The 914,974-nt window shown below is 63.8% G+C and carries 789 protein-coding genes, 8 tRNA genes, 13 pseudogenes and 3 riboswitches (2 of these 813 running past the window's edge); of the genes and pseudogenes, 400 read left to right on the top strand and 410 right to left on the bottom strand.

Annotated elements, in window-relative coordinates; genetic code table 11:
• Together PST29_RS20110 and PST29_RS20105 are read right to left on the bottom strand one after the other, a co-directional pair.
• Nucleotides 1-320: pseudogene (locus tag PST29_RS20110) on the bottom strand (RNA polymerase sigma factor); its annotated part reaches 271 nt to the left of the window's first position; the annotation flags it as partial.
• 39 nt (nt 321-359) lie between these two features.
• Nucleotides 360-677 (bottom strand): YXWGXW repeat-containing protein, encoded by a 318-nt coding sequence (locus tag PST29_RS20105; protein ID WP_060844164.1) that lies wholly within the window; start codon nt 675-677, stop codon nt 360-362.
• A 547-nt stretch (nt 678-1,224) separates the two neighbouring features.
• On the opposite strand from PST29_RS20105, the gene PST29_RS20100 reads away from it, so the two are divergent.
• Together PST29_RS20100 and PST29_RS20095 are read left to right on the top strand one after the other, a co-directional pair.
• On the top strand, nt 1,225-2,031 hold the full coding sequence (locus PST29_RS20100) for an AraC family transcriptional regulator (protein ID WP_060844163.1): 807 nt from the start codon (nt 1,225-1,227) through the stop codon (nt 2,029-2,031).
• Between the two features lie 233 nt (nt 2,032-2,264).
• Nucleotides 2,265-2,681 (top strand): hypothetical protein, encoded by a 417-nt coding sequence (locus tag PST29_RS20095; protein WP_060840239.1) that lies wholly within the window; start codon nt 2,265-2,267, stop codon nt 2,679-2,681.
• 17 nt (nt 2,682-2,698) lie between these two features.
• Here the strand turns inward: PST29_RS20095 and PST29_RS20090 are convergent, their stop codons facing one another.
• Nucleotides 2,699-3,145 (bottom strand): GNAT family acetyltransferase, encoded by a 447-nt coding sequence (locus PST29_RS20090; RefSeq protein WP_060844162.1) that lies wholly within the window; start codon nt 3,143-3,145, stop codon nt 2,699-2,701.
• Nucleotides 3,146-3,202: 57 nt separating this feature from the next.
• Nucleotides 3,203-3,646 (bottom strand): hypothetical protein, encoded by a 444-nt coding sequence (locus tag PST29_RS20085; RefSeq protein ID WP_060840237.1) that lies wholly within the window; start codon nt 3,644-3,646, stop codon nt 3,203-3,205.
• 553 nt (nt 3,647-4,199) lie between these two features.
• Between PST29_RS20085 and PST29_RS20080 the strand changes: the two genes are divergently transcribed.
• Complete coding sequence (locus tag PST29_RS20080) at nt 4,200-4,589, top strand: hypothetical protein (protein WP_060844161.1); 390 nt, start codon at nt 4,200-4,202, stop codon at nt 4,587-4,589.
• A 332-nt stretch (nt 4,590-4,921) separates the two neighbouring features.
• On the opposite strand, the gene PST29_RS20075 is transcribed toward PST29_RS20080, so the two are convergent.
• Nucleotides 4,922-6,073 (bottom strand): MFS transporter, encoded by a 1,152-nt coding sequence (locus PST29_RS20075; protein ID WP_060844160.1) that lies wholly within the window; start codon nt 6,071-6,073, stop codon nt 4,922-4,924.
• 232 nt (nt 6,074-6,305) lie between these two features.
• On the opposite strand from PST29_RS20075, the gene PST29_RS20070 reads away from it, so the two are divergent.
• Nucleotides 6,306-6,776, top strand: a complete 471-nt coding sequence (locus tag PST29_RS20070) for an Lrp/AsnC family transcriptional regulator (RefSeq protein WP_060840234.1) — start codon at nt 6,306-6,308, stop codon at nt 6,774-6,776.
• 3 nt (nt 6,777-6,779) lie between these two features.
• Here the strand turns inward: PST29_RS20070 and PST29_RS20065 are convergent, their stop codons facing one another.
• The gene (locus PST29_RS20065; RefSeq protein ID WP_060844159.1) at nt 6,780-7,670 is read right to left on the bottom strand and encodes a LysR family transcriptional regulator; all 891 of its coding nucleotides are present in this window, start codon (nt 7,668-7,670) and stop codon (nt 6,780-6,782) included.
• 98 nt (nt 7,671-7,768) lie between these two features.
• Here PST29_RS20065 and PST29_RS20060 point away from each other — a divergent pair, with 98 nt between their 5' ends.
• The 4 genes from PST29_RS20060 to PST29_RS20045 all read left to right on the top strand — a co-directional run bounded on the left by PST29_RS20060 (nt 7,769) and on the right by PST29_RS20045 (nt 11,068).
• Entirely contained in the window at nt 7,769-8,767 is a 999-nt protein-coding gene (locus tag PST29_RS20060; RefSeq protein WP_060840232.1) for a cyclase family protein, read from the top strand.
• Between the two features lie 32 nt (nt 8,768-8,799).
• Nucleotides 8,800-9,228, top strand: coding sequence for a RidA family protein (locus PST29_RS20055; RefSeq protein ID WP_129405811.1), 429 nt, complete (start codon nt 8,800-8,802; stop codon nt 9,226-9,228).
• Nucleotides 9,229-9,303: 75 nt separating this feature from the next.
• A complete protein-coding gene (locus tag PST29_RS20050) occupies nt 9,304-10,299 on the top strand; it encodes a diaminopimelate epimerase (protein WP_060844158.1) in 996 nt (331 codons plus the stop codon).
• 109 nt (nt 10,300-10,408) lie between these two features.
• Nucleotides 10,409-11,068: a hypothetical protein gene (locus tag PST29_RS20045; RefSeq protein WP_060844157.1), complete on the top strand. Its 660-nt coding sequence runs from the start codon at nt 10,409-10,411 to the stop codon at nt 11,066-11,068.
• 12 nt (nt 11,069-11,080) lie between these two features.
• On the opposite strand, the gene codA is transcribed toward PST29_RS20045, so the two are convergent.
• The 15 genes from codA to PST29_RS19970 form a co-directional block, all read right to left on the bottom strand.
• Nucleotides 11,081-12,337, bottom strand: coding sequence for a cytosine deaminase (gene codA, locus PST29_RS20040; RefSeq protein ID WP_060844156.1), 1,257 nt, complete (start codon nt 12,335-12,337; stop codon nt 11,081-11,083).
• A 181-nt stretch (nt 12,338-12,518) separates the two neighbouring features.
• Nucleotides 12,519-13,790, bottom strand: coding sequence for a cytosine permease (codB, locus tag PST29_RS20035; RefSeq protein WP_060844155.1), 1,272 nt, complete (start codon nt 13,788-13,790; stop codon nt 12,519-12,521).
• A gap of 166 nt (nt 13,791-13,956) precedes the next feature.
• Nucleotides 13,957-14,154 carry a helix-turn-helix transcriptional regulator gene (locus tag PST29_RS20030; protein WP_060840226.1) on the bottom strand — a complete coding sequence of 66 codons (198 nt, stop codon included), beginning with the start codon at nt 14,152-14,154 and terminating at the stop codon, nt 13,957-13,959.
• Nucleotides 14,151-14,525, bottom strand: coding sequence for a hypothetical protein (locus PST29_RS20025; protein ID WP_060844154.1), 375 nt, complete (start codon nt 14,523-14,525; stop codon nt 14,151-14,153). The genes PST29_RS20030 and PST29_RS20025 overlap by 4 nt, the downstream gene beginning before the upstream one ends.
• An 85-nt stretch (nt 14,526-14,610) precedes the next feature.
• Nucleotides 14,611-15,234: an NUDIX hydrolase gene (locus PST29_RS20020; RefSeq protein ID WP_060844153.1), complete on the bottom strand. Its 624-nt coding sequence runs from the start codon at nt 15,232-15,234 to the stop codon at nt 14,611-14,613.
• Between the two features lie 101 nt (nt 15,235-15,335).
• A complete protein-coding gene (locus tag PST29_RS20015; RefSeq protein ID WP_060844152.1) occupies nt 15,336-16,307 on the bottom strand; it encodes an oligopeptide/dipeptide ABC transporter ATP-binding protein in 972 nt (323 codons plus the stop codon).
• On the bottom strand, nt 16,304-17,299 hold the full coding sequence (locus PST29_RS20010) for an ABC transporter ATP-binding protein (RefSeq protein WP_060840222.1): 996 nt from the start codon (nt 17,297-17,299) through the stop codon (nt 16,304-16,306). The genes PST29_RS20015 and PST29_RS20010 overlap by 4 nt, the downstream gene beginning before the upstream one ends.
• Complete coding sequence (ddpC, locus tag PST29_RS20005) at nt 17,296-18,195, bottom strand: D,D-dipeptide ABC transporter permease (protein WP_060844151.1); 900 nt, start codon at nt 18,193-18,195, stop codon at nt 17,296-17,298. Before ddpC ends, PST29_RS20010 begins: the two co-directional genes overlap by 4 nt.
• A 1-nt stretch (nt 18,196) precedes the next feature.
• Nucleotides 18,197-19,213, bottom strand: a complete 1,017-nt coding sequence (locus tag PST29_RS20000; RefSeq protein ID WP_060844150.1) for an ABC transporter permease — start codon at nt 19,211-19,213, stop codon at nt 18,197-18,199.
• Between the two features lie 118 nt (nt 19,214-19,331).
• The gene (locus PST29_RS19995; protein ID WP_060844149.1) at nt 19,332-20,909 is read right to left on the bottom strand and encodes an ABC transporter substrate-binding protein; all 1,578 of its coding nucleotides are present in this window, start codon (nt 20,907-20,909) and stop codon (nt 19,332-19,334) included.
• Nucleotides 20,910-21,058: 149 nt separating this feature from the next.
• Nucleotides 21,059-21,616, bottom strand: coding sequence for a D-alanyl-D-alanine dipeptidase (gene ddpX, locus PST29_RS19990; RefSeq protein WP_060840218.1), 558 nt, complete (start codon nt 21,614-21,616; stop codon nt 21,059-21,061).
• Between the two features lie 32 nt (nt 21,617-21,648).
• Complete coding sequence (locus tag PST29_RS19985) at nt 21,649-22,509, bottom strand: MurR/RpiR family transcriptional regulator (protein WP_060844148.1); 861 nt, start codon at nt 22,507-22,509, stop codon at nt 21,649-21,651.
• 141 nt (nt 22,510-22,650) lie between these two features.
• Complete coding sequence (locus tag PST29_RS19980; protein WP_060844147.1) at nt 22,651-23,157, bottom strand: nucleoside 2-deoxyribosyltransferase; 507 nt, start codon at nt 23,155-23,157, stop codon at nt 22,651-22,653.
• A 138-nt stretch (nt 23,158-23,295) separates the two neighbouring features.
• Nucleotides 23,296-23,652: a 6-carboxytetrahydropterin synthase QueD gene (queD, locus tag PST29_RS19975; RefSeq protein WP_011062303.1), complete on the bottom strand. Its 357-nt coding sequence runs from the start codon at nt 23,650-23,652 to the stop codon at nt 23,296-23,298.
• A 129-nt stretch (nt 23,653-23,781) separates the two neighbouring features.
• Complete coding sequence (locus PST29_RS19970; protein ID WP_060844146.1) at nt 23,782-24,861, bottom strand: patatin-like phospholipase family protein; 1,080 nt, start codon at nt 24,859-24,861, stop codon at nt 23,782-23,784.
• A 162-nt stretch (nt 24,862-25,023) separates the two neighbouring features.
• Between PST29_RS19970 and PST29_RS19965 the strand changes: the two genes are divergently transcribed.
• Genes PST29_RS19965 through PST29_RS19950 form a run of 4 tightly spaced genes read left to right on the top strand, consistent with a single transcriptional unit; the run spans nt 25,024 to nt 27,624 of the window.
• Nucleotides 25,024-25,332: a PepSY domain-containing protein gene (locus PST29_RS19965; protein WP_060840214.1), complete on the top strand. Its 309-nt coding sequence runs from the start codon at nt 25,024-25,026 to the stop codon at nt 25,330-25,332.
• Nucleotides 25,332-25,646 (top strand): PepSY domain-containing protein, encoded by a 315-nt coding sequence (locus PST29_RS19960; RefSeq protein ID WP_060844145.1) that lies wholly within the window; start codon nt 25,332-25,334, stop codon nt 25,644-25,646. Before PST29_RS19965 ends, PST29_RS19960 begins: the two co-directional genes overlap by 1 nt.
• The gene (locus PST29_RS19955) at nt 25,646-26,314 is read left to right on the top strand and encodes a response regulator transcription factor (RefSeq protein ID WP_060840212.1); all 669 of its coding nucleotides are present in this window, start codon (nt 25,646-25,648) and stop codon (nt 26,312-26,314) included. The genes PST29_RS19960 and PST29_RS19955 overlap by 1 nt, the downstream gene beginning before the upstream one ends.
• On the top strand, nt 26,311-27,624 hold the full coding sequence (locus tag PST29_RS19950; protein WP_060840211.1) for a sensor histidine kinase: 1,314 nt from the start codon (nt 26,311-26,313) through the stop codon (nt 27,622-27,624). The genes PST29_RS19955 and PST29_RS19950 overlap by 4 nt, the downstream gene beginning before the upstream one ends.
• Nucleotides 27,625-27,909: 285 nt before the next feature.
• Here the strand turns inward: PST29_RS19950 and PST29_RS32835 are convergent, their stop codons facing one another.
• Both PST29_RS32835 and PST29_RS32830 read right to left on the bottom strand, forming a co-directional pair.
• Complete coding sequence (locus PST29_RS32835; RefSeq protein WP_371826206.1) at nt 27,910-28,665, bottom strand: methyl-accepting chemotaxis protein; 756 nt, start codon at nt 28,663-28,665, stop codon at nt 27,910-27,912.
• A gap of 102 nt (nt 28,666-28,767) precedes the next feature.
• Nucleotides 28,768-28,914 (bottom strand): annotated as a pseudogene (locus PST29_RS32830) (HAMP domain-containing protein); the annotation flags it as partial.
• A gap of 1,743 nt (nt 28,915-30,657) precedes the next feature.
• Between PST29_RS32830 and PST29_RS19940 the strand changes: the two are divergent.
• The 3 genes and pseudogenes from PST29_RS19940 (at nt 30,658) to PST29_RS32820 (ending at nt 33,823) form a co-directional block, all read left to right on the top strand.
• Nucleotides 30,658-31,974: a Na+/H+ antiporter family protein gene (locus tag PST29_RS19940; protein ID WP_162492857.1), complete on the top strand. Its 1,317-nt coding sequence runs from the start codon at nt 30,658-30,660 to the stop codon at nt 31,972-31,974.
• A 169-nt stretch (nt 31,975-32,143) separates the two neighbouring features.
• Nucleotides 32,144-32,965, top strand: a pseudogene (locus PST29_RS32825) (cache domain-containing protein); the annotation flags it as partial.
• Nucleotides 32,966-33,001: 36 nt separating this feature from the next.
• The gene (locus PST29_RS32820; protein ID WP_371920316.1) at nt 33,002-33,823 is read left to right on the top strand and encodes a methyl-accepting chemotaxis protein; all 822 of its coding nucleotides are present in this window, start codon (nt 33,002-33,004) and stop codon (nt 33,821-33,823) included.
• A gap of 135 nt (nt 33,824-33,958) precedes the next feature.
• On the opposite strand, the gene trhP is transcribed toward PST29_RS32820, so the two are convergent.
• Nucleotides 33,959-35,284, bottom strand: a complete 1,326-nt coding sequence (gene trhP, locus PST29_RS19930; RefSeq protein ID WP_060844143.1) for a prephenate-dependent tRNA uridine(34) hydroxylase TrhP — start codon at nt 35,282-35,284, stop codon at nt 33,959-33,961.
• Nucleotides 35,285-35,444: 160 nt separating this feature from the next.
• On the opposite strand from trhP, the gene PST29_RS19925 reads away from it, so the two are divergent.
• Entirely contained in the window at nt 35,445-36,506 is a 1,062-nt protein-coding gene (locus PST29_RS19925) for an AI-2E family transporter (protein ID WP_060844142.1), read from the top strand.
• A gap of 78 nt (nt 36,507-36,584) precedes the next feature.
• Here the strand turns inward: PST29_RS19925 and PST29_RS19920 are convergent, their stop codons facing one another.
• The gene (locus PST29_RS19920) at nt 36,585-36,779 is read right to left on the bottom strand and encodes a hypothetical protein (protein ID WP_016965586.1); all 195 of its coding nucleotides are present in this window, start codon (nt 36,777-36,779) and stop codon (nt 36,585-36,587) included.
• A 276-nt stretch (nt 36,780-37,055) separates the two neighbouring features.
• Nucleotides 37,056-37,415, bottom strand: coding sequence for a hypothetical protein (locus PST29_RS19915; RefSeq protein ID WP_060840205.1), 360 nt, complete (start codon nt 37,413-37,415; stop codon nt 37,056-37,058).
• Between the two features lie 254 nt (nt 37,416-37,669).
• Between PST29_RS19915 and PST29_RS19910 the strand changes: the two genes are divergently transcribed.
• Nucleotides 37,670-38,488 (top strand): shikimate 5-dehydrogenase, encoded by an 819-nt coding sequence (locus PST29_RS19910; RefSeq protein WP_060844141.1) that lies wholly within the window; start codon nt 37,670-37,672, stop codon nt 38,486-38,488.
• A gap of 117 nt (nt 38,489-38,605) precedes the next feature.
• Here PST29_RS19910 and PST29_RS19905 read toward each other — a convergent pair whose 3' ends face one another.
• Together PST29_RS19905 and PST29_RS19900 are read right to left on the bottom strand one after the other, a co-directional pair.
• A complete protein-coding gene (locus PST29_RS19905; RefSeq protein ID WP_060840203.1) occupies nt 38,606-39,256 on the bottom strand; it encodes a YceH family protein in 651 nt (216 codons plus the stop codon).
• A 219-nt stretch (nt 39,257-39,475) separates the two neighbouring features.
• Nucleotides 39,476-41,989 (bottom strand): flavin-containing monooxygenase, encoded by a 2,514-nt coding sequence (locus PST29_RS19900; protein ID WP_060844140.1) that lies wholly within the window; start codon nt 41,987-41,989, stop codon nt 39,476-39,478.
• Between the two features lie 175 nt (nt 41,990-42,164).
• On the opposite strand from PST29_RS19900, the gene PST29_RS19895 reads away from it, so the two are divergent.
• Both PST29_RS19895 and PST29_RS19890 read left to right on the top strand, forming a co-directional pair.
• On the top strand, nt 42,165-43,193 hold the full coding sequence (locus tag PST29_RS19895) for an AraC family transcriptional regulator (RefSeq protein ID WP_060844139.1): 1,029 nt from the start codon (nt 42,165-42,167) through the stop codon (nt 43,191-43,193).
• Nucleotides 43,194-43,264: 71 nt separating this feature from the next.
• Entirely contained in the window at nt 43,265-43,774 is a 510-nt protein-coding gene (locus tag PST29_RS19890; protein ID WP_060840200.1) for a DUF1993 domain-containing protein, read from the top strand.
• A 64-nt stretch (nt 43,775-43,838) separates the two neighbouring features.
• Here PST29_RS19890 and sstT read toward each other — a convergent pair whose 3' ends face one another.
• Nucleotides 43,839-45,071, bottom strand: a complete 1,233-nt coding sequence (sstT, locus tag PST29_RS19885) for a serine/threonine transporter SstT (RefSeq protein ID WP_060844138.1) — start codon at nt 45,069-45,071, stop codon at nt 43,839-43,841.
• Between the two features lie 326 nt (nt 45,072-45,397).
• Between sstT and PST29_RS19880 the strand changes: the two genes are divergently transcribed.
• Nucleotides 45,398-46,573, top strand: a complete 1,176-nt coding sequence (locus tag PST29_RS19880) for an MFS transporter (protein ID WP_060840198.1) — start codon at nt 45,398-45,400, stop codon at nt 46,571-46,573.
• On the opposite strand, the gene nhaR is transcribed toward PST29_RS19880, so the two are convergent.
• Nucleotides 46,554-47,459, bottom strand: coding sequence for a transcriptional activator NhaR (gene nhaR / locus PST29_RS19875; RefSeq protein WP_060840197.1), 906 nt, complete (start codon nt 47,457-47,459; stop codon nt 46,554-46,556). The genes PST29_RS19880 and nhaR overlap by 20 nt on opposite strands.
• Before the next feature lie 134 nt (nt 47,460-47,593).
• Between nhaR and PST29_RS19870 the strand changes: the two genes are divergently transcribed.
• Both PST29_RS19870 and PST29_RS19865 read left to right on the top strand, forming a co-directional pair.
• On the top strand, nt 47,594-47,842 hold the full coding sequence (locus PST29_RS19870) for a hypothetical protein (protein ID WP_060840196.1): 249 nt from the start codon (nt 47,594-47,596) through the stop codon (nt 47,840-47,842).
• Between the two features lie 30 nt (nt 47,843-47,872).
• Nucleotides 47,873-48,628 (top strand): TerC family protein, encoded by a 756-nt coding sequence (locus PST29_RS19865; protein ID WP_060840195.1) that lies wholly within the window; start codon nt 47,873-47,875, stop codon nt 48,626-48,628.
• Between the two features lie 79 nt (nt 48,629-48,707).
• On the opposite strand, the gene PST29_RS32280 is transcribed toward PST29_RS19865, so the two are convergent.
• On the bottom strand, nt 48,708-48,872 hold the full coding sequence (locus tag PST29_RS32280) for a hypothetical protein (protein ID WP_164990722.1): 165 nt from the start codon (nt 48,870-48,872) through the stop codon (nt 48,708-48,710).
• A 226-nt stretch (nt 48,873-49,098) separates the two neighbouring features.
• On the opposite strand from PST29_RS32280, the gene PST29_RS19860 reads away from it, so the two are divergent.
• Nucleotides 49,099-49,773 carry a peptidase C39 family protein gene (locus PST29_RS19860; RefSeq protein WP_060841985.1) on the top strand — a complete coding sequence of 225 codons (675 nt, stop codon included), beginning with the start codon at nt 49,099-49,101 and terminating at the stop codon, nt 49,771-49,773.
• Nucleotides 49,774-49,825: 52 nt separating this feature from the next.
• Here the strand turns inward: PST29_RS19860 and pbpG are convergent, their stop codons facing one another.
• Nucleotides 49,826-50,764, bottom strand: a complete 939-nt coding sequence (gene pbpG, locus PST29_RS19855; protein ID WP_016965269.1) for a D-alanyl-D-alanine endopeptidase — start codon at nt 50,762-50,764, stop codon at nt 49,826-49,828.
• A 294-nt stretch (nt 50,765-51,058) separates the two neighbouring features.
• Entirely contained in the window at nt 51,059-51,913 is an 855-nt protein-coding gene (folD, locus tag PST29_RS19850; protein ID WP_016965270.1) for a bifunctional methylenetetrahydrofolate dehydrogenase/methenyltetrahydrofolate cyclohydrolase FolD, read from the bottom strand.
• A gap of 280 nt (nt 51,914-52,193) precedes the next feature.
• On the opposite strand from folD, the gene PST29_RS19845 reads away from it, so the two are divergent.
• The 9 genes from PST29_RS19845 to PST29_RS19810 all read left to right on the top strand — a co-directional run bounded on the left by PST29_RS19845 (nt 52,194) and on the right by PST29_RS19810 (nt 61,441).
• A tRNA-Arg gene (locus tag PST29_RS19845) sits at nt 52,194-52,270 on the top strand.
• Between the two features lie 32 nt (nt 52,271-52,302).
• A tRNA-His gene (locus tag PST29_RS19840) sits at nt 52,303-52,378 on the top strand.
• Between the two features lie 57 nt (nt 52,379-52,435).
• Nucleotides 52,436-52,520, top strand: a tRNA-Leu gene (locus tag PST29_RS19835).
• Between the two features lie 409 nt (nt 52,521-52,929).
• Nucleotides 52,930-54,240 (top strand): trigger factor, encoded by a 1,311-nt coding sequence (gene tig, locus PST29_RS19830; protein WP_060844137.1) that lies wholly within the window; start codon nt 52,930-52,932, stop codon nt 54,238-54,240.
• Between the two features lie 92 nt (nt 54,241-54,332).
• Nucleotides 54,333-54,974 (top strand): ATP-dependent Clp endopeptidase proteolytic subunit ClpP, encoded by a 642-nt coding sequence (clpP, locus tag PST29_RS19825; RefSeq protein WP_016965272.1) that lies wholly within the window; start codon nt 54,333-54,335, stop codon nt 54,972-54,974.
• A gap of 106 nt (nt 54,975-55,080) precedes the next feature.
• Nucleotides 55,081-56,364: an ATP-dependent Clp protease ATP-binding subunit ClpX gene (gene clpX, locus PST29_RS19820; RefSeq protein ID WP_016965273.1), complete on the top strand. Its 1,284-nt coding sequence runs from the start codon at nt 55,081-55,083 to the stop codon at nt 56,362-56,364.
• Nucleotides 56,365-56,525: 161 nt separating this feature from the next.
• A complete protein-coding gene (lon, locus tag PST29_RS19815) occupies nt 56,526-58,922 on the top strand; it encodes an endopeptidase La (RefSeq protein WP_060840192.1) in 2,397 nt (798 codons plus the stop codon).
• 148 nt (nt 58,923-59,070) lie between these two features.
• Nucleotides 59,071-59,343 (top strand): HU family DNA-binding protein, encoded by a 273-nt coding sequence (locus tag PST29_RS31155; protein WP_011062271.1) that lies wholly within the window; start codon nt 59,071-59,073, stop codon nt 59,341-59,343.
• Between the two features lie 226 nt (nt 59,344-59,569).
• A complete protein-coding gene (locus PST29_RS19810; RefSeq protein WP_060840191.1) occupies nt 59,570-61,441 on the top strand; it encodes a SurA N-terminal domain-containing protein in 1,872 nt (623 codons plus the stop codon).
• A 164-nt stretch (nt 61,442-61,605) separates the two neighbouring features.
• Here PST29_RS19810 and PST29_RS19805 read toward each other — a convergent pair whose 3' ends face one another.
• Nucleotides 61,606-62,811: an MFS transporter gene (locus PST29_RS19805; RefSeq protein WP_060844136.1), complete on the bottom strand. Its 1,206-nt coding sequence runs from the start codon at nt 62,809-62,811 to the stop codon at nt 61,606-61,608.
• Between the two features lie 123 nt (nt 62,812-62,934).
• Here PST29_RS19805 and PST29_RS19800 point away from each other — a divergent pair, with 123 nt between their 5' ends.
• Nucleotides 62,935-63,834, top strand: coding sequence for a LysR family transcriptional regulator (locus PST29_RS19800; protein ID WP_060844135.1), 900 nt, complete (start codon nt 62,935-62,937; stop codon nt 63,832-63,834).
• A gap of 92 nt (nt 63,835-63,926) precedes the next feature.
• Nucleotides 63,927-64,799, top strand: a complete 873-nt coding sequence (locus tag PST29_RS19795) for a DUF2242 domain-containing protein (RefSeq protein ID WP_060840188.1) — start codon at nt 63,927-63,929, stop codon at nt 64,797-64,799.
• 443 nt (nt 64,800-65,242) lie between these two features.
• Here the strand turns inward: PST29_RS19795 and PST29_RS19790 are convergent, their stop codons facing one another.
• Together PST29_RS19790 and PST29_RS19785 are read right to left on the bottom strand one after the other, a co-directional pair.
• On the bottom strand, nt 65,243-66,283 hold the full coding sequence (locus PST29_RS19790; RefSeq protein ID WP_060844134.1) for an AraC family transcriptional regulator: 1,041 nt from the start codon (nt 66,281-66,283) through the stop codon (nt 65,243-65,245).
• Between the two features lie 3 nt (nt 66,284-66,286).
• On the bottom strand, nt 66,287-67,417 hold the full coding sequence (locus PST29_RS19785; protein ID WP_060844133.1) for a carbon-nitrogen hydrolase family protein: 1,131 nt from the start codon (nt 67,415-67,417) through the stop codon (nt 66,287-66,289).
• 210 nt (nt 67,418-67,627) lie between these two features.
• Between PST29_RS19785 and PST29_RS19780 the strand changes: the two genes are divergently transcribed.
• Together PST29_RS19780 and PST29_RS19775 are read left to right on the top strand one after the other, a co-directional pair.
• Complete coding sequence (locus tag PST29_RS19780) at nt 67,628-69,667, top strand: NADPH-dependent 2,4-dienoyl-CoA reductase (RefSeq protein WP_060844132.1); 2,040 nt, start codon at nt 67,628-67,630, stop codon at nt 69,665-69,667.
• 73 nt (nt 69,668-69,740) lie between these two features.
• On the top strand, nt 69,741-70,670 hold the full coding sequence (locus PST29_RS19775) for a 1-aminocyclopropane-1-carboxylate deaminase/D-cysteine desulfhydrase (protein ID WP_060840184.1): 930 nt from the start codon (nt 69,741-69,743) through the stop codon (nt 70,668-70,670).
• Here PST29_RS19775 and PST29_RS19770 read toward each other — a convergent pair.
• The 3 genes from PST29_RS19770 to PST29_RS19760 form a co-directional block, all read right to left on the bottom strand.
• Nucleotides 70,661-71,215: a cytochrome b gene (locus tag PST29_RS19770; RefSeq protein WP_060844131.1), complete on the bottom strand. Its 555-nt coding sequence runs from the start codon at nt 71,213-71,215 to the stop codon at nt 70,661-70,663. The two genes, PST29_RS19775 and PST29_RS19770, sit on opposite strands and share 10 nt — an antisense overlap.
• A 195-nt stretch (nt 71,216-71,410) precedes the next feature.
• Entirely contained in the window at nt 71,411-72,238 is an 828-nt protein-coding gene (phnX, locus tag PST29_RS19765; RefSeq protein WP_060844130.1) for a phosphonoacetaldehyde hydrolase, read from the bottom strand.
• 104 nt (nt 72,239-72,342) lie between these two features.
• Nucleotides 72,343-73,452 carry a 2-aminoethylphosphonate--pyruvate transaminase gene (locus PST29_RS19760; protein WP_060844129.1) on the bottom strand — a complete coding sequence of 370 codons (1,110 nt, stop codon included), beginning with the start codon at nt 73,450-73,452 and terminating at the stop codon, nt 72,343-72,345.
• Between the two features lie 110 nt (nt 73,453-73,562).
• Here PST29_RS19760 and PST29_RS19755 point away from each other — a divergent pair, with 110 nt between their 5' ends.
• Together PST29_RS19755 and PST29_RS19750 are read left to right on the top strand one after the other, a co-directional pair.
• The gene (locus tag PST29_RS19755; RefSeq protein WP_060840180.1) at nt 73,563-74,423 is read left to right on the top strand and encodes a LysR substrate-binding domain-containing protein; all 861 of its coding nucleotides are present in this window, start codon (nt 73,563-73,565) and stop codon (nt 74,421-74,423) included.
• A gap of 201 nt (nt 74,424-74,624) precedes the next feature.
• The gene (locus tag PST29_RS19750; RefSeq protein WP_060840179.1) at nt 74,625-75,329 is read left to right on the top strand and encodes a YebC/PmpR family DNA-binding transcriptional regulator; all 705 of its coding nucleotides are present in this window, start codon (nt 74,625-74,627) and stop codon (nt 75,327-75,329) included.
• Nucleotides 75,330-75,397: 68 nt separating this feature from the next.
• On the opposite strand, the gene PST29_RS19745 is transcribed toward PST29_RS19750, so the two are convergent.
• The 4 genes from PST29_RS19745 to zapE form a co-directional block, all read right to left on the bottom strand.
• Nucleotides 75,398-76,711, bottom strand: coding sequence for a leucine-rich repeat-containing protein kinase family protein (locus PST29_RS19745; RefSeq protein ID WP_060844128.1), 1,314 nt, complete (start codon nt 76,709-76,711; stop codon nt 75,398-75,400).
• Nucleotides 76,712-76,808: 97 nt separating this feature from the next.
• Nucleotides 76,809-77,180 (bottom strand): hypothetical protein, encoded by a 372-nt coding sequence (locus PST29_RS19740; RefSeq protein WP_060844127.1) that lies wholly within the window; start codon nt 77,178-77,180, stop codon nt 76,809-76,811.
• Nucleotides 77,170-77,817 carry a hypothetical protein gene (locus tag PST29_RS19735; RefSeq protein WP_173664418.1) on the bottom strand — a complete coding sequence of 216 codons (648 nt, stop codon included), beginning with the start codon at nt 77,815-77,817 and terminating at the stop codon, nt 77,170-77,172. The genes PST29_RS19740 and PST29_RS19735 overlap by 11 nt, the downstream gene beginning before the upstream one ends.
• Nucleotides 77,804-78,922 (bottom strand): cell division protein ZapE, encoded by a 1,119-nt coding sequence (gene zapE / locus PST29_RS19730; protein ID WP_060844125.1) that lies wholly within the window; start codon nt 78,920-78,922, stop codon nt 77,804-77,806. Before zapE ends, PST29_RS19735 begins: the two co-directional genes overlap by 14 nt.
• A 231-nt stretch (nt 78,923-79,153) precedes the next feature.
• Between zapE and PST29_RS19725 the strand changes: the two genes are divergently transcribed.
• The 7 genes from PST29_RS19725 to PST29_RS19695 all read left to right on the top strand — a co-directional run bounded on the left by PST29_RS19725 (nt 79,154) and on the right by PST29_RS19695 (nt 85,706).
• The gene (locus PST29_RS19725; RefSeq protein ID WP_442966368.1) at nt 79,154-79,663 is read left to right on the top strand and encodes a Csu type fimbrial protein; all 510 of its coding nucleotides are present in this window, start codon (nt 79,154-79,156) and stop codon (nt 79,661-79,663) included.
• Between the two features lie 105 nt (nt 79,664-79,768).
• Nucleotides 79,769-80,308 (top strand): Csu type fimbrial protein, encoded by a 540-nt coding sequence (locus PST29_RS19720; RefSeq protein ID WP_060840173.1) that lies wholly within the window; start codon nt 79,769-79,771, stop codon nt 80,306-80,308.
• A 19-nt stretch (nt 80,309-80,327) separates the two neighbouring features.
• Complete coding sequence (locus PST29_RS19715; protein WP_060840172.1) at nt 80,328-80,864, top strand: Csu type fimbrial protein; 537 nt, start codon at nt 80,328-80,330, stop codon at nt 80,862-80,864.
• A 4-nt stretch (nt 80,865-80,868) separates the two neighbouring features.
• Complete coding sequence (locus tag PST29_RS19710; protein WP_060844123.1) at nt 80,869-81,369, top strand: Csu type fimbrial protein; 501 nt, start codon at nt 80,869-80,871, stop codon at nt 81,367-81,369.
• Between the two features lie 46 nt (nt 81,370-81,415).
• Complete coding sequence (locus PST29_RS19705; protein WP_060840170.1) at nt 81,416-82,207, top strand: fimbrial biogenesis chaperone; 792 nt, start codon at nt 81,416-81,418, stop codon at nt 82,205-82,207.
• Nucleotides 82,208-82,326: 119 nt separating this feature from the next.
• Nucleotides 82,327-84,684: a fimbria/pilus outer membrane usher protein gene (locus PST29_RS19700; protein ID WP_060844122.1), complete on the top strand. Its 2,358-nt coding sequence runs from the start codon at nt 82,327-82,329 to the stop codon at nt 84,682-84,684.
• A 62-nt stretch (nt 84,685-84,746) separates the two neighbouring features.
• On the top strand, nt 84,747-85,706 hold the full coding sequence (locus tag PST29_RS19695) for a Csu type fimbrial protein (protein WP_060840168.1): 960 nt from the start codon (nt 84,747-84,749) through the stop codon (nt 85,704-85,706).
• Nucleotides 85,707-85,842: 136 nt separating this feature from the next.
• Here the strand turns inward: PST29_RS19695 and PST29_RS19690 are convergent, their stop codons facing one another.
• Nucleotides 85,843-87,069, bottom strand: coding sequence for an MFS transporter (locus PST29_RS19690; RefSeq protein WP_060844121.1), 1,227 nt, complete (start codon nt 87,067-87,069; stop codon nt 85,843-85,845).
• A gap of 103 nt (nt 87,070-87,172) precedes the next feature.
• On the opposite strand from PST29_RS19690, the gene PST29_RS19685 reads away from it, so the two are divergent.
• Nucleotides 87,173-87,619 (top strand): winged helix-turn-helix transcriptional regulator, encoded by a 447-nt coding sequence (locus PST29_RS19685; RefSeq protein WP_060840166.1) that lies wholly within the window; start codon nt 87,173-87,175, stop codon nt 87,617-87,619.
• A 45-nt stretch (nt 87,620-87,664) separates the two neighbouring features.
• On the opposite strand, the gene PST29_RS19680 is transcribed toward PST29_RS19685, so the two are convergent.
• Together PST29_RS19680 and PST29_RS19675 are read right to left on the bottom strand one after the other, a co-directional pair.
• A complete protein-coding gene (locus tag PST29_RS19680; protein WP_060844120.1) occupies nt 87,665-88,819 on the bottom strand; it encodes a M14 family metallopeptidase in 1,155 nt (384 codons plus the stop codon).
• 489 nt (nt 88,820-89,308) lie between these two features.
• Nucleotides 89,309-89,656 carry a DUF6124 family protein gene (locus PST29_RS19675; RefSeq protein WP_060844119.1) on the bottom strand — a complete coding sequence of 116 codons (348 nt, stop codon included), beginning with the start codon at nt 89,654-89,656 and terminating at the stop codon, nt 89,309-89,311.
• Between the two features lie 133 nt (nt 89,657-89,789).
• Between PST29_RS19675 and PST29_RS19670 the strand changes: the two genes are divergently transcribed.
• Entirely contained in the window at nt 89,790-90,455 is a 666-nt protein-coding gene (locus PST29_RS19670; protein ID WP_060840163.1) for a LexA family protein, read from the top strand.
• Between the two features lie 55 nt (nt 90,456-90,510).
• Here PST29_RS19670 and PST29_RS19665 read toward each other — a convergent pair whose 3' ends face one another.
• The 4 genes from PST29_RS19665 to PST29_RS19650 all read right to left on the bottom strand — a co-directional run bounded on the left by PST29_RS19665 (nt 90,511) and on the right by PST29_RS19650 (nt 96,164).
• Nucleotides 90,511-92,457 carry an acetyl/propionyl/methylcrotonyl-CoA carboxylase subunit alpha gene (locus PST29_RS19665; protein ID WP_060844118.1) on the bottom strand — a complete coding sequence of 649 codons (1,947 nt, stop codon included), beginning with the start codon at nt 92,455-92,457 and terminating at the stop codon, nt 90,511-90,513.
• Nucleotides 92,454-93,272, bottom strand: a complete 819-nt coding sequence (locus tag PST29_RS19660; protein WP_060844117.1) for a gamma-carboxygeranoyl-CoA hydratase — start codon at nt 93,270-93,272, stop codon at nt 92,454-92,456. The genes PST29_RS19665 and PST29_RS19660 overlap by 4 nt, the downstream gene beginning before the upstream one ends.
• A gap of 17 nt (nt 93,273-93,289) precedes the next feature.
• Nucleotides 93,290-94,894: a carboxyl transferase domain-containing protein gene (locus PST29_RS19655; RefSeq protein ID WP_060840160.1), complete on the bottom strand. Its 1,605-nt coding sequence runs from the start codon at nt 94,892-94,894 to the stop codon at nt 93,290-93,292.
• A gap of 106 nt (nt 94,895-95,000) precedes the next feature.
• Nucleotides 95,001-96,164: an isovaleryl-CoA dehydrogenase gene (locus tag PST29_RS19650; protein ID WP_060840159.1), complete on the bottom strand. Its 1,164-nt coding sequence runs from the start codon at nt 96,162-96,164 to the stop codon at nt 95,001-95,003.
• Nucleotides 96,165-96,391: 227 nt separating this feature from the next.
• Between PST29_RS19650 and PST29_RS19645 the strand changes: the two genes are divergently transcribed.
• Nucleotides 96,392-98,095, top strand: coding sequence for an AMP-binding protein (locus PST29_RS19645; RefSeq protein WP_060844116.1), 1,704 nt, complete (start codon nt 96,392-96,394; stop codon nt 98,093-98,095).
• A gap of 621 nt (nt 98,096-98,716) precedes the next feature.
• On the opposite strand, the gene PST29_RS19640 is transcribed toward PST29_RS19645, so the two are convergent.
• The 3 genes from PST29_RS19640 to PST29_RS19630 all read right to left on the bottom strand — a co-directional run bounded on the left by PST29_RS19640 (nt 98,717) and on the right by PST29_RS19630 (nt 101,143).
• Nucleotides 98,717-99,616: a hydroxymethylglutaryl-CoA lyase gene (locus PST29_RS19640; protein ID WP_060840157.1), complete on the bottom strand. Its 900-nt coding sequence runs from the start codon at nt 99,614-99,616 to the stop codon at nt 98,717-98,719.
• 62 nt (nt 99,617-99,678) lie between these two features.
• A complete protein-coding gene (locus tag PST29_RS19635) occupies nt 99,679-100,083 on the bottom strand; it encodes a MerR family transcriptional regulator (protein WP_060840156.1) in 405 nt (134 codons plus the stop codon).
• A gap of 124 nt (nt 100,084-100,207) precedes the next feature.
• A complete protein-coding gene (locus PST29_RS19630; protein ID WP_060840155.1) occupies nt 100,208-101,143 on the bottom strand; it encodes a LysR family transcriptional regulator in 936 nt (311 codons plus the stop codon).
• Nucleotides 101,144-101,323: 180 nt separating this feature from the next.
• Between PST29_RS19630 and PST29_RS19625 the strand changes: the two genes are divergently transcribed.
• The gene (locus PST29_RS19625; RefSeq protein ID WP_060844115.1) at nt 101,324-102,553 is read left to right on the top strand and encodes an acyl-CoA dehydrogenase; all 1,230 of its coding nucleotides are present in this window, start codon (nt 101,324-101,326) and stop codon (nt 102,551-102,553) included.
• Nucleotides 102,554-102,607: 54 nt separating this feature from the next.
• Here PST29_RS19625 and PST29_RS19620 read toward each other — a convergent pair whose 3' ends face one another.
• The gene (locus PST29_RS19620) at nt 102,608-103,990 is read right to left on the bottom strand and encodes a substrate-binding domain-containing protein (protein WP_060844114.1); all 1,383 of its coding nucleotides are present in this window, start codon (nt 103,988-103,990) and stop codon (nt 102,608-102,610) included.
• A gap of 291 nt (nt 103,991-104,281) precedes the next feature.
• Between PST29_RS19620 and PST29_RS19615 the strand changes: the two genes are divergently transcribed.
• Nucleotides 104,282-104,614 carry a DUF1508 domain-containing protein gene (locus PST29_RS19615; protein WP_016965736.1) on the top strand — a complete coding sequence of 111 codons (333 nt, stop codon included), beginning with the start codon at nt 104,282-104,284 and terminating at the stop codon, nt 104,612-104,614.
• A gap of 50 nt (nt 104,615-104,664) precedes the next feature.
• On the opposite strand, the gene xthA is transcribed toward PST29_RS19615, so the two are convergent.
• Nucleotides 104,665-105,477, bottom strand: coding sequence for an exodeoxyribonuclease III (gene xthA / locus PST29_RS19610; RefSeq protein WP_060840152.1), 813 nt, complete (start codon nt 105,475-105,477; stop codon nt 104,665-104,667).
• 176 nt (nt 105,478-105,653) lie between these two features.
• Between xthA and PST29_RS19605 the strand changes: the two genes are divergently transcribed.
• The 7 genes from PST29_RS19605 (at nt 105,654) to PST29_RS19575 (ending at nt 116,721) form a co-directional block, all read left to right on the top strand.
• Nucleotides 105,654-106,304: a GNAT family N-acetyltransferase gene (locus tag PST29_RS19605; protein ID WP_060840151.1), complete on the top strand. Its 651-nt coding sequence runs from the start codon at nt 105,654-105,656 to the stop codon at nt 106,302-106,304.
• Nucleotides 106,305-106,369: 65 nt separating this feature from the next.
• Nucleotides 106,370-108,097 (top strand): autotransporter assembly complex protein TamA, encoded by a 1,728-nt coding sequence (locus tag PST29_RS19600; protein WP_060844113.1) that lies wholly within the window; start codon nt 106,370-106,372, stop codon nt 108,095-108,097.
• On the top strand, nt 108,094-111,771 hold the full coding sequence (locus PST29_RS19595) for a translocation/assembly module TamB domain-containing protein (protein WP_060844112.1): 3,678 nt from the start codon (nt 108,094-108,096) through the stop codon (nt 111,769-111,771). The genes PST29_RS19600 and PST29_RS19595 overlap by 4 nt, the downstream gene beginning before the upstream one ends.
• A gap of 198 nt (nt 111,772-111,969) precedes the next feature.
• Nucleotides 111,970-112,443, top strand: coding sequence for a MarR family winged helix-turn-helix transcriptional regulator (locus PST29_RS19590; RefSeq protein ID WP_016965731.1), 474 nt, complete (start codon nt 111,970-111,972; stop codon nt 112,441-112,443).
• Entirely contained in the window at nt 112,440-113,909 is a 1,470-nt protein-coding gene (locus tag PST29_RS19585) for an efflux transporter outer membrane subunit (protein WP_060840148.1), read from the top strand. Before PST29_RS19590 ends, PST29_RS19585 begins: the two co-directional genes overlap by 4 nt.
• 15 nt (nt 113,910-113,924) lie before the next feature.
• Nucleotides 113,925-115,124: an HlyD family efflux transporter periplasmic adaptor subunit gene (locus PST29_RS19580; protein ID WP_060844111.1), complete on the top strand. Its 1,200-nt coding sequence runs from the start codon at nt 113,925-113,927 to the stop codon at nt 115,122-115,124.
• Nucleotides 115,125-115,191: 67 nt separating this feature from the next.
• On the top strand, nt 115,192-116,721 hold the full coding sequence (locus tag PST29_RS19575; RefSeq protein WP_060840146.1) for a DHA2 family efflux MFS transporter permease subunit: 1,530 nt from the start codon (nt 115,192-115,194) through the stop codon (nt 116,719-116,721).
• A 142-nt stretch (nt 116,722-116,863) separates the two neighbouring features.
• On the opposite strand, the gene PST29_RS19570 is transcribed toward PST29_RS19575, so the two are convergent.
• Complete coding sequence (locus tag PST29_RS19570) at nt 116,864-117,616, bottom strand: UDP-2,3-diacylglucosamine diphosphatase (RefSeq protein WP_060840145.1); 753 nt, start codon at nt 117,614-117,616, stop codon at nt 116,864-116,866.
• Nucleotides 117,613-118,116 (bottom strand): peptidylprolyl isomerase, encoded by a 504-nt coding sequence (locus tag PST29_RS19565; RefSeq protein ID WP_060840144.1) that lies wholly within the window; start codon nt 118,114-118,116, stop codon nt 117,613-117,615. The genes PST29_RS19570 and PST29_RS19565 overlap by 4 nt, the downstream gene beginning before the upstream one ends.
• A 270-nt stretch (nt 118,117-118,386) precedes the next feature.
• Between PST29_RS19565 and PST29_RS19560 the strand changes: the two genes are divergently transcribed.
• On the top strand, nt 118,387-120,087 hold the full coding sequence (locus PST29_RS19560) for a glutamine--tRNA ligase/YqeY domain fusion protein (protein ID WP_060844110.1): 1,701 nt from the start codon (nt 118,387-118,389) through the stop codon (nt 120,085-120,087).
• Between the two features lie 18 nt (nt 120,088-120,105).
• Entirely contained in the window at nt 120,106-121,488 is a 1,383-nt protein-coding gene (gene cysS, locus PST29_RS19555; protein WP_060844109.1) for a cysteine--tRNA ligase, read from the top strand.
• A 72-nt stretch (nt 121,489-121,560) separates the two neighbouring features.
• Here the strand turns inward: cysS and PST29_RS19550 are convergent, their stop codons facing one another.
• From PST29_RS19550 to PST29_RS19435, 24 genes are all read right to left on the bottom strand, one after another.
• Complete coding sequence (locus PST29_RS19550; RefSeq protein WP_060840141.1) at nt 121,561-121,878, bottom strand: helix-turn-helix domain-containing protein; 318 nt, start codon at nt 121,876-121,878, stop codon at nt 121,561-121,563.
• Nucleotides 121,865-122,215: a hypothetical protein gene (locus tag PST29_RS19545; RefSeq protein ID WP_060840140.1), complete on the bottom strand. Its 351-nt coding sequence runs from the start codon at nt 122,213-122,215 to the stop codon at nt 121,865-121,867. The genes PST29_RS19550 and PST29_RS19545 overlap by 14 nt, the downstream gene beginning before the upstream one ends.
• Before the next feature lie 237 nt (nt 122,216-122,452).
• Nucleotides 122,453-123,916, bottom strand: a complete 1,464-nt coding sequence (gene nuoN / locus PST29_RS19540; RefSeq protein ID WP_015636299.1) for an NADH-quinone oxidoreductase subunit NuoN — start codon at nt 123,914-123,916, stop codon at nt 122,453-122,455.
• Between the two features lie 7 nt (nt 123,917-123,923).
• A complete protein-coding gene (gene nuoM, locus PST29_RS19535; RefSeq protein ID WP_016965722.1) occupies nt 123,924-125,456 on the bottom strand; it encodes an NADH-quinone oxidoreductase subunit M in 1,533 nt (510 codons plus the stop codon).
• A 39-nt stretch (nt 125,457-125,495) separates the two neighbouring features.
• Nucleotides 125,496-127,349 (bottom strand): NADH-quinone oxidoreductase subunit L, encoded by a 1,854-nt coding sequence (gene nuoL, locus PST29_RS19530; protein WP_060844108.1) that lies wholly within the window; start codon nt 127,347-127,349, stop codon nt 125,496-125,498.
• Nucleotides 127,346-127,669, bottom strand: coding sequence for an NADH-quinone oxidoreductase subunit NuoK (gene nuoK / locus PST29_RS19525; protein WP_016964784.1), 324 nt, complete (start codon nt 127,667-127,669; stop codon nt 127,346-127,348). Before nuoK ends, nuoL begins: the two co-directional genes overlap by 4 nt.
• A gap of 4 nt (nt 127,670-127,673) precedes the next feature.
• Nucleotides 127,674-128,174, bottom strand: coding sequence for an NADH-quinone oxidoreductase subunit J (nuoJ, locus tag PST29_RS19520; protein ID WP_011062192.1), 501 nt, complete (start codon nt 128,172-128,174; stop codon nt 127,674-127,676).
• A gap of 9 nt (nt 128,175-128,183) precedes the next feature.
• Nucleotides 128,184-128,732, bottom strand: coding sequence for an NADH-quinone oxidoreductase subunit NuoI (nuoI, locus tag PST29_RS19515; RefSeq protein WP_060840138.1), 549 nt, complete (start codon nt 128,730-128,732; stop codon nt 128,184-128,186).
• 11 nt (nt 128,733-128,743) lie between these two features.
• Nucleotides 128,744-129,751 carry an NADH-quinone oxidoreductase subunit NuoH gene (nuoH, locus tag PST29_RS19510; RefSeq protein ID WP_060840137.1) on the bottom strand — a complete coding sequence of 336 codons (1,008 nt, stop codon included), beginning with the start codon at nt 129,749-129,751 and terminating at the stop codon, nt 128,744-128,746.
• The gene (gene nuoG / locus PST29_RS19505; RefSeq protein ID WP_060840136.1) at nt 129,748-132,462 is read right to left on the bottom strand and encodes an NADH-quinone oxidoreductase subunit NuoG; all 2,715 of its coding nucleotides are present in this window, start codon (nt 132,460-132,462) and stop codon (nt 129,748-129,750) included. The genes nuoH and nuoG overlap by 4 nt, the downstream gene beginning before the upstream one ends.
• Before the next feature lie 137 nt (nt 132,463-132,599).
• The gene (nuoF, locus tag PST29_RS19500; RefSeq protein ID WP_016964779.1) at nt 132,600-133,955 is read right to left on the bottom strand and encodes an NADH-quinone oxidoreductase subunit NuoF; all 1,356 of its coding nucleotides are present in this window, start codon (nt 133,953-133,955) and stop codon (nt 132,600-132,602) included.
• Nucleotides 133,952-134,449 carry an NADH-quinone oxidoreductase subunit NuoE gene (nuoE, locus tag PST29_RS19495; RefSeq protein ID WP_011062188.1) on the bottom strand — a complete coding sequence of 166 codons (498 nt, stop codon included), beginning with the start codon at nt 134,447-134,449 and terminating at the stop codon, nt 133,952-133,954. Before nuoE ends, nuoF begins: the two co-directional genes overlap by 4 nt.
• Nucleotides 134,450-134,451: 2 nt before the next feature.
• Complete coding sequence (gene nuoC / locus PST29_RS19490; RefSeq protein ID WP_016964778.1) at nt 134,452-136,233, bottom strand: NADH-quinone oxidoreductase subunit C/D; 1,782 nt, start codon at nt 136,231-136,233, stop codon at nt 134,452-134,454.
• 70 nt (nt 136,234-136,303) lie between these two features.
• Complete coding sequence (locus PST29_RS19485) at nt 136,304-136,978, bottom strand: NuoB/complex I 20 kDa subunit family protein (protein WP_011062186.1); 675 nt, start codon at nt 136,976-136,978, stop codon at nt 136,304-136,306.
• A gap of 10 nt (nt 136,979-136,988) precedes the next feature.
• Nucleotides 136,989-137,402: an NADH-quinone oxidoreductase subunit A gene (locus tag PST29_RS19480; RefSeq protein ID WP_011062185.1), complete on the bottom strand. Its 414-nt coding sequence runs from the start codon at nt 137,400-137,402 to the stop codon at nt 136,989-136,991.
• 619 nt (nt 137,403-138,021) lie between these two features.
• Entirely contained in the window at nt 138,022-139,347 is a 1,326-nt protein-coding gene (aceA, locus tag PST29_RS19475) for an isocitrate lyase (RefSeq protein WP_016964777.1), read from the bottom strand.
• 514 nt (nt 139,348-139,861) lie between these two features.
• Nucleotides 139,862-140,617, bottom strand: coding sequence for a secretin N-terminal domain-containing protein (locus PST29_RS19470; protein ID WP_060840133.1), 756 nt, complete (start codon nt 140,615-140,617; stop codon nt 139,862-139,864).
• Nucleotides 140,618-140,792: 175 nt separating this feature from the next.
• Nucleotides 140,793-141,215, bottom strand: coding sequence for a GNAT family N-acetyltransferase (locus tag PST29_RS19465; protein WP_060840132.1), 423 nt, complete (start codon nt 141,213-141,215; stop codon nt 140,793-140,795).
• Complete coding sequence (locus PST29_RS19460; RefSeq protein WP_060844107.1) at nt 141,208-142,374, bottom strand: ribosomal protein uL16 3-hydroxylase; 1,167 nt, start codon at nt 142,372-142,374, stop codon at nt 141,208-141,210. Before PST29_RS19460 ends, PST29_RS19465 begins: the two co-directional genes overlap by 8 nt.
• An 83-nt stretch (nt 142,375-142,457) precedes the next feature.
• Nucleotides 142,458-143,828: an adenylosuccinate lyase gene (purB, locus tag PST29_RS19455; protein WP_060844106.1), complete on the bottom strand. Its 1,371-nt coding sequence runs from the start codon at nt 143,826-143,828 to the stop codon at nt 142,458-142,460.
• Nucleotides 143,829-143,947: 119 nt separating this feature from the next.
• Nucleotides 143,948-144,571: a high frequency lysogenization protein HflD gene (gene hflD, locus PST29_RS19450; protein WP_060840129.1), complete on the bottom strand. Its 624-nt coding sequence runs from the start codon at nt 144,569-144,571 to the stop codon at nt 143,948-143,950.
• Nucleotides 144,568-145,701 (bottom strand): tRNA 2-thiouridine(34) synthase MnmA, encoded by a 1,134-nt coding sequence (gene mnmA, locus PST29_RS19445; protein ID WP_060844105.1) that lies wholly within the window; start codon nt 145,699-145,701, stop codon nt 144,568-144,570. The genes hflD and mnmA overlap by 4 nt, the downstream gene beginning before the upstream one ends.
• Nucleotides 145,702-145,772: 71 nt before the next feature.
• The gene (locus PST29_RS19440; protein WP_060840127.1) at nt 145,773-146,219 is read right to left on the bottom strand and encodes an NUDIX hydrolase; all 447 of its coding nucleotides are present in this window, start codon (nt 146,217-146,219) and stop codon (nt 145,773-145,775) included.
• A 161-nt stretch (nt 146,220-146,380) separates the two neighbouring features.
• Nucleotides 146,381-148,606 carry an NADP-dependent isocitrate dehydrogenase gene (locus PST29_RS19435; protein WP_060840126.1) on the bottom strand — a complete coding sequence of 742 codons (2,226 nt, stop codon included), beginning with the start codon at nt 148,604-148,606 and terminating at the stop codon, nt 146,381-146,383.
• Between the two features lie 505 nt (nt 148,607-149,111).
• Here PST29_RS19435 and icd point away from each other — a divergent pair.
• Entirely contained in the window at nt 149,112-150,368 is a 1,257-nt protein-coding gene (gene icd / locus PST29_RS19430; protein ID WP_016964815.1) for an NADP-dependent isocitrate dehydrogenase, read from the top strand.
• 79 nt (nt 150,369-150,447) lie between these two features.
• Here the strand turns inward: icd and cspD are convergent, their stop codons facing one another.
• The gene (cspD, locus tag PST29_RS19425; protein ID WP_016964814.1) at nt 150,448-150,705 is read right to left on the bottom strand and encodes a cold shock domain-containing protein CspD; all 258 of its coding nucleotides are present in this window, start codon (nt 150,703-150,705) and stop codon (nt 150,448-150,450) included.
• A 224-nt stretch (nt 150,706-150,929) separates the two neighbouring features.
• Between cspD and clpS the strand changes: the two genes are divergently transcribed.
• Both clpS and clpA read left to right on the top strand, forming a co-directional pair.
• The gene (clpS, locus tag PST29_RS19420) at nt 150,930-151,292 is read left to right on the top strand and encodes an ATP-dependent Clp protease adapter ClpS (protein ID WP_011062173.1); all 363 of its coding nucleotides are present in this window, start codon (nt 150,930-150,932) and stop codon (nt 151,290-151,292) included.
• A 29-nt stretch (nt 151,293-151,321) separates the two neighbouring features.
• Nucleotides 151,322-153,592 carry an ATP-dependent Clp protease ATP-binding subunit ClpA gene (clpA, locus tag PST29_RS19415; RefSeq protein WP_060840125.1) on the top strand — a complete coding sequence of 757 codons (2,271 nt, stop codon included), beginning with the start codon at nt 151,322-151,324 and terminating at the stop codon, nt 153,590-153,592.
• Between the two features lie 125 nt (nt 153,593-153,717).
• Here the strand turns inward: clpA and infA are convergent, their stop codons facing one another.
• The 4 genes from infA to trxB form a co-directional block, all read right to left on the bottom strand.
• A complete protein-coding gene (infA, locus tag PST29_RS19410) occupies nt 153,718-153,936 on the bottom strand; it encodes a translation initiation factor IF-1 (protein WP_002553999.1) in 219 nt (72 codons plus the stop codon).
• Nucleotides 153,937-154,036: 100 nt separating this feature from the next.
• Nucleotides 154,037-154,744 carry an arginyltransferase gene (locus PST29_RS19405; protein ID WP_060844104.1) on the bottom strand — a complete coding sequence of 236 codons (708 nt, stop codon included), beginning with the start codon at nt 154,742-154,744 and terminating at the stop codon, nt 154,037-154,039.
• A gap of 58 nt (nt 154,745-154,802) precedes the next feature.
• The gene (aat, locus tag PST29_RS19400) at nt 154,803-155,483 is read right to left on the bottom strand and encodes a leucyl/phenylalanyl-tRNA--protein transferase (RefSeq protein ID WP_060844103.1); all 681 of its coding nucleotides are present in this window, start codon (nt 155,481-155,483) and stop codon (nt 154,803-154,805) included.
• A 72-nt stretch (nt 155,484-155,555) separates the two neighbouring features.
• Nucleotides 155,556-156,506 carry a thioredoxin-disulfide reductase gene (trxB, locus tag PST29_RS19395; RefSeq protein ID WP_060844102.1) on the bottom strand — a complete coding sequence of 317 codons (951 nt, stop codon included), beginning with the start codon at nt 156,504-156,506 and terminating at the stop codon, nt 155,556-155,558.
• Between the two features lie 296 nt (nt 156,507-156,802).
• On the opposite strand from trxB, the gene PST29_RS19390 reads away from it, so the two are divergent.
• The 6 genes from PST29_RS19390 to cysG all read left to right on the top strand — a co-directional run bounded on the left by PST29_RS19390 (nt 156,803) and on the right by cysG (nt 164,323).
• The gene (locus PST29_RS19390; protein ID WP_060840121.1) at nt 156,803-159,211 is read left to right on the top strand and encodes a DNA translocase FtsK; all 2,409 of its coding nucleotides are present in this window, start codon (nt 156,803-156,805) and stop codon (nt 159,209-159,211) included.
• Nucleotides 159,212-159,277: 66 nt separating this feature from the next.
• Nucleotides 159,278-159,901, top strand: coding sequence for an outer membrane lipoprotein chaperone LolA (gene lolA / locus PST29_RS19385; protein ID WP_011062167.1), 624 nt, complete (start codon nt 159,278-159,280; stop codon nt 159,899-159,901).
• A 33-nt stretch (nt 159,902-159,934) separates the two neighbouring features.
• Nucleotides 159,935-161,260, top strand: coding sequence for a replication-associated recombination protein A (locus PST29_RS19380; RefSeq protein ID WP_060840120.1), 1,326 nt, complete (start codon nt 159,935-159,937; stop codon nt 161,258-161,260).
• The gene (gene crcB, locus PST29_RS19375; protein WP_041119048.1) at nt 161,257-161,631 is read left to right on the top strand and encodes a fluoride efflux transporter CrcB; all 375 of its coding nucleotides are present in this window, start codon (nt 161,257-161,259) and stop codon (nt 161,629-161,631) included. The genes PST29_RS19380 and crcB (PST29_RS19375) overlap by 4 nt, the downstream gene beginning before the upstream one ends.
• Nucleotides 161,632-161,647: 16 nt before the next feature.
• Complete coding sequence (gene serS, locus PST29_RS19370) at nt 161,648-162,928, top strand: serine--tRNA ligase (protein ID WP_060840119.1); 1,281 nt, start codon at nt 161,648-161,650, stop codon at nt 162,926-162,928.
• Nucleotides 162,929-164,323 (top strand): siroheme synthase CysG, encoded by a 1,395-nt coding sequence (gene cysG / locus PST29_RS19365; protein WP_060840118.1) that lies wholly within the window; start codon nt 162,929-162,931, stop codon nt 164,321-164,323. It begins immediately after the preceding gene.
• 71 nt (nt 164,324-164,394) lie between these two features.
• Here cysG and PST29_RS19360 read toward each other — a convergent pair whose 3' ends face one another.
• The 6 genes from PST29_RS19360 to tusD form a co-directional block, all read right to left on the bottom strand.
• Nucleotides 164,395-165,396 carry a glutathione S-transferase family protein gene (locus PST29_RS19360; RefSeq protein WP_060844101.1) on the bottom strand — a complete coding sequence of 334 codons (1,002 nt, stop codon included), beginning with the start codon at nt 165,394-165,396 and terminating at the stop codon, nt 164,395-164,397.
• 88 nt (nt 165,397-165,484) lie between these two features.
• A complete protein-coding gene (locus PST29_RS19355) occupies nt 165,485-166,486 on the bottom strand; it encodes a glycosyl transferase family protein (protein WP_060844100.1) in 1,002 nt (333 codons plus the stop codon).
• On the bottom strand, nt 166,483-166,818 hold the full coding sequence (locus PST29_RS19350) for a TusE/DsrC/DsvC family sulfur relay protein (protein WP_016966956.1): 336 nt from the start codon (nt 166,816-166,818) through the stop codon (nt 166,483-166,485). The genes PST29_RS19355 and PST29_RS19350 overlap by 4 nt, the downstream gene beginning before the upstream one ends.
• Nucleotides 166,815-167,111 (bottom strand): sulfurtransferase complex subunit TusB, encoded by a 297-nt coding sequence (gene tusB / locus PST29_RS19345; protein WP_060844099.1) that lies wholly within the window; start codon nt 167,109-167,111, stop codon nt 166,815-166,817. The genes PST29_RS19350 and tusB overlap by 4 nt, the downstream gene beginning before the upstream one ends.
• Nucleotides 167,111-167,473 carry a sulfurtransferase complex subunit TusC gene (tusC, locus tag PST29_RS19340; RefSeq protein WP_060840114.1) on the bottom strand — a complete coding sequence of 121 codons (363 nt, stop codon included), beginning with the start codon at nt 167,471-167,473 and terminating at the stop codon, nt 167,111-167,113. Before tusC ends, tusB begins: the two co-directional genes overlap by 1 nt.
• Nucleotide 167,474: 1 nt before the next feature.
• Entirely contained in the window at nt 167,475-167,867 is a 393-nt protein-coding gene (gene tusD, locus PST29_RS19335) for a sulfurtransferase complex subunit TusD (protein WP_060840113.1), read from the bottom strand.
• 186 nt (nt 167,868-168,053) lie between these two features.
• Between tusD and PST29_RS19330 the strand changes: the two genes are divergently transcribed.
• Entirely contained in the window at nt 168,054-168,803 is a 750-nt protein-coding gene (locus PST29_RS19330; RefSeq protein WP_060844098.1) for an SDR family oxidoreductase, read from the top strand.
• A 12-nt stretch (nt 168,804-168,815) separates the two neighbouring features.
• On the opposite strand, the gene PST29_RS19325 is transcribed toward PST29_RS19330, so the two are convergent.
• From PST29_RS19325 to PST29_RS19310, 4 genes are all read right to left on the bottom strand, one after another.
• Nucleotides 168,816-169,520, bottom strand: a complete 705-nt coding sequence (locus PST29_RS19325) for a YoaK family protein (RefSeq protein WP_060840111.1) — start codon at nt 169,518-169,520, stop codon at nt 168,816-168,818.
• A gap of 48 nt (nt 169,521-169,568) precedes the next feature.
• Nucleotides 169,569-169,898, bottom strand: coding sequence for a DUF6388 family protein (locus PST29_RS19320; protein WP_060844097.1), 330 nt, complete (start codon nt 169,896-169,898; stop codon nt 169,569-169,571).
• A gap of 36 nt (nt 169,899-169,934) precedes the next feature.
• On the bottom strand, nt 169,935-170,435 hold the full coding sequence (locus PST29_RS19315; RefSeq protein WP_060844096.1) for an RDD family protein: 501 nt from the start codon (nt 170,433-170,435) through the stop codon (nt 169,935-169,937).
• Nucleotides 170,436-170,537: 102 nt separating this feature from the next.
• Entirely contained in the window at nt 170,538-171,446 is a 909-nt protein-coding gene (locus tag PST29_RS19310; protein ID WP_060840108.1) for a LysR family transcriptional regulator, read from the bottom strand.
• Nucleotides 171,447-171,571: 125 nt separating this feature from the next.
• Between PST29_RS19310 and PST29_RS19305 the strand changes: the two genes are divergently transcribed.
• The 8 genes from PST29_RS19305 to PST29_RS19270 all read left to right on the top strand — a co-directional run bounded on the left by PST29_RS19305 (nt 171,572) and on the right by PST29_RS19270 (nt 179,700).
• A complete protein-coding gene (locus PST29_RS19305) occupies nt 171,572-172,720 on the top strand; it encodes a muconate cycloisomerase family protein (protein ID WP_162492851.1) in 1,149 nt (382 codons plus the stop codon).
• 10 nt (nt 172,721-172,730) lie between these two features.
• Complete coding sequence (gene catC / locus PST29_RS19300; protein WP_016966965.1) at nt 172,731-173,021, top strand: muconolactone Delta-isomerase; 291 nt, start codon at nt 172,731-172,733, stop codon at nt 173,019-173,021.
• Between the two features lie 51 nt (nt 173,022-173,072).
• A complete protein-coding gene (gene catA / locus PST29_RS19295; protein ID WP_060844095.1) occupies nt 173,073-174,002 on the top strand; it encodes a catechol 1,2-dioxygenase in 930 nt (309 codons plus the stop codon).
• Between the two features lie 136 nt (nt 174,003-174,138).
• Nucleotides 174,139-175,095 (top strand): AraC family transcriptional regulator, encoded by a 957-nt coding sequence (locus tag PST29_RS19290; RefSeq protein ID WP_060844094.1) that lies wholly within the window; start codon nt 174,139-174,141, stop codon nt 175,093-175,095.
• 486 nt (nt 175,096-175,581) lie between these two features.
• The gene (benA, locus tag PST29_RS19285; RefSeq protein WP_060845159.1) at nt 175,582-176,946 is read left to right on the top strand and encodes a benzoate 1,2-dioxygenase large subunit; all 1,365 of its coding nucleotides are present in this window, start codon (nt 175,582-175,584) and stop codon (nt 176,944-176,946) included.
• Nucleotides 176,943-177,431, top strand: coding sequence for a benzoate 1,2-dioxygenase small subunit (gene benB, locus PST29_RS19280; RefSeq protein ID WP_060840103.1), 489 nt, complete (start codon nt 176,943-176,945; stop codon nt 177,429-177,431). Before benA ends, benB begins: the two co-directional genes overlap by 4 nt.
• A 10-nt stretch (nt 177,432-177,441) precedes the next feature.
• Entirely contained in the window at nt 177,442-178,455 is a 1,014-nt protein-coding gene (gene benC, locus PST29_RS19275) for a benzoate 1,2-dioxygenase electron transfer component BenC (protein ID WP_060844093.1), read from the top strand.
• A 471-nt stretch (nt 178,456-178,926) separates the two neighbouring features.
• Nucleotides 178,927-179,700 carry a 1,6-dihydroxycyclohexa-2,4-diene-1-carboxylate dehydrogenase gene (locus tag PST29_RS19270; protein WP_060844092.1) on the top strand — a complete coding sequence of 258 codons (774 nt, stop codon included), beginning with the start codon at nt 178,927-178,929 and terminating at the stop codon, nt 179,698-179,700.
• A gap of 24 nt (nt 179,701-179,724) precedes the next feature.
• On the opposite strand, the gene PST29_RS19265 is transcribed toward PST29_RS19270, so the two are convergent.
• The gene (locus PST29_RS19265; RefSeq protein ID WP_060844091.1) at nt 179,725-181,107 is read right to left on the bottom strand and encodes an aminotransferase-like domain-containing protein; all 1,383 of its coding nucleotides are present in this window, start codon (nt 181,105-181,107) and stop codon (nt 179,725-179,727) included.
• A gap of 513 nt (nt 181,108-181,620) precedes the next feature.
• Here PST29_RS19265 and PST29_RS19260 point away from each other — a divergent pair.
• From PST29_RS19260 to PST29_RS19250, 3 genes are read left to right on the top strand one after another with little or no spacing between them, the layout of a single operon-like run.
• Complete coding sequence (locus tag PST29_RS19260; RefSeq protein ID WP_231978974.1) at nt 181,621-182,553, top strand: TauD/TfdA family dioxygenase; 933 nt, start codon at nt 181,621-181,623, stop codon at nt 182,551-182,553.
• A gap of 27 nt (nt 182,554-182,580) precedes the next feature.
• Entirely contained in the window at nt 182,581-183,366 is a 786-nt protein-coding gene (locus PST29_RS19255; protein ID WP_047305291.1) for a sulfite exporter TauE/SafE family protein, read from the top strand.
• Nucleotides 183,367-183,388: 22 nt separating this feature from the next.
• Nucleotides 183,389-184,141 carry an SDR family NAD(P)-dependent oxidoreductase gene (locus PST29_RS19250; protein ID WP_060840098.1) on the top strand — a complete coding sequence of 251 codons (753 nt, stop codon included), beginning with the start codon at nt 183,389-183,391 and terminating at the stop codon, nt 184,139-184,141.
• 180 nt (nt 184,142-184,321) lie between these two features.
• Here PST29_RS19250 and PST29_RS19245 read toward each other — a convergent pair whose 3' ends face one another.
• The 3 genes from PST29_RS19245 to PST29_RS19235 all read right to left on the bottom strand — a co-directional run bounded on the left by PST29_RS19245 (nt 184,322) and on the right by PST29_RS19235 (nt 187,089).
• Nucleotides 184,322-184,864 (bottom strand): hypothetical protein, encoded by a 543-nt coding sequence (locus PST29_RS19245; protein WP_060840097.1) that lies wholly within the window; start codon nt 184,862-184,864, stop codon nt 184,322-184,324.
• Between the two features lie 183 nt (nt 184,865-185,047).
• Entirely contained in the window at nt 185,048-186,430 is a 1,383-nt protein-coding gene (locus PST29_RS19240; protein ID WP_060844090.1) for an ATP-binding protein, read from the bottom strand.
• Nucleotides 186,427-187,089, bottom strand: a complete 663-nt coding sequence (locus PST29_RS19235) for a response regulator (protein ID WP_060840095.1) — start codon at nt 187,087-187,089, stop codon at nt 186,427-186,429. The genes PST29_RS19240 and PST29_RS19235 overlap by 4 nt, the downstream gene beginning before the upstream one ends.
• 170 nt (nt 187,090-187,259) lie before the next feature.
• Here PST29_RS19235 and PST29_RS19230 point away from each other — a divergent pair, with 170 nt between their 5' ends.
• The 5 genes from PST29_RS19230 to PST29_RS19210 are packed head-to-tail and all read left to right on the top strand — an operon-like array spanning nt 187,260 to nt 192,104.
• Nucleotides 187,260-187,526 carry a PepSY domain-containing protein gene (locus PST29_RS19230; protein WP_060840094.1) on the top strand — a complete coding sequence of 89 codons (267 nt, stop codon included), beginning with the start codon at nt 187,260-187,262 and terminating at the stop codon, nt 187,524-187,526.
• Nucleotides 187,526-188,071 (top strand): cytochrome b/b6 domain-containing protein, encoded by a 546-nt coding sequence (locus PST29_RS19225; protein ID WP_060844089.1) that lies wholly within the window; start codon nt 187,526-187,528, stop codon nt 188,069-188,071. The genes PST29_RS19230 and PST29_RS19225 overlap by 1 nt, the downstream gene beginning before the upstream one ends.
• A 43-nt stretch (nt 188,072-188,114) precedes the next feature.
• A complete protein-coding gene (locus PST29_RS19220; RefSeq protein WP_060844088.1) occupies nt 188,115-189,410 on the top strand; it encodes a sialidase family protein in 1,296 nt (431 codons plus the stop codon).
• Complete coding sequence (locus PST29_RS19215; protein WP_060844087.1) at nt 189,410-190,021, top strand: hypothetical protein; 612 nt, start codon at nt 189,410-189,412, stop codon at nt 190,019-190,021. The genes PST29_RS19220 and PST29_RS19215 overlap by 1 nt, the downstream gene beginning before the upstream one ends.
• A gap of 49 nt (nt 190,022-190,070) precedes the next feature.
• Entirely contained in the window at nt 190,071-192,104 is a 2,034-nt protein-coding gene (locus tag PST29_RS19210; RefSeq protein ID WP_060844086.1) for an LTA synthase family protein, read from the top strand.
• 131 nt (nt 192,105-192,235) lie between these two features.
• Here the strand turns inward: PST29_RS19210 and PST29_RS32275 are convergent, their stop codons facing one another.
• The 4 genes from PST29_RS32275 to PST29_RS19190 form a co-directional block, all read right to left on the bottom strand.
• On the bottom strand, nt 192,236-193,003 hold the full coding sequence (locus PST29_RS32275) for an HNH endonuclease (RefSeq protein ID WP_173664417.1): 768 nt from the start codon (nt 193,001-193,003) through the stop codon (nt 192,236-192,238).
• A gap of 308 nt (nt 193,004-193,311) precedes the next feature.
• Nucleotides 193,312-193,695: a DUF6124 family protein gene (locus tag PST29_RS19200; protein ID WP_060844085.1), complete on the bottom strand. Its 384-nt coding sequence runs from the start codon at nt 193,693-193,695 to the stop codon at nt 193,312-193,314.
• A gap of 443 nt (nt 193,696-194,138) precedes the next feature.
• Nucleotides 194,139-196,013 (bottom strand): DUF2075 domain-containing protein, encoded by a 1,875-nt coding sequence (locus PST29_RS19195; RefSeq protein ID WP_060844084.1) that lies wholly within the window; start codon nt 196,011-196,013, stop codon nt 194,139-194,141.
• A gap of 24 nt (nt 196,014-196,037) precedes the next feature.
• Nucleotides 196,038-196,421 carry a nucleotide pyrophosphohydrolase gene (locus tag PST29_RS19190; RefSeq protein WP_060844083.1) on the bottom strand — a complete coding sequence of 128 codons (384 nt, stop codon included), beginning with the start codon at nt 196,419-196,421 and terminating at the stop codon, nt 196,038-196,040.
• Nucleotides 196,422-196,771: 350 nt separating this feature from the next.
• On the opposite strand from PST29_RS19190, the gene PST29_RS19185 reads away from it, so the two are divergent.
• Nucleotides 196,772-197,740, top strand: coding sequence for a hypothetical protein (locus tag PST29_RS19185; protein WP_060844082.1), 969 nt, complete (start codon nt 196,772-196,774; stop codon nt 197,738-197,740).
• Nucleotides 197,740-198,444: a hypothetical protein gene (locus PST29_RS19180; protein ID WP_060844081.1), complete on the top strand. Its 705-nt coding sequence runs from the start codon at nt 197,740-197,742 to the stop codon at nt 198,442-198,444. Before PST29_RS19185 ends, PST29_RS19180 begins: the two co-directional genes overlap by 1 nt.
• A gap of 238 nt (nt 198,445-198,682) precedes the next feature.
• Here the strand turns inward: PST29_RS19180 and PST29_RS31145 are convergent, their stop codons facing one another.
• The 9 genes from PST29_RS31145 to PST29_RS19140 form a co-directional block, all read right to left on the bottom strand.
• Nucleotides 198,683-198,952: a PAAR domain-containing protein gene (locus PST29_RS31145; RefSeq protein ID WP_082729278.1), complete on the bottom strand. Its 270-nt coding sequence runs from the start codon at nt 198,950-198,952 to the stop codon at nt 198,683-198,685.
• A 32-nt stretch (nt 198,953-198,984) separates the two neighbouring features.
• A complete protein-coding gene (locus PST29_RS32455; protein WP_232513176.1) occupies nt 198,985-199,884 on the bottom strand; it encodes a hypothetical protein in 900 nt (299 codons plus the stop codon).
• Nucleotides 199,885-199,905: 21 nt separating this feature from the next.
• On the bottom strand, nt 199,906-201,825 hold the full coding sequence (locus tag PST29_RS19170) for a hypothetical protein (RefSeq protein ID WP_082729277.1): 1,920 nt from the start codon (nt 201,823-201,825) through the stop codon (nt 199,906-199,908).
• Complete coding sequence (locus PST29_RS19165) at nt 201,818-202,660, bottom strand: hypothetical protein (RefSeq protein ID WP_060844080.1); 843 nt, start codon at nt 202,658-202,660, stop codon at nt 201,818-201,820. Before PST29_RS19165 ends, PST29_RS19170 begins: the two co-directional genes overlap by 8 nt.
• Entirely contained in the window at nt 202,660-203,238 is a 579-nt protein-coding gene (locus tag PST29_RS19160; protein ID WP_060844079.1) for a DUF4123 domain-containing protein, read from the bottom strand. The genes PST29_RS19165 and PST29_RS19160 overlap by 1 nt, the downstream gene beginning before the upstream one ends.
• Entirely contained in the window at nt 203,235-205,319 is a 2,085-nt protein-coding gene (locus tag PST29_RS19155; protein ID WP_060844078.1) for a type VI secretion system Vgr family protein, read from the bottom strand. Before PST29_RS19155 ends, PST29_RS19160 begins: the two co-directional genes overlap by 4 nt.
• A gap of 316 nt (nt 205,320-205,635) precedes the next feature.
• On the bottom strand, nt 205,636-207,798 hold the full coding sequence (locus PST29_RS19150; protein WP_232513269.1) for a TonB-dependent siderophore receptor: 2,163 nt from the start codon (nt 207,796-207,798) through the stop codon (nt 205,636-205,638).
• Nucleotides 207,799-208,059: 261 nt separating this feature from the next.
• Nucleotides 208,060-208,308, bottom strand: coding sequence for an Arc family DNA-binding protein (locus PST29_RS32540; protein ID WP_060844076.1), 249 nt, complete (start codon nt 208,306-208,308; stop codon nt 208,060-208,062).
• A gap of 266 nt (nt 208,309-208,574) precedes the next feature.
• The gene (locus tag PST29_RS19140) at nt 208,575-209,966 is read right to left on the bottom strand and encodes an aldehyde dehydrogenase family protein (protein ID WP_060844075.1); all 1,392 of its coding nucleotides are present in this window, start codon (nt 209,964-209,966) and stop codon (nt 208,575-208,577) included.
• Nucleotides 209,967-210,066: 100 nt separating this feature from the next.
• Here PST29_RS19140 and ptrR point away from each other — a divergent pair, with 100 nt between their 5' ends.
• Nucleotides 210,067-210,945 carry a putrescine utilization regulator PtrR gene (gene ptrR, locus PST29_RS19135; protein WP_060844074.1) on the top strand — a complete coding sequence of 293 codons (879 nt, stop codon included), beginning with the start codon at nt 210,067-210,069 and terminating at the stop codon, nt 210,943-210,945.
• Between the two features lie 12 nt (nt 210,946-210,957).
• On the opposite strand, the gene PST29_RS19130 is transcribed toward ptrR, so the two are convergent.
• The 5 genes from PST29_RS19130 to PST29_RS19110 form a co-directional block, all read right to left on the bottom strand.
• Complete coding sequence (locus PST29_RS19130) at nt 210,958-211,578, bottom strand: LysE family translocator (protein ID WP_060844073.1); 621 nt, start codon at nt 211,576-211,578, stop codon at nt 210,958-210,960.
• A gap of 189 nt (nt 211,579-211,767) precedes the next feature.
• Nucleotides 211,768-212,796 carry a hypothetical protein gene (locus PST29_RS19125; protein ID WP_060845156.1) on the bottom strand — a complete coding sequence of 343 codons (1,029 nt, stop codon included), beginning with the start codon at nt 212,794-212,796 and terminating at the stop codon, nt 211,768-211,770.
• 132 nt (nt 212,797-212,928) lie between these two features.
• The gene (locus PST29_RS19120) at nt 212,929-213,612 is read right to left on the bottom strand and encodes a hypothetical protein (RefSeq protein WP_060844072.1); all 684 of its coding nucleotides are present in this window, start codon (nt 213,610-213,612) and stop codon (nt 212,929-212,931) included.
• Between the two features lie 152 nt (nt 213,613-213,764).
• The gene (locus tag PST29_RS19115) at nt 213,765-214,793 is read right to left on the bottom strand and encodes a hypothetical protein (RefSeq protein WP_060844071.1); all 1,029 of its coding nucleotides are present in this window, start codon (nt 214,791-214,793) and stop codon (nt 213,765-213,767) included.
• Nucleotides 214,794-214,889: 96 nt separating this feature from the next.
• A complete protein-coding gene (locus tag PST29_RS19110) occupies nt 214,890-215,888 on the bottom strand; it encodes a bile acid:sodium symporter family protein (RefSeq protein WP_060840078.1) in 999 nt (332 codons plus the stop codon).
• Nucleotides 215,889-215,973: 85 nt separating this feature from the next.
• Between PST29_RS19110 and PST29_RS19105 the strand changes: the two genes are divergently transcribed.
• Nucleotides 215,974-216,771, top strand: a complete 798-nt coding sequence (locus PST29_RS19105; protein ID WP_060844070.1) for an AraC family transcriptional regulator — start codon at nt 215,974-215,976, stop codon at nt 216,769-216,771.
• Nucleotides 216,772-217,081: 310 nt separating this feature from the next.
• Here PST29_RS19105 and PST29_RS19100 read toward each other — a convergent pair whose 3' ends face one another.
• Genes PST29_RS19100 through PST29_RS19085 form a run of 4 tightly spaced genes read right to left on the bottom strand, consistent with a single transcriptional unit; the run spans nt 217,082 to nt 221,683 of the window.
• The gene (locus tag PST29_RS19100) at nt 217,082-217,534 is read right to left on the bottom strand and encodes a response regulator (protein ID WP_060840076.1); all 453 of its coding nucleotides are present in this window, start codon (nt 217,532-217,534) and stop codon (nt 217,082-217,084) included.
• On the bottom strand, nt 217,531-219,858 hold the full coding sequence (locus PST29_RS19095) for an ATP-binding protein (protein ID WP_060840075.1): 2,328 nt from the start codon (nt 219,856-219,858) through the stop codon (nt 217,531-217,533). The genes PST29_RS19100 and PST29_RS19095 overlap by 4 nt, the downstream gene beginning before the upstream one ends.
• Nucleotides 219,855-220,523, bottom strand: a complete 669-nt coding sequence (locus PST29_RS19090; protein WP_060844069.1) for a response regulator — start codon at nt 220,521-220,523, stop codon at nt 219,855-219,857. The genes PST29_RS19095 and PST29_RS19090 overlap by 4 nt, the downstream gene beginning before the upstream one ends.
• Entirely contained in the window at nt 220,520-221,683 is a 1,164-nt protein-coding gene (locus PST29_RS19085; protein WP_060840073.1) for a sensor histidine kinase, read from the bottom strand. The genes PST29_RS19090 and PST29_RS19085 overlap by 4 nt, the downstream gene beginning before the upstream one ends.
• A gap of 172 nt (nt 221,684-221,855) precedes the next feature.
• Here PST29_RS19085 and PST29_RS19080 point away from each other — a divergent pair, with 172 nt between their 5' ends.
• Nucleotides 221,856-222,374, top strand: coding sequence for an SgcJ/EcaC family oxidoreductase (locus PST29_RS19080; RefSeq protein WP_016967798.1), 519 nt, complete (start codon nt 221,856-221,858; stop codon nt 222,372-222,374).
• A gap of 57 nt (nt 222,375-222,431) precedes the next feature.
• Here the strand turns inward: PST29_RS19080 and PST29_RS19075 are convergent, their stop codons facing one another.
• Nucleotides 222,432-223,433 (bottom strand): AraC family transcriptional regulator, encoded by a 1,002-nt coding sequence (locus PST29_RS19075; RefSeq protein WP_060840071.1) that lies wholly within the window; start codon nt 223,431-223,433, stop codon nt 222,432-222,434.
• 248 nt (nt 223,434-223,681) lie between these two features.
• On the opposite strand from PST29_RS19075, the gene PST29_RS19070 reads away from it, so the two are divergent.
• Nucleotides 223,682-224,455: an EAL domain-containing protein gene (locus tag PST29_RS19070; protein WP_060844068.1), complete on the top strand. Its 774-nt coding sequence runs from the start codon at nt 223,682-223,684 to the stop codon at nt 224,453-224,455.
• Between the two features lie 42 nt (nt 224,456-224,497).
• Here PST29_RS19070 and PST29_RS19065 read toward each other — a convergent pair whose 3' ends face one another.
• Nucleotides 224,498-224,887, bottom strand: coding sequence for a YceK/YidQ family lipoprotein (locus PST29_RS19065; RefSeq protein WP_060844067.1), 390 nt, complete (start codon nt 224,885-224,887; stop codon nt 224,498-224,500).
• Between the two features lie 63 nt (nt 224,888-224,950).
• Nucleotides 224,951-225,250: a YceK/YidQ family lipoprotein gene (locus PST29_RS19060; protein WP_060840068.1), complete on the bottom strand. Its 300-nt coding sequence runs from the start codon at nt 225,248-225,250 to the stop codon at nt 224,951-224,953.
• A 92-nt stretch (nt 225,251-225,342) separates the two neighbouring features.
• On the opposite strand from PST29_RS19060, the gene PST29_RS19055 reads away from it, so the two are divergent.
• The gene (locus PST29_RS19055) at nt 225,343-225,654 is read left to right on the top strand and encodes a hypothetical protein (RefSeq protein ID WP_060844066.1); all 312 of its coding nucleotides are present in this window, start codon (nt 225,343-225,345) and stop codon (nt 225,652-225,654) included.
• Here PST29_RS19055 and PST29_RS19050 read toward each other — a convergent pair whose 3' ends face one another.
• Nucleotides 225,655-226,191 carry a DinB family protein gene (locus PST29_RS19050; protein WP_060844065.1) on the bottom strand — a complete coding sequence of 179 codons (537 nt, stop codon included), beginning with the start codon at nt 226,189-226,191 and terminating at the stop codon, nt 225,655-225,657.
• A 239-nt stretch (nt 226,192-226,430) separates the two neighbouring features.
• On the opposite strand from PST29_RS19050, the gene PST29_RS19045 reads away from it, so the two are divergent.
• From PST29_RS19045 to PST29_RS32150, 8 genes are all read left to right on the top strand, one after another.
• A complete protein-coding gene (locus PST29_RS19045; RefSeq protein ID WP_060840066.1) occupies nt 226,431-227,705 on the top strand; it encodes a cystathionine gamma-synthase family protein in 1,275 nt (424 codons plus the stop codon).
• Nucleotides 227,706-227,857: 152 nt separating this feature from the next.
• A complete protein-coding gene (locus tag PST29_RS19040; protein WP_060840065.1) occupies nt 227,858-229,294 on the top strand; it encodes an amino acid permease in 1,437 nt (478 codons plus the stop codon).
• Between the two features lie 41 nt (nt 229,295-229,335).
• Complete coding sequence (locus PST29_RS19035) at nt 229,336-230,226, top strand: LysR substrate-binding domain-containing protein (RefSeq protein ID WP_060840064.1); 891 nt, start codon at nt 229,336-229,338, stop codon at nt 230,224-230,226.
• A 16-nt stretch (nt 230,227-230,242) separates the two neighbouring features.
• The gene (thrC, locus tag PST29_RS19030; RefSeq protein ID WP_060840063.1) at nt 230,243-231,619 is read left to right on the top strand and encodes a threonine synthase; all 1,377 of its coding nucleotides are present in this window, start codon (nt 230,243-230,245) and stop codon (nt 231,617-231,619) included.
• A gap of 22 nt (nt 231,620-231,641) precedes the next feature.
• Nucleotides 231,642-232,079, top strand: coding sequence for an Lrp/AsnC family transcriptional regulator (locus tag PST29_RS19025; protein ID WP_060844064.1), 438 nt, complete (start codon nt 231,642-231,644; stop codon nt 232,077-232,079).
• 385 nt (nt 232,080-232,464) lie between these two features.
• Entirely contained in the window at nt 232,465-232,683 is a 219-nt protein-coding gene (locus PST29_RS19020) for a hypothetical protein (protein ID WP_060844063.1), read from the top strand.
• Nucleotides 232,684-232,793: 110 nt separating this feature from the next.
• Nucleotides 232,794-241,097 carry a two-partner secretion domain-containing protein gene (locus tag PST29_RS19015; RefSeq protein ID WP_232513174.1) on the top strand — a complete coding sequence of 2,768 codons (8,304 nt, stop codon included), beginning with the start codon at nt 232,794-232,796 and terminating at the stop codon, nt 241,095-241,097.
• Complete coding sequence (locus PST29_RS32150; protein WP_159426283.1) at nt 241,097-241,531, top strand: hypothetical protein; 435 nt, start codon at nt 241,097-241,099, stop codon at nt 241,529-241,531. Before PST29_RS19015 ends, PST29_RS32150 begins: the two co-directional genes overlap by 1 nt.
• A 167-nt stretch (nt 241,532-241,698) precedes the next feature.
• Here the strand turns inward: PST29_RS32150 and PST29_RS19010 are convergent, their stop codons facing one another.
• Nucleotides 241,699-241,980, bottom strand: a complete 282-nt coding sequence (locus tag PST29_RS19010) for a hypothetical protein (protein WP_060844062.1) — start codon at nt 241,978-241,980, stop codon at nt 241,699-241,701.
• A 273-nt stretch (nt 241,981-242,253) separates the two neighbouring features.
• Between PST29_RS19010 and PST29_RS19005 the strand changes: the two genes are divergently transcribed.
• The 3 genes from PST29_RS19005 (at nt 242,254) to PST29_RS18995 (ending at nt 246,113) form a co-directional block, all read left to right on the top strand.
• On the top strand, nt 242,254-243,297 hold the full coding sequence (locus PST29_RS19005; protein ID WP_060844061.1) for a homoserine dehydrogenase: 1,044 nt from the start codon (nt 242,254-242,256) through the stop codon (nt 243,295-243,297).
• A 10-nt stretch (nt 243,298-243,307) separates the two neighbouring features.
• Nucleotides 243,308-244,714: an aldehyde dehydrogenase family protein gene (locus PST29_RS19000; RefSeq protein ID WP_060844060.1), complete on the top strand. Its 1,407-nt coding sequence runs from the start codon at nt 243,308-243,310 to the stop codon at nt 244,712-244,714.
• Between the two features lie 154 nt (nt 244,715-244,868).
• Entirely contained in the window at nt 244,869-246,113 is a 1,245-nt protein-coding gene (locus tag PST29_RS18995; RefSeq protein ID WP_060844059.1) for a TPM domain-containing protein, read from the top strand.
• A 70-nt stretch (nt 246,114-246,183) separates the two neighbouring features.
• Here the strand turns inward: PST29_RS18995 and PST29_RS18990 are convergent, their stop codons facing one another.
• Nucleotides 246,184-246,399 carry a hypothetical protein gene (locus PST29_RS18990; RefSeq protein WP_060844058.1) on the bottom strand — a complete coding sequence of 72 codons (216 nt, stop codon included), beginning with the start codon at nt 246,397-246,399 and terminating at the stop codon, nt 246,184-246,186.
• A gap of 76 nt (nt 246,400-246,475) precedes the next feature.
• Here PST29_RS18990 and PST29_RS31915 point away from each other — a divergent pair.
• A pseudogene (locus PST29_RS31915) lies at nt 246,476-246,568 on the top strand (type B 50S ribosomal protein L36); the annotation flags it as partial.
• A gap of 69 nt (nt 246,569-246,637) precedes the next feature.
• On the opposite strand, the gene pseH reads toward PST29_RS31915, so the two are convergent.
• Nucleotides 246,638-247,186: a UDP-4-amino-4,6-dideoxy-N-acetyl-beta-L-altrosamine N-acetyltransferase gene (gene pseH, locus PST29_RS18985; RefSeq protein ID WP_060840055.1), complete on the bottom strand. Its 549-nt coding sequence runs from the start codon at nt 247,184-247,186 to the stop codon at nt 246,638-246,640.
• Between the two features lie 129 nt (nt 247,187-247,315).
• On the opposite strand from pseH, the gene PST29_RS18980 reads away from it, so the two are divergent.
• Together PST29_RS18980 and PST29_RS18975 are read left to right on the top strand one after the other, a co-directional pair.
• Nucleotides 247,316-248,200 (top strand): LysR family transcriptional regulator, encoded by an 885-nt coding sequence (locus PST29_RS18980; protein ID WP_060840054.1) that lies wholly within the window; start codon nt 247,316-247,318, stop codon nt 248,198-248,200.
• Between the two features lie 187 nt (nt 248,201-248,387).
• Complete coding sequence (locus tag PST29_RS18975) at nt 248,388-249,224, top strand: bifunctional allantoicase/(S)-ureidoglycine aminohydrolase (protein ID WP_047305085.1); 837 nt, start codon at nt 248,388-248,390, stop codon at nt 249,222-249,224.
• 278 nt (nt 249,225-249,502) lie between these two features.
• On the opposite strand, the gene PST29_RS18970 is transcribed toward PST29_RS18975, so the two are convergent.
• Nucleotides 249,503-249,763 carry a hypothetical protein gene (locus tag PST29_RS18970; protein ID WP_060844057.1) on the bottom strand — a complete coding sequence of 87 codons (261 nt, stop codon included), beginning with the start codon at nt 249,761-249,763 and terminating at the stop codon, nt 249,503-249,505.
• Between the two features lie 179 nt (nt 249,764-249,942).
• On the opposite strand from PST29_RS18970, the gene PST29_RS18965 reads away from it, so the two are divergent.
• Nucleotides 249,943-250,575 (top strand): hypothetical protein, encoded by a 633-nt coding sequence (locus PST29_RS18965; RefSeq protein WP_060844056.1) that lies wholly within the window; start codon nt 249,943-249,945, stop codon nt 250,573-250,575.
• A gap of 336 nt (nt 250,576-250,911) precedes the next feature.
• Here the strand turns inward: PST29_RS18965 and PST29_RS18960 are convergent, their stop codons facing one another.
• Nucleotides 250,912-251,490 carry a hypothetical protein gene (locus tag PST29_RS18960; RefSeq protein ID WP_060844055.1) on the bottom strand — a complete coding sequence of 193 codons (579 nt, stop codon included), beginning with the start codon at nt 251,488-251,490 and terminating at the stop codon, nt 250,912-250,914.
• A 393-nt stretch (nt 251,491-251,883) separates the two neighbouring features.
• Nucleotides 251,884-252,645, bottom strand: a complete 762-nt coding sequence (locus PST29_RS18955) for an SDR family NAD(P)-dependent oxidoreductase (protein WP_082729276.1) — start codon at nt 252,643-252,645, stop codon at nt 251,884-251,886.
• A gap of 283 nt (nt 252,646-252,928) precedes the next feature.
• Here PST29_RS18955 and PST29_RS18950 point away from each other — a divergent pair, with 283 nt between their 5' ends.
• Nucleotides 252,929-253,168 (top strand): hypothetical protein, encoded by a 240-nt coding sequence (locus PST29_RS18950; protein ID WP_060844053.1) that lies wholly within the window; start codon nt 252,929-252,931, stop codon nt 253,166-253,168.
• 120 nt (nt 253,169-253,288) lie between these two features.
• Here the strand turns inward: PST29_RS18950 and PST29_RS18945 are convergent, their stop codons facing one another.
• The 3 genes from PST29_RS18945 to PST29_RS18935 all read right to left on the bottom strand — a co-directional run bounded on the left by PST29_RS18945 (nt 253,289) and on the right by PST29_RS18935 (nt 254,860).
• A complete protein-coding gene (locus PST29_RS18945) occupies nt 253,289-253,612 on the bottom strand; it encodes a DUF2388 domain-containing protein (protein ID WP_047305084.1) in 324 nt (107 codons plus the stop codon).
• Nucleotides 253,613-253,729: 117 nt separating this feature from the next.
• The gene (locus tag PST29_RS18940) at nt 253,730-254,443 is read right to left on the bottom strand and encodes an SOS response-associated peptidase family protein (protein WP_060844052.1); all 714 of its coding nucleotides are present in this window, start codon (nt 254,441-254,443) and stop codon (nt 253,730-253,732) included.
• Between the two features lie 329 nt (nt 254,444-254,772).
• Nucleotides 254,773-254,860, bottom strand: a tRNA-Ser gene (locus PST29_RS18935).
• Between the two features lie 123 nt (nt 254,861-254,983).
• On the opposite strand from PST29_RS18935, the gene PST29_RS18930 reads away from it, so the two are divergent.
• Entirely contained in the window at nt 254,984-255,655 is a 672-nt protein-coding gene (locus tag PST29_RS18930) for a Bax inhibitor-1/YccA family protein (RefSeq protein WP_011062013.1), read from the top strand.
• Between the two features lie 75 nt (nt 255,656-255,730).
• Here PST29_RS18930 and gspM (PST29_RS18925) read toward each other — a convergent pair whose 3' ends face one another.
• From gspM (PST29_RS18925) to PST29_RS18845, 16 genes are all read right to left on the bottom strand, one after another.
• Nucleotides 255,731-256,231, bottom strand: coding sequence for a type II secretion system protein GspM (gene gspM, locus PST29_RS18925; RefSeq protein WP_060844051.1), 501 nt, complete (start codon nt 256,229-256,231; stop codon nt 255,731-255,733).
• Between the two features lie 3 nt (nt 256,232-256,234).
• Entirely contained in the window at nt 256,235-257,374 is a 1,140-nt protein-coding gene (gspL, locus tag PST29_RS18920) for a type II secretion system protein GspL (RefSeq protein ID WP_060844050.1), read from the bottom strand.
• Nucleotides 257,375-257,380: 6 nt separating this feature from the next.
• Nucleotides 257,381-258,268, bottom strand: coding sequence for a type II secretion system minor pseudopilin GspK (gene gspK, locus PST29_RS18915; RefSeq protein ID WP_060844049.1), 888 nt, complete (start codon nt 258,266-258,268; stop codon nt 257,381-257,383).
• Nucleotides 258,261-258,860, bottom strand: coding sequence for a type II secretion system minor pseudopilin GspJ (gspJ, locus tag PST29_RS18910; protein ID WP_060844048.1), 600 nt, complete (start codon nt 258,858-258,860; stop codon nt 258,261-258,263). Before gspJ (PST29_RS18910) ends, gspK (PST29_RS18915) begins: the two co-directional genes overlap by 8 nt.
• Nucleotides 258,857-259,243 (bottom strand): type II secretion system minor pseudopilin GspI, encoded by a 387-nt coding sequence (gspI, locus tag PST29_RS18905; protein WP_232513173.1) that lies wholly within the window; start codon nt 259,241-259,243, stop codon nt 258,857-258,859. Before gspI (PST29_RS18905) ends, gspJ (PST29_RS18910) begins: the two co-directional genes overlap by 4 nt.
• Complete coding sequence (gene gspH / locus PST29_RS18900) at nt 259,227-259,721, bottom strand: type II secretion system minor pseudopilin GspH (RefSeq protein ID WP_060844047.1); 495 nt, start codon at nt 259,719-259,721, stop codon at nt 259,227-259,229. Before gspH (PST29_RS18900) ends, gspI (PST29_RS18905) begins: the two co-directional genes overlap by 17 nt.
• Nucleotides 259,722-259,724: 3 nt before the next feature.
• Nucleotides 259,725-260,159: a type II secretion system major pseudopilin GspG gene (gene gspG / locus PST29_RS18895; protein ID WP_060844046.1), complete on the bottom strand. Its 435-nt coding sequence runs from the start codon at nt 260,157-260,159 to the stop codon at nt 259,725-259,727.
• Nucleotides 260,160-260,175: 16 nt separating this feature from the next.
• On the bottom strand, nt 260,176-261,390 hold the full coding sequence (gene gspF / locus PST29_RS18890; RefSeq protein ID WP_060844045.1) for a type II secretion system inner membrane protein GspF: 1,215 nt from the start codon (nt 261,388-261,390) through the stop codon (nt 260,176-260,178).
• Nucleotides 261,391-261,392: 2 nt separating this feature from the next.
• Nucleotides 261,393-262,886, bottom strand: coding sequence for a type II secretion system ATPase GspE (gene gspE, locus PST29_RS18885; protein WP_060840041.1), 1,494 nt, complete (start codon nt 262,884-262,886; stop codon nt 261,393-261,395).
• Nucleotides 262,883-264,802 (bottom strand): type II secretion system secretin GspD, encoded by a 1,920-nt coding sequence (gene gspD / locus PST29_RS18880; RefSeq protein ID WP_060844044.1) that lies wholly within the window; start codon nt 264,800-264,802, stop codon nt 262,883-262,885. Before gspD (PST29_RS18880) ends, gspE (PST29_RS18885) begins: the two co-directional genes overlap by 4 nt.
• On the bottom strand, nt 264,799-265,347 hold the full coding sequence (locus tag PST29_RS18875; protein ID WP_060844043.1) for a type II secretion system protein N: 549 nt from the start codon (nt 265,345-265,347) through the stop codon (nt 264,799-264,801). The genes gspD (PST29_RS18880) and PST29_RS18875 overlap by 4 nt, the downstream gene beginning before the upstream one ends.
• Nucleotides 265,348-265,482: 135 nt before the next feature.
• Nucleotides 265,483-267,036: an N-acetylglucosamine-binding protein GbpA gene (gbpA, locus tag PST29_RS18870; RefSeq protein WP_060844042.1), complete on the bottom strand. Its 1,554-nt coding sequence runs from the start codon at nt 267,034-267,036 to the stop codon at nt 265,483-265,485.
• A gap of 317 nt (nt 267,037-267,353) precedes the next feature.
• Nucleotides 267,354-268,910: an N-acetylglucosamine-binding protein GbpA gene (gene gbpA / locus PST29_RS18865; RefSeq protein WP_060844041.1), complete on the bottom strand. Its 1,557-nt coding sequence runs from the start codon at nt 268,908-268,910 to the stop codon at nt 267,354-267,356.
• A 214-nt stretch (nt 268,911-269,124) separates the two neighbouring features.
• Nucleotides 269,125-272,769 carry an ATP-binding protein gene (locus PST29_RS18860; RefSeq protein ID WP_060844040.1) on the bottom strand — a complete coding sequence of 1,215 codons (3,645 nt, stop codon included), beginning with the start codon at nt 272,767-272,769 and terminating at the stop codon, nt 269,125-269,127.
• A 31-nt stretch (nt 272,770-272,800) separates the two neighbouring features.
• Complete coding sequence (locus tag PST29_RS18855) at nt 272,801-273,442, bottom strand: response regulator transcription factor (RefSeq protein WP_060840035.1); 642 nt, start codon at nt 273,440-273,442, stop codon at nt 272,801-272,803.
• Between the two features lie 302 nt (nt 273,443-273,744).
• Nucleotides 273,745-274,182 carry an Lrp/AsnC family transcriptional regulator gene (locus PST29_RS18845; RefSeq protein ID WP_060840034.1) on the bottom strand — a complete coding sequence of 146 codons (438 nt, stop codon included), beginning with the start codon at nt 274,180-274,182 and terminating at the stop codon, nt 273,745-273,747.
• A 132-nt stretch (nt 274,183-274,314) separates the two neighbouring features.
• On the opposite strand from PST29_RS18845, the gene PST29_RS18840 reads away from it, so the two are divergent.
• From PST29_RS18840 to PST29_RS18830, 3 genes are all read left to right on the top strand, one after another.
• A complete protein-coding gene (locus tag PST29_RS18840) occupies nt 274,315-275,208 on the top strand; it encodes a DMT family transporter (protein ID WP_060844038.1) in 894 nt (297 codons plus the stop codon).
• Between the two features lie 248 nt (nt 275,209-275,456).
• On the top strand, nt 275,457-277,742 hold the full coding sequence (locus PST29_RS18835; protein WP_060840032.1) for an FdhF/YdeP family oxidoreductase: 2,286 nt from the start codon (nt 275,457-275,459) through the stop codon (nt 277,740-277,742).
• A 466-nt stretch (nt 277,743-278,208) separates the two neighbouring features.
• Entirely contained in the window at nt 278,209-279,183 is a 975-nt protein-coding gene (locus PST29_RS18830; protein ID WP_060840031.1) for a Dyp-type peroxidase, read from the top strand.
• Between the two features lie 56 nt (nt 279,184-279,239).
• Here PST29_RS18830 and PST29_RS31135 read toward each other — a convergent pair whose 3' ends face one another.
• From PST29_RS31135 to PST29_RS18815, 5 genes are all read right to left on the bottom strand, one after another.
• A complete protein-coding gene (locus PST29_RS31135; protein WP_082729275.1) occupies nt 279,240-279,395 on the bottom strand; it encodes a DUF2474 domain-containing protein in 156 nt (51 codons plus the stop codon).
• Complete coding sequence (locus PST29_RS32535) at nt 279,388-279,519, bottom strand: hypothetical protein (protein WP_258230369.1); 132 nt, start codon at nt 279,517-279,519, stop codon at nt 279,388-279,390. The genes PST29_RS31135 and PST29_RS32535 overlap by 8 nt, the downstream gene beginning before the upstream one ends.
• Nucleotides 279,506-280,522, bottom strand: a complete 1,017-nt coding sequence (cydB, locus tag PST29_RS18825; RefSeq protein ID WP_060844037.1) for a cytochrome d ubiquinol oxidase subunit II — start codon at nt 280,520-280,522, stop codon at nt 279,506-279,508. Before cydB ends, PST29_RS32535 begins: the two co-directional genes overlap by 14 nt.
• A gap of 16 nt (nt 280,523-280,538) precedes the next feature.
• The gene (locus PST29_RS18820; RefSeq protein ID WP_060844036.1) at nt 280,539-281,960 is read right to left on the bottom strand and encodes a cytochrome ubiquinol oxidase subunit I; all 1,422 of its coding nucleotides are present in this window, start codon (nt 281,958-281,960) and stop codon (nt 280,539-280,541) included.
• Between the two features lie 127 nt (nt 281,961-282,087).
• Nucleotides 282,088-284,412: an FdhF/YdeP family oxidoreductase gene (locus PST29_RS18815; RefSeq protein ID WP_060840028.1), complete on the bottom strand. Its 2,325-nt coding sequence runs from the start codon at nt 284,410-284,412 to the stop codon at nt 282,088-282,090.
• 457 nt (nt 284,413-284,869) lie between these two features.
• Here PST29_RS18815 and moaA point away from each other — a divergent pair, with 457 nt between their 5' ends.
• The 5 genes from moaA to moaE are packed head-to-tail and all read left to right on the top strand — an operon-like array spanning nt 284,870 to nt 288,020.
• Complete coding sequence (gene moaA / locus PST29_RS18810; protein ID WP_060844035.1) at nt 284,870-285,868, top strand: GTP 3',8-cyclase MoaA; 999 nt, start codon at nt 284,870-284,872, stop codon at nt 285,866-285,868.
• A 45-nt stretch (nt 285,869-285,913) separates the two neighbouring features.
• The gene (locus PST29_RS18805; RefSeq protein ID WP_060840026.1) at nt 285,914-286,813 is read left to right on the top strand and encodes a bestrophin family protein; all 900 of its coding nucleotides are present in this window, start codon (nt 285,914-285,916) and stop codon (nt 286,811-286,813) included.
• 26 nt (nt 286,814-286,839) lie between these two features.
• Nucleotides 286,840-287,322: a cyclic pyranopterin monophosphate synthase MoaC gene (moaC, locus tag PST29_RS18800; protein ID WP_060840025.1), complete on the top strand. Its 483-nt coding sequence runs from the start codon at nt 286,840-286,842 to the stop codon at nt 287,320-287,322.
• Nucleotides 287,319-287,570: a MoaD/ThiS family protein gene (locus tag PST29_RS18795; RefSeq protein ID WP_060840024.1), complete on the top strand. Its 252-nt coding sequence runs from the start codon at nt 287,319-287,321 to the stop codon at nt 287,568-287,570. The genes moaC and PST29_RS18795 overlap by 4 nt, the downstream gene beginning before the upstream one ends.
• A 3-nt stretch (nt 287,571-287,573) precedes the next feature.
• Nucleotides 287,574-288,020: a molybdopterin synthase catalytic subunit MoaE gene (gene moaE / locus PST29_RS18790; RefSeq protein WP_060844034.1), complete on the top strand. Its 447-nt coding sequence runs from the start codon at nt 287,574-287,576 to the stop codon at nt 288,018-288,020.
• Between the two features lie 330 nt (nt 288,021-288,350).
• Here the strand turns inward: moaE and fdhD are convergent, their stop codons facing one another.
• From fdhD to mobA, 3 genes are all read right to left on the bottom strand, one after another.
• Nucleotides 288,351-289,178 (bottom strand): formate dehydrogenase accessory sulfurtransferase FdhD, encoded by an 828-nt coding sequence (fdhD, locus tag PST29_RS18785; protein WP_060844033.1) that lies wholly within the window; start codon nt 289,176-289,178, stop codon nt 288,351-288,353.
• A 58-nt stretch (nt 289,179-289,236) separates the two neighbouring features.
• A complete protein-coding gene (locus tag PST29_RS18780) occupies nt 289,237-290,127 on the bottom strand; it encodes a LysR family transcriptional regulator (RefSeq protein ID WP_060844032.1) in 891 nt (296 codons plus the stop codon).
• A gap of 109 nt (nt 290,128-290,236) precedes the next feature.
• Complete coding sequence (gene mobA, locus PST29_RS18775) at nt 290,237-290,854, bottom strand: molybdenum cofactor guanylyltransferase MobA (protein ID WP_060845154.1); 618 nt, start codon at nt 290,852-290,854, stop codon at nt 290,237-290,239.
• Between the two features lie 224 nt (nt 290,855-291,078).
• On the opposite strand from mobA, the gene moaB reads away from it, so the two are divergent.
• Both moaB and PST29_RS18765 read left to right on the top strand, forming a co-directional pair.
• Nucleotides 291,079-291,618, top strand: a complete 540-nt coding sequence (gene moaB, locus PST29_RS18770) for a molybdenum cofactor biosynthesis protein B (protein WP_060840020.1) — start codon at nt 291,079-291,081, stop codon at nt 291,616-291,618.
• Nucleotides 291,615-292,820 carry a molybdopterin molybdotransferase MoeA gene (locus PST29_RS18765; RefSeq protein WP_060844031.1) on the top strand — a complete coding sequence of 402 codons (1,206 nt, stop codon included), beginning with the start codon at nt 291,615-291,617 and terminating at the stop codon, nt 292,818-292,820. The genes moaB and PST29_RS18765 overlap by 4 nt, the downstream gene beginning before the upstream one ends.
• Before the next feature lie 176 nt (nt 292,821-292,996).
• Here the strand turns inward: PST29_RS18765 and PST29_RS18760 are convergent, their stop codons facing one another.
• The 4 genes from PST29_RS18760 to PST29_RS18745 all read right to left on the bottom strand — a co-directional run bounded on the left by PST29_RS18760 (nt 292,997) and on the right by PST29_RS18745 (nt 297,887).
• Entirely contained in the window at nt 292,997-294,037 is a 1,041-nt protein-coding gene (locus tag PST29_RS18760) for an FUSC family protein (RefSeq protein WP_060841978.1), read from the bottom strand.
• Between the two features lie 122 nt (nt 294,038-294,159).
• A complete protein-coding gene (locus PST29_RS18755) occupies nt 294,160-295,785 on the bottom strand; it encodes an NADP-dependent glyceraldehyde-3-phosphate dehydrogenase (protein ID WP_060844030.1) in 1,626 nt (541 codons plus the stop codon).
• A 140-nt stretch (nt 295,786-295,925) separates the two neighbouring features.
• Nucleotides 295,926-296,963, bottom strand: a complete 1,038-nt coding sequence (locus PST29_RS18750) for an AraC family transcriptional regulator (RefSeq protein WP_060840017.1) — start codon at nt 296,961-296,963, stop codon at nt 295,926-295,928.
• Between the two features lie 9 nt (nt 296,964-296,972).
• Nucleotides 296,973-297,887: a GGDEF domain-containing protein gene (locus PST29_RS18745; RefSeq protein WP_060840016.1), complete on the bottom strand. Its 915-nt coding sequence runs from the start codon at nt 297,885-297,887 to the stop codon at nt 296,973-296,975.
• A 444-nt stretch (nt 297,888-298,331) separates the two neighbouring features.
• On the opposite strand from PST29_RS18745, the gene PST29_RS18740 reads away from it, so the two are divergent.
• The 7 genes from PST29_RS18740 to PST29_RS18710 all read left to right on the top strand — a co-directional run bounded on the left by PST29_RS18740 (nt 298,332) and on the right by PST29_RS18710 (nt 306,929).
• Nucleotides 298,332-300,854 (top strand): TonB-dependent receptor, encoded by a 2,523-nt coding sequence (locus tag PST29_RS18740; protein ID WP_060844029.1) that lies wholly within the window; start codon nt 298,332-298,334, stop codon nt 300,852-300,854.
• 39 nt (nt 300,855-300,893) lie between these two features.
• Nucleotides 300,894-302,816: a phytase gene (locus PST29_RS18735; protein ID WP_060840014.1), complete on the top strand. Its 1,923-nt coding sequence runs from the start codon at nt 300,894-300,896 to the stop codon at nt 302,814-302,816.
• A 91-nt stretch (nt 302,817-302,907) separates the two neighbouring features.
• A complete protein-coding gene (tolQ, locus tag PST29_RS18730; RefSeq protein ID WP_060840013.1) occupies nt 302,908-303,618 on the top strand; it encodes a protein TolQ in 711 nt (236 codons plus the stop codon).
• A 16-nt stretch (nt 303,619-303,634) separates the two neighbouring features.
• A complete protein-coding gene (gene tolR, locus PST29_RS18725; protein ID WP_060840012.1) occupies nt 303,635-304,081 on the top strand; it encodes a protein TolR in 447 nt (148 codons plus the stop codon).
• The gene (locus tag PST29_RS18720) at nt 304,078-304,893 is read left to right on the top strand and encodes an energy transducer TonB (RefSeq protein WP_060840011.1); all 816 of its coding nucleotides are present in this window, start codon (nt 304,078-304,080) and stop codon (nt 304,891-304,893) included. Before tolR ends, PST29_RS18720 begins: the two co-directional genes overlap by 4 nt.
• A 162-nt stretch (nt 304,894-305,055) precedes the next feature.
• Nucleotides 305,056-305,943: a Dyp-type peroxidase gene (locus PST29_RS18715; RefSeq protein WP_060844028.1), complete on the top strand. Its 888-nt coding sequence runs from the start codon at nt 305,056-305,058 to the stop codon at nt 305,941-305,943.
• Between the two features lie 17 nt (nt 305,944-305,960).
• The gene (locus tag PST29_RS18710; protein ID WP_060845153.1) at nt 305,961-306,929 is read left to right on the top strand and encodes a Gfo/Idh/MocA family protein; all 969 of its coding nucleotides are present in this window, start codon (nt 305,961-305,963) and stop codon (nt 306,927-306,929) included.
• A 330-nt stretch (nt 306,930-307,259) separates the two neighbouring features.
• Here PST29_RS18710 and PST29_RS18705 read toward each other — a convergent pair whose 3' ends face one another.
• Together PST29_RS18705 and PST29_RS18700 are read right to left on the bottom strand one after the other, a co-directional pair.
• Nucleotides 307,260-307,997 carry a TorF family putative porin gene (locus PST29_RS18705; RefSeq protein ID WP_060840008.1) on the bottom strand — a complete coding sequence of 246 codons (738 nt, stop codon included), beginning with the start codon at nt 307,995-307,997 and terminating at the stop codon, nt 307,260-307,262.
• A 102-nt stretch (nt 307,998-308,099) separates the two neighbouring features.
• The gene (locus PST29_RS18700; protein WP_060844027.1) at nt 308,100-309,842 is read right to left on the bottom strand and encodes an amidohydrolase; all 1,743 of its coding nucleotides are present in this window, start codon (nt 309,840-309,842) and stop codon (nt 308,100-308,102) included.
• Between the two features lie 103 nt (nt 309,843-309,945).
• Here PST29_RS18700 and PST29_RS18695 point away from each other — a divergent pair, with 103 nt between their 5' ends.
• The 11 genes from PST29_RS18695 (at nt 309,946) to PST29_RS18645 (ending at nt 323,937) form a co-directional block, all read left to right on the top strand.
• Complete coding sequence (locus PST29_RS18695) at nt 309,946-310,863, top strand: LysR family transcriptional regulator (protein ID WP_060840006.1); 918 nt, start codon at nt 309,946-309,948, stop codon at nt 310,861-310,863.
• Between the two features lie 38 nt (nt 310,864-310,901).
• Nucleotides 310,902-311,519: a transcriptional repressor LexA gene (lexA, locus tag PST29_RS18690; RefSeq protein WP_060844026.1), complete on the top strand. Its 618-nt coding sequence runs from the start codon at nt 310,902-310,904 to the stop codon at nt 311,517-311,519.
• Nucleotides 311,519-312,136 carry a translesion DNA synthesis-associated protein ImuA gene (imuA, locus tag PST29_RS18685; protein WP_060844025.1) on the top strand — a complete coding sequence of 206 codons (618 nt, stop codon included), beginning with the start codon at nt 311,519-311,521 and terminating at the stop codon, nt 312,134-312,136. Before lexA ends, imuA begins: the two co-directional genes overlap by 1 nt.
• A 7-nt stretch (nt 312,137-312,143) precedes the next feature.
• Nucleotides 312,144-313,559, top strand: coding sequence for a Y-family DNA polymerase (locus PST29_RS18680; RefSeq protein WP_060844024.1), 1,416 nt, complete (start codon nt 312,144-312,146; stop codon nt 313,557-313,559).
• On the top strand, nt 313,556-316,636 hold the full coding sequence (locus tag PST29_RS18675) for an error-prone DNA polymerase (RefSeq protein ID WP_060844023.1): 3,081 nt from the start codon (nt 313,556-313,558) through the stop codon (nt 316,634-316,636). The genes PST29_RS18680 and PST29_RS18675 overlap by 4 nt, the downstream gene beginning before the upstream one ends.
• Nucleotides 316,637-317,141: 505 nt before the next feature.
• Nucleotides 317,142-317,801, top strand: a complete 660-nt coding sequence (locus PST29_RS18670) for a CsgG/HfaB family protein (protein WP_162492856.1) — start codon at nt 317,142-317,144, stop codon at nt 317,799-317,801.
• A 28-nt stretch (nt 317,802-317,829) separates the two neighbouring features.
• Nucleotides 317,830-318,201 carry a DUF4810 domain-containing protein gene (locus PST29_RS18665; RefSeq protein ID WP_060840000.1) on the top strand — a complete coding sequence of 124 codons (372 nt, stop codon included), beginning with the start codon at nt 317,830-317,832 and terminating at the stop codon, nt 318,199-318,201.
• Nucleotides 318,198-318,857: a DUF799 domain-containing protein gene (locus tag PST29_RS18660; protein WP_060839999.1), complete on the top strand. Its 660-nt coding sequence runs from the start codon at nt 318,198-318,200 to the stop codon at nt 318,855-318,857. Before PST29_RS18665 ends, PST29_RS18660 begins: the two co-directional genes overlap by 4 nt.
• Nucleotides 318,858-319,087: 230 nt before the next feature.
• Nucleotides 319,088-320,806 (top strand): ATP-binding protein, encoded by a 1,719-nt coding sequence (locus tag PST29_RS18655; protein ID WP_060844022.1) that lies wholly within the window; start codon nt 319,088-319,090, stop codon nt 320,804-320,806.
• 96 nt (nt 320,807-320,902) lie between these two features.
• Complete coding sequence (locus tag PST29_RS18650) at nt 320,903-323,569, top strand: ATP-binding cassette domain-containing protein (protein WP_060844021.1); 2,667 nt, start codon at nt 320,903-320,905, stop codon at nt 323,567-323,569.
• Between the two features lie 134 nt (nt 323,570-323,703).
• The gene (locus PST29_RS18645) at nt 323,704-323,937 is read left to right on the top strand and encodes a DUF465 domain-containing protein (RefSeq protein WP_060839997.1); all 234 of its coding nucleotides are present in this window, start codon (nt 323,704-323,706) and stop codon (nt 323,935-323,937) included.
• Nucleotides 323,938-324,038: 101 nt separating this feature from the next.
• Here the strand turns inward: PST29_RS18645 and PST29_RS18640 are convergent, their stop codons facing one another.
• Nucleotides 324,039-325,142: an SMP-30/gluconolactonase/LRE family protein gene (locus tag PST29_RS18640; protein WP_060844020.1), complete on the bottom strand. Its 1,104-nt coding sequence runs from the start codon at nt 325,140-325,142 to the stop codon at nt 324,039-324,041.
• A gap of 25 nt (nt 325,143-325,167) precedes the next feature.
• Nucleotides 325,168-326,343 carry a sterol desaturase family protein gene (locus tag PST29_RS18635; RefSeq protein WP_060844019.1) on the bottom strand — a complete coding sequence of 392 codons (1,176 nt, stop codon included), beginning with the start codon at nt 326,341-326,343 and terminating at the stop codon, nt 325,168-325,170.
• 154 nt (nt 326,344-326,497) lie between these two features.
• On the opposite strand from PST29_RS18635, the gene PST29_RS18630 reads away from it, so the two are divergent.
• The 4 genes from PST29_RS18630 (at nt 326,498) to PST29_RS18615 (ending at nt 331,188) form a co-directional block, all read left to right on the top strand.
• Nucleotides 326,498-326,971 (top strand): hypothetical protein, encoded by a 474-nt coding sequence (locus PST29_RS18630; RefSeq protein ID WP_082729272.1) that lies wholly within the window; start codon nt 326,498-326,500, stop codon nt 326,969-326,971.
• A gap of 331 nt (nt 326,972-327,302) precedes the next feature.
• Nucleotides 327,303-327,851 carry a fimbrial protein gene (locus PST29_RS18625; protein ID WP_060839994.1) on the top strand — a complete coding sequence of 183 codons (549 nt, stop codon included), beginning with the start codon at nt 327,303-327,305 and terminating at the stop codon, nt 327,849-327,851.
• Between the two features lie 78 nt (nt 327,852-327,929).
• Nucleotides 327,930-328,661, top strand: coding sequence for a fimbrial biogenesis chaperone (locus PST29_RS18620; RefSeq protein ID WP_060845151.1), 732 nt, complete (start codon nt 327,930-327,932; stop codon nt 328,659-328,661).
• Nucleotides 328,662-328,770: 109 nt separating this feature from the next.
• Nucleotides 328,771-331,188, top strand: a complete 2,418-nt coding sequence (locus PST29_RS18615; protein ID WP_232513172.1) for a fimbria/pilus outer membrane usher protein — start codon at nt 328,771-328,773, stop codon at nt 331,186-331,188.
• Between the two features lie 86 nt (nt 331,189-331,274).
• Here PST29_RS18615 and PST29_RS18610 read toward each other — a convergent pair whose 3' ends face one another.
• Complete coding sequence (locus PST29_RS18610) at nt 331,275-334,865, bottom strand: ATP-binding protein (protein WP_060844018.1); 3,591 nt, start codon at nt 334,863-334,865, stop codon at nt 331,275-331,277.
• A 10-nt stretch (nt 334,866-334,875) separates the two neighbouring features.
• Complete coding sequence (locus PST29_RS18605; RefSeq protein ID WP_060839990.1) at nt 334,876-335,499, bottom strand: response regulator transcription factor; 624 nt, start codon at nt 335,497-335,499, stop codon at nt 334,876-334,878.
• A gap of 335 nt (nt 335,500-335,834) precedes the next feature.
• Here PST29_RS18605 and PST29_RS18600 point away from each other — a divergent pair, with 335 nt between their 5' ends.
• Together PST29_RS18600 and PST29_RS18595 are read left to right on the top strand one after the other, a co-directional pair.
• Nucleotides 335,835-336,791, top strand: a complete 957-nt coding sequence (locus PST29_RS18600; protein WP_060839989.1) for a fimbrial protein — start codon at nt 335,835-335,837, stop codon at nt 336,789-336,791.
• A gap of 144 nt (nt 336,792-336,935) precedes the next feature.
• The gene (locus PST29_RS18595) at nt 336,936-338,177 is read left to right on the top strand and encodes an EAL domain-containing protein (RefSeq protein WP_082729270.1); all 1,242 of its coding nucleotides are present in this window, start codon (nt 336,936-336,938) and stop codon (nt 338,175-338,177) included.
• 22 nt (nt 338,178-338,199) lie between these two features.
• Here the strand turns inward: PST29_RS18595 and PST29_RS18590 are convergent, their stop codons facing one another.
• Entirely contained in the window at nt 338,200-338,826 is a 627-nt protein-coding gene (locus tag PST29_RS18590) for a response regulator transcription factor (protein WP_060839987.1), read from the bottom strand.
• 393 nt (nt 338,827-339,219) lie between these two features.
• Nucleotides 339,220-339,693 carry a hypothetical protein gene (locus PST29_RS18585; protein WP_060839986.1) on the bottom strand — a complete coding sequence of 158 codons (474 nt, stop codon included), beginning with the start codon at nt 339,691-339,693 and terminating at the stop codon, nt 339,220-339,222.
• Nucleotides 339,694-339,893: 200 nt separating this feature from the next.
• Between PST29_RS18585 and PST29_RS18580 the strand changes: the two genes are divergently transcribed.
• Nucleotides 339,894-340,799: a LysR family transcriptional regulator gene (locus tag PST29_RS18580; protein WP_060844016.1), complete on the top strand. Its 906-nt coding sequence runs from the start codon at nt 339,894-339,896 to the stop codon at nt 340,797-340,799.
• A 746-nt stretch (nt 340,800-341,545) separates the two neighbouring features.
• Here the strand turns inward: PST29_RS18580 and PST29_RS18575 are convergent.
• The 5 genes from PST29_RS18575 to PST29_RS18555 form a co-directional block, all read right to left on the bottom strand.
• A complete protein-coding gene (locus PST29_RS18575) occupies nt 341,546-342,904 on the bottom strand; it encodes an OprD family outer membrane porin (RefSeq protein WP_060844015.1) in 1,359 nt (452 codons plus the stop codon).
• Between the two features lie 116 nt (nt 342,905-343,020).
• Complete coding sequence (locus PST29_RS18570) at nt 343,021-344,370, bottom strand: citrate-proton symporter (RefSeq protein ID WP_060844014.1); 1,350 nt, start codon at nt 344,368-344,370, stop codon at nt 343,021-343,023.
• An 87-nt stretch (nt 344,371-344,457) separates the two neighbouring features.
• Nucleotides 344,458-345,852, bottom strand: a complete 1,395-nt coding sequence (locus PST29_RS18565) for an amidase (protein WP_060844013.1) — start codon at nt 345,850-345,852, stop codon at nt 344,458-344,460.
• A 221-nt stretch (nt 345,853-346,073) separates the two neighbouring features.
• Entirely contained in the window at nt 346,074-346,622 is a 549-nt protein-coding gene (locus PST29_RS18560; RefSeq protein WP_148659660.1) for a hypothetical protein, read from the bottom strand.
• Nucleotides 346,623-346,699: 77 nt separating this feature from the next.
• Nucleotides 346,700-347,461: a hypothetical protein gene (locus PST29_RS18555; RefSeq protein ID WP_060844011.1), complete on the bottom strand. Its 762-nt coding sequence runs from the start codon at nt 347,459-347,461 to the stop codon at nt 346,700-346,702.
• Nucleotides 347,462-347,996: 535 nt separating this feature from the next.
• Here PST29_RS18555 and PST29_RS18545 point away from each other — a divergent pair.
• Complete coding sequence (locus tag PST29_RS18545; protein ID WP_060844009.1) at nt 347,997-348,365, top strand: hypothetical protein; 369 nt, start codon at nt 347,997-347,999, stop codon at nt 348,363-348,365.
• 675 nt (nt 348,366-349,040) lie between these two features.
• Here the strand turns inward: PST29_RS18545 and PST29_RS31895 are convergent.
• The 4 genes from PST29_RS31895 to PST29_RS18525 form a co-directional block, all read right to left on the bottom strand.
• The gene (locus PST29_RS31895) at nt 349,041-349,667 is read right to left on the bottom strand and encodes a hypothetical protein (protein WP_148659659.1); all 627 of its coding nucleotides are present in this window, start codon (nt 349,665-349,667) and stop codon (nt 349,041-349,043) included.
• A complete protein-coding gene (locus tag PST29_RS31890; protein WP_148659658.1) occupies nt 349,667-350,428 on the bottom strand; it encodes a hypothetical protein in 762 nt (253 codons plus the stop codon). Before PST29_RS31890 ends, PST29_RS31895 begins: the two co-directional genes overlap by 1 nt.
• A gap of 382 nt (nt 350,429-350,810) precedes the next feature.
• Nucleotides 350,811-351,083 (bottom strand): hypothetical protein, encoded by a 273-nt coding sequence (locus PST29_RS18530; protein WP_060839977.1) that lies wholly within the window; start codon nt 351,081-351,083, stop codon nt 350,811-350,813.
• A 350-nt stretch (nt 351,084-351,433) separates the two neighbouring features.
• Nucleotides 351,434-351,706: a hypothetical protein gene (locus PST29_RS18525; protein ID WP_232513171.1), complete on the bottom strand. Its 273-nt coding sequence runs from the start codon at nt 351,704-351,706 to the stop codon at nt 351,434-351,436.
• A 199-nt stretch (nt 351,707-351,905) separates the two neighbouring features.
• Here PST29_RS18525 and PST29_RS18520 point away from each other — a divergent pair, with 199 nt between their 5' ends.
• The gene (locus tag PST29_RS18520) at nt 351,906-354,539 is read left to right on the top strand and encodes an MGH1-like glycoside hydrolase domain-containing protein (protein ID WP_060844004.1); all 2,634 of its coding nucleotides are present in this window, start codon (nt 351,906-351,908) and stop codon (nt 354,537-354,539) included.
• A 50-nt stretch (nt 354,540-354,589) separates the two neighbouring features.
• Here PST29_RS18520 and PST29_RS18515 read toward each other — a convergent pair whose 3' ends face one another.
• The 3 genes from PST29_RS18515 to PST29_RS18505 all read right to left on the bottom strand — a co-directional run bounded on the left by PST29_RS18515 (nt 354,590) and on the right by PST29_RS18505 (nt 357,644).
• Nucleotides 354,590-356,308, bottom strand: coding sequence for a hydrogenase maturation protein (locus PST29_RS18515; protein WP_060839974.1), 1,719 nt, complete (start codon nt 356,306-356,308; stop codon nt 354,590-354,592).
• A 260-nt stretch (nt 356,309-356,568) separates the two neighbouring features.
• A complete protein-coding gene (locus PST29_RS18510; protein ID WP_011061945.1) occupies nt 356,569-356,883 on the bottom strand; it encodes an SCP2 sterol-binding domain-containing protein in 315 nt (104 codons plus the stop codon).
• A 50-nt stretch (nt 356,884-356,933) separates the two neighbouring features.
• Nucleotides 356,934-357,644 carry a histidine phosphatase family protein gene (locus PST29_RS18505; RefSeq protein WP_060844003.1) on the bottom strand — a complete coding sequence of 237 codons (711 nt, stop codon included), beginning with the start codon at nt 357,642-357,644 and terminating at the stop codon, nt 356,934-356,936.
• A 203-nt stretch (nt 357,645-357,847) separates the two neighbouring features.
• On the opposite strand from PST29_RS18505, the gene sohB reads away from it, so the two are divergent.
• Nucleotides 357,848-358,882: a protease SohB gene (gene sohB, locus PST29_RS18500; RefSeq protein WP_060839972.1), complete on the top strand. Its 1,035-nt coding sequence runs from the start codon at nt 357,848-357,850 to the stop codon at nt 358,880-358,882.
• 117 nt (nt 358,883-358,999) lie between these two features.
• On the opposite strand, the gene PST29_RS18495 is transcribed toward sohB, so the two are convergent.
• Nucleotides 359,000-359,494 (bottom strand): DUF934 domain-containing protein, encoded by a 495-nt coding sequence (locus tag PST29_RS18495; RefSeq protein ID WP_016966421.1) that lies wholly within the window; start codon nt 359,492-359,494, stop codon nt 359,000-359,002.
• Nucleotides 359,478-361,136 carry a nitrite/sulfite reductase gene (locus tag PST29_RS18490; RefSeq protein WP_047305033.1) on the bottom strand — a complete coding sequence of 553 codons (1,659 nt, stop codon included), beginning with the start codon at nt 361,134-361,136 and terminating at the stop codon, nt 359,478-359,480. Before PST29_RS18490 ends, PST29_RS18495 begins: the two co-directional genes overlap by 17 nt.
• Before the next feature lie 503 nt (nt 361,137-361,639).
• Between PST29_RS18490 and PST29_RS18485 the strand changes: the two genes are divergently transcribed.
• Nucleotides 361,640-362,725 carry an ABC transporter substrate-binding protein gene (locus PST29_RS18485; protein WP_060839971.1) on the top strand — a complete coding sequence of 362 codons (1,086 nt, stop codon included), beginning with the start codon at nt 361,640-361,642 and terminating at the stop codon, nt 362,723-362,725.
• Between the two features lie 7 nt (nt 362,726-362,732).
• On the opposite strand, the gene PST29_RS18480 is transcribed toward PST29_RS18485, so the two are convergent.
• Both PST29_RS18480 and metH read right to left on the bottom strand, forming a co-directional pair.
• Nucleotides 362,733-362,954, bottom strand: a complete 222-nt coding sequence (locus tag PST29_RS18480; protein WP_060844002.1) for a DUF2970 domain-containing protein — start codon at nt 362,952-362,954, stop codon at nt 362,733-362,735.
• A gap of 100 nt (nt 362,955-363,054) precedes the next feature.
• Nucleotides 363,055-366,765 (bottom strand): methionine synthase, encoded by a 3,711-nt coding sequence (gene metH / locus PST29_RS18475; RefSeq protein ID WP_060844001.1) that lies wholly within the window; start codon nt 366,763-366,765, stop codon nt 363,055-363,057.
• A gap of 156 nt (nt 366,766-366,921) precedes the next feature.
• On the opposite strand from metH, the gene PST29_RS18470 reads away from it, so the two are divergent.
• Both PST29_RS18470 and nfuA read left to right on the top strand, forming a co-directional pair.
• Nucleotides 366,922-369,213 (top strand): fatty acid cis/trans isomerase, encoded by a 2,292-nt coding sequence (locus PST29_RS18470; RefSeq protein WP_060844000.1) that lies wholly within the window; start codon nt 366,922-366,924, stop codon nt 369,211-369,213.
• A gap of 143 nt (nt 369,214-369,356) precedes the next feature.
• Entirely contained in the window at nt 369,357-369,941 is a 585-nt protein-coding gene (nfuA, locus tag PST29_RS18465) for a Fe-S biogenesis protein NfuA (protein ID WP_047305029.1), read from the top strand.
• A 174-nt stretch (nt 369,942-370,115) separates the two neighbouring features.
• Here the strand turns inward: nfuA and cobM are convergent, their stop codons facing one another.
• The 4 genes from cobM to PST29_RS18445 all read right to left on the bottom strand — a co-directional run bounded on the left by cobM (nt 370,116) and on the right by PST29_RS18445 (nt 372,256).
• A complete protein-coding gene (gene cobM / locus PST29_RS18460) occupies nt 370,116-370,862 on the bottom strand; it encodes a precorrin-4 C(11)-methyltransferase (RefSeq protein ID WP_060843999.1) in 747 nt (248 codons plus the stop codon).
• Nucleotides 370,863-370,944: 82 nt separating this feature from the next.
• On the bottom strand, nt 370,945-371,358 hold the full coding sequence (locus tag PST29_RS18455) for a cobalamin biosynthesis protein (RefSeq protein WP_060843998.1): 414 nt from the start codon (nt 371,356-371,358) through the stop codon (nt 370,945-370,947).
• On the bottom strand, nt 371,355-372,056 hold the full coding sequence (locus PST29_RS18450; protein ID WP_060843997.1) for a CbtA family protein: 702 nt from the start codon (nt 372,054-372,056) through the stop codon (nt 371,355-371,357). The genes PST29_RS18455 and PST29_RS18450 overlap by 4 nt, the downstream gene beginning before the upstream one ends.
• A gap of 11 nt (nt 372,057-372,067) precedes the next feature.
• Nucleotides 372,068-372,256, bottom strand: coding sequence for a CbtB domain-containing protein (locus PST29_RS18445; protein ID WP_060839964.1), 189 nt, complete (start codon nt 372,254-372,256; stop codon nt 372,068-372,070).
• A 97-nt stretch (nt 372,257-372,353) separates the two neighbouring features.
• A riboswitch (cobalamin riboswitch) is annotated at nt 372,354-372,585 on the bottom strand.
• A 73-nt stretch (nt 372,586-372,658) separates the two neighbouring features.
• A riboswitch (cobalamin riboswitch) is annotated at nt 372,659-372,870 on the top strand.
• Between the two features lie 98 nt (nt 372,871-372,968).
• On the opposite strand from PST29_RS18445, the gene cobW reads away from it, so the two are divergent.
• From cobW to PST29_RS18385, 12 genes are all read left to right on the top strand, one after another.
• Nucleotides 372,969-374,039 carry a cobalamin biosynthesis protein CobW gene (gene cobW, locus PST29_RS18440; RefSeq protein ID WP_060843996.1) on the top strand — a complete coding sequence of 357 codons (1,071 nt, stop codon included), beginning with the start codon at nt 372,969-372,971 and terminating at the stop codon, nt 374,037-374,039.
• A gap of 3 nt (nt 374,040-374,042) precedes the next feature.
• A complete protein-coding gene (gene cobN / locus PST29_RS18435; protein ID WP_060843995.1) occupies nt 374,043-377,816 on the top strand; it encodes a cobaltochelatase subunit CobN in 3,774 nt (1,257 codons plus the stop codon).
• A 132-nt stretch (nt 377,817-377,948) separates the two neighbouring features.
• Nucleotides 377,949-378,956: an ATP-binding protein gene (locus PST29_RS18430; protein WP_060843994.1), complete on the top strand. Its 1,008-nt coding sequence runs from the start codon at nt 377,949-377,951 to the stop codon at nt 378,954-378,956.
• A complete protein-coding gene (locus tag PST29_RS18425; RefSeq protein ID WP_173664416.1) occupies nt 378,881-379,609 on the top strand; it encodes a vWA domain-containing protein in 729 nt (242 codons plus the stop codon). The genes PST29_RS18430 and PST29_RS18425 overlap by 76 nt, the downstream gene beginning before the upstream one ends.
• A gap of 455 nt (nt 379,610-380,064) precedes the next feature.
• Nucleotides 380,065-381,711, top strand: a complete 1,647-nt coding sequence (locus PST29_RS18420; RefSeq protein ID WP_060843992.1) for a phospholipase D-like domain-containing protein — start codon at nt 380,065-380,067, stop codon at nt 381,709-381,711.
• A 69-nt stretch (nt 381,712-381,780) separates the two neighbouring features.
• The gene (locus PST29_RS18415; protein ID WP_060839958.1) at nt 381,781-382,683 is read left to right on the top strand and encodes a LysR family transcriptional regulator; all 903 of its coding nucleotides are present in this window, start codon (nt 381,781-381,783) and stop codon (nt 382,681-382,683) included.
• Between the two features lie 161 nt (nt 382,684-382,844).
• Entirely contained in the window at nt 382,845-383,957 is a 1,113-nt protein-coding gene (locus PST29_RS18410) for a tartrate dehydrogenase (RefSeq protein ID WP_060843991.1), read from the top strand.
• 5 nt (nt 383,958-383,962) lie between these two features.
• The gene (locus tag PST29_RS18405; protein ID WP_060843990.1) at nt 383,963-385,411 is read left to right on the top strand and encodes an aldehyde dehydrogenase family protein; all 1,449 of its coding nucleotides are present in this window, start codon (nt 383,963-383,965) and stop codon (nt 385,409-385,411) included.
• Nucleotides 385,412-385,456: 45 nt separating this feature from the next.
• Nucleotides 385,457-386,215 carry an SDR family oxidoreductase gene (locus tag PST29_RS18400; protein ID WP_060839955.1) on the top strand — a complete coding sequence of 253 codons (759 nt, stop codon included), beginning with the start codon at nt 385,457-385,459 and terminating at the stop codon, nt 386,213-386,215.
• 649 nt (nt 386,216-386,864) lie between these two features.
• A complete protein-coding gene (locus tag PST29_RS18395; RefSeq protein ID WP_060839954.1) occupies nt 386,865-387,839 on the top strand; it encodes a cyclase family protein in 975 nt (324 codons plus the stop codon).
• An 81-nt stretch (nt 387,840-387,920) separates the two neighbouring features.
• Entirely contained in the window at nt 387,921-388,433 is a 513-nt protein-coding gene (locus tag PST29_RS18390; RefSeq protein WP_060843989.1) for a hypothetical protein, read from the top strand.
• An 81-nt stretch (nt 388,434-388,514) separates the two neighbouring features.
• The gene (locus PST29_RS18385) at nt 388,515-389,045 is read left to right on the top strand and encodes a hypothetical protein (RefSeq protein ID WP_060839952.1); all 531 of its coding nucleotides are present in this window, start codon (nt 388,515-388,517) and stop codon (nt 389,043-389,045) included.
• On the opposite strand, the gene PST29_RS18380 is transcribed toward PST29_RS18385, so the two are convergent.
• Nucleotides 389,038-389,610, bottom strand: coding sequence for a LuxR C-terminal-related transcriptional regulator (locus tag PST29_RS18380; protein ID WP_016967597.1), 573 nt, complete (start codon nt 389,608-389,610; stop codon nt 389,038-389,040). The two genes, PST29_RS18385 and PST29_RS18380, sit on opposite strands and share 8 nt — an antisense overlap.
• A gap of 146 nt (nt 389,611-389,756) precedes the next feature.
• On the opposite strand from PST29_RS18380, the gene PST29_RS18375 reads away from it, so the two are divergent.
• Genes PST29_RS18375 through PST29_RS18365 form a run of 3 tightly spaced genes read left to right on the top strand, consistent with a single transcriptional unit; the run spans nt 389,757 to nt 393,863 of the window.
• Nucleotides 389,757-390,935, top strand: a complete 1,179-nt coding sequence (locus PST29_RS18375) for an acetyl-CoA acetyltransferase (RefSeq protein ID WP_060839951.1) — start codon at nt 389,757-389,759, stop codon at nt 390,933-390,935.
• A gap of 2 nt (nt 390,936-390,937) precedes the next feature.
• Entirely contained in the window at nt 390,938-392,479 is a 1,542-nt protein-coding gene (locus PST29_RS18370; protein WP_060843988.1) for a class I adenylate-forming enzyme family protein, read from the top strand.
• Between the two features lie 43 nt (nt 392,480-392,522).
• Nucleotides 392,523-393,863 carry an MFS transporter gene (locus PST29_RS18365; protein WP_060843987.1) on the top strand — a complete coding sequence of 447 codons (1,341 nt, stop codon included), beginning with the start codon at nt 392,523-392,525 and terminating at the stop codon, nt 393,861-393,863.
• 47 nt (nt 393,864-393,910) lie between these two features.
• Here PST29_RS18365 and PST29_RS18360 read toward each other — a convergent pair whose 3' ends face one another.
• From PST29_RS18360 to PST29_RS18305, 12 genes are all read right to left on the bottom strand, one after another.
• Nucleotides 393,911-395,260, bottom strand: a complete 1,350-nt coding sequence (locus tag PST29_RS18360; RefSeq protein ID WP_060839948.1) for a cation:proton antiporter — start codon at nt 395,258-395,260, stop codon at nt 393,911-393,913.
• Nucleotides 395,261-395,269: 9 nt separating this feature from the next.
• Entirely contained in the window at nt 395,270-396,781 is a 1,512-nt protein-coding gene (locus PST29_RS18355; protein WP_060843986.1) for an amidase, read from the bottom strand.
• Nucleotides 396,781-398,448 carry an NAD(P)/FAD-dependent oxidoreductase gene (locus PST29_RS18350; protein ID WP_060843985.1) on the bottom strand — a complete coding sequence of 556 codons (1,668 nt, stop codon included), beginning with the start codon at nt 398,446-398,448 and terminating at the stop codon, nt 396,781-396,783. Before PST29_RS18350 ends, PST29_RS18355 begins: the two co-directional genes overlap by 1 nt.
• A 66-nt stretch (nt 398,449-398,514) precedes the next feature.
• Nucleotides 398,515-399,156 carry a peroxiredoxin-like family protein gene (locus PST29_RS18345; protein WP_060843984.1) on the bottom strand — a complete coding sequence of 214 codons (642 nt, stop codon included), beginning with the start codon at nt 399,154-399,156 and terminating at the stop codon, nt 398,515-398,517.
• A gap of 16 nt (nt 399,157-399,172) precedes the next feature.
• The gene (locus PST29_RS18340; protein ID WP_060843983.1) at nt 399,173-399,937 is read right to left on the bottom strand and encodes a DNA alkylation repair protein; all 765 of its coding nucleotides are present in this window, start codon (nt 399,935-399,937) and stop codon (nt 399,173-399,175) included.
• Complete coding sequence (locus PST29_RS18335) at nt 399,930-401,573, bottom strand: FAD-binding oxidoreductase (protein WP_060843982.1); 1,644 nt, start codon at nt 401,571-401,573, stop codon at nt 399,930-399,932. Before PST29_RS18335 ends, PST29_RS18340 begins: the two co-directional genes overlap by 8 nt.
• Nucleotides 401,563-402,429: a class I SAM-dependent methyltransferase gene (locus tag PST29_RS18330; RefSeq protein WP_060843981.1), complete on the bottom strand. Its 867-nt coding sequence runs from the start codon at nt 402,427-402,429 to the stop codon at nt 401,563-401,565. Before PST29_RS18330 ends, PST29_RS18335 begins: the two co-directional genes overlap by 11 nt.
• A 51-nt stretch (nt 402,430-402,480) precedes the next feature.
• Nucleotides 402,481-403,410: a GNAT family N-acetyltransferase gene (locus PST29_RS18325; protein WP_060843980.1), complete on the bottom strand. Its 930-nt coding sequence runs from the start codon at nt 403,408-403,410 to the stop codon at nt 402,481-402,483.
• A gap of 41 nt (nt 403,411-403,451) precedes the next feature.
• The gene (locus PST29_RS18320; protein ID WP_060839940.1) at nt 403,452-403,964 is read right to left on the bottom strand and encodes a MarR family winged helix-turn-helix transcriptional regulator; all 513 of its coding nucleotides are present in this window, start codon (nt 403,962-403,964) and stop codon (nt 403,452-403,454) included.
• A 258-nt stretch (nt 403,965-404,222) separates the two neighbouring features.
• Nucleotides 404,223-405,626 carry an amino acid permease gene (locus PST29_RS18315; RefSeq protein WP_060843979.1) on the bottom strand — a complete coding sequence of 468 codons (1,404 nt, stop codon included), beginning with the start codon at nt 405,624-405,626 and terminating at the stop codon, nt 404,223-404,225.
• A gap of 156 nt (nt 405,627-405,782) precedes the next feature.
• Nucleotides 405,783-406,844, bottom strand: a complete 1,062-nt coding sequence (locus PST29_RS18310) for an ornithine cyclodeaminase (protein WP_060839938.1) — start codon at nt 406,842-406,844, stop codon at nt 405,783-405,785.
• Nucleotides 406,845-406,899: 55 nt separating this feature from the next.
• Nucleotides 406,900-407,928: a histone deacetylase family protein gene (locus tag PST29_RS18305; protein ID WP_173664415.1), complete on the bottom strand. Its 1,029-nt coding sequence runs from the start codon at nt 407,926-407,928 to the stop codon at nt 406,900-406,902.
• A gap of 124 nt (nt 407,929-408,052) precedes the next feature.
• Here PST29_RS18305 and PST29_RS18300 point away from each other — a divergent pair, with 124 nt between their 5' ends.
• Nucleotides 408,053-408,550 carry an Lrp/AsnC family transcriptional regulator gene (locus PST29_RS18300; RefSeq protein WP_060843977.1) on the top strand — a complete coding sequence of 166 codons (498 nt, stop codon included), beginning with the start codon at nt 408,053-408,055 and terminating at the stop codon, nt 408,548-408,550.
• Between the two features lie 45 nt (nt 408,551-408,595).
• Here PST29_RS18300 and PST29_RS18295 read toward each other — a convergent pair whose 3' ends face one another.
• Nucleotides 408,596-409,549, bottom strand: a complete 954-nt coding sequence (locus PST29_RS18295; protein WP_060843976.1) for an SDR family oxidoreductase — start codon at nt 409,547-409,549, stop codon at nt 408,596-408,598.
• A gap of 92 nt (nt 409,550-409,641) precedes the next feature.
• Here PST29_RS18295 and PST29_RS18290 point away from each other — a divergent pair, with 92 nt between their 5' ends.
• From PST29_RS18290 to PST29_RS18280, 3 genes are all read left to right on the top strand, one after another.
• Nucleotides 409,642-410,547 carry a LysR family transcriptional regulator gene (locus PST29_RS18290; protein ID WP_060843975.1) on the top strand — a complete coding sequence of 302 codons (906 nt, stop codon included), beginning with the start codon at nt 409,642-409,644 and terminating at the stop codon, nt 410,545-410,547.
• An 87-nt stretch (nt 410,548-410,634) separates the two neighbouring features.
• Nucleotides 410,635-411,183 carry a dihydrofolate reductase family protein gene (locus tag PST29_RS18285; RefSeq protein ID WP_060843974.1) on the top strand — a complete coding sequence of 183 codons (549 nt, stop codon included), beginning with the start codon at nt 410,635-410,637 and terminating at the stop codon, nt 411,181-411,183.
• Nucleotides 411,176-411,718 carry a TetR/AcrR family transcriptional regulator gene (locus PST29_RS18280; RefSeq protein WP_060839930.1) on the top strand — a complete coding sequence of 181 codons (543 nt, stop codon included), beginning with the start codon at nt 411,176-411,178 and terminating at the stop codon, nt 411,716-411,718. The genes PST29_RS18285 and PST29_RS18280 overlap by 8 nt, the downstream gene beginning before the upstream one ends.
• 7 nt (nt 411,719-411,725) lie before the next feature.
• Here PST29_RS18280 and PST29_RS18275 read toward each other — a convergent pair whose 3' ends face one another.
• The gene (locus PST29_RS18275) at nt 411,726-412,508 is read right to left on the bottom strand and encodes an ATP-grasp domain-containing protein (RefSeq protein ID WP_060843973.1); all 783 of its coding nucleotides are present in this window, start codon (nt 412,506-412,508) and stop codon (nt 411,726-411,728) included.
• A gap of 240 nt (nt 412,509-412,748) precedes the next feature.
• Here PST29_RS18275 and PST29_RS18270 point away from each other — a divergent pair, with 240 nt between their 5' ends.
• Complete coding sequence (locus PST29_RS18270; RefSeq protein ID WP_060843972.1) at nt 412,749-414,368, top strand: serine hydrolase domain-containing protein; 1,620 nt, start codon at nt 412,749-412,751, stop codon at nt 414,366-414,368.
• A 168-nt stretch (nt 414,369-414,536) separates the two neighbouring features.
• On the opposite strand, the gene PST29_RS18265 is transcribed toward PST29_RS18270, so the two are convergent.
• From PST29_RS18265 to PST29_RS18240, 6 genes are all read right to left on the bottom strand, one after another.
• Nucleotides 414,537-417,614, bottom strand: a complete 3,078-nt coding sequence (locus PST29_RS18265) for an efflux RND transporter permease subunit (RefSeq protein WP_060839928.1) — start codon at nt 417,612-417,614, stop codon at nt 414,537-414,539.
• Between the two features lie 9 nt (nt 417,615-417,623).
• Nucleotides 417,624-418,820, bottom strand: coding sequence for an efflux RND transporter periplasmic adaptor subunit (locus tag PST29_RS18260; protein ID WP_060843971.1), 1,197 nt, complete (start codon nt 418,818-418,820; stop codon nt 417,624-417,626).
• A 12-nt stretch (nt 418,821-418,832) separates the two neighbouring features.
• Nucleotides 418,833-420,560 (bottom strand): efflux transporter outer membrane subunit, encoded by a 1,728-nt coding sequence (locus PST29_RS18255; RefSeq protein WP_060843970.1) that lies wholly within the window; start codon nt 420,558-420,560, stop codon nt 418,833-418,835.
• Nucleotides 420,561-420,790: 230 nt separating this feature from the next.
• The gene (locus tag PST29_RS18250) at nt 420,791-421,240 is read right to left on the bottom strand and encodes a PTS sugar transporter subunit IIA (RefSeq protein WP_060839925.1); all 450 of its coding nucleotides are present in this window, start codon (nt 421,238-421,240) and stop codon (nt 420,791-420,793) included.
• Nucleotides 421,241-421,421: 181 nt separating this feature from the next.
• Nucleotides 421,422-422,483 (bottom strand): NAD(P)/FAD-dependent oxidoreductase, encoded by a 1,062-nt coding sequence (locus PST29_RS18245; protein ID WP_060843969.1) that lies wholly within the window; start codon nt 422,481-422,483, stop codon nt 421,422-421,424.
• Nucleotides 422,484-422,629: 146 nt separating this feature from the next.
• The gene (locus PST29_RS18240; RefSeq protein ID WP_060843968.1) at nt 422,630-424,171 is read right to left on the bottom strand and encodes an MFS transporter; all 1,542 of its coding nucleotides are present in this window, start codon (nt 424,169-424,171) and stop codon (nt 422,630-422,632) included.
• Between the two features lie 262 nt (nt 424,172-424,433).
• Here PST29_RS18240 and PST29_RS18235 point away from each other — a divergent pair, with 262 nt between their 5' ends.
• From PST29_RS18235 to PST29_RS18225, 3 genes are all read left to right on the top strand, one after another.
• The gene (locus PST29_RS18235; RefSeq protein ID WP_129405704.1) at nt 424,434-425,315 is read left to right on the top strand and encodes a LysR family transcriptional regulator; all 882 of its coding nucleotides are present in this window, start codon (nt 424,434-424,436) and stop codon (nt 425,313-425,315) included.
• Between the two features lie 75 nt (nt 425,316-425,390).
• Nucleotides 425,391-425,768 (top strand): VOC family protein, encoded by a 378-nt coding sequence (locus PST29_RS18230; protein ID WP_060843966.1) that lies wholly within the window; start codon nt 425,391-425,393, stop codon nt 425,766-425,768.
• A gap of 342 nt (nt 425,769-426,110) precedes the next feature.
• Nucleotides 426,111-427,673, top strand: a complete 1,563-nt coding sequence (locus PST29_RS18225) for a TerC family protein (protein ID WP_060843965.1) — start codon at nt 426,111-426,113, stop codon at nt 427,671-427,673.
• An 89-nt stretch (nt 427,674-427,762) separates the two neighbouring features.
• Here the strand turns inward: PST29_RS18225 and wecB are convergent, their stop codons facing one another.
• A complete protein-coding gene (gene wecB, locus PST29_RS18220) occupies nt 427,763-428,968 on the bottom strand; it encodes a non-hydrolyzing UDP-N-acetylglucosamine 2-epimerase (RefSeq protein ID WP_060843964.1) in 1,206 nt (401 codons plus the stop codon).
• 406 nt (nt 428,969-429,374) lie between these two features.
• On the opposite strand from wecB, the gene PST29_RS18215 reads away from it, so the two are divergent.
• The 3 genes from PST29_RS18215 (at nt 429,375) to PST29_RS18205 (ending at nt 431,145) form a co-directional block, all read left to right on the top strand.
• Nucleotides 429,375-430,172 carry a hypothetical protein gene (locus PST29_RS18215; protein WP_148659656.1) on the top strand — a complete coding sequence of 266 codons (798 nt, stop codon included), beginning with the start codon at nt 429,375-429,377 and terminating at the stop codon, nt 430,170-430,172.
• Between the two features lie 51 nt (nt 430,173-430,223).
• Nucleotides 430,224-430,691, top strand: coding sequence for a DUF6368 family protein (locus PST29_RS18210; protein ID WP_060839917.1), 468 nt, complete (start codon nt 430,224-430,226; stop codon nt 430,689-430,691).
• A gap of 64 nt (nt 430,692-430,755) precedes the next feature.
• The gene (locus PST29_RS18205; protein WP_060843962.1) at nt 430,756-431,145 is read left to right on the top strand and encodes a hypothetical protein; all 390 of its coding nucleotides are present in this window, start codon (nt 430,756-430,758) and stop codon (nt 431,143-431,145) included.
• 18 nt (nt 431,146-431,163) lie between these two features.
• Here the strand turns inward: PST29_RS18205 and PST29_RS18200 are convergent, their stop codons facing one another.
• Nucleotides 431,164-431,736, bottom strand: a complete 573-nt coding sequence (locus PST29_RS18200; protein WP_060843961.1) for a type 1 glutamine amidotransferase family protein — start codon at nt 431,734-431,736, stop codon at nt 431,164-431,166.
• Nucleotides 431,737-431,963: 227 nt separating this feature from the next.
• Between PST29_RS18200 and PST29_RS18195 the strand changes: the two genes are divergently transcribed.
• From PST29_RS18195 to PST29_RS18180, 4 genes are all read left to right on the top strand, one after another.
• Nucleotides 431,964-432,788 carry a hypothetical protein gene (locus PST29_RS18195; protein ID WP_060843960.1) on the top strand — a complete coding sequence of 275 codons (825 nt, stop codon included), beginning with the start codon at nt 431,964-431,966 and terminating at the stop codon, nt 432,786-432,788.
• A 136-nt stretch (nt 432,789-432,924) separates the two neighbouring features.
• Nucleotides 432,925-433,707: a hypothetical protein gene (locus tag PST29_RS18190; RefSeq protein WP_148654982.1), complete on the top strand. Its 783-nt coding sequence runs from the start codon at nt 432,925-432,927 to the stop codon at nt 433,705-433,707.
• A 177-nt stretch (nt 433,708-433,884) separates the two neighbouring features.
• A complete protein-coding gene (locus tag PST29_RS18185; protein ID WP_060843959.1) occupies nt 433,885-435,318 on the top strand; it encodes an RtcB family protein in 1,434 nt (477 codons plus the stop codon).
• Nucleotides 435,319-435,508: 190 nt separating this feature from the next.
• Entirely contained in the window at nt 435,509-436,054 is a 546-nt protein-coding gene (locus PST29_RS18180; protein WP_060843958.1) for a hypothetical protein, read from the top strand.
• Nucleotides 436,055-436,125: 71 nt separating this feature from the next.
• On the opposite strand, the gene PST29_RS18175 is transcribed toward PST29_RS18180, so the two are convergent.
• The 3 genes from PST29_RS18175 to PST29_RS18165 form a co-directional block, all read right to left on the bottom strand.
• Complete coding sequence (locus tag PST29_RS18175) at nt 436,126-436,551, bottom strand: type II toxin-antitoxin system HicB family antitoxin (RefSeq protein ID WP_060843957.1); 426 nt, start codon at nt 436,549-436,551, stop codon at nt 436,126-436,128.
• A 50-nt stretch (nt 436,552-436,601) separates the two neighbouring features.
• Nucleotides 436,602-436,781: a type II toxin-antitoxin system HicA family toxin gene (locus tag PST29_RS18170; RefSeq protein WP_060839909.1), complete on the bottom strand. Its 180-nt coding sequence runs from the start codon at nt 436,779-436,781 to the stop codon at nt 436,602-436,604.
• An 89-nt stretch (nt 436,782-436,870) separates the two neighbouring features.
• Nucleotides 436,871-437,137: a hypothetical protein gene (locus PST29_RS18165; RefSeq protein WP_060843956.1), complete on the bottom strand. Its 267-nt coding sequence runs from the start codon at nt 437,135-437,137 to the stop codon at nt 436,871-436,873.
• A gap of 432 nt (nt 437,138-437,569) precedes the next feature.
• Between PST29_RS18165 and PST29_RS18160 the strand changes: the two genes are divergently transcribed.
• The 4 genes from PST29_RS18160 to PST29_RS18145 all read left to right on the top strand — a co-directional run bounded on the left by PST29_RS18160 (nt 437,570) and on the right by PST29_RS18145 (nt 441,172).
• On the top strand, nt 437,570-437,959 hold the full coding sequence (locus tag PST29_RS18160) for a RidA family protein (protein ID WP_060843955.1): 390 nt from the start codon (nt 437,570-437,572) through the stop codon (nt 437,957-437,959).
• Nucleotides 437,960-438,078: 119 nt separating this feature from the next.
• On the top strand, nt 438,079-438,843 hold the full coding sequence (locus tag PST29_RS18155; protein WP_060839906.1) for an IclR family transcriptional regulator: 765 nt from the start codon (nt 438,079-438,081) through the stop codon (nt 438,841-438,843).
• A gap of 47 nt (nt 438,844-438,890) precedes the next feature.
• Nucleotides 438,891-440,108 carry an amino acid deaminase gene (locus tag PST29_RS18150; protein ID WP_060843954.1) on the top strand — a complete coding sequence of 406 codons (1,218 nt, stop codon included), beginning with the start codon at nt 438,891-438,893 and terminating at the stop codon, nt 440,106-440,108.
• A gap of 146 nt (nt 440,109-440,254) precedes the next feature.
• Complete coding sequence (locus PST29_RS18145; protein ID WP_060843953.1) at nt 440,255-441,172, top strand: sugar kinase; 918 nt, start codon at nt 440,255-440,257, stop codon at nt 441,170-441,172.
• 108 nt (nt 441,173-441,280) lie between these two features.
• Here PST29_RS18145 and PST29_RS18140 read toward each other — a convergent pair whose 3' ends face one another.
• The 12 genes from PST29_RS18140 to PST29_RS18085 form a co-directional block, all read right to left on the bottom strand.
• Nucleotides 441,281-441,556: a peptidylprolyl isomerase gene (locus PST29_RS18140; RefSeq protein WP_011061856.1), complete on the bottom strand. Its 276-nt coding sequence runs from the start codon at nt 441,554-441,556 to the stop codon at nt 441,281-441,283.
• 51 nt (nt 441,557-441,607) lie between these two features.
• Nucleotides 441,608-444,148 (bottom strand): PAS domain-containing hybrid sensor histidine kinase/response regulator, encoded by a 2,541-nt coding sequence (locus PST29_RS18135; RefSeq protein ID WP_060843952.1) that lies wholly within the window; start codon nt 444,146-444,148, stop codon nt 441,608-441,610.
• A gap of 338 nt (nt 444,149-444,486) precedes the next feature.
• Nucleotides 444,487-446,442, bottom strand: a complete 1,956-nt coding sequence (locus tag PST29_RS18130) for an acetoacetate--CoA ligase (protein ID WP_060843951.1) — start codon at nt 446,440-446,442, stop codon at nt 444,487-444,489.
• Between the two features lie 204 nt (nt 446,443-446,646).
• Complete coding sequence (hbdH, locus tag PST29_RS18125) at nt 446,647-447,420, bottom strand: 3-hydroxybutyrate dehydrogenase (protein WP_060839901.1); 774 nt, start codon at nt 447,418-447,420, stop codon at nt 446,647-446,649.
• 7 nt (nt 447,421-447,427) lie between these two features.
• Nucleotides 447,428-448,819 carry a GntP family permease gene (locus PST29_RS18120; RefSeq protein ID WP_016967002.1) on the bottom strand — a complete coding sequence of 464 codons (1,392 nt, stop codon included), beginning with the start codon at nt 448,817-448,819 and terminating at the stop codon, nt 447,428-447,430.
• A gap of 285 nt (nt 448,820-449,104) precedes the next feature.
• Nucleotides 449,105-450,523: a sigma-54 interaction domain-containing protein gene (locus PST29_RS18115; RefSeq protein ID WP_060843950.1), complete on the bottom strand. Its 1,419-nt coding sequence runs from the start codon at nt 450,521-450,523 to the stop codon at nt 449,105-449,107.
• 490 nt (nt 450,524-451,013) lie between these two features.
• Nucleotides 451,014-452,588, bottom strand: a complete 1,575-nt coding sequence (locus PST29_RS18110; RefSeq protein ID WP_060839899.1) for an ABC transporter ATP-binding protein — start codon at nt 452,586-452,588, stop codon at nt 451,014-451,016.
• 14 nt (nt 452,589-452,602) lie between these two features.
• Nucleotides 452,603-453,625, bottom strand: coding sequence for an ABC transporter permease (locus PST29_RS18105; protein WP_060839898.1), 1,023 nt, complete (start codon nt 453,623-453,625; stop codon nt 452,603-452,605).
• Nucleotides 453,625-454,686: a microcin C ABC transporter permease YejB gene (locus tag PST29_RS18100; RefSeq protein WP_060839897.1), complete on the bottom strand. Its 1,062-nt coding sequence runs from the start codon at nt 454,684-454,686 to the stop codon at nt 453,625-453,627. Before PST29_RS18100 ends, PST29_RS18105 begins: the two co-directional genes overlap by 1 nt.
• Complete coding sequence (locus tag PST29_RS18095) at nt 454,686-456,548, bottom strand: extracellular solute-binding protein (protein WP_060843949.1); 1,863 nt, start codon at nt 456,546-456,548, stop codon at nt 454,686-454,688. The genes PST29_RS18100 and PST29_RS18095 overlap by 1 nt, the downstream gene beginning before the upstream one ends.
• A 131-nt stretch (nt 456,549-456,679) precedes the next feature.
• Nucleotides 456,680-456,961, bottom strand: coding sequence for a peptidylprolyl isomerase (locus PST29_RS18090; RefSeq protein ID WP_007924449.1), 282 nt, complete (start codon nt 456,959-456,961; stop codon nt 456,680-456,682).
• 127 nt (nt 456,962-457,088) lie between these two features.
• Nucleotides 457,089-458,180 (bottom strand): 3-deoxy-7-phosphoheptulonate synthase, encoded by a 1,092-nt coding sequence (locus PST29_RS18085; RefSeq protein WP_060843948.1) that lies wholly within the window; start codon nt 458,178-458,180, stop codon nt 457,089-457,091.
• Nucleotides 458,181-458,820: 640 nt separating this feature from the next.
• Here PST29_RS18085 and PST29_RS18080 point away from each other — a divergent pair.
• The 6 genes from PST29_RS18080 to PST29_RS18055 all read left to right on the top strand — a co-directional run bounded on the left by PST29_RS18080 (nt 458,821) and on the right by PST29_RS18055 (nt 463,400).
• Nucleotides 458,821-459,576, top strand: a complete 756-nt coding sequence (locus tag PST29_RS18080; protein ID WP_060843947.1) for a carbon-nitrogen hydrolase family protein — start codon at nt 458,821-458,823, stop codon at nt 459,574-459,576.
• Nucleotides 459,576-460,028, top strand: a complete 453-nt coding sequence (locus PST29_RS18075; protein ID WP_060843946.1) for a GNAT family N-acetyltransferase — start codon at nt 459,576-459,578, stop codon at nt 460,026-460,028. Before PST29_RS18080 ends, PST29_RS18075 begins: the two co-directional genes overlap by 1 nt.
• Nucleotides 460,029-460,199: 171 nt before the next feature.
• Nucleotides 460,200-460,841 (top strand): response regulator transcription factor GacA, encoded by a 642-nt coding sequence (gene gacA / locus PST29_RS18070; protein ID WP_011061841.1) that lies wholly within the window; start codon nt 460,200-460,202, stop codon nt 460,839-460,841.
• A 1-nt stretch (nt 460,842) separates the two neighbouring features.
• Nucleotides 460,843-462,666, top strand: a complete 1,824-nt coding sequence (gene uvrC, locus PST29_RS18065; RefSeq protein WP_060839892.1) for an excinuclease ABC subunit UvrC — start codon at nt 460,843-460,845, stop codon at nt 462,664-462,666.
• Between the two features lie 32 nt (nt 462,667-462,698).
• A complete protein-coding gene (gene pgsA, locus PST29_RS18060) occupies nt 462,699-463,259 on the top strand; it encodes a CDP-diacylglycerol--glycerol-3-phosphate 3-phosphatidyltransferase (protein WP_011061839.1) in 561 nt (186 codons plus the stop codon).
• Between the two features lie 65 nt (nt 463,260-463,324).
• Nucleotides 463,325-463,400 (top strand) — tRNA-Gly (locus PST29_RS18055).
• A gap of 261 nt (nt 463,401-463,661) precedes the next feature.
• Here PST29_RS18055 and PST29_RS18050 read toward each other — a convergent pair.
• On the bottom strand, nt 463,662-464,666 hold the full coding sequence (locus tag PST29_RS18050) for a GlxA family transcriptional regulator (protein WP_060843945.1): 1,005 nt from the start codon (nt 464,664-464,666) through the stop codon (nt 463,662-463,664).
• A gap of 95 nt (nt 464,667-464,761) precedes the next feature.
• Between PST29_RS18050 and PST29_RS18045 the strand changes: the two genes are divergently transcribed.
• The 5 genes from PST29_RS18045 to PST29_RS18025 all read left to right on the top strand — a co-directional run bounded on the left by PST29_RS18045 (nt 464,762) and on the right by PST29_RS18025 (nt 470,057).
• Nucleotides 464,762-465,199: a tautomerase family protein gene (locus tag PST29_RS18045; protein WP_060843944.1), complete on the top strand. Its 438-nt coding sequence runs from the start codon at nt 464,762-464,764 to the stop codon at nt 465,197-465,199.
• Nucleotides 465,200-465,577: 378 nt separating this feature from the next.
• A complete protein-coding gene (fae, locus tag PST29_RS18040) occupies nt 465,578-466,090 on the top strand; it encodes a formaldehyde-activating enzyme (protein WP_060843943.1) in 513 nt (170 codons plus the stop codon).
• A gap of 10 nt (nt 466,091-466,100) precedes the next feature.
• Nucleotides 466,101-467,135 (top strand): aldo/keto reductase, encoded by a 1,035-nt coding sequence (locus PST29_RS18035; protein WP_060839887.1) that lies wholly within the window; start codon nt 466,101-466,103, stop codon nt 467,133-467,135.
• The gene (locus PST29_RS18030; RefSeq protein ID WP_060843942.1) at nt 467,132-468,565 is read left to right on the top strand and encodes an NAD-dependent succinate-semialdehyde dehydrogenase; all 1,434 of its coding nucleotides are present in this window, start codon (nt 467,132-467,134) and stop codon (nt 468,563-468,565) included. The genes PST29_RS18035 and PST29_RS18030 overlap by 4 nt, the downstream gene beginning before the upstream one ends.
• A gap of 130 nt (nt 468,566-468,695) precedes the next feature.
• Nucleotides 468,696-470,057 carry an MFS transporter gene (locus PST29_RS18025; protein WP_060843941.1) on the top strand — a complete coding sequence of 454 codons (1,362 nt, stop codon included), beginning with the start codon at nt 468,696-468,698 and terminating at the stop codon, nt 470,055-470,057.
• A 111-nt stretch (nt 470,058-470,168) separates the two neighbouring features.
• Here the strand turns inward: PST29_RS18025 and PST29_RS18020 are convergent, their stop codons facing one another.
• Both PST29_RS18020 and PST29_RS18015 read right to left on the bottom strand, forming a co-directional pair.
• The gene (locus PST29_RS18020) at nt 470,169-471,044 is read right to left on the bottom strand and encodes a LysR substrate-binding domain-containing protein (RefSeq protein WP_060843940.1); all 876 of its coding nucleotides are present in this window, start codon (nt 471,042-471,044) and stop codon (nt 470,169-470,171) included.
• Between the two features lie 268 nt (nt 471,045-471,312).
• Nucleotides 471,313-472,485: a hypothetical protein gene (locus tag PST29_RS18015; RefSeq protein ID WP_060843939.1), complete on the bottom strand. Its 1,173-nt coding sequence runs from the start codon at nt 472,483-472,485 to the stop codon at nt 471,313-471,315.
• A 321-nt stretch (nt 472,486-472,806) separates the two neighbouring features.
• On the opposite strand from PST29_RS18015, the gene PST29_RS18010 reads away from it, so the two are divergent.
• The 5 genes from PST29_RS18010 to PST29_RS17990 all read left to right on the top strand — a co-directional run bounded on the left by PST29_RS18010 (nt 472,807) and on the right by PST29_RS17990 (nt 480,043).
• Nucleotides 472,807-473,748: a LysR substrate-binding domain-containing protein gene (locus tag PST29_RS18010; protein ID WP_060839882.1), complete on the top strand. Its 942-nt coding sequence runs from the start codon at nt 472,807-472,809 to the stop codon at nt 473,746-473,748.
• A 419-nt stretch (nt 473,749-474,167) separates the two neighbouring features.
• Nucleotides 474,168-475,592 carry an aldehyde dehydrogenase gene (aldA, locus tag PST29_RS18005; RefSeq protein WP_060843938.1) on the top strand — a complete coding sequence of 475 codons (1,425 nt, stop codon included), beginning with the start codon at nt 474,168-474,170 and terminating at the stop codon, nt 475,590-475,592.
• Nucleotides 475,593-475,791: 199 nt separating this feature from the next.
• Nucleotides 475,792-477,114 carry an MFS transporter gene (locus PST29_RS18000; RefSeq protein ID WP_060843937.1) on the top strand — a complete coding sequence of 441 codons (1,323 nt, stop codon included), beginning with the start codon at nt 475,792-475,794 and terminating at the stop codon, nt 477,112-477,114.
• A 1-nt stretch (nt 477,115) separates the two neighbouring features.
• On the top strand, nt 477,116-478,333 hold the full coding sequence (locus tag PST29_RS17995) for a mandelate racemase/muconate lactonizing enzyme family protein (protein WP_060843936.1): 1,218 nt from the start codon (nt 477,116-477,118) through the stop codon (nt 478,331-478,333).
• 78 nt (nt 478,334-478,411) lie between these two features.
• A complete protein-coding gene (locus tag PST29_RS17990) occupies nt 478,412-480,043 on the top strand; it encodes a GMC family oxidoreductase (protein ID WP_060843935.1) in 1,632 nt (543 codons plus the stop codon).
• A 34-nt stretch (nt 480,044-480,077) separates the two neighbouring features.
• Here the strand turns inward: PST29_RS17990 and PST29_RS17985 are convergent, their stop codons facing one another.
• Nucleotides 480,078-481,004, bottom strand: a complete 927-nt coding sequence (locus tag PST29_RS17985; protein ID WP_060843934.1) for a universal stress protein — start codon at nt 481,002-481,004, stop codon at nt 480,078-480,080.
• A 301-nt stretch (nt 481,005-481,305) separates the two neighbouring features.
• On the opposite strand from PST29_RS17985, the gene PST29_RS17980 reads away from it, so the two are divergent.
• From PST29_RS17980 to PST29_RS17945, 8 genes are all read left to right on the top strand, one after another.
• Nucleotides 481,306-481,698, top strand: a complete 393-nt coding sequence (locus PST29_RS17980) for a VOC family protein (RefSeq protein ID WP_060843933.1) — start codon at nt 481,306-481,308, stop codon at nt 481,696-481,698.
• Nucleotides 481,699-481,740: 42 nt separating this feature from the next.
• On the top strand, nt 481,741-482,094 hold the full coding sequence (locus PST29_RS17975; RefSeq protein ID WP_060839859.1) for a DUF1801 domain-containing protein: 354 nt from the start codon (nt 481,741-481,743) through the stop codon (nt 482,092-482,094).
• A gap of 255 nt (nt 482,095-482,349) precedes the next feature.
• On the top strand, nt 482,350-483,411 hold the full coding sequence (locus PST29_RS17970; RefSeq protein ID WP_060843932.1) for a glycosyltransferase family 2 protein: 1,062 nt from the start codon (nt 482,350-482,352) through the stop codon (nt 483,409-483,411).
• 53 nt (nt 483,412-483,464) lie between these two features.
• On the top strand, nt 483,465-484,478 hold the full coding sequence (locus tag PST29_RS17965) for a hypothetical protein (RefSeq protein WP_060843931.1): 1,014 nt from the start codon (nt 483,465-483,467) through the stop codon (nt 484,476-484,478).
• A complete protein-coding gene (locus tag PST29_RS17960) occupies nt 484,475-485,206 on the top strand; it encodes a hypothetical protein (protein WP_060843930.1) in 732 nt (243 codons plus the stop codon). The genes PST29_RS17965 and PST29_RS17960 overlap by 4 nt, the downstream gene beginning before the upstream one ends.
• Nucleotides 485,203-486,294, top strand: coding sequence for a hypothetical protein (locus PST29_RS17955; protein ID WP_060843929.1), 1,092 nt, complete (start codon nt 485,203-485,205; stop codon nt 486,292-486,294). Before PST29_RS17960 ends, PST29_RS17955 begins: the two co-directional genes overlap by 4 nt.
• Nucleotides 486,295-486,357: 63 nt before the next feature.
• The gene (locus tag PST29_RS17950; RefSeq protein WP_060843928.1) at nt 486,358-486,981 is read left to right on the top strand and encodes a phosphatase PAP2 family protein; all 624 of its coding nucleotides are present in this window, start codon (nt 486,358-486,360) and stop codon (nt 486,979-486,981) included.
• The gene (locus PST29_RS17945; RefSeq protein ID WP_060843927.1) at nt 486,968-487,933 is read left to right on the top strand and encodes a fatty acid desaturase family protein; all 966 of its coding nucleotides are present in this window, start codon (nt 486,968-486,970) and stop codon (nt 487,931-487,933) included. Before PST29_RS17950 ends, PST29_RS17945 begins: the two co-directional genes overlap by 14 nt.
• An 83-nt stretch (nt 487,934-488,016) precedes the next feature.
• Here the strand turns inward: PST29_RS17945 and PST29_RS17940 are convergent, their stop codons facing one another.
• From PST29_RS17940 to PST29_RS17930, 3 genes are all read right to left on the bottom strand, one after another.
• Complete coding sequence (locus PST29_RS17940) at nt 488,017-489,756, bottom strand: dipeptidase (protein WP_060839835.1); 1,740 nt, start codon at nt 489,754-489,756, stop codon at nt 488,017-488,019.
• Nucleotides 489,757-489,966: 210 nt separating this feature from the next.
• Nucleotides 489,967-491,211 (bottom strand): saccharopine dehydrogenase family protein, encoded by a 1,245-nt coding sequence (locus tag PST29_RS17935; RefSeq protein WP_060843926.1) that lies wholly within the window; start codon nt 491,209-491,211, stop codon nt 489,967-489,969.
• Between the two features lie 29 nt (nt 491,212-491,240).
• Nucleotides 491,241-492,338 (bottom strand): carboxynorspermidine decarboxylase, encoded by a 1,098-nt coding sequence (locus tag PST29_RS17930; RefSeq protein ID WP_060843925.1) that lies wholly within the window; start codon nt 492,336-492,338, stop codon nt 491,241-491,243.
• Nucleotides 492,339-492,690: 352 nt separating this feature from the next.
• Between PST29_RS17930 and PST29_RS17925 the strand changes: the two genes are divergently transcribed.
• The 7 genes from PST29_RS17925 (at nt 492,691) to PST29_RS17895 (ending at nt 501,148) form a co-directional block, all read left to right on the top strand.
• A complete protein-coding gene (locus tag PST29_RS17925) occupies nt 492,691-493,995 on the top strand; it encodes a flavin-containing monooxygenase (RefSeq protein WP_060843924.1) in 1,305 nt (434 codons plus the stop codon).
• Entirely contained in the window at nt 493,995-494,405 is a 411-nt protein-coding gene (locus PST29_RS17920) for a RidA family protein (RefSeq protein ID WP_011061806.1), read from the top strand. Before PST29_RS17925 ends, PST29_RS17920 begins: the two co-directional genes overlap by 1 nt.
• Nucleotides 494,406-494,472: 67 nt before the next feature.
• A complete protein-coding gene (locus PST29_RS17915) occupies nt 494,473-495,150 on the top strand; it encodes a DUF1028 domain-containing protein (protein ID WP_060839831.1) in 678 nt (225 codons plus the stop codon).
• On the top strand, nt 495,143-496,312 hold the full coding sequence (argE, locus tag PST29_RS17910; protein WP_060843923.1) for an acetylornithine deacetylase: 1,170 nt from the start codon (nt 495,143-495,145) through the stop codon (nt 496,310-496,312). Before PST29_RS17915 ends, argE begins: the two co-directional genes overlap by 8 nt.
• A gap of 404 nt (nt 496,313-496,716) precedes the next feature.
• Entirely contained in the window at nt 496,717-498,207 is a 1,491-nt protein-coding gene (locus PST29_RS17905) for an aldehyde dehydrogenase (protein ID WP_060843922.1), read from the top strand.
• Between the two features lie 89 nt (nt 498,208-498,296).
• Nucleotides 498,297-499,745, top strand: a complete 1,449-nt coding sequence (locus tag PST29_RS17900) for an APC family permease (protein WP_060839828.1) — start codon at nt 498,297-498,299, stop codon at nt 499,743-499,745.
• 2 nt (nt 499,746-499,747) lie between these two features.
• On the top strand, nt 499,748-501,148 hold the full coding sequence (locus PST29_RS17895; protein ID WP_060843921.1) for an aspartate aminotransferase family protein: 1,401 nt from the start codon (nt 499,748-499,750) through the stop codon (nt 501,146-501,148).
• A 182-nt stretch (nt 501,149-501,330) separates the two neighbouring features.
• Here PST29_RS17895 and PST29_RS17890 read toward each other — a convergent pair whose 3' ends face one another.
• From PST29_RS17890 to PST29_RS17860, 7 genes are all read right to left on the bottom strand, one after another.
• A complete protein-coding gene (locus tag PST29_RS17890; protein ID WP_060843920.1) occupies nt 501,331-505,509 on the bottom strand; it encodes a putative Ig domain-containing protein in 4,179 nt (1,392 codons plus the stop codon).
• A 116-nt stretch (nt 505,510-505,625) separates the two neighbouring features.
• Nucleotides 505,626-506,162, bottom strand: a complete 537-nt coding sequence (locus PST29_RS17885) for a GNAT family N-acetyltransferase (RefSeq protein ID WP_060843919.1) — start codon at nt 506,160-506,162, stop codon at nt 505,626-505,628.
• A complete protein-coding gene (locus PST29_RS17880; RefSeq protein ID WP_060839824.1) occupies nt 506,159-506,710 on the bottom strand; it encodes a phage tail protein in 552 nt (183 codons plus the stop codon). Before PST29_RS17880 ends, PST29_RS17885 begins: the two co-directional genes overlap by 4 nt.
• A 30-nt stretch (nt 506,711-506,740) precedes the next feature.
• Complete coding sequence (locus PST29_RS17875; protein ID WP_060843918.1) at nt 506,741-507,316, bottom strand: phage tail protein; 576 nt, start codon at nt 507,314-507,316, stop codon at nt 506,741-506,743.
• A 35-nt stretch (nt 507,317-507,351) separates the two neighbouring features.
• On the bottom strand, nt 507,352-507,897 hold the full coding sequence (locus tag PST29_RS17870; protein WP_060839822.1) for a phage tail protein: 546 nt from the start codon (nt 507,895-507,897) through the stop codon (nt 507,352-507,354).
• Nucleotides 507,898-508,502: 605 nt separating this feature from the next.
• Nucleotides 508,503-509,636: a branched-chain amino acid ABC transporter substrate-binding protein gene (locus PST29_RS17865; protein ID WP_060839821.1), complete on the bottom strand. Its 1,134-nt coding sequence runs from the start codon at nt 509,634-509,636 to the stop codon at nt 508,503-508,505.
• 137 nt (nt 509,637-509,773) lie between these two features.
• On the bottom strand, nt 509,774-511,033 hold the full coding sequence (locus tag PST29_RS17860; RefSeq protein WP_060843917.1) for a methionine gamma-lyase: 1,260 nt from the start codon (nt 511,031-511,033) through the stop codon (nt 509,774-509,776).
• Between the two features lie 124 nt (nt 511,034-511,157).
• Here PST29_RS17860 and PST29_RS17855 point away from each other — a divergent pair, with 124 nt between their 5' ends.
• The 5 genes from PST29_RS17855 (at nt 511,158) to PST29_RS17835 (ending at nt 515,898) form a co-directional block, all read left to right on the top strand.
• A complete protein-coding gene (locus PST29_RS17855) occupies nt 511,158-511,637 on the top strand; it encodes an Lrp/AsnC family transcriptional regulator (protein WP_060839819.1) in 480 nt (159 codons plus the stop codon).
• A 242-nt stretch (nt 511,638-511,879) separates the two neighbouring features.
• Complete coding sequence (locus tag PST29_RS17850) at nt 511,880-512,935, top strand: sugar phosphate isomerase/epimerase family protein (RefSeq protein ID WP_060843916.1); 1,056 nt, start codon at nt 511,880-511,882, stop codon at nt 512,933-512,935.
• Between the two features lie 21 nt (nt 512,936-512,956).
• Nucleotides 512,957-513,844, top strand: a complete 888-nt coding sequence (locus tag PST29_RS17845; protein WP_060839817.1) for an alpha/beta fold hydrolase — start codon at nt 512,957-512,959, stop codon at nt 513,842-513,844.
• Nucleotides 513,845-513,988: 144 nt separating this feature from the next.
• A complete protein-coding gene (locus PST29_RS17840; RefSeq protein ID WP_060843915.1) occupies nt 513,989-514,588 on the top strand; it encodes a TetR/AcrR family transcriptional regulator in 600 nt (199 codons plus the stop codon).
• Between the two features lie 131 nt (nt 514,589-514,719).
• On the top strand, nt 514,720-515,898 hold the full coding sequence (locus tag PST29_RS17835; RefSeq protein ID WP_060843914.1) for a sugar transporter: 1,179 nt from the start codon (nt 514,720-514,722) through the stop codon (nt 515,896-515,898).
• 175 nt (nt 515,899-516,073) lie between these two features.
• Here the strand turns inward: PST29_RS17835 and PST29_RS17830 are convergent, their stop codons facing one another.
• The 7 genes from PST29_RS17830 to PST29_RS17800 all read right to left on the bottom strand — a co-directional run bounded on the left by PST29_RS17830 (nt 516,074) and on the right by PST29_RS17800 (nt 524,530).
• The gene (locus tag PST29_RS17830; RefSeq protein WP_060843913.1) at nt 516,074-517,288 is read right to left on the bottom strand and encodes an MFS transporter; all 1,215 of its coding nucleotides are present in this window, start codon (nt 517,286-517,288) and stop codon (nt 516,074-516,076) included.
• A gap of 3 nt (nt 517,289-517,291) precedes the next feature.
• The gene (locus PST29_RS17825) at nt 517,292-518,071 is read right to left on the bottom strand and encodes an ABC transporter ATP-binding protein (RefSeq protein WP_060841970.1); all 780 of its coding nucleotides are present in this window, start codon (nt 518,069-518,071) and stop codon (nt 517,292-517,294) included.
• Nucleotides 518,072-518,118: 47 nt separating this feature from the next.
• Nucleotides 518,119-519,186 carry a FecCD family ABC transporter permease gene (locus PST29_RS17820; protein WP_060843912.1) on the bottom strand — a complete coding sequence of 356 codons (1,068 nt, stop codon included), beginning with the start codon at nt 519,184-519,186 and terminating at the stop codon, nt 518,119-518,121.
• A complete protein-coding gene (locus PST29_RS17815; RefSeq protein WP_060843911.1) occupies nt 519,183-520,316 on the bottom strand; it encodes an ABC transporter substrate-binding protein in 1,134 nt (377 codons plus the stop codon). Before PST29_RS17815 ends, PST29_RS17820 begins: the two co-directional genes overlap by 4 nt.
• A 1-nt stretch (nt 520,317) precedes the next feature.
• Entirely contained in the window at nt 520,318-521,184 is an 867-nt protein-coding gene (locus PST29_RS17810; protein ID WP_060843910.1) for a PepSY domain-containing protein, read from the bottom strand.
• A gap of 6 nt (nt 521,185-521,190) precedes the next feature.
• Nucleotides 521,191-523,422 carry a TonB-dependent siderophore receptor gene (locus PST29_RS17805; protein WP_060843909.1) on the bottom strand — a complete coding sequence of 744 codons (2,232 nt, stop codon included), beginning with the start codon at nt 523,420-523,422 and terminating at the stop codon, nt 521,191-521,193.
• Nucleotides 523,423-523,627: 205 nt separating this feature from the next.
• Nucleotides 523,628-524,530: a helix-turn-helix domain-containing protein gene (locus tag PST29_RS17800; protein ID WP_060841969.1), complete on the bottom strand. Its 903-nt coding sequence runs from the start codon at nt 524,528-524,530 to the stop codon at nt 523,628-523,630.
• A gap of 364 nt (nt 524,531-524,894) precedes the next feature.
• Here PST29_RS17800 and PST29_RS17795 point away from each other — a divergent pair, with 364 nt between their 5' ends.
• Genes PST29_RS17795 through PST29_RS17755 form a run of 9 tightly spaced genes read left to right on the top strand, consistent with a single transcriptional unit; the run spans nt 524,895 to nt 542,604 of the window.
• Nucleotides 524,895-526,562, top strand: coding sequence for a (2,3-dihydroxybenzoyl)adenylate synthase (locus tag PST29_RS17795; protein WP_060843908.1), 1,668 nt, complete (start codon nt 524,895-524,897; stop codon nt 526,560-526,562).
• Entirely contained in the window at nt 526,549-528,300 is a 1,752-nt protein-coding gene (locus tag PST29_RS17790) for an ABC transporter ATP-binding protein (RefSeq protein ID WP_060843907.1), read from the top strand. Before PST29_RS17795 ends, PST29_RS17790 begins: the two co-directional genes overlap by 14 nt.
• On the top strand, nt 528,297-530,060 hold the full coding sequence (locus tag PST29_RS17785) for an ABC transporter ATP-binding protein (RefSeq protein ID WP_060843906.1): 1,764 nt from the start codon (nt 528,297-528,299) through the stop codon (nt 530,058-530,060). Before PST29_RS17790 ends, PST29_RS17785 begins: the two co-directional genes overlap by 4 nt.
• The gene (locus tag PST29_RS17780; RefSeq protein WP_060843905.1) at nt 530,053-533,523 is read left to right on the top strand and encodes a non-ribosomal peptide synthetase; all 3,471 of its coding nucleotides are present in this window, start codon (nt 530,053-530,055) and stop codon (nt 533,521-533,523) included. Before PST29_RS17785 ends, PST29_RS17780 begins: the two co-directional genes overlap by 8 nt.
• A complete protein-coding gene (locus PST29_RS17775) occupies nt 533,520-538,943 on the top strand; it encodes a non-ribosomal peptide synthetase (RefSeq protein ID WP_060843904.1) in 5,424 nt (1,807 codons plus the stop codon). Before PST29_RS17780 ends, PST29_RS17775 begins: the two co-directional genes overlap by 4 nt.
• Nucleotides 538,940-540,055 carry a saccharopine dehydrogenase NADP-binding domain-containing protein gene (locus PST29_RS17770; RefSeq protein ID WP_232513169.1) on the top strand — a complete coding sequence of 372 codons (1,116 nt, stop codon included), beginning with the start codon at nt 538,940-538,942 and terminating at the stop codon, nt 540,053-540,055. The genes PST29_RS17775 and PST29_RS17770 overlap by 4 nt, the downstream gene beginning before the upstream one ends.
• Nucleotides 540,052-540,831 (top strand): thioesterase II family protein, encoded by a 780-nt coding sequence (locus PST29_RS17765; RefSeq protein ID WP_060843903.1) that lies wholly within the window; start codon nt 540,052-540,054, stop codon nt 540,829-540,831. The genes PST29_RS17770 and PST29_RS17765 overlap by 4 nt, the downstream gene beginning before the upstream one ends.
• Nucleotides 540,832-540,854: 23 nt before the next feature.
• A complete protein-coding gene (locus PST29_RS17760; protein WP_060843902.1) occupies nt 540,855-541,178 on the top strand; it encodes an isochorismate lyase in 324 nt (107 codons plus the stop codon).
• Nucleotides 541,171-542,604, top strand: coding sequence for an isochorismate synthase (locus PST29_RS17755; RefSeq protein ID WP_060839802.1), 1,434 nt, complete (start codon nt 541,171-541,173; stop codon nt 542,602-542,604). The genes PST29_RS17760 and PST29_RS17755 overlap by 8 nt, the downstream gene beginning before the upstream one ends.
• Nucleotides 542,605-542,796: 192 nt before the next feature.
• Here PST29_RS17755 and PST29_RS17750 read toward each other — a convergent pair whose 3' ends face one another.
• From PST29_RS17750 to PST29_RS17735, 4 genes are all read right to left on the bottom strand, one after another.
• Nucleotides 542,797-543,738, bottom strand: coding sequence for an alpha/beta hydrolase (locus PST29_RS17750; RefSeq protein ID WP_060843901.1), 942 nt, complete (start codon nt 543,736-543,738; stop codon nt 542,797-542,799).
• Between the two features lie 168 nt (nt 543,739-543,906).
• Nucleotides 543,907-546,312, bottom strand: coding sequence for a TonB-dependent siderophore receptor (locus tag PST29_RS17745; RefSeq protein ID WP_060843900.1), 2,406 nt, complete (start codon nt 546,310-546,312; stop codon nt 543,907-543,909).
• A 116-nt stretch (nt 546,313-546,428) separates the two neighbouring features.
• Nucleotides 546,429-547,412 carry a DUF4880 domain-containing protein gene (locus PST29_RS17740; protein ID WP_060843899.1) on the bottom strand — a complete coding sequence of 328 codons (984 nt, stop codon included), beginning with the start codon at nt 547,410-547,412 and terminating at the stop codon, nt 546,429-546,431.
• Entirely contained in the window at nt 547,409-547,918 is a 510-nt protein-coding gene (locus PST29_RS17735; RefSeq protein ID WP_060843898.1) for a sigma-70 family RNA polymerase sigma factor, read from the bottom strand. Before PST29_RS17735 ends, PST29_RS17740 begins: the two co-directional genes overlap by 4 nt.
• A 168-nt stretch (nt 547,919-548,086) precedes the next feature.
• Here PST29_RS17735 and PST29_RS17730 point away from each other — a divergent pair, with 168 nt between their 5' ends.
• The 10 genes from PST29_RS17730 to PST29_RS17685 all read left to right on the top strand — a co-directional run bounded on the left by PST29_RS17730 (nt 548,087) and on the right by PST29_RS17685 (nt 559,408).
• Nucleotides 548,087-549,046, top strand: coding sequence for a MarR family winged helix-turn-helix transcriptional regulator (locus PST29_RS17730; RefSeq protein ID WP_060843897.1), 960 nt, complete (start codon nt 548,087-548,089; stop codon nt 549,044-549,046).
• Between the two features lie 213 nt (nt 549,047-549,259).
• Complete coding sequence (locus tag PST29_RS17725; RefSeq protein WP_060839796.1) at nt 549,260-550,267, top strand: zinc-dependent alcohol dehydrogenase family protein; 1,008 nt, start codon at nt 549,260-549,262, stop codon at nt 550,265-550,267.
• A 270-nt stretch (nt 550,268-550,537) separates the two neighbouring features.
• Nucleotides 550,538-551,206: a GntR family transcriptional regulator gene (locus PST29_RS17720; RefSeq protein ID WP_060843896.1), complete on the top strand. Its 669-nt coding sequence runs from the start codon at nt 550,538-550,540 to the stop codon at nt 551,204-551,206.
• 75 nt (nt 551,207-551,281) lie between these two features.
• Nucleotides 551,282-552,088: an ABC transporter substrate-binding protein gene (locus tag PST29_RS17715; protein ID WP_060841967.1), complete on the top strand. Its 807-nt coding sequence runs from the start codon at nt 551,282-551,284 to the stop codon at nt 552,086-552,088.
• Nucleotides 552,089-552,100: 12 nt separating this feature from the next.
• Nucleotides 552,101-552,874, top strand: a complete 774-nt coding sequence (locus tag PST29_RS17710; protein ID WP_060839794.1) for an amino acid ABC transporter permease — start codon at nt 552,101-552,103, stop codon at nt 552,872-552,874.
• A gap of 2 nt (nt 552,875-552,876) precedes the next feature.
• Nucleotides 552,877-553,656, top strand: a complete 780-nt coding sequence (locus PST29_RS17705) for an amino acid ABC transporter ATP-binding protein (RefSeq protein ID WP_060839793.1) — start codon at nt 552,877-552,879, stop codon at nt 553,654-553,656.
• 36 nt (nt 553,657-553,692) lie between these two features.
• Entirely contained in the window at nt 553,693-555,303 is a 1,611-nt protein-coding gene (locus PST29_RS17700; RefSeq protein ID WP_060843895.1) for a gamma-glutamyltransferase family protein, read from the top strand.
• 185 nt (nt 555,304-555,488) lie between these two features.
• A complete protein-coding gene (locus PST29_RS17695; RefSeq protein ID WP_060843894.1) occupies nt 555,489-555,998 on the top strand; it encodes a sigma-70 family RNA polymerase sigma factor in 510 nt (169 codons plus the stop codon).
• Entirely contained in the window at nt 555,995-556,942 is a 948-nt protein-coding gene (locus tag PST29_RS17690) for a FecR domain-containing protein (protein WP_060843893.1), read from the top strand. The genes PST29_RS17695 and PST29_RS17690 overlap by 4 nt, the downstream gene beginning before the upstream one ends.
• Before the next feature lie 66 nt (nt 556,943-557,008).
• A complete protein-coding gene (locus PST29_RS17685) occupies nt 557,009-559,408 on the top strand; it encodes a TonB-dependent receptor (protein WP_060843892.1) in 2,400 nt (799 codons plus the stop codon).
• Between the two features lie 82 nt (nt 559,409-559,490).
• Here PST29_RS17685 and mhpT read toward each other — a convergent pair whose 3' ends face one another.
• Nucleotides 559,491-560,702, bottom strand: a complete 1,212-nt coding sequence (gene mhpT / locus PST29_RS17680; RefSeq protein ID WP_060843891.1) for a 3-(3-hydroxy-phenyl)propionate transporter MhpT — start codon at nt 560,700-560,702, stop codon at nt 559,491-559,493.
• 332 nt (nt 560,703-561,034) lie between these two features.
• Here mhpT and PST29_RS17675 point away from each other — a divergent pair, with 332 nt between their 5' ends.
• Complete coding sequence (locus PST29_RS17675) at nt 561,035-562,354, top strand: OprD family porin (RefSeq protein WP_060843890.1); 1,320 nt, start codon at nt 561,035-561,037, stop codon at nt 562,352-562,354.
• 21 nt (nt 562,355-562,375) lie between these two features.
• Here the strand turns inward: PST29_RS17675 and PST29_RS17670 are convergent, their stop codons facing one another.
• Nucleotides 562,376-562,897 (bottom strand): MarR family winged helix-turn-helix transcriptional regulator, encoded by a 522-nt coding sequence (locus PST29_RS17670; protein WP_060839786.1) that lies wholly within the window; start codon nt 562,895-562,897, stop codon nt 562,376-562,378.
• 207 nt (nt 562,898-563,104) lie between these two features.
• Between PST29_RS17670 and PST29_RS17665 the strand changes: the two genes are divergently transcribed.
• From PST29_RS17665 to PST29_RS17640, 6 genes and pseudogenes are all read left to right on the top strand, one after another.
• A complete protein-coding gene (locus PST29_RS17665) occupies nt 563,105-563,935 on the top strand; it encodes a p-hydroxycinnamoyl CoA hydratase/lyase (RefSeq protein WP_010567568.1) in 831 nt (276 codons plus the stop codon).
• Nucleotides 563,936-564,040: 105 nt separating this feature from the next.
• Nucleotides 564,041-565,489, top strand: a complete 1,449-nt coding sequence (locus tag PST29_RS17660; RefSeq protein ID WP_060843889.1) for an aldehyde dehydrogenase — start codon at nt 564,041-564,043, stop codon at nt 565,487-565,489.
• Nucleotides 565,490-565,715: 226 nt separating this feature from the next.
• On the top strand, nt 565,716-567,599 hold the full coding sequence (locus tag PST29_RS17655; protein WP_060845148.1) for a feruloyl-CoA synthase: 1,884 nt from the start codon (nt 565,716-565,718) through the stop codon (nt 567,597-567,599).
• Complete coding sequence (locus PST29_RS17650) at nt 567,596-568,837, top strand: thiolase family protein (RefSeq protein ID WP_060843888.1); 1,242 nt, start codon at nt 567,596-567,598, stop codon at nt 568,835-568,837. The genes PST29_RS17655 and PST29_RS17650 overlap by 4 nt, the downstream gene beginning before the upstream one ends.
• A gap of 58 nt (nt 568,838-568,895) precedes the next feature.
• Complete coding sequence (locus PST29_RS17645) at nt 568,896-570,650, top strand: acyl-CoA dehydrogenase (RefSeq protein ID WP_060843887.1); 1,755 nt, start codon at nt 568,896-568,898, stop codon at nt 570,648-570,650.
• A gap of 515 nt (nt 570,651-571,165) precedes the next feature.
• Nucleotides 571,166-572,471 (top strand): annotated as a pseudogene (locus PST29_RS17640) (MFS transporter); the annotation flags it as partial.
• 53 nt (nt 572,472-572,524) lie between these two features.
• Here the strand turns inward: PST29_RS17640 and PST29_RS17635 are convergent.
• Nucleotides 572,525-573,421 (bottom strand): LysR family transcriptional regulator, encoded by an 897-nt coding sequence (locus tag PST29_RS17635; RefSeq protein WP_060839780.1) that lies wholly within the window; start codon nt 573,419-573,421, stop codon nt 572,525-572,527.
• Nucleotides 573,422-573,537: 116 nt separating this feature from the next.
• Between PST29_RS17635 and mdlC the strand changes: the two genes are divergently transcribed.
• The 6 genes from mdlC (at nt 573,538) to PST29_RS17605 (ending at nt 581,510) form a co-directional block, all read left to right on the top strand.
• Nucleotides 573,538-575,124: a benzoylformate decarboxylase gene (mdlC, locus tag PST29_RS17630; protein WP_060843885.1), complete on the top strand. Its 1,587-nt coding sequence runs from the start codon at nt 573,538-573,540 to the stop codon at nt 575,122-575,124.
• An 82-nt stretch (nt 575,125-575,206) separates the two neighbouring features.
• Nucleotides 575,207-576,598 carry an MFS transporter gene (locus PST29_RS17625; protein WP_060843884.1) on the top strand — a complete coding sequence of 464 codons (1,392 nt, stop codon included), beginning with the start codon at nt 575,207-575,209 and terminating at the stop codon, nt 576,596-576,598.
• A gap of 38 nt (nt 576,599-576,636) precedes the next feature.
• A complete protein-coding gene (locus PST29_RS17620) occupies nt 576,637-577,560 on the top strand; it encodes a ketopantoate reductase family protein (protein WP_060843883.1) in 924 nt (307 codons plus the stop codon).
• A gap of 153 nt (nt 577,561-577,713) precedes the next feature.
• Nucleotides 577,714-579,189, top strand: coding sequence for an aldehyde dehydrogenase family protein (locus PST29_RS17615; protein WP_060843882.1), 1,476 nt, complete (start codon nt 577,714-577,716; stop codon nt 579,187-579,189).
• A gap of 119 nt (nt 579,190-579,308) precedes the next feature.
• The gene (locus PST29_RS17610; RefSeq protein WP_060839775.1) at nt 579,309-580,565 is read left to right on the top strand and encodes an OprD family porin; all 1,257 of its coding nucleotides are present in this window, start codon (nt 579,309-579,311) and stop codon (nt 580,563-580,565) included.
• 231 nt (nt 580,566-580,796) lie between these two features.
• Entirely contained in the window at nt 580,797-581,510 is a 714-nt protein-coding gene (locus PST29_RS17605; protein WP_060843881.1) for a GntR family transcriptional regulator, read from the top strand.
• Nucleotides 581,511-581,686: 176 nt separating this feature from the next.
• On the opposite strand, the gene PST29_RS17600 is transcribed toward PST29_RS17605, so the two are convergent.
• From PST29_RS17600 to PST29_RS17590, 3 genes are all read right to left on the bottom strand, one after another.
• Nucleotides 581,687-582,637: a PDR/VanB family oxidoreductase gene (locus PST29_RS17600; RefSeq protein ID WP_060843880.1), complete on the bottom strand. Its 951-nt coding sequence runs from the start codon at nt 582,635-582,637 to the stop codon at nt 581,687-581,689.
• Between the two features lie 59 nt (nt 582,638-582,696).
• The gene (locus PST29_RS17595; RefSeq protein ID WP_060843879.1) at nt 582,697-583,755 is read right to left on the bottom strand and encodes an aromatic ring-hydroxylating oxygenase subunit alpha; all 1,059 of its coding nucleotides are present in this window, start codon (nt 583,753-583,755) and stop codon (nt 582,697-582,699) included.
• A gap of 283 nt (nt 583,756-584,038) precedes the next feature.
• Nucleotides 584,039-585,187 carry a MalY/PatB family protein gene (locus PST29_RS17590; RefSeq protein ID WP_060843878.1) on the bottom strand — a complete coding sequence of 383 codons (1,149 nt, stop codon included), beginning with the start codon at nt 585,185-585,187 and terminating at the stop codon, nt 584,039-584,041.
• Between the two features lie 363 nt (nt 585,188-585,550).
• Between PST29_RS17590 and PST29_RS17585 the strand changes: the two genes are divergently transcribed.
• The 3 genes from PST29_RS17585 (at nt 585,551) to PST29_RS17575 (ending at nt 589,345) form a co-directional block, all read left to right on the top strand.
• Nucleotides 585,551-586,798, top strand: coding sequence for a pyruvate carboxyltransferase (locus PST29_RS17585; RefSeq protein ID WP_060843877.1), 1,248 nt, complete (start codon nt 585,551-585,553; stop codon nt 586,796-586,798).
• Nucleotides 586,791-587,738 carry an AEC family transporter gene (locus PST29_RS17580; RefSeq protein ID WP_082729269.1) on the top strand — a complete coding sequence of 316 codons (948 nt, stop codon included), beginning with the start codon at nt 586,791-586,793 and terminating at the stop codon, nt 587,736-587,738. The genes PST29_RS17585 and PST29_RS17580 overlap by 8 nt, the downstream gene beginning before the upstream one ends.
• A gap of 566 nt (nt 587,739-588,304) precedes the next feature.
• On the top strand, nt 588,305-589,345 hold the full coding sequence (locus tag PST29_RS17575) for an ABC transporter substrate-binding protein (RefSeq protein ID WP_060843876.1): 1,041 nt from the start codon (nt 588,305-588,307) through the stop codon (nt 589,343-589,345).
• 97 nt (nt 589,346-589,442) lie between these two features.
• On the opposite strand, the gene PST29_RS17570 is transcribed toward PST29_RS17575, so the two are convergent.
• The 3 genes from PST29_RS17570 to PST29_RS17560 form a co-directional block, all read right to left on the bottom strand.
• Nucleotides 589,443-590,315: a helix-turn-helix transcriptional regulator gene (locus tag PST29_RS17570; protein ID WP_060843875.1), complete on the bottom strand. Its 873-nt coding sequence runs from the start codon at nt 590,313-590,315 to the stop codon at nt 589,443-589,445.
• A gap of 77 nt (nt 590,316-590,392) precedes the next feature.
• Complete coding sequence (locus PST29_RS17565; protein ID WP_060843874.1) at nt 590,393-591,808, bottom strand: aminotransferase; 1,416 nt, start codon at nt 591,806-591,808, stop codon at nt 590,393-590,395.
• Between the two features lie 58 nt (nt 591,809-591,866).
• Entirely contained in the window at nt 591,867-592,967 is a 1,101-nt protein-coding gene (locus PST29_RS17560; protein WP_060843873.1) for an extracellular solute-binding protein, read from the bottom strand.
• A 396-nt stretch (nt 592,968-593,363) separates the two neighbouring features.
• On the opposite strand from PST29_RS17560, the gene PST29_RS17555 reads away from it, so the two are divergent.
• Both PST29_RS17555 and PST29_RS17550 read left to right on the top strand, forming a co-directional pair.
• Nucleotides 593,364-593,437 (top strand) — tRNA-Cys (locus tag PST29_RS17555).
• A gap of 323 nt (nt 593,438-593,760) precedes the next feature.
• Nucleotides 593,761-594,186 carry a GNAT family N-acetyltransferase gene (locus PST29_RS17550; protein ID WP_060843872.1) on the top strand — a complete coding sequence of 142 codons (426 nt, stop codon included), beginning with the start codon at nt 593,761-593,763 and terminating at the stop codon, nt 594,184-594,186.
• A gap of 120 nt (nt 594,187-594,306) precedes the next feature.
• Here PST29_RS17550 and PST29_RS17545 read toward each other — a convergent pair whose 3' ends face one another.
• On the bottom strand, nt 594,307-595,371 hold the full coding sequence (locus tag PST29_RS17545; protein ID WP_060843871.1) for a phage integrase: 1,065 nt from the start codon (nt 595,369-595,371) through the stop codon (nt 594,307-594,309).
• 179 nt (nt 595,372-595,550) lie between these two features.
• On the opposite strand from PST29_RS17545, the gene PST29_RS17540 reads away from it, so the two are divergent.
• The 3 genes from PST29_RS17540 to PST29_RS17530 all read left to right on the top strand — a co-directional run bounded on the left by PST29_RS17540 (nt 595,551) and on the right by PST29_RS17530 (nt 597,392).
• Nucleotides 595,551-595,910 (top strand): hypothetical protein, encoded by a 360-nt coding sequence (locus PST29_RS17540; RefSeq protein ID WP_060843870.1) that lies wholly within the window; start codon nt 595,551-595,553, stop codon nt 595,908-595,910.
• Between the two features lie 516 nt (nt 595,911-596,426).
• Nucleotides 596,427-596,990 (top strand): hypothetical protein, encoded by a 564-nt coding sequence (locus PST29_RS17535; protein WP_060843869.1) that lies wholly within the window; start codon nt 596,427-596,429, stop codon nt 596,988-596,990.
• A 24-nt stretch (nt 596,991-597,014) separates the two neighbouring features.
• Complete coding sequence (locus tag PST29_RS17530; RefSeq protein ID WP_060839488.1) at nt 597,015-597,392, top strand: hypothetical protein; 378 nt, start codon at nt 597,015-597,017, stop codon at nt 597,390-597,392.
• Nucleotides 597,393-597,901: 509 nt separating this feature from the next.
• Here the strand turns inward: PST29_RS17530 and PST29_RS31125 are convergent.
• The 4 genes and pseudogenes from PST29_RS31125 to PST29_RS32810 form a co-directional block, all read right to left on the bottom strand.
• Nucleotides 597,902-598,285 carry a TipAS antibiotic-recognition domain-containing protein gene (locus tag PST29_RS31125; RefSeq protein ID WP_082729267.1) on the bottom strand — a complete coding sequence of 128 codons (384 nt, stop codon included), beginning with the start codon at nt 598,283-598,285 and terminating at the stop codon, nt 597,902-597,904.
• A gap of 984 nt (nt 598,286-599,269) precedes the next feature.
• Entirely contained in the window at nt 599,270-600,232 is a 963-nt protein-coding gene (locus PST29_RS17525) for a bifunctional GNAT family N-acetyltransferase/nucleoside diphosphate kinase regulator (RefSeq protein WP_173655905.1), read from the bottom strand.
• Nucleotides 600,233-600,636: 404 nt separating this feature from the next.
• Nucleotides 600,637-601,392, bottom strand: a complete 756-nt coding sequence (locus PST29_RS32815) for a methyl-accepting chemotaxis protein (protein ID WP_375136269.1) — start codon at nt 601,390-601,392, stop codon at nt 600,637-600,639.
• Between the two features lie 99 nt (nt 601,393-601,491).
• A pseudogene (locus PST29_RS32810) lies at nt 601,492-602,277 on the bottom strand (MCP four helix bundle domain-containing protein); the annotation flags it as partial.
• A 213-nt stretch (nt 602,278-602,490) separates the two neighbouring features.
• Between PST29_RS32810 and PST29_RS17515 the strand changes: the two are divergent.
• Together PST29_RS17515 and PST29_RS17510 are read left to right on the top strand one after the other, a co-directional pair.
• Complete coding sequence (locus tag PST29_RS17515; protein ID WP_148659654.1) at nt 602,491-602,874, top strand: hypothetical protein; 384 nt, start codon at nt 602,491-602,493, stop codon at nt 602,872-602,874.
• A gap of 211 nt (nt 602,875-603,085) precedes the next feature.
• The gene (locus tag PST29_RS17510) at nt 603,086-604,594 is read left to right on the top strand and encodes a diguanylate cyclase (RefSeq protein WP_060843866.1); all 1,509 of its coding nucleotides are present in this window, start codon (nt 603,086-603,088) and stop codon (nt 604,592-604,594) included.
• A gap of 16 nt (nt 604,595-604,610) precedes the next feature.
• On the opposite strand, the gene PST29_RS31120 is transcribed toward PST29_RS17510, so the two are convergent.
• Nucleotides 604,611-604,772: a DUF2986 domain-containing protein gene (locus PST29_RS31120; RefSeq protein WP_082729266.1), complete on the bottom strand. Its 162-nt coding sequence runs from the start codon at nt 604,770-604,772 to the stop codon at nt 604,611-604,613.
• Nucleotides 604,773-605,168: 396 nt separating this feature from the next.
• On the opposite strand from PST29_RS31120, the gene PST29_RS31885 reads away from it, so the two are divergent.
• On the top strand, nt 605,169-605,309 hold the full coding sequence (locus tag PST29_RS31885) for a PA0050 family protein (RefSeq protein WP_003083582.1): 141 nt from the start codon (nt 605,169-605,171) through the stop codon (nt 605,307-605,309).
• Nucleotides 605,310-605,370: 61 nt separating this feature from the next.
• Nucleotides 605,371-605,508, top strand: a complete 138-nt coding sequence (locus PST29_RS32270) for a PA0050 family protein (protein WP_016966878.1) — start codon at nt 605,371-605,373, stop codon at nt 605,506-605,508.
• Between the two features lie 88 nt (nt 605,509-605,596).
• On the opposite strand, the gene PST29_RS17505 is transcribed toward PST29_RS32270, so the two are convergent.
• Nucleotides 605,597-606,070: a hypothetical protein gene (locus PST29_RS17505; RefSeq protein ID WP_060839717.1), complete on the bottom strand. Its 474-nt coding sequence runs from the start codon at nt 606,068-606,070 to the stop codon at nt 605,597-605,599.
• A gap of 239 nt (nt 606,071-606,309) precedes the next feature.
• On the opposite strand from PST29_RS17505, the gene PST29_RS17500 reads away from it, so the two are divergent.
• Entirely contained in the window at nt 606,310-607,278 is a 969-nt protein-coding gene (locus PST29_RS17500; RefSeq protein WP_060843865.1) for a threonine ammonia-lyase, read from the top strand.
• A gap of 116 nt (nt 607,279-607,394) precedes the next feature.
• Complete coding sequence (locus PST29_RS17495) at nt 607,395-607,688, top strand: hypothetical protein (protein WP_060843864.1); 294 nt, start codon at nt 607,395-607,397, stop codon at nt 607,686-607,688.
• A gap of 97 nt (nt 607,689-607,785) precedes the next feature.
• Here PST29_RS17495 and PST29_RS17490 read toward each other — a convergent pair whose 3' ends face one another.
• On the bottom strand, nt 607,786-608,031 hold the full coding sequence (locus PST29_RS17490; protein WP_060839714.1) for a hypothetical protein: 246 nt from the start codon (nt 608,029-608,031) through the stop codon (nt 607,786-607,788).
• Nucleotides 608,032-608,214: 183 nt separating this feature from the next.
• Here PST29_RS17490 and PST29_RS17485 point away from each other — a divergent pair, with 183 nt between their 5' ends.
• The 3 genes from PST29_RS17485 (at nt 608,215) to PST29_RS17475 (ending at nt 609,630) form a co-directional block, all read left to right on the top strand.
• Nucleotides 608,215-608,718, top strand: a complete 504-nt coding sequence (locus PST29_RS17485; protein ID WP_060843863.1) for a hypothetical protein — start codon at nt 608,215-608,217, stop codon at nt 608,716-608,718.
• Nucleotides 608,719-608,787: 69 nt separating this feature from the next.
• Complete coding sequence (locus PST29_RS17480; RefSeq protein ID WP_060839712.1) at nt 608,788-609,021, top strand: YceK/YidQ family lipoprotein; 234 nt, start codon at nt 608,788-608,790, stop codon at nt 609,019-609,021.
• Between the two features lie 141 nt (nt 609,022-609,162).
• A complete protein-coding gene (locus PST29_RS17475) occupies nt 609,163-609,630 on the top strand; it encodes an anti-virulence regulator CigR family protein (RefSeq protein ID WP_060843862.1) in 468 nt (155 codons plus the stop codon).
• Nucleotides 609,631-609,696: 66 nt separating this feature from the next.
• Here the strand turns inward: PST29_RS17475 and fabF are convergent, their stop codons facing one another.
• A complete protein-coding gene (fabF, locus tag PST29_RS17470; protein ID WP_060843861.1) occupies nt 609,697-610,965 on the bottom strand; it encodes a beta-ketoacyl-ACP synthase II in 1,269 nt (422 codons plus the stop codon).
• A 112-nt stretch (nt 610,966-611,077) separates the two neighbouring features.
• Between fabF and PST29_RS17465 the strand changes: the two genes are divergently transcribed.
• Nucleotides 611,078-611,563, top strand: a complete 486-nt coding sequence (locus PST29_RS17465) for a winged helix-turn-helix transcriptional regulator (RefSeq protein ID WP_060839709.1) — start codon at nt 611,078-611,080, stop codon at nt 611,561-611,563.
• Here PST29_RS17465 and PST29_RS17460 read toward each other — a convergent pair.
• The 4 genes from PST29_RS17460 to PST29_RS17445 form a co-directional block, all read right to left on the bottom strand.
• Nucleotides 611,550-612,467 (bottom strand): hypothetical protein, encoded by a 918-nt coding sequence (locus PST29_RS17460; RefSeq protein ID WP_060843860.1) that lies wholly within the window; start codon nt 612,465-612,467, stop codon nt 611,550-611,552. The genes PST29_RS17465 and PST29_RS17460 overlap by 14 nt on opposite strands.
• 158 nt (nt 612,468-612,625) lie before the next feature.
• Nucleotides 612,626-613,348 (bottom strand): HAD family hydrolase, encoded by a 723-nt coding sequence (locus tag PST29_RS17455; protein WP_442966366.1) that lies wholly within the window; start codon nt 613,346-613,348, stop codon nt 612,626-612,628.
• Nucleotides 613,349-613,452: 104 nt separating this feature from the next.
• Entirely contained in the window at nt 613,453-613,989 is a 537-nt protein-coding gene (locus PST29_RS17450) for a hypothetical protein (RefSeq protein WP_060843859.1), read from the bottom strand.
• Between the two features lie 58 nt (nt 613,990-614,047).
• Nucleotides 614,048-614,680, bottom strand: coding sequence for a TetR/AcrR family transcriptional regulator (locus PST29_RS17445; RefSeq protein WP_060843858.1), 633 nt, complete (start codon nt 614,678-614,680; stop codon nt 614,048-614,050).
• A 94-nt stretch (nt 614,681-614,774) separates the two neighbouring features.
• On the opposite strand from PST29_RS17445, the gene PST29_RS17440 reads away from it, so the two are divergent.
• Entirely contained in the window at nt 614,775-615,383 is a 609-nt protein-coding gene (locus tag PST29_RS17440) for an NAD(P)H-dependent oxidoreductase (protein WP_060843857.1), read from the top strand.
• A gap of 562 nt (nt 615,384-615,945) precedes the next feature.
• Here the strand turns inward: PST29_RS17440 and PST29_RS17435 are convergent.
• Nucleotides 615,946-616,443 carry an AAA family ATPase gene (locus PST29_RS17435; protein WP_060839703.1) on the bottom strand — a complete coding sequence of 166 codons (498 nt, stop codon included), beginning with the start codon at nt 616,441-616,443 and terminating at the stop codon, nt 615,946-615,948.
• Nucleotides 616,444-616,800: 357 nt separating this feature from the next.
• Between PST29_RS17435 and PST29_RS17430 the strand changes: the two genes are divergently transcribed.
• Nucleotides 616,801-617,064, top strand: coding sequence for a DUF1652 domain-containing protein (locus tag PST29_RS17430; protein ID WP_060843856.1), 264 nt, complete (start codon nt 616,801-616,803; stop codon nt 617,062-617,064).
• A gap of 277 nt (nt 617,065-617,341) precedes the next feature.
• Nucleotides 617,342-617,560: a hypothetical protein gene (locus tag PST29_RS17425; protein ID WP_060843855.1), complete on the top strand. Its 219-nt coding sequence runs from the start codon at nt 617,342-617,344 to the stop codon at nt 617,558-617,560.
• Between the two features lie 30 nt (nt 617,561-617,590).
• Here the strand turns inward: PST29_RS17425 and PST29_RS31880 are convergent, their stop codons facing one another.
• Entirely contained in the window at nt 617,591-617,779 is a 189-nt protein-coding gene (locus PST29_RS31880; RefSeq protein WP_148659653.1) for a hypothetical protein, read from the bottom strand.
• 145 nt (nt 617,780-617,924) lie between these two features.
• On the opposite strand from PST29_RS31880, the gene PST29_RS17420 reads away from it, so the two are divergent.
• Nucleotides 617,925-618,011, top strand: a tRNA-Leu gene (locus PST29_RS17420).
• A 93-nt stretch (nt 618,012-618,104) separates the two neighbouring features.
• Here PST29_RS17420 and PST29_RS17415 read toward each other — a convergent pair.
• The 7 genes from PST29_RS17415 to PST29_RS32320 all read right to left on the bottom strand — a co-directional run bounded on the left by PST29_RS17415 (nt 618,105) and on the right by PST29_RS32320 (nt 622,246).
• Nucleotides 618,105-619,136, bottom strand: coding sequence for a site-specific integrase (locus PST29_RS17415; protein WP_056785472.1), 1,032 nt, complete (start codon nt 619,134-619,136; stop codon nt 618,105-618,107).
• Complete coding sequence (locus PST29_RS17410) at nt 619,137-619,343, bottom strand: DUF4224 domain-containing protein (RefSeq protein ID WP_060843854.1); 207 nt, start codon at nt 619,341-619,343, stop codon at nt 619,137-619,139. It abuts the gene before it with no gap.
• Nucleotides 619,340-619,813 carry a hypothetical protein gene (locus PST29_RS17405; RefSeq protein WP_082729264.1) on the bottom strand — a complete coding sequence of 158 codons (474 nt, stop codon included), beginning with the start codon at nt 619,811-619,813 and terminating at the stop codon, nt 619,340-619,342. Before PST29_RS17405 ends, PST29_RS17410 begins: the two co-directional genes overlap by 4 nt.
• The gene (locus PST29_RS17400; protein ID WP_060843853.1) at nt 619,810-620,190 is read right to left on the bottom strand and encodes a pyocin activator PrtN family protein; all 381 of its coding nucleotides are present in this window, start codon (nt 620,188-620,190) and stop codon (nt 619,810-619,812) included. Before PST29_RS17400 ends, PST29_RS17405 begins: the two co-directional genes overlap by 4 nt.
• Nucleotides 620,191-620,348: 158 nt before the next feature.
• Nucleotides 620,349-620,630, bottom strand: a complete 282-nt coding sequence (locus PST29_RS17395) for a phage antirepressor KilAC domain-containing protein (protein ID WP_060843852.1) — start codon at nt 620,628-620,630, stop codon at nt 620,349-620,351.
• A gap of 10 nt (nt 620,631-620,640) precedes the next feature.
• The gene (locus tag PST29_RS17390; protein WP_060843851.1) at nt 620,641-621,231 is read right to left on the bottom strand and encodes a hypothetical protein; all 591 of its coding nucleotides are present in this window, start codon (nt 621,229-621,231) and stop codon (nt 620,641-620,643) included.
• Nucleotides 621,232-621,484: 253 nt separating this feature from the next.
• Nucleotides 621,485-622,246 (bottom strand): S24 family peptidase, encoded by a 762-nt coding sequence (locus tag PST29_RS32320; RefSeq protein WP_082729334.1) that lies wholly within the window; start codon nt 622,244-622,246, stop codon nt 621,485-621,487.
• Between the two features lie 101 nt (nt 622,247-622,347).
• On the opposite strand from PST29_RS32320, the gene PST29_RS31110 reads away from it, so the two are divergent.
• From PST29_RS31110 to PST29_RS17355, 7 genes are all read left to right on the top strand, one after another.
• Nucleotides 622,348-622,599, top strand: coding sequence for a transcriptional regulator (locus PST29_RS31110; RefSeq protein ID WP_082729262.1), 252 nt, complete (start codon nt 622,348-622,350; stop codon nt 622,597-622,599).
• A gap of 320 nt (nt 622,600-622,919) precedes the next feature.
• A complete protein-coding gene (locus tag PST29_RS17380; RefSeq protein ID WP_060843849.1) occupies nt 622,920-623,438 on the top strand; it encodes a phage regulatory CII family protein in 519 nt (172 codons plus the stop codon).
• Nucleotides 623,431-623,655, top strand: coding sequence for a TraR/DksA family transcriptional regulator (locus PST29_RS17375; protein ID WP_008080171.1), 225 nt, complete (start codon nt 623,431-623,433; stop codon nt 623,653-623,655). Before PST29_RS17380 ends, PST29_RS17375 begins: the two co-directional genes overlap by 8 nt.
• A complete protein-coding gene (locus tag PST29_RS17370) occupies nt 623,645-625,864 on the top strand; it encodes a VapE domain-containing protein (protein ID WP_060843848.1) in 2,220 nt (739 codons plus the stop codon). The genes PST29_RS17375 and PST29_RS17370 overlap by 11 nt, the downstream gene beginning before the upstream one ends.
• Entirely contained in the window at nt 625,857-626,216 is a 360-nt protein-coding gene (locus PST29_RS17365) for a PA0613 family protein (protein ID WP_060843847.1), read from the top strand. The genes PST29_RS17370 and PST29_RS17365 overlap by 8 nt, the downstream gene beginning before the upstream one ends.
• Nucleotides 626,217-626,755: 539 nt before the next feature.
• Complete coding sequence (locus PST29_RS17360; RefSeq protein WP_060843846.1) at nt 626,756-627,088, top strand: phage holin family protein; 333 nt, start codon at nt 626,756-626,758, stop codon at nt 627,086-627,088.
• A gap of 747 nt (nt 627,089-627,835) precedes the next feature.
• The gene (locus PST29_RS17355) at nt 627,836-628,435 is read left to right on the top strand and encodes a hypothetical protein (protein ID WP_060843845.1); all 600 of its coding nucleotides are present in this window, start codon (nt 627,836-627,838) and stop codon (nt 628,433-628,435) included.
• Nucleotides 628,436-629,007: 572 nt separating this feature from the next.
• Here the strand turns inward: PST29_RS17355 and PST29_RS17350 are convergent.
• The 3 genes from PST29_RS17350 to PST29_RS31100 form a co-directional block, all read right to left on the bottom strand.
• On the bottom strand, nt 629,008-630,786 hold the full coding sequence (locus PST29_RS17350) for a sensor domain-containing phosphodiesterase (protein ID WP_060843844.1): 1,779 nt from the start codon (nt 630,784-630,786) through the stop codon (nt 629,008-629,010).
• 425 nt (nt 630,787-631,211) lie between these two features.
• Nucleotides 631,212-633,206 carry a TonB-dependent receptor gene (locus PST29_RS17345; protein ID WP_232513267.1) on the bottom strand — a complete coding sequence of 665 codons (1,995 nt, stop codon included), beginning with the start codon at nt 633,204-633,206 and terminating at the stop codon, nt 631,212-631,214.
• A gap of 192 nt (nt 633,207-633,398) precedes the next feature.
• Entirely contained in the window at nt 633,399-633,779 is a 381-nt protein-coding gene (locus PST29_RS31100) for a DUF2946 family protein (protein ID WP_269768366.1), read from the bottom strand.
• A gap of 285 nt (nt 633,780-634,064) precedes the next feature.
• On the opposite strand from PST29_RS31100, the gene PST29_RS17340 reads away from it, so the two are divergent.
• Nucleotides 634,065-635,192, top strand: a complete 1,128-nt coding sequence (locus tag PST29_RS17340; RefSeq protein ID WP_060843843.1) for a GGDEF domain-containing protein — start codon at nt 634,065-634,067, stop codon at nt 635,190-635,192.
• A 253-nt stretch (nt 635,193-635,445) separates the two neighbouring features.
• Here the strand turns inward: PST29_RS17340 and PST29_RS17335 are convergent, their stop codons facing one another.
• Nucleotides 635,446-635,745 carry a hypothetical protein gene (locus PST29_RS17335; RefSeq protein WP_060843842.1) on the bottom strand — a complete coding sequence of 100 codons (300 nt, stop codon included), beginning with the start codon at nt 635,743-635,745 and terminating at the stop codon, nt 635,446-635,448.
• Between the two features lie 384 nt (nt 635,746-636,129).
• Here PST29_RS17335 and PST29_RS17330 point away from each other — a divergent pair, with 384 nt between their 5' ends.
• Nucleotides 636,130-637,116 (top strand): TerC family protein, encoded by a 987-nt coding sequence (locus PST29_RS17330; protein WP_060843841.1) that lies wholly within the window; start codon nt 636,130-636,132, stop codon nt 637,114-637,116.
• Nucleotides 637,117-637,350: 234 nt separating this feature from the next.
• Here the strand turns inward: PST29_RS17330 and PST29_RS31090 are convergent.
• The 5 genes and pseudogenes from PST29_RS31090 to PST29_RS17310 all read right to left on the bottom strand — a co-directional run.
• Nucleotides 637,351-637,755, bottom strand: a pseudogene (locus PST29_RS31090) (transposase); the annotation flags it as partial.
• Between the two features lie 201 nt (nt 637,756-637,956).
• Nucleotides 637,957-640,812, bottom strand: coding sequence for a hybrid sensor histidine kinase/response regulator (locus PST29_RS17325; RefSeq protein ID WP_060843840.1), 2,856 nt, complete (start codon nt 640,810-640,812; stop codon nt 637,957-637,959).
• A 61-nt stretch (nt 640,813-640,873) separates the two neighbouring features.
• The gene (locus PST29_RS17320) at nt 640,874-641,515 is read right to left on the bottom strand and encodes a response regulator (RefSeq protein ID WP_060843839.1); all 642 of its coding nucleotides are present in this window, start codon (nt 641,513-641,515) and stop codon (nt 640,874-640,876) included.
• Nucleotides 641,516-641,836: 321 nt separating this feature from the next.
• Nucleotides 641,837-643,027: an EAL domain-containing response regulator gene (locus tag PST29_RS17315; protein WP_060843838.1), complete on the bottom strand. Its 1,191-nt coding sequence runs from the start codon at nt 643,025-643,027 to the stop codon at nt 641,837-641,839.
• Entirely contained in the window at nt 643,024-645,825 is a 2,802-nt protein-coding gene (locus tag PST29_RS17310) for an ATP-binding protein (protein ID WP_060843837.1), read from the bottom strand. The genes PST29_RS17315 and PST29_RS17310 overlap by 4 nt, the downstream gene beginning before the upstream one ends.
• Nucleotides 645,826-646,106: 281 nt before the next feature.
• Here PST29_RS17310 and PST29_RS31085 point away from each other — a divergent pair.
• The 15 genes and pseudogenes from PST29_RS31085 (at nt 646,107) to PST29_RS17235 (ending at nt 659,115) form a co-directional block, all read left to right on the top strand.
• A pseudogene (locus PST29_RS31085) lies at nt 646,107-647,293 on the top strand (IS3 family transposase).
• A gap of 176 nt (nt 647,294-647,469) precedes the next feature.
• Nucleotides 647,470-648,045 carry a fimbrial protein gene (locus PST29_RS17300; protein WP_060843836.1) on the top strand — a complete coding sequence of 192 codons (576 nt, stop codon included), beginning with the start codon at nt 647,470-647,472 and terminating at the stop codon, nt 648,043-648,045.
• A 65-nt stretch (nt 648,046-648,110) separates the two neighbouring features.
• A complete protein-coding gene (locus tag PST29_RS17295) occupies nt 648,111-648,809 on the top strand; it encodes a fimbrial biogenesis chaperone (RefSeq protein WP_060843835.1) in 699 nt (232 codons plus the stop codon).
• Between the two features lie 42 nt (nt 648,810-648,851).
• On the top strand, nt 648,852-651,428 hold the full coding sequence (locus tag PST29_RS17290; protein WP_060843834.1) for a fimbria/pilus outer membrane usher protein: 2,577 nt from the start codon (nt 648,852-648,854) through the stop codon (nt 651,426-651,428).
• 3 nt (nt 651,429-651,431) lie between these two features.
• Nucleotides 651,432-652,337, top strand: coding sequence for a fimbrial protein (locus PST29_RS17285; RefSeq protein WP_060843833.1), 906 nt, complete (start codon nt 651,432-651,434; stop codon nt 652,335-652,337).
• 7 nt (nt 652,338-652,344) lie between these two features.
• On the top strand, nt 652,345-652,812 hold the full coding sequence (locus PST29_RS17280; protein ID WP_060843832.1) for a fimbrial protein: 468 nt from the start codon (nt 652,345-652,347) through the stop codon (nt 652,810-652,812).
• The gene (locus PST29_RS17275) at nt 652,809-653,294 is read left to right on the top strand and encodes a fimbrial protein (protein WP_060843831.1); all 486 of its coding nucleotides are present in this window, start codon (nt 652,809-652,811) and stop codon (nt 653,292-653,294) included. Before PST29_RS17280 ends, PST29_RS17275 begins: the two co-directional genes overlap by 4 nt.
• Nucleotides 653,295-653,726: 432 nt before the next feature.
• A pseudogene (locus PST29_RS31080) lies at nt 653,727-655,083 on the top strand (IS30 family transposase).
• A 346-nt stretch (nt 655,084-655,429) separates the two neighbouring features.
• Nucleotides 655,430-655,648, top strand: a complete 219-nt coding sequence (locus PST29_RS17270) for a hypothetical protein (protein WP_060843830.1) — start codon at nt 655,430-655,432, stop codon at nt 655,646-655,648.
• A gap of 148 nt (nt 655,649-655,796) precedes the next feature.
• A riboswitch (Fluoride riboswitch) is annotated at nt 655,797-655,859 on the top strand.
• Between the two features lie 142 nt (nt 655,860-656,001).
• Nucleotides 656,002-656,385 (top strand): fluoride efflux transporter CrcB, encoded by a 384-nt coding sequence (gene crcB / locus PST29_RS17265; protein ID WP_060843829.1) that lies wholly within the window; start codon nt 656,002-656,004, stop codon nt 656,383-656,385.
• Between the two features lie 10 nt (nt 656,386-656,395).
• Nucleotides 656,396-656,734: a DUF190 domain-containing protein gene (locus PST29_RS17260; protein ID WP_060843828.1), complete on the top strand. Its 339-nt coding sequence runs from the start codon at nt 656,396-656,398 to the stop codon at nt 656,732-656,734.
• A 17-nt stretch (nt 656,735-656,751) separates the two neighbouring features.
• Complete coding sequence (ppa, locus tag PST29_RS17255) at nt 656,752-657,297, top strand: inorganic diphosphatase (protein ID WP_060843827.1); 546 nt, start codon at nt 656,752-656,754, stop codon at nt 657,295-657,297.
• Nucleotides 657,298-657,434: 137 nt separating this feature from the next.
• Nucleotides 657,435-657,674 carry a hypothetical protein gene (locus PST29_RS17250; protein WP_082729259.1) on the top strand — a complete coding sequence of 80 codons (240 nt, stop codon included), beginning with the start codon at nt 657,435-657,437 and terminating at the stop codon, nt 657,672-657,674.
• Nucleotides 657,671-657,919 carry a hypothetical protein gene (locus tag PST29_RS17245; RefSeq protein ID WP_060843825.1) on the top strand — a complete coding sequence of 83 codons (249 nt, stop codon included), beginning with the start codon at nt 657,671-657,673 and terminating at the stop codon, nt 657,917-657,919. The genes PST29_RS17250 and PST29_RS17245 overlap by 4 nt, the downstream gene beginning before the upstream one ends.
• A gap of 878 nt (nt 657,920-658,797) precedes the next feature.
• Nucleotides 658,798-659,115 carry a hypothetical protein gene (locus PST29_RS17235; protein WP_060839628.1) on the top strand — a complete coding sequence of 106 codons (318 nt, stop codon included), beginning with the start codon at nt 658,798-658,800 and terminating at the stop codon, nt 659,113-659,115.
• 572 nt (nt 659,116-659,687) lie between these two features.
• Here PST29_RS17235 and PST29_RS17230 read toward each other — a convergent pair.
• From PST29_RS17230 to PST29_RS17200, 7 genes are all read right to left on the bottom strand, one after another.
• Entirely contained in the window at nt 659,688-660,014 is a 327-nt protein-coding gene (locus PST29_RS17230) for a DUF2388 domain-containing protein (RefSeq protein ID WP_060843823.1), read from the bottom strand.
• A gap of 238 nt (nt 660,015-660,252) precedes the next feature.
• Nucleotides 660,253-661,296: a hypothetical protein gene (locus PST29_RS17225; protein ID WP_060843822.1), complete on the bottom strand. Its 1,044-nt coding sequence runs from the start codon at nt 661,294-661,296 to the stop codon at nt 660,253-660,255.
• 194 nt (nt 661,297-661,490) lie between these two features.
• A complete protein-coding gene (locus tag PST29_RS17220; protein WP_060843821.1) occupies nt 661,491-662,513 on the bottom strand; it encodes an XdhC family protein in 1,023 nt (340 codons plus the stop codon).
• Between the two features lie 11 nt (nt 662,514-662,524).
• Nucleotides 662,525-663,877: a c-type cytochrome gene (locus PST29_RS17215; RefSeq protein ID WP_060843820.1), complete on the bottom strand. Its 1,353-nt coding sequence runs from the start codon at nt 663,875-663,877 to the stop codon at nt 662,525-662,527.
• A 17-nt stretch (nt 663,878-663,894) separates the two neighbouring features.
• On the bottom strand, nt 663,895-666,138 hold the full coding sequence (locus PST29_RS17210; protein WP_060843819.1) for a xanthine dehydrogenase family protein molybdopterin-binding subunit: 2,244 nt from the start codon (nt 666,136-666,138) through the stop codon (nt 663,895-663,897).
• A complete protein-coding gene (locus PST29_RS17205) occupies nt 666,135-666,593 on the bottom strand; it encodes a (2Fe-2S)-binding protein (protein ID WP_060843818.1) in 459 nt (152 codons plus the stop codon). Before PST29_RS17205 ends, PST29_RS17210 begins: the two co-directional genes overlap by 4 nt.
• A gap of 88 nt (nt 666,594-666,681) precedes the next feature.
• On the bottom strand, nt 666,682-667,614 hold the full coding sequence (locus tag PST29_RS17200) for an AraC family transcriptional regulator (protein WP_060843817.1): 933 nt from the start codon (nt 667,612-667,614) through the stop codon (nt 666,682-666,684).
• Between the two features lie 161 nt (nt 667,615-667,775).
• Between PST29_RS17200 and PST29_RS17195 the strand changes: the two genes are divergently transcribed.
• The 3 genes from PST29_RS17195 (at nt 667,776) to PST29_RS17185 (ending at nt 670,802) form a co-directional block, all read left to right on the top strand.
• Nucleotides 667,776-668,825: an NAD(P)-dependent alcohol dehydrogenase gene (locus tag PST29_RS17195; protein WP_060843816.1), complete on the top strand. Its 1,050-nt coding sequence runs from the start codon at nt 667,776-667,778 to the stop codon at nt 668,823-668,825.
• 119 nt (nt 668,826-668,944) lie between these two features.
• Complete coding sequence (locus PST29_RS17190) at nt 668,945-670,141, top strand: MFS transporter (protein WP_060843815.1); 1,197 nt, start codon at nt 668,945-668,947, stop codon at nt 670,139-670,141.
• Between the two features lie 277 nt (nt 670,142-670,418).
• Entirely contained in the window at nt 670,419-670,802 is a 384-nt protein-coding gene (locus tag PST29_RS17185) for a cytochrome c (protein WP_060845143.1), read from the top strand.
• A gap of 85 nt (nt 670,803-670,887) precedes the next feature.
• On the opposite strand, the gene PST29_RS17180 is transcribed toward PST29_RS17185, so the two are convergent.
• Together PST29_RS17180 and PST29_RS17175 are read right to left on the bottom strand one after the other, a co-directional pair.
• Nucleotides 670,888-671,097 carry a hypothetical protein gene (locus PST29_RS17180; RefSeq protein WP_016967305.1) on the bottom strand — a complete coding sequence of 70 codons (210 nt, stop codon included), beginning with the start codon at nt 671,095-671,097 and terminating at the stop codon, nt 670,888-670,890.
• Between the two features lie 197 nt (nt 671,098-671,294).
• Nucleotides 671,295-672,230 carry a hypothetical protein gene (locus PST29_RS17175; protein WP_060843814.1) on the bottom strand — a complete coding sequence of 312 codons (936 nt, stop codon included), beginning with the start codon at nt 672,228-672,230 and terminating at the stop codon, nt 671,295-671,297.
• 197 nt (nt 672,231-672,427) lie between these two features.
• Between PST29_RS17175 and PST29_RS17170 the strand changes: the two genes are divergently transcribed.
• The 4 genes from PST29_RS17170 (at nt 672,428) to PST29_RS17160 (ending at nt 674,463) form a co-directional block, all read left to right on the top strand.
• Nucleotides 672,428-673,027, top strand: a complete 600-nt coding sequence (locus PST29_RS17170; protein WP_060843813.1) for a GNAT family N-acetyltransferase — start codon at nt 672,428-672,430, stop codon at nt 673,025-673,027.
• A 195-nt stretch (nt 673,028-673,222) separates the two neighbouring features.
• Nucleotides 673,223-673,615: an MliC family protein gene (locus PST29_RS17165; RefSeq protein WP_082729258.1), complete on the top strand. Its 393-nt coding sequence runs from the start codon at nt 673,223-673,225 to the stop codon at nt 673,613-673,615.
• A gap of 224 nt (nt 673,616-673,839) precedes the next feature.
• Nucleotides 673,840-673,998 (top strand): hypothetical protein, encoded by a 159-nt coding sequence (locus PST29_RS32260; RefSeq protein WP_173664413.1) that lies wholly within the window; start codon nt 673,840-673,842, stop codon nt 673,996-673,998.
• 144 nt (nt 673,999-674,142) lie between these two features.
• Nucleotides 674,143-674,463 carry a YbjQ family protein gene (locus tag PST29_RS17160; RefSeq protein ID WP_016967309.1) on the top strand — a complete coding sequence of 107 codons (321 nt, stop codon included), beginning with the start codon at nt 674,143-674,145 and terminating at the stop codon, nt 674,461-674,463.
• A 104-nt stretch (nt 674,464-674,567) separates the two neighbouring features.
• On the opposite strand, the gene PST29_RS32805 is transcribed toward PST29_RS17160, so the two are convergent.
• From PST29_RS32805 to PST29_RS17135, 6 genes and pseudogenes are all read right to left on the bottom strand, one after another.
• The gene (locus PST29_RS32805; protein ID WP_442966412.1) at nt 674,568-675,194 is read right to left on the bottom strand and encodes an ATP-binding cassette domain-containing protein; all 627 of its coding nucleotides are present in this window, start codon (nt 675,192-675,194) and stop codon (nt 674,568-674,570) included.
• Between the two features lie 498 nt (nt 675,195-675,692).
• Nucleotides 675,693-676,103: pseudogene (locus tag PST29_RS32800) on the bottom strand (ATP-binding cassette domain-containing protein); the annotation flags it as partial.
• 272 nt (nt 676,104-676,375) lie between these two features.
• Complete coding sequence (gene modC, locus PST29_RS17150; protein ID WP_060839616.1) at nt 676,376-677,458, bottom strand: molybdenum ABC transporter ATP-binding protein; 1,083 nt, start codon at nt 677,456-677,458, stop codon at nt 676,376-676,378.
• A gap of 3 nt (nt 677,459-677,461) precedes the next feature.
• Nucleotides 677,462-678,142 (bottom strand): molybdate ABC transporter permease subunit, encoded by a 681-nt coding sequence (gene modB, locus PST29_RS17145; RefSeq protein WP_060839615.1) that lies wholly within the window; start codon nt 678,140-678,142, stop codon nt 677,462-677,464.
• Nucleotides 678,143-678,910 carry a molybdate ABC transporter substrate-binding protein gene (gene modA / locus PST29_RS17140; protein WP_060843810.1) on the bottom strand — a complete coding sequence of 256 codons (768 nt, stop codon included), beginning with the start codon at nt 678,908-678,910 and terminating at the stop codon, nt 678,143-678,145.
• Between the two features lie 173 nt (nt 678,911-679,083).
• Entirely contained in the window at nt 679,084-680,148 is a 1,065-nt protein-coding gene (locus tag PST29_RS17135; protein WP_060839613.1) for an NAD(P)H-dependent flavin oxidoreductase, read from the bottom strand.
• 213 nt (nt 680,149-680,361) lie between these two features.
• Here PST29_RS17135 and PST29_RS17130 point away from each other — a divergent pair, with 213 nt between their 5' ends.
• Complete coding sequence (locus PST29_RS17130; RefSeq protein ID WP_060839612.1) at nt 680,362-680,850, top strand: GyrI-like domain-containing protein; 489 nt, start codon at nt 680,362-680,364, stop codon at nt 680,848-680,850.
• Here the strand turns inward: PST29_RS17130 and ada are convergent.
• From ada to PST29_RS17110, 5 genes are all read right to left on the bottom strand, one after another.
• Nucleotides 680,814-681,887, bottom strand: a complete 1,074-nt coding sequence (gene ada, locus PST29_RS17125; RefSeq protein WP_060839611.1) for a bifunctional DNA-binding transcriptional regulator/O6-methylguanine-DNA methyltransferase Ada — start codon at nt 681,885-681,887, stop codon at nt 680,814-680,816. The genes PST29_RS17130 and ada overlap by 37 nt on opposite strands.
• An 85-nt stretch (nt 681,888-681,972) precedes the next feature.
• Nucleotides 681,973-682,653, bottom strand: a complete 681-nt coding sequence (gene alkB, locus PST29_RS17120) for a DNA oxidative demethylase AlkB (protein ID WP_060843809.1) — start codon at nt 682,651-682,653, stop codon at nt 681,973-681,975.
• Entirely contained in the window at nt 682,643-683,359 is a 717-nt protein-coding gene (locus PST29_RS17115; RefSeq protein WP_060843808.1) for a 2OG-Fe(II) oxygenase, read from the bottom strand. Before PST29_RS17115 ends, alkB begins: the two co-directional genes overlap by 11 nt.
• A 97-nt stretch (nt 683,360-683,456) precedes the next feature.
• A complete protein-coding gene (locus PST29_RS32255; protein WP_164990718.1) occupies nt 683,457-683,627 on the bottom strand; it encodes a hypothetical protein in 171 nt (56 codons plus the stop codon).
• Nucleotides 683,628-683,659: 32 nt separating this feature from the next.
• Nucleotides 683,660-683,962 carry a DUF1883 domain-containing protein gene (locus tag PST29_RS17110; protein WP_016964155.1) on the bottom strand — a complete coding sequence of 101 codons (303 nt, stop codon included), beginning with the start codon at nt 683,960-683,962 and terminating at the stop codon, nt 683,660-683,662.
• Between the two features lie 211 nt (nt 683,963-684,173).
• Here PST29_RS17110 and PST29_RS17105 point away from each other — a divergent pair, with 211 nt between their 5' ends.
• From PST29_RS17105 to PST29_RS17090, 4 genes are all read left to right on the top strand, one after another.
• Nucleotides 684,174-684,524: a hypothetical protein gene (locus PST29_RS17105; RefSeq protein WP_060839608.1), complete on the top strand. Its 351-nt coding sequence runs from the start codon at nt 684,174-684,176 to the stop codon at nt 684,522-684,524.
• A 219-nt stretch (nt 684,525-684,743) separates the two neighbouring features.
• Nucleotides 684,744-685,394 (top strand): c-type cytochrome, encoded by a 651-nt coding sequence (locus PST29_RS17100; protein ID WP_060843807.1) that lies wholly within the window; start codon nt 684,744-684,746, stop codon nt 685,392-685,394.
• Between the two features lie 65 nt (nt 685,395-685,459).
• The gene (locus PST29_RS17095; protein ID WP_375136268.1) at nt 685,460-686,311 is read left to right on the top strand and encodes a c-type cytochrome; all 852 of its coding nucleotides are present in this window, start codon (nt 685,460-685,462) and stop codon (nt 686,309-686,311) included.
• Between the two features lie 69 nt (nt 686,312-686,380).
• Nucleotides 686,381-686,611, top strand: coding sequence for a hypothetical protein (locus tag PST29_RS17090; protein WP_016964159.1), 231 nt, complete (start codon nt 686,381-686,383; stop codon nt 686,609-686,611).
• A gap of 14 nt (nt 686,612-686,625) precedes the next feature.
• Here PST29_RS17090 and PST29_RS17085 read toward each other — a convergent pair whose 3' ends face one another.
• Entirely contained in the window at nt 686,626-686,907 is a 282-nt protein-coding gene (locus tag PST29_RS17085) for a hypothetical protein (protein ID WP_060841957.1), read from the bottom strand.
• A 462-nt stretch (nt 686,908-687,369) separates the two neighbouring features.
• Between PST29_RS17085 and galU the strand changes: the two genes are divergently transcribed.
• The gene (galU, locus tag PST29_RS17080; protein WP_011061681.1) at nt 687,370-688,209 is read left to right on the top strand and encodes a UTP--glucose-1-phosphate uridylyltransferase GalU; all 840 of its coding nucleotides are present in this window, start codon (nt 687,370-687,372) and stop codon (nt 688,207-688,209) included.
• A 132-nt stretch (nt 688,210-688,341) separates the two neighbouring features.
• A complete protein-coding gene (gorA, locus tag PST29_RS17075; protein WP_060843806.1) occupies nt 688,342-689,700 on the top strand; it encodes a glutathione-disulfide reductase in 1,359 nt (452 codons plus the stop codon).
• Here the strand turns inward: gorA and PST29_RS17070 are convergent, their stop codons facing one another.
• The gene (locus PST29_RS17070; protein WP_060843805.1) at nt 689,701-690,708 is read right to left on the bottom strand and encodes a DNA-binding protein; all 1,008 of its coding nucleotides are present in this window, start codon (nt 690,706-690,708) and stop codon (nt 689,701-689,703) included. It abuts the gene before it with no gap.
• Between the two features lie 180 nt (nt 690,709-690,888).
• Here PST29_RS17070 and PST29_RS17065 point away from each other — a divergent pair, with 180 nt between their 5' ends.
• From PST29_RS17065 to ahpF, 3 genes are all read left to right on the top strand, one after another.
• Nucleotides 690,889-691,827, top strand: a complete 939-nt coding sequence (locus PST29_RS17065) for a site-specific integrase (protein WP_060839603.1) — start codon at nt 690,889-690,891, stop codon at nt 691,825-691,827.
• Between the two features lie 151 nt (nt 691,828-691,978).
• Complete coding sequence (ahpC, locus tag PST29_RS17060; RefSeq protein WP_011061677.1) at nt 691,979-692,542, top strand: alkyl hydroperoxide reductase subunit C; 564 nt, start codon at nt 691,979-691,981, stop codon at nt 692,540-692,542.
• 122 nt (nt 692,543-692,664) lie between these two features.
• Complete coding sequence (gene ahpF / locus PST29_RS17055) at nt 692,665-694,230, top strand: alkyl hydroperoxide reductase subunit F (protein WP_060843804.1); 1,566 nt, start codon at nt 692,665-692,667, stop codon at nt 694,228-694,230.
• Between the two features lie 160 nt (nt 694,231-694,390).
• Here ahpF and gloA read toward each other — a convergent pair whose 3' ends face one another.
• Nucleotides 694,391-694,912, bottom strand: coding sequence for a lactoylglutathione lyase (gene gloA / locus PST29_RS17050; protein ID WP_060839601.1), 522 nt, complete (start codon nt 694,910-694,912; stop codon nt 694,391-694,393).
• 199 nt (nt 694,913-695,111) lie between these two features.
• Between gloA and PST29_RS17045 the strand changes: the two genes are divergently transcribed.
• Nucleotides 695,112-695,639, top strand: a complete 528-nt coding sequence (locus tag PST29_RS17045) for a DUF4946 domain-containing protein (protein ID WP_060843803.1) — start codon at nt 695,112-695,114, stop codon at nt 695,637-695,639.
• A 249-nt stretch (nt 695,640-695,888) separates the two neighbouring features.
• On the opposite strand, the gene PST29_RS17040 is transcribed toward PST29_RS17045, so the two are convergent.
• The 3 genes from PST29_RS17040 to PST29_RS17030 form a co-directional block, all read right to left on the bottom strand.
• Nucleotides 695,889-696,254, bottom strand: coding sequence for a histone-like nucleoid-structuring protein, MvaT/MvaU family (locus PST29_RS17040; RefSeq protein WP_060839599.1), 366 nt, complete (start codon nt 696,252-696,254; stop codon nt 695,889-695,891).
• Nucleotides 696,255-696,498: 244 nt separating this feature from the next.
• On the bottom strand, nt 696,499-698,037 hold the full coding sequence (locus PST29_RS17035) for an EAL domain-containing protein (protein WP_060843802.1): 1,539 nt from the start codon (nt 698,035-698,037) through the stop codon (nt 696,499-696,501).
• Between the two features lie 81 nt (nt 698,038-698,118).
• Nucleotides 698,119-699,012 (bottom strand): LysR family transcriptional regulator, encoded by an 894-nt coding sequence (locus PST29_RS17030; protein ID WP_060843801.1) that lies wholly within the window; start codon nt 699,010-699,012, stop codon nt 698,119-698,121.
• A gap of 85 nt (nt 699,013-699,097) precedes the next feature.
• On the opposite strand from PST29_RS17030, the gene PST29_RS17025 reads away from it, so the two are divergent.
• From PST29_RS17025 to hpaR, 3 genes are all read left to right on the top strand, one after another.
• Complete coding sequence (locus tag PST29_RS17025; protein ID WP_060843800.1) at nt 699,098-700,054, top strand: DMT family transporter; 957 nt, start codon at nt 699,098-699,100, stop codon at nt 700,052-700,054.
• A gap of 251 nt (nt 700,055-700,305) precedes the next feature.
• Complete coding sequence (gene hppD, locus PST29_RS17020; protein ID WP_016968663.1) at nt 700,306-701,382, top strand: 4-hydroxyphenylpyruvate dioxygenase; 1,077 nt, start codon at nt 700,306-700,308, stop codon at nt 701,380-701,382.
• Between the two features lie 129 nt (nt 701,383-701,511).
• Complete coding sequence (gene hpaR / locus PST29_RS17015; RefSeq protein ID WP_011061668.1) at nt 701,512-701,934, top strand: homoprotocatechuate degradation operon regulator HpaR; 423 nt, start codon at nt 701,512-701,514, stop codon at nt 701,932-701,934.
• A gap of 48 nt (nt 701,935-701,982) precedes the next feature.
• On the opposite strand, the gene rarD is transcribed toward hpaR, so the two are convergent.
• The 3 genes from rarD to PST29_RS17000 form a co-directional block, all read right to left on the bottom strand.
• Nucleotides 701,983-702,864: an EamA family transporter RarD gene (gene rarD, locus PST29_RS17010; RefSeq protein ID WP_060843799.1), complete on the bottom strand. Its 882-nt coding sequence runs from the start codon at nt 702,862-702,864 to the stop codon at nt 701,983-701,985.
• 202 nt (nt 702,865-703,066) lie between these two features.
• Nucleotides 703,067-704,080, bottom strand: coding sequence for an aldo/keto reductase (locus tag PST29_RS17005; RefSeq protein ID WP_060843798.1), 1,014 nt, complete (start codon nt 704,078-704,080; stop codon nt 703,067-703,069).
• 219 nt (nt 704,081-704,299) lie between these two features.
• Nucleotides 704,300-705,202 (bottom strand): LysR family transcriptional regulator, encoded by a 903-nt coding sequence (locus PST29_RS17000; protein WP_060843797.1) that lies wholly within the window; start codon nt 705,200-705,202, stop codon nt 704,300-704,302.
• A gap of 100 nt (nt 705,203-705,302) precedes the next feature.
• On the opposite strand from PST29_RS17000, the gene PST29_RS16995 reads away from it, so the two are divergent.
• Nucleotides 705,303-706,034 (top strand): SDR family oxidoreductase, encoded by a 732-nt coding sequence (locus PST29_RS16995; RefSeq protein WP_060843796.1) that lies wholly within the window; start codon nt 705,303-705,305, stop codon nt 706,032-706,034.
• Nucleotides 706,031-706,441 (top strand): hypothetical protein, encoded by a 411-nt coding sequence (locus PST29_RS16990; protein WP_060843795.1) that lies wholly within the window; start codon nt 706,031-706,033, stop codon nt 706,439-706,441. The genes PST29_RS16995 and PST29_RS16990 overlap by 4 nt, the downstream gene beginning before the upstream one ends.
• Before the next feature lie 63 nt (nt 706,442-706,504).
• Here PST29_RS16990 and PST29_RS16985 read toward each other — a convergent pair whose 3' ends face one another.
• Nucleotides 706,505-707,815, bottom strand: coding sequence for an MFS transporter (locus PST29_RS16985; protein WP_060843794.1), 1,311 nt, complete (start codon nt 707,813-707,815; stop codon nt 706,505-706,507).
• A 155-nt stretch (nt 707,816-707,970) separates the two neighbouring features.
• On the opposite strand from PST29_RS16985, the gene PST29_RS16980 reads away from it, so the two are divergent.
• Together PST29_RS16980 and PST29_RS16975 are read left to right on the top strand one after the other, a co-directional pair.
• Entirely contained in the window at nt 707,971-709,101 is a 1,131-nt protein-coding gene (locus PST29_RS16980) for a sugar diacid recognition domain-containing protein (protein WP_060839589.1), read from the top strand.
• 545 nt (nt 709,102-709,646) lie between these two features.
• Nucleotides 709,647-710,789, top strand: coding sequence for a glycerate kinase (locus PST29_RS16975; RefSeq protein WP_060843793.1), 1,143 nt, complete (start codon nt 709,647-709,649; stop codon nt 710,787-710,789).
• 312 nt (nt 710,790-711,101) lie between these two features.
• On the opposite strand, the gene hpaI is transcribed toward PST29_RS16975, so the two are convergent.
• From hpaI to PST29_RS16935, 8 genes are all read right to left on the bottom strand, one after another.
• Complete coding sequence (hpaI, locus tag PST29_RS16970) at nt 711,102-711,902, bottom strand: 4-hydroxy-2-oxoheptanedioate aldolase (protein ID WP_060843792.1); 801 nt, start codon at nt 711,900-711,902, stop codon at nt 711,102-711,104.
• A 10-nt stretch (nt 711,903-711,912) separates the two neighbouring features.
• Nucleotides 711,913-712,716 carry a 2-oxo-hept-4-ene-1,7-dioate hydratase gene (gene hpaH / locus PST29_RS16965; protein ID WP_060843791.1) on the bottom strand — a complete coding sequence of 268 codons (804 nt, stop codon included), beginning with the start codon at nt 712,714-712,716 and terminating at the stop codon, nt 711,913-711,915.
• Between the two features lie 2 nt (nt 712,717-712,718).
• Nucleotides 712,719-714,026 (bottom strand): MFS transporter, encoded by a 1,308-nt coding sequence (locus PST29_RS16960; RefSeq protein WP_060843790.1) that lies wholly within the window; start codon nt 714,024-714,026, stop codon nt 712,719-712,721.
• 162 nt (nt 714,027-714,188) lie between these two features.
• Complete coding sequence (locus PST29_RS16955) at nt 714,189-714,578, bottom strand: 5-carboxymethyl-2-hydroxymuconate Delta-isomerase (protein WP_060839584.1); 390 nt, start codon at nt 714,576-714,578, stop codon at nt 714,189-714,191.
• Between the two features lie 135 nt (nt 714,579-714,713).
• A complete protein-coding gene (gene hpaD, locus PST29_RS16950) occupies nt 714,714-715,565 on the bottom strand; it encodes a 3,4-dihydroxyphenylacetate 2,3-dioxygenase (RefSeq protein ID WP_060843789.1) in 852 nt (283 codons plus the stop codon).
• Between the two features lie 54 nt (nt 715,566-715,619).
• Nucleotides 715,620-717,080, bottom strand: coding sequence for a 5-carboxymethyl-2-hydroxymuconate semialdehyde dehydrogenase (gene hpaE, locus PST29_RS16945; protein WP_060843788.1), 1,461 nt, complete (start codon nt 717,078-717,080; stop codon nt 715,620-715,622).
• Nucleotides 717,081-717,881, bottom strand: coding sequence for a fumarylacetoacetate hydrolase family protein (locus PST29_RS16940; protein ID WP_060843787.1), 801 nt, complete (start codon nt 717,879-717,881; stop codon nt 717,081-717,083).
• A gap of 9 nt (nt 717,882-717,890) precedes the next feature.
• The gene (locus tag PST29_RS16935; protein ID WP_060843786.1) at nt 717,891-718,550 is read right to left on the bottom strand and encodes a fumarylacetoacetate hydrolase family protein; all 660 of its coding nucleotides are present in this window, start codon (nt 718,548-718,550) and stop codon (nt 717,891-717,893) included.
• Nucleotides 718,551-718,756: 206 nt separating this feature from the next.
• Here PST29_RS16935 and hpaA point away from each other — a divergent pair, with 206 nt between their 5' ends.
• Both hpaA and PST29_RS16925 read left to right on the top strand, forming a co-directional pair.
• On the top strand, nt 718,757-719,686 hold the full coding sequence (hpaA, locus tag PST29_RS16930) for a 4-hydroxyphenylacetate catabolism regulatory protein HpaA (protein WP_060843785.1): 930 nt from the start codon (nt 718,757-718,759) through the stop codon (nt 719,684-719,686).
• A 122-nt stretch (nt 719,687-719,808) separates the two neighbouring features.
• Nucleotides 719,809-720,900 carry a DUF1176 domain-containing protein gene (locus tag PST29_RS16925; RefSeq protein ID WP_060843784.1) on the top strand — a complete coding sequence of 364 codons (1,092 nt, stop codon included), beginning with the start codon at nt 719,809-719,811 and terminating at the stop codon, nt 720,898-720,900.
• A 16-nt stretch (nt 720,901-720,916) separates the two neighbouring features.
• On the opposite strand, the gene PST29_RS16920 is transcribed toward PST29_RS16925, so the two are convergent.
• Genes PST29_RS16920 through PST29_RS16900 form a run of 5 tightly spaced genes read right to left on the bottom strand, consistent with a single transcriptional unit; the run spans nt 720,917 to nt 726,861 of the window.
• Nucleotides 720,917-722,578 carry a GMC family oxidoreductase gene (locus tag PST29_RS16920; RefSeq protein ID WP_060843783.1) on the bottom strand — a complete coding sequence of 554 codons (1,662 nt, stop codon included), beginning with the start codon at nt 722,576-722,578 and terminating at the stop codon, nt 720,917-720,919.
• 35 nt (nt 722,579-722,613) lie between these two features.
• Nucleotides 722,614-723,915 (bottom strand): carbohydrate porin, encoded by a 1,302-nt coding sequence (locus PST29_RS16915; protein ID WP_060843782.1) that lies wholly within the window; start codon nt 723,913-723,915, stop codon nt 722,614-722,616.
• A gap of 51 nt (nt 723,916-723,966) precedes the next feature.
• On the bottom strand, nt 723,967-725,031 hold the full coding sequence (locus tag PST29_RS16910) for a 2,3-butanediol dehydrogenase (RefSeq protein WP_060843781.1): 1,065 nt from the start codon (nt 725,029-725,031) through the stop codon (nt 723,967-723,969).
• Nucleotides 725,028-726,293, bottom strand: coding sequence for an MFS transporter (locus PST29_RS16905; protein ID WP_060843780.1), 1,266 nt, complete (start codon nt 726,291-726,293; stop codon nt 725,028-725,030). The genes PST29_RS16910 and PST29_RS16905 overlap by 4 nt, the downstream gene beginning before the upstream one ends.
• Before the next feature lie 34 nt (nt 726,294-726,327).
• A complete protein-coding gene (locus PST29_RS16900; protein WP_060839573.1) occupies nt 726,328-726,861 on the bottom strand; it encodes a 2,4'-dihydroxyacetophenone dioxygenase family protein in 534 nt (177 codons plus the stop codon).
• Between the two features lie 327 nt (nt 726,862-727,188).
• On the opposite strand from PST29_RS16900, the gene PST29_RS16895 reads away from it, so the two are divergent.
• Nucleotides 727,189-728,157, top strand: a complete 969-nt coding sequence (locus tag PST29_RS16895) for a helix-turn-helix domain-containing protein (RefSeq protein ID WP_060839572.1) — start codon at nt 727,189-727,191, stop codon at nt 728,155-728,157.
• 22 nt (nt 728,158-728,179) lie between these two features.
• Here PST29_RS16895 and PST29_RS16890 read toward each other — a convergent pair whose 3' ends face one another.
• The 5 genes from PST29_RS16890 to PST29_RS16870 form a co-directional block, all read right to left on the bottom strand.
• Nucleotides 728,180-728,446 carry a hypothetical protein gene (locus tag PST29_RS16890; RefSeq protein ID WP_129405601.1) on the bottom strand — a complete coding sequence of 89 codons (267 nt, stop codon included), beginning with the start codon at nt 728,444-728,446 and terminating at the stop codon, nt 728,180-728,182.
• A gap of 425 nt (nt 728,447-728,871) precedes the next feature.
• A complete protein-coding gene (locus PST29_RS16885) occupies nt 728,872-729,993 on the bottom strand; it encodes a class II histone deacetylase (RefSeq protein WP_173664412.1) in 1,122 nt (373 codons plus the stop codon).
• Nucleotides 729,994-730,062: 69 nt separating this feature from the next.
• The gene (locus PST29_RS16880; protein ID WP_060843777.1) at nt 730,063-731,226 is read right to left on the bottom strand and encodes an MFS transporter; all 1,164 of its coding nucleotides are present in this window, start codon (nt 731,224-731,226) and stop codon (nt 730,063-730,065) included.
• 24 nt (nt 731,227-731,250) lie between these two features.
• Complete coding sequence (locus PST29_RS16875; RefSeq protein WP_060843776.1) at nt 731,251-732,123, bottom strand: transporter; 873 nt, start codon at nt 732,121-732,123, stop codon at nt 731,251-731,253.
• A gap of 136 nt (nt 732,124-732,259) precedes the next feature.
• Entirely contained in the window at nt 732,260-733,237 is a 978-nt protein-coding gene (locus PST29_RS16870) for a helix-turn-helix transcriptional regulator (protein ID WP_060839567.1), read from the bottom strand.
• A gap of 214 nt (nt 733,238-733,451) precedes the next feature.
• Here PST29_RS16870 and PST29_RS16865 point away from each other — a divergent pair, with 214 nt between their 5' ends.
• Nucleotides 733,452-734,303: a helix-turn-helix transcriptional regulator gene (locus tag PST29_RS16865; protein WP_082729257.1), complete on the top strand. Its 852-nt coding sequence runs from the start codon at nt 733,452-733,454 to the stop codon at nt 734,301-734,303.
• Between the two features lie 82 nt (nt 734,304-734,385).
• Complete coding sequence (locus tag PST29_RS16860; RefSeq protein WP_060839565.1) at nt 734,386-734,736, top strand: VOC family protein; 351 nt, start codon at nt 734,386-734,388, stop codon at nt 734,734-734,736.
• 17 nt (nt 734,737-734,753) lie between these two features.
• Here PST29_RS16860 and hpaC read toward each other — a convergent pair whose 3' ends face one another.
• Together hpaC and hpaB are read right to left on the bottom strand one after the other, a co-directional pair.
• Complete coding sequence (hpaC, locus tag PST29_RS16855; RefSeq protein ID WP_060839564.1) at nt 734,754-735,266, bottom strand: 4-hydroxyphenylacetate 3-monooxygenase, reductase component; 513 nt, start codon at nt 735,264-735,266, stop codon at nt 734,754-734,756.
• Nucleotides 735,267-735,654: 388 nt separating this feature from the next.
• Complete coding sequence (hpaB, locus tag PST29_RS16850) at nt 735,655-737,217, bottom strand: 4-hydroxyphenylacetate 3-monooxygenase, oxygenase component (protein ID WP_060843774.1); 1,563 nt, start codon at nt 737,215-737,217, stop codon at nt 735,655-735,657.
• 323 nt (nt 737,218-737,540) lie between these two features.
• Here hpaB and PST29_RS32795 point away from each other — a divergent pair.
• From PST29_RS32795 to PST29_RS16840, 3 genes and pseudogenes are all read left to right on the top strand, one after another.
• Nucleotides 737,541-738,305: pseudogene (locus PST29_RS32795) on the top strand (MCP four helix bundle domain-containing protein); the annotation flags it as partial.
• A gap of 42 nt (nt 738,306-738,347) precedes the next feature.
• A complete protein-coding gene (locus tag PST29_RS32790) occupies nt 738,348-739,211 on the top strand; it encodes a methyl-accepting chemotaxis protein (RefSeq protein WP_375136267.1) in 864 nt (287 codons plus the stop codon).
• Nucleotides 739,212-739,296: 85 nt separating this feature from the next.
• Complete coding sequence (locus tag PST29_RS16840) at nt 739,297-740,496, top strand: pyridoxal phosphate-dependent aminotransferase (RefSeq protein ID WP_060843773.1); 1,200 nt, start codon at nt 739,297-739,299, stop codon at nt 740,494-740,496.
• 468 nt (nt 740,497-740,964) lie between these two features.
• On the opposite strand, the gene PST29_RS16835 is transcribed toward PST29_RS16840, so the two are convergent.
• The 19 genes from PST29_RS16835 to PST29_RS16745 form a co-directional block, all read right to left on the bottom strand.
• Nucleotides 740,965-741,960 (bottom strand): 2-hydroxyacid dehydrogenase, encoded by a 996-nt coding sequence (locus PST29_RS16835; RefSeq protein ID WP_060843772.1) that lies wholly within the window; start codon nt 741,958-741,960, stop codon nt 740,965-740,967.
• 19 nt (nt 741,961-741,979) lie between these two features.
• Nucleotides 741,980-743,275, bottom strand: a complete 1,296-nt coding sequence (locus PST29_RS16830; protein WP_060843771.1) for an MFS transporter — start codon at nt 743,273-743,275, stop codon at nt 741,980-741,982.
• A 154-nt stretch (nt 743,276-743,429) separates the two neighbouring features.
• Nucleotides 743,430-744,392, bottom strand: a complete 963-nt coding sequence (locus tag PST29_RS16825) for a sugar kinase (protein WP_060843770.1) — start codon at nt 744,390-744,392, stop codon at nt 743,430-743,432.
• On the bottom strand, nt 744,385-745,167 hold the full coding sequence (locus tag PST29_RS16820; protein WP_060843769.1) for a sugar phosphate isomerase/epimerase family protein: 783 nt from the start codon (nt 745,165-745,167) through the stop codon (nt 744,385-744,387). The genes PST29_RS16825 and PST29_RS16820 overlap by 8 nt, the downstream gene beginning before the upstream one ends.
• Before the next feature lie 66 nt (nt 745,168-745,233).
• The gene (locus PST29_RS16815; protein WP_060843768.1) at nt 745,234-746,250 is read right to left on the bottom strand and encodes a LacI family DNA-binding transcriptional regulator; all 1,017 of its coding nucleotides are present in this window, start codon (nt 746,248-746,250) and stop codon (nt 745,234-745,236) included.
• Between the two features lie 155 nt (nt 746,251-746,405).
• Nucleotides 746,406-747,338 (bottom strand): alpha/beta hydrolase, encoded by a 933-nt coding sequence (locus tag PST29_RS16810; protein ID WP_060843767.1) that lies wholly within the window; start codon nt 747,336-747,338, stop codon nt 746,406-746,408.
• 90 nt (nt 747,339-747,428) lie between these two features.
• The gene (locus PST29_RS16805; RefSeq protein WP_060843766.1) at nt 747,429-748,370 is read right to left on the bottom strand and encodes a choline ABC transporter substrate-binding protein; all 942 of its coding nucleotides are present in this window, start codon (nt 748,368-748,370) and stop codon (nt 747,429-747,431) included.
• 273 nt (nt 748,371-748,643) lie between these two features.
• Nucleotides 748,644-750,488, bottom strand: coding sequence for an autotransporter outer membrane beta-barrel domain-containing protein (locus PST29_RS16800; protein WP_082729256.1), 1,845 nt, complete (start codon nt 750,486-750,488; stop codon nt 748,644-748,646).
• Nucleotides 750,489-751,110: 622 nt separating this feature from the next.
• Complete coding sequence (locus PST29_RS16795) at nt 751,111-751,752, bottom strand: DUF1345 domain-containing protein (RefSeq protein ID WP_060839553.1); 642 nt, start codon at nt 751,750-751,752, stop codon at nt 751,111-751,113.
• Nucleotides 751,753-752,824: 1,072 nt separating this feature from the next.
• Entirely contained in the window at nt 752,825-753,451 is a 627-nt protein-coding gene (locus tag PST29_RS16790) for a glutathione S-transferase (protein ID WP_060843765.1), read from the bottom strand.
• Complete coding sequence (locus tag PST29_RS16785; protein ID WP_060843764.1) at nt 753,448-757,092, bottom strand: AAA family ATPase; 3,645 nt, start codon at nt 757,090-757,092, stop codon at nt 753,448-753,450. Before PST29_RS16785 ends, PST29_RS16790 begins: the two co-directional genes overlap by 4 nt.
• Nucleotides 757,089-758,333, bottom strand: coding sequence for an exonuclease SbcCD subunit D C-terminal domain-containing protein (locus PST29_RS16780; RefSeq protein ID WP_060845141.1), 1,245 nt, complete (start codon nt 758,331-758,333; stop codon nt 757,089-757,091). The genes PST29_RS16785 and PST29_RS16780 overlap by 4 nt, the downstream gene beginning before the upstream one ends.
• Nucleotides 758,334-758,419: 86 nt before the next feature.
• On the bottom strand, nt 758,420-760,057 hold the full coding sequence (locus PST29_RS16775; protein WP_060843763.1) for a BatD family protein: 1,638 nt from the start codon (nt 760,055-760,057) through the stop codon (nt 758,420-758,422).
• Nucleotides 760,054-761,796 (bottom strand): vWA domain-containing protein, encoded by a 1,743-nt coding sequence (locus tag PST29_RS16770; RefSeq protein ID WP_060843762.1) that lies wholly within the window; start codon nt 761,794-761,796, stop codon nt 760,054-760,056. The genes PST29_RS16775 and PST29_RS16770 overlap by 4 nt, the downstream gene beginning before the upstream one ends.
• Nucleotides 761,793-762,869 (bottom strand): vWA domain-containing protein, encoded by a 1,077-nt coding sequence (locus PST29_RS16765; protein WP_060843761.1) that lies wholly within the window; start codon nt 762,867-762,869, stop codon nt 761,793-761,795. Before PST29_RS16765 ends, PST29_RS16770 begins: the two co-directional genes overlap by 4 nt.
• Nucleotides 762,862-763,356: a DUF4381 domain-containing protein gene (locus PST29_RS16760; protein ID WP_060839547.1), complete on the bottom strand. Its 495-nt coding sequence runs from the start codon at nt 763,354-763,356 to the stop codon at nt 762,862-762,864. The genes PST29_RS16765 and PST29_RS16760 overlap by 8 nt, the downstream gene beginning before the upstream one ends.
• On the bottom strand, nt 763,353-764,294 hold the full coding sequence (locus PST29_RS16755) for a DUF58 domain-containing protein (RefSeq protein WP_060839546.1): 942 nt from the start codon (nt 764,292-764,294) through the stop codon (nt 763,353-763,355). Before PST29_RS16755 ends, PST29_RS16760 begins: the two co-directional genes overlap by 4 nt.
• A gap of 5 nt (nt 764,295-764,299) precedes the next feature.
• Nucleotides 764,300-765,259: an AAA family ATPase gene (locus PST29_RS16750; protein ID WP_060839545.1), complete on the bottom strand. Its 960-nt coding sequence runs from the start codon at nt 765,257-765,259 to the stop codon at nt 764,300-764,302.
• 887 nt (nt 765,260-766,146) lie between these two features.
• Complete coding sequence (locus PST29_RS16745) at nt 766,147-766,503, bottom strand: hypothetical protein (protein ID WP_060839544.1); 357 nt, start codon at nt 766,501-766,503, stop codon at nt 766,147-766,149.
• A 554-nt stretch (nt 766,504-767,057) separates the two neighbouring features.
• Here PST29_RS16745 and PST29_RS16740 point away from each other — a divergent pair.
• Complete coding sequence (locus PST29_RS16740) at nt 767,058-771,917, top strand: NAD-glutamate dehydrogenase (protein ID WP_060843760.1); 4,860 nt, start codon at nt 767,058-767,060, stop codon at nt 771,915-771,917.
• 100 nt (nt 771,918-772,017) lie between these two features.
• Here the strand turns inward: PST29_RS16740 and PST29_RS16735 are convergent, their stop codons facing one another.
• The 3 genes from PST29_RS16735 to PST29_RS16725 form a co-directional block, all read right to left on the bottom strand.
• Nucleotides 772,018-772,833, bottom strand: a complete 816-nt coding sequence (locus PST29_RS16735) for an META and DUF4377 domain-containing protein (protein ID WP_060843759.1) — start codon at nt 772,831-772,833, stop codon at nt 772,018-772,020.
• 315 nt (nt 772,834-773,148) lie between these two features.
• Nucleotides 773,149-774,513: an ArnT family glycosyltransferase gene (locus tag PST29_RS16730; RefSeq protein ID WP_082729255.1), complete on the bottom strand. Its 1,365-nt coding sequence runs from the start codon at nt 774,511-774,513 to the stop codon at nt 773,149-773,151.
• 280 nt (nt 774,514-774,793) lie between these two features.
• Entirely contained in the window at nt 774,794-775,108 is a 315-nt protein-coding gene (locus PST29_RS16725) for a hypothetical protein (protein ID WP_060839541.1), read from the bottom strand.
• A gap of 148 nt (nt 775,109-775,256) precedes the next feature.
• Here PST29_RS16725 and PST29_RS16720 point away from each other — a divergent pair, with 148 nt between their 5' ends.
• Genes PST29_RS16720 through PST29_RS16710 form a run of 3 tightly spaced genes read left to right on the top strand, consistent with a single transcriptional unit; the run spans nt 775,257 to nt 777,527 of the window.
• Nucleotides 775,257-775,997 carry an STN domain-containing protein gene (locus PST29_RS16720; protein ID WP_442966365.1) on the top strand — a complete coding sequence of 247 codons (741 nt, stop codon included), beginning with the start codon at nt 775,257-775,259 and terminating at the stop codon, nt 775,995-775,997.
• Complete coding sequence (locus PST29_RS16715; protein ID WP_060839540.1) at nt 775,994-776,539, top strand: RNA polymerase sigma factor; 546 nt, start codon at nt 775,994-775,996, stop codon at nt 776,537-776,539. The genes PST29_RS16720 and PST29_RS16715 overlap by 4 nt, the downstream gene beginning before the upstream one ends.
• 37 nt (nt 776,540-776,576) lie before the next feature.
• Entirely contained in the window at nt 776,577-777,527 is a 951-nt protein-coding gene (locus PST29_RS16710; RefSeq protein ID WP_060839539.1) for a FecR family protein, read from the top strand.
• A 195-nt stretch (nt 777,528-777,722) separates the two neighbouring features.
• Here PST29_RS16710 and gspJ (PST29_RS16705) read toward each other — a convergent pair whose 3' ends face one another.
• Together gspJ (PST29_RS16705) and gspH (PST29_RS16700) are read right to left on the bottom strand one after the other, a co-directional pair.
• Nucleotides 777,723-778,334, bottom strand: a complete 612-nt coding sequence (gene gspJ / locus PST29_RS16705) for a type II secretion system minor pseudopilin GspJ (RefSeq protein WP_060839538.1) — start codon at nt 778,332-778,334, stop codon at nt 777,723-777,725.
• Nucleotides 778,331-778,792 carry a type II secretion system minor pseudopilin GspH gene (gene gspH / locus PST29_RS16700; RefSeq protein WP_060843758.1) on the bottom strand — a complete coding sequence of 154 codons (462 nt, stop codon included), beginning with the start codon at nt 778,790-778,792 and terminating at the stop codon, nt 778,331-778,333. The genes gspJ (PST29_RS16705) and gspH (PST29_RS16700) overlap by 4 nt, the downstream gene beginning before the upstream one ends.
• A gap of 130 nt (nt 778,793-778,922) precedes the next feature.
• Between gspH (PST29_RS16700) and PST29_RS16695 the strand changes: the two genes are divergently transcribed.
• On the top strand, nt 778,923-779,351 hold the full coding sequence (locus PST29_RS16695; RefSeq protein ID WP_060845138.1) for a hypothetical protein: 429 nt from the start codon (nt 778,923-778,925) through the stop codon (nt 779,349-779,351).
• 3 nt (nt 779,352-779,354) lie between these two features.
• Here PST29_RS16695 and gspI (PST29_RS16690) read toward each other — a convergent pair whose 3' ends face one another.
• Nucleotides 779,355-779,741, bottom strand: a complete 387-nt coding sequence (gene gspI / locus PST29_RS16690) for a type II secretion system minor pseudopilin GspI (RefSeq protein WP_060839536.1) — start codon at nt 779,739-779,741, stop codon at nt 779,355-779,357.
• A 148-nt stretch (nt 779,742-779,889) separates the two neighbouring features.
• Between gspI (PST29_RS16690) and gspG (PST29_RS16685) the strand changes: the two genes are divergently transcribed.
• From gspG (PST29_RS16685) to PST29_RS16645, 9 genes are all read left to right on the top strand, one after another.
• Nucleotides 779,890-780,336, top strand: coding sequence for a type II secretion system major pseudopilin GspG (gene gspG, locus PST29_RS16685; protein WP_047304124.1), 447 nt, complete (start codon nt 779,890-779,892; stop codon nt 780,334-780,336).
• An 8-nt stretch (nt 780,337-780,344) separates the two neighbouring features.
• Nucleotides 780,345-781,328, top strand: a complete 984-nt coding sequence (gene gspK / locus PST29_RS16680; protein WP_060843757.1) for a type II secretion system minor pseudopilin GspK — start codon at nt 780,345-780,347, stop codon at nt 781,326-781,328.
• Nucleotides 781,325-782,512: a type II secretion system protein GspL gene (gene gspL, locus PST29_RS16675; RefSeq protein ID WP_060843756.1), complete on the top strand. Its 1,188-nt coding sequence runs from the start codon at nt 781,325-781,327 to the stop codon at nt 782,510-782,512. The genes gspK (PST29_RS16680) and gspL (PST29_RS16675) overlap by 4 nt, the downstream gene beginning before the upstream one ends.
• Entirely contained in the window at nt 782,505-783,065 is a 561-nt protein-coding gene (gspM, locus tag PST29_RS16670; RefSeq protein WP_060843755.1) for a type II secretion system protein GspM, read from the top strand. Before gspL (PST29_RS16675) ends, gspM (PST29_RS16670) begins: the two co-directional genes overlap by 8 nt.
• Nucleotides 783,062-785,449: a type II secretion system secretin GspD gene (gene gspD, locus PST29_RS16665; protein WP_060843754.1), complete on the top strand. Its 2,388-nt coding sequence runs from the start codon at nt 783,062-783,064 to the stop codon at nt 785,447-785,449. The genes gspM (PST29_RS16670) and gspD (PST29_RS16665) overlap by 4 nt, the downstream gene beginning before the upstream one ends.
• A gap of 1,083 nt (nt 785,450-786,532) precedes the next feature.
• The gene (gene gspE, locus PST29_RS16660) at nt 786,533-787,963 is read left to right on the top strand and encodes a type II secretion system ATPase GspE (protein WP_060843753.1); all 1,431 of its coding nucleotides are present in this window, start codon (nt 786,533-786,535) and stop codon (nt 787,961-787,963) included.
• Complete coding sequence (gspF, locus tag PST29_RS16655) at nt 787,963-789,174, top strand: type II secretion system inner membrane protein GspF (RefSeq protein WP_060839529.1); 1,212 nt, start codon at nt 787,963-787,965, stop codon at nt 789,172-789,174. Before gspE (PST29_RS16660) ends, gspF (PST29_RS16655) begins: the two co-directional genes overlap by 1 nt.
• A 553-nt stretch (nt 789,175-789,727) precedes the next feature.
• Complete coding sequence (locus tag PST29_RS16650; RefSeq protein WP_060839528.1) at nt 789,728-790,891, top strand: substrate-binding domain-containing protein; 1,164 nt, start codon at nt 789,728-789,730, stop codon at nt 790,889-790,891.
• 215 nt (nt 790,892-791,106) lie between these two features.
• Nucleotides 791,107-803,481 (top strand): filamentous haemagglutinin family protein, encoded by a 12,375-nt coding sequence (locus PST29_RS16645; RefSeq protein ID WP_060843752.1) that lies wholly within the window; start codon nt 791,107-791,109, stop codon nt 803,479-803,481.
• Nucleotides 803,482-803,609: 128 nt separating this feature from the next.
• On the opposite strand, the gene PST29_RS31060 is transcribed toward PST29_RS16645, so the two are convergent.
• The 8 genes from PST29_RS31060 to PST29_RS16620 all read right to left on the bottom strand — a co-directional run bounded on the left by PST29_RS31060 (nt 803,610) and on the right by PST29_RS16620 (nt 812,008).
• The gene (locus PST29_RS31060) at nt 803,610-804,521 is read right to left on the bottom strand and encodes a tetratricopeptide repeat protein (protein ID WP_148659648.1); all 912 of its coding nucleotides are present in this window, start codon (nt 804,519-804,521) and stop codon (nt 803,610-803,612) included.
• The gene (locus tag PST29_RS16640; protein WP_060843751.1) at nt 804,502-804,909 is read right to left on the bottom strand and encodes a phospholipase D-like domain-containing protein; all 408 of its coding nucleotides are present in this window, start codon (nt 804,907-804,909) and stop codon (nt 804,502-804,504) included. The genes PST29_RS31060 and PST29_RS16640 overlap by 20 nt, the downstream gene beginning before the upstream one ends.
• Nucleotides 804,910-805,107: 198 nt before the next feature.
• On the bottom strand, nt 805,108-805,668 hold the full coding sequence (locus tag PST29_RS31870) for a hypothetical protein (protein WP_148659647.1): 561 nt from the start codon (nt 805,666-805,668) through the stop codon (nt 805,108-805,110).
• Nucleotides 805,655-806,602, bottom strand: coding sequence for a hypothetical protein (locus PST29_RS31865; RefSeq protein WP_148659646.1), 948 nt, complete (start codon nt 806,600-806,602; stop codon nt 805,655-805,657). Before PST29_RS31865 ends, PST29_RS31870 begins: the two co-directional genes overlap by 14 nt.
• A 56-nt stretch (nt 806,603-806,658) precedes the next feature.
• On the bottom strand, nt 806,659-807,831 hold the full coding sequence (locus PST29_RS31860; protein WP_148659645.1) for a M23 family metallopeptidase: 1,173 nt from the start codon (nt 807,829-807,831) through the stop codon (nt 806,659-806,661).
• Between the two features lie 46 nt (nt 807,832-807,877).
• Nucleotides 807,878-809,908: a type VI secretion system Vgr family protein gene (gene tssI, locus PST29_RS16630; protein ID WP_060843749.1), complete on the bottom strand. Its 2,031-nt coding sequence runs from the start codon at nt 809,906-809,908 to the stop codon at nt 807,878-807,880.
• A 330-nt stretch (nt 809,909-810,238) separates the two neighbouring features.
• Nucleotides 810,239-810,691, bottom strand: coding sequence for a hypothetical protein (locus tag PST29_RS16625; RefSeq protein ID WP_060839524.1), 453 nt, complete (start codon nt 810,689-810,691; stop codon nt 810,239-810,241).
• A 96-nt stretch (nt 810,692-810,787) separates the two neighbouring features.
• Nucleotides 810,788-812,008 (bottom strand): MFS transporter, encoded by a 1,221-nt coding sequence (locus PST29_RS16620; RefSeq protein ID WP_060843748.1) that lies wholly within the window; start codon nt 812,006-812,008, stop codon nt 810,788-810,790.
• A gap of 121 nt (nt 812,009-812,129) precedes the next feature.
• Between PST29_RS16620 and PST29_RS16615 the strand changes: the two genes are divergently transcribed.
• A complete protein-coding gene (locus PST29_RS16615) occupies nt 812,130-813,038 on the top strand; it encodes a LysR family transcriptional regulator (protein ID WP_060843747.1) in 909 nt (302 codons plus the stop codon).
• A 12-nt stretch (nt 813,039-813,050) separates the two neighbouring features.
• Here the strand turns inward: PST29_RS16615 and PST29_RS16610 are convergent.
• Nucleotides 813,051-813,125: transfer RNA gene (locus tag PST29_RS16610), tRNA-Gln, on the bottom strand.
• 170 nt (nt 813,126-813,295) lie between these two features.
• Nucleotides 813,296-814,000, bottom strand: a complete 705-nt coding sequence (locus tag PST29_RS16605; RefSeq protein ID WP_060843746.1) for a hypothetical protein — start codon at nt 813,998-814,000, stop codon at nt 813,296-813,298.
• A 177-nt stretch (nt 814,001-814,177) separates the two neighbouring features.
• Here PST29_RS16605 and PST29_RS16600 point away from each other — a divergent pair, with 177 nt between their 5' ends.
• The 7 genes from PST29_RS16600 to PST29_RS16570 all read left to right on the top strand — a co-directional run bounded on the left by PST29_RS16600 (nt 814,178) and on the right by PST29_RS16570 (nt 822,920).
• On the top strand, nt 814,178-815,773 hold the full coding sequence (locus PST29_RS16600) for an FAD-binding oxidoreductase (RefSeq protein WP_060843745.1): 1,596 nt from the start codon (nt 814,178-814,180) through the stop codon (nt 815,771-815,773).
• 4 nt (nt 815,774-815,777) lie between these two features.
• On the top strand, nt 815,778-817,367 hold the full coding sequence (locus PST29_RS16595) for a glycerol-3-phosphate dehydrogenase/oxidase (protein ID WP_060843744.1): 1,590 nt from the start codon (nt 815,778-815,780) through the stop codon (nt 817,365-817,367).
• A gap of 23 nt (nt 817,368-817,390) precedes the next feature.
• Nucleotides 817,391-818,965, top strand: coding sequence for an FGGY-family carbohydrate kinase (locus PST29_RS16590; protein WP_060843743.1), 1,575 nt, complete (start codon nt 817,391-817,393; stop codon nt 818,963-818,965).
• Nucleotides 818,966-819,092: 127 nt separating this feature from the next.
• The gene (locus PST29_RS16585; RefSeq protein ID WP_060839517.1) at nt 819,093-819,596 is read left to right on the top strand and encodes a hypothetical protein; all 504 of its coding nucleotides are present in this window, start codon (nt 819,093-819,095) and stop codon (nt 819,594-819,596) included.
• A 200-nt stretch (nt 819,597-819,796) separates the two neighbouring features.
• Nucleotides 819,797-820,273 carry a hypothetical protein gene (locus PST29_RS16580; RefSeq protein WP_060843742.1) on the top strand — a complete coding sequence of 159 codons (477 nt, stop codon included), beginning with the start codon at nt 819,797-819,799 and terminating at the stop codon, nt 820,271-820,273.
• A 62-nt stretch (nt 820,274-820,335) separates the two neighbouring features.
• Entirely contained in the window at nt 820,336-820,581 is a 246-nt protein-coding gene (locus PST29_RS16575; protein ID WP_060843741.1) for a hypothetical protein, read from the top strand.
• A gap of 212 nt (nt 820,582-820,793) precedes the next feature.
• On the top strand, nt 820,794-822,920 hold the full coding sequence (locus tag PST29_RS16570) for a TonB-dependent receptor family protein (protein WP_060843740.1): 2,127 nt from the start codon (nt 820,794-820,796) through the stop codon (nt 822,918-822,920).
• Between the two features lie 91 nt (nt 822,921-823,011).
• Here PST29_RS16570 and PST29_RS16565 read toward each other — a convergent pair whose 3' ends face one another.
• Nucleotides 823,012-823,509, bottom strand: a complete 498-nt coding sequence (locus tag PST29_RS16565; RefSeq protein ID WP_060839514.1) for a hypothetical protein — start codon at nt 823,507-823,509, stop codon at nt 823,012-823,014.
• 214 nt (nt 823,510-823,723) lie between these two features.
• Between PST29_RS16565 and PST29_RS32785 the strand changes: the two are divergent.
• Nucleotides 823,724-824,500, top strand: a pseudogene (locus PST29_RS32785) (PAS domain-containing protein); the annotation flags it as partial.
• Nucleotides 824,495-825,037, top strand: coding sequence for a methyl-accepting chemotaxis protein (locus tag PST29_RS32780; protein ID WP_371826212.1), 543 nt, complete (start codon nt 824,495-824,497; stop codon nt 825,035-825,037). The pseudogene PST29_RS32785 and the gene PST29_RS32780, both read left to right, overlap by 6 nt.
• 104 nt (nt 825,038-825,141) lie before the next feature.
• On the opposite strand, the gene PST29_RS16555 is transcribed toward PST29_RS32780, so the two are convergent.
• The 3 genes from PST29_RS16555 to PST29_RS16545 form a co-directional block, all read right to left on the bottom strand.
• Complete coding sequence (locus PST29_RS16555; RefSeq protein WP_060843738.1) at nt 825,142-826,854, bottom strand: amidase; 1,713 nt, start codon at nt 826,852-826,854, stop codon at nt 825,142-825,144.
• A gap of 146 nt (nt 826,855-827,000) precedes the next feature.
• Nucleotides 827,001-827,465 (bottom strand): hypothetical protein, encoded by a 465-nt coding sequence (locus tag PST29_RS16550; RefSeq protein ID WP_232513168.1) that lies wholly within the window; start codon nt 827,463-827,465, stop codon nt 827,001-827,003.
• 2 nt (nt 827,466-827,467) lie between these two features.
• Nucleotides 827,468-828,310, bottom strand: a complete 843-nt coding sequence (locus PST29_RS16545) for a suppressor of fused domain protein (protein ID WP_060843737.1) — start codon at nt 828,308-828,310, stop codon at nt 827,468-827,470.
• 333 nt (nt 828,311-828,643) lie between these two features.
• On the opposite strand from PST29_RS16545, the gene PST29_RS16540 reads away from it, so the two are divergent.
• Complete coding sequence (locus PST29_RS16540; protein WP_060839510.1) at nt 828,644-830,218, top strand: sensor domain-containing diguanylate cyclase; 1,575 nt, start codon at nt 828,644-828,646, stop codon at nt 830,216-830,218.
• 76 nt (nt 830,219-830,294) lie between these two features.
• The gene (locus PST29_RS16535) at nt 830,295-830,660 is read left to right on the top strand and encodes a DUF7677 family protein (protein ID WP_060839509.1); all 366 of its coding nucleotides are present in this window, start codon (nt 830,295-830,297) and stop codon (nt 830,658-830,660) included.
• Nucleotides 830,661-830,789: 129 nt separating this feature from the next.
• Here the strand turns inward: PST29_RS16535 and PST29_RS16530 are convergent, their stop codons facing one another.
• Nucleotides 830,790-833,009, bottom strand: a complete 2,220-nt coding sequence (locus tag PST29_RS16530; protein ID WP_060839508.1) for an OsmC domain/YcaO domain-containing protein — start codon at nt 833,007-833,009, stop codon at nt 830,790-830,792.
• Nucleotides 833,010-833,186: 177 nt separating this feature from the next.
• Here PST29_RS16530 and PST29_RS16525 point away from each other — a divergent pair, with 177 nt between their 5' ends.
• Entirely contained in the window at nt 833,187-833,588 is a 402-nt protein-coding gene (locus PST29_RS16525) for a hypothetical protein (RefSeq protein WP_060843736.1), read from the top strand.
• Nucleotides 833,589-833,818: 230 nt separating this feature from the next.
• Here the strand turns inward: PST29_RS16525 and PST29_RS16520 are convergent, their stop codons facing one another.
• The 4 genes from PST29_RS16520 to PST29_RS16505 all read right to left on the bottom strand — a co-directional run bounded on the left by PST29_RS16520 (nt 833,819) and on the right by PST29_RS16505 (nt 837,772).
• On the bottom strand, nt 833,819-834,817 hold the full coding sequence (locus tag PST29_RS16520; protein WP_060843735.1) for an NADP-dependent oxidoreductase: 999 nt from the start codon (nt 834,815-834,817) through the stop codon (nt 833,819-833,821).
• A gap of 66 nt (nt 834,818-834,883) precedes the next feature.
• The gene (locus PST29_RS16515) at nt 834,884-835,753 is read right to left on the bottom strand and encodes an alpha/beta fold hydrolase (protein WP_060843734.1); all 870 of its coding nucleotides are present in this window, start codon (nt 835,751-835,753) and stop codon (nt 834,884-834,886) included.
• A gap of 78 nt (nt 835,754-835,831) precedes the next feature.
• Nucleotides 835,832-836,617, bottom strand: coding sequence for an SDR family NAD(P)-dependent oxidoreductase (locus PST29_RS16510; RefSeq protein WP_060843733.1), 786 nt, complete (start codon nt 836,615-836,617; stop codon nt 835,832-835,834).
• A gap of 54 nt (nt 836,618-836,671) precedes the next feature.
• The gene (locus tag PST29_RS16505) at nt 836,672-837,772 is read right to left on the bottom strand and encodes an alkene reductase (protein ID WP_060843732.1); all 1,101 of its coding nucleotides are present in this window, start codon (nt 837,770-837,772) and stop codon (nt 836,672-836,674) included.
• Nucleotides 837,773-837,921: 149 nt separating this feature from the next.
• Between PST29_RS16505 and PST29_RS16500 the strand changes: the two genes are divergently transcribed.
• The 3 genes from PST29_RS16500 to PST29_RS16490 all read left to right on the top strand — a co-directional run bounded on the left by PST29_RS16500 (nt 837,922) and on the right by PST29_RS16490 (nt 839,680).
• Nucleotides 837,922-838,509, top strand: a complete 588-nt coding sequence (locus PST29_RS16500; protein ID WP_173664411.1) for a TetR/AcrR family transcriptional regulator — start codon at nt 837,922-837,924, stop codon at nt 838,507-838,509.
• 170 nt (nt 838,510-838,679) lie between these two features.
• Nucleotides 838,680-839,222, top strand: a complete 543-nt coding sequence (locus tag PST29_RS16495; RefSeq protein ID WP_060839501.1) for a hypothetical protein — start codon at nt 838,680-838,682, stop codon at nt 839,220-839,222.
• 62 nt (nt 839,223-839,284) lie between these two features.
• Nucleotides 839,285-839,680, top strand: a complete 396-nt coding sequence (locus PST29_RS16490) for a hypothetical protein (protein ID WP_060843730.1) — start codon at nt 839,285-839,287, stop codon at nt 839,678-839,680.
• An 81-nt stretch (nt 839,681-839,761) separates the two neighbouring features.
• Here the strand turns inward: PST29_RS16490 and PST29_RS16485 are convergent, their stop codons facing one another.
• The 3 genes from PST29_RS16485 to PST29_RS16475 all read right to left on the bottom strand — a co-directional run bounded on the left by PST29_RS16485 (nt 839,762) and on the right by PST29_RS16475 (nt 841,902).
• Nucleotides 839,762-840,544, bottom strand: a complete 783-nt coding sequence (locus tag PST29_RS16485) for a hypothetical protein (protein WP_060843729.1) — start codon at nt 840,542-840,544, stop codon at nt 839,762-839,764.
• A 28-nt stretch (nt 840,545-840,572) separates the two neighbouring features.
• Nucleotides 840,573-840,983: a hypothetical protein gene (locus tag PST29_RS16480; RefSeq protein WP_060843728.1), complete on the bottom strand. Its 411-nt coding sequence runs from the start codon at nt 840,981-840,983 to the stop codon at nt 840,573-840,575.
• Nucleotides 840,984-841,116: 133 nt separating this feature from the next.
• Nucleotides 841,117-841,902, bottom strand: a complete 786-nt coding sequence (locus tag PST29_RS16475; protein ID WP_060843727.1) for a helix-turn-helix transcriptional regulator — start codon at nt 841,900-841,902, stop codon at nt 841,117-841,119.
• Between the two features lie 138 nt (nt 841,903-842,040).
• On the opposite strand from PST29_RS16475, the gene PST29_RS16470 reads away from it, so the two are divergent.
• Both PST29_RS16470 and PST29_RS16465 read left to right on the top strand, forming a co-directional pair.
• Complete coding sequence (locus tag PST29_RS16470) at nt 842,041-843,144, top strand: polyamine ABC transporter substrate-binding protein (protein ID WP_060839496.1); 1,104 nt, start codon at nt 842,041-842,043, stop codon at nt 843,142-843,144.
• A 165-nt stretch (nt 843,145-843,309) separates the two neighbouring features.
• On the top strand, nt 843,310-844,482 hold the full coding sequence (locus PST29_RS16465; protein WP_060843726.1) for a contractile injection system protein, VgrG/Pvc8 family: 1,173 nt from the start codon (nt 843,310-843,312) through the stop codon (nt 844,480-844,482).
• 7 nt (nt 844,483-844,489) lie between these two features.
• Here PST29_RS16465 and PST29_RS16460 read toward each other — a convergent pair whose 3' ends face one another.
• Both PST29_RS16460 and PST29_RS16455 read right to left on the bottom strand, forming a co-directional pair.
• Nucleotides 844,490-844,927, bottom strand: coding sequence for a hypothetical protein (locus PST29_RS16460; protein WP_060843725.1), 438 nt, complete (start codon nt 844,925-844,927; stop codon nt 844,490-844,492).
• Nucleotides 844,924-845,529, bottom strand: coding sequence for a DUF6896 domain-containing protein (locus PST29_RS16455; protein WP_232513167.1), 606 nt, complete (start codon nt 845,527-845,529; stop codon nt 844,924-844,926). The genes PST29_RS16460 and PST29_RS16455 overlap by 4 nt, the downstream gene beginning before the upstream one ends.
• Here PST29_RS16455 and PST29_RS32435 point away from each other — a divergent pair.
• The 3 genes from PST29_RS32435 to PST29_RS16435 all read left to right on the top strand — a co-directional run bounded on the left by PST29_RS32435 (nt 845,528) and on the right by PST29_RS16435 (nt 847,595).
• Nucleotides 845,528-845,965 (top strand): hypothetical protein, encoded by a 438-nt coding sequence (locus PST29_RS32435; RefSeq protein WP_060845136.1) that lies wholly within the window; start codon nt 845,528-845,530, stop codon nt 845,963-845,965. The genes PST29_RS16455 and PST29_RS32435 overlap by 2 nt on opposite strands.
• Before the next feature lie 63 nt (nt 845,966-846,028).
• Nucleotides 846,029-846,625 (top strand): hypothetical protein, encoded by a 597-nt coding sequence (locus PST29_RS16440; protein ID WP_060843723.1) that lies wholly within the window; start codon nt 846,029-846,031, stop codon nt 846,623-846,625.
• 532 nt (nt 846,626-847,157) lie between these two features.
• Nucleotides 847,158-847,595 (top strand): tetratricopeptide repeat protein, encoded by a 438-nt coding sequence (locus PST29_RS16435; RefSeq protein ID WP_232513166.1) that lies wholly within the window; start codon nt 847,158-847,160, stop codon nt 847,593-847,595.
• Nucleotides 847,596-848,022: 427 nt separating this feature from the next.
• Here PST29_RS16435 and PST29_RS16430 read toward each other — a convergent pair whose 3' ends face one another.
• Entirely contained in the window at nt 848,023-848,436 is a 414-nt protein-coding gene (locus tag PST29_RS16430) for a hypothetical protein (protein ID WP_060843722.1), read from the bottom strand.
• Nucleotides 848,437-848,635: 199 nt separating this feature from the next.
• Here PST29_RS16430 and PST29_RS31850 point away from each other — a divergent pair, with 199 nt between their 5' ends.
• From PST29_RS31850 to PST29_RS16405, 6 genes and pseudogenes are all read left to right on the top strand, one after another.
• Complete coding sequence (locus PST29_RS31850; RefSeq protein ID WP_148659644.1) at nt 848,636-848,905, top strand: hypothetical protein; 270 nt, start codon at nt 848,636-848,638, stop codon at nt 848,903-848,905.
• 415 nt (nt 848,906-849,320) lie between these two features.
• Nucleotides 849,321-849,884 carry a hypothetical protein gene (locus PST29_RS16420; RefSeq protein WP_060843720.1) on the top strand — a complete coding sequence of 188 codons (564 nt, stop codon included), beginning with the start codon at nt 849,321-849,323 and terminating at the stop codon, nt 849,882-849,884.
• A gap of 24 nt (nt 849,885-849,908) precedes the next feature.
• On the top strand, nt 849,909-850,286 hold the full coding sequence (locus tag PST29_RS16415; RefSeq protein WP_060843719.1) for a hypothetical protein: 378 nt from the start codon (nt 849,909-849,911) through the stop codon (nt 850,284-850,286).
• 584 nt (nt 850,287-850,870) lie between these two features.
• Nucleotides 850,871-854,803, top strand: coding sequence for a reverse transcriptase domain-containing protein (locus PST29_RS16410; RefSeq protein WP_060843718.1), 3,933 nt, complete (start codon nt 850,871-850,873; stop codon nt 854,801-854,803).
• A gap of 507 nt (nt 854,804-855,310) precedes the next feature.
• Entirely contained in the window at nt 855,311-856,495 is a 1,185-nt protein-coding gene (locus tag PST29_RS31840; RefSeq protein ID WP_148659642.1) for a hypothetical protein, read from the top strand.
• Between the two features lie 404 nt (nt 856,496-856,899).
• Nucleotides 856,900-858,329: pseudogene (locus PST29_RS16405) on the top strand (IS1182 family transposase).
• Nucleotides 858,330-858,585: 256 nt separating this feature from the next.
• Here the strand turns inward: PST29_RS16405 and PST29_RS16400 are convergent.
• The 3 genes from PST29_RS16400 to PST29_RS16390 all read right to left on the bottom strand — a co-directional run bounded on the left by PST29_RS16400 (nt 858,586) and on the right by PST29_RS16390 (nt 862,647).
• On the bottom strand, nt 858,586-858,849 hold the full coding sequence (locus PST29_RS16400) for a hypothetical protein (protein ID WP_060843717.1): 264 nt from the start codon (nt 858,847-858,849) through the stop codon (nt 858,586-858,588).
• 655 nt (nt 858,850-859,504) lie between these two features.
• A complete protein-coding gene (locus PST29_RS16395; RefSeq protein WP_060843716.1) occupies nt 859,505-862,105 on the bottom strand; it encodes a T6SS phospholipase effector Tle1-like catalytic domain-containing protein in 2,601 nt (866 codons plus the stop codon).
• On the bottom strand, nt 862,090-862,647 hold the full coding sequence (locus PST29_RS16390) for a DUF3304 domain-containing protein (RefSeq protein WP_060843715.1): 558 nt from the start codon (nt 862,645-862,647) through the stop codon (nt 862,090-862,092). Before PST29_RS16390 ends, PST29_RS16395 begins: the two co-directional genes overlap by 16 nt.
• Nucleotides 862,648-863,020: 373 nt before the next feature.
• Here PST29_RS16390 and PST29_RS16385 point away from each other — a divergent pair, with 373 nt between their 5' ends.
• The 10 genes from PST29_RS16385 (at nt 863,021) to PST29_RS16340 (ending at nt 873,695) form a co-directional block, all read left to right on the top strand.
• Entirely contained in the window at nt 863,021-863,623 is a 603-nt protein-coding gene (locus PST29_RS16385) for a transposase (protein ID WP_060839484.1), read from the top strand.
• A gap of 74 nt (nt 863,624-863,697) precedes the next feature.
• A complete protein-coding gene (locus PST29_RS16380; RefSeq protein ID WP_442966364.1) occupies nt 863,698-865,329 on the top strand; it encodes a ShlB/FhaC/HecB family hemolysin secretion/activation protein in 1,632 nt (543 codons plus the stop codon).
• A gap of 19 nt (nt 865,330-865,348) precedes the next feature.
• Nucleotides 865,349-867,166, top strand: coding sequence for a DUF2341 domain-containing protein (locus PST29_RS16375; protein WP_060843714.1), 1,818 nt, complete (start codon nt 865,349-865,351; stop codon nt 867,164-867,166).
• A gap of 11 nt (nt 867,167-867,177) precedes the next feature.
• Nucleotides 867,178-867,600: an ExbD/TolR family protein gene (locus tag PST29_RS16370; protein ID WP_060843713.1), complete on the top strand. Its 423-nt coding sequence runs from the start codon at nt 867,178-867,180 to the stop codon at nt 867,598-867,600.
• Between the two features lie 3 nt (nt 867,601-867,603).
• Nucleotides 867,604-868,320 (top strand): energy transducer TonB family protein, encoded by a 717-nt coding sequence (locus tag PST29_RS16365; RefSeq protein ID WP_060843712.1) that lies wholly within the window; start codon nt 867,604-867,606, stop codon nt 868,318-868,320.
• Between the two features lie 40 nt (nt 868,321-868,360).
• On the top strand, nt 868,361-870,064 hold the full coding sequence (locus PST29_RS16360) for a putative porin (protein WP_060843711.1): 1,704 nt from the start codon (nt 868,361-868,363) through the stop codon (nt 870,062-870,064).
• Nucleotides 870,065-870,078: 14 nt separating this feature from the next.
• The gene (locus PST29_RS16355; RefSeq protein ID WP_060843710.1) at nt 870,079-870,726 is read left to right on the top strand and encodes a hypothetical protein; all 648 of its coding nucleotides are present in this window, start codon (nt 870,079-870,081) and stop codon (nt 870,724-870,726) included.
• 20 nt (nt 870,727-870,746) lie between these two features.
• Nucleotides 870,747-871,232, top strand: a complete 486-nt coding sequence (locus PST29_RS16350; RefSeq protein ID WP_060843709.1) for a YbjN domain-containing protein — start codon at nt 870,747-870,749, stop codon at nt 871,230-871,232.
• Nucleotides 871,229-872,185 (top strand): peptidylprolyl isomerase, encoded by a 957-nt coding sequence (locus tag PST29_RS16345; protein ID WP_060843708.1) that lies wholly within the window; start codon nt 871,229-871,231, stop codon nt 872,183-872,185. The genes PST29_RS16350 and PST29_RS16345 overlap by 4 nt, the downstream gene beginning before the upstream one ends.
• Before the next feature lie 532 nt (nt 872,186-872,717).
• Nucleotides 872,718-873,695, top strand: coding sequence for a LysR family transcriptional regulator (locus tag PST29_RS16340; protein WP_060843707.1), 978 nt, complete (start codon nt 872,718-872,720; stop codon nt 873,693-873,695).
• 66 nt (nt 873,696-873,761) lie between these two features.
• Here PST29_RS16340 and PST29_RS16335 read toward each other — a convergent pair whose 3' ends face one another.
• On the bottom strand, nt 873,762-874,157 hold the full coding sequence (locus PST29_RS16335) for a hypothetical protein (protein WP_060843706.1): 396 nt from the start codon (nt 874,155-874,157) through the stop codon (nt 873,762-873,764).
• Nucleotides 874,158-874,588: 431 nt separating this feature from the next.
• Between PST29_RS16335 and PST29_RS16330 the strand changes: the two genes are divergently transcribed.
• Both PST29_RS16330 and PST29_RS16325 read left to right on the top strand, forming a co-directional pair.
• Nucleotides 874,589-876,292, top strand: a complete 1,704-nt coding sequence (locus tag PST29_RS16330; RefSeq protein ID WP_148659641.1) for a hypothetical protein — start codon at nt 874,589-874,591, stop codon at nt 876,290-876,292.
• 106 nt (nt 876,293-876,398) lie between these two features.
• Entirely contained in the window at nt 876,399-876,911 is a 513-nt protein-coding gene (locus tag PST29_RS16325; protein ID WP_060843704.1) for a GNAT family N-acetyltransferase, read from the top strand.
• A gap of 211 nt (nt 876,912-877,122) precedes the next feature.
• Here PST29_RS16325 and PST29_RS16320 read toward each other — a convergent pair whose 3' ends face one another.
• Nucleotides 877,123-877,815 carry an aspartate/glutamate racemase family protein gene (locus PST29_RS16320; RefSeq protein WP_060843703.1) on the bottom strand — a complete coding sequence of 231 codons (693 nt, stop codon included), beginning with the start codon at nt 877,813-877,815 and terminating at the stop codon, nt 877,123-877,125.
• Between the two features lie 78 nt (nt 877,816-877,893).
• Between PST29_RS16320 and PST29_RS16315 the strand changes: the two genes are divergently transcribed.
• A complete protein-coding gene (locus PST29_RS16315) occupies nt 877,894-878,700 on the top strand; it encodes a helix-turn-helix domain-containing protein (RefSeq protein WP_060843702.1) in 807 nt (268 codons plus the stop codon).
• Between the two features lie 171 nt (nt 878,701-878,871).
• A complete protein-coding gene (locus PST29_RS16310) occupies nt 878,872-879,363 on the top strand; it encodes a hypothetical protein (protein WP_060843701.1) in 492 nt (163 codons plus the stop codon).
• A gap of 166 nt (nt 879,364-879,529) precedes the next feature.
• Here the strand turns inward: PST29_RS16310 and PST29_RS16305 are convergent, their stop codons facing one another.
• A complete protein-coding gene (locus PST29_RS16305; protein ID WP_060843700.1) occupies nt 879,530-879,748 on the bottom strand; it encodes a hypothetical protein in 219 nt (72 codons plus the stop codon).
• A 59-nt stretch (nt 879,749-879,807) separates the two neighbouring features.
• Complete coding sequence (ccoN, locus tag PST29_RS16300; protein WP_060839467.1) at nt 879,808-881,235, bottom strand: cytochrome-c oxidase, cbb3-type subunit I; 1,428 nt, start codon at nt 881,233-881,235, stop codon at nt 879,808-879,810.
• Between the two features lie 266 nt (nt 881,236-881,501).
• Here ccoN and PST29_RS16295 point away from each other — a divergent pair, with 266 nt between their 5' ends.
• The 3 genes from PST29_RS16295 to PST29_RS16285 all read left to right on the top strand — a co-directional run bounded on the left by PST29_RS16295 (nt 881,502) and on the right by PST29_RS16285 (nt 884,535).
• Nucleotides 881,502-883,175: a nitrite/sulfite reductase gene (locus tag PST29_RS16295; RefSeq protein ID WP_060839466.1), complete on the top strand. Its 1,674-nt coding sequence runs from the start codon at nt 881,502-881,504 to the stop codon at nt 883,173-883,175.
• Entirely contained in the window at nt 883,172-883,666 is a 495-nt protein-coding gene (locus PST29_RS16290) for a DUF934 domain-containing protein (protein WP_060843699.1), read from the top strand. Before PST29_RS16295 ends, PST29_RS16290 begins: the two co-directional genes overlap by 4 nt.
• A gap of 197 nt (nt 883,667-883,863) precedes the next feature.
• Nucleotides 883,864-884,535 carry a DUF3313 domain-containing protein gene (locus PST29_RS16285; protein ID WP_060839464.1) on the top strand — a complete coding sequence of 224 codons (672 nt, stop codon included), beginning with the start codon at nt 883,864-883,866 and terminating at the stop codon, nt 884,533-884,535.
• Nucleotides 884,536-884,578: 43 nt separating this feature from the next.
• On the opposite strand, the gene PST29_RS16280 is transcribed toward PST29_RS16285, so the two are convergent.
• Entirely contained in the window at nt 884,579-885,559 is a 981-nt protein-coding gene (locus tag PST29_RS16280; RefSeq protein ID WP_060843698.1) for a DUF3829 domain-containing protein, read from the bottom strand.
• Complete coding sequence (locus tag PST29_RS16275; RefSeq protein WP_060843697.1) at nt 885,556-887,181, bottom strand: J domain-containing protein; 1,626 nt, start codon at nt 887,179-887,181, stop codon at nt 885,556-885,558. The genes PST29_RS16280 and PST29_RS16275 overlap by 4 nt, the downstream gene beginning before the upstream one ends.
• 390 nt (nt 887,182-887,571) lie before the next feature.
• Between PST29_RS16275 and PST29_RS16270 the strand changes: the two genes are divergently transcribed.
• The 9 genes from PST29_RS16270 to PST29_RS16230 all read left to right on the top strand — a co-directional run bounded on the left by PST29_RS16270 (nt 887,572) and on the right by PST29_RS16230 (nt 902,501).
• On the top strand, nt 887,572-888,015 hold the full coding sequence (locus tag PST29_RS16270; RefSeq protein WP_060839461.1) for an SRPBCC family protein: 444 nt from the start codon (nt 887,572-887,574) through the stop codon (nt 888,013-888,015).
• A gap of 61 nt (nt 888,016-888,076) precedes the next feature.
• Complete coding sequence (locus PST29_RS16265; protein ID WP_060843696.1) at nt 888,077-888,754, top strand: type 1 glutamine amidotransferase domain-containing protein; 678 nt, start codon at nt 888,077-888,079, stop codon at nt 888,752-888,754.
• A 740-nt stretch (nt 888,755-889,494) separates the two neighbouring features.
• The gene (gene tpx / locus PST29_RS16260; protein ID WP_060839459.1) at nt 889,495-889,995 is read left to right on the top strand and encodes a thiol peroxidase; all 501 of its coding nucleotides are present in this window, start codon (nt 889,495-889,497) and stop codon (nt 889,993-889,995) included.
• A gap of 178 nt (nt 889,996-890,173) precedes the next feature.
• The gene (locus tag PST29_RS16255; RefSeq protein WP_060843695.1) at nt 890,174-891,496 is read left to right on the top strand and encodes an MdtA/MuxA family multidrug efflux RND transporter periplasmic adaptor subunit; all 1,323 of its coding nucleotides are present in this window, start codon (nt 890,174-890,176) and stop codon (nt 891,494-891,496) included.
• Nucleotides 891,493-894,585 carry an MdtB/MuxB family multidrug efflux RND transporter permease subunit gene (locus tag PST29_RS16250; protein WP_060843694.1) on the top strand — a complete coding sequence of 1,031 codons (3,093 nt, stop codon included), beginning with the start codon at nt 891,493-891,495 and terminating at the stop codon, nt 894,583-894,585. The genes PST29_RS16255 and PST29_RS16250 overlap by 4 nt, the downstream gene beginning before the upstream one ends.
• Before the next feature lie 121 nt (nt 894,586-894,706).
• Nucleotides 894,707-897,814, top strand: a complete 3,108-nt coding sequence (locus PST29_RS16245) for an efflux RND transporter permease subunit (protein WP_060843693.1) — start codon at nt 894,707-894,709, stop codon at nt 897,812-897,814.
• Nucleotides 897,811-899,304: an efflux transporter outer membrane subunit gene (locus tag PST29_RS16240; protein WP_060843692.1), complete on the top strand. Its 1,494-nt coding sequence runs from the start codon at nt 897,811-897,813 to the stop codon at nt 899,302-899,304. Before PST29_RS16245 ends, PST29_RS16240 begins: the two co-directional genes overlap by 4 nt.
• Nucleotides 899,305-899,525: 221 nt before the next feature.
• Nucleotides 899,526-901,613 (top strand): putative bifunctional diguanylate cyclase/phosphodiesterase, encoded by a 2,088-nt coding sequence (locus tag PST29_RS16235; protein WP_060843691.1) that lies wholly within the window; start codon nt 899,526-899,528, stop codon nt 901,611-901,613.
• Nucleotides 901,614-901,754: 141 nt separating this feature from the next.
• The gene (locus tag PST29_RS16230) at nt 901,755-902,501 is read left to right on the top strand and encodes an SDR family oxidoreductase (RefSeq protein WP_060839453.1); all 747 of its coding nucleotides are present in this window, start codon (nt 901,755-901,757) and stop codon (nt 902,499-902,501) included.
• Nucleotides 902,502-902,945: 444 nt separating this feature from the next.
• Here PST29_RS16230 and PST29_RS16225 read toward each other — a convergent pair whose 3' ends face one another.
• The 7 genes from PST29_RS16225 to PST29_RS32250 all read right to left on the bottom strand — a co-directional run bounded on the left by PST29_RS16225 (nt 902,946) and on the right by PST29_RS32250 (nt 909,513).
• On the bottom strand, nt 902,946-903,500 hold the full coding sequence (locus PST29_RS16225; protein WP_060839452.1) for a hypothetical protein: 555 nt from the start codon (nt 903,498-903,500) through the stop codon (nt 902,946-902,948).
• A gap of 46 nt (nt 903,501-903,546) precedes the next feature.
• Nucleotides 903,547-904,341, bottom strand: coding sequence for a PoNe immunity protein domain-containing protein (locus PST29_RS16220; RefSeq protein WP_060839451.1), 795 nt, complete (start codon nt 904,339-904,341; stop codon nt 903,547-903,549).
• Between the two features lie 14 nt (nt 904,342-904,355).
• Nucleotides 904,356-905,411, bottom strand: a complete 1,056-nt coding sequence (locus tag PST29_RS16215) for a hypothetical protein (RefSeq protein WP_060843690.1) — start codon at nt 905,409-905,411, stop codon at nt 904,356-904,358.
• Between the two features lie 393 nt (nt 905,412-905,804).
• Nucleotides 905,805-907,214 carry a GntR family transcriptional regulator MpaR gene (gene mapR / locus PST29_RS16210; protein WP_047304573.1) on the bottom strand — a complete coding sequence of 470 codons (1,410 nt, stop codon included), beginning with the start codon at nt 907,212-907,214 and terminating at the stop codon, nt 905,805-905,807.
• A 158-nt stretch (nt 907,215-907,372) separates the two neighbouring features.
• A complete protein-coding gene (gene ccoG / locus PST29_RS16205; RefSeq protein WP_060843689.1) occupies nt 907,373-908,788 on the bottom strand; it encodes a cytochrome c oxidase accessory protein CcoG in 1,416 nt (471 codons plus the stop codon).
• A gap of 207 nt (nt 908,789-908,995) precedes the next feature.
• A complete protein-coding gene (locus PST29_RS16200; RefSeq protein WP_060843688.1) occupies nt 908,996-909,229 on the bottom strand; it encodes a DUF3203 family protein in 234 nt (77 codons plus the stop codon).
• 119 nt (nt 909,230-909,348) lie between these two features.
• Nucleotides 909,349-909,513 (bottom strand): hypothetical protein, encoded by a 165-nt coding sequence (locus PST29_RS32250; RefSeq protein WP_164990736.1) that lies wholly within the window; start codon nt 909,511-909,513, stop codon nt 909,349-909,351.
• A 204-nt stretch (nt 909,514-909,717) separates the two neighbouring features.
• Between PST29_RS32250 and PST29_RS16195 the strand changes: the two genes are divergently transcribed.
• Together PST29_RS16195 and treS are read left to right on the top strand one after the other, a co-directional pair.
• The gene (locus PST29_RS16195; RefSeq protein ID WP_060843687.1) at nt 909,718-911,715 is read left to right on the top strand and encodes an alpha-1,4-glucan--maltose-1-phosphate maltosyltransferase; all 1,998 of its coding nucleotides are present in this window, start codon (nt 909,718-909,720) and stop codon (nt 911,713-911,715) included.
• 138 nt (nt 911,716-911,853) lie between these two features.
• Nucleotides 911,854-914,974 carry the 5' portion of a maltose alpha-D-glucosyltransferase gene (gene treS / locus PST29_RS16190; RefSeq protein ID WP_060843686.1) on the top strand. 230 nt of this gene lie beyond the right edge of the window, so only the first 3,121 of its 3,351 coding nucleotides appear in the window; it begins with the start codon at nt 911,854-911,856; its stop codon lies off the right edge, out of view.

Raw genomic sequence — 914,974 nt, 5'->3', positions numbered from 1 at the left:
TCGATGGCCTCGTCGCTGTCGCTCTGCAGGTGATCCTTGCGCCGGCGCAGGCGGTCGTAGCACAGGTTCAGGGCGACCCGGTGCAACCAGGTATCGAAGCGTGCCTGTTCGCTGCGCCAGTGCGCCGCCTGTTTCCAGATCCGCAGGAAACTCTCCTGGGCGATGTCCCGGGCTTCGTCGGCGTCACCCAGCAAGCGGCTGGCCAGGGCCAGCAGGCGCGGCAGCTTGCGGGTGACCATTTCTTTCACGGCCTGGGCTTCGTTGTTGCCGATGCGGGCCAGCAACTCCAGATCCGGGTCGGTGTCGTTCAAATCGGCGGTTCTCGGTGCGGTGGTGGGGCGATCCGGAAGAGCGCGTGCTCAGCGCAGCCAATGGCCTTCGATCCAGTACCAGTTCGGCCCGCGGGCCTGCCAGTGCCCAGGCACCCACTGGCCGCGGCGCATCACTGGCTGCCAGTGTCCCGGCACCCAGACATAGCCGCCTGCGTGCCAGCGCCAGTGGCCGTGATCCCAGGCATAACCGGGGCGGGCCATGGGCGGCGCTTCGTAGCGCATGGGCGGCGGGGCCTGCTGAACGATCACGGTCTGGGCGAAGACCGGGCTGCCGGCCAGGGCGGTGAAGGCCAGGGGGATCAGCAGCAGGGTACGAAGACGTGGCAGACAACGGGCAAGCTTCATGATGGCTCCTTCAGGCCTGCGTTCGCTGTTGAACGCAGCTGATGGGTTCAACGATAGATGGCCGAGGAATCCGTCGCAGGGAAGTGAAGGTTTATCCGGGCCCGGTTCAACCGCGGTTCAGCGAGCGGGCCTGGGGGCTGGCACGGGGCGGGCTGCGGCGCATGCAAATTTTTCGGCGGTGGCGGCGACGGAAGTTGCCAGGGCGCGCCGTTCAATCGGTAACCCTGTGCGGCGCCGGCAAGGTTCGCCGGCGCCGCAGAGCGGTTGCACCACTGAACCCTTGAGGAATGCACCATGTCCCGTCGTATTGCGCTGCTGATTGTCATGGCCACGATGCTGTCTTTGGGAGGCTGCGTGGTTTACCCCGGGCACTACCACGGCTGCTGCTACCGCTATGGCTACTACCGCTAGGGCCCCGGGCCGCACGCCGGCGTGATCCGGGGTGCTTGGCTAAGCCCCATGGGCCCGGCACAATCCTCGACCTTGCAGGGCAGGCACCGGCGTCGCGCCGATGGTGGAAATGCCCCGGGAGCGCGGAGGAAGGTGGATGCCCGTCTTGAAACACCAGGACCAGGACCCGGATGCGATTGCGCGTCCGGTGTGCGCCCTGCGCATCTCGATGCAAGAAGAGCGCTGGGAGCGGCCGTGGCACAGCCATCGCAAGGCCCAGTTGCTGTTTCCCGCGGGCGGCGTGCTCAGCTGCGAGAGCGCCGAGGGCCTGTGGCTGGCGCCGCCGCAGTGCGCGGTATGGATTCCCAGCGCGATCGAGCATCGGGTCCAGGGGCTGCAGAACGCCCAGGGCTACTGCCTGCTGGTCGAGCCCGAGCACGCCCGTGCGCTGCCTCAGGCCTGCTGCACCCTGGTGATGTCGCCGTTGTTGCAGGAGCTGCTCAGGCGCTGTGCGCAGCTGCCGTTCCTGTATGACCAGGACGGCGCCGCCGGGCGCTTGGTCGCCGTGACTCTGGATGAACTGGCGGTCGCGCCCCGGGAGCAGATCCACCTGCCCATGCCCCGGCACGCACAACTGCGGCGCCTGGCCCAGCAGATCCTTGAACAGCCGCAGCGGCGCCTGAGCCTTGGGCAATGGGGCGAGCAGATCGGCCTCAGCGAACGCAGCCTGAGCCGCTTGATCGTGGCCGAGACCGGCCTGAGTTTCGGTCGCTGGCAGCGTCAGTTGCACATCCTCCTGGGGCTCAGGCAATTGGGCCGGGGCGACTCGGTGGAGTGTGTGGCGCTGACCCTGGGCTATGACAGCGCCAGCGCCTTTATCCGCATGTTCAAGAAAGCCGTGGGCCAGCCACCGGGGCGTTTCTTTGCCGAGCGCCGCCAGGCGCTGGAAAACGACGCCCTGTAGCCGCTGCCGAGCCCGCGAGGCTGCGAAAAGACCCGCAGGGCCTTGCCTGGCGCTGTCCGGTCAAACTCTCGATCGCTGTGGCCGGTCGGCGTGCCGCCCAACCCGTGCGCCGCCTGTGGCAGTGGCGATATCTGGCCGGATTGATCAATAACTTGTCGATCTCGGCTGATGCGGACAGTGGTTCCCAGGAAGATGATAAGCATTCTTGTTTGTCAACTTCTTGAGGTGTTCCCATGTACTTCGATCATCAGCATTTTCCCCTGGTCTGGATGCGTCGCGCCGAGGACGCAGGGCAGCCCGGAGTCGACCCTTTCCAGCAGTTGGAGGCATTGATGCAGCGTGCTCAGGCCTTTGTCCTGATGAGCGATGTGCTGCCTGAGCCCGAGCAGCGCAACAGCCAGCAGAACAAGGCATTGCTCAAGCAGGGTTCGCTGTGGATGAAGCGCAACAAGGCGGCGATCCGCCGCTGGATCAAGGCGATGATCGTCATCGCCCCGCAGCCGGAAGCCCAGGCCGGCGTCGAGGCTTTTGCCAGGAACTATGAAAAGTTCTGGGGCTACCCACTGCTGCACAGCGCCTCGCCGCTGGCGGCCATCAGCCTGGCCCAGCAACTGCTGGCGCCACCGCGCAGCAACCTGAACAACTGGTGAGAGCGGCGCGGCTGCCGTCAGCCGCGCAGGTGCTCGGGGACGTTGGCGGTGATCACCTTGCCCATGCTGACCCGGGGTTCAACCTGATACCCCAGGGCCTGGTAGAAGCCCTGCACCGCGGCGTTGCTGCTGAGGATCTGCAGGTTGATCTTCAGGCAGCCGCGGGCGCCCAGGGCCTGCTCGCCATGGCGCACCAGGGCCCGGCCGGTGCCGAGCCGGCGCTGTTGCGGGTCCACCGCCAGGGAGTACAACCAGCCACGGTGGCCGTCGTAGCCGGCCATCAGGGTGCCGATGACCTGCCCTGAGGCCAGGGCGACGAAGAACAGCCCGTCATCCACGGCGAGCTTGCGGTCGATGGCCAGCTCCGGGGCGTTGTGGGCGGTGTCGTAACCGAAGACACGGTTCCACAGATCGATCACCGGCTGGCGGTGCTGGGTGTTGCGGTACTCGACGAGTTGGATCATGGCGTGGGCTCGATAAAGGGTTGAGCACCGGAGCGCGGGTATGGCCGGTGGCAGGTTTCAGTCCTGGTGGCCGGGCCAGGTTTCGGTGGGGAAATAGGCCTCCAGCCCAGGTTCCTTGTGGTCCACGCCATCCCGGGTCCAGTAGCAGCTCAAGCGCGAGTAGTTGTCCAGGTCGCCGCGCACCAGGCAGGTGGCGCTGTGCCCGGGCTCGCTGAAGCGCAACACATCGGCCTCGGCCATGGTGGCCCGCTCCACCTTGCCGATGGCGGTGGTGGTCTTGCCGTTGATGGTCTTGACCAGGGTCAGGGCCTGGTTTTCATAGCGGATCACCGCGGTGCCGGAGTAGGTCGGGCCGCCGTCCGGCTCCTTGCCGATCAGCATGAACTGGCCGGGCACCATGCTGTAGTAGACGTGCGGCTCCTGGTCCTGCTTCGGCGCGGCCTGGGCCGCAAGGCTGGCCAGCAGCAGGCCGAGAAGGGGGGCGCGGGAGAAATGCGGCATCGGTGCTCACTCCTGTTGAGGCGGGGGGCCATGATTCCAGACTTGGCGTTGCAGATAAATGCCCGGGCGGCTAGCGGTGTTCGATCACCCGATGTTCCACGGTGTCTGGCAACTCAGCTTTGGAGGGCTTAGCCGCAAGCTGCAAGCTTGGAGCTTGGAGCTTGGAGCTTGGAGCTTGGAGCTTGGAGCTTGGAGCTTGGAGTGGAGGCGGGCTTGAAGGTCGTTGGAACGGGGTTTGGTCGCTTTCTTTTGTAAGGCAAATCCGAGAAACTGCGGGCCGCTTGAATGCGCCTGGTGGGCGGGCTAGGGTGCCTGGGCCATCGCCAAATCGATGGCTCGGATGTGCAAGTCCGAATTTTGCTAAGGCGTAGAAACGCTCAGCCATGCTTGGGCGTTTTTCATGTCCGCTGTGTCATGGCGGCCGTGCGCGGGAGATCTTCGGATCTGCCGGGTGTCCTAGCAAACTCGGTCTTGCACACCTGCGTACGGCTGCCACCCTTATTCGTGTGCAAGCGAACGGTGTCGGCTCCTATTCTTAGCTAGGAGTTTGACCATGAAAAAGATCGTTCCCGATCCACCGACTTCTTCCTATCGCGATCCCCAGCTCAAGGCCGCCAATGCTTCCGTGCGTGAAGCGCTGGCCCGGCATCCATTGGACCTGGCGATGTTCCAGTTCAAGACCACGGCCCAGGCCGTTACTCCCGACTCGCTGTTCAGCGTGCGCCCGGGCGTGGGCGTCGAGGAGGCGCTGGTGCATGTGGCGTTGCTGCTCAAATGCGCCGAGGAGGTCAGTGATGAAATCACCCGGCAGGGCAGTGGCCTGGAGACTGGGTTGATCTGGTCCATGGTGCATTCGGTGGAGATGGCGCGAGCGGTGGTGGAAGCGTTGCTCGATGGCGCTCCGAGGGATGCTGTTGGCCTTGGAGTAGAGGGCGGTTGTTGATGGGGTACATATCCGTTGCTGCGGCTGTGGCCACTGGCGGTTTCGCTTTTACAGCGACTCACTTTTGACGGACGCAAAAGTAAGCAAAACGTCTCTGCCCCTGCATCCGGCGCCTCGCTAAGGCTCGGCGTTCCCTCGCTCCGGCATTGCTCCGGGGGCACGCCGCCCCAGGCCATCCATGGCCTGGGGCGGCTAGCTCGGCATCCCTGCCGAGCTGCCCCCTGCGCAATGCCTGCACTCGGCCTCCTGAAGGGGCAGCAAGATCAAAAGCCAAAGACTTAGCTGCAAGCCGCAAGCTTGGAGCTTGGAGCTTGGAGCTTGGCGCTTGGCGCTTACAGCTTGAGTATTCTGCCGCTGGCGGCCACTGCCAACAGCAGCACGGCGATCAGGCCGAACGCCATGCTCAGGCTGCTGCCATGGGCAACGAAACCGATCACCGCGGGGCCGGCAAGGATGCCGGCATAGCCCAGGGTGGTGATGGCCGGTACGGCGATGCTCTCCGGCATGACCTGCTGTTTGCCCACGGCGCTGTAGAGCACCGGCACGATGTTCGAGCAACCCGCGCCCACCAGGGCATAGCCCAGCAGCGCCGCTTCCCAGGCCGGGGCCAGGGTCGCCAGCAGCAGGCCGGCGGCGGCGGTGCTGCCACCGATGATGATCACCCGGCGCGCGCCCAGGCGATGGACGATGGCATCGCCGGTCAGGCGGCCTAGGGTCATGGTCAGGGCAAAGGCGGCGTAGCCCAGGCCGGCGTAGGCTGCATCCAGGTCGCGCTCGGCGGTGAGAAACACGGCGCTCCAGTCCAGCACCGCGCCCTCGGCGAGGAACACCACGAAGCACAGGCAGCCGATGAACAGCACCACGCCATGGGGCACGGCAAAGGCCGGGCCCGAGCTCTGGCTGCCGTAGGGCAGCATGTGCGGCGCGGCCTTGAGCAGCGCCAGCAGCGTCAGGACGATTACCACCAGGGTCGCGCCCAGCGGCGACAGGCCGAGGCCGAGCAAGGCGCTGACCCCCGCGGCACCGACGATCCCGCCCAGGCTGAACAGCCCGTGAAAGCCCGACATCATGGTCTTGCCGCTGGCCCGTTCGACGATCACCGCTTGCAGGTTGACCGTGGAGTCCACGCCGCCCAGGCCGGCGCCGAACATGAACAGCGCCGCCATCAGCAGCGGGATCGAGCTCAGGGTCGCCAGCAGCGGCAGGGCCAGGCAGATCAGCAAGGTGCCACCGGCCATCACCCGGCGGCAGCCGAAGCGCCCGGCCAGGGCCCCGGCAATCGGCATCGCCAGGATCGAACCCACCCCCAGGCACAACAGCAGCAGGCCCAGGGTGGCTTCGTCGAGCCCGGCCCGGGCCTTGGCGTAGGGCACCAGCGGAGCCCAGGCGGCGATGCCGAAACCGGCGATGAAAAAGGCGATGCGGGTGGACATCTGTTCGAGGCGGCCGGGGGTGGCCTGCATGTGGGTGTTGCTGGCAGTCATAAAAATCCTTGGCGATGAAACTCGCTGCCGGCCACCTGATGCCCCCATGGCGTGATGGCGGCCGGGTCGGGGATTGTGACAAATCCAGCCAGTGAAGGTTGCAGTAATCGCCACGGCGCTGCGCCAGGGCCGGAAATAATAGTGCGCAAGCCGGCGCGTTGTTTCGCATAATCGGCCGCTTTGCACAAAAACATTGCAGCGCGTGCCGTCCGCCCCCGGAGTTTTCCTGCCCATGAATGCCAGTCTCGACGCCTATGACCTGAAGTTGCTCGCCGAGCTGCAGCGTGACGCCAGCACCGCGCAAAGCGAGCTCGGGCTGCGGGTCAACCTGTCCACCGCCGCGGTCAACCGGCGGCTCAAGCGCCTCAGCGACGAGGGCGTGATCGAGCGCTACAGCGCCATCGTCGCCCCCGATGCCCTGGGCCACGAGCTGAGCATCATCGTCGAGGTGGAAGTGGAGAGTGAGCGCATCGACCAGATCGACGCGCTCAAGCGCAGTTTCCAGGCCTGCCCCCAGGTCCAGCAGTGCTACTACGTGGCCGGCGAGTGCGACTTCGTGCTGATTTTCTGCGTGCGCAACATGGCCCAGTACACCCAGCTGACCCGCGAACTGTTCTTCGACAACGCCAACGTCAAGCGCTTCAAGACCCTGGTGGCGATGAACCGGGTCAAGGTCGGCCTGGACGTGCCCACGTCCGGCTGAGGTTCAGGGCGCCTGCAGCGCTTGCACGAGAAAATCCACGAACACCCGGACCTTCTGCGACAGGTGGCGCTGGCTGGGGTACAGCGCATAGATATGACGCTCGGCCAGGTGCTGCTCCGGCAGCACCCGCAGCAGCTGGCCGCTGTCCAGCAACGGTTGGGCGACGAACCCGGGCAGCGCGCCGATGCCCAGGCCGGCCACCAGCATGTCGGCCAGCAGCAGGCTGTTGTCTGCGGAGAAATGCACCGGCAGCTCCAGCCGGGTCTGGCCTTCGGGGCCTTGCAGTTGCCAGCGCCCCGGGTGTTCCGCCAGCCGGTAGGCCAGGCAGCGATGCTGATGCAGGTCGGCAATGCTCGTCGGCGTGCCGGCTTCTTGCAGATAGCCCGGCGCGGCGCAGATGAGCTGTTCCACTTGCCCCAGGTGGCGGGCGATCAGTGACGAATCCTCCAGTTGCCGGCGAATCCGCAACGAGACGTCGAAGCCTTCGCCCACCACGTCCAGCACCTGGTCGTTGAGGGTCAGGTCCACCTGCAATTGCGGGTAGCGCTGCATGAAGGCCACCAGGATCGGCGACAGCACCTTGAGCCCGAAGGACAGCGGCGCATTGACCCGCAGGCGCCCGCCGGGTTCGTGCAGGCCGGCCTGGGTGGCCCGCTCCAGGGCGTCCAGCTCGTCCAGCAGGTGGCAGCATTCGCTGAAGTAGCGCTGCCCGGCCTCCGACAGGCTCATGCGCCGGGTGGTGCGCAGGATCAACAGGCTGCCCAGGCGTTCTTCCAGCTGGCGCACCTGTTTGCTCACCGCCGCCGTGGACTGCCCGAGATCGGCGGCGGCCTGGCTGAAGCTGGAACGTTCCGCCACCCGGCGAAAGGTGCGCATGGCCATCAGCACGTCCATATTGTTTCTCCTGGGTTGAATATGTATCCACGAAACCGCTGATTATCTCTGATCGAGCACTCAATACCATGGCCACTTCATTTCACAGGAGTGTTGTCATGGCTTATCGCGCAATGTCGAAGATGGTTTCCGGGGTGTTGGCCCTGTCCCTGCTCAGTGGCCTGTGCAACGCCGCCACGGCGCCCCGGCCCGAGGTGGGCATCAGCCCCTGGGGGCCCAGGGACGAGATCGGTCGCCTGAACCTGATCACCCCCGAGTCCCGGGCGGCGATCATGGCCCGGGTCAGTGGCGAGCAGGCCTATGACCTGGCGGTGGACTACTTCGTCGGCATGCCCAGCTGGCAGGCCGCCGGCGACCCGCCGTACCAGATGTGGATGACCCACACCCCCCACGGCAACGTGATCGCCGACCCGATGCAGGTTGGTGAACCGATGAACCAGCACGTCAGCTACAGCGGTTCGGCGGTGTCGATGTACGCCCACATGGGCACCCATATCGATGCCCTCAACCACTTCGGCCTCAACGGCAAGATCTGGAACGGCTACCGCGCCGACCAGCACCTGGGGGACCGCGGCTGGAACGTCACCGGCGCGGAAAAACTGCCGCCGATCATTGCCCGCGGGGTGCTGATCGACGTCGCCGCGGCCAAGGGCCTGGAGCAATTGGCGGACAGCTACCGGGTCACCCGCGCCGATCTGCAGCAGGCCCTGGCCCGGCAGAACGTGGCCCTGGAAAAAGGCGATGTGGTGCTGATCCGCACCGGGCGCATGCGCGATTTCGACAATGCCCAACGCTACATGGCCAACCCGCCGGGGCTGAGCCTGGATGCGGCGAAGTTCCTGGTGGAAGAGGGCGGGGCCATGGTGGTGGGGGCCGACAACCTGAGTTTTGAAACCTTCCCCTCCGAGGTCGAGGGCAACTACCTGCCGCTGCACACCTACCTGCTGGCCATGCAGGGCGCGCCGATCATGGAGCTGGTCAACCTGGAAGGCCTGTCCCGGGACAAGGTGTACCAGTTCGCCTTTATCGGTGCTTCACTCAAGCTGCGCGGCGCCGATGCCGCGCCGATCCGGCCCATGGCCTTGCCCATTCGTTGAAGGGGCGAATGGCTTTTGCTCAGGAGATGACCATGTCTACCGCGCTTTTTTCAAACCCGGTGCTGCGCCTGTCCAACCCGCCCGGGCTCTATGACCCCAGCGCCAACGGCTATTCCCATGTGGCACAAGTGGCCGCCGGTGCGCGCCTGGTGTTCATCGCCGGGCAGGGCGGCGAAACGCCTGACGGTCAGTTGGCCGCGGACTTCGCCGCCCAGGTGCGCCAGGCCCTGGCCAACCTGCAGACCGCCCTGGCCAGCGTGGGTGCCGAGGTCAGCCAGGTGGCCAAGCTCACGGTGCTGATCGTCGATCACAGCCACGAGCGGTTGGCGATCTTTGGCCGCCAGTTGCGGGCGTTGTGGGGACCGGCGGCGACCCCGGCCTGCACCCTGATCCCGGTGCCGCGCCTGGCCCTGGACGGCATGCTGTTCGAGATCGAGGCGATTGCCGTGTTGCCGTCCTGAGCCTGAGTTCCCCTCTGGTGGAGCCGCTGCATTCTCCGTAATGTCAGCGGCTCGGTTTTTTCTGGAGGCGGTGTCATGGCGGCGTTCTACGATGCACGGGGCAATATCTATGGGGTGGTGACGCCCGCAGCGCTGCGCGGCCTGGGCATTGCCTTGCCCGGCAGCGCGGCCCAGGCGGCCCGGGACCGGCGCCTATGGGCCGAACAGGCGATCGCCGCGCTCTGCGACTGGGCCCCGGGCACCCGGCCAGCCGGGGCCAAGGCCCACCGCAGCGATGGTTTGCTGGTGGGGCCGTTCCAGGCTCAGGCGCCCTTCGATCTGTTGATCGTCAACACCGACGGCACCCTGGCCGAGCGCAGCGGCAATGGCCTGACGATCTTTTCCCAGGCCCTTGTCGAACAGGGGCTGCTGGCAACCCAGGGGCCGACGCTGTTGCAGGTGCATCACGATCAAGCCACGGGCGCCTCGCCGGTGGCCACGCAGGTGGAGCCGGCGCAAGTGGCGGGGCAGCAGGGCTTCTGGCTGGATCTGGGCCAGCCGTCCTTCGGGCCCGAGGCCGTCGCGGCGATCGGTGTCGAGGCCGTGACTTTCAACGGTCGCGAGCTGAGCCGGGTGGCGCCGTTGCAGGCGCTGAACCCGCTGTGGGAGCACAGCCAGTTCGTGCGCATCGGCAACCCCCATTGCGTGACCCTGGTGGAAGAAGCCGACGCCTTGCCGAGCAACCCGCAGATGCTCGCGGCGCCGCTGGCCGAAGGGCTGACCGCGACGGCTTTTGCCTTGCCCCTGGGCAGCGGCGAGCCGTGCCCGGCGGGGGTCAACCTGCAATGGGCGATGCGCGAGTCGGCGCAGCGCATCGTCGCCCGGGTGTTCGAGCGTGGCGAAGGGCCGACCGCCTCGTCGGGCACCAGCGCCAGTGCCGTGGCTTGCGCGGCGTGGCGGGTGGGCTGGGTCAAGGCTGGCGAGGTGCAGGTGGTGATGCCCGGCGGCACCGCGCCCTTGCTGTTGCAAGAGACCGAGGGGGTGTTGACCCGGGTGAGCCTGTTCGGCACGGCGCTGGCACTGACTGAGTGAGGACGCCGGAGTCGCGGTGGCGGAGTGCAAAACGGTTGGAGTTTCTATAGCGTGGCGGCAGTCGCGGCTCATCTCCCGCTACAGCCCACCTCTCTGGAAAGGATTCGACATGCAAAAAGGAATGCCCCGCCGAGCCTTGCTCAAAGGCTCGGTTATGGCTCTGGGGGCTTTAGTCGCTGGCAGCCTTGGCGGTTGCCTGACCAGCCAGCTTTACGAAAGCCAAGCCAGCAATGAGGTCTATACGGAAACCGTCAGCCAGTTCTATGTCACGGCGGACGCGAAGAGCTTTGTCATCCTTGGCAAGAAGTACCACTACTTCGTGATGGTCGATCCGAAGTTGCTGCAGGCTATCCAGTCGGACCTGCATGGGAAAATGCAGGCCGAGTTTTCGCAGATCCACGTCAGTGCGTGGCAGAACCTGGAGGGTGAGCTGGTCCTGAGGATTCCCGGGCTGGATCAGCTCGACGCCCAGCAGATCGAGGCAGCCGAGGCCTTGGGTTTCGTGGTGGAGAGGTCGCAGAACGCCCTGTTGCACCGCTATGCCATTCGCGGCAGCCGCTTCAAGTCCAAACGGGATATCAGCGCCTATCAGGCCAACCCGTTGAACAGCACCTACACCTTGCAGTTCTCGGCGTACCGCGAGAAGAGCAAGGTCGGCCAGGTGCTGTTGACGCCGGTGACCCTAACCGCGGACGGCGTGTTGGTGATCCTCGCCCTGCCGCTGTTGCCGGTGGCGTTCATGGCGGCCCAGCCGTTTCGGGTCAAGTAAGCATCGCTACCGTCAGTCGCCGGCCAGTTGCACCTGGGCCATCTGCCGTTGCATCAGGACCTTGCCGTGGCGGATCGAATAAAGCGGCAGGCCTTGGCTGCGGATCATTTCGTAATCGCTGTCGGCCGAGAGGATCAGCAGGTTCGCCGGCCGACCTTCCTCAAGGCCGTAGCCTTCGCCCAGGGCCAGGGCCTTGGCGCTGTTGTCGGTGACCAGGTCCAGGGCGCTCTGCAGGTTGCGGTAGCCGAGCATGTGGCAGATGTGCAGGCCGGCTTCCAGCACCCGCAGGATGTTGCCGTTACCCAGGGGGTACCAGGGGTCGACAATCGAGTCCTGGCCGAAGCACACGTTCATTCCGGCTTCCAGCAGTTCGTTGACCCGGGTCACGCCGCGGCGTTTCGGGAAGCTGTCGAAGCGCCCCTGCAGGTGGATGCTTTCGGTGGGGCAGGAGACAAAGCTGATGCCCGAGTGCCCCAGCAGGCGGAACAGCTTGGCGCAGTAGGCGTTGTCGTAGGAGCCCATGGCGGTGGTGTGGCTGGCGCTGACCCGCGAGCCCATGCCGCGGCTGCGGGCCTCTTCGGCCAGCACTTCGAGAAAGCGCGAGTGCGGGTCGTCGGTTTCGTCGCAGTGCACGTCCACCAGGCAGCCCGTGCGTTCGGCCAGGTCCATGAGGAACTTCACCGAGCTCACGCCCTGGTCGCGGGTGTATTCGAAGTGGGGAATGCCGCCCACCACGTCGGCGCCCAGGCGGATGGCTTCTTCCATCAGTTCGCGGCCGTTGCGAAACGATTCGATGCCCTCCTGGGGGAAGGCGACGATCTGCAAGTCGATCAGGTGCGCGCTTTGCTCGCGCACTTCGAGCATGGCCTTGAGGGCGGTGAGGTCCGGGTCGGTGACGTCGACGTGGGTGCGCACGTGCTGGATGCCGTGGGCGGCCAGGGCGCGGATGGTCTTGTGGGCGCGGGTGCGGGTGTCTTCGGCGGTGATGCTGGCCTTGCGTTCGCCCCAGCATTCGATGCCTTCGAACAGGGTGCCGCTCATGTTCCAGCGCGGCTCGCCGGCGGTGAGGGTGGCGTCCAGGTGAATGTGCGGTTCGACGAAGGGCGGCACCACCAGGTTGCCGCCGGCATCCAGGTGCTCGGGGCCGAAGGGCGCGCTGGCGGTGGGGGCGTCGGGGCCTTGCAGGACAATGCGGGCGATGCGGCCGTTTTCCAGGTGCAGTTGGTGCAGACCTTCACGGTGGCGCAGGCGGGCGTTGGTGATCAGCATCGGGGCAATTCCTCGAGTCGGGCAATCAGTGGTTGCGCCGTGAGATCCGGGCGCTGGCCCTTGTCCCACGGTCATTGGACTGTCCTTGCTCCGGCCGCGACAGGGCCGGTGGGTGGGGACAGGGTGTTGCATGACCGGGCCATGATAGACCCGGATCGCCTGGAGTGAGCAAGGTGCGGGTTCAGCTGCGAGCCTCGGCGCCGGCACTGGAGCGGGCGCCGAGCCAGGCGCTGAACAGCACATGGCTCAGGCTGGCGACGGCGATGCCCACCAGCGGGGCGACCCAGGGCGAGCAGAATGCCGCCAGGGTGCCCAGGCCGTAGGCGGCCAGCCCCGGCCAGTTCCAGTCCGGCAACTGGCTGTCGGCCAGACGCGGGTAGCGGCCGCGCCAGCGATAGAAGAAGTCGGCCATGATCACCCCGCCAATCGGCGGAATCACCGTGCCCAGCAGCACCAGATAAGGCACCAGCAAGTCGTACATGCCGAGCATCGCCAGCAGGGTGCCGATCAGCGCGCCCACCAGGGTCACGGTCTTGCGCCGCTGGGTGCGCAGCAGGTTGCAGCCGGCCACGGCGAAGTTGTAGATGGTGTTGTCCTGGGTGCTCCAGATGTTCAACAGCAGCATGGCCATGGCGGCCGTGGCAAAGCCCTGCAGCAGCAAGACTTCGACCACGTCCGGCTGCTGGTAGACGATGGCGCCGTAGGCACCGATCAGCACCATCAGGCCATTGCCGAGGCAGAAACCGATCAGGCTGGCGCTCACCGCCACCCGCGCCGAGCGGGAGAAACGGGTCCAGTTGGTGGCCTGGGTGGCGCCGCTGACAAAGGTGCCGAACACCAGGGTCAGGGCGGTGGACAGGTCCAGGCTGGCGCTGGGGGTGAGGGCCAGCAGGCCGTCGAGGCCGCCGACCTGGGTGGTCGCCACCGTCATCGACAGCACCAGCAGCAGACCCATGGCCGGCACCGCGATCCACGACAGGATCTCCAGGCCGCGGTAGCCGATGTAGGCGGTGGCGCAGAAGGCCATGCCGAACAGCAGCATCAACCCCAGCACCGCGCCCGAATCCAGCTGGAAGTACTTGCCCAGCACCACCGCGGCGGTGGCGGTGCCCCAGGCGTACCAGCCGACCTGGGTCAGGCCGAGGATCAGGTCGCTGAGCTTGCTGCCCCGTTCACCGAAGCACAAGCGCCCCATCAGCACCGTGTTCAGCCCGCTCTTGAAGGCGATGTAGCCCAGGCTCGCGGCGTAGATCCCCAGCAGCAGGTTGCCGAGGACAATCACCATCAGCAGGGTGGTGAAGTCGAACGCCACCCCCAGCTTGCCGCCGGCGAACATGGTCGCGGTGAAGAAGGTGAAACCCAGCAGCACCATGGCCATGGAGGCCAGGCCCTTGCGGGCGTGCTGCGGAACTTCGCTCAAGGGGTAGTCGTTGCCGGGTTCGTGCTGGGTCATGGGCCTGTCCCTGGTCGCAGTGGTGCCTCGCTGTAGCAGGCGCCGTGCCAAACGGGTCGCCGGAGCGGGTGCCCCAGCAGTTATAGCCGATGCCTGCGGGCCTGCCCCGGCTGCAGGCCGCGCCGGGGCGAAAATGGTGCACGGGCGCACTGCCTCGTGGCCGGGGTCAGTCCTGGTCGGGGTTGAAGATGCTTTCGATAGGCATCTGGAAGGCCCGGGCGATCTTGAACGCCAGGGGCAGGCTGGGGTCGTAGCGCCCGGTCTCGATGGCATTCACCGTCTGCCGGGACACCTCAAGCCGGGTGGCCAGCTCGGCCTGGGACCAGCCTTTGAGGGTGCGCAATTCGCGCAGTTGGTTGTTCATCGGTAGCGCCGCCAGCCGACCACCGTGGCCAGGGCCCAGACCAGGCCCATCACTGGCCACACGTAGAACATCGAGAGCCGGGGCAGGCCGGCGGTTTCCAGGAAGCCGTAGCTGAAGGTGATCAGCGCGGTGCAGACAAAGGACAGCCCCAGGGCTTCGAGCTGGATGCGCCGGGCCAGTTCGTCCATGCGCCGCAACTGGCGCACCACCGCCAGGGCCATGGCCACCATGGGGATCACCGGCACCAGGGCCAGGGCAATCTTGCCCGGACCCGGGCTCATGTCAGCCAGCCAGTGGCTGCTCAAAACCACACAGGCGATATAGGCCAGCAAGGCCAGGCTGAATTCCCCGAAATAGCGTTTGGTGCCCATGGGCGATCTCCTTGAGTAAAGTGTCCTTTACATTAGGTGGGGCGATTTTTCATGTCAAGGGTGCTTTACATTGACCGCGTCATGCTCAGTCGAACAGGGCCACGCTGCGCCGGCCTTCGTGGAAGTCGAAAGCCTCCTGGATATCCCGTTCCACGGTGCGACCCTGGGACAGCGGCGGCAACTGGTCCGGGGCGAAGAACGCCGCGTCGCTGGTTTCGCTACCGGCCACCGGGGCCTCGGCGTCTTGCCGTTCACAGAGAAAGTACAGCTTGTAGAAGTCCCGGTGATCCGGCTTGTAGGGGCCCTTGGCCTTGTGCCGCAGGCCGTACAGCTGGCGCACCGAGACCTGGAGCCCGGCTTCCTCGTGGATTTCCTTGATGATGTTCTGCGCCGCCGACAGGCCCACATCGGCATAGCCCCCGGGCAGGGCCCAGAGGCCATCGTGCTGCTCGCGCACCAGGAGGATCTTGCCGTCCTCGATCAGCGCGCCGCGCACTTCGACCATCGGCGTCGAATAGCGTTGGGCAAAGTCCGAGACCAGATCGGTGATGCGCTCCACGGGCACGTTGCCCAGTTGCGCGAGCATGTCGTGGGCGATGTCGGCGACTTCCTGGTAGCGCTCGCGGTCGTGCACGTCCTTGCAGAAGTGCAGGCCGGTGGAGGCGATGGCTTGCAAGCGTTTGGCGTGGGTCAGCCAGTGGCTTTCCATGGGTGGGGTTCCTGCGGCGTCAGAGAGAAGGCGCCTGTTTTAAGCCCTTGGCACGCAGGGAGCAAGCACCACGCCGTGGCCGGCGGCGTGGTGCCGGTGGATCACCCCGGGAGGTCTTGCCGATGGCAACGCACTTGCTGGGTCGCGCTGCCCTGCAACGGTTGCGGCTTTTCGCAGCCTGGGCCGCGCCGGCTGCAGCGGTCGAGAAAGAAGCAGCCGCTGGGCAGCTTGCGGTTGCCCGGCAGTTCGGTGGGCGCCGAGACCTGGCTGTCCGCCAGGGGCGCGCCGAGGCGTGGCACCGCATCCAGCAGCAGTTGGGTGTAGGGATGGCGCGGTCGCTCCAGCACTTGTTCGGCGCTGCCCAGTTCGACGATCTGTCCCAGGTACATCACCGCCACCCGGTCGGCCATGTGCCGCACCACCGAGACGTTGTGGGAGATCAGCACGAAGGTCAGGCCGCGACTGCGCTGCAGGTCCGCCAGCAGGTTGAGGATCTGCGCCTGCACCGAGATGTCCAGGGCCGAGGTCGGTTCGTCGAGGACGATGATGTCCGGGTTCGACGCCAGGGCCCGGGCAATGGCGATGCGCTGGCGCTGGCCGCCGGAGAACTGGTGCGGGTAGCGCTCCAGGTATTCGCTGCGGATGCCCACCTGCTGCGCCACCGTGGCGGCGATCTCGCGCATCTGTGCGGCCGGGGTGTTGCCCAGGGCGAACAGCGGCTCGGTGATGATCTTCCAGATCGGCAGGCGCGGGTCGAGGGACGATTGCGGGTCCTGGAACACGATCTGCACATGGCTGTGGCGTTCGCGGTCGCTGGCGTAGGCCCAGCGCAGGTCGCCGCTGCTGGGCTTGACCAGGCCCATCAGCAGTTGCGCCAGGGTGCTCTTGCCGCAGCCGGATTCGCCAACGATGCCCAGGGTTTCCCCGGGGCGCAGTTCCAGGTCGATGCCGTTCAGCGCGTGGGCGAAGGCCCGGGGCCGGCCCAGCCAGTCATTGCTCAGGGGGAAGCGTACCTGCACGTCGTTGAGGCGCAGCAGCGGCGGGTTGCCGGTTTGCGAGGCGGTGGCGGTCATTGGGCGGACTCCGGGGCGGCCAGCCAGCAGGCGCTCTTGCGCTGCTCGCCGGCGTTGATCGAATGCAGCGGTGGCCGTTGGGCACATATCGCCATGGCCTGCGGGCAGCGCTCGCGGAAGGTGCAGCCAGCGGGCAGGTGGGCGAGGTTCGGCACCTGCCCGGGAATGGTCAGCAGTGGCGCGCCGGGGGCCACTTGCTCCGGCAGGCCGCTGAGCAGGCCGCGGGTGTAGGGGTGCTGCGGATCGAGCATGACCTGGGCGGTGCTGCCTTGCTCCACCACGGCGCCGGTGTACATCACATAGACCCGATCGCAGAACTGCGAGACCACCGCCATGTCGTGGGTGATCAACAGGATCGCGGTGCCCCGTTGCCGGGCCTTCTCGCGCAGCAACAGCAGCACCTGGCGCTGCACGGTGACGTCCAGGGCGGTGGTGGGTTCGTCGGCGATCAGCAGTTGCGGGTCACAGGAGAACGCCAGGGCGATCATCACCCGCTGGCGCATGCCGCCGGACAGCTCGAACGGATAGGCCTGCAGCACCTGCTCGGGGTCGGCGATGTGCATGTCGCGCAGCAGGGCGATGGCCTTGGCCCGGGCCTGGTCCTGGCTCAGGCGCTGGTGATGGATGATCACGTCGAGCATCTGCCGGCCGATGCGCCGGGTCGGGTTGAGGGCGGTCATCGGCTCCTGGAAGATCATCGCCGCGTCGCGGCCACGGATCTGCAGCAGCTGTTTTTCCGGGGTGGCGAGCATGTCGCGGCCCAGCAGCGACAGGCTGCCGGAGGTGATGCGGTAGCTGCGCTCGGGCAGCAGGCGCAGGCTGAGCATGGCGGTCACCGATTTGCCCGAGCCGGACTCGCCGACCACGCCGACGATCTCCCCCGGGTTGACGTGCAGCGACACGCCGTTGAGGGCCTGCACATTGCTGCGGTAGGCGGGGAATTCCAGGCTCAGGTTATCGATGTTGAGAACGGCGGATGAGCTCATGGTCATTTCCCCTGTTGCCGTGGGTCGAGCAGGTCACGGATGCCGTCACCCAGCAGGTTGAAACCGGTGGCGGTGAACAGGATCGCCAGCCCGGGAAAGGTCGAGTACCACCAGTTGTCGAGGATGAAGTTGCGCCCGGTGGCCACCATCGCCCCCCATTCGGCGGTGGGCTGCTGCGCCCCCAGGCCAATGAAGCCCAGGGCCGAGGCCATGAGGATGGCGCTGCCGATGTCCAGGCTCAGTTGCACCAGCAATGGCGGCATGGCGTTGCGCCCCACGTGCCAGCTGACGATGTGCCAGCGCCCGGCGCCGTAGGTCTGGGCCGCCTTGACGTAGCCCATCTGGCGGATGCTCAGGGCCTGGCCCCGGGCCAGGCGCACGTAGAACGGAATGCGCACCAGGGTGATCGCCAGCATGGCGTTGAACAGGCTCGGGCCCAGGGCGGCGGCCAGGGCCATGATCAGCACCAGCGACGGCACCGAGAGCATGATGTCCATCAGGCGCATGATCAGGCTGTCGAAGCGCCCGCCGATGATCCCCGACAGGCAGCCCAACAGGCCCCCGGCCAGGCAAGAGGCGAAGGCCACGAACAGGCCCACGCCCACCGACTGGCGGCTGCCGTGGAGCACCCGGCTGAACAGGTCGCGGCCGACTTCGTCGGTGCCGAACCAGTGGCTGGCGCTGGGGGCAGCCAGGCGCTCGGCGAGGTTCAGGGCGTTGGGGTCATGGCTCGACAGCCAGGGAGCGAAGGCCATGCACAGCAGCACCAGCAGGGTCATGCACAGCCCGGCGATGGTCAGCGGGCTTTGCCGCACGCGGTAGCCCAGGTAGGCCAGGCGCGCGCGCCAGCCGTTGGCCTGGGCCACGGGCAGCGGCAGGGGAATGTTCAAGGGAGCGGACATCTCAATTTACCTCGCCAATGCGCGGGTCGATCACCCGGTACAACAGGTCGATCGCCATGTTCAGCAGCACATAAATGAACGACACCAGGATGGCAAAGCCCATCACCGCCGGGAAATCCAGGGCCTGGATCGACTTCACCACGTAGGCGCCCATGCCCGGCCAGGCGAACACCGTCTCGGTCAGCACGGCGCCGTACAGCAGGTCGCCCAGGGTCAGGCCGAGCACCGTCACCGAGGGGATCAGCGCATTGGGCAGGGCGTGGCGCAAAATCACCGCCCAGCGCGACAGGCCGTAGGCCCGGGCGGTGCGGATGTAGTCCTCGCCGAGCTGGTCGAGCATCGCCGAGCGGATCTGCCGCGCCACCACCCCGAGGTTGACGAAGCCCAGGGTCACCGCCGGCAGGATCAGGTGCTGCAGGGCATTGAAAAACAGCGGGAGGTCCCCGGCCAGCAGCGAGTCGATCAGGTAGAAACCGCTGATCGTCGGTGGCGGCTCCAGGCCTTCGTCCAGGCGCCCGCTGCCGGGCAGCCAGCCCAGGTTGCCGTAGAACAGCAGGATCAGCCCCAAGCCCAGCCAGAACGCCGGGGTGGAAATCCCGGTGACCGCCAGGGTGCGGGCGATCTGGTCGATAAAGCGGTTGTGATAGACCGCCGACAACACCCCCAGCGGCACGCCCACCAGCACCGACAGCAGCAGGGCGGCCAGGGCCAGCTCCAGGGTCGCCGGGAAGAAGTTCTGCAGGTCTTCCAGCACCGGGCGGCTGGTGCGGATCGAGGTGCCCAGGTCGCCGTGCAGCAGGTCGAGCATGTAGCGCCCGTACTGCTGGTACAGCGGCAGGTCCAGGCCCAACTGGTGGCGGATGTTCTGCACGATGGCATCGCTGGCCCGGTCGCCGGCGATCAGCCGCGCCGGGTCACCGGGAATCAGGTGCGAGATGGTGAAGGTAATCAGCGAAACCCCGACCACGACCAGCAACAGGCCGAGCAGGCGTTTGCGCAACATATTCAGGAAGGCCATGAGGCAACCTCGTTAACGCTTGACGAACGGCGGGGGCAGCAGCGGCGCCCCGCCGGGGACACGGCAACCCGGCGCCGACCCGGTTCAGGGGCCGGCGACGGGGACTGCAGGCGCGGTCCTACTTGCTGATTTCAGCGATGTTGAACACCTGTTCCAGCATCGGATGGAACACGTAGCCCTTCACCGAATCACGCATCGGCAGGCTGTAGTTCTTCTGATACAGGTAGGCGTAGACGTTGTCCTTGAGAACGATCTTCTGCGCCTTCTGGTACAGCTCGATGCGCTTGGCGGTGTCGTTGGTGGCCGCCGCTTCGCGGATCAGGCCGTCGACTTCCGGGTTGCTGTAGAACGAGCGGTTGCCCGGCAGGCCCTGCAGGCTGGAGTCGAACCAGAAGTTCATGAACATGTAGGGGTCGGCGAAGTCCGGGCTCCAGGAGCCGATGGCCACGTCGTAGTCACCCTTGCCGACCCGTTCACGCATGGTGGCGTTGGCCAGCTTCTCCATCTTCAGGTTGATGCCCAGGGGCGCCAGGCCCGCTTGCAGGGTCAGGCCGATGGACTCCCAGTTGGCGTCCTTGTCCGAGTACAGGTAGGTCAGGTTGCTGATCTTCTGCGGGACCTTGGCCAGGCTGGCCTTGGCGCCGTCGAGGTTCTGCTGCATCAGCGGCAGGCTCGGGTCGTGGGCCCACATGCCGTCGGGGATCGGCCCGTTCATCAGCTTGGCCTGGCCCTTGAGGATGCCGTCGACGATGCCCTTGTAGTCGATGGCCTGGACCAGTGCCTGGCGCGCCTCGACGTTGTTCAGGGGCGCGCGCTGGTTGTTCAGGTACAGGTAGTTGACCCGCAGCGAGGGGAAGGTCTGGATCACCACCCCGGACTTGCCGGCCAGGGTGCCGAGCTGGTCTTCGGGCATGTCCTCGATGATGTCCAGGTCGCCGCGTTCCAGTTGCAGGCGGCGCACCGAGGCCTCGCTGATGATCTTGATCACCACCTTGTTCAGGCTTGGCTTGGGCCCGGCGTAGTAGCTGTTGGGCTCCAGCGTCAGCGACTGGCCCTTCTGCCAGTTGCTCAGGCGGAAGGCCCCGGAGCCGGCGGTGTGGGTCGACAGGTAGGCGTTGACGTCCTCGCCCTTGTTGGCCACGTCCGGGTTGATGATGCCGCCGCCGTTGTGGGCCAGGGTGTAGAGGAAGGGCGCGTAGGGCTTCTTCAGGGTGAAGCGCACGGTCAGCGGGTCGACCACGGCCACGCTCATGTCATCCGGGAAGGCCCCGGACGGGCCTTGCTTGAGCTGCATCAGGCGCTCGAAGGAGAACTTCACCGCGGCCGCGTCCACCGGCTTGCCGTCGTCGAACTTGTTGCCGGGCTTGAGCTTGAAGTCCCAGGTCAGGTTGTCGGCGGAGGTGCTCCAGCTCTCGGCCAGGTCGCCCTGAACTTCGGTGCTGCCCTTGCCGTTCTCGACCTTGTAGGTCACCAGCTTCTGGTAGGCCGGGTAGGTCACGGCCCAGTCGTTGTTGTCGATGGTCACGGCCGGGTCGAGGGTCTGCGGGTCGGCGGCCTTGCCGATCATCAGGGTGTCCTTGGGCGCGGCGGCGCTGGCCGCCTGCCAGGCGCCCAGGCTCAGGGCGGCGCACAGCAGCGACAGGGCGACACGGGTGGACAGACGCACATCAGGGTTATTGCGCAGATTGGGGGTCATGCCGGTTTCCTTGATCATTCGATGTTGGGAAGTTCGTCAGGTTTTTTATAAAAGCTATAACCGGGCAGTTGGAGCTGAAGCGGTGTTGCAGGGCGACCGGCGTGGGGCAGTTAGCTGCCTGTTGTTGTGGCCGGTTGGGGAACGGGACATCAGTGTTCGAAGGGCTGGTCGTGCTCCTGGATCAGGGGGAAGTCCTCGGCGTTGGGCAGCTCGTAGTGCCACCACTCGGTGGGGATCGCCTCGAAGCCGGCGCTGAGCATGATCCCCAGCAGCAGCAGGCGATTGCGCTGCACCTGGGGCGGCAGGTCGCTGTAGAACTGGTGCGACTTGGGCTCCATGGCATCGAAGGCGGTGCCCATGTCCAGCGCCTGGCCGCTTTCATCCACCAGGGTCAGGTCCACGGCTACGCCCCGGGTGTGGTGCGAGCCCAGGCGCGGGTCGCGCACGTAGTCCGGGTCGGGCAGGGCCTGCCACAGCAGCTGCTGGGCGTAGGCCGGGCGGTAGGCGTCGTAGATGCGCAGGCCCAGGCCGGCCATGCGCGCCAGCTGGCTGGCCTTGTACAGGCAGGCCGCGGCGTCCTTGTGCAGCAGGCAGCGGGCGTTGCGGTAGATCACCTGGCCGGCCAGGTTGTCGGCGCTGGCGTAGACCAGGTCGATTTCCAGTTGGTGGCGCTGGGCGTCGATTTCGACAAGGGGGCTGTTGTTCACTCACTCACTCCATCTTGGGACAGGCTTGAAGGTCAGGACTCGAACTGGCCGAAGGCTTCCTGCAACGCTCGGTTCTTCGCCAGGCGCTCATCCAGGCGCTCGCCATAGCCCTCGGCCACCGCGGACACCATCAGGTTGAACAGGCAGGTCAGCGGCGCCAGGGAATCCCAGAACTGGCCGACATCGGTTTTCAGTTGCAGCAGGTCCAGCGGGTAGTCCCGGGCCCAGGGGCATTGCAGGTCGGTGACCAGGGCCAGGGGCAGGGCGTTGGCGTTGGCCACTTCGCAGAAGGTCTGGGTGATGGCGGAGTAGGCGCGAAAGTCGGAAATGATCGCGTAGGGCTTGGCGAAGCCCGAGTTCAGGGTTTCCGCGTAGATGCCCGACAGGCCGTCGACGTAATAGACCTTGGGCCGGATGTATTCCAGGTGGCTGTGGAAGGCGTTGAGGATGCCCCGGGTCGACTGGATGCCGATGATGAACACCGCGTCGGCCTCGACGATCTGCCGCACGATCGCGCCGAACGCTGGGCTGCGGGCCAGGCCGTAGACATGCTGGATGGCCTCGATCTCGCGATGCATCGAGCGCTCCAGGGCGTCGTCCTGATGGGCTTCGCTGCGAAACGCGCCAAGCCGGTCGGTGATCAGCCAGGAGGCCGGGGTATCGCCGCGCAGGCCTTGCTTGACGTCATCCAGGTTGCGGTAGCCCAGCGAGCGCAGGAAGCGCCCCACGGATATGCCCGTGGTGCCGGCTTGCTGGGCGATGCTGTCGGCGGTCTCGAAGGGCAACTGCTGGAGGTTGGCCAACAGGTAGGTAGCGATGCGCTTGCCGGTGGGCGTCAGGCTTGCAAACTGCTGTTCCAGGGTGACTTGGAAACTGTTCTTGTCCATGACCATCTCGCCAGGCGTTCGTGGAAAATGTTATTTAAGTTTCATTTTTGTAATTCGTGTTAGAAACATAACATCGGCCTTCGCGGCAAAACAAGGCTTTTGTCCGACGAGGTCGTTTTCGGCAGAAAGTGACGCTGCTGGTTATCTTCAGTGGGCCGCAGGGGCTGCGTTCAACCAGTGCCCGAGGTCACGGATGGCTGTTTCCACACAGGTGCTACGACCGCTCCAGGTGCAGGCCAGCATCAGGTTGCGCGGCAGATTGAAGTCTTCCACCGCAAAACCCTGGGCATCGCGGCCCTGGGCGTCGTGGGGCACCTGCTGGCGCAGGGTCGCGGGGCCGCTGAAGTAGGCCCACACCGGTTTGCCCAGGGCGATGGCCGCGCCCACTTCGAAGGCGGTGCCGGAATCCGGCTCCAGGCCGCGAAAGTCGTTGAGGTTGGCCAGCAGGGCGTCGCAGGCGCGGAGCATGGCCAGGTTCTGCTGGCAGATCCACTGCGCCGTGGCTTCTGGCGAGAGGTTCTGCGGGGCCTGGTTATCCAGGGGGAACAGACCGTGCAGGCCCTGGGCGCTGCACAGTTGCTTGAGGTATTGGCCATGGGCCACGGCGTCGCTGCGAAACACATCGAAACCGGCGAGGTAGATACGTGGGCTCACGGGCAGCTCGATCTCTTCTGTGGCGAGGGAGCTTGCTCCCGCTGGGTGGCAGCGCCACCCCAAATGCGCTAAACGCGGCGCTCCCGGCCGATCACTGATTCGGCGTCACCAGCGCTGGCCAGCCCTGCAGGGCGCGGATTATTCGCCGCGGTAGATGCAGCCGCTGGTGCAGGTTTCGTGGATGCGGATCGCCGAGAGCTCCGGCAGCAGCGGCTTGAGCTCGTTCCAGATCCACTTGGCCAGGACTTCGCTGGTGGGGTTTTCCAGGCCGGGGATGTCGTTCAGGTAGTTGTGGTCCAGGCGCTCGTACAGCGGCTTGAAGATCGCCTTGATTTCCGAGAAGTCGCGGATCCAGCCGGTGTGCGCGTCGACCTCGCCGCTGAGGTGGATCGCCACCTTGAACGAGTGGCCATGCAGGCGGCCGCACTTGTGGCCTTCGGGCACGAAGGGCAGGCGATGGGCGGATTCGAAGGTAAATTCTTTGAAGATTTCCACAGTGTCGGTCAGCTCTGTCAGGTGGCGTCGCCCGCGGGCGAGTTGAGGCAGGCGGCGAGTTTATCAGCTTGGCTCCCGGGCTGCGGAAAAACCCTGACTAAAGGGTCAGTCCGCCACGCCGGCGGGTTTCTAGAGGCTTTGCAGGCGTTCGCCCAGGCGGTTCTGCGCCGCCAGTTCGAGGAATTCGTCGCCCAGGCGCCGGCTTTCGTCCATGGCGCTGCGCCAGTATTTTTGCCGGCCGGCGTCGTCGCCCATGAAGCGCTTGAAGTCGTTGCGGTCCGGCAGCTTGCCGTAGGGCAGGCGCGCCAGGTACTCCTTCGACGGCGCCAGCAGCAGGACGTCGCGCAGGCGTTCGGGGCTGGCCCGGCGCCAGGGCAGGGTCTTGTCGAACCAGCCGGGGATCACCCGATCGGTGAAGTGCGGGTAGAGCACGATGTCGCTGCCGCTGTAGGGCAGGTCCAGGTGGTAGTCCAGCAGGCCGCCGTCGCGGAAGGTGCCGGTGCCGGCCCCGGGCAGTTCGCGCACGCCCTGCATGACCATGGGGATTGAGCCGGAGGCCAGCAGTGCCTGGCGCAGGTTGCCGCGATCCAGGGGCACGAAGCGCGAGGGAAAGTCCTCCAGTGCCTGCAGCGGCGGGGCCAGGCGCGGGTCGTGCAGCACCAGGCGTTCGAAGTGCCGCGACAACCGCGCGCGGCCCCGCAGGTTGTCGGCGATCACCGAGGACAGCCCCAGGCCCAGGCGCCCGCGATGGTCGTCGGCGAGCAGGCCGTGGCTTTTGACCACCATGATGTTGAGCCGGTAGTGGGGGTTGTCGAGGATCGAGGCGTCGCGGCCATCGAGCAGGTCGTCGAGCATGCGCTGCGAGCTCTGGCTGATCTGCGCCATGGTCACGCCCTTGGCGAAGCTCTGGGCGTTGTACAGCTGGCCCAGGCGGCGGATGCCTTCGGCGGCATCCGGCAGGCAGGCGCTGGCGAAGCGCCAGGAACCCACCGAGGCACCGATCAGCGAGCGTTCGCGGGGCGCGGCGGGCAGCCATTCGCCGAACAGCGCCAGGTCCAGGCCCTGAATGCCCAGGGCCTTGGGGCCACCAGCGGCGCCCGGCAAGGTGCCGACTTCACCGGCGTGCAGGCCTTGGCGGCGAATGCGGGCCAGGGCGCGGGGGCCGGCCTTGAGGGTCAGGGCGGGAAACTTGATATGGATGGCGGTCATACCGGGCTCACTCTTGAATCAGCCGCCGAGTATAGAGAACCCGGGCGCCGGGGGCCGAGTGAAAGTTCTGTCAGGCCCATGATGGCGATTCAGTTTCAATTAAGTTGCCTTGGGTATCGTTTGCGGCATCGGCCTTGTGGCCTGCGACCTTGGAGAACTGCCATGAAAACCCTGACCGCGCTGTTCAGCGCCAGCCTGATCGCCCTGACCGCCAGCCTGGCCCACGCCCGCGACCTGGGCCCCGACGAAGCCCTGCGGCTGCGCGACGCTGGTACCATTGTGTCCTTTGAAAAACTCAATGCCACGGCCCTGTCCCGGCATCCTGGGGCGAGCATCAGCGAAACCGAGCTTGAGGAAGAGTACGGCAAGTACATCTACCAGGTTGAGCTGCGCGACCCGCAGGGACTGGAATGGGACCTGGAACTGGACGCGGTAAGCGGCCAGGTACTCAAGGATCATCAGGACACTTAATGAACCGGACTCTGCGCATCGCCGGCAGCTGTGCCGCCCTGGCGCTGCTGTTCTGCTCCCTGGCCATGGCCCGCGACCTGGACCAGGACGAAGCCCTGCGCCTGCGCCAGCAGGGGGTGATCCTGCCCCTGGAGCAGTTGCTCAAGCAGGCCCTGGACCGCTACCCCGGGGCCAAGCTGCTGGAAGCTGAACTTGAAGAAAAACACGATGTGTACATTTATGAAGTCGAGCTCTTGACCGTGGACGGCGTGGTCCGCGAGCTGGACCTGGACGCCGCCACCGGGCGCCTGTTGAAAGATGAGGAAGACGACTGATGCGCCTGCTTGTGGTGGAAGATCATGTATCCCTGGCCGATGAACTGCTCGAAGGCCTGAAGCTGCAGGGCTACGCCGTGGACTGGCTGGCCGATGGCCGCGACGCGCTGTACCAGGGTGCCAGCGAACCCTACGACCTGATCATTCTCGACCTCGGCCTGCCCGGGGTGCCGGGCCTGGAGGTATTGCGCCAGTGGCGCGCGGACGGGCTGGCGACCCCGGTGCTGGTGCTCACCGCCCGTGGCTCCTGGGCCGAGCGCATCGAGGGGCTCAAGGCCGGTGCCGACGATTACCTGAGCAAACCCTTTCATCCCGAGGAGCTGCACCTGCGGGTCCAGGCCCTGCTGCGCCGTTCCCACGGCCAGGCCAATCAGCAGACCCTGCAGGCCGCCGGGCTGCAACTGGATGAAGGCCGCCAGTGCGTGGTCCGCGATGGCCAAGACGTGCTGCTGACCGCCGCCGAGTTCCGCCTGCTGCGCTATTTCATGCTGCACCCGCAGCAGATCCTGTCCAAAAGCCACCTGGCCGAACACCTGTATGACGGTGAAACCGAGCGCGACTCCAATGTGCTTGAAGTCCACGTCAACCACCTGCGGCGCAAGCTCGGCCGCGAGGTGATCGAAACCCGTCGCGGCCAGGGCTACCTGTTCGGCGGGACGGCTTCGTGAGGTCGATCCAGAGGCGCCTGAGCCTGGGGCTGATCACGGTGATGCTGGTGGTCGGCCTGGTACTGGCCCAGACCAGCCTCTGGCTGTTTGAAGTGGGCTTGCAGCGTTACCTGGAGGCCGGGCTGCGGGAAGACAGCGAGAGCCTGCTGCTGGCCCTGGTGCGCGGTCCGCAAGGCTTGCAGCTGGACGAGCGGCGCCTGTCGCCGGCTTATCAGCGGCCCTTTTCCGGGCATTACTTTCGTATCGATTTTGCCGACGTGCACTGGCGTTCCCGCTCCCTGTGGGACCAGGAACTGCCGCAGCTTGCGCGCGCCGGCCTGCAAAGCGACCTGCAACTGGGGCCCGAGGGCCAGCAACTGCTGGTGTTGCGCAGCGACTACAAACGTCTGGGCCAGTCCATTTCCATCAGCGTGGCCCAGGACTACACCCCGGTGCGCGAGAGCTTCCAGCGCATGCGTCAGGTCGGTCTTGGCCTGGGGCTGGCGGGGTTGCTGCTGATCCTGCTGCTGCAGCGCATGACCGTGCGCCGGGCCCTGCGTCCCCTGGAAACCGCCCGCGAGCAGATCGCCCAGTTGCAGCAGGGCCAGCGTTCGCAGCTCGATGCCCGGGTGCCGCTGGAACTGGAGCCTTTGGTGGCGCAGATCAACCATTTGCTGGCCCACACCGAAGACAGCCTGAACCGCTCGCGCAATGCCCTGGGCAACCTTGGCCACGCCCTGAAAACACCGCTGGCAGTGCTCCTGAGCCTGGCGTCGGGGCCCAAGCTCGATGGCCACCCCGAGCTGCGCAAGGTGCTGCTGGAGCAATTGCAGCAAGTGCAGCAGCGCCTCAATCGTGAACTCAACCGCGCGCGGTTGGCGGGGGATGCCTTGCCCGGGGTGCTGTTCGAATGCGATGCCGAACTGCCGGGCTTGCTGGCGACCTTGAACATGATCCATGGCGAGCACCTGGACTTGAGTTACCAGGCGCCACCGGGGCTGCGCCTACCCTGGGACCGGGAAGACCTGCTGGAGCTGTTGGGCAATCTGCTGGACAACGCCTGCAAATGGGCCGATGCCCAGGTGCGCCTGAGCGTCGAGGAGCGGTCGCAGGACTTTTGCCTGCGGGTGGAGGACGACGGCCCGGGCATTCCCGAAGCACGGCGGGCGGAGGTGTTCAGTCGTGGTGCCCGGCTGGATGAACAGACCGATGGCCATGGGCTGGGCCTGGGCATTGTGCGCGACATCGTCGACGCCTGCGGCGGCCGCCTGAACCTGGGGGACAGCGAGTGGGGCGGCTTGCGGGTGGAGGTCGAGCTGCCCAAGCGCTGAACTTGCCTGGCGCTCGACCTTCGAACCCTAGCGGCCTCTGGATCTTGGCGGCCCTGCGTGCCGTTCGCAGCCTGCGGCAGCGGCTACAGCATTCGGTTTGGTGCCGGTGTAGCCGCTGCCGAGCCCTGGCGCTCGATTGTCGAACCCTGGCGGCCTCTGGATCTTTGCGGCCCTGCGTGCCGTTCGCAGCCTGCGGCAGCGGCTAAGCATTCGGTTTGGTGCCGGTGTAGCCGCTGCCGAGCCCTGGCGAGGCTGCGACAAGGCCCGAAGGGCCTTTGGACAGGGTCAGACGCGGAACTGGTCCATCAGGCTCTGTTGCTGGTTGGCCAGGCTGTTGAGCGACTGGCTGACCCGCGCCGACTCATTGGCCTGTTCCGACAGCGACTCGGTGACATCGCGAATGGTCGCCACGTTGCTGTTGATCTCTTCGGCCACTGCGCTCTGCTGTTCGGCGGCGCTGGCGATCTGCAGGTTCATGTCGCTGATCACCGTCACCGCATCGCCGATCTGGCGCAGGGCGGTGACCGCCTGACCGACTTGCTCGACGCTGCCCTGGGCCTGGCGATGGCTGTTGTTCATCGACCCCACCACGTCCCGGGTGCCGGTTTGCAGTTGCTCGATCACTTGGCGGGTTTCCTCCACCGACTCCTGGGTGCGCTGGGCCAGGTTGCGCACTTCGTCGGCCACCACCGCGAAGCCGCGCCCGGCTTCCCCGGCTCGAGCCGCTTCGATGGCGGCGTTGAGGGCCAGCAGGTTGGTCTGCTCGGCAATCGAGCGGATCACTTCCAGTACCGTGCCGATCTGTTCGCTGTTGGCGGCCAGGCCTTCGACCTGGGTCATGGCGGCGCTCATGTCGGCGGCCAGTTGGTCGATGCTGCGGGTGGTGCGGTCGATCACGGTCAGGCCCTGTTGCGTGGCCTGGTCGGCATCCCGCGCCGCCTGGGCCGCCTGGGCCGCGCTGCGGGCGACGTCCTGGGCGGTGGCGCTCATTTCGTGGGACGCGGTGGCCACCTGGTCCACCTGGCGATACTGCTGCTCCATGCCGGCGCTGGTCTGGGTGGCGATGGCCGATGACTGGTCGGCGGTGCCGCGGGCGTCCTGCACCGAGCGTTTCACTTCGGCAATGATCGGCTGCAGCTTGTCGAGGAAACGGTTGAACCAGCCGGCCAGCTGGCCCAGCTCGTCCTGCTTGTCGTAGGCCAGGCGTCGGGTCAGGTCGCCTTCACCGCTGGCGATGTCTTCGAGCATGTGGGCCACGCCGAGGATCGGCCGGGTCACGCTGCGGGCCATCAGCCACACCAGCAGCAGGCCGACCACGGCGGCCAGGAGGCCCAGGCCCAGCTCCATCAGGGTGCCGCTGCGGTTGTCGGCATCGAGCTGGCTTTTCAGGGTTTCGGCCGGGCCCACCAGGACCTTTTCCGGTACGTCCAGCAGCACGCCCCAGGGCTTGCCGCCGGGGATCGGGGTGAAGGGGGCGAGCACCTTGAGTTCATGGTTGCTGTGCAGGCTGTGGGTCTGGGTGCTGCCGGCCAGCTGGCGGATCAGCTCGGCGCCGTTGAGGCTGTCGACGATGTCCAGGCGCTGGCTGAGTTTGCTGGCGTCCGGGCTGTAGCCGGCCAGCAGGCCCACCGGGCTGAGGATGCTGACGCTGGTCTGGCCGGCGTAGAGCTTCTGGCTGGCGTTGCGGCTGATGGCCTGCAGGCTGTTGAGGTTGATGTCCACCGACAGCGAGGCGATGACTTTGCCGTTGACCAGCAGCGGGAAGACGATGCTGGTCATCAGCACCTTCTGGCCGTCGATGTCATAGAAGTAGGGTTCGATCACGCAGGGCTTGAGGGTGCTGCGCGGGCAGGTGAACCAGGCATTGGCCGGCTGGCCGCTGGGGCCGGTGCGGGTGTCGCTCATGTCGCTTTCCGGCAGCGACATGGCGGTCAGCTTGCCCGGGGTGGGCTGGGACCAGTACAGGGCGAAGCGGCCCTTTTCGTTGCTGCCCAGTTCGCTCTGGCCGCTGAACAATTCGTCCTTGCCATCCAGGGCGTTGGCTTCGAACACCAGGGACAGGCCCAGCAGGTCGGGGTTGGCCTGCAGCGCCGACTTGACCTGGCGGGTCAGGTCCTCGCGCAGGTCGAAGGCGTCGAGAAAGCGCTTCTCGGCCTGTTCGCGCAGGAACAGCACCTGGCGCGAGAAGCCGTGGCCGTACTGGTAGGCGTCCATGAATTGCTGGCGAATGCCCAGCGCCTGGACTTCACCCTGGGCCTCGATCCGCGCCTGGGCGGCTTCGTTGAGCATCTCCATGCTCGAGGTCTTTACCAGCTCGGAGCTGTGCTCCATGCGATACAGCGAAAGCCCCACCAACAGCGAGACGATGCCCAACAGGCAGAGTCCGGCCAGCAGGGTGATCTTCCATTGGATGGAAAGTTGTCTGAGCGACATGGAGACGTCCTTTATTCGATAAATATCTGAGACATCGCACTGTAACGGCCGACGAACGGCGTTCTTTAAACGCTTGTTCGAAATTAGCCGCGAAGCTTTGGGGCTGCTGCGCCGCCCAGCGCGAGCAAGCTCCCTCGCCACGGGGAGGGGGTCGGGCTTGGGGGCTTCGCTGGCATGGGGCTCGACAGGAGCCGGGTTTTGACAAGCCGGGCCTGCTGCTGCAAAGTGCGCGCCCCTTAGGGTCTGTTGCCATTGGGTGACAGGCCGCGACGGCAGCCCACTTGGCACAGGGCAAGGCGCGAGGAGCGCGGTTTGGTTGTTCCAAATAAGCTCCGAGCAACACAGCCCTGTGCCAAGTGGGCCCCGTCCCTTCGGGTTGCGTGCCAAACGGCGCGAGGCTGCGTTGCGGGATTTGCCAAGGGAGCACCATTAGCGGCATCCCGCGCCTTGCCTCGCTCCGTTTGGCCCAGCAACGCGGCTCGTCACCAAATGGCAACAGACCCTTGAACCTCTTTCATTTCGATGTCGGCAGCCCGCTGCCTTCCGGTCGGTCACAGGCTTTTGCGCCATTTTTGCTGGTGCAGTAATGAGGTAACGATGATTAACGCAGTAATTGCCGCGGTTGGCGTGATGTTGGTGCTCAGCCTGTCCCGCGTGCACGTAGTGATCGCCCTGATCGTTGGCGCGCTGGTGGGCGGCCTGACCGGCGGCCTGGGTATCGAGGCCACGCTCAAGGCGTTCAACAGCGGACTGGGCGGCGGTGCCACCGTGGCCTTGTCCTACGCCTTGCTCGGCGCGTTCGCCGTGGCCATTGCCAAGTCCGGCCTGGCCCACGCCCTGGCGGACAAGATACTGGTGCTGGTGGATCGCCAGGATGCCCAGGGCGGCGGCCAGGTCAAATGGCTGCTGATCGGCCTGCTGTGGGTGGTGGCGATTGCCTCGCAGAACATCCTGCCGATCCACATTGCCTTCATTCCGCTGTTGGTGCCGCCGCTGCTGTATGTGCTGACCAAGCTGCAACTGGACCGGCGGCTGATCGCCTGCGTCATCACCTTCGGCCTGATCACCCCCTACATGTTCCTGCCGGTGGGCTTCGGCAACATCTTCCTCAACGAGATCCTCCTGGCCAACGTGGCCCGCAGCGGGGTGGACATCAGTCAGGTGAATGTCACTCACGCCATGGGCATTCCGGCCCTGGGCATGCTCTGTGGCTTGCTGCTGGCCTTTGTCAGCTACCGCAAGAAGCGCGTGTATGACCTGGACCGGATCGAGAAGGTCGAGCAGGTGGCGGTGCAGTACAACCCGCGGACCCTGCTGGTGGCGGGCCTGGCGATTGTCGCTGCCTTCGTGATCCAGTTGCTGCTGGACTCGATGATTATCGGTGCTTTGTGCGGGTTTCTGATTTTCTCGGCGTCGGGCATCGTGCGCTGGCGCGAGACTGACGAGCTGTTCACCGAAGGCATGAAGATGATGGCCATGATCGGCTTCATCATGATCGCCGCCTCGGGCTTTGCCGAAGTGATGAAGGCCACCGGCGAGGTCAATTCCCTGGTCCAGGCCTCGGCGGCGTGGATCGGCCACAGCAAGGGCGTGGGTGCCTTGCTGATGCTGCTGGTGGGGCTGCTGGTGACCATGGGCATCGGCTCGTCGTTTTCCACGGTGCCGATCCTCGCGGCGATCTTCGTGCCGCTGTGCGTGCAGCTGGGCTTCAGCCCGCTGGCGATCGTCTGCATCGTGGGCACTGCCGGGGCGCTGGGGGATGCGGGCTCGCCGGCCTCGGACTCGACCCTGGGGCCGACCTCGGGCCTGAACATCGATGGCCAGCACCACCATATCTGGGACACCGTGGTCCCGACCTTCCTGCACTACAACCTGCCGTTGCTGGCCTTCGGCTGGGTGGCCGCCATGGTTCTCTGACCACCTGCCTCTCCCGGGAACGGGGCGGTGTGGGCGTCGGCAAGGTCGGTGCAGGGCTCAAGGGCCTCTTCGCCGACAGGCCGGCGCCTGCGGGTTCAGGCTCAACTTTTGGACGGGCGTGCCGCTAACGCGGTTATCACGCCAATAAAAAACCAGAGTGAGCCCCCCTATGCGCTTGAGCCTGAAGGCCAAAGTCCTGTCCCTGGCAGTCCTCCCGGTACTGTTGTTTGCGCTGGTGATCAGCCTGAGCACGGTATTCATGCTGCGTCAGCAGGCCCAGAAAGAAGTTGAGGAAACCCGTCAGCGCCTGCTGGGCGAGGCCAAGGCCACGCTGCAGAGCTATGTCGAAGTGGCCCTGAACACGGTCAAGCCGCTGTACGACGCGGCAGCCCCCGGGGATCAGGCGGCTCGGGCCGAGGTGGTCAAGCTGCTGTCGAACATCAGTTACGGCAAGGACGGCTACTTCTTCGGCTACGACTCCGAGACCGTGCGCCTGTTCAAGGGCAATAGCGCGGACGGTGTGGGCAAGAGCTTCAAGGACAACCGCGACCCCAATGGGGTCTACGTCAACCGCGAATTGGTACGCGTGGGCAAGGACGGCAGTCACTACGTGCAATACAGCTCGACCCAGCCGGGCAGCGATGTGCTGGTGCCCAAGCTGGGCTACACCGAGTACCTGCCCAAGTGGGACATGGTGCTGGGCACCTCGGTCAACCTCGACGGCATCGACGCCCAGGTGGCAGCGGTGGAGAGCAGCGTCAACCAGCGCATGGAAGGCATGGTCCTGAGCATTCTCGGGATTGCCGCGGTGGTGCTGCTGGTGATTGCGGCCCTGGGGCTGCTGGTGGCCAACACCATGCTGCGGCCGCTGAACCTGATGAAGGCCAACCTGGATGACATCGCCGCCGGCGAAGGCGACCTGACCCGCCGCCTGGCGATCACCAGCCAGGACGAGTTGGGCGAGCTGGCCGGTTCGTTCAACCGCTTTGTCGACAAGATCCACGGCCTGGTGCGGCAGATCACCGAAATGACCGGACAGCTCACCGAGCTGGTGACCCAGGTGTCGGACCAGGCGCACCGCTCCGAGCAGGCCATGGAGCGCCAGCGCCACGAGACCGATCAGGTGGCCACGGCGATCAATGAAATGTCTTCTGCGGCCCAGGAAGTGGCGCGCAGCGCCCAGGGCGCGGCGGTGGCGGCGCAGCAGACCGATGAAGAAGGCCAGGCGGCCAAGCGCGTGGTGGACGGCAGCATCCAGCAGATCCATTCCCTGGTCAGCGATATCCGCAACAGCGGCACCTCCCTGGACAGCCTGCAGCAGGACGTGTCGTCGATTGTCAGCGTGCTGGACGTGATCCGCTCGATTGCCGAACAGACCAACCTGCTGGCGCTCAACGCCGCCATCGAAGCGGCCCGGGCCGGGGAGGCCGGGCGCGGTTTTGCCGTGGTCGCCGACGAAGTCCGGGCCCTGGCCAGCCGTACCCAGCAGAGCACCCAGGAAATCCAGGGCATGATCGACCGTCTGCAGCAGGGCACCCGGGTGGCGGTGGACGCCATGCGCCGCTCCAGCGACGCCGGTGACGGCACCTCGGTCAAGGCCAACGAGGCCGGGGCTTCGCTGGACACCATGGCCCAGCTGATTGGCACCATCAATTCGATGAACGCGCAGATTGCCAGCGCCGCCGAGGAGCAGACCGCGGTGGCCGAGGAGATCAACCGCAGCGTGCACCAGATCGCCGTGGCGGTGGACAGCGTAGCCGATGAAACCCAGCGCGGGGCCCAGACCTCCCGCAGCCTGGCGGACCTGGGCCAGCGCCTGGGTCGGTTGGTGGGGCAGTTCCGGATCTGAGGGGCCCTGCCGTAGCCGCTAGCGAGCCCGCAAGGCCCGGAAAAGGCCCCAAGGGCCTGGCCTGGCGGGCCAAGCGGCGCGACCGCTGCGCACTCAGGCGCAGCCGTGGCTACGACAGGTGGTCATTGCGCCGTGTCAGGCGCTGATGTCGCGCATCAGCAGGGCGAACTGCAGGTCCACTTGATCCGGGATCGGCAGGTACACCGTGTGGCCATCGCCCGGGGCGACTTCGATGGCTTCGCCCTTGGCGTTGTGCAGTTCGTGCAGGTCGAAGTGGAAGTTGCCCTTGGGGGTCATCAGTTCCATGTGATCGCCCACCGTGAATCGGTTCTTGACCTTGACTTCGGCCAGGCGGTCGCGGCGCTCGCCGGTGAGTTCGCCGACGAACTGCTGGCGCTCCGACACCGAGCTGCCGTTCTGGTAGTTCTGGTACTCGTCATGCACATGGCGGCGCAGGAAGCCTTCGGTGTAGCCGCGCTGGGCCAGGGATTCCAGGTCGTTCATCAGGCTGCGGTCGAACTCGCGACCGGCCACGGCGTCGTCGATGGCCCGGCGGTACACCTGGGTGGTGCGCGCGCAGTAGAAGTGCGACTTGGTCCGGCCTTCGATCTTCAGGGAGTGCACGCCCATGCGGGTCAGGCGCTCGACGTGCTGCACCGCCCGCAGGTCCTTGGCGTTCATGATGTAGGTGCCGTGCTCGTCCTCGAAGGCCGGCATCAGCTCGTCCGGGCGGTTGGCTTCCTGCAGCAGGAACACCTGCTCGGTGGGTGCGCCCAGGCCCAGGGTCGGCTCCGGCTGGAAGGTCTGGACGATTTCCCCCAGGTCGTTCTCGGTGGCTTGCTCGGCCTTGTATTTCCAGCGGCAGGCGTTGGTGCAGGTGCCCTGGTTGGCGTCGCGCTTGTTCATGTAGCCCGACAGCAGGCAGCGCCCGGAGTAGGCCATGCACAGGGCGCCGTGGACGAAGACTTCCAGCTCCATGGCCGGCACTTGCTGGCGGATCTCCTCGATCTCTTCCAGGGACAGCTCCCGGGACAGGATGATCCGGGTCAGCCCCTGTTGTTGCCAGAACTCGACGCTGGCCCAGTTCACCGTGTTGGCCTGCACCGAGAGGTGGATCGGCATGTGCGGGAAGTGCCGGCGCACCAGCATGATCAGGCCCGGGTCGGACATGATCAGCGCATCCGGCGCCATGTCGATGACCGGTTGCAGGTCCTTGAGGAAGGTCTTGAGCTTGGCATTGTGCGGGGCGATGTTGACCACCACGTAGAAACGCTTGCCTTGGGCCTGGGCCTCGCGAATGCCGAGGGCCAGGTTGGCGTGGTCGAATTCGTTGTTGCGCACCCGCAGGCTGTAGCGCGGCTGGCCGGCGTACACCGCATCGGCGCCGTAGGCGAAGGCGTAGCGCATGTTCTTCAGGGTGCCGGCGGGGGCCAGGAGTTCGGGTTTGGCGAGGAGCGTCATGGGGCTTGTCGGTCGCAAAAGGTCGCGAGGGTAAGCCAGCGCGCCGGGGCATTTATTGATCTGGGTCTATGTCTGGCGCAGAAAAAAACGCACTCGGCAACGCGCTTGCGGACTAACCCTCAGGACGCCGCAATCGAGCGTTGACCGACCGGGACCGGACATGAATCAAAACAACCTGCAAAACAAAAGCCTGCTGCTGTTGCTGGCCCTGGTGACGGTGGCGTTCATCTGGATTCTGCTGCCGTTCTACGGGGCGCTGTTCTGGGCGGTGATTCTCGGCATCGTCTTCGCTCCCCTGCAGCGCCGCCTGCAGCTGAAGTTCGGCTGGCCGCGCAATCTCACGGCCCTGTGCACGCTGTTGATCTGCCTGCTGATCGCCATCCTGCCGGTGATCGTCACTGGCGTGCTGCTGGTTCAGGAAGGCGCCGAGCTGTACCAGAAGATCGAAAGCGGCCAGCTGGATATCGCCGGCTACCTGGCCCAGTTCAAGCACGGCCTGCCGCCATACCTGCAGCACGTGCTGGACCGCCTGGGCCTGGGCGAGCTCAAGGGCTTGCAGGACAAGGCGGTCAAGGGCGCGATGCAGGGCAGTCAGTACCTGGCGACCCAGGCCTTCAGCTTCGGCCAGGGCACCTTCGAGTTCGTGGTGAGTTTTTTCATCATGCTCTACCTGCTGTTTTTCTTTCTGCGCGATGGCGCCGAGCTGGTGCGTAAGATCCGCAGCGCCGTGCCCCTGGCCGAGCACCAGAAGCGCCGACTGCAATTGAAGTTCAATCGGGTGGTGCGGGCCACGGTCAAGGGCAATGTGCTGGTGGCGGTGACTCAGGGCGCCCTGGGCGGGCTGATCTTCTGGTTCCTCGATATTCCCAGCGCCTTGCTCTGGGCGGTGCTGATGGCCTTTCTGTCGCTGTTGCCGGCGGTGGGGGCGGGGATTGTCTGGGGGCCGGTGGCGGCGTATTTCCTGATCAGCGGCGCGATCTGGCAAGGGGTGGTGCTGGTGCTGTTCGGGGTGCTGGTGATCGGTCTGGTGGACAACCTGCTGCGCCCGATCCTGGTGGGCAAGGATACGCGGATGCCGGATTACCTGATCCTGATCTCGACCCTGGGCGGGCTGGCGATCTTCGGCCTCAACGGTTTTGTCATCGGGCCGTTGATCGCCGCATTGTTCATGTCCAGCTGGGCGCTGTTCGTCGAAACCCGGCCGCGGGTGCAGTTGCCCTAGCGCTGGACGGCCCGGTGCTACGAAACATCACCTATTGCGCTGCTGGGCATTGCTACCGGTGCTACCGGCGTGGGCGGTTCAGTCCACCACTTGATCGAGCATGTGCAGCACCTCCTGCTCGTTGAGCAGGCCCTTGCGCACCAGGTTCTGGGTCAGCAGCGAAAGGAACTTGGCGCTGCGATGGCCTTCCAGATGCTTGAGTTCGGTCAGGGCGTCGTACACCCGGCTGGAGGTGCAGAGGCCTTCGACGCGGTGCGGGTTTTGCGTGGGCATGGGTTTCGTCCTTGTTGTTATGGGCCTGTTGTGACAGGGCTGCTATGACAGGCGTGGGGCGAGCGGACCCGGTCGATCTTGCAGTCCCTGAATGACACACGCGTGACAGTCCCATGTCGCTCGAGGCGTCGTCGGGATTGGCACACTATTGCCGGATTTTCAGGCAAATACTGTTCCAGTCGCGACATGATGCTGAACTATTCAGACATTTGGGTGATGGCAAAATGCAACAGGCCCCGCTGGATGGGCGGGGCCTGTGGCTGTTTCAGTGGCGCGTTACCAGCGGCCGGGACCCGGGCCGTAGTAGTAATGAGGGTGGCCGTAGTAGCCGCGGGGCGGACCGTAGTACACCGGCGCCGGGCGGTAGTAGACCGGCTGCTGCACATAGACCGGTGCCGGCTGGTAGTAGACCGGCGGTGGTGGCGCGGCGTACACCGGCTGCGGTTGGACATACACCGGCGCCTGCTGCACATAGACCGGACGATCCTGGTTGGCGATCACCGAACCCACTACGGCTGCGCCGACAACAGCACCCAATGCGGCGGGTCCGGCCCAGCCACCGCCGTGGGCGGACGCCTGGCCTGCGACAGCGAGTGCGCCAATGAGCAAGGCTATCTTGGGGATTTTGGAAATCATGGTTGTTCCTCGGTTCAACCTCCGCGTTCATGGTCTGCACCAGACTCAAGAACTGACGCGGGGATACTTCTAAGACAGCGGTTTTTGCAAAATCTGCACAGCCGCTGAGTAAATATTGTGTAAGGTCTGTACCGGCCTCTTTACCGTCATCCCTGGGCGCTGAAGAGGCCTGTGAACCCGCGGCGATATGATCGGGCACAAGGGCTTGGCTGACCAATCCCGTCTATCCGAAAGTGCCCAGCAAGGAGATGAACATGCAAATGAACCCCAACAAAGACACCCAGTTGTGCATGTCGCTGTCCGGGCGTCCTGGGAATTTCGGCCTGCGCTTTCACAATCACCTGTATGAGCAGTTGGGGCTCAACTTCTATTACAAGGCCTTCAGCAGCCAGGACCTGCCCGGCGCGGTCCGGGGGATTCGCGCGCTGGGGATTCGCGGCTGCGGTGTGTCCATGCCGTTCAAGGAAGATTGCATCGCCCTGGTGGATGAACTGGATGCCTCGGCCCGGGCCATCGCCTCGATCAACACCATCGTCAATACCAATGGCCATCTGAAGGCTTACAACACCGATTACATCGCCGTGGCCCGCCTGCTGGCCGAACACGCCGTGCCCCGGGAGTCGACCTTCGCCCTGCGCGGCAGCGGCGGCATGGCCAAGGCCGTGGCCAGTGCCTTGCGCGATGGCGGTTATGCCCGTGGGGTGATTGTTGCCCGCAACGAAGTGGCCGGGCGCGCGCTGGCCCGTTCCCTGGGCTATGAGTGGCAGGCCGAGTTGGGCAGCCTGCGGCCGCAGATGCTGATCAACGTGACCCCGATCGGCATGAGCGGCGGGCCAGAGGCGCAGCAACTGGCGTTCGACGCCGAGGCGATAGCGGCGGCGGACACGGTGTTCGACGTGGTGGCGGTGCCGCCGGAGACGCCGCTGATCCTGCGGGCCCGGGCCGAGTGCAAGCAGGTGATCACCGGGCTGGAGGTGATTGCCATCCAGGCCCTGGAGCAGTTCGTGCTGTATACCGGGGTGCGCCCGAGCGAGGAGCAGTTCCAGAAGGCTGTGGCCTTCGCCCGGGCCTGAAACCGCAACGCTGTAGCCGCTGCCGCAGGCTGCGACAAGGCCCGCAGGGCCTTGGGCGTGCTTAGGTGCGGCGCCTCCTTCGGGGGCGATCAGCGCCTGCGGCAGCGGCTACCAGGATCAGCCCTCGAGCTGGGCCAGGCGCTCTTCCAGGGCGGCAATCCGCGCTTCCAGTTCTTCGATGCGTTCCACTGAAACGCCGCCGCTCGTGCTGCGTTCCACCGGGTTGCCACGGGCGGCGAGAATCGCCTCGATGTCCGCCGGGTCGCCCAGGGCGTGGGTGTAGCGGTCTTCGCGCTGACCGGCCTGACGCGGAATGTGCAGGGCCAGGCCCCGGGCGATCAGGCGTTCGAGCTGGTGCAGGACTTGCTCGCTGTCTTCGAAATCATGCATGCGTCCGCTGCGGGTCAGGAGCTCGTTGACGGTTTGCGGACCGCGCAGAAACATCAGGCCGCAGAGGATCAACTGCGCCGGCACCAGTTCCAGGGCCTTGTCCAGGCGCTGTTCCCAGCGATCGGCGCGGCTGCCCATGACCAGTCGGGTGAAACCCCGGGCTTCGAGGGCGCGCAGGCTTTGGCCAACCTGGCCTGGCGTCAGATTCATCACCGGTTCGCGGCTGGTTTTCTGATTGCAGGCCAGTACCAGGGCGTTGAGGGTCAGGGGGTAGGTTTCCGGGCTGGTGGCCTGCTTTTCGATCAACGAACCCAGGATGCGGATGTCGCTGCTGCTCAAGCGCAGTTCTTCGCCGGGGGTGTCGTGCTCGCTGCTCATAAGTGCTGGTCCCTTGGTCACTGATGGGTGGGTCGTGAAAAACCGCAACAGGGCGCCGGATCGGCGCCGCGGTTTTTCCGTGGCCGGGTGGGCCACCTTGGAGGGGCTCTGTTTTACCTTCAGAGCCCGGATCTTGCCATCAGAACTTGGTCGGACCCGGACAAACACCCTGCTTGCCGCAGCGCCCCCGCCCTGGTGATCCGGGCGAGGGCGGCCCGCTCAGCTCGGTTGCGGATCTGTGGCCGGCTGTGTCGCCGGCGTCGAGTCCGCGGCGGCTGCGGGCTCGCCCGATGCTTCCAGGCACTGGCGGCTGAAGCGGGCGACGGCGAGCAGGGCGTTTCTCGCGGAACGCAGGTAGAACGCCTGCAACTGGAAGACGTGCCAGCGATCCTCATGGATTTCCAGGCGGCAGCTCACCCCGGCCTGCCGGGCGCGCTCGGCCAGGCGAACCGAGTCCGACAGCAGCAGCTCCTGGTCGCCCACCTGGATCAGCATCGGCGGCAGGCCACGCAGGTCCGCCTCCAGGGGGCGATGGCTGGGCGCCGGCGCCGCGTAGGCCTTGAGGGCTTGCTCCAGCCAGTCGCGGCGAATCATCGGGTCGGCCTCCTGGCGCGATTGCAGGCTGGCGCCACGCAGATCCGGATCGGTGACCGGCGACAGCAGGATCAGCCCGGCAGCAATCGTCTCGCCGCGTTGCTTCAAGGCCAGTGCCAGGGCCAGGGCCAGGGCGCCCCCGGCGGAGTCGCCGGCAATCAGCAGTCGTTCGGCCGGGCAGCCCTGGGCGCGGATGGCGTCGTAACAGGCCAGGCAGTCCTCCAGCGCGGCGGGGTAGGGGTGCTCCGGTGCCAGCCGGTAGTCGGGCACCCAGACGCTGCAGCCGCTGTCCCGGGCCAGGCGGCTGGTGACACTGAAGTGGCTGCGCGGGCTGCCCAGGCAGAAGGCGCCGCCGTGCAGGTAGAGGATCACGCCCTGGTCGGGCGTGGCACCGGCGTCGACTTTCTGCACCGGCAGGCTGCCCAGCCAATGCTGCCGGCGCCGGACCCCGGCGCAACCGGGCATCAGCCAGGCCAGGGCGTTGACGATCTGGCGTTGGCGCACCAGCTCCCGGGGCGGGCCGATCAGGGCGCGGAAGCTGGCCCGCAGCAACAGCCGCAGCAAGGCCGCGTGACCCCGTTCCAGCCAATCCCGCGGTGACGCCACGCGCTGGCCGTCGGCCGCTGCCGAGTACGGCTCAAGGGGGCTGGCGAAACGATAGGCGGCAAGCCCGGCATAGCGGGTCAACCACCTGTAGGTCCAGGTGAATCCGGGCCAGTTGGTGCTGTTGTGGCCGCGGGCGTCGACGTACCAGCTGGTGCATCCGCTCCAGACCGAATCGGCCAGGCGCCGCTGGATCCGCTGTTGCAGGCGCCGGTGCGGGGCCTCCTGCACTTCCAGGGTCTGCGCGCCGCTGGCCTGTAGGGCCTGGCGGGCCTTGAGCACGTGGCTGATCTGGCTTTCCAGCATGTGGATGATGGAGTTGTGACCCAGGTTGGTGTTGGGTCCGTAGAGCATGAAGAAGTTGGGGAACCCGGGGACGCTGAGCCCCAGGTAGGCGCTGGCGCCTGCTTGCCAGGCCTGGTTCAGTTCCAGGCCGTTGCGGCCGCTGATGCGCATGGGCGCAAGGAACTCGGTGGCGGCGAAGCCGGTGCCGTAGATGATCGCGTCCACCGGGTGCTGCTGGCCGTCGAGGGTCTCGATGCCGTGTTCGGTGATGCGTGCGATGCCCTGGGTCAGCAGCTCCACATGGGGGCGGGCAAAGGTCTTGAGGTAGTCATTGGACAGCAGGATGCGCTTGCAGCCGATGGGGTAGTCCGGGGTCATCTGGCGGCGCAGCTCGGGGTCGGGCACCGAAGCCTCCAGCAGTTGGCGAAAGGGGAGGCCGACCACCCATTTGGTCAGGCCCTTGAGGCGAGTGAAGCCCAGGGCCCGGGATTCGAAATGCAGGTAATGGGCCGCGCGCAGCAGTTTCATCTGCCAGGGCTGGCGGGCCAGGCGCTGTTTTTCTTGCTCGCTGTAGGCCCGGTCGGCCTTGGGCAGGATGTAGGCCGGCGAGCGCTGGAAGACCTTGAGTGCTGCCACCTGATCGGCAATCTGCGGCACGAACTGGATGGCCGAGGCGCCGGTGCCGATCACCGCCACCCGTTTGTTGGCCAGGGGGTAGTCGTGGTCCCAGTGGGCGGAGTGGAAGACCTTGCCGCGAAAGTTGTCCATGCCCGGCAGTTTGGGCAGGGCGGGGCGGCTGAGCTGGCCGACGGCGCTGATCAGCAGGCGGGTGAAATGCTCCTGGCCATCGTTGCAGACGACCTGCCAGTACTGGCCGGTCTCATCGAATCGGGCGTGGCGCACTTCGCTGCCCAAGTGAATGTGTCGCAGCAGGTCGTAGGTGCGGGCGCAATGCTGCAGGTAGTCGTGGATCTCGGCCTGGGGCGCGAACACCCGGGACCAGTGCGGGTTGGGCTCGAAGGAAAATGAATACAGGTGCGAAGGCACGTCGCAGGCAGCGCCGGGGTAGGTGTTGTCGCGCCAGACGCCACCGACGTCCTGGCCTTTCTCAAGCAGGATGAACTGGCTGACCCCGGCCTTGCGCAGGGCGATGGCCATGCCCAGGCCGCCGAAGCCGCTGCCGATGATCAGGGCTTCCAGGGGCGCGCAGGGGCTGGAGCGAAGGTTTTCAGGGGCGGTGGATTCGGGCATGACGACCTCGTTGTTATTGTTGTGGACGCAGGATGGATCGACCCGGGGCCGGGCTCTGCCGACGGTGGCGCGGCCCCGTTGAGTGAAGCATGGGGGCAAACATCCGGGGACCCCATGCTGCAACGGGACAAGTGCTTTAGTATTTGGGCCAAATCCGCCGCCCATGAGTCAGGCCATGAACGTTCAAGCATTCACCCGGGGACCGTCCAGCGCCTTGCTGCTGGTGAATTTTGCGCTTGAAAGGGGCCTGTCGCCGACGCGCCTGCTGGCCGGTTGCGCGGTGTCCCTGGAGGTGTTGCAGGACCCCAATACGGTGCTGCTGGCGGCCCAGGAGCTGCGATTGGCGAGCAATCTGCTGCAGCTCCTGGGCCATCCTCCCGGGCTGGGCTATGAGGTGGGGGCGCGTTATCACTTCTCCACCTACGGCCTGTTCGGCTATGGCCTGATCAGCAGCGCGACGCCGGCGGATGCGCTGGACCTGGCCCTGCGCTTTCTGCCGCTGACCTATGCCTTTGCTTCCATCGGTTACCGACTGGAGCGGGATCTGGGCGTGCTGACGTTCGGTGCGCCGCCGGTGGCCGATCCGCAGGTGGCGGCGTTTCTGCTGGAACGGGACATGGCCGCTGCCGCGGTCTTGATGCAGGAGATCGTCGGTGAGGATTTTTGTCTGGCCCGCCTGACCCGTCGCGCAGCGCCTCCTGCGGATCGCGCTGCCAGTGATGCGCCGCAGGTGCTGGGCCGGGTGCCCGAGTACCGGGCGGCGCTCGACAGCCTGGCGTTCGACCGGCGCTTCCTGGATCGCGCCTTGCCCCAGGCCAACCCGCTGACGGTGGCGATGTGCGAGCAGATGTGCCGGCAGTTGCTTGAGCGCCGACAGGCTCATCAGGGCATGGCGGCCCTGGTCCGCCAGCACCTCGAGGCCCTGCCTGCCGGCAGGGTCGCGGATCTGCCGGGCATGGCTCGTCTGAGTCGGACCAGTGTGCGCACCCTGAAACGACGCCTGCAGGAAGAGGGCACCAGCTATCGCCAGTTGCTGGCCGAGCAGCGCGGCGCCCGGGCCCTGGAGTTGTTGGGCAATCGCGCCTTGAGCCTGACCCGGATCGCGGAAGAGCTGGGTTTCAGCGATCTGTCGAGTTTTTCCCAGAGCTTCAAGCGCTGGTTCGGCGTCGCCCCCAGCGCCTATCGCCGGGGGCCTCCGGGATAAAGGCCCCGCACCGGGCCGCAGTGGCTATAATCGCTGCTCGTTGTATTCCCGCCATCTGTGTCGAGACTGTCATGACTATTTCCCTGTATGCCGCTTCCGTTCCCGTCTTCAAGCAAATGCTCAATGCCCTGAGCGATGTCCTGCACAAGGCCGAAGCTCACGCCACGGCGAAGAACATCGAGCCCAATGCCCTGCTTCAGGCCCGCCTGTACCCGGACATGTTCCCTCTGGTGCGTCAGGTGCAGATCGCCGTGGACTTCGCCAAGGGCGTGTCGGCCCGCCTGGCCGAGGTCGAGCTGCCCAAGTACGACGACAGCGAAACCACCTTCGCCGACCTGCAGGCGCTGATCGCCAAGGTGCTGGCCTTCATCGACGGCATCCAGCCGGCGCAGATCGATGGCAAGGAAGGCATCGAGATCGTCACCCGTCCGGGCACCCCGAAAGAGAAGCGCTTCACTGGCCAGTCCTACCTGCTGACCTACGGCCTGCCGCAGTTCTTCTTCCACGTCACCACCACCTACGCGATCCTGCGTCACAACGGTGTGGAAGTGGGCAAGCGCGACTACATGGGCGCGTTCTAAAACCCCAGGTGATAAAAAAGCCCGGCCAGGTTGACCCTGGCCGGGCTTTTTAGTGGGCGTTGGATCAGGCGGCGGCTTGCGCCTTGTCTTCCTGGGCCATGCACGCGGCGGCCGTGAAGAGCACGTCGGTGGAGGAGTTCAGCGCGGTTTCCGCCGAGTCCTGCAGCACGCCGATGATGAAGCCCACGGCAACCACCTGCATGGCGATTTCGCTGGGGATGCCGAACAGGCTGCAGGCCAGGGGAATCAGCAGCAGCGAGCCGCCGGCAACGCCGGAAGCGCCGCAGGCGCAGATCGCCGCCACCACGCTGAGCAGCACGGCGGTCGGCAGGTCCACGGCAATGCCCAGGGTGTGCACGGCGGCCAGGGTCAGCACGGTGATGGTGATCGCCGCGCCGGCCATGTTGATGGTGGCGCCCAGGGGGATGGACACCGAGTAGGTGTCTTCATGCAGGCCCAGGCGCTTGCTCAGCTCCAGGTTGACCGGAATGTTGGCCGCCGAGCTGCGGGTGAAGAAGGCGGTGATGCCGCTCTCGCGCAGGCAGGTCAGCACCAGCGGGAAGGGGTTGCGGCGGATTTTCCAGAACACGATCAGCGGGTTCATCACCAGCGCCACGAACAGCATGCAGCCGATCAGTACCGCCAGCAGGTGCAGGTAGCCGAGCAGGGCATCGAAGCCGGAGGTGGCCAGGGTCGAGGCCACCAGGCCGAAGATCCCCAGGGGCGCGAAGCGGATCACCACGCGCACGATGACGGTGACCCCGTTGGACAGGTCATCGAGCACGGCGCGGGTGGTCTCGCCGGCATGACGGATGGCCACGCCCATGCCGATGGCCCAGGCCAGGATGCCGATGAAGTTGGCGTTCATCAGGGCGCTGACCGGGTTGTCCACCACGCTCAGCAGCAGGCTTTGCAGCACTTCGCTGATACCGCCGGGGGCACTCACGGCGACGTCGTGGGTGGCCAGGACCAGGGACGAGGGGAACAGGCTGCTGGCGATCACCGCGACCACCGCCGCGGCGAAGGTGCCCAGCAGGTAGAGCACCAGGATCGGCCGGATATGGGTTTCCTGGCCGTGCTTGTGGTTGGCGATCGAGGCCATGACCAGCACGAACACCAGGATCGGCGCCACGGCCTTGAGCGCCGAGACGAAGACCTTGCCGATGAAGGTGGTGGACTTCGCCACTTCGGGGGCCAGCAGGGCCAGGGCGATCCCGGTAATCAGGCCGATGACGATCTGGGTCACCAGGCTCAGGCGTTTGAGGGTGTGCAGGAAGGAAGGAGGTGCAGCGCTCATAGCGGTATCTCTGTTTTTTTTAATGTGCAGTGCATGCCGGGGCTGAGCCGGCATCCAGGGATGCGGTGGCAAAGGGCAACGGGCGATCGGGTGGCCTGACGGGCAAGCCAGTACGACAACCACTGTTTTTGGCAGGGGGCGGACTTTATCACAGGCGCTCGGGCTTCCTGCGTCGATGTGACGATCTGCCACCGCTGATCTCCGGTGCCGGGGACGGGGCGGTTGCCCAGACCCGTGCCCTCTCTGTTAAGATCCGTCACCCCCTTTTCTATCCAGTCAGCGGGCCCTTCGGGCTGTCGCTGCTGTCGTTGTTTCTGGAGTTTGCGATGTTGTTGCCCATCCTGCTGTTGTCCGCCGCGGGTTTTACCGTGTTGACCACGGAGTTCGTCATCGTCGGCCTGTTGCCGTCGATAGCCCGGGACTTGCAGGTCAGCGTGTCGCAGGCCGGCTTGCTGGTGACCCTGTTCGCCTTTACCGTCGCCGCGTTCGGGCCCTTCCTCACGGCCTATTTCGCGCGTTTTCCGCGCAAGCAGCTGTTTATCGGCGTGTTGTTGATGTTTGGCCTGGCCAACACCCTGGCGGCCCTGGCGCCGAACATCTGGGTGATGGCCCTGGCACGCCTGGTGCCGGCCCTGGGGTTGCCGGTGTTCTGGGCCCTGGCCAGTGAAACGGCGGTGGATATCGTCGGCCCGGATCATGCCGGGCGGGCCATTGCCAAGATCGGCTTCGGCATCGTCTGTGCCACGGTGTTCGGGATTCCCGTGGGCACCCTGATCGCCGATGCGTTCGGCTGGCGCAGCGCCTTCGGCATCCTGGCCCTGGTGGCCTTCGCCAAGGCCCTGCTGCTGTGGGTCTATCTGCCGAAAACCAGGCCGCACAACCCGCAGGCGAGCCTGCGGGCGCAGTTTCGCATCCTGCGCAGCCCGCTGATGCAGGGGCATGTGCTGCTGTCGATCCTGGTGTTCAGCGGCATGTTCACCGCCTACACCTACCTGGCGGACATCCTCGAACGCCTGGCCGGTTTCGACGGCACCCTGGTGGGCTGGTGCCTGATGGGCTTCGGCGCCGTGGGGCTGATCGGCAACTCCCTGGGTGGACGGGCCGTGGACCGCCATCCGCTGATCGCCTCCATGGTGTTCTGCGCCTTGATGATGGGCGGCATGCTGGCCCTGGTGCCGAGTATCGATTCGACCCTGGGGCTGGCGGCGGCGATGGGCCTCTGGGGCGTGACCCAGGCCGCGCTGTTCCTGGTCAGCCATGTGCGCCTGATCAAGGCTGCGCCGCAAGCGCCGGCATTCGCCGCGTCGCTGAACATCGCCGGGGCCAACCTGGGGATCGGCCTGGGGGCGATGGTGGGCGGACGGGTGATCGACACCCTGGGCCTGGGCAGCCTGGGGATGGCGGCGTCGGCGTTCATCCTGCTGTCGATTGCCCTGGCCCTGCTGCTGATGAACCTCAAGACGCCGCAGGCCTGCGCCTCTGTCAATGCGCCAGGGGCGTGAACAGTTCGCGGCGCGCGCCCTCGGTGATGGCCAGGATGCCCGGGTGCTTGACCTTGCGCTCCACCGAGATGGCATAGAACGATTCGGTCACGGCGTCGGTCTGGCCAATCAGCTGGACGCCGTACTGGTGCCGGACTTCCTCGGCAATCACGCTGGGGGCGATGAAGATCCCGCTGCCGGATTGGCCAAAGGCCTGCATCAGGGCGCTGTCGTCGAATTCGCCGATGATCCGCGGTTGCAGTTGCTGTTCGGCGAACCAGCGCAGCAGGCGGCTGCGCACCACGGTTTCCTGCCCGGGAATCAGTAGCGGCGCGCCGTGCAGGCCGCGAGGGAAGTCGGCGCCGTGCTGCTGGGCCAGTTCGGCGGTGGCGAAGAAGCTGATGCCGCACTCCCCGAGCTTCTGGCTGTAGCCCTTGATGTCCAGGTGCGAGGGCATCGGGCTGTCGGAGATCACCAGGTCCAGGCGCTGGATGGCCAGATCCGCCAGCAGCCGTTCGAGTTTGTCTTCGCGGCAGGTCAGGCGAATCGGTTCGCTGAGCTCCATGGTCGGGGCGATCAGGCGATAGACGATGGACTTGGGCACCACATCCGCCACGCCGACCCGGAACTGGATCTGCTGCTCGTCGGGGCGGGCGCGGAGCATGGCTTCCAGTTCGCCGCCGAGCTGGAACATCTGTTCGGCGTAGGGCAGCGCCTGGCGTCCGGCTTCGCTCAGTTCCAGCTGGCGCCCGACCCGGCGAAACAGTTCGATGCCGTAGGTCTGTTCCAGCAGGCTGATCTGCCCGCTGATGGTTTGTGGGGTCAGGTTGAGCTGCTCGCAGGCGCGCACGATGCTGCCGGTCTTGGCCACAACCCAGAAGTAATGCAGTTGGCGGTAGTTGAGCATGGCGCTTACCAGTTCGTAAAAACCGAAGTATAACTGCCAAAAATACGAATTTTCCTGAAGTATTCGTCTCCTTAGAATGCCCCGCTATCGACGGGGCCCGCATTGGCCCTGTCCGTTCTATCGAGGAATACGGCATGTCATTCAAAACCCTGGGCGCGGCCTCGTTGCTGGCCCTGTCTATGCTGACCCTGGCGGGGTGTGATCAGGCGGAAAAAAGCGCTCAACAGGTGCTGGACAAGGCCGCCGAGACGGCCAAGCAGGCCATCGATGACACCCACAAGGCTGCCGAGCAGGCCCTGAGCGAGGCCACGCAAAGCGTGACCGGCAAGGAAAAACCAGAGGACGACGCGGCCAAGAAGCCCGATTCTTCCCAGGAAATCTGACTTTTCATATCACCGATTCAGGATTGACCCATGGATTACCTTTTACAGCTCGCCGCCAGCCCCACCGCCTGGGTGGCTCTGGCCACTCTGGTGGTGATGGAGATCGTGCTTGGCATCGATAACCTGATCTTTATTTCCATCCTCACCAACAAGCTGCCGGAAAAGCACCGGGCCAAGGCGCGACGCATCGGGATCAGCATGGCGTTGTTCCTGCGTCTGGCGCTGCTCAGCACCATCGCTTTCATTGTCCAGCTCACTGAGCCGGTGATCGACGTGCTGGGGCAGAGTTTCTCCTGGAAGGACATGATCCTGATTGCCGGTGGCCTGTTCCTGGTCTGGAAAGCCACCACCGAGATCCACCAGAGCATGGACCCTGAGCCCGAGAAGCCGGCTACCGCGACTTCCAAGGTGAGCATCGGGTTTGCGGCGGCGATCGGGCAGATCCTGATGCTGGACCTGGTGTTTTCCATCGACAGCATCATTACGGCGGTGGGCATGACCGAGCACCTGCCGATCATGATCATTGCCGTGGTGATCTCGGTGCTGGTGATGTTGCTGGCCGCCGAACCGCTGGCCAAGTTCATCCATGACAACCCGACTGTGGTCATGCTGGCCCTGGGCTTCCTGATCATGATCGGCATGACCCTGATCGCCGAAGGTTTCGGCGCCCATGTGCCCAAGGGCTATGTGTATGCGGCCATGGCGTTCTCGGCGGCCATTGAAAGCTTGAACATGTTGGCCCGTCGGGCTCGGCAGAAGCGCCAGGCGCAGCACACCGAGGTCTGATTCGCCACCAAGGCAAACGGCCGTCTGTACTCGCTGGAGTCAGGCGGCCGTGTCGTTTTACGGGAAGGGAAAGCGGGGATCAGTGCACAGTGGCGGGGCGCCGGGCGGTCTTTTCGCTTTCGATGCCTGGCTTGCGGGGCTGAGCGTGGTGGCGGCGAGTGATACGCAGCACGCCCCAGAGCATGGCGCCGGCGACGGCCAGCCAGCCCAGGATCAGCATCAGGATTGTCGTTGTCAGGCTCATCAGTGCCTCCTTATATGCCCTGTACAGGGCACACACACTTGCCAATGGACAGTCTAGTAGCCCCTGTGTTTCAGGCTATTGACCAATAGTCGCGAGTCTTCGAACACTTCGCTCTATGGTTTGCAATTAACTGTTGCCTAACGCTATACCCTCGCCCGTGAGGGCCCTATGATCAAGGCCCCAGCCGGAGCAGGGTCGTCCGGCGTCTGTCTATTAGAGAGCAATGATGGTGCGGGTATTTCCTCGATTTCGAGCGGCGCTGCTGGCCAGCGCCTGTGTTCTGGGCCTGGCCGGATGTGCCGGCAGCGTGGCACCGGAGATTCAGCGTCTGCCGGAGCGGGTGGAGCTCAACAGCGTGCCGTTCTTCCGTGGCGAGATGTACCAGAGCGCTCCCGGAGCCTTGGCCAGCATGTTGTCGCAACAGGGCATCGTGATTACCCCCGGGTTGCTGGACAAGCCTTTGCACCTGCCGGGAGCCGAGGCGCAGTTGCAGCAGAACCTGCAGGGTCTGGCCCGGCAATACGGCATGGTGGTCTATCCCCTGGATGATCATCTGTCGGCCTTGCTGACGCAGGTGGCTGCAGGTTATCCGGTGCTGGTGCGCTTTACCGAGGGTTCAAGCTTGTGGGCGCAGCCGCGTTATGCGGTCCTGGCCGGATATAACCGGGACAAGCAGACGGTGCTGTTGCGGGGGGCGAAAAGCCGTCGGCAACTGATGAGCTTCAGTGCGTTCGAGTCGTCCTGGAAAGACGCCGGCAGTTTCGCGGTATTGATTCAGGCGCCCAACCAGCTACCGGCCAAGGTCGATCGTCAGCGTTGGCTGAAAGCGGCCAACGAGCTGGCCCAGGCCGGCCAGGAGCAGGCGGCGGCTCGGGCCGGCAAGGCACTCGACGGTCATTGAACGCTCTATAGACAACAACGGCGCCTCAGGGCGCCGTTGTTGTTGCTGGGGATCAATGTGAGGCTTGCGGGGCTGCGCTCTGGTGGTTCTTGAGGTTCTTGTCGGCCTTGTAGCGCAGGGCCACGTCCGGTACCGAACCGCTTTTGCCGGTCTCGACCCAGTTGCGGATACGGCTGGCGTCGGCAAAGTGGGTGTACTTGCCGAAAGCGTCGAGAATCACCAGGGCTACCGGGCGGTTGCCCATGCTGGTGACCAGCACCAGGCAGTGGCCGGCCTGGTTGGTGAAGCCGGTCTTGGTGATCTTGATGTCCCATTTTTCCTTGTTGACCAGGTGGTCGGTGTTGCGAAAGCCCAGGGTGTAGTTGGGTTTACGGAACGCCACGGTCTTTTCCTTGGTGGTGCTCAGTTCGCTCAGCAGCGGGTATTTGCGAGCGGCCACCAACAGCTTGCTCAGGTCGCGGGCAGTGGAGACGTTGTGGATCGACAGGCCGGTGGGCTCGACATAGTGGGTATGGGTCATGCCCAGGGACTTGGCCTTGGCGTTCATGGCGGCAATGAACGCCGAGTAGCCGCCTGGATAGTGATGGGCGAGGCTGGCAGCGGCGCGGTTTTCCGAGGACATCAGGGCGATCAGCAAGGTATCGCGACGGCTCAGCTCGCTGTTGAGCTTGACCCGTGAAAACACACCCTTCATCTCCGGGGTGTCGCTGATGTTCATGGAGATGTGCTCATCCAGTGGCAGCTTGGCGTCCAGCACGACCATGGCGGTCATCAGCTTGGTGACCGAGGCGATGGGCACCACGACGTCCGGGTTGCTGGAGTAGATGACTTTGTTGGTCTGCAGATCCAGCAGCAGGGCGCTGCCGGAGGCGATATGCAACTGTGAAGTGTCTCTTGGCGCCGCGGTGGTTTCGCTGGCGTCGACGCTGTGTGCGATCAAGGTGCCGGACACAGCAAACAATAAGCTGAGGATGGAGAGACGAATTTTCACGCGGGCGGACTCGATAAAGATGGATATGCCGTCTGGCAACGGGTTTTTTCGGGAAAACGTTACATTTTATGAATATAGCTGAGGAACTGTCGATTGTTCTTCAGCGGTCAGTCGAAAACCCTTAAAAACCAAGAAAAAACACCGGTTTTCCCTGAGTGGCAGGTGTTCGTCAAGATAGGCCCGGCTTGACCTGGAGCGCTAAGATTCAGGAGCTATATGTCGGGCGCAGGGAGTGTGTTGCGGCGGCATAAAAAAGCCCGCCAATGGCGGGCTGATTGAAGCAGGCTGGCAAACTCAGCTGTGCAGCGTTTCCGCGGCGTACAGGGTGTTTTCCAGCAGGCAGGCGCGGGTCATGGGACCGACGCCGCCAGGTACCGGCGTGATCCAGCCGGCGCGGGGCAGGGCGGTCTCATACACGACGTCGCCCACCAGTTTGCCGTCTTCCTGACGATTGATGCCCACGTCGATGACGATGGCGCCTTCCTTGATCCATTCGCCTTTGACCAGGCCCGGCTTGCCAGCGGCAACCACGACCAGATCGGCGCGGCCGACGTGGCCGGCCAGGTCCTTGGTAAAGCGGTGAGTCACGGTCACGGTGCAGCCCGCCAGCAGCAACTCCATGGCCATCGGGCGACCGACGATATTGGAGGCGCCCACTACGACTGCGTCCATGCCATACAGATCGGCGCCGGTGCTTTGCAGCAGGGTCATGATGCCCTTGGGGGTGCAGGGGCGCAGCAGGGGAATGCGCTGGGCCAGGCGACCGACGTTATAGGGATGGAAGCCATCCACGTCTTTGTCCGGGCGAATGCGCTCAAGTAACAAGGAGGCGTCCAGGTGCTCGGGCAGAGGCAATTGCAAGAGGACGCCGTCGATATTCGGGTCATCGTTGAGCTTGTCGATCAGGCCGGCCAGATCTTCTTGAGTCGTGTTGGCGGGCAAGTCATAGGCTTGTGAAAGGAAGCCGACCTCTTCGCAGTCTTTACGCTTGTGCGAGACATAAACCTGAGAGGCCGGGTCGCTGCCGACCAGAATCACCGCGAGACCCGGAGTACGCAGGCCTTGCTGGCGACGCTCGGCGACACGTTTGGCGATCTGCTGGCGCAGGCTAGCGGCGATCGCTTTGCCGTCGATTAGTTGTGCAGTCATGACGCGTGATTAACCATCGAGAGGGAGAGAAAAAGAGAACGTATTCTCGCATGTCGGGACGTGAGGGCAAAGGCGCTTGGTCTGCAAATTCCCCTAACTCCTTTAATTAAATGAATTTTTTTTAAAAAAGAGTTGACGACCTAACGGCTCGTCTATAACATTCGTCGCACTTGTCGGGCACAGCCTAGCACTGGTTAAGAAGGTCGGGCAGAGTTGATGTTTAACTCGTAACGACTGAAAGCAATTAGTTTGTAGTCATTAAAGAATACAGATTAATAAGGCGCCCGTAGCTCAGCTGGATAGAGCATCCGCCTTCTAAGCGGATGGTCGCAGGTTCGAGTCCTGCCGGGTGCGCCATTAGGCAGCTTTGGCACAAGTAACGCAATATGGTGGGCGTAGCTCAGTTGGTAGAGCACAGGATTGTGACTCCTGTTGTCGTGGGTTCGATCCCCATCGTCCACCCCATATTCGAAGAAGGCGCCAGATTAATAGTCTGGCGCCTTTGCTTTAAAAGCTTGTTAAGCGGACGTGGTGGAATTGGTAGACACACTGGATTTAGGTTCCAGCGCCGCAAGGTGTAAGAGTTCGAGTCTCTTCGTCCGCACCATTAAAGTAGCTAGTTAATAGCAGATCACGGCGCAGCACCTGAAAGGGGCTGCGCCGTTTTCGTTTCTGGACTCGATGCTGTGGTCTGGCTGCATGTAGTGGGTTGGCCGGTGGCGCCAGATTCGCTCTTGGTCGTCGGGTGTTTGAGTTTCAGCTGTTGGCTGGTGTTTGTCAGGGGTGGGTTGGTCGATCCCTTCTATATATAGAAGGATTGGTTTAGAGCCCCTGGCTGGATTTGTAGTAATTGCTCTCATGGCGAGGCTCAACCCTTTGTCCCCGCCTTCACATTGTCGGTCGTATTTCACCCTTTTTCAGTAGGGTGACTTCTTGAGTTTGACCCACTAGAATGCATGCCCTTGATTCTGGGGTCGGAAAACGGCCGGCTAACGTCTGTGCAACGAGGAATATCCATGCAAGTTTCTGTTGAAAATACTTCTGCTCTTGAGCGCCGCATGAGCATCACCGTGCCGGCTGAGCGCATCGAGAGCCAGGTCAACAAGCGTCTGCAGCAGACTGCCCAAAAGGCCAAAATCCCAGGCTTCCGTCCTGGCAAGGTTCCAATGAGCGTGATTCGTCAGCGTTATGAGGCTGACGCGCGTCAAGAAGCAGTGGGTGACGTGATCCAGGCTTCTTTCTATGAAGCTGTTGTTGAGCAGAAGCTGAACCCGGCTGGCGCTCCTTCGGTCGAGCCTAAAGTGCTGGAGAAGGGCAAGGATCTGGAATACGTTGCCACTTTCGAAGTTTTCCCTGAGTTCACTGTCGCCGGTTTCGAAAGCATCGCTGTTGAGCGTCTGAGCGCTGAAGTGGCTGATGCTGACCTGGACAACATGCTGGAAATCCTGCGCAAGCAGAATGTTCGCTTCGAAGTGGTTGATCGCGCTGCGCAGAACGATGATCAACTGAACATCGATTTCGTTGGCAAGGTCGACGGCGAAGCTTTCGCGGGTGGCTCGGCCAAGGGCACTCAGCTGGTGTTGGGTTCCGGTCGCATGATTCCTGGTTTCGAAGACGGTCTGGTTGGCGCTAAAGCTGGCGAAGAGCGTGTTCTGAACCTGACCTTCCCTGAGAACTATCAGAACCTGGACCTGGCCAACAAAGCCGCCGAGTTCACTGTTACTGTCAACAGCGTTTCCGAGCCTAAGCTGCCAGAGCTGACCGAAGAGTTCTTCGCTCAATTCGGGATCAAGGAAGCGGGTCTGGATGGCTTCCGTGCCGAAGTTCGCAAGAACATGGAGCGCGAACTGCGTCAGGCTATCAAGTCCAAAGTGAAGAATCAGGTTATGGACGGTCTGCTGGCCTCCAACCCGATCGAAGTGCCAAAAGCGCTGCTGGACAACGAAGTCAATCGTCTGCGCGTTCAGGCTGTTCAGCAGTTCGGTGGCAACATCAAGCCGGATCAACTGCCGGCTGAGCTGTTCGAAGAGCAGGCTAAGCGCCGCGTAGTGCTGGGTCTGATCGTCGCTGAAGTGGTTAAGCAATTCGACCTCAAGCCTGATGAAGCCCGCGTTCGCGAGCTGATCCAGGAAATGGCTTCGGCTTACCAAGAGCCAGAGCAAGTCGTGTCCTGGTACTACAAGAACGAGCAGCAGTTGAACGAAGTCCGTTCGGTTGTGCTGGAAGAGCAAGTTGTGGATACTGTTCTGCAGAAAGCTAGCGTGACCGACAAATCGGTCTCTTACGAAGAAGCGGTCAAGCCGGTAGAAGCACCTCAAGCCGACTGATCCTCTTTTCGTTCGAAGCACACACCATAAGCCAGCCTTCGTGCTGGCTTATGCGTATTCAAGACATGACTATTTGGGAGTGACTGCAGGACATGTCCCGCAATTCTTATTATCAGCAGAGCTCTGACATCCAGGCCGCAGGCGGCCTGGTCCCGATGGTTATCGAGCAGTCCGCCCGCGGCGAACGCGCCTATGACATCTATTCGCGCCTCTTGAAGGAGCGAGTGATCTTCCTGATTGGCCCGGTAGAGGACTACATGGCCAACTTGGTTGCGGCGCAACTGCTATTCCTTGAAGCGGAAAACCCGGACAAGGACATCCATCTCTACATCAACTCGCCAGGTGGCTCGGTGACTGCTGGCATGTCGATCTACGACACCATGCAATTCATCAAGCCTGACGTTTCGACTATCTGCATTGGTCAGGCATGCAGCATGGGGGCCTTCCTGCTCGCTGGCGGTGCCGCGGGCAAGCGTCATTGCCTGCCTAACTCGCGGATGATGATTCACCAACCGCTCGGCGGTTTCCAAGGCCAGGCGTCGGATATCGACATCCATGCCAAGGAAATCCTGCACATTCGTTCGCGCCTGAACTCGCTGCTGGCTCACCACACTGGTCAGAGCCTTGAAACCATTGAGCGTGACACCGAGCGTGACAACTTCATGAGCGCCGAGCGCGCCGCGGAGTACGGTCTGATCGACTCCGTGATCAACAAGCGTCAAATGCCTGCCTAAGCAACTCAAATGTAGGCGGCTTATTTAACTGGCCGCCTGCGGACTTGAAAAAGCCCGCAATTGCCTTCATCTTGTGTTGCAAGCCTATCGGATTTGGATCGATCGAATGACTGACACCCGCAACGGCGAGGACAACGGCAAACTGCTTTATTGCTCCTTCTGTGGCAAAAGCCAGCATGAAGTACGCAAATTGATTGCCGGCCCCTCGGTCTTTATCTGCGACGAGTGCGTCGACTTGTGCAATGACATCATCCGTGAGGAGGTGCAGGAGGCACAGGCCGAAAGCAGCGCGCATAAATTGCCTTCGCCTAAAGAAATCAGCGGCATCCTTGATCAGTATGTGATTGGTCAGGAGCGTGCGAAAAAGGTTCTGGCGGTAGCGGTATACAACCACTACAAGCGTCTGAATCAGCGTGACAAAAAGAACGACGATGTTGAGCTCGGCAAGAGCAATATCTTGCTGATCGGACCTACAGGTTCGGGTAAGACGCTTTTGGCGGAAACCTTGGCTCGTCTGTTGAATGTACCGTTCACCATTGCCGACGCAACCACCCTGACCGAAGCCGGTTATGTGGGTGAGGACGTTGAGAACATCATTCAGAAACTGCTGCAGAAGTGCGACTACGACGTAGAAAAAGCTCAGATGGGCATTGTCTACATCGATGAAATCGACAAGATTTCCCGCAAGTCTGATAACCCTTCGATTACTCGGGATGTTTCCGGCGAGGGCGTTCAGCAGGCCCTGTTGAAGTTGATCGAGGGTACGGTCGCTTCCGTTCCTCCTCAAGGTGGTCGCAAGCACCCGCAGCAGGAGTTTCTGCAAGTCGACACTCGCAACATCCTGTTTATCTGCGGCGGCGCTTTCTCGGGTCTGGAAAAGGTTATTCAAAACCGCTCCACCCGTGGCGGCATCGGTTTCAACGCCGAAGTTCGCAGCAAGGAAGAGGGCAAGAAGGTCGGTGAGTCCCTGCGTGAAGTTGAACCTGACGATCTGGTCAAGTTCGGTCTGATCCCGGAGTTCGTCGGTCGTCTGCCGGTTCTTGCGACGCTGGATGAGCTGGACGAGGCTGCCTTGATTCAGATTCTCACTGAGCCGAAGAATGCCCTGACCAAGCAGTATGCCAAGCTGTTCGAGATGGAAGGTGTGGACTTGGAGTTCCGTACTGACGCATTGAAGTCGGTCGCCAAGCGAGCACTTGAACGCAAGACTGGTGCTCGTGGTCTGCGCTCGATTCTCGAAGGTGTTCTGCTCGACACTATGTATGAGATCCCCTCGCAATCCGAGGTGAGTAAAGTAGTGATCGATGAAAGCGTTATTGAAGGCAAGTCCCAGCCACTGTACATCTATGAGAACAGTGAGCCGACGGCCAAGGCTGCGCCAGACGCGTAAGTGTTGTGGTGTTGCTTAAAAGAAGGGGCCTTCGGGCCCCTTTCCTTTTAGCGTCTTAAAGTGCTGTCTTTAAGCTTGTTTTTTTTGCAGGCAGCCCCCATCTTGGTTTCAAGCTTACTTCCATCTGTTTACGGCCGTACGGCCGCCGTAGAGGCGAAATCATGAAGACAACCATCGAATTGCCTCTCCTGCCATTGCGTGATGTCGTGGTTTATCCGCACATGGTTATCCCGCTGTTCGTGGGGCGCGAGAAGTCGATCGAAGCCCTCGAGGCAGCGATGACGGGCGACAAGCAGATTCTTCTGCTGGCACAGAGAAATCCTGCTGATGATGATCCCGGTGAAGATGCACTCTATCGCGTAGGCACCATTGCGACTGTCTTGCAGTTGCTCAAATTGCCTGATGGCACCGTCAAGGTGCTGGTTGAAGGCGAACAGCGCGGCGCTGTAGAACGCTTCAGTGAAGTTGATGGTCACTGCCGTGCTGAAGTCTCTCTGATTGACGAGGTCGATGCTCCTGATCGTGAGTCAGAAGTGTTCGTCCGCAGTTTGCTGTCCCAGTTCGAGCAGTATGTGCAACTGGGCAAGAAAGTCCCTGCCGAGGTGTTGTCTTCTCTCAACAGCATCGACGAGCCAAGCCGCCTGGTAGATACCATGGCTGCGCACATGGCGCTGAAGATCGAGCAGAAGCAGGAAATCCTCGAGATCATTGATCTGTCAGCTCGAGTCGAGCACGTCCTGGCATTGCTGGACGCCGAGATTGATCTGCTGCAAGTGGAAAAGCGCATTCGTGGCCGCGTCAAGAAACAAATGGAGCGTAGCCAGCGTGAGTACTACCTGAATGAGCAGATGAAGGCCATTCAGAAAGAGTTGGGTGACGGTGACGAAGGCCACAACGAAATCGAAGAGCTGAAGAAGCGCATCGATGCCGCCGGCCTGCCCAAAGACGCCATGACCAAGGCTCAGGCCGAACTGAACAAGCTCAAGCAGATGTCGCCGATGTCTGCCGAGGCCACCGTGGTTCGCTCCTACATCGACTGGTTGGTGCAGGTGCCGTGGAAGGCTCAGAGCAAGGTGCGTCTGGACCTGGCACGTGCCGAAGACATCCTTGATGCCGACCACTACGGTCTGGAAGAAGTCAAAGAGCGGATTCTCGAATACCTCGCCGTACAAAAGCGGGTTAAGAAAATCCGTGGTCCGGTGTTGTGCCTCGTCGGGCCTCCAGGGGTAGGGAAAACCTCCCTGGCCGAATCGATCGCCAACGCAACCAATCGCAAGTTTGTGCGTATGGCGCTGGGTGGTGTTCGGGACGAAGCGGAAATCCGTGGCCATCGTCGGACTTACATCGGTTCGATGCCAGGAAGATTGATTCAAAAGATGACAAAGGTGGGTGTGCGCAACCCGCTGTTCCTGCTCGATGAAATCGACAAGATGGGCAGCGATATGCGCGGCGATCCGGCGTCTGCCTTGCTAGAGGTTCTGGATCCCGAGCAGAACCATAATTTCAACGATCACTATCTGGAAGTCGATTACGACCTGTCCGATGTGATGTTCCTGTGCACCTCCAACTCGATGAATATCCCTCCGGCATTGCTGGATCGGATGGAGGTAATTCGTCTGCCCGGCTATACCGAGGACGAGAAGATCAACATCGCGATCAAGTACCTGTCGCCCAAGCAGATCCAGGCCAACGGCCTGAAGAAGGGCGAGCTGGAATTCGATCCGGATGCGATCCGCGACATCATTCGTTACTACACCCGCGAAGCCGGTGTGCGGGGCCTGGAGCGCCAGATTGCCAAGGTCTGCCGCAAGGCAGTGAAAGAGCACGCGATGGAAAAACGCTTCTCGGTGAAAGTGACTTCCGAGTTGCTGGAACACTTCCTTGGTGTGCGCAAGTTCCGCTACGGCCTGGCAGAGCAGCAAGATCAGATCGGCCAGGTAACGGGTCTGGCCTGGACTCAGGTCGGCGGCGAATTGCTGACCATCGAAGCTGCGGTGGTGCCAGGCAAGGGCCAGTTGATCAAGACCGGCTCCCTGGGCGATGTCATGGTCGAGTCGATCACTGCGGCGCTGACCGTGGTACGCAGTCGGGCGAAGAGTTTGGGCATTCCCCTGGACTTCCACGAGAAGCGCGATACCCATATCCATATGCCTGAAGGGGCAACCCCCAAAGACGGCCCTAGCGCAGGCATAGGCATGTGCACGGCGTTGGTTTCCGCGCTGACCGGGATCCCGGTACGGGCTGACGTGGCGATGACTGGCGAGATCACTCTGCGTGGTCAGGTGTTGGCCATCGGTGGACTGAAAGAGAAATTACTCGCAGCTCATCGTGGTGGAATCAAGACGGTGATCATTCCTGAAGAGAATGTTCGCGATTTGAAAGAAATTCCTGACAATATCAAGCAGGATCTGCAGATTAAACCGGTTAAATGGATTGACGAAGTCCTGCAAATTGCGCTGCAATACGCGCCGGAGCCCTTGCCGGATGTGGCTCCCGAGATAGTTGCAAAGGACGAAAAACGCGAGTCTGACTCTAAGGAAAGAATTAGCACGCATTAGTACGCATTAGCCTGGGGGGCTTCCTTGACAGCTTTTTAGAGCCCTTGTTATAAAGCGGCTCTTAAGTGTCTGTAGGCCATTCAGCACTCGTTTTTGCTTTCACCAAAAAACTTAGAATCATACTCATAGATATATAAGGGGACTTAGAGTGAACAAGTCGGAACTGATTGATGCTATCGCTGCATCTGCTGATCTCCCGAAAGCTGCTGCTGGCCGTGCGCTGGACGCAGTTATCGAATCCGTTACTGGCGCTCTGAAGGCCGGTGACTCTGTTGTTCTGGTTGGTTTCGGTACCTTCTCCGTAACTGATCGCCCAGCTCGTATCGGCCGCAACCCACAGACCGGTAAGACTCTGGAAATCGCCGCTGCTAAAAAGCCAGGTTTCAAAGCCGGTAAAGCACTGAAAGAAGCCGTTAACTAAGTTTCTTCAGGGTCTTTGCCCATCCGGGTCGGGGTCATGCCTGATCTGGCAGCGGGGCGCCAGTCGACCGATAGACCATCGGTTTACGCAGAGGGTTGCAGATTCAACTCTCGTCCGCTCCGCCAGTTACGAGAAGGCGCATCCTCGGATGCGCCTTTCTTCTATCCGGATTCTACCCACGCTCCACGGCTGCTCAAATTGAATTACAGCCGTTTTTGGGGGACGTATGCTGCAGAATATCAGGGACAATTCACAAGGCTGGATTGCCAAAACCATCATCGGGGTCATCGTCGCGCTGCTGGCGTTGACCGGTTTCGATGCCATTTTCAAGGCCACCACCCACAACCAGGACGCGGCCAAGGTCAACGGCGAGGAAATCACTCAGAACGAGCTGAGCCAGGCCGTCGACATGCAACGCCGTCAGTTGATGCAACAGTTGGGCAAAGACTTCGATGCCTCCCTGCTGGATGAGAAGATGCTGCGTGAAGCCGCTCTGAAAGGGCTGATCGATCGCAAGCTGTTGCTGCAAGGGGCGAAGGATTCCAAGTTCGCGTTTTCTGAAGGCGCACTGGATCAAGTGATCCTGCAGACACCTGAATTCCAGGTGGACGGCAAATTCAGCCCCGAGCGTTTCGACCAAGTCATCCGTCAACTGGGTTACACCCGTCTGCAATTCCGCCAGATGCTGGCTCAGGAAATGCTGATCGGCCAGGTACGCGCCGGTCTTGCCGGCAGCGGTTTTGTAACTGACGCCCAGGTGCTGGCCTTCGCTCGTCTGGAAAAGCAGACCCGGGATTTTGCCTCCCTGACCATCAAGGCCGATCCGGCGGCAGTCAAGCTGACCGACGAAGAGGTCAAGGCCTACTACGATCAGCACGCCAAGGAGTTCATGACTCCTGACCAGGTGGTCATCGATTACATCGAGTTGAAGAAGGCCGCATTCTTCGACCAGGTCAGCGTCAAGGACGAAGACCTGCAAGCGCTGTATCAGAAAGAAGTCGCCAACCTGTCCGAGCAGCGTCGTGCCGCGCACATCCTGATCGAAGTCAACGACAAGGTGAACGAGGCTCAGGCCAAGGCCAAGATCGAAGAAATCCAGGCTCGCCTGGCCAAGGGTGAAAGCTTCGAGGCACTGGCCAAGGAGTTCTCCCAGGATCCAGGTTCGGCCAATAACGGCGGTGACCTGGGCTACGCCGGCCCAGGTGTCTATGACCCGATCTTCGAAAAAGCGTTGTATGCGCTGGACAAGGATCAGGTCTCGGCGCCCGTACGTACCGGTTTCGGTTTCCACTTGATCAAGCTGCTGGGCATTGAGGCACCGCAAGTGCCTAGCTTCGCCAGCCTCAAGGACAAGCTGACCCGCGATCTGAAAACCCAGCAGGTTGAGCAGCGTTTCGTCGAGGCTACCAAGCAGCTTGAGGATTCGTCGTTCGAGGCATCCGATCTGGCACAGCCGGCTCAGGATCTGAAACTGACTGTACACACCTCCGCGCCGTTCGGCCGTGAGGGCGGTGACGGCATCGCCGCCAACCGTAACGTGGTGCAGGCTGCTTTCAGCACCGAGGTTCTCGATGAGGGTGCCAACAGCACCGCAATCGAACTGGACCCGGAAACCGTGGTGGTGCTGCGTGTCAAAGAGCACCACAAGCCTGAGCAACTGCCGCTGGAAGGGGTTGCTACAGCCATTCGCGCGCAATTGGCCAAGGAGCACGCCAGTGCTGCGGCCAAGACCAAGGCCGAAGAACTGATCGCCAGCTTGCGTGATGGCAAGACCGCGCTGAACAAGCCGGTGGACGGTCAGAACTGGAAAGTCATGCAAGCCGTGACCCGTGCCCAGGAAGGTGTCGATCCGACCGTGCTGCAGGCGTTGTTCCGCATGAGCAAGCCTGAGTCCAAGGACAAGCCGACCTTCGCCAGCGTGACTCTGCCCAACGGCAACTTGATGGTGCTGCAACTCAACAACGTCAACGAAGCCGCGGCGCCGACCGAGGAAGAGAAGGTTCAATACCGTCGTTTCCTCGCCTCGCGTATCGGCCAGCAGGACTTCTCTGCCTATCGCAAGCAGTTGGAAAACCAGGCGGACATCAAGCGCTACTGATGCCTGACCTGCTGTGTTGAAAAGACCCCGTCCGCAAGGCCGGGGTCTTTTTTTTGAGGCGGATCTGGCTCAGGTGACGACGGTTCCAGCGCTTGCCGGTATGCCAGTCACCGCCAGGGTCCATGCCGGGGAGAGTTGGCGGTCGCGAACGCCTTGGACCCGTTTCAAGCGCTGGCTGGAAAGCCCTGGCGCCGGGCGTTCACCACCACCAGCAGGGTCAGCAGCAACAGGGAGGCGATTACCCAGGGGAAGGTTGCCACCCCAGGTCCCTGCAGCAGCAAGGCGCCACCCAGGCCGCCGCCGGCCATCGCCAGGTTCCACAGGGTCACCAGCATCGACTGCGCGGTGTCGGCGTGCTCGCCTGCGGTCTTGGCCAGTGCGGTTTGCAACAGGGTGGCCATGCCACCGAAGGACAACCCCCAGATTGCGGTGGCCCCGTAGATCGCCAGCGGCTGATCGCCCTGCAGCCCCAGCACCAGGGTGGCGCCGATAAACAGCAGGCAACCGAGCAGCACCAGCTCACGCAGCCAGCGGTCGATCAAAAGACCGACCAGCCAGATGCTCAGCAACGCCGCCAGACCGAACACCAGCAGCACCCGTTCAATCGCGTTGCCAAGCCCGGCCGACTCGAGAAAGGGCGCGATGTAGGTGTAGAGAATGTTGTGCCCCAGCACATAGGCGAAAGTCACGAACAGCACCGATCGGATCCCTGGCAAGGTCAGGACCCGAGTCAGCGGCAGGCGCTTGTGCATCCGCAGTCCGGGGAAATCCGGCACCTGAACCAGCACCCAGCCGATCAGCCCGAGGGTCAGCAGAGTCATGCAGGCGAAGCTCATGCGCCAGCCCAGCAGGCCGCCCAGCCAGGTTCCGGCGGGCATGCCCACGGACAACGCCAGCGGCGCGCCGAGCATGGCCAGGGTAATCGCCCGTCCCTGCAGGTGGGGCGCCGCCATTCGGCTGGCGTAACCGGCCAGCAGGGCCCAAAGCAGGCCGGCGAAGACGCCGGCACACCCGCGCGCCACGAGGATCAGGCTGTAGTTGGTGGAAAGGGCGGTCACGCTGTTGACCACGGCGAAGCCGCCGATGGCGATCAACAGCAGCGGTCGTCGTCGCCAGCCCTGGGTCAGGATGATCAGGGGGATGGCGGCCAGCAGCGATCCCAGGGCGTAGAAGGTCACCAGCTGGCCGATCAGGGCGGGAGAAACGCCCAGGTCGACGCTCATCAGCGGCAGCAGGCCGGCGGGCAGTGTCTCGGTCATCAGGGTGATGAACCCGGCAGTCGCCAGGGCCAGCAGGCCGCCGACAGGCAGTCGCTCGCGGGTTTGGCCAGGCGCTTGCAGCAGCTCGCAGGCATTGACGGAATTGTTCATGGGCAGGTCCCGTTGGATTGGCTCAAAAATGAGAGGCCTAGGGTAGGGCGCTGTGCATGGCGGAAAAACAGGCTAAGGTTCCGAACTTATCGGACACAGATGTCCTTAGTTCGGGAGTGCGTAATGGACTGGCTGGGCAGTATCCCGGTGTTTGTGCAGGTGGCGGAAACCCGCAGCTTCACCGAGGCAGGGCGGTTATTGGGGGTGTCGTCCTCGGCGGTGGGCAAAAGCATCGCCCGCCTGGAGGAGCGCTTGAAGACTCGGCTGTTCCATCGAACGACCCGCAGTATCAGTCTCACCGCCGAAGGCGCGGGCTTTCTTGAGCGCTGTCGGCGGATCGCGGCCGAGGTTGAGGCCGCCGAGTTCCAGCTGTGCGATTCCTCCAGTGCGCCGGTGGGCAAATTGCGCATCAGTGCGCCGCAGGTCCATGGCCTGTTGATGCCCGTGCTGGCCGAGTTCATGCAGCGCTATCCGCAGATCGAACTGGATGTGGACCTTTCCGATCGCCTGGTGGATGTGGTGGAGGAGGGCTTCGATCTGGTGGTGCGCACCGGTAATCCCAAGGATTCCCGGCTCCTGGCCCGGCAACTGGGGCGCTTTCGCATGCTCTTGGTGGGCAGCCCCGGGTATTTCGAGCAGCGCGGCTTGCCCCGCAGCCCCCAGGACCTGCGGGAGCATGCCTGTCTGCGACACACCTTTCACCACACCGGCAAACTCGAGCCCTGGCCATTCAAGCCCCAGGCCCAGCAGCCGGAGCCGTTGTTGCCCACGCGCCTCACCAGCAGCTCCATCGAAGCGGTGGAGCACGCGGCCCGCAGCGGACTGGGCATTGCCTGCCTGCCGGATTTCATGGTTCAGGCCGCGGTACGCCGGGGAGAGTTGCAGGTCGTGCTCGACGAGTATCTGCAGCACAACGGGGCATTCTGGGTGCTGTGGCCATCGAGCCGGCACACCGCAGCCAAGCTGCGGGTGCTGATCGAGCATTTGAGCGAGCGACTTTTTCCGGCAAACAGCGGTCATTAAACTTGTGTGAAATTTAAGACACCAATTACCTGCGCTGCGGGGCATTGATCTGTTGCACAATACGCCCCGGAGCGTTTTCCTCAGGATTTTCGATGTTTAGATCATTTCATCTGCGCGCGGCGGCCGGCTGGTTGCTGTTGTCCGCAATCGCCGGTTGTTCCTCGCACAAGACCGCTATCTACGAGCATGAAAGCTTCGATGATTCCGGCACCTTCTCGCGCAATTATCCGGTGAGCGACGCCGCTTCCTGCGAGGCCGCGCGACGGGCCCTGCTCAGCCAGGGCTACATCATCACCAGCAATGATCCGAAGCTGGTCAGCGGTCACAAGAGCTTCCAGCAGACCGGCGAAACCCACCTGGAAATCAGCTTCAACGTGGTCTGCGCCCGGGATGGCAGCGGCGACCAGCGCTCGACAGTGTTCGCCAACGCCCTGCAGGACCGCTATGCGCTGAAGAAGGTCAACAATTCGGCCAGCCTCGGCGTTGGGGTGCTCGGCTCGGTCTCGATGCCGATCGGTTCAACCGATGATTCGATGGTCAAGGTGGCCAGCGAGACGGTGTCCTCGGCCAAGTTCTATGAGCGCTACTTCGCCCTGGTGGAGCTGTTCCTGCCGCCGGAGGCGAAGAAGGCGGCCCATATCGAAGAGAAGCCCAAGGCCGACCTCGGGGTGCCCGAGAGCAAGCCCGAGCCCCAGGCCAAGCCGGAACCCAAACCGGAACCCAAGCCCGAGCCCAAGGCTTCGCAGCCAGTGGTCGAGCCTGCTGCGGTGGCTGCGCCGGCTGCCGTCGCTGAACCGGAGCCTACGGTCTCGCAACCGCTGGCGCCGCCAGCCGAGGCCGCGCCGATCGTGCCGGCCACCAGCACTGAACCAGCCCCCGCCAGCGAAACCATCACCCCACCACCGGCCAGCCACCTGCCGCCGCCGAGCGAGCCGATTCCGGCCCTGCCGAGCAGCGGGCACTAAGGCACCTACACCGAGCTCGGGTCGACGCGTTCAATGTCGATCCGAGCTCGGTGTAGGCATCGCTGATCGGGCTGTAAGAAATCTCCCGGTCATTGACCAGAGCTTTCAACGCTGCCAAGCCAATGAGGTGTCGGTGGCTATTTCGAAAAATGCTCGCAGGTTTTCTCCGGTTAGTGGGTGGGTAACAACCGGAGGCTAAATTCCTCATAGCCTGTTACGTTTTCATTGTAGAAATCCTGACCGAGGGGGTAGTATTTTTTCTGTCATCCCGGCACTTTATGCTGGTGCCGACGGTCAATGGACACAGCACTATTCAATCAACCGAGAAAGGAGTCCGCGATGGACGAATACCAAGAGGAACTGCTGGAGTATCAAGCTTTCGAGCTCGATCCTCTGGAACCAGCAGAAGACGCCACCGAGCTGTAACGCCGGTGGCGTTTTTTTTAGCCGAACTGTCGGTGGCAGCGGCGGAACTCTCCTGGCGTCTGGCCGTTCCAGCGCTTGAAGGCCCGCTGAAACGCCTCGGCTGAAGCAAAGCCCAGCAGATAGGCAATCTCGCCGAACGCCAGTTCGGTATCGCGAATATAGGTCATGGCCAGGTCGCGCCGGGTGTCATTGAGAATGGCCCGGAACTGCGTCCCTTCTTCCGCCAGCTTGCGCCGCAACGTCCAGGTCGGCAGCTTCAGGCGCATCGCCACTTCTTCCAGGTCGGGCTCACGACCACCATTGAGCAAAGGTCCCAGCAATTGAATGATGCGCTCGCGCAGGCTGCGAGTGCGGGTCAGGTGCTCCAGCTCCCTTTCGCATAACTGCAGCAGATGCCGCCAGGTGCTCGGACAGTGTTCCGGATTGCGCAGGGCCAGGCTGGCCTGGCTCAGGCGCAACTGGTTCTGTTCGGCGGCGAACTGGAGGGGTGTGGGGCCGAGGATGGCGTAGGCGTCGTGATAGTCCGGGCGCTCGAACTCGATGTCGATCTGCTCGGCCAGCAGGGTCTGACCGCAGAGGCTGGACAGCTGTTGCAACCAGCCGGAGATGATCGAGTCCACCACGAAGCGGTTGTAGGCGTTGTACGGGCTGATGGAATAGAAGCGCAGCCAGGCGCCGCCGGCATCTTCATGAAAGCTCGACTGACCGCGATAGTTGGAGCCGTACAGCGCTTCGAAGCGCGTCAGGCAACGGGCCGCTTCACGAACGCTGGGGGCTTGGGCGGCTGTGACGCCGGCCAGACCGAGCTGGCTCAGCCGACTCAGACGGCCCATGCGCAGACCCAGGGCCGGGTCGCCGGTGAGCTGGATCGCGCCGTGGCCCAGGCGCATGTAGCGGGGGATCGACAGGCGTGCTCCGGCTTCGCCCAGTCGGGCGGGATCTAGGGCGTATTGCTCGAGCAAGGGGGTTGGGTCCTGGCCGTGGCTGCGGACCGCGTCCGCCAGGCTGTGGACAAAGCCCACCGACAGGTCCCCCAGGCGCATTGGCGTGGTCTTCATGCTTTACAGCCACAGGTTCAGCAGGCGGGCGCCCGTTGTGCCCTGATCGGCAAACGTCTGGCCGTGGCTATTGATGAAGCTCTGGCCGCTGCTGCGCTGGTCCCAGAACTGGCCGCGCAGGAATACGCTGACGCCGGCGCTGGCCTGGCTGCTGGGCGGGCGGGCGGTGAGGGTCAGGCGATGCCAGGCGTCGCCCTCGCTGGTTTCTTCCGGCTTGAGGCTGACTTCGCTGGGGGTGGTGATGCTCTTGAAGCCGCGCCAGGGTCGCTCCCAGCCATCGCGGCCCATGACAAAGGCCGGGACCGCGACCAGTTGGGCGCCCTGGTCATTGAGCTGGCGATAGTTGTCCGGGTACCAGCTGTCGCTGCCGATCAGCACCCCGAGGCGCCCGGCGGGAGTGTCGACGACCTGCACCCCCTGTCCGGCATCGCCGCGCACATAGCCGCTCTCGGCATGGGTGGGATAGAGCTGGCGCTGGGGCTGGCCGATAGGCAGGCCGTCGCTGCCGAACACCAGGCTGCTGTTGTACAGGGCGCCGCTACCAATCTGCAGGCTGCCCTGGCTGACGCTGGGCTCGGGCAGAATGATCGAGCCGGCCACCAGGGTCACCTGGAACTCCCGGGCCAGGCCACCGAACAGCACCTGGTACTCCTTGGCCATTTTCTTCGCCTTCATGCGCAGGTGCGCATCGGCCAGGCGGCTTGATCCCTTGGCGCTGATCAGGGCCTTGAGGAATGGCAGTGGATTGCTCACCGCCAGCCAGTTCATTGCTTCTTTCAAGGACACGGCCTGGTACAGCTCGTTCTTTTCGCCGCTGACCATCAGCCAAGTGCCGATGTGTTCCGGCAGCACCACGATGGTCTTGGCATTCACCAGGCCCTTGTCCCGGGCCTGTTGCAGGTAGGCGGCAAGCTTGCGGTGCAGGCGCTCGGGGCTCTGGTAGTCGGTGGGGAACAACTCCGGCTGGATCGCCAGCAGGTTGCCGTGATCGGCAGGTACGCCTTGGTCCACTGCCAGCTCGATGCGCAGGTCCGACAGGTAATGCGCCCCCGGACGGTCGTGGGTCCAGAGCGCATAACGGGTGATGACGGCAAGCAGGGCCAGGGACAAGGTGAGGTAAAGAAGTTTGCGCATGGGAAAACAGTCGGCGGCCGTGTGCAGGATTCGCCGACTAGGGTAGGGCCCGTGCCGGCACTTGCCAAGGGGCGCTGCGCGTTTGGATCAATAAGTTGTCAGTTACGGTCATTGAGTGCCGGGTACGGTGCTCTTAGTCTGTGCAGCACTACTGATGGAGGCCGCAGAGCTTCCGCATTTTCCCGTGATTGCCCGATCTGGAGTGACACCATGGCTGGAGCACCTTACCCGCATTTGCTGGCCCCCCTCGACCTGGGTTTCACCACCCTGCGCAACCGCACCCTGATGGGGTCCATGCACACCGGTCTGGAAGAGAAACCCGGCGGCTTCGAGCGCATGGCGGCGTATTTTGCCGAGCGCGCCCGGGGCGGCGTGGGCCTGATGGTCACCGGCGGCATCGGCCCCAACGATGAGGGCGGGGTGTATTCCGGCGCCGCCAAGCTGACCACCGAAGAAGAGGCGCTCAAGCACCAGATCGTGACCCGCGCAGTGCACGAGGCCGGCGGCAAGATCTGCATGCAGATCCTCCACGCCGGGCGCTATGCCTACAGCCCCAAGCAGGTGGCACCCAGCGCGATTCAGGCGCCGATCAACCCGTTCAAGCCCAAGGAGCTGGATGAGGAAGGCATCGAGAAGCAGATCCGCGACTTCGTCACCTGTTCGACCCTGGCCCAGAAGGCCGAGTACGACGGCGTCGAGATCATGGGTTCGGAAGGGTATTTCATTAACCAGTTCCTGGCCGCCCATACCAACCATCGAACCGACCGCTGGGGCGGCAGCTATGAAAACCGCATGCGCCTGCCGGTGGAAATCGTCCGCCGGGTGCGTGAGGCGGTAGGCCCGAACTTCATCATCATTTTCCGCCTGTCGATGCTCGACCTGGTGGAGGGCGGCAGCACCTGGGAAGAGATCGTGCAACTGGCCCAGGCCATCGAGCGGGCCGGCGCGACCCTCATCAACACCGGGATCGGCTGGCACGAAGCGCGGATCCCGACCATCGCCACCAAGGTGCCGCGGGCCGCGTTCAGCAAGGTCACGGCCAAGCTGCGGGGTTCGGTGAGCATTCCGCTGATCACCACCAACCGCATCAATACCCCGGACATCGCCGAGCAGATCCTCGCCGAGGGCGATGCCGACATGGTGTCCATGGCCCGGCCGTTCCTGGCCGACCCGGATTTCGTCAACAAGGCCGCTGAAGGCCGCGCCGACGAGATCAACACCTGCATCGGCTGCAACCAGGCCTGCCTGGACCACACCTTCGGCGGCAAGCTCACCAGTTGCCTGGTCAACCCTCGGGCCTGCCACGAGACCGAGCTCAACTACCTGCCGGTCAAGCAGATCAAGAAAATTGCCGTGGTCGGTGCCGGCCCGGCGGGCCTGTCCGCCGCCACCGTGGCCGCCGAACGCGGGCATCAGGTGACCCTGTTCGACTCCGCCAGCGAGATCGGTGGCCAGTTCAACATCGCCAAGCGGGTGCCGGGCAAGGAAGAGTTCTACGAAACCCTGCGTTACTTCAAGCGCAAGCTGCAGACCACCCATGTCGAGCTGTGCCTCGACACCCGGGTGGATGTGGCACAGCTGGTGGCCGGCGGTTTCGATGAAATCATCCTGGCCACCGGCATTGCTCCGCGCACACCGGCGATCCCGGGCGTGGAGCACCCCAAGGTCCTCAGCTACCTGGACGTGCTGCTGGAGCGCAAGCCGGTGGGCAAGAGCGTGGCGGTGATCGGGGCAGGGGGTATCGGCTTCGACGTTTCCGAGTTCCTGGTGCATCAGGGCGTGGCCACCAGCCAGGACCGCGAGGCGTTCTGGAAGGAGTGGGGCATCGATACCCAGCTCCAGGCCCGTGGCGGCGTGGCCGGAATCAAGGCCGAGCCCCACGCACCGGCGCGTCAGGTGTTCCTGTTGCAGCGCAAGAAATCCAAGGTCGGCGACGGCCTGGGCAAGACCACCGGCTGGATTCACCGCACCGGGCTGAAGAACAAGCAGGTGCAGATGCTCAATAGCGTCGAGTACCTGAAGATCGACGATGCCGGCCTGCACATTCGGATCGGCGAAGCGGGTGAGCCCCAGGTGCTGGCGGTGGACAACATCGTCATCTGTGCCGGTCAGGACCCGCTGCGCGAGCTGCAGGACGGCTTGCTGGCGGCAGGGCAGAACGTGCACCTGATTGGCGGTGCCGATGTGGCCGCCGAGCTGGACGCCAAGCGCGCCATCAACCAGGGTTCGCGTCTGGCGGCCGAGCTGTAACGCCTAGGGGGGGCAGTCTGCCAGCGTTTCGGGCTGGTAGACTGCGCTCCCTTCTTTGCCGAACCCGCTACCGATGTCCTTCCCCGAATCCTTCGACTGGTTACCCCAGGCTCCGCTGCAACGGCTGGAGCTGGACTGGCTGTCCCGGGCCGGGGTCGAGGTGGCGGTATTGCGCCTGGACCTGATCGATCCGCTGATCAGCGGCAACAAATGGTTCAAGCTCACCGAACACCTGGCGACGGCCCGCAGCCTGGGCGCTCAGGGCGTCATCAGCCTCGGCGGCGCCCATTCCAATCACTTGCATGCGCTGGCCGCCGCCGGCCGGCGTTTTGCCTTTCCCACCGTGGGCCTGTTGCGTGGCCATCCACAGGACACGCCAACGGTGCTCGACCTGCAGGCGTTCGGCATGCGCCTGCACTGGCTGGGCTACGCCGGTTACCGCGAACGCCATGCGCCCGGTTTCTGGGCGCCCTGGCAGGCCCGCTACCCGGCGTTGTACCCGGTGCCTGAAGGCGGCGGTGGGCTGGCCGGTGCCACGGGCTGCATGACCTTGCGCGATCAGGTGCAGCGGCAGTTGCCGAGCCTGGGCTGGAACGACTATCACGCTTGGTGGCTGGCCGCCGGGACCGGCACCACCCTGGCCGGGCTGGTGCTGGCGGAGGCCGGGGCACACCCGGTGTATGGCGCGCTGGCGGTGCCCGAGGATCACGGTGTGGCGCAGCAGGTCGAGGGCATTTTGCAGGAGGCCGGACAGGGGCGCGGCGGTTATCAGTTGCTGGACAGCAGCCGTGGCGGTTTTGCCAGGGTCGACGACGCGTTGCGCGGGTTTATCCGGCTCACCGAGCAGCAGTGCGCGCTGCCATTGGAGCCGTTGTACACCGGCAAGGCCCTGCTGGCCTTGCAGGAGCAGGTAATGGCCGGGCGCTTTGCGCCGGGTTGCCGATTGGTCTTCGTGCACAGCGGCGGCTTGCAGGGCCGCCGCGCGCTGCAGGCTCAGGCCTGACCGCGCTGGCGCCACATGCGTTGCAGGGTGTTGTCGCGCATCACGTAGTGGTGATAGAGCCCGGCCAGGGCATGCAGGCCGATCAGCCAGTAACCGAGGCTGCCCAGCAGTTCGTGCCAGCCCTGGAACTGCTTGGCCTGGGTCTTGTTCTCTTGCACCAGCAGCGGCAGGTCGAAACCGTAGAACATCACTTGATGGCCCTTGGCGCTGGTGGTCAGCCAGCCGAGGATCGGCATGGCGATCATGAACAGGTACAGCGCCCAGTGCATCAGGGTCGACAATAGCCGTTGCCACTGCGGCGGGGTGGGCAGGATCTTCGGCGCCACGCCCTGGGCACGGGCGAACAGACGCAGCCAGACCAGCGCAAACACGGTCAGGCCGAGCATGAAGTGGGCTTCGACAATCAGCGTGCGACCACCACTGCCCTTGGGAAAGATGCCGCGAAATTCGATACAGGCGTAAACCACCGCCAGCAACACCAGCATCAGCCAGTGCAAGGTGATCGTCATGGTGCTGTAGCGCGACTCAGTGTTTTTCCAGGGCATACGGGACATCCTCGGTCATCAGGTCTGAAGCCTCCGTTCTTAATGACGGAGTGCTGTAACTGTAATCCGCTTTCCCCGGGTTTGCCTGAGCCGCTTGTGGCTTTTGTGGCCCGTGCCAGAGCGTTGGCGCCCATAGGACCGAAAAAGAACGGCGATGCTCCTGGCACCGCCGTCCTGGCCCGCCCCAGCGCCTGATCAATGGTTCTGGGGCATTTCCCCTCGGGCCAGGCGCCGGTTGATATCGGCGATGACCTCGGGCAGGTCGGCGATGGTGTCGATCATGTAGTGCGGGCGCGAGGCCTCGAACAGCGCGTGGATGCGCTGGCGCTCGCAGGCCAGGGCGTCGCTGGACAGGGCCCGGTAGGCTTCATAGGTCAGGCCCAGGGCGTTGCCCGAGCAGATCAGGGCCACGGTCCACATGCCGGCGCGGCGGCCTTCGAGAATGCCTGGCACGGTGTCGTCGATCTTCACGCAGGCGCCGACATCGTCGATGCCCAGGGCGATCACGTTGGCCAGGGCCTGGGCCGGCCAGGGGCGGCCGTTGGGCACCTCGTCGGTGGCCACCACATGGTCGGCGACGTAGCCGTTGGTCGCGGCCAGGGCCACCACCTTGTCCATCACCTGCTTGGGGTAACCGGAGCAGGAACCGATCTTGAGGCCCTGCTCGCGCAGCGTGGCGATCACCTCCAGGGCCCCGGGGATCAGCGCCGAGTGTTCGGCGATCTTGTCGATCTGCAGCGGCATGAAACGCTCATAGATGGCGGTGACGTCGGCGTCGCTCGGGGTGCGGCCGAAGACTTGGCGATAGCGTTCGGCCACCTGCGGCAGGTCGCACAAGGTGCGGATGTGGTCCCACTTGCCCATGCCCATGGGGCCGCGGGCTTCTTCAATGGACACCTGCACATCGAACTCGGCGAAGGCTTCGACAAAGATCTGGGTCGGGGCGAAGGAGCCGAAGTCGACCACGGTGCCGGCCCAGTCGAGGATGGCGGCTTGCAGCTGGGTGGGGGTGCTGTAGTTCATGGTTGCAGTGCCTGTTGTAGGAGCGAGCGTGCTCGCGAAAAAAGGTTCGGGGATCGCGGCGCCTGATTCGCGAGCACGCTCGCTCCTCCAGGGACGCGGTGGCGTCAGAGGTCGAGGACTTGCATCTCCCGCAGGACTTCGCCGATGGCGCTCACCGCGGCCTGCATGCCGTGGCGGTCGACATGGCCGATGCAGCCCACGCGGAAGGTTTCGACCTGGGTCAGCTTGCCCGGGTAGAGGATGAATCCGTTGCGCTTGACCCGTTCGTAGAAGTCCTTGAACTGATAGCGCGGGTCTTTCGGGGCGTGGAAGGTGACGATGATCGGCGCCTGGATCGCCTCCGGCAGAAAGCTCTGCAAGCCCAGTGCGCCCATGCCCTGCAGCAGCGCCCGGCAGTTGTCGGCGTAGCGTGCATGACGCGCCGGCAGGCCGCCTTGCTCGTTGTATTGCAGCAGGGCTTCGTGCAGCGCGGCCACCACGTGGGTCGGCGGGGTGAAGCGCCACTGGCCGGTCCTGGCCATGTAGTCGTGCTGGTCGTGCAAGTCCATGGCCAGGGAGTGGGCGTTGCCGGCGGCCTGGGCCAGGGAGTGTTTGTCGGCCAGGACAAAGCCCAGGCCGGGCACCCCTTCCAGGCATTTGCCGGAGGCGGCGATCAGCGCGTCGAAGGGGAGGTGCCGGGCATCGATGGGCAGCGCTCCAAAGGAGCTCATGGCGTCGATGATCAGGCGCTTGCCGTGGTCGGCCACCACCCGGGCGATCTCCGGCAGCGGGTTGAGGATGCCGGTGCTGGTTTCGCAGTGGATCAGTGCCACGTGGCTGATGGCGCGGTCGGCCTGGAGCAGGCGCTCGACGTCGGCGGCGGTGGTGGGCTGGTCTTCGGCGGTTTCGAAGGTGCTGAAATCCCGGCCGAGCACTTCGCAGATCTTCGCCAGGCGCTTGCCGTAGGCGCCGTTGATCAGCACCAGGACCTTGCCGTCGCGGGGCACCAGGGTGCCGATGGCCGCTTCCACGGCGAACGTGCCGCTGCCCTGCAGGGGCACGCAGTGGTGGCTCTCGGCGCCGTTGACGATGGCCAGCAGTTGCCGGCACAGGCTGGCGGTCAGTTGGTTGAAGCGCTCATCCCATGAGCCCCAGTCCACCAGCATTGCCTGGCGGGTGCGGGCGGAGGTGGTCAGGGGACCGGGGGTCAGCAGGATGGGCTCGGCGACGCTCATGGGGTGTCCTCGAAAAGATGGGGGTGACGCTACGGGGACTAAATTGCAGTTTGCCTTGTCATCAATCAAATTGTTTGTTGTTATGCCAGACATCAGTGAGGCCGATAGCTATGAACCTGTTTCAACTGCGCGCATTCGACGCCGTGGCCCGTGAAGGCAGCTTCACCCGGGCGGCCGGGCGGTTGTTCATCAGCCAGCCGGCGGTGACCGGGCATATCAAGGCCCTGGAAGAGCATTACCAGATCACCCTGCTGCGGCGCACCGCGCGCAGGGTGGAACTGACTGAGGAAGGCATCAAGCTGGCGGCCATCACCCGTGCCATGTTCGGCCTGGCGGAGGAGGCCCAGGCGCTGCTTGAGGCCAACCGGCAATTGCTGACCGGGCGCCTGGAGGTGGCGGCCGACGGCCCGCACCTGGTGATGCCGATGCTGGCCAGCCTGCGGGCGCGATATCCGGGGGTGACGGTCAACCTGCGCCTGGGCAATGCCCAGGAAACCCTGGCCGCCTTGCTGTCCGAGCACGCCGACGTGGCGGTGCTGACCGAGGTTGAACCGCGCAAGGGCCTGTACCTGCAAAGCCTGGGGGAGTCGCGAGTCTGTGCCCTGGTGCCCGCAGGCCACCCCTGGCTGGCGCTGGCCGACGGCATCGCCCTCGAACAACTGGACCAGGTGATCATGGTGCTGCGCGAACCCGGTTCGATCACCCGCCGGACCTTCGATGAAGCCTGCGCGCTGGCCAAGGTCCAGCCGCGGGTGCTGCTGGAGCTGGACAGTCGCGAAGCGGTGACCGAGGCGGTGGCGGCGCAATTGGGGGTGGGCGTCGTCAGCTCGGCGGAAGTCGGCCACGACCCGCGGGTGCGAACGGTGCCGATTCGCGGCGCGGGCCTGGTCAACCGGCACATGCTCGGCTGCATCGAGCGACGACGTGACCTGCGCCTGATCCAGGCCTTTTTCGCCCTGGCTCCCGCCTGATCTGTCCCCCGCGGGTTGGCACCCGCTTGCCATGGCACAGACCCGAGTGATCGCCTGCACCGCTCAGGCCGACCGGGGCTGAGGCCGGCAGAGCGGCGGCCGGATACTGACTTTTTGGTCGATCAGGGCCTTGAGGACGTATAAACTTGCCCATCGCGTCGGCCAAATCCAACTCGACGCCATAGATCAAGAGAGTGAGTAATGGGCGCACAGTGGAAGGTTAAACACAAAGAAGCGGCAGCCAACGCCAAGGGCAAGATTTTCGGCAAGCTGGTGAAAGAGATCACCATCGCCGCACGTAACGGCGCTGACGTCGCCACCAACGCCCACCTGCGGCTGGTGGTGGAACAGGCGAAAAAGGCTTCGATGCCGCGTGAGACCCTTGAGCGTGCCATCAAGAAAGGCTCGGGCCAGCTCGGCGAGACCGTGCAGTACCACCGCGTGACCTACGAAGGTTTTGCCCCGCACCAGGTGCCGCTGATCGTTGAATGCGTGACCGACAACATCAACCGCACCGTGGCGGAAATCCGCGTGGCCTTCCGCAAGGGCCAGCTGGGCGCTTCGGGTTCGGTGTCCTGGGACTTCAACCATGTGGGCATGATCGAAGCCTCGCCGGACAGCCCGGACGCCGATCCGGAACTGGCCGCCATCGAGGCCGGTGCCCAGGATTTCGAGCCGGGGGAGGAGGGCGCGACCCTGTTCCTCACCGAGCCTGCGGATCTGGACGCGGTGCAAAAGGCCTTGCCCGAGCAGGGTTTCACCGTGTTGTCGGCCAAGCTCGGCTACCAGCCGAAGAACCCGGTCAGCGGCCTGAGCGATGAGCAGATGGCCGAAGTCGAAGCCTTCCTCGAAGGCCTGGACAACCATGACGACGTGCAGGACATGTTCGTCGGCCTGGCGGGTTAAGACCGCGATTCGCCGGCCAGCCGGCTCCTGCACACCTCTGTAGGAGCCGGCTGGCCGGCGAAGCTGTTTTAAAGCCCCGCCAATTCCTCGCTGACCCGGGCAAAATCCGGTCGCGCCAGTACCTCTGGCTGACAGCAGCGCTGCACCAGCGCCGTCAGTTTCTGCTGTTGTCCCTGGCTCAGCGAACCATCCCCACGTTCCAGCAGTTCTTCCAGCAAGATGCCGAAGGCCCGCACTTCCAGGCGTTGCAGCGCGCGGCTTTGCACGGTGTCGTCCTGGGCATGGAAGGATGCCGCGCCAAAATCCCCCAGCAGGCAGTCGCCCTGGGCATTCCACAGGGTGTTGTGGCCATACAGATCGCCATGGGTAATGCCCTGGGCGTGCAGGTGCGCACCCACCGAGGCGATGCCCCGGGCGATGCCCAGGGTCACCTCGGCGTTGAAGCAGGCGTTGTCCGGGTAGATGTCCCGGGAGCAGGAGTCCAGGCTCGGCAGCGCCGCCAGGTTGGCAAAGCGTGTGTCGATCAACTGCATCACCAGGCCGTTCTGGCCTTGGGGATGATCCTGGACCCGGCCTTCGACGCGGATCAGGTTCGGGTGCAGTCCGGCGCTGATGCAGGCGTTCATTTCGTGCAGCGGCGAGCCGTCGCTGGTCATCTCGCCCTTGTACAGCTTGACCGCCACCGCGCGTGGCGGTTGCCCGGCGGGTTGCCATTGGGCTTGGTGGATCACCCCCGAGGCGCCTTCGCCCAGGCGCTGTTGCAGGCTCAGTTCGCTCCAGGGAATGCTCGGCGTGGAGGCCAGCGCCGTGGCGTCGGCTTCCGATTCCAGCGGGTTGCCGGCGTAGGCCAGCCAGGTCAGGCGCGGCAGGGCCAGGAGGAACGGCGGCAGTTCGCTCAGTTGGTTGGCGGCGATCCGCAGCAGCTCCAGGCGATGGCACTGGCTCAGGCTTTCGGGCAGCCCGGTCAGGCGGTTACCGGAGAGCATGAGCTTTTGCAGCAGCGGGCGGTTACCCAGCTCGTGCGGCAATTCACTGATGCAGTTGTCGGTGAGGATCAGCCAGCGCAACTGCGGCGGCAGCGCGGCGGCCGGCACTCGCTCGATACGGTTGGCCTTGAAGCCGATCATGCTCAGTTGCGCGCATTGGCCGACACAGACCGGCACTTCGCGAAACTGGTTGTCCGAGCAGAACAGAATGCGCAGGCGCCTCAGGCGATGCAGGTCATCGGGCAGGCTGTCCAGGGCGTTGCCGCTGAGGTTGAGGATTTCCAGGGAGTCGGCGAGATCGAAGATCTCCCGGGGGAACTCGGTCAGTCCACAGGACAGGTCCAGGCGCTTGATTCCGGCCAGCTGGCCGGCCCGCAGTTGAGCAAGGGTATCCATGAACAGCGTCAACACTCGAATGAAGGACAAGGGCGGGGAGGATAAAGCAGATCGGCCGGTTTTGCTGCCTGGGCGGTGGGTTGTCCTGGGGCGAGGGTTACTGGGTTTCCAGCAGCCTGAAGGTCAGGGCGGCCTGCCGCTGTTGTTCCCGGTAGTCGGCAATCAGCGTGAGCTCGGTCTTCTGGCCTTTGGACCACAGCTGGCAGGCCATTCTCAGGGTGTGCGGATCGGCCTGCAGCGGGTAAATGTCCAGGGCAACCCTGCCGGTGCGGTCCGCTTGGCCGGCGATCTCACAAGGAGGCATCGACAGGTGCGCAAGCTGTTCCCCCGAGTGTTCCAGCTCTTCGGTGATCTCCTCATACATGGCCCGGCTGACACCAAACGCCGACAACCCTGCCGGGTCTCCATCCTGCAGGGCCCGCAAAAGACCAGCAGCCAGTCGATAGAGCTCATCGCGATCAAATGCCATTGTGAATCGCTCCGAGCAGCCTGCGAAATGCACCCGGTTGCCTGGCGTTGCGGGCCTCTTTGCGCATCGACTCCAGGCTGTGGTGCTCAAAGGTGTGCTTGACCGAACGCGTGGCGGCCCGGCCCAGCGGGTTGCCGGAGTCGAAGTCGCTCTCCAGGGTTGCCACCTGATAGGCGCCCTTGTGGCTCCATTGGTTGAAACGCATGACATGCCGGTCATTGAGGATCACGGCGCCTTCTTGCTTGTCGTCCGAGAAATACCAGGCCAGGTTCGGGCGGATGCCCTTGCCTTTTTGCTCCAGACGTTTGCAGTGCCTGAGCAAGGAGCCAAGGCGCACGCCGCGAACAATGCTGAAGCCGCTGCCTAGCCGTTGCTGGTTGAAGAAGTAGCACTTGAGGATCACTTCCTGCGCCCGTCGGTGGTAAACCGTCGTATGGCTTTTTTCGTAGAAGTGAAAGTCCGCCGGATCGCCGATCAGTTCATAGCCCTTTGCCGCGAGCTCGTCGGCAGAGAACGCCTCCAGGCCGAACAACGGCGGATGTTCGAGTGTTGAGTCGTTCAGGTGCCGCTCTAAGAGCGCGAAAAAGGTGATGGGCAACATTTTCCTACCTATCGGTGGCGGTTCAGCCCAGTGCATGTTCGGGACCGATTTCCCGCAGTTGCCCGAGACGGCTGCGGGTGCGGGCCAGGTCGATGGCATGGCCGCCCAGACTGTCGCGCAGGGGGCGCTGGCCGATCAGCAGCAGGCGTTTGTCCTGGTCGTAGAGCACGTCGATCAGGTTGATGAAGCGCTGCTGGGCGGCGATCGAGCATTCTCCCAGTTCGGGCAGTTCGTCGATGATCCAGGTATCGAAGCGGCGGCTCAGTTCCAGGTAGTCCATGACGGCCGTGGGCTGTTCGCACAGATCGTTGAATTCAAAACGGATGCTGCGCTGCTGGATCTGGCGCACGGTCAATTGTCGCGCGCCCACGCTCAGTGGCTGCGCCGGGGCGTGGCGTTCCGGCAGTTCCAGGGCCTGGCGCTGGGCCGGGGTGCCGGGCCACACATAGCATCCCTGGGTGAAGACCTGCTGCTCGTGGGTCCTGGCCTGGCTGCGGTAGTCGTGGGGGCCGCCGACTTCCATGACGTGCATGCGCTGCTGGATCAGCTCGATCACCGGCTTGAAACGGGCGTGGTACAGCGGATTGGGCAGCAGGCCTTCGGGCGCGTAGTTGGACGTGACCAGCAGGGTGATGCCGCGTTTGAACAAGGCCTTGAACAGCCGGGTGATGAGCATGGCATCGCCGATGTCGTGGACATGGAACTCATCGAAACACAGCACCCGGCACTCTTTGAGCAGCTCGTCCAGGGTGGTCTCCAGGGCATCGGCCTGTTGCTGGTGGCGGAACATGCCCTGGTGCAGTTGAGCGAAGAAGTCATGGAAGTGCAGGCGCTGTTTTTCCGCGATGGGCAGGGCGCGGAAGAAGCCGTCCAGCAGCCAGCTCTTGCCTCGGCCGACGGCGCCGTACAGGTACAGGCTCTGGGCCTTGCCGGGGAAGTGCGCCAGGCCTTCGGCCTGCTGGGCCATGCAGTCGATCACCCGCAGCTGGCTGTGGCTCAGGGTGTAGCCCAGGTCCTGGGCCCTGTGGCGAAAGTAGTCGCGGATGACCGCACCGGCAGCGCTCTGACGGTGCGCGGGCCTGGCGAACAGGCGACGCCAGGGAGAGCGGGTCGATGCAGGTTTTGGCGGTAGAGCGGCCAAGAGCGGTTACCTCGATGATTCCGGGCCGCTCACCTTAAAAGCGGCGCGACAATTTAACCAATAGGAAACCTGTCGACCAGCGATCTCTAAAGAGCATCGCTTGGATGCGAGGGGCGGATGGACCGGAGTCCGGCCAATTAATACGCAAACTGGCGGTTTCCCTGCTGCTTGCTAACCTGATTGCAGCAAATGCTTCTCACAAGGATTGAGGCCTTGAATGGATACCAGGGGATGGCAGTCATGAGCGCGTTGCTCTGCGCGACGGCAGGGGCCGCGGATCTGCAGGTGCAGGTCCGGGTCGATGTGCTGCGTGGCTGCCAGTTGCTGGGGCAACAGCGCGAGGCCGGTATCGAACAGCTCGGCACCCTGGATTTCGGCAGCAGCGCGCGTTTGGATGACGCCGAGGGGCCCTTGACCGCTGCGCTGCCCAGTGGCCGCCGGCCGCGGCTGGAGTGCAATCCCGATACGCCCTATCAACTGCGCGTCGATGGCGGCCTGCATGGCGGCATCGGCGACGTGCGTTATCTGGCCAGCAACCGCTGGCCGGGCAAACCCATTCCTTATCGTCTGTACCAGGACCCGGCCCGGCGCATACCCTTGCCGGTGAATGTCCCGGTCAGCGGCCGCGTGCCGGATTCCGGCAGCGTGGATCTGCCCCTCTACGGGCGCATCGAGCCCCTGGCCGAGATACCCCGGGCCGGAGGCTATTCCGATCTATTGAAGGTGACCCTGAGCTGGTGAAGGCAGGGCCATGACGACTGCTGCGGGGGATCCCGGGCAGAACAGGGAAAGCCGTCGACGATGGACGGCTCGGGTGGGAGTCCTGATGGAACCGGGATGGCAGCAATGAAGGGCAGGAACTGGACGATCATCGCCTTGGGTTCGCTGTGCCTGCTGGCCGATGACGCCCAGGCGGCGATCAGCGGACAGATTCAGGCGCGCCTGGTGATCCTGGCCAGTTGCCAGGTGAGCAGTGCCGGCAGCGATCCCGTTGCCGCGCCTGTCAGCGACCTGGGCCTGCTCGATTTCGGCCGGCAAGGTCCGACCTGGGTCAACCCGATCAAGGCCAGCCTGACCGACAGCGCCGAAGGTCGCTTGCAGGTGGCCTGCAATCCCTCGGTCACCGGGTTCACCGTGACCATCAATGGCGGCCTCAATGGCGACGGCACGACCCGGCGCCTGAGCAACGGGCGCCAGACCATTCCCTATCGATTGTTCGTCGATGCATCCGGTAGCGACAGCTACAGCATCGGTCAGCAGCGCAATTTCGCAGTGAGCAGCGGCAGGCGGATTCCCATTCCGGTGTTCGGCTCGGTGGTCGCGAATACCCGCGCGGTTCCGGCAGGGGTCTACACCGACACCCTGACCATCACGCTGGATTGGTAACCATGAGAGGACGTACATCATGCACGCGCTTGTATCGAGAATCGGCTGGCCCTTGCTGGGGCTGGTCATGGCCTCAACGGTCAACGCCGCCACCACGGTCACCGGGCAGATCAGTTCGACCCTGATCCTCACCAGCAGCTGCCAGGTCAACGGCGTCGGCGGCAGCACCGGCCTGAACTTCGGCGCCTTGAACTTCGGCACCACCAACAGCCTGTTCACCACGGCCACCGGCCAGGTGCTGGGCGGGGGTGGCGGGGCGCTGTCGATTCTCTGCTCCAGCGGCACCACCCCAAGCCTGACCATCCAGGGCGGCAGCAATGACGGCAAGTCCAGCGGCGGCACCCGGGCGCTGTTCGACGGCGTGGCCAACTACGTGCCTTACGACCTGTACACCGACTCCGGGCACTCGCAGATCGTGGCGATCAATGGGGTGATCAACCTGGCACCGAGCACCGGGGTGGCGCAGACCGTCAACCTCTACGGCCAGGCAGTGGGCAAGGCCGGGCTGCCGGCCGGCACCTACACCGATACGGTGTCCGTGCAACTGACCTTCTGATGCCATGGCCCGCCCCGGATGTGCGCTGCTGGCCCTGATCTGTGCCGGTGCCTGGCCGGCGTGGACCAGTGCCGCCACCAGCCAGAGCTTCCAGGTCAGCGCCACCATCACCGCCGGCTGCCTGGTGGTGGGCGGTGTCAGCAACTACGGCAGTCTGGCGTTCGGCAGCCAGTCGGCGTTGTCCACCAGCACGGTCAGGGTGGCGCTGAGCGCTGGCGTGCAGTTGCAGTGCACCCCGGGGGTGACCCTGAACATGACGGTGGACGGCGGCCAGTACAACAGCAGCGGGCGGCACATGCGGATCAGCAGCGGCAGTTCCCTGGTCGCCTATGAGCTGTTCCGCGATGCGGGGTACAGCCAGAGCCTGGGGATCGGCCAGAGCGTGGCCGTGGCGTATAGCGATGCCAATAACATCAGCCTGCCGATCTACGGGCAGGTGCAGTTGCCGGGCAATCAGCCTGGGGGAACGTACAGCGACGTGCTGCAGGTGCAGCTGTCGTGGTGAAGGGGCGAATCGACCATCAGCCGGCAGGCGGACAAGGAGTAGCAGTATGCATTTACTTTTGCGGGGCCTGCAGGCCACCCGTTACTTGACACTGGCCGGGCTGCTGTCCGGTGTGCCCGCGGTACAGGCCGCCAGCTCGGTGCTGATCTGGCCGATCGATCCGGTGCTGGAGGCGGATCAGCAGGCCAGCGCCCTATGGCTGGAAAACCGCGGCACCGAGACTGCCAACCTGCAGATCCGGGTCTTTGCCTGGAGTCAGAGCGGCTTTGCCGATCAGTACCAGAATCAGCGCGAGGTCATCGGCAGCCCGCCGCTGGCGAAGATCGAGCCCGGGCAGAAGCAACTGGTGCGCCTGACCCGCACCCGCGACGTACCGCCGGGGCAGGAGCTGGCGTATCGGATCATCATCGACGAGATTCCCTCGGCCCAACCCATCACCCCCCAGGACGGTGCCAAGAGCGCTGCGGCGATTCGTTTCCAGATGCGCTACTCGGTGCCGCTGTTCGCCTATGGCGCAGGACTCTGGAGCAAGGAAGACACCACCCGCCAGCGCGATCCCAAGGGCGCCGGCGTACCCGACCTGAGCTGGCGCAAGGTGGCGGTGGACGGCAAGACGTTCCTCGAATTGCGCAATCAGGGCGCGGTGCATGCGCGCCTGACCGATGTCGGGTTCAGGCAGGGGACACAGACCCGGCCGCTGGCGCCGGGCCTGCTGGGCTATGTCTTGCCCGGCGCGGTGATGCGCTGGCCGCTGACGGAGCCCCTGGCGGCCGACGCGACCCTGCAGTTGCGGATCAACGGTGCGTCGCAGGTACAGGCTCTGGCGCCTGCTCGCTGATCCACAGCCGCGGCGTGGCGCTCGGCAAGAGGGCGATCGGGCAGAGCTACGCACGGCTGTGAGCGCGATGGCGCATTCGCCTTGGGATGGAGATGTCCATAGATGGACTTGAATCCGCCATGAGCCGGGATCCGGCTCGTCGTTTCTGGCGCTTGCAAGGGCTGCTGGCCGGTCTGTGGGGCGTGATGCTGAGTGGTCCGCTCCAGGCCGGCGAGTTACCGCCGCCGCCCAGCAGCCTGGAGTCGATGGCCGATGCGCAGTTGTTTCTGGAGTTGGTGATCAATCGGATGAACACGGGCAAGGTGGTGGCGGTGGAGCAGCGCGCCGGACGACTGTTCATGCCGCTGCAGACGCTGCAGGAGGCCGGGATCAAGCTGCCGCAGGGGCTGGGCAGCGAGGTGGATCTGGAGAGCCTGCCGCAGCTGCACAGCGATTACGACAGCCAGGGCCAGCGCTTGCTGCTGGATGTGCCGCCGGACTGGCTGCCGGAGCAGTTCATCGGCAGTCGCCAGGCCTATCCGCGCACCCCGGCGCTGAGCAGTTTCGGCGCGCTGCTCAACTATGACCTGTACCTCAATGACACCGACGACGGCGGCACGTACCTGGCGGCCTGGAACGAAGTGCGGCTGTTCGACACCTGGGGCACCTTGTCCAATACCGGGCAGTACCGGCGGACCCTGTCCGGGGTTGAGAGCGCTTCGCTGAACAATGGCTATCGGCGCTACGACACCACTTGGCGTTTTTCCGATGAGGAGCGCCTGCTGACCTACGAGGCGGGTGATGTGGTGAGCAGTGCCTTGCCCTGGAGCAGTTCGGTGCGCCTGGGCGGGGTCCAGCTGTCGCGGGACTTTGCCGTGCGTCCGGACCTGGTGACCTATCCCTTGCCGCAGTTTGCCGGGGAAGCGGCGGTGCCGTCCTCGCTGGACCTGTTCATCAACGGCTACAAGGCCAGCAGCAGCGAGTTGCAACCCGGTCCCTATACCCTGACCAACATTCCCTTCATCAACGGCGCGGGAGAGGCGGTGGTGGTGACCACCGATGCCCTGGGACGGCAGGTGTCGACCACGGTGCCGTTCTACGTCACCAGCACCTTGCTGCACCAGGGCCTGACGGATTTCTCGCTGGCCGCAGGCAACCTGCGTCGCGACTACAGCTTGCGTGATTTCGGCTATGGCCCGGGCGTCGCTTCCGGCAGCCTGCGCCATGGCCTGAGCGACAGCCTGACCCTTGAGGCCCATGCCGAAGCCGCGGACTCCCTGACGCTGGGCGGATTGGGCGGCAACCTGCGCCTGGGGCAGTTCGGCGTGCTCAATACCGCGCTCAGCCAGAGCCGCTTCGACGGCAGTAGCGGCCAGCAGTTCAGCTTCGGCTACCAGTACAACAACCAGCGTTTCAGCCTGGCCTACCAGCGCATGCAGCGTCGCGACCAGTACGCCGACCTGAGTCTGCTCGACAGCCCCTACACCCGCCTCAGCCAGCGCAGCGAGCAACTGACCCTGAGCCTCAATCTGGAGCGTTACGGCAGCCTGGGGGCCGGTTATTTCGATGTGCTGGCCGCCGATTCGAGCCGCACCCGCTTGCTCAATCTGACCTGGAGCAAACCGCTGTGGCACAACAGCAGTTTCTACCTGTCGGCCAACCGGGAAATCGGCGACAGCCAGTGGGCCATGCAGGCACAACTGGTGATTCCCTTCGATCTGCACGGCAGCCTGAGCCTGAGCAACGAGCGCAGCAAGACCGGGGAAAACCGCCAGCGGGTCAATTTCAGTCGCTCGGTGCCGCTTGACGGCGGTGTTGGTTACAACCTGGGGTATGCCACCGGCGACGGCGCCGACTATCGGCAGGCGGATGCCACCTGGCGCCTGCAGTCGGTGCGCCTGCAAGCCGGGGTCTATGGCACCCGCGAAGCCGAGACTCGCTGGGCCGATGCCAGTGGTTCGCTGGTGTGGATGGACCGTCAGGTGTTCGCCGCCAACCAGATCGACGACGCCTTCGTGGTGGTCAGTACCGGCGGCTACCCGGACATACCGGTGCGCTATGAAAACCAGTTGGTGGGCCGGACCGACGCCAGCGGCCACCTGCTGGTGCCCTGGAGCAGCGCCTACTACCGGGGCAAGTACGAGATCGATCCGCTGAACCTGCCGGCCAACGTGCAGAGTCCGAATGTCGAGCAGCGGGTGGCGGTACGCCGGGGCAGCGGCTATCTGCTGGAATTTCCCCTGGCCCGGGTGATCGCCGCCAGCGTGGTACTGGTGGATGCCCAGCAACGGGAGTTGCCTCTGGGGAGCAGCGTGACGCACCAGCCGAGCGGGGCCCGGGCGGTGGTCGGCTGGGATGGGCTGGTGTATCTGGAGAACCTTGCGCAACACAACAGCCTGGAAGTCGGCCTGGCCGATGGCCAGCGCTGTCATGCGCAGTTCGACATGGATCTGCAACAGCAGCAGGTGCCGCTGATCGGCCCGCTGGTCTGTCAGTAACGGCAGGATCAAGGCGCAAGGGAGGGCGAGGCGTGGGCAGATTCAAGGGCTGGCGACAGGCAATGGCGGGACTCTTGGCCAGCATGCTGGCGCTGTCGGCCCAGGCGCTGTGCACCACGGTCAGTACCGCGCCGGCGGGGTTCGGCACGCTCAGCTCGATCCTGGTGCGCACCACTTCGCAGCCGGCCTCCACCACCAATGCCGGCCTGAGCTGCACCGGCTCGCTGCTGAGCCTGCTGGCCAGCAGCGACCACTTCTACGCCACCATCACGTCCACCACCAGCGGCCTGGTCGGCCCCACCGGCGATGTCATCGGCTACACCCTGTACGCCAACAACAGCACCAGCTACCCGATCACTCGGGGGGTGCAGTTCGACTTTGCCCGCAACTCGATCATCGATCTGCTGGGGCTGCTGGGCAGCCCGACCGTGGCCAAGACCGTGCCGATCTACATGGGGACCATCACCGGCAGCAACGTGGCGGCCGGGATCTACACCGAGAACCTGAGCATCTTCTGGAGCTGGAACTACTGCGCCGGGATCGGCGCCCTGGGGGCCTGCCTGGGCCGCGACATCGGCAGCGGCACCCAGGCCCTGACGGTCAACATGACGGTGTCCAACGATTGCGTGATCACCGCGCCCAACATCAGCTTCGGCAGTGCGCCGGTGGTCAGCGCCTTTGCCACGGTGACCGGGCAGACCATCAACCTGGCCTGCACCAAGGGCAGTGCCTATACCGTGGGTTTGAGCGATGGCCAGCAGCCGGTGAGCGCGGGTGGTCGGCGGCGGATGATTTCCAGTGGCAACTACCTGGCCTATGACATCTTCAAGAGTGCCGGCAACACTCGCTGGGGCAGTGTCGGCGGTGCCCGGCGCTCCAGTACCGATGCCGAGGTCAACCCGGGCAACGGCCTGGGCACCGGCAGCCAGATCTTCAACTACAACGCCCGGATCTATACCGACCAGAGCACCCCGCCGGCCGGCACCTATGTCGACAACGTGGTGCTGGATGTGGGGTTCTAGAAACCGTCGCGCCACTGATTTCGCCGTCCGTCCGAGGCACTGTTGCTCGGTCTTGCCCGGGCCGGCCGCGCCATGCTGACGAGCTGGTGCAAAGCAGCCGCGGGGCTGAAGGGGAAAGCACGTTCGGACGAACCCGCTATGGGCGCGCCGAGCGGGCATCGGGCGCCGTGGCCGGGTGTTGTCCGGGGTTCAGGCTCCACAGCCAGTAGAGCAGTGCCACGCCGTTGATGGCCGCGCCCAGCAGGCACACTCCGGTCCAGCCGGCCCAGGCATAGGTGGCGGTGGCGGCGATGGAGCCGCCGGCGCTGCCGGCCGAGTAGAACAGCATGTAACCGGCCGCCAGGCGGCTCTGGGCATGGGGCCGCACGCTGTAGATCAGGCTCTGGCTGGTGACGTGTACCGCCTGTAGGCCCAGGTCGAAGGTGATCACCCCCAGGAGCAGGGCCCACAGGGAGGATTGGGTCAAGGCCAGGGGCAACCAGGACAGCAGCATCAGCGCCAGTGCCAGGCCGCTGGTCCATTGCGCCAACCCGCGATCCGCCAGGTGCCCGGCCCGTGCCGCGCCCAGGGCGCCTGCGGCGCCGGCCAGGCCAAACAGGCCGATCTGGGTGTGTGACAGCGACAGCGGTGGGGCGCTCAGGGGCAGCACCAGTGGGGTCCATAGCACCGTGCCGGCAGCGAAGATCAGCATGGCCAGGACCGCCCGGTCGCGCAGGACCTTTTCCTCCTTGAACAACAGCAACAGGGAGCCGAGCAGTTGCCCGTAGCGTTGCACCGTGGGTGGCTGTTCCGCGGTCGGCAGCACTTTCCACAAGGCCAGGGCCACCAGCAGGGTCAGTCCGGCCGAGAGCAGGTACACCGAGCGCCAGCCCGCCAGATCGGCCATGGTCCCGGCCACGGTGCGGGCCAGGAGAATGCCCACCACGATGCCGCTGGTGACCATGCCCACCACCCGTCCGCGCTGAGCGACCGGCGTCAGGTGGGCGGCATAGGCCACCAGCACCTGGGTCACGACCGCCAGCAGGCCGGTGCAGGTCATGCCCAGCAACAGCCAGGCACTGTTGGGGGCCAAGGCCACCGTCGACAGGGCCAGGACCGATAGCAGGGTCTGGCTGACGATCAAGCGCCGGCGATTGAGCAGGTCGCCCAGGGGCACCAGCAACAGCAGGCCCAGGCCGTAACCCACCTGAGTCAGGGTGATGACGATGCCCACCGTGGCCGGCGCCAGGTCGAAGGCCTGGGCCATGGCGTCCAGCAGCGGTTGGGCGTAGTACACGTTGCCCACCGCCAGCCCGCAGGCCACGGCGAACAACAGCACCACCTTGGCTGAAAGTGGCGAAGGGGTTGAGGATTCAGATGACATGGCGGACTCCGTATATGGTTTTGTTATGAAACCAGTTGTACGGTAGTGATCGTGGTTTTATATTGCAACCACTTTTCCGCTGCCCGTTTGGAGAACTCCCAGCATGGTCAAACGTACTAGCCTGCAAGATGCCGAGTGCCCGGTGGCTCGTTCATTGGACGCCATTGGTGACTGGTGGTCGTTACTGATCGTGCGTGATGCCTTTGACGGCATCCGCCGTTTTGGCGAGTTCCAGCGCAATCTGGGCATGGCCAAGAACATTCTCGCCACGCGCCTGCGGACCTTGGTGGAACATGGGGTGCTGGCGGTTGTGCCGGCCTCCGATGGCAGTGCCTATCAGGAGTACGTGCTGACGGAGAAGGGCAGGGGGCTGTTTCCTCTGATCATCGGTTTGCGCCAATGGGGCGAGGCGTTTTTCTACAAGGAAGGCGAGGCGCATTCGCGAATGGTCGACCGGGAAACCGGGCAACCGCTGCCGGCTCTGGAACTGCGTACGGCGGATGGGCGCTTGCTGGGGCCCGACGATTGCCTGCGGGTGCCGGCGTCGTGAGCGCATGACGACTGCGGGAGCGCTTCCCGCAGTCGTCGGGATGGCCTAGCGCAGGCTGTCTACCAGATCGGCGAGGGTACTCAATACATCCTTGCCCAGTTGCATGGAGCGCTTGCCCGACCAGCCGGTTACCGGGTTGGGGGCATCGTCGTGATCCTTGAAGGGCATCTCCAGGGTCAATGACAGGCAGTCGTATTTTTCCCCGACGGCGTTGCAGGCCAGGGTCATGTTGGCCGCTCCGGGATTGTCCCGGGCGTAACCGTGGGTGGTCTGGAAATCCCGGGTCTGGTGCTTCAGGTGGCTGCGGAACTGCTCTTCGAGTGCCGCCAGGCGTGGTGTGTAGCCCGGGTTGCCTTCGCAGCCGGCGGTGAACACGTAGGGAATCTCTTCATCGCCGTGCACATCGAGGAACAGGTCGACGCCGTACTTTTCCATCTGCTGCTGGACGAACAGCACTTCGGGGCTGAGCTCCTGACTGGCGTTCTGCCAGGCGCGATTCAGGTCCTGGCCCTTGGCGTTGGTCCGCAGGTGGCCATGGAACGCGCCATCCGGGTTCATGTTCGGCACCAGGTACAGGTCGGCCTTGGCCAGCAGTGCATTAAGTTGCGGGTCGTCCCGATGCTGCAGGCGCTCGATCGCCCCCTCCATGAACCACTCGGCCATATGCTCGCCGGGGTGCTGCTGGGCGATGATCCACAGCTTGCGCCGGCCTTGCTCGCCGCTGCCCTTGCGCAGCAGCTGGATATCCCGGCCCTCGACGCTTTTGCCCACCGCCAGCAATTGGGCCCCTGCCTTGCTCAAGGCCTGGTCGATCAGCCAGTCGTGGCGCCCGCGGCTGTAGGGTTCGAAATAGGCGAACCAGGCGTGGGTCTGGGTGGCTTCCAGATTGAAGCGCAGCGCGTCGCCTTCGAAGATCGTCGGTACGCGAAACCAGTTCACATGGTCATAGGAGGCGACAGCCTGGTAGCCGGTCCAGGCCTTGTTGTAGGAGGACTGGCTGGCATTGGTCAGGCGGAACCAGTGTTCCTGGCCGACATGCAGGCCGCTGACCTTGAAGTGAAACCACTGGAAATGCGGGCTCTGGGTATCCGGGCGGATGGCCAGCAGGGCCTGCAGTGGATTGCTGATGTCCAGCACCTTGATGTTGCCACTGTCGAAATCGGCAGTGATTTGAAACGAAGCGTGATTGCCCACGGTCATGTTCGGCTCCTGTACAGGATTGTTATGACCGTCACTCTACACACTGGAGAGGGTAATAGAAGGGGGGCGTCGTCCTTGACGCCGAAGCAGCTTAGTGGCTATGCGATTGATTCTCAAGCGCTACTTTTTTCTTTACCCGGAGCATGGCGCCAGGTGCTGACTTGCAAAAGGACATTCTTTTGCTATCATCGCGGCCATTATTTTTAGCAGCACCCACGTCTTCATTAGCCTGAAGCCAAGCCAGAAAAACTGGCAAAAAAAAGACCCGGCAAAAAGCCGGGTCAAAAACCGTGATTAGCCTGATGAGGAGATAATCCAAAGGTCCGACCTAAGGTCCTTTGGATTATCGACCGATCTCGCGATCAGTTGCCTGCAATAATAATCATTATCATTTGCAAGTCAAATGATTTTCTTCGTGTCCCGGTAAATAATCCTCCCCTTTTGCCTTGCCCTCTTGTCCACCCTCCTGTGGGGAAGGGCGCATGCCTCCTAGCTTGACCCACAACGCTGGCACTCCAGGCACTTGTCCACCAGGGCCTTGGCCAGGTCGATCATGTGCACCACCGAAAACGCCAGGTCACGGTTGGCGCCTTGCAGATGGTTGGCTGCGTCATACGCGGTGGCCGCTGCGCAGCGCAATAGATCGGATGCATGGATCATGGCTTCCTCACTGCTCAGGCTGCGCCTGATCTCGAAAAACTTTTCCTCCTTGCTTGGTCCGGTAATGGCGGGTTTCAAGTAGTAGTCCATCGCTCGTCGTGCCGCATCGCTATCCTTGAGCGCGTTCAATGTGGCCTCTGTATCGAATTCCTGCACATCCTTGCTGCTTGTGTTCATGAAGTGTTCTGCCCTGATTGAGATTAGGAGAGAGGGGTAGGAACGATGTTAATACGTATTGTAATTGTGACGAGATTTCAAATACTACAACTTGTGTGTTGAGGCGGGAAATACACAACGTATTGTTCGGCCCATGGACAAATGGATCGAGTTGGTTAAAGCCAACATGAAAGGCCGCAAGGTCACACAGGAAAAACTCGCCGAGCGTCTGGGCATGTCTCAAGGTGGTATCGGTCATTGGCTGAGCAAGCGTCGCCAGCCGAAAATCGAAGACATGAATCGGGTGCTTGAAGAGATCGGCATGGGCTTTCTTGAAGTTGCCCTGGTGGTCCGCGAGAAACCCATGCTCGGCGATGATGGCGAACCCTTGGTGGACGAGCCGTCCTTGCAGCACAAGTACAACCCGTATTTCCGTTATCCGGTCAGTGACTGGCGGGTGGTCGGAGAAGTCCGGGAAAGTGGCCAGTCGGCCTATGTCCCCGAGCGTTATGAGCTTTCCGATTATCAGGCGCAGGGGGCAGCCTTCTGGCTGGTGGTGGTCGGTGACGCGATGATCGCGCCAAGCGGTCTGAGCATCAGCCAGGGCATGCTGATCCTGGTGGATCCGGCCGTTGCTGCCGAGCCTGGGAAGTTGCTGGTCGTGCAGTGTCCGGGGAATGACGAGGCGATCTTCCGCAAGTTGGTACAAGAGGGCGGTCAGCGTTATCTGGTACCACTCAATCCCACTTATCCGAAGATGCTCTACAGCGATGAGTGCCGGGTTATTGGTGTAGTCGTACAAGCAACTGCGAAGTTTTAACTTCGTTAAAGAGCCCCTTCCTACAAGTAGGAAGGGGCTTTCTTATTGATTTGAGTTACTCCAACTCCACCAAGGCACTGCCTTCGCTGACCATTTCACCTTCCTGACAGTACAGGGCCTTGATGATCCCGGCCTGGGGCGCGCGGATGCTGTGCTCCATCTTCATGGCTTCCAGTACCACCAGTTGCGCACCGGCCTCGACGCTTTGTCCGACAGCGACCAGCACCCGCACGATGCTACCGTTCATCGGTGCTGTGAGCCCGCCATGCTGACTGTGACTGGCATCGGCCGCGGCGATCGGATCGTAGGCGCTGATGGCGTGCATGTCGCCGTGCCAGTGTAGGTACAGGGTGTCGCCACGGCGAATGGCGCGATGTTCACGACGCAGTCCCTGTTGCTCGACCCACAGGCGCTCGTTTTGCAACTGATAGGCGGGGGAATGAGCCCCAAGGCTGATGGCCCGGTCCTGGCCGGCGCAGCTCAGGTGCAGGCTGGTCTGGGCCGGCAGGCCACTGCGCCAGCCGTCGAGCGTCGACCAGGGCGATTGGGGATCGTCAGCGCGCGTGCGCTGCGGCTGACTTTGCGCAAAGGCCTGGGCCGCCGCCTGCCAGAAGTCCGTGGTCAATTCGCCTGGCGCTGGCAGGAGTTGCTCCTGATAGCGTGGGATAAATCCGGTATCCAGTTGTGCTTGGGCAAATGCCGGATGGGCAATGATGCGCCGCAGGAACGCCAGGTTGGTTTTCAGGCCGCCGATGGCGAACTCGTCGAGCATGCTCAACAGACGCAGGCGGGCCTGCTCGCGGTTCTCGCCCCAGGCGATCAGTTTGCCCAGCATCGGATCGTAGAAGGGCGACACGCTGTCACCTTCCTCGACTCCACTGTCCACCCGGCGTCCCGGTCCCGCGGCGGACTCCCGATACAGGTCGAGGCGGCCGGTGGCCGGCAGAAAATCGTTGCCCGGATCTTCGGCGTAAAGGCGTACTTCAATGGCGTGCCCCAGCAGCGGCACCTGTTCCTGGCTGAGGGGCAGGGCTTCGCCCCGGGCCACGCGGATTTGCCAGGCCACCAGGTCCAGCCCGGTAATGGCCTCGGTGACCGGGTGCTCCACCTGCAGGCGGGTATTCATTTCCATGAAGAAGAATTCGCCGCGGGCGTCCAGGAGAAACTCCACGGTGCCGGCGCCGACATAGCCGATTGCCTGAGCGGCACGCACGGCCGCTTCGCCCATGGCCTTGCGCAGCTCAGGGCCAAGGCCCGGAGCGGGGGCTTCCTCGACCACTTTCTGGTGGCGACGCTGGATCGAACAGTCGCGTTCGTTGAGGTACAGGCAGTTGCCGTGTTGGTCGGCAAATACCTGGATCTCCACGTGTCGTGGCTTGAGCAGGTACTTTTCCACCAGCATCCGCGAGTCGCCGAAGGACGACTGGGCTTCGCGCTGCGCCGAGGCCAGGGCTTCAGCCAGCTGGCTGACGTCCTCGACCACCTTCATGCCCTTGCCGCCGCCGCCTGCGGTGGCCTTGAGCAGCACCGGGTAGCCGATGCGCTCGGCGGCGCTGCGGAAGGTTTCCAGGTCCTGGGCTTCGCCGTGATAACCCGGCACCAACGGCACCCCGGCGGTTTCCATCAGTGCCTTGGCCGCCGATTTGCTGCCCATGGCGTCGATGGCCGAGGCGGGCGGCCCGAGAAAGATCAGGCCCGCCGCTTCAATGGCTCGGGCAAAACCGGCGTTCTCCGAGAGAAAGCCGTAGCCGGGGTGAATGGCCTGGGCGCCGCTGGCTTTGGCGGCGGCGATGAGCTTATCGATCTGCAGGTAGCTGTCGGCGGCCTTGCTGCCGCCCAGATCGACACGGATATCCGCCTCGCGGCTGTGCCGGGCGTCACGGTCGGTGGCGCTGTGCACGGCCACGGTGGTCAGGCCCAGGGCCTTGGCGGTGCGCATCACGCGGCAGGCGATCTCGCCGCGGTTGGCCACCAGCAGGGTGTCTAGAACAGGGGCGCTCATGAGCGGGGCTCCTTGGTGGTGGTCGCGGGCTGCCAGCTGGGCGGGCGTTTTTCCAGGAACGCCCGCAGGCCTTCCTGGCCTTCGGCGCTGACCCGGATGCGCGCAATGGCGTTCTCACAGTAGCGACGCAGGGCCGTGGTCAGGGCGCCGTTGCCGACTTCCCGCAACAGGTCCTTGCTGGCGCGCATGGCCTGGGGACTGTTGAGCAGCAGATTGTCGATCCAATACTCGACCTGCTGCTCCAGCTCGGCAGCCGGGTAGCTTTCCGCCAGCAAGCCGATGTCCCGCGCGCGCTGGCCGCCGAAACGCTCGGCGGTGAGGGCATAGCGCCGGGCGGCGCGTTCCCCGATGGCCTGGACCACGAATGGGCTGATGACCGCCGGTGCCAGGCCGATGCGCACTTCCGACAGGCAGAACTGGGCATCGTCGGTGCCGATCGCCATGTCGCAGCAACTGATCAGGCCCAGGGCTCCGCCGAAGGCTGCGCCTTGCACCACCGCCAGGGTGGGGATTTTCAGCTTGGCCAGGTTGTACATCAGCTCCGCCAGTTCCCGGGCGTCGTCGAGGTTGGTCTGGTAGTCGAGTTCGGCCGACTGCTGCATCCAGGCCAGGTCGGCGCCGGCGCTGAAGTGCCGGCCGCGTCCGCGCAGCAACAGGAAACGCAGGCTCGGGTCGGCCTGGACCTGATCCAGGGCGAGGATCAGCTCGCGGATCATCTCGGCGTTGAAGGCGTTGTTCTTGGTTTCGCGGCTGAGCCACAGGGTGGCGAAGCCACGGGGGTCGCGCAGCAGTTCCAGGGTATTGAAGTCGCTCATGTTCTTCTCGCGCAGGATTACATGCGGAACACGCCGAAGCGGCTCTGTTCGATGGGGGCGTTGAGGGCCGCGGACAGGGCCAGGGCCAGTACGTCACGGGTTTGCGCCGGGTCTATGACGCCGTCGTCCCACAGTCGTGCACTGGAGTAGTAGGGGTGCCCCTGGTGCTCGTACTGATCGAGGATCGGCTGCTTGATCTCGGCTTCCTGGGCGGCGTCGAACGGCTGTCCACTGCGTTCGGCCTGCTCGCGCTTGACCTGAACCAGCACCCCGGCCGCCTGTTCGGCGCCCATCACGCCAATTCGCGCATTGGGCCACATCCACAAAAAGCGCGGGTCATAGGCGCGGCCGCACATGCCGTAGTTACCGGCGCCGAAGCTGCCGCCGATGATCACGGTGAGTTTCGGCACCTTGGCGCAGGCCACCGCGGTCACCAGCTTGGCGCCGTGCTTGGCGATACCGCCAGCTTCGTATTTCTGCCCCACCATGAAGCCGGTGATGTTCTGCAGGAACAGCAGGGGAATGCCGCGCTGGCAGGCCAGTTCGATGAAGTGCGCGCCTTTTTGCGCGGCTTCGGCGAACAGGATGCCGTTGTTGGCGAGAATGGCCACCGGATAACCATGCAGATGGGCAAAACCGCAGACCAGGGTGGTGCCGAACAGGGCCTTGAATTCATCGAACAGCGAGCCGTCCACCAGCCGGGCAATGACTTCGCGGACATCGAATGGCTGCTTGGCATCGGCCGGCACCACACCATAGAGCTCATCGCCCGCATACAGCGGAGCGATCGGGGTGCGTTGCTGCAATTGCCCCTGCTTGTGCCAGTTGAGGTTGGCCACGCTGCGCCGTGCCAGGGCCAGGGCGTGTTCGTCGCTGTCGGCGTAGTGGTCGGCGACTCCGGAAACCTTGCAGTGCACGTCGGCACCGCCCAGGTCTTCGGCACTCACCACTTCACCGGTGGCGGCTTTCACCAGGGGCGGGCCGGCAAGGAAGATGGTCGCCTGTTCACGAACCATGATGGCTTCGTCTGCCATGGCCGGTACGTAGGCGCCACCGGCGGTGCAGGACCCCATGACCACGGCGATCTGCGGGATGCCCTGGGCGCTCATGTTGGCCTGGTTGAAAAAGATGCGGCCGAAGTGCTCGCGATCCGGGAATACTTCGTCCTGGCGTGGCAGGTTGGCGCCGCCGGAGTCCACCAGGTAGATGCAGGGCAGGCGGTTTTGCTGGGCGATGGTCTGGGCCCGCAGGTGCTTTTTCACCGTCAGTGGGTAGTAGGAACCGCCTTTCACCGTGGCGTCGTTGGCCACGATCATGCACTCGATGCCTTCCACCCGGCCGATGCCGGCAATCAGCCCGGCGGCCGGCACGTCTTCGCCATAGACCTCGTAGGCGGCCAGGGGGCTGAGTTCAAGGAAGGGCGAGCCAGGATCGAGCAGGCGGTTGATACGTTCGCGCGGCAGCAGTTTGCCCCGGGAAGTGTGGCGCTCCTGGGCCTTGGCGCCACCGCCTTGCTGGACCTGGGCGAGCAGGGTGTGCAGGGCGTCGACCTGGGCCAGCATGCTGGCCGCGTTCTGCGCGAACTCGGGGGATTTCGGGTTGAGCTGAGACTTCAGAATCATCGGAGGGCCTACGGCAGCTTCAAGCGACACGCTTCAAGCTGCAAAAGTAAGTCGGTATTACGGCAGCTTTGGCTTGCCGCTTGTCGCTCGCAACGTGCGGCTGCTCTTACTTGGTTTCGTTGAACAGTTCGCGACCGATCAGCATGCGCCGGATCTCGCTGGTGCCGGCACCGATCTCGTAGAGCTTGGCGTCGCGCAGCAGGCGGCCGGCGGGGAATTCATTGATGTAGCCGTTGCCGCCGAGGATCTGGATCGCATCCAGGGCCATCTGCGTTGCGCGTTCGGCGCTGTAGAGAATCACCCCGGCGGCGTCCTTGCGGGTGGTTTCGCCGCGTTCGCAGGCCTGGGCCACCGCGTACAGGTAGGCGCGGCTGGCGTTGAGCTGGGTGTACATGTCGGCGATCTTGCCCTGGATCAGCTGGAATTCGCCGATGCTCTGGCCGAACTGCTTGCGGTCGTGAATGTAGGGCACCACCAGGTCCATGCAGGCCTGCATGATCCCGGTCGGGCCGCCGGAGAGCACCACGCGCTCGTAGTCCAGGCCGCTCATCAGCACTTTGACGCCACCGTTGAGCACGCCGAGGATATTTTCCTCCGGTACTTCCACGTCATCGAAGAACAGCTCGCAGGTGTTGGAGCCGCGCATGCCCAGCTTGTCGAACTTGTTGCTGCGGCTGAAGCCTTTCCAGTCGCGCTCGACGATGAAGGCGGTGATGCCGTGGGGACCTTTCTCCAGGTCGGTCTTGGCGTAGATCACATAGGTGTTGGCGTCGGGGCCGTTGGTGATCCAGGTCTTGCTGCCGTTGAGGACGAAACGGTCGCCGCGCTTGTCGGCCCGCAGCTTCATCGACACCACGTCGGAGCCGGCGTTGGGTTCGCTCATGGCCAGGGCGCCGATGTGTTCGCCGCTGATCAGCTTGGGCAGGTACTTGCTCTTCTGCTCGTGGTTGCCGTTGCGGTTGATCTGGTTCACGCAGAGGTTGGAGTGGGCACCGTAGGACAGCGCCACCGAGGCCGAGCCGCGGCTGATTTCTTCCATGGCCACCACATGCGCCAGGTAGCCCAGGCCGGCGCCGCCGTACTCTTCCGCCACGGTGATGCCCAAGAGGCCCATGTCACCGAACTTGCGCCACATGTCGGCGGGAAACAGGTTGTCGACATCGATCTGGGCGGCCCGCGGTGCCAGTTCGGCCTTGACGAAGGCCTGGACCTGCTGGCGCAGCATGTCGATGGTTTCACCGAGGGCGAAGTTCAGGGTCGGATAACTCATGGCGTGGGCACCTTCACACTTGTTTTTATTGAGAGGAGGACGTGGAGAGCGGCGCTGTCGGGCTCTCACCTTTACGTTAACGTAAACCTGCGACCGAAGGCTGTCAATCGCCCTTTACGTAAACGTCAACTTGCGCCAGAGTAGCAGGGCTTTCGATTGGAGCCAGGCTTTTTTGCACCTTTCGCCTGGCTCCTGAACACCCACTAATAAAGACAATAGGGGTCGTCATGGAACACTCGGGTTTCCAGCCGGATCGCAGCTACACCCGTGGTACGCAAGACAAGCCGTTGCTCGCGCTGACCATCGGCCAGGCTTTCGACAACACTGTCGCCGCCTATCCTCAGGGCGAGGCTCTGGTGGTGCGTCATCAGCAGTTGCGTTACACCTGGCAGCAGTTGCGCGAGGCCGTGGACCTGCATGCCCGGGCGCTGCTGGCCTTGGGGCTGGACACGGGGGATCGCCTGGGAATCTGGGCACCCAACTGCGCTCAATGGTGCATCGCGCAACTGGCCAGCGCCAAGATCGGCGCGATCCTGGTGAACATCAACCCGGCCTATCGCAGTTCTGAGTTGGAATATGTGCTCAAGCAGTCCGGCTGCCAGTGGCTGATCTGTGCCGGGGCGTTCAAGACTTCCGATTACCACGGCATGCTCCAGGGCCTGATCCCCGAACTGGCGGAGCAATCCATCGGCCAATTGCACTGTGAGCGCCTGCCCGAGTTGCGTGGGGTGATCAGCCTGCACGCGCAGCCGCCCTCCGGCTTTCTGCCCTGGTCGCAGTTGACCGACCTGGCCGCCGGGACCACTGCCGAGCAACTGCAGGCGCGCCAGGACAGCCTGGATTTCGACCAGCCGGTGAATATCCAGTACACCTCGGGCACCACGGGCTTTCCCAAGGGCGCGACCCTGAGTCACTACAACATCCTCAACAACGGTTACATGGTGGGGGAGAGCCTGGGCCTGACAGCGGCGGATCGCCTGGTCATCCCGGTGCCGCTGTACCACTGCTTTGGCATGGTCATGGGCAACCTGGGCTGTATCACCCACGGCACCACCATGATCTACCCCAACGACGCCTTCGACCCATTGCTGACCCTGAACGCGGTGGCCGAGGAGCGGGCGACCGGTTTGTACGGGGTGCCTACCATGTTCATCGCCCTGCTCGATCAGCCCCGGCGTGGCGAGTTCGACCTGTCGAGCCTGCGCACCGGGATCATGGCCGGCGCCACTTGCCCGATCGAGGTAATGCGCCGGGTCATCAGCGAGATGCACATGAGCGAAGTGCAGATTGCCTATGGCATGACCGAAACCAGTCCCGTGTCGTTGCAGACCGGTCCTGCCGATGATCTGGAGTTGCGGGTCACCACGGTGGGGCGTACCCAGCCCCATCTGGAGAGCAAGATCATCGACGAGGCCGGCAATGTGGTGCCGCGGGGCACTATCGGCGAGCTCTGTACCCGTGGTTACAGCGTGATGCTCGGCTACTGGAACAATCCTCAGGGCACCAGTGAGTCCATCGATCAGGCCGGCTGGATGCACACCGGCGACCTGGCGACCATGAACGAGCAGGGCTATGTGTGCATCGCCGGGCGCAACAAGGACATGATCATTCGCGGTGGCGAGAACATTTACCCGCGGGAGCTGGAAGAGTTCTTCTTCACTCATCCTGCCGTGGCCGATGTGCAGGTGATCGGTATTCCCTGCGCCAGGTACGGTGAGGAGATCGTCGCCTGGATCAAATTCCACCCCGGGCATTGCGCCAATGAAGTGGAGCTGCAGGCCTGGTGCAAGGAGCGCATCGCCCATTTCAAGACGCCGCGCTACTTCAAGTTCGTCGAGGAGTTTCCGATGACGGTGACCGGCAAGATCCAGAAATTCCGCATGCGGGAAATCAGCATCGAGGAACTGCGCGAGCAGGTGGCCAAGGTCTGAGCCTTGCTGGGGCGTGCATCTGTACGGGTGCACGCTTCAGGGGCGAGGAAGGACAGGTCAAGTCGAATCGCGCAAAGCACAAAGGGGAGCCGAAGCTCCCCTTTAATTTGTCGTTGCGTGCTCTTTTTTTATTATTGAGGGGCGGTCTGTTGTTGTTTTTGGCAACCGTGGCCCTTTGCTGCTGTTTTGTGCGATCCCCATCCGGGATCAAGAGCAAACGTATTTTTTTGAGCGCTGATCTAATGTGTCGCCAGGGCGATCCAACCAGTTCGGGAGCTACCTCAGGGTAGTTTTATTGTTCTCTGACCGGTTGCGGGTGGCTCTTGCAAGCCCTCCTGCACACTACATCCTCTCCAAAAAAATCTGTTAGCTGCGTCTCTGTCGTGTTGTTTTTGTTATGTCAGAGTCGTTACGTCTTATTTTTATTAGGTTTGCTGCTTTTTATTCTTGTTATGCCATAGAGATAGCAGAAGCCGTGCCAACTTTTTAAAGTCCTTTTAAATCAATGGCTTGATGATTTTGTAGGACAACCTGTACCACAAGAAAATCGACAAACTGTTTCCGTGTTACTCGTTCCAGCCACGGCTCAGAGCGACCGGTAACACCCTGCCGCACACTGACTCAGCCGGCGTTACGCGCCTTGGCCACCCGGGAGCCGCTCGGACGCTCCAGTACCGCGCAGATCTGCCGACCGGCATCGATCAGGCGGTCCATGTCGATACCGGTGTGAATGCCCAGGCCATTGAGCAGGTAGAGGACGTCTTCGGTGGCGACGTTACCGCTGGCGCCCTTGGCATAGGGGCAGCCGCCGAGACCGGCGATCGAGCTGTCGAACACCGCGATGCCCTCCAGCAGGCTGGCGTAGACGTTGGCCAGGGCCTGGCCATAGGTGTCATGAAAGTGACCGGCGAGCTTGTCCCGTGGCACCTGGGCGCCTACCACGTCGAACATGCGGCGGGTGGCGCCGGCGGTGCCGGTGCCGATGGTGTCGCCCAGGGACACCTCGTAGCAGCCCATGGCGTACAGTTCGCGGGCAACCAGCGCGACTTGTTCCGCAGCCACTTCGCCTTCATAGGGACAGCCCAGTACGCAGGACACGTAGCCGCGCACGCTGATCCCGTGCTGTTTGGCGGCGTCCATGATCGGCACGAAGCGCTCCAGGCTTTCGCTGATGGAGCAATTGATGTTGCGCTGGGAGAACGACTCCGACGCGGCGGCGAACACCGCGACTTCCTTGACCCCGGCCGCCAGAGCGTCCTCGAAGCCCCGCAGGTTCGGCGCCAGCGCGCCGTAGACCACCCCCGGCTTGCGCTGGATGCGGGCAAAAACCTCGGCCGAGCCGGCCATCTGCGGCACCCACTTGGGCGAGACGAAACTGCCGACTTCTATATAGCCCAGGCCCGCTGCGGTCAGGGCATCGACCAATTGCACCTTGTCGTCGACGCTGATGGGCCGGGCTTCGTTCTGCAGGCCATCGCGGGGACCGACTTCGATCAGGCGTACATGGCTGGGGAGTGACATACAGGTTCACCTTCTATGGAGGAGGGCGGGTGCCGGCACGAGCCGCGCAGGTGTCCCGGGGATTATTGGACGGGGTTGTTCTGGTTCTGGAGGGTCTGTTGCAGTGCCTGGGTGCAGCGCTCTTCGGCGGTGTCCAGTTCCAGCTTCATCTGTTCGATGTCGAGCAACTGCTGTTCAAGCTGCTCACGGCGCTCGCTGATCTTGGCCAGCATGCTGTGCAACTGTTTGAGGTTGCCGCTGCTGGGGTCATAGAGTTCGATCAGTTCACGGCACTCGGCCAGGGAAAAGCCGATGCGCTTGCCCCGCAGGATCAGCTTCAGGCTGACCTTGTCCCGGGGCGAGTAGATGCGTTCCTGGCCGCGGCGCTCGGGGGCCAACAGGCCCTGCTCTTCATAGAAGCGGATGGCCCGGGTGGTGATGTCGAGCTCGCGGGCGAGGTCGGAGATGCTGTAGGTCTGGCTGCTCATGGAGGCGCTCAAGGTGGGACTTGGCGCTAAGCTAAAGGCAGGTTTACGTATACGTCAAGCAATCCGCGTCTATCCCGTGCGCCGGCAAGCCGGCTGCTGCCGTGAGGGCTTGCCGGCGAAGGGGTCAGGCGGTCTGCTGGTCGAGCTTCTTCTCGTAGGCGGTCACCTGCTGGCACAACTCGATCATCTGCTCGCGCATCCAGCGGTTGGCCGGGTCCTGGTCGGTGCTTTCGTGCCAATACAAGTGGGTTTCCACGGGCGGTACGTCATGGACCGGCAGATTGAATGCCTGCAGGTCATGGCGCCGGGCAAAGCGCTCCGGCACGGTCATCACCATATCGGTCTGTTGCAGCACTTGGGAGGCCATCAGGTAGTGCTGGGAGCGCAGGGCGATCTTGCGCTGGATGCCCATCTTGCCCAGGGCCAGGTCGACATGGCCCAGGCCGCTGCGACGGCTGGAGATATGGATGTGGGTCAGGGACAGGTAATCGTCCAGGGTGAATTTTTCCTTGCCGGCCAGGGGGTGGCCCTTGCGCATGGCGCACACATAACGGTCTTCCATGAGCTTGACATGGCGCACTTGCGGGTCGGTGTTGAGCGGGGCGTCCACGGCAAAGTCCAGGCGCCCGGCCGCCAGTTCCTTGGTGGTTTCCCGGCGCTTGGACAGAAAGCTTTCGATGATCACCGCCGGTGCCAGGCGGCGCAGGCGCTGGAACAGCGGCGGCAGGATCACCGCCTCGGTCAGGTCGGTCATGCTGATGCGATAGGTCTTGACCGCTTGCAGAGGGTTGAAGATCCGACTTTCCTGGACTGAAACCCGCAGCAGCGACAAGGCATTGCGCACCGGACCGATGATGTTCTGTGCCATGGGGGTGGGCACCATGCCCTGGGCGGTCCTGACGAACAGCGGATCGTTGAAGGTCTCGCGCAGACGCGCCAGGGCGTTGGACACCGCCGGCTGGGTGATGCCGACGATCTGCCCGGCGCGGGTCAGGTTGGCTTCGGTGTAGATCGCGTCGAAAACGATGAAGAGGTTGAGGTCGACCTTGCTCAGATTCATGGCGCTGCACTCTTATTGTTAGGGCCTGTGAGGGAGGCTCGGAAGCCTTTCGGATCAGCCGATCATATATCGGTGATGAATGTTAATACACGCCGAGAATAGGCTAGGTAAATTTTCGTAGCTGATCTAGCATCGATTTCAGTCCCCCAACACCCGTTCTTCAAAAAGGTAGAACTGCCCATGGAATTCGCCTATTCCCCCAAGGTTCAGGAGCTGCGTGAGCGCGTCACCGCGTTCATGGATGCCTATGTTTATCCGGCTGAAGCGGTCTTCGAGCGTCAGGTTGCCGAAGGCGATCGCTGGCAGCCGACCGCCATCATGGAAGAGCTCAAACTCAAGGCCAAGGCTGAAGGTCTGTGGAATTTGTTTCTGCCTGAGTCGGAACTGGGTGCCGGTCTGACCAACCTTGAGTACGCGCCACTGGCGGAGATCATGGGCCGTTCGCTGCTGGGCCCCGAGCCGTTCAACTGCTCGGCGCCGGATACCGGCAACATGGAAGTGCTGGTGCGCTATGCCAATGAAGAGCAGAAGCAGCGCTGGCTGGAGCCGCTGCTGCGCGGCGAGATCCGCTCCGCGTTCGCCATGACCGAGCCGGACGTGGCTTCGTCCGACGCCACCAACATGGCCGCCCGCGCGGTGCGCGACGGCGACCAGTGGCTGATCAACGGCAAGAAGTGGTGGACCTCCGGCGCCTGTGATCCGCGTTGCAAGATCCTGATCTTCATGGGCCTGAGCAACCCCGATGCGCCACGCCACCAGCAGCACTCGATGATCCTGGTGCCGGTGGATACCCCCGGGGTGAAGATCGTCCGTCCGCTGCCGGTGTTCGGCTACGACGATGCGCCTCACGGCCACGCCGAGGTGCTGTTCGACAACGTTCGGGTGCCCTACGAGAACGTGCTGCTGGGCGAGGGTCGCGGTTTCGAGATTGCCCAGGGGCGTCTTGGCCCGGGGCGCATTCATCACTGCATGCGCTCGATCGGCATGGCCGAGCGTGCGCTGGAGCTGATGTGCAAGCGTGCGGTGAATCGCACCGCGTTCGGCAAGCCCCTGGCTCGCCTGGGGGGCAACATCGACAAGATCGCCGACTCGCGAATGGAGATCGACATGGCTCGGCTGTTGACCCTGAAGGCTGCGTACATGATGGACACCGTGGGTAACAAGGTGGCCAAGAGCGAGATTGCCCAGATCAAGGTCGTGGCGCCGAACGTGGCCCTGCGAGTCATTGACCGGGCGATCCAGATTCACGGCGGGGCGGGCGTGTCCAATGACTTCCCCCTGGCCTACATGTACGCCATGCAACGCACCTTGCGCCTGGCGGACGGCCCGGATGAAGTGCACCGTGCGGCCATCGGCAAGTACGAAATCGGCAAGTACGTGCCCAGGGAGCTGCTGCGCAGCGGGCATTGATGGGATCGCTGCCGGCCGGTCGGGCAAGCGTCCGGCCGGTCGGCGGCTGTGGGCTCAGTAGACCCAGACTTCCACTCGCCGGTTCTTGATCCGGCCCTCGTCGGCGTTGTTGGCCGCCACCGGCAGCTCGGCGCCAAAACCGCGGATCTCGCGGAACACCACGCCGCTTTTCACCAGTTCTCGACGTACCGCCATGGCTCGCAACCTGGACAGCAGGGCGGCACGTGCCGGGTCGCTCTTGGCATCGCCGAATCCGGCCAGGGTCACTTGGCGGTCCAGCTTGCCGTGCTGGCGCAGGTAGTCCAGGACCCGATTCAGGTCCTGGCGCGCCTTGTTGTCCAGATTGGCGCTGCCCTCCTCGAAGCGAAAGTTCACGTTCAGGCGTTGCGCGTCCCGGCTCAGTTGCTGGTAGGCCTCGGGCATCTGTGGGCTGGGCGTCACCCGTATGGCTTGTACGGTCTGGGCAACAAAACCGTTGGCGGCGACGATGGCTTGGCCCTTGGCGCTCTGGGCAAAATTCACCAAGGCTGTGGCCCAGGGATTCTGGCCGTTGGGGGGCAGGTACAGATACAGACGCCGCGACAGCGGGTAGTCCTCGGTGGCGATCAGGCTGTTGAGGGGCTGCATGGGCTGGGATTCGCCATCGACAATCGCCATCGCCTTGGCCTGGCGCACATAGGGCAGGCCGATGAAACCGATGCCTTGCGGGTCGTGACTGACGGCGTCGGACAACTGCTCGCTGGACTCGAAACGCTTGGCTGCCGGGTTCAACGTCTTGCCACGACGGCTGAGGACCAGCTCTTTGAAGGTGTCGTAGGTGCCGGACTGATCATCCCGGGCATACAGATGGACCGCGCCGCCGGTGCTCCCCAGCTCTTCCCAGGTATTGATCTCGCCGCTGAACAGACGGGCCAGTTGCTCGGTGCTCAGCTGGTTCAGCGGGTTGTGCGGATGCAGGATGATGGCCAAGCCATCAATGGCGATGACCTGTTCCGCGCCGGGGCTCTTCAGGTCGCCCAGGCTTTCCAGGTCCACCAGTTCGCTGTCCTTGATGGGGCGGGAAGCCGCAGCCACATCGGCCTGGGCGTTTTTCAGAGCACTGAAGCCGGTGCTCGAGCCGTGGGCGGCCACCTCCACTCTGACCGTCCGGCCCTGGGGGCTTTGTCCCAGAACCCGTTGCTCATTGTCCTTGCCGCTGGGCTCGATACGGATGTCGCGCAGGCCCTGTTGCTCCAGCAAGCCCTTGACCAGCGCCGGACCGAGTCTGGCACCGATGGTGTTGGAGCCCTGGATGCGCAGCACGGTGGCATTGTCGGTCGCCAGGGGCAGGGCGGCGAACACCGACCAGGGCAGGGCGTAGCAGACGAAGCCGATCAGAAACAGGCTGATGGTCCGGCACCAGATATCTCGTTCACTGGCGGTGGAAGCGCGGGGCATGGCGGCACTGGCCTTCTATATAGGAAGAGGGGAAGTGCGGGCGAGATTAAGTCAGGGAGGTGACAAACATGTGACCGATGGCACTTTTCGGCAACAAATGGCGAAAGTCCTACATCGTAAATAGCTGTTTTCTCTAGATTTTTTGAGACTTGTCCTAAAGACCGGCCTCTGATCGATGCGTAGAGTGGGCAACTTTGTCTGGCGGGGATTGGGGCGACTGCCAACGCTTCATCCCCGCGGATGCCTCGGCAGTGTTGTGCTGCTATTTCGTGGTAAGCAAAGGAGTTACAAATGAGTGCCTGGTTCGAGCTGAAGCAGTATGGCAGTGGTGCATGCAGATTCTTGCTGAAGACAAAGGAGGCGCAGACCATGCTTCAAAGCGAACGATTCCCCTGCCGGGACAGTGCCGAGGCGGCTCTCGGCCTGTTCCGCGCACACTGCGCTTCTCCCGAGCGTTACGTCAAGAAAATTTCATCGGGCGGCAAGCCTTATTTCAAGCTCAAGGCCGGCAAGGAAGTGATCCTGGTCAGCCATTTGTACGACTCGGAGCCCACTCTCGAGAGCGCCATCAACGCCATCGCAGCAGCCGGCACCACTGAACGGGTTGAAGTGGTCCACATGTAAGCGGTAGCAAGAAAAGCCCATCTGACGATGGGCTTTTTCATGCCTGTCGATCAGCTCAGTTCGAGCCAGATCGGTGCATGATCCGACGGTTTTTCCATGCCGCGCAGTTCATAGTCGACGCCGGCATCCTTGATGCGCGGCAACAGGCCCTGGGAGGCCATGATCAAGTCGATGCGCAGGCCACGCTTGGGTTCGTCCTCGAAGCCGCGGCTGCGGTAGTCAAACCAGCTGAAGCGGTCGTTCACCTCGGGGTTGAGGTGACGGAAGCTGTCCACCAGGCCCCAGTTCTTCAGGCGGGCCATCCACTCGCGCTCTTCCGGCAGGAAGCTGCATTTGCCGGTCTTGAGCCAGCGCTTGGCGTTGTCGGCGCCGATGCCGATGTCGCAGTCTTCCGGAGAAATGTTCACGTCGCCCATGACCACCAGGGGCTGCTCATTGCTGAAGCGGCTTTCCAGCAGGTGTTGCAGATCGCTGTAGAAGCGCTCCTTGGCCGGGAACTTGGTCGGATGGTCACGGCTTTCGCCCTGGGGAAAGTAGCCGTTCATGATGGTCACCGGCGTGCCGTGGGCGTCGGCGAAGGTGCCCCAGATAAAGCGTCGCTGGGCGTCTTGGTCATCGCCTTCGAAACCTTTGTGCAGGGCCAGCGGCGCCTGGCGCGAGAGCAGGGCGACGCCGTAATGGCCTTTCTGGCCGTGGTAGTGCACGTGGTAGCCCAGGGCCTGGACGTCGGCGAGGGGAAACTGCTCGTCGGCGACCTTGGTTTCCTGCAGGCCGATCACGTCCGGCTGGTGTTTGTCGATCAGCGCCGCCAGCTGATGAGGGCGGGCGCGCAGCCCGTTGATATTGAACGAGACGATCTTCATGGTCGGCGGTCCTGGCAAAACAGCGATGCTAGCTGACAACGCCCGGGTCGACCAGCGTGGCAGCGCCGTGGATGCGCTGCTAATGTCCTTGGGCGCGGGGAACGATCAGCGCCGTGCAGGGCTCGTAATAACAAGAGCGCGGCCACTTGAGCCGGGGCCAGGGGAGAGTGACCGTCATGCCTGATACCTCCAACACCATTGCCGATATCCACATGCTCGACAGCGGTTATTCCCGCGAAGCGCGGTCGTTGCTGTACCAGGCCTACCGGCATGAACCGACTTTCGCGTTCATTTTCGAGTCCGAGCGCGCCGGTTACGAACAACGGGTACGGGCCACGGTGCGCGAGCTGGTCAAGCAGCATTTTCTTCAGGATCTGCCGGCCATTGGCCTGCTGGTCAACGACCGGCTGATCGGCATTGCCTTGATCGCTCCGCCGCAACGGCGCCTGGGGATCACCGAAAGCTGGGCCTGGCGCCTGCGCATGGTGCTCAGCACCGGTTTTCGCTGCACCCGGCGTTACCTGGAGTACCACCAGGCGGTGCAGGCCTGTCTGCCCAGTGACGCGGTCCATGTATTGCCGTTGCTCGGGGTGCATCCGCAGTTCCAGGGGCAGCATTTTGGCGAGCAACTGCTCGCGGCGGTGCACAACTGGTGCGCGGTGGACGAGCATTCCCAAGGGGTGGTGCTGGACACCGGCAATCCCCGTTATCTGGAGTTCTACAAGCGTCAGGGGTACGCCGAAGTCGGCGAGGTGGCCGTGGGACCGGTGCGCGAGCATGTGTTCTTCCACCCCAATCCCCAGCTCTTACAAAGTGCAACAGGCTGATATAGAACTTTCCGTGCGTTTGAGCGCTCTATCGCCCTCCCAAGCTCGTGATAGCATCCGCGCCTATGAAGTTTCCAGGAAGATTTACCAGCGGCTTTTTGCTGTTGTTCACAAGCTGTGCGGCGCTGGCGCAGAGCGAATTGGATGTCAGGGTAAAGCCCGCCAATGATGAGCTGAAGGCCAATGTGGAGGGTTACATTGGCGATGTCGGTGATCGCGATGAGCAAGCCCTGCTGCGGTTCAGCCGGGGAGCCGAGGAGCAGGCGAAGAAAGCCGCCCAGGCCCTGGGCTACTACCAGCCCCATATCCAGAGCGAAGTGCGCGGTGGCGACAAGCCCCGTCTGCTGCTGCGCATCGATCCCGGCGAGCCGGTGCACCTGCGCAATGTCACGATCCGCGTCGAAGGCCCGGCAGCTTCCCTCAAGTCTTTTCGCACCCCCGACAGCGAGCAGCTCAAACCGGGCGCGGTGCTCAATCATGGCCATTATGAAGACGCCAAGCGCCTGATCCAGAACCAGGCCTCGCGCTACGGTTTCTTTAGCGGGCGCTTTACTCGCCAGCAACTCTCGGTGGACCCGCTGGCCGGCGTCGCCGACATCGAACTGGTGTACGACAGCGGCCCGCGCTACGCCCTGGGCAAGGTCAGCTTCACCGGGGATTCGCTGTTCGATGAAGACCTGCTGCGGCGCATGGTGCCCTTCAAGAGCGGTGCACCCTATGACTCGGAGCTGATCGCCGAACTCAACCAGGCGCTACAGTCCAGCGGCTATTTCGAAGGCGTGCGGGTGGACGCCGCCCCCTCGGCCGCCGAACACCAAGTGATTCCGGTGGCGGTTCAGCTGGAGACGCGCAAGCCGCGGACCATGGGGCTGGGTTTGGGGTACTCCACCGACGTCGGTCCCCGGGTCAAGGCCAACTGGACTCGACACTGGGTCAATCCCCAGGGCCACAGTTACGGCTGGGAGGCGGAAGTCTCGGCGCCCCGGCAGAACGTCGGCCTGTGGTACGACATTCCCCTGGATCCGCCGCTGACCGACAAGTTGCGCTTCGCCGGGGGTTACCAGAACGAAGAGCTCGCCGGCACCGACACCCTGAGCAAGTTGCTCACGGTGGGCCCCGAGTGGCACAGCAAGTTGCCCAGCGGCTGGCAGCGGGTGGTGTCGCTGAAGTATCAACGCGAGGAATACCGCCTCGGAGACGACTCGGGTCTGAGTAATCTGCTGATGCCCGGTCTGACCTATTCCTACCTGCGCAGCGACAACCGCATCGATCCGCACAACGGCTATCGCATCCAGTTCGACACCAAGCTGGCCAAGGAAGGCGTGGGTTCCGACACCAATCTGTTGTACGGCACGGTGCTGCTCAAGGGCCTGACCACGGCCTGGGACAATCACCGGTTTCTTGGCCGGGTGCAGTTCGGGGGCAGCGCCACCAACGGCTACAAGTCGATTCCGCCGTCCCTGCGCTTCTTTGCCGGTGGCGACCAGAGCGTGCGCGGTTACGACTACCAGACCCTGTCGCCGGAAAACGCCGAAGGCGATCGCATTGGTGGCCGCTACATGGTGGCCGGCAGCGTCGAGTACCAATACTCCATTGCCGAGAAATGGCGGATCGCAACCTTCGTCGACCAGGGTAACTCCTTCAATAAACTGGAACTGCCGAACCTCAAGACCGGGGTGGGCGTGGGCTTGCGCTGGGTCTCGCCGGTCGGGCCGATCCGGGTCGACCTGGCCCACGCGATGAATGATGACGGCGGTATTCGTTTGCACTTTTCCATGGGGCCAGAGCTTTGAAGCGTGGTTTGAAGATAACGCTACTGGCGGTCCTTGCGCTGGTGATCCTGATCATCCTGGCGGTAACCACCGTGCTGGGGACCCAGGCCGGCAGTCGCTGGGCCCTGGCTCGGGTGCCGGGGCTGACCCTGGTGCATTTCGATGGCCGCCTCGGCGGCCAATGGAGCGCCGATCACCTGCTCTGGCAACAGGGCGACAATCGAGTCGAGCTCAGCCTGGTGAAGTTCGCCTGGTCTCCGGCCTGCCTGCTGCGCCGCACCCTGTGCATCGAACAATTGCAGGCCGAGCAGGTCAGCCTGCAATTGCCGCCCGGTGCCGAAGAAGAAACAGATTCCGCTCCCATCAGCCTGCCGCAGCTGAAACTGCCACTGGCCATCGAACTGGGCCAGGTGCAGATCGGCAGCCTGCTGCTCAACGGCAGTGAACAGCTCAAGGGCTTGCAACTGTCGGCGCACTGGACCGCGCAAGGCCTGCAGATCGACTCGCTGCAGTTGCAGCGCGATGACTTGAGCCTGGCCCTTTCCGGGCTGTTGCAACCGGCTGGCGACTGGCCCTTGACCGCCCAGGGCACCCTCGCTTTGCCGGCTCCCGGTGGCGGCCCCTGGTCCCTGGCGCTGAAGGTGGAAGGCGACCTGCTCAAGACCCTGAAGCTGCATGCCGACAGCAGCGGCTACCTGCAAGGGCAATTGAGCGGTCAATTGCAGCCATTGGCGGAGAATCTGCCGGCAGAGGTGCGGATCACTGCCGATGGTTTCAAGGCCAGCGCCGATCTGCCGGACACCCTGCAGCTGGATCAGCTGGAACTGACCGGCAACGGCGACCTGAAAAGCGGCTACCAGCTTGCTGGCAAGGCCAGCCTGCCAGCGGAGCAGGGGCCGGTGGCCCTGGTGCTTTCGGGCAAGGTCGACGCCAAGGGGGCGCAGATTGCCGCTCTGGACCTGAATGCCAGCGACAAGCAGCACCTCAAGCTCAGCGGGCAACTGGACTGGAGCGAAGGTTTTTCCGCCGAGGCCAAGCTCGCCTGGCTGGATTTCCCCTGGCACCGCCTGTATCCGCTGATCGATGAGCCGGCCGTGCGGGTCCGCAGCTTCGACGCCGAGGTGGCTTATCGCGACGGTCATTACCTGGGCAACTTCAAGGGCGACCTGGACGGTCCGGCCGGCGCCTTCAGCCTGAGCAGCCCGTTCAGTGGCGACCTGAGCAAAATCTACCTGCCGCAGTTCAAGCTGGTGGCGGGGCAAGGCAAGGCCGAAGGTCACCTGAACCTGCAATTTGCCGATGGCGTGGCCTGGGACACGGCCCTGGACCTGTCGGCGATCAATCCGGCCTATTGGCTGGCGGAGTTGCCCGGGACCCTGGCCGGCCCGTTGCGCAGTCAGGGTGAAATGAAGAATGAACAGCTCAAGCTCACTGCCGACCTTGACCTCAAGGGCCGCCTGCGAGGGCAGCCGGCGCTGTTGCAGGCCAAGGCCGACGGCGCGGGAGAGCAGTGGCAGCTGAGTGCGCTGGACATCCGCCTCGGTGACAACAGCATCAAGGGGACGGGCAGCCTGCAGCAGAAGCTGGCCGGACAACTGGACATCAAGCTGCCACGGCTGGGCCAGCTCTGGCCGCAGTTGCGCGGGCAGCTCACTGGTCGGGTGGAGCTGGCAGGGACGCTCAAGGCGCCCCAGGGCAAGGTGGATCTTGCGGGGCAGCAATTGGCCTTTGCCGAGAACCGCCTGCAAAACCTCAAGCTGAATGCCACGCTCGATGGTGCACAAAAGGCTCGGGTGGAGCTCAAGGGCAGTGGGATTCAGGCGGGGGACACTCAGCTTGGCACCCTGACCCTGGCCGGCCAGGGCGATATCAAGCAACAGGCCCTGCAACTGGATCTGCAAGGCCCCTTGCTGAAGCTGGCCCTGGGACTGGACGGCACCCTGGACCAGGGCAACTGGCGTGGGCGCCTGGCCAATGGCGAGGTGCAGAGCGGCGGCCAGGACTGGAAGCTGCAAGGCCCGGCCAAACTCGAGCGGCTGGCCAGCGGCACTCTCAACTTCGGTGCCCACTGCTGGGTCAGTGGCGATGCCAGCCTGTGCGGTGAAGACCAACGCTTGATGCCTGATCCGAAGCTGCGTTATCACCTCAAGCGCTTCCCCATCGACAGCCTGGCCCAATGGCTGCCCAAGGATTTCGCCTGGAAAGGCCTGCTCAATGCCGAGGTGCAGCTGGATCTGCCGGCCAGCGGGCCCAAGGGGCAGGTCGTCCTGGACGCCAGTGGTGGCACCTTGCGGGTCAAGGACAAGGATCAGTGGCTGGACTTCCCCTATCAGGCGCTGAAGCTCGATACCCGCCTCAACCCGCGGCGCATCGATACCCAGTTGCAGTTCGAGGGCGGCAAGCTGGGGCAGTTGATGGTGCAGGCGCAGATCAATCCGCTGGCGAGGAACAAACCCCTGTCCGGGGAGTTTCGCCTCACGGGCCTGGACCTGTCGGTGGCGCGGCCCTTCGTGCCCATGGTGGAGAAGCTTGGCGGCAACCTGAATGGCAGTGGTCGCCTGTCGGGCGGGCTGTTGGCGCCTCAGGTCAATGGCAACCTGCAGCTCAGTGACGGACTGGTGTCCGGCTCGGAGCTGCCCACCAGCCTCGAAGACCTGCAATTGACCGCACAGATCATGGGCGAGAGCGTGCGCCTGGATGGCGGCTGGAAAAGCGGCAAGTCCGGGCAGGGCAGCCTCACTGGCAACCTGGCCTGGGGCCGGGCGCTGATGGTGGACCTGAGTCTCAAGGGCACGCAGCTGCCGGTGACGGTCGAGCCCTATGCGGCGCTGGAAGTGGCGCCGGATCTGAAGATCTCGCTGCGCGACGACAAGCTGGCGATCGATGGCAAGGTGTTGATTCCCAGGGGCCAGATCACCGTGCGTGAACTGCCGCCGTCCACGGTCAAGGTGTCCGACGACACGGTCATCGTCGGTCAGCAGACCGAAGAGGGGCAAAAGCCCATGGCCATGGCGATGAACATCGATGTTGAGGTGGGGCAGGACAAACTCAGTTTTGCCGGCTTCGGTCTGACCGCCAACCTGCAGGGCCACGTGCATATCGGCGACAACATGGACACCCGCGGCGAGCTGTGGCTCAACGATGGCCGCTACCGCGCCTACGGCCAGCGCCTGACGGTACGGCGGGCGCGGTTGCTGTTCGCCGGTCCCATCGACCAGCCGTACCTGGACATCGAAGCGGTGCGCCAGACCGACAACGTGATCGCCGGCATCCGCCTCAGCGGCAGTGCCGAGCAACCGGCGACGCAGATCTTCTCCGAACCGGCCATGAGCCAGGAGCAGGCGTTGTCCTATCTGGTGCTGGGACGGCCGCTGAGCTCCACCGGCGAGGACAACAACATGCTGGCCCAGGCCGCCTTGGGGCTGGGGCTGATGGGCAGCTCCGAACTCACCGGCAGCATTGCCAAGAACCTGGGGATTCAGGACTTCCAGCTCGATACCCAGGGCAGCGGCAACAGCACCAGCGTGGTGGCCAGCGGCAATATTTCCGAGAAGCTCAGCCTGCGCTATGGCGTCGGGGTATTCGAGCCGGCCAGCACCATCGCCCTGCGCTACAAACTGAGTAAGAAGGTCTACCTGGAAGCGGCCAGCGGCTTTGCCAGCTCCCTGGACATCTTCTACAAGCGCGACTTCTAAGTCCTGCCGCCGGGAGGCGCAACGCCTCCCGTTCACCTGGCTTCCTCCCTCGCTCCGGACCTGCGCTGCGTTCAAGGCGGCGTGCTGCGCCGTTTATCAAGCAAATAAAGAGCAAGCTAACTACTGCGTTGACATTCTCTGCCTAGGCAGTAATATCTCGACACACACTCTCTGCCTAGGCAGCTAATTGGTGGTCAGATGAAGCATTTCGAACCCGACGACTTTCATAATTGCCATCTCGGCCTGTTGCTGGGGCGTGCCGCCTTGCTCAAGGACCGGATCATCGACACGCACATGGAGCCCCACGGCATCACGGCGGCGCAGTTCAAGGTGCTGATCATCATGGCCCAGTTCGGGGTCGATACCCCGGCCGAGTTGTGTCGTCACCTGTCCCTGGACAGCGGTTCGATGACCCGCATGCTCGATCGTCTGCAACAGAAGGATTTCCTTGCCCGCAAACGCTCGGAAGGCGACCGGCGCCAAGTGCGCCTGGTGCTGACCGAGGAGGGGCAGAAGCTCGCCGATCGGCTGCCCTACATCGGCGCCAATGCAATGAACCAGCTGGCCGGTGCCATCACGCCCGACGAGTTGCGCACCCTGGAACAGATCCTCAAGAAAATTTTGCTGGCAGCCGGTGACCCGATCACTGTCCTGCGCTTAGGTGAAAAATGAGCAGTAAAACCTTGCGTACACGTGTCAGCCTGGTGCTGTTGGCCATGAGCCTGGCCGGTTGTGCCAATTACAGTGGCCTGGCGACTTCCGGCGTCAACCTTGAGGCACACAGCCTGGCAACCGGTCAGTCGCTCAATGGCGTGAAGCTCTCGCCGGCGGCCTGGCCGCAACGCGACTGGTGGAAAAGCCTGGGCGATAGCCAGCTCGATGGCCTGATCCTGGAAGCCCTGCGGGACAGCCCGGACATGCAGATCGCCAGCGCCCGGGCCCATCAGGCCAGCGCCGCGGCCTATGCCGCCGATGCCGAGCGGATGCCGACCCTGGATGCCAGCGCCGGCGTCAGCCGTTCGCGTCTGGCCCGTGACCAGGACCCGCTGGGTCAGGGCGGTGCCTATTCCACGGTGCGCAACATCAGCGCCACCTTCAATTACAACTTCGATCTCTGGGGCGGCCAGCGTGCGGCCTGGGAGGCCGCGCTGGGTCAGGCCCGCGCCGCCGAGATCGACCGCCAGGCCGCCAGCCTGACCCTGGCCGCCGATGTGGCCAGGGCCTACAGCGACCTGGGGCGGGCACATATCGTCCATGACCTGGCCGACGAAGACCTCAAGCGGACCCGGCAGATGCTCGATCTGAGTCGGCGCCGCCTGGATTCCGGGATCGACAGCCAGTACCAGTACCAGCAGACCGAAAGCCTGGAGGCCAGTGCCCAGGCCAGTCTGATCGACGCCGAGAAGCAGCTGCAGAGCGCCAGGATCACCCTCGCGGTGCTCCTGGGCAAAGGCCCGGGCCGGGCCGACGACATCGTCCGGCCCAAGGTTCTGCAGGCCAGTGCCGTGGCCCTGCCTTCGACCTTGCCCGCCGAACTGTTGGGGCGCCGGCCCGATCTGGTAGCGGCGCGCTGGCGGGTGGAAGCGGCGAGCAAGAACATCGACGCCAGCAAAACCCGCTTCTATCCCAACCTCAACCTGAGCGCCAGCGCCGGCGCCGAGTCGTTGCTGGGGGATGCGATGTTCGGCTCCGCCAGCCGCTTCTTCAGCATTGCGCCGACCGTTTCGCTGCCGATTTTCGACGGTGGGCGCCTGCGCGCGGACCTAGATGCCCGGGACGCCGACTACGACCTGGCGGTGGCGCAGTACAACAAGACCCTGGTGACCGCCCTGGGGGATGTCAGCGACAGCATCTCGCAGCTGCGGGATATCGGGCGGCAGATCGTCGCCCAGCAACATGCCACGGACATTGCCCGGGACTCCTACAACACCGTGGTCCAGCGCTTCGGTTCCGGTATCGGCAACTACCTGGATGTGCTGAGCATCGAGCAGCAGTTGCTCCAGGCCCAGCGTCAGCTGGCCACGCTGAACGCCCAGCAGATTGATCTGTCGATCCAACTGATGCAGGCGTTGGGGGGCGGCTTCGGCGCCCAGAACCTGGCTTCGGCCAACCCGACCCCAGCCCCGCAGACTAAATAATTCGAGGTATTCGTCATGGCCACTGCCGACACTCAAACAACCGAAAACACCCCGGACGGCGCTCAATCGCGCAAGCGCAAAGTCATGTTGCTGGGGCTCACGGCCCTGGTCATCCTGGGTGGCCTGGGCGTGTTCGCCTGGCATGAACTCTACGGGCGCTGGAATGAAAGCACCGACGATGCCTACGTGAACGGCAACGTGGTGGAGATCACCCCGCTGGTCACCGGCACCGTGGTCAGCATCGGTGCCGACGACGGCGACCTGGTGCATGAGGGCCAGGTGCTGATCAACTTCGACCCCAACGACGCCCAGGTCGGCCTGCAGAGTGCCGAGGCCAATCTGGCGCGCACGGTGCGCCAGGTGCGCGGCCTGTACAGCAACGTCGATGGCATGCGGGCCCAGGTGGCGGCGCAGAAAGCCGAAGTGCAGAAGGCTCAGGAGAACTTCAGTCGGCGCAAGAACCTGGCGGCCAGCGGAGCGATTTCCCAGGAAGAACTGTCCCACGCTCGCGATGACCTGACCTCGGCGCAAAACGCCCTGGCCAATGCCCAGCAGCAACTCAACACCACCAACGCGCTGGTGGATGACACCGTGGTTTCCAATCATCCGGATGTGCAGGCCGCGGCTGCGCAACTGCGTCAGGCCTACCTGAACAATGCCCGCAGTACCCTGATTGCGCCGGTGACCGGCTATGTGGCCAAGCGCACCGTGCAACTGGGGCAGCGGGTCCAGCCGGGCACCGCGCTGATGGCGGTGATTCCCCTCGACCAGCTGTGGATCGACGCCAACTTCAAGGAAACCCAGCTGCGGGACATGCGCATCGGTCAGGCGGTCGAGATCGAAGCGGACATCTACGGCAGCGATGTGAAGTACAGCGGCACCATCGATAGCCTCGGTGCCGGTACGGGCAGCGCCTTCGCCTTGCTGCCGGCACAGAATGCCACCGGCAACTGGATCAAGATCGTGCAGCGGGTGCCGGTGCGTATCCACGTGAATGCCGAAGAGCTGGCCAAGCATCCGCTGCGGGTTGGCCTGTCGACTCTGGTGAACGTCAACCTGCGGGACCAGAGCGGCCCGGTATTGGCCCAGCAGCCTCCGCAAAAGGCGTCTTTCAGCACCAATGTCTACGACCGTCAGTTGGGTGAGGCCGATACGCTGATTGCCCGCCTGATTCACGACAACAGCGCGGCCATCGGCAAGACCGCCCAGCGCTGATTCGCCAATCCGTCGACCCCGGCCTGCCTGACGGCCGGGGTGCCTGCCCTGTTCCAAAGGATTCGCGATGAGCAATAACGCATCTTTCAAGCCGCCCAGCCTGCTGCTGAGCACCATCGGCCTGTCCCTGGCGACCTTCATGCAGGTGCTCGATACCACCATCGCCAACGTGGCGTTGCCAACCATCTCCGGCAACCTCGGGGTGAGTTCGGAACAGGGCACCTGGGTGATTACCTCGTTCGCCGTGAGCAACGCCATCGCCTTGCCGCTGACCGGCTGGCTGAGCCGGCGTTTTGGCGAGGTGAAGCTGTTTATTTGGGCCACGCTGCTGTTCGTGCTGGCCTCGTTCCTGTGCGGCATTTCCACCTCGATGCCCGAGCTCGTCGGTTTTCGCGTGCTGCAAGGGGTGGTGGCGGGCCCGCTGTACCCGATGACCCAGACCTTGCTGATTGCCGTCTACCCACCGGCGAAGAGGGGCATGGCCCTGGCGCTGCTGGCGATGGTCACGGTGGTGGCGCCGATTGCCGGGCCGATACTCGGTGGCTGGATCACCGATAGCTACAGCTGGCCATGGATCTTCTTCATCAACGTGCCGATTGGTCTGTTCGCCGCCTGGGTGGTGCAGCAGCAATTGAAGGCGCGGCCGGTGGTCACCAGCCGACAGCCGATGGACTACATCGGTTTGCTGAGCCTGATCGTCGGGGTGGGGGCCTTGCAGATCGTCCTCGACAAGGGCAATGACCTGGACTGGTTCGAGTCCAACTTCATCATCGTCGGCACGCTGATCTCGGTGATTGCCCTGGCGGTGTTCGTGATCTGGGAAATGACCGATCGTCATCCGGTGGTCAACCTGCGGCTGTTCGCCCATCGCAACTTCCGCATCGGCACCATTGTGCTGGTGGGCGGTTACGCCGGGTTCTTCGGGATCAACCTGATCCTGCCGCAATGGTTGCAGACCCAGATGGGCTATACCGCCACCTGGGCCGGGCTGGCAGTGGCGCCGATCGGCATCCTGCCGGTGCTGATGTCGCCCTTTGTCGGCAAGTACGCCCACAGGTTCGACCTGCGCCTGCTGGCGGGGCTGGCGTTCCTGGCCATTGGCCTGAGCTGCTTCATGCGTGCCGGTTTCACCAATGAGGTGGACTTCCAGCACATCGCCTTGGTGCAGCTGTTCATGGGGATTGGCGTGGCGCTGTTCTTCATGCCGACCCTGAGCATCCTGATGTCCGATCTGCCGCCGCACCAGATCGCCGACGGCGCTGGCCTGGCGACCTTCCTGCGGACGCTGGGGGGTAGCTTTGCGGCGTCGCTGACGACCTGGATCTGGATTCGCCGGGCCGATCAGCACCATGCCTACATGAGTGAGAGCATGAGCATCTTCGATCCGGTGACCCGGGATGCGCTGAACAATCTGGGTGGAGCGAGCAGCAAGGCTTACGCGCAACTGGATCAAGTCCTGACCAGCCAGGCGTACATGCTCTCGACCGTGGACTATTTCACCTTGCTGGGCTGGGGCTTCATGGGCCTGATTCTGCTGGTGTGGCTGGCCAAGCCACCCTTCGCCGCCAAGGCCGGCCCGGCTTCGGCGGGGCATTGACGCCCATTGCCGTAGGCGCGGGCTTGCCAGCGAAGGCGTCCGCAAGGGTCATGCAAGGCCGGCTGGCCGCTTCGCCGGCAAGCCGGCTCCTACACTAATGACCTTGTTGCAGGAGCCGGCGTGCCAGCGAAAGAAGCGCCGCTCAAGGCGAGTCCGGCAACGCCAACTGGGTGGGCACGAAATCGAACGCAGCCAGTTGGAAGCCTTGCTCGTCCACCTGCAACGCCCATCCCTGACGGTCCCAATCCCCCAGCACAATGCGCTTGGCGGCCTGCTCGCCAATCTGCAGCTTGTGAATCGCCGGGCGGTGGGTATGGCCGTGAACCAGGGTGCCGACTCCATGTTCGCGCATGATCCGCGGTACTTCGTCCGGGGTCACGTCGACAATGTCGTTGGCCTTCATGCGGGTCTGGGCCTGGCTTTCGTTGCGCAGCTTGCGCGCCAGCTTGCGCCGGGTGCGCAACGGCAGGTGCCGCAGAATCCACAGGCTCAGCGGGTTGCGCAGGTAGCGGCGCATGCGCATGTAGGCTTCGTCGCGGGTACACAGGCTATCGCCATGCATCAGCAATACCGGTTCACCGTAAAAGTCGACGACGCTGGGGTCCTTGAGCAGGGTGGCGCCGGCCGCCTTGCAAAAGGCTTGGCCAAGCATGAAATCGCGATTGCCGTGCATGAGGAAAACCTGCGTACCGCTGTCGCTCAGCTCCCGCAGTGCCTGGCAAATGGAAAGTTGGAAGGGGGTCATGGCATCGTCGCCGATCCATACCTCGAAAAAGTCCCCGAGGATGTACAGCGCCTCGGCGGCGCGAGCGCGCCCACCGAGTAAATCCAGAAACGCCCGGGTAATGTCCGGGCGTGTATCAATCAGATGCAAATCTGAAATCAGCAGTATCACTCAATGATCTCGGCTTTCTCGATGATCACGTCTTCTGCGGGTACGTCCTGGTGGCCGGCTTTCATGGTGGTGGCCACGCCTTTGATCTTGTCGACCACTTCGGTGCCGGCGATCACTTTACCGAATACTGCGTAGCCCCAGCCTTGAACGGTCTTGCCGCTGTGGTTGAGGAAGCTGTTGTCGGCAACGTTGATGAAGAATTGCGCGGAAGCCGAATGCGGCTCCATGGTGCGGGCCATGGCGACGGTGTACTTGTCGTTGGAAAGGCCGTTGTCCGCTTCGTTCTGGATGCTTGGACGCTTGTCTTTCTTTTCTTTCATGCCAGGTTCGAAGCCGCCGCCCTGGATCATGAAGTTACCGATGACGCGGTGAAATACGGTGTTTTCATAGTGACCGGCTTTCACGTATTCGACGAAGTTGGCCACGGTCAACGGGGCTTTCTCGGCGTTCAGTTCCAGCACGATCTCGCCGTGGTTGGTGGTCAGTTTGACTTGGGTCATGGTCGGTACTCTTTATAAGGAAAAGCGATTTCAAGAAAATCCTGGGGGGCGGGGCACGCATGCGGTCCGCACCGATTTGGCCATCCTGCAGCCAAGGAGCGCAGTTTAGCGTGACAACCGCGAAATTCGAGGCTGTTTTTTCACTGCCGGGCCATTAATCGCCGCAGTTTTAAAGCTGCGCTCTGTCAGGCGCTTGACAGCATCGGCTATGATACCCGTTTTGATTTATCAGGCCGCGTCCGGCCGCGCACTTGTACGTTCAAGGATCCTATGAGCAAGCCCACTGTCGACCCTACCTCGAATTCCAAGACTGGACCGGCCGTGCCGGTCAACTTCCTGCGCCCGATCATCCAGGCGGATCTGGACTCGGGTAAGCACACACAGATCGTGACCCGCTTCCCTCCGGAGCCCAATGGATACCTGCACATCGGTCACGCCAAGTCGATCTGCGTGAACTTCGGTCTGGCCCAGGAGTTCGGCGGCGTCACGCACCTGCGTTTCGACGACACCAACCCGGCCAAGGAAGACCAGGAGTACATCGACGCCATTGAAAGCGACGTCAAGTGGCTGGGTTTTGAGTGGTCCGGCGAAGTGCGTTATGCCTCGCAGTACTTCGACCAGCTGCACGACTGGGCCGTGGAACTGATCAAGGCGGGCAAGGCCTATGTCTGCGACCTGACCCCTGAACAGGCCAAGGAATACCGCGGCAGCCTCACCGAGCCTGGCAAGAACAGCCCGTTCCGCGAGCGTTCGGTGCAAGAGAACCTGGACTGGTTCGCCCGCATGCGCGCCGGCGAGTTCCCGGACGGCGCCCGCGTGCTGCGGGCCAAGATCGACATGGCCTCGCCGAACATGAACCTGCGCGACCCGATCATGTACCGGATCCGTCACGCTCATCACCACCAGACCGGTGACAAGTGGTGCATCTACCCCAACTACGACTTCACCCACGGTCAGTCGGACGCCATCGAGGGCATCACCCACTCGATCTGCACCCTGGAGTTCGAAAGCCATCGTCCGCTGTATGAGTGGTTCCTCGAGCACCTGCCGGTACCGGCGCACCCGCGTCAGTACGAATTCAGCCGCCTGAACCTGAACTACACCATCACCAGCAAGCGCAAGCTCAAGCAACTGGTGGACGAGCAGCACGTCAATGGCTGGGACGATCCGCGCATGTCGACCCTGTCGGGCTTCCGTCGTCGTGGCTACACGCCGGCGTCGATCCGCAACTTCTGCGAGATGGTTGGCACCAACCGCTCCGACGGCGTGGTCGACTACGGCATGCTGGAATTCAGCATCCGCCAGGACCTCGACGCGAATGCCCCGCGCGCCATGTGCGTGCTGCGTCCGTTGAAAGTCGTGATCACCAACTACCCGGAAGACCAGGTCGAGAACCTCGAACTGCCGCGTCATCCGCAGAAAGAAGAACTGGGCGTGCGCCAGCTGCCGTTCGCTCGTGAAATCTACATCGACCGTGACGACTTCATGGAAGAGCCGCCCAAAGGCTACAAGCGCCTGGAGCCGAACGGTGAAGTGCGTCTGCGCGGCAGCTACGTGATCCGCGCCGACGAAGCGATCAAGGATGCCGAGGGCAATATCGTCGAGCTGCGTTGCTCCTACGATCCGGACACCCTGGGCAAGAACCCTGAAGGCCGCAAGGTCAAGGGCGTGATCCACTGGGTGCCGGCCGCTGCCAGCATCGAGTGCGAAGTGCGCCTGTACGATCGTCTGTTCCGTTCTCCGAACCCGGAGAAGGCCGAGGACAGCGCGAGTTTCCTGGACAACATCAACCCTGACTCCCTGCAAGTGCTCACTGGTTGTCGTGCCGAACCCTCGTTGGGCAACGCACAGCCGGAAGACCGTTTCCAGTTCGAGCGCGAAGGCTACTTCTGCGCGGATATCAAGGACTCGAAGCCCGGTGCTCCGGTATTCAACCGTACCGTGACCCTGCGCGACTCCTGGGGTCAGTGATTCAGTCAAGGAACTAACGTGCTAACGATCTACAACACGCTCACCAAGAGCAAAGAAGTCTTCAAGCCGCTGGATGGCAACAAGGTGCGCATGTACGTGTGCGGCATGACCGTGTACGACTACTGCCACCTGGGGCACGGCCGCAGCATGGTGGCCTTCGACCTGATTACCCGCTGGCTGCGTTTCAGCGGTTATGACCTGACGTACGTGCGCAACATCACCGACATCGACGACAAGATCATCAATCGCGCCAATGAGAACGGTGAGTCCTTCGAGGCCTTGACCGAGCGCATGATCGCGGCGATGCATGAGGACGAGGCGCGGCTGAATATCCGCAAGCCGGACATGGAGCCGCGTGCCACCGATCACATCCCTGGCATGCACGCGATGATCCAGACCCTGATCGACAAGGGCTACGCCTATGCGCCGGGCAATGGCGACGTGTACTACCGCGTCGGCAAGTTCATGGGCTACGGCAAGCTGTCGCGCAAGAAGATCGAAGACCTGCGCATCGGCGCGCGGATCGAAGTGGGCGAGTCAAAGCAGGATCCATTGGACTTCGTCCTGTGGAAAGCTGCCAAGCCGGGTGAGCCAAGCTGGCCGTCGCCTTGGGGGGACGGTCGTCCGGGTTGGCATATCGAGTGCTCGGTGATGTCCACCTGCTGCCTGGGCGAGACTTTCGACATTCATGGTGGCGGCAGCGACCTGGAGTTCCCGCATCACGAGAACGAGATTGCCCAGAGCGAGGCGGCGACCGGCAAGACCTACGCCAATGCCTGGATGCACTGCGGCATGATCCGCATCAATGGCGAGAAGATGTCCAAGTCCTTGAACAACTTCTTCACCATTCGCGACGTGCTCGACAAGTACCATCCAGAAGTGGTGCGTTATCTGCTGGTGGCCAGCCACTACCGCAGCGCCATCAACTACTCGGAAGACAACCTCAAGGACGCCAAGGGCGCGTTGGAGCGCTTCTACCATGCGCTCAAGGGGCTGCCGAAAGTGGCGCCGGCCGGTGGCGAAGCCTTTGTCGAACGTTTCACCCAGGTGATGAATGACGACTTCGGTACTCCGGAAGCCTGTGCTGTACTGTTCGAGATGGTGCGTGAGATCAACCGCCTGCGCGAAAGCGATATCGACGCGGCGGCGGGTTTGGCGGCACGTCTGAAAGAACTGGCCAGCGTGCTGGGTGTTCTGCAATTGGAAGCCGACGACTTCCTGCAGGCCGGCGCCGAAGGCCGGGTTGATGCGGCAGAAGTCGAGGCGCTGATCCAGGCCCGTCTGGCGGCCCGTGCCAACAAGGATTGGGCTGAGTCCGACCGTATTCGCGATCAGATCACCGCCATGGGCGTGATTCTGGAAGACGGCAAGGGCGGTACGACCTGGCGCCTGGCTGACTAAGTTGGCGTTTGCTGCAACAAGAAACCCGCCTGGTGCGGGTTTTTTGTTGCCCGTAGATCAGTGCCTGCGTGCTCAGGCCAGCGAGGCTAGGCGCTCCACGGTATCGGGGTAGCGTTGCACCAGGCGGATCAGGGTGGTGGCCTGGGCATTGGGTGTGGCACGGCCCTGTTCCCAGTTCTCCAGGGTGCGGGTGTTGGTGCGCAGGTACATGGCGAATACCGAGCGCGAGAGATTGAGTTGCTGGCGGATGTTCATCACCTCGGTGGCAGTGATGGGGGGCAGCTTGTCCAGCTTCACTTTATGGCTGCGCAGGGTGATCTTGCCCTGGCGCTCCTGGGTGAGGGCGTCGATGCCTTCTACCAGTTCGGAAAAGATGTCACGTTTGGTCATGTCTTCTGGCCTCGATTTCACGTTCCAGCAGTTGTTTGAGCTGTTGTCGCTGCTGCGGTAGCAGGTCGTCCATCTGCTCCTTATCGAACAGGGTGAAGAGCCAGAACTGCGCCCCTCCGGACCACCAGTAATAGATCACCCTCAGCCCGCCACGCCTGCCCTTGTTGCGTCGCTCATCGATGAAACGCATCTTGCGCAAGCCGCCAGTGCCCTGAATCAGCACTCCCGCGTGCGGGTGGCGCAGCAACTCGATCTGCAGTTCGCAGAACAACTCGTCGTCAAGGAAGTCCCTTCGGTATCGTGCAAATGCCGGCAGTTCAATAAACAGAGCATTCATTTCATACGCTTCCTGCGTATAGACTGGGTGACGCTACAGCTTTGGTCAAGGCCCGCGGAGCGCCGCGTTTGATCTGGCAACAGTTTATGCCCGCGGCGTCGGGCTGAATGTCGGACCGGGTCGACGTGACAGGAAGGGCGATTCCGAGTTTCGCTGGGAAGAGGGGAGGGCAGGGCCCTGAAATGCAAAACGGCACCCGAAGGTGCCGTTCTGTTTGTTGCGTTGAAACCTAAGCGATCAACCCGCCAGGCCGGAGTGCTGGACCAGGGTCAGCAGCGGCTGTGGGTATACGCCGAGGAAGAACGCCAGGACCGCGATGGCCAGCAGCATGACGCCACCGGCTTTCTGTTCCCAGTGCAGTTGGGCGTCGACGCGGCGCAGGTTCGGCTCGATCAGGTACAGGGTGACCATCACGCGCAGGTAGTAGAAGACGCCGATGGCGCTGCCCATGACCAGGGAACCGACCAGCCACCATTGGTGCGCTTCGACACCGGTAGCGATGATGTAGAACTTGCCGATGAAGCCCGCGGTCAGCGGGATGCCGGCCAGGGACAGCATCATCACGGTGAGCACGGCGGTCAGGTACGGACGGCGCCAGAACAGGCCGCGGTACTCGTACAGCGCGTCGGCGTCACGGCCTTTGTACGGCGAGGACATGAGGGTAATCACGCCGAAGGCGCCAAGGCTGGTGATCACGTAGGTGACCAGGTACACGCCGATGGCTTCCATGGCCAGGCCCTTGCTCGCCACCAGGGCGATCAGCAGGTAACCGAAGTGAGCGATGGACGAGTAACCCAGCAGACGCTTGAGGTTGCTCTGGGTCAGCGCCAACAGGTTGCCTACCAGGATCGAGGCAATGGCGATCACCGTCAGCACGTTGCTCAGGACGCCGCTGCTGGCCACTGGCGAGAGCTGGAACAGACGCACCAGCACCGCGAACACCGCCACCTTGCTGGCGGTGGCCAGGAACGCTGCAACCGGAGCCGGAGCGCCTTCATAGACGTCCGGGGTCCACAGGTGGAACGGAACCAGCGACAGCTTGAAGGCCAGGCCGATCAGCATCATGCCCAGGCCCAGTTGTGCCAGCGGGCTTGGCAGCCCGGTGGCGGCCAGGGCCTGGCCGATGCCGCTGAAGCTCAGGCTGCCGGCTTCGGCGTAGAGCAGGGCCATGCCGAACAACAGGAAGCCCGAACCGGCGGCCGACAGCACCATGTACTTGATGCCGGCTTCCAGGGAGCGCTTGTTGAAGAAGGCGTAGGCCACCAGCCCGTAGACCGGTACCGAGAGCAGCTCCAGGCCGATGAACAGGCCGGCCAGGTTCTGCGCGCTGACCAGTACCAGGCCACCAGCGGCGGCCAGCAGGATCAGCAGGTACAGCTCTTCACGGTTGCCCGGGTAGCCGCTGCTGCCGTCGCCCAGGTAGGCGTGTGCCAGGGTGACGCAGGCCAGGGTGGCCACCAGGATCAGGGCCATGTACAGGCAGGCGAACTGGTCGATCTGCAACAGCGGGGTCACTGCCAGCGGTGCCACTTTCAGCACCGGGAAAATCGACAGCAATGCCAGGTTCAGACCGGCCACCGACAGCAGGAAGGTCTGGGCGTGGTTGCGCCGCCAGGCGATCGCCAGCATCACCACCACAAGGGTGGCGCTGGTGATCAGCAGCGGCGCCAGGGCTATAAAGTGTTGAATCGTAAAGTCCATAGCGCTCTTACCGGGCCGAAGCGAGTTGAGTGAAGGCGGTGCTGAGCCATTGCTGCACGCCATGCATGGTGGCGGCAGAGGTATCGAGGAACGGTTGCGGGTACACGCCGATGTAGATCAGCAGGACCGCCAGTCCCAGCACCATGATCAGTTCGCGAGCATCCATGCCATGGAGCACCGCATCCGACTTGGACGGGCCGAAGTAGGCACGGTGGATCATGATCAGCGAGTACACCGAACCGAACACCAGGCCGGACGTTGCGATCGCGGTGATCCAAGGAGCGCTGACGAAGGTACCGATCAGGATCAGGAACTCGCCGACGAAGTTGCCGGTGCCCGGCAGGCCCAGGGAGGCGGCCGCGAAGAACAGGCTGATGGCCGGTAGGTAGGCGATACGCGACCACAGACCGCCCATTTCACGCATGTCGCGGGTATGGGTGCGCTCGTACAGCTGGCCGCTGAGGATAAACAGCGCGGCTGCCGAAACACCGTGGGCCAGCATCTGGATCACCGCGCCCTGCAGGGCTTGCTGGCTGCCGGAGTAGATACCGATCAGCACGAAGCCCATGTGGGAAACGCTGGAGAAGGCGATCAGGCGCTTGATGTCGGTCTGGGCGAAGGCCAGGAAGGCACCGTAGAAGATCCCGATCAGACCCAGGGTCATGGCGATCGGTGCGAACTCTGCCGAGGCGTTGGGGAACAGCGGCAGGGCGAAACGCAGCAAGCCGTAGGCCGCGGTCTTCAACAGGATGCCCGCCAGGTCCACGGAACCGGCAGTCGGTGCCTGGGCGTGAGCGTCAGGCAGCCAAGAGTGGAACGGCACCACCGGCAGCTTCACCGCGAAGGCGATGAAGAAGCCGAGCATCAGGATGTACTCGGTGGCGGTGGACATCTTGGTCTTCAGCAACTGGGCGTAATCGAAGGTGATGACCCCGGTGTTGTTGAAGTTGACCAGTACCAGGCCCAGGATCGCCACCAGCATGATCAGGCCGGAAGCCTGAGTGAAGATGAAGAACTTGGTCGCTGCGTAGATCCGGGTTTTCTTGCCGTCTGCCGAGCTGTGACCCCAGAGCGCGATGAGGAAGTACATCGGCACCAGCATCATTTCCCAGAAGAAGAAGAACATGAACAGGTCCAGCGCGAGGAACACGCCGACCACACCGCCCAGGATCCACATCAGGTTCAGGTGGAAGAAGCCCACATGGCGCTGGATCTCTTTCCAGGAGCAGAGTACCGAGAGGATACCCAGCAGACCGGTCAGCAGCACCATCAACAGCGACAGGCCGTCGAGGGCCAGGTGCACGTTGATGCCAAAGCGCTCGATCCACTGGTGCTTGAACTCGATGGCCCAAGTCGGATCGACGCCAGGCGCCGGAGCATATGAATAGTTACCGTGGGCCCACAGCCAGAGGCCGAGGGCGAGTTCCAGGGTCATGGTCAACAGCGCAATCCAGCGGGGGAGGGTGGCGCCGAAGCGCTCACCCAGCCAGCACAGCAGGCCGCCGATGAAGGGGATCAGGATTAGCCAAGGCAGAATCATGACGGGCTCAATTCCTTTCGCAAGTTCGCAAGGTTCATATCAGACCGCTACCAGCACAATGGCGCCGATGACCAGCACGGCACCGGCTGCCATCGAGGCGGCGTACCAACGCAGTTGACCGGTCTCGGTACGGCTCAGGGAGTTGTGACCCCCTTTGGCCATACGCGGGATCAAACCGATGGTCTGATCGAGCGGGTCCTTGCGCAGTACATGGCTGATGGCCAGGTATGGCTTGACGAACAGTTTGTCGTAGATCCAGTCGAAGCCCCAGGCGGCGAACCACCAGGCCGAGAGCAGACGCCCGATGCCACTGCTGGCGATGGCGGTCACAACGCGACGCTTGCCAAGGAACAACAGGGCGGCCAGCAGGATACCGGCCAGGGCGATGGCACCCGAGGCGATTTCCAGGCTGTGCTTGGCTTCGCCACCGGCATGACCGGCGCTCAGCGGCAGCACACCATGCAGGGGCGGAGTGATCATCGCGCCGATCCCGGTGGACAGCACGATCAGCACCACCAGCGGCAGCCAGTGGGAAATCCCGTGGCCGGCGTGGGCTTCGGTCTTGGCTTCACCGTGGAAGGTGATGAAGATCAGGCGGAAGGTGTACAGCGAGGTCATGAACGCACCCACCAGACCGGCGTACAGCAGGCCGTGGTTGCCGCTGGCGAAGGCTTCCCAGAGGATCTCGTCCTTGGAGTAGAAGCCTGCGGTCACCAGAGGCAGGGCCGCCAGTGCGGCGCCGCCGACGATGAAACTGGCGTAGGCCAGAGGCAGTTTCTTCCACAGGCCGCCCATCTTGAAGATGTTCTGCTCGTGGTGGCAGGCAACGATCACCGCACCGGAGGCCAGGAACAGCAGGGCCTTGAAGAAGGCGTGGGTCATCAGGTGGAAGATCGCGCCGTCCCAGGCGCCAACGCCCAGGGCCAGGAACATGTAGCCGATCTGGCTCATGGTGGAGTAGGCGAGGATCCGCTTGATGTCGGTCTGCACCAGCGCGGCGAAGCCGGCCAGTACCAGGGTCACGCCACCTACCAGGCCCACCAGGTGCAGGATTTCCGGCGCCAGGGTGAACAGGCCGTGGGTACGGGCGATCAGGTAGACACCGGCGGTCACCATGGTTGCGGCGTGGATCAGTGCCGAAACCGGGGTCGGACCAGCCATCGCGTCCGCCAGCCAGGTCTGCAGTGGCAGTTGCGCGGATTTGCCCACGGCGCCGCCCAGCAGCATCAGGGTCGCCAGGGTGATCCAGAAATCGCCGGCCTGGAATTTCTGCGGAGCCAGCACCAGCAGTTCCTGGACGTTCAGCGTGCCCACCTGTTGGAACAGGATGAACAGGCCGATGGCCATGAACACGTCGCCGATCCGGGTGACGATAAAGGCCTTGAGTGCGGCGTTACCGTTGTTGCGGTTGCTGTAGTAGAAACCGATCAACAGGTAGGAGCACAGGCCCACGCCTTCCCAGCCGAAGTACAGGAACAGCAGGTTATCGCCCAGGACCAGGAACAGCATGCTGGCGATAAACAGGTTGGTGTAGGCGAAGAAGCGCGAGTAGCCGGCCTCACCACGCATGTACCAGGACGCGAACAGGTGGATCAGGAAGCCCACGCCCACTACCACGCCCAGCATGGTCACGGACAGGCCGTCCAGGTACAGGGCGAAGTTCGGCGCGAAACCGTCCACCGACATCCACTGCCACAACACCTGGGTGTAGTGGCCATCCGCTGGTGGCGCGACGTTGAATTGCCAGATCACGTAGGCGGCCACGATGGCCGACAGGCCAATGGAGCCGACGCCGATCAGGGCCGAGAGGTTTTCCGAGAGGCGTCCCCGAGAGAACGACAGCAGCAGGAAACCGATCAGGGGGAATACGAAAGTCAGAAAGAGAAGGTTCATCCGCGCATCTCGCTGGCTGCATCGATATCGAGAGTGTGGAAGCGGCGGTACAGCTGCAGCAGGATCGCCAGGCCGATACTGGCCTCGGCGGCTGCCAGGCTGATCACCAGGATGAACATCACTTGTCCATCCGGCTGCGCCCAGCGGGCGCCCGCAACGATGAAGGCCAATGCCGAGGCGTTCATCATCACTTCCAGGCTCATCAACACGAAGAGGATGTTACGGCGGACCATCAGGCCGACCAGACCGAGGCAGAACAGGATGCCGGCAACTGCCAGGCCATGTTCCATCGGGATAGTACCGAGAGGGATAGTAGGCATCGTATTACTCCTTCGCCTCGTTGCGGCCCAAGTGGAACGCCGTGACGGCTGCGGCGAGCAGCAGCATCGAGGCGAGTTCGACCACCAGCAGGTAAGGGCCGAACAGGCTGATGCCCACGGCCTTGGCGCTGACGGTGGTTTGACCGATACCGGCACCGCTCTGGTGGCTGAACAGTACGTACAGCAGTTCAGCCAGCAGCAGCGCGGCGAGGATCACCGGGCCGATCCAGATGCCCGGCGTGAGCCAGATGCGCTCTTGCTGAGCCGCGGCCGGGCCGAGGTTCAGCATCATTACCACGAACACGAACAGCACCATGATGGCGCCGGCGTAGGCGATCACTTCCAGGGCGCCGGCGAACGGCGCGCCGAGGCTGAAGAAGGTCATGGCCACGGCGATCAGCGAAATGATCAGGTAGAGCAGGGCGTGCACAGGGTTGGTGTTGGTAACCACGCGCAGCGTGGAAACAACGGCAACACCTGATGCGAAATAGAAAGCGAATTCCATCGTTCTTCCTTAAGGCAGCAAGCTCTTCACGTTGATCGGTTCGGCTTCGTTCTGCGCGGCGCCTTTTGGCTTGCCGGCAATGGCCATACCTGCAACACGATAGAAGTTGTAGTCAGGGTTCTTTCCGGGACCGGAGATCAAGAGATCCTCTTTCTCGTAAACCAGGTCCTGACGTTTGAACTCGGCCATCTCGAAATCCGGTGTCAGCTGGATTGCGGTGGTCGGACAGGCTTCCTCGCAGAGACCGCAGAAAATGCAGCGCGAGAAGTTGATGCGGAAGAACTCCGGGTACCAGCGACCGTCTTCCGTTTCAGCTTTCTGCAGCGAGATGCAACCCACCGGGCAGGCCACGGCGCACAGGTTGCAGGCAACGCAACGCTCTTCGCCATCGGGGTCGCGAGTCAGGACGATACGGCCACGGTAGCGTGGCGGCAGGTACACCGGCTCTTCGGGGTATTGCAGGGTGTCGCGTTTGCGAAAGCCGTGACCGAACACCATCACCAGGCTGCGCAACTGGGTACCGGTACCCTTAACGATGTCGCCAATATATTTGAACATGGGTCAAATCCTCACTGAACCGCGCCCGCAGGCGTGTTCAACAACACAACCGCAGCGGTCACCAGCAAATTGATCAGGGTCAGCGGCAGGCAGAATTTCCAGCTGAAGTCCATCACCTGGTCATAGCGCGGGCGCGGGATAGAGGCGCGCAGCAGGATGAACAGCATGATGAAGAACGCGGTCTTCAGGGCGAACCAGACGAAGGACAGTTGCGGCAGGATGCCGAACGGACCGTGCCAGCCACCGAAGAACAGGGTGACCAGCAGCGCCGAGATCAGGATGATGCCGATGTATTCACCGACGAAGAACATGCCCCATTTCATGCCGGCGTATTCAATGTGGTAACCGTCGGCCAGTTCCTGTTCCGCTTCTGGCTGGTCGAAGGGGTGACGGTGAGTCACGGCCACGCCAGCGATGAAGAAGGTACAGAAGCCGAAGAACTGCGGAATGATGAACCACAGGTTCTGCGCCTGGTACTCGACGATGTCGCGCATGTTGAAGGAACCGACCTGAGCCACGATGCCCATCAGCGCCAGGCCCATGAACACTTCGTAGGACACGGTCTGGGCCGAGGCCCGCAAGCTGCCCAGCAGGGCGAACTTGTTGTTACTCGACCAGCCGGCGAACAGCACCGCGTAGACCGACAGACCGGCCATGGCGAAGAAGAACAGCAGGCCGATGTTCAGGTCCGCGACGCCCCAGGTCGGGGTGATCGGGATGATCGCGAAGGCGATCAGCAGGGCGGACATGGCGACCACCGGTGCCAGGGTGAAGATCACCTTGTCGGCAAACGGCGGGGTCCAGTCTTCCTTGAAGAACATCTTCAGCATGTCGGCCGCGATCTGGAACATGCCGAACGGGCCAACGCGGTTCGGACCGTAACGGTCCTGCCACCAGCCCAGCAGGCGACGTTCGACGAAGCTCAGCAGCGCACCGGCGATCACCACCGCCAGCAGGATCACGATGGCCTTGACGACCGTCAGGATCACGTCGATCACTTCAGGGGTAAACCAACTCATTGCGCCGCCTCCTGCAGACCGTCAACGGATTTGCCAAAGAATGCCGGAGGAATGCCCGCCAGACCGGCAGGCAGGCCCACCAGGCCGGCACCCAGCTCTTCGTTGATGCGCAGCGGCAGACGCAGGGTCTGGCCAGCCAGACTCACTGCGAGCAGGGCACCGTCGTTGACGCCCAGGCGATCGGCTTCGGACTTGGCCAGGGCCACGTAGGCCGCCGGAATGCGCTCCTGCACCGGAGCGGCCTTCGAAGAGTTCTCCTCGCTGCCGAACAGGTGATAGAACGGCACCGCTTGCCAAGTGCCCTGGGCCGGAGAGAAGGCCCGCGGGACGCTGGCGAACCAGTTCAGACGGTCGCCCTGGCTTTCGATCAGGCGAGTACCCGGGTCACCGGCACGCAGGTGGCCGCCGACTTCGTCCTGGAACTTGTTCCAGGCTTGCGGCGAGTTCCAGCCCGGCGACCAGGCGAATGGCACTTGCGAGCGCGGCTCGGCGGAGCCCGAGTAACCTTCCATGGAGTAGGCGAAGGCGGTATCCGGGTCTTGCGAGGTACGCGGTTCGTGCACGCTCTGGTTGGCGCGCATGGCGGTACGGCCGCTGTAGCGCAGCGGTTCGCGGGCCAGTTTCAGGCCTTTGATACGGAATGCTGCGGAAGGTGCGGCATCGACGATGCTGGCCAGTTGCGGGGTGCTCGCGGCGCAGGCAGCGGTCACGTGGTCCAGCTGGGTCCAGTCCACCGGCTTGTTCAGCAGGGTGCTGCGCAGGGCATGCAGCCAGCGCCAGCCTTCGTGGACCATGATGCTGGCGTCCAGGTAGGTCGGATCGAAGACCTGGAAGAAGCGCTGGGCGCGACCTTCCTGGCTGACCAGGGTGCCGTCGCCTTCGGCGAAGCTGGCTGCCGACAGCACCAGGTGCGCGCGCTCGACGGTCGCGGTCTGTTGGTGATCGGCAACGATCACCACCTTGGCCGCGCTGAGGGCCGCATCCACCTTGGCCGCGTCGGTGCGGGTGTACAGGTCGTTTTCCAGCACCACGATGGCGTCGGCTTTACCGTCGACTACCGCCTGCAGGGCGGCGTCCACGGATTCGCCGCCGAGCATGGCCAGGCCGAGGCTGTTGGCCTCTGGCACGATCAGGCTGATGGAGCCGGCTTTGTCGCGCAGCTTCAGGGCTTTGGCGATGTTCGCTGCGGCTTCGATCAGCGCCTTGGAACCCAGGGAAGTACCGGAAATGATCAGTGGGCGCTTGGCCGCCAACAGGGCGTCGGCAATGCGCTTGGCCAGTTCCAGGGCTTCGCTGTCCAGGCCTTCCACGGCAGGGGCGCTGGCGTCGATGGCATGGGCCACGGCGAAACCGATGCGCGCCAGGTCGTCGGGAGCGGCGTGTACACACTCCTCGGCGACGTCGTCGAGCTTGGTTTCAGCGAGGCTGGCAATGAACAGCGGGTTCAGCGCGTGCTGGCCGATGTTCTTCACCGCAGCGTCGAGCCAAGGCTGGACGCGCATGGCGTCGGCCATTTCCTCGGCCTTGCCCTTGACCGACTGGCGCAGGGCCAGGGCCATGCGGGCAGCGGTCTGGGTCAGGTCTTCGCCAAGGACGAAGATCGCGTCGTGGTCTTCGATCTCCCGCAGGTTCGGAACCGGCAGCGGGCTGTCGTTCAGCACCTGCAGAACCAGGCGGATGCGCTCCAGTTCAGACGCTTCGATGCCGCTGTAGAAGTGCTCGGCGCCGACCAGTTCACGCAGCGCGTAGTTGCTTTCCAGGCTGGCGCGAGGCGAGCCGATACCGACGATGTTGCGACCGCGCAGCAGGTCGGCGGCCTGGTCCAGGGCCTGGTCCAGGGTCAGCTGGGTGCCGTCGGCCAGGCGTGGCTGGCGTGGACGATCCTTGCGGTTGACGTAGCCATAACCGAAGCGGCCACGGTCGCAGAGGAAATACTGGTTCACCGAACCGTTGTAGCGGTTTTCGATGCGGCGCAGTTCGCCATAGCGCTCGCCCGGGGAGATGTTGCAACCGCTGGAGCAGCCATGGCAGATGCTTGGCGAGAACTGCATGTCCCATTTGCGGTTGTAGCGCTCGGAGTGAGTCTTGTCGGTGAACACACCGGTCGGGCAGACCTCGGTGAGGTTGCCGGAGAACTCGCTTTCCAAGGTGCCGTCTTCAACGCGACCGAAGTACACGTTGTCATGGGCGCCGTAGACGCCCAGGTCGGTGCCGCCGGCGTAGTCCTTGTAGAAGCGTACGCAGCGGTAGCAGGCGATGCAGCGGTTCATCTCGTGAGCGATGAACGGGCCGAGGTCCTGATTCTGGTGGGTGCGCTTGGTGAAGCGATAACGGCGCTCGTTGTGGCCGGTCATCACCGTCATGTCTTGCAGGTGGCAGTGACCGCCTTCCTCACAGACCGGGCAGTCGTGAGGGTGGTTGGTCATCAGCCATTCGACAACACTGGCACGGAAGGCCTTGGATTCTTCATCGTCGATGGAGATCCAGGTGTTGTCGGTGGCCGGGGTCATGCAGGACATGACGATACGACCACGGGTGTCGTTCTCGTCGGTGTACTGCTTGACCGCGCACTGGCGACAGGCACCGACGCTACCGAGAGCGGGGTGCCAGCAGAAATAAGGGATGTCGAGGCCTAGTGACAGACACGCCTGTAACAGGTTGTCCGCCCCATCGACTTCGAGCGCTTTGCCGTCTACGTGGATAGTGGCCATGGTTCAAAGTTCTTCGTTGGCCCGGTGTCAGCGGGCGTGGCTAATGGAATCTTGTTATGCGTGCGAATCAACACAGCCGTTCACGGCGTCATCGCACGTCGAGCACAGGGCACGGACCCTGCGCCCTCATCTAAGCGTTACGCGCCGACTACGATCGGTCGGGCCAGAGGCGGGACGGCGGCGCTGGTAGGCGCGATGCCGGCTTCGAACTCTGGACGGAAATACTTGATGGCACTGCCCAAAGGCTCCACGGCACCCGGTGCGTGAGCACAGAAGGTCTTGCCCGGGCCGAGGAAGCCCACCAGACCCAGCAGGGTCTCGATGTCGCCCTGCTGGCCCTGGCCTTTTTCCAGGGCCATCAGCAGCTTGACGCTCCATGGCAGGCCATCACGGCAAGGGGTGCAGAAGCCGCAGGATTCACGGGCGAAGAATTGCTCCATGTTGCGCAGCAGCGACACCATGTTGATGCTGTCGTCCACCGCCATGGCCAGGCCGGTACCCATGCGGGTGCCCACTTTGGCGATGCCGCCGGCGTACATTTGCGCATCCAGGTGTTCCGGCAGCAGGAAGCCGGTACCGGCGCCGCCGGGCTGCCAGCACTTGAGCTTGTAGCCATCGCGCATGCCGCCGGCGTAGTCCTCGAACAGCTCGCGCGCGGTCACGCCGAAGGGCAGCTCCCACAGGCCAGGGTTCTTCACTTTGCCGGAGAAGCCCATCAGCTTGGTGCCGTGGTCTTCACTGCCTTCGCGGGCCAGGGATTTGTACCACTCCACGCCGTCGCCGATGATCGCCGGCACGTTGCACAGCGTCTCGACGTTGTTCACGCAAGTCGGCTTGCCCCACACGCCTACGGCGGCGGGGAAGGGCGGCTTGGAGCGTGGGTTGGCGCGACGGCCTTCCAGGGAGTTGATCAGTGCGGTTTCTTCACCGCAGATGTAGCGCCCGGCGCCGGTGTGCACGAACAGTTCGAAATCGAAACCGCTGCCCAGAATGTTCTTGCCCAACAGGCCAGCAGCCTTGGCTTCTTCCACGGCACGGCGCAGGTGCTTGGCGGCGGTGGTGTACTCGCCGCGCAGGAAGATGTAGCCGCGGTAGGTCTTCAGTGCACGGGCACTGATCAGCATGCCTTCGATCAGCAGATGGGGCAGTTGCTCCATCAGCATGCGGTCTTTCCAGGTGTTGGGTTCCATTTCGTCCGCGTTGCACAGCAGGTAGCGGATGTTCATGGATTCGTCTTTGGGCATCAGGCCCCACTTTACGCCGGTGGGGAAGCCCGCACCGCCGCGGCCCTTGAGGCCGGCGTCCTTCACGGTCTGGACGATATCGTCCTGGGACAGGTCGGCGAAGGCCTTGCGCGCTGCAGCGTAGCCGTTCTTGGCCTGGTACTCGTCGAACCATACCGGCTCGCCGTCGTCACGCAGACGCCAGGTCAGGGGGTGGGTTTCTGCGGTGCGCGCAATGCGGTTCGCAGGGCCGAAAGAGGTCAGGGTCATACGTAGCCCTCCAACAGTTTGGCCACGCCAGCGGGCTGTACGTCGCCGAAAGTGTCGTCGTCGATCATCAGCGCCGGGGCCTTGTCGCAGTTGCCCAGGCAGCACACCGGCAGCAGGGTGAAGCGGCCGTCGGCGGTGGTCTGGCCGAGGCCGATGCCCAGCTCGCTCTGGATCTGGCTGACCACGGACTCATGGCCGCCGATGTAGCAGACCATGCTGTCGCAGACGCGAATGATGTGGCGGCCCACTGGCTGGCGGAAGATCTGGCTGTAGAACGTCGCCACGCCTTCTACGTCGCTGGCGGGGATGCCGAGGATCTCGCCGATGGCGTAGACCGCGCCGTCAGGCACCCAGCCACGTTCCTTCTGGACGATCTTCAGGGCTTCGATCGACGCCGCGCGCGGGTCTTCGTAGTGATGCATCTCGTGCTCGATGGCCGAGCGCTCGGTTTCGCTCAGGGCGAAACGGTCTGTCTGGATAAGCGTGCTGTTCATGCTTAGCGGTCCACGTCGGCCATAACGAAGTCGATACTACCCAGGTACGCGATCAAGTCCGCGACCATGCTGCCGCGGATCACCGAAGGGATCTGCTGCAGGTGGGCGAAGCTCGGGGTACGGATCCGGGTGCGGTAGCTCATGGTGCCGCCATCGCTCGTCAGGTAATAACTGTTGATGCCCTTGGTCGCTTCGATCATCTGGAAGGATTCGTTGGCCGGCATGACCGGGCCCCACGAAACCTGCAGGAAGTGCGTGATCAAGGTCTCGATGTGCTGCAGGGTGCGCTCTTTCGGCGGCGGCGTGGTCAGCGGGTGGTCCGCCTTGTACGGGCCTTCCGGCATGTTGCGCAGGCACTGATCGATGATCTTGATGCTCTGGCGCATTTCTTCCACGCGAACCATGCAACGGTCGTAGGCGTCACCGTTGGCACCCAGCGGGACTTCGAACTCGAAGTTCTCGTAGCCGGAGTACGGACGGGCCTTGCGCAGGTCGAAATCGCAACCGGTGGAGCGCAGGCCGGCACCGGTGACGCCCCATTCCAGGGCTTCCTTGGTGTTGTAGGCGGCGACACCGATGGTCCGGCCCTTGAGGATGCTGTTCTGCAGGGCAGCCTTGGTGTATTCGTCGAGGCGCTTGGGCAGCCATTCGACGAAGTCCTTGACCAGCTTTTCCCAGCCGCGGGGCAGATCGTGGGCAACGCCGCCGATGCGGTACCAGGCCGGGTGCAGACGGAAACCGGTGATGGCTTCGATCACGGTGTAGGCGCGCTGACGGTCGGTGAAGGTGAAGAACACCGGGGTCATGGCGCCGACGTCCTGGATGTAGGTGCCCAGGAACAGCAGGTGGCTGGTGATGCGGAAGAACTCGGCCATCATGATGCGGATGACGTCGACCTTCTCCGGCACCTTGATGCCGGCCAGCTTCTCCACCGACAGCACGTACGGCAGGTTGTTCATCACCCCGCCCAGGTAGTCGATGCGGTCGGTGTAGGGGATGAAGCTGTGCCAGGACTGGCGCTCGGCCATCTTCTCGGCGCCACGGTGGTGGTAGCCGATGTCCGGTACGCAGTCGACGATCTCTTCGCCATCCAGTTGCAGGATGATACGGAAGGCACCGTGAGCCGAAGGGTGGTTCGGACCCAGGTTGAGGAACATGTAGTCCTCGTTGGCACCGGAACGCTTCATGCCCCAGTCTTCCGGACGGAAGCGCGCGGCTTCCTCTTCCAGCTGCTGCTTGGCCAGGTTCAGGCTGAACGGATCGAACTCGGTGGCGCGGGCCGGGAAGTCCTTGCGCAGCGGGTGACCTTCCCAGGTCGGCGGCATCATGATTCGCGACAGGTGCGGGTGGCCGGCAAAGTCGATACCGAACATGTCCCAGACTTCACGCTCGTACCAGTTGGCGTTGGGCCAGATACCGGTGACGGTGGGCAGGCTGAGGTCGCCTTCGGAGAGGGCCACCTTGATCATCACGTCGCTGTTACGTTCGATCGACAGCAAGTGGTAGAACACGCTGAAGTCGGCACCCGGCAGGCCCTGGCGCTTGGTACGCAGGCGCTCGTCCACGCCGTGCAGGTCATAGAGCATGACGTACGGCTTGGGCAGGTTGCGCAGGAAGGTCAGGACTTCGACGAGTTTGGAGCGGGTAACCCACAGCACCGGCATGCCGGTGCGGGTGGCCTGGGCGGTGAACGCCTCAGGGCCAAAACGGTTATTGAGTTCGACGACCACATCCTGGTCGTCAGCCTTATAAGGCGGGATGTACAGAGCACTGCCTGTAGTCATGGTTTTTTATCGCTTTCGGTCAACGTAAAGAGTGAAGCCAGTGTCGTTTCTTTGTCAGAACAGATCTGGATCAGACTTCGTCAGGGCTGCGCAGGTTGGTGACCTGAATACGCTGTTCGCGGCGCTGCTCCTTTTGCGACGGCATCTCGGCGCGATACACGCCTTGATCACCGACGACCCAGGACAGTGGGCGACGCTCCTGGCCAATGGATTCTTGCAAGAGCATCAAGCCTTGCAGGAACGCTTCGGGGCGGGGCGGGCAGCCAGGTACGTAGACGTCCACGGGCAGGAACTTGTCCACCCCCTGAACTACGGAGTAGATGTCGTACATGCCGCCGGAGTTGGCGCACGAACCCATGGAGATGACCCACTTGGGCTCAAGCATTTGCTCGTAGAGACGCTGGATGATCGGCGCCATCTTGATGAAGCAGGTACCGGCGATAACCATGAAGTCCGCCTGACGCGGCGATGCCCGGATAACCTCGGCGCCAAAGCGCGCGATGTCATGGGGCGCCGTGAAGGCGGTGGTCATTTCCACGTAGCAGCAGGACAGACCGAAGTTGTACGGCCACAGGGAGTTCTTACGCCCCCAGTTGACCGCGCCGCTCAGCACGTCTTCCAGCTTGCCCATGAAGATGTTTTTGTGGACCTGATCCTCTAACGGATCGGAAACGGTTTCACGTTCGCCGATCGGGTACTGATCGTTAGGAGCATCGGGGTCGATCCTGGTGAGATTGTATTGCATCGCCAAAGCCTCATTGTTTTAGCTTCGCCTGCCGCTTACGACGACCTTCCGGAGCCCAGTCAAGAGCCCCCACTCGCCAAAGGTAGACAAGACCTGCCAACAGAATTGCTATGAAAACGAGAGCTTCGACGAATCCGGTCCAGCCGCTTTCGCGGACGGACACAGACCAGGCAAAGAGAAAGAGGGCTTCGATATCGAAGATCACGAAGAGCATCGCGACCAGATAGAATTTGGCTGAGAGCCGCAAGCGGGCGCCACCGGTAGGTAGCATGCCGGACTCGAACGGTTCGTTTTTGCTGCGGCCCCAGGCTTTTGACCCGAGGAGGCTGGAGACGCCGAGCATGAAGGCGCAGAGGCCGACAACACCCAGAAGGAAAATGGCAAAGCCCCAGTTGTGGGCCATGAGTCCTGTCGCTTCGGGCATGCTGGTAATCCTTAACAGAGAGCAAGAGTCTCTGAGCTTGATAAAGAAATAAAGCAGTGACGATATGTCGCAGCGCAATCAATCGCGCTGATTTTATGGCTAAACACCGGGCAAGTAAAATTTCTAAAGCGAAATTGTTTATCGTAATAAGGACATAGCTCACCCCTGTAGCCCCGTAAGCCGCAGCCTGCGGGCATTAGGGGAGGTTTTGTTAATTATGTTTTGTCCCTGCTGTAATGAAAGTTTTAGCCTCTAAATGATAATCAATATTATTTAGCGGCTGTTTTATTCTGCTCCCCTTGGAGGCGTGGGAAAGTTGTCGGATATATCCCTGTTACTGCAAGTAGCAGGGGCGCACCTTTTAACCTGTTTCGCTCTGGGTAACACCGCTCTGGATCAATATTTCGTCGGCTTTTTGGGCGGCGCCGACTTGTCGGCGAATTTTGCTGGAGGCAGGCGGATTGGGAAATGCGCAGGCCTGTTTCGCCGGCAAATTGGCTCCTGCTGGGAGTGCGGGCAAAAAAAACGCCCCGAACCAGTCGGGGCGTCAGCTTTACAGCAATGCAGTTGTTTTTACCGGATCTGCATTGGCCGCTCGATCAAGGCGCGAGGCCTGGAATCAATGGAACTGCTCTTCTTCGGTGGAGCCGGTCAGGGCGGTTACCGAGGACGAGCCGCCCTGGATCACGGTGGTCATGTCGTCGAAGTAGCCGGTGCCCACTTCCTGCTGGTGAGCCACGAAGGTGTAGCCTTTGGCCGCGTCGGCGAACTCTTGCTCTTGCAGTTTCACGTAGGCAGTCATGTCGTTGCGGGCGTAGTCATGCGCCAGGTTGAACATGCTGTGCCACATGTTGTGGATACCGGCCAGGGTGATGAACTGGTGCTTGTAGCCCATGGCGGACAGCTCGCGCTGGAACTTGGCGATGGTGGCGTCGTCCAGGTTCTTCTTCCAGTTGAAGGAAGGCGAGCAGTTGTACGACAGGATCTGGTCCGGGTATTCCTTCTTGATCGCTTCGGCGAAACGACGGGCTTCGTCCAGGTCCGGCTTGGCGGTTTCGCACCAGATCAGATCAGCGTAAGGCGCGTAGGCCAGACCGCGGGCAATTGCCTGGTCCAGGCCGGCCTTCACTTTGTAGAAGCCTTCCTGGGTGCGAGTGCCTGTCACGAACGGCTGGTCGTACGGGTCGCAGTCCGAAGTCAGCAGGTCAGCAGCGTTGGCGTCGGTACGGGCCAGGATGATGGTCGGTACACCGGCAACGTCGGCCGCCAGACGGGCAGCAGTCAGCTTCTGTACGGCTTCCTGGGTCGGCACCAGTACCTTGCCGCCCATGTGGCCGCACTTCTTCACGGAAGCCAGCTGGTCTTCGAAGTGAACGCCGGCGGCGCCTGCTTCGATCATGCTCTTCATCAGCTCGTAGGCGTTCAGCACGCCGCCGAAACCGGCTTCAGCGTCGGCCACGATTGGCGCGAAGTAGTCGATGTAGCCTTCGTCGCCCGGGTTCTTGCCGGCTTTCCACTGGATCTGGTCCGCACGACGGAACGAGTTGTTGATGCGCTTGACCACGGTTGGAACCGAGTCCACCGGGTACAGTGACTGGTCGGGGTACATGGATTCTGCGGAGTTGTTGTCCGCAGCCACTTGCCAGCCCGACAGGTAGATGGCCTGGATACCGGCTTTGACCTGTTGAACAGCCTGGCCGCCGGTCAGGGCGCCCATGCAGTTGACGAAATCTTTATCAGGACGGAAGGACGGCTTGGCACCTTGGGTGACCAGGTTCCAGAGCTTCTCGGCGCCCATGCGTGCCAGGGTGTGCTCGGGTTGAACCGAACCACGCAGACGGACCACGTCGGCAGCGGAGTAGGTGCGAGTCACGCCTTTCCAGCGCGGGTTTTCAGCCCAGTCTTTTTCAAGGGCTGCAATTTGCTGTTCGCGTGTCAGTGCCATGGAGATAAACCTCGTCGCGTCTTGTGTAAAAAGTCGTTCTTGGTTGGAAAATTCCGGCTCCGCCGATCACGCGTCATAACGTTGCGTGGAAGGCTGCTCGCTGACCAGGAAGCTTAGGCGGTCGAGGGTGTATGGCGGGGATGGCGACGGGTGAACGATGAGCTCGAGGGGAAAAGTGAGCAGGTGAAGGCGAGCTGCGGTGCGCATTCGGGCGTCGTGGGCCTGGGTGCGTTCCAACAGTGTGTTGCCGATCGACCTAATTACGCTTCCGTCCCTCGGGACAACTTCGTTCCAGTCGCAATCTCGTCAAACACACCTTGTGGGCAGTACAGACACGAATCGGCTCGGTTGGGTAGGTTGGAGCGGCGATCCGAAGGCCCTTGCCAGGGCCCCTGATTAGCGGGAGCGAGGCCATCATGCCCGCGGTTTTTTGGCCCGTCAAATGTTTTGTAGTGCTTTTTTTGCGCCACTACATCTTTGGTCTAATACGACTAATCAGTCAGTTTTTGGTGCTTTAGTCCAATGCGTCGACCTTGACCCGCAAGGTCATGTCATCCCGGCCTTGGGTCGAATAGCTGCGGCCCAGAGCCTGCTTGTCGGCCTGGGTCTGGCGATTGACGCCCGCCAGGGTGATCCACTCGCCAAGGCGACCGTTGACGGTTGTGTCGGTACTTTGCACGTTCACTACATCGGGACGTTCCTGGCTCATGCGGTCACGATTGGTGCTGATGCTCAGGTGCACGGTCTCGCCGGTCACGCTGGCCGTGACATAGAAGCCCTGAGTGACGTTGCGGTACTGGGTCTGGTTTTGCGGGCGACCGTAGGGATCGGTCTGGGTCGTGGTCAGGGGCACGCTCTGACCGACCTGAATCAGGGCCGGCACGCCTTCGCTGGCCTGGATCTGCTGGATGCCGCCATCGCGACTCTCGGTGCTGCGATTGATGATCCGGGTTTGCGGCGCGCCGTTGACCGAATAACCCTGGTTGTCCTGGAAGTTGTTTTCATTGGTGTCGACGGTGATCAGCAGGCGCTTGGCCGCCGTATCCAATTGCGCAATGAAAGCCCGCAGTTCGGCGATCTTGCCCGGCTCGGCATTGACGATCAGTTGGTTGCCATAGGCGCTGACCTTGCCGTCCTTGCCGAGAAAATTCTGCGCCACCGGCAGCAGGTCGGCGCTGGTGCGGTTGTTGAGGGGCACGATCTCGGTGGCGGCCATGACCGAGCAGCTGAAGGTCAGCAGCAGCGTCGTGAGCAAGGTGCGTAGGGACATATCCGTTATCTCCGCGAGTAGCTGGCGTAAAGCCTTGAGTTTGACACTTTGTCGGCTTTGGGTGGGGCAAGTTGAATCCTAGACGGCAAAACGCCCCGGCATCCTGGTCTTGCGCCGGTCGGGGCAAGGGGATGGCGGGGCGTTGGCTTGGGTTATTGCCGCCAGGGCATGTCGGTCAGGCGCCGCGGACCATGTCGACGTGAGGAATCCCTGCTTCGAGAAACTCCTGGCTGACAATCGAGAAGCCCAGGCGCTCGTAGAACGGCGTGGCCTGGACCTGGGCGCTGAGCATCTGCTGCTTGAGGCCGCGTTTCTCGGCTTCGTCGATCACCGCATGCATCAGCGCATCGCCGACCTTCAGGCCGCGCCAGTCCTTGAGTACCGAAACCCGGCCGACATGTCCGTCGGGCAGCAGGCGCGCGGTACCAATCGGAAAATCGCCCTCGAAGGCCAGGAAGTGCACGGCACTGTCATCGTCGGCGTCCCATTCCAGTTCCGGTGGAACCGCTTGCTCGGCAATGAACACCGCTTCACGAATACGCCGGATCTCGGCGTTATCCTTTTGCCAGTCTGCGACACGTACGCGAATCTTATTCATCGGCGAACCCCAGGCTCCCTTGCTTGACCAGTTCACACAACAGGCCGCGCCCATCGTCATCCGCCAGCCAGGGGCCGAGGTTGTCGATATGCAGGGCATCGGCGGCGCAAATCATTTTCAGCAGCTCGCGCAGTTTACCGGGAAGCAGGCGGCTCTGGCCGCTGGCGAACAGCAACAGGTCTTCATCCACTTCCGACCAGGCCAGGCGCGCGCTCGGGTTGCGGATCAGGATCGCGCCCTGTTCCAGGCTACCCAGCAGGTCGTCTTCTTCCAGTTCCGGGCCGACCACCAGTTCCGGATAACGCGGCTCGGTCATGAACTGGCCGAACCAGGTCAGCAACAGGCGCTCGTCGCTCATGTGCTCGGCCAGCAGGCTCTTGAGGCGGTCGAGGGCGTCCTGCTGGATCTGGTGCGGGTCGCTGGCCGGCTGTACGTCGGCGTCGGTGTAGCGATCTTCGTCCGGCAGGAACTGACCGAGGAAGTCGGTGAAGTGAGTCAGGACTTCAGCGGCGCTCGGGGCGCGGAAGCCCACCGAATAGGTCATGCAGTCATTCAGCGCAACGCCGTAGTGGGCCAGGCGCGGCGGCAGGTAGAGCATGTCGCCGGGTTCCAGGACCCAGCTTTCAGTCTCTTCGAACTCGGCGAGGATGCGCAGGTCCGCGTGCTGCAGCAGCGGGCTTTCGGAGTCGCACATCTGGCCGATCTTCCAGTTGCGCTTGCCGTGGCCTTGCAGCAGGAACACGTCGTAGTTGTCAAAGTGCGGGCCGACATTACCGCCCGGTGCGGCGAAGCTGATCATCACGTCATCAATGCGCCAGCTCGGCAGGAAGCGGAAATGCTCCAGCAGTTCGGCGACTTCCGGGACGAACTGGTCCACGGCCTGCACCAGCAGCGTCCAGTCACGCTCCGGCAGCTTGCTGAACTCGTCTTCGGCGAACGGGCCGCGACGCAGTTCCCAGGGGCGCTCGCCGTTCTCGATCACCAGGCGCGATTCGACTTCTTCTTCCAGGGCCAGGCCGGCCAGTTCGTCGGGTTCGATCGGGCTTTCGAAGTCAGGCAGGGCCTGACGGATCAGCAGGGGCTTTTTCTGCCAGTAGTCACGCAGAAATTCCCGTGCAGTGATGCCGTCCAGAAGTTGAAGTGGAATGTCAGGATTCATGTGTAACCTATTGAAAAAGTTTACTTTTCTAGCAGGAATAAAAACGCCCGGCGCGGCCGGGCGTCAAAAGGTCGGGCGGTGGCTCAGATGCGCTTGGCCTGGGCCGCGGCATTGCCGATGTAGCTGGCTGGGGTGAGCTGCTTGAGCTCGGCCTTGGCCGCGGCAGGCATGTCCAGCCCGTCGATGAAAGTCTGCAGCGCTTCAGGGCTGATGCCCTTGCCGCGGGTCAGTTCCTTGAGCTTTTCGTACGGATTTTCGATGTTGTAGCGACGCATCACGGTCTGGATCGGCTCGGCCAGCACTTCCCAGCAGGCATCCAGGTCTTCGGCGATCCTCGAAGCGTTGAGCTCCAGTTTGCTGATGCCTTTGAGGCTGGCTTCGTAGGCGATCACGCTGTGAGCGAAGCCCACGCCCAGGTTGCGCAGGACGGTGGAGTCGGTCAGGTCGCGCTGCCAGCGGGAGATCGGCAGCTTGCTCGCCAGGTGCTGGAACAGGGCGTTGGCGATCCCCAGGTTGCCTTCGGAGTTTTCGAAGTCGATCGGGTTGACCTTGTGCGGCATGGTCGAGGAACCGATTTCGCCGGCAATGGTGCGTTGCTTGAAGTAGCCCAGGGAGATGTAGCCCCAGATATCGCGATCGAAGTCGATCAGGATGGTGTTGAAGCGGGCGATGGCATCGAACAGCTCGGCAATGTAGTCGTGCGGCTCGATCTGCGTGGTGTAGGGGTTGAAGGCCAGGCCCAACTCGTCTTCGATGAAGGCGCGGGCATTGGCTTCCCAGTCGATGTCCGGATAGGCCGACAGGTGGGCGTTGTAGTTGCCCACGGCGCCGTTGATCTTGCCCAGCAGCGGTACGGCGGCGACCTGAGCGATCTGGCGCTCCAGACGGTACACGACGTTGGCCAGTTCCTTGCCCAGGGTGGTCGGCGAGGCCGGCTGACCGTGGGTGCGCGACAGCATCGGCACTTCGGCGAAGCGGATCGCCAGTTCGCGGATGGCGTTGGCGGTCTGGCGCATCAGCGGCAGCATCACGTCATCACGGCCTTCGCGCAGCATCAGGGCGTGGGACAGGTTGTTGATGTCCTCGCTGGTGCAGGCGAAGTGGATGAACTCACTGACGTTGGCCAGCTCAGGCAGCTTGGCGGCTTGTTCCTTGAGCAGGTACTCGATGGCCTTGACGTCGTGGTTGGTGGTGCGCTCGATCTCTTTGACGCGCTCGGCGTGCTCCAGGGAGAAGTTCTCTGCCAGGGCATTGAGGACGGCGTTGGCTTCGGCGGAGAACGCCGGCACTTCGCTGATGGCGCTGTGGGCGGCCAGGCGCTGGAGCCAGCGCACTTCAACGAGGACGCGAGCACGGATCAGGCCGTATTCGCTGAAAATGGGGCGCAGGACCTGGGTTTTGCCGGCGTAGCGGCCGTCAACAGGGGAAACCGCAGTGAGCGAAGAGAGCTGCATGGGGTGTTCTCGGACAGTCGGGCAACGAAATGGGGCGCGTATCATACATGAAAATATCCGCAGGTCCGTTGCCAACTGACCAGCGTCTTACGCGCAGCTCTTGAAAAATCAGGCGCAGCTCAGCTGCTGCGCATCAATGGATACAGCTCTTTGAGCAATTTGCGCCGGCTGATCACCAGTTGCCAGCGATGGCCGCCCAACTGGCGCCACAGGCGCGCCGAGCGAATGCCGGCCAGCAGCAGGGCGCGGATCTTCGAGGCGTTGCTCGGCTGCTGCAGGTTGCGCATGTCGCCGTGCACCTGGATGCGTTGGCGCAGGGTGCTCAGGGTGTCCTGGTAGAGCCCGCCGCACGCGGCAATGACGTTTTCGTGGGCCGGGCCGAAGTGTTCGACCTGGGACTGGATCTGCGGCAGGCGCTTGCCGATGGTTTCCAGCAGGTCATCGCGCTTGGCCAACTGGCGTTCCAGGCCGAGCATCGACAAGGCGTAGCGCAGGGGCTCGCGTTGCAGGGTGCTGGGGTCGCGCTCCAGGGCACCGATCAGGGCGCGGTAGCCCTCGCGCAGGTTGAGGTCGTCGCCACCGTAGACCTCCAGGGTGTCCTTGGGGTCACGGATCAGCAGGCTGCCGAGCATGCAGCTCAAGGCCGCTTCGCTGACCTGGCCGGTCTTGGCGATGCGGTCCACCAGCACCGCTGCGAGGAATACACCGCCCAGCGCCGTCAGTTGCTCCTGAATCGGGCTCATGGGCGGGCGTCCTTGCTGCTCCAGGGTTCGGCCACTTCGATCACGCCGCCGCCGAGGCAGATTTCACCGTCGTAGAACACCACGGACTGGCCGGGAGTCACCGCGCGCTGCGGATCGTCGAAGGTGGCGCGGTAGCCGTTGGCGGTCCGCTCCAGGGTGCAGGGCTGGTCGCTCTGGCGGTAGCGCACCTTGGCGGTCAGGCGCCGTGGCTGGCTCAGGTCGATGGGGTTGACCCAATAGATGTCGGAAGCCAGCAGGGCGCGGGAGAACAGCCACGGATGGTCGTTGCCCTGGCCGACGATCAGCTCGTTGTGCTCCAGGTCCTTGATCAGCACGTACCACGGCTCTTCGCCGGCGTCTTTCAGGCCGCCGATGCCCAGGCCCTGGCGCTGGCCGATGGTGTGGTACATCAGGCCGTGGTGGCGGCCGATGACTTCACCTTCGGTAGTCTTGATCTCGCCGGGCTGGGCCGGCAGGTATTGCTTGAGGAAGTCGCTGAAGCGCCGCTCACCGATAAAGCAGATGCCGGTGGAGTCTTTCTTCTTGGCGGTGGCCAGGTCATGTTTCTCGGCGATGGCGCGCACTTCGGGTTTTTCCAGCTCGCCTACCGGGAACAGGGTCTTGGCGATCTGCTCGCCGCCCACGGCATGCAGGAAGTAGCTCTGGTCCTTGTTCGGGTCCAGGCCCTTGAGCAGTTCGGTGCGGTCGTCGATGTCGCGGCGGCGTACATAGTGGCCGGTAGCTATCAGGTCGGCACCGAGCATCATGGCGTAGTCGAGGAACGCCTTGAACTTGATTTCGCGGTTGCACAGGATGTCCGGGTTCGGCGTGCGGCCGGCCTTGTATTCGGCCAGGAAGTGCTCGAACACGTTGTCCCAGTACTCGGCGGCGAAGTTGGCGGTGTGCAGCTTGATGCCAAGTTTGTCGCACACGGCCTGGGCGTCGGCCAGGTCATCCATGGCGGTGCAGTATTCGGTGCCGTCGTCTTCCTCCCAGTTCTTCATGAACAGGCCTTCTACCTGGTATCCCTGTTCCATCAGCAGGAGGGCGGAAACGGAAGAATCCACGCCACCGGACATGCCGACAATGACGCGTTTCTTTTGGGTGTCAGAAGAGGCTGGATCACGCATAGGAATTCAACGGGTGTCTTGAAAAAGGACGCGATTCTAACAGGCTGAGGCCTGCAAGGCTAAAACTGCGGTTAAAGCATTGGTCGGATCAGCGCCAGGCTGTGCAGTTGGCCGTCCAGGTAATCGTCCAGGCATTGCAGGATCAGCTCGCTGCGCCAGTGGGCGCGCTGTTCCAGCAGTTGCTCGCGGCTCAGCCAGCGTGGGCCGATGATGCCGTCATCCAGCTGATAGTCCGGACGGTGGCGCAGCGCTTTGGCGGCAAAGCACACGCGCTGGTAGGTCACGCCGTTGCTGGGGGCGGTGTACAGGTAGATGCCGACCACGCCGGTCAACTCCACGTCCCAGCCGGTTTCCTCCAGGGTTTCGCGAATGGCCGCCTGGAGCAGGCTTTCATTGGCATCCAGGTGCCCGGCGGGCTGGTTGAGCACGGCGTGTTCGCCCGAGTACTCCTCGACGAACAGGAAGCGGCCCTGGTCTTCGACGATGGTGGCGACAGTGATATGGGGTTGCCATTCCATAAAGGCACTCCTTTATAAGGGGGAAGCATTGTAGGAGCCGGCTTGCCGGCGAAGCGAGCGCCGCATGTCCGGCGTAGAGACGTTCACCGGCAAGCAGGCTCCTAGTGGGCCCAGAAGCACAAACCCCGGCGCGGGGCCGGGGTTTGTGTGTTCGCTCGTACTTACACCAGCGCAGCGATGGCCGCGTTGAGGGTGGCGCTCGGGCGCATGGCCTTGCTCACCAGCTCAGGGTTGGCGCTGTAGTAGCCGCCGATGTCCACGGGCTTGCCCTGTACGGCGTTGAGCTCGGCGACGATGGTCGCTTCGTTCTCGGTCAGGGTCTTGGCCAGAGGGCTGAACTGCGCTTGCAGGGCAGCGTCCTCGGTCTGGGCGGCCAGGGCTTGTGCCCAGTACAGCGCCAGGTAGAAGTGGCTGCCGCGGTTGTCGATGTTGCCGACTTTGCGCGATGGCGACTTGTTGTTGTCGAGGAACTGGCCGGTGGCCTGGTCCAGGGTCTTGGCCAGTACCAGGGCTTTCGGGTTGTTGTAGGTGTTGCCCAGGTGCTCCAGGGAGGCGGCCAGGGCCAGGAACTCACCCAGGGAATCCCAGCGCAGGAAGTTCTCTTCCAGCAGCTGTTGCACATGCTTCGGAGCCGAACCGCCGGCGCCGGTTTCGAACAGGCCGCCACCGTTCATCAGCGGCACGATCGACAGCATCTTGGCGCTGGTGCCCAGCTCCATGATCGGGAACAGGTCGGTCAGGTAGTCGCGCAGTACGTTGCCGGTCACCGAGATGGTGTCCTTACCGTCGCGGGTGCGGGCCAGGGTGAACTTCATGGCTTCGACCGGGGACATGATGCGGATGTCCAGATCGCTGGTGTCGTGATCCTTCAGGTAGGCCTGAACTTTCTCGATCATCACGCCGTCGTGGGCGCGCATCGGGTCCAGCCAGAAAATCGCCGGGGTGCTGCTGGCACGGGCACGGTTGACGGCGAGCTTGACCCAGTCCTGGATCGGCGCGTCCTTGGTCTGGCACATGCGGAAGATGTCGCCGGCTTCGACTTTCTGCTCCAGCAGCAGCTTGCCTTGGCTGTCGGTCACGCGAACCACGCCGTCAGCCTTGATTTCGAAGGTCTTGTCGTGGGAGCCGTATTCTTCGGCTTTTTTCGCCATCAGGCCGACGTTTGGCACGCTGCCCATGGTGGTCGGATCGAACGCGCCATTGGCTTTGCAGTCTTCGATCACGGCCTGGTAGATGGTGGCGTAGCAACGGTCCGGGATCACGGCCTTGGTGTCGTGCAGTTGGCCGTCGGTGCCCCACATCTTGCCGGAGTCACGGATCATGGCCGGCATCGAGGCGTCGACGATCACGTCGCTCGGTACGTGCAGGTTGGTGATGCCTTTGTCGGAGTTGACCATGGCCAGGGCAGGGCGTGCAGCGTAGACCGCCTGGATGTCGGCTTCGATCGCGGCTTGCTGCTCGGCTGGCAGGGCCTTGATGCGGGCGTACAGGTCGCCAATGCCGTTGTTCAGGTTGAAGCCGATTTCCTGCAGCACGGCGGCGTGCTTGCTCAGGGCGTCCTGATAGAACTCGGCAACGATCTGGCCGAACATGATCGGGTCGGAGACCTTCATCATGGTGGCCTTGAGGTGCACAGACAGCAGTACGCCTTGTTTCTTGGCGTCTTCGATTTCTGCGGCGATGAAGGCGCGCAGGGCCTTTTTGCTCATCACGGCGCAGTCGAGGATCTCACCAGCTTGCACGGTGGTCTTTTGTTTCAGGACGGTGGCGGTGCCGTCTTGGGCGATCAGCTCGATCTTGACGCTGTCTGCGGCTTCGATCAGGGCGGCTTTTTCGCTGCCGTAGAAGTCGCCGTTGCTCATGTGGGCAACGTGAGACTTGGAGTCCTTGGCCCAGGCGCCCATCTTGTGCGGGTGCTTGCGCGCGTAGTTCTTCACCGACAGCGGAGCGCGGCGGTCGGAGTTGCCTTCACGCAGGACCGGGTTCACGGCGCTGCCCTTGACCTTGTCGTAGCGCGCCTTGGCGTCTTTGTCGGTGTCGCTGGTCACGGTTTCCGGGTAGTCCGGCAGGGCGTAGCCCTGGGCCTGCAGTTCCTTGATCGCGGCTTGCAGCTGCGGTACCGAGGCGCTGATGTTCGGCAGCTTGATGATGTTGGCTTCTGGGGTGACGGCCAGTTCGCCCAGTTCGGCGAGGTGGTCCGGCACCGCTTTGGCACCCAACTGCTCAGGGAAGCTGGCGAGGATGCGGCCGGCCAGGGAGATGTCGCGGGTTTCCACGGCGATATCAGCCGAAGCGGTGAAGGCTTCTACGATAGGCAGCAGGGAATAGGTGGCGAGGGCCGGAGCTTCGTCGGTGAAGGTATAGATGATCTTCGAGCGGGTGGGCATATTCGGATTAACTCTCTTCTTTGCTAAAGCGTGCGCAGAAACTCGAGGTGCGCCGGGTAAGCGCTTTCGTTCAAAGGTCATCCATGAGCCGAATGTCGAGGTTTCTTCGCGGTGATGTTGGGTGCATCAGTCGAGCGTCAAGCGGGTGGGCTGCGGTAACAACCCGGCTTTGGGCGGCCGGTCTCGGCTTGTTTTCTTCGGTAGCAGAGCGTTCGGCCGTCGTGACTCTATGGTCAGCGGCGGCATTATACATAGGTAGCTAGCAAAGCGCCGTTGCTTCATAGGTACCGGTGCTCGTCCATTGGTCTAAAGGTCGCAGGCGGGGTGCAGGCGTAGAGTCGTTGGCTGTGCTCGAATTTGGCACTTTTCCCTTTGCATTCAGGCTTGTAGGCCGCGAACCGTAAAGCTTTCACGGCATATGGGTGGAACATGAGGTTCCCGTCCAGATTCAACTGGGTTACGCTCGAACGCAGCCAGATGTTCAATCCACACAACGGAGTTCAGCATGGGATACAAGAAGATTCAGGTTCCAGCAGTCGGCGACAAAATCACCGTCAACGCAGACCATTCTCTCAATGTTCCTAACAACCCGATTATTCCTTTCATCGAAGGCGACGGTATTGGTGTTGATATCAGCCCGGTCATGATCAAGGTTGTCGATGCTGCGGTTAAGAAGGCTTACGGCGGCGAACGCAAGATTTCCTGGATGGAAGTGTATGCCGGGGAAAAAGCGACTCAAGTGTACGACCAGGACACCTGGCTTCCTCAGGAAACCCTGGACGCGGTGAAGGATTACGTGGTTTCCATCAAGGGTCCGCTGACCACTCCGGTCGGTGGCGGTATCCGTTCCCTGAACGTGGCCCTGCGTCAGCAACTCGATCTTTACGTGTGCCTGCGCCCGGTGCGCTGGTTCGAAGGCGTGCCCAGCCCGGTGAAAAAGCCGGGTGACGTGGACATGACCATCTTCCGTGAAAACTCCGAAGACATTTACGCCGGTATCGAGTGGAAGGCCGGTTCGGCAGAAGCCACCAAGGTCATCAAGTTCCTTAAGGAAGAAATGGGTGTCACCAAGATCCGTTTCGACGAAAACTGCGGCATCGGTGTCAAGCCGGTTTCGCTGCAGGGCACCAAGCGTCTGGCGCGCAAGGCGCTGCAATATGTAGTGGATAACGATCGTGATTCGCTGACCATCGTCCACAAGGGCAACATCATGAAGTTCACCGAAGGTGCCTTCAAGGAATGGGCCTATGAAGTGGCGGCCGAAGAGTTCGGCGCAACCCTGCTGGACGGCGGTCCGTGGATGCAGTTCAAGAACCCGAAAACCGGCAAGAACGTCATCGTCAAGGATGCCATCGCCGATGCCATGCTCCAGCAGATCCTGCTGCGTCCGGCGGAATACGATGTGATCGCCACTCTGAACCTCAACGGTGACTATCTGTCCGACGCCCTGGCGGCGGAAGTGGGCGGCATCGGTATCGCTCCAGGTGCCAACCTGTCCGATACCGTGGCCATGTTCGAGGCAACCCACGGTACTGCGCCCAAGTATGCCGGCAAGGATCAGGTCAACCCGGGCTCGCTGATTCTCTCTGCGGAAATGATGTTGCGTCACATGGGCTGGACCGAGGCGGCGGACCTCATTATCAAGGGCACCAACGGCGCGATTTCGGCCAAGACGGTGACCTATGACTTCGAGCGTCTGATGGAGGGTGCGACCCTGCTGTCTTCCTCGGCCTTCGGCGATGCGCTGATCTCGCATATGTAAGCGCAACCGCGCGCAAAGCAAACCGGCCGACTCAATCCCTTGAGTCGGCCGGTTTTTTTATCACTGGATGTTGGGTGTATCAGCTTAAGGCGCTTTCAGGTTGCGCCTCGGCGGGGATGATTTCACCGGGCACCTTCAAGGCGCTGATTTTGACCGCATGCAGGCCCTTGGGGCCCTGGATGATCTCGAAGCTCACAGCCTGTCCGGCTTTCAAGGTCTTGTAGCCATCCATCTCGATGGCCGAGTAATGGGCAAACAGATCATCCGTCTTGCCCTCCTCATTAATAAAGCCATAACCCTTGGCATTGTTGAACCACTTGACCTTACCGCTAGCCATACTCATATCCCTCTGCAACAGACTCCATCACTGGAGTATCATCCAGTTCATCCGCCGCCAAGCTTGGTAAAAAGGTTGACGCCGCGGACGTTTATTACCCAATGTGGGCCCTATTGGTTGTAACACCGTTTTGCCGATAGTCAAGGTGACCCGGCGGTCGGAGTTGAATTCCATCCAGAGCGCCCCCACCACTGTATTTGCACAACTGACGAACCTTTCTTTCCATGCATGCAATCAGCCAGATTCGACTAACATTCAATCAGGATCGCCCGGACTTGCACGACGACGATTCCGCTGGCTTGGCTGTACAGGAAGCTAAGCCTGCATTACAGGCGCCGCCGATGTACAAGGTGGTTTTGTTCAACGATGACTACACCCCGATGGATTTCGTCGTCGAAGTGCTCGAGATGTTTTTTAACCTGAATCGCGAGCTGGCGACCAAGGTCATGCTGGCCGTCCATACAGAAGGGCGGGCAGTGTGTGGATTGTTTACCCGCGACATCGCCGAGACAAAGGCCATGCAGGTCAACCAGTACGCCCGGGAAAGCCAGCATCCGCTACTCTGTGAAATCGAGAAGGACGGTTAACGCCGACCACTTGGGTATGAGGTGAAGCTATGTTAAACCGCGAGCTCGAAGTCACCCTCAATCTCGCCTTCAAGGAGGCCCGTTCGAAGCGTCATGAGTTCATGACCGTCGAGCACCTTCTGTTGGCTCTTTTGGATAATGAGGCCGCCGCCACCGTTTTACGTGCCTGCGGAGCAAACCTCGACAAACTCAAGCACGACCTGCAGGAGTTCATCGACTCCACCACGCCGCTGATCCCGGTCCATGACGAGGATCGCGAGACTCAGCCGACCCTGGGTTTCCAGCGTGTGCTGCAGCGTGCTGTCTTTCACGTCCAGAGCTCGGGCAAGCGTGAAGTCACTGGCGCCAATGTGCTGGTGGCCATCTTCAGTGAGCAAGAGAGCCAGGCGGTGTTCCTGCTCAAGCAGCAGAGCGTCGCCCGTATCGATGTGGTCAATTACATCGCCCACGGCATCTCCAAGGTGCCTGGGCATGGCGATCATTCTGAAGGTGAACAGGATATGCAGGATGAAGAGGGTGGTGAGTCGTCTTCTTCGAGTAATCCCCTGGATGCCTATGCCAGCAATCTCAACGAGCTGGCCCGTCAGGGGCGCATTGATCCGCTGGTAGGGCGTGAGCAGGAAGTGGAGCGTGTAGCCCAGATCCTGGCTCGTCGGCGCAAGAACAACCCGTTGCTGGTGGGTGAAGCGGGCGTGGGCAAGACCGCGATTGCCGAAGGCCTGGCCAAGCGTATCGTCGACAATCAGGTTCCGGACCTGCTGACCAACAGCGTGGTCTACTCCCTGGACCTCGGGGCATTGCTGGCGGGTACCAAATACCGTGGCGACTTCGAGAAGCGCTTCAAGGCGTTGCTGAGCGAGTTGAAAAAACGCCCTCAGGCGATCCTGTTCATCGATGAAATCCATACCATCATCGGTGCCGGTGCGGCGTCCGGTGGGGTGATGGATGCCTCGAACCTGCTCAAGCCATTGCTGTCTTCGGGTGACATCCGCTGCATCGGTTCGACCACGTTCCAGGAGTTCCGTGGCATTTTCGAGAAGGATCGCGCCCTGGCGCGGCGCTTCCAGAAAGTCGACGTGTCCGAGCCCTCGGTTGAAGACACCATCGGCATCCTGCGCGGTCTCAAGGGGCGTTTCGAACAGCATCACAGTATCGAATACAGTGATGAGGCGCTGCGTGCCGCTGCGGAGCTGGCCTCGCGCTACATCAATGACCGGCACATGCCTGACAAGGCCATTGATGTGATTGACGAGGCGGGTGCCTATCAGCGCCTGCAGCCGGTTGATAAGCGCGTGAAGCGCATTGAAGTGGCCCAGGTTGAAGACATCGTGGCGAAAATTGCCCGGATTCCACCAAAACACGTCACCAGCTCCGATAAAGAGTTGCTGCGCAACCTTGAACGCGATCTCAAGTTGACGGTGTTCGGTCAGGATGCGGCGATTGATTCGCTGTCCACGGCGATCAAGCTGTCCCGTGCCGGTCTGAAATCCCCGGACAAGCCAGTCGGTTCCTTCCTGTTCGCCGGTCCTACCGGTGTCGGCAAGACCGAGGCCGCCCGGCAATTGGCCAAGGCCATGGGGATCGAGTTGGTGCGCTTCGACATGTCCGAGTACATGGAGCGGCACACTGTCTCGCGTCTGATTGGTGCGCCTCCCGGCTATGTCGGTTTTGATCAGGGCGGTTTGCTGACCGAAGCGATCACCAAGCAGCCACATTGCGTGTTGCTGCTCGATGAAATCGAGAAGGCTCATCCGGAAGTCTTCAACCTGCTGCTGCAGGTGATGGATCACGGCACCCTGACCGACAACAACGGGCGCAAGGCGGATTTCCGCAATGTCATCCTCATCATGACCACCAACGCCGGTGCTGAAACCGCGGCGCGAGCCTCCATAGGTTTCACTCATCAGGATCATTCTTCCGATGCCATGGAAGTGATCAAGAAGAGCTTCACGCCGGAGTTCCGCAACCGTCTGGACACCATTATCCAGTTCGGTCGCCTGAGCCATGAAGTGATCAAGAGCGTGGTGGACAAGTTCCTTACCGAGCTTCAAGCGCAACTGGAAGACAAGCGCGTGCAGCTGGAAGTGACCGATGCCGCTCGCAGCTGGCTGGCTGCCGGTGGTTACGACGTGACGATGGGGGCGCGTCCGATGGCGCGTTTGATCCAGGACAAGATCAAGCGTCCCCTGGCCGAGGAGATCCTGTTTGGCGAATTGTCCGACCATGGCGGTGTGGTGCACATCGACATCAAGGATGGCGAGTTGACCTTCGATTTCGAAACCACGGCGGAAATGGCTTGATGGCCGCATAACGCAGCAGTACCGCCAAAGGCACCGGAGGGTGCCTTTGTGCTATCTGGGGTTTGCCGGTTTATTCGAGACGAACAAAAACGCCCGGCATAACCGGGCGTCTTGTATTGACTTGCTTAGCGAGCGCGGTAAGTGATCCGACCTTTGCTCAAGTCATAGGGCGTCAGCTCGACGCGCACTTTGTCACCGGTAAGAATACGAATGTAGTTCTTGCGCATCTTGCCGGAAATATGCGCGGTTACGACGTGCCCATTTTCCAACTCCACGCGAAACATGGTGTTGGGCAGGGTGTCGACGACAGTGCCTTCCATTTCGAAGCTGTCTTCTTTCGACATGCAGTAAAGCCCTCGGTATCCAATGAATGGCCCGGTGCAACTGCGCCAGGCAAAAGCGGCGTGCATTGTGCCCGAAAAGTGGGGTTTAAGCCAAGACCTTCTAGTTGAGGATCACCCATCTCTGGTTAACCAGTAGCTCTATGGGGCGATATTGGGTCTTGTAGCTCATCTTTTTGCAGTTTTTGATCCAGTAGCCGAGGTACACCGCGTCCAGGCCCTGGCGCAGGGTTTCGCCGATTTGCCAGAGAATCGCATAACGCCCCAGGCTGCGGCGCTCTTCGTCGGGCTCATAGAAGGTGTAGACCGCGGAAAGGCCATTAGGCAGCAGATCGGTGACCGCTACTGCCAGCAGGCGACCGTCCAAGCGGAATTCATAGAAGCGCGAGAAGGGCAGGTCGCGAACCAGGAAGGTCGAGAACTGGTCGCGGCTGGGAGGGAACATGTCGCCATCGGCGTGACGTTGCTCGATATAGCGTTGATACAGCTCGAAATATTCTTCACTGAATGCCGGTTTGGCCGCTTGTACCCGCAGATCGCTGTTGCGTTTGAGGATGCGCTTTTGTTGACGGTTGGGCAGGAATTGCGCCACGGGGATGCGCGCCGGCACACAAGCGTTGCAATTCTGGCAGTGCGGCCGGTACAGGTGATCTCCACTGCGGCGAAAGCCCATTTCCGACAGGTCCGCATAAACGTGCACGTCCATGGGCTGACTGGGATCGAGGAACAGGGTAGTGGCCTGTTCGTCGGGCAGGTAGCTGCAAGAGTGGGGTTGAGTGGCATAAAACTTCAGGCGCGCCAACTCGGTCATGAGTCAACCCTCGGAATAAGCTTTGAAATTAAGTGTAAGCCACCGCCGTCAAACCCGCCTAGGAAACCCATGTGGCGCGGCTCGGCTGATCCAGATGCCGCTTGAGGTAGTCGGCGAATTCCGCTCGGGTAATGGATCTCGCCCCCAGACTGTGCAAGTGCTCGGTGGGCATCTGGCAGTCGATCAGCACAAAACCCCACGCCTTCAGGTGTTGTACCAGGGTCGCGAAGCCGAATTTCGAAGCATTATCGGCGCGGCTGAACATCGACTCGCCAAAGAACAACTGCCCCATGGCCAGGCCATAAAGGCCGCCTACCAGCTCGCCCTGATCCCAGACTTCCACCGAGTGAGCGTGGCCGCGTTGGTGCAGTTGCTGATAGGCCTGCTGCATGGCTTCGCTGATCCAGGTGCCGTCGGCATAGGCGCGGGGGGCTGCACAGGCGCTGATCACGGCAGCGAAATCCTGGTCGAAGGTCACTTCATAGCGCTGTTTGCGCAGCAGCTTGCCCAGGCTGCGGGACACGTGCAGCTCATCAGGGAAGAGTACGGTGCGCGGATCAGGAGACCACCAGAGGATGGGTTGGCCTTCAGAAAACCAGGGAAAACAGCCATGACGATAGGCCTGGACCAGGCGGTCGGCCGATAGATCACCGCCCGCAGCCAGCAGTCCGTTGGGCTCGCGCATGGCTTTTTCCAGAGGGGGGAAGGCAAGGTTGTTGCGTTGTAACCAGGTCAGCATGGCATCCAGACTTGTGGCAGGGGAGGGCGGTGGCGGGTCAATATTGGCCCGCCACAAGCGTAGGGCGAGGGGTTAGTGGTCGTCGAGGAATTTTTCCGCATCCAGGGCTGCCATGCAGCCAGCGCCCGCAGAAGTAATGGCTTGGCGATAGACGTGATCGGCCACGTCGCCGGCAGCGAATACTCCCGGGATGCCGGTAGCGGTGGCGTCGCCTTCGCTGCCGCCCTTGACCAGCAGATAGCCGTCACGCATCTCCAGTTGCCCCTGGAACAGGTCGGTATTGGGTTTGTGACCGATGGCGATAAATACCCCAGCCAACGCCAGGTCCTTGGTGGCTTCGCTGTGGCTGTCCTTGAGGCGGGCACCGGTCACGCCGCTGGCATCTCCCAGCACCTCCTGCAGGTGCTGGTTCCAGTGCAGGCGAATATTGCCGTTGGCGGCCTTGTCGAACAGCTTGTCCTGAAGGATCTTCTCCGCGCGAAGCTTGTCGCGGCGGTGCACCAGGTGCACTTCCTTGGCGATATTGGACAGGTACAGGGCTTCTTCCACGGCGGTATTGCCACCACCGACCACTGCCACCACCTGATTGCGATAGAAGAAGCCGTCGCAAGTGGCGCAGGCGGAAACCCCTTTGCCGGCAAACGCTTCCTCCGAGGGCAGGCCCAGGTACTGCGCCGACGCACCGGTGGCGATGATCAGCGCGTCGCAACTGTAGGTGCCACTGTCGCCGATGAGGATAAAGGGGCGCTGCTGCAACTGAGCGGTGTGAATGTGGTCATAGACGATCTGGGTGTCGAAGCGCTCGGCGTGCCTCTGCATGCGCTCCATCAGTACGGGTCCGGTCAGGCCTTCGACATCGCCGGGCCAGTTGTCCACTTCGGTGGTGGTGGTCAGTTGTCCGCCGGCTTGCAGGCCGGTAATAACCGTGGGTTTGAGGTTGGCGCGGGCGGCGTAGACGGCGGCGCTGTAACCGGCAGGGCCGGAGCCCAGAATGATCAGGCGGGAATGCTGTGCTTGGTTCATAAAAACACCTCATAAGCCTTTGTCACAAAAGAGAATGCATGCTCCAATTGAACAGTGCGTATCACGCAATTGACTATGCTTAACAGACTGTTCTGACGTGGCATGGTGTGAACAAACCCGTACAATACGACGATGTACCAGGCTTATTCAGAATTGCACCGTTTCAGAAGCAAGGGGCAGAGTGTTAAAAGTAGCCCCAGTTAGGCCGGTCAACTTTATTTACCTGCTCGGATTGAGCAGTATCTTGTTAGTCAATCACCCGTTGGACGCGCTTATGGCGCAGGAAAAGACGCGTTTTGAAGAAATCCACCGCAGCACCTAAACCTGTTGTTCCGCTCTGGCGTCAGCAATTGCACTACCGGCTCAAGGAAGGTGCATTGATCGCCATTGGAGCCCTGTGCCTGTTCTTGATGATGGCACTTCTGACCTACGGTAAAGATGATCCGGGTTGGAGTCATAACAGCAAGATCGAAGATGTGCAGAACTTCGGTGGGCCCGCCGGTTCTTACAGCGCCGATATCCTGTTTATGGTGTTGGGTTATTTCGCTTATATCTTCCCGCTGCTGTTGGCGATCAAGACCTATCAGATCTTCCGTCAGCGTCATGAGCCCTGGCAGTGGAGCGGCTGGCTGTTTTCCTGGCGACTGATCGGCCTGGTGTTCCTGGTGCTGTCCGGCGCTGCGCTGGCCCATATCCATTTTCATGCCCCCACCGGCCTGCCTGCCGGTGCCGGTGGTGCCCTGGGCGAAAGCCTGGGTGACCTGGCCAAGAATGCCCTGAACGTGCAGGGCAGTACCCTGATGTTCATTGCCCTGTTCCTGTTCGGCCTGACGGTATTTACCGACCTGTCCTGGTTCAAGGTGATGGACGTCACCGGCAAGATCACTCTCGACCTGTTCGAGCTGTTCCAGGGCGCGGCCAATCGCTGGTGGGATGCCCGTGTGGAGCGCAAGCAACTGGTGGCGCAGCTGCGCGAGGTGGATGCTCGGGTCGATGAAGTCGTGACCCCGAACATCGCCGACAAGCGCGAGCAGGCCAAGGTCAAGGAGCGTCTGATCGAGCGCGAGCAGGCCTTGAGCAAGCACATGTCCGAGCGCGAGAAACAGGTGCCGCCGGTGATCACGCCGGTAGCGGTCAAACCGCCCGAGCCCAGCAAGCGCGTGCAGAAAGAGAAGCAGGCGCCGCTGTTCGTCGACAGCGCGGTGGAAGGCACCTTGCCGCCGATCTCGATTCTTGATCCGGCGGAAAAAAAGCAGCTCAATTATTCGCCCGAATCCCTGGCCGCCGTCGGTCACCTGCTGGAAATCAAGCTCAAGGAATTCGGCGTCGAGGTCGCGGTGGACTCGATCCATCCGGGCCCGGTGATTACCCGTTACGAAATCCAGCCGGCAGCCGGGGTGAAAGTCAGCCGTATCGCCAACCTGGCCAAGGACCTGGCCCGTTCCCTGGCCGTGACCAGCGTGCGGGTGGTGGAAGTGATTCCCGGCAAGACCACCGTCGGCATCGAGATTCCCAACGAAGACCGGCAGATCGTGCGTTTCTCCGAAGTGCTCTCGACCCCGGAATACGACAACTTCAAATCCCCGGTCACCCTGGCCCTGGGCCATGACATCGGCGGCAAGCCGATCATCACCGACCTGGCGAAAATGCCTCACCTGCTGGTGGCCGGTACCACCGGTTCCGGTAAGTCGGTGGGGGTCAACGCGATGATCCTGTCGATCCTGTTCAAGTCCGGCCCGGAAGACGCCAAGCTGATCATGATCGACCCGAAGATGCTCGAACTGTCGATCTACGAAGGCATTCCGCACCTGCTGTGCCCGGTGGTCACCGACATGAAGGACGCAGCCAACGCTCTGCGCTGGAGCGTGGCGGAGATGGAGCGGCGCTACAAGCTGATGGCCAAGATGGGGGTGCGCAACCTTTCGGGCTTCAACGCCAAGGTCAAGGAAGCCATCGACGCCGGCACACCACTGGCCGATCCGCTGTACAACCGCGAAAGCATCCACGACGAAGCGCCGCTGCTGACCAAGTTGCCGACCATCGTCGTGGTGGTGGACGAATTCGCCGACATGATGATGATCGTCGGCAAGAAGGTCGAAGAGCTGATCGCCCGTATCGCCCAGAAGGCCCGGGCCGCCGGTATCCACCTGATCCTCGCGACCCAGCGGCCGTCGGTGGACGTGATCACCGGCCTGATCAAGGCCAACATCCCGACCCGCATGGCGTTCCAGGTGTCGAGCAAGATCGACTCGCGGACCATCATCGACCAGGGTGGCGCCGAACAGCTGCTGGGTCACGGTGACATGCTCTACATGCCGCCTGGCACCAGCCTGCCGATCCGCGTCCACGGCGCCTTCGTCTCCGACGATGAAGTGCACCGCGTGGTGGAAGCCTGGAAACTGCGCGGCGCGCCGGAATACAACGACGACATCCTCAACGGTGTCGAAGAGGCGGGCAGTGGCTTCGAAGGCAGCAGCGGCGGTGGCGACGGTGATGATCCGGAAGCCGACGCGCTGTACGACGAAGCCGTGCAGTTCGTCCTGGAAAGCCGCCGGGCTTCGATCTCGGCGGTACAGCGCAAGCTGAAGATTGGCTACAACCGTGCCGCCCGGATGATCGAGGCCATGGAAATGGCCGGGGTGGTAACGGCGATGAACACCAACGGCTCCCGCGAAGTGCTGGCGCCGGGCCCGATGCGCGACTGATCCCGTTTCGTTTTCAGCGGCGTGAGGTCACGCCGCTCGCCTACCCATTCAATTATGAGGAATTCCATGCGCCTGATTCGCATGTTGCTGCTGCCGGTACTGGCTGTGACCACCTTGTCGGCCCACGCCGACCCCAAAGACGTGGCGCGCCTGACCCAGTTGCTGGAAAAGTCCCAGACCCTGACTGCGCGTTTCTCACAGCTGACCCTGGACGGCAGCGGCACCCAATTGCAGGAAACCGCTGGCGAGATGTCCCTGCAGCGTCCTGGCCTGTTCTACTGGCACACCGATGCGCCGCAAGAGCAGCTGATGGTTTCCGATGGTCAGAAAGTCTCGCTGTGGGACCCGGACCTGGAGCAGGTGACCATCAAGAAACTCGACCAGCGCCTGACCCAGACTCCGGCCCTGCTGTTGTCCGGTGACGTGTCGAAGATCAGCGAAAGCTTCGACATCACCTCCAAGGAAGCCGGTGGCGTGATGGACTTCACCCTCAAGCCGAAGACCCGCGACACCCTGTTCGACAGCCTGCGCCTGTCGTTCCGCAACGGCATGATCAACGACATGCAGTTGATCGACAGCGTCGGCCAGCGCACCAATATCCTGTTCACCGGGGTCAAGGCCAACGAAGCGATCCCGGCGTCCAAGTTCAAGTTCGACATCCCCAAGGGTGCCGATGTGATCCAAGAGTAAGCAGCCGCAGCCGCAAGGTTTCGAAGGTAGTCCATGGACCTGTTTCGTAGTGCCCCGATCGCCCAGCCACTGGCCGCACGCTTGCGTGCCACCAACCTGGACGAGTACGTCGGTCAGCAGCACCTGCTGGCCCGGGGCAAGCCGCTGCGCGAGGCCCTGGAGCAGGGCGCCCTGCATTCGATGATCTTCTGGGGCCCGCCCGGGGTCGGCAAGACCACCCTGGCGCGGCTGCTGGCGGAAGTCTCGGATGCTCACTTCGAAACCGTCTCGGCGGTGCTGGCCGGGGTCAAGGAGATCCGCCAGGCGGTGGAAATCGCCAAGCAGCAAGCCGGGCAATACGGACGGCGGACCATTCTGTTTGTCGATGAAGTGCATCGTTTCAACAAGTCGCAACAGGATGCCTTCCTGCCCTACGTGGAAGACGGCACGCTGATCTTTATCGGCGCCACCACGGAAAATCCATCCTTCGAACTCAACAATGCCTTGCTCTCCCGAGCGCGGGTGTATGTGCTCAAGAGCCTGGATGAAACCGCCCTGGGCAGCCTGGTACAGCGCGCCCTGACTGAAGAGCGGGGGCTGGGCAAGCGCCAGTTGAGGCTCAGCGATGAAGGCTTCCAGATGCTGCTGTCGGCGGCCGATGGCGATGGCCGGCGCATGCTCAACCTGCTGGAAAACGCCTCGGACCTGGCCGAAGACGGCGGCGAGATCGGCGTTGATCTGTTGCAAAGCCTGCTGGGGGATACCCGTCGGCGTTTCGACAAGGGCGGCGAAGCCTTCTACGACCAGATTTCCGCGTTGCACAAATCGGTGCGCGGCTCCAACCCCGACGGCGCCCTGTACTGGTTTGCGCGCATGCTCGACGGCGGATGCGACCCGCTGTACCTGGCCCGGCGCGTGGTGCGCATGGCCAGCGAGGACATCGGCAACGCCGACCCGCGAGCGCTGAGCCTGTGCCTGGCGGCCTGGGATGTGCAGGAGCGCCTGGGCAGCCCCGAAGGCGAGCTGGCGGTGGCCCAGGCCATCACCTACCTGGCCTGCGCGCCTAAGAGCAACGCCGTGTACATGGGCTTCAAGGCCGCCATGCGCGCCGCTGCCGAACACGGTTCGCTGGAGGTGCCGATTCACCTGCGCAACGCCCCGACCAAGCTGATGAAGCAGTTGGGTTACGGCGACGAATACCGCTACGCCCATGACGAGCCGGATGCCTACGCCGCCGGTGAAGACTATTTTCCTGAAGAGCTGGAGCCATTGCCGCTCTACCAGCCGGTGCCCCGCGGCCTGGAACTGAAGATCGGCGAGAAGCTCAAGCACCTGGCCGCCCTGGACCGGGCCAGCCCCTTGCAGCGGAGAAAACCGTGATCCCCCTGATCCTCGCAGTCTCCGCCGGTGGCGTGGCCGGTACCCTGTTGCGTTTCACCACGGGCAACTGGATCAACGCCAATTGGCCGCGGCACTTCTATACCGCGACGCTGGCCGTTAATATCGTGGGCTGCCTGCTGATCGGCGTGTTGTACGGACTGTTCCTGGTCCGTCCGGAAGTGCCGATCGAAGTGCGTGCCGGATTGATAGTGGGCTTCCTCGGTGGCCTGACGACTTTTTCATCCTTTTCACTGGATACCGTGCGTCTGCTGGAAAGCGGACAAGTGGCGCTGGCCCTGGGCTACGCGGCACTGAGCGTATTCGGCGGGCTGCTTGCTACCTGGGCCGGCCTGTCCTTGACCAAACTTTGATAAACGAGAGAACGACATGCTCGATTCCAAACTGTTACGTAGCAACCTCCAGGACGTAGCGGATCGTCTGGCATCCCGCGGCTTTGCCCTGGATGTGGCACGCATCGAAGCGCTGGAAGAACAGCGCAAGACCGTGCAGACCCGCACCGAGCAACTGCAGGCTGAACGTAACGCGCGCTCCAAGTCCATCGGTCAGGCCAAGCAACGCGGCGAAGACATCGCCCCGCTGATGGCTGACGTCGAGCGCATGGGGAACGAGCTGAGCACCGGCAAGGCCGAGCTGGAAAACATCCAGAGCGAACTGGACTCGATCCTGTTCGGCATTCCCAACCTGCCTCACGAATCGGTGCCGGTCGGTGAAGACGAGGACGGCAACGTTGAAGTGCGCCGCTGGGGCACTCCGACCACCTTCGACTTCCCGATCAAGGATCACGTGGCCCTGGGCGAAACCCACGGCTGGCTGGACTTTGAAACCGCCGCCAAGCTGTCCGGCGCGCGCTTCGCCCTGTTGCGCGGCCCGATCGCTCGTCTGCACCGCGCCCTGGCGCAGTTCATGATCAACCTGCACACCGGCGAGCACGGCTACGAAGAGGCCTACACCCCGTATCTGGTACAGGCCCCGGCCCTGGTGGGTACCAGCCAGCTGCCGAAGTTCGAGGAAGACCTGTTCAAGATCACTCGCGAAGGCGAAGCCGATCTGTACCTGATCCCGACCGCCGAAGTGTCCCTGACCAACATCGTCGCCGGCGAGATCCTCGACGCCAAGCAACTGCCGCTGAAGTTCGTCGCCCACACGCCGTGCTTCCGCAGTGAAGCCGGTGCTTCGGGTCGCGACACCCGCGGCATGATCCGCCAGCACCAGTTCGACAAGGTCGAGATGGTCCAGGTGGTCGAGCCGTCGACTTCCATGGAAGCCCTGGAAGGCCTGACCGCCAACGCCGAAAAGGTCCTGCAACTGCTGCAACTGCCGTACCGCGTACTGGCCCTGTGCACCGGCGACATGGGCTTCAGCGCGCTCAAGACCTACGACCTGGAAGTCTGGGTGCCGAGCCAGGACAAATACCGCGAGATCTCCTCGTGCTCCAACTGCGGCGACTTCCAGGCCCGGCGCATGCAGGCGCGCTTCCGTAACCCGGAAACCGGCAAGCCTGAGCTGGTGCACACCCTCAACGGCTCCGGCCTGGCCGTGGGCCGTACCCTGGTGGCGGTGCTGGAGAACTACCAGCAGGCCGACGGTTCGATCCGCGTGCCGGACGTACTGAAGCCATACATGGGTGGTCTTGAGGTCATCGGCTAAATGGAATATCTGCCGCTGTTTCACAACCTTCGCGGCAGTCGTGTGTTGGTGGTCGGTGGAGGGGAGATTGCCTTGCGCAAATCCCGTCTGCTGGCCGATGCCGGTGCGCAGCTGCGAGTGGTCGCGCCTGAAATAGAAGCGCAATTGCAGGAACTGATCGTCGCCAGCGGCGGTGAGTCCCTGCTGCGCGGTTATGTCGAGGCCGACCTCGACGGCTGCACCCTGATCATCGCCGCCACCGACGACGAATCCCTCAATGCCCAGGTCTCCGCCGATGCCCGTCGGCGTTGCGTCCCGGTCAACGTGGTGGACGCGCCGGCCCTGTGCAGTGTGATCTTTCCCGCCATCGTCGACCGTTCGCCGCTGGTCATCGCGGTGTCCAGCGGCGGCGATGCGCCGGTGCTGGCGCGGTTGATCCGGGCCAAGCTGGAAACCTGGATTCCTTCCACCTACGGCCAGTTGGCCGGGTTGGCGGCGCGTTTTCGGGCCCAGGTCAAAGGCCTGTTTCCGGATGTGCAGCAGCGCCGGGCGTTCTGGGAGGATGTATTCCAGGGCCCCATCGCTGATCGCCAGCTGGCGGGGCAGGGCGCTGAAGCCGAGCGTCTGTTGCAGGCCAAGATTGCCGGCAAGGCGCCCCATGCGCCGGGCGAGGTGTATCTGGTCGGCGCGGGCCCGGGTGATCCGGACCTGCTGACCTTCCGCGCCCTGCGCCTGATGCAGCAGGCCGACGTGGTGCTCTACGACCGTTTGGTGGCGCCGGCGATTCTCGACCTGTGCCGCCGCGACGCCGAACGCATCTACGTCGGCAAGCGTCGCGCCAATCACGCCGTGCCTCAGGAGCAGATCAACCAGCAACTGGTGAACCTGGCCCGGCAAGGCAAGCGTGTGGTGCGGCTCAAGGGTGGCGATCCGTTCATCTTTGGCCGGGGCGGCGAAGAGATCGAAGAGCTGGCGGCCCACGGCATCCCGTTCCAGGTGGTGCCGGGGATTACCGCAGCCAGCGGTTGCTCGGCCTACGCCGGGATTCCCCTGACTCACCGCGACTACGCGCAGTCGGTGCGTTTCGTCACCGGGCATCTCAAGGACGGCACCAGCAACCTGCCTTGGAGCGACCTGGTGGCACCGGCCCAGACCCTGGTGTTCTACATGGGCCTGGTAGGTCTGCCGACCATCTGCGAGCAACTGATCAAGCACGGTCGCGGCGCCGACACGCCGGCAGCGCTGGTTCAGCAGGGCACCACCAGCAACCAGCGAGTGTTCACCGGTACCCTGGCCAACCTGCCGGCGCTGGTGGCGGAGCACGAAGTGCACGCGCCGACCCTGGTGATCGTTGGCGAAGTGGTCCAGCTGCGCGAGAAGCTGGCCTGGTTCGAAGGCGCCCAGTCCGAGGTCTGAAAAGCTTCGCCGGCAAGCCGGCTCCTACAGATCCCACTGTTGTAGGAGCCGGCTTGCCGGCGAAAGCGTCCTCACCCCCTGCACCAAACCCCTTGTCCGCTCAACCGTTGCCGATCATGTGGGTGACCGAAGTCCTGCTGCGGCCCCTTTGGCACGATCCCGGTCGGATTGATGGTGCGATGGCTGGCGTAGTAGTGCCCCTTGATATGGGCGAAATCCACCGTTTCGGCAATTCCCGGCCACTGATACAGCTCCCGCAGCCAGTTCGACAGGTTGGGGTAATCGGCCATACGCCGCAGGTTGCACTTGAAGTGGCCGTGGTACACCGCATCGAAACGGATCAGCGTGGTGAACAGCCGCACATCGGCTTCGGTCAGGTACTCGCCAGCCAAGTAGCGTTGTTTTCCCAGTAACGCTTCCAAAGCGTCCAGCTCGGCAAAGACATCATCGAACGCCGTCTCATAGGCCTGTTGTGACGTGGCAAACCCGGCGCGGTACACGCCATTGTTCAGCGCGGGGTAGATGCGTGCGTTGAGTTCATCGATGCGTGCGCGCAATGGCTGCGGGTAGAAGTCCAGGGCGTTGCCGGTCAGGCCGTCGAAGGCGCTGTTGAACATGCGGATGATCTCCGCCGACTCGTTGCTGACGATGCGCTGTTGCTGCTTGTCCCACAGCACCGGCACGGTGACGCGGCCGGTGTAGTCGGCGCTGTCGGCGGTGTAGCGCTGGTGCATGTAGTCGAAGTGATCCAGTGCGTCGCCGCTGGAGCCGTAGGCGCTGTCGAAGGTCCAGCCGTGCTCGCGCATCAGCCAGCTGACCACCGAGACGTCGATCAACTGTTCCAACCCTTTGAGCTTGCGCAGGATCAGGGTGCGGTGGGCCCAGGGGCAGGCCAGGGAGACATACAGGTGGTAGCGCCCGGCCTCGGCGGCAAAGCCGCCTTCGCCGCTGGGGCCCGGGCGGCCATCGGCGGTGACCCAGTGCCGGCGTTGCGCCTGTTCCCGTTGGAAGGCGCCGTCCTTGCCGCTTTCGTACCACTGGTCATGCCAGCGCCCATCCATCAGCAGTCCCATGGAATGCTCCTCAGCTATTGTGCGTTGGAGTGCAGTCTATGCCCCTGGGTTCGAACAAAAAGCGCAAAGCGTGGGCGGTTTTGATCGATTAAATCGATCTGTCCCGGGCTTCCCAATACTGCTGGGCCAGCGCGAAGGCCTGCTCCCGCGGCGTGCCCAGGCCGCGCAGGGCCAGAGCCATGGTGGCCAGCAGCGCCAGTTGCGGGTAGCTGTCCTCAACATCACCGCGCCACAGCGCCTTGAGGTGCTCGGGATCCAGGCTGGCCGGTTTGACATGGCGCTGGGCCGACAGCGCCGGCCATTCCTCGTCCCAACTGACGCCGCCGGTGCTGCCGTACAGATGGCTGGTGGTGTCCGGGTTGATCTCGATCTCGCCGCCATCGCCCTTGATCACGATCACGTTGTCCCCCAGCAGGCCGCTGGCATCGCGGTGCACTGCCTGGTAACCGGGGTGGAAGATGCTCTGCAGGCCGCAACGGGCGCCCAGGGGGTTGAGCAGGCGCGCCAGGGAATGGATTGGTGAGCGCAGGCCGAGGATGTTACGCAAATCGATCATGCGTTGCAGCTGGGGCGCCCAGTCGCCCAGAGGCATGAAGGCCAGGTTGCCCTGGTCCAGCGCTCGGCCGACCGCCTGCCAATCACGGCACAGGGGAATCCCCAGGGGCTCCAGCAGTTGCTCGGTGTACAGGCGCCCGGCGGTATGGGCGCCGCCGCCGTGGAGCAGGATGCGCACGCCGTTCTGCGCCAGGCACTTGGCCGCCAGCAGGTACCAGGGCAGGTGGCGCTTCTTGCCGGCGTAGGTCGGCCAGTCGAGGTCCAGGGCGATCGCCGGGGCGTTGAGGCGTTCGCGCAAGGCTTCGGTAAAGCCCGCCAGCTCTTCCGGGCTTTCTTCCTTGTGCCGCAGGAGCATGAGAAAGGCGCCCAGCTGAGTGTCCTCCACCTTGTCGTCCAGCAGCATGCCCATGGCTTCCCGGGCTTCCTCGCGGGTCAGGTTGCGCGCGCCGTGCTTGCCTTTGCCCAGGATGCGCACGAACTGGGCAAAAGGGTGTTCTTCCGGGGTCTGGGTGAGCAGGGGGGCGAAATCGTTCATAGGCAATTGGTCGGCTTTGGCAGGCCCGCCAGCTTGGCGGCAAGTTTGGCGGGAGTGCCTTTGAACAGTCGGTTCAGGTGCAGGCTGTTGCCCTTGTCCGGGCCCAGCTTGAGGGCGGTGTACTTGATCAGCGGGCGGGTGGCTGGGGACAGCTGGAACTCTTTATAGAAGCCCTGCAGCAGTTCGAGGATTTCCCAATGCTCCGCGCTCAGCTCCAGCTCTTCGTTGGCGGCCAGGGCTTGGGCTACGTCGGCGGACCAGTCGTCGAGATTGACCAGGTAACCGTCCTTGTCCAGTTCGATGGCGCGAGCGCCCACAGTCAGGGTACTCATAGCCAGGTATTGACCTTGTCATGCTCAATCGACAGGTCGACGAAGCCTGGGTAATCCACCGTCTTGGCCCAGGCCGGCAGGGCCAGGCCCCGGGCTTGCAAGTCCTCTTCCAGCACATACAGCATCAGGCCGCTGCGGGCGCCCAGTTCGCCGTAAAGAGTGGTGCCCGGCTGCAGGGCATAGGCGGCGTCGCCGCACAGCAGCAGGCCGTCGGTGCTGCCCAGCAGGCGCAGGCAACTGCTCAGGCGGGTGTCGGTGAAGGGTGAGTGGGACAACACATGCAAGGTCGACATCAGAGGGTAATCACCTGGTCAAAACGGTCGATGATCCCGGCCAGTTCCGGGGCGTCCAGCAACTGCACCGCGTCAAGGCTCAAGGTTGCCGGGTCCAGACCACGAGCAGCGAGGCTGGCGCTGCAGGCAAACAGTTCGTCGACGCCGAACAGCGACAGCGCCTGCAGGTTGGCGCTCAGGTCCTTTTGCCGCAGCAGCGAAGCCTGTTGCCCCGGCGCCAGTTGCAGCACGCCATCGTCGAGAAACAGCAGGCCGATCGGCAGGTCGAAGGCACCGCCGGCCAGGACGATGTCCAGGGCCTCCCGGGCACCGGGGCCGGACCAGGGCGCCTGACGGCTGATCAGCAACAGGGATTTGGCCATTTCACGCCCCTCCAAAACAGATCAGGCGGTCGGCGGCCTGTACCGCGTCATGCAATTGCCCAAGCCCCGACAGTTCCCAGGGCGCCTCGACGTTCACCGCCGTGCGCTGATAGCGCTGGGCTTCGTCGGCGTTCAACACACCCCGGCGTAGGGCGGCGGCGATGCACACCACGCCATCGAGCTGATGCTGCTCGACAAATTCGCGCCATTCCCGGGGCAGGTCCTGTTCGTCCTGGGGTGTGACGACACTGTTGGCAGCGTTGTGCACGCCGTCCTGATAGAAAAACAGCCGGACAATCTCATGCCCGCCCGCCAGCGCCGCCTGGGCGAACAGCAGGGCGCGGCGCGAGGAAGGCGCATGAGCGGCAGAGAACAGGGCGATGGCGAACTTCATGACGGACTCGATGGATAAAACTGCGGCCATGATAAAGCTTTCTCCGTGGATCGGCTAAACCCCTTTCGCCCCGAAGGCTCAGGCGTGGCAAGCCCGGGACATATCGGGTAAAGCTTTGCCTGGCCCCAAACCCCGGGGCCAGGGATAGACTCGCGCCTTCAATCAACCTGGGACAAGGAGCAAGGGATGATGGAGTTGAATTCGGCGGTGGTGGTGGTCACCGGTGCCGGTCGTGGTCTGGGCGCGGCGCTGGCCATCAGCCTGGCGGACTTGGGCTGCAAATTGATTCTCTGTGGGCGCAACGCCGAGGCCCTGGCGCAAGTGAGCGCGGCGATCGAGACGCGCACCGGCCAGGCCGCCGATTGCGTGGTGGTGGATCTGGCCAGCAGCGAGAGCGTCAAGGCGGCGCTGGCGGAGATTCATGTGCGTCAGCCCCGGGTGGACATCCTGATCAACAACGGCGCCATGTGGCTGGAGGCCAGCGAGCAGCCCCACAGCGCGGCCGAGGTCACCGGAGTGATCGATGCGGCCTTGACGGGCACCTTCCTCCTGACCCAGGGCCTGATGCCGGCGCTCAAGGCCTCGCAGCGCCCGGACATCGTCACCATCGGCTCCATCAGCGGCCTGCCCAATGCACCGCTGCACAGCGTGTCGCTGCCGTTCTACGCGGCCAAGCACGGGCAACTGGCCCTGGCCGACGGTCTGCGCCAGGTGCTCAAGGGCACGCCGGTGCGCTCGCTTTGCGTGCATCCGCCGTATCTGGAAGACATCTCGCCGCTGGACCCGGCCTGGCAGCAGGTTCCGGCACGACAGAAGGGCGAGCAGGGCACCAACCGCGACGTGGTGGAAGCGGTGGTCTTCGCCCTGACCCGACCACGGCACATCAGCCTGTCGTCGATCGTTATCGATACCGACAGCGGCGGTCTGTTCGACTGACGGCGGCGCAGTTCAGCGGGTCTTGTAGCCCAGTTGCCAGCGGCGCGGAATCTTCAGTGACGCGATGCCCAGCAGGGCGGCAAGCAACCCGCTGACATACAGCGCCTGGAGCCCCAGGTGCTGTTCCAGCAAGGCCCCCAGCACCGCTCCGGCGAACATCCCGCTCCACGGCACCAGCTGTACCCGCCAGCCGTTGCGCCGTTCGCCGAGCACCCAGCGCCCCAGCCCGCGGCCAAAGCGCGACAGGGCACCGGTGACGTAGGTCAGGCCGATGGGCAGGCCGTTCACTTCCTCCACCGCCGCATTGAGCATGCCCATGGCGATGATGGCCGCCAGCAGGGCCGGCAATTGCTGCTCGAAAGGCCAGGCGGCGGAGGCGCAGAGCAATGCGCCAATGCTCAGCAGCAAGGGCAGGGCGCGGTGTCCGGCCAGGCGGCTGACCACCACGCCCAGGGCGTTGCCGACGACAAAGGTCGCCACCAGCAGCATCAGGCGCAGCACCAGGGCCGGTTCGCCATCGCTGATGGCCACCGCCATGCGCGTGGTGTTGCCGCTCATGAAAGACACGAAATCGCCAGTGGCCATGAAGCCGATGGCGTCCGTCATCCCGGCCAGCACGGACAGGCAGGCCACCAGCCCGAGGCCGACCCGCCCGCGCCATTTCTGCGTGTGCTGCAGGGCGGCGCTGGCCGCTTGTGTGGAAGTCGAAGGCAACATCGTCGGTTCTCCTGAACAGGGACTGCGGGGGACGCGTGCGGGTCAAGGCTATGGGGCGAGATGATGCAGGGCGCAGTATTCATCCCACGGCATGCCGGCCATTTCCGCCACCTCCTTGTGCACTTCAAGGCGCTGGGCGTGGAATTCCTCCGGGCTGGCGGCGGTCAGTTGCAGGCTCAACTCCCAGGCGAACAGCCCCAGGCGCTCGGCTTCGGCTTCAAAGGCTTCATGCAGGCGTTCGTTGCGGTACTGCTCGGGCGTCTCGCCCTTGACCTGGGCCTCCAGCGGATTGAGCTTGTCCAGGGCTTCGCGCAGTTCGGGGCGGGCGGCGAGAAATCTTTCCAAGGCTATTTCGTGGTGCAGGGCATCGGCGGGCATCGGGGCTCCTTGAGGGGAACGGGCAGTCTTCAGGCATCAAGCCCGGGACAGGGGGTGTGCTGGCATTTCACTGCGTATCTGCTGCAGATCCTTGTGCGGGATCACGTAGGTGCGGGCGAGCATATCGCCTATTCGCTGGCAGCGGCTTGATTCCACGCAGGCCATCAGCGGGACAAAGGCGAACGCGGCCTCCAGATAGCGGGTGGCGCTTCTGATCAGTACCTGGATCAGCGTCGGCGGCGTCCCGGCGGCGTTGATCACCACCAGGCCCAGGGCGCACTTGCCGGGCGTGCGGCCCTTGAAGAAATACTCCCAGGCCACGAAGTACAAGGGCCAGACCAGCATGAACAGCATTGAGTGCAGGTAGGGCTCCAGCCCCGTCTGTTGCGCGAGGTCGAGCAAGCGTCTGACCGGCTGCAACGCCAGCACCCCGTGCAGGCTCAGCGACAGGAGCACATACACCGCCAGCGCCAGCACCTGGTCGAGCATGAAGGCGGCGGCGCGGCGCAGGATCAGTCGGGTTCTTGAGACTTCCATGGTCGATTCCAGAGTTTTTTCCATCATGTCGGGCGCAGTGTAATCCCCGCAGGGCGGGGAGTAGCAGTGGTTTTGGCGGGGGCCTACTGCACCCGCCCCGAGTCAGCTGACCACGGGCTGTTCGCGACCGATCTCGCTGCGCAACTGGGCAATCAGGTGCAGGCAATGGGTGAGCCCCGGCGACGGCTCGCCGACCCGGCGGCTGAGGATGATCGGCGAGGTGGCAGCGGTTTCCAGCAGCGGGCAAAAACCGATGTCGTCGCGGTGCAGCACCTGTACCGAGGCCGGCACCAGGGTGACGCCAATGCCGGCGCCCACCAGGCCGATGGCGGTCTGCAATTCGTTGGTCCACTGGGCGATCTTCAGGTTCAGGCCACGGGCATTGAACAGTGCGATCACATGGTCGGCGTAGCTCGGCCGCGGGTTGGCCGGGTACAGCACGAAGGGTTCTTTGGCCAGTTGCTCAAGCGTCAGTGCCTGCCCCAGCAGCGGATGGCCGGCGGGCAGGGCGACCACCAGCCGATCCTCGGTCAGCACCCTCTGCACGATGGCCGGGTCGTCGATGTGAATCCGCCCGAAGCCGATATCGATGCGTCCCGCCTTCAAGGCTTCCACCTGTTGCAGGGTGGTCATTTCCGACAGGCCCAGTTCCAGCTCCAGGGTTTCGTTGCTGCGCAGGCGGCGGATCAGTTGCGGCAGCACGCCGTACAAGGTCGAAGGGGCAAAGCCGATGCCCAGCCAGGTCTTGTGCCCCAGGCCGATGCGCCGGGTGTTGTCGCAGACCTTGCCCAACTGCTCCAGCACCCGGTTGGAATGCTCATAGAAAAACCGCCCGGCGGCGGTCAGGCGCAGCGGCCGGCCACGCTCCAGCAACAACACCCCCAACTCGTCTTCCAGTTGCTGGATCTGCCGGCTCAAGGGCGGTTGGGCAATGTGCAGGCGCTCGGCGGCGCGGGTGAAGTTGAGGGTTTCCCCCAGCACCTGGAAGTAGCGCAGATGACGCAGTTCCATGACAGCTCTCCAGTGGTGATATGCATACCTTAAAGGTATCAAGCCAGACCAATTCTATATTGGAACCCCGGAAAAAGCCGGGACAGAATCGAGCGCAGAACTTCAAGAACCTCACGGGTATGGACATGCACGCTTCTGCCATTGAATCGATCGAAACGATCATCGTCGATCTGCCGACCATTCGCCCCCACAAGCTGGCCATGCACACCATGCAGAACCAGACCCTGGTGCTGATCCGCCTGCGCTGCGCCGACGGCATCGAAGGCCTGGGGGAATCCACCACCATCGGCGGCCTGGCCTATGGCAACGAAAGCCCGGACAGCATCAAGACCAACATCGACCGCTTCTTCACCCCGCTGCTGCTCGGCCAGGACGCCAGCAACATCAACGCCGCCATGCTGCGCCTGGAACAGAGCATCCGCGGCAACACCTTCGCCAAGTCCGGGATCGAAAGCGCCTTGCTCGACGCCCAGGGCAAGCGCCTCGGGCTGCCGGTCAGCGAACTGTTGGGCGGCCGGGTGCGCGATGCGCTGCCCGTGGCCTGGACCCTGGCCAGCGGCGACACCGCCAAGGACATCGCCGAAGCCGAAAAGATGCTCGACCTGCGCCGCCACCGCATCTTCAAGCTGAAGATCGGTGCCGGTGAAGTGGACCGCGACCTGGCCCATGTGATCGCCATCAAGAAGGCCCTGGGCGACCGCGCCAGCGTGCGGGTCGACGTCAACCAGGCCTGGGACGAAGCCGTGGCCCTGCGCGCCTGCCGCATCCTCGGCAGCAACGGCATCGACCTGATCGAGCAACCTATCTCACGCAACAATCGCGCCGGCATGGTGCGCCTGAATGCCAGCAGCCCGGCGCCGATCATGGCCGACGAATCCATCGAATGCGTGGAAGACGCCTTCAACCTGGCCCGGGAAGGTGCGGCCTCGGTGTTCGCCCTGAAGATCGCCAAGAACGGCGGGCCCCGCGCCACCCTGCGCACCGCGGCGATTGCCGAGGCAGCGGGCATCGGCCTGTACGGCGGCACCATGCTCGAAGGCGGTATCGGCACCCTGGCCTCGGCCCACGCCTTCCTGACCCTGAACAAACTGAGCTGGGACACCGAGCTGTTCGGCCCGCTGCTGCTGACCGAGGACATCCTCGCCGAGGCGCCGGTGTACCGGGATTTCCACCTGCATGTCTCACGGGCGCCGGGCCTCGGCCTGAGCCTGGACGAAGAGCGCCTGGCGTTCTTCCGTCGCGACAAAACCACCCCCGTGCTGCATCACACCTGAGGAGGGCTGCATGCTATTCCACGTGAAAATGACCGTGAACCTGCCGGTCGACATGAACCCCGAGCGCGCCGCGCAACTGAAGGCCGAGGAAAAGGCCCTGGCCCAGCGCCTGCAGGCCGAAGGCAAGTGGCGCCACCTGTGGCGCATTGCCGGGCTGTACGCCAACTACAGCGTGTTCGACGTCGACAGCGTGCAGGAACTGCACGACACCCTGATGCAATTGCCGCTGTACCCGTACATGGCCATCGAAGTTAACGCCCTGTGCAGGCATCCTTCGTCCATTCATGAGGATGACCGCTGAGTTCGCATCAGCCCGTTCACCACTCTAATAAATACAAGATGAGGATTAATCATGAACGTCAGAATTTCCCAGACTGCCAGCGCCCAGCGTTTTCTTGAAGAAGCCAGCGGCCAGTTCACCGAAGGCGGCAACCCCCGGGCCAAGGCCATCGTCTACCGCATCCTGCGGGACACCGTGAACATCATCGAAGACCTGAACGTTACCCCGGAAGAGTTCTGGAAAGCCGTCAACTACCTCAACGTGCTCGGTGCCCGCCAGGAAGCCGGCCTGCTGGCCGCGGGCCTGGGCCTGGAGCACTACCTGGACCTGCTGATGGACGCCGCCGACGAACAGGCCGGCAAGACCGGCGGCACCCCGCGCACCATCGAAGGCCCGCTGTACGTCGCCGGCGCGCCCCTGAGCCAGGGCGAGGCGCGCCTGGACGACGGCCTCGACCCGGGCGTGGTGCTGTTCATGCAAGGGCAGGTGACCAACACCGCCGGCCAGCCCCTGGCCGGGGCTGTCGTCGATGTCTGGCACGCCAACACCGGCGGCACCTATTCCTACTTCGACGGCAGCCAATCGGAGTTCAACCTGCGCCGGCGCATCGTCACCGACGCCGAGGGCCGCTACCGTTTTCGCAGCATCGTGCCGTCCGGCTACGGCTGCCCGCCGGAAGGCCCGACCCAGCAATTGCTGGATCAACTGGGGCGTCACGGCCAGCGCCCGGCGCACATCCACTTCTTCATCTCCGCCGATGACCATCGCCACCTGACCACCCAGATCAACCTGGACGGCGACCCCTACCTGCACGACGACTTCGCCTACGCCACCCGCGACGAGCTGATCGCCAAGATCACCTTCAGCGACGACCAGGCCCGGGCCAAGGAGTTGGGCGTGAGCGGCCGCTTCGCGGAAATTCACTTCGACTTCACCCTGCAGTCCTCGGCCCAGCCGCAAGAACAGCAGCGCCACGAACGGGTGCGTGCCCTGGAGGACTGAAGCGCCGACCCTGCTTGACCCGGCCACGGCGCACCGACCCAGGTGCCCGTGGCTTTTGCCGTTATGCCTGGCCTGACGAGACTGCGTTGCGTGCCTGAAACGCAGACCTGATAAGCACCATCAGAGTGACCCGATCATGCAAATGCATCTGTTGAGTGAACGCAGCCGCGTGTTTGTTCAAGCCGATCCCCATGCCGTGTCCGGTTACGTCAATCAGCACGTGGGCAGCCACTGCATCCGCCTGCCCCGGGCGGGCCATCCCCAGGCCAGCCTCAATCATCGGGCCCTGGCCAGCCTGGATTTGTGCAGCCTCAGCTATGGCGGCAGCGTGCGCGTCACCTCGCCGGCGCTGGAAAGCATCTACCACCTGCAGGTGCTGCTGCGTGGCCACTGCCTGTGGCGCAGCCGCGACCAGGAACACTGCTTCGCCCCGGGGGAACTGCTGCTGATCAACCCGGACGACCCGGTGGACCTGACCTATTCCGACGACTGCGAAAAATTCATCATCAAGATTCCCACGCACCTGCTGGAAGCCGCCTGCCAGGAACAGCGCTGGCAGTACCCGGGGCAGGGCGTGCGCTTTCTGCGCCAGCGTTACCAACTGCAGGAACTGGAAGGCTTCGTGCCCCTGCTGAGCCTGTTGTGCCAGGAGTCCGAAGCCCTGGAGGCCATGCCCAAGGTGCAGGAGCACTACGCGCACATCCTGGTGAGCAAACTGCTGGGCCTGATGCAGACCAATGTCCAGCGCGGCACCCTGAGTGCCTCGGCGGCGACCTTCGAACGCATTGCCGACTACATCGAGCGCAACCTCAAGCGCGACATCGGTTGTGAAGAGCTGGCGCAACAGGCGTGCATGAGCCTGCGTTCGCTGTACGCGCTGTTTGAACGCAACGTCCGCACCACGCCGAAGCACTACATCCGCCAGCAGAAACTGCAACGGGTGCACGCCTGCCTCAGCGACCCGCACAGCCCGGTGCGCAACGTCACCGAACTGGCCCTGGACTTCGGCTTTTCCCACCTGGGCCGCTTCGCCCAGAGCTACCGCCAGGAATACGGCGAACGGCCGTCCGACACCCTCAAGCGTCGCCACTGACCGGCCCTTCCGACCTGTGCCTGGCGATCGCCAGCCGAACCTTTAGCGGCCTTGAGATCCTTGCGTCCCTTCGGGCCGTTCGCAGCCTGCGGCAGCGGCTACACCCCTGTAGCCGCTGCCGAGCGTGCGAGGCTGCGAAAAGGTCCGCAGGACCTTGCCTGGCGATCGCCAGTCGAACCTTTAGCGGCCTTGAGACCCTTGCGTCCCTTCGGGCCGTTCGCAGCCTGCGGCAGCGGCTACACCCCTGTAGCCGCTGCCGAGCGTGCGAGGCTGCGAAAAGGTCCGCAGGACCTTGCCTGGCGATCGCCAGCCGAGCCTTTAGCGGCCTTGAGATCCTTGCGTCCCTTCGGGCCGTTCGCAGCCTGCGGCAGCGGCTACAAGGCAATCTGCAGAAAACGGATACAGGTCTGCACGCATCGGCTATTACCCCGCCAACCCCCGTCCTAGCATGGCCCTGCCTGAATAAAAACAATGGAGGCGGCGGCCATGTCCCTGCGACCCGAATACCTGCATTCCCTGCTTGAAGAAGACCCCGACCAGGGCGTCTACCGCTGCAAGCGGGAGATGTTCACCGACCCCCGGTTGTTCGACCTGGAGATGCAGCACATCTTCGAAGGCAACTGGCTGTACCTGGCCCACGACAGCCAGATCCCCAACCCCAACGACTACTACAGCACCACCATGGGCCGGCAGCCGGTGTTCATCGCGCGCAACAAGAACGGCGAACTCAATGCCTTCATCAACGCCTGCAGCCATCGCGGCGCCATGCTCTGCCGGCACAAGACCGGCAACAAGGCGTCCTTCACCTGCCCGTTCCACGGCTGGACCTTCAACAACACCGGCAAGCTGCTCAAGGTCAAGGACCCGGCCGCCGCCGGCTACCCGGCCAGCTTCAACTGCGACGGCTCCCACGACCTGACCCGCGTCGCGCGCTTCGAGTCCTATCGCGGCTTTCTGTTCGGTAGCCTCAACCCCGACGTGCTGCCCCTGGTGGAGCACCTGGGGGAGTCGGCGAAGATCATCGACATGATCGTCGACCAGTCCGCCGACGGCCTGGAAGTGCTGCGCGGCTCCTCCAGCTACATCTACGAAGGCAACTGGAAGCTCACCGCCGAGAACGGCGCCGACGGCTACCACGTCAGCTCGGTGCACTGGAACTACGCCGCCACCCAGAACCAGCGCAAGCAGCGCGAAGCCGGGGAAGACATCCGCACCATGAGCGCCGGCACCTGGGCCAAGCAGGGCGGCGGTTTCTACTCCTTCGACAAGGGCCACATGCTGCTCTGGACCCGCTGGTCCAACCCCGAGGACCGCCCGCTGTACGAACGTCGGGACGAGCTGGCCCGGGACTTCGGCCAGGCCCGGGCCGACTGGATGATCGAGAACTCGCGCAACCTGTGCCTGTACCCCAACGTCTACCTGATGGACCAGTTCAGCTCGCAGATCCGCATCGCCCGGCCGATCTCGGTGGACCGCACCGAAATCACCATCTACTGCATCGCGCCCAAGGGCGAGAGCGACGAAGCCCGGGCCCGGCGCATCCGCCAGTACGAAGACTTCTTCAACGTCAGCGGCATGGCCACCCCGGACGACCTGGAGGAGTTCCGTTCCTGCCAGCTCGGCTACCAGGGCAGCAGCACGGCCTGGAACGACATGTCCCGCGGTGCCGAGCACTGGGTCCAGGGAGCGGACGAGGCCGCCAAAGAAATCGACCTGCAGCCGATCCTCAGCGGCGTGCGCACCGAGGACGAAGGCCTGTTCGTGATGCAGCACAAGTTCTGGCAGCAAACCCTGCTGGCGGCCCTGGAGCGTGAAGCCTCACGGCAGATCGCAGTGGAGGCCGTGCAATGACTGTTTCCTACGACACCGTGCGCGATTTCCTGTACCGCGAAGCCCGCTACCTGGACGACAAGGACTGGGACAACTGGCTGGAACTCTACGCCCCGGACGCGACCTTCTGGATGCCGTCCTGGGACGACAGCGACCAGCTGACCGAAGACCCGCAGCGGGAAATCTCGCTGATCTGGTATGGCAACCGCAGCGGCCTGGAAGACCGGGTGTTCCGCATCAAGACCGAGCGCTCCAGCGCCAGCATTCCCGACACCCGCACCTCCCATAACCTGAGCAATATCGAGCTGCTGGAGCAGGGCGACGGCCTGTGCAAGCTGCGCTTCAACTGGCACACCCTGAGCTTTCGCTACAAGACCGTGGACAGTTACTTCGGCTGCAGCTTCTACACCCTCGACCTGCGCGGCGAAAACCCGTTGATCCTGGCCAAGAAAGTCATCCTGAAGAACGACTACGTTCGCCAGGTCGTCGATATCTACCACCTCTGAGGCGACTGCCATGAGCCATCAAATCGCACTCAACTTCGAAGACGGCGTCACCCGCTTCGTCAACGCCAATCCGGGCGAAACCGTGGCCGACGCCGCCTACCGCCAAGGCATCAACATCCCCCTGGACTGCCGCGACGGTGCGTGCGGCACCTGCAAGTGCCTGGCCGAGGCCGGGCGCTACGAGCTGGGCGAGGACTACATCGAAGACGCCCTGAGCGCCGATGAGGCCGAGCAGGGTTTTGTCCTCACCTGCCAGATGCGCGCCTTGAGCGATTGCGTGGTGCGGGTGCCGGCTTCGTCCCAGGTCTGCCGCGCCGGGCAGGGCAGTTTCCAGGCCAGCATCAGTGCCGTGCGCCAGCTGTCCGCCAGCACCATTGCCCTGTCGATCAAGGGCGAGGCCCTGAGCCAGCTGGCGTTCCTGCCGGGGCAATACGTCAACCTCGGGGTGCCCGGCAGCGAACAGACCCGGGCCTATTCCTTCAGCTCCTTGCAGCGCGACGGCGAGGTCAGCTTCCTGATCCGCAATGTGCCCGGCGGCCTGATGAGCAGCTTCCTCACCGGTCTTGCCAAAGCCGGCGACAGCATGACCCTGGCCGGGCCCCTGGGCAGCTTCTACCTGCGGGATATCCGCCGGCCCCTGCTGTTGCTGGCGGGCGGCACCGGGCTGGCGCCGTTCACCGCCATGCTGGAGAAAATCGCCGAGCAGGGCAGCGAGCACCCGCTGCATTTGATCTACGGCGTGAGCAACGATTTCGACCTGGTGGAGCTGGAGCGCCTGGAAGACTTTGCCGCGCGCATCCCGCAGTTCAGCTTCAGCGCCTGCGTGGCCAACCCCGAGAGCCAGTACCCGCGCAAGGGCTACGTGACCCAGCACATCGAGCCGGTGCACCTCAACCAGGGCGATGTGGACGTGTACCTGTGCGGGCCGCCGCCGATGGTCGAGGCGGTGAGCCAGTTCATCCGCGAGCAGGGCATCGCCCCGGCAAATTTCTACTACGAGAAGTTCGCCGCCAGCGCCGCCTGAAGGGCATTGCATTCTTGTGTAGGCGCTGGCTTGCCAGCGAAGGCGTCCATCAGGGCGCTGCAAGGCTCAAAGGCCCTTTCGCCGGCAAGCCGTCTCCTACGAAGTCCCACACGGCAAGCCCGGCCTTGTAGGAGCTGGCTTGCCAGCGAAGGCGTCCATCAGGGCGCTGCAAGGCTCAAAGGCCCTTTCGCCGGCAAGCCGGCTCCTACGAAGTCCCACACGGCAAGCCTGGCCTTGTAGGAGCTGGCTTGCCAGCGAAGGCGTCCAGCAGGGCGCTGCTAGGCTCAAGAGCCCTTTCGCCGGCAAGCCGGCTCCTACGAAGTCCCACGCGGCAAGCCTGGCCTTGTAGGAGCTGGCTTGCCAGCGAAGACGTCCTTCAGGGCGCTGCTAGGCTCAAGGGCCTTTTCGCCGGCAAGCCGGCGCCGACGTCGGGTGGTGTTCTCCCTATCTTTTTGCATTCACGAGGTTTCCATGAACCGTTTCCACAACCAAGTCGCCCTGGTCACCGGCGCCGCCCAAGGCATCGGCCGTCGCGTTGCCGAACGCCTGGCCGAAGAGGGCGCCCGCGTGGTGCTGGTGGACCGCTCCGAGCTGGTCTTCGAACTGGCCGCTGAGCTGAGCCCCCGCTACCCGGTCCTGGCCCTGACCGCCGACCTGGAGCAGTACAGCGAATGCAGTCGGATCATGGCGGCGGGCATCGCCCACTTCGGCCGCCTGGACATCCTCATCAACAACGTCGGCGGCACCATCTGGGCCAAGCCCTTCGAACACTACGAGCCCGCGCAGATCGAAGCCGAAGTGCGTCGCTCGCTGTTCCCGACCTTGTGGTGCTGCCACGCCGCCTTGCCGCAGATGCTGGAGCAGGGCAGCGGGGCCATCGTCAACGTCTCGTCCATCGCCACCCGCAGCCTCAACCGCGTGCCCTACGGTGCGGCCAAGGGCGGGATCAACGCGCTGACCGCCTGCCTGGCCTTCGAAACCGCCGGCCGCGGCGTGCGGGTCAATGCCACCGCCCCGGGTGGCACCGAAGCCCCGCCGCGGCGCATCCCGCGCAACAGCGCCGAGCCGAGCGCCGAGGAGCAGGCCTGGTATCAGCAGATCGTCGAGCAGACCCTGGACAGCAGCCTGATGAAACGCTACGGCAACATGGACGAGCAGGCCGCGGCGATTCTGTTTCTCGCCTCCGACGAAGCTTCCTACATCACCGGCACGGTGCTGCCGGTGGGCGGCGGCGACCAGGGCTGAAGCCCGGCGGCCGCACTGAACCCGTCAGTAGAACAGCCGCGGCTCGGGTGAGGCGAGCAGGCTGGCCAGCTTGGTCAGGGCAAAGCTCAGTTCGGCGCGGCTCGGCGACATCAAGGCAATACGCACGCCGCGGCTGGCCGTGGTGCGCTGAGCCAGGAACTGGCTGCCGCTGACCACGGTGACCCCCTGGGCGCGGGCCAGGTTGGCAAACTCATCGCAGTTCCAGGGCTCGGGCAATACCAGCCAGATGTGAAAGCTGTTGGGCTGGCTGCTGATCTGATAGTTGCCGAGGATCTCCCGCGCCATTTGCTGGCGCACCGCCGCCTCTTGCTGCTGGACCTTGATCAACTGCTCGCCGGTGCCGCTGTTGATCAGGTTGCTGGCCAGTTGCGCCATCATCGGCGAGGGCATCCATACACTGCTGCGGACCATGGACGACAGGCGCGAGAGGGTTTCGGGCGGGGCGTACAGGTAACCGATGCGCAGGGCCGGCAGGATGCTTTTCGACAGGCTGGTCAGGTAGATCGAACGCTCGGGGGCGTAGGCCGAGATCGGCTTGTGCACCGTGTGGGTTTCCAGAAAGCCATAGATGTCATCGTCGATGATGAACACATCGTATTCGCGGGCGATCTGGGCGATGGCTTCGCGGCGCTCCGGCGGCATGATCGAGTTGGTCGGGTTCTGGTGAGTGGTCACGCACACCAGCAGGGCCGGACGGTGTTCCTGGCATGCGGCGCGGAAGGCCTCGGGCACCAGCCCGTATTCATCGATCTGCACGCCCATCAGGCGCCTGTCCAGGCTGTGGGCCAGGGAGATGATCCCGGGGTAGCAATGCTCTTCGCAGAGAATCAGGTCGTTGGTGTTGGACAGGCTGTTGATGGCCACCAGCAGGCCGTGCTGTGCGCCGCTGGTGAGCACGATCTGCTGCCAGCGCGCCTCGGGCAGGCTGCGCTGCACCCAGCGGGCGCCGGCCTGCTTGTGCACGGCATGCCCGCCATCGGTGGCGTAGTCCAGAACCCGGTTCAGGTCGGTCGACTGTGCCAGCTCGCCAATGGAATCGCGCAGCCACATCCCGACGTTGGCGTCATTGGGCTTGATGATCGACAGATCGATCTGCGCGCTGTGGCTATCGGCGGCGGTTTGTGCTGCGACAGGTGCCGTCCTGGTCTTGGCCGGCAGGACAAAGGTCCCGCGTCCGACTTCCCCCACCACCAGCCCGCGCTTGGCCGCTTCGTCATAGGCACGACCCACGGTGCCGGGCGTGACTTTCAAGGCCTCGGCCAGCTCCTTGAGGGTGGGCAGCCGATCTTCAGGGCTCAGGCGCCCGGAGCGAATGTCTTGCTCCAGGGCGTCGGCAATCATTAGGTAAACCGGCTGCGCGTGGCCGCTGTATTGAGGAACCCACATAGGTAAAGCACCAGAGTCTGCACAAGCACGCAAGCCTAACATGAACCTGTGAAGGGGCGTAATCCTGTGGTAATCGAGGATATTGCACCTAATTGATGCGATTTAATTCTTTCGAATAACCCAGTTTCCCCGTCGGTTTTGTCGTGCTGAAATTTTCTTTCACGAGAAATTTCAATAAATTCAATGACTTTAAAGCCGTGTTCGCGGGCTGCAGCACCGATCGGCAGAAATAAATTGAATCGAGTCTATTTGTGTAATTACAATGATTACGTCGATGTTGTTTCGAGATGTTATCGAGGCATTGGCGGGTTTGTCCCGGCATTACACGGGTGTCGTGTGAGCTGAATCACAAAAATACAACAGGTTGTGCCGCCTCCCGGGTCAGGCGCAACGCGCATCGAACTATGGAATTCAACTGAAATGGAAAGCGCACAGCACAAGCAGGCAGTCGAGGCCGTGGCAACGTTGGAAATCCGCTTGCCGTGGGTTATTTCCAGCGCATGGCAAACCGTCTTGAGTCAGACGCCTCTGGAATTCGAGGCCACCAAAGACATTTACTTTCAGCTCAAGGAACAGGCCCAGGATGTACTGGGGGCCGCCCTGACCCGACAGATCCGGGCATTTGTCGAAGACCCCGACATCACCTCGATGGTGATTCGCAACTGCCCGCGAGACCGGGACATTCCGCCGACGCCTTACTCCGGCGTGTTGAGCCCCAAGAGCACCCCCATCGCCTGCCTGGTCAGCCTTTCGCTGCAAAGCCTGCTGGGTATCCATCCGGTGGTCTATGAAGGGGAGAATGACGGGCGCCTGTTTCGCCATGTGATTCCTTCACGCACTTCCTCCAGTCAGAAAAGCTCGCACGGTTCGCGCCTGCGCTTCTCCTACCACGTCGACAACCCGGACTTGCCGCTGTCCTCCGAAGCGCTCGGCGAGCTCTCCTGCTGCCCGGAATACCTGTCGTTCTTCGGCATGCGTTGCGATCCACGGATCAACACCACGCTGGTCAATTTGGACGACGTGATCGAGCAACTGCCGGCGGCCACCGTGCGCGAACTGAGCCTGCCGCAGTTCGAAGTGCGCCGCCCGGACTCGTTCGCCAGCCAACGCCGTTCAACGCCCAACCTGGCGGTGTTGGTGCGCGGCGCGGCCAACGAGTGGCTGTGCCGTTTCGACAGTGAAAACACCTACGGCATGAACGCCACCGCCGAGCTGGCGCTCAATGCCCTGCGCACGCTGCTGGAAACCCGTCGCTTCGATGAACCGCACCTGCTGCTGCCCGGGGATTTCATGATCTTCAAGAACCAGCGAGTGCTTCACGCTCGGGACGGTTTCGAGCCGCAAAACGACGGCGCCGACCGCTGGCTGTTGCGCGTGTTTGCGGTCAATGACCTGAACCGCGTGCGCTTTGCGCGAGCCGACCATCTGTATGAAGTCCTTTGCTGATTCTTTTTTTCTTCGTGGGGTAACGCTATGGAACTGTTAGGAGCCTATTGGGCTGAACACTGGGTATTGGCGATTCTGCTGCTGGGCGCCATTGCTTTCGTCGCCGGCTTTGTCGACAGCATTGCCGGCGGGGGCGGGCTGTTCCTGGTACCGGGATTCCTGCTGGTGGGCCTGCCGCCGCAGGTGGCGCTGGGCCAGGAAAAGCTGGTCAGCACCCTGGGCACCCTGGCGGCGATCAGAAACTTTCTGGTCAACAGCAAGATGGTCTGGAAAGTGGCGCTGGTCGGCGTGCCGTTTTCCCTGCTCGGTGCCTACCTGGGGGCGCACCTGATTGTGTCGATCTCGCAGGAAACCGTAGGCAAGATCATCCTGGCGTTGATCCCCTTCGGCATCCTGATTTTCCTCACCCCCAAGGACCGGCCCGTGCAGGAGCACGTTCTGTCCGATGCCATGCTGTTTACAGTGGTGCCCCTGACCTGCCTGGTCATCGGCTTCTATGACGGCTTCTTCGGCCCGGGCACCGGCAGCATGTTCATCATTGCCTTTCACTACCTGCTGAAAATGGACCTGGTCTCCAGCTCGGCCAACTCCAAGACCTTCAACTTCGCGTCCAACATCGGCGCCCTGGTGGCGTTCATCATGGCCGGCAAGGTGATCTACCTGCTGGCCCTGCCATTGGTGGCCTGCAACATTTTGGGCAACCACCTGGGCAGTGCCCTGGCCATTCGCAAGGGCAACGACGTGGTGCGCAAGGTGCTGGTGCTTTCGATGATGTGTCTGTTCGCCAGCCTCGGCGTGAAATACCTGGCCTGATCGCCAGACAAAGGAGAAACCCATGAAAACCGCATTTGTGACCGGCGCCTCGGCCGGCTTTGGCCAAGCGATCTGTCGCCGACTGATCGCCGAAGGCTATCGCGTGATCGGTGGCGCGCGGCGCATGGACAAGCTCCAGCGCCTGGAGCAGGAGCTGGGTGAGAACTTCATCGCCCTGGAGCTGGATGTCACCGACAAGACCTCCCTGGAACGGGCGGTGGAACAGATCCATGAGGCGTCCCTGGCCATCGATCTGCTGGTCAACAACGCCGGGCTGGCGCTGGGCATCGAACGTGCCCAGCAAAGCAGCGCGCAGAACTGGGAGCGCATGATCGCCACCAACATCACCGGCCTGGCGCTGATTACCCAGCGCGTCCTGCCCCGCATGGTCGAGGCCAACAGCGGGCTGATCATCAACATCGGCTCGATTGCCGGCACCTATCCCTATCCGGGCGGCAACGTCTATGGCGCCAGCAAGGCCTTCGTCAAGCAGTTCAGCCTGAACCTGCGCGCGGACCTGGCCGGCACCCGGGTGCGGGTGACCAACATCGAACCGGGCCTGTGTTCTGGCACCGACTTCTCGGTGGTGCGGCTTAACGGCGACATGGAAGCGGTGCACGCCTTGTACAAGGATGTTGAAGCCATCCGCCCCGAGGACATCGCCAACACCGTGTGCTGGATCGCCCAGCAGCCGGAGCATCTGAACATCAACTCCATCGAAATCATGCCCGTGGCGCAGAGCAGCGCGGCGTTGAATGTCGTGCGCAACCTTTGAGGGCAGGGGGACGCTGCTGAGTGCGGCGCTCACGCAACCCTGTAGCCGCTGCCGCAGGCTGCGCACGGGCGCAAAGCGCTCGCTAAACCAGACGCTGCGATACCCCGGTGAGACTTCACCGGGCCGGTTTCTGATGGCTGGGCAATCCTCAGCCCTTAGCGGCGACCGTCTCCGTCGCCGCTAAGGGTTTACAGGCATGGGGTAGGGCAAGTCGATTGGCGGGGCGTCCGGCAACTGCCGCGAGGATTTGCCCATCAGATAGCCGATGATCTGCGGCGCAGTCATGTCCACCTGCAACATGTCCGGCTCGCCAAACCACTCGTTGGGCCAGAAGATCAGGTCCGAGGCATTGGCCTCGGGGAAGTTGGTTTCCAGCAGGCTCAAGGCGTAGTCCATATCAGACTCCGTGCCCTCGCATTGACAGATGAAACCCGCCAGGGCACACGCTTCGTCGAAGCTCAGGTCGTCAACGTAGCGCTCTTGATGAAAGGCAGTGCGCAGAAAGTTCTCCGCGCTGGTATGGCTGTGCATCACGAGAAACTCGTGAAACTCGAAAGGCCGGCCGGCGTGGCTGTTCCACTGCTGGATCAGCGCACTGATCTCGGGGCTTTCCCGGCCCTGGTTGTCCCAGATCCGGTCGAGGATCTGCTCCAGCAGGTCCTTCATCAACGCATTTGTTTTCGGCGTCGGTGGTGTTGGTTTCAGCCGTTCCGGCATGGCCATGGGTATCTCCCTGATTGTCATTGCATGTGGCTGGAGAGGGGGGCGCGAGATCGCCTTCGCTGGCAAGCCCGCTCTTACGAGGGATGGTGCCTGCCTGTGTAGGAGCTGGCTTGCCAGCGAAGACGCCCGCCAGACCACCCCCATTCCCGAGCGGCGCACAGAATAGTCCCTCTGCGCCGCCGACTAAAGCACCGGCCCCAGCCGCAACAACGCACACAACCCGCCCTCAGGCCGATTGCGCAATTCCAGACGGCCACCGATCTTGCTGACGATCATCTGCACAATCGCCAGCCCCAGCCCGGCGCCATGGGCGTTGCCCTGGCTGTAGAAGCGCTCCAGCAAACGCCCGCGATCCTTTTCGTCGATACCCGGTCCTGCGTCTTCCACACACAGATGCATCGCGCCATCGGCCTGGGGCCGCAGACCGACCCGCACCTCGCTGCCCGCGGGGGCGAAGTTCAGGGCGTTGGTCACCAGGTTCTGCAGGGCAATGGCCAGGGCCACCGGGTCGGTGTCGATCTGCCAACCCTCTTCGCCTTCCAGCACCAGTTCGACCTCTTTCTCCAGGGCCAGGGGCGTCAGTTCCGCCAGCTCTTCGCGCACCAGGGCGCTGAGATCGACCAGGCTCAGGCGCGGGCTGTTCAGCTGTGGCTCGATGCGCGCCATGGTCAGCAACTGGCTGGCGATGCGGGTGGCGCGGTCGACGCCGTTGACCAGAAAGTCCAGGGCCTCCCGGCGCTGTTCCGGGCTGCCGGCGCTCTGGGCGTTCTGCGCATGAATCCGCAGGATCGCCAGGGGCGTGCGCAGTTCATGGGCGGCGTCGGCGATAAAGCGCCGCTCGCGCTCCAGCAGGCTGTCGATCTGGGCCAGTAACTGGTTGAGGGCGGTCTGCATCGGTTCCAGGTCCTGGGGCAACGGCTTGAGCCCGAGCGGCTGCAAGGTGTCGCTGCTGCGCCCGCGAATGGCCCGGGCCATGGCCCGCAGCGGCGCCAGGCCCCAGCCGATGGTCAGCCAGATCAGCAGCGCCAGCAGCGGCACGCCGATCAGGGTCGGCCACAGGGTATGGCGCACGATGCGCTGGATCAGGTCCTGGCGAATGTCATCCCGTTCGCCCACCCAGATCAGCAGGCCCTGCTGCGGGTCGGCCAGGAGAAAGGCGCACCAGTCCTTGCCGTTTTCCAGGATGTCGTGGGCCCCCAGGGTGGTGGGCGGCGCGTCCAGCAGCGGGGCCTCGGCGGAGCGCATCAGCAACTGGCCGTCGTCGCGCCAGACCTGGAAGGTCAGGCGGGTTTCATAGGGGTGGGCGGCGCCGTCCACGCCGACCCGGCTCATGGCCTGGTCGAAGGCCTGGTGCAGGCGTTCCCAGTCCGCCGCGTCCGTCTGTTGAGCCGGGTCGCGCTGGCGCAGCACCCCTTGCAGCAGCCGCGCGCTCTGGGCCAGCTGGGCGTCGTAGACCTCTTCGATTTCATGGTGGCTGTCGCGCAGCACCAGCCAGCTGATCAGCAAATCCCCCAGCAGCACCAGGACCAGGACCGGCAGCAGAATCCGCGTGCGCACCGAGTTCATGGCTTGAGCTCCAGCACATAACCGACGCCGCGCACGGTGCGGATCAGCTCGCTGCAGAGCTTCTTGCGCAGGTTGTGGATCAGCACTTCCAGGGTGTTGCTCTCGACCCGGTCCTGCCAGCCGTACAGCGCCCGGGACAGGCGTTCGCGGGTCACCACCTTGCCCGGGCGCACCATCAGTTGGTGCAGCAACTGGTATTCCATGGGGGTGAGCACCACCTCGGCGTCCTGGTAGTGCACCTGCTGGTTGGCCGGGTCGAGGCAGATACCGGCGTGTTCCAGCAGCGGCTGGGCACGGCCCTGGCTGCGGCGCAGCAGGGCGCGGACCCGGGCCTTGAATTCCTCGACATCGAAGGGCTTGACCAGGTAGTCGTCGGCCCCGGCATCCAGCCCGGCGATGCGCTCGGCGGTGCCGTCGCGGGCGGTGAGAATCAGCACCGGCAGGTCCTGGCGGGCGGCGCGCAATTGCTGGAGCAATTCCAGGCCGTCGAGCCGCGGCAGGCCCAGGTCCAGCAGCAACAGGTCGAAGCTTTCCGTGCGCAGGGCATGCAGGGCGCTGGCGCCGTCCTGCAGCCAGTCCAGGGTATAGCCTTCGGCGCTCAGGGCCACGCGGATGCCCTGGCCGAGGGCACGATCATCTTCGACAAGCAGCAGGCGCATGGGGTGTTCTCGGTTGGGCGGGGGGCAGGGAAGGGGCGCATGATGACGCCGGCCAGGGGCTGCCGGCAGGGGTTTTAGGCGGGGAAAATGTTACCGCGCGTTGCCAACTAAGCTTTCACTAAGCTTGGTTTTGCACAGTGCAATCTCCCCCATTACCGGAGCGTTTCTCTATGCGCAAAGTCCTGCTGCTGTCCCTGGTTCTCGCCAGCCCCCTGGCCATCGCCGGCCCGCAATGCACCACCGCCGAACGCTCGCAATGGCAAGACCCGCAAGCCTTCCAGGACCAGCTCAAGGCCCAGGGCTACCAGATCAGCAAGTTCAAGGTCACCGACGGCAATTGCTACGAGATCTACGGCTTCGACAAGGACCAGCGCAAGGTCGAGATCTACCACGACCCGGTGACCGGCAAGGCGGTGAAGACCGAGATCAAAGGCTGATGCCGCACGCGTCCCTGCGGCTGTGGGACCCGCTGGTGCGACTGTTTCACCTGTCCATCGCCGGGGTCTTTATCGGCAACTACTTCTTCAATGAAGCCGGTGACGACTGGCACGTCTGGCTGGGCTACTACGCCATGGCCTGGCTGCTGTTGCGCACAGTCTGGGGATTTGTCGGGCCGCGCAGTGCGCGCTGGTCCGACTTCTGGCCGACCCGGGCCCGGCTGGCGCGGCATCTGCGCTCGCTGTGGGCCGGGCGCCCCGAGCACCGCCTGGGGCATTCACCCCTCGGGGCTTTGGTGATGCTGCTGATGCTGCTGGCCCTGGTGCTGATCGGCGTCAGCGGTTTCTTGATGGAGGAGGTCGATGCCCTGTGGGGCGCCGACTGGCCGCTGCAAGTGCACGAAACCAGCGCCGATGTGCTGCTGGGCCTGGTGCTGCTGCATGTGTGCGCGGCGATTTTTGAAAGCCTGCAGGTGCGCGACAACCTGCCGTTGTCGATGCTCACCGGCCGCCGCCGACCCTTGCCGGGTCCTGAGCGGCACTGACGTTTTCCCCTGTTCCCAACCGGCACTTGCCACGGGCCCCTTTATGCGTGCGCTGTCCTTTCGCCTGAGCTTCATCTGCAGCAGCCTGCTCTTGGCCGCCGTCTTTATCGCCGCCTGGCGCAGCCATCCGCCTCATCAACTGGCGCCGTTCGCCCAGGCGGCCGTGAACAGCGACGCGGCCACGGCCAGCAGCACGCCGCAATACACCAGCCGCTTCGTTTCCTCGGACCTGGATGACTTCGTGCATTCGTCCTCGGTGACCGCCTTGCCCGGCGGCGACCTGATGGCCGTGTGGTTCGCCGGCTCCCGGGAAGGCGCCGCCGATGTGCAAGTGCGCAGCGCACGCTTTGACGCCAAGGCTGGCGAGTGGGGTGCCGAGCAGGTGCTGGCCACCCGCGAATCGACCCGTGACGGCACCGGGCGCTACATCCGCAAGCTCGGCAACCCGGTGATCGCCCTGGGCCCGGATCAGCGCCTGTGGATGTTCTACGTTTCGGTGTCGGTGGGCGGTTGGGCCACCAGCGCCATCAACCTGATGGTTTCCGACGACCTGGGGCGCAGCTGGTCGGCGCCGCGGCAGCTGGTGACCTCGCCGTTCTTCAACATCAGCACCCTGGTGCGCGCCGCGCCGGTGTTCCATGCCGACGGCGCCATCGGCCTGCCGGTGTACCACGAGTTCATGGGCAAGTTCGCCGAGTACCTGTACCTGAGCGCCGACGGCGCGGTGATCGACAAATTCCGCATCAGCCGTGGCAAGCACTCCCTGCAACCGACCATCGTGCCCCTGGACGAACGCCGCGCCGTGGCCATGCTGCGCTACGCCGGCGACACCCACCACAAGGTCCTGGCCAGCCGCACCGAAGACGCCGGGCAGACCTGGAGCGAGCCCTATCCGCTGCAACCGTCCAACCCCAACTCGTCCCTGGCGGCAGTGGGCACCGACGACCAGGGCCTGTTGGTGGCCCTCAACGACCTGCAGGACGGACGCTTCAGACTCAGCCTGTACGGTACCGATGCCGGCCTCAGCCAATGGCGCCCGCTGGTGGAGCTGGACCAGTCCCCCGACCCTTTGGGCCAGCCGTTTTCCCACGAGGCCTACAAGGACATCATCGGTGAAGGCTTCCGCGCCTCCAGCGGCGCCCGGCGCCTGCCCCTGGAACAGCGCTTCTTGAGCAACCTCGACTATCGGGTGTGCAAGCCCCAGGGCTGCGACTTCGAGTACGAATACCCCTACTTCAGTCGCGGGTCGGACGGCCTGTACCACCTGGTCTATTCCTGGAACAACACCTTTATCAAGCACGTCAGCTTCAACGCGGCGTGGCTGGCGGAGCGCCTGTGATGCTGTCCCTGTGGCAAGCCCACCTGAGTTTTATCCTCCTGGGTTTCGTGCTGCTTGGCAGCTTGCGCCTGACCGCGCCCTGGCGGTCCTGGCTGCTGCCCGTGCTGGCCCTGGTCAGCTTCATCCCACTGAACCAACTGCCGCTGGCGGCCTATGTGCGCAGCTTCACCGATGATCTGGCCATCAGCACCCTGGTGCTGCTGGGCTGGGTCAGCCTGCGGCACTTGGGGGTGATTGCGCCCTTGCAGGCCAAACACCGGGCGCAGGTCCTGCTGCTGTTTATCGGCCTGACCCTGAGCCTGTACCCCGCAACCCTGGGCCTGACCTACCTCGATCCCTACCGCTGGGGCTACAACCCACGGCCGATGATCGTGCTGATGGGCCTGGCGGCGCTGGTGCTGCTGTGGCAGCGCAACCTGTTGGGGGTACTGATGCTGGCGGCCGGGACCCTGGCCTTCGCCCTGCGTCTCAAGCCTTCGGAAAACTACTGGGACTACCTGCTGGACCCGCTGCTGGCGGGCTACTGCCTGATCGCCGGCAGCGGCGGGCTGCTGCTGTGGCTGTGGCGCCGCGTCAACCCGCGCAGACGCGGGCAGCCCCTTGCCGGGTAAACCAACCGGCCGCGCCGCGGCCTTCGACAACACCACACAGAGGTCAATGATGGGCGGGTTGCAATCACGCCGCCTGCGCTACGGCGTGGGCGCAATCGGGCTGGTATTCGGCTTGCTGGCACTGCTGCGGCTGCTGTTCGCCGTGGGGTTTTCCGGGGTGGACCTGAGCGCCGCCGACCAGCGCGAGGCCATCCTCCAGACCCTCGGTATCGGCCTGCGCTTCGACCTGCGCCTGACCCTGCTGCTACTGCTGCCCCTGGCCCTGTTGGCCTGGCTGCCGCGCTGGAACCTGCTGCGCCTGCCGGCCCTGCGCTGGCTGGCCCGGGCCTACCTGCTGCTGGTGCTGGGCGGGGTAGGGCTGCTGTACATCATCGACTTCGGCCACTACGCCTACCTCGGCGTACGCATCAACGCCACCGTGCTGCGCTACCTGGACGACGCACAGATCTCCCGGCAAATGCTCTGGGAAAGCTACCCGGTGCTGTGGATCGTCCTCGCCTGGGGCAGCGCCCTGACCCTGTGCTGCTACGCCTTGCTGCGCCTGGAACGCCTGACCCTCGACCGCCCGGCGCAACCCCTGGGCCGCTGGTCCCTGGCCAGCGTCAGCGCCCTGGGCATCGCCGCCGTGTTCCTCGCCCTGCTGGGCCGGGTGGAAAACCTCAACCTGGAAAACCCCGTGCCCCTGCGCTGGAGCGATGCCTACTTCTCCGGCAACAGCCAGATCGCCGCCCTGGGCCTGAACCCCGTGCTGTTCTTCTACGACACCCTCAAGGCCGGCCAGGCCCAGTACGACGAAGCCCAAGTGCGCCAACACTACCCGGCCCTGGCCCGCTACCTCGGCGTCGACCACCCGGACCCACAGCGCCTGAACTTCACCCGCCAACAAGGCGTGCAGCCGTACCGCATCGACCGCCCCCGGCCGCCCAACGTCATCTTCGTCATGCTCGAATCCCTCGGCACCAGCGCCGTGGGCGCCTACGGCAACCCGCTCAACCCCACCCCCAACCTCGACCGCCTGGCCCGCCAGAGCTGGTTCTTCAAACACTTCTACGTCCCGGTCACCGGCACCGCCAAGACCGTGTGGGCCAGCATCACCGGCGTGCCCGACGTCACCCGCCAAGAGACCGCCACCCGCCAGCCCCTGATCACTCGCCAACACAGCCTGATCAACGCCTTCAGCGACTACCACAAGCTCTACCTGATCGGCGGCAACGCCGGCTGGGCCAACATCAACGGCCTGATCCGCCAGAGCATCGACAACGTGCGCCTGTACGACGAAAGCCACTGGCAATCGCCTCAGGTGGACGTCTGGGGCATCTCCGACCTCGACCTGTTCAAGGAAAGCGACCGCCTGCTGCGTGCCATCCCCCAGGACCAACCCTTCTTCGCCTACCTGCAAACCTCCGGCAACCACCGCCCGTTTACCATTCCCAAGGACAACGACGGCTTCCAGGCTCAGGACCTGCCCCTGGAACGAGTCCAGGCCGCCGGTTCCCGGAGCCTTGCGCAATACAACGCCGTGCGCCTATTGGACTTCAACATCGGCCGGCTAATGGAGATCGCCAAGGCGGGGGGCTACTACGACAACACGATTTTCGTGTTCTTCGGCGACCACAACACCCGTATCAGCCAGATCCCCCACATGGCCCCCGCGTTTGAACAGCTAGGGCTGGAAAGCAACAACGTACCGCTGCTGATTCATGCCCCGGGGATGCTGCAGCCCAGAGTGATCGAAGAAGCCGTCGGCCTCGCCGACCTGCTGCCCACCGTGGCCGGCATGGCCGGGATGCCCTTCACCAATGGCGCCATGGGGCGGGATATTCAGCAGCCAGCGCCGGAGGGGGAGCGGGTGGTGCCGCTGGTATTGAGGGAAGGGACCTTTCCGGTGATTGGCGGCGTGACCAAGGACTTTTTGTTGCAGATGCAGCACGACGGCAGTGGCGCGACCTTGCATGACCTAGCGTCAAACACACCGCGAGAGGATGTGGCACAGGAGCATCCGCAGGAGTTTGAGAGGTTGCTGGAGTTGACCCGGGGGATGCATGAGGGTGCGCGGTTGATGTTGTATCGCAACGTTCGCTGACACCGCTTTGTCATCGGTTGACGCCGGCCCGTGTAGGAGCTAGCTTGCCAGCGAAGGCGGCCGAAAGATCGCCGCCAAACCTTTTAACCAGCCACTCTGACTCCCTAAACCAGGGAGTCACAACATCACATTTACGTCTGCTTCAGATTGGCCTGATACCGCTCCTTCACTTCAGCCACGCTCAGCCACTTGCGTTGCGAATGCACCACCCGATGGCAATTGGCACACAACAACGCCAAATCAGCGAGCTTAGTTTTGTCACCCGGCTGGAGCGTGTGCAGAGGTTTAGTGTGGTGGACGTCAATCACTCCCTCCACATCTGCACCATAGGTTTGGCTGAAGTTAAAACCACACGCCTCACACTGAAGCGCCCCATGTTGCTTCAGCGCCTCTTCCTTTTTGCGCTTAACGATTTTCTTGTCTCTTTCCCGTACCCGATGCACCCGAGTGAGCACTTTGCCTTCCTCTGCTTCGAAGAAGCCCGGGTCATCCGCTGCACTTAAATCGATAGGGCTAGCTGGAATCGTCTGAACATTGGCATTGATCGCCGCCACAACCTCAGCAAGACGCTCCGGGTCATTGGCAAATTCCAGCCACACCAACTGCTCATCCTTATTGCCTTTCGCAAGCCCCGTACGGCCGTTATTGGTGTAGCTCGGGTCCCAACGACGGAAGTTATTGAGCTTCATGCACACACCGTTGGCATTGCGAAAACTCTGGTTCTTGCTCACTCCGGTGGCATTACCAATGAGATTGAGAGCCTGTGATAACGCCAAAACATCCGGATGATTCACACCGGGTAAACCGTTGCGGTGAAGGAGATACAGGTTTAGGGCAAGAACGAGCTCGTCGCGGCTCCAAGCAGGGTTGGATTGATTGCTGATAGGTGCAGAGGTCATGCGGGGGGCTATCCGTAGGTTTCCCGATTCGCTGTACGAAACAGCGTAAGAGGCCGTAAGGATATTCTTTTCCCAACTGGTTTGGGAGTTCAGTAGTGAGTAGGAAAGGGGGCGTAGTAGGGGAGGGATGCGTTGCCTCTCACCACGTGGCTATGACCGTGGCGGGGCAGTGAGAGTGTTTGAGCAATATCGAAGGGCTACTGCATCTCTAGGAGTTGGGCTTTCCAGCGAAAGCGGCCTAACAGAAACGGGGCAAATCATTCTTCACCCCGCTTCCATATTTTTCGGACTTCTGAGTATCTAGTCGATTACCGAGGGGGCACCGGTCTATTGGCATCCAGCAACGAATCCACCACCGCTCTCGCCATCTCCACCGAATGGATCATTGACCAAATCAAACCACGTTCCACACCGCTGGCGCGCTCGGTGATTTCATCGCTGACCTGTACCGCACAGTCCAGCAGCAACGACACATGCACCAAGGCTTCTTCGGCATTGATGCCGGGGCGGACACTGAACATGGATTGATGACCTACGGACATAGGTACGGTGTCTTTCAGGTTATTGAGGATCGAGGTTTCAGCGCTATGCGCCGCCAAGGCCAAGCGAATGCGCTGGGTGTCGATATCGTGTTCGGGGGTTCTGAATTGCCCAGGCAAGGACAGGGGCGGATCGGGAACGAGCTTTTTCATGGTGCATCTCCAATGTGAATGGAGCTGCCAGCGATCGCTGCTAAACGAAGGAGTGGCAGCTGTACGCAGGTTAGCAGACCGGTCACATTGGAAACCGGCGCACCCGAAGGTGCCCTGCGCACAGCCACCATAAAAAGCAGAAGAAAAACTCTGCCTACAGGTGACGTCGATGCGCCCAATGTGATGAATCGAGCTGCTAAACCCGATCACTGATATGCAGTGATGAACCGAGCCTAGCCAGCCGAAGTATCAGGCGCAAGCGGGTTGGATTCTCTAGGAAAAGTCGCTCAATAGAAAGGGACTAGCCTTACAAGGAGTTGTGAACTGAGTAGGGAATATGGCACCTGAAGGGTAGAGATGAAGGTGGTTAGTCTTCGTTAGCCGTCCAGTGATGGCAGGATTGAGTACGCCATCACTGGTAGAGGAAACGTAACTAATGGCACCTACAAAGCTGACTCGCCTTCTGCCAGTCGGTTGGCAAAATATTGCGCCGTCTCTGGGTCGGTACAGTACAAGTAGCAGCCCTTCATTCCTCTGGTCATCAAGGTCCGGTAGGTGTTCTTGATGATGAGATCAGTCTCTTGCTGTGCGAAGTCGGGTTGTTCCTTCATCAGCCTTTTCCAGCCACGAATTGTCTTGTCGTATTTGTCTCGCGCTTTGGGGGATGTCACTACCTTTCCATCGCGCACGATCAAATCTGGCCCGATGATCACGCCGATATAATCCACCTCTAACCCTTGGCAGGTGTGAATACAGCCGACCTGATCCACGGATTTATCCGCGATGATCCACAGACTGCCGTCTTGATCCAGGTTCCATTGGCGGGCGTAGTGTTCACCGATTTCAATGTCTTTGGCTTTAGGGTCTTTCTTGCTGCTCCATGGCCAGCAGTAACCTGCGACGACACGCGCCTTGTTTCCGTGGTTCTTTTGTTCGATTGCCTCATGCATTGCTTGTGGCGAGTCGAACACTTTGAACTCGTACTCACTGGCATCGAGTATTGGGTTCGCGGTTTTGCGAATGCCCAGCACGTCATCTAGCCATGCCAAGTAACCATCGGAGCCACTGCAACGGAACTGGGAAGACAAGGTGTATTCCTCCACCGTTGCCCCTCGGGCCTCAGCAAACTCTCGGATTGCTTGTTTGCTGCCAATATCCTTAAGGGTTACGCGTTGATCCTCGTCGATAAAAAACACTGAGCATTTAGCGGATCCAATTAGTTCTTTGATCTGGTTTTCACCCTCGTTGCCATAAAAGCCGCTTTTCTCATTCAGCCTGTGGGCTTCATCAATGATCAGCGCGTCGTAAAAGTCAGGCTTGATCTCGGTATAGGCCCCCGAGCCGGAGAAAAGACTGGAGAACTTGGTGGGCTTGACAGTGCCAACCAGTTTCTTCTCATACACGGCACGTGGGGCGGCATTTTTTGAGACATACCTACTCATCAGCCGTAAGGCCGTGAGCCTAACCAACAGATTGATGGCCACTACTGTCTTTCCAGTACCTGGGCCACCTTCAATGATCAGCACCTTTGGAGCATCGGCAGAGGCCTCTGCGACTGCTTCAAGTACCGACTCGAAGACGGTCTTTTGATCATCAATCAAAACGAACTCAGGCTTGCCCTCCATCAGCCCGCTCAGTGCTTCAGCCAACGCTTTGGAGGGGCGGCTCTTACCGCTAGAAAGCTCGTAAAGAACGTCTTGGTTGTCGCCGTAATAGATGTGCTGTTTGAGGAAACTTCTCAGTTTCGTCAACTCGTCAGGACCTTTTAGGAACAAAGGCGCCTTGCTGGTATAGGCGTCGTAGTGAGCCGAGTTGATAACACCATCGCTGACATAGTTATGCAGGTAAGCGCATGGGTGGACTTTGATGCCTTGGTCATAGACGGCTTCATTGAAGCCTTCCAGCAAAGTGGCGTAAGACCACACCTGATAGGAAGGATGAATGGTTTCAACATGACTGCCACCCAGCGCGGTTTTTACGACCGCATCTTTACTGGTGGCGCTGGCTTTGCTCCATTGCTTCAGTTCCACCAACACGGCATTTTTACCCTGGTTCTGGTCGTGGCCTGTCAGCAAGAAATCGATACGTTTCATGGATTGCGGAATATGTAGCTCAATGGCCACTCCGGCATCCTCCGGCAGATCCTTATCCCGTAGAACCTTGGCCATGTAAGTGAGCGATCCCTGCCAAGATCGGATCTCTGAAGCCGCCACTTTCTTGCCAGTGGCCTCTTTAAAGTGCTTGAGGATCACCTCTTCAATATCGTCGTTGTCGCAAACATCGAGGAATTGTTGTTTGGTCGCCGAGTAAACGATCACAAGTGGTCCTTAGAGCCCAAGGGGTCAGAGTTGGTCGTACTTCTTGCTGGTGCTTTTAGCTTTGTCGACGGGGTACTTTTGGCCGTTCAACGCGAGTTTGTTTGTCACCGCCTCGTTCAGATCGACGCCCAGTACCGTGCTTAGTCGCACGAGGTACATGAGTACGTCGGCCAATTCATCTTTCACGGCTTGAGCGGTTTCTGGACGTTTGGCTGCGTCCTTGGCGTCGGCTTCGCTCATCCACTGGAAAATTTCGCAGAGTTCACCGGTTTCCCCGGTGAGGGCTAGGAGCAGGTTTTTGGGGGAGTGGAACTGCTGCCAGTCGCGATCGTCTGCGAAGCGCTGTAGAGCAGTTGCTAGGCGATGGGTGTCGATTAGTGTTTCAGTGGTGGCAACTACAGTGCTCACAATCTTGCCTCGTAGTTTGACTACAGCTGGCGCGACTGAGAGCTGTGTCAGAAATGGGAAGGCAGATTGTAAGAGATTTCGACTTTTGAGTAAGGTTTTTTGCCGGTACTCGTTGAATTACGGCTCGGAGCTTATTTCGCGTCCAAAACGCATCCGTTTTCTTTTAAAACAATCAAAACCAAATTGAACAGTATTGTTAGATGATGTTGGCTAAAAATGATTGTGCTGTCTGAATACAGCGCTATCTAACCTGTAAAGGTTTTAGCAGCGTGAAAACCAACCCACTCCGGTGCTAACGTCCTAACCTTTGCTATCCTGCGCCCCTTTTCCCCACCGCAAGGAACGCAGGCATGACCCAGCCCATTGGCAGCAGTCCACAAACAAGGGCTGGCCAACAGCGTCACCTGCCACACCTCCTGTTTCGTCTGACCTCAGCACTCCTGCTCGGCCTCGGGCTCATCACCCCAACCGCCCAAGCCAACCCCACCACCACTTACCGCGGCACCCTCGGCGACACCCCGGTTGAACTGGCGCTCACCTACGACTCCCAATACGGCGGCGGTATGTCCGGCTATTGGTTCTCCGAATCCGAGCGCCTGCCCATGGCGTTGGAGTCCACGCCTTTCCATCCCGGCTCTGGGCTCTTGATCAACATCATGGACAACCCGACCCTGCCGGCGACGGCGGTGTCGTTGCAGCCGTTCGCCGAGGGGGCGGAGGCGCTGCAGGGCAGTCTGGTGGATTTGCGCACGGGCACGCAGCAGCCGTTGCAGTTGCAGCGGGTGATGCGTTTTGGCGGCAGTCAGCGGGAGGCGTTTGAGGGGGAGTTGCTGCAGCCGGTGTTCGATCGGGATTTCTATTTCAGTGTGCATGCCGCGCGCAAGGCTGGGGAGGAGGTGGCGCAGGTAGACAGTATCCGGGTGATCAGCCGGGCCACCGGTAAGCGGGTGCAGGAGATTGGCGGGCAGTGGTGTCTGTCGTCCGTGGGCACCAGGACGCTGACCTTCGGGCATTTTCATGACGAGGCGCGGATGGACTTTCAGGTCCAGGGCTATCGTGTGGGGGAGACGGATGGCCGGGTGTGGTGCTCGCCCACGCAGTATTACCTGTACAACCGGGATCTGCGGACCTATCGGCGCCATCCGCAGTTGGAGCAGTTCGCGGCGGACGGTGATCTGCGCTTTTCCCCCAGTGGGCAGATGGAGTTCAGCAAGCAGGACTTCATCAATTACGACCAGCGCACTCGGCGTTGGGATTATTACCGGGTGATCACCCCTGAGCGTTTGGAATATCTGTCGTCGGGCGAGGAGCGTTTCTGATGCGTGGGTTTGATTTTGCTCGGGGGCTGGTGGTGCTGGTGTTGGCGCTGTGGCTGTTGCCGGCGCAGGCGTCCCACGGGGTGTATGAGGGGACCTTGGGCAAGCAGGCGATTGTCTTGACCCTGGGTAGCCAGAATGCGGTCTACCAGGGCACCTATGCCTATCAGCGCTATCGCACGCCGATCCGCCTCAAGCCGACCTTCAGCTACAGCAACAAGACGCTGGCCATGGATGAGCTGGACGAGCAGGGCTTGCCGGTGGCGCGTCTGCAGTTCAATGACTTGCTGAACTCCCGCCAACAGGAGCAGGTGCGCGGCACCTGGACCAGTTATCGCACGGGCAAGTCCTTGCCCATTGCGCTGAAGCTGGTGGGGCTGGTGGATTCGGATCGCTCGTGGCCGCAGCCGGTCACCACGCTGTTGCAGAGTGCTTCCACTAAACGCTGGTATTTCCAGGTGCCGATGCCGGGCAATGATCAGCGGATCACGACGGTGGAGGTGATGGACAAGGCCACCGGCAAGTTGCTGCAGAGCCTCGCTGTTGCAGCGCCGGGGTGTCGCAACCTGGGGGTGGATACCTTGCAGGTGCAGGCTGAGGGGGAGCAGCTGCGGATTGGCTTTCAGGACTGCAAGTTGCCGGGGTTTGCGTGGAATGCGGGCAGTGGGCGTTTTGAGCCGTGGACGGGCGCTGAAGCGACCAAGTAACCGATCAAGTAAGCGACCATGTTGGGGGGCTGGCTCAGGCGTTCAGTGGCGAGATTGCCAGCGACCTAAAGGGGCTTGCGCGATATCGGTACTTCGGCGTGCTAGCCGGTCGGGCCACTCACGAACATGGAACAACGTGTTGCCCAGGTTCTTCGGTGGGCATTGTCACCCTGGCACGCAACACCAACCCGTGTGTTCAACGGCGTAAACGGGGTGGCGCCTAGCTCGTCCCCTAGGGTCAGGCCTTGGCGTACTGGCCTGTGCAAGACGAGCTGACGCTGCAACCACAAGCCAGTGTCGCGGGTTCAAATACCATCGGTCTTCCGTTGTGAATTGCGCTGCCGTCACCACCGGAAACCAGGGCATAGCTACCTAAATGGGTCGGGCAGCTCGCTTTATCGCCGAGCAGGCATTGGGCAATACCATTGACCGGAATGCCACTGGCTTCAATCATGCTCCCGCCGCCTGAGTGATTGTCGCCTAAGCGGATTGCACCTCTTGCGGACATGCTTATCTCCTTTCTATCGATTGACTCATGGCTCACAGCCCATGCGGCAAAACCTGCGGATCACGCTGACGTACAACGGCCAGAAACTGCTCCAGCAACTCGTCGCGCTCAGTGACGGCCCCTGGCAGGCAAGTGATTGCGGCGTAGGGTGTCTTCATCAAGGGATGATCGATTTCCTTGGGGTTAGGCAGGCCAAGTAGGTCACGCAGACGCAAGACAGCCAGGATTTCGGTGGGGTGTACAGCTTCGAACTCAGAGCCAAACTCAAAATTCCCGCTATCCAACTCGCGCTCGGTCAATGCAATACGCTCCACGTGAGTATCGCAAGCCAGCAGCAGTGCAGGTAGCAGCACATCGGGGTCGGGGGTGCGCCAGTTAGCGACCAGTTGGCCCCAGGCCAAGTCGCGGGGTAGGGCGTGTTTTTCCAGATCGAGGGGTTGGTCCAGCCAGTCGCCGATGATGCTCAGGCCGAAGGCGGAGTAGCGTAAGGTGGTGCCTAGGGGCAGTTTATGGCCGTCATGAATGCCATATCCCTCCTCAATACCGCCAAACACTGCTTCATGGAATGGCATCACAAGCTCGGGGCGCCCTGTTGCAATAGCCCCTAGCATCAAGCGTGTGGCGCTATCCAAGTTTCCACTGGTCTCTAGCTTAGAGACTTTCACGCTGTTTATATCAATCACTTCCGCATAGATCATGCGTGCAAAACCGTAGGCCATATGTCGGTTTGCTAGTGCCCATTGCCCCGTACCAGCAACCAATAGGCTTTTTTGGACCTCTTGCATACCTAACGCGAAGACCCCGAAAATGCCATCAACAGCAGCCCTAATATCACCCTGGCCTTCCAGGTAATCCTCAAAATCAGTAGTCGGAAAAGAACTTCCTGATGCCCATTCATTTATTCCACGCAGACTTTTTTCTAGTCTGTTCATAGTGTTCTTTGCCATTGTTTTTCACCACGTATTGAGTTGTATTCCGCAGCCGTCACCAACCAGTTTGTTCAAACCGCCCTGTGAGTCGAAAAATATTTGTGCGTGAAGATATTCAATCTTTCCGTCGCGTTGTGCCTGCCTGATGGATTTCATTTTTTTATTCACATTTGGATCAACTTCAGCCATTTTTTCGGATTTCCACCCTCCTTGCTTGAGTCTTATTTTCTTTATCAGATCTGTGAGTTTCTCCGCCCCACCTGCCTTCTGCGTCTTATTAAACCCCGGCGTCCTCACCCCTCCCAAAGTTGCCTTTGTCTCAATTACTAGCAGCGTGTCCTCGGCGAAGGTCAAGGTCTTGGTCGGTGCCGTGCCTTTGACCCCATCAATAAAATGCCGCTCGGCATTCGTAGGTACGCGTACGGTGATCGAGGGCGGTGGTGGGACCCACACCAGCATGTCGAGCCCGTGGCCACTCTTGTTGGACAGACCGAAGCGGTTGGGGACTTGGGCGTTGTCGCTATAGCCAAGAATGCGTTTGGGCTGCACACCCCATTTTTCGATCAGGGCCGCGGCAAAGGCTTCCTCGCCGGCATCACCCACTATCTTGCCGATTCTGCCAACCACCTTGAGGCTGCTGCAGTGCTGCACGATCAACATGGTGAGTCGGTTGCGCAAGGTGTTGGACATGACCGCGTAGTTGGCTTTGCCCATGGGGGAGCTGTAGCCAACCTGGCTGCTGTTGGTGTCCAGTGAGGGGCGGTCGAACCAGTCGCCGCCGCCCGTCTGTTGATCGCTGTTCCTGGCGCTGTAGCCGCCTTCACGCTTGCTGCCGCGCAGTTCGATGGCCAGGGGCTCTGCCGAGGTGTGGCCGCCCAGGCGCTTGCGTTGCTCCTCGCTCAGAACCTGGACATCGAGTGCGGCTGAGGCCGGAGCGTCGCGGCGTATCTTGCGCAAGATCCAACGCGCCCCGCCAAAGGCCGCGGGGGTCAACATGACCAGGTTGATGAACATGAACACCTGACGCCCGCGCTCTGCACCATCCTTGGGGTCGGCAAGCTGTCCCAGGCTGGCGAAGAGCTTTTCCCCAACGTCGATGTTTTCACCGGTGATCAGCTTGGTGCTGCCGCTGCCGATGGCATTCAAGGCCAGCGCCGTGTCAATGGCGGCGATGGTGTAGCGAATGGCCTTGTAGCCCCCGAACAGACCGCGGGTCGCGACGCCCACCACCGGGATCAAGGCCAGGACGCCAAAGACGATCTCGGTAACGGCGAAGACCTTCATCCAGGTTTTGTCGATGTCCTTGGCTCGCTGCAGGTGCAGGGCCAGATCCTCGGCCGCTTTAGCCGGGGCGTATTGGCCGCTGACGATCCAATTGAAACTGGGCAGCGCAGAGCGTTCGCCATAGGTGCCAATGGCTCGGTCGTCGGCGTAGCGGGCGCTGGTAAAGGTCCAGAAATAGATCCGCCGATCATGGAAGACGAAATTGCCATTGCCGCAGGCAATCTGTGGCGGTGTTGGTTTGATGCCGGCAACTTGCGCCCAGAAGTGCGGGGTGACGTAGTTCTCGGTATCCATTTCATCATCCAGGCACACGAACTCGTAACCCTTGGCTGCGATAAAGGCATAGAGCTCGGCCAGATAGGTCTCGCCACGAGTCGCGCCCAGGCTGTCGATGACCTGCAACAAGTAGGCATCCCGGAAGTTCTGGACCTTGTCCCTGATCCAGCGGTTGCGGGTAAACCAATCGGTGGTGGCGGCCTTTTCGTGAGAGGGAATGCCCAACAGCAGGTCCGCATCTCGGGGCCCCGATGGGCCGTTGAGGGCGAATGGAACCCCCAGTTCGGTGCAGGCTGCGCACACGACCCTGGGGCGCGGTGCCTGGTTATCCATCGCGTCCTGGGCGAGTTTTTCGTAGCTGGCGTTGACGGGGTTCTCAGCCATGGTCGGCCTCCATCAGAACGTTCTGGTGCTGGCGCAGGAAGGTCGCCAAGGCATGACTTCGGGCAGGCAGGTTGGTGACTTCGTCGAGTGCGCGATGCAGGGTTTGCAGCAGCGGATTGAGGTGGTAGAAGCGACCGAAGCTCGCCGCTAATAACAGGTGGTGGGTCAACAGCACCAGGCTGGTACGCGCCACGCCATGCAGGTCCTCGGTAGGCAGCGGCACGGGCAGCCCCATCTCCTGGTAGATCCGGTACTCATAGGTGGTAAGCACCTTGAGCTTGATGGGAGCCAATCCGAGGAACTCGCAGGCATCGGCTTCGTACAGCATGAACAGTTGCAGAACCTCCGCTGCCTTTAGCACGCCGCGCAAGGCCGCTAGTCGCTGAAACGCCGACCAGATAGCGTCGTGACCGAGTTTTTCGCTGGGAATGGACAGGATGTCGAGGGTCACCTCATGCATCGAGCACTGCACGGACTCAAGCTGCCGACGCAGCTTGATCGCGGTATTGACCGCCATGTCCAGGCGCACGTCCTGTTCCATGCCTGGGTCTTCGAGGATGAGAGCAACCTGTGCGTAGGTCGGATCACGTTCCCAGTGCAGCCCCAGCAAGACACTCAAGGTGATGTGGCTGCTGTACGGCTTACCCTGATCGTAGCCGGCGGCTGTGGCATCAACGCCAGCCTGGTTGACCAAACCTTGCATGCTGTCCGGCTTGCTGGGGATGCGGGGTATTACGGCTGCCAGGGTCTCGCACAAATAGCACGTCAGCCTGCGGTTCGCCTGTTCGCGCTCGATGCGCTCCATCGCGCTCAGGTCCAGGGTGTTCAGGGCCATCAGCTATCCACCTTCGTCGTCACCTCATGCCAGACGAGACAACCATCGAATGTGGCAGCACTGTCGCCTTGTTGTTCGAACAGGGGTTGCACCCGCCGCGACAAGCCGCTGTGTGGCCCATGAAAATACAGTGCTTCAATGCCGCCCTCGGCAAACAGTCGTGCCAGGGGTTCTGGGGCGTGAGAGAGCGAGGCCACGTAGGTGTGCAGCGCGTCCGGATGGCCCAGGCGCAGGAAAAAGAAACGGCCCTGATCTTCGAACTTGCTGAAGCGTCGCAGGTGTTGCCAGAGCTCCGGGAAAGGCCGTCGGCTGAACATCCAGGTCAAGGCCAGCCTGTCGTAGTGTTCGCCCAGCCAGTCATCAAAATCGCTGCCCCGCTCGACCTGGCACAGGTACGGCGCATGTTGCTCCAGGCCACTGAGCGATTCCAGACGCCACAGTGAACGGTGGGCGACGCCATGGAACTCCAGGCGGGCGAGCAGATTGCGCTCGGCCGATGCTTCGACCAGAACGAAAGCGGATGGGCTGTTTGCAGGCCTGAGCAGGCCAAGGTCATCGAGGTGTTGATAGGCACTCATGCTTTGTCCCCCCTGGCGAAGGGGCACTCTTCGATCAACGCAGAACCTTGGTTGATCGCGGCCTCAATGGCTTGGACCTGATCACCGGTGGGGGCGACGATGCTCACGTTACCCTTGAGCCGGATGTTGGGCGCCTCCAGGGTGATACCGCTGGCATCGAGCACGATCTTTCCTGCCGGCCCACGAATCAGAATGCGCTCGGTGCCTTGCAGTTGATATTCCTGGGTCAAGGTGCGCAGGGCCGTCCTGGCTTCGATGGACTGCACGCCCTCGATCACGATTTTTTCGTTTTCACCGACAGTCACCCAATGGCTGGCGGTGATGTCTTCCTTGAGGGTGTTTCCGATCTTGCGGACTTCGTTGCGATCAATGGTGACGAACACATCCTGACGGATGTGCTCCTTGCGATTGCGGCTGACCGTATTGGTTTCGTCTTGACCGATGGAGGTGATGCGATCACGCACCACACCAATAGTCTGGTCATTGCCAATAGAGACTGTCTCGTCGTTATTGACATGGATGGTCTGGTCTTTCTGTGCGTGAACGTAGATCTCTTCCTGGCCTTTGCGGTCTTCGATGAGCAACTCGTTGTAGCCGCCTCCGCCTGGACTACTGTTGCTTTTGAACACGCTGCGCGTTTTGTTCGCTGGCAGCGGATAAGGCACGGGGGTGTGCTGGTTCGGTACGCAGCCGGTCACCAGGGGCTGCTCGGGATCGCCGCCGATAAAGCTCACCAGCACTTCCATGCCGATCCGCGGGATCACCACGTGGCCAAAGCCTTCACCGGCCCAACTGGTGGCCACCCGCACCCAGCAACTGGAGAAGTCGTTGCGCTCGCCTTCGCGGTCCCAATGAAACTGAATTTTTATCCTTGAGTGTTCGTCACACCATATTTCCTCCCCGGCAGGACCGGTCACCAACGCGGTCTGGCTGCTCAGGCGGGGCTTGGCGGCCGGTTCTTGGGGCCGGAAGAATGTCTCGCTGGGAATGGCGCTGAAGCGGTTGCGGTAGCCCTGGGTGAAGTCGCCGTGGCGGTCGTCGCTGGTGACCGATTCTTCCAGCACCTGCGGTTGGCGACCTTCATGTTCAACGCTCACCAGCAGCCACATCTGGTTGTATTCGCCGCGCGGGTGCTCGCTGAGGGTGACCAGATGGCCGCAGCGCAAGTTCGACAGATCACTCTGCCCCTTGGCCAACTGGTAGTCGGCGCGGTGGCCTTCGAGGGCGATTTGGCTCAACTGTTTGCCCACCGCGCCGGTGCTGTAGCGGCCGGGGTAGCGATAGTCTTCCAGCACCGGGGTGGCTTCGCTGCGCACAGCACTGTGCAAGGTGCTGGGCACCGGGTCGAGCGGGGCGCCGCTGGAGGCGCTGCGCGGATCGGGCTTTTTCAGGTTGTAGTCGCGGCGCACCACCTGGCTGGTACGGGTGCTGAAACGCACCGCGAAATGGCTGACCACCGGGTCTTCGGCGGCCAGGCCGCTGCCTTGCTGATAGCGCGCCGGGGCCAGGATCGGGTAGTCGGTCTGGTTGTCGGAAAACACCAGCAGGTGCTGGTCGAGGCTGTGTTCGTGGTGCCAGTGAATGCCGTCTTCAAAGCACAGGCGCTGTAGAAACTGGAAATCCGTCTCTGCGTACTGCACGCAATACACGCGGGGCACCGAGGGCTTGGGGGCGATGTTGAAGCGGTACTGGTCGGCAAGAATGCCGTGCTCCTTGAGCACCTTGGCGATGATCTGCGGCACCGTCAGGTTCTGGTAGACCCGCTGGTTGTGGCGGTGCTGCAACTGATAAAGGTGAGGCCGCAGGATCAGGTGATAGCGGGTCATGCGCTTGCCGCTGTCGCCGACTTCGATGTCGTCGATCAGGCCATGGAGGCCTTCACCCTTGAGGCCGAACTGCAAGAACGCCGGCCGGTTGAGCAGGCTTTCCAGATCGACATTGGGGTTGTCCGAAACCAGTTCGATGTGGATGGCATACAGCTCGCTGATGGCTTCGCGACCCTGGAAGGCCAGCACCTTGAAGTCGTGGCGAACGGAAGGGATGGACAGCACGAAATGCGCAGTGTCGGCCGGCGCGAACATAGGCTCATCCTTAAGCGTAAGAGTGTCCAGGCCCGCGTCGTACCCGAGTTGGGCGGATAGAGGTGGCGCTCAAACTAGCAAAGGATGTGAAAAAAATAATATGGGATGGATCTGTAGAGCGGGCGGAATGTTCCTAGTGTTGCAGGGCGTTCTTTGATGGAGTGAAGCCGGTATAGCAGGACATAGGGTTCGGGAGGTTTGGCGGTGTGCAGGCAAATCTTCGCGGGTTTTTCCGCGGTTTCGCGGGCTCGGCAGCGGCCACAGGATGACTAGGAACTCAGGATGCGGAGGCGGCCCCGTAGGGGCCGCGTCTGGATCAGAAATTTACCGAAGCACTCAACCGCGCCGTCAACGGCGCGCCCTGGAACAGGTAGTCGTCGCCCATGTATTCCCCTGCATCGCGCCAGTAGCGTTTGTCGAACAGGTTGTCCACGGTCAGGCGGAACACCGTCTCGTAACCGTCAATGCGGGTGCTGTAGCGGCTGCCGATGTTGAAGATGGCGTAGGCGCCGGTGGCGACGTTGCCCTGGCGGTCGGCGTATTTGCTGCCGCTGTATTGCATGCCGCCCATCAGGGCCAGGCCGTCGAGCCAGGGCAGGGCGTAGTCGCCTTGGAGGCTGGCTCGCAGGCGTGGGACGTTGAGGGTTTGGTGGCCTTCGTAGGCCGAGGTGCCGGTGTCCTCGACCCGGGAGCGAATCGCCGCGACGCTGGCGGCAATCTGCAGGCGCTGGGTGGCCCAGCCGTTGGCGGAGAGCTCCAGGCCGGTGTTCTTTTGCTGGCCTTGCTGGACGTAGGTGAAACCGCCGGAGGCATCGGGGCGCGAGTACTGGTAGGCCTGGCGCATCTGGAACAGCGCGGCGCTAAAACTCATGCGCTGCCAGTCGTACTTGACCCCGGCTTCGATCTGCCGCGAGACAGTGGGGGCGAGGGTGTCGCCACTGTTACTGGCGAACCAGGGCGCTTGACCGCCCAGGCTCAAGCCCTTGCTGTATTGGGTGTACAGCGACAGTTCGCTGATCGGTTTGTAGATCAGCGCGGCCTGGGGCAGGAATACATAGCGTTGGGTGTGGCGATCACGCACGCCGTCCTTGTCGAAGCTCTCTTCGTCGAGGCGTACTTCGCGTCCGCCGAGGACGGTCTGCCACTGTTCGTTGAAGCTGATGCGATCGCTTAGGAACAGGCCGTATTGGCGGCTGTCGAGGCGTTTGTGGGAGTCGTTGAGGGCGCCGTTGTAGCGTTCGAAGTTTTCCGGCTCGCTCTGGATATTGCCCGTGCCAATCCATTGATTGATGGACTCGCGCCGGTCCACCACGCGGCGAAACGCACTGGTCCCCACGCTCAACTCATGGCCCAGGCCTTCGGTGTCGAAACGACCATTGAGCACTGCCTGCACTTCATCGTTGCGCCGGGTGTCGTCGGGGCTACGGAAGTCGTAGATGTCGTAGTTGCCTTCGGGGCTGAAGTAGTTGCCGTTGGCATTGATGCAGCCGGTGGTGCAGCCGCCCCAGGCAAACGAACTGTAGTCATCGATCACCACCTTGCTGCGGGACGCGCTGAGGCTGCCGGTCCAGTCATCGTTGAAGCGGTACTCGAAGTTGCCGTCGATATTCAGCGATTCATTGGTCACCGGCTTTGACCCGCTCTGGTGTCCCAGGAGTTTTTTCGGCGAGGCGTGGTGGGGCAGGCTGGAGCCGCCCAGCAGTTGATAACCCGGTGCCGAGCGCTGCTGCTTGTTCTGGTATTCGATATCCAGTTGCAGCAGGGCATCGGGGCTGATGTTCCAGTCGAAGGCCAGGGAAGCGAAGTCGCGCTGGCCATTGGTGTGTTCGACATAGGAGTGCAGGTCTTCATGGGCCAGGTTGGCGCGCAGGCCGAACTGCTGTTCGCTGCCGAACCAGCCGCCCACGTCGGTGGCCAGGTAACCGCTGCCGCGGTCGTCGGTGGAGACGGTCACCGAACGAATGTCCGTGGGCCGCTTGGTCACGTAGTTGACCAGGCCGCCGGGCTCGCTGACCCCGCTTTGCAGGCCGGAAAGGCCCTTGAGCAGTTCCACCCGCTGTTTGTTTTCCAGGGCGACGTTCTGCTCGCCGGTGATGGTGCGGTTGTTGATCTTGTAGCTGCTGGCCGCGTTCAGGGAGAAGCCGCGCACCTCGAAGTTTTCGTAGTAGCCCACCGGCGCGTAGCTCTGGCCCACTGAGGCGTCGTTCTTCAGCACGTCGCTGAGCAGGCGGGCCTGCTGGTCGAGGATCATGTCTTCGTTGATCACGCTGATGGCGGCCGGGGTGTCCAGCAGCGGCGTTTCGCTGAAGCCGCCGACCGAGGCGCTGTCGGCTTGGTAGCCGGAAGGCGCTTGCGCGCTGACGGTCTGGCTTGGCAGTTCGGTGGCGGCGTTGGCCACGGCGTGGCTGCCGGCCAGCAGCAGGCCCAGGGTCAGGCGATGGCGCGGCAAGCCGGCGCTGGGGGCGGGTGAGCGGGACATCGAGTGAGCGGGGTTCATGAACATTCCTTGAGGGCAACGCGCTCTGTAGCGCAGGCCCGGGCAGGCCCTTGAAGCAGCGGATGACGGACGTGAGGAGTATCGGGGCCGTGCGGCGAGCATCCGGCTGTCCGGGGCGGTTGCAGGTATGCGCGGTCGGGCGGGCGCCATCATACAAGCTGCGGCGCGGGGGTAAAGGCACACAGGCACAGGGCCGGGGGGCGTGTGGCGGATGCCGGCCCTGCTGGAGGGAAAAGGCAGGGGTTACGGGTTGGACTCGGGAGGGTTCATTTGCAGGGACTCGATCTGCTGTTCCAGGGTTGCAATCTTGCCCAGCAGGATGTTGATGAGTTTCTTGTCGTGACTACGGGCTTCGGTGGCGACCAGCGACTTTTCCAGTCGGTCGACGATTTCATTGTTCATGCTGCGGTTTTCCTGCTTGGCGATGCGCTTGACTTGCGTGTGGAGCTCACCAGGCAAGCGAACGATGAACTTTTGAGCGGGGGCGCACATGCCGGACCTCGGGTGATATCAAAAAGAAACATCATAGAAAGGTCGGGGCAGGCAGGGCTTCAAGAAAATTCTGAAAAATCAGCAAGATCGGGCTTAGTTTCGCTGGGCAGGCTTGGCGATCCGCCGGGCCGCATCCGAGGCATTGCGCCCCATCGAGCCAGGCCCCTCAATCAAGAGTCGGGGGCGAGGCCGCCAGGCCCTCGCCAGCGCTGAACGGCCGTTGGCAACCGGGCCTCTGGCCGCTGGCTGAAGCCCGGTGATCGACCTTAACGCCGATCCAGCCACACCGTCTGCGCGTTGCAGAACTCGCGCACGCCGAAGTGCGACAGCTCGCGGCCGAAGCCGCTTTTCTTCACCCCGCCGAAGGTCACCCGGGGGTCGCTGGCGCTGTAGCCGTTGATGAACACGCCGCCGGTTTCCAGTTCGTCGGTCATCTGCCGGGCCCGTTCCAGGTCCTGGGTGAAGATCGTCGCGGTGAGGCCGAACTCGCTGTCGTTGGCCAGCGCCAGGGCGTGTTGCGCGTCCCGGGCGCTGATGATGGCGGCCACCGGGCCGAACAGTTCCTGCCTGAAGGCGGTCATCTGTTCGGTGACGTCGGCCAGCACCGTGGGCTGGTAATAGTTGCCGGCGCCTTCGACCTTGTCGCCGCCCAACAGCAGGGTGGCGCCTTCGGCCAGGGTGGCCTGGACTTGCTGGTGCAGCTCGTCACGCAGGTCGAAGCGGGCCATGGGGCCGAGGTAGGTGTCGCTGGCCAGCGGGTCGCCCATCACCAGGGCGCGGGTGGCCTCGACGAATTTTCGGGTGAACTCCGCGACCACCCCTTGCTCGATGATCAGGCGCTTGGCGGCGGCGCAGACTTGGCCGGTGTTCTGGTAGCGGCCGATCACCGCGGCCTTGACCGCTTCGTCGAGGTCGGCGTCGTTGAGCACGATAAAGGGGTCGGAACCGCCCAGTTCCAGTACGCATTTTTTCAGCGCGGCGCCGGCCTGGGCGCCGATGGCGATGCCGGCGCGCACGCTGCCGGTCAGGGTCACGGCAGCGATGCGGCGGTCGGCGATGGCGCGGGACACGCCGTCCGGGGTGACGTTGAGCAGCTCGAACACGCCTTCAGGGAAACCGGCGCGCTGCATGACGTCCAGCAGCAGGTAGGCGCTGCCCATGACGTTCGGCGCGTGCTTGAGCACGTAGGTGTTGCCGGCCAGCAGCGCCGGCACCGCGCCGCGCAGCACCTGCCAGACCGGGAAGTTCCACGGCATCACCGCCAGCAGCGGGCCCAGGGGGCGGTACTCGATGTGCGCCTTGTTGTTTTCCACCAGGGTCGCTTCCGGGGCCAGCATGGCCGGGCCGTGCTCGGCGTACCACAGGCACAGCTGGGCGCATTTTTCGATTTCGCCGCGGGCCTGGGGCAGGGGCTTGCCCATTTCCTGGCTGATCATCCGCGCCATGGCCTCACTGTTGTCCCGCAGGGCCTGGGCCAGGGCGGTCAGGTGCGCGGCGCGGGTGGCGACGCTCTGGCGCTTCCACAGGGCAAAACCGCGGGCGGCGCGCTCCAGGGTGGCGTCGCTTTCAGCCTCGGACTGGTAGGGGTAGGCGCCGATCTGCTCACCGCTGGCGGGGTTGATCGACAAGGCGTGGGTATTGCTGGAAACAAGGTTCATGGCACCGTCCTGCAAGGTGGGAATGACGGCAGGTTACGGTGCTGGATCTTTGCTGAAAACTGAATAATATTGAGTGAGTCGTTCACGTTTGGAGAATGCTGTGGATCTGGTCCAGCTGGAAATTTTCAAGGCCGTTGCCGAGCAGGGCAGCATCAGCGCCGCCGCGCAGTTGATCCACCGGGTGCCGTCGAACCTCACCACGCGGATCAAGCAACTGGAGCAGGACCTGGGGGTGGAGCTGTTCATCCGCGAAAAAAGCCGCCTGCGCCTGTCACCCGCCGGGTGGAACTTCCTCGACTACGCCCGGCGCATTCTCGACCTGGTGGCCGAAGCGCGCCTGACCGTGGCCGGCGAAGAACCCCAGGGTCCGTTTGCCCTGGGCTCGCTGGAGAGCACGGCGGCGGTGCGCATCCCGGCGCTGCTCGCGGCCTACAACCAGCAATACGCCAAGGTCGAGCTGGACCTGTCCACCGGCCCTTCGGGGACCATGATCGACGGCGTGCTCTCCGGGCGTCTGGTGGCGGCCTTCGTCGACGGCCCGGTGCGCCACCCGGCCCTGGAAGGGCTGCCGGTGTTCGAGGAGGAAATGGTCCTGATCGCGCCCCTGGGGCACGCGCCCATCACCCGCGCGCGGGAGGTCAACGGCGAAAGCATCTACGCCTTTCGCGCCAACTGTTCCTACCGCCATCACTTCGAAAGCTGGTTCACCCAGGACGCCGCGGTGCCGGGCAAGATCCACGAAATGGAGTCCTACCACGGCATGCTGGCCTGCGTCAGCGCCGGTGCCGGGCTGGCGCTGATGCCCCGCAGCATGCTGGAAAGCATGCCCGGCTGCGCCACGGTGAGCGTCTGGCCGCTGTCGCCGCGCTTTCGCTTCCTGCGCACCTGGCTGGTCTGGCGGCGCGGCACCGTGTCCCAGAGTTTGAGCAGTTTTGTGAAGTTGCTGGAGGAGCGTGGGGTGGTGCTGGCCGAGGTTTGAGGGGCGCGATGTTCAACGCCTGCTCAAGGCCAGGCGCGCGGCGAACAGCACGAAGATCATCCCTGTGGTGTGGTCCATCCACTGGATCACCTTTTCCCGCTGCAGCACCCCGCTAAGGGAGCGGGTGGCGCCAATCAGCAGCAGGGACCAGATCAGCCCCAGCACCACGTGGATGCTCACCAGACCAAAGGTCCAGAGCACCAGCGGCTGTCCCTGGGGAATGAACTGCGGCAGGAAGGACACGTAGAAGATCCCCACCTTGGGGTTGAGCACGTTGCCCAGCAGGCCCTTGAGAAACCAGTGGGTGCCGGGATTGCCGTCCGGGTTGGCCGGAGCAAACGAGCGGCGCGGGCGCAACAGCATGTTCAGCCCCAGCCAGGCCAGGTAGGCGGCGCCGCAGTACTTCAACAGGTTGAAGGCCAGTTCCGACACTGCAATCACGGCCCCCAGGCCGAAAGCCACGGCCGCGCCCCAGAGCAGGCAACCGGCGTTGATGCCCAAGGCCGCGCGCAGGGCCTGTTGCTTGCCTTCCACGGTGGCGGTGCGCAGTACCAGGGCAGTGTCCAGGCCCGGGGTCAGGGTCAGCAGGGTGGCGGCCAGGGTGAAGGCCAAGAGATTTTCAGTGATCGACATGGGCAGGGTTTCAGGCCGGGGCGTTGGCGAACGTTAGCACAGCCGCGGAGTGCTGATGCGCGCCACGAGCGTGGTCATGTTTGTGGGAGCGAGCTTGCTCGCGATGCTTGCCAAAGCGCCGCCTATTCCCAACGAGTGCGCATTATCGTTGGCGTCCTTCGCGAGCAAGCGCGCTCCCACAAGGGTGGGTCAATACGGGCAGCGTGGTTCTGGGATGCCCAGTTGCTGTTGCCGGGCTGCGATCTGTTTGTCCAGGCTGTGTTTGCCACTGAGTAGCTTGAGGTGCTGCACACTGGGCGGCAGTTGGCTATCGATCAGTGTTAGTACATCCACCTGAGGAACCTTGATGAGGCGCAGGTCAGCGATGTTCGAGGTTTTCAGGCCGCTGATTTCCCCCAGGGTCTTGAGGTTGCTCAGGCTCAGCTTGCGCAACTGCGGCGCCCCGCCAAGGTCCAGCCGGCTCAATTGCGCCTGATCCTCGATCTTCAGCGCTTCAAGCTGTGGAAAGCCGTCCAGGTCCAGGCGGTTGAGGCCGTGAACCCGCATGATCTCCAGCTCCCTGACGTAGGGATTATGTAGCTCAGGCATCTGCTCACGGCTGCCGAACGCCACCGACAGACTGCGCAGGCCGCTCATGCCGGCGACCATCCCCAGGGTTGTCTCGGCCGGCAGGCGATGCAGGCTCAGGGTGCTGATGCTCGGACACTGGCTCAGAATCTCCAGGTCATGGCTCTGCGGGCTGATGTGCAGGCTCTGCAACTCGGGCATGCGGGCAATCGGCGCCAGATCGATGGCCGGGCCCTGGTCCAGGGAGAGCCGCAGGCTGTGCAGGCGTTCGAGGTTGGGCAGGGCCAGAAGCCCGGGCAGCTCGGCGCGGAAGACTTCCAGAGCAAGCTCCCTGAGCAGGTGCAGGCTGCCAATGGCCTGGAAATGTTCCAGGGTTTCGAGGCCGTCCAGGCTCAGCGAGTGGACGTTGGGCAGGGCGAGCAAGGTCCGGCCATCAAAACCTCTGCTCGAATAGTGGTTGTAGAAACGCACGGTAAGGCGCTCGCCATAACGTGCGCAGAGGGCATCGAGCTGTTCCAGCAGTTGGCAATCGTATTGCTCGACGCTGTGCCACTGGACGATGACCCGGGCCCGCGGATCGGCCTCCAGCCGGGCACCGACCTGCAGGCGCAGGTCGGCCTGGGTCGGTGCTTTGATTCGATGGGGAAACATCAGCGGTCCTTGAAGATTGTCGCGCGGCATCATGTCATACAGCATGCCCGGCTACGCCACGCTGAGCGTCTGGCCACTGTCGCCGTGCTTTCGATTTCTGCGCAGGGGCGATGGGTGCACTGCAGGCCAGCCTCAGGCCTTGCACCGGACCAGCGCCAGATACACCCCCGAGCCTTTCCCGGGTTCGATGTAATGCGCGTCGTCCAGGTCGGCTATCCGGGTTGGTTTCATCACCAGTTCCAGCTCCGGTGCGCCGGCGTACCATTCGTTGTTGTCGTTCAGGCCATTCTCGAAAGCGGCGAGAAACGCCGGGCAACTGTCGAACTTGCCGTAGCTGTAGTTGCCTTGCTGGTCGCTGTAGAAGCGTGAGTAGCTCAGCAGCACGATGCCCCAGCGCTCGATGCGCTCATCGGGACTGGTGCGGGGGATCTGCTTGACCAGGTCCTTGCGGATTTCCCAGATCTTGTAATAGGCATTCTTGTTGTTGTGCACCACCTTGAACTCGATGGCGGTTGCCGCCTCTTCGCCGTAGCTGTCCTCGACCCAGATATCCACCTTGCGCCGCTCGGCGGCGATCAGCCAGCGCGGGACGTTGCTGCGCGCAACGTTGATGTTGCTGGGGCGGTAGTCATCGCGTTGATCCAGCTGGCCGCCGAGGCCGAAGTGCTCGCGATTGATGTCCAGCAACGCCGCCGATTCCAGGCTCAGCCAGAGTTCGGGAGCGGCGCTGACCATGATGGATTTGAGGATGCGCTGGCGCTCGTCTTTTTTCAGGTGATTGAGCAGCAGTTCGGTAAAGCCGGGAACAAAGGACATGAGATCTCCTTATCAGGTCCGAAAGGGTGGAGCGGTGAGTTTGATGCTGTTCTGTAGGAGCGAGCTTGCTCGCGATGATCTCCAAAGCGCCGCAGGTTTCCTGTGAGTGCGGTTTATCGTTGACGTCCTTCGCGAGCAAGGGCAGCCGGTGTTCAGTATGGGCCACGGGGTTCCGGGATGCCCAGTTGCTGTTGCCGGGCTTCGATCTGTTGGTCCACGGCGCGTTTGCCACTGTGCAACTTCAGGTGCTGCAGGCTGGGCGGCAGCTGTTGCTCGATCAGGGCCAGCAGGTCCACCTGTGGGATCTTGATCAGGCGCAGGTCGGCGATTGTCGAGGTGTGCAGGTGGTTGATCAGCCCCAGGTTCTTGAGGTTGATCAGGCTCAGCTTGCGCAACTGCGGCGCACCGCTCAGGTCCAGTTGGCCGAGTTGCGCCTGGTCCTCGATCTTCAGCGCTTCAAGCTGTGGAAAGCCGTCCAGGTCCAGGCGGTTGAGGCCGCGCACCCGCATGATCTCCAGCTCCTTGACCTGCGGGTTGCGCAGCTCCGGCATCTGCTCGCGGCTGCCGAAGGTCACCGAGAGGCTGCGCAGGCCGCTCATGCCGGCGACCATCCCCAGGGGCGCCTTGGCCGGCATGCGGTGCAGGTCCAGGTGGCTGATGCCCGGGCACTGGCTGAGCACGTCCAGGTGATGGGTTTGTACGCTGAGGGACAGGGTGTGCAGCTCGGGCATGGCGGCCAGTGGCGCCAGGTCGATGGCCGGGCCTTTGTCCAGGGACAGGCGCAGTGTTTGCAACCGCCTCAAGTTGGGCAGGGCCAACAGGCCCGGCAGTTCGGCGCTGATGACCTGCAGGGCAAAGTCCTTGACCCGGTGCAGGCTGCCAATGGCCTCGAAGTGCTCCAGGCTGTCGAGGCAATCCAGGCTCAGCGACTGCACATGGGGCAGGGCCAGCAACACCCGGGCATCGAACGCGCTGCCCGGGTAATGGCTATAGAAACGCACCTTGAGGCGTTCACCGAAACGGGCGCAGAGCGTGTCGAGCTGACTCAGCAGTTCGCCGTTGTACTGTTCGGCCTTGGCGAACTGGACGATGACCTGGGCCTGGTCATCGGCCTCCAGGCGGGCGCTCACCTGCTGTTCCAGGTCGGCTTGGCTGGGGGCTTGAATTCGATGGGGAAACATCGGCGGTCCTTGATGATTTTCGCCGCGGCATCATGCCATTGCGCAATCCTCACGGCCATCGACCCGGCCAATTGCCGGGCCGCCTGGCGGCCAACGTTACGGGTCGACCTGGCCCATCAGCTCGGCCACCGATTCCGGGCGCTTGGCGTAGCGCTGGGCCAGCACCGCGCAGACCATAAGCTGGATCTGGTGGAACAGCATCAGGGGCAGAATCAGCACGCCCATGGTGCTGCCGGCGAACAGCACCTGGGCCATGGGCACGCCGGTGGCCAGGCTCTTTTTCGAGCCGCAGAAGAGGATGGTGATGCGGTCTTCCTGGTCGAAGCCGAACAGCTTGCCGAGAAAGCTCGAGGCCAGCAGCACCAGGGCCAGGAGGATGCAGCAGGCCACCACCAGCCCGCCCAGTTCCCACAGCGGGATCTGGTGCCAGATGCCTTCGTTCACCGCCTCGCTGAAGGCGCCGTAGACCACCAGCAGGATCGAGCCCTGGTCGACGAAGCGCAGCCAGTGCTTGTTGCGCCCGACCCAGGCGCCGATCCAGCGCCGGGCGATCTGCCCGGCGATAAAGGGCAGCAGCAACTGCACGCTGATCTTGATGATCGCATCCAGGGTCGAGCCGCCATCGCCGTGCACGTTCAGCAGCAGGGTGACCAGGAGCGGGGTGAGGAAGATGCCGAACAGGCTCGACGCCGCGGCGCTGCAGATGGCCGCCGGGATATTGCCCCGGGCCAGGGAGGTGAAGGCGATCGCCGATTGCACCGTGGCCGGCAGCGCGCACAGATACAGCATGCCCAGGTACAGGTCGTTGCCCACCAGCGGCGACAGCAGCGGCTTGAGCGCCAGCCCCAGGACCGGAAACAGGATGAAGGTCAGGCTGAACACCAACAGGTGCAGGCGCCAGTGGCCGGCCCCGGCGATGATCGCCTCCCGCGACAGCTTGGCGCCGTGGAGGAAGAACAGCAGGCCGATGGCGAGGTTGGTCAGCCAGCCGAAACCGACCGCTACCTGGCCGCTGGCCGGCAGGAAGCTGGCCAGCAGGACCACGCCGATCAGGGTCAGGGTGAAGTTGTCGGGCAAAAGACGTGAGCGAGTCATAGCGGTTTCATCCGGGGGTTGCCAAGTGCAGTGGGGCGACTCTAACGTGGCTGCGGTTTACCGACTAACGCCAAGGAGCCCATTAATGCCGCCTAAAGGACATGAAAAGATCGTCCGCCGCAGTATTCCCGGGCTGCCGAGTCTGCCGCGACCGGTGTACGGGCGCACCGAATCCTTGCCCAACCGGGCCCTGACCCGGCGCCACAGTCACCCCTGGGTGCAATTGTCCTATGCGATCCAGGGCGTGCTGGAGATCCAGACCCTTGGCGGACGCTTTGTTGCCCCGCCGCAGCGCGCGGTGTGGATTCCCGCCGGGGTGCCGCACCGGGTGTTCAGCTCGCCACGCACCGAAATGCGCAGCCTGTACCTGGATTGCAGCGTCACCGCCTGGGCGGCCACCGACAGTTGCCAGGTGCTGGCGGTCAGCAGCCTGTTGCGGGAACTGATCCGCGCCTTCAGCGAATTGCCAGTGGAGTATGTCGAGGACAGCGCCGACGGGCGCCTGGCCCAGGTGCTGCTGGACCAGCTGGCTGCCGCGCCGCAACTGGACCTGATGCTGCCGCTGCCCCTGGACGCGCGCTTGCGCACGATCTACCGCAGCCTGCAGGCGCACCCGGAGCAGCCGACCACCCTGGGTCAATGGAGCCAGAAGCTCGGGGTTACGGAGAAGACCCTCAGCCGCCTGTTTCTCAAGGACACCGGGCTGACCTTTCGCGCCTGGCGCCAACGCTTGCGCCTGCTCGGCGCCCTGACCCCGCTGGAGCAGGGCGAGCGGGTCACCGATGTGGCCCTGGCCTGCGGCTATGACTCGACCTCGGCGTTTATCGCCGCGTTTCGCCAGCAGTTCGACGCCACCCCCGGCGAGTTCTTCCGCGACCTCTGAACCCCGCGATTCCTGTAGCCGCTGCTGAGCCCGCGAAGCTGCGCAAAGGTCCGCAGGACCTTGCTTGACGACCTCCCGTCGAACCTCTATCGATCTTAAGAACCCTACGTCCCTTCGGGCCGTTCGCAGCCTGCGGCAGCGGCTACAGGGTGCGACGATGCGGCAGGTGCGACGGTGCGAGGGTGCGACGGTGCGACGGTGCGACGGTACGACGATACGACGATACGACGATACGACGATGCGGCAGGTGCGACGATGCGACAGGTGCGACAGGTGCGACAGGCGCGACAGACGCGACAGACGCTGCAGGTCAGGCCTTTGATGGGCGCAGCAGTGCGATCTGCTCCGGCGGCACCAGGGTGCGCAGGGTCTTGTACAGGGCCCGGGTTTCCAGCAGGTTCCAGATCCGCAGCAGGGTTTCCAGGGCGTCCAGCGGCTTGCTGATGAAGTCCCGCGCGCCCAGGGCCAGGGCCCGCAGGCGGGTGTCGCGGGTGGCGTCGGCGGTGAGCACCAGGATCGGCAGGTAGTCGTGGGCCGGAATCCGCCGATTGAGCTGTTCGAGCACGGCAAAACCGTCGAACTCGGGCATGTGCAGATCGAGGATCACCAGGTCCGGCTCGAAGCTGTTGAACAGCTCCAGGGTGCGCAGCGGCTGGGTGCTGCTCAGGACGTTGTGCAGGCCTTCGCGGGCCAGCAGCTGTTCCATCAGGTCGAGGTTGGGGCGCTGATCATCGACGATGAGGATGCGCATATCGGCAGTCATAGGGGCTCCGCTAAACAGGCGTCCAGGTGGGCGAAGAACGCCGGGATGTGAATGGGCTTGGTGAGAATCGCCGTGGCGCCTGCTTCCAGCAGGCTGCGCTGGGTCAGCTCGCTGGCGTCGGCGGTGATCATCAGGATCGGCGTGCTGGCGGTGCTGCCGGAGGCCCGCAGCCGTTGCAGCACTTCCAGGCCTTGCAGGTCCGGCAGGTTGACGTCCAGCAGGATCATCTGCGGTGAGTGCTGGCGGGCCAGGTCCAGGCCCAGCTGGCCCTGCATGCTCGACAGCAACTGAATACCCGGACGGCGCTGCAGCAGGGTTTCGATCAGCGCCAGGCTTTGCAGGTTGTCTTCGATGCAGAGGATCTTGCCCCGATAGGGGCTGGGCGTGGGCAGCGTCGGCGGCTTCAGCGCCGGGGTGGCCAGGGGCGTAGCGAGCGGGGCATCGGGCAGGCGCACACAGGGCAGTTCGAGGATGAAGCGGCTGCCGCTGCCCATTGTGCTGTGCACCTCCAGGCTGCCGTCCATCATCTCCAGCAGGCTCTTGCTCAGGGCCAGGCCCAGGCCGGTGCCTTCGACCTTGGGATCGGCGTCCAGGCGTTCGAAAGGCTTGAACAGGCGTTGCAGCTGGTCGGCGGCAATCCCGGCCCCGGTGTCGATCACGGCAATGCGCAGGCGCGCTTCTTCCAGGGTCACCTCGATGCTGACCCGGCCCTGGGCGCGGTTGTACTTGATGGCGTTGGACAGCAGGTTGAGCAGGACCTGGATCAGGCGTTGGCGATCGGCAATCACCCCGCTGTCGGCGGGCAGTTCCGGCAAGGCGCTGAGCTGGATGCCGGCGTCGGTGGCCATTGGCGACACCAGGGTCAGGGCCTCATGCAGCACCGCCGCCAGGGGCATGGGTTCGACGTTCAGCGGCAGGCGCCCGGCTTCGATGCGGGCGATGTCCAGCACCTCGTTGATCAGCCCCAGCAGGTGCTGGCCGGCCCGCAGGATATGCCCGACCTGGGGCCGCTGGCCGGCGCTGGAGTCCATGTCGAGCAATTGCGCGAAACCGAGGATGGCATTGAGCGGGGTGCGCAGTTCGTGGCTCATGCGCGAGAGGAACTCGCTCTTGGCGCGGCTGGCGCTTTCGGCTTCTTCGCGGGCGGTGCCCAGGGCGATTTCCGCGGCGCGGCGGTCGGTGATGTCCCGGGTGATCTTGGAGAACCCCCGCAGGGCGCCGCTGGCGTCGTACTGCGCGGTGATCACCACGCTGGCCCAGAAGCGGCTGCCGTCCTTGCGACAGCGCCAGCCTTCTTCCATGTAGTGGCCGTGGGCGGTGGCTTCGCGCAGGGCCATGTCCGGGTGCTGCGGGCATTCTTCCGGCAGGTAGAACAGGGAGAAATGGCGGCCGATGATTTCCTGGTCGCGGTAGCCCTTGATCCGCTCGGCGCCGAAGTTCCAGGTGGTGACCATGCCGGCGGTGTCCAGGGCGAAGATCCCGTAGTCCTTGACCCCGTCGATGATCAGCCGCAGGCGTTCTTCGTTGTCGCGCAGGGCGCGCTCGCGTTCGGCCAGCAGTTGCCCGGCTTCCACCAGGCGCGTGCCCAACTGGCCGATCTCATCCAGCTCCGGGGCTTGCGGCAGCAGCGGCTGACCCAGGGCCAGGCGCTGGGCGTTGCCCTGGACCTGCTGCACCCGGGTGACGATGCCCCGGGACAGCAGCAGCACCGCGACGATGGCGCCAAACAGCCCGCAACCGGCGGCCAGCAGGGTGGCGAACAGCAGGCGCATGCGGGTCGCCGCCGCGGCCGCGGTGCGCTCGGCCAGCAGCGCGTCCTCGTGGATGCGCATGGCGCTGATCTGCTCACGCAGCACGTCCAGCACCTGCTTGTTGTCGATGAGGATCGCGGTCACCGTGGCGCTGTCATCGCGACTGCCGTTGCGCAGGGCCACCAGGCCTTCGAGCTTGGTCTGGATCAGCGGGGTGATGGTGTGCAGGTACTCGCGCATGCGCGTGTCGCGCACGTTGCGGTCCAGGCGTTGCAGGGCCGCTTCGATCTGCGGGCGGGCCTGGAGGTAGGCGGGCAGGAAGTCCTCGCTGCGGGTCAGCAGGTAGCCGCGCACGCTGGCCGCGGCCTCGGCCAACAGGGTGTGCACGGTCTGGATATCGCCCTGCACCAGCAGCACCCGGCGCACGTCTTCTTCGGCGCGGGCGGTCTGGCGTTCGGCGCTGTAGATCAGCACCAGGGACAGCAGCAGGATCACCAGGGGCAGGGAGATCACCACCAGCGCCTTGCCCCGCAGCGGCAGGTCGGCCCAGCGCCGGGCGCTGCGCAGGTTCATGGCCACTGCCCGCTGGGCTGGGCCACCAGCCCCAGGGCGATGCCACGCACCGCTGCCTGGGTGCGGTCGGAGGCGCCGAGCTTGCCGATCACCCGCTCGACGTGGGCCTTGGCGGTGCCGGTGGTGATGCCGAGCTTTTCGCCGATCTCGCGGTTGCTGAAGCCGCCGGCCACCAGCCCCAGCACCTGGCGCTCGCGGGCGGTGAGGGCCTGGGCCTGGGGTATCTGGCCGCTGCCGCGTTCGGTCATGCGCCGCAGCAGGCGCGCGCTGACCGCGCTGTTGAGGGCTTCCTCGCCCTGGGCCACCCGCTGCAGGGCGCCGATCACTTCGTCGCGGCTGGCGTCCTTGAGCAGGTAGCCCACGGCGCCGGCGGTCATTGCCGCTTCCAGGTGATCGGGGCTGTCGTCCATGGTGAAGATCACCACCTTGACCTCGGGCTGGCGCTGCTGCAGAAGGCGCGCGGCCCCCAGGCCATTGAGCCGCGGCATGCGGATGTCGAGGATGGCGATGTCCGGGCGCAGTTGCTCGCACAGGGCCAGGGCTTCTTCACCGTCCCTGGCCTGGCCCACCACCTCGAACTCCGGGTTGCCCGCCAGCAGGGCGACGAAGCCGGTGCGGGTCACTTCATGGTCGTCCGCCAGGACCAGACGTATCAGGCTACTCATGGCGCTTGCTCCAAGGGTTGCACGGGCACGCTGGCCAGCAGCCGGGTGCCGCTGCCGGGCCGGCTGTCGCAGCTGAAATGGCCGCCCAGCAGATGGGCGCGCTCATGCATGGCGACCTGACCCAGCTGCTCGGCCACCGGGGCCGGCGAGCTGACGAATCCGCAACCGTCATCGTTGACCCCGAGCAGCGCCAGGCCGTCTTCCAGGGCCAGACTCAGGTGCACCTGCGAGGCCCGGGCGTGCTTGAGGATGTTGTTGATGGCTTCCTGGGCGATGCGGAACAGGGCGATCTCCACCGCATCGGGCAGGCGCTGCGGCGCGCGTTGCCCCCAGTACACCAGCAGACCGGCGTCGCGCAGGCGGTCGGCCTCGCGGTCGATGGCCCGCAGCAGGCCGAAGTCGTCGAGCACGTGGGGGCGCAAGCCGCCGATCAGTTGCCGGCCTTCGCCGACGCAGCCCTGGGCCAGTTGCAGGATGGTCTGCAGGTCCTGGTGCAGCTCGGCGGGCAACGGCGGACAGCGCCCGGCGAAGCCCTGCAGGCGCTGGTGCAGCCCGGCCAGGGTTTGCGCCAGGCCGTCGTGCAGGTCATAGGCGACCCGTTTACGTTCGTCTTCCTGGGCGCTGAACAGGCGTTGCACCAGCTCCGACATGCTGCGTTCCCGGGCTTGCAGGTCGCGCAGCAGGCGATGGTTTTCCAGGTGCGCCGCCAGCAGGGTGGCCAGCAGTTGCAGGGATTCCAGGTCTTCGCTGTCCGGCGGGCTGATGGGTACGCTGTTGGCCAGCAGCAGCGCGCCGAAGGCGCGGCCGTCGGCGCGGTGCAACAGTACGCGCAGCACGGCGCTGTCCGGGGTCGGCGGCGGCTCCGGCCATTGCGGGTGATCGGCCAGGGCGCGCAGGCCTTGCAGGCGTTCTTCATGACCCAGGGCGGCGCGGGTGTGGATCACGCCATCCTCGGCCCATTCCAGCAGCAGCCCGTGGTCCATGGCGGCGAAGGCGCAGGCCCGTTGCACCACCCGCTGGCGCATCTGCTCGGGGGGCAGTTGCAACAGTTCCTGGCCGGTGTCCACCAGCAGTCGCAGGCGCGCGGCGCGGCTCTGGGACTGTCGATACTGGCTGCGCAGGGCCAGGGCGCTGGCGGGGTCGAAGGATGGGGTGGACATGGCGTTGCTCCAGTGCGGCGGCGCTGCGGTTGAACAAAAGCGGGCATTAGACCCGCTGCTGCACGTCACGCCTATCTGCCGAATGGCATAGGCCGAAAGCTCCAGTTGGCCGATGGCGCGGACGACGGCGATGGGCAAAGTGTGGCTCATTGAAACCCACTGGAGAAATCGTATGAAACTGAAAACCACTGCCCTGGCCCTGTTTTTCGCCTTCACCGCTCCACTGGCTGTGGCCGCCGAGGTCAAGCCCTATGTCTACAGCGCCGTTGCCGAGCAGCCGCAAGCGGCCCAGGACCGCGAGATCGCCGGCCTGTTCGATCGCTGGAACAGCGCCTTGCAGACCGGCAACCCGCAGTCGGTGGTGAGCCTGTATGCGCCGAACGCAGTGTTGCAGCCGACCGTGTCCAACCAGGTGCGCAGCACTCACGCCCAGATCCAGGACTACTTCGAGCACTTCCTGGCGTCCAAGCCGGTGGGGCAGATCAACTACCGTGAAATCCGTCACCTGGGCCCGGATGCCGCCCTGGACAGCGGCGTCTACACCTTCACCCTGACCGACGCGTCCGGCAAGAGCGAGAAGGTCCAGGCGCGCTACACCTTCCTGTACGAGCGCATCGACGGTCAGTGGAAGATCCTCAACCATCACTCCTCGGCCATGCCGGAAGTCCAGCCGCAGCTGGCCGCTCACTGATCCACCTTGCGTTCCCTTCACGCCGAGCCTGTGCTCGGCGTTGTCGTTTCCCGCGGCTCACTGCTCTCGGTAGCGCCCCGGGGTCATGCCGAACCAGCGCAGGCAGGCCTTGTGAAAGCTGCTCTGGTCGCGAAAGCCCAATAGCGCACCGATGTACTTGACGCTGCGCATGGAGTTGCGCAGGAAGCTGTGGGCCAGCATCAAGCGGGCTTCGTCCAGCAAGGCCGAGAAATGCACGTCTTCGTGTCCCAGGCGGCGTTGCAGGCTGCGGGTGCTGACCCCGACGATCTGGGCGATGTTCGGCAGGTCGCTCGGTGCACCCTGGGCCAGGCGTTCGGACAACGCTCGACGGACCCGGGCGGTCATCGAACCGTTGTGCAGCAGGTTGAGGCGGTTGCGCGCGTACTCCAGGTGCAGCACATCCAGGGCCGGGTCGGCGGTGGGCAGGGCAATGGCGCAATCCTGGCTGCTGAAGGACAAGCTGTTGTAGGGCGCGCAAAACTGCAGGTTGTCTCCCAGCAACTGGCGCAGGGACCCGGTGTCCAGCGGCTCCGGGTAGGTGAAGGTGGCTGTCAGGGGCCGCACTTTGTGCTGCGGCAACAGCCAGTGCAGCAGGCCCAGGGTCTGGGCCGCGCCGGCGTCGATAAAGGCCCGGGGCATCATCGAGGGTTCGCTGGCCACGTCGAAGCCGATCAGGGTCAGCATCTGCGGCTTGCGCTCCAGGCACATGCAGAAGCCGTTGCTGATCAGCGCGTGGTAATCCACCAGGCGTTGCAGCGCGATGCCCAGGGTGGCGCAGGACATCACCGCATACCCCAATGCCTCCAGGTTGGCCGGATGGGCCTTGCTGTAGGCCAGCAGGCCCAGGTCCGGCTTGCCGGTGCGGCGCACCGCTTCCTGTATCACCTGATAGACCAGTTCCAGCCTCACGCCCTTGGGGTTTTCATACACATCCCGCAGGCTGCTGCCCAATTGCTTGAGCAAGGTTTCGACGTGGGCGCCGCCCTCATTCATGACATCGGCAAGCACCCTAAAGCTGGCGCTGGTCATTCTATGCATAGGTCTTCCTGGACTGATGGCTTAGTGATATCGGAGAGGCCGTTGGCATGATTGCAATAAACACGGGGCCACAGACGATTCAGCGGTGCCGCGCGTTTCCGAGGACAAGCGAAAGGTATCCAGGAACACTTCCTCAAGGCCTGTGCCGGGGTCGATCATGTTCGGCCAGGGCCCTTGGAAAGGGTGACGGCCAGCGCGTCGCATCCGGTTCGCCGCGAGGGTGCCGTTGTCTTGCCCGGGGAGTTGTCATGCAAAGCGTCAGAGACTTTTATCGTGAACTGGCCCAGGGCCGCCTGATGCTGGCGTTCCAGCCGGTGGTGTGGCTGCCCGACAGCAGCCGCGTGCTGTACCACGAAAGCTTGCTGCGCCACATCGATGCTCAGGGCGGCGAAGTCTATCCTCTGGCGCTGCTGGAAAAACACCAACTGATGCGCGAGCTCGATCAAAGCGTGGTGCGCTGCGTGATCGATGCGCTGCACCGTGATGAACGCCTGCGCCTGGGGTGCAATATTTCCGCCCAGAGCGCGATCATCGACGGCTTCTGGTTGCCGATTCTGCAGGTGCTGCGCGACTCACCCTCAGTGGCCGCGCGCCTGGTGATCGAGATCACCGAAAGCGCCACGCCGCCGAGCATCGAGGCGGCCAGCGAGTTCGTCCTGTGCCTGCGGGAGCTGGGCTGCCGGGTGGCCATCGACGATTTCGGCGCGGGCCTGGGCACCCTGGAATTCATCCGCCAGACCCGGCCGGACATCGTCAAGATCGACAAGGGCTACATCCAGCGCGCCCGCGGTGAACTCAACAGCGCCCAGACCCTCAGCCACCTGGTGCAGCTGTGCAAGACCCTGGCGCCCTGCGTGATCATCGAAGGCATCGAGACCAGCACCGACCAGAACCTGGCCACGGCCTGTGGCGGCGAGTGGGGGCAGGGCTATCTGTTCGGGCGCCCGCAAGTCGATCGCCTCGGCCGGCGCTGCTGCCTGGAGCAGCAGATGGCGCCGCGGTGTGCGCTGGATCAGGCCTAGCCCGGTGGCGCCAAGGCACGGCGCGAGCCCGCCTGACGGGGTTCAATCAGCCTGCGGGGTGATGGGCGGGGTGTGGGCCGTCGGGTCTTGCACCTCGGCACTGATGGGCAATGCCGGCAGCTCTTCCTCGGGAATCTCCTTCATGTCCACGTGCCTGTTGCGCTTGGGCCGTTCCGGCTGGAACGCGTCGTAGGGCAGTAGCACGGTGTCGAGCGCCGCATCCAGGGGCAGGCTGGCGATCATCAGGATCGGGCACACCACCGTCACCCAGCAGCCGCCGGTGATCATGCGCGCGTAGCCCATGTCGTAGCCGGTGAGCACTTGGGCGTTGGTCTTGACGCTGCGGTAGTAGCGATCGTCGCGAAAGTCCAGGGCATTGCCGCGAGTCATGTAGGTGCCACAGCCGGACAGCAGCAGGGTGTTGAGCAGCAACAGGTAATTGATGATTCGGATGATCAGGCTTCCACGCAGGGTCGAGGCAGGGGCCGGCGAGAATCAGTGATTCATCGCGTCATAGGGCAGCAGGGCGGTGTCTGCCACGGCGTCCACTGGCAGGCTGACGATGGCCACCACCGGGCAGACGATGCTCATCCAGCAGAAGAGCGTGGCATAGCCGTCGTAGCCGCTGGCGCCGCGCATGGTCAGCAGTTCGATATTGGCCTGGGTGCCTTTGTAGTAGTCGTAGCCGCTATGGGCATTGGGCGTGCGGGCGATCAGGGTGCCGCAGCCCGCCAGGGACAGCATGGACACAACGAACAGGGCATTGAGGGCTTTGATGGCGCCATTCCTTAGCAAGCGGATTTTTCCGCGCGCATGGTCGCAGAAGCGCGGTGCAGACGCTAGATTGGGCGCCGAATAAATACTGGGCGCAGTGCCGGGAGGGTTCGATGAGGGGAGAGCGCAGCGTCGCACGGCTGTTTGCCGAGGAACCGCTGTCTTGGGGGTTGCGGGGTGACCCCTATCTGTGGCGAGCCATGGCCGCGCATCTGGCCCACACGCCCTGGCCGGCCACGGCGCAGCAGTTGGAAGCCCTGATCGTCGAGGCCTTCGAGCAATTGACCGGCAGTGCCTGGAGCTCGGCAGGGCATTTCTTCGTCGAGGCCTTTGCCCATGGCGGCATGTCCAGCGGCGGGATTTCCATGGTCTTCTGGCACGAGCACGGCCTGCCCCTGTTGCGCGCCCGTTGGGCGCAAGCCTGATCAGATTTCGCTGGGGATCAGCATAAGCAGGTCGGTATCGCCGACATCCACCCCGGCCTGGGTCAGCAGGGTGCTGGCCTGGCCCCGGTGATGGGTCTGGTGATTGAAGAAATGCACCAGCAGGCTATAGAAATCGCGCTCGGCGACCACGCCCTGGGTGTTGGTGTAATGCAGGCTGCTGTCCAGGTCGGTGTCGTTCAGGGATTGGCTGAAATCGAGGATCAACTGGTCCAGCCACTGGCGTTGCTGCCAGAGCCCGCCCAGGTTTGGGAACAGCAGGGTCTTGAGGTCCTGGGGCAGGGCCACCTCTTGCAGCGGCGCCAGGGCCGCAAACCGCGCCGGGTGCTGGGCAAAACGCTTGAGCCAGATGGTGTCGCCGGCCAGCAAATGATTGAGGGTGCCGAGGATCGAGCCGAAAAAAGCCTGGCGATCGAGGACGATCTGCGCCTCGGGCAGGGTCATGGCGGCGTGGTACAGCTTGGCGTTCATCCATTGGTTGTAGCGGGCCATCAGGCACAGGTGCTCGGTGCGCTGCATTGTGGTTCCTCTGGGTTTTTGCGGGCGGGGGGGCAGCAGCTTCGCAAGTCTCGCTGCACGCCGGCAAGGGGCGTGACGAAAGCCTTGCGCGCCGGCTGTTTGCAGGGCCTTGCAGCCATTAAAAAAACCGCCCCTTTGGCCCCGATAACATCGTTTCTCGGGGCTTGGGCTTTTCTCTATATTGGCCACCAGATCCAGCGCGGCAACACGCCGCGCACCCTTTATGGTGAGCCGTTGCAATGAATAAAAAACCTGAACGCACAGGGCTGGAAAATCCCGGGACCGCCACTCGCGTGGTCTGGGGCGGAGAGCAAGTCCGTCACCCCTACAACGCCACGCAAACCCCGATTGTCGCCAGCGCCGCCTACGGCTACGACGACATCGACCAGTGGTACGACGTGGCCCTGGGCAAGGCCCCGGGCTTCATCTACAGCCGCATGAGCAACCCCACGGTGGAAACCCTGGAAGCCAAATTGTGCGACCTGGAAAACGCCGAATCGGCGGTGGCCTTCAGCAGCGGCATGGCGGCCATCAGCGGGGTGCTCTACAGCTTCCTGCGCCACGGCCAGCGGGTGGTGTCGACCAAGGACAGCTACGGCGGCACCAACAAGATTTTCGAAGAGTTCCTGCCGCGCATGGGCGTGGCCGTGACCCTTTGCGAAACCTTCGACCAGCAGCAGATCGAAGCCGAGATCGCCAAGGGTTGCGACCTGCTGTACCTGGAAACCCCGACCAACCCGACCCTGAAGATCGTCGACATCCAGCGTCTGGTCACCGCGGCGAAACAGGTCGGCGCCCTGGTGGTGGCGGACAACACCTTCGCCACGCCGCTGAACCAGAACCCCCTGGCCCTGGGCGTGGACGTGGTGATCCACAGCGCCACCAAGTTCCTCAGTGGCCACGGCGATGTGCTGGGTGGCGTGGCCTGCGGCAGCGAGGCGCTGATGAGCCAGGTGCGTCACTACCGGGAAATCAACGGTGCCAGCCTCGATCCGTTCTCGGCCTACCTGATCATCCGCGGGATCAAGACCCTGGCCCTGCGCATGCGCCAGCAACAGCACAGCGCGGCGCAGCTGGCGCAGTTCCTGCTCAACGAACCGCTGGTGGAGTCGGTGAACTACCCAGGCCTGCCGAGCCACCCGAACCACGCCGTGGCCTGTGCGCAGATGCGCGGTTTCGGCGCCATCGTCAGCTTTGTCCTGGTGGGCGGCATGGACAGCGTCAAGCTGCTCCTGCCGCGCCTGCGCTATGCCCACTGCGCCGGCAACCTGGGCGCGGTGGAAACCATCTACGGTCCGGCGCGCACCACCAGCCATGTCGAAAACACCCTGGAAGAGCGTCAGGCCCTGGGCATTTCCGAAGGCCTGGTGCGGATCTCGGTGGGCATCGAAGACACCGATGACCTGCTGGCGGACCTGCAGCAGGCCTTCGCCTGGCTGCGCCAATCCCTCAAGCACAACCCGGCGCCCGGCGCCGTCCCTTCCCTGAATGCCCGGGTCGAGGTGGCCCACTGAAAGAGCGCGCAATACCCCCACAGCAAGGCAGCCAGTGGGGGCTTCATGAAGAGGAATAACAATAAAAACCTGGTGGCATCCGATTTGTTTTCTGCCCATTTCCACAGTCGCAGAAATTGAGACTTGCCCTGACAACTTTCATGAGAACCATCATGTCCCTACAAGAACAACAGGCCGACTTGCGCGGCGGCTTCAAGCAAGAAATGCAGACCCGGCACATTGTCATGCTCGCCCTTGGCGGGGTGATCGGCACCGGGCTGTTCCTCACTTCCGGCTACACGGTGAACCAGGCCGGCCCGCTGGGCGCGGTGATCGCCTACATCATCGGCGCGCTGATGGTGTACCTGGTGATGATGTGCCTGGGCGAACTGGCGGTGCAGATGCCCGAGACCGGCTCCTTCAGCACCTACGCCACACGCTTTCTCGGCCCCGGCACCGGTTACACCGTGGCCTGGCTGTACTGGCTGACCTGGACCGTGGCCATCGGCTCGGAGTTCACCGCCGCCGGGATCCTCATGGCCCGCTGGTTCCCCGACACCCCGGTGTGGATCTGGAGCGCGCTGTTCGCCATGGTGGTGTTCCTGTCCAACGTGGTGTCGGTGCGGCTGTTCGCCGAAACCGAGTTCTGGCTGTCGCTGGTCAAGGTGGTCACCGTGCTGGCCTTCCTGGCGGTGGGGGGCGGGGCGATCCTCGGTCTTTTGCACATCGACCAGGCCCACAGCATTGGCCTGAGCAACTTCACCCGCGAGGGGCTGTTCCCCACCGGCTTCATGCCGATCGCCATGACTTTGCTGGCGGTGGCCTTTGCCTTCTCCGGCACCGAGCTGATCGGTATCGCCGCCGGCGAAACCCGTGACCCGCAACGCAACGTGCCACGGGCGATCCGCACCACGGTGCTGCGCCTGGCGATCTTCTTCGTCGGCACCATCTTCGTCCTCGCCACCCTGTTGCCCCGAGAGCAGGCCGGCCTGGTGGAAAGTCCGTTCGTCACAGTGTTCACCTACATCGGCATTCCGTACTCGGCCGACATCATGAACTTCGTGATCATCAGTGCGCTGCTGTCCGCCGCCAACTCCGGGCTGTACGCCGCCTCGCGGATGCTCTGGACCCTGAGCGACCAGGGCCATCTGCCCAAGCAGTTCTCGGCCCTGACCCGCATGGGCACGCCGCTCAACGCGATCATCGTGAGCATGGCCGGCGGCGCCGCCTCGCTGCTCAGCAGCGTGTTCGCCCCGGACACCATCTACCTGGCCCTGGTGTCGATTTCCGGGCTGGCGGTGGTGGTGGTGTGGATGAGCATCGCCGCCAGCCAGATCGCTTTCCGCCGGCACTTCGTGGCCAACGGCGGCGATGTGCGCGACCTGAAATTCCGTGTCCGTGGCTACCCCTGGGTGCCGCTGGGGGCGCTGTTGTGCTGCGCCCTGGCCTGTGTCGGCATCGGCTTCGATCCCGAGCAGCGGGTGGCCCTGTACTTCGGTGTGCCGTTCATCGCCTGGTGCTACTTCGTGTATTACATTACCCGCAGTAGCCGCCAGCGGCGCCTGGCCCTGGCACCTCTGGCACGCTCGTCCGATGCCCTGCCGGGCTGACGGACGGCAACGGCATCCAGGGTGTCCATGAGAGCCAGACCATGAAGCAGAAAAGCTTGCCCCCGCTGAACTGGCTGCGCGCCTTCGAAGTGTCCGCCCGCTGCCTGAACTTCACCCACGCCGCCGAGGAGCTGTTCCTCACCCAGGGGGCGGTGAGCCAGCAGATCCGCCAGCTGGAAAGCCACCTCGGGGTGGCGCTGTTCAAGCGCCTGCCCCGGGGCCTGGACCTGACCGAGGAGGGCCGCTCCTACCTGCCGGTGGTGCAGGACGCCATCACCCGGCTGGCGGTGGGCACCAACGAGATTTTCGGCCAGCACCAGCACCGGCCGATCAAGGTGCGCGGCAGCCTGGCGTTCTTCGTCCACTGGCTGGCGCCCAAGCTGCTGACCTTTCAGCAGGCCCAGCCCCAGGTGGACATTCGGTACATCAGCAATATCTGGGTCAAGGAACTGGATGGCGAAGACGACCTGGAAATCCGCTGGGGGCGCGGTCACTGGCCGGGGCTGGTGGCCCAGCGCCTGACCTGGGACAGCCTGGTCCCGGTCTGCGCACCGGCGCTGCTGGCGCGCCTGCCGCTGCAGGTGCCGGACGATCTGGCCCGCCATCAACTGCTGCACGTGCTGGGCTATGAAGAGGGCTGGGGCTACTGGCTTGAACGGGCCGGCGCCAGAGGCGTGGACTCGTCCCGGGGCATGCAGTTCGACACCCTGATCTCGACCCTGCGCATGGCCGAACTGGGGCAGGGCGTGGCCCTGGCCCGTTCCTCGATGGTCGCCGACATGCTGGCCGACGGGCGTCTGGTGGAGCCCTTCGAGCAGCGTATCGAGGCCAGCGAATCCTTTTACCTGGTGCGCGGCGCCGATGCCGAGCAACACCCCGATGCGCTGAAGTTCTCCACCTGGCTGGTGGAGCAGGCCCATCGCTACAAATGACTGGCCGGAGCCAAGCATGCGCTATGTGAGTACCCGCAGTGCCGCCGAACAGGTGGATTTTGCAACCGTGGTTTTGTCCGGCGTGGCCGCCGATGGCGGGCTGTATGTGCCGCAGCGGCTGCCGTGTTTCAGCCCCCAGGAAATCGCCAACTGGTCGACCCTGGATTACCCCGAACTGGCCTTTCGCGTGCTCAGCCCCTTTGTCGGCGACAGCCTGCCCGAGGCCGACTTCAAGGCGTTGCTGCACCGTGCCTACAGCGGTTTTGGCCACCGTGCGGTGGCGCCTTTGCGGCAGATCGATCGCAACGAATGGCTGCTGGAGCTGTTTCACGGTCCCAGCGGTTCGGCCAAGGATTTTGCCGCGCGCCTGCAGGCCCAGCTGGTGAGCTACTTTCTCCAGCGCCGGCAGCGTCGCGGGGTGCTGGTGGGCGCCAGCAACGGCGACACCGGGCTGGCGGCGATCGACGCCTTCAAGGACTGCCCGCAGACCCAGGTGCTGGTGTTCTACCCGCAGCACGGCGTGCCCGAGCAGCAGGGGCGGCAGTTGCAGGCGGCGCATCACCCGGGGTTGTGGCGCTTTGCGGTGCAGGGCAGTTTCGACGACTGCCAGACCCTGGTCAGCCGCCTGCTGCGCCAGTGGCCTTTGCCCGAGCACGAGGCGATCGGCTTCAACTCCAGCAACTGGGTGGGGGTCATGGCCCAGCTGGTGCTGTATTTCCATGCCGTGCTGCAACTGGGCGGCGGCCAGCGGCCCATCGGCTTCAGCGTGCCGGCGGCGAGTTTCGCCGAAGTCTATGCCGGCTACATCGTGCAGAAGATGGGCCTGCCGATCACCCAGATGATTGTCGCCACCAATAGCAATGACGCGCTGCATCAGCTGTTCCTGAAGAACCGCTACTCCCGCGGGCAGGCTCGCCAGAGCCTGTCGCCGGCCATGGACCTGTCGCTGTTCGCCAACCTCGAACGCCTGGTCTGGGAGCTGTATGGCCAGGACCCGCAGGCGGTGGCGGCGCTGATGCAGGGCTTCGAGGACAGCGGCGAGATGAGCCTGAACAACGAGGCCTGGCTGCAGGCGCGGATGATCATCGACTCCTATTCGGTCAGCGATGAAGAGACCGGCAAGGAGATCGTCAGCCTGTATCGGGACACCGGCTACGTCATCGATCCCCACGCCGCCACCGGGGTGCTGGCGGCGCGCCTGTACCGCCGCAGTCTGGTGGCACCGATGGTCACCCTGGGGGAAATCGCACCGGCCAAGTCGGCGCGGCTGCTGGGCTCGCTGGGCATCCCCGGGGTGGTCCCGCCACCGGTGGCAGCGCCCTCGACGCAGCAGTGGCAGACCCTGGCGGCGGATGATTTTGCCGCATTGCTGCATTGCCTGAAGGCACTGTGATGGACCGGTTCAAGGGGGCTGTATGAAGCGGATTCTGGATCCTCTGGACGAGCGCATCCTGGCCGAGCTGAGCGTCAATGCCCGGGCGGCCCATGCCGAGCTGGCGGCCAAGGTCAACCTGTCGCGCAATGCCGTGCGCCAGCGCATCGAACGCCTGGAGCGCGACGGCGCGATCCAGGGCTACACCATTCGCGTGGGCGAAGGGCGCGGGGCGGATACCCGGATCAATGCGCTGATCTTCGTCTACCGCTACGACCGCATGCGTGGCGCCGAGGTGTTGCAGGCCCTGCGCTCGATGCCGGAGATCGTCCAGTGCGAAGTGCTCAGTGGCGAGTTCGACGTGCTGGTGCGGGTCAGTGCCGCCACCGCGGAGCGGGTGCACCGGGTGTGGAATGACATCGCCGCCTTGCCCGGGGTGGAAAACACCGTGACGTCCTTTGTCTTGTCGTCGGTGAGCTAGGGGCCGTCTGCCTGCTTGAAAAACCAGCCATGGCTGGTTTTTTTGCCTTTTCGGAGCCGCAGGTTGTGCCTGTTCATGCCTTATGAACAGGGGGTGGTACACGTTGAAATGGCTCAAGGGGAAACAGGCGATGAAAGCCGATGGCCCGAAGAGGCGGCGCTGGCGTATCAACAGTCCGCAACCAGGAAATCCTTCCTGAAGATTCAGAAGCGTCTGATGTGTCGGTTACCGGCGCAATTTTAGTATCGGCACCCGCTGCAGGGCCTGGCTTTTGGTGGAGATGTGCAGTTTGTCGGGGTGTTGAGTGCTTGTTTGACGCCAAGATAGTGGCACATTAACATCGCCCGCTTTGTCATGACCTTACTGCCCTTTCGAAGGATCGAGTATGTCCATCTCCACCCTCAGGATGAGGTTGTGCTGTGTACTGTCCTGCCTGCTGCTGGTCGGTCCATTGCACATGGCGATTGCCGCCCCCTTGCTGACCTTCAATCCCGACGACCAGGACCTGATCCACGACCTGCAGAATCGCCTGCAGGAGGAACAGCAGCGGCGTCTCGAAGAGCTCAAGGACCTGCCCGCGGCAAGCACCTCGCCGCCAGCCTGACCTTCGCCCACTCCCTCGAGCGGCCAGATGCCCTGAGTGAGCGCGAAGCACCGATCTACTTGCGTTTGGACCTGTTCCTCTAATTCCGCTTTTTGCCCGAGATTCTCGACATGGACGTTCGCCAACTCGCCTTCCTGGCCCGCCAGCCTTCGGCTGCCCTGCAACCACGCGACACCTTCTGGGGACTGTCGAAACGCGGGTTGGCGTTCATCCTCGCCAACATGATGTTCTGGCAGCCGGTGGTGGCGATGGCCGACGGCATCGTGGTCAACGGCAGCGGCGCCAGTCTCGGCCAGGCCGGCAATGGCGTGCCCATCGTCAACATCGCCGCGCCCAATGGCAGTGGGCTGTCCCACAACCAGTTCAGCGATTACAACGTCGGCCAGCAGGGCGTGATCCTCAATAACGCCACCAACCGCACTCAGGAAACCCAGCTTGGCGGCATCATCCTCGGCAACCCCAATCTGGGTGGCCGTGCGGCCAATGTGATCCTCAACGAGGTCAATGGCGGCAGCCCCAGCCAGCTCAAGGGTTACACCGAAGTGGCCGGGCAATCGGCCCATGTCATCGTCGCCAACCCCTACGGCGTCAGCTGCAACGGCTGCGGCTTCATCAACACCCCCAAAGCCACCCTGACCACCGGCAAACCGGTGATCGAGAACGGCCAGATCCAGCGTTACCAGGTGGACCAGGGCAGCGTCGCCATCGAAGGCGCGGGGCTCAACGCCAGCAATATCGACCGGTTCGAAATCATCACCCGCAGCGCCAAGATCAACGCCGAGATCCAGGCCAAGCACCTGGCGGTGATCGCCGGGGCCAACGATGTCGACGCCAAGACCTTGAACGCCACGGCACGCACCGCCAACCCGGCGGACGCGCCGCAACTGGCGATCGACTCCTCGGCCCTGGGCGGTATGTATGCCGGGGTAATCAAGTTGGTCAGCAGTGAAGCCGGTGTCGGCGTAAAGCTTGACGGCAACATGGCTGCCAGCGCCGCCGATATCCAGATCGACGTCAACGGAAAACTGAACGTTGCCCAAATCGCCGCCAACGGTGCAGTGAACGTCAAGGCCGCCAGCGCCGACCTGCAAGGCACGGTCTACGGCAGCAACGTCAACGTGCAGACCCGCGATACGCTGAACATTCAGCAAAACATCGCGGCTCGTGACCAGATCCAAGTGGGCACCCTGGGGCAGTTGAGTAATAACGCCATCGTCGAAGCAGGTGTCAACGACGACAACACCCGTAATACCACGGGCGATATCAAGATCCGCGCCCAAAACATGCGTAACAACGGCAGTGTGGTTGCTAGCCGCGATGTGCGTGTTTTGGTAGATCAAACCCTGGATAACAGTGGCGGTACGCTCAGTGCACAACGTGCCGCGAAAATGACTGCGGGAACGCTGGATAACCGCAATGGCGGCAAGGTCCTCAGCGCCGATACGGCCCGCATCAACGCAGATAATCTTCTCAATACACAAGGCAAAGTTTATAGCCAAGGCAACCTGCGCATTGTCGGCTCAGACCTGGATAACCGTGGCGGTGAAATCGCTAGCAAGGCCGGTATCCGGCTGACTGGCGGCACCCTCAACAACAGCGATAACGGCAGCTTGATCGGCGAACAAACGCTCACCATTAAAGCTGATCAGGTACTGAACCAACTGGGCCTGATCTCTGGATTGCAGGGCCTTGAAGTCAAAGGTGGCAAGCTCGACAACAGCAGCCACGGCAAGCTCTCCAGCCTCAACGGCGAAGTCAGCGTCCAGCTCAGTGGCGACCTGAACAACAGCAAGGGTGGGGCGCTGGTCAGTAAGACGGCGCTGACGGTCAGCGCTGCCAACATCGATAACCGCCAGGGCAGCCTGTCTAGCGGAGCAGGGCAGACGCTCACCGTCAACGGCGTGCTGGATAACAGCGACAAGGGCCAGATCGACAGCGCAGAGTCGCTGATGATCACCGCCACGACTCTGCGCAACGTCAGCAGCACCATCAGCTCCCAACTTGGCCTGACCGTCACCGGTACCGACCTGGACAGCACCGACGGCAGCATCGCCACCAACGGCGCAGCTACCCTCGATTTGCTGGGTACTCTGACCAACACCAACGGCACATTCGCCAGCGTTGGGGACCTGCTGCTCAAACGCGCCGATCAGGTCAATAACCAGGGCGGCCAATTGGCCAGCCAGAGCATGGTGACCCTGCTCACCGGCGGCCTGGATAACCGCAATGGCGGCACCGTTGCCGCCAATGGTCAATTGCGGCTGACCGCCAGCGGTGTGGTGCAAAACGACAATGACGGCCTGATCTACAGCAAGAACGCCAGCCTCAACCTGCACGGTTCGCGCGTAGAAAACAGCAAAGGCACTCTACAAAGCCAAACCGCACTCGAGCTAAAAACCAGCGGCGATGTCGACAACCACGACGGCAAGATCGTCGCTCAAGACGGCGAGCTGAGCGTCGCGGCCGATCACGTCGACAACCGTGGCGGCACATTGTCCAGCCTGCGAAACGCGTTCACCGCACGTATCACTGGCGTGCTCAAAAACGGTTATGGCCTCGACAACAAAGGCGGCACGATCCAGGCTCGGTCTCTGGATATACGTGCGTTGGCGGGCATCAGCAACTACGGCGGCCGCATCGCTGCACAAGATGGCGACGCGCTGATCGACACCCGAACCGCTGACTTCGACAACCGCAACGGCGGGCTCTACGCCAAGCAAGGAGTGATCGTCACCGGCCACAACTTCGATAACAGCGGCGATAACGATGGCCAGATCACCGGCCAGAACATCGACCTGACCCTCGACGGTGAGTTGAACAACCGACTCGGCATTATCGAAAGCAACAGTACCCTCACCATCACTGCCGCCAGCATTGACAACCAGACCGGCAAATTGCGCGCACTCGGCAACAGCGGCATCACTCGCTTCCAGATTGGTGGACGGCTGAATAACCAGAGCGGCATGCTGGAAACGGCAAACAACGATATCAGCCTCTCGACCGGCAGTTTGCTGAACACTGGCGGCAACATCGTGCATGCTGGCAAAGGCAATTTTGGTGTGGCCAGCACTGATGTAATGAACGCTGGCGGCAGCTTCACCACGGGCGGTGACCTAACCCTGGATGCCGACAGCTGGACCAACAGCGGGGTGATTCAGGCCGGCACGCTCAACGTCAATATTACGAATTTCACACAAACCGCCACGGGGCAATTGTTGGCGTCGACGGCGTTTATCGGCACAGGCGACACCTGGGTCAATGATGGTGTGATCGGCAGCGACGGGACGCTGGGCTTGAAGTTGACGGGCGCCTACTCTGGCAGCGGTCGGATAAGCAGCCTAGCCGAGCTTAAAATGGCCGCCGCTCAGCTGGACCTTGGCGCCACCGCCAGCATCAAGGGCGGCGGTAAAACCGATATCAACGTCATCGGCCAGTTGAACAACTACGGCCGCCTGACCTCTGGCAGCGATATGGCTGTCACCACCAGGAGCCTCGCCAACTACGGGGCCCTGGCCGCCGCGCAAGACCTCGTCATCAACGCTGAGACAATCCTCAACGATCAAGTGGAAGACGGCAGTCGAGGCTTCATATTCAGCGGTCGGAATATGAGCCTTCAAGCGGGCAGCATCACAAACCGCTACGCCGACATCTACAGCATCGGCAATCTCCTCGTCACTGGCAGGGCGCCGGGCAGCTCAGCCCAGCGCCTGGAGAACCGCTCCGGCAGCATCGAAGCCGGCGGTGATATCAACGTCGATGCCGCAAACTTCGCTAACCAGCGCGACAAATTCAGCATGGAGCAACGGGTCACCGGTGGCTACATGACCATGTCCTGCGTGCAGCATTGCGATGGCCCTAGAAGTCCGCGTGTGCGTGGCCCGGTGTTCATCTACAAAACCGTTGAAAGCACTGTGAGCGAAGACTCACCGATGGCCACCTTCATGGCCGGGCACAACCTCACGGTTAACAGTGAAAGCGTCCTCAACCAATACAGCCTGCTGTCGGCGGCAAACGATCTGGCTATCAGCAGCACTAACATCACTAACCAGGCAGCTCTTTCCGCCTCGGGCACATCCGGTCGTGAGGTGGGGGCCGGTAACTGGATCTCGGGGCAGAGCTTCTACCAATTGATGAGTGATGTGCACCGGTATAACCAGCAGCATCCCAGCTCTGGTCCGTTCGACCCGGTAGCTTTTGGAGAGTTGGTTGCAAAGTTCAACCCGACCCTGTTCTACGGCATCAACGACCCTGTAGTCGTTCAGGCTGACGGTAAGGCGGCAGCCCCGGCCATCATCCAGGCAGGGGGTACGCAAAAGCTTAGCGCCTCCAATGACATCAGCTCGATTGTGGTTCAGAAAACCACCACCGCCGTCAGCGAGCGTTCCGCCAATACCAGCGTGTTCAGCGTCATCGAACCCTCAACCCTGTTGCTCAACCGCCAGCTGCCGCCCGACCTGGCCCAACTGCAAGTAGATCCAACCGCGTTGCCGGGCTTCAGCCTGCCGGTTGGCCAAAATGGCTTGTTCCGACTCAACGCCCAGGACACCTCGGGTGCGGCCGTCAGCCACATCGCGAGCGTGCAAGGCATCCCCAACAGCGTGACGGCGGTCAAGCCGCCCAAGTACCTGATCGAAACCAACCCCGCACTCACCGACCTCAAGCAATTCATGAGTTCGGACTACTTGCTCACACGCCTTGGCTACGACCCTGATACCAGCGCCAAGCGCCTCGGTGATGGGCTCTACGAACAGCGCCTGGTACAGCAAGCCGTGGTCGCTCGCACCGGTCGAGCCTTCATCGAAGGACAGACCTCCAATGAGGATCAGTTCAAGTACCTGATGAACAACGCCATCGCCAGCAAGAATGAACTCAACCTCGCCGTGGGTGTGACCCTGACGTCGCAACAGGTCGCGGCATTGACTCATGACATCGTGTGGCTTGAAGAGCATGAAGTGAATGGCGAAAAGGTGCTGGTGCCGGTGTTGTATATGGCGCATGCCAATAATCGACTGGCACCTAATGGTGCGCTGATTCAAGGCACTGATGTGACGATGATTGCCGGCAAGAATCTGACGAACGCTGGTACGTTGAAGGCCACCAGCAATCTGTCCGCCATCGCGGGCCAGGACATGGTCAGTAGTGGGTTGGTGCAGGCGGGGGGGCGACTTGATCTGTTGGCCAGCAAGAACCTCACCAACAAGTCGGGCGGCGTAATTGCTGGTAAGGACGTGGCGTTAACGGCGCAAACAGGCGATGTAACGAACGAGCGCACGGTCACTTCATCACAGATTGCCTATGGGAAAGACCTGGTCCGCAACGACTACGTTGACAGCTCGGCTCGCATCGAGGCGGCCAACGACCTGAGCATTTCGGCCGAGCGTGACATCAACAACATCGGCGGCGCGCTGCAAAGTGGGCGTGACGTGATACTGAACGCCAGTCGGGACGTGAATATCGTTTCCGCGCAGGCCACCAATAGTCTGGATCGCGGCGTCAACCGCAACAGCAGCAACACTACTCAGTACAGCGCAAGCGTCAGTGCCGGTAGGGACGTTTCGGTTCAGGCTGGCCGCGATGTCACGGTGGTTGCGAGTGACATCAATGCTGAGCGGGATATCAGCATGAAGGCCGCCGAGAACCTGACCTTGAGTTCTGCGGCTGACGAAAGCCATGCCTACTCCAAGTCCAAGAAACTCACGGTGCAAGAGGATCACGTCAAGCAGATCGCCAGTAACGTGACGGCGGCTGGTGATGTCGTGTTCAGTGCCGGTAAGGACATGACGCTGATATCCAGCCGGATTAATGCTGGAGATGAGGCTTATCTGGTGGCGGGTGGGCAACTGGATCTGCTCGCGGCACAGGACAGCGACTATTCGCTCTACGACAAGAAAAAGAAGGGCAGTTTCGGCAAGTTGCAGACCCGCCGCGATGAAGTGACCCATGTGACAAATGTGGGGAGCGAGATCAAGACCGGGGGAGACCTGACGCTCAAGAGTGACGGTGACCAGAAGTATCAGGTTGCCAAATTGGAGAGCGGCAAGGACATCACCCTGGACAGCGGCGGCGCCATCACCTTCGAAGGGGTGAAGGACCTGCACCAGGAGAGCCACGAGAAGACCAATAACAACTCCTTCTGGGTGTCCTCCAAAGGCAAGGGCAATACCGACGAAACCTTGCTCCAGACCCAGATGGTGGCGGCCGGCAACATCGTGATCAAAGCCGTTGATGGCCTGAAGATCGATGTGAGGCAGGTCAACCAGCAAACCGTCAGCCAGAGCATCGACGCGATGGTCAAGGCCGACCCGCAATTGGCTTGGCTCAAGGAGGCCGAGAAGCGTGGCGATGTTGATTGGCGGCTGGTGAAGGAGATCCACGACTCCTACAAGTACAGCAACTCCGGGCTGGGGCCGGCTTCGCAGATCATTATTGCGATTGTGATGGCGGCGGTGGTTGGGCCTATGGCTGCCGGGCTGGCGGGTGGAGGTACTACGGGCGCTGTTGTGGGGGCCATTGCGTCGGGGACATATACCAACGCAACCGTCAGTTTTATCAATAACGGTGGCAACCTTGGTGCGGTATTCAAGGATGTGACCTCTTCGGATGCAATGAAGGGGTATGTGATTTCAGGTGTGACGGCTGGCTTGACTACTGGTTACTTCGACAAGTGGGTTGGAGGTAAAACCAATGTATTGACCGGCAAAGTTGATCTGCAATTAAACACTTGGGCAGGTGTTGGCAAGTTCGCGGCCAACCAGACCTTGCAAGGTGGCACCTCGATGTTGCTGAGCAAGGCGTTGGGGCAGGGTGGCAGTGCAAGCGATGCTCTGAAAAGTGCCTTGTTCAACACTTTGGCAGCGGCGAGTTTTAACGCCGTCGGGGACTACACCAAAAAATGGGGAATCGATGATGGCACCCTGCCGAAAATCGCTATTCACGCGATGGTGGGAGGGCTGCTCTCGCAAGCTACTGGCGGCGATTTCAAGACCGGCGCCTTGGCCGCTGGAGCCAACGAGGCGTTGGTGGTGGAACTGGATCGGTTGGTCAAACAGGATGAAAACTTGTTGACCATGAGTTCACAGATAGTGGGTGTGCTGACGGCTGCTGCGCAGAAGGATGCGGATGCTACGTCGATGGATAAGGGCGGTTGGATTGCGAAGAATGCGACCCAGTACAACTGGTTGCTACATAGAGAAATAGAGGCAGCAGATCAAGCACGTGAAGGCTGTAAGGCTCGGGGGGGAGATGTTGCGGCTTGTCAAAATAGAATTACCAAGGCCATGGATAGCCTGGATCAGGCTCGAAATTTTGAGCGGACTGAACAGGCCCGTCTGGTACAGCTGGCTGCTTATCAAGAGGGCATGACTCCAGCGGAACACCAACAGGCTTTAGACCGTTACTGGAGCGGGATTGATAAAAGTCAGGTTGTTTGGTCCGGATATGGTCCTGCGAAAGAGTGGGGGTACATTGCCAGTGGGATGGGGGCAGGTTTTGTTGATGCGGCTATCAACTGGCCTGGCAAGGTTTACGAAAGTACTGTCAATACCCTGACTCATTTGACGGATATTCCGGGCTACATTGTTCAGACAGGCAAAGACGGTATTGACTGGCTTAATAGTCCGATACCAGCACAAAGCCTTGAGCGTGCTGGGGATCAGTTGCTATTTTCGACGCCGGATCGATTAGGCGGCATAGTCTTTGACGCAGCTACCGGAGCAATTACCGCAGTTATCGGTGGCAAGGCAGTCGAGTGGATTGGTGGGAAGTGGGTTGCTGCGGCAAAAGGAACTGGTGGTGCGGGGCAAGCCGCCAAGAATCCTAATTCGACCAGTGCGATGACGGATGCCGAGGCGGGAATGCCCTATAGTCATCCGGTGAAGCCAGCTGCAAAAGAGACCGCGAAAAATCTAGTCTCAGGGGAAACTAAGGTTGTAGGTGTTGATAAGCCAGCAGCTAACGATGCTAATTTTACGTTGGCATTACCGTCAGGAAAGAAAGGAACTGTAATCAGGGGGGCTTTAGAGGAACACGAGTTCAAGCAGGCATCTGATATCGTTTCTTTTAAAGGCGGTGAGTTTAAGGGGGCCGATAGACGTAGTTTTGCTGGTATTGATGGCTGGCTTGATGGTGTTCCTGTTCAGCTTAAAACAGTCCAAGGGTCTAGTATAAATTCGGTTAGACGGAATGTCCTCAAGGGGGCTGAGAATATGGCTAATGCTGGATATAAGGGGGACCTGTATGTTGATGCGTCTAGTACAGGAGTATCCATGGAGAAAATTCTAAGTCACTTCAAGTCGGGGTCCCCGGTTTCAAATGTTGTTGGTGAAGGTACTGTAAGTAATATTTATATAAAAACTCAGGATGGTTGGGTGAATATATCATCTGGTCGAGTTGCTCAATATAAAGGGTGGGAGTGATGTCATCTGGTTTATTTGTTCCGATCAAAGAAGTCCCAAGCTTTCAAAGCCTCCTAAGAGAGCTGCTTACCTTCCTTTCTGGTTTTTTTTTAGAGGCAGGTCAATTAAGGGTCGGTGTGAATCTCGGCGGTGGGGGGGAATTAATTGATAGTTTTGTCTTTGTGCATGATCAAGAACAGGAGCCTCTTTGTTGGATTGGTTTTATGAGGCTTCCTGAAGATTCGAGAGAGGTTTTAGAGGTGGATTTACCTATTGTTGCTGAAGTTACAAGGAGCTCCAAAGAAAATATGTTGTTTTCGGTGGCAGTTGCTTGTGCGATAGGGAAGGCTTTCGGAGGGCGGGTGATATATGATGATGCTCATGTGTATTTTGATTGCAAGAAAGACGTTTATACTCTCTTGGAGAGTGAGGAGTATCTTTCTGCCAGATTGTGAAAGTGTCTGCTGAGTTTGGTGGAATGTGTTTCTTGAACTGGGCGGATACTGTGCTTTTAGTTAGATGTCAAGGTTGAAGTGGAGCTGCTTTGTACCGCCCCTTTCTGTTTATGCGAATTTTCAACAGGCTGAGTTTTCACACAGCCTGATCAAGTTACCCTTTTGGCTTACTGAAGCACCTGCTCCTGCATCCGCCTTGTCGTTACATCCATCAAATCACACCCATCTCGCAGCAAAATGCTGCACACCCGCGACAGTTCCTGCAGCACTACTGCGCCTTTGGGCGCGTCATCAGAAATCGCGAAGTTCTCCAGCAGTTGAGTCACAGCGCGAATGCGGTAAGCCGCTGCATCGTGCAGGACGTCAATGGGGGCTTGGGTATCGATCAGCAGTGAGGGAATGTTGCAGTCGTGACCGGTAATCGGCATGCATCGATTCAGAGTCATCATGGATCTTACTCCTGTATCAATCTGAGCCATCACCTTCTGCCGCCAAACAGAGTAAGGGTGACGGATTACACAAGGTTGGCGGACCAGGGATATAGGACCTGGCACTCCCGAAGGCGTCCCTGCGCTACCCACCATGTTCCATGCCCGCTCACCCGGCTCCAGGGTTGAGCAAATTGCTCAGCAAATACAGCAAAACGGCATATTTCACTGCCCGGCCCCGGCCCCTAACCTTGTCTCCATCAGCTTCTTCAACCCGGATGGAACACAACAAAAATGACTGAATACAACATTGCCCTGGTGGGCTTCGGCGGGGTCAATCGGGCTCTGGCGCAACTGATTGCCGAGCGCAATCAGGCATGGAAAAAACAGCTGGGTTTCAGTTTGAAAATCGTCGGCATCAGCGATCTGTTCCTCGGTTCCATCGTGGCTCCCCAGGGGCTGGATGCCGGTCTGCTGAGCAAGCTGCCGGCAACCAAAGGTGCGTTGGCGCAACTGCCGGGCGGTCAGGTGGAGGCGCTCAACGAACAGGTGATCAAGGACTCCGGCGCCGACATCATCGCCGAGGCCACCTTCACCAATCCGGTGGACGGCGAGCCGGCCAGCACCTTCTGTCGCTGGGCCCTGGAGCAGGGCAAGCACGTGGTGACCACCAACAAGGGACCGATCGCCCTGCACGGCGCCGAGCTCAAGGCCCTGGCCCAGCGCAATCAGGCGGCGTTCGAGTACGAAGGCGCGGTGATGAGCGGCACCCCGGTGATCCGCATGGCCAAGCAGTCCCTGGCGGGCAGTGAGCTGCAGGGGTTCGAGGGCATTCTCAATGGCACCTCCAACTTTGTGTTGACCCGTATGGACGCCGGCCTGGGCTTTGCCGAGGCGGTGGCCGAGGCCCAGGCCCTGGGGTACGCCGAGGCCGATCCGACGGCGGATGTCGAAGGTTTTGACGTGCGCTTGAAGGTGGTGATCCTGGCCAACGAACTGCTCGGTGCAGAGCTGACCGTCAGCGACGTCAGCTGCCGCGGCATCTCCGGCCTGACGGCGGCGGACCTGGAGCAGGCCCGGGCCGAGGGCGCGCGCTGGAAGCTGATCGGTTCGGCCCGGCGCCTGGCCGATGGCTCGCTGCAGGCCAGTGTCGAGCCGCGGCTGTTGCCCCTGGCTCATCCGCTGGCGGGTATTGGCGGGGCGATCAACGCGGTGTCGTTCAACACCGAACTGCTGGGCGCGGTGACGGTGTCCGGGCCGGGCGCCGGGCGCATCGAGACGGCCTTTGCCTTGCTCTCGGACATCATCCACATCCACCAGTCGCGCACCAGCCGCTAGGAGCCTGTCCATGAATCTGTCACGTCTGGCGCCGGTCGCCGATTCGATTGACGTCTACAGCCCCTTCGATGGTCGCCTGGTCGGGACCGTGCCACGCCTTGACGCCTGTGCCGTGCCCTACCTGTTGCAGCAGGCGCGCCAGGGTGTGAACGACTGCGCCGCGATGCCGCGCCATCAGCGGGCACGGATTCTGGAGCGGGCGGCCTTGAATATCGAGCGCGACGCCGAGCATTTTGCCCGGCTGATCGTCGATGAAGCGGGCAAGACCCTGAAACAGGCGCAGAAGGAGGTCAAGCGCTGCGTCAACACCCTCAAGCTCTCGGCCGAAGAGGCCAAGCGCAATGCCGGCGAGGTGCTGCCCTTCGATGCTTACGAAGGTTCGGAGAACCGCCAGGGCTGGTTCTCTCGCGAGCCTCTGGGGTTGATCCTGGCGATCACCCCCTACAACGATCCGCTGAACCTGGTGGCGCACAAGCTGGGCCCGGCCATTGCCGGGGGCAACGGGGTGATCCTCAAGCCGTCGGAGCTGGCGCCGCTGTCGGCCATCAAGCTGGTGGACTACTTGCGCGATGCCGGGCTGCCGACTTCGGTGGTGACCCTGGCCACCGGCGGCGCGGAATTGGGCAAGGCCCTGGTGGCGGCCCGCGAGGTGCGGATGATTTCCTTCACCGGCGGCTTTGTCACCGGCGAGCAGATCGCCCGCAGCGCCGGCCTGAAGAAGCTGGCCATGGACCTGGGGGGCAACGCGCCGGTGATCGTCATGGCCGACTGCGACCTGGCGGCGACGGTGGAAAGCTGCGTGTCCGGGGCGTTCTGGGCGGCGGGGCAGAACTGCATCGGCACCCAGCGCCTGTTGGTCCAGGCCTCGATCTATGAGGCGTTTCGCGAGGCCTTTGTGCGCCTGGCCCGGGAGCAGGTCAGTGGCGATCCATCGGCCGACAGCACGGATATCGGGCCGATGATCAGCCTGCAGGCCGCGCAGAACGCGCAGAAGGTCGTGGATGAAGCACTGCAGCAGGGCGCGCGGTTGCTCTGCGGGCATCAGCGCCGGGGTTCGTGCTACGCCGCCACGGTGCTGGAGAATGTCGACCATGGCAGTCGGCTGTGGCAGGACGAGGTCTTTGCGCCTGTGGTGGTCTTGCAGTCGTTCGACGACCTGGATCAGGCCATCGCCCTGGCCAACCAGCCCGAATACAGCCTGCATGCGGGGATCTTCACCAACGATCTGCGCACCGCCATGGACGCCGCGCGGCGGATCGAGGCGGGTGGGGTGATGATCAACGATTCGTCTGATTACCGGTTCGATGCCATGCCGTTTGGCGGCTTCAAGTACGGCAGCCTGGGCCGCGAAGGGGTGCGTTTCGCCTATGAGGAAATGACCCAGCCCAAGGTGGTGTGCCTCAACAGCCTGAGCTGAGGCCGATTGCAGTAACACGACAGGTCGTCGGGCACCGGGCAGGTTTGGTCACCTGCCCGGTGTTTTTTTGTCTGCGCGGCAGCGGATCGAATCGACCCGGGGAGCGGGGGTGGTAGAGTCCGCCCACCCAGGATGAAGGATGCGGGAAGCGCGAATGATCAAGCTGTTGTGGCAACAAGGGCGCGGGCTGTGGCTGGCGTTGTTTCTCGGGCTGCTGCTGCCGGCGCCGGGCTACGCCGAGCCGGTGCCACCGGGGTTGGCGAGGATTGAGCTGGACCGGCGGATCATCGATCTGAGCGGCACGCTGGACGCGGCGCAGCAGCAGCGCATGAGCGAGAAACTTGCGGCCCTGGAGCAGCGCCGCGGTGCGCAGATCGCGGTGATGCTGGTGCCCAGCCTCGGCCAGCAAAGCATCGAAGCCCTGAGCAACCAGCTGTTTCGCGCCTGGAAGCTGGGGCGCAAGGGGATCGATGACGGCCTCCTGCTGCTGGTGGCGAAGAACGATCGCCAGGTGCGCATCGAGGTGGGTTATGGCCTGGAGCCGGTGGTCACCGACCTGCTGGCCGGACAGATCATCGCCCGGGACCTGACCCCGGCCTTTCGCCGGGGGGATTTCGCCGCAGGCATCGAACAGGCCCTGGACCACCTGATTGTGCTGGTGGACGGTGGCGAACTGGCGGAACCGGCGCCCTTGCAGGTGCCCTTGCAGATCCCCCTCGAAGTCTATGCCTTGCTGCTGGCCTTCATCATCGGGGCGGTGGCGGGAGTGATGCTGGCCGCGGGCTGGAAGTGGCGCCGGGTCCTGGCCGCTCTGGTGCTGCTGGTGGCGTTGCTGGTGGGCGCGGTGGGCGGTCGCGAGTGGCTGGTGCAATTGTTCCTGGTGCCGCTGTGCATGCTGGTGGGTGGGGCGACGTTCGCCGGGCTGTGGCAGGCGCGCCGGGTGTTCTACGGGGTGCTGGGGCTGCTGCTGTACGTCGCTGTGCTGACCCTGGTCAGTCAGTTCCTGGGCCGTTCGACCTTCCTCTACGGGCTGGCCTGGCCGGCCGGCGTGCTGCTGGTGCTGGGAGGGCATTGGCTGCTCTATCGCATGATGCGCAACCGCTGGCGCAAGAGCCCCAAGGGCTTTGCGTGGCGACTGGGGGCGCTGCTGGTGCTGATCCTGCTGATGGCCTGGGGTGTCGACGCCTGGAGTACGGCCCGGCAGTGGCTGACGCTGTTGCCGTTCGCCTACTTCCTCGGTTTCATGCTGTTTGCCAGTACCGGCGGTTTTCACTGGACCAGCGGCGGCGCCAGTGGTGGTGCCAGTGGTGGCGGTAGTGCCGGCAGTTCGAGCTCGGGAGGCGGGTTCTCCGGAGGCGGCGGTTCCAGTGGCGGCGGTGGAGCGTCGGGCAGTTGGTGATTCGCCTGTTGGCCTTTCCCATGGCGGACGGACCGGCCCAGGCGCTGCCGTGTCCGTCCGAGTTTGTGGATCAGACGACTTCGTCGATCAACGAGGTTTTTGGCGCCGTGACCGTGACCGGTGGCTGAGGCTGTTCCTTGGCCTTGTCTCTGAGTTTTTCCAGCGCCTCTTTCTGTTCCGCCGTCAGGGGCGGTGGGGTCAGCACCTTGCCCGAGTCAGGCAGCTTGATGCCGGGCTGGGAGCCGCCGGCGGTCAGGGGGGGAAGGGGACGGTTGTTTATTTCCATGTCACTGCATCCTTCAGTGGGGGGTGAATAAGAGATAACGGCCGTCTTGCGCCGATCTTTAGAGCCGATGCTCTAGATCGCCAGTCGCGGGCGGATCTATGTGATCGGCAAATCCAATCCACCCTTCAAGGCGCGCCGGGGCGGGGCAAGCAATCGCCACAAGGGGTGATCCAGTACCTGCTCCCGTTGGGTTCAGGGCGCCCGATACCCCGCAAGTACTGCCGGGCCCCTTGCTGGCTTAGCGGCCCAGGCGGGCGATCAGGGGCTCGAGCGTCGGACGTTTGCTCTGCCACTCCGCCTTGGTGATGCCCAGCAGGACCACGTCGATGCGCTGGCCATCCTTGAGGATGTTCTGGCGCCGCAGCCCCTCCTGTTGGAAGCCGAATTTCAGGTGCATGTTGATGACGGCCGGGTTACTGGCCAGCACCTCGCAGTTGAGCTTTTCCAGGCCGGCTTCGTTGAAGGCGTAGTCCAGCATCCAGAATTCGATCTGGCTGCCCAGGCCTTTGCCTTGCTGTTCGGCGTCCAGGTAGAACGCCCAGTCGGCGGTTTTCTGGCGGGCATTGATGGCATTGAGTGACACGATGCCCAGGGCTCGGCCGTGCCCCATGACCACAAACACCGCCTGGGCCGGATTGCCCCGCAGTGACTCCAGCCAGCGCTGGTGTTCCTGCTCGCTGATTTCGTGGGCGGTGTACATGTACTGGCGCACCTCTTTCTGGTTGCGCAGCGTGCGTACGTGGGCCTGGGTGGCGGGGTCGGCATCGACCAGGGGGATGAACTGCATCCTGATGTCCTTCTCGGATGGGTAAGCGGTGGTGGCGCATGATGGCATATCCACGGCCGCTGCATGGATTTGTCTCGCGGGACAAGAACCGGTAGAAAGAGCCCTCGCATTCAGAAAACAGATACCTGCATGAGCAACATCGAGAAACCCAATAGCCGCCTGTTCGACCTCGACTTGCTGCGGGCCATTGTCACGGTGGCCGATTGCGGCAGTTTCACCACGGCGGCCAGTCGTTTGCATTCGACTCAGTCCACCGTCAGCCAGAAGATCCGTCGCCTGGAGGAGATGGCCGGGCACCGCCTGCTGGAGCGTGGCAATCGCGATGTCCTGCCCACCGATGCCGGCGCCACACTGCTGGGGTATGCCCGGCGCTTGCTGGCGCTGAACGACGAGATGCTTGAGGCGCTGTCCGGCGCCACGGTGGCGCTGACGGTGCGGATCGGCGTGCCGGATGACTTTGCCGCGGGGCGCACCACCGAGCAGTTGGCCGCCTTCAATCGCCGCTATCCCCAGGTCAAGCTGGAAGTCACCAGCGGCATGAGTCGCGACCTGAGCGCCAGTTATGACCGCGGCGAACTGGACCTGGTGGTGCTCAAGCAACTGCGCAACAGCCGCGAGGCCCTGGGCTGCTGGCCGGAGAAGACCCGCTGGGTGGACAGCGCGAAAAACCCCTGCATCGACCTCGACCCGCTGCCCATCGTCACCTTCCCGCCGCGTGGGGTGTACCGCGATGAAATGATCAATGCCCTGGAGTCCATCGGCCGGCGCTGGCACATCAGTTTCACCAGTTCCAGCCTCAGTGGCCTGCAGTCGGCGATTGCCGATGGCATGGGCATCGGCCTGCTGCCGATGCGCGCGGTGACGGCGGGGCATCAGGTCCTGGCCCGCAGCAGCGGGTTGCCGTCGGTGGATGTGTTCGAGGTGGCGTTGCTGCACCGTCCGGCGGCGGATCCCATGGTCAAGGAGCTGGCCCGGGTATTGTCTCGGGTGCTGGCCCAGGACACCCGGGGCTGAGTCTGTTTGGTATTTGATAAATGAATATGCCGGATTCCGGTATTTAATTTGTGCATGAAAGCGGCGCTGGATATCGTGGTGCACAGCAGAGGTCCGCGCCGCCCTTCGTGGCGCGTCGACCCGCAGCTTTGTTGACCCTGGCGGCGCTGCTGCACGGGGCAGCAAAACAACAATGAGGAGAGTCTCGATGTCCAAAACCACTTATTACGCACCCCACGGCGGGCACCCGGCGCAGACCGAAATGCTCACCGACCGTGCCATGTTCACCGAAGCCTATGCCGTGATCCCCAAGGGCGTGATGCGTGACATCGTCACCAGCCACCTGCCGCACTGGGACAACATGCGCATGTGGGTGATTGCCCGTCCGCTGTCGGGTTTTGCCGAAACCTTTTCCCAGTACATCGTCGAAGTGGGCGCCAATGGCGGCAGCGACAAGCCCGAGCAGGACCCCAACGCCGAAGCGGTGCTGTTCGTCGTCGAAGGCGAAGTCAACCTGACCCTGCAGGGCCAGGAGCACGTCCTCAAGCCCGGCGGTTATGCCTTCATCCCGCCGGCGGCCGACTGGAAGCTGCGCAACACCAGCGGCACCGAGGCGCGTTTCCACTGGATCCGCAAGCACTACCAGAAAGTCGACGGCGTGCCGTACCCGGACGCGTTCGTCACCAACGAGCAGGACATCGAGCCGCGGGTGATGCCGGACACCGAAGGTCGCTGGAGCACCACGCGGTTTGTCGACATGAGCGACATGCGCCATGACATGCACGTCAACATCGTCAACTTCGAGCCGGGCGGCGTGATTCCGTTCGCCGAGACTCATGTCATGGAGCACGGCCTGTATGTCCTGGAAGGCAAGGCGGTGTATCGCCTGAACCAAGACTGGGTGGAAGTCGAGGCCGGCGACTTCATGTGGCTGCGCGCCTTCTGCCCGCAGGCCTGCTACTCCGGCGGCCCGGGTCGTTTCCGCTACCTGCTGTACAAGGATGTGAACCGCCAGATGCGCCTGACCCTGAACGCGCCGCATTGATACTAAGGTGGGGCAGGGGCGCTCAAGGCCTCTGCAGCGGCGAGGGATGAAAACCGGCGAACATTCGCCGGTTTTTTTTGCTTCGCAGCAAGGCAGGCACCGGATGGTCGCGCCAGGTTGTTTCGCGTCGAGGTTCACTTAGCGATTGATGATTAGCACGACCTGTCGAACTGAGGGCCGAAAGTGGGCTCGGACAAGTAAAGGGCTATTCAGGGGAGTTGCAACTTATCAACGTTGAGCCAAGGCCGCCGACGGCAGCCTTGGCTGCTGTTAGTGCCTTAGGCGACCGGGTGAATAGTCTCACCGTGGTCTTTCACGGTGCTGCTATCAACTTCGATCTTGCTCGTGGCCTGGACATAGTAAGGCGCCTGGGTGCCGTTCCTTTTCAGGGACAGCACAAAGCCACGGTCGTCCGATCTGTCCCAGCTTTCCTGCTTGCCGCTGTCGATTCCAAAGAAGGTGGTGTCGCCGTCACTGCCCCATTTGTTGATCGAGACTTCAATCTTTTTCGATGATTTGTTGGTAACGGTAATACCCATCTCTATATTCCTTTTAGATTGAGGTTTAGTTGATCTGGCTATTGACTGCTATCCAATGCTTACAGTCGTTATGTTGTTCCATACAACCTAACTAGAACTGCCAGTCAATGCAGGTGAAGCGCCTTGAAGTCTAGATACTATTTTGCTATCAGCAAGGCCGCACTCCTGGAGCTTCCTCAATGAATCGCCAATGCCCATCTCGCCTTGTCACAGCGCCTCCAGCTGCGCCGGGCAACGACGATTTTGCTTCTCACCCACCTATTTGGCAGCAAGATCCGGACTTGCCGATCATGGGCAGCGCTGCAGCGGCCATCATGGGGTTCTGCTTCTTGGTGCTTTGGTCTTTGCCGGTCTTGGTGCTGACGATATTGCTCCTTCTGGGGGCCGAAGCGATGCTAGGTGAACCGCGCAGCGATGGGTCGAGTTTCACAACGGCGCTTCTCATCCAGTTCCTGCTGGGCTTTACCGTGCTCATGGGACTGGTCTTCGCGTGGATTTTCTCTGTGCCCAGAGTGCTGGCCTTCATGTTCGACGAAAACCAGCAACTGCTGACCCTTACCGTCAGCCGGCGCGGCCGTAAGCCCACCGAAGTACGGGTGCCATATAGCGACATCATTGGCATCTACCCTTACGTGTTCGCCAGTTATGACCGCGATGGCCATTTCAGCGTTTTGTGTCAGGGGCCAAGGGGCAAGCAGTCGCTATACCGATTGGCCGAGGGTACTTCTCTGGAAGAAATGGAGTTTCATTCGGCGTGGTTGCGAGGAGCGTTAGGCGAACGGATGCATAACCTGGCGGATCTGGACAAATGAACCAAGCGCGCCCATCCCGCCACTTTTCCGGGCGTTTATCCGTTCGAGGCATTGGGGGAGGAGGTACATGATCCTTGAATTCATGGCCGCGTGGTTGATTGGGGTGAGGGTGTTATGGGGGACCTGATAGGGGAGGCGTTGTTTCATGCGACCTGACTGGAACGGCCGGCCAATGAGGGTGAAGCGCATTGGCGTCCAGACATTTTCTTGCTGTCGGCAAGGCAGTGGACGGCAACCTGGCTGAGGTGTCGTCAGTTCAATTAAGTGCAACTTGAGCCTTGAAGGAAAAGAGGACGCCACTTGTCGAACAGCCTGTGCGCGGCGTCTCTTGGTTGTTCAATGCACGCTGCGGGCGGCCTTCCAGAGGTCTTGCGCACCCAGGCCGGCCTGCCAGGCTTCGAAGCGGGATCGCCATTGTTCAAAAGCCGGGCCCAGGGGATGACGGGGGTCGCCGCTGAGTGAATAGGCCATACCCTCGATCAGCCATTTGGGCTGGGTGGCGACGGCCAGGTTGCCGAGCGCTTCCGCCTGCCGGTAATGGATCAGTTCGTGGGCCAGATAAAACGCTTTCCAGCCGCGAGGGGCGACGATCAAGCCAGCATCGCCAACGGCGGCTGCCGCGCGCAGGCCAAGTCCAAAGGATTCAGCGCAAGAGTCGGTTGCGCAAAACACCACCCGAGGCACACGGCGAAACGGTCCGACGGTAGTGGCGGCCGTTGCGTATCCCGCGGCATAGAGTTGTTGGGCCTCGGCCAGACGGCTGACGCTGTCTATGCAGATATTCGCAAGTGGGCACGTCACTGGCGCCACCAGCCCGGGCGCGACAACGCGCAGCGGTTTCACAACGGCCAGCACAGCGGCTGGTAGCGACAAGGCAGCGATGGCGGCAATCAGGAGCGGGCGCTTGAGTTTCATGAGGGAGCACGCGTCGGCAGGAGTGGAGAGGGGCCGCGGGGCTTTTCAGGGGCGCCGCGTCTTGCCACTAGCCAGCAGACGAGTCAGCAACGGCCTGAGCGACCTCTGTGCCCCGTCGCTGATGCGCATTGCAGCCGATGATGGCCGTGGAGGATTGGAAAAACACGACCGGCGTCCACCGGAATGAACCCGACGAAGGGCTTTATTCGGGCGGCTCGATCAGTTTCCGCCCTGATGCCTGGCGTTGCCCGCCGGTGGTTGACCTTGAGCCAATGGTGATCTGGGCGAGGTGGTTGACCTTGCCAAGACCATCCGTGAAGTGTCGATGCGGTCGAGCATGGTCGCCGGCAAGGTGAGGTGCTGTTCATTGGCGACGCCGGCAAGGCTTGGGAACTAGGTCAGATTCAACCCGCCGTCCGAGAGGAGTATCTCGCCGGTCAAGTAATCCGACTCGACCAGCATGATCACGGCGTGGGCGATGTCATCTGGGCTGGCGGCCCTGCGCATCGGGGCGCGAGTTCGCCACAACTCTTGGGCATCGGTCCACTCTGCGGTCATGGGCGTGTCGACCAAGCCTGGCGCCACAGCGTTTACGCGAATGTCTGGCCCCAGCGATAACGCGAGCAAGCGGGTCATGTGATTCAGCGCGGCTTTGCTGACCGCATAGGGAATCGATGCGCCTTTAGGACGGATACCGGCATGTGAACTGATGTTCACGACACAACCCGCTCGCCGCTGACGGGCGGCATCGCGCAATGCCGACTCGGCCAATGTGACGAGGTGGAACGGTGCCACGACATTCACCTCGTTCAGTTCGTGCCACACCATCGAGTTGGCCGAGGCAAGGTCGCCGTGGGGAATGACTCTGCTAATACCAGCGTTATTGACCAATACATCGAGCTGCCCCCACGCGGCGATCGCCTCGTTAACAAGCCTGACCCTGTCAGCTTCGACAGCAAGATCGGCTTGTACATAAACAGCCTGTTTCATTTCAGTGGCCATAGCGCGTCCCGTATCCGCAGAACTTCGCGAATGGAGCACCACCGCATAGCCTGCCTGGCTGAGTGCACGTGCAATGGCTGCACCGATGCCGGAAGTGGATCCTGTCACCAACGCGACGCGTAATCCGTTATCGATTGTCGGATTGGGGGTCATATGGACTTCTCTGATGGGTTGCTGGAAAGCCGTTATCGGAACACCAAGCGGGCAAGGTTGGAACGGGTCGGCGTAACCAGGCACGGGCCTTGTTCATCAGCGTCTATTTCCCTGAGGGCCGGGTAGAGCGCCGCATGATAAGGGCTGCCGATTCCAAGTCCAGCATCCTGTCCGTTGGGCAGGTCGACAGGAGCCCTGTATGCGCAAAGATGGGAGCAGGGTTGCCGTTGAATCCGACGCCTGTTAGAAAGCCGGCCCAAAGTGTCGCCAAGGACTGCAATCAATGTTTCTGCTAATGATGGTTCTCTCGCTCTGGGCGGAGGATCCTGCCTATGTCGTCAACGAAGAAAACTGCAAATTCGGGCATTTTGTTGAGCTACCGAAGGACAACAGACAGGGGCGGCTGATCAAGGCGTGCATCTATCGAATGGAAGGTAAAACCCCGCCTCTTTTTGAACGCGTGCAGGCCAATCCTGTTCGGCCACTGACAGAACTCATGAAGGCGCCTGCTGAATTACGCTAACGCGGCTTCGCTAACCGTTCGCTGGAACTTGAGGAAAGTGCTGTGGGGAGGCTGATTTTATTTCAGGCATGACTTTGATGAAGTCCTTTGCCGCTGCACGTGATGCCAGGAGAACAGACTTCAGAGCGTAGTAGCGATTGCCAGGGCCAGTTGTTCGTCGGTCATGTACGGCTGGCCATAGGCCGAGTGGTAGTAGCGAACGGCTTGCTCGAATTGAGCGCCGCGAATCTCGCCATTTGAGCCTACGAATGCCAGTGCATCAGCCTTGGCAGGCTGGAATTGCTTCACCGCCAGCTCAGATAGTCCGGTTGTTCCTGAAAGAAGCAAGGTTGGAGCCAGTGTTATCATCATCATCGAGTTTTGATAGGAGCCCTTGTTTTCCGCCGCGGCTTGAGCACCGGTCAATGCCAGGATGACGAACACTAGAGTTTTCCATTTATGCATTCCTCACCGCTTCCTTGCTGCCTGCCGAATAGCGGCGCAACGATACCAAGGTGGGTCGCTGTATAGATAGAAGAATCCCGGTGCCGGGCCGGGCTCGATAGGGAGGCCTGTCAATCATCAGCCGTTGTTCACCACATCGCCCCCGGCGGGTTTGGTCGTAGGCTCTATCAGTTCCGCCCCGTGGTTCCTGACGTTGCCGATGGCGGTGCTGACTCTGAACCATTCGAAGGCGTCGGCGGGCTCACCCTGGTGCAAGGCCATCTGTTCGGCGCGCTCCTTCGGCGTGGCTGGATCGAGCCATTCCCGGGCCAGGTCCGGCGCCAGGACCACCGGCCGGCGGTCGTGAATATCGACCATACCACCTTGGGCGTCGGCAGTGATGATCACAAAGCCGTCGTGCTCTGCGCGGCCTCGCTCTGGATCCGGAAGTTGTCCGATCGAGGCACAGAGGATGGGGGAGCCGTCGCGGTGCCGGATCAGGTAGGGCCGCTTCTTCGCGCCGCCTTCATCCACCCACTCGAACCAGTTGTCGATCGGGCATAGGGCTCGGTGCGGCCAGATCTGGCGGAAGAACGGACCGTGGGCCACTTTTTCGACCCGGGCATTGACCGGGGCTGCGCGATCATCCGCCCAGTGCGGCCGCCAGCCCCAGCGCACGGCGTCGGCATGCAACGCTTCGCCGGCAACATGGAAGAGGGCAAGCTGCATTGTCGGCGCTGCGTTGTAGCGCCCCAGGGGCTGGTCGCCAACGCTGTTGACCAGTGCCCCTGGCATGCTCAGGGCAGCGACGAAGTCGTGGATACCGCGATACTGAGAAAGTCTTCCGCACATTGCTGTGCCCTCACGCTAGGAGCGTAAGCATAGCGCCGCCTGTGGGCTTCTGTTCATCAGCGCGCTCAGTGGTGAAGAGATTTGGCATGGCGCAGTTTGGCTTGAACATCAATGGCGTTGAGGAGGTTGACGGGACCCTCTATGCGCCAGCGTGGTGGTACCGCGTCGAGTAGCGATGTGGTGTGTTTTTTTGTTCGGCAGGACGCCGGAGGAGGGCTGGTTAGGGAACACGTCCACAATAGTGATGGAACGCTTTGAGTGGAATGGCACCAAACCTGGACGCCAGACACAAAAAAGCCCTGAAAAATCAGGGCTTTCTCGTTGAGATTTGGCGGAGGCGTAGAGATTCGAACTCTAGGACCTGTTACAGTCGGCGGTTTTCAAGACCGCTGCCTTAAACCACTCGGCCACACCTCCAGATCGCATTGCGGGCGCCATAATACCCGAATGAAACACACTGTCAAACTCTCTGCGTCGCGAGTTACAGAGCCTCTGTTATCATCCTTGCCACTAAATGTTTCCCCCAACAGGAGTGTCGCCATGCGCGAACAGGATTACGCAGTTAACAACGGCGTGCAGGCCGAGCAGCTAGAGGTTAGCCGCGTCCTGCGCAACACTTACGGCTTGCTGGCCCTGACCCTCGCGTTCAGCGGTGTCATGGCTTATGTGGCGCAGCAGATGCGGGTCGGTTACCCGAACATCTTCGTGGTGCTGATCGGCTTCTACGGTCTGTTCTTCCTCACCAACAAACTCCGTGACTCGGCCTGGGGCCTGGTGTCGGCTTTCGCCCTGACCGGTTTCATGGGCTTTTTGCTCGGCCCGATCCTCAATCGTTACCTGGGCATGCAGGGCGGTGCTGAAGTGGTCAGCTCGGCCTTCGCCATGACTGCCCTGGTGTTTGGCGGTCTGTCGGCCTATGTGCTGATCACCCGCAAGGACATGAGCTTCCTCGGTGGTTTCATCACCGCCGGTTTCTTTGTCCTGATGGGTGCCGTGCTGGCCAGCCTGTTCTTCCAGATCAGTGGCCTGCAGTTGGCGATCAGCGCCGGTTTCGTGCTGTTCTCCTCGGTGTGCATCCTGTTCCAGACCAGCGCCATCATCCACGGCGGCGAACGCAACTACATCATGGCCACCATCAGCCTGTATGTATCGATCTACAACCTGTTCGTCAGCCTGCTGCAGCTGTTCGGCATCATGGGTCGCGATGACTGATCCTGCTGGTTGAGCCGCTAAAAAAGCCCGCTTCGGCGGGCTTTTTGTTGTCCGGGTTTCAGGAGTGACGAGGTTTCAAGGGCTGTGCAGCTGCAAGCGCGCGCTGGCCATGGCGTCCTTGTCGACTTCGATGGAGAACGACAGGACCGAGACGTGCTGCTGTTCCAGCTGGTCGATCCAGCTGATCAGGCCGTTGAGCGGGCCTTCCAGGCTGAGGTTGACCCGGCCCTGATCCTCCTGGTCCATGCGTTCGAGGTTGAGTCCGGCCTGGCTGCTGGAGCGGGCCAGCATGCCGGGCAGGGCATCGCCGGAAATGGCTGGGCCTCGAAGGGAGGAGGGGCTGGCGGGTAGCTGTTGTAGATCGTGAAGCAATTGCGTTTCCTCGGTATAGCGTTGCTCGGCCTGGGCCAGAGCCTGTTGTTGCGGTTGCCAGAGCAGGTAGAGGCTGGTCAGGCCGGCGAAGACGGTCAGGGCCTGCAACGCCCGTTGTTCGCGTTTTGCCAGACGCTGCCAGCGTTGCCGGAGTGGGTTCGTCAGGGCGTTTCGAGCCGGGATCGAGGCGATGGGGAGCTTCATCGCTTACTCCTTGATTTGAAAACGCGCGGAGACGCCTTGCGCGTCACGCACGGATGAGTCGGTGCTGACGTTCAGGCCCTGGTTGATCAGGCCCTCGCGCAGCAGTTGCAGATCGGCAAAGGCCGGGGCGCTGACTTGCAGGCTCCAGCCTTCCTCGGCCTGGTAATCCAGGCGCTGGATCTGAGACAGGGCACCGCCGCTGGCGCTCCAGTGTTGTGCCAGTTGCGACAGGCGCAGGGCCACGCCGGGGGCTTCCTGCACGTGCTGACGTTGCTTGAGCCGCACCTGATGCGCCAGATCGGCGCTGGCCGGTTCATCGGCGAAACGTTCTTGCCAGAGGCTGCGGCTGGCCGCGTGCAACTGGTCGCTGCGCTGCTCCAGGTACAGTCGGTGTCCGACGTTCTGCAGCAGTTGCGCGCCGCCGGCCATCGCCAGCACCAGCAGGACCACGCGCCAGGGGGCGCTCTGCCGGGTACGGCGCTGGAACTGGCCCTGGCACAGGTCGATCGCCTGCAGGCTGCCCTGGCCGAGCACTTGCCAGGGCTGCGCTTCGGCTTGCCAGTGCGGCGGTTCGACACCGTCGAGGGTGGGGGCCTCGGCGCCCTGCCACAGCAGCCCGTCCGGCAGCAGCCGGCCCAGTTCGCCGAGCTCCTGCGGGTTGAGCGTCAGGCGCAGCGCAGCGCTGCCGCCCAGCAGCCAGCGGCCGTCCCAGGCCAGGGCGCGTGGCCGGTCCTGGGGCAGGCAGTCGGCGTCGATGTGCATGCGTGACGGTTGCAGCCCATGCTCGGCCAGGCGCTTGAGGCAACGCTGCAGGCGCTCGCGGTCGATGACCAGCACCGAGCAGTGACGTCCCTCGCGCAACGGGCCATGGGCCAGGTGCAGATGCTCGACGTCGTCGATCAGGTGTTCTTCCAGGGCGCTGTGCAGGGCCTGGCGCAACCAGCGACCGCTGCGGGCCGGGACGCTGACCTGATGAAAGCTGGCCATCTCCATCGGCAGCAGCAGGGCGAAGGCCTGCCCGCGCAGGTGTTTGGCGGCCTGCTGCAGATCGCCTTCCCGGGGGGCGCTGTCGGCAGACCACCAGTGGCAATGCCAGGGGCGGTCGCCCGGGGTATGGGGTGAAAGGTAAAGCCAGTGGCTCATCAATGGTTACTCGGTAAGCGAATGGTCGTTGAGCGGCAAGGGCAGCAAGGTGCGCTGCTGCACGCGGACCTGGTCGGCACTCATGACCCGCAGGTCGCTGACCAGACGCAGGCGTCGGCCATGCAGCTCAACGTCGATGGTGGCGCGGAACTGGCGGCTGTTGACGCTCAGCCCGCGCGCGGTGATGTCCCGGCCCTGCAGCATGGGATTGGCGAGAAACGCGGCGACCGTCGGGTAGCCCTTGGCCGGGCGTGTCTGGGCCAGGGTCCGGGCGGTCGGCAGATCGATGCCTTCGATGCTGGCCAGCACCAGGGCGTCGGCGGTGTTGAGGTTGATGTGCCCCTGATCGTAGGCCGCCACCAGCGGCGCCAGGCGTTGCAGGGTGTCGGCGCCCACCTCTGGCAGTGGCCGCAGTTCGCTGATATCGCTCAGGGGCAAAGGGCGGCCCAGGCGATCCCGGGGGCGCAGCAGCGCCGCCGGGTCGTGGGGCTTGATCTCGGCCAGGGCCAGCAGCCGCTGGTAGCGGGCCCGGGGGATCACATCATCCGGCACCAGCGTGCTGTTGAGGTTGAGCCGGGCGCCCAGATCGCTGATCCGGATCTGCAGCCGGCCGCCTTCGATCGGGAACGCCGGGGCCGGCCGGGCCCAGTGCTGGCCCAGATGGGTCACCAGCAGGCCGCCTTCGCTGCGGGCATCTTCCAGCAACTGGCTGCGGGCCCAGCTCTCGCCGCTCAGGGCCAGTTGCCAGAGCTGCTGGTGCTGCACCAGGTGGCTGCTGCTGGCCAGGCTGAGCCGCTGGCGGGCAAGCATGTTGCTGACCACCAGGGTCACCAGTGCGGTGATCAGCAATACGCTGAGCAGGGCGACGCCGCGTTGGGCGCGAGGCCTATTCACGGGGCGGTTCCTCGTCCACTTCAGCGCCGCCGGGCAGCAGCATGACCCGGCGGATCTGGGGAAAGCCCGGCGCGCTGAGCTCAATGTCCACGGCGGCCGGCAGGCTCAGGGCCTCGCTGCCGATGGGCCAGCTGTCATGGGGCTGGCCCAGGGCGTCGATGAAGCGCAAATGGATCAGCTCGACCCCACTGAGCAAGGGTTGCACCTGACTGAGGCTGCCTTGTTCCAGGCCCTGGGCTTCGCGCAGCCACTGGCCGTCGCTGAAACGGTGGCTGACCTGCAACAGGTGGCTGCGGGGATAGTCCAGGGGGTTGCGCCAGCCGCCGCACAGCAGGCGTAGCCCCTGGGGCTGGCTGATCAGCGCCTGGCTATGGCTGTGGTCGTCCTTGAGGGCGTGACGTTGCACCTGCACCAGGTCGCGTTCCAGCAGGCTCAGGGCCCGTTGCAGTTGGCGCAATTGCAGTTCCTGGGTCTGGATGCGCTGGTCGCTGCGCATCACCCGGTCCAGCAACTGATAGGTCGCCAGGCCCAGCAGGCTGAAGATGGCGATGGCCACCACCACTTCCAGCAAGGTGAAGCCGCGCTGGTTCATGGGTTGGCCTCGATGTAACCCAGCAGCTGCGCGCGGCTGTACTGCCGGGCCCGTTGCGGGTCCTGCTCGGCCGACACCCGCAGGCTGACCTTGAGCAGCCGCGAGTCCGGCGCCGCTTCGATCTCGCTGAACAGCCACCAGCGGCGCCCGCCAAACTCGACCTGCCGTTGCTGGCGGCCGCTGCTGCGCGGCTGCATGCCGCTGCGCAGTTCATTGAGGTAGTTGTCGGCAATCCAGGTGGCCTGGGTGCGTTCGGCCAGATTGCCGCTGTTGATGGCCACATGCTGGATCGCACTGAACAGCGCAATCGACACCGTGGCGAAAATCGCCAGCGCCACCATCACTTCCAGCAGGGTAAAACCCCGCTCAGTTCGCGGTTTCAAGTCGGGGCTCCTGTATGCCGTCGCTGGACAGGGTCAGCAGCGCGCTGTTGCGGTGCTCGATCCACAGGGTGAAGGCGCTGGTTTCATCGCTGGACAGCACCAGCAGCTGGGGCAGGGCGCTGAGACTAACCGCCTGGCCCAGGGCCGGGCCGGCTTCGGCAATCTCAAGGCGCAGGCGCAGGCTGCCGGGCAGGCTCTGGGCACGCCAGTCGCGGTCGGCCAGCCATTGCCCCTGGTCATCCAGGCGCATCACGCTGTAGGCGTCGGGTTCGATGCGCAGGCCGTAGTCGCTGTTGCTCAATACCGCCTGCTGGCGCAGCAGTTGCAGCAGCGCCAGCAGGCGATCGCCTTCACGGCGCGCCTGACGGCTGGCGGAGTCGGGGTTGATCAGGCCGATCATGCCCGCGGACAGGGCGATGATCAGCACCACCACCAACACTTCGATCAGGGTGAAGCCCTTGCTGTGGGAGCGTTGCACCGCTCAGCGGTCCCAGTTGCCGATCTCGGCGTTCAGGCCGTCGCCGCCGAGCTTGCCGTCGGCGCCGAAGGAGAACAGGTCATAGCCCGTGCCGCGGGCGCCCGGCACGCGGTACTGATAGGCGTTGCCCCAGGGATCGATGGGCAGGCGCTTGAGATAGCCGTCGGGGTTCCAGTTGCGTGCCGGCGGGTTGCCGCTGGGCTTGCTGACCAGGGCGTCGAGCCCTTGCTGGCTGCTGGGGTACTGGTGGTTGTCGAGCTTGTAGATGTCCAGGGCCATGGCGATGGCCTTGATGTCGCTCTGGGCGGCGGCGCCCTTGGCCTGATCGGGACGGCTCATGATCTGCGGCACCACCAGGGCCGCGAGGACCCCGAGAATGACCACCACCACCATGATTTCAATCAGGGTAAAGCCGCGTTGCTGGTTCTGAGTCTGCACGTAGGGGGTTCCGGATTCAGGTAATCAATTGGTTCAGGCTGAGGATCGGCATCAGGATCGCCAGCACGATGATCAGTACCGAGGCCCCCATGAACACCAGCATGGCCGGCTCGAACAGGCCCACCAGCAAGGCGATGCGGTTGGCCAGTTGTTCTTCCTGCTGCTTGGCGGCGCGTTCGAGCATGCTGTCCAGCTCGCCGGAGCGTTCACCGCTGGCGATCATGTAGAGCATCATCGGCGGGAAACTGCCATTGAGTTCCAGGGCCCGGGTCAGGCTGATACCTTCGCGCACCCCCCGGACGATGTCTTTCAGACCGGTACGAATTTTCTGATTGGCCACCACCTCGCTGGCGATGGCCAGGGCGTCCAGCAGCGGCACGCCGCTGCGCCCGAGAATCGCCAGGGTGCTGACAAAGCGCGTGCAGTTGCTGGCCCGGATCAGCCGGCCCAGCAGCGGCAGGCGCAGCACCAGGGCATGCCAGCGCTCGCGGGTGGCCGGGTTGCGGACGGCGGCGCGAGCGGCCAGCACTAGGGCCGCCACCAACAGCAGCAGGAGCAGGCCATAGTCCTGGAGGAAGGCGCTGCTGGCGATCAGGCCCCGGGTCAGCAGTGGCAGTTCCTGGCCACTGTCGATGAACACCTTGACCACGTCGGGCACCACGAAGCCCAGGAGGAAGCCGACGATGCTCACCGCCGCCAGCATCAGGATGCTCGGGTAGAGCATGGCCAGCTGGATCTGCTGACGGGCCGCTTGCTGGGCCTCGGTGTAGTCGGCCAGGTTCAGCAGCACCTGGTCCAGGTGTCCGGAGCGTTCGCCGGCAGCCACCGTGGCCCGGTACAGATCGGGAAAGGCCCGCGGGTAGGCGGCCAGGGCCACCGCCAGGCTGTAGCCTTCCAGCACCCGCGAGCGGATGGCCAGCAGCATGCTTTTGATCCGTTGCTTCTCGCACTGCGCGGCGACCGCGGCCAGCACTTCCTCCAGGGGCAGGGCGGCCTGGACCAGGGTCGACAGCTGGCGGGTGAGCAAGGCCAGTTCGGCGCTGCTCAAGCCGCCGCCCCGCGGCAGCAGGCCCTTGCCGCGCACGCGCTTGTGCTGCGCGGCGCTGAGCTTGAGGATCACCAACTGGCGCTCGCGCAGCAGTTGCCGGGCATGGCGCGGGCTGTCGGCCTCCACCACCCCGGTGGATTTCTTGCCGGCGGCGCACATGGCCAGGTATTCGTAGGCGGCCATGGTCAGTCCCTCTGGGTCACGCGCAGCAGTTCTTCCAGGCTGGTCTGCCCTTGCAGCACCATGGCCTGGCCGTCGTCGAACAGGCTGGCGCTGTGCTTGCGCGCATGCTCCAGCAATTGGTGCTCGCCGGCGCCGGTGTGGATCAGCTGGCGCAAGGTGTCGTCGAACAGCACCAGCTCATAGATGCCGCGACGTCCGCGATACCCCGAGTGCTGGCAGGCGCTGCAGCCTTTGGGCCGGTACAGCTGCGGCGCGGCGTCGGCGCTCAGGCCCAGGCGTTCGCAGGCGGCGGCATCGGCGCTGTGGGGCTCCTTGCACTCCGGGCACAGCAGGCGCACCAGGCGCTGGGACAACACCCCCAGCAGCGAGGTGCAGAGCAGGAAGGGCTCGATGCCCATGTCCACCAGGCGGGTCACCGCGCCGATGGCGCTGTTGGTGTGCAGGGTCGAGAGCACCAGGTGCCCGGTGAGGGAGGCCTGCACGGCAATTTCCGCGGTTTCGCGGTCGCGGATCTCGCCCACCATCACCACGTCCGGGTCCTGGCGCAGGATGGCCCGCAAGCCCCGGGCGAAGGTCATGTCGACCTTGGCGTTGACCTGGGTCTGGCCGATCCCGGTCAGGTGGTATTCCACCGGGTCCTCGATGGTCAGGATGTTGCGTTCCAGGCTGTTGAGGCTGGCCAGCCCGGCGTACAGCGTGGTGGTCTTGCCGGAACCGGTGGGGCCGGTGACCAGGAGAATGCCGTGGGGCTTGTGCAGGGCGAGCTCCAGACGCTGGCGCACGCTGTCGTTCATTCCCAGGTGGCTGAGATTCAGACGCCCGGCCTGCTTGTCCAGGAGGCGCATCACCACCCGTTCACCGTGACTGGAGGGCAGGGTCGAAACCCGTACATCCACCTCATGACCGGCGATGCGCAAGGCAATCCGCCCGTCCTGGGGAATGCGCTTCTCGGCGATGTCCAGCTTGGCCATGACCTTGATCCGCGACACCAGCAGGGTCGCCAGCTCGCGCCGTGGGCGCAGCACTTCACGCAGCAGGCCGTCGACCCGCAGGCGCACCGACAGGTGTTCTTCGAAGGCTTCCAGGTGCACGTCGGAGGCCTTGCTCTTGACCGCCTCGCTGAGGATCGCGTTGATCAGGCGGATGATCGGCGCGTCATCCTCCTGTTCCAGCAGGTCGGTGGTCTTGGGCAGTTGCTCGGCCAGGCTGTTGAGATCGAACTCTTCGTCGAACTGCTCGCCCAGGCCGTCGGCCACCTGTTTGGCGCCGTTCTGCCCGTCGCGGTAGTGGGCGGCCAGGCGCTGGGCGAAGGCCTCGTCGTCCAGCACCTGGCTGCGCAGCAACGCGCCGTTGAAGCGGCGCACTTCGGCCACCACCGACAACGGCGTACTGGCGCGGCAATACAGCACCGCGCCGTCTGCCTGATGGTCCAGCACCACGCCGTGGCGGCGCGCGTAGGCAAAGGCCAGACGCGCGTCTTCGTGGGTGGCGATCATGGCTGGCGCTGGGCGCCGGGGGCGCGCATGTCGATCAGGCCTGCATCGCCATCGCGCTGGGCGTCGAACAGGCGGTGGGCGTCGGCAGGCAACTGGCCGCCGGTCTTGCCATCCGGGCTGCGCAGCGAGCGCATGTTGTTGTACTTGTGCTGGCTCATCTGCTCGGTGCTGGCGGCGTTGCGCAGCAGGGTCGGACGCAGGAACACCATCAGGTTGGTCTTCTCGTTGACTTCCTTGCTGCTGCTGAACAGACGGCCGACCCAGGGAATGTCCCCCAGCAGCGGCACCTTGCTGACCTGGACCTTGACGTTGTCCTTGATCAGCCCGCCGAGGACGATGATCTGCCCGTCGTTGGCCAGGATGGTGCTCTTGACCGAGCGCTTGTTGGTGATCACGTCGCTGGTGTTGATGCCCGGCGGCGCGGCGGCCAGCTCGGAGCTTTCCTGTTCGACATTCAGGCGCAGGAAGTTGCCCTCATTGATATGCGGCGTGACCTTGAGGGTGATCCCCACATCCTTGCGCTCCACCGTGGTGAAGGGGTTGCTGGCGCCGGCGGTGTCGGTGGTGTAGGAGCCGGTCTGGAACGGCACGTTCTGGCCGACGAGGATTTCCGCCGCCTCGTTGTCCAGGGTCAGCAGGCTCGGGGTGGACAGCAGGTTGTTGTTGGAGTCGCTGGACAGGGCGGTGATCAGCGCGCCGAAGTTGCTGCCGCCGATGCCGATGATCGCGCCATCGGGCAGGTTCGGGCGCTTTTCGTCCTGCAGGCTGTTGAGCAGGGTGCCGATGGACAGGCCGGCGCTATTGAAGTTGGCGGCGGCGGACAGCTTGCCGCGGTTGCCGGCCCATTGCACGCCGAGGGCCTGGTTGATGTCGCCGCTGACTTCGACGATCGCCGCTTCCACCAGCACCTGGGCCCGGGGCCGGTCCAGCTCGTTGATGATGCTTTCGAAGGTCGCCAGCTGGGCCGGCGAGGCCATCAGCACCAGGGCGTTCTGGCTGGTGTCGGCGCTGACCAGCACCGGGCTGTCGGGTTTCTGGCTGTCGCCGCCACGGTTGCCGGACTCCATGCGCTTGCCAATGCCGCTGAGCAGTTCTTCGAGCTTCTTCGCATCGCTGTGGTTGAGCCGGCGCACCCGCGCGGTGTCGCCGACATTGGTCGGCACATCCAGGCTCTGCGCCAGACGCTGCATTTGCTGGCGGACCGGCGCCGGCCCCACCAGGATCAGGCGGTTGCTGCGCGAGTCGCCAATGGCCTTGGCGCTGGTCATGGCACTGTTGCTGTCGGCCAGGCTGTCGGTCAGGGTCTTGGCCACTTCGGTGGCCCAGGCGTGCTTGAGCTGCACGATGCTGAACTGCCGGCCACCGGCGTTATCCAGCTCGTTGATCACCAGGCGCACCCGCTCGACGTTGTTGGCGCTGTCGGAAATCACCAGGGCGTTGGAGGTGGTGGAGGGCGCCATGTAGGCGTCCGCGGCCACCAGCGGGCGCACCGCGCTGGCCACCTCACTGGCGTTGGCGTTGTTCAATTCGATGACCTGGGTCACGAACTCTTCACTGGCGCCGCTGGGCTCGGCGTGGGCCTTGGTCTTGGCTTCGGCCACCGGCAGGATCAGCACCCGATCGCCCTGGTCCATGGCGACAAAACCCTGGCTGCGCAGGGCGGTGAGAAACAGCGAGTAGATGCCCTGCTGATCCATGGCGGTGCTCGATTGCACCGTGACCTTGCCGTTCAGGCGCGGGTCCAGAATCATCGTCTTGCCGGTGATCTGGCCCACTTCGTTGACCAGGTCGCGCAGCTCGGCGTCCTTCATGTTCAGGGTCCATTGCTGGGCCGCGGCGGTTTTTTCCGTGGCGTACACGGGATTGATCAGGGTGCCCAGGGTCAGCAGGGACCCGGCGATAAAGGCTCGATTCATGATGCTCCAGGGGATTGCACAGACGGTTGCAGCAGGCTCCCGCTGCCTGGCTGTGGATGGGGTTGGGCCGCGGCGGCGTCCTCTGCCTGCGGGGTCAGCAACGGCGTCGCGTGCTGGGGCAGGCTCAGGATCAGTTCCTCGCCAAAGCGTTGCACCCGCACTTGGCCGGTGCCGATCTGGCGCAGGCTGCCCCCGCCCGGCAGGGGCTCGCCGATGCCATAGAAGCGGCTGCCTTCCGGCGATTCGATCAGGGCCCGGGACTGCTCCGGGTGAGCGGCCACCAGGCTGGCCAGCAGACTCAGCGGCACCCGGGGCAGGTCGCTTGGGTGCTCTTGCAACTGGACGCCGAACAGCCGGGCGATGGCTTGCGGGTCGGGCTGGGACCGGGGGGCCGCCGGCACCACGGCGGGCGCCTGCTGGCTCGCCGGGTTCAGGCTTTGCCGGAACTGCCAGCTGCCGTACGCCAGCCACGCCAGCCAGGCCACCAGAAACGACAAGGCGCCGACCAGCAGGCCAGCGCGAAGCGAGGGGCGAAGGGCGCTCATAAGCACAGGCGCCTCGGCAGGTTTTCACCCTGCCAGAGCAGGGTTCTTGAATAGGGGGTTGAGCTCATGGGGGGCTTGACCGCTAACAAGGAGCGTGGCGCCGTGGCGCCACGCTCGGGTGGTTGACGCTATGACTTACTTGGCGTTCCAGGCCGACTGCCAGGCGAAACCTATGCCCGGCTCGTAGGCGTTGGAGCCGCTGGTCCACTGGGTGCACCAGCCGGCGACGGCGCCAGGCTTGCACTCATAGGTCTTGCCGTCCTTGGGTTGCAGGACCACGGTGCCGGCCTTGTAGGATTTCAGGCCATTGGGGAACACGTAGTCGTACTTGGCGCCGCCTTCACCGCCGTTGCCGCCTTCGTTGCCACCTTCACCACCGCCGGCTTCGGCCTTGAGGGTGAAGCGGGCGGACTTTTGCAGCACTTCGCCTTTCTTCGAGGTGGCCACGACCACCAGGTCGTAGACCCCGGGGCTGACATTGTTCAGCGGCATGGAGAAGTGCGGGGTGTTGCCGGCCGGCGCTTGCTGGAAGGTCACGCTTTCGCCTTTGGCGTTGAACACGGTGGCCTTCACGGTGTAGTCGCCGTTCTTGGCGATGGCGTTGAAGTGCAGTTCGGTCTTGCCGTCTTTCAGGGTGTATTCGGACTGCATGCCGGTGATGGACAGCTCGCCCGGTTTGGCGGCCTGTTCCTTGTCGATCATCACGTTGACGATGTCGCTGCCTTTCTTGACCAGGATTTCGTTCCTGCCGAAGTTCGGCACCACTTCGTCCTTGTCGTTGAGCAGGCCCATCTGGTAGCCCTGCTTGGCGGCATTGACCTTCTTCGCCAGCTCGCGCGGCCAGACGTCGGCCTTGGCCAGTTCAGCGCTATCGATGTTTAGCACCACTTGCTTGGCGTGGAGCTCGCCCTGTGCGTTGAAGACGCGAGTCTTGACCTTGTCGCCGATGCTCAGGGCTTCAGGTTGTACCGCGCCCACGGTGTTCCAGTTCGACGGGATGACCGCGCCATTGTCGATGTTCAGGTCGACCACGCTGTAGAAGGTGGCGTCGGTGTCGTTGACTTTCCAGGTGGCCAGCAGCACGTGGTAACCGGAGCGATCAGACGGGATGTCCACGGTGTGATGGGTTTTGCCTTCGGACGGGGCCGGGACGGTGCCGGACGGCCATGGCTGATCCAGCAGCGGGGTCATCTCGAACGAGTCGCGGGTCAGTGGCTGGTTCGGGTTCCAGTCTTTTTTGGTGATGTAGAACTGCCAGTAGCGAGTGGCGTGACCGGCTTTGTAGTGCCAGGTGAAGTTCTGCGGGCCCGGCTTGATGGTGGTCTTGGCCCAGCGGGTAGCACTCTGCTCGTTGATCGGGGAGAAACGCACCAGGCCGCCGGCGGCGATGGTGCCGTTAGCCGGGCCGCATACCTTGAAGTCGCCGGTGCAGGCCTGGGCGTTGCTTGGAAAGTGCTCGAGATCGTTACGGCCGGGCACGCCGATGTACTCGGTGCTTTGTGGCTCGTACATCACTGGACCGCAGTTGACGTTCAGTCTGCCGCCATCGGAACTGCACATGAAGGCGCGGGACTTGGGGCTTTCGATGTAACCGTGGGCCGAGGCTTGCTGGGCGGCCAGTCCCGCCGTCGCCATGGCGATGACGATCGGCAGTTTGAGGAAGGAGCGAGTCCGGTTGGAGTTGATCATGCTGTATGCCTTGAGCAATTGAAAAATGAGTGTTGAAGCGCTGCGAGGAGCCGGTGATGGGGGAATGGGACACCTTGGAGGTCCGCTGTTCCGGCAGCCTTGCCAGCGAGCACAGGCTACGTGCTGCTCCCGGGTGTTCCCATGGGACGAGTACGAGAGTCAAAGGGCTCTAGAACAAGCTTTTGCTGGATTCTTGGCGGACCGGCGCGACCCGTTTGAAGGGCCTTTGCAGGCGTGCAAAAGCGCGCCGGCCGGATAAAAAAATGAGCGTGACGCTTGCGCGTCACGCCCCAAGGAGCAACTGGGGAGTTGCCGGATTACTTGAGGATCCAGGCCATCTGCCAGTGAGAGCCGGTGCCGGGTTCGTACTGGGTCACGCCGGCCTTCCACTGCACGCAGTAGCCGCTGTACGGGAACGGCTTGCACTGGTAGGTCTTGCCATCCTTGGGCTGCAGCACCAGGGTGCCGGCCTTGTAGGACTTCAGGCCTTCAGGGAACACGTGGTCGTACTTGGCCGGCGTCTCGGGAGTGGTGCCGCCTTCGTTGCCACCGCCGCCCGGGGTTTCCTCAACCTCTGGCTCGGCCTTGAGCTTGAAGCTGATGGTCTCTTGCAGCAGCTCGCCTTTCTTCGACTTGGCCACCACCACCAGATCGTACTGGCCCGCTGTCACGCCTTTGAGCGCGAGGCTGAAGTGCGGCGTATTGTTGCCACTGTCGGCTTGCTGGTGAGCAACGGTTTCGCCCTTGGCATTGACCACGCTGGCGGTGATGGTGAAGTCGCCGTTCAGAGCGATGGCATTGAAGTGCAGGTCGACCTTGCCGTCCTTCAGGCTGTACTCGGACTGCATGCCGGAGACCTTGAGTTCAGCCGGCTTGGCGGCTTGTTCCTTGGCGATCAGCACGCTGTTGATGTCGCTGTTCTTGTCGACAAAGATGCTGTTCTTGCCGAACTGCGGCACCACCTGGTCCTTGTCGTTGAGCTCACCGATCTGATAGCCGAGCTTGGCCCGGTTGACCTTTTCCGCCAGCGCCTTGGGCCAGTTGCTTTCCTTGGCCAGTTCCGCGCTGTCGATGTTCAGGGTGACCTGCTTGGCCGAGAGTTCGCCCTGGTCGTTGAACACCCGGGTCATGACTTTGTCGCCGATGCTCAGGGCCTCGGGCTGAACGGCACCGATATTCTTCCAGCTCGACGGCGCGACTTCGCTGTTCTCGATGTTCACGTCCACCACCTGATAGAAGGTGTTGGTGTTGTCGCTCACCATCCAGGTGGCCAGGACGATGTGGTAGCCGCTGCGGTCGGCCGGAATGTTGACCTTGTGGCTGGTGAGGCCGCCGGTCTTGGTCGGCAGGGTGTTGTTCCAGTTGTCGGTCAGCAGCGGCGTCGCTTCGAACGAATCACGGGTCAGTGGCTGGTTGGGGTTCCAGTCTTTCTTGGTGATGTAGAACTGCCAGTTGCGGGTGGCGTGTACCGCGGTGTAGCGCCAGTCGAAGGTGTTCAGCCCGGGCTTGATGCTCATCTTGGTCCAGCGGCTGGCGGTCTGTTCGTTGAGTTTGGCGAAATGGCGCAGGCCACCGGCGGCAATGGTGCCGTTGGCCGGGCCGCAGCGGGTGAACTCACCGTGGCAGGCCTGGGCGGTGCTGGGGAAACCGTCGCGGCTGGCGTTGGCCAGGTATTCGACGCTCTGTGGCTCGTAGATCACCGGGCCGCAGTTGGTGTTCAGGTTGCCGCCCTTGGCGCTACACATGTAGGCGCGGGACTTGGGGTTTTCGATATAGCCGTGCGCGGCCGCCTGTTGCGCACTGAGCGCCGCCATGCCGATAGCCATCGCCAGCGGAAGTTTGAGGAATGATTGGAAGGTATGCCGCGTGATCATCGATTGTTCCCTGATTGGACGTGATTGGATTCAACAAGCAATCGAGAGCTGGCGTAGCGACTCGTCGGGAGTCTGGCGCCATTGACTGTCTGTGCTCGAAAGCCAGCGCAAGGTTAGGCAGCAGGGTGCGGCGGTTGAATGAGACAAGTACGAGAGTGGCGCCAGGGCCTGTTGGCCGGGCCCGGCCCAGGCACTCGGCGCACCGAGGTGCGGTTCAGGGTGGCGAGCCTTGGGTCTGTGCGCTCTGGGCCAGGGGCGGGCTGTCGCTGCCAAGGGGGTCGCGCAAGCTGGCCAGCTGGTTCCGGGCCTCTGCGTAAACCTGCTCCATGGCGCTGAGCAGCGCTTGCTGGCAGTTGCGCACGGACGGCGGATGGCTCACGTCGACCTTTCTCAGGGCGTCGCAGGTCCTGGCCATGTCCTGGGCGTTGATCAGGCAGGCCACGCCGCTCAGGCGATGGGTCAGGTCGTTGATCAGGTGCGGGGTATTGGCCAGGACGCAGGTGCGCAGTTCGGCGATTTCCTGCTGCAGGTTCTTGGTCAGTTCGTTGAGGATGCGCCGGTGCAGGGTCGGACTGTTTTCCCCCAGGTCCTTGAGGTGGTCGATGTCGAAGGCGCGCACCCGCTCTTCGCCAGCGCCAGTGTGGCTGCCCAGGACTTCCTGCAGCCGGGCCAGGGTCACCGGCTTGATCATCAGATCGTTCATCCCGGCGTTGGAGCATTGGGTCGCTTCGTTGCTCAGGGCGCTGGCGGTGTAGCCGACGATCAGCCGCGGCTTGGCCCCGCTCTGTTGTTCGGCCTCACGCACCGCCCGGGCCAGGCTGTAGCCGTCCATGCCCGGCATGTTGCAGTCGCTGATCAACACGTCGTAGTGGCGGTGGCGCAGCAGCTGCAGGGCTTCTTCGCCACTGCTGACGTGTTCGGCCACGTGACCGATGCGCTCCAGCTGCAGGGTCAGCACCAGGCCGTTGGTGGAGACGTCGTCCACCACCAGCACCCGCAAGGCTTTGCCGGTGATCGGCGGCACTTCCGGTTTTTCCGTCACTTCCGCGTTTGCCGTCTGCCAGCTCACCGGCAGTTCGACGTGGATGCAGCAGCCTTGTCCGGGTTCGCTTTCCAGCCAGATGCGGCCGCCCATCAGTTGCACCAGCTGGTGGCAGATGCTCAGGCCCAGGCCCGAGCCACCGTACAGGTGGGCGGTGCGCGCGGTGGCCTGGCGATAGGGCTCGAAAATCCCCGCCTGGTTGGCCAGGGGAATGCCGATGCCGGTATCGCGCACGCTCAGGGTCAGCAGGCTGTTGCTGTCCTGCACATGGGTTTCGCGCAGGGTGACCTGGATGTGGCCGCGGTCGGTGAACTTCAAGGCATTGCTCAAGAGGTTGTGCAGGATCTGCTGCAGGCGTAGCGAGTCGACCCAATACAGTCGGTTGGGGCTGGCCTGATAGTCGAAATTGAGCTGCAGGCGTTTCTCCCGGGCTTGCACGGCAAACAGTCCCAGGCCGTTGGCGAGCAGGGGTTCCAGGGCGGTGGGGTGGGGTGCCAGTTGCATCAGGCCACTCTCTATTTTGTCCAGATCCAGGATGTTGCCGATCAGGTCGATCATCGAGGTCGCCGATTGCTGGGCCACCCGCAGGTTGTGCGAGGGCGCCTGGCTGGCGCTGGTTTCCAGCTCCAGCAGGCCCACCAGGGCGTTGAGCGGGGTGCGCAACTCGTGGCTCATGGAGGCGAGGAACTCGCTCTTGGCGGCGCTGGCCTTTTGCGCGATCTGTTTGGCCTCGCGCAGCTTGAGTTCCAGGTTCTTGCGCTCGGAGATGTCCAGCCAGCCCCCCAGCAGCCCCTGCAGGACCCCGCGGGCGTTGTAGAACGGCACCAGCCACTGATAGAGGCAGTACTGCTGCTCCTTGATCCACAGGCTGGTGTCGAGAAAGCGCGGCCGGTGATTGGCCAGCAGCAGTTGATGCTCCTCTTGCAGCACCTCGGCGAAGTCGCGCGGCATGTTCGGCTGCTCGGTGGGCAGGCAGCCCTCGACCTGCTCCTGGGAGGTGGCGAAGAACTCCTCATAGGCGCGGTTGCAGGTGCTCAACCGGCCGTCCAGGTCGCAGACATACAGCGGCGTCGGCAGGCCGTTGAGCAGGGAGAACTGGAAGGCCAGCTTGTCCTGCAGGCGGGTCTGCACGCAGATGGTTTCCCGCACCTGGATCTTCAGGCGCCAGTTCCAGATCAGCGACAGCACGAAGATGATCAGGATCACCACGCCCACATGCCAGGCCTGCTCGGCGACCCAGCTCCAGAGCGCGGCGCTGGACTGTTGTTTGGCGATCAGCTGGATGTCGCTTTGCGGGTTCCTGGCCATGGAGTCCAGCAGCTTGTCGAGCACGCTCAGCAACTCCCTGGCACCAGGGGCTGCGGCAAAGCGGTGGGGCGTGGGCAGGGCGTCGAAGGCCAGGCCGAACTGCAGCCCGGAACCGGACAGCGCCTCGGTGCCCACCGGGGTGTCCAGGGTGGCGTCGACCTGACGTTGCAGCACCAGGTTCAGGGCCTGGCGATGATCCTCGGTGAGCACCAGATGGATGTCCGGGTAGCGCTGTTTCAGGTGTTCGAGCAGCGGGTGGTTGCGCGGCAGCGCCAGGTGCCGTCCCAGCATGGCGTCCAGGGAACTGGGAGAACTGTCGCCATGACGCACCACAAAGGCCCAGTTGCGGGTGCCGTAGCTCTGGCTCAGGCCGATGCCCCGGGCGTTGTCGGGCAGGCCCAGGTCGCGGGTGGTCAGGTCGGCGTTGCCGGCGGCCAGTTGTTCCAGGTCGCCGGCCCTGGACAGACTGGGCTGAATGTTGAGTTGCAGGCGGAACGAGCTGGCCAGGGTGCGCAGGATATCGATGCTCAGTCCGGCCCACTGGCCCTCGGCATTGCGGTAGATGTAGGGCGGCGCTTCCTCCGCCAGCAGATTGATCTGCCGGTGCGCGGTGAGCCAGTTCAGTTCGCCGGGGGTCAGGGAAAACGACTCGGTCGGGGCGAAGGGAAAGGGCTCCTGGCTCGACTGGTTCTGGATCCGCCGCTTGTGCTCCTCGGGAATGGCGTTGAGCACGTAGTCGATCAGCGCCCGCAGGGTGGCATCCTCGCGCCGCACGGCGAAGGCGAAGCCGGCGTCGGGCAACTGTGGATAGAACTTGCTGTGCAGCCGCAGGTCGGGGCGGGCCTGCATGTACAGGGTGGTGCGGAAGCGGTCGCTGATAAAGGCGTCGGCCTGTTTGCCGGCCAGTTGCTCAAGGGCCAGGGCGGTGGTGTGCACGCCGCTGATGTCGGCCCGCGGATAGGTCTTGCTGACGGTCTTGAGGTCCAGGTAGTTGTCCAGCACCAGCACCCGCTTGTCTTCCAGGTCCGGTGGCAGGCTCTGGTCGTTGATGCGCCCGACGATGATCGGCTGGTTGTTCAGGTACGGACGGCTGAGGGACAGGCCGGGGGTCTGCGCTTCCAGCGCGGTGGCCCGGGGCAGCAGGTCGATACGGTGTTCGAGCAGGGCGCGGATAGCGTCCTGGGGCGAGGCCAGCTCGACGTATTCGAAGCGCAGGCCCAGCTGCTTGCCGATCAGCTTGAGGTATTCGTCGGAGATCACTTTGAGCACCTGGTTGCCGGCGCTTTCCAGGGGCCGCTCGGGGGGCACGATGGTCGCTACCCGCAGCACCTTGTGGGGCAGGGTGCTGCGCATGTCCAGCAGCCGGGCCAATGACGGATTGCCCGGCTCTTGCGACTCGGCGCAGTGGGCGGGCAGGCTGAAAAACAGGCTGACCAGGACCATGAAGCTGAACAGCAGGCAGACACGGATCAGCCTCCAGAACTGGGGGGGACGGGAAATCAGGGGCATAGGGGGGAAGCTCCGGAGTTTTGAGGACCGCTCAGCTCAGGCCGTGTTCCTGGATGTACAGGAACAGGCTGGCCGAGGTGTCCAGGCCAAGCTTGCGCATGGCGCTGCTCTTTTGCGTGCTGATGGTCTGTTTGCTGCGGCACAGGTGCTGGGCGATGGCGCCGATGCTCATGCCGGTGCCATACAGGCGCAGCACCTCGATCTCTCTGGCCGACAACTGTTCGGGCTGCAGCAGCGGTTTGCCATGCAGGGCGGTGCTGGTGTCCAGCAGATGCTGGATCGACGGCGACACGAAGGGTGCACGGGGGTTGGCGGCAATGGCCTTGGGCAGGTCGTTGAGCAGGCCGCGCTTGCTCACCAGGCCCTGGATTCCGAGCTTGAGCAGGCTGCTGATCAGCGCCGGATTGTCGAGCATGGTGATCACCACGATGGCCAGCTCCGGGTAGCGTGAACGCAGGCGTCTGATCAGACGAATCCCATCCACCTGATCGCCACCGGGCATCATCAGGTCGGTCAGCAGCAGGTCGCAGGGCTGGCGCTGCAGGTTCTCCAACAGGGTTTCCACGCTGTGGGCCTGGGCAACGATTTCCAGTTCGGCGCGGTTTTCCAGCAGGGTGTGTATCCCAATCAGGGTCAAGGGATGGTCATCGGCTATCTGCACGCGGATCGGCATGGGTTCTTGTACTCGGCTTTTCGACAGGCATGAGCCCACGACAATGCGCAGCTTCCGCAAAGGAGCAGGCATTTTGCTAGTGGGGTCGTCAGAGGATTCGCAGGGTATCACTGAAATTGACGCCAAAAAGACGTCTGGGAGATTTTAAGAATCGTCTTATGCCTAAGGGGAAACTTTCTGAAAAGTGCTCGAGAAGTCAGCTGGTTTTTCGTAAGAAACGCCTCTGGAACGGCCTTTTCACCCCACAGTTGCAGGCCGTTTTCAGGGGCTTTTTCCGCGGTGAAAAAGCCCATTTCACGGGGTCAGTTCATGGGCGGCAACCGCCGCTTGATCGGCGATTTCTTGATGATCGCGGTGTTGGTTTCGGCGTCATGGTTGAGGCGATCCAGCAAGCGGTCCAGCTGTTCCATGGAGCGCACCTGCAACCGAGCGATAAAGCAGTCTTCACCGGTGACCTTGTCGCATTCGGTGAACTCGGCAATCGCCAGGATCTGCCGCTCCACCTCCTGCAAGCGGCCCGGCAACGGACGAATCCGGACAATGGCCTGCAATTGGTAGCCCAGGGACTTGGGGTCGATTTCCAGGGTATAGGCGGTGATCACCCCGCGTTCTTCGAGTTTTTTCAGGCGTTCGGCCACGCTGGGGGCGGACAGCCCGCTGATCTGCGCCAGGGCCTTGAGGGAGCGGCGGGAGTCCTGCATCAGGGCACTGATCAGGGCCTGGTCGATGGCATCGAGCATGGCAACCTCGTTAGGTGATTGGGCGTTTATGCCTTGATAAAAAAGGCCTGAGTGCATACTAGCCCAGGTTTTGAACTGGCGATGGCCGTGTGCCGCTGGGCATAATCTGGCCCTTGTCAGAGGAGATTGATGATGGATGCACTGACCCGTCGCGGATCACTGGAAATGACCGCCGCGATGCTGATTTCCGGAACCATTGGCTGGTTCGTTCTGGTGTCCGGACAACCGGTGCTGGACGTGGTGTTCTGGCGTTGCCTGTTCGGTGCCGGCGCGTTGCTGCTGATTTGCGGCGCTTTCGGTTTTTTGCGAAGGAATATTCTGACTCGGCGCAGCCTGTTTCTGGCGGTGCTCAGCGGCGTGGCGATTGTCGGCAACTGGGTGTTGCTGTTCGGTTCCTATTCCCGGGCCTCGATCGCCATCGGCACCGCGGTGTACAACGTCCAGCCGTTCATTCTGGTGGCCCTGGGGGCGTTGTTCCTGGGAGAGAAGATCACCCCGCAGAAGCTGTTCTGGCTGTGCCTGTCCTTTGCCGGGATGCTGGCCATCGTCAGCGCCCATGGCACCGAGGGCGACGCCGGCAGCGACTATCTGCTGGGCATCGCCCTGGCCCTGGGCGCGGCATTGCTCTATGCCTTCGCCGCGTTGCTGATCAAGCGCCTGAGCGGCACGCCGCCGCACCTGATCGCGCTGATCCAGGTCTGCACCGGGGTCCTGCTGCTGGCGCCCTGGGCCAACCTCGCCGAGCCACCCCAGCAGGCCACGGCCTGGGCCAGCCTGCTGACCCTGGGCATCGTGCATACCGGGGTGATGTATGTGCTGTTGTACGGGGCGATCCAGAAGCTGCCGACCGCGCTGACCGGCGCCTTGTCCTTCATCTATCCGATCGCGGCGATCTTCGTCGACTGGCTGGCCTTCGGGCATCGCCTGGGGCTGTTGCAGTGGCTGGGGGTCGCCGCGATTCTGCTGGCCGCCGCCGGGATGCAGCAGGGTTGGACGTTCAAGCGCCGGCGCAGCGTTCTGCAATGAGCGCGGGCTGAGGCCGGACGGGGACCGGCAATAGGTTCCACGCTGGCGGGCCCGGGCGCCAGCGTCGCGTCTGTGCCGGTCGGCGCCTGAGCTTGACAGGCCGGGGCGCAGCGCTAGCTTTTATCCAGTGTCGGCACTGTTGCCACGCACTACCCCCTGTGATCCAGGCCCCTGGCAACCCGCCCGGGTACGCCTCGACCATCCGCAACCACCGACTCGCGTCGTGCCGGGTCGGCCCTGGAGCGATCATGAGCACTCGACGCAAGGTTCCCGGAATCCGCAACTACGATGGTCCCGCCGGTGGCTGGGGCGCGCTCAAGGCTACCGCCACGGCGGTGCGCGAACAGATGGACGCGCTCAAGGCGCCCCTGACCCTGATGCGCACCAACCAGCCCGATGGCTTTGACTGCCCGGGCTGCGCCTGGCCCGACAAGGAGCACAAGTCGACCTTCCAGTTCTGTGAAAACGGCGCCAAGGCGGTGACCTGGGAAGCCACCAACAAGCGGGTGACCCCGGCTTTCTTCGCCGAGCATCCGCTGACCTCGCTGCTGCAGCGTTCCGACTATCAGCTCGAAGACCTGGGCCGCCTCACCGAGCCCCTGGTCTATGACCGCGCCAGCGATACCTTCAAGCCGCTGGCGTGGCAGGCGGCGTTCGAGCGTATTGGCCAGATCCTGCGGGGCCTGCAGCCCGAGCAGGTGGAGTTCTACACCTCCGGCCGCGCCTCCAACGAAGCGGCCTACCTGTACCAGCTGTTCGCTCGGGAATACGGCAGCAACAACTTCCCCGACTGCTCGAACATGTGCCACGAACCCACCAGCGTCGGTTTGCCGCGCTCGATCGGCATCGGCAAGGGCACGGTGTCCCTGGAGGATTTCGACCTCTGCGAGCTGATCATTTCCATCGGCCACAACCCGGGCACCAACCACCCGCGGATGATGGGCACCCTGCATGAAGCCTCGCGGCGCAAGGTGCCGATCATGGTCTTCAACCCGCTGCGCGAGCGCGCCCTGGAGCGCTTTGCCGACCCACAGAACATGGTGGAGATGGCCACCTACGGCTCGACCCGCATCGCTTCGTCCTACTTCCAGGTCAAGGCCGGCGGCGACGCGGCGGCGATCAAGGGCATCATGAAGGCCCTGCTGGCCCTGGAGGACAGCCTCGGGCAGGTGCTGGACCATGAGTTCATCGCCGAGCACACCCAGGGCTTCGAGGCCCTGGCGGCGGACCTGCACGCCACCGCCTGGGCGGACATCGAGCAGGCCAGCGGCCTGCACCAGGCGGACCTGGAGATGGTCGCCGCAGCCTACGCCAAGTCCAATGCCACCATCGTCACCTACGGCATGGGCATCACCCAGCACAACGAAGGCACGGCCAATGTGCGGCTGATTTGCGACCTGCTGATGCTGCGCGGCAACTTGGGCAAGCCGGGGGCCGGCATCTGTCCGTTGCGCGGCCATTCCAACGTCCAGGGCAACCGCACCGTGGGCATCACCGAGAAGCCGACGCAGGCCTTTCTCGACAAGCTCCAGCAGACCTTCGGCTTCACGCCGCCTTCGGCCCATGGCCACGATGCGGTGCAGGCCATGCAGGCGATGATCGACGGCAGGGCCAAGGCGCTGCTGTGCCTGGGGGGCAACTTCGCCGTGGCCCTGCCGGACCCGGGCCAGTGCTTCCCGGCCATGAGCCGGCTCGACCTGAGCGTGCACGTGGCCACCAAGCTCAACCGCAGCCATTTGCTGGTGGCCAAGGAGACCTTCATCCTGCCCTGCCTGGGCCGCACCGAGCTGGACCTGCAGGACGGCCTGCGCCAGGCCATCACCGTGGAGGATTCGATGTCCATGGTCCACGCCTCGGCGGGCAAGCTGACCCCGGCGTCGCCGCTTCTGCTCTCGGAACCGGCGATTGTCGCCGGCATGGCCAAGGCCACGCTGCCCGACAGCCGCGTGCCCTGGCTGGAACTGGTGGCCGACTACGACAAGATCCGCGACCTGATCGAACAGACGGTGCCCGGCTTCGACGACTACAACGCCCGGATCCGCGTGCCCGGTGGCTTCCGCATGCCCCTGGCGGCGGCCCAGCGGCAATGGCTGACCCCCTCGGGCAAGGCCGAGTTCTTCGTCTTCCCCGGGCTGCACGAGGACAAGGAAGTGGACGGCGCCGATGTCCTGCGGCTGATCACCCTGCGCAGCCACGACCAGTACAACACCACCATCTACGCCCTGGACGACCGCTATCGCGGGGTCTTCGGCCGTCGCGACGTGCTGTTCATCAGCCCCGGCGATCTGGCCGCCCGTGGCCTGGCCCACGGTGACCTGGTGGACATCGAGACGGTCATCGGCGGGCGGCGGCTGCGCTACGAAAACATCACCGCCATCGAGTACAAGATCGCCCCGGGCACTGTGGGCGCCTATTACCCCGAGGCCAACCGCCTGGTGCCCCTGGACTACCTGGATGTGGACAGCGGCACGCCGTCCTACAAATCGGTGCCGGTGCGGGTCTTGCGCTCGACCTTGGGCAGCGCCGCCTCCTGAGCCGGCAATGGGCGAGGGAGCTCGCTCCCGCTCGGACGCGCAGCGGCCGTAAAACCTGAATCTGCGGTCTGCCTGATAGGAAGGGGACTCAGGCATTGGGAAGGCTGCGCCTTCCAGCGGGAGCAAGCTCCCTCGCCACAGTAAGCGCTCTTGTCACAAGGTTTGTTCAACCTCACAGCTGGTGGCTGACAGCTTGCCGCTTACAGCTGCTTGTTTGTTCAGCCTCACAACTGGCGGCAACCCAGCGGCCGCAAGAACTGCTGCAAACAGCTTGTGGCTGGAAGCTTGCCGCTTGCAGCTGCTTGTTTGTTCAGCCTCGCAGCTGGCGGCAACCCGGAGGCCGCAAGAACTGATGCAAACAGCTTGCGGCTGGCAGCTCACCGCTTGCAGCTGCTTCCCTCACCACCGCCACAATCTGCTAATTTCCTGTCGGTGACTTTTCCGACCGCAGCCCGTGGACCCCACAATGACCCAGTCTTCCTCCCTGGCCGAGCGCAAGCCCGAGCCGCAAGCCATCTGCAACCCCATCACCCGCAGTGCAATTTTCATCGTCGCCACCCTGGCCCCCGGCGCTGCTGCCGCGCACACCCTGCGCGAGTGGTGCGCCGACGTCGCCGCGCTGACCCGCTCGGTGGGCAAGCGCGTGCCGGGGGGCAATCTGTCCTGTGTCTGCGGCTTTGGCTCCGCCGCCTGGGACCGGCTGTTCGCTGGCCCGCGTCCGGCGTCGCTGCACCCCTTCATTGAGGTGGGCGTGGAGGGCCGGCGCGCGCCGTCGACCCCCGGCGACCTGTTGCTGCACATCCGCGCCGAGCAGATGGACCTGTGCTTCGAGCTGGCCACGCAACTGCTCAAGCCCCTGGGCGACGCAGTCACGGTGGTGGACGAGGTCCAGGGCTTCCGCTATTTCGACATGCGCAGCATGGTCGGCTTCGTCGACGGCACCGAGAACCCGGAAGGCCGCGAGGCGGTGGATTTCACCCTGATTGGCGACGAAGACCCGTCGTTCTGCAACGGCAGCTACGTGCTGGTGCAGAAATACCTGCACAACATGACGGCCTGGAACGCGCTGACGGTGGAAGCCCAGGAACGCATCATCGGCCGCACCAAGCTGTCGGACATCGAACTCGACGAATCGGTGAAACCCAGCTGCTCCCACAGTTCCCTGACCACCCTGGAAGAGAACGGCGAGGAGGTGAAGATCCTGCGTGACAACATGCCCTTCGGCCGTCCGGGCGCCGGGGAATTCGGCACCTACTTCATCGGCTACGCGCGTTCGCCACGGCCGGTGGAGCAGATGCTGGAAAACATGTTCGTCGGGCGCCCGGCGGGCAACTACGACCGCCTGCTGGACTTCAGCACGGCCGTCACCGGCGGGCTGTTCTTCGTGCCTTCCGCCGATCTGCTGGAACAGCTGGCCGAGCGCGCGCCGACCGGCCAATAACCGCAAAACCCCGGCCCGCTGCTGCGGGCCGGGGTTTCAGGGGGGACCGGCAATTATCAGTGGCTGTGCATGCCGGCGGCCTGCATCAGCAGGCGCAGCAGGCCGGCCACCAGCCCCAGGCCGATGACGCTGGCCAGCCAGATGCCGAGCATCCACAGCAGGCGCTGCCAGCCGGGTGCCGGTTGCGCGGGGGGTGTGGTGAGTTTATCCATGGGCCAGCTCCAGCATCAGCGCGCCGCTGCAGGCGAGCATCAGCAGGGCGCCGATGAACAGCAGGCTCAGTTGCGCCACCGTCCTGTGCCAAGGCAGGGGCTTTGCCCGATCAATGGTAGCCATCGCCAATCCTCACTTTGCCGCGGAACACGTAGTAGCTCCAGCAGGTGTACATCAGGATGATCGGCAGGATGAACAGGGTGCCGATCAGGATGAACAGCTGGCTGGTCAGGGGCGATGCCGCGTCCCACAGGCTGATGGACGGCGGCACGATGTTCGGCCAGATGCTGAACGCCAGGCCGATGTAGCCGAGGAACACCAGCACCAGGGTGAACACGAACGGCCAGTGGGAATGATGCTGGCGCAAGGTTCCCAGCAGCCCGCACAACGCCAGTAGGCCCAGCACCGCCAACGCACCGAAGATCACGATATGGGCATGGCTGAACCAGCGGGTGGCGATGTCCGGGTGCAGCACCGGGGTCCAGACGCAGAGCACCGCCACCACCGCCATCAGCGCGAACGCCAGGGGCCGGGTGTAGTGGCGCATGCGCGCTTCGAGCATGCCCTCGGTCTTGACCAGCAACCAGGTGCTGCCCAGCAGCGCGTAGGCCACGATCAGCCCCAGGCCGCAAAACAGCGGGAAGGGCGCCAGCCAGTCCAGGGCGCCGCCGGCGAACTGCCGGTTGAGCACCGGGATGCCGGAAATGTAAGTGCCGATCACGATGCCCTGGCACAGGGTCGCCAGCAGCGAGCCGCCGATAAAGGCCCAGTCCCAGACGTGCCGCCGCTCGGGGCTGGCCTTGAATCGGAACTCGAAGGCCACGCCACGGAAGATCAGCCCCGCCAGCATGAAGATCAGCGGCAGGTACAGGGCTTCGAGGATCACCGAATAGGCCAGGGGAAAGGCCCCGTACAGCGCCGCGCCACCGAGGATCAGCCAGGTTTCGTTACCGTCCCAGACCGGGGCCACGGTGTTCATCATCACGTCCCGTTCCCGGGCGTCGGGGATCAGCGGAAAGAGAATCCCCAGCCCCAGGTCGAAGCCGTCCATGATCACGTACATCATCACCCCGAAGGCAATGATCACGCCCCAGATCAACGACAGGTCTATGCCTTGAATCGTCATGTCGATATCCCTTGTTTCAGTGGTGGTGGTCGCTGGACGCAAAGGTCTCGGCGATCGCGGACAGCGGACGGCGCGGGGTCGGCTCCTGGCCGGCAGGGCCGCTCGGCGGATGCTCGTGATGGGGCTGCGGGCCCTTGCGCACCAGCTTCATCATGTAGCCGATGCCCACCGCGAACACCGAGAAGTAGATCGCCACGAACAGCGCCAGGGAGATGCTCAACTGCGCCACGCTGTGGTTGGACGCGGCGTCGCTGGTGCGCAGCAGGCCGTACACCACCCAGGGCTGGCGCCCGACTTCGGTGGTGATCCAGCCCGCCAGCAGGGCGATCAGGCCACTGGGGCCCATCCACAGCACCAGGCGCAGGAACAGGCGGTTGCGGTACAGCGCGCCGTTGCGCCGCAGCAGCAGGCCCAGCGCCCCGGTAAGGATCATCAACATGCCCAGCCCGGCCATGATGCGGAAGCTGAAGAACACGATGGCCGAGTTGGGCCGGTCTTCCCTGGGGAAGCTCTTGAGCGCGGGGATCTGCTTGTCCAGGCTGTGGGTCAGGATCAGGCTGCCCAGGTAGGGCACCTCCACGGCGTAGTCGGTTTTCTCCGTGTCCATGTTGGGAATGCCGAACAGCACCAGGGGCGACGGCTCGTTGCCGTGGTTTTCCCAGTGGCCTTCGATGGCGGCGATCTTCGCCGGTTGATGTTCCAGGGTATTGAGGCCATGGGCGTCACCGACCACCGCCTGGATCGGCGCCACGATCAGCGCCATCCACAGCGCCATCGACAGCATCTTGCGCACCGGCGGCGTGTTATTGCCCCGCAGCAGGTGCCAGGCGGCGCTGGAGCCGACGAAGAACGCCGTGGCAACAAAGGCGGCGATCGCCATGTGCATCAGGCGGAAGGGGAACGACGGGTTGAACACGATCGCCAGCCAGTCCATGGGCATGATCCGCCCGTCGACGATGGAGAAGCCCTGGGGCGTCTGCATCCAGCTGTTGGAGGCGAGGATCCAGAAGGTCGAGATCAGGGTGCCGATGGCCACCATCACCGTGGCGAAGAAGTGCAGCCCGCGGCCGACCCGGTTCCAGCCGAACAGCATGACCCCGAGAAAGCCCGCCTCCAGGAAGAACGCGGTCAGCACCTCGTAGGTCAGCAAGGGCCCGGTGATGCTTCCGGCAAAGTCCGAGAAGCGGCTCCAGTTGGTGCCGAATTCATAGGCCATGACCAGGCCGGAGACCACGCCCATGCCGAAGTTGACGGCGAAGATCTTCGACCAGAAGTGATACAGGTCCTTGTAGGTGTTGTTGTGGGTCTTGAGCCACAACCCTTCGAGCACTGCCAGGAAACTGGCCAGGCCGATGGTGATGGCGGGAAAGATGATGTGGAACGAGACCGTGAACGCAAACTGGATGCGTGCCAGGTCGAGCGCCTGTAGATGAAACATGACGAAACCCTCGTGATGGCTGGGGGCCCGGGCAGGCGCCGGCCGCCGCCGTGAACCAGGGTTCGCGGCGTACGGCAGAAGGCTGCGCGGGGCAGGCTGGAGCGGCGCCTTGGCCGCCCCGGCCGGGTCAAGCGCTGACGGACTGGATCAGGTTGCTGGCCGCCGCCGGCTCCAGGCGGATGGCGATGAACTTGGACGTCGGCGTATAGGTGCGGTCGCCATAGCTCTCCAGGGGCACCAGGGGGTTGGTCTCCGGGTAGTAGGCGGCAGACTGGCCGGCGGGAATGTCGTAGGCGATCAGGGTGAAACCGCTGACCCGACGCTCGCGACCGTCATCCCACAGCGAGACGATGTCGACCTTCTGCCCCGGTTCGAAGCCCAGCTGGCGAATGTCCTGCTCGTTGGCGAACAGCACCTCGCGCATGCCGTAGACCCCGCGATAGCGGTCGTCCAGGCCATACAGGGTGGTGTTGTACTGGTCGTGGGAACGCATGGTCTGCAGGATCAGGTCCGGCTTGACCTTGAGCTTGCGCACCCCGGCGCTGACCAGGTGCTCCGGCAGCACGCTGGGAATGAAGCGCGCCTTGCCGGTGGCGGTGTTCCAGCGCCGCTGGCTGGCGTCGTTGCCCAGGTGGAAGCCGCCGGGGTTCAGCAGTTTGAGATTGAAGTCCTCGAACCCGGGGATGGTGTCGGCGATCAGGTCGCGGATGCGCCCGTAGTCTTCGATCACCCACAGCCAGTCGATGGGGTGACGGCCCAGGGTGGCGTTGGCAATGCCGGCGATGATCGCCGGTTCCGAGCGCAGGTGCGGCGACTTGGGTTTCAGCTGGCCGTGGGAGATGTGCACCATGCTGAAGGTGTCTTCCACGGTGATGCCTTGCGGGCCGTTGGCCTGGATATCGATATCGGTACGACCCAGGCACGGCAGGATCAGCGCCTCGCGCCCGGTCACCAGGTGGCTGCGGTTGAGCTTGGTGGCGATGTGCACGGTGAGCTCGCAGTTGCGCAGGGCGGCGTGGGTCCGCGGGGTGTCCGGGGTGGCCTGGGCGAAGTTGCCGCCCAGGCCGATGAACACCTTGGCTCGGCCCTGTTCCATGGCCGAAATCGCCATCACCGTGTTGTGCCCGTGCTCCCGTGGTGGCTTGAAGCCAAAGCGCGCCTCCAGGGCATCGAGCAGCTCGCTGGGCGCCAGTTCGTTGATGCCCATGGTGCGGTCGCCCTGCACGTTGCTGTGGCCGCGCACCGGCGACAGGCCGGCGCCGGGGCGGCCGATGTTGCCCCGCAGCAACAGCACGTTGATCACTTCCTGGATGGTCGGCACCGAGTGGGTGTGCTGGGTCAAGCCCATGGCCCAGCACATGATGGTGCGCTTGGCCTTGCGGTACATGCGCGCCGCCAGTTCGATGTCGGCCATGCTCAGGCCGGACTGTTCGAGGATATGGTTCCAGGACGTGGCATCGACCTCGGCCAGGTAACTGTCCAGCCCCGAGGTGTGTTCGGCGATGAAGGCCCGATCGAACACTGGCTCGCCGTTGTTGGCCAGGGCTTCGCGCTCCCAGCGCAGGAGGAACTTGGCGATGCCGCGAAAGGCCGCCATGTCGCCGCCCAGGGCCGGACGGAAGTAGGCCGAGGAGGTGGGTTCGGAGCCGTTGGTGAGCATCTCCAGCGGGTGTTGCGGATGCTGGAAGCGTTCCAGCCCGCGTTCTTTGAGCGGGTTGAAGCAGATCACCTGGGCCCCGCGCTTCACCGCTTCGCGCAGGGGTTCGAGCATCCGTGGGTGGTTGGTGCCGGGGTTCTGGCCGATGACGAAGATCGCGTCGGCTTCTTCCAGGTCATGGAACACCACGGTGCCCTTGCCCACGCCGACGCTTTCGAACATGCCCACGGCGCTGGCCTCGTGGCACATGTTTGAGCAGTCGGGAAAGTTGTTGGTGCCATAGGCGCGCACGAACAGCTGGTACAGGTAGGCCGCTTCGTTGCTGGCCCGGCCCGAGGTGTAGAACTCCGCCTGGTTCGGCGAGTCCAGGCCCTTGAGGTGGCTGGCGATCAGCTCGAAGGCTTGGTCCCAGGTGGTTTCCACGTAGCGGTCCTGGGTGGCGTCGTAGCGCATCGGGTGGGTCAGGCGGCCCTGGTATTCAAGCCAGTAGTCGCTCTGCGCGGCCAGGGCCGAGACCGTGTATTTGTTGAAGAAGGCCGGGTTCACCAGGCGCCCGGTGGCTTCCCAGTTGACCGCCTTGGCGCCGTTCTCGCAGAACTTGACCATGCCGTTTTCCGGCGACTCGCCCCAGGCGCAGCCCGGGCAGTCGAAGCCGCCGTTCTGGTTGGTCTTGAGCATGGCGCGGATGTTCTTGAAGGCGTTCTCGCTGCCCAGCCAGTTCCTGGTCACCGCGATCAGTGCCCCCCAACCGGCGGCCGCCCCCTTGTAGGGTTTATATCGATCAACTTCGCTCATGATATTTCTCCAATACAGCGCACGCAGGCAACCGCCCGACAAATAATCGATGTCAGTGATTGTTTAACTGCACAGGCTAAATGCGGTTTTGTGGTGAAGCCGTTTAAGTTCGGACTGCTTGGGGCAACGGAATCACTTATAGGGCCCGTTTCATGGGCCGCGAATAAAGCCTATTCGGCGCCTGTATCGGCTGTCTAATCGCAATTAATGACCGGTTGATCGAAAGCCTCTATCAAGTCTTTAATTCATTAAAAATCAACGATTTATATTGTTGTTTGAATGCCGGTAAAGGGTGCTTTTGCCGCTGATAGATTGCATTGATCAATCGGTTGTTAATAGCGATTGGACGCCACTTTTAATCACTCTTAGTCTTGCCGCCAACAACTTGTCCAATGGCCGTTAATGGACAAAAACTGCAACTAAGACCCCAGGGTCGTAACCGTCGACAGAGGCTGTGATGTCAGATCAAGTATTGGTGGATGGCTTTGCCCGACGGATCGACTACTTGCGCATGTCGGTGACCGACCGCTGCGACTTCCGCTGTGTGTATTGCATGGCCGAGGACATGCAGTTCCTGCCGCGCCAACGCATCCTGACCCTGGAGGAGCTGTACCAGCTGGCCGCGGGTTTTGTCGCCCTGGGTACACGCAAGATCCGCCTCACCGGTGGCGAGCCATTGATCCGTCCCGGGGTGGTGCAATTGTGTCAGCGCATCGGGCAATTGCCCGGGTTGCGGGAGCTGTGCCTGACCACCAACGGCTCGCAGCTGGGCAAGCTCGCCGCGCCGCTGTTCGAGGCCGGGGTCAAGCGCCTCAACATCAGCCTCGACAGCCTCGACCCGGGGCTGTTTCGCCAGCTGACCCGCACCGGCGAACTGAGCCAGGTGATCGCCGGCATCGACGCGGCGATCGCTGCGGGCTTTGCGCGCACCAAGCTCAATTGCGTGGTGATGAAAGGCCGCAACGACCGTGAGATCAACGAGCTGGTGGCCTTTGCCATCGACCGCGGCCTGGACATCTCGTTTATCGAGGAGATGCCCCTGGGCAGCATCAGCGAGCACAGTCGTCGCGACGCGTTCTTTTCCAGTGCCCAGGTCCGCGAGCGGATCGCCGAGCGCTACACCCTGATGGAGTCCGCCGAGTCGACCCAGGGCCCGTCGCGCTACTGGCGCCTGGCCGAGGCGCCGCAGATCCGCCTGGGCTTCATCTCGCCCCACAGCCACAACTTCTGCGGCACCTGCAACCGTGTCCGGCTGACGGTGGAAGGGCGCTTGCTGTTGTGCCTGGGCAACGAGCACTCGGTGGACCTCAAGGCCGTGCTGCGGGCCCATCCCGGTGACTCCGAGCGTTTGCAGCGGGCCATGGTCGAGGCGATGAAACTCAAACCCTACCGCCACCACTTCGAACTCAACGACGAGCTGCAAGTGGTGCGCTTCATGAACATGACCGGCGGTTGAAGCCCCGGTCTTTACCGCTTTCCTTCGTGCACAGGTTTCGCCGCGATGATCGTCCGATCCAAACCCAACCTGATCAGCGTGCTGATCTCCCTCAAGGGCTCGATTGCCAAGCGCATCGCCTTGCGCAGCCTGCTGGTGACCCTGCTGGCCTCGGCCATCGTGCTGATCGAGACCCTGCACCCGGCGTACTTTTCCAAGGTCAACGCCACGCCTTTCACCTTGCTCGGCCTGTCGCTGTCGATCTTCATGAGCTTTCGCAACAACGCTTGCTACGACCGTTGGTACGAGGCGCGCAAGGCCCTGGGCACGCTGGTCACCGAGGTGCGCTCGCTGATCCGCGAAACCCAGGTGCTGGAGGAGGCCGGGGCGCGCCGCGCGATCCTCGGCGACCTGTGCGGCTTTGCCCAGGCCCTCAAGGCCCGGCTGCGCCAGGAAGATGAACTGGGCGCTGCCGAAACCTGGCTCAGCCAGCTGCCGCCGGCCACCACCAGCAACCTGCCGGACAGCCTCCTGCGCCAGGTGGCGCGCCAGTGTTCGGAGCAGGCCCTGGCGGGCCGGATCAGCGAGTGGCGCTACCAGCTGCTGGCCAACCACCTGGCGGCGCTGACCGGCGCGCAAACCACCTGCGAGCGGATCAAGAGCACGCCGCTGCCGTTTCCCTACACCTTGCTGTTGCACCGCACCAGCTACATGTTCTGCATCCTCCTGCCCTTTGCCATGGCCGAGCCCCTGGGCTGGCTGACGCCGATTTTCACCGCCATCGTCAGCTACACCTTCTTCGGCCTGGACGCCATTGGCGACGAGCTGGAAGACCCCTTTGGCCACGACGAGAACGACCTGCCGCTGAACGCCATCGTGCGCAACATCGAGCGCGAGATCCTCGAGGCCCAGGGGGCCACCGAACTGCCGCCGGTGCTGTTGCCGGTGGACTATGTCCTGAGCTGAACCACTGTCCTTATCCGAGGTTGCACATGAACCCACTCACTCACCTGGATGCCCAGGGCCGAGCCAGCATGGTGGATGTCACCGCCAAACCGGCCACCGAACGCGAGGCCCAGGCCCGGGCCTGGGTGCGCATGCTCCCGGCCACCCTGCAGTTGATCCAGGACCAGGGGCACCCCAAGGGCGACGTGTTCGCCGTGGCGCGCATCGCCGCAATCATGGCGGCGAAGAAGACCCACGAACTGATCCCCCTGTGCCACCCGTTGCTGCTCAGCGGTATCCACGTCGAGCTGCAGGCGCTGCCGCCGGACCGAGTGCAGATCACCACCTGCTGCCGGCTCAATGGCGCCACCGGGGTCGAACTGGAAGCCATGACCGCCGCCAGCGTCGCGGCGCTGACGATCTACGACATGTGCAAGGCGGTGGACCGCGGCATGGTCATCGAGGGCCTGCACCTGCTGAGCAAGCAGGGCGGCAAATCAGGGGTTTTCATCGCAGGAGCAGCACAATGATTCTGGTCAACTACTTTGCCCGCTATCGCGAACAACTGGGCAGCGGCGGCGAGAAGCTGCCCCTGGACGCCGGCTTGCGCACTGTCGATGACCTGCGCCGGCGACTGATGGCCCGGGGTGAAACCTGGGCCGCGGTGCTGGGGGAGAACAGCCTGATGTGCGCGCTGAACCAGGATTTGTGCAAGCTCGACGCGGTGATCGAGGACTTCGATGAAATCGCCTTCTTTCCCCAAGTGACCGGGGGCTGAGGCATGGGCATTCAGGTGCAGACCCAGGCCTTCAACCTGGATCAACTCACTGCCGGCCTGCAGGCCGGCGACTCCAGTGTCGGCGGCGTGGTGACCTTCGTTGGCTATGTGCGCGATCTCAACCTCGGTGACTCGGTGCAGAGCCTGTTCCTGGAGCACTACCCGGGCATGACCGAGCGCTCGCTGCAGGGCATCGTGCAACAGGCCCAGGCGCGCTGGCCGCTGAACCGGGTGCGCCTGGTGCATCGGGTAGGGTTGCTGCAGGTGGGCGAGCCCATCGTCTTCGTCGGCGTGGCCAGCGCCCACCGCCAAGCGGCGTTCGAGGCCTGCGCCTTCATCATGGATTACCTCAAGACCCGCGCACCGTTCTGGAAGCGCGAAGTCACCCCCTGCGGCGAACGCTGGATCGACGGGCGCGAGAGCGACCGGCAGGCGGCCGAACGTTGGTAATCGTTTGCATCGTTTCTTGTGGCGAGGGACTCACACCGAGTGCGATGTCGAAAGGCTTTTTTATGGTGAGGGCGCTCACTCCCGTTGGAAGGCGCAGCCTTCCCAAGCCCTGAGTCCGCGGCCTGTCAGCTGGATCGCGGATTCAGGTTCTGCGGCCGCTGCGCGCCCGATCGGGAGCAAGCTCCCTCGCCACGCTGGGGGAGCTTACACCGAGTGCAATGTTGTGGTGAGGGAGCTCGCTCCCGTTGGAAGGCGCAGCCTTCCCAAGGCCTGAATCCGCGGTCTATCAGCTAGATCACAGATTCAGGTTTTGAGCCACAGAGGGGAGATTCAGATCGGGCTGTAGATCCGCGGGGCATTGCGGTGGGGCACGTGGATCAGGTTCAGGTGGTGCTTGTTGGCCCATTGCACGGTCAGTGCGGTGGGCGCAGAGAGGCTGACCAGGGTGCCGAGGCGGGCGCGCACCGCCTTGTGGATCAGCTCCAGGCTGCAGCGGCTGGTGACCACGGTGAAGCCCTGGCGGCCATCGATCCCGGCGTTCAGCAGGGCGCCGATCAGCTTGTCCAGGGCGTTGTGGCGGCCGATGTCTTCCTGGCACAGACGCACCTCGCCCTGTTCGTCGAAGTACAACGCCGCATGCAAGGCGCCGCTGCTGCGGGCCATGTGCTGGGCCTGTTCGATGCGCTCGCGCAGGCCCTGCAGGTGTTCGGCGGGGGGCAGGGGCGAAGGTTCGAGTATCTGCAGTTGCGGCAGCGCCTGTTCCAGGGCCTCCACGCCGCATAACCCGCAGCCGCTGGTCCCGGCCATCTGCCGGCGATGGTCCTTGAGGGCCCAGAAGGCCCGACTGGAAATCTGCACATCGGCCTGGCAGGCCTGGGGAAAGTGGCTGAGGCGGATGTCGTAGATTTCGCTGAGGTCGCTGACGATGTCGTTGGTGATGCTGAAGCCGCGAATGAAGTCTTCCAGGTTGCCGGGGGACACCATCATCACCGCCTGGCTCAGGCCGTTGTAGGTGATCGCCAGGGCGATCTCGGCGGCCAGCGGCGCCTCGGCCAGCACCCCGTCGGGGCTGTACTCGCGATAGGCCACGCGTTGCGGCGCCGGCGCCGGCGCATTGGCTTCGGGTTGTTGCTGCGTTTGTTCGATCCGGCAAACCATGACCACACCTCGATACAGTCGATTCGCCCCGGGCCATGGGCGGCCCGGGGGCATGCATTCAGTCTTTGGGCGCAAACAGCTTCCTGGCTTCGGCGAAGCACTTTTCGGCAATCGCCGAGCGCGGTTCGGTCTTGCGCATCACCAGGCCCAGGGGCGCCAGCACGCTGGCATCCGGCAGCTGGATAAAGGCCAGGTTGTCGATGGGCGAATCCAGGCCGCTGTCCAGGGGCATGATCGAGCAGCAGAAGCCCTCGTGGATCGCCTGGAACAGCTGGTAGGTGGAATCGCTTTCCAGGATCGGCGTCGGGTTCAGGCCGCGGCTGCGAAAGCTCAGGTCGATGGACTTGCGATAGTGCATGCCGGTGCTGAGCATGCCCAGGGGCAGCTCGGCGGCGTCTTCCCAGCTCATTTCGCTGCCTTCGAAATGAAAGTGCCGGGTGTCGTAGAGCAGGCCGACCCGGGTCTCGCCGATCTCGAAGAAGTCCAGGTAGTTGGGGTTGACGTGGTCCAGGTAGCAGACCCCGAGGTCCAGCTGGTTGTTGCCGATGTCCTCGATGATCCGGTCGGAGCTGGCGGACGACAGGCTGAACTTGAGCTCGGGAAAGCTCGCCGAGAGCTTCTGCACATAGCTGATGGGGTTGAAGCCGCTCAGCGGCACCAGGCCCAGGCGCAGGTTACCCACCAGTTGCCCGCGGCAGGCGGCGGCCTCGGCGAACAGCCCGTCATGGGCCGCCAGCAGGGTCTTGGCCCAGGCCAGGACCCGCTCGCCGGCCTCGGTGAAGCCTTCGAAGCGCTGGCCGCGGGTTACCAGGATCAGGTCCAGCTCGTCCTCCAGGTTGCGCAGGCGCATGGACAGGGTCGGCTGGGTAATGTGGCAGCGCGCGGCAGCCTGGCCGAAGTGCCGGGTCTGCTCCAGGGCGATCAGAAACTTGAGTTGCTTGATGTCCACAATGGCACCTGTGGTGAAGGGAATCGGAGTCAGTATTAACGCAGGTGTCCGGTTCCTGGAAAGACGTTCAGTCTTCCCGGGCCGAACCCTCGGGGCACACCGTCGGCGTTCAGGCCACGGGCCCGGGGTCTGTTTCAGACAGTAGTTCAGGGGTGTTGAAGTTGCTCAGCCGCGGATCGTCGGCGGCGCAGGGCAAAGGTTTCAGGCCATGGGCGGCGAGGGCCCGCAGCAGGCTGCGCTCGCCGCGCTCCCAGGCGGCGCGCAAGCGGGCTGCCAGGGCCGTGGGTATCAGGCTGAACATGGGTTGCCACTGTCCGTCCTGCTGCACCATCAACGGGCTGAGGGTGTCCGCCGGGCGGGCATCCAGCAGCGCCTGGATCAGCGCGCCGTCGATCCGCGGCGCGTCGCAGGCCAGCACCAGCAGCCAGGGGTGCCGGGCCACTGCCAGACCCGCCAGCACGCCGGCCATGGGGCCGGGAAAGTCTGCCTGCTCATCCGCCACCAGGCGATCGGCATAGGGCCGGTACTGCTCGGCGTTGCGGTTGCAGGAAATGATCAGGTCGTCGCTGAAGGGCCGCACCGTGGCCTGCACATGGGCAATCAAGGGCCGGCCCTGCCAGGTCACCAGGCCCTTGTCGCGACCGCCCATGCGCGAGCCGCGCCCTCCCGCCAGCAGCAGGATCGAGCAGGGCGGGGAGAGGGGCGGGGCAGGGCGGGTCGGGGTCATGGTCGGGTGCATATCCGGTGGGTGGCGCAACCATCGCATTGTCTTTCGAACGCGTCCAATCGCAAATGTTGAATGGCCGATCGATCCGGCTTATCGGCCGGGCCGCCGGGGCCCGGTGACGATAGAGCGGATCGATAATCCGGTCAGCCAGAACGATTAGACAGCCGCGCTTTGGCGCCCTTAGCCTGAGCCCATGATTTTTATCTTGCCGGTCGGAGAATGACATGAGCGTGAAGTCGGATGCGTTGTTTGTACCCTTGAACATAGCCGTGCTGACAGTCAGCGATACCCGGGAGTACGCCACGGACACCTCCGGGCAACTGCTGGTCAGCCGCTTGCTGGAAGCCGGTCACACCCTGAGCGAGCGCAACCTGCTCAAGGACGACCTGTACAAGATCCGCGCCCAGGTGGCGGCCTGGATCGCCGACGAGCGCATCCAGGTGGTGCTGATCACCGGCGGCACCGGCTTCACCGGCCGCGACAGCACCCCGGAAGCCGTGAGCTGCCTGCTGGACAAGCACATCGACGGTTTCGGCGAGCTGTTCCGCGCCATCTCGATTCTCGATATCGGCACCTCCACGGTGCAGAGCCGTGCTTTGGCCGGGCTGGCCAACGGCACCCTGGTGTGCTGCCTGCCGGGCTCCACCGGGGCCTGCCGCACCGCCTGGGAAGGCATCCTCGCCGAGCAACTGGATGCCCGCCACCGGCCGTGCAATTTCGTGCCGCACCTCAAGCCGGTGCAGGCGTGCGAGTCGCGCGGATGAGCCAGGGTTCCCTGATGCCGCTGGAAGATGCATTGGCCAGCCTGCTGGCCATGGCCGATGCCCAGCGCCTGGCGGAGAGTGAAACCCTGGCCGTGGACAAAGCCCGGCAACGGGTGCTGGCCACTGACCTGGTGGCGACCCTGGACCTGCCGCCCTGGCCTAACAGCGCCATGGACGGCTACGCCCTCAACCTGCAGCACTGGGACGGCCAGCCACTGCCGGTGTCGCAGACGATCTTTGCCGGCCAGCCCGGCGATCCCTTGCAGCCGGGCAGCTGTGCGCGGATCTTCACCGGCGCGCCGCTGCCGGCCGGCGCCGATTGCGTGGAGATGCAGGAGAACGTCGAGCGGCAGGAGGATGGCCGGGTGCGCTTCACCCAGGCCCTGAAGCCGGGGCAGAACATTCGCCCCCAGGGCCAGGAAAACCGTGTCGGCCAGGTGCTGTTGCCGGCCGGCAAGCGCCTGGGGCCTTTCGAGCTGGCGCTGGCCGCGGCCCAGGGTTGCACCGAGCTGCAAGTGGTGCGCCGTCCGCGGGTGGCGTTGCTGTCCACCGGCGATGAGTTGCTGGAACCGGGCATGCCGATGCGCCCCGGTTGCATCTACAACAGCAACCGCACCTTGCTCCGCCACTGGCTCGACAGCCTGGGATGCGAGGTCATCGACGCCGGGATTCTGCCCGACCAGCCGCAGCAGACCCGGCTCAGGCTGGAACAGTTGCAGCATGGCGCGGACCTGATCCTGACCACTGGCGGGGTCTCGGCGGGGGATGCCGATTGCCTGGGCCAGGTGCTGAGGAACAACGGCCGACCGCTGTTCTGGAAGCTCGCGATCAAACCCGGAAAACCGCTGACGGTGGGCCACTTCGGCCAGGTGCCGGTGATCGGCCTGCCGGGCAACCCGGCCTCGGCCCTGGTGACCTTCGGCCTGCTGGCCCGGGCCTACCTGTTGCGGATTCAAGGGGTGCAGGAGGTGGCGCCGCTGAGTGTCGCAGTGCCGGTGGCCTTCGCCTGGTCCAAGGCCGGCAGCCGCCGGGAATACCTGCGGGCGCGCCTGGAGCACGGCCGCGCCGTGCTCTATCCGAACCAGAGTTCCGGGGTGCTGTTGGGGGCCAGCTGGGCCGATGGCCTGGTGGAGGTGCTTGAGGGCCACACCCTGCAGGTGGGCGACTCGGCGCGTTTCATTCCCTTCAGCGAGCTGTTCTAGGCTCTGTGTGAAAAGTTTTGAGACGAAGGTCAGGCAAGGCGAAAACGCTCGAGGAACGGCCGGGGTCGCGTTCGACTTTACGGGTTGTCAATGAGCATTCCGATCGGACTCGCGCACGAGACCGTTTTCAACGCAGCATCACCGAGTATCAAGGCTTTTCGTACAAAGCCTAGGGCCTAGATCTTCCAATGCCGGGCGCTCTTGCCCAGGCGCTGGCGCATCTCGCCCAGGGTCGCCGCCAGCTGCCGGGTGAGCAGTCGGTAGCCGTCCAGGGCCGAATACACCGGCGCTTCCAGGGCGTTCTCGGGGCTGCCTTCCACGGCTTTTTCCAGGCGCTGGGTAACCCCCGATTGCAGGGCCCGGGCCATGCCGATCAGCTGCACGCGAATCTGCCGGTGTTCGGCCTTGAGCAGCTGTTGCATCTGCGCCATGGCCTGCCGGTCGCCGGCATCGGGGCGGGTGTTGCCGAGGATCTCCAGGGTGCTGATGCACATCCGCAGATTGCGCTGGATGGCGTCCAGCTCGGTCATGGAAATCCGCACTTCCTTGGACACCGACGGCATCAGCGAACGCAGTTGCAGCATGGCGGCGTTGACCCGGCCCAGGAGCTTGAGGTGTTCGTCGTCGGTCACCGACTGGCCCTGGACGATCCGCCCGTACAGCTGGGCGCAGTCGCGCAGGGCGCTGGCCAGGTTGTAGCGCCAGGAGTACACCGCGTACAGCGGAATGGCGAAGGAAAACGCCAGGGCCAGGGCAATGCCGATGAGGATGTCCACCGCACGCCACAGGCCGTCGCTGACCTGGTTGTCGCCGTGGCCGGCGACGATGAACACGGTGATCGCCGCCAGCAGCGCGGTGTAGCCGCCCTTGCCGATGGCGTGATAGGAAAAGTAGCCGCACACCGCCGACATCCCCAGGTAGGTCAGCCAGGGCTGGCCGAAGTACGCCTGCTGCACCACCAGCACCAGGCCGACCCCGGCGCCCACCAGGGTGCCGATGGCTCGCTCGGCGGCTTTCTTGCCGATGTTGCCGTGGTGCTGCAGGCCGCCGATCACCACCAGCATGGTCACCGAGGCCCATTCGCCGTGGGGCAGGTTGAGGCCGGTGGTCAAGAGGATGGTGGCGATCAGGCCGAGGGCGACCCGCACCGCGTGGATCAGCCGGGCGTGACGGTAGCGCCGGTACGGGTCCAGCACGGGACGCAGCAGGCGGCGCAACAAGGGGGGCAGGGTGAGGCTTGGCAGGAACTTGAACGGGCCCAGGCTGGTTTCTCCCAGTGGCATGAGTGGCAGGATCGGTGGCCGGGGCTCGCCGCGTGGCGAGCCCCGGCCAGGCGCTTTTAGAAAATGTAGTCGGTGGTCAGGAAGCTGGAGTCGCGGTTGCGGATGATGTCACTGATCAGCTGTTTGTTGCGCTCCTGGAACTTGGTCGCCACCAGGGTGCGGATCGAGAAGGTGCGCAACGCATCATGCACCGACAGCGTGCCCTCGGCGGAGTTCTTGCGGCCGTTGAAGGGGAAGGTGTCCGGGCCGCGCTGGCACTGGGCGTTGATGTTGATCCGCCCGACCTGGTTGGCGAAGGTGTCCACCAGCCGGCCGATCACCGCCGGATCGCTGCCGAACAGGCTCAGTTGCTGGCCGAAGTCCGACTCCAGGACGTAGTCGATCACCGTGTCCAGGTCGCGGTAGGGCACGATGGGCACCACCGGGCCGAACTGTTCCTCGTGGTAGACGCGCATCTGCGGGGTCACCGGGTACAGCACCGCCGGGTAGAAGAACGACGCCCGCGACTCGCCGCCATGGGGGTTCACCACCTGGGCGCCGTGGGCCTGGGCATCGGCCACCAGGGTGTGCAGGTAGTCGACCTTGGTGTTTTCCGGCAGCGGCGTCAGGGCCACCCCCGGCTCCCAGGGCATGCCCGGCTTGAGGCCTTTGAGCTTGGCGTTGAACTGTTCGATGAAGCGCTCGACCACGGCTTCGTGGACAAACAGGATCTTCAGCGCGGTGCAGCGCTGGCCGTTGAACGACAGCGCGCCGGTAACGGCCTCGCTGACCGCGTTGTCCAGGTCGGCATCGGGCAGCACGATCCCCGGGTTCTTCGCATCCAGGCCGAGGGCCGCGCGTAGGCGGTGCGGCTTGGGGTGGAGTTTCTTCAGGTCACTGGCGGCCTTGTTGGTGCCGATGAAGGCGAAGATGTCGATCTTGCCGCTGGCCATCAGCGCGCTGACGGTCTCGCGGCCGCTGCCGTAGATGACGTTGATCACCCCGGCCGGGAAGCTGTCGCGGAAGGCTTCGAGCAGCGGGCGGATCAGCAGCACGCCGAGCTTGGCCGGCTTGAACACCACGGTGTTGCCCATGATCAGCGCCGGAATCAGGGTGGTGAAGGTTTCGTTCAGCGGGTAGTTGTAGGGGCCCATGCACAGGGCCACGCCCAGGGGCACCCGGCGGATCTGGCCGAGGGTGTCCTGCTCCAGTTCGAAGCGGCTGGAGCGCCGGTCCAGTTCCTTGAGCGCGCCGATGGTGTCGACGATGTAGTCGCAGGTGCGGTCGAACTCTTTCTCAGAGTCCTTGAGGTTCTTGCCGATTTCCCACATCAGCAGCCTGACCACCGCCGTGCGCTGCTCGCGCATGCGCGCCAGGAAGGCTTCCACGTGCTGGATGCGCTCGGCCACGCGCATCGTCGGCCAGGCGCCCTGGCCACGGTCGTAGGCGCGCACGGCGGCGTCCAGGGCGGTGAGGGCGGTGTCGGCGTCCAGCAGCGGGGTGCTGCCGAGGATCACTTGCCGGTCGCCGTCGGCGCCGCTCAGGTAGATCGGGCTGCGGACCTGGGCCAGGGGGCCGCTCCAGGTGCGCAGTTCACCGTCCACCAGGTAGTCGCGCTGCTCCACCGGGTCGGGCAGGCGATAGGCTTCGGGGATGTCGGCGGCAGCGGGAAACAGGTTGGTGAGGACATTGGCTGTGGTCATGACTCTACCCCGTGTTGGAAATGGCGGCGGCGCGGATGACAGTGACGCCATCGCTCCCAGGTTTATACGCCTGAATGGGCTGCGCCTTCAGCAGTTTCTGCGGGCGGCGCGCAGGCGGTCACGGTTCGAGATTAAACGTTTCAGCTGCTGCCCAGCAACTGCCGGATCAGGCTCGGGGTGCTGCCGGTCCAGCGCTTGAAGGAGCGGCGGAAATTGGCCGGGTCATTGAAGTTCAGGTACTCGGCCACCGCCTCGTTGCTCCAGCCCCTGATCTGGTACAGGTACAGCGCCACCTGCTTGCGCACCCGGTCCACCTGCTGCTGGTAGCCGCTGTGGTGCTTGCTCAACTTGCGCTTGAGGGTCGCCGGGCTCATGGCGAAGGCCTGGGCGGTCTGTTCCAGGCTCGGCGCATGCCGCACGTTGGCTTGCAGGTAGCGGTCCAGGGCATCGAGAAAACTCCCGGAAAAACCCAGTTGGCGCAGGTGTTCGTCGGCTTCCAGGCGCGCCACCTGGCCGGCGGTGGCCGAGGCCCCGGGCCAGGGCCGGGTCAGGTATTGCCGGGGGATGCGCATCAGGTCCAGGGGCCGCCGGAACTGGGTCTGTTCCCCCAGGTGCACCCAGTACTGCTCGACATAGCGCGGCTCGCCGTGGCTGAAGCTGCATTCCCAGGGCAGGCGCTGGCCGCTGAGCCACTGACTCATGGCCACCAGGGCGGTCATGCTGGCCTCCAGCAGGAAGCGCCCGTGCTCGCCGGCGCCGCAGCTGTCCAGCCAGTAGCAGTAGGCATGCTGTTCATCCAGCACCAGGCGCGGGCTGAGCAGGGGGCTGAGCAGGGCCTGCTGCTGCACCAGGGCGTCCAGGGCCTGCTGCAGGTTCTGTGCATGGCGCAGGGCGTGGCTGGCGGCGCCGTAATGCCCGGGCAGCAGGCGCTGGCCGAACAGGAAACTGCTGTCGTCGGCGTCCAGCAGGCGCCGGCTGTTGCCGATCAGCGCCAGGAACTGCTGCGGGCTGAGGCGGGTCTGTCCGGCCAGGATGTCCTCGTGGAATAGCCCGGTGCCGCGCAGCAGGCGGTGGCTGTCGATGTCCCGGGACAGCGCCAGGTCGATCAGTGTCGCCGGTTGATAGTGCCCGGGGATGAACCGGGTATCGCTTTCGTACCAGCAGGTCTTCACGGTCATGACGGCGCCTCAGGCGGTTTTTGCCAGGGGCTGCTTGGCCCGGGCCAGGGCTAGGTTGAGGCGTTTGAGCAGGACCTCCGGGGTTTCCTCCAGGGCCATCACCACCGCGGTGCTGGCCGCCAGGTACAGGCGCTCGCCGTGTTGCCGGGTCTTGTGCGCCAGGCCCTGCACCGCCTGTTGCAGCTCCAGGGCCAGCAGCCGGGCCTGGCTCTCGCCGGTGTTGGGCAAGAGCACCACGAAGCGGTCGCCGGCCAGCCGGCACAGCAGGTCCTGGCGCCGCAGGTTGAGCAGCAGCACATGGCTCAGGGCCTGCAGCACCGCGTCACCTTCGGCGTGGCCGTAGTGCTGGTTGATCGCGGCGAAATGGTCCAGGTCCAGGGCCAGCAACGACAACGGCTGCTGCTGGCGGCGACTGTCCTCCAGGCTGGCGGCCAGCTCGCGCTTGAGGTAGTCGGCGCCGGCCAGGGGCGTGAGCTTGTCGAACTGCCGGTGCTCGCGAAACAGCCGTTCCTTCTTTTCCATCTGCGCGCTGATGGCCAGCTGTTCGCGGTGCCAGTGGTAGATGCCGATGGTCAGCAGGATCATGCCGATGGGCATCGGCCCGGACTCCAGCCAGTGGTCCCAAGTGATGCTGGCGGGCAGGCGGATGAACTCGTCGAGGCTGTCGATCCACCAGGAAAAGAAAATGCAGCTCAGGCCCAGGGCCAGGTAGTTGGTGACCCGGCCGGCGGGGCGGCTCTTGAGCACCAGTGCGAGCCAGACCAGGGCCAGCAGCGCCGAGCCGCCTTCGCCGATGATGTCCAGCCATTGCCACTCGCTGACCGATTTCAGGCTGCCGCAAGCCAGGTGCAGCAACAGCCCGGCATTGGCCGCCAGCAACAGCACGGCGAGTTTCCAGCGGTGGGGTTTGAGCACGCAGAACATGGCCGCGATCCTTTTTGCCAGGAGTGAGAGGGCGCCAGCACAGCAGATGTTTGTGACGGTGGGGTGACAGCGGAAAAAACCGTCGAGGGGTCGAATCAGCTCAGGGTTCAGGCGTTTTTTTTTGCTGGACGGGGCCGCCTCGAGGGCCTCTTCGCGGGCAAGCCCACTCCTACGGGGCGGCGGGGGCGCCACGGATGTGTAGGAGCCGGCTTGCCGGCGAAGGGGCCCGCAAGACTTGCGCCCGACGGGTGATGGCTTTTGCGGGCAAGCCCGCTCCCGCAGGGGTCAATTCAGCTCATTTGCCGGGGCGAAACCCGGGAAAACGACTGTTTTGGCGACCTGCCGACCAGGCCTGTCACAGAACCGTCATTCGCCAACCCTAGCGTGCCCTCCCAGTTGCCGGGCCCCTTGCCCGGCGTTGGCGGACTCTTGGGGAGGAACCTCATGTACAAGCGCAGCAGTCCCGGGCTGGTCAGCTTTACCTTGACCGCGCTGGCCATGGCCATCGCCAGTGAACGCTTGAGCGCCGCCGAAACGGCCGCCACCGAGCACGTCCAAGTGGTGGGCCAGGCGGCCAGCATCGATCAGGCGCTCAAGGAACAACGGCGTTCGGACAGCATCCAGAGCGTGGTACACGCCGACGGCGTGGCCCAGTTGCCGGACCAGAACGCCGCCGAAGCGGCGCAGCGCCTGCCGGGCATCAGCATCGAGCGCGACCAGGGCGAAGGGCGCTTTGTCAGCGTCCGCGGCCTGGGCCCGGACCTCAACAGCGTGACCATCAACGGCACCCTGGTGCCGTCCCCGGAAAGCGCGCGCCGCGCCGTGGCCCTGGATGTGCTGCCCTCGGAGCTGGTGCAGTCGCTGTCGGTGATCAAGACCCTGACCCCGGACATGGACGCCAACTCCCTGGGCGGCACCGTGGACGTGAAAAGCCTCTCGGCCTTCGACCACAAGGGCCTGTTCTACAGCGGCAGCAGCGAGGCCAGCTACGACCAGAACACCCGCCAGACCAGCCCGAAATTCTCCGGCGCGGCGAGCAACCGCTTCAGCCTCGGCGACGGCATCGACAACTTCGGCGTGGCCGCGGCCCTGAGCTGGCAGAAGCGCGATTTCGGCTCCGACAACGTCGAGACCGGCGGCGCCTGGGACTTCGAGCGCGGCGCCAGGCTGCAGGAGTTCGAGCAGCGCGACTACGCCATCAGCCGCGAGCGGGCCGGCGGCGGCCTGAACTTCGACTACAAGCCCGACGACAGCAGCAGCTACTACCTGCGTACCCTCTACAGCCGCTACAAGGACAGCGAGACGCGCAACTCCACCAGCATCGAGTTCGCCGACCCGCTGGCGGCCGGGGAGCGCGGCGACGCCGAGGCCAAGCGCAAGCTCAAGCAGCGCGAAGAAACCCAGGAGATCCAGTCCTACGTGTTCGGCGGCGAGCGCCAGCTGGGCCTGTGGACCCTCAGCGGCCAGACCGGCTACAGCCGCTCCAGCGAAGACAGCCCGGCGCATATCGCCGGGGCCACCTTCAAGGGCAACAGCGACTTTTCCGACAGCGGCTTCTACGACAATGGCAAGCCGCGCCCGGTGATCGGCTCAGGCTTCTTTGACGCGGCCAACTTCACCCTGGACAAGGTCGACTGGGAAAAGCAGAACACCACCGACACCGAGAAGAACCTGCGCCTGGACCTGGCCCGGGACTATGACCTCAGTGGCTACGCCGCGCAGTTCAAGTTCGGTGGCAAAGTCAGTCGGCGCAACAAGGACAACGACCTGGAAGCCTGGGTCTACAAGGACTTCGACACCCTGGGCTTCACCGACCAGCAGCTCAACCTCGGGCAGTTCCAGAAGGGCCGCGTGGACTATTCCCTGGGCCGCTTCGGCCCGGGCATCAGCGGCAGCGCCATCAAGCAACTGATCGGCGGCCTGAATCCGGCGGCCTTCTACGACGAGGAAGAATCCCGGGTCAACGACTTCAAGATCCGCGAAGACATCAACGCCGGCTACTTCATGAACACCCTGGACATCGACGACTGGCGCTTCATTGCCGGCCTGCGCTACGAGGGCACCGAGTTCGAGGCCAAGGGCACCGGGGTCACCGACGGCGCCTTCACCGCCACCGACACCAAGCGCCGCTACCAGCACTGGCTGCCGGGGCTGCACGCGCGCTACCAGCTGGACAAGAACACCCAACTGCGCGCGGCCTGGACCAAGAGCGTGGTGCGCCCGACCTTCGGCCAGCTGGCCCCGGGCTTTGTCATCGACGGCGACGAGGCGACCTTCGGCAACCCCGACCTCAAGCCCCTGGAGTCGAGCAACCTGGACCTGGGCATCGAGCACTACATGGGCCGCGCCGGCAGCGTCTCGGCCTTCGTGTTCTACAAGGACATCCAGAACTTCGTCTACAACACCGACCTGGCCGGCACCGGCGCCTGGAGCGGGTTCTCCGAGGCGCACACCTTCGCCAACGGCGACAGCGCCAAGCTGTATGGCCTGGAGCTGGCCTACTCGCAGAAGTTCGACTGGCTGCCGGCGCCGTGGAACGGCCTGCTGCTGGGCGCCAACAGCACCTTCAGCCGCTCCAGCGCGAGCATCGAAGGCTTCGACCAGAAGGCCGGGGTCAACCGCAAGCGCGACATCGACCTGCCCAATCAGTCGGACACCGTGGGCAACCTGATGCTCGGCTGGGAAGACGACAAGCTCAGTCTGCGCCTGTCGGCCAACTACAAGTCGGCCTACCTCTATGAGCTGGCCTCGATCGGCGACAAGGCCCACGACCTGCACGTGGACGCCCAGACCTTCGTCGATTTCAGCGCCAAGTATTCCCTGAGCAAGAACCTGCAACTGAGCTTCGAGGCGCAGAACCTCACCGACCAGCCGTACTTCGTCTACACCGGCAACCGCTCCTACAACGCCCAGTACGAGGAATACGGCCCGACCTACAAGCTCGGCCTGACCTTCACCCATTTCTAAGTACCGGGCCGCTGCCCGACTGCACCTCCAAGGATTGTGATGAGCACTGTATCGATCGCGAAAACCACCCTGCTGGCGCTGTGCATTGGCCTGGCCAGCAGTGCTGCCCAGGCCGCCCCCAGCGTGCCGGGCCTGACCCTCAAACCCTGGGCCGAGCAGACCCCGGGCGTCACCGGGCTGGGCTTCGTGCCCGCCGGCACAGGCGCCGACCGGCTGCTGGCCAGCGAGCGCGAAGGCCTGTTGCTGCTGGATGAACAGGGCCGCCAGCTGGCCCGCTTCAAGGGCTCGTTCAACGGCCTGGACAGCCGCGCCGCCGGCCAGCAACTGCTGGTGGCCAGCCTGGACAATGAACGCCAGCAGGCACTGCTGCTGAGCCTCGACCCGAAGGCCCGGCATTGGGGCCAGCCGCTGTACCTGCCGCCCCGCGACTTCCCGGTCAACGGCCTGTGCCTGTACCGCGACGAGGCCAGCAACCTGTTCCTGTTCCTGGTGGGCGAGGAGGGCAAGGGCGAGCAGTGGCTGGTGGGCCACGGCGCGCAACTGAGCGCCGAGCCGCGACGGGTGCGTGGCCTGCCGCTGCCGCCGGAGGCCAAGTTCTGCCAGGTGGACGACGCCGCCCAGCAACTGCTGGTCAATGAACAGAACGTCGGCTGGTGGGCCTACCCGGCCCACGCCGAAGCGGACACCGCGCGCCAGCCGGTGGCCCTGCGCGCGCCCTTTGGCGAGATCAGGAAAAGCGCCGGAGCCATGGCCCTGGTGCCGGGCGGGGTGTTGGGCCTGGACCCGAAAGCCGCGCAACTGCATCTCTATCAGCAGCAGGAGCAGGGCTGGTCGGCCCAGGCCACCTTGCCCCTGAGTGGCCTCAAGGAACCGGAAAACATCGCCCTGCGCGCCAGCGCCAAGGGCCTGCAAGTGTTGCTGCGCGATGACGAGGATGGCCGCCTGTACCAGGGCCAGCTGGACTGGCAGGCCCATGCGCCGGCCCTGCCGCCGGTATTGCCCAACGTGCAGGCGGCGGTGCAGAGCGAACCGGTGGGGCGCCAGGGCGATGCCGCCGATGACCCGGCGATCTGGGTCCACCCGCAGCAGCCGTCCCTGAGCCGGGTGCTGGGCACCAACAAGAAGCAGGGCCTGCTGGCCTACGACCTGCAGGGCAAGCTGTTGCAGGAACTGGCGGTGGGGCGCCTGAACAACGTCGACGTGCGCCCCAACTTCAAGCTGGGCCAGCAGACCGTGGACCTGGCCGTGGCCAGCAACCGCGACCGCAACAGCCTCAGCCTGTTCGCCATCGACCGTGCCAGCGGCGAGCTGCGCGAGGCCGGGGAGATCCCCACGCCGCTCAAGGCGATCTACGGCCTGTGCCTGTTCCAGCCCGCCAGCGGCGAGATCTATGCGATTGCCAACGACAAGGACGGCACCTTCGTCCAGTACCGCCTGAGTGCGCCATCCGGCAGTGCCCAGGGTGAGCTGGTGCGCCAGTTCAAGGTGGCCAGCCAGCCCGAGGGCTGCGTCGCCGACGACCAGCGCCAGCGGCTGTTCCTGGGGGAAGAGGACGTCGGGGTCTGGGCCCTGGACGCCCGCCCCGAACAACCGGCGACCCTGCACAGCGTGATCAAGGTCGGCGGCCTGTTGCAGGCCGATGTCGAGGGCCTGGCCCTGTACCAGAGCAACGCCCGCGACTACCTGGTGATTTCCAGCCAGGGCAACGACAGCTACCTGGTGCTGGACGCCGAGCCGCCGTTCGCTTCCCACGGTGCCTTCCGGGTCGGCCTCAACGCTGCGGCGGGGATCGACGGCGCTTCGGAAACCGACGGCCTGGAAGTCACCTCGGCCAACCTCGGCGGGCCCTGGAGCCAGGGCCTGCTGGTGGTCCAGGACGGGCGCAAGCGCATGCCCGAGCAGACCCAGAACTTCAAGTTCGTGCCCTGGGCCGACGTCACCCGGGCCCTGAAGCTGCCCTGAGCGGCTGTCATCACCCGGTCATCGGCATGTCATCGAATAGCCCCGCCGGCACGGCTCAGGCCCCGGCGGGCACCCGCGAAGGAGTTTCACCATGCAAGCCACACTCGAACACATGAGCATCTGGGGGCTGATCAGCGATGCCAGCCTGTTGGTCAAGGCGGTGATGCTGACCCTGCTCCTGGCATCCCTGCTCAGCTGGTACCTGATCATCCAGCGCGGCGCCGTGCTGCGCGGCCGTGAGCGCCGTTGCAACGCGTTCATCCAGCGCTTTCGCGACGCCCCCGAACTCTTGCCGCTGTACCGCGAAGTGGCCCGCAAGGCCGACGGCGAAGGCGGCGTGGAGCCGATCTTTGTCGCCGGCTATGAGGAATTCGGCCACCTGCACGGCGCGGCCGGCGGCGCCGCTGAAGGCGTGCTGGAGGGCGTGGAGCGGGCCTTGTACGTGGCCATCAGCGAGCAGGAAACCCGCCTGGAAAAGGGCCTGCAGTTTCTTGCCACCGTGGGCTCGGTCAGCCCCTATATCGGCCTGTTTGGCACCGTGTGGGGGATCATGAACTCCTTCCTCGGCCTGTCCCAGGTGCAGCAGGCGACCCTGTCCACCGTGGCCCCGGGCATCGCCGAGGCGCTGATCGCCACCGCCATCGGCCTGTTCGCGGCGATTCCCGCGGTGATCGCCTACAACCGCTTCTCGGCCCGCAGCCAGACCCTGCTGACCCGCTACTACGCCTTTGGCAACGAACTGCAGGTGCGCCTGCACCGCACCTTGCAGGGCACCCCGAGCCACCTGGCCGTGGCCGCCTGAGAGAAGGAGCAAGCCGATGTTAGTCAGGCCGCAACGCAAGCACGGACCCAAGGCGGAAATGAACGTGGTGCCCTACATCGACGTGATGCTGGTGCTGCTGGTGATCTTCATGGTCACCGCGCCGATGCTCACCCAGGGGGTGAAGATCCAATTGCCCAAGGTCGCCAGCCAGGCCCTGGCCACCGACAGCCGCCAGCAGATCCTCACCCTGTCGGTGAAGGCCGAGGGCGGCTACTACTGGAACCTGGGCAGCGAACTCGACACCCGGCACCAGACCGACAGCGCCGTGGACCTGGAGCAGATGCGCGCCAAGGTGGCCCAGGTGATTGCCCAGCGCGGCGACACCCAGGTGTACATCCGTGCCGACCAGGACGCCGCCTACGCCAGCGTGGTGGCGGCCATGGCCGCGTTGCAGCAGGGCGGGGTGCACAACCTGGGGCTGGTGACCGAGGCCCCGCAATGACGGCGATGATCATCCACAGCCCCACAGTGCTGCCCATGGGGCCCGAAGCCTCCGGCTTCTGGCGCAACAGCCTGGCGGCGACCCTGGCCCTGGCCCTGCACGCCGGGGTGCTGGCGGCGCTGGTGCTGGGCTGGTCGGTGGACAAACCCCAGGTCGAGGCCCCGGCGGTGCTGACCACCCAACTGGTGATGCTGGCGCCTCCCGCCGCCCCCGCCGAACCCCTGCCGGCGGTGGCCGAGGTGGCACCGCCACCACCGCCCGCGCCAGCGGCTCCGCCGCCGCCGAGTCGACCCCAGGTGGACCCCCAGATGCAGGCGCAGAAGCTGGAACAGGCGGCCCTGGCGCGCAAGCGTGTGGACGACAAGAAACGTGAGCAGGCGCAGGAGCAGCAACGCCAGCAGCGCGAGCGCCTGGACGCCGAACAGCGCCAGCGCGACGCCGAGCAACGCCTGGCCCAGGAACAAGCCCAGGCCCAGCGCGCCGAACAGTCGCGGCTGGCCGCCGAGCGCGCGCGCCAGCAGGCGGCCCAGGCCGCCGCCGACAGCCGCCAGTACCAGCCCCTGAGCAAGGAGGCCCCGGACTACCCGCAGCGAGCCCTGGACAAGAACCTGGAAGGCGACTGCACCGTGGAATACAGCGTCAACCCCCAGGGCCGGGTGGAGAACCCCAAGGTCATCGACGGCTGCCACCCGCTGTTCATGCGCCCATCCCTGGCGGCGGTGGCGACCTTCCGCTACCAGCCTCGGCTGATTGACGGTCGGGCGGTGACGGTGCCGGCGGTGCGCAACACCTTTCACTATCGGATCCACTAGGGGCGCCCCGGCTTCGCCCGCCAGCGGCTGCCGGGCGGGCCGGGCGGCCCCTTGGCGCAGGCCGGAGCTGTGCTGTTGCCGCCGGTTGCCAATCCGTTGCGCAACGGCACTGACGCCTGCGCCGCACAGCGGTAAACTCCCCGCCTTTATTCAGGAGTTCCCATGAGTTACTACCAGCCCGGCATCCTCGCTGCACCCGTTCCGTCCCAGGCCCGTCATTTGTTCTTTGCCCTTGAGTCCCTTGAGGCGCTGCCCCAGGCCCTCGACCAGTTGCTGGCGCGGGTGGACGGCGCAACGGCGGTGGCCGGCTTTGGCGCATCGCTGGTCAAGGCCCTGGGCGCTCGGGTGCAAGGGCTCAAGGCGTTCCCGGCGCTGACCGGCGTCGGTGTCGACAACCCTTCGACCCAGCACGCGCTGTGGGTCTGGCTGCACGGTGAGGAGCGCGGCGAACTGATGCACCGCAGCAACGAGCTGGAGGCCGCGCTGGCCCCGGCCTTTCGTCTGGTCGGCATGCAGGAAGCCTTCCGCCACAAGAGCGGTCACGACCTGACCGGTTATGAAGATGGCACCGAGAACCCTCATGAAGAGGCCGCCGTGGCTGCGGCGCTGGCCGAGGGTGAAGACGGCCTGCGCGGTGGCAGCTTTGCCGCGATCCAGCAGTGGCAGCACGACTTCAAGGGCTTTGCCGCGATGCACCAGCAAGAGCGCGACCACATCATCGGCCGGCGCCTGAGCGATAACGAAGAGCTGGACGACGCGCCGGAGTCGGCCCACGTCAAGCGCACCGCCCAGGAAAGCTTCACCCCTGAGGCCTTCATGGTGCGTCGTTCGATGCCCTGGATCGAAGGTGACAAGGGCGGCCTGATGTTCCTCGCCTTCGGTCACACTCTGAACGCCTTCGAAGTCCAGCTGCGGCGCATGAGCGGCCTGGAAGACGGCATCGTCGATGGCCTGTACCGCATGAGCCGGCCGATCACCGGTGGCTACTACTGGTGCCCGCCGCTGCACAACGGCCAGCTCGACCTGCGCGCGTTGCAAGCGGCGAAATGAGCACCGAGGCCGGGCCGCTGCGCATCGTGCGCTGGGGCATGATCGGATGCGGCAGCGTCACCGAGCGCAAGAGCGGCCCGGCCTTCTACAAGGTCCCGGGTTCGGCGCTGGTGGCGGTGATGGGCCGCCGCCCCGAGGCGGTGCGCGACTATGCCCGGCGCCACGGCATTGCCCGTTACTACACCGATGCCCAGGCCCTGATCGATGACCCCGAGGTGGACGCGGTGTACATCGCCACGCCCCCCGACAGCCATTACGCCTACAGCCTGCAAGTGGCTGCCGCCGGCAAGCATTGCTGCGTGGAAAAACCCATGGCCATGCATGCCGGGCAGAGCCGGGCCATGCAGCAGGCGTTCCAGCAGGCCGGGTTGCACCTGTTCGTGGCCTATTACCGGCGTTCCCTGCCGCGCTTTGCCCAGGTGCGGCAATGGCTGGCGGATGGCCGCATCGGTGAGGTCCGGCACCTGCACTGGAGCCTGAGCAAGGCCGCCTCCGAGGCTGACCGCAGCGGCGCGGCCAACTGGCGGACCGACCCACAGATTGCCGGTGGCGGTTACTTCGCCGACCTGGCCAGTCATGGCCTGGACCTGTTCCAGTACCTTGTGGGCGACATCGTCGAGGTGGCCGGCATCAGCCGCCGCCAGGCCGGGCTGTATGCCGCCGAGGACGCGGTCAGCGCCAGCTGGCGCTTCGCCTGCGGGGCACTGGGCAGCGGCGCCTGGAACTTCGTCGCCGACCGCCGGGTGGACCGGGTGGAGATCATCGGCAGCCAGGGGCGCATCACCTTTTCCGTGTTCGACGAGCATCCGCTGCAACTCGACGCCGAAGAGCCCCTGAGCCTGGTCATCGAGCACCCCGAGCACATCCAGTGGCATCACGTGCAGGGCATGAACGCCCATATCCGCGGCGACGCAGTGCACCCGGCCCAGGCCTGCGAGGCGTTGAAGACCGACTGGGTGATGGATCGGATCCTGCAGCGCGGCTGAGCCAATGGCGGCGGTCTTTCGGGCCGCTTCGCCGGCAAGCCGGCTCCTGCGGGACTTGCGGGGCGCCTTGCCTGATGCCCGTCAGTTCAGGGCAAGCACTGTACCTGTGGCGAGGGAGCTTGCTCCCGCTGGGCCGCGCAGCGGCCCCAAAAATGCGACGGCTACGCCCCCGAGCGTCGGCCGCTCCCACGGGAGCAAGCTTGCGCGCCACAGGTTATGTTTCGTTCGTTCTAGCGCTTAACCGACCGGTCTCAGGTGCCTTGCCGGGGTGTTTGCTCAGGCTTTTGCAGGCCCTGGCTTGCCAGCGACGGCGGCCTTCGGGATGGGCATTCAGAAGGTCTTCTTGACGCTGGCCACCCAGGTCGCCCCGCACAGGTCGCTGAAGCCGTAGTTGCTGGTGCACTGGCTGCGAGACAGATCGGTGTCGATGTAGCTCAGGCCCAGTTCCAGCCCGGCAAGGTCCCGGGTCAGTTTGGCCTCCCATTCGTGGTAGCTGTCCTCGCCCTGGCCCGAGGCGCGGATCAGCCGCGGGTCCTTGAAGTCCATCTGGCCGTAGCGCAGGTGCAGCCCCAGGTCCAGCGGCAGTCGAGTCTCGTAGCCGAGGTAGCGGTACAGGGTGCTCTGCTGGCTGTCGATGCCGGGGGCATCGTCGGAGTAATAGGCCGCCAGCTTGACTCCGTAGACGCTGAGAATGCCGTACACCTCGCTCTGGTTTAACCCGGCTTCCCGGGGGTAGCTGTACTTCAGGTAGCCCAGGTCCAGGCTCAGGTCCTCGCTGGCCTGCCACAGCCAGCCGCCGTAGTAGTCGAGTTCCTGGCGGGTCTTCAGGCCGCCGCCGAAATCGACATTGGAGCTCCAGGTGCCCAGGTATAGGCCGCTGCTGTGCAGCAGGGTCGCGGCCGCCTGGGCCGCGGGGTCGTTCTGGGTCTGGGAGATGCCGCGGGTGCGGTAGTCGCTGGCCAGGGTCAGCTCCAGTTCCACGGCCAGGTCGTCGGTCAGGGGCAGGGCGTGGCCGGCCTGCGGCAGCAGGCACACGGCGCCCAGGGTGAGCAGGCTGAGGGTCTTCATGGTTTTCCCGTTGTTGTGATTGTTATGGGGGGAGCGGGCAAGGCGGCGCCGTGCCCCGGCGTCAACAGGGCGCGGGGCAGGCGGTGCAACGGTGGGAGGGGGTCAGAGCGGCCGGCTGTAGACCTCGCGACCGGCGAACCAGGTCTGCAGCACCTGGGTTTCATGCAGGGCCTTTTCGTCCACGGCAAACACGTCGCGGTCGAGGACGATGAAGTCGGCCTGCTTGCCGGCGGTCAGCGAGCCGATCTGCTGCTCCAGGCCCAGGGTGCGCGCGGCATTCAGGGTGTAGGCATAGAACAGGGTTTCGCGGTCCAGGCGTTCGTCGGCGTTGAGCACCCCCAGTGGCCCCTGGCGGGTGATGGCCTGGGCCATGGCGTTCCATGGGTTGGGGGACGACACCGGCCAGTCGCTGGCGCCGGCGATGGTCGCGCCCTGCTTGAGCAGCGAGTGCGCCGGGTACTGGTAGCGGAACGCCAGGGCACTGACGTAGGGCTTGATCATGTCCAGGGTGTAGTCGTCGGCCGAGGCCCAGAGCAGTTGCATCGAGGCAATCACGTTGAGCGGCTTGAAGCGGGCGAACTCCTTGGGGTTGACCATCTGCAGGTGGGTGATGGAGTGGCTGATGCCGCTCTGGCGATCCTTGCGCGCCTGCTCGATGCCGTTCAGCGACTCACGCACCGCGCGGTCGCCGATGGCGTGGATGTGCACCAGCCAGCCGCGCTGGTCGATGGCGCTGACCAGTTCGCCAAAATGCGCCGGGTCGATCAGCAGTTCGCCGTGTTTGTGGGAGTTGTTGTAGGGCTCGAGCATCGCCGCGCTCTGGGCCGGGTATTCGATCACTCCGTCGGCGAAGATCTTGATGCCCGGCAGGGTCAGGTTGGGAATGCCCTGGAACTGCTGGCGCACCTTGTCCAGGGTGTCGAGGTCGGTGGGGCGGCTGCGGGGGTTGACCACCAGCAATGCGGCGACGTGGGCGGTCAGCCCGTCGCGCTCGGCCAGGGCCTTGTAGGCCGGCAGCACGCCGACGGTGTGCTCGGTGGGCTTGAGGGCGAACACCGCTTCGCCGGGAGCGGCGTTGGCGGCGGGGTCCATCCAGGCGGTAATCCCCAGGCTGTTGTTGTAGTGCAGGGCCGATTGCGCGGCGCGCAGCATCTGTTCGGGGGCCGGCACCGGCATTTTCGCGGCCACCCGGTCCCAGCCGGCGTCCACCAGGAAACCGTTGGGGCGGCCGTCGGGCAGTTGGCCAATGGTGCTGCGCTCGGCCTCGGGCAGGCTGTTGAGCAGGGCCGCGTCGATTCCGGCGCGCTGGAGCATGAAGTCATTGGCCCAGGCGGTATGGTGATCGCTGCCGGTGAATACCACCGGCACGCTGGCCCATTCACCCTGGTTGAAACGCTGGCCCAGGGCCTGGGCCTGGGCCCAGTAGGCCGAGCTCATGCCGGCGATACTGAGCACGTCGGCATGCCGGGCGCTGCCGTCGTCACGCCAGGCGCGCAGGCGTTTTTCCAGTTCGTCGAGGCTGACCACCTCGTCCTGCAGGTTGGCGCTGGTCATTTCCAGGCCACCGAAGATCGCGTGGGAGTGGGTGTCGATCAGGCCCGGCATCAGGGTCTTGCCCCCCAGATCGACGACCCGGGTGTGGCTGTCGATCAGTGCCTTGATCTGCGCATCGCTGCCGGTTTGCAGAACCTTGCCGTTTTCCACCGCCAGGGCCTGGACCTTGGGCTGGGCGCGGTCGGCGGTGAAGATCTGGCCGTTGAGCAGCACCAGATCGGCGGCAGCCATGGCTTCCAATGAGGCAAAACTCATGGCGACCAGCAGCAGCGTAGGGGGCAATTTTTTCATTGAACATTTCCTTGTTATTACGTCTGATCGCCAGATTAGGGGCTGCCCGTAGCGGGCAGAACGGCCGATTCACGAAAAACATTTTTGCCTGAATGGAAAAACCATGGACAAGTGGAATGCCTTGAAGATGTTCGTAGTCACCGCTCAGCTGGGCAGTTTCAGTCGGGCGGCGGAGCAGTTGGGCAAGACCCCGTCGGCCCTGACCAAGGCGGTCAACCACCTGGAGGCGGAGCTGGGTTCGCGCTTGTTCGAGCGCAGTACCCGGCGCATCGTGCTCACCGAAATCGGCCGGCTCTACCTGGAGACCGCGCGCCAGGTGCTGCAGCGAATGGAGGAGGTGGGCGAGGAGGTGGAACAGTTGCAGCACGGTCTGCGCGGCAACCTCAAGGTCACCGCGCCGCTGGCCTACGGTCAGGCGTTTCTCGATCAGGTGTGTGGCGGGTTTCTTGAACAGTACCCGCAGATCAATCTGCAAGTGGACCTGTGCGACGAGTTCGTCAACCTGCTGGAAAGCGGCTACGACCTGGCCCTGCGCGAAGGCCATGACGACCTGCCGGGGCTGATTGCCCGGGTGGTCGGGAGCAACCGCCTGGCCCTGTGCGCCAGCCCGGCCTACCTGGCGCGCAAGGGCCGGCCGGTGAATCCTCAGACCCTGGAGGAGCATGAATGGCTGCTGTATCGCCACCCCTTGCTCAGCCGGGAATTCTGGTGGGTCGAGCGCGACGGCCACCGCCTGAGCCTGCCCCAGTCCCAGGCGCCACGCCTGCGCAGTGACAATTACGACCTGCTGCTGGCCAATGCCCTGGCCGGGCGCGGCCTGCTACACACGCCGCTGTGGAGTGCCGCGCCGTACCTGGCTGATGGGCGCCTGGTGCGGGTGATGGCCGATTACGCGATCGACCCCGACAGCTTCGGGCCGCACATCCTCGCGGTCTACCCCAGTCACCGGCGGGCGACTGCCAAGGTGCAGGCGTTCATCGACTATGTCGGCGGCTTTCTGGCCCACCATGGCCTGGACTGATTGGCGGTTCTTGTCAGATAAATCCGAGAGGAGTACAAATGTACTCCATGACGACTTTATCCCCCCGCCGCAGTGCCATCCTGACCTTTATCCGCGAACGCATCGCCGATCATGGCCAGTCCCCAAGCCTCGCTGAAATCAGCGAGGCGTTCGGTTTCGCCTCGCGCAGCGTGGCGCGCAAGCATGTGCTGGCGCTGACCGAGGCCGGGTTCATTGAGGTCAACCCGCATCAGGCCCGGGGCATTCGCCTGCTCAATCAGCCGCGCCGCCCGGAGCTGCTGGAGATCCCGGTGCTGGGGCGGGTGGCCGCCGGTGCGCCGATTGGCGTCGATGCCGACATACACGGCCAGTTGTGGCTGGACCCGGGGATGTTCTCCCGCACTCCGGATTACCTGCTGCGGGTCCAGGGCGATTCGATGATCGATGACGGCATCCTCGACGGCGATCTGGTGGCGGTGCGCCGCAGCAGCGAGGTGCGCAACGGCCAGACGGTGATCGCCCGCCTGGACGGCGAAGTGACCATCAAGCGTTTCGAGCGCAAGGGGCAGGGCATTCGCCTGCTGCCGCGCAACCCGGCCTATCAGCCGATCGAGGTTACCGACGACCACGAACTGTTTATCGAAGGTGTGTTCTGCGGCCTGGTGAGGCCAGGCTGATGGGCGCCGTGGTCGCACTGGATACCCTGTTCAATGGCGGACGGGTGTGGAAAGGCCGCCCGGCGGCTGCGCCGGTCAGCCTGCAGCCGACGGGGCATGCCGCCCTGGATGCGGTGCTGCCCACCGGTGGCTGGCCGGAGGCGGCGCTGACGGAAATCCTCATCGCCGCCCAGGGCCTGGGGGAGCTGCAGTTGCTGTGGCCGAGCCTGGCGCGGCTGACCGCGGCGGGGGAGCGGGTGGTGCTGGTGGCGCCACCCTTCGTGCCCTATCCCCAGGCCTGGCAGAACGCCGGGGTGGATGTGCGCCAGCTGTCGATCATCCAGGCCGGGGAGCGCGATGCCTTGTGGGCCGCCGAGCAGTGCCTGCGTTCCGGCAGTTGCGGCGCGGTGCTGTGCTGGCCGCGGCAGGTCGACGACCGCGCCCTGCGGCGCCTGCAGGTGGCGGCGGAAAGTGGCCAGACCCTGGCTTTCGCCTACCGGCCCCTGGACGCCGCGCACAACCCCTCTCCGGCGGCCCTGAGGATCAGCGTGCAGGGTCGCCCCGTGCAGTTGCGGGTACTCAAGTGCCGGGGCGGCCTGGCCCATCCGGCCCCGATTGCCTGGCCCGCCGGGCACTGAGGTTGGCATGCGCTGGGTGTGCATTCTGTTCCCGCAATTGGCGCTGGACGCCGTGCTGCGTCAGCGCGCCGAACCCGAGGCGCCCCTGGCGCTGCTCAGTGGCACCCCGCAGCGCCGGGTGATCCAGGCGGTGAATGGCGCCGCCCGCGAGCTGGGCCTGCGCCCGGGGCAATCCCTGACCGCCGCCCAGGCCCTGACCAAGGCCTTTGCCAGCGCCGAATACGACCCCCGGCAGATCGAGCACTGGCAGCAGTTTCTCGCCGCCTGGGCCTATGGCTTCAGCTCCCAGGTCAGCGTGGCCTACCCCCGTACCCTGGTGCTGGAGATCGAGTCCAGCCTGGGCCTGTTCGGCCCCTGGCCGCAGTTGGAGGCGCGCCTGCGCCGGGAGTTGCAGGCCCTGGGCTTTCGCCATCGCATCGTCGCCGCGCCCAATCCGGCGGCGGCTCGGGTCCTGGCCAATGCCTATGACGGCTTGGCGGTGGCCGACGGCGAGGCCCTGGCCAGGGCCCTGGGAGCGATGCCCATCGAGCGCCTGGGCTTGGCCCCGGAGCAGGCCACGGCCCTGTCGCGCATGGGGGTGCGCAGCTTCCAGCAGTTGCGGGAGCTGCCCCGGTCTAGCTTGGCCCGGCGTTTTGACGGCAGCCTGCTCAAGCACCTGGATACCCTGCTCGGTGAGCGTCCGCTGGGGCTGGCGTTCTATCAGCCGCCGGACCGTTTCGACCTGCGCATCGAGCTGAATTTCGATGTGCTGTCCCATCAGGCGCTGCTGTTTCCCCTGCGCCGGCTGACTGCCGATCTGGCGGCCTTTCTCTGTGGCCGCGACAGCGGGGTGCAGCGTTTTGCCCTGCACCTGGAACATGCCGAAGGCGCCGACACCCTGATCCCGGTGGGCCTGCTCAGCGCCGAGCGCGATCCGGCGATGCTGTTTGAACTGGCCCGTGGGCGCCTGGAGCAGATCCAGGTGCCGGCGCCGGTGCGCAACCTGCGGCTGGTTGCCGAGGACCTGCCGCTGTTCGTGCCCCGGCACACCGAACTGTTCGACGAGCGCCCGCAGCAGAACCTGCCCTGGGAGCAGTTGCGCGAACGCCTGCGGGCGCGCCTGGGGGATGACGCGGTGCAGGGCCTGGGGCACCGCGCCGATCATCGACCGGAGCGCAGTTGGCAACCCCGGGCCGACCCGCAGCCGTGTCCGGCCAACCCCGGGCTGCGCCGTCCCGGCTGGCTGTTCAGCGAGGTGCAGCCCTTGAACGAAGGCAGCGTGCGGATTCTCATGGGCCCGGAGCGCATCGAGTCCGGCTGGTGGGACGGCGCCGACGTGCGCCGTGACTACTACCTGATCGAAACCGCGGCCGGCCAGCAGGGCTGGGCCTATCGCCAGGTCGGCGAACCCGGGCCCTTGCTCCTGCAAGGCTGGTTCGCATGAGCGCCTATGCCGAGCTGCACTGCCTGTCCAACTTCAGTTTTCAGCGCGGCGCCTCCAGTGCCGCCGAGTTGTTCCAGCGCGCCACGGCCCTGGGCTACCAGGCCCTGGCGATCACCGATGAGTGCACCCTGGCGGGAATCGTCCGTGCCTGGCAGGCCTCACGCGATACTGGCCTGAAGCTGATCATCGGCAGCGAAATGCAGGTCGAGGACGGCCCGCGCCTGGTGCTGCTGGTGGAGGACCTGGCGGGTTACCAGGGCCTGTGTCGGTTGATCACCCGGGCCCGGCGCCGGGCGGAGAAGGGCAGTTATCGCCTGCTGCGCGAAGACTTCGCCGAACCCTTGCCGGGGCTGCTGGCCCTGTGGCTGACGGACGATGGCCCGGCGACGGACCACAGCCACTGGCTGCGTCAGATGTTCCCCGAGCGCCTATGGCTGGCGCTGGAACTGCATTGCGGCCAGGACGATGCCCGGCACCTGCAACAGCGGCTGGCCCTGGCCCGGCAACTGGGGCTGCCGGCCGTGGCCTGTGGCGATGTGCACATGCACGTGCGCGGGCGCCGGGCGCTGCAGGACACCATGACCGCGATCCGCCATCACCTGCCCGTGGCCGAGGCCGGGCAGCGCCTGTTCGCCAACGGCGAGCGTCACCTGCGGCCCATCGAGGTGCTGCAAGGCCTGTACCCGCAGGCCTTGCTCGACGAATCGCTGGTCATCGCCGGACGCTGCACTTTCGACCTCGGCCAGTTGCGCTACCAATACCCCCGGGAGCTGGTGCCCGACGGCCATGATGCCGGCTCCTGGCTGCGGGTGCTGACCCAGCGCGGCATTCTGCGCCGCTGGCCCGGTGGAGCCCGGGCCGAGGTGCTGCAGCAGATCGAGCATGAGCTGACGTTGATCAGCGACCTGGGCTACGAGAGCTACTTTCTTACCGTGCACGACATCGTCGATTTTGCCCGGCGCCAGCACATTCTCTGCCAGGGCCGGGGGTCGGCGGCCAACTCGGTGGTGTGTTTCGTCCTCGGCATCACCGAGATCGACCCGGACCGCTCGACCCTGTTGTTCGAGCGCTTCTTGTCGCGGGAACGCAACGAGCCGCCGGACATCGACGTCGACTTCGAACACGAGCGCCGCGAAGAGGTGCTGCAGTATGTGTTCCAGCGTTACGGCCGGCACCGCGCGGCGCTGACCGCGGTGGTCAGCACCTACCACGGCGCCGGGGCGGTGCGCGATGTGGCCAAGGCCCTGGGCTTGCCGCCGGATCAGGTCAACGCCCTGGCCGACTGCTGCGGCCACTGGAGCGATACGCCGCCCAGCGTCGAGCGTCTGCAGGAGGCCGGCTTCGACCCCGAGAGCCCGGTGCTGCGCCGGGTCCTGAGCCTGACCGGGCAGTTGATCGGCTTTCCCCGGCACCTGTCCCAGCACCCCGGCGGCTTCGTGATTTCCGAGCAGCCCCTGGACCATCTGGTGCCGGTGGAGAACGCGAGCATGGCCGAGCGCACGGTGATCCAGTGGGACAAGGACGACCTAGACATGGTCGGCCTGCTCAAGGTGGACATCCTGGCCCTGGGCATGCTAAGCGCCATCCGCCGCTGTTTCGACCTGATCCACGGCTATCGCGGCCAGCGCTACAGCCTCACCAGCATTCCGGCCGAAGACCCGGCCACTTACCAGATGATCGGTCGCGCCGACACCATTGGTGTGTTCCAGATCGAGTCCCGGGCACAGATGTCGATGCTGCCCCGACTCAAGCCGCAGAACTTCTATGACCTGGTGATCGAGGTGGCGATCGTCCGCCCTGGGCCGATCCAGGGCGGCATGGTCCATCCCTACCTGCGTCGGCGTAACCGTGAAGAGCCGGAGACGTACCCGTCGCCGAAGTTGGAAGCGGTGCTCAAGCGCACTCTGGGCGTGCCGCTGTTTCAGGAACAGGTGATGCAGATCGCCATTGTCGCCGCCGACTACACCCCGGGCGAGGCCGACCAGTTGCGTCGCTCCATGGCCGCCTGGAAGCGCCACGGCGGCCTGGAGCCGCACCGCGAACGGCTGCGCCAGGGCATGCGCAAGAACGGCTACAGCGACGAGTTCGCGGCGCAGATCTTCGAGCAGATCAAGGGCTTTGGCAGCTACGGCTTTCCCGAGTCCCATGCCGCCAGCTTTGCCTTGCTGACCTACGCCAGCTGCTGGCTCAAGTGCCATGAGCCGGCGGCCTTCGCCTGTGCCCTGATCAACAGCTGGCCCATGGGTTTCTACAGCCCGGACCAGATCCTCCAGGATGCCCGGCGCCACGGTTTGCAGATTTTGCCGGTGGAGGTGAGCGCCAGTGACTGGGACTGCAGCCTGGACGCTGGACAGGGCCTGTCCGGGCAGCCGGCCGTGCGCCTGGGGCTGCGCATGATCAAGGGCTTTCGCCAGGAGGACGGCCTGCGCATCGAAAGCGCCCGCCGGCAGCGGACCTTTGCCGACATTGCCGACCTGGCCGAGCGGGCCCGGCTGGATGTCCGGGCCCAGGAGCTGCTGGCGGACGCCGGCGCTCTGCGGGCGCTGGCCGGGGATCGCTACCGGGCGCGCTGGGAAGTGGCCGGGGTGGAGAAGCAACTGGGGCTGTTCGCCGATCTGCCACGCCAGGAGGAGGCCCCGGTGAACCTGCCCTGGCCGAGTGTCGGTGAAGACCTGCAGGCCGATTACCACAGCCTTGGCACCACCCTGGGGCCCCATCCTCTGGCGTTGCTGCGCGCGCAGCTCAAGGCCCGGCGCTGCCGCAGTTCCCGGGAACTGCTGGAGGTGGAACACGGGCGTTCGGTGAGCGTGGCCGGGCTGGTCACCGGGCGCCAGCGCCCGGGCACCGCCAGCGGGGTGACCTTCGTCACCCTGGAAGACGAGTTCGGCAACGTCAACGTGGTGGTCTGGCGCGACCTGGCCGAACGCCAGCGTCGGGTACTGGTGGGTTCGCAGTTGCTCAAGGTCGACGGCACCCTGGAGACCGAGGGCGAAGTGCGCCACCTGATTGCCGGGCGCCTGACGGATCTGAGCCCGTTGCTGGCTGGCATCAGCGTGCGCAGTCGGGACTTTCGCTGACTGCCGCCGAGCCTCTGGCGGTCTCAAGATTTTGCGTCTCCTGCGTCGGAATGCCGCCCAAGCCGTTCGCAGCCTGCGGCAGCGGCTACAAAGCCTGGCTCGGCACTGGCCTGTAGCCGCTGCCGAGCCCTGGCGAGGCTGCGCAAAGGCCCGCAGGGCCTTGCTTGGCGATCTGCTGCCGAGCCTCTGGCGATCTCAGGACTTGGCGTCTCCTGCGGAGCCGTTCGCAGCCTGCGGCAGCGGCTACACAGCTACCGGCCCCGAGGCTTTGCGAGCGGAGACAGGTGGACGTTGATGATTTTTTATTCCTTTTCGGCATGGTGGCGCTTTGGCATAATCGCCGCCGATGATGCCCCCTGCATCAAGTTTCAGAACGTCCCGCCGATGCTTTTCCAGCCCCCACAGACTGGGGCCAGAGGCTTACGGCAGGGCGAAAGTGCATCGAGACGGTGCACCCAAATGGATACTCAAAAAGGAACCTAGAGTGAGAGTGATCTCGAAGTTGATGTTGTCCGGCGCAGCACTGGCGGTGCTGACGGGCATGAGCGGTTGTGCCACTGAAAGCTCCCGTGCCTTGCCGGTGGAGAAGGTCCAGAGCGCCAGCCAGGTGTGGACCGGGGCCCGGGTGCCGATGGCGGTGGGCAAGTTCGATAACCGCTCCAGCTACATGCGCGGGATTTTCTCCGACGGCGTCGACCGCCTCGGCGGCCAGGCCAAGACCATCCTCATCACCCACCTGCAGCAGACCAACCGGTTCAACGTGCTGGATCGCGACAACATGGGCGAGATCCAGCAGGAAGCGGCGATCAAGGGCCAGGCGCAGAAGCTCAAGGGCGCGGATTTCGTGGTCACCGGCGACGTCACCGAGTTCGGCCGCAAGGAAACCGGCGACCATCAGCTGTTCGGCATTCTCGGCCGCGGCAAGACCCAGGTGGCCTACGCCAAGGTGGCGTTGAACATCGTCAATATCAGCACCTCCGAAGTGGTCTATTCGACCCAGGGTGCCGGCGAGTACGCCCTGTCCAACCGTGAAGTGATCGGCTTCGGCGGCACCGCTTCCTACGACTCGACCCTCAACGGCAAGGTGCTGGACCTGGCCATGCGCGAGGCGGTCAACCGCATGGTCGAAGCCATCGATGCCGGGGCCTGGAAACCCGGCCGCTGATCAATACTGCTAACAGGGAGATGTAAGCATGTTCAAGACCTTCACCGTGCGGCCACTGCTGGCCGGCGCCTTGCTGGGCAGCGTTTTGCTGGCCGGCTGCAGCGGGCCGAAGACGCTGTACCAGTGGGAAACCTACCAGGCCCAGACCTACGAATACTTCAAGGGCGAGGAAGCCCGCGAAGCCCAGGTCGAGGCGCTGGAGCGTGACCTGCAGAAGATCAAGTCCACCGGCAAGGCCGTGCCGCCGGGTTACCACGCGCACCTGGGCATGCTCTACGCGGGCCTGGGCAAGGATGACCAGATGGTGCAGCAGTTCAATACCGAGAAGGCGCTGTTCCCCGAGTCCGCCTCGTACATGGACTTTCTGTTGAAGAACGCCAAGCAGGGAGCCGCTCAATGAACTTCACCACCTTGCGCAACCTCCTGGGCCTGTTGAGCGTCAGCCTGCTGGTGGGCTGCGCCGCGCCCAAGACCGTGGACTACTCGGCCTACAAGCAGGCCCGGCCGAAGTCGATCCTGGTGCTGCCGCCGCTCAATGAATCGCCGGACGTCAAGGCCACCTACAGCATGCTGTCCCAGGTGACCTTTCCCCTGGCCGAAGCCGGTTACTACGTGATGCCGATTGCCGTGGTGGATGAAACTTTCCGCCACAACGGCCTGACCAACCCGGCGGACATCCATGGCCTGTCGCCGGCCAAGCTCAACGAGATCTTCGGCGCCGACGCCGGGCTGTACATCACGGTCAAGGAGTACGGCACCAGCTACATGCTGATCAGCAGCGAGACGGTGGTCACCGCCAGCGCCACCCTGGTCGATCTCAAGACCGGCACCACCCTGTGGACCGGCAGCGCCCGGGCTTCCAGCGAGGAAGGCAACAACGGCAACAACGGTGGCCTGGTGGGCATGCTGATCACCGCCGCGGTGAAGCAGATCATCAACACCACCACCGACGCCGGGCACCCGATCGCCGGCATCACCAGCCAGCGCCTGCTGTCGGCCGGGCAACGCACCGGCCTGCTGTACGGTCCGCGCTCGCCGAAATACGGCACCGACTGAGGTCCTGGCGGGCGGGCAATCCGCCTGTGGCCGGGAGGGCGCCTGCGGGCGTCCTCCCGGATCGGACGGCATCGCCTATCCTGTTGTTTCAGGCCCGCCCCGGGTCGGTTCAACGGGGCCGCGGCAATTTCCGTGAAACCATCGGCAGAGGCTGTGCTCAAAGGCTCTGGAGGCTGTGCTGCAACCTCTTGAAAATCCATGCTGTATCACGTTTTTCGCAGAGTCCGTTCATGCCGTTCTTATCAGATCATCACGGGTGCCAGGGGTGGAAAGGCGAGATGGCCGAACGCATCCGGGCCTTCGACTGGTCCGTCACCAGCCTGGGTTCATTGCGCAACTGGAGCCACAGCCTGCGCAGCACGGTGCAACTGATGCTCGGTTCGCCGGTGCCGATGGTGATGCTCTGTGGCCCTCTGGGCTACATGATCTACAACGATGCCTACGCGGTTTTTGCCGGCGGTCGCCATCCCTATCTGCTGGGCTGCGCGGTGGAGCTGGGGTGGCCGGAAGTCGCCGAGTTCAATCGCGGGGTGATGAACACCTGCCTCAATGGCGGCACCTTGTCCTACCGCAACAAGGAGCTGGTGCTGCTGCGCAACGGCGAGCCGGAAAGCGTCTGGCTGGACCTCTATTACAGCCCGGTGGCCGGCGACGACCAGGCGCCGGCCGGGGTGATCGCCATCGTCGTGGAAACCACCGGCCACGTGATTTCCGAACAGCGTCGGCAGGCCGCCGAGGACAACCTGCGGCAGATGGCGCGCAGTCTCGAGCAGCGGGTACTGGAAGAGGTCAATGCGCGTCTGGCCGCCGAAGAGCAACTGCGCCAGTCACAGAAGCTCGAAGCCATTGGCGGCCTCACCGGCGGCGTGGCCCATGACTTCAACAACCTGTTGCAGGTGATCGCCGGCAACCTGCACCTGCTGGCCCGGCACGAGCCGGACAACAGCAATGTGCAGCGCCGCACCCGTGCCGCGCTGACCGCGGTGGAGCGGGGGGCCAAGCTGTCGGCCCAGTTGCTGGCCTTCGCCCGGCGCCAGCCGCTGTCACCGGCGCTCTACGATCCCCAGGAGCTGGATCAGGGGCTGGCTGAACTGCTGCGACGGGCCCTGGGGGAAACCATTCGCCTGCAGGTGCAACTGCCCGCCGAGCCCTGGTGCATCCATGTGGATCGCAACCAGCTGGAGAATGCCGTGCTCAACCTGGCGATCAACGCCCGGGATGCCATGGCCGGCGAGGGCACCATCGGCATCAGCGTGGAGAATCTGCTGCTGGATCGACAGTTCTGCGCCGGCACGGACCTGAGCCCCGGCCAGTACCTGCGGCTGACGGTGGCCGACAGCGGTGGCGGCATGTCCGCCGAGGTGCTCAAGCAGGCCTTCGAGCCGTTCTTCACCACCAAGACCGACGGCCACGGCACTGGCCTGGGGCTGAGCATGGTGTTCGGCTTCGTCAAGCAGAGCGGCGGCCATATCGAGATTCTCAGCCGCCCGGGGCAGGGCACAAGGGTGCAGATGTACTTTGCCCGCAGTGTCGCCCAGCCCGCCTTGCCGGCCGTTGGCCCGGTGCCGCGGGCGAACGCGGGCCAGGAGCGGATCCTGGTGGTGGAGGACGACACCGATGTGCGCAGCGCCGCGGTGGAGATGCTCAAGCACGAGGGCTATCAGGTGTGCTCCGCGGCCAGCGGCGATGCCGCCATGCAACTGCTGCTGCAGGGGCTGGCGGTCGACCTGATCTTCACTGACGTGGTGATGCCGGGGCTGATCAAGAGCACCGACCTGGCCACCTGGGCCAGGACCCAGGCGCCGCCGGTCGCGGTGCTGTTCACCTCGGGGCATACCCGGGACATGATCTCGCGCAATCACCAGCTCAGCCCGGACACCCACCTGCTGAGCAAGCCCTACGCCCCTGAGGACCTGAGCGCCATGGTGCGCTCGTTGCTGGGGGGCTGAGCCGATTCCCACCGTCGCACCAGGGCGTGGCCCGGCACCGGCGGTTCGCCCAGGGTGGGTTTGCGTCCCTTCCGATCTCCAACTGCAGGCAGGTTCATGACTTCTTCGTCCCATGTCCCCCATGACGCCCTGGCGAGCACGCCACCTTCTGATCGCGACGGTTTTGTCCGGGTGCGCGGCGCCCGCGAGCACAACCTGAAGAATGTCGACGTGGACATTCCCCGGGATGCCCTGGTGGTGTTCTGCGGGGTGTCTGGCTCGGGCAAGTCGTCCCTGGCGTTTTCCACCCTGTATGCCGAGGCCCAGCGGCGCTATTTCGAGTCGGTGGCGCCCTATGCCCGGCGCCTGATCGATCAGGTCGGGGTGCCGGATGTCGATCGCATCGACGGCCTGCCGCCGGCGGTGGCCCTGCAACAGCAGCGCGGCACGCCGAGCACGCGCTCTTCGGTGGGCAGCGTGACCACCTTGTCCAGCTTGGTGCGCATGCTCTATTCCCGGGCCGGCAGCTACCCGCCGGGGCAGCCGATGCTCTACGCCGAGGACTTTTCACCGAACACCCCCCAGGGCGCGTGTCCGCAGTGCCACGGCCTGGGCCGGGTCTATGCCGTCGATGAAGCGAGCATGGTCCCCGATCCTTCGCTGAGCATCCGCCAGCGCGCCGTGGCCGCCTGGCCGCTGGCCTGGCAGGGGCAGAACCTGCGGGACATCCTGGTAACCCTGGGCTACGACGTGGACATTCCCTGGCGCGAACTGCCGAAACAGCAGCGCGAGTGGATTCTCTTCACCGAAGAGACTCCCACGGTGCCGGTGTACGCCGGGCTGACCCCGGAGCAGACCCGCGAGGCCCTCAAGCGCAAACAAGAGCCGAGCTACATGGGCACCTTCAGCGGTGCCCGGCGCTATGTGCTGCACACCTTCACCCACACCCAGAGCGCGCTGATGAAAAAGCGCGTGGCGCAGTTCATGCGCGGCAGCCCGTGCCCGCTGTGCGAGGGCAAGCGGCTCAAGCGCGAGGCCCTGGCGGTGACCTTTGCCGGGCTGGATATCGGCGAGCTGGCGCGCTTGCCGTTGCTGCAACTGGCCGAGGTACTGCGGCCGGTGGCCGCCGCGGCTTACCTGGAGCAGGCCACCGCCGATGAGCCGGTGCTGAGCCATGCCCAGACCCGCGCCGCGCGCCAGCAGCGCCATGCCCGGGGCGCCCCGGAGCATCGCGGCGCGCCGGATGTGCGGCACACCCCCAACCTGTCCCCGGAGAAACGCCTGGCCGCGCAACGCATCGCCCAGGACCTGCTGGAGCGGGTCGCCACCCTGACCGACCTGGGGCTGGGCTACCTGGCCCTGGAGCGCAGCACGCCGAGCCTGTCCAGCGGCGAGTTGCAGCGCCTGCGCCTGGCGACCCAGCTGGGCTCGCAGCTGTTCGGGGTGATCTACGTGCTGGACGAACCGTCGGCGGGCCTGCACCCGGCGGATGCCGAGGCGCTGTTCCAGGCCTTGCAACGGCTCAAGGCCGCCGGCAACTCGCTGTTCGTGGTGGAGCATGATCTGCAGACCCTGCGCCGTGCCGACTGGCTGGTGGACGTGGGGCCGGCGGCCGGGGAGCGGGGCGGCCAGGTGCTGTACAGCGGTCCGCCGGCGGGGCTGGCGGCGGTCACGGCTTCCCCGACCCGGGCCTATCTGTTCGCCGAGCGGGCCCCGGCCCGGCGCACCCCGCGCCAACCCCGGGGCTGGCTGCGCCTGGAGGGGGTCAGCCGCAACAACCTCAAGGACCTGGATGCCGCGTTTCCCCTGGGTTGCTTCACGGCCGTGACCGGGGTGTCCGGGTCCGGCAAGTCCAGCCTGGTGAGTCAGGCCCTGCTGGAACTGGTGGGGGCCCATCTGGGCAAGGTGGGCGGCAGCGAGGAGGCGCCGGAGCTGGACCTGGAAGACGACGCGCCGCCAAGCAGCAGCGGTCGGGTCAGTGCCGGCCTGGAGCAGATCAAGCGCCTGGTGCAGGTGGATCAGAAGCCCATCGGCCGTACCCCGCGTTCCAATCTGGCGACCTACACCGGGTTGTTCGATCAGGTGCGCAAGCTGTTTGCCGCCACCCCCGAGGCCCGGGAGCGCGGCTTTGACGCCGGGCAGTTTTCCTTCAACGTGGCCAAGGGTCGTTGCCCGGCCTGCGAGGGCGAAGGCTTTGTCAGCGTCGAGCTGCTGTTCATGCCCAGCGTCTTCGCCCCATGCCCCACTTGCCAGGGGGCCCGTTACCACCCCGAGACGCTGGCCGTGACCTGGCAGGGCCTGAATATCGCCCAGGTGCTGCAGCTGAGTGTCGAGCAGGCCTTGCCGGTGTTCGCCGAGCAAGCGGGCATCCGCCGCACCCTGCAGGTGCTCTGCGACATCGGCCTGGATTACCTGCGCCTGGGGCAGCCGGCCACCGAGCTGTCCGGCGGTGAGGCCCAGCGCATCAAGCTGGCCACCGAGCTGCAGCGCAATGCCCGGGGCGCGACCTTGTACGTGCTCGACGAACCCACCACCGGCCTGCATCCGCAGGACGTGGACCGGTTGCTTGCCCAGTTGGACAAGCTGGTGGAGGCGGGCCACAGCGTGGTGGTGGTCGAGCATGACATGCGCCTGGTGGCCCAGGCCGACTGGGTCATGGACATCGGCCCGGGTGCGGGGGACCAGGGCGGCACCCTGGTGGCCTGCGGCACGCCGGAGCAGGTGGCCCGGCAGCGCGACAGCCGTACCGCCGCGTTTCTGGCCCAGGCCCTGGCCGGGCATTGATCCAGGGCAGGGCGGGCGACGAACGGTTACCGCTGGTCTGATTGGCGGTCGACAGACCCGGGGCGCGAAGGCCATTCTGATCACCGGCAGGGGCGTTATCCGGCCCTTGCTGCCATCAACCACGGAGGTGTTCCATGCCGGTGACCCACGACCTTTACCAGGACCTGAGCTGCAGTAAGGAAGACATTCAAAAGCGTCGGGCCAGTGACCCCCACCTGAATGCTCTGTTCGACAAATACACCATCATCGATGATCAGGTGCTCAAGGCCGAAGCGGCGGCTGCTGCCGACGACGAACTGAAGAAACTCAAGGAAAAGCGCCTGCTGATCAAGGACGAGATCTCCGAGAAACTCACCGCTGGTTCCTGACCTTCCCCTGTGGCCAGGGCGCTTGCCCCTACCGGGCGCAGCCGCCCTGACGCCCGCCGGGCTGTCACGCCCCGGCGCGGCGCATCCCATCCCTCATCCGCTCAAGGCGCCAGTGCCTCCTGCAACGGCAGGCGCGCCATGTGCCGAGCCGTCAGCGACCCCAGGTACAGCGCATCGCCGTATTCGCGCACCGTGGTGATCGGCGAGTAGTTGCCACTGCTGGCGTCCTGCAGGTTGGCGATCACCCGGCCCTGGGTGTCCAGGCCCAGCACAAAGCCGCGCTTTTCCACCGGCTTGGGCAATACCGTCATCGCCCGCACCAGCATCTTGCGCACCAGCGGATAGGGCGCCGTGCCGTCGAGCAACGGGTTGCGCGGCGCATACAGGGCCACCCAGAAACGCCCGGCGCCGTTGAAGCTCAAGTTGTCCGGCAGCCCCGGCAGGTTGTCGATGAACAGGTCGTGCCGGCCGGCCTGATCGCCCTTGAGCCAGTAGCGGCTGATGCGGTAGGCGCCGGTTTCATTGACCAGCACATACGCCTCGTCCGGTCCCAGGGCGACGCCGTTGGCGAACTCCAGGCCCTCTAGCAGCACCTCGGTCTTGCCGCTCTGGAAGTCGTAGCGCAGCAGGCGCCCATCGGCGCCGTGCTCGATCACCGCTTCACCGTCATGGCCGTAGCCCCAGCGGCTGCTGGCGTCGCTGAAATAGGCGTAGCGTCCGGCGGCGTCCACCGCCACATCGTCGGTAAAACCGAATGCCAGGCCATTGGCGGCGGTGCTCAGGGTCTGCAACTGGCCTTGGCTGTCCAGGGCCAGCAGGCCCTTGATGGCATCGGCGATGATCAGGCGTCCATCCGGGTGCCGGGCCAGCCCCAGGGGGCGGCCGCCGGTGTTGACCAGCACCTTGAGGGTGCTGCCGTCGAGGCGGGTCTGGATCACCCGGCCGTCATGCAGGCCGCTGATCAGTTGGTCCTGTTCCAGCAGCAGGGCTTCGGGGCCGTCGATATCCCGGGCGCCCACCGCTTGCAGCGCCTTGAGTTTCTGGTTCTCGGCGAACGCGCCCTGGCTCAGGGACGGTGCCGGCGCCGGTTGCCAGGCCACCGGCTGGACCCGGGTCGGCCACAGCAGCAGGAAGGCCAGGATCGCCAGCAGCACCAGCAGGACAATCCGCGCAGCGCTGAAACGTCGAGGGGCTATGTGATTCATGCAATGACTCCTGTCGGGGGCGGCCTCAGGCCGGGTGGCCTGGCGCCGGGGCGGGCGGCAGTGGAATGGCGTGCTGGGCCGTTTCGCACAATGCCAGCAATGAGGCGGCGGATTCTCGCTCAATCCGCCGCTTGAATAACAGCTGATTGCCCAGGCGCATCAGCAGAGGTTCGAAGCGATATTCCAGGGTGCGGATAAAGCGTGTGCGTTGGGCCGCCAGCGCCTGGCACTCATAGGTCAGGCGCAATGCCAGGCCATGCTCGCCCCGGGCGCTGGCGCGCCAGCGCTGCCCCGGCAGGTACTCCTCGACCCGCCAGCTAAGGTGGCCGCTGCGCCCGCCGGCATGGATGTCTTCCTCGAAACCCTGCCCGGCGAACAACGGGCCAGCGTCGCCCAGCACCTGCAACGAGGACGGGTGCCATTGCGGCCAGCAGCGCGGACTGGCGGCATAGGCCAGGGTGGCCTCGGCGCTGCGCGGAATATCGACCTGATGCTGCATGCGGGTCATGGGCCTGGCCGGGTCGAAGGCGGTCGCCGCGGACGAAGATTCCTCGGGCTGCCAGTACAAGGTGCCGAACAGCCAGTCCATCAGCGGCAGGACGATATTGAAATTGCGCTCCTGCATCAATTCCCGGCGGTGATGCAGCTCGTGTAGGCGGCGCATCTGCCGCACCCAGGGCAGGCGCGCCAGGGGGTGGCTGGCGGGCAAGTGCTCGCAGGCATGGAAGACTTCATAGGCCAGGTAGCCGATCAGGGTGCAGCTGGCGAACAGCGCCGCCACGTTGCCGTTCCACAGGCGCAGCAAGGCCCACAGCGGCAGGGCGAAGAGCAGGCTGTGGACCACGATCAGCCAGGCCGGAAACAGGATCACCCGCCAGTCCTTGCGGCCTTGATAGCTCATCAGCCCGGGGGCGAAGAAACTGTGGTGGTCGCCGGTATGGCGGGCATAGAACAGCCGTGCGAAGCGGCGCTTGTGATGCCCCAGCCAGCGGTGCACCAGGTAGATGCACAGGTTGAAGAACAGCAGCGCCAAGGGCACCGCCAGCCATTCCAGGGGCTGCACCTGACGCAGGGTGCTGCACAGCAGGACGACGCACAGCAAGCCATAGCCCAGGACAAAACCGCCATGCAGCCAGGGGTTGTAGCGCGGACTGACCGCGGCTCGATACTGCTCGCGAAAGTGTTCGATGGTGTCTCGCACGACGCTGTTCCTGTTGTTGTTTTTGTCGGCTGCAGCGTAGCCGCCGGCGCTTTATCCGGCCAATGGGCAGGGGGCAACGGGCAAAAACTCATGAGGCAAGAAGATCGATGGCCGTGCACAATCCCGCCCTTTTACGCTTGCAAGGACCTGCGCCATGACCGAGGTTCGTTACCCGCGCTTCAAGGTATTCATGAGCTTTATCCTGTGTCCCCTGGTGCCGGGTTTTGTCGCCGGGCTGATCAATAGCGTGCTGCTGGTGGCGCACATAGCCACTCATCCAAGGCTGATCGGCGAGGTGCGTGGCGGCGAGATCCTGCTGATGCCGTTGCTGATGCCGCTGGTGGCGGTCCTGGTGTTTTTCCTGCCGTTGCTCGGGCTGGCCCTGGGCGCGTCCCTGCTCAAGGTCAGGCGCTCGGCGCGCAGCTGCAATGCCCTGGCGCTGCTCGGCGCCGTGCTCGCCACTGGCTGGGTCGCGCTGTTTATCCGCGAGGTGGTCACGCACAGCGCAAGGGCCCGCTATGACGACTACTGGCTGGGGTTGTTCCTGGTGTTCCTGGCCGCCCTCGTCACCTGCTGGTCGACGGCGCGGCTGTTTCTGCCGCCGCGCCTCCAGGAGCCGCGTTCATGATGCCTGCTCGGGTCTAGTCGGGTCCGGCCAGGATCCAGCGCCGGGCTGGCGCTAGCTGGGCAGGGCGATCGGCGTTGGGCAGGCACCACGCGCACAGGCTCTGCGCCGAAAAAAAGCGCCCGGCGCGGGCTTCTTAGTTGTTGCAGGCCCTTCGGGCCAAGACTTTCGGGGGGCTCGAGGCCGAACGTCTTGATGGGCCTCCGGTTTGCAATCAAGAATCTTCTCGGTCACGCCCGAGAGCCGTCCTATCTCATTCACAAGTTAACGTTTGTAGGCTTTCCAGGCCTTGAGGAGCAAGGCAAACGTCAAACACGAGATAGGTATAAAACCCATGAAATTCATCAAGTCCGCACTGTCTGTCGCTGTGTGCTGTGTCGCTGCCCAGGCCATGGCGGCCGACGGCGAAATCAACTTCACCGGCTCGATCACTGCCAATACCTGTTCGGTGAGTGTCGGCGACCTCAACGGCGGTGCCGGCGTTAATGTTTCCCTGGGCAACGCGCCCGCCCTGTCGCTGAAAAAGGCCGGCGATACCGCTGGCGCCGGTTCCTTTGCCCTGACCATGACGGCACCGAAGGACGACAAGGATTGTGTGCTGACCGGCAAGACCGCCACCGTGCGCTTTCTCAGCATGAACGGTGCCGCCGGCCCCAACGGTGAGTGGCTGGCCCTGGAGGGCGCAGGCGGCGCCGGGGTGGCCAAGAATGTCGCGGTGCAGATTCGCGACGCCAAGGGCGTGGACGTGCAACTGGGCCGGGCTTCCAGCGAGTACGCGGACCTGACCCAACCGATGCGTTTCACCGCCAACTACATCGCCACCGGTGAAGCCACGCCGGGCACCGCCAACGCCAAGGCGTCCTTCAGCGTCGACTACAAGTAAGCGCGTTCCGGCCGGGGCTCCTGCCTGTGACTTGGGGGCCTCGGCATGCCCTGTTCCCTGCCTCAGGTTCTGATCGATATGACTACTTTCCCTCGCTTTCGCGGCGCGCTGCTGTGCGCGTCCCTGGCGCTGCTCTGGCCCGTCTCCCAGGCCAGCGCCGGCATCATGCTCAATGGCACGCGGATCATCCTCAACGCCGATGAACGCAGTGCCTCGACCATCGTCTCCAACCTCACCAGCAGCGATTACGCGGTGCAGACCTGGGTCAATGACGCCGCGGACAGCAAGGGCTCGCTCAGCCCGTTCATCGCCATGCCGGCGCTGTTCAAAGTGCGCGCGGGCGAGGAGCAGGTGGTACGGATCATCAAGACGCCCGGGCAACTGCCGGAGGATCGGGAGTCGGTGTTCTATTTCAATGCCCAGGAAATTCCCCTGCTGGAGCAAAAGCAGGAGAACACCCTGAAAGTGGCGGTGCGCACCCGGGTCAAGCTGTTCTATCGGCCCGGCCACTTGCCGGGCAGCGCTCAGGACGCGCCCGGCCAGTTGACCTGGAAACTCCTGGCGCAACCGTCGGGAACGGTGTTGCAGGTGACCAACCCGAGTGCCTATCACATCACTTTCATCGCTATCCGGGTGATGGATGGCGACACCCCGATCGAGCTGCAGGACGTCGACATGGTGGCCCCCAAGTCCACCCAGGACTTCCCTCTCAAACGCCGGCTCAAGTCCGGCAGCGCCACTGTGGAATTCTCGATCATCAATGACTACGGGGGTTACAGCGATCCGTTGAAGTCCAGTGCGACGTTCTGAGCCGATGGCGTGCCTACGGAATGAAACCAGCGCAGTCATGCAGAGGGTCAAGTTCGGGATGTGTGTGTGTTTGAAAAACTGGGTCGGTTGTTTGGCCGGATCGCTATTGTTGGCCGCCCTCAAGAACAGCGCAGTCGCCGCCGCAGAGTTCGATAGCGGATTCGTGGCGGATTTTGGTGGCAGCGGTGCACTGAAAAGCGATCTCGAAGCCATGCTCCATGAGCAGGACGTGGGTCCGGGCCGCTACCTGGTGGAGATCAGTCTCAACCGTGATTATTTTGCCCAGCGCGACCTCAGCTTTGTCCCCGGCGACAAGGGCCTCAAGGCCTGCCTGCCGCAGGCACTGCTGACGGAAATGGGAGTCAAGCTGCCTCCCTTGCAGGCCCCCGGCATCGATGAGCAATGCCTGGACTTGCCCGGGCTGGTGCAAGGCGCGAGCGTGAATTTCGACAGCCGCCAGCTCCGGCTGGACATCAGCGTGCCGCAGATAGCCATGAACCGCGATGCTCGGGGCTATGTGGCGTCCGAAGAGTGGGACAGCGGGGTCAATGCCGGCTTTCTCAACTATCAGTTCTCCGGATCCCAGAGCAGGAACCCGCAGCGCAACGCGGCCAACTATTACCTCTACCTCAATGGCGGTCTCAACCTCGGCGACTGGCGCCTGCGCTCCAGTTCGTCCTATCGCAAGGACGGCACCTGGGAGCGTGCCGCCAGCTATGTGCAACGCGACCTGCCGGGGACCCTGGGCAGCCTGACCCTGGGTGAAAGCGTGACCCCGGGAGACACCTTCCAGAGTGTGCCGTTTCGTGGCGTGCAACTGGCCAGCGACACGCAGATGCTGCCCGACTCGCTGCAGGGCTATGCGCCGGTGATCCATGGCGTGGCGCAGAGCCAGGCCCGGGTCGAGGTGCGTCAGCACGGCTATTCGCTGTACAGCACCTTCGTCTCCCCGGGGCCTTTCGAGATCCGCGACCTCAACGCCGCGTCCGGCAGTGGTGACCTGGAGGTGATCATCACCGAGGCCGATGGCAGCGAGCGGCGTTTCATCCAGCCTTACGCGACCCTGGGCAACCTGCTGCGCGACGGCACCTGGCGCTACAGCCTCAGCGCCGGCCAGTACCATGAGCCGAGCTCGCAGGTAGAGCAGCCGACCTTCACCCAGGCATCCCTGGCCTATGGCATGCCGCGGGACTACACCCTGTCCCTGGGCGGGTTGCTGGGGGAGGGCTATCGCGCCTATCAAGTCGGTGTGGGCAAGGGCCTGGGCACCTTCGGCGCTTTGTCCCTGGACGTGACCCAGGCCATGACCGACACCCCGCTGGGGTCGCTCAGTGGACAGAGTTATGGCCTGCGCTACGGCAAGGCGTTCGCCACCGGCACCAACCTGCGCTTTGCCGGCTATCGCTATTCGACCCCCGGCTACCGGGACTTCAGCGAGGCCGTGAGCCAGAGCACCTGGGACAGCGATCACGATGCGGACGGCCGCTATCGGCGGGTCAGCCGGCGCAGTCGACTGGAGGCCAACCTTTCCCAGGCCTTTGCCGACAGCACCTCGCTGTACCTGAACCTGTCGCAACAGGACTACTGGAACTCGTCCCGGCAGCAACGTCAGGTGCAGTTCGGGGTCAGCGGCCAGGTGCAGCGGGTCAACCTGTCGCTGTACGCCAGCAAGAGCCTGAGCGACAGCGATGACCAGGGCGTGCAGGTGGGCCTGACTCTGAGCTTCCCGCTGGGTCGGCAGAACGCCAGCGTCAGCCTGGAGCGCAATGCCGACGGCAGCCACGACCAGCGCCTGGGCCTGAGCGGCCTGGCGGGGAACTACCACAACCTCAACTACAACCTGGACATGCTGCGCAGCGAGCATTCGGCCAACACCGGCTCGGCCTCCGTCGGCTATCGCGCGCCCTGGGCCAGCCTCAATGCCGGCCTGAGCAGCAGCAGCGCCTACAAGACTGCCAACGTCGGCATCTCCGGCTCGGTACTGGCCCACCCCGGTGGTGTGCAACTGGGCCAGAGCCTGGGCGAAACCATGGCCCTGGTGGAGGTCAAGGACACCCCCAATGTGGGGGTCAACAATGCGCCGGGCACCTTTACCGATGCCAAGGGCTACAGCCTGGTGCCCTATGTGCAGCCGTACCGGCGCAACCGCATCAGCCTGGACACCAGCAAGCTGGACGCCAACACCGACATCGACAGCGGCGTGAGCACCGTGACCCCGCGGCGCGGTGCGGTGGTGCTGGCGCGCTTCAAGGCCCGGCACACCGAGAAGGTGCTGGCCAGCGTGACCCTGCCCGGGGGCGCGGTGGTGCCGTTCGGCGCGGCGGTGCTGGATGCCGCCGGGCATAAGGTCAATGCCGTGGGACCCATGGGTCAGGTGTTGCTGGCGGTGGGCGAGAGTCGCGACTTCCGCCTGGTCTGGGGGACCGCCGCCAGTCAGCAATGTGCCTTCACCCTGGACCTGCAACAGACCCGGGAACAGGAAGGCTTCAAGCTGGCGAACCTGCGTTGCGCGCCCTTGGGCCACTAGCGCCCGGTCCCGGCGTCAGACCCGGCCCGCAAGCTTCGGCTTGCGGGCTTTTTTTGACTCTGCATCCGGGCTTGGTGCGCCCGGGGTCAATGCGGCTGGGCGGAAGTGGCCAGGGTGCTGTTGAGCTGTTCCATCAGGGTCCTGACCTCCTGGCACAGATGGGCCAGGGTGTCGACGGCGGCGTTGTCCGCCAGGGCTTGCTCCAGGGTTTCGCACAAGCGCAGCAGGGCGTCGGACTGCATCATCTGCGCCGAGCTTTTCAGCTTGTGGGCCTGGCTGGCCAGGGTCTTGAAGTCGAGGCGGGCCATGGCCTCCTCCAGGGCCTGAAGGTCCTGCTGATTGCAGACGATCAGGTGGCCCAGCAGGCTGCGGCGCTTGTCCTCCGGCAGGTTGAACAGCAACAGCGCCGAGCTGCCGTCTTCCACTTCCTGCGGCGTCCTGCTCTCGCTGAAGAGCGGCACGTAGCGGGCCAGCATCGACACGCTCAAGGGCTTGAGCAGGCAGGCATCCATGCCGGCGGCGAGGCCGGCCTGCATATCCTCGCCCCGGGCGCTGGCGGTGGTGCCGATGATGGTGCAGGGGGGCATGCGCATCTGCTGTTCCAGGCGGCGGATCTCTTCGGTCAGGCCGATGCCGTCCAGCTCCGGCATGTTGCAGTCGGTGATGATCAGGTCGACCTCGTTGTCCTCCCAGATGAACAGCGCCTCAAGCCCATCGTGGGCCAGGATTGGCAGGTGGCCGAGCAGTTCGATCTGCTCCTTGAGCAGGGTCAGGCTCGGCAGGTGGTCCTCGACGATGAGGATCTTCAGGCGCCGCTGGATGGGCGCCGCCGGTTCGCTCTTGGGCAGCGCCAGTGGGGTGTCGCTGGGGGGGGCTTCTTCGGCGCAGGCGGTCAGGGTCATGGTGGTGCCCTTGCCCGGGGTGCTGTCCACCAGCAGGTCGCCATCGATGATCCGGCTCAGCGACTGGCAGATACACAGGCCGATGCCGGCGCCACTGTTGCGGTTGACGGTGACCCGGGAGAAGGGCGTGAACAGGCTGGCCATGTCGGCCGGATCGATGCCCGGGCCGGTGTCCTGCACGCTGATGGAGAAGGCGAAGCGCTGTTCGCCCAGCGCCACGCCCTGGACCCGCAGGGTGATGTCGCCACTGTCGGTGAACTTGATCGCGTTGCTCATCAGGTTGGAGAGGATCTGCTTGATCTTCAGCCGGTCCAGGCGCAATGGCAGGTCGGCGCAGGCATCGAAGTGGGTGATGATCGACAAGCCCTTGCGGGTCGCCAGGCTGTCGAAGATCCCGCGGATCGAGGTCACTATCTGCCGCAGGGTGCAGGTTTCCAGGTGCAGGCGGGTCTGCCCGGATTCGATGCTGGAGATATCCAGGATGCCCCCCAGCAGCTCCAGCAGGCTGACGGCCGCCTCGTGGGCCAATTGCAGCGATTCGAGGTTCTTGCCCTGGGGCGCCTTGCGGGTCAGTACCAGCTCCAGCATGCCGATGATGGCATTCATCGGGGTCCTGATTTCGTGGCTCATGGTGGCCAGGAAGGTCGACTTGGCGCTGTTGGCCCGGTCGGCGGCCTCCTTGGCCTGGCGCAGTTCTTCGAGGATGCGCAGGCGATCGCCGATATCCAGCCAGCCGCAGACCACGCCGAACACCTGCTGCTGATCGTCGCGCAGCGGCTGGATCCAGTGGTAGATATCCAGGCTCTGGCCGCCCAGGTGCAGGGTCTGGTCCCGGGCAATCGCGCTGCCCGATCGCACCACCTGCTCATAGTCGTGCTGCCATTGATTGACCACGGTGCGGCTGAGCAGCGCGTCGAGGACCTTGCTGTTGGTGCTGGAGGTGGCGCCAGGGGCGAAGGTCTGGGCGTAGGGGGTGTTGAACAGCAACAGCTCGCCGTCACGGTCACGCACGTAGATCGGGTGGGGAATGCTGTCGACGATGTTCTGGATCAGGCTCAGGCGCTCCTGCAATTGCTTGCGCACGATGGATTTCTTGAAGATCAGCTTGCGCAGGTAAAGGATCCAGATGCAGGTGGCCAGAAGCAGGACGAAGGAGACGCTGAGCACCTGATAGACCCGCAGGGTCACCTGTTCCCAGTACTTGTTGTCGGTGGCGGCGTTGGCCCGCCAGCGTCCGGAAATGGCCGCGGTCTCGCTCGGGGAAATGCGCAGCAGGGCCTTTTCGATGATGGAGATCAGCACCTTGTTCTGCGGCTGGCTGGCGAGGCCGATCCGTGCGTTGACGCCCTTGAGCAGGCCCGAGACTTTCAGCGCGTCCTCGTATTTGTAGGACAGGTAGTAGCGGGCCTGGTTGGTGGAGGTCAGGGTGAAGTCGCTGCCGCCGTCGCGTACCCGGTTCAGGGAGTCGGCGACGTTGTCGGTGGTGTGGATCTTCAGGTGCGGGTAGTTCTGGCGGATGTGTTCCAGCAGGGCGTCGGAGGTGGGCAGGGCGATGCTCTGCTCGGGACTGTCCTTGAGGTTGAATTCCTCGGGGCCGTTGTTTCGGGTGATCAGGGTATAGGGCGTGGTGATGACCGGGCGGGTAAACAGGTACTTGCGATCCCGCGAGTCGGTTTCCGACATGATTCCCAGGTCCACTTCGCCCTTGTCGAGCAGTTCCATGGCCTTGTGCACCGAGCGGGTGCGGACGATCTCGAAGCGCAGTCCGGAGTTCAGGCGCACCAGTTCCAGAATGTCGGACATGGTGCCGCCGAACTGGCCGCTGTTGTCGAACAGCGCGTAGGGCGCGAGGTCTTCGCTGACGGCGATCCGGAAGGGCCTCTTGCTCTGCAGCAGCTGCTTTTCCTCGTTGTTGAGCACGCTGACGAATTCGTCATCGCTGCACTTGAGGGTCACCACCCACCAGTTGACCATCCGGATGATCTGGCAGCGGCTGCGCGACTGCAGCTGCTGGTTGAGGATCGAGACCAGGCGCCGGTTTTGCCCGGTGTAGGCAAAGCCGATGTAGGCCTCCAGGCCGTTGACGCTGATGTTGGTCACCAGCTGATTGTTGAAGCTCTGGTTCAGCAGGTAGTTGGTGCTGACGGTGTCGCCCAGGTAGGCCTGGGCCTGCCCCTTGAGCACGGCGGCGATGGCTTCATAGGGCGACTGGTAGTTCTTGATGGTGGCGCTGCGGAAGATCTTGAAGGTGTTCTCGTCGATGAAGCCGTCGGGGGTGGAGGAAATCTGTGCCGCAGGGTCGCGCAGGTCCACGTCAAGCAGGCTGCCGGTGGTGGAATACAGGGCGATCTGGGTATAGGCGTAGGGCGAGGAGATTTGTACGCCGTACTTTTCCGCCTCCGGTTGGGTGGCGGCATCCACCAGATCGATTTCTCCCGCTTGCAGTGCCTTGAAGGCGCTCATGCGGTCCGGATAGCTGCTGATCTCGAAGCGGATGTTGAGGACTTTCTGCAGCGCCAGCAGGTTTTCCGCAAGGATGCCTTCCAGCTGTTTTTTCTCGGTGAAGATGGTCAGCGGCGGGTAGTCGGGGTAGGTCACGCCGATTCTGACCGGCTTGCGCTGGCTGAGCCAGGCCCGGTCTTGCTCGGTGACCTGGGCGGAGAACTGCAGGGCTTGTCCCCGTGACGATAACTGGAAGGGCTCGGCACCTTGGACAACGGCGGGCAGCAGGGCCGTGAACAGAGTCAGGAGTAGCGTCAGGTAGATGGGATTCATAGGGCGCAGGTCAAAGCAGATTCATTTCTTTGGCTATGCTGGCCAGCTCTATGGTAGTGCGTACCCCCAACTTGCGAAGAATGTTGATCTTGTGTCCGCTGACCGTCTTGTTGCTCAAGTGCAGGCGTTCACCGATGGCCACATTACTCAGTCCCTGGACCAGTAGTTGCAAAACGATGATTTCCTTATTGGTGAGTCTCTGCGAAGCCGACTCGTTGTTCTGCCCGTGTTCCATGTAATGGGCCAGTACTTCCTTGGGGAAGTAAAGATAACCGTCATTGATGGTGTTGAGCCCCTTCACCAGTTCATCCATGTTGGCGCTCTTGTTGATGAAGCCCAGGGCTCCGGCTTGCATGCAGCGGGCCGCATAAGTGCTGGCCAATTGCGAGGTGAAGACCAGGGTCTTGATCTTGAGGTTTTCCGAGTGGATGCGTTGCAGCACCGACAGCCCGTCCAGGCTATCGAGGCCGATATCCAGCAGCAGGTACTCCGGGGCCAGGCTGCGGATCTTGGCGAGGGCGTCCAGGCCATCGGTGGATTCGGCAACGACCTGATAGCCATGTTGCTCCAGCGTGACTCTGATCGCCCCGCAGATAATCGGGTGATCATCCACGATCAGTACGGTTCTCGTCATGGTTTCCTCATTCTGATTCTTACTTGGAGAGTGTTTATAGCGGTATACGATAAAGCTCCGGTTTAACATCCGAATTATACCTGCGCACCCTCTTGGACGGTTCTAAAGAGCAGTGCGCTGACGGACTTTTAAGGATGTTCTTGGTTTTCTACAAGAAGCTTCTTGGGTTTTTTGGCGGGTGCTTTTGTTAGCCTGTTGACTCTTTTAGTTGTGCTGGAAAAGAGCATCAGAGGCAGTTAATGCACGGTCGATTATTGTTTTTGCTTTGTTGCATAAGTGGCGGCGCCTGGGCCGATTGCACCGGTGGTGATACTGAAAATTATCTGGACTTCGACATGGGTACTCAGTATGTGCCCCGTGATGCGCCCATCGGTTCGGTGATCGGCACGGCCAATGTCCGTTATTCCTATCAGCACTCCAGCGATATCGTCTGCAATGTCGGCGATTTGTGGGAAGTCAGGATCAATGGATGGCCAAAGGTGAAGGGCATCACTCTGCCGCCGATTACTGGGCTGGAGATGAGCAATGCAATGATCTCCAAGACTAATGTGCCTGGCGTGGGCTTGGTGATGACGGCGCCGGGACGTTCAATGAGCAAGTGGAGTGCCGTCAGCGGAGTGAGTCCTTATGTGCCCTTCAAGCTGAGCAACACCCAGCCGTTGACTATTGTCGATCCGGTGATTACCACGTTTACGCTGGTCAAGATCAGCAACGAGATTCCCATGGGCACTTCGGCCATCAAAAGCAGTAGCTCGGCACTGGGTTTCTGGTCTGGCAAGCGACGTTTTCACAGCGTGTTTCTGATGGGGACCGTGGTGCGTTCCGAGTGTTCTCTGGAATCGGCCAACACCGTCATCGAAGTGCCCATGGGCGAGGTCATGCGTCGCCAGTTCAACGGCAAGGACAGCCACATGGACAGCAAGGATGTGGTCATTCCCCTGACCAACTGTACAGCGGGCACCTACCCGACGGATCAGGGCTGGAACTACTACCAGAACGCCAACGCCCACCTGCGCCTGGAGGGCGTCCAGGGCTCGGCGATCCTCGACGCCCATCGGGGCATTCTCGGCCTGACGTCGGACTCCACCGCCAAGGGCGTGGCGGTGCAGGTCCTGCGCAAGGATGGCGTCACCCCCTTGCCCCTGGGGCAGGAGGTATCGATGGCCCGTCTCAGCGGCAGCCAAATGAACATCGAACTCAAGGCCCGCTACATCCAGACCTCCGATTCGGCGGCAGGCCCCGAGCCGGGCAAGGCCAATGCCCGGGCGGCCTTTACCCTGACCTACAAGTAACCGCAGCGACTGGTCACACCCGCTCCTGGGGGCGGTGGGGCCGGCAAGGGCATGAACTCGGAAAGCTCTTGCTCCGATTCAGGAAGCGTCCTGAGTTCAAGCGAAGCTGTTTTGGATAGGATGATTTTTTCCGGAGCTGTCTTGATGTCGACGTTGAGCGTACTGCTGTTGTGTTCGAACGCTTTTCGGGTTCGACGCCTTTCAAGAATACTCACAGCCTCCGGGGTTGCCCGGGTTCAGGTGATCGGTCAGGAAAGCCAATGGGCGCAGTTCCCGCCCGAGTTGGATGAACTGGACCTGGTGATCTGCGATTCCCTGCAGTCGCTGACGGCCATCTACTACCTGCGCCGGCTCTGCGAGCACTATGGCTTTTTCTCGATGATCGAATGCGAGGCCCTGGATGCGCCCATCCGCTGGGGGCTGGCGAATTTCCGCGCACATTCGGGCAAGTACTGCGCCGGCAGCTACAGCGACCTGGACACCACGCAGATCAGCGGCTTGCTGCTCAAGGCCTTGACCGTGAAGCGCGCGGTGCATAAGCACACCCGCAGCAGCACCCTGGCCGCGCCGAAACGCCCCCCCGCCAGCAACGACTGGGTGGCGCAACGGGATGTGTTTCAAGCCCTGGCCGCGCAGCAGTTCATTCCCTACTTCCAGCCTCAGGTGTGCCTGCGCACCCGACGCATCACCGGTGTCGAGGTCCTGGCCCGCTGGCAGCATCCCGACAAGGGCGTGCTGGGGCCGCAATTCTTCCTCGACCTGTTCGACAGTCCGTCGCGGCATCGCCAGTTGTTCGAGTGCCTGGTGCACCAGGGGCTGCAGGTGCAACGGCAATTGCAGGGCACGCCGGGCGGCGATGCGCTGGTGTTTTCCTACAACATCGAGGCCAGTCAATTGACCGACCCCGAGTTTGCCGCCCGAGTGTTGCAGCAGATCGACGCCGCCGGGGTGCCCAAGACTCAGGTCACCCTGGAGATCACCGAGCGCCAGGCCCTGACCCTGGACATGCAGAGCATCGAGAACATCAGCGTTCTGCTCAACAGCGGGGTACGCCTGTCCCTCGACGACTTTGGCACCGGGCATTCGTCGATCATGCGTCTGGCGGACATTCCCTTCGGCCAGATCAAGCTCGACTCGGGCTTTGTCGCCAGTGCCCTGGGGCACAAGGAAACCCGGATCATCGAGGCCCTGGTGGGGCTGGCCCGTTCGCTCGACCTGGAGTTGGTGGCCGAGGGCATCGAAACCGAGAAGCAGCGCCGGCATCTGCAGCGCCTGGGAATCGATGCGGCACAGGGTTATCTGTTCCACAGGCCGATGAAGGGGGCGGCGCTGGCCCGGCTGCTGGCCACGGACAGCCCGCCGCTGCGGCTGATCCGTCAGGGCTAGTGCCACTGCGGGCCGGCACCGCTCACAGCAGGTCCATCTCCTTGGCGATGGTGGCCAGTTCGATGGTGGTGCGCACCCCGAGTTTCTTCAGCACATTGATCTTGTGCCCGCTGATGGTCTTGTTGCTCAGGTTGAGCTTGCTGGCGATTTCCAGGTTGCTGTAGCCGCTGGCCAGCAATTGCAGGATCACCAGTTCCTTGTTGGTCAGGTTGTTCAGTGCGTCATTGGCGGCGTGGCCGATTCCCCGGTACATCTCCAGGACTTCCTTGGGGAAATACAGATAGCCGTCGGCCAGGGCATTCAGGCCCTTGACCAGTTCCTGCAGGCCGGCGCTCTTGCTGATGAACCCCATGGCCCCGGCCTGCATGCAGCGCACGCCGTAGGTGCTGGCGCGATTGGCTGTGAACACCAGGGTCTTGACCTCCAGGTGATCCATGGCAATGCGTTGCAGCACCGAGAGCCCGTCCAGGTTGTCCAGGCTGATGTCCAGCAGCATGTAGTCCGGGCGCAGCTGGTGAATCTTCTCCAGCGCGTCGAAGCCGTCGGAGGATTCGCCGATCGGCTTGTAGCCATGTTCTTCAAGCAGCTCGGTGACGGCGGCGCAGATGATCGGGTGGTCGTCGACGATCAGTACACGTTTGTTCTTCATGAGGCCCTCGGAAGACACGCAAGGGAGAGCAGGTGGTTTTCTTGGCGAAAAATGGGTCACTCGACGGTCACTGTCTTTGTTGTGGGGGGGCCTGGGCCTGATGACCCGTTGCAGGGGATCAAGGATTGTTTGCCTGGCCGAGGAGCGCCGGCATGGGCCCGGGGGCGCGAAGGCGTTGCCAGCGGCGCCAGCATGTTAGTTCAGAAAAACGGGCAATGGATTCGTGCAAGAAACGCCTTGTCGCTTTCCAAGAAGCTTCTTGCCGGGGCCTTCGCGCTGTCCTTGAGGGTCGTTCTCAAGTGGGAAGTTTGCGCTGTTGCACCTGCCGCTCAAGGACCGAGGGCAGGTGGCCGGCGTCAGATCGGAGGTCTGTCTGCGAGGGCTGGCAACGGGTTACGGCGCCTTCAGCAGCACATAGGCCTCACCGCCACGGCGATCGTGCATGAGGATGAAGGTCTGCCCGTCGAGGGTGATCTTGGTCGGCACGCTCTGCGCCAGTGGGGTGCTGGAGAACTTGCCGGCCATGCTCAGAAACTGCTGGGTCAGCGAGCTGTCGTTCTGGCTCGGGGTGGTGATTGCGCATTCCTTGCCGGCCTGGACCTGGACCCCCAGGGTCTGGTCCTCGTTCATGCCCATCTTGGCGAAGCCGGCATCGGTGAGTTCAAGAATGCCATGGGCCCGGGCGGCGGTTTCGGCACCGGCGAAGGACGGCGCGGATTTCAGGCAGATATCGCGAAAGGCCAGGATCCCGGCGGAGGTGATGGTGGGTTCCTGCCTGATTTCCCGGGTCACGCTGGAGCAGGCGCCGAGCAGCGCCAGAGCGGCGAGAAGTGAGGCTAGGGATGCGGTGCGGGGCAGAGTGTTCATGGAAATTCCTTGCAAACGGGCCGGCCAGGGCGCGGGGAATGGTGCTTGCCGAAGGAGGCGTCGGCGCTCTAGCAGGTTAGGCAGGGGCACCGTGCAGATCAATCTTTTGTGTGACATCCGCGGAGTCAGGAGCGATTGGCCAAGGGCTGGCGCAGTAATTGCGTGCCTGCTGGATCCGTTCAGCGAGGGGGCCTGTGGCCATGCAGTTACGAGCGTTGCGTTACTTCCACGAGGTGGCCCGGTGTGCCTCCCTGCGTCAGGCGGCCGAGCGTCTGTACGTGACGCCTACCGCCGTGAGCCGGCAGATCGAGCAGCTGGAGCACTTCTTCGGCACCGCGCTGATCGAGCGCGGCCCGCGGGGCATCCGCCTGACGGTGGAAGGCGAGTGCCTGGCCGAGCAGGTCAGCTCGACCTTGCGCGGCTTCGATCAGGTGCGCGACGTGATCGCCAGTCGCCAGAGCCAGGTGGCGGGTAACGTCAGTATCCATGTGTCGGAAAGTATCGTTTCCAGCGTGCTGGCGCCGGTGCTTGCGGCGTTCAACCGGGCCCATCCGAAAGTCACCTTCAATATCGTCATCGCCAGTGCCGGCGCCACCCTGGATGCCCTGTGCAGTGGCGAGGCCGACCTGGGGCTGGCCTTCTACCTGCCGGAGCGGGCCGAGGTGGACGTGACCGCCCATTGCCAGTTGTGGCACCGGGTGCTGGTCAGCGCCGAGCACCCGTTTGCCCAGTGCCCGAGCATTCGCCTGGCGGACCTGCAGGGCCAGCCCCTGGCGATTCCCGATTCCGCCTACGGCGTGCGCCAGGCCCTGGAAGGGGCGGCGAAGAAGCGCGGGGTGAGCATTTTGCCGGTGTTCACCACCAGTTCCCTGGAGGTGCAGAAAAGCCTGGCCCGCCAGCGCGCGGCGGTGCTGATCCTGCCCCAGGTGGATGCCGAGGCCCGGGACCTGGGGGATGGCCTGGTGGCGGTGCCGATCGACGACGAGTCCCTGGAGCGGATCCGCGTCGACCTGTGCGTAGTGCGCAACCGCCCCTTGTCGGTGGCCACCCTGAAATGCCAGGAGATGCTTGCCCGGGCGATGCAGCGCTACGCCCTGGTCGATTGAGTCCCTGCATACATGACCCTGTAGCCGCTGCCGAGCCTGTGGCGAGGCTGCGACAAGGTCCGCAGGACCTTGCCTGGCGATCACCCGCCGACCACCACCGGGTGGATTTGAAATCGTTGCGTCTGCTGCGCAGCCGTACGCAGCCTGCGGCAGCGGCTACACGATCGCCCAGATGTGGCTGTAGCCGCTGCCGAGCCTGTGGCGAGGCTGCGACAAGGTCCGCAGGGCCTTGCCTGGCGATCACCCGCCGACCACCACCGGGCGGATTTGAAATCGTTGCGTCTGCTGCGCAGCCGTACGCAGCCTGCGGCAGCGGCTACACGATCGCTCAGGGGTGGCTGTAGCCGCTGCCGAGCCGGTGGCGAGGCTGCGACAAGGTCCGCAGGACCTTGCCTGGCGATCACCCGCCGACCACCACCGGGTGGACTTGAAATCGTTGCGTCTGCTGCGCAGCCGTACGCAGCCTGCGGCAGCGGCTACACGATCGTTCAGGGGTGGCTGTAGCCGCTGCCGAGCCGGTGGCGAGGCTGCGACAAGGTCCGCAGGACCTTGCCTGGCGATCACCCGCCGACCATCCCAGGTGGATTTGAAATCGTTGCGTCTGCTGCGCAGCCGTACGCAGCCTGCGGCAGCGGCTACACGATCGCCCAGGTGTGGCTGTAGCCGCTGCCGAGCCTGTGGCGAGGCTGCGACAAGGTCCGCAGGACCTTGCCTGGCGATCTCTCGCCATCGCACCGCCCCATTTCTCAGAACAACTTGAACGGAAAGTTGCCCACCAGGCGGAACTCGTCATAGCTGCCGTCGATCTGCCCGCCGCTGGCGCGGTGGTTGTAGACGATGGTGCGCAGCACTGCATCCTTGAGCCGCCCGGATTGCACCACATACGCCAGCATCAGGCCGTTTTCGTCGTGCTTGGCGCCGTCCAGGCCGCGCACGTTGTAGCCGCGGTTGCGGCCATTGCGATCGCCGTCGTAGTGCGTGCCATCGATGTCCCAGCCCTTGGCGTGCCACAGGCTGGCGCTCAGCCCGGGCACGCCGTAGGCGGCAAAATCCAGGTCGTAGCGCAGTTGCCAGGACTTTTCATTGGGGCCGTTGTAGTCCGAGTACAGGGAGTTGGCCATGTAGTTGCCGGTGGACTCCCAGACATAGTCGAAGTACTCGTTGCCGAACACCTGCTGCCAGGCCAGGGTCAGGCTATGGGCCTGATGGCTGCCGGTGATGGCCAGGCTCAGGGCGTCGTTGTCGATGTAGCCCAGGCGCTGCTGGCCCTGGTCTTGGGTGTGGTAGTAGTTGAACGCGGTCTTCAGTGCCAGCTGGCTTTTGTCCCCGGCGCGGTGGGTCAGGCCCAGGTAGTACTGGTCCCACATGTTCTCGAAGCGCGAGGCGTAGAGGCTGCCTTCCAGGCCCAGACCGGGTTTCACGGTGGCCCCCAGGTAGCTGATGCGCTCACCGCTGTAGGCGCGGTTGCCGAAGGTGGTGGTCAGGCGCTCGCTGCCGGTGCCGGTGCGCGGGATGGCCCGGTCGAAGCTGCCGGCCTGCAGCGCCAGCCAGTCGGTTTCGTTGCTGTACAGGCCCACGCCCTGAAAGCTTGAGGGCAGGGCGCGGTTGTCCTTGAAACGCAGCACCGGGTTGTCGGTCATCAGGCGCCCGGCCTTGAGCTCGGTGTTGGACAGGCGCAAGCGCACATCGCCGATGCCCAGGCGGCTCCAGGTGGGCAGGGCGTCGCCGTCGCTGTCCACCAGCACCCGGTCGCCGCCGTTGGCCATCCGGCCATGACCGCGCTCCAGGTTCACCGCGCTGAACAGCGCGGCATCCACGCCCAGGCCGATCAGCCCCTGGGTGTAGCCCGAGCTGTACTTGAGCATGCCGGTCTGTACCCAGGTTTCCCGCACCCGGGTGCGTTCGATGCCGTCGGGCTTCTTGATGCTCAGGTAGGTGTCGCGCTGGGTGTGCTGGCTGGAATAGTAGTGGCGCAGGTTGAGGTCCAGGTGGCTGCCCTGGATGAACCCCGGCGCCTGGTCCTGCTGGCTCGGGCGCGGGTTGTCCTGGGCGATGACGGCGCTACTGGCCGCCAGTGCCAGGGTGAACAGTACAGGCTGTTGCATGGTGCTTCCCCACAAATCAAAGGCGTCGGTCCTCCGCCCGACCGCGGTCATGCGCGGCCGGCAGGGTAGAGAAAAACGCGGTGCCGTAAAAGGGTGTCGGGCCGTGAGGCGAATGCTCAGCGGGCGCGGGCTTCTGCGAGCCGTTGGCCGGGGTGGCTGCGCCCGGGTGCCTGCGGGCGGGTTTCCTTGGCGAACCAGGCCGCGGTCAGGCACACCAGGTTGGCCACCAACAGGTAGCCCACCGGCGACATCGGGTTGCCGGTGGTGCCGATCAGCCAGGTGATGATGATCTGCGCGGTGCCGCCAAAAGCCGCCACGCCAAAGGCGTAGACGATGGAGAAACCGGTGGAGCGCACCGCCTTGGGAAAGCTCTCCACCAGCAGCACGATCAGCGCCGCGCCGCTCATGCCGTGCAGGCCGGAGAGCACCGCCAGGGTCAGCAGGAAAGTCGTCGGGCTGGGATGCTCGGTCATCAACTGCAACGCCGGGAACAGCACCAGCAACAGCACCACTCTTGGTGCCATGAGGATGGTGCGGCGGCCGAAACGGTCGCAGAGCATGCCGCCGGCAATTGCGCACACCGCCATCGCCGCGCCGGCCACCAGGGTCGAGAGCATGGAGATGCTGGTGGGCAGCTTGAGCTCGGTGAGGGCGAAGGTGGTCATGTAGTTGATGAAGTACTGGGTGATGGTGCTGCCGGAGAGAATCAGCAACCCCAGCACCAGGGCCCGGCGGTGTTCGCCGAACACCTGGCGCACCAGGCTGCCGGTGCTGGCCTGCTCACCCTGGCCGTGGAAGGTTTCCGCCAGGTTGCGGCGGATGTAGATGCCGATCGGCAGCACCAGGAGGCCGAACACGAACGGCACGCGCCAGCCCCAGGTGTTGAGGTCCTCGGGGGACAGCACCTGGGTCAGGGTGTAGCCCACGGTGCCGGCGGCCATGGCGGCCACGCCCTGGGCCACCACCTGCCAGCAGGCGTAGGTGCCGCGCTTGTGCGCTGGCGCGGCTTCGAGGATGTAGGTGGTGGCGGGGCCGGCCTCGCCGCCCCAGGCCAGGCCCTGGATCAGCCGGGTGAGCACCAGCAGGATCGGCGCGGCGATGCCGATGCTCTCGTAGCTGGGCAGGATGGCGATGCTGCCGGTGCCCACGGCCATCATCACCAGGGTCAGGAGCATCGCCGGCTTGCGTCCGACGCGGTCGGCGTAGGCACCGATCAGCACCGCCCCCAGGGGCCGCACGATAAAGCCGACGCCGAAGGCGGTGACCGACAGCATCAGGCTGACGAAGGCACTGTCGGAGGGAAAGAAGGTGTGGCCGATCATCACCGCGAAGGTGGCGTAGACCCCGAAATCGAAGAACTCCACGGCATTGCCGAGGATCACCGCGAACACGCTGCGCTTGCCCCCCGCCGCGGTGGGCGTTTCGGGCTCGGGTGTGGTGGATGGATTGGACGCTTGGCTGTGCATACTGGCCCCTCGAATTTTTATTCATAGGTTGCCCAGGCCCCGGGCGGCGAGGCCCGGGGCAGGGGTGAAGGTGGCAGTTTCGGTGTGTCAGTGAGACGGCGGATTCGGCCAGCTGTGGATTGCTCCGCGCCAGCTCTCATAGGTCTTGGCCACTTGCAGCAGCCATTGATCGGCAAAGCGCGGGGCGATCATCTGCAGGCCGATGGGCAGGCCATCGGTGGCGAAACCGCAGTTGATCGACAGCGCCGGTTGTTCGCCCATGTTCCAGGGCAGGGTGAAGACGATGTGCTCGAACGGCTGTTGCGGGTCGTTGCTCGGCGACGGCCACTGCGCGGGAAAGCTGTTGACCTGGTTGGTAGGCGACAGCACCAGGTCGAACTCGCTGAACACCTGGGCGGCGCGTCGGCGCATCTCGAAGGTCTGGTTGAAGCCCTGCACCGCCTCGACCCCGGACAGCTCGGCCCCCGGCGCCGCCCAGTCGCGGATATAGGGCAGCACCTTGGCAAACTGCTCGGCGCCCAGGGCCGAGAGTTCCGCCCATTGCCGGGCGCGCCAGAAGCGGTCCAGGCCGTCCAGTTGCGTGCGGTCCATGATCGGCGCCAGGGTGCGGACCTGGGCGCCGTGGTTTTCGAACCATTTCGCGGCGCGCTCCACCGCCTCACAGACAAAACCTTCCGGCTGCAGCCCGGCGCCGGGCTCCAGCATCAGGCCGATCTTCAAGCCGTTGACCGACACCGGTTCATCGCTCCAGTCGCCGGTCAAGGGCGGCAGGCTGGTGGCATCGCGGGCGTCGGGCTTGGCCAGGTAGCGCATCAGCAGCACCGTATCCTCGACACTGCGGGTCATGGGCCCGGCGCAACGCCCGGTGTAATACGGATCGATGGGAATCCGCCCCAGGGTCGGCTTGAACCCCACCAACCCGCACCAGGCGGCCGGCAGGCGCACCGAGCCGCCGATGTCGGTGCCGATGTGCAGCGGCCCGTAACCGGCGGCCGCTGCGGCCGCGGCCCCGGAACTGGAGCCACCGGTATTGCAGGCAGTGTTCCAGGGATTGCGGGTAATGCCGTGGAAGCTCGACAGCCCCGAAGACAACATGCCGAAATCCGGCACCGTGGTCTTGGCCAGGATGATCGCCCCGGCCTCACGCATCCGCGCGGCCGGTGGCGCATCCTGCAGGGCCGGCTTCAGGGCGGTGGCCGCGCTGCCCAGGGGAATCGGCGTGCCCTGGGTGGCGATCAGTTCCTTGATCGTCACCGGAATCCCGTCCAGCGGGCCATTGGGGGTGCCTTTGTTCCAGCGCTCGGTGGAGGCCCGGGCCAGCAGGCGTACCTGCTCCGGATCGAAGGCGTAGAGCGCACGGATATGCGGCTCCCAGCGCCCGATATGGGCCAGCAGATGGTCGTAGTAGTCCAGGGGCGAGAGCTGGCGGCTGGCGAACTGCGCCAGCAACTGGGCGGTGGATAGATCGTGCAAATCAGTCATCGAACGCATCCTTGTGTCGGGCGTCAGTCGGGTTGCTGATGACCCGACTGTAGCGCTTGCACCTTAGCCCAACCATCACAAAGGACGCAGCGTGGTGTTGCGTTTTTGTGAGCACTGCGGCGGTGTCTCCCTGCATCATCCATTGCGGCCCCACGCATCCCACGTAATGGCGGAAACTTGTGTAGGAGCGGGCTTGCCCGCGAAGGCGGCCTCGGATTTTTCTAGTGATACAAGAACAGCAGGGGGCTACCGAGGCAGCTTTTGACCTCTTCGACCGGCACGCACTGAGGGCCGACGCCTTCGGAGTATTTGCTGGTCAGTCGGGCAAAGCAGGCTGCATTGGTCAGGGCTTGTTGGTAGATTTTCGAGTTTTTAGTGGCAGATAAATCCAACTCGGCGGTCAGACTAAAGCCTGTTTCAAAGAGGTTTCCGACACTTTTCTCGACATCCAGCGCGAACAGGTATTTGTCCCAACAGGCCTTGTATTGCTGGGTGGAATAAGGTGAATCGGTATGGAGGGATAACTTGCTGCGCATATTGAGATCGCCCACGATGAAGTAATACTCGGGCCGAGGAATCCAGGCTATTGCGTCTCCGTAGCCGCGGTAGTCTGCTTTTGCATAGTCGCCTTTGAGAAAAGCCGCTTTGCCTCGTGCCTCGGCTTCTTTTGCGTATTTGATGTTTTTCTGGTTGTTGATTCCTTTTTTATAATTTTTCACAACTCGCTTGAGTGCCTCCCAGTTTGTTATGTACCTGTCGTCAGCATCCATTGCGAATGCTGTTGCATCGTGGAGGGGAACCAGGGACATGCTAAAAAAACAAAGGATGTTAAGAGTGAGAGTTCTCATCATTGTGTTCTCGCTGGTTTGCCTTTGACAATAAGAGTTTCCACGCTGTTGCCATCGGGACTGCGATGACTGACAAGCGCTTCATGAATCGCAGACCATCGATTCAAACTGACAACGGTGACACATCCTTCCGAGACATTGCCGACGTGAACGTACCGGCTCCTATCTCCATGATCAATTGGAAACCACACTTGGTGGTGGGACAGGTTGGGGTACTCTGCCTTGTATGGCTCGGTATAGTCTTTTGCGTGTGGTACATCGGGTAAGAGGATGCTGTAAGTACCCGTCGGTATGGGAGAGTATCTAAGGTCCCAGACTGTATTCATGGCAGCTTCGAAGTGAATGCCATTGAGCGTCCCATTGGCCAGCTGTTGCGGTAATGCTCTATCTCTGGTGATTGACATCCACTTGTCATTGAAGCGCCCGTAGACCATGACAAGTTCGATAGGCTTCTTTTTAGGCGCAATTTTGCCAAGGTATTCCTTGGCATTGGCTTCAGATAGAAATGCGGTTTTACCTTTGTGCGCGCCCTCCAGAATCCTGAAGTATGTTTTCTGATTTTTTGTGAACGTTAATGTGACCTTGCAATACTTGAAAAGAAATGGCCAGTTCTCGCGAGGGACGTTGTCCATGCCAACAAGCAGCCAGCCACTTTCGTTGGGGACTTTGTTGATGTAGCGCGTGATATCCGCAAATACTTGCTGGATATGTCCTGGAGTGGTCGTAGTTGTGCTGCTGCCTGACCATAAAGGGTTGGTCATTGCCTAGTCTCCCTGAGTGTTTTTTGATGGGTTAATCGGTGATTGGACTGATCGTGAACTGTTGAGACTCAATGCTGCTGGCAATTGAAAGTCATGGTTTGCGCGGGTTGAGTTAATAGCTGGCTGGAATCTGTTATTGGCTCAAAAAATTATCGCATTGCTTTGTCTCGAACAGAGAACGTGCGATCAAGTAGAACTTTCAGAAGGCAGGATGTATGTGGGAGTTTTCTTATTGTCAGTGGTGATTGGTCTGTTAGAAGGCTATTTTTTCGGCCGCTCCATGTCTCCCGGTAGTTTGTGCTCTGAACGAGAGGAACGGCTTCAGCAAAACCTGTGTGCTGTTGCCAAGGGCGAGGCAATCAACCTCCTCGCTCAGCGCTTGCTTATGTAAGCACTGACTTGCCAGCGAAGACGGCTTTTCTGTACAAGGTTCGCGGACCTTTTTCGCCAGCAAGCCGGCGCGGCGGTTCATCTCAAGTTGTGCGCTTCATCGTGACAGGTATTCAAGCGGATTCAGGGATGGGGCAGAACAGCAATGACTAGCATCAGTGATACCTTCGACCAGCTCTGTGTACTGGTCGCTTTGTCCTATGACGAGACGGGTGACGGGGGCTTCGAGTCGCGTTTGCTGGATATCCTGAAATTGGTGAAGTCTCATCCACAGGCCCGGGATCTGTTTGTCGAGAAATTCAAAATCATGCTTTCTTCCCGCGTCACGCCCTTGGAAGTTGTGGAGTTCTGCATGCGGGAGCTGCAATGGGAGGAGGTCAAGTGCTTCGCCTTGGCGCTTTACCAGCCGTCCATCAATCCTCGCAGTCATGCCTTGGCGGGACTTATCAGTGCTTACGAAGAGGTTTGGCCGGACGAAGACCTGTATCGGTACTACTGCGACCGATCGCTGTAGGAGCGGGCTTGCCCTCGAAGAGGGCCTCAGGGTTTGCACAAGGCTCACGGGCCTCTTCGCCGGCAAACCGGCTCCTACCGGTTCAGTGGGGCTGTGCTTGGAGTGAAGGAAAAATTTGCCCTAGTAACATTGGAATTGAGTCAGTGCGAAAACTACGAGTCAAAATCCAACTATTACCGCCGCTGTCCAAATGAAAAATCTATTTTTTGTATTGTCTGTTCTGGTGGTCGCTTATCTATACATTGGTTTCTACGAAAAGATGGAGGACGCCTATCCGGAAAAAGTTTTTTTCATCAAGAGGTATCCAACTTTTCAAATGGCGTTTGAAAACATCTTTGCCTATGAATCAGACGATAAGTCGCTCTCCGAATTAAGCGACCTGGAGAGGCGGAAAGTTATTGCCTACTGTAAATATCGGTTGGGTTTGGCGACAACGTTAACCACTCAAGATGAGTTGGATAACTGTAAGGCCAGATAAGGCATGCCCTGATATCGGCTAGTGTTTTGCAAACCTCTCATCCGGCCCAGGTCAGCGCCCGCAAACGGAGCCTCGACACTTCTAGTGCACGCAAGGCTTTCATGGGCGCTGGCTTGCCCGCGAAGGCGGCCTCAGAATTACCCATGACCAGCCGATCCCTGCGCACGATGACTGTTGGATACCGGCCTCAGATTTTTCTAGTGATACAAGTACAGCAGGGGGCTACCGAGGCAGCTTTTGACTTCTTCGACCGGCACGCACTGAGGGCCAACGCCTTCGGAGTACTTGCTGGTCAGTCGGGCAAAGCAGGCTGCATTGGTTAGGGCTTGTTGGTAGATTTTCGAGTTTTTAGTGGCAGATAAATCCAACTCTGCAGTTAAGCTAAAGCCTCTTTCAAAGTGGTCTATTACGCTCCTGCGTGCATCCAGGGCGAACAGGTATTTGTCCCAGCAGGCTTTGTATTCTGGGGTGGAATAAGGTGATTCAGTATGAAGGTGCAACTTGCTGCGTAGTTGTATGTCGCCAATTATAAAGTAGTACTCTGGCCTGGGAATCCAGGCCAGTGCGTCGCCATAGCCATGGAATTCAGCTTTTACATAATCATTGTTTAGAAATGCCTCTTTTCCCCTTGCTTCAGCTTTGCTTGAGTTTTCAATATCTTTTTTATTTTTTATTCCGGATTTATATCTTTTTATGATCTGGTTGAAAAATTCCCAGTCGGTTATGTAGCGTTCGTTAGTATCTGATGCGCACGCATTTATATGAGGCAGGGTGGCGAGCGATGCAGTGAGGATGGACCATGCGTATAAATTTTTTTTGCGCATTAATTTGCTCTCTCTGGCTTGCCTTTTACAATAAGGTTGCCCACGCTTTTCCCATCGGAGGAGCGATGGCTAATCAGCATTTCTTGAATTTCAGACCATTTATCCAGGCTTATGACAGTGATGCACCCTTCCGATACATTACCTACGTGAACGTATCTGCTCCTGTCACCATGATCAATGGGGAACCATACTTGATGGTGAGACAGGTTGGGAAACTCTTTTTTATATTGTTGGGTGTAGTTTTTCGAGTGAGGGAAGTCAGGTAGCAATATCTTGTAAGTGCCAGGTGGAATAGGGAAGTGTATACCGTTCCATACTGTATTCATCGTTGCTTTGAAGTTGATATTGTTGATGTTTCCATTTGCTATTTGTTGTGGGAGATATTCGTTTCTAGTTATTGATTTCCAGTTTTGGTCTAAGTGTTCATAGTTCATGACAAGCTCGATAGGCTTCTGTTTTGGTGCGATTTTTCCAAGGTGTTCCTTTGCGTTTGTTTCTGATAGGAATGCAACTTTTCCTTTGTGAACTCCTTCAGGGACTTTGAAATATGTCTTATTATTTTTAGTGGTTATTAATGTAACCTTGCAATACTTGAAAAGCTGTGGCCAATTCTCGCGAGGGACATTGTCCATGCCGACAAGCAGCCAGCCACTTTCGTTGTGAATTTTATTGACGTACCGAGTTATATCAACGGTAACTCTCTGGGGGGCGCCGCGAGAGGGGGTCGTTATAGCGGTATGAGACCATAAAGGATTGGCCATTGAACAATCTTCCTGATTGTTATTGAACGATCTATTAATGTTCGTATCAATTGTGAGGTGTTGAGCTTCAATGCTCGTCGCAATTAGGTTTTTTGTCTGTGTGGTCAGACTGCTTGGCAAATTAGCAGGAGAGGTTTTAAGTCGGGGTGCAGTGTTTGTCCTCCAAGAAAATCGAAAAAGCTCGGATGATTAGATCTTTCAAAAAGCGTTATGTCTGTGAGGATTCTCTTATTGTATGTGGCGATTGATCTGGTAGTTCGGTGCTCTTCAGTTTCTCTATATGCCTGGATAGAGAAAGCTCAGGTAAAAACCTCTATTGGGCATATGACGTCCATGCAGTTGCCAATGGCGAGGGCGGCATTGCCCTCGCCGTTGACGGGGTTCAACTTATGGCCTGGGTGCGCAACTGACGACCCAGCACATCCAGCACATCGCAGCCATCGCGCAGCGGAATGGCGCAGATCAGCGCCAGCTCTTGCAGCACCACGGCATCGCCGGGGATGTCGGGGCGGGTGGCGAAGTTTTCCAGCAGTTGAGTGACGGCGCGGATGCGATAGGCAGCTGCTTCGTACAGCACATCGGCAGGGGCCTGGGTATCGATCAGCAGGGAAGGAATGGTGCAGTCGTGGCCGGTGATCGGCATGTATCTGTTCATAAGTAACGCCTCGGTCGGTTGAGAGCGCCACTGGATCGTCGCCAAACGAAAGGTGGCAGCTGTACGCAGGTTGGCGAACCGGGACCGGGGAGCCGGCAGACCCGAAGGTCTCCCGCGTACAGCCGCCATAAAGGCAGCGTTACGGATGCGAAAAGCCCTGCAAAGCAAGCGCAGGGCTCTCGCACACGGTCGTCGGGTCGCCAAACCCGTTCGTCATCAGGACGACCCGGGACTATAGGCATGCCCCCCAAAACGGAACAAGGCACTGACAGGGCAGGACTTTCTGAGTTTGCTGTAGGACTCAGGAGCGCGAGTGTGGATCAAGCGTGCCGCAGGTTCAATGGCGGGGCTCAGTCGAAGCCGACGCTTGCGCTGTGGCGGGTTTCGCGTTCGTGCAACTGGTCGATATTGGTTTCGTAGGTGCATTGGCCGCTGCAGTGGTGCTCATAGCGGATGGCCGGCTTGAACTGCAACTTGAGCTTCGGCGTGTCGCTCTCTGGTGCCGGGGCCTGGGCGGTGGCCGGCAACGGAGGCTGCGGGTAGCTCAGGTCAAGGCCGGCGGCCTGGGCCGAACAGGCTGCCATCAGTAACAGGCTGGGGAAAAACGCTTTGCAACTGAACATCATCGAATCCGCATGGCCATAAAAGGGTTGCCGATTATAACGAGCCAGGGGCGGAAAATTTAACCGCACAGGCTCTGGAACGGGCTTTGCGCGGGGGGATCGTCGCCGTGGACGTTTGCACCGTGAAACATTTGTCACGGGGCAGGGGGACCGCTCGCTCCTACACTGCAACTCATCTTCGTGGCCAAGGACACCTCTCATGCCGGCAAAGTCTGCACCCCGCCTTCTCGACACCCTTGAAGGCCAGCGCCTGCAAGGCAGCGAGGCCGAGCGCTGGCGCCAGTGGGGCCCGTACCTGAGTGAGCGGCAGTGGGGCACGGTGCGCGAGGACTACAGCGCTGATGGCGATGCCTGGAGCTACTTCCCCCACGAGCATGCCCGTAGCCGCGCTTACCGCTGGGGCGAGGACGGGCTGGCGGGGTTTTCCGACAAGGCCCAGCACTGGTGCCTGGGGCTGGCGTTGTGGAACGAGCACGACAGCATTCTCAAGGAGCGTCTGTTCGGCCTGGACAATGCCGAGGGCAACCACGGCGAGGACGTCAAGGAGCTGTACTTCTACCTCGACGGCGTGCCCAGCCATGCCTACATGCGCATGCTCTACAAGTACCCTCAGGCGGCCTTTCCCTATGCCGACCTGGTGGCGGAAAACGCCCGGCGCGGCCTGAAGGATGCCGAGTACGAGATCCTCGATACCGGGGTGTTCGAGGACAACCGTTACTTTGATGTGACGGTGGAGTACGCCAAGCACAGGGCCGATGACATTTTCATGCACGTCATCGTGCACAACCGTTTCCACCAGCCGGCGCGGCTGCGTGTGCTGCCTCAGGTCTGGGCGCGCAACACCTGGAGTTGGGGTGGCGACGAGCCGCGACCGAGCCTGCGCCTGGAGGGCGACAGGGTGCTGGCGCGGCACGGGCAACTGCCCGAGCGGCAGGTCACTGCCTGGGGCGCCGAGCCTTGCCAGTGGCTGTTCTGCAACAACGACAGCAACTTCCCCAAGCTGGACGGGCTGGCGACGCCGGGGCCGTTCAAGGACGGCATCAACGACTATCTGGTGGACGGGCAAGCCAGCGCGGTGGCCTTCGATGGCGGCACCCGGGTGGCGGCGCATTTCGTCCTGGAGCTGGCGGGCGGCGAGAGCAAGCGGCTGTTCCTGCGTTTTGCCCCGGCCGGCAGCGAGCCGGTCAGCGCCCGCCACCTGTTCGAGCAGCGGCGGCGCGAGGCCGATGAGTTCTACGCGGCGCTGCAGCAGGGCATTGAAAGCGCGGACGCGCGCAATGTGCAGCGTCAGGCCCTGGCCGGGTTGCTGTGGTCCAAGCAACTGTATGACTTCGACGTCAACCGGTGGCTGGACGGCGATCCCGGGCAGCCGGCGCCCCCCAGCGAGCGCAAGCACTTGCGCAATACTCATTGGCGCCATCTGTCCAACTGCGACATCGTTTCCATGCCCGATACCTGGGAATACCCCTGGTACGCCTCCTGGGACCTGGGCTTCCAGGCGGTGGCCTTCGCCCTGATCGACCCCGGCTTTGCCAAGCAGCAACTGCTGTTGCTGGTCAAGGATAGGTTCATGCACCCCAACGGCCAGCTGCCGGCCTACGAGTGGCGCTTCGATGATGCCAACCCGCCGGTGCACGCCTGGGCCTGCTGGCGGGTCTATCAGCAGGAAAAGACCCTGACCGGCGTGGGCGACCTGGACTTTCTCGAACGCATTTTCCACAAGCTGCTGCTGAATTTTTCCTGGTGGGTCAACCGCAAGGACGCCGAGGGCCGCAACCTGTTCCAGGGCGGCTTTCTCGGCCTGGACAATATCGCCCTGTTCGATCGTTCCGCGCCGTTGCCTGATGGCTTCACCCTGGATCAGGCCGACGGTACGGCCTGGGTCGCGGCCTACGCCCTGGACCTGATGCGCATCGCCCTGGAGCTGGCCAAGCGCAATGGCGTGTACGTGGACATTGCGGTGAAGTTCTTCGAGCACTTCCTTTATATCGCTGGGGCCATCAACCACGTGGATCAAAGCGCCGAGGGGCTGTGGGACGAACAGGACCAGTTTTTCTACGACGTGCTGCACCGTCCCGATGGGCAGAACGAACCCCTGCGCCTGCGCTCCATCGTTGGCTTGATGCCGCTGTTCGCGGTGCAGGTGCTGGAGCAGCACGAGCACCAGAATCTACCGGGGCTGGCCCAGCGCCTGCTGGGCTTCTTGCATCACCGACCTGACCTGGCGAGCCTGGTGTCGCGTTGGTACGAGCCGGGCAAGGGCAACCGCATGCTCCTGTCGCTGTTGCGCGGCGAGCGCACCAAGGACCTGCTCAAGCGCATGCTCGATGAAAACGAGTTCCTCTCGGACTTCGGCATCCGCTCCCTGTCCAAGGCCTTCGAGCAGCCGTTCGCCATGCAGGTGGATGGCAAGCAACTGTGCGCCCGCTATGTGCCGGCGGAGTCCGATTCACGGCTGTACGGCGGCAACTCCAACTGGCGCGGGCCGCTGTGGATGCCGATCAACTACTTGCTGATCGAATCTCTGCGCGAGTTTCATCGCTACTACGACGTCAACTTTTCGGTGGAGTACCCGCGGGGTTCGGGGTATCTGGCGTCGCTGGAGGAAGTGGCCGACGGCTTGAGCCAGCGCCTGACGCGATTGTTTCTGCTGGACGAGGAAGGGCGCAGGCCGTCCATGAGCGGCTATCCGCAGTTGCAGGTAGAGGCCGAGGACCGCGAGCTGGTGCTGTTCCATGAATATTTTCATGGTGAAACCGGGCGTGGGCTGGGGGCGTCCCATCAGACGGGGTGGACGGCGCTGGTGGCGTTGCTGTTGCAGCCACGAGGCTGAAGGCGTCGCCCGGCGAGCCGGGCGACGGTTGCGGAAGGGGAGGCTTTGGATCAACCCACCAGGGCGATGTCCTGGGGCTTGGCCCAGGCTTCGATCAGCCGCTCCGGTGTGCAGCAGGTCTTGCGCTTGTAGACGAAGTTGCTGCACTTCTCGGCGAAGCCCTTGCGGTTTTGCACCATGTCCATGTGCATCTCTTCCAGCTCGGCGTTGCGGCAGTGCTGCATCAGTTGCGGGTCGGCGTCCAGCTTGCGCTGGCGCAGGTGCTGGTAGCGCGGGTCGGTGAGTACGCCATTGGCCCGTTGCAGCAGCCACAGGCCGAACTCGTCCGGGCAGCGTGGGCCGATCTCCTGCACCATGCCCATCTGCAGGGCCTGGAGGGCGCTGATGGGCAGGCAGGCTTCGGTCAGTTGCTTGGCCATGGCCTGGCCGACGGCGCGGGGCAGGCTGTAGGTCCAGTACTCGGAGCCGTACAGGCCCATGCTCTTGTAGTGCGGGTTGTACACGGTGTCGGCGCGGGCCAGGACCACGTCCGCGGCCAGGGCCAGCATCAGGCCGCCGGCGCCGGCATTGCCGGTCAGGCCGCTGACCACCAGTTGGCGGGCGCTGAGCAGTTCCAGGCAGACGTCGTCGATAGCCTGGATGTTGGCCCAGGCCTCAAGGCCCGGCTCCGGGGCGGCCTGGATCACGTTCAGGTGCACGCCGTTGCTGAAGGCGCCGCGGCCACCGCGCACCAGCAGCACCTGGGTGTCTCGGGCCTTGGCCCAGCGCAGGGCGCTGACCAGGCGCTGGCATTGCTCAGTGCTCATGGCGCCGTTGTAGAACTCGAAGGTCAGCTCGCCGACTCGGCCGGCCTCGCGGTAGCGGATCGGCTGGTAGGGCTCGGTGCTGAACGGGCTGCTGGAGACCGACCAGTCCAGCACCGGTACCTCGGCCAGGCGCTCGCCGAGCACGTGGCGGGCCGGGCGCTTGAAGGTTTCCTCGCCGGGCTGGGGCTTGAGGCGCAGAGAGCCGATCCACAGGCTGTGGTCGCCGCAGGCCACCAGTACCGCATCGTCATGCACCGCCAGCAGTTGCCCGGGCATGCCGGTGCGCGAGTCCAGGTGGGCGTCGTACACGTAGTACTGGCCGCCGGCGAGGCTGGCCAGGACGCCGGGCTGGCCGTCGGCGGCGTCGATGCTGCGCTTGATGAATTGCGCGCTGTCGTGCCAGCTGAAGGTGCGGTCGCACTGCTTCATGTTCGGTTGCAGGCGGCCAAGCACCGCGGGGTTGTCGTAGTCCAGAGGGACCGGGGTAAAGCCGTTGCGGAATTTTTCCACCACGTCACGGATGCAGTGGATGGCGGCGTCGCTGACCAGGCCGTTGTACAGCTCGGACTTGCGCAGGCCGGCGGGCAGGTTGAATTCGTGGGTCGACCAGATTGGCCCGGCGTCCATTTCTTCTACCGCCTGCAACGCGGTGACGCCCCAGCGCTTGAGTTCCTTGCTGATGGCCCAGTCCAGGGCGCTGGCGCCGCGGTCGCCGACAATCCCCGGATGAATGATCACCACCGGGCGCTTGGTGTTGCTCCACAGCCGTTGCGGCACCCGGTCCTTGAGGAACGGGCAGATCACCAGGTCGGCCTCGGCTTCTTCGATCTGCCGGCAGACGTCTTCTTCTCCGGTGAACAGCACCACGCTGGGGCGGTGCCCGGCCTGGCGCAGGTCGAGCCAGGCGCGTTGGGTCAGGCCGTTGAAGGCGGTGGACAGCAGGATGATCTTCAGTGATCGCATAAGCAGACTCTTCCGTGAGTGATAGCACAGTGGCAAAGGGTTCCGGCTGTGCCGTCCCTGGCCGCGATGGAGGCGCAAGAGTAGAGGGGTGCTGCGCTGGGATAACTGACCGAGATCAATCAAGCGTGCCGCCTGAAATGGCGTTCCGCCCAGTGGTATTGACCTGGGGCAAAAGCTTGCGCCAGAGCCGTTGCCGGGAGCAGAAACGACAAATCCCGCCACAGGGGCGGGATTTGCATGCAGCCGGACCTTGTAGGGTCTTAGGCTGGGAACAGCTCGCTCAGCTTCATGGCCAGCATCATGTCGCCTTCGGCGCGCAGTTTGCCGCCCATGAAGGCTTGCATGCCGTCGGTTTCGCCGCTGACGATGCCGTCCAGGGTTTCGCCGTCCATCACCAGGGTGACTTGGGCGTCTGGGTTTTCGCCTTCCTTGAGTTCACAGGTGCTGTCCTTGACGACCAGCGAGAAATGCTTGGAATCATCGATGCGGAAACCGAAAACCAGGTCCAGGCCGGCAGCGGCAGCTGGGTTGAACTTGGCTTGCATGGCTTGTACGGCGTCAGCTACGGAGGTCATGGTTCGATCCTTTTATGGGTGGTTACAGCAAGGGTCACAGTAAGCCGGGCTCAGCGGAAAGTGATGAGCTCCGGAGCCTTCAACAGTTGCAGATGGGCATGACCGTTGAAGGAAGCCAAAGACACCTCGCGCCCGCGGAACTTCAGCTGGTTGAGCGAGGTGTTGACGATTTGCCAATTCAGTTCGAACGCCTGCTGGGCAGGTATCCGGGTGATCAGGTGGAGCAGGGCGGTGATGGTGCCGCCGGAGGTGAACACGGCAATCTTGTGCTGGTTGTCCGCGGCTTCGAGAATCCGCTGCAGGCCGCCCTGGACCCGTTCGATGAAGCCCAGCCAGCTTTCCAGCCCGGGAGGATCGTAGGTGCCGGCCAGCCAGCGCTGGATGATCAGGGCGAAGATGCGTTGGAACTCGGCGCGGTTCTGCGCGGCGTTGCGCAGGATGTTCAGGGCCTCGGGTTCCTGGGGCAGCAGGTCGGGCAGCAGCGCGCGGATAATGGCGTCGGCGTCGAATTCGTTGAAGGCGGCATCGATTTCCAGAGGCGGCTGGTCAACACCGGCGGCGCTCATCTGTTCCATGGCGGTGTGTGCGGTGTGCTGCTGGCGCCGCAGGTCGCCGGACAGGCAGCGATCGAAGCTGACGCCCAGCGCAGCCAGATGCTCGCCGAGCACCGCAGCCTGGCGCACGCCGGTTGCGGACAACACGTCGTAGTCGTCTGCACCGAAAGAGGCTTGGCCATGTCGAATCAAATAGATGCTGCCCACGTCCGTGTCGTCCCGGTACGTTGAAAGTTTTGCGAGGTTATGAGGATGCCGGTGAGCTGTCAATGAAAAAACATACGCTTGTTTGAAATGCTTGTTGGAGCCTCGTAACACGAGGTTTCGCGACTGGTGGCCGGCAGGTCGCGCCGGTATGCTTGAGCCCATTGCGCTGCTGGTTGGCAGCGGTTCATGTTTGAGGAGTCCCTGTGGAGTTTTTCACCGAATACGCCAGTTTCCTGGCCAAGACCGTGACCCTGGTGGTTGCCATTCTGGTGGTGCTGGTCACTGCCGCTGCCCTGCGCGGCAAGGGGCGCCGCAAGGGCGCCGGGCAGTTGCAGGTCAGCAAGCTGAATGATTTCTACAAGGACCTGCGCGAGCGCCTGGAGCAGAGCCTGCTGGACAAGGATCAGCTCAAGGCCCTGCGCAAGGCCCAGAGCAAGACCGAAAAGAGCCAGAAAAAGCAGAAGAAACAACCGGCCGAAGCCAAGTCCCGGGTGTTCGTGCTGGACTTCAATGGCGATATCAAGGCCTCCGCCACTGAAGGCCTGCGCCACGAGATCACCGCCTTGCTGAGCCTGGCCACGCCCAAGGATGAAGTGGTGCTGCGCCTGGAAAGTGGCGGCGGCATGGTGCACAGCTATGGTCTGGCTTCCTCTCAACTGGCGCGTATTCGCCAGGCCGGGGTGCCGCTGACGGTGTGCATCGACAAGGTGGCGGCCAGTGGCGGCTACATGATGGCGTGCATCGGCGAGAAGATCATCAGCGCACCGTTCGCCATCCTCGGTTCCATCGGCGTGGTGGCCCAGTTGCCCAACGTCAATCGCCTGCTGAAGAAGCACGACATCGATTTTGAAGTGCTCACCGCCGGCGAGTACAAGCGCACCCTGACGGTGTTTGGCGAGAACACCGAGAAGGGCCGGGAGAAGTTCCAGGAAGACCTGGACGTGACCCATCAACTGTTCAAGAACTTCGTGTCCCGCTATCGCCCGCAACTGGCCATTGATGAAGTGGCCACCGGTGAAGTCTGGCTGGGGGTGGCCGCGCAGGAAAAACTGCTGGTGGACGAGTTGCAGACCAGCGATGAGTACCTGGCGGAAAAAGCCAAGAATGCCGAGGTGTTCCACCTGCACTATGCCGAGCGCAAGAGTCTGCAGGAGCGTGTGGGGCTGGCGGCCAGCGGTTCCATCGATCGCGTGCTGCTGACCTGGTGGAGCCGCCTGACCCAGCAGCGGTTCTGGTAAGCCCCAGCGTCAGGAGCCGGTGTCCCAGGCGCCGGCTCCAGCGGTCGATGGGAGAGGCGGATACAAAAAAGCCCTGAACCGGTTTCCCGGTTCAGGGCTTTTTGTTGACGCCAGGGCTTAGCGGCGACGGAACAGCGGCAGCGGTTCGTCAGTGGCGGCCTGGTAGGTCACCGAGAAGTCCTTGAGGCTTTCCAGGGCTTCGTAGGGGTCCTTGTCGGCCCGCAGGGCATAGGCGTCGAAGCCGCAGCGGTGCAGGTAGAACAGCTGGTCGCGCAATACGTCGCCAATCGCTCGCAGTTCGCCTTTGTAGCCATAACGGTCACGCAGCAGGCGGGCGTTGGAGTAGTTGCGGCCATCGGTGAAGGCCGGGAAGTTCAGGGCAATGACTTGGAAATGCTCGACGTCGTCGCCGATTTCCTCGGCTTCTTCGTCCGCATCCAGCCATACGCCCAGACCGCCATCGCGGGCCTTGAGGGCGTGAGCATGATCACGCCACAAGGCCAGCGGCACGATCAGGTCGTCGCAGTTGGAGATGCCGTCGAGGGTCGCGTCCTTGGGCAGCAGGTGCCAGGTCTCGTCGATGACCTCGTTGTTCTTAATGATTCGCTGCATAGACGCGCTCCTTGAAGAGGTCGATGCCAATACGTTGATAGGTGTCGATGAAGCGTTCGTCTTCGGTACGTTGTTCCACGTACACGTCGATCAGCTTCGAGATCACGTCGGGCATGTCGTCCTGGGCGAAGGACGGGCCGAGGATCTTGCCCAGGCTGGCGTCGCGGCTGGCGCTGCCACCCAGGGACACCTGGTAGAACTCCTCGCCTTTCTTGTCCACCCCGAGGATGCCGATGTGGCCGACGTGGTGGTGACCACAGGCGTTCATGCAGCCGGAGATGTTCAGGTCCAGCTCGCCGATGTCGAACAGGTAGTCCAGGTCGTCGAAACGGCGCTGGATGGATTCGGCGATCGGGATCGACTTGGCGTTGGCCAGGGAGCAGAAGTCGCCGCCTGGGCAGCAGATGATGTCGGTCAGCAGGCCGATGTTCGGCGTGGCGAAACCGTTTTCACGCAGCTCGCCCCACAGGGTGAACAGCTGGCTCTGCTCGACGTCGGCGAGAATCACGTTCTGTTCATGGGAGGTGCGCAACTGGCCGAAGCTGTAACGGTCGGCCAGATCGGCGATGGCGTCGAACTGCTTGTCGGTCACGTCACCCGGCGCTACGCCGGTAGGTTTGAGCGACAGGGTCACGGCAACGTAGCCCGGCTTCTTGTGGGCCAGGGTGTTGCGCGCACGCCAGCGGGCAAAGCCCGGGTGCTCCTTGTCCAGGGCCGCCAGTTCGGCGTCCTGGTTGCTCAGGGCCTTGTAGTCCGGGTCGACGAAGTGTTTGGCCACCCGATGCACTTCGGCTTCGGTGAGGGTGGTCTGGCCGCCGCGCAGGTGGACCATTTCCGCCTCGACCTTCTCGGCGAACACTTCAGGCGTCAGGGCCTTGACCAGGATCTTGATCCGCGCCTTGTACTTGTTGTCGCGACGGCCATAGCGGTTGTAGACCCGCAGGATGGCGTCGAGGTAGCTCAGCAGGTCCTGCCACGGCAGGAACTCGTTGATGAAGGCGCCGACCACCGGGGTGCGGCCCAGGCCACCACCCACCAGGACCCTAAAGCCCAGCTCGCCGGCGGCGTTGTACACCGGCTCCAGGCCAATGTCGTGGACTTCGATGGCCGCGCGGTCGGAGGTCGAGCCATTGATGGCGATCTTGAACTTGCGCGGCAGGTAGGCGAATTCCGGGTGGAAGGTGGTCCATTGACGGACGATCTCGCACCAGGGGCGCGGGTCGATCAACTCGTCGGCGGCGACACCGGCGAACTGGTCGGTGGTGACGTTGCGCAGGCAGTTGCCGCTGGTCTGGATGGCGTGCATCTGCACGGTGGCCAGCTCGGCGAGGATGTCCGGCACGTCTTCCAGGGCCGGCCAGTTGAACTGCACGTTCTGCCGGGTACTGATGTGCGCATAACCCTTGTCGTAGTCGCGGGCGATCTTGGCCATCATCCGCGCTTGGCGCGAAGTCAGTTGGCCGTAGGGCACGGCGACCCGCAGCATCGGGGCAAAACGTTGGATATAGAGGCCATTCTGCAGACGCAGGGGGCGGAATTCTTCTTCGCTCAGCTCGCCTGCCAGATAGCGTCGGGTCTGATCACGGAACTGCTTGACGCGGTCCTCGATGATCCGCTGATCGTACTCGTCGTATACGTACATATAGGTCCAGTTCTCAGGCTACAGGTGGCACACCAGCGCACACGCTCAACGCCACCCATGTAAGCAAATCTGCGCGCACGGCCGCGCACTCCCTTCGGAGCCGGCGAACGATACCAGTTTGTGGTTATGCGCAAAAGTGATGTTTGAGTATATGAAAAGAACCAAAACGACTAACGGTAGGGGAGATGCAGTAACCCCATTTGTGGTAGGGGCAATCCTGAGCTTAACTGTGATCGTGTCTTTGAGCAGTCACCGACAAAATCTACTAGAGGCGATGCTATGAGCCATCCAACCAAAACAAGGAAAAGTGACAGTAGCGTTGATGCTTGGGCCATTCTTTTTCTGATCATACTGGTCGTGGGTACGGCCGTGTTTTGGGTCAGTCACCAGTAGTCGAGTCCAACCCAGGAGCCCGAATTGTCGGACAATCATGACAATTTGCCGCCGTTGGCCAGTACGTTGCCAGTTATACTGCCTGGGATAATTCTGGGGCTCCTTTCGTAATGTTCAAGGTTCTGTTCAAGTGCTTGCTGCTTCTGAGTCTGCCATTCTGGGCAGTGGCTCAGGCGACGACCGTGGTGTTTCTCAATCCCGGCAATTCGACGGAAACCTTCTGGGTCAGCTATTCGCAATTCATGCAGGCCGCCGCTCGGGACCTGGGCATGGATCTGCAGATTCTCTATGGCGAACGCAATCCCCAGAATTCTCTCGATCAGGCCCGGGAGCTGTTTCAGCGAGAGCAGAAGCCCGATTACCTGATGCTGGTCAACGAGCAATATGTCGCGCCACAGATCCTGCGCATGTCTCAGGGCACCGGGGTCAAGCTGTTCATCGTCAACAGCCCGCTGACCGAAGATCAGCGGGCCTTGATCAGCCAAAGTCGCAGCAGCTATTCCGATTGGATCGGCAGCATGATGGGCAACGACGAAGAGGCCGGTTATCGAATGCTCAACGAGCTGCTGCGCAAGCACGGCCCTGTGCCTGAAGGGCAGACCATCGACTTGCTGGCGTTCTCCGGGGTCAAAGTCACGCCGGCGGCGCAGTTGCGCGAGCAAGGGCTGCGTCGGGCCCTGGCGGAGCATCCTCAGGTGCGTCTGCGGCAAATGGTGTATGGCGAATGGAACCGGCAGCGGGCGCACGAACAGGCGCGGCAGCTGCTGCAGCGTTATCCGCAGACGCAACTGGTCTGGTCGGCTAACGATGAAATGGCCCTGGGGGCCATGCAGGCTGCCCGGGAATTGGGCCGCAAGCCGGGGATCGACCTGCTGTTCAGCGGGCTCAACAGTTCGCCCGAAGCTTTGCGGGCATTGATCGACGGGCAACTGTCGGTGCTGATGGCCGGGCATTTCACGATCGGTGGCTGGGCCCTGGTGGCCCTGCATGACGATGCGCTGGGGCTGGATCCCCGGCGCCTGGGAGGGCCCGACTGGCAATTGTCGCTGTTCCAGTCATTGACCCGCGCTCAAGCCCAGCAGCTCTTGCGCTTTGGTGATCAGGTCGGGGCCCGCGTCGACTTTCACGGGCTGTCCGCCCAGGGCAAGCCGGACAGCTATCGCTATCCCTTCGGTTTGCAGCTGTTGCTGCACTGACCCGCTTTCAGACCCCCGCCAGATGCATCGCCAGGTTGGCGATGCCCAACAGCACCAGGACGAACAGGGCAGTGAAGACAATGCCCAGCACGATGAAGTGACTGGGCTTGCCGTGGCTGAAGTCGCGGGCGCGGTTTTTCCCGCTTTGCACGCCAAAGGCCGCAGCCAGCACGCTTTGCAGCATCTGCAGGAAGGTTGGAGGCTGATGGTCGTTGCTTGGATCGTCCATAAATCCCTCGACACGGTGGGGTGTCAACAGAGCATAGACAATACGGCCGGTGATGGCGGACGGGTGCAGGAGCCGGCAAGCCGGCTCCTGCCGCGCCTGATCAGTTGTCGTAGCCCAGGTTCGGCGCCAGCCAACGTTCGCTCACGGCCAGGTCCTGGCCCTTGCGCTCGGTGTAGCTCTGCACCTGGTCCTTGTCGACCTTGCCCACGGCGAAGTACTGCGCCTGCGGGTGGGCGAAATACCAGCCGCTGACCGCCGCCGCGGGGAACATGGCGAAGTGCTCGGTGAGGAACACGCCACTGCGCCCGGCGCGGCCTTCGCTGGCCTCGGGGTCGAGCAGGGCGAACAGGGTGCTCTTCTCGGTGTGGTCCGGGCAGGCCGGGTAGCCCGGGGCAGGGCGGATGCCGCTGTACTGCTCCTTGATCAGCGCATCGTTGTCCAGCTGCTCGTCCTGGGCATAGCCCCAGTAGTCCTTGCGCACCTGCTGGTGCAGCCACTCGGCGCAGGCTTCGGCCAGGCGGTCGGCCAGGGCCTTGACCATGATCGAGTTGTAGTCGTCGCCGGCGTCCTGATAGGCCTTGGCCACTTCCTCGGCACCGATGCCCGCGGTGGTGATGAAGCCGCCCACATAGTCGGTGATGCCGCTGTCCTTGGGCGCGACGAAGTCCGCCAGGGAGAAGTTCGGCTTGCCGTCGGTCTTGATGATCTGCTGGCGCAGGTGGTGCAGGCGGGCCAGTGGCTGGCCGTCGTCGCCGTAGACTTCCAGGTCGTCGTCCTGCACCTGGTTGGCCGGCCAGAAGCCGAACACCGCGCGGGCGCTGATCAGCTTCTCGTTGATCAGCTTGTCGAGCATCTCCCGGGCGTCCTTGTACAGCGCGGTGGCGGCTTCACCCACCACTTCGTCCTCGAGGATGCGCGGGAACTTGCCGGCCAGGTCCCAGGAGATGAAGAACGGCGTCCAGTCGATGTATTCGGCCAGTACCTTGAGGTCGATGTTGTCCAGCACCCGGGCGCCGGTGAAGGTCGGCTTGACCGGCTGGTAGCCGGCCCAGTCGAACTGCGGCTTCTTGGCGATGGCCGCGGCGTAGCTCAGGCGTTCGGTACGGGCGCTGCGGTTGGCGGTGCGCTCGCGCACTTCCACGTACTCCTCCCGGGTCTTCTCGACGAAGCCAGCCTTGAGCTCCTTGGACAGCAACTGCGTGGCCACGCCCACGGCGCGCGAGGCGTCGGTGACGTAGACCACCGCGTCGTTGCTGTATTTGGGCTCGATCTTCACCGCGGTGTGGGCCTTGGAGGTGGTGGCGCCACCGATCATCAGCGGCAGGTGGAAATCCTGGCGCTGCATCTCGCGGGCGACATGGACCATCTCGTCCAGGGACGGGGTGATCAGCCCGGACAGGCCGATGATGTCGCACTTCTGTTCCTTGGCCACCTGGAGGATCTTCTCCGCCGGCACCATCACCCCGAGGTCGACGATGTCGTAGCCGTTGCAGCCCAGGACCACGCCGACGATGTTCTTGCCGATGTCGTGCACGTCGCCCTTGACCGTGGCCATGAGGATCTTGCCCTTGGCTTCCGGCTTGTCGCCCTTTTCCAGCTCGATGAACGGAATCAGGTGGGCCACCGCCTGTTTCATCACCCGGGCGGATTTCACCACCTGGGGCAGGAACATCTTGCCGGCGCCGAACAGGTCGCCGACCACGTTCATGCCGGACATCAGCGGGCCTTCGATGACCTCGATCGGGCGGCTGAAGCTCAGGCGCGACTCCTCGGTGTCTTCGACGATGTGGGTGGTGATGCCCTTGACCAGAGCGTGTTCCAGGCGCTTGTTGACGTCCCAGCTGCGCCATTCCTCGGTTTCCGCTTCCTTGACGCTGCCGTCGCCCTTGAACTGGTCGGCGATGGCCAGCAGCGCATCGGTGCCATTGGCGGTGCGATTGAGCACCACGTCTTCCACGGCGTCACGCAGCTGCTGCGGGATCTGGTCGTAGATCTCCAGCTGGCCGGCGTTGACGATGCCCATGGTCAGGCCATTGCGGATCGCATACAGCAGGAACACCGAGTGGATCGCCTCGCGCACCGGGTTGTTGCCGCGGAACGAGAACGACACGTTGGACACGCCGCCGGAGCTCAGGGCGTAGGGCAGCTCATCGCGGATGTAGGCGCAGGCGTTGATGAAGTCCACCGCGTAGTTGTTGTGTTCCTCGATGCCGGTGGCCACGGCGAAGATGTTCGGGTCGAAGATGATGTCTTCCGGCGGGAAGCCCACTTCGTTGACCAGAATGTCGTAGGAGCGCTTGCAGATTTCCTTCTTGCGCGCCTCGGTGTCGGCCTGGCCGACCTCGTCGAAGGCCATCACTACCACGGCGGCGCCGTAGCGCTTGCACAGTTTGGCGTGGTGAATGAACTGCTCCACACCTTCCTTCATGCTGATGGAGTTGACGATGCCCTTGCCCTGGATGCACTTGAGGCCGGCTTCGATCACTTCCCACTTCGAGGAGTCGATCATGATCGGCACGCGGGAGATGTCCGGCTCGCCGGCGATCAGATTGAGGAAGGTGATCATGGCCTTCTTCGAATCCAGCATCCCCTCGTCCATGTTGATGTCGATCACCTGGGCGCCGGCTTCCACCTGCTGCAGGGCGACTTCCAGGGCTTCGGTGTAGTTGTCCTCGCGGATCAGTCGGGCGAACTTCGCCGAGCCAGTGATGTTGGTGCGTTCACCGACGTTCACGAACAGCGAGTTGCGATCGATGGTGAAGGGCTCCAGGCCCGACAGGCGGCAGGCCTTGGGAATGTCCGGGATCTGCCGCGGGGCGTAGCCGGCCACGGCCTTGGCGATGGCGCCGATGTGCCCCGGGGTGGTGCCGCAGCAACCACCGACGATATTGAGGAAACCGCTCTGGGCGAACTCTTCGATGACCTTGGCGGTTTGTTCCGGCAGTTCGTCGTATTCGCCGAATTCGTTGGGCAGGCCGGCGTTGGGGTGTGCCGAAACGTGGGTGCTGGCCTTGTTCGACAGCTCTTCCAGGTATGGGCGCAGCTCGCTGGCGCCCAGGGCGCAGTTCAGGCCCACCGAGATCGGCTTGGCGTGGGCCACGGAGTTCCAGAAGGCTTCGGTGGTCTGGCCCGACAGGGTACGGCCGGAGGCATCGGTGATGGTCCCGGAAATCATGATCGGCAGTTCGAAACCCAACTCCTCGAACACGCCCTGCACGGCGAAGATCGCCGCCTTGGCGTTGAGGGTGTCGAAGATGGTTTCGATCAGGATCAGGTCGGCGCCGCCTTCGATCAGGCCCTTGGTGGCCTCGGTGTAGTTCTCCACCAGTTCATCGAAGGTGACGTTGCGGTAACCGGGGTTGTTGACGTCCGGCGACAGCGAGCAGGTGCGGCTGGTCGGGCCCAGGACACCGGCGACGAAGCGCGGCTTGTCCGGGGTCTCGAGGGTTTTCGCATCCGCCACCTTGCGTGCCAGACGGGCGCCTTCTACGTTCAATTCGTAGACCAGTTCTTCCATGCCGTAGTCGGCCTGGGACACCTGGGTGGCGTTGAAGGTGTTGGTTTCGAGGATGTCGGCACCGGCATCCAGGTAGGCTTTTTCGATGGCGCCGATCACGTCGGGACGGGTCAGCACCAGCAAGTCGTTGTTGCCCTTGACGTCGCTGGGCCAGTCGGCGAAGCGCTTGCCACGGTAGTCCTGCTCCTCGAGCTTGTAGCTCTGGATCATGGTGCCCATGCCGCCATCGAGAATCAGAATGCGCTCTTTGAGGGCTTGCTGGAGAGCGTGGAGGCGAGCACTGCGATCAGACATGAGAACTACCTGGTAGGGCCATTACGAAGGGCGTGGATCATAACAAACCTGCATGGTTTTGCGGCATGTGCGGGTTTTTCATGAATATCGCTCATGTTGGTGGCCGGGCGACATCGGTAGAATCGCGGCGTTTTTTTTACTTTCGGGACCAGGGACATGCCGTACCGTTTTGTCGTTGCCAGCGCTTTGCTGCTGCTCAGTTCATTGTGCATGGCCCAAGGTCCCGCACCGGCCATTTCCTACACCCGCGACATCCAGCCGATCTTTACCGAGAAGTGCGTGGCCTGTCATGCCTGCTATGACTCCGCCTGTCAGCTCAACCTGGGCAGCGGCGAAGGGGCCGGTCGTGGCGCGTCGAAGATTCCGGTGTACGACGGTGAGCGCAGCAAGGCCCAGGCGCCCACGCGGCTGTTCTATGACGCCAGCGGCAAGGCGGCCTGGCAGCGCCAGGGCTTCTATTCGGTGCTCGACGCCCAGGGCAGCCAGGCAGCGCTGATGGCGCGCATGCTCGAACTCGGCCACCGCACCCCCTTGCAACCCAATGCCAAGCTGCCCAGCGAGATCGTGCTGGGCTTGAGCCGCGAGAACATGTGCCCGCAGCCGGCGGAGTTCGACGCCTATGCCGGTGCTCATCCCAAGGAAGGCATGCCCCTGGCCGTCACCGGCCTCACCGACCAGCAGTACCAGACCCTGCAACGCTGGCTGGCCTCCGGCGCGCCGATCGACGAACAGGGCCTGGCCCCCAGTGCCCGGGAAAGCCTGCAAGTGGCCCAGTGGGAGAACCTGCTCAACGCCCCCGGCGCGCGGGAAAGCCTGGTGGCGCGCTGGCTCTACGAGCACTGGTTCCTGGCCCATATCTATTTCGAAGGCGGCGAGCCGGGGCACTTCTTCCAGTGGGTGCGCTCGCGTACCCCCAGCGGCCAGCCGATCGACCTGATCAACACCCGACGCCCCAACGACGATCCGGGCACCCAGGTGTATTACCGCCTGTGGCCGGTGCAGGGGGTGATCGTGCACAAGACCCACATCACCTACCCGCTGAGCGCGGCGAAGATGGCCCGGGTCAAGACCCTGTTCTACAGCGGCGACTGGCAGGTCACCGCCTTGCCGGGCTACGGACCGGCTCGCCGGGCCAACCCGTTCGAGACCTTCGAGGCGATTCCGGCCAAGGCCCGCTACCAGTTCATGCTGGATAACGCCGAATACTTCGTGCGGACCTTCATTCGCGGTCCGGTGTGCCGCGGGCAGATCGCCACGGATGTGATTCGCGACAACTTCTGGGCGCTGTTCCAGGCTCCGGAACACGACCTGTACATCACCGACCCGGTCTATCGCGGCCAGGCCACGCCGCTGCTGGCCATGCCCGGGCAGAACGACGACGTCGGCAGCGTGCTCAGCCTGTGGCTGGCCTACCGCGACAAGCGCAACGAATACGAAGCCTTGCGCCGCGACTTCTATGCCCATGCCCCGGCGCCCAGCTGGTCCAGCCTGTGGGCCGGCAACGACAACGCGCTGCTGAGCATCTTCCGCCACTTTGACAGCGCCTCGGTGACCAAGGGCCTGATCGGCGAAGTGCCGCAGACGATGTGGCTGTTCGACTACCCGTTGCTGGAGCGCACCTACTATCAGTTGGCGGTGAACTTCGACGTGTTCGGCAACGTCTCCCACCAGGCCCAGACCCGGCTGTATTTCGACCTGATCCGCAACGGCGCCGAGCAGAACTTCCTGCGCCTGATGCCGGCCGGCAGTCGTGAGGACTTCCTCGACGATTGGTATCAGAACAGCGGCAAGTTCAAGATGTGGCTGGATTACGAGTCCATCGACGACGACAAGCGCAGCGCGCTGAAGCTCGACCCCCAAGACCCGAAAAAGGACTTCGTCAACCAGTTGCTGACTCGCTATGGCGAGCTCAACGCCAAGCCGGACCCGATCAACCGCTGCAACGGCGCCTACTGTTCGCGCCCGAACATCGACCCGGCGCTGCAGGACGCCGAGCAGGCCCTGAGTCGCCTGGCGTCGCGTCCTGCTGCGGGGCTCAAGGTCATCGAGCAACTGCCCGAGGCGACATTGCTGCGTGTCCAGACCGCCAGTGGCAAGCGCGAGTTCTACAGCATGCTGCGCAACCGCGCCCACAGTAACGTGGCCTTCATGCTCGGCGAATCCCTGCGTTATCAGCCGGGGCTGGACACCCTGACGATTTTCCCGGGCATTCTCAGCAGTTACCCGAACTTCATCTTCAACGTTCCGGCCGACCAGGTGCCGGCCTTTGTCGAGGCGATGCAGGCGGTCCGGGATGGCGCAAGTTTCGACAGGGTGGTCGAGCGCTGGGGCATCCGGCGCAGTCACCCGCAGTTCTGGCAGTACTTTCACGATCAGACCCGCTACCTGCAGGAAGTCGATCCGCTGGAAGCCGGGGTCATGGACATGAACCGTTACGAAAACCTCTGACATAGCGCCGTGATCGGCCCTCGGGACGCCCGCTGGCGGGCCCCGGGGGCGACCTATACCAAGGTCTATCCCGACAAAAATACTAGGACTTTGTCAGCGGCGTCGATTGGCGTAAACTGCGCCCACGTCTGCGAGGAACCACCATGAGCGCCATAACCATTACCGACGCCGCCCACGATTATCTGGCTGATCTGCTGTCCAAGCAGAACACCCCGGGGATTGGCATCCGCATCTTCATCACTCAGCCAGGGACTCAGTACGCCGAGACCTGCATCGCCTATTGCAAGCCGGGCGAAGAGAAACCCGAAGACAAGGCCCTGGGCCTGAAAAGCTTCACCGCCTACATCGACGCCTTCAGCGAAGGCTTTCTCGATGACGCGGTGGTCGACTACGCCACCGACCGCATGGGTGGCCAGCTGACCATCAAGGCGCCCAACGCCAAGGTGCCGATGGTCAATGCCGACAGCCCGATCAACGAGCGCATCAACTACTACCTGCAAACCGAGATCAACCCGGGGCTGGCCAGTCACGGCGGCCAGGTCAGCCTGATCGACGTGGTGGACGACGGCATCGCCGTGCTGCAATTCGGTGGCGGTTGCCAGGGCTGCGGCCAGGCCGACGTGACCTTGAAGGAAGGCATCGAGCGCACCCTGCTCGAGCGCATCCCCGAGCTCAAGGGCGTACGTGATGTCACCGACCACACGCAGAAAGAAAACGCCTACTACTAAGGCGTTCGCTGCGAACAAAAAAACGGCGCCCCGTGAGCGCCGTTTTTTTATGCCCGCAAACCAGCTCCTCCCGAAATAAGCCTTCGTAGGAGCCGGCTTGCCGGCGAAAGGGCCCTCAAGCCTTGGGCCAATGCCGAGATTGCCTTTGCTGGCAAGCCAGTTCCCGCAAAGGGCTCAGGGGCGATAGAGGTGCGCGTGTCCGGCGCGGTACAGGGATGATTCGCTGAACACGTCCGTGGCCAGCACCCGGCCCACCAGGATCAGCGCCGTGCGCCGGAAGCCCTTGGCCGCAACCTTCTCGGCAATGTCCGCCAGGGTGCCCAGGACCCAGTCCTGGTCCGGCCAGGTGGCCCGGTGTACCACGGCAATCGGGCAGTCGGCGCCGTAATGGGGCAGCAGCTCGGTGACTATCTTCTCCAGGTGGTTGACCCCCAGGTGAATCGCCATGGTGGCGCCATGGGCCGCGAGGCTGGCGAAGTCTTCACCGGCGGGCATGGCGGTCTTGTCCGCATAGCGGGTCAGGATCACGCTCTGGGACACATCCGGCAGGGTCAATTCGGCCCCCAGCAAGGCGGCGCAGGCGGCAGTGGCGGTGACGCCGGGGACGATCTCGTAGGGAATGCCCAGCTCCCGCAGGCAGCGAATCTGTTCGCCGATGGCGCCGTACAGGCTCGGGTCGCCGGAATGCACCCGGGCCACATCCTGGCCCTGGTCGTGCGCGTGCCTGATGGCCTCGATGATCTGTTCCAGGTGCAGTTCGGCACTGTTGATCACCCGGTCCGCGCTGTGACCTTCGAGGACGGCCGCGGGCACCAGTGAGCCGGCGTAGATGATCACCGGGCAGCGATGGATCAGGCGCTGGCCCTTGACGGTAATCAGCTCCGGGTCGCCGGGGCCGGCACCGATGAAATAGACAGTCATGGCTGTCTCCTGTGAAAAAAGGGCTGGAACAGGGTCGCAGATGAACGATGTTCATGTTCGCGACGGGGAGTTGTCGGCCAGTCTACCGGCTGGCGGCCAATGCCAGGGTGGCCTGGGCGTATTTCTGGCGGGGGATCAACAGCCGGGCCGGGCCGGGGTGCAACTGTTCGGCCAGGGCCAGGGCGGCGCTTTCGGCAACGCCGTAGCAGCCGCTGTGTTCAAAGGCGATCTGGGAACGGTGGCTCAGGCGCGAGGCATAAGGCGCCAGTTGCCTGCTGCTGAAGCAGGTCAGCGGCAGGGCCAGTTGATCCGCCAGTTGCAGCAGGCCGGGCTCGCTGCGCTTCAAGTCGATGCTGGCCAGGGCCAGGAGTTGCCCGCTCTCCAGGCCGTGGGCTTGCAGCACCTCCTCAAGCAGGGCGCGCAGCGTGGTCACCGGGCAGCCCTTCTGGCACCCCAGGCCGACCACCAGGGCCGGCGCCGCGCGCCTTTCGATCATGCCGGGTACAGGTCCGTGTTCTTGCGCCGGAACAGCCAGGCGCTGATCAGGCCCAGGGCCAGCCAGAAGGCGGCATTGGTCAGCTGCGAGGCAATCTTGAACTGTGCTTCCAGGGCTTCTGGCGCCAGCATCGAGTGCACTTCAGGTTGGGGCGCGCCGATCACGTGGGGCACGGCGATAATCGCCACGCCCAGCAGTTTCAGCAGCCAGTGGCCGGCGAACACGATCAGGGCAAGGCCCACGGCAGTAGAAGCGGCAGCGCCGATCCACCACACCTGGCGCTGCACCAGGTCGGCGGCTGCGGTTCCCGGCAATTCCGGCGGCAGGCCCAGAGTGGGGGCCAGGCAGAAGGTCGCATACCCGGCCAGACCCCAGAGCAGGCCTTGCGAGGCACGGTTGGGCGCGCGCAGGGTGTAGAGCCCGGCCAGCATCAGGGCGAAGCCGACCGCCACTACCAGGTTGCCGCCGGTGGTGGACAGGGTGCGCTGCCAGCCGTCTTCCGGCTCCCAGGCCTCGGCATCGTGGCTGTGCGCGGCCATGGCGCCGGCGGCGTGTTCATGAGTTTGGGCGGCCGGGGCCTGTTCATAGGTTTCCGCCTGCAGGATCAGCGGAGCGACCCACAAGCTTTGCAGCAGGGTCAGCAGCAGGGCCGCCAGCAGCCCGGTGAACCCTGCGGTTTGCGCAATACGCTTGATCATGTCGGCAGGTCTCAGTGGCAAGGGAAGGCGGCGCTGTGACGGGTGTCGTGGGCGGCGTTGTGCACCGCTTCGATATGGGAGAAACCGGCGAAATACACCAGGCAGGCGCCCAGCAACGATGCGCCGATGGCGGCCACCAGACGCTGGCTCAGGGTGGAGGTGCTGCTGGCGGAATGGCTGGTGCTGCTGATGATCGACATGGCGCTTCCCTTTGGAGTGTCGGCGGGGGAGGAGCGCAGGAAAACCCCGCGTGAGGAGCACGCAGGGTTTGCAACAGCGCCCGCCCACCGCGGGTTTGTTATGTGTGTGTTGCGGGCCGGTCTCCGGGCTCGCGAGGGGCAGGGGCCGACTCATGTCGTACCGTGCCGAAAAGTGTCGCCTTCCCATGCCATGGCACAGTGGATCTGACACTTCGCTCGCTTACCGTTGCGGGGGCAGCACCGGACTGGTCACGGCTTTTTAGTTAAGCACGTGATTCACCGGTTTCCCGTTTCACCCTGTGAAGGGCACCCGTAACAAGGCACGTAGCAGATCACGGGCGGGGTGATGCCGTCAATTGCGCGAGGCGCTGCATTGCCGATTGACCGTCCCCCGCGCTCTGCGTAGCCTTGCGCGTTCGAGGTTCTTCGGCCGGCGGTCGAAGCTAAGAAGGGAACGCGGTCGATGCCGCGGCTGCCCCCGCAACTGTGAAGGGTTTCGTTTCTGCAAGGCCACTGCCTGCGCGTCCAGAACGCCGGCGGGAAGGCGCAGCAACCGCCGGTCCGACGACTGGCAAGCCCTCAGCCAGGAGACCTGCCTCGATCCCAGATTCTCACTACAACCGGGCGGGGTGATCCGGTGGCGAAATCTCCGCGCGCCTCTGCGCTGCGGCTCTCGTCCCGTATGCCCGCCACCTTTGCCAAGGGGCATCCGATGAAAACACTGGCCAAACTTCCCGTCACCATCGTCACCGGCTTCCTTGGCTCGGGTAAGACCACCTTGCTGCGGCACATGCTGGACAACGCCCAGGGCCGGCGCATCGCGGTGATCGTCAACGAGTTCGGCGAGCTGGGCATCGACGGCGAGATCCTCAAGCAATGCTCCATCGGCTGCACCGAGGAAGAGGCCAGTGGCCGGGTCTATGAGCTGGCCAACGGCTGCCTGTGCTGCACCGTGCAGGAAGAGTTCTTCCCGGTGATGCGCGAACTGGTGGCGCGCCGTGGCGACCTGGACCACATCCTCATCGAAACCTCCGGCCTGGCCCTGCCCAAGCCCCTGGTCCAGGCCTTCCAGTGGCCGGAAATTCGCAGCGCCTGCACCGTCGACGCGGTGATCACCGTGGTCGACAGCCCGGCCGTGGCCGCCGGCACCTTCGCCGCGTTCCCCGACCAAGTGGACGCCCAGCGCAAGCTCGACCCCAACCTGGACCACGAATCGCCGCTGCACGAGCTGTTCGCCGACCAGCTGTCCAGCGCCGACCTGGTGATCCTCAACAAGACCGACCTGATCGACCCCGCAGACCTGGCCAAGGTGCGCCTGGAAGTGGCCGAAGAACTGCCGCCGGCGGTGAAAGTCATCGAAGCCAGCAGCGGCCGCCTGCCGCTGGACGTGCTGCTGGGCCTGGGCGCCGGTTCCGAGGAACACATCGACAGTCGTCACAGCCACCACGACCATCACCACGACGGCGATGACGATCACGACGACCACGATCACGACGCCTTCGATTCCATCTCCATCGAACTGCCCCAGGCCGACGAAAGCCTGCTGCTGGACGCCCTGACCCAGCTGGTGGTCAAGCACGGCATCCTGCGGGTCAAGGGCTTCGCCGCGATCCCCAACAAGCCGATGCGCCTGCTGATCCAGGGCGTGGGCACCCGCTTCGACAAGCACTTCGACCGCAAGTGGGGCGCTGACGAAGCCCGCACCACGCGCCTGGTACTGATCGGCCAGGAGCTGGACGCCGCCCAACTCGAAGCGCAACTGCGCGCCGCCCTCAGCGTGTAAGCCATGCACCTGCTCAGGACCCAGCCCGGCGGTTTCGTGTCGGATGACAACATTGCCGACCTTGGACAAACCCCCGCCGAGCTGGTGATCCTGTGCAGCGGCGACTCCAGCCTGGCGCTGCTGGCGGATGCCGCCGAGCAGTTGCCCGAGGATTACCCCAGCTTTCGCCTGGCCAACCCGATGCAGGTGCAGAACCACGCTTCGGTGGACCTGTATGTCGACCAGGTGCTGCGCCACGCCAAGGTGATCCTGATCTCCCTGCACGGCGGCATCGGCTACTGGCGCTACGGCGTCGAGCGGCTGGTGGAGCTGTCCCAGCGCGGGGTGCAACTGATCCTGGTGCCGGGGGACGACCGCCCGGACCCGGAACTCAGCGACCTGAGCACCGTGGGCCCCGTCGAGCGCGATCGACTGTGGCAGTTCCTGCGCCAGGGCGGGCGGGACAACGCGCTGAATTTCTACCGTTGCCTGGCCAGCGGCCTGCTGGGGCGCGACTACCCCTGGAGCGAACCGCAGACCCTGCCACGCACGGCGATCTATCACCCGCACAAGAGCCAGGCCGCCCTCAGCGACTGGCAGGCCGATTGGCAGCCTGGTCAAGCGGTGGCGGCGCTGCTGTTCTACCGCTCCCACCTGCAGGCGGCCAACACCGGATTTATCGACCTGTTCTGCCAGCGTTTGCTGGCGGCGGGCCTCAACCCCTTGCCAATAGCGGTGGCCAGCCTCAAGGAGCCCGGCTGCCTGAGCCAGGTGGAAGACTGGCTGGATGAAACCGCGGCCGGGGTGATCCTCAACACCACCGGCTTTGCCCAGTCCAGCCCCGAGGCGCCGCACTTGCGGCCGTTCCGCCGCAATATCCCGGTGATCCAGGCCATCTGCGCCCAGGACAATGAGCCGGGCTGGCGCGACAGCGAGCAGGGCCTGGGCCCGCGGGACCTGGCCATGCACATCGCCTTGCCGGAACTGGACGGACGCATCATCAGCCGGCCCATCAGTTTCAAGGACCTGGCCTGGCGCAGCGAGCGCAGCCAGTCGGACGTGGTGTGCTACCGCGGCCAGCCCGAACGCATGGATTTTGTCGCCGAGCTGGCCCGGCGCTGGGTCGAACTGGGACGCCTGGACAACGGCCACAAGCGCATTGCCCTGGTGCTGGCCAACTACCCGACCCGGGACGGGCGCATCGGCAACGGCGTCGGCCTGGACACCCCGGCGGCGGCGCTGAACATCCTCAAGGCCCTGCACGCCGAAGGCTATCCGCTGCCGGCCGAGTTGCCCGCCAGCGGCACCGAGTTGATCCAGCAGTTGCTGGGCGGGGTCAGCAACGACCTGGACAGCCTCGACCAGCGTCCGTGCCTGCAAAGCCTGGCCCTGGAGGACTACGCGGCAATGTTCCAGGCCTTGCCGCCTGCCAATCGCGAGGCGGTGCTGCAACGCTGGGGCGCACCCCAGCAGGACCCGATGTTCCGCAACGGGCGGATGATGATCGCCGGCCTGCGTTTTGGCCTGACCTTCGTCGGCATCCAGCCGGCCCGGGGTTATCAGGTGGACCCCAGCGCGGTCTACCACGACCCGGACCTGGTGCCGCCCCACGGCTACCTGGCGTTCTACTTCTGGCTGCGCCAGGCCTACGGCGCCCATGCGCTGATCCACGTCGGCAAGCACGGCAACCTGGAGTGGCTGCCGGGCAAGGGCGTCGGCCTGTCGGAGAACTGCTGGCCGGACGCGCTGCTGGGGCCACTGCCAAACATCTACCCGTTCATCGTCAACGACCCGGGGGAGGGCGCCCAGGCCAAGCGCCGCACCCAGGCGGTGATCATCGACCACCTGATGCCGCCGCTGACCCGCGCCGAAACCTACGGCCCACTGCGCAACCTGGAACTGCTGGCGGACGAATACTACGAAGCCCAGCTGCTGGACCCACGTCGTGCCCGCGAGCTGCAACGGGACATCCTGCAGCTGGTGCGCGAAACCCATATCGACCGCGAGCTGCAACTGGAGGGCGCGCTCGACAGCGACGCCGACGCCGCCATCTGGCTGCCGCGGCTGGACACCTACCTGTGCGACCTCAAGGAGTCGCAGATCCGCGATGGCCTGCACGTGTTCGGCGAATCCCCCGAGGGCCGCTTGCGTCTCGACACCCTGCTGGCCTTGCTGCGCATTCCCCGGGGCGATGGCAAGGGCGCCCACGCCAGCCTGTTGCGGGCCCTGGCCAAGGCCTTTGGCCTGGGCTTCGATCCGCTGGACTGTGCCCTGGCCGAACCCTGGACCGGACGCCGGCCGCAGCCGTTGCGGCAGATCAGCGATGGGCTCTGGCGCACCGCCGGCGATACGCGCGAGCGCCTGGAGCTGTATGCCGCCGAGTTGATCGAGGCGGCGCTCCAGGGCCCGCTGGCGCAGCTGGATGAACCCGGCTGGGAGCCGGTGCAGAGCATTATCGATGGCCTGCGCGAGGTGGTCGCGCCGCGCCTGGACGCCTGCGGCCCGGCGGAAATGCGCGGCCTGCTGGAGGCCCTGAGCGGGCGTTTCGTTCCCGCCGGGCCCAGCGGCGCGCCCAGCCGTGGGCGCCTCGACGTGCTGCCCACCGGGCGCAACTTCTATTCGGTGGACGTGCGCAACCTGCCCACCACCACCGCCTGGCGCATCGGTTTTCAGTCGGCGAACCTGATTCTCGAACGCCACCTGCAGGACCACGGCGACCACCTGCTGCACCTGGGCCTGTCGGTCTGGGGCACCGCCACCATGCGCACCGGCGGCGACGACATCGCCCAGGCCATGGCCCTGATGGGGGTGCGCCCGGTGTGGGCCACCGGCAGCCAGCGGGTCGACGATTTCGAGATCCTGCCCCTGAGCCTGCTGGACCGGCCGCGGGTCGACGTGACCCTGCGGGTGTCCGGGTTCTTCCGCGATGCCTTCGCCAACCTGATCCGCCTGTTCGACGCAGCGGTACAGGCGGTGGCGGCCCTCGACGAGCCTGAGGACATGAACCCGCTGGCGGCCAGGGTCCGCGCCGAGCGCGCAGCCCTGATCGCCTCCGGCCTGGACCAGGACAGCGCGGCGCGTCAGGCCGGCTGGCGGATCTTCGGCGCCAAGCCCGGGGCCTACGGCGCCGGGGTTCAGGGCGCCATCGACGGTCGCCTGTGGCAGAGCCGCGAAGACCTGGCCGAGGTCTACCTGAACTGGGGCGGCTATGCCTATGGCGGCCAGGATGAAGGCACCGCCGCCCGCGAGCAGTTCGCCACCCGCCTGGGGCAAGTGCAGGCGGTGCTGCAGAACCAGGACAACCGCGAGCACGACCTGCTGGATTCCAACGACTACTACCAGTTCCAGGGCGGCATGCTGGCGGCGGTGGAAAGCCTCAGCGGGGCCAAGGCCGCCAGCTATCACGGCGACCACAGCCAGCCGGACCTGCCGAAGATCCGCACCCTCAAGGAAGAGCTGAACCGGGTGATCCGCTCCCGGGCGGCCAATCCGAAGTGGATCGAAGGGGTCAAGCGCCATGGCTACAAGGGCGCCTTCGAAATGGCCGCGACCCTGGACAACCTGTTCGCCTTCGACGCCACCACCGAGCTGATCGACGATCACCAGTACGCCTTGCTGGCGGACGCCTACCTGCTGGACGACTCGACCCGTGAGTTCGTCCGCCAGCATAATCCCCACGCCTTGCGCGACATGACCGAGCGCTTGCTGGAAGCCCAGCAGCGCGGCCTGTGGCAAGAGCCTGGCGAGTACCGCGAGGCCCTGGAGCACCTGTTGCTGGATATTGAAGAAGATTCCTGAGGCGGCGAGTGCTGCGCACTCGATCGCGAGCAAGCTCGCTCCTACAACGGCAATGCGATGCCTGTAGGAGCGAGCTTGCTCGCGAAAGCGTCCTCCTGGACACCACCGACCCGACCCAAGCGAGCCCCCGACATGAGCGACACCCCCCATTTTCCGCTGTCCGCCGTGGTCGGCGCCGAAGCGCTGAAACTGGCCCTGTGCCTGACCGCCATCGACCCGAAGATCGGCGGCGTGCTGATCGAGGGCCCCCGTGGCATGGCCAAGTCGACCCTGGCCCGGGGCCTGGCCGATCTCTTGGCCAGCGGCCAGTTCGTCACCTTGCCCCTGGGCGCCAGCGAAGAGCGCCTGGTGGGCACCCTGGACCTGGACGCCGCCCTGGGCGAAGGCCGGGCGCAGTTTTCCCCCGGCGTGCTGGCCAAGGCCGACGGTGGCGTGCTCTACGTCGATGAAGTCAACCTGCTGCCCGATCACCTGGTGGACCTGCTGCTGGACGTGGCCGCCAGCGGCACCAACCTGATCGAGCGCGACGGCATTTCTCACCGCCATTCGGCGAAGTTCGTGCTGATTGGCACCATGAACCCGGAAGAGGGCGAACTGCGCCCGCAACTGCTGGACCGCTTCGGCCTCAACGTCGCCTTGAGCGGCCAGCCGGCCCCCGAAGAACGCGGGCAGATCATCCGCCGCCGCCTGGATTTCGACAGCGATCCTTTGGGCTTCTGCGCCCAGTGGGCCCCGGCCCAGGCCGCATTGCGCGAGCGTTGCCAGCAGGCGCGGGCGGCCCTGGCCGGCATCCCGCTGGACGACCAGGCCCTGGCGCTGATCACCGAGCGCTGCTTTGCCGCTGCCGTGGACGGCCTGCGCGCCGACCTGGTCTGGCTGCGCGCGGCCCGCGCCCACGCGGCCTGGCGCGGTGCTCCGGCGATTGCCGAGGAAGATATCGACGCCGTGGCCGAGTTCGCCTTGCGCCACCGGCGGCGGGAGACTGCGCCCAGCGCGCCGGCATCGGGGCCAAGCCCCCAGGCACCGGCATCCACCAACGCCAACCCCAGCGAAGGCCAGGGTCAATGGGGCGAAATGCCGGCCCAGGCCTTGCCCACCGGCGCCCGTCGAGAAGTGCCCAGCTGGCCAAAAAAGCCCTAGGCATCCGCCCCCAGAGTGACCGGGGGGCGGATGCCAAGCCCCGGGCGGGGCATCTGGATCAAGGTCGGCACGGCGCCAGTCGCACCGCCGGCAGCGGCGCGATCAACTGGCCCGGCACCTTGCTCAAGGGCCGGCCACGGCTGCGTAAAGACCTGCTGTTTCGCCTGCGCAGCCGCGCGCCCCATGAGCTGTGGCTGGTGATCGTCGACGCCTCGGCCTCGACCCGTCGTCACAGCGCCCTGAGCGACGCCAAGGGCCTGCTGGCGCAACTGTTCGACGACGCCTACCGCCAGCGCGCGCGCCTGGCCCTGCTCACCGCCAGCGGCCGCGCGCCGAACTGGCAGGTCCAGGGCCTGAAGGCCTCCAAGGACTTGCGGCACTGGCTCGACGGCCTCGGTGCTGCTGGCGGCACCCCCTTGCCACAAGCCCTGAGCGAAGCGGCCCGGTGGCTGGAACAGCGCCAGCGCCGGCTGCCAGCGGAACAGCAGCGCGTACTGCTAATCACCGACGGCCGCCTGAAAAGCCTGCCGCCGCTGCAGCCCCTGGACTGCCCGACCTTGCTGCTCGACATCGAACGCGGCCCGATCCGCCTGGGCCGCGCCCGCGAACTGGCCGCCGGCCTCGACGCCGCCTACCAACACATCGACCTGTAGCCGCTGCCGCAGGCTGCGAACGGCCCGCAGGGCCGCAAAAACCCTGAGAACGCCAGAGGTTCGTCGGTCGATCGCCAGACAAGGTCCTGCGGACCTTTACGCAGCCTCGCCGAGGCTTGGCAGCGGCTACACCAACCTGAGGTTGTAGCCGCTGCCGCAGACTGCGAACGGCCCGCAGGGCCGCAAAAACCCTGAGAGCGCCAGAGGTTCGTCAGTCGATCACCAGACAAGGTCCTGCGGACCTTTACGCAGCCTCGCCGAGGCTTGGCAGCGGCTACACCAACCCGAGGTTGTAGCCGCTGCCGCAGGCTGCGAACGGCCCGCAGGGCCGCAAAAACCCTGAGAGCGCCAGAGGTTCGTCGGTCGATCGCCAGACAAGGTCCTGCGGACCTTTACGCAGCCTCGCCGAGGCTTGGCAGCGGCTACACTGCCTGCGCCAACACAGGAGTGAAGCGATGCGGGTACTGGTGCGTAACGATAAGGACGATTTTCGGGTCAAGGCCTATGCCGGGACCAATGGGGTGTTGCTGGCCATGGATCTGGATGCGTCACGGCGCAAGGGGCTGCTGGGCTTCGCCATCGAGAAGCAGACCGGCAGCAAGCCCTGGCTGTTCCTGTTCAACAGCCTGACCTTTCCCGGCAAGGCCCACAGCTTCCCGCAATACAACGCCACCCCCAGCGATCAGGCGCCGCTGCAGAAGTTTCGTTGGGCCGACTACGCGGTCCACCCCGGCACCACCCTCAACTATCGGGTGCACCTGGTGTATGGCAGCCCCGAGGCGCCGCAACTGGGCGAGGCCCTGGAACTGAGCATCGACGCCGACAACGGCCAGCCGCCGGGGCAGCGGGTGATCTTCAATCGCGCGGTGGCCGCCAGTCAGGCCTTCTCGCGCAAGTTTCCCGAGCTCGATGCGCTGCTCAGCGCCAACAGGAACCTGCCCATCGAGGACTGGCCGGACGCGCCCAGGCAATGGCTGGAAAACGGCCTGCTGGAGGAGCTGCTGGGCTTTATCCAGCGTGCCACGGACGCCAGCTGGAGCCTGGACATCGCCATCTACGAGTACCAGTTGCAGGCCGTCGTTGACGCGGTCAACGCTGCCTTCGACCGTGGCGTGCAAGTACGGGTGCTGTACCACGCTGGCCCCGGGGACGACGACACCACGCAGAACCAGGCCAGCCTGCAGCACCTGCCCGAGGCCAACAAACGCGGGCGGGTGACCCACGCGATCTTCCACGACAAGTTCATCGTCCTCAGCCGTCTCGACGCCACCGGCCAGCGCCAGCCGCAGTCGGTGCTCTGCGGCAGCACCAACTTCACCGCCAACGGCGTCTACCGCCAGGCCAACGTGCTGCACAGCCTCGACCGCGCCGAGCTTGCCGCGCGCTACCTGGAGGTGTTCGAACAGGTCTGGGCGACTCCGGCGGACGTCGGCGCCACCCGTCAATGGCTGACCCGGCACAACCCCATGCAAGCCGATGCGCCGCTGTTCGCCGGGTTTTCCCCGCGCAGCGGCCAGGGCGACCTGAGCGAATTCGTCGAGATCATCAACGGCGCCCGTCGCGACCTGCTGTTCGTCACCGCCTTCGCCTTGCCCGACAGCATTCTCGATGCCTTGCTCGGCCAGCCCCATGACGATGTGCTGCGCTACGGCCTGCAAAACACCGCCAGCCGCATCACCGGCTTCCACGCCGATCGCACCGCCGAGTTCGCCGCCACCGCGCTGCTCAACAACGGCCTGGAGGGCTGGCTCAAGGAGGGGCTCAAGGGCCAGAAGGGCAACCTGCTGGTGCACACCAAGGCCATCGTCACCGACTTCACCAGCGACTCACCGGTGATCATCAGCGGCAGCCACAACCTCAGCGTCGGCGCCAGCCAGAGCAACGACGAGAACTTCCTGATCATCCGTGGCGACACCGACCTGGCGGACCGCTACGGCCTGGAACTGCTGCGCTTCTACGAGCACTACCGGTTCCGCTACTTCGCCAAACAGCTGGCCCTCAAGCAGGTGCAGCCGCTGGCGGTGGACGACAGCTGGAGCAACGCCTACTACCTGGAAGGGGATCTGCGCCAGCTGTCGCGGCTGCGTTTTTCCGGGCGTTGAAGCCGGCGCAGGTTGGACAGGGGCGGCCCGACTGGGTAGTTTCCACCGACCGCGCACAAGGAACCTGCCATGGCCCCGGACCTGACTTCCATCGAGCTGTTTCTCAAGGCCCTGACCCTGGGCAACCTGTCCCGGGCCGCCGAGCAGTCGCACCTGTCGCTGTCGGCCGCCAGCCGGCGTCTGTCGCTGCTGGAGCAGCATTTCAAGGTGGCGCTGCTGATCCGTACTTCCACTGGGGTCCAGCCCACGGCGGCGGGGCAGGCCCTGGCCGAGCACGCGCGGAGCATCCTGCGGGCGGTGGATGTGATGCACGCCGACCTGGCCGACTTCGCCAAGGGCGCCACCGGCCGGGTCAGCCTGTATGCCAACAGCTCGGCGATGAGCCAGGAGCTGCCCCGGCAGCTGACCCAGTGGAGCGACCTGCATCCGGGCATTCGCGTGGACATCCGCGAGGAGCGCAGCCGCGAGATCATCCTCGCCGTGCGTGACGGTGTGGCCGATGTGGGCATCGTCACCACGCGCCCGCAGGGCCAGGACCTGCACTACATCCCTTATTGCCGCGACCGGCTGTGCCTGATCGTGCCCCGGGAGCACCCGTTCAGGATGAGCCATGCGCGCTTCCAGGACCTCTTGGGCTACGACTTCGTCGGCCTGGAGGACAATGCCGCCATCACCTCGCTGATCACCGAAGCCGCGGCCGCGGTGAGCATGCCCCTGCGCCTGCGGGTGCAGGTGCGCAGCTTCGAGGCGGTATGCCGGCTGATCGCCGCCGGGCAGGGCGTGGGAGTGCTGCCCCAGGGCGCGGTGCAGATTTTCCGCAAGGAGATGGCCTTGCGTTTTATCGAAATCGACGATGCCTGGGCCGACCGCCAGATGTTCCTCTGCCGACGCCGGGAGCAACCGTCCCTGGCCAGTCGCGAGCTGTTCGACTACCTGGCCGGCTGCGGGCAGGCCGAGGCGCAGGCTGGCTAGTCGTTGCTCAAGGCAGGACCTTTCTGACGCGCCTTCGAATTTTGCGAAGGCGGTTTCCACAATGAGCAATTCCCCTGGCCGCTTCCCCGTGCCCAGAATGGGCTCGCCCGTGCGCTTGACCTGCCTCCATAACAACAACACGTCAGACCAGGAGAGACGGCTTGTCCAGGATCAATCCCGCTGTAACACCTCCCCATCGCATCGCGGTGATCGCCGGTGACGGCATCGGCCGCGAGGTGGTTCCCGAAGGCTTGCGCGTGCTGGAAGCCGTCAGCCGGCGCTTCGGCATCGCCTTGCAGTTCGATCATTTCAACTGGTGCAGCGAGCACTACCAGGCCCACGGCAGCATGATGCCCGAGGACTGGGCCGAGCAGATCGGCGACCACGAGGCGATCTTCTTCGGCGCCGTGGGCGCGCCGGACATCGTCCCCGACCACATTGCGGTGTGGGATTCGTTGCTGAAGATCCGCCGCCAGTTCGATCAGTACGTGAATATCCGCCCGGTGCGGCTGATGCCCGGGGTGCCGTGTCCGCTGGCCGGGCGGGTGCCGGGGGACATCGATTTCATCGTGGTCCGGGAAAACACCGAGGGCGAGTACTCCAGCGTCGGCGGCCGCATGTGGGAGGGCACCCCGCGGGAGATAGCCCTGCAGGAGTCGGTGTTCTCCCGCCACGGCGTCGACCGGGTGGTGAAGTACGCCTTCGAGCTGGCCGGCCGCCGGCCCCGGCGCAACCTGGTGGCGGCCACCAAGTCCAATGGCATCGCCATCACCATGCCGTTCTGGGACGAGCGAGTGGAGGCGCTGGCCAAGGCCTACCCCGAGGTCGACACGCGCAAGTTCCACATCGACATCCTCTGCGCGCACTTCGTCCAGCACCCGGACTGGTTCGATGTGGTGGTGGCTTCCAATCTGTTCGGCGACATCCTTTCCGACCTCGGCCCGGCCTGCACCGGCACCATCGGCATCGCGCCCTCGGCCAATCTCAACCCGGAGCGCCTGTACCCCTCGCTGTTCGAGCCGGTGCATGGCTCGGCGCCGGACATCGCCGGCCTTGGGGTGGCCAACCCGATCGGCCAGATCTGGTCAGCAGCGCTGATGATCGAGCACCTGGGGCAGGGCGATGAGCTTTACCAGCGGGCCGCGGCGGCGATTGTCCAGAGCATCGAGACGGTGCTCGCCGAAGGCCCGCGCACCCGGGAAATGGGTGGCAACGCCAGCACCGTGGAAGTCGGGCGGGCGATTGCCGAGTGTCTGGCTGGCAACAGGAGCTGATGAAAATGAGCCTCGAACACTACATCGACAACCAATGGCAAGCCTCGTCCTGGGCCGAGGACATTCCGGTACTCGACCCCAGCACCGGCATCGCCTACGCGTGCATCGCCCGCGGCACCGCCGAGGACATCGACCTGGCGGTGCAGGCCGCGCAACGGGCCCTGGGCGACAACTTCGACGGGCCTTGGGGCGGCCTGTCGGCCCTGGAGCGCGGGCGCTTGCTGGCGCGCCTGGGCCAGGCGGTGCTGGAGCACCACGAAGAGCTGGCGCAGATCGAGGCCCGGGACACCGGCAAGGCGCTGAAGGTGGCCCGGGCCGACGCCACGGCCCTTGCGCGCTACTTCGAGTACTACGCCGGGGCCGCCGACAAGCTGCACGGCGACACCTTGCCCTACCAGGCCGGCTACACCGTGCTCACGGTGCGCGAGCCCCATGGCGTCACCGGGCACATCATTCCCTGGAACTACCCGATGCAGATCTTCGGCCGCAGCGTCGGTGCCGCCCTGGCGGCGGGCAACGCCTGCGTGGTCAAGCCTGCCGAGGACGCCAGCCTGTCGCTGTTGCGGCTGGCGGAACTGGCGGCCCAGGTCGGCTTCCCCGCGGGCACGATCAACGTGGTCAGCGGCTACGGCCATGAAGCCGGCGCGGCGCTGTGCGCTCATCCCGGGGTGGCGCATATCTCCTTCACCGGCTCCACCGGCACCGGCGCCCTGGTGGCCAAGGCCGCCGCGCAGCGCCATTGCCCGGTGACCCTGGAACTGGGGGGCAAGTCGCCGCAGATCGTCTTCGCCGACGCCGATGTGGAGCGCGCGCTGCCGGTGCTGATCAACGCCATCGTGCAGAACTGCGGGCAGACCTGTTCCGCCGGCAGCCGCCTGCTGGTGCAACGCAGCCTCTATGAACCGCTGCTGGAACGCCTGGCCCAGTGCTTTGGCCAACTGCGCGCCGGGCCCTCGGAGCTGGACCTGGACATGGGCCCGCTGATCAATCAGAAGCAGCTGCGCCAGGTCCAGGCGTTTGTCCGCGAGGCCGAGGCCGCCGGCATCCCGGTGGCGGCGCGCGGGCAGGTGGTGGCCGAGGCCGGCAGCGGCGGCTACTTCCACGAGGCGGTGCTGTTTCGCGATGTGCCGCCAGACAGCCGCCTGGCCCGGGAGGAGGTGTTCGGCCCGGTGCTGGCGGTGATGCCCTTCGAAGACGAGGCCGAAGCCATTCGCCTGGCCAACGACAGCGCCTTCGGCCTGGTGGCCGGGGTCTGGACCCGGGACGGCGCGCGGCAGTTGCGCATGGCCCACAAGCTGCGCTGCGGCCAGGTGTTCATCAACAACTACGGCGCCGGCGGCGGCGTCGAACTGCCCTTTGGCGGGGTCAAGGCCAGTGGGTATGGCCGGGAGAAGGGCTTCGAGGCACTGCTGGGTTTCACCACCTTGAAGACCATCGCCATTCGCCACGACTGACGGCCGCCACGGCGGTCCATAACAACAAAAACAGGAGTCACTTCCATGCGTCTAGCCAACAAGACTGCCATCGTCACCGGCGCCGGTTCCGGCTTTGGTGAAGGCATCGCCAAAACCTTCGCCCAGCAGGGCGCCAACGTCATCGTCGCCGACATGAACCCCGACGGCGGCCAGCGGGTGGTGGACGAGATCCGCGCCGCCGGCGGCCAGGCCCACTTCATCGAGGTCAACGTGGCCCAGGACGCCAGCGTTGGCGCCTTGCTGCGCAACACCCTGGAGCAATACGGGGGCCTGGACATCGTGGTCAACAACGCCGGCACCACCCACCGCAACCGGCCGATGCTGGAAGTCGACGAGGCCGAGTTCGACCGGGTGTTCGCGGTCAACGTGAAAAGCATCTTCCTCAGCGCCAAGCACTTCGTGCCGCATTTTCGCGGCCAGGGTGGCGGGGTGTTCATCAACATTGCCTCCACCGCGGCGATCCGCCCGCGTCCGGGGTTGGTCTGGTACAACGGCAGCAAGGGCGCGGTGGTGGTGATGAGCAAGACCATGGCCGCCGAGCTCGGGCCGGACAACATCCGCGTCAACTGCGTCAACCCGGTGGTGGGCGCCACGGCGCTGCTCAGTGAGTTCATGGGGGTGCCGGACACCCCGGAAAACCGCCAGAAATTCATGGCCACCATTCCCCTGGGGCGCTTCTCCACCCCCCAGGACGTGGCCAACGCCTGCTTGTACCTGGCCTCCGACGAAGCGGCATTCATCACCGGCACCTGCCTGGAAGTGGATGGTGGACGTTGCGTCTGATGATCTGTAAAACCCTCCAGGCCCGCGGGTAATCCGTGCTTTGTGTAGCCGCTGCCGCAGGCTGCGAACGGCCCGCAGGGCCGCACAGTTCCGGCGGGCGCCTGGGTTGACGGTTGATCGCCAGGCAAGGCCCTGCGGGCCTTTTCGCAGCCTCGCCGAGGCTCGGCAGCGGCTACAGCCAGTGTCAATCCGGGCTGGTGTAGCCGCTGCCGCAGGCGGCGAACGGCCCGCAGGGCCGCACAGTTCCAGAGGGCGCCTGAGGGTGACGGTTGATCGCCAGGCAAGGCCCTGCGGGCCTTTTCGCAGCCTCGCCGTGGCTCGGCAGCGGCTACAGCCAGTGTCAATCCGGGCTGGTGTAGCCGCTGCCGCAGGCGGCGAACGGCCCGCAGGGCCGCACAGTTCCAGAGGGCGCCTGAGGGTGACGGTTGATCGCCAGGCAAGGCCCTGCGGGCCTTTTCGCAGCCTCGCCGTGGCTCGGCAGCGGCTACAGCCAGTGTTAATCCGGGCTGGTGTAGCCGCTGCCGCAGGCTGCGAACGGCCCGCAGGGCCGCACAGTTCCAGAGGGCGCCTGGGGTGACGGTTGATCTCCCAAGCAAGGCCCCGCGGGCATTTTCGCCCGCTTCAACCCAATCAATGGAGTGCATTCGACATGTGTGGGATCGATAACGACAAGCACCACCCCAATACCCGGCAGTTGCTTGAAGGTCTGCCAAAGAACTGGGGCAAATGGGGGCCGGACGACGAGGTTGGCGCCCTCAACTACCTGCAACAGGCCGAGGTGCTGCGCGGTGTCGCCGCGGTGCGCCAGGGCAAGACCTTCACCCTGCAGGTGCAGATCGGCCACCCCGGCGGTGACCCGATGTGGCCGGCGCGCAACCCTTCGATGCGCTTCAATACCCTGGACCGCAGCCACTATCAGGCCGGCAAGCAGCCGTCGATGACCGGCGGTGCCGAGTACTGCGACGACGTGATCTTCATGCAGTTGCAGGGCTCGACCCAGTACGACGCCCTGGGCCACGCCTGGTACGACAACCAGCTGTGGAACGGCTACGACGCCAGCAGCACCGTCGGCGGCATGGCCAAGGCCAGCGTGCTGCCGATTGCCGAGCGCGGCGTGGTGGGCCGCGCGGTGCTGATCGACATGGCCCGGCATCGCGGCAAGAAGTACCTGGGCCGCGGCGAGACCTTCAATCACCTGGACCTGCTGGCCGCCGCCAAGGCCCAGGGCGTGGCCATCGAGAAACGCGACATCCTGATCATCCGCACCGGCTCCATGGGCGCCTTCTACGAGTACGGCAAGACCGAGTTCTTCAAGGACCTGGTGGAGCCGGGGCTGACCTACAGCCGCGAACTGGTGGACTGGTTCAACCAGATGGAGATCCCCAACCTGGTCACCGACACCATCGCCAACGAAGTGATCACCGACCCGGTGTCCGGGGTGCAGATCCCGCTGCACTGCGCGCTGATGCGCAACCTGGGGATCGCCTTCACCGAGATCGTGCTGCTCGAAGACCTGGCCGAGGATTGCGCCGCCGACGGCCAGTGGACCTTCCTCTACACCGCTGCGCCGTTGAAGATCGTCGGCGGCAGCGGGGCACCGGTGAACCCCATCGTCATCAAGTAGCCGGCGCTTGCTGGTGGAGAGGCGGGCGCAGGGTTTATCCTGCGCCCCCTCACCAAGACCGATAGGGATCATCGACCGATCATGCATGACGATTCGCACCCGCCGGACTGCAGCTGCTGCCTGGATCACGCCAATGCCCATCAGGGCGTACTCGATACCCTGGAGTTGATGGCCGACCACCCCGAGGCCAGCGAGGACGACATCGTCCAACTGCTGCAGGCGCGTGGCTACTCGGCCATCGCCGCGGAAAAACTCAACGCCTTCGTGCCATCGGCCCTGGCCTGGATCGTGCTCAAGCGCCTGGGGGTGAAACACCTGCCCAACCACTTCATCGCCCTGGATGAGGAGGGCGAGGAGGTCCGGGTTCCGGTGGCCGATCAGCACTACTTCACCGCCGCGCTGACCCTGGCCTACAACACCTTCGAAAACGGCTGGAGCGAGGTGCTGCCGCGCAAGACCTACGAAATGGTGGCTGGCCGCAGCGCCGAAATGGCCATGGCCAACGAGGCGCTGTATGCCGGGGAGTCACTGCAGGGGTCCACCCTGGAGCCCGTGCAACTGCTGCGTCTGGATGCCAGGGCGGCGCTTGAGTAAGCGCCCGGACACTGGCGGGCCGCAGGTCATGGGGTTACCCTGCGGCTGTTTTTTTGAGACCGATATGGACCTTCGCCTCCCGTGACCGATACCTGCCCGCCCAACTGCGCGCATTGCGCCGATTACCCCGACCACCAGACCGCCCACCAGGCCGTGGTCGAAGCCCTGCAAGTGATGGGCGCCCACCCCAAGGCCAGCGAAGACGAGATCGTGCAGATGCTCCAGGCCCGTGGCTACTCGGCCATCGTCGCCGAGAAGCTCAACGCCTTCGTGCCCTCGGCCCTGAGCTGGCCGCTGCTCAAGCGCCTGGGGGTGGAGACCTTCGTCGGTCACTTCATTGCCTACGACGACAATGACCAGGAGGTGCAGATCCCGGTTTCCAGCCAGCACTATTTCACCGCCGCGCTGATGCTGGCCTACAACACGCTCGAAGCGGGTTGGAGCGAGGAGTTGCCCCACGGCACCTTTGTCAGCGTGACGCAACACAGCGCCGAGATGAACGCGGCGAACAAGGTGTTGAACCAGGGCGGCAGCCTGGAGGGCGGGACGATCGGGCCCTTGAAGTTGCTGCGGCTGAGCGCCAGCGAGGTGCTGGGGCAAGCCCCTAGCTGATGTAGATGATCTTCGACACCAGCTCGGCGCTGTTCTTGGCCTGCAGCTTCTTCATCAGGCGGGCGCGGTGCACCTCCACCGTGCGGTGGGATATCGCCAGTTTGCGCGCCACTTCCTTGCAGGTCAGGCCGTTGACGATGTGCAGCGAGATCTCGCGCTCGCGTGGGGTCAGGCGCACGGTGGGCGCCAGCTGCCGGTCCAGGCGTTCGAAGTGCCAGATCATCAGCCCGAACGGGTCGTCCGGGGTCAGGGAAAAACCATGGGCCCGGGCCCAGAACACTTCGCCGTTGCGGTGCTGCATAAAGCGTTCGTCCGTGTAGGACGCGCCCTGGCCGTTGCGCAGCCAGTGTTCGCTGCGCTCGCCAATGCTCTGGTAGTCGGCCTGGGACGGGTACAGCAACAGGGTCAGGTGATCGAGCAACTGTTCGCGCTCATAGCCGAACAGGCGCAGGAAAGCCTGGTTGCAGTCGAGCATGCGCCGATGCCCGGTGATCAACTGCGGTGCGGGGGAAACCTGGAAGGCCAGGCGCTCTAGGTCCTGGAGCTGCTGGGCATATACGGTCATGGGGCATCCTGCCTCGTGGAAGTCGTTGCGCCGCTCTGGCGCGGGGGGGCACTACTTACTGTTGTACGTAGTTGCCCCAACTAGCGTCTGATTGTGGCGCTCGCCATTGTAGGGAACGTCCGCTTCAAGCACAGAAGAAAATCACCATGAATCATGCTTCCGTATCCATCGTCGCTGCCGCCCACACATCGTTCGGTCGTCTCCAGGGGCTGACCCTGGAGGACCTGATCGTCCAGGTCACCCGCGAGGCCCTGGCGGATGCCGCGATCGATGCCGCCGAGATCGATGCACTGTTTCTCGGGCATTTCAACGCAGGCCTGGTGCCGGACGGCTTTCCCGCCTCGCTGATGCTCCAGGCCGATCCGCAATTGCGCTTCAAACCGGCCACCCGTTGCGAAAATGCCTGCGCCTCGGGCTCGGCGGCGATCCTCGCGGGGGTCAATGCGATTCGCAGTGGCGCCGCTGAACTGGTGCTGGTGGTGGGCGCGGAAAAGATGACCAGCAACTCCACCGCCGAGGTCACCCAAGCCCTGGCCGGTGCCGGTTACCAGAACGATCCCGCGGAAGCCGGCCTGAGTTTTGCGCAGCTGTTTGCCCGGGTCGCCCAGCAGTACACCGAGCGCTACCACAGCCCGTTGGCCTCGATGGCGGCGATCGCGGTGAAGAACCACAGCAATGCCATGGCCAACCCGCTGGCGCAGATGCACCGAGCGATGGACTTCGAGCATTGCAACCAGGTGTCCCAGAGCAATCCGCTGATCGCGCCGTCCTTGCGCCTCACCGACTGCTCGCTGATCAGTGACGGCGCGGCGGCGATTGTCCTGGCTTCGCCGCAGCGCGCGCGTTTGTTCCGGCGCGAAGTGGCGATCCGCGCCCTGAGCCAGGTCAATGACCTGCTGCCGATGGCCAGTCGCGACATCCTGGCCTTTGACGGTCCGCAGCGGGCCATCCACGGCGCCTTGCGCGAGGCCGGGGTCAGCCTGGGAGACATGAGCTTTGCCGAGGTCCACGACTGCTTCACCATCGCCGAGCTGCTGATCTATGAAGCCATGGGCCTGGCGCCCAAGGGCGAAGGCCATCGGGCCCTGGACGAGGGCATCGTGCGCCACGGCGGCCGTTTGCCGGTCAACCTGTCCGGCGGGCTCAAGGCCAAGGGCCACCCGGTGGGGGCCACCGGCGTGTCGATGCATGCCCTGGGCTTTCGCCAATTGATCGGCGAGCCGATTGGCCTGGGCGTGCCCCGGGCCGAGTTCGGCCTGCTGTTCAACATGGGCGGGATGGCCGTGGCCAACTACGCCACGGTCCTGCAAGCGCTCAGGGCCTGAGCATGAACATCGCCCATTGGCTGCTGGACGCGGCCCAACGCTGGCCGCAGCGCCCGGCGCTGTTCGAGGGCCGCCGCCAGGTGGCCGACTACCAGGGGTTTGCCGCGCGGGTCCGGGCCCGCGCCCTGCACCTGCGGCACGACCACTGCATCGCCGCCGGGGACCGGGTGGCCTTGCTGATGAAGAACAGCTGCGACTACCTGGAACTGCTCTACGCCATCTGGTGGAGCGGAGCGGTGGCGGTGCCGGTCAACAGCAAGCTGCATCCGCGGGAGGCGGCCTGGATCGTCGGCAATGCCGGGGCCAGGTTGATCTTCACCGACGGCGGCCGGACCTTCGAGCTGCAGGATTTGCCCGCCGATTGCCGCGAGCTGCCCGGCGAAGTCATGCCGGCGCCGGCGGGCGCCCCGGACGGCGAACTGCGCGAGCCCTGGCCGTGCGCCGACGACGAGCTGGCCTGGCTGTTCTATACCTCGGGCACCACCGGCCGTTCCAAGGGGGTGATGCTGTCCCACGGCAACCTGATCGCCATGTCGCTGTGCTACCCGCTGGATGTCGATCCGGTGCAGGCCGGCGATGCGCTGGTCTATGCCGCGCCGATGTCCCACGGTGCCGGGCTGTACAACTTCATTCACGTGCGCTGTGGTGCCCGGCACGTGGTGCCGGAGTCCCGGGGGTTCGATGCGTCAGAGCTGTTCGGGCTGGCGCAGGAACTGGGGCAGGTCAGCCTGTTTGCCGCGCCGACCATGGTCAAGCGCATGGTCGAGCAGGCCCGGCAACAAGGCTATGACGGCACGGGCATCAAGACCATCGTCTACGGTGGGGCACCGATGTACCGGGCGGACCTGGCCCAGGCCCTGGATACCTTCGGCCCGCGGCTGGTGCAGATCTACGGCCAGGGCGAGTGCCCGATGAGCATCAGTGCGCTGTCCCGGGAGCTGATCGCCGAGCGCCAGCACCCGGATTGGCCGGCGCTGGCGGCGTCGGTGGGGCGCCCGCATGCCTGTGTCGAAGTGCGCATCCTCGATCCCCGGGGACAGCCCCTGCCGGCCGGCGAGCCCGGGGAAATCGCCGTGCGCGGCGCCCCGGTGATGCACGGCTACTGGGACAACCCGGCCGCTACCCGGGCGACCCTGGTGGAGGGCTGGTTGCTCACCGGCGACATCGGTTTCCTCGACAGCCGCGGCTTCCTGACCCTGACCGACCGTTCCAAGGACGTGATCATTTCCGGCGGTAGCAACATCTACCCGCGGGAGGTGGAGGAGGTGCTGATGCAGCATCCCCAGGTGTTCGAGGTGTGCGTGGTGGGCCAGGCGGATGCCGAATGGGGCGAGTCGGTGGTGGCCTTCGTGGTCGCGCGCGACCCCGACGGCCTGGACTCGCAGGTGCTCAACCAGTGGTTCGTGACGCGCATGGCGTCGTTCAAGAAACCGCGCAAATACCTGTTTTGCGCCGAGCTGCCGAAGAACAGCTACGGCAAGATTCTCAAGACCCGCTTGCGTCAGTGGCTGCAGGACCCGACCGGGGCCGTTACCGACCGCTGAACGCACTTTCCCATGGACCGCAGTACGACAGGAGTCTCCCAACATGGACGTGTCCTCTTGCAACCCCCAGCGCCAGCGGCGCCGGGCCTTTATCGGCGCCACCTCCGGCCACTTGATCGAGTGGTACGACTACGGCGTCTACGGCTTTCTGGCGCTGTACATCGGCAAGGCGTTCTTCGTCTCCGATGACCCCACCAGCAGCCTGCTGGCGAGTTTCGCGGCCTTTGCCCTGAGCTTTTTCATCCGGCCCCTGGGCGGCCTGTTCTTTGGTCCGTTGGCGGACCGCATCGGCCGGCGCCGGACCCTGATCACGGTGCTGGTGCTGATGGCCGGCTCGACCTTCCTCCTGGGCCTGTTGCCGACCTACGCCAGCATCGGCATCGCCGCGCCGGTCATCCTGGTGCTGATCCGCTGTGTGCAGGGGTTTTCCGCCGGTGGCGAGATCGGCACCATCACCAGCTTCATTGCCGAATACGCCGGCCCCGGGCGCCGCGGCTTCGCCACTTGCTGGCTGATGGTCACCGCGGTGCTCGGCCTGTTGCTGGGCGGCGCGGTGGCCAACGGCATGACCTGGGGCCTGGGGGCGCAAGTGATGCAGGACTGGGGCTGGCGCATTCCGTTCCTGCTCGCCGGTCCTTTGGGCTTCATTTCCCTGTACATCCGCCTCAAGCTTGAAGACAGCCCGGAGTTCCTCGCCCTGGTGCAGGCCGGAGAGACCTCCAAGGCGCCGCTGCGCGAAGTCTGGCAGTGGAAACGCTCGATTGCCCTGGTGTTTTTCATCATCACCCTGCACAGCTCGATCTTTTACCTGGTGCTGACCTTTGCCTCGACCTACATGTCCAACACCCTCAAGTTCGACAGCGGCACCACCTTGCTCTATGTGTTCGTCGCCAGCCTCTCGGCGGCCCTGGTCATGCCCCTGGGCGGAGCCTTCACCGACCGCTACGGCCGCAAGCCGTTCCTGATGGTGATCGGCACCCTGGCCACCCTGGCCATGTACTGGTTCTTCAAGACCGCGCCCAACGCCACCCCGGCCACGCTGTTCTGGCCGTTGATGGCGGTGGCGATTCTGTTCGGGCTCTACGCGTCGTCGACCTACGCGCTGATGAGCGAACTGCTGCCCACCCGCATCCGCTCCACTGGTATCGCCGTGGCCTACAACATTCCGGTGGCGGTGTTCGGCGGCAGCGCGCCGCTGATTTCCACCTGGCTGATCAAGCTCACCGGCGACATCACCGCGCCCTGGTACTTCTACGTGGCCACCGGCGTGGCGTCGCTGATTGCCCTGGTGGTGCTGCGCAAGGAAGACTTCGTTGCCTGTGCCACGGAGCACCCGGCAAGGCAGTCAGACGCCGCCTTGAGCCTGCCCACCGTCGGCGCATGAGCCAAGCGCGGATCTGGTCGGTGGCGCGACCGACCAGATCCGAGCTGTCACAACTGGGCGGGTTGATTGCCCGCTATCGGCATCGGCTGCCCCAGGCGCTCGCGGGCAGTCAGCAGGCGGATCAGAGGTGAGGCGATGAAGGTGCTGATGATCGCCATGATCACCAGGATGGTGAAGTACTCTTTGGGCAGCACGCCAAGGTCATAACCGACGTTGAGCACCACCAGTTCCATCAAGGCGCGGGTGTTCATGCAGACCCCGATCAGCGCCGAGTTTCGCGGGCTTTCTCCCAGCAGCCGGCTGGAACCGTAGGCCCCGAAGAACTTGCTGGCAAATGCCACCAGGCACACCAGCAGACAGTTGAGCAGGGCGTTACTGCCCTCCAACGAACCTACGTCGGTTCGCAGGCCCGTATAGGCGAAAAATACCGGCAGGAAGAACGCGTTGACCAAGCCGCCGACCTTGGCGTTCCACTGGGCGACAAAGGGCCGGTGAGTATGCAGCGCCACGCCCATGATGAAGCCGCCAATGATCGAGAACACCCCTATCAGGTTGGTGATGACGGCGCTGGCAAAGAGCACGATCAGCATCAGTGAAATGCCGTGTGCCGACAGGGGCCGACGCTCCAGGTCGCCGATGATCCAGCGCAGGATCAAGGGGCGGACCTGCCACAGCACCACGACGATGAACAGCGCCAGGGCCAGCATCCTCAGGAGCGAGGTCCAGACGTTGAAGTTCGAGGCAATGATCGAGGTCACGCCGCCCAGGATCAGCCAACCGCAGACATCGTCGATTGCTGCGGCACCGATGGTCAGGGTCGCCACCCGTGATCGCGACAGGCCCAGTTCCATGAAAATGCGCCCCAGAATCGGCAGGGCGGTGATTGACAGGGCTGTGGCGAAGAACAGTTGAAAGGCCAGCAGCGGAGGCCGCTCACCGGTTATCTGCAGCCAGAAAAATTCGGCGCTGAAAAAGCCGCTGGCGAAGGGCACCAGCAAGCCCCCAAGACTGATGAAGATGATCGAACGCTTGCGGCCTTTGAGGTGCGCGCCAAATTCGAACTCCAGGCCCACCTGGAACATCAGCAGAATCAGCCCGACCTGAGCCGTCGCGATGAATGCGGTAGAGGTCTGCGGCACGAAGATGCTGTGCAACAGCTCTGGAAAAAAATACCCCAGCAAGCTTGGGCCCAGCACCAGGCCTGCAAGGATTTCACCGGCCACCGGGGTTTGTCCCAGGCAGCGGGTGCTGAGCCAGGAGATCACCCGGCTGACGGAAAAGATCACGATCAGCTGGATCAGGAACAGCAACGTCAGGTGTTCGGCCTGGGAGCCCACAGCCGATTGCCCCATGGGTGGGCTGGCGGGCTGTTGGGTTGTCGCACTGGTGGTTTGCATAGAGACTTCCTATCCCTTGAAGTGTGAAAGCGCTGGCTTGAGCCAGCCACCAAACTGAGTTTGCAGAAATACTGCGGCGTCCAGCAGCAAAGCGTCCTGGCCGGGTCCGGCGACCAGTTGCACGGCCACCGGGCAACCTTGATCCAGGCGCCCCATTGGCACGCTGAGGGCCGGCAGGCCCAGGGCGTTGAACAGGGCGCAGTAAGCAACGTCTAAGGGGCGCTTGAGGGCATGCCCGTGTTCCGGCGCGACGCCTGGCGTGACGGGCATCAGCAGCACGCTATGGCCGTCGAAGAGCTCGGCGAAGGCTCGTTGCAAGTGATCGCGCTGGGCAAGAAAACGTCCCAGCCCCGGATTGCCCAGGGCGTCGCCGACACTGTCCAGCCAGGTCGCCAGCAACGGCCCCGTAGCATGTCGCGCACGCCCTGCAAGGCTGGCGCGAGCTGCCCGCCAATAGCTCAGCGGCTGCCCATCGCCCAGGTAGTCCGCCAGGCGGACCTGCGCCTCAAGCTTGAGCACCGCCAGCCAGATGAAAAAGGCGTTGTGCATGCCCGGTTCCTGCCAGGCATGCAGCGTGGCGCCCTGGCTGGCCAGGCATTGCCCGGCGTCGTTCAAGGCCTGGGAGACAGCCTCGGACACCGGGCTGCTCCATTTCATCCTCTCAGGCAGGTACAGGTGTACCCGCCTCAGGCGCGCGGGTTCGGCAACGGGCGCAAACCGCGAATGGATATTGCGGTCGATGCCATCGGGCCCGGCGATGATCTGCAGGACTTCGCTCAAGTCCTCGGCATGTCGGCACAGTGGGCCGGCCGCAAAATGAGCGGATACCGCCTGCGCGTTAGCTTGCTCGCGACCACGCTCGTCCAGTGGCAAATGACCGCTCAAGGGCACCAGGCCGCGCGATGGCTTGAGACCGAAGACCCCATTGAACGCGGCGGGAATGCGCACTGAGCCAGCGCCATCGGTGCCGAGGGCAAAGGGCACGCAGGCGCTGGCCACCATGACCGCATCGCCGCCGCTGCTGCCTCCGGCGGTGCGCGAGGCGCGATACGGGTTGAGCGTGCGGCCATAGAGCAGATTGTCGGTTTCCGGCCACAGGGCCATCTCCGCCTGGTTGCCCAGCGCCACGGGAATGCCCCCCGCGCTGATCAGGCGCTGGGCAACCGTGGCCGTCGAGGAGGCCGTAACCTGCCGACGCAAGGTCGAGCCGCAGGTCTGTGGCCACCCCGCGAGCCCCAGGCCTTCTTTGATCGAGAAGGGCACTCCATGCAAGCGTCCCAGGGGGTGGCCCCGCAAGACATCAGCTTCTGCCCGACGCGCAGCGCTACGGGCGCAGCGGTAGAGTTCGACCGCTATCGGGTTGCACAGGGCCTGGATCTCTTGGCAGCGCTCGATGGACTGTTCCACCAGTTCGACCGGCGAGATGTCCTTGCGCTTGATCAGGTGCGCCAGTTGTACCGCGCTCAGCTCCAGCAACGCGGGCGGGCGGCCGCAGGAGGCCGACGGCGTCAGCGCGGACATCAACGGCGGGCCAGATCGAGAAAACCGCCGTCATTGCCAAAGGGCGACTTCAGCAGTTCCGGCGACTCGCCATATTTGTAGAACAGCGAGGGCTTGAGCCTCAGGCTCAGAGACCGCGCCAGATCCTGCACCACGCCGCAGCTGTGGCGCAGCAACAGTTTCAAGTGCCGCGGCGTCGCTGACCACTTGACCATCTTCATCAGGCGGACCCGCAGTGCGGCCGAACGCAGGTAGTAATGCGCGGCATACAGCGGCCGGGCGCGATGTTCGGCCTTGTACAGGTCGAAGTTGATGGTGCGCGAGTACAGGTTCGGCATCATCTCCGGGCTCAGGCCCGGGTTGGAACGGCGGACTTCCTGCAGCAGGCAGGCAAAGGGCAGGGGAGAAGGCTGCAACTCCCGGGGGTAGCGCGGCAGCAGGTCGGCAAACTGCTGGGCCTGGTGCCCGTCGAGGAAGTCGCCGGTCATGTACATCGGCAGCACGACGTGGAAGTAGGCCATGTTGGCGAACAACAGGGTCCAGCCCATCATGAACGGGTCGTCCATGACCTCGTACCATTTGCTCCAGGTGTCCTGCAGCGCCAGTTGCGCCTGAATGTGAGACTCCAGGCAGTTGACATAGGCCGGGGTCAAGCTGGCATGGAGGTCCTTTTCGATCATGGCCGCGATCTGCGGAATCTGCTGTGCCACATAGGCCAGCCCGGCGCTGTTGGCCGGATCGAAGGTGAACGCGGCGTCGCCGAGCAGGAACCAGCCGTCGGTGGAGTAGTACTGCTGGGCTTCATACATGTAGTTGTACATGGCGTGGGCATCGACCACCTGGCCGCTGGCGATCAGTTCGGTGATCACCGGATGATCGGCCATGACCTTGTCGTTGAACTGTTCGAGGGTGCTGATCTTCTGTTCGATCATGTCCGGGCGGTAGGTGATGCCGATGCTGATCATGTCTTTGCCATCGTCGCTGCGCATCGGGATCATCCAGATCCAGTAGCCCTTCCCGTAGAAGTGATGGGTGACGTAATAGGGGTCGTAGCAGTGGTGCTTGACCTTGTGGATGTTGATGTTGGACAGCAGGGTGCGGTCGAAGTCCTTGAGGCGGAACCAGAAGGTGCTGCGCTGGTAGGTGGGTTCCTTGTGCAGCTTGAGCTTCTTGGCCATGAAGCGGTTGCGTCCGGTGGCATCGATGATCCAGTCCGCGGTCAGTTGCTGGTGCGCGTCGCTGTCGCTGCGCAAGGTCAACAGGTGAGTGGCATGCTCGCCCTGGTGCAGGTCCACCGCGCTGACGTCGGCCTCGATCAGTTGCACTTGATGCGCGTCGACGATCCGCCGCAGGTCCCGGTCGAAACTGAACCGGTTGAGGTTGTAGGCCGGCATGCGAATCACCCCCGGTGCCTCATGCACCACATAGTTGCGGCATTCCGGGTTGTTGCGCAGCTTCAGGTAATAGGTCAGGCCGTACTTGTGGTAGTGCTTCTCCTCCAGCAGGCTGCCCAGTCCCAGGCCCTTGAAGAAGTGGGTGGTCAACTCAACCGTCGACTCGCCCACTATCGGGCGCTTTCGATCCGGGCGGCCGATCAGGATGACCTCGACTCCGGGGAGGCGTTTCTTGAAGTACAGGGCAGCCAGGTGACCGGCAACGCCGGCCCCCATGATAGCGATACGTTTCATTGGCTCAGTCCGTGAACAAATAGGGAGGGCCGAAGGTGCGACGGCCTTCGGCCGGGGGTGAACGGTTTAGCGGCCAGCAGCCTCGATCAGGGTCGCGGGTTCGACGCGTTCCGAGTAGTCGACATTGACAAAGGCGTGGCGAATCACCCCGTCCTGGCCGATCACGAAGGCGCTGGCCATTGGCAGCGTCAGGGCATCCGAGCCGTTGAAGACTTTCAAGTCGGCGCCCAGCGAGCGGTAGACCGCGTCCAGTTCATCCTCAAGCTTGAAGACGATGCCGTATTGCTTGGCCAGGCGGTTTTCCGGGTCGCTGAGCAGCAAGTAGCGAATGCCCAGCGCCTCACGGGTCTTGGCCGAGGATTGCGGTGTCTGCGCCGATACCGCGACCAGGGTGGCGCCGGAGGCTGCCAGGTCGCCGACCATCTGTTGGTAGGCGCTCAAGGCCAGGTTGCAGAACGGGCACCACAGGCCGCGGTAGAACACCAGTACCAGGGGGCCCTTGTCGAGCAGTTGGCGCAGGTCGACATCCTGGCCATCCGGGTCCTTGAGCACCGCCAGCGGCGCCTTGTCCCGGGCTTTCAGGGCCTTGGCTGCCAGGCCGCTGTCGACCAGTGCCTGCAGTGAGGCCGTGAACTTCTGCAGGATCTCGCCCGGCAGTTGTTCGGCCATCTGCTGTTTTGCGCCTTGCAGCTTTTCCTTGAGAGACATGCGTAACTCCTTTTTTCTAGTGAGACAGGCTTCGGGTAGCCCGGGTGTGAATCCTGTGGGAGGCCTTGCAATCGGGTGGGTAACGTTGAAACAGCTGGCGAACCCAGTCCGGGCGCGTCTTGCTGGCATCGTTGAGCCAGTTGGCGACAGAGTCCTGGGGGTATTTCTGGCTTTCGGCGAGCAGCGGGATCAGTAGTGGCTCGGCTAATTCCGGGGTGCTCTTGAGGGCGGCGATGTGCTCGCACCAGACGCCTCGGGGGCGCAGGATCTCGATGCTGAAGCGGCGGATCAGCGGGTCTTCGCTGAGCGCGTATTGGCGCAGCAGGGGCAGGGCCGTCGCAAGGTCCTGGCTGAGCAAGGGCCGCAAGGCGATCCAGGCCCATTCGCGCACGCCGAAGTGGCTGTCGCAGGCAAAGTGCAGCTGGCTCTGGATCGCCGTGGCCAGGGATTGATTGCGTTCGCGGTAGGCATTGGCGAAGGCCGCCCAACTGCGCACGGTGTCCGATGGATGGGCCTGCAACAGGGTCCAGGCCTGTTGGCGCGCGGGTGGTGCGGCGAGCTCCAGCCATTGCCCGAGAGCCAGCCCCAGGGCGGCGATTCTTTTCGAAATGCCCTGTTTCTCGGTTGCCTGGGCGGCGGCGACCAGCGCCTGTCCCAGGCTCTCGTCGAGCTGGCCGGCAATGGCCGTGGCCAGCGCGGTCTGGTCAACGGCCAGGCACTGCGCCAGGTTGCGGGTCTCGATCAGTCCCTGATTGATCAGGTGGGTGGTGTCTTCACTCATGGCAGGCTACCGGCTCGGGGGTGGCAAGGGGCGCTCGGGTGTCGGCAGGCAGGCAGTAGCGGCCTGGCGAGAGCAGATGATGGGGATCAAGGGCGTGCTTGAGGCGAGCTCCCAGCTGCCAGGCGGGTTGTTGCCGGTCCGCCAGCAACGGCATGAATGCCACCGGGACGCGATAGGGCACGATCCCCCGAGCCTTGCCCAGTTGGAACAGTTGCCGATAGCAGTCATGGGCCCGTGCGGATGCCTGAGGGTCGCTGCGCGCAAACAGCAATGGCACGGTGCAGTCAATGGCCCGGGTCGAGAGCGTGGTCAGGGTGATCGGGCAGAGCATGTCCTGCGCCTGGCACTGCTCGCTCATGGCGTGCAGGAAGTCTTCGATCAACTGCTTCTTGAACGGCAGTACCGGGGCGTACCAGATCAGCCCGCAGTGGTCGCGCGCGGGGTTCAATCCTGGCCCGGGAGGCGGCTTGGCCCCTGCGCTGTAGGCCAGCGGCAGGGCGACTTCGTTGGGGCGCCCTTCCATCAGTTCAACGCCGAGCAACATCTTTTCCAGGGTCCGCTGCCAGCGCCGCGCCCAACTCCCGGGCAGCCGCTGCAACAGGCCGTGTGCCAGGCTCAACTGGCGCCGGGTCTTGAACATCGAGCGATCGGCAAAGCCCTTGAGTTCGCGCCGGATCATGCGCTTGAGCGATGCGTGCTGGTCCGCGTGGCAATAGATCGAGCCAACCCCCATCCAGGCCGGCAGCCCCAGGCTATCGGCGGCCTGGCGCAGTTGTTCGCCGGAGCGTCCGGCGAGGCCCTGGCCTTCACTGGCCATGGTCAGCAGGCGAGTGCGGTTCATGAGGTTGATGCCGCCCACCTGGCCCTGGGCCTGTTCGAGGATACGCCGCACACCCTCCAGCGCCGGACCAAGCCTGGCCGGGTCTTCGATCCAGAAATAGAACGGCTGAATGATCTGGGGTTTTCTCACCAGGGCGAGGCTCATCTGGGTCACGATGCCCAACCCGCTCTGGCTGAACAGGCCGTCCAGATAGGGGCCCACGCCCCATTTGAAACACGGACTGGCGGCTCCCATCGACAGCGGCGAGCGGTAGATCTGGCCGTCGGGCAGCACCGCCTCCAGGGCCAGGACAGCTTGGAAGTGGTCGGTCTGCGGGGTGATGCCGTAACCGCGCTCCAGTGCGTTGCCCAGCAGGCTGCAAGAGGGACCGGCGCCAGTTACCGGGGTCAGGTAGGGCAGGCCGCGATCTTGCAGGTATTGCGCCAGCGCGCCTTGGGTAACGCCGGGCTCGAGTGTGACGACTGAGAGCTCCTGGTCGAACGACAGAATCCGTGTCATGCCCGACAAATCCATGACGACGCAGTGCTCGCGACCGGTCGCGGCACAACCGTAGCCCCAGTTGTTACCGGTACTGATGGGGTGCAAGGCGATGCGGTGCCGGTGGGCGATGGCCACACAGGCCGCCACTTGCTCGCTGGAAAGGGGCGCGATCACCGCCTGGGCATAGGCCGGAGAATGCATGGTGTCGTGCTGGACGTGGGCGATGCCGGCATGATCGAGGCGCACTTGCGACTCTCCCAGAACGTCGCGCCACTGCTCCAGGGCGGCCTGCAGGCGGGTGCTTTCAGAAAGCACTGGCCAACCCTCCCAACCGCAGGAACAGGCGCAGTTGCTGTACATCGGCCCTGCGGCTGGCTGGCAGCGCGGCATAACGGCGCTTGAACTCCGGCTTCATGGTCTTGACGCAGCGTCGCTTGGGCGTGCGGATCACCATCATCAATGGGCTCAGTGCCGTGCTGTAGACCTTGGCGCAAGGTCCCAGGTAGCTGGCCGCCAGCGTCTGGAACTCTTCCAGGGAGAAGGCCGCCAACAGCGAGTGGCGGTAGTCCAGCAGGGTTTCCTGATCGGCGCCGTCGCTGGCGCGCTGGACGAAGTAATCCACCGATTCGGTTGATTTCAGGCGCCCGAAGTCATTCAGGTAAATGGCGCGATCGTTACGCAGCACCCGGGCAATGTTCCTGAAGGTGGACTCCAGCTGTTCCAGGCTCGCCAGGTGGTGCAGGGCCATGGAGGAAATCACCACGTCGACACTGCGGTCGCCGATCCGGCCCAGGCGAGACATGTCGTCCTCAATCAATTCAACGTTGTCGATGCCTTGTTGCCGAATCGAATCCCGGGCGATGTCGAGCATGTTTCTTGATAGGTCGACCCCCACGAATTCGGCCCGCGGGTTGAGTCGCGCCACCTGCAGCAGCAGGCTGGCGGGCCCGCAGCCGATATCCAGGACAACGTCCCCGGGCTTGATCAGCGCGCACATCTGCGCCGCGTGATACAGGTAGGTTCCAGAGAGGGCCTGGCCCTGTCCGGCACTGTTGGCATAGGACGCAACGCTGGGCTGGGCCTCCATGACCAGCTCCGGTTCCGGTGTGCGAATGAACGGCTGTTTAGTGGTGATTTCTCTGTAAATCGCCCGCAGCAATCCCGTATCCATGACTCATCCTCCATGAAATGATGTGTGAAATTCGGCAGGGGAAGGGCGTGTTTACGCCAGGGCCAGCGCCCGTTTGATGCGGTTGCTCAGGTGCCTGCCATGGACCCCGCAGCGGGCCATGTGGATCAGCACGTCCTGTTGCTGCCAGCGATGCACGCCAGCATCGGCCGGCAGGCGAATCGCATCGAAGTCGCGCTGGCAGAAAAATTCGAAGAAGTTGGTGCTCTTTCCCGCGACCGCCAATTTGACCCCGGAGGACTGATAAACGCTCTTGAAGCTGTCCTGGGCGTCTGCCAGCCCCAGTGACAAGGGCTGGGAAAGGGCGTCGTTGAGCTTGGTGTAGCGCTCCACACGGCCAATCGGCGAAAAGAACAGCACCTTGCGATAGAAGGAGCTGGCCCTGGGATGCACGGCAATCAGCAGCTTTTCAATCCCGCGGTAGTGCATTGCCCATCGGAACATCGCGTTGTAGAGCATCAGCGGCACACCCTTGCCACGGTAATGCGCGGATACCGCGAGGGTCCCGACTTCGGCCAGGCGCTGGCCCGACAGACGCTGCAGCAGGACTTCGTTGCCGTGAACTTCTTCCATCGGCAATCCCAGCATCGAGTCTTCGATCAATGACACCGTGCCGATGACCTGCTGTTCCTTGATCGCGACGAAGGTCGTGGTGCCAGGTAGCAGGTGAAAGGCAGAAAAACGCATGCCGGCACGGCAGACGGTGGAGATTCCCCGGCGTGCATAACTCTCATTGACCAGTCGCAGGGCTTCTTCCAGCTCGAAGAGGCTTTGTATCGGGCGGAACTCGAAGCCCTCGATGGCCAGGGGCGCGCGGGCGATGCGCGTGAGAAACAGGTGGCGGTAGAGCGGGGGAGGAATGTAACGCTCCAATGAGGCCAGGCTATGCCTGAGCGTATCGACGCTACTGTGAAGACGCGGCTTCCTGCCGAAATTGGTCATTACCTTTTGACTCTGCAACATCAGTCACCTCCATGTGTTGCTACTACCATTGACGCCCGGCGCTAATCCCCGTCAGGAGGTTGCAGTGCCAGGGCGGGGCTTGCAGAAATGCAATAGATCGCTTCAGTCAGCGCCTGGCGTTGTTCCGCGCTCAGGCCTTCGATAATGCTGCAGATCCAATCGGTGTGATCGGCGAACACTTCGTCCACCACCTGCTTGCCTTCCGCGGTCAGGTTGATGATCAGCTTGCGTCGATCCGTCGGGTCTGGCTTGCGCTTGATGAAACCATCGCCTTGCAGGCCATCGAGCAGTCCGGTCACGGTGCCAGTGGTGATGGACAAGCGCGTCGCGAGTTCCAGTGGCGAGAGTTTCCCGCCCGCACTCTTGAGGGTCAGCATGATCACGAAGCGCCCCTCTGAAAGGCTGTAGCGGGCAAGCCGTACAGCACAGACGCGGTTGATGGTCGCTGCGGCCGAAAGCAGTTCGAAGCACAGTCTGACGCTCTCGCGAGCGTCGGGAGAAATGTTCTCCAGTGCCTGCAGCATGATGTGATGTTTGTTCTCTAAAATATTCATAAGGCGCAGTTTATCTTGGCGCCTTACTAAGTCAACGGTTAATTCTTTTGGTTTCTTTTGTTGGTTTTAACGTGTTGTTTTATATGGATTTAATTTGATATTTGCGGCGTGGGAGGGGGAGGTTTGGAGGGGCAATTGGTGACTTATTTGTGTCATTCATTTGGCGCCATCAATGCGCCTTTGCAGCAGGGCGCGGCGCTTGATCTTGATGGCGAACAGGTAGCACCGTTCCTTGGTGCTAGCGGGTGCCGGTTGAGGTCATGAGCGCGCGGGGATCAACCTGCGTTTGCCGCGCCAACCCAGTTGATAGGCGATGCCCAGCCAGATAAACCACGCCGGCATCACGCACAGTGCCAGGCGGGTGTCCGGGCGCAGGGCCAGCAGGCCGAGGACGAACAGCAGGAAGGCCAGGGCGAACCAGGCCATGGGCACGCCGCCGGGCATCTTGTAGCTCGAGCGGGCGTGCAGTTCGGGGTGCTTGCGACGGTAGGCGATGTAGGACGCCAGGATGGTCGACCAGGTGAAGATCACCAGGATCGCCGACACCGTGGAAACGATGGTGAAGGCGGTCATCACCTCGGGCACGATGTACAGCAGCAGGACCCCCAGCAGCATCAGCAGGCAGGTGAAGGCCAGGCTGGTCACCGGCACGCTGTGCCGCGACAGGTGCTTGAACAGTCGCGGCGCGTTGCCCTGGTCGGACAGGCCGAAGAGCATGCGGCTGGCGGAGAACACGCCGCTGTTGGCCGAGGAGGCTGCCGAGGTCAGGACCACGAAGTTGACGATGCCCGCCGCCGCGGGAAAGCCGGCGATCAGGAACAGTTCGACGAAGGGGCTCTTGTTCGGCGACACCTGCTGCCAGGAGGTCACGGCGATGATGCAGGCCAGGGCCAGCACGTAGAACAGGATGATGCGCAGGGGGATGGCGTTGATCGCCCTGGGCAGGGTGCGCTCCGGGTCGCGGGTTTCCGCGGCGGCGGTGCCGATCAGTTCGGTGCCGGCGAAGGAGAAGATCGCCATCTGGAAACCGGCGAAGAAGCCCATCAGGCCGTTGGGCAGGGCCGCTTGCCGGTCCAGCAGGTGGCTCAGCGAAGCGCTCACGCCGGACGGCGAGACAAAGGCCGTGGCGATCAGTACCAGGCTCACGCTGATCAGGGTGACCACGGCGATGATCTTGATGATGGCGAACCAGAACTCCACCTCGCCGAACAGCTTCACCGTGAGCACGTTGAGGGCGAACAGGGTCAGCAGCATGACGATGGCGGGGATCCAGGCCGCGACGCCGGGGAACCAGTACTGGAAGAAGCCGCCCACCACCACCGCGTCGCCCACCACCGCCACACTCCAGCTCAGCCAATAGGACCAGCCGAGAAAAAAGGCCGCCCGCGGCCCCAGGTAGGCGCCGGCAAAATCGGCGAAGCTCTTGAACTTCAGGTTCGACAGCAGCAGCTCGCCCATGGCGCGCATCACCAGGAACACGAACAGGCCGATGATCATGTAGATCAGGATGATCGAGGTGCCGGACATGGCGATGATCTTGCCCGAGCCCATGAACAGCCCGGTGCCGATGGCACCACCCATGGCCATGAGCTGGATATGACGGTTGTGCAGGGTGCGCTGCAGCGCCGGACGCTCGGCGGCGCCCAAGGTATCTGGAGTCATCTCAAAACCTCTTGATTTTATAGTTGTCGAGTTTTGGCAGTGAAAGGTGCTGGGGACTGCGCGCTGTGGTTGTAGGTCGGGGTGGCGCAGCCGGTTCGGAGCGGGCCGCTGAACCGGGGCACGCGGCGCTGGCCCGGTTCAGCGATCCCGGTGCTTTCAGCCGCTGGCCAACCGGCGCGGGGCGCCGGCAGCGGCTGTGGGGCACTGCTCGATCAGTTGGAACAGGTCCTTGATGTTGGTCGGGGTGGGCACCAGCTGGATCTGCTCGCCGATGCCATGCTCGCGTGCCAGGTCATGCAGGTAGCGCAGGGAGGCGAAGTCTTCCAGGGCAAAGCCCACCGAATCGAACACCGTGACCTGTTCGGCCTGCTCGCGGCCCGGCTCCAGGCCCTGGGCGATGCGGAAGTATTCGGTCACCGCAAAGTCCGCCGGCAGTTGCTGGATGTCGCCCTCGATACGGGTCTGCGGCTCGAACTCGACGATCACCCGGGCATGCCGCAGGATCTCGGCGTGCAGTTCGGTCTTGCCCGGGCAATCGCCGCCCACGGCGTTGAGGTGCATGCCGGGTTCGATCAGCTCCGGAGTGAGGATGGTGGCGTAGGCCTTGTCCGCGGTCACCGTGGTGACGATATCGGCACCCTTGACCGCCTCGGCCACGGAACCGGCGATGTGCACCTTGAGGCCCGGCCAGGCTTGCAGGTTGTGCTGCAGCTTGCGCGAGGCGGCCGGGTCGATGTCGAAGATCCGCAGCTCGTCGATGCCGAGCATGTCGTGGAAGGCGATGGCCTGGAACTCGCTCTGGGCACCGTTGCCGATCAGTGCCATGACTCGGCTGTCCGCGCGGGCCAGGGACTGCGCCACCAGGGCCGAGGTGGCGGCGGTGCGCACTGCGGTGGTCAGGGTCAGTTCACTGAGCAGCACCGGGTAGCCGCTGTCGACGTCGGCCAGCACGCCGAAGGCCATCACGGTCAGCAACTGCCTCGCCGGGTTGCCGGGGTGGCCGTTGACGTACTTGAAGGCGTACTGCCGGCCATCGTCGGCGGGCATCAGTTCGATCACCCCGGTGGCTGAATGGTTGGCGGTGCGCGGGGACTTTTCAAAGGCCTGCCAGCGTCGATAGTCGGCCTGGATGTAGCCGGCCATCTCCCGGATCGCCCGGGCGATGCCCAGGCGCGCATACAGGGCCGCGGCGTGATCCACATCGATGAACAAGGTCATGGTGTTTTCCCTTTCGGTCAGTAGGTTGAGGGCTGTCTGGAGAAGCCCGGACGCACTAGCGGTTGGCGTGGCCGTGCAGCACGTTGACGGCGTTGATGCCGATCTCGTCGACCATGTAGCCGCCCTCCATGACGAACAGCGTCGGCGTGCCCACGCTGGCGATGACCTGGCCCATGTCCAGGAAGTCCTCGCTCTCCAGGAGGAAGTGGCTGATGGGGTCGTCCTTGAAGGTGTCCACCCCCAGCGACACCACCAGCAGCTCCGGGCTGAAGGCGCGCAGCCGGGCACAGGCTTGCACCAGGGCTTCGCGGTAGCGCTGCCAGGTGGTGCCCCGGGGCAGGGGAATGTTCAGGTTGCAGTCTTCGCCGGCACCGCTGCCGCGCTCCGAGGCGAACCCGGAAAAGTAGGGATAGGACACCGCCGGATCACCGTGCAGCGAGACGAACAGCACGTCGCCGCGGTCGTAGAAAATGTTCTGCGTGCCATTGCCGTGGTGAAAGTCCACGTCCAGCACCGCCACCCGCCCGGCGCCCCGGGTGATGGCCTGCTGCGCGGCAATCGCGGCGTTGTTCAGGTAGCAGTAGCCGCCCATGTATTCCCGCGCGGCGTGGTGGCCTGGCGGGCGGCACAGGGCGAAGGCGCTGTCCTGGCCTTCGTCGATCAGCGCCAGGCCGGTGAGGGCGATATCGGCACTGGTGCGTGCCGCGTCCCAGGTGCTGGCGGTGATCGGCGAGCCGGCGTCCATGGCGAAGAAACCCAGCTTGCCGTCGATGAACTCCGGCACCTGCTGGTTGGCCAGGTCGCGCACCGGCCAGACCAGGGGCAGGGCGTCGTGGCGGCGGCCGGTGGCGGTCCACTGGTGCCAGGCGTTTTCCAGAAAGGCCACGTAGCGTTCGCTGTGGGCGGCGACGTAGCAGGCGCGGTTGAAGGCGCGAGGCCCGATGATCTCGCCAAGCCCCACGTGCCTGACCCGGTCACGCACCGTATCGGCCCGGCTGGGCTGCTCGAACGAGGGCTTGAGCACCCCGTCCTTCAATTCGGTGCCGTGGTGCAGGCGGTGGGATTCGCTGAAGACGGTAAGCATGCTGAAGGCATCCATTGTTGTTGTCCGGTGCAAATAGTTTGTTCCGGCATGGCGGCGATTTCTTTGCTTTGTCTTCGGATGAAACTAGAATTTTGGGTAATATTTTCCCTGTGAGTGGCTGATAGTGAAAAAAACGCCCAAACGCGTCGCCCTCGACGACACCGACCTGGCGATCCTCGCCCTCTTGCAGCAGGACGCGAGCATCTCCAATGCCGAGCTTAGCGAGCGCCTGTCCCTGAGCCTTACCCCCTGCTGGCGCCGGCGCAAGCGCATGGAAGAGGAGGGGGTGATCAAGGACTATCAGGCCAACCTCGACCGGCGCCTGCTGGGGCTGGACATCCTGGCGTTCGTCCATGTGCGTTTCACCACCCACTCAGACCAGACCCCGGACGATTTCGAGAAGGTGATCATGCGTCTGCCCGAGGTCCAGGCCTGCCACAAGATCACCGGCGATGCCGACTACCTGCTGCAAGTGCTGGCCCAGGACCTGGACAGCTACAGCGACTTTGTCGAACACGTGCTCAGGCGCCAGCCGGGCATCGCCTCGATCCAGTCGAGCCTGGCGCTGCGCGAGGTCAAGGCCACCAGCCGCCTGGCGATTGCGGCGCCGGCGGCGCGCTGAGCAGGCGTGGCTGCCAGCGCTTGGCCGATGGAGCCTGGCGCGTACTCAGGGCTGTTGCGAGGCCCGCGCCTGGGCCAATGTGCGGCGTACTCCCTCGGCATAGGAGGTCTTGGGCAGCGGTCCTATCAGGCGTTGCAGGGCCGAGTCGTCGAGGATCAGCGGCGAGCTGAGCAGGTAGTGCATTTCCACCATCTCTCGCAGCAAGGGGTCGAACAGTCCCAGCAGGCGCAGCAGGGTCTTGCCGATCACCCGTTGCTTGAAGGGCACGGCGCCATGTTGGCGGATCAGCTCCAGCAGTTGGCGCTGGCTGGTGACCCCGGCGCCGCCCAGGTGCCAGGTCTTGCCGAAGGCGTCGGGCTGCTCGATCAAGCGGCAGACCACCGGGCCGACGTCGGGCACGAAGACGAATTCGTGAGGGCGATCGAGGGGGCCCACCAGGTTCGCTGTACCGCCCCGGACGGCAGCCTGGAACGCGCCGTGCAACAGGCTTTTATCGACCCCCGGGCCGTAGAAGTCCGGCAGGCGCAGCACCGTGGCCTGGATTTTCCCCTCGGCATGGGCCTGCCACAGCACCTGTTCCTGGGCCAGGCGCATGCGCCCCTTGTAGCTGTTGGGCCGGCGCGGGTGATCTTCGGTCACGGGATTGCTCTGGGCCGGACCGTAGGGATAGACGGTGCCGATCAGCAGGATCTTGCGCACCCCGGCGGCGATTGCCCCGTCCAGGGTCTTGCGCATCAGTTGCGGGTGCAGTTCGAACTGCCAGTAGTTGACCCCCACCAGATAGATCAGGGTGTCGATACCGGCGGCTGCGGCTTCGATGCTGGCGCTCTGCTCGGGGTTCCAGGTTACGCATTCGGCCAGCGGGTCGGCGCCGAACGCCTGTTGCAGGCTGGCCGCATCGCGGCCCACCACCCGATAGGCCTGTCCCTGACTGCGCAGGCTGCTGGCGATACTTTGACCGATGGCGCCGACGGCACCCAACAGGGCAATTTTTGGCATGGCGAGGTTCCTTTTGGTTGACGAGTGCTTGCAGGGTGCAAAATCCTCGGCTAAATGAAAATTGCCTGTTCCTTGATGGTCTCTATAAAAAAATGCATACCCAGACAGACAACACCCCCCACTGGGATTGGTACCGCAGCTTTCTCGCGGTGCTGGAAACCGGTTCGCTTTCCGCTGCCGGCCGCGCCATGGGCCTGACCCAGCCCACGGTCGGCCGGCATATCGACCAGCTTGAGGCCACCCTGGGCCTGAAGCTGTTCATCCGCTCCTTCGACGGTTACGCCGCCACCGAAGCGGCGCTGGAACTCAAGCCCTACCTGCTGCAGCTGGCGACGGGGGAGGCGGCCTTGCGCCGGGTGGCCAGCAGTCACGGGCAGGGCGTGCAGGGCTGTGTGCGGATCTCGGCCAGCGAAGTCATAGGCGTCGAGGTGTTGCCACCGATGCTCGCCCGCTTGCGCCAGCAGCATCCCCAACTGGTGGTCGAGCTGGTGCTGTCCAACCGTGCCGACGACTTGCTGCAGCGCGAGGCGGACATCGCAGTGCGGATGTTTCGCCCGACCCAGGAAGCGTTGCTGGTGCGCCGTGTCGGGGATATCGAACTGGGCCTGCATGCCCATCGCGATTATCTGGCGCGTGAGGGCACGCCGCAGACGCAGGAGCAGCTGGACGGCCATGCGCTGATCGGCTTCGACCGGGAAAGCGCCTTTATCCGACGCATGCAACAGCAGTACCCGCTGCTGTCCCGCGGTCGTTTTGCCCTGCGCAGCGACAGCGATCTGGCGCAACTGGCGGCCCTGCGCGCCGGGTTCGGCATTGGTGTCTGCCAGGTCCGGCTGGCCAGCTCCGACCCGCAGCTGGTGCGTGTCCTGGCCGCGGAGTTCGCACCGCGCCTGGAAACCTGGGTGGCCATGCACGAAGACCTGCGGGACAGCCCGCGTTGCGCGGTGACCTTTGCCGCGCTGGTGCAGGGGCTGGCGGCCTACGCCGAAGGCGGTTGACGGCCGCGAGCTTGAGAAGGGTTGTCAGGCGGTCCCGCCGGCGGTTTATCATACGCTGTATGTTTAAGCCCTCAGGAGGCAACGCCCATGGCATTCGGCAAGGTATTCATCGCCACTTCGGTGGACGGTTTCATCGCTCGCGACAATGGCGCCATCGACTGGCTGCCCAGCGGCGAATCCGGCGAGGACTATGGCTACGCGGCGTTCATGGACGGGGTGGACGGGATCGTCATGGGCCGCGCCACCTACGACAGCGTGCTGGGTTTCACCCCCTGGCCGTTCGCCAAGCCGGTGGTGGTGCTCAGCCGCACCCTTGGCCAGCAGGACGTGCCCCAGCGCCTGGAGGGCCGGGTGCGCATCAGTGCCGTGCAGCCTGTGGAACTGGTCGCGCAGTTGCGGGCCGAGGGCTGGAAGAGCGCCTATATCGATGGCGGCACACTGATCCAAGCCTTTCTCCAGGCCGGCCTGATCGATGAAATGACCCTGACCCGGGTACCGCTGCTGATCGGCAGTGGCCGGCCGCTGTTCGGCGCCCTGGCGCAGGACCTGCGCCTGAGCTGCATCGACTCCCGGCGCTATCCCGACGGGCTGGTCAGCACTCGCTACCGGGTCGAAGGCGAGGTCGCCCATGACTGAGCGCCCCAAGCGCAGCGGCCGCCCCGCGGCGGGTCGCGAGCTGAGCCTGGAACAGGTCCTCGACGTCGGTCTGGAATTGCTGGAGGAACTGGGCCCCCAGGGCTTCGGTGGCCGGGCCCTGGCGCGGCAACTGGGGATTACCCCGATGTCGGTGGCCTACCACGTTGGCGACCAGCACAACCTGATGCGCCTGCTGGTGGAGCGGGTGCACGCAGAGCCCTTGCCCGAGCCGGCAGCGTCGTTGCCGCCGGGACAACGGATCCAGGCGCTGCTGGGCGCCTACATGGCCCGGGTCCGGCGCCACCCGGCGCTGACCTTGTGCATCCTCGGTGATCCGCGATTGTTCGGCGGCTCCCTGGCGGCCTTCAGCCAGCGCCTGCGCGAGGAAGTGCGCGCCTTCGACACCGACCCGGTGCTGTTCGACCTGCTGGTGGACTACAGCCACGGCCATGCCCTGGCGCTGGCCCTGGCCGGGGAGGCCGGGGCGGAACTGGACGGAGCCTTCGAGGCGGGGCTGCGGCGCTTGCTGCGCTGAGTGGCATTTAGCGGGCCGCGCCGAGCATTGCGGCGAACTGCTGCGCCGACCATTCCTTGCGGTCCGATACCTGACCGTCGCCCACTTCCACCAGGCGCAACACACCGTCGGCCCGTAGCACCACATCCACCGAGAAAAACCGGCTGTCGATCAGTGCCGCGCACTCGTGCACCAGGGCCGGCACTTCAGCGCTGGCGCCGTAGGCCTGGCCGTTGAGGACGAAATAGCGGCGCTCGGTGTCCTCCAGGTACTCCTCGCGGCGCCTGACGCAGATTCCGCCCTCGACCTGACCGCGGTACTGGCGCATGCGCTCGATCAGCGGCGCAATGTCCTCGGCGCAGTCCACCAGGCTGCCGCTGCCGGTGTTCAGCGACTTGACGTAGTCCTTGATGAAGTACCCCGGCCAGTCGAGGTCGGCCAGGGCCAGGGTGAAGTCGGCGTCGGCGTCCAGCACCCGGGTTTCGCAGGTGTAGCGGGCCAGTTGCGGATACCACTGCGGCAGGTGGTGGCAGTGCTGGTAGGCGGCGACGCTAGTGAAGGCGACGGCGCCCAGCTGCTGCAACTGTTTGACCAGCGAGCCGTAGCCTTCGGGCGTCAGCATCCAGCCGCGGTAGAGCACCGGGGTTGCCGGCGCAATGGCTGGTCGTGGCCGGAAACGGCCGCTTTCGAAGTCTTCGAAGCAAAACAGCGAGGCACTCAGCCCGGCGGCCAGCACGGCTTGATATTCGTCGAGGTACTGCTCGTCCGGGCGTTTCGGATCGAACGGGTCGCTGGGGTAGAGAAGGTGCATGGCGGGTCCTGGAAGTGAGCCTTCTGCGGGGCTCAAGAAGCGTCGATGGAGCCCATTGGGCCGGCCGATGATAACCGGGTTTTTGCGGCAGATCCGACCGCTCCGGGCGCGTTTTACATCCCTGCACGTTTGTTCACAGAAAATCACCGCTGCGCCACAGATTGCAACGCAGGCGCTGGGGATACTGGCGCCTGCTCCGCCGGAGCACCCCGGGCCCGACGCGACTGAAGGACGAACGACATGCGCGCACTGCTGACCTGCTTGCTGATCTCGACCCTGGGGGCCTTGCCCCTGGCCCATGCCGGCGTGCCCCCGGCGTTCCACAAGGTGTTCGAGGATATTGCGGCCGACCAGCCCGGTTGCGCCGCCGGGGTGATGCGTGGCGGCAAGCTGATCTGGAGCGCGGGCTACGGCCGCGCCAACCTGGCAACCGGCGCGCCGATCCAGGCCGACACCCTGTTCAACCTGGCCTCGGTGTCCAAGCAGTTCACCGGCTTCGCGATCCTCCAGCTCGAGGCCCAGGGGCGCCTCAGCCTGGATGACCCGATCCGGCGTTTTCTGCCCGAACTGCCGGCCTATGCCCAGGGCATCAGGATCCGCCATCTGCTGCACCACACTTCAGGGTTGCAGGACTACATGCTGCTGGCCGAGCTGGCGGGGATCCCCCTGACCCAGCGCTTCACCCAGCAACAGGCGCTGGACCTGCTGGTGCGCCAGGACAGTTTGATGTTCCCGCCCGGTAGCGAATTCAGCTACAGCAACAGCGGCTACCTGCTGCTGTCGAGCATCGTCGAGCGGGTCAGCGGCCAGCCGCTGAAGCACTACGCTCGGGCGAACATCTTCCTGCCCCTGGGCATGGAGCGCTCCAGCATCGTCGACCAGTACCCGGTGCAGTTGCCGAACCTGGCGCAGGGCCATGAACTGGACGAGCAGGGCAAGGCCCTGGTGGCGGTGGAGGCGCGCTGGGAACAGACCGGCGACGGCCAGGTGCACAGCACTGTGGCGGACCTCATGCTGTGGCTGCGCAACCTGTCCACCGGGCGGGTCGCCGGTCCGGCATTGGTGCAGCAGATGCGCCAGACCGCGCCCTTCAACGACGGTGACCCGGGCCACTACGGCGCAGGCCTGGTCAACCGCAGCTACCGCGGCCTGCAGGAGCTGTCCCACAGCGGCAGCTGGGCCGGTTTCAGCACCGACGTGGCCTGGTATCCCACGCTGGATGTCGCCACGGCGGTCTTGTGCAACCTGGAGGACGGCCAGGCGTCGGAGCGCGCTCATCGGTTGCTGGACACCTTGCTGGGCTCGCCCGGCGCTCCCGCGCCGGGTGATATTCCAGTGCCGCCGCCCAGCATCAGGGCGGTGCCCAAGGCTGCCCTGGACACCCTGGTGGCCGGCCTCTACCTGGATGCGTCGGGTCATCAACTCCAGCTGCAACGCAGCGGCCAGGAGTGGGCCCTGGAGAGCTTCCCCGATGTCCTGCCGCTGCTCCGCCGCAGCGACCGGGTGCTGGCGGCAGACAACGACGGCGCGCCGATCTACCTGGCGGCGGCTGGGCCAGGGCGGATCGTGGCCAACAACCCGGCTTCGAGCTATGCCCTGGCCCCGGCCTGGAAGCCGGCGGACATCCGCCCCTACGTCGGCCTCTATGCCCTGACAACCAGCCCCGGGCAGCTCAAGGTCTATGCCCGGCAAGGCAAGCTCTACGTGCGTATCGGCCCGCACACCTACCCGATGCAGCCGCTGACCGCGGAGCGCTTCAGCGCCGGGGAACTAGGGGTGCTCAGCTTTGCCGAGCAAGGGGCGGTGCTGACCAGCAGCCTGGCGCGCAATCTGCGCTTCGGCAGGGTCCGCCAGGAGTAGCACCATGCCTGGCGCGGCGGCGCCCGGAAGCGCTGGCCGCTTTGCTCAACGTGGCGCAGGTCCTGGAGCTGACAACAGGCCTCTTGTTCTTTTGTCGAACCCGCCAGGCTTGGCACCTTTACGTGGCCCGGGAGCGCGGAAAAGGCTGCAGCAACTTCGGCAGCCGGCTCAGGCCCGGTGTGCAACGTCCTCGCCGGTCACTGGGCCAGGTGCCGTATGGGCGACCGCAGAGTGGGTGGTGCCGATGAACAGGTACATGGCCGGCACCATGAACAGGGTCAGCAGGGTGCCGATGGACAGCCCGGCGAAGATCACCAGGCCCATGTCGTGGCGGCCCGCGGCGCCGGCGCCGGAAGCCCAGACCAGCGGCACCACCCCCAGGACCATGGCCGCGGTGGTCATCAGGATCGGTCGCAGGCGCACCGCCGCCGCCTCTTCGATGGCCTCGCGCTTGCTGTAGCCGGCCAGTTGCAACTGGTTGGCGAACTGCACGATGAGGATGCCGTGCTTGGTGATCAGCCCCAGCAGGGTCACCAGGCCGACCTGGGTGTACACGTTGATCGAGGCAAAGCCCATGGTGATGAAGGCCAGGGCGCCGAACAGCGCCGGCGGCACCGAGAACAGGATCACCACCGGGTCGCGGTAGCTCTCGAACTGGAACGCCAGGGCCAGGTAGACGATCAGGATCGAGAACAGCAGCAAGCCGACGAAGCCTCCGGATTCCTGGATGAACTGCCGCGATTCGCCGGCGTAGTCGCTGGAGTAGCCCGCAGGCGCCACCTGTTCCAGGATGCCCTTGAGCTTGGCCAGCAGCTCGCCCTGGGACAGGCCGCTGACGCCGGACAGGGTGGCCGAGTTGAGTTGCTGGAAGTGGTTGATCGACTCCGGTTCCGTGGACGTCTCGATATGGGCCACGGTGCTGGCCGGGATCATGCTCCCCGATGGGGTGCGGATGTAGTAGTCGAGGATCTGCTGCGGGTTCAGGCGGTCCACCTGCAGCACCTGGGGGATCACCCGGTAGGAGCGCCCGGCGGTGGAGAAGTAGTTCACGTAGTTGCCCCCCAGGGCCGCCGACAGTGCCGCGCCGACGTCGGCCTGGGTCATGCCCAGGGCGGCGATCTTTTCCCGGTCCACCACCAGTTTGGCCTGGGGCTTGTCGAGCTTGAGGTCCAGGTCGGAGAACCAGAACAGCTGCTGCTTGGTGGCTTCGGCCAGCACCGCCTGGGCCACTTCGTTGAGGTTTTCCACCGACTCGGTGGTGGTGATCACGAACTGCACCGGCAGGCCCTGGGCCCCCGGCAGTGACGGCAGGGGGAAGGCGGCGATGGCGGCGCCGGGCACCTGGTTCCATTTCTGCTGCAGGTCGAGGATCAGCTGCGCCTGGGTGCGGCTGCGGTCTTCCCAGGACTTGAGCAACACCCCGCCCAGTCCCTGGTTCAGCGACGGCAGCCCGGTGAGCTGGAACATCTGCAGGTACTCGGGCTCCTTGTTGGCGATCTGGAACGCCTGGTCGGCAATCCGCTCCATCTGCTGCGGCGAAGCGGTGGGCGCGCCCTTGATCTGCATGAACACCAGGCCCTGGTCCTCGGTGGGCGACAGCTCGCTCTTGGCGGTCATGCCGCTGGCGGCCACCAGCAGGAACAGCAGGAAGCCGAAGGTCACCAGCACCGGCCAGATGTTCAGCCCGGCGGCCAGCACCCGGTGATAGTGCCCCCGCAACCAGTCGAAGCCGCGATCCAGGCGCTGGGCGAAGCGGCCTTCTTCCTGGCCGTTCTTGAACAATCGCGAGGTCATCATCGGCGACAGGGTCAGGGCGATCACCGCCGACACCGTCACCGCGCCGGCCAGGGAAAAACAGAACTCCTTGAACAGCGCCCCGGTCAGGCCGCTGCGCAGGCCGATGGGCACGTAGGCGGCGATCAGCACCACGGTCATGGCGACGATCGGGCCGCCCAGCTCCCGGGCCGCCAGCAGCGCGGCCTCCAGCGCCCCCTTGCCTTCCTCCTTGATGTGCCGGTCGACGTTCTCCACCACGATGATCGCGTCGTCGACCACCAGGCCGATGGCCAGCACCAGGGCCAGCAGGGTCAGCAGGTTGATGGAGTAGCCCAGCAGGTACATGACGAAGAAGGTGCCCACCAGCGACAGCGGGATCGCCACCAGGGGCACGATCACCGCGCGGAACGAACCGAGGAACAGGTAGATCACCACCGAGACAATGACCATGGCTTCCACCAGGGTCTTGACCACCTCGTAGATCGAGGTGTTGATGAACGCCGTGGAGTCGTAGACGATCTCGCCGCGCACCCCGGCGGGCAATTGCGATTGCAGGTCGGGAAAGGCTTTGCGCACGTTCTCGGCGACATTGAGGATGTTGGCCGTCGGCGCCGCCTTGATGCCGATGAACACCGAACGCTTGCCGGAGAAGGCCACGCTGCTGTCGTAGCTTTCGGCCCCCAGGGTGACGGTGCCCAGGTCTTCCAGGTACACCAGGGCGTCGCCGTTGTGCTTGACCACCAGGCGCTTGAATTCGTCCACCGTGTGCAGGTCGGTGCCGGCGGTGAGGTCCACGGTGATCATCTGGCCCTTGGTCGAGCCCACGGCGGACAGGTAGTTGTTGTTGGCCAGGGCGCTGGCCACGTCCTGGGCGGTGACGTTGTGGGCCGCCAGCTTGTCGGGATCGAGCCAGGCGCGCAGGGCGAACTGGCGGCCGCCGAGAATCTCCGCAGTCTGTACGCCTTCCAGGGAGTCGAGCTTGGGCTTGACCACCCGCACCAGGTAATCGGTGATGTTGTTGGTGGCCAGGGTGTCGCTGTAGAACCCCAGGTACATGGCATCGGTGGTCTGGCCCACCGCCACCGTCAGCACCGGCTCCTGGGCCTGGGCCGGCAGCTGGTTCTTCACCGAGTTGACCTGGGTGTTGATCTCGGTCAGCGCCTTGCTCGAGTCATAGTTCAGGCGCAGGGTCGCGGTGATGGTGGACAGCCCGGTGATGCTGGTGGAGGACAGGTAGTCGATGCCCTGGGCCTGGGCGATGGCCGCTTCCAGGGGCTGGGTGATGAAACCGGCCACCGTCGCCGCATCCGCGCCGTAGTAGTAGGTGCTGATGGTCACCACGGTGTTTTCCGTGCGCGGCCACTGGTTGACCGGCAACTCGAAGATCGAGCGCAGACCCAGGATCAGGATGAACAGCGAGACCACCACGGCCCAGACCGGGCGCTTGATGAAGGTGTCGGTGAAATTCATGGCCGGGCCCTAGTGTTCTTGTGGCGTCGGGGAGGGATCGTTCAAGGGCGCGTCGCGGTCGACGATCTTCACCGGCGAACCGTTCTTGAGCTTCATCTGGCCGCTGGTGATCACCAGGTCGCCTTCCTTGACGCCGGACAGCACCGCCACCTGGTCGCCCCGGGTCGGGCCGGTTTCGATAAAGGTCTGCTGCGCGGTGAACAGCGCCTCGCCTTGCTCGTTGTTCTTCTGGGTGGCGACGAACACCGTGGTGCCGTAAGGGTTGTAGGTGACCGAGGTCTGGGGCAGGGTCAGGTAGCGCTGGGTGCCGCCGGAGGCGACCACGGCCCGGGCGAACATGCCCGGCACCAGGCTGTGCCGGGGGTTGTCGACGGTGGCCTCCACCGTGACGTTGCGGGTATTGGCATCGAACTGGGTGTCGATGGAACTGACCCGACCGCTGAAGCGCTGCTTGGGCAGGCCGTCGGCGCTGACCGTGACGCTCTGGCCCAGAGCGATCTGCTGCACCTGGGTCTGGGGTACGTTGAAGTCGATGTAGATGGGGTCGAAGGTCTGCAGGTTGGCGATCTTGTCTCCGGGGTTGAGGTACTGCCCGAGGTTGATCCCGGTGATCCCGATACGGCCGGCGAAGGGCGCGCGGATGCTCTTTTTCGCCACCAGCGCGCGTTGCTGCTCGGCGGCCGCGAGCTTGGCCTTGAGGTCCGCCTCGTCGGCTTCGACCTGGGCCTGGGACACCGCATTCACCGCCAACTGTGCCCGGTCGCGCTTGAGCACCGTGGCGGCCAGATTGGCCGTGGCCTCCAGCGCGCGCAACTGGGCGATGTCGGCGTCGGCATTCAATTGCACCAGCAGGTCGCCCGCCGCCACCTCCTGGCCGGGTTTGAAGCCGATGCTGCGAATGATGCCGCCGACCTCGGTGGTGACGTCCACCCCGCGCACGGTCTTCATCGAACCGACGGCCGAGAGGCTCGGTTGCCAGTCTTCGTACTGCGCCTTGAGCGCGGTCACCACGGCGGGAGGCAGGGGCACCTTGGCCTGGGCGATCAGCTTGGAAATCTGCATGAACTTGACCCCGCCGATCACCGCGACAATCAGCAGCACCCCACCCAGCATGATCAGCATGGGCCACAGCAGGCGGCGCTTGCGCGGCGTCTGCGGGGCCGCGGCGGGGTGCGCGGTGGAGGGGCTGGAATTGACGTCGGCCATGGCGGATCTCACTTAGGGCAAGGGTGCAGGTCGGGTGGGGGCCGCCGGCGCGGGCGCCGCGGGCGCGACTTGAGCGTGGTCGCGGTCGTGCCCAGGGGCCGGCGGATACATCTCCTTGAGCGACGGCCAGCCGAAACGGTCGGGGCTGCCGAGGCTGGCGGGATCGACATCGCGGCGTTGCCACCAGCCGCCACCCAGGGCCTGGAACAGCGCGGCGGTGTCGCTGTAGCGGGCGGCCTGGGCCCGGACCCGGCTGACAATCGCGTTCTGGTAGGTCTGCTGCGCGGTGAGCAGGTTCAGGTAGCCCACGGCGCCCAGGCGGTACTGGGCCTGGGCCAGGTCCAGGCTCTGGCGCGCGGCGCTCTCGGCGGTCACTTGCTGCTTGAGGGCCTCGGCGTCGGCTTCCAGGGCGCGCAGGGCATTGGCCACATCTTCGAAGGCGGCGATCACCGTGCTGCGATAGCGCGCGGCGGCCTCATCGTAGGCGGCCACCGCGGCGCGCTTGCGATGCTCCAGGGCGCCGGCGTCGAAGATCGGCTGGGCGATCGAACCGGCCAGGCTCCAGACCCCGGTGCCCGAGGAAAACAGCCGGGTGCCGGCCAGCGCCGTGGAGCCCAGGGAACCGGTGATGCTGAACTGCGGCAGCTGATTGGCGATGGCCACGCCGATACTGGCGCTGGCCTGATGCAACTGGGCCTCGGCGGCACGCACGTCGGGGCGCTGCTCGACCAGGGCCGAGGGCAGACTCAGGGGCAGTTCCTGGGGCAGGTGCAGGGACGCCAGCTGGAACTGCTCGCCGCGGTCCTGGCTGGGCAGGCGGCCGAGGTAGGCCTGCAACTGGTTGCGGGTTTGCGCCAATTGCTTCTGCAGCGCTGGCAGGGTGGCGCGGGTCTGGGCCAGGGTCGCTTCCTGGGTCAGCAGGTCGCTGTCGCCGATGGCCCCGAGCCGGCGTTGCGCCCGCAGCAGGTCGAGCTGATCGCTCTGCAGGCCGATCACGGTTTCGGTGGCGGCGATCTGGTCGCGCACCGAGGCCAGGCTGATGGCGCTGTTCACCAGGTTGGCGGTCAGGGTCAGGTAGGCGGCTTCAAGCTGGTAGCGCTGGTAGTCCACCTGAGCGCCGCTGGCCTCGATCTGCCGACGGTTGCCGCCAAACACGTCCGGCGCGTAGGACACCGTCAACGACGCCGAGTTGAGGGTGAAGATCTGCCCTGGCGAGCCACCGGCCGCCGCCGCGCCGCCGGTGCCCAGGGCGCTGGCGGCGGAGGCTTTTTCCCGGGTTTTCGACGCCGAGGCGCTGAGGGACGGGAACAGCGAAGCCTGCTCGGCATACAACTGCTCATTGGCCTGGCGCAGGGCGGCCTGGGCGGCGCTCAGATCCGGGTTGGCCCGCAGCGCTTCCTCCACCAGGGCATTGAGCTCCCGGGAGCGAAACAGCGTCCACCATTGCCCGGGGATGTCCATGCCGGCCACCCAGCGCTGCGCCGCGCCACCGCTGGCGATCTGCGCCGAGGCGGTGGTGGCGGGCAGGGGCGTGGCGCTGTAGCCGGCGTCTGCCGCGAGTTCGGGGCGAGTGAAGTCCGGCCCCACCGCGCAGCCGGCCAGCCAGGCGTAGCAGATCAGGCTCAAGGGCCGCAGGGCGAAGGCGAACAGAGCAGGGTGTCGGGCGGGTTCTCGACCGGCGCGGCCGTTGCACGGTCGCCGGCCGCCGGGGGATGGGGGCGGCAGCTGTCGCTCTTTCATAATCACTCGAATGGATCGAACGGTGAGTGGTTTCAACGACCATCTGGCTGCCGGGCCAACCGCAGGACAGGCATCCCCCTCACGCAGCAGGCTGCGCGAGGTGCCATGAACGTTAATGGATGACTGGACTAACCGCCAATAGAGGAAATCTTGTGCGGCGCGGCAATCGGTGGCTTGGGGCTATCTCCACCGGTGTCCATCGACCCCGCGCCTGCTCGGCGGCGCTGGCCCTACCAGTGATCGAACAGCTGCTTGACCTGTACCGCTTCCTTGCAGCGCAGCAGCGCCTGGCGAAAGCGCGGGTTGGAAAACAGCCGGGCCGTGTCCGCCAGCAAGTCCAGGTGCTGCTGATCGGCGGGGGCGGGCACCAGCAGCACGAGAATATCGCTCACCGGCTGGTGGTCAGGGGCGGCAAAGGCCATGGGGCTCTGCGGCCGCAGGTACAGGGCGTGGATGCCGTCCAGTTCTGCAAGTCGGGCATGGGGCAGCGCCACGCCATCGCCGATCGCGGTACTGGCGGCCAGCTCCCGGCGCCACAGACTGGTCGTGACCCCATCGCCCGGTAACTGTCGCGTCTCCTGAAGATGACGGCCCACCTGTTCGAACAACCGCTGTTTGTTCGAGACGTTGACGGCCAGGAGAATGTCTTCGACCTGCAGGTAGCGGGCAAGCTTGCTCATGGTGTGCTCCGGGAGTTTCAGGCTTGGCGTGAGCGTTATTGAAGCGCATTTGCCGCGCCCAACGGGGGCCGCCGCGGCATTCTTTACGAACTCTTTAGGGCGGCGCCGGGCCCTGAAGTTGCTGCCTTCCAGCCCATGGCCGGGGCCCCGCGCCGCCATCGGGCGCCCGTTGGTTGATCCCTCAGGCAAAACGCGCCGGGCGGCAGCCGGCGAGTTCGGCGCAGTCTTGCCCCAGTGCCAGTTCCTGGGCGATCAGGCGCCCCACGGTGGGGGCCAGGGTCACGCCGGCGTGCATCACGGCCAGGTAAAGGCCCGGGTAGGACGCACAGCGGCCAATGATGGGCAACTGGTCCTGGGGCATGGGGCGCTGGCCGACTTCAACGCTGCGCAAGGTGATGCTCTCGGCGCCGCGGAACGCGCGCCGCAGGCTGGCCATGGCCTGCTGCGCGATGGCTTGCGGCCCGCGGGGACCGTCGGCGTCGAGGTAGTCTTCCGCCAGCAACAGCCTGCCGTCGGCCGCTTCGCGGATCTCCAACTGGTTGTTGGAAATCAGGGTCTTGACCAGGCCTGGCGGGGCATCGACACGGATCAGGATCGACGGCGAAGCCTGTACCGGCAGGTGGATGCCCAGGGGTTGGAGCAAGGCCGGGGTCCAGCAGCCGGTGGCCAGGACCAGGTGTTCGGCGCGCACCACGCCGGTGGCGGTTGCGACCCCGATCACCCGCCGGTTCTCGACGCACAGGCCCAGGCCCGGGCTCTGCTCGAACACCTGCGCCCCCAGGTCACGGGCGCCTTGCAGCAGGGCGCGGGTGGCGGCGACCGGGTCCAGGCTGCCTTCGTCGGGGGCGTAGCGGGCCCGCTCCGGCAACGGTTGCAGGTGGGGTTCCAGCTCGGCGATCCGGGCCCGGTCGATCCACTGGGCCGACCCGCCGGGCAACGGCTCAAGGGGGCTGGCGGCACCTTCGGCGGCGTCGTAGCACAGGGCGCCGGACCAGCGGATCTGCAGGTCCGGCAGTTCCTGCTGCAGCCGTCGATAGTCCGCCAGGGCCTGGGAGCGCAATGCTCGGGCGGCGGCGGGAAACGCGCCATGGGGGTTGATCCAGGCAAACGAATGGGCGGTGACGCCGGAGCCGGGGCCGGCCTGTTCCAATACCGTCACCGCCATGCCCTGGCGGGCCAGGTGGTAGGCAATGGACGCGCCGACAATCCCGGCGCCCAACACAATCACGGTTGCAGGCGGCATGTGCACCTCGTTACGGCATGAAGGGGGGGCCGGGCGCACCTTAGTCGGGGACTGAACCCTGGAGCAATGGGCGCACTGTTATGAAATTGCAAGCGAACCTCGAGCCTTGTACCCGCTGGCGCACTGCGCCAGCGGGTACCAGGCGGCTACTCCAGCTTCAGGGCCAGCCCTTGCGCCTGGGGCAGGGGATTGCGCATCAGGCGCCCGACCACCAGCGCGCCGAGCAGGGCCAGCAGGCCCGCTACCGCCAGCACCAGCCCGAAGCCGCCGACGAACGCCTGCTGCGCCAGGGGCTCAACCAGGTCCCGGGCTGCCGGCGGCAGGCCAGCCAGGGCGCCTTGCATGTCTCCGGCCACCACCCGGGAGGCGATGTCCGGCGCGTGTAGCGCCCAGTTCCCGGGCAGTTGCCGCAGGCTGCCTTGCAACAGTTGCTGGGTATGGCTGGCCAGCAGCGCACCGAACACGCCGATGGCCAGCATGATGGCGCTGAAACGCATGGTGGTGCTCATGCCCGACGCCATGCCGGTGCGTTCCCGGGGGACGCAGGCCATGATGTTTTTCTGCGTGTCGCCGTTGAGCAGGCCGGCCCCGGCGCCGGTCACGGCGATCGCCAGGGCGAAGCTCAGGTAGCCGCCGCTGTGCACCGCCCAGGCGCTGAGCAGGTTGCCGCTGCCCACCAGGGTCAGCCCGGCGGCCATCAGGGTTGCCGGAGCATAACGCCCCGCCAGGCGTGCGCCGATCCGGGGGCAGATCAGCATGGTCAGGGCGAAGGGCAGCATGCCCAGGCCCGAGGCAATGGCCGAGAAGCCCAGGCCGTTCTGCAGGTAGAAGGGCAGCAGGGTCATCATCACCTGGGCGCAGCCGGCGTAGGCGAACATGCCCAGCAGGGCGCCGATGAAACGCGGGTGACGGAACAGCTGCAGATCCACCATGGGCCGGCGTTGCAGGTGTTCGATCAGCACGAACAGGCCCAGCAGGGCCAGACCTGCCAGCAGTCGGGTGGTGGTGGCCGGGTGACTCCAGCCGATGCGGTTGGCTTCGATCAGGCCCCAGATCAGGCACAGCAGGCTGGCGCTGAAGGCCAGGCTGCCCCAGGGATCGAGGCGGGCGGCCTGGGTATCCCGGGATTCGGGCACGTTGCGCAGCACGCTCCACAACAGCAGCGCCCCTACCGGCAGGTTGAAGTAGAAGATCCAGCGCCAGCCGCAGTATTCGGTGATCAGCCCACCGACGGTGGGCGCGGCGGTCATCGCCATGCCCATGCAGGCGCCCCAGAAGGCCCAGGCCCTGGCCCGTTCCGCCTCGTCATGAAAGGTGTGGCCGATGGAGGCCAGGGCCGAGGTCAGCAGCAGCGCCGCGCCCACGCCCTTACAGGCCCGGGCGATATCCAGCAGCAGGGCGTTGGGCGCGGCGCCGCAGCCCAGGGAGGCGAGGATGAACAGACCGAGGCCGCAGAGCAGGGTCTTTCGGCGGCCGAAGCGGTCTGCCAGGCTGCCCGCCGGCAGCAGCAGGGCGGCGAAGGCCAGCATGTAGGCACTGACCACCCATTCGATATCGGCGAAGTTGGCCCCCAGGTCCCGGGCGATGCTCGGCAGGGCCACGGCGACGATGTTGGTATCCAGGACGATCAGCGAGCAGACCCCGGAGGCGGTCAGCAGGGTCGCGCGCGGGTTGATGGGGCGGTTCATGGCGCGGTCCGTCGGTTGAGGAGGGTATCGAGCAGGTTCTGGTGAGTGGCCAGGGTGGCGATTGCTTTGTAGGCAATGCCGACTTGAGTGCGCCCGGCCATAGCGTTATGTGGGCCGCAGCAGACGGTCATTGCCGTAAATAGAGGTTTGACGGGCATGGCAGAGGCTCTCTACTGTGAAGGTCCGCCCAGCTTATCCCGGGCTTTGCGGGCTTTTGTTAGCCGCCAAGCGCCAGTTCATTACCTTTGAGCTAATGCTGTTAATGGAAATTCGTCACTTTCGCTACTTCCTCGCCGTGGCCCGGCAACGCAATTTCACCCGGGCCGCCGAGCAGTTGGGGATCGCCCCGCCGACCTTGAGCCGGCAGATCCAGGACATGGAAAAAGCCCTCGGCACCCGCCTGTTCGTGCGTCAGCAGCGCGAGGTCAGCCTCACCGAAGCCGGTGCCACCTTGCTCCTGGAGGCCGAAGCCACGGTACGCCAGTTCGAGTTCGCCCAGCGCAATGCCCAGCGCGCCGGGCGGGGCGAGATCGGTCATATCGAGCTGGGCTATGTGGCGTCGGCGGTGTATGGCGGGTTGCTGCAGAAGCAGGTGCAGGGTTTCAGCCGCGATTGTCCGGACGTCAGCCTGAATGTGCGGGAGTGCCCGATGGCGACCCTGCCGGCGCGGATCGCCGACGGGCGCCTGGATGTCGGCTACATCCGCTCGCCCATGACCCTGCCCGAAGGCGTCGAGGCCATTGCCCTGGACGCTGAAGGCTTCGTCCTGGCGCTGTCCGCCGAGTCCTGGCTGTGCCGCCTGCCACAGATCGCCTCCGAGCACCTGCTCAATGAAACCTTCATCCTGCCGGAGCAGATCAGCGGCACCTTGCAGGTGGCGGCCCAGGGGGCCTACGCCCCCAAGCTGGGCGCTCAGCCCGGTGGCCTGGTGGCGGTGCTGGCCCTGGTTTCCCTGGGGCAGGGGGTGGCGGTGGTGCCCGAATCGGTGGTGGGCCATGTGAACCTGCCCAACGTTCTGTACCGGCCCATCGGCGGCAGCTCGGCAACCTCCTGGCTGTCGTTGATTCACCGGCGTTTCGAACAGGCGCCGGCGGTGGTGCGCTACATCGAGCAGGTGCGCCGCGAGTACCGGCGCAAGGCTTGATAGCGCATGTTCAAGGGCTCGCCCGGCGCGCATAATTCCCGGGCCGTTTCTTACCCTTCAGGAGTGATGTCGTTGATGCTTGATCACCTGGACCATCTGGTACTGACCACCGTCGATCCTGTGGCTGCCGAGGACTTCTATGTACGGGTGCTGGGGATGCGCCTGGAAACCTTTGCCGGAGGGCGCAAGGCCTTCAAGTACGGCAATCAGAAGATCAACCTGCACCTGCGCGGTCAGGAATTCGAGCCCAAGGCCCACCTGCCGGTGCCGGGGGCGCTGGACCTGTGCTTTATCGCCAGCGTGCCCCTGGAACAGGTGATTGCCCACCTGCAACAGGTCAACTGGCCGATCATCGAAGGGCCAGTGCCGCGCACCGGTGCCACGGGGCCGATCCGTTCGGTGTACCTGCGGGACCCGGACCTGAACCTGATCGAGATTTCCGAGCGGCTCTAGTGTCGACGTCAGGAACGCCGGATAAAGTTTTGTAATGATTTCCCGCTGGGGAAATGCGCCGACGTCCCTGTAACCTCCAAGTCCGTTTTTTCACTCAGGACTTGCATGAACACGCTCTCGGAGCCCCCCAGTCGGCGCTCTTTTCTGGTTTTTCCCCATGATTTCTCAGGCCTGCCGGCCGTTCTGAGGTCCCATTCCTCAGGCTGCTATTCTCCTGGCCGCACTTCCCTGGCATTTGCCGCTCCCTATTGCGCTCAGTCCGTCCCCCCGCGTTTGCAGCCCCTGCATACTGGCGCCGGCCTGCGTCTGGCCGTTTGAATTTTCCGGAGAACTTGAGTCGTTATGGAATGGATTGCAGACCCCACGGCCTGGCTTGGCCTGTTGACCCTGATCGTCCTGGAGCTGGTGCTGGGCATCGACAACCTGGTGTTCATCGCCATCCTCGCGGACAAGCTGCCGCCGGAGCAGCGTGACCGCGCGCGATTGATCGGCCTGTCCCTGGCATTGCTGATGCGCCTGGGCCTGCTGGCCAGCATCTCGTGGATGGTGACCCTGACCCAGCCGCTGTTCGAGGTGTTCGAGCACAGCTTCTCCGGTCGTGACCTGATCATGCTGTTCGGCGGTGTGTTCCTGTTGTTCAAGGCCACCATGGAATTGCACGAGCGCCTGGAAGGCCATGTCAGCCAGCGCGCGGGCAGCACCACCTACGCCCTGTTCTGGCCGATCGTGGCGCAGATCGTGGTGCTCGATGCGGTGTTTTCCCTGGACGCGGTCATCACCGCGGTGGGCATGGTCGAGCATCTGGCGGTGATGATGATCGCGGTGGTGGTGTCCATCGGTGTGATGATCGTCGCCAGCAAGCCGCTGACCCGCTTCGTCAACGCCCACCCGACGGTGATCATGCTGTGCCTGGGCTTCCTGATGATGATCGGCTTCAGCCTGACCGCCGAAGGCCTGGGCTTCCATATTCCCAAGGGCTACCTGTACGCGGCCATCGGTTTCTCGATCCTGATCGAGCTGTTCAACCAGATCGCCCGGGCCCGGCGCAAGAAATCCATGCAGGGCCTGCGCCCGATGCGTGAGCGCACGGCCTACGCGGTGATGCGCCTGCTGGGCGGGCGCAAGCTGGCGGCGGAGGAGGTGGGCGAGGACATCGCCGACCTGCTGGAAGATGGCGAGGCCCCCAGCAGCGAGCTGTTCGACCGCCGCGAGCGGGTGATGATCAGCGGCGTCCTGCAACTGGCGGAGCGACCGATCCGCAGCCTGATGACGGTGCGCGCCGAAGTCGACTGCATCGACCTGACCGACAGCCCGGAAAGCATTCGGACCAAGCTGATGCATTCGTCCTACTCGCGCCTGCCGCTGATTCGCGACGGCGCGGTGGATGAGCCCCTGGGCTTCGTGCACAAGAAGGAGCTGCTCAAGGAGTACCTGGCGGGCAACGAGCCGAACCTTGAGCACCTGGCGCGCAAGACCATCAACCTGCTGGAGAGTTTTTCGATCCTCAACGCGCTGGAGCAGATGCGCAAGGCGTCGACCCATATTGCCTTCGTGATCAACGAATTCGGTGACTTCATGGGCATTCTGACCATGACCGACATTCTCGAATCCATCGCTGGCGAGCTGCCGGATGCCAGTGAGATCGAAGGGCCGGACGTGGTGGAACAAGAGGGCGGCTTTCTGGTCAACGGCGCGCTGAATCTGCCGCAGGTGCGCCAGCGCACCGGCTTTGGCGCCGAGCCCACCGAGGACTACCAGACCCTGGCCGGGCTGGTGATGAGCCTGCTGGACCGCTTGCCGGTCAAGGGCGACCGGGTGGAGTGGGACGGTTGGGCGCTCCAGGTCAAGGCCGTGGAAGAGCGCCGGGTGACCCAGGTGCTGCTGTCGCGCCAGACCGCGGACTGAGCAAATGGCGAGGGCGCGAGCCTTGGCCATGCCCGTGATGGGATGTCGGCGGCGATGTGCTGGCGCCTATCGTCGCCGCTGTCGCGTGGCTAGGCTTCGTTGACCTGCTTGAGCGGGCCGTTCTCTGCCTGTGCAGGCAAGGCGCATGCCCTGTCAGGCCGGGCCCTTGCCTTGAGCCAGTCGTACAGGCGGCGGGCAATGCGTTCGCTGGCGTGGCCGTCGCCGTAGGGGCTGAGTACCCGGCTCATGCGGGCGTGGAGCTGGGCGTCGTCCAGCAGTTCACAGACATGGTGCACGATGCGCTCACGATCGGTGCCCACCAGCCGCACGGTGCCGCCCTCCAGCACTGACGGCCGTTCGGTGACGTCCCGCAGTACCAGCAATGGCTTGCCGATGGCCGGGGCTTCTTCCTGGACCCCGCCGGAGTCGCTGAGGATCAAGTACGAGCGCGCCATCAGCCAGACAAAATGCTGATAGTCCTGAGGCGCTATCAGGTGGATGTTGGGGGTATCCGAGAGCAGGTCACCGACCACGCTCTGCACCTGAGGGTTGAGGTGTACCGGGTAGACGAACTGCACATCCGGATAGCGCTGGGCCAGGATTGCCAGGGCCTGGCAGATATGGCGGACACCCTGGCCGAAGTTTTCCCGGCGATGGCAGGTGATCAGCACCATGCGCCGGTTGTGTTCCAGCACCGCCAGAGGCGAATCGATGGCGGGGCTCCATTGGCTCTGTTGCTGGTGCTGCCGCATCCACCGCAGCGCATCGATCACCGTGTTGCCGGTGACCTCGATGCTGTCCGCGGGCACGTTTTCCCGCAGCAGGTTGGCTTTGGCTTCGGCGGTCGGAGCGAAGTGCAGGTCGGCAATGACCCCGGTCAGGCGCCGGTTGGCCTCCTCGGGCCAGGGTGTCCTGAGGTCGCCCGTGCGCAGCCCGGCCTCGACATGACCGATGGGCAACTGGCGGTTGAAGGCGGCGAGGGCGGTGATGAAGCTGGTGGTGGTGTCGCCATGGACCAGGACGATATCCGGTTGCAGGCGTTCGAGGGTGGTGTCCAGGTGCTTCAGCAATTGTTGCGACAGGCCATTGAGGGATTGGCCGTGGGTCATCACTTCCAGGTCTTGGTCGACTTGCAGTTCGAAGGCGTCCAGGACCTGCTTGAGCATTTCCCGGTGCTGCCCGGTGGAGCATTTATGCAGTTGCAGACCGGGCCAGTGCCGCAGCACCCGGGCCAGCGGCGCCATTTTGATTGCCTCCGGGCGCGTACCAAAAACCATCATGATCTTAAAAGGCATTGACTCACTCCCTGAGCGCACTGCAGCCGGACCAGGCTGTGAATGAAAGCAGTGGGAACCGCTCTTGTCCAACCAGCAAACCGAGAGCGTCGCGCTCAAGCACCAGAGCCAAGCACAAGAGGGCTGCTGGTGCGCGGCTGGCAAAGGAGATGGGAGCAGGTCGGAAAACGACGCGAAAAATGCCCAGTCATCTGGCCTCTGGCACATCCCCGGGGGTGGTTCCCTGGCGCATACCCCAGGCGTTGGACCAGTTGGGCCCATCAGGTCGATGCCTTGGGGGCATGCTGGCGTTTTCCTGCGCAGAAAATTTTGTGAGGTCCCGCGCCGGCCTTTATGCTCAACGCCCCTGTGACGCTATAGCCTGTTTCAGGTCCAGGGGCTGAGGCCCTTTTTCATGGAGTGAACCGTGCACGCCCCCTTCACGACTGACCCGACCCGTCCCGTTCTGGCGACGCTGATGCTTGCCGGCCTGCTGGCGCTGGGCGCCTGCAAGAACGCCGCCCCAGAGACGCCGGAGCAACAGCAGCAGCGCCGCTACGAGCGCTTTGTCGACGACTTCCGCTTGGTGCTGGACCAGGGCGTGCGCAACGCCGATCTCGATGGCTGGTCCGGCGGGGTGGCGCTGCGAGCGGTGATCGATCCGCTGAATCGGATGGTGGCCTGCAGCACCGAGGCACTCCCCGAATACCCGTTGCCGCGTTACCCGGATAACCGCCTACTGGCCTCGGCGGTGGAGCGGGTCTGTTGGGACTCGATATTCCCCAGGGCCGAACCGGCGCTGTTCTCAGGTCGGCCCGCAGCCAATCTTGAGGTGGTGTTGCCGGTGGTTGTCACCCGTCCCGGTCGCTTGCCCGCGGAGGAACAGAAGATTCGGGAAACGGTGCGCGAGTATAAGGCCCAAGAGCGGTATTTCTGGCAGCAGCTGTTCGCCGAAGAAACCTTCGACAGCCTGGGCAGCGCCCGGATCGAGGGCCACGCCAACGCTCAGGGACAGGTGCAGGGTTGTCAGGTGCGACTGTCCGCCATTGCCGCCAGAGCCTCCGACTTCAAGCCGGATCCTGAACGGGTGCAGCGCCTGCAAAAGCGTTGCGCGGCCCTGGATGTGCGGCAGATGCCCGGCTTTTTCGCCTCGGAGACGGTGGGCGATCGATTCCTCGTCGAACTGCAATACAGCCCCTGGAGAGGTGGGCCGAAGCGGCCTTGAGCAAGGTGCGAAATATCGGCTGGTAACAGAGCGGTGGAGGCAAGTGAAGCAATGGCTGGACCAACCATCAGTGTGCTGCTGCGTTTTGAGCCTGATCAGTCAACCGAAGAGCTTGTGCAGGCATATCTAGCCCAGCGCGCGGATCACCTACGTCCAGGTAGCCGCACCTTTTCGGTTGGCGGCTGTGCCTTGTTGTATGCGTTTGGCCCGGACTATCCCGAAGAGCTTGCGCATTACGCCGGGCTGTTGAAACTGCTGGACTGGAACCCCAGAGGCATCCTCAATCTGGCCGCCATGGGCAATGACCTCCCGGATCACCAACGGCTCGGAGAAGTGGCGTTGGACATGACGCGGCGCTTGGATGGCGTAGTCGCCTTTGGCGGCAGAATCGGCGCGTATACGGCGGATGCGGTTTTTTTGTCACGGCTTGCCGTTCTGGAGCATGAGGGTGAGTCGCTTTTCAGTGCTGGAGATTTCGAGCGCTGGTTGCAGCATGCTGATTTTCGCTTGGTCAAATGACTTGGGGCGGATGGCTGTTGGCTGTGGGTCGATGGGGTTTTCTAATCAATGATGAGGTCGGTCCGTGAGCAAACTAGTCTGCAGATGCGGTCATATCATTGTCGATCAGACCGATGATTTGCCTTACAAAGCCGCTTTGCTGCGTGAGCAGCACGAAGAGGTTTTTTTTTCCGATGCCTCGCTACTGGCCAATGAACTGCTGGCCGCCGCAAGTGCCGGTAGTGTCGATGAACTGCTTGAGCGGCACTATGGCAGGGGGGGCTGGCGGCCCAGGCCCACGGAGTTCTTCGGGGACAAGTTCACCAGTCTCTACCTGGCCTCTATTTCGACGGTGTATGAGTGTGAGTGCTGTGGACGCTTGTGGGTCCAGAAGAAAGGCGTCAACAGCTTCGTCTGCTTTACCCCTGAGAGCGGTCGGTATGAGTCGATCTTAAGCTCCCAGACTCCAGAGTAGGCTTGCGGGCACGCCGATTCATTGCGATGCGCGGTGTTCCGCTGCGTGCATCGCGAGGTAGGCGGTCAGGTTGGCGTCGCTGATGCCCAGGGTGCCGAGAGTCTGCGCCATGAAGCTCACCGGGGCGCTGCCCGGGGCGGTGATCACCCGCTGGTCCGCCACGGCGTGGGGGACATCCTGGTAGTGCGCGGCGCCGGCATAACCCACCGCCAGCAGGTTGTCCGCCGAATTGGAGGTGTGCTTGAGGTTATCCAGCACCCCGGCCCGGGCCAGTTCGCGGGTGCCGTCACAGATGGCGGCGATCACGATCTGGCGTGCCTGGGCGGCGCGCAGCAGGTCGCCGATGTCCGGTGCGTTGGCGCTTTGCCAAATGCTGCCGCCGCACACCATCAACAGGTCGACCTCATCCAGATGAATGTCTTCCAACGCCAGGTCCGGGGTCACCCGCAGGCCGCCCATGGAGGTCACGACGGCGCCCTTGGGGGACGCGTAGCGGCAGTCGAAACCGTAGAAACCACGAGCGGTGGCGTTGATCAGGGCGGTTTCCCAGTCGGCAAAGTTGTCACTGAGCAGGGTGATGGCGCGGGTCATGGAGCTTCCTTCCTTGGGGTGATGAGCGGGTGGGGAGCGCCAGGGTAACCTGATTTTCGGCGGGCGGCCGGAGAAGCTTCTATGGCACCGTTGCCAATCGCGAGCCTGGAGCAGCGACGGTCGTGGCGTTGGCTTTCAACGTGGCTGTTGCTTTAGGATCCGGCCTCTTGAGGTCATTGAATGCAGAACAGGACGGTTCGTGAGTGAACCCATCAAAGGAACTGAACATGTACAACTGTCTGAACGGAACCCCGGCGCAGTGCGGGTTCCTGGTCGGCCTGCTGCTGACACTGTCCGGTTGCCAATCGGACTTGCCGGGCTCCCCGCTGTCCCAGGACGAGCAGCAACGACAGCTGGAGACGCAGTTCTATGCCAACGCGGTGCAGCAAGTGCTGTACCGCGAGAGCCTCAGGGCCAATGCCGAGCAACTGATGGGCAGCGTGGAGTTGGTCATGCGGTTCAATCGGCAGAATCAGGTCATCGGTTGTGCAGCGCAGAGCAGCCCCTTGCCTGAAGCGCGGGCTTATCCCTACAACCCGAAACTGGGCGAGATGCTCGAGGGTGTCTGCTGGAACACCGTGTTCCCTCTGGCGCCCGCCGCCGCCTTTGAGCCTGATGGCGTGCTGGAGGTCAAAGGGACGTTGATGTTCCCTCGCTTGACCCTGGAAGGCGAGCAATTGAAGGAGTTTGCCTTCGATACCGCTCAATACGCCAAAGGCCATTTCTTCTGGACGCACACCCTGGCCCAGTTGCCGGTGGACAGCGTCGGAGTGGCCAGTTTTGAGGTCAAGGCCGATCCCCGGGGCCGGGTGCAGGAATGCTGGGTGAACCTGCGGGCGGTGCGCTACCGACCCGAGTCATTCAAGCCCGACAATCAATTGCGCAATCGCGTCACCCAACTGTGTGAGCAGTTGGACCTGCGGCAAATGCCGGGTTTTGCAGCCGAGCAGGGCCAGGCGCAGCCGATCCATGCCAGCGTGTTTTACACGCCGTGGAAAGGCGGGCCGAACAAGGCCACGCTGGGTGTGCAGGCAAGCGGCGCCGAACCTTGAGCCTGGCTGGTGCGCATCGGTGATGCAGATTTCACTAAAGCTTCGGCTATTGGTTCGTTCAGTGATTGAGCCGGCCCTTTCCGGGGCGCGGGGCGTGGCCCTTGCGCCCGGTCATTGATCAATGAGTCCCCCATTCATGTCATTAGCATTCTTGCGCACCTCGACCCTGGCCTTGCTGACTCCGGCCGTGCTGACCCTGGGCGCCTGCCAGAGCAAGACTCCGGAGCAGAGCGCCGCCCAGGCCCTGGAAACCCAGAAAAGCCTGGAATTCTCTGTCGCCATCAGCGAAGTGCTGAGGCGCAACATGATGGCCGCCAACCATCAGGGCCTGAGTGGCGCGGTGAAGTTGCGGATCAAGCTCAATCGGCAGAACGACGTGCTCGACTGCACGGTACGCCCCGGCAGCGTTGATGTTTCCCAGGTCCTGGCCACCCCAACCCTGCTGCACCTGGCCCGCCAGGTGTGCTGGAACACCCTGTTTCCTGCCGCCGCGCCCGAGGCCTTTGGCGATGGGGACATCATCAATGCGATTGCCAACCTGGAGTTTCCGCGCTTCAGCCAACTGCCCAGCCGTGAGCAGCAGGTGTATCGGCTGAGTTCCAGTCTCTACCAGCAAAGCCGGTTTTTCTGGGAGCAGGCAGTCGCCGGGCCGGGCATCGACAGCATCGGCGTGGCCAGTTTTTACTACACCGCCAATGCCCAGGGGCAGGTCCAGGAATGCCTGGTAAACCTGGAGCGCAGCGCGTTCCGGCCGGAAGCGTTCAAGACCGACGCCGCCCTGCGCCAACGTTTGACCCAGCGTTGCCAGCAGCTGGATCTGCGGCAGATGCCGGGCTTTGTCAGTCAGCCCGATGGCCTGAGCCGCGGTGAGGTGCTGGTGGAATACATGCCGTGGCGCGGCGGCCCGGCACCGCACTGACGCCACGCCGTCCGGCAGGCACCTCCCCAGGTGCCTGGGCAAATAATTTCCCCCGGGCTATTTACATCCACGGCGTCATTCCCCATTATCCGCGCCGTCTAAGTTTCGCTGCTGACCAGACAATTCCAGCCACCAAAAGGGTGGTTGTTTTGTTGCGTCCAAGAAAAGCAGTTGAAAATGACCAAGACTCCTCTGAAAAGAATTCAGCACAAGCTCGCCCGTTCCGGGGTGGCCATCGAACGCCTGAATTCCAATTCCCTCTCCATCTCTTCGATCAATGACGCCGGGCTCAAGGTGGATCTGTTGCTGCCCGAAAGCTTTGCCATCGAAGAAAAAGCCGTCCTGCAGCTGATGGATTTCGCCAAGGTGGCTCACCCCCATGGCGGCGAAGTGAAGTGCGCCTGCGCCACGCCGGACTTCCACACCGGCAGCCCGATTCCGGTGGGCAGTGTGATTGTCACCAGTCACGACATGGTGGTACCGCAGGCCATCGGCACCGACATCAATTGCGGCATGCGCCTGCACAAGCTGGGGCTGAACTACGAGCAGTTCATGGCGCAGAAAGCCAAGTGGACCGCCCTGGTGCGCGGCGATCTGCTGGAGGGCACGCGCAACATTCCCACCAGCCCAATGGCCATGACCGCGCTGTTTCAGGCCGGGCTCGGGGATTTCTGGGCCCAGGTTCAGCAGCAGGACCCGATCGGGCTGTTTGCCGGGGCGGACTTCGCCCAGCTGCAACGTGAGCTGTCGGGTTTGCATGAGTCGTCGTTCGCCCGCGGTAGCGCCGACTATGCGCCGGAAGCCTTGCAGGACCGTTCGCGCAAAATCCTCCGCGACCCGGGCCTGGGTTCCCTGGGCGGCGGCAACCACTTTGTCGAGATCCAGGTGGTCACCGAGTTGGTGGATCGTCAGGCCTGTTTTGCTCAGGGCCTGTCGGTGGGGCAGGTGGTGATGATGATCCACACCGGCTCGCGCGACGTGGGCTTCTATGTCGGGCGGCGCTGGATGGACAAGGCCAAGGCCCTGTGGCCGGCGGGGATCAAGCACCCTGATTCGAAGATCTTCGCCCTGTTTGGCGAGATGGCCGACGAGTACCTGCTGGCCATGCACAGCGCTGCCCACTACGCCGACGCCAACCGCGCGCTGATCGCCGAGATGGTGCGCCAGCGCACCCGGCAAGTGTTTGGTGCGGGCATCGAAGCACCGCTGATTGTCGATGTGCCGCACAACATCGTGCTGCGCGAAGAAGAGGGCAACGTGCATCGCAAAGGCGCGACACCGGCCTATGCCGGCCAGCCGCTGCTGATCCCGGGGAGCATGGGGCATGACTCCTACCTGCTCACCGGGCTGGGCAACGAGCGCTGGCTGCGTTCGGCCAGCCACGGCGCCGGGCGCTCGATGTCGCGCAGCGAGATTGTGTTCAAGGCCAAGAAGGACAAGGCATTCCTCGGCTTGCAGGGCGTGGAGTGCATCACCACCAAGGAAGAGCGGATGATCGAAGAGGCGCCAGGGGCCTACAAGGAAATTGGCCAGGTGATCCAGTCCCAGGTGGAAGAGGGCACGGTGTCGGTGATGGCGCGGTTTTCGCCGATTCTGACCTTCAAGGCGTAAGCGCGCTGGGCGGGTGCGGGCGGGGATGGTTTTCGGGTTTGCCGTGCAACGGTGCGGCCGATACATTGTCGCCCCTCCCGGCCTGTTCGCTCCGAGCGGTGCCGTTGCAGTTGTCTGCGGTCGCAAAAGCCCAGGGTGCGGTAGCCGCTGGGGTGTTTGTCTGTTTGTGATCAACCTTCGGTGCTTAAGCATGAATCAAGATGAAAACCTGAAGCACGATGCGCTAGCGCCATTGACCGCTGCCAGCGAGTTTGTCGTCGACAAGCAGCCCCTTGCCGAACTGCTTGCGGTGCTTGCCCAGTGTGGCGAGGTGGTGTCCTGCTTCTTCAAGCCTGATCCCGCCATCAAGGTGTTGGGTGAGAGGCCGCGACTGGCGGAGTTTCTCGAACGTTTCAGCGGCCTCGCCAGGTCGACGGCCATCGGACAGGTCGAGCCTGAGTTCGGGCCCTTTTCCATGCTCAATCGATACGAGTTCGAGGGCTCGTTGCTGGCGGCGCTGCTGCGGGGCGGTTGTCATTCGTCCAGCCGTGGAGGGTCCGTGGCCAATGCCCGCCAGGTGGTGTCCGAAGCGCTGGATGCTGTGTTTCCGGCGCCGTTTTCCGAGCTGGTGGTGTATCGGTTCGATAGTCCAGATTGGTGTGAGTTGACCAGGGATTCGACTATTTCTTCTGCCTATGTCGCCTGCCAGGGGGCGCGGAATCTGTGGTGGGTGTTGTGCGTGGCTGATGTTGATTGAGGCCCGGTGTGGCTAACCCGGCCTCCTGCCGGGTTGCCCACGGATCAATGCCTGCGTTCGGCCATTTTGGGCTATGCCGCCTCCACTGATACCGCAAGACGTTTACCCAGGGCTGCCAGGGCATTTTCCAGCTGTTCCATTTTGGAGCTGTGTAGAAAGTCCACCAGGCGATCTCCCTGGGCCTGGTGGATTCCGAGCAGTCGGCATAGATCGGCCTTGCGCATGTCCCGCTCCATCATCGTGTTCCACAGCGCTATCTTAGCCACGGTCACCATTGGCAAATGAATGACCTGTTCCCCTGGTAGCGGCGCGGAGGCCGGGGGAATGGCGCGGCGCTGGTCGACGTAAAGGGACAGAGTGGTTTCGAGCGCGTCGATGGCCTGGTTGATGGCGTGCTCAGGATCATCGCCAAAGCTATTGAGTTCGGGCAGATCGCGGCAGAAGACCGCCAGTCCCGGTGCATGGTCTTGCTCGAAGCGAAGGGCGTAGTCGTACATGGTCACTCCTCGGAGGCGATGTTTCAGCATGCAGAGAATGGATGTGAGTCCTAGAGCCCCAATTGCCTGATGATTGCCTTGCGGGTGGGTTCGGGCATTTCCTTGCTGCCGTGATCCGCGAAGGTGGTCTGGTTGCCGTTTGGGGCCGTAACTTTGAAGTGGCTGCCTTTACCGGCCTCGAAGACCACGCCTTGAGCTTTCAACCATCGTCTGAATTCGCTGAATTTCATCACCTCGCCTCATGGCTTGGATTTCTGCACGGTACAACATTCATATTTTTGTACAACACTTGTGTGTTGTTTTTTGCGAAGCCTGACCATTACTCCCGGGGCAGATCCATTGCCCGTTGCTCAACTGCATGCAACACATCGCAGCCGTCCTGCAACAACAGGGTCGCCACGCTGGAGAAGCGCTTGAGGTCGAGGTGATCGGCGTTGCGGCTGGTCATGTCGGCAAGGCTGTCCAGCATGTCCCGGGCGGCGCGGATGCGCAGGCCGGCGTAGGTCAGCAGGTCGAGCAACGGCGCTTGTGGGTTGATGAAGGCGACGGGGTGATCGGTGGTGCAGGTGAAAGGTTGGAGATCCATAGCAGTGACGCTCCATGAAGGAATATTGAGGTGTGCTCATGGAGATTCGGACGGCCAAATCCGGTCGCGGACGGCTGCGACGCAACGGAATGTAGAAGGTGGAGAGCAGCATCACCAGGCATTCGGGCGTGCCTTCAGCAAATACAGAAATGCCTGACATTGGCTGATGGCCGTTTCTCATCTCTCCATTCCTCGTTCCGGAAAGTTTTTCCATCCCCCCTGTTATCTCCTTTGTGCTCCATGGCACACTCTGGCGCCTGTTCCGCTATTTGATATTTTATTCCGTTGTAGCGGAATGTGTTTGTTCCACGCCTTTGCGTTTCCAGGCCATCGCGGGTTGCTGCGGCAGAGTTCGCGCAGAAGTCCGCGGCGAGTCGGGTGACGCTCGGGCAGGGCGGCCAGATGGTCAACCTTCAACCAGGAGAATCGCTCATGAGCATCACCCGTTACGGCACCGGCAGCACCGCAGGCGGTGGCCAGCCGCGTCCTTTCGCTCGCGCTGTCGAAGCCGATGGCTGGCTGCATGTGTCCGGCCAGGTGCCGGCGCTGGATGGCGAGATCATTCACGGTGGGATCGTCGAGCAGACGCATCAAACGATGCGCAATCTAGTGGCCATTCTCGAAGAGGCCGGGTACGGCCTGGAGGATGTGGTGCGGGTTGGCGTGTGGCTGGAAGACCCGCGGGATTTCTGGAGTTTCAACAAGGTGTTCGGCGAGTACTTCAAGCCCGAACACGCACCGGCCCGGGCCTGTGTGCAGGCCAGCATGATGGTGGACTGCAAGGTCGAGATCGATTGTGTGGCCTACAAGAAGAAGGCCTGATGGCCACGGCCTGTAGGAGCTGGCTTGCCAGCGAAGGTGCCCGTGAGGGCGACACAAGGCTTGAGGGCCTCTTCGCCGGCAAGCCGGCTCCTACGGGTCGATAGAGGGAGCGCAGGTAGATGAGCGAAGACAGCATCAAGCGCCGGGCCAAGGGCCTGGATCGGGCGTTCGATATTCTCGATTTCCTCAAGGAGATCGGTCAGCCGCTGCGGCCCAACGATATCGCCAAGGGCATCGGCAGTCCCAAGTCCACGGTCTACGAGCTGGTGGCGTCCTTGCTGGAGCGGCGGGTGCTGGAGCCGGTGGGCAAGGATGGCCATGTGTACCTGGGCCGCCAGTTGTACTTTCTCGGCCAGGCGCATTTGCGCCATTTCGATCTGAGCCGCGAAGCCGACCAGGCCTTGCAGGAGATCGTCAGCCAGACCGGGGAAACCGCGCAGATGTGCCTGCTCAACGGGCGCAAATACACCGTGGCGCTGATGAAGGAAGGCGAGCGGCATTTTCGCATCTCCTCGGACATCGGCGAGAACGCACCGATCCCCTGGACCGCTTCCGGGCGTTTGCTGCTGGGGCACATGAGCGATGCGCAGATTGCCGAGTTGATCGATGAGCGCGACTTCATCCTCCCCGATGGCCAGCGCCTGCCGCTGGCGACCTTCCTTGAGGAAATCCGTCAGGCCACCGAGGAGGGGTTCTTTTCCTTCGACAGTGTCGCCGACACCTTCACCCATTGTTTTGCCGCGCCGGTGCGCGATGAGCGCGGGGTGTGCATCTGCACCCTGTGCATCGTCGCGCCGAGGGCCGATGCGCAGAGCCATTACCAGGAATACCGCCGGGTGCTGATCGACAGCGCCAACCGCCTGGCCCGGCGTATCAACGATTGATGACAGTGTCGCGGCTGTGCGCAGCCGCCTTGATAAGGAGTGCCAACATGTCTTCCGCTTTGAATCTGCCCCTGGTGGAAAAGGGCGCCGCGGCCCACGCTGCAAGCCTGCTCAGCGACGTCAGCCTGCCCGCCCTGGTGCTGCACCGCGAGGCGCTGGAACACAACATCCGCTGGATGCAGAAATTCGTCAGCGACAGCGGCGCCGAGCTGGCGCCCCACGGCAAGACCAGCATGATGCCCGCGCTGTTCCAGCGGCAGCTGGACGCCGGTGCCTGGGGCATCACCCTGGCCACCGCGGTGCAGACCCGCGCCGCCTACGCCCATGGCGCGCGCCGGGTATTGATGGCCAACCAACTGGTGGGCGCGCCGAACATGGCGCTGATCGCCGAGCTGCTGGCGGACACGGATTTCGATTTCTATTGCATGGTCGACCACCCGGACAACGTCGCCGACCTGGGGGCGTTTTTCGCCCAGCGCGGGGTCACCCTCAAGGTGATGATCGAGTACGGCGTGGTCGGCGGGCGTTGTGGCTGCCGCAGCGAGCAGGAGGTGCTGGCCCTGGCCAAGGCGATCCAGGCGCAGCCGGCCCTGGCCCTGTGCGGTATTGAAGGCTACGAAGGGGTGATCCATGGCGATCAGGCCATCAGCGGCATTCGTCAATTTGCCGATTCCCTGGTGCGCCTGGCGGTGGATCTGCAGAGCGACGGGCTGTTCGCCATCGAGCGGCCGATCATCACCGCTTCGGGGTCGGCCTGGTACGACCTGATCGCCGAGTCGTTCGAGACCCACAACGCCAAGGGGCGCTTCCTCAGCGTGTTGCGTCCGGGCAGTTACATCGCCCACGACCACGGTATCTACAAGGAGGCCCAGTGCTGCGTGCTGGATCGACGCAGCGATCTGCACGAGGGCCTGCGCCCGGCCATGGAAGTCTGGGCCCATGTGCAGTCGCTGCCGGAGCCGGGTTTTGCCGTGGTGGCCCTGGGCAAGCGCGATGTGGCCTACGACGCCGGTTTGCCGGTGCCGCTGCGGCGTTATCGCGCCGGGGCCGAGGCGGGCGCCGGGGATGATGTGACGGCGTGCAAGGTCACCGCGGTGATGGATCAGCATGCGTTTCTCACCGTGGCGCCGGGCGTGGAACTGCGCATTGGCGACATTATTTCCTTCGGCACCTCGCACCCGTGCCTGACCTTCGACAAGTGGCGCGTCGGGCTGCTGGTGGATGAGCACCTGCGCGTGATCGAGAACCTGGAAACCTGCTTCTGACGCCTTCGCTGGCGAGCCAGCGCCTGCAGGGTGGGTGCAATACACGATGTTGTAGGAGCCGGCTTGCCGGCGAAGCGGCCCTTGGATGGGGCGCAGGTTTTGCGCATGGCTTTCGCTGGCAAGCCAGCTCCTACAGGGAGATGAACATGAATAACAAGAAACGCATCGCGGCCATCGGCGAATGCATGATCGAGCTGCAGCAGCATCACGATGGCAGCCTGCAACAGGGCTTTGGTGGCGATACCTTGAATGCGGCGGTGTATCTGTGCCGCGAGCTCGGGCCGCTGGCCGAGGTGGATTACGTCACCGCCCTGGGCCTGGACAGTTTCAGCGATGCCATGTGCCAGGGCTGGGCCGAGGAAGGGATCGGCCTGGGCAAGGTCCAGCGCCTGCCGGGGCGGTTGCCGGGCCTGTATTGCATCCAGACCGATGCCCGGGGGGAGCGGCGCTTTTTGTATTGGCGCAATGAGGCGGCGGTACGGGACTGTTTCAACACCGCGGCGGCGGGGCCGATCCTGGCGGACCTGTGCGATTACGATGTGCTGTATTTCAGCGGCATCACCCTGGCGGTGCTCGGCGAGGCGGGGCGCAAGAAGCTGATTGACCTGCTGGTGGAAGCACGTATCCGCCGGGCGCAGATCGTGTTTGACAACAACTACCGGCCAAGGCTCTGGGCCTCGGTGGAGCAGGCGCGGACGGCCTATGTGCAAGTGCTGGAGCATGTGGACCTGGCGCTGTTGACCCTGGAGGACGAGCAGGCGCTGTTTGGCCATGACTATGCCCATGGCGTGTTTGCGGCCTACCCGAACATTGCCGAGGTGGTGATCAAGCGCGGGGCGGATTCGTGCCTGGTGCGTTGCGGTGCCGAGCGCTACGAGGTGCCGGCGCTGCCGGTGCAGCGGGTGGTGGACACCACGGCAGCGGGGGATTCGTTCAGCGCGGCTTATCTGGCCTGTCGCTTGCGAGGCGGCAGCCCGGTACAGGCTGCCGAGGCCGGGCACCGGTTGGCGAGCCGGGTGATTCAGCATCACGGGGCATTGATTCCCCGGGAGGTCGGTTTGTAGGAGCCGGCTTGCCGGCGAAGAGGCCTTTGAAGTCGGCGCTGTGCTTGCGGGCGCGTTCGCTGGCCAGCCAGCTCCTACGGCGGGGAGGTACGGGCCGGGGCTGGGGCGTCAGTCGCGGAAGAACACCTGCACCAGGTGATAGCCGAACTTGCTCTTGATCGGGCCATGCACGGTGCGCAGGGGCTTCTTGAAGATCACCTGGTCGATGGCGCCGACCATTTGCCCCGGACGCACTTCCCCCAGGTCGCCGCCGCGCTTGCCGGACGGGCAGGTGGAGTATTTCTTGGCCAGGACGTCGAAGGCTTCGCCCTTGGCGATGCGCTGCTTGAGCTGTTCGGCTTCTTCGGCGGTTTTCACCAGGATGTGGCGGGCTTGGGCTTTCATGGGCGGGTGACCTTGTAGCGGGAAATCGGCGGCCGCGGATTATGCCTGAATTCAGGTCTCGCAACCGATCATCTGACGAATCTTCTGCGCCAGTTCTTCAATGGAAAACGGCTTGGCCAGCAGGTCCATCCCCGGTTCCAGGAAGCCCTGGCGCTCGGCGGCCTTTTCCGCGTAGCCGGTCATGAACAGCACCTTGAGCCCCGGGCGCTGCTGGCGGGCAATCTCCGCCAACTGCCGGCCGTTCATGCCCGGCAGGCCGACATCGGTCACCAGCAAATCAATGCGCGTCGGCGACTCCAGCAAGGGCAGGGCGCTGCGCGCGTCCTCGGCCTCGAAGGCGCGGTAGCCCAGTTCGTTGAGCACATTGAGCACCAGCATGCGCACCGCCGGGTCGTCTTCCACCACCATCACGCTTTCCCCGGCCATGGCCTGGGGCGCTGGCGGGCTGCCCACCGGTTCCGCCGTTGCCGGGGGCGCGCTGTGCAGGCGCGGCAGGTACAGGCGCACGCAGGTGCCCTGGTCCGGTTCGCTGCTGATGGTCACGTGGCCGCCGGACTGCTGGGCAAAGCCATAGATCATCGACAGGCCCAACCCGGTGCCCTGGCCGATGGGCTTGGTGGTGAAGAACGGGTCGAAGGCCTTGGCCAGAATGCGCGGGCTCATGCCGGCGCCGTTGTCGCTGACCCCGAGCATCACGTAGTCACCGGCCTTGACCGGTTCCAGGGTGCGGATGTCGCTGCCGTCGAGGTAGCTGTTGGCCGTCTCGATCAGCAGTCGGCCGCCGTGGGGCATGGCGTCGCGGGCGTTGATCACCAGGTTGAGCAGGGCGTTCTCCAACTGGCTGGCGTCGGTGTTCACCGGCCAGACATCGTCGGCCAGTTGCATCTGCAGTTGGATGTGCTCGCCCTTGGTGTGGTTGAACAGCTCGTGCAGCGAGCGCACCAGCTGGTTTGGGTCCAGGGGCCGGCGGTCCAGGGACTGGCGACGGGAAAAGGCCAGCAGGCGGTGGGTCAGGGAGGCGGCACGCTTGGCCGAGGACATGGCGGCTTCGGTAAAGCGGCCGATTTCGTCGCCGCGCCCGTTATCGATGTAGCGCTGCATCAGGTCCAGGCTGCCGATGATGCCGGTGAGCATGTTGTTGAAGTCGTGGGCGATGCCGCCGGTGAGCTGGCCCACGGCTTCCATCTTCTGCGCATGGCGCAGGGCGTCTTCGGCGCGCTCGCGCTCGAACATCTCGTTCTGCAGGCGCTGGTTGGCGGTGGCCAGGGCTTCGGTGCGCCGATTGACCCGCTCTTCCAGGGTTTCGTTGAGGTTGCGCAGGGCTTCTTCGGTCTGTTTGCGCTCGGTTTCATCGATCACGAAGATGTAGAAGCCGTTGATCGCGCCGTCGGCGCCGTGGCGCGGCAGGTATTTCATCAGGGCATGGCGCGGACGGCCGTCGCGGTGCGGCGAGTTGGCCTCGAAGCTGCACGGCGTACCGGCCAGGGCCGCCTTGATGTTCTCGGCGCGGGTGGCGTAGATCTCGTCTCCCACCACTTCGCGAATGGTCCTGCCGTACAGCTCCTGCGGGGTCAGGCCGTACCAGTCCAGGTAGGCGCTGTTGTTCAGGCGAAAGCGTTCTTCGTGGTCGACATAGCCGATCAGCACCGGCATGGCGTTGATGATCAGTTGCAGCTCGGTCTGGCTCTGGCGCAGGGCCTGCTCCATCTGCTTGCGTTCGGTCAGGTCCAGGGCGGCGCCGAGAAAGCGCGTGGGCCGGCCATGGTGATCCTTGTAGCAGCGGCCCCGGGCGAACACCCAGCGCACCTGGCCGTCGGCCAGTTGCAGGCGGTACTCCTCGGCGTATTCGCTGCCCTGGGTGATGCAGTGCTTGATGCTCCGGGCCACCATGGCCCGGTCTTCCGGGTGCACGCCCTTGAGGTATTCACTGATGGGCAGTTGCCGGGATTGCTGCGGGTCGACGCTGTGCAGCTGGGCAAAGTGGGCGTCGGCAATGAAGCGGTCTTCGCCAATGTCCCAGTCCCAGGTGCCCACCGCGTCGGTGGCCGCCAGGGCCAGTTGCAGGCGTTCTTCGGTTTCGTGCTGGGCCCGCAGGCTGGCCTCGGAACGCTGCTGCAGCTCCAGGGCGATGCGCCGGCGTTCATTGGTTTCGATGGCGGTCACCAGGATCCCGGCGACGTCCCCGCGCTCGTTGCGGATCGGGCTGTAGGTCAGGTCCAGCCACAGGTCGTATTCGCTGCCGTTGCTGCGTTGCAGGCTGAAGCGCTGCTCGCTGAAGCTGCGCACCTGGCCGTTGAGCACCGCGCGGTAGACCGGGTCGGTGAAGTCCATCAGCTCCGGCCAGATCAGGTGCGCCGGCTGGCCGAAGGCGTGGGGGTGCTTGTTGCCAGCCAGCAGGGCGAAACCGTCGTTGTAGATCTGGGTCAGCTCGCCGCCCCACAGCAGCAACATCGGCATCGGTGAATGGATCACGATGTCCACCGCGGTGCGCAGGCTCTGGGGCCATTGGCCGGAGTGACCGAGGGCCGTGGCCGACCAGTCCAGGCGGGCAATCAGGGTGGCGGCTTCGCTGCCGGAATGGGGGGCATTCATGTCGGGTGGGTCCTGGGCGCAGCGGTGTTACGCGGCAGCGTCATGGGTCGCGTACTGAAAAAGTCGCATGGACATGCCGTGCATATTCAAACGGATGGAGTGTAGGCGTTTCTGACGCCGGCATTTTCACCCGCTTTTGCGGCGGATGACCAGTCTAGAGGGGCTGAACGGTTCCTGTAGCCGCTGCCGCAGGCTGCGAACGCTCCGGGCGGCACTGCGTCGCATGAAGCGCTGCCCTTGAGATCGTCGAAGGTCCTGCGGCCCTTTGCGCAGCCTCGCGGGCTCGGCAGCGGCTACAGGTGCTGCGCTGTGAAGGGGGCGGCGGCGGTTGGCCGTCGTCAGTGGCGCAGTTCTTCGCGGTCGCGAAACTGCTCCAGGGCCTCGGGGTTGGCCAGGGCGTCGGTGTTTTTTACCGGCAGGCCATGCACCAGGTTGCGCACCGCCAGTTCGACGATCTTGCCGCTGATGGTGCGGGGGATGTCGGTGACCGCGAGGATCTTCGCCGGGACGTGGCGCGCGGTGGTGTTGTCGCGGATCACCTGGCGGATCCGTTCCCGCAAGGGCTCATCCAGCACCACGCCGTCCTGCAGGCGCACGAACAGCACCACCCGCACGTCGTGCTCCCAGCTCTGGCCGATGGCCAGGCTTTCCAGGACCTGTTCCAGCTTCTCCACCTGGCGGTAGATCTCCGCGGTGCCAATGCGCACGCCACCGGGGTTGAGCACCGCATCGGAGCGGCCGTGAATCAACCAGCCGCCATCGGCCAGCTGTTCGGCGTAGTCGCCCTGGGCCCAGACCCCGGGAAACAGGCTGAAGTACGAGGCCTTGAGCTTGCTCTGGTCCGGGTCGTGCCACAGGCCCACCGGAATGCTCGGAAAGTGCCGGGTGCACACCAGTTCGCCTTTTTCGCCGATCACCGGCCGGCCCTGGTCGTTCCACACTTCGATGGCCATGCCCAGGCCCTTGCCCTGCATCTCGCCGCGGCGTACCGGCTGGATCGGGTTACCGGCGACGAAGCAGGCGACGATGTCGGTGCCGCCGGACATCGAGGCCAGGCACAGGTCGCGCTTGATCTCGCGGTACACGTAGTCGTAGCTCTGCGGCGACAGCGGCGAGCCGGTGCACAGCAGGGTCTTCAGGCTGTCCAGGCGGTGGCTGTGGCGCGGCCGGCTGCCGGCCTTTTCCAGGGCCACCAGGTACTTGGGGCTGGTGCCGAAGACGTTGATGGCTTCGCTATCGATCAGGTCGATCAGGTGTTCATTGGTCGGGTGGAAGGGCGAGCCGTCGTAGAGCACCAGGCTGGCGCCGGTGGCCAGGGCCGAGACCAGCCAGTTCCACATCATCCAGCCGCAGGTGGTGTAGTAGAACAGCCGCTCGCCGGGGCCGAGGTCGGTGTGCAGGCCGTGTTCCTTGAGGTGTTGCAGCAGCACCCCGCCGGTGCCGTGGACGATGCATTTGGGCACCCCGGTGGTGCCGCTGGAATAGAGGATGTACAGCGGATGGGCGAAGGGCACCGGGACGAACTCGGGCTCGCCGCCGGGGCGGTAGAAGTCGTCCCACACGCTGACGCGGGCCTGGGTGCAAAAGTCCTCGGCCCGGGCTTGCGGGCGGGCATGGGGCACGATGAGCAACTGCTCCAGGGACGGCAGGCGCTCGAGGATTTCATTGACCTTGGCGGTCTGGTCGATGTCCTTGCCGGCGTAGCGATAGCCGGCGCAGGTGATCAGTACCTTGGGTTCGATCTGGCCGAAGCGGTCGATCACCCCCTGGGTGCCGAAGTCCGGCGAACAGCTGGACCACACCGCGCCGAGGCTGGTGCTGGCGAGCATCGCCACCAGGGTTTGCCAGGTGTTGGGCATGCAGGCGGCGACCCGGTCGCCGAGGCCGACCCCGGCCGCCCGCAGGCCGCGTTGCAGGCCGGCGACCTGGGCCGCCAGTTCGGCGTAGGTCAGCTGTTCGCGCTGGCGGCTTTCGTTGATCGCCACCACCGCCACTGCGTCGTCCCGGCGCTTGAGCAGGTGCTCGGCGAAGTTCAGGGTGGCGCCGGGAAACCACTGCGCGCTGGGCATCTGCGGGCCTTCGCGGAGCACGCATTCGGCGCTCTGGTGGAAGCTGACCTCGAAGAAGTCGACGATGGCCTGCCAGAAGCGTTCGCGCTGGTCGATGCTCCACTGGTGCAGGCTGGGGTAGTCATGAAGGTTCAGGCCGTGGCGCTGATTAACGAAGCGGCGGAAGGCATCCATCCGCGTCTTGCCGATGCGTTCGGCGCTGGGTTGCCAGAGAAGGTCGGACATGCAAGGCCTCTATTTCTTCTTATGTTCGGTGTGCACTGTCGTTCTTTGTGGCGAGGGAGCTTGCTCCCGTTCGGCCGCGTAGCGGTCGTCCACCAGACGACCGCCTTTTGTCGTTGAATCTCGGTTGCCTGGTTTTAGGGCCGCTACGCGACCCGGCGGGAGCAAGCTCCCTCGCCACAGAAAGAGTGGGGGGCAGGGGCGGGGTTATTGCGCCAGCCAGCCACCGTCGATGTTCCAGGCCGCGCCGCGCACCTGGGCGCCGGCGTCACTGCACAAAAATAGCACCAGCTCGCCCAGTTGCGACGGGGTGACGAACTCCAGGGACGGCTGCTTTTCCGCCAGCAGATCATGCTGGGCCTGTTGCGGATCGGTGCCCGCGGCGACGCGGTCGTCGATCTGCTTCTGCACCAGCGGGGTCAGCACCCAGCCGGGGCAGATGGCGTTGCAGGTGATGTTGCTGGTGGCGGTTTCCAGGCCCACCACCTTGGTCAGGCCGATGACCCCGTGCTTGGCCGCCACATAGGCGGCCTTGCCCACGGAACCGACCTGGCCGTGCACCGAGGCGATGTTGACGATCCGCCCCCAGCCCTTGGCGCGCATTCCCGGCAGCCCCAGGCGGGTGCTGTGGAACACCGAGGACAGGTTGATGGCGATGATCGAATCCCAGCGCTCCACGGGGAATTCCTCCACCGCCGCCACGTGCTGGATGCCGGCGTTGTTGACCAGGATGTCGACGCCGCCGAACTCCCGTTCGGCGTAGGCGAACAGCTCGGCGATCTGCGCCGGGTCGCTGACGTCCGCCGGGTGATGGCCGACCTGGCCGCCGAATTGTGCGACCTCGGCGATGGCCTTCGAGGCATCGCCGAAGCCGTTGAGAATCAGCTTGGCCCCGGCCTTGGCCAGGACCCGGGCGATGCCCAGGCCAATGCCGCTGGTGGAACCGGTGACCAGGGCGGTCTTGCCAGAAAGAGTGCTCATGAATACCTCACACGATGCCGGTGGCGTAGAAAGTGGCGATGACGACGAACACCGCCAGGGTCTTGATCAGGGTGATGCAGAAAATGTCCTTGTAGGCTTCGCGGTGGGTCAGCCCGGTGACCGCCAGCAGGGTGATCACCGCGCCGTTGTGCGGCAGGGTGTCCATGCCGCCGCTGGCCATGGACGCCACCCGGTGCAGCACTTCCAGGGGAATGTTGGCGGCATGGGCGGCGCTGATGAAGCTTTCGGACATGGCCGCCAGGGCGATGCTCATGCCCCCCGAGGCCGAGCCGGTGATGCCCGCCAGCAGGGTTACGGTGATGGCTTCGTTGACCAGCGGGTTGGGGATGCTTTTGAGCCAGTCGGCCAGCACCAGAAAGCCTGGCAGGGAGGCGATCACGGCGCCGAAACCGTATTCCGAAGCGGTGTTCATCGCCGCCAGCAGGGCACCGCTGACCGCGCTCTTGCTGCCCTCGGCGAGCTTGCTGCGAATCGCCGAGAAGCCGCACACCAGCACCATCAGGATGCCCACCAGCAAGGCCGCCTGCACCGCCCAGATGGCGGTGAGCTTGGCGATTTCGCTGGTTACCGGGGCGGCCATGCCCGGCAGGCTGAGGCTGTGGGTCTTGCCGTACCACTGGGGAATCCAGTGGGTGAACAGCAGGTTCATGATGCCCACCAGCAGCAGCGGCGACAGCGCCAGCCAGGGGTTGGGCAGCTTCAGGTCCTCGGCGGTTTCCGGTTCGTTGCGCAGTTCGGTGCCGTAGCCTTCACCGGCCTTCTGCGCCTTGTTGCGCTGGCGCTGCAGGAACAGCATGCCGGCGCAGAACACGAAAATGGTGCCGATCACGCCCAGCCAGGGCGCGGCCCAGGCGGTGGTGTTGAAGAAGGTGCTGGGGATGATGTTCTGGATCTGCGGGGTGCCGGGCAGGGCGTCCATGGTGAAGGAGAATGCGCCCAGGGCGATGGTCGCCGGGATCAGCCGCTTGGGGATGTTGCTCTGGCGGAACATCTCGGCAGCGAAGGGGTAGACGGCGAACACCACCACGAACAGCGAGACGCCGCCGTAGGTCAGCAAGGCGCAGACCAGCACGATCACCAGCATCGCCTGGCGAGTGCCAAGCAGGCGGATCGCCGCGGCGACGATGGAGCGCGAGAAGCCCGACAGCTCGATCAGCTTGCCGAACACCGCGCCCAGCAGGAACACCGGGAAATACAGTTTGATGAAGCCGACCATCTTCTCCATGAACACCCCGGTAAAGGCGGGCGCCACGGCGGACGGATCGGTGAGCAGCACTGCGCCGAGGGCGGCAATGGGGGCAAAGAGGATGACGCTGTAGCCACGGTAGGCCGCCAGCATCAGCAGCGCCAGGGCTGCCAAGGCAATGATCACACTCATGGTGTGTCTCTCCAGGATTGTTATTGTTGTCGGGTGTTGCGTGTGGAGAGCGTTATAGCGAGAACTGTGCCATCTGCTTAAGTTGTTGAAATGTATGAGTATTTTTATTTTTCTAGGGGCGGTTCGGAGTTGATTTTCTCTTTTTTGAGACTTTTTTGGATTGGTCGGCCTCTTCGCTGGCAAGCCTGCTCCTACAGAGATCGTTCGGAGCGCCGTAGGAGCTGGCTTGCCAGCGAAAAGCGCGGAGCACGCCGGTAATTTCTCTAAATAGAGATTGATGTCTCTTTATGGAGACTCGGCAATCCCCAAGGCCGCCATCTTCTTGTACAGCGTCGAACGGCCCAGCCCCAGGCGTCGCGCCGCTTCGTCCACCTTGCCGGCGCATTGCGCCAGGGTGGCGCTGATCAGTTGCCGGTCGAATCGTTCCCGGGCCGCGGCGAAGGTTTCCTGGCTCGGCGACTCGGCGGGCAGCGGGGCCGCATCGCGCTGCACCGGGCTGAAGCTGCCGATTGCCGCGCGAATGTCCGCGGCAGTGAGTATCAGGTCGTCGCTGAGCAGCGCCGCCCGTTCCAGCACGTTGCGCAGCTCGCGGATATTCCCCGGCCAGGCATGTTGCGCCAGCAGGGCCAGGGCTTCGCGATCCAGTTCATGCTGGCTGCGCAGTTCTTCGAGAATCCCTTCGCTCAGGGCCGGCAGGTCGTCCAGGCGTTCGCGCAGGGCCGGCACCTGGATCGGCAGCACGTTGAGCCGGTAGTACAGGTCGGCGCGGAACTCGCCGCGCTTGATCGCCGCTTCCAGGTCGGTGGAGGTGGCGGCGATCACCCGCACATCGCTGTGGATCACTTCGTTGGAGCCCACCGGCTCGAACTCCTTCTCTTGCAGCACCCGCAGCAACTTGCTTTGCAGGGGCAGGGGCATGTCGCCGATTTCATCGAGGAACAGGGTGCCGCCCTGGGCGATCTGCAACTTGCCGGCGCGCCCCTTGCGGTCGGCGCCGGTGAAGGCACCGGGGGCGGTGCCGAAGAACTCCGCCTCCAGCAGCGCCTCGGGAATCGCTGCGCTGTTGATGCTGACAAAGGGCTTGTGGGCCCGGGGCGACGCGGCATGGATGGCCTGGGCCAGCAGCTCCTTGCCGGTGCCGGTTTCGCCTTGCAGCAGCACCGGGGATTCGGCACTGGCGCTGCGTCGGGCCCGGCGTTTGACTTCCAGGCTGGCGGCGCTGGTGCCGATGAAATGGGCGAAGTTGTACTTGGTCTGCCGGGCCCGCAGCAGGGAGCGGGTGGAGGCCAGTTCTTCCTGCATGCTCAGGTAGCGCTTGAGCATCGGCGACAGGCTGCGCAGTTCGTCGAACAGGGCAAAGCCGATGGCGCCGATCACCGTGCCGGCGGCGTCGTGGATCGGCAGGCGCATCACCACCAGCGGTTCCTTGGGGGTGTCCTGCATGTCCAGCAGGATCGGGCGGCCGGTGCGTACCACTTCCCGCAGCAGGCTGCCGGGGATCACGCTTTCGCAGGGCTTGCCGATGGCGAAGGCCGCCGATTCCAGGCCGAAGCGCCGGGCGTAGCGCTCGTTCATCCAGACGATATTGGCGTCGCGATCGACGATCACCGTGCCTTCGCTGGACTGCTCGATGATCTCGAACAGCGAGCGGATCGCCAGTTGGCGCACACGCTGGTAATCCTTGAGGCTTTCGCTGTCGTTCATGGCGGCATCCTGAAAATGGGCGCGGCGATTATGCCGCAGTCTGCCCCGGTTGTTGCGCTGTAGCCGCTGCCGAGCCTGCGAGGCTGCGCAAAGGGCCGCAGGACCTTCGGCGGCCTTGAGGGCAGCGTCTGCTGCGCAGCCGTTCGCAGCCTGCGGCAGCGGCTACAAAGAACAGCGCGCCTTCTGTAGCCGCTGTCGAGCCTGCGAGGCTGCGCAAAGGGCCGCAGGACCTTTGGCGGTCTCTAGGGCAGCGTCTGCTGCGCAGCCGTTCGCAGCCTGCGGCAGCGGCTACAAAGAACAGTGTGCCTTCTGTAGCCGCTGTCGAGCCTTGGCGAGGCTGCGTAAAGGGCCGCAGGACCTTCGGCGGTCTCTAGGGCGGCGTCTGCTGCGCGGCCGTTCGCAGCCTGCGGCAGCGGCTACAAAGAACCGCGCGCCTTCTGTCGCCGCTGCCGAGCCTGCGAGGCTGCGAAAAAGGGTCGTCGGCGGCGGGTCAGCCGGGATGGGCGGCGGCCAGCAGCTCCTGGGTGTAGGGGTGCTGCGGGTTGTCGAACACGTCGTGGCTGGCGCCGCGCTCCACCACCTGGCCGTCCTTGATCACGATCATGTCGTGGGCCAGGGCCCGTATCACCGCCAGGTCATGGCTGATGAACAGGTAGGTCAAGCCGTACTTTTCCTGCAGTTGGCGCAGCAGGGCCACCACTTGTTTCTGCACGGTGCGGTCCAGGGCCGAAGTCGGTTCGTCCAGCAGGATCAGCGCCGGCTTGAGCACCAGGGCCCGGGCAATGGCGATGCGCTGGCGCTGGCCGCCGGAGAACTCGTGGGGGTAGCGGTGGCGGCTGTCGGGATCGAGGCCGACTTCCTCCAGGGCGCGGATCACCTGTTCATCGCACTGGCGGGCGTCGTACTGGCTGTGCACTTCCAGGCCTTCGCTGATGATCTGCGCCACCGACATGCGCGGGCTGAGGCTGCCGAAGGGGTCCTGGAACACCACCTGCATCTGTTTGCGCCAGGGCCGCAGTTGTTTCTGGTCGAGGCCGTCCAGGGCCTGGCCCTGGAAGCGGATGCTGCCCCGGGAATCCAGCAGGCGCAGGATCGCCTGGCCCAGGGTCGACTTGCCCGAGCCGGACTCGCCGACGATGCCCAGGGTCTTGCCTTGCTCGACGCTGAGGCTGATGTCGTCCACTGCCCGCAGGTATTGCTTGCGCCGGAACAGGCCGCCGGCTATCTGGAAATCGACGCTGAGATTGTTCACCTCCAGCACGGTTTCCCGGCTGTCGCGACACAGTGGCCGGCCTTCGGGCTCGGCGTGCAGCAGCTCGCAACTGTAGGGGTGTTGCGGGGCGCGGAACAGGGTGTCGCAGTCGGCCTGTTCGACGATTTCCCCGGCCTTCATCACGCACACCCGCTGGGCGATGCGCCGCACCAGGTTGAGGTCGTGGCTGATCAGCAGCAGGGACATGCCCAGGCGCTGCTGCAGGGATTTGAGCAGCAGCAGGATCTTGCGCTGCACGGTCACGTCCAGGGCCGTGGTGGGTTCGTCGGCGATCAGCAGCTCCGGCTCGCAGGCCAGGGCCATGGCGATCATCACCCGTTGGCGCTGGCCGCCGGAGAGTTGGTGCGGGTAGGCCTTGAGCCGTTCACGGGGTTTCTGGATGCCCACCAGTTCCAGCAGTTCGAGAATCCGCGCCTGGGCCTGTTTGCCGCCCAGGCCGCGATGCAGCAGCAGGGTTTCGCCGATCTGCTTCTCCACGCTGTGCAGCGGATTGAGGGAGGTCATGGGCTCCTGGAAGATCATGGCGATGCGGTTGCCCCGCAGCTTTTGCAGGGTCGCCGGGTCGCTGCCCATCAACTCCTGGCCGCGGTAGCGCACGCTACCGGAGCTGCTGCAGCCGGTCTGTGGCAGCAGTTGCAGGATCGAGTGGGCGGTCACCGACTTGCCCGAACCGGACTCGCCCACCAGGGCCAGGCACTCGCCGGGGCGGATGTCCAGGCTCAGGTCGCGGACCACGGTCTGTGCGCCGAAGCTGACCTTGAGCTGGCGGATTTCGATGAGGTTGTCAGTCATTGCTACCGTCCGCTTCAAGATCGTGGATCAAAGGCATCGCGCAAGGCTTCGCCGATAAACACCAGCAGCGAGAGGATCAGCGCCAGGGTGAAAAACGCCGTCAGCCCCAGCCACGGCGCCTGCAGGTTCTGCTTGCCCTGGCCGATCAACTCGCCCAGGGAGGCGCTGCCGGCGGGCATGCCGAAGCCGAGGAAGTCCAGGGCGGTGAGGGTCGAGATGGCGCCGGTGAGGATGAACGGCAGGTAGCTCAGGGTGGCGTTCATCGCGTTGGGCAGGATGTGCCGCAGGATCACCTTGCGGTCGCTCAGGCCCAGGGCCCGGGCGGCCTTGACGTACTCCAGGTTGCGCCCGCGCAGGAACTCGGCGCGCACCACGTCCACCAGGGCCAGCCAGGAGAACAGCGCCATGATCCCCAGCAGCCACCAGAAATTCGGCTCGACGAACCCCGAGAGGATGATCAGCAGGTAGAGCACCGGCAGCCCGGACCAGACTTCCAGCAGGCGCTGGCCCAAGAGGTCGACCCAGCCGCCGTAATAGCCTTGCAAGGCGCCGGCGGCAATGCCGATCAGGGCGCTGATGGCGGTCAGGGCCAGGGCGAACAGGATCGACACCCGGGCGCCGTAGATCACTCGCGCGGCCACGTCCCGGGCCTGGTCGTCGGTGCCCAGCCAGTTGACCTTGCTCGGCGGGCTGGGGGCGGGCTGGGTCAGGTCGTAGTTGGGCGTGTCTTCGCTGAAGGGGATCGGCGGGAACAGCAGCCAGCCACCGTCCTTGCGGATCAGCTGCTGCACGTAGTCGCTGCGGTAGTCGGCCTGGAACGGCAGCTGGCCGCCGAATTCCTGCTCGGTGTAGCGCTTGAACACCGGGAAGTACAACGAGCCCTGGTAGCTGACCACCAGCGGCTTGTCGTTGGCGATCAGCTCGCCGCCCAGGGTCAGGATGAACAGGCCGATGAACAGCCACAGCGACCACCAGCCACGGCGGTTTTGCTTGAACCGGTCCAGGCGCCGGCGGGCCACGGGAGAAAGCTTGAGCATCAGGCGTTCCTCGCGGCGAAGTCGATGCGCGGGTCGACCAGGGTGTAGCACAGGTCGCCGATCAGTTTTATCAGGAGGCCGAACAGGGTGAAGATGAACAGCGAGCCGAACACCACCGGGTAGTCCCGGGACACCGCGGCCTCGTAGCTCATGCGGCCCAGGCCGTCGAGGGAAAAGATCACCTCGATCAGCAGGGAGCCGGCGAAGAACACGCTGATGAAGGCCTGGGGGATCCCCGACACCACCAGCAGCATGGCGTTGCGGAACACATGCCCATACAGCACCCGGCGTTCGCTCAGGCCCTTGGCCCGGGCGGTGACCACGTACTGGCGGGTGATCTCGTTGAGGAAGGAGTTCTTGGTGAGGATGGTCAGGGTGGCGAAGCCGCCGATCACCAGGGAGCTGACTGGCAGCACCAGGTGCCAGAAGTAGTCGGCGACCTTGCCCAGGGTGCTCAGTTGCTCGAAGTTGTCCGAGACCAGGCCGCGCACCGGGAACCAGTTCAGCGAGGTGCCGCCGGCGAACAGCACGATCAGGAACATGGCGAACAGGAAGGCCGGCATGGCGTAGCCGATGATGATCGCGGTGCTGCTCCAGATGTCGAAGTGGCTACCGTGGTGCACCGCCTTGCGAATCCCCAGGGGGATCGACACCAGGTAGGTGATCAGGGTGGCCCAGAGGCCGAGGGAGATGGTCACCGGCATTTTTTCCAGGATCAGGTCGGTGACCGTGGCGCCACGGAAGAAGCTCTTGCCGAAGTCCAGCCGGGCGTAGCTTTTCAGCATCAGCCACAGGCGTTCGTGGGCCGGCTTGTCGAAGCCGTACTGTTTCTCGATGTCCTGGATCAGTTTGGGGTCCAGGCCGCGGCTGGCTCGGGAGCCGCTGCTGCTCATGGCATCGGCGGAGCCGCCGACCGCGCCGCCGCCGATCCCTTGCAGGCGGGCGATGGCCTGTTCCACCGGGCCGCCGGGGGCGGCCTGGACGATGACGAAGTTCACCAGAAGGATGATCAGCAGGGTCGGAATGATCAGCAGCAGGCGCCGCAGGATGTAGGCCGGCATCAGTGGCGCCCTCCGGGTTGGCCACGGCGGATCAGCTCGGCGGCCATCTGTTCATTGGTCAGCGCGGTGCTGCTGACTTCCCACCAGCTTTCGATGGCTTCGTCGTTGCTCGCCGGCACCTTGGGCATGCCGAAGCGGTTCCACCACACCGTGGAGGTGCCGGGCGGGTAGTAGTTGGCGATCCAGTAGTAGTTCCACTGCAGTACCCGGTCCAGGGCGTGGGCGTAGCGCAGCATCTCCGGCTGGCTGGTGGCTTTCACCAGGCCGTTGAGCAGGCTGTCCACCGCCGGGTTCTTGAGCACCATGTAGTTGTTGGAGCCCGGATCGTTGGCCGCGGCCGAGCCGAAGTAGTTGTGCAGCTCCATGCCCGGCGAGGTGGTCACCGGGTAGCCGGTGACGATCATGTCGTAGTCCCGGGCCATCAGGCGGTTGACGTATTGCGAGGGGTCGATGCGGCGGATGTTCAGGCTGATGCCGATCTGTGCCAGGTTGCGCTTGTAGGGCAGCAGCAGGCGTTCGATGGAGCCCTGGGTGATGAGGAAGGTGAAGCTCAGGGGTTCGCCGTCGGCATTCACCAGTTTGTCGCCCTCGGCTTTCCAGCCGGCCTGTTCCAGCAGGGCCAGGGCTTGCAGCTGCTTGTCGCGAATCACGCCGCTGCCGTCGGTTTTCGGTGCTTCGAAGACCTGGGTGAAGACTTCGTCGGGGATCTGCCCGCGCAGCGGTTCGAGGATCTTCAGCTCTTCGGCGTCCGGCAGGCTGCGGGCCGCCAGCGGGGTGTTGGAGAAGAAGCTCTGCTGGCGGATGTAGAGGTTGCGCATCATCTGCCGGTTGCTCCATTCGAAATCCCAGAGCATGGCCAGGGCCTGGCGCACCCGGCGGTCCTGGAACACCGGCCGGTCGAGGTTGAACACGTAGCCCTGGGCCGGTTGCGGCGCCGATCGGGCCAGGTGGGCCTTTTGCAGGCGGCCGTCGTTCAGGGCCGGGCTGTCGTAGCCGATGGAATAGCCGGTGGCGGAGAATTCGCGGTTGTAGTCGTAGGCGCCGCCGCGCAGCACTTGCCGGGCGACGTCGATATCGCCGAAGTACTCGACGCTGAAATGGTCGAAGTTGTACAGGCCGCGGCTGACCGGCAGGTCCTTGCCCCACCAGTCGGGGTTGCGGGCAAAGGTGATGCTGTTGCCCGAATCCACCTTGGCCACCCGATAGGGGCCGCTGCCCAGGGGCGCTTCATAGCCACCGCCAGCGGCGAAGTCGCGACTCTTCCACCAGTGTTCGGGGAACACCGGCAGGGTCGCGATATCCAGGGGCAGGGTGCGGTTTTCGTTGCTCTTGAAGTAGAAACGCACCACCCGCGGCGATTCCACGGTGACGCCTTTGACGTCCTCGAACTGGGTGCGGTAGCGCATGCTGCCCTGGGTCATCAGCAGGTCGTAGCTGTAGCGCACGTCTTCGGCGGTGATCGGCGTGTTATCGGCGAAGCGGGCCTTGGGGTTGAGGTAGAAGCGCAGCCACAGGCCGTCTTCGGCGCGCTCCATCTTCTGTGCCACCAGGCCGTAGACGGTGTAGGGCTCGTCCAGGGAGCGCAGGGCCAGGGGCGAATAGACCAGGCCGTCGAGCTGGGAGACGCCGATGCCCTTGTCTATATAAGGCAGCACATGGTCGAAACGGCCGATCTCGATGGCCGAGCGGCGCAGGGTTCCGCCCTTGGGGGCCTGGGGGTTGACGTAGTCGAAGTGGCTGAAGCCCTGGGGATACTTGGCCGGTTCGCCGTAGACGGTCATGGCGTGTTGCGGTGCCGCCTGGGCACCCGCGGCGCCCAGTAGCAGGACGGTGAAAAGCACAGTGGAGGAAAGCAGTCGCATTGTCAGCCTTAGGAGCCGGGTGATCGATGACCACGATTTGTACGCTAGCGGCCTGTGACTGGCCAGCCGCTTTTACAAGCGCAACGGCCCACCAGGAGGCGGGCCGTTGAGCAGGCACAAGCGCGAGGGGATCAGTCCTGGCGGCTGGTGACTTCCAGCAGGTGGTAGCCGAACTGGGTCTTCACCGGGCCTTGCACGACGTTGACCGGGGCGCTGAACACCACGGTGTCGAATTCCTTGACCATCTGGCCCGGGCCGAAGGAGCCCAGGTTGCCGCCGTCGCGGCTGGACGGGCAGGTGGAGTTCTTTTTCGCGACTTCGGCGAAGTCGGCGCCGGCTTCGATCTCGGCTTTGAGTTCGTTGCACTTGGCTTCGCTGGCAACCAGGATGTGACGGGCAGTGGCTTTGGCCATGGATGTTGCTCCTTTCAAGAAAGTTGAGAGCCTACCGGATTCAGGTGGCTATTTCTTGTCAAAGTTCCTGCAAAGCGTTGCCGCCCGGCGCTTGCGCGGGCGGCGGGCGGGGTTGGGGCGGTGGCGGTCAGGCGGGGACGGCGGCGACCTTGCCTGCTTGTTGCAGTTGTTCTGCGCCGCGGCGCAGCAGTTGCTCGGTGGCGGCCCAGCCCAGGCAGCCGTCGGTCACCGACACGCCGTAGCGCAGTTGGCCGCTTAAGGGTTGGCAGCCTTCGAACAGGTGGCTTTCCAGCATCACTGCGACCAGCGAGCGATCGCCCTGCAGACGTTGCTCCAGGACCTCGTTGAACACCGCCGGCTGGCGCAACGGGTCCTTGCCGCTGTTGGCGTGGCTGCAATCGACCATGATCCGCGCCGGGATCTTCAGCTTGTGCAGGTCGCGCTGGACCTGGGCCACGCTCTGGCGGTCGTAGTTCGGCCCGCGATGGCCGCCGCGCAGCACCAGGTGGGTGTCGGGGTTGCCCGGGGTCTGGATGATCGCCGGGTGGCCCTGGCTGTCGACGCCGAAGTGACGGTGCGGGTGCGCCGCCGAACGCATGGCGTCACAGGCGATGGCGACGCCGCCGTCGGTGCCGTTCTTGAAGCCCACGGGCATTTCCAGGCCGCTGGCCATTTCCCGGTGGATCTGCGATTCGGTGGTGCGCGCGCCAATGGCCACCCAGCTCAGCAGATCGTCGAAGTAGCCGGCGGCCATGGGTTGCAGCAGTTCGGTGGCGATCGGCAGGCCCAGGCGCAGCATCTCGCGCATCAGGTCCCGGGACAGGCTCAGGCCGACGGCCATGTCGTCGCTGCCATCCAGGTGCGGGTCGTAGGCCAGGCCTTTCCAGCCGACGGTGGTGCGGGGCTTTTCCACGTAGGCGCGCATCACCAGGAGCATCTGGTCGCTCAACTCTTCGGCCAGGCGGGCCAGGTTGGCGGCGTATTCCAGGGCCGATTGCGGGTCGTGGATGGAGCAGGGGCCGACGACGACCAGCAGGCGTGGGTCACGACCTTCGAGAATGGCGCGCACCGCCAGGCGGTAGTTGGCAACTTGCTGGCTCAGGGCCAGGGACAGCGGCAGTTGCTGCTTGAGCTCCAGGGAGCTGGGCAGGCGCCGGGTCAGGGGTTCATTGGCGCTGACGTGGGCGGACAGGGGCAGAGCGGATACGGACGAGTTCATGTGCGGTCTTCCTGGGCGGGCGGCGGGTGATGTCCCGCGCGCGGCCCTACTGGGGTGTTCGACAATTGGCCGTACTGGCCATCAGTGTGCAATTGCCACCGGTAGGTGACCGATCGGAGGCGGCAGGCTGTCCCGAGCGGAGGCTGCTAAATCGCCAGGCGGAAAACATGTCGTAGCGGTAATAGGTGGCGTAGTTCATGGGGCAATCCTCGGTAAGTTCGGTGTGTTGCAGAAAAGTCGTGGTTGAAAACGTGGTGCCGGAAAAAACAAAACCCCCGGTCGGGAGGCCGACCGGGGGTTGAGATTTCTCTGGTAGGCGACCCGTCAAAGTGGGCGCCGGTTGGGTATCAGGCGCGCCAGTGGCTAAACCAATACCCAAAATAAAAGTTGACCGGAGCCAGGTTGCCATTGACCCGGGCAGCCGCAACCGAACGCAGTGCGCTGGCGGTGTGGCGGTGCAGGGAAGGGGTCTGGGACAGCATGGGGTTTCTCCGTGAAGTGGGGCGAGCTTACTAGAGGCCAGGGCCGCGATTCAATCAGTAATTTCTATGGACGCTGTTGTCTTGGGCGATGGATTAAGCGCCGCCAGGATTTATGCCACACTCGCCGCTCCCCCTCGTTGCCTCGCCAAGGAATCTCCATGACCGTGCTGACCCTCGCTGCCGCCCAATCGGTATCCATTGCTGGCGACTGGCAGGGGAATCTGGCCCGGCATCAGCATCTGATGCGGCTAGCGGCGCAACAGGGGGTGCAGGTCCTGGTGTTTCCCGAACTGTCCCTGACCGGTTATGAGCCGCCACTGGCCGCGCAACTGGCGCTGGCACCGGATTCCCCACGGTTGCAGCCGCTGCGGGACCTGGCCCGGGAACTGCAACTGACGGCGGTGGTGGGCTTGCCGATTCGCCTGGCGGAGGACGGGCCGGTGCTGATCGGGGCGCTGGTGCTGGCAGCCGACGGCTCGCTGGCGGTGTACAGCAAGCAGCATCTGCATGCCGGGGAGGAGCGCTTCTTTGCCCCCGGCACGGGCGGGGCGCCGCTGCAACTGGCAGAGGCGAGGTTGGCCCTGGCGGTGTGCGCGGATTTTTGTCATGCCAGTCACGTAGAGGCTGCAGTGGCTGCCGGTGCCGACATCTATGCTGCCGGGGTGCTGATCAGCGAGGGCGGTTATGCCGCCGACAGCGCCTTGTTGCAAGGTTATGCCCGGGACTACGGCGTTGTGCTGTTGATGGCCAATCATGGCGGTCCCAGCGGTGGCTGGGCCTGTGCCGGGCGTAGCGCGATCTGGGGCCGTGACGGCCAGTTGCTGGGCGCCGTGGAGGGGGTTGGCGAAGCGCTGTTGATTGCCCGCTGCGTGGCCGGGCAATGGCAGGCCCGGGTTGTGCCGGTGGCCGGCTGATGAATGCACTGCAATTGCGCCCGGCGTCAGCGGCCGACCTGGCTTTCGCCCGGGACCTGACCCGCTCGACCATGCTCGGCTATTACATTCGCAATGACCTGCTATGGCTCGATGAGGCGTTCGATGTGGCCTGGGCCGGTCGCGAGAATCTGCTGATCTGCCAGGCAGACGAGGTGCTGGGCTATGTCAGCCTGAGTCGGGACCTGCGGGCCCTGTATATTCGTGAATTGCATGTGCTGCAGGCGTGGCGCGGGCGCGGTGCCGGCGCCTGGGTCCTGGCGCGGCTCTTGGAGCGGGCGCGCCAGGAACACCTTGGCCTGTTGCGCCTGACCGTGTTCAAGGGCAACCCGGCACAGCGTCTGTATGAACGGATGGGGTTGCAGGTGGTGGGGGAGGAGGAGTGTTTCTGGCGCATGGAGCGTCCTACTGTCGCAGGCCCCGGACCCGGGTAGCGGGCCCCGGGCTGCCGGGGCCTGAAGGTGCGACGCGGTCTGCGGTCTGGCAGGCGGCGTGGCTTTATCGCTCGCCGATGAATTTTATATAGCGCTTGTGATTAGGTTTGTACGTCGCTTTTTTGCTAAGGTGTCCGGCAACCTTTAAAGACCAAATCGCGAGGTGTCTGCTTGATTAGGGTGCTAGTAGTCGATGACCATGATCTCGTTCGTACGGGCATTACACGAATGTTGGCTGACATCGATGGCCTGCAAGTAGTCGGGCAGGCGGAGTCAGGGGAAGAATCCCTGCTCAAGGCGCGGGAGCTGAAGCCCGACGTCGTCCTGATGGACGTCAAGATGCCCGGGATCGGAGGTCTTGAAGCCACGCGCAAACTGCTGCGCAGCCATCCGGACATCAAGGTCGTGGCGGTGACTGTCTGCGAGGAGGATCCGTTTCCGACTCGCCTGCTGCAAGCCGGCGCGGCGGGCTACCTCACCAAGGGCGCAGGCCTCAACGAAATGGTCCAGGCGATTCGCCTGGTATTTGCCGGCCAGCGTTACATCAGCCCGCAGATTGCCCAGCAATTGGTCTTCAAATCGTTTCAGCCTTCCAGCGACTCGCCGTTCGACGCGTTGTCCGAGCGTGAGATTCAGATCGCGCTGATGATTGTCGGTTGCCAGAAAGTGCAGATCATCTCCGACAAGCTGTGTCTGTCGCCGAAAACCGTGAACACCTATCGCTATCGTATTTTCGAGAAGCTCTCGATCAGCAGCGATGTCGAGCTGACGCTGTTGGCGGTTCGTCATGGCATGGTCGATGCCAGCCTCTGAAATGACCGACCTGTTTGATCCCAGCGCTTTTCTTTCTACCTGCAGTGGCCGTCCTGGCGTGTATCGCATGTTCGACAGCGATGCACGCTTGCTGTACGTCGGTAAAGCCAAGAACCTGAAAAACCGCCTGTCCAGCTACTTCCGCAAGACCGGCCAGGCACCGAAGACCGCCGCCCTGGTGGCGCGTATCGCCCAGATCGAAACCACCATCACCGCCAACGAGACCGAAGCGCTGCTGCTGGAGCAGACGCTGATCAAGGAATGGCGGCCGCCATACAACATTCTGCTGCGCGACGATAAATCCTATCCCTATGTGTTCCTTTCGGACGGCGATTTTCCGCGATTCAGCATCCATCGTGGGGCGAAGAAGCAGAAGGGCAAGTACTTCGGCCCTTACCCCAGTGCCGGAGCCATCCGCGAAAGCCTGAGCCTGTTGCAGAAGACCTTCATGGTTCGCCAGTGCGAGGACAGCTACTACAAGAACCGTACCCGACCCTGCCTGCAGTATCAGATCAAGCGCTGCAAGGGGCCTTGTGTCGGCCTTGTGGCGCCTGAAGTGTATGCCGAGGACGTGCGCCACTCGGTGATGTTCCTGGAAGGACGCAGCAACGCCCTGACCGATGAACTCTCCAGCGCCATGGAAGCGGCCGCCGGCACCCTGGATTTTGAAAAGGCCGCCGAGCTGCGGGACCAGATCTCCCTGCTGCGCCGGGTCCAGGACCAGCAGAGCATGGAAGGCGGCACCGGCGATGTGGATGTGGTGGCCGCGTTCGTCAACCCGGGCGGCGCCTGCGTGCACCTGATCAGCGTGCGTGGCGGGCGGGTGCTGGGCAGCAAGAACTTCTTTCCCCAGGTGGGCATCGAGGAAGACGTGGCGGAAGTCATGTCGGCCTTCCTCGGCCAGTATTTTGTCAGCAGCCCGGAGCGCGACCTGCCTTCCGAGCTGATCGTCAACGTGGTGCACGACGACTTCCCGACCCTGATCGCCGCCATTGATGAATTGCGCGGGCGCGAGCTGACCATCAGTCACCGGGTCCGCGGCACCCGGGCGCGCTGGCAGCAACTGGCGGTGACCAACGCCGAACAGGCCCTGAGCGCGCGCCTGGCCAACCGTCAGCATGTCGCGGCGCGATTCGAAGCCCTGGCCGAAGTGCTGAACCTGGACGAGCCACCGCAGCGCCTGGAGTGCTACGACATCAGCCACTCCAGCGGCGAGGCCACTGTCGCGTCCTGCGTGGTGTTCGGCCCGGAAGGGCCGCTGAAATCCGATTACCGGCGCTACAACATCGAAGGCGTCACCGCCGGCGACGACTATGCAGCCATGCACCAAGCCCTGACCCGACGCTTCAGCAAGCTCAAGGAAGGCGAGGGCAAGCTGCCGGACATCCTCCTGGTGGATGGCGGCAAGGGGCAGTTGTCCATGGCCCGTGACGTGCTCAACGAGCTGGCGGTGCCGGACCTGATTCTCCTTGGCGTTGCCAAGGGCGCCACGCGCAAGGCCGGTTTCGAAACCTTGTACCTCAACGATGCGGCCCACGAGTTCACCCTCAAGGGCGATTCCCCGGCCCTGCATCTGATCCAGCAAATCCGCGATGAGGCCCACCGCTTCGCGATCACCGGTCACCGTGCCCGACGCGGCAAGACCCGGCGCACCTCGACCCTGGAAGGGGTGGCGGGCGTCGGACCCAAGCGTCGACGGGATCTCCTTAAACATTTTGGTGGATTGCAGGAACTGTCCCGTGCCAGCATCGACGAGATTGCCAAAGCACCGGGAATCAGTAAAAAGCTCGCAGAGTTGATTTATGCAAACCTGCACAGCGAGTAGAATGCCCAATCACCTCGTAGCCAGTTGTGCCGATGAATATCCCGAATCTGATCACCGTTCTACGCGTCCTGCTCATCCCGATTTTCATATTGCTGTTCTATTTGCCCTATAGCTGGAGCTACATGGCAGCCAGTTCAGTGTTTGCCTTTGCGGCTGCCACGGACTGGCTGGACGGGTACCTGGCGCGACGCCTGCAGCAGAGCACGCCATTCGGCGCGTTCCTCGACCCGGTGGCCGACAAGTTGATGGTGGCGGTGGCCCTGGTGCTGCTGGTGCAAGAGCATCACAACCTGTGGCTGACCTTGCCCGCCGCAGTGATCATCGGCCGTGAAATCGTCATTTCGGCGCTGCGCGAGTGGATGGCCGAGCTCGGCGCCCGCGCCCAGGTGGCGGTATCGAACATGGGCAAATGGAAAACAGCGGCGCAGATGCTGGCGCTGGTGATCTTGCTGGCCAATCCCTCAGATTTCAGCTTCTGGGTGCTGGTGGGTTACGCCTTGCTGTTGGCGGCAGCGGGCCTGACCTTGTGGTCCATGCTGCAGTACCTGCGGGCCGCCTGGCCGCACCTGAAAACTGACAACGAGAAAAAATAAGTTTTTTTGAATCAAAGGCTTGACGCGCATTCGGATTTCTATAGAATGCGCAACACCAAGACGTTGCGGGAATAGCTCAGTTGGTAGAGCACGACCTTGCCAAGGTCGGGGTCGCGAGTTCGAGTCTCGTTTCCCGCTCCAAATACAGCGCTGCAGAGTTACATTGAATTCTGTAAGCCATTGAAAAAAGGACCTTCGGGTCCTTTTTTCGTTTCTGCGTGCTCCACTGAAATCCGGCGTCATTCAGGGCTTTCAAGTCCAGGGTTGAACCCTTCTCAACAGGCGCAAATCCGGGCATGGAAATCAGCCAGTGTTGCCCACGTCAAGGTGGTCGGTAAGGCGGCGGGTGGGGCAGGGCCGCTTGCCTATGTGCGCGATGCTCTCCAGGATCTTCTCGGCTGTTTACTGGCGTGGGAAGGGCCTGGAGCTGTCAACAGCAAACCCCTCGCCGCGAATCTGACTCGGTGTCACATCCAGGCGCCTGCGCAGCAAGCGCCGCAGAGTCGCCGCATCTCCCAGCCCCACCTGTGCCGCCACTTCCTCCACCGAAAGCCCACTACTTTCCAGTAGCGCCCGCGCCTTGTTCAATCGCACCGACTGGATCAATTGCTGCGGCCCGTAGCCGAGCACTCTGGTGACCTGCCGGTTGAGCGTGCGCGTGGATACGTTTGCCTTGAGCGCCAGCGCGCCCACTGTCACCGGCGCTGGCATCGTCTGCGCGATATGCGTTGTCAGTTGGGCAATCAGACCGTTTTCGGGCGCCATCATCGTCGGGGACATGTAGGGCGACTGCAGGCGTCGACGCTCCACCAGGAGCGCCTGGCCTAACATCGCGGCCAAGCGCTCGCCGAAGCGCTGGCGCAGTACGTACAACAGCAGGTCCACGTGGGCCAGCGCTGCGCCCGCGGTAATCAGCGGACCATCGGTGTGCACCATGCGGTCCGGCTCCACGCGTGCCTGCGGGGCCGCGTGACGCAATGCGGACGCCAGCCACCAGGTGGTCGTAACGCAGCGTCCATTCAGCAGCCCGGCGGCGTTGAGCAAGAACACGGACGAGCACGAAGCAGCAATCTTGCCGCCTGCTTCGGCGTGACGGCGCAGGGCGGCAGCCAGTGGTGCGACGTCTGGCTGGGCCAGGCGTACCCCGAGTTGCGCGGCGTCGTCTACGTCCAGTCCAGGCAGGATCCAGCACTCGTGCTTGTTCGTTCGGGCGGGCAGGTTTGCAACCTGCAATTGCAGGCCGCCAGCCAACTCAATGGTGCCGGCGCTGAGACCGCACACGCGCCAGCGTGGCGCGGCCACGCCTGCCCGGGACGCAAGCTTGGCGGCGGTGGCCAGCAGATCCAGGGTAAGGGTGACGCTGGAAGCGAAGGCGCCTTGAGGCACCACCAGAGTGAAATCGTACATTGGCTGATAGTGCATGTTTTACGGCAAATCGGCCACTGTTGCTTGCGCTGGTCGCGCTCTTTAATAGCGGCTCTTTCCCACAGGAGATGTGATCAATGCCGACTATTTTCATCAAGACGCCCGCCGGCGTACTGAGTGCCCAGCAGCGTGAACGGATGCTCATCGCCGTCGATGCGGCGGCTACACAGTGCAGCGGGCTGGGAGCGGACCCGCGTCAGCGGCGCCTATGCTGGGTGATCGCCGAGGAGATTCCTGCGGGCATGTGGCGCTGCGGCGGCAGCGACGACTTCAGCCAGTTCGTGCCATGCCTGGTACAGATCCTCGCCCCGGCCGGGGTACTGGATGACGCGCATCGCGCGCGCTACGCCGCAGCAGTGCACCAAGCGATCATGGACACCGTGGCCTTGCCTGAAGCGCAGCGGCTGGCGACCTCCATCATGGTCAGCGACGTGGAGGATGGGACCTGGGGCGCGAACGGTCAGTTGTGGCGACTTCCGCAGTTCGTGGCAGCGGCTGGCTACGCACACCTGTAAGGCGTCCTTACAAAGTGCAGGGGGGCTGGAAAACCAACGCCGGCCAAGCGCCGTGATCTCTGCTTTTCCGGCCCTGCCCAAGGTCCGAAACCACCCTCGAACGATACAAGTCCACGGCTATGACTAAAGCTCATGGCCGCATGACTTTTAATGGTTACGGGCCCCCGCCAGCCCGGTGCTACAACATCGCAAACACAGCTCATCCATAACAACAAAGAGCGTTTGCGCCATGACTCAGTCCGTTACCGTTCACCTGCAGGGTCAACCCTGCGTCCCTCTGCACTCGCGCTCTTTGAACTCAAGCAACGAAACGTAGCGGGCCCGGTACTGCCGGCCCCGCGTCATTTCTTCCATTGTGTCCGCAAAGAGTAAAGACCCATGCAACCACTCGACCTCTACATCGGCGAAGGCTTCGAAGGCCCAGGCGTCAATGCCGCTCATATCAACATCCTCATCGGGCCGCGCAACGGTCCTGCCGGCCAGGCCTTCGCCAACAGCCTGGCCTCGCCGAGCCAGGGCCATTGCCCGTTCATGGTGATTGCCCAGCCCAACATCCCGGTCAAGCCCATGACCCTGTATGTGAACAAGGCGGCCATTGCCAGCGAGCTGCATGGCAACGCCACCTGGGGCGCATCCCAGGCCGGTATTGCCAAGGCAGTGCTCGAAGCGCTGCTGGACGGCACCTTGCCGGCCGAAGCCGAAGACCACTGGGCAATCGTCACCGCCAACTGGGTCAATCCGGACTGCGATGATCTGGATGCGGTCTACCTCAACAACTACAACGCCTGCCGCACGGCGATTCGCGCGGCCCTGAACGGCAAGCCCGAGCGCGCCCAGTTGGCGGATGTGGTGAACCAGATCAGCAACCCGTTCTACACCCCCAAGGCCTGAGGAGCGCAGCATGCAATACATTCGTCTGGGCCACTCCGGCCTGCAAGTCTCGCGCCTGTGTTTGGGCACCATGAACATGGGCACCCCGGACTGGAAGCCGTGGATCTTCGATGAGAAGCAGAGTGAGCCCATCGTCGCCCACGCCCTGGACCACGGCGTGAATTTCATCGACCTGGCGGATTTCTATTCCGCAGGCGTCGGCGAAGAAGTGGTGGGGCGCATCGTCAAGCGCTTGGCACGCCGCGAAGACCTGGTGATCACCACCAAGGTCGGCTACGGCACCCGCAGCGGGATCAATGCCAGCGGCCATTCGCGCAAGCACATCCTCGACAGCATCGATGCCTCGCTCAAGCGCTTGGGCATGGATTACGTCGATGTGTTCATGCTGCATTACTTCGATGTGAACACCCCGGTGGAAGAAACCATGCAGGCGCTGAACGACATCGTCCGCGCCGGCAAGGCTCGCTATATCGGCGTCTCCACCATGCTCACCGGGCAGCTGGCGAAGCTGCTCATGGCCTGTGAGCGCCACGGCTGGGTCAAGCCGATCAACATGCAGCTGCAGCTCAACTGCGCCTACCGCGAGGAAGAGCGCGAGATGATTCCGTTCTGCCGTGACCAGGGCCTGGGCGTCTCGGTGTTCAGCCCGCTGGCCCGGGGCCTGCTCACTGGCGACGTGCAGTCGACCCGCAACCAGACCGACTTCTTCACCCAGCAGATGTACAGCGACGAGGCCTCGTTGCAGATCGCCCGCTCGGTGCAACGCGTGGCCCGTGCCCGCGGCCTGTCCAATGCCCAGGTGGCCCAGGCCTGGGTGCTCAACCATGCCGGGGTCGATTGCATGCTGGTGGGGGCCGATACCACGGCGCAGTTCGACAGCGCCCTGGCAGCGCTGGATACCGCGCTGGATGCCGAGGAGCTGCACGAGCTGGAGCGCAACTACACCCCCTGCGATGTGATCAACGACTACACCGCCGGCAAACGTATTCTGCGCACGGCCCGTCCGGGGCTGGAGCGCTTTTCCCTGACCGAGGCCATGGCATGAGCGCGTTGATTCGTACCGGTCATTTCATCGATGGCCAATGGTCCAGCGGCGGCGTCAGCTACCCGGTGTACAACCCGGCCAATGGCGAACGGATTGCCCAGGTGCAAAAGGCTGGCGCCGAAGAAACTCGCCTGGCCATTGCCGCCGCCCAGCGCGCCTTGCCCGCCTGGCGCGCACTCACCGCCAAGGAGCGCAGCCAGCGACTCAAGCGCTGGAGCGAGCTGATGCTGGCCCAGCAGCGCGAACTGGCCACCTTGCTCAGCCGCGAACAGGGCAAGCCCCTAGCCGAAGCCATGGGCGAAGTGGTCTATGCCGCAAGCTTCCTCGAATGGTTCGGCGAGGAGGCCAAGCGCGCCTACGGCGACGTGATCCCCAGCCACAAGGCCGACGCGCGGATCATCGTGACCAAGGAGCCGATTGGCGTAGTCGCGGCGATCACTCCGTGGAACTTCCCCCTGGCCATGGTCACGCGCAAGGTCGGTCCAGCCCTGGCCGCCGGTTGCACGATGATCCTCAAGCCCTCGGAAGAAACCCCGCTTTCGGCCTTTGCCCTTGGGGTGCTGGCGGAGCAGGCGGGCATTCCCGCCGGGGTGTTGAACATCGTCTCCGGCGATGCGCCCGCCATTGGCCAGGCGCTGCAGGCTTCGAGCGTGGTGCGCAAGCTGTCGTTCACCGGCTCGACCCGCACCGGCAAACTGCTGATGCGCCAGGCCGCCGACACCTTGAAGAAAGTCTCTCTGGAGCTGGGAGGCAATGCACCGTTCATTGTCTTCGACGACGCCGACCTGGATGCCGCGGTCAAGGGCGCCATGGCCTCGAAGTTCCGCAACACCGGGCAGACCTGTGTCTGCGTCAACCGCTTCTTCATCCAGGACGGCGTGTATGAGGCCTTCACCGCCAAGCTGGCCGAGGCGGTTGCCGCGCTGCGGGTCGGCAGCGCCCTGGAGGGCGATACCGAGCAGGGGCCGCTGATCAATGCGGCGGCCCTGGCCAAGGTCGAGGCGCATGTCGGCGATGCGCTGGAGAAGGGCGCCCGGCTGCTCTGCGGCGGTCGTCGCCATGCCCTGGGCGGCACCTTCTTCGAGCCGACCATCCTCACCGAGGTCAGCGGCGAGATGCTGATCGCCCAGGAAGAAACCTTCGGCCCGGTGGCGGCGTGCTTCCGTTTCCAGGACGAGGCCGAAGTGCTGCAGCGGGCCAACGACACGCCATTCGGTCTGTCGGCCTATTTCTACAGTCGCGACATCGGTCGGGTCTGGCGCATGGCCGAGGGCCTGGAAGCGGGCATGGTGGGCATCAATGAAGGCATCATTTCCACTGAAGTGGCGCCCTTTGGCGGGATCAAGGAATCGGGCCTTGGTCGCGAAGGCTCCCGCTACGGTCTGGACGACTACCTGGAGATCAAATACCTGCTGATGGGCGGCCTCTAGCCCTCGGCCCTCGCGTTGTAGGAGCCGGCCGGGCGGCGTTGTGCTTGTCAGCGCAATGGCGCACCGGCTCCTACGGGCGGATGCCCGCACCGATTCATCTCTGATTCAACAACAATAAATGGAGACGAACATGAGCACTGCAACCCTCAAGATCGATGACCTGCCCATTGGCCGGTTCCATCTGAAAATCGCCGGCCTGACCTTCGGCGCGCACTTCACCGACGGCTACATCCTCGGCCTGATCGGCATCGCTTTCACCCTGCTAAGCCCCCAGATGCAACTCGATGCATTCTGGCAGGGCCTGATCGGTGCTTCGGCACTGATGGGGCTGTTCATCGGCAGCCTGTTCTTCGGCTGGATCTCCGATCACCTGGGGCGGCAGAAGATCTTCCTGGTCAGTTTCGTGCTGATCACCCTGGCCTCGGTGCTGCAGTTCTATGCCGAGACTGCCATGGGCCTGTTTCTCTGCCGGGTGCTGATCGGCATCGGCCTGGGGGGCGATTTCAGCGTCGGCCACGCGATGCTCGCCGAATTCGCCCCGAAGAAGCACCGTGGCGTGCTGCTGGGCTCGTTCAGCGTGATCTGGACCTTCGGCTACGTCGCCGCAACCTTTGTCGGCACCGCGATGCTCAGCCTCGGCGACGATGCCTGGCGCTGGATGCTGGCCTCCTCGGCGATTCCCGCCGGGCTGATCCTGCTGGCGCGCATCGGCACCCCGGAGTCGCCGCGCTGGCTGGTCAACCGCGGGCGTCTTGCCGAAGCCCGGGCCATCGTGCACAAGCACCTGGGGGCCAACGTGGTCCTGGACGAACAGCCCTCCGGCGAGACCCGCTCCGGCTATGGCGTGCTGTTCAGCCGCGAGTACCGCAAGCGCACCGCGTTCAACTGCCTGTTCTTCGTCTGCATTGTCATGCCGTACTTCGCCATCTACACCTTCCTGCCGTCGATCTTGCAGAAGATGGGCCTGGCCGAGGGCTTCGGCACCGAACTGATGCTCAACCTGCTGCTGATCCTCGGCGCGCTGATCGGCATCTGGTGCACGGTGAAGTTTTCCCGCCGCGGGTTCCTGATCAACTCCTTCATCATCCTCGCGGTGGCGCTGTTGCTGCTGGCGGTGCTGCCGGGTAGCGCAGCCTGGTTGATGGTGCTGCTGTTCGGGTTGTTTACCCTGGTGCTGTCGGCGGTGAGCAACCTGGTGGGGGTGTTTCCGGCAGAGAGTTTTCCAACGGAGGTGCGCGCCAGCGGCATTGGCCTGGCCACCGCGGTGAGCCGCCTGGGGTCGGCGATCAGCACCTTCCTGCTACCGGTGAGCGTGGCTGGGATCGGCCTCAGCCCGACCATGGGCATCCTTGCCGGGATTCTGGCCCTGGGGGCGCTGATTTCCTGGGCCTGGGCACCAGAGACCAAGTCCTTGACGCTGAGCCAGGCGTGCAGCGTCAGCGCCGCTGACTCGACCGGCAGCGAACTGCCCAAGGTTGCCTCGCCGATCTGATATCGCGTTCGCAACGCTGATGCAGGAGCCCGCTGGCCGGCGAAGCGGCCCTGCGTCTTGCATGGCTTGCTGCCGCCTTCGCTGGCGAGCCAGCTCCTACGAGAAGCCGACTCAGGGATTGCTCACCAGGCTCAGCCACTGGGTGAACAGTTGCACTTTGGAAAGCCCCTGTTTGTCGTTCGCCACGTCCAGCCAATAGCCATAAGGGCCGATCACCTCTACCGGGGTGATCGGCAGCAGGCGTCCGTCCGCCAGCTCCCGTTCGATCATCTGCCGGTCGATCACCGCCAGCCCACCGCCGGCCAGCGCGGTGTGGATCACCTGGTCCAGGGTGCTGAACTCCAATCCCGTCCGGGCGTCGATGTCGTCGCGGCCCATGCTTGCCAACCAGTTTTCCCAGACCGGCAAACGCTTGTCCCCATGGAGTATGTGCAGTAGGGGAAAGCGCCGAAGGTCCGGTGCCTGGCCATTGCTGAACAGCTCCGGGCTGGCCACGGCAATGTGTCGTTCCATCACCAGCAATTGGCTCTGGCAATGGGTGGCGGCCTGCAGGCCGAAGCGGATCTCGCAGTCGACTTCGGCCGGGCTGTCGTGGCTGTTGTGCTGGGTCACGCTGAGGCTGATGTCCGGGTAGCGCTGGCAGAAGTCCCGCAGTTGCGCGGACAGCCAGCGGGTGGCCCAGGTCGGTGGGGCGACGATGCGCAGGCGCTGGCGCAGGTTGGGCACGCGCAAGGCTTGCAGGGCACGCTCCATATGATCGAAGGCCTGCCCCAGGTTAGGCGCCAGCGCTGCGCCGGCCTCGGTCAGCGCGAGCCCTTGCGGGGAGCGGCTGAACAGCGCCACGCCGAGGTAGTCTTCCAATTGCTTGATCTGTCGGCTGACCGCGCCCTGGGTGACGTTGAGGGCGTGGGCGGCCTGGCTGAAACTGCGATGGCGGGCGACTTCCTCGAAGACCCGGAGCATGTTCAGGGAGGGCAGTTGGCGCATGGCGGGCAGACTCCGCACCTGGCGCCAGGCTGTAGCGATCCGCGCCTGGCGGGCTGAGCGCTGGAAGTGGCGGGGCAGGTTTATTGTTGTTGTAGGGCACTTCATCTAGGGCGCCCATCTTAGCCTGTAGGTGCCCTTTGCGGAGGTTGGCTTGCCCGCCAAGAGGTCCGTGAGATCGCTTTCGCCGGCAAGCCGGCTCCTACAGAGAGATACATATTCTCCTGCCAACTGTAGGAGCTGGCTTGCCAGCGAAAGGGCCGGCAAGAATTCAGAAGTAGTAGCCGATATTCACATACACCTGGTTTTCCCACTGGTTGCTGCCTCCGGCCCCCAGGCTCTGGGCATAACTGCTACCGCCTATGTACGGATCGTTCTTGCCGAACAGCCATTCGGTGGCTATCCACAGTTTGCTCAGCGAGAACGAGCTGCCGAGGATCATCCGCTGGGATGTTTTGTAGTCGCTGGCCGATTTGTCGAAGGCGCTGTAGTTGGCGTACAGCTTGACCCCGCTGATCTGATCGAACAGGTACTTGCCGTCGACGTCGTAACTCAGGTCGGCGACATACAGGTTGCCGCGGCTGGCGACGTTGAAGGTGCCGTCGTAGCCGCCCAGAGTGACCAACTCATCGGTGCCCGGATTGCGTGGCGACATCTGCTGGCGCGCTGCCTGCAATTGCACGCCCCACGGGCCGTTCTTACCCAGGTAGTGGACGGCCAAGGCATTGCGTCTGCCGTCGTTGTGGGTGTCGTTGTTCTTCAGGGTCGAGGTCAGGCCCGAGACTCCGACTTCCGATGCCCAGTCACCCAATTGCACGGCCCGCGCCACCCGCAGCACCAGGGTGTTGCGTTCGCGGTTGTCGCTGCCGTCGGCCACGTAGCTGTCGGCCGAAGACACAACGCTGGAATAGGTGCGGCCGTTGCTGGTGCCCTTGCCCTGCCAGGCGGGACGCAGGTAGTAGCCGGCCTGGAGGTTCCAGTCCCCGCTCTGCTGGATGTACTTGGCACCGATCTGCTCGATGTCCTCCAGCCCCACCACGTTGCCCAGGGTTTCAAAAAAGGTGCTGCCAAAATACGGCTGCAGGCCGAAGGGAATCTGGTTCAGGCCGACCTGTACCTGCTGCTCGGGGTTGAACCGGTAGCCGATCCAGGCGCTCTCGGCAAAGGCGATGTCGCCCACCTTGTCGGTGTAGCGGTAGGGGTAGGCGCGCCCGTAGAAGCGGTACTTGGCGGCGCCGATCCAGGTGTCGGAGCTGTACTTGGCACTGAGAATCGCGGTGTCGAAGTTGAAGGTCTGGATATCCCGGTCCGGGTCGTAGTCCCAGCGCGCACGAACCGCGCCGCCCAGGTCCAGGTGGTCGGTGACTTGCACGGCCAGAGCGGGGGTGGTGAGGCTGCCCAGCAGGGCAATGTTGCACAGAAAGCCGGAGCGTTTGGAAAGCATGGGGTTTTCTCCCGGATTGTTATTGTCGGGTGCGATGAACCCGGCCGCGGCAAGGGCGGCAGCCAAGGGTGAAAGGATTGAGAGGGGGGTGAACGCTGTGGCTTCAGCCAGTGGCGATCATCGAGACAAGCGGGAAATGAGGCATGGGCGGTACTCGTTGTTGTTTTTGTAATGTGCCTGCAGTGTTGCTATCTGTTCTTGGCCCGACAAACGATTTATTCATCGCCTGCGCATGACAAAAACGAATGTTAGTCCCATGGATTCCGTCTACGGGTGCATGCGATGCTTTGCGCCTCCTGCAGCTGTCACAGAGAGACTGTCGTGAAACGCAAAATGCCTGCGCTCAATGCGCTCAAGGCCTTCGAGGTCGCCGGCAGCACCGGCAGCTTTACCCGGGCCGCCGAATTGCTCAACGTCACCCAGAGCGCGGTCAGCCGCCAGGTCCGGCAACTGGAGGAGCAGTTGGGGGAAAGCCTGCTGAAACGACGCCATCATCACCTGGAGCTGACCAGTGCCGGGCGAGTATTGCTGCGTGCCCTGCACCAGTCCTTCGACAAGATCGAGTTGACGTTGCGCGGCATTGCGCAAAAGTCCCACACCAATCGCTTGCACCTCAATGCACCGCCAACCTTCGCCAGTCGCTGGCTGTTGCCGCGCCTGGGACGTCTGCGTGAGCAGCACCCTGAATTGGAGCTGAGCCTGACCACGCGTTTGCAGGACAGCCTGGCGGAAACCGCGACCCTGGATTGTGCGATCCGCTTTGGTGACGGTGAGTGGGATGGCCTGGACAGCTCCCTATTGTTTCAGGAGCGGCACATCGCGGTCTGCGCGCCTTCGCTGCTGGCCCGGGAATCGGCGGAACAGGGCATCGATCTCAAACGCATGACCCTGTTGCATGTATTGGCCCGGGAAGACCAGCGCTACCTGACCTGGAAGCACTGGCTGGATGCCGCGCGGATCACCGGGGTCGATACTCAGGGCGGCTATGAGTTCGACCTACTGGATCTGGCCATCCACGCGGCCACCGAGGGCTTGGGGATTACCATTGCCGACTGGCACATGGTGGCGGCGGAACTGGCAGCGGGGCAGTTGACCCAGGTGCACAACGTGCATGTCGAGGGGCACCAGTCCTACTGGCTGGTGACACGTCCAGCCCAGGTTCCGTTGCCGCAACTGCAGGTATTTAGCCAGTGGCTCGAAGAAGAAATCTGGCTGGCGCAACGCCAGCTTGAGCCCTCCACAGCCTCCACACCCCTGGGCTAGAGGCCGCGCGACCGCCTTCGTCGGCAAGCCGACTCCTACAATAGTCCACATGCGCAACCTGTGTAGGAGCTGGCGTGCCAGCGAAGAGGTCCTTCAGGCCACCATCATCAGTGCGTCATAACCTGCGTTTTTTGCATGTTAGTCCGCGCAATTAATCGTTTGTCCTTGTCGTGCCGGACGACAAGACTGCCTGCACTCACATAACAACAACCCGAGTGCCCAGCCATGCCCTATCCGGTCCTTGTCGATTGCCTGTCGCTGCACCTTGCCCGCGGTTTCCCGCCTTGCCTGCAGGCCATAGCCCTGTCCGTCTATCGCTGCGCTGTGACCGCTCGGCCACTCCAGACCCTTTGATCGCCGGGCCTGGATTGCGTCCAGGCTGCCTGCGCCACTTCTCTGCCAACGACGGGGCAACTTCCATGCAACTTGAACAGAATTTTGTTAACGGCGACTTCATCAAACCCGCCAGCGGCGTATCCATCGCGGTCTATGATCCGGCCGACGAAAGCCTTGTGGGGCATGTCTCGGCCGCCACTCAGGAAGAGGCCCATGCTGCGGTGACCGCCGCCTGTGCGGCGCAGAAAAAATGGGCTGCCTTGACCAGCATCCAGCGCGGTGACTATCTGCGCGCATTGGCCGATGCCCTGGAGTCGCGTGCCGACGCCATTGGCCAGGCGCTGGCGGCCGAATCGGGCAAAAGCCTGGCGGACGCCAGCAACGAAGCCCGTTACGCCGCGCAGATCACTCGTTATCACGCTGAATGGGCGCGCCGCATCGAGGGCGAGATCATTCCCAGCGACAGCCCCGACGAAAAGCTGTTTCTGCACCGCGAGGCGATTGGCGTCGTGGCTTGCCTGATCCCGTTCAACTACCCGGTCTACACCCTGCTGCGCAAGGTGGCGCCGGCGCTGATCGCCGGCAACACGGTGGTGGTGCGTCCGAGCAACAACACGCCGATCTCGGCTTTTGAAATCGCTCGGGCGGTCCAGCAGGCCGGCCTGCCGCCTGGGGTGGTGAACATCCTGACCATGGACCACGCCACCGCTGCCACCGTCTGTACCCACCCTGCAGTGGGCATGATCACCCTGACCGGCAGCGTCAATGCCGGGCGTATCGTGCTCGACTACTGCAAGGCCAATATCGCCAAGCCGTCCCTGGAACTGGGCGGCAAGACCCCGGCCATCATCGAGCCCGACGCCGACCTGGAGCAGGCCGCCAGCGCCATCATCGCTTCCAAGACGACCCACTGCGGCCAGTTGTGCACGGCAGTGGAACGGGTCTATGTCCATGAAAGCGTGCACGAGCGCTTCCTGGCCCTGCTCAAGGACAGGATCGCCGCCGTGCAATTCGGTGATCGGCGCCAGGATCCGGGCCGCATGGGGCCTCTGGTGAGTGCGGCATCGCGGGAGGCGATCCATGGCCTGGTGCAGCGGGCAGTCGCCCAGGGCGCGGTGCTCGAAGCCGGTGGCGTGATGCCCGAGGGGCCGGGGCATTTCTATCCGCCGACGCTGCTCAGCGCGTGCCGCCAGGACATGGAGATCGTTCAGGAGGAAATCTTCGGGCCGGTCCTGCCGGTGCTCAAGTACCGGGATATCGATGAAGCCCTGGCCTTGGCCAATGACCACCAGTTCGGCCTGGCCTCGGTGCTCTACACCGAGAACTACCGCAGCGCGATGAAAGTCGCCGGGGCCATCCAGGCCGGCGAGTTGTACGTCAACCGAACCCCGGCTGACCCCTACCAGGGCTACCACGCCGGCTGGAAGCGCTCAGGGCTGGGCGGTGACGACGGCAAGCACGGCATGCTCGAGTTCACCCAGACCCGCCTGGTGGTCATGCCTTTCTAAAGGCAGCTGCACGTTTCAAGCGGTAAGCACCCAGCAAAAGCGTGCAATCGATTTTGCCGCTTGCCGTCGTTGTATCAAGACAGCCGCAAGCTGCAAGCAAGAACACCGCAGTCGTTCTTGCCGCTTGAAGCTCCAAGCTTGCCGCTGCCCCACTAATAATAATGAGCGGCGCCGGTTACCGGCGCCCGAGGGCATCGTTATGTCTAAGCATGCAGCCGATCTGATCTCGGCCCAGGACCCCGCCGGGTTGCCGGTGAGCCACAGCGACAAGGGCAGTCGTTACTTTCAACTGATGCTGCTGGTGCTGGCCGCCGGAGCGATCTACCCGATCCTCTACCTGCGTCAGGTCTACCAGACCACCATGCTTGAGGTGTTGCACATCAACCACAGCGAGCTGGGTTACCTGTACTCCATGCTCGGCACCATTTTCCTGATCAGCTACCTGCCCAGCGGCTGGCTGGCGGATCGTATCGCTCCGCGCTTGCTGATATTTTTCTCCCTGGTGGCCACCGGTGCCCTGGGCCTGTGGTACTCCACTGCGCCATCACTGACGTCGCTGATGATCATCTTCGGCTGCTGGGGGCTGACCACCGGGCTGACCTTCTGGGCCTCGGTGCTCAAACGGGTAAAGATGATTGCCCGCCACAATGAGCAGGGGCGTTTCTTCGGCATCCTCGACGGCGGCCGTGGCCTGGTGGAAGCCTTGCTGGCGACCCTGGCCCTGGGTTTGTTCGCCCTGGCCACCGAGACCCGCGGCGAGTCGACGGCCGAGGGTTTCCGTCACGTGGTCTACCTGTATTCCTTTACCTGCATCGTCATCGGCTGCGTGCTGGTGCTGCTCAAGGACCCCAAGTCCCTGCAAGACACAGCACCGGTGGAAAAGGGGCGTTTCAACCTGCTCGGCGATCTGGCGACCCTGGTGAAAATCCCCGAGCTGTGGCTGGTAACCGCCATCGTGTTCTGCGGTTATCACATCTTTTGGGCTACCTACAGCTTTTCCGACTACCTGCAGGGCAACGGCATGACCGCGGTGATGGCCGGCACCATCACCACCATCAAGCTGTGGATGCGGCCGCTGGGTGGCATTGGTGGCGGCTGGCTGGGTGACCGTTTCTCGAATATCTCGGTGTTGATCGTCGCCCTGTTGCTGGCCACCCTGGGCATCGTCGGGCTGATCCTGTTCCCGGCCATGGGCAGCTTGGGCTTGTTGATCGCCACCGTGATCTTCATCGGTCTGATGACCTACGCCATTCGCGGGCTGTACTGGGCGATCCTCGACACCTGCCGTATTCCCCTGCGCATCACCGGCCTGGCCATCGGCATCGTCTCGGTGGTGGGCTACCTGCCGGACGCCTTTATCCCGCTGATCAACGGCTACCTTACCGAACACTTCCCCGGGGCCTTGGGCTACCGCTTGTACTTCGGCTACATCGCCGCGGTCGGCGCCCTCGGCACCCTGGCCGCGATCGCCTTGCGCGCTCGCATCAAGCGTACCCAGCCACATTCGCAAACAGGAGCCTGAGATGAAAATCGTCGCCCTTGAAACCCATATTGTCGCTGTCCCGCCACCGCATATCGGTGGCATGTACTGGCTATTCGTCAAGCTGCGCACCGCCTGCGGCATCGAAGGCGTGGGCGAGATCTATGCCGCCACCTTCGGTCCCCAGGCGATGCGGCCGATCATCGAGGACGTGTTCCAGCGCTATCTGCTGGACCAGGACCCGCACCACATCGAACGCTTCTTCCGCCAGGCCTATTCCAGCGGGTTCACCCAGCGCCCGGACCTGACCATGATGGGCGTGGTCAGCGGCCTGGAGATGGCCTGTTGGGACATCATTGGCAAGGCGGCAAACAAGCCGGTGTACGAGCTGCTGGGGGGCAAGGTCCATGAACGCCTGCGCTCCTATACCTATCTGTATCCGCAGAACAGCCGCGGCGAATACGACTACGACGACCCGGACCTGGCCGCCGAATGCGCGGTACAGAACATGAACCAGGGCTTCACCGCCCTCAAGTTCGACCCGGCCGGCCCCTACACCGCGTACTCCGGGCACCAGCTGTCCCTGCAAGTGCTGGAGCGCTGTGAAACCTTCTGCCGCAAGATCCGTGAAGCGGTGGGCAATCGCTGCGACCTGCTGTTCGGCACCCATGGGCAGATGGTGCCGTCCTCGGCCATTCGCTTGGCCAAGCGCCTGGAGCAATACGACCCGCTGTGGTTCGAAGAACCGGTGCCGCCTGGCCAGGAGCAGGCCATGGCCCAGGTGGCAGCCAAGACCAGCATCCCGATCGCCACCGGTGAGCGCCTGACCACCAAGTACGAGTTCTTCAAGCTGCTGCAGGCCGGTGGTGCCTCGATCCTGCAAATGAACGTGGCGCGTTGCGGTGGCCTGCTGGAGGCGAAGAAGATTGCCAGCATGGCCGAGGTCTACTACGCGCAGATCGCCCCGCACCTGTACAACGGCCCGATTGGCGCGGCGGCGAGCTTCCAGCTGGCGGCCTGCACGCCGAATTTCCTGATCCAGGAAAGCATCATGACCTGGGGCGGCTTCCACGCCGAAGTGCTGACCAAGCCTTTGCAATGGGAGGACGGCTACATCATCCCGTCCAGCGAGCCGGGCCTGGGGGTGGAGCTGAACATGGACGTGGTACGCAGGCACTCGCCTTACAGCGGCGAACGTCTGCACCTGCAAATGACCGCGACGCCGGCCGACGTCAACGACCACTCCCCGGCCAAGGGCTGAGCACTTCCCGCCCGGAGACGGGCAGGGCATGGGCAGCCGGCATGGCTGCCTTCAATACGACCTGAGCGGTAACCCTGCATGACATACGACTACATCATCGCCGGCGCCGGTGCCGCCGGCTGCGTTCTGGCCAACCGGCTCTCGGCCTCGGGCCAATACTCGGTATTGCTGCTGGAAGCGGGCGGCAAGGACTCATCGTTCTGGTTCAAGATTCCGGTGGGTTTCGCCAAGATGTATTACAACCCGCGTTTCAACTGGATGTACTACAGCCAGCCGCAGAAGCAGCTCAACGGCCGGGCGATCTACGCGCCGCGGGGCAAGGTCCAGGGGGGCTCCGGATCGATCAACGCGATGATCTATGTGCGCGGTCAGGCCCATGATTTCGATGATTGGGCGGCCAATGGCAACGACGGCTGGAGCTTCGACGAGGTGCTGCCGTATTTCCGCAAGCTGGAGAATCATCCCCTGGGAGACAGCCAGTACCACGGCGGCAGCGGCCCCATCAGCATCACCCCGATGAAGGGGCAGACCCATTCCATCTGCGATGTGTTCCTCAAGGGCTGTGAGGAACTGGGCTATTCGCGCAGCGAAGATTTCAATGGCGCCCGATTCGAGGGCGCGGGGATCTACGACGTCAACACCCGCGATGGCCAGCGCTGCTCCAGCAGTTTTGCCCACCTGCATCCGGCGTTGCGCCGGCCAAATCTCAAGGTCGAGCATTACGCGCTGGTGGACCGGGTGCTGTTCGATGAGCAGCAACAGCGCGCCACGGGTGTCCGCGTGACCCAGCAAGGGGTGGTCCGGACCTTCAGCGCCAACAAGGAAGTGATCCTCTGTGCCGGCGCGGTGGACACGCCGAAGATCCTGCAACTCTCTGGTGTCGGTGATCGCGGGTTGCTGGCCCGGCACCAGATTCCTCTGGTTCGCCACCTGCCGGCGGTCGGGCAAAACCTGCAGGACCACTTGTGCGTCAGCTACTACTACAAGGCCAATGTGCCGACCCTCAACGACCAGCTCAGCTCGCTGCTCGGCCAGCTCAAGCTGGGCCTGCAATACCTGCTGACGCGCAAGGGCGCGCTGGCCATGAGTGTCAACCAGGCTGGCGGCTTCTTCCGTGGCGACCCGGGGCAGGAACACCCCAACCTGCAGCTGTACTTCAACCCGCTGTCGTACCAGATTCCCAAGAGCAACAAGGCCAGCCTCAAGCCCGAGCCGTATTCCGGCTTCCTGCTGTGCTTCAACCCCTGCCGGCCCACCAGTCGCGGCAGCATCCAGATCGCCTCGAACAACCCTCGGGATGCAGCGCTGATCGACCCCAACTACCTGAGCACTGACAAGGACATAGCCGAGGTGATCCAGGGCAGCCGGCTGCTGCGCAAGATCATGCAGGCCCCGGCGCTCAAGAGCATTACCCTGGATGAGGTGCTACCGGGGCCGGCGGTGGACAGTGATGAGCAGATGCTGCAGTACTTTCGCGAGAACTGCGGCTCGATCTACCACCTGTGCGGTTCCTGCGCCATGGGCCGCGACGAGCAGCGCTCGGTGGTGGACAAACGCCTCAAGGTGCATGGCCTGGCGGCGCTGCGCATCGTCGATGCCTCGATCTTCCCCAACGTCACTTCCGGCAACACCCACGCGGCGGTGTTGATGGTGGCGGAGAAGGGCGCCGACCTGATTCTTGAGGATGCCCGCTCGATGGTCGGTGGATGAGCATGCAGGAGCAGTGGCCTGAATGCGGCCCGCCTCATTCAGCCAGGTTCTCCGGCGCTACCACCCACACGCTGCACGGCATCCGGTACAGCAGGTGTTCCACCGTGTTGCCGATCAGGCGTCCCATGCCCCGGCGGAGGACCCGCCCCATGACGATCATGTCGACATCGTAGGCATCCGCATAACTGGCCAGCACCTTGGCCGGGTCGCCCATGATCATGTGCTGGTTCTCGGCGGGGATGCCATTGCGTTCGGCCAGTTCGCGAAAGGCGTCGCCCTGCGCTTCGAAGAACAGTTTGGCCACGCTTGAGGAAAAGAACGCCGAGGCGTTGTCGAAACCGAATTCGGCGGCGCTGATGGACGACAGGTCATGGGCATAGATGACATCGAGCACCGCATTGCAGGTGCTCGCCAGTTTTGCGGCTTCGCGCAAAATCCTGTCATTCAGGCCCTGGTAGCGTCCATCGCGATGGAACGGGTCGACAGCGGCGACGATGCGGCGGGGCAGGGCGTGCTGCACATGGCTGACAAAGTGCAGAGGCACCGGGCACTCGCGCAGCAGGTGAACATCCAGAGGCGTGAACATCAGGCGCGACAGCGGCGACTCGTGGTCCAGCGCCTTGATCAGCGCGGCCATCGGTTGCTCCTTGAGGTGAATGAGGATCTCCTGCAGCGGGCTCTGCACCCAGACCACCTCGGTGGTGACCGTGACGCCGATCTTGCGTAGGGGATGGGCCTGCTCTTCGAGCCACTGGCGGTGACGTTCGACATAGCCCAGACGCATCTGCTCCAGGGCCTGGCCGTTGACCATGCCGGCAGTGGCCAGGCCTTCCAGGTAGTCGAACGCGACGATGTGCAGCGCTGAGTCCGAAGCCTTGGCCAGGGCCGCGGCCCGTTCGAAGGCTGGGCTTTTGTGCATCAGGGGCGAGACGACGAGCATGAAGCGTGATGGCTCGGACATGATCAATCTCCGCCAGGTTAATGCAGCAACGCCGAGGCACCCGGCGGGTCCGGTGTCTGCACATTGCAGCCATGACCCTATGCTGGCGCCAGACGCGGCGACGGGCTTGATTTTTGTCAAGCGCCTGGGTGAGAGGCTCATGGGGCAGATCAGCGGTCGGTGCGCCGCCGGTGTGGATCCCGGGGCGGCAGGGGCATTCAGTGCTGGCGCAAGTGCAGCCTTACCGGGAAAATCCACACCGGCTCGCGGGTGCCCTTCGGCACCACGAGTCGCATAAACAGAGCAATCAAGGAGTGACACTGTGAAGTTTGGATACACGATTGTTTATGTCCCCGATGTCGAAGCCTCGATCCGTTTCTTCGAAGACGCTTTCGGCTTCTCCCGGCGCTTTCTCGACGAATCCGGTGATTACGGTGAACTCGACAGTGGCGCCACCACCCTGGCATTCGCCAGTCGCGAACTGGCCCATTCCAACGGCGAAGGCGGCTACCAGTTCTGCAGCCCTCAGCAGCAACCCCTGGGCATCGAGATCGCCCTGGTCACCGACGACGTGCCCAAGGCCCATGCCAAGGCCCTGGCCGCCGGCGCCACGGAACACGCGGCGGTGCAGAAAAAGCCCTGGGGGCAGGTGGTTTCCTATGTCCGCTGCCCGGCCGGGACCCTGGTGGAACTGTGCACCCCGGTGGGCCAGTGATTGGTCGGCCCGACCCAAGACACCGGCAGGGAGTGCCCAAGCATGCGTAAAACCGAGGATGCCGTCCTGGCCTTGCTCGAGGACATCGGCAGTACCCACGGCCACCTGCTGCAGGTGGTGCAACGGGTACGCCAGGTGGTGGAGGAGTGCTGCGGCACGGTCGCCGAATCGGTGAAGTACGGGGGGATCCTGTTTTCCCGTGTCGCGCCTTTCTGCGGGGTCTATGCCTATACCGGACACGTGTCGGTGGAGTTTGGCCAGGGCTATCTGTTCGACGATCCGCATGGGGTTCTGGAAGGCTCGGGAAAGTTTCGTCGACATATAAAGCTGCTGACACTGGCGGATGTTCAAGACAAGCAACTTGCCGATTATGTAAGGCAAGCACTCAAACACTAGTTCCTTGAACTGAACACATAACCAACGGTTGTTTCCTGCGGGGGATGCTATCCCCCGCACGGGACCTCATTGCCCTTAAAAAACACAGAGTGGAACAGCGCCTGAGCGATCCTCGAATGGCGCCGCGGCCGGTGCCGCACGCTGCCGGTGTTTGAATATTCCCGGGAATAATGCTGTGATTGCGCCCCCGCCCCTGGGGCGACCGCGCTTTTACAGAGACACAACGAAATGGATAGCCAAGAGACGACAACCGGGATGTCGCAGTTGCCTCCCGGCAGCCAGGGGCGCGAGCGCCTGGAGGCGATTGCCGCCAGCTGCGCCCTGGTGCTGGAAACCAACAACCTGCGCGGCGGCAAGGATGCCCTGGAGGCCCTGCACAGTCTTGAGCGGCTGATCGCCCGGCTGGCCCGGCAGAGTCTGGCGCCCCAGTCCCTTGCCCAGTGGATCATCACCCACGATGGCCTCGACCTGGCGGCGCGCCAGGCCTTGTGCGCCCTGGCGGGGCGGCCCGTGGATTTTGTCGAGATCGATGGCGGCACCGGCTACTACGACGCCAAGAATGTCGGCTTTGACGCGGTCGACCGGCAGCGCTGCCAGTACGTGGTGTTTGCCGACGCCGATTGCATTCCCTGTGCCGGCTGGCTGGAGCAGTTGCTTGCCCCCCTGGCCGGGCCCGATGCGCCGCTGGCGGTGGCCGGGCGCACCAGCTATGCGCCCAGCGTCGCCGGCAGCGCCCTGACCGCCATCGACTTCATGTACTTCCCCAGCCCCTTGCGCCAGGGGGCCACGCGTAACTTCTATGCCAACAACGTGGCTTTTCGTTGCGACACCTTCGAGCACTACCGCTACGAGCCGCTGGACGGGGTGTACCGGGCCCATTGCCAGGTCATGGGCCTGCGCCTGCAAGCGGCCGGGGTGGCGGTGCTCTATGCCCCCGCCGCCCACACCGAGCATCGTCTGCCCGACAGCCAGGGCGAAGTGCTCAAGCTGCGCTGGCTCAGGGGCGGCGACAGCGTCGACCTGACCCCTTATCTGGTCCGCGCCTACCTGCCGGGCTGGCTGCAATGGCTCGCGCGCAGCGGGCCGCTCGGCCCCCTGTGCGTGATGCTGGGACGCCTGGGCTACAGCCTGCGCGCCCTCAATCACCAGGACCTGCCGCCCTTGCGCGGGCTGCGGCGCCTGGGGGCGATGGCCATGGTCACGGCCATTTCCCTGCTCGATACCGCCGGCGCCGTGGTCCGTGGTTGCGGACTGCAGATCGGCCGCGCCAGTGCTCGCCACAGTGAAGCGCTGTCCTACCACCGCCACCTGGATTGATCCGCGTCGCGCCGCATCGTCGCACGCCACCGGCGTGCCTAGAGGAAACTTCCATGCACAAACCTTCACTTGCCTCATTCGGCCGTTCCCTGCTGTGCCTGGCGGTGCTGGCCCTGGCAGCCCAGGCCCAGGCCGCGCCCAGCGAGTTCGCCGGTCGCGGGGTGTATCACTTCGCCTCGGACAGTGGCTGTGCCACGCCTGTCTCCAGCGACATCGAGTGCAACCGTGTGGCCCTGGACGTGGCCGACGCCCGTGCCAGCGTCGACCGGCAAGCCCGATCCATCGTGATCGAGGCCGCCGGCGATCATGACGACAAGACCGTGATCGGCGACATCCTGCTGCACGGCAGCGGCATCGCCGGTGATGGCCAGCGCGTGCCCCTGAGCCTGCAGGTGCTGTTGCGCCGCTCCGGTCCCAAGTGGAAGACCGACACCTATGTGCATGCCCCGGTGCGCGGCGCGTTTCGCGACATCGCTCTTGATCCCTACCGCATCAGTGTCCGCGAGGGGGCCGGCGAGCGCCTGCTGCTGAGCGCCGAGCAGGCGCGCAAGGTACTGGCCCAGCCGTCGATCGCCGCGCGGGTGGCCAGCTATTTGGTGGTGGTGCGCCCCAGTGACGCGCAGAACCCGGCGGCCGACGACATCACCATCGGCCTGGGCATTGGCCGGGTGTCCAAGTCGCTGATGCGCGCCAGCTTCGACGCCAGGCAGGCGGACACCCAGGCCCTGCAGCAGGTGCTGGAGCAGGGCACCTGGAACCTCGACCTGCGGGCCCTCAGTGGGCAGATTCCGCGGTGGGTGGTGCAGCGCCAGCTGTTCGTGTTCGGCCTTGAGGACAGCCCGTTGCTCCAGGAGGTGCGCCGGCGCGGCCTGAACAAGCACGACAATCTGCAACTGGGCGCGGTCAACGGCCAGGGCTACCTGCGCTACAACGGCCAGGAGCAAGCCTTTCCCGGTGCCGCTGCCAGCGGTACGGCCTTTATGCGCGACAGCTTCATCGGCCTGATCCTGGCCTGGCACCACAGCCAGCAGGCGAGCAGCGCCGCCGCGGCGCAGCCCGGGCAATGAGCGCGGAGCAAGGGCGGGTGGGCGCGGCCGATTTCAGCTGCCTGAACCAGCCCCGGGCCCGGGGCCTGGGGGCGCTGCAGGCGCGCCTGGTGGACCGCATCAAGCGCGCCGCGCTGCGGCGCCTGCACCTGAGCCAAAGGGGCGAGCGCCTGTTGTTGCGCATGTACCTGGCCGGCGAAGACGCCACCGAGCGGGCGCTGCTGGACGAGCTGCTGCCGCAGTCGCCGCCCTGGCTCGAACGTCAGGTGCAGCAGCATCTGGCCGATGAGCAGCGTCATGTGACCCTGTTCGCCGAGGCCCTGCGGGCGCTGGGCGACCAAGGCGCCCAGCGCCTGGAACCGGACTGGCTGAGCCGGCGCAAGATCCTGCGGTGGCAGCGGCTGGCCCATCGCTATGCCGGGTATTTCGAGCATGGCCTGCTGGTGCCGGCCTATGCCACCGGGCTCTGCGCCGAGCAGATGGCCGAGCGGGTGTTGCGCCGCCACTGCGCCGTGCTGGACCCCGGGCATCGCCTGTATCCGCTGTTGGCGCGGGTGCTGGCCGACGAGCAAGCCCACGTGCGCCTGTGCCAGAACACCCTGCGGCGTATCGTGGCGCCCGGGGAAGCGCACCGGCTGGCGGCCTTGCTCAGGGAGATACGCGCCGTGGATGCCAGCTTCGGCGTCAGCGGGGCCCTGGCCATGCTGGGCGCCGGCTGGGTACTGGGTGGCGTGGGCCGCCGCCGATGAGTGGGCGAATTCTCTACCTGGCCACCGCCGACGCCCGCGGCCACCTGATGCGCGCGCAGTTGCTGGTGCATGCCCTGCGTGCGGCCGGGGCCCAGGTCGAGGTGCTGACCACCTCGGCGCCGGGGCAGGCATTTCTGCAGCGCTTCGGCATCCAGGCGCAGATCCTTTCGCTGCACTACGCGGTGCAGTTCGACCGCGAACAGAACATGCAACGCCAGGCCACCAACCGCAATGTCGCCCATTACCTGTTCCGTCCCGGACGCATGCTGCGGGACATCTTGCACTTGAGGCGCCGCTGGCGCGGCGTCGACCTGGTGATCAACGATTCCTTCCACCCGGCGTTGCTGTACATGGGCATGCTGCCGGGGTGGCGGCGCAAGGTGGTGCATGTCTACGGCGCCAGCCTCAAGCGGGCGCTGCTGAACAACTTCGAGGGCTTGTGGCCGCGGCAGTTCGGGCGCCTGTTCGGCTGGATCGTCGGCCGCCAGATCGATGCGGCGCGGGCGCGTATCGAGCATGATTTTGCCTATGACGTCGATGATGCCCAGGCCCCGGCGCTGTATCGCCTGCCGACGCCGGTGGCCCTGGCCGAGGCCTTGCCGGACGCGCTCGGGGCGGACGCGGCGGTGTACCTCAATCCGCATTTTTGCGAGCTCGGGCTGGCCGACGCCTTGAGCGCCGGGCTGGGGGATGCCGGTCTGCACGGGCATCGGGTGGGCGAGGGGTATGCCGGGCACGATGGCTGGCTCGGGGTCGATCCGCACTGGGCCAGTCGCGCGGCCCGGGCCCGGCTGATGGTGTCGGCCCCCGGCATGGCCGCGCTGGCCATTGCCCGGGTCTATCAGCGGCCGATCATCCTGGTCCTCAGCGACCAGCCCGAACAGACCAGCAATGCCGCTCGCGCCGCCCAGCTGCAGGTGCTGCACCGGGTGGTGACCTGGCGCGGCGACGCCGCCGATTTTCGCCGGCAGGTGGCGCAAGCGGCGCAGCAGTTGAGCGCGGCGGCGCCGGCGCCCGACGTGGCGGCGGGCAACCAGCGTGCCCGGGCGCGGACCGATGCCTGGGTCAGCCGTTTGCTCGGCTTGTGAGGACGCCGCCTTGAAGCGCCATGGCCCCCCGCAACCGTCCCGCCAGTCGGCCTGCCAGTTGCAATGGCCAGCCCCTTGCGCCGCCTGATCCTGGCCGCCCGCCCCGGGCAGGCCCTGGCGGCGGCGTGTGCCCTGCTGCTGGGGCTGGCTCTGTTCATCGGCCTGCAGCGCCTGGTCAGGCCCCGCTACAGCTGGGTCACGCCGTGGGATCAGTGGATCCCGTTCGTGGCCGAGTCCTGGTTCCTGTATGTGCTGTTCTTTCCCTTTGTCCTGCTGGCGGCGGCCTACGCCAGCCCGGAGCGCTTTCGCGCGCTGCGCAACGCCACCGGCCTGGCCTTCGGCGTCGCGCTGCTGTGCTTCTGGCTGTTTCCGGAAGATCTGCCCCGGCCGGAGATCGGCGCCCTGGACAATGCCTTCCTGCAGCAGCGGCTGAGCCGCATGTGGCAACTGGACCGGGCCTGCAACGGCTTTCCCAGTCTGCATGTGGCGGTGACCTGCCTGGCCTGCCGGGCGCTCTGGGACCGCCCCTACCCATGGCTGAGCGCCACTAGCGGACTGCTGATCTGCCTGTCGACCCTGACCCTCAAGCAGCACACGCTGATCGATGTGGCGGGGGGCATGCTCCTGGCCCTGGTCTGTACCCTGGCCACCCAACGACAAGGAAAACACCGCCGTGTCCCAGCCTGAACCCCGAGCCGGCGACAACCGCCTGCTGCGTGCCTTTGTCCCCGAGGCCGAGCTGTTCGTGCTCAAGCCGCGGATCGCGGTGCTGGCCCTGCTGGCGGACTGGGGCCTGATCGCTGCCGCATTCAGCGCCGCCGCGCTCTGGCCGCACCCGCTGACCTACCTCCTGGCGGCGCTGCTCATCGCCCGCAGCCAACTGGCCCTGGCGGTGCTCATGCACGAGAGTGCCCACGGCCTGCTGCTGCGCGGGCAGGCGCGCAATGATGCCGTGGGGCAGTGGTTGGCGGCAGGCCCGCTGTTTCTGTCCTTGGCGACCTACCGTGCCGGTCACCTGAAGCATCACCGCCAGCCGATGCAGCATGACGATCCGGTGATGGCGGTATTCGGCATGGGGGATTACCCGCTGCCGCGGGGCAAGCTGGCCAGGCGTTTGCTGGCGGATCTGCTGGGGGTGGGGTACGTCATCAGTGCCTGCCGATTTGCCCGGGGCGACTACCGCGCGGTCATGCCCAGGGTCGACAAGTCGGCGAGGCTGCGGTTTTCGGAGTTCCTTTCCATGTTGCTGGGCAACGGCCTGCTGTTCGGCCTGCTGGCCTGGAGCGGGCACCCCTGGCTCTATCTCGGCTTGTGGCTTTTGCCGGCGATGACCCTGTTGCCGCTGATGGGCCGGGTGCGGGCGATCATGGAGCACGCCGGCCTGCCGGCCCATGCCGACCAGAGCCAGAACGCCCGCAGCATCGTGCGGCCAAACTGGCAGACCTTCCTCTTCGGCCCCCACGCCATCCATTACCACATCGAGCATCACCTCTATGTGCGCGTGCCGTTCTACCACCTGCAGCGTCTGCATCGGCAATTGGCCGCACGGCAGCTGCTGCCGGCAGGCAATCTCTACCGGGGCTACATCGGGGTGCTGCGCGATGTCAGCGATCCGTCCTGGAAGTCGTCGGCAGACTGAAGCCTGGGCCGAGCCTGGCGGCGTGCGGGGACGGGGGGAGGGAGGTGGCGCGCCCGTCCTCGCGGGCGGGCGCGCCGGGGCACTCAGAGCTTGGGCAACTGGCCGATGCGGCCCATCATTTCGGTGACGATCTGCAGGTCCAGCAGGAACTGCTCCCGGGTCTTGAACTCGTTGTCGGTGTGGCCGGTGTACTTGACTTCGGGCCGCGCCAGGCCGAACTGCACGCCGTTGGGCAGTTCATGCACCGAGGTGGCGCCGGCGGAGGTGCCGAACGTGTGCGCCATGCCCAGGTTCTCGCTGGCCACCGCCAGCAGCGCCTTGACCCATTCACCCTCGGGGTTGCGGTACATCGGTTCGGCGATCTTGGTGTCGATGGTCACGGCCACGCCGCTCTTCTTGCTCCAGGCCGCCAGCTTGTCGCTGATTTCGCCCTTCAGCACCTCCGGGGTCTTGCCCTTGGGCACCCGCAGGTTGACCGCCAGCTTGAGGTTCTGCTCATCCACGCTGACCAGGGTCGGCGAGGTGGTCAGCGGGCCCATGAAGTCGTCGGAAAAACCGATGCCCAGCTGCTTGCCCAGGTAGTCCAGGCCCCAGTTGTCGGCGAGGTAGCGGGCGGCGTCGGTGAAGGCGTTGTGCTTGAAGGCCACCTTGCCGTCCAGGCTGTTGATGAAATCCAGCATCCGCGCCACCGGGTTGACCCCGGACTCGGGCTCGGAGGAGTGGGCCGAGACGCCGGTGACGGTCAGTTGCACGTCCGCGCCCGCCACCTTGGCCGCGACCTGGAAGTTGCCGCCATGGGCCTTGGCGTACTCGGCCCCGGCCTGCTGCAGGCTGGCAGCCAGCTGCGCCGGGTTGTCGCTCTTCAGGGTGGCCACCGAGGTGGACGGGATCTGGTTGGTCGCCAGGCCACCGGTGAGGTGGGTGATCTCGGCGCCCTGGCCTGTGGCGGCGCGCCGGGCAAAGGTCGCCATCACCGTGCCGTAGCCTTTCTCGGCGATCACCACCGGGTAGCCGCCGTCCAGGGCCAGGTTGTAGTTGGGCGTCGGGTTGTGCTCGAAGTAGTAGGGAATGGCGTCGCCGCTGGTTTCCTCGGTGGTGTCCACCAGCAGCTTGAAGTGGCGCGCCAGGGGCAGTTGCTCTTCCTTGATGATCTTCATCGCGTAGAGCGCGACGACGATGCCGTTCTTGTCATCCTCGGTGCCGCGGCCGTACATGCGGTCGCCGATCAGGGTGACCTTGAACGGGTCGAGACGGGTGCCGTCTTCGAGCACCCAGTTTTCCGGGGTCACCGGCACCACGTCGGCGTGGGCGTGGATGCCGACCACTTCCTGGCCGGCGCCCTCCAGGGAGATCTCGTAGACCCGGTTGTCGATGTTGCGAAAGTTCAGGTTGAAGGCCTTGGCCAGCCCCTGGATCTTCTCGGCGATCTTGAGGAACTCGGGGTTCTTGTACTGCGGTACGCCGTCGACGTTGAAGGTGGGGATGGCCACCAGTTCGCGCAGGGTTTCGGTGGCGGCCTTGCCGTACTTGATCCGGGCGTAGAGGCCCAGCAGGCGATGGATTTCGTTCTGCTGTTCGGCGCTCAGGGCTTTTTTGTCGAGGAAGGCGGCGATGGCCGGACCCAGGTTGGCGCTCTTGCCCGTTTCGCTCTTGGCCAGGGCGCCGAGGAACTGGCGGAAGTCGCCGGCCGGGGCGTCACTGAAGGTCTTGAGGATGGCCGCGCTTTGCTGCGGGGTGATGTTGGCTTGGGCGCTGCTGGTGAACGCGGACAGGCTGGCGAGCATCAGGGTGGCCGCAGCCAGGTGCTTGAGAGAGAAATCCATTACGGAGGGCATTCCTTTGCAGGGAGTGATTAGGAAATGTCTGAGCGATCAGACAGAAACCTGCTCAAGCTAACACTACGAAGGAGGAGGGCGGGAGCCCCGCCAGTGCGATCTGTCGCACAGAACGGTAAAAGCGACGCACCATCGACAATGGCGAAAGGGCTGCAACAGAGGGCGCCGTTGCCGGCGCCCGCTGTGGCTGGAGCTAGATCAGAGGGCGGCGTCCCAAGGACGATCGCCATGCTCGTCCTTGATCCGGGTCGGCAGGCCCATCACGTCCAGCGCCTTGAGGAACGGCTCGGCGGCCAGCTCCTCGACGTTGACCATGCGCTGCACGTCCCACTGGCCACGGGCCACCAGCAGGGCGGCCGCCACGGGCGGCACGCCGGCGGTGTAGGAAATGCCCTGGCTGTCGGTCTCGGCGTAGGCTTCTTCGTGGTCAGCCACGTTGTAGATGAAGACTTCGCGCGGCTGGCCGTCCTTGGTGCCCTTGACCAGGTCGCCGATGCAGGTCTTGCCGGTGTAGCCCGGGGCCAGGGAGGCCGGATCAGGCAGCACCGCCTTGACCACCTTGAGCGGCACCACTTCCAGGCCTTCGGCGGTCTTGACCGGCTGCTCGGAGAGCAGGCCGAGGTTGCGCAGCACGGTGAACACGTTGATGTAGTGCTCGCCGAAGCTCATCCAGAAGCGCACGTTGGGCACGTCGAGGTTCTTCGACAGCGAGTGCACTTCGTCGTGGCCGGTCAGGTACAGGTTCTGCGAGCCGACCACCGGCAGGTCGTCGGTGCGCTTGACTTCGAACATGGTGTTGCTGGTCCACTGGCTGTTCTGCCAGCTCCACACCTGTCCGGTGAATTCGCGGAAATTGATTTCCGGGTCGAAATTGGTGGCGAAATATTTGCCATGGGATCCGGCATTGACGTCGAGAATGTCGATGGAATCAATGCGGTCGAAATGCTGTTGCTTGGCCAGGGCGGCATAGGCGTTGACCACGCCCGGATCGAAGCCCACGCCGAGAATGGCGGTGATGTTCTTCTCCCGGCACTCCTCGAGGTGCTTCCACTCGTAGTTGCCGTACCAGGGCGGCGTTTCGCAGATCTTGCCCGGCTCTTCGTGGATCGCGGTGTCCAGGTAGGCCACGCCGGTATCGATGCAGGCACGCAGCACCGACATGTTGAGGAAGGCGGAACCGACGTTGATGACGATCTGCGACTCGGTCTCGCGGATCAGCGCCTTGGTCGCTTCGATGTCCAGCGCGTTGAGCGCATAGGCTTTTATTTCAGCGGGCTGTTTGAGGCTGCCCTTGGCCTTGACGCTGTCGATGATGGCCTGGCATTTGGAGATGTTGCGCGACGCGATGGCAATACGACCGAGTTCGTCGTTGTGCTGCGCGCACTTGTGGGCCACCACCTTGGCGACACCTCCTGCACCAATGATAAGAACATTCTTCTTCAATTTATTTACTTCTCCTCGTGTCTGTCCGCTCAGGAAAGGCTGGACAGGTAGTCTTCGAAACCAAACTCGCGAACCACATCGATGCTGCCATCGAGTTGTTTCACAACGATGGATGGCATTTTCAGGCCGTTGAACCAGTTTTTCTTGACCATGGTGTAGCCCGCCGCGTCGACGAACGACAGGCGATCGCCGATGGCCAGCGGACGTTCGAATTGATACTCGCCAAAGATGTCTCCGGCCAGGCAAGACTTGCCACAAATCATGTAGCTGTGTTCGCCGCTGCTGGGGGCCAGCTTGGCGTTCAGGCGATAGATCAGCAGGTCGAGCATGTGGGCTTCGATGGAGCTGTCCACCACGGCCAGGTGCTTGCCGTTGTACAGGGTGTCGAGCACGGTCACTTCCAGGGATGCGCTCTGGGTGATCGCCGCTTCGCCCGGCTCCAGGTAGACCTGCACGCCGTACTGCTCGGAGAAGGCCTTGAGCCGCGCGCAGAAGGCGTCCAGGGCGTAGTCCTCGCCGGTGAAGTGGATGCCGCCGCCGAGGCTGACCCACTCGACCTTGTGCAGCAGGTGGCCGAAGCGCTCCTCGATGGTGCTCAGCATCTGGTCGAACAGGCCGAAGTCGCCGTTCTCGCAGTTGTTATGGAACATGAAGCCGGAGATCTGCTCGATCACGCCTTCGATCTTCGCCGGGTCCCATTCGCCCAGGCGGCTGAAAGGCCGGGCCGGGTCGGCCAGCAGGTAGTCCGAGCTGCTCACCTGGGGGTTGACCCGCAGACCGCGGACCTTGCCCGCGCTGGCGTCGGCAAAGCGCTGCAGCTGGCTGATGGAGTTGAAGATGATCTTGTCGCAGTTGGCGAGCATCTCTTCGATCTCGTCGTCGGCCCAGGCCACGCTGTAGGCGTGGGTTTCGCCAGCGAACTTCTGCCGGCCGAGCTTGAGCTCGTACAGCGACGAGGAGGTGGTGCCGTCCATGTACTGCTGCATCAGGTCGAACACCGACCAGGTGGCGAAGCACTTGAGGGCCAGCAGGGCCTTGGCGCCGGACTGCTCGCGCACATAGGCGATCTTCTGCATGTTGCTCAAAAGCTTCTGCTTGTCGATGAGGTAGTACGGCGTCTTGATCATTTCAGGGTCTCCGGCAGGGCCAGCCAAAAAGGTACGCATTGTGCCTTCAGTGCCTGCAGATCGAAAGCACGGAAATGCATTTTCGCCGGGTAATCATCTGAAAGGCCCTGGTGATCAGTCTGATCGCTCGGGCCGCTGCCGAGTGTGCCTGTGGGCCTTGCCCCGAGCCGGCTCAGGGACGGGTGCAGGCCCCGTGCTGCCTCGCTTTTTCTTATCCAGGGAGCACATTTTTAATAATTTTCCTTCGCGGGCGTCTGTCGCACCATCTGTCGCATCCGACTTATCCCGGGTTCCGAACCGCGTGTGCCAGGCCTTCCGGCCGGTGCCAATCGTCTCGCAGAAGGACACAGACATGACCGTAGAACAACAAATGCAAGTGGACACCCTGGTGGTCGGCGCGGGTCAGGCCGGCGTGGCCATGAGCGAGCACCTGAGCAAGCTCGGCGTGCCCCACCTGGTGCTGGAACGCAGCCGCATCGCCGAAGCCTGGCGCAGCGCACGCTGGGATTCCCTGGTGGCCAACGGGCCGGCCTGGCATGACCGCTTTCCCGGGATGCCCTTCGCCCTGCCGGACGATGCCTTTGCCGCCAAGGAGCAGGTGGCGGACTACTTCGAAGCCTACGCCCGTACCTTCAACGCGCCGATCCGAACCGGGGTCGAGGTGCGCAAGGTGCAGCGCAATGTCGGTCGTCCGGGCTTCACCGTCGAGACGTCCGATGGGGTGATCCAGGCCCGGCGCGTGGTGGCCGCCACCGGTCCGTTCCAGCGTCCGGTGATCCCGCCGATTGCCCCCGCCAATGGCCGCCTGACGCAGATCCACTCCGCCGAGTACCGCAATCCGCAGCAGTTGCCCGAGGGCGCGGTGCTGGTGGTGGGCGCAGGCTCGTCCGGGGTGCAGATCGCCGATGAACTGCAGCGGGCGGGGCGCCGGGTGTATCTGTCGGTGGGCGCCCATGACCGTCCGCCGCGTTCCTATCGCAACCGGGATTTCTGCTGGTGGCTCGGGGTGCTGGGGGAGTGGGATGCGGAGATCGCCAAGCCCGGGCGCGAACACGTGACCATCGCCGTCAGCGGCGCTCGCGGCGGCCAGACCATCGACTTTCGCGCCCTGGCCCACCAGGGCATCACCCTGGTCGGGCTGACCCGGGCCTTTGCCGGCGAGCACGTGACCTTCCAGGCGGACCTGCTGGACAACCTGGACCGGGGCGACGAGAACTACCTGGCGCTGCTGGACGCCGCCGATGCCTATGTCGAGCGCAACGGCCTCGACCTGCCGCTGGAGCCCGAGGCGCGCCGGCGCCTGCCGGACCCGGACTGCGTCAGGCAGCCGATCCTCGAATTGGACCTGCAACAGGCCGGCATCAACTCGATCATCTGGGCCACCGGCTACGCCGTGGATTTTTCCTGGCTGCAGGTCGACACCTTCAGCGAACAGGGCAAGCCCCTGCACCAGCGTGGCGTGTCCCGCGAGCCCGGGGTGTATTTCCTCGGCCTGCCCTGGCTGTCGCGCCGTGGCTCGTCGTTCATCTGGGGGGTGTGGCACGACGCCAAGCATATTGCCGATCACATCGCCACCCAGCGCAAATACCAGGCCTATGGCAGCCCGGCCCCAGCCGCGGCGCCGCATCACAACCTCAGCAGCGTGGGAGCCCTCTGATGCCGACTCATACCCGTATCCGCATGTTCAACACCAAGGACACCTACCCCAACCAGTCCCTGGACAACGACCTGTGCCAGGCGGTGCGCGCCGGTAATACGGTGTACGTTCGCGGTCAGGTCGGCACCGATTTCGACGGCCGCCTGGTGGGCCTGGGCGATCCCCGGGCCCAGGCCGAGCAGGCGATGAAAAACGTCAAGCAACTGCTGGAAGAGGCGGGCAGCGACCTGTCCCATATCGTCAAGACCACCACCTACCTCACCGACCCGCGCTACCGCGAGCCGGTGTACCAGGAAGTGGGCAAGTGGCTCAAAGGGGTGTTCCCGATCTCCACCGGGCTGGTGGTCTCGGCCCTCGGCCAGCCGCAGTGGCTGATGGAGATCGACGTGATCGCGGTCATTCCCGAGTGAGCCCGACGCTGTTTTCACGGACGCCGCACCCGGCGTCGACGCAGGCCCGGCGGGCCAAGGAGTTTGCATGACTTTTTCCATCGTGGGCCGTTGCGCCGAAACCGGCCAGCTGGGCATCGCCATCAGTTCGTCGAGCATCGCGGTCGGCGCCCGTTGCCCCTGGGTGCGGGCCGGAGTGGGCGCGGTGGCCACCCAGAACGTCACCCTGCCGGCGCTGGGGCCGCAGATTCTCGACCTGCTGGAACAGCGCAAGCTCGACCCCGGCACCGCCCTGGAGCAGGCCCTGGGTCGCAACGGCTGGAGCCAGTACCGCCAGGTGACGGTGATCGACAACCAGGGCCGCACGGCGCTGTTCAGTGGCCAGCAGGCGTTGGGCATCCACCATGCGCTGGCCGGCGAGCAGTGTGTGGCCGCCGGCAACCTGCTGGCGGACGCCGGGGTCATCCAGGCCATGGTCCAGGCGTTCGAACAGACGCCAGGGATTCTGGCCGAGCGCCTGCTGGCGGCGATGCACGCGGCCATGGCCGCCGGTGGCGAGGCGGGCCCGGTGCATTCAGCGGCGCTGAGCGTGGTGGACGACCTGACCTGGCCCATCGTCGACCTGCGGGTGGACTGGGCCGATGCCGACCCCATCGGCCAGCTCGACGGCCTGTGGCAGGCCTACCGGCCGCAGATGCAGGACTACCTGACCCGGGCCCTGGACCCCACGGCGGCCCCCAGCTACGGAGTGCCGGGCAATGAATGAGCAGTCGAGCCGCGAGCTGTTGGCGCGACTGGTGGGCTTTGCCACGGTCAGCCGCGATTCCAACCTGGAATTGATCGGCTTTATTCGCGACTACCTGGCGCGCCACGGGGTGGACAGCGAGCTGATCTACAACCCGCAGCGGACCAAGGCCAACCTGTTTGCCAGCATCGGCCCCAGCGATCGCGGCGGGGTGGTGCTGTCCGGGCACACCGACGTGGTGCCGGTGGACGGTCAGGCCTGGAGCGTCGAGCCGTTTGTCTTGAGTGAGCGCCAAGGGCGGCTGTACGGCCGTGGCACCGCCGACATGAAGGGCTTTATCGCCTCGGTGCTGGCGGCGGTGCCGGGCTTTACCCGGCGGCGCCTGCGGCTGCCGCTGCACCTGGCGTTTTCCTACGACGAGGAGGTGGGCTGCCTGGGCGTGCGACCGATGCTCGAACGTTTGCGACAGCGGCCACACCCGCCGCTGCTGTGCCTGATCGGCGAGCCTACCGAGCTGCGCCCGGTGCTCGGGCACAAGGGCAAGCTGGCGATGCGTTGTCAGGTGCGGGGCGCGGCCTGTCATTCGGCCTATGCGCCTTACGGGGTCAACGCCATCGAGTACGCGGCGCGGTTGATCGGCAAGCTGGGAGACATCGGCAGCCGGCTGGCGCAACCCGAGCACCACGACCCGCGTTTCGATCCGCCGTATTCCACGGTGCAGACCGGCACCATCCAGGGCGGCCGTGCGCTGAACATCGTGCCGGCCGAGTGTCAGTTCGATTTCGAGGTGCGCACCCTGCCGGGCCATGACGCCCAGGCCGTGGTGGCCCAGTTGCAAGACTATGCCGACACCGAGCTGGTGCCGCAGATGCAGGCGGTACGGGCCGACACCGGGATCGACCTGCACCCCTTGAGCGCCTACCCGGGGCTGGCCACCGCCGCCGACAGCCAGGCCGCCGAACTGCTGGCGCTGCTCAGCGGCTCGCGGGAGTTCACCACCGTGGCCTTCGGCACCGAGGGCGGACTGTTCCATGAGGCGGGCATCCCCACGGTGGTCTGCGGTCCGGGCAGCATGGACCAGGGCCACAAGCCGGATGAGTTCATCAGCCTTGCACAGTTGCACGCCTGCGACGCCCTGTTGCAGCGCCTGGGCGACTGGCTGGAGCACCCCGCCCGAACCTGATGCGGTTCCTGCACGTCGGCCAACGACGCGCTGCGGTGCGGGGGAGGCATAGGAATAGGGGAGACAAGGCTTCTTGTGGCGAGGGAGCTTGCTCCCGCTCGGGCGCGCAGCGGCCGCAAAGCCTGAATCCGCAATCCACCTGACAGGCCGCGGATTCAGGCCTTGGGAAGGCTGCGCCTTCCAGCGGGAGCAAGCTCCCTCGCCACAGGGTTGTGGACTTTCGCCGTTACCTGGGGCTTTGGGTGGCGGCGTTTTGCGTGGGGGCGCCAAGCCGTCTGGCTACAGAGCTTTTTCATGGTGCTGGAGCATATTTTTAGTATTTTTCCTCTGGCTCGCGCTGACGCACCATCCCTCAGGACCCAATAACCAACAGGCCGTCGCAACGGCCGACGAGGGAGTGCAGCGTGTTCGAACTCGGTGACTGGCAGCAGCGGGCTGCCCAACAGACATTCATTGATCAGGCGCTGATTGGCGGCCAACGGATGGCCGCCCAGTCCGGCGCCACCTTCGATGCGGTCAACCCGGCCACCCTTGGGGTACTGGCCCGGGTCAGTGCCTGCGGCGCGGCCGATGTGGACCTGGCGGTGGCCGCCGCGCGTCGGGCCTTCGACCAGGGGCCCTGGGCGCGCATGGCCCCGGTGGAGCGCAAGAAGGTCCTGCTGCGCCTGGCCGAGCTGATGCTCGCCCACCGCGAGGAGCTGGCGCTGCTGGACTCCCTGAACATGGGCAAGCCGGTGATGGACGCCTGGAACATCGACGTGCCCGGTGCGGCCCACGTCTTCGCCTGGTACGCCGAGAGCGTCGACAAGCTCTACGATCAACTGGCCCCCGGCGGCCACAACAGCCATGCCAGCATTCGTCGCGAAGCCCTGGGGGTGATCGGCGCGGTGGTGCCCTGGAACTTCCCCCTGGACATGGCCGCCTGGAAGCTGGCCCCGGCACTGGCGGTGGGCAACTCGGTGGTGCTCAAGCCTGCCGAACAGTCGCCGTTCTCGGCCCTGCGCCTGGCCGAGCTGGCCCTGGAGGCCGGCGTGCCGGAAGGGGTGTTCAACGTGGTGCCGGGCCTGGGCAGCGATGCCGGTCGCGCCCTGGGCCTGCACCCGGATGTGGATTGCCTGGTGTTCACCGGCTCCACCGAGGTGGGCAAGTGCTTCATGCAGTATTCGGCGCAATCGAACCTCAAGCAGGTCTGGCTCGAATGCGGCGGCAAGAGCCCGAACCTGGTGTTCGCCGACTGCCAGGACCTGGAGCTGGCCGCCGAGAAGAGCGCCTTCGGCATCTTCTTCAACCAGGGCGAGGTGTGCTCGGCCAACTCGCGGCTGCTGGTGCAGCGCAGCATTCATGACGAGTTCGTCGAGCGCCTCAAGGCCAAGGCCCGGGACTGGCGCCCGGGCAACCCGCTGGACCCGGCCAGCCGCGCCGGGGCCATGGTCGACGCGCGCCAGACCGCCCGGGTCATGGCCTATATCGAGGGCGCCCGGGAGCAGGGCGCGCAGTTGGCCTGTGGCGGCCGCCAGCTGCACATCGACGGTAGCGACAACTACATCGAGCCGACCCTCCTCACCGGGGTGAAGCCGCAGATGAGCATTGCCCGGGAGGAGGTGTTCGGCCCGGTGCTGGCGGTAATCCCCTTCGATGACGAGGAGCAGGCCATTGCCCTGGCCAATGACAGCGTCTACGGCCTGGCCGCCTCGCTGTGGACGGACGACCTCAACCGCGCCCACCGGGTGGCCCGGCAGTTGCGGGCCGGCACGGTGTCGGTGAACACCGTGGATGCCCTGGACGTCACCGTGCCCTTTGGCGGCGGCCGGCAATCGGGATTCGGTCGCGACCTGTCGCTGCATGCCTTCGACAAGTACAGCCAACTGAAGACCACCTGGTTCCAACTGCGCTAGCGCTACGGAGCCCTGGCGGCGCCACCCGGGCGCCGCTGCACCTGCCGCTGTCGCGGCAGGCCCACAACAATAAGAAAGGAGTGCGTGCGATGACTGCAAATCTCTCCCCGGCGGCCTTGAGCCCCACCAGCAACGGCGGCTTGCGCCGGGTCCTGGGCCTGGGTTCGCTGGTGTCGGTGGCCGTTGGCCTGGTGGTGTCCCAGGGGGTCATGGTGTTGATGCTGCAAGGCGCGGGGATGGCCGGGCTGGGCTTCTTCATTCCGCTGCTGCTGGCCTACCTGCTGGCGCTGACCTATGCCTTGTCGTTCTCCGAACTGGCGCTGATGGTGCCCCGGGCCGGTAGCCTGAGCAGCTACACCGAAGTGGCCATCGGGCACTTTCCGGCGATCCTCGCGACCTTCTCCGGCTACATGGTGGTGGCGATGTTCGCCCTGTCCGCCGAGCTGCTGCTCCTGGACCTGATCATCGGCAAGGTCTACCCCGGGGTGTTGCCGCCGATGCTGGTGGCCTATGGCGTGCTCGGCACCTTCACCGCGCTCAACCTGCTGGGCATCGATGTCTTCGCCCGGCTGCAGACGGTGCTCGCGGTGGTGATGGTGGTGATTCTCCTGACCCTGGGCCTGGGCGCCATCGGCAGCCCCCAGGCCGACTTGCAACGGCCGCTGGACCAGGGCTGGAACCCCATGGAGGTCGGCGCGCTGGCCTTGGCGGCGATGGCCATCTGGGGGTTTGTCGGGGCCGAGTTCGTCTGCCCGCTGGTGGAGGAAACCCGCCGCCCGGAACGCAATGTCCCGCGCTCGATGATCATCGGCCTGAGCATCATCTTCCTGGTGATCACCCTGTATTGCCTCGGCGCCTTGCTGTGCATTCCCCGGGAGCAACTGGCGAGCCATCCGCTGCCGCATTTCCTGTTCGCCACCACGGTGTTCGGCGAGGCCGGCAAGCTGTTCCTGGTGGGCGCGGTGATCACCGCCACCTGCAGCACGGTCAACTCGTCCCTGGCGGCGCTGCCGCGGATGCTCTACGGCATGGCCCAGAACGGCCAGGCCTTCCCCCAGTTCAAACGGCTCAGCCCGCGCAGCCGCACACCCTGGGTGGCGGTGCTGTTCGTCGCCGCGCTCACGGGGCTGCCGATCCTGATCCTGGGCCAGGACCCGGACTCCATCAGCCTGCTGCTGTTGGCCGCGGCCCTGGCCTGGCTCTTGGCCTACATCATTGTGCACATCGACGTGATCGCCCTGCGCCGGCGCTACCCCGACGCGCCTCGGCCGTTCCGTTCGCCGTTCTACCCCTGGCCCCAGGTGCTGGGCATCGTCGGCATGCTGTTTGCGATCTATCACGTGTCCCCGTCCCCGGAGATGACCGCGCGGATCTTCGGCAGCGCCGGCGTCGTGCTGGGGGTGATCTCGCTGATCGCCGTGGTCTGGATCAAGTGGGTGATGCGCAAGCCACTGTTTGTTCCCGAACCGCTGCTGCCCACGGGGCCGAGTCCCGTCGCCACGCCTTCCCTTGAATCCACTTGTCGTGCAGGAGAATGACCATGAGTGCTGAAAACCCAACCGCCCAACGCAGTACCCAGGACTACCAGGCCCTGGATGCCGCCCACCATATCCATGCCTTCCTCGACCAGAAGGCGCTGAACGCCGAAGGCCCGCGGGTGATCGTCCGCGGCCAGGGCCTGCACCTGTGGGACAACGACGGCCAGCGCTACCTGGACGGCATGTCCGGGCTGTGGTGCACCAACCTGGGCTACGGTCGCCAGGACCTGGCGGCCGCCGCCAGTGCCCAGCTCGAGCAGTTGCCGTACTACAACATGTTCTTCCACACCACCCACCCGGCGGTGGTGGAGCTCTCCGAGCTGCTGTTCAGCCTGTTGCCCGGGCACTACAGCCACGCCATCTACACCAACTCCGGCTCCGAGGCCAACGAGGTGCTGATTCGCAGCGTGCGCCGCTACTGGCAGATCCTCGGCCAGCCGCAGAAGAAGGTGATGATCGGCCGCTGGAACGGCTACCACGGCTCGACCCTGGCCGCCACCGCCCTGGGCGGGATGAAGTTCATGCACGACATGGGCGGGCTGATTCCGGATGTGGCGCACATCGACGAGCCTTACTGGTTCGCCCACGAAGGCAACCTGACGCCCGCCGAGTTCGGCCTGCGCTGCGCCCGCCAGCTGGAAGAGAAGATCCTAGAACTTGGGGCCGAGAACGTCGCCGGTTTCATCGCCGAACCGTTCCAGGGCGCCGGCGGCATGATCTTCCCGCCAGACAGCTACTGGCCGGAAATCCAGCGCATCTGCCGCCAGTACGACGTGCTGCTGTGCGCCGACGAAGTGATCGGCGGGTTCGGCCGCACCGGCGAGTGGTTCTCCCATCAGCACTTCGGCTTCGAGCCCGACACCCTGTCCATCGCCAAGGGCCTGACCTCCGGCTACATCCCCATGGGCGGCTTGGTGCTGAGCAAGCGCATCGCCCAGGTGCTGGTGGAGCAGGGCGGGGTGTTCGCCCACGGCCTGACCTATTCCGGGCACCCGGTGGCCGCCGCCGTGGCCATCGCCAACCTCAAGGCCCTGCGCGATGAAGGCGTGGTGACCCGGGTCAAGCAGGACACCGGTCCCTACCTGCAGCAGTGCCTGCGGGAAGTGTTCGGCAACCACCCGCTGATCGGCGAGATCCAGGGCTGCGGGCTGGTGGCGGCCTTGCAGTTCGCCGAGGACAAGGCCAGCCGCAAGCGCTTTGCCAACGAGAACGACATCGCCTGGCGCTGCCGCACTCTGGGCTTCGAAGAGGGGGTGATCATCCGCTCGACCCTGGGGCGGATGATCATGGCCCCGGCGCTGGTGGCGACCCGCGGCGATATCGACGAACTGATCGACAAGACCCGGCGCGCGGTGGAACGCACGGCCCGGGAGATCGAGAGCGGGCAGTTGCCAACGGCCTGAGGGCCGGCGCTGGATCGACTGCTTGTCGGCGCCGCTGAAACACCACACCCCGCCAGAGTCCGACTCTGGCGGGGTGTGTTTTTTCGGCTCGGCTCGGGGGGAGCCATTTCCTGCTGTAGGGCCCGGTCCCGGGCCACTAATCTGTGGCCAGGGTGCACAACCGGCGGTTCAGAACTTACCGTTCAAAACTTGCCATTCAAACCCAGGCGGAAGGTGTCGTTGCGTTCGTCCGAGCCCAGGGCGGTCTTGTACGAGACGCCCAGTTGCCAGGCACGCCCGAGGTTGAAGTCGACGCCCATGTCCAGGCTGGCGAAATCGCTGTCCAGGGCGTCGGGCTTGAGCCGGTACAGCGTGCCTTCGTCACCCTGGTCGGTGTAGCGCATCTTGTAGTCGCTGCTGCTGCTGAAGTTGTGGCCCCAGGCCAGGCCGACCTTGGGCGTGACCACGCCGATCCGGGTCATCAGGTCGTAGCCCGAACGTACACCGAGGTAGGAGGTGAAGTTCTGTTGGCGCTGTTCGTCGTAGGACAGGCCGTAAATGCCGCCGCCACTTTCACGGTAGGCATCCAGGCGCGTGGTGCTGGCGTTCAGGCGACTGTAGGGCGTCAGCGACAGCGGCCCCTGGCGATACTCATAGCTGGCGGTCAGGGAGGCGAACAACTGATCGGCATCCCGCGAGCCGCGGGCGTAGTCGTCGTTGCTGCTGGTGATGTAGCGGCGCGAGTCGAAGCTGATGCGGTTGTAGCCCAAAAGGCCGTCGACAAATACCTGCGGGGCCAGGTTCAGGCTCAGGTAGGTGGCGATGCCGATGGCGTCCCCATCGCTGCGGGTATGGTTCTTGCCGATGTCGCTGCGGTCGTTGCCGTAGCCGATACCGACCCCGGCAATGGCGCTGGGCGACAGGCGATAGTCGACACCGACGCTCAGGCCCAGGGTGGTGAAGCTGTTGTCCCGCGCGCCCCGGGTGTGGGTCGAGCCGACGTTGACGAAGCCGTCGCTCCAGAACGCCAGGGCGTCCTGTTTGCAGTTGTCCTGCAGGGCGGCCGCGGCTTCGCGTTTTTCCTGCTCGGTCTGGTTGGCGGTGCCTCCCAGCTGGTCCTGGACGGCTTTGGCGATTTCGCCCAGCGGTACGTCGCGGCCTTCCTTGCGCAAGCTGGCGTTGAACGAATTGCGCTCGCAACTGATCTGGTGCAGTTGCTCCAGGCGCCGGTTGAAGTTGTCCATCTGGGTGCTGGCAAAACGCTCGGCGGCGCGGGTCTGGGCGTTGAGCAGGCCGATGACCTCGGCGTCCTTGGTCGGGTCCGGACGCTCCTGGATCATGAAGCTGACGGTGCTCGCGGCGCTGGCGCCGCTGCCGTTCTGCAGGCTGAAGCTGACCACGGCGGTGCCGGCGAAGGCCGCCGAAGGCACGAAGCGCATCGAGAAGCGGCCGATCATCATCGCCCGCCCGGCCGATGCCGGGGTGACCGAGCCGAGGACGGCCTGGGTGAACGGGCCACCGGTGGCGCCCTGGGTCAGGTCGACGGTGGCCGACTGGCCCGCCGCGAGGATCTGGCTGGAAGCCGGTACGGTAATCGCTACGGCAGCGATGGTCAGGGTGTAGGTCTGTGAGCCGGTAGCGCCGTTGGCATCGGTGACGGTGATGCTCAGGTTGCTGCTGCCGCTGGTGGTCGGCGTACCGCTGATCAGGCCGCTGGCGGTGTTCAGGCTCAGGCCCGCCGGCAGGCTGCCGGAGGTGATGGCGTAGGTGTAGGGCGCGGTGCCGCCGGTGGCGCTGAGGGTGGCGCTGTAGGCGCTGCCTGCGGTGCCGGCCCCCAAGGACGCCGGAGTCAGTACCAGGCTGGGCGCGCTGACCGTGAGGGTCACCGTGGCCGGGCTGGAGGTGCCGCCGGCGTTGGTGGCGGTGTAGGTGAAGCTGTCGCTGCCGGAATAACCGGCGGTTGGGGTGTAGGTGATGCTGGTGCCGCTGGCGGTGGCGGTGCCATGGCTGGCGGCAGTGGCGATGGCCACGCTGCTGGCGGCGCCACCGGTGATGTTCAGGGTGATCGGGTTGGCGCTGCTGTTGGCGGCCACGGTGGCGCTGACGGCATTGGCCACCGGCGCCTGGACGCCAATGGTGATCGAGAAGGCCTGGGAGCCGGTGGCGCTGTTGGCGTCGGTGGCGGTGATGGTCAGGTTGAGGGTGCCGCTGGCCATGGGGGTGCCACTGATGGCGCCGGTGGCGGTGTTGAGGATCAGGCCGGCCGGCAGGCTGCCGGAGGTGATGGCGTAGGTGTAGGGCGCGGTGCCGCCAGTGGCAGTGACGGTCTGGCTGTAGGCCGTGCCGACGCTGCCGTTGCTCAGGGAGCCGGGGCTCAGGGTAATGCTCGGCGCACTGACGGTAATGGTCACGGTGGCCGGGCTGGAGGTGCCGCTGGCGTTGGTGGCGGTGTAGGTGAAGCTGTCACTGCCGGAATAACCGGCGGTTGGGGTGTAGGTGATGCTGGTGCCGCTGGCGGTGGCGGTGCCATGGCTGGCGGCAGTGGCAATGGCCACGCTGCTGGCGGCGCCACCGGTGATGTTCAGGGTGATCGGGTTGGCGCTGCTGTTGGCGGCCACGGTGGCGCTGACGGCATTGGCCACCGGCGCCTGCACGCCGATAGTGATCGAGAAGGCCTGGGAGCCGGTGGCGCTGTTGGCGTCGGTGGCGGTGATGGTCAGGTTGAGGGTGCCGTCGGCCATGGGGGTGCCGCTGATGGCGCCGGTGGTGGTGTTGAGGATCAGGCCGGCCGGCAAGCTGCCGGAGGTGATGGCGTAGGTGTAGGGCGCGGTGCCGCCAGTGGCCGTGACGGTCTGGTTGTAGGCCGTGCCGACGCTGCCGTTGCTCAGGGAGCCGGGGCTCAGGGTAATGCTCGGCGCACTGACGGTAATGGTCACGGTGGCCGGGCTGGAGGTGCCGCTGGCGTTGGTGGCGGTGTAGGTGAAGCTGTCACTGCCGGAATAACCGGCGGTTGGGGTGTAGGTGATGCTGGTGCCGCTGGCGGTGGCGGTGCCATGGCTGGCGGCTGTGGCGATGGCCACGCTGCTGGCGGCGCCGCCGGTGATGTTCAGGGTGATCGGGTTGGCGCTGCTGTTGGCGGCCACGGTGGCGCTGACGGCATTGGCCACCGGTGGCAGGCCGTTGATCTGCAAGGTGTAGGCGCGGGAGCCGGTGGCGCTGTTGGCGTCGGTGGCGGTGACGGTCAGGTTGAAGGTGCCACTGACAGTCGGCGTACCGCTGATCACGCCACTGCTGGTGTTCAGGCTCAGGCCGGCCGGCAGGCTGCCGGCGCTGATTGCATAGGTGTAGGACGTGGTGCCGCCGGTGGCGGTCACGGTCTGGTTGTAGGCCGTGCCCTGAATGCCGTCGGGCAGTGTCGTCGGCGTTATCGCCAGGGTGGGTGCACTGACGGTGATGGTCACCGTGGCCGGGCTGGAGGTGCCGCTGGCGTTGGTGGCGGTGTAGGTGAAGCTGTCGCTGCCGGAGTAACCGGCGGTTGGGGTGTAGGTAATGCTGGTGCCGCTGGCGGTGGCGGTGCCATGACTGGCGGCAGTGGCCACGGCCACGCTGCTGGCCGCGCCGCCGCTCAGGCTCAGGGTGATCGGGTTGGCGCTGCTGTTGGCGGCCACCGTGGCGCTGACCGGGCCGACGGTGGGAGGCGGAACGTTGTAGGTATAGCCGTTGGTCAGGGTCGCGGTGCCCCCTGGGGTGGTGACTACCACGTTAACCGCACCTGCGGCGTGGGCCGGGGTGGTGGCGGTGATGGTGGTGGCATTGTTGACGATGTAACCGGTGGCGGATGTCCCGCCAAAGCTCACCGCCGTGGCACCGGTCAGGTTGGTGCCGGTGAGGGTGACGGAGGTGGCGCCTGCGGTGCTGCCGTTGTTCGGGGTGACGGTGGTCAGGGTCGGGGTCGCGGAGCTGGTGACCACCAGGGTATAGGTGGCGACACCGCCCTGATTCAGGCCGTCATTGAGGGTGATGCTGAATGTGTAGGTGCCGGCGGTGGTGGGCGTGCCGTGGAGTATGGTGTTCGAGCTGCCCGGTGACGGATCGAGGATCAGGCCCGGCGGCAGGCAGGGAGTCACGCCGTCGTAGTCCGGGTCATTGGCGTCGCACTCTACCCATTTGTCCAGTGGTTGCGCGCCACCGACGGAGTTGATGACGATGCTCATGGACTGGCCCACTGCCACGCTGGGCAAGGTACTGCCCGTAGCCGGGTTGGTGATCACGGGAGCGGCGGCCATTGCCTGGCTGCTCAGGGTCAACATGACCAGGAGCAGGAACAGTGAAGTCAGCGGACGTGTCAGCCAGGTACCTAGCGTGGTCAGTGGTGTTCTCATGAGGGCTTCCTGCCTTGCGACCGGTTTGAGGGTCGTATCCAGCGTAAGTGTTGATAAAGGTCCAGCGGTTACAGCACGGCTACAGCCGGCCCCTGGGGGCTGGTCATAAACGATGGTCAGGGACTGTCGACGGCCTCCCGGGCGTCTAGCCGCGCGGGACGCTGCATCTGGGTGTACAGGCCGGTGTCGGCGCCGGCGCGAAAGCCCAGCCGCTCATACAGCCGGCGGGCACGGCTACCCTGTTCGACGCTCAGGCTGCAGGTCTGGCCCTGGGCGTCGGCCTTGGCCAGTACCCTGCGCAGCAACTCGGTGCCGATGCCCCGGCCATGCCAGTCCGGCAGCAGAGCAATATCGACTATGCGCACATCGTCGGCCGCGTAATGCACGCACAGGCGCCCGATCGGGCTACCGGCCTGCTCGACGATCAGAAAATCCGCGGCGGGAAAGTGCTTTTCATAATGCTGGCGCTGCAGTTCGGCCTGGGCGTGCAGGAAAGCCCGGCGCTGGACGTCGTTCCAGCCCGGCACTGCGCTGACTTCGGCCCAGCGGCGTGAGGCGTACAGCGCCTGGAGAAATCCCAGGTCGTGGCCGTCCTGCTTGCGCAGTACGGCCACGTTGCCCGCCGGCAAATGGGGAGGGCTGATGTGGGTCATGAGGCTCTGATCGGGTACTCGCCATCCAGGCAGATGCAGTAGGCCAGCGTCTGGAAGGGTTGCATGGTGTTACGCAAGGCCGTCGACGTTGCGCCAGTACCGGCGATGCCCACCGTGGTGGCCGCCAGTGTCTGGGTTGTCGTCGTTGGTGCGGTGTTGTTGTACAGGCGTATGTTGCGCGGCTGCGCCAGGAAGGCGGTGTTGTTGGGGATATCCAGAGCGGCACCCGATTCGCTGCCGTCCTTGACCATCACCGAATGGGTATGGGGGGCAAAATTGCTGGGCCCCATGGTTATCCGGTCGGCTCCGAGGGCCGTGCCAACGGGCCTGTCGGTCAGCCCGGGCGCCAGCCCGGCACCCATGGCCACGCGCCCGTTGAGATTGGGCAGCTTGAAGTTCTGGCCGGGGGTACCGCCATACAAGGTGCCAATCACCGAATAGAGCGCAGGATTCTGCTGGACCGTGATGGTCGATCCATCGCAATACGCCCAGTTTTGCGGGACGAAGTTGTAGGGGAACAGTCTGATTTCACCGGTAAACGCATCCATGGTCGGTCATTCCAGATTGAGTAGAGAGGGTCACTGGTTTCGGGTCGGATAGAGGCCGAGCAGGCAAATGATGTAGTTGATCGCCAATGAGCCCATCAGGTTGCTATGGGGGGCCACGGCGCCAGTGGGCGTGCCCAGTGCCGGGTCGAGAAACTGCGGGTTCATCGGGACGGCGGCGGATGTTCCGGTGCCTGCGCTGTACAGCCCGGTGATGATCCCCGCGCCCGCGAATTTGCCAAAGGTCATGCTGTTGGGCGTCGCGGCAGGGGAGGGGGCCGGCGACGTGGCATCCTGGCCGCTCACCATGAATCCATGGGTGTGGGGCGCGGTGTTTTCCGGCCTCATGGTCACCGTTTCCACGCCGAATTTCTGGCTCAGCGCCCTGGGGGTCAGGCCCGTCCCGGTGCCCTGGCCAACCGGCAGGCGACCTCGGTAGTCCGGCAGGCCGAAGTTGGTGCTGCCGTTGCCGCCGTACAGAGTGCCGAGCAATGAATACAGGGCCTCAAAGCTGCTGATCGGCAGCAACGAACCGTCACAAAACGCCCAATTTTCCGGCGCGTAGTTACCGGCAAACATGCGGATCTCTCCGACAAAGGCTTCAGACATGTCAGTTTCCTTACTTGAGGGTCTGTGGACGGCCGTTACTGGCGCGGCGGGTAGACACCCGTCGTTGCGATGCAGAAGTAGCCGACGATGGAGGGCTGGATGTTGGGCATGGCCGCGCCCTGGGTTGTGGTGATGGTGGCATTGTTGAGGCTGGTCAGGGTGCCGGTTGCCGCGGTGTAGGTCGGTTTTGCCGCGACCCCCTTGGAGTTCGAGCTGACAGCGGGAATGTTGCCGTACGGACCATCATTGCCCGGGTCGTTGGAGACATGCGTGGCATGGTTATGTTGGGCCACCGAGCTTTGCGGCATCGTCACGGTTTCGCTACCGCCTTTGGTGCCCAGCGCGTGCACATCCATGATCGGATCGACGGTGGAGACTTTGTAGTTTTGTCCCAGGGCGACCCGGCCACGCAGATCCGGTATGCCGAATGTCGTGGTGCCGTCACCGCCATAGGTTTTGCCCAGCAGGGAAGCCAGCGCGACATTGCTATTGATGGGTAGAACCTGGCCCTCGCAAGGCAGCCAACCCTGGGGTGCCCAACCCCAGGGGAACAAGCGAATTTCTCCGATAAAGGGATCCATGTTCTTTTCTCCTTGAACAAGTTTCTGACGCCAGGAATCCGTCTCTCACTAATAGACTAGCAAGTGCGTAGGCGCACAATAAACAAAAGTGAATTTAGTGTGCAAATGTTATTTCAAGTTGTTTGCTGGCAATTAACAGAGGGGGTGTCTATTAGCAGGTAGTTGACGCTCTGGCTAAGAGATTTCAAGAGGGAAGTCTTTCTGAGTGTTACTGGTTGGCGCCCGCTCTAGGGTGTTTTGTCCAGCAGGGGCGGGGGTGTGGCTGATTGTTCAGCTTGGGGGGATAGGCTTGGGAGTTCGGTTTGTCGGACTTGTAAGTTCATTGTCAAGGAACTAAGCGTGCTAACGATCTACGCCTAAAGTATGGGTTTTCCAGTCTGGGTTCTGGCGGGTCTACAGCGGGCTTTAAGTGTGGCGGTAACATGTCTTAGTTACTGTATTGGGGTGGTTATTCCCAAGTTGCTAAGTAGGTTATTCTTTTGGCGGGTGGGAGTTGCGGTAAAGTCTTTTTGCTCTAAGGCCATGTTTTATTTGAAGTTGTTGTGTTTTTTTTTGACGCCGGCGGGACGCCGCTCCCCGGGGAGGAGCGGCGCGCCGTTACCGGATTACAGACCGGCGCTTTCTGCCGCTACGCTCTTGGGCTTGCCGTAATGCCATTCATAGACCACGAACTTGAAGTCCTTGAGGTCGCCTTTTTCGTCGAAGCTCAGATCGCCGGTCGGGGTCTTGAAGGTGCCCTTGTGGATCGCCTCGGCGACTTTTTCCGGGTCTTCGCTCTTGGCCGCGGCGATGCCCCCGGCAATCACTTCCACGGCCGAGTAGGACGGCAGCACGAACGGACCGCTGGGGTTTTCCTTCTTGGCTTCGAAGGCTTCCACCAGGGCCTTGTTGGCCGGGTCCTGGTCGAAGGACTTGGGCAGGGTCACCAGCATGCCTTCGGAGGCGTCCTTGGCGATCTGCGAGATCGAGTCGTTGCCCACGCCTTCAGGTCCCATGAAGCGTGCGGTCAGGCCCTTTTCCTTGGCCTGGCGCAGCAGCAGGCCCATTTCCGGGTGGTAGCCGCCGAAGTAGACGAAATCGACATTGGCCTGCTTGAGCTTGGCCAGGATCGATGAGTAGTCGCGCTCGCCGACGTTGATGCCTTCGAACATCGCCACCTTGATACCTTCCTTGCCCAGGATGTCCTTGACCGAGCTGGCGATGCCTTCGCCGTATTGCTGCTTGTCGTGCAGCACCGCGACATTGCTCGGCTTGAGCTGGGCGATGTAGCGCGCCGCGGCCGGGCCCTGGGCGTTGTCCAGGCCGATGGTGCGGAACACCATCTTGTAGCCCCGGGCGGTCAGCTCGGGGCTGGTGGCGGCCGGGGTAACCATCACGATGCCTTCGTCTTCGTAGATGTCCGACGCTGGCTGGGTGGAGCTGGAGCACAGGTGCCCGACCACGAACTTGACGCCGTCATTGACCACCTTGTTGGCCACGGCCACGGCTTGCTTGGGATCGCAGGCATCGTCGTATTCCACGGCCACCAGTTGCTTGCCGTCGACGCCGCCCTTGGCGTTGATCTGCTCGATGGCCATGCGCGCGCCGCTGAACTGCATGTCACCGTATTGCGCCACCGGGCCGGTCTTGGCCCCGGCGATGCCGATCCGGATGCTGTCGGCGGCCAGGGAATGACAGGCCAGGCCGGCCAGGATCATGGCGCTGAGCAGTTGGGTGGCTTTGTTATTGATACGACTCATGGGTTGTTCCACTCCTGTGGGTAACGGTTCAAAGGGTGTTGCAGGTGATGCATGGGCTGTCGCCGCCGCGCCTCGGGCACGGCCGCGACACCCCGGGGTGTTGTAGAGCGCCCGGCCCCGGGCGGTACTGATCCCGCTCAAGGAAGGGCCTTGCCGATTCTGGGAATGGCCTCCAGCGCCGGCCGTGTCGCCGCGGGCTCGGCACAGGCATCCAGGGCCTGGGCGATATCGGCCAGCAGGTCGGCGACGTCTTCCAGGCCTACCGACAGGCGGACCAGGCCCTCGGAGATACCGTGTTCGACACGCTCCTCGGGGCTGTAGGTGGAATGGGTCATGCTCGCCGGGTGCTGGGCCAGGGATTCGGCGTCTCCCAGGCTGACGGCGCGGCTGAACAATTGCAGGGCATTCATGAAGCGGGTGCCGGTAGCCAGTCCGCCCTTGAGCTCGAAGGCGATCATGCCCCCGGGCAACTTCATCTGCTGTTGCGCCAGGGCGTGTTGCGGGAAGGATGGCAGGCCGGGGTAGGCCACCCATTGCACCTGCGGCTGTTGCTGCAGGTATTCGGCGATGGCCTGGGCGCTGTTGCAGTGGCGTTCCATGCGCAGGGCCAGGGTCTTGAGGCCGCGCATCAGGAGAAAGGCGTCCTGGGGCGACAGCACCGCGCCGGTCATGTCCTTGAGGCCTTCCAGGCGAATGCGCTCGGCCAGGCTCTGGCGGGTGACCACGACACCGGCGGTGATATCGCCGTGGCCATTGAGGTACTTGGTGGCCGAGTGCACCACCAGATCGGCCCCCAGCTCCAGCGGACGCTGCAGGTAGGGAGTGCAATAGGTGTTGTCCACGACGAAGGTGATGCGCGGATGCTGGCGGGCGATTTCGGCCACCGCGGCAATGTCCACCAGCTGCATGTTGGGGTTGGCCGGGGATTCGCAATAGATCATCCGCGTGGCGGGGCTGATGGCGGCCCGCAGGTTGCCCAGGTCGCTCATGTCGACATGGCGCACCTTGACGCCGAACTCGGCCAGCCCGTGGTGCAGCAGGGCGAAGGTGCAGCCGTACAGGGTCCGGCAGACGATGATCTCGTCGCCGGGACGCAGCAGGGTCCACAGGGTGGCGGCAATCGCCCCCATGCCGGAGCCGAAGGCCACCGCCGCCTCGCCGTTTTCCAGGGCCGCCATGCGCGCCTCCAGCAGCGCCAGGGTCGGGTTGCCGATGCGGGTGTAGAAGTAGCCGGGCTCCTGGCCGGCAAAGCAGCCGGCGCCGTATTCGGCGGTGGCGAAAGTGAAGGTGGAGGTCAGATAGATCGGCGGGATCAGCGCGCCTTGATGCTCCTGAGGGTTGTAGCCGTGATGGATGGCGCGCGTGGAAAAACCAAGGTCACTGTTTTTATTGTTCATGGTGAACGCTCCCGGATTTGCTCTAATGCTATGCTCAAATCCGGCGCAATAATTGCTAATTTGGCTGATTAAATGCCGTGTAATTGAAATAAAAATTCATAAAAACAAGCTTAAGAGGCAAAACATGCCCAGTGGACTGGATCGAACCGACAAAGCCCTGCTGCTGGCTCTGCAGGACAACGCCCGCCTGACCACCGCCGAGCTGGCCGACAGCGTCGCCCTGACCACGTCGCCTTGTTGGCGGCGAGTGAAGATCCTCGAGGAAAGCGGGGTGATCACCGGCTATCAGGCGATTCTCTCGCCCAAGGCCCTGGGCTTTGGCGTCACCGCCTTTGTCAGCGTGATGATGGAATCCCACTCCCGGGAAACGGCCCGGGCCTTCGAGCAGCGACTGCTGGAAATTCCGGAAATCATCGCCTGCCACAACGTCTCCGGACGCTACGATTTTCTCCTCGAAGTGCTGGCCAGGGATCTGGAATCCTTCGGCGAGTTCGCCCGCGAAGTGCTGCAGACCCTGCCGGCGGTGAAAGAGATCTACTCGAGCTTTTCCTTCAAGTCGGTGAAGCCGTTGCGGCAGATTCCGGTGCCGCAGCCCGGCGCCTGAGGCCGGGGCCAGGTGCAGGGCCGACAGTGATTGCCAGGTGAAACAGAGCGGGCCCGCGATCTTGATCGCGGGCTTTTTTTTGCCTGCCCGGACCCGCGCCTGTCCGATCGCGGCCTTCGCTGGCAAGCCCGCTCCTGGGGGCAACCCGTGCGCCGGAAAGGGTTTTTCTGCAACGCGATGATTGACGCGGCAGCGGCGCCTCCCTATTCTTTGTCGACCAACAAAGAATAGGGAGCAATGCGATGAAAACCCTCAAGGGCCCCAGCCTGCACCTGGCGCAATTCAGTGCCGACAGCGCGCCATTCAACAGCCTGCCAGCGATGGCCCAATGGGCCGCCGACCTGGGTTTCAAGGCGCTGCAGATTCCCGCCTGGGATGCGCGCTTGTTCGATGTCGCCACGGCGGCCGAGAGCCAGGACTATTGCGATGAACTCAAGGGCCAACTGGCGCAGCAGGGCCTGCAGATCAGCGAGTTGACCAGCCATATCTTCGGCCAGCTGGTGGCGGTGCACCCGGCCTACGATGCGATGTGCGACAACTTCGCCCCCGAGGCGCTGCGGGGCAAGCCTCAAGCCAGAACCGAGTGGGCGATAGCGCAGATGAAGCTGGCGGCCAGGGCATCGCGGCGCCTGGGGCTGAGTGAGCTGGGCACCTTCTCCGGGTCCCTGGCCTGGCCTTACCTGTTTCCCTTTCCGCAGCGCCCCGAAGGCCTGATCGAGACGGCGTTCGAGGAGCTGGCGCGCCGCTGGCGGCCGATCCTCGATGAGTGCGACGAGCAGGGGGTCAACCTGTGCTACGAAATCCACCCCAGCGAGGACCTGCACGACGGCACCAGTTTCGAGCGCTTCTATGAACGGGTGGACCGTCACCCACGCTGCAACATCCTCTTCGACCCCAGCCATTTCGTGCTGCAACAGCTGGACTACCTGAGCTACCTGGACATCTACCACGAGCGCATCCGCATGTTTCACGTCAAGGATGCCGAGTTCAATCCCACGGGGCGCCAGGGCATCTATGGCGGCTACAGCTCCTGGGTCGAGCGCGCCGGGCGCTTTCGTTCCCTGGGCGACGGCCAGGTGGATTTCAAGGGGATCTTTTCCAAGCTGGCGCAATACGACTACCCGGGCTGGGCGACCCTGGAATGGGAGTGCTGCCTCAAGGACCAGGAAGACGGCGCCCGGGAAGGCGTGGCGTTCATCAACCGCCACATGATCCAGGTCACCGAGCGGATCTTCGACGACTTCGCCGGTGCACGGATCGACCGCCAACAGATCAACGCCATGCTCGGCATGGCCTGAACCCCCTCAGCGAGAAAACCCATGAATGCTTTGACAGACAACACCCAGGCCGACACCGACGGACTGACCCATCGCTATGTGCGCATCGATGGCCAGCGCATCCATTGCGTCAGCGCCGGCAGCGGTCGCCCGGTGCTGCTGATTCCCGGCTGGCCACAGACCTGGTACGCCTGGCGCGGGGTGATCCGGGCCCTGGCGGCCCAGGGTTTCCAGGCGATCGCCGTGGACCCGCCGGGCAGCGGCCAGTCCGACCGCCCGGAGCAGGGCTACGACACCGGCCATGTGGCCGAGGTGCTGCATCAGGTGATGCTGCAACTGGGCTTTGCCTCTTACAGCGTGGTCGGCCATGACGTCGGCATGTGGATCGCCTACGCCCTGGCCAGCGACCGGCCGCAGGCGGTGGAGCGCCTGGCGCTGACCGAGGCGGTGATCCCCGGGTTGGCGGAGGCGCCGCCGATTTTCGTGGCGCCGGAGCAGAACATCTTTCTCTGGCACTTCATGTTCAACCAGCTGCGGGATCTGCCCGAGGCACTGATCGCCGGGCGCGAGCGGGCCTACCTGAGCTACATCTTCGACCACTGGTCCCATCGCCGCGAAGCGGTGGCCGCCGAGGTCTACATCGACGCCTATGCGGCGCCGGGCGGGCTGCGGGCCGGCTTTGCCTACTACCGGGCGATTCCCGAGACGGTGCGCCAGAACCGCCTGCGGGCCCAGCGGCCACTGGCGATGCCGGTGCTGGCGATCGGCGCCGAACACGCCACCAACGATGCGCCGCTGCTGACCCTGCAAGGCCACGCCAGCGACCTGCGCGGCGCCATAGTGCCGGACTGCGGACACTTCATCATGGAAGAGGCGCCCGAGGCATTTCTCGCGCTGCTGCTGCCGTTTCTGCAGGAGGGCCGTGACTGAGGCACGGCGCAGGCACGGCCGCGGGCACGGAAAATGGCCGCGGCCGGCGCAAATCTAATATCATTTCGTCCCGGCGCGCTGCGCCACCCGGCTGTTCGGCCTGCGCCGAACGCCTTCCCTGTCCTGACGAGATACCCGACCCCCATGGCTGGAAGACCCCGCGAATTCGATCGTGACCTGGCGCTGCGCCAGGCACAGGAACTGTTCTGGGCCCGAGGTTTCGAAACCACCTCCATGGCCGACCTGGTGGCGGCCCTGGGCATTGCTTCGGCACGCATCTATGCCGCCTTCGGTTCCAAGGAGGCGCTGTTTCGCGAGGCCATCGAGCTGTACGAAAGCCAGGAAGGCGGCTTCGCCGACCTGGCCCTGCAGGAGCCCAACGCCTACCACGCCATCGAGCGCATGCTGCAGGATGCGGTGGCGCTCTACACCCGCCCCGACGGTCCCCGGGGCTGCATGGTGGTGGCCTCGGCGGTGAACTGCTCGAGCGACAACGACAGCGTGCGCGAATGGCTCGCCGAGCATCGCCGGGCGCGGACCGCGAGCATCATCCAGCGCCTGGAAGCGGCGGTGCAGGCGGGTGAATTGCCTCGCCACAGCGATGCAACGTCTTTGGGCGACTATTACTCCATGGTGCTCCACGGCCTCTCGGTGCAGGCCCGCGACGGGGTCTGCGCGGCGCGCCTGCTGCAGGGCGTGGCGCTGGCCATGCAAGTCTTCCCGGGCGGCGTCCAGGGGCATTGAGGCGGCGCCCGGCAAGGCTCCGGGCAGCGGGCTTGGCTCGGCAACCCGAGGGCCGGCAAGGCTGGCCCGGGTTGTGCATTTTTTATCGGGTCCTGGACCTGTTCCATCATCCAAAGAGTACGACGCCCCCCATGAGCGACTCCCCGGCGACACCTCAAGGCAACTGGCAGCCGGTCATCGCACTGGCGCTGGCGGCCTTTGTCTTCAACACCACCGAGTTCGTGCCGGTGGGCCTGCTCAGCGCCATCGGCGCCAGCTTCGACCTGCCCACCGAGCGGGTCGGGCTGATGCTGACCATCTACGCCTGGATCGTGTCCCTGACCTCGCTGCCGGTGATGCTGCTGACCCGCAACGTCGAGCGGCGCAGGTTGCTCACGGTGCTGTTCGGCCTGTTCATCGTCAGCCACGTGCTGTCCAGCCTGGCCAACAGCTTCGGCCTGCTGATGCTCAGTCGCATCGGCGTGGCCCTGGCCCATGCGCTGTTCTGGTCCATCACCGCGTCCCTGGCGGTGCGCCTGGCGCCGGCGGGCAAGCAGGTGCAGGCCCTGGGCCTGCTGGCCACCGGCACCTCGCTGGCCATGGTCCTGGGGATTCCCCTGGGGCGCTTGCTGGGCGAGGCCCTGGGCTGGCGCACCACCTTCGGCGTGATCGCCGCCATGGCCGGCTTGCTGGTGCTGTGGCTGATGCGCACCTTGCCGCTGCTGCCCAGCCAGAACTCCGGTTCCCTGCGCAGCCTGCCGCTGCTGTTCAAGCGCCCGGCGCTGGTGGCGATCTACGTGCTGACGGCGCTGGTGGTGACGGCGCAGTTCACCGCCTACAGCTACATCGAGCCCTTTATCAAGGTGGCGGCGGGCCTGGGCGGCGAGGTGGTGACCCTGGTGCTGCTGGTGTTCGGCGGCGCCGGCATCATCGGCTCGCTGCTGTTCAGCGTCCTGCACCGCCACAGCCCGCAGGGCTTCCTGCTGACCGCGGTGCTGTTGCTGGCGCTGTGCCTGAGCCTGCTGTTGCCGCTCAATGGCCACGTCTGGTCGCTGGTGGCGCTGAGCGTGGTCTGGGGCATGGCGATCATGGGCTTCGGCCTGGCCCTGCAATCCAAGGTGCTGGTGCTGGCGCCGGATGCCACCGACGTGGCGATGGCGATGTTCTCCGGGATCTACAACATCGGCATCGGTGGCGGCGCGCTGCTGGGCAGCTGGGTTGGCGGGCAACTGGGTTTTGCCTATGTCGGCCTGGCGGGCGGGGCCCTGGCGAGCCTGGCCTTGCTGCTGTACAGCCTGGCCCTGCGGCGCATGGCCCGCACCAACGTGTAGCCGCTGCCGCAGGCTGCGAACGGCTCCGCAGGAGACGCGGCGGCCTTGCAGGCGCCGGAGGTTCGGCGGTCGATCGCCAAGCAAGGTCCTGCGGACCTTCGCGCAGCCTCGCCAGAGGCTCGACAGCGGCTACGGTGGGGCGATGTCGACCATGCGCGCCGGGCGCCCGCCAGGGTTAGCGGCGCCGGGCGTCGGGCCAGCAGGCCACCAGCACCAGCAACAGCGCCGCCAGCAGGTAGGGCAGGCGCGGTTCCAGCCCGTAGATCAGGGTCCCGGCCAGGGGCCCGACCACCACCCCCAGGCCCTGGGCCGCGCCGACGGAACCGGCGGTGGCGCCTTGCTCGGCGGCGTCCACCGCGTTGCTGGCCAGGGCGGCGAACGAGGGGAAGATCCAGCCCATGCCCGCGGCCGAAACGAAGAACCCCAGCCACAGCACCCAGGCCTGGGCCGCGACGATGCTCGTGGCAAAGCCCAGCGCCGCCACCAGGGCACCGATGCGGATCATCCGCAGCGGCGGCCACTCCAGCTTGCGCACCAGCAGTTGCGAGGCGATCAGCGCCACCCCGACCAGGGTCAGGGCGATGCCGGCGGTCTGCGCCGCGTGCGCCGGGTCCATGCCCAGGCGGTCGAGGGCGAAGAAGCCGACGGTGATCTGCGCCATGGCCACGCACAGCATGGCGACGAACGCCACCAGCAGCGGCCGGCGCAGGCGCGGGTCGCTCAGGCGCACCGATTTGGGCGGCTGCTTGAGGTGCAGCTCCTGGCGCGGCAGCCGCGCCTTGAGCAAGGCGAAGCCCAGCAGCGGCAGCACGGCCAGCACGTAGAACGGCAGGCTCAGGCTGTGGCGCGCCAGCAGCGCGGCAATCGCCGGGCCCAGCACCAGGCCGCAGGCGTTCGCCGCTCCCAGGGACGCCATGGCCCGGGTCCGGTGCTCGGGTGCGATGTTGTCGGCGATCAGCGCGTAGCCGCCCACCGGGATCGCGGCATAGAACACCCCGATCAGGCCCCGTCCCAGCAGCAGCCCGGCAAAGGCCAGGATGGCCGAGGGCAGGGCGTGCAGCGCCAGGTCGATGAACAGGCTGAGGGCGACAAAGGCCAGGGTGAAGCCGCCGGTGCCCAGCAGCAGGATGCGCCGCCGGCCGAGGCGGTCGCTGGCCCGGCCCCAGGGCCGGGCCAGGAGCATCCAGATCACCCCGGAAACGGTCACCGCCATGCCCGCCTGCCAGGTGGCCAGGCCAAGAATCCGCGCGATGGGGCCGATCAGCGAGACAAAGGCCATCATCGCCATGGTGCAGGTCAGGTTGGCCAGCAGTAGCGGACGCAGGTCGAAGGCCGCCGCGGTCTGGGGCGTTTCCAGGGTGTCGATGGGCAGGTGTTGAGCGTTGGTCATGGTTTATCCCAGGGCAGAGTGAGAGGGCAGGCGGCCGTCGACCATCACCAGCGGTCGACCGCGCACCTGCTCCAGGCGGCCGTCGACGCCATAGACGTCGCGCAGCAACTGTTGGTTGATCACCTCCAGGGCCGGGCCGGCGGCGGCCACGGCGCCGTTGTGCAGCACCACCACCTGCTGGCTGAAACCCAGGGCCAGGTTGATGTCGTGGACCACCACCAGGGTGATCAACTGGCGTTCGCGGGTGGCCCGGGTGATGGCCTCCACCACTTGGCACTGGTGGTACAGGTCCAGGGCGCTGGTGGGTTCGTCCAGCAGCAGCACCCGGGGCTGGCGCACCAGGGCCTGGGCCAGCCCCACCAGCTGGCGCTGGCCGCCGGACAGGGCGTCGATCGGGCGGTCGGCCAGGGCGGTCAGGTCCAGGTCCTGCAGCACCTGTTCGACCCCGTGCAGCACCGCGGCACTGGGCCGCCCGGGGGCGAAGCCGCCACCGCGATGCCCGGCCATGGCGGCGCTGAGCACCGCTTCGAAGGCGCACAGGCGGGTGCGTTCCGGCAGGCTCTGGGGCAGGTAGACGATGTGCTGCGCCCGTTCCACCTGGGGCAGGCGGTTCAGGTCGACGCCATCGAGCAGCACCTGACCGCTGGTTTTCTGCAACCCGGCGATGCCCCGCAGCAGGGTCGACTTGCCCGCCGCATTGGGGCCGATCAGCGCGGTCACGCTGCCGCCGGCCAGGCTCGGCAGGGCGACGTCACGCAGCACCTGGCGGTTGCCGTAATGCATGTTCAGGCCGGTGGTGCACAGCCCGGACGTGGAGGGGGCGGTCAGGCTCACAGGACACCTCGACGGTTGCGCATGACAATGGCCATGAAAAAGGGAATGCCCACCAGGGCGGTGACGATGCCCACCGGCACCAGCACTCCGGGAATCAGGGTCTTGCTGGCAATGGAGGCCATGGACAGGATCAGCCCGCCGCTGAGCACGCTGGCCGGCAGGAACAGCCGATGGTCCTCACCCACCAACAGGCGGGCGATGTGCGGGGCGATCAGGCCGATAAAGCCGATGGTGCCGACAAAGGACACCGCCAGCGCCGACAGCAGGCTGATGCGCAGCAACGCCAGCAGGCGCAGGCGGCCGACATCGATGCCGAAGCTGCGGGCCCGTTCCTCGCCCAGGGTCAGGGCGGTCAGGGCCCAGCTCTGGCGCAGGGAAAACGGCAGGCACAGGGCCAGGGCCAGGGCCAGCAGGGCGAGCTTTTCCCAGGAGGCCCGGGCCAGGCTGCCCAGGGTCCAGAACACCAGTTGCTGCAGGCTGTCCTGGGTGGCGACGAACTGCAGCAGGGCCACCAGGGCATTGAAGGCGAACACCAGGGCGATGCCGAACAGCACCAGGCTCTCGACGCCGAAGCCGCGCCAGCGCGCCAGCAGGTACAGCAAGGCCACCGAGGCCAGGGCGAAGAGAAAGGCGTTGGCCGAGATCAGGTACTGCGCCGGCACCCCGGGAACGCCCAGGCCCAGGACAATCGCCAGGGCCGCACCGAAGGCCGCGGCGGCGGACACGCCGAGGGTGAAGGGGCTGGCCAGCGGGTTGTCGAGCACGGTCTGCATCTCCGCTCCGGCCAGGGCCAGGGCCGCGCCCACCAGCACCGCCATCAGCGCGTAGGGCAGGCGCACGTTCCACACGATCACCGCCTCGACCCGGGGCATCGAGCCCGGGTCCCAGAGCACCTGCAGCAGGCGCGAAAGGCTCATGCCCGAAGGCCCGGTGGTGATGTCCAGGGCCAGGGACAGCAGCAGGGCCAGGGCCAGGGCGGACAACAGCAGCACCCGGCGGCCATGGCGCTTGCGGTAATGCCCGCTGGCGATGCTGTCCTGCACCTCGGTGGCGGCCCGGGTCATGGTTGCAGGCTCGTGGCGAACACGCCGCTGGCGGGAATCGGCATGAAGCGCTGGTACAGCTCGCGGCGGGTCTGGTCCGGGTCCAGGTCCTTGAACAGCTCCGGGTGCAGCCACTTGGCCAGGGCCTGGACCGCGATCAGGTGCTCCGGCGAGTCATAGAAGATGTGCCACAGGCCATGCACATTGCCTTGGCGCACCGCCCGCAGCTCGTTCAGCGGTGGGCGCTGGGCGGCCTGGCGCAGACTGTCCCGGGCCTGCTGCAAGGTCGCCGAATAGCCCAGGGTCACGCCGCCCTGGCCGGCGGCGAAGACCCCGGTGGCGACGTACACGTCCGGGTCGCTGGAGAGGATGTATTCCACGTTGAGCACGCCAATGGGCCCGGGAATGCGCCCGTCAGCGATGTTGCGCCCGCCGGCCAGCTTGATCATTTCGCCGAAGTTGCCGGTGCCCGGAGAGCCGCAGCAGTCCTGCAGCCCGGCGAGCATGTCGATGAATATCGTCGGCTGCTTGAGCGGCGCCGCCTTGGCCAGGGTTTCGGTGACCCGGGCCAGGGCCTGTTGATAGAAGGCGATGAAGGCCTCGGCCTGCTGCTCGCGGCCCAGGGCCTGGCCCAGCAGGCGCATGCTGGGCACGGTGTTGCTCAGGGGATGGTCGCTGAAGTCGACGAAGATCACCGCCACCCCGGCGGCTTGCAGCTGCTTCACCGCTTCGCTGTCGGGGCTCGGCCCGTGGCCGCCGCTCAGGGCCATGATCGCCAGGTCCGGCTGCACCGCCAGGGCCTTTTCGACGCTGAAGGTCTCGGCGGACGTGCCGCCCACCAGCGGCACCTTGTCCGCCTCGGGGAAGACCTTGCGATAGGCCTCGTAGCCCTGCACGTCGAGGCCGCGAAAATCCCCCTGCCAACCGGCGAGACGGGCGAAGGGGTTCTGGCCTTCGAGCAGCGACAGCGAGTAGATCATCCGCCCTTCACCCAGGAGGATGTGTTCGACCTTGTCCGGCACCTGGACCTGGCGCCCGGCCAGATCGGTGAGGGTCGCGGCGCCGGCCGTGGCGGCCCATAGCAGGCTGAGGGGCAGCAGGCCCCGCAGTAGCCCGTGCCGGGCGCGGCGCAAGAAATCACGGTGTGTCATGTCAGGTTTCCTTGAACGATTGGACGGCCCGGCGGGCGACGCGCTTGCGCCACCACAGCAGCAGGCCGGTGATGTACAGCAGGGGTAACGAAAGGCCGCAGGCAAACGCCAGCCAGGCGCCGGGAGCCCCCAGCAGCAAATGCCCGTGGGCGGCGGAGAACAGCGGCTTGAGCGCCATGGGCGGGGCACCGGGCCAGGTGAACAGATCGGGGCGCGCCAGCCAGGCGCCGCTGCCGGCAATCAGCAGCAGCGGCAGGCACAGCCACGCGGCGGCCAGGTTGTGCCATTCGCGCAGGCGTCGGCTGCCCCGGCTGCCGGGGCGCAGGCTGGCGGCTTTCCACCAACTGCGCCGGCCCGGCCACCACAGGTACAGGCCGCTGCCCAGCGAGCCCAGCAGCACCAGGCCGCACAGCAGCACCAGGTTCGACCCCAACGCCTGGGGCAACAGCAGGCTGCGGTGTAGCGCCACCAGCTTGGCCAGCCACAGGTCCTCGAAGACGAAGAAGCCCCGGGGCTCGCCGTTGTAGGGATCGATCATGGCGATGCCGGTGCCGGGACGCTCCTTGAGGGCACCGAAGACGATCACGTTGTCCGATTCGAGAAAGCCCTGGCGCGGCGGCGCCGCGCCGAAGACTTTCTGCAGCTGCGGGTAGGCGCTGCTGGCGGCGCTGATCCAGGCGCTCTGCTCAAGAGGGACGCCGTGTTCGCCGGGGGCCAGTTGCAGCATCGGCGCCCCGACTTCCCAGCGCAGGATCGGCCCCTTGAGCTCCAGCAGCGAACCACTGAGGCCCAGCAGCGCCAGGAGCAGGCCCAGGCTCAGGGCCAGCCAGCGATGCAGGCCGAGCCAGATGTGACGCAGGCGCAGCACGGCGGCTTACCAGCGGTAGCGCAGGCTGGCGATGACGCTGCGGTCATAGCCGGCGCTGCAGCTGGTCAGCGAGCAGCCTTCGTAATAGCGCTTGTCGGTGAGGTTGGTGGCGTTCACCGCCAGGCGCAGGCCCTTGGCCGCCGGAATCAGCTTGTCGAAGTCGTAGTGCACCGCCGCGTCCAGCAGGGTGTAGGAGGGCACGCTGACGGTGTTGGCGGCATCGGCTTCGGTGGAGCCGATGTAACGCACCCCGGCGCCGAAACCGAGGCCGCTCAGGGGGCCTTCGGGCAGGGTGTAGTCGGCCCACAGCGAGGCCATCTTTTCCGGGGTGTCGGTGGGGCGCCGGCCCTTCTCCAGCGGGTTGTTGCTCTTGCTCACCTCGGCGTCGTTGTAGGTCAGCGCCGCCAGCAGGTCCAGGCCACGGGCCAGGCTGGCCTTGCCTTCCAGTTCAATGCCGCGCACGTTGATTTCGCCAGTCTGGAGCTTGTTCAGGCGTTCGGCCGGGTCGGTGGTCAGGACGTTTTCCTGGGTCAGGTCGAACAGCGACAGGGTGATGTAGCTGTCGATCCCCGGTGGCTGGTACTTGACCCCCACTTCCGACTGCTTGGCGCTGGTGGGCTTGTACGGCGTGCCGTAGAAGTTGGTGCCCAGCACCGGGTCGAACGAGGTGGAGTAGCTGATGTAGGGCGCCAGGCCGTTGTCCGCCAGGTACACCAGGCCGGTGCGGTAGGTGAACTTCTCGTCGTTCTGTTTGCTCCCGGTGTGTTCCAGGCGATTGTCGGTACGGGCGCTGGAGCGGTCCTGGCGTCCGCCGACGGTGAGCACCCAGTGCTCGTCGAAGGTGAACTGCTGCTGGGCATAGACCCCGACCTGATCGGCGCGCTGCACGGTGTTGGTGAACGGCGTGCTGGGGTCGAACACGCCGCCATGCACCGGGTGGTAGATGTCGATGGGCGAGGCGCTGCCGCCGCGCAGGTAGTAGTCCTCGCGGGTGCGCCGGTAGTCGACCCCCAGCAGCGACAGCATCTGCGTGCTGCCCAGGTTCCAGCGGGCCTGGGCGTTGTTGTCCAGGGAGTAGGTGTCGCCGACGATGCGAAAGCGGTAGGCGTCGCGCTTCAGGGTGCGCAGGTCCGACTCCAGGGCCCTGCCGCTGGCGGTGTTGGTCAGCAGGTTGACGTGGCCGTAGCGGGCGCTGGAGTTGAGGCTCCAGACGTCATTCAGGCGGTGCTCCAGCAGGTAGCCCAGGGAGTATTGGGTGCGGTCGTTGTCCAGCCCCGGTTCATCGAGGAAGACGTTGTGCTTGACCTTGCCATTGGGGTTGCCGAGCAGGGTGCCCCGGGCCGGCAGGAACACCCTGGGGGCGCCGAACGTGTCCTGGGTGTAGTCGGCCAGCAGGGTCAGGCGGGTGTCGTCGTTGGGCTTCCAGGTGAAGGAGGGCGCGAAGTACTGCTTGTCGTCCTTGATGTGATCGAACTGGGTGCCGCTGTCGCGTTCCAGCCCCACCAGGCGATAGAGGAACTGCCCCTCATCGTCCAGCGGGCCGCTGAAGTCGAACTGGCCCTGGGCCCGGTCGAAACTGCCGCCCTGGATCTGCACTTCATGGAAGGGCTGTTCCAGCGGGCGCTTGCTGATCTGGTTGACCACGCCCCCCGGCGAGTTCTGGCCGAACAGCACCGAGGCCGGGCCCTTGAGCACGTCGATGCGCTCCAGCCCATAGGCTTCGATCTTGGGCCAGGCCTGGGCGGTGTTGCCCTTGAGGCCGTCGCGCAGCATGCCGGTGGTGACGTCGAAGCCACGGATCGAGATCGTGTCGAAACGCTGGCTGGCGGCGGTGGTGTTGGCCTGGACCCCGGCGGTGTAGCGCAATGCCTCGTTCACCGACTGCACCTGCTGGGCGTCCATCTGATCGCGGGTGACCACGGAAATCGCCTGGGGAATTTCACTCAGCGAGGCGTCGGTCTTGGTCCCGCTGAGGCTGCGCTTGGCCACGTAGCCGCTTTGCTGGCCGGTCGGCGAGTCGATCTGGGTAGCGCTGATCACGCTGGTGTCCAGGGTCAGGGTGTGGTCCTTGTCGGCCTCGCCATCGGCGGCCAGGGCGGCGCCGGCCTGGGTCAGCGACAGGCCCAGGGCCAGGCCATGGATCAGGCACGCCAGCGGGCTGCGGCGCAGCGCCGGACGCAGGACCGGACAATCGGCCGGCCAACCTTGGGTGTTTTGGTGCGCAACGCGGCTACCCATGCTTCACTCCGTGATGGGGATTAAATGAGAATGCAAACGTATCTCATTTGTGCGCCTGGGTTGCCGGCTAAAACTTTGGCTTGAGCGACCATTTCTTTCGTTTGCGGCACCGCGCGGGCAGGGCGCCCGGGGCAACAGGCGCGCGGTTCGACAGCGCCGGGCTGCGGCGTTGTTCAAGGTTCCAGGCATGCAAGACCAGGGCGATTCAGCGCAAGGACTTGGGCGACACCCCGAAGCGCTTGCGAAAGGCGGTGGAGAAATGCGCCGGGCTGTAGCCGACCCGATAGGCCGCGCTGGAGACATTGGTTTCGCCGCTGGCCAGCAGGCGGTATGCCTCGCTCAGGCGCTGCTCCTGCAGGTAGGCATAGACGCTGGTGCCGAACACCTGGCGAAAACCGGCGGTCAGCTTGCGCGGGTTGAGGCCGACCTGGCGCGACAGCTCGGACAGCGACGGCGAGGCCTGCAGGGAACCGAGCAGCAGGTCCCGGGCGGCATGGATGCGCTCGATGTCCGCGGCGCTGCCGGGGCTGTCCTGCAGCGGCCGCGACTCGGCATGGGCGAGGATGCCCTCGACCCCCAGGGCGGTGAGCTCCAGGGCCTTGCCTCCCAGGTAAAAGGAGCGGGTCGGGCCTTGCAGCGGGCAGGTGAGGATCTGCTGGGCCAGGGCCAGCAGCGGCTTGCTGGCCGGCTGGCAGAACAGCATCGGCCCGCCGCCGAGCGGGTCCAGCAAGCGCTCGGGCTCCAGGCCAGCCTGGCGGATCGCCGGGAAGTCCAGTTGCACCGTGGTGTAGCGCACCGGCACGCCGCGGGCGAACAGATGGTCGCCGCAATGCTCGCCCTGGTTGGCCACGGCGCACAGGGTCGGGCCGCGAATCTCCACCTCCGGTTGGCCCTCGACCCGGCAGTTGAGCTGGCCGCTGAGCACCAGGATGATTTTCAGGCCTTGCCAGAGCGGCTCCTGCATCCACATCTGGCTGTCCATCAGCACCGTCCCGGTGGACAAGGTGATTTCCGGCACCACGGCCGCCGTGCCGGCGTGCTGCGGATTGGGAAAGTGCAGGGTGAAATCCCCTTGGACAGGCTGCGGCGCAGCGTGGGGGCTGAGCATGGCGAACTCCCTGTAGACCGGAAAAGAGGCCATACGCTATCAGGAAAATCCTTCCATGTAATTAAGAATGATTATCCTTTAGCTTCTGCGCCCCGTACTGCCGGGACTTGCCGCGCAATCAAAAGAAAAAGCCGCGCAAACGAATGTCCTGCCGATTGCCGGGCCCCGGAAATTACCGGTTAATAATCACTCTCATTTGCAAGCGCAGCCGCTCAACATGGACGACCCCGCCATCCGCCGCCCCGCAGGAGCGCCGACAGGCCCGCATTTTTCGCCGCGCTGACGGCTCATCTTTCCTTCATTCCGGGGGCCTGACATGTCAGGTCCGGGGCGGCCTTTTGCCGAAAAAAACTCAGGAGACAGCATGTCCACTTTCGACGATTCGCAGGATTGCCCCGCTTGGCCCGAGGCCTTCGCCCAGGCTTACCGCGAGGCCGGTTACTGGCGCGATGAAACCTTTGGCGATCTGCTGCGAGGTGCGGCCCGGACCTTCGGCGAGCGCGAGGCGCTGAGCGATGGCCAGCGGCGCCTGAGCTATCGGCAACTGGACCTGCGGGTCGACCAACTGGCCGCCGGCCTGCACCGGCTGGGGCTGCGGGCTGGCGACAACGTGGTGCTGCAACTGCCCAACGGCGCGGCCTTCGTCGAAGTCTGCTTCGCCCTGTATCGCCTCGGTGTGCGGCCGATCTTCGCGCTGCCGGCCCACCGGCACCTGGAAATCGGCCGCTTCTGCGAGTTTGCCCGGGCCCGGGCCTACTTCTGCGCCGACTGCGACGGCGGCTTCGACTTTCGCGCCATGGCCCGCGAACTCAAGGCCGGCCACCCGTCACTGGAATGGGTGCTGGTGGCCGGCGAAGCCGAGGAGTTCAGCGCCCTGCACAGCCTGTATGACGACAGCACCTCCTGCACTTTCCCGGCCCCCAGCGCCGACGCGGTGGCCTGTTTCCAGCTCTCCGGAGGTTCCACCGGGATTCCCAAGCTGATTCCGCGTCGCCATCACGAATACCTCTACAACCTGCGGGCCAGCGCCGAGCGTTGCGCTTTGTCCGACGCCAGCGTGTACCTGGTGGCGCTGCCCATGGCGCACAACTTTCCTATGTGCTGCCCGGGGTTCATCGGCACCTTTGCGGTGGGTGGGCGGGTGGTGCTGAGCCCCTCGCCGAGCCCGGAAGTCTGCTTCGAGCTGATCGAGCGCGAAGCCGTGACCCACACCGCCCTGGTGCCGCCCCTGGCCCTGGTCTGGCTGGAGGCGGCCCAGGCGCGCGGACGCGGGCTGGCATCGTTGCAACTGCTGCAAGTGGGCGGCGCCAAGCTCAGCTTTGAGGCGGCGCGGCGTGTCGAGCCGGTGCTCGGCTGTCGCCTGCAGCAGGTGTTCGGGATGGCCGAAGGGCTGATCTGCTACACCGACCCCGAGGACCCGCCGCAGCGGGTGCTGCACACCCAGGGCCGGCCGCTGTCGCCGGCGGACGAAATCCGCGTGGTGGACGAGCACGAGCAACCGGTGCCGGTGGGGCAGGTCGGGCAGTTGCTGACCCGGGGTCCCTACACCATCCGCGGTTATTACCGTTACCCCGAGCACAACGCCCAGGCCTTCACCGCCGACGGCTTCTATCGCACCGGCGACCGGGTGCAGCTCACCGCCGACGGCTACCTGATGGTGGAAGGGCGGGACAAGGACCTGATCAACCGCGGCGGCGAAAAGATCGCCGCCGAAGAGGTGGAGAACCTGCTGCTCAGCCACCCGGCGGTGGCCGACGTGGCCCTGGTGGCGATGCCCGATGCCTTCCTCGGCGAGCGCACCTGCGCCTTTGTCATCCCCCGTGGCGCCGCGCCCCGCGCCCCGCAACTGCTGCGTCATCTGCGGGCCCAGGGGCTGGCGGCGTTCAAGCTGCCGGACCGCTTCGAGTTCATCCCGGCGTTTCCCCAGACCGGGGTCGGCAAGGTCAGCCGCAAGCACCTGCGCGAGGCGATCCAGGCCCTGTACTTCGGCAACCGGGCCCAAGCCCTGGAGGCCGCTGATGGCCGTGGCTGAACCGGCAGGACTGGCCGCACTGTTGCGCCCGGTGCGCGGGCGCCTGCTGGCGGCGATGCTGCTGCAAGTGCTGGCGGCGCTGGTGGGCCTGCTGCCGCTGATCGCCGTGGCCGAACTGGCGCCGCTGCTGCTGGCCGGCGAACTGGACCTGGAGCGCGCGGGTTTCTGGCTGCTGGCCGGGGCCGGGGCGCTGCTCCTGCGCCTGCTGGGGCTGGCGGCGGGTTTGCAGATCACCCACCTGGCCGACAGCGACCTGCAGCGCCATCTGCGCCAGCGCATCGCCGCCCATCTGGCGCGGGTGCCCCTGGCCTGGCTGGACGGCCAGCGGCAGACCGCCGAGCGGGTGCTGCTGGAGGACGTCGGGGCCCTGCATCAGTTGGTGGCGCACCTGCCCAACAACCTGGTGGCGGCCCTGGTGGTGCCCCTGGCCAGCCTGATCTACCTGCTGACGGTGAGCCTGCCCATGACCCTGGTGGTGCTGGCGCCGCCGATGATCGCCCTGTGGCGCCTGCGGGTGATGCGCACCCCGGCCTATCGCGACGAGCGCCAGCGCCTGGGCGGCGCCATGGGAGCGCTGTCGGCGGCGACCCTGAACTTCGTGCAGAGCATTGCCATGGTCAAATCCTTTGGCCGGGTGCAGCGGGTACAGGACGAGTTCTTCAAGGCGGTGGAGGATTTTGCCGGGTTCTTCTCCCGTTGGGTCGAGCGCTGGGCGGGCCTGGGCGCCAGTGTCGAGGTGCTGCTCTCGCCCCTGCTGGTGCTGGCCCTGGTGCTGGTGGCAGGGGTGCCACTGATCGCCGTCGGGGTCTTGCAGCCGCTGCAGTTGCTGCCGTTTGCCTTGCTGGGGCCGGCCTTGGCGGCGCCGGTGGCGGCCCTGGGGCATGGCGCCGATTCCCTGGTCCAGGGACGGGCGGCGGCGCAGCGCATCAGTGCGCTGCTCAAGACCCCGGTGCTGGCGCAACCGGCCTGCTCCCGGGAACCCGAGGGGGCTGTGGTGAGCTTCGACGCCGTGGACTTCAGCTACCCCGACGGCAGCCAGGTGTTGCACGGCATCGATCTGTGCCTGCAACCGGGCACCCTGACCGCCCTGGTGGGGGATTCCGGGGCCGGCAAATCCACCCTGGCCACCTTGCTCGCGCGCTTTGCCGATGTCAGCGCCGGGGCGATCCGCATCGGCGGTGTCGACCTGCGGGACATGGACAGCGCGACCCTGTATCGCCAGGTGGCCTTTGTCTTTCAGGAGGTGCGCCTGCTGCGCGCCAGCGTCCTCGACAACCTGCGCCTGAGCCGGCCCGGAGCCAGTCTGGCCGAGGTCGAAACCGCGGCCCGGGCGGCGCAGATCCACGAACGCATCTGCGCCTTGCCCCAGGGCTATCACAGCCAGCTGGGGGAGGGGCTGCAGCTGTCCGGCGGCGAAATCCAGCGCCTGGGCATCGCCCGGGCCATGCTCAGCCGCGCGCCGATTTTGGTGCTCGACGAGGCCACCGCCGCCAGCGATCCGCAATCGGAGGCGGCGATCCAGCAGGCCCTGTCGCGCCTGGCCCAGGGGCGCACGGTGCTGGTGGTTGCCCATCGCCTGAGCAGCATCCAGGACGCCGAGCAGATTGCCGTGCTGCAGGGCGGACGCCTGGTGGAATGCGGCCGGCATCAGGCCCTGCTGGAGCAGCAGGGGGTGTATGCCGGGCTCTGGGCCGCGGAGCAGTTGGACGCCGCCGCGCTGAACGGGAGCCGCCCATGATTGCCGCACTGTTACGCAGCCTGCAGCCGCGGGACGCCGCGCTGTTGCGCCGGGCCTTGCTGGCCATGGCCGCCAGTGCCCTGGCCCAGGGCCTGGCCCTGGGGTTGCTGCCGATGGCCCTGGCCAGCGCCCTGGAGGCCGCCACGGCGCGGACACCCTGGCTCTGGGCCGCAGCCTTTGGCGGATTCGCCGGGCTCTGCCTGTGGCTGCGCCGCCGGGCGCAACTGGCGGGCTACCGGGCCGGGGCCGCGGCGGCGCGTTCGTTGAACCTGCGCATTGGCCGGCATCTGGCGCGCCTGCCCCTGGAGTGGTTTGTCGAGCGCCGCGGCGCCGAGCTCAACCGCCTGGTGACCCATACCGTGGCGCAGATCATGAGCGCTCCGGCGCACTTGCTGCAGCCCATGGCCAATGCCTTGCTGACGCCCCTGGCCCTGCTCGTGGCGCTGTTGTGCTACGACCTGTCCATGGCCCTGGCGGCCCTGGCCTGCCTGCCGTTGCTGGTGCTGTTCTATCACTGGGGCGTGCGCTGGGGCGGGCAGGCCGAGCAGCACAGCGAAGCGGCGGCCGGTGAAGCCGCGGCGCGGGTCCTGGAATACCTGCGCCAGCAGCCGCTGCTGCGGGCCAGTGGGCGCAACGGTGAAGGTTTCAGCCTGCTCGGCGCGGCGCTGCAGCAACAGCGCCAGGCCCAGCGCCGGGCGCACTGGCGGACCTTTCCGGCGGCCCTGGGGCTGGTGCTGGCGCTTCAGGCCGGCTACACCGCGGTGCTGTTGTGCGGGCTCTACGCGGTGCTCGGCGGCAGCCTCGGCGCCGTGCAATACCTGGCCCTGGCGGTGCTTGCCACCTGCCTGGTGGAACCCATGGGCGCCCTGGTCAACCTGGGCACCAGCCTGCGCCAGACCCGCCATGGCCTGGACAGCCTGCGCCAGTTGCTGGACCTGGCGCCGCTGCCGGAACCGGCCCGGCCCCAGGTGCCGGCCGACCGGCGCCTGGAGGTTCGCCAGCTGGGCCTGGAACGCCAGGGCCGGGCGATCCTGCAGGACATCAGCTTCACGCTGGAGCCGGGTTCGCTGAACCTGCTGGTGGGGTCATCCGGTTCCGGCAAGTCGAGCCTGCTGCGGCTGCTGGCGCGCTTTTGCGATGTCAGCCAGGGCGCCATCCTGCTGGGCGGTGTCGACTTGCGTGAGCTGTCGGCCAGCCAGCGTGATCGGGACATCGCCCTGATGTTCCAGGACTGCCCGCCGCTGGCCGCCAGCCTGCTGGACAACCTGCGCCTGGGCCGCCCCGAGGCCGACGAAGCGCAATTGCTGGAAGCGGCCCGCGCCACCGGCCTCGACCGGCTGGCCCAGCGCCTGCCCCAAGGCTGGCAGACCCGGGTCGGCGAGGGCGGCGTGAGTCTTTCCGGCGGCGAACGCCAGTGCCTGGCCCTGGCCCGGGTCATGCTCAAGGACGCCACGCTGATCCTTCTAGATGAGCCCACCGCCGCCCTGGACGCCATCAGCGAGGCCCGGGTCAACCAGAGCCTGCGGCAACTGGCGCGCAAGCACACGGTGCTGCTGGCGACCCACAAGCCGACCCTGGCTCCGTGCGCCGGGCAGATCCTCCTGCTGGACCAGGGCCGCCTGGCCCAGCACGGCACCCATAGCCAACTGATGACGGCCCCGGGCCGTTATCGCCAGTTGTTCCACGAGCGCGAAGCGATCAATCGCTGGCGCTTGCGCACACCTTCTTCCGTACCCCAAAGGACCGTCCACCATGACTGATAACCCAGCACTGGCATGCGCTCATCCCGCGCCCGCCGGCCTGAGTCATTCACCCCAAGGACTCTGCGAAGGCATCGCCCGGTTGCTCGGCTACGCGCCCGGGGACCTTGAGGCGGATGCGTCGCTGATCGAGCAGGGCCTCGACTCGGTGAGCATCATGCGCCTGCCGGCGCTGCTGGCCGGCGAAGGCGTGAGCCTGAGCTTCGCCGAGCTGATCCAGCAGCCGACCCTGGTCGCCTGGTGGGCGCTGATCGAGGCTCGCCGTGGCCTCGCGGCGCCGCGCCTGCAGGCTGTGGCCAGCGCCCCTGCCAGCAGCAATTTCGCCCTCACTCCGCTGCAACAGGCCTACTGGTTCGGCCGCGATCCGGGTATGCCCCTGGGCGGGGTCGGCTGCCATCTGTACCAGGAGCTGGACGGCCACGGCCTGGAGCCCGAGCGCCTGGAGCAGGCCCTGCGCCGCTTGTGCCAGCGCCATCCGATGCTGCGCGCCTGTTTCATCAGCGACAGCTGCCAGCGCATCCTGCCCCAGAGCCCCTGGCCCGGGCTGACTGTCCATGATCTGCGTCAGGCCTCCTGCGTCGGCGCCGCCGAGGCCCTGGAGCAGATCCGCGAAAACCTCTCGCACCGGCGCCTGGAGGTCAGCCGCGGGCAGGTGTTCGACGTGCAACTGAGTCTGCTGCCCGACGGCCACAGCCGCCTGCACCTGAACATCGATCTGCTGGTGGCCGACGTACTCAGCATCGGCATCCTGCTGCGCGACCTGGCGCTGATTCACGCCGGCGAGGAGCACCGCCTGCCGGTCCTGGAATGGACCTTCGCCGACTACCTGCGGACCGAGCAGGAACTGCGCGCGCCGCAGCTGGCAGCGGCCCGGGACTATTGGCTGGAGCGCCTGGAGGATCTGCCGGACGGCCCGCAACTGCCCCTGGCCCAGGAGCCGCAGCAGCTCGGCACGCCGCGTTTTCGCCGGCTGGCGATGCGCTTGAACCACGAGCAGTTGCAGGCCCTGGAACAGCGCGCCCGGCAACACGGCCTGACCCTGGCCAGCGTGCTCGCCTGCGCCTATGCCCAGGTGCTGGGGCGCTGGAGCGCCAGCCAGCATTTCCTGCTCAACGTGCCGCTGTTCGACCGCCAGGAACTGCACCCCTGCGTGCCCCATCTGCTGGCGGATTTCTCCAACCTGGTGCTGCTGGAAGTGGACCTGCGCCAGCCCGCGTCCTTCTGCCAGCAGGCGTCGGCGTTGCAGGCCCAGTTGCACCGCGACATCGCCCACAGCGCCTGGCCCGGGGTCGAGGTGCTGCGCGAGCGTGCGCGGCTGCGCCAGGGCGGCGGCCAGGGCGCGCCGGTGGTGTTCGCCTGCAACCTGGGCCCGGCCTTTGTCGACGCCACCTGCCGCGAGCAATTGGGTGAGCCCGGCTGGGCCCTGTCGCAGACGCCCCAGGTCTGGCTCGACCACCAGAGCTACCCGCTGGCCGACGGCCTGCTGCTGAACTGGGACGCGGTGCAGGGGCTGTTCCCCGAAGACCTGTTGGAGCAGATGTTCGACGCCTACCGCGGCTTGCTGCTGTGGTTGTGCGCCAACGACTGGCAACAGCCGGCACCCTTGCCGTTGCCGGCGGCGCAGCAGCAACAGCGCCAGCGGGTCAATGCCACCGAACACCCCACCCCCGCGCAGTGCCTGCACCAGGGCTTCTTCCAGCAGGCGCGCCAGCGCCCCGAGGCACTGGCGCTGATCGACGAGCAGGGCCACCTGAGCTACGCCGAGCTGGCCCGGCAGGCCCTGCAACTGGCCGGGGCGCTGGTGCAGTGGGGCGTGCAGCCGGGGGATGCGGTGGCGATCACCCTGCCCAAGGGCCGCGAACAGGTGATCGCGGTGCTGGGGATTCTCGCCGCCGGGGCGGTCTATGTGCCGGTGGGCATCGAACAGCCGCCGGCGCGCCGCGACATGATCTATCAGCGCGCCGGGGCGCATGTGGTGCTCACCGATCAGGCCCACCGCGACGGTGGCATCTGGCTGGCCGAGTTGCGGGTGGTGACTCTGGCCCAGGCGGCGCCGGCCCGCGCCCTGGAGCAGCCCCTGGCGCTGGCCGCCGACGCCCTGGCCTACGTGATCTTCACCTCGGGCACCACCGGCGAGCCCAAGGGCGTCGAGCTCTGCCATCAGGCGGCGATGAACACCGTCGAGGCGATCAACCGCCGTTACCAGGTTGGCGCCGAGGACCGGGTGCTGGGGCTCTCGGCCCTGGATTTCGACCTGTCGGTGTACGACCTCTTCGGTCCGCTGAGTGTCGGCGGCGCCCTGGTACTGCCGGCGGACAGCCTGCGCAAGGAGCCCCGGGAATGGCTGCGGCTGATCCGCCAGGAGCAGGTGAGCCTGTGGAACTCGGTGCCGGCGCTGCTGGAGATGCTGACCCTGCAAGTGCGCGACGGCGCCGGGCTCGGGGCCTTGCGCCTGGCCATGGTGTCCGGCGACTGGGTCGGCCTCGACCTGCCACGGCGCCTGGAGCAAGCGGCGGGCCGCCCCGTGTCGTTCGTGGCCCTGGGTGGCGCCACCGAGGCGGCGATCTGGTCCAACTACCAGGAGGTGGCGGCGGTGCCCGCGCACTGGCGCTCGATTCCTTATGGCCGGCCCCTGGACAACCAGCGCTTCCGGGTGGTTGACAGCCAGGGCCGGGACTGCCCGGACTGGGTGCCCGGCGAGCTGTGGATCGGCGGCGCCGGGGTGGCCGCCGGTTATCGCGGCCTGCCGACCCTCAGCGCCCAGCGCTTTGTCGAGCATGACGGCGGGCGCTGGTACCGCACCGGCGACCAGGGACGCTACTGGGCCGACGGCAGCCTGGAGTTTCTCGGGCGCCTGGACCATCAGGTCAAGGTCCGCGGCTTTCGCATCGAACTGGCGGAAATCGACCTGGCCCTGGAGCGCCATCCGGCCATCGACCGCGCGCTGAGCCTGGTGCTGCCCGGCAGCGAACCGCAGCTGGCGGCGGTGCTGCTGGCCCGGGAGCCGCTGCCCGAACCCCAGGCCCTGCGCCAGTGGCTGGGGCAATGGCTGCCCGAGCACATGCTTCCGGACAGTTGGCTGACCTTGTCCGCGCTGCCCCTGAGCGCCAACGGCAAGGTCGATCGCGCGGCCCTGTCGTGGTTGCTGCAGGAGCAGCGCCGGGGCGTCCAGCCACACAGCGCCGAACCGCCGCAAGGGGCGTGGGAGGAAGCCGTGGCCGCGCTGTGGCAGGAGCTGCTGCAAGTGCCCCAGGTGGGCCGGCATCAGGGCTTTTTCGCCCTCGGCGGCAACAGCCTGCTGGCGGCCCGGCTGATCGAACGCATCGCCCGGCAGTTCCAGCTGGAACTGTCTCTCAAGGATTTTTTCAACGCGGCCACCGTGGCCCTGCAGGGGCAGTTGCTCGCCTCGCGCCGGGAACAGCGGCCCGTCACTCAGAACGCAATGGTGGAGGGCGTGTTATGACGCTGCAACAACTGCAACAGGACCTGCAACAGCTGGGCGTGGAGCTCTGGGAAGAACAGGGCCGCCTGCGCTATCGGGCCCCGGCCGGGGTCATGGACGAGGCGCGCCTGAACCAGCTGCGCGAGCACAAGGAGGCGTTGCTGCAACAGCTGCAGGCGGCGCAGTTGCCGACCCTGGAGGCCGACCATTCGGCCCGCGAAGAACCCTTCCCGCTGACCGACGTGCAGGCCGCCTACCTGCTGGGCCGCACCAGTGCCTTCAGCTATGGCGGGGTGGCCTGCCACGGCTACCTGGAATTCGCCCAGCAGGACCTTGACCCGCTGCGCCTGGAACAGGCCTGGAACCAGTTGATCGCGCGCCACGAGATGCTCCGGGCGGTGGTGCTGGAGGAGGGCTACCAGCGCATCCTGCCCCAGGTGCCGCACTACAGCGTCGCCTGTCACGACCTGCGCGAGGACGACGGCAGCGCCTTGCAGGCCCTGCGTGAGGGCATGGAACTGCGCCGCGCCACGCCGCAGCAATGGCCGCTGATCGAGCTGTGCGTGAGCCAGGGCCGCGACACCTCGCGCCTGCACCTGTCGGTGGACCTGCTGGTGTGCGACTACCAGAGCGTGCGCATGCTGCTGGCCGAACTGCAGCAGCTGTACCGCGGCGAACCCCTGCCGGCACCGGCGCAGATCAGCTTTCGCGACTATGTGCTGGGGGAGCGGCGCCTGCGCGAGCAACCGCGCTACCAGCGTGACCGCGACTACTGGTGGGCGCGGGTCGACAGCCTGCCGGGGGCGCCGGAGTTGCCCACGCTGGGGGCACCCAGCGGGCCGCGCTTCCAGCGCCGGGCCATGAGCCTGCAAGCCCGCGACTGCAACGCCTTGCGCCTGAACGCGGCGGCGGCCGGAGTCGGGGTGTCGGCGGCGATCCTCTCGGCCTATGCCGAAACCCTCGGGCGCTGGAGCCGGCGCGGGCATTTCTGCCTGAGCCTGACCCTGCTCAATCGCCTGTCGCTGCACCCCCAGGTCGACCGCCTGGTGGGCGATTTCAGCTCGGTGGAACTGCTGGAAGTGCAGACCCTGCAAGGCGGCAGCTTCGGCCAGCGCAGCCAGCAACTGCAGGAGCGCCTGTGGCAGGACATGGACCATCGCCTGTGTTCGGGCATCGAAGTGCTGCGCGAGCTGGCGCGGCGCAAGGGCCAGGAGGCGGCGCTGATGCCCTATGCCTTCACCAGCACCCTGGGCGCTGGCGGCGAGAGCGGCGGCGGGGCCTTCATGCCCGGTGCCGAGCTGGTGTTCGGCATCAGCCAGACGCCCCAGGTGCTGATCGATTGCCAGGTCAGCGAGCGTGACGACGGCCTGGCGATCAACTGGGACATCCGCGAGGGGGTGTTCAGCGAAACCCTGTTGGACGCGCTGTTCGACACCTTCGAACGGCTGCTCAAGCGCCTGGCCCGGGAGCCCTCGGCCTGGACCCTGGACGACTGCCTGGAGCTGCCGGCGGCGCAACGCCTGCAACGCGAGCTGGTGAACCAGAGCGCCGCGCCCTTGCCCGAGGGGCTGCTGCATGAGCCGTTCTGGCGTCAGGCGGCCGCGGCGCCGCAGCGTGTGGCGCTGATTCAGGGCGCCGCGCAGATGAGCTACGGCGAACTGGCCGGGCGCGCCGAAGCCGTGGCCGAGGCCCTGCTCGACGCCGGCTGCCAGCCTGGGGAGCGGGTCGCGGTGTGCATGCACAAGGGCCTGGAACAGGTGATCGCGGTGCTCGGCATTCTGCGTGCCGGGGCCGCCTACCTGCCGCTGGACACCAACCAGCCCGAGGCCCGGCGCCAGCTGATCCTGGACAACGCCGAGGTCGGCCGGGTGCTCAGCCAGTCCTGGCTGGGCGATGAGCTGTGCTGGCCGCCGCGGGTGACCCAGGTGATCCAGGTCGACCAGGGCCCACGGCTGCCGCAGCGGCCCGTGCCCAGCGTGGCCATCGACCCGCAGCAACTGGCCTACGTGATCTACACCTCCGGCTCCACCGGGGTGCCCAAGGGCGTGATGATCAGCCATCAGGCGGCGCTCAATACCGTGGTCGACATCAACCAGCGCTTTGCCATCGACGCCGATGACCGGGTGCTGGCCCTGGCCAGCCTGGGCTTCGACCTGTCGGTTTACGACATCTTCGGCCTGCTGGCGGTGGGGGGCGCCCTGGTGCTGCCGGACCCGCAGCGCCGCGCCGACCCTTCGCACTGGGCCGAGTGCGCCCGGGAACACGGGGTGACCCTGTGGAACTCGGTGCCCGCGCAATTGCAGATGCTCACCCACTACCTGCAGGCGTTGCCGTCCATGGCCCCGGCGACCCTGCGGCTGGCGTTGCTGTCGGGGGACTGGATCCCCCTGAACCTGCCGGCGGAGGCCGCCCAGCTGCTGCCCCGGCTGCGCCTGATCAGCCTGGGGGGCGCCACCGAAGCGGCGATCTGGTCGATCTACTACCCGATCACCCAGGTCGACCCGCAGTGGCGCAGCATTCCCTACGGCCGGCCGCTGGCCAACCAGCGCTTCATGATCCTCGACGAGCAGGGCCGCGACCGCCCGCAAGGGGTGGCCGGCGAGCTGTACATCGCCGGCAGCGGCCTGGCCCTGGGCTACCTGGGGGATGCCGAGAAAACCGCCGAGCGCTTTGTCGATCATCCGCGCAGCGGCGAGCGCCTGTACCGCACCGGTGACCTGGGGCGCTACCTGGAGGACGGCCTGATCGAGTTCCTGGGCCGCGAGGATTTCCAGGTCAAGGTGCGCGGCCACCGCATCGAACTGGCGGAAGTGGAAAGCGCCTTGCTCAGCCATCCGCATGTGGAATCGGCGGTGGTGGTGGCCGCGGGCGAGGGCGCCTTCGACCGGCGCCTGCAAGCCTGCCTGACGGCCAGCCTGCGCGACACGCCGCTGGCCTGGCCGGAGCCGCTGCTGGCGCGGACCCGGGCGGCGGCCCAGGCGGTGCGTGGCGACTTGAGCGATGCCCTGGTCAGCGAGATGTCGGCTTGCGTCGAGCGCGCCGCGCTTTTGTCCATGGGCCTGGCCCTGCAGCGTCCGGGGCTGTTCGACGCCGCGGGGCAGAGCCATGCGCTGGAGGAGATCGTGGCGCGCTGCGAAGTGGCGCCGCGCAATCAGCGCCTGATCCGCCGCTGGTTGCAGGCCCTGGCCCGGGAAGGCCTGGTGCACTGGGACCGGCACACCGGGCGTTATTCGGGCTTGCAGGTGTCGGCTGCGGAATACCGTCAGCAGTGGCAGCGCATCGACGCCCTGGAACCGTCCGTGGGCTGGGGCGCCGAGGTCCTGCGCTACCTGCGCGAAAGCCAGGAGCAACTGCCGGCGCTGATGAGCGACCGGCTCGACCCGCTGCACCTGCTGTTCCCCCAGGGCCGCACCGACACCGCCGAGGGCGCCTACCGCAAGAACCTGATCAGCCAGTACCTGAACCAGGCGGTGTGCGCCGCAGTGCAGGAGATCATCCGCCAGCGTCCGGCCGGCCAGCGCCTGCGCCTGCTGGAAATCGGCGCCGGGGTCGGCGGCACCAGCGCCGATTTGATCCCGGCCCTGGACGGCCTGCCGGTGGATTACCAGTTCACCGACCTGTCGCAGTTCTTCCTCAACGAGGCGCGGGAGCATTTCGCCGCCTACCCCTGGGTCAGCTACGGCCTGTTCGACCTCAACCAGGACCACTGGGCCCAGGGCGTGGCCGCCAACTCCCTGGACGTGATCCTCTGCGCCAACGTGCTGCACAACTCACGGCATGCCAGCCGGGTGCTGGCGCGGCTGCGGGAGATGCTGGCCCCGGGTGGCTGGCTGATCTTCATCGAGGCCACTCGCGACACCTACCAGATCATGGCCTCCATGGAGTTCAAGGAAGGCCTGACCGCCTTCGAGGATTTTCGCGCCGAGCAGGACACCACCTTCATCCGTCGCGAGCAGTGGCAGCAGTTGCTGCTGGAGGCCGGGGGCGAAAGCCCGCTGTGCCTGCCCGAGGCCGGCGACGCCATGTCGCAGATCGGCCAGCACCTGTTCATCACCCGCTTCAAGAGCCAGCGCCAGACCCTGGAGCCCGAGGCGCTGCGGGCCCACCTGGCCCAGCGCCTGCCGGACTACATGATCCCGGCGGACTGGCAGGTGCTGGATGACATGCCCCTGACCGCCAATGGCAAGGTCGATCGCCAGGCCCTGGCGCGGATCGGCGTGGCCGGCCCCGAGCAGCAGGTCAGCAGCGGGGCGGCGCCACTGGACGCGCTGGAGCGCAGCATCGCCGAGGTCTGGCAGACCCTGTTGCGGGTGCCGGCGGTGGGCCGCGACCAGGGCTTCTTCGAACTGGGCGGCGACTCGCTGCTGGTGGCGCAGGTGGTGGGGCGTCTGCGGGAAGTCTTGCCCCAGGCCCGGCCGTTGCCCTGGAGCGATTTGCTGCGCCAGTTGATCAACCAGCCGACGGTGGCAGCCCTGGCCGACTACCTGCGCGGCCAGGGCGTGGAAGGCGATTCGCCGCTGGTGCGCATCAGCGACAAGGCCCAGGGCTCGACGCGGATCTTCGTCCACGACGGCAGTGGCACCCTGGCGCCGTACCGCGCCCTGTTCGCCGCCCTGGGGGAGGACGTGCCTCTGGAAGGGCTGGTGCTCCACGATGTACCGGGCTATCTGGCCCTGGAGCCGGCCACGGCGATTCGCCAGTTGGCCGAGCGTTATGCCGACACCCTGCAGGCCGAGGGACGGCGTCAGGTGAGCATCGTCGGCTATTGCCTGGGCGGGCTGCTGGCCACGGAACTGGCGGCGTGCCTGGCGGCGCGTTCGATCCAGGTGCTGCAACTGAGCGTGATCAGCAGCTACCGGGTGCCGTTCATGATCGAGGACGACCTGTTGGCCGAGTACGTGTTCGCCCGGGTGATGCAGGCCGATCCGCTGGCCCTGGGTTACCCCGAGGATGAACAGGCCATGGAGCGCAGCATCGCCCGGGTGCTGGAGCAGACCCCGGGGCGGGTGCCCCAGGGGTCGCTGCTGGCCTTGAGCGAGGACGCCCAGTGCGCCCCGGCCCTGGCCTGCCTGCGGCGCCTGGCAGACAAGACCCCGGAACAGCGCCTGCAGGCGATTGCCGAGGCCATGCGCCACGCCGGTTCGCCCCTGAGCGACCTGCGCTGGCTGGGCGAGCAGTTGCAGGTGCTGCGCCACAGTCTGGCGGCGGTGGCCCTGCACGAGGCCACGCCGTACCAGGGCGACCTGCTGTTCATTCGCCAGAGCGGCGAGGTGCAGGTGCTGCCCGGCATGCACCGCGACATGAGCGCCTATTGGCAGGCCCTGTGCCTGGGTGAACTGCGGGTGGTGGATGTACCCGGGGATCACTTCAGCTGCATGCAGCAGCCCCAGGTGCAAGCCGTGGCCCGGGCCTTCGAGGCGATCGCCGAGGTGGCGGCATGAAGGAGGCGATGATTGGCCTGGTCGGGGCCTATGGCAGCGTCGGCCGTCAAGTGGCGCAACTGCTGGCACCCAGGGTCGCCTTGCGCCTGGGCGGACGCGACCGGCAGCAGGCCGAGCAGTTGAACCGGCAACTGGGGGCGCGCGCCGAGGTGCGCGCCCTCGACCTGTGGGACTCGCAGAGCCTGGCGGATTTCTGCGCCGGTTGTGCGCTGGTGATCAACTGCGCCGGGCCCAGCTATCGGATCCTCGATCGGGTGGCCCGGGCCGCGCTGGCCGCGGGGGCCGACTACCTGGACGTGGGCGGCGACGATCCCGTGCATGAGCGGTTGTCGGGGCAGGTGCCGGCGGGGCGCCGGGTGCTGTTGTCGGCGGGCATGCTGCCGGGGCTGTCGGGGCTGTTTCCGCGGTTGCTGGCGCAGTCCTTCCAGCGGGTCGATGCCATGCGCTGCTATGCCGGTGGGCTGGGGCGCTTGTCGGCCACCGCCGCCGAGGACTTTTTGCTGAGCCTGGGCAATGGCTTCGGTCAGGCCCAGTGCGCCTTCAGCCAAGGGCGGCAGGTGCGCAGCAGCGCCAGTACCCCGCAGCCGCTGGAGCGGCCCTGGCTGCCGGTGAGCGGCGTACCGGCCTATGCCTACCTGAGCTGCGAACAGCTGCGACTGTTTCGCGACCTGCAGGTTGGCCACGGGCAGGGCTTCAACCTGTTCGAGGGCGGGCAGTTGGCGGCGACCTTGCAACGGATCCAGGGCCTGGCGCCGCAGGCGCGCGACGCGGCGCAGAACGTCGCCGCGCTGGTCCAGGCCAGCGCCCTGGATGTGGCCGGGCGCCAGCCCTATCAGTTGCTGGCGGTGGAGATCGAGGGGCTGCGGGACGGGCGGGAACAGCACGCCTGCGCCTGGCTGCGGGCGTCGGACGGTTCGCGCCTGACCGGCAGCGTTGCGGCCTTCTGCGCCCTGCACTGGGCGCAGTGGCCTGCAGGCTTGCATTACGCCGCCCAGGTGCTGGACCCGGCCGCCTGCCTGGAACAGCTGCAGCGCTGGCTGCCGGATACTCGGGTGCAGTTGCCCGACTTCAGCGGCGTGGCCCTGGCCGAGGCAGAGGAGGGCGTGCTGTGAGAAAGGCTCCCAGTGCCTGGCTGCGGCGTTACCCGCAGCCACAACCGCCGCGTTGCCGGCTGGTGTGCCTGCCCCATGCCGGGGGCAGCGCGAGCTTCTTCAATGACTGGCGCCACCTGTTGCCGACGGATATCGAGCTGATCAGCGTGCAGTACCCGGGGCGCGAGGAGCGCCTGAGCGAAACCTGGCCCGGCAGCCTGGAGTGGATGGCGGGCAACATCACCCGGGCCCTGTCGGACCTGGTGGAGCGGCCGCTGGTGCTGTTCGGCCACAGCCTGGGCGCGGCCCTGGCCTATGAGGTGGCCGCGCGCCTGCAGCAGCAGGGCTCGGCGCCGCAGCGCCTGATCGTGTCCGCGCATCCGGCGCCCCATCGCCAGCGCCACAGCGAGCTGCACCTGGGCTCGGACGAGGCGTTGCTGGCGGACGTGCGGCGTCTGTCGGACGGTGCGCCGTCACTGCTGGACGACCCGACGCTGCGCGACCTGTACCTGCCGGCCTTGCGCAACGACTACCGGCTGATCGAGTGCTATCGCGGCGCTGTCGGTCGTGCCCTGGACCTGCCCCTGAGCGTGTGCCTGGGGAGCCAGGACAGCGAAGTCGATGCGGACGAAGCCTATGCCTGGGCCGAGGTCAGTGCCCAGGTCACGGATTTCCAGACGTTTCCCGGCGGGCACTTCTACCTGCGCGAGCAGCAGGCCGAAGTGCTGCGGCACCTGACCCGACTGCTGGCGGGCCTCGGCGAGCAGCCGTGGCAGTGCTGGCCTTCGACCCCATGAATCTTTCTTTGGTAGACCTCCACATGAAGACCCCCGAGCAGTGCAGCGGCCTGGACGATGTCCGCTGCGGTATCGACGCCATGGACCGGCAGATCATCCAGGCCCTCGGCCAGCGCCTGGCCTACGTCAAGGTGGCGGCGCAGTTCAAGCCGACCGAGGACAGCATCGCCGCCCCGGAGCGGGTCGCGGCGATGCTCCCGCAACGCCGGCAATGGGCCGAACAGGCGGGCCTGGACCCGATGTTCGTGGTGCCGCTGTTCGCCCAGATCATTCACTGGAACATCGCCCAGCAGGTGTGCCACTGGCGCCTGCAGCACGGGCTGCAGCAGGGAGCCGGCAATGAGTGAGTCGTGCCTGTGCGGATTGACCCGGGCCCTGCAACAAGGTGAAGCCCGGGCCCGGCGTGAGGGCCGGGCGGTGCTGGTGGTGTTCAGTCAGGCCGCCGAGCGCCTGCAGCCGCTGCGGCTGTTCGCCGCCAACCGCCAGGTGTTCGGCCAGAGCCTGTTCTGGTCCAGCGACCAGGGGGCGCTGGCCCTGGCGGGCTTCGGCTGCACCGAGGAAATCAGCCCGTCGGCGGGGGAACGCTTCGGCGCCAGCACCCGGGCCTGGCGTCAGTTGCTGGAGCGGGCCCATCAAGTGGGGCCGCGCCAGGCGTACCTGTGTGGCGGGTTCGCCTTTGATCCCCAGGTGCCGCGCAGCGCCCAGTGGCAGTCGTTTGCCAGCACCTCCCTGGTGCTGCCGCGCCTGCTGTTGCTGGGCGAGGGCGAGCAGCAGCACTGGCTGTTCAGCCTGTGGGTCGAGCCCGGCGCCGATGTGGCCCAGTGCGCCGCGGCCCTGGAGGCGGAATGGAGCCTGCTGCTGGCGCGCTATCAGCACGCCCCGGCGGCGCAGTTGCCGGACGGGATCCGGGCTACGGCAGAGCCCCTGGCCGCCGAACGCTGGCAGGACTGCGTGGCCCGGGCGATCGGGCGAATCCAGGGCGGCGAGTTGGGCAAAGTGGTGCTGGCCCGGGAAGTCTGTCTGCAGGCGAGCCGCAACATTCCCTGCGGCCCCTTGCTGGAAAACCTCGGGGCGGCCTATCCCCAGGCCTTCCTGTTCGCCTTCAGCCGTGGCGACAGCTGCTTTTTGGGCGCCACCCCCGAGCGCCTGGTGCGGGTGGCCCGGGGCACCTTGAGTACCGTGGCCCTGGCCGGCACCTGCGCCCGTGGCCTGCATGAACAGCAGGACGCGGAACTGGGCCAGGCCCTGCTGGACAGCGCCAAGGATCGCCACGAACACGCCCTGGTGGTGCAGACCCTGCGCGAGTCGCTGCAGCCCTACTGCGCCATGCTGGAAATCCCGCCACAGCCGCAGCTGCACCGTCTGGCCCACGTCCAGCACCTGCTGACCCCGGTGCTGGGACGCTTGCGGCCCCAGGTCGACCTGCTGCAAGTGGTGCAGGCCCTGCACCCGACTCCGGCGGTGGGCGGTTTGCCGCGGGACAAGGCGCTGGGCTACATCCGCGAGCACGAGCAACTGGACCGTGGCTGGTACGCAGCGCCGGTGGGCTGGCTGAACGCCGAGGGCGATGGCGAGTTTGCCGTGGCCCTGCGCTCGGCCCTGATTCGCGGCAACCGCGCGCACCTGTTTGCCGGCTGCGGGATTGTCGGCGAGTCGGACCCAGCGAGTGAGTACCAGGAAACCTGCCTGAAACTGCGCACCATTAGCGAGGCGTTGCGCCCGCCAGCGGCTTCGCCGAGCGTGGCCGTGAGCGGCGGACAAAGCGCCTTGTAGCCGCTGCCGAAGGCTGCGAACGAGCCGCAGGCTCGCAGCGATCCGGAGGGCGCCGAGGCCCCTTCGGTGCCTTGCGCAGCCTGCGGCAGCGGCTACACAGAGGGTTTCCTGTAGCCGCTGCTGAGCCTGCGAAGCTGCGAAAAGGCCCACAGGGCCTTGCCTGCCGAGTGCTTGGAGCCCTGGGCTGCAGGTTCAGCCAGTGGGCACCGTGAGCGCTGCCGGGCCGGCGATGCTGGACGCCGGCTTGGCCCGCAGCAGGGCGTTGATGGCCTGGGCGTAGTCCTTGCCCGCCAGGCTCATGCTGTTGTTGTGGGTGCCGCCGGGCACCAGCAGCAGTGTTTTCGGTTGCAGCGCAACCTTGAACAGTTCCTGGCTCAAGCGTGGCGGTACGTAGTCGTCTTTCAGGCCGTGCACCACCAGCAGTGGCATGCCGATGTCGCGGATCTTGTCGACGGAGTCGAACTTCTGCGACAGCACCCAGCGCACCGGCAGCGAGGTCTTGGTCACCGCGGCGGCGGCATCGGCCAGGGTGGTGAAGGTGGACTCGACGATCAGCCCGCGGGCGGCAATCGGGGTTTTCTCGGCGGCGGCCGTGCGCCCCAGTTCGGCGGCCAGGTCGATGGCCACCGCGCCGCCCAGGGAATGGCCGTAGATCAGGCGCTTGCGGGCGTCGGGCTGCAGCAGCTTGAGCCGCTCCCAGGCGATGCGCGCGTCTTCATACACGCTGCTTTCCGAGGGCAGGTCGCCGTGGCTCTGGCCGAAGCCGCGGTAGTCGATGGCCAGCACCGAGTAGCCCAGGGCGTGCAGTTGCTCGATGCGAAACAGCTGGCCGGTAAGGTTCCAGCGCACCCCGTGCAGGTAGAGGATCGCCGGGGCGTCGGCGCGCGTGGCCGGCCACCACCAGGCGTGGAGGTTCTGCCCGGCCTTGAAGCTTTTCGGCTTGAGTTCCAGCTCCTGCACCGTGCTCGGCAGGCCGCGATACCAGCCGGCGGTGCCCGGCTCGATGCGAAACACCAACTTGCGCTCCTGGTGTTCGAGCACCGCGCAGCTCACCGGCAGGCCACCGACCAGCGCGGCCAGGCACAGCAGGGAAAACCAGCGACGGCGCAGGCGCTGGGACAGGGTTGGGGACATGGAAGGCTTCACCACGGAACGATCAGCCAGGAGTTTTAACAGAAGTGTGCGGATGGCTGTAGTGATTTTGCTGCCGTGGTCGCCGCATCGGGCTACCCGATACCAGGTGATTGTCAGCGGCCCGACCCTGCCCGATTGGGCAGGGTGCACCGATTGGGGGACTAGGTCTTAGAAGTCCCAGCGAGTGGTCACCATCACATTGCGTGGGTCACCGTAGTAGGCCGAATCATAGAAACCGATGTTGGTGTAGTACGACTTGTCGAACAGGTTGTTGACGTTCAGGGTCGCCGAAAGGTTGTCGGTGACTTGGTAGCGCGCCATCAGATCCACTAGCCAGAACGGGTCCTGGGAGAACTTTTCGTAACGGTCCTTGCCACGGTTGTACAGCGTTTGCCAGCCCTCACCCTGCCAGCGGGCGCCACCGCCCAGGGTCAGTTTGTCGAGGCTGCCGCCGAGCTTGTAGCTGCTATAGAAACTGAGCTGATCTTGCGGTTCCCAGGTGGCCACCTTCACCCCGTCGGCATCACGGCTGACCTTGTGGGTATAGCCGGCCTGCAATTGCCAGCCAGGACGCAGCTCACCGGAGATCTCCGCTTCGTAGCCCTTGGTCTTGGTCTTGGTGGCGATATAGGAGAAGTCGACCCCAGGATTGGAGTTGTAGAGGGTGTCGGCGATTGGACGGTTTTCCTCGTGTACCTCGAAGTAGGCGAGGCTGGAGTTCAGGCGACCGTCGAAGAACTCGCCCTTGAGCCCGATCTCGTAGTTTTTCCCTTCGTTGGGTTCGAGCATCTTGCGCGTGCGGTCACGGTACTGGGTTTGCGGTTGGAAAATCTCGGTGTAGCTGGCGTAGGCGGAGACATTGTCGTGGAGGTCGTAGACCAGGCCGGCATAGGGCACTACCTTGCCGCTCTCCTTGGTGTCGCTGGTACCGGTGACCTGGAAATTGGCGACGCGGGTGCCGAGCAGCAGCGACAGGTCGTCCATCAGGCTGAAGCGGCCGGTGATGTAGGTGCCGGTCTGGCGCGTGGTTTCATCGTTGATCTTGGTCGGCTGGTTCCACAGGGGCTCGATGGCTTCGCCGTGCCAGTTGTAGAAGTCATAGGCGTTGTCGAAATAGGTGGCGTCGGAATAGTCCTTGCCCTTCCATTCCGAGATCGACAGGGACTGGCCCACTACCAGCTGGTGTTCTCGACCGAAGAGTTCGAAAGGTCCGGATGCATAGACGTCGAGGCTGTCACTGGTGGTTTCGCCAGTGTATTTGCGAGCGTAGATCGAACTGGTGGTAGCGGTGTCCTGGGAGACGTAGCCCAGGGGCGCGTTATAGCCGTTGATCTGGTGGTTGTACTGGGTCTTGGCGACCCAGCCATTGTCGAAGTTGTGCTCCAGGGTGGCGAACACGGTACGGGAGTATTGTTCCCAACTGCTCCACTTCGGACCATTGTTGAACGAGCGAGGCAGGTTCAGATAATTGCCGTCCGGGTCATAGACGGTACGTGTGCCGGTCCAGCTCGAGCCCTTCGGGTCGCTGTCCTGATAGTCGGCACCCAGGGTCAGCAGGGTGTCCGGTGACAGGTCGAATTCAAGGATGCCGTAGTAGACATTGGTCTTGCGCTGGTAGTGATCAAGAAACGATTTCTTGTCTTGGTAGGCGGCCACCGCCCGGCCGCGGACGTTGCCGGAGTCGGTCAGCGGCCCGCTGACATCAATCTGGGTGCGATAGTTGTCCCAGGAGCCGGCGCCGAGCTCGATGCTGCTCTTGAACTCGGACGTGGGCTTCTTGCGGATCAGGTTGATGGTGCCGCCAGGGCCGCCGGCGCCGGTCAGCAGGCCGGTCGCGCCCTTGAGCACTTCGACGCGGTCGTACAGCGCCATGTCGGTCATGGTCTGGCCGGCCGAGTACTGGGCGTCACGCAGGGTCGGGATGCCGTCGTACTGGAAATTGACGATGGAGAAACCGCGGGAATAGTAGTTGGTGCGTTCGCTGTCGTAGGTGGATACGGTGATACCCGGCGTGTGGCGCATCACGTCGTCTATTGCCGTGAGGCCAAAGTCATCCATCACCTGGCGGGTCACCACCGAGATCGACTGCGGGGTTTGCCGCGGGGTCAGCACCAGCCGGGTGGCGGTGGCGATGGTGCCTGGGGTATAGGAACCGGTGCCTTCGGTAACGCTGCCCAACTGGTTGGCGCTGACCGTGGTCGCCCCCAGCTCGACCCGTTCACCGCCGCTGGCCTGGACCACCCGATAGCCCGCGCCCTCGGCCACGGCTTGCAGGCCCAGGGGTTTGAGCAGGCGCTGCAGGCCTTCGTCCACGCTGAAGCGGCCATTGAGGCCGGTGCTGCGCTTGCCGGCGCTGAGGCTGGCATCGATGGCGATCATGCTTGCCGATTGCTGGCCGAAGGCGCCCAGCACCTGGTCCAGGTTGCCCGGGGCGATGGCGTAGTCGCGCTGCTGGCGGTCGGTCACGGCGGCGCCGGCTTCGGCGGCCATCAGCGGCAGGCTGGTGCTGGCGATGGACAGGCCGATGAACACCGGGCGCAAGGCCGCGGCAAGGGGCGTAAGGCGAATGTGCATAAGGGAAATCCGTGGGTTGAGAAGGGTTGGCGCTGAGCTGTTTTCCAGCTTCTTCCCTGGTCTTGATGCACGAGATTGAAAAAACTGCCGCCGCTTCGGAAAAAAAACGGAAAAAATCAGCTGGCCTCCACGGTGGCCCAGTAACCCATTACCCGCCGGATGCGAATCGGCAGGGTCTTGGCCAACAGGTCGAGGCTGGCGTCCGGCTGGTCCAGGGAGAACGAGCCGGAGACGCGCAACCCGGCGACCTCGGCGGCGCAGCGCAAGAGGCCCGGGCGATAGCGGTCGAGCTCGGCGATCACCTCGCCCAGGGGCTGGCGCTCGGCGATCAGCAGGCCCTGGGTCCAGGCACTGGCGGTGGCGGGCACTGTGGTCAGGGCGCCGATCCGCTGCTGGTTGATTTCCACTTGCTGGCCCGCGCCCAGGCTCAGCGCGGGGTGCTGGGTGTTACTGAGCGAGCCGCTGCCGGCGAGCACCTGTGCCCGGGTGCCGTGGCTGCCCGGCCAGCCGACGCTGAGGATCAGTTGCGACTGGGGCGCCAGCAGTATCCACGCATCGGCGGTGACGATCCGCAGCGGCGCGGCGTTGCCCAGGGTCAACAGCAGGCGGCCAGTGTTGAGCCGCAGTTGCAGGCCCAGGGGGCTGTGCTGCTGATCGAGGCTGGTGCGGGTGTCCAGTTGCAGGCTGGCGCCCGTGGCCAGTTGCAGTTGGCGGCGCTCGCCGGTGCTGGTGTGGTAGTCGCTGAACAGCTGCGGCAACAGCAGCCGTTCACGCACGCTCCAGCTGCTGGCGGCCACCACGCCGAGGCCGACGATGCCCTTGAGCAGGGTGCGCCGCCCGGGGTGGCTGCGGGCCTGCAGCAGCTGCCGGGCACGGGGCGCGGGCAGGCTGCGGGTGCTGTCACGCAGGTCCTGGCCGATGCCGACCAGACGTTGCCAGGCCAGTTCGTGTTGCCGCTCGGCCCGGCGCCAGGCCAGGCAGGCGGCCTGCTGCTCGGGGTTGCTGATGCCCGATTGCAGCAACACCAGCCACTCCAGAGCCTGGTCCAGGACCTGCTGTTCCACGGCGCCCTGATCGTCCACCGGCTGGAAGGCGTTCATCCCGGGTACACCGCCGCGTAGCAATGGCGGTAGGCCTTGAGCATGGCTTTTTGCACCACGTTGACCGAGAGCTGCAGGCGCTCGGCAATCTGCGGGTAGGTCAGGCCTTCGAGCTGGGACAGCAAGAACACTTCGCGCACCCGGGCGCCCAGGCCATCCAGTACCTGGCCCACGGCGTCCAGGGCTTCGAGCACCAGCAGGCGGGTTTCCGGCGAAGGCTGGTGCTGTGGCTCCAGCTGCGCCAGGGATTCCAGGTAGGCGCGCTCCAGGGCCTGACGGCGGAAATACTGGCCGCACAGGCGGCTGGCCACGGTATTGAGGTAGGCCCGGGGTTCACGCAACAGCGGCAGTTGCTCGCTGCGCAGAATGCGCACGAAGGTGTCCTGCGCCAGGTCCAGGGCCTGGTCCTGGTTGCCGAGCTTGCGCCGCAGCAACTGCACCACCCAGTTGTGATGCTGGACGTAGAGCTCGCCCACGGCGTGCTGTAGCGAAGAATTGGGCACCATCGATAGAGGTTCCGGGACCGAGGCGGGCGAAAAGGGTGTTTATGGTAATGCTTCTCATTAGTGAGCGCTCGAGTTTTTATCGCTGCCGACCAGGGCCCGAGCACATCGGGCTTGTCGGCTATATAGTTGTAAGTTACAACTAAAAAGTCCACGAACGAGGTCACGCTTATGTCGAGCCCATCCGCAGGTTTCATCCCTCAATTGCGCCAGGCTTCCCGGCAGATGGTTCGCGAGCTGGGCTTCATGCACAGCACCCTGGCCGCCACCGACTACCCGCCCTCGGCGGTGCACGCGCTGCTGGAAATCGGCCAGGGCCATGCCTTGACCGCCAGTGACCTAGTGACGCTGCTGGGCCTGGAGAAATCCAGCGTCAGCCGGCTGGTGCGCAAGCTGGTGGAGGCGGGCGAGATCGGCGAACAGGCCGATGCCCAGGATGCCCGCTCGAAGCGGCTGCACCTCACCGCCCAGGGACGCCAGACCCTGGCCGGCATCGACCGTTTTGCCCAGGCCCAGGTGGCCGCGGCCCTGGCGCACCTGAGCGCGGACCAGCAGCTTTGTGCCTCGACAGGCATCGCCGACTACGCCCGGGCATTGCGTGCGGTGCGCCTGGGCGAGACGCCCGAGCCGCCCGAGTGCTGGTCCATCGCCGCTGGCTACCGGCCGGGGGTGATTGGCCGCATTGCCGAAATGCATGCCTGCTACTACGCCGCCCGGGCCGGTTTCGGTCAGCCCTTCGAAAGCCTGGTGGCGGCGGACATGGCCGAGCTGATGGGGCGTTTGCACAACCCGCGCAACCAGGTCTGGGTGGCGCTGCGGGGCGAGCGGATCGTCGGGTCCATCGCCATCGATGGGGAAGGCGAGGGCGGTGAGGCGATCCTGCGTTGCTTCATCCTCGACGATGCTGCCCGCGGTCGCGGGCTGGGCCGGCGACTGCTGGTCGAGGCCCTGGCGTTCTGTGACCAGTGGGGCTTTGCCGCCACCCGCTTGTGGACCTTCAAGGGCCTGGACGCGGCGCGCACGCTGTATGAGCAACACGGCTTCGTATTGGCGCAGGAGCAGGTGGGCGAACAGTGGGGTGCGACGGTGACCGAGCAGTGTTTTGTGCGGGCAAGGGGGGAGGAGCGTTGAAACCCGCTGAGGGTTGTAGCCGCTGCTGAGCTCGCGAAGCTGCGCAAAGGCCCGCAGGGCCTTGCTTGGCAGTCCCGAGTCGAGCCTCCAGCGGCACTGAAAACCTGCGTCTCCTGCGCAGCCGTTCGCAGCCTGCGGCAGCGGCTACAGATCGCCGGTATTGGTGGTAGGGTTAGCCCCCTGGACAATTATCGATCTGTGGAGACCCATTCCATGCAAGCCATCAAGCTCAGCCTGCCGGCATCCCTGGATAACCTGAAAACCGTGGAGCTGGCCGATCCCGGGCAACCCGGCGCCGGGCAGATCCGCGTGCGCCTGCATGCCTGTTCCCTGAATTTCCACGATTACGCCGTGGTCACCGGCGCGCTGCCGACTGCCGATGGGCGGATTCCCATGGCCGACGGTGCCGGGGTGGTGGAAGCGGTGGGCGAGGGCGTCAGCGAGTTCAAGGTCGGCGATGCGGTGGTGTCCTGCTTCTTCCCCCATTGGCACGATGGCGGCCCGGCGATTGCCGATTTCAGCACCACCCCGGGCGATGGCGTCGACGGCTACGCCCGTGAAGTGGTGATCCAGCCCAGCCACTGGTTCACCCACGCACCCCAAGGCTACAGCCACGCCGAAGCCGCGACCCTGACCACCGCCGGCCTGACCGCCTGGCGCGCGCTGGTGGTGGATGGCGCGCTCAAGGCCGGGGACACCGTGCTGGTGCTGGGCACCGGCGGGGTGTCGATCTTCGCCCTGCAACTGGCCAAGGCCATGGGCGCCACGGTGATTGCCACCTCGTCCTCGGACGCCAAGCTGGCCAGGGTCCGCGAACTGGGAGCCGACCACACCATCAACTACCGCACCCAGCCTGAGTGGGGCAACGAAGTGCTCAGGCTCACCGGCGGGCGCGGCGTCGATCACGTGGTGGAAGTCGGCGGCCCGGGCACCTTGCCGCAGTCGATCACGGCCTGCCGCATCGGCGGGCATATCGCCCTGATCGGCGTGCTCACCGGCTGGTCCGGCCCGGTGCCGACGGCGGCGCTGATGGCCAAGCAACAACGCCTGCAGGGCCTGATCGTCGGCAGCCGCCAGCAGCAGATCGAGATGGTCCGTGGCCTGGAAGCCACCGGCATCAAGCCGGTGATCGACAGCACCTTCCCCCTGGCAGAGATCGCCAAGGCCTTCGCCCATGAAGCCTCGGGCGCGCACCTGGGGAAAATCTGCCTGACGTTCTGAGGCGTTGATCGCGGCAACGCCCGGGTGGCTCCGGGGGTTGCCGCAGCCCCGATGGCGCTTGTTACCGGGCGCAACCTGTATGCCCCACTTTGACTCACGGCCTGCGCGTTTTCGTAGCAGCCTGGCCTTGGCCGCGCTCCTGGCACCTTCCTGCTCATCGAGCACTGGTTCGGCAAATCAATGACTTGAGTCCGCTTGCGCAAAGCTGGCACGCATTCTGCTTTTTTGTATCTATGGATAATTGGATACAAAAATACAAAAGGTGCCTCTATGCAATTCGCTCCCGCCTACGTTGACCGCCAGCCGCTGACTGCCGAGGAGGAGGCCTACAACTTTCTCCTGGAGGCGATCTGCGGCGGCCGCTACCGCAAGGGCGACCGGCTGATCGCCGAGGACATCGCCAGCGAGATCGGCATGAGCCGCATGCCGGTGCGCGAAGCCTTTCGCCGCCTCGATGCCCAGGGCCTGGTGACCCTGCGGCCCAATCGCGGGGCGGTGGTCAGCGGCCTGGACATCGAAGAGCTGCACGAAGTGTTCGAGATGCGCAGCGCCCTCGAAGGCCTGGCGGTGCGGGTGGCGGTGGGACGTATCGGCGAGCGCCAGCTGGCGGCCCTGGAACGGCTGCTGGACGAGATGGACGACTACCGCGACGAGAGCGCCGAGTGGGTCAGCCGCCATCGGGCCTTCCATGAATACCTGTGCAGCCTCAGCGGCCGGCCCCGGCTGATGAAGCAGATCTCGGCCCTCTATTCGCTGGTGGAGGCGCCCATGCGCCTGTGGCTGCAACACGGCGAAAAACCCCTCAGCGCCCGCCAGGAGCACGCGGTGATCCTCGATGCGATTCGCGCCGGCGATGCCGAGCATGCCGAAGCGGTGGTGCGCGAGCACATCGAGGGCACGGTGCCGGCGCTGATCCAGTTTCTGCAAACGGAACAATAGAAGCGGGCCCGAGCCCGCCCCTTGTGTTGACTTTGAATCCTGCCCCCGTTGTTCAACGAAGTGGAGTGTCTGGTCATGCATAAACGCCGCGCCTTGCTGGTGGCCGTATCCCTGGGACTCTGTGCACAGTGGGCCGCCGCCGCGCCCCAGGTGCCGGAGCGCCTGCAACAGGTCGACAAGCTCACCTATTGCTCGGGGATGGATTCACCGCCCCTGGTGTCTTTCGACCAAGCCCAGAAGCCCCGCGGGCTGAGCGTCGACCTGGGCCTGGAAATCGCCCGCCGCCTGGGCAACAAGGAGGTGCAATGGCGGGTGATTCCGTTCTCCGGGTTGCTCCCGGCGCTGCTGGCCCGGCAGTGCGACATGATCGTCGACCAACTGTTCGACAAGCCCGAACGGCGCGAAGTGATCGACATCGTCAACTACATGTATTCCAGCCAGTCGGTGGTGGTGCCCAAGGGCAACCCCAAGGCGATCAAGAGCCTGGATGATTTGTCCGGGCGCAAGGTTGCTGTGCTCAATGGCTCGACCATCAAGACCCTGCTGGACGCCCACAACGCCAGCCTCGCCCAGGCTGGCAAGGCACCGATGACACTGGTGGTCTACAACAGCGACACCGATGCTTTCCAGGCCTTGCGTATCCGTCAGGTGGACGCCTACGGCACCACCGTGGAAACCGCCGGCTACTACGCCGCCATGGCCCCGGACCTGTTTCAGGAAGGGGTGCCGGCCTTCAGCCGGATCCTCACCGGCCTGGGCATCCGCAAGGACGATGCGCAGTTGAGCGCCGCGGTGCAGCAGATCATCAACGACATGCGCAGCGACGGCAGCTATGCCCGGTTGCTGAGCCAGTGGCAGGTCAGCAGCGACACCCTGAACTGAGGCAGCGCCGCGATGAATTTCAATTGGGATGTGTTCTGGCAGTACCTGCTGCAACCCAGCGGGGTGTACCTCACCGGGCTCTGGCTGACGTGCGTGATCAGTGTCCTGGGCATGGCGCTGGGCTGTGTCCTGGGGCTGGCGGCGGCGCTGCTGCGCCTGTCGCGCAACCCCTTGCTGCACCTGCCGGTACGTTTTTACGTGTGGCTGATGCGCGGCACGCCGTTGCTGGTGCAGATCGTCTTTCTCTACACCGCCCTGGCGGCTGGCGGGATCTTCCGTTTCGAGGACCTGCAACTGTTCGGCCTGGTGGTGCCGGGCAACATCCAGGCGGCGATCATCGCCCTGGGCCTCAACGAAGGCGCCTACATGGCGGAGATCATCCGCGCCGGGATCGGCGCCGTGGACAAGGGCCAGTACGAGGCCGGGCGTTGCCTGGGCATGACCTTCGCCAAGCTGATGCGGCGCATCGTCCTGCCCCAGGCGTTCCGGGTGATCGTTCCGCCCCTGGGCAACGAGTTCAACGTGATGCTCAAGAACACCACCCTGGTCAGCGTGATCGGCGTGCAGGAGCTGCTGCTGAGCACGCAGATGGTCACTTCGGCGACCTTCCGGGTGTTCGAGCTGTACCTGGTGGTGGCCCTCTACTTCCTGCTGCTGACCACCCTGTGGGGCTTCTTCCAGCGCTGGCTGGAAAAGCGTTTCGGCCAGAGTGACCGACCCGCGCCGCCGGCCGCCGGCCACCGGATGTTCGGGCGCCACACCTTCAAATTGCTGCGGGGACGTTGAACATGGCACACCAGAGTGAAGACCTGATCATCGAGGCCCGGGACCTGCACAAGTCGTTCGGCGCCCTGCAGATCCTCAAGGGCATTTCCCTGTCGGTACGCCGCGGTGAAGTGGTGGTGCTGATCGGCGCCTCGGGCTCGGGCAAGACCACCTTCATCCGCTGTATCAATCTGCTGGAGCAGATCCAGTCCGGGCTGATCCGGGTCAACGGCCGGGCCATGGGCTATCGCGAGCGCGCCGACGGCAGCCTGGTGCGCGATAGCGAGCGCAATATCGCCCGCCAGCGCCGGGACATCGGCATGGTGTTCCAGCGCTTCAACCTGTTTCCCCACATGACGGCCCTGGAAAACATCATCGAGGCGCCGATCCAGGTCCTCGGCGTGCCCCGGGCCGAAGCGGTGGAGCAGGCCCGGGCCTTGCTCGCCCGGGTCGGCCTGGCGGACAAGGCCGGGCACTACCCGTCGATGCTGTCCGGCGGCCAGCAGCAACGGGTGGCCATCGCCCGGGCCCTGGCGATGAAGCCCCAGGCCATGCTCTTCGACGAGCCCACCAGCGCCCTGGACCCGGAAACCGTGGGCGAGGTGCTGCAGGTGATGAAGCAGCTGGCGCAAGAGGGCATGACCATGGTGGTGGTCACCCACGAGATGGGCTTTGCCCGGGAGGTGGCCGACCGGGTGGTGGTGCTCGACCAGGGCGAGCTGATCGAGCAGGGGCCGCCGGAACAGATCTTCAGCCGCCCCAGCCACCCGCGGACCCAAGCCTTTCTCAGCCGCGTGCTGTGATTTTTTGCGGCCTCAACCCTTGCACGAGCCTTTGCCATGCTGAATTTTTCTGCCCATGAGTACCCCTACGCCTCACAACGCCAGAGCGTGTATGCCCGTCGCGGCATGGTCGCCGCGTCCCAGCCCCTGGCCGCCGAGGCCGGGATCGAGATCATGCGTGGCGGTGGCAATGCCATCGACGCCGCGATTGCCAGCGCCGCAGTGCTGACGGTGGTCGAACCCACGGGCTGCGGCCTGGGGGGCGACGCCTTTGCCCTGGTCTGGACCGAGGGCCAGTTGCATGGCCTGAGTGCCAACGGCCAGGCCCCGGCCGCCCTGAGCATCGAGGCGGTGCGGGCCGCCGGGCACGCGCAGATGCCGCTGTATGGCTGGACCCCGGTCACCGTGCCGGGCTGCCCCTCGGCCTGGGCCGAGCTGTCCCGGCGCTTCGGCAAGCTGCCCTTTGCCCAGTTGCTGCAACCGGCCATTGAACTGGCCCGGGACGGTTTCCCCCTGTCGCCGGTGGTTGCCCGGCAATGGCAGATCGCCCTGGAGGAGTTCGCTCCCCACCGCGACCCGCTGCTGCAACCCTGGTTCGACACCTTCCTGATCGACGGCCGCGCGCCCCGGGCCGGGGAGGTGTTTCGCAACCCGGCCCAGGCGCGGACCCTGCAGGAACTGGCGGCCAGCCTGTGCGAGAGCTTCTATCGCGGCGAACTGGCCCAGCGCCTGGACGCCCATTCCCGGGCCACCGGCGGCTACCTGCGGGCCAGTGACCTTGAGGGCTACAGGGCGCAGTGGGTGCAACCGATCAAGGTCGATTACCGCGGCTATCAGGTCTGGGAGATCCCTCCCAGCGGCCAGGGGCTGGTGGCGCTGATGGCGCTGAAGATCCTCGAAGGCTTCGACTTCGACCAGCGTGACAGCCAGCAGACCTGGCACCGCCAGCTGGAGGCGATGAAGCTGGCCTACAGCGACGGCCTGCACCACATCACCGACCCGGCGCACATGCGCGTGGCGGTGGCCGATCTGCTCAGCGACGCCTACAGCGCCCGGCGGCGGGGGCAGATCGCCGAACAGGCGCAACCGCCCAAACCCGGCGACCCCCATGCCAGCGGTACGGTGTACCTGGCCACGGCGGATGCCGAGGGCAACATGGTGTCGTTCATCCAGAGCAACTATCACGGCTTCGGCTCCGGGGTGGTGCTGCCGGACAGCGGCATCGCCCTGCAGAACCGCGGCCAGGAATTCAGCCTCGACCCGGCGCACGCCAACGCCCTGGCGCCGGGCAAGAAGACCTTCCACACCATCATCCCGGGCTTTCTCAGCCAGGCCGGTGTGCCCCTCGGGCCGTTCGGCGTGATGGGCGGCTACATGCAGCCCCAGGGCCATGTGCAGATGGTCATGAACCTGGTGGATTTCGGCCTCAACCCGCAGGCCGCACTGGATGCGCCGCGCTGGCAATGGCTGGGGGACATGCGCGTGGGCATCGAGCAGGGCGCCTCGGGCGATCTGGCCAACGCCCTGGCCCGGCGCGGCCATCAGGTGCAGATCGCCCACGACTCGCTCAACTACGGACGCGGCCAGATCATCCTGCGCGACCCGGTCAGCGGCGTGTTCTGTGGCGGCACTGAGCCCCGGGCGGACTCCCATATTGCGCTGTGGTAGTCGGCTGTAGCGTGGGGACGCCAGGAGGCTGCGCGGCGCCGGTCTGAACCTGGCCAGTGCGCCGATGGGGCATGAGCGGGGCGGGGCACGCCAGGGTCGGGGCAACAAAAGAAGGTGTGCCGGCGAGCGATATTAAATAGAATGAGTCTCATTTGATTTAACGTGCCACGCCGGGTGCCCTTGCCATGAATGACGCCGTACTGCCAACGGAGCACACCTTCGACAACCTGTACCGTGAGCACCGCAGTTGGCTTGAAAGCTGGCTGCGGCGACGCCTGGGCAACGCCTGGGATGCCGCCGACCTGAGCCAGGACACCTTCCTGCGGGTGCTCGGCAGCGCCCAGCCCCTGGCCCAGTTGCAGGAGCCGCGGGCCTACCTGCTGACCGTCGGCAAGCGCTTGCTGATCAACTTCCATCAGCGGCGCAGCCTCGAACAGGCCTACCTCAACGCCCTGGCGACCTTGCCCGAGGCCTGCGTGCCTTCGCCCGAACAGCGCTGGATTGTCCTGCAAGCGCTGCAGGCCCTGGACGAGCTGCTCGATGGCCTGCCCCATCCGGTGCGCCGGGCGTTTCTCTGGAGCCAGCTGGAAGGCCTGGGTTACCGCGAGATTGCCGAGCGCCTGCGGGTGAGCGAGCGCACGGTCAAGCGCTACATGGCCCAAGCCTACGAACACTGCCTGCTGGTGGAGCTGTGACCTCGTCCACCGGCAGCGATCCGCGTCAGGTCGCCCGCGCCGCGGCGCGCTGGCTGGCCTTGCTGGAGTCCGGCAGCGCCAGCGAGAGCGACCAGCAGGGCCTGCAACAATGGCGCGAGCGCTGCGCCAGCCACGAACAGGCCTGGCAGAAAGCCCAACTGTTGCGCCAACGTTTCGCCGAGCTGCCCCCGGCCCTGGCCCTGGCCAGCCTCGACCGCCCGCAAGTGGGACGTCGGGCCCTGCTCAAGCGCGGCCTGGGGGTGGCGCTGCTGGTGCCGAGCGCCTGGTGGCTGAGCCGGCAATTGCCCCTGGAGGCATGGCGCGCCGACCTGCACACCGCCACCGGCGAGCGCAGGCAGCTGTCCCTGGCCGATGGCAGTTTCCTGCAACTCAATACCGCCACGGCGCTGGACCTGGACCTGGCGGCGCGCCGCCTGACCCTGGTGCAGGGCGAGATCGCGCTCAGGGTGCCGGGCCATCCGGCCCTGACCCTGTACACCGACTTCGGCCGGGTGCGGGTCAGCCAGAGCGAAGTCTGCGTGCGCCAGGAGCGCCTCGGCTGTCGGGTCTCGGTGGTCAGCGGCGTGGTCCAGGTGCAGCCCTTGCAGGGGCCGGCCCTGACCCTGCACGGCGGGCAGCAGGTCAGTCTGCAGGCTTCCGGCGCCGGGTTGCCGCAGATCTTTGACAGCGCCATACCCGGTTGGCGCGAAGGGGTGTTGCTGGCCCAGGACCAGCCGCTGGGGGATTTTTTGCGCGAGTTGAGTCGTTACCGCCGCGGCGTGTTGCGCTGGGACCCGGAGTTGGAGGCGCTGCGGGTCACCGGCAGTTTCCGTGTCGAGGACACCGACCGGGTGCTGGCCTTGCTGGCCGCCAGCCTGCCGCTGGAGGTGCAGGCGCGGACGCGTTTCTGGGTCACGCTGCGTTCGCGTAAAAAACTCGCTTGAGGGCTGTCCCCTTTTTTCCAGGTGCCTGTCATTGCAGGTAAGTGAACGAAAAAGAGAGCCTCTTCAATGCCCTGCGTCATGCCTGCTGCTGTGCGTCCCTTGTTGCGTCTGAGTCTGCTGCTGAGCCTGAGCGCCAGCCCGTTGCTGGTTCCCTTGAGCTGGGCCGAGGAGGGTGGCCGCCGCAGCTACCAGGTGCCGGCCGGCAGCCTGGGCGCTGTCCTGACCCGCTTTGCCGGGCTGTCCGGAGTCGATCTGGCGGTGGACCCGCGGCTGGTCGAAGGGCGCAGCAGTCCCGGGCTTTCCGGTGAGTTCGCGGTGCAGGAGGGCTTTGCCCGGCTGCTGCAGGGTTCGGGCCTGCAGTTGCACGCGGTGGGCGAACAGGCCTACACCCTGGCGCCGGTCCCCGAGGCAAGCGGCCTGGCGCTGCCCGCCACCTCGATTCTCGGCAGCGATCTCCCTGTCAGCGGCGAGCCCTATGCCGGGGGCCAGGTGGATCGCAAGGGCGGCCAGGGTCTGCTCGGCGACCGCGATTTCATGGACACCCCGTTCAACCTCACGTCCTACACCGCCGAGGCGCTGAAGAACCAGCAGGCGCGAACCCTGGGCGACGCCGTGGCCAGCGACCCTTCGGTTCGCACCACCAACCCGGCCAGCGGGCGTTTCGAGCAGTTCTCGGTGCGCGGCTTCAGCCTGTTCAACAGTGACGTGTCCTACGGCGGCCTGTACGGGATCCTGCCGACCTACGCCATCGACATGGAAATGGTCGGGCGCCTGGATGTGCTCAAGGGGCCGGGCATGCTGCTGGGCGGGATTGCGCCCCGGGGCAGCGTCGGCGGCGGCATCAACATCGAGCCCAAGCGCGCCGCGGACACCCCCCTGACCGAGTTCACCGCGCTCTATGCGTCCGCCGGGCAGACCGGTGGCGCGGTGGACATCGGCCGGCGCTTTGGCGAGGGCAACCGCTTCGGCCTGCGTTTCAATGGTGTGCGCCAGTCCGGCTACACCGAGTGGGACCACCAGCAGCTCCAGCGCGAAACCGGAGTCATCGGCCTCGACCTGCGTGATGAGCGGCTGCGCCTGTCCCTGGACCTGGGGCACCAGGAACGTCACGCCGACGCGCCGATCGAGCGGGTCGAAGTGGCGGCCACGGCGAAAATGCCCAAGGCCGAAGACATCCGCCACAACATCGCCCAGTCCTGGACCTATGCCCATTCCAAGGACAGCTTCGGCGCGCTGCGTGGCGAGTATGACCTCAGCGATTCATTGATGGTGTACGCCGCCCTGGGGGCGCGCAAAGGCAACTACGACTTTCTGCGCCATGCGGTGCAGGTGACCAACAGCGCCGGCGACTTCACCGTGACCCCGCGCACCTTCCGTCGCGACGAGGACGTCAAGACCGCCGTCATCGGCCTGCGCAGCGGGTTTCAGACCGGGCCGGTCGGGCACAGCGTGAACCTGAGCCTGAACCGCTTCAACATGGATTTCGACAACGCCGGCGAGCGCTACCCGCGCGGTGTCAGCAACCTCTACCGCCCGGTGGAGCTGCCGTTGCCGGGGCGTCCCAATCGCCTCGACACTAGCACCCACACGGAAAACCGCTTCACCAGCCTGGCCCTGGCCGACACCTTGAGCCTTGCCGAGGACCGGGTGCTGCTGACCCTGGGCGCACGCTTGCAGCGGGTCCAGGTCAGCACCTGGAGCGATGGCGTGCGCGAAGAACCGGTGAATGACGAGAAGGCCCTGTCCCCGGCCCTGGGCCTGGTGGTCAAGGTCACCGATCAGCTGTCGCTGTACAGCAACTACATGGAAGGCCTGAGCCAGGGCGCAACCGCCCCGACCACCGCCACCAATGCCAACCAAGTGTTCGCCCCGTATCGCAGCAAACAGGTGGAGGTCGGCGCCAAGTACGACCTGGGCCGTTTCGGCATGAGCGCCAGCCTGTTTCGCATCCAGCAGCCGTCCTATGTCTACGACGAGAACAACAACTACAAGCCCGATGGTCAGTTGCGCAACCAGGGCCTGGAGTTGAATGTCTTCGGCGAGCCCCATGACGGGGTGCGCCTGCTGGGCGGGCTGATGCTGCTCGACAGCGTGCAGACCGAAACCGGCCAGGGCCTGTATGACGGCAATCGCGGCACCGGCTCGCCGGTGGTCAACGCCAACCTTGGCGCCGAATGGGACATCGACAGCCTGCGCGGCCTGACCCTGACCGCGCGGGCGATTCACTCCAGCTCGCAATACCTGGACCCGGCCAACCAGCAGAAAATCCCCGGCTGGGAGCGCTATGACCTGGGGGCGCGCTATGCCTTCGAGCTGGGCAAGAAACCGATCACCCTGCGCGCCAGTGTCGAGAACGTGCTCAACACCGCCTACTGGGCCTCGGCCGCAAGCTCGTCCGACAGCGCGGCGGGGTTGACCTTGTCGACGCCGCGCACCTGGCTGGTGTCGGCGACGGTGGGGTTCTAGGGCCGTCCTCGAACAGTGCGCAGTCGCGGGCCAAGCTTGTTGGCGCGGTTACCGGGAGCCCGGTAACCGCCCTGTGCAAGGTTCAATGCGCAGGCTTGAGCTCGGGCGTGGCGTTGGCCCGGGCGATGACCGTGAGGATCGACAGCGCAGCGATGACCAGCCCTGGCGAGGTGGCCAGCAAAACCCCGGCGGTGCCGGCGCCGGCGGCGAGGATCTGCCCGGCGGCCAGGGGCCCGGCCACCGAGCCCAGGCGGCCGATGGCCACGGCAGCGCCCACGCCGGTGGCACGCACCGCGGTCGGGTAGGAGGGCGGTGCCAGCGCGTAGAGCACCAATTGTGCGGCCATCACGAACAGCCCCGCGGCAAATCCGGCCAGGGCCATGGGCGCAATGCCCTGCGACAGCCCGACCCCGGCCAGCGCCGCCAGCAACCCGGCGTACACGAACAGCACCACCTTGAGCCCGTTGCAGCGGTCCAGCAGCAGGCCGCCGAGCAGCGAGCCGAGGGCGCCGCCGATGTTGAACAGCATCTGCACCAGGCCCGCCTGGGGTTTGCTGAAGCCCTGTTCGAGCAGCAGCGAGGGCAGCCAGTTGAGCAGCATGTACATCACGGTCAGGGTGAAGAAGTAGCTGAGCCACAGGGCCAGCGTGGTGCGCGCGCGACCTGCGCCGAACAGCGCCTGGGCGGTGGAGGCGCGCTGGGTGCCGGCACTGGCGGTGTGTTGGCGAAAGGCACTGGATTCGGGCAGCAACCCGGCCATCAGCGGCACCACCAGCAGCGGCGCCAGGCCGCCGATGATGAAGGTGGTCTGCCAATGTTCGCTGGAGAACATCGCCACCACCGCCGCCAGCGCGCCACCCAGGGGCACGCCGCAGTACATGACGCTGATGGCCGTGCCCCGGCGGCGTTCGCTCACCGCTTCGGCGCACAGGGCGATCAGGTTGGGCAGCGCCGCGCCGAGGCCGAGGCCGGTCATGAAGCGCACCAGCAGCAGGCTCGAATAGCTCTCGACGTAGGCCGTGCACAGCGAGAACAGGCCGAACAGCAGCACCGCGCCGACCAGGATCTTCTTGCGCCCGATACGGTCGGCGACCCAGCCGCCGAAGAACGCCCCGGGCAGCAGGCCGACGATTCCGGCGCTGAACACCCAGCCCATCATCTTCGGATCCAGGGCGAAGCTCTGGCGCAATCCGGCGGCGGCGGTGCCGGCCGCCTGCAGATCGAACCCCTCGATCAGCGCAACGATAAAGCACAAAGCGATGGTCAGCGTCGAACGACGCGATGGACTGTCCATGGGCAAACCTCATTGTTGTTTTTGTTGTGGTGGCCAGTTGGACGCCGGGCCTGAATGCGCCGGCGCTGGTGGCTGGCGATTAAGATAACAAAGATAACTAAAAAATGAACAGCGCCTTGATTTCGGCCAATAAATGCAAATAAAGCCATTTAAATCAGATAGATAAACTATCAATAAGGATTCTCTGTAAAAATAGATAATATTATTAATGTTCGATTATCGGTCATTTGTGGTTGACGTCAGGCTTGGGCTGTTTCCATTCTCTGTCCGCGACGTCGGCTGCCAGGCCCTCGTTCGCCCTCTAAAACAACAACAAAAAATGGACATCGGACATGCCAAATCTCCCCACCAACGCCGTTGCGGCGTCAGCTTCCTGTGTGCCCAGTCTCCCCACGCGGCTGGCTCTGGCCATGCTGGGCTTGAGCCTGTTGTCCGGCCCAGTCCGGGCGGCGGGTTTTATCGACGACAGCCACGGCACCCTGACCTTGCGCAATTACTACCTGGATCGCGACTACAAGGACGATGGGGCGAAGACCGCCGCCCGGGAATGGGCCCAGGGTTTCATCATGAACATGGAGTCGGGGTTCACCGAGGGCAGCGTCGGTTTCGGCCTGGATGTGCGCGGGCTGCTGGGGGTCAAGCTCGACTCCTCGCCGGACCGCAGCGGCACCGAACTGCTGCCGGTGTCGGCCAGCGACAAGCGCGCCGCGGATGAATACTCGCGGCTGGCGCCCACCGCCAAATTGCGCTTTGCCCAGACCACGGTGAAGACCGGCGATGTCTCGATCTTCCTGCCGTTCGCCTTTGCCAGCCCGTCGCGCCTGCTGCCGCAGACCTTTCGCGGCACCACCCTGAGCTCCAGGGACATCGACGGCCTGACCCTCAACACCGGCTACATCGACCGCATCAACAAGCGCGACTCCACCGACTACCAGGCCATGACCATTGCCTCGCCCAACCGGCGTTTCAATGCCACGGCCAGCACCTCGCACCTGGCGTACCTGGGGGGCGACTACCAGGTCAACAAGGACCTCGGCCTGCGCGCCTATCACGCCCAGGTGGCCGACCTCTACCAGCAGGACACCCTGGCCCTGCTGCACAACCTGCCCCTGGGCGATGGCGTGCTGAGCAGCGACCTGCGCAGTTTTTTCAGCCGGGAAGACGGCAGCGCCAAGGCCGGTCGGGTCGACAACCGCAACCTCTCGGCGCTGTTCGGCTACAAGTTCGGCGGGCACCGGGTGAGCCTGGGCTACATGCATTCCAGCGGCGACACGGCCACGCCCTACATCTCCGGCACCGAGTTGATGGGCATGAGCGAGCTGACCATGAGTTCGGACTTTCTCAACGCCAAGGAGCGCACCTGGCAAGCCATCTACGACTATGACTTTGCCGCCTCCGGCCTGCCCGGGCTCAAGAGTCGGCTGCGTTACGTGCGCGGCGACCATATCGAGCTGGCGGCCTTCAACGCCAGCGACCGCAAGGAGCGCGAGTTTCAGATGGAGTTGGGGTACGTGCTGCAGAGCGGTCCGTTGAAGAACCTCGGGCTGGTGGCGCGCAAGTCGATCTATCGCAATGATTTTCCGGCGGGCGCGGCGTTCCGCGATGAAAACCAGACCCGCTTCCTGGTGCTCTACACCTTGCCGATCTGGTAGGCCCGCAAGCACCTTGCCGCCTCAGCGTGCCGGCCCTGTGCCGGCACCTTGGCTTTGGTCCTGGTAAACCTTCTTCAGCAGGCGCAGCAGTTCTTCGCGTTCCTCGCCACTCAAGGCCGAGGTGGCGTCGACGTCGCTTTGCGCGGCGATCTGCTTGAGCTCCTTGAGCAGGGTTTCGCCGGTCTTGCTGAGGAAGATCCCGTAGGAGCGCTTGTCCGGCTTGCAGCGCACCCGTACTGCCAGCGCGCGGCTTTCCAGTTTGTTGAGCAGGGGCACCACTTGCGGCGGCTCGATGGCCAGGGCGCGAGCCAGGTCGGCCTGCATCAGCCCCGGGTTGCTGTCGATGATCGCCAGGGCCGAGAACTGCGCGGGCCGCAGGTCGTGGACCGAGAGCCGGCCGATCAGGTTCTGGAACAGCTTGAGCTGGGCGCGACGCATGGCGTAGCCAATCAGTTCGTCCAGGGCCGAATCCAGCGGCGCCTGGACCTCGGCGTTGGCGGGTGGGGCCTCGCGCGGGTCGGCGAGGGGAGCGGGCTTGGCCATGACAAAAACATCCTGGGTCGGTTAACAAGGCTATCCAGTTTGCCGGGGTCGGCCGCTGATAGCTACGTTTGCCTGTGTTGGCAGGCGTTGCAGAAGGATTTTTCCGCGATGAAGAAAAATGGTTAATCAAATTAATAGTTAATTGACATAACTAATTTTGCGGTTTAATTTCGACCTATCTTCAAGCCAGAACAAGAGAGCATCGCCATGAGCAACTACGAAGGTCGCTGGACAACGGTCAAGGTCGAAATCGAAGAGGGCATTGCCTGGGTCATCCTCAATCGCCCGGAAAAACGCAACGCCATGAGCCCGACCCTGAACCGGGAAATGATCGACGTGCTGGAAACCCTGGAGCAGGACCCGGCCGCCGGCGTGCTGGTGCTGACTGGCGCCGGTGAAGCCTGGACCGCCGGCATGGACCTCAAGGAGTACTTTCGCGAGGTGGATGCCGGCCCGGAGATCCTTCAGGAAAAAATCCGCCGCGAAGCCTCCCAGTGGCAGTGGAAACTGCTGCGCATGTACGCCAAGCCGACCATCGCCATGGTCAACGGCTGGTGCTTCGGTGGCGGCTTCAGCCCGCTGGTGGCCTGCGACCTGGCGATCTGCGCCGATGAGGCAACCTTCGGCCTCTCGGAAATCAACTGGGGCATCCCGCCGGGCAACCTGGTGAGCAAGGCCATGGCCGACACCGTGGGTCATCGCCAGTCGCTGTACTACATCATGACCGGCAAGACCTTTGGCGGGCAGAAAGCCGCCGAGATGGGCCTGGTCAATGAAAGCGTGCCCCTGGCGCAATTGCGTGAAGTCACCATCGAACTGGCGCGCAATCTGCTGGAGAAAAACCCGGTGGTGCTGCGTGCCGCCAAGCATGGCTTCAAGCGTTGCCGCGAGCTGACCTGGGAGCAGAACGAAGACTACCTGTACGCCAAGCTCGATCAGTCGCGCCTTTTGGACACCGAAGGCGGCCGCGAGCAGGGCATGAAGCAGTTTCTTGACGACAAGAGCATCAAGCCCGGCCTGCAGGCGTATAAACGCTGAGCCCGGCCGGCGAACGGCGGGCCCATCCCGCCGTTCGCCATGCCCCTGGCCTTACTGTTACACCGCTGCGCTGCATTCCCGACAAAGACAACAAGAGGAATCACCATGCTGGACGTGCCCCTGCTGATCGGTGGCCAGTCGCGCCCCGCCGGCGACGGTCGAACCTTCGAACGCCGCAACCCGGTGACTGGCGCGGTGGTATCGCGCGTGGCCGCCGCGACCCTGGACGATGCCGACGCCGCCGTGGCCGCGGCCCAGGCCGCATTCCCCGCCTGGGCGGCCCTGGCCCCCAACGAACGCCGCAGCCGCCTGCTCAGGGCCGCCGAGCAATTGCAGGCCCGCAGCGAGGAATTCATCGCCGCCGCCGGCGAGACCGGGGCCATGGCCAACTGGTACGCCTTCAACGTGCGCCTGGCGGCCAACATGCTGCGTGAAGCGGCGTCGATGACCACCCAGATCAACGGCGAAGTCATTCCCTCGGATGTTCCCGGCAGTTTCGCCATGGCCCTGCGCCAACCCTGTGGCGTGGTGCTGGGCATCGCCCCGTGGAACGCCCCGGTGATTCTCGCCACACGGGCCATCGCCATGCCCCTGGCCTGTGGCAACAGCGTGGTGCTCAAGGCTTCCGAACTGAGCCCGGCGGTGCATCGCCTGATCGGCCAGGTGCTGCAGGACGCCGGCCTGGGCGATGGCGTGGTCAACGTCATCAGCAATGCCCCGGCCGATGCCGCGGCGATTGTCGAGCGGCTGATCGCCAACCCGGCGGTGCGCCGGGTCAACTTCACCGGTTCGACCCATGTCGGGCGGATTGTCGGCGAGCTTGCGGCGCGCCACCTCAAGCCGGCCCTGCTGGAGCTGGGCGGCAATGCGCCGTTGCTGGTGCTGGACGATGCCGACCTGGATGCGGCCGTCGCGGCCGCGGCGTTTGGCGCCTACTTCAACCAGGGGCAGATCTGCATGTCCACCGAGCGCCTGATCGTCGATGCCAAGGTGGCCGATGCCTTCGTCGCCAAGCTGGCGGCCAAGGTCGAGAGCCTGCGCGCCGGCGACCCGGCGGCCGCAGAATCGGTGCTCGGTTCGCTGGTGGATGCCAGCGCCGGCACGCGTATCCGGGCACTGATCGACGATGCCCTGGAGCAGGGGGCGCGGCTGGTGGTCGGCGGGCAACTGGACGGCAGCATTCTGCAGCCGACCCTGCTCGACGGCGTCACCTCATCGATGCGCCTGTACCGCGAGGAGTCCTTCGGACCGGTGGCGGTGCTGCTGCGCGGCAGCGGCGATGAAGAGTTGCTGCGTCTGGCCAACGACTCCGAGTTCGGCCTGTCGGCGGCGATTTTCAGCCGCGACACCGGGCGGGCCCTGGCCCTGGCGCAACGGGTCGAGTCGGGCATCTGCCACATCAACGGGCCCACCGTGCACGACGAGGCGCAGATGCCGTTTGGCGGCGTCAAATCCAGCGGCTACGGCAGTTTTGGCGGCAAGGCCTCGATCGAGCACTTCACCCAATTGCGCTGGGTCACCTTGCAGAACGGCCCGCGGCACTACCCGATCTGATCCGTCGCCACGGGCGCGGTGCCCTCTGAACCGGCTTTCGATCTGGCGAACAACGCTTTTTAACGCCGCGTCAGCCAAGCGCAGCAGATCGCAAGCAGGTTCTTGAGCACGCGGCCCGTGTGCAGGCAGGGCATAACAATAACAAGGCCGCAGCCCCCGGCTGCCACGCTTGCCAGCCGTCGCCCTGCGTGCGCGGCGCAGGCGTGCCTTGATGGAGGACATGTACGTGAGTTGCCAATTCAGAGCGCCATCCCCACCCGCGGCCGAGCCGCCGCGTTACCGCCAGGTGTCCATCGGCCGGCCGGCGGTTGCCGTCAGTGAAGAGCAGGGCGTGTTGCACATGCGCTCCCTGGAACCCCTGGCGCCCTTGCCGCAGCGCTTGCTCGATCGCCTGCTGCACTGGGCCCGGGTGCGCCCCGAGCAGACCTTCATTGCCGCCCGCGAGGCCGGCGGCGATTGGCGCCGGGTCAGCTATGGGCAGATGCTCGACAGCGTGCGCGCCATCGCCCAGGGCCTGCTCGGCTACGGCTTGTCCGCCGACAAGCCGCTGGCGCTGCTTTCGGGCAATGACATCGAACACCTGCAACTGGCCCTGGGCGCGATGTACGCCGGGATTCCCTATTGCCCGGTGTCGCCGGCCTATTCGCTGTTGTCCCAGGACTTTGCCAAGCTGCGCCACGTCTGCGACCTGTTGCAGCCGGGGCTGGTGTTTGTCAGCGATGCTGGCGCCTACCAGCGGGCCATCGACGCGGTGCTGCCCCCCGAGACGCCGCTGATCTGCGTGCGTGGCCAGGTGCCGGGGCGACGCCAGGCGAGCTTCGCCAGCCTGCTGGCCGAGCCCGGTGGGGCCGAGGCCGATGCGGCCTTTGCCGCCACCGGGCCGGACAGCATCGCCAAGTTTCTCTTCACCTCGGGCTCGACCAAGCTGCCCAAGGCGGTGATCACCACCCAGCGCATGCTCTGCGCCAATCAGCAGATGCTGTTGCAGACCTTCCCGGTGTTCGGCGAAGAGCCGCCGGTGCTGGTGGACTGGCTGCCCTGGAACCACACCTTCGGTGGTAGCCATAACGTCGGCATCGTGCTCTACAACGGCGGCAGTTTTTATCTGGACGACGGCAAGCCCACGGCCCAGGGCTTCGCCGAGACCTTGCGCAACCTCAAGGAGATTTCCCCCACCGCCTACCTGACCGTGCCCAAGGGTTGGGAGGAGCTGGTCAACGCCCTGGAGCAGGACGCCGAGCTGCGCGAGTGTTTTTTCAAGCGCATGAGCCTGTTTTTCTTCGCCGCCGCCGGGCTGTCGCAAAGTGTCTGGGACCGTCTCGACCGGGTCGCCGAGCAGCATTGCGGCGAACGCATCCGCATGATGGCCGGGCTCGGCATGACCGAGGCCGCGCCTTCCTGCACCTTCACCACCGGGCCGCTGTCGATGGCCGGCTACATCGGCCTGCCGGCGCCGGGGTGCGAAGTGCGCCTGGTGCCGGTGGACGGCAAGCTCGAGGGGCGCTTTCGCGGGCCGCACATCATGCCCGGCTACTGGCGCGCGGCACAGCAGACCGCCGAAGTGTTCGACGCCCAGGGCTACTATTGCTCGGGGGATGCACTCAAGCTCGCCGACCCCCAGGACCCGCAGTTGGGGCTGATGTTCGACGGGCGCATCGCCGAGGATTTCAAGTTGTCGTCCGGGGTCTTTGTCAGTGTCGGCCCGCTGCGCAATCGCGCGGTGCTCGAAGGCTCGCCCTATGTCCAGGACCTGGTGGTGGCCGCCCCGGACCGCGAGTGCCTGGGGGCCCTGGTGTTCCCGCGCCTGTATGAATGCCGGCGGCTGGCGGCGCTGGGCGCCGAGGCCAGCGATGCCCAGGTGCTGGCCAGCGTGCCGGTGCGCCAGTGGTTCGGCGACTGGTTGCAGCGCCTGAACCGCGAGGCCAGCGGCAACGCCAGCCGCCTGGAGTGGATCGCCCTGCAGGTGGAGCCGGCGTCCATCGACCGCGGGGAAATCACCGACAAGGGCTCGATCAACCAGCGCGCGGTGTTGCAGTGGCGCGCCGAGCAGGTCGAGGACCTGTATCGCGGCCGCGAACCGTCGATCCTGCGCGCCGAGCCCAAGCCATGAACGGCGCCGGGCAGTACAGCGAGTTTGCCGATGTGGCGATCCTTGAGGCGTTGCGCACGCCCTGGGTCGACCTTGGCGGGGACCTGGCGGAGATCTCGCCGATCGATCTGGGGATCAAGGTCGGCCGCGAGGTACTGCAGCGCGCCGGCATCGATGCCCGGGCGGTGGACAGCGTGCTGGCCGGCTCCATGGCCCAGGCCAGTTTCGACGCCTACCTGCTGCCCCGGCACATCGGCCTGTACAGCGGCGTCGGGCAAGCGGTGCCGGCCCTGGGGGTGCAGCGCATCTGCGCCACCGGTTTCGAGCTGTTGCGCCAGGCGGCCGAGCAGCTGCGGGGCGAGGTGCAACTGGCGTTGTGCGTGGCCAGTGAATCGATGTCGCGCAACCCGATTGCCGCCTACACCCATCGCGGCGGCTTTCGCCTGGGGGCGGCAGTGCAGTTCAAGGATTTCTTATGGGAGGCGCTGTACGACCCGGCGCCGGGGCTGGACATGATCGCCACCGCCGACAATCTGGCGCGGCGTTATGGCCTGACCCGCGAAGCCGTGGACGGCTATGCCTGCGCCAGCCATCAGCGGGCCCTGGCGGCGCAGCAGGCGGGCTGGTTCGCGCCGGAAATCGTCGCCGTAAGCCAGCAGGCCTTCGAGCTCGACGGCTATCGACCGCGCGGCATTCGCCTGCCACGGGGTGTCGAGACGGTCAGCCAGGACAGTCATCCGCGCCCTGGTGAGCTGTTTGCCCTGGCGCGCTTGCGGACGATCCACGAGGGCGGGGTGCAGACCGCCGGCAACAGTTGCGCGGTGGTCGATGGCGCGGCGGCGGCCCTGGTCGGGCGGGCGTCGGCCTGCAGCACGACGCCCCTGGCGCTGTTGCGGGCCAGCGCGGTGGTCGGGGTGGCGCCGGAGTGCATGGGCATCGGTCCGGCCCCGGCGATCCGCCTGCTCCTGCAGCGCAGCGGCCTGGGCCTGGAGCAGATCGGTCGCCTTGAAATCAACGAGGCTCAGGCGGCCCAGGTGCTGGCCGTGGCCCGGGAGCTGGAGCTGGACAGTGACTGCGTGAATGCCCGGGGCGGCTCCCTGGCTCTGGGGCACCCCCTGGCCGCCAGCGGCCTGCGCCTGGTGCTGACCCTGGCCCGGCAACTGCGCGAGCACAACCTGCGCTACGGAATCGCCGCCGCCTGCGTGGGAGGCGGCCAGGGCATGGCGCTGCTGATCGAAAACCCGGCCTGGCGCGGCTGAGCCCGACCGGCCCGCGCCCCTGGCGGGTCATTCTATTTCTACTCGATGAGGTGTCCCCATGTGGAGCTACCAGGCGCCGCTGCGCGATATGCAATTTGTCCTTGAGCACTGGCTGGAGGCCCCCGACGCGTGGCGTCGCAGCCCGGCGTTCGAGGCGCTGGACCTGCCCCTGGCGCTGCAGGTGCTGGAGCAGGCCGGGCGTTTCAGCCAGGACGTGCTGGCGCCGCTGAACGCCAGCGGCGATCGCCAGGGCTGCCGGTGGGCGGACGGGCAGGTCAGCACCCCGCAGGGGTTTGCCGAGGCCTACCGGGCCTATGTCGAGGGCGGCTGGCCGGCCCTGGCTTGCGCCGAAGCCCTGGGTGGCCAGGGCCTGCCGCAACTGCTGGACGCGGCGCTGCAAGAGATGCTCTATGCCAGCAACCACGCCTGGGCCATGTACACCGGCATCGCCCACGGCGCCTACCTGTGCCTCAAGACCCACGGCGCGCCCTGGCTCCAGGAGCGCTACCTGCCCGAGATCATCAGCGGCGCAAGCCTGCCCACCATGTGCCTGACCGAGCCCCAGGCCGGCAGTGATGTCGGCCTGTTGCGCTGTCGCGCCGAGCCCCAGGCCGACGGCAGCTATCGCCTCAGCGGCAGCAAGCTGTTCATTTCCGGCGGCGAGCATGACCTCACCGACAACATCCTGCATTTGGTGCTGGCCCGGCTGCCGGGCGCGCCGGAGGGCAGCCGCGGGATCTCGCTGTTCCTGGTGCCCAAGCGCCTGGAGCGGGGCCAGGGCAACGGCGTGCGCTGCGACGGCATCGAACACAAGATGGGGATCAAGGGCAGCGCCACCTGTTCCCTGGTGTTCGAGGCGGCCCAGGGCTGGCTGGTGGGCGAGGCCCATCGCGGCCTGGCGGCGATGTTCGTGATGATGAATTCGGCGCGCCTGCACGTGGGCCTGCAAGGCCTGGGGCATGTCGAAGCGGCGTGGCAGAACGCCCGTGACTACGCCGGCGAACGCCAGCAGATGCGTGCGCCGTTGCGCCCCGCCGGGGTCGCCGCCCAGGCCGCCGACCCGATTCGCTACCACCCGGCCATGCGCCGCGTGCTGCTGGAATTGCGCGCCACCAGCGAAGGCCTGCGGGCCATCGGCTACTGGGTCGCGCACTTGCTGGATCAGGCTGAGCATCACCCTGAACCCCAGGTCCGGCGCCAGGCCGATCAGCTGGCGCAACTGCTGACGCCGATCATCAAGGCGTTCTTTACCGAGCAGGGCTTTCGTCAGGCCAGCAACGCCTTGCAGGTCTTCGGAGGCTACGGCTACGTCGCCGAGTTCGCCATCGAGCAGACCCTGCGCGACAGCCGCATCGCCATGATCTACGAAGGCAGCAACGAGATTCAGGCCAACGACCTGCTGTTGCGCAAGGTGCTGGGGGATGGCGGGCAGGGCTTCGCGCTGTTGCTTGAGCAATTGCGCGATGAGGCCGGGCACAGCGCCCAGGTGCCCGAGTGCGCGGGGTTCGCCCGGTCGTTGGCGGATCTGGCCGAGGCGTTGCAGGCACTGGTGGCCCAGGTGCAGCAGTGGGCGCTGGAGGATGCCGAGTACCCGTATCGCGCGGCCGGGGATTTTCTGGCGTTGTGTGGCCTGAGCCTGCTGGCGCTGGCCTGGACCCGGGCGGCACGGGTGTCGCGCAGGCTGCCCGAGGGCGACCCGCTGCGTGGGGCCAAGCTGGAGACGGCGGGGTTCTTTTTCAGCTACCTGTTGCCCCAGGTCGAACCGCGGATGACGGCGGTACGCAGCGCCCGGGCAGGGTTGGCCTTTATCTGAGGTGAAGCAGGCTATTGGATCCAATTAAGGGGGCAAACCTTGTGGCGAGGGAGCTTGCTCCCGCTGGGGTGCGCAGCGCCCCCATCGCTGGCCGGCGAGCGTTTCCAGGCCTACCACACCCGCAGGCTGTGCGATGGCTCTGCCATCGAACGGGAGCAAGCTCCCTCGCCACCTGCTTGGTTGGCCGATAATCGCCCGCTAATCCCGGCGCCGTGTCGGGCACCTAAGCGTTTGATCCTTATGGAAATTGACCCCGTCCATGGCTGGCCAAGGGGTTTTTGAACAGCCTTTTCAGCCCGCTTATCCCTTGCTAATGGATCCATTAAGCGCTTTATTGGCGACCTGGCGATGGCAGGAGCCCTCCTGACCGTCCGCAATAAAAACAACAAAAAGGGTTTCGTCATGAATGTCTTTTCGACGGCGTGCAGCCACCTGGCTGGCGCGCGCTGGCTGTCTGTGTGCACAGGTTCGCTGGGTGTTGCGCTTCGGCTCGTGGCCGAACGGCAGGTGCGGCCATGAACGGTGATCTCAAGCAACGGCTCGATCAGGGGCCGATGGGGGCGTTCCAGTGCCTGGCGATCGGTATCTGCATCGTCCTCAACATGATCGACGGCTTCGATGTGCTGGTGATGGCCTTCACCGCCGCCTCGGTGTCCGCCGAGTGGCAACTCAACGGCGCGCAGATCGGCCTGCTGCTCAGTGCCGGGTTGTTCGGCATGGCCGGCGGTTCGCTGTTTATCGCGCCCTGGGCCGATCGTTTCGGGCGCCGGCCGCTGATTCTGGGGTGCCTGTTGCTGTCCGGTGTCGGCATGCTGCTTTCGGCCACCAGCCAGAGTCCGTTGCAACTGGCGTTGTTGCGCGGCCTGACCGGCTTGGGCATCGGCGGCATCCTGGCCAGCAGCAACGTGATCGCCGCCGAATACGCCAGCCGCCGCTGGCGGGGGCTGGCGGTGAGCCTGCAATCCACCGGCTATGCCCTGGGGGCGACCCTGGGCGGCTTGCTGGCGGTGTGGCTGCTGAGCCATTGGGGCTGGCGCTCGGTGTTTGTGTTTGGCGGCGTCGTCACCTTGCTGGTGATCCCCCTGGTGCTGCTCTGGCTCCCCGAATCCCTGGACTTTCTCCTGGCCCGGCGCCCGGCCGATGCGTTGCCGCGGGTCAATCGCCTGGCCCAGCGCCTGGGGTACCCGACGCTGGCGCGGCTGCCCGCGGCGGCGCTGCGCGAGGAGGGCGCCGGCAGCGGCTTCGGCCAGCTGTTCGCCGGGCCGATGCGGCGCACCACGCTGCTGATCTGGCTGCTGTTTTTCCTGGTGATGTTCGGCTTCTACTTCGTCATGAGCTGGACCCCGAAACTGCTGGTGGCCGCCGGGCTTTCGGCGCAGCAGGGGATCACCGGCGGGGTGCTGCTGAGTGTCGGCGGGATCTTCGGCGCGGCGCTGATCGGCGGCTTGTCTTCGCGCTGGCCGCTGACCCGGGTGCTGTCGCTGTTCATGCTGGTGACCGCCGGGCTCCTGGTGCTGTTTGTCGGCAGCGCCTCGTCGATTGCCGCAGCCCTGGGCCTGGGGTTGCTGATCGGGCTGTTCGCCAACGGCTGCGTGGCCGGGCTGTATGCCTTGTCGCCGGTGGTCTACGACGCTTCGGTGCGGGCTACCGGAGTGGGCTGGGGGATCGGCATCGGGCGCATCGGCGCGATTGTCTCGCCGACGGTGGCCGGGGTGCTGCTGGATGCCGGCTGGCAGCCGCTGCACCTGTACGGGGTGTTTGCCGTGGTCTTCGTGCTGGCGGCGGCTTGCCTGTTGCTGCTGCGCCCGGCGCCGCCGCAGGCGCAAGCGGCCCTGGCCTAGCCTGCGCAACCGGATGCGCCCGCGGGCGCCGCTTCACGCCTGGCCGTCGATGATCGCCGCGGCCACGGTCTGGCGGAACCAGGTCAGGGCGGCGGAGCTGTCGCTGTTGGGGTGCCAGTGCAGGGACACGTCGAACTCCCCCACTGGGAACGGCAGCTCCAGTTGCCGCAGGCCGCCTTCGAGGGTGAACAGGCGGGCGATCTGCGCCGGCAGCACCGCCAGCAGGTCGGTGCCGGGCAGGACCTTGGGCAGTACCGAGAAGTGCGGCACCTGCAGGCTGATGCGGCGCGTGGCGTTCATCTGCTTGAGCACGTCCTCGACGCTGCCGTGGCCGGTGGTGCGGGTCACGGCGATGTGCCGTTCGGCGAGGAACTGTTCCAGGCTCAGGTGTTCGCCGATGCGCGGGTGGCGGTCGCTGAGCAGGCACACGTAGCGCTCGCGGATCAGTACCTGGCTGCGGGTGCCGGTCAGGGGCTTGCGGCAGATCAGCGCGTCGACCTTGGCGCTGCCGAGCCATTCGCCGGCCTGGTCCACCTGCAGCGGCAGGACCTCGACTTCGGCCTCCGGGGCCTGCTGGTTCAGGCGCGCCAGGATCAGCGGCAGAAAGCCCATTTCGCCGAGATCGGAGAGGGCGATGCGAAAGCGTCGCTCGGTGGTCGCCGGGTCGAAGTGCCGGGTGCTGTGCACGGTGTTTTCGATCCGCGTCAGGGATTCGCGCAGGGGCGGGTACAGCTCATCGGCCAGTTGGCTGGGCTGGATGCCGTCGCGGCTGCGGCTGAACAGGCCGTCGTCGAACAGGTCCCGCAGCCGCGCCAGGGCGTAGCTGACCGAGGGCTGGGTGACGAACAGGCGCTCGGCGGCCAGGGTCACGCTGCGGGCTTCGTAGAGGGTGACGAAGGTACGGATCAGGTTCAGATCGATGTGGCTCATGCTGCCTCATGGATATAGATGGATCTTATTTTTAATAGAAATAGTATCGATTTGATCAATTTCATCGCGGCTGCAAGAGTAACTCAAATTCTAAAAAAGCAGCGGCAAAGGTCCCTATGAAAACCGTCCATAGCGCTTCCTACGACATCCTCCGGCAACACGGCCTGACCACGGTGTTCGGCAACCCGGGTTCCAACGAGTTGCCCTTTCTCAAGGGCTTTCCCGAAGACTTCCGCTACATCCTCGGCCTGCACGAAGGCGCGGTGGTCGGCATGGCCGACGGCTTCGCCCTGGCCAGCGGCCAGCCGGCGTTCGTCAACCTGCATGCGGCGGCCGGCACCGGCAACGGCATGGGCGCGCTGACCAATGCCTGGTACTCCCACAGCCCGCTGGTGATCACCGCCGGCCAGCAGGTGCGCTCGATGATCGGCGTCGAAGCCATGCTGGCCAATGTCGATGCCGCGCAGTTGCCCAAGCCCCTGGTCAAGTGGAGCCATGAACCGGCCTGCGCCGAGGATGTGCCCCGGGCCCTGAGCCAGGCCATCCACATGGCCAGCCAGGCGCCCAAGGGCCCGGTGTACCTGTCGATTCCCTATGACGACTGGGGCCGCGCCGCCCCGGCCGGGGTCGAGCACCTGGCCCGGCGCCAAGTGGCCACGGCCGGGCTGCCTTCGGCGGCGCAATTGCGCCAGCTGGTGCAGCGTCTGGTGGCGGCGCGCAACCCGGTGCTGGTGCTGGGGCCGGATGTGGACGGCAGCCAGAGCAACCACCTGGCGGTGCAACTGGCGGAAAGACTCGGCATGCCGGCCTGGGTCGCGCCGTCCGCGTCCCGCTGCCCGTTCCCGACCCGCCACCCGAGCTTTCGCGGGGTGCTGCCGGCGGCCATCGCCGGCATCAGCCGCTGCCTGGCGGAGCATGACCTGATCCTGGTGGTGGGGGCCCCGGTGTTCCGTTACCACCAGTTCGCCCCGGGGGACTACCTGCCCGAGGGTTGCGAGCTGCTGCACATCACCTGCGACCCCGGCGAAGCGGCACGCTCGCCCATGGGCGATGCGCTGGTAGGGGACATTGCCGAGACCTTGCAGGCCCTGGTCTGGGCGCTGCCGGAGTGCGACCGGCCGCAGCCGCCAGCCTTGCCGGCACCGGCGCCGGTCGAGGAAACCGGCGGCCTGCTGCGCCCGGAAACCGTGTTCGACGTGATCAGCGAGCTGGCGCCCAGGGATGCGATCTACGTCAAGGAATCCACCTCCACCGTCGGTGCCTTCTGGCAGCGGGTGGAGATGCGCGAGCCCGGCAGTTACTACTTTCCGGCGGCTGGCGGCCTAGGCTTCGGCCTGCCGGCGGCGGTGGGGGTGCAACTGGCCCGGCCCGAGCGGCGGGTGATCGGGATCATCGGCGACGGTTCGGCCAATTACGGCATCACCGCGCTGTGGACCGCCGCCCAGTACCAGATCCCGGTGGTGTTCATCATTCTCAAGAACGGCACCTACGGCGCCCTGCGCTGGTTCGCCGATGTGCTGCAGGTCAGCGATGCGCCGGGGCTGGACGTGCCGGGCCTGGACTTCTGCGCCATCGGCCGCGGCTACGGCGTGCACGCGGTGCAGGCCAACACCCGCGAAGCGTTTGCCGAGGCGTTTGCCGCGGCCCTGGCGGGCCAGCGCCCGGTACTGATCGAGGTGCCGACCCTGACCATCGAACCCTGAAGACAGCCTTGTCGCCGGGCCCGGTGCCCGGCCTTGCCCACCGCAGCTTGCGGACTCACCAGAAGAATAAAAAGAGGTGGATATGAACACGACTTCGGTCACAGCAGCGATAGACGATGCGCCCCAGTCGGCGCGTTGCGCTCCCTCCCATGCCGACATCGGCACCTTGCTCGACCAGGGCCCCTTCACCGGCATGCAGAAGCTGGTGGTGCTGTTGGCGGCGCTGTCCATCGTCATGGACGGCTTCGACGGTCAACTGATCGGCTTTGCCATTCCGCTGATGATCAAGGAATGGGGCATCACCCGCGAGGCGTTCGCCCCGGCGGTGGCCGCCGGGCTGATCGGCATGGGCATCGGCAGTGCCTGTGCCGGACTGTTCGCCGATCGTTTCGGCCGGCGCATGGCGGTCATCGCCAGCGTGTTCGTGTTTGGCGCGGCCACCTGCGCCATTGGCCTGGCGCCCAATGCGCTGGCGGTGGCGGTCCTGCGCTTCATCGCCGGCCTGGGCATCGGAGGCGCGCTGCCCAGCGCGACCACGGTGACGGCGGAGTTCACACCCGCGCGGCGGCGCACCCTGGCGGTGACCGCGACCATCGTCTGCGTGCCCCTGGGCGGGATGCTGGCGGGGCTGTTCGCCTCCCGGGTATTGCCGCTGTATGGCTGGCGCACCTTGTTCTTCATCGGTGGCAGCCTGCCCATGGTGCTCGCCCTGCTGTTGCTCGTGACCCTGCCGGAGTCGCCACGCTTTCTGGCGCGCCGACCGCAGCGCTGGGGGGAGTTGAGCGCGTTGCTGGGGCGCATGGGCCGGCCCATGGCCGCAGGGGTGAGCTACAGCGATGCCCTGGAGCAGAAGAGCGAGAAGCAGGGCGGTTTCCGCAGTCTGTTCGACCGGGGCTACGGGCGCGACACCCTGGCCCTCTGGGTGGCCTTCTTCATGTGCCTGACCGCGGTCTACAGCGCCTTCAGCTGGCTGCCGACCATGCTCCTGGCTGAAGGCCTGGAGCTGTCGGTGGCCGGTTCCGGGTTGACCGCCTACAACCTCGGCGGGGTCATCGGCGCGCTGGTCTGTGCGGTGGCCATCACCCGCTGGGGCTCGTTCTGGCCGTTGCTGATCTGTTGTGCCGGCGGCGCGGCCAGCGCCTTTGCCTTGCAGGGGGTGGATATCCATCAGCACACCGGCTTGCTGATCTTCGGCTTCGGCGTGCACGGCCTGTTCGTCAACGCGGTGCAGTCCACCATGTATGCGCTGTGTGCCTTTATCTACCCCACCGGCGTGCGCGCCACCGGCACCGCCTCGGCCCTGGCCTTCGGGCGCCTGGGAGCGATCCTCAGTGCCTTCGCCGGGGCCCTGGTGATCACCCGGGGCGGCGCCCAGGGCTACCTGACACTGCTGGGCGCGGTGATGCTCATGGCGCTGATCGCGCTGCTGATCGTGCGCCGGCACATTCCCCGGCGCCTGCCGGGCCAGTCATGAACGTGGCCCTTGAAAGGCTCATTCCATCAGGAGGTTCGATGAACATCACCATTCTCGGCGCGGGCGCCATGGGTTCGCTGTTTGGCGGCCTGCTGGCCGAAAGCGGGCAGCAGGTGACGCTGCTGGACATCAACGACGCGCATCTGGCGGCCATCCAGCGCGACGGCCTGTTGCTGACCACCGACCACGGCGAGCGGCGCATCCGGGGCTTGAACGCCTGCCGCCCGGAACAGGCCAGCGGGCACCCGGACCTGCTGCTGGTCTTCACCAAGACCCTGCACACCGACAGTGCCTTGCGCAGCGTTGCCGGGCATATCACCCGGCACACCCGGGTGCTGACCCTGCAGAACGGCCTGGGCAATGCCGAAGCGGTGTCGCGCCACGTGGCCGCGCAGCAGGTGCTGATCGGCATGACCAACTGGCCCGCCGACCTGCTCGGGCCGGGGCAGGTGCATTCCCATGGCCAGGGCATGGTCCGGGTGCTGGCCCTCGACGAGGGTGAGCGCCAGGCCAGCGCTGAAGTGGCGGCGGTACTGGATGCGGCCGGGCTGAGTTGCGCGGTGGACCCCGAGGTGTGGACGTCGATCTGGGAGAAGGTCGCCTTCAACGCGGCGCTGAACAGCCTGTGCGCGGCCACCGGCTGCACCGTCGGCCATTTGGACGCGGCGCCGGAAGGCGTGGCGCTGGCCCGGGCCATCGTCATGGAGGTGGTGGCCGTGGCCGGTGCCCAGGGCATAGTGCTGGATGCCCAGCGCTGCCTGGACAGCGTGGCCTTTGCCATGGCCAACCACCGCAGCCACAAGCCCTCGATGCTGCAGGACGTGCTGGCCGGACGGCCCACGGAGATCGGCGCGATCAACGGCCAGGTAGTGGCCCGGGCGCGGCAGGCGGGAGTGGCGGTGCCCCACACCGAAACCCTGCTCGGCCTGCTGCGGCTGATCGAGCAACGCGCCGCCTTGTAGGCGCCGGCTTGCCGGCGAACAGGGCCTTGGGTCTTGTGTGCTTGTTGCGGGCGTCTTCGCTGGCAAGCCAGCTCCTACACAAGCCCGCCCCATACAAGCCCGCTTTTGGGTGACACATCGGTTTATGAATGCTGTTTCTTGAGGAGATTGTTCATGAGTGAATCCAACGCGGTCTATCGCGATCTGCATCTGCAACCCATCGCCGGGCAGTGGCGCGCCGGTGCCGCCGGCAAGACCCTGGCGGTGACCAACCCCTACGATGGCGCGCTGTTGCTGGAAGTGGCCCAGGCCAACCGCAGCGACCTGGATGCGGCCTATGCCAGGGCCGCCCAGGTGCAGCCGCAATGGGCGGCCCTGGGCCCGTCGCAGCGTGCGGCGGTGCTGCACCGGGCGGTGGCGATCTTCGACCGGCGCCAGGAGGAAATCGTCGACTGGATCATCCGCGAATCCGGCAGTACGCGGATCAAGGCCCTGGCCGAGTGGGGCGCGGCGCGGGCCATTACCCTGGAGTCGGCGTCGTTCCCGGCGCGGGTCCATGGGCGGATTGTCGAGTCCGATGTACCGGGCAAGGAAAGCCGGGTGTACCGCAGCGCCCTGGGGGTGGTGGGGGTGATCAGCCCGTGGAACTTTCCGCTGCACCTGACCCAGCGTTCCATCGCTCCGGCCCTGGCCCTGGGCAACGCGGTGGTGGTCAAGCCGGCCAGCGATACCCCGGTGTGCGGCGGCCTGCTGCTGGCGAGGATCTTCGAGGAAGCGGGGCTGCCCGCCGGGGTGTTCAGCGTGGTGGTGGGGGCTGGCAGCGAGATTGGCGATGCCTTTGTCGAGCACCCGGTGCCGGCGCTGATCACCTTTACCGGCTCGACCCCGGTGGGGCGCGGTATCGGCCGCATCGCCAGTGGGGGCGAGCATCTCAAGCACGTGGCCCTGGAGCTGGGGGGCAACAGCCCGTTCGTGGTGCTCGACGATGCCGACCTGGAGCAGGCGGTGAACGCCGCGGTGTTCGGCAAGTTCCTGCACCAGGGGCAGATCTGCATGGCGATCAACCGGATCATCGTCGATGAGCGGCTTTACGAGGCCTTTGCCCAGCGTTTCGTGGCCCGGGTCAAGCAACTCAAGGTGGGGGATCCGCAATCGCTGGAGACGGTGATCGGCCCGGTGATCAATGCCCGCCAGTTGCAGGGCCTGCAGGACAAGATCGCCCTGGCCCGGGAGCAGGGCGCCGAGCCGCTGTACGAGGGCGGGGTGAACGGCAATCTGCTGGCGCCCCATGTCTACGGCGAGGTGCGGGCCGACATGGACCTGGCGCGCAATGAGATCTTCGGCCCGCTGGTGGGGCTGCTGCGCGCTCGGGATGAAGCCCATGCCCTGGAGCTGGCCAATGCCAGCGAGTTCGGCCTGTCCAGCGCGGTGTTCACCCGCAGCCTGGAGCGCGGGGTGAACTTCGCCCGCCAGGTGCGCGCGGGCATGACCCATATCAACGATGTGCCGGTGAACGATGAGGCCAACGCGCCGTTCGGTGGCGAGAAGAACTCCGGGCTGGGGCGCTTCAACGGCGACTGGGCGATCGATGAGTTCACCCGCGACCACTGGATCAGCGTGCAACACCGGCCGCGTCAGTATCCCTTCTGACGGGCTGACCTGAACAACCCCGGCCGCCCTGGCCGGGTTTTTGAGCATCCGTGAATGGACGGGCCGTCACGGGCCTGTCGGGGCACGGCTGCGTCCATGAAAAACGGAGAACAATAATAATGAACACCCGTCATCCGATGCTTTGCCGTTCCCTGGTCGGGGCTTGTCTGTCAGCGGGCCTGTGTGCCCCTTCCTGGGCTGGCGAGGACAGCGGTTTCTTCGAGGGGAGCAAGACCGACCTGCTGCTGCGCAACTACTACTTCAACCGGGATTTTCGCGACCACGACGCGCCCAAGGGGCAGATCGAGGAGTGGGCCCAGGGCTTCATCCTCAAGTTCAGCTCCGGCTACACCCCGGGCACCGTGGGTGTTGGCCTGGATGCCATCGGCCTGTTCGGCCTCAAGCTCGACAGCAGCCGCCGGGTCAGCGGTTCGGAGTTGCTGCCGGTGCACGACGACGGCCGCGCGGCGGACAATTTCGGCCGCGCCGGGGCAGCGTTGAAGGCGCGGATTTCCGCCACCGAGTTCAAGCTCGGCGAACTGCTGCCGGACGTGCCGCTGCTGCGCTATGACGATGGCCGCCTGCTGCCGCAGACCTTTCGCGGGGCCATGCTGGTGTCCCGCGAGATCGACGGCCTGGGCCTGCAGGCCGGGCAGTACCGGGCGGTGAGCCTGCGCAACTCGTCGGACATGCAGGACCTTTCGGCCTGGGCCGCGCCGGGGGTGAAGTCCGATGGCTTCAACTACGTGGGCGCCGACTACCGCTTCAACCAGCAACGCACCCTGTTCGGCGCCTGGCATTCGCAACTGCAGGACATCTACCGCCAGAGCTATTTCAACCTGCAGCACAAACAGCCGCTGGGCGACTGGGTGCTGGGGGGCAACCTGGGCTACTTCATCGACCGCGACGATGGCAGCGCGCGCATCGGCCGGGTCGACAGCCACACCGCCTATGGCCTGTTTTCCGCCGCGCGGGCCGGGCACACGCTGTACCTGGGGGTGCAGAAGGTCAGCGGCGACAGCCCCTGGATGTCGGTCTATGGCAGCAGCGGCCGGACCCTGGGCAACGACATGTTCAACGGCAATTTCAGCAACGCCGGCGAGCGTTCCTGGCAGCTGCGCTACGACTATGACTTTGCCGCTTCCGGGGTTCCCGGACTGCTGGCCATGGTGCGTTACGGGCGTGGCGACAACGCCACCACCAAGGCCGGCAAGGACGGCCATGAGTGGGAGCGTGATACCGAGATCGGCTACACCCTGCAGAGCGGCACCTTGAAGAACCTCAGCCTGCGGCTGAACAACGCCACCAATCGGCGCAGCTTCAACAGCGACTTCGACCAGACCCGGCTGATCGTCAGCTACCCCTTGTCACTCTGAAAACCCTGTAGCCGCTGCCGCAGGCTGCGAACGCTCTGGGCGGCACTTCGTCGCAGGAGGCGCGGCGGTTTCGAAGGCGCTGCAGGTTCGGCGGGAGAACGCCAGGCAAGGTCCTGCGGACCTTTGCGCAGCTTCGCGGGTTCAGCAGCGGCTACAGGTATTGTCGGGGGGCGTGTTGTGGCGGGCCTTGCGTTACTATGGCCGCCCACCTTTTTTAAGGAAGCTGCCCGGATGAGCAAACCCGGTCAAACGGTGCTGGTCGCGCTGCGCAAGATGATCGCCTCGGGCGAGCTGGCGGCAGGCGAGCGCTTGATGGAAGTGCCTACCGCCGAGCGCTTCGGGGTGTCACGCATGCCGGTGCGCATGGCGTTTCGCACCCTGGAGCAGGAAGGCCTCTTGGTGCGTTTCGGCGGTCGCGGTTTTCAGGTGCGGTCGGTCAGCGCCGAGGACATTGCCGGGGCGGTGGAGGTGCGCGGGGTGCTGGAAGGCCTGGCGGCGCGCCAGACCGCCGAGCGCGGGCTGTCGGCCGAGGGCCGGGCGATTCTCGAACGTTGCCTGGTCGAGGGCGATGCGCTGTTCGACAAGGGTTATGTCAACGAGGAAGACCTGGAGGTCTACCACGATCTCAACATGCGGTTTCACCAGGTGATCGTGGCGGGCAGCGGCAACCCGGCGATCGCCGATGCCCTGGCGCGCAACGACCATCTGCCGTTCGCCTCGGTCACCGCCCTGGCGGTGGATCGCCAGGACATGGCCCGGGAATACCGGCGCTTCAACTACGCCCACATGCAGCATCATTCGGTGTTCGACGCCCTGGTCAATGGCCAGGGCGCGCGGGCCGAAGCGCTGATGCGCGAGCATGCCAACGCCACCTTGCGCTACGCCGAGATCTTCGGCTCGGCCGTGGCCGATGAGCGCATGAAGCTGATCCTGCCCTTGCCGTGAGGCGCAAGGCTCTGTACGAGCAGTTTTGAGACGAAGTTCAGGCAAGGCGAAAACGGTCGAGGAGCGGCCGGGGTCGCGTCCGACGTTACGGGGTGTCAATGAGCATTCCGATCGGACTCGCGCACAAGACCGTTTTCAACGCAGCATCACCGAGTATCGAGGCTTTCGTGCAACGCCTAGAGATCCAGCACCAGTAACGGGGTCTTGGCGCGGGAACAGCAGGGCGTGAACTGATCGTTGCACGCCTGTTCTTCCTCGGTGAGGAACAGGTCGCGGTGCTCCGGCACCCCCTCCAGCACCCGGGTCAGGCAGGTGCCGCAGATCCCTTGTTCACAGGAAATCGCCACTTCGATGCCCTGGTCCTGCAGCACCTGGACCACGCTGCGATCGGCCGGCACCTGGAACACCTGGCCGCTGCTGGCCAGCTTGACCGCGAAGCTGCCGTCGCTGCCGTGGTCCACGGGCGCGGCGCTGAAGTACTCGCGGTGCAGGCATTGTTCCTTCCAGCCCAGGGCCCTGGCGCTGTCCAGCACGTGTTGCATGAACCCGCCGGGGCCGCAGACGTACAGGTGCAGATCATCCTGCGGCGCGGCCAGGGCGTGCGCGATATCCAGGGCCGTCTCGGGCTGTTCGTCGAAATGCAGGCTGACCCGCTCGGCGAAAGGCGATTGCCGCAGGCGCGGGACAAAGGCCGCGCGCTCGGCGGAACGGGCGCAGTAGTGCAGCTGGAAATCCGCGCCGCCGTGGGCCAGGTGCTCGGCCATGCTGAGGATCGGGGTAATGCCGATGCCGCCGGCGAACAGCAGGCTGCGCCGCGCGCCGGGGGCCAGGGCAAACAGGTTGCGCGGCTGGCTGATGCGCAGGCGCGTGCCCACTTCCAGCTCTTGGTGCAGGCTGCTTGAGCCGCCTCGCGAGGCCGGATCCTTGAGCACCCCGATCACGTAGCGGTGGCGTTCTTCGGGGTGGTTGCACAGTGAATATTGGCGCACCAGGCCGTTGGCCAGATGCACGTCGATATGGGCGCCGGCGCTGAAGGCGGGCAGGGGGCTTGCGTCGGCCGCGGCCAGTTCGAAGCTGCAGATGTCCAGGGCTTCGTTGTGGCGCGCGACCACCAGTACGTCGATCATTGTCGGTCCTCGCCAGTGGCCGCATCCGGGCCGGCTGGCTGTCGGGGGCGGAGAAGGGCTTAACGGCTTGCCGCGATCAGTGCTTCCCGGGGCTCGCGCTCCTGGGCGATCAGGCGTTCCAGTACCCGTCGCGACTGCACGCCGCCGGCGTCGATGTTCAGCTTGAGCAGGCTGCGCTGGGGCTGGGCGAGCAGGTTCTGCTGCTGGCGTTCGAGCATCTCCAGGTCTTCGCTGAAGATCTTGCCCTGGCCTTCGCGGATGCTGGCGGTGAGGGCCCGGTCCTGAGGGTTGAAGTTGCGCGCCATGCCCCAGAAGTACCAGATCGAGGTGTCGCTTTCGGGGGTGATGAAATCCACCACGATGCTCGATGCCTTGAATGCCGCCGGGGCGTCGTAGCCGCCGTGGCCGGCGTGGGCCACGCCGACTTCGATCAGCACATGGCTGGGCGGGCTGAAGCGGCAGATCTGCCAGCGGTCCACCGGCACGTCGTCGGCCAGCTGGTTGCCGCGCAGGGCCATGCGCCAGAACGGCGGCGGCATGACGTTGTGCATATGGCGGGCGGTGACCACCTGATCGCCGTCCACGGTGGTCTGTGGCGGCGCCTCGTCGATCTCCTTCTGGCCGATGCTGGAGGCGTGGACGTAGGTTTCGTGGGTCAGGTCCATCAGGTTGTCGATCATCAGCCGGTAGTCGCACTGGATGTGGAACAACCCGCCGCCATAGGCCCACTGTTCGTTGTCGGCCCATTCCAGGTGATGGATCAGCGCCGGATCGGCCAGGCTCTGGTCGCCGGGCCAGACCCAGATGAAGCCGTAGCGCTCGACCGCGGCGAAGGTCTTGTTGCAGGGGAAGCCGCGTACCCGCTGGCCGGGCATGTCCACGGTCTTGCCGTCGCAGCCCATCACCAGGCCGTGGTAGCCACACACCAGGTTGCCGTTCTCGACATAGCCCAGCGACAGCGGGGCGCCGCGATGGGGGCAGAAATCCTCGACGGCGGCTACCCGGCCTTCGTGGGCGCGGTAGAACACCATTCGTTCGCCGCAGATCTGCCGGCCCAGGGGCTTGCCCTGCAATTCATCGGGGGTGCAGGCAACGTACCAGGCATTCTTGGGGTACATGACGTCTCTCCAGGCGTTTGTTGTTTTTATTTAATGGATCCATTAAAGGGTTCGTGCTCTGGGAGTGTCAAATGAATGCGCGGATTTTCTGTTCGATAATCGGCTATTTTTGAGATTTTAGAGGTTTGTGGATCCATTGGTGTGATTTTTGTGGATCCATTGGGCGCGTGTCAGCGCACCGCCCGGGGCAGGGCGGGGGCGTGGCTGCGGGGGCCGGCCAGGAGGGCGCAGCGCCAGGGGCGGGAACCTGGCGGCTGCGCTGCGGGGTGGGTTTGTGCGGCGATCAGCGCCGTTGCAGGCTGTCCTGCAGGCGCTGGATGCCTTCTTCGAGCATGGCCCGCGGGCAGCCGAAGTTCAGGCGCACGAATTGCCCGCAGTCGTCGCCGAACTCCAGCCCGGCGCTGAGGCCGACCTTGGCCTCCTTGAGGAAGAAGGCGTAGGGATCGGCAAGGCCCAGGGCGCTGCAATCGAGCCAGGCCAGATACGTGCCCTGGGGCGCGTGCATGCGGATGCCCGGCAGGCGGGTCTGCACCGCGTGCAGCAGGTAGTCGCGGTTGGCTTGCAGGTAGCCGAGTAGCGCCTGCAGCCAGGGGCCGCCGTGGGTCAGGGCGGCCAGGGTCGCCTCCAGGCCCAGGGGGCTGACGCTGTCCACCATGCCGGCGCGGGCGTTGTTGAAGGCCAGGCGGGTGGCCGGGTCCTGGACGATGGCGAAGCAGGTCTTCATCCCGGCGATGTTGTAGGCCTTGCTGGCCGACATCAGGGTGATGGTGCGGCGGGCGATTTCCGGGCTCAGGGACGCGGTGGGAATGTGCCGGCGGCCGTCGAAGCACAGTTCGGCATGGATCTCGTCGGAGATGATCAGTGCGCCCTGATCCAGGCAGGCGTTGGCCACCGATTGCAGTTCGTCCCGGGGGAAAACCTTGCCCAGCGGGTTGTGCGGGTTGCTCAGGAGCATCGCCCCGGCGCCTTGCAGGGCCTGGCGCAGTGCATCCATGGGGGTGGCATAGGTGCCTTGCTCGGTGAGCTGGAACGGCACTTCGACCTTGTCCAGGCCCCAGTTGCCCGGGGCCAGGCGCAGCGGGCGATAGTTGGGAGTCTGCAGCACCACCGATTGCCCGGGCTTGACGAAGGCGTGCAGGGCCATGTTGAAGCCGGGCTCGACCCCGGGCAGGAAGATCAGTTCGTCGGGCTGCACGCGCCAGGCGTACTTGTCCCGGAGGTCGGCGACCACCGCGTCGCGCAATTCGTCGCGGGCCACGCTGTAGCCCAGCAGCGGATGCTCCAGGCGCTGGCGCAGGGCCTGGAGGATGCCGTCGGCCACTGCGAAGTCCATGTCGGCCACCCACATCGGCAGGACATCTTCGGGGTAGCGGCTCCATTTGGTGCTGCCGGTGCCATGGCGGGGGTGCAGGGTATCGAAATCGAAGCTCATGAACGGCTCTCGTCGCCTGGGGAAGGTAGCGCAGATTCTAGCGCTTGCGCAGGCATCCGGCAGGGAATACCGGGGTGGGCCGTTGGCCGGCATGCCGGTCGCCCACGGCGGTCGCAAGCGTTTGTGGCGAGCGCGGTGCGGCTTCAACAAGCCCTGACGCCTGCTTATTTAAATAGGGAGATTTGGAGTGCGAATGTTTCGGTTCAGGGCGTTTTTTTTGAGCCGTATTTGTGCTGTTTTTTTAAGGTATTTCTTAGGTCGGGTTTTGACTCGCTGTTATATGGTGTGGCGGTTGTTGCAAGTCTTGTGTGCCAAGCAAAACAGTGTGGGCTGCGAAAAAAACCAATAAAAAGGAGCAGGGCGATGAAACTTGAAAATGGAATTCGCTACCGTGATTTTTCCGTCCCCTATCTGGTGGATGAAACACTTCGGGAGGGGATTGAACGCACAGCCTTTCCCATCACGCTGGACGCCAAGTTATCCATCCTCAAGTCCATGGTCGAGGCCGGACTGCGGGATTTCGTGGTGGGTTGCGGACCGGAGGAACCGCTGGTCTGGGATCGCCTGCATCGGGCACGGCAAGCCGGCGAATTGCCGGCCGATACCCAGGCCACGTTCATCGTCCTGTTGAACTGCTGGGAAACCGCCTTGGCTTATTTCAAGGCCCGGGCCCATCGACGTGAATGGATTGCCGACACCGTCTTCAGCTTCGGCATGATCACCTACCGGCAGAGCGACCGTGAGTTCGAGCGCGCAATCCGGGCGTTTCGCGACCTCGGCGCCGTCAAGTTCAAGGCCAGCGTGCTCAACAACTTCCGCAATGGAGTGTGCGAGCAGCGTTATGCCGAGATCTGCCGGCAGATCGACTGGGCCGTCAACCTGGGCGTGGACATCATCCGCATCAACGACTCCGTGGGTTCGCTGCAACCCCATGTGACCCGCTGGCTGTGCTCCAAGCTGGTGGCGGATTACCCCCGCCTGGTGTTCTGCCTGCATGCCCATAACGACAACGGGCTGGCCCTGGCCAATACCATGCAGGCGATTCAATGCGGTTTTCAGATGGTTGAAGGGGCCCTGGCCGGATTTGGCAACCGCTCCGGAATTGCACCGCTGGAGCAAGTTGTGAAGTTGTGTCGGGACAACAATATACAGTTGGGCGCGCAGCCGCTGGATCTGGACAAGTTGATCGGTGCCGCCCGTTACTGTGAGGAAAAGTTGTTGCAGTTGCCCGGTGTCTATCGTCCGGTCAGTGGCAAGTTTGAAACACTCTCCAATTATGGCGTCTTGAATATTCCGGACTTTCTGGAAACTCAGGATGAGAAGGCTTACTTCGTCAATTATGTGGGCTTGCATCCGCAGACCATCCGTCAGGCCCTGGCCGATTATTCATCGCTGAGCACTCAGGTGGCCGAGATTGCCGATGAGGAGCTGTGGCCAATCGTCGAGAGTCTGAAGGAGGAAATGCGGGCCTCGATGCCGGACATCGAGGTCCGTTATCAGTACGCGATGGCCGGGGTGATGGAGTTCTATCGCTCCTGCACCTACAGCCCGATGCACCTGGCCCGTTATGCCGAGCGCCAGCTTCTTCAGGAGCAACCGGCCCATGGATAAGGTCTTTACGGTGGTGGTGCCGCTGTTTGCGATGATTTTTGCCGGCTACTGGATAGTGCGGCTGGAGGTGATCGGCAAGGAAACGGTCAAGGGCCTGGTGGGGGTGGTGTTCTGGTTGTTCCTGCCGTGCTTCATCTTTATCAAGACCCTCGGCACCCGGGACCATGGCGAGCTGGATTGGGCCTTGCTCGGCGCCTATTACCTGGCCTGCCTGGTGACCTTCATGATCGCCGCCGTGGGCGGGCGGCTGATCTGGGGCGGCAACGCGCGGGTGGCCGGCCTGCGCGGGCTGTCGTCCATCTCCGGGGTGTTGGGGTATATGGGGTTGCCCTTGATGGTCATGGCGTTTGGCGATGAAGCGGCGCTGCCCACGCTGATGATCACCATGGCCGACAACCTGGTGATCCTGGCGGGGGGCGCCCTGATCATGGAACTCACCGAGCCGCGCGAGGCCCGGGACAAGCCGGATCTGGGCCGTGTGTTGCTGACCACCGGCAAGTCGATCATCAGCAACCCGCTGATTCTGGCGGTGGCCCTGGCGGCGCTGTGCATTGCCTTGCAGTGGCGCTTGCCCGGTCCGCTGCAGATCTTCGCCACGCAGATGACCAACGCCACCGGCCCCCTGGCGCTGGTGGCCCTGGGTGCTGCCTTTGCCGTGCACCGCCAGCAGAACCTGATCAAGGGCGACTCCCTGGCCCTGGCGCTGTTGAAGGTGGTGGTGCTGCCGGTGCTGGTGTTTGTGTCCGCCCGCTATGTGTTCGGCCTCGGCGATTTCCTGGTCAAGATCGCGGTGATCATGGCGGCGCTGCCAGTGGCGGTGAACGTCTTTATCCTGGCCTCGCGTTACAAGACTTACGAGATCGAGGTGTCCAGCAGCATGCTGCTCTCGGCAGTGATGGGCATCGGGGTGATCTCGGGGTTGCTGGTCGTGCTGGATTGAGCTGCGGCGCCCTTGACCCATGAGTTGTCAAAACGCCCCGCCCGGGTGATGCCCTGGCGGGGTTTCTGTTGTTGCTCCGGCGGACTTGCTTGTCCGTCCAGGCGCGCCGCTCGGTGCGCGCATTCCCTTCGTCGATCTCGGGCCGAGTCTGCCGTCTAGGCAGCTTTTCCCTTGCCTGTGCCTCAGAAAAACCTCGTTTCGCAATGCCTCGGGTTGGGCAAACAATAAACCCCTGCATGAGCCTGCCCGACTGCCCGGGACGTTGTTGCGATGCACTGCCGATCGATTTGTTCTTCCTACAAAAACAACAGGGAGCAAGCGATGAACCGCCATTCAAGCAAGACCGCGTCCGGCGACCCCGGACAGGTCGCCAATACATCAAGCGAACGGGGCCACAGAGCCCGCAACGGTAACCATCCGGCTGCGCAACCAAGGCTGCGCCGGTTCGTGTACCGCTGACCAAGACTCGTCGTGCCTGGTGCTGTACCGCCCGTGAATACGGTCGCTTCCAGGCTCCTGCTGTGCAGGTTCGTGCGGGCGAGCCGGCTTTCTTGAGGAAGGGTTTCATGTCCAACACCTTGCGTTGCGGCGTTGCATTGTCGTGGCTTGTGCTATGTGCCGGGGCTTCGGCCCAGGCGCAGAACCTCACGGTCATTTCCTTTGGCGGGGCCACCAAGCAGGCCCAGGAAAAGGCCTATTTCCAGCCATTCAACCAGAGCGGGGCGGGCCGAGTGGTGGCCGGCGAGTACAACGGTGAACTGTCGAAGATCAAGGCCATGGTCGATGTCGGCAAGACCAGCTGGGACGTGGTCGAAGTGGAAAGTCCGGAACTGTTGCGCGGCTGCGACGAGGGCCTGTTCGAGCCTTTGGACCTGTCGCGTTTTGGTGATCCGGCGCAGTTCGTTCCAGGCACCCTGAGCGAGTGCGGTGTGGCGACCTATGTCTGGTCGATGGTCATGGCTTTCGCCCCGCAGAAGCTGGCCAAGGCCCCGGGCTCCTGGGCGGACTTCTGGAACCTCAAGGACTTCCCTGGCAAGCGCGGCTTGCGCAAGAGCGCCAAGTACACCCTGGAGATCGCCCTGCTGGCGGACGGCGTCGCCCCCGAGCAGCTGTACCAGGTGCTCGGTACTGCGCAAGGGGTGACCCGGGCCTTCGCCAAACTGGATCAGATCAAGCCCTTTATCCAGTGGTGGGAAGCCGGAGCCCAGCCGCCCCAATGGCTGGTGGCCGGCGATGTGGTGATGAGCGCGGCCTATAACGGACGCATTGCCATGGCTCAGAAGGAGGGCATGCAGTTGAGCATTCTCTGGCCTCAGAGCCTGTACGACCCGGAGTACTGGGCCGTGGTCAAAGGTTCGCCGAACAAGGCCCTGGCCGAGGATTTCATCCTGTTCGCCAGTCAGCCCCAGGCGCAGAAGGTGTTCTCGCAGAACATTCCCTACGGCCCGGTCCACCGTCAGGCCTTGCCGCTGTTGCCTGAAGCGGTGCAGCAGCAATTGCCGACCTATGAAGCCAACCTGAAAGGCGCGCGAGCGGTGGATGCGGCCTTCTGGGTCGACCATGGCGAGGAGTTGGAGCAGCGCTTCAACGCCTGGGCCGCGCGCTGACGGCATCCCCCCGCCGCCTTGAAAAACGCCGTGTTCACCCCGTGGACACGGCGTTCTCGTTGTGGGGCATCAGCAGCACACTCACTCCCGTGGTGCTTCAGCCGGCGGCGGGGGGCTGGGTCAGCCAGTCGATAAACAGTGAAAACAGCTCGGCCTGGGAGCTGATGGCCAGTTTGGTGTAGAGATTCTTGCGGTGCATGCGCACGGTTTCCGGAGAGATCTGCAGCACCTTGGCGGTGGATTTCACCGAGTGGCCGCGCAGGATCAGGTGGGCAATCTCCCGCTCGCGGACCGTCAGCAGCGGATGGCCGAAACTCATGAAGGCAGCTTCGATCTGCTGGTTGAGGTTGGCCGGTGCCCGGGTTGGCAACCGATCGACCGGGGCCTGGCGCAGCAGTTGCTGCAGGCCGCCGGCAGTGCCGAAACGGCGCAACAGTTCGCGCACCAGCGGCTCCACGGCCCTTAGCAGGGCCAGGGGCGCGCTGGCGAATCGTGCGCCGCTCAGGCCCTGGAACATGCACAGGGAAATCTTGCTCTGGGGGTCGAGGTCGACGATGTAGTAGCTGTCCTCGGCACCCCCTGTCTTGAGGTAGTAGGTCTTGTAGTACTGGCTGCTGAAGAAGTCGTCCGGGGCGATTTCCGAGAGGTGGTAGAAGCCTTCCGCCAGGCCGTTTTCCACGGCTAGGCAAAAGGGATCCAGCAGGTAGCCCCGGGAGAAGTAGCGGTTGATGATCTCGTCGCGGTATTCGCCGACTATGCCTTGTTCGTGCAGCAACTGCGGTGGCAGGCCTTTGCGCTCCAGGCTGATCATCATGGATTCGATCGGGGTCAGGGCGTTCAGCGCTGCTGCCAGGCGGGGCAGGAATGCATCGTCGTCCACCGCCTGGAAAGCTTCGGCCAGGCCGGCATGCCAGGTCTGCAGGGCCTGGAGGGACGGAAGGGCGGAGGAGGTATCGGCAGGTGCGCTCATGCCCGGCAGTTTAACCGCCGGGCGCAGGCCGGGTAAGAACCCGCGACAGGGCGCCGGGGGCATCGGTTGCAAGCGCGTCACCCCAGGTACTGACCGTCGCGACGCAGCTCGGCGGCGGCCTCCAGAATGCACTCGCGCAGGGTGTCGACGATCTGGTCGATCTGCTGGCGGTTGATGATCAGCGGCGGCGACATGACGTTGAGGTGGCCGATCGGGCGCACCAGCAAGCCCTTGGCCTGGGCCCGCAGGTGGATGCGCTCGGCGATGTTCAGGGCTTCCGGCAGCAGCGCCTTGCTCTGCTTGTCCGCAACGAATTCGACACAGGCCATCAGTCGCATGCAACGCACATTGCCCACCAGGGGCAATTCGGCCAGGGTCTGCAGGCGCTGCTCCATATAGCGCCCGACATCCTCGACATGGGCCAGCAGGTTCTCCCGTTCGATGATCTCGATGTTCTTCAGTGCTGCGACGCAGCTCACCGGGTGCCCGCTGTAGGTGAAGCCGTGGGTGAAGCATCGCCCCTTGCCCGGCTCGCCGATCACCTGCCAGATGCGCTCGGAAAACAGGCAGGCCCCCAGGGGCAGGTAGCCCGACGTCAGGCCCTTGGCGGTGGTGATGATGTCCGGCTGCATGCCGAACACCTCCTGCGAGGCGAAGAAGGTGCCCAGACGTCCGAATGAGGTCACCACTTCGTCAGCCACATACAGCAGGTCGTAGCGCTGGCAGATTTCCCACATGCGCCGGTGATAACCCTCGGGCGGAATGATCACCCCACCGGAGCCCATGATGGGTTCGGCGAAGAACGCTGCCACCTTGTCCGGGCCGATGGTGAGGATCTTGTCCTCGAACTCGGCCACCAGGAAATCGAGGAAATCCGCCTCGCTCATCCCGGCCGGGGCGCGGTAGTAGTTGGGGCAGGAGATGTGGTGGAACAGATCACTCATGAAGTCGAATTCGGGAGCGCGGTCGGCGGCCTTGTTACCGATGGACATGGTGAGGAAGGTGGAGCCGTGGTAGGCGTTGATCCGTGAGATCACATGCTTTTTCTCATGCTTGCCGCGACTGTTCTGATAGAACTGCACCAGGCGGTAGGCCGTATCCACCGCGGTGGAGCCTCCGGTGGTGAGGAACACGTGATTCAGGTCGCCCGGCGCCAGGCTGGCGAGTTTTTCACAGAGCTGGATGGCGCTGACGTTGGCCATGTCGCAGAACGGATTGGAGTAGGCCAGTTGCCGCACCTGATCGGCGATGGCCTCGGCCATTTCCTCGCGTCCCAGGCCGATGTTGGTGCACCACATGCCACCGACCGCATCCAGGTAGCGCCGGCCGGCGGTGTCATAGATGTAGGCGCCTTCACCGGCGGCGATGTTCAGCGAACCCTGCTCGCGGTGTTCATCGAACATGTGGAAACCGTGCATGTAATGCGCCTTGTCGGCGGCCACCAGCTTTGGCTCGTCGAACTGCTGGAAGAAGGTTGCGGATTGGATAGCCATGGGCTTCACCTCGGGTCAAAGCGTTGCGTGGACAGCGTGTGGGATCCGCACCGCCGGATCACTTGCCGATCTTCACCATGTTCCAGGTGCGGGTGATCAGGCGGGTACTGGCGGGTGACTGGATGGTCTGGGTGAACAGGCGCTCGCGGGTCTGGGCATCGGGGTAGATCGCCGGGTTGTCGCGCACTTCGGCGCTGAGCAGCGGCGTGGCCTTGAGGTTGGCATTGGCATAGCGGATGTAGTCGCTGACCTCGGCCATGACCTGGGGCTGCAACAGGTACTCGATAAAGGCGTGGGCATTGGCCGCATTCGGGGCGTCGGCGGGAATGTAGAAGTCGTCGAACCAGATCAGCGAACCTTCCCTGGGAATGAAGTAGTCGAGCTTGACCGGTGCTCCGGCTTCATTGGCGCGGGCCTGGGCCGTGGCGTAGTCGCCGGACCAGGTGGCACTCAGGCACAGCTCGCCATTGGCCAGGCCGTTGAGGTAGCTGGTGGAGTCGAACTTGCGGATGTAGGGGCGCACGGCCATCAAGGCATCCTGCGCGGCCTTGAGATCGGCGGGCTCGGCGCTGTTGGGATTGCGCCCCAGCCAGGCCAGGACCAGCGGCAGGATATCGGTGGGCGAGTCCTGCAGAGTCACTCCGCAGTCGGCGAAGCGCGACACTACCTTGGGGTCGAACAGCATCGCCAGGGAACCGATGGGCGCATCCGGCATCCGCTCGCGGATCTTGTCGACGTTGTAGGTCACGCCATTGCTGCCCCAGGTGTAGGGCGCCGAATACTGCACGCCCGCGTCGTAGTTCTCCAGGCTTTTGAGCACCAGGGGGTCGAGATTGTGCCAGCTGGGCAGCAACTGCTTGTTCAACGGCTGGAACACCCGCGCCTTGATCAAGGGCGGCACCAGCGCGGCGTTGAGCACCACCAGGTCATAGCCGGAGCGCCCCGGAAGCAGCTTGCCCTGCACGGTCTCGTAGGAGTCGAAGGTGTCGTAGATCACCCTGATCCCGCTGGCCTTCTCGAAGCCGGCGAGGGTGTGCTCACCGATGTAGTCCGACCAGTTGTACAGGCGCAAGGTCTTGTCCGCGGACTCCTGGGCCTGCCCCCCGACTGCCGCCACCGCCAGAACCACGCCAAATACCGCAGGGAATGCTATGCGCATGCTGGAATTCCGCCTTGAACCTGATGGAAGGAGCCCGGGTCGAGCCGTTGGCGCTACTGTCCGCGAGCGGCCGGACACACGCCATAACCCGATCGGGTAGGTGGCAGGGTGCGAAAAGAGCAGCGAGCAATCCGCCGTCATCTGTGCAATCATCCAGCGCCGTTGCCCACTCCGACACGGATTTGCAGTTGCCCGGAAACCTGTAGAAACAGCCCGGCAGAAAAAATATCGAATAGGAGTTGCCAGGAATGGAAAACATGTCCATAATTGCGACCATTCCTCAGCGAGGAAACGGAAAAACTCTTTAAAAATCAAAGAGTTGCGAGATGAGGTTGATCTCGAAAGCCGTTCCAGTTTGTACGTGTTCAGTGTTGTTTTACGGTACTGGACACTTGGGGCCGAGTAGCAAAATGGTTATGCAGCGGATTGCAAATCCGCCTACGCCGGTTCGATTCCGACCTCGGCCTCCACCCTTGAAAACCCCGTAGATTAACGTCTACGGGGTTTTTTATTGCCTGGGATTTGGGCAATCGCTTCCGCAAGTTTCTGGATCGCTTCCGCAAGCAGCCTGCTTTTGGCATCGAGCTGAGAGAGATTTCACCGGTTTGTTATGAATTGCTTCGCTCCCTTGTCGTAGCTGCATTCAGATTCGGTTCTTGGGAGTGACAGCTTTCGGCCAAGAGCAGCCGTCCAGCCCATAAAAAACGGACGATGATGCATTTACTTATTCGCCAGGGGGGACAGAAATGGGCTACCTTGTTGACCCATTTACTCACGGCTCAGGGAGAGCGACATGTCTGTAGAGATCCAGCTTTCGGAAAATGCGACTGAAGCAGAGCGGTTAGGAATTTTGACTCCATTACTGGCCCATAATCTGGCTAACGGTGGGGACGACGCCCATGAAACATTTGCCCTGTTGCTACGAGATCCTGACAGTAACGAAGTTATAGGCGGGCTGTACGGCAAGGTCTCATATCGATGGCTGCTTATCGATCTTGTCAGCGTTCCCGAGTCGATGCGTGGCCAAGGGATCGGAGAACGGCTAATGCGCATGGCCGAAGATATCGCTCAGAAAAAGAAATGCACTGGTATCTGGCTTGAGACCTTCAGCTTTCAGGCACCAGGCTTTTATCAAAAACTGGGCTACTCCGAATTCGGACGCCTGGCAGACTATCCGCCGGGACATACCCGGCTCTATTACCAGAAGTCGTTGTGCTGACAACGTTTTGATCTTGGCCCGATAGCTGCTTCATAGCAGACCACAATCGGCCAATTTCAGCCCGTTACGAGAGACAGCTATTGGCCGTATGCTGCCGATCATGATGTTGGCAGCGTACGATTATTTTGTAGGTTTAACGATCTCTCCAACTCGTCTATAGACCTTCTTGGTCATCTCCTCAGTTGAGTGCCCCAGCAACCGGCTAGCATGCGTCAGCTCAATCTCACTAGCTGCCTTCGGCCGAATGTCCTTGAACTGAAACTGCCGAATGCTGACTGCTAGTGGTGGATCACCATCGGCCGCTGCCTTGATGGCAGCCTTTTCCCGCGCATCGTCCCAGCGGTTGCGTAGCATCTGCTGGCTCATTCGTAGCCCTGAAGCGTTGGTGATCAGCGTCGATGTCCTGATGCCATTGATGGCCCTGCGCTCCTGTAGATCCTCGATAAAGGCACTCAACCCGGACTGGACGCCTTCTTCCTCCAGGCGCAGGCGTAGGCGCTTTTCTGTCTTGCCCTGGCCTATCAGTAAGAATCCATTGTTCAGGTCGGTGGCGGCTATCTTGAGCACGTCTGCGGGGCGTTGTCCGGTCAGGTAGGCTAGGTCCATCGCGTCCTTGAGTTCCTGCGCCGCCTCGGCGTACACCGCATTCCATACGGTCTCGCCGGCGTAGTAGTCCCTGGGCTTTTCCTTGTTGCGGCGAACGCCGAAGCACGGGTTGGCTTTGTCGGTCAGGCCCCACTCTCGGGCAATGGTGAACGCGTGAGAGAGCAGGGCGATTTCTCGATTGGCCCGGACCTTGGCGGTTCTGGCATCGCGGTATTGGGCGATCACCTGGGGGGTGATCGATTCGATAGGCGCGTTTTCAAAGGCTCTCCTGAGTTGCTTGAGTTCCTTGTGGTTATCCGACTGGGTGCGGATTGATTTGCCGGGGATGATCTCCTTTTCGTACCGGTCGAAGACGTAGCTCATCAGGTGGTTGGGCTTGGGTGGCGCTCTGCGTTCCAGCCTGGCCCATTCCACCTTGGCCTGATCGAGGTCGGTGCCGAGCGGGATCTCCTTGCGTTTGCCGGCGGCGTCCCTGCCGTCGTAGTAGTACGCCGTCCAGATCTGGCCGTTCTTGCCCTTTCTAATACGGCGCACCATGCGCGGCGGCAGGTCGCGGTTGGCTGTGGTTCTCTTGCGCACGGGTCAGCTCACATTCGCGAGGTTGAGTGACCAAGTTTCAGTCTCGGCATTAGAGGCCGAGGGTTTAACGCCAGCTACGTGACGAGATCTTCTAAGCAACTTCGAAGAGTGTGCAGCTCGGACACCGTCGATGTTGGTTAGAATGGCGTGTTGAAGTCTATTGCTCGCAAGGGAACCCCATGAGCACTGAAAAGCCAGAGCTTTTGTTCGTCCTTCAAAGGTTTCTAGATAATATTTATGAGAGGGCTTCGAGAAGCCAGAGTGTTCTACTCAAAAGAAATCATGGCCACTACACATATGCGAATGAAAGACTCTTCGTCTACGTGACGATCTTCCCTAAAGAGGTTGAGCTTGTTTTTGAGAGTCAGCAGGTAGGTGACGGAGTTTTTAGTATTGCTTTGGATATGTGCATGTCCAGTGGAGAAGTATTGGCTGGCGATCTGTTGTCTCTGAATGGGAGATGCGAGGAGATCAGCGCCGTATTGGCTTCGCAAGAAGACAGGGTGTTGGCCCAGTTGTTAAAGTGCTTGGACAACTGAGTCTCTTTTCAAAAGAGTGGACGCCGCAGGCGTTCCGGTTTGCCGGTTCGCGAGCGTCAAGTTTATGCAGTGGCTGCTCCTGGCCTAAAGCGCCGCTCATGACTGACCTCTTTTGAGCATTCGACGCCCCTAGGAAATCAGTTCCCCAATCAAATTCATGACCCGCATAGGCCGTGGGTTGCAGCCTTTCTAGGTGATGGCACTTGCGGAACGGATTTGTAACTAACTAGTTGAAATTATGAAGTGTTGTCTGGATTGCAAGTCCGCCTACGCTGGTTCGATTCCGACCTCGGCCTCCCCTTGAAAACCCCGTAGATTAACGTCTACGGGTTTTTTATTGCCTGGGATTTTTTTTTGGGGGGGGCTCCGCAGTTTTTCGAATCGCTTCCGCAACTCCAGGGGCTTGCGACCGCCGTTTTCGTCAAAGGCATAGGACGGATGTGCTAGATAGCCCTTTGCTACATGTTCAGGGTGCGAAGCTATCGCCTTCAAAAATAACGGCAAAGGACCGCCCCCATGATCGCTTTTGCAAGGCAGCTTTTGCCTGCCGCATTACTGTGTAGTGCCCTCGCTGCCCAGGCGAGTGAAGTGCTGAAGGGCGACTACTGGGTCGTTCATTACCAGGGTGTCTTGGGCAAGAATCAGGTGTTCATCGCCGACGGCGACCCCACTCACATCATCAATCGTCCAGGTGGCGCGAAATCATTGGGTGTCTATCAACTTTACGAAGAGCCCGGCAAACCCAACTTCACCGCTTACGATGTCGAAATCGATTGTGCGAAGAACCGCGTGCGCATCATGGGTGCGGCGGATTTTCGCAGCGTGTTCAATGATTTTCGCAATGTGAAGTATTCCAGCCAGTGGCAGAGCAAACCTGACGCCTGGCTTGCACAAAGCCGTGACTTTGTCTGTAGGCCGACTGAACGCCAGGCCAAGAAGATGGAGCACTTGGGTGTGATGCCCGCGTCGCAAATGAGCAAGGCAGGGCCGCAGTTCTTCGAGATATTGAACCGCGAGGCGGCCAAGGCGGCCATCATGCAGAAGATAGATGAAGGTTTCGCGCAGATGTCTGCCAAGTAACGCGACCGTCAGGGAGAAGACCTTATGAACCGATTGTTTATGTTGGCCCTGCTCGCCACCTTGCTCAGTGGCTGCGCATCATTGTCGGCCAGCAGCGCCTGGAAAGATCGTCCGGTGGGCGAACTGATCGACTTCTTCGGCGTGCCAAGGCAGATCATGGTGGCGCCGAAGGAAGACATGGTCGTGCTCAGATATGTACGTGACAGTAGCTATGTCTCACGTGAAGCAGCGGGTACTTACACGGGGCCGCAGAACGGGCAACTTGTGCACGCAGAATACTGGGAAGACGTGCAGCACTCAGGCAGTTGCGAAATCAATGTGTTCGTCAACAGAGCACGACTGGTGGAGAAGGTGAGAACTAAAGGGCGTTGTGTAGCGGTCCAGATGACGCCGGCAGGGTAGGAATGGCCACTGGCGAGGATGGATTCCGATTAGTATTTCAACTATTAGTGACGCCAATCAGGCTCAGCGGCTCGTACGAATAAGTACGCTGGCACCGTCCAAACCTCCGGACTCGCTGCACCAGCTCCGCCCTTAGACTTTCGGATGCAACTTGGGGCACCAAACCATGCTGCGATGTGCTCCTCGGGGACATTTGGATCCCCTTCAATACCGACCACGACCGCAAGAAGGCCGTCTAGCTCGACTAAGTCACCACGTTGCCAATTTGTCATGCGCAGCCCCTTTGAAGGTTTTCGATTTTCAAGTCAGCTCGTTCGTCGGAATCGCGACACTCACCACAACTCAAGTCGGGAATGGCTGCCACCACCCTGCGATTCCGTCTTTTTCTTCTTCTGCTTAATTTTTGCTAAAGCATTGATATTTTTGCCTATAAAGCTATGAATTATAAGAATTATTTTTTGTGCTATCCATCAACTGCCGGGTTGGGTGGCTGAGTCTGCTACCCGTTGCTATAGATTGCGACTTGCATAGTAAAAAATAGCTTCACTCAGAAAGTCGACCATCTTTGGATGGTAGGCGTTATGAAATACCTTCATGTCGGGGTTGTCTCTATAGAACAAAGCCATCCCAATGTATGCCTTTTGAGAAGGAAGATAGAAGCGTGAGGCGATCGAATAGTGACGCGTTATGATTGCTTGAACTTCGGGCGATGCTGGAAACGAGCTATCTATCAGAGGGGTTAATTCCTTGTACAAGACATCCCAATCAATATGAGTTCGTGTTTTATCAACGTGTGACCAATTTTTCGTCTCGGCAAGGGACTTTGTTTGCTCTACCGTCAGTGCTTGTCGACATTGTTCGAGATATTCAGAGGCTGAATCTTGAAGAGTCATGGGGCTGCTCGTTTGGATAGAAAAATTGTTGTGTGCAACGGTGTAGGTTGATTATGACGCCCAACTACAAGTAGGTGACACATGTGGTGTAATTTTTTGCGCTGGTTGTGTCGCACAACGACCCTTGCCGCTCTGTAAGCGATTATCTAGCCTGCGCTTAATATCTAGATTGCGACATGACTCAGGATGCAAAGCGATGCTGATGACAAAACTGCTTGGTTAAGTGCACGAGCAAATTTACTTCTCCTTTTATTGGGCTGGCATGGTGCTATCTGTCAGATAAAACCGATTTATCTTGGCGGCCTTTCCTGCGTCACCCGGCTCCGGGACGCCTCCCTCCCCAGCGTTCCTGAGTGTGTTGTCGGCTTTGCAACCAGTCTTCCGTCCGCATCAGCATCGGCCAAATCAACGGTGGGTGGTCTTGCAGGCGCAGATTGATCTGGTGGTAGCGATACCGCACCTTGTGAGGGGGCCCATCAGGCTTATGCAGCAGGGCTAAGCGCTTCAGCTGCATTTTCATCGTTCGGTACGTGCTGCTGCTCTTCGAGCCATTGCCAGAGCAGCGGCCGGCGCTGCCTCAGCCACTCGGTGATACCTCGTTCGGGAAAGAGTGCTGCGGATGTAAACAGACCTTTTAGCCTATCGCGAGATCTGGCAAACAGCTGGTACGACCGAAGTAATGGAGATACAGCCTGGCTCCCGCCTCTTGTCGATCTTGTGGATGATGCGGTGAAGTGCTCGCATCGCGATGATTTCAGGCAAGTGCCGCCTTCCGTGGCCGGTGAGTTTGGGGTGGGGGTTTAGATGCAGAGAATTAAAACAGTCGCAGGAGCCGACCAGGTCTGTTCGGTCACCTCCTGCTTTTCGCAACTCGCTCCGCTCCTAGCCTTGACCATGCAATGGGTCGCTCAGGCACGGAAAGCGAAGCGCCGTCCTTTGGGAAGTCCCCTTGCCCAATGGACGAACATCGAGCAAAGGGCGCAATTACAGGTGGAAGTCGCCCGCAGCCTCCGGCTGGTAAAGCACTTTCCTGATCTCAATCCGGCGGGTCCGATCAGAAATTCGCCAGTCGATGGCGTCCCCCTCCTGATAACCAAGGATGGCGGCGCCTAGATCGGAATACACGGAATACTTCCCTGCGCTGCTGTCCGCGTCTTCTGGGTAGACCAAGGCCGCTTCGAACTCTTCGTCGTCCAGTTGCAGCAACGCCCTAGAGTTCATTGTGATGACATTGCGCGCCACCTGTTGCGGCTTGACGACAATGGCTCGCTCAAGCTCATGTTCGAGTTCAACAATCGCCGGGCCTTGCTCGAGCGCGATTAGGCTTTCGAGCCTGGCCTTGTCGATTTCAGTGATGTAGATCCTGGTGGAGTCGTCACCGGCTCCTTCGCGCAAGAACTGGAGATAGCGTCCCGCCGTCATGGACAATGACTTCAATGTCGGCGTTTCGCTCTCAAGCATAAAACCGCTACGCAGAAAGGCTTTCAGCGAGCGCGAGTTATCTGGGTGAATCTTGGCGATGAGTTTCTCGGCCAGCATGTCGAGGAAGGCCATTTTCATGCCTTCGCGAATCGTGCGGGTGCCAAGGTTTCGGCCCCATTTTTCGCAGTCTCCAATGGCCAGGACGATCTCGCAATTTGAGCCGGTCTTGATCAGGCGGACAAAGCCCACCGGGACGTCATGCCGGTCATAGGCCATGAAGAATCGGCCGCCCTGGTTGAATAGATGGGTCAGGATCGGCAACTGAGTCCGATCAATGGCTTGCTCAATGGAACGGGAGACATGAGGCGAGTCGCTCAGATAGCAGGTCACGCGCTCATCTTCCAACCAACCCATCAACTTCAGCGCGTGCGCCCGAGTTATTTCAGGGCACAGCGTAATGAAAGGCTTGTTCATCTTAACCACACTTCTCTGCAAAGGATGGAAGCCCTTCATGGCTATAGACATGACGGTTCTTCGGCAACCGGCCATTCTAAGATATATCGCGAGTAATGGCGAAGATCCCCGAGAATTTGCGCAAGCCTGCGTTTTGCTGAACCCGAACCAGTCAAGCGCTCAAGCCTCGATGAACTCGACGATATTGAGAATGCTCAGCGCTGTATCGTTCTGGCCCTTGATCCGAGCCAGAGGTTCGTCACAAGCAGCTCCAGCAAATTTACGTGGATGGCCTGGTCAACAGTTTTAGTGTTTTGGGGGATTTGCTCGACCCCGCTTTTGGGGTGGTTTCGAGAGTTTTGCGTGTCGTTCTCTGTGGGCCGTCGGCGCCTCCCCGAAAAGGGGAGGCGCTTCAGCTTGAGGAGCCTGTTGACCTATCAGGTGGATACCCGGTCCAGGCGGTCAACGCTTTACCATCAAACGGTGAATCGGCTGATCAGCACGCCAAATGAGGTCGCGAGTCGCGACAGTTCGGCGCTTGAAGCGCTGGTTTGATGGGCGCCTGTAGCGGTTTGTGCGGAAAGGTCCTGGATGTTGACCAGGTTACGGTCAACCTCACGTGCGACCTGAGCTTGTTCTTCAGCAGCACTTGCGATGACCAGGTTCTTTTCGTTGATGATGGAAACACCCTCGGTGATGCTGTCCAGGGCCTGGCCGGCCTCAATCGACTGGGCCCGTGTATCGGCGGCCAGTTCCTTGCTTTTGTTCATCGCGAGAACGGCTTCTTCAGCGCCCGAGCGGACCTGTTGCATCATCGATTCGATGTCCGCCGTCGAGGCCTGGGTCCGGTGGGCCAGCGCGCGCACTTCATCGGCCACCACGGCGAAGCCGCGACCCTGTTCACCCGCCCGGGCGGCTTCGATGGCCGCATTGAGGGCCAGGAGATTGGTCTGCTCGGCGATAGCCCTGATCACTTCAAGCACTTTTGTGATCTCGTTGACGCGGGTTGCAAGCACTTCAACCTTGCCGGTCGAGTTGGAAATCTCGTCCGCCATCGCTCCAACGGAGTCAACGGCTCTGCGCACTTGATCGCGGCCTTGCACGGCACTGCGACTGGTCTGCTCGGAGGCTTCTGAGGCGCCTGTGGCATTGCGGGCAACTTCTTCCACTGCCGCGGTCATTTCGTTGACTGCGGTTGCGGCTTGCTGAATCTCGTCATTCTGCCGCGTCATACCCCGTGAGCTTTCTTCCGTAACGGCGTTCAGCTCTTCGGATGCAGAGGCCAGCTGATCAGCAGCACTGCCGATCTCCTTGACCGTGGCCCGCAGGTTTTGCTGCATTTTATCCAGCGCGTTGAGCAGCGCACTGACCTCGTCCCGACCGCTGACCTGAATGCTCTTGGAAAGGTTTCCTTCCGCTACTTCCTCTGCGCTGTGTACAGCGATGGAAAGGGGGCGGGTGATCGAGCGGGTGATGATCATGCCCAGCGAGACGGCCGCGAGGAAAGCGATCAGCACCCCGATGCCCAATGTCCAGTAAGCGCTGGTAGTGGCGATCTCGGCCGCGTCGGCGGCTTCACCGCTTTGACGATAGTTGGAGGCAACTATGACTTGCAGCTGATCGATAATTCTCTTGGACGCCGGAGAAAGCTGCTGCTGGAAAATCTGCGTGGCGCTGTCAAGGTCGCCGGCTCTTGCCAGGGCGATGACCTTGTTCGCCCCCTGGACATAGGCCGGCCAGTCCTTTTCGAACTGATCGCCCGCCACGCGCTCGTCATCGGCGAGAGGCGTCTGACGGTACTCCTTGAAAAGCCGCTCCACTTCCCGCTGGTTTTCGGACATGGACTGTACGGCCGATTCGAACATCCCTGAATCTGCCTTGGTGTACTTAAGAAGCAGCGCCGCATGCAGATCCTTGGAGTATGCAAAAACACCGGCCCGAGCATTGCCCGTATTGTTAACGGACACCAGGTTATTGCTAACGATTGCGTTTATTGTTGTTTTTAGCGATGCGATACCCGAGCGTCCCAAGAGCCCCACTCCCAGTGTGATGATGGCGCACACCACAAATGCAGAGATTAATCGCGTGGAAAGCTTGATGTTGCGTAATGCGTCCATAGGACCCTCGACGAACTCTTAGTTGGCTGGCCCAAGCTGGCTTGGGTTTACATGTATCCGCCGAGATCTCTATTAACTTTAACGACGAGCTGATTATTTTTTAGAGTGTTCGTTAACTGGTTAAGTGTTTTTTCTGCAAGAGGACATAGGTTTAATTTGGAACTAGCGTGCAATATTAACGGTAAGTTTCCGTCAGGGCTCCTAGTTGGCGTCATGGACGATATCGATGTTGCGCCAATCAAGGGTTGGCGCCCAGGGCTGCGATGCTGGGCCAGTGGCACTGATGCGAGACGTCTTGCCCGAAAAATCGGGGGCGTGTATCGGCAGGGTGCGTTCGCAGACGGCCCCGGGGAGTCTGCGCAAGACCTCGGCCATCGGAGGGCCGCCGATACCCAGGGCTTCGCGTGCACCGGCGGCATTGCGGCTGGTGCTGAAAAACTGTCGGCTTGCATCGCGGAGGAAGTCTCTATCTCGGTAAACTTGTTTTCCACGCAATTGAGTGCCGAGACCATTACGAGTGATCCAGCGATTCGTCCACTGATTGTTTTTGTACTCGAAGCATTCAAGCACAAGATCGAGGGGCAAGAGGCGAACTAGCGTTGCCAGTACAGAGGTGTGTTGCGCAGTTGCGTTATTCTTGATGCCACGGTGGGTACGGTGACTTCTTCAGATGCTTATTAACGACCATCTATTTACCGCTAGTTGATCTGAAATGGACTTTTTACCCGCGGCGGCCAGTTTAAATTTTTACCTATCTATTACAATCGCTACACTAGAACTTGAACCGTACTATCCATAAGGTGGGAACGTGAAGCGTGACACACGCTTGGTTGTGCTTTTGCTGTTGGTCGTTGGTTGCTCCCTGGCGTCATTGACTGTCTGGAAAGTGTGGGCATCTCGAGAGCAGGTATTGAGGGATGTGAATGTCCATAGCTTGAATTTGACCCAGGCGCTGGCTACCTACTCCGAAGGCATTGTCCGCCAAAGCTCGGCGCTTTTGCTCGGGCTCGTCGAGCGCCTGGAAACCGAAGGGAGCGGCCCCACACAGATTCAGCGCCTGAGTAAGTTGATCCGCCGGCAAGAGTCGCTGATGCCACAGCTCAGTGGCGTCACCATCTACGATAATCAGGGCCGTTGGTTGATGTCTTCCAATCGGCCCATTCCTGCCGGGGCGAACAGCAGCGATCGGGCTTATTTCATTCATCATCGCGACGATCCATCCCGTGAGACCTTTATAGGGCCGCCCATCCAGAGTCGTACCAATCAGGAGTGGGTGATCACCCTCAGTCGGCGTTTCAATGATCCACGCGGCGAGTTTGCCGGAGTGGTGGCGGTGACCTTGGGGATCGAAAACTTCCTGCGGTTGTTCGGCAAGATCGATGTCGGGCAGGAGGGGGCCATCGGCTTGTCCAATACCGATGGTACGTTGCTGGTTCGCTATCCCTTCCGTGAGCAGGATATGGGGCGCAACTTTTCCAAGTCGCCGATCTATGCCAAGTACCTTGTGGATCGATCCGTCGGTACCGCGTCGTTTACCTCCAGCCTGGACGGTGTCGAACGCCTTTATGCCTTTCGCAAGAGTGACCGGCTGCCTCTGATCACGACCGTTGCACTCGGCAAGCGAGAGGCCCTTGCCGCGTGGCGAATGGAGGCGCTGTTGTCGACGGTCGTAGTGGCGGGGCTGCTGGGGCTTACCGCGCTGATCGGTTGCTTCTTGATCCTGGATATTCGCCGGCGAACCGAGGTTGAAGGCCAGTTGCGAGGCGCCCAGCAGCAGTTGCTCTCATCCAATCGCCAGCTTGAGTTGCTGGCCATGAAGGATCCCCTGACGGGGCTGGCCAATCGGCGCTGCTTCGACGAGAGCCTTGCCACTGAAGCGCGACGTGCACAACGTGCCAATGCCTCCTTGGCTTTGATGATGATTGATATCGACCATTTCAAACTGTTTAACGATTCGCTCGGGCACGTAGCCGGAGACGCCTGCCTGCAGGCGGTTGGCAGAGTCCTGGAGGAGTGTGTGCGACGGCCGTCGGATCTGGTGGCCCGTTATGGCGGCGAGGAGATGGGCGTCATCATGCCGGATACCGACAGCGACGGTGCCAGGATAGTGGCGCACCTTATTCTCAGTCGCTTGGAGCAGGAGAACATTGCGCACACCTCCAGCCCGTTGGGACGTGTGAGTGTCAGCATTGGCATTGCGGCCGCCACGGGCGCGGAACTGAATCACTTGCAAGGACTGATCGAGGCGGCAGATCAGGCGCTGTACATTGCCAAGGCATCGGGACGTAACCGCTTTGCCGAGGCGAAGGTGGAGTAGGCGCTGCCAGGCAGGTTCAGCTGTCGGAAGCGATAGCCGGGTCTTGAGTGGCTTCAGCCGCCAGTTTCAATCGGTCGGCCTTGCTGATGTAGGTCGACTTCTTTTTCGGTGCCAGTTTGGCGCTGGCCTTCTTGGCGTTGGCCTTCAGCAGTTGGTTTATTTTCTTGCGGCGATTCATCGTTGTTACTCGGCGGATAAGTTGCCGGATGATATCAGCTAAGGGGATTGGGCCGTTCACCCGTGCCGAGTACGGGGCGCACCGGGTTGGCTGGCGGCCCAGGTCTGTTCGGCAGTTCTGGTCCTTGCCGTTGATCACGCAGGCCCAGGTGATGATGTCGCGACCTTGGGTGTTGAAGGTGACAAAGAGAGTCCCATGCCCCGGTCGGGGCAGATGGCCTGTGGCGTGACACCGTGCCGCACTGGCGCAATCGCAGGCTGTGGTCTTTGCTGTTCCGGGCCCGTTGGCGGGAGTGCTGGCGGGAGTTGCAGCGCGCCTTGCCAAGGGCGTGCATCCGCCCCCTGAAACAAGGGGAAAGCGCGGATCGTGATCATTGTCTCGACCAAGGAGGTCAGGTTGAAAAGAAAAATGCTGGCGGCGTCGTTGCTGCTGTGGATGTTCTCGCTGACAGCGCAGGCGGACTGCGCGGTGCTCGGGCCTGGGGAAGATCCCTGTGCCGGTCCGGTGCTCGGCCCGACGGTCTGCGAGTGCCCTTGATGACTGTCCGTGCCCTCGCCAGGGCACATGGACGATTGGATGACTGACCAGGAGGTCGCAAATGAAGAAAGTGTTGTTGGCGGTATTGCTGCTGTGGGGTTTCTCCCTGACTGCCCAGGCCTCGTGCCCGGTGTTCGGCCCATCCAAGGATCCGTGCAGCGGTCCGGTATTCGGTCCATCGACCTGCGAATGCCCTTGAGATAGTGGCTACGGCAGGCCCGGTGCCGATCGGGTCTGCCTGCTCAGCTGGTAGACCGGCAGGTGCCGAAGCATCTCCAACAGGTGCTTTACAAGTGGGCAATCAATTGCTGGTGATAGCCACTTTCCTCGCTCGGGGCCGGGTAGCGGCTTTCATCGATCAGCGAGCGCAACTGCTGTGAGTGGCTGGACTGCCTGAAGGCGACCTGGCATTCGGCAGCGTCGAAAAACCCTCGCAGCAATGGCAGGGCCAGAGGCAGCAGCGCAGGCTCTATCTTCAACGAGACGCTGACGATATCCAGTTGGTCGGTGGGGTCTCGGTACAGATCGATGACCAACAGGCTCTGACTCCCAGTACTTGGATAGACATGCACATCACCCGTACCGACCGGGGTGTCATCGAAGTAGCGGGTGTATAGCTGGCCAATGTCGAGGGCGATGCCCAGGGTACTCAATGCTGCCGCCAGGTCGGCGTTGGGCAGGTGCCGGTCTTCGACCCAGGTGACGAAGTCGGGCATTGAGACGCAGATATCGAACTCATTGGCGCAGATGATGGGCGTCACTGGAAAACCTTCCTGGTGGTGGAGGGCGGCTAGCCTACCACCTGGGCATGCAGCCTATGCAAACACCGCTTACGTGCGACCTCCCGTTGCTGATCGATCGAGCGAAGCCGCTCAAGGTGTGGCGCGCAGCCCCGGTTGTCCTGTAGTTTTCACCGGGGTCGGCGACAGTCTGCAACCCAGCCGGCCAGGCGCGGACGTTGGGAGTTCCGTGCATCTCAATCCAAGGAAAGTGGCCCCAGATGACTCAGCTCATTGATTTCAAATCCATCGTTGCAGCGGCGCAACGGATTGATGGATCGGTAACTCGCACGCCGACGGTCAACAGTTTGGTGCTCAGCGACAAGGCGCGGCGGCCGGTGTTTCTCAAGCTGGAAAACATGCAGGTCGGGGGTTCGTTCAAGGCCCGTGGCGTACTCAACAAGTTTTCGGCGTTTGCCGAGAATCTCGGCGACAACCACTTCGTTGCCGTCAGCGGCGGCAATTTCGGGATTGCCATCGGCGAGGCGGCCAGGAGCTTTGGCGCCAAGGTCACGGTCATCATGCCCGAGAGCGCGCCTTCCTCATCGGTCGAGCGAATTCGCGCCAGTGGCAGTTCGGTGCTGATCGAAAAAGACGTTCATGGCGCATTTGCCCGGGCCAAGGCGCTTGAGGAAGAGGGCTATGTGGTTATCGACGATTGCGCCGACACCCTGATCGCCGAGGGGCATGGAACCCTGGCCCTTGAGTTCATTGCCGACTGCCCGTCCCTGACCGACGTATTCGTCGCGGTGGGTGGCGGGGCGATGCTGGCGGGAGTGGCCACGGCGTTGAAGGCGATCAAGCCCGAGATCCGTGTCTGGGGCGTCGAGACCGCCGGCGCAAGCTCCATGCATCAGGCGTTGCAGGCAGGCAAACCGGTGGACGTGGACATCAGTTCTGTCGTCTCGACCCTGGGTGTTCCCATCATCGATGAGCTGATGTTTGCCCACGCTCGCCACTATCTGGAAGACGTGGTCGTGGTTTCTGACCATGACGCGATCAAGGGCATGGTTTGCTTCGCCCAGGACGCCAGGCAGTGGGGTGAACTGGCTTGCGGAGCGCTGGTTCCGGCCATGCTGGCCACCGCGCCGACGCTGCCTGAGGACGCGGTCATCGGTCTGGTGGTCTGTGGCGGCAACATATCCCTGCAAGACATGACGAAATGGGCTGCCTACGCGGGAATATCCTGAGCCTCCCCCAGTATTTCTCCGTGCATCAGGAGCGGCGTTTCGGGCCATTTATGGCCCGTCGGGCCGATCCTGTGGCGTCAAGCTCATCCCGGCCAAAGAACTGAAAGCACAGAAGCATGGACAACCGAACCGACATGCAGCGCGTGATCGTTGCCTTCTTGTTCATCATCGTGGCGTTAGGCGGCATCGCCTTCGTGGGCTGTTTGGCTGTGCCCGCAGGGTTCTTCCCGGGCCTTGGTGCAGTCCTGGCGATCATGGCGCTGGGGATCACCTGCCTGCTGTGCTACCCGCTGGTCTTCGCCTATTGGATGGTCAGCGGCAGGGCAACTGGAATGCGCGACCTGTTGATTCTCCATAGCGTGGTGTCAGCAGGCTTTGTCATCTGGTACCTGATGATGGTATTCGGCTGAAGGGCGAGGGTGTCCCGACAGTGTGCCGGGGCTCTCCCCGCGTCGCGCTGTGGCGCCGAGAGGATGGCTAGAGCGGCCATTCACCACGGGTGACGAATCAGCAAAGGCTGTCGGTGGCACTGAGCATGGGCAGCGCCGGCAGGCTCGTGTCGCGAATAGCCGCTTCGAGCTTGTCCTGATAGAGGCTCAGGATGGAGTAGTCGAGTTTCTGGGTGATGCTGGCGCCGCCTGCGCAATTTTGCAGCAGCTCCTCCAGCGCGCCGGCCACCAGGTCGGCGGTGACTTGCAGGACATTCAAGCCAAACGGGCTATCGACAATGACCAGACTCGTTAAATCGTACATACAACCTCTGCGGTCACTGTGATCAACAATAATGGCTATGAGCCATCACTATTTTAACTAAACTGCCGCCGGGCTGTCACTGTGCGAGCGCGGTGGCGGCGGTTTTTTGTGCGGTGAATTTCCTGCACCCGGAGGCCGCTGTGTGTACCATTCGGGCCCGCGTAACAATCAGGTTCGATCGGCATGCTGATACTGACAAAGGGCAACCACCAGGGCCTGAGGATAGGGCCGCGCTGGCCGTCCTCAAGGGTCATGGTGGACCACCGGGCCTTTGCACAACTACTTGAGGTTCAGTCCAGGCTGCCGTGCTCTGTGCAACTGCTGGTGACCCGTGGTTACGAGCACAAAAGCAGCTACCTGGGCGCTTTCAGGAGCCTGTCACGCTGGCTGGGCATCCGCCTGCTCTGCTGGTGTTATCCGCAACGCAAGCAGGAACTTGAGGACATCTTCGGCTCCAACGGCCACGATGTGGATGGCACTCATGTCGATGTGTCGATCGTCCTCGACGGCAAGCGCTTGCGTTTCCTGCCACTGGGCGTCTTCACTTCGCCGGCGCGCCAGAACCGGCGCCAGGCGCGTTACGCGGCGGTGGTTGATGAAGTCAAGGAAACCCTCAGGCAATGTGGCTTCGAGATCCACCGCAACCCTACGGAAAGCCTGCAGATCCATTGCGACTACAAGGCTTGAGCGTGTTCAGTGCCGCCTCGGCCATGCAGCGCCCAGGGCGCTTGCCGATGCAATTAATAAGGATGTTACGTGTTGCGAAGTCTGTTGTTGCTGGTCCTGGCCCTGGGGCTCAATGGGTGCACGGCCTTGATTGCCCGTACCACTCCCTACACCTGTCCCTATATCGGCGTGCGCATGGACTGGGCCCTGGCGAAGGAAAACAACGGAGTGCTCTGGCCATTGCTGGCGCTGGATGCACCGTTTTCCGGCGTGGTGGATACGCTGATGTTTCCTTTTGAGCATCAGTACAGTTGCTCGCTTTGATACGTGATGGCAGACAGCGTGCCGCTGTGAATGGGGAGCCGCTACTGTGTGAAAGCGCTTTGCCAACTGATCTGCGGGCTCCTTCGAGGTGCAATGCCGTCTACATTGGAGTGTGACAGAGGCCTTCTGAAGAGCATTGATATGCACAAGTCCAATCGGCTGGTTACCACTCTTGCCTGTCTTTTCCTGATCACGGCTTCTCCTCTGGTCTTGGCCGACCCGGGCGGTGGCAAGGGCCAGGGCCATTCCAGGTCTGACTCCGCCGATGAACACGGGCACGGCAACCAGAACGGACACGGCAAAGGTAAAAAGTCCGCGTCCGAGGATTGGCAGCACGGCCCCAGCATCGATCGTGGCGGTGTCGTGGGTATTCTCGGCGGGCATCGTGATTATTGGAGTCCTGGGCCGGCATTGCCTCCCGGCATCCAGAAGAACCTGGCCCGTGGCAAGCCTCTTCCTCCGGGAATCGCCAAGAAACTCGACAGCCGGCTGCTTGGCCAACTGCCTCGCTATGACGGTTACGAATGGCGACAGGCCGGAACAGACCTGATCCTGGTGGCCATTGCCAGCGGGATCATCTACGAAGTGCTGAATGACGTCTTGAACTGAGGAAGGCTGCCGAGGTTTCAGCCCATCGCGGCTGCAACCTCGACATGGGGCCCGCCGGTTCGACGGTTATTCCCAGCGCTTGAACAGCACGCTGGCATTGACCCCGCCAAAACCGAATCCATTGGACAAGGCGTATTGCATGGCCACCTGACGTGCCTGGCCGCTGACCAGGTCAAGTCCCGCAGCGTCGTGGTCGGGGTTTTCCAGGTTGAGCGTGGCCGGGGCGATCTGGTCGCGCAAGGCGAGAATGGTAAAGATCGCCTCGATCCCGCCGGCCGCGCCCAGCAAATGGCCAGTGGCGGATTTGGTGGCGCTGATGGCCGGGCCGCGGCCGCTGCCAAATACGCTCCTGATCGCTGCCAGCTCGCCTTTGTCGCCCACGGGGGTGGAAGTGGCATGGGCATTCAGGTGCTGTACCTGGGCAGGCTGGACGCCGGCCTGACTCAGTGCCTGCTGCATGGCGCGCCGGGCGCCGTCGCCATCTTCCGGACCGGCAGTCATGTGGTAGGCGTCGGCGCTGGTGCCATAGCCCACCAGTTCGGCGATGGGTTGCGCGCCTCGGGCCAGGGCATGCTCCAGCTCCTCGATGACCAGCAGACCGGCGCCTTCGCCCATGACAAACCCGTCCCGGGCCTGATCGAAGGGGCGTGAGGCACGCTCCGGCGTGTCGTTGTAATCGCTGGACAAGGCACGTGCAGCGGCGAAGCCGGCCAGGCTGACCTGGTGAATCGCCGCTTCCGCTCCGCCACAGACGGCGATATCGATTTCTCCGGCGCGGATCATTCGTGCCGCGTCACCGATGGCCTGCACCCCGGCGGCGCAGGCAGTGACAGGCGCTCCCAGCGGTCCCTTGAGGCCGTGGCGGATCGAAACGTGGCCGGCGGCCATATTGCTCAGGAATGATGGAATGGTGAACGGCGACAGACGCCGCGGGCCTTTGCTGTCGCTGGTGCGCACGGCATCGGCAATGGCCGGGAAGCCTCCGACTCCCGAGGCAATGATGGTGGCGGTCCGTTCCTGGGCGGCGGCGTCATCGGGTTTCCACTGCGCCTGGGCCAGGGCTTCTTCCGCAGCGGCCAGGGCAAAGAGAATGAAGCGGTCCATCTTGCGCTGTTCCTTGGGCGTCAGCAGACGGTCCGGATCGAAGCCGGCCTGCGGATCCTGCTGCGAGTCGGGCACCTGGCCGCCAATGGTGGTGGACAGGCCCTGGATGAACTCCTCCGGCAGGTGACGGATGCCGGACTGCCCCGCCAGCAGGCGTTGCCAGACTTGCTCGACGCCACAGCCCAGGGGAGTGATTGCGCCCATGCCGGTGACTACGATGCGTTTACTCATACGGGTCCTGCTCCTTCGCTTGTTTGGGGGAACAACGAAACGTGGACGATACTATCATCATGAAAGTAACATTCGGATCCACAAAAACCGAGGTGCACTGCAGGAGCCCGTCATGCAACGAAAAAGTCTGATCGAAGCCGAATGTCCGATCGCCAGGAGCCTGGAGCGGGTCGGCGAGTGGTGGAGCATCTTGATCATGCGCGACGCGCTGCATGGCTTGAGGCGTTTCGACGAGTTCTCCCGCAGCCTGGACATTGCCCCGAACATGCTGACCCGGCGCCTGAACGCCCTGGTGGAGGCCGGGTTGCTGGAGCGCCGCGCCTACAGCGAGCGGCCCTTGCGCCATGAATATGTGCCGACCGCCAAGGGCGAGGACTTTCGCGTGGTGTTGCTGGCGTTCGTGGCATGGGGCAACCGCCACTTCGCTCCCGAAGGCGAGAGCGTGCAACTGATCGAGCGTGAAAGCGGACGACCTGTGCACCCGGTCATGGCGGATAGGGTCGACGGGCATCTGGTGGCGTTGCAGGATTGCACCGTGCAAGCCGGGCCCGCCGCCAGTGCCAGCATGCGCCAGCGCTTTGCGTCTATGACGGATTGAGCGCGCCGGGGGCGGGCTGATTCTGCGCCGCGCCCACCTCAGCTTGGGGCGCCGGTTGCTGAGACTCGATGGCCGGCATGGGACCGCTCGCGGCAGGGTTCGGGCTAGTGGGGATCAGTTTGCCGACCACGTAGCCGCTGTGGCTGATCAGGGCCAGCAACAGCAGGGTGGTGTGCAGTTTTGGCAAATCCTGCAGAACCCAGTAGCCGGACCCCAGGCTATGACCGACGGCTGCCCCATACACCAGGATCACCACCAGGGTGATCAGCAGCATCTGCAGGCGCGGCAGGTCGACGATGGTGCCATTACTCACGTCTTCACCGCGAATCAGATCGGCCAGTCGCGCATCCTGCGGATTACCCTTCATCAACACCTGGCCATTGGCCGATGGCATGGATGCGAGGTTCTGGCTGTCGAGCAACTGCTGGCCGGTGCTGGCCAGCGCTCCGCTGTCGGTAGGTTGCTCGGCTTTACGGCTCAGGGCCATGGGCGCGCTGACAAAACTGGCCAGGCTGAACCCCATCAACGTGATCAGGTTGTAGTCCAGATCCACCATCAGCGCCGTGGTGGCATCGCCGCGGACAATGTTCGCGATGTACACCGTGTACAAGGTGGCCAGCACCAGCAGGGTCCACAGGCTCATCTGCAAACGCGACAGCGAGTAGCGATTGCGCTCGTCTATCAGTACCCCGAGGACGCGTCCGCGAATGCGCAACCCGGCCAGCACGAACAGCGCGGCCAGGCCCAGCAGGCAGCAGCCCCAGGCGCCCAGTCGAGGCCAGTCGAGGTGGGGGGCAAACGGCGGGTAGGTGGTGGGGCGGGTATGACCGAGGAGGATCACCGCGGGGACGATGGTCGCCAGCAGCACGGCCAGGGTACGCAGCAGATAAGCATGAGCTTTCACGGTGGCAGGCCCTCTCCCTGTGTGGGCGGCTCATGTCCTGGTCTGCGTGAGCCGCTTTTGTACGGGCGGTGGGGCTTTTGGCGAGCGTCCCGGCGCCTGCTCTTGTGTATAGCGAATCCTGGTGCAGGCGACCGGCCGTTGGTCGGGTGCCGGGGGCGTCAGCGAGGAGGTTGCCCGCGGCGCCAGCTCGGGTGGAAGTGGCGCCAGTGAGGGTCCTGGGCCGCTGCCAGTAGCTCGTGGTCACCCCGGGTATCGCCCCAGGCCCGGACACGGTATTGGCTCAATGGGCCGTAGACGCTTTCCAGGCGCAGTACCTTGTTCTGGCAACGGCAATTGCCACCTGTGATATGCCCGGTCAGCACGCCGTCGACCACCTCCAGTTCGGTGCCGATCAGTTGGACCCCCAGGCGCGTGGCAAAAGGTTGCAGGACCAGGGCCGGCGAGGCCGAGCACAGGGTCACCCGCGCACCGGAGCGCAGTTCGTCGGCCACTGCCTGCAGACCGTTTGGACGCATCAGCCGGCTCCAGGATCGCCGGCAGAACGCTTCGGCCTGTTGTTGCACCCATGTCGCCTCGACACCGGTCAGAAAGGTGCGGATCAGTTGCGCCTTGAGCTGGTCGCGGTCCATCCGCCGGGCCAGATACTCCAGACTGGGCAAGGCCAGCCTGAGTATTTGCCGGTTGAAGCGCTGCTTGCCGAAGGCAAACCGCAGGAAGGGCACGAAGCTGTCATGGCGGGTGAGGGTGCCGTCAAAGTCGAATACCGAGAGCACCTGGGCGGCATCGGCGTCCACGGCCAGGGTGTCCAGGGTGGGCGCAGGCGTTTGACCGTCTGCCGTCGAGGGAATCATGGGCGTGGGCGCAGGGGACTGGGGCGGCATGCTGTTCTCGGTGGTTGGGGCGGCCTGCTGGTGGGGCCGCCGGGAGTGCCAGGGTTGGCAGCAGTTTACGCCTTGCTGCCGGCCGGGTGCGGATCGCCGGTGATTCACCAGCGCAGCATGGGGAGGGGCTTCCAGGGACGAGTCAGGCATTGCTTGGCGGACAATTGAACCAGCCGCAGATGAAAGCCCGCGTCAGGAAACGCCGAAAAGACCTGCCGCCGTGCGTCCCGCGGGATGCCGAAACTGATCAGCCCCAGGGAGACATCGATCCAGTCGGCACGCCGGAAGCTCTCCACCAGGCTGCCTGGATGCGCCGTGGCGGCACCGATCTTGTGGTGCAGTTCGATCATCGCCAGCACTTCGCTTTTCCATTCGGGCCTGGCGATTTCATCCAGATGGGCCTCGGCCAGCTGTAGTGAGGGAGGCAGGTAGTCAAAGGTGCTGGCGGTCCAGATCCCCAGGTCGTGGAAGGCGCCGGCGATGGCCAGTTTTTCCAACTGCTGGGCGTTGGCGTCGATCAGCAGATTGCAGAAGTTGATGACTCGGTACACATGGTTGCGATAGCCGATGAAGTCCTTGCCCAGCGCCGGGCGATGGCGCTGGAGCAGTTCATCCAGAGGTTGCAGGCGGGTCAGAAGCATTGCCTCTTCCTTGTAGGACCGTCGCCTGAGCGCGGTCGTCAATGTCCGGATACCCGTGTTAGTTCGCAGTGGCGGCGCGGCTGCGCGCTCTTTCAACCATGGCCACGATGGTGGCGCGCAGTTCTTCCTGGGCGTGTTCGGGGCTGATTTCTCCCAGCGCCGCCGCGTGAGAGAGCGCTTCGGCGGCACCGAGCATTGCCCGCAAGCCGGCCGTGGTCAGACTCGCACCGGCGGCGAAGGGCTCCAGGTTGGCGCGGCATTTTTCCAAAAATAGCCGTTGGTAGTCGCGCTTGATGGCCTCCAGTTCCGGTGAGCTGGCCAGGGCCGCGATGACCCCCGGTATTTCCCGGCCCTGCAGCAGCACGCACTCCACATAAGAGCTGGCGATGACCGCGGCGCGGGCGGCCAGGGTCGGTTCGCAGGCTTCCAGGGCCTGATCCATCAGCGCGGTCTGGCGCTGGTCGAAATCCTCATAGAGCGTCGCCAGGAGCACTGCGCGGGTGGCGAAATGGTCGTAGACCACCGGCTTGGTGACCTCGGCCTGTTCCGCCAGGTGACCCAACGTCAGGGCTTCGGTGCCGTGCTCGCGGACAATCTGCCAGGCCACGGCCATCAACTGTTGCAGGCGCTGTTCCCGGGACAGGCGGCGTCGCGGTACCGAGGCAGGGGCGGATTTCTGGCGGCTTGACATGCTTATATACCAAAGGTAACTTAAAAGACGTAACTTACTAAAAGTATATAGGTCCCGGTTCATCCTGCGCAATCCGTCCTTTGGAGTACTCGTCATGCACGCTCTCATCGTGGTCGCTCATCACGACCCCAAGTCCCTGACCCACAGTCTCGCGCGGCAGATTGCCGAGGGGCTGGGGCGCTCTTGCGAACATTCCTGCGAGATTGCCGATCTGTGGGCTGAAGGATTTGACCCGCGTTTCACCGCCGCCGATATCGCGGTGCATCGCACTCAGCTGCCGCCTCCTGCGGATGTGCTCTCCGAACAGGCGCGTATCGACCGTGCCGACGCACTGGTGCTGGTCTATCCGGTGTACTGGTGGTCCATGCCGGCGTTGCTCAAGGGGTGGATCGATCGGGTTTTCGCCAATGGCTGGGCCTTCGATTTTCGAGCTGACGCCAAACTGGTGAAGAAACTCGGGCAGTTGCAGGTGCACCTGTTGGGTGTGGCTGGGGCCGATGCCGGTACCTATGAGCGGCATGGTTATCGGCAGGCGATGCAGACTCAGATCGATCACGGCATTTTTGACTACTGCGGAGCCCGAGTGCTGAGCTCGCAATTGCTCTTTGATTCTGAGGGCGGCGAGGTGATCCCGGCTCTGGAACAGGCGCACGCGCTCGGACAGGCACTGTTCAGCGTCAGCCAGGCAAGCGAGTCGGCGTGAAGGTGAAAGGCGGCGTGGGAGGGGCAATGCAGGGGACGTGGTCGATGGGATTGAGGTCTTCAGCCCCAGCAGCACCAGGCAAAGGTGGTCAGGCAGAGCACCAGGGGCAGGGCGTCGAGAAAGTCATTCATACCAGCGCACACCATTGAGAACGGTGCCGGCAATTTATGATGGGCAGGCACGTCTGTCTGTTGCGATTCTGTGAATTTTCAGCGCACTTTTGTTTAAGCCTGGGGGCGCTTGCGCGGAGTCGCCTTTCACCAGGAAAAAGCATTGGAGAGCGGGCCTGAAAAAACCAAAGACTCAAAAAAAGTGTGGATATTTAATGACTTAGGTGATTATATTTGCGTTTTTTTTCTCAAAATATCTTGTTACAGAATGTACTGTTCCGTTACTATAGCCCTGCGTTCACCTACCACGGTTTATGCATTTTTAGTCCCAAGTGTCCATCAGCTACTTGGGCTTTTTTTTGCCTGAAATTTGACCTCGCCGCCCATTGTCACGGCACATTTCCTTTGCCGGACTGACAGTCGGGCCCCTTGCAGGGCCCGTTGGTCGAACATCAGGCCGCGGGGTGCAGGACGATATGCAGTCCTTCATCCGCCTGCGGAGGCACGAAGTAGCGGCAGATCAACGCGAACTGCTCCTCGCTGGTGCTGAAGGGGTGGTCGCCCCGCTCGTTGCGCTCACGCAGCCGGGTGCGGCAGGTGTCTTCGTCCACATCCAGAAAGTGCAATCGATGGGCGACTCCGGCCCGATCCGCCAGGGCCCGCAATCCGGCGCGCTGGGCAAGGGTGTTGGCCGGAAAATCCAGTACGACATCGGTTCCAGCCTGGAGCATGGCGATCACCAGCGGCTCCAGCACGTCTTTCAGGCGTTGGGCATGCTGCAGATAGTCCGCGAGCGAGTGAATCTGGCCTGGATACAGCCGTGCCAGCCACTGGTCTTCGCTGATCAATACACTGCCGCTAGCCTGTGCCAGATGACTGGCCAAGGTGGATTTGCCCGAGGCGATCTTGCCGCATAACAGGTGCAGCGTGGCGGGGGACGATGAGTTCATGTTGTGTCTCCTGGGGGGGCGTGCCTCAGAAGAGCGGTCATGAACCCGCCTTCGAGGCGGGTTGGTTGCGGTTTGGACAGCCGCTAGCCCACCTGGCTGATGCAGGTGGTAATAATCGCGGTGCGCCGTTGCCAAAGATTCCGGTTCATGGGCTGGAACTTACACAGTGGAGGGCCGAAAACCTAGAAAATCTTCGTGCAAATCCATCGATGACTGCAGGCTCGGCGGCAGGTGGCAATAGCATCGAGGAACTGTGAGGCAGTTATCATTTCTTGTGTGTTTTTCGACACACACGCTCAGATGCTGACCTATCCTCAACGGGAAAAACTCACCCCATCTCACACAGGCGAGACAGCCATGCTCTCCACCAGCGAGCTTTGTCACATACTGGAGTCCGGCTTTCTCCCCCTTTCCTGCACCTGCAGCCTGGCTGCCAATGGCGCCCTGACCATCAAGATCTACGATGCCGAAACGGGGCGAGTGGACCTGTTGCTACCCGGGGTTTCCACCGCGGGACTTACCAGCGTGCGAGACATTTCCAATCTGATCGGCGAGTTGCGCACCGAACTGCGGGCCGGGCGTAGGGCCTTTGCCGGTGGTTTCACCCATCATGCCGGCTGAATCCGCACAGCCAGTGATTGCTGACAGTTGAACATGTTATTGAGAACGCATAGCGTTATGCCGTTCGCCCGGTATCTATGACTCTTTACCGGTTCATGGATGGCGAGGTCATGTGTACTGGGCGAACTCCATTGGTCAATCGGCGAGTTTTATCGGCGCCAAGGCCATGTTTCCTCCCTCCTGCCTTGTTCGTCGCATCGGACGCAGTGCCCGGGATATCCCATTTGCCAGCCATCGCAGGCACCAGTGGATTGATTCGATATCAAGGACGGCCTTCATGAACGTCGGCAATGCGCGCCCTGGTAATTACACCTACGCCCAATTGTCCAAAGTGTTGGAACTCAATCGTGGCGTTGCGCAAGTCAAGGGCGCTGAAGTCCGCGATACGCCAGTGGTAAAGCAAGTATTTTCCACCCAGCTGGAGCGCGAACAAACCGCAACCAAGGACGAAGCGCTCAAGCTCAAGTTATCGCTGAGTTTTTCGGCCGAGGCCTGACCCTTGATTGCCCAGCCACGCCCCGTGCGCTCATCCGCGCAGCCCGGCGCCCGCTTCAAATGCGCTGCCGCTTGATGATAAGTCGTTAAAAATCAGTTGGTTAGCTATGGATGCCATGTTAGTCTTGCCGCCGCCGACGCGGGTGCCGAGCTGCATGGCGGTCTTGTTGTCGGCAAATGAACGGATGCTGTAGATCCCTGATTTAGCGTGCTTTTTCACTGGGTTTTAGTGAGCGCAGAAGCGTTTTTTTTGCAGACTCCGTTCTTGCTTCACCTGGGCTGGATGTATATATTCCTCTCCCTGCTTCAAGCACTGGACGGGCTGATGCCTATTTACAGCTCCAGTGCCGCGTGATCGCGCTACCGCCCGAATGGCGAAACTGGTAGACGCATGGGACTTAAAATCCCCCGCTCGTAAGGGCGTGCCGGTTCGATTCCGGCTTCGGGCACCATCTATTTCAAGGGCTTGCATGACATATCTCATGCAAGCCCTTAGTTCTTTTTTCCGCAATCAAAAAATCTTTTCCGCAATTCGTGACCGTCAGTCACTTCGTGGGGGTAACCTTCATCCCCTTGCGCATTCGAATGTACTGTTCTGTCATCCCAACGGTTGTATGTCCTAGCTGGTCTCTAGCTTCTCGGATGCTCCCGGTTGACTCCTCCTTATCCGTCGCCGCTTTTGCTCTTAGGTCGCGCATCTGAAATTCTGCTTTTGGAATCCCGGCTGCTTCCCTGGCGTCATCAAACCGCTTTCTGAGCATGCTGGTTGTCATTGGCTGCCCAGAGTCGATTACTACCAGACGTGTTGATCTGATTTTGTGTCCAGCCTTTCGTGTCATGATTCGATCGATTACGACTTTGAGCTCACCAATGATCTCGATCCTTCGTTTAGCCCCAGTCTTACCTTGCTGAACGGAGAGCTTTCCGTCTTTTATGTCTCGCTCATCCATCTTCAATGTGTCTGCGATCCTCTGACCTGTTAGGTAGAACAGGTCCAAAGCGTCTCTCAATGGCTGATCGGCATGCCGGTAGGCTCTGGCAAGTACGTCGTCTTCAACATATATGTCGCGACCGGTTTCTTTATTGCCTTTCACGCCTGAGCAAGGATTTGCCAAGGATGTATAGCCATTCTCGCGAGCAAAGTTCCAGATGGAGCTGAGTAACGCCTTCTCCCGATTCGCGCGAATAGGTGCTGTCTTGCCACGATGACGAAGGTACTGGCTGACATGTTTCGGTTCGATAGCTTCTAGAGGGGCGGGCGGGTCGTTGAAGAACAGAAGAAGGTTTTTGAGTTCGCGCGCGTTGTCTTTTTGAGTGGCATGGGCTTTTGTGGGAACCACCTCATTCATATAAAGCTCGGCTACGTAAGCAAAGGTAAGTACGGTTTGTGTCAAGGCTTGAGAGACGCGGCTTTTTTCGAGCTTTGCGTACTCTAAGATGGCCAGGCCGTAATCCGTACCTAGCGGTATTTCCTTGCGTGGTTTCCCGCCAGTGTCATAAAGGTAATAGGTGGTGTTGCCGCGTTTTCTCTCGCGCAGGCGAGGAATGCTCCCCGGCTTTGTTGGTCTTCGTCCCATTCATCCCACCAGGCGCGGCTGCCACGTTGGAGTTTCTGTCGCGTTGGTAGTTGCTCCTGTCAGCGCGGACGCAATCACGCAAGGCCAGCCATTGCGCTTGATGGTATGACGAATGCCATTGCGCTTCAGCACCATAATCTGACCGGCTTTAGTTTTAGCTCCGGTCAGTTCGCAGACTTGCTCATGGCTGAGAAATTGAATGCTCATGCTGGCTCCTTGCTAAGAAATGCAGAGTGCTTCGAATGCGCTTGCAGTGCGGCCTTGCTTCCTTCGGTTCCTGGATATAGCTGCGCAGCCATTGCAAGCGCCTGTTCGCGCAGCGATCGGGTATCACGCTCGAGCTTCTTGCCGGTACGAAAGACGCTGAAGGTCTCAGCGGCGATCCGCAGCAGCTCGCCGATATCGACCAGTGTCTGGTGCTCGGTCGGGCCGAAGAGTGGACCTGCTTCAAATCGTTTGCAGGTGTGTACCAAGCGCGTGTGATCTGCGCTAATGAATTGCAGCGAGGCTCGAAGCTCGCGGATGGTTTTAGCACTTACGGCGCGCTGAATGTCTTCACCCTCGCGTAGGCCGGTCTCAAGACCATCTCTGCGGCCTATGATGTAACCGCCCCATACCAGGAGGGCCGCCATAACGATCAAGATGACGAGTGCAACTGTTTGTACTGGAGTCATCATTTGGTGTGCTCCTGGGGTTGTCGTTGGCTGGTGGTAACTGCCGTCAGTGGTGTGGGTGCAGCATCGTGTTGGTCGTCATGCTGTCGCTGCATGTTCTCATCAGCCTTGTAGGCGCAGATGTCGATCAGCGAGGCCATGTGCCGTATGTGGACGTATTTGAGTGCCTTGCGACTGGCGTCGATTGTGGTGATCGGAAGCTGAATCCGGCCGTTGTAGATCTCAGTCACGAACAGCTGTGAATTCAAGTTTCGAAAATAGGCTTCCCGTATTTTTTCCAGTGGGATCAGTACATTCCCAAAAGTGCGATAGAGCATTTCGACGGTGGTCGATTCGGGCGCCGGATGAAGGCGAAGCGGATTCTGCGTGGCGTTACTCATGGCCTTGTCGAGCCTCCTTGAGTTGTTTTCGGGCCGGGTGGTTCCAGGCATTCAGGCAGTGGCGTTTAGTCAGCTCGCGCAGATGTTCGGGCACTTCGAGGAGCGCGGCGTTGCGCTCCTCTCGTGTGCGCATGGCAACAATCTGGCGGGCGTACTCCCTAGGCCACGTCACGGCGATCTGCCGGGATGGCAGGAAGATCGATGTCCAACTGCTCGGCCAGCCAACGGATACCGGCCTGCTTCACCCGAGTCGACTGGCTGTACTGCATTCCGTGTTTCTCGTCATACCAGGGACTGTCCTTGACCCGCAGGTATGCTTTGTCGCGCTTCGGGTTCGCCGGCAGGTTTCCCTTGAGCAAACCTTTTTCCCGCATGAGAGCGATCAGTTTGTGGCGAGTGAGGCTGAGTTGAGCGGCTGCTTGGGCGAGGGTGCGTTCCATAAACGGTTCCTCAAGCAGCATGCGCAGCAGGAGTGGCCGCTGCAGCAAGGTGGTTGATGGACTCAATGAGCTTTGCGTAGATCTCGGCATCGGGGTCGTACAGAGTGAAGCAGCGCGTATGCGGGCTCTTGTTGCCGATGCTCAAGATGGCGGTGATGCCCCGGCGTGAATGGGTGCGATGCAGCGCTACATGCAGGGGAAGCTCGAAACCCATGTCGAGGCTCAGCACACCGCCGGTGTGCACCAGTTCGAATACGCGCTGCTTGTCCTGGAGCTCAAAACGGCTGTATTGACGATCGGCATGCGGGAGATGCAACAGGTCGCAGGAGTTGCTCGCGTCGAACGGACCGTTGGCAATCTCTTCAATAAAGTCGGCCAGCTTTAGGTGCATCTTCTTGTCGTTCTGCAGGGTCAGCGTGTGGCGTTCGCTGCCCAGCTCCACGACGAAAGTGCTTTCTACTGAGCCGCGCTCAGCCTTGAGGCGGAATGCCAGACACTCGCGCTTCGGCGCTGTGCGCAGGACGTGATTGAAGGTCTCGGTCAGGTTGACCTGGGCATTGAGCAACTGCAGGGTGCGGTTGTCGATCTTGTATTTGATCATGCCGCGTGTCCTCCACCATTTGGGTCGAAACACTTGGCAGAAGGGCGACGTTTTTTGGAGGTTTTGATGCTTATAAAAACGCAGCCGCATTCTCTGGCCAGACGACGAACCTCGAAAATGCGGCAGGGGTCAGCGATGGTTGGATGTATATGAATCGTAGCTTTGGTATGCATGAATTTGCCTCGCTCCGTGGTAAAAGAGTGAGTGCAAATTAGCAACAGCTAATCCGTTCTGCAATAGCAAATGCTAAATTTCAGATCTCGAGGTACTTTGACGGCTTCAAGATAGCCCCGACGTAATGGATTTTTTCGACGAGCTTTTCTTCCAGGAAGATAGGAGGGTAGCTGTCGTTAATGCTGTCGAACCGGAGTTGACCGTCCCGGCGATAAATGAACTCTTTCACCATTGCCCTACCATCAGTGGTCCGCACGAGGACCTCATCGCCAGTCTGATAACTATGATTCGGCTCTATGAGCACAAACTCCCCGTTTTTGATGCGTGGATGCATGCTGCTTCCCACGACTTTCAAGCCATATGCGTCGGGATCGGAACTGATAATTTCCAAGTACCCATCGCCATGACCAGGAGGATATTCAAGTGCGTCGAAGTAGCCATCAGTACCCAACATAGCCTTTCCTACTACAGGTACTGGGGCAGGGCGCCGGTGCTCGCTTGCTTCCCGCTCTTCAGCTGTTCTAAGAGCGGTTTCGTTAATGGTCGCATTGAAGAACGCGGGGTGGGGCAAAACCGGAGGCTTAAGGCCAAGAGCGATCCAAGCGGCGGTGATTTGATGTTGGTCTTCGGCGGAGTAGGTTCCCGTCGTCAGCAAATCAGCAGGAATTGCGAGCTTTTTTGCGAGGTTCGTGGCCGCTCGGTCACCCAATGTCCGGTGTCCGTTCAGGATCTGAGAAATGTACGAAGCGTCCACATCGGCATGCGCTCCGGCAAAGTCCTTGAGTTGGTTTTCACCAATCAGGGCTTTAAGAATCGTGAGGCGTTTTTCGTAGATATTCATATAGGGAATCATCCGTGCTCCGTTAGCAAAATGTAAATTACGTTTTGCTATTGCGGATCGGATTAGCAGTTGCTAATCTTGAGTTGAATAGGGGGTTAGCAATGACGCTTCTCGAATACATAAAGATCCTAGACGACACGCAGCTCAAGAGCTTCGCCTCTCGATGTAATACCTCAGTCGGCCAATTAAAGCAGGTTGCTTATGGCAATCGTCGAGCGAACGCAGCCTTATCCATTTCGATCGATCGTCATAGCGGCAGTCGTGTGACGTGTGAGTCGCTAAGGCCGGACATTGATTGGCAATATCTGCGAATGCAGGCAACAGCTACTCGCAGAGTAGAAAACGCTGCATAGAAAAAAGGCGACCCTAGGGTCGCCCAGTTTCTCCCGACAGCATCACCACAATGCAGTCGGGTCGCGATGTCAGAAGGCGAGCACACCACATGCTGCCGACCTTCATCGCGTTTCCAAGGCTCGGAAGCCTTGGCGTTGCTGCCGTTCTTACCACAGAGCTGGCAGCTGTTGCGCCAGGGGTGAACAACGGATTGTTCGCCCCGGCACGGTGCCGGTGTTGGTCTAGAGAACCTCGCCGGCTTTTGGGCCATACCAAGCCACGTGACAAATGTATCACCAACGTCTGTCGCGCGGCACTGGCAACTTTTAGGATTAATGCCATGAGCCGAATTGCTCTCAGTTCTCTGGAACGGGCGCAGCGGGAAATCCTGCCGCTCGATTTAGCGCTGTACCACGCCGCTCGCGATTACCCGGGCGGCGCTGCTGCCATCGCAGCCACGACCGGTCGTAACCCGACCACGCTGCAGCACAAACTGTCGCCGACTCATCCGAGCCACTCCATCAACATTCAGGAGTTCGGTGAGATCCTCGAACTGACTAAGGATCGCCGCGTTCTGGATGCGGTGCATGCGCTGGTCGGCGACACGATCTGGCAGGAGCTGGCCGACACCTACACCAACGACATGCCCGAGACCCTTACCACGGGTATCGCCGAATACTTCCGCCAAGTCGCTGATCTGGCCGAGACCTGGGCCAAGAGCATCGGCGACGGTGTGGTGACTGATCAGGAACTGGCGGCGATTCGTCTGCAAGTGTTCCGGGGCATTCAAGGGCTGCTGGGGTTGTTCAACCGCGCCACCTACGTCAACCAGACGACGCGAGGTGCTGACTGTGGCTGACATCGCCGATTTCGCCAACGATCTGGTGCAGGAACGCATCGATCAGGCCATGGCGGCGCGTAGCGCTGCCAAAGCCGAAAGCGCTGCCCATTCCTTGCTGTTCTGTGAAGCCTGCGACGATCCGATTCCGGAAGCTCGTCGTTTGGCTCAGCCGGGTTGCTCTCAGTGCATCAGCTGTCAGTCCCTCTCTGAACGGGGGATTCAGCATGCTCGATGAGGTATTGGGCCAATTCGCCGATTACGGTCTGGAGCCAGCGCAGCCGCTGGTGTTCGGCAAGCTGACCCGCTGCAAGACTTCGCAGGACAAGGGCAAGGAAAAGAACGGCTGGTACGTGGTCCACGAGCAGCGCACGGAGAAGGGCGACACTTTGATCTTCGGCGCTTTCGGTGACTGGCGTTCGGGCGAGACGCAGAAGATCAAGGTCAAGGCCGGTCGCATGTCTCCGGAAGAGCGCGAAGTGATGCGCGCCCGCCAGGAAGAAGCCAAACGCCGCGCCGCCGAAATCGCGAATAACGCTGCGCGGCGGGCCGCGAAAAGGGCGCAGGGTTTGTTCGAGCGCATGCCGACCATCGGGCGCAGCGACTACCTGGACCGCAAACAGATCGTCGGCATCAATGTGCGTTACGCGCCACGCACCGGCGCCGTGCTGGTCCCAATGAAGAACGCCCGTGATCAGATCATGGGCCTTCAGGTGATCTTCCCGAACAAGCAGGAAGACACCGGCCGCGACAAATCCTACTGGCCTTACGGGATGGCGAAGGAGGGCACCTTTCACCTGCTCGGTCCGCATCCGGTACCGGGCGAACCGGTGCTGGTCTGTGAGGGTTACGCCACCGGCGCTAGCCTGCACATGGCGACATCGCTCGCGGTGGCCGTGGCCTTCGATGCGGGCAACCTGCTGGCCGTGTGCAAGGTCATGCGCGAGCGCTTTGCCGGCTGCCCGCTGATCATCTGCCGCGACGATGACTGGAAGACCACCAAGCCCAACGGCGATGCCTGGAATCCAGGTGAGGAAAAAGCGAGCAACGCCGCGCTGATCGTCGGTGCCCAGGTCGTTGCGCCGATCTTCTCGGTCGAGCGTCACGACAAGTGGACCGACTTCAACGACCTGCACGTCGCCGAAGGCCTCGACGCGGTTCGCCGCCAAGTGCTCGCGGTGGTCCGTCCACCAGCGGCTGGTGGCTGGAAAGATCAGCTGGCCCGCAGCGAGAGCGGCGCTCTGATCGCGCACATGCAGAACGTCGAACTGATCCTCGCCCATGACGAACGCTGGGCCGGGGTGATCAGCTACTGCGCCTTCAGCTCGAAGATCGTCAAGCTGCGGGCTGCTCCTTATGGCGGTGGTACCGGCGAGTGGGCCGACATCGACGACGTGCGCGTGATGAAGTGGCTCGCGCAGCAGTACAACCTGCGTGTGAAGTCCTCGCACGTCATCGAAGCCGTCAGTGTGGTGGCTCACGACCACGCTTTCCACCCGGTGCGCGAGTACCTGAAAAAACTGGAATGGGATCGTGTGCCGCGCCTGGAGCGTTGGTTGACCGATGTCATGGGTGTGAAGGCAACCGACTACACCTCGAAGGTCGGCAAGCGCTGGATGATCTCGGCCGTGGCGCGGGTGATGAAACCCGGCTGCAAGGCCGACTCGGTGATGATCCTCGAAGGCGTACAAGGCGCCGGTAAGTCCACCGCCATGAGCGTGCTCGGCGGTGAGTGGTTTATGGATACGCCTTTCGCCCTCGGTGACAAGGACGGCTTTCAGGCGATTCGTGGAAAGTGGATTGTCGAGCTCGGCGAGCTGGACAGCTTCAACAAGGCCGAGAGCACCAAGGCCAAACAATTCTTCTCCGCGTCGACCGATACCTACCGCGAAAGCTATGGCCGTAGAACCCTGGACGTGCCACGCCAGTGTGTTTTCGTCGGCACCACGAACCAGGACGAGTACCTCAAGGACGCCACCGGCAACCGCCGCTATTGGCCGGTCGCCTGTACCAAGGTTGACGTGCCGTTGCTGCGCGAGATCCGCGATCAGCTGTGGGCCGAAGCGGTGTTCTGCTTCGAGGCCGGTGACCTCTGGTGGGTGACCCGTGAGGAGGCGCCGATGTTCAGCGAGGAGCAGGACGAACGTTTTGTGGTGGATGAATGGGAAACACCGATCCTGACCTGGCTCGAAGAGTCGCAGATCGGCGAGACCACCACCGGCAGTGAGGTGATGAGTCAGGCGCTCAAGCTCGATCCCGGTCATTGGGGCAAACCGGAGCAGATGCGCGTGGGTGCGATTCTGCATCGACTGGGCTGGCGACGTTTCCGTCTGGGCGCCTTGAGCAAAAGCGGCCAGCGGCCTTGGGCGTACAAGAAACCGGAGGGTTGGGGCAGGGCGCCTGCGCTGGAACAACCTGAGTTTGAGGAGCCGTGCTTCGATGATTAAAGCGATCGACATGGCCCTCAAGCAATGGGCGCAGGAACTGCACAGCGATGAGGTGGCCGCTGGTTACTCGGGCGGCAACATGGTTGCGATGATGATGGAGAGCGGTGGTCAGCTCTTGCGCGGCAGGCGCGGGAGCAGGGTGCCGCTGGAAGCCTCACTGGACATCGAGCGCATCGTCAAGAAACGCCTCGATCCCGAGTTGATGTCGGTGGTCCAGGTGCATTACTTCCAGCCTGATGCGCCTTTGACTGCGCGCCTGGCTCAGAGTGGCTGCACACGTAACCTCTACTACCAGCGCCTGCATGACGCCCACATCGTGGTCGAGCACTTCCTCCTGGGGGAAGCGGCTTGATCGTGGGCATTACTCTGGCTCATGCCGTCCCACCGGCCTGCCTCCGTCCCACTGCTTTTTGCAGTAGTGGGACGGGCGCAGGCCCCGTCGTTGTTGGGCTGTCCCACCGTCCCACCTTTTTCATGCCTCCCGCCCGTGTATGCGTAGCGGGCATCAATGCGCGTGTTCACGCGCACGCGTGTTTTTAAATATTCTCTCTATACACGAGAAAGTAGAAGTAAAAGTAGGACGGTGGGGCAAAGCCCCAATCTGCGGGGCTTTCGGACGTCCCACCTAGTTTTAGAGAGGTGGGACGCATGGGACGCCGCTAAAACACCAGAAGCAAAAGCCAGCCTGGTTGAGATATTCACCGACATTCGCCAGCCGTTCACCGGGCGTCACCCACACATTCACCGGATGGCATTAAAACGGTCTTGCTACCACCAGAATCGAGCTGTAAAAAGGGGCCATCTTCGATGGGTGCGACCGCAAAGCGCGGCAGGCCACCCACCACCTGACCCGGCCATAGCGCCGGGTCTTTTTGTTTAAGGGGCAGGGCAATGACGAACGAGCAACAGGCACTGGCAGAGATGCCTATCTGGTTGGTGATTGCCTTGTCCCTGGCTGGCGGTGTGTCTGGCGAGATGTGGCGCGCTGACAAGGATGGGGCGCGAGGCTGGGCATTGTTGCGCCGCCTCGCACTTCGCTCCGGCGCCTGCATCGTCTGCGGCGTGTCGGCGATGATGTTGCTGTTCGGTGCTGGCCTGTCGATCTGGACAGCGGGCGCCCTGGGTTGCCTGACCGCGATGGCCGGCGCCGATGTCGCCATCGGCTTGTACGAACGCTGGGTGGCCAAGCGGCTGGACCTGAGCGAGGCCGAACCGAAAGCATGAGCCGGGCAGGCCGGGTAGGGCGCCGATTTTTACGGGTCCTCCCCGAGGGCCGCCCCCTACACGGGTTATCGAACTCGCGGAATCTCTCTAGCTGAAACCTTTGCAGGGATGTCCGTCTTTCCAAAGGATCGGGGGGCAGTGTATGGGAACCAAACGTCGAGCTTAAAGACTGCCCACGTGCGTGACGCTCAAGGACGAGAGATTTTCGCGTGATTTTAGGAATGGTCTGATAGAGCGACGCTTAAGATTCCGTGAAAATGTGCATTTTGAATTTCAAGCAACTCATCAACTAAGAGCACGTCGATGAAACCTTTACGCGACATTCAGAATTTACAGCTAAGACTTATCGAATCTGCTTCAGTTAACGAGAGTTGCGCTGCTGACCTGTTAAGCATCTTGCGCAAACTCTCGGCTGCTGAAGCCAAAAGCGTTCTTGAAATAATCAGTTTGCTACAACATGAGGCTGACACGCTTCATAAGCTATCCAAGGATTTTACGGCTCAGCGATATAGGGCAATTTTTTAAAAACTTGCATTGGTCAGTTTATCTAAAAAATACTTATGAGGTGCCGGGAACGCAAGAGTTACCAAATAAGCTCCTGAGTGCCGGGGACCCTGAGTCCTCCCAAAGGATACGGGGTCGGAAACCCGCGGGATCGTGTTAGTGGGAGGCTCGCCAGGTTACTGAAATTTCAATCCACTGAAATCTTGAAAGAATTCATTGAAAAGCCACTGAAAAGGAGGGCTTATGAGCACAGCTACGTACCTGTCAAAGAGCGCCTTCGCCGCACACATTGGCCGGTCACCGAGCTACATCACTTGGCTTAAGGAAAATGGTCGACTGGTCTTGTCTCCAAATGGCAAGCAAGTCGACGTGCTAGCCACCGAGGCGTTGATTCGCGATACCGCCGATCCCAGCAAGGCTGCCGTCGCTGCTCGCCACCAACAGGAGCGGCTTCAGCGTGATGTGTACAGTCACGTTGCAGCTCAATCCGAGCCGACTAACATGGCTGCGCCGCCGCCCGCTGATCCTACGCAAGGGCAGACCCTGGACTTTCAGAAGGCACGAGCGCATCGCGAGCATTATCTAGCGCGGATGGCTGAAATGGAGTTTCGCAAGGCGCAGGGAGAGCTGGTGGAAATCAGCTTTGTGCAAAAGGCCGCTTACGAAACGGCACGTGCGCTCAATCATTCGCTGATGAGCCTGTCGCCGCAATTGGCGCCACAACTCGCCGCACTGTCTGACCCATGGGAAGTGGAACGTCAGCTGAACGCTGCATTACGTCAACGGCTCGACGAAGCGGCTCAAGTGTCCAGCGACGATTTCGGCGTCGTATTGAGCGAGTGATAATGAGAAAAAAACAGGGAGCTGAATCTGCTGGTAGCGTGTATCAGTTTGTCTGCTACCGGCCAGAAGAAGATATCTAAATACTGCACTTGTAATATTCCCAACAGAAATATTTTCACCATAAGCAGGCGGTCGTGATCTGTTGTCTCTAACGATTGGCAGAACTAAACCGATAACTACAGATGACCAACGCTGGCGTTCAAACCAATATTGGGGTCATTCCCGAACTGCAATCGCTGTATCTGCCGAGCAGGCTTCGGAGTGGCGCGCGGCAGGTATCGAGGGCAAGCGCTCCGTCACAGTGCTCCCGACTATCTGGTACGACGTAACTACTTTGGACAACGATGGCAATCCAGAGTCGACCCGCTACTGCTGGGGTTCATGCACACGTCAGGCGTTAGATGACTAAGTGAATGAAGCGCAGACTTTTGCATAGAAACTGCTTGATGCAGAGGGGTTGATTTAAACGTTGCTGCATAGCTCATTGTTGTCGCAGCGAAGAGAGATGAGTGTTATCTGACTAGGCTTTTCTAGGGCGGGAGCTAAGCCTGCTTCCCGCCTGATCATTCCACTTATCTAGAGTCGGTGTTGAAGCCACCTTGTTCCAGCCATTTCTCCAACAAATCTGCCTTCAGAGGCTTGGTGATCAGGTACCCTTGAGCCTCTGAACAACCCCAACGAGTAATGATCTCAAGGATGCTGTCGGTCTCCACTCCTTCTGCGACGACTCGATACCCCAGGCCCTTGGCAAGCTCGATTAACGTCTTGACTAATCGTTTGTCTTTTTCGTTTGTGCTGAGGTTGCTAATCAGTGACTGGTCGAGTTTTACCGTATTTATCGGAAGCTGCCGCAAGTATGTCCAGTTACTATAGCCAGTACCAAAGTCATCCACGGAAATCTCAATTCCTAGTTCGCGCACTTGCTCCAGTTGTTTGATAACTAGCTGTGGGTCTGACATGAGCATGCTTTCAGTGAATTCAAGTTCAATGCTTTCTGGGTAAAGGTCGCCGTTTTGTATGTGTTCTATTATTTTTTCAACAAGCTTCGAGTTTTCAAGGTCGCTGACGGTTACGTTCATGGCTACTCTTAACTCAATGCCTCTTGCCCTCCAGTTTTTTGTTTGGGTTACTACTGCATCAAGTACCCAAAATGTTATCGACTGCATTAATGCAGTTTTTACGGCGAGAGGGATAAATTCCGCCGGACTAATCGGGCCTAGTGTCGGATGATTCCATCGAATCAATGCTTCTACGCTTCCACACGTGAGGGTGTGCAAATTGACTTTTGGATGGAACACTAGGCTCAGTTGTTCGGTAGATCGAACTGCATCCGGGAGAGAACTCAGTAGCGCAAACGCACGTTGCTGGGCTGCATCCAGCTCAGCCTGATAAAGTGCCCATCCCAAGTTCCGAGCTCTCGCGTCATCAGCTGCACCAACTACCAGGCGCAGCCAATCCCTTTCTTCTGCATCGACAATTTCCAAAACGCCTATGCCTGTCTGCATCAGTATCGGAATGCCTTGACATTCAACCGGCGTTTCAAAGCTCGAAAGAATTCTTAAGCACTGATCCTCAACAGGTTCGATAGCGTTGAGAAGAAATCCAAAGCGAGTAGGGCTGATTTTGTATAAAAGGTAATTTTTTGGTAATAAAGAAAGGAGTCGAGCCTTTACATTAAGCATTAGCAATTGTGAAAAGCTATAGCCAAGTGCTTTCACTACATCATTCAAAAACTTTGGCGAGATAACATCTACCGCATATAGATTATGTGGTACACCGCTTGAGTTCGCTTGGCGAATATCTTCTTCGAGTCGGAGCCGGTTAAATAGTCCAGTAGGCTGGTCGATATAGTTGCGGGAGCGTAAGCCCATAATCTGCATGACGACCAGTTGGGCAAAATATACGAGCATTCCTGCGTCTCGCTCGCTCATGGGTGCTCTTGGCGAAGTGTCAATTACGCATAGATTGCCCAAAGAGAACCCGTCACTAGTGAGAAGTGGAGCGCTAGCGTAATAGCGAATGAAGGGGGAGCCGGTTACCAGAGGGTTATCTTTGAAGCGATGGTCATTACGCGCATCCAGGATCTCCACAGGCTTGCAGTCGCGGAGTGTGTGGGCGCAGAACGAAATGTTCCGTGGTGTTGCGCGTTGTTCGAGACCTATCCGAGCCCTGAACCATTGTTCGTGCTTGTCAACAATCGAAATCAATGCGATCGGGACATTGAAGTACTCCGATGTCATTGAAATAATCTTTTCGAAGACTTCGTTATCTTGGTCATTTTGCGGGCAAAGGTCCGCAACGCGTCTCAGGCGTTCAGTTTCGTAGTCAGGGATAGGAGAGTCTGCGTCCATGATTAACCTCGTACAACACGGCGTTATGCTTAGACGTTATCAGATCGCTAATGGGACGTCATTTGCCTCCGAGTCTATAAAACCTATAGACGAAATCTAGGGGCATCGGCGGCTATCTGGGGGGGCCATCCAAGTGATGACGGTCTTGTAATCCTCAGCGCTGCAGTCCATGCACACCTCAACACCCTCCGAGAAAACCACACGTAACTCCCGCGGCGCCGCGACCGTTCTATCGGCAGTCCAGGTTTCAGACTTCAGCTGGGCATGTGCCAATACTGATGTGGCAGTATGAAGCGATGCCAGCAACGCGGCGGCTAGTATTTTTTGGGAAAATGAGCAGGCATCGGTAACGCCTCTGGTCACATGACTCATCGGTAGGTTTGTACTGAATGGCCGGGGCCCATGAGCCCCGGCGAACATTTACTTTAGAAATCAAGTGTCACGCCGGTATAGAGCGCGCGTCCGTCACCCGGTGAGTGCAAAGAAGCCTGTGCACCGTCCGGGTCATACCAGACGTATTCATAATAGCGGTTGGTGAGGTTCTTTAATTGAAGATCGACGCTGACTGACTCGCTTACCTTGTACGTGGCACCCAGGTTCATCAACACGTAACCACCGTAAGTCCCCTTTGTGTTTTCCCGCTCCAGGTAGTAGTTGGTCTGGCCGTTCATCCATGCCGTCAACTGCAAAGCAGGCGTAATGGCATACCTGATACCCGCGTTGTAGAGGTGATGTGGGATGTGGTCGATTTCCTGCCCTTTGCTATTGGGCAATGTCGCACTCGGCTGAAGAATTTTCGAGTATTGCCAAGAGTAGGCCATCCAGATATTGGTGCGATCGTCAGGGGACAGGTTCATTTGTAAGTCGTAGCCCCAGCGCCGTGTTTCACCGACGTTGTCCGATTCTCCGCTTGGGTCGTTGAGGCGACGACTGACTTCACCCGACGCCTCCTGCTGCCAATAGGCGACACGGCCATCGATCCAGTCGGCGGGGGTGAACTTGATCCCGGTTTCCCAGCCTTCATTGATGGATGGCGCGAGATCCGAGTCTCTCGGCGGAATCTTGTATGCCGCCGCGCCTGTACCCACCTGGAAAGTTCTGCCCCAGTTCGCATAGAAGCTGGCGAGGTCCCAAGGGGAGTAGACCATGCTGAGTTTGGGTTGCTTGATCAGCCCGTAATCGTTGATGTTGTAATCCCGTTCGGTCACTTCATTGGTGAAATCGCCCTGAATCTTGTCGACCCGATACGCCGGGACAATCTTCAAGGATTCGAATGGCTTGATTTCAGCCTGCATGTAGGCACCGTAAGTATCGAAGTCGAACTGCTGATCACGGGTCTGCGCCAGGCGTACCCTGTTGCTGGTTTTGTAGCGTTCGCTCTTGTTGTTTTGCTGCTGCATGTCAGCACCACCTTCCAGAGCGAAGTCGTATAGCCAGATGACTTCCGGGCGCCAAGTCAGCGAGGTGAGGGCACCGTACTGTTTTTCATAACTGTCGCGCTCTTGCTGGGCGCTGGTACGCCAATACTGGGTCCAACGTCGATCGTCGAAGGTGTTGACGTAAGTTTTCGCCGACCAGGCGAGCGTATCGGCCAGGTCAGTGTCGAAATGCAGGCTGACCTGATTCATCCGCCGCGTGCCTTTGTCCGTCGCGTTGTAGCTGTTCGTCATGGTCGGATGATGACGGGCATCGTCCTCGGTCAGGTAACCCGGCTCCTGCGCTTCGGTTTCATAGTGCCGGGCAATCAAGCCAATGCGATAGCTGTCATCGTCCGGCGTGTAGAACCACTTCCCAGACATAGAAAACTTGTCGGTGTCGGCGTGATCACGGTAGCCATCGGATTTCTGGTAAGCAAAAAAGTAATTTTGCGTCCAGTTACTGCTTTCTATGCCCTTGGCGAGTTGGGTCTCTTGGGTGTTAAAACTGCCGTAACTAATCCGTGCCTTAGTGTAGTCACCGCCGGTACGGGTCAGCATGTTGACGTTGCCGGCAATGTTATTCAGACCGTAGCGCGCATCACTGGTACCTCGGACAACCTCAATGCTATCCAGCTCCATGGGGAAAATCATGTCTATGAACGGCATGTTGCCGTCGTTGCTGTTGCTCGGAATCCCGTCGATCAACAGTTTGACGGCATTCACTTCGCCTTCGCCGTTAAAGCCACGGAAGGAGATTTTCCCTGAGGTCGTGCCCTGGTTGAACTCCGTTAGCATCACGCCCGGGGCACGGCTAAACAGTTCCCAACTGTAGTTGACCGGCATTTTTTCAAGGATATCGCCACCGAGAATGTCCACGGAACTGAGCACACTGCTGGTGCTCAATGGCCCGCTGGCGGTGCCCTGAACGTTCACGGTACCCAATGTCAGTGTGGAGGATTCGGTTTTTGCGGTGTCAGCCAACACTAAAGATAAAGGGGTCATGGCAAACACGCCGAGCGACAGCATCGGGGCGAGGGAACGAGACACAGATAATTTATTTACGTGCAGCAAAGTAAACAGAGCGGGCATAACGCGCACTTCCTGATAACCAAGAGACTTCAAGGCGTTCAGCGACTACAGCGGAGACGCTGACAATAAAGTTGAAGACAGCGTCGAGCTTGACGCTATTGACGATCAGGCGAAGGGAGAGGCACGAGGGCTCAAGCTTGGCCAGCGGACCCTGGGATGCAGTGTTGGCAGCTCTGGGTTTTCAAATAGCTGGTCAGGTATATAGCGCGGAAGAAAGTGTCTGTAGAAGTTCGAGGGCAGAGCTGTTAAGCCAACGTGCTGACAACAGCAATCCCCATGCTGCATCAGTTTGTTGGATGTAGCAGGATTGAACGGGTCGATCAGTTTTTTGAAATCTGCCGGTAATACTTTAGAGGTGCCTGCGGAACAGAACCCACCCCACAGCATTAGCTGCGTGTCCGGCATCTGCGTTGTCTGGCTCAACGACAACGCCAACATATTCAGCAGCAGTGCCAGACAAATGGACAGGGAAGTAATACGTTTCAAGGAGGCATGAGCCAGGTCGGCGAAGAGGTGCGCATTAAGCCGCAAATCACGGAATAATTTAAAGTCACATTGGTGTGCCATTTCGCCACAGGTTAGGAGCGTTCGGGGGAGAATAAAGCGGACGAAGATGAGGCTTGATTCTCTCCCTTTACCGAGTGTCTCGTACGGAGTCCTCCGCTGAGAATGTCGTTCTGAAAAATTAAAGATTTCCCGGTTCTTGGTTGTCTCGCTGATGGCGAGATGCCATATTTCGCCCTATCGATTCAACATGCTCAGGCGGTTTAAATGGATGATTTTGAGCTTGGCAGTGATCAGGGCTCGGAAATAGCCGGACAAGTTCGAATCGAACGCTTGCAGCTGTTATTTCGGCAATCCGGTGCTGCTGTTTTCGGTAGTTATATGGCAGCCGTCATTCTTTGCTGGCTGTGCTGGGATCGATTTGACCACGCTGTGGTGGCCGGGTGGATCGCCTTGCTGACGGCGTCCACGTTGCTACGTATTTTGATGTTCATCAGCTATTTTCGTAGCCCCATCAGTGAGCGCACACCAAAGCGTTGGGAGCGCAGATACTGGTGCACGCTTGTGTTATCCGCAGGAGTTTGGGGAGCAGGTGCGCTCGCGGTGATACCGGCCGAGGATTTGTTGGCTCAGGCGATGGTCATGCTCTTTACGGTCGGGATGTCTGTAAGTGCCGTGTCGTGTTACACGGCATACAGGAACATGACGATGGTCTCGATCGGGCTGGTTTTAATGCCGTGTTCGACGTGGCTGTTGTTTCAGTCCTCAACCTTTCAGGTTGGCATGGCCCTCGCTGTTTTCGTTTTCGCATCGTTCGTGGCCAGCGCCACACGCAAAATGTCAGAGGCTCTGGAAACAGCGTTTCGCTTGGCCCGAGAGCTGGAACTGGAAAACAGGCTTTCTGTCAGAGCGGCTCGAACTGATGAACTGACCGGCCTGAAGAATCGACGGACGTTCTTCGATGATGCACACCAAATTTTTCGTGAATGCAAAAGTCAAGGCTCCGCGCTTTGCGCCGTAATGCTCGACATGGACCACTTCAAGCATATCAACGACTCGTACGGTCACCAGGTTGGAGATCAGGTGCTGCGCCAGGTGGGGGCGGTCATCACCGCGTCAGTTCGTGAAACCGACGTTCATGGCAGACTGGGAGGGGAGGAGTTCGCTATTTTGCTGCCTCACACCAAACTTGATGTCGCCTTGAGCATTGCGCAAGAACTGATCCAGGCCATCGCCAGATTGGAAGCAGAGCCGGCCGAACGAATAACGGCCAGCCTTGGCCTAGCATCATTGGATTACACCGATGAAAGCATTTACACCTTGATGAACAATGCTGACAGGGCGTTATACAAAGCAAAGTCCTATGGACGCAATCAAGTGGCTGTCGCTGAATAATTGCTCAAATCTTTGAATTTCATCGTAAGCCCGTTCAGCGGCTGCTTTTGGCCGTTTTTATTCTTTAGCGAAAGGCCGAATTCGCCAAAATTTCTGCTGGAATCACATCATGGGATTCATTCGACTTCGGTTATCACCAACCGGTTTTCTAGCTATTTCCCTCACTTGTAGCTGCTAAGCATGATGAATACGACGTTGCCTAGGCGTGGACATGGATACGTCAAAAAAAGCGATACCTAATCCGTTGCCTAGCTCATAGCCGCGCACCTGCCGCCGCGCCTTTACTGGGCTCCACCGAGCCCATGATGGCAATAGAAGATGCCGTTAGGCGGACGCTGAGGGTCAGACCCAGCAAGGCCAGCAACGCAGGCACCACGATGCCGGGTGCATGGAAGTCCGAGAAGGGTAGAAACGCCATGGCTATGGCGGAGAATAACAGTGACGCGCGAGCGACCAAGCGCAAGCCGCATAGGTTGAACAGATAGCCGGCAATAGGACCTCCGACGGCTGCATAGGCATCATGAAGACTACTGCCTGCAAAGCCTGTGGCCATTGAAGATTCTCTTCATCATCTTCTAGGTCTGTAGTTTTGCCACCGTCAATGGCATGCTGGAAAAAATGGCGGAGCATCTAATTTATCGATGCCGGACGGCAACCACCATCTCGGCGACGGGGGCGGCTACTACAGAATGCTAGCGTTCATGGCGCCCATCACGTTGCTACCGTGTGAACGTACGGGGATGAGCCTGATCACGGGCGGTACGTCGATCAACCGATATGCGGCCTTTTGGATAGAAATAACTTGCAACTGTTGAGTGGTTGAGAAACTACACGCTCCTCTTTAAATTTTTAATCACAACGCCGGGCCCCTCTGACAGCGAAACGCTGCCATGTCGGAGTTGCAGTTTGTACAACTTAGACATTAGAGGAGGGGCTCATGACTGCTCTAGAACCGTTCTTTTTTGCCGAGTTTCTCGGCACCGCCACTTGGTTGTGGCTCGTTTTTGTCAGCATCGTTTTGTGCCTTTTAATCTTCGATCTTGGGGTGCTGCACCGTGAGCATCGAGAGATTGGCGTCCGTGAAAGCCTGCTGCTGTCTGCTGGCTATATCACGGCTGGCTTGCTGTTCGGCCTATGGGTCTGGCAGGTCAAGGGCGGTAATGCCGGGATGGATTTTTACACCGGCTTTCTAATCGAGAAATCGTTGTCGATGGATAACGTTTTCCTGATGGCGATGATCTTCAGCTTTCTCTCAATTCCGCGTAAGTATCAGCACGAGGTGCTTTTCTGGGGCATTCTCGGTGTAATAGTGCTGCGCGCTATCATGATTGGCCTGGGTGCAGCGCTGATAGCCGAGTTCAGTTGGATACTCTACGTGTTCGGCATCTTCTTGCTTTTGACCGGGGTAAAGATGCTGTTCAGCAAGATCGATGCCCACCCGGACCTTAGCGAGAACCTGCTGGTGAAGTTCCTGCGCAAACACATGCGGGTAACCGATCGCTTGCATGAAGGACACTTCTTCGTTCGCCAGACCGATGCCAGTGGCAAGTCCGTGGTCTGGGCGACGCCGTTGTTCCTGGCCTTGGTGCTGATCGAGTGTGCCGACCTGGTATTCGCTGTGGACAGCGTGCCGGCGATCTTTGCAATCACCCAAGATCCTTTCATCGTCTACACCTCTAACATTTTCGCCATCCTAGGCCTACGTGCGCTGTATTTCGCTCTGGCTGCGATGATCCACCGTTTCGCCTATCTTAAGTACGCCTTGGCGCTAGTGCTGGTGTTTATCGGCGGCAAGATCTTCATGGTCGGCATTGTCGGCAAGATTCCTGCTGTCTTTTCTCTGAGCGTAACGGTGGCTTTGCTGCTCGGCGGTGTGGTGCTATCGCTTTGGAAAACCCGCAACAAAAACTCCGCTGGCCCGTAGGTCTAGATACCGACAGATGTTAGCCGTCAAACTAAATTATTAAACTTGGCGCAAGGGCTGAGTTTGGAAAATCTATACCACTTATGCTCAAAGCTGATATCGCCCGGGCCCCGAAGTCAAAAGCATCCCGTCAGGATCATGGCAAGCACAGCTGAACAGTTAAGGTGTTGGGGCTCTCTAGCAGACTTATTCAGGGAAAATCTTTTCCGCCGTTCGGGTACCGACACCTGCAGATGCGGACATGCAACGACGCAGCACTTCATTGAACAACCAGCGAAACTGATCGCTGTCCCGAAAACGGCCGTGTCTGTTTTTGGAAAAGGTCGAGTGGTTGGGGACTTCATCTTCAAGGCTTAACCGGCAGAACCAGCGATACGCCAGGTTCAAATGGGCCTCTTCACACAGCCGCCGCTCTGAGCGAATGCCGTAGCAATAGCCTACGATCAGCATGCGGATCATCAGCTCAGGATCAATCGATGGATGCCCGATCGGGCTATAGAAATCGGCGAGGTAATGGCGCAGGTCACTCAGATCGAGACACTGCTCAATGCTGCGCAGAAGATGATTGGCTGGGATGTGATCTTCAAGCTTTAACGAGTGAAACAGCCAATCCTGCCCGCTCGATAACTGTCCCATCATTCTCTGTGATACCCCGCCGGCCAATCAAGCAATTTTGCCGCAGGTCAAACAGGGGAGCTACTTTTTCAACAGAATCGGTCAATAGCAGCCAGTCGCGTCAGGAAGAAAGCGACCCAAAACGAACTCTCAAATCTGACTATGAAACTAGGAGCGATTCAGACCTCTTGAAGCGGTTGGTGCTCAGGACGCTGCAGCGCGGCGTCAGGCCGGAATCAGCGTCCCTAGTTTGCGCAGTAAGCAGTCGGCTTTTTCGGCCAGTGCAGCGGTCAGCGTTTGTTTTGTAATGGCTTCTTCTAGGCTGAAACACTGCTCGGAAATTTCCTCAGCGCCGACGGCCGCGTAGGCGCCGCTCATGCGGTGCAGATACTGGATGAGGGTGTTGCTGTCTGCGCAAGCCAGGGCCGTGCGAGCGGCGGTGATGTCGGCATTCATAGTGTTGAAGAAGAGCGCCTGCATCTGCGGCGAGAATTTGTCGAGTGTCGGCGCCATCAAGGCTGGCTCGGCCACCGTTTTTGCCGCTGCCAGGCCAGTAGGGCAAACTTTCAGTAGCGTGTCGTGCAGGCTGTTCAGGGTAAGGGGTTTGACGATCCAGGCATTCATCCCCATCGACAGGCAGCGCTGGCCTTCATCGCGCAGGGCATTGGCAGTGACGCCTATAATCGGCAGCGTTGCGCCTCGCGCCCTTAACTGCTGAGCCAGTTCGTAGCCGTTTACCACGGGCATGTTGACGTCAGTGATCACTATATCGAACGCTTCTGGCTGCCAGCGTTGCAGGGCCTGGGCGCCGTCCGCGACGCTCACCACTTGCGCGCCCAGGGCCGTCAGTTGTTCTTCCAGGATGACCCGGTTTATTGGGTTGTCTTCGGCAACCAGAATGCGCAGGTGGAAGGACCGTGCGGCTTGCTCGATGCCCATACTCGGGCTGTGTGGGGCCTCGGGTATGACCTTCATCGTCAGTTCGAGGGAGAACTTGCTGCCCAGGCCTAACTCGCTGACTACTCGTAAACGGCCGCCCATCAATTCGCTCAGGCTCGCGCAGATGGAGAGGCCAAGCCCTGCACCGGTTCTTTGGGAGCTGCCGGGCACTTGATAGAACGGTTTGAATAGCCGCGCCTGTTGCGCACGGGAGATGCCGATACCGGTGTCGACCACTTGCCAGCAGAGGGTTGCCTGCTGGTTCTGCTGCTCGATTACAGTGAGCCGCAGGCTGATGCGGCCTACCTCGGTAAACTTCAGCGCGTTGTTGAGCAGGTTGGTGATGATCTGCTTCACGCGCATATGGTCGCCCTCCATGCGCGCGGGCAGGTGTTCGTCGATCTCAATGTCCAGCTGCAGCCCCTTGGCGTTGGCATTGGCACGGATCGCTGCCAGGCAGGTTGTGGCCAGTTCGCGAGGGCTGAAAGGTACCCGCTCCAAGGCAATTTGGCCGGCTTCGATCTTGGACACGTCGAGCACATCCCTGATCAAGCCCGACAGGCTATCAGACGAACTTTGGATAGTCTGCAAATAAGCCCGCTGGCGCGGGTTGAGGTCGGTAAGACCGAGCAATTCGAGGTTGCCAAGCACGCCATAGAGTGGCGTGCGCAGCTCATGACTCATGGTGGCCAAGAACAGCGTTTTCGCTTCACTGGCGTGGTCGGCGTTCTTTTTAGCTTCGGCCAGGGCAGTGTTGTCGGCGTGGTGCTGGGTGATGTCGATAAAGGCGCACAGCAGCACGTCGTCGCCGCGGTAGCGCGAGCGTACAAAGAACGCCTGCAGATAGCGCTCGCCGACCTTCATGCACAGCTCGGCGGACTCGGCTTGGTTTTCGATCAGATCCAGTAATTGGGTGGTGCCGCCCCAGTGTTGGGCGCTCTGGTTTTTCAGGAACACATGTCGATCGTTGCGTCTGACAAGGGACAAGCCGGTGGGTGACGCATCGATGACGTCGCGGATGAAGGTCTGGCTTTCCACCAGGCTCTGATGTGCGTGCTGCGCAGGTAACACGACGCGCGAGCGGTACCAGCGGTTCGCCAGCCAGGTACTGAGGGCGCAGCCCAGCAGGGTGAGCGTGAGCGCCACCAAAGGCCATTTAGCCACACGCAAAAAAGTCGCATAGCTGATGACATAGATGCCGGTCCACGCCTTGCCGTGGTGGGTGGCGACTCTGACGTTGATGCCGTCGAGCGCCAAGCTCAGCCCCTTGGTCAGTTGTTCTTTGCCGTCTGCCTTACCCAGCAGTACCTTGCCGCAGGGGGAGATGAGGGTGAAGCTGTCGTAGAACGAGCGCTCAAGAATCCGCTGCATGTCCTCGATATTATCCATATCCAGGCGTGAGGTCAGAATGCCCTGCAGGTGTTCGGTGGCCGAGGGTAGGAGGGAGTCTGCCAGGTCGATACCGATGGAGGCGATCAGGCGGTCACCATCAGCCGGACTGATTTTTTCCCAAAGAACCTCCGGCTGCCTCAAGGCCGCTTGCTGCGCTGTCAGCCGTTGGTAGATTCCCGCGCTGAGCGGCAAGAAGTTCGCCTGCGTCAGTGGCCTATCCATGCCAGGGTAGTCGGTGGCCGGCAGTGCAATGGAGAACTGGTTGTTGGGGGCGAACAGCAGTATCTGAGGAGCCGTGTATTCAGCGTTGGCCCAGTAGGTGCCGTAGTAGTCTGCCATGCGTACCGCCAAGGCTATGGGCGCGCGCATCTCGGCCAGGCTGTAGCGCGCGTCGAACGCCAAGGTGAAGGGGAGTGAGAGCGCAAACTGCTGACCCTGGTACACCGCCCGTTGAGCATCGCCCGAGCGCGCGTCGAGCTGAATCGCCAGTGGCGTTTCTATCTCTAGGCGCAACGCGTCGCGATAACGTATCGCGATATTGCGCAGAAAGGTTTCATGCTCATGCACATCGGCCATTAGGCGGGCAAAGTGGTAATGGACCTTGTTGTTTTCCTCCTCAAGCAGGCGGGCCATTCCCCTGGTCATGAGCACCATACACGCCAGAGAAAATGCACCGAGCAGTAACACGCCGCGGTTCTGCCTGACTGAGCTGAGGGCTAACTCGCCTATCGAGCGGGTATCGTGTTTCATGAAAAATCCTGGGATTAGCTAACCGTGATGGTTAGTAGCTGGCGCTGATGGTCCGCGTGGGTTAATTAAAGAGCTTGGTCTCGATGCAGTAGGTCAGCAGTTCCATATCGCTGTCGACGCCCAGTTTGCGCATGGCGGCAATCTTCTGCGTGCTCACAGTTTTCTTGCTGCGGCTGAGTTGCCGTGCGATGTCGGTGACGCTCATCCCAGCTAAGAGCAGGCGTACCACTTCCAACTCGCGCGACGAAAGACTGGCGAATAGTGCGTCTGCCGGGGCGGTGTCTTCTGGTTCGGCTGCCTCCGATGTGAGCGGCTGAGGACCGCGGCGGTTGCTCAGCACACTCAAGGCTTGGTCGATCTCTTTCTGCATGTGATTCTTCTGGATGACGCCAACGCCCAGCGCCTCCAGCCGCGCGGCGATCAGGCTGCTGGATAGCATGGTCAGCACCAGAATCTGCGTCGCCGGAAAATGCCTGATGATGTACTCGATCATTTTTAGCCCGTCGCCATACACCTCATCGCCGGGCATGTTGAAATCAGTGATTACGACTTCCGGCTGGTGCTTATGCAGGAGGTCTATCAACTGGCTGGAACTGACTGCCTCCCCGACCAAGACAAAGCGCGCGTCGCGCTCAATGAGGTGGCTCATGCCGAGCAGCACGATTGGGTGGTCATCGGCGATCACGACTTTTAGTGCGGGCATTCTCTGGTTTCCTAGGTTTCGTCGCACGCCGTCGCTCGCAACAATTGATTTCTTGTATGTGTGTGACTTTTTCTGGCGCGGCGAGCCGCTCGAAGTGCGGATTGCTCATCTTACAGACTACGCCACCTGGGCGGTCAGTCTTAAATGTAAGCACACTATTCTGCGATTCTGCTGCCAGAGAGGCGCGCCTTAACAAGGTCGCGGGGGGCAGTGCCATCACGTTGCGATAAGGCACGAGCAAGGCGCAGCGGGTGTTCTGCATTGCTCATGGCCCTGTTGGCGACAGCTGCTAATGGCGCGAGTCAATCAGCGCTCAAGGAATTAGGCCTGTGCTGGACCGTCGTCACGCAGCAATGCACCGAAGGCATCTTCCGATACCCCCTTGGCAATCAGAAAACCTTGGGCCTGATCGCACTGGATGGTGCGCAAAAAGGCAAGTTCGCGGGCGGTTTCCACACCTTCTGCCACAGTAGTGAGACGAAGCTTTTTGCCAAGTTTGACGATGCTTTCCACGGTCGAGGCCTGGCTGTCGTTCTCGGCACAGCCGTGCACCAAGGATCGGTCAATCTTTAGCTCGTTGAATGGCGTCGATAGTAGGTTGAAGTAAGAGCTGAAGCCCTGACCAAAGTCATCCTGGGCCAAGCCGAAGCCCATCATGCGTAGGCGGCAGGCGCCTGCGTAGTAGTTGCTCAGTGCCTGTGTCATCGAGTTCTCCATCAGCTCGAAGGTAATCTGCCGCGGGCGCGCACCACGGCGTTTTACTGCGCACACGAGACGATCTGGGAGGTCGTTCTGGTCCAGCAAGTGAGTGGGCAAATTGATCGACACCGGAATCTCGTACCCCTCCTGTCGCCAGTTTGCCTGCGCGCTCAGCGTCTGGTTGAGCATCAACAGCATGAGCTCGCTGTCTAGGTTCATGCGTTCTATATCGGCGAGGAAGTTTTTGGGCAGCAGCGCGCCTTGGGTGGGATGCACCCAACGGACCAGCGCTTCGGCGGCAACGATGTGGCCATCGCGCAACGATTTCTTGGGTTGAAACCAGGCCTGGATCTCGCCGCTTTTCATTGCGTCCAACAGGGTTTTCCGACTGTGGCTGGGCGAGTCTGCGCCGATGATCGTGGCCTGATGCAGCGTGGTGTCAAGGAATTCGCGCAGACGCAGCACCTCATTGGCCTGCACCGGCTTGGAGATTAGACCAGCGACATTAAGGCCCAAGTTCTTAGCCAGTTGACCAACGCCGGTCAGCATTCGACGCGAGGCAACGCTCATGACCGCCAGGGCCGGCGGGTTTTGCAGCGCGCCGACTTTCTGGATCAATTGAACGCCGTCCATGCAAGGCATCATCAAGTCGCTGAGCAGCAGGTCATAGCGGTTGCGCGCTAGGCACTGCAGGGCGGACTCGCCATCCATTACGGACTCAACACGAAAGCAGCCCGCGTCATTGAATACATTCAACAGGTATTGGTGTTGAAACGGATGGTCATCAACGATGAGTACGCGGTAGGGGGTCACTGTGTACTCCGGGCCTGGGTATGCAGGCATTGGTAAAGCGCGCGTAGCGTGAAGGGTTTGGTAAGGCAGTGGTCCATGCCAGCAGCCAGGCAGCGCTCGCGCTCGCCCTGCAAGGCATTAGCGGTTGCGCCGATGATCGGGAGGACACAGCCGTGCTGGCGCAAGGCTTGAGTCAGCTCGTAGCCATTCATGTTCGGCATGTTTATATCGGTCAGGATCAGGTCGAAGGGTTCGGCTTGCCAGCGTGTCAGTGCCTGCACGCCATCGCTGGCAATCACCACGTGGCACCCCAGTTCCTTGAGCTTATCGTGCAGGATCAGTTGGCTAATGACGTTGTCTTCAGCGACCAGTACCCGTAACTCCAGACGCGGTACCTGGCTCGCGCCCGGCTGCTCTTCGTGCTGTGGATTCTGCGCCACCTGCACGGCGTGATTCAGCGCCTGCAGGTCGTTCAGGTCAACATGCCAGCAGCACGCTGAGGTCATGATCGGCTCCTGAGCGATGGCGCTGGCGATTACGCGGGGGCCTGGCCAGTCGAGCACTGCGCGGGTTTTGGCTAGGCCGGTGTGTAGTTCGATCAGGATGGCGTTGGTCGTGAGCTCAGCTTTGCTCGGCGCCCCGACAGTTGCCCTGGCGCCCCACCGCCGCAACCAGCCGGCAATGCTTTCTGACAGTTCTCGCACGGGCGACACGACATACAGGTTCTCGCTGAGTAACGGCCGTGCCCAGGCGTTGGATGGCGCCTCGTCAACCTGCTCCAGTGGCAGGCTCAGGGTGACGCTGGTGCCCAAGCCCCGTTCGCTGGCGACCTGCAACTGGCCGTTCATCAAGTGCATAAGCCGCTGACAGATCGACAGACCCAGGCCGGTGCCAGCCACGACATGTGGTGCACAGCGGGCTTGAAAGAACAGGTCGAATAGATGGTCTTTATCGTCCGGGGCGATGCCCTTGCCCGTATCGATCACCTGCCATTGCAGCATCGCGCGCTCGTCTTCGCGACTTTCAAGGCGGGCGTGTAAAACGATGCGCCCATGCTCGGTAAACTTCACCGCATTGCTGAGCAGGTTGCTGAGGATCTGCCGAATCCTTGGGAGGTCGCCTTTGACCTGATAGGGCAGCTGCGGATCGATGCAGGCGAATATATGCAGGCCTTTGCTCTGTGCTGCGCTGGCGTAATCTTGAATGACCTCCTGCACCAGCTGTATCGGCGAGAAGGTGATGAGTTCGAGCGCCAACTGCCCGGCCTCGATCTTCGAGATGTCTAGGATATCGCAAATGATGTTCTGCAGATTCTTCGACGAGTCCTCGAGCGCCCTCAGGTAGGCTTTTTGTCGCACGCTCAGCGCCGTGCGCCCCAGTAGTTCCAGCGTACCCAGCACGCCGTACAAGGGCGTACGAATTTCATGGCTGACATTCGCCAGAAACAGCGTCTTGGCCTCGTTGGCGTCATCGGCCGCTCTGCGCGCCTGCTCAAGTGCCCGTTCCGCATGCCGGCGTTCGCTGATGTCGCTGAAGGCGCAGATCAGCACGTCTTCGCCGTGATAACGAGTGGGCGTGAAGCTCAAGTAAAGCTGGCGACCATCGTCCGCCTCGAATTCATCGCTGTTTCCAGTGCTGCGATCGTCGAACGCGCGCTTAATCCAAGCGCAACAAAGATGTTGGCGACGTGGCCCGTCACCAAGCCAGCGCTGGGACAGCGCGTTCTCCAGCACCACTTCAGCGTCGCCACGACGCAGAACACAGAGGGCAACCGGAGCGGTTTCGATTACGGCACTGTTGAAGGCCTCGCTCTCAATCAACGCCGCGATTCGGTCAGCAGCCGGTACGATAAACCCGTGATCAATGTGCCGTACCAAGTAGTCCATCAGCGCAGTGGCCAGCGCGCACAGCGTCAGGCAGAAAAACAACGATGAGGCGAGTGCTGGCAGCAGCGTGCGCAGCTCAAGGCTATAGGCAATTTGCCACTGCGAATACTCCAGGTGTTTGCGAATTACCAGGCGGTCCGGCAACCAGTGTGTGCCTTCCCAGCCAAAATGGCTGCCGGCGCTTAAGCGCATGGGGGCGGGCGTTTGCTGGTCGGCGGCGCTACTGATAACCAGGCGACCGCCTTCATCGAACAACATGAAGTTACCGGCTTTTTGATGCTGTGCAATGGCGAGCAGGTCGCTTGTTTGCAGTTGCAAACCCAGCCAACCCAGCGCCGGATTGGCGCTGTCTACGTAAGTGAAGATATACAACGCGCCGTTACTCGGGTCTATCAGGCACCACGTCTGTTCGCTCGCCACCTGGCTGGTTTGAAGGGCTCTGAGGCGTTGCACCAGGCTGCGGGGTAATGGCTTGGGCGTCGTGTCCGCGGACGTTAACCAAGTGGCATCGGCCTCGCCATCATGGACGACGTACAGCAGGTTGAAGTTGTGAGCGCGCAGGTAGGCGCGCATTCGCTGCGTAAGCACCAGACTCGCGCTTGCGTTTGTGTTGCCCAAACGGATCGACACATCCTCAGCCGCCAGTGGGCTGAGGGGCGAGGTTGGGGCTGAGCTGGTATGTATCGATGACAGGCTCAGGCTGTTGAGCAGCGCCTGCTGGCGGACGAAAAATCCTTGGGTGTGGGTGAGTGCAGCGTTCATGTAGCCGCGCCGTATAGAAACTTCCTCGTTTAACTGTGCGCGCAAGTAATTGTAGGTGCCAAGATAGACAGTCAATAGCAACACCAGTGCCAATAGACGCAACAAATTTTTCGCTGCTTTTGGCGTGAAAAAAGAGGTGTCTGTTAGTTGTGTCCGGCATGGAAGTCTCATCGGCGAAACGATAACGGTGTAAGTGCAGCCTTTCTATAAGACTAGTCCTAAAGTGAGGCCGCTTAACGCCTGCGCTGTTGTGTTGTCGGTTAGTCACCAGACTAAGTGCGGGGGGGGGGGGCTGCCGTTTAGGCGTGGGTGCTGTAGCTCCGTTATTGCCTATGACATGGCTCGCATAGAAACAAACAAGCGACTCTCTGTGATGGATTTGAACGAGGCCCATGGGAGGCAGGGCACCGTCCCCGCCCCCTGCGATAAGGGGTTAGCAAATGGTTATGTTTATGATTAAAAGCAACGATAAGAATGGGGGGGGGCGACGGCGCCTCTGGAGTCCAGATCTAGAGCCGGCGATGGTTCGCGAGAGCCTTGAGCCAGGGCAAAGCGTGTCGACTGTCGCTCGGCACAATGGCATCAATGACAATCAGTTGCTCCTGTGGCGCAAGCTGTATGAGGGTGGCAGCTTGTCGGCGCTCAGCGCCGGTGAAGCGGTGATGCCGGCGTCCGCACTGAGCGATGCGCTCAAGCAGATCCGTGAACTGCAACCGATACTGGGCAAAAAACGATGGAAGCAGAAGTCCTCAAAGAGGCCGTGGAGATCGCCCGGTCGCGAAAATGGATTACGCACTCACTTTTGTTGCCGGGGGAAGACTAGTGAAACTGTTCACCGAATGTCTCGGTGTGGCGCGCTCGCAATTAACGGTTCTTATAAAGCAGTCGGTATTGCCCAAAGCACGGCGCCGCAGGCCTGTAGGCGACGCTGAACTGGTGGTTGAAATCCAGCAACAGGTCGGCGAGTTGCCCAGCTATGAATACCGTCGGGTCTGGGGATCGCTGCGCCGTGCGTGTGAACGTCAGTTGCAGTCCCCGATCAACGTGAAGCGGGTTTACCGGGTCCTGCGTGATTACAATTTTCTCCTGGAGCGCCGAATCAAACAGCCCGGTGCACAGAGTCGGCACTAAGGCCGCATTGTGGTGAAAACCGGCGATACGCGTTGGTGCTCGGACGGCTTTAAGTTCCGCTGCGAAGACGACGCCAAACTGAGCGCGATCTCCGCCCTGGATTGCTGCGATCGCGAGGCCATCGGTTGGGTCGCCAGCCCGACCGGGTACAGCGGCGATGGCATCTGTGACTTGATGCTGGAAAGCGTGGAGAAGCACTTTGGTGATCAACTGCCGATCACGCCGGTGCAATGGCTCAGCGATAACGGCTTGGCGTACACCGCAGAACTGACTCATCTGTTTGCTCGGCAGATCGGCTTGCAATTGGGGACGCCCCCGATACGGAGTCCTCAGAGCAACGGCATAGCCGAAAACTTCGCGAAGACGATCAAGCTTAACTACATGGCGCACATGTCCAAGCCTGATTGAGAAACGGCACTGCGCAACCTAGCAATTGCCTTCGAACATAAATGAGCAGCATCCGCACAGTGCCTTGAACTATCGCTCGCCGCGGAAGTTCAGGCGCTAGGCCGCAACATCAATTTAGCAGGTATTTGATGTGCGATTTTGTAGGGGGCAAGTCCATGATTAATCGAATAGTTTTAAGACTCGTCTTATGTACGCGGCGAAGGCTGCATTGCACCATAGGTTGACTTACCCAAGGGTGAGTCCACACCTATCCAATTCTTATAACGAGGCATTGCAATGTTCAACGCACTTAGCAAATACACCCTAGCTTGCGGCGCGTGCTGGTTACTGGCGGGTACCGCCGCACACGCAGCTGATGGGCAGATCGAATTCACCGGTTCGGTCACCGATAACGCCTGCACGATCACTACTGGCGACGTCAGCAAATCTGTAGCTCTGGACCCGGTCCGTATCGCTGATTTCGGTACAAACGTAGGAGCCACCGCCAAGAAGAAAGCCTTTTCCATCAGCCTGGACAACTGCAGTTTTGCGACCAAGCGAAGCGTCGCCATCACCTTCAGCGGCCAGCAGGATGCCAGCGACGCCTCGTTGCTGGGTCTGACCGGTGAAAATCAGGTACGTGGTATCGCCATCCAGATTGCAGACGCCCGTACGGGCAAGATATTGCCGCTGAACACGCCGACCGACGATTACAACCTGCGGACCCAGTCCAACACCTTCGACTTTACCGCTGCCTACGTGCGCACCGCCGCCGACGAGACAACCGGTGAGGGCGTTGACGCCGTGACCACCTCCGGCATCGGTACCGGTCAGGTGCACGCCCTGGCCAGCTTCGACGTGACCTACAAGTAATCGCTCGTTACACCACCGTGGGCCTGGCGCCACGCGCCGGCCCGCGGACATAGAGGTTTTCCGTTATGCGCTTAAAACTGTGCTTTCTCCTTGCCCTTGTACCGCTCTGGTACAGCGTTTTCGCCCAGGCTGCCGTCACCGTCGGCGCCACACGGCTGGTCTACAACGGTGCAGCCAACGAAGCCAACCTGACCGTGAGCAATCGTGACGACGCGGCGCCCTATCTGGTGCAGTCCTGGGTCAGCCGTTTCGGCAGTGCCAGTGAAGAAAGCGTTGACAGCTTTATCGTCACGCCACCGCTTTTTCGCCTGGATGCCAATAAAGAAAACATCCTGCGCGTGATCTTCGCCGGTGATGCCGATGTCCCCCAGGACCGCGAAAGTCTGTTCCTGATGAACGTCAAAGCCATCCCGGCAATGAGTGACGAGCTGCGCGGTAAGAACGTGCTGCAGATAGCCCTCAAGACCACCATCAAACTGTTCTACCGTCCGGCCGGCCTGCAAGGCTCGCTCAAGGACGCGGTGGCGCAGGTGAGTTGGCAGGCCAGCGCTGGAGCACTGGCGGTCAACAACGCATCCAACTATCACGTTGTGGTCAGCGAGTTGAAGCTCAACGGCCGGCCGGTCACCCAAGGCCCAGATGTACTGCGCCCCGGTCAACAGCAGGTGCTGTCGACTCCCGTCAAGACTGGCGATGAAGTGCAGCTGAGCTATATCGACGACTACGGCAGCATCGTGGCCGCCCCCGTTGTGCGAATTCACTGATACTTAAGAGCAAGCCTCGCAACACCCTTTCAGGAACGCCCAATGCATACTGTATCCCTACTCATGCGCCGTTGCGCCGTGAAGGCGTTCGGCTGCCCGCTCGTGGCCGCTCTGGCCTTGCAGCTGGCGCCCGTGCAGGCCGCCTACGAGTTCGACGCATCTTTTCTTGAGATCGGCGGCGGGCAGAGTTCGGCTGCAGTGAAGCAACAGGTGAGCGCGATGAGTGAAGGGCAGTTGCCGGGCATTTACCGGGTGGATGTGTTGGTTAATCAGCACTCGCTTGAGCCGCGCGACCTGCGTTTTATCCGTGCTACAGGAGATGCCGAGCAATCCGCGACAGGCTTATTCCCCTGCCTGGATGCCGAGTTTTTTCGCAGCCAGAGTGTCACCGAAGAGGCCCTGCAAAATCGCAGCGACGCCGATGTTACCTGCCTGGCGTTCGATCAAGGTTTGGCCGGTGTGGTGTATGACTACGATTTCAACCGTCAGTTGCTGTCTATTGAAATTCCCCAGTCGTACCTCGGCAGCATGCCGTTTGCGGTGCGACGGCGCCAGTGGAGCGATGGCGAGCAGGTTGCCTTCACCAACTATAGTTTTTCTGGCAGTGCCGCGCAGAGCGAGAGCGGCCGTCGCGAGAATCAGTTTGGTAGCCTGCGCAGCGGCGTCAACGCTGGGGCCTGGCGCCTGCGCAATTTTTCCACCTGGCATAAAAATACGGACGAGACGGGGCGGTGGGAGTCCCTGGAAACCTACGCCCAACGCGACATGGGCGATATGATGGCGATCGCCACCCTGGGCGACGCCACCACCGAGGGCGACCTGTTCGACGCTATCCCCTATCGTGGTCTGGGCATTGCCACCGACTTAGACATGCTGCCGGACCAGGCCCGGGATTTCGCACCTGTGGTGCGCGGCATCGCCAATGGCCGCTCGCGAGTGACCATCCGCCAGCGCGGTTATGTGATCTATGAGCAGTGGGTGCCATCTGGGCCGTTTGCCCTGACCGACCTGTACCCCACTGCCAGCAACGGTGACATTGAAGTCACCGTTGAAGGCCCTGACGGCCAACGTCAGGTATACACCCAGTCGTTCTCGTCGGTGCCTTATATGTTGCGCGAGGGCCAGCAGAGCTATTCGGTGTTCGCCGGTCAGTACCGCCCGGCCCCAACGGCTGTAAACCAAAACACTCCGACTTTTATCCAGACCTCGCTGCGCCGTGGTGTGAGCGGTGACACCACGCTGTTCGGTGGGAGCGTCCTGAGCGACCAATACAACGCCGGCCTGCTGGGCTTTGCCCATGACTTTGCCGGCTTCGGTGCGATCTCGGTGGACGTGACTCACGCCCGCAGCGATGCCATGGGCCCTGCAAAAACCAGTGCCAGCGGCCAGTCGTATCGTTTCCGCTACTCCAAGTCCTTGGCCGCAACCGACACTAACTTCAGCCTCATCGGCTACCGCTATTCCACTGGCGGTTACTACTCGTTCAAAGAGGCGCTCAACAGCCGCTTCAGCGGCCTGTCGCTAGACACCTACAGGCAAGGCCACATGAAAAGTAATTTCACCGCCAACCTGTCCCAGCAACTGGGCGGTTACGGCGGCATTTATGCCAACGTCACGAAAACCGATTATTGGAACACAAACAAGGCCGATACCTCGATCCAGGTTGGTTACACCTTCAGTACAGGGAGCATTTCCTATTCCCTTGGCCTCGGGTTGAACAAAGGTGAAGAGTCGGATGAGCGCAATCTCTCCCTGAACATCAGCATGCCCTTGGGCGGCACTAGCAGTCAGCGACTCACAGCGAGCGCCAACCAGGGCGCGCACGGTATGGCGTCGCGTACGGCGACCATCAGCGGTAACGCCTTTGCAGATAACACCCTGGGCTACACCGCAGGTGTTTCGCAGCAAGTCAACGGTAACGAGCGTCAGACAGGGGGCTCATTCGCCGCACACTATGAGGCGCGTAGCGCGACACTGCATGGAGCCTATAACGAAACCGCTGGCAATCGTCAGCTGGACATGGGTATTGAAGGTTCGCTGGTGGCCTATGACAGCAACCTGATCTTCAGCCAGCCCCTTGGTGAAACCAATGTGATCGTGGCTACGCCTGATGCAACGGGGGTGGGTATCAGCAATAAGCCCGGTGTGCGCACTAATGCTAACGGCTACACGGTGGTGCCGCAGGCGTTGCCTTACCGCAGCAACCGCGTGTCGCTGGATACCCAGTCGATGCCCGCTGACGTAGACATTGCTGAGCCGGTCAAGGAGGTCACGCCGAACCGTGGGGCGTTTGTGCTGGCGAACTTCGACACACGGCGCGGCAAACGCATCCTGTTTCGCGTCCTCGATGCCGACGGCGAAGCGGCGCCCTTTGCCGCTAAGGCCGAACTCTACGCCCCGGATGGCCGTTCCTTGGGCAGCACCCTGGTAGCCGATAAGGGGCGCGTGTTCATGACAGGCGTGCCGCTCGAAGCGCTGCTGTCGATCAGCGTGGGCGGGCAACCCTGGTGCAGTCGAGCACTGAGGTTGCAAGACGACGGGACGGAGAAAGGCGGGATTACCCAACTGAACATTCAATGTAAGCGTACAGCCGATGGCTCGGGCGCCGAGGATTCGTAAGGTATGAAATTCAATATCATGAGCGGCATCCACCCGCGCGCACTCATGGGGTTAATGCTGGTTTGGCTGGTGTCGCTCGACGTCCAGGCATTTACCAGCGGTAACCTCGCATGCAACGTTACCGGGTCAAACCTTGACGGCTACAACTTTCAGGCCGGCGCTGAGATGCGCTTCCCGTTCAGTGGAAGCTGCACGGTTAAGCGTACGTTTCCCAAAGGTGCCGCCGCTAATCTACAAATTGGTCACATTCTAGGAGCAAACCCGGCAAACTTGCAGGTGATGGACTTTTACAACAATTCCTACATGTCTGAACTGCCGCTCGGTAGCTATGGAGTTACTTGTTTGGGCGGCCCCTGCAAGCGTTTAGCGGTAGGCAGCAATCTTTCATACTCATATGTCATTGCGGGAACAGCGCCAAGCACTCCGGGCAAAAGAACCGCCATGGTGACCCTCGGTGTTACATCGGCGGGTTACCCGAACTATGCCGAATGGTTCCATAACATCACCTTCATCTACAACGTCACCGCTGTCAGCTGCACGCTAAGCACCCCCAGTGCAGTCAACCTCAATTTCGGCACCGTCAGCAATACTAGTATCAACGGGCAGACCCAGTCGACCAGGGTCTCGGTCAACTGCCCGTCTGAAGTACGCGCCGCAGTATCCTTAACGCCAAGTCAGGCGGTAGTTGACGCGAATAACGGGGTGTCGCGAACCACGCTGACCGGGCTCAACATGAAGTCGCTCTGGACCGATACCGGCAACCCAGTCGTCTTTTCCAATACGCGCACCATCTACATGAACGCTGGCGCCAATAACGTGAATCTGACGTTCAGGCCGCAAGTGGTTAGCGGCCAATCGCCCACCGGTGCGTTCCAGAGCCAATACACCTTGAACATCAGTTACCAATGAGGCCGTTATGAAAACGTCATTGCTCGCGTTGCTGCTGCTCAGCACCACCGCCACTGCTGCTAGTACAGTGAATATCACGGTAAGCGGTACGCTCACGCGCCCGCCCTGTGTGCTCAGCACCGCCACAACCCTGACTGCCGAATTTGGCAACGTGCGCACCGACCAGGTTGCCAGCACGGGCACGGTGGCGGTGCCCGTGCGAATGACCTGCCCGGCCGGATCATCCTTGAGTGTCAGCTTCACCTCCAGCAAAGGCACGCACACCACCACCGTAGCCAAGACCAGCGTCAACAACCTCGGCGTTTCCTTGCTGTGGGCGGACGATACGGCAGCCAACCTCAACGGGACCACCAAGGCCTACAACAACCTCAGCGGCAACGTCGACATCAGTCTCAAGGCGAAACTAATCGAACGCGGCACACTAACGCCCGGCGCGTTCACTTCATCCATGGTCATGACCATCAATTACCTATGAAAGCGCTGCTATACATTCTGCTTGCCTTGGCAGGTGCCGACGCGCACGCGGGTGATAGTGCCAGCATCGACATAAGCGGCAAACTGGTCGCTCCGCCCTGCGTACCGCGCTTCACTAATACTCAGGAAGTGGACCTGGGCAACGTGAGCCTCGGCCAATTGGCCGCAGACAGCGCACAAAGCATTGACGTACCGCTGATTTTTGACTGCCGTGCCGGCACCCGCTTGACCCTCAAACTATTTGCAGGGCAGGGCAGCGCCGACAATCGGACGCTGCTCACCGATCGTGCCAACCTTGGTTTGCGCCTGAACCTCTTGCACAACAGCAGCCAAACCGACTTAAGCCTCGGCGCTGCCGCCTCCTGGCTGCTGGCCGATGCTCCACTTGAGCTGAGCCTGCAGGTCAAACCGGTGGCCCTAGGCGAGCTCCCCGAGGCGGGTAGTTACAGTGCAACGGTGTTAATGGAAATGACCTATCTCTAATCCGTCAGGGGAGGCTGCTATTGCACTGTAAGAGCTGGCCAGCGGTTACAGCGGAACTATACATCCACTTCAGGAGGGCAATCCTTAACTTTGATCCGCTCATCAAAATAAGCGGCCCTAGTCCGGTTACCTTCCGTCAGTGATTGGTTCGAATTCATACAGTCACTGCCCCCGAGCCTAAAAAACTTGAGTCCTTCCTCAAGAGGCACTTAGCGAATGCAAATTTGAGTCCGCGCTGTGCTCGGGAGGCTGCTGATGGATGTGTTGTGGTCAACGAATTCTGGACACCTAGTTTAGGTTTATCCGGCAATTGCATCGGCTTCTACTGGTGTTTTGTATCCGTTGTATCTGTGTTGCCGTTGATGGCCGGCGGACTCAACCGGTCGTCGTAACACCTTTATCGAGGTGTTTATGGGACGACCCGCCGGATGGATGCAAAAAATAACGGGGCGGGGAGCGATGCGTTCTCCAGGTGCATCCTCACTTCGTAATGAAATCGAGCGGCAACTTTGGATGCAGATTCCAACAGGCAGCACAAGCGAAAAGGCAGCACATGCCGTTGGCGTATCAACAGCGGTAGGTACACGCTGGTTCCGTCATCGAGGCGGGATGCCATTATTCATGTCGAAACACATATGAGGATGTTACTTATCGTTTACAGAGCGAGAAGAGATTTGGCTGCTTCGAGCGCAAAGTGTTGGCGTTCGTGAGGTCGCCCGTCGCCTTGGACGAAGCCCATCGACAATTTCACGGGAGCTGACACGAAATGCTGCTGCTCGTTGCGGTCGGCTTGAATAACGAGCGTCAGTAGCGAAATGGAAGGCGAAACTGGTCACTAACCCGCAAATACACCAGTAGGTACGCGACCGCCTTGAGGGCAAGGTTCAAGACGCCGATGGTCGTGAGATATCTGGGCCTCGGCAAGTGCCCTTCAACGGTCGAAAAAAAAACCGCATCGCAGTGACCGTAAATGGGTCAATGGCTGGTCGTCTGAACAGATTGCCAACCGGCTCCAGATCGATTTTCCGGATGATGAATCCATGCGCATCTATCATGAAGCCATATATCAGACGCTCTATATTCTGGGTCGAGGAGCTCTCAAGCCCGAACTGGTGAGCTGCCTGCGCTCAGGACGAGCATTGCGCGTGCCGAGAGCTAGAGCGCAGGACAAAGTGTGGGCACACGTCAACGAGGACTTCATGATCTCCAGTCGCCCTGCTGAGGTAGAAGATCGGGCTGTATCCGGAAATTGGGAGGGCGACCTGGTCATCGGTCTGAACCGTTCTGCGATTGGAACTCTGGTCGAGCGCTCAACTCGATTTACCATGCTCGTCCATCTGCCTCGCGAGAAAGGTTATGGGCTAATTCCCCGCACGGAGAACGGCCGAGCGCTGGCTGGCTATGGGGCTGTTAGTATGGCCAATGCATTGAAGAAGGTGACTGATCTTCCCATCGAGCTGTGGCGATCTTTGACCTGGGATCGTGGAAAGGAGCTGTCGGATCACGCTCGATGTACCATCGAGTCCGGAGTCAAGGTTTTCTTTGCTGATCCACATAGTCCATGCCAGCGCGGCAAAAACCAAAATACGAACGGCCTTCTACGGCAATACTTCCCTAAAGGCACTGACCTCTCTCGTGGAGCGCTCAAGAAATACAGGCGGTAGCACACGTACTTAAGACTAGACCTCGAAAAACATTCGGCTGGAAAAAACCTGCCGAAGCACTGAATGAGTATCTAAAGTCTGTAAACAATCCAGTGTTGCGACGTCCGGTTGAATCCGCTAATTAGCTGATGATCTGAATGGTGGGTAAAATCTTTCCAAAATTTGACAACGAATGACCCATTTGGGGGGAAAGCTGCCGTTGCCAAGTATCGCAAAGAATGTTGATAGTCGTTAGGGGGGGAGTTCGAATCTCTCCTTCACCGCCATATTCAGTAAACGCAAACCCCTGATTTTCCTAGAGAAAGTCGGGGGTTTCTGGTTTTTGGCGTCTGAAAAAAGGCCATATGGGACTGAGATGGGACTGGCGCACTATCCTGGTGCGGATAATGGGGCTATGCGTGCCTATCTCGGCCCCTGAGTGCTGCCGCATGAGCTAGGCTTTGCAATCCTCTCATTTCCAGGATGGATCGCATGCCAGACAACTCAGCCTCCAACATCGCCACTGCTGATGCGCTTACATTGCTTCTGCACAACCAGCATGCCCTGGCGGCGGCAATAGAGGAGGTCACCGTATGGCTTTCAGAGAATGGCGCAGACACTGTTGCAGATAACGCAGTCGTGGCTATGGAAACTTTGGATACAAATGCAAAAGCTATTACAAATGCGATTCTGCGGATACGGCAGTCCTAGGAACCGCCTTGGCAGGCAACTAAAAGCAGTCGCTCATAGGCAACTGCTGTCGCCGTACAACGAGTGTTAGCTTAACCGTCTGGCTGTGACGGATTGCCAAGTTTTAGCCCGGTAGTGGCCTTGAAATCTGTAGCTGAAGTGCTTTAGGATTTGGGCTGGAGATGGCATTCCTCCATTTAAACCGCCTTGTGCTGATGATGCCTACGTGAACCCTGGACAGGGTGCGTAGGCGTGTCTGCCCCCCTGTCCTTAATCTAGGACAGGATCATGAAACCAATCCCTCAATCACTTTCCTCAATCGGTGGGCTGCTGCAACTTGTTTGGCCACGGTGGTCCAGCGAGGTGAGTTTGCTATGCTGAAATCACTTCTGGCCATTGCCGTTGGTGCCTCATTGGGCGCCTGGTTACGTTGGCTATTGGGCATCAAGCTCAACGGTCTGTTTCCAGCAATTCCTCCCGGAACGGTGGCCGCAAATATGGTCGGCGGCTACATCATTGGCGTAGCCATCGCATTCCTCGCAGCGTCCCCAACACTAAGTCCCGAATGGCGGCTGCTGGTCATCACGGGGTTTTGTGGTGGGCTCACTACTTTCTCTACTTTTTCGGCTGAAACGGTTGCATTGATTCAGGAAGGCAGATTGCTCTGGGTGCTGGGTTCAGTTTCATTGCACGTCGTAGGCTCGTTGGCGATGACCGCTGCCGGGCTATTTTCCTATCAGATGATCGGTACACGCTGAGGAGTACAAAATGCGAGGTTTTCTGGTGATTTTCTTTACGCAACAGAGCCGTCGTCATCAAGGAAAGATGCTCGGTGACTGGATTGTCGACTTGGCCAAAGAAATGGGGTTGAGAGGCGCGACACTTTCGACCGGTATCGAGGGTTTTGGACATACGGGACGACTGCATTCTTCACATTTTTTTGAGTTCGCGGATCAACCTACTGAGATTCGAATGGCTATCACCGAGGATGAGTCCGACAGGCTGTTCAAACGGTTGGAAGCCGAAGATTTTTCTGTGTTTTTTATAAAAACACCCATCGAGATGGGAAGCGTCGGCAAAAACACCAATGGCCCGCATTCTGCTTGACACCATGGAGATAGACTATGAGCTATAACGACATTCCTGCTGGCAACGCGATCCCCGATGACTTTTTTACCGTTATCGAAATTCCGGCAAACCATGCTCCGATTAAGTACGAGGTCGACAAATCAAGCGGCCAGCTTTTTGTGGATCGTTTCCTCACTACGCCGATGTTCTACCCGGCTAACTACGGGTACATTCCGAACACACTAAGTGAGGATGGCGACCCGCTGGATGTACTTGTCGTTTGCCCTTATCCGGTTTCACCCGGTGTCGTCATTCGGAGCCGCCCAATTGGTGTGATGTATATGACGGATGAGGCAGGCGCCGATGCCAAGATCATCGCGGTGCCTCACAACAAAGTCAGCTCCTTGTATAGCGATGTGAAGGAGTGCGATGACCTTCCAGCGATGCTGCTCGCGCAGATTCGACATTTCTTTGAAAACTACAAAGCGTTGGAGCCAGGTAAGTGGGTGAAGATGGGGCGCTGGGGAAGCGCTGATGAAGCCAGAGAGGAGGTCCGAAATTCTGTTGCAGCGTTCGCCCCCGCCAGTTCTGGGCGCGTTTAATTCGAGCCTATGTTCAATCGGCCCCCACACCTGGCTCAGGTGTGGGGGCCTTTTTTTGTGGCCGTGGAAGCCGGCACCCCCAGGGTTGGTCTACCATTCCCTCGATATTTGGTTGATCTCTGGACGTGGGAGTACGCATGACTGATGCCTTGGCGGCACTGAAACTGCCGAACGCAGTGGAGGTGCAAACCCTGAAACTGCTGCACCAAATTGAACTGGCGCACACGGCTGACGACCTGTTTCGCGCCAGTGATCGTGCCGAAGGTTTTGTGCTGGGCCTGGAGACGGTCAAGGTGCTGAACGCGGCCAGTATCGAAGGTTTGTATAAGACCTTCGAGGCAGCGGCCACGGCGCGGCGTCAGGAGCACGAACAGTGATCGGCGAAGGTATTCACGAAGAGGTGTTGCGCGCCCTGGCCGAACAACACGCGGTGCGCGAATGCCTGGTGGCCAAGATCAACGGCGGCCCCGACAGGGGCCTGTCGATTCGCCTGGGCGGCAGCGGCGCACGCTGGGTGCCGGTGCGCTCGCGACGTGAGTCACTGCGCACCTGGGCCAGCTTGACCGCCGTGGGGCGTTTTGCCGAAGGCGTGGGCCTCAGCGGATTCAATGTAGAGCTGTAACCGGTGACAGCTTCAAGGCCATTTCTACAGACCTACATCCGACTGCCTTTGCTTGAAATACGGGTTTCCGGCGGCCCGAATTCTTTCCGCAATTTGTTTTGAGGTCCTGGTTTCACTACCCTAAAACGAACAGAGAATTTGTGTGGTGCGGAAAAATCTTCACCATAAAGTTATGATTTATAAGGAAAAAATAATGGACTTAAAATCCCCCGCTCGTAAGGGCGTGCCGGTTCGATTCCGGCTTCGGGCACCATCTATTTCAAGGGCTTGCATAACGTATGTTATGCAAGCCCTTAGTTGTTTTTTCCGCAATCAAAAAACTTTTCCGTAATTCGCTTATTTCGTCGGCGTAACTTTGGCTACGTGACGCCTGCGAACGTACTGCTCTGTCATGCTCACAGTGGTGTGTCCAAGTTGGTCGCGTGTCTCGCGAATACTCCCTGTAGATTCTTCTTTGTCTGTGGCCGCATTGGCCAGCAGGTCTCGCATTTGGAACTCTGACTTCAAAATTCCGGCGGCTTCGCGAGCGTCGTCAAACCGCTTTCGCAGCATGCTCTTTGTCATAGGCTGTCCATCCTCCATCACTAGAAGCCGAGTAGATCTCACTCTGTAGCCCGCTTTCCTGGCCGCAACCGGCGCGGTCTTTCCTCGTTCCCATAGGTATTGCCGCACATGTGCGGCTCAGTATCCTCGAGCGGCGCTGGTGGGTCATTGAAGAAATCGAGTAGGTTTTTCAGCTCGCGCTGGTTGGACTTTTCTGGACTAGTCCTGTCGGAGTGTGACCAGTCCGCTGAGTTTTACGACTCAGCTGGCTTGGGCCGTGACGGTTTTGTTGAACTTAGGTAACTTGGCATTTTCCCTTCACGGATGACGGATTCATGCCAAGAACGAATCGTATTGCAAAAAATGCCCTGAGCATCTCGCTGCTGGGCCTACTGGTCACTAGCACATTGGCCTTGGCGGAAACTCAAAAGGTGACCGATCTGTTACGCAGTGGTTATGAGATCAAAGCCGCCTACCAGTCGCCAGCAAGAGTCGGCACGGTTCACTTTCTAATCTTGCAAAAAGGCTCGTCTGCGTTCCAATGCATGAGCTACGGCTCCGAATTAAGGCCGAAATTCTACGACTATTCCAACACCTACTCTTGCGCAGAAGTTCAGGATCTGATTCCCGTCCAGCCTAACCTTGGGCAATGAACCAACAGTGCATTTACGGTTACTGGACCAAAGCGTGGTGCTCGGCGCCGGCAGTCCGGGATGAACGCTTGCAACGTACTGGCTTTCTGATCGCTGAACAGGTGCAGCCACCCGGTTGTTGCTGCGATCAAGAACGACGAGCGCGCACTGTGAAGCAAGTGCCTGGTCAAACCACTCGCGGAAAACGGGTGCCTGATAGCGCATTGGGCTTGGATGCTGGGCCCAAACCAAGGGATCGGATGCGACGTTGCACAGCGACTCGAAGTCTGTGGCTTGCAGCGGGCGCAGTTCTAGCGACTCACCCACAATTGACCGTGGCACGGGTAGCGATTTCATCATTTGTCCTTTGGGTTGGACGGTGGTTGTTCCTTCCACCGTCATCAGGCCGTGGGACATGAGAATAGGCGGCCCGCAGTTGAGTGCGGTACTGAGTGATCGGCTTTGATAGGTAGAGGGCTCGCTGTCCTGGGCTGAAGTGGCGCGGCACTGGCAAACGACCAACATTGATCAGCGTGGAGCAGGGCAATGACGCGTGTGCAGGTCCGCGTCGGCCCTGGGGCAAGGGGCGGCTTTCAGGGCGACGTTGCGATGGCCAGGGCCAACTGTTGATCGGTCATGTGCGGCTGGCCGTAGGCCGAGTGGTAGTAGCGCACGGCTTGTTCAAGTTGGGCGCCGCGAATCTGGCCATCCGAGCCGATGAATGCGAGCGCGTCGGCCTTGGCCGATTTCATGCTTCCCGGGCCGTAGACCGTTAGCGCAGTGGTTCCGCTAACAGTCAGGAGGGGGGCGACCGTCGTGATGAACATCGCTTTTTCGACGGGATCATTATTCTCGTGGGCCACCACTGAAGTGCTGGCCAATGCCAGCAAAACCACTGCCAGTGTTTTCGTTGAATCCATTCCCGACCGCTTCCTGCCATCTGGTTGAAGGGCGCAACCATAACAGGGAAAAGGGTGGGCGGGTACGAGAAGCCCGGCGCTGGACCGGGCCCGGAGGGGAGGCCGGCCAGTGCCCCGCCGTTGTTCACCGCATCACCACTCGCGGGCTTGATCATGGGCTCCATCTGTTGCGCTCGATGATTCCTGGCGTTGGCGAAGGCGCTGCGCCACTGGAGCCACGCGAAGGCTTCGGGCGCCTTTACCTGGACAACGACAGCGGTACGCCCCAGACGGGATCCTCCATGCCTTGCTTGCCCAGCGGCGTGATCTGCATGGGCTGGAGCCTGGACAAAAGTTGCCGGTGCTTCTCGCTCAGGCTGCGTTGCTCAATGAGATTCTGGGCAAAGCTCATCGGCGCCGGCCAGGTGTAGATGGTCAGGTTGTCGAGCGGACACTCGATCTTCCGCGGATCGACCGCCCGGCACTTGGACTGTTGGTACTTGTAGCCAGGGGTCTTCAGGTGCATGCGCGGGGCCAGCAGCAATTGCCCGCCTTGCAGGGTGAAGCTGGCGAGCGCCTTGTCCACCGGCAAGCGCGCCTGGACCTTGATCGCGGGAACGTCGCGCGAGTCGGTTTGTTGGTAATAGCCGGCCGGTGCGCCCGCGGTCGTCTGGGTATATTGCTGTTCACCCCAGCTCACACAGGCTCCCGACGCCCTGAGCACGGCGGTACAGACCGTCTCGGTCTTGGTCTCGCTGCCGTAGGTGGCGTCCTTCCAGACCTCTTCTCGGTAGTACTCGCGATACAGCTCGGGGGACAGGTACGCCGTGCCGTTGGCGCCACGGCCGGAACCGGGCGGGCCGCTGCGGGCGCCGACCTGGTCGAGCAAGCCGCGGATCTGGTAGTCATCGCCGCCGGTCAGCAGGTATTTGCCGGGCGGCAGGATGTGCACTTCGAAGGCCTTGAACAGATAGGTTTCACCGGGTTTTCGCTGCAGTGCATTGGTCTGGAACTTGCGGCCGAAGGTCACCTTTGGATCCTTCTCGTATTCCCAGATCGCCGTCGGCGTCCATTGCGTCATGGTCAGTGCATCGCTCAGCGACTTGTGTGGCATCACGTCGGCCACCAGCACCACCGCCATGTTCGCCTTGAGCGCTGCGTCCACCTGGTCCAACAGCTGCGCGTAGCGCGGATCGTCCATGCTGCCGTAGGCGCCCGAATCGAGATCGGACATGCAGCCGGAGAGGGAAAGGGTAAGCAGCAACGCGGCGGGGAGGGCAAAACGCGGCCGGAACAGTCTCATGTATCAATCCTTGATAAGCGTTGGCATGGGGGGCTGGAACGGAAATATTACTGCGTTGAGGGACGAGCACAATATTCAGCAGCGTTTATCGGACAGCATGCAAACGTGCTGGAAAACGGCGCCAACTGCTGCAGACGTTGCACCCCGAGCGCGGATATCCACCGCGCCGCGCAGGCAATCGGCGGGGCGGGGGACTAGGACGACAAGGCCACAGACTCAATGGCGTGCTTGGCCTGGGCGATGCTGAAGGCGCCCGGCAAGCTGGCGCCGTTCTTGGCGGCAAGGATCTCGGCCATCACGCTGACGGCGATTTCCGCAGGTGTCTTGCTGCCGATGTAGATGCCGATCGGTCCGTGCAGGCGCTCGAGAGAGGCCGGGGTTTCACCAAAATGCTCGATCAGGCGTTCGCGACGCAGTTGGCTGTTGCGCCGCGAGCCGATGGCGCCGATGTAGAACGCCGGGCCGTGGAGGGCTTCGAGGAGTGCGAGATCGTCGAGTTTGGGGTCATGGCTCAAGGCGACGATGCAGGTTCTCAGGTCGACGGCAAAGTCGCGGACCACGTCGTCGGGCATGCCGATGATGCGCTCCACGCCCTGTACCGCCCAGGTTTCGATGTATTCCGGACGAGGGTCGCAAACCGCGACCCTGAAGCCGTTGAACAAGGCCATGGTGGCCAGATACTCGGCCAGTGCGCCGGCGCCGATCATCAGCAGCCGATACGCCGGCCCCAGGGTATTGAACATCTGCCGGCCGTCGAAACTGAACTGCTCGGGTGTCGCCGTGGCGGTCAGCGTCACCTCATTGCTGGCCAGTGTCAGGCCCCGGCGTATCAGGCGTCCGCTGTCGAGCGCGGCGAGCAGTTCATCCAGCGATGACCTCGACGGGTTGAATTCGAGAACCAGCTGCAGGGTGCCGCCGCAGGGCAAGCCGAAGCGATGGGCGTCGTCGGCGCTGACGCCATACTGCACCACCTCAGGCACGCCGTCCTGGAGCCCGGCGCCGCCATGGACGGTGCAATAGCGATGGATCAAGTCGTCCTCGATGCAGCCGCCGGACACGCTGCCTACCACCCGCCCATCCCCACGCAAGGCCATCATCGACCCCACTGGGCGCGGTGAGGAGCCCCAGGTGCGGGCCACCGTGACCAGCAACACCGGTTCCGCGGCGGCGCGCCAGTCTCGTGCGGTGCGCAGGACTTGCAAGTCGATGCTTTCCATCCGGCTCTCCTCTAGCGCATGTGCAGGATGATCGGGCTGCTGCTGGCCGGATCGGTGTGCCGACGCAACTGGCTCACTGCCTGGGCCTGGACGGCGCTGCCGTGATTGCCCCAGGCGCTGCGCACGAAGGTCAGGACCTCGGCGATCTGCTGATCCGACAACTGTTCACGCAAGGCCGGCATGCGATAGGCGTCCGGCACTCCCGCGGCCACGACACGCTGCGAAGCGTTCAGGGTGATGTTGATCGCCGAGGCGCTTTCCCCGGCCAGGGCAGAGGTCGCCCCCGCCAGCGGCGGTATCCATTCGGCTTGCCCCTTGCCGTCCGGGCCGTGGCACGAGGCGCAGTGCGTCAGGTAGGTGTGGGCGCCAGGAGCGTCCAGCGCCGTCGCGGTCGACAGCTCTTGATACTGCCAGGGCGTGCCGTCGCGCTGGCGATCCCCGGGCAGCGACTTGAGGTAACGGGCAATGGCCATCAGGTCCTGATCGGTCATGAACTGCGTGGAGTTGTTGAACGCTTCGGTCATCGAGCCATAGACCACTGCGTGCTCATTGCGGCCGGTCTTGAGGAACTGCACGATCTGCGCTTCGCTCCAGCGGCCCAGGCCCGTGTTGTGGTCGCCACGCAGGCTTGGCGCATACCAGCCATCGAGCAAGGCGCCGGCGAGAAACGGCGCTGCGGACTCATCCAGCGCCTTTTCATTGAACGCCAGGCCCCGAGGCGTATGACAACTGCCGCAATGTCCGGGGCCCTGGACGAGGTAAGCGCCGCGGTTCCACACATTGTCCTGCTTCGTTTTGGCCACGTAGGGCTCAGCGTCGACGAACACCGCGTTCCACAGTGCAATCGGCCAGCGCAGGTTCAGCGGCCAGGGAATGGCGCTGGGGATGTTCGCCTGTCTGACCGGCGCCACGCCCTTCATGAAGAACGCGTACAGCGCCCGCACGTCGTCGTCGCTGAGCTTGGCGTAGGACGGATAGGGCATCGCCGGGTACAAACGGCGGGCGCCGGGTGCCACGCCATGGCGCAGCGCCCGGTCGAAGTCCGCCAGGCTGTAGTGGCCGATGCCGGTTTCGGTGTCCGGCGTGATATTGGTCGCATGGATCGCGCCCAGCGGCGTGGCCATTTCCAGGCCCCCGGCGAACGGCGCGCCGCCCGGCACGCTGTGGCAAGCCACGCAATCGCTGAGCCTGGCGACGTATTCGCCGCGGGCGACCAGCGCCGGGTCGAGCTCGGCCGCAGTGATCGGGTGGCTGGCAAGAGGCGAGGCGGGCTGGCGAGTGACGTACCAGGCCAGCAGGCCGGCCACGACCAGGCATGACACCGTCAGCCAGCCAGCGGTTCTTGCGAATCGGCGGTTATTCATGGACGCTCCGGCGCTGATCAGGTGAAGGTGTGTCGGCTCATGGGCAGGCTGCGGACCCGCTGCCCGGTCAGTGCCGCCACCGCGTTCGCGACGGCCGGCGCAACCGCGGGCAACGGCGGTTCGCCGATACCGCCCATCTTTTCCCCGCTCTCGACGACTCGCACGTGCACCCGAGCCATCCGCGCAGGCGGCAGGATCGGATACAAGTCGTAGTTGCGAGCCCGAGGCTTGCCATCGACCCACACCGATTCTTCCACCAGGGTCTGCGACAGCCCCAGCGCCACGGCGCCGTTGACTTGAGCCTCGACAATCGCCGGGTTGACGATGCTGCCGGGGTCGATCGCCTGCCAGATGTCGTGCACCTTGACCTGCCCGTTCTCGATGGAGACTTCGGCGATCACCGCGGTCTGGGTGCCGAACGGCGACGCCATGGCCACGCCCCGCGCCCGCCGGGTGCCGTCCTCGGCGGTAAAGGGCCCGCGCTTCCAGCCCCCCGACAGTTCACCCACCGCCTGCAGCAGGGTGGTCAGGCGCTGGTTGTCACGCAGCAAATGCAGGCGCAGTTCGAAGGGGTCCTTGCCACCCTTGTCGGCCAGCTCGTCAAGAAAGGCTTCGTAGAAGAAGTCGTTGAGGGAGTTACCCACCGAACGCCAGTAACCCAACATGGCCGGGCCCTTGACGTAGATCTGCGCTATCCGCTTGTGGGGGATCGCGTAGGACTTGCCCGACAAGCCTTCCAGCGCTGTGGGGTCGAGCTTTTCACCTTGGCGGCCGGCGAGGGCCTCGGTCGGCCCCTCGGTGGCGCTGATGGCTTCGATTGCCAGGGGCCAGCCGTCGTTATCCAGCGCGGCGCGGAAATTCACCGCCGCCACCGGACGCAGCACGTCACGCAGGAACTCTTCCTCCCGACTCCAGATCAGTTTCACCGGGCGGCCAACCGCCTTGGACAGCTCGATCGCCTGGGGGTAGGGGCTGGCTGAGTCGTAGAGGAAATGCCGCCCGAAGAATCCCCCCAGCAATGGCGAATGCAAGGTGATGCGCGACGGATCCAGCCCGGTGCGCTTGGCGATGTCCGCCAGGAACATGTCCGGCGCCTGGTTCGGCAGCCAGACCTCCAGCGAACCGTCGGGGTTGAATCTGGCCAGGGCAGAAGGCGGTTCCAGCTGCCCGTGGTTCAGGTATTGGTTGTGGTAGGTGGCGTCGATCCGGGTCTTGGCGGCGGCCAGAATCGAAGCCACGTCGCCCTGGTTTTCGTCGTCCCGGGCCGGGCCCTTTTCACTGGCAAGGCGCTGGATCCAGCCGTCGCTGGAAAAGTCCTTGGGCATCGGCCGCACCTTGCTGTCGGCCGATGGCTCCAGCCAGTCGACCTGAATCGCTTCCACCGCGCGCCTGGCGTGCCACCAGCGCTCGGCGACCACCGCCACGGCGCCCGGCAGACGATGCACGGAGTGCACGCCTTTCATCGCCTTGACCTGCTCTTCGTTGCGCAGGCCGCCCACGGTCATGCCCAGGCGGGGGGCATGCTGAACGGCGGCATGCAGCATGCCGTCGACCTGCAGATCGATGCTGTAGAGCGCCTTGCCCGTGGACTTGTCATAGGCGTCGACGCGCTTGACCGGCTTGCCGATCCAGCGGAACCGGCTCGGGTCGCGCAGTTGCACCGAGGCAGGATCGGGAACCGGCAGGTCCATCGCCCGCTCGGCCAGTTCACCGTAGGTCAGCGAGCGGCCCGACGCGGCATGCAGCACCTTGCCAGGCTCGGTGCTCAACTCGCTCACCGCCACCCCCAGCTGCAATGCACCCGCCTGCAGCAGCATGGCGCGGGCCAGGGCACCGAGGCGGCGCATCACCGGGTAACTCATGCGCACCGACATGCTGCCGCCGGTGATGCGCATGCCGTTGTCCATGACCACATAGGCCTCGCCGGGTGGCGCCGCCTCCACCAGGAAGCTCGCCGGATCGGCGTCCAATTCTTCACCGACGATCTGCGCCATCGCGGTGAAGGTACCCTGGCCGCCTTCCATGAACGGGCACAGCAGGCGCACGCGGTTGTCCGGGCGGATTTCCAGAAACGCCGGAACCTGGGTGCCGCGCGCGGCAGTCGCCGCCGCCTGCACTCGGGGCGACCCCAGCGGCAGGCCGAACCCCAGTACCAGCGCGCCGACGGCGGTGCCGGTCAAAAAGCGCCTGCGCGACAGATTGACCGGATCCTGCAGGGCCAGCGCCGCTGCCTGGAGGGAAGGATCGATAGCGGGCTTCATGCCGGGGTCCTCCTGCCGGCCAGCTCATGCATGGCGGCATGAATGGCGTTGTAGGTTCCGCAGCGGCACAGATTGACCATCGCCGCCTGGATCTGCGCGTCGCTCGGCTCGGGGTTCTGCTTGAGCAGCGCCGTGGCCGCCATCACCTGTCCGGACTGGCAGTAGCCACACTGGGCGACCTGCAGGTCGACCCAGGTGGCGACGACCCGCTTGCCCACGGCATCGGCTTCGATGGCCTCGATGGTGGTGACCTCGCGGCCGACCACCCCGGCCACCGGCGTCACGCACGAACGCACCACATTGCCGTCCACCAGCACGGAACAGGCGCCGCACTGCGCCAGCCCGCAACCGTACTTGGTGCCGGTCAGGCCCAGATCATCGCGGATCACCCACAGCAAGGGCGTATCGGCGTCGGCGTCGACCTGATAGGTCTTCTGGTTGATTCTCAGTTCCATGGCTCACCCGCTGGATCATCGGTTGAAGGTCATTGTTGTAGGGGCTGGCACGCAGCGAAGCGCGTCAGCGGTAAAACCGGCGCTCGGCTCAATGTGCCGCGTTGTCGAGCGCTTGTGCGGCAACGGGCTGTCCACGCAGCAGCCCGATGTCACGACTGGGTGCGGCGCCGAACAGGCGGCCATATTCGCGGCTGAACTGCGAGGGACTTTCATAGCCGACGGCGAACGCCGCCCGCGAAACGTCCAGGCGCTCCATCAACATTAGTCGACGGGCCTCGTTCAGCCGCAGCCACTTCTGGTAGCGCAGCGGACTCATGCCGGTGAGCTGACGGAAATGATGGTGAAAGGTCGGGGCGCTCATCTGGACCCGCGCCGCCAGTTCATCGATGCGCAGCGCTGCGGTGTAGTTGACCTTGAGCCAGTCGATGGCTTTGGCAATGCGGTAGCCCTGGCCATCGACGGCGGTGATCTGCCGCAGCCGTGATCCCTGGTCGGTATTGAGCAGCCGATAGTGGATCTCCCGCAGAATCAGCGGCGCCAGCACCGGGATCGCCTCGGGTTCATCGAGCAAGGCCAGCAGACGACCGAGGGCACCCTCCAGGGGCGGCGACATCTGGCCAATGCCCGCACCAGCCGCCGCAGCCGGCTGGCGGTTTGCCGGCAAACCGCCCTGGGTGATGATCTCGGCGAGCAGGCTGACATCCAGCTTCAACACCAGCCCGACGCAGGGTTGCCGGGGGCTGGCAAGCAGCACTTCGGAGTTGGCCGGCAGGTCCAGTGAGGTGACCAGAAACCGCGTAGGGTCGTAGCTGTAGCCCGCACCACCGACCCACAAACGTTTTTCCCCACGCCCCACCAGCACCAGGCTCGGCTCGATCATGCACACGGCGGGGGGCGCCGGCTGGTCGCGACGAAACAGCGACAGGCTGGGGATGGCAGTGGCGACGTCTCCGGGGGCGTTCACGCGTGGGTCGATGTGCAGCGCCAGAGGCGATTCGTGGCGCGGGGCGGTGTGGATCATGTCGGCTGGCTCCTGTTGAGCGAACTCTAATCCGCTCATCAGAGGTTTCCTATCCAGCTGCCTGCATCCTCATAGGATTAGGCAAGCATTCAAGCGGAATGCACTAGGGCAGGGACGGATCGACCGGGAAAAATGTGCCGAACTGTCAAAGGAGAGCTTCCATGCAAGTCTTCGCTTATGGCGCCCATGCGGGCGACAAACCGCTTGAACCGCTGCGCATCACCCGTCGCGATCCCGGCCCGGACGATGTGCTGATCGAGATTGCCTATTGCGGTATCTGCCACTCCGACCTGCACCAGGTGCGCGGCGAATGGGCCGGGACCCGCTTTCCTTGCGTGCCCGGCCACGAGATCGTCGGCCGGGTCGCCGCGGTAGGTCAGAAGGTCACCGGCTTCGCCCCGGGTGACCGGGTGGGAGTGGGCTGCATTGTCGACAGCTGCAAGCATTGCCAGGAGTGCGCCGAGGGCCTGGAGAACTACTGCGACGGGATGATTGGCACCTACAACTTTGCCACGCCCGATGCGCCGGGCTGGACACTCGGTGGCTACTCCCAGGCGATCGTCGTGCACCAGCGCTACGTGCTCCGCATTCGCCACCCCGAGGCGCAGTTGGCGGCCGTCGCGCCGCTGCTGTGTGCCGGCATCACCACCTGGTCGCCGCTGCGTCACTGGAAGGCCGGGCCCGGGAAGAAAGTCGGCGTGGTGGGCATCGGCGGCCTGGGCCACATGGGCATCAAGCTGGCCCACGCGCTGGGCGCGCAGGTGGTGGCTTTCACCACGTCGGAGTCCAAGCGCGAGGCGGCCAGACGCCTCGGTGCCGATGAAGTGGTGATCTCAAGCGATGCCGGGCAAATGGCCGCGCACCTGCAAAGCTTCGACCTGATCATCAACACCGTTGCTGCGCCCCACGACCAGGATGCCCTGCTGGTGCTGCTCAAGCGCGATGGCGTGATGACCCTGGTGGGAGCGCCGGCCTCGCCGCACCCGGCGCCCAACGTGTTCAACCTGATCATGAAGCGCCGCACCCTGGCCGGATCGATGATCGGCGGCATTGCGCAAACCCAGGAGATGCTCGACTTCTGCGCCGAGCACGGCATCGTTTCGGACATCGAGCTGATCGCCGCGCAGCACATCAATCAGGCCTACGAGCGGATGCTCCGGGGCGACGTCAAATACCGTTTCGTGATCGACAACGCGACGCTGGCGAAGTGAAAGACCCCGCCGTTGGGGCGCAATCGACCGCGGCTGCGGGCGCCAGCTGCAACGAGCGCCCCATGCAGCGTTTTCCTGCAGGCAACACCCACCCGCTTTTATCCGCACAGGTAGAGTCAATGACCTTTGGTTGTACAGAAAAAACCGGCTGGAGCGCCGTGCTGGCCATGTCCCTGGCCGCCTTCGCCCTGGTCGCTTCGGAGTTCATGCCCGTCAGCTTGCTGACCCCCATCGCGGCAGACTTGCACATCACCGAAGGCCAGGCCGGGCAGGGCATTTCCGTGTCCGGGGCCTTTGCATTGGTCACCAGCCTGGTGATTGCGGCAATTGCCGCCCGGGTCGAGCGCAAGAAGCTGCTGCTGTGCCTGACCCTGCTGATGATGGTGTCGGGCACCCTGGTCGCGCTCGCACCGGGCTACTCCTGGTTCATGTTCGGGCGTGCCTTGCTGGGTATCGCCATTGGCGGTTTCTGGTCACTGTCGGCGGCCACTGCAATGCGCCTGGTGCGGCCTGATCAGGTTTCCCGGGCGCTGGCCATGGTCAACGGGGGCAATGCGCTGGCCACGGTGATCGCCGCTCCGGCGGGCAGCTTCCTGGGCTCGCTGATAGGCTGGCGCGGCGCATTCTTCTGTGTGGTGCCTGTCGCGACGCTTGCCGCCGTGTGGCTGCTGATCAGCCTTCCGTCCTTCAAGGTCGAGCGCCGGGCCGCGAGCGGTAATGCCTTGCGACTGATGAAGCAGACGCCGGTCGCCCTGGGAATGGCCGCCGTCAGCGTGTTCTTCATGGGGCAGTTCATGCTGTTCACCTACCTGCGTCCATTTCTCGAGGTCGTCACCGGCGTCAGCGTTGCCACCCTGTCTTTCATGCTGCTGGGGCTGGGAGTGGCCGGTTTCATCGGCACCTGCATGATCGAGCGCTTCATGGGCAATGCTCTTTACCGCACGCTGACGCTCATACCTCTGGGCATGGCGGTCATCGCGCTGGCCCTGGTGAACTTCGGCAGCTCGCCGCTGCTGACCGCCGCGCTGCTCGGGGCATGGGGGCTGGTCGCCACGGCCGCTCCCGTTGGCTGGTGGACCTGGCTGGCGCAAACCCTGCCCGATGATGCCGAAGCCGGAGGCGGCTTGCTGGTGGCCATCGTGCAACTGGCGATCGCCGGCGGGGCGATCATCGGTGGGCTGGCCTTTGATCTGCGCGGCTATCAAGCCACGTTCGCGCTCAGCGCGGTGGTGCTGGTCGCCGCTGCGGTGCTCGCTTGGCTTGCAGGTCGCAGCGCTGCGCAAGTGGGTCTGGCGGAGGCGCACGCCAGGGCCTGACGAGAGCCGGAGCGGCTCAGGGCGTGGGGGCATGAACCCGTGCCGGCTGACAATGGCCTGTGGGCGAGCTTTGCGTGGCAAGCCTGGAACCGGGGGCGTTCACGCATTCCCCTGGAAGATCGTTGCAAGCCTGGGTGTGCCGAAAGAGAATGGCCGGCTTTCAATCGGCGGCAGCAGGGGTTGCCCGGTGAAATCAATGCGTTGATTTCATGGGTGTGCTGCGCCGCCATGTTCGCCCTCGCTACCGCCCAGGGTTTTTCAACAAGGCCATATGGACATGAACATAAAAATACTGTGTATCGCGGCACTCGGGTTCTGGTCGCTTGCTCAAACCCCGCTGTCCGTGGCGGAGAACGCCAATGGAAAGACCCTCTATCTGCAGCGATGCGCCGTGTGTCACGGAGCGGACATCAAGGGCACGGGGCTCTTGGCGCATAAAAGCAAGCCGCCGACACCGGACCTGACCACTGCCGCATTCAAGAAACGCCTCAAGGACTATCCGGGCGTGATCGTCTCTTCGGTCATTCTTCGTCCCAATGGCGACTTGATCCCAAGAATCTTGCGAGAGAACGGCGTAAAGATCGCGCCGCACCCTTGGAGCGTTAAGGATTTTCGCGACTTGAATCAGTACATGAGTGAGGTCATCGCCAAAAGTCGATGATGTCGCAGGGGCGGCTACAGCGCAGCCACTTGAGGTGAACAGCCCCTGGCCGGCGGTTGATCGGGACGGTGGCCCGCGTTATGCCTCAATGCAGCGTGACAATCCTGCGGCTCTCTCCAATCCGGATCCGATCCAGTGCCCGGTTTAATCCGTCCAGGGCATTGATCAGGGCCTGGGCTTCCGCTTCCCGGCCATCTCCCCACAGGCGCTCGGCCATCTTGTTGAGGGCCTGTATGGAGCGTTCGATATCGGCAGCAGTCACGGTGTTGCTCTCTGCCGGCTGTTTCTTGGTCATTGGATCGGTCTTCCACGGCGCTTGAGAATCAGCGCGAAGGCTACCACGCTCTTGGTGGCGCAGAGTACGAGCCCACGGGCTGATGGCTCAACCGAGGGCCCAGGAGCCGGTCGATCGGCTGTGCGGGTCCGGCTCCTGGGCGGCTGTTCACTCGGATCAGGGCTCGCAATTTTGTCGGTTGCCGTTGCAGGGCGGTTTCAGCGTTGTCCCGGATCCGGCTGCACCAGATGCCGCCAGGGAAATACGTGCCGGGCAAAATGCGTTACGTAGCCGCCGCCAGTGGCTTGGATCACCATGAACTGCAATGCAGGGCGCAGCTGTTGCAGGCGCTCGAGCTGTTCCAGGCTCAGGCAGGTGTTGCGCAGGCGCAGCGCCCTCAAAGGGTCGCAGGCAGCACTGGCCAATAGTTGTTCATAGTCGGCGAAGGAGGTGACGGACTGTTCTTCGCGCTGATCCGCCCAGTTGTTCTGCAGCGCGCTGGATTCGGTGAAGTCCAGGTTGCTCAGCCGCGGCAGATTGTCCGAGCCGGCCAGGTTGGCAATGAAGTGCTGGGTGTCCCAATGGCCGCCAATGCGCAGGTGGGCAAGGTGCGGCAGCTGGACCTGGAAGAAGCTCGAGTCGGGGGCATTGGGCAGGGTCAATTCGCTCAGGTGCGGCGCCTTGGCGACAAAGCGGGCGATCTCTCCTGCTTCCTCCATCAGCGTGCCGGCTTTCTGGATCAGCGAGGCATTGTGGTCCTGGGGCTCGCTGGGGCGAACCGACAGCGACCTGAGAATGGGAAAGTTCACGTCGCTGTCCAACAAAGGTGTGAACTCCCATTCGCGGGTGCCGTTTGCCCCTTGGTCCGGGCCAGAAAAGGCCAGGGAACTGAGGGTGTCGGCCACTGCCTGGTCGGCGAGGCATTCCAGGGTCCAGGCAAAGGGCTCCTCCCACAGGTCGCCATGAAACTCCAGATGCAGGCCACCACGTATCGGGGCCAGGGCCAGGTAGTTGTAATCGCTGACCCACAGCGGCCCCGTCAGGTCCTCGGGGTTGTCGTCGCGCTCGCTGGCCTGGTCCCGGGTGAAGTCATGGATGCGTTGCTGCAGGGCCAGCAGGCGCTGGTAGCCGGGCGAAGACAGAGGTGAGGACATGCTTGCAATCCGTTGCTGGGTGGGGGGAGCCGCTGGCGCGGGGCGCCCATGATAAATCCAGGGGCCTGCCTGAGTCTTGGTCAGGCACCGTGCGTTATACATCTTTTCAACAAATGGACCATGTCGCCGGTTGTGCAGGGAGCGCTAGGATCGCCTTTTCATGCACGGGTCTTGTGGCCCTCTCGGAGCGTTATCCCATGCAACAAGGCCCCTTGCCTCATTCATCCACTGGACTGTGGGCCAGGGAGATCACCCTGCTGGATGTCGAGCGGTTGCAGGCGTTCTTCGTTGAGAATCCGGACTACTTCCACAGGGTTCACGGCTGTGCGCCGCAGCCGGATGAAGCCCGCGATGAAATCGATGACCGCTTGCCAGAGGGCTGGTCCTTCACTCGCAAGTGGAAGATCGGTTACTTCGACGCCACAGGAGCCCTGGTGGCCATGGTCAGTATCGTCAGCGATCTGCTGGCGCCCGGGGTCTGGCACATTGGTCTGTTCATGCTGGCCGGCTCGCTGCAGGGCCAGGGCATTGCCCGGCAGTTGCATCGCGAGCTGGAAGATTGGGCCGCAGGTCTGGGGGCGCGCTGGCTGCGCCTGAGCGTGGTGGTCGAGAACGTCCGGGCCGAGGGCTTCTGGAGAGCCTGCGGCTACGTTGAGGCTCGTACCCGTGACGGGATCGAGCTAGGCCGGCTGCGGCACCGGGTGCGCATCATGATCAAGCCGCTGGCCTCGGATGCTCTCGAAGACTACCTGACCCTGATGCCCCGCGATCGGGTCGAGTCCCCGCTGGCAGTCTGAGAAAAAACGGTTGGCAGTGGCGCCGTGCGTCGGGTGGGGCGGGGCGTGCAAATCCGCCGCCGTGTGCGCCCGTCCAGCACCTGAGCAAGGGCGGTGCTGGCATGCCCGGCAGCCCAGGGTGAGGCCTTTCGGGCATGAACTAAAATCGCGGTCGGCAGTCCCATGGGGCATCTTTGACCGTCCGGGGGAAATACCGTGAAAACTCGTCTCGCAATGCTCTGCGCCGCGGCTTTGGCTTCGGCCCTGCCGATTCTGACCGAGGCTGCCCAGGCTCAGTCACCCACCCCTGAACCGACCTATCAGAGCCAGGTGGCGCGCTATCGGTGCGAGGGCAATGTCCGCATCGATGCGGCCTACCTGAACATCGACAATGGCACCTCGTTCGCCACGCTCTACTACAAGGACCAATTGATTCCCATGCACGTTGCCCGTTCGGCTTCCGGTGCGCTGTATGTGGCGGACGACGAACAGAACAGCTTTCGCTGGCACACCAAAGGCAAGATGGCCATGTTGTCGTTCCTGGAGGCAGATCACACCGCCAAGGAGCAGCAACTGCTCAACGACTGCCAGGAGATCGACCCTCAGTGAGCCCTGGCCGGCGTGGCTTGCGGGCAAAAAAAAGCCCGCGGGAGAGGGCGGGCGAACGTAGTTGCTTGAATGAGCGAAGGGACTATACACAGACGTGATCGCCCCTTGGGTGAAGGAATTTTCATCTTGACCGGCGGTGCTCCGGTCGACGACACCGGGTGGTGGCCGGATCTGTTCTAATCTGAACAGGCGAGTCAAAAATCCCTTCAGGAAGAGAGGTGGGCATGACAACACCAGAGCAAAGCCCTTACGAGCATGAACGCAGCGATGAAGCGGAGCAGCACCCGGTCGAACACCGGGAACCGCCACCGCAGACCTGGAAACACCCGGACGACGGCAAGAGCCTCTCCGAGCTGGATGAAGAGCGTCCCTTGAAGCCCTAAGCCCAAGCCCCGCCAAAGAGCGGGGCTTTTTGTGCCGGGTGCTCAACCGCACATGGCCGGCGCCGAATCTCCGGGCTCTGCTACCATCGCCGGCTTTGCCGTTCCAAGATCTCGGGACGGGCTGTTCGCTCAAGGGAGAAGTACATGATCGTCACCACCACCGCCCATATCGAAGGCCGGGAAATTGCCGGTTATCTGGATATCGTCAGCGCCGAATCGGTTCAGGGCATCAACGTGGTCCGCGACCTGTTCGCCGGGATGCGCGACTTCTTCGGTGGCCGTTCCCAGACTCTGGAACGGGCCCTGAGAGAGGCGCGGATCCAGGCCACCAGTGAAATCAAGGAGCGCGCCCGCGGGCTCAATGCCGACGCGGTGGTCGGCCTGGATTTCGAGATCAGCATGCCTTCGGGGCGTGGCGGCATGGTGGTGGTGTTTGCCACCGGGACCGCCGTCAAGCTCAAGTGACCCCCCGCACGGTGCCGAGGGCAATTCGGCGCCGCCCCCGGCTGCGCTAAGCGTCTGCAGGCCGGCATCCGGGCCAGGGCGCCGCGCTTGCGGGCAGTGCTGCTTCATGGCCGGCACTCGCGCAGCTGCCAGCCGCGGGCAGACCATTGCCACTCATGGGTCGGTGCCAGGGCCTGGAGAAAGGCCTCATCGTGGGAGGCCACCAGCAACGCGCCGGGAAAGTCCCGCAGCGCTTGCTCGAAGGCCTGTACCGACTCCAGGTCCAGGTGGTTGGTGGGCTCGTCGAGCAGCAACAGCTGCGCCGGATTACCGGCCCACAACGCCAGCGCCAGGGCAGCTTTAAGGCGTTCGCCGCCGCTGAGCAAGGCGCAGGGTTGCTGGACCCGACGGGCATCGAGTTGCAGGCGCGCCAGCCGGGTGCGCAGGGTGCTTTCCTCCAGGGCCGTGGCGCCGCTTTGCAACTGCTCCAGCAGCGAGCGCTCGGCGGCCAATTGCAGCAGGTGCTGATCCAGATAGGCGCTGGCCACCGTTACCCGGCATTGACCACTGAGCGGCCGCAGATGCCCGGCCAGCATCTTCAGCAGGGTGGATTTGCCACACCCGTTGGGACCGACCAGGGCAATGCGCGCCGGGCCGCTGAGGTTGCCGGTGAGATAGGTCGCCGGCGACTCGCTGTCCAGCCAGGGCAGTTGCGCCCGCTGCAGATTGAACAGCGCCTGGCCGGCCGCCATGCGGGTCTCGGGCAGGGTGAGCAGGGTAGGTTGCTCCGGGGTGACCCGGGCGTAGGCATCGCGAACCTGTTGGTCGAGGGCGCTTTTGTGTTGCTGATGCTGGTGCCGCACCTGGCCCATGATGTTCCGGGCGCCGCCGAGCATGCTGGCCCGTTCCATGCTGGAGACATTGGCGGTCTTGGCGTGCTTGCGCGACGCCGCGGCGTGGCGCTGGATGGTATCGTGCTCGCGCTGCAGGCGCTTGAGTTCGCGGCTGCGTTGGCTGCGGGCCTGTTCCAGTGTCGCCTGGGTGGCACCTTCAAGGGCCTGGCGCTGGGCCTGGAACAGCGCGTAATTGCCGCCATAGACCCGGGCACCCAGGGGGCCAAGCTCGACGATGCGCTGCACCTGCATCAGCAACTGGCGGTCATGGCTGACCAGGATCAGCCCGCCGCGCCAGTGCCGCAACTGCTCCATCAGCCAGCGCCGGCCGGCCCGGTCCAGATGGTTGCTCGGCTCATCGAGCAGGAGCAGTGGCGCGTCGCCGAGCAGGGCGCCGATCAGCGCCACCCGGGCCAGCTGTCCGCCGCTCAGGGTGGCCGCCGGGTCCTCGGGCTGCAGCCACGCCAGGCCGGCCTGATCCAGGGCCTGACGCAGCCGCTCGGCCAGGTCCCAGCGGCCATCGACCTGCTGCCAATCCTCCGCGGCCGCGGTGCCGGCCGCCAGGCGTTGCAGGGCGTGCAGGGCTTCGGCCAGCCCGGCGACCTGGGCCACCGTCTGCTGCGGCGCCGGTCGCGGATCCTGGGGCACGTAGGTCAGGCGGGCAGGGCGCTGGATGCTGCCCGCAGAGGGTTGCAGTTCCCCGGCGATCAGGCGCAGCAGCAGGGATTTGCCCGCGCCATTGCGCCCGACTATGGCCGTGGGCAGGCCATCGAACGTCAGGTTCAGGGCATCGAACAGGGTGTCGCCATTGGCGAATTGATAAGTCAGCCGGTTCAGTGAAACCAGCGCAGGCAGCCGTTTGACGTGAGTCATCAGCACCTCCGGAAAATGTGGCAACAGACCAACGAGCGCGGTTGAGGGGCTCGTCGCGGATACATTTTGGAAGGCTTAGTTGTTCACGTCGGCAATCGTCCTGGGACGGCAAGGAAGGCGCGAAGCCTAACGCCGGACCCGGGGCCCTGGCAAGGGCGGAGATGGATTCAGGCCAGTACCGCCACCGCCTTGATCTGGGCCCAGAGCTGCTGGCCGGGATGCAGCTCGAGCTGGTCCCGGGAGTAACGAGTGATACGCGCCAGCAGCGGGGTGCCCGCCGCGTCCAGGCGCACCAGGACGTGGGCGACGTTGTCCGCCGGGATCTCTTCGCACACGGTCACCGGCAGGCGGTTGAGGATGCTGCTGTGTTCGCTGGCCTGCAGGCTCAGGCTGACGTCGCGGGCCTGGACCTTGAAGCGCAGGGCCTTGCCCTGGGCCAGCGCACCGTGGGCCACGCGTACCTGCAGTGGGCTGTCGGGCAGTTGCAGGGTCAGCAATTGATAGTTCGGGTCGTAGTGGCTGACCCGGCCCTCGACCACCACGCCGGCATCGTCACCCAGGGCCAGGGGCAAATCCAGGCGCGCCAGGGTCTGGCCGATGGGGCCGCTGGCCAGGGCGCGGCCATCGCTGAGCAGCACGATGTGGTCCGCCAGGCGTGCCACTTCGTCCTGGGAATGACTGACATAGAGCACCGGGATATCCAGCTCGTCGTGCAGGCGCTCCAGGTAGGGCAGGATTTCGCCCTTGCGTCTGGAGTCCAGGGCCGCCAGGGGCTCGTCCATCAGCAGCAGGCGTGGACTGGTGAGCAAGGCCCGGGCGATGCCGATGCGCTGGCGCTCGCCGCCCGAGAGGTGCTGCGGATGGCGCTGCAGCAAGTGGCCGATGCCCAGCAGTTCGGTAGCTTGGGCCATGTCCACCCGGCGCTGCGCCTTGGGGATGCGGCGCAGGCCGAACTCCAGGTTGGCCTGGACCGACAGGTGGGCAAACAGACTGGCCTCCTGAAACACATAACCCAGGGACCGCTTGTGCGGTGGCACGAACAGCCGTTGCCGGCTGTCCTGCCAGACCTCGTCGTTGATCTGGATGCGACCGCGCCCGGCCTTTTCCAGGCCGGCGATGCAGCGCAGGCAGGTGGTCTTGCCGGATCCGGAGTGGCCATAGAGCGCGGTGACCCCGCGGCCCGGCAGTTGCAGATCCAGGTCCAGGTCGAATGCCTGGTAATCCAAGTGCAGCTTGATGTGGAGGCTCATGGCTCAGCTCCAGCCGGCTTTGGTCTTGCGGCTGGAATACAGCGCCAGCAGCACCAGAAACGAGAACACCAGCATGGCGCCGGCCAGCCAGTGGGCTTGGGCATACTCCATGGCTTCGACGTGGTCGTAGATCTGCACCGAGACCACCCGGGTCTTGTCGGGAATGTTGCCGCCGATCATCAGCACCACGCCGAACTCGCCGACGGTGTGGGCAAAGCCGAGGATCGAGGCGGTGATGAAGCCCGGCCGCGCCAGGGGCAGGATCACCGTGAAAAAACTGTCCCAGGGGCCGGCGCGCAAGGTGGCGGCGACCTCCAGCGGGCGACTGCCGATGGCGGAAAAGGCGTTCTGCAGCGGTTGCACGACGAAGGGCATGGAATAGATCACCGAGCCCAGCACCAGGCCGCTGAAGCTGAAGGTCAGGGTGCCCAATCCCAGGGACTGGGTGAGCTGGCCCAGGAAACCCTGGGGCCCCAGGGCCAGCAGCAGGTAGAAACCTATCACCGTGGGTGGCAGCACCAGGGGCAGGGCCACCACGGCACCGACCGGCCCGCGCAGCCAGGAACGGGTGCGCGACAGCCACAGGGCAATCGGAGTGCCGACGACCAGCAGGATCAGCGTGGTCAGGGACGCCAGTTTCAGGGTCAGCCAGATGGCGGAAAAATCGGCACTCGAGAGGCTCATTTACAGTTGATAACCGTAGGACTGGATGATGGCAGCGGCTTTCGGGCCCTTGAGGTAGTCGACCAGCGCCCGGGCGGCCGGATTGTCCTTGCCCTTGTTGAGGATCACCGCATCCTGCTTGATCAGGTCATGCATCTGGGCGGGCACTATCCAGGCCGAACCGCTGCTGACTTTGCCGTCCTTGTAGATTTGGGACAAGGCGACAAAGCCCAATTCGGCGTTGCCGGTAGAGACGAACTGATAGGCCTGGGTGATGTTCTGGCCTTCGACGAGCTTGCTCTTGACCTTGTCGCTCAGGCCCAGCTTGGCCAGGACCTGGGTAGCGGCCAGGCCGTATGGCGCGGCCTTGGGATTGGCGATGGACAAGTGCTGGTACTGGTTGTCCTTGAGTACCTGGCCCTTGCCGTCGACATAGCCTTCCTTGGCCGACCACAGGGCCAGGGTGCCGATGGCATAGGTGAAGCGCGAGCCCTTGACGGTATCGCCTTCGCTTTCGAGCTTCTGCGGGGTGCTGTCGTCGGCGGAGAGAAAGACTTCGAAGGGCGCGCCATTCTTGATCTGGGTATAGAACTGCCCGGTGGCCCCGTAGGCGGCCACCAGCTTGTGGCCGGTGTCCTTCTCGAAGTCGGCGGCAATCGCCTGGATGGGCGCGGTGAAGTTGGCGGCCACCGCCACCTGGACTTCAGCGGCCTGGGCCGAATTCAAAGCGAAGACGGCGAGCAGGGCCGCAAGGCCGGTCGGGGCAAAGCCTGAGGCGCGAAAGTTCATCAAACAGCTCCATTGGGGGGAAGGAAGTCGGGGCGCAAGCGGTGATTGCAGGGCCTGTGCAGCCAGGCGAGGTCAAGCGCTGTATAGCGGAATATATAGCGTATCGCCCGCAAGCGGAACCGTGAGCCTGCCCCCAATGCACAGGGCCGCGATCGCCGTCGCGGCCCTGTTCCTCAGCGTCTGTTCAACTGGGCCAGCGTCCGTTCGGCCAGGCGCAGGGTCAACTCGTAGGCCGGCAGCTCGATGCCCAGGCGCAGGGCCTGGCCGGACCACAGATTGGCAAAGTCCGCATCGTCCTTGGCCTTGAGCGGCATCAAGGCGCCGCCAGCGCGGGGAAAGGCCGGAGCCAGCGGGCTGATGGGACCGATCTCACGCATCACCCGGTTGACGATGCCGCGGGCCGGGCGGCCGGTGAACAGGTTGGTCAGGGCGGTCTGACTGTCCTTGGCGGTGCGCAGGGCCCGGTGATGGGCGGCGCTGATCCTGGCTTCCGGGGTGAACAGGTAGGCGGTGCCCAGTTGCACCGCCGAGGCGCCCAGGGCCAGGGCGGCGACGATACCCCGAGCGTCGCCGATACCGCCGGCGGCAATCACCGGCACCTGCACCGCATCGACGATCTGCGGCACCAGGGCCATGGTACCGACCTGGGTGTTGAGGTCATCGCTGAGGAAGATCGCCCGATGGCCGCCGGCTTCGTAGCCCATGGCGATGATCGCGTCGCAGCCGCGGGCTTCCAGCCACAGCGCCTCGTCCACGGTGCTGGCCGAAGACAGCACCTTGGCCCCCGTGGCCTTGACCCGCGCCAGGAGCGCCGGTGCCGGCAGGCCGAAGTGAAAACTCACCACTTCGGGGCGCAGCTCTTCCACCAGTTGGCAACTGGTTTCATCGAAGGGCGCACGGTTGCTGACCGGCGTCGGGGCGTCGAAATCCGCCCCCAGCTCCTGATAGTAGGGTTTCAGGGCGTCTTTCCAGCGTGCCTCCTGCTCGAGGTCGACGGCGGGCATCGAATGACAGAAGAAGTTCAGGTTCAGCGGATGACGGCAGGCGGCCCGGATGGTCTGCACCTCCAGGCGAATCTGTTCCGGCCCGAGCATGGCGCAGGGCAGCGAGCCCAGGGCGCCGGCGCGACTGGCGCCGATCACCATGGCGGCGTCGGTGGCCCCCGCCATGGGGGCTTGGATGATGGGCAGTTCGATGTCCAGCAGGTCGAGGAGGCGGCGATCGGTCCAGTGGCTCATGTGAAAGGGTTCTCCGTCGGCAGGATTGGGCGGGGCGCCCCGAGGTTTTTATCAGGCCAGGGCGCTGTGCGGCCAGCTGACTTTTCAACCCGGGCCCAAATAGACGCGTCGACCACCGATACAGCGACCGTGTCGGCGACTGTCGGCAGCGTCTATCCGACGCTAGACTGCGGCGGATATTTTTCCTCACCGCCCCATAAAGGAACGCCGACCATGGATGTAAAACTGCGCGAAGTACTGCCCTTTCGTGTTGCAGGCCTGCAAGTACGAACCTGCAACGCCGCGGAGCAACAGGCAGACAGCGCCCGGATCGGGCCGATGTGGCAACGTTTTTATGTCGAAGACCTGTTCAACAAGATCGCCTCGCGGCAACCGGACTCGTTCGTCTATGGCGTCTATTCCAACTACGAGTCCGATGCCTTGGGGGCGTTCGACGTGATGGCCGGGGTGGCGGTGAGCGACGCCGGCGCCGATTACCCCAGTGTGCAGATCCAGGGCGGTGACTACCTGGTGTTCAGCGCCCAGGGCGCGATGCCCGATTGCGTGATCCAGGCCTGGGGCCTGATCTGGGCCTACTTCCAGGACAATCCCCAGGTCCGTCGCGCCTTCGCCACGGATTTCGAGGTCTATACCAGCCCCGACTCGGTGGCCATCTACATCGGCATTCAGGATTCGGGCAGCGCCTCGCGTTCCAGCAACTGACGCTTGCGCTCCACGCCCCAGCGGTAGCCCGAAAGGCTGCCGTCGCTGCGCACCACCCGGTGGCAGGGGATCGCCACCGCCAGGCAGTTGGCGGCACAGGCCTGGGCCACCGCACGCATGGACTTGGGCGCGCCAATGCGCTGGGCGATCTCGGCGTAGCTGGCGGTGCTGCCGGCGGGAATGCTCTGCAGGGCCTGCCACACCCGTTCCTGGAACGCGGTGCCGCGCAGGTCCAGGGGCAGATCCAGGCCAATGGCCGGCGCTTCGATAAAGCCCACCACCCGGGCCACCAGACGCTCGAAATCAGCGTCGGCGCCCAACAGGTTGGCCCGAGGAAACTTGTCCTGCAGTTGCTCCACCAACTGGTTGGGGTCGTCCCCCAGGAGGATGGCGCAGACCCCGCGTTCGCTGCGGGCCACCAGGATCGCTCCGAGGGAGCACTGGCCCACGGCAAAGCGGATATCGGTGTTGGGGCCGCCGGCGCGGTAGTCGCTGGGCTTCATGCCCAGCAACTGGTCGGCGGCCTCATAGAAGCGGCTGTTGGAGTTGAAGCCGGCGTCGTACAAGGCGTCGGTCACCGAGTGGCCGTTCTCCAGGTGGTGGCGGACTTTGCGTGAGCGCTGCGCGTTGGCATAGCCCCGGGGCGTGAGTCCGGTGGCGGCCTTGAACACCCGGTGGAAGTGGTAGCTGCTCATGCCCGCGTGCTGCGCCAGTTGCTCCAGGCTGGGGGCCGATTCGGCGCGCTCGATCTGCCGACAGGCTTCGGCCACCATCGCCGCGTGGTGGGCGGCGACCTGGGTCTGGTCGCTGGCCTGGCGTTTGCTCGGCCGATAGCCTGCGGCTTCGGCCTGTTGGGCGTTATCGAAGAACTCGACGTTTTCCGCTTTCGGCAGTCGCGACAGGCTGCTGGGGCGGCAGTACACGCCGGTGGTGCGCACGGCGTAGACGAAGCTCGCATCGGCGCTGGCGTCGCGCTTGAGCACGGCCTGCCAGCGTGGGTCCTGTTCGATGCGCTGTTTGCGCGATGGGGCATTCATGATCGGTCCTCGGCCGGGAATGGCGGCCAGATTAATCCCTTGGGGCCTGCCCGGCACTCCGCGGCTTGCGCTTGAATTTTCGCGTTCAACCGGCGTGGCGAAAGGTCAGGTTGATCCGCTGTCGGCCAAGCTCCGGGTGAGTGCCGTCCTTGAGCGGCAGCACCCCGTGATAGCGCAGGCGGTCCACGCCGCCCCAGACCACCACGTCAGCGTGGAGCAGCGGCACCCGCTGGCTCTTGTCGCTGCGCTGCTGGCCGCCAAACAGGAAGATCGCCGGCAACCCCAGTGACAGGGAGACAATGGGCGCGTTGAAGTCGCGTTCGTTCCGGTCCTGGTGCAGGGACATTTTGGCGCCGGGGCGGTAACAGTTGATCAGGCAGGAGTCGGGATTGAAGTCGTTGAAGCCGGCGGCTTGTGCCGCGTGCTCGGCCAGTTGCCGGAACACCTCGGGCATTGCCGGCCAGGGCCGCAGGCTTTGCGGGTCGATGGCGCTGTAACGGTAGCCGCTGCGGTTGGTGGTCCAGCCCAGCTGGCCGCAACTGCTCAAGCCGACGGACATGGTATGGCCGCCCGGCGTCATCATCTGGCGAAAGGGAGCCGCCGCCAGCACTTCGTGGAGCCTGGGCAGCAGGCGTTCGATCCAGGGCAGGGCAAAGCCCCGCAAGACCCGGGCCTGGGGGCCCAGCACCTGGGTACGTGCCGGCTGCAGCAGGTCGCTTTCGGCAAAGAGCCCGAGATTGATCGGGGCGTCAGGGTTACAAGGCATCGTGAAAGATCACTCCTAGGGTGTGGCGCTGGCCGCTGTGCACGCGGCTGACCCCGTGGCGCAGGGTCACCCGATAATGCCCGCGCGCGCCTTTTACCGGCCGATGATGCACGGCGAAAACCAGCCCATCACCTTGCTTCAGACCAATGACCTGTGGCCGGGACTGCATGCGCGGGCGCTGCTCGGTGAGCACCAGTTCGCCGCCGGTGAAGTCGGTTCCTGGCCGGGACAGCATGAACACCGCCTGCAAGGGAAACACCTGCTCGCCGTACAGGTCCTGATGCAGGCAGTTGTAGTCCCCAGGGCCGTATTGCAGCAACAGCGGCGTGGGGCGCCACTGGCCGGCGGCGTGACAGCGCTGGATGAACGCCGAATGTTCTGCCGGGTAGCGGACGTCGATGTGCATGTCCTGGTTCCAGCGGTTGGCCTGCTCCACCAGATGGGGATAGAGCTGCTGGCGCAGTTGGGCCACCGGCTCCGGCAGCGGATAACCAAAGTACTGGTACTGACCGCGCCCGAAACCATGGCGGGCCATCAGCACTTTCGAGCGGAACAGTTCGGGCTGCGGATACAGGTCGCACAGGGCCTGGCACTGCTGGGCCGTCAACAGGCCTTCGAGGCGGGCGCAGCCGTCCTGGTCCAGGGCCTGCGCGATGCGGGCCCAGTCCAGTTGTTGCAGACGCTGGTGAAGCGAGAAAGCGGGCATGGCGCGAGTGTCCTGGGGCGGAGATATCCCGGGCAGTCTGGGGCTCGGCCGGCCAGTGCGCACTCCGCTGCTTGCGCTCGAATCCGTGGTGGGGGAATTACAGGGCCTTGCTGACGCTGACGTCGCTGATCACGTCGCCGGACTGACCATGCAGGGCTTCCAGGGTGGCCCGGGCCTCTTCCTGGGTGCCGTTTTCCAGCTGGGCGAATTCGAAGCGGCGCTCACCGTTGAGCTTGTATTTGATGACGTACTTGGTGGTCTGGGGCACGGGATTACCTGTTGTCGCAGAAGGGCTGTGGCTTAACGCAGTTTCGAGCTGGAACGGCGAATGATGCGGATCGAGTGGCTCAGGTTCGGCTTGCGTGTCACGCTGATCGGGCGCCGGTTGACGGTGTCGATGGTGATGTTCCAGAAGCCGGTGCTGGGGGCGGTGATCTTCGCCGGAAACTTGTCGAAAGCGCCGCCGTGATAGGTGTGGCGGCCGCCATTCTTGAAACTGCGGAAGTTGGCGTCGCTCATCAGGCGAATGTTGCAGACCTGGGAGCATTCGATGACGACGATATCGTCTTCGTTCAGGTGCTCGCGCTGGTGGATGAATTTCATGGGCGCCTCCAGAAGGGCTATAGCTACAAAAAAACAAAACAGGTGCGTGGGCGATGGCGCAGTTTATCAGGCCCAACGGGGTATTATTCGGCCCCCGCGTCGGGGTTTGACAATTTAAAACAGTTATTTGGATTTTTATCGGCGATAAAGCCGTGCCTCCGGAGAAAAACAGCGCCGTTGCTGTCGGAGGGGCATTTATTGGAGGTTTGTTATGAAACGCTGGGTGTGGATTGTGCTGTTGGCCATCAGTGGCTGCGCGACGGTTTCGGACATCAACCAGACGCCGCCGACCCTGAGCGTCATCTCCGGCAAGAAGCCCCAGGAGTACGTCCAGTGCCTGAGCGGCAAGCTCTCCGGCAGTCGCGGTGCATTGCAGGTCGAGCCGCACAAGGACGGGTATCGGGTGATCGTGCCCCAGAGCCTGTCGTCGGCGCCGGCGGCGGTGTTCTACATCGATGAGCGCTCCGGGGGCAGCAGCATCAAGCTGCACGAACAGATGTCCAACAACCCCTTGCGTCCTCAGGACGTGCGCAAGGCGGGGGAGGCCTGCATCTCCGGTTGAGCGTCCAGGCCCAGGCGTGTCCTGGACTGTCTTTCGCCGGTGCCTCAGGCGCTGGCCGGTTCAAACCTCCCTGCTGGGCCGCGTCCGTTCGGCGCGACAGCGGCCTGCCTGCAGTGGCACAGGCAGCTGTTGCGCATTGTCGCTGTGGATCTATTGCCCTACTATTTGTGCGCTTATGCCGGCTGGGTCTAAGCATATAACTAGAATAATGGAGTACATATGATCCCACTGGATCGGATGCTATTGAGTGGCCTGATGCTGCTGTTCATACAATCTGCCTCTGCCGCCGACGGCCAGAAGGTGTTCACCCAGGGTGGCGCCCAGCCAGGGGCCACGGCCTGTCTGGCTTGTCACGGTGCTGATGCAATGGGGCTGGCGCCTGCCGGCTTTCCGCGTCTGGCGGGGTTGCCGGCGGGCTACCTGGCCAAGCAGTTGCACGACTTTCGCAGCGGCGCCCGCAGCAACCCGGTGATGCAGCCCCTGGCCAAGGCCCTGAGCGAAGAGGAAATTGCCGCGGTCACCGCGACCCTGGCGGCCATGCCCGGACCACAGACCCCGCAGACCCACCGCAGCCAGAGCGCCAGCGGCGTTGGCGAGCGCCTGGCCCTGCGCGGTGCCTGGGAGCGTCAAGTGCCCGAGTGCGTCAGCTGTCACGGGCCGGGTGGTGTCGGTGTGGGCGTGGCATTTCCGCCGCTGGCCGGACAGCCCGCCAGTTACCTGGTGGCTCAGTTGAACGCCTGGCGCGACGGCACTCGTCACAACGATCCCAATGACCTGATGGGGCATGTCGCCAAATCCCTGACTGGCGACGAGGTCACGGCGGTGGCGGACTACTTTGCTCAATTGAAAACCCAGGAGGCGCGGCCATGAAACTATTGATTGCCGGGCCGTTGCTGGCGTTGCTCGCCGCCCAGGTACACGCCGCGGGCATTGCCATGGAAGATCAGTCGCAGATACCGGCGCCCAGCGCCTCGCCCCAGGCCGAGTATTTCAGGCCGCCCGCCGAAAGCGAGTTGCCGGACAATGCCTACGGCAAGCTGGTGCGCGAGGGCCATGCGCTGTTTGTCGACACCAAGCGCCGCGCGCCGCAATACGTGGGCAATGGACTCAATTGCAGCAACTGCCACCTCGATCAGGGGCGCCTGGCCAACTCCGCGCCACTGTGGGGCGCGTATCCGATGTACCCCGCCTACCGCAAGAAGAACGACAAGGTGAACACCTTTGCCGAGCGCTTGCAGGGCTGCTTTCAGTTCAGCATGAACGGTGGTCAGCCGCCGGCGGCCGACAGTCCGGAGATTACCGCGCTATCGGTGTATGCCTACTGGCTGGCGAGCAAGGCCCCGCTGGGTGTCGAACTGCCCGGCCGCGGCTATCCCGATGTGGCCCAGCCGGCCAAGGGGTATGACCTGAAGCAGGGGGCTGCGGTGTATCAGGCGCAATGCGCGGTCTGCCATGGTGAACAGGGGCAGGGGCAGAAGGTCGGGGCCGATTACGTCATGCCGCCGCTGTGGGGCAAGGACTCCTATAACTGGGGAGCGGGGATGCACCGGATCAATACGGCGGCGTCCTTCATCAAGCACAACATGCCCCTGGGCAAGGGCGGCAGCTTGAGCGATCAGCAGGCTTGGGACGTGGCGGCCTTCGTCAACAGTCATGAGCGACCTCAGGATCCGCGCCTGGTGGAGGGCTCGATCGAGAAGACCCGGGTCAAGTTTCACGCCAATGACGGGGTAAATTTGTACGGTCAGACCGTAGAAGGCGTGCTGATCGGCCAGGGCATCCGATAAACTAGCGCCTATCGTTACCGATGCCGCCTGGGCTCACGCCCTGGCGGCATCGTTTTTTTGGGAGAGAGCATGAAGCGGGAACACGTCAGGGAAAAGCATGCAGAGGGCTCGATCTCTGCCACCCATGTGATCCAGAACCCGGCCAATTCCGGGGAATGGATCGTGTTCTTCAAGAAAAGCGCCGGGCGCAGCTATTTTCTGGTGGATGACAGCGACGAGGTGGAGTCCTTTGCCCGCCTCGACGACTTGATCGAAACCATTCGTGGCCTGGGCATCAAGTTCGCCGAAATTCATATGTAGCGGGCGTCCGTCCGCTACTTGCAGACCACCACCACGCTGCGGCTCTTGTAGTTGCCGACATCGACGCCCAGGGTCTTGTCGCTTTCCTTGGGGGCCGGGGTGCCTTCGGTGCTGACGATCCGATAGCCGGTACCGGCGCAGGAGGCATCGGCTTTTTCATAGCAGCTGGCCCAGGAGCCGGCCTCTCCGGAGCAATCGATGCTCAGGCCCTGCTCGCCATTGGCCAGGTAAGTATTGGAGGCGGTGGCGCATCCGCTCAGAGCCAGTACCGCGGTAACTGCGAGAAGCTTGTTCATGGGGGTTTCGTCGTCTGCAGAGGAGGGGATCTTGGGGCTGTGCATCAGTGTGGCGATGCTATAGCCAATGGCCATTTCGGTACAGCGCATCCCTTTAGTCCGCCGCCGCTGCTGAAAAGTGCCGTTGCTCGATAGGCGGGATATTCCGCAAGCAGCCCACGGAGTGGCTGATGGCGATTGACGGTGCCATCAGTCGCGCCTGGCATGGGCTTTAGGAGGGGGTTCCGGATCGCTGCGGCCGTGTGTCGTCCGGTGCCTGGGTGCGGCGTGCAGGCGCCGGATTTCAAGGCCTGCGGGGGGATGGACGTTTACCTTGAGCGCTAACTGATGGATGCTACGGAACTATCTGGCGCTTTATTTCTCTATGATGGCAGCGGTTAGCCAGCGCGGGGCATTGTAAGGTGCACGCCGCCTGATTAGACTGCGCCGAAACTCGCACGCACAGCCTTTTTAAGGACTCATATGATCAAGAAATGCTTGTTCCCAGCAGCCGGTTACGGTACTCGCTTCCTGCCAGCGACTAAAGCCATGCCTAAAGAAATGCTGCCGGTGGTGAACAAGCCACTGATCCAGTACGGCGTTGAAGAAGCGCTGGATGCCGGATTGAATGAAATCTCCATCGTGACCGGCCGTGGCAAGCGCGCCCTCGAAGACCACTTCGACATCAGTTACGAGTTGGAAAACCAGATCAAGGGCACCGACAAGGAGAAATACCTGGTCGGTATCCGCAAACTGCTGGACGAGTGCTCGTTCTCCTACACTCGCCAGACTGAAATGAAAGGCCTGGGCCACGCGATCCTGACCGGCCGCCCACTGATCGGTGACGAGCCCTTCGCCGTGGTGCTGGCGGACGACCTGTGCGTCAACCTCGAAGGCGACGGTGTCCTGACCCAGATGGTCAAGCTGTACAAGCAGTTCCGCTGCTCGATCGTGGCCATTCAGGAAGTCGACCCGCAGGAAACCAACAAGTACGGCGTGATCGCCGGCGAGATGATCCGCGACGACATCTACCGCGTCCACAGCATGGTCGAGAAGCCAAAGCCGGAAGATGCGCCGTCGAACCTGGCGATCATCGGTCGTTACATCCTGACTCCTGACATCTTCGACCTGATCGAGCAGACCGAGCCGGGCAAGGGGGGGGAAATCCAGATCACCGACGCCCTGATGAAGCAGGCGCAGAACGGCTGTGTAATGGCCTACAAGTTCAAGGGCAAGCGTTTCGACTGCGGTGGCGCCGAGGGCTACATCGACGCGACCAACTTCTGCTTCGAGAACTTCTACAAGACCGGCAAGGCTTACTGATAGTCGCTGCACGGGTTTGTCGGAAAAAGCCACCTTCGGGTGGCTTTTTCATTGGGCGCCCTTATGTCAATCCACTGCGCTGACCCGATCGCCATCTGCGGTTATGCTTGTCAGCCTGCCTGGGAGAGTGAAATGGCCTACGATTTTGATCTTTATGTAATTGGCGCCGGTTCCGGCGGTGTGCGTTGTGCACGCTTTGCGGCGGGCTTCGGCGCGAAAGTTGCGGTGGCCGAAAGCCGCTATCTGGGCGGTACCTGCGTCAACGTCGGGTGTGTGCCGAAAAAGCTGCTGGTGTACGGCGCACACTTTGCCGAAGACTTCGAGCAAGCGTCGGGTTTCGGTTGGTCCCTTGGCGAGGCCCATTTCGATTGGGCGACCTTGATTGCCAACAAGGACCGCGAAATCAATCGTCTCAACGGCATCTACCGCAATCTGCTGGTCAACAGCGGCGTGACCCTGCACGAAGGCCACGCCAAGCTGATCGATCCGCATCAGGTGGAGGTCAATGGCCAGCGCTACACCGCCAAGCACATTCTGATTGCCACTGGCGGCTGGCCGCAGATCCCGGACATCCCGGGGCGCGAGCATGCCATCAGCTCCAATGAGGCCTTCTTCCTCAAGGCGTTGCCCAAGCGCGTGCTGGTGGTGGGAGGTGGTTACATCGCGGTGGAATTTGCCGGGATTTTCCACGGTCTGGGCGCCGACACCCAGCTGCTGTATCGCGGTGATCTGTTCCTGCGCGGCTTTGACGGTGCGGTGCGCAAGCACTTGCAGGAAGAGCTGACCAAGCGGGGCTTGGGGCTGCAGTTCAACGCGGACATCGAGCGTATCGACAAGCAGGCCGACGGCAGTCTTGAGGTCACGCTCAAGGATGGTCGCAAGCTGGTCGCCGACTGCGTGTTCTACGCCACCGGGCGTAGGCCGATGCTCGACAACCTGGGCCTGGAGAACACCGGGGTCAAACTCGACAAGCGTGGCTTTATCGAGGTGGATGAGCAGTACCAGAGCAGCGAGCCATCGATCCTGGCGATTGGCGATGTGATCGGCCGGGTGCAATTGACCCCGGTGGCCCTGGCTGAAGGCATGGCCGTGGCTCGGCGCCTGTTCAAGCCCGAGCAGTACCGCCCGGTGGATTACCGGATGATCCCTACGGCGGTGTTCAGCCTGCCGAATATCGGCACCGTCGGCCTGACCGAAGAGCAGGCGCGGGAAGCGGGGCACAAGGTGCAGATCTTCGAAAGCCGGTTCCGGCCGATGAAGCTGACCCTGACCGATTGCCAGGAACGCACCCTGATGAAGCTGGTGGTGGATGCCGACAGCGACAAAGTGCTGGGCTGCCACATGGTCGGTCCGGACGCCGGTGAAATCGTCCAGGGGCTGGCGATTGCTCTGAAGGCCGGGGCGACCAAGCGTGACTTCGACGAAACCATCGGCGTGCACCCGACCGCCGCCGAAGAGTTCGTCACCATGCGTACGCCTGTCGCCGACTGATCAGGAGTCGGCTTTCTTGCCTGCCTTCGCCTTGCTGGCGGAGGCCAGGCGCAGCGCCTCGAGGCCGGCCTCGGCCTTGGCGGCGCGCAATTCCATCTCCTTGCTCAGACGAGTCTGCTCATCGGCTCTTTCCCTGAGTGCCTGCATCTCCTCCGAAGCCACTCGCAGGCGTTCCTGCAGCAGGGTGCTGGCGCTGTCCAGGCGTGTCAGTTGCTCGCGCAGTTGTGCCTGCTGGGTTGCACCCTTGCTGGCGGCTTCCTGGGCTTGCACAAGCTCCTTGTGGCTGGCCCGTTGCTCGCCGAGCAGGCGTTCGTTGTCGCGATGCAGTTGAGTGATTTCGTCCTGGCGAACCAGGGCGCTTTGCTGGGCTTGCCGCAGTTCGGCCTGCAGCTGCTGTAGCTGGCCCTCGTGACGGCGATGCTCCTGCTCGCGCTGTTCCTTGCTGGCGGCGCGATAGTGTTCCAGGGCGTCCCGGGCGTGCAGGTGCTTGTCTTCCAGGGAGCGGATCTGCTGCTCCTTGTCTTCCAGGCGCAGGTCGTAGTCCTTCAGTGCCTGGTTGAGCTCGGCATTGCGGGTCTGTTCGCTCTGCAGCATCGAACGCGTGTCTTGCAGTGCGGCACTTTCACCGGCCAGGGCGCTGGCCTGGATCTGCAGTTGCTGTTGCAGCTGCTCCTCTGTGCGCCGGGCTTGCTCCAGCTGTTGTTCGAATGCCTGCTTCTGCTGTTCGGAGTGGGCGAGGGCCTGTTCCAGGGGTTCCCGGGCTTGCTCCTGGAGGCGCTGCCCCAGGCGCCCGACCAGTTCGCCGAGTTCCTCGTCCAGCGCTACCGGGCCGCCCTCCCGGCGAGTGCTGCCATCGTCGAGCTCCTTCAGGTAGCGGTGGATGGTGGTTTTTGAGCCGGTATTGCCCATTTCTATGCGTACCGCGTCGATGCTCGGGTGTTCGCCGCGGGCAAGAATCGCCTGGCGCGCCTTTTTCACCACCGCTTTGTTAATGCCTCCGCGAGCCATGTGTCCTCCGACGATTTAATACTGTGATACGTGGTATGTAATTATCGATAATTGTACAGGTAGAAAGACGCATCCGATAGCGTAAATTTGACATTGGATATTGTAGTATTACCCCGTGTGACAGGCGCGGCGGTCGGTTTTCGTCTCTGGTCGCCGTACATTTGCCTCAGTGGAGCTGCCATGAGTGAGCTGGATCGTTACCTGCAAGCCGCCACCCGCGATAACACCCGTCGCAGTTATCGGGCGGCCATCGAGCACTTCGAGGTGCAGTGGGGCGGATTCCTGCCGGCCACCGCGGACAGCGTGGCCCGCTACCTGGTGGCCTATGCCGGTGAACTGTCGATCAATACCTTGAAGTTGCGCCTCTCGGCCCTGGCCCAATGGCACAACAGCCAGGGCTTTGCCGACCCGACCAAGGCGCCGGTGGTGCGTCAGGTGTTCAAGGGGATTCGCGCGGTGCACCCGGTTCGCGAAAAACAGGCCGAGCCGTTGCAGTTGCAGCACCTGGAGCGGGTGATTGCCTGGCTCGATGGCGAGGCAGCGGCGGCCCGCGGCGACGGACGTCAGGCCGACCTGTTGCGGGCGCTGCGCGATCGGGCGTTGATCCTGCTGGGTTTCTGGCGAGGCTTTCGCAGTGATGAGCTGTGCCGCCTGCAGATCGAGCATGTGCAGGCCAGCGCCGGATCCGGCATCAGCCTTTATGTGCCGCGCAGCAAGAGCGACCGCGACAACCTTGGTCGCACCTATCACACACCGGCCTTGCAACGCCTGTGTCCGGTGCAGGCCTACATCGAATGGATCAATGCCGCGGCCCTGGTTCGCGGCCCGGTGTTTCGCGCGATCGATCGCTGGGGCCACCTGGGTGAGCAGGGCTTGCACGCCAATAGCGTGATTCCCCTGTTGCGCCAGGCCCTGGAGCGCGCCGGCATCGCCGCCGAGCATTACACCAGTCACTCCCTGCGCCGGGGCTTTGCCACCTGGGCGCATCGCAGCGGTTGGGACCTGAAGTCGCTGATGAGCTATGTCGGCTGGAAGGACATGAAGTCCGCCATGCGTTACCTGGAGGTCAATCCATTCATGGGCATGGCGCGCATCGACGAGAAACCTGTGCGCCAGTGATCAAAGGTTTTTTCTATCAATACGGTAGCCTTATAGCCAAAACCAATCGTTGGCATCAGGTTTGCCAATGAGCCAAGCGGCGACCGATTGGCTAGGATTCTCCCCATCAAGTTTTCACCCAACGTTTTCAACCACTGATGGAGAGTCAACGATGCCTATCATCAACAGCCAAGTTAAACCGTTCAAAGCCACCGCATTCAAAAACGGCGCATTCGTCGAAGTGTCGGACGCTGATCTGAAAGGCAAATGGTCCGTCGTATTCTTCTACCCGGCTGACTTCACCTTCGTCTGCCCGACCGAGCTGGAAGACCTGGCCGACAACTACGCCGAATTCCAGAAACTGGGCGTTGAGATCTACAGCGTTTCCACCGACACCCACTTTGCCCACGCTGCCTGGCACAACACTTCGCCAGCCATCGGCAAGATCCAGTACACCATGATCGGCGACCCGACCCTGGCCATCTCGCGCAACTTCGACGTGCTGATCGAAGAAGCCGGTCTGGCTGATCGTGGCACCTTCGTGATCAACCCTGAAGGCCAGATCAAGATCGTTGAAATCAACGATGGCGGCGTAGGTCGTGACGCTTCCGAGCTGCTGCGCAAGATCAAGGCCGCTCAGTACGTTGCCGCGCACCCGGGTGAAGTCTGCCCAGCCAAGTGGAAAGAAGGCGAGGCCACCCTGGCTCCGTCCCTGGACCTGGTCGGCAAGATCTAAGTCCATGCTTCATTCAAGGGCGGTCATCCGCACTTAAGTCAGCCGCACCGCCCTCAAATAACGCCCGGGCGAGATTCGCTCGGGCGTTGTTTTTTATACCGAATCAATAGGAAATCGCCCGTATGTTGGACGCCAATCTTAAAGCTCAGTTGAAGTCATACCTGGAACGGGTCACCCAGCCGATCGAGATCGTCGCCTCCCTCGACGACGGTGCGAAATCCCAGGAAATGCTTGCGTTACTCAAAGACATTGTCAGTCTTTCCAACCAGATTACCTTGCTCGACAACGGCACCGATGCGCGCAAGCCATCGTTCTCGTTGAATCGTCCGGGGAGTGATATCAGCCTGCGTTTCGCCGGTATTCCCATGGGGCACGAATTCACTTCCCTGGTGCTGGCCCTGTTGCAAGTAGGCGGGCACCCCTCCAAAGCCAGCGCTGAAGTGATCGAGCAGATCCGCTCGCTCAAGGGCGAGTTCAACTTCGAGACCTACTTCTCGCTGTCCTGCCAGAACTGCCCGGACGTGGTCCAGGCGCTGAACCTGATGGCGGTGCTCAACCCCAGCATCCGCCACGTGGCCATTGACGGCGCGCTGTTCCAGGCCGAAGTCGATGAGCGCAAGGTGATGGCGGTGCCGAGCATCTACCTCAACGGTGTGAACTTCGGCCAGGGACGCATGGGCCTGGAGGAAATCCTCGCCAAGCTCGACACCGGCGCGGTGCAGAAGCAGGCGCAGAAGCTCAGCGCCAAAGAGGCCTTTGATGTACTGGTGGTCGGCGGTGGACCGGCCGGGGCGTCGGCCGCCATTTACGCCGCTCGCAAAGGCATTCGTACCGGGGTTGCCGCCGAGCGTTTCGGCGGCCAGGTACTGGACACCATGGCCATCGAGAACTTTGTCTCGGTGCAAGAGACCGAAGGGCCGAAACTGGCGGCGGCGCTGGAGGAGCACGTCAAGCAGTACGACGTCGACATCATGAACCTGCAGCGTGCCAGCGCCCTGGTGCCGGCTAAGGAGGTCGGCGGCCTGCACGAGATCCAGTTCGAAAGCGGTGCCAGCCTCAAGGCCAAGTCGGTGATCCTGGCCACCGGTGCCCGCTGGCGTGAAATGGGCGTGCCCGGCGAGCAGGAATACAAGGCCAAGGGCGTGTGCTTCTGCCCGCACTGCGACGGTCCGCTGTTTAAAGGTAAGCGCGTGGCGGTGATTGGTGGCGGCAACTCCGGCGTCGAAGCGGCCATCGATCTGGCGGGTATCGTCAGCCACGTGACCTTGCTTGAGTTCGACAGCAAACTGCGGGCCGATGCGGTGTTGCAGCGCAAGCTCTACAGCCTGCCCAACGTCAAGGTCATCACCAGTGCCCTGACCAGTGAAGTCAAGGGCGACGGGCAGAAGGTCACCGGCCTGGCGTACAAGGATCGCGATTCGGGCGAGTTCCACACGGTGGACCTGGAAGGCATCTTCGTGCAGATCGGCTTGCTGCCCAACACCGACTGGCTCAAGGGCACCGTCGAGTTGTCGCCCCGTGGCGAGATCATTGTCGATGCCCGTGGCGAGACTTCGCTGCCTGGGGTGTTCGCCGCCGGAGACGTGACCACGGTGCCGTACAAGCAGATCGTGATCGCGGTGGGCGAGGGCGCCAAGGCCTCTCTGAGTGCCTTCGATCACCTGATCCGCACTTCAGCCCCGGCATAAGCCCGCAGTGGAAACACAAAACCCCATGAGCCTTCGCTCATGGGGTTTTTTATTGGCGTTTTGCAGGGTGGGGCGCTTGCGTGTCACGGAGCAGGCCCTTGGGCCTGGCGCCGTGCTCTACCAGGCCTTCGCTGGCGAGCCAGCGCCTGTGTAACCCGGGTTACAGCGGGGTGGGCTGGATGATCTCGACCCAGTAGCCGTCCGGGTCCTTGATGAAGGCCAGGCTCTTCATGCGGCCGTCGCTCAGGCGTTTTTGAAAGTCGCAGCCCAGGGCTTCGAAGCGTTCGCAGGCGGCAACGACGTCAGGGACCGAGATGCAGATGTGGCCAAAGCCCCGCGGGTCGCTGTTGCCGTTGTGGTAGGCGAAGTCCGGATCGTTTTCGGTGCCATGGTTGTGGGTCAGTTCGAGGACGCCGGGGATGGCGTTCATCCACTGGGTACGGGCCGCGGCGTCCGCCGGGATCTGCGCCTTGTCCACCAGGGCGAGGAAGTACAGGCTGAACTCGGCTTCGGGAAAGTCGCGTTTCTCCAGCAGGGAGAAGCCCAGGACCCGGGTGTAGAAATCCAGGGAGCGGGTGATGTCCTTGACCCGCAACATGGTGTGGTTGAACACGAAGCGTGCGGTCGCCGCATCCGGTTGGGCGGTCACGCCGGGGAAAGTGTTGAGTTGTTCGAGGCTCATGGGCCCTCCAGGAAAAAGTGCGGCAAAGGTTGTGGGCGAAGGCGAACCGGCCCTTGGCTGGCAAGGGTTCAGGCGTCGTTGGGATCGGGCAATGATACGCAACCGGACGCCATGACGCCAAACCCAAAGCTCCTGATCTATTGCCCATTCCTGGCGTCGGGCTCAGACTTCCAGGCCCGTTTCCCTGGTGTGCAAATCCATGATCGAATCGTTCAACCCCCGGGTCGCGGCCCTGTTTGTGCTGGCGTTTGCCGGCTTTGTCCAGGCCGCGCCACAAGTCGCCTGGCCGCAAGGCTGGACGGTGGAGCCGGTGCCTGCGCAGGAGGGCGATCCGGCGGCCGAGGTTTCCCGTCAGCGGGCGGTGAAAAACGATGCCGCCGGCAATCCGCAGATGGTCATGGAGTTGACCATGACGCAAGTCGACAGCGGGCATGTAGTCAATCTTCAGGGGGTATTACTGGAGATGCGCAAATCCGTGCAGAAGGACTTTGCCCGAGGCGGTTATCAGAGTGTCTGTAACAAGATTCATGCGGCACAGTTGAGTCGCCTGCAAGCCCAGGAGACCACTTGCACCATTACCCAGAATGGCCGGCATGTGTTGTCGCAAACATTGGTGGCCGCTGTGGATGGGAATAAGGCTTATGTACTTTCATACGCCGGCCAGGCACAGGCTTATGCTGATAGTCGGGACGAAATACTAGCTGTACGAAATAGCCTTAAACTTTGAGGAAAATTCTGAAGCTGCCGGTTTGCTTTCTCAGGTCGAGGGTGGGTTGGCGGAAAGGTATTAAGTCTGAAGTTGCAGTGAGGCTGTTGTTGCAAGGCACAATCCCTGGCGGGCTTGCAGTCGTCGGGTGCGGTGAAAATGCCGGCCATCGGTGCTGAAGGCGGTCTTAGATGCAAGTCGTAATAAGAATATTCTTATCAATGTAAAAAGCCCTGCATATGCAGGGCCTTTTTCAGGTGGCGGCTTTGTTCAAGCGCGCAGCCAGGAATCCACAGTGGCGGCGCCATACTGTTCTTTCCAGGCTTTCAGGCCGCGATGGTTGCCGCCTTTGGTTTCAATCAGTTCGCCGGTGTGCGGGTTCTGATAAACCTTGACCACTCGTGCGCGCCGCTGCTTAGGGGCGTTGGCCGGAGGCAGGCCGGTTTTGCCCAAGTTTGGATCAAGGATTGCGATGATGTCACGCAGACTCTTGTCATAGGACTTCATCAGGGCCTGGAGCTTCTCTTCGAACTCGATTTCCTTTTTGAGTCCGGCGTCATTCTTCAGGGATTCAAGCTGCGCGAGCTGTTCTTGAAGTGCTTTTTCTGCAGCACGAAATTCAGCAAGTCTGGACAATATCTTCACTCCAATAGTCTATTTTGGCTGATACAAACCACAAACAAAGCTATAAGCCATGAGCCGATTAAGGTTCGATTAAGTGGCCTACCTGTGAATCATGAACAGGCGTGAAAAATTGTAGTAGTTAATGGCGGCGGAGTAAATCAGGTTGTTCTTGTTTGCCTCGGTATTGGCCGAATGATTCAAATTGCTGCAGCTTGCGAGTTGTCAATTCGAGTACTTGTTGTTCTGGTATGGCTATTTAATGGCGCGCTAGAACGGCAACAAATTCACTACTGGGCATCGGTCGGCCAAATAAATAACCCTGTAGGAAATCTACCCCTTGGGCGACCAGATAGTCGCGCTGTTCGGTGGTTTCTACGCCTTCGGCGACTATACCCAGATCGAGTTTGGCCGAGAGTTGGATAATGCTGTCGAGTATATGCAGGGACAGGGCATCGGCACCGATCATGGCCACGAAGCTTTGATCAATCTTCAAGTAGTCGACATTGAACTGGCGCAGATAAGCCAGGCTGGAATGCCCGGTGCCGAAGTCGTCGATAGCGATCATCACGCCCAGTTCGTGCAGGGCGGCAAACAGCTGCTGGGTGATGGCCGTGGGTTTGATCAACTCGCGCTCGGTCAGCTCCAGCACCAGAATCACCTTGCCCGGCGCAAAGGCCGCGAGGAAATCCCGACAGTCGTCCAGCAACTGCAGATCGTTGCAATGACTGGCCGTGATGTTGATGCCGATATGAAAGCCGTCGCTGAAGTGCCTGGCGTGGGGAGCCAGGGCTTTCCGGGTCTGCTGCATCAGCGAGCGGGTCATGGGCACGATCAGCCCCGAATGCTCGGCGAAGGGAATGAACAGATCAGGACGCACCAGCCCTTCCTTGGGGTGTTGCCAGCGCATCAGCACTTCAATCCCGGCCCATTGCAGGCTGTCGCCGCGCACCACTGGCTGGAAATAGGCAATGAACTCCTGGGCGTCCAGCGCCCGGCGCAGCTCCTGGCTGGGGGAGGCGGAGCGCTTCTGCAGCCAGTGGGCGAGGACGCCGGTGGCGGCGCCGAGGAACACCAGCAGGCCAAATAGCGCCGGGTACTGGCTTTTCATGTAGTGCCAGACATCCCCTGGGGGAAAGCCGGCACTGACGCTGTAGGGATAGCGCGCCGAGGTCAGGTGCTGGCTGGCCACCGCCGCCTGGGGCGCAGCACCCGCGTGGACCTGGCCGTCGCTGGACAGCCAGTGCGCCCCCACCTGCAGCTGCAGGTCGGCAAAGCGGCTGATCAGGCGCAGGGCGTTGGCCAGGTGGTAGCCGTCGATGGTGGCCAGGACCGCGCGCTCGCCCTCGCTCCAGCGGTAGATCAGCAACGCCGTATTGGGCGTGATGGGGTTGCCGTCCATCAGCCAGAGTCGGCCATCCACATAATCCTGGGGATCGAGTGGCACCGCGTAACTGCCCAGCAACGAGCTGCAATAGTTGCTGTTGCGCCACACCAGATTGGTCGAGCGCACGAAGGGCCGGCGCGTGACCTGATCACGCAGGGCCAGTTGCCGCGCGGCGTCGCAATCCTGGCCCACCAGGGGCAGCAGCGCCTTGGCGGCGATATCGGTGTTGTCCAGCATCAGGTCGAATTGGCGAATGGCTTCTTCGGCGGTTTCCAGGCTGCTGCGCTCCAGGGTTCGCTCAGCCTGGGCATAGAGGATGACGGCGCCCAGCGCAATCGGCAGGACAGTGGCCAGCAAGGTCCAGAGGGTACGGGTCGAGCGTTTCAGTGGACCTTTGGCGGTCAAGGGCATGGATCGGACCTGTGGCAGAGGAGGGGAGGCTTGAGAATCCGACCGTGGCCGCGGGCGCGACGCTCTTGTGGCGTGTTTCGATCACCGCAGGATAGACGGCTTTGTCTGACCATACAGGCGTTGCGCGTGACCAATGAAGGCCAGGGTCGCCGGCGACGACTGGCGCTGATCGAGCACGGCAATCCCCACCTGGCGCCGCACCGCTGGCGCCAGGGCCCGGCTGACATAACGGGCATCGATGGCCGCAGGCAGGGACAGCTCGGCCAGGATACTCACGGCCTCGCCCCGGGCCACGGTTTCCAGGGTGCTGAGCAACTGCGAGCTGCGGTAGCGGATGTTGGGGCGCAAGCCGGCACCGACGAACAAGCGTGACACCAGTTCCGCCGAACCGGCCTCGGTCAGCACGAAGGGGTCGTGACACAGTTGATCCAGGCGCACCTGCCGCTCCCGGGCCAGGGCATGGGCCGCGGGAATCAGCGCCACCAGTTGGTCCTCCAGCAGGGGGAAGGTGTCGAAACGCTCCTCGGGCAGCACCACGAAACCCAGGTCGATCCGCCGTTCTTCCAGCCATTGCAGGACCTGGCGGTCCGGCCCCTCGTCGATATGCACCTCGATTCCGGGATACGCCTTGCGGTACTCCCCAAGGATCTGCGGCAACAGGCGCGTGGAGGAGGTGGGACCGAACGAACCGATGCGCAGGGTGCCGCGCTTCATGCCTCGGGCATCGGCGGCCTCCTGTTCCAGGGTCGCGGCCAGCCCCAGCATGGCCCGGGCCCGCAGCAGGAGCTGGCGCCCGATGTCGGTGAGTTCGACCTGGGCTTGATGGCGGCGGAACAGCTCCACCCCCAGTTCCTGCTCCAGGGACTTGATGGCGTGGGATACCGCCGACTGGCTGATACCCAGGCGCGTGGCGGCGCTGGTGAAACCGGCAAGCTCGGCCACCCGGGAAAAGATTTCCAGTTGGGTCAGGGTCATGAGTAAAAGCTCATTTTACGATGATCGATCATTAGACAAAGAATTGCCCGGCGGCACAAATCCACCGGCACAGAGCGTCACGACCATGAGCGACAGCAGTATCAACGGCCCCTTGGCGGCCAACCACGGGGACCTGGCGGTCTATTGCAGACTGGCGGCGGTGACCATGATCTGGGGCGGCACCTTTGTCGCCGGCCGCTATCTGGCTGGCGCGCTTTCCCCCTTGCTCCTGGCCAGCCTGCGTTTCGCGCTCGCCAGCCTGGCCTTGCTCGGCTGCATGGCCGCGGCCGGCATTCCTCTGGTGCGTCCCAGCCTGCGCCAGTTCGGCCAACTGGCGGTGCTGGGGTTTTGCGGCATCTTTTTCTACAACCTGTGCTTCTTCGTCGGCCTGCAACAGGTCAGTGCCTCCCGCGCTTCGCTGATCGTGGCGCTGAATCCGGCGGTGATCGCCCTGGGCGCCTGGGCCCTGTTCAAGGAGCGCCTGCGCCGGCGCCAATTGCTGGGCATCCTGCTGTGCCTGAGTGGCGCCGCGCTGGTGATCTGCAGCCGGGATCCGGCGGCCCTGGAGTCCCCGGCCGGCGGCTGGCAGGGCGACTTGCTGATCCTCGGCTGTGTCCTGGGCTGGGGCCTGTACTCGTTGCTGTCCCGGGACCTCAACCAGCGCCTGGGACCCTTGCAGACCGTCACCTACTCGATCCTGCTGGGCACCCTGATGCTGTGCAGCGCGACCTGGCTGCGTGGCGAGTTCGACCTGCCGGCCATCGCCCGGCTGAACCCGGTCCAGGGCCTGAGCCTGCTGTACCTGGGGGTGCTGGGCTCGGCGCTGGCCTACATCGGCTACTACGACGGGTTGCGGCGCATCGGCGCCACCCGTGCCGGGGTGTTCATCGCCCTCAACCCGCTGACCGCGGTGATGCTCGGTGCGCTGCTCTTGGGCGAGCCGTTGAGCCTGATGATGGGGCTGGGCGGGGTGCTGATTCTGGGCGGCATCTATCAGTGCAACAAACCCCTTGCGGGCCGGGCAAAAAAGGCGATTTTATAGAGAAAGCGGACAAAGGCTTTTACGCTGTGTAGAATCCGGTTACGCATACAATAATAAAGTCTTCTGGCAGCAGAAGCCTCGCCCCCCAGCCTGTAAGACAGGGTCGAAATGAAGATTCTCGGGTTTCAACTGATCTACGGTGACTTCCTTGCCCGCAGCGTGCGAGGCATCTCCTGTGCGCCACCGGCCTTCCTCAGCATTGATAGCAACTAACGATCCGTTAATTCTAAAAATATGATGAGGCGCCAACCATGGCAGATATCTTCGAAAACCCAATGGGCCTGATGGGCTTTGAATTCATCGAATTCGCATCGCCCACCCCCAACACCCTCGAACCGATCTTCGAGATCATGGGTTTCACCAAAGTCGCGACCCATCGTTCAAAAGACGTGCATCTGTATCGCCAGGGTGCGATCAATCTGATCCTCAACAACGAACCCCACAGCGTCGCCTCGTACTTCGCCGCCGAACACGGCCCGTCGGTGTGCGGCATGGCGTTCCGGGTCAAGGATTCGCAGAAGGCCTACAAGCGGGCCCTGGAACTGGGCGCCCAGCCGATTCACATTGAAACCGGCCCGATGGAGCTGAACCTGCCGGCGATCAAGGGCATCGGCGGCGCGCCGCTGTACCTGATCGACCGTTTCGGTGAAGGCAGCTCGATCTATGACATCGACTTCGTGTTCCTCGAAGGCGTGGACCGCAACCCTCAAGGCGCGGGCCTGAAGATCATCGACCACCTGACCCACAACGTGTACCGCGGCCGCATGGCCTACTGGGCCGGTTTCTACGAGAAGCTGTTCAACTTCCGCGAGATCCGCTACTTCGACATCAAGGGCGAATACACCGGCCTGACCTCCAAGGCCATGACCGCCCCGGACGGCATGATCCGCATCCCGCTGAACGAGGAATCGTCCAAGGGCGCCGGGCAGATCGAAGAGTTCCTGATGCAGTTCAACGGCGAGGGCATCCAGCACGTGGCCTTCCTCACCGACGACCTGGTCAAGACCTGGGACGCGTTGAAGAAGATCGGCATGCGCTTCATGACCGCGCCGCCGGACACCTACTACGAGATGCTCGAAGGCCGCCTGCCGAACCACGGCGAGCCGGTCAAGGAACTGCAAGCCCGAGGCATCCTGCTGGACGGTTCTTCGGAAGCCGGCGACAAGCGCCTGCTGCTGCAGATCTTCTCGGAAACCCTGATGGGGCCGGTGTTCTTCGAATTCATCCAGCGTAAAGGTGACGACGGTTTCGGTGAAGGCAACTTCAAGGCACTGTTCGAATCGATCGAACGCGACCAGGTGCGTCGCGGAGTACTGGCCACCGAGTAACCCTCGGCCAGCTTGAACTCAGAGCCCGATCAGGCCCCGCCTGATCGGGCTTTGTTTTGCCTGTCGGCTGGCGATTGTGAATGTGTTAATGTTCGCGCCTCTGTTTCCCAGCCCTCGACCGACGCCTTGATGAACACACCCAGACCTTCCCTGACCCTGACCCTGTTGCAGGCCCGTGAGGCCGCCATGGCGTTTTTCCGCCCCTCGCTGAACCAGCACGACCTGACCGAGCAGCAGTGGCGGGTGATCCGCATCCTGCGCCAGAACGGCGAGCTGGAGAGCCACCAGCTGGCGAAGATGGCCTGCATCCTGCCGCCGAGCATGACCGGGGTACTGACCCGCCTGGAGCGCGACCAGTACGTCAGCCGCCGCAAGTCGCCGGAAGACCAGCGCCGCCTGTTCATCACCCTGACCGACAAGGGCCAGGCCTGTTTCGAGTCCATGAGCGGCGACATGGAAATCAACTACCAGAAGATCCAGCAGCAATTTGGCGAAGACAAGATGCAGGCCTTGCTGGCCCTGCTCAATGAGCTCAAGCAGATCAAGCCCTGAACCCCGACGAGGCCCGAAGGCCCGTTCGGGCCAACGCGGGCGCGTCCGTCAGATGCGGCGTTGGCGCATCAGGTGCTTGACCCCTTCAAGCACCAGCACCAGCACCGCCAGCCAGACCGGTATGTAGGTCAGCCATTCCCCGGTCTTGATGCTTTCCCCCAGCAGCAGCGCGACAAACAGCAGCAACACCGGTTCCACGTAGCTGAGCAGGCCGAACAGGCTGAAGGCCAGCAAGCGGCTGGCAATGACATAACACGCCAGCGCCGAAGCGCTGATCACCCCCAGCAGGGGAATCAGCAGGTACAGGCCGGGGTGGCTGTCGACCACGGCAAATCCCTGTTCGCCGCCTTGCACAAACCACAGTGCCACCGGGATCAGCAGCGCCATGTCCAGCCACAGGCCGCCCAGATGATCGGTGCCCAGGCGCCGGCGCAGGACGAAATACACCGGGTAGCCCAAAGCCACCACCAGGGTCGCCCAGGAAAAACTGCCCACTTGATACAGCTCGTTGAGCACCCCGAAGCAGGCCAGCAGCGTGGCGACTTTCTGCAAGCGCGACAGACGCTCGCCATACACGATGCGTCCGGTCAGGACCATGGTCAGCGGCAGCAGGAAATAGCCCAGGGACACATCCAGGCTGTAGCCGTTGAGCGGCGCCCACATGAACAGCCAGAGCTGCACCCCCACCAGGGCCGACGACAGCAGCAGCGCCAGGCTTAGCAGCGGTTTGCCTGCCACCTGGCGCAGCACTTGGCCGACCCGGTGCCACTCGCCACTGAAGATCATGAACAGGGTCATGCAGGGCAGGGTCAGCAGCATGCGCCAGCCGAAGATCTCCACCCCGGTCAGGGGCGCCAGCAGCGAGGTGTAGAAATACATGACGGCAAACAGCACCGACGCCAGGACCGATAACGCAATACCTTTAGACACACTGTCCTCGTAATACCCGAACGCTCGGGACACATAGAAATAAGGGCGCAGAAGCGAGGGGCAATATAGAGGGTCAGGCGCGAATTTTTTGCTCTGATTGCGCCATCGTGGCGGGAATTTTTCTCGTTTATGGCCAAGGTGCAACAGGGCCGGTCGAGCCCGAGGCCGGTGGCGCGCGCCTTTGCGTCGCCACCGGCGCGATTCAGCCCAGGTGCGGAAAACGACCCGAGACGAAGTGGCCGACGTCATTGAAGCCCGGGGTCGAGGCATGCCCCGGACTCACCAGGGAGTCGATGAAGGCTTCGTCCTCGGCGCTGATCTGCACCGCCAGGGCCCGGGTGTAGGCATCCCACTGGGCCTCGGTGCGCGGACCGACGATGGCCGAGCTCACCGCCTGGTTGTTCAAGACCCAGGCGATGGCGAATTCGACGATATCGACGCCGCGGCTCCGGGCGTGGGCCTGGATCTGCTGGGCGATGCGCAGGGACTCCACCCGCCATTCGGTTTCCAGGATGCGCTTGTCCTGACGCCCGGCGCGGCTGCCGCTGTCCGGGGCCACATCCGGGGCGTACTTGCCGCTGAGCACACCCCGCGCCAGCGGGCTGTAAGGCACCACGCCCAGGCCATAGGCCTTGGCCGCGGTGATCTGCTCGGCCTCGGCCTGACGGTTGACGATGTTGTATAGCGGCTGGCTGATCACCGGGCGGTCCACCCCCAGCTGGTCGGCGAGGCGAATCGCCTCGGCAATCCGCCAGCCCCGGTAGTTGGACAGGCCCCAGTAGCGGATCTTGCCCTGGCGCAGCAGGTCGCCGATGGCCGAGATGCTCACGTCCAGCGGGGTGTTGTGGTCCTCGCGGTGCAGGTAGTAGATGTCCAGGTAGTCGGTGCCCAGGCGGGTCAGGCTGGCCTCGATGCCGTTGAAGATGTGCTTGCGGCTCAAGCCGCTGCGGTTGGGCAGGCCGTCCACCGGGCCGAACCCTACCTTGGACGCCAGCACCCACTCATGGCGGTGGCGGGCGATGGCTTCACCGACGATCTCCTCGGAGCGGCCCTGGGTGTAGACGTCCGCGGTGTCGATGAAATTGATCCCCTGGTCCCACGCCTTGTCGATGATGCGCAGCGAGTCTTCGGTGCTGGTCTGCTCGCCGAACATCATGGTGCCCAGGGTCAGGGTGGAAACCTTGAGACCGGAATGGCCGAGGATGCGATAGCTCATGGGCGAAATCCTTGTGCTAGAGGGGTGGCCGGGGCATTTCCGGCCAGGCTGGGCGCCCATCAAATACCACAACGCCGGCCTTGCGCAATGCCTGAATGGCGCCTCCTCGCCGGGGACGGCTTTTCGGCAAAGAGGCCCGTGAGATCACCTGCGAGGACATTGCGTAGGAGCCGGCTTGCCGGCGAACCGCGCAGCGGCCAGCCGCCCCCGGACTGACGCTCAACACGGGCACAGCGCGCGACAGCGCTGCAACACAAAGCCATGCAGCAGCCGCACCCGCTCCGACACCTGCAAGCGATGGGGGCACAGCAGGTTGAAGGGCGTCAGTTCGCCCTGCCAGTCGGTCAGCAGAGCGATCAGTCGCCCGGCGCGAATGTCCTCGGCCACATCCAGCCGGGCCTTGTAGACGATGCCGTGGCCGGCCAGGGCCCAGCGCCGGGCCACTTCGCCGTCGTCGCACAGGTAGTCGCCGCGCACCGGCACCTCGCGGGTGTCGGCGCCACGGCTGAAGCGCCAGCTGTCATAGGGCCGGTCGTTGCGCAGGTAGAGCAGGGCGCTGTGGTGCGACAGATCCTCGGGCGACCGCGGGGTGCCGCAGCGGGCCAGATAGGCCGGGCTGGCGCAGGCCACGCGCCGATGCTCGGGAAGGATCGGCAGGGCCACCAGGCTCGAATCCTCGGGCACGCCAAAGCGCAGGGCCACATCCACGGCATCGCGGAACAGGTCGGCGCGGCGATCGTTGAGCCGCAGTTGCAGGCGCAGTTGCGGGTGTTCGGCCTTGAAGTCGTCAAGCCAGGGCAGCAGCGCGTTGCGCCCGAAATCCGAGGGCGCCGACAGTTGCAGCACCCCGCTCAGGCCCTGGCTCTGCTGCTTGAGCGCCTGCTCGCCGTCCTCCAGGGTGGCCAGGGCCAGGCGCACGCTGTCCAGATAGCGCCGGCCTTCCTCGGTCAGGCGCATGCTGCGGGTGGAACGGGCCAGCAAGCGGCTGCCGAGGCGGGTTTCCAGGCGTTTGAGAGCGATGCTGGCGGCGGCCGCGGTCAGGCCCAGGGAGCGGGCGGCGGCGGAAAGGCTGCCGGAGTCGGCGGTGCGCACGAAGATTTCCAGGTCGAGGATCGAGCTCATTAGTAAAAATCCTTTAAAGATCTTTGCGTTTTAGCGGTATTTTTCCTCGATTGGCAAGCTGGGAAGATGCAATCACTTTCAATCGCAACAGGTGATCGCAATGACTCTTTCCAACTCAAGCGTGGCCGGGCAGACCGTGGTGGTGATCGGCGCCGGCAGCGGCATTGGCGCCGCGGTGGCCCGTCAGGCCGCTGAACGGGGTGCCCGGGTGGTGCTGGCCGGGCGCAGCCTGGATGCCCTGCAGCGCCAGCAGGCGCAGTTGCCGGCATCGGCCCGCAGCCTCGTCGTGGATATCACCGATGCCGCCAGCGTCCGCGATCTGTTCAGTAGCGTGGGGGCCTTTGACCATCTGGTGATCAGTGCCGGTCCGGCGATCACCGCCAAGCCCCTGGCCGACACCGATCTGCTGGACGCCCAGCGGGCGTTCGAGGTGAAGTTCTGGGGCGTGTGGCGCGCGGTCCAGGCGGCGCTGCCCCATCTGGCGCCCCACGGCAGCATCAGCCTGACCTCGGGCCTGCTGTCGCGCAAAATGGTCCCCGGGCAGGTGCTCAAGACCACCCTCAATGCCGCCCTCGAAGCCCTGGGCAAGCACCTGGCCAAGGAGCTGGCGCCACGTCGGGTGAATGTCATCAGCCCCGGGGTCACCGCCACCGAAGCCTATGCCGGGATGTCCGAGGAGGCTCGTCAGGCGATGTTCGCGCGCACGGCCGCCAGCCTGCCGGTGGGCCGTGTCGGCCAGCCGGACGACATCGCCGCGGCCTTTATCCTGGCCATGGAAAACGCTTTTATCAGCGGCAGCCTGATCGACGTCGATGGCGGTGGCCTGCTGTGAACTGGCGCTTCGACCACCTGGCGTTCAACGTCGCCGAGGGCGAGGCGTTGCAGGCGGCGTTCGCCGACTTGCTGGGGCTGCAAAGGGGACGGCGCCCGCCGTTTCCCTTTCCCGGGCGCTGGCTGTATCAGGACCGGCAGGCGCTGGTTCACGTCATCGAGCAGGCCGACAGCCCCGAGCCGCAACTGAGCCATATCGCCTTCAGCACCCAGGAGGCGGCCGAAGTGGTATTGCGGCGGGTGCAAGCCAGTGGCCTTGAGCATCAAGTGGCGCAGGTGCCGGAAGACGGCATCTGGCAGATCTTCGTCCGTCTGCCCGGGGGGCTGGTGCTGGAGCTGGATGCTCCGGCGGCGGGGGCGTTGACCATCAGTCACGATTACACCCGGCACGCGGGTGCGCCGGACTGACGCCGGCGCTGAAAAAAGCCCGTTCCAGCTTGGGCTCGAACGGGCTTTTGGCGTTGCCGCGGCTCAGCGGTTCAGGGTGCGGGTCATGCGCAGCGCCAGCAGGCTGCCGCCGACAATGACCGCCGCCAGCAGGTACAACGCGGCATCGGTGGAGCCGGTGCTGTCCTTGACCCAACCGACCAGGTAGGGGCTGAGAAAGCCGGCCATCTGGCCCATGGAGTTGATCAGCGCCAGGCCGCCGGCCGCCGCGCCGGCACTGAGCAGGGCCGTGGGCACCGGCCAGAACATCGGCAGGCCGGTGAGGGCGCCCATGGTGGCGAGGGTCAGGCCGAGGATGGCCAGGGCCGGGTTGGCGGCAAAATTCACCGCGATCAGCAGGCCCACGGCGCCCATCAGCATCGGTACGACAAGGTGCCAGCGGCGCTCCTTGCGCAGATCCGCCGAGCGCCCCACCAGCAGCATGAACACCGCCGCCAGCAGGTAGGGAATGGCGCTCAGCCAACCGATCACCAGGTTGTCGGCAAAGCCCAGGTTCTTGATGATCGACGGCAGCCAGAAGTTGATCGCGTAGACCCCGCTCTGGATGCAGAAGTAGATCAGGCCGAAGGCCCAGATCGCCGGGTTCTTGAACACCGCGGCCAGGGAGTCGCTGGCGGTTTTCGGCTGGTTGGCGGCGTCGCTGGCCTGGTCGGCGGCCAGCACTGCGCGTTCAGCGGGTGTCAGCCACTTGGCGTGGGCGAAACTGTCGCTGAGCAGGAAGAACGCCAGGGCGCCCAGTACCACCGTGGGAATGCCCTGCAGCAGGAACATCCACTGCCAGCCGGCGAGGCCGCCTTGCCCGGCGGCGAAATGGTTGAGGATCCAGCCGGAGAACGGGCTGCCGAGCAAGCCGGACACCGGGATCGCCGACATGAACAGGGCCATGATCCGGCCCCGGCGAAAGGTCGGGAACCACTGCGAGAGGTACAGCACCACCCCGGGGAAGAACCCGGCTTCGGCGGCCCCGGTGAACAGGCGCAGGGTATAGAACTGGGTCGGCGTGGTGACGAACAGCAGGCAGGTGGACAGGGTGCCCCAGGTGATCATCATCAGCGCGATCCAGCGCCGCGGGCCGAACCGGTTCAGTGCCAGGTTGCTCGGCACGCCGCACAGCACGTAGCCGATGAAGAAGATCCCGGCCCCCAGGCCGTAGACCGTCTCGCTGAACTTCAGGGCGTCGAGCATCTGCAGCTTGGCAAAGCCGACGTTGACCCGGTCGAGGTAGTTGAACAGGTAGCAGACGAAAATGAAGGGGATCAGGCGCAGGGTGATGCGCTTGTAGACGGCGTTCTTGTCGTCAGCCTGGGCCAGTGGGACAGCGGCGCTCTGTGACATGGTGTGTCTCTCTTTATTATGATTTTTCGCGGTGCAAGGGTAACGTTGACCGCCCCGAGAGTCTCGGTCACGCCGCGGTCGCTGTCTTTGTGCCGGCGCACAGCGATTGGCCACGGCCCCTGTGCCACTGAACAATGTCCAAGGATCCTCTCCCTATGTTCGAACTCGATCATGACCTGGCGCAGGACATCGTCGACCGCGCGATGGCCATCCTGCCCTACAACGTCAATGTCATGGACAGCCAGGGCCTGATCCTCGGCAGTGGCGAGCCGGAGCGGATCAACACCCGGCATGAAGGCGCGCAACTGGTGCTGGCCAACGGTCGGGTGGTGGAGATCGACGCGCCCACCGCGCAGCGGCTCAAGGGCGTGCAACCGGGGATCAATCTGCCGCTGCTGCACGACCAGCGGCTGATCGGGGTGCTGGGCATCACCGGCGATCCGGCCTTGCTGCGTACCTACGCCGAACTGGTGCGCATGACCGCCGAGATGCTGGTGGGCCAGCGTCACCAGCAGGCCGAGCAGCAATGGCGGCGCCAGCGTTGCGACGATCTGCTGGCCCTGCTCCTGAGTGACGGCGGCGACTCCCCGCGCCTGGTGGACGAAGCCCGGCAGATGGGCCTCAAGCCGCAACTGGCGCGCACGCCCTACCTGTTCGAACTGGCGCCGGAACAGCCCGTGGGGCAGGGCGTCGAGACCCTCAGCGCCTGGCTGATGAGCCGCTACCCGGACAGCTGGTGCGTCAGTTCGTCGAAGACTTCCCTGCTCTGGTGTCGCCCGGCGAACCTCGGCCTGGACAACCCGCGGCTGCTGGAAAAACTCGACGGCCAGGGCTGGAACATCCTACGGGTTGCCGTGGGCGGGCAGGCCGATGGCCTGGCCGGATTGCGCCGTTGCTATCGCCGGGTCAGCGACCTGCTGGCCTACGGCCGCGACCTGCTGCCGGACTCGCGCCTGCTGACCCTCAACCGCTACCGCCTGCCGGTGATGCTCTGGCGCCACCGCAACGACGACGCCCTGGACGAGTTGCTGACCCCGTTGCGCAAGGTGCTGGCCAAGGACAGCAACGGCCAGTTGCTGGCGACCCTGCGCAGCTGGTGCGACCACGATGGCCAGAGCCAGGCCTGCGCCGACGCCCTGGGCATCCACCGCAACAGCCTGCGCTACCGCATGGAGCGCATCGCCGAACTCAGCGGCGTCGACCCCTTGCGCCTGGACGGCATGCTGGCCCTGTACCTGGGGGTGCAATTGCTGCCCCCCAACACGGCTCAACACAATCCCCTGTAGCCGCTGCCGAGCTTCAGCGAGGCTGCGCAAAGGCCCGCAGGGCCTTGCTTGGCAATCTCCAGCCAAACCTGCATCACCTTCAAGACCCTCGCGAGCGCTGCGCGCCCGTTCGCAGCCTGCGGCAGCGGCTACAGAGTCCTGTAGCCGCTGCCGAGCTCCAGCGAGGCTGAGCAAAGGCCCGCAGGGCCTTGCTTGGCAACCTCCAGCCAAACCTGCATCGTCTTCATGACCCTCGCGAGCGCTGCGCGCCCGTTCGCAGCCTGCGGCAGCGGCTACAGAGTCCTGTAGCCGCTGCCGAGCTCCAGCGAGGCTGCGCAAAGGCCCGTAGGGCCTTGCTTGGCAATCTCCAGTTAAACCTGTATCACCTTCAAGACCCTCGCGAGCGCTACGCGCCCGTTCGCAGCCTGCGGCAGCGGTTTCAACGCTAGGCGAGGTTGCGCCGTTGTAGCAATGAACAATAAAGCGCCCTCGGACTTGTGCAGCGGCCCGGGGTCAGCGCCTGCGCCAAGTGGCAGCATGGCGGCACAAGAACCGGAGAACGCCCCATGAAAATCATCATCGCCCCCGACTCGTTCAAGGACAGCCTGAGTGCCGCAGGCGTGGCCCAGGCCATTGCCCAGGGGCTGGCCGAGGTCTGGCCCGATGCCGAGCTGTGCCAATGCCCGATGGCCGACGGCGGCGAGGGCACGGTGGAGTCGATTCTTGCCGCCTGTGACGGGCAACTGCGCCGCCATCGGGTCCAGGGGCCGCTGGGGGCGCCGGTCGAAGCCCGCTGGGGCTGGCTGCCCCAGAATCACACGGCGATCATCGAAATGGCCGAGGCCAGTGGCCTGCAATTGCTGGCGCTGGACCAACGCGATGCCTGCAACAGCAGCACCTTCGGCACCGGGGAGCTGATCCTGGCCGCGCTGGATGCCGGGGCCCAACGCATCATCCTGGCCATCGGCGGCAGTGCCACCAACGATGGCGGCGCCGGGGCCCTGCAAGCTCTGGGTCTCAAATTGCTGGATCGCCAGGGCCAGACACTGCCCCGTGGTGGTCTGGCCCTGGCTGATCTGGCTGGCATTGAGTCTGATGGCATGGACCCGCGTCTGGCCCGGGTGCGCTTTGAAATCGCCGCCGACGTCAACAACCCGCTGTGTGGCGATCACGGTGCCTCGGCGATCTTCGGCCCGCAGAAAGGTGCCACGCCGCAACAGGTGCAAGCGCTGGACCGGGCCCTGGGGCACTTCGCGGACCTGTGTGCCGAGGTGTTGCCCAAGGACGTGCGTGACGAACCCGGCAGCGGCGCGGCTGGCGGCCTGGGGTTTGCCGCCAAGGCGTTCCTCGGCGCGCAATTTCGCCCGGGGGTGGAAGTGGTGGCGGAACTGGTGGGCCTGGAACAGGCCGTGCGCGGTGCCGATCTGGTGATTACCGGTGAGGGCCGCTTTGACGCCCAGACCCTGCGGGGCAAGACGCCGTTTGGCGTAGCGCGCATCGCCCGGGAGCAGGGCGTTCCGGTGATCGTCATTGCCGGCACCCTGGGCGAGGGTTACCAGCAGATGTATGCCCACGGCGTGGATGCAGCCTTCGCCCTGACCTCAGGCCCCATGAGCCTGGAACAGGCCTGCCGCGAAGCCCCGCGCCTGCTGCGCGAACGCGCCGCCGACATCGCCCGCGTCTGGCGCCTGGCCCGCAACGCCTTGTAGGAGCTGGCTTGCCAGCGAAGAGCCCGCCAAGCCTTGCACCACCCGCGAGAACGCCTTCGCCGGCAAGCCGGCTCCTACGGAAAAGCCCCGCGAGCCTTGCCCCCCGTGTAGGAGCTGGCTTGCCAGCGAAGAGTCCGCCAAGCCTTGCACCACCCGCGAGAACGCCTTTGCCGGCAAGCCGGCTCCTACGGAAAAGCCCCGCGAACCTTGCCCCCCGTGTAGGAGCTGGCTTGCCAGCGAAGAGTCCGCCAAGCCTTGCACCACACGCGAGAACGCCTTCGCCAGCAAGCCGGCTCCTACGGCCATCGCCCGTCAGTAAACTCCGCCGTCGCGGGTGGGGGTGTCCAGGGTCTTGTACTGGCCGGCCAGACTCCGCAGGCCCTTCATCAGCACGGTGGTATCCACGCCTACCGCGACAAAATTCGCCCCCAGTTCGATGCTGCGCCGCGCCAGTCGCTGATCGGCACTGAGAATCCCTGCGGCCTTGCCCGCTCGACGAATCCGCACGATGGCGTCTTCAATCGCGGCCACCACGTCCGGGTGCCCGGGGTTGCCGCGATGGCCCATGGCCGCGGACAGGTCCGCCGGGCCGATGAACACGCCATCGACGCCGTCCACCGCGAGGATTTCATCCAGGTTGCGCAGGCCTTCGAGGTTCTCCACCTGCACCAGCAGGCACATCTGTTCATCGGCCCGGTCCAGGTAGTCGGCGATGTTGTTCCAGCGCGACGCCCGGGCCAGGGCGCTGCCCACGCCACGCACCCCCCGCGGCGGATAGTGCATGGCGCGCACCAGCTGGCGCGCCTGCTCGGCGCTTTCGACCATGGGGATCAGCAGGGTCTGGGCGCCGATGTCCAGCAATTGCTTGATCAGCGCGGTGTCGCCGATCGGTGGGCGGATGATGCCCTGGGCTGGGTAGGGGGCGATGGCCTGCAACTGCGCCAGCAGGCTGCGCAGGTCGTTGGGGGCGTGTTCGCCGTCCAGCAGCAGCCAGTCGAAACCGGCGTTGGCCGCCAGTTCGGCGCAGTAGCCGTCCGCCAGCCCCAACCACAGACCGATCTGCGGTTCGCTGTGTTGCAGACGTTGTTTGAACAGGTTCAGTGGCATATCCATGGCCGTCTCCTCAGACAAAGCGGCAGGCAATGCTGCCCAACTGATCGTAGTCCACGTGGAAGACATCCCCGGGACGGGCCGCCACCGGGCGGGTAAAGGAGCCGCCGAGAATGATCTGCCCGGCTTCCAGGCCGACGTCATGGGCCGCCAGCTTGTTGGCCAGCCAGGCCACGCCCTTGGCCGGGTGGTTGAGCACCGCCGCGGACACCCCGGACTCCTCGATCACGCCATTGCGGTAGAGCACCGCCGGCACCTTGCGCAGGTCCACATCCCCGGGGCGCACGGCGCGGCCGCCCATCACCACCCCGGCGTTGGCGGCGTTGTCGGAGATGGTGTCGAACACCTTGCGCGTGGCCTGGGTCTGCGGGTCCACCTGCTGGATGCGGGCGTCGATGATCTCCAGGGCCGGGATCACCCAGTCGGTGGCGTCCAGCACATCGAACAGGGTGCAGTGAGGGCCTTTCAAGGGCTTGCCGAGGATGAACGCCAGCTCCACCTCGACCCGCGGCACGATAAAGCGCTGGAAGGGAATGTCCGTGCCTTCATCGAACAGCATGTCGTCCAGCAGGGCGCCGAAATCCGGCTCGGTGATGTTCGACGACACCTGCATCGCCCGCGATGTCAGGCCGATCTTGTGGCCCACCAGCTTGCGCCCGTCGCGGATCTTCTGCTCCACCCAGCTGCGCTGGATGGCGTAGGCATCCTCGAGGCTGATGTCGGGGTATTGCAGGGACAACTGGCCGATCTGTTCGCGGCTGCGTTCGGCGGCATTCAGGTGCGCGGCGGCTTCCTGGATATCCGAGGGGCTGAGCATGGTTATTTCTCCTGAGGGTTGACGATATGGGCCGGCACCTGGAGCACCAGCCAGGCGCCCAGGGCGATCAGCAGGGCCAGGGCATAGAGGGCCAGGCTGGCGCTCTGGGTGGCGTCGCGCACCACGCCGATCAGGTAGGGCGCGAGGAAGGCGGCCACACTGCCGAAGGAGCTGATCAGGGCGATGCCCGCGGCCTGGGTGCTGCTGGCCAGAAACGCCGGCGGCAGTTGCCAGAACATCGGCAACGCGGCACTGGCGCCCATGCCGGCCACCAGCAGGCCGAACATCACCAGCCACGGGTTGCCCGGGGCCAGCCCGGTGAGGATCAGGCCGAGGCTGGACATCAGCAGCGGTATCGCCAAATGCCAGCGGCGCTCGCGCAGGCGGTCCGAAGAGCGGCCGATGCCGAGCATGAACAGGCAGCCGGCCAGATAGGGCAGGGCACTGAGCAGGCCGACATTGCTGTCCCGGGCGATGCCGGCGTGATGGATCAGGGTCGGCATCCAGAAGGCGATGGTGTTCACCGCCAGCATCACCGCGAAGTACACGCACACCAGTAGCCAGACGTGGCGATCCTTGAGGATGCCGCTGAAGCGGGTGATCGATTTGCGCTGTTCTTCCTGTTGCAGGGCCTGGCGCAGCCAGGTTTTCTGCGCCGGGGTCAGCCAGTCCACCTGCTCGATGCTTTCCGGCAGGGCCTTGAGCACCAACAGCCCCAACAGGACCACCGGCAGGCCTTCGATCAGGAACATCCACTGCCAGCCGCGCAGGCCGCCAAAGTCGTGGAAGCTTTCCAGGATCCAGCCCGACAAGGGGCCACCGATGACCCCGGCCATGGGCACGGCGATGGCGAACAGTGCGGTGACCTGACCCCGGCGGCTGGCCGGGAACCAGCGGTTGAGCAGCACCAGGATGCCGGGAAAGAAGCCTGCTTCAGCAACCCCCAGCAGAAAGCGCAGCACATAGAAGCCCCAGGCGCTGTCCACCAGCATCAGGGCACTGGACAGCAGGCCCCAGACCAGCATCAGCAAGGCGATCCAGCGCCGTGGTCCGACCCGCTCCAGGGCCAGGTTGCTGGGCACCCCGAACAGCGCATAGGCCACGAAGAACAGCCCGGCGCCGAGGCCGTAGACGCTGTCGCTGAAGCCCAGGTCCTGGGTCATCTGCAACTTGGCGAAGCCGATATTGATGCGGTCCAGGTGGGCGAAGATGTAGCAGACGAACAACAGCGGCATCAGCCGCCAGGTGATCTTGCGATAGCAGTCGTTGACCTCGGCCACAGGAGCCTCGGCGATTGCGGGATGGGACATGGGGAGATCTCGTTATTGTTCTTGTGTGGGTCGGCTTGCCAGCGAAGTCTGCCTCGGGGCTGGCGCCTGGCTTGCGGGCCTGTTCGCTGGCAAGCCAGCTCCTACGGGTGGCATGGGCGTTGTGTAGGAGCCGGCTTGCCGGCGAAAGGGCCGGCACAATGCTCAGGCCTGTCCGCGCAGAAACTCATGCACGTTGTTGTGCTTGAAGTTCAGCTCGGCCTCCAGCTCGCTCATCTCGAACGACAGGGCCAGCAAACGCTGCGCCTGCAGCTCGGCGAAGTGCGCCTTGATGATCTCGAACAGCCCCTCGGCCACTTGGCGCCGGGTGGCCAGGTCACGACCGGCACCCACTTGCAGGCGCATATGGACAAAGGCGTAGTCGTGCTTGCCATCGGCCATGCGCCAGGTGTCCAGGCGTACCCCGCGGCTGCGAATGCCCCCAAGGGGAAACACGCCCGTGGCGCCCAGGTAGTCATGAACCTTGGTGAACAGCCCCGGCAGGTCGGCGGCCTGTTCGATGTTGTCGGTGTACTCAGCGATGAAATGCGGCACGGAGGCCTCCTTCGGAGGCAGCGGCAAGCGGCAAGCTACAAGCTGCAAGAGGGTTCTCTTGCGGCTGTAGATTGGCGACTTGCCGCTGCTGTCGATGTGGTCTTGCAGCTTGTGGCTGGAAGCTTGCTGCTGCTTCTAGAAAATGGCGTTGATCTGGCCGGTGCCGGAGCTGCCGAACAGCGGCGTGATGATCTCCGCCGGGCGGTTGTGTTCAGGCCCGCCCAACAGCCCCAGGAGCATTGCCGTGTCGTGCATGCCGCCTTCGCCATGGCAACTGGTGGCGTAGTCCGGGAGCATGGCGCAGAACTCGCGAAAGCGACCCTGCTGCCACAGCTCCACCACCCGCTGGTCCACCTGCTTGTCGAATTCCCGGGTCCAGTTGTGGATGTTGGCCTCGGCTTCGCGGTCGTTGGAAAAACGGTGGGACAGGGAGCCGGACGCCAGCACCAGGACCTTGCGCTCGCTCTTTTCGATCGCCCGGCGCACCGCGGCGCCGAAGGTGAAGCTGTCTTCGAGTTTGTGCCAGGCGCACCAGGCCGCGATCGACACCACCTTGAAGTGCTCGGCGGCGGGTACGTCCATGTGCATGTAGCGCATGGGCACCAGGGTGCCGTACTCCAGCTCCAGGCTGGGGATGTTGTGGGCCAGGGTGCGCACGTCGGCGGCGTTGGCCTCGGCGGCGATCAGCTCCCCCAGCTCCGGGCAGCCCTGGTAGTCGTAGGTCATGTTCTTGATGAAGTGCGGCAGCTCGTTGCTGGTGTAGGTGCCGTTGAAGGCTTCACCACAGTTGATGTGGTAACCGCTGTTGACCAGCCAGTGCACATCGAACACCACCGCGGTGTCGGCCCCCAGCGCCCGGGCGCGGCGAGCAATTTCCTTATGCCCGGCAATGGCCGCCTCACGGCAGCCGTGGTGCTTGCCCGGCAGTTCGGACAGGTACATCGATGGAACGTGGCAGACCTTGGCGGCCATGACGACTTCGCCCATGGTGCTTCTCCTGAAACATCTTCTTGTTGGCGTGATCCGGGACGGTTGTAAACCTTACACGCCCCAGCGCGGGATGTGATGGCTGCCCATGGAGAGGCAGACGTTCTTGATCTCGGCAAACACCTCGAAGCTGTATTCGCCGCCTTCGCGGCCGGTGCCCGAGCCCTTGACGCCACCGAAGGGCTGGCGCAGGTCGCGGACGTTCTGGCTGTTGATGAACACCATGCCGGCCTCGATGCCCCGGGCCAGGCGATGGGCCTTGCCGATGTCCTGGGTCCAGATGTAGGAGGCCAGGCCGTACTCGGTGTCGTTGGCCAGCTGCAGGGCCTGGGCCTCGTCCTTGAACGGGATCAGGCACACCACCGGGCCGAAGATCTCTTCCTGGGCGATGCGCATCCGGTTGTCGACGTCGGCGAACACCGTAGGCTGGATGAACTGCCCGCTGGCCAGGTGCGCCGGCAGGTTGGCCGGACGTTCCAGGCCGCCGGCCAGCAGGGTCGCGCCTTCTTCCAGGCCGATGCGGATGTAGCCGGTGACCTTGTCGTAGTGGGCCTGGGTGATCATCGAGCCGACCTGGGTCTTGGGGTCCTGCGGGTCACCGACGATCAGGCGCTTGGCCCGGGCGGCGAATTCCTTGACGAACTGCGGGTAGACGCTTTCCTGGATGAAGATCCGGCTACCGGCGGTGCAGCGCTCGCCGTTCAGGGAAAAGATGGTGAACAGCGCGGCGTCCAGGGCCCGTTCCAGGTCGGCGTCCTCGAAGATCAGCACCGGCGACTTGCCCCCCAGTTCCATGGAGTACTTCTTCAGGCCGGCGGTCTGCATGATCTTCCTGCCGGTGGCGGTGCCGCCGGTGAAGGAGATCGCCCGCACGTCCGGGTGGCGCACCAGGGCATCGCCGGCTGTGGCGCCGTAACCCTGGACGATGTTCAGCACCCCGGCGGGAATCCCGGCTTCCACCGCCAGCCGGCCCAGCTCGTTGGCGGTCAGCGGCGACAGTTCGCTCATCTTCAGCACCGCAGTGTTGCCCAGGGCCAGGCAGGGCGCGGTCTTCCAGGTGGCGGTCATGAACGGCACGTTCCATGGCGACACCAGGGCGCACACGCCCACCGGCTGGTACAGGGTGTAGTTGAGCATCTGGTCGTCCACCGGATAGCTGTGGCCGTCCATGCGGGTGCAGACCTCGGCGAAGAAGTCGAAGTTGTGCGAGGCCCGGGGAATCAGCACGTTGCGGGTCTGGTGGATCGGCAGGCCGGTGTCCAGGGTTTCCAGCTCTGCCAGGTGCGGCACGTTCTCCTCGATCAGCGCACCCAGGCGGCGCATCAATCGCGCGCGCTCCTTGGCCGGGGTATTGGCCCATTTCGGGAAAGCGTCCTTGGCCGCGGCCACCGCCTGGGCGATCTCCTCGGCGCCGCCGCTGGCCACCTCGCCAATGGCTTCGCCGGTGGCGGGGTTGTAGTTGGTGAAGACTTCACGGCTTTCGACTTCGCGGCCGTTGATCCAGTGCTTGATCATTTATGCGTGCTCCTTGGCCACGGCGGTGGGCTCTGGGTGGGCGTGATGGGCGAAGAATTCGCTTTCGCTGACGATGCGGTTGACCAGCCGGCCAATGCCTTCGATCTCCACCACCACCTCATCGCCGGGCACTACATCGCTGAGGCCTTCGGGGGTGCCGGTGGCGATCATGTCCCCCGGTTGCAGGGTCATGAAGCTGGACAGGTATTCGATCAGGTAGGGGATGTCGAAGATCATGTCGGCGGTGCTGCCTTGCTGGCGCAGCTCGCCGTTGACCCAGGTGCGCAGGGTCAGCTGGTTGGGCTCGGGCACCTCGGCCACGTCGATGATCCACGGACCCACCGGGGTGGTGGCGTCGCGGTTCTTCACCCGCAGGTTGGGCCGGTAGTAGTTCTCCAGGTAATCGCGGATCGCGTAGTCGTTGCACAGGGTGTAGCCGGCCAGGTAGTCCAGGGCGTCCTCGCGCTTGACGTTGCGCGCGGTCTTGCCGATCACCGCCACCAGCTCGCACTCGTAGTGCATGTAGGCGACGTTGTCCGGGCGCCAGGTCACCTGCTTGTGGCCGGTGTAGGTGCCCGGCGACTTGATGAACACCAGGGGCTCGGTGGGCGGCTTGAAGGCCAGCTCGGCGGCGTGGTCGGCGTAGTTCAGGCCCAGGGCGAACAGGGTGCCGGTGGCCGGCGGCAGCCACTGCACCTGGTCTTCGGCCAGGACCCGGCCGTCCTCCAGTTGCAGGGTGTTGGGGCCGGTGACCCGAGCGTCGTGGACCTGGCCCTGATAACGGATGCGCGCGTGTTTCATGTCGGTTCCTTATTCGGCAACGATGCGATTGGCCAGGCGGCCCAGGCCGCTGATCTGTACTTCGACCCGGTCGCCGGGCCGCACATCGACCCGGCCCTCAGGGGTGCCGGTGATCAGCACGTCTCCGGCATGCAGGGTCATGAATTCGCTGATCTCGGCGATCAGCTGGGGGATGCTGTGTACCAGGTTGGCGGTGCTGTTGTGCTGCACCCGCTCGCCGTTGACGAACAGCTCCAGGCTCAGGTCGTGGGGATCGCTGATCCGGGCGGCCGGCACCAGCTCCGGACCGATGGCGCAGAAGCCGTCGCGGCACTTGGCCTTGACCGCCGGGCGGTAGTAGCTGTCTTCCGGCAGGCTGAACTCGTTGACGATGGTGTAGCCGGCCACATGCTCCAGGGCGTCCTCCAGGCGCACCCGGCTGGCACGCTTGCCGATCACCACCCCCAGGGCCGGGCCCGGTTGCAGGCGCTCGACGTCCTTGGGAAACACCACCGGTGCTTCATGGCTGTTGCGGGTGTTGGGGGGCTTGATGAACAGCACCGGCTTCACCGGAGGCTTCTGGTAGGGCGGCTGGGTGAAGCTTTGCAGATGGCTCTGCAGCAAGCCCTGGTAGTTCAGCGCAACGCCGAACAGGGTGCCGCCGGCGTGATCGTTCAGTGCACGGCTCATCGAGCGTCTCCTGGTTCCTGGTGTCGGACCCCGCTGTGCGCTTGCCGCTGGCGGGGTGAATTCGTTAATGTATTAACGTTATATTTAATATGTTAACAATCGTCAAGCGACGGCCCGAACTATTGCCTCATGCCCTGGCGGGCAAGCCGCGAATCGCGCAGGATGCCAACGCTTTGCGTGCTGAAAAATAAAAACAGAAGGGTGCCATGAACCCACGTCAACCCATTCCCAACATCAACATCGGCCAGGTCTACGATCAGCGTTACGCCGATGCCCAGGTGCATTACGACAAGCTCAGCAACCTGGCCGGCTTCTTCGGCCGCAACATGCCGGTGCATCGCCATGACCGCTTCTTCCAGGTGCATTACGTGCAAAGCGGCGCGGTGCGGGTCTATCTGGACGACCAGCAGTACCTGGAGTCGGGACCGATGTTCTTTCTCACCCCGCCGACCATTCCCCATGCCTTTGTCACCGAGGCCGACAGCGAGGGCCACGTGCTCACCGTGCGCCAGCAGTTGGTGTGGGAGCTGATCGGCGCCGATCCGACGCTGGCCCCCGCGCCGCTGGTGCCACCGGCCTGCGTGGCCCTGGCGCGGCTGGGGCCGCAGTTCGCCGGCGAGGTGCGGCGCCTGGAGTGCCTGTTCCATGAGTTGCAGCAGGAAATCGCCGGGCAGGACGCGGGGCGCGAGCCGGCCCTGGAAGCCCTGACCCGGCTGCTGATGATCAGCCTGCTCAGGCTGTCGGCCAACTCCCTGACGGCCCGTCCGGCGCGCCATGAAGACCTGCAGATCTTCCATCGCTTCAACGAGCTGATCGAGGCCCGCTACCTGGAGCACTGGCCACTGGCGCGTTACGCCAGCACCCTGGGGGTCACCGAAGCGCGGCTCAACGACGTCTGCCGACGCATTGCCGACCTGCCGTCCAAGCGCCTGGTGTACGAGCGCCTGATGCAGGAGTCCAAGCGCCTGCTGCTGTTCACCGCCAGTTCGGTGAATGAAATCTGCTACCAGCTGGGCTTCAAGGACCCGGCGTATTTCAGCCGCTTCTTCCAGCGTTACGCCAAGACCGCGCCGGGGGAATACCGCGCGCGCCAGGGCCAGACGAACCTGCCAGGGGCCGACGCGCCAGGCCCTTGAGCGCTGGCGCCGGGCCGTTCGGCGCGGCTGCGATGCCTCGCCCCGGGGCGCTGGCGATGGCGGTATTCGAACCTGGGCAAGCGTGGCAGAATCCGCGCCTTTGTCTGACCAGGAGCGTCGTCATGCTGCGTCCCGCTGTGCTGTCTTTGCTGGTGCTTGGCGCCGCTCCCTGCCTGGCCCAGGAGCTGCCGGAACTGACCCCGCTGTGGGTGCAGCAGCAGGGCTGGATCAGCGCCTGCGACAACCGCCGCGACTGCCAGCTGCTCTACACGCCGAACATCGGGTTTGCCGAGCCGGTCAACCACCTGACCCTGATCATCCGCAGCCAGGCCGGTCCCGAAGGCCGGCTGCAGCTGCAACTGGAGCACCAGGGCGCGCCTATCGAGCCCAACGCGCTGCGCCTGGACGGCCGCCCGCTGGAGCCCGCCTTGCTGGCGGCGCTGGTGCAGGAAGTGGAAGCCCCCGACAGTACCCGGCAGCAGCAGTATTACCGGGTTGACGATCAGGCCCTGGCCCGGCAATGGCTGGCGCGGTTGCGCAGCGGGCAGGTGCTGGAACTGCCGGGGGCGCAACCGGCCCGGGTGCTTCTGACCGGGCTGGCCGAATTGCTGCAACAGGTCGATCAGGTGCAGCACCGCCAGGGCACGCTCAGCGCCCTGGCCACGCCCGGCGAACAACCGGCCAGCGCGGTGCCCAGGGTCCAGGCGGCCCCGGCGCTGCGTCCCTATCCCGGGGTGACGCCGCTCAGTGCCCGGGAGCGCAGCGGGCTGCGGGCGGCGGTGCAGAAAACACTGCCTCCGCCCAAGTCGGAAGAGGACGACGACTACGTCATGCCTGCGCGCATCGAGCTCTATCCGCTGACGGCGCAGCAGGCGCTGGTGTTCGAGTTCTCCGACTGCGGCGCCTATATCTGCCTGTTCGACATCAGCAGCCGCTCGCGCACCGCGCCCTATGCGCTACAGCCCCTGCAGATGCAGGCATTGCCGGACGGCAGCGTCGACCATACCGGCGGCATCAACTATGACCCCGAAACCGGGACGCTCAGCAGTTTCCTCATGGGCCGCGGGATCGGCGACTGCGGGGAAATGGCCAGCTGGCACTTCGACGGCCAGGCCTTCCAGCTCACCGACTACCGGCGCATGCCCAATTGCAGTGGCCTGGGCTATGACAACTGGCCGGTGCTCTGGAGTGCCGAGGCGCCGAAGCGCCCCTGAACCCTGAACCCTGGCCTCAGGCGCACGCGTGGCCCTGGGGCTCGGCGCTCGGCTGTGCCAGTGACGAGCCCAGCAGCAGGTCGGCGGCCTTTTCCCCGATCATGATCGCCGCCGCGTTGGTGTTGCCGGTGATCAGGCTCGGCATGATCGAGGCGTCCGCCACCCGCAGTCCCTGCAGGCCGTGGACCCGCAGTTGATCGTCGACCACCGCCAGTTCGTCATGGCCCATCTTGCAGCTGCCCACCGGGTGGAACACCGTGCCCAGGTGCTGGCGGATCCATTGCTCGATCTGCTCCTGGCTCTGCACCTGCGGACCGGGCAGCAGTTCGCCCTTGAGGCGCCGGGAGAAGGCCCGGGTCGCGGCCAGCTGGCGCACCAGGCGCAAGCCGGCCACCAGTTTGCGCAAGTCTTCCGGGTGGCTGAGAAAGTTGGCCTCGATCAGCGGTTTGTCGTGGGGATCGGCGGAGTTCAGGCGCACCCGACCTCGGCTTTGCGGATGCATCACCGCCACATGCAGGCTGATGCCATGGCCCACGGGAATCAGGCGCCGGGGCTGGTTCTTCAGGGCCGGGGCGACGATCAGCCCCAGCTCCGGCACCGGGTCTTCGGGCGTAAGGCGCAGAAAGGCCCCGGACTCCACGGTGTTCGACGTCAGCGGGCCCTGGCGCCGGGTCAGGTATTGCCAGGGCGAACGGGCCAGGGGCAGCAGGCCCTTGGGCGAAAGGCCGTAGCCCAGCTCCGGGTCGCTGCGGTACATCAGCACGATGTCCTGGTGGTCCTGCAGGTTCAGGCCGACCCCCGGCAACGGGTGGCGCGGCAGGATGCCGTGGGGTTTGAGTTCCTCCGCCGGGCCGATGCCGGAGAGCAGCAGCAACTGCGGCGAGTTGATCGCCCCGGCGCACAGGATCACTTCCCGGCGCGCCTGCAATTGCCGCACCTGGCCGTCCTGGCTGATCTCCACGCCGCTGGCGCGAGTGCCTTGCAGCAGCACCCGGTGGGTCAGGGTGTTGCTCAGGACGGTCAGGTTCGGCCGCTGCAGGATCGGGTGCAGGAAGGCCCGGGCCGCGCTGCAACGCTCGCCGTTGACCTGGGTGACATGGAACGGCCCGAAGCCTTCCTGTTCCGGGCCGTTGAAATCCGGGTTGTAGCGCCAGCCCAGCTCCGTGGCCGCCTCATAGAACACCTGGTTGGCCGGGCTCGGGCTGCGCTGCTCGGCGACGTTGAGCTCGCCGTGCTGGCCGTGCCAGGGCGAATCCCCCGGTTCGAAATGCTCCGAACGCTTGAAGTAGGGCAGCAGCTCGTCGTGGCTCCAGCCCTGGTTGCCAGCGGCGGCCCAGCGGTCGAAGTCCTGGCGATGACCACGGATGTAGATCATGCCGTTGATGGCGCTGGAGCCGCCCCAGACCCGGCCGCGGGGGCAGGGGATCGGCACGTCGCCGCTGGCGGCCTGGGGGCTGAATTGATGCATCCAGTTCCAGCGCGGGTTGGCGATCAGGCGGATGATCCCCGCCGGTGTACGCACATAGGCCGCCGGCAGCAGGCTGCGGTCGCTGGGGCCAGCCTCGATCAGGCACACCTGAAGCTTGGGATCGGCGGACAACCGGTTGGCCAGCACGCAACCGGCGGAGCCGGCGCCGACCACGATGTAGTCGAAGGTTTGCGTGGTGTGTTCAGTCATGGGGATACCTCCTTGGGCAGTCACAAAGATCCAGCTCACAACCCCAGCAGCGAGCCAACGTCGAGGGTCACTTGCAGGCCGACGACAAAGCCGTTGCCGCTCAGCTCGCGGGCCTCGGGGTTGTAGAAATTGTCCGGGTTGATCAGGTACTGGACGCTGGGCTCCAGGGCCAGTTGCCGGGTCAGGGCGATGTGGGCGTTGGCTTCCAGGGCATAGACATTGCGCTCGCCCAGGCGCGGATCGCCGCCGTTGGCGCTGCGTGCCTGTTGCTGGAAACGCAGTTGATGATCGTTGAGGCGCAGGTAGCTGGCCTTGAGGTTGAGCTTGTCCCGGGGCCGGTCGAAGGGCGCCAGATAGGTCAGCCCGGCTTCGGCGAACTGGCTGAAGGGCTGTTTGTCGTCGGCCGCCGCCGACAGCGAACCGAACAGCAGCAAGGCCTGGGGCGCGGTGCCGGTGCCAGCGTCGGCGCGCCACAGCGCCTGCTGGAACTTGAAGAAGGCGCCGCCGCTGCCGAATGCGGTGGCCCCGGTCAGCGGATCCACCTGTTTGGAGGTGTTGTAGTAGCCGTTGAGTTCGTAGTGGGCGCTGTAGGCCTCTTGGTTCTGGCGGCCGATGCCCAGCAGCAGGCTGGTGCCGCTGGCGTCGTCGGTGCTGAAATCCAGGCCCTTGCGCTCCTTCAGGTAGTCCACCGGGTTGGATTCGAAGGCGCCGCCGTGCACGTACCACTGGGGCGTCAGCTGGTACTTCAGGTAGCCGCCCCAACTGCCGTAGGGCGGCGGCAGGATGCCGGTGGAAGAGTCGATGATCGGGTCGTTGCAGGTCACTGTGCTTTCGCAGTTGTAGATGTAGAAATAGCGCCGCGCGTTGGTCCGCCCCAGGCTCAGGTCGACCTGGCCGTCGAGCCAGGTCTGCTGGTAGGTCAACAGGCTCAGCTGGTGGCTGGTGAGGTCGTTGTGGATCGGCGCGCCGCCAAAGTAGCTGCCGGCGGCGCCTTGCCAGTTGCGTGAGGTGGGCACGCCGGTCTGCTGGTCGAGGATGAACAGGGTCTGCTCGACGTGCAGCGCCGCGCCGTCCAGGCCGGCGAAGGCCCCCAGGTCGATATCGGCGCCGACGAACAGGTCGCCGCTGTTGCCGAAGCTGTGGGGCCGCGGGCCGGTGTCGAGGTTCTTCATCGCCAGGCTGAGAAACTGCACATGGGGCGTAATGCCCTGGTCGGCCAGGTAGTCGCCCAACCCGGACAGCGGTCCGCTGCGGGGCGCAGCCGGGGCATCGGCGAAGCCATCAAGGGGCAGCAGCAAGGCTGCCAACAGCGGGCACAGCGCATAGGAAGCATTCATGTCGGGTACTCGTTTCTTGTTGTTTTTGTCTTGAGTGTTGAAAGCGATGGGTCAGGCCTCGGCCAGGGCCGGCGTCGGGTTGACCAGCACCTTGATCTGACTCTTGTCGTGCAACAGCGCCTCGAAGCCCTGTTCCACCGCCTGCTCCAGGGCCAGGCAGCGGGTCACCAGCCGCGACAGGTCCAGGCGTCCGCTGGCCAGCAGCTCGATCAGTTCGGGGTACACATGGCGGTAGCCGACGCTGCTGAGCAGGCGCAGTTCGTGGTTCACCAGGTGGAAGGCGTCGACCTGCACTTGGCCCATCAGGCCCACCAGCACGGCCTCACCGCCCTTGCGCAGGCAGTGCAGGGCATGGCTCAGGGTCTGCTGGCTGCCGGCGGCCTCGAAGGCCGTGTCGAGGCCGCCGTCGCTCAGTTGCCGCAGGCGCTCCTGCAACTGTGGGTCGGCGCCGTCCAGGGCGGCGCTGGCGCCCAGTTCCAGGGCCAGGCGCCGGCGCTCGGGGTCCAGGTCCACGGCGTAGATGCGCTCCACGCCCCGCAGCCGTGCCAGCAGGACCAGCAACAGGCCGATGGGTCCCAGCCCGAACACCACACAACTGTCGCCGGCCAGCAGGCTGCTCTGGTTCAGGGCGTGGTAGGCCACCGCCGCCGGCTCCAGCACGGCGGCCTGTTTGAAGCTGACGCGCTCTGGCAGCCGGTGCAGCATGTAGGCGGGCACCAGGGCCTGCTCGGCAAAACCGCCGTCGCCCATCAGGCCGATAAAGCCCATGGACTCACAGAGGTTGTACTGGCCCATGCGGCAGTATTGGCATTCGCCGCAGCGATATTCAGGCTCCACGGCCACCCGCTGCCCCAGCAGGCTCGGATCGACACCGGGGCCCAGGGCTACCACCTGACCGCAGAACTCATGGCCCAGGGTCAGTGGCGCCCGGCAGCCGGACAGCGGATGGGCCTCTTGATGGGGAATCGAGTGCGGCCCGTCGGCGTATTCATGCAGGTCGCTGCCGCAGATACCGCAGTAGGCGACCTGCAACAGGACTTCCCCGGGGCCGGGCTGGCGCAGTTGCACCTGGCTCAGGCGCAGGTCCCGGGCGGCGTGCCAACGCAGTGCGTTCATGGCTGGTTTCCTTGCAGGACAGAGGAGGTGTGCTGGCGCTGTTGACGGGCCAGCAGCGCCGGGGCGGTTTCCTTGAGGAACAGCGCCAGCAGCGCCGCCAGCAAGGCGCCGCCACAGGACATCCACATGACGATGGACAGGCCGAAGCGGTCGGCGGCGAAGCCAGCGAGGGTCGGGGCGACGAAGCCGCCCACCAGTTCGCCGATGCCCATGATCATGCCCAGGGCGGTGGCCATCACCTCCCGGGGCACGGTTTCCGCCGGGATGGTGGCCATGAACAGGGTGAAGCAGCCCAGGCCGGTGTAGGTCAGCAGCATCAGTGCGCCGAGCATCCAGGGTGAGGTGGCGTAGAGCAGGGCGATCGGGCAGCAGGCGGCGATCAGCGAGAACAGCACCAGGGTCGGTCGTCGGCCGATGCGGTCGGAGATCGCCGGCACGCCGAAGCCCCACACCACCCAGGCGCCGCCCAGGCAGCTCATCACCGTGCCCATGCTGGCCGGGCTGTAGTCGCGGACCTTGACCAGAAAGGTCGGGGTAAAGGAAATCAGGATGATGAACCAGGTCAGGAACACGCAACTGATCAGGGTGCAGAGCACGATATTGCGGCTTTGCAGCAGGGCCAGCCGCTGTCCGCCGCCCTGGCGCGGGTGTGCCTCGACCTGGGGCGCGCTGGGCGGCCGGTCCGGCTGCACGAAGCGCCAGATCAGCAGGGCGATCAGCAGCCCCGGAAGCAGCGAGACGATGAAGGCGTGGCGCCAGCCATAGGCTTCGGCCAGGGCGATCAGCACCGGCGGGCCGATCACCGCCCCCAGCAGGCCCGCCGCCGAGCCTTGCAGCAGGCCCATGTTCAGGCCCCGGCGTTGGGGCGATGAAGCCTCCACCATCAAGGATTGCGACAAGGGCAGGATCGGCCCCTCCGCCAGGCCCATGATGGCGCGGAACAGCAGCAGGCTGAGGAAGCCGGTGACCAGCCCGGAAAGCGCCGAACACAGGGAAAACAGGAGCACCGCGACGATCAGCAGCGGCTTGCGCCTGCCGCTGCGGTCCGACCAGGCGCCCACCAGGGCCCCGGACACGGCCCAGGCCAGGGCCAGTACCGACGACAGCATGCCCAGGTGGCTGTTGCTCAATTGCAGTTCGTCGGCCATGAAGGGGAACAGGAAAGACAGCGCCAGACGATCGAAAAAGACGAAGCCGAAGGTCAGGAACAGCACCCCGAGCAAGGTGTTCTGGTAACCGGCCTTGTTGTTTTTATAAGCCATGGTGGTTCTCCAAAGGAGGCGTGAGCAACGTCGATCAGCGAAACAGGGTGTCGATATGGGCCGCGCCCAGGCCGATCTTTTCGTAGTGTTCGCGGCACAGGGCGATGTAGGAGTGCACGTCGAAATAACCGTCGGGCTCGCCCTGTTGGTCGAGCCAGATCAGCGGGCCCTTGACGATGAAGAACACCCGCATCGGTTGTTCATGCTCGTAGGCCACCAGGGTGTGGCCTTCGCCCGGCGTCTCGTAGACGAAGTCGCCGGCGCTGGCGGTCCATTCGTGCTCCAGGTAGCCCCACTTGCCGGACAGGGTGTAGGCGAAGACTTCGTGGGGGTGGTAATGGCGGTTGACCAGCCCGGCGCTGCGGGCCATGAGGATGTCGCACCAGCGGTTCTCGCTGGGGGAAATCCATAGCGGCCGCGACGACACGGTTTCGGTGAAGGGCACGTACAGGCTCAGGTCGTCGCTGGCGGCGTTCGGCAGGTAGACCTCGGGCTTGGCGTCGGGCTTGAAGCAGTGGGCGATGGGCTGCAGGTCTTTCCAGAATTCACGGGTGGCGGCTTCAGGCATGGTTGATCTCGATGCTGGTCATAGGGGGAACCCGGGCTGCCGCGAGGGCAGTCATGGCAGCTACAGCGCCGACTTTAGGGGGAGGCCGGGCAACGGGTTTGCTCGGATCGGACCCATTGTTTGCCTGTTTCGGACGAGATTTTTCCGACCGCAGCCAGCGATGCGCCAAGGGCGTCCAGGCGCTCGGCGGCGACAGCGGTTGAAGTTGACAGGCCATATAGTTCAGATGTTAATGAATGGCCGCGACCCGCCGATCATGGGGTCCCAGGTGCCCGGGCCGAGCCTTGCCGTCCGGGGAACATCCCGCCGCCCATGAGAAGAACAACAATGTCTCCATGCGCCTTGCTCGAAACCCGGCACGCCAGCACCCAGGCGGTCGACCTGGACCAACGCCTGAGGTTCTGGGAGGACTACAACGCCACCACCCTGGTGGGACTCAAGTGCAATTCCTACGCCGAGAGCGGATTTCGCGCGCGCCAGGACAACCTGCAACTGAGCGCCATGCGCCTGGCCTGCATCGTCGGCAACCAGCATGTGGTGGAGCGCGACAGCTCGATGATCCGCGGCGTGCCCAAGGAATCGATCTTCGTCTCGCTGGTCAGCGGCAGCGGCTCGTTCTTCTACCAGGATGGCGCCTGCCAGGTCCTGGAACCCGGCGAGCTGGTGGTCTATCGCACCGACAAGCCCTACCTGTTCGGCTTCTCCGGGGCGATGCGCCAGTTCATCTTCGACATCCCCCAGGTGCAGTTCGCCGAGCGCTGCCTGAAACGCTTCGACCGGCCCCTCAAGATCGGCGTGCAGACCGGCGTCCAGCGCCTGCTGTTGCGCACCCTGGGCGAACGCACCCGGGAGTTCTTCCAGCAGCCGCTGTGCGGCGAGGCCGAGGCCTACCAGGAACAGGCTTTCGAACTGCTGGCCAGCCTGATTGCCGGGCAGGCGGGCGAGCGGCCGATCAACGCCCTGAGCGGGGCCTATCTGCTGGCGGCCAAGCAGTGCATCCAGGAACAACTGGCCGACCCGTCCCTGAGCTGCGAGCGGGTGGCGGCCCAGACCGGCATCTCTCCCCGGCACCTGGCCCGGCTGTTTGCCCTGGAGGGCACGGTGCCCAGTCGCTTCATCCTGGAAAAACGCCTGCATCTGGCCCGCCAACTGCTGGGCAGCCCCCAGGGCGCGGGCCTGGATATCAGCGAGATTGCCTATCGCCATGGTTTTGCCAGCCAGGCGCACTTTGCCCGGGCGTTCAAGGCCCGCTATCAGCTGACCCCCACTGAGGCCCGGGCCCGGGAGTCGTCCTAGCCGACTTGCTGCCCACGCGGCTTCAGTCCGCCGGTTCCGTCGGCGGCGTGCTCCCGCCGGCCCCGTACCGGGATGGCGCAGCCTGTTCGGAGTCGCGACGCAGTGCATCCAGGCCGCAGCGCTGCAACAGATCGTCCAGCGGTTCCTTGGCGGTATCGAGCACGGCGGCTTGCCCCGGGCCAGGGGGAGGCTCGCGCCATTGGGCCGCGTGCTGCAACAGGCGGGCGCGGGCCCGCTGCCAGAAGTCGATCTCGTCGAGGTAGTGCTTGGTCTTGCGGTCCATGGACATCTCCTTTGTCTCAGCGGATAGGCAAGCCCCCGATCAGTGGCAAATCCTGGCAACCGGGGAGGGTGGGCAAGCAGACGGACAGGCCCCGGCGCGCGACACACCCGTCCCGAAGGCAGGGGCGCGTTGCTGCGGCACGCAAGGGTTGTTCTTTAGGGGAACGGCGAGGAATCGGACCTGCGGGTCAGGTGGTTGAGGAGAGAATAGAAAACCTTTGGCCTTTGTCGGGGTGAGTGTGCCGGGTCAGCGCCCGCGGCGGCAGGCAGAGAAGCGCCGGCCGGGCATCGGCCCCGGGGCGCCGCTCAATGGGCTTTGCTGGCAACCCTTGGCCTGGGGCGCAAGGTGGCTGGGAGGGGGGGTAAGGCAGGCGGTGGCTGATGCCCGGCGTCTTGCCGCTGGACATCAGCCCCGGTAGGGAGCGGGGCGGATCAGCGAGTGGCGGCCGCTATGGCCGCGGCCTGGTGGTCCAGCAGCTGGCGCTGAAAGGCCGCGAAGTCCGGTTTGGGCTGCTGCTGGCGCACGAATTCCAGCATCGGGTCCTGGACCGCGGTACGGATGCCCGATAGCGCCTCCAGGGTCGCCAGCCCGCAAAAAGGCACGTAGGCCTCGGAGTAGCCGCCTTCGTGCACCAGCACCAGGCGCCCATGGCACAGGCGCTCGGCGGCGTCGCGCAGGCACTGGGTCATCTCGCGGAACGAATCGCTGTGCAGCAGCATCCGCGCCAGCGGGTCCACGGCGTTGGCGTCGTAGCCGCAGGCGACGATGATCAGCTCGGGTTCGAAGCGCTCCAGGGCCGGCACCACGATCTGCCGCATGGCGTACAGGTAGGCGTCATGGCCGCCACCGGGCAGCAGCGGAACGTTGATGTTGCAGCCCAGGCCGGCGCCGCGTCCGCGTTCGTGTTCACCGCCATAACCCGGTGGAAAGCAGCCATCCTGGTGCAGGGACAGGGTCAGTACGTCGGCCCGTTCCTCGAAGATCGACTGGGTGCCGTTGCCGTGGTGCACGTCCCAGTCGATGACCGCCACCTTGCCCAGGCCGTGGCGGGCTTTGGCGGCTTCGATGGCGATGGCGATGTTGGCCAGAAAGCAGAACCCCATGGCCTGGTCGGCTTTGCAGTGGTGTCCCGGTGGCCGCGACAGGGCATAGGCATTGTCGGCTGCGCCGCTGAGCACGGCGTCGACCGCGGCCAGGGCCAGACCGGCAGACAGCTTGGCGATTTCATAGCTGCCCGGACCCACCGGTGCTTCATCCCCCAACTGGCCGCCGCCGGCATCGCTCAGGGCCTTGAAGCGTTGCAGGTAGTCGGCAGGGTGGACCCGCAGCAGGTCCGCCTCGCTGGCAGGTGGGGCGCTGTGCACCTGCAATTGTCGGGTCAGGCCGCAGACGTCCATCAGGCTTTTCAGGCGACGCTTGGTTTCCGGGGATTCGGCGTGTCCGGCGGCGGACGGCGGTTGCACCCAGCCGCCCACCGGCAGGGTCAGCACATGGGGGCCGCCGCTGTGCCACAGGCAGAGTTCATCGAAGAAGAACGCGGTTTTGCAGGTCATGGTGATGTCCATTTTTCAGGGGAAAGGGGCAGCGCAGCCCGGCTGCCGACCGGGGCGCTTGGCGGGTGGCTAGCGAGGAGGGCGGCAACCGAGCACCAGGGCCAGGGATGCCAGGGTGATCAGTGCGCCGCCCAGCAACAGTCCCTGGAAACCGCCGCTGCTTTCGATCAGGCGCCCGGCCAGGGACGGGCCTATGGCCAGACCGGCGCTGATCACCAGGTTGGAGGCATTCATCAGCCGGCCGCTGCGGTCCATCTCGGCCATGCGCGCCAGGATCAGCGGCAGGATGAAGGTCCAGGTGAACTTGAACACCAGCGCCGCCAGGGCGAAACGCGCCAGCTGCGGCTGGTCCAGAAGCAGCAGCACCGAGCCTGCCATCAGGCCGTAGCCCAGCAGGAGCAGGGCGCTGCGCGGCAGGCGGTCGCCGAACAGGGTGGCGCACAGCGCCCCGACGATGCCCATCAGGGTGGCGATGGCCAGGATGTCGCCGCTGGTCTGGGCCGAGAGGCCGGACTGGCTGCCGATGGCGCCGATGAAGGTCCAGACCCCGCTGAGGCTGATGTAGAAGGTGAGGATGCCGAGAATCCCCAGGCCCGCCTTGAATCGGGAGATCGCCGGTGCCGGCGGCGCGTCGGCGCCAGGGCGCGCTGCTCCCGATGGAAAGCAGCGGACCAGGGGCAGGCACAGGGTCATCAGCAGCGCCAGGATCAGGTAGCAGGCGCCCAGGCCGAAGCGTTGGAAGAGCATGGGCAGCAGGCTCAGGCCGATGGCCCCCAGCACCAGCTGGCCCATTACCCAGAAGCCGTAGGCACGGCTGGGCGTGGGGCTGGCGGCGGCGCTGGCCAGGCAGATGATCATCAGCGAGCCGCCGGCCAGGGCGCTGCACAAGCGCGCCATCAGCAACAGTGAATAGTCGTGGGCCAGCATCGACAGCAGGTTGGCGACGATGAACAGCAGGGCGCTGCACAACGCCGCCCGGCGCCAGTCGATGTGTTTCAGCCACCAGATGGCCGGCAGCGTGGCCAGGCTCATGGCCCCCAGCTCGGCGGAAAACAGGTCGCCGATCCGGGTCGGACTCAGTTGCCATTGGCTGGCCAGTTGCGCGGCAATGGCCGGGGCCGTCAACAGCACCGCGGGGGTGATGGCGGCGAACAGCACGATGGCCGCCAGCAGGCCCAGAGGCGGGTGGCTGAGGTGTGAGGTGACGCTCAAGGTGGGGTTCCGGGTGGTCATGGACAGGCTCCGCAGGCAAGGGGTTCAGAACACGTGGACCAGGCGCAGCAAGGCATCGGTGCCGGCAAAGCCGTTCTCGGTGGCGACGTTTTGCGAGAGGCTGAACAGCAGCTGGTTCTGCTTGTCCAGCCAGTGCCCGAGCTCGAAGCCGACCTGGGTGTAGCGCTTGTGGGTGTCGTCGATGCGCCGGTCGTTGATCCGCAGTTCGCCGCCGTCGGCGTGGATCAGGCGCAGGGCGCCGTAGGTGGCGGGGGTGAAGTCGTAGGAGGCGAAGGCCTGCAGGCGATAGAGCGGGTCCTGCTTGAGGTCGCTGCCGAAATAGTCGTTGTTGCTGCCATAGAGCTGGGCTTCGAGGTTGGCTTCCAGCACCCATTTTTCCCCCAGGCCCTGGGTGTAGTTGTAGACAAAGGTCGCGCCCCAGCGGTTGGCCCCGGGTGACACGTCCGGGTTGCGCCCGTGGTACTCGCCCAGGGGCAGCGTGACCAGGGTCAGCAGGCCGCTGTAGGTGCGGGTTTGCGGCTGGTTGATGAAGAACAGCGTGCCGCCGACCTGGGGATCGCCGAAGCCGCTTTCGCCGCTGCGGCGCTCCGCGCCGGGCAGGCGGGCGCTGATGTCGGCGAAGGGCACGATGAATTGTGGGGTGCACAGGGTGCCGCACAGGTCGCTGAAGAACACCTGGCGGTAGGCCATGGCGTTGATCCGCAGATCGGCCTTGCCGCTGCTGTCGGCCGGGCCGTGGAAATCGCCGGCGCGGGTGGCGGGTAGGTACAGCACGCCGAGGCTGGTGCCCGGGGGGGCGGCGAAGAAGTCGCGGGCGTTGAGGTCCGCGGCGTTGAGCGACAGGCTGGCCAGGGAGCCAGCCAGGGCCAGGGCGATACGGGTCGGAATCCTTGTCATGGGCGGTGCGTCTCTTGTCGGTGTTGTTATTCGGCGAATGGCTCGCCGGCACGCGGCAGTGGGGCAAAAAACAGGCAAAGGCTGCCCGTGGCCGTCAAACACGACGGCGCCAGTCAGTGCGGATCAGCGGTCTGGATCAGTCGGGCGGGGCGTGGAGCAACTGGGCGATGCGAGCTTTGTCCTTGACTCCGAGCTTGCTGTAGATGGCGCGGATGTGATGGCGCACGGTGTTGGGCGACATGCCCAGGTCCCGGGCCACTTCCTTGTAGGTCTTGCCGTCGCCGAAGCATTGGGCGACGGCGTTTTCCCGGGGGCTGAGCTTGGGCAGCAGGGCGCGGCTGCGGGCCGCCAGCAGGTAAAGGTCGCCCACGGCCGAGCAGTCGATCTGCAGGCGCTTGCCCTCGAAGCCGTTGCTGTCCAAAGCCATGGGCAGTTGCGGACCGTTCCACCGCGGCCATTCATTGAGCAGCAGGTCGACAAACCCCCGTTCGGCGCACTGCAGCACGCCGCGCTGGTCGCACACCGCCAGGGCCAGGTTGCGCGGGCGACTGAGCCTTTCGCGCATCGCCACCAGGGTGCGGATCTGATTGGCCGACACCGCCGCCACCAGGTGCAGCATCAGGTTGTTCAGCAGCTGGCAGTCGTCCTGGTTGAAGCGCGTCGCGCCCGGGGCGCGGTACAGGGCCAGGTGGTTGTTCAGCTGGGTATGGGGGTCGATGTGCACCACGCACAGCAGTTCGCCGATGTGGTACTGGCGACCCAGCCAGTTGAGGCCGGCGCCGTTGTCCGGGTCGGCCATGTCGACGATCACCGCCCGGCCCGGCACTTCGTGCACCCGGCGCACGGTGACATCGGTGTGGCGGATCGATTGCCAGTCCGGCAGGTAGCTCGGCGGCAGGCGGTGCAGGTAGCAGCTGTGCTCATCCGGCAGGCCGTCCACCAGGGCGGCGCGCCCCCACCAGGCGCTGTCGAAGGGCAAGAGTCTGCCGATGCGCGCCAGGGCATGGGAGTGAAGGCTTTCGATGTCCTTGTTCTGCGCCAGTTGCTGCAAGTCCAGGGTCAGCTCGCTGAAGGCCTGCAACAGGCTGGCCGGAGCGTGATCGGGTCGGTTCATGGGGCTGTACCTCTGTGCGACGTTGTTATTGTTTTCGTCACGGAAGTGGTTGAGGACCGTACGCCTGGGGGACGTGGGCAGGGCCTGGGACGAGTATCGATGGCTGGGGCGGCGGCCGCCATCCTACAGATGCAGGAGGTGGCCCATGGCCCAGTGGCGTTGTTCGCTTATGCTTGGGCGGGTCGATCCGTGATCAGCATTGGGAGTGAGTTCGATGCCCAGGCAGCCCTTGCCCGTTTCGCACTGCGTCAGCGGGTTTGATGCCCTCAGGCTGCGGCCCTGGGGCGCGCGCTTGTACGGCTTCAGCGAGACGCTGCCGGGCACCGTGCAACGGCTTGAGATCGCGCAGCCTCAGGTCAAGCTGGTGCTCGGGCTGGCGTCCCCCTACGGGCTCGCCGCCAATGGGCGCGAGCAGCGTTGCCAGGCGTTCGTGGTCAGCCGCCCGGCCGCTCCGCTGATCGTCGAGCAGAGCGGTGTGCATTCATGCATCGAGGTGGAGCTGCCGCCCTGGGCCGCGTACCGCCTGTTTCAGGGCGATGGCCAAGTGCTCGCCAGCCCTTGGCTGGATTTGCCGGAACTGTGGGGCCCGTCGGTCGGCTTGTTGGTCGAGGCCCTGGAAGAAACCCCTTGCTGGACGAGTCGATTGCAGCGAGTCGAAACCTTTCTTGTCGAGCGTTTGCGCAACTCGCACCGCGAGGTGCCCGAGAGGCTGCGCCGGGCCTGGGAGCAACTGCAGCGAAGCGCTGGCGGCACCTCGATCCGTGATCTGAGCCAGCAGGCCGGCTGCAGCGGCCGGCACTTCGCCAGTCGCTTCAAGGCCCATCTGGGACAAGGGCCCAAGGCCTGCGCCCGGCACCTTCGTTTTGCCCGCGCCCAGCAGTTGCTGGAAGCGCGCCCGGTGCTGGAGCTGGTGCAGGTGGCGGTGCTGTGCGGCTACAGCGACCAGAGCCACTTCACCCGGGAGTTCCAGGCCTTCGCCGGCTGTTCCCCGGGCGCCTATGCCCGGGGCGGCTGGGCCGATATTCCCGGCAAACCGGCATCCTTGCTCGAAGGCCGGGAGAATTGAGTGGCCCGGTCAGTTTTGTTCAAGACCCACGAAGCCGTTGCGGCGGACAGTGACGGCTCTGTCTCTTGAACGTGGAGGATGTATGTCCGGTAGCCTTTCTCATGTGGAAATAGGTGTGGTCGATGGCCCGCAGTCACGGGTGTTTTTCCAGGGGCTGTTCGGTTGGTCGCCGCAACCGATGGGAGCCACGCAGGACGCCTGGTTGCAGGCGCCCTCGGTGCGGGTCGGGGTGCACGGCGACGATCCGCAGTCGCGCATGGTCCTGTACTTCCGGGTCAGCGACATGACGGATAGCGTCGCCCGGGTTCTGGCCCTGGGGGGCCGCGCGGGGGACATCAGCCCCCCTGAGCCGGGCTTCGGGCGGTTCTGCCTGTGTCACGACCCCCAAGGCGTGTGCTTCGGCCTGCACCAGCCGGATTGCCCTGGGTCCTAGCCGCTGCAGCGGGGCGATCAGGCGGCCGGGCAGGGGTGCTGCAGGCGGTGGAAGCAGCGGCTGAAGTACACCAGCGAATCGCCCTGTTCGCGCACGCTGATTTCATCCAGCTCCACCAGCATCACCGAATGGGTGCCGATTTCCTGGACCTCGGTGATGCGCCCCTGGAGGCTGGCCAGGGCGCCATCCAGCACCGGCAGGGCCTGCAGGCCGTCGCGCCAGGGATGCAGGCCGAAGCGCTGGTCCATGGCCACCCCGGTCATGCCGGCAAAATGCCGGGCCACGTCTTCGTGTTCGCCGCTAAGGACGTTGACGCACAGCTGGCCGTTGCCCTTGAACACCGGGTTCAGGGCACTGGTGCGGTTGACGCAGACCATCAGGGTCGGCGGGCTGTCGGTGACCGAGCAGACCGCGGTGGCGGTGATGCCGCAGCGGCCGGCGGGGCCGTTGCTGGTGATGACGTTGACCGCTGCGGTCATGTGCGCCATGGCGTTGCGAAAGGCGAGTTGCTTGGGATCGAGTACAGACATGACGAATTCCTCGTGGGCGCAGGGCGGCCGGACGTCTGGCTGCCAACGCGGGGCTGACGGCGGGCTCAAGCTGTAGGAGCCGGCTTGCCGGCGAAGCGGACCTGGGGCTTGTGGTGCTCTGGCGGGCGCCTTCGCTGGCGAGCCAGCTCCTACGACAACAGGTGGACATTGGCCTTTTCTGTAGGAGCCGGCTTGCCGGCGAAGAGGGCGCCGAGCCTTGTGGTGCTCTGGCGGGCGCTTTCGCTGGCGAGCCAGCTCCTACGACAACAGGTGGACATTGGCCTTTTCGGTAGGAGCCGGCTTGCCGGCGAAGAGGGCGCTGAGCCTTGTGGTGCTCTGGCGGGCGCTTTCGCTGGCAAGCCAGCTCCTACACACGCCGGCTTCGCGGCTATTGGCGGATGCGGTCGAGCATGTTGATGTCGTCGGGGTTGCTCAGGTGCGGCACGGTCCAGCCGTCGAGGTCGTAGTCCCCCAGGCACTTGTCCACCAGGTCGGTCATGGCCTTCATCGAACCGCTGGCCTGGGCGTGGCGCAGGCACTGCATGCGGATCTCGTCCTGGCTGCCGGCGTAGTTGATCTCGTACAGCTCGTGGCGCCCGCCGAACTCGGTGCCGATGGCGTCCCAGAGCAGTTTGAGGATCTTGATCCGCTCTTCGTGGCCCATGCCGCCGGAACCCCGGCAGTAGGTGCCGAGGTACTGGTTGAGCAGCGGGTCCTTGAGGTCGCGGGAGCCGGAGGGCAGGTAGATCAGGCCGCTGGCCACCACCTGCTCGATGATCTTCTTGATGTCGGTGTAGGCCTGGGGCGCCAGTACCCGGTAGGCCTGCAGGGCCTGGGTGCTGGGCAGGTAGACGCCGTTCATCCATTCGCTGGCGTTGCCGTGCATGGCGTCGGTCAGCGACCAGAACAGGTTGCGCCAGGCCACCACTTCGCCCACTTGCGCCTGGACCCCGCGAAACTCCAGGGAGCCGGTGCATTGCAGGGCCTTGACCAGCAGCCCGGTGATGAAGTCCAGCTTGACCGCCAGCCGGGTGCAGCCCTGCATGGGGAACAACCGCCCGAAACCGCCTTGCGGGAACCACTGGCGGCAGCGCTCGAAGTCGCGGTAGATCAGCACGTTTTCCCAGGGGATGAACACCTTGTCCATGATCAGGATCGCATCGTTCTCGTCGAAGCGGCTGGACAGCGGGTAGTCGAAGGGCGAACCGGTCATGCCCGCCTGGAGTTCGTAGGATGGGCGGCAGATCAGCTTCATGCCGCGGGTGTTCATCGGGGCGATGAACATCAGGGCGAAGTCGGTGTTGTCCCCCAGCAGCTGGGCCGAGCCCTGGCCGACGAAGTTGTAGTGGGTCAGGGCCGAGTTGGTGGCCACCACCTTGGCGCCGCTGACGATGATCCCGCCGTCGACTTCCTCGTCCACCGAGATGAACACGTCCTTGACCTGATCCACCGGTTTGTCACGGTCGATGGGCGGGTTGACGATGGCGTGGTTGAGGTAGAGGCAGGCTTCCTGGATGCGCTTGTACCAGGTGCGGGCGTTGTCCGCGAATCGCCCGTAGAACTCCGGGTTGGCCCCCAGGGCGCTGCCGAAGGCGGCCTTGTAGTCGGGGCTGCGGCCCATCCAGCCGTAGGTCAGGCGCGACCAGTCGGCGATGGCGTCGCGCTGCTGGCGCAGTTCGTCGGGGCTTTTCGCCGAGCGGAAAAATTTATGGGTGTAGCCGCCGTTGCCGGTGTCGGTGTCCCAGCACAGTTGCTCCCGGGTGGCCGGGTCGTGCAGGGCGTCGTACAGGCGGGCCATGGAGGCCGCCGAATTGCGGAAGGCCGGGTGGGTGGTGACGTCCTTGACCCGGTCGCCATAGATGTAGATTTCACGGTCGTCGCGCAGGCTGGCCAGGTATTCGGCACCGGTCAGCGGGCGGTCGGTTGCGGCACGAAAGTCTTCAGGTTTCATATCCAGTCTCTGCGTTGTTTTTATGGACTGGGCCCATGATGGGCAGGCGCCGGCGCTGAAAAAATGGCTTTTCCGGCGAATGACTTGCACTTTCCATGGCGCCGGGGGCAGCAGGTGGTCGGCGCCGGATACTGGCACTTTGCCGCTTTATCGATTCACTTCGAATCGCGTTGTATCAGGCCTGAAACACTTGTCATATTCAGAAATATTTTTGCGAATCAGCCATATAAAAGCTCAAGTTCGGCCGATATCTCCTATAGGCCCACGAGCCTTGGTTCCGTGGTGTCCCTCGTCGGTGCAGCCCCTGATGCGCCTGACGGTCAATGGCATGGATGCCCGCCGCCCCGTTCTCCTTCGAGAGTCGCCCTATGTCTCTGCGTAACCTGAATATCGCCCCTCGTGCTTTTCTCGGTTTTGCCTTCATTGCCCTGCTGGTCGTGGTGCTGGGGGTGTTTGCAGTCAATCGCATGTCGATCATCCGCGAAGCGTCGATCGACATGGAAAGCAACCAGCTGCCCAGCGTCGGCTTTCTCGGCAACCTTACGGAGAACGTGCTGCGCCTGCGGATTCTCTCGTTCCGGGTGCTGGTCAACCGCGACCCGGCGGGGCTGGCCGAAGCCCAGACGCGCATCGGTGTGCTGGTGGACAAGGTCCGGCAGGCCCAGTCCGGTTATGCGGCGCTGCCCATGGTTGGGGAGGAGGCGGACCTCTACAAGGCCTTCGCCCTGACCCTGGAGAACTACCTGCAGGCGCAGAAGGAAATGATCGAACTGTCGCGCCAGGACAAGCTGGATGAGCTGCGCAACCTGATCAACACCCGGATCAAGGACGGCACCGACCAGATGGGCGAGCAGCTGAACAAGCTCATCGCAATCAACGCCGCCGGAGCCAGGAGCGCCTCCCAGGCCGCCGGCGAGCACTACAGCGGGGCCATTACCGGGATCGTCATCGTCGCGGTGATCGCCGCCGTGCTGACCATCGTCCTGGCGCTGTTGCTGACCCGCAGCATCGTCACTCCCCTGAACAAGGCGCTGAACGCCGCCGAGGTCATCGCCGGTGGCAACCTGCGGCAGGTCATCGAGGTCGACGGCAAGGACGAACCGGCGCGACTGCTGCGCGCCTTGTCCGAGATGCAGGCCAGCCTGCGCCGGACCATCGAACAGATCGCCGGTTCGGCAACCCAGCTGGCCTCGGCCTCGGAAGAGCTCAGCGCGGTTACCGAAGAAGCCTCCCGCGGGGTGCAGCAGCAGAACACCGAGATCGAACAAGCGGCCACCGCGGTCAACGAAATGACCGCGGCGGTGGAGGAGGTGGCGCGCAACGCGGTGTCCACTTCCGAGGCCTCCCAGCAATCGACCCAGGCTGCCCGCGATGGCCGCGACCGGGTGGTGCAGACCGTCGAGGCGATCCAGACCATGGCCCAGGACGTGCAGAGCACTTCGCTGATGATCGAAGGGCTGGCGGCCCAGGGACGGGACATCGGCAAGGTGCTGGACGTGATCCGCGCCATCGCCGAGCAGACCAACCTGCTGGCGCTCAACGCCGCCATCGAGGCGGCCCGGGCCGGCGAGGCCGGGCGCGGCTTTGCCGTGGTGGCCGACGAGGTGCGGGCCCTGGCCCATCGCACCGCCCAGTCGACCCAGGAAATCGAGAAGATGGTGGCCGGCATCCAGAACGGCACCGGCGAAGCCGTGGAGTCCATGCAGCAGAGTAACCAGCGCACCCAGAGCACCCTGCAACTGGCCCGTGCCGCCGGCGAGTCTCTGGAGCAGATCGCCCAGTCCATCCATCAGATCAACGAGCGCAACCTGGTGATCGCCAGCGCCTCGGAAGAGCAGGCCCAGGTGTCCCGTGAAGTGGACCGCAATCTGGTCAACATCCGTGACCTGGCCACCCAGTCGGCGGCCGGCGCCGACCAGACCAGCGCCGCCAGCCACGAGCTGTCGCGCCTGGCGGTGGACCTCAACACCATGGTCGGGCGATTCGTGATCTAGGGGCACGAACGGTGGGTCCGGGCGCTCGACGAGCGGCCCGGCAGCACCTAGGGTTTTGCCTGAGGCATCTTTCATGGAGAAAACGATGCGCTACTCAGCCCTGACCCAACGGATCGCCGGTGAAGGTTCCGCGGCCTGGAACATCCATTACCGGGCCCTGGCTTTGCGCGAGCAGGGTAGGGACGTGTTGCTGCTGACCATCGGCGACCCGGACTTCGACACCCCCAGGCCCGTGGTCCAGGCGGCGATCGACAGCCTGCTGGCCGGGGACACTCACTATTCGGACGTGCGCGGCAATCTGGCGCTGCGCAGCTGCATTGCCCGGCATCACCATCGGCGTAGCGGGCAGATCGTCGACGCCGAACACGTGGTGGTACTGCCCGGGGCGCAATGCGCGGTGTTCTCCGTGGCCCAGTGCCTGCTCAATCCCGGGGACGAGGTGCTGGTGGCCGAGCCCATGTACGTCACCTACGAAGGCGTGTTCGGTGCCTGCGCAGCCCGCATCGTGCCGGTGCCGGTGCGCGCCGAGCAGGGGTTTCGCGTCGATCCGCGGGAAGTGGCGGCGCGGATCACCCCGCGTACCCGGGCCATGCTGCTCAACAGTCCCAACAACCCCTCGGGCGCCAGCCTGTCCCTGGACGACTGGCAAGCCCTGGCGCGGCTGTGCCTTGCCCACGATCTGTGGCTGATTTCCGATGAGGTCTATTGTGACCTGCTGTACGAGGGCCAGCACTTCAGTCCGGGCAGCCTGCCACGCATGGGCGAGCGCACCGCCACCATCAACAGCCTGTCCAAGTCCCACGCCATGAGCGGTTGGCGGGTGGGCTGGGTGATTGCTCCGCCGACCCTGGCCGGGCACCTGAGCAACCTGTCCCTGTGCATGCTCTATGGCCTGCCGGATTTTGTGCAGAACGCCGCGGTGGTGGCCCTGGACCGCGACCTGCCGGAGGTGGCGCAGATGCGCGAAGAGTACCGGCGACGCCGGGACCTGGTGTGTTCGCTGCTGAGCCAGTGCCCGGGCCTGGCGCCGATCCGCCCGGACGGCGGCATGTTCGTCATGGTGGACGTGCGCAGCACCGGGCTGGACGCCCAATCCTTCGCCGACTGCCTGCTGGAGGGCCATGGCGTCTCGGTGCTGGCCGGCGAAGCCTTCGGCCCCAGCGCCGCGGGGCACATCCGCATCGGCCTGGTGCTGGACTGCGAGCGCCTGGCCGAAGCCTGCCGGCGCATTGCCCGCTGCACCGGCGAACTCCTCGAACGCCGTCCCCCCACCCGCCACCCCTAGGCGCCAGACGTACCGCGTCGTCTCTTGTAGGAGCCGGCTTGCCGGCGAAGCGGCCATCAGGTCTTGCATTGCCCTGGTGAGCGCCTTCGCTGGCAAGCCAGCTCCTACGGTCGCCCTGGCACTGCACGATATTTTCGTAGGAGCCGGCTTGCCGGCGAAGCGACCATCAGGTCTTGCATTGCCCTGGTGAGCGCCTTCGCTGGCAAGCCAGCTCCTAAGGTCGCCCTGGCACTGCACGATATTTTCGTAGGAGCCGGCTTGCCGGCGAAGCGGCCATCAGGTCTTGCATTGCCCTGGTGAGCGCCTTCGCTGGCAAGCCAGCTCCTAAGGTCGCCCTGGCACTGCACGATATTTTCGTAGGAGCCGGCTTGCCGGCGAAGCGGCCACCAGGTCTTGCATCGCCCTGGCGAGCGCCTTCGCCAGCAAGCGAGCTCCTACGGTCGCGAGGGGCGTGGTGGGGGCAATTCCTTAACCGGTCTGTCGTGTCCCGAGGCTCCACGCGGCGCTATTGACCAGGTTGGGCGGGCGCTGGCCGGACAGGGCCGCCAGCAGGTTGTCCACGGCGCAGCGGGCCATGGCTTCGCGGGTTTCGTGGGTGGCCGAGCCCATGTGCGGAGTGGCCACCACGTTGGGCAGTTGCAGCAGCGGTGAGTCCGGGTCCAGCGGTTCGCGCTCGAACACGTCCAGCCCGGCGCCGCGGATCCGCCGGGCCTGCAAGGCTTCGATCAGCGCCGCTTCGTCCACCACCTTGCCCCGGGAAATATTGATGAAGATGCTCTCCGGGCGCATCAGCGCCAGTTCGCGGCGGCCAATCAGCCCCTGGGTCTTTTCGGTCAAGGGCAGGGTCAGGCAGATGAAGTCGGCCTCTTGCAGCAGTTGCTCCAGGCTCCGGTAGCGGGCATTGAAGCGTTGTTCCACCGCCGGCTTGGGGCGGTTGCTGTGGTAGATCAGCGGCATGCCGAAGCCGAAATGCCCGCGCTGAGCCAACGCCTCGCCAATGCGGCCCATGCCGATGATGCCCAGGGTCTTGCCGTGCACGTCGCTGCCGAAATGCGGCGGACCGATGTTGCGCTGCCATTGCCCGGCGCGCACCAGGTTGGCCAGTTCCACCACCCGCCGGGCGGTGGCCAGGATCAGCGCGAAGCCGGTGTCGGCGGTGGTTTCGGTGAGCACGTCCGGGGTGTTGCTGAGCAGGATCCCACGTTGGGTCAGGTAGTCGATGTCGTAGTTGTCGACCCCCACCGAGACACTGGCCACCGCCTGCAGGCGCGGTGCCAGGTCCAGCAGTTCGGCGTCCAGGCGCAGGCTCGCGCCCAGCAGTCCGTCGGCGCTGGGCAGGGCCTGGCGCAGGGCCTTGAGGCCGTTGGGGCCCAGGTCCTCGATCAGGGTGACCTCGGTCTGCTCCTGCAGGCGCGCCATCAGCGACGGCGAGAGTTTCTTGTACAGCACCAGGTGTTTTTTCATGACGGTTCTCTGTGGCAGTTCAGGAGTGGGCCAGGCGGCGCGGCAGGGGCAGGCCCTTGGCCCGAGGCGCTCCGGCGCCGGGCGTCAGCAGCAGGGTCAGCAGCACCGAGAGCAGCAGCGCGCCGCTCATCAGCAGGTAGGAGGCACCGGGGGAGCCGGTGGCGCTGTTCAGGTAGCCCACCAGGTAGGAGCCGCCGAAGGAGCCCAGGGCCCCCATGCTGTTGATCAGGGCCATGGCGCCGCCGGCCACGTTGGCCGGGAGAATCTCCGGAACGATGGCGAAGAACGGCCCATAGGGCGCGTACATGCAGGCTCCGGCGATCACCAGCAGGCCGTAGGACCACCAGAAGTGCTCGGCACCCAGCAGGTAGGAGGCGTAGAAGGCGATGGCGGCCACCAGCAGTGGCGGCCAGACGAAGCGCTTGCGCTTCTGGGTCCGGTCCGAACCCCAGGACACCGCAAGCATGGCGATCACCGCCGCCAGGTAGGGCAGGGCCGAGAGCCAGCCGGCTTCGACCATGTCCATTTGCGCGCCGTGCTTGAGGATCGACGGCAGCCACAGGACGAAACCGTAGACCCCGATGCTCCAGCAGAAAAACTGCAGGGCGAGGATGATCACCTTGGGCGAGCGGAAGGCTTCGGCGTAATTCTTCACTGCCTTGATGCCTTGCTGTTCGGCGGCCAGGGCGCTTTCCAGGTCCTGCTTCTCCTGGGGGCTGAGCCACTGGGCCTGGCTGGGCCGGTCATCGGCCAGGCGCCACCAGATAAAGGCCCAGAGCACCGCCGGCAAGCCTTCGACGATGAACATCCAGCGCCAGCTGAAATGCTCCACCAGATAGCCCGAGACCACCGACATCCAGAGCATGGTCACCGGGTTGCCGAGGATCAGGAAGGTATTGGCCCGGGAACGTTCGGCCCGGGTGAACCAGTGGCACAGGTACACCAGCATCGCCGGCATCACCGCCGCTTCCACCACCCCGAGCATGAAGCGGATGGCGATCAGCATGTAGGCGTTGGACACGATCCCGGTGAGGGTGGCCAGGCCGCCCCAGAGGATCAGGCTGACGAAGATCAGCTTCTTCACGCTGCGTTTTTGCGCGTAGATCGCCCCCGGCACCTGGAAGAAGAAATAGCCGAGGAAGAACAGCGCCCCCAGGAGCGAGGACAGCCCCGGGGTGATCTGCAGGTCGTTGGCCATCCCGGAGGCGGCGGCGAAGCCATAGTTGGCGCGGTCCAGGTAGGCCAGGCTGTAGGTGATGAAGACAATCGGCATGATGTACCACCAGCGGCGGGCGGCGAGTTTGAGGCTGTCCATGAAAGTTCTCCTGAGCTTGTTGTTTTTGTCGCAACAGGTGGTTCTGGTTTTTTGTTCGCATGCGCACTGCTGGTGTGCAGGAGCCGGCTTGCCGGCGAAAGGGCCCTCGAGCCTTGCATCGCCCTGGCGGGCCCCTTCGCTGGCAAGCCAGCTCCTATAGGGCGCAGGCGGTTTTCAGGGGCGCTGCCTGGTCCGGCAGTTCGTGGCGTCGGGGCAGGCCTTCCATGTCGCCCCGGCTCTGTATCGCGCGGCTGCCGACCCAGTTGGCGCGCTGCACCGCTTCGATCACGCTGCGGCTTTCCAGCAGGGCGCTGATCAGGCCCACGGCGAAGGCATCGCCGGCGCCGACGGTGTCCACCACCTGGGGCACCGGCACGCCGTCGACGAAGCCGGCGTCCAGGTGGGTGCGGTAGTAGGCGCCATGGGCGCCGAGCTTGATCACCACGGCTTCGGCGCCCTGGTCCAGGTAGAACGCGGCAATGTCCGCCGGGTCGTCACGGCCGGTGAGCAGGCGACCCTCGCCGAGGCCCGGCAGCACCCAGTGGGCAAGGGCCGCGAGGCGGTTGATCTCACGGATCATCAGCGTTTCGCTGGCCCACAGGCCGGGACGCAGATTGGGATCGAACGACACGCTGCGGCCGCTGGCGCGCTGGGTCTGCATCAGGTGGCCGGACAGCTCCCGGGCCGAGTCCGAGAGGGCCGGGGGAATGCCGGTGGCGTGCAGGTGACGGGCCTGGAGCAGGGCCGGGGCCAGGTCGTCGAGGCTCAGGTGGCTGGCCGCCGAGCCGCGGCGGAAGTACTCGACCCGCGGGTCGTCGCCGGTGTCTTCCCGGGACTTGAGCTGAAAGCCGGTAGGGTGCAGCGGGTCGCGGCGCACGAAGCGGCAGTCCAGGCCCTCGGCCTGCAAGGTGTCGAGCACGAAGCGTCCCAGGGAGTCGTTGCCGACCCGGCTCAGCCAGGCCACCTTGAAGCCCAGGCGCGACAGGCCGATGGCCACGTTGCTGTCGGCCCCGGCGATGCGCTTGTGAAAGTGCTCGACCCGGGCCAGGTCGCCGCTGTGCTCGGCGACGAACATCGCCATGGTTTCACCGAAGGACAGGATATCGATCTCAGACATGGGCAGGCTCCAGTCGCGACTGACCGAGGCCGGCCAGCAGGTTCACCTGCAGGGCGCTGACCTGCAGCAGGTCGGCGCCTTGCAGCGGGTATTCCACGGCCCGGGTAATACCTTGGGTCATGTGCCGCAGCAGGTGTTCCCACTGCTGCAGGTCCGGGGCGTCCGGCGCTACGGCCACCCGCTTGCCATCGGTTCGCAGGCGCACGGCCTTGCAGTGCACATAGGCCACGTGGCGGCCCAGCAGGCGCGCGGCGTCGAGCGCCGACTGCGCTTGCCATTGCCAGTTGCCGATATCGAAGGTCATGCGCAGCGGCAGGTTCAGCGCCTCCACGGCGCTGAAAAAGCGCTGGAAGGGTTCGATGCGGCCACCGTGCCCGGTCTGGTCGTTCTCCACCAACAGCCGCACCGGCTGATCCGCCAGCAGGCTGGCGAGGCTGCGCAGGTCGTGATGCTCGCTGAAGTGACCGAGGGACACCTTGAGGTCGCGGGCACCGAACGCCCGGGCCCGCTGCAAGGCGGCGGCGAGTTCGAGGTTGGGCGCGCGGCGCTCGGCCTGCCACAGCTCCAGGGGTGAGGAAAACACGCTTTCCAGGCCATGTTGCTCGGCGCCTTGGGCCAGCTGCGCGGGGTTTTCGTCGCTCAGCAGCTCTTCGCGCCATTCAATGCAGGACGCGCCGGCGGCGGCCACCAGGGGGATGAAATGCGCCTGACCGTGCTCGCGCACAAGGTCCGCGCCGTAGCTGGACAGACTGATGGAAACGGGGGATCGCTGCATGTTCCTGACCTCTGAAACCGGTTTCATTTTTGTTCGAAAAAAGCCTTGTGGCGCGTGCCGTCACCGTTACAACACGGTGGAGCCGCGCACGATCAATTGCGTCGGAAAATCCATCACCCGCGGCGCGGCATCGTCGCCCCGCAGACGCTTGAGCAGGCAGTCGAAGGCGCTGGCGCCGATGGCGGCGGTGGGCTGGGCCAGGGCGGTGATGCCGCTGCCCACCAGGGGGTACCAGTCCAGGTCGTCGAGGGCGATCAGGCCGATGCCCTCGAACAGCGGGCACTGCAGTTCGCGCAGGGCGCGGGTCGCCGCCAGGGTCGCCACGCCGTTGGCGCAGAACAGCGCCTTGGGCCCGGGACCGGGCGTGTCGAGAAAGTCCTTCAGGTGGCGGGCCAGGGCCTCGCCGGTCTCCAGCGACTGGCCGCGCAAGGCCGGGCGTCGGGCGATCTCGGCCTGGAACGCGGCGCTGCGTTCGAGCCGTGAGCTGGTGCCGTCATGGGGTTCGCTGACCAGCAGCAGGTCGCGGTAGCCCTGGTGTTCCAGGTGCTCGATGGCGCTGTGCACCGCCGCCGGATTGTCCAGGCCCACCAGATCGGCGTGCAGGGGGTCGAGCTTGCGGTCCACCAGCACCAGGGGCATTTCCTGCTGCAATTCCAGCAACTGCTCCAGGTGGTGGCCCAGGGTGTTCACGATCAGGCCTTCGATGTTGTAGGCCCGCAGGTTGGCCAGGTGCCGGGCTTCCTGTTCGTCGTCACGGTCGGTGTTGCACACCACCAGGCTGTAGCCGTGCTGGCGGCAGGCGGTTTCCACGCCGTGCATCACGGCAATCGAATAGGGGTTGCGGATATCCGCCACCAGCATGCCGATCAGCCGCGTGCGCCCGCGCTTGAGGCCGCGGGCCATCTGGTTCGGGCGGTAGCCCAGGTCGTTGATGGCTTGCTCGATGCGCAAGGCGGTGGCGGTGGACAGCAGGGCGCGGTCGTCGCCGATGAAGCGCGACACGCTGGCCTTGGAGACCCCGGCATGACGGGCGACATCGAGCATGGTGACGCGATTGCGCTGGGCGGCGGAAAACGGATTCACGGGCGCGGACCTTATTCTTGGAATTATCGGTTTGCAGTCTTTCCGGAGATCAGGCTGAAACCGGTTTCAGGAAACCGCAAAAAGCCGTTCGCCGTCAAGGGTGCCAAGACAGGAAATACCCCGTGCGGCCGTGGATGGCTGACCAACGGTCGCCCTCAGGGACGCTCCAGGTGCTGCTGCAGGTAGCGCAACAGGGCGCTGTAGAGCGCGTCGACTTTGGCGGCCAGGCCCCTGGCGCGCAGGCAACCGTGCACCAGCCCGAGGCCGGGGTACAGCTGGCTGGCGACCCCGGCCCCGAGCAGGTGCCGGTGATAGCATTCGCCGTCGTCGCGCAGCGGGTCGAACTGCGCCAGGGCGATGAAGGCCGGCGGCAGGCCGCTGAACTGCTCCGCCAGCAGCGGCCGGGCATAGGCCGAGCGCTGTGGCCGGCCGGGCAGGTACAGGGCCTGGAAACAGTCCAGGTCGCTGCTGCTGAGCAGCGGGGCATCGGCGTACTGGCTGCGCGAGGGCAGGTCGGCCGCGCCACCCAGTCCGGGGTAGACCAGCACCTGGGCGGCGGGCAAGGGTTCGGCGGCGTCGCGCAGGGCCAGGCACAGGGCCGCGGCCAGATTGCCCCCGGCGCTGTCGCCCATCACCAGCCGTCGCCGGCTGTCCAGGGGCAGCGGGCTCAGGCCCTGCTCCAGGGCGCGCCAGACCCCCAGGCAATCGTCGAAAGCCGCCGGGAACGGATGTTCCGGAGCCCGTCGGTAGTCCACGGCGATCACCAGTATGTCCAGTTCGTCGGCCAGTGCGGCGCAGATGAAATCGTGGGAGTCCAGGCTGCCCAGCACCCAGCCGCCGCCGTGCAGGTACAGCAGCCAGGGCCAGCCGGACGCGGGGGCCGGGCGGTCCGGGTGATAGGCCCGCAGCGGCACCTTTGCCAGTTGCAGGTCATGCACGGCCAGCCCGGGGGGACGGGGTGGGGTGAAGTCCCGGCACATGCGTTCATAGCTGTCGCGCAGGCCTTTGAGGCTGTTGTCCGCGCTGGTGTAGCTCAGGGTGCGCCGGACGAAGTCCGTCAGCTCGGCGGAAAGCGGGTAATGGCTCATGGATAGCCTCGCTGGGGGTGGGCGCCGGCTTGCTGGCGAAGAGCTGCGTGAGGCGGCCTTCGCCGGCAAGCCGGCTGCTGCGACAGGCGGTTACAGGTGGGCTTTGACCGCCGCCACACCATCGCCGCCGTCGAAGGTGCTCACCCCCGTCAGCCAGCGCTGCAGGTCTTCGGGATGCTCGCGCAGCCACTGTCGGGCCACGTCCTGGGGCGTCTTGCGCTGCATGATCGGCACCATCAGCTGGCTTTCCTGGGCCACGCTGAAGCTCAGGTTCTGCAGCAGCCGATACACGTTGGGGCAACGCTCGGCGTAGTTCGGCGCGGTGACCGTGGACACCGTGGCCGCCCCCTCGTTGGGGCCGTACACGTCCTCGCTGCCGGTGAGGTAGGTGATGGCCATGTTGATGTTCATCGGGTGCGGGGTCCAGCCGACGAACACCACGAATTCCTTGCGATTGATCGCCCGCTGCACCGCCGCCAGCATCCCGGCCTCGCCGGATTCGATCAGCTTGAAGCCCTTGAGGCCGAAATGGTCGGTGTCGATCATGGTCTTGATCGTGGTGTTGGCGCCGCTGCCGGGCTCGATGCCGTAGATCTTGCCCCCCAGCTGGTCCTTGAAGCGGGCAATGTCGGCGAAGGTTTTCAGCCCCGCCTGGGCCACGTAATCCGGCACCGCCAGGGTCGCCTGGGCGTCCGTGAGGCTGGGCCGGTCCATGACCTTGACCTGCCCGGCCTCGAGGAAGGGCGCGATGTTCTGGTCCATGGCGGGCTTCCAGTAGCCGAGGAAGATGTCCAGGCGCTGGTCGCGAATGCCGGCGAAGATGATCTGCTGCACGGCGCTGGTCTGCTTGCTGTCGTAGCCCAGCCCGGTGAGCAGGACATCGGCCACGGCACTGGTGGCGATCACATCGGTCCAGTTGACCACTCCCATGCGCACGGTCTTGCAGGACGCGGGCTCGGCGGCCCAGGTGGAGGCACTCAGCAGTGCGCTGGCGCAGAGGACCAGGAAACAACGCTTGAACGGTGTTTTCATCAGAGGATCTCTTCCGGCAGGTGGCTTGTTGTTCTGAGCGGCGTCTTGTCGCGCCGTGCTGGCCACCTTACGTGGCCCCGATGGCCCGGGAAACGCTCTGTAGCGACCGGCTTTTGCACTGTGACGACTGCCCGGGCGCACTTCACGCCCACAGGCTTGTCCAGGTCGCGATCAGCAACAGCCCTGGCGGTGCGCCAGGGCTGGGGTCTTGACGTGCGGTGCAGCCTCGACCGGGCTGATGTGGAGTACCGCGAGACAGGGCAGGAGCCGTTATCAGAACTGATAGGTAAAGGCGGTTTGAATACCGGTCGTGTCATTGCCGCCCGGCTCCTGTGTCCAGAACACACCGGCATGCACGGCGCTGTTCTCGTTCAAGGCATAGCTTGCCCCGGTGCCCGCGGCAAAACGGGTGTCGTGCTGTTTATCGGCCTGGTAGGTATAGCGACCCAGGTAGTCCATGCGCGCTTGAAAGGCGTCCTGGTCTTTGTCCAGGTCCTGGATCAGGCCCAGGCTGGCATTGAGCTCCAGCTGTTTTGTCAGGCGTTTGGCAGTTCGTACGCCGGCGTTCAGGCGGGTCACCGAGCGCTGCATTTTTGCGTAGCTGGCCGCCATGACGGCGCCGCTGTGCTCGCTATAGCCCTGGCGGCTGACTTGAGTCTGGCTGAGGCCGATGTAAGGCGTCACGGTCAGGCTATCGAGCCGCAGGCCATAGCCACCCTCGATGCTGAAGGCCTTGCCACGCAGGCTCGAGCGCCCTTGACCGGCGTCGGTACAAGCCAGTTGCTCACGGCGGATATCGACCTTGGAAGACAGATAGGCCGCAGCCAGACGCCCCTGCCAACCCAGGCCCTGGCCCGATTCGTCCATGGCAACGAACATCGCCACTGCCGGGGCGTTGGACCCTGCCTTGGTGTAGTTGTCCGGCAACTGTTGATCGAGGTTCTGGTCCAGGGTGATGCCCACACGCAGATGGTCGCTGGGACGGGCGCCCAGGGTCAGACTCGTGGAGGTCTGGCGAGTCTCGCGGTTTCTGCTGTAGCTGGGGCCAACCCCAATACAGAACGAGCCGCTGTCGATCTGGCACTCCTGGCTCATCAACCGGTCCAGTTGCGCACTGCGCAGGTCCAGGACTCCCCATGCCCGATTGGCGCTTTTGGCCATCGCGCTCCGGGTATTGTCCAGATCAAGCAGGTGAGTGCCGGTTTCCGTGATCTTCCACAGCGCGGCGTGTAGGTCACCACTCGCCGTGAGGCTCAGGCCGACGGCAATATTGCCGTCGGCGGACACGGCAGTCGCTGCCGAATGTTGGCCGCCTAACGTGCCCAGATCGATCATGCCGTCGGCATCGGTGTGTCTGAAGGCGTGGCTATCGCCCTCTGCGGTAATGGCAAAACCGACGACAACGCGGCCGTCGGCGGATGCCGCGCTAGCACTGGAGTCGCCCCCCCAGGAGCCGAGCTCGACCATGCCGTTGGCGTCAGTGTGTTTGAACGCTTGAGTACCGCCGGTGATAGTTTCCGAACTGCCCACGACCACCTGGCCGTCGGCGGATATTCCCAGAGCCTGGGAAGATGTTCCGCCGAGGGTGCCCAGGTCGGTCATGCCGTTGGCATCGGTGTACTTGAACGCGTGTTGTACGTTCGAATCCGTATCGATGTCCGACTGCCCCACGACGACGCTACCGTCGCCGGACACCGCAGTTGCAAGGGAGTCGCCACTGTTGTCTGCCTTCAAGGTCCCCAGATCGATCATGCCGGTCGCCTCCGTGTGCTTGAAGGCACGAGTCCTCCCTTGGAGATTTAAGGAGTCGCCAACCACCACGGCGCCGTCAGCGGATACGCCATTGGCGCTGGATGATGCGCCGCCCAGTGTGCCTAGATCGATCATGCCGGTCGCATCGGAGTGCTTGAAGGCATGAGCCGAGGCCGGGGTAGCCGCTTTTCCCACGACCACACTGCCATCGGCGGATATGGCATGGGCATAGGCATGGTTCCCACCCAGGGTCCCCAGATCGACCATGCCAGTCGCATCGCTGTATTTGAATGCGCGATCTTGGCCTGTGGGTAATGTTTTGTTTACCGCGATTAGACGACCGTCGGCAGAGACGCCGAAGGCCATAGAGTACTCGTTACTCAAAGAACCTAAATCAATGCTGTCGATTGCAGTGATCGCATGGGACTGTACTGAATAAGTGACGCTGTATAGCAGGGTAATAGCTGTTATTACGGATGGGTATTTCAACGTTGTAACCTTTTGGCGAAGCAGAAAACACAACAGTCTGTGGAAGTTACAGGCTGCTTTGGGGGTGGCTGTTTGCTGTTGGGCCCATGGATTGGGTGCGCGGGCGCTCTATTGCAAGTGCTTTCGTCATTTGGACATGGCGAGGTCGGCAAACTTCAGGTTCGGGGAAAAGGGGGGGATTAGTTGAAAGCGAGGGACTAACGTTAAGACGTTAGTTGGCTAAATCCAGGGCTGTAAAAGGCGGCTATTTTATTTTTAGTAAGAGGGTGGGTCTTTAAGATGATTCTTAAATTGCTCTTGAAGTGTTGGGGCGATTTGTTTGGAAGGTCGATCAGCACAACTGAATTTAGTTGCTTTGTATTGGCGGTCGTTCGAATGAGATCAACTAGGCTTACCCAGCCTGACACTCGCTATATGGCACCCCGGACGAAGCCGTCGCGATTCTCACGGACGATCCCGCGAAGCTGCCAGGACTGGGCTCAAGCCGTCTCGTACCGGTTCAGCTGAACAGCCCGGCGGCAATGTTGATGGAAAAACCGAGGATCGCGGTGTTGAACAGAAAGCCGATCAAGGACTGGGCGAGGACGATCTTGCGCAGCTCGCGGGTGGCGACACCGACGTCCGAGGTTTGCACCGCCACGCCGATGGTGAAGGAGAAGTACAGGAAGTCCCAGTAGTCCGGGTCGATCGGGCCTTCGGCAAAGCGCAGCGCCGGTTCCTGGCCGTCCCAGGTGTAGTACAGGCGCGCGTAGTGCAGGCTGAAGATCACCCCGACCAGCAGCCAGGAACCGATCACCGTCAACCCGGTAAAGGCGTAGTGGACCAGCCGCCGGGTGCTGTCCAGGTCCTTGCTGCCGACCAGTTCCAGGGTGATCGCCACCAGGCTGGCGATAGCGGCGATGCACACGATGAGCAACACCAGCCCGGCGTTTTCGTCCTCGGCTTCGGCGATGCGCTTCACCTGGTCGGCGCGAGCGCGCAGGGTCAGCCAGAACATCAGCAGCAGGTAAGTCCAGACGGCGGCGTTCCAGCCGATGAGGATCTTGCTGGTGAGGGTCGCGGCGGGGGCGAAGAGGCCGACGGCGCAGCCGATCAGTACGCCGATGGTCAAGCGAGGGTGGGTGCGGATTACGACGGACATAGGGGCTCGTGGCGTTGGGGCTGAAGGAGGGGAACATTAGCATGTGGGGCGGTGGGGGTTATGTTTTGGGCGTGTGCTGGGAGGGGGCATATCCGTTGCTGCGGGTGTGGCGGCTGGCGGTTTCGCCTTTACGGCGAGTTTGAGGGGGTACATATCCGTTGCTGTGGGTGTGGCCACTTACGGTTTTGCCCTTACGGCGAGTGGGACGGTGTACATATCCGTTGCTGCGGGTGCGGCCACTTAGGGTTTCGCCCTTACGGCGACTTACTTTTTTCAAACGCCAAAAAAGTAAGCAAAAACGCTTGCCCCTCCATACGGCCCCTCGCTGGGGCTCGGGGTTCCCTCTCTCCGGCATTGCTCCGGGGGCCCGCCGCCAACCGGCCATCCATGGCCGGGTGGCGGCTAGCTCGGCATCCCTGCCGAGCTGCCCCCTACGCAACGCCTGCGCTCGGCCTGCTGGGAAGGGGCCTGAAGATCAAAAGCCAAAGCCAAGGTGCGCAGGCTGGTTCCTTGTAGCCGCTGCCGAAGGCTGCGAACGAGCGCTCGCGCTCGCAAAACCAGGCGGCGCGATAGGTCAGGAATATCGGGGAGGCAGGTTTAGCGTCTCCTGCGGAGCCGTTCGCAGCCTGCGGCAGCGGCTACATGTAATGCGAACGGCAATGAAACAGGTCGGCCGGTAGGCCGCCGTCAGATGTTGATCTTGATCTGGTTTTTGATCTTCCTGCCCCCTTAAACACGATGGCCGAACGCAGGCATTGAGCCGTGGCTAACCCGGCAGGGATGCCGGGTTAGCCGCCACCCGGCCATGGATGGCCGGTGGCGGCGGCCCACGGATCAATGCCGGAGTGAGGGCATGCCTCGCTATGCGAGGCACCGAGTGGAGGGGCAGAGTGTTTTGCTTACTTTTGTCTGGGCCGGCATTCCGGATCTTCAAAAGTGAGCCGCTGTAAGAGCGGAACCGCCAGCGGCCGCACCCGCAGGAACGGATATGTACCCAGAGCCGCTGTAAAAGCGGAACCGCCAGCCGCTACACCCGCAGCCCCGGATATGTACCCAACCCCACAACAAAAACTCACGCCAAAGTCTTGGCCATGACCCCCACAAACAACTTCGATTCAAGAAACACCTGCAACCACTCCTGCAACGCAGGATAAGGCGTCTGCGCAAACCACTCCCGGTCCACATGAGCAAACTGGCGAACAAACGGCAGCAGGGCCATGTCCGCCAAGCTCGGATGCGCCGCCAGCAGATAGCGTCGCTCCTGCAGCAGGCGCTCCAACTGCGCCAGAAACACCTCGCCCTGGGCCCGGTAATGCTCCATGGGCGCTTCGGGATAACGCTCGGCGTACTTGTAGCGATTGAGGTGAACCTTGAACACCTGATCATTCTCGGCAATCAAGGCCGCCATCCATGTCTGGGCCTCGGGGGCGCCGATGAGCCGCCAGTTGTCCGGATCATGCTGCGCCAGCGCCCAGTGCATGATCTCCAGGCTCTCGTCGATCACCCGCCCATCCACCGCCAGCACCGGCACCGTGCCCTTGGGCGACAGCGCCAGCATCTCGGCCGGCTTGGCCTTGAGGCTGACCTCGACGATCTGCACGGGCACCTGGGCATAGCGCAGGGCCAGTCGCGCGCGCATGGCGTAAGGGCAGCGGCGGAACGAGTAGAGGGTCGCCTCGGGCATCGGCCGCGTGCTCATTTCACCTCCAGGGTGCTCAGGCCGTTGCCCTGGCGGCTGACCTGGATCTGCACCGGGATCCGTTCGTGCATTTCCTGCACGTGGGAAATCACCGCGACCTTGCGCCCCTGGGCCTGCAGGCCGTCGAGGGCGTCCATGGCCAGTTGCAGGGACTCGGGGTCGAGGCTGCCGAAACCTTCGTCGATGAACAGCGATTCGATCTTCAGGGTGCTGGAGGCCATGGACGCCAGCCCCAGGGCCAGCGCCAGGGACACCAGGAAGGTTTCGCCGCCGGACAGCGAGTGCACCGAGCGCAGTTCATCGCCCATTTCGGTGTCCAGCACCAGCAGGCCGAGCATGCTGCCGCCGCGCTTGAGGCGGTAGCGCCGCACCAGCTGGCGCAGTTGGGCGTTGGCGTGGTGCACCAGCAGGTCGAGGTTGTAGGCCTGGGCGATCTTGCGGAAGGTGTCGCCGGTGGCCGAGCCGATCAGCGCATTCAGGCGGGCCCAGCGCTGCCATTGCTGGTAGGCGTCGTGGATCTGCTGGCCCAGGGCCTGATTGGCCTCCTGGCGGCGTTGGTCCTCGCTTTGCCGGGCGCGCAGTTCCGCCACCTGCTGTTCGCTGGCGAGGGCTTGTTGCTGCAGCTCTTCAAGGGCCTGGGCCAGTTGCCCGGCCTCCAGGTTGCCGTTGTGCTGGGCCTGGTGCTGTTGCAGGCGTTGCTGACGCTCCTGGAGCAGGACCTTGGCTTGTTCGATGGCCTTGTCGTTGGCCTGCAGGTGCTGGCGCAGTTGCTGGACCTGTTCCTCGTCCAGTTCCAGCAGCTGTTGCAGGCCGCTGTCGTCCAGCTCCGGATGCTGGGCGCGCCATTGTTCGATGCTGCCGGTCAGTTGCTGTCGTTCGCTGTCCAGGGCTTGCAGACGCTCTTGCCGGGCCTTGAGCTCGGCGCTCAGTTGGATCAGTTGCTGCTGCAGCTCCTGCTGCTCGTGCTGGGCCTTGGCCTGGGCGCTGCGGGCTTGTTCCACGGCTTGATCGAGCTGTTGCTGCCAGAGCTCGGCGCTAGGGTGCGACCCCAGCAGGGCGGCCAGCCGGTCCTGGCAGGCCTGGTGCTGTTGGCTCAGGGCGTCGAGCTGCTGCTGAGCGTCGCTCAGTTGCTGCTGGCGGGTCAGTTGGCGGTCCTGTTCCTTGTCCAGCAGCAGTTGGCGCTGCTGCTGTTCTTCGGCTTCGTCCTGGCGCTCGCGCAGTTGTTCGATGCGTTGCAGCACCTGCTGGTCCAGTTGCATGAAGGTGCTGGCCGGATCACGGCGCAGGCCTTCGAGCACCTCGGCCGGCAGCAGGTTGTTGAAGCTGGCCAGTTCTTCTTCGAGACGCTGTTGGTCGGCGGCCAATTGCTCCTGCTGCTTGTGCAGGTGCTGGGCCGCCTGCTGGCTGGCGTCTTGTGCTTGCTGCAACTGCTGCTGGAGCCGCGTGGCGTCCTTTTGCAGGGTCAGCAAGGCATCCAGGCGGCTTTCATCCTGGGTGATGCTCTGTTGCAACTGTTCCAGTTGCTGGCGTAGCCAGGCATCGCGTCGCGCCGGGTCCTGGTCCAGCAGGCTGGCACTCTGCGGGTGGGCTTGCAGGCTGGGGGCTAGTGCCTGTTGCTGGCTGGCCAGTTGTTCCTGTTGCTGGAGGAATTCCTTCTGCTGGGCGATCAGGCCCTGGACCTGGGCCCGCAGTTCGTTGAGCTGTTCCTTGAGCCTGTCCACCGCCTGACGGGCGTTGGCTTCTTCGCTTTCGTCATGGCGCCCCAGGCTTTGCAGCAGGGCTTCGGGCTGGTGATAGGGGTGCTCGACGCTGCCGCACACCGGGCAGGGCTGGTCGTCCTGCAACTGCCCGCGTAGCTCCTCGACACTGGCACTGCGGGCCAGGCGCTGGCGCTCCAGCAAGGCCTGGGTGACGCTCAGGGTCTGCTCGGCGACGCTCAGTTCGGCCTTGGCTTGCAGGCCGGCCTGGTTCAGTGCCTCGCGCTGTGCGGCCACGGCTTGCTGCTTGTCTTGCAGGGCCCGGCCGCGCTGGTCCAGTTCCTGTTGCTGGGCCCAGAGCCGTGCCAGCTCTTCGGTGGCCCGTTGTTGCTTGCGGTTGTCCTTGAGCAGGCCGTCCAGCAATTGGATCTGCTCGGCCACGGCCTGGGGTTCGGCACCGGCTTCGCTGTAGAGCAATTCAAGGTGGGAACGTTGTTCGGCCAGTTGCTGAGCCGCGGTGCCGGCCCGCTGTTCCAGGGCCGGCAGTTCGCTCTGGCCCTGATTCAGGCGGTTGCCGATCAGCATCAGTTGCTGCAGGCGTTCGCGGTAGAGCGTCCAGGCTTCGCTCAAGGGGGCGAGGGCGGCGCTGTGCGCCAACTGCCCGGCAATCCGCTCCAGGCGCTCACCCACCAGACGCTGCTTCTCCAGCAGTTGGGCAATGCTTTGCTGGCCTTGGGCACTGACGCTTTGCGCGCGGTCACGGGTTTCGCCGGCCTCGCTCAGGCTCTGGCCAAGACGGCTCAGATTGGCCTGTTCGGCAAAGGCTTCGCGCAGCAGCGGCGCGCTGTCGCTGTGCTGGCTCTGGGCCTGGGTCAGGGCGCTGTCGGCGTCGAGCACGTGCTGTTGCAGCTGTTGGTGACGTTGTTGCAGCTCAACCTGTTGCGCGGCCTGCTGCTCGATCTGTTGGCCCAGGGGCTCCAGGGCTTGGTGCAGCTCGATCTGGCGCAGGAACTGGTGGCGCTGCGGCGCCAGTTGTTCCAGACGCTGCAGGCGCAGGCGCTCTGGGGCCAGAGCCAGGGCCTGCTGCTCGGCCTGTTGCAACTGCTCGGCGGCGTCCTGTCGGGCCTGCTGCCACTGTCCCAGCTCCTTGAGCCAGCTGTGCTGGGCCTCCAGTTGCTTGAGCCGGGCCTGCTGCTCCTTGAGCTGCTGCCGGGCGGCGTCGAACTGTTGATCCAGCTCGGCCCGGGCTTCGGGGTCCAGCGGGGTGATGCCGCTGGCCTGGGCCTTGAGTTCCTTGTGGACCTCTTCGGCCTCCTTGCTCTTGCTGTAGGCGCGCCGCCCCAGCTGGCTGTAGATCGAGGTGTTGGTGAGCTTTTCCAGCAGCTCGCTGCGTTCCTTGTCATCGGCCTTGAGGAAGGCGCTGAACTCGCTCTGGGCCAGCATCACCGCGCGGGTGAATTGCTCGAAGTTGAGCCCCAGGCGGGCCTCGATCAACTGCTTGTATTCGCTCTTGCTCTGGTTGCTCAGCAGTTGTTCGCTGTCCAGGTCGGTGAGGTTCTGCCGGCTGGCCTGCAGCTTGCCGTTGGCCTTGTCGCGGGCGCGGTTGGCCTCCCAGCGGGCGCGGTAGCGGCGCCCGTCAATGCCGACAAAGTCCACCTCGGCATAGCCGCTGCCGCTGCCCCGGCGCAGCAGGGTGCGCGGGTCGCTGGTGAGGATCTCGCTGTCGACCTCGGGGACCTTGGTCTCGCGGCCGATGTTGTTCAGCCGCGGCACCGCGCCGAACAGCGCCAGGCACAGGGCGTCGAGCAGGGTGCTCTTACCGGCGCCGGTCGGACCGGTAATGGCGAACAGCCCGGCGCTGGCCAGGGGCTCGGCGGTGAAGTCGATCTCGAACGGCCCGGCCAGGGAGGCCAGGTTCTTCAGGCGGATGGCCAGGATCTTCATGGCTGTTCCCCTTCTTGCTGCACGTCCTGCAACAGCAGGGCGAAATCCTTGAGGGTGGTGTCGTCCACCTCGTTGCCGTAGGCGTCGCGCCAGGCCCGGCGGAACAGCTCTTCGGGGCTCAGTTGATCCAGTTCGATCAGCTCGGCGCCGGCGTCTTCAGCGTCGCGCCCGCCGCTACCGGCGTACTCGGCGGCGATCCGCACCAGGCGCACGGCCTTGCCTTGCAGGGCGCTTTCCACTTGCTGGCGCAGGTCCGGCTGCGGCTCGTCCAGGCGCACCCGCACTTCCAGCCAGGGCTGGCGCTGTTCTTCGGCCAGAAGGTCGATATCCGGCAGCTCGCCGAGCTGGTCGAGGATTTCTCCCAGGGGCGCCGGGCCCAGGCGTTGCAGGTTCACCGCCCGGGGAATCAGCCGCGGTTCGACGCTGACCAGGGTCTCGCCGTCCAGGCGCACATCGAGGATCTGGTGCTGATAGCCGATCTCGGAAAACGACAGCGGGATCGGCGAGCCGCTGTAGCGAATGCGCTCCTCGCCATTGACCTTTTGCGGCTGGTGCAGGTGCCCCAGGGCCACGTAGCTGATGTCCGGGCCGAACAGGCTGGCGGGCAGGGCCTCGGCGTTGCCGATGATCAGGCTGCGCTCGGAATCTTCCGAGATTGAGCCGCCGGCCATGTGGGCGTGGCTCACCGCCACCAGGGCCTGGCCCGGCTGGCGCTTGGCGTTGGCCGCGGCGATCAGCCATTCATGGACCTGGGCGATGCCCTTGAGGTAGTCGTCGCCCCGTTGCGGGCCGGTGACTTCCGCCGGCCGCAGGAACGGCAGCGCCAGGCACCAGGCGCGGACCGCGCCACTGGCGTCGGGCAGCGGCAGCAGCAGGCGTTCGACATCCAGCTGGCCGTCGTCCAGCCACAGCACCCGGCCCAGGGCGTGGGTGCGCAGGCGCCGCATCAGGGGCGCCGGCAGTTCGATGCGCGAGCCGGAGTCGTGGTTGCCGGCGATCATCACCACGGTCAGGGCCGGCTGTTGTTCGTGGGCGCTGACGATGAAGTCGTAGAGCCGCTCCTGGGCTTTGACCGGCGGGTTGACGGTGTCGAAGATGTCGCCGGCGATAAGCAGCACATCCGGCTGCTCATGCTTGAGCTGACGCAGCAGCCACTCAAGGAAGCAGGCGTGTTCGAAGTCGCGTTCCTGGCCGTGGAGGTTCTGGCCCAGGTGCCAGTCGGAGGTGTGAAACAGACGCAAGGCAAACTCCAGGTAAAGCAGCGGCAAGTGGCAAGCGGCAAGCTACGAGCTGCTTGAGGCTTGCAGCTCGCCGCTTGCGGCTACCGTTATTTGGGGTAGAGCGGTGGCAGGCTGGTGGTGTCCGTCAACGGGTCCTGGACCCGCTCGTTGATGGGAATGGCGCGGATTGCCCGCCACAGCTCCTCGCCTTGCCAATACTGGCCGGTTTCGCTGTAGAGGGCGCCGTTGAGGCCGTCCAGGGCATCGGACAGCGGGATGAATCGCGCCGCCATGTCGGCCAGGGTTTCCGGTTGCTGGCGCGCCCAGGCGTCCAGGGCCTGGCGGGTGGTCTGCGGGTCGTTGGCCTGACAGGCACGCTTGAGGTCGTCCAGCAGCGAGCGTGGGCTCGGGCCGGTCTGGGTGGCGCGCAGCACCGCCGGTTGCGAGCGCGCCCGCCACCACAGGCCGAAGCCCAGGAGGGTGGTGCAGGCCAGCAGCAGGGTGCTCAGTTGCCAGGGCCAGAGCGGACCATCGTTGCTGCCGGCCTGGGGCGTGCCGGCCGGGGTATCCACCACCAGGCTCGGGTTGTTCGCCACCTGCAGGCTGCGGGCCGGCAGGCGGGTGAGTTCCAGGCGCTCTTCCTGGGTGTTCCACCAGGTCACTTCCAGGCCCGGCAAATTCACTTCGCCGGTGCGGGTCGGCACCAGCGCCTGGCGCTCTTCGCGAATGCCCAGCAGGCCCTGCTCGACGTGCTGGTTGCTCAGTTGCGGCTGGTCGGGGTAGCTGCGCAGGCCGTTGACCTCGGGCTGGGGCAGGGGCGGCAGTTGGGTGCTGGACAGGCCTTCGGCGCGCAGGGTCAGGGTGCGGGTCAGGGAGTCGCCGACCTGCGGGTGATCGGGCTCCGGGTTCCAGCTTTCAGTCAACTCCAGGCGGCGCGCCGGCAGCCAGGGGACGTCGGCGGGATAGCCGGCGGGCTTGCCCAGCACGTCCAGGCTCATGGGATCGGAGCTCACATGGATCAGCTTGCCGGGCTTGGGAGCCTGGGGCGCGGGTTCCTGGTCGTTGCCCGGGTTGGCCAGGGTGGCGCTGAAGGTCAGCGCCGGGATCTGCAACTGGCCGCTGCGCTGGGGGTACAGGGCGTAGCGCATCTCGATCACCCCGTGACGCACGCCATTGATGAGTTTTTCGTAGGTGCGCGGCTCGCCCAGTTGCTCGACCCGGGCATCGTCGAGTTGCAGGGGGCTGAGGTTGCTGTCGTCGAACAGCGGCACCGAATGGTAGATGTGCAGGGTCAGCAGGGCCTGGGCCTGGACGTAGACCTTGGGCCGGTCGAGTTCGGCCTTGATGAACACCGGCTCCAGCCGGGCGTCCTGGTCCTGGGCCGCCCCGGCGTTGACTTGCAGGCTCAGGGCCTGGCTGTGCAGATTGCCCAGTTGCAGCGGGGCGATCTCCAGGGTGCCGAGCTGGCGCGGCAGCAGGGTGATGATCCAGCGGGTGCTGGCGTGGTTGTCGCCCAGGCTGTTGAGCTGGTTGACCTGGCGTGTGCCGCGCACTTCGAACTGACTGTCCAGGGGCGTGAGATCGGGCTTGCCGAACTGGGTGACGTCGGTGGACTCCAGGGTCAGCTCGACGGTTTCCCCGGCGTTCACCTGGCTGCGGTCCAGGCTGGCGGACAGCCCGGCAGCCTGGGACGGGGCAGTCCAGAACGCGAGGGCTAGCAGAAGGGCGGCGGTGCAGCGGGTCATCGAGTTTTTCCCTGATCCTGATGTTGTTGCTGTTCGTACCAAAATTTACGCCTCAGCAGTTCGCCCGGATCGTCCGGGATCTTGCGCAGCCATTGTTCCAGCGCCTGCTGGTGTTCGGCGTCCAGGCTGTCCTGGGCCGGACGCAGCGGGGTGGTGGTGTGCTGGTCGTCCAGTTCGCTGCCGGGCACCTCGCTGTGGCCGTTGCCCGGTGGCGGCGGCGCCGTGGCCTCGCCGGTTTCGGTCGCGGTCTGCCCGGTGTTGTCCGGGGGTTCGCTGCCGCTGGCCGGCTGGGTCGCGGCGCCGCTGGGCCCAGCGTTGTTGCTCTCGTCGCTGTCGGGGTTCTGCGGCTTTTGCGGCGCGGTCGGCGGCGCGGCCTGCTGCTGTTGCAACAGGCTTTGCACCAGGGCCTTGTTGTACAGGGCCGCTTGCAGGTCCGGCTGGCGTTCCAGGGCTTGCTCGTAGGCGTCCAGGGCCGCTTCCAGTTCGCCGCTGCGGGCCAGGGCATTGCCGCGATTGTAGTGGGCGCGGGCGTCATTGCCTTCGGCAAAGCGCTCGGCGGCGGCATTGTAGTTGCCGGATTCGTACAGGGCCACGCCTTGCCATTGCGGGTCCTGGAAGCGCCGCGCGGCTTCGGCCGGGCGCTGCTGCTCCAGCAGGCGCCGGCCCTGTTGGTCGGGACGCAGCCACAGGTCTTGCAAGTCGAAGGCGTAGCTCGGTTGCGGCGCGGCCAACAGCAGCAGCGGCAGGCAGAACAGCCAGCCCCGGCGCCCGGCGCAGGCGGCCAGCAACAGCAGCGGCAGCAACAGCCAGTAGCCCTGGTCGGCCCAGGTGTCCAGGCGCAGGGTCTGGCCGTCGTTGCGCAATCCCTGGGGGCCGCCCAGCAGGCCCAGGCCCTTGAGGTCGCTGTCGTCCAGGCGCGCCTGACGGTAGCGGCCGCCGACCTCGCCGATGAACTGCTTGAGGTCCGGGCTGTCCAGGCGCGACACCAGGATCGCCCCCAGGTCGTCCTTGAGGTAGCTGCCGTCTTCCAGGGTCACCGGGGCGCCGTCGCGGCTGCCCAGGCCCAGCATCAGCAACTGCGGCGCGTCACCGCTCAGGGCCTGGCGGATGCCCTGGCGCTCCTGTTCGCTGAGGGACGCGGCCATCAGCAGCACCCGGCCCTGGCCCAGGGCGCCCTGGTCCAGCAGCTTGAGGGCCTTGAGCAGGGCCAGGTCGGCGCGCTGGCCGGGCTGGGGCATGATCGACGGTTTCAGCGCGTCCAGCAGATTGCGGCTGGTGGCCAGGTCGTCGGACAGCGGCACCAGGGTGTGGGCGCTGCCGGCATAGACCACGATCGCGGTCTGGGCGTCGCTGCGCGCTTGCAGCAGGTCCAGCAACTTGTGCCGGGCCTGCTCCAGGCGGTTGGGCGGCACGTCGCTGGCGAGCATCTGCGGGGTCAGCTCCAGCAGCACCACCAGCGGGTCGGCGGGTTTCTGGCTGGTCTGTTCCACGCGCTGCCAGCCGGGGCCGAGCAGGGCCAGCACCGCCAGCAGCCAGGCCAGGCCCAGGGCCACCCAGGGCAGCTTGCTTTCGCGTCCGTTGCCGCCGCTGAGCAGGGCGGCGTGAAAGGCCGGCGGCAGGATCATCTGCCAGCGTCCGGCGCGCTTCTGCCGGTGCCACAGTTTCCACAGCAGCAGGGCCAGCAGCGGCAGCACCAGCAACCATCCGGGCCGGAACCAGTGGGGCCAGAGACTGATCATCGACGCCTCCGCAAGCGCAGGCGCTTGAGCCGCTGGCGCCAGTCATGGGCAGGCAGCAGGAAATTCGACTCGCTGAAGAAGCGCTGCAGCGGGTTGTGCGGCCAGCGCTCGCGCAGCACCAGCAGCACGCTGAGCAGCAGGGCGGCCGCCAGCGGCCAGTGGTACAGGGCCTGGGCCGGGCGGGCCTGGGTCGGTTGCTGGGCCACCGGCTCCAGTTGGTCGAGGGTTTCCTTGATGGCCTGCAGCTCCTGGCCGTCATGGGCGCGGAAGTAGCGCCCGCCGGTGACCTCGGCCAGCTCCTTGAGCGCCGGTTCGTCCAGGTCCAGGCTCGGGTTGAGCCCCAGTACCCCGAGCGTGGCGCTGTCCTGCGGGTCGGCGCCGATGCCGATGGGGTAGATCTTCACCCCTTCCGCGGCGGCCAGCCGGGCGGCGGTGATCGGTGCGATCTCGCCGCCGTTGTTGGCGCCGTCGGTGATCAGGATCAGCACCCGGCTCTGCGCCGGACGCTGGCGCAGGCGCTTGAGGGCCAGACCGATGGCGTCGCCGATGGCGGTGTTCTTGCCGGCGATGCCGATCTTCGCCTCGTCGAGCCAGATGCGTACCGTACGCCGGTCGAAGGTCAGGGGCGCCTGCAGATAGGCCTTGCTGCCGAACAGGATCAGGCCAACCCGGTCACCCTCGCGATGTTCGAGAAAGTCCCCCAGCAGGTGCTTGACCAGGCTCAGGCGGCTGACGTCTTCGTCCTGCCACTGCATGTCGGGAAAGTCCATGGAGCCGGACACGTCCACCGCCACCAGCAGGTCGCGGCCACTGGCGGCCACCGGCAGCGGTTCCCCCAGCCATTGCGGGCGGGCCGCGGCCAGCAGCAACAAGACCCAGAGCAGGACGAAGCGGACCTGCTGGCGCCAGGCCGGCATGTGGGCCCGGGCCCGGCGCCGCGACAGACCTTCCAGGTCACTGAGAAAACTCACCTTCAGCGCCGGTTCGCCGCTGTCGGCCACCGGCAGCACCAGGCGCAGCAGCCAGGGCAGCGGCAACAGGGCGAAGATCCACGGCCAGGCGAACTCAAACATGCTTGCGAATCCAGGTGTCCACCGCCTGGGTCAGGCCGGCGATGGCTTTGTCGTCGAGCTTGCACTCGGGTTTGTAGGCGCCTTCCACCAGCACCATCCAGCGGGTCAGGCCGGCGGCGGGGCAGCGGTTGTCGAGAAACGCCAGCCACTTGCGGCCATTGAGGGTATGGCTCTGGCTGTAGGGATAGTGGTTGCGGCACAGGCGCTTGAGCAGGGCATTGAGGGCCTGCAGCCAGGCGCCGGCCGGGGCGCCGTCATAGGGCTTGGGCAACAGCGCCAGTTCCGCCAGGGCGGCCAGGCGCACCGGGTCCAGGGGTTGTTCGCGGCGAGGGCGGGTGGTCTTGCGCGGCCACAGGTGGCGCCAGCGCCACAGGGCCAGGCCCAGCAGCGGCAGGACCACCGCCAGCACCCACCAGCCCGGGGCCGGTGGCCACAGGCCGATATCCGGCGGCGGCAGCAGCGGTTGCAGTTGTTCCAGGCTGCTCATCGGCCGGCTCCCGGGCGCTGCGGATTGAGGTACTCGCGCAGTTGCTCGACCATTTCGCTCTGGGTGCTCAGGGGCATCAGCAGCACCCGCAGTTTTTGCGCCAGGCGTTCCCAGCGGGCGATGCGCGCCTCGCTCTGGGCCCGGTAGGCCTGGCGCAGTTCGTAGTTCAGGGTGTCCAGTTCCAGCTGCGCGCCGCGTTCGGCAAAGCGCAGCAGGCCGGCGGCGGGCAGGGCGTGGTCGAGGGGATCGGACAACGGCATCAGCAGCAGGTCGCAATGGCGCGACAGCAGGCTCAGCTGTTGCTCGGCGGCGTCGCTTAAGGCGCGCTCGTCGCAGATCACGATCACCAGGCTGCCGGGACGCAGCACTTCGCGCCCGCGCAGCAGCGCGGTGCCCAGGGCATCGCGCTGGGGCTGGGCTTCGCTGTGCAGCGACTGGTTGACCCGCACCAGGCGGTTGAGCAGCTGCAACAGGCTCTGCTTGCTGCGCCGGGGCTTGATCTCGTAGTGCTCGTCGTCGCCGTAGACCAGCCCGCCAACCCGGTCGTTATGGCCCAGGGCGGCCCAGCCGATCAGGCTCGCGGCCTGGGCGGCGAGCACCGACTTGAACATCAGCCCGGAGCCGAAGAACAGCTGGCGGCTCTGCTCGACCATGATGAAGATCGGCCGCTCGCGCTCCTCGTGGAACAGCTTGGTGTGGGGTTCCTGGGTGCGCGCGGTGACCCGCCAGTCGATGGTGCGCACGTCGTCGCCGGCCTGGTAGACCCGCACCTGGTCGAAGTCCACGCCGCGCCCGCGCAGCTTGGAGTGGTGCAGGCCGATCAGCGGGCTGCGCTGGCTCGGGGTGGAGAACAGCTGCACCTCGCGCACGCGGTGGCGCATCTCGATCAGTTCACCGAGGGTGATGCGAATGCCGGGTTCGGCAACGGGCTGGGTCATGGGGGTCAGGCGACGGCAACGACGTCGAGGATGCGCTGTACCACACGGTCCTGGTCGATGCCTGCCGCTTCAGCCTCGAAGGACAGAATGATGCGGTGGCGCAGCACGTCGAACAGCACGGCCTGGATGTCTTCCGGACTGACGAAGTCGCGGCCGGCGAGCCAGGCGTGGGCCCGGGCGCAGCGGTCCAGGGCGATGGAGCCGCGGGGACTGGCGCCGTAGGCGATCCACTCGGCCAGTTCCGGGTCGAACTTGGCCGGGGTGCGAGTGGCCATCACCAGTTGCACCAGGTATTCCTCCACCGCGTCGGCCATGTACAGGCCGAGGATTTCCTTGCGCGCGGCGAAGATCGCCTGCTGGCTGACCCGGCGCTCGGGCTTGGTTTCGCCGTTCAAGGCTTCGCCACGGGCCTGCTGCAGAATCCGGCGCTCGACGGCGGCGTCCGGGAAACCGATCTTGACGTGCATCAGGAAGCGGTCGAGCTGGGCTTCGGGCAGCGGGTAGGTGCCTTCCTGCTCGATGGGGTTCTGGGTCGCCATCACCAGGAACAGCGGCGACAGCTCATAGGTGCTGCGCCCGACACTGACCTGCCGCTCGGCCATGGCCTCCAGCAGCGCCGACTGGACCTTGGCCGGGGCACGGTTGATTTCGTCGGCCAGCACCAGGTTGTGGAAGATCGGCCCTTGCTGGAACACGAAGCTGCCGGTTTCCGGGCGATAGATTTCGGTGCCGGTGATGTCGGCGGGCAGCAGGTCGGGGGTGAACTGAATCCGATGGAATTGCGCTTCAATGCCTTCGGCCAACTCTTTGATGGCCTTGGTCTTGGCCAGCCCCGGAGCACCCTCGACCAGCATGTGGCCGTCGGCGAGCAGGGCGATGAGCAAGCGCTCGATGAGTTTTTCCTGGCCGAGAATCTGCGTTGAAAGAAAGGTTCGCAGCGCCAAAAGCGCTTCACGATGTTCCATCGGTGACTGTTCCTGGAGAGGGTGCACCCCGGGCGTCGAAATAACCTTGGGGCTGGGGGCGATACTTTAATCCATAGCGGGGTGCGGCGACTAACGGGGAACAGCTGATTTAGCGAATTAGTCGAAAAAAAACAGCGCCGCCCACCGATTCCCCCGGGCGGGTCCTGTAGCCGCTGCCCCAGGCTGCGAACGGCATGGGTGGCATGCCGGCGCAGGAGACGCGGGGATCTGGAGGCCGCCCAGGATCGGCGGGCGATTGTCAGGCAAGGTCCTGCGGACCTTTGCGCAGCTTCGCCGTGGCTCAGCAGCGGCTACAGGCAATGCCGATTGGGGGTGTGTAGCCGCTGCCGCAGGCTGCGAACGGCTGCGCAGGAGACGCGGGGATCTTGAGGCCGGCCAAGATCGGCGGGCGATTGTCAGGCAAGGTCCTGCGGACCTTTGCGCAGCTTCGCCGTGGCTCAGCAGCGGCTACAGGCCAATGCCGATCGGGGTGTGTAGCCGCTGCCGCAGGCTGCGAACGGCTCCGCAGGAGACGCGGGGATCTTGAGCCCGCCCAGGATCGGCGGTCGATTGTCAGGCAAGGTCCTGCGGACCTTTTCGCAGCTTCGCCGTGGCTCAGCAGCGGCTACAGGCCAATGCCGATTGGGGGTGTGTAGCCGCTGCCGCAGGCTGCGAACGGCTGCGCAGGAGACGCGGGGATCTGGAGGCTGTCCAAGATCGGCGGGCGATCGTCAGGCAAGGTCCTGCAGACCATTGCGCAGCTTCGCCGTGGCTCAGCAGCGGCTACAGGCCAATGCCGATCGGGGGTGTGTAGCCGCTGCCGCAGGCTGCGCACGGCTCTGCAGGAGACGCGGGGATCTGGAGGCCGCCGCAGGTTCGACGGCGGCTCAGGACAGCTGGCTGATGTAGGTGCCGGTGCCCTTGAGGATGTTCTGCAGGGTCAGTTCCACTTCGGCCAGGTCCGAGGCGGCGGTGCTGTGGCGGATTTCCAGGTGGTCGGCGCCATTGAGGGCGTCGGCATCGGCCGCGGCGATTTCGATCAGCAGGGTGGTGGGGCTCAGGGTGACCTTCACGCCATCGAGGGTCGAGGGCTCGCCGTCGAGGGTGATTTCCAGCTCGTCCTCGTCCGGGTAGCGGCTCATCAGGAACATCTCGCCCTGGCTGCTGTGGCAGCAGAGCATGGCCATGTTGTCTTCTTCGTCGTCGCAGGGGTTGGCGATCAGGTGGGCGGTGGTCATCAGCATGGGGGCATTCCTGAGGCTGGGGCCGGCAGCGGCCGGGCGGTGCAAAAAAAGAAGCAATTCTGCCAGCCCGGGGGAATTTCTGCTGGCCTGTCTGTCTGAGGACAGGTCGTGGACGCATCGGGTCCGGCAGTCGCTTTTGGTACGCAAGTACCCTGAAACCGGGGAAAAACCCTGGTTTTTTCCCGCTGCCTGCTAGTGTTGTTCAGGGCATGAGCGTCCGGATGCGTGCCGTTGACCGAATATGTCGCAGCATCGCAAGCAGCTGTCGCGTTTCACTCGTTAAGCTGCGCAGCGGACATTTTGTTCTCAAGTGCAATAGGTTGCGTCTGATTTGTGATGGTCACCTGTAAAGGCATTGCGCGGCATGCCGGCGCCAGTCGTTTTTGCAGATGCCCATCCCGGGAAGGTGAATGTGACCTGCACGTCTCGTCCAGCTTCATCCACCTGGCATCCTGCGACCTCTGCCCGAGACCAGGAGCAGGATGCACCAACGCCCCGCAAGGGGTTTGCACGCGACGCTACCATCAATAACAAGCCCAAGCGGAGTACCACAGATGGCGTTCTTCACCGCAGCCAGCAAAGCCGACTTCCAGCACCAACTGCAAGCGGCACTGGCGCAGCACATCAGTGAACAGGCACTGCCACAAGTGGCGCTGTTCGCTGAACAATTCTTCGGCATCATTTCCCTGGACGAACTCACCCAGCGTCGCATGTCCGACCTGGCGGGCTGCACCCTTTCTGCCTGGCGCCTGCTTGAGCGCTTCGACCACGCGCAACCGCAAGTGCGCGTCTACAACCCCGACTATGAACGTCACGGCTGGCAGTCGACCCACACCGCGGTGGAAGTGCTGCACCACGACCTGCCGTTCCTGGTGGACTCGGTACGCACCGAGCTCAACCGTCGCGGCTACAGCATCCACACCCTGCAGACCACCGTGCTCAGCGTGCGCCGTGGCAGCAAGGGCGAGCTGCTGGAAGTCCTGCCCAAGGGCACCCAGGGCGAAGGCGTGCTGCAAGAGTCGCTGATGTACCTGGAGATCGACCGTTGCGCCAATGCCGCCGAACTCAGCGTGCTGGGCAAGGAACTGGAGCAGGTGCTGGGCGAAGTGCGAGTGGCCGTGGCCGACTTCGAGCCGATGAAGGCCAAGGTCCAGGAACTGATCGAAAGCATCGACAACAGCCAGTTCGCCATCGCTGCCGATGAAAAGACCGAGATCAAGAGCTTCCTCGAATGGCTGGTGGGCAACCACTTCACCTTCCTCGGCTATGAAGAGTTCGTGGTCGGCACCGATCAGGACGGCGGGCATATCGACTATGACCCCAGCTCCTTCCTCGGCCTGGCCAAACTGCTGCGCGCCGGCCTGACCAGTGATGATCTGCGCATCGAAGACTACGCCGTCAACTACCTGCGCGAACCGACGCCGCTGTCGTTCGCCAAGGCCGCGCACCCAAGCCGCGTGCACCGTCCGGCCTACCCGGACTTCGTCTCGATCCGCCAGATCGATGCCGACGGCAAGGTGATCAAGGAATGCCGCTTCATGGGCCTCTACACCTCCTCGGTGTACGGCGAAAGCGTGCGGGTGATTCCCTACATCCGCCGCAAGGTGGAAGTCATCGAGCAGCGCTCGGGCTTCCAGGCCAAGGCGCACCTGGGCAAGGAACTGGCCCAGGTCCTGGAAGTGCTGCCTCGGGACGATCTGTTCCAGACCCCGGTGGACGAGCTGTTCAGCACCGTGATGTCGATCGTGCAGATCCAGGAACGCAACAAGATCCGCGTGTTCCTGCGCAAGGACCCCTACGGTCGCTTCTGCTACTGCCTGGCCTACGTGCCGCGCGACATCTATTCCACCGAAGTGCGGCAGAAGATCCAGCAAGTGCTGATGGATCGCCTGCAAGCCACCGACTGCGAATTCTGGACCTTCTTCTCCGAGTCGGTGCTGGCCCGCGTGCAGTTGATCCTGCGAGTGGACCCGAAACAGCGCATCGACATCGACCCGCTGCTGCTGGAAAAAGAAGTGGTGCAGGCCTGCCGCAGCTGGCAGGACGACTACGCCAGCCTGGTGGTGGAAAGCTTCGGCGAAGCCCACGGCACCAATGTCCTGGCGGACTTCCCGAAAGGTTTCCCGGCCGGTTACCGCGAGCGTTTCGCCGCGCACTCGGCGGTGGTGGACATGCAGCACCTGCTGAGCCTGTCGGAAGCCAATCCGCTGGTGATGAGCTTCTACCAGCCCCTGGGCCAGGTGTCCGGCCAGCGCGAGCTGCATTGCAAGCTGTACCACGCCGACACCCCGCTGGCGCTGTCCGACGTATTGCCGATCCTGGAAAACCTCGGCCTGCGGGTGCTCGGTGAGTTCCCGTATCGCCTGCGCCACAACAACGGCCGCGAGTTCTGGATCCACGACTTTGCCTTCACCGCTGCCGAAGGCCTGAACCTGGATATCCAGCAGCTCAACGACACCCTGCAGGACGCCTTTGTCCACATCGTGCGCGGCGATGCCGAGAACGATGCGTTCAACCGCCTGGTACTGACCGCCGGCCTGCCATGGCGCGACGTGGCGCTGCTGCGTGCCTACGCCCGCTACCTCAAGCAGATCCGCCTGGGCTTCGACCTGGGCTACATCGCCAGCACCCTGAACAACCATACCGACATCGCCCGCGAGCTGACCCGGTTGTTCAAGACCCGCTTCTACCTGGCGCGCAAGCTCACCAGCGAAGACCTGGAAGACAAGCAGCAGCGTCTGGAGCAGGCGATCCTCACCGCCCTGGACGACGTTCAGGTGCTCAACGAAGACCGCATCCTGCGGCGCTACCTGGACCTGATCAAGGCCACCTTGCGGACCAACTTCTACCAGACCGACGCCAACGGCCAGAACAAGTCCTACTTCAGCTTCAAGTTCAACCCGCACCTGATCCCCGAGCTGCCCAAGCCGGTGCCCAAGTTCGAGATCTTCGTCTACTCGCCACGGGTCGAAGGCGTGCACCTGCGCTTTGGCAACGTCGCCCGCGGCGGCCTGCGCTGGTCCGACCGTGAAGAAGACTTCCGTACCGAAGTCCTGGGCCTGGTCAAAGCCCAGCAAGTGAAGAACTCGGTGATCGTGCCGGTGGGCGCCAAGGGCGGCTTCCTGCCCCGTCGCCTGCCATTGGGCGGCAGCCGGGACGAGATCGCGGCCGAGGGCATCGCCTGCTACCGCATCTTCATCTCCGGCCTGCTGGACATCACCGACAACCTGAAAGACGGCGTCCTGGTGCCGCCGGCCAACGTGGTGCGTCACGACAACGATGACCCGTACCTGGTGGTGGCGGCGGACAAGGGCACCGCGACCTTCTCCGACATCGCCAACGGCATCGCCATCGACTACGGCTTCTGGCTGGGCGACGCCTTCGCCTCCGGCGGTTCCGCCGGTTACGACCACAAGAAGATGGGCATCACCGCCAAGGGCGCATGGGTCGGCGTGCAGCGCCACTTCCGCGAACGCGGGATCAATGTCCAGGAAGACAGCATCACCGTGGTCGGCATCGGCGACATGGCCGGCGACGTGTTCGGCAACGGCTTGCTGATGTCCGACAAGCTGCAACTGGTGGCGGCGTTCAACCACCTGCACATCTTCATCGACCCGAACCCGGATCCGGCCACCAGCTTCGTCGAGCGCAAGCGCATGTTCGAGCTGCCGCGTTCGGCCTGGAGCGACTACGACACCAGCATCATGTCCGAGGGCGGCGGCATCTTCTCGCGCAGCGCCAAAAGCATTGCCATCTCGCCGCAGATGAAAGAGCGCTTCGACATCCAGGCTGACAAGCTGACCCCGACCGAGCTGCTCAACGCCTTGCTCAAGGCGCCGGTGGACCTGTTGTGGAACGGCGGTATCGGCACCTACGTCAAGGCCAGCAGCGAAAGCCACGCCGACGTCGGCGACAAGGCCAACGACGCCCTGCGGGTCAACGGCAACGAGCTGCGCTGCAAGGTGGTGGGCGAGGGCGGCAACCTGGGCATGACCCAATTGGGTCGTGTGGAGTTCGGCCTCAATGGCGGCGGCTCCAACACCGACTTCATCGACAACGCCGGTGGCGTGGACTGCTCCGACCACGAAGTGAACATCAAGATCCTGCTCAACGAAGTGGTGCAGGCCGGCGACATGACCGACAAGCAGCGCAACCAGCTGCTGGCCAGCATGACCGACGAAGTCGGCGGCCTGGTGTTGGGCAACAACTACAAGCAGACCCAGGCCCTGTCCTTGGCGGCGCGCCGTGCCTACGAGCGTGCGGCCGAGTACAAGCGCCTGATGAGCGATCTGGAAGGCCGCGGCAAGCTGGACCGGGCCATCGAGTACCTGCCGACCGAGGAGCAGCTCACCGAGCGCGCCGCGACCGGCAAGGGCCTGACCCGTCCCGAGCTGTCGGTGCTGATTTCCTACAGCAAGATCGACCTCAAGGAAGCCCTGCTCAAGTCCCTGGTGCCGGATGACGACTACCTGACCCGTGACATGGAGACCGCGTTCCCGCCAAGCCTGGTGGCCAAGTTCTCCGAAGCCATGCGTCGCCACCGCCTGAAGCGCGAGATCGTCAGCACCCAGATCGCCAACGACCTGGTCAACCACATGGGCATCACCTTCGTGCAGCGCCTGAAGGAGTCCACCGGCATGAGCCCGGCCAACGTCGCCGGTGCCTACGTGATCGTGCGGGACATCTTCCACCTGCCGCACTGGTTCCGTCAGATCGAGGCCCTGGATCACCAGGTCTCGGCCCAGGTGCAACTGGAGCTGATGGACGAGCTGATGCGTCTGGGGCGTCGGGCCACTCGCTGGTTCCTGCGCAGCCGGCGCAACGAGCAGGATGCCGCGCGTGATGTCGCCCACTTCGGTCCGCACCTGGCGGCCCTGGGCCTGAAGCTCGACGAGCTGCTGGAAGGCCCGACCCGCGAAGGCTGGCAGAGCCGTTACACCGCCTACGTCGAAGCCGGCGTTCCGGAGCTGCTGGCGCGCATGGTGGCAGGCACTACCCACCTGTACACCCTGCTGCCGATCATCGAGGCCGCCGATGTCACCGGTCACGATGCCGCCGAAGTGGCCAAGGCCTACTTCGCCGTGGGCAGTGCCCTCGACCTGCCGTGGTACCTGCAGCAGATCAGCGATCTGCCAGTGGCCAACAACTGGCAGGCGGCGGCGCGCGAAGCCTTCCGCGACGACGTGGACTGGCAGCAGCGGGCGATCACCATCTCGGTTCTGCAAATGGCCGATGGCCCGCAAGACATGGAAGCCCGCGTGGCCCTGTGGCTTGAGCAGAACCAGAGCATGGTCGAGCGCTGGCGCTCGATGCTGGTGGAAATCCGTGCCGCCAGCGGCACCGACTACGCCATGTATGCGGTGGCCAACCGTGAACTGCTGGACCTGGCCATGAGCGGTCAGTCGGCGCTGTAACGGCCTGACCCCGCCCAGAGCAAAAAAAGCCCCGTATCGCAGGATACGGGGCTTTTTTATTGCCCGCCGCTGGTGAGCGATCGGGAGGTGTCGGCGCCGGTCAGTGGCCCTGGGCCGAGGCGTCCTGCTCGACCACCATGTCCAGCACGTAGACCGTGGACGGGGCGTCGGCGGGAGCATGCTTCCATTCGTATTGCTTCACCCGCAGCACGTTGCGCACGCCGTCCTGGTGCTCGTAGCCCTCGATGGACTGATACAGCGGGTGCCAGATGTCCTGGGTCGGCAGTTGCAGGCCGGCGGCGTCGTAACGTCGCTCACGCACTTGCAGGCATTGGTAGTCGGGGATCAGCGGGTGGCTGCACTTGACGGTCTTGGCCGCCACTTCCAGGAAGCGGGTCTGGCCCTGGCTGCCGTAGCGGGTTTCTGCGGTTGGCTGGCCCTGGAACTTGAGCTGCGTGCCGTTCTGGGTGGTCAGTTGCAGGGTCGGAGTCGATTCGTCACCGCCGAAGGTGGTGCGCAGCTCGCCCTTGAACAGGCGCCCGACTTCGGCGTCCAGGGTCATCAGGCTGGGTTCGCAGGCCATCAGGGTCGAGGCCAGTGGCTGCACCTTGAGCAGGCCGTTTTCATGCTCGAAGCCGCCGAACTGGCGATTGCAGCCGCCGCTGATGCTCAGGTTCTGCTCGACGAAGGTCAGGCGCAGCGGGCGCTCGATGCCCTTGTCCAGGGCGGCGATGGGCTTGCCCGCCGCGTCGCTGGCCGCGACCAGCTGCCAGTAGTAGGCGGACAGTGGAGGCTGGGCGCTGGCGGAGGCCGTGCTGGCGGGCATGGAGGGACGTCCTTCAGGAGTGGTGGAAACCGGGGTGCAGGCCTGCAGCAGGGCGGCACAGACGGATACGAGGAGGAGGTTTTGCTTCATGGTTCGCTCTTTCAGCCTTGAGGGAATAGGGCTTGCCGCGGGGGCAGCAGGCCAAGGCCGGTAACCTGTGGCAGTCAAGCACTCGTGCGTGCGCGGCGCCGCCACCTGGGCCGCCGGTCGCCGGACGAGCTGTGCCGTTACCGATTGCGATGTGACAGCACTGTGCCAGTTCCGTTGCATGCTCGGGGGTGCCCGGGAGTGTTACCAAATCTTGCACGATGCCGATCTACGGGGTTGCCCGCTTCCGGCCGGGCTCGGCGGGCCTGGATGCGGCCGCACCCGGGGTGCGGCGCTGATCCCGGGGGGACGCCCGCCTTACCAGAACCAGTAAGGCAGGAACTTGGGGGTTGGCTCGTTGGCCAGTTCCAGGTGATAGGTGATGGCGTTGAAGAAGAACCCATCCAGCAGCAGGAAGGCCACCACGCCGAACGCCAGGACGATGACCTCGTAATGCCGGTGTGCGGCGTACTGCCGGGTGATCCAGTAGCGCACGCCGCTGAGCAGGGCAAAGCTTGCGAACACCCCGGCGAAGTTGGGTTGCAAGGGCCGCGGGGCAAAGCAGTTGTAGCCCAGCACCAGCAGCGCCAGGAGCGCGCCGATGGTCGGCAGGTTCAGGCACAGGCGCAGCAGGCGTCTGCGGGTGGCGCTGAACACGCCGTTGGGGTCGATGAAGATATAGGCCGCCAGCAGGGAAATGGCCGGGGTGATGGACAGCACGTAGCGCGCCTTCTTCGAGTTGGGGATGGTGAAGAACAGGATCAGCACCACGAACCACGCCCCCAGATGAAGCAGCAGGCGCGGCGCCGACAGCGGCGGAGCGCCGAGCCACTGGCGACCGCTCCTGGCCATGACGCAGAGGGCGTAGAACGCGGTGAAGCTGTAGGTGAGCAGCCCGACGCTGAAGTAGAAGTAATAGCGCGGCGAGTGATCGCTGGCGATCCGCCCCAGGCCCTGCATCTCCAGCACTTCCTGCATGAAGGCGTCGCCGCCCTGCACGTGGGCGGCCCAGGCCAGCAGGGCGACCCCGGCGGCGAACAGCAGGCCGCAAAGCAGCGAGAAGCCGACCAGGGTCCGCCATTGCCGGCTCAGCAGGTAGTAGGTGCCGACCACCAGCGCCGGGCCGATCATGCCGATGGGGCCGCGCAGGGAAAAGCCCAGGATCAGGCCGAGGAACACCAGCGCCAGGCGTCCCCGCTGCTGCTTGAAATCGGCGGAGTAGGCCAGGTAGAAGCAGCCCGCGGTGATCAGGGCGGGATAGATGTCCAGGGCCAGGGAGTTGACGCTGTCCAGAAAGGCCCAGGTGAACAGCGCAAAGAGCACGCCGCAGACGCCCCATTTCTGCTCATGCAGGGCCCCCAGCTTGTAGATGAACACCAGCATCAGCGCGGCGGCGATGCAGAAGGGCAGGCCCATCGACAGCACCGACAGCTGGCCGAACGGCAGCGAGGCCAGATAGACCAGCACCGTGTTGACAATGGTGTAGTCGGGGTAGGGCTGCAGATCGTCGGCGATGGGGAACAGCGTCATGCCGTGCTGCAGCATGTAGTCGGCAAAGTCGACGAAGCGCGTGGTGTAGTTGAGCACTGCCGGTTTGTACTGCAGCCCCATGAACAGCGCGAGGGCGATCAGGAAAATGCTTTGGCAGGGTCGTTGCAAGATCAGTTTTTTATAGCTTTCCATGCTTCCAACATGCAAAAAAAACGCCAATGATACGGTGGCCGCTAGTCGAACGCCATCCACGTGCCGTGCTCGGAGCCCTTGTCGGCTCCGGGTTTCAAGGCGCGGCAATCTAGCGCGATCAAGGTTAACGCCCGGTATACGGAGCGTGGCCGATCAGGGGTTGGCGGCGCGGTGCGCGAAGGCGCGCAGGGCGATCTTCGCCCGCTGCGTTTGTCGCTGCCCAGGCTCGCTGCCAGCCGCGGCAACGGGCCCGGTGGCGGTCAGTGGCCCGGGGGGCCACTCAGGGCCGTTGCGGCTTGACCGAGGTGCCGAAGGTGTTGCCCATGCGCACGCTGGTGGCCGCCGGAGTCGACAGTCCCACCTGGTTCGGCGGCCGCTTGTTCACCGGCTTGTCCATGGCCTGCTGGTTGGCCTGGGCGGCCTTCACCGCGTCCGGGTTGTTGCCCATCTGTTTGCTCAGGCAGTTGTAGTCGGGGGCCTTGTAGCCGCCGACGCTGACTTCCACGCAGCCCTCGCTGGCGTCCTCGGCGTGCAGCGTCCAGGGCAGGGCGCTGAGCAACAGCAGGGCAGCGGTGTAGCAGCTTAAACGTTTCATCCTGGCCTCCTGGCTGGCCCGCGGAATCGGGCCTCGATGGCGGCCGAGTGTAGTGCAAAGCCCAGGCCTGAAAAGTGATGGTTTTTTTGCCGCGCTCGTAACACCAGATTCATAAATTGGCCTCAGGATGACGCTTTTCAGGGATTGGATGCTCGTGCAGCAACACAGCGCGCAGGTCGGGCGATGGACTTCATTGCACGGGGGCTTGGCGACCTGTGTGCTGGGCCTTGTGCTGCTGGCGCCACTGCCTCTGGCCTGGGCGCAGGCCGCGGTCGAAGGGCCGCCCCGGGTGGAGCTGGAATTGGAGATTCCGGCCCAGGACCTGGCCCAGGCCCTGGAGCGGTTCAGTCGCTTGACCGGGATGGCCGTGCTGGTGGACCAGGAACTGGCCCGGGGCCGGCGCTCGGTGGGGATCAAGGGCCGCTACAGCGCTCGCGAGGGATTGAGTCGCCTGTTGGCGGGCACTGGCCTGATGGCGCGTTACGCCCGCAGCGACGCTTTCACCCTGCAGGTGCCGCCAGCCTCGGCGCCTGCGACGCCCCAGGGCGTCAGCAGCGCCCGCGCGACGCGGCTCAACAGCAGCTACGCCAGCGCCGTGCAGCAGGCGGTGGAGCGCAGCCTGTGCGCGTCGCGCTTGACCCGACCCGGGGCGTTCCGTGCCTTGCTGCAACTGTGGATCGGCGCCGATGGCACGGTGCAGCACAGTCGCCTGGTGAGCTCCACCGGTGATCTGCAACGGGACGAAGCCCTGGTGCAGCGCCTGGCGGCAACCCGGGTCGAACGCCCGGCCCCCAGCTCGCTGCGTCAGCCGCTGACCTTACTCTTGATACCGGACACAACAGGGAAACGCATGGACTGCAAGGAATGGGAAGGAGCTTCCGGGGTATGAAAAATACCGGACACAGTACGATGGTCAGGCTGTTCCTGACGTCCTACGAGGACTTTCGGGTGCGCTTGCGCAGGCGCCTGGGGTCCGAGGACCTGGCCAACGACGTCCTGCATGAAACCTACCTGCGGGTCGACCGCATGGAAGAGCCGCCGAACCTGCTGCAGCCCAATGCCTACCTGTACCGCATGGCCCTGAACATTGCTGCCGATCGGCGCCAGTCCGACGCGCGCCTGCTCACCGGCGAGGAGGTCGAGGAACTGCTGCAGATCGCCGATGACGCCCAGGACCCGTCCCGGGTGGTGGGCGGGCAGAAAGAAATCCAGACCCTGCTCAAGGCCCTCTACGAGTTGCCGGCGCGGCGGCGCCAGATCTTTATCGCCGCGCGCCTGGAAGAGGCGCCGCACCTGGAAATCTCCCAACGCTTCGGCATTTCCACACGGATGGTGGAGAAGGAACTCAAGGCCGCCCTCGGGCATTGCGCCCTGCGCCTTGAAAGAAAAGTCATTCAGCGGTTCGGTCCCGGGGCCGGAAAACCGTCCTAGACAAGAGTCCCTGATCAATCCGTGAGTACCTGCGCGCTTGAACATTTTTAGCATCTCCCCACCCCAGGCCTCGGCGGACCAGCAACTGCTGAGCGAAGCCCGGGACTGGCTGGTCCTTCTGACGTCGGGCCGGGCCACCGCCGCCGACGCCCGTGCCCTGCGCCAGTGGTGCGCGCAGAGCCCGCAGCACGCGGCGGCCTTCGAGCAGACCAAGGCCCTGTGGCACTGCCTGCAACCGGCGGCGGTGCAGCTGGAGCAGCAATCGCGGCCGCGCCACTTCGGGCGGCGGGCCTTTCTGGGCGGTGCGCTGGCCGCCTCGGCGGCGCTGTTCATGGTCCGCTACACGGTGCCCGGAGGCCTGGCCGGGTTGACCGCGGATTTTTCCACGGCGGTCGGCGAACAGCGCCGGGTCGATCTGGCCGAGGGCCTGAGCCTGGAACTCAACACCCAGACCCGCATCAGCCGCCGTGATCCGGCCCCGGGGGAACAGGCCTTCGAACTGCTGGAGGGCGAGGTGGAAGTCTTCAGCCAGCGCCAGCAGCCGCTCCAGGTCCAGGCCGGTGACGGCAGGCTCAGTGCCCGTCAGGCCCGTTTCAACCTGCGCAACACTGACCATCAGGTCTGCGTGACCTGCATCGAAGGCAGCCTGCAGGTGGCCGTGGCCGGGCGCAGCATCCGCCTGGACAGCGGTCGGCAACTGACCTACGACGCCAAGACGGTGGGCGAGCCGACCGCCGTGGATCCCCGGAACGTCCTCGCCTGGCGCGAACAGGTGCTGGTGTTCGACAACGCCAGCCTCGACACGGTGATCAGCGAGATCAACCGTTACCGCCCGGGGATGCTGGTGCTGCTTAACGCCGAACTGGGCCGGCGCAAGGTCCAGGCGCGTTTCACCCTCAACCAGCTGGCGGGCGTGGCCCTGCTGATCCGCGACGCCTACGGCGCCAAATGCACCGAACTGCCGGGCGGCGTGGTGCTGCTCAGCTGAGCGCCCGACCGCACCGCCCCAATGTCGCCGCTGCGTAGCCGCTGCCGAGCTTCCGGCGAGGCTGCGCAAAGGTCCGCAGGACCTTGCCTGGCGTCCTGCCGCCGAACCTCCAGCGCTTTCCAGCCCTCCACGTCGCCTGCGTCGGCCCGCCGCCCAAGCCGCTGGCAGCCTGCGGCAGCGGCTGCACCAAGCCGGTCAGGGCAGGGGGCCCAGCACTTGCCGGTAATGCTCCTGGCCCTGGGGCGTTTGCCGGGTCAGGCGGATCTCCAGGCCCTGGGGGTTGTCCCGGCGATTGCCGCTGAGCTGGCGCCAGCCCTTGCCGCTCTCCCAGACCCGCACCTGCAGATCACTGACCCGCCGCAACACCGCCACCCCGTCCCTGGGCGCGGGCAGGGGGTAGCGGTCCCGGGGCTCGGCCGCGGCGCGGTACAGGGTGTCGCCCTTGAGCCACCAGCGCACCCGTTGCAGGCCGTCGCCGGGGTTGGCGGCGCTGCGGATCACCTCCAGGCGAAAGCCCTTGCTGTCGGAGCTGCGCACGCTCAGCGGCACCGGGCTGTCGGGCTCGGCCTCTTCGCTGTCGCTCTGGATCGGTTCGCGCAGTTGCACGGCGGCTCGCAGGGCGACGTCGCGCTCCAGCTGGTTGAGGCTGCGCAGCAGTTCCTCGGTCTGTTCGGTGCTGGCCTTCAGGTGGGTGTCGGCCCGGGTGACGCTGTCCAGGCCGCGCCAGGCAATCAGGCTGACGATGGCCATGAGCATCACCGCCACCAGCACTTCGATCAGGGTGAAGCCGCTTTGCCCAGGCTTCATGGCTGGTTCACCACCCGCAGCTGGCCGGCGGCGCTGCGTTCCACGCCGAGGCTGTGGCGGCCGTCGGAGAGCACCAGCCGCAACGGCGGGGTGATCCACTCGGCGTTGAGGATCAGCCGTGGCCCGGGTTCGATGCGCACTTGCAGCCCCGGGGTTTCCCAGGCGCGGGGGCGCAGCAGGGGATCGCCACGCAGGTCGTCGATACCGCTGCCGGATTCCGCCCGGCGGCTGAAGGCAAAGCCCTTGGCGGTGGCTCGCCAGGTGATCGGTCGACCATCGGCGCGGGCCTCGGCCTGGGCCACTTGCAGCAGCTGCGCCAGGCGTTCGGCGTCCTTGCGCAACGTTTGCAGCGGGTCGGGCTTGATGCTCAGGCCCACCGCCGCGCTGGCGATGCCGATGATCACCAGGACCACCATCAGTTCGATCAGGGTGAAGCCCCGTTGCTTGCCCGACGGCATCGGATTGCACTCCTTGGCGATAGGATCAGCCGGCCTGGGGCCGATGATCGCGGGGTGAAATAAAACCGTGAGAATTGCCCTGTAGGCTGCGGGAACGGACAAACAGGAGGTCCCGCCAATGCTTGCCACCATGCTGCGTGCCGCAGATTTTTCCGCCCCCCGAGTGTTGCAATACACCGCGCTGCTGGCGGCCCTGGCCGGGGTGGCCACCTGGTCGTCGCTGCTGCTGACCCCGGCCGAATCCCAGACCCCGGCCGTGGCGCCCCAGGTGCTCGCCGCTCGTTCCGACAGCCCGGCCCTGCAGTGGTTTGCCAACCAGCCCAGCGCCGTGGAGGTCAAGGTCTCCGGGGTCCTGGCCGGGGCCCGTGGCGCGGTGGCGATCCTGCGCCTGAACGACGGACCGCCCCGCAGCTTCCTGGCCGGCGAACAGTTGACCCCGGGTGTGCGCCTGGCGGCGGTGGAGGCCGATGGCGTGCTGATCGAGCGCGGCGCCGAGCAGTCGCGGATCAAGGTCAGCAAGCTGCCGGACTCGCCGCTGTTGCCGCGGCTGACCCGCTGACACTCACCGCCCTGGCTCCTGGGGGCGGCCGAGCAGGGTTTCCAGGCGGGCCAGGGGCGGTGCTTCGCGACCGCGTTCGCGCACCTGGACACTGACCCGCAGCAGCCCGGGCAGCGCTGTGGCGCCGATCGACTGTTCGCAGCGCAGCGCCAGGCGCCCCTGGTCGCAATCGACGCTCTTCAATCCGCTGGGCCAGCGACCTTCCAGGCGCAGCTCGGCGAGCCGGCTCTGGGCCGCCAGCAAGGCCAGGGACTTGTCCCGCAACAGGCCGTTGCTCTGGGTCATCAGCGCGGCCACGCGCACCGCCGCGGCCATGGCCACGGCAATGATGGCCAGGGCCACCAGCACTTCGATCAGGGTAAATCCAGCTTGTTTGCGCAGGGCTTGCATGGGCCGCTCGACACCGGGAAACAGCCTCGCAGCCTAGCCTGCAGGCTTGACCGAATGGCGACCGAAACTCCCGAGGTTTTTCAATACCACTGACATATCTTCTTGCAACACTGCGCGACGAATCGAACTCAAGCCAAGGAATGTCGAGATGGATATCGCGCCTGTAACGTCAACCGCCGCACCCCGAGGCCAGCGTGGCTTCACCCTGATCGAGATCATGGTGGTGGTGGTCATCCTCGGGATTCTCGCGGTCATGGTGGTGCCCAAGGTGCTCGACCGTCCCGACCAGGCGCGGGCCACCGCGGCCAAGCAGGACATCGCCGGGCTGATGCAGGCCCTGAAGCTGTATCGCCTCGACCACGGCAGCTACCCGAGCATGAACCAGGGCCTCAAGGTGCTGGTGGAACGTCCGGCCAACGCCAAGGACAGCAACTGGCGCTCCTACCTGGAACGCCTGCCCAACGATCCCTGGGGACGCCCCTATCACTACCTCAACCCGGGGGCCAACGGCGAAGTGGACGTGTTCTCCCTGGGCGCCGACGGTCAGCCCGACGGCGAAGGCGTGAATGCCGATATCGGCTCCTGGCAGCTCTAGGGCCGCCCATGAACAGTCATTCGCCCTGTGCGGCGAAGCAGCGCGGCATGGCCATCATCAGCGCCTTGCTGATTGCCGCGGTGGTGGCGGTGCTCGCCGCCGGCATGCTCTCGCGGCAGACCGTCCTGACCCGCGCGGTGGAAGCCGAGCAGGCGCGGATCGTCGGCGGCGGGGCGTTGCAGGGCGGCCTGGAATTCAGCCGGCAACTGCTCTGGGAAGCCCGCCAGCGCGAGGTGCTGACCCGGCTCGACCAGCCCTGGGCGCGGCCCATCGGCGATCCGGCCCTCGGCGCATCCGGTGGCGGTTTCCAGGGCCGCCTGCAAGACCTGCAGGGCAAGTTCAACCTGCGCAACCTGGTGTTCAACCAGCAGGTGGACCCGGAGCAGGTGCAGAGTTTCCAACAGCTGTGCCAACTGCTCGGCGTCGACGCCGCCCTGAGCCGGCGCATCAGCCAGCGGGTGATCGCCTCGTATCCGCAGCGCCTGTCCAGTCCGGCCGCCACCGCAGGCACCCCGGGTGCATTCAACAGCGGTCGCCTGACCTCGCCGGGGGCGGCGGTGCAGACCTTGCCGCCGCGCCAGCCAATGCTGCGCAGCCTGGACGACCTGCTGGGCGTTCAGGGCGTCGACGAGGCGCTGCTGGCGCGCCTTGAGCCCTACGTCAGCGTCCTGCCGGGCAACACCTGGATCAATGGCAACACCGCCAGCGCCGAAGTACTGGCGGTGGCGGTGCCGGGGCTGTCGTTGTCCCGGGCCCGGGCCCTGGTGGCAGAGCGCGACGCCGGGCACTGGTTCATCAACCGGGGCGACTTCGTCAATCGCCTGCGCATGCCCTTTGCCGCGCAGGAGCGGATCAAGGTCGGCATCACCAGCGAGTGGTTCCTGCTCCAGGGGCAGGTCCGTCGCGACCAGCGGCGGATCACCCTGCACGCCTTGCTGCACCGCCCTGAAGACCGCATGCCCCAGGTGATCTGGTCGCGGGTGGGAGCATGAGCCGCTTGCGCCTGGCCTTGCCGCCCCTGGCCGAGCTGTTGCACGCGCCCCGGCCCCTGGCCGTGCCCGTGGAATGCGCCCGGCTGGACCGCGCCGGGCGGGTGACCGCGCTCGGCCGCAGGGCGCTTGAGGCACTGGCCCAGGACGCCCGAGGGCTGGCCCTGGAGTGCTTTCTGCACCCGCAGGACAGCCTGCTGGCCTGCATCGAGCTGCCGCCGTTGCCGGCGGCGCGGACCAAGGCCGCGGTGGACTGCGCGGCCCAGGCGCTGATCCTCGGTTGCGGCGAGCAGATGCATGTCGCCCACGGCCCGCGGGATGCCCAGGGCCAGGTGACCTTGAGCTGGCTGCCCATCAGCCGCCTGCAAGCCCTGGGCGAGCTGCTGCAACAGGCCGGGCTGAAGCTTTCGGGCCTGTACCCGGCGCCATACGCCTTGGCGGTGCCGGCGCCGGGGCAGCACAACCTGTGCCTGCTGGACGGTCAGTTGCTGCTGCGCCACAGCGCCGCTCAGGCCAGCGTGGAGCCACTGGTCGAGGAAACCCTGGAACAGTTGCGCGCCTCCGGCGCCGGGCTGGGCTGGATCGGTGACGACGCGCCGGAGGGCGCGCTGCAGCGCCTGCCGGTCGAACAGCGCTGGAGTGGCGCGGCGCCGGCCTGGGGCCTGCAGGCGGGGGCGATGGCGACCCGCGGCGCGGTCCAGGGCTGGGGCCGGGCCCTGGGTTGCTGCGCCCTGGCCGTGGCCGTGTGGGTCGTGGGCCTGAACCTGTATGCCGCCCGTGAGGCCGAACAGGGCCTGCGCCTCAAGAACCAGATGAGCCAGCGGGTCCGGCAGGTGTTTCCGCAGTTGCCGGTGGTGCTCAATCCCCTGCAACAGGCCCGCCAGCAACTGGCGGCGCAGCAGGGCGGTGCGGCGGACCCGAGCCAGGGGTTCGTCAACCTGCTGCTGCAGGCCGGCAGCGCCATGCCGTTCATGGTGGGCAGCGTGCAGAGCCTGAGTTTTGCCGACCAGCGCCTGCAGCTGGAACTGCTGCCCGATACCCCGAAACGCACCGACAGCGGCTGGCAGGGCGCCTTGACCCAGGCCGGCTACAGCGTCCAGGCCGAGGGCAACGGCTGGACCCTGAGCCCGGCCACGGGCGAGCCCGCTGACCTCGCCGCCGACGCCCCGGGAGCCGAAGATGAATAAGTCCGGGCTGGCCCAGTATCAGGCGCGCTGGTCACGCCTGCGGACCCAGGCCCGGGGCCATTGGCAGGCTCTGGCGCTCCGGGAGAAACGTCTGCTGAGCGCCACCGCCCTGGGGGTGCTGGGGCTGTTGCTGTGGTGGCTGCTGATTCAGCCGCCGCTGAAGAAGATCGACTACTGGCAAGCCGAGACGCCGAAGCTGCGCTCCCAGGCCGAGGCCCTGGAAGTGCTGTTGCACGAGGCCGCGGGCACGGATCGCCAGGGCGCCGACCTTGAGCAGTCCCTGCGCCAGACCCTGGATCGGGCCGGGCTCAAGGACCGCTACCAGTTGCAACGCACCGATCAAGCCGGCCCCGAGAGCTGGCGCTTGACCTTTGAGCAGGCCCCGGCGGATGCCGTGGTCGGCTGGCTGCTGGGGACTCCCCGACAGCTTTCACTGCAGGTGGTGGAGGCCCGGCTGCAACGCGCCGCGCCGGCCACCGCCCAAGACTCGGCAGGCACACTGTCCGGGACCGTTCGCATGGATCAGGCGCAGGGCGCTAAGGAAGCTTCATGAAGGGGTCAGGCTCCAACTACGTGCGCCAGTGTCGCAAGGTCGCACCTTTTCTGCTGCTGGCGCTGGGGGCTTGCAGCAACACCACCTCCACCACGCCGCCGCCCTTGCTGGTGGACAGTGAACTGGGCCAGCCCCTGGCCGACACCCGGCGCAGCGGCGACGCCCTGGCGGACCGCGAACGCGTGCAGGCGCAACAGGCCACGCGACCCAAAGTCCTGCACCCGGTGACCGACAGCCGCCGTGGCCAGGGCACGCCACGCAGTACCAGCGTGCCGCGCAACCCCCTGGGGGACCAGCCGGTGCAATTGAACTTCGTCGAGGCCGATATCCAGGCGGTGGTGCGCGCCCTGGCCCGTTCCACCGGCCAGCAGTTCCTGGTGGACCCGCGGGTCAAGGGCAACCTGACCCTGGTCAGCGAGGGCCAGGTGCCGGCCCATCAGGCCTACGACATGCTGCTGGCGGCACTGCGCATGCAGGGTTTTGCCGTGGTGGACGTGGGCGGGGTGGCCCAGGTGGTGCCCGAGGCCGATGCCAAGCTGCTGGGCGGGCCGATCTACAGCGGCGACAAACCGGCGGGCAACGGCATGCTGACTCGCACCTTCCGCCTGCAGTATGAAAACGCGGTGAACCTGATCCCGGTGCTGCGGCCCATCGTCTCGCCGAACAACCCGATCAACGCCTACCCGGGCAACAACAGCATCGTGGTCACCGACTACGCCGAGAACCTGCAGCGGGTGGCGCAGATCATCGACGGCATCGACACCCCCAGCGCCATCGACACCGATGTGGTGGCGGTGCACAACGGCATCGCCGTGGACATTGCCACCATGGTGGCCGAACTGCTGGAAACCCAGGGCGCCGACCCGACCCAGAAGATCAGCGTGATCGGCGATCCGCGTTCCAACTCCATCATCATTCGCGCCGGCAGCCCGGAGCGCACCGAGCTGGCGCGCAACCTGGTCTACAAACTGGACAATGCCCAGAGCAATCCGAGCAACCTGCACGTGGTCTACCTGCGCAACGCCCAGGCCGGCAAGCTGGCCCAGGCCCTGCGCGGCCTGCTCACCGGCGAGAGCGACAGCACCGGCAACGATGGCGCCCGAGCCATGCTCAGCGGCATGGGCGCCAGCACCCAGGGCACCCAGGGCAGCACCCAGAACAGCAGCGGCACGCCCACCGCCAGCGGCAACCTCAACGGCAGCGCCAGCACCAGCGGCGCCTATGGCCAGGGCGCCAGCGCCAGCAGCCTGAGTGGCAACGGCCAGCAGAACGACCAGAACACCGCCTTCAGCGCCGGCGGCGTGACCATCCAGGCCGACGCCACCACCAACACCTTGCTGATCTCCGCGCCGGACCCGCTGTACCGCAACCTGCGGGAAGTCATCGACCAGCTCGACCAGCGCCGGGCCCAGGTGGTGATCGAAAGCCTGATCGTCGAAGTCGGCGAAGACGACGCCAGCGAGTTCGGCGTGCAGTGGCAGGCCGGCAACCTCGGCGGCCGCGGCGGCTTTGGCGGAGTTAACCTCGGCGGCAGCGGGCTGGTGGGGACCCCGGCCAGCAAGACCAGCATCGACGCACTGCCCAAGGGCCTGAACATCGGCGTGGTCAACGGCACCGTGGACATCCCTGGGATCGGCAAGGTGCTGGACCTCAAGGTCCTGGCCCGGGCCCTGAAGAGCAAGGGCGGGACCAACGTGCTGTCGACCCCGAACCTTTTGACCCTGGACAACGAAGCGGCGAGCATCTTCGTCGGCCAGACCATTCCCTTCGTCACCGGCAGCTACGTCACCGGCGGTGGCGGCACCAGCAACAACCCGTTCCAGACCGTGCAGCGCGAAGAAGTGGGGTTGAAGCTCAATGTGCGGCCGCAGATTTCCGAGGGCGGCACGGTCAAGCTGGACATCTACCAGGAGGTCAGCAGCGTTGACCCCCGGGCCTCGGTGGACGCCGGGACCGTGACCAACAAGCGGGCGATCGACACCAGCATCCTGCTGGATGACGGGCAGATCATGGTCCTGGGCGGTTTGCTGCAGGACGGCTACAGCCAGAGCAACGACGCGGTGCCGTGGCTGTCGAGCATCCCGGGGATCGGCGCCTTGTTCCGCAACGAGAAACGCAGCATCACCAAGACCAACCTGATGGTGTTTCTGCGGCCTTACATCATTCGCGACAGTGGCGCGGGGCGCAGCATCACCCTCAATCGCTATGACTTCATGCGCCGGGCCCAGGGGGAGTTGCAGCCGGAGCGCAGCTGGGCGATGCCGGATATGCAGGCGCCGCAGTTGCCGGCGGCGAGCAAGGCGATTCCCGGGGCGGTGCCGGTGTCGTTGCAGGGCGTGCCGCAGACGCCGCGGGCGCCGATTCGGGCGGTGCCGGTGCAATGAAGGGGGCGTTGATGGGTGATGGTGGGGTGGGGGGCATGGCGGCGGCTGCGGTGGCTGGTGGTTGCGCCTCTGGGGCACTGTGCTACGGGGTATCTATTTGTGGCTGTGGTCAGGGCTGCTCAGGGGTTCGCTCTTACAGCGGTGGGCTGTGTACATATCCGTTGCTGCGGTTACGGCCACTTAGGGTTTCGCCCTTACGGCGACTTACTTTTTTCAAACGCCAAAAAGTAAGCAAAAACGCTTGCCCCTCCATACGGCCCCTCGCTGGGGCTCGGGGTTCCCTCGCTTCGGCATTGCTCCGGGGGCCCGCCGCCAACCGGCCATCCATGGCCGGGTGGCGGCTAGCTCGGCATCCCTGCCGAGCTGCCCCCTACGCAACGCCTGCGCTCGGCCTGCTGGGAAGGGGCCTGAAGATCAAGATCAAAAGCCAACGCCAAAACCAAGGTGCGCAGGCTGGTTCCTTGTAGCCGCTGCCGAAGGCTGCGAACGAGCGCTAGCGCTCGCAAAACCAGGCGGCGCGGTGGTTCAGGAACATTGGGGAGGCAGGTTTAGCGTCTCCTGCGACGGAGTGCCGCCCAGAGCGTTCGCAGCCTGCGGCAGCGGCTACAGAGTACGTGCGTTCTGTAGCCGCTGCTGAGCCTGCGAAGCTGCGAGAAGGTCCGCAGGACCTTCGACCATCCCAAGAGCAGCATCGCCCTGTGAAGGACAAATGAAACAAGGCCGGCAGGCCGCCGTCAGATTTTGATCTTCCTGCCCCCTTAAACACGATGGCCGAACGCAGGCATTGAGCCGTGGGTAACCCGGCAGGATGCCGGGTTAGCCGCACTGGGCCAGGGATGGCCCATTGCGGCGGCCCACGGATCAATTCCGGAGCGAGGCGCCGAGTGGAGGGGCAGGAGCCTTTGGTTACTTTGGGCTGGCCGGCATTCCGGGTTTCAAAGTGACTCGCTGTAAGAGCGAAACCGTAAGTGGCCGCACCTGCAGCAACGGATATGTACCCCGTAAACCTCGCCGTAAAGGCGAAACCGCCAGCCGCCGCACCCGCAGCAACGGATATGTACCCCCAATCAGGAGCCCCAAACAATGCCCTCCCAGTCCCCCCAGCTCCCCTACGCCTGGGCCAAATCCCACCGCATTCTCCTGCGCCACAGCGAGGAGGGCGCCACTCTGCTGGTCTGCCCCTCGACCCCCGGCTGGTCCATCGGCGAAGCCCGCCGCCAGTTCGGCCCCGCCCGCCTGGAGCGGATCCGCGACGAGGAACTCGACGGTCTGTTGGCCACGGCCTACGCCGACACCGGCAGCGCCGCAGCAGTGGTCGGCGCAGCGGAGAACGAGGTGGACCTGGACCGCCTGATGCAGGACATGCCGGAAATCACCGACCTGCTGGACACCCAGGACGGCGCGCCGGTGATCCGCATGATCAACGCCTTGCTCACCCAGGCCGCGCGGGACGAGGCCAGCGATATCCATATCGAACCCTTCGAGACGCACTCGGTGGTGCGCTACCGGGTCGATGGCACCCTGCGTGACGTGGTGTCGCCGCGCAAGGCGTTGCACGGCGCGCTGGTGTCGCGGATCAAGATCATGGCCCAGTTGGACATCGCCGAGAAACGCCTGCCCCAGGACGGTCGCATCGCCTTGCGCGTGGCCGGGCGGCCCATCGACATTCGGGTGTCCACGGTGCCCACCGGCCACGGCGAGCGGGTGGTGATGCGCCTGCTGGACAAGCAGGCCGGGCGCCTGCAGCTGGAAACCCTGGGCATGGACCCGGACCTGCTGGCGCGCCTGGATACCCTGATCCGCCAGCCCCACGGCATCGTCCTGGTCACCGGGCCCACCGGCAGCGGCAAGACCACCAGCCTCTACGCCGCCCTGGCCCGGCTGGACGCCAGCACCAGCAATATCCTCACCGTCGAGGACCCGGTGGAATACGACCTGCCGGGCATCAGCCAGATCCAGGTCAATGCCAAGATCGACATGACCTTCGCCCTGGCCCTGCGGGCGATCCTGCGCCAGGACCCGGACGTGATCATGATCGGCGAGATCCGTGACCTGGAGACTGCGCAGATCGCGGTCCAGGCCTCGCTTACCGGGCACCTGGTGCTGGCGACCCTGCACACCAATGACGCGGTGTCGGCGGTCAACCGTCTGGTCGACATGGGGGTGGAGCCGTTCCTGCTGGCTTCGTCGATGCTCGGGGTGCTGGCCCAGCGTCTGGTGCGGCGCTTGTGCAACCAGTGCAAGGCGGCGGATTCGGCCAACCCCGGCACCTGGCGCCCGGTGGGTTGCCCGGCCTGTAATCACATCGGCTACAGCGGGCGGACCGGGATCCATGAGCTGTTCTGCATCGACGACGACATTCGCAGCCTGATTCATCAGGGCGCGGATGAGCAGGCCTTGCGCGCCGCCGCGCGCCGGGCCGGGATGCTCAGCATGCGCGAGGACGGTGAGCGCTGGGTACGCAGCGGCGCCACCGCCGCGGAAGAAATCCTACGTGTGACACGGGACGCCTGATGAATCGCTATCGCTACGAAGCCGCCGACGCCCTCGGCAAGATCGAATCCGGGCACCTGGAAGCCGACAGCCAGGGCGCGGCCTTCGCCAGCCTGCGCAGCCGTGGCCTGACCGCCTTGCAGGTGCAACTGGACAGCAACGGTGCCGCCACTGGCACCGGAGGCGTATTCAGCCCCAGGCTCTCGGACAACGACCTGGCCTGGGCCACCCGCCAGCTGGCCAGCCTGCTGGGGGCCAGCCTGCCGCTGGAGGCGGCGCTCAGCGCCACGGTGGAGCAGGCCGAGCGCAAGCACATCGCCCAGGCCCTGAGCGCGGTGCGCGCCGATGTGCGCAGCGGCATGCGCCTGGCCGAGGCCCTGGCGGCGCGACCGCGGGATTTTCCGGAAATCTACCGGGCGCTGATCGCCGCGGGCGAGGAGTCCGGCGATCTGGCCCAGGTCATGGAGCGGCTGGCGGATTACATCGAGGAGCGCAACGGCCTGCGGGGCAAGATCCTCACCGCCTTCATCTACCCCGGAGTGGTGGGGCTGGTGTCCATCGGCATCGTCATCTTCCTGCTCAGTTACGTGGTGCCCCAGGTGGTCAGCGCCTTTTCCCAGGCGCGCCAGGACCTGCCGGGGCTGACCCTGGCCATGCTCAACGCCAGCGACTTCATTCGTGCCTGGGGCCTTGAGTGTTTCGGCGCCATGGCGGCGGGGTTCTGGGGCTGGCGGCTGTACCTGCGCAACCCCCGGGCCCGCTTGAGCTGGCACAGTCGGATTCTGCGCCTGCCGCTGTTCGGGCGTTTTGTCCTGGGGTTGAACACCGCGCGTTTCGCCTCGACCCTGGCGATTCTCAGTGGCGCCGGGGTGCCGCTGCTGCGGGCCCTGGACGCGGCGCGCCAGACCCTGTCCAACGACCGTCTGAGCCAGAGCGTCAGCGAGGCCACGGCCAAGGTGCGCGAGGGGGCCAACCTGGCGGCCGCGCTGCGAGTGGAGAAGGTCTTCCCGCCGGTGCTGATCCACCTGATCGCCAGCGGCGAAAAGACCGGCGCCTTGCCGCCGATGCTGGAGCGCGCTGCGCAGACCCTGTCCCGGGACATCGAACGCCGGGCCATGGGCATGACCGCCTTGCTCGAACCGCTGATGATCGTGGTCATGGGCGGCGTGGTGCTGGTGATCGTCATGGCGGTGATGTTGCCGATCATCGAGATCAACCAGCTGGTGACCTGAGCCACACAACCCGATTCGACCTGACCCCGTCCGGCCCGGTCTGGCCCGGTCCGTAGGAGCTGGCTTGCCAGCGAAGGCGTCGGCACTGGCGATGCAGGTCTCGCGGGCCCCTTCGCCGGCAAGTCGGCTCCTACGAGAGGCGTAGCGAAGGTGTGGTCCGAAGCGCAGGGCGGGACAGCCAGAAAATTTCACGCTGCCTACCTCACTCCCGCCCCGGCAATCGGCCAAGCTCGGGTTCCTTGTTCTGTCATGTTCCGGCGCTGTCTGCACCACCTTCGGCGCTTGCAGAGCGATGCCGGCGCCAGCTCGGGCAATCTTGCTGTCACCTTGCCGGCAAAGGCCGGAAAACCCTTGCTGAACACCCGAGAATCTTTTGCAAAAACAGTCGGTTTCTCCCGAGGTTTTTTCCTTTATCTGTCACCGGAAACTGCGAACTTCTCTTCCCATGGCCTCACCCATCAAGCCGTCTGGATCAAGGCTTCTGGCCCGAGTGCCATGGCGTCATGCAAGCGCTATTCACCCAACGTACGAACACGACGAAAGGAGATTCTTCATGTTTAAGCGCAACGTTCTCGCGGCATCCCTGACCCTGGCAGCCCTGTGCTCGGCACAGGCTGCCCTGGCTGATATCAACGGCGGTGGCGCCACCCTGCCACAACCGCTGTACCAGACCGCTGGCGTACTGACCGCCGGCTTCGCTCCCTACATCGGCGTAGGCAGCGGCAATGGCAAGGCTGCCTTCCTGAACAACGACTACACCAAGTTCGTGGCCGGCACTACCGGCAAGAACGTGCACTGGGCCGGTAGCGACTCCAAGCTCAGCAGCACCGAGCTGTCCAACTACGCCGCGGCTCACAACGCTGCCTGGGGCCCGCTGATCCAGGTGCCTTCGGTGGCCACTTCGGTTGCCATTCCGTTCAACAAGGCCGGTGCCACCGCCGTTGACCTGAGCGTCGATCAGCTGTGTGGCGTGTTCTCGGGGCGCTTGTCGAAGTGGGAAGATATCCCGTCTTCCGGCCGTACCGGCCCCCTCACCGTGGTTTACCGTAGCGAAAGCAGCGGCACCACCGAGCTGTTCACCCGCTTCCTCAACGCCAAGTGCGCCGAGACCGGCACCTTCAACGTCACCACCACCTTCGCCTCCAGCTACACCGGCGGTCTGCCTGCCGGTGCTGTGGCCGCGACCGGCAGCCAGGGCGTGATGACCGCGCTGAACGCCGCCGACAGCCGCATCACCTACATGAGCCCGGACTACGCCGCGCCGACCCTGGCCGGCCTGGACGATGCGACCAAGGTCGCCCGCGTCGCCGGTGTCTCGCCGGCTCCCGGCAACGTTTCCGCCGCCATCGGTGGGGTCGCGATCCCAGCCCTGGCGGACCGTGCCAATCCGGACAAGTGGGTTCCGGTCTTTGGCAAGGCCGGCGTTGCGGGCACCGTGCCTTACCCGGACAGCGGCTACCCGATCCTGGGTTTCACCAACCTGATCTTCAGCCAGTGCTACGCCGACGCCACTCAGACCAGCCAAGTGCGTGACTTCTTCGCCCGTCACTACGGCCAGAACACTTCGTCGAACAACGACGACGCCATCCAGGCCAACCGTTTCGTGCCACTGCCGGCGTCCTGGAAGGGCGTGATCCGCACCACCTTCCTGACCGCCTCCAACGGCCTGAGCATCGGCAACAGCAACGTCTGCAACAACATCGGTCGTCCGCAGTAAACCGGCCCTTGGGCTGTTCGCAACACCCGATCAGCAACGGCTCCGGCCGTTGCTGATTTTGTTTTTTGCGGCACTTACACCCCGCAGATGAATTTTCCGTGACATCCGTTCGGTCGCGCCCCGCGCCAACGGCCTATTCCCTGAAGCAGTGACGCGTGCCCTGGGCCATACAAGCGTCGCGCACCCCTGGGCGTCATCACAAAGGATGAGTAGTAATGGTTCGCTGCAAACCACCGGTCAAATCCCCAGCCATGCGCCATGACGGCGAACTGCCGATCCTGCGGCTCAAGCCCCTGGCCCATGCCATCGCCTTGTTGATGATGGCCGGCAGCGCCCATGGCGCCACGGCCTTCAGCTCCGGCTGGTTCGCCGACAAGGGCGCGTCCCAGGCCGCCACGGCCGCGCGCACTAGCGGCCAGGTGCCGGGGATTCCACCGCTGTCGCAGCAGACCCGGGCCAATCAGCAGTTGCAGCGTTCCTTGAGCAACCTCAATTCCACGGTCGCCGCCATCGCCGCCCAGCAGGCGGCCCAGGCCGCCGCGCGTCAGGCGGCGTTTGGCACGGTGAGCCAGATTCCCGATGGCCTCGGCCAGGGCGGGCTGAAGGTCGACAACAGCCTGACCCAGGGCTGGATCAACGCCAAGGGGCCGGTGCAGAGCCAGTCCGGTGGCAAGACCACGGTGACCATCGAACAGACCGCCGACAAGGCCATCCTCAACTGGGAAACCTTCAACGTCGGGCGCAACACCACGGTCGACTTCCAGCAGCAGTCCAACTGGGCGCTGCTGAACAAGGTCAATGACCCCAACGGTCGGCCCAGCGAGATCCAGGGCCAGATCAAGGGCGCCGGCACGGTGATGATCATGAACCGCAACGGGGTGATCTTCAGCGGCACCAGCCAGGTCAACGTGCGCAACCTGGTGGCCGCCGCGGCCAGCATCAGCGACGAGCAGTTCACCCAGCGCGGGCTCTATGTCGACGCCAACGGCACCCAGCCGACCTTCACCGACGCCCTGGGCAAGGTCCAGGTGCAGCGCGGCGCGCTGATCCAGACCCACCCGGCGGCCAGCTCCACCGAATCCGGTGGCTACGCCTTGCTGCTGGGCGCGGAGGTGGAGAACGCCGGCACCATCGTCACCGCCAAGGGCCAGACCACCCTGGCCGCGGGTGACAGTTTCTACATCCGCCGTGGGGTCGGCACCAGTGGCAACCAGCATTCGACCACCCGCGGCAATGAAGTCGCCACCGCGCTCAAGCCCGGCAGCAGCGCCGGCAACGTCAGCAACAGCGGCCTGATCATGGCGTCGACCGGCGACATCACCCTCACCGGGCACCGGGTGCAGCAGAACGGCGTGGCCCTGGCCAGCACCTCGGTGGACACCCGCGGCACGATTCACTTGCTCAATGCCGCCAGCGACGGCACCGGCAGCGTGACCCTGGGGCAGGGCAGCACCACCGCGATCCTGCTGGACAGCAGTGGCAGCACCGCCCTGGACAGCCAGCGCAACAATGGCCAGATCAACCTCGACGGCACCCCGACCAACCTGATCACCGGCCAGTTCAACAACCTCAGCAGCGTCGCCGACCGCAGCGACCAGTCGCGAGTGGAGATCGTCAGCGGTGGCACCGTGGACTTCCAGAACGGCTCCATCACCCTGGCCACCGGTGGCCAGGTGGCGGTCAGCGCCGGCCAGCGCAGCCTGGTGCGCGACGGCGCGGTGATCGATGTGGCCGGCGCGGTCGGGGTCAAGGTGGCGATGGAGTCCAACACCATCAAGATCAACGTCCAGGGCAACGAGCAGCGCGACTCGGCGGGCAACCGCGACAGCGGCCAGTTGATCAACAACGACGTCTGGGTCGATCTGCGCGAGCTGGTGTTCGTCCCGGCCGGCACCAACGGCTACGCCACCGACCGCTGGTACACCGCCGGTGGCCTGCTGGAAGTGGGCGGCTACCTGGGCACCCAGGGCCACAATATCGGCGAGTGGATGGCCCAGGGCGGCACCCTGACCTTCACCGGCAAGGACGTGGTGACCCAGTCCGGCGCCCAGTTGAACCTCTCCGGTGGCACCGTCGACGTGCAGGCCGGTTACATCCAGCAGACCTGGCTCAAGGGCGTGGACGGGCGCCTGTACGAACTCTCCCGGGCCCCGGGGGACCTGCTCTACACCGGTATCTACAAGGGTTACGTGGACAGCAGCCCGCGCTGGGGCCGCACCGATTACTACTACAACCCGCTGATCGCCCAGCAGCGCCGCTACGAAGCCGGTTATACCGTGGGCCGCGACGCCGGCAAGCTGGTGATCGGCACCGGCAACGCGGTGCTCGAAGGCCAGTTGATCAGTGAGGTGTTCAAGGGCGACCGCCAGACCCAGGCGCCCAACGTCAAGCTCGACGGCTACCAGCAGTCGCACAAGGCCGCGGCCCAGCGCGCGCAACTGATCATTGGCAACTACACGCCGATCTACAACAAGACCACCGGCACCCTGGGCCATGCCTTGGGGGCCAGCACCGATCAGGTGCTGATCGCCGGCAACCAGCAGAAGATCGCCGACGGCCTGGATCTCGCCACGGCCCTGCCGGCCAATCGCCAGGGCCAGTTGGTGCTCGACAGCGATCAGCTCAACGGTTTCCAGCTGGGGGCGATCAAGGTTGGCGCCAAGCAGCAGATCCAGGTCAACGGCGCGCTGAAGGTGGCCGACGGTGGCGACATCACCCTGTTCGGGCCCCAGGTGCAGCTCAATGCCAACCTGACCGCCCATGGCGGCAGCCTCAACGCCGGCAACGTGCTGAAGCAGGTGGATGTGAACCGCAACTTCGTGGTCGGCGACGTGATCCTCGCGCCCAGCGGCGGCGCCCAGGCCCGGGTCGATGTGGCCGCCGGGGTCAAGCTCGACGTGTCCGGGCGCTGGAGCAACCTGGCCCTGGACCCTGCGGACAACAGCGGCCTGGCCTTTATCAACGGCGGCAAGCTGTCGTTACGCAGCAGCGGCGACCTCAACCTGGGCAACGGCACCCTGGTGGACGCCAGCTCCGGTGCCAGCCTCGGCTACGACGGCAAGGCCACGGGCGGCAAGGGCGGCGACGTGACCCTGGCCGCCGACGGCAAGCTCGACCTGAACGGCGAGCTGCGCGGCTATGGGGTCAACGGCGGCGGCACCCTGGCCTTGCAGGCGCACAAGGTGCTGATCGGTGCCAAGGATGTCGCCGCGCAAGCCGGCACCCTGCAACTGGCCGAGGGCTTCTTCAACAAGGGCTTCGGCGCCTACGACATCACCGGCAACGAAGGCCTGACCGTGGCCGACGGCGCCAAGGTCGAGGTCAACCTGCCGGTCTACCGCGTCGGGGCCCAGGCCGGCAGCAGTGCCACCGGCAGCGACCCGGCCACGGTGCTGGAACGCTGGCTGCCGGAGCTGTACCAGCAGGATCCGCTCAAGGGCGTGTTGACCCAGCGCCGTGGCGCCGGGCTGACCCTGAGCGCCGGCAATCAGTACGCCACGGCTGCCCAACTGGCCAGCACCGCGTTGAACGTGGGGCAGGGCGCGGTGATCAGCGTCGACCCGGGGCAGGCGATCAACCTGCGCAGCGTCGGCCAACTGACCATGAACGGCACCCTCAATGCCTGGGGCGGCAGCGTCAGCCTCGGTGGCCTGAGCCTGCCGCCGGCCAGCGCCGAAGCGGCCAATGCCGCCGGTCATGGGCGGTCGATCTGGGTTGGCGAACAGGCGCTGATCGACGTTGCGGCGCGGGCGGTGAGCGCGGTGGACAACCGCGGGCGCCAATACGGCCAGGTGCGCGATGGCGGCAAGATCGCCATCGGCGGCGAGATCGACCTGGCCACCGGCATCGCCAAGGCCAGCGACCTGTTCGTGGTGGTGCGCGAGGGCGCGCGCCTTGAGGCTTCCGGCGCTCAGGCGGCCCTGGACATACCCGGCCAGGGCCGGGTGCAGGTGGCCAGCAACGGTGGCAGCATCAGCTTCGCCTCCAACAACGGCCTGTACCTGGACGGCAGCTTCGTCGCCCGGGCCGGCGGCGCCGGGGCGGCGGGGGGCAGCTTGTCCCTGGCCCTGGAAAGCCCGTACTACATCAAGAACGCGGTCAACGACCGGGTGCTCAAAGCGCGGGAACTGGTGCTCAGCCAGGTCCACCAGGGCAGCACGTTGCCGGACAGTGCCGAGGCGGCGGCCGCGGGCCTGGAATACGGTCATGGGCGCCTCGGGGTGGATCAGGTCCGCGCCGGCGGTTTCGACAATCTGGCGTTGCTGAGCAACGGCCTGTTGAGCTTTGACGGCGACGTGTCGCTGAACATGGGCCAGAGCCTGCGCCTGTACAGCGGCGCGCTGAACCTGAGCGAGGGCGCCGCGGCCAACTCCCGGGTCAACCTGTCGGCGCCGTACCTGCTGCTGGCAGGCATCCTCGCGCCGCCGGAGGCCAAGGACCAGTACCTGCGCCCGGTCTCCACCGGCACGCCGTCGCAACGGGCCACCCAGGCCCGGTTCAACGCCAGCGCCCAGCTGATCGATGTGCGCGGCAACGTGGTGTTCGGCAGCAAGGGCAACCTGATCCAGGCGGACAGCAGCCTGGTCGGTGTCGAGCGTCGGGGCTTCGATGACGTGCAACTGACCAGCCAGGGCGATTTGCGTTTCCTCGCCGGTGCCGGCGCGGACGTCATCGCCAAGGGCATCAGCACCCAGTTGCTGACCCACGGCGACATGACCCTGCGGGCGGCGCAACTGTACCCGGTCACCGAGGTCGGTGCCCGGGTGCTGGCCGGCTACCTCAATGACGCCTCGGGCGTCAGCATCAACTTCGACCCTGCGCGGACCCTGACCATCGGCCGCACCGGCAACGGCCAGAGCGCCGTGCCCTATTCGGCTTTCGGGCGCCTGCAACTGGGCGCCGCCACCATCAAGCAGGGCGGGGTGGTGCGCGCGCCCCTGGGCCTGATCGAGATCGGCAACCTGGGCTCGAGCAAGGTCGAGCTGCTGCCCGGCAGCCTGACCTCGGTCAGCGGCAAGGGCCTGGTGCTGCCCTACGGCGGCACGGTCGACGGGCAAATCTACAAGTACAACGGCAAGACCGTGACCTTCCTCGGCCAGGGCTCCCTGGCGAATGAAAACAGCGACCTGAGCGTCGGGGTGATCCTCGGTGGCAAGTCGGTGCAGGTGCTGCCCGACGCCACCGTGGACCTGTCTGGCGGCGGCGAGCTGCTGGGCGCCGGGTTCGTCTCCGGGCGCGGCGGCTCCACCGATGCCCGCTACAGCCCGCTGGTGCAGATTGGCGCCAACGGCAGCTTTGTCCTCCCGGGCCTGGGCAGCAACCCGATCTACGCCATTGTCCCCGGGGTGCAGCCGGGCTATGCGCCCGTGGCGCCGGAGGGTGGCGCGGTGGACCCGCTGATCGGCCAGCAGATCAGCATCGGCGCCGGGGTGCCCGGGCTGGCGGCGGGCACCTACACCCTGATGCCGTCCACCTATGCACTGATGCCGGGAGCCTTCCGGGTCGAGATCAATGGCCTGGCCGGGCTGGGCAGCGAAGGCGCCACGCAGCAGTTGCGCAATGGCTCCTGGTCCACCGCCGGGCGTTTGTCGATCGCCCATACCGGGATCAGCAACAGCGTCGCCAGCCAGTTGATCCTGACCTCGGCCGACACCTTGCGCCGCTATTCGCAATACAACGAAACCGGCTACGCCCAATTTGCCCTGGCCGATGCGGCCAAGCTCGGGGTGCCGCGGCCGATGTTGCCGGTGGATGCCAAGACCCTCAAGCTGGCCCTGCAACCGGGGGCCGGTGCGCAGGCCTTCTCCTTCCAGGGCATCGGCCGCTTCGATGCCGCTGCCGGGGGCTACGGCGGCACCGTGGCGGTGCTGAACATGGGCAACGGCGATATCGAGGTGGTAGCGGCCGGCAGGTCGGCCACCAGCGGTTTCGCCGGCGTGACCCTGGAGGCCGAGAGCCTCAATGCCCTGGGCGCCGCGCGCCTGATGCTCGGCGGCATGACCCTGATCAAGTATGGCCAGCCCGGCAACTTCATCACCCTGGCCGAGGGCCTGAATGCCGCCAAGGGCTCGATCACCCTGCGCGAGGGCGCGACCCTGGCCGCCCCTGAAGTGTTCCTGGTGAGCAATACCGGGGCGATCGTCGTGGAGCAGGGCGCCTCGATCAACAGCATCGGCCGGGGCAAGGCCAGCTACGACGCGCGTGACGGTTTCACCTACCAGATGGCCAACGTGCTGGCGGTGTCCAACGGCCTGCTGAATGTGATCAACAAGGGCAAGGCCTCAGGCACCAGCGGCGGCATCAAGCTGGGCAGCTGCGCCAGCCCGCCTTGCAGCGGGCAGACCGCCTTGTACTCCGAAGGCAGCATCGTTGCCTTGAGCGACAGGAACTTCGAGTTGGGTGACCAGCTGAGCTACGGCACCCGGCATCTGAACCTGGGCTTGAACACGATCAATGTCGGCAGCCCCGAAGCCTTGGCGGCCGCGGCGGCCGGTGGCCGGCTGCCCAGTGGCATGACCCTGACCCAGCAAGTGCTCGACCGCCTGCTGCACGGCGACACCCGGTTCGGCGCGCCGGCCCTGGAAACCTTGCAGCTCTCGGCCCGCGACGCGTTCAACTTCTATGGCAGTACCACCCTGGACACCTATGACCCGCTGACCGGCAAGTCGCTGCTGAGCAACCTGATGCTCTCCACCCCGGCGATCTATGGTGCCGGGGAGGCCAGCGACGTGGCGCGGATCCACACCGCCAACCTGATCTGGCAGGGGGGGCAGACGCCCGCCGGGGCGGTGGTGGCCGGGGGCGCCGGAACCGGCAGCGGGCGCCTGGAGGTCAACGCCGAGCGCATCGAGTTCGGCTATGGCGCCTTTGCCCAGCCCAGCTCGACCCAAACCTTCGACCGCCTGGCCCTGGGTTTTGCCAACGTCGACCTGAACGCCAGCCAGCGCATCACCGCCAACCACAAGGGCAGCCTCGCGGTCTACCAGAGCCAGGGCGCCTACGACCCGGTCAAGGGCTTTGCCTACAGCGGCGGCAACCTGAACATCCTCACCCCGTTGATGACCGGTGAGGCCGGCTCGGTGAACCGCATCACCGCCGGCGGCGCCATCGATATCAGCGCCTCGGCCGGGCCCCGTGGCACCGCCAATGGCCAGGGCGCGGAACTGTCCCTGCAGGGCGACAGCATCCGTCTGGCCAGCGCCGTGGTGCTGCCCAGCGGCAAGGTGACCCTGGGGGCTCGGGGGGATGTCAGCCTGACCGACGGCTCGCTGATCGACGTGGCGGGCCGGGCTATTGCCTTCAACGACCTGACCCGCTACGGCGCCGGTGGCGAAGTGCTGCTGGAAAGCCGCGCCGGCAATGTACTGCAGGCGGCCGGCGCGACCATCGATCTCTCGGCCAGCAACAACCAGGCCGGCAAGTTGCGGGCGGTGGCGCTGGACAGTGCTGCCGGGCAGGTGGACCTGGCCGGCAAGCTCCTCGGCGCCAGCAGCGGCTCTTACGATGCCGGCGGCACCCAGGTGCCGTACCTGGGGGGCGCGGTGGAAATCCAGGCGCAGCGCCTGGGCGGCAGCGGCACCCTGGACGAGCAGTTCGCCGCGCTCAACCAGCGCCTGAACCAGGGCCAGGTCTTTGGTGCGCGCAGCTTTCAGCTCAAGCAGGGCGACCTGAGCATCGGCAACGGGGTCAAGGCCAACAGCGTCAATGTCTCGGTGGACCACGGCAGCCTGCGGGTCAATGGCCTGATCGACGCCAGCGGCGAGCGGGTCGGGAGCATCAACCTGGCGGCAGGCAACGGCCTGACCCTGGAGGCCGGCGCGATGCTCGATGCCCACGGCAGCCGGCTGCGGGTGGACAGCTACGGCAAGATCATCGACTCGCCCAACCGTGCCACGGTGGTGCTCGGCTCCGGCCTGGGCCGGCTGACCCTGGCCGATGGCGCGCGCATCGACCTGCGCCATGGCACCGACGTGGCCGTGGGCAGCGCCGCGGGGCAGAACGACGGCCGCAGCCGCGGCACCCTGGAGCTGAATGCGCCGCGGCTGTTCAAGCCGGACGGCAGCAGCAACGACATCGACATCGACGCCCGTGGCCGGCTGGATATCCGGGGCGCGCGTTCGATCGCGGTCAACGGCATGGTCAGTTATGACGATGCGCCGCAGAAGAACGACGCCGTCAGCGGTCGTCCCTACCAGGAAATCACCCAGGACTATCTGACAAAGAAACATGACTTGAGCACGGCGTTCATCAACGCCGCGCTGCAGAACAGCGACCTGCTGCAGAACAAGCTCGCCGGCCTGAACAACGCGACCTACGCCGATGCCTTGCACCTGCGGCCCGGGGTGGAAATCGTCAGCAAAACCGCGGATGGCGATCTGGTGGTGCAGGGCGATCTCGATCTGTCCGGTTATCGCTACGCCAGTCTCAATCCCCATACCCGCAAGGACGACAATGTCTACGGTTCGGGCGAGGTGGGCAGCCTGACCCTGCGCGCCGGCGGCGACCTGAATATCTACGGCAGCATCAACGACGGCTTTGCGCCACCGCCGCCGACCGACGATGACAACGGTTGGGTGCTGTTGGCCGGTATCGACTACACCGGCGGCGTCCAGGTGGTGCCGGGCACCGGCGTGACCCTGGCCGATGGCAGCCGCTTCCCGGCCGGCTCGATCCTCAATTTCGATCTGCCGATCAAGGCCCAGACCCTGCCGGCGGGCACCCGCCTGCCGGTGGCGGCGACCCTCAATCAGCCATTGGTGTTGCCGGCGGGGACCGTGCTGGCGGCAGCGGTGCGCGACGCTTCGGGCAATGTGCTGTTCGCCGCGGGCACGCTCTTGAGCCAGGGCCAGACCCTGGCTGCCGGCAGCACCCTGGATGCCGGTTACCTGCTGGGCAGCGACGCCAGCGTCGCGTCTCTGACCTGGCCCAAGGGCGTGCCACTGCCCGGGCGCCTGGGCAGCAGGGAGATGGTCACCCTCAGTGGCAACAAGCCGCTGCTGCGTGGCGCGCTGTTGCCCGCGGGCACCGACGTCAAGTTGCCGGGGGGCGCGACCTCGGTACAACTGCGGGCCCAGGACTCCGGCCGCCAAGGCAAGAACTGGGCGGTGGCGCCGATGCTCGCCGAAGGTGCCCAGTCCTGGTCGATACGCCTGGTGGCGGGGGCCGACACCGAGGCCGCCGACAGCCGCCTGCTGCAGCCCAAGCCCTTGAGCGGCCACCTGCGTCTGGCCGACAGCCACTACGGGATGTTCGGCCAGGGCACCCTGGTCTGGACCGAGGAGGGCTCCCTGGGATGGTTCGGCGACGACAGCCGGGTGGGCCAGCCGATCGATTTCGACGAAGCCTATCCCGGCATCTGCGAGGACTACCTGGGGTACTGCGCTTCGGGGGGCGATGAGTACACCCTGTTGGCGGGGGGCAGCACCCGCTTCAGCGTGATCCGTACCGGGGCGGCGGACCTCGACCTGCTGGCCGCGGGCAACCTGAGCATGGAATCGCTGTTTGGTGTCTACACCGCGGGCAGTTCTTCCACCGGCACCGCGGCCAACGACCCTTACAACCGCCCACGGGCCCTGGGCAGCAACGACAAGGTGCTGGGCAACATCGCCGGAGGCAACGAGAAGCTGGTCAATGGCGGTCCCGACAGCCTGTACCGTGCCTGGTACCCGGACGGTGGCGGCAACCTGTTGCTGAAGGTGGGGGGCAACCTGACCGGCAACATCACCAGCCTGGCGACGAGCAACCAGCAGCGCCCGGTCAACAGCGACCTGGGGCAGGATTCGGCCAACGTCGGCAACTGGTTGTGGCGCCAGGGCAACGGCGTGAGCGGCAGCCAGGCGCAAGCCACCGCCTGGTGGATCAACTTCGGCTCCTACGCCCCCAACATGAACCAGGGCGCCGCCGACCAGCTGTTGGGGTTCACCGGGTTCGGCACCCTGGGCGGCGGCAACCTGAATGTCGAGGTCGGGGGCGACGGCGGGATCCTCCGGCCGCTGGCGGCGGACTCCATGGCGCAAAACATCAGCCCCCGCAGCCAGGGGCTGGTGCTGGCGGTAGGCAGCACCGGGCGGGTGGCGGCCGATGGCAGCCTGCAACTGACCGGGGGCGGCGATCTCAACCTGCGGGTCGGTGGGGTGCTCAATCCGGGCAGCCAGATCACCCAGGGCCATCTTAATGGCGCCCTGGTGGATGTGCGCGGCCATGCCCAACTGAGCGGCGGCGCCCTGGGCGCCCTGACCCTGCGTTATGGCAACCAGCGGGTGGATCAGAGCCCGAGCGAGGTCCGCGCCTACGAGCCACTTCGCGCCACCTCGGCCATCGCCACCGGGGGCTTGAGCCTGTTGCCGGGAGACGCCACCTTCAGCCTGGCCACCCGCGGCGACCTGGTGCTACAGGATGTGGCCGACCCGGGGCGTGCTCCGCAGATGAATGCCCAAGCCTTCAAGAGCGGGGCGGTCAACGGCATCGGGCAAAGCTGGTTCAGCCTGTGGAGCGAACGCACGGCGGTGGACCTGTTCTCCGCCGGGGGCAACCTCACGCCGCTGACCCAGACCACGGAAACCGATATGGCGGCGGTCTATCCCGCGACATTGCGCGCTGTCGCCGCCAGCGGCAGCCTGTATTACGGCCGGGCCTCGGTCATGGACGCGGGCAACCTGGGGCCTCTCAGGGCTCTGGTGCTGGCGCCTTCGAACCTGGGGCAGTTGCAACTGCTGGCGGGCAATTCGATCTACGGTGGCGACCTCAGCATCAGCCGCTCCAGCGCGGCGCCGGACAGCCTGGCGACGATCTGGAAACCGGCATTCGTCGGCTTCCTCAACGGCGTCGAGGTCTTGGGCAGTGGCAACCTGTCCAGCGACGGCAGCCGGGTCAAGATCGGCGTTTCGCCGTTGTTCGCCTTTGGCCCCGACAGCGCCAGCCTGCAGTGGCGCAACCCCCAGGAGCCGGCGCGCTTCTATGCATTGAGCGGAGACCTGCTGGGGGTCAACAGCGGGCGCAGACTGACCATCACCACCATGGAAGATCCGCGTAACGGGCAGACCTACCATGCCGGCGCAGGCCCGGTGTGGATGATGGCCGGGCGCGATATCGTCAGCAGCGGCACGCCACTGGGCGGTGCCACGGGCGGCGAGAAGGAGTTCGGCGGCTACAGCTTTGCCGGCAACCTGTTCGTGCACGACAACCCCAACGATATCTCGGTGGTCAGTGCCGGCCGCGACATCCTCTACAGCAGCTTCAACGTCGCCGGCCCCGGCACCCTGGAGCTGACGGCGGGGCGCAACATCCTGATGGAGGACAAGGTCAGCGTCACCAGCCTCGGCGCCGTGGCACCGGGGGACAGCCGACCCGGGGCGAGCATCGTGATGCAGGCCGGGTTCGGCGCCAACGGCCCGGACTTCCGCCGTTTCGTCGCGGCCTACCTGGAGCCGGCCAATCTGGCCCAGCCCGGCGAGAGCCTGTCGGCTGGCAAGGTGGCCAAGACCTATGACAGCGAACTGTTGGGCTGGCTGGGCGCGCGCTTCGGTTTCGTCGGTGATAGCGCCCAGGCTCGGGCCTATTACGCGGCGCTGCCGGCCGAGCAGCAGCGGGTGTTCGCCCGCGAGGTGTATTTCGCCGAGCTCAAGGCCGCCGGCCGCGAGTACAACCAGGAAGGCGGTGTGCGCCAGGGCAGCTACGCCCGGGGTCGGGCGGCGATTGCCGAGCTGTTCCCGAGCAGCGACGTGGCCGGCAACCCCATCACCTACAAGGGCGACATCACCCTGTTCGGCGGTGCCGGGGTGCACACCAACTTTGGCGGCAATATCCAGATGCTGACCCCGGGCGGCAACCAGACCTTCGGCATCGAAGGCACCGCGCCACCGGCGTCGGCGGGGGTCATCACCCAGGGCGCGGGGGACATCCAGCTGTACTCCCTGGGCAGCATCCTCCTGGGCCAGAGCCGGATCATGACCACCTTCGGCGGCTCGATCATGGGCTGGTCGGCGGCCGGCGACATCAACGCTGGCCGGGGTTCCAAGACCACCGTGGTCTACACCCCGCCCAAACGGGTCTATGACAACTGGGGCAATGTCGGCCTGTCGCCGTCGGTGCCCAGCACCGGGGCGGGGATCGCTACCCTCAACCCGATTCCCGAGGTGCCGGCCGGTGACATCGACCTGATCGCGCCCCTGGGCACCATCGACGCCGGCGAGGCGGGGATCCGCGTGTCGGGCAACGTCAACATTGCCGCGCTGCGGGTGGTCAACGCGGCGAACATCCAGACCCAGGGCAAGTCCTCCGGAGTGCCGGTGAGCGCCACCGTCAACACCGGCGCCATGACCTCGGCCAGCGCCGCCGGCTCCGCCGCGTCCCAGGCCGCGGAAGATGCCGCCCGCAACCAGCAGGCGGCGGCCAAGCAGGGCCGGGCCTCGATCGTCACCGTGGAAGTGCTGGGCTTTGGCTCCGAGCCGGTGCAACGCCAGCGCGAAGAAGCCAGCCGCGCCCCGGGCTACAACCCCGACAGCCCGGTGCAGGTCCTGGGCGCCGGCCCCTTGAGCGACCAGGCCCGGGCGCGCCTGACCGATGAGGAGCGTGGGCAACTGACACTGTAGGAATCTCTCGTGGTAGCACGCTTGGGGGGCGATCGTTGATCGCCCCCTTTTTTTGGGCTGATGGGAAGGGGGTGTGGTGATGGTTGGCGGAGAGGGAGGAGCGGGGGGCGGCGTTCATGACGGTTTGCTTATAGTTCCGGCCTGCGGTCCGGGTGTTCGGCGTCGAAGCCTTGGGTGGGATGAGGGGGGAGAGGGTGGTCTTTCATGAGGTTGGGGAAGAGTAGTCTGGGGTCTTCATCAAGTTGTTTGGATAAGTTTGAATAAAGCGCACAGAGCTTTTCGTCTGGTTTGTATCCAAAGTTATGGATGGGCCTGGGGATTGGTTTGAATACTCCTATCAGATAGTTGAATCCGGTTGAGTTTCCTAAAGACGCTGCGCGTTGATAATAGAAAAGCGAGCGTGGCTTATTGTCCTTGGCCGTGTCGTAGAAGCTTGCGGTTTTTAAGATTGCATCTGAGTCTTCCTGAGCACCTGCGCACCGATAGTAACGCTCCGCCATGTCGTCATCTTGTTTGTGTCTCGGCAGCGCATAAGCAAAATATTGACCTATTTGAACTTGTGCTAATGGGCTGCCTAATTGTGCCGCTTGAAAAAGATATGAAGCAGCCATTCGCTCAGACTTTAACACTCCTTTTCCACGCTCGGTAATAACGGACCAGTTATAGTAACCCAGTGGCACTTTAAGCTTAACCATGCGCTCATAGAGATCGAGCATCTTGCCGGTGTCTTGTTCAACGCCAGGCCTTCCAGGCCAACCCGTACGATAAAGGCCGGCCAAGTTGTGCATGGCTTTCCAGTGATCCTTGGCAATGGCTTGCTCATAAAGACTCACTATTTTTTTCCAATCCTTAACCCCGCGTGTTTTTTCTAGAATGCGCGCTTGTTGAAACCAAGATTCAGCCTGTGGATCCAGTGGTGGATTGTTGTCTCGTTCATAGGCGCAGGTAAAACCCGGGTAGGCCATGGCCGCAGCTCCGTTTAATAGAAGTGAAATAATAATGACGCAGTAATATATGGTTTTAATCAACGGCTTTGGCATAAGGCGTCTCTATATCCCAAAAGCGAGTTAGGTGGGCTGTTAGTGGATGATTTCGCCCTTTGTGCTCCCAGTTTTTATCCATTACATCATTCCATTCTTTAAAGTTTTTTACCGAATTACATCTTCCTTGCTCGTCACTAAACGACTCCCCCACATGCAACTTCCACAACTCCTCCCGCCAAGTCTTCGCCAACTCCGCATCCGGCGCGGCCAGTCCCAGTTCAGAGTCGGTGTGCATACTGCGGGTATTGATATTGGCGGAGCTGAGCAGGCTGAACACGTCGTCCACCACCAGCAGTTTCGAGTGCACGTAGATGTCCCGGAAGTGCGCCTGTTCGCCTTCGGCCAGGGTGCTGCCGGGTTCGGGGCTGCAGGCGGTGATTACCACTTTAAGTCGGGTATATGTGTGAGGCTGTAGTATTTGCCCTCTTCGCCATCGCGCGCGAGATCACTTTGGATCGATTTAGTTGTACGCATTGCAGAAGCCGGCATATATTTTCCAGACTTTTCTAGCCAATTAGAAGTAGCAAACTTTCTGCTGCTTGTTCACATAAACCGCTGATAGGGTGCGGGTAAGAGGATCACTTTAGTGGCCTACCGATCCCAGGATATCCTTTAGCTTTAATATGTCGTCCTCATATAAAAAACTGCACTGTGAAACGGCTGTAAATACGTCACTTGAATTTTTTATGAAAGTACTACAAACCACATCTGCCCCTTCCGTCCCATCTGATTTTCCGTATGTGAAATTTTTTATATCCAATAACTTCCATCCTTCTTTAACCAGCTTTAGTCTTACGGCTTTGGATACTTCTGTAACACGAATTATTGCACTAGGGTAAGGAAGCTTTATCAGGTTGTTATAAGGCTGATGTGTTCCTTTGCCGAGCACCCGCAGGACCTCGTTAAATGCTTTTCCCATGACAATAAATGTCGGCAAGTTTTCCAGGTTTGTGTCATAGGTCGGTTGGTCCCTGGGAGCTAGTTTGAGTATGGTTACATCACCCTCCTGAAAGCAGCCGAAAACTTCAAGCTTGGTTTTCGGCATGTTGGGTAAGCATTGCTGTTCGTTAGAGAAAGCCTGCAACGAACAAAAAGCAGAACAAAACAGTGCCAGCAACCTAAGAGAAAACTTATGCCTCATCATTTAATACACTCCAGATGGCTTCGAACGCCTGTCGCCTCTCATTGTTATGGCTGAGTATGCCATTTGGATTTCCTCTGTTAATTATCGCCCCCACAACTCTAGAGGCTGTTTGGGTTGAACCTTCATCTGCACGCCTATTGATTTTCTCCCTGGCCCAATAAAATCCAGATGCATCGCAAGCATTATAATCATCTGTAGCAAGCAGGTTAGGATTTGGATCTATTGTAAAATTTCGAGCTCTATACTGTTCATAATTTTTATAGTTTCGTCGCCCAGTAATTTGTAGAAAACCTCGACCGTGAAATCGATCGCCATCTCCTACCATCCCTCCGGCCAGTGCGTTGGCAACGCCGTTATCCATGCCAGCCGCCTTTACAGCTATCTGATTTGGGCGACTCGCCATATAGTTTTCGCGAGTAATTGTTGGTCTAGGGTTAGGGCCCGGATTGGGCAGTTCAATCGGGCGACGCCCCGTTGGCAAGTTCCGCTCTCTAGCGATTGCTGTATCGTAATCTTCACCTGCTTCAGTTGGCGTGATGACCTCATACATTGTTCGAAAGTACCGTGGCCCACCAATTTCCTGCCTGTACTCCCACCACCCAGTTTCTATGCCTACTTGTGCGAGAAAATGAGATATTCGAATGCTTGAGGTGTTGATTATGTATTTAGAGAGCATTTTATTCATTGGCACTCTCAACTCTTCTGCCCTTTGCCTCCCAGGCTCAGGAGCCTTTACCAAAGCTCTTATTAACTCATTGCTACTGAGCCATCCACACTTTCTAAAAACCCGAACAAACTCCTTCGGTGGAAAATGCCAGTGCTCTGGATTAATATCTTTCAGATCCATATCTTCCCAAAAGGCCAACGCCTCATAGTGCAACTTCAATTTTTCTTGAGCCTGTGCGGAAATAATAGGCTCATCACCTTCACTCAACCAGTTGTACCTGTTGAAGAAATTGGCTCTTTCCCATTCGCTGGGAAATTTACAAATCAGTCGTTTAAGTTTTTATGGTTTTCAGGCGTGTTGATCATCGCACTATGGGCAGTACGCTGTTGTGGCGTCACTGGAATCTCGGAAATACCCAGTAATTCCATAACCTGTTCAGACTGGCAACGACCATCGCCATCGGTGTCATCGTCAATCAATTTCCAACCCTGCCAATGGGGAAAGTCGGCGTCGCTATAGACAGTAACGGTAGGACTTTTCAGGTTGACCCAGCCGACGCCTGCCGGATGGGCGCCGCTCGCCGGATAGGCTACTTGTCGCCAGTGCGCCGCATCATGGGGCTGTAGTAGATCTGGACCCAATATCCTGCCAAATCGCAATAACTCATAACCCGCACTCGGTGAGCGGGGATACAACGATTTGGCAGTCGTATAGAGGTTGTATTCGTAATCTTGCGTTTCCTGCCGTTCTCCCAGTCGAGTGCCGGATTCATTGAAAGTGGTTAATGTGCACTGTCCTTGTTCATATTTCATGGAAACAAAATACGCATCGATATGCCGGTGAACAATGGCCGATTCATTAGTTGCACTTGTTGGGTTGGTCGGGCGGGCGGCATAGAACAGTATTTCTGGAGGAATATAGAAGTGAACATCGCCCCAGCAACTATCAGTTCGCCCATTCCTAGTGGTGGTCAGGCGCCCGGTACTCCTGCCTAGAAAATGGCCAAGTTGCTCCTGAGAGCAGATGACTTCAAAGTGTATTTTATGGGGAGCACCATAAATCCTGCCTGCTGTACCTAATTCGTCCTTCCGATAAATAGGCATATCAATTGCGATATCGACGGATTTAATAGCGGATAAGTGCATGTAGATTGAATAAAAAACAACCTTGGCGTGGGCGCCTTCGCCTATATCCGTTTCGTGTTTCAGAATCAGGCAGCCGTCATCGGTCCAGCCATTTCGATAATTCAAAGGATGGCTGGTATCGGTGTTGGTTGCCGTAGGCTGACGAACATAAGCCACGGTTCCATCGGCGATGGCGCGAACGGGCAGGTGAGTGTTCCCTTCCCTCGGTGCCGTGAGATGGATACCACCGTGCCAGATCATGTTCTGACCGAGAGGAAAGGCTCCTTCAGTACTGTTCATCGCCCGATTGATAAAGTCCTCATCGCTTTCGTTTGGGGCGGCTAACGGGAGAAAAGGCGGGCTGATCAACATAGTCGGACTCCATATCCATCAATCTGCATGTCCATGAAATCGAGGGTTACAGCGAGAACGGATAATCTTCTTCAGGTTTGGTTTTCTGCTTGGGATTCACCAAGGCCTTCTCCATCAAGCTCCCGGCCTTATCCTTGTCCGCCACACCGGGTAGCATCGGCGGCTCAATACCGACGCCGCTGCCTTGCCCCGCAGCACCTCCCGCATTCACCTTGAGCAACGCCCCACTCACGCTGACGCCGCTGGCGTCGAGCTTGATAAAGCTGCCCCCGGCTTGCACCGTCAGTTCACTGGCCGCTTCGATCACCATTTTCTGGCCCGCTTGCAGATGAATCTCACGTCCGGCCTGGAGCAGTTGTGCGGTGCCCAGCTGGATGTGCTGGTCGTGCGCCACGTTCAGGTGGTCGTCGGCGCGGATTTCGGTTTTGCGTTCGCCGTGGATGGTGCGGTGTTCCTCGGCCTTGAGTTCGCTGTAGCTGTTGCCTTCAACCGTGTCGTGACGCTCGTGGCCGACGCGAATTTTCTGGTCGTGCTGGATGTTTTCATCCCAGTCGCGCTGGGCGTGGACGAAGATCTGTTCGGCGCCTTTTCTGTCTTCGACGCGCACTTCATTGAAACCGCCGCCGCCCGGCGAACTCAGGGTCTTGAAGGTGCTGCGGGTCTTGTTGATCGGCAGTGCGTAAGGCGTCGGATGTTCCTGGTGGTACAGGCAACCGCTGATCAGCGGCTGGTCGGGGTCGCCTTCAAGAAAGTCCACCAGCACTTCCATGCCGACGCGCGGGATGGCGAGGGCACCGTAGCGGTCGCCGGCCCAGCTGGAGGCGACCCGCAGCCAGCAACTGGTCTGGTCGTTGCCCTGGCCTTCGCGGTCCCAGTGGAACTGCACCTTGACCCGGCCGTATGGATCGGTGTGGATTTCCTCTCCTGCTGGGCCGGTGACCACCGCGGTCTGACTGCCGAGGACCCGGGGTTTGGGGTGGTCCAGCGGCGGGCGAAAGAATACCTCCCAGGGGGTGGCGAGGAAGCGGTTGCGGTAACCCTGTTGGAAGCCGTCTGTAACCTCGGTGTCGCTGCTGATCGACTCCTCCAGCACCTGGGGCTGCTTGCCTTCGTGAGTCACCCGGGTCAGCAGCCACAGGTCGTTCCACGCCTGGCGCGGGTGATCGGTCAGTTCAAGAAAATGCCCGCTGACCAGTCGCGGCTCATCGCCCCAGCCCTCAGCCTGGCGGTAGTCGGCGCGGTGGCGTTCCAGGGCGCGCTGGCTGAGGAACTTGCCACGCTGGCGATCGGTGAAGCGCCCGGGGTAGTCGTAGTCCTCCAGGTCCGGTTCCTGGGTCTTGGCGTCGGGTTTGTAGGCAGCCTCCATTTGCAGGCGTGGCTTTTCGAAGTCGTAGTCGCGCCGGGTGATGCGGCTGGTGCGGGTTTCCAGGCGCACGTTGAAGCCCTTGATCACCGGCTCATCGGCCACCAGCCCGCTGCCGCGCACATAGGCGGTGGGCCGGCCGAGCGTGCGGAACACGCTCTGGTTGTCGCTGAACACCAGCAAATGCGCCTCGCGGCTGTGCTGGAAGTGATAGTGCAGGCCTTCTTCTTCGCACAGGCGCTGGATGAAGTGCAGGTCGCTCTCGTCGTACTGCACGCAGTAGTCGCGCTCGGGGCACGGGTGTTGAATCTGGAATTGGTAGGCATTGCCGAGGATGCCGTGCTCTTCGAGGATCAGGGCGATGATCTGCGGCGCCGAGAGCTGCTGGAAGATCCGCTGGTTGCTGCGGTGGCGCAGGTAATCCAGGTGCGGCAGCAGCGACAGGCTGTAGCGGCTCAGGCGCTGGCCGGCATCGCCCTGGGCGATGCGCTGGATCAGCCCATGGATGCCATGGCCCTGGGGGTCGAAGGCGAGAAAGGCCGGTTGGTGCAGCAGGGGTTCGAGGTCGATGAAGGGGCGTTCGCTGACCAGTTGCAGGTCAAAGCGAAACGGCTGGCTGATGGCTTCGGTGCCCTGGAAGGCGAGCACCTGGAAGTCGTGCTGGATGCCTTGGATGTCCAGGCTGAAGTGGGTCTGGTCGGCCGGGCTGAACATGGGTCGCTCCTTGACGTGTTGCGGCTGATTCCATTGGCCGAAGCGCCGCTGATCAACGAGAAGATTGTCGATCAGCGGCGGACAGCTGAAAAACAGCGGACAACTTAACAAGGAGCGGGCGGCCACCGTCATCGGACTTATCTGAACGTTTTGGCGAAAAGATACTGCCGTCCGCTGATTCAAGTCGGCGGGCTGCCCCGGTCCCGCCTCAACGCCGGTCGCTAGTCGATGACCGTCTCCGGCGTGGACACCTGTTGCTCAAGATCGGGGGCCAATGCTGGTGACCAGATCGGGAAGGCGTCGGGCATGGCCTTGCCTTGGCGGGCCTGTTCAAACCGTGGCGATCATGCAGCCCAGGGCCCCGGACTCCTGATAGATCACCCGTCCCTTGTGGGTGTTGGCAAAATCCCGCAGCCCGCGTTTGGCCACGTCGCTGTAGCCCAGGGCGACGGCCCAGCGCGCAGCCACCGGGTCGGTGTACTGGGTCAGCTTGTCGATGTCTTTCTGGGTTTCGGCCAAGAGTTTGTTGCCGGCATTGGTGGCGCTTTCGACTTTGAGTTCGATCGCGTAGTTCTCCACGTTATGTTGCGCCAGCACGTCCAGGCGCAAGGCCTGGTTGGGCGCCGGATAGGGCACCTCGCGGGCGGCGGCCACATGGACCGAGCGCAGCAGGATCAGGAACTCCACCTGAAACCACACTTCCCAGGCCGCGCCGGTGCTGATGGCGGCCTCGATGCGCGCGTGGTCGCTGAGGATCAGGTGGCTGAGATCGGTATTTTTCATGGCGCGTTGCTCTTTGTAGGGGAGGGTACAAAGGGGAACGAACCTTCAGGAGCGCTGTGAATGGCAGGTGAGGGCCCGGTTGGCCGGGCGGGGCCCTCAGGGCATGACGTCTGCCTGGGTTTCGTTCACCGAGGGCCGTTGCAGATTGGCCGCGCCCAGCCAGTAGAACAGTCCGCCCAGGACAATGAACGCCCCCAGCATGTAGAAGATCCAGTGCGCCGGCTGGCTTGCCAGGACCATGCCGCAGAGTATCGGGCCCAGGGCCCCGCCGAGGTTGGAGAGGTTTTGTGCGCCGTAGTACAGGCCTCGCAGGTGCTCGGGGGCGATCAGGTCGATGAACATGTATTCGGCGGGAAACACGATGATTTCCCCCAGGGTGAACACCACCATCGACAGCACCCACAGCGGCAGGCTGGTGGACAGGGCGAACCCGGCGACCCCCAGCAGGAACAGGCTCAGGCCTGCCGCCAGCCACTGCTTCAGGTGGTTGGGGGTGATCCTGCGGCCAATGGCGTACTGCAGGGCAATGACCAGCAACGCATTGGTCGCCACCAGGGTGCTGATGGTGGTGTAGGCGACTTGCGCGGACTCGGTGACCACCAGGTACTGGGACAGATAAGCCGAGAACTGGCCAAAGACCACCGCGCTGAGCAAGCCGCCCAGGGTGAAGCAGATCAGGCGGTAATCCCGCAGCAGCTGGCGGCCCAGCGCGAGAAAGGACAGGGGCTGATGGGGGCTGGCGCCGGACTGGAGCTGCCTGTCGCCCTGTGTCAGGTACAGGGCAAAGAATCCCGCCGCCAGGGCGCTCGACGCGACAAAGGGCAGGCTCATGCCTTGCTGGGCCAGCCAGGCGCCGAGCAACGGGCCGACGGCATAACCGATGTTGGTCAGGGTGTACTTGATCGAGAACACTTCACTGCGCTCGGTCACCGGTAACTGTTGGGCAAAACCGGCTTTGACCGCGATATCGAACACTGCGTAGGCGAGGTTGATCGATACCAGGCACAGGTAGAGCAGCCACAGGCCGGGGGCGGCAAAGGCGCCGACAAAGCCCAGGGTGAAGACCGCGACGCAGGCCAGGATCAGCCGGTAGGTGGCGATCCGATCCACCAGGTAACCGCCGTAGAGGCTCAGCAGCGAGCCGACGATCAGGCTGCTGCCGATCACCAGGCCGATGTCGGCGACGCTCAGGCCGTAGCTGGCGGACAGGTAGATCACCAGATAGGGCAGGGTGATAGCCCGCGCCAGGGTCAGGATCAGCGAACCCGACAGCAACAGCTTGATGGTGCCCGGGTAGTTTTTCAGGGTGTACAGCATCCATGCCTCTTCAAGTGGTGCAGGTTGAGTCGGGGGGATTGAGCTTACTGAGGAATTGGCTTCTGTTTTATGATGATTTTTCTTTAGTGAATGGAAACTGATTCATGAATAAGGACGTTGCATGTTTGCTTCCGAACGCCTGAAGGGCATCGATGTTTTTGTCTGTGTCGCCGACTCCGGCAGCTTCAAGGCCGCCGCCGAGCGTCTGAACCTGACGCCGTCCGCTGTCAGCAAGGCCATCGCCCGCCTGGAAGGCCGCCTGCAGGCCCGGCTGTTGCAGCGCACCACTCGCAGTCTGGCGCTGACCGATGCGGGGCAGGCCTTCTATCGCACCTGCACCGGGGTACTGGCCGATCTGCAAGAGGCCGAGTGGGCGTTGCAGGCGGAAAACACCGAACTGAGGGGCAAGGTGCGCGTCGATCTGCCGGGGGCCTTTGGTCGCACTCAAGTGCTGGAGCTGATCTTGCGCTTTGCCCGGGAGCACCCTTTGCTGCAACCCCACGTGACCTTTGCCGATGCCTTTGCCGATCCCCTGGAGGCCGGTGTCGATATTGCCGTGCGACTCGGCGGACCCGCGCAATGGCCCGTCGCCCTGGGGCATCGTCAGCTGGGCCACGAGCGGCACCTGTTCTGTGCCTCGCCGGCGTACCTGGAGCATCAGGGCACGCCCTTGACCGATGCCGATCTGCTGCGCCACCGCTGCATCGCCTACGGCTGGGTGGATGGACGGGTCAACCCCTGGACTTTTCCCGGCAGCCGGCCAGGGGAGATCGAGCGTCGGGTGATGCCGGCCGCTTGCGTGGTGGGGGATGGGCAGGGGTTGCTGATGACGGTGATGGCGGGCTACGGGATTGCCCAATTGCCGTCGTGGCTGGTCAAGCGCCAGCTGGATGAGGGCAGCCTGGTACAGGTGCTGCCGCACTGTGCAACCCAGGGACAGGCAATCCATCTGCTATGGATGAAGAATCGTCAGGCACTGCCCAAGGTCAGCGCCTTGCTGGAGCTGTTGGCAGAACACTTGATGGGATAGACAGAAAGAAAATGGCAGGGGCGGCTGGATTCGAACCAACGCATGGCAGGATCAAAACCTGCTGCCTTACCGCTTGGCGACGCCCCTGTAGCTGTTGCGACGTTACTTGCCTTGATTGCCGGTCCGGGGAGGTCCGCTGCAAGAACGGGCGCAAATTTACCAACTTATAGACGGGCTGTGAAGCCCCCCAATGCAAAAAAATGAGTTTGAAAACAGCTGCTTAGTCTTTTTCTGGGCGCTTTTATCCGCCCCGGGGGTCAGGGGACCAGGTAGTCGGGCTGTGAATCCTTCAGGGGCCGGGCCATGGCCAGCGCGCGGCGGATGGCCCGCAACTCCGCGCCTTGCAGGAGGCGCCGGCCAAAATCATAGTCGTCGCCCCCCGGGCCCAGGTGCACCGAAAGCAGCCCGAACAGTTGTCCGCCCAGGTCCTCGATGAACATTTCCATATAGGTTTCGTCGCGGCGGTAGGCGCTGAGGTAGATCAGCCCCTGGACCTCGGCGCGACTGCAGTTGTCGATGGCCTCCCAGGTCAGGCAACTGCCCTGTCCATTCTCGATCAGCGGCATGTGCCAGGCGTCCTGTGCCAGCGGTTGGGCGCGCAGTGCCGCCGGCAGTGGCTGGCAGGACAGGACCAGGAAGCGGTACCTCGGCCGGCCATGGTGGATGGCATTGCGTGCTGTCGGCGGCTCGGGCGCCGGGCCGGTGATCCGCACCCGCAGCAGCTGGCTCAGGGCAATTTCCGAAGGCTGTTCGTTCCAGCCATTGAGGTCGGCAACCGGCGGGCACCAGATCAGTTGCAGGGTTTCGCCGATCAGGATGCCGTCCCGGTGCTGGAAGAAGGCCGAGTGTTCCTCTCCCACCACGGGCAGCAAGTCGTGCAGGTGCAAGGTCGGCGCGCCGTAGTCGATGCCCAGGTCGGTGGACCAGAACAGCGGTGCGCAGGTTTTCAGGGTTGTCGGCATGGACGCGAGCCTGTGATGGAGAGGGTGCGGATTCTTCGGTAACTGGCGCCGGATGTCACCTGTGTCTGACTCAATCGGCTACATCCTCTGGCGCGATGCGACCGTGACAGCGTTCAGCCGCGCACTAGTATAGGGAGCCTGAAGCAAGACCTATAAGAACAGCACAAGGACACACGTATGCGACGCTGGAACGGCTGGGGGGATGCATCCACGGTGGTCGAATTGCCGGCCCAGGGCGCGGGGTTTCTCGCCGAACGCCTGGGACCGGGGCGCCGCTTGCCGGAGGCGACTCTGGAGCAGGCGCTGGCCAAGGTACCGGCTTCACGCCTTGCTGCCCACCCGTTGTATTGCATCGATCCCCAGGAACGCCTGCTGCACGCCCGCGGCCAGAGCCTGGCGGACTGGCTGGCCTTGCGCGAAGGCGCGCTGGGGGTCTACCCCGACGCCGTGGCCTTTCCGGAAACCGCCGAACAGATCCGCCAATTGCTGGCCCTGGCCGAGGACCGCGACCTGTGCCTGATTCCCTACGGCGGCGGCACCTCGGTGGCCGGGCACATCAACCCGCCCTGGTCCGAACGCCCAGTGCTGACGGTGTCCCTGGCGCGCATGAACCGCCTGCTGGAGCTGGACGAAGACAGCCTGCTGGCCACCTTCGGCCCCGGCGCCAGTGGCCCGCAGGTGGAAAGCCAGCTGCGCGCCCGGGGCTACACCCTGGGGCATTTCCCCCAATCCTGGGAGCTGTCGACCCTGGGCGGCTGGGTTGCCAGCCGTTCCAGTGGCCAGCAGTCGTTGCGCTACGGGCGCATCGAGCAGTTGTTCGCCGGCGGTACCCTGGAAACCTTTGCCGGGCCGATGCCCATCGCCAGCTTTCCGGCGTCTGCCGCCGGGCCGGATATGCGCGAGGTGGTGCTGGGCAGTGAAGGGCGCTTCGGGATCATTTCCGAGGTCAAGGTACGGGTCAGCCGCCTGCCCGATGACGAGCGCTTCTATGGGGTGTTCCTGCCCGACTGGTCCCAGGCCCTGCAAGCGGTGCGCGCCCTGGCCCAGGCTCGGGTGCCGCTGTCGATGCTGCGCCTGTCCAATGCCGTGGAGACCGAGACCCAACTGGCCCTGGCCGGCCATCCGACGCAGATCGCCTGGCTGGAAAGATACCTGGCCCTGCGCGGCGCCGGGGCGGGCAAGTGCCTGCTGACCTTCGGCGTCACCGGCAATCGTCAGCAGAACGCCCTGTCGTTGCGTCATGCCCGGCGCCAGCTCAAGGCCTTCGGCGGGGTGTTCACCGGCACCTTGCTGGGCAAGAAGTGGGCGCAGAACCGCTTTCGTTTTCCCTACCTGCGCGAAAGTCTGTGGAACGCCGGCTACCTGGTGGACACCCTGGAAACCGCCACCGACTGGAGCAATGTCGACCGCCTGTTGCAGCGCATCGAGGGCAGCCTGCGCGATGGCCTGGCCGCCGAGGGCGAGCAGGTGCATGTGTTCACCCACCTGTCCCATGTCTATGGCGAAGGTTCGAGCATCTACACCACCTACGTGTTCCGCCCGGACGCCCAGTACCCGGCGACCCTGGCCCGCTGGCAGGCGCTCAAGCACGCCGCCAGCCAGACCATCGTCAATCACCACGGCACCATCAGCCACCAGCACGGGGTGGGCAAGGACCACGCGCCGTACCTGCTGCGGGAGAAGGGCCCGCTGGCGATCGACACCCTGCAGGCGCTGAGTCGCCACTTCGATCCCGCCGGGCGCCTGAACCCCGGCACGCTACTGGAGCAGTGAGGTCATGAGCCAGGACTGGAATGCCCAGTGGCGGCAACAGGTACTGCCGGAGCTGGCAGCGCAGCCGTGGGACCTGATCGTCATCGGCGGCGGTATCAGCGGCGCCGGCATTCTGCGCGAGGCGGCGCGGCGCGGTTGGCGCTGCCTGCTGCTGGAGCAGCGGGACTTTGCCTGGGGCACCTCCAGCCGTTCCTCGAAGATGGTCCACGGCGGGCTGCGCTATATCGCCAAGGGCCAGTGGCGCCTGACCCGGGACTCGGTGCGCGAGCGCCAGCGCCTGTTGCAGGAAGTCCCGGGGCTGGTGGAGCCCATGAGTTTCCTGATGCCCCATTACCGCGGTCAGTTTCCCGGGCCCACGCTGTTTGGCGGCCTGCTGAGCCTGTATGACGCCCTCGCCGGGCGGCGCAATCATCGCTTTCACGATGCCCGGCAACTGCAGTACCTGGCCCCCGGGGTCAAGGAACCGGGGTTGCTCGGCGGCACCAGCTTTCTCGATGCCCTGACCGACGATGCGCGGCTGGTGCTGCGGGTGCTGGCCGAGGCCCGGGCCGACGGCGCCGTGGCCATCAATGGCGTGCGGGTGACCCGCCTGCTGCGGGAGAACGGGCGGGTGTGCGGGGTGGCGATCGAGGACAGTGAAACCGGCGCCGTGCACACCCTTGGCTGCGCGGCCCTGGCGGTGGCCACTGGGGCCTGGGCCGAGCGCCTGCGCCCGGCGAGCAGCCGTCGGCAGCTGCGACCGTTGCGCGGCAGTCACCTGCTGCTGCCGGGCTGGCGCCTGCCGGTGGCCCAGGCTTTGAGCTTCATGCATGGCGAGGATCGGCGGCCGGTGTTCGTCTTCCCCTGGGAAGGCGCCACCGTGGTGGGCACCACCGACCTCGACCACCGCGACGACCTGGACCAGAGCGCCAGCATCAGCCAGGAAGAACTGCGCTATCTGCTGGCCGCCTGCGCCCAGCAGTTTCCCCAGGCACAGATCGGTCCCGGGGACGTGCTGTCGACCTGGGCCGGGGTACGCCCGGTGGTGGCCGGTAGCGAGGGGCAGCAGGGCAAGCCGTCCAACGTCACCCGTGAACACGTGCTGTGGCAGGAGCCCGGCTGCGTGACCCTGGCCGGCGGCAAGCTCACCACCTTCCGCCCCCAGGCCATCGAAGTGCTGCAAGCCTGCGGGGCGATGCTTGGGCGGGACGTGGTGGATGACGGCGCCCCGGTGTTCGCGCCCGTGGCCGCGCTGGACATCCCCGGCCTGAGTCGCGCCCAGACTCGGCGCCTGGCCGGCCGCTATGGCCGCGACCTGCCGCGCCTGGCGCAACAGGTGGCGCGCCTCGGCGGCGACTGCATCGGTGCCAGCGACACCCTGTGGGCCGAGCTGGCGTTCGCCGCCGAGACGGAGATGGTCCTGCACCTGGACGACCTGCTGCTGCGCCGCACCCGCATCGGCCTGCTGCTGGCCGAGGGCGCCGCCCAGTACCTGCCGGCCATCCGCCGCCTGTGCCAGCCGCTGCTGGGTTGGGACGATAGCCGCTGGCAGGCCGAGGAACAGCGCTACCGGGCCTTGTGGCAACGCCATCACAGCCTGCCCGCCAATGCCTAACGATGCTCAACCAAGAGAGCCCCATGGATAACCACAACAACAAGAAGCAGGACTACCTGCTGGCCATCGACAACGGCACCCAGAGCGTTCGCGCACTGCTGTTCGACCTCCAAGGCAACCTGCTGGGCAAGGGCAAGGTGGAACTGGAGGCGTATTTTTCGAGCCAGCCCGGCTGGGCCGAACAGCACCCGGACTACTACTGGGCCAAGCTCGGCGAGGCCTGCCAATTGCTCTGGCAGCAGACCGGCATCGACCGCTCGCGGATCCGCGGCGTGTCCCTGACCACCCAGCGCGGCACCCTGATCAATGTCGACGCCCAGGGCCGCGCCCTGCGTCCGGCGATTCTCTGGCTCGACCAGCGCCAGGCCGAGGTCGAGGGCCGCATCAAGGGCCCCTGGGGCTGGCTGTTCAAATTGATCGGCGCCGAGGCCACGGTGGACTATTTTCGCGCCCAGGCCGAAGCCAACTGGGTGGCCCAGCAGCAACCCGAGGTCTGGGCGGCCACCGACAAGTTCCTGCTGCTCTCGGGTTTTCTCACCCATCGCCTGACCGGCAACTTCGTCGACTCGGTAGGCTGCTCCGTGGCTTACCTGCCGTTCGACTACAAGCGCCTGTGCTGGGCCGCTCCCAGCGACTGGAAGTGGCAGGCCCTGGCGGTGCGTCGCGAGCAGTTGCCGACCCTGCTCAAACCCGGCGAAACCCTGGGCCGGATCAGCGCCGAAGCCAGTCGCCACACGGGTATTCCCGAGGGCTTGGCGCTAATTGCCGCCGGTGCCGACAAGGCCTGTGAGGTGCTCGGTTCGGGCGTCCAGGATTCGACCACGGCCTGCCTGTCCTACGGCACCACGGCCACCATCACCACCACCCGTTCCCGCTACCTGGAAGTGGTGCCGCTGATCCCGCCGTACCCGGCGGCGGTGCCGGATCACTACAACTGCGAGGTGATGATCTTCCGCGGTTACTGGATGGTCAGCTGGTTCAAGCAGCAGTTCGGCCTGCGGGAAGTGCAGCAGGCAGCCGAGCAGGGGCTGGAGCCGGAACAGCTGTTCGACGCCCTGGTCCAGGCGGTGCCGCCCGGGTCCATGGGCCTGACCCTGCAACCCTACTGGTCGCCGGGCATCCGCGAGCCGGGCATGGAGGCCAAGGGCGCGATGATCGGCTTTGGCGACGTGCACACCCGGGCCCACATCTACCGGGCGATTCTCGAAGGTCTGGCCTACGCCCTGCGCCAGGGCATGGAACGCATGGAACAACGCTCCAAGCTGAAGATCACCCGCCTGCGGGTGGCCGGCGGCGGCTCCCAGAGCGACGCGGCCATGCAGCTGACCGCAGACATCTTCGGCCTGCCGGTGGAACGCCCCTATGTCTATGAAGCCTCGGGGCTGGGGGCGGTGATTGCCTGCGCGGTGGGGCTGGGCCTGTACCCGGACTTCCCCACGGCGATCAGCGCCATGACCCGGGTCGGCGCGGTGTTCGAGCCCCAGCCGCAGGCGCAGCAGATGTACCAGCGGCTGTACCGCGAGGTCTACCTGCGCATGTATCGCCAGCTCAAGCCGCTGTACCAGAGCATTCGCGAGATCACCGGCTACCCGGCCTGAAGGCGCGGCGGGCGCGGCCAGTAGGGCAAGGGTTCCCGGTCGAAAAAACACCCCCGCGCGGCACGGCTCAACTATCGTCATCCAGGTGGACGGAACCCCTACGACAACCTGAACCGGTGAGCCGAACATGAACCGCCAGGACGCGCTGAACATCCTCTGGAAGCGACTGTTCATCATCTTTGTGCTGCTGTTGGCGGCGTCCCTGGGGGCGGTTGCCATGGCCGACGGCTACACCATTCCCTCGGTGGTGTTCATCGTCGGCAACATCGGCGGCTACGTAGGCTTTCACCGGCAACTGTCCCACCTCAGCGAGGAGGAAATCGTCAGCCTGTGCAGCTCCTGGTTCAACGTGCTGCTGCCATCGTTCATCGGCGGCATCCTCGCGGGCCTGCTGTACATCCTGTTTATCTCCGGCGTGGTGCAAGGGGAGCTGTTTCCCGAGATCGTCGGTGACAGGAGCTGCAGGTACCCGGACAACAGTTTCTATGTGATTTTCTGCCAGCACGCCGACGGCTATGCCGCCTACGGCAAGTTGCTGTTCTGGTCCTTTGTCGCGGGCTTCAACCAGAACTACGTGGTCGACCTGATCGAGAACATCAAGAGCAGCAAAAAAGCACGGGGTGAAGCATGAGTGAAGCCCCCACGAGCAACGGCTGCCGGGTAAAAAGGGCGGCGTCGTGCTGTCCTTCGATTGCAAGGAGCTACGGTCACTCTGTCTGATGGTGGCTAGGTGTTTGTGTTTTATGTAGGTGTTTATAAATATGAGTGGGTGTTGACACCTACTTGTTGGTTTAATATTCTTCGCGGCACATACACAGCAGGTGCCTTCCGATGAATAGTCTCGCCAACGCCTTCAAGGCGCTCGAAGTCCTCACCCAGGATGAATTCAATCGTCGTTTTCCGCAGAAGCACACGCTGGGGGAGGTGGTGCTGGGCATGGGTGAGCTGGTCGAGGTCCTGAAGAAAGACCAGGGCCTGTCGCTGCGCAAGATTGCCGAAATCGCCGATGTTTCGGTGGCCGGTCTCGATCGCTGGCGCAACAACGGCTACGGCAGCAAGAAGCACTGTGAAAAACTCATCGCCCACTGCCAGCAACTGCTGGGCGAATCCCGCTTGCCGCATCCGGTCGCCACGGCACCCGCCGGCAGTGTGGCGCAGAGCCTGCGCGCCTGTAGTCCGGCGCAACTGGAGGCGGCCATTGAGCGTGCCTTGCAGGCGCAGCTGGGGTTCCCCGATTCGCTGGAATGCACCCTGGTCAGGATGGAGGCCGGCGCTGACGGCCACCGTCTGGAAATTCTGATTCGCTGAGCCACAGGCCCGATGCTTCCCGGCCTGCGGCTGGCGCCATTGACCATCAAGGAGAGTTGAAGATGAACCCTATGCAAACGTCGGCCTGGGACCAGGCCGCCATCGCCCTCAAACAGAATGTGGCCAAGTTGCCCGCTGGCTACCAAGGCAAGATTCGCCAGATCATTGGGGAAGCGCTGTGGGAGCCATTGCAGCGCACCACCCGCCATCGCTTTGGCAAGCATGTGCGAGCCAATCTTGAACACTATGGGCTGGTGTTCGTGGGCAAGGCGGGGACCATAGCGGTGTACAAGAAGTCGGCGGTCTGATCGGCCTGCTGACGGCGGGCCCAGCCCCGGTGGGGGGCCGCCCTGTCAGCGTTGCAAAGCGCCGCTGCCCCTGGTCGGGCAGCGGCGTTTTTTCTGTTTGAACAGCGATTTCCCGCCGCCTGAATGACATGGGCCACATTGTCCTGTGCTCTGTGGGTTCTTTCCTGCGTCGCAACTTGCATTGTCCCTTTCTGCCGGTCGGAGTTTTCTTGATGCCTTCCCCAAAATCCTTGCCCACGGTCCTGCTGGGCCTGGCCCTTGCCTGCCCGGCGCTTGCCGAAACCCGCGCTGTGGAGCTGGCGCCGGCGCAGGTGCTGGGGCAGGCGCCGGTTGACGAGGGGCAGGGCGTGGAAGAGGCCGCGGCACGGCTGGCCGAGGTGCCGGGTGGGAGCAATGTGGTGGACATGCGCCAGCCGCTGCAGGGCCGGGTGGCCAGCAATCAGGATGTGCTGGCCTATCAGCCCGGGGTGTATGCCCAATCGGCGGGCAACGAAGGGGTGAAGATCTCGATCCGCGGCTCGGGCATCAACCGCGCGCCGGGCGCCCATGCCTCGGGGCTGTACACGATGCTCGACGGCCTGCCGCTGACCGGCCCCGGCGGTACGCCCTATGAGTTGCTGGAGCCGTTGTGGGTCGACCATGTGCAGGTGCTGCGCGGCGCCAACGGCTTTGACCGTGGCGCCCTGGCCCTGGGCGGGGCCATCGATTACGTCAGCCATACCGGCTACGACGCGCCGCTGTTGCAGGTGCGCTACGCCACCGGCAGTCACGGTTACCAGCAGCGTCAGGTCAGCTCCGGGCAAGTGCTGGGGGATTTCGACTATTACGTCTCGCTGACCGATGCCAACGCCGACGGTTACCAGGACCACACCCGCAGCCAGAGCCGCGGGGTGATCGGCAACTTCGGCTACCGCTTCAACCCGAACCTGGAAACCCGTTTCTACCTGCGCTACCGCGAGACCGACAACGATCTGGCCGGGCGGGTCAGCAAGCGCTCCATCGAGCACGACCCGCGGGCGGCCAACCCGGCCTATGTCAGCCGCGACGACCGGCGCAAGCAGCCGGGCAGCACCTTTGTCGGCAACAAGACCACCTACTACATCGACGATGACTCGAGCCTCCAGACCGGCCTGGTCTACCACGACTACCCGATGGATCTGCGCGAAGGCCCCAACCGCCTGAAGGTGGCCTACAGCGACGTCAGCGGCACCTTGGACTACAAGCGCCGCGACAGCCTCTGGGGCCGGGAAAGCCGCAGCACCCTGGGCCTGCGGGTGACCAAGCACCTGCCCAATGACGGTGCCAGTGAGTTCGTGCGGATTCCTGGCGGTAACACCGCCGGCTATGCCCCGGGCACGCGGATTCGTAACTTCACCTACCAGGGCTCGGACACTGTCCTGCATGTTGGCAATGACCTGGAAATCGCCGACGACCTGTGGCTGACCACCGGGCTGGCGGCCATCTACACCCGTCGCGAAAGCGCGGTGACCTACCCCGAGGGCGGCGGCAAGACCAGCCTTGGCGACTGGGACTACGCGCCGCGCCTGGGCCTGCGCTATCAGCTGACGCCGGATGTACAGCTGTTCGGCAACCTCAGCCGTTCGGTGGAAGCACCGCACCCCTGGTCGCTGATCTACAGCTCGAACCTGCGTTTTCCAGCCGGTAGCGGAGTGGCCAGCGGCGCCCAGCGTGATCCGATCACGCTGCGCAACCAGACCGCCACCACCCTGGAGCTGGGCGGCCGTGGCGACAGCGGCCTGGGTCAGTGGAGCCTGGCCTGGTACTACGCCCAGGTGCGCCACGAACTGCTCTCGGTACTGCCCGATCCCAGCGCCACCACGCCCTACGAACTCAACGCCAGCCCCACGGTGCACCAGGGCGTGGAAGCCAGCCTGCACAGCGAGCTGTGGTCGCGCCCGGGTGTGGGCCGCCTGAGCCTGCGCCAGGCCTACACCTTCAGCGATTTCCACTACCGCGACGACGCGCGCTTTGGCGACAACCGCCTGCCGGGCCTGCCCATGCACTACTACCAGGGCGAGCTGCGTTACGACTGGCCCCTGGGCTTCTTTGCCGCGGTCAACACCCAGCTGGTGTCGAAGGTGGCGGTGGACTACGCCAACAGCTATTACGCCGACCCTTACGCACTGTTCGGCGCCACCCTGGGCTACAACGCGCCGAAGAACGACTGGCAGACCTGGATCGATCTGCGCAACCTCACCGACAAGCGCTACGCCGCCACCGTCACTCCAGGCTACGACGACAAGGGGCAGGATCTGGCGCGCTCGACGCCGGGGGAAGGGCTGGGGGTGTACCTGGGGGTGTCCTGGAGCTTGCGTTGACCCGCTAGCGCGGCAGGCCGCGCCTTAAAAAAAAGTGCCCGCGGCTGCGGGCGCCTGGGTCAGGCCCATCATTGACCGGCCAGGTCCAGGCTCAGTTGCGAAAATACAGCTCGTCCAGCTGCCGTCGGCGGATCGCCAGGTACTCGTCCCAGACCTTGGGGAAATCCTCGTCCCGGGTGAAGGGAAAGGTCAGGTAGACGGTGCGGCCGATGACACTGATGTACTCCCGCGTGCGCTTGTACGCCGGTTGCTCCAGCAGCGAAATGTACTCGTCATAGGCGTGGTGATAGTGGCTGATCGTGACCCGGTGGGGCGCGATCATGCCGCGGGAAAAGTCGATCACCCAGCCGTGACTCATGCCGTTGCCCAGGTAGCCGTAGACCCCGTCCTCGGACAGGCTGATGTGATTTCGTGCCTGCTCGCCATCCTCGTCGTTGACCAGCACGATCTGGGTTTCGAAATAGCGGATGGCCTGTTGCTCGGGGCCGCGCAGGTGCAGGTTCCAGCTGATGGCGCCCATGCGGAATTCACCTTGTTCGGCAAATTCGGCAATCCAGCCGTTGGCGAGGGTAATGCGGTGTGTGGTCATGGTGAGTGGTCCGGCTCGGGCGGTGCATGAGGGAAGGGAGTGGCGTGGCGCGGGGATTGTAACCACTAGGCTGGGTGCATGGCTTTATATCAGGGGAGAAAATGGAGCGCTGCAAACAATGCTTCTATAGTGTTTTTGCAGCACAAAAAAAGCTGAAAACAAACCCCCAACGGTTGCCGATAGCAAAGAGTCTCTCCTTTAGCAGGATGCGCCCATGTTCAATACTCGTTTGAAAATGCAGTTGCAGTCCCTTCAGTCGGAGCTTTCAGTGGCTCGACAGTTGCTCAAGGGGATTGAGACTTGCCTTGTGCGTGCGGTCCTTGACGCCAACTACAACGTTATAGATGCAAATGAAGGCTTTCTGAACATGTTGGGGTGTGGCGCCAACCAAGTACTGAACAAACCGATCGACAATTTCATTCCGCAGTATGTGCGGCAGATGGATTGCTATCGTCGTTTGCTCGACAGCGTGAACAACCACGACGCGGTTATCGATACTTACCGTTTTCAGCGTCCCGATGGTGGACTGTCGTGGTTTCGTGGCCTCTGGCAGCCGATTGTCAATCAACAGGGGCAATTGGAAAGTATTCATGCCTTTGGTTCGAACATCACCGAGACCGTTGACACTTCGGCGGAGAATTCGGCGTTCATTCAAGCGCTGCTGCGCTCCACTGCGGTGATCGAGTTCGATCTTCAAGGCCATATCCTGCAAGCAAACGAGCAGTTTCTGCGCTCAATGGGTTATGAACTTGGGCAAATCAAAGGCAAGCACCACAGCATGTTCTGTGACCCAGCCGATGCCGCGTCCAGTCATTACAAGGAGTTCTGGGCGACCCTCAATCGCGGTGAATTCGTGGCTGACCGTTTCAAGCGTGTCGATGCCCATGGTCGAGTCGTTTGGCTGGAAGCGACCTACAACCCGGTGCACAACGCACAGGGCGTCCTTTACAAGGTGGTCAAGTTCGCCACGGTCATTACCGAGCAAGTGGCTCGCGAGCAGCAGGTGAACGAGGCGGCGACCATCGCGTTCGAGATCTCCCAACAAACCGACATCAGCGCCCGCCGAGGCGCCGACGTGGTGCAGAACACCGTGCAAACGATGCGCATGATCTCGGATGAAATGCAGGCGGCATCCGCCGGGATTGAAGCGTTGGGCAAGCAATCACTGCTGATCAGCTCGATTGTCCAGACCATTGGTGGCATCGCCCAACAGACCAACTTGCTCGCGCTCAACGCAGCAATCGAGGCGGCGCGGGCCGGTGAGCAGGGCCGGGGGTTTGCCGTGGTCGCCGATGAAGTGAGGCAGTTGGCGGGGCGCACCAGTGCCGCTACCGAAGAAATCGTCAGCGTTGTACAGCAGAACCAGAGTCTGGCAGATGCAGCCGTAAGCGGCATGGCCAACAGTCGCGGGCAGGCTGAAGAAGGCCTGGCACTTGCCAACGAGGCCGGCTCGGTGATTCTCGAAATCCAGGAGGGCGCGCGCCAGGTTGTGGGGGCCGTGGGGCGTTTCGCCAATCAGTTGAAATAGCCTGCGCAACATACCGTCGCGCGCCCCTGACGGTGCATCGCTGTGGCGCGCTGTCAGGCTAGTAAAGGCCCGGGGCGCCTTATGGGCGCCTCGGGCCTTTGCGCTTAGCGAGCGAGTGACAAGGCCGGCGTCCGTGGCGGAATCAGCCTCTTGCTGCCGGTGGATTCGAAGGCCGACGCCAGGCGCAGCAGGCTCGAATCGTCATAGGCGCGGCCGGCGAAGGTCAGGCCGACCGGCATGCCGATGTCCGCCATCACCCCCATCGGCACGGTCACCGTGGGCACGCCCAGGTGGCGGATGGCGAGGTTGCCGTTGGCCACCCACACGCCGTTGCTCCAGGCAATGTCCGCCGACTCGGGATTGATGTCGGCATCCGCCGGGCCAACGTCGGCGACGGTGGGGAACAGCACCGCGTCCAGCCCCAGGCGGTCCATCCATTCTTCCAGGTCGATGCGCCGGGTCTGTTCCAGGCCGCGCAGGCCGTCGGCCAGGGAGGCGATCTGGTCCCAGCTCTTGAGTCCGCGCTTGGCCATGGTCACGTACTGGTCCATGCCGGCGGCCAGGTCGTCTTCACGGTTGGGCAGGGTGCCGGGGTCGTGGGGGAAGATCTGCGGCCCGTCGACATCCGCCAGGCGGTTGAGCTTGGGATCGTCGTTGGCCCGCAGGAAGTCGTCGAAGGCCCAGCCCGAGAGTTCCCACAACTCGTCATGGAGAAATTCCTTGCTCACCAGGCCGCGGTTGTACACGGTTGGTGCGCCGGGGCGGTCGCCTTCGCAGTTGGACACCAGGGGGAAGTCCACTTCCAGCACTTCGGCGCCAGCGGCTTCCAGGGCTTGGCGCGCCTGTTGCCAAAGGTCGATCACCGAGGGCCGGGTGTGGATGCGCTGGCCGGTGGGGCCGCCGATGCCGGGTTTGTCGCTGGTGCCGGCTTCGGGGTCGGCGTTGATGTACATGCGCGGTACGCCAAAGCGCTTGCCCTTGAGCGCCGAGGCGTCGGCCGCCAGTTGCGGGTAGGACGCCGGGCGCACCGAGGTCACGCTGGGGATCGGCACCCAGGGCTGCAGGCGCCACAGGTCGCCGCGGGTGTCCGGGTCTTCGGCCACGACCACGTCCAGCACTTGCAGCAGGTCGGCCATGGTCCGGGCGAAGGGCACCACCACGTCCATGGTCGGGGTCAGCGGCCAGTTGCCGCGCACCGAGATCACTCCACGCGATGGTGTGTAGGCGCACAGGCCATTGTTGGAGGCCGGGCCACGCCCGCTGGACCAGGTTTCCTCGGCCAGGCCGAAGGCGGCGAAGCTGGCGGCGGTGGCGGTGCCGGCGCCGTTGGACGAGCCGGAGGCGAAGGGCGCGGTCAGGTAGTTGGCGTTATAGGGGCTTTCTGCGCGGCCATAGACGCCGCGCTGCATGCCGCCGTTGGCCATGGGCGGCATGTTGGTCTTGCCCAGGCAGATGGCCCCGGCAGCCCGCAGGCGCTCGATGGTGAAGGCGTCGCGGTAGGCCACCAGCTCGGCAAAGGCCGGGCTGCCCGAGGCGGCGGTCAGGCCCTTGACCAGGTAACTGTCCTTGGCGGTATAGGGAATGCCGTCCAACGGGCCCAGGGTCTGGCCCTTGGCGCGACGCTCATCGGACGCTTTGGCCTCCTTCAGGGCCTCGGGGTTGCGCACCACCACGGCGTTCAGCGCGGTGGCGGTCTGCGGGCCATCGTAGGCATCGATCCGCGCCAGATAGGCCTGGACCAGTTCCACGGCGGTGGTCCGGCCCGATTCCAGGGCGGCGCGCAGGTCGGCAATGGACACTTCGGTGACTTCGATCATGCTGCTACCGCCGCTGGCTGGTGGGTGAGGAGGTCAAGAGGGCGCAACGGGGCGCGGGTCTTCGGGTATTGGCTGTGCATGGTGGTTCTCGTGATACGGCTTGGCACGACAGGGGTGGCCTGGAAAGCAGGGGGCCTTTTTAGCATTTAGCGCGGTGCAGAGGAATCGTTGAACTCGCCCAGGTAAACAAGCGTTGCCGTGTTTGCCGGTTTGCGCTGGTTGGGGCCGGGGGCATCCGATTGCCGATCGCCATGGATCGAATCACTGGCGATGAGGATGTAGTGGCTGTAGCCGGGGTCGATACGCGTGCGCAGTTGCTGTTGTTCGGCGTCGCTGCGGATCAGTGATTCCAGGTAGGGCGGGCCATCTTCATGGTCGATCAGTTCGACGAAATCGGCGTCCATGTAATAGCCCAGCTCCTGTTTGAGGCGCCAGCTGGGATTGCGGGCTTCCCAGGCGCTGAACTCGGCGGCGCTGGCATCCGCGGCAGGCTCGGCTTCCCACTGTTCGAAGGTGAACAGTTCGGCCTCGGCCTGGTTCGGGAAGCGCGCGGCGAACAGGTGAAAGGCGAAGTAGTCATCGGCGGCGTGCATCGGCTTCAGGGCTCCCACGTTCAGATCACGCTGGCGCGCTGCAGGTGGCTGACATGGCCCAGGCCAGCCGCGTTCAGCCGCGCGGCCAGGTCTTCCCGGGCCTGGGCACCGCCGTTGCGCACGTAGTCCAGCTCCGAGGCGGTGATCAGCACCACCGGCACCAGGGTCACCGGCGACAGGGGCATGTCGTCCAGGCGGGTCGGGAAGTCCGGGGCCGGGCCGCCGATCAGCACCCCGGCGCAGTCGTCGGTGCTGACGAAGTGCGCCGGCAGTTGCTCGCTCATGGCCCGGGACTGGCTGACCCCGGGCAGTTCCAGGGACAGCACGCCGTAGCGCTCCAGGCGCGAGCCATAGCCGCCGGCATCGGCCACGGTGCCGGCCACGCAGCGCAGCAGTTCGAAGGTCCAGCTGTCGGCAAAGGGCGAAACGTCGCCCGCCGCGCCCTGGGCGTGGGCCGGGATGTCCGGGGTTTCGATGAACAGCTCCATCTCGAAACCGTTGCCCAGGTCGTCGCCTTGCACACCATCGAACGGGTCGGACAGGCCCTCGGTGGCGAGGATGATGCGCTCGTTGCGGCGCACGATACGGTAGGCCTGGCGAGTGGAGGGCCAGTGGGGGCCGCCCATGAAGCTGGGGCTGATGGCGAAGCCGAGAACGTCTGCCTCGCAGGTGCCGACGGCTTGCCAGTGACGCTCAAGGCAGGCGGCGCCGGCTTCGAGCAAGGCCAGGTTGGCGGCTTCGGCATCCGCCGTGGGCTCGACCGAGTCGAGCGCCGGGCTCGCCGTGTCGGCGGCATGCGTGGCGCCAATGGCCGACGGGGCCGGTTTTTTGAGGCGGTCGAACAACTGGCTGAAGAAGCTCATGGGCGGTCCTTGCGATCAGTGATACGGGCGCCAGGCTGGGGGAGTCCTGGCTTGGGGCGAGGCATTGTGACGGGTTGCAGCGGGCGTGAAAACCGCGGACTGCGCGCGGCGCGAGGCAAGACTATTTTCCTAGTTGCCAATCGGATCAACCTCGGTAGACTGCGCGGCTCTAACGCCAGGCGTTCTTATAGCCAAGCGATGCAGGCGTTTTGACGATGTCCGACGCATGATGATTGGTGTGTCGAGGGTGCATGGACGCAAATGATCTTGTGTTGGCAGGCGGTGGCCGCCACATCGAATTTTTTGTCTGCTCGCTCACCCGGATGTCGTTCAATGCCTACCCGGCCCAAGCCCAAGCTCAATCTGCGTGTCCTGATTCTGGTCTTTGTGCTGTTTGCGGCACTGGCCACCCTGGCCAACAGCTTCTGGGTCATGTTCAAGATTCAGAAACAGGAACTGATTGACAGCGCCTTGCAAGTCAATCAGGCCTACGCCACGCGGATCGCCTCCGGTGTGGAGCAGGTGCTCAGCTCCGATCAGAAGCGCCTGGAATACGCGGCCGGCCTGCTGGGCGGGTCGTTCGGCGATGCCCGGCAACTGGAGGGCGAAGCCCGGCGCTTGCTCGGGCAGGACAACAGCTTCAACTCGGTGCTGGTCACCAATGCCGCCGGCACCATCATCGCTTCGGCGCCCGAACACCTGCATCTCAACGGCCGTTCCCTGCAAGACCCGGCGCCCCTGGAGCAGCGTCAGCCGATCATCAGCAAGGCCTTCAAGTCCATCGCCGGCAACCTGCTGGTCTTCGTTTCCCAGCCGGTGTTCGACAGTCAAGGCCAGTACCTGGGACTGGTCGGTGGCAGCATTCGCCTGGAACACAAGAACGCCCTGCAAGACCTGATGGACCGCCAGGTGCGCCAGGATGGCGCCCATGTGTACCTGGTCGACGGCAACCGGCGAGTGCTCTATCACCCGTACCCCGAGCGCATTGGCGAGATCGTCGCCCGGGACCCGATCGTCGATGCGGCCTTGAGCCAGGGCGGTGGGGCGTTGCAGGCGCTGGATGCCCAGGGCGTGGAGATGCTTGCGGGGTTCGCCCGGGTGCCCAGCAGCGGTTGGGGGGTGATCTCCCAGCAGCCCCTGGGCAATATCCAGACCCTGCTGCAGGGAACCATGTCCAAAGTGGCCAAGGGCATACTGCCGCTGGGGTTGTTCGGGGTGGTGTTGATCTGGTGGCTGGGGGCGCGGATTTCGGCGCCGCTGTCCCGGCTGGCCGACAGTGCCAAGCGCCTGGACAGCCCGGACAGCTATGCGCGCATCAGCGCAATCCCGGCGCAGTATTTTGAAAGCTGGCAGATCCGCCGGGCGCTGCTGTTGGGCACCAGCCTGCTCCAGGAAAAAATCGGCCGGCTCAACCAGCAGGCGCAAAGTGACGCGCTGACCGGGCTGGCCAACCGGCGCGCGATGCAGGACGCCCTGGCGCACTGGCAGCAGGTCCGCCAGCCGTTCGCCATCGTTTCCATGGACATCGATCACTTCAAACGGGTGAACGACACCTTCGGCCATGGCGTGGGGGATGAAACCCTGAGGGCGATTGCCGGCTTGATGAAGCAAAACTCCCGCGCCGACGACTTGCCGTGCCGGGCCGGTGGCGAGGAGTTCGTCCTGCTCCTGCCCAACAGTTCGCTGCGCACGGCCACCGAGGTGGCGGAGCGTCTGCGGGCCTCGATCGCCGCCGCGGACATCGACACCGTGGGTCACATCACGGTGTCCCTGGGCGTCAGTTTGTGGCAGCCCGGAGAGGGCTCGATCACCGCCGCCCTGGAAAAAGCCGACCAGTTGCTGTACCTGGCCAAGCAGGGCGGGCGTAATCGCGTGGTTGCCGAACAGCGCTCATTGGCCGTCAGCTAACGGCGAGTGCCTTGCCTGCAAAGCGGCCGCTCATTGAGAATCCGCCCCCGCCCGACATCAATCAGAGACGATCAGCATGCTTTACCCGAAGAAGCTCAGTCCGGAATTTTCCGGGGCCCTGCGCACGTTCAGTTTCTGGGTCGCCAACGGCACCCTCGGTTACCCGCTGCTGGAGGGCGTCGACTATCGCAGTTGCCTTGGCGAAGAGCCGAGCATGCTGGAGATGGTCTACGCGATCTTTGCCAATGTGCTGGAGCTGGACGAGGAGGGCGTGCCGGTGAATGCCAAGTACGCCGAGTACCGCGCGGCGCAGTACATCCGCCAGTATTGCGATGCGGATTACACCGCGGTGCCGGCATTCGAGGAGTGGGAGCAGGAGTTGTATGGCCCGCCGGAAAGAGAGGACCGCAAGCCCTGGCCGCCCGGAGCGCCCAAGGCCTGACGAGTCACTGTAGGAGCGAGCTTGCTCGCGATGGTCGCCAATGAAAACGCCGCGTTCACTGGAGAACGCGGCGTTCTTGAGGGCTTCGCGAGCAAGCTCGCTCCTACAGGTGCCGGGGAGGGCGGGGTGTCAGCGCTTGGCTGCGGTCCACTTGGCCCGTGCCGCGTGCAGCTTCTTGTAGCTGTCGATCAAGCGCAGGTGGCGGTCCAGGCCTTCGAGCTGCAGGTTGGTCGGGGTCAGGCCGTAGAAGCGCACGCTACCGTCCACCGAGCCGATCACCGCGTCCATCCGCTCGTTGCCGAACATGCGTCGCAGGTTGGCCTCGTAGTCGCCCAGCTCCAGTTCGTCGTCCAGTTCCACCTCCAGCACCGCGTTCAGCGCCTGATAGAACAGCCCGCGCTCGACGGTGTTGTCGTTGTACTGCAGGAACATCTCCACCAGCTCCTTGGCCGGGTCGAATTGCCCCAGGGCCACGTGGAGCAGCAGCTTGAGTTCCAGAATGGTCAACTGGCCCCAGGCGGTGTTGTCGTCGAACTCGATGCCGATCAGGGTGGTGATGTCGGTGTAGTCGTCCAGCTCGCTTTCTTCCAGGCGCTCCAGCAGTGAGCGCAGACCGTCTTCGTCCAGGCTGTGCAGGTTGAGGATGTCTTCACGGAAGAACAGCGCCTTGTTGGTGTTGTCCCAGATCAGGTCGTCCACCGGGTAGATTTCCGAGTAGTCCGGCACCAGGATGCGGCAGGCCGTGGCGCCCAGGTGCTGGTACACCGCCATGTAGACTTCCTTGCCCAGGCTTTCGAGGATGCCGAACAGGGTCGCGGCCTCTTCGGCGCTGGCTTGTTCCCTTTCGCTGAAGCCGCCCTGGCTGGTGAAGTCCCACTCGACGAACTCGAAGTCCGCCTTGGCGCTGAAGAAGCGCCACGACACCACGCCGCTGGAGTCGATGAAGTGTTCGACGAAGTTGTTCGGCTCCATCAGCGCCTGGCTTTCAAAGGTCGGCTGCGGCAGGTCGTTCAAGCCTTCGAAGCTGCGGCCCTGGAGTAGTTCGGTGAGGCTGCGCTCCAGCGCCACCTCGAAGCTCGGGTGGGCGCCGAAGGAGGCGAACACCCCGCCGGTGCGCGGGTTCATCAGGGTCACGCACATCACCGGGAACTGCCCGCCCAGGGAGGCATCCTTGACCAGCACCGGAAAGCCCTGTTCTTCCAGGCCCTGGATGCCGGCCAGAATGCTCGGGTACTTGGCCAGCACCTCCTGCGGTACGTCCGGCAGGGCCAGCTCGCCTTCGAGAATCTGCCGCTTGACTGCGCGCTCGAAAATCTCCGACAGGCACTGCACCTGGGCTTCGGCCAGGGTGTTGCCGGCGCTCATGCCGTTACTGAGGAACAGGTTCTCGATCAGGTTGGAAGGGAAGTACACCACCTCGCCATCGGACTGGCGCACGTAGGGCAGGCAGCAGATGCCGCGCTCGATATTGCCCGAGTTGGTGTCGTACAGATGGGAGCCGCGCAGCTCGCCATCGGGGTTGTAGATGGCCAGGCAGTGCGCGTCGAGGATCTCCTTGGGCAACTCGTCCTTGCGCCCCGGCTGGAACCAGCGCTCGTCCGGGTAGTGCACGAACTCGGCGTTGGCGATGTCCTCGCCCCAGAACTGGTCGTTGTAGAAGAAGTTGCAGTTCAGGCGCTCGATGAACTCGCCCAGGGCCGAGGCCAGGGCGCTTTCCTTGGTCGCGCCCTTGCCGTTGGTGAAGCACATCGGCGACTGCGCATCGCGGATATGCAGCGACCAGACGTTGGGCACGATGTTGCGCCACGAGGCGATTTCGATCTTCATCCCCAGGCCCGCGAGGATCCCGGACATGTTGGCGATGGTCTGCTCCAGGGGCAGGTCCTTGCCGGCGATGTAGGTGCTCTGGGTCGCGCTCGATGGCGGCATCAGCAACGCCTGGGCGTCGGCGTCGAGGTTTTCCACTTCCTCGATGATGAACTCGGGGCCGGTCTGCACCACCTTCTTCACCGTGCAGCGGTCGATGGAGCGCAGGATGCCCTGGCGGTCCTTGTCGGAGATGTCCGCCGGCAGCTCGACCTGGATCTTGAAGATCTGGTTGTAGCGGTTTTCCGGATCGACAATGTTGTTCTGCGACAGGCGGATATTGTCGGTGGGGATGTTGCGGGTCTGGCAGTACAGCTTGACGAAATACGCCGCGCACAGCGCCGAGGACGCGAGGAAATAGTCGAACGGCCCCGGCGCCGAGCCATCGCCCTTGTAGCGGATCGGTTGGTCGGCCACCACCGTGAAGTCGTCGAACTTGGCTTCAAGTCGAAGGTTGTCGAGAAAGTTGACCTTGATTTCCATGGGGGGCACCGGCGTGACGAGGCAAAAAATGGCGGGCATTATCCGGGATTTTGCGCGCCAGTGGGGCGGTTTTTGGCGATGGGGGACCGATGGGCCTAGATCGGTGGCCGCAAGTCAATGAACAGGGCGTTTGGCAGGTGCCAAGGTCGGCCATTCGGATAAAAGGTATGCGGGGCAATGACCACAGTGTTGAGTGAGGCTGATCTTCAGCGGGTGTTGGAAACCATCGAAAACGGCTCCAGCCAGGAGCTGAATCTTCTCCATGAGGGATTGCAGATCGAACGGTGCGAGCTTTTGAACCAGGTGGCCATTGCCGTGGCCCGGCTCTTTACCAGCGCTCGCCGCGACTTTCATGACTGCGATGCAATCATGAACACCTTGTTCAGCGACATCATCTATGTGTCCTTGAGCGCGGACATGCCTGAGCCGGCCTTTTCCATCTATCTCGCGTTCGATGCGGGGGAGTATTGGCATCGTGGTGACGCGCAGGATGTCATGCCCTGGGAGAAATGGACGCGGCCGGAGCTGGAAAGGATTTTGCGGGAGCTAGGTGCTGCAGAAGCGGGTGGTGCGCACTAGGCAAATGTCCGGGGGAAGAGGGCGGGATCGCCCTGTTTCCCCCTACTGCTCAAGCATCAGGCTGCGCCAAACGATCGCTCGCGGTTCAACAGGCACCACGTCCGGTTGCCGTGCCTGCCTGTTCCGCTCCGGCGCTGACGTCGCCGGATTCTGCTCTGGCGATGACTGGCAAGGCGATGGAAGGTGCTCAGGCTCGGCCCGCTCGGTTGAGTCATCGGTCGATGGAGTCGTCATTTGATCCTGACCACGACCTTGCCCTTGGCCCGGCCCTGCTCGACGTACTCCAGTGCTTCTGCCGTGGCTGCAAAGGCGAAGCTGCGATCAAGCACCGGCTTGATGACTCCCGCCTCAATCAGCGCGGTGATCTGTTGCAGTTGGGCGCCATCGGCCCGCATGAACACAAAGGCGTAGCGGATGCCCAGCTTGCGTGCCTTGCGCCGGATACCCCAGCTCAGCAGGCGCATGACCTGCTGCAACGGCCAGGACAAGCCTTGCTCCTGGGCGAACTGCACGGTGGGTGGACCGGAGATGGAGATCAGCTGGCCGCCGGGCTTGAGGACCTTGAGGGATTTTTCCAGGACGTCGCTGCCCAGGCTGTTCAACACCACGTCGTAGTCATGCAGGACGCTTTCGAAGTCCTGCTGCTTGTAGTCGATCACCTGATCGGCGCCCAGGGCTTTGACCCATTCGACATTCGCCGTGCTGGTGGTGGTGGCGACGAAGGCGCCGAGGTGTTTGGCAAGCTGGATGGCAAGGGTGCCGACCCCGCCCGCGCCAGCATGGATCAGCACTTTCTGGCCCTTTTTCAGTTGGGCGGTTTCCACCAGCACTTGCCAGGCAGTGAGTGCGACCAGAGGAATGGACGCGGCTTGGGTCATGTCGATATTGGCCGGTTTCAGGGCAATCGCGTCTTCGTGCACGGCGATCAGTTGGGCGAAGGTTCCGATCCGCTCCTGCGGCGGTCGCGCGTAGACTTCGTCTCCCGGCTTGAAGGCTTGCACCTGCGGGCCGACCGCAACCACGACGCCCGCCAGGTCATTGCCCAGTATCAGGGGCAATGCGTAGGGCAGGATCAGCTTGAATTCGCCGTTGCGGATCTTCGAGTCCAGCGCGTTGACGCCGCTGGCGTGCACCTCGATCAAGACGTCGTGGGCACCCACCTCGGGGGCGGGCACTTCGCGCATGTGCCCGGTGTTCTTGCCATAGCGATCAATTGAAAATGCCTTCATCGGTGTGCGGCTCGTGTCGGTTGTAAAAGGGGGCCGGTGCTTGGGTGGCGTGGTGCTCATGGGGGCTCAGTCGTCAAGGAACGCCAGGGCCTTGGCCACGAAGTCAGCGTAGTACTGGAAAATGCCGCCGTGCCCGGCATCCTCGTACATCACCAGCTGTGCGTTGGGGATACGCTTGGCCAGGGCATGGGAGTTGACGCTGGGCACCATGATGTCGTTGTCGCCATTGACGATCAGCGTTGGCGCCTGCAAGCGCTCGAGAGACTGCGGCGCCTGTCTGCCCCACGCGGTGATGGCTTGCAGCTGCCGCAGGAAAGCGCCGGGCGTCGGGCCCTTGTCGCGATGCTTGCTGCGGGCTTTGAGGCGTTGAAGATACTCCGCGGCGGCTCGACGACCCTGGGGCGTCGAGGTAAAGAACAGGTAGAACTTGGGATCGCGCAAGGTCAGCAGGCCTTTGAGCATCAAGGGCCAGGTCACCGAGCCGACCTGGTCGATACCGCTGCCGCCGGCCGGCCCGGTGCCGGTGAGAATCAAGCGACGCACCGATTGCGGGGCCTTCAGGGCGATGTCCTGAGCGACGAAGCCGCCGAGTGAAAAGCCCAGTACATCGACGCGCTTGAACCCCAGGGCCTGTATCAGCTCGATGGCGTCTTGCGCCATTTCGCCGACCGTCAGTGGCGCGCTGCCACCCGAGCCGCCGATGCCGCGATAGTCGGTGGTGATGACCCGCCGGGTCTGGGCCAGTCCATCGATGATGGCCGGGTCGAAGTGGTCCAGTACCGCGCCCCAATGGTTAAACAGCACCAGGGGCACGCCGCCCGCGGGACCGGTATCGCGGTAGGCGAAGGGAATGCCCCTGACCATGATCGACTGGTTCGCCGCGTTGATGAACGAGGTCTGCACAGCCGGGGGGCGAGTTGTCTGTATGGGATTCATTGCTACTCCGAACAGCGGAGCGGATTCGTCGCAGTGCCTGCCGCGAATCCGCCGCGAATGCTCGCTATCTGACGATCATTATTGGGCCTGGTAACGCTGGGCAACCTCGGATTGACGGATCTGCCCCAGCAGGGCCTGACGCGCGTTCTGCAGGTCATCCCAGCGTTCGGCCTGTTGCAGCGGCGGGATGGTCACCGGTTCGCGCCGATCGAAACCGACCAGGGCGGCATCCACCAGATCGCCGACTTCCATGATGTCGCTCAGGGTGTTGATGTCGACGCCTGAGCGGTCCCAGATCTCCGTGCGGGTCGCCGCCGGCAGCACGGCCTGCACGTACACGCCCCGGGGCGCCAGCTCCAGGCTCAGGCCTTGGGAAAGGAACAGCACGAAAGCCTTGGTCGCGCCATACACCGTCATGCCGAACTCCGGCGCCAGGCCCACCACCGAACCGATGTTGATGATCGCGCCGTCGCCGGCCTTGGCCAGGCGCGGGGCAATGGCACTGGCCAGGCGCACCAGCGCGGTGGTGTTGAGGGCGACCAGTTGCGCAACGCTGTCGGTGCTTTGCTCGATGAAGCTGCCGGACAGGGCGGCGCCGGCGTTGTTGACCAGGATGCCGATTCGAGCGTCGTCGCGCAGGCGGGTTTCCACGGCGGTCAGATCGCCGGATTGGGTCAGGTCCGCCGCGATGACATCGATGGCGACCCGGTGTTCGCTGCGCAGTCGGGAGGCCAGTGCGTCCAGGCGTGCCTGATCGCGGGCGACCAGCACCAGATCGTGGCCGCGCTGCGCGAAGCGCTCGGCGTAGACGGCGCCAATGCCGGTGGAGGCGCCGGTGATGAGAACGGTAGGGCGAGTGCTCATGGATTCATCTCTCTTTCAGGGGTGGCAAAGGCAGGTTGTGCGATCAGGGAGGGCTCAGCTGGCGCTGGTGCCCGATTCAGCCAAGGTCGGGTAGTCGATATAGCCCGTCGCGCCGCCGCCATAGAGCGTGGCGGGATTGAAGGCGGACAGCGGCGCGCCGCTTTGCAGGCGCTCCACCAGATCCGGGTTGGCAATGAACGGGCGACCGAAGGCGATCAGATCGGCCTGGTCTTCGGCCAGCCTCGACGTCGCCAACTCCAGGTCATAGCCGTTGTTGGCGATGTAGGTGTTTTTGAAGCGCTGGCGCAGGGCGCTGAAGTCGAACGGCGCCACCTCGCGCGGACCGCCGGTCGCCCCTTCGACCACATGCAGGTACACCACGCCCAGGGCATCAAGTTGATCGACGAGGTAATTGAACTGCGCCTGCGGATCGCGGCTGGAAACGTCGTTGGCCGGCGACACCGGTGACAGGCGTACCCCGGTGCGATCCGCGCCGATTTCGTCGATCACGGCTGCCGTCACCTCAAGCAACAGACGGGCGCGATTTTCAATCGAACCGCCGTAAGCGTCGGTGCGCGAGTTGGCGCTGTCCTTGAGGAACTGATCCAGCAAATAGCCGTTCGCGCCGTGTATTTCCACGCCGTCGAACCCGGCAGCGACAGCGTTTGCCGCGGCCTGGCGGAAATCGGAGACGATCCCCGGCAGTTCGCTGATGTCCAGCGCGCGGGGCTCGGAGACGTCCTCAAAGCGGTTATTGACGAACACCTTGGTGGCCGCGCGCAGCGCGGAAGGAGCCACGGGGGCGGCGCCGTTTTCTTGCAGATCAACGTGGGATACGCGGCCGACATGCCACAGTTGCATAAAGATCTTGCCGCCCTTGGCATGCACCGCGTCGGTCACCATGCGCCAGCCATCAATCTGCGCCTGGGTGTAGATCCCGGGGGTGTCCTGATAGCCCTGGCCCTGCTGGGAAATCTGCGTGGCTTCGCTGATCAGCAAGCCTGCGCTAGCGCGTTGGCTGTAATAGGTGGCCGCGAATTCGCTTGGAACAAAGCCTTCGCCCGCGCGGTTGCGTGTCAGTGGCGCAAGGACGATGCGGTTCGACAGCGCGAGGGTGCCAAGGGTGTAAGGGGTGAACAGATTCTGATCGGTCATCGGGTGTCTCTTCCGTGCCTGGTGGTGGAGGTCGGTGGTGCGTGTAATTAGGATGATGATCGAAATCTAAACTGTCAACGGTTTTGATTATGGTCGACATCTATGTATGATTGGGACCATGATTTCCCAATGAACATGAGGTATTGCACGTGAGAGTGAGCAAGGCCCAGGCGCAGGCCAATCGAGAGCACATCGTTGAAACGGCCTCTGAACTGTTCCGTGAGCGCGGCTTCGACGGGGTCGGCGTGTCGGATCTGATGGCGGCGGCCGGTTTCACCCACGGCGGCTTCTACAAGCGTTTCGGCTCCAAGGCCGACCTGATGGCCGAAGCCTCGGCCTGCAGCCTGTCCAAATCCCTGGCCGCGGCGGCGGCGCTTGATGTGCCGGGGTTCATTGATGTCTATGTGTCGAGAGCGCACCGGGACCGGCGGGGCGATGGATGCACCATGGCCGCGTTGGGAGGCGATGCGGCGCGTCAGTCGGATGATCTGAAAGCGACGTTTGCCGAAGGGATCGAGCACACCCTGCAGACCCTGGGGGAGAAATACCCGACCGGGCCGGACGCGCTGGCGGGCGAGGGCAGAAAGAAAATGATCGACCTGCTGTCACGTGCGGTCGGTGCGGTCCTGTTGTCGCGAGCCTGCCCGGATGATTCCGCGCTGGCGGATGAGATTCTTGAGGTGTGCCGCGCTGAGATGTTGGCGTCGTTGCCGGTTGATAAAGGTGAGTCGGCGTAGAGGGGCCACATGCCAAGGCCCTGCGCTTGCGAGGTGCCTGCGTTCGGTTAAGGGTGGATGGATGAAAGCCTATTTGGCTCGCCTTCTTTGGAGGTCTCAATATCTTGAGCAAAAAACGGGGCGATTCAGACGCTACAATATGCCCTTCATATCGTGAGGGTGTCGTATAAATGAGCAAGGATGTGACGGATGCGATTCAGAAGGCGAAGCCAGGGATTGCAAAGTACCTAGCGCTGATGAACCGATACGGCCAGGTGAACGTAACCTCAGATATAGACTTCCAACGTGCGTATAACGGCTTTTACAGAATGCGTCAGCGGACGCCGCTCTACTACCAGGCCTACTATCAGCTTATGGAACAGTTGCGGGGTAGCAAGCCGGGCTTCGATACGGTGATTGATGCGCTTTACGCCGCGACCGGCCGTTTTGAACCATCGTTCTCCAGCAAGATGGTTGCGACTCTTGATCCTCACAAACCTGTTTGGGACATGTATGTGTTGCAAAATCTCGGTTTGAAGGCACCTACCGGCAACAGCAAAACGAAGCTCGACGATTTGAAAAAATGTTATCTCGCTATCGAGGGCTGGTACCAAGATTTCCTCGGCACAAGCGAAGCTCGAAGCTGGATTCAACAGTTCGATAGCCTGGTTGCAGATCATGCACATTTCACTCAGTTGAAGAAGATCGACCTGATCCTCTGGCAAACCCGTTAACCCGCTACGAGACAACGATGCGTGCGTCCTGAAGGGCTCATGCAGGCGACAACGGAGAGTCTATGCCCGCAGAAATAAGTCAAAAGGATGGACTGACGCTGACCATCCTGCCATGCCCAAGCGGCCGGCCGGGCTGTATTCTGGTTCGGCTCACCGGCACTGCGCTGCAAGCAGAAATAGCTTCGGAAAAAAACTCAGCAGGGGATGTGCCGCAACCGCTGGAGGAGTTCTTCATGCTGGCAGCGCAACTTGAAGAGGGCGTTACTCAAGATTGGCTTTCTGAAGGCCAGGACTTGGCCTTCTCTGCCAGCAAAGACCCATTTTTTCCGGAGGGTGTTTTTTTACGCATCTACTTAGGCTCAACGTCAGATGACGATTGTGATTGGCAGATCAATGGGTCGTTGTTGCTTACCCCGCCCCAAATCGCTCTGTTTGCCGAAAAGCTGAAGCAGATTTAACCGATCGGCTTTTCTAGTCGATTCATGACCCGTCTCGGCCACCATCAATTGTCTGCTGTGGCAGTGCCCTTTCTCCGAGCGTCATTCCACGTAACGCAGCCACAGGTGTGTCCGGTCGCGGATCGCTGGGACGACTGCTGAAATCATCGTTTGCCGGTTCTCCTCAGGGGTGTTGTAGAGCGCACAAAAATCGCTCGCCACTGCGTTGGCTACGCTCAGGTCGGCAGGCACTGCACGCAGGAAACCGAGGTAAGACGCGCCAACCCCCATCAATTCATAACCGTGGGCCTGAGCGAAATGGCGTGCTACCGCATAGTTTTGCGCAGGGCCCAGGTCGCAACTGAAATAGCCGTTGGGAAACGCCGCCAGGGCCTGGCAGGCATGTTCGACCGGAACCAGGAGTGCCGAGAGGGGCTGGTCGAGCAGTGACACAGGGAAGTCCTGATAGTCCATCCATTCCTGCAGGGCGGGCGGGTCAAGGGTCAGGCCGTGGGCGCACGCGTCTTCGAACGAGCTGCCTGCCACCAGATCGGTGAAGTTGCGCAAGCAGATCGCGAACTCGGCTTTGGTGGTGGGATAGCCCAGGTATTCGCCCTGTTCGAAGCACTCTGCCGGTAACTGGGCGATGTCCTGTTCCGAGGCATCGTCCAGCCCCAGGTTGTTGCGTGCATGCCCGGAGGTGTAGCGGGCCTGGGGCAGGTCATCCAGCGAGAGCAGGGGCCTGAAGCCCGGGTGGTTGCCAGCGATCTGGCGGTAGGCGTCGATCAGCTCGTCCAGGCTGGAAATGCCGCTCAGGCTGTACTCATCGCAGGTGCCGGCAGCGGGGTTGCCAGGCATTGCGTTACCGCGAAATTGGATATCCATCGAAGGGCTACCTGCTTGCTGTTGATGTTCAGGTGAATGATTCAGCCTTTCTGCGCGCCAGCGAACCTCCCGCTAGCACCGCCGGCATGATGGCCAGGCAGCAGGTGAAATGCACCCAGCCCATTTGGCTTCCCGAGAAGAACCCCACCGGTAGACCCCAGACCAGCAGGATGATGACCCCGACCCAGATGGCGGGACGCAAGGTGCGGGTCGCCTGGGTCCGGGTGCTGACAAATCCTCCAACGCCCGCCGCGAGGGCCCAGCCAAGCACCGTCAGCCATTGAACGGTGTTGAGGCTGACCAGTTGATCGTGCTGTTGTCTCCAACCCGGTTCGCCCAGGGCAACGAACGCAGGAGGGAGAAACTGTGAAATGGCCAGCCCGAACACAGGCAGCACCAAAGCGCAGGAGAGCAGGCCGAAGAGAATGGCTTTAAACATGGGGTGTTCGACATCCGTGTTGAGAGGGGCTTGGAGGGTGTTGCTGATGGGATGCGGGGTTCGTGAGGCATCCAGGCTAAGCAGTGGTTTGTTTACGGCTTCCCGGGAAGGAGCGTCAGCGAGGTTGTTGGCGTCAAGAGAGCACCTCCTGTTTGGGCATGAAGAAGCGAGCGAAGAGTTCGGATTGTGACTTGATGTTCAGCTTGGCGTAGATGTTACGGCGATGAACCTTGACGGTTTCCGCGGAGAGGGAGAGTTTGCCGGCGATTTCCTTGTTGGAGAAGCCGCTGAGCAACAGCCGCAGTACATCGCTTTCCCGCGTGGTTATCTGGGTGCCCAGTTGGCCGATGGTTTCCGGCCATTGCGGCGGGGCGGCGAGGCTCTTCTCCAGATCGATCTCAAAGCACATGCGTTGATGCATCAGAGCCATCACCCAAGGCTTGATGAGGTCGAGCATGGTGATTTGTTCTTGATTGAAACGAACCCGGCTGCCGATGGAAATGCACAGGGTTCTATCGGCATCCAGTTGCACGTTGTATTGCACTTCATCCATGGAAATGTATTGGGCGAAGTACTGGTGGTAGTACTCGGTTTCAACGAAGTATTCCGGGGCAATGTCCAATAAGTGAAAGAAGCCGCTTTGCGGGTTTTCCCGGTTGGCGATGTAAAAGGGGTCCAGCAAGTAAAGTCCCTTTACATATAGATGAGTGAAGGCGTCCACCTCTTCCACATCGGCAATCTCGGGAAGACTGATCACTTGCACCTGTTGATGGCTGAAGATCAGTACAACCCAGTTATCGATCTGCACATATTCATTGAGCGTACGAATAAGCGAACTCCAGAAGTCTGGACGGTTCAACTGCATGATCAGTTTTCCAATCGATCGATGCCAGGCCAGGCTATGAAGGTCGAGTGGCATTTTCTACCCCTTTAGGGTTAGGGAATCGTGGGTCAAGGGTAAGTATTTGGAGGTATTTACTATTGGCTTGGGCTCGGTATATTCGCTTGCAGGATTTACGACAGCCATGAGGGCACGTCGTCTGGACAAGGATGTTGCATGAGAAAATCACCTTTGCGAACCGTTTTTTCAGCCGCGCTTCTCTGTGCCGGGATCAGCACATCGGCAGGGGCGGCAGAGCCCGGAATGTACTTGTACAACTGGTTCGGGCTGCTCGCGCCGGAAACCCCAAAAGAGTTCGAGCAGGCCACCGGCACCCGCATTCACATGGATGCCTTCGACAGTGCCGAGATCATGCAGAGCAAGGTCATGGCCGGGCGCACGGGGTATGACGTGGTGGTGGCGACCTCCAATGTGCTGCCCAGCCTGATCCAGGCCGGAGTGCTGCAGCCGCTGGACCCGGCGCAACTGAGCAATCTGTCCCACGTCGACCCGGACATCCTGGCCCAGCTCGCGGTCAATGATCCGGGCAATCGTTACGCGGTGCCCTATCTGTGGGGCACCACCGGGATCGGCTATGACGTGGACAAGGTCAAAGCGGCGCTGGGCGACGATGCGCCGGTCAATAGCTGGGACCTGATCTTCAAGGAAGAGAACATCAGCAAACTGAAGTCCTGTGGCGTGGCCATGCTCGACTCGCCCAGCGAGATCATTTCCATCGCCCTGAACTACCTTGGGCTCCCGAGCAACAGCAAGAACCCGGATGACTACCAGAAAGCCCAAGCCCTGCTGTTGAAAATCCGACCCTACATCCTTTATTTCGACTCGTCCCGCATCGACGCCGACTTGGCGGATGGCAACATCTGTGCGGTGGTGGGCTGGGCCAATGGTGCGCTTGCCGCCCAGGCCATCAATGAAAAGTCCAACACTGGGCGCCGGATTACCTACAGCCTTCCGCGTGAAGGCGCACTGGTCTGGTCGGAGAATCTGGTTCTGTTGAAAGACGCTCCGCATCCCAAGGCCGGCATGGCGTTCATCAACTACATGTTGCGCCCGGAAGTGATTGCCAAGACTTCAAATCACACCCTGTACCCCAATGCCAACAAGGATGCCACGGAGTTTGTCCAGCAGAAGTTGCGCGACAACCCCTGGATTTATCCAGACAAGCAAACGGTTGCCACACTGGTTCCACTTGAGCCGCTGCCATTGAAACTGGAGCGGATCCGAACTCGGGTCTGGACCAAGGTGAAGAGCAGCATCTGATTTCGTTGAACTCTTCATCTTCTGCCCTGTGCAAGTTTCATCGCCAGTGCGGGCTCATTATTTAAAACATTCGATGAAATGTACTGGCCATGCGGAGAACAACTTTTCCGCATGGCGGTTTGTGCCTGCGTCCATTCAACACCTCAAGCAACAGGAGAACAGTGGATGTTCAGCCCAGCCCATCAAACGCACTTCAGCTTGACACTCGACGCACTTGATCAGGAGGTTCAAGTGCTTGCCTTCACCGGCGAGGAGGCGATCGGCAAGCCTTACTTCTTCAAGGTGGAGTTTGTCTGCGAGCGACCAGAGCAGGAGCTGCAAAGCCTGGTCGACAGCGAGGCCTTTCTGGCCTTCGACTCCCAGGGCAACGGCGTTCATGGACGCATCTATCACATCGGCAAAGACACTGAGCATTCGCATCCGCAGCGCTACAACCTGGCCCTGGTCCCGCATCTGTCCTACCTGCGCCATCGCACCAACCAGCGCATCTATCAACAGTTTTCGGTGCCGGCCATCGTCGCCTTGATACTCGAAGAACACGGGATCCTGGGGGACGCCTACCGCTTCCAGCTGGGTTCCACCTACCCCAAACGTGACTGCTGCACCCAGTTCGGTGAAACGGATCTGCATTTCATTCAGCGCCTGTGCGAGGAGGAGGGGATTCACTTTCACTTCCAGCACAGTGCTCAAGGGCACGTGCTGGTGTTTGGCGATCATCAGGCGGTCTTCCCGCGGATCGAGCCCGCCACGGCGGTCATGCCCGAACCCGCCAGAGCGATCAGCCCGCCGACCGGCGAGTACCGCCGCGCGGCTTATCGTCAGGTGGAGGGGCAGGGTTCGCGCACCGAACTGCACAGTGGCCATGTTGTGGACCTGTGCGGCGCCCCTGGCCAGGAGCGCAATGAGGCATGGCTGCTGACTCGGGTCATCCACGCAGGCGGCCAACCGCAGCTGTCGGACGAGCACGCCGTCGACAACCCGAGCGCCGGGGATGGCCGGCAGTCGGGTTACCGCAATCGTTTCACGCTGGTGCCCTGGGACCTGGCCTACCGTCCGCCTTCGGCGCACGAAAAACCCCAGGTGAGCAGCCAGACCGCGGTGGTCATCGCGGTGGACGACGAGGCACTGCGCGGTGATCGGCGCCTGGCAAGGCTCAAGGTCAAGTTTCCTTGGGACCGCGAAGGACGGTTCGATGACAAAAGCAGTTGCTGGCTTGGGGGCGCCGCCAACTGGCGCTGCGCAACGACCCCGCTGCGAGCGGGCGTGGAAGTCAGAGTCACCTTTCTTGAAAGCGACCCCGATCAGCCCCTGATCAGCGGTTGCCTGTGCTGTGGCTAGCGCCCGGTCATTGCCCGGCGCTTCTGGCGGCGAAGGTTTCGCCGGTCAGAATGATCAGGTTTTCCCTTGAGTGAACGCTGGTGATGCTGTTGATCACCACCTTGAGCGCGCTGGCGTTGGGGAACAGCGCAAACAACAACTCGAAATACAGGTAGTCCTGGATCAAGCGCGCCGCCAGGTCCGGATGGTCTTGCAGCAGCGCCCTGAAGCTTGGGTAGTCCAACTCTGCCAGTTGCGGAATGTCGATAAAGCCTTGGGCCAGATCGTCGGTTCTGCATTCGGCGTTGAAGGTGTCGGCGACATCAAGAAAGCCTGGCGGCAGATCGCTGTGGTTGATGCGCAGCTCGTAGGGCGTTGCCGGGACCGACAGCGCCTCGCCGAAGCCCAGGCTGCGATAGCCGACGGTTCGCGGGTCGATGAGTTGGCCTGCTGAGGTGAACTTCATGATGGGCTCTCGGGTTGCTCGGGTGCTGAAGGGGTGGGGCTATCTTCGAGCCTGCCCGCTTGGGGGTTGGCGGTTGCGGCGTAGTAAAGGATATAGCCCGAATACACCAGCGAGCCGGCTGCCACTTCCTGCTCGAAGCACTGCTTGAGCTCATCCTCATCGGTAAAACCGTACTGCGCGAGCCGGTTCTCGGCAAAGCCGGCGAGCCTGGACAGGGTGACGCCGTCGATCTCTCCCTGCTCGCCAAAGTCGAAGCTCACCGTTGCCGTTGGCAGGTGAACGGCGCAGCCATAGCCGTGCTTGAAGTAACGAACGCCGCCAGTCAGCTGCCCTTGCTCCGGAATATCGAGCCCCGCCCAGTCACTGTTGCTGGCGGGGAGGGGGATAGCGCATTGCTGCATCAACTCGACGGCGCAGCGGACGCTGGCCTGGTAGTCGCACACAAGCTGGGCGAGGCGTGGGTTCATGGGGATGGGGGGCGTGGTCAAAAGGGCAGACAATTCCAGAGTTTGCAGCGCGACACAAGCGGCGAGGCTGCAGGATGCGCGAAAGGACCGTGATGTCGGTATATTCGCCCGGACGAATTTTGGAGCCGAAAACATGGGGGTCTCCACCACTGTCTGGGAATGGTACGGGCAGGATGAGTACAAGCGGGTGCTGGCGGTGGGCGAGGCAATCGATGCCCTGGGGTTTCTGGCACTGGATGCGCAGGCTCAGCAGGCCAGCATCCCTGATTGCCCCGCCTGTGAGGCCTGGTCCATGGCGATGTTGCCGTTGGAGGCGCTGCTAGCAACGTGCGCCAGTGCCTTGCCGGATGAAGTCCGGGCTGGGCTGCAAAGCCTCTGGGGGCAATGCAATGGGTTGTCCGAGGCGGCCTTTCATTGTGGCGACCGGGGGATCTTCGAACATGGGCAGTGGCAGTTGCTGCGGGAGGCGGCTGGACAGTTGCTGGCGTTGATGGAAGAGGCGCAGTTGCGGCCCTTTCTGGAGGAGTTGAGGGTGGATTGTCGAGGCAAGGTGTATGGCCTGAAGCCTTGACGCCGGTATTGGCCTGAGGCTGTTAACGAAGGCTGCAACCCATGACTGAGTGCAAAGAAACGCATGTTTGACGAGCTGATATTTACCGGTGAAACGCCTGCAAAAGATGATGCCTATGTCGGTGGCGGGGCCTGTCTGCCGACCGATCTGGCATGGCCCCGTTCGCCTGATGGAGTGCCGCTGACCCACCTCATGGCCTTTCCTGGACGTTGGTTTTCAGAGGCCTTGATGGATGGGGGGTATTGGGTGTCGGTTTTTGTGCCGTATCTGCCGGGCGAGGTCGGCCACTATCGAAAGTTGCGTGCCGTCCAGGGGCGCTCGGAAGCGGTTGTCATGGGCTATTCGCGAGCCGGTTCCGAGCGGGATGAGGCGGCTCAGCCGATTTCAGATCGCGGGACGGTGCGGCTGGGGGTGAATGGCGACGCCGATGATGATGAGAACCTGGCTTCCAAGCTGGATGGCGTGGATGCCTGGCTGCAGTCTCCTGTTTTGGCGGGGGCAGGGCGCAGAAGGGTTTCCATTTATGGGGGGGATCTGGATGTAGCGCTGCCTGAGCATAAAGGCGTGCTTTCGGATGGCATGGGGTATCTGTTTCTGGATGAGGATTTCTCAGAGAGGACAGGCGCGGGGATTGGTCGGTTCTTTTTGCAGTTGGGGTAGGGCGATAGGGCGCTATTGAACTGATGCTCAGAAAGGCAGCATGGAAACGCCCTGTCACTTGGTCGGAGCTTTGCCTAAGTGTCTGCGGTTCTTGGAAGCTAGCAGGGCTAGGGGCACTCTAAATGCGGTTTGGCGAGCCGAGAGAGACTATGGGTGTTGGGCCCTGGGGGGAAAGTCAGGTGACTCTGTAAGTTCTGTAGGATTGCGCTACGGGGTTTGGCGGTTTGAGAACCGGTCAGTTCTCTCGGGGTTTATCCGTTGCTGCGTTCATGGTGACTTGGGGGTTGAGTTGGATGGTAGGGAAAGGAGCCGCGGCTATTCCAGGCGACTGTTGCTGTGGTAATTGGGTGCGGTTCGGGTCTTCTGTGACGCGATGTGCCAGAAGATCGTGGCCACAGGCGCTGATGTTTGACGAGTTAATTTGTCCCTGTGAGAACCCGCAAAAGATGATGTTTATGCTGGTGGCGGGGTACACCTGCACAAAGACCTGACTTGGCCCTATGTTTGGCTAAAACAAACCGATGGAGTGGTAATGATGAACAATGACGGGGAATTAAGTCCGGACCTTTACGAAGAAATCAAACAGCTCAGTGCCGCTGGCGACCTGCTGGCTGAGTCGGGTTGTTTTGAAGAGGCTATTGGCCAATACAACAAAGCTTGGTTGTTGATCCCTGAGCCCAAAAACGACTGGGAGGCTGCAACTTGGATTCTGGCTGCTATCGCGGATGCTTGCTTTCTATCAGGATTCAAGACCTCAGCCCGTGAAGCTTTGCAGTATGCAATGACCTGCCCAGGAGGTATTGGTAATCCTTTTTTGCATCTGCGACTCGGGCAGGTCCTGCTTGATGAGGGTCAAGAAGCCTACGCAGCAGATGAGCTGATGCGTGCATACATGGGGGCGGGGGCGGATATTTTTGCTGCTGAAGAGGAACACTATCTGGTCTTTCTCAAGACGCGGGCCAATCTCTGATTTTTTGTGAAATTCAGGTCTGTAATGAGACAAAAGCGCCGCATCATTTCTGCCTACTGCTTAGGCAGGCTTAGTTCTGGGCCTCATGGGGCTCTCAGTGTCTCTTGCGAGGAGATGCGCCAGAGCGTCTCTTCCCCCAACAGCGGTTGCAGGCGCTTGATCAGTTCTTGGGCGGTGTTGTGGTGCTCGGTGCGCAGCCAGTGCTTGAACAGTTGCTGGTTTTACTGCCGGGACAACTGCGTGGCCTGCAACAATAGCGGTGCATAGCTGAAGTTCAGTGGCAACAGGCGTTTGAGAACGTCGATTCGCTCAGACGCCGTCAGGCTCGGCAGTCATTGTTGGCATTGTTTGTCCATGGCGCTGGTGCCGGTGTTGTGGGCCAGTTGTTCGGGAGTGAATTGCATCTGCGGCTAATACTTTTGGCTCATTAGAAGAACAAGGCGCACTGCGCCTCTTGCGCCTGCAAACGCAGAATCAGGCCCGAGGTGAATTCAATCACCAGGTGATGATCCGCAGGGAACTGGTCCGAGAGGTAGAAGGTCTCGGTGGCGGCGCCGGCTTCCACCACGCCTATGGCATGCACGCAGCCCAGGTCGCTCTCGAAGGCATTCAGCTCTCTGGCATCGGCGCAGAAATAGCTTAGTTGACTGAAGCTGAGGATGATCTGGCGTGCCTCTTCGGCGGGCACCCAGTCTTGTTGCAGACGGTTGAAGGTCAGTGTCAGCGAGCCTTTCAGGACGTCGTGTTGGACAGCACTGGCGTTATAGAAGTTATGCAGATCGTAGGCGCCTCCCTGCACTTCGACTTCGATATGCCCCAGGAGGAAGTTGTGACAGTGCATAGGCTGGCTTGATCTCTCTATGGAGGGCGGGTGGAACGGGCCGAGCCGGGGTTCGGTTTTTGTGTTGTACTTGCCGGGCGAAGTTGAGCATTTGACAACGGGTTCAAGTCGTTCGCTTTGCTCACCGAAACGGGTTGAAGCTCGTCTCTCAACCAAGCGTCAAATGGCAAATTAAAGTCGGTAGCATGGCCGAGAATAAATGAAATTCAATGATGGTGACAGGGTAAAAGTTAAGCCTCACTTGTGGTGGCCGAATGGCGGAGTTGGAGTGGTTTCGTTACCTCCTGAATATATAAAAGAAGCCCTGAGTGGTGAAGTGGAGTTATCTGCTACTCAACGAACTATGGCTGGAAGAGACAGAATTATTACCAGCGTATGGATTGATTTTGACGAGCCGGCAATGGACGGCAGTGATGACGGCCCTTACCTCGGTGGCGAGGTTCTCTTGGAATATTTGGAACATGTATAGGGTGGAGTTTAAAAAGTAAGACGGTCTGGCAGATTGCACTTCGCTTGTTTTTGTCCGCGAAAATGCTCGTGCTCATCGACTCAGTTTTGATCCGTAATGAGCTCGCAAAAAACTGGAATACGAAGCGCCTGCAGGGCCATTTAGCCAATCTGTTGCGTCGACCGGTTGAATCCTCAACCCAAGGCGAACTTTGGTTGAGGACAGCTATCGGTCACTTGCGGACGTTCCTCGGCCACCAGGGCCAACGCCATGGCCCACCTGGCGGCGCAGCGAGGGTTCCGCGGGCTTGCTCCATGGGGGGCTTGCGACCGCTGTTTTCGTCAAAGGCATAGGACGGATTTGCTAGATAGCCCTTTGCAACATGCTCAGGGTGCGAAGCTATTGCCTTCAAAAATAACGGCAAAGGACCGCCCCCATGATCGCTTTTACAAGGCAGCTTTTGCCTGCCGCATTACTGTGTAGTGCCCTCGCTGCCCAGGCGAGTGAAGTGCTGAAGGGCGACTACTGGGTCGTTCACCACCAGGGGGCCTTGGGCAAGAATCAGGTGTTCATCGCCGACGGCGACCCCACTCACATCATCAATCGTCCAGGTGGCGCGAAATCATTGGGTGTCTATCAACTTTACGAAGAGCCCGGTAAACCCAACTTCACCTCTTACGATGTCGAAATCGATTGTGCGAAGAACCGCGTGCGCATCATGGATGCGGCGGATTTCCACAGCGTGCTCAATGATTTTCGCAATGCGAAGTATTCCAGCCAGTGGCAGAGCAAACCTGACGCCTGGCTGGCACCAAGCCGTGACTTTGTCTGTAAGCCGACTGAACGCCAGGCCAAGAAGATGGAGCACTTGGGTGTGATGCCCGCGTCGCAAATGAGCAAGGCAGGGCCGCAGTTCTTCGAGATATTGAACCGCGAGGCGGCCAAGGCGGCCATCATGCAGAAGATAGATGAAGGGTTCGCGCAGATGTCTGCCAAGTAACCTGGCCTTCAGGGAGAAGACCTTATGAACCGATTGTTTATGTTGGCCCTGCTCGCCACCTTGCTCAGTGGCTGCGCATCATTGTCGGCCAGCAGCGCCTGGAAAGATCGCCCGGTGGGCGAACTGATCGACTTCTTCGGCGTGCCAAGGCAGATCATGGTGGCGCCGAAGGAAGATATGGTCGTGCTCAGATATGTACATGACAGTAGCTATGTTTCACGTGAAGCAGCGGGTACTTACACGGGGCCGCAGAACGGGCAACTTGTGCACGCAGAATACTGGGAAGACGTGCAGCACTCAGGCAGTTGCGAAATCAATGTGTTCGTCAATAGAGCGCGACTGGTGGAGAAGGTGCGAACTAAAGGGCGTTGTGTAGCGGTCGAGATGGGGCCTGCAGGGTAGGAATGGGCCATTGGCGAGGGCAGATTCCACGAACATGCACATCAAGACAGTGGTCGTCGACCTGCGCTACGGGCGCGTGCATGGCCCACTTTGGGGTTTGAAGAGATCGGCAACCCTGTACCAGGTCTCATCCGAGAACTCGTAACGCTTTGCAATTGCAGAATTCCTTCTTGTAGAGGAGTAGGGGCTCTACAAAAACTGAGCCAACGAGGGGCCATGATTGGAGTTCTGGTTTTTTGTACAGAGTCTCCCAAAGCTGCACTTCATGAAGGGCAGGAACCGGTTGAATCCACAGGCAAAAGCGGTCGCTCACTATCTGAAAAATCCGTGGCGACTCGAGTAGCCAGATGGTGGTCCATGGCTGTTTAAGTGGGTGGAGAAAGCCCCTCTAATACCTCTGTCGAACGCTTGTCGACGTCGCTATTAAATACGATGATATCACTGTGAAATTATGGCATGCGGGCGCTACCAAGGAAGGTTTCCTTCACAAGAAGGTTTGACGCCTCCTTTCGTCTCTCTCGGTGCTACCAGCCACCTCCACGCCAGCTGAGAGCTGCTGCGCGTCGCCGTACACGAGAGAGATGATGTCCATCATCAAAAAAAAATATCTAGTCTTACGTCCCCGTGGTGAGGCGCTCATAGACATTGTCATTCTTGCCCAAGCATGGAAAAAGACCCAAGGTTTCATCCGTCGCCACAACTCGTATGCTGATGTTCTAGAATTAGATAGATCTACCGTCAACCTAGAGCGGGAGTTGATGGTATGGGCAAGGGACTTAGAGAAACCTCGGTTTCGGACTATGGAAATGATGCTGGTACCTGCTCCCAAAAATGGGAGGTGGGTATTTTCGACAGACCTTGAGCCGGAGAAAGGCAATTTCTTAGATACCATTCTTACTAGCTCTCTATTTCAAGCCTGGGGGCCGGGTCCAGACAAAGAAGATAATCCATCCAACCAACCCAGCCTTCAAAAGTTGCGGCCTCTCGCGCATATATGTATTCGCGATCAGTCTCTAGCAACTGCCGTAATGATGTGCCTTGCTGAGTCAATAGAAACAATCCAAGGTAACCCGGACGAAGCTGATGCAGTTAAAGCACGCTCAAATGGCCTTACAAGCTACGGAAATCGACTTCACTGCCGATGGTCCGAAAGTGCTGGAAGCCGGGCTAAAGCCAATTTTTCCTGGGGTAATAGTCAGACCTATCGTAAATACTACCAAGACTATCGCGCATTTCTCTCTCGCCCACGCCAAATCTGTGCCGAGTCAGCTCAACGGACACCTAAAGGAAAAGAGCTATTCGTAATTTCTCTTGACTTAAAGTCATTCTATGACCGCGTTGATCCTCAGGCATTGGTAATTGAGCTACAACGCCTTGAGACCGAATTTAATCGAGAGTTTCATGTACAGGCGGATAATGGCGCCGATCAAGAGTTTTGGGATAAAACGGGAAAAATATTGAAATGGCGCTGGCGAAACAGCGACAACGAACAAGCTGAATTATTCAACGAGTTGGGAAGTAAAAAGCTAGATCTTGGACTTCCGCAAGGTCTCGTGGCATCGGGTTTTTTAGCAAACGCTTATTTAATTGGCTTTGATCAAGCGGTCGACAGAGACACTCGTGAGAACCTAATAATCGAAGAGAGCGGAATCAAGATTCTTGATTATTGCCGTTATGTGGATGATATCAGGATTGTAATTGAAGCACCAAGCCACAGCTCTCCACTCAATCAAGTAAAAAACTATGTGATTGAAAAACTCCAAGAGCATTGTGAACGCATCGGGGCCCAGAAGGATATCGTCCTATCAGAGGACAAGTGTTCTATAACTCCCTATCGATCAATGTCGTCCCAGAATAACGTATCAACATTGATGAGCGTGCTTGGGGCTGAGTTGAGCGGAACGTTTGATATCGATTCATTAGCACAAGCTGCTGGCGGCCTTGAGGGTTTGCTTTGGATATCGGATCAGATCGAAGGATCACAAGAGCCGCCAAAATCCAAGCTACGATTAGCAACTATCGCTGCCCCCGCAACAGATGTTCGAGACGACACAGTCAAACGCTTTGTGGCAACTCGCCTCGTAGAGTTGATGAGACAGCGTCTAGCCATGACTGATCTCAGCGCACCGGATGACACAGGAGAGTCCTTAGGGGATCGGATGAATGGCGGAGTGGCTCTTGCTCATGAGTTCGAATCTACAGCGCGTAAATTAATTAAATGCTGGGCAGAAAATCCCGCTCTAGTCTTATTGCTCCGATGCGGGCTTGATTTATTCCCCCACCCCAAGTTGCTCGCACCGGTACTGGAAGCGCTTAGTGCAAAACTTTTCGAAGCCCCTCCCGAGCCCAGCCAAAATGAACAGCGCCAAATTAAAAGTGCTGAATACATTGCCGCAGACTTACTGCGTGCCGGCATTGTGGAGACCGGTTTTCGGGATGACGAAAGCTATCCCGAAAACATCGATATTCAAGGTTACAGAGAAGATCTTGGAGGCTTCGCAAGAACTATCGTCGTAGAGCGAGAAGATTCGCCTTGGTACTTGGTACAGCAGGCATTGCTTTATTTAGCATCGATTGGAGATAATAGTGTAAGCCTTGATAATGTCGAGGAAGTTGCGATTGAAGAGCCATATAAGAAGCTACGAAGCGCACTTCTCTTTGAGCGTTCCAGCTCAGTCGAGCTGTTGAATACTGTTCCGTATGCACTTGTTGCTCAGCAGATGCATCCAAATCCCCGGCGCTTTGCCTCCTGGCTAGCTGAAGGCCTTCGCTCTACTACGTCAGAAACTCAGATACAAAAAATTGTAACCTTAGTAGCCCTTGAAAGGCCTGATTTGCTTCTAGAAGCAACCAACAAGCGGGTCGCTACGTTGCAAAAATGGAAAAAATTTGTCCCACAATCTGTAGTTGAAATTGGTCGCATCAGTGCTAGCAAACAAAAAGAAAACAAAGCACTAGCAACACGTCAGCTACTTCGAGTCATGCAAGACCCATCAAATGCTTTTGGCCAAGAAAACGGGCTTTTAATGCTTGCCAAAGCACTTCTTGTTACACCAGGCATTGAAGCGCGACTCTCAAATAGACTCAGCCCTATAGATATTACCGTCACATGTTCAAACTGGACGCAATTACAATCGCTTCCGAGCAGCTCTGAATTCTTGAGAGTTATTTTGTCCGAGGAGTCGGATGAAAACAATCCGTTATATGAGAACCCAGAATGGGTTAGCGATGATCAGACTTGGATGTACGGATTAGGTCGAATTCTAAGATCAGCATTAACAGGAGATTTCGACTTTACCGCGCGAAGATTCTTAATAACGGAGGAAATTGGACGCTACAGAGGCATTCGGAGCAGCTGGTATAAGCGTCGCTTTGGAATGCTCAATTCTGGCAGCGGCATGCTGGACGAGCCCGCACCAATTTCCCCATGGCTTTCTGGATTTATTTCAATACTTCTCCAATGGCCTGGTATCGAATTTAAAGCTAATGATGCGGCACCGGTCTCCGACGTCCGCACACCGGGAGAGCTGTTAGCAATTCTTGAAAAACGCATTTCAGAGCAACGGGAATTATATGGGGGGCGCAGTAAAACTCCTTTCTACGTTATCCCTACCAGCGACGGCGCCACCCTTGTGGATAGGCCATTGCGGGTTGCCATTGTCCAAACGCTTCGTCCTAGGATAGATGATTTCGATACCAAGGACCCGACACATTGGACTCCGGCGATGTTGTCACAACACCGGCGTCACTTGGCTCAGGTGTGTCGTCTAGCGCACGCTAAATTGCGTGCTTGGGCTTCATCTAGACCGTTAAAGGATGGGGAGGATGAAGACTCAAAAATCGATGTTATTCTTTTCCCTGAATTAGCAGTTCATCCTGAACACGTTTTTTTTCTACGACGTCTTTCAGATATGCTTAAGGCCAATATCTTCACCGGGCTTACATTTATGCACTCCAGCAAGTGCGGAGGACCAATCAATCAGGGCCTATGGCTAATTCGAACAGACGCTCCAGATCAGGGCCGGAATATCCAATACGTGTGGCAGGGAAAACTGCACCCAATGAAACTTGAGCAACAAATGGGAATTAAAGGATATCGCCCTCATGTAACGCTGGTAGAGCTTCCAATAGGTACGACTTCACCAACCCGCCTGGCTGCCGCGATTTGTTACGATGCAACTGATCTTGATCTTGTAGCAGATTTACGAGACCGGTCAGATGTATTCCTTGTTTCAGCGTTGAATCAGGACGTGCAAACATTTGACAATATGGTGGCGGCATTACACTTCCATATGTACCAACCAGTAGTGCTTGCGAACTCAGGTGAATTTGGTGGTTCGACAGCCCAAGTTCCGCTTCCGAAACATGAGCGCTTAGTAGCCCATGTCCATGGCAACAATCAAGTCGCGGTCAGTGTTTTCGAAATAGATCCAACCCCATTCAAATCCACAAAAACCGGGCGTTCACCAAAACAGGTAAAAACTGCGCCTGCCGGTTATAAAGGAAGAGCGCACTGACTTAAGGCTCAAGGTTCTTCCGGGGCTGTGCTTCTTGTACCTAACATACCTGCTCCGCAGTATGGAACCAGGAGCCCCCTAACTTTTACGATTAGGTTTCTATATTTCAGGATCTCTGAGTTTCAGCCCTATCGGCAGTAAAAATGGAGCGTCGGGGCCGAAGCTTTCGGACCCTGATCTATGTACAGAGTTGATTGTTGTAAGTTCTCGTTGTTTCCGTGGGCAGCTACATTGAGTCGATTCTGTTGAAAAAAACCGGCCATTGTTCCTCGGCAGAAAAGTGCGCGCGTGAGATTGGAATCTTTACTTTTAGTGGAGTCCTCCAGACTCCGGTTTCACGTAGGAGCGTGCAAAAAAGGCGTTTTCACAAATCAACTGTGAGACCGTTTCGGCAAAGCGACTTTTTCACCTTGCTTTGATGGCGTTACGACATTACATTTGGTTTTCGCAGCTGAAATTGTATTGATAGTTACAGCACGTACAAGTTTTCCCAAGGGAAGGGTAGGCATGTTTGAATCAATTGTTTTCAAAAACTCATACACCCATGACCAAAACATAGATATAGGAGCGCTTGCTGAAAGCCTCATTTTTTACGGAAAGGTTAAAATCGTTGGTAACCAAGGAACACTAAAATATCTGTTAAAAAAAATACCGCCTGCAATTTTTTTGGACTTAGTTGAGCGAGAAATTATAGAATTTCACTTTTTGTTGGATAATCTCGCCGTACACATTAGAAATGTATCAGAAACCCGGGATCATTACAGCTTGGCGACGTTACAGGACTCAAAAACATCCTACAATGAGCATGCATTCAATACCTTTAAAGAAGCATCAAGTCGCAGCCCACAAGCCAAAACAATGGCTTATAAGTTTGAGAGGAAAATACACCAACTTAATCACGGGAGCTTTAATCAGAGCGCACTATTGAAAAAGTGGGAGGATTCCGACTCCACAGAGAACTCCGTTTCAACTATTTTGCACTACCTTGCGCCAGGGTATGTCCAAAAGGATAAGCTAAGATTTCGAGTTGAGCATCTTAGTACAGGTGGTTTTTTCATAGATACGAATATTGACACCCAACTTCTCTCGCAGACATACAAACTAAAAATACCAATGAAGCCAGGAGTTCCGCTATCGGTATTGCTATCGCAACTACAGTACTCCTATGAATCATCCTTCTTTTCAGCTTCATTAGACTCAGAATTGTTCGTAGATGCGTACGAACAAGAAATGCAAGAAAAGACACTTCAGGGGCTGTGGGTAAGAGATAATGAATCGCAAAGCTCGGTCGCCGACTTTGTAGAGCTTACACTAGACAACTGTCACACAATAAGGGAGGCCGTGAATTCCGGGAGGGTGAGCTTCTACGAAGTAGTTAAAGTAATTGACTCTTCAGAGGCTTTCAAACGTTGGATACGGGGTTTATCACCTGAAAAAACTCTCGTTCAAGAATTTTATAGAGAAACAGTGAAGGGTTCTTCACTCTCAAAACTACCATCCAAGACATCTAAATGGATTTTGTTCACAGGAGCATCTCTTGCTCTAGATAGCGTTTTGTCTGGGGGGATTGCTACTACCGCAACACTGACAATGGGTGTTATCGATACATTTTTAGCCGACAAAATAATCGGCGGGTGGAAACCACACCAGTTTGTTGAAGGTAGTCTGAAGAATACGTTTGGTAGAAAATAAAATAAGGGAGTTCGCTTGGATTTTCCCCGTCATAACCAGACATCAGCTCCCCGTTAAATTGATTCCACTGGCAAGCGCCTGAACTCCCTCGGCGAATGGGGGTTCAAAGCGCGCTGCGGATGCTGCTCATTGTAATGTTTGTAGGCAATCACGCAGGTTGCTAAGCGCCATTTCTCGATCCGGCTTGGGCATGCGGTTCACAGATTTGCAGGAGCGCTTCGCTCAGCTCGAACGTTGGCACCACCGCTTCACCGGCACTGGCCGCCGACATAAGTCTAAATGTCTGCTTTTGGCTGTGGATTCAACCGGTCGCTTGTCAATGTCCGCTTCTGGCCCAGAGTGTGTAAAAACGCCCGGACATGCCCTTGCTATGATTTCTGAGAATTTTATCGCAAGAGAAGCCCATGAAACGGTTTATCCAGGGTGAGCACCGAGGACAAAGCACCTTACTTCCCGAGAGCCTCGATGACTACGTCAGCGAGACCAACCCGGTACGGGTGGTTGATGTCTTCGTCGATGAACTCGACTTGGCCAAGCTGGGTTTTGATGGCGTCATTCCAGCCGAAACCGGCAGACCTGCGTACCACCCTGCGATCCTTCTGAAGATCTATATCTACGGCTATCTCAACCGCATCCAATCGAGTCGACGTCTTGAGCGAGAAGCCCAGCGCAACATCGAATTGATGTGGTTAACCGGGCGCTTGATACCCGACTTCAAAACCATCGCCAACTTCCGAAAAGACAACAGCAAAGCCATTCGCGGCGTATGCCGACAGTTCGTTGTGCTGTGCCAGCAGTTGGGGTTGTTTAGCGAAAACTTGGTGGCTATCGACGGGAGCAAATTCAAAGCAGTGAACAACCTTGACCGCAATTTCACCAGCGCCAAACTGAAGCGGAGAATGGAAGAAATCGAGTCGAGCATCAACCGTTACCTGACCTCCCTTGATGCAGCTGATCGGCAAGTGCCAAGCGCCGCTGAGCCAGACGCTGCGCGCCTGGAAGAGAAAATCGCCAAGCTCGAAGCTCAGATGAAAGAGCTTTAGGTGATCGAATCTCAGCTCAACGACTCTCCAGACAAACAGATTTCACTGACCGACCCCGATGCCCGCTCGATGATGACGCGTGGCAATGGCATCGTCGGCTACAACGTACAGACGGCGGTCGATACCCAGCACCATTTGATCGTTGCTCACGAGGTCACGAACGTTGGCTCTGACCGCGACCAACTCAGCTCGATGGCGAAGCAGGCGCGGGAAGCCATTGGTTCAGAAACGCTGTCGGTCGTGGCTGATCGAGGCTACTTCAAAAGCGAGGAAATCCTGGCCTGCCATGATGCAAAAATTACCGCCTATGTACCCAAACCGATGACTTCAGGAGCTAAAGCGGACGGGCGTTTCAACAAAGATGCCTTCGTTTTTAACGCAGCTAAAAATGAATACGTTTGCCCAGCTGATGAGGCATTGATTTGGCGTTTCTCTAGCGTCGAGAAAGGCCTGAACATGCACTGCTACTGGAGTTCGAAATGCCAGAGCTGCGCCCTGAAAACTCAGTGCACGCCGAGCAAGCAGCGACGAGTGCGGCGTTGGGAACATGAAGCCGTGCTAGACGAGATGCAGAACCGGCTGAACCATGCGCCGGACATGATGCGAGTCCGAAGCGCACTGTTGAGCATCCCTTCGGGACGCTCAAACAATGGATGGGATCCACGCATTTCCTCGCACGTAGGCTGGCCGGCGTCAACGCGGAGATGAGTCTGAATGTGCTCGCCTACAACATGAAGCGGGTCATGAGAATCATCGGTGCCGAAGGCTTGTTGAAGGCAATGGCGGCGTAAAAGCCTTTGGCTTTTGCTGCTCCAGATGGCGCTAAAACGCTTCATAAGTGCTCCGGAGCGTTACCGGTGCTGATCGTGGCAAATGCGTGGGCAATCGACTCGCCCAACTGCGCTGAGCTGAGGCATCCACGATACGAAAGTGTTTTTACACACTCTGGACCGATCGCAGCCACTTTTAAAAGACTTTCCCCCCTAAAAAGTCCAAGACCCCATTTGAAACGCTCCGCGCTACCAAGCAGCGCGGAGCGCCCAGGCGTCAGGCTTGAAGGCGCCAGCCCATCACTCCCAATAGGTCGCAGCTGTCACGTAGCAGAATCGCCGCTGCGTTGGAGATATGTTGCAGATCGGTGTCGTCAGCACTCTTGAACTCTGCGCGGGAGAGGCTTTCCAGCAGTTGAGTCACGGCCAGTAAACGTGCGGTGCCGTTGGCGTGCAGCACGTCCAATGGTGCGGTCTTGTCTATAAACAGGCATGGGATCAGGCAGTCGATGCCGGTGATGGGGATGTATTGCTGAGTCATGGGAACCTCCGCTTGTGGGTAAGGGAGCTGTCCTGTCGTCGCCAGTCGAATAGGTGGCAGCTATACGCGGGTTGGCGAGCCGACTCATCCCACAATTATCGGCAGATCCGAGGATCTCCCGCGTACAGCCGCCATGAAAGATCGCCGTGAACATAAAGGGTCCTCGGCAAAGGTTGCAAGCGGAAGTGCCTGTGGGTGAGTAGCCAGGTCGCCAAACCCGGTCGCCATTGGGGCGAGTGGGGACTATGGGCGTTGGGTCTTGGGGGGACAAGTCAGACGCGTCTGCAAGTTTTGTAGGATTGCGGAGGGGGACTTGGCGGCCTGCGAGCCAGCCAGTTTTTCTGGGTGGTTGGGGTACATATCCGCTGCTGCGGTAACGACCACTTAGGGTTTCGCCCTTACGGCGAGTGCCTTTTTACAGTCACCTGAAAAGTAACCAAAAACGCTTGCCCCCGCGTTCGGCCTTCGCGGCGCTCAGGTTCCATCGCTTCGGTGCCCATCAGGGGGCATCGCTTCCAGCGATGGCCTCGACTTTGTCGAGGGACGCTGCGCGCCAGTCCCCTGATGAACACCTGCACTCAGCCTGCCGAGGGGGCGGGTGGGTCAAGATCAAAAGCCAAATCAACAGCAGAAGCAAAAGCCAGAATAATTTTGGTCATGTATTGAGGTGCCTGGCTGCGCTCTTTGCTTGGTCCAGCCAGCCCGGGACTGTTGCTTCTTGTGCTGCATCAAGTGGATTCAAGGGGTCTTCTGGCACAGCGTTTGGTGCGTTGACTTGTGCTGCCAGGGCTTGGGCGGCTTTGAGGATGGTTTTCAAGTCGTCGGTGGTGGCGGTCTGTTCGTTAAGCGCCGCAGGCATTGGCAGTGCCTGTGCTTGTTTCAGTACGCTGCCAGGATCGTGAGTGAAGACGCGCAGGGCTTCCATGCCTCCAAGCATCGGCAGGGCGAGGCCGGTAACGCTGTCGAATGCGCGGATCTCTGGTAAGCCGGCTTTGCCTCGAAGGACCGGGATGCCCAGGGACGGAATAATCAGCCCCACCAGCAAGCGTGGGTCGCGGCGTTTGATGCTCAGGCCAATGCTGCCCACAGCCACGGCTACGCCGATGACTCGGGTGGCGGTCGCCAGCAGCGACAGTTGCTTGTTCGATTCGTTGTCGAAAAAGACGCAGCGGTAACGGAAGTAGTCGCTGAAGAGTTCGCGTTCGTTGAGGTTGGAGTTCATGAACCAGGCACGGGAGTCGTGTACCTGCTCGTCGAACAGCCTGATGATTGCCTTGGCCTGTTCGTCCAGGGGCTGGCCATTGGAGTCGAACAGTATTGCGTAATGATGGTTTCCGGCGCGGCGCAGCTTGGCGTAGTCCTCGGCCTCGTCCTGGTCGTTGGTCATGTAGACGATGCCACCCAGGAGGATATTGGGCAGGCTGCCCAGGCTGAAGCCGTCGCCTTCGCTCAAGCCCCATTCGGGGATGTAGTCGCGGCGAAAGTCGGTCATGGCGTTTTCCAATTGCCGGTGGTCCAGGCTCGGTTCGAACACTTTGCTGGTATTGAGCTCGACCGGGGAGGCGGCTCCTGTGCGGCGTTCGTACTCCTGTTTCACCCGTTCATGTTCTTGCCGGGTTTGCTGCTGGCGCTCCGACCATTCAGGCAGCGGTTGATTGGCCCGGACGGCGGCGTCTTCTTCGAGCTGCATTCGGTGCAGGGCTTCGAAGGATTCGATTTCCCTGGCGGTCATGTCGCCACCGCGGGGGTGGCCGCTCTTCATCACTTCGCCATAGGAGGGAGTGTGTCTGAGGCGGTAGTTGGCATAGCGGTTGATGCGCCAGCCGGTGATCAGGCCGGCCTGGCGTTCCATGACGTCTTCCAGTGGGCCATTTTCGACGGATTTGAGCCAGGTGTTGAAGCGCTTGATTGGGGTGGGGCCGATGTCGAATTCGTTTTCTGTTTCAACATCCATTTCCAACCAGGGCCACTCCTTCTTCCAGACACCGAGTGCCCGGGACGGTACCTGCAACGGCGCACCAACCTTGAATGCTTCGGCGTACATATGGTGCAAGGCAATCTGCGATAGCAGTTCATGGCTACCGGACGCGGCTTTGCCTTGGTCGCCGGGCGGGTAGCCGCCACCGACATCGGAGTGCATGCCGGGGTAGAGGTATTCTGCGGTGCCATTGCGATAGGTGGAAGGGCAGTCGGGGTCGTCCGGGTCGCCTTTGCGCCGGATCGAATCCAGGGGGAAGCAGCCCCGTTGTTCGTGGGCGGCGACCAGATGCACACAGTGTTCGAGAAAGACTTCGGAGTCCGGCAGGCGCAGCGAGCCGTCGGCCCAGCCCATGTGCCCGGCAGCGAAGGGCACTATGTAGGGAATGCCCACCGAAGCCACGGTGTCGAACAGACCCATGAACACGATCTTGATGGGCAGCCCGGCGAACAGGTAGCAGGTTTCGCCGTTCACCTCGACCCTGGTCAAGGCTTCGAGCCAGGTGGCGAAGGCCCGGGCTTCGGCGGCGCCACGGGAGAAGCCGTATATGAACAGGCGCACTGCTTTGATCCTGGCGATGGACTTGGCGGCGTGGGCGGCATCTATTTCGCTTTTCAGGGTTGCCAATGGCTCTTTCAGCGCTTCCTGACGGCGGGTGTGGCTGTCTTTGAACAGGGATGCGCCGAGCAGATCTTCGGTGAGGCTGGTGCCCATTTTTTCGACGAGTTTGTAGGCTTCTGCAGGATCAAGACGAGGCTTACCACAGGCTCTTTTGAGTGCATCGACTAGGCGTGTGAGACCCCAGTTAATTCGCCTTTCGCCGCCCACCGACATTTTCAGGCCGTCAGCATCGGGCTTGAACTCACCTATTTCCTTGAACTCGGTGCCGACACCTTGCATGTAGTAACGATAAAAACCTTCGCTCTGTTCTCTTTCGGTACCACTTCCTCCCAGGCTGGCATGGTATAGGCGGGCCACATTGGTGGTGGTAGAGGGTCGGGCGATGCTATCGCTGGGCTCATGGTTATTGGTGCCGTCAAAACACAGAGTGATGCTCAGAATTTTCATGCAGGGCGAACCAATGTAAACGTTTCCTGCGGCTTGGGCCGCGCGCTGCGCTGCGAGCTCAAAGGGGGCATAGGCTTTGTGTTGTTCTCGGCGGTTGTGTGCTACTTGCTTCGAGGTTTCAGGTAGCAGCCCACCCTCTCTGAACTCGGGTGTAGGGGGGAGCCATTGTGGTTCTGGCCGGGAATGAGGCGGAGTTAAGGCTTCGGACATGTCGTGGGCTCCTGCATTTTTTGAGGGAAGTTAAAGGGATACCCAGGTTGGCCTGGCAACTCCGCCACGGCGGATACCGCGACTTGATTGCAGGGCAGAAAATGAACGTCGATAGCTCCGGGTCGTTCATACGGCGCAACAGCCACCACCGCGCGATGACGGGTGTACTTGGCTGCGTGAATCTTGTAGGCCGCCCTGTAGCCATCAGTCCCTAGTGGTGGCCAATTTGCAGATGCGTGAGGGTCAGAGTCTTTTTCCCACTCTACGACCACGGTCAAACCAGGATGCCACTTGACCGGAAGTGGTGCGCAGCACATCTGGCTACCCCCACCTCCATAGGGGCTGATATTCGGGCCGCCATTGCCATTGACCGAAAAGCGGTTGATGGCCGCCGAGGTGTGGCTGAAGCCCTCGATGGGCAATCCAATCATGTCGGCTGTTTGTCCTGCGCAGCCTTGCAGGGCGAGGGCGCTGACCAATGCCCGGACCAGCAGGCCATTCCTGCGCTGTGCCTTGCCCTGCGCGAGGCGTTGAACATCCATGGTTCCTCCTGTCGTAACAGTGTGTTGGCGTGGCCGTCCGCCACGCTGAAAGCTGCCGGCCTTATAGCCTGAATGCACTGCGCAAGGGCTTGCGCACCGGGCTGTAACGCAGGCTGGGGCTGGCGAGAATTAATTCACGACCAAATATTTCGCGAAGCAGCCCAGGCCTGCCCATCCGGTAATGGGCTGTGTGCACGCTCCACTTTCGGAGGTCGTGGTTTCACCGTCCGTTGGCCTTTGTGAATGAAGCTTTTATGACAAAAGTTCGGTAGCACATCGCCACGCGCGTCTTGGGTATGTAACGCGCTTGAGGGGGCCGCCAGGCCACTTTTTTAAGCCGAGGCGGGACGCCGGGAGTGAGGCTATGGGGACTATGGAACGCTACTCGAAAGTGGGCATGCAGGAGCTGGATCAACGGCTGTCGAAGATTGTCGAGGCGGCGCGCAAGAAGCCGGTGTCGGTCTATCGCTACGGGGCGCCGTGGGTCTGGATCGTGTCCCAGGATGATTGGCAGGGCGCCTTGAAGGAGGTGGCCAGCTATATCCCGCCGGGGCATTCGCTGGTGCTGCTGCGTCCGCAGATCGATGAGTTGCTGGATCAGCACCGCGATCTGCTCCAGGGCCTCAATGCCGAGCCCGGCATGCTGATCGCGCCGCGTACGGTGATGCACATTCTGTTGCTGCAGTTGCTGTATTCGGTGCCCAGTGAGCAGCAGCTCTATGAACAGCTCAGTTACAACCTGTTGTTCCGTTGGTTCGTCGGTCTGGATCTGAACCAGAAGGTCTGGGCCTTCAGTGTCCTGAGTCGCGACATCGCCACGCTGTTGAACAACCCGCGGGCGGTGCAGTTGATCCAGAAAATCATCGGTGAAGTGTTTTGCGGCGCGCTGCTGCAAATGCCCGAGTTCTCGCTGAATTTTGCGCTGTTGCACACCTGGCTGGCGCGCCACGAAAACACCTCGATCAGCAGCAATTGAAGCGGCCAAACGCTGTGCAGACGGCGACGGCAATGCGCGTACGCGCGCCAATTTTCAGTTTTTTAGGGGGCGGTGTGGAGCATCTGGGCAAATCAGGGCGACCCGGCAGTGGCGGGCGCTGGTGGCCGTTGTGCGGCTGGTTGACGGTGCTGGCGCTGGCGCCAGCGGTGCAGGCCGAGGAGGGCGAGTCGGTTGCGGTTGAAGCCACGGCGGCGCGGTTGGTGGACGTCAATGAGTACTTCGTGCGCGGCAATACCGTGCTCGATGCGCGGGCCATCGAGGAGGCGGTGTATCCGTTCCTCGGGCCGCAAAAAGCCCTGGCCGACATCGAAGGCGCCCGGGATGCGCTGCAGAAGGTCTATCAGGAGCGCGGCTATCAGTCGGTGTTCGTCGAGCTGCCGGAGCAGAAGGTCGAGGACGGCATCGTTTATCTGCAGGTCAGTGAAACCAAGGTTGGCCGGGTGCGGGTGGTGGGGGCCAAGCATTACTCGCCGGTGGAGATCCGCGATCAGGTGCCGGCGCTGCAAGAAGGTCAGGTGCCGGATTTTGCCACGGTGCAAAGCCAGCTGGCCGGGCTCAATCGTGGCGCCGGGCGCCAGGTCATGCCGCTGGTGCGCGAGGGCCAGCGCCCGGGGACCATGGACGTCGACCTGCAAGTGGAAGACCAAAACCCCTGGCACGCCAGCGTCGGCCTGAACAACGACTACAGCGCCGACACCGAGAAGCTGCGCAGCGTGGTCAATGTCGGCTACGACAACCTCTGGCAGTTGGGCCACAGCATTTCCCTGACCTATTTCACCGCGCCCCAGGACACCGACAACGCCAAGGTCTGGTCCGGGTCCTACACCGCGCCTTTGAGCGAGCGCTGGGCCCTGCAGTTCTCCGGTTACCAGTCCGACAGCAACATCGCCACCATCGGTGGCAGCAACGTGCTGGGCAAGGGCCATTCCTACGGGGTGTCGGCGATCTACACCTTGCCCGCCGCGGGTAGCTGGGCCAACTCGCTGTCGGTGGGGGTGGACTTCAAGGACTTCGAGGAAGAGATGCGCTTTGGCCGCAGCAGCGACCAGATTCCGCTCAAGTACGCCCCGCTGACCTTTGGCTACAACGGCTACCGCTACAGCGAAAAATCCCAGCTGGGCCTGGGCCTGAACCTGATCGTCGGCACCCGGCGCTTCTTCGGCTACGGCAGCGACGCCGAGGAGTTCCACTACAAGCGCGACGAGGCCAGCGCCAGTTTCTCGGTGCTCAAGGGCGACCTGAATTTCACCTACACCTTCGCCAACGACTGGCAGTCGGCGTCCAAGACCGCCTTCCAGCTGGCCTCCGGGCCTTTGGTGTCCAACGAGCAGTATTCCGCCGGTGGCGCCACCTCGGTGCGCGGCTACCTGGCCGCCGAGCGCACCGGGGACGAGGGCTACCTGTTTTCCCAGGAGCTGCGCACGCCGTCCCTGGCCAAGTTCCTCGGCAGTTATGTGCAGGAGTGGCGCTTCTACGCCTTTGCCGAAGGCGCGCACCTGTCCCTGCACGAGCCGCTGCCGGAGCAGGAAGACCAGTACAGCCTGGCCAGCGTTGGCCTCGGCACCCGCGCCAGTTTGAGCAAGTGGCTGTCCGGCAGCCTCGACTGGGGCTACCCGCTCAAAGACGGCCCCAACACCCAGAAATACGACCCGCGCTTGCACTTCAGCGTGCAAGCGACGTTCTGACTTTACGGAGACCCTTCCCATGCAACGCTTATTCCTGAGCCTGTTGATCTGCCTGGGCTTCGTGCTCCCGGCCACGGCCCACGCCTGGTGGCAGGACGACTGGCATTACCGCAAGCAGATTTCGGTGGACACCACCCCGCAGGGCGCGGCCATCAACGAGGCCCTGGGCCGCACCGCGCTGCTGGTGCGCCTGCACACCGGCAATTTCACCTTCGACGGGGTCAAGGAAGACGGCGCCGACCTGCGCTTTGTCGCCGCCGATGACAAGACCGTGCTCAACCACCAGATCGAAAGCTTCGACCCGCTGATGGGCATGGCGCTGATCTGGGTCGATGTGCCCAAGGTCGAAGGCGGCCAGCGCCAGGACATCTGGATGTACTACGGCAACCAGAAGGCGCCGAGCACCGCCAACGGCCAGTTGACCTTCGACCCCAGCTACACCGCCATCTACCACTTCGACGGCAGCAACGGCACCCCGGCCAAAGACACCACCGCCTACGGCAACACCGCGCAGAACGCCACCGGCGCGGCGATTGACGGGGTCATCGGCCGCGCCTTGCAGTTCAGCGGCCAGCCGCTGTTGCTGCCGGCCAGCCCGTCGCTGCAGCACAACGCCGGCGGCGCCTTCACCTTCAGCGCCTGGGTGCGCCTGGATCAGGCCAGCGGTGAGCAACTGCTGCTGGCCCGCCGCGAAGGCGCCGGCAGCCTGCTGGTCGGCATCAACCAGGGCATGCCCTTCGTTGAAGTGGACGGCCAGCGCGCCGCCTCCACCCAGCCGCTGAACCCGGGGCAATGGCAGCACCTGGCCCTGAGCGGCGAGGGCAGCCGCCTGGCGCTGTACGTCAATGGCCGCGAAACCGCGAGCCTGGCCCAGGCCATTCCCACCTTCAATTCGGTGCTGGCGATCGGTGCCGACCTGCCGCCCGCCGCCGGCGCCGAGGCCAGCCACTTCCTGCCGTTCACCGGGGCCCTGGACGAGCTGCGCCTGTCCAAGGTGGCGCGTCCGGCAGCGCTGATCCTGGCCGATGCCAGCGCCCAGGGCGCGGAGTCGAAGTTGGTGGCCTATGGCGTCGATGAAGAACAGTCGGGTTTCGGATTCGGCAGCCTGGGCTTCTTGCTCAAGGCGGTGCCGGTGGATGCCTGGGTGATCATCCTGGTGCTGGTGGGGATGATGATCCAGTCCTGGGTGATCATGCTGCGCAAGAACCGCATGGTCGGCCGGGTCAGCGCCGCCAATGCGCTGTTTCGCGAGCAGTTCGCCAAGGTCGGTACGCGCCTGGAGATGTTCGCCGACGATCAGGTCCTGGCCAGCCGCCTGGAGCATTCCTCGCTGTGGCGCCTGTACCTGGTGGCGGTGAAAGAGATCCGCACCCGCCGCGAGCAGGGCGCCGATACCTCCTCGGTGTCGGCGGCCACCATCGAGGCCATCCGCTGCTCCATGGACGGGGTGCGCACCCGGGAAAACCAGCAGCTGAGTTCCAAGCTCTCGACCCTGTCCAACGCCATTGCCGGCGGCCCCTACATCGGCCTGTTGGGCACGGTGCTGGGGATCATGGTGGTGTTCCTCGGCACCGCCATGGCCGGTGACGTCAACATCAACGCCATCGCCCCGGGCATGGCCGCAGCCTTGCTGGCCACCGCCATGGGCCTGTTCGTCGCGATCCCGGCGCTGTTTGGCTACAACCGGCTGATCACCCGCAACAAGGAAGTCGGCGCCGACATGCGGGTGTTCGTCGACGAGTTCATCACCCGGCTGGCGGAGCTGCATGGCGAGAGCCAGCACAGCGAGAACGCCCACTGGCGGGTCAGTCACAGCAACGCGTCGGTTCCGGCCTGAGGAGAACTGCCATGGCTTCCGTGAACGCCTCCCATGACGACGACGACGCCGCCGTCGACAGCATCAACATCACGCCCCTGGTGGACGTGCTGATGGTGGTGCTGGTGATGTTCATCCTCACCGCCACCGCCCAGGTTTCGGGCATCCAGATCCACCTGCCCAAGGCCAGCGCCTCGGTGTCGCTGTCCGAGGCCAAGACCAAGGCCATTTCGGTGAACGACGGCGGCCAGGTGTTCCTCGACGCCTACCCGGTGACCCTGGGCGAGCTGGAAGAGCGCCTGCGCATCGAGAAGGCGCAGAACCCGGACTTCCCGATCATCGTCCGTGGCGATGCCACGGTGCAGTACCAGAAGGTCATCGAAGTCCTCGACCTGCTGCGCCGTCTGGAGTTGTCCCAGGTCGGCCTGGTCACCGGCAAACCGAGCCAGGGCTGAGTCATGACCGCACAACAACCGATCGAGCTGCCGCCGGTGCAGCACAAGCCGCGCGCCGTGCGCCTGCTGAAGCGGGGCGCCGGATTGCTGCTGGGGGCCGTGGCCGCCTGGCTGCTGTGGCAGTGGGCCAATGACATGGCCGGGGTGCGTCGGGAAGCGCCGAAGGTGCCGACCATCATCCCGCTGCCGCCACCGCCGCCACCCCCACCGCCGCCTCCGGAGAAGCCCAAGGAGCCGGAGCCGGTGGAGGAGAAGGTGCCGGAACCCGAACCCACGCCGACCCCCGAGGAGGTCAAGCCGGAGGAGGAAGCACCGCCCTCGCCGGCGGACGATCTGGCCAACCCGATGCAGATCGACGGCGACGCCCAGGCGGGCAACGACGGCTTCAACGTCGGTGCCGGCAAGGGCGGTGGCATGGCCGGCGCCGGTGGCGGCGGGCTGGGCACCGGCACCTACAAGCAGTACCTGGCGGCGACCTTTCAACGGGTGCTGCGCGAGGACCCGGAGCTGCGCAAGAAGGCCTATGCGCTGCAGGTGGACCTGTGGCTCGGCGCCGACGGCCAAGTGACCCGCGCCGAACTGGCCGGCTCCAGCGGCAACCCCGAGACCGACCAGCAGGTGCTGGCGGCGCTGCGGGCCACGCCGCGCCTGAAAGAACGTATGCCGGCGTCACTGACCTTGCCGGTGCGCTTGTCCCTCAAGGGCCGGCGGCCGGAATGAGCGAACCCCTATTTGCAGTTTCTACAGGAGTTGTGTGCAGATGATTTCCACCGTGAATCGATTGACCCTGGCGCTCGGCATGGTCGCCCTGACCCTGGCCGGACAGGCCTCGGCCGCCGCGGCCGCGCCTTCGGAGAACGCCACGATCAACCTGATCCGTCTGTTGGTGCAGCAGGGGGTACTGCCGCAGGCCAAGGCCGAGGCACTGATTGCCCAGGCCGAAAAAGAGGCCCAGCAGGCCCGCCAGGCCAGCGCCGCCACCGCCGTGGCGGCCACCGGCCCCGCGGCGGCGCCGGGGGATGTGCGGGTGCAATACGTGCCGGCGATCGTCCGCGAGCAGATCCGCGATCAGGTCAAGGCCGAGGTCATGGCCACCGCCAAGCAGGAAAACTGGGCCCAGCCCAACACCTTTCCGGACTGGGTGTCGCGCATCAGCTTTGACGGCGATATCCGCCTGCGCGAGGAGTCGCGGTTCTTTGCCGACAACAACAGCAACGAGATCGTCGACTACGCCAAGCTCAACGACAACGGCCCCTACGACGTCAACAAGGACACCAACAGCAAGCTGCCGCCGCTGCTCAACAGCCGCGAAGACCGCGACAACCTGTTCCGCCTGCGGGCGCGCCTGGGGATGAAGGCGGTGATCTCGCCGGAATGGACCGCCGGCATCCGCATCGGCACCGGTTCGGACAACAACCCGGTGTCCACCACCCAGACCCTGGGCGGCGGCTTCGGCAAGAAGGACATCTGGCTCGACCAGGGCTACCTGACCTGGAAGGCCACCCAGGACCTGACCCTGACCGGCGGGCGTTTCGCCAACCCGTTCTATGCAACCGACATGCTGTATTCCAACGACCTGAACTTCGACGGCGTGGCGGCGCTGTTCAACCACAAGCTCAGCAGCGACTGGGGCCTGTTCGGCACCCTTGGCGTGTTCCCGGTGGAGTACACCAACGACACCGCCACCAGCAACGGCTTCGACAAGAACGAGAGCGACACCAAGTGGCTGTTCGGCGGGCAGATCGGCGCCAACTGGAAGATCAACCGCAGCAACAGCCTCAAGGGTGCCTTGGCCTACTACCGCTTCGACGACATCGAAGGCCAGCGCTCCAGCCCTTGCGCGCCTTGGGCCGGGGCCCCGGGCTGCGACACCGACGGCTCGCGGGTGGCCTTCATGCAGAAGGGCAACAGCGTGTTCCTGCTGCGCGACATCACCCCCAACCCGGCCACCCCGGGCCTGACCCCGCAGCCGCAGTTCGTCGGCCTGGCCTCCAAGTTCGACGTGCTCGACCTGAACCTGGCCTGGGACACCGAGCTGCCGGACGACCTGCGCCTGCGCAGCCAGACCAACTACATCCGCAACCTGGCCTACGACAAGGGCGAGATGCTCAAGCGCAGCGAAGGCGAGATCGTCAACAACATCAACCGCAACGGCCAGTTTGAAAGCGGCGGCAACGCGCTGCTGGTGCAGTTCACCCTGGGCAACGCCCTGGACATGAAGAAGTCCGGCGACTGGAACCTGCTGGCCGGCTACAAGTACATCCAGCCCGACGCCTTGCCCGACGGCTTCAACGACTCCTCGTTCCACCTGGGGGGCACCAACGCCAAGGGCTATTTCGTCGGCGGCAACTACGGCATCGACAAGAACATCTACGCCACGGCCCGCTACATGAGCGCCTCGGAAGTCTACGGGCCGCGTTACGAAGTCGACGTCATGCAGCTTGAACTCAACACGCGCTTCTAAGCGGGAGGAAGGTTATGAACAGCCGAGTGAGGGCAGGGGCGGTCAGCCTGTTGCTGGCCTGGGGCGTGCTGGCCAGTGCCGGCGCCAGCGCCGAAGGCATGGAGGAACGCCTGCGCACCCAGTTGCGCAGCACCACCCAACAGTTGCAGGCCCTGCAAAGCGAGCAGGCCCAGGCCGCGGCCGCGCGGATCGCCGCCGAGAACGCGGCCAGGGAGGCCCAGGCCCAGGTCAAGCAACTGAGCGCCGAGCTGGCCAAGACCCGCGGCGTGGCCGAGCAACTGGCCGGCCAGCAGCAGAACCTGCAAAGCCAGGCCCAAGCCCAGGCGGCGGCCAGCAGCGAGCAGTTGGGCAAGTTCAAGAAAGCCTACGAAGACTTGCTGGTGCTGGCCCGGGGCAAGGAAGCCGAGCGGGCGAAATTGCAGGCGCAATTGAGCGAACGTGACACACAAGTGCAGCAATGCGCGGTCAAGAATCAGCAGATGTACGGCATCGCCAAACAGATCCTGGCGGCCTACGAAAAGATCGACGTGGCCGAGGTGGTGAACATCCGCCAGCCCTTCGCCGGCAAGGCCCGGGTCAAGTTCGAAGAGCTGGCCCAGGGTTTTGGCGACGAGCTTTACCAGACCCAGTTCGACGCCCCGCGGGCGGCGAGCGCCCACTGATCACCAGGGAAGAGATGACCATGACTTTGATTACCAGCGTCACCACCGACAGCCTCACCGACCTGCTGCAAGGCGCCGGCTACCGGGTCAACCAGACCGAGCAGAACGGCATCGTGCAACTGCTCAGCGCCAGCCAGGGCATCGGCTATGCCGTGCGTTTCGGCAACCCGGGCAGCGATGCCGGGCACTATGTGGACTTCACCTACAGCTGCGCCCTGCGGGTGCAGGGTGAGCTGCCGGCGGGGCTGGCGGAGCTGTGGAACGCCTCGCGGCGCTTTGCCCGGCTGTCGCTGCAGGGCGAGTTCCTGGTGATGGAGATGGACGTGGTGGTGGCCGGGGTCGGCGAGACTCACCTGCGCAGCCAACTGGAGCTGTGGGACCGGTTGCTGCAGGAGTTCATCGTCTACCTGCGCGAATACAGCCAACAGGCGGCCCAGCTCAAGGCGCAGGCCGAGTCGGCGCCAAACCCTGAAAGCCAACCCCAGGAAGAGGTGGCCAGCCTGTGAAAAAACCGACCCTGGTGGTCGGTGCCGGGGCACTGACCTTGCTCGGCCTGGCGCTGGGGCTGGCCCTGCGCCCGGGCAACGACCCGGTGGCGGCGCAGCAGCCGGCACCGGCCGTGCTGCAGCAGTCACTGGCGACCACACCGACCGTGGCGCGCCTGGGCAACCAGCAGGTGGCGGCCGAAGAACTCAAGGCGCTGTTCGCCAGCCTGCCCGAAGATGCCCGCGCGCAATTGCGCGGCAACCGCCCGGCGCTGGAAGCCTGGATCCGTTCGCGGCTGGCGGAAAAGGCCGTGCTGGAACAGGCCGACGCCCAGGGCTGGCGCCAGCGCCCGGAGGTGGAGCAGCAGACCCGCGCCGCCACCGAGCAGATCGTGTTTCGCGACTATTTGCAGTCGGTCAGCCAGGTGCCGGCGGACTACCCCAGCGCGACGGAATTGCAGCAGGCCTATGACAGCGGCAAGGCGGCCTGGATGACCCCGCCGCTGTACCGGGTCAGCCAGATCTTCCTTGGCGTCAGCGACCCGCAGGCCGTCGAGCCGGTACGGCGCCAGGCGCAGGAACTGAGCCGCAAGGCCCAGGCCGCGCCGGCAGACTTCGCCGCCCTGGCGGCGCAGTACTCCCAGGACCGGGACAGCGCCCAGCACGGCGGCGACTCGGGGCTGCAACCCTTGCAGCAACTGCTGCCAGAAGTGCGCACCGCGGTGGCCCGGCTCAAGGTCGGTGGCGTTTCGGAGGTGGTGCAGAGCGCGGCGGGCTTCCACGTGCTCAAGCTCACCGAACAGCAACCGGCGCGCACTGCCAGCCTGGACGAACTGCGTGATCGCCTGACCCAGGCCCTGCGCGCCCAGCGCCAGGAACAGATCGCCAAGGCCTACCTGGAAGGCATGCTCAACACCGCGACCCTGAGCATCGATGGCGCCGTACTGAACCAGGTCCTGGAGGACAAGCTGTAGGAGCTGGCTCGCCAGCGAAGGCGATCTCACGGGCCTCTTCGCCGGCAGCAGGCACCCACGGGGCAATACGCAGCATCGGCAACTGTAGGAGCTGGCTTGCCAGCGAAGGCGATCTCACGGTCCTCTTCGCCGGCAAGCCGGCTCCTACGAGGCAATACGCAGCACCGGGCAAACGTAGGCGCTGGCTTGCCAGCGAAGGCGGTCTTAAGGGCCCCTTCGCCCGCAAGCCGGCTCCTACGAGGCAATACGCAGCATCGGGCAAACGTAGGCGCTGGCTTGCCAGCGAAGGCGGTCTCACGGTCCTCTTCGCCGGCAAGCCGGCTCCTACGGGGCAACACGCAGCACCGGCAACTGTAGGAGCTGGCTTGTCAGCGAAGGCGGTCTCACGGGCCTCTTCGCCGGCAGCAGACACCCACGGGGCAATACGCAGCATCGGGCAAACGTAGGCGCTGGCTTGCCAGCGAAGGCGATCTCACCGGCCCCACCGCCCGCCAGTCAAGGAAGCAACAGTCAACAAGACAGGGAGTCACCGATGGCATTTCTCGAACCCGCCCCACTTCAGGGCGTAGCGCCGTACACCGCGCCCCAGGAACCCCGCGAGGCCTGGCTGGCCCTGGCCGCCGGGATCGATCCGGAGGTCGCCCAGTACTTTCTGGTCAGTGCCCGTTGCGGCTGCTTCATGCAGGCGGCACGCAGCCTGAACATCAAGGCCACCCTGTTGCGCAAGCAACTGGCGCTGCTGGAGGAACACCTGCGGCGCTCGCTGTTCTGCTATCAGGGCAATGTCCTGAGCCTGAGCCGCGAAGGCCTGCAACTGCAGGGCCAGCTGCTGGCCCTGGCGCACCAGCGCCGGCTGCCGGTGGTGGAACAGCCGCTGATTCGCCTGGCCGTGGCAGAAACCATCCTCCACGATATCCTCGGCCGCGACCTGATCGCCTTGTTGCGGCGCAACGCCAGCGCGCGCCTGGAGATCATCTCCATCGACAGCGACCTGTCCCTGCAGGCCCTGAGCGCCGACCTGGTGCTGTGGCTGGCGGCCGAAGACTCGCCGCTGCCGGGCCCCAGCTTCGCCACTCGCGAACCCGTGCCCCTGGCGCGCATCGACTACCTGCCGCACATCGCCAAGCGCTACTCACGGGTGGCGGCGCGTCCCGACAGCCTCGACGACCTCAGCGACTACATGCTGGTGCAATGGCAGCACGACCGTCAGGTGGAGCCGTTCCGGCCCTGGAACAGCCTGGTGGAACAGCGCCTGGCCGGCGTGGTGCAGGTGCACTCCTATGAACTGATGCTGGAAATGATCCGCTGCAGCGCCTGCATCGGCCTGCTGCCGCAGTACATGAGCCACTTCGACCGCGGCCTGACCGCCTTGCCGGGCCTGTTCAAGGACAGCATGCAGCGCCGCGCCTGGCTGGCGGTGAATGCCCGGGTGGAGCATGAGGAACAGGTGCAGCAACTGGTGGAGCTGATCCTCAATACCTTCAGCGAGCGTGAGGATTGGTTTGTTTGAGGTGAGCCGCCTCGTGGGAGTGGCCAGGCCCGAACGCCTGGTGCTGTCCGGACCGGGCACTCAGGCTCATGCCTTGGTTTCAGGGATCATGAGATCCTCCCAGTCGTCTTGTATTTCGGCGGTGCTGGTCTTCCTGTCGGGGAAGTGGGCGATGTTCCACTGGGTGTCGGTACTGAATTCGTCGCCGAGCAGGTCTTTGGCGATAGCGTTGGCTTTGATGGCCTCCTGCCGGTTTACCGGCACGTCACCCTCTAGGTCCTCGCCCTCTGGGTTGATCCATACGCCTGGCGCCGGGTTAACCCCAGGGTCCCCGGCGTAGGCGTCTTGCAGGCGCTTGCGCTCTGCCACGATCTCGGCTGCTTCAGCCCGGGGAATGCCACGGGCCACAAGCAGTGCTTGTTCCATGGCGTCGATTTGCCGTTGTTTGAGCTCAAATGCATCGTTGTCATCTTTGTAGGACATCGGGTGGTTCCTTGTACATTGCTTGTTCAGTGGATGGGGTCCTGCGAGGCGGTTTGTGACTGACCTCGGAGGCCCGACATGTTAATCGGTGGCCGCGCCCCGGTTTGTGCAATTCAACGAGGGGATGACGGGAAAATGTTGTAGCGCCACGACGAACCTCTCAGGATGGGCGCAGAACAACGGAGGGTGGGCGCGGTTTGATTAACAGGGTTCCCAAGTTTCATGAAGTCATCGAGCTGTTTTACGAGCGTGCAGTGTTCAAAAGGTCGAAGGAGCCCTTGCCACGGCAGGGCCAGAGCCTGGAGCAGCGCCAGAAGCGCGAGGCGGCAATGCTTGACGTAGTGACACGGCGAATGACGGGCGGGGCCGATGATCCGCTGCTGACCCCAGTGTTGGGCAATGTGCGGGAGATTCACAAGCACCTGGGGTTTGTGGCCCTGTTTCCCGACAAGGACGTAGGTGCGGCGCACTTGTATTTCTGGCTGATCGTGTGGCCACAGCTTGAGCAGATGTTTGAGGACGCGCTGGAGAACGAGCAGGCTTCGATCCCATTGCGCTATCTGGCACGTTGCCATGAGTGCTATGGGGACCGGCTGTTCGGCGACCCGGTGGCGACCCGGGAGGCCATTCTGGCGAGCCTGGAAGCGTCCCTGCTACAGGTCACGCAGGGCTTGAAGATTCCCCAGCAAAGGGCGCAGGTGGCTGTCTTGCAGTTCCTGCGATGCTTGGGGCGCCTGATTCGTCATGATTCGTTTCCTGCTAGAACTTCGGTCGACGCGCTCTTGAAGGCGTTGGAGTTGGCATTGGGTCGACCGCTGAAGAAAGCCCAGGCCGTCATCCAGCAACTGGAGCAGTTGCTCGAAGGTGCCAAGGTGCTGCATGCCGCTGGTCGCTGGTCGTTGCCGGAGCCCAGGCCGGTGCTGCCGGATGAGTTGCACGAAGTACACCGCAACCTTTATCGGCAGGCCAGGCGTGATGCCAGGGTTGGCGGACGCTCGCCGAGCTTGCAGTTCGGCACCCTGGTGAGCCTTTTCAAAGCCCGGATCAGGCATGTGGAACCCGGTGACTTTCTGTCGCAACACGCCAGGCAAGTAGGGCGCTCAAAGGCGACTCGCAGCCTGATCGAGCACAATGCCGGGCAGTTCCATGCCTATGTCTTGCTGGAGCAGATCAAGAGTGACCTTGATGTCGGGCGCCGGCTGCAACGGGTCGAAAACAGTGTTCAGGTGTTGGTTAGGAGATACGGGGCAGACCGGGAGCACTGGCTGGCACTGTTCCAGGACATGCCGTTGTCGCTGTTCCTGCTCAACGCAATCTTTTCTTCTTCCTTGACCCTGATTCAGCGGCTTTTGGGTGAGGAGGCGCTCGCAAAGGCCGCGTTGGCCCTCAGGCCCCTGGTCGAGGCTGCACAAACCGAAGGGCCGCAGCGTGAGCAACTGCTTGCAGTGGCGGCTCAACAGCAGATCAAGGCGCTCAAGATGCTGTTGGATACCTATCACGCCCAGCATCACCTGGGGTGGCTGGCGATGGAGCTCCTTGCCTTCGTCTATGCCTTCAAATACAAGTACGACCCAGGGTTCCAGCCCCATGCCACGGACAAGCTGGAGGCGATTCTCGATGACTGTGTCGATCAACGGGACATCCGTCACCGGATTGCCTATGAAACCCAATTCGGCCGTTGTACGCGCACCCTGAGCCCGATGGGCACGGATGTGGCGCTCATCATGATCCACCAATACAACCGCTACATCCTCGCTCACTGTGAACACCCGCTTGAGTACCTGTGCAATCCGTTGCAACGCCTGAGCGAGCTTCTGCAAGCTGCCTTGAGCGCCGCCAGTGCCGAGGGGGAGATCGAGGCGGCGATCCTCAAGCGCTGCATTAATGCAGCGTTCGGAACGGGCAAGGATAAGTCGGTCATGCGCATTGGCGGCCTGCGTCCTTACGAGTGCCTGCGTGATGTGCGCTTCTATCTGTCGGCATTGCACCTGGCCCCGCTAGAAACCTTGAACCCGGGGTTGTTTCGCTACCTGGCATTGCCAGATGCCTTGCAACGCTTGGTTTTGCAATGGCTGTCACCTGTACGCTATGCCAAGGATCTGCTGCGCCAGCAAAGTCAGTCGCCCGAGCTGTAGGGAAATGGTTTCTGAGGCCTGTGCCGCTCTGCGCTTGAGTGCCTCGCCAGAGTCGCACTCATGCCCTTACACTCTTTGGCCATTTCCCCTTCAAGGAAGACCGGCCATGCCTGACGCCAATCCCACTATCGTTATCGAGCGTTGCACCGAAGCCCATATCGAGGGTCTGACGGCGCTGTACAGCGAACCCAGCGTGGCGGCCCAGACCCTGCAACTGCCTTATCAGTCCCGCGAGTTGTGGCGTAAGCGCGTCGGGCTGGGGCAGGAAAATGAAGGGCTGGTGGCCCTGGTGGCCCTGCACCAGGGCGCGGTGATCGGCAGTTGCAGCCTGAACCAGGTGGCGCGGGTGCGCCGCTCCCATTGCGCGGACGTGGCCATGGGGGTGTCCCCGGCCTGGCAGCGTCAGGGCGTCGGCAGCCGTCTGCTGGCGGCGGTGCTGGAGGTGGCGGATAACTGGATGAACCTGCGCCGGGTCGAACTCACGGTGTATGCCGATAACCAGCCGGCCATTGCGCTGTACCAGAAATTCGGCTTCGAAACCGAAGGCCGGCTGCGGGACTACGCCGTCCGTGGCGGGCAATTCGTTGACGTGCTGAGCATGGCGCGGCTGCGTGGTTGAGGCCGGGCTTGTGTAGCCGCTGCCGCAGGCTGCGATCGGCTCCGCAGGAGACGCAGGGATCTTGAGGCCGCCCAAGATTGACAGGCGATCGCCAAGCAAGGCCCTGCGGGCCTTTTCGCAGCCTCGCCAGGGCTCGGCAGCGGCTACAGGTCAGTGCCGAGCCAGGCTTTTGTAGCCGCTGCCGCAGGCTGCGCCCTGCGGGCCTTGAGGTTCACTCCAGCAAAGCAAAATCCACCGCCGCCCGGGCATGCAGTTCGGTGGTGTCGAGCAGGGGCAGGGGGCTGTGCTCGGGTTTGAGCAGCAGGCCGATTTCCGTGCAGCCGAGGATGATCGCCTGGGCGCCGCGGGCCCTGAGTGATTCGATCACTTGCTGGTACACCCGGCGCGACGCGTCGCTGATGATCCCCACGCACAACTCTTCATAGATGATCCGGTGCACCGCCTGGCTCTCCTGCGCATCGGGCACCAGCACATTCAGTCCTTGTTGGCTCAGGCGGCTCTTGAGGAACTCCTGCTCCATGGTGAAGGCGGTGCCCAGCAGCCCGACGTTCAGGGTGCCGGCCGTCAGCGCGGCCCGGGCCGTGGGGTCGGCGATATGCAGGAAGGGCACCGCAGTGGCCGCCTGAATCTGCTCGGCCACCTTGTGCATGGTGTTGGTACAGAGCACCAGGCACTCGGCGCCGCCGTCCTGCAAGCGCTGGGCGGCGTCTATCAGGATCCGCGCCGCGTCATCCCAGCGTCCGGCATGTTGGGCCTGTTCGACAGGCCCGAAGTCGACGCTGTACATTAGCAACCGCGCGGAACGCAGCGGCCCCAATTGATCGCGAACCTGCTGATTGATCAGGCGGTAGTATTCGGCGCTGGACTCCCAGCTCATGCCGCCAATCAGGCCGATGGTGCGCATGGGCAACTCCTCTGTGGTGTGGGTGAGTGAGCCGCAGTCTGGTCGCGCTAACGCTTGCGATCTATCAGGAAATTTCACATGCCCGAGGTGCTCGAACATCGCCTGCTGGACGGTCGCTTGCTGCTGCAACTGCTGCCGGCCGCGGCCTACAGCGCCCGTGATCCGGTGCAGTGGCAGACTCTGGGGGTGACCCTGGAGCGCCAGCGCGGGGTGCATGCCATCGATTCCGACCGGCGCGAGGATTTCGACACCTGGCCCGGCACCCTGGCCTTGACGCCCAAGGGCGTGGAAGTGTTCTCCGAATCTGCCTGTGGCGGTGAATACCTGCTGGCGCGCTGGCAGGAGCAGACGCCGCTGATCCCCGGCGAGCGCCGCTTGCAGCGTTCGGGGCATGCCGAGGCCCTGGCCCTGGGGCGTGAAGCCCGGCGCCTGCTGTTGGCGCCTGTCATCGATGAGTTGGCCCTGGAGCACTGTGCCCTGGCCTTTGTCGGTCTGTCCCAGTCCCGCCACATTGCCACGGCGCCGTTACCACGGCTGGGGCAGGTGCTGGAGCAGATGGCCGACCAATACGCCCAGCCCTTGTCCCTGGCGCAATTGGCACTCACTTACGGTCACAACGAACTGCGACTGCTGCGGGACTTTCGCCGCGCCGTCGGCATGACGCCCCATGCCTGGATCACCGAGGTGCGGCTGCAGGCAGCCCGGCGCTTGCTAGAGCGCACGGACCTGCCGCTGGCGGCCATTGCCCACGACAGCGGCTTTGCCCACCAATCGCACCTGGGCAGCGCCTTGCGCAAAAGCCTCGGCCTGACCCCGCGCCAGTACCGGCTGCGTTTTCACTCGTGTCTCCCTGCACCTGTCCGGTATCCCAGCCGCGGGCAGTAAACGGCCCGCAGCAATATGGCGGGGCAAGGCCGGTGCCATGCCCGCCGACGCCAGCGGCTGGAGGAATGGGCCGGCCCTGGGGTAAACACCCCAACGCCCGGCACCGGCATCTGCCATGATCAAGACCGGCGACCTGCAGTTCCCAAGGGTCGATGCCAGGGACACACCGCAATGGACGATATCCAGCAATTGGGCGAGATGCTCCGGCACTATGCCGCCAGCGAAGCCCACAAGAAGCAGCTGTTCGACAGCCAGTCATTGGTCTGGGCCCGGCGTATTCATGAGCTGTTCGGGCAGATTGAAGAGTGGCTGGCACCGGTGCTGCAGCCGGACCTGCTGGAGCTGCATCGCGAGCCTTATGTGGCCTTCAGCGCGGCATTGCCGGTGCAAAGCTCCACCTTCAACAGCGAGAAACTGACCATCAGCATTGCGGGCAAGCCGGTGGAGTTTGTCCCGGATGTGATGGGGGCCAATGGACAGATATCCCTGGCGGTGATCGGCCTGACGGCGGCGCGCCTGGGCAGTGTTTCCCTGGTGGGCGAGGCCTCCGGCAGTTGGCAATGGCGCAAGACCAATGGCCTCAAGGACCCTGACACCTTCGTTTTCGACGGCAACTTCCTGGCCGCCCAATTGCAGAGCCTGATCCCCCGCGAGCGCGCCTGATGTAGGCGCCGGCTCGCCGGCGAAAGCGATCGCCGGCAAGCCGGCTCCTACGGGGCAACACGCAGCGCCGGCAACTGTAGGAGCTGGCTTGCCAGCGAAAGCGGCCGCCGGCCGTGTGCACGTCTTGCGGGCCTCTTCGCCGGCAAGCCGGCTCCTACGGAGTGCGTTACATGTCCAGATTGATCCAGCCCGGCTTGGGCTCTTCCGGCGCCACGGCGTTGATCTTCTTGCCTGTGGCCAACTCCACCCGGCGCGCGACGTCGGGGTCGTCGGCGAAGGGGATCAGGCTGGCGTCGTCCAGGCTCTTGGCGCTCTGGTGGCGCAGGCAGTACTCGATGCAGAGGTAGAGAAACGCCACCCCCAGCAGGTTGAACAGAATATCCATCGGCCCAAGGCTCCCTGAAAAAAAACGCCGGCCACTGGGGCCGGCGGGCAAGGTTCGGCTCAGGCGATCTGCGCGTCGCTCAGGGCCAGCTTTTCATCGGAGACGCGCACGGTGCGCCAGGTGTTGTAGGCCATCAGCAACATGCCGCTTAGGAAGAACACGCCACCGGCGAAACGCACCACGAACCCCGGATGGCTGGCCACCAGGGCCTCGACGAAGGAGTAGGTGAGGGTGCCGTCTTCGTTCACCGCGCGCCACATCAGGCCCTGGGTGATGCCGTTGACCCACATCGAGGCGATGTACAGCACGGTGCCGATGGTGGCGAGCCAGAAGTGCAGGTTGATCAGCGGCACGCTGTACATCTGCTCGCGGCCGAAGACCTTGGGCACCATGTGGTAGATCGCACCGAAGGTGATCATGGCCACCCAGCCCAGGGCCCCGGCGTGCACGTGGCCGATGGTCCAGTCGGTGTAGTGGGACAGGGCGTTGACGGTCTTGATCGCCATCATCGGGCCTTCGAAGGTCGACATGCCGTAGAACGCCAGGGACAGCACCAGAAAGCGCAGGATCGGGTCGGTGCGCAACTTATGCCAGGCGCCCGAGAGGGTCATCATGCCGTTGATCATGCCGCCCCAGCTCGGGGCCAGGAGGATCAGCGACATGGCCATGCCCAGGGACTGGGCCCAGTCCGGCAGCGCGGTGTAGTGCAGGTGGTGCGGGCCGGCCCAGATGTACAGGGTGATCAGCGCCCAGAAGTGCACGATGGACAGGCGATAGGAGTACACCGGGCGTCCGACTTGCTTGGGCACGAAGTAGTACATCATCCCGAGAAAGCCGGTGGTCAGGAAGAAGCCCACGGCGTTGTGGCCGTACCACCACTGCACCATGGCGTCGGTGGCCCCGGAATACACCGGGTAGGACTTGAACCAGTCCACCGGGATCGACAGGTGGTTGACCACGTGGAGCATGGCGATCACCAGGATGAAGGCACCGAAGAACCAGTTGCCGACATAGATGTGCTGGCTCTTGCGCCGCACCACGGTGGTGAAGAAGACGATCGCGTAGGCCACCCACACCACCGCCATCCACACCGCGCCGGCGAATTCGATCTCGGCGTATTCCTTGGTGGTGGTGTAGCCCAGGGGCAGGGTGATCAGCATGATCACGATCACCGACTGCCAGCCCCAGAAGGTGAAGGCGGCCAGGGTGTCGGAGTACAGCCGTACCTGGCAGGTGCGCTGTACCGCGTAGTAGCTGGCGGCGAACTGGGCGCTGCCGGCGAAACCGAAGATCACCAGGCTGGTGTGCAGCGGCCGCAGGCGGCCGAAGGTACTCCAGGGCAGATCGAGGTTCATCTCCGGCCATACCAGTTGCGAGGCGATCCACACCCCCATGGCCATGCCGATCACGCCCCATACCACGGTTGCGACGACGAATTGGCGAACCACCTTGTAGTTGTAGGCCTGTCCGATTGTTGCTGAGTTCATGGTCAATGCTTCCACGGTTGCAAAGTCTTGCCAGGCCACCCGGTCTGGCACGGGGTGCACTGTAGGAATCAGCGAGGAAACAAAACAGGCTCAGAAAAACTGCATTAATACGGATCAGATTTATCTCGTGTCCACGGTGCCGCCGTCACGGCTGATATGGTTTTTTAGTTTTTACCTGAATCTGTAACGTTCTGCGCCGCACGCGCATAGTCGCCCCCTCACAGCACGCGCCGTTAGAGCACGACCAGTTTCGATGAGGTAGGGATATGTATCAGTACGACGAATATGACCGGGCCCTGGTCTTTGAGCGGGTGGCACAGTTTCGTGATCAGGTCGAGCGCTTCATGGGCGGCCAGCTCAGTGAAGAGGAGTTCCTGCCTCTGCGCCTGCAGAACGGTCTCTATATGCAGAAGCATGCGTTCATGCTGCGGGTGGCGATTCCCTACGGCACCCTGAGCGCCCGGCAGATGCGCACCCTGGCCAGCATCGCCCGGGACTTCGACCGCGGCTACGGCCACTTCACCACCCGGCAGAACCTGCAGTTCAACTGGATCGAGCTGGCCCAGGTGCCGGACATCCTGCAGCGTCTGGCCGAGGTGGAGATGCACGCCATCCAGACCTCCGGCAACTGCGTGCGCAACATCACCACCGAGGCTTTCGCCGGGGTCGCCGCCGATGAATACCTCGACCCGCGCCCGCTGGCGGAGATCCTTCGGCAGTGGTCCACCATCAACCCGGAATTCCTGTTCCTGCCGCGCAAGTTCAAGATCGCCATCTGCTCGGCCAAGCAGGACCGGGCGGCGATCATGATGCACGACATCGGTCTGTACCTGTACCGCGACCGCAGTGGCCAGATGCTGCTGCGGGTGATCGTCGGTGGCGGCCTGGGGCGCACCCCGATCCTGGGCCTGCAGATCCGCGACGGCTTGCCCTGGCAGCACCTGCTGTCCTATGTCGAGGCGGTGCTGCGGGTCTACAACCGCCACGGCCGGCGCGACAACAAGTACAAGGCGCGGATCAAGATCCTGGTCAAGGCCCTGGGCATCGAGGCCTTCGCCAAGGAAGTGGAAGAGGAGTGGCAGCACCTCAAGGACGGTCCGGCGCAGCTCACCGACGAGGAGTACCAGCGGGTGGCCAGCGCCTTTGTGCCGCCGATCTACGAGCACCTGGCGGACACCGACCTGGACTACGGCAGTCACCTGGCCGAGTCCCCGGCCTTCGCCCGCTGGGTGGCGCGCAATGTGCACCCGCACAAGGTGCCGGGCTACACCTGCGTGGTGCTGTCGACCAAGCCGGGCCCGGCGTCGCCGCCCGGGGATGTCACCGCCCAGCAGATGGAGGCGGTGGCCGATTGGTCCGAGGACTACGGTTTCGGTGAGATCCGCATTGCCCACGAACAGAACATCGTCCTGCCGGATGTGCCCAAGTCGCGGCTGTACGAGCTCTGGCAGCGGGCCTGCGAGCACGGCCTGGGCACCGCCAACGTCGGCCTGCTGACCGATATCATCGCCTGCCCGGGCGGCGACTTCTGCGCCCTGGCCAACGCCCGGTCGCTGCCGATTACCCTGGCCATCCAGCAGCGTTTCGACGACCTGGACTACCTCCACGACCTGGGGGACATCAGCCTCAACATCTCCGGCTGCATGAACGCCTGCGGTCACCACCACATCGGCAACATCGGCATCCTCGGGGTCGACAAGAACGGCAGCGAGTGGTTCCAGGTCACCCTGGGCGGGGCCAAGGGCACGGACAGCGCCCTGGGCAAGGTGATCGGCCCGTCCTTCAGCGCCGAGGAAATTCCCGAGGTGATCGAGCGCATCATCGCCACCTTCGTGCGCTACCGCGAAAGCGACGAGCCCTTCGTCGATACCCTGCAGCGCATCGGCCTGGAGCCGTTCAAGGAGCGGGTCTATCCCAAGGCTGCGGAGGCACTGGCATGAACAACCTGCTGCGTCTGCATGAAGGTGAAGCCCAGTTGGTGGAGGACGATGCCTGGAGCCTGGTGCGCGAAGTCGACGCGGCGCTGCCCGAGGGGCCGCTGATCCTGCCCCTGGCGCTGTGGCTGATCCGCCGCATCGAACATCACCCGGCCCGGGACGGGGTGTGGATCGGTCCGGACGACGAGGTGGAAAGCCTCAAGCCCTGGCTCAAGCTGATTCCGCTGATCGCCGTGGACTTCCCCAGCTTTCGTGATGGCCGGGGTTACAGCCAGGCTTACCTGCTGCGCACCCGCCTGGGCTGGATGGGCGAATTGCGTGCCGTCGGTGACGTGCTGCGCGACCAGCTCAGCCACATGCGCCAATGCGGCTTCGACAGCTTTGCCGTGCGCGAAGACAAATGCGCCCAGGACGCCCTCAAGGGCCTGGCGGGCATGAGCGTGCTCTACGGTCGCTCGGTGATCGAACCGCGCCCATTGTTCCGCCGCCGCTGACCTCCCTGATGTAGGAGCCGACTTGCCGGTGAAAGGACCGGCGAGTCATGCGCCTGGCTGATGGCCTCGAAGGCGCGAGGGTGCTCCAGGTCGCCCGGGGAGTGGGCGATAAAAAACACTCCTGGGCTGATCGGCCTTGGCTATACCTGTAACTCCCCCTCGCCAGTTCCTGGCTGCTTCACCTACAGGAGTGCCCCATGAAGCTTGCACTGATGATTGGTACGGCGTGCCTGGCCTCCCTGGCTCTGGCCGGCTGCTCCAGCAACCTGACTCAGCCCGACGAGTATTCCGGGTTTCTCCAGGATTACAGCCGCCTCAAGGAGGCCAAGTCGCCCTCCGGGGTGGAGGTGATGCGCTGGATCGATCCCAAGCTGGATGTCAGCCGGTACCGGGCGATCTATATCGAACCCACCCAGTTCTACCCTCAGCCCCAAGCCACGGCGAAGATTCCCCAGGGCACCCTCAATGCGATCAATCAGTACTACGACCAGGCCCTCAGGCGCGAGGCGGCGCGCAGCCTGCCTCTGGCTCAGGGCCCCGGTCCGGGGGTGGTGGTGGTACGCGCGGCCATCACCGCGGTCAGCAGCAAGACCGAAGGCCTGAAGCCTTATGAAGTGATTCCCGTGGCGCTGGTGGCGGCGGCGGTGAGCACCGCCACCGGGATTCGCGACCAGCAGACCACCCTCGGCACCGAGGCGGTGTTTCTCGATGGCAGCAGCGGCAAGGTGATCGCCCAGGTGGTGCGCAAGGGCACCGGCAAGCCCCTGGCGAATGACAGCCAGGTGATGAAGGCCGATGACGTGAAAAACGTCATCGACGGCTGGGCCGCGGACTTCCATCAGTCGTTCGCCAAGCTCAAGGCGCGCTAGTCGCCGTCCATCCGGCGGCGGTCCAGCGAACCGCCGCCCCTTTTCAGTAATCCACCTGGGCCTGCTTGTTGTAGTAGCTGAGCAGCGAGTCGTAGGCCCGCACCACGGCGTGATAGTCCTCGCTCAGGCGCTCGGGCGCGACCCGCTCCTGCCAGTCCTCGTGCAAAGTGCGCAAGGCCTGCTGGTAGTTCAGGGCCGGCCGGGTGATCTGGCTCCACAGGTAATAGGCTGGTTGGCTGCGGCCGTTCTGCGGTCGGTTGCGCAGGGGTTGCCCGGCATCCCAGGCCTGCTGCAGATCCTGGCTGGCCTTGGCCAGCTGCACCGGGGTCAGGGTTTTCTCGCGCACGCCCTGACTGAGCTGCTCCACCGTGAGCCGCGCCTGGATCATGTAGTCCAGGAGGTGCCAATGGATGTCCCGCCCCAGGCGCTGTTCAAGCAGCCGCTGTTGTTCGCGTCGGGCGCCGATGTCTGCGCTGGCCAGGGCGGCGCGCAGGTCGGCGGAGGCTTGCAGGTAGCGGTCGAACCCGGGCTGGAGTCGGGCCACGGTGGCCGGATCTTCCTCGGCCGGCATGTAGGCGCCGGGCATCGCGCTGGAATGGGCGCGACGGGCCAGGTTGGCCTGGTGCAGCGCATCGATGTAGCGCTCGGCCAGGCCGATCAGCGGCGCATCGGGCTGCAGGAGGCGCAGGCGATAGAGCATGCGCGGCTCGCATTCGCGCGCGGGCAGGGTGTCCATGTTGGTTTTCGCGCTGTCGGCAAAGTCCCGGGCATTGTTCAGCAGGTCGTCGAACGCCATGCGCCAGGCCGATTGAGCGCCGTAGGTGTAGTAGCCCAGGCGCCACGGCATGTCGTACTGGTTGACGCAGTCGATCAGTGGCGCCCGGGCTGCGGCCTCGGCGCTGGCGCGGCTGTCCAGGCCCGCCAGCCAGAGTTCGAAGCGGGCGATTGGCGAGCCGGCTCCCAGGAGGGCAAACAAGCCGAAGATCAGCGCGCAACCGAAGATCAGCAACGGACGTTGGCTCATGGCCGGGCCTCCTTGGGATACCACTGGGCTTCGGTGGCGGGCGCCGCGCACTCGGCGACCTGGGCCGGCATGCGCGCGCACAGGCGTTCGGTCCAGGGCTGCAGGCCCTGATAGCGCCCGGCGGTGTGGCGCTCGTCGAACCATTTGAGGGTGGCGATGGCGGCCACCAGCAGGATCAGCGCCGTGCCCAGCAGCAGGCGGCGTGGCCAGGGGTTGATGCGTTGCCAGGCGCTCAGCGGGTCGATCCGGCGTTGGCGGGCCAGGGCGACCAGCAACTGGACCCCGAGATAGGCCGGGGTGGCCAGCGGGTGGATCACCGCGCCCAGCAGGCCGCCGAGCAGCGCGACGGGCAACAGATCGCGGATCAGTTGCATGGAGTGATAGGGCGCGTGGCGCCACGGCAGGCACCGGCTGAGGCGTTCGTCCCACTGCAGGAGGCGCTGGCTCAGGGGCTGCCAGAGCCGCTGCAGCCCTTCGCCCGCGGCGCAGAAGCACAAGGACCAGACCAGCGTCACCCCGACGATCTCCCAGGGGCTGGCGTCTTGTCCGCTGTACTGGGCCACGGCGCCGGCCAGGCAAGCCAGGACCACGCCCAGCAGCATCGGCCAGCTGTCGATGGCGTGCTCCCAGTCACGCCAGAAGTAGGGATTGCCGGCCGGCATGCCGGCGGCGATGTCCGGGTAGTCGGCGGCCAGACTCGCCGCCAGCTTGTGGCAGGCCTGCCAGTCCTGGCTGCCCAGGTGCCGGGCCCAGGCACGGCGCTGGCTGAAGCCCAGGGGCGCCAGCAACAGGCGTGCGGCGCGGTGTTGCGGGGTCATGGGCGGTTCGCTGGCCAGTTGTTGCTGGCGGGCCAGGAACAGCGGGGCCTGATGGCGTTTGAGCAGGCGCGGCCAGAACACCTCCGGGCAGTTGTTGTCGGCGGCGGATCGCCAACCCTGGCCGGCGCACAGCGCCTGGAAGATCGCCACCGACCAATAGGGACTGTCCGCCAGCAATTGCGCCAGCCAGTGGTTGAACCACTGGCGATGTTGCAGGTGCAGCAGCCAGGGGTGCGCCGAGCGCTGGGCGTAGGCCTGCAGGAACGCCGTTTCATCCCTGGCCTGCAGTGCCGCGGCCAGCGGCGCCTGAACCTGTTGATACAGCTGTTGCTGCAGCTCCAGCACCAGGTATTCCGGCAGGTCCAGGCGCTGCCAGGCGCTCATCCAGCGCAGATGCTCGAAGCCCCAGTGCAGGACCGCCTCGGCCTGGGCCGGGTGTTCGACGCAATGGCGCAGCAGGGCCAGTTCGAACTCATGGGCGCAGTCCTGTTCCTGGGCCTGCCGATAGCGCTGATCGAGCTGCTCGACGTGCAGTTCCTTGAGCAGGACGGCCACCCGCTGCACCGGCGACAGCGCCGACAGCATCGGCTCGCTGGCGGCCGGGCTGTGGTCGGTGTCGCTTTCCAGGGGCTGGTTCTGCTCCCAGTCCTTGTGGGCCAGGGCTTGTTCATAGGCCTCGCGCAAGCGCTGGAAACCTTGCGGATCTTCATCCGGGCGGGTCTGTTTCAGCAGCTTGGCGTAGTGGCGCTTGATGGTGCGGGTATCCGCGGTGACCGGCAGGCCGAGTAGGGTCCAGCAACTCATTGGGCGATAGAACTCCATGCAACCCTTGGCAACATCCAGACATGACTGGAGGAAATGGCGCACCCTACCGGTTTCCCGGGTAAAAGTCCCTCGACTCGAATCCGTCTAATCAGCAGCGGCAGGCGTCTGGCGATTCAGCCGAGGTGGCAGGGGCGCGCGGGTTCTGCTGTGCCGCGCTCAGTTGCGCCGGGCGGGCGCGGGGCAGGTCCGAGCGGATGGCCGTCAGTGGAAAAGGACTGTTAAAGCGATTTGTGACTATTTCCATGCTTAATGCGTGGTTTAGTTAATGTTGTTTCTAGATTATAAAAAAACGAATAAAAACAATTATTTATGATCTTTATGTGATGTTGATTGTAATTATTTTGTTGGCTGAGCAAGGAGCTATCAACTATGCCTGTAGTGGAGCGCACGACTTTTCTGCCGGGCCGCAGCCCGGCCCAGGTGTTGGATTTCTGCCTCGAAGGGGCCAACTTTCCCAAGATCTTTCCCGAGCGCGTGACCCCCTTGGGGGGCATCGACATCAATGACCTGCGCATCAGTGTCGGACGCCAGTTCAGCTTCCTGCACTGGATGTTCGGTGTCATACCGGCGAAATGGACGGTGGTTATACGTGAGGTCAGCGATCGGCATTTTGTCGACGAGATGCTCAAGGGGCCGCTGCGTGCCTTTCGTCACGAACATCGGGTCGAGGCCGCCGAAGGGGGCACCCTGTACACCGACCGCGTGACTTATCGGGCCATCGGTGGCGCACCTTTGGAACGCTTGGTGGTCAACGCCTACATGGCGCGGATTTTCGATGCCCGGCACCGCAACATGTTGCGCTTGCTGGGGTGACGGCGCGGCGATGCCGTGTTTGCCCATTCCTATTCCAAGTTCAAGTTCAAGGAGCATGCCCATGAGCAAGAAGATACTGGTGGTCCTGACCAGCGTGGCCAAATACCCCAACCTGAACCGTGCCACCGGTCTGTGGCTGGGGGAGGCGGTGCATTTTGTGAAGAAGGTGCAAGCAGCCGGGTTCGAGGTGGATTACGTCAGTCCCAAGGGCGGCTACGTGCCGATCGATCCCCACAGCCTGGCCATGGCCGACGACATCGATTGGCAGTGGTACCAGGACAGCGCCTTCATGAGCCGCCTGGGCGCGACCTTACAACCGTCGCAGGTCCAGGCCCGGGACTATGTGGCCATCTATTACGCCGGTGGTCATGGCGTGCTCTGGGATTTCCCCGACAACCCCGAGTTGCAGGCCCTGAGTCGCGATATCTATGAGCAGGGCGGTTACGTCAGTTCGGTCTGCCATGGCGCGGTGGGCCTGCTGAACATCAGGCTCAGCGATGGTTCGCTGTTGATCGCCGGCAAGCAGGTCACCGGGTTCTCCAATGAAGAGGAAAAGCTCGCCGAGCTGGACGCCTATGTGCCGTACCTGACCGAAACCGAACTGCTCAAGCGCGGCGCCCTGTACCAGAAGGCCGCCGAGCCCTGGGCGCCGTTTGCCGTGCAAGACCAGCGGGTGATCAGCGGACAGAACCCGGCCTCCGGTGGCCCCGTGGCGGACCTGCTGCTGGCGCACCTGTAGGAGCCGGCTTGCCGGCGAAGGGGGCCTTGAGTCTTGCGGTGCTCTGGCGGGCGCCTTCGCTGGCAAGCCAGCTCCTACGCAAGCAGGTGGTGCGCGGGTTGTTGTAGGAGCCGGCTTGCCGGCGAAGGGGGCCCTGAGTCTTGCGGTGCCCTGGCGGACGCCTTCGCTGGCAAGCCAGCTCCTGCGCAAGTAGGTGGTGCGCGGGTTGTTGTAGGAGCCGGCTTGCCGGCGAAGGGGGCCTTGAGTCTTGCGGTGCTCTGGCGGACGCCTTCGCTGGCAAGCCAGCTCCTACGCCAGCAGGTGGCGCGCAGGTTGTTGTAGGAGCCGGCTTGCCGGCGAAGGGGACCTTGAGTCTTGCGGTGCTCTGGCGGACGCCTTCGCTGGCAAGCCAGCTCCTACGCCAGCAGGTGGTGCGCGGGTTGTTGTAGGAGCCGGCTTGCCGGCGAAGGGGGCCTTGAGTCTTGTGGTGCTCTGGCGGACGCCTTCGCTGGCAAGCCAGCTCCTACGCCAGCAGGTTGTGCGCGGGTTGTTGTAGGAGCCGGCTTGCCGGCGAAGACGACCCTAAGCCGGATGCCAGCTTCGAAACCGCCTTGGCTGGCAAGCCAGTCCCTGCAATCTGCCAGGTTGTTGGACGATTTATCCGCCTGGCAATAGGTGCTCGCGCCGTTTCATGCTTAACTTCGGCCTCTCAAGAATGCTCATTGCTGTTCCATCATCACTGTTCAATAAGGACTCCGTTCATGGCTCAAGTCACTCTCAAAGGCAATCCGGTGCAGGTTAATGGCCAACTGCCGCAAGTCGGTTCCAAAGCGCCTGCCTTCACCCTGGTGGGCGCCGGCCTGGCCGACGTTTCCCTGAGCAGCCTTGCCGGCAAGCGCAAGGTGCTGAACATCTTCCCAAGCGTCGACACCCCGACCTGCGCCACGTCGGTGCGCAAGTTCAACGCCCAGGCCAACGATCTGGCCAACACCGTGGTGCTGTGCATCTCCGCCGACCTGCCATTCGCCCAGGCGCGCTTCTGCGGTGCCGAAGGCCTGGAAAACGTGCAGAACCTGTCGACCCTGCGCGGCCGCGAGTTCATCGAGAACTACGGCGTGGCCATCGCCGACGGCCCGCTGGCTGGCCTGACCGCCCGCGCCGTGGTGGTGCTGGATGAAAACGACACCGTGCTGCACAGCGAGCTGGTCAAGGAAATCGCCGAAGAGCCGAACTACGACGCGGCCCTGGCAGTGCTCAAGTAAGCGCTTTTACAATTATTCACGGCCTGGCTCTGTCCAGGCCGTTTTTATTTGTGCTTCAGTGGCTTAGCGCCGCACCTTAAAACGTCAGTCAAAGGTAAATTGCCGGTAAAGGCGCTTTGCTAAACCCGCTCTAGTGCTTATCGTTCAGCCTTCCTCAAAGAAGACTCCCACGCGCCCAATGGTTGATCACTCCATGCAATCCTCTGCTCCCCGCAACTCTCGTCGCTGGCTGTTCGGCCTGTTTGTCCTGCTGCTGGTGGCCGGCCTGTGCTGGAAATTCTGGCCCGCCGGCAGCGCCCCCAAAGAGGGTGCACAGGCGAAGGCCGCGGCCGGGCATACCGGACGCAGCGGCAGCCTGCGCCCCGGTTTCGGCGGTGCCAGCGGGCCGATCCCGGTGCGCGTGGCGCCGGTGACCCAGGGTGATTTCGCGGTGTACTTCAAGGCCCTGGGCACGGTGACCGCGTTGAACACCATCAATGTGCGCAGCCGGGTGGCGGGGGAACTGGTCAAGGTCAACTTCGAGGAAGGGCAGATGGTCAAGGCCGGCGACCTGCTGGCGCAGATCGATCCGCGTCCCTACCAGAACGCCTTGCTCCAGGCCGAAGGCACCTTGCTGCAGAACCAGGCCCAGCTGAAGAACGCCCAGGTCGACCTCGAGCGCTACCGCGGCCTGTATGCCCAGGACAGCATCGCCAAGCAGACCCTGGACACCGCCGCGGCGCTGGTGGGCCAGTACCAGGGCACGGTCAAGACCAATCAGGCGGCGGTCAACGACGCCAAGCTCAACCTCGAATTCACCAATATCCGCGCACCGATCGCCGGACGCGTGGGCTTGCGCCAGCTGGACGTGGGCAACCTGGTGTCGGCCAACGACACCACGGCGCTGGTGATCATCACCCAGACCCAGCCGATCAGCGTGGCCTTCACCCTGCCGGAGAACAGCCTGGACACCGTGCTCAAGCGCTACCACAGCGGCGCCAAGCTGCCGGTGGAAGCCTGGGACCGGGGCGATGTGAAGCTGCAGGCCAGCGGCGTGCTGCAAAGCCTGGACAACCAGATCGACACCACCACCGGCACCCTGAAGTTCAAGGCGCGCTTCGATAACCGCGACCAGGGCCTGTTCCCCAACCAGTTCGTCAATGTGCGGCTGCTGGCCGACACCCTGAAGAACGTGGTGCTGGCGCCTTCGGCGGCGATCCAGTTCGGCACCAACGGCACCTTCGTCTACGCCCTGGATGGCGACAACAAGGTGAAGATCCGTCAGTTGCAGGTAGGCGACAGCAACGGCGAGTCGACGGTGATCAAGGACGGCCTCAAGGCCGGCGATCGCGTGGTGATGGAAGGCACCGACCGCCTCAAGGACGGCAGCGAGGTGGAAGTGGTCAACGACAGCTCGACCGTGCCCACCACCCCCACCGAACACCTGCAGGGCAAGCCCGCCGGTGCGCCGGCCGCGGATGGCAAGTCGGCTGATGGCAAGGCGCAAAAGGTCGGCGCATGAATTTCTCGCGACTGTTCATCCTCCGTCCGGTAGCCACCACCCTGAGCATGCTGGCCATTGTCCTGGCCGGCCTGATCGCCTATCGCCTGTTGCCGGTGTCGGCCTTGCCCCAGGTGGACTACCCGACCATCCGGGTCATGACCCTGTACCCCGGGGCCAGCCCGGACGTGATGACCAGCGCGGTCACCGCGCCCCTGGAGCGTCAGTTCGGGCAGATGCCCGGCCTGACCCAGATGGCCTCCACCAGCTCCGGCGGCGCCTCGGTGCTGACCCTGCGCTTCAGCCTAGACATCAATATGGACGTGGCCGAGCAGCAGGTGCAGGCGGCGATCAACGCCGCCACCAACCTGCTGCCCAAGGACCTGCCGGCGCCGCCGGTGTACAACAAGGTCAACCCGGCGGACACCCCGGTGCTGACCCTGGCCATCACCTCCAAGACCATGCTGCTGCCCAAGCTCAATGACCTGGTGGACACGCGCATGGCGCAGAAAATCGCCCAGATCAGCGGCGTCGGCATGGTCAGCATTGCCGGCGGCCAGCGCCAGGCGGTGCGGATCAAGGTCAACCCCGAGGCCCTGGCGGCCAACGGCCTGAACCTGGCGGACGTGCGCACCCTGATCGGTGCATCCAACGTCAACCAGCCCAAGGGCAACTTCGATGGCCCGACCCGGGTCTCGATGCTCGATGCCAACGACCAACTGACTTCGCCCAAGGACTACGCCGAGCTGATCCTGGCCTACAAGAATGGCGCGCCACTGCGCTTGAAGGATGTCGCCGAGATCGTCGACGGCGCCGAGAACGAGCGCCTGGCGGCCTGGGCCAACGAGAACCAGGCGGTGCTGCTCAATATCCAGCGCCAGCCCGGGGCCAACGTGATCGAGGTGGTGGACCGGATCAAGGCGCTGCTGCCGAGCATCACCGACAACCTGCCGGCGGGCCTGGACGTCACGGTGCTCACCGACCGCACCCAAACCATCCGCGCCTCGGTCAAGGATGTGCAGCACGAACTGCTGATCGCCATCGCCCTGGTGGTGATGGTGACCTTCCTCTTTCTGCGCCGGGCCAGCGCCACCATCATTCCCTCGATTGCCGTGCCGCTGTCGCTGATCGGCACCTTCGGGGTGATGTACCTGGCCGGTTTTTCGGTGAACAACCTGACCCTGATGGCCCTGACCATCGCCACCGGGTTCGTGGTGGACGACGCCATCGTCATGCTGGAGAACATCTCGCGCTTCATCGAGGAGGGTGACAGTCCGCTGCAGGCGGCGCTCAAGGGCGCCAAGCAGATCGGCTTCACCCTGATCTCCCTGACCCTGTCGCTGATCGCGGTGCTGATCCCGCTGCTGTTCATGGCCGACGTGGTCGGGCGGCTGTTTCGCGAGTTCGCCATCACCCTGGCGGTGGCGATCCTGATTTCCCTGGTGGTGTCCCTGACCCTGACCCCGATGATGTGCGCGCGGTTGCTCAAGCGTGAGCCCAAGCCTGAAGAGCAGGGGCGCTTCTACCGCGCCAGCGGCGCCTGGATCGACTGGTTGATCGAAAGCTACGGGCGCAAGTTGCAGTGGGTGCTCAAGCACCAGTTCCTGACCCTGATGGTGGCCGTCGGCACCCTGGGCCTGACCGTGCTGCTGTATCTGGTGGTGCCCAAGGGCTTCTTCCCGGTGCAGGACACCGGGGTCATCCAGGGCATTTCCGAGGCGCCGCAGTCGGTGTCCTTCGCCGCCATGAGCCAGCGCCAGCAGGATCTGGCCAGGATCATCCTGCAGGACCCGGCGGTGCAGAGCTTGTCGTCCTACATCGGTGTCGACGGCGACAACGCCACCCTCAACAGCGGCCGTCTGCTGATCAACCTCAAGCCCCACGGCGAGCGTGACCTGAGCGCGGCCCAGGTGATCGCGCGGATCCAGCCCGAGGTGGACAAGCTGCTGGGCATCCGCCTGTTCATGCAACCGGTGCAGGACCTGACCATCGAAGACCGGGTCAGCCGCACCCAGTACCAGTTCAGCCTGTCGTCGCCGGATGCCGAGCTGCTGAGCCTGTGGAGCAATCGCCTGGTGGAAGCCCTGGCCCAGCGTGCGGAACTCACCGACGTGACCAGCGACCTGCAGGACAAGGGCTTGCAGGTGTACCTGGTGATCGACCGCGATGCGGCGTCCCGGGTCGGGGTTTCGGTGTCCAACATCACCGACGCCCTGTATGACGCCTTCGGTCAGCGGCAAATCTCCACCATCTATACCCAGGCCAGTCAGTACCGGGTGGTGCTCCAGTCCCAGGCCGGCGAGCGCATCGGGCCTCAGGCGCTGGAGCAGATCCACGTCAAGACCACCGACGGCGGTCAGGTGCGGTTGTCGAGCCTGGCCCATGTCGAGGAGCGCCAGGCGCAGTTGGCCATCGCCCATATCGGCCAGTTCCCGGCGGTGATGATGTCCTTCAACCTGGCCCCGGGCGTGGCCCTGGGCAAGGCGGTGAACGTCATCGAGCAGGTGCAGCAGGAGATCGGCATGCCGGTGGGGGTGCAGACCCGCTTCCAGGGCGCCGCCGAGGCCTTCCAGGCGTCGCTGTCGAGCACCTTGCTGCTGATCCTGGCGGCGGTGGTGACCATGTACATCGTGCTCGGCGTGCTCTACGAGAGCTACATCCACCCGATCACCATCCTGTCCACCTTGCCCTCGGCGGCGGTGGGCGCCTTGCTGGCGCTGATCCTCAGTGGCAACGACCTGGGCATGATCGCCATCATCGGCATCATTCTGCTGATCGGCATCGTCAAGAAGAACGCGATCATGATGATCGACTTCGCCCTCGACGCCGAACGCCACCAGGGCATGGCCCCGGAACAGGCGATCTACCAGGCGGCGCTGCTGCGCTTCCGGCCGATCCTGATGACCACCCTGGCGGCGCTGTTCGGCGCCGTGCCGCTGATGCTGGCCACCGGCTCCGGCGCCGAGTTGCGCCAGCCCCTGGGCCTGGTGATGGTCGGCGGCCTGCTGGTGAGCCAGATCCTCACCCTGTTCACGACGCCCGTTATCTACTTGTACTTCGACCGCTTGGGCCGCCGGTTTGCCAAGCCCGCCGTAGGAGAAGTGGTGTGAGGGGCGTCAGCGGCAAGCTGCAAGCCGCAAGCTGCAAGCTCGATCAAAAGCAGAAGCAAGAGCGTGCACCGATCCCGCTTTTCTCTTGCAGCTTGAGGCTTGAAGCTTGGAGCGGTCGCCCATGAACCTTTCGGGTCCTTTCATCAAGCGCCCGGTGGCGACCATGCTGCTGTCGTTGGCGATCATGCTGCTGGGCGGTGTGAGCTTCGGCCTGTTGCCGGTGGCGCCGCTGCCGCAGATGGATTTCCCGGTGATCGTGGTCCAGGCCAGCCTGCCCGGGGCCAGCCCCGAGGTCATGGCCTCCACCGTGGCCACGCCGCTTGAGCGCTCCTTCGGCGCGATCGCCGGGGTCAACACCATGAGCAGCCGCTCCAGCCAGGGTTCGACCCGGGTGATCCTGCAGTTCGACCTGGACCGCGACATCAACGGCGCGGCCCGGGAAGTGCAGGCGGCCATCAACGCCTCGCGCAACCTGCTGCCCAGCGGCATGCGCAGCATGCCCACCTACAAGAAGGTCAACCCGTCCCAGGCGCCGATCATGGTGCTGTCGCTGACCTCCGATGTGCTGGAAAAGGGCCAGCTGTACGACCTGGCCTCGACCATCCTGTCCCAGAGCCTGTCCCAGGTGCAGGGCGTGGGCGAGGTGCAGATTGGCGGCAGCTCCTTGCCAGCGGTGCGCATCGAGCTGGAGCCGCAGTTGCTCAATCAGTACGGCGTGGCCCTGGACGACGTGCGCAACGCCATTGCCAATGCCAACCAGCGCCGGCCCAAGGGCTCGGTGGAGGATGATCAGCGGCTGTGGCAGATCCAGGCCAACGATCAGCTGGAAAAAGCCCGTGATTACGAACCGCTGATCATCCATTACAACAACGGTGCGCCCCTGCGTCTGAAAGACGTGGCCAAGGTCAGTGACGGCGTGGAGGACCGCTACAACAGCGGCTTCTTCAACGACGATGCGGCGGTGCTGCTGGTGATCAACCGCCAGGCCGGGGCCAACATCATCGAGACGGTGAACGAGATCAAGGCCCAGTTGCCGGCGTTGCAGGCGGTGCTGCCGGCCAGCGTCAAGCTCAACCTGGCCATGGACCGCTCGCCGGTGATCAAGGCCACCTTGCATGAGGCCGAGATGACCCTGCTGATCGCCGTGGCCCTGGTGATCCTGGTGGTGTTCCTGTTCCTCGGCAATTTCCGCGCGTCGGTGATCCCGACCCTGGCGGTGCCGGTGTCGCTGGTGGGCACCTTCGCCGTGATGTACCTGTATGGCTTCTCCCTGAACAACCTGTCGCTGATGGCGCTGATCCTCGCCACCGGGCTGGTGGTGGACGACGCCATCGTGGTCCTGGAGAACATTTCCCGGCATATCGACGAAGGCATCGCGCCGATGAAGGCGGCGTACCTGGGGGCCAAGGAGGTGGGTTTCACCCTGCTGTCGATGAACGTGTCGCTGGTGGCGGTGTTCCTGTCGATCCTGTTCATGGGCGGGATCATCGAGAGCCTGTTCCGCGAGTTCTCCATCACCCTGGCGGCGGCCATCGTGGTGTCCCTGGTGGTGTCTCTGACCCTGACCCCGATGCTTTGCGCGCGCTGGCTCAAGCCCCACACCCCGGGCCAGGAAAACCGCCTGCAGCGCTGGAGCCGGCGCAGCAACGAGTGGATGGTGGGCAAGTACGCCACCAGCCTGGACTGGGTGCTGCGGCACAAGCGCCTGACCCTGTTCAGCCTGCTGGTCACCATCGGCGTCAACGTGGCCCTGTACGTGGTGGTGCCCAAGACCTTCATGCCGCAGCAGGACACCGGCCAGTTGATCGGCTTCGTGCGCGGCGACGACGGCCTGTCCTTCAGCGTGATGCAGCCGAAGATGGAGATCTTCCGCCGCGCGGTGCTCAAGGACAGCGCGGTGGAAAGCGTGGCCGGCTTCATCGGCGGCAACAACGGCACCAACAACGCCTTCATGCTGGTGCGCCTCAAACCGATCAAGGAGCGCAATATTTCGGCGCAGAAGGTCATCGAGCGCCTGCGCAAGGAAATGCCCAAGGTGCCCGGCGCGCAACTGATGCTGATGGCCGACCAGGACCTGCAGTTCGGCGGCGGCCGCGAGCAGACCACCTCGCAGTATTCCTATATCCTGCAAAGCGGCGATCTGGGCGAATTGCGCCAGTGGTACCCGAAAGTGGTCACCGCGCTGCGCGCCTTGCCCGAGCTGACCGCCATCGACGCCCGCGAGGGCCGCGGCGCCCAGCAGGTGACCCTGGTGGTCGACCGCGACCAGGCCAAGCGCCTGGGGGTAGACATGGACATGGTCACCGCGGTGCTCAACAACGCCTACAGCCAGCGGCAGATCTCCACCATCTACGACAGCCTCAACCAGTACCAGGTGGTGATGGAGGTCAACCCGAAATACGCCCAGGACCCGATCACCCTGAACCAGGTGCAGGTGATCACCAGCGAGGGCGCGCGGATTCCCTTGTCGGCCATCGCCCACTATGAAAACAGCCTGGAAGACGACCGGGTCAGCCACGAAGGGCAGTTCGCTTCGGAGAGCATTTCCTTCGACATGGCCGAAGGCGTGACCGTGGAGCAGGGCACCGCCGCCATCGAACGGGCGATTGCCAAACTGGGCATGCCCGAGGATGTGATCGTCAAGATGGCCGGCACCGCCGACGCCTTCGCCGCCACTCAGAAGAGCCAGCCGTTCATGATCCTCGGTGCGCTGCTGGCGGTGTACCTGGTGCTCGGGGTGCTCTATGAAAGCTACATTCACCCGCTGACCATTCTCTCCACACTGCCGTCGGCCGGGGTCGGCGCCTTGCTCTCGATCTACGTGCTGGGCGGCGAGTTCAGCCTGATCTCGCTGCTGGGGCTGTTCCTGCTGATCGGCGTGGTGAAGAAGAACGCGATCCTGATGATCGACCTGGCGCTGCAACTGGAGCGCCACCAGGGCCTGGACCCGCTGCAGTCGATCCGCAGTGCCTGCCTGCAGCGCCTGCGGCCGATCCTGATGACCACCCTGGCGGCGATCCTCGGCGCCTTGCCGTTGCTGCTGGGGGGCGCCGAGGGCTCGGAAATGCGCCAGCCCCTGGGCCTGACCATCATTGGCGGCCTGGTCTTCAGTCAGGTCCTGACCCTCTACACCACCCCGGTGGTCTACCTCTATCTCGATCGCCTGCGCCACAAGTTCAACCACTGGCGTGGGGTCCGTACCGATGCCGCTCTGGAAACGCCGCTATGACTGACCAATCGTCCCGTCCCGTTACTCTGCTGTCCGCCCAGCGCCTGGCCATGGCCCGGGGCTCGCGGGCCTTGAGCCTGGGCCTGTGCGTGGCGCTGCTCAGTGCCTGCGCCATCGGACCCGACTACCAGCGGCCCCAGGTGGCCGAGCCTGTGCAGTACAAGGAGGCCCAGGGCTGGCGCCAGGCCAATCCCAGCGATGCCCTGGCCCGGGGCGCCTGGTGGGAGCTGTACGGTGACGCCCAGCTCAACGGCCTGATCGAGCGGCTCAACCGTTCCAACCAGAGCGTGGCCCAGTCCGAAGCCCAGTACCGTCAGGCCCAGGCCCTGGTGCGCAGCTCCCGTGGGGCGTTCTTTCCCAGTGTCGACCTCAGCGCCGGCAAGACCCGGGCCAGCCAGGGCACCGGCAGCAGCAGTTCGGGGCTGAGCAGCTCCAGCAGCGGCATTCGCGACACCTACAACACCCAGTTGGGCGTGAGCTGGGAGGCGGATGTCTGGGGCAAGCTGCGCCGTGGCCTGGAAGCCAATCAAGCCAGCGCCGAGGCGAGCTTCGCCGATCTGGCGGCGATGCGCCTGAGCCAGCAGTCGGAACTGGTGCAGAACTACCTGCAACTGCGGGTGATCGACGAACAGAAGCGCCTGCTGGAAGCCACGGTGGCGGCCTATCAGCGCTCCCTGACCATGACCCAGAACCAGTATCAGGCCGGGGTGTCCGGCAAGGACGCCGTGGCCCAGGCCCAGACCCAGCTCAAAAGCGCCCAGGCCGACCTGATCGACCTGATCTGGCAGCGGGCGCAGTTCGAAAACGCCATCGCGGTGCTGATGGGCGTACCGCCGGCCGAGTTCAACCTGGCAGAAACCCCGCGGATTCCGTTGCTGCCCCAGGTCCCCCTGGCGGTGCCCTCGCAGTTGCTGGAGCGGCGTCCGGACATCGCCTCGGCGGAGCGTTCGGTGATGGCCGCCAATGCCAATATCGGCGTGGCCAAGGCGGCCTATTACCCGGACCTGACCCTGAGCCTGGCCGGCGGCTACAGCAGCAGTACCTACGCCGACTGGATCAGCCTGCCGAACCGCTTCTGGTCGGTGGGCCCCAAGCTGGCCATGACCCTGTTCGACGGTGGCCAGCGCTCGGCGGAAGTGGATCGCACCCAGGCGGCCTATGACCAGACCGTGGCCAAGTACCGGCAGACCGTGCTCGACGGTTTCCGCGAGGTGGAAAACTACATGATCCAGCTCAAGGTCCTGGAGGACGAGGCGGGGGTGCGTCAGCAGGCCCTGGATTCGGCCCGCGAGGCCCTGCGCCTGACCGAGAACCAGTACAAGGCCGGACTCATCGGTTATCTGGACGTGGTCACCAGCCAGACCACCGCCCTGAGCAACGAGCGCAGCGTCCTCAGCCTGCTGCAGAGCCGGCTGATTGCCAGCGTGCAATTGATCGCCGCGCTGGGTGGCGGCTGGGACGGCCAGCTGCAGGTCGGCGAGCAGAAATAGGCCGCCATCAGGGCCTCGCGCAGGGGGGCGCGAGGGCCGCGGACATGGCCGCGCAACGGCCTTGCCCACAAGCCTTGTAGGGGCATCAAAGGCCCGGGGCAGACGTTCTGTCCGGCTACTGGCGGTTTGCTCACTTTGTAGATGCGTTCTTCTGCGCAATCAGTACAATCTGCGCTTTTGCCCGCCGGGCAAACATCGGCACAACGGCCAAGAGATGCCCCATGCTCATCGGTAGTTACTCCCCCGCGTTGGTCGTGATCTCCATTTTCGTGGCGATCCTCGCTTCCTACACCGCCCTCGATCTCACCGGACGCATCGCCACCACCAAAGGCCGTGCGGCCTACCTGTGGATGTGCGGCGGAGCCTTGGCCATGGGCATCGGTGTGTGGTCCATGCACTTTATCGGCATGCTCGCCTTCGAGCTGCCCATCGAGCTGGGCTACGACATCGCGCTGACCGCCTTGTCGCTGCTGATCTCGATTCTCTCCTGCGGCTTTGCCCTGTGGCTGGTGAGCCAGCCTCGCCTGCCGCTATGGCAACTGCTGTTCGGCGCCTTGATCATGGGCGCCGGCATCAGTGGCATGCACTACACCGGCATGGCGGCGATGCGCATGCAGCCGGGTATCGACTACGACCCGAGCCTGTTCAGCGCCTCGTTGCTGATTGCCTTCGGTGCTTCGCTGGCGGCGTTGTGGATCGCCTTCCGCCTGCGCCAGAACACGCCCCATGTGCGTCTGGCCCGCACCGGCGCGGCGGTGGTCATGGGGTTTGCCATCGTCGGCATGCATTTCACCGGCATGGCCGCTGCGCGTTTCAGTGACGGCAGTTTCTGCGGGGCCCTGGGCAATGGCCTGAGTGGCAAGGGCCTGGACAATCTGGTGCTGATCACCACCCTGGCGGTGCTGATCATCGCCTTGCTGACCTCGGTGCTGGACGCGCGCCTGGAAGCCCGCACCGCGGTGCTGGCGCAGTCCTTGACCGAGGCCAACAAGGAGCTGACCCAACTGGCTCTGCACGACACCCTGACCGGTCTGCCGAACCGCATTCTGCTGGCGGACCGCATCGATCAGGCGATGCACCGGGTGACCGCCCATGGCGGCTGCTTTGCGCTGATGTTCATCGATCTGGACGGCTTCAAGCCGGTCAACGACGCGTTTGGCCATCACATGGGCGACCAGTTGCTGCGGGAGGTGGCCCTGCGCCTGCGCGAGGACCTGCGCAGCGAAGACACCCTGGCACGGATCGGCGGCGACGAGTTCGTGCTGCTGGTGCAGCTCGGCGAGCCGGATGATGCCTTGCGCCTGGCGGCGCGGCAGGTGGGCCTGGTGTCCCGCTCGTTCCGCGTGGCCGACCACGAGCTGCAGATTTCCGCCAGCATCGGCATCGCGGTGTATCCCGGCAATGGCCTGACCGCCCAGGAACTGCTGATGAATGCCGACGCGGCCATGTATCACGCCAAGGCCACCGGCAAGAACGGCTACAGCTTTTTCGATGCGTCGATGAACAGCAACGCCCGGCGCCAGCTGCAGTTGCTCCAGGACCTGCGCAATGCCCTGGAACACAATCAGTTCCGCCTCTACTACCAGCCCAAGTTCGATGCCAGCGACGGGCGTCCGGTGGGGGCCGAGGCGCTGTTGCGCTGGGAGCATCCGCAACACGGCCTGCTGCTGCCGGACAAGTTCATCGAACTGGCGGAGAAGAGCGGGCTGATCATCGCCATCGGCGACTGGGTGCTGCACGAGGCCTGCCGGCAGATGCGCCAGTGGTATGTCCAGGGCTACACCGACTGGCGCATCGCGGTGAACCTCTCGGCCTTGCAGTTCTGCCATGTGGGGCTGGTCAAGAGTGTGGCCCAGGCCCTGGAGCGCAATCAGTTGCCGGCCAACAACCTGACCCTGGAAATCACCGAGACGACGGCGATGAACGACGCCGATGTCAGCATGATCGTGCTGCAGCAGCTGTCGGACATGGCGGTGGACCTGTCCATCGACGATTTCGGCACCGGCTATTCGAGCCTGATGTACCTCAAGCGCCTGCCGGCCAACGAGTTGAAGATCGACCGTGGTTTCGTCCGTGACCTGGAGCACGACAGCGACGACGCCGCCATCGTCTCGGCGATTGTCGCCCTGGGCCAGGCCCTGGGCCTGCGCATCGTCGCCGAGGGGGTGGAGAGCGGGGTGCAGCAGAGTTTCCTCACCCAGCTGGGCTGCGACTCGCTGCAAGGCTATTACCTGGGTCACCCGCTACCGCCCGAGAGCTTCATGCAGGGTATCCACCAGGCTGAACAACAGGCCCGGCACGACACCTGAGGCTGGCCTCGGCCGGCCATCGCCAGGGGCACGGTCCTGTGATCCCGGAATAGAGGCTGTTTGATGTCACTGCGGTTTTCATCGCTGCCTGCGGGGTGTTTAATGGCGGGCGTTGAAATGATCAGTCAGGGAGTCGGCAGTATGGACAAAGTCATCGTCATCACCGGTGGCGGGCGGGGAATCGGTGCGGCCACGGCATTGCTGGCCGCGCAGCAGGGTTTCAAGGTGTGCATCAATTACCAGGCCGACGAGCAGGCGGCTCATCAGGTGCTGGAGCAGGTTCGCGCCCTGGGTGTGCAGGCCATCACGGTGCGGGCCGACGTCAGTATCGAAGACGAAGTCATCGGTTTGTTCCAGCGGGTCGACAGCGAGCTGGGCCGGGTCACCGCCCTGGTCAACAACGCCGGGACCGTGGGGCACAAGTCCCGTCTCGATGAAATGTCCGAATTCCGCATCCAGAAGATCATGAAGACCAATGTCATGGGGCCGATCCTCTGCGCCAAGCACGCGGTGCTGCGCATGTCGCCGCGCCATGGCGGGCAGGGCGGCAGCATCGTCAACGTCTCGTCGGTGGCGGCGCGCCTGGGTTCTCCGGGCGAATACGTCGACTACGCTGCGTCCAAGGGTGCCCTGGACACCTTTACCATCGGCCTGTCCAAGGAAGTGGCGGGCGAGGGCATCCGCGTCAATGCGGTGCGTCCGGGCTACATCTACACCGACTTCCATGCCCTGAGCGGTGACGCCGACCGGGTCAGCAAACTGGAATCGGCGATTCCCATGGGCCGTGGCGGACGTCCCGACGAAGTGGCCGAAGCCATTCTCTGGCTGCTGTCGGACAAGGCCTCCTACACCACCGGCAGCTTCATCGACCTGGGCGGCGGCCGCTGAGCCCCCGCAAGTCTGCGGCCTATCCCGCAGGAGCCGGCTTGCCGGCGAAGGGGCCCTCAAGTCTTGCGCCGACCTCGCAGACGCCTTCGCTGGCAAGCCAGCTCCTACAGCCCCCTCTGAGCTTGTGGTCTGCCATGTAGGAGCCGGCTTGCCGGCGAAGAGGCCCTCAAGCGTTGTGCCGACTTCGCAGACGCCTTCGCTGGCAAGCCAGCTCCTACAGCCCATCTGAGCTTGTGGTCTGCCATGTAGGAGCCGGCTTGCCGGCGAAGAGGCCCTCAAGCCTTGCGCTGACCTCGCAGACGCCTTCGCTGGCAAGCCAGCTCCTACAGCCCCCCTGAGCTTGTGGTCTGCCATGTAGGAGCCGGCTTGCCGGCGAAGAGGCCCTCAAGCCTTGCGCCGACCTCGCAGACGCCTTCGCTGGCAAGCCAGTTCCTGCGGTTTCCTTCAGTTGGCGCGGCGGCGGCCGGGGCCGATCAGCAACGCCAGCAACAGCCCCAGCACGTTGATGACAAAACCCATCAACAACGGCGCCAGGTACCCCAGGGTTTCCCCCGGACGGGTGCAGCTGTAGCCATATCCGTAGCCTTGTTCATGGGCCCAGACGTCCGGTGTGGCGCCCAGGTCCACGGGTGCCGAAGGCTCGGGCTGCTCCTCGGAGAACCCCAGGTTCGAATGGCTCGCGCTGCGCCTTTCCAACTGTTCGATGGCCTGCAACTGGGCGTCGTTGCAGCGGCTCTGCGCCCAGCTGCCCACCACCACCAGGGTCGACAACAACAGCAGCAGAGGCACCGGGTAGTAGCGCCGGGTGCGCAGCAGGGGCGCCACCAGCAGCCCGGCGAAGAAACCGGCCAGCAGCAGATTGATCCAGTACCAGGGGGCGCCTTCCAAGCTTGGCGGTACCAGGAACGACAGCAGCAGTGGCAGGACAACGCGGGCAAACAGCAGGCACAAGGCCGCGGCAAGCAGAGTGATCAGCAGGGTCTTGATCCAGGATTTCATGGGCAGTGCATCACCTTTTTTAAGCAGGGGAGGTCAACGGGGCGTATCAGTCCGGTATCGCCCCTTGGGAAATTGGCGGGGTAAAGCGTCGGGCGTATTCGAGCATCTCCCGGGGGAAGATCATGTGCTTGACCGCGCTGTCGTCCAGGCCGAACAGGTAGGCCACGGCAGCGGCTTCAAAGGCCCAGTAGCCGAAGTAGGAACCCTCGTCGCCTTGCAGGTGGGAGTCGTGCCAGGGAGCCTGTTCGAACGCCTCGTACCACTGGTTGCAGTACTCCACCAGCAGTTCCCGAGGCTCGTCCGGGTCTTCGCTGTAGATCGCCCAGATCAGGGGCGAGTAGAGGCTGTGGTACCACTCATCGAGCTCGGCGCGATCCGGCAGGTAGGGCTTGAGCAGGTCCTCGATCAGGGTGTCCTGGCCGCCAAAGCCGGCGCGGTCCTGCAGCAGCACCAGACGCGGTAGCAGGTCGCTGCGTTGCAGGAGGATGCACAGGCTGATCACCTGGACATATTCCTCGTACTCGTCGGGGTAGTCTTCGATGTTCAGTGGCGCGATATCCGGCCGTTCTTCATAAACCTCCAGCTTGCGCTGGTAGTCCTCGTAGCCTTCGATCACCCCGTCCAGCTCCCGGGCCAGTTGCTCCATGGGGGCACCGCCGGTGTAGCCCAGGATCAAATGGTGCAGGCGCGCGCTTCGCACCGTGGAGGCCTTGAGGGAGGCTTCCTGCTCGGGGCTGTCGGCCATCATCGAATGGGTCTGCCAATGGGCTTCTTCGCCGGCCAGGCTTTCGAGGAAGTCGTGGTACTGCTTGTGGCTGAGAAACACTTGTCTGCGGTTCATGTCGGTGCCTGGCTTCAGTAGACGGGAATCAGGGTGAAGGGCGCCTTGCGCTGCGAGGTTTCCAGCAGCAGGGTCGCCAGGTCGACTTCGGCGGGCTCCAGGTCGAGCGCTTCCAGCTCTTCTTCCAGTTGCTGCGCATCGGCCGCCAGGGCCTTGATCGGCTGGCGCAGGTAGGGACGCGGGTCTTCGCCGTAGTAGATCTTCACCGGGCCCTCAGGGATGCCTTCCAGGCGGGCAAAACCCTCTTCATCGAGGCTGCCCTCGGCTTGCGAGCCGTCACTGAACACCGCTCGGTAGGCGGCGCCGGACACCGGTTCCAGGTTGGGGTAGTGCAGGTTCAGCTCCAGCCAGTGACCTTCGCCGGTGAGGTGTTCCAGGCCCTGGTTGATGTCCTGGGCAAGGCTCGCGGCGTCCTGGCTTGCCGGCTGCGGCGCGGGGGTGAGGGTGGTTGCGCGCGGCTCCAGGGAAGACTGCGGCTTGGGCACCAGGGCCGGGCCGCGGCTGTGGGCGGCGGCCGAGTTGTTGCGCTGCTCGGCGATCCACGGGGCGATGCGCTCTTGCACCGAGGTCATGAGGAATTCGGTGTGTTCGCAGGCTTCGTTGAGGTTGTGCAGCACCAGGCGCTGCTGCTGGGGCGTCAGGCCGTTGAAGGTGCCGGAGGCGCTCACGCCGCGGATGATCTCGGGCAGTTCTTCGGCCAGGCGCATTGGGTCCAGGCACTTTTCCAGCAGCTGTTCGGGGCTGGTTTTCAGGCGGCAGGCCATCAGGGCGTAGCGGATCATGTCGAAGAGCTTTTCGGCGTGGCGCTGGGGCGCGCGGTTGATCAGGCGCAGGAGGATCTTCAGGCCTTGTCCCGGGCCGGGGATCCAGCCGATCAGGGCCAGGGCCAGGTCGAAGAAGGCGTCTTCCTCGTCCTTGGGGTTGTTGATGGCGTCCAGTTCGAAGATCGCCTGGATGCAGTCGTAGGCGTTGAGTTCCTGGGTCAGCAGGGGCAGGCGGCCGCGTTCGATGGCCTTGAGCAGTTCGGCCTTGGCCTCTGGGTAGTCGTCGTAATACAGGTCTTCGACCATGACGTGTTCCTTTCCCTGGAAAATTGGAGTGCGGATGCTGAAGGAAACGAGGGGGTGGGGCAAGGGAGTTTGGGTTCTTTCAGGGGCTGGAATGCCGACCCAGACAAACGACCATCGTGTCTAAAGGGGCAGGAAGGTCAAAAGCCAAAGCAAGACGGCGGCCTACCGGCCTGGTTTCATTTGACCTTTACAGGGCGACGTTGCTCTTGGCAGGGCCGAAGGTCCTGCGGACCTTTTCGCAGCTTCGCCGTGGCTCAGCAGCGGCTACAGAACAATATAGGGCTCTGTAGCCGCTGCCGCAGGCTGCGAACGGCCGACGCAGCAGGCGCTAAACCTGCCACCTCGATGCACCTGATACACCCCATCGCCCGACTCCCCCTGCGCCTGCAGCACTCAAAAGGAGCGGATGATCCGCCCCAGGGTTTCCATGGCCTGTTCCGCGGCGTCGTTCCAGGGGCTGCCGTAGTTCAGGCGGATGCAGTTGCGAAAGCGCTGGGTCGGGGAAAAGATCGGTCCGGGGGCGATGCTGATGCCTTGGGCCAGGGCCATCTGGAACAGTTTCAGCGAGTCCATCTGCGGTGGCAGTTCCAGCCACAGGAAGTAACCGCCCGCCGGCTGGCTGACCCGGGTCTGCGCCGGGAAGTAGCGGGCAATCGCCGCCAGCATGGCGCTCTGCTGTTCTTCCAGGGCGTAGCGCAGTTTGCGCAGGTGGCGGTCGTAGCCGCCGTGCTGCAGGTAGTCGGCAATCGCCGCCTGGGCCGGCATCGAGGCACACAGCGAGGTCATGAGTTTCAGCCGTTCGATTTTCTGTGCGTAACGCCCGGCGGCCACCCAGCCGATGCGGTAGCCCGGGGCCAGGCTCTTGGCGAAGGAGCCGCAGTGCATCACCAGGCCCTCGGTGTCGAAGGCCTTGGCCGGTTTCGGCGCCTGCTGGCCGTAGTACAGCTCGGCATAGACGTCGTCTTCGATCAGCGGCACCTGGTGCTGGCGCAGCAGCTCCACCAGTTCCTGCTTCTTGGCCTCGGGCATGCTCGCGCCCATGGGGTTCTGGAAGCTGGTCATGCACCAGCAGGCCTTGATCGGGTGCCGCTCCAGGGTCTGGGCCAGGACTCCAAGGTCGATGCCGTCCCGCGGGTGCACGGGAATCTCCACCGCCTTGAGCTTGAGCCGTTCCAGCACTTGCAGGCTGGCGTAGAAGGCCGGGGCCTCGATGGCCACCAGGTCGCCGGGCTCGGTTACGGCCTGCAGGCACAGGTTCAGGGCCTCCAGGGCGCCGTTGGTGATCAGCAGCTCCTCCATGGGCAGCATCAGCCCGGCCACCATGTAGCGCAGGGCGATCTGCCGGCGCAGTTGCGGGTTGCCCGGGGACATGTCGGTGACCACCACCCGCGGGTCCATCTCGCGGCTGGCGCTGGCCAGGGACCGGGACAGGCGTTGCAAGGGGAACAGGGTCGGGCTGGGGAACGCCGAGCCGAAGGGCACGGTGCTCGGGTCCTTGATCGAGTCGAGCACCGAGAACACCAGTTCGCTGACATCGACTTCGGTGGATTCGTTGACTTCGCTGCTGATCACCGGCTCGGAGAACGGGCTCGGCGCGTGGGCGTTGACGAAGTAGCCGGAGCGCGGGCGGGCGCGGATCAGGCCGCGGCGCTCCAGCAGGTAGTAGGCCTGGAACACCGTCGACGGGCTGACCCCGTAGGTCTGGCTGGCGTAGCGCACCGAAGGCACGCGCTGGCCCGGACCCAGGACCCCGGAACGGATCAGTTCGGCGATGTCGTCGGCGAATTTTTCGTAGCGTTTCATCTGCGGGGCAAGATCCAGTCTGGTCATCGGGTCAAGGTGTTCGGTGGCGAGGGAGTCGGGGGACTCGACGGCCAGGGCGGGCCCATGGCGGCGTCGAGTACAGCGTTCCCGTGGCCCGGGGGAGTCAGCAGGTTCCCCGGCCACGGCATTCTAGAGGCTTAGCGGTTCATCGGCGCGACAAAACGGCTCTTGGCCACGGCGTAGACGCCAGGGTCATCGCTGTCGGCGACCTTGAAGCTGATGGCCTGGGAACTGCTTTGCGCACGGTCCTGGGTCATTGCCACCGACACCGGCAGGTCGGTGATTTCCCCCGGGGCCAGGCTCAGCTCGGTCTTGCCTTGCAGTTCGAAGCCATCGCCGTCCACCAGGGCCAGGCGGTAGTTCTGGCGTTCCTGGGTCTTGTTGATGATCTTCAGGCTGTAGATGTTCTCGATCTGCCCCATGGCGTTCTCGCGGAACAGGCCGCGGTCCTTGCTCACGTCCAGGGACACCATCGGCCGTTGCACCAGGGCCAGGACCAGGGCGCCGATCATCACCAGCAGCACCGCGCTGTAGCCCACCAGGCGCGGCCGCAGCAGGTGGGTCTTGCCCCCTTGCAGCTCGTGTTCGGAGGTGTAGGCGATCAGGCCCCGGGCATAGCCCATCTTGTCCATGATCGAGTCGCAGGCGTCGATACAGGCGGCGCAGCCGATGCACTCCATCTGCAGGCCGTCGCGGATGTCGATGCCGGTGGGGCAGACCTGCACGCACAGCTGGCAGTCGATGCAATCCCCCAGTCCGACGTCGGCAGGCTTCACATCGCGCTTGCGCGGGCCACGGCTTTCACCGCGCACCGGGTTGTAGGAGATGGTCAGGGTGTCCTTGTCGAACATCACGCTCTGGAAGCGGGCATAGGGGCACATGTGCATGCACACCGCTTCGCGCAGCCAGCCGGCGTTGATGTAGGTGGCCGCGGCGAAAAACAGCACCCAGAACAGGCTCAGGCCACCGATCTGCAGGGTCAGCAGCTCGTGGGCCAGGGGGCGGATCGGGGTGAAGTAGCCGACGAAGGTCAGCCCGGTGAGCAGGCTGATGCCCAGCCACAGGGTGTGCTTCATGGCGCGGCGGGCCAGCTTGTTCAGGCCCCAGGGCGCGGCTTGCAGCTTGATGCGCTGGTTACGCTCGCCTTCGGTGACCTTTTCGCACCACATGAACAGCCAGGTCCACGAGCTTTGCGGGCAGGTGTAGCCGCACCAGACCCGGCCGGCGAACACCGTGATGGCGAACAGGCCGAAGGCGCAGATGATCAGCAGCGCCGAGAGGAGAATGAAGTCCTGGGGCCAGAAGGTCGCGCCGAAGATGTGGAACTTGCTTTCGGCCAGGTCCCAGAGCACCGCCTGGCGGCCGCCCCAGTTCAACCAGACCGTGCCGAAGAACAGCAGGAACAGAAAACCCGCGCCGGTCATGCGCAGGGTACGGAACAAACCGGTGAAGCTGCGGGTGTAAACGTGTTTGTCGGTGGTCTTCGACTTCATCTGTTTGGGTTGTGAAGGTTCGAAGGTCTCTACTAATCGGACGGGGATTCTTTCGCTCATGGTCGTTCGCTCATCAGCCTCCATCAGGCCGCGCAACTATGACCACGGATCTGTTTGCATAACAGACTCAGGTATTTGATAAAAAACCGTATCAGATGAGCTTTTCCGGGGCCCTGCGACAACTTGCTGCACCCCCTCCAGCACCCCCAGGGATGGCCGCATGGGCCTCTGGCACAGGCCTGTGCGGACAGCCCTGATCCAGGTCAGTCAAATCACCGAATCACCCTCGGTGGCCTTCAGATGGCGCCGGCCGTCGGTAGCGCCCGCCACGGTCAAGGCGTCGGCTTGGGCCTCGGTGATGTAGACCCGTTCGCCTGTCAGATCCACCGCCGACATGGATTTGGCGCTGTCGGTGATGACGGTCACGGCGCTGGCGGGCAGGCGCAGGTGAATGGTGTCGGTGTCGAAATAGCAGGTCTGGTTTTCTATGCGCAGGCTCATGGTGCGTTCCTCTTGGCGGTGGGCATACAGGTTAGGGGCCGGGGTGGAGCCCGGGTTCGACGGCGGCGATCAACGGTGCCTGGCGGCGGTTGCCGCCGCCGACCTGCCGGGACCGCTGGCTATGCTTGGAGCTCCACCGGTGGCTGGGTAGTGGGCGGATCGCCCTTGGGCGGTGCGGTGGTGCCGGGCGGATCCTGCTCGGGCACCGGTGGCGGTTCGCTGGGGGGCAAGGGCGGCTGGTCGAGGTTCGGGTCGGGGGTTTCTGCCGGGATCGGGATATTCATCGCTATGGCCTCCTTTGTGCTTGTCGATGCACAGGCTCTTGCGGTGGACCCTGCGTACGCGGATTTGATTCCCGTCGCCTGGCCGAGCAATTGCGCTGAACTTTCGCCGCGGCCTGTGGCTCGGACACTAGGTGCATGGATTCACCGGGGTGCCGCCGGCTCCACAACCAGAGCGTCTTGGACGTGTTAGAGGGGTGATGCTCGATGACTGCAGAGAAACCGACACAACAGCACGACCACCTGTCGCAGCTGCCCTTGTCCCAGGCCTTGCTGCTGCCGCGCATCGCCATCGAGAACACCCGTCCGGTGCTCGATGGCGGGCAGTTTGCGGTCAAGGCGGTGGAGGGCCAGGAGGTCGAGGTGACGTGCAAGGTGTTCGCCGACGGTCACGACCGGCTGGCGGTGCGCGTGCGCTGGCGCAACGAGGGCCAGGACAGCTGGTACAGCCAGGCTCTGGAGGATCAGGGCAACGATGGTTGGCTGGGGCGCTTCCCGGTGCCGGTGGTGGGTCGCTACCGCTTCTGCATCCAAGCCTGGATCGACCAGTTCGCCAGCTTCTGCCACGAGCTGGAGAAAAAGCACCAGGCCGGGGTGCCGGTGAGCCTGGAGCTGCAGGAGGGGCGCAATCAGGTGCAGCAGGCCGCCGAACGCAGCGAGGGGCCGTTGCGCGAGCAATTGCTTGCGTTGCGCGAGCAACTGGCCGGATTGCTGGAGACCGAGCAGGTGGCGTTGTTTCTCGCGGAGCGCAGCGCCCGGCTGATGGCCGAGGCCGATCACCGTCCCTACCTGAGCCTGAGCCCCGAGTACCCGGTGGATGTGGAGCGCAAGCGCGCGCAGTTCGCCAGCTGGTACGAGCTGTTTCCCCGTTCGATCACCGATGATCCCCGGCGCCACGGCACCTTCGACGATGTCCATGGGCGGCTGTCGATGATCCATGACATGGGCTTCGACGTGCTGTACTTCCCGCCGATCCATCCCATTGGCCGCCGCCATCGCAAGGGCCGCAACAATGCCCTCAGCGCCGCGCCGGACGACCCCGGCAGCCCTTACGCGATTGGCAGCGAGGAGGGCGGCCATGAGGCCATCCATCCGCAACTGGGCAGCCGGGAGGACTTTCGCCGACTGGTGGCCGCCGCCGCCGACCACGGCCTGGAAATCGCCCTGGACTTCGCCATCCAGTGCTCCCAGGACCACCCCTGGCTCAAGCAGCATCCGGGCTGGTTCAACTGGCGACCGGACGGCACCATCAAATACGCCGAGAACCCGCCGAAGAAGTACCAGGACATCGTCAATGTCGACTTCTATGCCGCCGAGGCCATCCCCGGTCTGTGGCTGGAACTGCGGGACATCGTCCTCGGCTGGGTCGAGGAGGGGGTCAAGCTGTTTCGCGTGGACAACCCCCACACCAAGCCGCTGCCGTTCTGGCAGTGGCTGATCGCCGACGTGCGCGGCCGGCACCCGGAGGTGATCTTCCTGGCCGAAGCCTTCACCACCCCGGCGATGATGGCGCGCCTGGGCAAGATCGGTTACTCCCAGAGCTACACCTACTTCACCTGGCGCAACACCAAGAGCGAACTGGCCAGCTACTTCAGCGAACTCAACCAGTCGCCATGGCGCGAGTGCTTCCGACCGAACTTCTTCGTCAACACCCCGGACATCAATCCGGCGTTTCTGCATGAGTCGGGGCGCCCGGGGTTTCTGATCCGCGCGGTGCTGGCCAGCATGGGCTCGGGGCTGTGGGGCATGTACTCCGGGTTCGAACTCTGCGAGTCGGCGGCGCTGCCGGGCAAGGAGGAATACCTGGATTCGGAGAAGTACGAGATCCGCCCCCGGGATTTCAACGCCGCCGGCAACATCATTGCCGAGATCGCCCAGCTCAACCGCATCCGCCGGCAGAACCCGGCGCTGCACAGCCACCTGGGGCTCAAGCTGTACAACGCCTGGAACGACCAGATCCTGTATTTCGGCAAGCGCAGCGCCGAGGGCGACAACTTCGTGCTGGTGGCGGTCAGCCTCGATCCGTTCAACCCGCAGGAGGCCCATTTCGAGCTGCCGCTGTGGGAAATGGGGCTGCCTGACGATGCCTCGACCCAGGGCGAAGACCTGATGAACGGCCACCGCTGGACCTGGTACGGCAAGACCCAATTCATGCGCCTGGAACCGGCGCAGCCCTTCGGCATCTGGCGCATCAGTCCCCTGTAGGAGCCGGCTTGCCGGCGAAGAGCCCCATGAGCCTTGCGCCGGCCTGGCCAACGCCTGCGCTGGCAAGCCAGCTCCTACCGCTGTCGTGGCGCATCGGCAGGTGCGTCGGCGCTCATTCATTTTTTCAAGGAGTCCGACATGGCCAAGAAACCCCGCACCGCGACCTTTATCAAGGACCCGCTCTGGTACAAGGACGCGGTGATCTACCAGGTGCATGTGAAGTCCTTTTTCGATTCCAACAACGATGGAATCGGCGACTTTCCCGGGCTGATCGCCAAGCTCGACTACATCAAGGACCTGGGGGTCAACACCCTCTGGCTGTTGCCGTTCTACCCCTCGCCACGGCGCGACGACGGCTACGACATCGCCGAATACCGCGGGGTCAGCCCCGACTACGGCACCCTGGCCGACGTGCGGCGCTTTATCGCCGAGGCCCACAAGCGCGAGCTGCGGGTGATCACCGAACTGGTGATCAACCACACCTCGGACCAGCACCCCTGGTTCCAGCGGGCGCGCAAGGCCAGGCCCGGTTCGGCGGCGCGCAATTTCTACGTGTGGTCCGACGACGACCAGAAGTACGCCGGCACCCGGATCATCTTTCTCGACACCGAGAAGTCCAACTGGACCTGGGACCCGGTGGCCGGCCAGTACTTCTGGCACCGCTTCTATTCCCACCAGCCGGACCTCAACTTCGACAACCCCCAGGTGATGAAGGCGGTGCTCTCGGTCATGCGCTACTGGCTGGACATGGGCATCGACGGCCTGCGCCTGGACGCCATTCCCTACCTGATCGAGCGCGATGGCACTCACAACGAAAACCTTCCCGAAACCCACGACGTGCTCAAGCGCATTCGCGCCGAGATCGATGCCCACTACCCGGACCGCATGCTCCTGGCCGAGGCCAACCAATGGCCGGAAGACACCCAGCTGTACTTCGGGCAGGCCGTCAACGGCGCCGACGGCGACGAGTGTCACATGGCCTTTCACTTCCCGCTGATGCCACGCATGTACATGGCCCTGGCCCAGGAAGACCGCTTCCCGATCACCGATATCCTGCGCCAGACCCCGGAGATCCCGGCCCACTGCCAATGGGCGATCTTCCTGCGCAACCACGATGAGCTGACCCTGGAGATGGTCACCGACAAGGAGCGCGACTACCTGTGGAACTACTACGCCGCCGACCGCCGGGCGCGGATCAACCTGGGCATCCGCCGGCGCCTGGCGCCGCTGATGGAGCGCGACCGGCGGCGCATCGAGCTGCTCAACAGCCTGCTGCTGTCGATGCCCGGCACCCCGACCCTGTATTACGGCGACGAGATCGGCATGGGCGACAACATCTACCTGGGGGACCGCGACGGCGTTCGCACGCCGATGCAGTGGTCCATCGACCGCAATGGCGGCTTCTCCCGGGCCGACCCGGCCAGCCTGGTGCTGCCGCCGATCATGGACCCGCTGTATGGCTATCAGTCGGTCAATGTCGAGACTCAGTCCGGCGATCCTCACTCCCTGCTCAACTGGACCCGGCGCATGCTGGCGGTGCGCAAGCAGTCCAAGGCCTTTGGCCGTGGCAGCCTGAAGATGCTGTCGCCGAGCAACCGGCGGATCCTGGCCTACACCCGGGAATACACCGACGCCGACGGCCATCAGGAAATCATCCTGTGCGTGGCCAACGTCTCGCGCAGTGCCCAGGCCGCGGAGCTGGACCTGTCGGCGTTCGCCGGCAGGGTCCCGGTGGAAATGCTCGGCGGCAATGCCTTTCCGCCCATCGGCCAATTGCACTTTCTGCTGACCCTGGCGCCCTACGGCTTTTACTGGTTCGTCCTGGCCGCCGAGCAGCAGATGCCCAGCTGGCACGTGGAACCGGCCCAGAGCCTGCCGGACTTCTGCACCCTGGTCCTGAAAAAGCGCCTGGAAGAATTGCTCGAAGCCCCGGCGCGCACCACCCTGGAGCACGAAGTGCTGCCCCTCTGGCTGCCCAAGCGCCGCTGGTTCGCCGGCAAGGACAGCGCCCCGCAAGCACTGCGCATCGCCTACGCCGTGCGCTTTGGCGACCCTCGGCATCCGGTGCTGCTCAGCGAGATCGAGGTCAGCGGCGACGGCCAGTCCGAGCGCTATCAGTTGCCCTTCGGCCTGCTCGGTGAAGAGCAGTTCGGCAGTGCCTTGCCCCAGCAACTGGCCATGGCCCGGGTGCGCCGTGGGCGCCAGGTGGGCCTGATCACCGATGCCTTCGCCCTCGACAGTTTCGTGCGCGACGTGCTCCAGGCCCTGCAGGCCCGCACCCGGCTGCAGAGCGAAGCCGGGTCGATCCGTTTCGAGGGCAGCCCGGCCCTGGATGGGCTGGGCCTGGGGGCCGAGTCCGAGGTGCGCTACCTGTCGGCGGAGCAGTCCAACAGTTCGGTGGTGGTGGGCGGCAGCCTGGTGCTCAAGCTGCTGCGCCGGGTGTCCGCCGGCGTGCATCCGGAGCTGGAAATGGGCGCCTTCCTCACGTCCGCGGGCTTTGCCCATATCTCGCCCCTGCTGGGTGCGGTGCTGCGTTGCGATGCCCAGGGCGAGGACCACCTGCTGATGATCGCCCAGGGCTACCTGAGCAATCAGGGCGACGCCTGGGAGTGGACGCAGAACACCCTGCAGCGGGCCATCCACGATGAGCTGGCGGATGCCATGTCCGAGCAGGAGCAGCATTACAACGCCCTTGGCGAACTGCGGGAGTTTGCCGGGCTGCTGGGCCGGCGCCTGGGGGAAATGCACCTGTTGCTGGCGGCCCCGGGCAGCGGCCCGGACTTTGCACCACAAGTGAGCACGCTCAAGGACACCCAGGCCTGGAATCGGCAGGTGGCCGGGCAAGTGGAACGAGGGTTGCAGGTGCTCAAGCAGCATCAAGGTGCACTGAGCACCCGGGACCGGCAGTGGGTGAGTCGATTGTTGCAGCACAAGGCGCAGATCCTCGGTCATATCCAGCAGCTGGCCAAACAGCTGGTGGGCGGCCTGCGCATCCGGGTCCACGGCGATCTGCACCTGGGCCAGGTGCTGGTGGTCAAGGGTGACGCCTACCTGATCGACTTCGAGGGCGAGCCGGCGCGGTCCCTGGCCGAGCGCCGGGGCAAGCACAGCCCGTACAAGGACGTCAGCGGGGTGTTGCGCTCCTTCGACTATGCCGCAGCCATGGCCCGCGAGGCGCCGGTGGTCGATGGCTCGCCGGCGGCCGCGGCGGCGCGGGAGCGGGTGCTGCGGCGTTACCTCGACCAGGCGCGGCAGGCCT

The sequence above is a fragment of the Pseudomonas sp. St29 genome (assembly GCF_001547915.1).
GTDB lineage: Bacteria > Pseudomonadota > Gammaproteobacteria > Pseudomonadales > Pseudomonadaceae > Aquipseudomonas.
The sequence above is the reverse complement of the archived record's forward strand: the minus strand, read 5'-3'. Positions and strand labels throughout refer to the sequence as shown.

Bases quoted from the DNA above. Each gene is read 5' to 3' on its own strand.
- PST29_RS17290 (WP_060843834.1), top strand. From the start codon at position 648,852: ATGCATACTGTATCCCTACTCATGCGCCGTTGCGCCGTGAAGGCGTTC.
- PST29_RS16520 (WP_060843735.1), bottom strand. From the start codon at position 834,817: ATGAAGGCATTTTCAATTGATCGCTATGGCAAGAACACCGGGCACATG.
- PST29_RS18200 (WP_060843961.1), bottom strand. From the start codon at position 431,736: ATGACCCGCGCCATCACCCTGCTCAGTGACAACTTTGCCGACTGGGAA.
- PST29_RS19710 (WP_060844123.1), top strand. From the start codon at position 80,869: ATGGCCCGCCCCGGATGTGCGCTGCTGGCCCTGATCTGTGCCGGTGCC.
- PST29_RS18695 (WP_060840006.1), top strand. From the start codon at position 309,946: ATGGACAAGTGGAATGCCTTGAAGATGTTCGTAGTCACCGCTCAGCTG.
- PST29_RS19235 (WP_060840095.1), bottom strand. From the start codon at position 187,089: ATGCGCCTGCTGCTTGTCGAAGATGATCGTGCCCTCGGCCAGGGCATC.
- PST29_RS17760 (WP_060843902.1), top strand. From the start codon at position 540,855: ATGAAGACCCCCGAGCAGTGCAGCGGCCTGGACGATGTCCGCTGCGGT.
- tusB (WP_060844099.1), bottom strand. From the start codon at position 167,111: ATGTCGACCTTGCATGTGTTGTCCCACTCACCCTTCACCGACACCCGC.
- PST29_RS16555 (WP_060843738.1), bottom strand. From the start codon at position 826,854: ATGATCGAAGTCACCGAAGTGTCCATTGCCGACCTGCGCGCCGCCCTG.
- PST29_RS17400 (WP_060843853.1), bottom strand. From the start codon at position 620,190: ATGAGTAACGCCACGCAGAATCCGCTTCGCCTTCATCCGGCGCCCGAA.
- xthA (WP_060840152.1), bottom strand. From the start codon at position 105,477: ATGAAGATCGTCTCGTTCAATATCAACGGGCTGCGCGCCCGCCCTCAT.
- PST29_RS17445 (WP_060843858.1), bottom strand. From the start codon at position 614,680: ATGTCAAGCCGCCAGAAATCCGCCCCTGCCTCGGTACCGCGACGCCGC.
- PST29_RS31060 (WP_148659648.1), bottom strand. From the start codon at position 804,521: ATGCCAAAGCCGTTGATTAAAACCATATATTACTGCGTCATTATTATT.
- PST29_RS19665 (WP_060844118.1), bottom strand. From the start codon at position 92,457: ATGAGCGCCCCTGTTCTAGACACCCTGCTGGTGGCCAACCGCGGCGAG.
- PST29_RS19185 (WP_060844082.1), top strand. From the start codon at position 196,772: ATGACCCAGCCCATTGGCAGCAGTCCACAAACAAGGGCTGGCCAACAG.
- PST29_RS19130 (WP_060844073.1), bottom strand. From the start codon at position 211,578: ATGTCGATCACTGAAAATCTCTTGGCCTTCACCCTGGCCGCCACCCTG.
- PST29_RS19545 (WP_060840140.1), bottom strand. From the start codon at position 122,215: ATGAATGCTCTGTTTATTGAACTGCCGGCATTTGCACGATACCGAAGG.
- PST29_RS18585 (WP_060839986.1), bottom strand. From the start codon at position 339,693: ATGAACACTCTGCCCCGCACCGCATCCCTAGCCTCACTTCTCGCCGCT.
- PST29_RS19580 (WP_060844111.1), top strand. From the start codon at position 113,925: ATGGCCACTGCCGACACTCAAACAACCGAAAACACCCCGGACGGCGCT.
- PST29_RS19575 (WP_060840146.1), top strand. From the start codon at position 115,192: ATGAGCAATAACGCATCTTTCAAGCCGCCCAGCCTGCTGCTGAGCACC.
- argE (WP_060843923.1), top strand. From the start codon at position 495,143: ATGAATGAGCAGTCGAGCCGCGAGCTGTTGGCGCGACTGGTGGGCTTT.
- PST29_RS16940 (WP_060843787.1), bottom strand. From the start codon at position 717,881: ATGAAACACGCGCGCATCCGTTATCAGGGCCAGGTCCACGACGCTCGG.
- PST29_RS19785 (WP_060844133.1), bottom strand. From the start codon at position 67,417: ATGCGCAAACTTCTTTACCTCACCTTGTCCCTGGCCCTGCTTGCCGTC.
- PST29_RS19225 (WP_060844089.1), top strand. From the start codon at position 187,526: ATGCCGCACGCGTCCCTGCGGCTGTGGGACCCGCTGGTGCGACTGTTT.
- ccoG (WP_060843689.1), bottom strand. From the start codon at position 908,788: ATGAGCGAAAGAATCCCCGTCCGATTAGTAGAGACCTTCGAACCTTCA.
- PST29_RS17795 (WP_060843908.1), top strand. From the start codon at position 524,895: ATGTCCACTTTCGACGATTCGCAGGATTGCCCCGCTTGGCCCGAGGCC.
- PST29_RS17205 (WP_060843818.1), bottom strand. From the start codon at position 666,593: ATGGAACTGAGAATCAACCAGAAGACCTATCAGGTCGACGCCGACGCC.
- PST29_RS18745 (WP_060840016.1), bottom strand. From the start codon at position 297,887: ATGTTCTGCGTGCTCAAACCCCACCGCTGGAAACTCGCCGTGCTGTTG.
- PST29_RS17270 (WP_060843830.1), top strand. From the start codon at position 655,430: ATGCCAGACAACTCAGCCTCCAACATCGCCACTGCTGATGCGCTTACA.
- PST29_RS16935 (WP_060843786.1), bottom strand. From the start codon at position 718,550: ATGAGCCGTGCACTGAACGATCACGCCGGCGGCACCCTGTTCGGCGTT.
- PST29_RS19140 (WP_060844075.1), bottom strand. From the start codon at position 209,966: ATGAACCTTGTTTCCAGCAATACCCACGCCTTGTCGATCAACCCCGCC.
- PST29_RS18740 (WP_060844029.1), top strand. From the start codon at position 298,332: ATGTACAAGCGCAGCAGTCCCGGGCTGGTCAGCTTTACCTTGACCGCG.
- PST29_RS18145 (WP_060843953.1), top strand. From the start codon at position 440,255: ATGAATAACAAGAAACGCATCGCGGCCATCGGCGAATGCATGATCGAG.
- PST29_RS19620 (WP_060844114.1), bottom strand. From the start codon at position 103,990: ATGCCCCGCGCTTCCACCGCCAGTGAACGAGATATCTGGTGCCGGACC.
- PST29_RS17490 (WP_060839714.1), bottom strand. From the start codon at position 608,031: ATGTACGATTTAACGAGTCTGGTCATTGTCGATAGCCCGTTTGGCTTG.
- PST29_RS16540 (WP_060839510.1), top strand. From the start codon at position 828,644: ATGCCTACCCGGCCCAAGCCCAAGCTCAATCTGCGTGTCCTGATTCTG.
- PST29_RS16440 (WP_060843723.1), top strand. From the start codon at position 846,029: ATGTTTGACGAGCTGATATTTACCGGTGAAACGCCTGCAAAAGATGAT.
- PST29_RS16255 (WP_060843695.1), top strand. From the start codon at position 890,174: ATGGTTGATCACTCCATGCAATCCTCTGCTCCCCGCAACTCTCGTCGC.
- PST29_RS19920 (WP_016965586.1), bottom strand. From the start codon at position 36,779: ATGCCCACGCAAAACCCGCACCGCGTCGAAGGCCTCTGCACCTCCAGC.
- PST29_RS19625 (WP_060844115.1), top strand. From the start codon at position 101,324: ATGGAATTCGCCTATTCCCCCAAGGTTCAGGAGCTGCGTGAGCGCGTC.
- PST29_RS18280 (WP_060839930.1), top strand. From the start codon at position 411,176: ATGACTGAGCGCCCCAAGCGCAGCGGCCGCCCCGCGGCGGGTCGCGAG.
- PST29_RS19810 (WP_060840191.1), top strand. From the start codon at position 59,570: ATGCTGCAGAATATCAGGGACAATTCACAAGGCTGGATTGCCAAAACC.
- PST29_RS19270 (WP_060844092.1), top strand. From the start codon at position 178,927: ATGAACCGTTTCCACAACCAAGTCGCCCTGGTCACCGGCGCCGCCCAA.
- sstT (WP_060844138.1), bottom strand. From the start codon at position 45,071: ATGAGCGCTGCACCTCCTTCCTTCCTGCACACCCTCAAACGCCTGAGC.
- folD (WP_016965270.1), bottom strand. From the start codon at position 51,913: ATGACTGCACAACTAATCGACGGCAAAGCGATCGCCGCTAGCCTGCGC.
- mapR (WP_047304573.1), bottom strand. From the start codon at position 907,214: ATGAAACGCTACGAAAAATTCGCCGACGACATCGCCGAACTGATCCGT.
- PST29_RS17815 (WP_060843911.1), bottom strand. From the start codon at position 520,316: ATGACACACCGTGATTTCTTGCGCCGCGCCCGGCACGGGCTACTGCGG.
- PST29_RS16275 (WP_060843697.1), bottom strand. From the start codon at position 887,181: ATGAGTTGCTGGACCCTACTCGGCCTGCCGGTCACCGCGGATACCCGC.
- PST29_RS20030 (WP_060840226.1), bottom strand. From the start codon at position 14,154: ATGAACAACCAACTGCGCGAATTGCGCACCCTCAAAGGCTGGTCCCAG.
- PST29_RS17890 (WP_060843920.1), bottom strand. From the start codon at position 505,509: ATGAGAACACCACTGACCACGCTAGGTACCTGGCTGACACGTCCGCTG.
- PST29_RS20015 (WP_060844152.1), bottom strand. From the start codon at position 16,307: ATGACCGCCACCGCCTCGCAAACCGGCAACCCGCCGCTGCTGCGCCTC.
- PST29_RS16870 (WP_060839567.1), bottom strand. From the start codon at position 733,237: ATGAACCGACCCGATCACGCTCCGGCCAGCCTGTTGCAGGCCTTCAGC.
- PST29_RS18625 (WP_060839994.1), top strand. From the start codon at position 327,303: ATGAAATTCATCAAGTCCGCACTGTCTGTCGCTGTGTGCTGTGTCGCT.
- hpaI (WP_060843792.1), bottom strand. From the start codon at position 711,902: ATGGATATGCCACTGAACCTGTTCAAACAACGTCTGCAACACAGCGAA.
- PST29_RS16600 (WP_060843745.1), top strand. From the start codon at position 814,178: ATGCGACGCTGGAACGGCTGGGGGGATGCATCCACGGTGGTCGAATTG.
- PST29_RS17530 (WP_060839488.1), top strand. From the start codon at position 597,015: ATGAACCGATTGTTTATGTTGGCCCTGCTCGCCACCTTGCTCAGTGGC.
- PST29_RS32275 (WP_173664417.1), bottom strand. From the start codon at position 193,003: ATGACCTCTGCACCTATCAGCAATCAATCCAACCCTGCTTGGAGCCGC.
- PST29_RS18980 (WP_060840054.1), top strand. From the start codon at position 247,316: ATGAGCAACATCGAGAAACCCAATAGCCGCCTGTTCGACCTCGACTTG.
- PST29_RS17930 (WP_060843925.1), bottom strand. From the start codon at position 492,338: ATGATCAAGACGCCGTACTACCTCATCGACAAGCAGAAGCTTTTGAGC.
- gbpA (WP_060844042.1), bottom strand. From the start codon at position 267,036: ATGATCAACTCCAACCGGACTCGCTCCTTCCTCAAACTGCCGATCGTC.
- nuoI (WP_060840138.1), bottom strand. From the start codon at position 128,732: ATGTTCAAATATATTGGCGACATCGTTAAGGGTACCGGTACCCAGTTG.
- PST29_RS17710 (WP_060839794.1), top strand. From the start codon at position 552,101: ATGAATTTCAATTGGGATGTGTTCTGGCAGTACCTGCTGCAACCCAGC.
- PST29_RS19320 (WP_060844097.1), bottom strand. From the start codon at position 169,898: ATGCCCGCCGATGCCCTGCACCACGAAATAGCCTTGGAAAGATTTCTC.
- PST29_RS31110 (WP_082729262.1), top strand. From the start codon at position 622,348: ATGACGCTTCTCGAATACATAAAGATCCTAGACGACACGCAGCTCAAG.
- PST29_RS16570 (WP_060843740.1), top strand. From the start codon at position 820,794: ATGCCTTCCCCAAAATCCTTGCCCACGGTCCTGCTGGGCCTGGCCCTT.
- gspF (WP_060844045.1), bottom strand. From the start codon at position 261,390: ATGGCCGCCTACGAATACCTGGCCATGTGCGCCGCCGGCAAGAAATCC.
- gspH (WP_060843758.1), bottom strand. From the start codon at position 778,792: ATGCCGTCGGGCAAGCAACGGGGCTTCACCCTGATCGAACTGATGGTG.
- PST29_RS17550 (WP_060843872.1), top strand. From the start codon at position 593,761: ATGTCTGTAGAGATCCAGCTTTCGGAAAATGCGACTGAAGCAGAGCGG.
- PST29_RS17700 (WP_060843895.1), top strand. From the start codon at position 553,693: ATGCTGAATTTTTCTGCCCATGAGTACCCCTACGCCTCACAACGCCAG.
- PST29_RS19440 (WP_060840127.1), bottom strand. From the start codon at position 146,219: ATGGAATGGCAACCCCATATCACTGTCGCCACCATCGTCGAAGACCAG.
- PST29_RS16285 (WP_060839464.1), top strand. From the start codon at position 883,864: ATGAAGCTTGCACTGATGATTGGTACGGCGTGCCTGGCCTCCCTGGCT.
- PST29_RS31890 (WP_148659658.1), bottom strand. From the start codon at position 350,428: ATGGCCAATCCTTTATGGTCTCATACCGCTATAACGACCCCCTCTCGC.
- PST29_RS18490 (WP_047305033.1), bottom strand. From the start codon at position 361,136: ATGTACGTATACGACGAGTACGATCAGCGGATCATCGAGGACCGCGTC.
- PST29_RS17210 (WP_060843819.1), bottom strand. From the start codon at position 666,138: ATGAAGCCCGCTATCGATCCTTCCCTCCAGGCAGCGGCGCTGGCCCTG.
- PST29_RS19255 (WP_047305291.1), top strand. From the start codon at position 182,581: ATGGAACTGTTAGGAGCCTATTGGGCTGAACACTGGGTATTGGCGATT.
- hpaC (WP_060839564.1), bottom strand. From the start codon at position 735,266: ATGTCTGTACTCGATCCCAAGCAACTCGCCTTTCGCAACGCCATGGCG.
- mdlC (WP_060843885.1), top strand. From the start codon at position 573,538: ATGAAAACCGTCCATAGCGCTTCCTACGACATCCTCCGGCAACACGGC.
- PST29_RS18495 (WP_016966421.1), bottom strand. From the start codon at position 359,494: ATGCAGCGAATCATTAAGAACAACGAGGTCATCGACGAGACCTGGCAC.
- PST29_RS16625 (WP_060839524.1), bottom strand. From the start codon at position 810,691: ATGAAAAATACCGATCTCAGCCACCTGATCCTCAGCGACCACGCGCGC.
- PST29_RS18165 (WP_060843956.1), bottom strand. From the start codon at position 437,137: ATGGATCTCCAACCTTTCACCTGCACCACCGATCACCCCGTCGCCTTC.
- PST29_RS32250 (WP_164990736.1), bottom strand. From the start codon at position 909,513: ATGAATATCCCGATCCCGGCAGAAACCCCCGACCCGAACCTCGACCAG.
- PST29_RS19210 (WP_060844086.1), top strand. From the start codon at position 190,071: ATGGGCGGGTTGCAATCACGCCGCCTGCGCTACGGCGTGGGCGCAATC.
- hbdH (WP_060839901.1), bottom strand. From the start codon at position 447,420: ATGAGCACTCTTTCTGGCAAGACCGCCCTGGTCACCGGTTCCACCAGC.
- PST29_RS18600 (WP_060839989.1), top strand. From the start codon at position 335,835: ATGGGTACTCAGTATGTGCCCCGTGATGCGCCCATCGGTTCGGTGATC.
- PST29_RS19860 (WP_060841985.1), top strand. From the start codon at position 49,099: ATGGTGCGGGTATTTCCTCGATTTCGAGCGGCGCTGCTGGCCAGCGCC.
- nhaR (WP_060840197.1), bottom strand. From the start codon at position 47,459: ATGCTCAACTACCGCCAACTGCATTACTTCTGGGTTGTGGCCAAGACC.
- PST29_RS17740 (WP_060843899.1), bottom strand. From the start codon at position 547,412: ATGAACGCCTTCCAGCCGGTGGACGATCAGGGCGCCGTGGAACAGCAG.
- PST29_RS16720 (WP_442966365.1), top strand. From the start codon at position 775,257: ATGCTCGTGCAGCAACACAGCGCGCAGGTCGGGCGATGGACTTCATTG.
- PST29_RS17625 (WP_060843884.1), top strand. From the start codon at position 575,207: ATGAACACGACTTCGGTCACAGCAGCGATAGACGATGCGCCCCAGTCG.
- thrC (WP_060840063.1), top strand. From the start codon at position 230,243: ATGCGCTATGTGAGTACCCGCAGTGCCGCCGAACAGGTGGATTTTGCA.
- PST29_RS18175 (WP_060843957.1), bottom strand. From the start codon at position 436,551: ATGTACGACTACGCCCTTCGCTTCGAGCAAGACCATGCACCGGGACTG.
- PST29_RS19615 (WP_016965736.1), top strand. From the start codon at position 104,282: ATGAGTGCCTGGTTCGAGCTGAAGCAGTATGGCAGTGGTGCATGCAGA.
- PST29_RS19290 (WP_060844094.1), top strand. From the start codon at position 174,139: ATGCAAATGCATCTGTTGAGTGAACGCAGCCGCGTGTTTGTTCAAGCC.
- gspD (WP_060843754.1), top strand. From the start codon at position 783,062: ATGAAGGGGTCAGGCTCCAACTACGTGCGCCAGTGTCGCAAGGTCGCA.
- PST29_RS19745 (WP_060844128.1), bottom strand. From the start codon at position 76,711: ATGGATACCCTTGCTCAACTGCGGGCCGGCCAGCTGGCCGGAATCAAG.
- PST29_RS18555 (WP_060844011.1), bottom strand. From the start codon at position 347,461: ATGACCAACCCTTTATGGTCAGGCAGCAGCACAACTACGACCACTCCA.
- PST29_RS17225 (WP_060843822.1), bottom strand. From the start codon at position 661,296: ATGAGACTGTTCCGGCCGCGTTTTGCCCTCCCCGCCGCGTTGCTGCTT.
- PST29_RS16735 (WP_060843759.1), bottom strand. From the start codon at position 772,833: ATGAAGCAAAACCTCCTCCTCGTATCCGTCTGTGCCGCCCTGCTGCAG.
- PST29_RS16995 (WP_060843796.1), top strand. From the start codon at position 705,303: ATGACTCTTTCCAACTCAAGCGTGGCCGGGCAGACCGTGGTGGTGATC.
- PST29_RS19045 (WP_060840066.1), top strand. From the start codon at position 226,431: ATGAATAAAAAACCTGAACGCACAGGGCTGGAAAATCCCGGGACCGCC.
- PST29_RS18110 (WP_060839899.1), bottom strand. From the start codon at position 452,588: ATGACTGACAACCTCATCGAAATCCGCCAGCTCAAGGTCAGCTTCGGC.
- PST29_RS19230 (WP_060840094.1), top strand. From the start codon at position 187,260: ATGCGCAAAGTCCTGCTGCTGTCCCTGGTTCTCGCCAGCCCCCTGGCC.
- PST29_RS16750 (WP_060839545.1), bottom strand. From the start codon at position 765,259: ATGGAACATCGTGAAGCGCTTTTGGCGCTGCGAACCTTTCTTTCAACG.
- PST29_RS19040 (WP_060840065.1), top strand. From the start codon at position 227,858: ATGTCCCTACAAGAACAACAGGCCGACTTGCGCGGCGGCTTCAAGCAA.
- PST29_RS17985 (WP_060843934.1), bottom strand. From the start codon at position 481,004: ATGTCCGAGCCATCACGCTTCATGCTCGTCGTCTCGCCCCTGATGCAC.
- PST29_RS16530 (WP_060839508.1), bottom strand. From the start codon at position 833,009: ATGGAAATCAAGGTCAACTTTCTCGACAACCTTCGACTTGAAGCCAAG.
- PST29_RS16595 (WP_060843744.1), top strand. From the start codon at position 815,778: ATGAGCCAGGACTGGAATGCCCAGTGGCGGCAACAGGTACTGCCGGAG.
- PST29_RS18290 (WP_060843975.1), top strand. From the start codon at position 409,642: ATGCATACCCAGACAGACAACACCCCCCACTGGGATTGGTACCGCAGC.
- PST29_RS19250 (WP_060840098.1), top strand. From the start codon at position 183,389: ATGAAAACCGCATTTGTGACCGGCGCCTCGGCCGGCTTTGGCCAAGCG.
- metH (WP_060844001.1), bottom strand. From the start codon at position 366,765: ATGTCTGATCGCAGTGCTCGCCTCCACGCTCTCCAGCAAGCCCTCAAA.
- lolA (WP_011062167.1), top strand. From the start codon at position 159,278: ATGCGCCTGATTCGCATGTTGCTGCTGCCGGTACTGGCTGTGACCACC.
- aceA (WP_016964777.1), bottom strand. From the start codon at position 139,347: ATGGCACTGACACGCGAACAGCAAATTGCAGCCCTTGAAAAAGACTGG.
- PST29_RS18345 (WP_060843984.1), bottom strand. From the start codon at position 399,156: ATGTCTCTCAAGGAAAAGCTGCAAGGCGCAAAACAGCAGATGGCCGAA.
- PST29_RS18395 (WP_060839954.1), top strand. From the start codon at position 386,865: ATGTGTGGGATCGATAACGACAAGCACCACCCCAATACCCGGCAGTTG.
- PST29_RS17855 (WP_060839819.1), top strand. From the start codon at position 511,158: ATGCCCAGTGGACTGGATCGAACCGACAAAGCCCTGCTGCTGGCTCTG.
- PST29_RS18640 (WP_060844020.1), bottom strand. From the start codon at position 325,142: ATGAATCACATAGCCCCTCGACGTTTCAGCGCTGCGCGGATTGTCCTG.
- galU (WP_011061681.1), top strand. From the start codon at position 687,370: ATGATCAAGAAATGCTTGTTCCCAGCAGCCGGTTACGGTACTCGCTTC.
- PST29_RS18590 (WP_060839987.1), bottom strand. From the start codon at position 338,826: ATGAAGAACAAACGTGTACTGATCGTCGACGACCACCCGATCATCTGC.
- modB (WP_060839615.1), bottom strand. From the start codon at position 678,142: ATGAGCCTCTCGAGTGCCGATTTTTCCGCCATCTGGCTGACCCTGAAA.
- PST29_RS17515 (WP_148659654.1), top strand. From the start codon at position 602,491: ATGGACGATATCGATGTTGCGCCAATCAAGGGTTGGCGCCCAGGGCTG.
- PST29_RS20105 (WP_060844164.1), bottom strand. From the start codon at position 677: ATGAAGCTTGCCCGTTGTCTGCCACGTCTTCGTACCCTGCTGCTGATC.
- PST29_RS18820 (WP_060844036.1), bottom strand. From the start codon at position 281,960: ATGTTTCATCTACAGGCGCTCGACCTGGCACGCATCCAGTTTGCGTTC.
- PST29_RS16890 (WP_129405601.1), bottom strand. From the start codon at position 728,446: ATGTCCATGGACCGCAAGACCAAGCACTACCTCGACGAGATCGACTTC.
- PST29_RS19770 (WP_060844131.1), bottom strand. From the start codon at position 71,215: ATGCCCTGGAAAAACACTGAGTCGCGCTACAGCACCATGACGATCACC.
- PST29_RS19005 (WP_060844061.1), top strand. From the start codon at position 242,254: ATGACTGAATACAACATTGCCCTGGTGGGCTTCGGCGGGGTCAATCGG.
- PST29_RS18030 (WP_060843942.1), top strand. From the start codon at position 467,132: ATGAGCGCGTTGATTCGTACCGGTCATTTCATCGATGGCCAATGGTCC.
- PST29_RS32805 (WP_442966412.1), bottom strand. From the start codon at position 675,194: ATGGCGGCCGGCCAGGCGCTGTTCAATCTGCAGCGGGCGCAACTGCCC.
- ccoN (WP_060839467.1), bottom strand. From the start codon at position 881,235: ATGAACTCAGCAACAATCGGACAGGCCTACAACTACAAGGTGGTTCGC.
- PST29_RS16340 (WP_060843707.1), top strand. From the start codon at position 872,718: ATGGCATTTCTCGAACCCGCCCCACTTCAGGGCGTAGCGCCGTACACC.
- PST29_RS16615 (WP_060843747.1), top strand. From the start codon at position 812,130: ATGTTTGCTTCCGAACGCCTGAAGGGCATCGATGTTTTTGTCTGTGTC.
- imuA (WP_060844025.1), top strand. From the start codon at position 311,519: ATGGGCGCCGTGGTCGCACTGGATACCCTGTTCAATGGCGGACGGGTG.
- PST29_RS18830 (WP_060840031.1), top strand. From the start codon at position 278,209: ATGACCCAGTCTTCCTCCCTGGCCGAGCGCAAGCCCGAGCCGCAAGCC.
- PST29_RS32260 (WP_173664413.1), top strand. From the start codon at position 673,840: ATGACAACACCAGAGCAAAGCCCTTACGAGCATGAACGCAGCGATGAA.
- PST29_RS16315 (WP_060843702.1), top strand. From the start codon at position 877,894: ATGCCCGAGGTGCTCGAACATCGCCTGCTGGACGGTCGCTTGCTGCTG.
- PST29_RS17790 (WP_060843907.1), top strand. From the start codon at position 526,549: ATGGCCGTGGCTGAACCGGCAGGACTGGCCGCACTGTTGCGCCCGGTG.
- clpX (WP_016965273.1), top strand. From the start codon at position 55,081: ATGACTGACACCCGCAACGGCGAGGACAACGGCAAACTGCTTTATTGC.
- gspF (WP_060839529.1), top strand. From the start codon at position 787,963: ATGAATCGCTATCGCTACGAAGCCGCCGACGCCCTCGGCAAGATCGAA.
- PST29_RS17095 (WP_375136268.1), top strand. From the start codon at position 685,460: ATGGAAGATCAGTCGCAGATACCGGCGCCCAGCGCCTCGCCCCAGGCC.
- gspJ (WP_060844048.1), bottom strand. From the start codon at position 258,860: ATGAACCAGCGCGGCTTCACCTTGCTGGAAGTGGTGGTGGCCATCGCC.
- lon (WP_060840192.1), top strand. From the start codon at position 56,526: ATGAAGACAACCATCGAATTGCCTCTCCTGCCATTGCGTGATGTCGTG.
- PST29_RS19460 (WP_060844107.1), bottom strand. From the start codon at position 142,374: ATGAATCCTGACATTCCACTTCAACTTCTGGACGGCATCACTGCACGG.
- PST29_RS18260 (WP_060843971.1), bottom strand. From the start codon at position 418,820: ATGGCCGACGTCAATTCCAGCCCCTCCACCGCGCACCCCGCCGCGGCC.
- PST29_RS19220 (WP_060844088.1), top strand. From the start codon at position 188,115: ATGCGTGCGCTGTCCTTTCGCCTGAGCTTCATCTGCAGCAGCCTGCTC.
- PST29_RS19240 (WP_060844090.1), bottom strand. From the start codon at position 186,430: ATGAACTCGGTGCGCACGCGGATTCTGCTGCCGGTCCTGGTCCTGGTG.
- PST29_RS16365 (WP_060843712.1), top strand. From the start codon at position 867,604: ATGACCGCACAACAACCGATCGAGCTGCCGCCGGTGCAGCACAAGCCG.
- PST29_RS18185 (WP_060843959.1), top strand. From the start codon at position 433,885: ATGACCAAGACTCCTCTGAAAAGAATTCAGCACAAGCTCGCCCGTTCC.
- PST29_RS17590 (WP_060843878.1), bottom strand. From the start codon at position 585,187: ATGAGCTTCGATTTCGATACCCTGCACCCCCGCCATGGCACCGGCAGC.
- PST29_RS16755 (WP_060839546.1), bottom strand. From the start codon at position 764,294: ATGACCCAGCCCGTTGCCGAACCCGGCATTCGCATCACCCTCGGTGAA.
- PST29_RS16795 (WP_060839553.1), bottom strand. From the start codon at position 751,752: ATGTCCGTCGTAATCCGCACCCACCCTCGCTTGACCATCGGCGTACTG.
- PST29_RS19750 (WP_060840179.1), top strand. From the start codon at position 74,625: ATGGGCGCACAGTGGAAGGTTAAACACAAAGAAGCGGCAGCCAACGCC.
- PST29_RS17220 (WP_060843821.1), bottom strand. From the start codon at position 662,513: ATGGAAAGCATCGACTTGCAAGTCCTGCGCACCGCACGAGACTGGCGC.
- PST29_RS18235 (WP_129405704.1), top strand. From the start codon at position 424,434: ATGGAAATTCGTCACTTTCGCTACTTCCTCGCCGTGGCCCGGCAACGC.
- PST29_RS18085 (WP_060843948.1), bottom strand. From the start codon at position 458,180: ATGAACTCGTCCGTATCCGCTCTGCCCCTGTCCGCCCACGTCAGCGCC.
- PST29_RS18020 (WP_060843940.1), bottom strand. From the start codon at position 471,044: ATGCGCCAACTGCCCTCCCTGAACATGCTCCGGGTCTTCGAGGAAGTC.
- gspE (WP_060843753.1), top strand. From the start codon at position 786,533: ATGCCCTCCCAGTCCCCCCAGCTCCCCTACGCCTGGGCCAAATCCCAC.
- PST29_RS17615 (WP_060843882.1), top strand. From the start codon at position 577,714: ATGAGTGAATCCAACGCGGTCTATCGCGATCTGCATCTGCAACCCATC.
- PST29_RS17565 (WP_060843874.1), bottom strand. From the start codon at position 591,808: ATGGCTATCCAATCCGCAACCTTCTTCCAGCAGTTCGACGAGCCAAAG.
- PST29_RS17410 (WP_060843854.1), bottom strand. From the start codon at position 619,343: ATGAGCATTCAATTTCTCAGCCATGAGCAAGTCTGCGAACTGACCGGA.
- PST29_RS19070 (WP_060844068.1), top strand. From the start codon at position 223,682: ATGCAAAGCGTCAGAGACTTTTATCGTGAACTGGCCCAGGGCCGCCTG.
- gspG (WP_047304124.1), top strand. From the start codon at position 779,890: ATGGATATCGCGCCTGTAACGTCAACCGCCGCACCCCGAGGCCAGCGT.
- PST29_RS16335 (WP_060843706.1), bottom strand. From the start codon at position 874,157: ATGTCCTACAAAGATGACAACGATGCATTTGAGCTCAAACAACGGCAA.
- PST29_RS19700 (WP_060844122.1), top strand. From the start codon at position 82,327: ATGAGCCGGGATCCGGCTCGTCGTTTCTGGCGCTTGCAAGGGCTGCTG.
- PST29_RS17995 (WP_060843936.1), top strand. From the start codon at position 477,116: ATGAAAATCGTCGCCCTTGAAACCCATATTGTCGCTGTCCCGCCACCG.
- cobN (WP_060843995.1), top strand. From the start codon at position 374,043: ATGCACCTGCTCAGGACCCAGCCCGGCGGTTTCGTGTCGGATGACAAC.
- PST29_RS16230 (WP_060839453.1), top strand. From the start codon at position 901,755: ATGGACAAAGTCATCGTCATCACCGGTGGCGGGCGGGGAATCGGTGCG.
- PST29_RS18320 (WP_060839940.1), bottom strand. From the start codon at position 403,964: ATGAATATTTTAGAGAACAAACATCACATCATGCTGCAGGCACTGGAG.
- PST29_RS17430 (WP_060843856.1), top strand. From the start codon at position 616,801: ATGCTCTCCACCAGCGAGCTTTGTCACATACTGGAGTCCGGCTTTCTC.
- PST29_RS16770 (WP_060843762.1), bottom strand. From the start codon at position 761,796: ATGATCAGTCTCTGGCCCCACTGGTTCCGGCCCGGATGGTTGCTGGTG.
- PST29_RS19965 (WP_060840214.1), top strand. From the start codon at position 25,024: ATGAAAACCCTGACCGCGCTGTTCAGCGCCAGCCTGATCGCCCTGACC.
- PST29_RS19740 (WP_060844127.1), bottom strand. From the start codon at position 77,180: ATGGCATTTGATCGCGATGAGCTCTATCGACTGGCTGCTGGTCTTTTG.
- PST29_RS20075 (WP_060844160.1), bottom strand. From the start codon at position 6,073: ATGACTGCCAGCAACACCCACATGCAGGCCACCCCCGGCCGCCTCGAA.
- PST29_RS16360 (WP_060843711.1), top strand. From the start codon at position 868,361: ATGATTTCCACCGTGAATCGATTGACCCTGGCGCTCGGCATGGTCGCC.
- PST29_RS16590 (WP_060843743.1), top strand. From the start codon at position 817,391: ATGGATAACCACAACAACAAGAAGCAGGACTACCTGCTGGCCATCGAC.
- PST29_RS16295 (WP_060839466.1), top strand. From the start codon at position 881,502: ATGTATCAGTACGACGAATATGACCGGGCCCTGGTCTTTGAGCGGGTG.
- serS (WP_060840119.1), top strand. From the start codon at position 161,648: ATGCTCGATTCCAAACTGTTACGTAGCAACCTCCAGGACGTAGCGGAT.
- PST29_RS18425 (WP_173664416.1), top strand. From the start codon at position 378,881: ATGGGGCGAAATGCCGGCCCAGGCCTTGCCCACCGGCGCCCGTCGAGA.
- PST29_RS19480 (WP_011062185.1), bottom strand. From the start codon at position 137,402: ATGCCCGAAGCGACAGGACTCATGGCCCACAACTGGGGCTTTGCCATT.
- PST29_RS17705 (WP_060839793.1), top strand. From the start codon at position 552,877: ATGGCACACCAGAGTGAAGACCTGATCATCGAGGCCCGGGACCTGCAC.
- PST29_RS16805 (WP_060843766.1), bottom strand. From the start codon at position 748,370: ATGAAAACACCGTTCAAGCGTTGTTTCCTGGTCCTCTGCGCCAGCGCA.
- ppa (WP_060843827.1), top strand. From the start codon at position 656,752: ATGAGCTATAACGACATTCCTGCTGGCAACGCGATCCCCGATGACTTT.
- nuoF (WP_016964779.1), bottom strand. From the start codon at position 133,955: ATGACCCTGACCTCTTTCGGCCCTGCGAACCGCATTGCGCGCACCGCA.
- PST29_RS16915 (WP_060843782.1), bottom strand. From the start codon at position 723,915: ATGAATGCTTCCTATGCGCTGTGCCCGCTGTTGGCAGCCTTGCTGCTG.
- PST29_RS16395 (WP_060843716.1), bottom strand. From the start codon at position 862,105: ATGTCCGAAGCCTTAACTCCGCCTCATTCCCGGCCAGAACCACAATGG.
- PST29_RS20080 (WP_060844161.1), top strand. From the start codon at position 4,200: ATGAAAAAGATCGTTCCCGATCCACCGACTTCTTCCTATCGCGATCCC.
- PST29_RS18115 (WP_060843950.1), bottom strand. From the start codon at position 450,523: ATGAACGACAGCGAAAGCCTCAAGGATTACCAGCGTGTGCGCCAACTG.
- PST29_RS19960 (WP_060844145.1), top strand. From the start codon at position 25,332: ATGAACCGGACTCTGCGCATCGCCGGCAGCTGTGCCGCCCTGGCGCTG.
- PST29_RS19085 (WP_060840073.1), bottom strand. From the start codon at position 221,683: ATGTCCACCCCATCCTTCGACCCCGCCAGCGCCCTGGCCCTGCGCAGC.
- PST29_RS16390 (WP_060843715.1), bottom strand. From the start codon at position 862,647: ATGGATGTTCAACGCCTCGCGCAGGGCAAGGCACAGCGCAGGAATGGC.
- PST29_RS18680 (WP_060844024.1), top strand. From the start codon at position 312,144: ATGCGCTGGGTGTGCATTCTGTTCCCGCAATTGGCGCTGGACGCCGTG.
- PST29_RS18630 (WP_082729272.1), top strand. From the start codon at position 326,498: ATGACCGAGGTTCGTTACCCGCGCTTCAAGGTATTCATGAGCTTTATC.
- PST29_RS18610 (WP_060844018.1), bottom strand. From the start codon at position 334,865: ATGAATCCCATCTACCTGACGCTACTCCTGACTCTGTTCACGGCCCTG.
- PST29_RS16265 (WP_060843696.1), top strand. From the start codon at position 888,077: ATGAGCAAGAAGATACTGGTGGTCCTGACCAGCGTGGCCAAATACCCC.
- PST29_RS18515 (WP_060839974.1), bottom strand. From the start codon at position 356,308: ATGCGATCACTGAAGATCATCCTGCTGTCCACCGCCTTCAACGGCCTG.
- PST29_RS19025 (WP_060844064.1), top strand. From the start codon at position 231,642: ATGAAGCGGATTCTGGATCCTCTGGACGAGCGCATCCTGGCCGAGCTG.
- PST29_RS31840 (WP_148659642.1), top strand. From the start codon at position 855,311: ATGTTTGAATCAATTGTTTTCAAAAACTCATACACCCATGACCAAAAC.
- benC (WP_060844093.1), top strand. From the start codon at position 177,442: ATGAGCCATCAAATCGCACTCAACTTCGAAGACGGCGTCACCCGCTTC.
- PST29_RS31870 (WP_148659647.1), bottom strand. From the start codon at position 805,668: ATGATGAGGCATAAGTTTTCTCTTAGGTTGCTGGCACTGTTTTGTTCT.
- PST29_RS17235 (WP_060839628.1), top strand. From the start codon at position 658,798: ATGCCAAGAACGAATCGTATTGCAAAAAATGCCCTGAGCATCTCGCTG.
- PST29_RS17500 (WP_060843865.1), top strand. From the start codon at position 606,310: ATGACTCAGCTCATTGATTTCAAATCCATCGTTGCAGCGGCGCAACGG.
- PST29_RS18150 (WP_060843954.1), top strand. From the start codon at position 438,891: ATGTCTTCCGCTTTGAATCTGCCCCTGGTGGAAAAGGGCGCCGCGGCC.
- PST29_RS17030 (WP_060843801.1), bottom strand. From the start codon at position 699,012: ATGACCCTGACCCAACTGGAAATCTTTTCCCGGGTGGCCGAGCTTGCC.
- PST29_RS16410 (WP_060843718.1), top strand. From the start codon at position 850,871: ATGTCCATCATCAAAAAAAAATATCTAGTCTTACGTCCCCGTGGTGAG.
- PST29_RS18330 (WP_060843981.1), bottom strand. From the start codon at position 402,429: ATGGATACGGGATTGCTGCGGGCGATTTACAGAGAAATCACCACTAAA.
- PST29_RS17090 (WP_016964159.1), top strand. From the start codon at position 686,381: ATGAAGCGGGAACACGTCAGGGAAAAGCATGCAGAGGGCTCGATCTCT.
- PST29_RS18595 (WP_082729270.1), top strand. From the start codon at position 336,936: ATGTCGACGTTGAGCGTACTGCTGTTGTGTTCGAACGCTTTTCGGGTT.
- PST29_RS17645 (WP_060843887.1), top strand. From the start codon at position 568,896: ATGTGGAGCTACCAGGCGCCGCTGCGCGATATGCAATTTGTCCTTGAG.
- nuoN (WP_015636299.1), bottom strand. From the start codon at position 123,916: ATGGACTTTACGATTCAACACTTTATAGCCCTGGCGCCGCTGCTGATC.
- hpaD (WP_060843789.1), bottom strand. From the start codon at position 715,565: ATGGGCGAAGTCGTCATGGCCGCCAAGGTCTGCCACGTTCCATCGATG.
- PST29_RS16235 (WP_060843691.1), top strand. From the start codon at position 899,526: ATGCTCATCGGTAGTTACTCCCCCGCGTTGGTCGTGATCTCCATTTTC.
- PST29_RS18250 (WP_060839925.1), bottom strand. From the start codon at position 421,240: ATGAGCAAGCTTGCCCGCTACCTGCAGGTCGAAGACATTCTCCTGGCC.
- PST29_RS19245 (WP_060840097.1), bottom strand. From the start codon at position 184,864: ATGGCCATGCCGGAACGGCTGAAACCAACACCACCGACGCCGAAAACA.
- nuoK (WP_016964784.1), bottom strand. From the start codon at position 127,669: ATGCCTACTATCCCTCTCGGTACTATCCCGATGGAACATGGCCTGGCA.
- PST29_RS16885 (WP_173664412.1), bottom strand. From the start codon at position 729,993: ATGACCTGCAAAACCGCGTTCTTCTTCGATGAACTCTGCCTGTGGCAC.
- PST29_RS16470 (WP_060839496.1), top strand. From the start codon at position 842,041: ATGAGAAAATCACCTTTGCGAACCGTTTTTTCAGCCGCGCTTCTCTGT.
- PST29_RS18310 (WP_060839938.1), bottom strand. From the start codon at position 406,844: ATGACCTTGTTCATCGATGTGGATCACGCCGCGGCCCTGTATGCGCGC.
- PST29_RS17675 (WP_060843890.1), top strand. From the start codon at position 561,035: ATGCCAAATCTCCCCACCAACGCCGTTGCGGCGTCAGCTTCCTGTGTG.
- PST29_RS32320 (WP_082729334.1), bottom strand. From the start codon at position 622,246: ATGAATATCTACGAAAAACGCCTCACGATTCTTAAAGCCCTGATTGGT.
- PST29_RS16545 (WP_060843737.1), bottom strand. From the start codon at position 828,310: ATGAGCTTCTTCAGCCAGTTGTTCGACCGCCTCAAAAAACCGGCCCCG.
- alkB (WP_060843809.1), bottom strand. From the start codon at position 682,653: ATGCCTTGTAACCCTGACGCCCCGATCAATCTCGGGCTCTTTGCCGAA.
- PST29_RS19925 (WP_060844142.1), top strand. From the start codon at position 35,445: ATGAATCAAAACAACCTGCAAAACAAAAGCCTGCTGCTGTTGCTGGCC.
- PST29_RS19795 (WP_060840188.1), top strand. From the start codon at position 63,927: ATGTTTAGATCATTTCATCTGCGCGCGGCGGCCGGCTGGTTGCTGTTG.
- PST29_RS16325 (WP_060843704.1), top strand. From the start codon at position 876,399: ATGCCTGACGCCAATCCCACTATCGTTATCGAGCGTTGCACCGAAGCC.
- PST29_RS31895 (WP_148659659.1), bottom strand. From the start codon at position 349,667: ATGCGCAAAAAAAATTTATACGCATGGTCCATCCTCACTGCATCGCTC.
- tssI (WP_060843749.1), bottom strand. From the start codon at position 809,908: ATGTTCAGCCCGGCCGACCAGACCCACTTCAGCCTGGACATCCAAGGC.
- gspJ (WP_060839538.1), bottom strand. From the start codon at position 778,334: ATGAAGCCTGGGCAAAGCGGCTTCACCCTGATCGAAGTGCTGGTGGCG.
- PST29_RS17750 (WP_060843901.1), bottom strand. From the start codon at position 543,738: ATGTCCCCAACCCTGTCCCAGCGCCTGCGCCGTCGCTGGTTTTCCCTG.
- PST29_RS18565 (WP_060844013.1), bottom strand. From the start codon at position 345,852: ATGACTGATTTGCACGATCTATCCACCGCCCAGTTGCTGGCGCAGTTC.
- PST29_RS18000 (WP_060843937.1), top strand. From the start codon at position 475,792: ATGTCTAAGCATGCAGCCGATCTGATCTCGGCCCAGGACCCCGCCGGG.
- PST29_RS17000 (WP_060843797.1), bottom strand. From the start codon at position 705,202: ATGAGCTCGATCCTCGACCTGGAAATCTTCGTGCGCACCGCCGACTCC.
- PST29_RS16975 (WP_060843793.1), top strand. From the start codon at position 709,647: ATGAAAATCATCATCGCCCCCGACTCGTTCAAGGACAGCCTGAGTGCC.
- PST29_RS17650 (WP_060843888.1), top strand. From the start codon at position 567,596: ATGAACGGCGCCGGGCAGTACAGCGAGTTTGCCGATGTGGCGATCCTT.
- PST29_RS18075 (WP_060843946.1), top strand. From the start codon at position 459,576: ATGAATGCACTGCAATTGCGCCCGGCGTCAGCGGCCGACCTGGCTTTC.
- PST29_RS19435 (WP_060840126.1), bottom strand. From the start codon at position 148,606: ATGCCCACCCGCTCGAAGATCATCTATACCTTCACCGACGAAGCTCCG.
- PST29_RS18355 (WP_060843986.1), bottom strand. From the start codon at position 396,781: ATGTCCGCGCTGACGCCGTCGGCCTCCTGCGGCCGCCCGCCCGCGTTG.
- PST29_RS17365 (WP_060843847.1), top strand. From the start codon at position 625,857: ATGATTAAAGCGATCGACATGGCCCTCAAGCAATGGGCGCAGGAACTG.
- PST29_RS17435 (WP_060839703.1), bottom strand. From the start codon at position 616,443: ATGAACTCATCGTCCCCCGCCACGCTGCACCTGTTATGCGGCAAGATC.
- PST29_RS19155 (WP_060844078.1), bottom strand. From the start codon at position 205,319: ATGTTCGCGCCGGCCGACACTGCGCATTTCGTGCTGTCCATCCCTTCC.
- PST29_RS18050 (WP_060843945.1), bottom strand. From the start codon at position 464,666: ATGTACGATTTCACTCTGGTGGTGCCTCAAGGCGCCTTCGCTTCCAGC.
- PST29_RS17230 (WP_060843823.1), bottom strand. From the start codon at position 660,014: ATGGATTCAACGAAAACACTGGCAGTGGTTTTGCTGGCATTGGCCAGC.
- PST29_RS16400 (WP_060843717.1), bottom strand. From the start codon at position 858,849: ATGACTCAGCAATACATCCCCATCACCGGCATCGACTGCCTGATCCCA.
- cobW (WP_060843996.1), top strand. From the start codon at position 372,969: ATGAAAACACTGGCCAAACTTCCCGTCACCATCGTCACCGGCTTCCTT.
- nuoM (WP_016965722.1), bottom strand. From the start codon at position 125,456: ATGATTCTGCCTTGGCTAATCCTGATCCCCTTCATCGGCGGCCTGCTG.
- PST29_RS18365 (WP_060843987.1), top strand. From the start codon at position 392,523: ATGGACGTGTCCTCTTGCAACCCCCAGCGCCAGCGGCGCCGGGCCTTT.
- PST29_RS17085 (WP_060841957.1), bottom strand. From the start codon at position 686,907: ATGAACAAGCTTCTCGCAGTTACCGCGGTACTGGCTCTGAGCGGATGC.
- gloA (WP_060839601.1), bottom strand. From the start codon at position 694,912: ATGAGCCTCGAACAACTCAACACTTTCCCCGGCGTGACCGCCCAACCG.
- PST29_RS17360 (WP_060843846.1), top strand. From the start codon at position 626,756: ATGACGAACGAGCAACAGGCACTGGCAGAGATGCCTATCTGGTTGGTG.
- PST29_RS32820 (WP_371920316.1), top strand. From the start codon at position 33,002: ATGACCGGACAGCTCACCGAGCTGGTGACCCAGGTGTCGGACCAGGCG.
- PST29_RS18445 (WP_060839964.1), bottom strand. From the start codon at position 372,256: ATGTCGATCATCAGCAGCACCAGCCATTCCGCCAGCAGCACCTCCACC.
- PST29_RS19350 (WP_016966956.1), bottom strand. From the start codon at position 166,818: ATGAGTACCCTGACTGTGGGCGCTCGCGCCATCGAACTGGACAAGGAC.
- PST29_RS17025 (WP_060843800.1), top strand. From the start codon at position 699,098: ATGAGCGACAGCAGTATCAACGGCCCCTTGGCGGCCAACCACGGGGAC.
- PST29_RS19895 (WP_060844139.1), top strand. From the start codon at position 42,165: ATGAACGTTCAAGCATTCACCCGGGGACCGTCCAGCGCCTTGCTGCTG.
- PST29_RS17820 (WP_060843912.1), bottom strand. From the start codon at position 519,186: ATGACCCGGGCCGCCACCGAGGTGCAGGACAGCATCGCCAGCGGGCAT.
- ahpC (WP_011061677.1), top strand. From the start codon at position 691,979: ATGCCTATCATCAACAGCCAAGTTAAACCGTTCAAAGCCACCGCATTC.
- PST29_RS17870 (WP_060839822.1), bottom strand. From the start codon at position 507,897: ATGGATCCCTTTATCGGAGAAATTCGCTTGTTCCCCTGGGGTTGGGCA.
- tusD (WP_060840113.1), bottom strand. From the start codon at position 167,867: ATGAAGTTCGCCATCGCCCTGTTCTCTGCCGCTCATGCGCCTTCCTCG.
- PST29_RS17180 (WP_016967305.1), bottom strand. From the start codon at position 671,097: ATGACCAAGAAACAGCCGGCAGAGAGCAACACCGTGACTGCTGCCGAT.
- PST29_RS19585 (WP_060840148.1), top strand. From the start codon at position 112,440: ATGAGCAGTAAAACCTTGCGTACACGTGTCAGCCTGGTGCTGTTGGCC.
- PST29_RS20000 (WP_060844150.1), bottom strand. From the start codon at position 19,213: ATGGCCTTCCTGAATATGTTGCGCAAACGCCTGCTCGGCCTGTTGCTG.
- PST29_RS17595 (WP_060843879.1), bottom strand. From the start codon at position 583,755: ATGTACCCCAAGAATGCCTGGTACGTTGCCTGCACCCCCGATGAATTG.
- PST29_RS17660 (WP_060843889.1), top strand. From the start codon at position 564,041: ATGCTGGACGTGCCCCTGCTGATCGGTGGCCAGTCGCGCCCCGCCGGC.
- PST29_RS18340 (WP_060843983.1), bottom strand. From the start codon at position 399,937: ATGAGTGAAGACACCACCCACCTGATCAATCAGGGACTGATCGAGACC.
- PST29_RS17035 (WP_060843802.1), bottom strand. From the start codon at position 698,037: ATGCCCTTGACCGCCAAAGGTCCACTGAAACGCTCGACCCGTACCCTC.
- tolQ (WP_060840013.1), top strand. From the start codon at position 302,908: ATGCAAGCCACACTCGAACACATGAGCATCTGGGGGCTGATCAGCGAT.
- PST29_RS18170 (WP_060839909.1), bottom strand. From the start codon at position 436,781: ATGAAATTCAGCGAATTCAGACGATGGTTGAAAGCTCAAGGCGTGGTC.
- PST29_RS19660 (WP_060844117.1), bottom strand. From the start codon at position 93,272: ATGAGCGACTTCAATACCCTGGAACTGCTGCGCGACCCCCGTGGCTTC.
- PST29_RS18860 (WP_060844040.1), bottom strand. From the start codon at position 272,769: ATGCCCCTGATTTCCCGTCCCCCCCAGTTCTGGAGGCTGATCCGTGTC.
- PST29_RS18945 (WP_047305084.1), bottom strand. From the start codon at position 253,612: ATGCATAAATGGAAAACTCTAGTGTTCGTCATCCTGGCATTGACCGGT.
- modA (WP_060843810.1), bottom strand. From the start codon at position 678,910: ATGAACTTTCGCGCCTCAGGCTTTGCCCCGACCGGCCTTGCGGCCCTG.
- PST29_RS16495 (WP_060839501.1), top strand. From the start codon at position 838,680: ATGAGCAAGGATGTGACGGATGCGATTCAGAAGGCGAAGCCAGGGATT.
- PST29_RS19790 (WP_060844134.1), bottom strand. From the start codon at position 66,283: ATGAAGACCACGCCAATGCGCCTGGGGGACCTGTCGGTGGGCTTTGTC.
- PST29_RS17355 (WP_060843845.1), top strand. From the start codon at position 627,836: ATGAGCACAGCTACGTACCTGTCAAAGAGCGCCTTCGCCGCACACATT.
- PST29_RS17300 (WP_060843836.1), top strand. From the start codon at position 647,470: ATGTTCAACGCACTTAGCAAATACACCCTAGCTTGCGGCGCGTGCTGG.
- PST29_RS18430 (WP_060843994.1), top strand. From the start codon at position 377,949: ATGAGCGACACCCCCCATTTTCCGCTGTCCGCCGTGGTCGGCGCCGAA.
- PST29_RS20050 (WP_060844158.1), top strand. From the start codon at position 9,304: ATGGCGGCGTTCTACGATGCACGGGGCAATATCTATGGGGTGGTGACG.
- purB (WP_060844106.1), bottom strand. From the start codon at position 143,828: ATGCAGCTCTCTTCGCTCACTGCGGTTTCCCCTGTTGACGGCCGCTAC.
- PST29_RS17585 (WP_060843877.1), top strand. From the start codon at position 585,551: ATGAAACTTGAAAATGGAATTCGCTACCGTGATTTTTCCGTCCCCTAT.
- gspI (WP_060839536.1), bottom strand. From the start codon at position 779,741: ATGCAAGCCCTGCGCAAACAAGCTGGATTTACCCTGATCGAAGTGCTG.
- PST29_RS17735 (WP_060843898.1), bottom strand. From the start codon at position 547,918: ATGGTGCCCAATTCTTCGCTACAGCACGCCGTGGGCGAGCTCTACGTC.
- PST29_RS18325 (WP_060843980.1), bottom strand. From the start codon at position 403,410: ATGTTGCAGAGTCAAAAGGTAATGACCAATTTCGGCAGGAAGCCGCGT.
- PST29_RS19055 (WP_060844066.1), top strand. From the start codon at position 225,343: ATGAGGGGAGAGCGCAGCGTCGCACGGCTGTTTGCCGAGGAACCGCTG.
- uvrC (WP_060839892.1), top strand. From the start codon at position 460,843: ATGACCGACCTGTTTGATCCCAGCGCTTTTCTTTCTACCTGCAGTGGC.
- PST29_RS18750 (WP_060840017.1), bottom strand. From the start codon at position 296,963: ATGACCGTGAAGACCTGCTGGTACGAAAGCGATACCCGGTTCATCCCC.
- PST29_RS17310 (WP_060843837.1), bottom strand. From the start codon at position 645,825: ATGAGACTTCCATGCCGGACACAACTAACAGACACCTCTTTTTTCACG.
- PST29_RS18570 (WP_060844014.1), bottom strand. From the start codon at position 344,370: ATGCACAGCCAAGCGTCCAATCCATCCACCACACCCGAGCCCGAAACG.
- PST29_RS18845 (WP_060840034.1), bottom strand. From the start codon at position 274,182: ATGCTCGATGCCATCGACCAGGCCCTGATCAGTGCCCTGATGCAGGAC.
- PST29_RS19695 (WP_060840168.1), top strand. From the start codon at position 84,747: ATGGCGGGACTCTTGGCCAGCATGCTGGCGCTGTCGGCCCAGGCGCTG.
- PST29_RS17390 (WP_060843851.1), bottom strand. From the start codon at position 621,231: ATGATCAAATACAAGATCGACAACCGCACCCTGCAGTTGCTCAATGCC.
- PST29_RS20070 (WP_060840234.1), top strand. From the start codon at position 6,306: ATGAATGCCAGTCTCGACGCCTATGACCTGAAGTTGCTCGCCGAGCTG.
- PST29_RS16480 (WP_060843728.1), bottom strand. From the start codon at position 840,983: ATGTTTAAAGCCATTCTCTTCGGCCTGCTCTCCTGCGCTTTGGTGCTG.
- tpx (WP_060839459.1), top strand. From the start codon at position 889,495: ATGGCTCAAGTCACTCTCAAAGGCAATCCGGTGCAGGTTAATGGCCAA.
- PST29_RS18155 (WP_060839906.1), top strand. From the start codon at position 438,079: ATGAGCGAAGACAGCATCAAGCGCCGGGCCAAGGGCCTGGATCGGGCG.
- PST29_RS17320 (WP_060843839.1), bottom strand. From the start codon at position 641,515: ATGCCCGCACTAAAAGTCGTGATCGCCGATGACCACCCAATCGTGCTG.
- PST29_RS18605 (WP_060839990.1), bottom strand. From the start codon at position 335,499: ATGACGAGAACCGTACTGATCGTGGATGATCACCCGATTATCTGCGGG.
- PST29_RS19170 (WP_082729277.1), bottom strand. From the start codon at position 201,825: ATGGCTGAGAACCCCGTCAACGCCAGCTACGAAAAACTCGCCCAGGAC.
- PST29_RS19380 (WP_060840120.1), top strand. From the start codon at position 159,935: ATGGACCTGTTTCGTAGTGCCCCGATCGCCCAGCCACTGGCCGCACGC.
- PST29_RS18840 (WP_060844038.1), top strand. From the start codon at position 274,315: ATGGATGCACTGACCCGTCGCGGATCACTGGAAATGACCGCCGCGATG.
- nuoJ (WP_011062192.1), bottom strand. From the start codon at position 128,174: ATGGAATTCGCTTTCTATTTCGCATCAGGTGTTGCCGTTGTTTCCACG.
- PST29_RS19165 (WP_060844080.1), bottom strand. From the start codon at position 202,660: ATGGCCCTGAACACCCTGGACCTGAGCGCGATGGAGCGCATCGAGCGC.
- PST29_RS16455 (WP_232513167.1), bottom strand. From the start codon at position 845,529: ATGTTTTCGGCTCCAAAATTCGTCCGGGCGAATATACCGACATCACGG.
- PST29_RS17955 (WP_060843929.1), top strand. From the start codon at position 485,203: ATGAGTGGGCGAATTCTCTACCTGGCCACCGCCGACGCCCGCGGCCAC.
- PST29_RS17575 (WP_060843876.1), top strand. From the start codon at position 588,305: ATGTCCAACACCTTGCGTTGCGGCGTTGCATTGTCGTGGCTTGTGCTA.
- hpaE (WP_060843788.1), bottom strand. From the start codon at position 717,080: ATGATCAAGCACTGGATCAACGGCCGCGAAGTCGAAAGCCGTGAAGTC.
- PST29_RS18700 (WP_060844027.1), bottom strand. From the start codon at position 309,842: ATGAAAAAATTGCCCCCTACGCTGCTGCTGGTCGCCATGAGTTTTGCC.
- PST29_RS16475 (WP_060843727.1), bottom strand. From the start codon at position 841,902: ATGCCACTCGACCTTCATAGCCTGGCCTGGCATCGATCGATTGGAAAA.
- PST29_RS18545 (WP_060844009.1), top strand. From the start codon at position 347,997: ATGACTAGCATCAGTGATACCTTCGACCAGCTCTGTGTACTGGTCGCT.
- PST29_RS18305 (WP_173664415.1), bottom strand. From the start codon at position 407,928: ATGCTTACCGTCTTCAGCGAATCCCACCGCCTGCACCACGGCACCGAA.
- PST29_RS16580 (WP_060843742.1), top strand. From the start codon at position 819,797: ATGAATAGTCTCGCCAACGCCTTCAAGGCGCTCGAAGTCCTCACCCAG.
- PST29_RS18995 (WP_060844059.1), top strand. From the start codon at position 244,869: ATGATCAAGCTGTTGTGGCAACAAGGGCGCGGGCTGTGGCTGGCGTTG.
- PST29_RS19050 (WP_060844065.1), bottom strand. From the start codon at position 226,191: ATGCAGCGCACCGAGCACCTGTGCCTGATGGCCCGCTACAACCAATGG.
- hpaA (WP_060843785.1), top strand. From the start codon at position 718,757: ATGAACCCACGTCAACCCATTCCCAACATCAACATCGGCCAGGTCTAC.
- PST29_RS17715 (WP_060841967.1), top strand. From the start codon at position 551,282: ATGCATAAACGCCGCGCCTTGCTGGTGGCCGTATCCCTGGGACTCTGT.
- PST29_RS19265 (WP_060844091.1), bottom strand. From the start codon at position 181,107: ATGTGGGTTCCTCAATACAGCGGCCACGCGCAGCCGGTTTACCTAATG.
- cysG (WP_060840118.1), top strand. From the start codon at position 162,929: ATGGAATATCTGCCGCTGTTTCACAACCTTCGCGGCAGTCGTGTGTTG.
- PST29_RS17325 (WP_060843840.1), bottom strand. From the start codon at position 640,812: ATGAAACACGATACCCGCTCGATAGGCGAGTTAGCCCTCAGCTCAGTC.
- PST29_RS17825 (WP_060841970.1), bottom strand. From the start codon at position 518,071: ATGCATTACGGCAACCGCCAGGTGCTGCGTGACGTCGCCCTGCCGAGC.
- fae (WP_060843943.1), top strand. From the start codon at position 465,578: ATGCAACCACTCGACCTCTACATCGGCGAAGGCTTCGAAGGCCCAGGC.
- PST29_RS18015 (WP_060843939.1), bottom strand. From the start codon at position 472,485: ATGCTTTCCAAACGCTCCGGCTTTCTGTGCAACATTGCCCTGCTGGGC.
- PST29_RS18090 (WP_007924449.1), bottom strand. From the start codon at position 456,961: ATGGCCAAAGCCACTGCCCGTCACATCCTGGTTGCCAGCGAAGCCAAG.
- PST29_RS17495 (WP_060843864.1), top strand. From the start codon at position 607,395: ATGGACAACCGAACCGACATGCAGCGCGTGATCGTTGCCTTCTTGTTC.
- PST29_RS18645 (WP_060839997.1), top strand. From the start codon at position 323,704: ATGCCGGTGACCCACGACCTTTACCAGGACCTGAGCTGCAGTAAGGAA.
- PST29_RS17830 (WP_060843913.1), bottom strand. From the start codon at position 517,288: ATGACCAACGCTCAACACCTGCCCATCGACACCCTGGAAACGCCCCAG.
- PST29_RS17865 (WP_060839821.1), bottom strand. From the start codon at position 509,636: ATGAGTCGTATCAATAACAAAGCCACCCAACTGCTCAGCGCCATGATC.
- PST29_RS18715 (WP_060844028.1), top strand. From the start codon at position 305,056: ATGAGTTACTACCAGCCCGGCATCCTCGCTGCACCCGTTCCGTCCCAG.
- PST29_RS16745 (WP_060839544.1), bottom strand. From the start codon at position 766,503: ATGCTGATGACCACCGCCCACCTGATCGCCAACCCCTGCGACGACGAA.
- PST29_RS18950 (WP_060844053.1), top strand. From the start codon at position 252,929: ATGTTTCTGCTAATGATGGTTCTCTCGCTCTGGGCGGAGGATCCTGCC.
- PST29_RS18655 (WP_060844022.1), top strand. From the start codon at position 319,088: ATGCCGTTCTTATCAGATCATCACGGGTGCCAGGGGTGGAAAGGCGAG.
- PST29_RS17785 (WP_060843906.1), top strand. From the start codon at position 528,297: ATGATTGCCGCACTGTTACGCAGCCTGCAGCCGCGGGACGCCGCGCTG.
- gspK (WP_060843757.1), top strand. From the start codon at position 780,345: ATGAACAGTCATTCGCCCTGTGCGGCGAAGCAGCGCGGCATGGCCATC.
- PST29_RS16900 (WP_060839573.1), bottom strand. From the start codon at position 726,861: ATGCCTGAAGCCGCCACCCGTGAATTCTGGAAAGACCTGCAGCCCATC.
- PST29_RS17845 (WP_060839817.1), top strand. From the start codon at position 512,957: ATGAATGCTTTGACAGACAACACCCAGGCCGACACCGACGGACTGACC.
- PST29_RS18035 (WP_060839887.1), top strand. From the start codon at position 466,101: ATGCAATACATTCGTCTGGGCCACTCCGGCCTGCAAGTCTCGCGCCTG.
- PST29_RS19590 (WP_016965731.1), top strand. From the start codon at position 111,970: ATGAAGCATTTCGAACCCGACGACTTTCATAATTGCCATCTCGGCCTG.
- PST29_RS19985 (WP_060844148.1), bottom strand. From the start codon at position 22,509: ATGGTCATGGACAAGAACAGTTTCCAAGTCACCCTGGAACAGCAGTTT.
- PST29_RS19910 (WP_060844141.1), top strand. From the start codon at position 37,670: ATGCAAATGAACCCCAACAAAGACACCCAGTTGTGCATGTCGCTGTCC.
- PST29_RS18620 (WP_060845151.1), top strand. From the start codon at position 327,930: ATGACTACTTTCCCTCGCTTTCGCGGCGCGCTGCTGTGCGCGTCCCTG.
- pseH (WP_060840055.1), bottom strand. From the start codon at position 247,186: ATGCAGTTCATCCCCCTGGTCGATGCCGACCCCGCCACCCAGGCCCAC.
- PST29_RS18225 (WP_060843965.1), top strand. From the start codon at position 426,111: ATGGAATGGATTGCAGACCCCACGGCCTGGCTTGGCCTGTTGACCCTG.
- PST29_RS17570 (WP_060843875.1), bottom strand. From the start codon at position 590,315: ATGAGCGCACCTGCCGATACCTCCTCCGCCCTTCCGTCCCTCCAGGCC.
- PST29_RS17110 (WP_016964155.1), bottom strand. From the start codon at position 683,962: ATGAAATTCATCCACCAGCGCGAGCACCTGAACGAAGACGATATCGTC.
- PST29_RS19090 (WP_060844069.1), bottom strand. From the start codon at position 220,523: ATGAGTAGCCTGATACGTCTGGTCCTGGCGGACGACCATGAAGTGACC.
- PST29_RS32815 (WP_375136269.1), bottom strand. From the start codon at position 601,392: ATGACGCGGCAGAATGACGAGATTCAGCAAGCCGCAACCGCAGTCAAC.
- PST29_RS16525 (WP_060843736.1), top strand. From the start codon at position 833,187: ATGACCACAGTGTTGAGTGAGGCTGATCTTCAGCGGGTGTTGGAAACC.
- PST29_RS18755 (WP_060844030.1), bottom strand. From the start codon at position 295,785: ATGACCACAGCCAATGTCCTCACCAACCTGTTTCCCGCTGCCGCCGAC.
- PST29_RS16280 (WP_060843698.1), bottom strand. From the start codon at position 885,559: ATGAGCCAACGTCCGTTGCTGATCTTCGGTTGCGCGCTGATCTTCGGC.
- hppD (WP_016968663.1), top strand. From the start codon at position 700,306: ATGGCAGATATCTTCGAAAACCCAATGGGCCTGATGGGCTTTGAATTC.
- PST29_RS18415 (WP_060839958.1), top strand. From the start codon at position 381,781: ATGGCCCCGGACCTGACTTCCATCGAGCTGTTTCTCAAGGCCCTGACC.
- PST29_RS17805 (WP_060843909.1), bottom strand. From the start codon at position 523,422: ATGGGTAGCCGCGTTGCGCACCAAAACACCCAAGGTTGGCCGGCCGAT.
- PST29_RS17425 (WP_060843855.1), top strand. From the start codon at position 617,342: ATGAACGTCGGCAATGCGCGCCCTGGTAATTACACCTACGCCCAATTG.
- PST29_RS18485 (WP_060839971.1), top strand. From the start codon at position 361,640: ATGTTCAAGGTTCTGTTCAAGTGCTTGCTGCTTCTGAGTCTGCCATTC.
- PST29_RS17380 (WP_060843849.1), top strand. From the start codon at position 622,920: ATGAGCCGAATTGCTCTCAGTTCTCTGGAACGGGCGCAGCGGGAAATC.
- PST29_RS19760 (WP_060844129.1), bottom strand. From the start codon at position 73,452: ATGAGCGTCGCCGAGCCCATCCTGCTGACCCCCGGTCCCCTGACCACC.
- codB (WP_060844155.1), bottom strand. From the start codon at position 13,790: ATGACCCAGCACGAACCCGGCAACGACTACCCCTTGAGCGAAGTTCCG.
- PST29_RS16865 (WP_082729257.1), top strand. From the start codon at position 733,452: ATGCCCAGGCAGCCCTTGCCCGTTTCGCACTGCGTCAGCGGGTTTGAT.
- moaB (WP_060840020.1), top strand. From the start codon at position 291,079: ATGAGCGTGAAGTCGGATGCGTTGTTTGTACCCTTGAACATAGCCGTG.
- PST29_RS32280 (WP_164990722.1), bottom strand. From the start codon at position 48,872: ATGAGCCTGACAACGACAATCCTGATGCTGATCCTGGGCTGGCTGGCC.
- gspM (WP_060844051.1), bottom strand. From the start codon at position 256,231: ATGAAGCTCCCCATCGCCTCGATCCCGGCTCGAAACGCCCTGACGAAC.
- PST29_RS18255 (WP_060843970.1), bottom strand. From the start codon at position 420,560: ATGAAAGAGCGACAGCTGCCGCCCCCATCCCCCGGCGGCCGGCGACCG.
- PST29_RS19705 (WP_060840170.1), top strand. From the start codon at position 81,416: ATGCATTTACTTTTGCGGGGCCTGCAGGCCACCCGTTACTTGACACTG.
- PST29_RS19160 (WP_060844079.1), bottom strand. From the start codon at position 203,238: ATGAGTGCCTATCAACACCTCGATGACCTTGGCCTGCTCAGGCCTGCA.
- PST29_RS16240 (WP_060843692.1), top strand. From the start codon at position 897,811: ATGACTGACCAATCGTCCCGTCCCGTTACTCTGCTGTCCGCCCAGCGC.
- nfuA (WP_047305029.1), top strand. From the start codon at position 369,357: ATGAGCGCCATAACCATTACCGACGCCGCCCACGATTATCTGGCTGAT.
- PST29_RS19470 (WP_060840133.1), bottom strand. From the start codon at position 140,617: ATGTCCCTACGCACCTTGCTCACGACGCTGCTGCTGACCTTCAGCTGC.
- PST29_RS17580 (WP_082729269.1), top strand. From the start codon at position 586,791: ATGGATAAGGTCTTTACGGTGGTGGTGCCGCTGTTTGCGATGATTTTT.
- PST29_RS31860 (WP_148659645.1), bottom strand. From the start codon at position 807,831: ATGTTGATCAGCCCGCCTTTTCTCCCGTTAGCCGCCCCAAACGAAAGC.
- PST29_RS16650 (WP_060839528.1), top strand. From the start codon at position 789,728: ATGTTTAAGCGCAACGTTCTCGCGGCATCCCTGACCCTGGCAGCCCTG.
- PST29_RS16905 (WP_060843780.1), bottom strand. From the start codon at position 726,293: ATGGCTTATAAAAACAACAAGGCCGGTTACCAGAACACCTTGCTCGGG.
- PST29_RS19605 (WP_060840151.1), top strand. From the start codon at position 105,654: ATGCCTGATACCTCCAACACCATTGCCGATATCCACATGCTCGACAGC.
- PST29_RS18370 (WP_060843988.1), top strand. From the start codon at position 390,938: ATGAACATCGCCCATTGGCTGCTGGACGCGGCCCAACGCTGGCCGCAG.
- PST29_RS16960 (WP_060843790.1), bottom strand. From the start codon at position 714,026: ATGTCCCATCCCGCAATCGCCGAGGCTCCTGTGGCCGAGGTCAACGAC.
- PST29_RS18025 (WP_060843941.1), top strand. From the start codon at position 468,696: ATGAGCACTGCAACCCTCAAGATCGATGACCTGCCCATTGGCCGGTTC.
- PST29_RS17695 (WP_060843894.1), top strand. From the start codon at position 555,489: ATGAATGACGCCGTACTGCCAACGGAGCACACCTTCGACAACCTGTAC.
- PST29_RS18285 (WP_060843974.1), top strand. From the start codon at position 410,635: ATGGCATTCGGCAAGGTATTCATCGCCACTTCGGTGGACGGTTTCATC.
- PST29_RS16620 (WP_060843748.1), bottom strand. From the start codon at position 812,008: ATGCTGTACACCCTGAAAAACTACCCGGGCACCATCAAGCTGTTGCTG.
- PST29_RS31145 (WP_082729278.1), bottom strand. From the start codon at position 198,952: ATGTCCGCAAGAGGTGCAATCCGCTTAGGCGACAATCACTCAGGCGGC.
- gorA (WP_060843806.1), top strand. From the start codon at position 688,342: ATGGCCTACGATTTTGATCTTTATGTAATTGGCGCCGGTTCCGGCGGT.
- lexA (WP_060844026.1), top strand. From the start codon at position 310,902: ATGTACTCCATGACGACTTTATCCCCCCGCCGCAGTGCCATCCTGACC.
- PST29_RS18765 (WP_060844031.1), top strand. From the start codon at position 291,615: ATGAGCCAGGGTTCCCTGATGCCGCTGGAAGATGCATTGGCCAGCCTG.
- PST29_RS17330 (WP_060843841.1), top strand. From the start codon at position 636,130: ATGACTGCTCTAGAACCGTTCTTTTTTGCCGAGTTTCTCGGCACCGCC.
- PST29_RS19035 (WP_060840064.1), top strand. From the start codon at position 229,336: ATGAAGCAGAAAAGCTTGCCCCCGCTGAACTGGCTGCGCGCCTTCGAA.
- PST29_RS19640 (WP_060840157.1), bottom strand. From the start codon at position 99,616: ATGTCACTCCCCAGCCATGTACGCCTGATCGAAGTCGGTCCCCGCGAT.
- PST29_RS16430 (WP_060843722.1), bottom strand. From the start codon at position 848,436: ATGCACTGTCACAACTTCCTCCTGGGGCATATCGAAGTCGAAGTGCAG.
- PST29_RS19325 (WP_060840111.1), bottom strand. From the start codon at position 169,520: ATGTTGCCTTCGACTTCCACACAAGCGGCCAGCGCCGCCCTGCAGCAC.
- PST29_RS16200 (WP_060843688.1), bottom strand. From the start codon at position 909,229: ATGAGCCTGCGCATAGAAAACCAGACCTGCTATTTCGACACCGACACC.
- PST29_RS16565 (WP_060839514.1), bottom strand. From the start codon at position 823,509: ATGACCACACACCGCATTACCCTCGCCAACGGCTGGATTGCCGAATTT.
- PST29_RS32270 (WP_016966878.1), top strand. From the start codon at position 605,371: ATGAAGAAAGTGTTGTTGGCGGTATTGCTGCTGTGGGGTTTCTCCCTG.
- PST29_RS18530 (WP_060839977.1), bottom strand. From the start codon at position 351,083: ATGAACAGATACATGCCGATCACCGGCCACGACTGCACCATTCCTTCC.
- gspM (WP_060843755.1), top strand. From the start codon at position 782,505: ATGAATAAGTCCGGGCTGGCCCAGTATCAGGCGCGCTGGTCACGCCTG.
- PST29_RS19180 (WP_060844081.1), top strand. From the start codon at position 197,740: ATGCGTGGGTTTGATTTTGCTCGGGGGCTGGTGGTGCTGGTGTTGGCG.
- PST29_RS17160 (WP_016967309.1), top strand. From the start codon at position 674,143: ATGATCGTCACCACCACCGCCCATATCGAAGGCCGGGAAATTGCCGGT.
- PST29_RS17280 (WP_060843832.1), top strand. From the start codon at position 652,345: ATGAAAACGTCATTGCTCGCGTTGCTGCTGCTCAGCACCACCGCCACT.
- PST29_RS18805 (WP_060840026.1), top strand. From the start codon at position 285,914: ATGATCGTCCGATCCAAACCCAACCTGATCAGCGTGCTGATCTCCCTC.
- PST29_RS31125 (WP_082729267.1), bottom strand. From the start codon at position 598,285: ATGACTCTTCAAGATTCAGCCTCTGAATATCTCGAACAATGTCGACAA.
- PST29_RS17850 (WP_060843916.1), top strand. From the start codon at position 511,880: ATGAAAACCCTCAAGGGCCCCAGCCTGCACCTGGCGCAATTCAGTGCC.
- PST29_RS17105 (WP_060839608.1), top strand. From the start codon at position 684,174: ATGAAACGCTGGGTGTGGATTGTGCTGTTGGCCATCAGTGGCTGCGCG.
- PST29_RS19970 (WP_060844146.1), bottom strand. From the start codon at position 24,861: ATGACCGCCATCCATATCAAGTTTCCCGCCCTGACCCTCAAGGCCGGC.
- PST29_RS31135 (WP_082729275.1), bottom strand. From the start codon at position 279,395: ATGGATAAACTCACCACACCCCCCGCGCAACCGGCACCCGGCTGGCAG.
- PST29_RS19315 (WP_060844096.1), bottom strand. From the start codon at position 170,435: ATGGAAGTCTCAAGAACCCGACTGATCCTGCGCCGCGCCGCCGCCTTC.
- PST29_RS16290 (WP_060843699.1), top strand. From the start codon at position 883,172: ATGAACAACCTGCTGCGTCTGCATGAAGGTGAAGCCCAGTTGGTGGAG.
- PST29_RS17190 (WP_060843815.1), top strand. From the start codon at position 668,945: ATGACCTTTGGTTGTACAGAAAAAACCGGCTGGAGCGCCGTGCTGGCC.
- mnmA (WP_060844105.1), bottom strand. From the start codon at position 145,701: ATGCGTGATCCAGCCTCTTCTGACACCCAAAAGAAACGCGTCATTGTC.
- PST29_RS17880 (WP_060839824.1), bottom strand. From the start codon at position 506,710: ATGGATGCGTTTACCGGTGAAATCAGACTGTTCCCCTACAACTTCGTC.
- PST29_RS19735 (WP_173664418.1), bottom strand. From the start codon at position 77,817: ATGCACTGGGCTGAACCGCCACCGATAGGTAGGAAAATGTTGCCCATC.
- PST29_RS18480 (WP_060844002.1), bottom strand. From the start codon at position 362,954: ATGGACGATCCAAGCAACGACCATCAGCCTCCAACCTTCCTGCAGATG.
- PST29_RS16880 (WP_060843777.1), bottom strand. From the start codon at position 731,226: ATGACCACCCGGAACCCCACCTTGAGCGTCACCTCACACCTCAGCCAC.
- PST29_RS32435 (WP_060845136.1), top strand. From the start codon at position 845,528: ATGGGGGTCTCCACCACTGTCTGGGAATGGTACGGGCAGGATGAGTAC.
- PST29_RS19775 (WP_060840184.1), top strand. From the start codon at position 69,741: ATGTCCTTCCCCGAATCCTTCGACTGGTTACCCCAGGCTCCGCTGCAA.
- PST29_RS16575 (WP_060843741.1), top strand. From the start codon at position 820,336: ATGAACCCTATGCAAACGTCGGCCTGGGACCAGGCCGCCATCGCCCTC.
- PST29_RS19150 (WP_232513269.1), bottom strand. From the start codon at position 207,798: ATGTCCCGCTCACCCGCCCCCAGCGCCGGCTTGCCGCGCCATCGCCTG.
- PST29_RS16485 (WP_060843729.1), bottom strand. From the start codon at position 840,544: ATGGATATCCAATTTCGCGGTAACGCAATGCCTGGCAACCCCGCTGCC.
- benB (WP_060840103.1), top strand. From the start codon at position 176,943: ATGACTGTTTCCTACGACACCGTGCGCGATTTCCTGTACCGCGAAGCC.
- PST29_RS17560 (WP_060843873.1), bottom strand. From the start codon at position 592,967: ATGCGCATAGCATTCCCTGCGGTATTTGGCGTGGTTCTGGCGGTGGCG.
- PST29_RS16925 (WP_060843784.1), top strand. From the start codon at position 719,809: ATGCTGCGTCCCGCTGTGCTGTCTTTGCTGGTGCTTGGCGCCGCTCCC.
- PST29_RS19650 (WP_060840159.1), bottom strand. From the start codon at position 96,164: ATGAGTTATCCGACCCTGAACTTCGCCCTCGGTGAAACCATCGACATG.
- PST29_RS17135 (WP_060839613.1), bottom strand. From the start codon at position 680,148: ATGAGCCACTGGACCGATCGCCGCCTCCTCGACCTGCTGGACATCGAA.
- PST29_RS17960 (WP_060843930.1), top strand. From the start codon at position 484,475: ATGAGCGCGGAGCAAGGGCGGGTGGGCGCGGCCGATTTCAGCTGCCTG.
- PST29_RS18965 (WP_060844056.1), top strand. From the start codon at position 249,943: ATGAATCGCCAATGCCCATCTCGCCTTGTCACAGCGCCTCCAGCTGCG.
- PST29_RS17670 (WP_060839786.1), bottom strand. From the start codon at position 562,897: ATGGCCAAGCCCGCTCCCCTCGCCGACCCGCGCGAGGCCCCACCCGCC.
- PST29_RS18350 (WP_060843985.1), bottom strand. From the start codon at position 398,448: ATGAAACGTATCGCTATCATGGGGGCCGGCGTTGCCGGTCACCTGGCT.
- PST29_RS17610 (WP_060839775.1), top strand. From the start codon at position 579,309: ATGAACACCCGTCATCCGATGCTTTGCCGTTCCCTGGTCGGGGCTTGT.
- tolR (WP_060840012.1), top strand. From the start codon at position 303,635: ATGTTAGTCAGGCCGCAACGCAAGCACGGACCCAAGGCGGAAATGAAC.
- ada (WP_060839611.1), bottom strand. From the start codon at position 681,887: ATGAATGCCCCATCGCGCAAACAGCGCATCGAACAGGACCCACGCTGG.
- PST29_RS18265 (WP_060839928.1), bottom strand. From the start codon at position 417,614: ATGAATTTCACCGACACCTTCATCAAGCGCCCGGTCTGGGCCGTGGTG.
- PST29_RS19330 (WP_060844098.1), top strand. From the start codon at position 168,054: ATGATGGAGTTGAATTCGGCGGTGGTGGTGGTCACCGGTGCCGGTCGT.
- PST29_RS17895 (WP_060843921.1), top strand. From the start codon at position 499,748: ATGAGTGCTGAAAACCCAACCGCCCAACGCAGTACCCAGGACTACCAG.
- PST29_RS16195 (WP_060843687.1), top strand. From the start codon at position 909,718: ATGACTGCAGAGAAACCGACACAACAGCACGACCACCTGTCGCAGCTG.
- PST29_RS17100 (WP_060843807.1), top strand. From the start codon at position 684,744: ATGATCCCACTGGATCGGATGCTATTGAGTGGCCTGATGCTGCTGTTC.
- moaE (WP_060844034.1), top strand. From the start codon at position 287,574: ATGGGCATTCAGGTGCAGACCCAGGCCTTCAACCTGGATCAACTCACT.
- PST29_RS19105 (WP_060844070.1), top strand. From the start codon at position 215,974: ATGCCGCCTAAAGGACATGAAAAGATCGTCCGCCGCAGTATTCCCGGG.
- PST29_RS18720 (WP_060840011.1), top strand. From the start codon at position 304,078: ATGACGGCGATGATCATCCACAGCCCCACAGTGCTGCCCATGGGGCCC.
- PST29_RS17665 (WP_010567568.1), top strand. From the start codon at position 563,105: ATGAGCAACTACGAAGGTCGCTGGACAACGGTCAAGGTCGAAATCGAA.
- PST29_RS16875 (WP_060843776.1), bottom strand. From the start codon at position 732,123: ATGACAAGGATTCCGACCCGTATCGCCCTGGCCCTGGCTGGCTCCCTG.
- PST29_RS18100 (WP_060839897.1), bottom strand. From the start codon at position 454,686: ATGCCGGCCTACATCCTGCGGCGCCTGCTGCTGATCATTCCGACCCTG.
- PST29_RS16225 (WP_060839452.1), bottom strand. From the start codon at position 903,500: ATGAAATCCTGGATCAAGACCCTGCTGATCACTCTGCTTGCCGCGGCC.
- PST29_RS16250 (WP_060843694.1), top strand. From the start codon at position 891,493: ATGAATTTCTCGCGACTGTTCATCCTCCGTCCGGTAGCCACCACCCTG.
- PST29_RS16515 (WP_060843734.1), bottom strand. From the start codon at position 835,753: ATGAATCCCATACAGACAACTCGCCCCCCGGCTGTGCAGACCTCGTTC.
- PST29_RS20055 (WP_129405811.1), top strand. From the start codon at position 8,800: ATGTCTACCGCGCTTTTTTCAAACCCGGTGCTGCGCCTGTCCAACCCG.
- PST29_RS17840 (WP_060843915.1), top strand. From the start codon at position 513,989: ATGGCTGGAAGACCCCGCGAATTCGATCGTGACCTGGCGCTGCGCCAG.
- PST29_RS19870 (WP_060840196.1), top strand. From the start codon at position 47,594: ATGTCATTCAAAACCCTGGGCGCGGCCTCGTTGCTGGCCCTGTCTATG.
- PST29_RS18580 (WP_060844016.1), top strand. From the start codon at position 339,894: ATGCAGTTACGAGCGTTGCGTTACTTCCACGAGGTGGCCCGGTGTGCC.
- PST29_RS17915 (WP_060839831.1), top strand. From the start codon at position 494,473: ATGACTTTTTCCATCGTGGGCCGTTGCGCCGAAACCGGCCAGCTGGGC.
- PST29_RS17395 (WP_060843852.1), bottom strand. From the start codon at position 620,630: ATGGAACGCACCCTCGCCCAAGCAGCCGCTCAACTCAGCCTCACTCGC.
- PST29_RS19805 (WP_060844136.1), bottom strand. From the start codon at position 62,811: ATGAACAATTCCGTCAATGCCTGCGAGCTGCTGCAAGCGCCTGGCCAA.
- PST29_RS32150 (WP_159426283.1), top strand. From the start codon at position 241,097: ATGTCATCTGGTTTATTTGTTCCGATCAAAGAAGTCCCAAGCTTTCAA.
- PST29_RS16370 (WP_060843713.1), top strand. From the start codon at position 867,178: ATGGCTTCCGTGAACGCCTCCCATGACGACGACGACGCCGCCGTCGAC.
- PST29_RS19685 (WP_060840166.1), top strand. From the start codon at position 87,173: ATGGTCAAACGTACTAGCCTGCAAGATGCCGAGTGCCCGGTGGCTCGT.
- PST29_RS16510 (WP_060843733.1), bottom strand. From the start codon at position 836,617: ATGAGCACTCGCCCTACCGTTCTCATCACCGGCGCCTCCACCGGCATT.
- PST29_RS18400 (WP_060839955.1), top strand. From the start codon at position 385,457: ATGCGTCTAGCCAACAAGACTGCCATCGTCACCGGCGCCGGTTCCGGC.
- PST29_RS18405 (WP_060843990.1), top strand. From the start codon at position 383,963: ATGAGCCTCGAACACTACATCGACAACCAATGGCAAGCCTCGTCCTGG.
- PST29_RS16220 (WP_060839451.1), bottom strand. From the start codon at position 904,341: ATGAACCGCAGACAAGTGTTTCTCAGCCACAAGCAGTACCACGACTTC.
- PST29_RS19110 (WP_060840078.1), bottom strand. From the start codon at position 215,888: ATGACTCGCTCACGTCTTTTGCCCGACAACTTCACCCTGACCCTGATC.
- gspD (WP_060844044.1), bottom strand. From the start codon at position 264,802: ATGAATCGAGCCTTTATCGCCGGGTCCCTGCTGACCCTGGGCACCCTG.
- PST29_RS19800 (WP_060844135.1), top strand. From the start codon at position 62,935: ATGGACTGGCTGGGCAGTATCCCGGTGTTTGTGCAGGTGGCGGAAACC.
- PST29_RS19670 (WP_060840163.1), top strand. From the start codon at position 89,790: ATGGACAAATGGATCGAGTTGGTTAAAGCCAACATGAAAGGCCGCAAG.
- catA (WP_060844095.1), top strand. From the start codon at position 173,073: ATGAACGTCAGAATTTCCCAGACTGCCAGCGCCCAGCGTTTTCTTGAA.
- nuoG (WP_060840136.1), bottom strand. From the start codon at position 132,462: ATGGCCACTATCCACGTAGACGGCAAAGCGCTCGAAGTCGATGGGGCG.
- infA (WP_002553999.1), bottom strand. From the start codon at position 153,936: ATGTCGAAAGAAGACAGCTTCGAAATGGAAGGCACTGTCGTCGACACC.
- PST29_RS19215 (WP_060844087.1), top strand. From the start codon at position 189,410: ATGCTGTCCCTGTGGCAAGCCCACCTGAGTTTTATCCTCCTGGGTTTC.
- PST29_RS18180 (WP_060843958.1), top strand. From the start codon at position 435,509: ATGAATCAAGATGAAAACCTGAAGCACGATGCGCTAGCGCCATTGACC.
- PST29_RS19995 (WP_060844149.1), bottom strand. From the start codon at position 20,909: ATGACCCCCAATCTGCGCAATAACCCTGATGTGCGTCTGTCCACCCGT.
- PST29_RS18230 (WP_060843966.1), top strand. From the start codon at position 425,391: ATGCTTGATCACCTGGACCATCTGGTACTGACCACCGTCGATCCTGTG.
- cspD (WP_016964814.1), bottom strand. From the start codon at position 150,705: ATGGCTAGCGGTAAGGTCAAGTGGTTCAACAATGCCAAGGGTTATGGC.
- nuoC (WP_016964778.1), bottom strand. From the start codon at position 136,233: ATGACTACAGGCAGTGCTCTGTACATCCCGCCTTATAAGGCTGACGAC.
- PST29_RS18450 (WP_060843997.1), bottom strand. From the start codon at position 372,056: ATGATCAAGCGTATTGCGCAAACCGCAGGGTTCACCGGGCTGCTGGCG.
- PST29_RS18045 (WP_060843944.1), top strand. From the start codon at position 464,762: ATGCCGACTATTTTCATCAAGACGCCCGCCGGCGTACTGAGTGCCCAG.
- PST29_RS19905 (WP_060840203.1), bottom strand. From the start codon at position 39,256: ATGAGCAGCGAGCACGACACCCCCGGCGAAGAACTGCGCTTGAGCAGC.
- PST29_RS16465 (WP_060843726.1), top strand. From the start codon at position 843,310: ATGTTCAGCCCAGCCCATCAAACGCACTTCAGCTTGACACTCGACGCA.
- tusC (WP_060840114.1), bottom strand. From the start codon at position 167,473: ATGGCCAAATCCCTGTTGCTGATCAGCCGTCAGGCGCCCTGGTCCGGC.
- PST29_RS18375 (WP_060839951.1), top strand. From the start codon at position 389,757: ATGAATCATGCTTCCGTATCCATCGTCGCTGCCGCCCACACATCGTTC.
- PST29_RS17720 (WP_060843896.1), top strand. From the start codon at position 550,538: ATGCAATTCGCTCCCGCCTACGTTGACCGCCAGCCGCTGACTGCCGAG.
- PST29_RS17885 (WP_060843919.1), bottom strand. From the start codon at position 506,162: ATGACCCACATCAGCCCTCCCCATTTGCCGGCGGGCAACGTGGCCGTA.
- nuoH (WP_060840137.1), bottom strand. From the start codon at position 129,751: ATGAGTTGGTTTACCCCTGAAGTGATCGACGTGATCCTGACGGTCGTC.
- PST29_RS18470 (WP_060844000.1), top strand. From the start codon at position 366,922: ATGCCGTACCGTTTTGTCGTTGCCAGCGCTTTGCTGCTGCTCAGTTCA.
- PST29_RS18795 (WP_060840024.1), top strand. From the start codon at position 287,319: ATGATTCTGGTCAACTACTTTGCCCGCTATCGCGAACAACTGGGCAGC.
- PST29_RS19755 (WP_060840180.1), top strand. From the start codon at position 73,563: ATGAACCTGTTTCAACTGCGCGCATTCGACGCCGTGGCCCGTGAAGGC.
- PST29_RS20100 (WP_060844163.1), top strand. From the start codon at position 1,225: ATGCCCGTCTTGAAACACCAGGACCAGGACCCGGATGCGATTGCGCGT.
- PST29_RS17260 (WP_060843828.1), top strand. From the start codon at position 656,396: ATGCGAGGTTTTCTGGTGATTTTCTTTACGCAACAGAGCCGTCGTCAT.
- cydB (WP_060844037.1), bottom strand. From the start codon at position 280,522: ATGACGATTCAAGGCATAGACCTGTCGTTGATCTGGGGCGTGATCATT.
- PST29_RS19630 (WP_060840155.1), bottom strand. From the start codon at position 101,143: ATGAATCTGAGCAAGGTCGACCTCAACCTCTTCATCGTTTTCGACGCG.
- PST29_RS17800 (WP_060841969.1), bottom strand. From the start codon at position 524,530: ATGCTCAGCCCCCACGCTGCGCCGCAGCCTGTCCAAGGGGATTTCACC.
- PST29_RS19485 (WP_011062186.1), bottom strand. From the start codon at position 136,978: ATGCAATACAATCTCACCAGGATCGACCCCGATGCTCCTAACGATCAG.
- PST29_RS16920 (WP_060843783.1), bottom strand. From the start codon at position 722,578: ATGACTGAACACACCACGCAAACCTTCGACTACATCGTGGTCGGCGCC.
- PST29_RS19880 (WP_060840198.1), top strand. From the start codon at position 45,398: ATGTTGTTGCCCATCCTGCTGTTGTCCGCCGCGGGTTTTACCGTGTTG.
- PST29_RS19675 (WP_060844119.1), bottom strand. From the start codon at position 89,656: ATGAACACAAGCAGCAAGGATGTGCAGGAATTCGATACAGAGGCCACA.
- PST29_RS16895 (WP_060839572.1), top strand. From the start codon at position 727,189: ATGTCTCCATGCGCCTTGCTCGAAACCCGGCACGCCAGCACCCAGGCG.
- PST29_RS16310 (WP_060843701.1), top strand. From the start codon at position 878,872: ATGGACGATATCCAGCAATTGGGCGAGATGCTCCGGCACTATGCCGCC.
- PST29_RS17725 (WP_060839796.1), top strand. From the start codon at position 549,260: ATGCAAGCCATCAAGCTCAGCCTGCCGGCATCCCTGGATAACCTGAAA.
- PST29_RS17965 (WP_060843931.1), top strand. From the start codon at position 483,465: ATGCACAAACCTTCACTTGCCTCATTCGGCCGTTCCCTGCTGTGCCTG.
- PST29_RS16505 (WP_060843732.1), bottom strand. From the start codon at position 837,772: ATGACCGATCAGAATCTGTTCACCCCTTACACCCTTGGCACCCTCGCG.
- PST29_RS19095 (WP_060840075.1), bottom strand. From the start codon at position 219,858: ATGAACCTGCGCAGCGCCCGGCGCTGGGCCGACCTGCCGCTGCGGGGC.
- PST29_RS18930 (WP_011062013.1), top strand. From the start codon at position 254,984: ATGCGCGAACAGGATTACGCAGTTAACAACGGCGTGCAGGCCGAGCAG.
- PST29_RS16840 (WP_060843773.1), top strand. From the start codon at position 739,297: ATGCGCTACTCAGCCCTGACCCAACGGATCGCCGGTGAAGGTTCCGCG.
- PST29_RS19655 (WP_060840160.1), bottom strand. From the start codon at position 94,894: ATGATTCTGAAGTCTCAGCTCAACCCGAAATCCCCCGAGTTCGCGCAG.
- PST29_RS18660 (WP_060839999.1), top strand. From the start codon at position 318,198: ATGAACTTCACCACCTTGCGCAACCTCCTGGGCCTGTTGAGCGTCAGC.
- PST29_RS17045 (WP_060843803.1), top strand. From the start codon at position 695,112: ATGATCGAATCGTTCAACCCCCGGGTCGCGGCCCTGTTTGTGCTGGCG.
- PST29_RS17335 (WP_060843842.1), bottom strand. From the start codon at position 635,745: ATGGCCACAGGCTTTGCAGGCAGTAGTCTTCATGATGCCTATGCAGCC.
- PST29_RS17485 (WP_060843863.1), top strand. From the start codon at position 608,215: ATGCTGATACTGACAAAGGGCAACCACCAGGGCCTGAGGATAGGGCCG.
- modC (WP_060839616.1), bottom strand. From the start codon at position 677,458: ATGAGCCTCCACATCAAGCTGCACTTGGATTACCAGGCATTCGACCTG.
- PST29_RS17340 (WP_060843843.1), top strand. From the start codon at position 634,065: ATGGATGATTTTGAGCTTGGCAGTGATCAGGGCTCGGAAATAGCCGGA.
- PST29_RS18970 (WP_060844057.1), bottom strand. From the start codon at position 249,763: ATGGGTATTACCGTTACCAACAAATCATCGAAAAAGATTGAAGTCTCG.
- PST29_RS17835 (WP_060843914.1), top strand. From the start codon at position 514,720: ATGAGCGACTCCCCGGCGACACCTCAAGGCAACTGGCAGCCGGTCATC.
- PST29_RS16790 (WP_060843765.1), bottom strand. From the start codon at position 753,451: ATGAGCACGCGGCCGATGCCCGAGGCGACCCTCTACTCGTTCCGCCGC.
- PST29_RS19890 (WP_060840200.1), top strand. From the start codon at position 43,265: ATGACTATTTCCCTGTATGCCGCTTCCGTTCCCGTCTTCAAGCAAATG.
- PST29_RS16385 (WP_060839484.1), top strand. From the start codon at position 863,021: ATGGAACGCTACTCGAAAGTGGGCATGCAGGAGCTGGATCAACGGCTG.
- PST29_RS18240 (WP_060843968.1), bottom strand. From the start codon at position 424,171: ATGAACCGCCCCATCAACCCGCGCGCGACCCTGCTGACCGCCTCCGGG.
- PST29_RS19465 (WP_060840132.1), bottom strand. From the start codon at position 141,215: ATGAATAAGATTCGCGTACGTGTCGCAGACTGGCAAAAGGATAACGCC.
- PST29_RS20095 (WP_060840239.1), top strand. From the start codon at position 2,265: ATGTACTTCGATCATCAGCATTTTCCCCTGGTCTGGATGCGTCGCGCC.
- PST29_RS18455 (WP_060843998.1), bottom strand. From the start codon at position 371,358: ATGATCGAAAGGCGCGCGGCGCCGGCCCTGGTGGTCGGCCTGGGGTGC.
- PST29_RS17600 (WP_060843880.1), bottom strand. From the start codon at position 582,637: ATGATCGACGTACTGGTGGTCGCGCGCCACAACGAAGCCCTGGACATC.
- PST29_RS17620 (WP_060843883.1), top strand. From the start codon at position 576,637: ATGAACATCACCATTCTCGGCGCGGGCGCCATGGGTTCGCTGTTTGGC.
- mhpT (WP_060843891.1), bottom strand. From the start codon at position 560,702: ATGGACAGTCCATCGCGTCGTTCGACGCTGACCATCGCTTTGTGCTTT.
- PST29_RS16785 (WP_060843764.1), bottom strand. From the start codon at position 757,092: ATGAAGATCCTGGCCATCCGCCTGAAGAACCTGGCCTCCCTGGCCGGG.
- PST29_RS16825 (WP_060843770.1), bottom strand. From the start codon at position 744,392: ATGTCTGAGATCGATATCCTGTCCTTCGGTGAAACCATGGCGATGTTC.
- PST29_RS18665 (WP_060840000.1), top strand. From the start codon at position 317,830: ATGTTCAAGACCTTCACCGTGCGGCCACTGCTGGCCGGCGCCTTGCTG.
- PST29_RS17350 (WP_060843844.1), bottom strand. From the start codon at position 630,786: ATGGACGCAGACTCTCCTATCCCTGACTACGAAACTGAACGCCTGAGA.
- PST29_RS17175 (WP_060843814.1), bottom strand. From the start codon at position 672,230: ATGTCCTCACCTCTGTCTTCGCCCGGCTACCAGCGCCTGCTGGCCCTG.
- PST29_RS16715 (WP_060839540.1), top strand. From the start codon at position 775,994: ATGAAAAATACCGGACACAGTACGATGGTCAGGCTGTTCCTGACGTCC.
- PST29_RS18390 (WP_060843989.1), top strand. From the start codon at position 387,921: ATGCATGACGATTCGCACCCGCCGGACTGCAGCTGCTGCCTGGATCAC.
- crcB (WP_060843829.1), top strand. From the start codon at position 656,002: ATGCTGAAATCACTTCTGGCCATTGCCGTTGGTGCCTCATTGGGCGCC.
- PST29_RS17195 (WP_060843816.1), top strand. From the start codon at position 667,776: ATGCAAGTCTTCGCTTATGGCGCCCATGCGGGCGACAAACCGCTTGAA.
- PST29_RS17755 (WP_060839802.1), top strand. From the start codon at position 541,171: ATGAGTGAGTCGTGCCTGTGCGGATTGACCCGGGCCCTGCAACAAGGT.
- PST29_RS19010 (WP_060844062.1), bottom strand. From the start codon at position 241,980: ATGATGACTCTGAATCGATGCATGCCGATTACCGGTCACGACTGCAAC.
- PST29_RS16415 (WP_060843719.1), top strand. From the start codon at position 849,909: ATGAACCGATTGTTTATGTTGGCCCTGCTCGCCACCTTGCTCAGTGGC.
- gspL (WP_060844050.1), bottom strand. From the start codon at position 257,374: ATGAGCCACTGGCTTTACCTTTCACCCCATACCCCGGGCGACCGCCCC.
- PST29_RS18955 (WP_082729276.1), bottom strand. From the start codon at position 252,645: ATGACCCCCAATCCGACAATCGATAACGGATTACGCGTCGCGTTGGTG.
- PST29_RS17295 (WP_060843835.1), top strand. From the start codon at position 648,111: ATGCGCTTAAAACTGTGCTTTCTCCTTGCCCTTGTACCGCTCTGGTAC.
- PST29_RS17975 (WP_060839859.1), top strand. From the start codon at position 481,741: ATGCGTAAAACCGAGGATGCCGTCCTGGCCTTGCTCGAGGACATCGGC.
- clpS (WP_011062173.1), top strand. From the start codon at position 150,930: ATGCATGCAATCAGCCAGATTCGACTAACATTCAATCAGGATCGCCCG.
- hpaH (WP_060843791.1), bottom strand. From the start codon at position 712,716: ATGCTCAGCCCCTCGGATATCCAGGAAGCCGCCGCGCACCTGAATGCC.
- PST29_RS16305 (WP_060843700.1), bottom strand. From the start codon at position 879,748: ATGGATATTCTGTTCAACCTGCTGGGGGTGGCGTTTCTCTACCTCTGC.
- PST29_RS20060 (WP_060840232.1), top strand. From the start codon at position 7,769: ATGGCTTATCGCGCAATGTCGAAGATGGTTTCCGGGGTGTTGGCCCTG.
- PST29_RS32535 (WP_258230369.1), bottom strand. From the start codon at position 279,519: ATGGCTACCATTGATCGGGCAAAGCCCCTGCCTTGGCACAGGACGGTG.
- hflD (WP_060840129.1), bottom strand. From the start codon at position 144,571: ATGAGCCCGATTCAGGAGCAACTGACGGCGCTGGGCGGTGTATTCCTC.
- PST29_RS18875 (WP_060844043.1), bottom strand. From the start codon at position 265,347: ATGAGCGCCCTTCGCCCCTCGCTTCGCGCTGGCCTGCTGGTCGGCGCC.
- PST29_RS18705 (WP_060840008.1), bottom strand. From the start codon at position 307,997: ATGAAGACCCTCAGCCTGCTCACCCTGGGCGCCGTGTGCCTGCTGCCG.
- PST29_RS17285 (WP_060843833.1), top strand. From the start codon at position 651,432: ATGAAATTCAATATCATGAGCGGCATCCACCCGCGCGCACTCATGGGG.
- PST29_RS18210 (WP_060839917.1), top strand. From the start codon at position 430,224: ATGGCTGGACCAACCATCAGTGTGCTGCTGCGTTTTGAGCCTGATCAG.
- PST29_RS17275 (WP_060843831.1), top strand. From the start codon at position 652,809: ATGAAAGCGCTGCTATACATTCTGCTTGCCTTGGCAGGTGCCGACGCG.
- PST29_RS19690 (WP_060844121.1), bottom strand. From the start codon at position 87,069: ATGTCATCTGAATCCTCAACCCCTTCGCCACTTTCAGCCAAGGTGGTG.
- PST29_RS20045 (WP_060844157.1), top strand. From the start codon at position 10,409: ATGCAAAAAGGAATGCCCCGCCGAGCCTTGCTCAAAGGCTCGGTTATG.
- PST29_RS17940 (WP_060839835.1), bottom strand. From the start codon at position 489,756: ATGGATTTCTCTCTCAAGCACCTGGCTGCGGCCACCCTGATGCTCGCC.
- ddpC (WP_060844151.1), bottom strand. From the start codon at position 18,195: ATGTCCGCTCCCTTGAACATTCCCCTGCCGCTGCCCGTGGCCCAGGCC.
- trxB (WP_060844102.1), bottom strand. From the start codon at position 156,506: ATGAACCAAGCACAGCATTCCCGCCTGATCATTCTGGGCTCCGGCCCT.
- PST29_RS16765 (WP_060843761.1), bottom strand. From the start codon at position 762,869: ATGTTTGAGTTCGCCTGGCCGTGGATCTTCGCCCTGTTGCCGCTGCCC.
- PST29_RS17950 (WP_060843928.1), top strand. From the start codon at position 486,358: ATGGCCAGCCCCTTGCGCCGCCTGATCCTGGCCGCCCGCCCCGGGCAG.
- PST29_RS17070 (WP_060843805.1), bottom strand. From the start codon at position 690,708: ATGGCTCGCGGAGGCATTAACAAAGCGGTGGTGAAAAAGGCGCGCCAG.
- wecB (WP_060843964.1), bottom strand. From the start codon at position 428,968: ATGCCTTTTAAGATCATGATGGTTTTTGGTACGCGCCCGGAGGCAATC.
- nuoE (WP_011062188.1), bottom strand. From the start codon at position 134,449: ATGAACAGCACGCTTATCCAGACAGACCGTTTCGCCCTGAGCGAAACC.
- PST29_RS19725 (WP_442966368.1), top strand. From the start codon at position 79,154: ATGGCAGTCATGAGCGCGTTGCTCTGCGCGACGGCAGGGGCCGCGGAT.
- PST29_RS16320 (WP_060843703.1), bottom strand. From the start codon at position 877,815: ATGCGCACCATCGGCCTGATTGGCGGCATGAGCTGGGAGTCCAGCGCC.
- catC (WP_016966965.1), top strand. From the start codon at position 172,731: ATGCTATTCCACGTGAAAATGACCGTGAACCTGCCGGTCGACATGAAC.
- PST29_RS16420 (WP_060843720.1), top strand. From the start codon at position 849,321: ATGATCGCTTTTACAAGGCAGCTTTTGCCTGCCGCATTACTGTGTAGT.
- PST29_RS16695 (WP_060845138.1), top strand. From the start codon at position 778,923: ATGCTGCGTGCCGCAGATTTTTCCGCCCCCCGAGTGTTGCAATACACC.
- PST29_RS18190 (WP_148654982.1), top strand. From the start codon at position 432,925: ATGTCATTAGCATTCTTGCGCACCTCGACCCTGGCCTTGCTGACTCCG.
- PST29_RS17685 (WP_060843892.1), top strand. From the start codon at position 557,009: ATGCCCTGCGTCATGCCTGCTGCTGTGCGTCCCTTGTTGCGTCTGAGT.
- PST29_RS17405 (WP_082729264.1), bottom strand. From the start codon at position 619,813: ATGATGACTCCAGTACAAACAGTTGCACTCGTCATCTTGATCGTTATG.
- PST29_RS16605 (WP_060843746.1), bottom strand. From the start codon at position 814,000: ATGCCGACAACCCTGAAAACCTGCGCACCGCTGTTCTGGTCCACCGAC.
- PST29_RS32455 (WP_232513176.1), bottom strand. From the start codon at position 199,884: ATGAACAGACTAGAAAAAAGTCTGCGTGGAATAAATGAATGGGCATCA.
- PST29_RS18135 (WP_060843952.1), bottom strand. From the start codon at position 444,148: ATGAATGCCCCCCATTCCGGCAGCGAAGCCGCCACCCTGATTGCCCGC.
- PST29_RS17770 (WP_232513169.1), top strand. From the start codon at position 538,940: ATGAAGGAGGCGATGATTGGCCTGGTCGGGGCCTATGGCAGCGTCGGC.
- aat (WP_060844103.1), bottom strand. From the start codon at position 155,483: ATGCTGACCTGGTTACAACGCAACAACCTTGCCTTCCCCCCTCTGGAA.
- PST29_RS16355 (WP_060843710.1), top strand. From the start codon at position 870,079: ATGAACAGCCGAGTGAGGGCAGGGGCGGTCAGCCTGTTGCTGGCCTGG.
- PST29_RS16860 (WP_060839565.1), top strand. From the start codon at position 734,386: ATGTCCGGTAGCCTTTCTCATGTGGAAATAGGTGTGGTCGATGGCCCG.
- PST29_RS19915 (WP_060840205.1), bottom strand. From the start codon at position 37,415: ATGATTTCCAAAATCCCCAAGATAGCCTTGCTCATTGGCGCACTCGCT.
- PST29_RS18095 (WP_060843949.1), bottom strand. From the start codon at position 456,548: ATGCGACTGCTTTCCTCCACTGTGCTTTTCACCGTCCTGCTACTGGGC.
- PST29_RS16985 (WP_060843794.1), bottom strand. From the start codon at position 707,815: ATGTCACAGAGCGCCGCTGTCCCACTGGCCCAGGCTGACGACAAGAAC.
- PST29_RS16830 (WP_060843771.1), bottom strand. From the start codon at position 743,275: ATGGACAGCCTCAAACTCGCCGCCCGCCGCTGGTGGTACATCATGCCG.
- PST29_RS18420 (WP_060843992.1), top strand. From the start codon at position 380,065: ATGCGGGTACTGGTGCGTAACGATAAGGACGATTTTCGGGTCAAGGCC.
- PST29_RS16820 (WP_060843769.1), bottom strand. From the start codon at position 745,167: ATGCAGCGATCCCCCGTTTCCATCAGTCTGTCCAGCTACGGCGCGGAC.
- PST29_RS18990 (WP_060844058.1), bottom strand. From the start codon at position 246,399: ATGGAAATAAACAACCGTCCCCTTCCCCCCCTGACCGCCGGCGGCTCC.
- PST29_RS17130 (WP_060839612.1), top strand. From the start codon at position 680,362: ATGGATGTAAAACTGCGCGAAGTACTGCCCTTTCGTGTTGCAGGCCTG.
- PST29_RS16435 (WP_232513166.1), top strand. From the start codon at position 847,158: ATGATGAACAATGACGGGGAATTAAGTCCGGACCTTTACGAAGAAATC.
- icd (WP_016964815.1), top strand. From the start codon at position 149,112: ATGGGATACAAGAAGATTCAGGTTCCAGCAGTCGGCGACAAAATCACC.
- phnX (WP_060844130.1), bottom strand. From the start codon at position 72,238: ATGAACTACAGCACCCCCACCCAGCTGCAAGCCGCCATCCTCGACTGG.
- trhP (WP_060844143.1), bottom strand. From the start codon at position 35,284: ATGACGCTCCTCGCCAAACCCGAACTCCTGGCCCCCGCCGGCACCCTG.
- PST29_RS19865 (WP_060840195.1), top strand. From the start codon at position 47,873: ATGGATTACCTTTTACAGCTCGCCGCCAGCCCCACCGCCTGGGTGGCT.
- PST29_RS17970 (WP_060843932.1), top strand. From the start codon at position 482,350: ATGTCGCAGTTGCCTCCCGGCAGCCAGGGGCGCGAGCGCCTGGAGGCG.
- PST29_RS19075 (WP_060840071.1), bottom strand. From the start codon at position 223,433: ATGCATAGAATGACCAGCGCCAGCTTTAGGGTGCTTGCCGATGTCATG.
- PST29_RS18275 (WP_060843973.1), bottom strand. From the start codon at position 412,508: ATGCACCTTCTCTACCCCAGCGACCCGTTCGATCCGAAACGCCCGGAC.
- PST29_RS18105 (WP_060839898.1), bottom strand. From the start codon at position 453,625: ATGCTCAAGCTTTCTCCCGTGGCCCGCCGGCGCCTGGACCGGTTCAAG.
- PST29_RS18815 (WP_060840028.1), bottom strand. From the start codon at position 284,412: ATGAGCGAAGTTGATCGATATAAACCCTACAAGGGGGCGGCCGCCGGT.
- PST29_RS32540 (WP_060844076.1), bottom strand. From the start codon at position 208,308: ATGTGCGCCCCCGCTCAAAAGTTCATCGTTCGCTTGCCTGGTGAGCTC.
- gspL (WP_060843756.1), top strand. From the start codon at position 781,325: ATGAGCCGCTTGCGCCTGGCCTTGCCGCCCCTGGCCGAGCTGTTGCAC.
- PST29_RS19125 (WP_060845156.1), bottom strand. From the start codon at position 212,796: ATGTTTCCCCATCGAATCAAAGCACCGACCCAGGCCGACCTGCGCCTG.
- PST29_RS16535 (WP_060839509.1), top strand. From the start codon at position 830,295: ATGCTTTACCCGAAGAAGCTCAGTCCGGAATTTTCCGGGGCCCTGCGC.
- PST29_RS19120 (WP_060844072.1), bottom strand. From the start codon at position 213,612: ATGTCCTTTGTTCCCGGCTTTACCGAACTGCTGCTCAATCACCTGAAA.
- PST29_RS16725 (WP_060839541.1), bottom strand. From the start codon at position 775,108: ATGAAACGTTTAAGCTGCTACACCGCTGCCCTGCTGTTGCTCAGCGCC.
- PST29_RS19310 (WP_060840108.1), bottom strand. From the start codon at position 171,446: ATGGAACTGCGTCATCTGCGCTACTTCCAGGTGCTGGGGGAAACCCTC.
- PST29_RS19955 (WP_060840212.1), top strand. From the start codon at position 25,646: ATGCGCCTGCTTGTGGTGGAAGATCATGTATCCCTGGCCGATGAACTG.
- PST29_RS19600 (WP_060844113.1), top strand. From the start codon at position 106,370: ATGAAGTTTCCAGGAAGATTTACCAGCGGCTTTTTGCTGTTGTTCACA.
- PST29_RS20065 (WP_060844159.1), bottom strand. From the start codon at position 7,670: ATGGACGTGCTGATGGCCATGCGCACCTTTCGCCGGGTGGCGGAACGT.
- PST29_RS17250 (WP_082729259.1), top strand. From the start codon at position 657,435: ATGACTGATGCCTTGGCGGCACTGAAACTGCCGAACGCAGTGGAGGTG.
- PST29_RS17215 (WP_060843820.1), bottom strand. From the start codon at position 663,877: ATGAATAACCGCCGATTCGCAAGAACCGCTGGCTGGCTGACGGTGTCA.
- PST29_RS18575 (WP_060844015.1), bottom strand. From the start codon at position 342,904: ATGCAACAGCCTGTACTGTTCACCCTGGCACTGGCGGCCAGTAGCGCC.
- PST29_RS19715 (WP_060840172.1), top strand. From the start codon at position 80,328: ATGCACGCGCTTGTATCGAGAATCGGCTGGCCCTTGCTGGGGCTGGTC.
- PST29_RS18295 (WP_060843976.1), bottom strand. From the start codon at position 409,549: ATGCCAAAAATTGCCCTGTTGGGTGCCGTCGGCGCCATCGGTCAAAGT.
- moaC (WP_060840025.1), top strand. From the start codon at position 286,840: ATGAACCCACTCACTCACCTGGATGCCCAGGGCCGAGCCAGCATGGTG.
- PST29_RS18510 (WP_011061945.1), bottom strand. From the start codon at position 356,883: ATGACCTCCGTAGCTGACGCCGTACAAGCCATGCAAGCCAAGTTCAAC.
- PST29_RS18525 (WP_232513171.1), bottom strand. From the start codon at position 351,706: ATGTTCAGTTGCAAAGCGTTTTTCCCCAGCCTGTTACTGATGGCAGCC.
- PST29_RS19000 (WP_060844060.1), top strand. From the start codon at position 243,308: ATGAATCTGTCACGTCTGGCGCCGGTCGCCGATTCGATTGACGTCTAC.
- PST29_RS19020 (WP_060844063.1), top strand. From the start codon at position 232,465: ATGTCCATCTCCACCCTCAGGATGAGGTTGTGCTGTGTACTGTCCTGC.
- PST29_RS31120 (WP_082729266.1), bottom strand. From the start codon at position 604,772: ATGAATCGCCGCAAGAAAATAAACCAACTGCTGAAGGCCAACGCCAAG.
- fabF (WP_060843861.1), bottom strand. From the start codon at position 610,965: ATGAGTAAACGCATCGTAGTCACCGGCATGGGCGCAATCACTCCCCTG.
- moaA (WP_060844035.1), top strand. From the start codon at position 284,870: ATGTCAGATCAAGTATTGGTGGATGGCTTTGCCCGACGGATCGACTAC.
- PST29_RS17990 (WP_060843935.1), top strand. From the start codon at position 478,412: ATGACATACGACTACATCATCGCCGGCGCCGGTGCCGCCGGCTGCGTT.
- PST29_RS18940 (WP_060844052.1), bottom strand. From the start codon at position 254,443: ATGTGCGGAAGACTTTCTCAGTATCGCGGTATCCACGACTTCGTCGCT.
- PST29_RS18380 (WP_016967597.1), bottom strand. From the start codon at position 389,610: ATGACCGTATATGCCCAGCAGCTCCAGGACCTAGAGCGCCTGGCCTTC.
- PST29_RS17065 (WP_060839603.1), top strand. From the start codon at position 690,889: ATGAGTGAGCTGGATCGTTACCTGCAAGCCGCCACCCGCGATAACACC.
- PST29_RS16740 (WP_060843760.1), top strand. From the start codon at position 767,058: ATGGCGTTCTTCACCGCAGCCAGCAAAGCCGACTTCCAGCACCAACTG.
- fdhD (WP_060844033.1), bottom strand. From the start codon at position 289,178: ATGGTTTGCCGGATCGAACAAACGCAGCAACAACCCGAAGCCAATGCG.
- PST29_RS19550 (WP_060840141.1), bottom strand. From the start codon at position 121,878: ATGACCAAACGTGACATCTTTTCCGAACTGGTAGAAGGCATCGACGCC.
- PST29_RS18120 (WP_016967002.1), bottom strand. From the start codon at position 448,819: ATGAGTGTGATCATTGCCTTGGCAGCCCTGGCGCTGCTGATGCTGGCG.
- pgsA (WP_011061839.1), top strand. From the start codon at position 462,699: ATGAATATCCCGAATCTGATCACCGTTCTACGCGTCCTGCTCATCCCG.
- PST29_RS18140 (WP_011061856.1), bottom strand. From the start codon at position 441,556: ATGAAAGCCCAAGCCCGCCACATCCTGGTGAAAACCGCCGAAGAAGCC.
- PST29_RS17920 (WP_011061806.1), top strand. From the start codon at position 493,995: ATGCCGACTCATACCCGTATCCGCATGTTCAACACCAAGGACACCTAC.
- PST29_RS18195 (WP_060843960.1), top strand. From the start codon at position 431,964: ATGTACAACTGTCTGAACGGAACCCCGGCGCAGTGCGGGTTCCTGGTC.
- PST29_RS16460 (WP_060843725.1), bottom strand. From the start codon at position 844,927: ATGAAGTTCACCTCAGCAGGCCAACTCATCGACCCGCGAACCGTCGGC.
- PST29_RS19100 (WP_060840076.1), bottom strand. From the start codon at position 217,534: ATGACTGCCGATATGCGCATCCTCATCGTCGATGATCAGCGCCCCAAC.
- PST29_RS16810 (WP_060843767.1), bottom strand. From the start codon at position 747,338: ATGAGCCATTACCCGCTTTCCGCCGAGCTGACGGACTTCGTCCGGCGC.
- PST29_RS18675 (WP_060844023.1), top strand. From the start codon at position 313,556: ATGAGCGCCTATGCCGAGCTGCACTGCCTGTCCAACTTCAGTTTTCAG.
- mobA (WP_060845154.1), bottom strand. From the start codon at position 290,854: ATGACCCCGACCCGCCCTGCCCCGCCCCTCTCCCCGCCCTGCTCGATC.
- PST29_RS16375 (WP_060843714.1), top strand. From the start codon at position 865,349: ATGCAACGCTTATTCCTGAGCCTGTTGATCTGCCTGGGCTTCGTGCTC.
- PST29_RS19780 (WP_060844132.1), top strand. From the start codon at position 67,628: ATGGCTGGAGCACCTTACCCGCATTTGCTGGCCCCCCTCGACCTGGGT.
- PST29_RS19645 (WP_060844116.1), top strand. From the start codon at position 96,392: ATGGAACACTCGGGTTTCCAGCCGGATCGCAGCTACACCCGTGGTACG.
- PST29_RS18315 (WP_060843979.1), bottom strand. From the start codon at position 405,626: ATGACTCCAGATACCTTGGGCGCCGCCGAGCGTCCGGCGCTGCAGCGC.
- codA (WP_060844156.1), bottom strand. From the start codon at position 12,337: ATGCTGATCACCAACGCCCGCCTGCGCCACCGTGAAGGTCTGCACCAA.
- PST29_RS18245 (WP_060843969.1), bottom strand. From the start codon at position 422,483: ATGCCGCCTGCAACCGTGATTGTGTTGGGCGCCGGGATTGTCGGCGCG.
- PST29_RS17345 (WP_232513267.1), bottom strand. From the start codon at position 633,206: ATGACCCCTTTATCTTTAGTGTTGGCTGACACCGCAAAAACCGAATCC.
- PST29_RS20010 (WP_060840222.1), bottom strand. From the start codon at position 17,299: ATGACCATGAGCTCATCCGCCGTTCTCAACATCGATAACCTGAGCCTG.
- PST29_RS20085 (WP_060840237.1), bottom strand. From the start codon at position 3,646: ATGCCGCATTTCTCCCGCGCCCCCCTTCTCGGCCTGCTGCTGGCCAGC.
- PST29_RS19080 (WP_016967798.1), top strand. From the start codon at position 221,856: ATGAAACTGAAAACCACTGCCCTGGCCCTGTTTTTCGCCTTCACCGCT.
- PST29_RS17455 (WP_442966366.1), bottom strand. From the start codon at position 613,348: ATGCCGCCCCAGTCCCCTGCGCCCACGCCCATGATTCCCTCGACGGCA.
- PST29_RS16800 (WP_082729256.1), bottom strand. From the start codon at position 750,488: ATGGCCTTCGGCGTCTCTGCCGACGGTCGTCTAATCGCGGTAAACAAA.
- PST29_RS17450 (WP_060843859.1), bottom strand. From the start codon at position 613,989: ATGCTTCTGACCCGCCTGCAACCTCTGGATGAACTGCTCCAGCGCCAT.
- PST29_RS17535 (WP_060843869.1), top strand. From the start codon at position 596,427: ATGATCGCTTTTGCAAGGCAGCTTTTGCCTGCCGCATTACTGTGTAGT.
- PST29_RS17170 (WP_060843813.1), top strand. From the start codon at position 672,428: ATGCAACAAGGCCCCTTGCCTCATTCATCCACTGGACTGTGGGCCAGG.
- hpaR (WP_011061668.1), top strand. From the start codon at position 701,512: ATGAACACACCCAGACCTTCCCTGACCCTGACCCTGTTGCAGGCCCGT.
- nuoL (WP_060844108.1), bottom strand. From the start codon at position 127,349: ATGAACCTTCTCTTTCTGACTTTCGTATTCCCCCTGATCGGTTTCCTG.
- PST29_RS18735 (WP_060840014.1), top strand. From the start codon at position 300,894: ATGAGCACTGTATCGATCGCGAAAACCACCCTGCTGGCGCTGTGCATT.
- tig (WP_060844137.1), top strand. From the start codon at position 52,930: ATGCAAGTTTCTGTTGAAAATACTTCTGCTCTTGAGCGCCGCATGAGC.
- PST29_RS19115 (WP_060844071.1), bottom strand. From the start codon at position 214,793: ATGTTTCCCCATCGAATTCAAGCCCCCAGCCAAGCCGACCTGGAACAG.
- PST29_RS18160 (WP_060843955.1), top strand. From the start codon at position 437,570: ATGAGCATCACCCGTTACGGCACCGGCAGCACCGCAGGCGGTGGCCAG.
- PST29_RS17730 (WP_060843897.1), top strand. From the start codon at position 548,087: ATGTCGAGCCCATCCGCAGGTTTCATCCCTCAATTGCGCCAGGCTTCC.
- PST29_RS17775 (WP_060843904.1), top strand. From the start codon at position 533,520: ATGACGCTGCAACAACTGCAACAGGACCTGCAACAGCTGGGCGTGGAG.
- PST29_RS18835 (WP_060840032.1), top strand. From the start codon at position 275,457: ATGAGCACTCGACGCAAGGTTCCCGGAATCCGCAACTACGATGGTCCC.
- PST29_RS17925 (WP_060843924.1), top strand. From the start codon at position 492,691: ATGACCGTAGAACAACAAATGCAAGTGGACACCCTGGTGGTCGGCGCG.
- PST29_RS18080 (WP_060843947.1), top strand. From the start codon at position 458,821: ATGACCGTGCTGACCCTCGCTGCCGCCCAATCGGTATCCATTGCTGGC.
- PST29_RS19560 (WP_060844110.1), top strand. From the start codon at position 118,387: ATGAGCAAGCCCACTGTCGACCCTACCTCGAATTCCAAGACTGGACCG.
- PST29_RS17185 (WP_060845143.1), top strand. From the start codon at position 670,419: ATGAACATAAAAATACTGTGTATCGCGGCACTCGGGTTCTGGTCGCTT.
- PST29_RS16835 (WP_060843772.1), bottom strand. From the start codon at position 741,960: ATGAAAAAACACCTGGTGCTGTACAAGAAACTCTCGCCGTCGCTGATG.
- gbpA (WP_060844041.1), bottom strand. From the start codon at position 268,910: ATGATCACGCGGCATACCTTCCAATCATTCCTCAAACTTCCGCTGGCG.
- PST29_RS16645 (WP_060843752.1), top strand. From the start codon at position 791,107: ATGGTTCGCTGCAAACCACCGGTCAAATCCCCAGCCATGCGCCATGAC.
- PST29_RS17635 (WP_060839780.1), bottom strand. From the start codon at position 573,421: ATGAGCCACATCGATCTGAACCTGATCCGTACCTTCGTCACCCTCTAC.
- hpaB (WP_060843774.1), bottom strand. From the start codon at position 737,217: ATGAAACCTGAAGACTTTCGTGCCGCAACCGACCGCCCGCTGACCGGT.
- PST29_RS19360 (WP_060844101.1), bottom strand. From the start codon at position 165,396: ATGGGACTGCTGATGGATGGGCGCTGGCATGACCAGTGGTACGAAAGC.
- PST29_RS16730 (WP_082729255.1), bottom strand. From the start codon at position 774,513: ATGGAAAGCTATAAAAAACTGATCTTGCAACGACCCTGCCAAAGCATT.
- PST29_RS18975 (WP_047305085.1), top strand. From the start codon at position 248,388: ATGTCCAAAACCACTTATTACGCACCCCACGGCGGGCACCCGGCGCAG.
- PST29_RS19015 (WP_232513174.1), top strand. From the start codon at position 232,794: ATGGACGTTCGCCAACTCGCCTTCCTGGCCCGCCAGCCTTCGGCTGCC.
- PST29_RS31850 (WP_148659644.1), top strand. From the start codon at position 848,636: ATGAAATTCAATGATGGTGACAGGGTAAAAGTTAAGCCTCACTTGTGG.
- PST29_RS19305 (WP_162492851.1), top strand. From the start codon at position 171,572: ATGCACGCTTCTGCCATTGAATCGATCGAAACGATCATCGTCGATCTG.
- PST29_RS19680 (WP_060844120.1), bottom strand. From the start codon at position 88,819: ATGACCGTGGGCAATCACGCTTCGTTTCAAATCACTGCCGATTTCGAC.
- PST29_RS16270 (WP_060839461.1), top strand. From the start codon at position 887,572: ATGCCTGTAGTGGAGCGCACGACTTTTCTGCCGGGCCGCAGCCCGGCC.
- benA (WP_060845159.1), top strand. From the start codon at position 175,582: ATGTCCCTGCGACCCGAATACCTGCATTCCCTGCTTGAAGAAGACCCC.
- PST29_RS18130 (WP_060843951.1), bottom strand. From the start codon at position 446,442: ATGTCCGACCTTCTCTGGCAACCCAGCGCCGAACGCATCGGCAAGACG.
- PST29_RS17475 (WP_060843862.1), top strand. From the start codon at position 609,163: ATGCACAAGTCCAATCGGCTGGTTACCACTCTTGCCTGTCTTTTCCTG.
- PST29_RS19355 (WP_060844100.1), bottom strand. From the start codon at position 166,486: ATGAACGATTTCGCCCCCCTGCTCACCCAGACCCCGGAAGAACACCCT.
- PST29_RS18855 (WP_060840035.1), bottom strand. From the start codon at position 273,442: ATGCCGATCCGCGTGCAGATAGCCGATGACCATCCCTTGACCCTGATT.
- PST29_RS18520 (WP_060844004.1), top strand. From the start codon at position 351,906: ATGCCGGCAAAGTCTGCACCCCGCCTTCTCGACACCCTTGAAGGCCAG.
- PST29_RS20020 (WP_060844153.1), bottom strand. From the start codon at position 15,234: ATGGAAAGCCACTGGCTGACCCACGCCAAACGCTTGCAAGCCATCGCC.
- PST29_RS17605 (WP_060843881.1), top strand. From the start codon at position 580,797: ATGAGCAAACCCGGTCAAACGGTGCTGGTCGCGCTGCGCAAGATGATC.
- aldA (WP_060843938.1), top strand. From the start codon at position 474,168: ATGCAACTTGAACAGAATTTTGTTAACGGCGACTTCATCAAACCCGCC.
- gspE (WP_060840041.1), bottom strand. From the start codon at position 262,886: ATGATCGCCACCCACGAAGACGCGCGTCTGGCCTTTGCCTACGCGCGC.
- PST29_RS19565 (WP_060840144.1), bottom strand. From the start codon at position 118,116: ATGACCCAAGTCAAACTGACCACCAACCACGGCGAGATCGTGCTGGAA.
- PST29_RS17875 (WP_060843918.1), bottom strand. From the start codon at position 507,316: ATGTCTGAAGCCTTTGTCGGAGAGATCCGCATGTTTGCCGGTAACTAC.
- PST29_RS19200 (WP_060844085.1), bottom strand. From the start codon at position 193,695: ATGAAAAAGCTCGTTCCCGATCCGCCCCTGTCCTTGCCTGGGCAATTC.
- PST29_RS17900 (WP_060839828.1), top strand. From the start codon at position 498,297: ATGACTGCAAATCTCTCCCCGGCGGCCTTGAGCCCCACCAGCAACGGC.
- PST29_RS17005 (WP_060843798.1), bottom strand. From the start codon at position 704,080: ATGAGCTATCGCATCCTCGGCCATTCCGGTCTCAAGGTTTCCACCCTG.
- PST29_RS19405 (WP_060844104.1), bottom strand. From the start codon at position 154,744: ATGACCGAGTTGGCGCGCCTGAAGTTTTATGCCACTCAACCCCACTCT.
- cobM (WP_060843999.1), bottom strand. From the start codon at position 370,862: ATGACTGTCTATTTCATCGGTGCCGGCCCCGGCGACCCGGAGCTGATT.
- PST29_RS17115 (WP_060843808.1), bottom strand. From the start codon at position 683,359: ATGCCCGCTTTCTCGCTTCACCAGCGTCTGCAACAACTGGACTGGGCC.
- PST29_RS19635 (WP_060840156.1), bottom strand. From the start codon at position 100,083: ATGAGCAGCCAGACCTACAGCATCTCCGACCTCGCCCGCGAGCTCGAC.
- PST29_RS32790 (WP_375136267.1), top strand. From the start codon at position 738,348: ATGCAGGCCAGCCTGCGCCGGACCATCGAACAGATCGCCGGTTCGGCA.
- PST29_RS18650 (WP_060844021.1), top strand. From the start codon at position 320,903: ATGACTTCTTCGTCCCATGTCCCCCATGACGCCCTGGCGAGCACGCCA.
- PST29_RS16775 (WP_060843763.1), bottom strand. From the start codon at position 760,057: ATGACCCGCTGCACCGCCGCCCTTCTGCTAGCCCTCGCGTTCTGGACT.
- PST29_RS17780 (WP_060843905.1), top strand. From the start codon at position 530,053: ATGACTGATAACCCAGCACTGGCATGCGCTCATCCCGCGCCCGCCGGC.
- PST29_RS16910 (WP_060843781.1), bottom strand. From the start codon at position 725,031: ATGAACGCACTGCGTTGGCACGCCGCCCGGGACCTGCGCCTGAGCCAG.
- PST29_RS17540 (WP_060843870.1), top strand. From the start codon at position 595,551: ATGAGCACTGAAAAGCCAGAGCTTTTGTTCGTCCTTCAAAGGTTTCTA.
- PST29_RS17860 (WP_060843917.1), bottom strand. From the start codon at position 511,033: ATGAACAATAAAAACAGTGACCTTGGTTTTTCCACGCGCGCCATCCAT.
- PST29_RS16245 (WP_060843693.1), top strand. From the start codon at position 894,707: ATGAACCTTTCGGGTCCTTTCATCAAGCGCCCGGTGGCGACCATGCTG.
- PST29_RS17370 (WP_060843848.1), top strand. From the start codon at position 623,645: ATGCTCGATGAGGTATTGGGCCAATTCGCCGATTACGGTCTGGAGCCA.
- PST29_RS16760 (WP_060839547.1), bottom strand. From the start codon at position 763,356: ATGAGCAGCCTGGAACAACTGCAACCGCTGCTGCCGCCGCCGGATATC.
- PST29_RS18270 (WP_060843972.1), top strand. From the start codon at position 412,749: ATGCGCGCACTGCTGACCTGCTTGCTGATCTCGACCCTGGGGGCCTTG.
- PST29_RS17415 (WP_056785472.1), bottom strand. From the start codon at position 619,136: ATGGGACGAAGACCAACAAAGCCGGGGAGCATTCCTCGCCTGCGCGAG.
- PST29_RS18360 (WP_060839948.1), bottom strand. From the start codon at position 395,260: ATGCAAACCACCAGTGCGACAACCCAACAGCCCGCCAGCCCACCCATG.
- PST29_RS20025 (WP_060844154.1), bottom strand. From the start codon at position 14,525: ATGGGCACCAAACGCTATTTCGGGGAATTCAGCCTGGCCTTGCTGGCC.
- PST29_RS18560 (WP_148659660.1), bottom strand. From the start codon at position 346,622: ATGGATGCTGACGACAGGTACATAACAAACTGGGAGGCACTCAAGCGA.
- PST29_RS16980 (WP_060839589.1), top strand. From the start codon at position 707,971: ATGTTCGAACTCGATCATGACCTGGCGCAGGACATCGTCGACCGCGCG.
- PST29_RS16585 (WP_060839517.1), top strand. From the start codon at position 819,093: ATGAACCGCCAGGACGCGCTGAACATCCTCTGGAAGCGACTGTTCATC.
- PST29_RS19900 (WP_060844140.1), bottom strand. From the start codon at position 41,989: ATGCCCGAATCCACCGCCCCTGAAAACCTTCGCTCCAGCCCCTGCGCG.
- PST29_RS16350 (WP_060843709.1), top strand. From the start codon at position 870,747: ATGACTTTGATTACCAGCGTCACCACCGACAGCCTCACCGACCTGCTG.
- ahpF (WP_060843804.1), top strand. From the start codon at position 692,665: ATGTTGGACGCCAATCTTAAAGCTCAGTTGAAGTCATACCTGGAACGG.
- clpA (WP_060840125.1), top strand. From the start codon at position 151,322: ATGTTAAACCGCGAGCTCGAAGTCACCCTCAATCTCGCCTTCAAGGAG.
- clpP (WP_016965272.1), top strand. From the start codon at position 54,333: ATGTCCCGCAATTCTTATTATCAGCAGAGCTCTGACATCCAGGCCGCA.
- PST29_RS17200 (WP_060843817.1), bottom strand. From the start codon at position 667,614: ATGATCCACACCGCCCCGCGCCACGAATCGCCTCTGGCGCTGCACATC.
- PST29_RS17440 (WP_060843857.1), top strand. From the start codon at position 614,775: ATGCACGCTCTCATCGTGGTCGCTCATCACGACCCCAAGTCCCTGACC.
- PST29_RS20090 (WP_060844162.1), bottom strand. From the start codon at position 3,145: ATGATCCAACTCGTCGAGTACCGCAACACCCAGCACCGCCAGCCGGTG.
- PST29_RS17465 (WP_060839709.1), top strand. From the start codon at position 611,078: ATGCAACGAAAAAGTCTGATCGAAGCCGAATGTCCGATCGCCAGGAGC.
- PST29_RS32835 (WP_371826206.1), bottom strand. From the start codon at position 28,665: ATGGAGCAGCAGTATCGCCAGGTGGACCAGGTGGCCACCGCGTCCCAC.
- PST29_RS19720 (WP_060840173.1), top strand. From the start codon at position 79,769: ATGAAGGGCAGGAACTGGACGATCATCGCCTTGGGTTCGCTGTGCCTG.
- PST29_RS18960 (WP_060844055.1), bottom strand. From the start codon at position 251,490: ATGAAACTCAAGCGCCCGCTCCTGATTGCCGCCATCGCTGCCTTGTCG.
- PST29_RS16215 (WP_060843690.1), bottom strand. From the start codon at position 905,411: ATGGTCGAAGACCTGTATTACGACGACTACCCAGAGGCCAAGGCCGAA.
- PST29_RS16490 (WP_060843730.1), top strand. From the start codon at position 839,285: ATGCCCGCAGAAATAAGTCAAAAGGATGGACTGACGCTGACCATCCTG.
- PST29_RS18670 (WP_162492856.1), top strand. From the start codon at position 317,142: ATGTTGTCCGGCGCAGCACTGGCGGTGCTGACGGGCATGAGCGGTTGT.
- PST29_RS17745 (WP_060843900.1), bottom strand. From the start codon at position 546,312: ATGCACATTCGCCTTACGCCCCTTGCCGCGGCCTTGCGCCCGGTGTTC.
- PST29_RS17525 (WP_173655905.1), bottom strand. From the start codon at position 600,232: ATGTCTATAGCCATGAAGGGCTTCCATCCTTTGCAGAGAAGTGTGGTT.